This is a genomic window from Methylobacterium sp. J-118 (assembly GCF_057836565.1).
The window spans coordinates 942,180-1,829,844 of the sequence record NZ_JBYQFA010000001.1 but is presented as its reverse complement, the minus strand read 5'-3'; the positions used below and the strand labels follow the sequence as shown (position 1 = coordinate 1,829,844).

The window sequence follows — 887,665 nt, the reverse complement described above, 5'->3', positions numbered from 1 at the left end:
GGACGTGCACGGTGAACACCACGGCGACGTAGGCGAACAGGGACAGGGTCAGCCATTTGAGCAGGCGCGCATAGGGCGCGTAGGGCACGACGATCTCGGCGACCACGCACAGGATGCCGAATCCCACGGTGTAGAGCCTCGGATTGCCCCCCAGGAGCAGGGTGAGCGCCGCGCCCATGGCCCCGAGATCCGCGCCGAGGTTGATGACGTTGGCCACGAGGAGCACGGTCACGACGGTGCGCACGAGCCACGCCGGATAATGCCGGCGCAGGTTCGCCGCGATGCCGCGGCCGGTCACGCAGCCGATACGTCCGCTGATCTCCTGGATCATCACCATGAAGGGCAGGCTGAACAGCATGGTCCAGGCGAGGCCGTACCCGAACTGCGCGCCGACCTGGGCATAGGTGGCGATCCCGCTGGGATCGTCGTCGGCGGCTCCGGTGATCAGGCCGGGCCCGAGACGTCGGACCATGCCGATGGCGGAGGCCGAGCCGGGATCGGATGCGACGCCCTCGCCCAACCCGGTGGCCCGGATCGGGGGACCGGATCCTCCGTGAGCGATCGAGGCGCGGCGCGGCATTGCGGGCTTCCAGCGGCGCGGTCGGATGCGAAGGATGGCCCAGCCGGTCCTGCCCGTCCCCGGACGGGGATGCGAGACGTCCGGGCCGCGGGGCCTGCCCCCGCATCCCTCGCATGTAGGGACCGATCCGAAGCCGGTCCTTGATCCAGCGCAAGGACGCCCTCGGAGTTCCCCCTATGCTGAGCGCCACACCCGCGAGGGTCGGCGCTCGCGTTCGGCCGGGGTGTAAAGGAACCGGTGATGATCTCTCCGCGCGCCGTCTTGGCCTTGGCCAAGCAACAGGACCGCCTCACCGAGTTGCTCCGCCTGATCGACAATGGGCGGTGGTGGGCCGGGGACGAAGCCTCCCTGATCGACGAGGACGAGGTCTGCCTGCAGGCCGACAGGATCGGAAGCGCCCTGGACGTGGTCGAGCGTCTCGCGAACGAGATGGCCGCCGAGGACGGCATGGGCACCGGATCGCAGCTCGCGTCCAGGCCGGGGCATGCCCTGCCGCGCCCGACAGGTCTGGCGTCCGGGAACGAGGCCGTCCCGGAAGGTCTGGGTCCGTTCTCTCCGGGCCAGGTCGGGCCCCTCCATGACCTGATCCACGAGTCGGGCGGTTACGAGCAGAGGGCCTGGGGGTTCTCCGGCGGTACCGCGAAGCTGGTCTGACCCGCCGGCGCCGGCCCGGCGATGGGCGCCACGATCACCGGCTCCGATACCGGACCCGCCGGATGCCGATCCCGGGTCGGGATCCGTGAACTTTCGTATGAGAGCCCGTCTGACCGCGCGATTGCGGTCGCGCGACGGTTTTGACTGACGTGTCTCCCGATCGTCTCCGGGGCCTTCGAGGGTTCCGTTCCGCCACGGGTCATGGGCTGCAGGTTCTGCACCGCCCCGTGCCGGCTGGGGCGGTCACGGCAGGCCCGGGATGGTCCAGGTCACAGCGCTCCGGAGGGAGCCCACCCTGATCCGGGGTTCAGGGCCATCGCGCCCCGCAGAGCCGCCGCCGTTAAGAAGGCCGCGAGGTGGCTCCGGCGGGCATCATCGCGCCGGATCCGCGGCGATCCTGGCGGCCGTCAGGCAGAGAGTCCACGCAGCCCCGCCCTGCAGACGCCCGGAGCCATCGCTCAAGCAAGCGCTCGGACGCGTCTTCTCGCGCGTCGAGACGAGTCCTTGACCCCGGACGGCACCCGTGGCTTCTGGGGCCGGCTGGTACCCTGACTCCGTAGCTCAGCTGGATAGAGCAGCCGCCTTCTAAGCGGCAGGTCGTTGGTTCGAGCCCAACCGGGGTCGCCAGCAAGCACCGCCGCTCGCACGTCGCAGCGGTCGGCATCCTCGATCACGCCCAGCGCCACGCGGTTGCTCCCGGGCGGCGTTTCGACGGGCGAAGGCGGCCTCTCGGATACCGACGGTGGGCGTCCGTGCGGGACGACACGCCCGGCCTGCCTCGGGTTGCTCGACCGATTCGTCGGCCCCGGGTGCGCCGACCCGGTCGATCCGCCCACGCGTGATCGGGATTGGCCCGATCGTCTGGTCTCGGGGCCCCAATCCGGCGACGAGCCGAGCAGAACAGCCGCGATCCGCGTGGCCACGCCCGTTATTTCTTGTCGGTCCGTCTCACCGACGCCGTCATCGGCGCCCCCCCGTTCGGATCCGTCATATCATATCCGTCGCGAAGAGCTCGTCATCGTGTGTGATATCAAATTCAATTCGGTCTATGTATTCGACAAATTGATATATCGGCGCCTGCAATAGATAATACTTGTGCATTGCTGGAAAGCTTGACAATAAGCACGTGATCATATCTACTACATTAGAAATGGTTTATATCGATTAACACTGTGCTCTGAGCACTGTCGAGACGGTCGGCTCGGTTCGTTCTAACGGGGATGGTGGTTCGAGGCCGTCGCGGGGCGTGCGGGAGGCACGTCGGTCTCGGTGCGACGGGATCCGCGCGGCGTCGCTCGTGCGTCAGCCGCACGCGGGGAGGCCCAGGACCCGATCGCGTCCGGTTCGGTCGCCGCGTTCACGGGTTGAGACAATATTAAATCATCAAACATGAAATTAATTCCAAATATTTAATCTATATTTGCTGTAAAAATATCTCAAATTCCGTCGAAATATCGCCGGTTCGACAGATGAAAGACTGATATGAACTTGTCGACCATCGTCGAAGTCCGGCATCCGGCGTCCCTCGCCGACCTGCGGGACTGGCATGCGGGGTGCTCCTGGCTCGCCGGAGGCACGTGGCTGTTCTCCGAGCCGCAGGTTGCGGTCGATACGCTGATCGACCTCGACGCCCTGGGCTGGACACCCCTGACGGTGACCGAGGCCGGGCTCGAGATCGCCGCGACCTGTCGCGTTGCGGAGCTTCACGCCTTCGCGGGTCCGCCGGAATGGCGGGCGGTGCCGCTGTTCCGGCACTGCATCGACGCGTTCCTGATGTCGTTCAAGATCTGGAACGCCGCCACGATCGGCGGCAACCTCTGCATGTCGCTGCCCGCCGGCGCGATGATCTCGCTGACCGCGGCGCTCGAGGGCGTCTGCACCCTGTGGCCCCGCGCGGGCGCGCCGCGGACGGTCCCGGTCGTCGACTTCGTGACCGGCAACCACGCCAACATCCTCCAGCCGGGGGAACTGCTGCGCAGCATCCACCTGCCGGCCTCCGCCCTGGCGAAGCGCACGGCCATGCGGCAGGTCTCGCTGACCAAGCTCGGCCGCTCGGCCGCCCTGATCGTCGCCACGGTCGGCGCGGACGGCTCGGATTTCCTGCTGACCGTCTCGGCCGCCACCCCCCGGCCGGTGCAGCTGCGCTTCCCCGCCTGCCCCTCGGCCGAGGCCCTGCGCGGCGCCCTCGATGCGCGCCTGCCGCGGGACGCCTATTTCGACGACGTGCACGGCTCGGCCCCCTACAAGCAGCACGTCACGCGATACCTCGCCGAACAGATCCGCTCGGAGCTCGCATGACCCGCTACGCGATCGACGGCCGGGGCTACGAGGCCGAACCGGCCCCGGGCCAGTGCCTGCGGACCTTCCTGCGCGACCTCGGCGTGTTCGGCGTCAAGAAGGGCTGCGACGCGGGCGATTGCGGCGCCTGCACGGTCCATATCGACGGCACGCCGTTCCATTCCTGCCTCGTCCCGGCCTTCCGGGCCGCGGGCCGCACGGTCACCACGATCGAGGGCCTGTCCGCCTGCGGCGACGGCCTGCATCCCATGCAGCAGGCGTTCCGCGACGCGCAGGCGTTCCAGTGCGGCTTCTGCGCGGCCGGCATGATCATGACGGCCGTGACCCTGACCGAGGCGCAGAAGGCCGACCTGCCGCACGCGCTCAAGGGCAATCTCTGCCGCTGCACCGGCTACCGGGCGATCGACGACGCCCTGCACGGCCGCTGCAACATCGCGGCGGACCTGCCCGGCCAGGCCCTCGGCGCCAGCCTGCCCAATCCCTTCACCGACGCGATCCTCACCGGGCGCGCCCGCTACACGATGGATGTCGCGGTCCCGGATCTGCTGCACCTGAAGGTCCTGCGCTCGCCCCACGCGCATGCGCGCCTCGTCGCGGTCGACAGGGCGGCGGCGCTCGCCGTGCCGGGGGTCGTGGCGGTCTACACCTGGGAGGACGTGCCCAGGCGCCGCTTCACCTCGGCGCTGCACGAGGATCATCTCGTCGATCCGGACGACATCCTGCTCCTCGACAATATCGCGCGCTTCGCCGGCCAGCGGATCGCGGCGGTCGTCGCCGAGTCCGAGGGGGCGGCCGAGGCCGGCTGCCGGGCCCTGCAGGTGACCTACGACATTCTGCCGGCGGTGTTCGATCCGGTCGCCGCGATGGCGCCCGACGCGCCCCTCCTCCACGACAAGGACCACGTCGAGGCCAGCAGCAACATCTACTGCACGCTCCAGGGCGAGATCGGCGACGTGGCGCAGGGCTTCGCCCAGGCCGACGCGGTCTACGAGCAGACCTATGCCACCACCCGCGTCCAGCATGCGCATCTGGAGACGCACGGCTCGATCGCCTGGAAGGGCGAGGACGGCCGCTGGCACGTCCGGACGAGTTCGCAGGCGCCGTTCGTGGTGCGGACCAAGCTTGCCTACGTGATGGGCCTGTCGCCCCGGGACATCCACGTCTTCACCGAGCGGGTCGGCGGCGGCTTCGGCGGCAAGCAGGAGATGATCTCGGAGGATCTCGTCCTGTTCGCCACGATGAAGCTCGGGCGCCCGGTGAAGTGGGAATGGACCCGGGAGGAGGAGTTCATCGGCGCCACGACGCGCCACCCGATGACCACCCGGGTGAAGATCGGCGCCCGCCGGGACGGCACGCTGACGGCCCTCGACGTCGAGGTCGTCTCCAACACCGGCGCCTATGGCGGCCACGGCGGCGAGACCCTGGCGGCCGCGATGGCGAGCCCGCTCGCCGCCTACCGCTGCCCGAACAAGAAGGGCATCGGCCACGCCGTCTACACCAACATGGTGCCGGCGGGGGGCTTCCGCGGCTACGGCGCCTCGCAGACCACCTTCGCCATCGAGTGCGCGATCGATTCCCTCGCCCGGCAGCTCGGCATCGATCCCTTCGCGATCCGGCGCCGGAACGTCGTGCAGCCCGGGGACACCGTCGAGTCGATCTGGAAGGAGCCGAGCGACGCGAGCTTCGGCAGCCACGGCATCGGCGAATGCCTCGACATCGTCGAGCGCGAACTCGCCACCGGCAACGGCCTCGCCAAGCCCGAGGGGGCGGACTGGGCCGAGGGCCGGGGCGTGGCGCTGGCCATGCTCGAATGCGGGCCCCCCACCGAGCACCGCTCCGGTGCCGACATGCGCCTGCTGCCGGACGGGACCTACCACCTCGCCTGCGGCTCCACCGAGATGGGCAACGGCATCACCACGGCGCACAAGCAGATCGCGGCCTCGGTCCTGGGGACCCGGGCGGACGCGGTCGCCATCATCAACGCCGACACGGACCGCACCCCCTACGACACCGGCACCTTCGCCAGCACCGGCACCGTGGTCGGCGGCAAGGCGGTGCATCTGGCCGCGCAGGCCATGGAAGAGGACATCCTGGACTTCGCCAGCCGGCATACCGGCGTGCCGCGGGATCAGTGCCGGCTGGAGGAGAGCGGGGTCCTTTGCGGCAACCGGCGCATCGCCCTCGCCGACCTCCACGCCGAGGGGACCAAGGTCGATCACCGGTTCATGGTGACCCGGCGGGCCTATCTCTCGCCGCGGACCATCGCCTTCAACGTGCAGGGCGTGCGCCTCGCGGTGCATCGGGTGACCGGCGAGATCCGGGTGCTGCACAGCGTCCACGCCGCCGATATCGGCCGGCCGATCAACCCGATGCAGTGCCGCGGCCAGCTCGATGGCGCCGTCGCCATGGGCTACGGCTGGGCGCTGGTCGAGACCATGGTGCATGACGGGGCGGGCCGCATGGTCAACCCGCAGCTGCGCAATTGCCGCATCCCGACCTTCGCCGACACGCCGCGCACCGAGATCCACTTCGCCGACACGACCGACCGCATCGGGCCGCTCGGCGCGAAGTCGCAGGGCGAGTGCGGCATCAATCCCGTGGCGCCGGCGGTCGCGAACGCCCTGGAGGACGCCATCGGGGTGCGCTTCACCCACCTGCCGTTCACGCCCGACCGCCTGTTCGCGACTTTGTCGGCGGCATGAGCGGGTCCGCATCCAGCGTCAGCATCGTGACGCAGACCTCGGTGCGGCCGGATTGCGCCGACGCCTTCGCCCAGTGGCAGGGCGGGACCAGCGCGGTGATCGCGTCGTTTCCCGGCTTCATCGAGCAGCGCCTGATGCCCCCGCATCCGCCGCTGCAGGTGGATTGGGTGATCCTCCAGCGGTTCAGGAGCGTGGACCAGGCGAAGGCCTGGCTCGGCTCCCCGGAGCGGCAGGCCCGGATCGAGGGCGCCGTCCCGATGCTCCTGGGCCGCGACGACGTCCACATCGTCCGGGACGATGCCAGCGCGGCCCGGACCGCCCCGGCCAGCGCGGTGATCAGCACCCGCGTGAAGCCCGGCCTGGAGGCCGAATACCTCCGGTGGGAGCAGAAGATCGCCGCGGCGCAGTCGAAAGCCCCCGGCCTGCAGGGCTACCGCTTCGAGCCGGCCCTGCCGGGGGTGCAGGAGGACTTCGTCGCGATCCTGCGCTTCGACAGCGAGGCGAACCTGCGCGCCTGGATGGACTCGCCCGCGCGGCAGGCCCTGGTCGCGGAGGCGGCGCCGCTCACCGCCGAGTTCCACGCCCGGACGGTGCAGAGCGGCTTCGAGCAATGGTTCCGCGACGCCACGCCGGCCGGGGCGCCGGCGCCCGCGGCGTGGAAGATGAACATGATCGTCCTGCTGACGCTCTACCCGACCGTGTTCCTGTGGGGGCTCCTGGTCGGCACCCCGATCCTCAACCGGACCCTGGGGCTGGATTTCCCGATCGCCCTGTTCATCGGCAACCTGTTCCGCGTGCTGCTCACCGCGCAGCTGGTGCCGTGGACGGCCAAGCGGCTCAGCTGGTGGCTGTCCCCCGCTCCGGAGCGGCGCGCCCGCGCCGATCTCCAGGGCGCCGGTCTGCTGATCGCCGCCCTCGCGGCCATGATCCTCGTCTTCCGGATGCTGTCTTGACCGGCGCCCTCGCCGGGACGGGGGCCGCCGCTGCGCCGCCGCGGCGCCCAGGACGGCATCGTTGAGCCGGTCCGCGTCGGGCGCGCGCGTTGCGTCCGGGTTTCCGTGATGGGTGCGCTCACCCACCCGATCGGGCGCCGTCCGGTGCGGTTGACCTTCCGGGTGCCGAACGCCATCACGGCCTACCCGGTGACGGCGTGGCCGGTGCCGGACCCAGCCTTCGGCCGGTTTCCGGCCACGGTGATGGGGATGTCGTTCCTGCGCGGGGGCAATCGGCATGGTCAGATTCATCGTGGTGGCCGGCTCCATCGCCCGGGAGCAATCCCGGACGAGCCGGGCCTTCCGGGACGCCGGGGGCGCCACGATGATCACGGTCTACCGCGCCCCGATCGAGGAGCCAGGGGCGAGGGCCATCGCGGCCTATCTTGGGGCGACCGGCCGAGTGGCGGCGGCGGACCAGGGGGCCATGCCATGACAGCCAGGAGCGTCGGACGCATCGGGGCCGGGACAGGGCCCGCCGGCCGCGACCGCGGATTCGCCCGGGTCGGGGCGGCCGGCAGCCTGCTGCCGGGGCTGCTCCTGTGCCTGGCCATCACCGGGGTGGCGCAGGCGCTGCAGGCCGGCGAAGAGAGCCTGACCGGCCATCCCTATGTCGAGGCCCTGGTGCTGGCCATCCTCCTGGGCACGGCGCTGCGCACCGCCTGGGTGCCGGGGGCGCGGTTCAAGGCCGGGATCGCGTTCTCGGCCAAGCAGGTGCTGGAGGTGGCCGTGACCCTGCTCGGCGCCTCGGTGAGCCTGGGGGCGATCGTCGCCTCGGGTCCGGCGCTGCTCGCCGGCATCGTCGGGGCGGTGGCCCTCACCATCCTGGGGAGCTGCGCCATCTGCCGCGGCCTCGGCCTGCCCGTGCGCATGGCGCTGCTGATCGCCTGCGGCAACGCCATCTGCGGCAACTCGGCCATCGCCGCGGTGGCACCGGTCATCGGCGCCGACAGCCGGGACGTGGCGGCGGCCATCGCGTTCACCGCCGTGCTCGGCGTGCTGATGGTGCTCGGCCTGCCGCTGTTCGTGCCGCTGGCCGGCTTCGGCGAGCACCAGTACGGCGTACTGGCGGGGCTCACCGTCTACGCGGTGCCGCAGGTGCTGGCCGCGACCGTGCCGGTGGGCCCGCTCGCCACGCAGGTCGGCACGCTGGTCAAGCTCGTGCGCGTGCTGATGCTCGGCCCCGTGGTGGTGGCCCTGTCGCTGATCGCGCCGCGCCTGCCCGCGGAGGGCACCGGGGGGGCTGCCGCCCCGGGCCGGCTCGGCTTCTTCAAGCTGGTGCCGTGGTTCATCCTGGGCTTCCTGGCGCTGGCCACCCTGCGCTCGCTCGGGCTGATCCCGGACGGCTGGGTCGCGCCGCTGTCCCGGATCGCGGGCTTCCTCACGATCGTGTCGATGGCCGCGCTGGGCCTGGGCGTCGACGTGCGCGTCCTGGCGCAGGTCGGAGGCCGGGTGACGCTGGCGGTCACCGCCTCGCTGCTCGTGCTCCTGGCCATCGCGGTCCTGCTCATCCGCGGCCTCGGGATCGGTTGAGGGCGCGGCGCGCGGTCAGTCGGCCGGCGTGTAGCGGAGCGTCCCGGCGCGGCGCGTGGGCTGGCCGGTATCGTTCGTGTGGTTGACGCCGTCCATCACCGGCACCGCGCGGAAATCGAACGGACTGACGCCCTCCAGGCAGGCGACGTTGACGGCGTACAGGGTGGTGTCGGAGCGCCGTTGATGGTGCGTGTAGATCCCGCAGCGGGAGCAGAAGAAGTGCTGCGCCGCGCCGGTGTGGAAGCGATAGGCGGTCAGCACGTCCGCGCCCGCCCGGATCCGGATCCCGCCCACCTCCGCCATGGCGACGACGGCACCGCGCATGCGGCAGTAGGAGCACGTGCAGCGTCGGACCGACCGGAAGCCGTCGCTGAGCGCCACCTCGAAACGCACCGCGCCGCAATGGCACTGGCCGGCGCGCAGGCGCGTCTCGGCGTCCGTATCGGCGTCCATGTCGCCCGGGCCTCCTGTGCGGTTCGCGGGGCCAGGGTATCGCCGAAGCGCGGGCGGGACAATCGCGGGCTCGTCACGCATCGCGTGAGATCCCCTCACACGGGACGGCGGCGCAATGCCGGAGCCGCTCCCCCGGCGGTCCGGGGCCGGGTTCAGGCCGTCCGGTGGCCGAGCTGGATCGCTTTCGCGATCTCCGAGCGCTGCGCGGCGTAGCCGGGGGCCGTCATCGGGTAATCGTTCGGCAGGCCGTAATGCGCGCGATACCGCTCGGGCGTCAGGCCGTGGGCAGTGAGGTGGCGCTTCAGGGTCTTGTAGGAGCGGCCGTCGATGAAGCTGATTAGGCCGTCGGACTGGATCGACTTGCGGATCTCGGCCGGTGTCGGCGGCTCGGGGCTGGGACCGGCCTCGGACCTGGCCGCGGCCGGCCTTGCGACCGCGGCCAGCGCCGCGTGGACGTTGGCCAGGAGCGCCGGCAGCTCGGTCGGTGGCACGGCATTGTTGGACAGATAGGCCGCGACGATGCGCACCACGAAGGCGCGAATCGTCGATCGAAAATCGTCCTCAAACCCGTCAATGTCGACCAGTTCCATGCCGAGCTTCCTCTAAAACCCATACAATTCTGGATTACTCCTACATTACTGGATGTCAACGCCGAAGCGCGCCCGGCGCAGCGCCGATCCGCGCATGCAACGGGTCCGCGGCGCCCCCGGGCTCGGCCCCCCCCCGGCGATCGTGGCCCGCAGCCCGCGCGGCGGGTGCCGCACGGCGAACCGGGCCTCCGCCCTCCAGGCGGCGCGATACCCGCCGGGCCGGATCGGACGCAGCTGGATCGGGCCGGACGGGAGCGGGACAGGCGGCGCATGCCGCTTTCGCCGAACCGGTCTTCGTGATCCAATACAGGTCCCGCGTAGCGCGAAGCCTCTCCAGGGAGACGATCCGCTGTCCTCGTGTCCCCAGGTCGAAGGTCCGGCCCTCACGCGGGCACCGCGCCGCGCCGTCGCGGGCACCGGGCGCGCCGGCGTGAGGGTCGCGCCGCTGGTGGTGCTCCTGCTCGCGCCGCCCGTCCTCCACGGACAGGAGGCGCTCGGGCTGATCGCCCCGGGCCCGCCCGGTTTCGGCGCGCCGCCCGAGGCGGAGATGCGGGCCAGGGTCGCCGCAGAGTTCCCGGACGCGCCCCTCGTCCGGTTCCGCAAGGTCAGGCCGATGGCGGGCGAAACCGGCGATGCCGTGGCGTTCTGCGGCCAGGTCAGCGCGACGGCGCCGGACCAGCGGGAGCAGAACTTCCACCTGTTCCTGTACGGCCGCACCGCCGGAGCCGAGACCGTTCACATTCTCGGATCCGAATCCCTGAACGGCTACCGGATCGGCCGCAAGCTGATCGGCGCCCTGCGGCGCATCGGCTGTCTTTAGCGCGCCGTGATCCCGCGTAAGACGGCCCTCAGCGGTCGGGGGCAGTCCGTGCGGCGGCCGATCCACTGGGACTTCGGTATCGCCCGGCATGGGGCAATCACGAAGACTGTAACCGTTGCCTCCGGACCGGTCGTTCCCGGTTGCCACAGGCCGTGCCATGCTGTCCGAAACATCCGGGAGGACGCCATGGACCGCCGCCGCATTCTCGCCCGGGGATACCAGGCTTGGGTCCCGCTGGGCGCGGCGGGCGCCCTGGTCCTCGCGGGGGCGGCCGCGGCCCAGGAGGTCAAGCGGACCGAACTCGGCCGCCAGCCGGTCTCGGGCGACGAGAGCCGGGAGATCGTCATGCAGCTCGTCGAGATCCCGCCGGGCGCGACCTCGCGGCGGCACTTTCACAACGGCGAGGAGGCCTTCTACGTGCTCGAGGGCGGCCTCGCCCAGATGCCGGGTCAGCCGTCGAAGGAGCGGCCCGCGGGCGAGCGCGGCATCAACCGGCGCGGCGTCCCCCATGCCGGCTACACGGTGGTCGGCGACAGGACCGTGAGGATCCTGTCGGTCTACGTCGTCGACAAGGGCAAGCCGCTCCAGGAGGCCGCCGACTGACCCGCCTGCCCCACACGTGGCGAGATTGCGGCAGAAACTTGACTGTTGTGATCGAATCAGTATACAGCTTGACCGTTGCGTTGCAGATACACCCCCAAAGCGTCTGGAGGTTTCGATGTGCGCGCGGAAGACCTTCTATATCTTCGCTAAGGCGTCCGATGCCCAGCAGTTCTGCGCCGTTCGGCAGGATCAACCGATCCCGCCGATGATCGACGGCGTGAACTGGCGTTATGTGGGCTGCATCGACACGTCACGGGACAGGCCGTTCGGCTTCGACATCGACGCTGCGCATCGCGCGATGCGGCGTTGCGGCGTGTACGTCTACAGGCGCGAGTTCATCTTCTCCCAGCCCAGAGTCCTGTTGGAAGCTGCCTGAGTATCCGTCCGGGCGCCGGATCTCCGTCCGGACCGTCTCGGCGTCGCGGCGTTCCGCGCAGTTCCAGAACGACGAAACCCGTCTGGTCCGGCCGCCTCCCGACGACGCGGTGGCGCGGGCCAGGGACGCGGCGCCCGTGCCGGCACCGTTCGGCCGCGGAGGCACCGTCGGAGATGGCCAGACTTAAGTCTGGGACACGCCTCCTCGCCGTCATCGCGGGCGGGCAGCGTGTCGCGATCCTGCACGGTGGCCGGCACGACGGCGAGCGCCAGGACGTGGCCTTCGGCATGGACCAGGGCCGCGCCGTCAGGGTGCGCCTGTCGAACCATGGCGCCCGACCGGCGTCACCGGCCGAGCGGCCCTGAGATCGCGGTCCGGACGGGGCCTGTCGTCATCGCGGCCGATGGTCCGGACGCGCGGGCGCCTGGGCCCGCCGGATCCGCGCCATCAGGGCCAGGCTCCGGCGCCGGTGGCGGCGCAGCTCCGCCGCGAGGCTGCGCGCCTCCGGCAGGCCCACGGCCTTGGCGATCTGCCGGGACGCGGTCTCGGACGGGTCCGCGGCGGGATCGGCCATCACCAGCCGCTGCCATTGAAAGACCGCGTCGAGGAACCCGTAGGTCTCGGCGAGGGCGTCGGCCGCCTCGGCCGGCAGCAGGCCGCGGGCCGCCGCCCCGCGGAAGACCGCCTCCGCGCCGAGGCCGATGCAGCCCGGCCAGGCGCGGGCATGGCTCAGCACGATCGCCTGGGCCAGGAAATCGAGATCGAACAGGGCCCCGGGGGCGAGCTTCAGGTCGTAGGGGCCGGCATGGCCGCGCTCCCGGGCGACGAGCGCCCGCATCGCCCCCGCCTCGGCGCAGACGGACGCCGGATCGCGCGGGCGGGCGAGGATCGCGGCGATCTCGGCCAGGACGGCTGCCCCGAGGGCGGCGTCGCCGGCCACGCCCCGGGCGCGGACGAGGGCCATGTGCTCCCACGGCTCCGCCGCCTCGCGGTGATAGGTCGTGAAGCCGGTGCGCTGCACGGCGGGGGGGCTGTGGCTGCCGTAGGGCCGCAGCCGCAGATCGACCGCGTAGAGCCGGCCGCGCCGGGTGGCCGCGGTGAGCGCCGCGTAGAGGCGCTGCGCCAGCCGGTTGTAGGCCACGACCGCGTCGAGGGGGCGCGGGCCGTCGCTGATGCGGTCCTCCGGATCGAAATCGTAGAGGAACACGAGGTCGAGGTCGGATTCGGCGCTGAGCTGCCGGGAGCCCAGCCGGCCGAGCGCCAGGACGCAGCACCGCCCCTTCGGCACGGCGCCGTGGTCCCGCGCGAAGCGGCGTTCCTCCGCCTCCAGGCTCAGCGCCACCGCGGCCTCGGCGATGGCGGTGTAGGCCTCGCCGGCCTGGCGCGGCGTCAGGATGCCCGACAGCAGGCGCGCGCCGGTCACGAAGCTCAGCTGCCGCGTGGCGTCCCGGCAGCGGTCCAAGAACTCCTCGTGGCTCGCCGGCCGCCCGACCAGGGCCCGGTACTGGGCGCGTACCGCGTCGGCATCCGGGGGCGGCGCCACGAAATCCGGGTCCAGCACGGTGTCGAGGACGTGCGGGCTCAGGCCCACCGTGTCGGCGAGGCGTGGCGCGGTCCCCAGGATGTCAGCGAACAGCAGGCGCAGGCGCTCGTGCGCCCGCAGGATCGCCAGCAGCTCCGCCACGGCCGGCATCCGCGCGAAGGCCCGATCGAGGGTGAGCAGCGCCGCGTCCGGGTCGGCGGTGCCGCCCAGCGCCCGCAGCAGCGCCGGGAGCGTCTCGGCCAGGATCTCCCGGGCTCGGGCCGTGCGCAGTGCCGCGCGGCGCCCGCGGTGCCAGCCCTCCACGGTCTCCCAGGCCCGGGCTGCGTCCCGGAACCCGAAGGCGGCGAGCCGCGCCAGGGTCTCGGGCTCCGGTGCCTCGCCCGCGCCGAACACGAGGCCCGCCTCGGCGGCGGGGTCGTCGGCCTCGAACAGCAGGGCGTAATGGGTCTGGACCCGGCCGGCATGGTGGCGGAGCGCCGCCTCGAACGCCGCGAGGTCGGGAAAGCCTGCGAACAGGGCGAGGCCGGTCAGCGCCGCCGTGCCGGTGGGCAGGCGCTGGGTCTGCTCGTCGCGGACCATCTGGAGGCGGTGCTCCAGGGTGCGCAGGAAGCCGTAGGCGGCGGTCAGCTCGTCCCGGGCTTGCCCGTCGATCCAGCCCGAAGCGGCGAGGCCGTCGAGCATCGCCACGGTGCCGCGGCCCCGCAGGGCCGGCTTGCGGCCGCCGAACACGAGCTGCTGGGTCTGGACGAAGAACTCGATCTCCCGGATCCCGCCGCGGCCGATCTTGATGTCGTGGCCGGCGACCGCGACGGTTTCGTGGCCGCGGACCAGGTGGATCTGCCGCTTGAGCGCGTGGATCTCGGCGATCGCCGGGAAGTCGAAGTGCCGCCGCCAGATGAACGGCGCCAGCTCCGTGAGGAACGCCGCGCCGGCCGGGATGTCGCCCGCGATCGGCCGCGCCTTGATGAAGGCGGCGCGCTCCCAGTTCTGGCCAAGGGTCTGGTAGTAGTCGAAGGCGAAGACCGTTGAGAGGGCCACCGCGGTGGAGCCCGGGTCCGGCCGTAGGCGGTAATCGATGCGGTGGACGTAGCCCTCCGCGGTCCGGTCGGACAGGAGCTTCACCAGCCCCTGCGCGAGCTTGACGAGGAACGGTTTGGGATCGCCCCCGGTCGCGGCCGCGGCCACCGCGGAATCGTAGAAGACCACCAGGTCGATGTCGCTGGAATAGTTCAGCTCGCCGCCGCCGAGCTTGCCGAGGCCCAGCACGATCAGCCCCGACCCGTCCTGCGGCGCCGCCGGATCCGGCGGCCGGAACCGCCCGGCCGCGATCCCCTTCCGGAGCAGCGCCTCGGTGGCCGCGCTCACCGAGGCGTCGGCGAAGTCCGACAGCGCCCGGGTGACCGTGGCGAGGTCCCAGCCGCCGCCGAGATCGGCGAGCGCCACGAGGAGCGCGTGCGCCGCCCGGTTGGCGCGCAGCCGCCGGCCGACCTCGGCGAGGTCGGGATCCGCCCCGCAGGCGGCGCCGACCGCGCGCTGGCGGGCGACGAGGTCCCGGTTCGCCGCGTCCGGCGGCTGATCGAGCAGGGCGACGAGGCGGTCCGGCGCGCGCAGGCACGCCTGCCAGAGGAAGGGGGAATGGTCGGCGAGCCCCAGGAGCAGGTCGCGGCACGGCGGCGTCAGGAACCCCGCCGGGAGGGACGGCGCGATCTCGGCGAGCCGGGCCCGCGCCGCCCCGGGATCCGCGAGCCGGAGGCGGGGGCGCAGGCGCGCGTGCAGGGAATCTTTCCGCATCGGGCGGCTCAGAGCGGCCGGCGGCCGGAACCGCGTCGTCCGGTGTCGCGTGTCATGCCGCATCCTCCCCGGGGCGGCGGGCCCGGCACCGCACCGGTCCGGGCGCCCTCGTCCGGCCGCCGATTCGAGAGCCCGCCCGCCGGTCCGTCAATCCCGGTAACGCTTTTCAAAGGCGGGCGTGGCGTTTATCCGTGCGGACCGGTCGTCGCCCGGGTCCGGCCAGCCGGCCGTGCGGATTCCTGCGGGCGACTCGAACGCCGGACGCGGCGGCCGAAAACCGGCAGCCAGTCGGGGCCCCGGCCCGCAGACGCCCGAATCAGATCCGCCCGGAGCGCACCATGTCGTCCCCGAACTCGCCGACCCTGACCCTCGACGGTCTCGACCTCGCCGCCCTGCTCTGCTCCCGCGTCTGCCACGACGTGATCAGCCCCGTGGGCGCGATCGTGAACGGGCTCGAGGTCCTGGAGGACGATCAGGACGAATCGATGCGCACCTTCGCGCTGGAACTGATCGGGAAGAGCGCCCGGCAGGCCTCCGCGCGGTTGAAGTTCGCCCGGATCGCCTTCGGGGCCGCGGGATCGGCCGGCGCCTCGATCGACCTCGCCGATGCCGAGGGCGTGGCCAAGGGGATGTTCTCCGACGACAAGACCAAGCTGACCTGGAGCGCCCCGCAGGCCTTGTTCCCCAAGAACAAGGTCAAGCTGCTGCTCAACCTCGTGATGATCGCCACGACCGCGATCCCGCGGGGCGGCGCGATCGACGTCGTGGTCTCCGGCGACGGCGCGGCGCCCACCTTCGTGTTCAAGGCTAAGGGCTCGCATGCCCGCATTCCCCCGCACGTGGAGGAGCTGATGGCCGGCAGCCCCGAGAGCGGCACCGTCGATGCCCACGGCATCCTGCCGTTCTATGCCGGCCTCGTCGCGCGGGCCGCCGCCATGGATGTTCGATTCGCCATTCAGGATGACGAGGTGACGATCACGGCCGGGCCGACAGTGATCGAAGCATCCGAGGACGCCGCTGAAGAGGCTTCGGGCGCGGAGCAGGGGTGAAACTTTGGAAACCCGGGGCGCGGGGAGGAATCGAAACACTTCCCTAACCGCGCCCGAGTAAGTACGATACGTGAGACATTCTCCCCGTTACGAGTAGCGCCTATGGACGACCTGCTTCGCGAGTTCCTGACCGAGAGCGGGGAGCATCTCGACACGGTCGATGCAGAGCTCGTCCGATTCGAGCAGGACCCGAACAACGAGACGATTCTTCGGAACATCTTTCGGCTCGTCCATACGATCAAGGGAACCTGCGGATTCCTCGGCCTGCCGCGCCTCGAAGCCTTGGCGCATGCCGCAGAGACCTTGATGGGGCGGTTCCGGGACGGGCTGCCCGCCACCTCCGCCTCCGTCACGCTGATCCTCCTGACCCTGGACCGGCTGAAGGAGATCCTGGCCGACCTGGAAGCCACCGGCACGGAGCCGGCGGGATCCGATGACGACCTCATCTCCGCCCTGGAGCGCATGGCCACGGGCCCGGCCGCGGTTGCTCCGCCGCCCCCGCCGGAGCCGGTGCTGCCCGAGCCGGTGTCCCGGGAGCTGAAGCCCGGCGAGGTGTCCCTGGACGATCTGGAGGCCGCGTTCCTGTCGGCCCCGGGTCCGGACGAAGCCGATTTCGCCCCGCCTCCGGTCGCGGCCGCCGCACCGGCGCCCGCCGCCGCCCCGGCGGTGCGCCCGGTGCCGAAGGCGGCGCCGCAGATCGAAGCGGTGCAGGCCGAACCGGCGGAGGCCGAGCCGGCGCGCGCCGAGAAGGCCGAGGGCGCCGAGGGGGAGACGGCCGCGGCGTCCAAGAACCAGACCATCCGGGTGAGCGTCGACACGCTCGAGCACCTGATGACGATGGTCTCGGAGCTGGTGCTGACCCGCAACCAGCTCCTGGAGATCGCCCGCCGCCACGAGGATTCGAGCTACAAGGTGCCGCTGCAGCGCCTGTCCCACGTCACGGCCGAGCTGCAGGACGGCGTGATGAAGACGCGCATGCAGCCGATCGGCAACGCGTGGCAGAAGCTGCCGCGGGTGGTGCGCGACCTCTCGGGCGAACTCGGCAAGCAGATCGAGCTCGTCATGGTCGGCGCCGAGACCGAGCTGGACCGGCAGGTCCTCGAGGTGATCAAGGATCCGCTGACCCACATGGTCCGCAATTCGGCGGATCACGGCCTCGAATCGACCGCCGAGCGCGTGGCGGCGGGCAAGCCCGCCCGCGGCACGATCCGGCTGGCCGCCTACCATGAGGGCGGCACGATCACGATCGAGATCGCCGACGACGGCAAGGGCCTGAACCTGGCGGCGATCCGCAAGAAGGCGGTGGAGCGCGGGCTCGCCTCCCAGGCCGACGTCGACCGGATGACCGACGCGCAGGTCGCCAAGTTCATCTTCGACGCCGGGTTCTCGACGGCGGCGGCGGTCACCTCGGTGTCGGGCCGCGGCGTCGGCATGGACGTCGTCAAGACCAACATCGAGACCATCGGCGGCCTGATCGACATCGCCACCACGGCGGGCCGGGGCACCACCTTCACCATCAAGATCCCGCTGACGCTGGCCATCGTGGCGGCGCTGATCGTGCGGGCCGGCGAGCATCGTTTCGCCCTGCCGCAGGTGGCGGTGCTGGAGCTGGTGCGGGTCGATGCCGGGGCCCAGCGGGTCGAGCGCATCAACGGCGCGCCGGTGCTGCGCCTGCGCGAGCGGCTGCTGCCGATCGTCTCGCTGACCGGGCTGCTCGGCCAGGCGGCGGCCGGCGCAGAGACCGAGCAGGCCGGCTTCGTGGTGGTGGCCCAGGTCGGGCGGGAGCGCTTCGGGATCCTGGTGGACGAGGTCTTCCACACGGAGGAGATCGTCGTGAAGCCGATGTCGGTGAAGCTCCGGCACATCCCGATGTTTGCCGGCAACACGATCCTGGGCGACGGCGCCGTGGTGCTGATCGTCGATCCCAACGGCGTGGCCCGTCAGGTGGCTCAGGGCAGTCAGGGCACCGGCGGACACGCGGATTCGGATGCCGACGAGTCGATCGAGGTCACTGACAGCAAGACCACGCTCCTGGTGTTCAAGGGCGGCCAGGACAGCTTCAAGGCGGTGCCGCTCTCGCTGGTCACCCGTCTCGAGGAAATCGAGTGCGCGAAGGTCGAGTGGCTCGGCGGCCGCGCGCTGATCCAGTACCGCGGGCGCCTGATGCCCCTGGTCCCGGCCGACCCGGCGATCACGATCAAATCGGAGGGGACCCAGGCCCTGGTGGTGTTCTCCGACGGCGAGCGCGCCATGGGTCTCGTGGTCAACGAGATCGTCGACATCGTCGAGGAACGCCTCGACATCGAGATCGCGGCGGATCGCTCCGACCTGATCGGCTCGGCGGTGCTGCGGGGCCGGGCGACCGACATCATCAACATCGCCCATTTCCTACCGCTGGCCTACGACGACTGGGCGCGCGGCCTGAAGCGGCCCGAGCAGCTCTCGACGGTCCTGCTGGTCGACGATTCGGACTTCTTCCGCGACATGCTGAGCCCGGTGCTGAAGGCGGCGGGCTACCAGGTGATCACGGCGGCGAGCGCCGACGCCGCGCTGGGGATCCTCCACGCCGAACCGCAGATCGCCGTGGTGGTCACCGACCTGGAGATGCCGGGCCGCAGCGGCTTCGATCTCGTCGCCGCGATGCGCCGCGCCGACTCGCGGATCGCCGGCCTCCCGGTGATCGGCCTCACCGGGGCGATCGGCGCCGACGCGGTGGAGCGGGCCCGGGCTCTCGCGATCAGCGACCTCGTGGCGAAGTTCGACCGCGCCGGACTGATCGCGGCACTCGCCGAGATCGGCCCCGCGGCGGTCTCGAAAGCCGCCTGATCCCCGCCGCCGGCCCCGAAACGATCGAATCCGGAGAGTTGTGATGCAGGCTGCCAACGCCAACGGCACCGAGACCGGTGCCACCGACGACTTCGTCACGGTCTATGTCGGCGAGACCCTGTTCGGGCTGGCGATCGAGCGGGTCCACGACGTGTTCGTCCCCTCGGGGGTGACCCCGGTGCCCCTGGCGCCGGCCGAGATCGTCGGCCTCCTGAACCTGCGCGGCCGCGTGGTCACGGCCATGAGCCTGCGCCGGCGCCTGGGGCTGCCCGACGCCGAGCCCGAGGCGGACGGCAAGGCCAGTCCGAAGATGGCGATCGGCCTGGAGCAGGGCGGCGAGACCTTCGCCCTCGTGGTCGACGGCGTCGGCGAGGTGCTCAAGCTCGGCGCCGACAGCCGCGAGGCGGTGCCGATCAACCTGGATCCGCGCTTCCGCAACCTCGCCATCTGCGTCCACCGTCTCGACGGGCGCCTCCTGGTGATTCTCGACGTGGATGCGCTCCTCGGCTTCACGGCTGCCGGCGCCAAGGCGGCTTGAGGGAGGGGGCAATGAAGGCGCCGCACGAGACCACCTGCCTGGTCGTGGACGATTCCGCGGTGATCCGGAAGGTCGCCCGGCGGATCATCGAGGATCTGGGCATGAACGTCAGCGAGGCCGAGGACGGCAACGCCGCCCTGGTATCCTGCGCGGCCCACATGCCCGACGCGATCCTGCTCGATTGGAACATGCCGAACATGGACGGCTACACCTTCCTCCAGGCCCTGCGCCGGAGCGAGGGGGGCGGGGTGCCGAAGGTCCTGTTCTGCACGACGGAGAACGATGTCGGTGCGATCGCCCGGGCCCTTCGGGCGGGGGCGGACGAGTACATCATGAAGCCCTTCGACCGCGACATCCTGACGGCCAAACTCGAACAGGTCGGGCTCTTCGCCGACGCCGCCTGAGCCCGCCCCGCACGTCCCCGCATCCGCGACCCAGTACCCGAGGCAAGCATCATGGCCCTGAGCCCCGCGGTCGCGCCGCTGCGCACGCCGCCAACCCAGAGTACCTCCGGGTCCGCCGCGGCGATCCGGGTTCTGGTGGCCGACGATTCCGCCGTGGTCCGGGGCCTGGTGGCCCGCTGGATCGGCGAGGCCGGGTTCACCCTCGTGGGAACGGCCTCCAACGGGCGCATCGCCCTGGAGATGATGGCCAAGCACGACCCGGACGTGGTGCTGCTCGACATCGAGATGCCCGAACTCGACGGCACCACGGCGCTGCCCCGCATGCTCACCATGAGCCCGAGCGTGCAGGTCGTGATGATGTCGACCCTGACGACCCGCAATGCCGACATCTCGCTGAAATGCCTCGCCCTCGGGGCGGTGGACTACATCGCCAAGCCCGAGAGCAGCCGCGGCGTCACCACCTCGGACACGTTCCGGGCGGAGCTGATCGAGCGCGTGCGCGTCTTCGGCGCCGCCCGGGCCCGGACCCGGCGTCCGGCCTCCGCCCCCGCGGCGGCGCCCGCGGCCCCGGCGCCGCAAGCCCACGCGGCCGCGCCCGCACCGCGCCCCGCGACGCCCTTCACCCTGCGGCCGAAGGTCCGCAGCCGCACCGCGCCCCGCGCCCTCCTGATCGGCTCGTCGACGGGCGGGCCGCGGGCGGTGGGCGAGATGCTGGAGGGGATCGGCGCGGCCACCCTGCGCCGCCTGCCGGTGCTGATCGTGCAGCACATGCCGCCGATCTTCACGGCGGTGTTCGCCGAGCACCTCACCACCCGCACGGGCGTCCAGGCGGCGGAGGGCAAGGCCGACGAGCGGATCGAGCCGGGGCGCATCTACGTGGCCCCGGGGGGGCGCCACATGGGTCTCGCCGCGGGACCGAACGGCCCGGTCATCAAGCTCACGGACGGCCCGCCGGTGAATTTCTGCCGGCCGGCGGTGGACGTGCTGTTCAAGGACGCCGCGGTCGTGTTCGGGGCCGCCACCGCGACCGTGATCCTCACCGGCATGGGCTCGGACGGCACCAACGGCGCCCGGGCGCTCACCGAGGCCGGCGGCCCGGTCCTGGCCCAGGACGAGGCCACCAGCACCGTCTGGGGCATGCCGGGCAGTGTCGCCCGGGCCGGCCTCGCCGAGGCCGTGCTGCCGCTATCCGACCTCGCGGCGGCGCTGCGCACCCTGATCACGGGTCAGTCGGCATGACCGAGCTCGAATTCGAATTCCTGCGCGGCTTCCTCAAGCAGCGCTCCGGCCTCGCGCTCACCGCCGAGAAGCGTTACCTCGTGGAGAGCCGGTTGACCCCGGTCTGCCGCCGCTACGGGCTCGGAAGCCTCGGCGAGCTGATCGGCACGCTCAAGCTCGGCCGGGACGGCGCGATGGAGCGGGACGTGGTCGAGGCGATGACCACGAACGAGACCTTCTTCTTCCGCGACCGGATCCCGTTCGACCTGTTCCGCGACACGCTGCTTCCGGGGGTGCTGGTGCGTAACGCCAGCCGGCGCCGGCTGCGGATCTGGTGCGCGGCCTCGTCCACCGGGCAGGAGCCGTACTCGCTCGCCATGCTGCTGCAGGAGGCCGCGCCCCGGATGCCCGGATGGCAGGTCGAGATCGTGGCCACCGACCTCTCCACCGAGGTGATCGAGAAGGCCAAGCTCGGACTCTACAGCCATTTCGAGGTCCAGCGCGGCCTGCCGGTCCAGTGGCTGATCAAGTACTTCACGCAGGTCGGCGAGCAGTGGCAGATCGCCCAGAGCCTGCGGTCCATGGTCGATTACCGCCAGCTCAACCTGCTGCACAGCTTCGCGTCGCTCGGCCAGTTCGACGTGATCTACTGCCGCAACGTGCTGATCTACTTCGACGCGCCGACCAAGTCGGATGTCCTGGCGCGGCTGGCCGCGCAGCTCGCCCCGGAGGGCGCGCTCCTGCTCGGGGCCGCGGAGACGGTGATCGGACTGACCGACCGGCTCTCCCCGCATCCGAAGCATCGCGGCCTCTACAGTCACGCCGCGCCCGCTTCGCGCCCGGGCGAGATCGTACCGCCGCTGCGGGTGGCCGCGGGCGTCTGACGGTCCGCCACGGCCGGGCACCCCACGCGGGGCAGGGCCCGGCCGCCGATCCGGCGCAATGCGGGCAGGACGGAAACGCGGTCTTAAGGGACGCGTGGGTATTTTGCACACGGACCCGCAGCCGGGCGATTCCGGCAGATCCGTGCCCCCGAGCGTTTCCATGAGCACCGTCTCCGCCACCACGACCGCGCAGCTCTACGCGCAGCGAAGGTCGACGCAGGACAGTCCCAAGACGCGGATGTCCGATACGATCAGCAGCGAGCTGTCGGCCGGCACCCTCAGCAGCACCGACGCGACCGCCCTGACGAGCGCCCTGTCGTCGATCGATTCGAGCCTGTCGGCCGACCGCACCAGCGCGAGCGCCAGCGGCACCCAGGCCAAGCTCGACCCGTCCTCGATGAAGGACCGGATCGACGGCCTGATCTCCGACCAGGTCAGCAGCGGCAGCCTGACCAGCGATCAGGCCACCGAGCTGAAGACCCTGTTCGCCAGCCACGGGCAGAGCACCCAGGCCTCCGACGCCACCGCGGATGACGGCAGTGTGTCCGGCGCCGGCGGCCCGCCCCCCGGTCCCCCGCCCGGCCCGCCGCCCGGCGACGCCACGTCGGGCAGCGGCGCGTCCAGCGCGTCCAGCACGTCGAGCAGTTCCAGCACCGCGTCGGCGAGCGACCTGCTGTCCAGTTTCCTCCAGCAGCTCCAGAGCAGCCAGTCGTCCAGCGTCGGCTACGGGGCGAGCGGCACGAACAGCAGCACCAACATCTCGGCCCTGCTGTTCGACTTCAAGAGCTGACACCGGCGCGTTCGTGGCCCCGTCGCCGGGCGCATCGCCCGCCTGCGCCCGGCGGGGTCGACCCCGGCCGCGCGCCGGGGCATCGTCCGGCCCACGCATTCGCGGGGCCGGGAGACGGGGCATGGCGGCAGGAACGGCGGCGGCGCACGGGGCCGGGTTGCCCAAGGTCGCGTTCATCGGCACCGGCGGCACGATCGCGTCGCTGGGGCGCGACGCCCTCGACATCCTCGATTATTCCGCCACCGACCGGCGCCTGGAAGCGGGGGCGATCCTGGAGGCGGTGCCGGAACTGGCGGCGGTCGCCACGATGGTGCCGGTCCCGTTCCGGGCGGTGCCGAGCCCGGCGATCGGGTTCTCGGAGTGGCGCGACCTCGTCCTGCTGTGCGCGCAGACCGCCGCGGCGCATCCGGACCTCGCCGGCCTCGTCATCGGGCACGGCACCGCCACCCTGGAGGAGACCGCCTACGCCCTCAGCCTGACCCTGACGGTGGACCTGCCGGTGGTGCTGGTCGGCTCCCAGCGGCCCATGAGCGCGCTCTCCACCGATGCCAAGCTCAACCTGATCGCCGCCGTGCGCACCGCGGCGGCGCCCGAATCCCGCGGGCGCGGCGTGCTCGTGGTGCTCAACGACGAGATCCAGGCCGCCCGGGAGGTGACCAAGACTTCGGTGGCCCGGCTCCAGACCTTCCGGAGCCCGGATTTCGGGGTGCTCGGCCAGGTCGACGGCGCGCATGTCCGCTACTATCGCCGCTCCGAGCGGGCGCATGCGCCGGGCACGCCCTTCGACATCTGCAGCCTCGCCGCGCTGCCGCGGGTCGACGTGTCCTACGGCTACGCCGATGCCGACGGCACGGCCGTGCGCGCGTTCGTGGCCGCGGGGGCGCGGGGCCTCGTCTCGGCGGGGCTCGCCCCGGGCATGACCCCGCCCGGGGAGGCCGAGGCCCTGGAGGCGGCGGCTGCCGCCGGGCTCGTGGTGGTGATGTCGACCCGGGCCGGGAGCGGCGTGGTGCCCCTCACCACCCGCCTGCGCAGCCGCGGTATCCTCAGCGCCGACAACCTGACGCCGCAGAAGGCCCGGATCCTGCTCGCCCTGGCGCTGACCGTCACGCGCGAGCCGGACGCGGTCGCGCGTTTCTTTGCCACCTACTGACGCCGATGGCGCTGATCGATCCGACCCGCGCGCTCCTGCTGATCATCGACGTCCAGGTCCGGCTCATGCCGGCCATCGCCGGAGGCGCCGGGGTGATCGCCAATGCCGGCCGCCTCGCCGCGGCGGCGCGGCTCCTCGACGTGCCGGTCCTGATCACCGAGCAGAATGCCGGCGGCCTCGGGCCGACCGTGCCGGACCTCGCCCCGGAAGCCGGCACGGCCTTCCCCAAGATACGTTTTGGCGCCGCGCAGGCCCCGGGCTTTCTCGACCGGATCGGGGACCGCGACTGCGTGGTGACCGGCTGCGAGGCGCATATCTGCGTGCTGCAGACGGTCCTCGGGCTACGCGAGGCGGGGCGGCGCGTTCACGTGGTCGGCGATGCCGTGGGCGCGCGCCGGGTCGAGAGCCGGGACGCGGCGCTTGCCCGGATGGCGGCCCACGGCGCCGACATCGTCACCACCGAGATGGTGGTGTTCGAGTGGCTGGGCACCGCCCGCCACCCCCGGTTCCGCGACGTGGTCAAGCTGATCAAGTAGGGGGCGCCGCGGCCGGTCAGGGGCCGTTCAGGGCCGCGCGGGTCTGCGCGTCGGGGCCGATATCATCGGTCCCGCTCATGCCCAGCACCGCGATGAGGCGCATCCGGGCGCGGCTGACCCGGCTCTTGATCGTGCCGACGGCCACACCGCAGATCGCCGCGGCCTCCTCGTAGGTGAAGCTCTGGGCCCCGACCAGGACCAGGGCCTCGCGCTGGGCGGCCGGCAGGGTGTTCAGGGCGCTCTGGAACTGCGCCATCTCCATCCGGATCTCCTGCTCCGGCAGGGCGGTCAGCCGGCCGGCATGGACCCCGTCGGCATCCTCGACCTCGCGCTTGCGCTTGCGCTGCTCGGAGTAGAACAGGTTGCGCAGGATCGTGAACAGCCACGCGGTGAGGTTGGTCCCCCGCCGGAAGCTCGCGGCGTTGATCCAGGCCCGGACCAGGGTGTCCTGCACGAGGTCGTCCGAGCGGTCGAGATCGTAGGTCAGGGAGAACGCGAAGGCCCGCAGGGCCGGGATCGATCCGAGCAGGAGGTCGCGCATCTCGGCGTCGGCACCCGATGGGGCCGGGCCGGCGCCGCACCCCGCGGGGGCCGCTTTGAGCATCAGGGTCATGGCTGGGCCTCCGTGTCGGAGCAGGCGGCGAGGGCGTCGAGGAGCGTCCGGAGCCGGTCCGGGACCGGCAGGGCCAGGACGCCGACGTAGTGCACGCGCAGGCCGCGCCCGATCCGGTCCCGGACCGCCGCGTCGATCGCGCGGCGCGATGCGCGCGCCGCCCCCTGCGGGATCGCGACGCCCGGCCCGTCCGCCACCGCGGCGCCGGGGATCGCCCGCTCGTCCTTGGTCCCCGTCATGGCCGCGCCCCGTGCCGTGCGCGATGCGGCCCCGCGGGGCCCTGCATTCCACCGCGCCGGTCCCGTGACCGGCCGCCGCGGAGACGCGTCTCATCGCCTTCCGACAGCGCTGATAGGCGCCACGGATTTAATCGGCTCTGAATTACGCATTCAGGGAATTTTAATCTTCCGACAGCCCAGCTTGACTGTGGTCGACAAGAATATATCTGCAGTTACAATTCAGAAATACTGGTCTATAGCTTGGCCGTGGCGAATATCGACCTTTCAGTCTGAACGCCGGATGAGCGCCGGGGCCGGGCGCGATCGGCCCCGGCTCCGCGCGTCTCCGTCCCCTGCGACGATGGGCACAGATCGGCCTGGACGGGCCGCGACACGCCCCCTCTCCCGTGCGGGCGACCGGATCCACACGTCGCAGTCTGACACCAGCATCATGAAGACAAAGCGCTTTTCCCCTCCCCCTTGCGGGGAGGGGCCAGGGGTGGGGGTGGTGCAGACGGCGCCGCACCGCTCGACCCTGCACCACCCCACCTCCGGCTCCTCCCCGCAAGGGCTACGGGCGACACAGGTTTGAGGCACGCGGCTCATGACGCAGCGCGACAGGCCCCCGCTCCCGCACGGGAGAGGGGGCCCGAGCCCCATCCTGAGGCCACGTCGCCAAAGCCGATCCGTGAATCCGGTAGCCCGCGGGGGGAGGGAGGGCGCGTGGGTTGCCGGCCAGGCGTCCTGGCAAACCGCCGGGATCAGGGGCCCGTCAGCGGCCAACATCCGGCCGGGGATCCGCGACGAAGCCGTCGCGGTTCGGCATCCGGATCGCCGCCAGGCCGGGGGCGTCGAGCACGGCCCCGTCCGGGACGATCCCGTTCAGGTTCAGGATGTAGGCCGAGACCGCGTAGACGTCGTCGGGGCTGAGCGATCCCGGGGCGTTCATCGGCATGGCCCGGCGGATGTAGTCGAACAGGGTCGGCGCGTAGGGCCAGAAGCTGCCCACCGTCTTGACCGGCTTGGCCGTGGCCAAGGTGCCCTGGCCGCCGACCAGCGGATCGCCGATCCCGCCCTCGCCGTGGGCGCCGTGGCAGGCGGCGCAGTGCGCCTCGAACACCGCCCGGCCCTGGGCGACGCTGCCGCGGCCCGGCGGCAGCTTCCGGCCCTCGCGGTCGATGTCGATGTTCCAGGCCGCGATCTCGGCCGGCGTCGCCGCCCGGCCGATGCCGTAGCGCTCCGCGGCCCGCGCCGCGCCGGCCGCGCCGAGCAGGAGGAAAGCGGCTGCGAGCGCGCGGGTGCTACGCGTAGCCATTGGCCACCTCGCCGGTCTCGGCGATCCGCCAGGGGACGATCGCGTTGTTGTGGTAGAAGGACTTGAGCCCGCGCACCGCCGTCAGATCCGAAAAACTCGGCTGGACGTAGCCGGTCTCGTCGACCGCGCGGCTCATGATGGTCGTCGGCGTGCCGTCCCAGCTCCAGGGCAGGCGGAATCGCGTCAGCGCCCGGGTCAGGACCGGCGCCTGCAGGGCCGCGTCCGCCCAGGTCCCTCCGTCATCGACCGAGACCTCGACGCGCTGGATCCGCCCGCGTCCGCTCCAGGCGATCCCGGTGATCTCGTTGAAGCCGCGGACGATCCGCTGGGTGCCGGAGGGCCGGGTGATGATCGACTTCGCCTCCATCACGAAGGTGAATTGCCGGGCCGTGCCGTCCGGCATGGAATCCGTGTACTTGGCGGTCTCCTCGCGGGAATAGGCCGGCTCCGCCGTCACGTTGAGGCGGCGCAGCCACTTCACGTTCATGTTGCCCTCGAAGCCGGGCAGGAGCACCCGCAGCGGGTAGCCCTGCTGCGGGCGCAGCCGCTCGCCGTTCTGGCTGTAGACCAGCAGGGCGTCGTCGAGGCACTTCTCGACCGGGATGCTGCGGGTCAGGGCGGCGGCGTCCGCGCCCTCCGCGACCACCCACTTGGCCTCCGGCTTGAGCCCGGCCTCGCGCAGCACCGTCGCGAGCCGCACGCCGGTCCACTCGGCGCAGCTCACCAGCCCGACGAGGTCCGAGGCCGTCTGGCCCTTGATCGCCTCGAAGCTCGGATTGCCCGAGCATTCGAGGAAATGGATGTGGGATTCCGACGGGAAGCGCCGGATGTCGTCCATCGTCAGGACCAGGGGTGTCTCCACCAGCCCGTGGATCATCAGGCGGTGCCGGGCGGGGTCGATGTCGGGGATGCCGCCGTGGTGGCGCTCGTAGAACAGGCCATTGGGCGTGAGGATGCCGTCGAGATCTTGGAGCGGCGTGCGGCTCGACGCCGAGATGTACTGCTTGAGGCCCTTGGGCACGTTGCGGATCACGTCCGCCTCGAAGCGCGAGGGCGTCCCGTAGGTCTGGCTGCCGACATCGGCGCCCGGCACGGTCATCCATTCCGGGGTGCCGGGGGGCATCGCCTCCTCCGCCCGGGCGGAGCCGGCCAGCGCGCCCACGGCCGCGGCCGCGCCCTGGACGAGGAAGCGCCGCCGCGCCGGCGGACCGTCAGGGTCTCGGGTCATCGCATCGCGCTCCAGCCTGGGGGTCGAAGATCACCCTCGTGCCGGCAAAGCCTACAGGAAAACCGGCCTCCTGCCAGGCAGCAGGGCCTCGGCCTCCGCGAGGGTCAGCGTTCCGTGAGGTGGCGGCGCACGGCCCGCGCCGTGACGGCCGAGACGCGCACGTTCGATTCCCGGGTCACCCCGGCGATGTGCGGCGTCAGGATCAAGTTGGGCACGTCGGTGAACACCGCGCCGGCCTCCGCATCGAGGGGCTCGCGGTCGAACACGTCGAGGGCCGCGCCGCCGAGATGGCCCGCGCGCAGGGATGCCGCCACGGCGGCTTCGTCCACGATCCCGCCCCGGGCGGCATTGATCAGCACGGCGCCCGGCGGCATCCGGGCGAGGGCGTCGGCGCCGATCAGGCCGCTTGTGGCGTCGGTGAGCGGCACGTGCAGGGAGAGTACGTCACTCCCGGCAATCAGCGCGTCGAGATCCCGGCGCGCCACCGGGCCGGACGGCGGCGTCCAGGCCGGGTCCCCGGGGGCGAGGAACGGGTCGTGGGCCGCGACCGTCATGCCGAGGGCGGCGGCCCGGCGGGCGGTCTCCCGGGCGATGGCGCCGAAGCCCAGGAGGCCGAGGCGCTTGCCGCCGATCTCGCGCCCCATCAGGGCGGTGCGCGGCCAGGTGCCGGCGGCGACCCCGGGGGTGGCCCCGTAGGCGCCGCGCAGCAGCAGCAGCGCGGTGGCCACGACGTATTCCGCCACCGCGCCGTCATTGGCGCCGGTCGCCGGGTAGACCGCGATGCCGCGGTCCCGGCAGGCCGCCACGTCGATGTTGTCGAGCCCGACGCCGAGGCGGCCCACCACCTTGAGTTCCCGCGCCGCGTCCAGCAGGGCGCCGCGCACCTGGGTCCGGTTGCGCACGATCAGGGCATCGGCACCGGCGAGGGCCGCCGCCAGCGCCGCGGGGCGGTCGACAAGGCCGGGATCGTACAGGGTGTCGAAGTCGGCGAGTTCGTCGGCGATCGCCGCCTCGTCCATGAACTCGCTGATGACGACCTTGCGCATGGGATGTCCTTCTCAGGTCGCCGGCACGGCGGCCGGCAGGGGGCTGCGTGCGCCTCTTCGCCCGGGCCGTCCACTGCGAGGGGGCGGGCCCGCGCCAACGCGTTCCCCGCGTGATCCGGGCCCGCCGGCACCGGACGGGCGCGTCAGGCACCGCGGTCGAGCTTCGTCTTCGCGAAGTCCCGGGGGGGGCCGATCGACTTGGCGGTGCGCATCGCCAGGGCGATGATAATCCGCTGCGCCGGCATTCGGTGCTCCGATACCGCTCCCCCGTCGTCCACGAACAGGAGAGCCGGGCCGACCCGTCGCCGGCGGCTCTGTGCCGCCAAGTCCCGTCACCGTCCAGGGAGCCGCGGCCATCCCACCGCCGGGGCGCCGCGTTTTTCGGACCCGCCCGGCGTCCCGCTGCGCGGCGGCTGACGGCAGGCGCCGCGGCCCAGGCGCCTCACGCCGGCTGGCGCTGCACCGGGGCGAGGCCGAAGCGGATGATCTCGTGGGGCAGGCGGTCCAGCGGCAGGACCTTGACGGCGGCGTCGCGCTCGATCGCCTCCTTGGGCATGCCGAACACCACACAGCTCTCCTCGTCCTGCGCCACCGTGAGCGCGCCGGCCCGGCGCATCTCCAGGAGGCCGTTGGCGCCGTCGTCGCCCATGCCGGTCATGAGGATGCCGAGCGCGTTGGCGCCGGCGCATTGCGCGGCCCCGCGGAACAGCACGTCCACCGAGGGGCGGTGGCGCGAGACCAGCGGGCCGTCCTTCACCGCCACCGTGTAGCGATTGCCGCTGCGCTGGAGCAGCAGGTGCCGCCCGCCCGGCGCGATCAGGGCCTGGCCGGGGCCGACCGCGTCGCCGTCCTCGGCCTCCTTCACCGCGATGGCGCAGAGCCCGTCGAGCCGCTTGGCGAAGGCCGCCGTGAAATGCTCGGGCATGTGCTGGACGATGACCAGGCCCGGGCAATCGAGCGGCAGCACCTCGAGCACGTCCCGCAAGGATTCCGTGCCACCCGTGGAGGCGCCGATGCAGACGATCGGTTCGGTCCCGGCCAGGGTCCGGGGGCGGCCCGAGGGCGGCAGCACGGCGTCGGCGGTGAGCTTGGCCTCGATCGGCCGGAAGGCCGGACGGCTCGCGCGTAGCTTCGCCCGGGCGGCGGCCCGGACCGCGTCGCAGACCCGCACCGAGGATTCGGTCAGGAACTGGCGGGTGTCGACGCGGGGCTTCGGGAGGACGTCGACGGCGCCCGCCTCCAGCACCTCGAACAGGGTCCGCGAGCCGTCGTCGGTCAGGGTCGAGCAGATGATCACCGGGATCGGCCGCTGGGCCATGATCTTGCGCAGGAAGGTCAGCCCGTCCATCCGGGGCATCTCGAGGTCGAGGATGATGACGTCCGGGACCTCGTCGTGGATGCGCCGGGCCGCGATGAACGGGTCCGCCGCCGTCCCCAGCACTGCGATGTCGGGGGCCGCCTCGAGGATGCCCATCAGGGTCTGCCGCACCGAGGCGGAATCGTCCACGATCAGGACGCGGATCGGAGGGATGCGGCTCACGCGACCGCGCCCTTCACCGCACCGAAGATCGTCGAGGAGACCTGCTCCAGGCCCGGCACGCCGGCCCCGGCCATCGATTCCGAATGCCCGACCACCAGGAAGCCGCCGGGCCGCAGATGCGTGGCGAGCCGGGACAGCACTGCCCGCTGGGTGTCCTTGTCGAAATAGATCAGGACGTTGCGGCAGAAGATGATGTCGATGTCGTGATCGACCGGGTACTGGGCGTTCATCAGGTTCAGGTGCTTGAAGCGCACGCGGGCCCGCAGCTCCGGGACGATCCGCCCGACCTTCCAAGTCGGGTCCCGGGCCTCCATCACGTAGCGCCTGCGGAAATGCGGCGGCACCGCCTGGAGGACGTCCTCCGGGTAGATGCCGTCGGCGGCGACCCGCAGGACCTCGGTGGAGACGTCGGTGCCCAGGATCGCGTAATCGAGGGCGTGCCCGGCCATCGCCATGTCGTGCAGCACCATCGCCAGGGTGTAGGCCTCGGCCCCCGTGGAGGCGGCGGCACTCCACAGCTTGAGGCGCGCCTGGGTGGCGCCGTTCCGGCGCAGCATCGGCACCAGCTCGTCCCGGAGCTGGTCGAAATGCGCCGGCTCGCGGAAGAAATCGGTCTTGTTGGTGGTGACGCAATCGATGATGTGGACGAGTTCCTGGGCGAGGTGGCCCTCCTCGAAGACGTGCCGCCCGTAGGCCGACAGGGATTCGATATCGAGGGCGCGCAGGCGCTTGCGCAGCCGTCCCTCCACCATGGTGCGCTTGGCCGCCGGGATCTGGATCCCGACCCGGTCCTGGATCAGGTCGGCGACATTCTCGAAATGTCGGTCGCTCAGCTGCGGCATGGCATCGATCCTCGTCCGGCGTTCAGGCTGCGAGCGCCGGGAGCAGGAGGGCCGGGTCGTCGCCGGCCATCAGCGCCTTGAGGTCGAACACGACCACGAAGGCCTCGCCCCGCCGGCCGATGCCGGCGATGTAGGTCGAGCGCCAGCGGCCGCCGACATCGGGGGCGGGCTCCAGATCGGCGCTGTCGAGCTCGGTGACCTCGATCACCCGGTCGGCCACGAAGCCGACCCGCATCTCGCGCGTCCCCATGGGGATGTTGAGCAGGATGATCCGGGTCGCCGGGGTCACGCCGGTCGCCGGGAGGCCGAGCTTCGTGCGCAGGTCGATCACCGGGTAGCTCTGCCCGCGCACGTCGATCATGCCGACCAGGAACGGCGGCGCCTGCGGCAGGGCCGCGGGCGGACGGTAATCGAGGATCTCGTGCACGGATTCGATGGCGATCCCGAAGATCTCGCGATCGAGGCCGAGGGTCAGGTATTGCCACACGCTGGACATGCTCTGGTCTCCGGCTGGGCCGCTGCCGGCCGGGTCCTGCCCGATCCGGGGGACACGGGCCTTCACCGCGGCACTGTGGGGTCGGTCGTTTCAGGGAGGGGCACCGCGCGAAAGTCGCCCGCGCGGTGCCGGGGCCGCTCAGGCGGCGCGGATGAAGTCGGCGTCCCGGGCGTCGCCGTCGCCCATGTCGAGGTCGAAGCCGCTCCCCGAAGCCAGGGTCGGCCGGCCGGCGCGGGCCTTGCCACCGGCCTTGGCCTTGGCCGGCGCGCCCATCCGGGCGGCCGTCGCCCGCAGCCGCGTCGCCGCCGCGGTCACGTCCGCCCCCGCCGCATCGACGCGGAAATACGCGATCGTCGCCTGCAGCCGCTCGGCCTGAGTGGCCAATTCGTCCGAGGTCGCCGAGACCTGCTCGGAGGCGCTGGCGTTCTGCTGGGTGACCTTGTCGAGCTGCTGGATCGCCTGGTTGATCTGCGCCGAGCCGACATCCTGCTCCCGGCACGCCGCCGAGATTTCTTCCACCAGGATCGCGGTCTTGCGGATATCCGGGACCAGCCGCCCGAGCATCTCGCCGGCCTGCTGGGCCGCCTTCACCGTGTCGGCCGAGAGCGTGCCGATCTCGGCCGCCGCCGCCTGGCTGCGCTCGGCGAGCTTGCGCACCTCGGACGCCACCACCGCAAAACCCCGGCCGTGTTCGCCGGCGCGCGCCGCCTCGACGGCGGCGTTGAGCGCCAGAAGATCGGTCTGTCGGGCGATCTCCTGCACGATGGTGATCTTCTGGGCGATGGTCTGCATGGCATCGACCGCGCGGCCGACCGCGACGCCGCTGGCCTCGGCGTCCTGGGCCGACTGGCGCGCGATGGCCTCGGTCTGGCTGGCGTTCTGGGCGTTCTGCTTGACGTTGGCGGCCATCTCCTCGACCGAGGCCGAGGCTTCCTCTGTGGAGGCGGCCTGCTCGGTGGAGCCCTGCGACAGCTGCTCGGCCGAGGACGACAGCTCCTGCGAGCCTGCCGATACGTTGGTGGTGGCGGCGATGACCTGGGTCACGACCTCGCGCAGCTTCAGGTTCATCGCCTGGACGGCGCGCAGCAGATCGGTGATCTCGTCGCGGCCGGACCCGACCACGTCCCGGGTCAGGTCGCCCGCGGCGACGCGGGTCGCGGCATCGACCGCCCGCTGCAGGCCCCGGGAGATCGCGATCGACAGCCAGACGGCCATGGCGAACCCGATCGCCACTGCACCGGCGATGACGCCGCCGAGCATCAGGCGCGTGGATTCATAGGCGGCCTGGGTGTCGCGGACGTAGCTCTGGGCCACGTCCTCCTCGTAGGCGCGCAGCTTCGCGGCCTCGCCGGTGACCGCCGCCCGGGCCTGGGTGAACGGGCCCACGATGATCTGCAGCGCCTTGGCGTCGGTGTTGGCGAGACCGAGAGCGAAGATCCGCTCGCCGATCGGCTCCCAGGTCTTGACCGCGGCCGAGATCGCCCGGACCGCGTCGAGGAAGCCGTTGGCGCGGCCGGCCTCGGTGAGCCGGGCGAGATCCTGATCGAGCTGGCGGCGATGCTCCTGATACTCGCTGGCGAACGTCGCGAGCTGCGCCTCGTCGCTGATCATCACCTCGCGGTAGATCTCGGCCACGAGGCGGGTCACCCGCAGCTCGATGGCGTCGACGAGGCGGCGGTTCTCCACCGACAGGTCCGGGCGGGAGGCCAGTTCCTCGATCCGGGCCATCACGGCTCCGTAGGCGGCCATCTGCTCATTGCCGGCGATACCGATGGCGGTGTTGTTGCCGTTCTTGGTCGACAATTCCATGCCCTTGGCCGCGACCTCGTTCAGCTGGTTCCAATGGTCCTGCAGGGGCCTGATCCGGGCACGCTCCTCCGGCGTGGCCCGCTCCGTGAGCTCAGCCAGGAGTGCGCGGAACCGGCCGTCTTGGGCCTTGAAGTCGAGGGTGAGCTGCGCCCGCCCGGCATCGGTCGGCTCCAGCAGCGTGCGGTTCATGATGCGCGCCGCCTCGACCGAGAGGGTCTCGACGCGCAGGATGCGCTGGACCTGCGCGAACGGGCCGGACGCGAAGGCCTGCATCCGCTCGTTCGAGGCGCTGAGGCTCGCGATGGCCAGGTAGCCGGCCCCGCCCAGGAGGGCCAGGATCAGGCCGAAGCTCAGAGCCAGTTTGGCTCGGATCGTGAAACGCATGGGTGTGACCTTCTCGATGGGTCCGGATCGATCGGCACCGCGCGGGGCGTGGCCCGCGCGGTGCCGGGCCGCTCAGGCGGCGCGGATGAAGTCGGCGTCCCGGGCGTCGCCGTCGCCCATGTCGAGGGCGAAGCCGCCCCCGGCAGCCAGGGTGGCCCGGCCGGCGCGGGCCTTGCCGCCGGCCTTCACGCCGGCCTTGGCCTTGGCCGGGACACCCATCCGGGCCGCCGTCGCCCGCAGCTGCGTCGCCGCCGCGTCGCCGTGTGTCTCCGCCGCATCGACGCGGAAATACGCGATGGTCGCCTGCAGCCGTTCGGCCTGAGTGGCCAATTCGTCCGAGGTCGCCGAGACCTGTTCGGAGGCGCTGGCGTTCTGCTGGGTGACCTTGTCGAGCTGCTGGATCGCCTGGTTGATCTGCGCCGAGCCGACATCCTGCTCCCGGCACGCCGCCGAGATCTCTTCCACCAGGATCGCGGTCTTGCGGATGTCCGGCACCAGCCGCCCGAGCATCTCGCCGGCCTGCTGGGCCGCCTTCACCGTGTCGGCCGAGAGCGTGCCGATCTCGGCCGCCGCCGCCTGGCTGCGCTCGGCGAGCTTGCGCACCTCGGACGCCACCACCGCAAAACCCCGGCCGTGCTCGCCGGCGCGCGCCGCCTCGACGGCGGCGTTGAGCGCCAAAAGATCGGTCTGGCGGGCGATCTCCTGCACGATGGTGATCTTCTGGGCGATGGTCTGCATGGCGTCGACCGCGCGGCCGACCGCGACGCCGCTGGCCTCGGCGTCCTGGGCGGATTGCCGGGCGATGGCCTCGGTCTGGCTGGCATTCTGGGCGTTCTGCTTGACGTTGGCGGCCATCTCCTCGACCGAGGCGGAGGCTTCCTCGGTGGAGGCGGCCTGCTCGGTCGAGCCCTGCGACAGCTGCTCGGCCGAGGACGACAGCTCCTGAGAGCCCGCCGACACGTTGCCGGCCGCCGCGTTCGCCTCCGTCACCACGGCGCGGAGCCGCGCCAGCATCGTCTGCAGGGCGAGACCCATCGTGTCCTTGTCGGAGAGCGGCTTGGCCTCGACCGTGAGATCACCCTCCGCGATCGCGTGGGCGAGGGACGCGGTCTCCCGCAGATTGTCGGTCATCCGGGTCATGGCGGTGATCAGGTCGGCGACCTCGTCGTTCGAGGTCACCGCGATCGTCTGGCCCAGATCGCCGACCGCGACGGCCTCGGCGAGCGAGACGGCCCGCGCCATCCCCCGGGCGATCGAGACCGCCAGCCACCCGGCGATGCCGAGGCCCAGGAGAAGCGCGCCGGCCAATGTAGCGAGCATCAGCGTCTGGCTCTCTTGCGACGCCGCCTTCGCGTGCTCGACCGCCTCCGCCATCTGGCGATCCTGATAATCGGACAGGGTATCGAAGGCCTGGTTGGCGGCAATGGACGCGGCGCTGTACTCGCCCGATATGAGTTCGATCGCGTGAATCGGCGCGCCGGGCTCGATCTTGGCCAGGGCCCTCTGGAACGAGGCCGACCAGGTCTCGAAGCTCTGGCGGAGCGCTTCGGTGGGGACCTTCAGGGCCCCGCCGACGCGGAGCAGGTCCTCGAGGCGGTGCGCGATCTCCTCGCGGAGCAGCTTGGTGTCGGTCACGTGCTCGTTCAGCCCGGCGACGCTGACCGCGCCCGTGGCGGCCTGCAGGCGGCCCCAGGCCCGTTCGAGGGGGATCTGGAAGGCCAGCACCGCCTTGATCAGATCGCCGGAGCGCCCGTCGGCCTTGGCCGCGAGGGCCTCCAGGTCCGTCCGCAGTGCGCCGATGGCCGGGCGCCCCACGCCGATGATCTCGGCCCAGGCCCGGGCATTGGCATTCATCCGGGCCAGGTCCGCGATCCTGTCGCCCAGGGCGACCTGCGTCTCGTATTTCTGGTCGAGGTCCCGGACGAGCCGGCCGCCCTCCTCGGTCGAGGGGCTGGCCTTGACCTTGGCGACGGCCTCCCTTGCATGCTTGCGGGCCTCGAGGGCGCGCTTGAGGGCATCCGCGATCTGCGCGTCGTCCACGGTGATCACCGCGGAGCGCAGGTTGGAGGTGCTGCGGTTGGCATTGCCCTTGGCGTCCAGCACCAGGGCCTGCATCTCCGCGCGGCCGCGGAGGAACGCCAGGCTCCTGTCGGAGGCCATCAGGCCCCGGTAGCCCACCCCGCCGGCCACGCCCGCGAGCACCAGCAGCGCGCCGAACCCGCCGGCCAGCTTGGCCTTTATCGAAAGACGCATATCCTCAGCCCCTGCCGATCAGTTCAGGATTGCCTGCATGTCCGGGATGATGACGAAGTCATCCCCGGACTTGACGATGGAGCGGATGTATTCGGGCCGCCACGACGTGCCGATCTTCGGCGCCGGCTGGCGGGTCTCCAGGGCGACCGCGGTCACCTCGAACACCTTGTCGGCCACCAGCGCGACCAGGGTCGGGTCGCCGTCGAGATCGAGCTCGACGACCACGAAGCGCGTGTCCGGCGTGGCCGCTGCCATCGGCATGCCGAAGCGCTCCCGGATGTCGGCGAGCGGCACGACGTTGCCGCGCACGTTGACCACGTGGCCGAGATGCGGGCGCGCCCCGGCGACCCGGGTGGTCGGGATCGGGTCGATGATCTCGCGCACCATCCCGGCCCCGAGCGCAAAGGTCTCGGTGCCGATGCGCATCATCACGACCTGCAGGGCGCGGCCCTGCTCGATGGCCTCGACGAAATCGGTCATCACGCAACCTCGCGGTATTCGCGCGGCCCGTCCGGGGCGGCGCCGATCTGTCCGCCGGCCATCAGCTGGGCCGGGTCGATGATGAGCGCCGCGGTGCCGTCGCCCAGGATCGTGGCGCCCGAGAAGGTCGTCACGTCGGCGTGCAGCTTCGACAGCGACTTGATCACTGTCTGGTGGTTGCCGAGGATCTGGTCGGCCACGAGCCCGAACCGGGTCTCGCCCACCGAGACGACGATCACCTTCTGGTACGGGTCGGGCTCGCCGGTCGCCGCGAACAGGCTGCGCAGGCGCAGGAACGGCACGAGGTCGCCGCGGATGTCGAGGAAGTCCCGACCGCGCTCGCTGCGCCCGCCCTCGGGCAGCTCGACGCATTCCTCCACGGCCGCCAGCGGCAGCACGTAGCGGCCGTCGCCGACCCGGATCAGCAGGCCCTCGATGATCGCCAGCGTCAGCGGCAGGCGCAGCACGATGGCGGTGCCCGCTCCCGGCTCGGTGGTGATGTCGATCGAGCCGCGCAGGGCCTCGATCGTCTTCTTGACGACATCCATCCCGACGCCGCGGCCGGACAGCGCCGAGATCTGCTGCGCGGTGGAGAAGCCGGGGGCGAACAGGAACTGGTAGACCTGCTGGTCGGTGAGCGGGGTGCCGGGGGCGACGAGCCCGCGCTCCTCGGCCTTGGCGCGGATGCGCGCCACGTCGAGGCCGGCGCCGTCGTCGCGCACGGTGACGTGGACCTGGGCGCCGACATGCTCGGCGGCGAGCGAGATGCGCCCGGTGGCGTCCTTGCCGGAGGCGCCCCGGCGGGCGGGGTCCTCGATGCCGTGATCGATGGCGTTGCGGATCAGGTGCACCAGCGGATCGGCCAGGCGCTCGATCACGGTCTTGTCGAGCTCGGTCTCCTCGCCCTCGGTGACGAAGGTCACGGGCTTGCCGAGATCCCCCGACAGGTCGTGGACCAGGCGCCGGAACCGGCCGAACAGCGCGCCGATCGGCACCATCCGGATGCTCATGGTGGTGTCGCGCAGCTGCGCCGAGAGCCGCTCGATCTCCTCCGCGATGGTCTGGAGCCCGGCATCGGCATGGTGGCCGGCCAGCTGGCTGAGCCGGGCCTGGGCGATCACCAGCTCGCCGACCCGGTCGAGCAGCTCGTCCAGCCGCTCGGCCTCGACCCGCATGGTGCTGGCCACGCGCGGTTCGGTGCCGCGGGCGGGGCCCCGGCGCTCGGCCTCGGCGGGGGTGGCGGGCGGCCTGGCCGACGGTCGGGCGGGCATCTGTGCAGGCACTTGGACAAGCACCTGCGCCGGCACCGGGGCAACGGGCTCGGCGACCGGCGCCGGCACGGCCAGCACGGGCACGGGGACCGGCGCGTCGGGAGCCGGCGCGACGTCGTCCAGCGGCGTCAGGGTCAGGACCATGTCGTCCCGCACGAACAGGAAGACGTCCTCGATCGCCTCCCGGGTCGCGGACCCGCGCAGCGTCACGTCCCAGCCGAGCGCCAGGCTCTCCGGCTCGAGGGCGGCGAGGGCGGGCAGGTCGCCCAGGCGCGGCACGACCGTGCAGGCCCCCAGCTCGCGCAGCTCGTCGAGCAGCGCCAGCGGGTTGGTGCCGTTGCGCAAAACCTCCGGGGCGAAGGCGATCCCGATCCGCCACCCGGCGGTCCCGGCATCCGGTATCTCCGGGTCCGGCGCCCCGGGACCCGGCTGCGCGGCCGGCTGGGCCTGGGCCCGGCCCACCAGCCGCTCGAGTTCCGCCAGGATCGCCTCGCCGATCACCGGGGCGGTGGAATCCGGATCCTCGATCAGGGTGCGGATGTAGTCCTTGGCCGAGAGCGAGATGTTGACCAGATCGGCGCTGATCGGAACCTCGCCGCGCCGGACCAGGTCGAACGCGGTCTCGAAATCGTGCGTGAAGGCCGCGACCCGGTCGAAGCCGAACATCGCCCCCGACCCCTTGATCGTGTGCAGGGCCCGGAACGCCGTGTCGACCAGCGCCGAGTCGCCGGGCCGGTCGCCGAGGTCGAGCAGCGTGGTCTCCAGCCGGTCGAGAAGCTCGTTGGCCTCCGCCAGAAACACCTCGCGTGGATCGTGATCAGTCATCGTCGAGCGGATCCAGTTGCGCCGTCTTCGGAGGCATCGGGACGATCACGCGCCAATTTGGCGCAAGCCGAAGGCTAGATCGCGCGATCAACCCAAGACTCGGGCCATCGATCAGGAGCCATCCTAATTTAAGGGTGTTAAAAAAAGAAGATGGAACCTCCTTAAAAAACTTTCTAAGTCCGATTTTTTCCTCAGAAAATGCGTTTTTTGAATGAAACAAGTTTGGTATTTTGGTTAAAAACCAATCTCCTAGGATAGAAAGTCTTGATTTGTACAATTTTGCGCAATATATGTACTGTGTCATCGCGCTCCGATGCGCAAATAAATGCAAGAATACACATTGCTACAGTCGAGATGCATCGAAATCAGTCGTGGATCAGAACAGGTCGATGCCCGCGAGCGGATCGTCCTCGCGCCCGCGCGTCGGCGCCGCGGTGCCGAGCAGGCGGCGGGACATCCGCTCCCGGACCTCCCCGAGGGTGCAATCGGCGATCATCGCCGCCGCCCAGTCCCGCTCCGCGTCGGCGCCGTCCGCCGGGGCCGTCCGGAGGGCGCGCAGGATCGCCTGGAGGTTTTGCATGCGCTGCTTGGCGAGATCCTGGAACTGCATCGCCACGATGGCGCCCGAGACGTCCTGCGTGATCGCCTCGGTGGTCTGCACGGTCTGGCCGAGCACACCGGCAAACCGCGAGCTCTGCTCGACCAGGGCCTGCATCACCACGCGCACCCGGGCGTCGGCATTCCGGCTCTCCTCCGACATGTCGATGGTGGCGATGTCGTGCAGCAGCGCGTGGCTGCTGCGCAGGCCGGTGGCGATCGCGCCGATCTGCTGCTTGATCACCCCGGACAGCGCGTTGATCGCCCCGGCCAGGCTGCGCACCTCGTCGGCCACCACCGCGAAGGCCCTCCCGGCCTCGCCGGCGCGCGCCGCCTCGATCTTGGCGTTGAGCGCCAGGAGGTTGGTCTGCCGGTTGATCTTCTCGATCTCGGCGACGCTGCCGTCCACCGAGGACAATTCGCCCAGCACGCCGTTCAGCGCGTCCTCCATGGTGGCGCCGCGGGTCGACATGAAGCCGATCCTGTCGTTGAGCATCGCCAGGATCTCGCCCAGAGCCGCCGCCACCTCGGCGAGCGGCCGCTCGGTGCCGTCGATCCGCACCGACTGGATCGACGCCACCAGTCCCTGCACGATCTCGGACTGTCCGCGGGTGGTCGCGGCGATCCGCTGGAACCGCTCCGACAGGCCGTGCACGTCGGTCTCGACATCCGCCGAGACGATCCCGATCTCGTCGATCAGGGCATCGAGGGCCTTGCGCTGGACCTCCGACAGGCCGAGCCGCGCCTGGAGCACGTCCGCCGCCGCGAGCGGCCGCCCCGGAGGTGCCGCCGCCGGATCGGGGGCGGCCGCGTCATCGTCCGGGGCGAGCGCGATCGGCGGATCCGACGCGTCCGCGTGATCCGGCACTCGATTCGCGCGCCCCCAGAAGGCCATCGATATGTCTTCCTCGGACACTGCCGGTTCTCGCCGGGTACAGGCACGAACTTACGGCCGTGAGGAGCCGTTTTCTAAGCCGGGCATCTGAATGAAGAGTTATGCCGTCCGTTCTTTGTGCGGAGGGCCGCGCATTTTATGTGATCGAAAACCTGCAGCTTCCACAACGAGACTTTGGTCTATCAATATAAGTACTTGCAAAACAGTAATTAGATTGTATCATTGAATACCAGAAAATCTTGAAACGGATTCGGAATCAACGGCCGCGCCTTTCACCCAATACAAAACCACTCCCCGGCCGGACACGCACGGTTTTCAACAGGAAACGTCGTCGGGATCATCGGCGGTGTTGCAGCGATGTGATCGGCTCAAGGAAACTTTAACCGTCCGGTTCTCTTAAGAGATCGACTGCAGCCAGTCTGGCCGCGCAACAGCAGCGGATTCCTCATGGCCGAGCCCGTCACCCTCACGATGCCGCCGGACTGCACGCTCCGGACGGCGCAGGCGCTCCGGGCCGACCTGCTGGCGGCGCTGGACGGCGCGACCCGCCTGGTGCTGGATTGCGCGGCGATCGAGACGGTGGACGTCACCTTCGTCCAGCTCGTCGTCGCGGCCGCCGGGTCCGCGGCGGCGCGCGGCGCCACCCTCGACCTGACCAACCTGCCCGACGCGGCCGCGGCGGCGTTCCGGCGCGCCGGCATCGCGCCGCGCCCGCCCTTCGCGGCCGCCCCCGACCTCTGAACCCCCAGGACCGGATCTCCCCCATGGCCACCGTTCTCGCCGTCGACGATTCGCCCAGCATCCGCCAGATGATCAAGATCGTGCTGGGCCCCGCCGGCCACACCGTGATCGAGGCGGCCGATGGCGCCGAGGGCCTCGCCAAGGCCAAGGCCGGGGCGATCAACCTGGTGATCACCGACCTCAACATGCCGGTGATGAACGGCATCGAGATGATCAAGCAGCTGCGCACCGTGCCGTCCTGCGCGGGCGTGCCGATCCTGTTCCTGAGCACGGAATCGGACGAGAGCATCAAGCAGCAGGCGAAATCGGCCGGGGCCACCGGCTGGATCACCAAGCCGTTCAAGCCGGAGCAGCTGCTGGCGGTGGTGGCCAAGCTGATCCGCGCCTGAGCGGCCAGCCCCTGCCCGGCGCGCCCCTGCGGGCCGGCGGATCCACGACACCGGGTTCGGCTTCAAGCCTCGGAAAGGCTGCGGGCTTCGCTCCGGCCTGCGGGTAAGAGCCAGGGATGGGGGCGGCGTCGGATCGCGCGTGACGGCGCCTTCCGGGGGGGGGGCCTCCGACGGCTGCCCGTAACGGCTACGAGCTACACAGGTTCGCGGCGCAGGCACGGGTGCGGGCCGCAACTGCACGCGGCTGTCGGCGACCGTCGCGACGGTGAAGCCGGACGGCCCTGCGCACCGGCGGGCCGCGCAATCCTCGATACGATCGGTCGTTTGCCCGCCTCGTCGGCGAGCGCTGGTGCCGGTGGAGAGGATCGAACTCCCGACCTTCGGTTTACAAAACCGCTGCACTACCGCTGTGCTACACCGGCGGGCGCCTTGAAACCGTTGAGAAATCTTGCGGTTTCAGGGCGTCAGGGGGACTTTTGACTACGTTTGAGGGCGCTTCGTCAAGGCACAGATCCCGGCACGGTCCGTCCATGGCCCGGCCGCGTCGCGCTGCGGGCGCGTACGGACGGTCGGCGCTCCGGGACATCGGGGGGCGCCACAGCCTGAACGATCCGCGATCCGACGGTCTCCGTCCGCGTCACGGCGAATCTGGCCACCGCCGGGGGGCAATCGATGCCACCGCTGCCGGCCGCGGCACCGGATCGCACCCGCTCCGCGTTCCTGGACCGCTGGATGCCGGCGGGCGGCTAAAGCTGCGTGCCGTCGCCGCGCAGCGGCGCATCCCAGACGGGGTCTGCCGGCGTCAGCGGGACCACCGGTGCGCACGCCACGAGCAGCGCGATCATCGCGGTCCGTGAGCCGAGCAGGACCGCCGGCGGCTCGCCCGTGAGGATCCGCCAACCCAGGACGAAGGCCTCGACCGGCAGGTCGGCCAAGGTGTCCGTCGTGGGCGGGGGGTGATCCGCCGGGGCAGGCGCGGGCGTGTCCATGTCCCCTCAACGGGATCGCCCCGCCTTCGGGCGACCCGTTCGCGCCGGATGGTGAAGAGACGGTGATGCGGCTCCGGGGAACCGGGCCCCCGGCGTGCGGCCGCGCCGGCGCGAATTGCGGGGCGCGGCGCGACCCGCCACCAAAGCCCGGCTCGCGCGTTGTCGAGAGGATCCATCCTCACCTGGAGCGCCCGATGCTCGCCCGATCCGCGTTGCTGCTCGCCCTTCTCACGTCGAGCGCCCACGCCGCCGCCTTCGATGACCTGAAGGGGTACCTCGCCTCCTGCCTGCGGTTCGAGATGAGCGGCACTCCCGCGCAACGGGGTATGCCCCTGTCGTCCCGGGTCCACACCGCACTCGATCGCTGCTCCGACGACGTCGCCCGGCTGGAACGGGCCGATGGGCGGCGCCTGCGCGGCGATGGCGGCCTCAGCCCCTCGACCAAGGCGGTGATCCAGGGCGTCGTCGGCCGCGGCGACAGCGGTTTTCGCGACGTGCGGTACTGAGCGCTGCGGGTCCGCGCGCGAGACCTACTGGCACGCCACGAGGCCGCTGACCGTCTTGGCCGCGTCCGCAAGGTCGGCCGGATCGAGCTTCGCCCCGGTGATCGAGCCTGGCATAATCGTAACCCCGTTGCTTTCCAGGAACGACGCCAGGATCGCACCCTTAATCGCAAAGTTGATGTTTTGTGGGAAGTCGCCGGACGCGATCGCAACTTTGAGAACGTTCAGCTTCGATTGAACGACGCCGGCCACGTTGCCAAAATTGTCAAGCACCGGGCCGCCGGAATTGCCGGCCTGGACTGGTGCAGAGATCTGGTAGAACCGTGAATCGTCGTTCACCCCGGCAAGGGCAGTGACATTGCCGAGCGTGAAGTTGCCGGTGTTGGCCAGCAGGTCGAGATGAGGGTAGCCGAACGTCGCGATGCCTTCGCCGAGCCGTGCGCCGAGCCGCAGCGGCGGGAATTTGTGACCCTCGGCTCCTGTGACCTGAATCAAAGCCATGTCGTTGGCCGCATCAGTCGCCCTGACGGCTGCCTTCCGGATTTGTCCATCCGGCGTCTTCACGACGATATCCTTGCACGTCTCGATGACGTGATTATTCGTGATGAATCGCCCCTGCCCGTCGACGAAAAACCCACTGCCGGTCGAGATCTTGTCCTCCGGCTTAGCCCAAGCCACCGGCGGCGGTGCGGCCGGGTTCGGCACGGGTGCGAGCACATTGGGCGCCGGGGGGATGACGGCCGGATCCGGCCGGCTTACCGGCACGACGGCCGGCGCCGCGGCAACGCGGGCGGGCTCCTCGTCCAGGAAGCCGGGCGGCTCGACGAAGGGCCGGCCGTTCATCACCGAACCGAGCGAGGCCGACATGAGGACGGCGATGCGCTCGCCATTCACCACGCCCTTCGCGTTGTTCCAGAAGGCCGCGAAGCCCAAGATACCGTTGCCGTCCGCGTGATACCGGACGTACTCGTCATCCCCGTCTCCCGTCGTCGCGGAGATGACGAACCAACCATCCTTGAGAACCGAATAATGGATGACGGTGCCGTTGCCGCGCATCTTCTCCAAAAGGCCGGCATACACGGCCTCCGGCGTCGTTCCGGAGAAATAGTTGTAGGACACTTGGACCCGATCGGTGGCGTCGCGGTAGGTGAGGCCGTTTCTATTGGGATAGGGGCGAAGGCCCATGCCCTGGGGTATCCAGATAGGCCGCCCCCGCGTCGGATGTCCGATCTGGCGGAAGTCCCACATGTTGAACATGGGGCGCGCCACGGCGAACAATCTGTCTGAGGTTGCCTTGTCCAAGCTTCCCGACGGCGTAAGACGGTTGGCGATTTGGAAGTCTCGGATGGCGTTAAAGGTGTGCAGGGTGAAGCGCTCAGTGGGGACGGCATTCTGGTAACCCGCGCTGATCAGCATCGTCTGCGCGATGACGCGCTCCCGCAGAGCGTAGCTTGAATTGAAGCCCTCTTCGGCAGAGTAATAGGCCGGCGGCCGCGGAGCAGCATTGACCGGCGAGGCGGCCAGAGCCGCGACTAGAACGAGCGATCCGCACCGCATGTCAGCACCCTCGTCCTATGGTCGATGCCACATTCTCGCCACAAAATCTGAAGTTGCAACAGCAGAGTTTGCGCAGTCGCGCGCGTTGGTTACTCCTGCTGGGCATCGTCAGTCGGCATGCGGCTCAGGGCGATGGTCACGAACCGGTCTGCCGGAAGCTGAACTCGGATCGGGATGGAGCCCGCCTCGGTGAGCCCTGGGCGTCTGGAGCCCATCAACCCTGTAGACCCGGGGGGCACTTCTGGCGTAGGGTGCGCGCGAGGTTGATGACCGGTTCATAATAACGCTTCAGGACCCGGGGGCGGTACCCGGCGCCTCCACCAGAAGCACCTTGCCCCGCTACCGTTCGGGGACGGGGGCGCGCATCCGGCGTTTCGGATCGCGGGCTGCCAGGGTGCTTCTGCTGGGGGTGAAACAGGTTCGACTGGGCGGTAAAGGGATCGCGAGTTCTGTCCCGCTTCGGCGGGGTAAGATGCGGCTTTCGGTAAGGACTCGACCGGTTCGGCGCGGGCAACCCTCGTTCCGAGCACCTGACCAAAACTCTAAATGCCAACGACAACGTCGGCATGGAGATGCGCCTCGCGGCGTAATCTTCCGGGGCGTGGGCACGCCTAGCAACAGAACCCGGGGCTTCGGCCTCGGGGCCCGTCATTCCCGGCACCGGACACGCGAGGCGCTTCGGCCGCAGCCGGACACCACGCTGCCGGTTCAGGCATGCGGCGGCCGGCGATGCAGCGCGTGCCGCCCACCCACCCGTCGCGCACGCGTCTCGGCCCGCCGCCGCGCGGCCCGGACGCGCTCGATGTCGGCGATCCCGATCGGCCGCGGCGGCGCCGCGCGGGTGAACGGCATCCGGTCGCGGACATCGCCGTAATAGTCCGAACCGCCCATCCCGAAGCTGCCCCCCGTCACGGGCCCGTCCATGGGCGGCTCCCCGGCCCATGCGGGTGCGGCGAGGCCGGCAAGCAGGGCGGCGGCGAGGAATATGCGCATGCCCGGACGAGGCACGGCCGCGTCGGCCTTGGCAAGGCGAATCCGATAACGATGTCGTCGGCGCCCGATAGCGCCGGTCAGGTGCCGGTCCAGGCCGCGTGGACCGCGCCGGCGGCCGTGTCGGGCTTGGCCGCGCCGATGAAGATCACGACCGGGCCATGGGCGTCGCGCCGGGGGTCGTAGAAGTCGAGCAGGCCCGGATGGATCCGCTGGAGGAAGTCCGGATGCCGGCCGCTCCGGCGGAGCAGATGGTCGATGACGACCTGATCGCCGTGGACCCCGTTGGGCACCGGGCCGCAGGATCCCGGCCTCATCCAGCGCTCGGGATCCGCCGCGAAGGTCTTGTAGAGCGCGGCGAGTGCGTCGCCGTCCCAGCGCAGCAGCGCGCTGGAGAGCCGCCCGGCGTGGAAGTAATCCTCCATCGCGGCAAAGCCCGGCGTGGCCAGGGCGTCCGCCGGCCCGGTCAGGACCGTATCGAGGTCGCACAGGAGCGTCGGGCCCTCGGTCAGCCCGGGGCGGAACGCCTCCATCTTGGCCCACCAGGCCGGCCAGTCGTGCCGCAGGGGCACGCGCTCCACCCCGGCGACCGCGAGCGGTAGATCCGTGAGGCAGAGGATCCGCCCGAAGGCCGGTGCGTGGCGGCGCACGCCGCGGGCGAGGCGTTCCACCCAGGTCGCGTCGTAGCGCCCGCCGCCCTTCAGGACCGTGATCAGCGTCGCCATGACTCTCAGCCTTCGGTCGGGTGCAGGCGGAGGCGCCCGGAGGCCGCGGCGGCGGCGAACCACGCGCGCTCGGCCGCCCAGGGATGCCCCGGCCAGCCGGCGAAGCCGAAGCCGTAGGCGTCCGCCGGGAGCCCCGGCCCGGGGCGGTCCGGCACGAGCGCCAGGGCCACGAGGAAGCCGGTGCTCGGGTTCGGGCATTCGCCCGCCCGGGATCCGAGCAGGCCGTGCGCCCGCCGGTGCAGGGTCTCCGGCAGGACGTGGATCGGGCGCCCCAGGGGCCGCAGCAGCGCCAGGATCTCGCGGGTCCAGCAGATCGGGTCCGGGACGTTCTGCGCCGCCGGCAGCATCGGGAACGGCAGGATGAAGGCCCCGGCCGTCCGGACCACCGGGCGCTCCAGGAAGCGCCGGTCCGTCAGCCATTCCCGGGTCTGGCCGCCGCGGTTGACCAAGGCGAGGTGGGTGACGCGTCGGCCGGTCCGGTCGCCGAAGCCCGCCGCGTTGTTGAAGCGCACCACGCAGTCCGCCGCATCGATCGCCGGCCCTACATCACCGGTCCCGGGCGCGTTGCCGACGATGGCGAGGGACGATCCGGCCGGCAGGATCGGGCCGTCGGCACGGGAGGGATCGAGGTCGGATGACACGGAAACCGGGGATCGCGGGGAGCCGCGGAGGTAAGGCGCCAGGCCGGGACGACCAGGGCGCGGCCGGGTCGAACGTGTCGACGTGACGGGCCCGCGCCGGTGCTTCCTCTGCGCGGCCGACATGCTCGGGGCCAGCGCGCGGGGCCTGACCTATCCGGACGGCCGCCGCCGTACCTTCGCGCGCGCCTGCGGCTCCTGCGGCGTCCTGCTGGCGGAGGCGGCGGACCCGGCCGCCTGCCGGGAACACCTGGACCGGCACCTCGCCGCGCCGGCCTTCCTGTCCGACCCGGATGCGCCCTACGGCCTCGACCTCTACACCCTGCGGACCGCCGCGACCCGCCTCGGCCGGGGCACGCGCCCGCTCGATGACGCGGGCCGCGCGGACCTCCGGCATCCCCACGGGACCCGGGCCGCCGCGGCGGAACTCTACGCCCTCGACGGCGCCGCCGGGCGCCCGGTCTCCCTCGGCCTGCTGTGCCGCCCGGCGGACCTCGCCGCGGTGCTGGCGTTTCTGCCCGCCCAGGCCGGCTGGACGGACGATGTCGCGATCCTCCTCGACGGGCCGGCGCGGGCGGCCCGCATGGTTCCGGTCGCCGGGTTTCCGGAGGGGGCGGTGCGGGTGGCCGCCCGGCCCCTCGACGGCGATTTCGCCGCGCAGCGGAACGCGCTCCAGGACCTCGCCCGCCACGCCTGGATGCTGCAGCTCGACGCCGACGAATCCATCGAACCCGCCACCGGCGCGCGCCTGCCGGCCCTGGCCGCTGCGGCCGAGGCGGCGGAGGTCGTGTCGATCGGGCTCGCGCGGGCCAACCGGGTCGACGGCGTCCTGTCGGATGTCTTCCCGGACGTCCAGTACCGGTTGAACCGGACGCGGGTGCGCTTCGCCGGCCGGGTGCATGAGCGGCCGGTTCTCGACGGCGGCTGGCCGCGCAGCTTCCTGACGCTGCACGGGGTCATCGCGCATCGCCTGAGCCGCGCCCATGTGCGGGCGCGGTCGCACCGCTACGAAGCGCTCGATCCCGGACGCGGCCGTCCCGAGGAGGCGACGGCGCTGCTGCGTCCCTATGCCGACTGACGGGTCGCTCCGGCGCCCCCCGCCGCCGCGATCGCCCGCCGGTAGAGCGCCAGGGTCTCCCCGCCGAGGCTGGCCCGGTCGAACCGGCCCGCGGCGATGAGGGCGCGGGCCCTGTAGGTCCGGCGCAGGTCGGGATCGGCGAGGAGCGGGCGCAGGGCATCGGCCAGCGCCTTTCCGGTGGCGGCCTCCGCGAGCGGCCCGGCCCCGGGGGCGCCGACGAAGGCCCGGGCGCTGGCATCCTCCGCGCAGGCGACGACCGGCCGGCCGTAGGCCAGGGCCTCCTGGTAGACCAGGCCGAAGCTCTCGTAGCGGGAGGGGGCGACCACCGCGTGGGCCTGCGCGTAGGCCTGCGCCAGGGCGGCGGCGTCGACCCGGCCGCGGGCGCGGATGTGCCGCCGCGCCGCCCCGGGCAGATCGGCCGGCAGATCCTCCGGCGCCACCCCGACGAGGTCCAGCTGGAACGGTGGCAGGCCGTCCCGGTCCCGCGCGCCACCGAGGATCGCGACCGCGTCGAGGAGCGCGTCGAAGCCCTTGCGCGCCTCCGCCCGCCCGACGAAGAGCAGGCGCACCGGCGCCTCCGCCTCCGGATAGGCGGCGGCGCGGGCACCCGTCGCGACCTCGGGCGGCAGGCTGAGGCCGATCACCGCGGAGGGCTGCCGGCCGGTGAGCCCGTAGGCCCGCGTGATCACCGCGCCGTGCGCGGCGGTGTTGGCGATGAGGCCGGCGCTGCCCCGGGCCTGCCGGCGTTCCAGGGCGTCGGCACTCCACCCGTCGAGGCGGTCGCGCAGGGCACCCCCCGGCCCGCGCGTGAACACCGCCGGGGTCGAGCTGCGCGTCACCAGGGGCAGGGTCCGGCGGCCGGCGAGCAGCGCGGCCGGCGCGTACCAGTTGGTCGCCTCCACCACCGCGAAGGGCGTGCGCGCGTGCGCGGCCAGCACGGCGCGCCGGAAGGCCAGCGGCGCCGCGAGATGCCCGGCCGAGCCCCAGCGGCGCAGGCGCGCCAGGGCGCCCCCCTCCGGCAGGCCGAGGCCCACGATCGTGACGCCTGCCACCCGCGCGCGGCCGGTCCGGTCGAGGGTGAACACCGTGACCTCCGCGCCCGTCTCCGCGAGGCTCTCGGCGATCTCGCGGGCCGCGGTCGAGAGGCCGCTCGGCGCGGGCGGGTAGTCCCAAGCCAGGAGGGCGGTGCGCATCAGGCGTCGAGGAGGCGGCGGTAGAGCGCGAGATAGTCGCGCGCCATCCGCTCGGCGGTGAACCGTGCCTCGAACCGGCGACGGATCCCGGCGCGATCGAGCTGCCCGATCCGGGCGAGGGCCGCGACCGCCTCCGCCTCGCTCGCGACGACGAACCCGGTCACGCCGTCCTCGACGATCTCGGGGACCGAGCCGCGGTCCCAGGCCACGACCGGCGTCCCGCAGGCCATCGCCTCGATCATCACCAGGCCGAAGGGCTCGGGCCAGTCGATCGGGAACAGGAGCGCCCGGGCGCCGCCCAGGAGCTCGCCCTTCCGGGCATCGTCGACCGGCCCGAGATAGGTCGCGTCGGCGCCGAGGAGCGGGCGCACCTGCCGGTCGAAATAATCCGGGTTGCCGACATCGACCGTGCCGCCGAGCCGGATCGGGAGACCGGCAGCGCGGGCCACGCGGATCGCCGTGTCGGGCCGCTTCTGGTCGGTCATCCGGCCGAGGAAGGCGACGTGGGCGTCCGGTTCCGCGCGGAAGGCGTAGCGGTCCCGATCGATGCCGTGATGCACGATCCCCGCCCGGTTCGCCGCGGGGATGCCGGCTTCCTGCGCCGCCGAGATCGCCGCCACCGGCAGGTCGGGGAAGCCCGCGAAGAACAGCGCCCGGTCGAGCTCGTCCACCCGCCAGTGGATCGTGGTCAGGCTGCGCCGCCGGCGCCCGCCCAGGAGCGCCGCATGGGCGAACTCGCCGTGGCAATGGACGATGTCGAAATCGTCGAGCCGCAGCCGCAGCGCCTCCAGCTGCAGGGCATCCAGGGCCGCCGGCACCCCGGGCGCGACGGGCCCGTGGCGCCGCTCGAGCGCCGAAAGACTCGGATAATCGCCCACGCGCGGCAAGTCTGTCGCACTGTCCGAGGGGGCGAAAAGTGTTACCTCGACGCTCAAGCTTCGCAGCGCCGTGCTCAGATCATGCACAACCCGCTCGGTGCCGCCGTGATGATCTGGGGGAACGGGAAAAATGTTCGGTGCGACCTGGGCAACACGAATCACGACGCTCTCTTCACATAAGTTAAGTTTATACGGGCGCCCGACAGCTTCAGCCCACGCCTGATGTTCGTCCTGCACATCGCCCTGCAGGGCTGCCTGCGCGGCGACGGCGTCGTCTACGGGATCACCGCCGATACCGGCGGCCATATCCGCTACCTGCTCGATCTGGTCTCGGCCTCGGCGCAGGATCGCGACCTCGCGCGGATCGCGGTGGCGACGCGCCTGTTCCACGGCCCGCTCGGCGCCGCCTACGCCGTGCCTGAAGAGCGGATCGCCGACAAGGTCACCCTTGTGCGGCTGGCGAGCGCGTCCCCGGACTACCGCGCCAAGGAGGAGATGCACGCCGAGGTGGCGCGCTTCGCCGAGAACCTCGTCGCCTGGATCGGCGCGCAGGCGCGGGCGCCGGACCTGATCCACGCCCACTACGCGGACGCGGCCGCGGTGGCGGCGCTCGTGGAGGACCGGCTCGGCATCCCCTTCGTGTTCACCGCCCACTCGCTCGGCCGGGTGAAGGCCGCGATGCTGGGCGAGGCCGTCCTTCGCCCCGACCTCGCCCGCCGGATCGCCACCGAGGAGGACGCCCTGGCGCGGGCGCGGCTCGTGATCGCCTCGTCCCGCGACGAGGCGGAGGTGCAGTATGCCGGCTATGCCGCCTACGATCCCGGCCGCGTCCGCGTCCTGCCCCCGGGCAGCGACCTCGCCCGCTTCGCCGCGGCGTGTCCCGAGCCCCGGGTCGACGCCGCGATCGACCGGTTCCTGGCCGACCCGGGCAAACCGGCGATCCTGGCGCTGGCCAGGCCGGTGGCGCGCAAGAACCTCGCGGCCCTGGTGCGGGCCTACGGCGAGAGCCCCGCGCTGCGCGCCCGCGCCAATCTCGTGATCGTGGCCGGCACCCGCGCGGATATCGACGCCCTCGATGGCGACATGGCCGCGACGATGCGCGAATTGCTGGTCCTGATCGACCGCTACGACCTCTACGGGCACGTGGCCTATCCCAAGACTCACCGCCCGCAGGACGTTCCGGCGATCTACGCCTATGCCCGGGCGCATGGCGGCGTCTTCGTCAACCCGGCCCTCAACGAGCCCTTCGGCCTGACGCTGCTGGAGGCCTCGGCGGCCGGCCTGCCGCTGGTCGCCACCGATAGCGGCGGTCCCAACGACATCGTCGAGACCTGCGGCAACGGGCTGCTGGTCGATCCCCGCGCCCCCGGCGCGATCGCCGAGGCCTGCCTGCGGATCCTGGGCGATACGGCGCTCTACGCCCGCTGCGTCGCGGGCGGGGCCCGGGCGGCGGCGGCCTACGACTGGGACCGGCACGCCGCGCGCTACCACGTCCTGCTGCGCGCGCTGCTGGCCCCGGAGCCGCCCCTCCGGAGGCCCCGGCAACTCCTGGTCTGCGACATCGACAACACGCTGGTCGGCTGCGACGCGGCGCTGGGGATCTTCCGCCGATGGCGCAGCCGGCAGGCGGAGCTGGCCTTCGGCGTCGCCACCGGCCGGTCCTTCCACAGCGCGATGGCGGTGCTGGAACAGCAGGCCAGCCCGCGGCCGCAGGTGATGATCACCTCGGTCGGGTCCGAGATCTACCATCTCGACGCCAACGGGGTGACCTACACGGCGGATGCGGCCTGGCGCGGGATCATCGCTGCCGGCTGGGACCGGGAGGCGGTGCGCGCGGCGCTCGCCGGGCTCGACGGGCTCGCCCCCCAGGGCCCCCTGGAGCAGCGGGCGCTGAAGCTGAGCTATTTCGGCGATGCGGCGGCGGCGCGGCGCGTCCGCGCGCGGCTCGCGCTGGCCGGCCTCCCCGCCCGGGTGATCCACAGCCACGGCCGCTACCTCGACGTGCTGCCGGAGGCGGCCTCGAAGGGCACCGCCGTCGACCATGTCCGGGCCCTGTACGACCTCCCCGAGCAGGCGGTCTTCGTGGCCGGCGATTCCGGGAACGACATCGAGATGCTGGGCGCCCGGGTGCAGGCGATCATCGTGGCGAACTATTCGGACGACCTCGCCAACAACGCCGCGCTGAAGCATTCCTACGTCGCCCGGACCGCCCATGCCCGGGGCATCATCGAGGGGGTGTCGCATTTCCGGCGGATGCTGGCCGATGTCGGCTGAGCCCGGGGGCGGCCCCGCACCGAGCGTGCTGACGCTGGTTCGCGGCCGGGCCGACCGCCTGCGCAACCTGATGCGCGGGCTCGCCCGCCAGACGATGCCGCCCCGCGAATGCGTCATCGCCTGGATGCAGCCCGAGCCGGCCGCTGACCTGCCCGATCCCGGCTGCCCCGTGCGCCACCTCCATGTGCCGGGCGCGGCGCTGCCGCTCGCGGCCGCGCGCAACCGGGCGGCGGAGGCGGCCGCGGCGGACCTCCTCGTCTTCCTCGACGTGGATTGCATCCCGGGCCCGACGCTGGTGGCGGCCTATGCCGCGGCCGCCGCGGCGGCCCGGGGCCTGTTCCTGGGCGAGGTCCTCTACCTCCCGGACGGGGCGACCGCCGGCGGCGTTGTGGATCCAGCCGCGCTCGACCGGGTCGGGCGCCCCCATCCGGCCCGCCCGCCCGTACCGGAATCCGGTTCGCGGCCGGAGCCCGATCCGGGCCAGCTCTGGGGCCTGTCCTTCGCCCTGGCGGCCTCCGCCTGGCGCGCGGTCGGCGGCATGGACGAGGCCTATTCGGGCTATGGCGGCGAGGAGACCGACTTCGCCGCCCGGCTCGCCGCGACCGGGCTGCCGACGTTCTGGGTCGCGGGCGCGCGGGCCTACCACCAGCACCACCCGGTCCACGTGCCGCCGCTCCAGCACTTCGCGCCGATCCTCGCCAACGCGGCCCGCTTCCGGGCCCGGCACGGACGGTGGTGCATGACCTACTGGCTCGATCAGTTCCGCGCGGCCGGGCTGATCGACTGGGATTCCGACGCGGCCGCGATCCGCCTGATCCGACCGCCGACCCGGCACGAGATCGCCGCCGCCCTGCGGCCCGACGCCCTGTTCTCCTGAGAGCGAGCCCGAACCGCCGGCCATGAAGCGACCCATCGCGTTCTTCGTCCATCACCAGGGCCGCGGCCACGCCAACCGCACGATGGCGGTGGCGGCCGCGTTCAGCCACGACCGCCCGGTCTCGGTGCTGACCGCGGATCCGCACCTGTTCGACGGCTTCGCGCGCGACATCGAGATCGTGGCGCTGCCCAACATGATCGGCGCCGCGGTCCCGACCGCGCGGCTCTACGCGGAGCCGACGCCGCAGGTGATGCACTGCGTCCCCCTGGGCCTGTCCGAGATGCGCCGGACCATGCGGTGCATCCTCGACCACCTCGACGAGCGCGGGATCGGGCTGTTCGTCGTCGACGTCTCCGCGGAGATCGCCCTGCTCGCGCGGATCGCCAGCGTGCCCGCGGTCCAGATCCGCATGCACGGCGACCGCTCCGACATCGGCCATATCGGCGCCTACGAGGCCTGCGTGGGGATGCTCGCCCCCTTCGACGCGCGCCTGGAGCAGGACGAGTACCCCGCGCGCCTGCGCGCCAAGACCTTCTACAGCGGCGGCCTGTGCACCAGCGTCGACCGGGTGCCGGAGCGCGCCGAGGCGCGGGCGCGGCTCGGGCTCGATCCGGAGCGCGAGATCGTCGTGGCGGTGACCGGCGGCGGCGGCAGCGGCACGCCCTACGCGCCGCTGACGGTCGCGGCCCGGGCCGCCCCGGACGCGCTCTGGCTGACCCTCGGGCCGACCCACCGCGAGGGCCACGAGACCGACTTCGCCAACCTGCGCGAGCTCGGCTGGGTCGCCTCGGTCACCGCCTACCTCGCGGCGGCCGACATCGTCATCGCCTCGGCGGGCGACAACACGGTGCACGAGGTCGCCCGGGTCGGCGGCCGCCTGATCGTGATGCCGGAATGGCGCTATTTCGCCGAACAGACCCGCAAGGCCGAAGCCCTGGTCCGCTTGGGCGCCGCCGTTCAGGCCCCCGCCTGGCCCGGCGATCTCCAGACCTGGCGCGACCTCCTGGCCCGGGCCCGCGCCCTCGACGGGACCGCCCTGCGCAGCCTCTACGCCCCGGACGCCGCCGCCCGCGCCGCCGACTGGCTCGAAGGGCTGACCGACACGCTGTGGTCCGGTCAGCTGATCGACGCCGCCGCGGCCGGATGAGCGCCGCCGTCCCACACCGTTGGAGCCGCCCCCGATCGCGTCGCGATCGGGGGCGGCTCCCCGTTCTTGATTCAACCCGCTCGCCGCCGCCGGACCGGCGTCCGTTTCGGCGGCGAGCGCCCCAGCCGGAGCCCGATCTCGGATGTCCACCGTTTCCGTCGTGACGCTCGCCAAGGGCCGGCCGGCGCATCTGCGCAACGTGCTCCTCGGCCTCGCGCGCCAGACCCGGCCGCCCGCCGAACTCATCGTCGCGGTGATGCAGGACGCGCCCTACGACCTGCCCGAGGTGCCGTTCCCGGTCCGCCAGATCCTGGTGCCGGGCCGCGAGCTTCCCCTGGCGGCGGCGCGCAACCGCGGCGTGGCGGCGGCGTGCGGGGAGGATGTCGTCTTCCTCGACGTCGACTGCATCCCGGCACCGAGTCTCGTCGCCGACTATGCACGGGGCCTCGCCGCCCTCGACGGCCTGCTGATGGGCGAGGTGCTGCACCTGCCCGAGCGCGCCACGGCGGGCGACTGGCGCTACGCGGATCTCGACGCCGTCGCCGAGCGGCATTCCGATCGCCGCGGCCCCCCGGCCTCCGGCATCGAGATCTGCAACGATTACCGCTGCTTCTGGTCGCTCAACTACGCCATCCGCCGGGCGACGTTCCTGGACACCGGCGGTTTCGACGAGCGCTATACGGGCTATGGCGGCGAGGATACGGATTTCGGCAAGCTCCTGGCCACGCGCGGCATCCCGATCGCCTGGATCAAGGGCGCGCGCGCCTATCACCAGTACCATCCGCACCACATGCCCCCGGTCCATCACCTCGACAGCGTCGTGCGCAATGCCGAGCTGTTCGCGTCCAAATGGGGCTACCGGACCATGGGCCACTGGCTCTACGCGTTCCGCGTCATGGGCCTGATCGACGACGCGCCCGACCGGCCGATCCGGATCCTGCGCCGCCCCGATGCCGGGGATCTGGCCCTCACCGGCCAGCAGAGCCACCAGCCCTACACCAATTCGGCCTCCGTCATCCGGACCCTCGAGGCGCGGCAGGTCGAGGGCGCCGCCCTGACCTCCGGCGTGCCCGCGCCCGCGACGGCATGAGGATCGCGCTCCTCGCCCATCTCCGCCACCCGATCGCGCCGCCCTTCGCGGGCGGCCTGGAAGCCCAGACCTGGAGCCTCGCCGACGGTCTGACCGCGCGCGGCCACAGGGTCGTGCTGTTCGCCTCCGGCGACAGCGACCCGCGCTTCACCCTCGACCCGGTGATCCCGGTCCACCACGAGCGCCGCTTCCCCGGCCTGGAGCACCGGGGCGATGCCGGCCTCACGGCCCATCTCGACGACGGCTACGCCGCCGCCTGCGCGCGGATCGCCGCCGGGGGCTTCGACGTCCTGCACAACAACAGCCTGAGCCGCCTGCCGCTCGAACCGCGCGCCACGGCGGCGACCCCCACGGTCACCTCGCTGCACGTGCCGCCCTACGACGCGCTCCGCTGGTTCGTGCACGCCAGCGTCACGCCGGGGCACCGGATCACCGCGACCTCCCGGGCCCAGCTGCGGGCCTGGTGGCCGGACGGCGCGCCGGCGATGGCCTCGGTGCTCCACAACGGCATCGATCCCGCCGCCTGGCCCTACGTCGCGCGGGGCGACGGCAGCGCCGTCTGGTGCGCGCGCCTCGCGCCGGTCAAGGGCGCCCACCACGCGATCGCGGCGGCGCGCCGGGCCGGCCTGCCCCTGACCCTGTTCGGCCCGGTCGAGGAGCCGGACTACTTTGCGGCGCGGATCGCCCCGGCGCTCGGCGGATCGATCCGCTACGGCGGCCACCTCGGCGGCGCGGCTCTGGCCGCGGAGGTCGGCCGCGCCTCGGTGTTCCTGTTCACCCCGTGCTGGGACGAGCCGTTCGGGCTGGCGGCGGTCGAGGCGATGGCCTGCGGCCTCCCGGTCGCCGGCTTCGCCATGGGCGCCGCCCCGGAGGTCGTCGGCGAGGCCGGGCGCCTCGTCCCGTGTGGCGACGCGGACGCCCTGGCCGGGGCGATCGACGCCGCCCGGGTGATTCCGCGCCCGATCCCGCGCGACCGCGTCCTGCGCCTGTTCACCCGCGACCGCTGGCTCGACCGCTGCGAGGCGCTCTACGCGCAGGCCCGCGCCGGCGGCTGACCCGGGCCGCTCCTCGCGGATCACGCTCTGGATTTGGGATCATCGCCCGGCCGGCCCAGGGCGCGTCTCCCTCCCCCGTAGAGGGGGGAGGGAGGACGCTTGCCAGCTCCGGACCGCAACACCCGTCGATCGGGCGATGATTCCGACCGCGATCTATGAATCCGCCAGCCCGCAGCGGCAGCAGGGACGGCGCCCGGCTCTGGCGTACCCCGCATCGGGAACCGATCGCCGGCGCTGGCCGAACCGCTGCGGCGCACCTCCGCCCGCCGCAGACCCGGCAGGCGCCTCAGCCCAAATTCCTAATCGGCTGAGAAATAGGAAATAAGGCTTGACAACGGTGCGCTGCCGGGCTATCCCTGAGGCACGGTCGAAACGTGTGCGGAGAGCGGCGATGCGGCTACGCGAGGCCCACCCGGTCGAGCGGCGCACGGAGGTGACGCGGCTCCTGCGCGAGACCGACCTGCCGATCCGTGAGATCAGCGCCCGCACCGGCCTCAGTCCGCGCACGATCCTGACCTGGAACGCCCGGGCCGGCTGGGTGCGGCCGCCGCGCTGGCGCTGCGTCGTCGCGCGCTGGCCCGAGACGCGGCGCCTCGCGGTCGCCCGGCTCCTGAGCCTGCCGGGCAGCGATCCCGCCGATGTCGCCGCGGCGATGGGCTTCGGGCGCGGGCGGCCCGAGCTGATGGTCGCGGCCTTCCGGCGGGTGCCGAGGGGGCGGCGGACCCGGCGCGAGGCCGCGCCGGTGATCGATCCGCCGACCCTGCGGGCGCATCTGCGCGCCCACATCGCCCGCCAGATCGCCGCCTACGACGCGGCTCTGGGCCGGGACGGGGTGGCGCTGGGTGAATCCGCCCGGGTCCTGCGCGACCTCGGCGGCCTCAAGCGGCTGCTTGACGAGGTCGGGGCGGACGGCGTCCAGCCCGCGGCGGGGGAGGGGGGCGATGACGGCACGGAACGCGATCTGCCTTCCCTCCGCGCGGAGATCGCGCGACGCTATGATGGCTTTGTCCGCGGCGGGGCGCCTGCCTGACTTCCTCGCGACCCTGCCGCCCGGCCTGCTCCAGGCGCTCGACCGCGACTGGCTGCACCGCGCCCGCGCCGACCAGCTCCCGCCGGCCGAGCCGGACGCGGCCGGAGCCCCGATCGAACCCTGGACCACCTGGGCGGTGATCGGCGGCCGCGGCAGCGGCAAGACCCGCACGGGGGCCGAATGGGTCGACGCGCTCGCCCGGGGCGATCCGGCCTTCACCCCCGAGCCGGTCGGGCGCATCGCGCTCGTGGGCGAGACGCATTGCGACGTGCGCGAGGTGATGATCGAAGGGCCCTCGGGGATCCTGAACCTGCCCCGGGGCGGCCGGGCGCGGCCGGTCTGGTCGCCGAGCCGGCGGCGCCTCGAATGGGCCGACGGCGCGGTCGCCCTGGCCTTCTCGGCGGAGGAGCCCGACGCGCTCCGCGGTCCGCAATTCGGCGCCGCCTGGTGCGACGAGGCCGCCAAGTGGCGCCGGCCCGAGGCGGCCTTCGACATGCTGCAATTCGGCCTGCGCCTCGGCGCCCGGCCACGCAACCTCGTGACCACGACGCCGCGGCCGGTGCCGCTGATCCGCCGCCTGCTCGGAGACCCGCGCACCGTGGTGAGCCGCGCCCGGACCCGCGACAACGCCGACAACCTCGCGCCGGACTTCCTCGAGCGCGTGGTCGGGCGCTATGCCGGCACCCGCCTCGGCCGCCAGGAACTCGACGGCGAACTCATCGCCGACCGGGACGATGCCCTCTGGGACCGCGCCGGCCTGGAGGCGGGGCGGGTCGCCGCCGCCCCCGACCTCGGCCGGATCGTCGTGGCGGTCGATCCGCCCGCGACCTCGGGGGCGCGCTCGGATGCCTGCGGGATCGTGGCGGCGGGGCGCGCCGGGCCCCAGGCCTACGTGCTGGCCGATGCCAGCCTCGCCCGGGCCACCCCGCAGGCCTGGGCCGGGGCGGCCCTGGCGCTCTATCACCGGCTCGCCGCCGACACCCTGGTGGTCGAGGTCAACCAGGGCGGCGAGATGGCCGCCGCCGTGCTGGCGCAGTGCGACCCCGCCGTGCCGGTGGTCCGCGTCCACGCCACCCGGGGCAAGTATCTGCGGGCCGAGCCGGTCTCGCTCCTCTACGCCCGCGGCCTCGTTCACCATGTCGGGGCGTTCCCGGCGCTGGAGGACGAGCTGTGCGATTTCGGGCCGGAGGGCCTGTCCGGGGGCGGCTCGCCGGACCGGCTCGACGCCCTGGTCTGGGCGCTCACGCACCTGATGCTGGAGAAGCGGGCGGAACCGCGGATCCGGCGCCTGTGAGGGACACCCGAAACAATACGGCGCGCCTCTGCTGGAAGCGCGCCGGGAGTCGGTTCGTGGTCTCAGGAACGAACTGCATCCTGTATACACGATTTCGTGCGCCACACTGTGGCGTCCGCACCACGGCGTCGCACGCAGCGCGGGTTGGACCCGTCTTTTTTCCGGTCGGATCCGCTCATTCCGGGGCGGTCAGGCTCCGCAGGGCGGCGCGCACGTCGGTGAGCGAGCCGACCAGCGCGTAGCAGGCGAAATCGTGGGCGCCGGATGCGGCCTGCGCGACCCGGAACGCGCAGCTCAGGCGCGTCGCCCCCGGGACCGGCCGAATCGCGAAACCGGCCCTCGGGGCATCGGCCTCGCCCGCCGGGGGGGCCGGGCTCCAGATCCCCAGGGCGTGCGAGCCCTCGGGCAGGGCCAGGATCACGGGTTGCGGCCGTTCACCGGGGGCGGGGTCGAGCCGATCGAGCCCGCCGGTCGCCGGGTCGAAGCGCCAGGCCTCGGTGAACTCCGCCGGTACGGTGGCCGAGAGCGGCTCGAACCGCACCGCCGCGGCGGGCTGGGACAGCACGAAGCCCGCCTGGACCTCGATGGCGTTGCCGAGGCCCGGCAGGCCGAGGGCGATCCGCTTGTGCAGGATCACGTCCGGGCCGGCCGCGGCGCCCGGGCCGTCCCAGGCCAGGGGCGCCACGGTCTCGGCCCAGCTCCGGCCGGCGCGGAGGGACCGGAGACGCGCTGCCGCGGGCTCGCCCCGCGGGTCGCCGGCCTCGCTCGCTTGGCGGCCGTCTGCCTCCGGATCGAGGGTCAGGCGCGCCTGGAGGGCGTCCCCGACCCCGGCATCGGCCAGGAACGCGACGCCGTTCCAGGTCAGCGTATCCGCGGCCCCGGCGACCCGGCGCGACAGGCGCAGGGCGATCTCCGAGCGGCCGAAGGGCCGCGCCAGGACGAGGGTGCCGTCCGGCTCCGGCCAGGCGGGGAAATCCTGCGCCCGGGCGGCCGCAGCGGGCATCGCCGCGGCCAGGAGGGCCGCCGGCAAACACCCGCCTCGGGCTGCGCGGGACCGCGCGGGGAAGCGGCTCTGCATCGCGCAACCATAACGCAGGACCAGACCGGCATGTCGACCCTCCTCGAACGGCTGGCGCGGGTCGCCCGCCGCGGCGCCGGCGGCCCGGCGCCCGCCACCCAGGCCGCCAGCATGGCCGACTCCAAGGCCGCCAGCATGGCCTACACCAAGGCCGCGATGGCCCCCGCCTTCGCGCTCTACGCCGAGGGCCGGGCGAGCTGGACGCCCCGCGACCCGGCGGCGCTCGCCCGGGCCGGCTACCAGGGCAACCCGGTGGTCCACCGGGCGGTCCGGCTGGTCGCCGAGAGCGCCGCCGGCCTGCCGCTGATCGCCACCGGGCCCGGGGCCGAGCGGGCGTCCGATCTGCTGGCGCTGCTCGCCCGGCCGAACCCACGGGAGAGCGGCACGCATCTCCTGGAGACGGTCTATGCCGACCTGCTGCTCGCCGGGACCGCCTATCTGGAGGCGGTCGCCCTCGACGGCCGGGTCGCGGCCCTGCAGGCCCTGCGGCCGGGGCGGATGCGGATGGTGCCGGGGCCCGACGGCTGGCCGGCGGCCTACATCTACACCGCGGGCGGCCGCAGCCGCCGGTTCGACCTGCCCGCCCCCGGCACCGAGGCGGTGGCGCCGATCCTTGCGCTCGCCCTGTTCCACCCGGAGGACGAGACCGGCGGCCTCGCCCCCGTCGAGGCGGCGGCGGCCGCCCTCGACATCCACAACGCGGCGAGCGCCTGGAACAAGGCGCTCCTCGACAACGCCGCCCGGCCCTCCGGGGCGCTGGTCTTCGCCGGGGCCTGGCTGTCCGAGCCGCAATTCGAGCGGCTGAAGGGGGAACTGGAGGCGAATTACCAGGGCGCCGCCAATGCCGGCCGGCCGCTGCTGCTCGAGGGCGGCCTCGACTGGAAGCCGCTCGGCCTGTCGCCCCGGGACATGGATTTCGTCGAGGCCAAGAACGCGGCGGCCCGGGAGATCGCCCTGGCCTTCGGGGTTCCGCCCCTGCTGCTGGGCCTGCCCGGCGACAGCACCCACGCCAACTACGCCGAGGCCAACCGGGCGCTCTACCGCCAGACCCTGATCCCGCTCGCGGCCCGCACCGCCCAGGCGCTCGCCGTCTGGCTGGAACCCGCCTTCGGGCCGGTGGACCTGGAACCCGATCTCGACCGGATCGAGGCGCTGGCCGGCGAGCGGGAATCCCTGTGGCGCCGGGTCCAGGCCGCGGATTTCCTGTCGGTCGCCGAGAAGCGCGAGGCGGTGGGCTACCCGCCGGAGCTGCCCCGGGGGGCGGACGCCTCGTGATCGGGGGGCTGGATGGGTGCCTCGGTGTCGGAGACGCAAGTTCCGCCACCACCGGGCCCCTCCCGCCCCCGTCTGCGGGCAACGAGATGCCCACACCGCCTGCTGCGAGCCGCGATGCGCGCTCCCCCCCCGTGCGGGGAAGCGTTGGAGGTGGGGGTGGTCCCGGACGACGCGCGGCGGTGCCTCCTGCACCACCCCCACCCCTGACCCCTCCCCGCAAGGGGGAGGGGAAAAGGCGCGGCGTTCCACATGTTTGCCGCCGAACGCGATGCGTGGATCCGCAAGCCCCCCTGCGGAGGAGGGAGACGCGTCTCGGGCCCGACCCCGCCCCCCCGAACCGCTTTCAACCCGAGGACCATCCATGGACGGCCATTTCACCGGCTATGCCAGCGTCTTCGGCGTGCCCGATCTCGGGCGCGACGTCGTGGTGCCGGGGGCCTTCGCGGCGAGCCTGGCGCGGCGCGGTCCGGCCGGCGTGCGCCTGCTGTTAACTCACGACAGCCGGAATAAAACGTTTTTTAGGAAATAGATAGAATTTCGTCCGTAAGCGTACCTACAATTTCACCAACACACTCGCGTTCGCTTGCCACCCGCACGAAATGCGCGAGCCGCGTTTACGAGGGGTGGCAAAAATTGCCATCGGGTTGTGGCGCCTTCTTCGCTGCGACATATTGTACGCGTAAGTACTTATCCACACAGGCGGCTGGAACTAGAAGAATTGCCATTTGGGTTCCTTACTATCGGTAGTTTTCAGTGAGTTAGAGGATGCCAAACCGTGACGATGGCGCTCATTTATCTAGAAAATCGGCTCGATCGCTGAGATCAAATCGACGGTCCCCGAAGGTCGCTCGTTCGCAAAGGGCAGAGGACACGGCAGATCACGAAGAGGCGGTCGCAACCGTCGATCGCCTGGAAGCCGCTCTGCGCGATCTGTTCAAGTAGCTCTCGTATGGCGGGCCGTCGCAGCGTCAGCGCCTTTAAGATCTGCCTCCCGCACCGGATGCGCGAGCGGCGTTCGTGAGGAGTGAAGATTCGTCGCGGTGACCGATCAGCCTCCATCGAGTTTGCCTACGTCGGTGGTCCTCATCCCGCTGGCCGCCACGCTCGCCCTCTTGCCCCCCAGGTTCATCGGAGGGCGGGCATGGATGCATGGTTCTTGCGGAGCTGAGGCGTCGGGTCTCCTCTCGACCTCCACGCCCGCCCAAAGTGTCGCCCCGATGCAGAGGGTTGGGCGTGGATGCTTCGAGCGTCTACTCTGCCGGCGGCGTCAGGATTGACCGCTCACGCGCCTCGAAGTCCGGCTCATCGCCGAAGCCGAGGAAGCTTTCCGGCAGCGCGGTTCCGGTCAGCGACAGGATCGCCCTGGCGGTGACCGCCAGCTTGTCCTCGTTCTCCAAGCAGCGGTGAGACAGCGCGCCCTCGACCTCCATCGCCGCCGCGAGGCCGACCACCGCAAGGCCCGCCATCGTGCGCGGCGCGGGCTTAGCCATCACTTCCGTGAGCAGCCGCCTCAGCGCGTTGTCGACGGCCAGGGCGGCTTTGTAGGGCTCGGCGTCGGGGTCCTCGGCGTCGAACACCCAGCGCACGCTCATCGCGGCAGAATGGGCAGCGATCAGGCGATCCCGGAGCGGCACGTGCGGATCCTGAGCACCATGGCCGATGTGAGCCTCAAGGCGCTGGCGCAGAGCCGCTGCGCGCTTGGTTAGGGTGACTGGTGCGGCGGGACCGCTGGCAGCGGCCTCAGCGAAGCACCGGTTTAGTCCGTTCTTGATAGCCGCGATGGTCTGGTCGGCGGGATCAGCTGTCCGCATCGCGCGGATGGCCTGGGTGACGGGGCCCGGCCCGTGGCCGAGCCCTGTGCCTAATAAGGGCTGAGGGCTGCCGGGCTGGGGTAATAAGGGCGTGCGTGTGCTATGGGCGTGGGTAGCCATTGACGTAGCTCCAGTGCGTGGATGGTCAGGGCCGATTGGAAGTTCGTACCTTCCCGTCGGCCCGTTTTTGTTGTAGCCACTTAAATATGCGGCTGTCAATTCCGGTGGATACAAAAAAACGAGGGCGGCCTCCTGGTCGCGTTCACTCTGGAGAGTTCCGGATGCGCGTCGCGCCGGACTTTTTCGAGCCTATCGACGCATGGCGCGAGGCTCAGCCTGACAAGCCCTCCCGCTCCGAAGCCATCCGCCGCCTCGTCGAGGAAGCACTGAAAGTAAAGCGGTCCTGATTACGCGTACATCAAAGGAACTTGGATGACCCCTGAACAGGTGAAACTCGTGCAGGACAGCTTCGCGAAGGTACGCCCCATCGCCGGGACGGCGGCTGAGCTGTTTTACAGCAAACTGTTCGAGATCGCCCCCCAGGTACGCCCCATGTTCCACGAAGACATGGCCGAGCAGAAGCAAAAACTAATGGCCATGCTAGGGTTGGCAGTGGCCAATCTCGGCCATCCGGAGACCGTGGTCCCGGCCCTCCAGAATCTTGGGCGCAAGCACGTCGCCTACGGCACGCAGGCCGCCCATTACGAGCCGGTCGGTGCCGCCCTGCTGTGGACCCTGGAGCAGGGCCTTGGGCCCGACTTCACTCCAGATGTCTGGGAAGCCTGGACCGAGACTTACACGCTCGTCGCCGGCGTGATGAAAGACGCCGCGGCCGAAGTGCAAGGATAGCGGATCGGCTCGCTTAGCACCTGAAGGCGAAGGGCTATCTGAAGTGACGCTGAGCCGGATCACGACGGTCGTGTGCGTCGCGGTCGTGGCAGTGGCAGGTACGCATGTGCTCACAGACGAGGGCATCGAGCACGCTCCGCTGATAGTTCTGGGCGCGGGGCTTCTAGCAAGTGGGCTCGTTGCGCTACTGAACCGGGTATGAGCCATCCCGAGCCCGATGAGTTGTTCCGCGCCCGACCTCTGCGGGTCGTTGCTGATCACGAGCGGCATCTCGTGAGAATGGCGTATGGTTCGTTCCTTGATCGCATCGGTCGCAGGTATGACCGGTTCAGGACCGGCGTGCCGCTGAAGGGCCTCGACAGCTTCAAGGATGACAACACCGGGGACGAGGGCTGACCCCATCCCCCGCCTCGTAGGCCAGACGCTGAACGCGGACGGTCGAAGCGGGATCCAAGCACTCTACATGACCTGCATGCCAACGCTCGGCCTCACGCTCCCGCTCCGCATCCGCATTCTCGACGACGCGGCCTGCGTCGAGGACGCCAACGGCCGCCGCACCGGGTTCGTCGCCTGGTCGGATGGTGGTGGCGACGCCGGCGATGAACCGTTCACGCGTGCCGAGGCTATCGAGCAAGTCCGCCTTATCGCGAGCGCCTGGGCCAACGCACTGGCCAGCAGCGGCACGCTCGATACCGGCCCCGCCCCCGAACCCGGTGCGGCCGGTGCTGAGCCATCGCCAGAAGGCTGAGGGCGCCCTCGAAGTGGCCGGCGTCATTTATCATTGAGGAGAACGGCGAGGGGCCTGGGGTGCGGCTGAGGAAGGCTTAGGGGTGCCCAGTGGTCTACGATGCCGAAGACTTCCAAGCGCTGCAGGAGCAGCACGGTCGGTTGGAGACGCTCTACGTCGATTTTGAGCAGTCGCGATCGCCTGAAACCGTCAAGGCGATGCAGGCCGCCTGCCGGTCGGCGCGACGGATCACAAACCCACGCTATCGGTACGCCATCGAACAGATCGGCTGGATTGAGGGCTCGTTGAGGCCCAGGCCGGGCGGACATGATCCGGCGGCTATCTATCAGGCGATCACGCGCCTTAGAAACGCACTCGTTCGACTGAAGCCCTAGTCAGCGTCGCCTGTTGCGGCGCTTTCGACGTCGGCATTCGGCACGTCCTTGGGCCAGTACCCCTGACCAGGCACGTTCAGGAATTCGTCTCTGAAGCGCCACATGATGGTGCCGATGTTTTTCGCCTTATCTCGGCCGGCGAGTGGGATTCCTGCGGCTTCAAACGCTTCGACCAACTCACCGCGAGTCATTGGACGTCCAACTCGAAGAATCTCTGAACGCGCTAGGCTGGCGAGTTGGCGAGGCGGATAGATGTTGCGCTCGCGACGGCGCGGCTGCGCGTCGTCAGAACGCTCGTCTAAGCGATCTGACTCGCGCGCCGCGTTGCCCGATCGGATCTCCTGAAGACGCTCATATCCGTGGATGATTTCGTTAAGAACGCGCAGCTCTTCCTGCAAGTCGCGCCGACGCTGCAGGATGTCTCGATATGACCGCTCGTCCATGATGCGGCCTCCGATGTGGGCGTTCATGACTCAACCAACCTAACCCGGAATTGGCATCAACGTACCACAAACTTCGAAAAGTGGTTAACGAAATCCTAATGAGGGGTTGCAAAGTGGGTCGCAGGATTCTAAATGAATCCCCATGCGCAAACGCCCCGCCTTGTGGGGCGGGGCGCGCACAGCTCACCATGTGGTGAGCTGAAACCGATCGGGGGCCGTCGCCGGCCCTCGGGTATTTGCTGTGGAAGGTGGAATATCTAGGTCCGCGGCGGCTCTCGGTCAACCATGAAACTCAAGGAGTTTTATCATGGCCGACACCCCCAAGCCGCCCTCTGAGGGCCAGCAGTACATTTTCCGTCCGTTCATCACGCTTCCCGACGGGACCGTGCTCTGGGCCCGGAATTATGGAAAGCGGGCCTTCCGGATCCCGGTCGGGCCGGTTAGCGAGCGCTAATCGGTACTAGGAGAAGGTCGGTCCAATCCCGGCCCTCTTCCTGGTGCTTCAGCCTCGACACCGCTATCCCGGCGGCTATCCTTGCGCCATGCGCACAGCCCTCGCCGCCCTCGCTCTCGTCGTCGCTGCCGGTGGTGCGAGCGCTCAGCAGCAACTGCCGAGGTTCGGGCCCAACACCCTCTACCCCGATGCTCGCGCTTCGCTACTGGCGCTGGGCTGGCAGCCGGTAGCGGCATCGAGCCGGGCATGCGACCGACGCGAGAGCACTTGTGACACCTACCCTGAGGCTGAGAGCTGCGCGCCGCTTGGGTCCGCAGCCTGCTCGATGCTCTGGAAGCGTGGTGAGCAGCTAATTAGTGTCATGACGATCGGCGACATCGACATCCTGGTTCGGTCGACGTTCTGTCGGTCTGGATGCTAGCTGTATCCACCTCGAAAAGCTCGCCACTCAAAACTGGCTAATTGGTTTCCAATCCGGACCGTGTTCGGCAGTTTAAGGATTCGTTAACCAACAACTGGCCCAATCAGCCCCAGAGCACTTTTTCGGGGGTAAACCATGACCCAGCTTGTCCAATTAAGCTTTCGCGTCAAAGAATATGAGAACGGCAACCCCTACATCATGCTTGAGCAACGCGCTCTCCCCGGGGAAGCAGAAACCGAGACGATGAAGCCTTTCGCTTTTGACCTCAGGCCCGGCACTACTTGCGAACAAGCTGATGGGCTGGTCCAGGCCATGCGCCTGATCATTACGCATGTACATTTCGAGGCACCGCCCGTTATCATAGACCAGGAAAAAGCGGCCTAACCGTCCAATCCGTCTCGCCTGGTGCGATCATGGAGCACGGGGGTATCCGACACGCTTAGGGCACAAAGAAGCCCGCGCCGGCGAACCGGGCGGGCTTAAGTCGGTCTTGGGTCGAAGCCCTTGCCTACATCATCACCAACTTGCCGCCTTGCCATTTGACGCATTTCACCGGGGCAAAAAGAAAAGGCCCGCCACGGCGGTGAGCCGGGCGGGCTGAGTGGCCATTGGGGCTTCGAAGGCGTCCAGATAGCTCCGCCGCAGGCTGATTCGCTTCGCCCGTTTGAAGGACGCCTGAGCCTCATTCCGCCTTCCGCATCTGCGCACCGTTCTGGGTGACGACGTCAGGTGTCTCCGGGCGCCGCCATCGACCGTCCCCGCTGCAGGACGACATCCTTGATCAGATTGCCGAGGGGCAGCTGTTGACCTCGACCGATCAGACCGTGCGAGAATCCGCGCGGGTGGTAGCGCGAGCCGACCCATGCGGTGAGGGTCTATGCGCAATCGTTATGTCGAATGTAGAACCGACGGGCCCGGATGATTTCAGGCTGCAAACTGTTGTGCAGACCCGATGGAGTGTGGCTGTGGTCGGATCAAAGCGGCCATGAGCTTCATCGCAGCGGCGGCCGCATCAGCCAATTCCGTATCGTGCTCGACACGCTCGATCAGTGCTCCGGAGCCCGCATCTGGAACGAGGTAGCTCATCGGATCATCGCCGAAGATCGGCTCTAGAACCGGCCCGCACTCAACGACCTCGACGTTGACATGACGCAGATCGCAGCAGATCCGGTCGAAGATCGCCTCCACGGCGGCGGCTGGGCCCTCCAGGGCCTGCACGAAGAACAGGCGCGTGAACAGTAGCGTACCCGTGATGCCAGCCTCTGCGTTCCTGGTTCGCGATGTAGCCAGGGTCTTGTCGATCGCCCGCTGCACATCCTCAGCGGTTCCTTCGATCGTGCTGCGGCTCCTGTAGACCAGTCGAAACAGGTCGGGGGTGTCTTGCGGGTTCATGCAGCCTCGCGTGCTTCCACGAATGACAGGAACTCATCCAGGGGCAGCGGACGGCTGACGAGGTAGCCCTGCACCTGATCGCAGCCGGACGCGGCCGAGAACGCGAACTGCTCGGCGGTCTCGACGCCCTCGACCGTGATCGTCATGCCGAGGCATGTGCCCATGGTGATGATTGCCCGGACGATCGCGGCGCTCTCCAGGTCGCCCGGGAGCTGGCGCACGAAGGATTGGTCGACCTTGATCTTGTCGAACGGGAAGCGGCGCAGATAGCTGAGCGATGAGTAGCCGGTGCCAAAATCGTCCATTGAGATGCTGACCCCGGCCGCGCGCAGGCGGGTCAGGGTGGCGAGCGTGCGCTCCTCGTCCGCCAGCAGCACGCCCTCGGTGATCTCGAGTTCCAGCCGGTCCGCGGTGAGGCCGGAGGCGGCAAGCGCCGCCTTGACGGTATCGGCGAGCCGCAGATCCCGGAACTGAGCGGGCGAGAGATTGACGGCAACCCGGATGTGCGACGGCCAGCGGGCCGCCTGGGCGCAGGCGGTGCGCAGGACCCATTGCCCCAGCGGCCCGATGAGGCCGGTCTCCTCGGCCAGCGGGATGAAGTCGGCGGGCGAGACGAGGCCGCGCTCCGGATGGCGCCACCGCACCAGGGCTTCGGCCGCGGTGATCCGGCCTGAACGCGCATCGACGAGCGGCTGGTAGTACACCTCGAATTCCTGCATCGCGATGGCGCGCCGCAGATCAGCCTCCAGGCTACGTCGCGCCTGAACGCGCGCGTCCAGCACCGGATCGAACCGGCGGAACGTGCCCTTGCCGTCAGCCTTGGCCTTGTAGAGCGCAAGGTCGGCGTTGCGCACGAGCTGGCTGGGCTCGATGCCGTCCACCGGCGCGAGGGCTGCCCCGACCGAGGCCCCAACATTGACGAGTTGGCCCTCGATCAGGAACGGGCGGCCGATCAGCTCGATGATGCGTCCGGCCAGGATCTGCACCACCTCGGGATTGGGCAGGTCCGCCTGCAGGACAGCGAACTCGTCGCCGCCCAGCCGCGCGACGACGTCGTGCTCGCCCAGGGCCGCCTTGAGCCGTTGCGCCGTCTTGCGGAGCAGCACGTCGCCCAGTCCGTGACCCAGCGTGTCGTTGACCAGCTTGAACCGGTCGAGATCGAGGACGAGCACGGCGAAGGCGCGATCGTGCTCCCGGTAGGAGGCGACGTGGTGCGCGAGCAGGTCGTGGAAATGGGCGCGGTTGGGCAGGCCGGTCAGCGCGTCCGAGTACGCCAGCGTCCGTATCTTCGACTCGGTCTGCAGGCGCTCCCGCTGGTCGCGGATGGCCAGCACGGTCTGTAGTCCGCTGCCGAGTGGGACCTTGCTGCGCAGGACGCGCACCGGCACGCGCAGCCCATCTGTGCCGACCAGCTCCGCCTCCCGCTCCTCGCGCTCGGGAAGTGCCGCGACGGCGAGGCCGGGCAACAGATCTGATAGGCGACGGCCGTTCAGTTCCCCAGGGTTCACACTCAACAGGCGTTCCAGGCTGCGATTGGCGGTGGTGATCATGTCGTCATCACACACGGCGAGCCCCTCGACGGCGAGGTTTGCCAACTCGCGCAGGCGCTGCTGGTCCCGACGTGCTTGTGCCCTGGCCTGTAGGGTGAGGCGTAACCCGACGACAGCTAGCGCCAGCAGGCCGAGGGACACGCCCGCCACGACCGGCGCGATGACTTCGGGCGGAACGGCGTGCGGCGGGAGCGAGCGCTCCGGATCGAAGGTCAGCGTCATGGCCGCCATACCGCAGAAATGCAGGACGCCGATCGCGGCGACCAACAGCGGCGCCCCAACGCGTCGGAGGTCGCGGCGGCGCTCCCCCGTCACGACCAAGGCTGCGCCGAACATGACCAGGCTCGTCGGTATGGACACGGCCAGCAGAGACGGATCCCACGTGACAGTGCCAGCGACGAGATACGAAGCCTCGCCGACGTAGTGCAGCGCTGCGATACTACTGCCGAGGAGAACGCCGATGAGAAAGCGATGGACTCGCTTGCGCTGGCCGATCGCGAGGGCGACGCTGATCCCGATGCCCGCGATGGCGACCAAGAGAGACAGGGCTGTCAGATAGGGATCGAACCCAGCGGGCATGCCCGGTCGAAAAGCCAGGAGCCCGATGATGTGGGTAGCCCAGGCGGTGCAGCCTGAAGCGACGATGCTGGCACCAGCCCAAAGCGTAGCGGACCGGCCTTCGGAGCGCGCCGCATGAGTCGCGACCGAGAACGAACCGTAGACGCCGACGATGCAGGTTCCTGCGGCGAGTAGGATCAACTGATGATCGTGCGCCTGGGTAAGGCAGGTATAGACGGATCGCATGGCAAGCTCCGAGGCATTGAGCCTGGGCTCGACAGGTTAATTATTGGCCACACCTTGAAAGAGGCGATAATAGGCTCGGCGAAGATCGCAGTACCTTTTGAAGAAAATCCATCATATGTTGGAAATGTAAAATGTTAATTTACAAGCAAGGGTTGTTTTGGCACGAGATTGGAACGTGTCTCCCGGTAGGTAGCCGGAACATTGTAACTGCGCGTTCCTCTCATCGGTCACGTGCGTGGTGTGCATATCGCTCCTTGCCGGCGAGCGCTTCCATGGCTACCTGACCAACTACCGCGCCGATGGCACCAAGTACCATGCCGAGATCGATTGCCGGCCCTTGCGGGCCGCTGACGGGTGTATCGAGAACTTCGTGGCGTTCGAGCGCGAGGTGATCCGGCGGATCGGGCGCCCGCCATCATCTCGGCCGGCCGCTACGAACAGACCGACATAAGCAACCACTCGTTAACCGGGGCGCTGCGTGCACTTGTGGTTTTTGAACACGCTTGAGTTGTGTTTCTGCGGATGTGAGTGCATGAATACTTTCCGATCAAAGCAATCAAATGATGGGATATTGTGAATTATCTCATAAATTGACTCAGTTAATCGTCAAGTAAGGACTTTACAGCAGTATTTCTGTGCAAATCCTAGCATCACGTGATGCACAGGCGGTGACGCTCCGGAAGGCGGGTCCATGAAGCGCGAGTGTCAGGCATGCAGGGACGGCAAACCACTGCCGTTCGAGTTCACGATGGCGTTCCATCCCATCGTAGACGTCAGTCGGGGTACGGTTTGGGGCTACGAAGCTCTGGTTAGGGGCACGGAAGGCCAAGGCGCCGGACAGATCCTCGGCTTGATCGACGAGAGCAACCGCTACAAGTTCGACCAAGCCTGTCGTGTGAAGGCGATCGAGCTTGCCGGCCAGCTGTTCCAAGATGCCGAGACCCGGCTGTCGATCAACTTCATGCCGAACGCGGTCTACGAGCCAGCCGCCTGCATCCGCGCAACGTTGGAAGCCGCGCACCGCGTTGGCTTTGCGCACCGCCAGATCATGTTCGAGTTCACCGAGAACGAGCGCATGACGGACGTGGCCCACGTCCGGCGGATCATCACGGAGTACCGCAAGCAGGGCTTCGCAACCGCACTCGACGACTTCGGTGCGGGGTATGCCGGACTCAACCTGCTAGCGAGTTTCCAGCCCGACTTCATCAAGCTCGACATGGAGCTGATCCGTGAGATTGCGACCTCATCAGCACGGCAGACCATCGTCGCCTGCGTGATCATGATGGCGCGGCAGCTGGGCGTGGCGATGATCGCTGAAGGTGTTGAGACGGAAGCCGAGCTGACGGCGCTACGGGCAGTAGGGATCGATTTGTTCCAAGGCTACCTGTTCGCCAAGCCCGCAGTGGCCAGCCTCCCGGCGGTCCATTTGCCTACGTCCTTCGTCGTATCGGCCGAAACTCCCGTTCGGTCCGATGCTGCCTGACGATCACTACAGAGGCTGTCGCGGCATAAGCAAGAGCGTCCGAACGGTTTGCCCGGCTACGGGCCCCCTACAAGCTGCAGCTTGTGCTGAATGGTCGGGGTATCCTGCTGCTTCGCACAGCGGGTCTGGTTGCGACCTCCCGCTTTGGCTTCATAGAGCGCGCCATCCGCAAGGCGGTAGAGGTCCGTCAGCCCCGTGGTCTGCCCGCCGTTTGGCATGACGGCAGCGACACCGATGCTCACCGTGAGGGCACCCGCTCCGATGCCGGCAGATCCGATTGCCAGGGTGGACACCTCGGCGTGAACCTTCTCGGCGACGCGGAGCGCGCCGGCCTGATCCGTATCCGGCATGAGGATGGCGAACTCCTCGCCGCCGACCCGACTGACGAGATCGTCCGGGCGATGGACGCTGGCTAAGAGGCAGCGCGCCAAGCCCCGCAGAACCTCGTCCCCGGTCTGATGGCCATAACGGTCGTTGATGCGCTTGAAGTGGTCGGCGTCGATGATGAGCAGGGATAGTGGCTTGCCGTTGCGTCGAGCGTCTTCGCAGAACTGTACACCGGTGGCCTCGAAAGATCGGCGGTTCGAGAGACGCGTCAGGGCATCGGTCAGCGACAGCCGTTTGAGTTCCGCCTGCATGGCTTCGCGACGGCGCAGCTCACGTCCGAACAGCAGCGACAGCACGATCGTGAGGCCAGACAGCACTAGCACGATGGCGCCGATGACCAGCGCCTTCACCCGCCACGCAGCCTCGATCGCCTCGGTCGAGAGCGCGACGTCGAGGATCAGCGGCAGGTCCCCGACCTGTGTGAACGTGTAGTGCCGCTCGATGCCGTCTCGGACAGAGGTACGGACGAAGCTGCCATCATGCTCGCGCAGGAAGCTTTGGAAGATCGGGGCGCTGGCGATGTTGGCGCCGATGTCGGCCTCGACGAAGGGCTGGCGCATGACCTGCGTGCCGTCGCGCAGATACAGGTTGATCGCGCCGTCCCGGCCGAGATCGAGCTGGCTGAACAGGCGCGTGAAGTACGACAGCTTCAAGCTTCCCATCACGACACCGCCGAATGAACCGTCGGGTTTGTTGATGCCACGGCTGAAGGGCAGCATACGCTCGCCGGTCAGGCGGGAGATTAGGGGATGACCGACGAACAGGTTGCCGCCACCGCGCGTCTTGTGCGCCAGGAAGTAGTCGCGGTCGGCGTAGTTGCCCTTGCGCGGTGGGACCGCGTCGAGGTCGGCGACGATGTCGCCGTGCTCGTCGACGACGATCATCACGCCCATGTCGCGCGCGGTCGCGGCCCGGTCGAACAGGATCAACTGGCGTAGGGCCGGGCTGAGTGCGTCGATACCCGGCACTCGGCTGTTGTCGGCGGCGGCCTGGATCGAGAGGTCGTACATCTCGACGTTGCGGGCGATGTCGCGCTCGAGCACCTGCACCAAGTTCCGCGAGGTCTGCTCGGCCTTGTCCCAGGCGTCCCTGCGCAGGTCGAACAGCATCACACCGGATGCGGCAAGCATGCCGACGGGCGCCAGGACGCCGAGGGCGATCCAGGCGCGAGCAGTGCGGAACGGGTGCGCCAATCGCTGCAACATGAGCATCAGGCACCTCGCGATCGCGCCCATGGGGCAGGACCGTCACATGTCGAGCCTTAATCAGCCGTTTCATGCTCGTCGAGACCGCCATCGACGCCGGCAACATGCACGCCCTCGTCGAGGCGGTGAGGACCGAGCGCGACGCGTGGCGGGAGGAGGCCGAGCGGCTGCAGGCTCGATCAATGCGAACCGCCTGAAGCCCGCAGGAGGAGTCCGTCGGTCAAGCTGTCCGTCTATACTCCTAATCCACTTTAATCACCGCCGTTAACCAATTCATAACAATAGTTAACAGATCGTTGGCGTATAGCCCTGATTTGTGAGGAAATACGTAGGCGGGTCGGTGCCCGCCACGTCTTCCGAGGTTATCAGGGTTCGGGTTCCGGCCCCTAGGTTCCCTTTCGGCCTGGGTCTGCGCACGCTGGCGAGTTTCGCCGCGCCGTCAATGCTCCTGCTTGCCGGAACAGGCTCGGCCAGCGCGCACGTGAAGTGGTTCTGCGCCTATGATGTCGCCGGCCAACCGCGCGGCCTCGAGCAGGTGCTGTGCCCGAACTTCGAGTGGCTGACGGGGCTCGCCCTAGTCTGCCTGATGGCGGGCTGCCTGGCCGAGGGCACGCCGCTCGGCGGCGCTCTCCTGAATGCGCTCGACCGTGTCACAACCCGCATCCGCATCGACACCGAGCTGCTGGTCCGCGCCACGCTGGGTTTCTTCCTGGTTTCGCTCTTCGACCTCGGCGGCATCATCCTGACCCCGGAACTGAAGACCGACGTGGCCTGGATCCCGTGGCTACAACTCGCCATGGCGGCGTGCCTGATCTGGCGCCGGACCATGCCGCTCACCGGGTTCGGTATCGTCTTCCTGTTCAGCTACGCCACGGCGCAGTACGGCGTCTTCCACCTCGCCGATTATCCGGTGTTCCTGGGCGTGGCCGCCTACCTGATCTGCCAGAGCCTCGGCTTGAAGCCCTTCGGCGTTCGCCCCCTGGACATCGTGCGGTGGGCTGCCGCGATCACGCTGATGTGGGCATCGGTCGAGGAGTGGGCCTACCCGCAGTGGACCGATCCGCTGCTGGCCGCCAAGCCGCAGATGACCATGGGCGCGACCCCCGAGCTGTTCATGCAGGCCGCCGGCGTCATCGAGTTCACTCTCGCCTTCGCGCTGATCTGGACGCCGCTGGTGCGGCGCATGGCGGCACTGATCCTGACCGGGATCTTCGTCTCGGCGGTGTTCGAGTTCGGCAAGGTCGACGCGATCGGCCACTCGGGCATCATCGTCGTACTGCTCGGGATCGCGGCTGATGATGTGCGAACCGCAGTGCGGGTGCGTGACGCTGCTTGGGCGCCGGCATACTTTGGCGGCGCGCTCGCGATCTTCCTGGCACTGTACTACGTCGGCCACGAAGCCCTGTACGAGGGCTTCGGTCGTCTGCCGGTCATCTGAGGCGCGACCGGGTCGGCGGCGATCAGAGGACGCGCCTACCGAACGTGGACGGCGAGCTTCATCTTCGGGTGGACGCCGCACAGGACGGTGAAGTCGCCCTCGGTCGGGAAGGTGATGACGGCTCTAGCACCAGGCTCGATGTCGCCAGAGTCGAAGGCGAACGCTTCGCTCTCGACGTAGGCTTGATGGACGAAATTGGCGTCGTCGTTGACGACGGTGATGTGCTCGCCGACGCGGAGGGCGACGTCCCCAGGGCCGAAGCGCTTGCCCCTTTGCGAGATGATGTGATCAGGATCCGAAAGGGTCGCAATGGCCGCGCCGGTCACGGTTATCAACCCAAGTACCCCCAGGAGCATCGCCGATATCAATCTTCGGTTGTGTGATTGCACCGTGTGCACCTGTAAACAGTTCGCTAGTGCAGTAGTTATTGCACTAAAAGTTAACAGTGGCTCTAAGGCATCGATCTAGAGTATGTCATCACAGCGATGTGACCTGCTGAGATGGTCTAGAGGCGGTCTGAGGCGCTGCCCCGCCGTTGTCTCGACGCCGTATCGCTCTGTTAAGACTGTGCCTGCATCCTCATGACGATTACCGGTCGCCGCCACGCCAGAAGCGTTCCGCACCATGCGTAGCCGCACGCCGCCGTCGTTTACTGTCGAGACCAAGTCCGGCGGCCGCCACCAGCGCACCTTCATCCCGCACCGTGCGGCTTCGCCAGCGATCCCGCGACCGGCTGTGTCCTGGCCTCCGCCCGCCGAGCCGCGAGCACCTGCCACCGAGCCCCGCCGGATCCTGCCTAACCTGATCATGTCCGAGCCCGCGCAGGCCGAGTTGGAGCCGACGTTGGTCGCGGATGAGCACTCGCTGCGGTCACGGCGCGGGCGGCCGCCCAAGGCCAAGCCATTCGTGGTCGAGATGACCGTGGAGCCGATCACCGAGCCCGTTATCGAAATCGCGCCTGTCGAGGCCGGACCCGCGCCTGCGCCGTCGTTGCGGACATCGGCTGCGCCGGTGATGCGCGCCACGAAGCCGCCGGCTGTCCTGCCGCCTGGTGAGCGGTGGAAGCGCCGCCTCGGGCAATGGGCACGATAACAGGCTCGTCTCGACACCAGTCCCGGCGATAAGCATCCTGGCGCCCAAGCCCGCGCAGCACGGCCCGACCTACGATCCGCAGAAGCCGCTCGCACCTTCAGTGCGTGCGGTGTGATACCCCAACACTTACCGTATTTTCTGCCGTATCCTTGCCGTGGGCTACCGCCCTCTGCCGCTCATTGCCGCGCTTTACCGTGACGCTACTGGCGGTATCGGTCTGCGCGAACATCAGGCCCGCCGGGCCCGATCCGCCTCTTCAGCCGAGACTGCCTCAACCGCGGCGATGACGTTCTCCAGCTCGGCGACCTGACGCAACATGCTCCCCGCCGGCAGGCCGCTATGCTCGGCCATCGCCAGAATGAGCATGCGCTGCTGCGTCTTGAGACGTTCGAGAAGGTCGTTCAGCTTGTCGGACATGGGCGGGCTGTAACCGCGAAAATGCCAATCCGACAACGGGGGGGGCGGAGGCATGCTGGTCGTAGACGAGACGCAGGCCGATCTTGCAGCGCTGATCATGGCCGACTTTGGGGGCCTACGGGCACCTACGACGCCCAGCAGGGACCTCGTGGACTGGCTGCACTATCGGGCGCGCCACGTTGCTGATCGGACCCGCCAAGTCGTCAGGTCAAACGAGGTCGAGGCGCATCGCGGCACTTACCCGGCGATTGACGAGATCGCACACCATCTCGCGAACGGCCTCGACGTGTCCCCATGGCTGAGCAACTCCATCCGCACGAAAGGGAGCAATCCGCGCGCCGATCTGATGTTCAACCAATGGCAGGTGAGCCATTTCCACCTTGGGCCCTGGCTGGACAACCCGCGGCGCGTGGAACGCACCGGACCTGTGCTGTTCGCCCACATTGCCGCGGACAGGGCGATCCTCCTGGACGTTCAACCGCACGGGTCATGGACGCAGACCAACCGGCTCCGCATTCTCCTGCGCATTGACCCGACCACGATGCAGGATGTCGGGCCCACGCAGTCGCCACCCCTCACGGACACCGATCACAAGACCCTCCGGAAGAAGCACAGCAACGCCAGCGTCGAGATCGACGGGCGCGGCTACAATCCGCCCGGCCGGGCGATCATGGCGTCCGGCGACAGCATGCGCTTCCGCGTCTTGGCGGACTACCTCGAACACCTGATCGGCAGAACGCTCCACCAGATCGAGACGAACACCCTACCGCCGGTTCAGATGCGGAGCCTTGCCGAGCCGATCGGCGTGCCGGTGCATCTCGGTGTCCGCTTCGAGCGCGGGCTCCTCATCCTTTACGACAAGAACCGCGGGCTCGACCTCGCGGCGCCCAACATGGTCGTAGCTTGACGGCCCTGAGCAGGCGTGGGCGGTGGCCTTATCTTGCCGAGATGCGCACTGTCGCGTTGCCCTCGTCCTGGCCCCAACCCGAGGATGGCCCGAAGCGGCCGTATGTCGGCTGGTCCATGGCTGTGGCTTGTGAACCACGCGAGATCTGAATTAGCGGATCGTCTAGGTTTAGCCCTAGCCGCACAACGCGCTCTCTGGGCATCAATGGCCACGCTTTGGTAGGCCATCGAGATAGTTGGGATGCGCATATTCAGGTTAGGTGCCGAAATAATCGGTTACATGACAATCGTCTTTCTATGCTTGTCCGGTCTTGGAGCTTATCTAGGCCATGAAGACGCTGCCGCTCGCAAGCTCGGATATGATGATGCGACGGACAAGAAGGCCGCTCTCGCCGCGGGAGTTGCTGAACCTGCGGAGTGGCACAATCGGAAGGTCGCGCAAGCCGCGAAAGCGCAGGCCGATGCTCGCGCTGCAGAGGCAGAGCGTAAGCGCCAACAAGAGGTTGAGGCTTCCGCGGCGGCGGAGCGACGTGCCAACGAGGAAAGAGCGGTCCGAGAGCAGCAGCTTGCAGAGAAAGCTGCGGCGGACAAAAAAGAGGCTGATTGCAAGACCGACCTACATTGTTGGGCCGAAAAAGGGACTGTTGCAGCCAGCGTGTATTGCAAGGAAAAAGTCGAACGGCTGGCGAAATATCAGGTCAAATGGACAGACGCCTGGTACGAACCGAAATTCAGTCACTACCGTTGGTCAAGAACGGCTCCCAAAAACATGGGCGTCGTCACCTATGTTGGCGATAAAGCACAATTCCAAAACGGTTTCGGGGCATTTCAAAACTATGTCTACACGTGTGACATGATACCTGGTGACCAGAACCACGTGATTTTTGACGTGTCGGCAGAGCCCGGTCGATTAGACTGAAGAGTTGGAGGCGTTGATGAGGGTTCGCTCGTGGGTCATGGCCGTCCTGCTCGCGTCAGCACTATGGGCAACACCCTCGCTGGCCGGACCACCGGTCGAAGATGCGTTGAAGTTATGCCGATCCGATCCTGTCTACGGCGACACCCTAAGGATGACCGTCGCGGAAGCGCTCAGGAACCAGCAGGGCTCAGAGCCTGAGGATGCTGACGTAGATGCGATGGTTCAGCTTGCAGAGGACGCGGGGGTCACAAAGTGCATCACCACGTTGTCGGAGGATCCGAGCATCTTCCAGGCTCTTAACAGTCTGTCCGGTTTCGCGGCCGAGTCCGGTTGGGTCGCGTGGCGAAGCCAGTGCGGTAACGTCACCAGCCCGAAGGGGCCTTGCATTGAAGCGGAAGGGCGCGCGGGCCAAGATCTTCAAAGCATCAACGCTGATCCCACCTCGCAACGGATTTCCGGGATCTGCCAGAACTTGCTCTCGGATCGGAAATCGAAGAATGCGCCGGAAACCGAGAACCGAACGTGGCTCGCTTGCCTTAAGGCGGGGGTAAAAGCGCACCCGACGGCTCACGCGCTCGACGAATGCCGGTTTGTCTCCGCTCCAGCCAACGTGCCTGCCGCTGACGCGGTGGTTAGGTGCTTTGAGGACAAGGCAAAATAGCCGACCAATCTAGGTCAACACCATGCCGTTCTGCGACACGCCGCCGGCCCCGTCTACGCCGCCGGTCGCCTTCACGTTCCCGGTGACGTTGAGATCCCCGTCGAAGGCGTGTGAAGCGGCTTTGTAGGTCGCGGATCCGGTTCCGGCGTCTACCGTCAGGTTGAGGTTGTTCGTCTTCACGGACTGATTGCCGTCGGCGTCGAAGGCAAAGCTGGACCCCTTGCCGTGGGTGAGGGCGCCGGACCCGTCCTGGGCCATGTTGAGCTGCATCCCCTGCTCATGCCGAAACAGCATCTCGCCACTCTCGACCCGCGGAGGCTTGCCCTTCACCGAGAACAGCCGGTGCGCCGCGATCGGCGTGTTCGGGTCGCCGTTCTCGTAGTGGATATCGAACTGGTCGCCGTCGAGCTTCTGCGGATCACCGACCTTCGGGCCTACCAGGATGCCATGCCCATCGCCGACGTGGATCGCGCCGAGCGGTATCCACCCGCTCTCGACCTTGTGTGGCATGATGATGCCCTTCACGGCGTGTTTGTCGGGATCGTAGCCCGTGGCGATCAGCGTGCCCTTGCCCTGGCGCTGGGCAAAGGCCATCGCGACCTCACGGCGGATGATGTCGATGAAGGCGTCCATCATGCTCCTCCTGGCGGGTAGGACGCCTGCGCGGCCGGTTGAGATGGCGCGCCCGTCTTGCTGGTCCCAGAGCCGCCGCTCGATGACCCCTGACCTGAGGCGCGGCCATCCTTCGCGCTCTTGCAGTGCAGGTTCATCTTGGCGCCTGCACCCCAGTCCATCTCGATCTCGACGCCGTCGATGTCGTAGCTCTGGTCGAAGATCGTGCCGGTGCCGGACAGGTTCAGCTTCTGCCGGACGTCCACGCTAAGATCGCCCGGCGCCTTGATCACGACGCCCAGTTCATGGCGTGCGATGCTTTTGGCGCGAGCCTTAGCTAGCCGTTCGACCTGCTGCTGCGTCCGACCGGGATGGTTGTCTTGATAGGCCAGCACGTCGCCGACGCCAGGGATAGACGCCTCGGCCTTGAACACCTTGCGCAGCCGATGGTGGACCGACGAGACGCTGTGCTTGATCGGCCTGGCCGCGCCCATGTTCCGCTTCAGGGCGATATCAAGCACGGTGGCGACCGTGTAGGCTTCGGCCGTGCCAGGCGGCTGCCAGACCACATCGAAAAAACCGTTGCTCTGGTCGTCCGGCTCGAAATAGAGGGTCGTGCCGTCCACGTACCAGCGGCAGCCCTCGCGCTCGGCCAGATCGTCCAGCAGTTCCCAGTCCGTGCGGTTCAAGATCAGGTGTGCCGTGTCCTGATCGTACTGTTTGCCGGCGTACTCGCCGCTCTCGTCGGGCAACTGGATCTGAGCCGTCAGCTTATGGTCCTTGGCGACCTTCTGGACGATGTCGGTGGTCTTCTGGTTGGCGAACTTCTCCTGGCGCTGCTTCTCGCCGAGGGAGGCCGATTTGTCCCGGCCCTGCACACTGACCGTCATGTCGCGCAGGTTGACCGCCGGCATGTCGATCGTGCCGGTGATCATCTCGCGCTCGTCGCTACCATCGGCGGCAGACGACATGATGACGATGGCGTCTTGCGGGTCGAAATCGCACCAATCGGTAAGGTCGAAGCCGAACCGAGCGGTTGCGGTGATCGCCAACTCAACCTCAAACGTATCCGACTGCCGCTTGGCCGAGCGATGCACATGGCCGGAGAGGCAGGGCATGCGAGTCCCGTTGATCTCCAGCCAGATCCGAGGGTACCGGACAGATCCACCGCCTCCGATGCCTGCCGCCATAGCGCCCTCAGGCAGCGTCCTGAACGGGCGTGCCAGGAGCGCGCCATTCGCCGTGGTTATCGGTGGCACCCGCCTTGCGCGGGAACAAGTGATCGTCGGCCTGATGCATCGCGATGGCGCGTCCCATCTTCTTCCCGTCCATGTGGAGATCGACCATGATGGGCTGCTTGACGGATGGGCGCGGGGGCGGGCCGGCGGTCGGTGCAGGTGGATGGGATCCGGACGGAACGCTGTAGCCGCGCTGATAGGCGTTTCTCGCTTTCGCAGTCCAATCCCCCATGTCGGGGCGGGCTCGAAGCAGGCGTAACGCAACCCTCGTCTGATCCTCCCGCGATGCAGACATCGCATTTGGCGCAGTGATCCCCAGGCCCGGAGCCAGCCGTCGCCAGTTCGAATTGGTGATCTGATAATAGCCCTGCGCCGTATGCATCCGGTCGTTGATGTAGTTGGGTACGTTCCGACCGTTGCTCTCGAACTTTTGAATCAGCCCGAGTTTTCTCCGCTCGTCGGCGGTCATTGAGACGCTGTCGGAGACAAACACGTTACCCGCGCCGCCCCCGAGGGCGCGAGCCGCACCGGATGCGCCACCGAAGGCATTCCGACCCGCACCCTGTACGACGCTGCCTGCCCGGCCGTAGTTGTCGTTCGCGCCTGGATCGAAGCTAGCGTTGACGATGCCGCCCGCCGTCCCGCCACCGCCCGTAGCGGATCCACCGTCGGGAGCGCTCTGTCCCATCAGCTCGCGGAATGCTCGGAGGACGCCAACGTACACGGCATCAGCCGTGAAACCGCCGCCCGCACCGCCGGTCTCATAGGACACCCCGCCGAAGATGCTCTTCCAATCCGTACCTTTGCCTGGTGCGAGCGGGCTTTGATCTGCGGGCTTAGGCGCTTCGCCGATCCCGCGCGCATCCTTGAAATCGAGGTGGAACCACTGCTTCACCGCGTCAACGACGATCTTGCCGATGCCCGCGATGGCGGCGGTGATCGGATCGTTCACGAGGTTCGGCAGGCTGGCGAAAGCGCCCCCGATCAGCTTGCCGAGATCGCCCGTGATAGCTTTCCACGTCTCTGCCCACGCCTTGCCGCTGAATAGGACGCTGATCTCCGAGAAGAACGTCTTTGTCTCGGCCCACGCCTTCGTCAGCAGATCCGGTTTCCAGAGGGCGGCGGCCGCGACAAGGCCCGTAACGCCGCCGACGATCCAGCCTGCCGGACCGATCGCGGCCAGGAGCGCGACTGCACCGGCTCCCGTGAGGGCTACGCCCGCGATCGCGACGCCGCGGGTGATCTCCTGCAGCACCTTCGGATCGGTCGCCCAGATCGCCCGCGTGAAGTAATTGAACACATCGGTGACATCGTGCATGACGCCGATCGCGGCCTTGGCATTCGGGCCAGAAATCGCCTGCCACATATTGTCGTATGCGGCCCACATGTTGTGCTCGACCACGCTGAAATCTTGCGAATTCCTCGTCTTCGCTTGTTCATCCAGGCCCTGCCCGCCCTTCATGCGGCCCTGCTCATCCGTCATGTTCGGCAAATTACGAATAAAGTCGGAGACAAGACGCTTGGTCGTCTCGCGGCCAAGCAGCAGGTACAGTTCCTTGGTCTGCGCTTCCATCGTCCCGAAGCCATGATCCTTCATGGTCTCCGTGAGTATCCGCATCGCGTCGAGCGGGTTCTTCTCCAGAGCGTGGACAAGCGGGGTATCGAGCGCACCCTTGTGGAAGTTAAGGTGGCCGCCGCGGCCGACGTCGTAGTCTCCGACAAGGCCCATATTGTGAAGCTCGCGCGCCTTCGACTCCGTCATCGTGCCGCCGACAAACTGAGAATAGAGACTACTCAGAGCCGTACCGGCGCGCGGACCACCCATCTGCTGCGCCGCCATCAGCATGGACATAAGGCCATCGTCGTTCATGTTCGCCAGAGCGGGAGCGCCCTGCTGGACCATGCCGAACAAAGTCTGCGCGTTGACCTTGTTGCCGGTCGCGGCAGATACCTTGGCGATGACGTTGAGGAAGCCAGAAAGCTTCTCCGGGTCCACAAGACCTGTCGCATGATCCTGGAGCTTGCCCATCATCTCAGCGGACTTGATGACGGAATAGATCGTCTCCTCGGCCTTCTTGTAATTGCCGTCGATCGCGCCGAACACCTGGACGGCACGGGAGAGGACCGGCATCGCAATATCGGCGTTCTTCGCGCCCATAATCGAATAGGCTTCACTGGCGAGCTTGAGGTTCCCGGCCTCGGTGGAGCCGGGGACCATCTGCGTCACCTGCCGGGCACGCTGGTCAATACCGCGGATCTGGAGGTCTGATAGCCCCTGCGTCTTCAGCGTCGCGAGGTTCTTGGATAGCTCGCGGGAGTGCTCCGCCATCTTCGCGAGCATATCGAGCACGAGCAAACCGCCGCCGAGGGCAATGCCGCCCGCCAGCGCCAACTTGACCCGGCCGAAGTCGTCGTGAAACTTGTTCATCTGACTCTGAAGCCCTGTGAAATGGGAGGCTAGAGAACCAAGAACGCCGGTGTGATTACTATGAAGTGCGACCTCTACCGCGATTTTATAATTGTCCACCGTACGAAATCCCGCTTAAGCATTCATCTTGTAATTAAGGATTGACGCTAGCCGCTCGGAAGATCTCATTAGATCCGCCGTCGCGCGGTCAAGCGCGGCTTTAGTGGCCACATCCCACCGAGCCAAGGCTTGCGCTTCTGCCGGAGTAGCGCCGGACACAAACAGATCCATTCCAGCCTTCGAAACGGTCGCAAGTCGCATGACGGCAGCGTTAAACGGTTCCATCGCATCGAACGCTAGCCCGAACGGAACTGGGCCGCGATCGCCCTGCCAATGCTTGCGCGCGCGGCGCTCGGCTCGGTTCATTGTGCCGGCGCTTCCCCGGCGGCAGGCCCTACAAGGCCCTGCGCCGTCTCTTCGAGACGATCCGCGGCGTCGATGAGTTCGGAGGCCGCCTCGCCCAGAGTGACAGAGCCGGTCGCCTCGTCCGTAGAAACGCCCGAGGGTTCCGCGGCATCCATGATCCGGCGATAGGCTGCGACGGCAGCCTCCATCCCCTCACGCTCCAAGACGTCGAGGCGGTTGGTAAGCTCGACTTGATCACGCAGCGGAGACCACACAATCGGCTTACCGCCTGGCTCGGTTACTGAACACACACTGGCCGCGATCAGCGCCTCGGTCTCGATAGCCGACACATCGGAACCCACGACCGCGCGGACTCGCAGTGTTGCGCCGGGCCGCAGGCGCCGAACCTCTATCACTCGACCGAAGACGTCGGTTTCGCTCTCGCGGGCGGCGTAGCGCTTGGAGATGGCGTCGGAAAAAGCGCTCATGCCGCCGTGCCCTTCTGGGCATCCATCTCGATCAGCGACCAGTCGCTCGCGGCGAGCCGGCCGAGTGTCGAGATATCCCGCTTGTAGTTCAGGCATAGACCGTAGCCCACGCCGTAGTCGTCTCGGATCTGGGTATCCTGGCAGCTGCTGAGCCCATCCTGGAGCTCACGGGCGTGATGCGCGAACTTCGGGGCCAACTCGCCCTTGATAACGGCGGCCGCGACCTGCGGGCCCCGCTCCTTGTGGATCTCGCGAGCCTGCGCGACGAGGGCCGACATGCTCCGCATAGTGCGCATCAAGCGGCCGTCCGGACCGTGACGGCCCTGAACCCGGTGGGCATAGTTGATCAGCCTGTCGTCTCTCATCGTGTGGTGCTCCTTGTTGTCAGAGATGCGATCTCGACTTCCGAGACGCCGAACTCGGCCATCGCGCGGGCGGGCGAACACAAGCCGCGCTCTACCGCCTGAAGAGCTGAGAGATGGTCGTATCGACCACGTTCGCCGCGCGTGTAACGGCCCACCAGTTGGTCTGCTGTGTAGGTCGGGGCCTGCTTGTCGACGGCCAACTCGGTCACAGCCCAAACCAACGCATCGAGGCGGTCGGGTGAAGGACCACCGGCCACGTAGCTCGTCATCTGCTCTTCGAGCTTGGGAAAGCCGTCGCCGACGTGGAGTACCTTGCCGGTGGCGTAGAGCGCGCTCACGGGCTCGGCGCGGGTGATCTTGCCCCGGCTGGCATGGACACCCTTGTAGGCGACGGAGGCGTTCACCGCCCGGATGGTATTCTCCACCATCGCGCCGCCCTGGTTGGTTTCGGCGATGATGCGGTCCGCGCTATGAGCCTCGTAGAGCCCAATCGCCCGTGCCGCCCACTCGGTCGGGGTGAACCGGCCGGTCGCATCCTTCAGGACGTAAACCCGCTTGTCGGTGCCGAGTCCCGCCACGACGATGCCGGTCTCGGCCGCGCTCTCCCCGCTGCTGACGGCCGGGTCGATCGCCACCACGATCCGCTTAAGATCAGGAACGTCCTTCTCAGCGACACGGCACCGCTCGATCATGTCGATGGTCCATAGCGCGCCCTCCAGATCCTCGACGTACTCGCCCAGGAGGAACCGGCGGCGCTGACGCGGCGGCAAGGCGTCGAGATCGGTCAGGAATTCCGGGCTGAGGTTCGCGATGTTGTCGATCGGGTTCAGGAACGTCCGCGCGTAGGCGTCGGGGTTCTTGACCGGCAGCTTCGTGATCGGGTCGCGCTTCTCGCCAAACAGGCGGTTGGTCCAGTGCGTCTTCTCGACAGGGTTTAGGTCGACCAGAATGCGCTGCTGAAGCCCAGGGATCACTTGCGCAAGGCGGGTGAACGCGATCACCGCCGAGGCGTAGGGGATCTGAGACGCCTCGTTCAGGAAGATCGTCACGTACTCCTGACCGAGGATCTTCTCGACGCGGTCCTTGTCGTCCAGACCGCCGATCCAGATCTGCGAGCTGTTTGGCAGGGAGTAGTAGCCGTCTTGCCGATGCTCGGTCAGTTCGGCGTGCGGGAAGCACTTGGCGCGGACCTTCTGTAGGGTGTCGAGGGCGACCGAAGCACGCGCCGCATTGGCCCGAAATCGAAGGATCGCGTGCCGGGAGCAGGGATAGGCGAGCGCGGCCTCCAGGATCGACCGGACGATGAGGAACGTCTTTCCCGAGCGGGTGCCGCCCACGAGGCACTTATAGCGGCTCGGACCATCGAGCACGTCCTGCGCGACCTGCTGGCCAGGGCTCAGTTCGATCTGTGAGGAGAGCGCAGCCTCCAAGCGGTCGAAGATCTCACGCAACGGCGCGTTCTCCCTCGATCATCGGAGGCTCGTCCGGCTGCTTCAGTTCGCGCATCAACGCGAGCAGATCCGATTTGGCCTCGGGATAGCGCCTGGCGATGCGGACCAAGCCGGCTTCGAGCTTGCCGAACTCGGGCGAGCTGAAGATCGCGACCGAACTGCGGATGGTGACGCTGGCCGCCGAGCGCTCGATCTCGCCCGTGAACTTGCCGATCTCCCGATCCGCTTCCAGCACGGCCCGGGTCAGGCTCGCCACCGCATAACTGTCGTTGCAGGCTTTCGCGATGAGGAGCTGCTGCTCCGCTATGTTCCGGGCTAGCTTGAAGTGATCCAGTAGTAGGCCGTTTTCTTCGGCCGCGCGCTTGGCAAGTTCTTCCCGCGGGACGTCCAGAACGAGCGAGGCTCGATACTCGGCCGTCAACGTCTCCATGTGCCGGTAGATGGCATCGCGGGTCACGTTGAACCGAGACGCGAGCTTGTCCGCACTCACGCCGGCCAGCCGACCCATCTCGATATCCACCTTGTTGGGGTGCTTCGAGAGGAAACCCTTCGCCTTCCGTTTTCTCGGCCGATCGCCGGTCGCCATGCCGTCCGCTCATCATAGACAGCGCCTATCGAGCGCTGGATTTACATAAGCTAAATCCTATCGCTTGTATAGGTTCCAGGTGTGACGGTCGAATGCCAAGTGTCGAAGCATGTCGCTTCGTCGTCATGCCGCCCCACAGGCGTCCGCCCAAGCATCCGGCGGTGGCCATGCGCCGGACCGTTCGCGCATCATCAGGTGCCATAGGATCTGCACCAACGCGAGATCTTCACCACGAACGAGTTCCCCCGCGGTGCAGTTCGAGAACCGGGCCTCGATCAGGCTGGAATGGCTATCAGGCGAGGCGAGATGGAACGTGCCGCCGTCGTCCTGGCGCACGGCATGGGCGAGAAGGAAGCGCGCAACGGCTTCCGTCCTTGTTCATGCCCGAGAGGATCACGCCAAGTGCCTCACCCTCGCCGCGTCCTACCGGTCGGCGCGGGATGCCTTCCAGGTCGCCCCGGTGGGTGAGCACTCCGAGCGGGCTGAAGCCGCCATGGAAGCGGCGCTAGAGGCCGTCCTGTCCACCGGGTGCGAGACGCAGCACGGCGCCATCTGCCTACTGACGCACCTGCGGTGGTGGCTCACAGAGGAGCGAGACTTCGCCGACAGCTATCAGCCGTCCTATGACATTGCCCTGGCGCGTGGTTCTGATCTTGCGATGCTGCTCGGCGGCCAACTCTGGCCCGTCACTGCGAACGTTCGCAGTGAGCCCGAGACTGACCCGACCCGCCTCGGCAGTCTAGCCGCCGGTATCGTCCGCCGTCTCGCGATCAGTATTCCGATCTCCGGCACGGTGATGGGCGAGCTTCTGGCCGCTGCTGCCATCATCGCCGGGGGCATGTCGGTCATCGGTCTCGCAACGCTGCTTTAGGCGTGGCTAGTGAGCGGCAGACGCGCCACCCTTGCCGGCAGGCCGCTCGCCGCCATCACAGCAGGTCTCGAACGGCACGGCAAAATGCGCGGCCAGTTCACGAGCCGCCGCGTCGCCGAACGTGTCGCGCGCCATCATCACCAGCTCGCGCCGGGTCGGCTCGCTCATATCGACAGGGCAACAAGCGCTGAAGGCCAGAGACTGCGGAGGCATGGCGACACCGAGCGGTTGAGGAATACTCGACAACGCTCATGCAGCACCATGGTTACCGCCGTCTGAAGGTTGGGGCGACAGATGCAGCGTCGTCAGCGAGATCAGATCCGCGATGATCTGAGCGCCAGCCTGGTCCTGATCCGTGTCCGGCAGGATCGTTACGATCTCGAACCCCTGCCGTGGAGAGCAAAGACGCTGACAATCAGCCAAGTGTCGGGTGCCGCACGGCTTCCGCTTCCGCATCCAAAACGTGATCCTGCTGCCGTTCCACCTCGACCCGGATACCCCGTCCCGCCATCAGTATCTCGGTGAGGAAAGCGCCGAGCCCGAAGATGGTGAAAAGCAAGCCCGCCCCGAAGCAGGCAAACAGTACCGTAGCCGCAGCCGCGTCCCGCAACGCGCCCACGAACAGCGTGAGGATCGAAACAAGGATCATGGCTGCGCTCAGGCAAACCAGTACAACGGCAGCGTCTAGGACGTAAGAGCGTCGCCGCAGGTAGGATAACTGTTGGGAGAGATAGTGAGCCTCCACAGCAGTGGCTTTGCCAAGGTCGCGGGCCACCCCGTTCACCTTGTCGGCGATCCGCGCCAAACGAGCCGAAAACACGTTCAGCATTTGCGCGAGGCCCGCGAGAATGAAGGCTGGCGCTAGCGATACCTGAATGATGTGGGCGATGTCGTCAGGCGAGTGAGCGCCAAGGGTGAAGTCGAACACGGTTCACCTCGGCGCATGCCTCAAATGATAGCCGACTACCGCTTGGAATGGTTGAGCTTTCGTGAATACGGGTTGTTGCCGCCGCCTCATCCGGCAGCCGGGAATGGCCCCGCTGGTTCAGGGCTTTCCGGCATCAGATGCATCGCGGCCAGCGCGACCGCATTGGCGATGACCGGCGCGTCTGGCTTCAGGCTGACGACATCGCCCATGGTCGCCTCAGAGGTCGGTGGCTGGGCGCGGAACATCGCACCCGAGGTCAGGCGCGAACCGAGCGAGAATGCCGACGTGCGGCTCTGTGAGCCCGTCCGCGTTGGCGAAGGCAGTTAGGACGCACATCGCTACCAGTTCGCCCGCCGCGCCGGGATCCTCGTTGTGATGCGCGACCACGAGGGCGAGCGCCGCACGGGCCCCGTCCGCCGCCCGCTTGAACGCGGGATCGTCCAGGAAGTCGCTGTGACGTGACATACAGATTTCTCCGGTTGCGAGATCAGATGCGGCAGGCAAGCATGTTGCTCTGGCGCGTTTTTATCGAATACTTTGAAAAACAGCAAATAACCTTCTAATGACTGTTGACATGGCAAGTATGTCGAAGTACAACTAAGTCATCAGCAAGCAAGGAGCGAGACAATGTTCAAGATCATCGACATCAAAACCGGCAACATCGTCCTCGGCCGGGTCAGCAAGATCGAGGCTCACAAGCGGGTCGATCTCCTGAATAGCTGCGGGATCGTCCGGTACCGGGCAGTAGCCCACTAAAACGGGGCCCCTTCGGGAGCCTTTTTCTTTTGCTCACCGATTGGAACGTTCGCATTCTGCCGAAACGCAGAGACGGTAGTCGGGACGAGCGATCAGAACGCTATCGTGTCGCGCTAGGCATCGAGACGGGCGAGAACCCGTTGCACCTGAACTGCCGACCACGTACCGCCGCGAGACGAAGGGATATGCCGGGCGTTCAGCGCCGTCGCGATCTCGCGCAGTGATACGGCACCACCGGCCTGGATCTCGGCGACGATCGGCAGGATGTCGCCAGCACGCCGTTCGGCAGCTTGCGCCCGAGACGCCACACTGCGGGCCCTGGCGTCGGCCGTGATGATCGCGCCTCGGTTGCCACCTAGCACAGTCCCGCGGGCCTTGGCGGCGGCCAGGGCGGATTTGGTTCGGTCACTGATGGCTTTGGCTTCGTGCTCGGCTACGGCGGCTAGGATGTGGACCGTCAGCCGGTTGGCCTGCGGGAAGTCTACCGCCACGAACTCAACGCCAGCTTCCATGAGGGTCGAGACGAACGCAACGTTACGGGCGAGCCGATCCAGCTTGGCGATGATGAGGGTTGCTTTGTGCAGGCGGCACAGGCGCAGCGCCTCAGCGAGCTTGGGCCGGTCATTGCGCTTGCCGCTCTCAACCTCAATCACCTCGGCGACAAGCTCCCAGTTGCCGCCGTTCAGGTGAGTGCGGACCGCTTGCTGCTGTGCCTCAAGGCCGAGGCCGCTACGCCCCTGGCGAGCGGTGCTGACGCGGTAGTAGGCGACGAAGCTGCCCTGAGCCATGCTGTTACGCCAATGTCTGCCGTCGTTGACACTGTTGTAACACGTCTTAGTCTGAGGTCAAGCATGCCTCACGATGGCAATCCGCATTGGAATTAACGCGGTGCCGTACCGCGCCAGAGGGTCGGCACACAGTGCCTATCTTGCGGTCGCCAGATCGGGTGGCCTCGCTGGCACAAGGGGGTATCTCCAGATTTGGGGGCACCCGAGATCGGCAGATTTCAGCCCACCTCGCCCGCCGAGCCCTTCCTACCCGTCATGGCGTCGCACAATCGTCTCATCTTCGGCCGCAGCCTCCTGGGGCGGGACGGACAGGCACAGGGCGCCCTCCCTTCGCCGTAGCCCGCGCTCCAATCGATCAGAGGTCGGTCTCGCCGGGCGGCGGCTCGAAGTGCGCGCCTCGGTTCCGCGCGCAGAAGAAACCGGAGCGGCACACCTCCGCACAGATCTCAGCGCCGGTCCCTGCTCCTGCCACACCGTGCCATGCTGCCATGTCGGCCGGACACAGCGTCCTCTCATGGATCCAAGCGCTCGGCCCGCCAGGTAGATTCGCGCCGATCCCGTCGATCGAAGCTCCGATCCCGCTACCGTCTCGGGCTCTGAAGGTGTGAACTTCAAACACGCCGGCCTCCTCCGAGGATGCTGGGCGATCTGATGCCGCCACTGCCGTGAGATCACCTTGTCATCTCGGAGATGCCTTGTCGCGGTCAGGTCCGCCCGAGCCATCCTGTGGACGCCCCGGCATGACCTCCGCCGGCACAGAGCGGAAATCGCCCGTCAGCGCCCCCCGAAACCTCGGCAATTTGCACGGGTCCTCCGGGGCATCGCTTGAGAAGAAGCGGCTTGCGGTACTTTCCAGCCCTTTCAACGCCTGCCGAGATCCTCAGCGACCCATGCGGTGAGGGTGGTGCCTCCCCGGCTACGGGGTCTGTTTCCCCACCTCGTAAGGTGAGGTGTGGAGTGGTGTGGAAGTGGGGGCTTGAGCGAGCCAATCCTCACTCCTCACCTTCCCCACCCCCTTATAGGGGTGGGAAGTGTGGTGGGGGTGCTCGCAGGCGGTTTAAGGCTGAGAATCAAGGTGGGGATAAATCAGTCCGTCGCGGCCTGCCCCACCTCGACAAATGGCCGGTCGTTGCCCTTCGCATCTTTGCCGGTCACAACTACGAACATGCCGTTCGCGATCCAGAGCTTAAGGACGCGTTTAATCTGCTCGCGGTCTGCCTTGTTTTCATGGTCGAGCTTGAGGGCACGTGCGATCGGCTTGCCGACCCAATCATTTGCCTGGACGTTCTCACGGCAGGAGCCGGCGGCCCGCACTTCGGCCTGAGCTGCCCGTAGGTCAGATACGGTGATTTGGGCGAGCGGGTCTGGCCATTCCCAAGCATCAACGACCGCCACCTGATCTCCGTAGTCGAGGATGCCGGGTGGCCCATTCCCGAGCGATACAGAGACCAGCTGATACCAGTCGCTCCGGTCCGGCGGCGGCGCCAGGTTCGCCTTGCCGTTGTCGACCCGGAAGAACCCGCGGTGGGACGGCAGGCCGGCCTGCTCGGCCTGATCCCGCGACATGAGGTTGAGCACCCGGGCCGAGCGGGCCGCCGCCAGGAGCGCTCCGGCACCGCGGCCGTCCTCGACCGTGTACTCGCTCTGACCGCTCTGCCCCTTCCGGACATGGTGCACGAGCTCGATCGAGGCGTTGCCGATCTCAGCGACGCGGTTCCAGGCTTTGGCAACGATGTCGATCTCGTCGTTGGCGTTCTCGGTGACCCTATGTGACGAAACAAATGGATCGACCGTCAGGTGATCGATCGCGTTCTCGGCCATGCTGGTGGTCAGATCCTCGATCACCGGCTCGGCGATCTTCACGCCATCCCGCTGGCGGGTGGCGATGATGATCTCGGCCGTGCGTCCGCTGTCGAGGAACAGTCGGCCCTCCAGCTCGTGCGCATCGATCCCGTAGTGAAGACAGATCGCGGCGACCCGGCGCTCGGTCTCCTCTAACGGGTCTTCGAGGTTGACGTACCAGACCTTCATTGCCTGGGGCGGCTTCACCCCGAGCAGCGACCTGCCTGTTGCCATGGCTATGGCCTCCACCAGCACGAGGCTCGATTTGCCGGACGCGCCGGGCGCGACCGTGGTGCTCAGGAACCGACGGATCAGGTGTCGGCCGTAGATCCACTCTCGCGGCGGGATTAGGGACGGATCACGATAGACGAACGGTGTCGCCCGGATCCGCTTGCGCTCCGGCGGCGGCTCACCCTGGGCGGCAGCCCCATCACGCGGGGGCTCGCCGTCCTGACGCTGCCCGCCCTTCCAGCCGATATCCTCCGGCCGGACGCTAAGGCGTTCGCACAGCCACATGGCCGCCGCCGCGGGGTCGGTGGCCGGCAGATAGTCTCGCACCACGTCGAGGGGTGTTCGGGCCCCGTCGCGGGAATCGCCCATGTCGCCGGAGCCGAAATCCCGGATCCCATCCGGGTGGATCGACAGGTCCTCCTCATACCCCTCGCCCAGGTCGCGCTGGTCGACCCGGTAGGCCCCGGTCCCGGACTGGTAGCGGGCGCCGGGGAAGACGCTCGTCACCCACGCTCCCAGGTTCGCCAGCGCGCGGTCGTTGACGGTACGCCAGAAGTCGGAGCTGTCGCGCGGGCCACGCTCTCGTGCGCTCGCCGACGCTCGCTCGCTCGTGGTCTGCCGGGGCGGATCCTGTGCTCTCTTCTCATTCTTCTTGCGCTCCTGAACTCGGGCTAGGTCGGCAGCGACCTTCTGAGCGGCCCGGATCTGGTCGGCCCGCTCCTGAAGGTAGGCGACCAGACGGGGTGCCTCCCGGATCTCCGTCGGCGTCCCGGGCACATGCCGACCCGTGACGGTCAGGTATCGACCGCCCGTGTAGATCTCGACCTGAGCGGCATCGACCTTTCGGCCATCGACCATGCCGCGCACGAAGAACCGCAGGCCGCAGCTGGACGGCGACACCTCGGCGTAAGTCTCACCAAAATCGACAGCAACCTGGGCCCAGGCCTGCAACTTGCCGGTTTCCGGGTCGCGGCAATCATCGAGGTCGATGCCGCTCTCTTGATCGTCGGGCGACAGCACGTAGCCGACACCAGCCTGCACGCGTCGCGTCGCGAAGGCGGCCGCGGCGGCATAGGGGGCCCAGGTCGCGGCATTGGTGGTGCTGCCCGCACCACCGCTCTTGGCATTGAGCGGCGGCTTGTCCCAGACGCCGCGCAGCTCGTTCCAGGTGTACTCCCAGGCCACCCACTTCGGGCGGCCCTGGAGTTCGCGCAGCGCCGGCAGGTCGGGCAGACCGGCGAAGGGCGGCAACTGCGGCTTGGGCGGCCGCTCAATGGTCGAGGTTCCAGCCGTCATACCGCAACGCCTCCCTCGTCCAGGAAGTCGCTGAACCGAGGATCAGGATCGTCATCCAGGCCGCCGTCGCTCAGAGAGCCGTAGGCGACATCCGTCCAGTCCGGCCGGGCGTCGGGCAGACGTCGCAAGCCGTTGGCCACCAGCCGCTCGACCTCGGCGCGGGCGTCCAGGAGGGAGTAGAAGTGGAACCGCCGCAGGAACCGGTCCCCCCGGTACTGCTCGGCGCACCACTGGTTGAAGTCGTAGCTGAGCCGGACGCTGTCGGCCTCGATCCGACGCACGCGGTGGCGGGGAAAACGCAGGAGGTCGGCGCTCATCGTGCACCCCCACGCTGGCGAGCCGCGGCCCGGATTGCGATCGCGTTGAGCCTGGCTGAGGCGTAGCGATCGGTATCTTCCCAGTCGTCCGGGAAGAGTTCGCATTGCGCCTTCATCACTGCCGACTTCCGGCCGTCGAGCGGTACGACCGTGATAAAGTCGGGGTAGGTCTCCCCGAATCGGAAGGTCAGATCCCCGAGCCGGGTCGGGCGCACGCGGTAGTGGCGGCGGCTGTTGTCCAGCCACCAGAGGAAGTCGTCGTGCTGGAGGAGGTGGCGTGCGATCATCGCAGCGCCTCCCTCGGACCGATGCCGCTCAGCTCCGAATAGAGCTGCGCGACCGGGATCGAGCACCGCAGGCGATGCGCGATTTTGTGGACGGGAAGGCTGATCTGCGCTATCTCAAGACTATCGGTGCCCACCGACAATTCCGAGGCCCGCCGGCTTGCCAGAGCCGTGCGGGCTTCATCCTTTCTGGAGGCCATTCGTCTACGCCGCCTCCGCTAGAGAGTTGAGGTAGCTGCGAATGCTGTCCGCCAAGATCAGGGTGCGCGCCCCGGCCTTGATAGCGCGAAGCTTCTGCTTGGCGATCAGTTCATAGACGGTCGATCGGCCGAGGCCCGTGGCGTAACACGCCTCAGGGATCGTGTAGGCAAGCTTCTCCACTGGCGCGCGCGGTACTCCCGCGGCGCCCTGAACTTCGTAGTTCATGGCTGCACCTGATGTTTGTCCGCACGGATGAGTGCGGATGCGTGCAAGCTATCCCCGCCGCAGCGGTGTGGCTTCCTAAACAATTATTCCGGAGTTTTTTTGCGAGGCCTCCTGCCGATCTGGCTGACCCGCATAGTGCGGTGGCGGACGATCTGTTCGATCTGTTCGCGCGTCAGTGGAGCGTAGACGCTCGCGAGCATATTGATCGCAAATTCAGCACTGCCTCGTCCTGCAACGGAGTCTTTCCCGCTATCCATAAGCAATCGATACTTTGCATGTATCTCTTTGTTCCTCTCTGTTTCTTGTTTAGATCTCGGGCGCCTTCCAGGTATTTTCCTGTATTCACCTGCTAGAAATTCGGCGATTGTCTCGCGATCCGCAGGCGTCAATTCTTTTCCAGAGCGAAGATAATCAATTAGGGGTTTTGAGGTGGTTTCTGAGGCTCTATCTAATTCGATATGAGCAGAACTAAGTCCCGAGGCAGCAAGGCGCACGGCGTGGAATAGCTCAATATTTCCAACCTTGATCTGATCGTCGTCCATCAGGAGCGATTCTCAGACAGTCGCGCGAGGTAGTTCGCCCAAGCATCCATCAGCTCGCGCCGCTTCTGAAAGAGATCGCCGCGCCGGTAGGCCGCCTCGACCCGGTTCTCGATGACGTGCGCCAGTGCAGCCTCAGCCACTTCGCGGGGGAAGCTCGTCGACTCGCTGGCCCAATCGCGGAACGCCGATCGGAAGCCGTGGACCGTGATGTCCTTGCGGCCCATCCGGGTCAGGACCTTCAGCATCGCGGTCTTGTTGAGCGGCTGGCTGCGCTTCATGCCCGGAAACACGTACTCCGAGCCGAGCGGCCTCAGTTGCTGGATCAGGACGAGGGCAGGGAGGCTCAAGGGCACTCGGTGCTGGATGCCGGCCTTCATCCGCTCGGCCGGGATCGTCCAAGTCGCCTCCGCTTCGTCGATCTCGTCCCAGCGGGCGCCGGTCGCCTCCGCGGTGCGCACCGCCGTCAGGATCGTGAACTGGACTGCGAGCGCCGCGATACCGGCCTGCCGCTCGATCGCCGCCATGAAGGCAGGAACCTCCTTGAATGGCAGGGCAGGGTAGTGGACGACCTTGCTGACCTTCGAGCGACGGGGCAGCAGGTTGGCGAGATGACCGCGCCAGCGCGCCGGGTTCTCACCGGCCCGGTGCCCGCGCGTCGTAGCCCAGTCCAACACCGACTCGATCCGGCCGCGTACCCTGACCGCCGTCACGGTCTTGGCGGTCCAGATCGGCTCCAGGGCCTGCATCACGAGACCGGTGTCGACGGCCTGGACCGACACGTCCCCGAACACCGGATAGACGAAGCTCTCGAAGGCCATGTGCCAATGATCGGTGGTTCGCTCGATCCAACCGGCCTTGTGCGCCTCGATGTAGCCCTCGGCGCAGGCTCGGAACGTCAGCGCCTTGGCCGCATCGAGCTTTAGCCGGGCGCGTGCCTGCTCGCGCTCGATGATCGGGTCTCGACCGTCGAGGCATAGCTTCCGGCACTCGGTCGCCTTGGTGCGAGCCTCGGCCAACGTGATCGTATGAAGCGGTCCGAGCCCCATCGAGCGGGCGCGGCCGTCGAGCATGAACCGGAAGATCCAGGACCGCGCGTGCGCGTGCGTGACCTGAAGATAGAGGCCACCGCCATCGGCATACATGCCGGGATCGCGGGTCCGTGAGACTACCAGAGCGGAGAGTCGTCCAACTTGCCGCACGACTGATGCGCCTACGTCTGTACCCACAATCGGCTGCTGGATTGTGGCACACATGGGCGGACGTGGGTAGACCATAGGACACCTCAAAGCGCAGTGAAATCAGCTGATTAGGCGTCCATGGCTGTCCAGTTGGACACCGCTCGTTCGCCTGCTGTTCCAGCACGACCCGGCCGAGCCGATCGGCCGCTGGCTCTCCCTGCGCGAGGACGCCACCGGCCTGTTCGCCGAGGGCCAGCTCAACCTCGCGGTCCAGCGCGCCCGGGAGGTCGATGCCCTGCTGCGCGGCGGCGGGCTCGACGGCCTGTCGATCGGTTTCCGCACGCTGCTCGCCCGCCGGGGCACGGGCGGCGAGCGCCGGCTGCACCGGGTCGATCTCTGGGAGATCTCGCTCGTGACCTTCCCGCTGCAGCCGGGGGCCCGGGCGAGCCCCGACCCGGACCCCTTGGCCGAGGAGATCCGCGGCCTCGCCCGCCGGATCGCCCCGGCCCGGGGCGTGAGACCCGGACTCCGGCTCCCGCCGGCCGCCTGGCCCTGACGTCCAAGCACCCCGCTTTCCACTCCCCAGACCACGAGGCCCCGATGGACGCCCAATCCCCGCTCGCCCGCACCGCCCTCGAGACGAAGGACGGATACCCCGACCTGGAGAACAAGGCCGCCCGGCCCGAGGGCGCCCCTGTCCGCTCCGCCTTGGACGAGCTCTCCACCGCCTTCGCGGCGTTCAAGGAGACCAACGAATCGCGCATCGGCGCCATTGAGGGGCGCCTGGGCGTCGACGTGCTCACCGAGGAGAAGCTCGCCCGGATCGACGCGGCCCTCGACGCCGCCCGCACCCGCCTCGACCGGATCACCCTGGAGCAGGCCCGGCCGCCGCTGGGCCAGCCGGGGCCCCGGGTCGACGCGGGCGCCCAGGAGCACAAGGCGGCCTTCGACCTCTACGTCCGGGCCGGCGAGAGCGCCGGCCTCAAGCGCCTGGAGGCCAAGGCCCTGTCGGCCGGTTCGGGCCCGGATGGCGGCTACCTCGTGCCCGACACGATCGAGCGCACCGTGCTGATGCGCCTCGGCCAGGTCTCGCCGATCCGGTCCATCGCCAGCGTCCAGCAGATCTCGGGATCGCAGTACAAGCGCGCGGTCTCGGTGGGGGCGCCGGTCACCGGCTGGGCCGCCGAGACCGCGCCGCGGCCCCAGACCGACGGGCCCGCGCTCACCAAGATCGCGTTCCCCGCCATGGAACTCTACGCCATGCCGGCGGCCACGCAGACGCTGCTGGACGATGCCGTGGTCGATCTCGATGCGTGGCTGTCGGCCGAGGTGGAGACCGCCTTCGCTGAGCAGGAGGGCGTCGCCTTCGTGTCCGGCAACGGCGCCAGCCGCCCGCGCGGCTTCCTGAGCTACGACACGGTCGCCAATGCCGCCTGGGTGCCGGGCAAGCTCGGAACCGTGGCCACCGGGGCGGCCGGCGCCTTCTCGTCCAGCAACCCGGGCGACGTGCTGTTCGACCTGATCTACGGCCTGCGTGCCGGCTACCGCCAGAACGCTGGCTTCGTGATGAATCGGCGCACCCAGAGCGCGATCCGGAAGTTCAAGGATTCGGAGGGCAACTACCTCTGGCAGCCGCCGCTCGCTGCCGGCCAGGGCGCGACCCTGGTGGGCTTCCCGGTCACCGAGGCCGAGGTCATGCCCGATCTGGGGAAGGACAGCCTGTCCGTGGCCTTCGGCGATTTCCGCCGGGGCTATCTGGTGGTCGACCGGACCGGGATGCGCGTGCTGCGCGACCCGTACTCGGCCAAGCCCTACGTCCTGTTCTACACCACCAAGCGCGTCGGCGGCGGGGTGCAGGATTTCGACGCGATCAAGCTGCTGAAGTTCAGCTGAGCGGTCGCGCCCCGCCCGGTCACGGGCGGGGCGCGACGATCTCGGGTCCGGTTCTCAGCGGCCCGGGTTGCCGTCGCGCAGGGCGCCCGTGGGCTCCTGAACGTGGGCCTCGAGGAACCACAGCTGCTTGTCCACGGCGCGGGAGATCTCGGTGAAGAGATCGGCCGTGCCGGGATCGCCCGCCTCGTCGGTCTCGTCGATGTTCTCGCGCACGGCGTTGGCGTAGCCGGCGAAGCTGTCGATCAGCGCGGCGATGTGGTCGGCGATCGCGTAGATGCCGGTCGGGTAGGGCGGCAGTTTCGTGCGCTCGGCGACCGCCTGGGTCGAGCCGAAGGCCGTGGCGCCGAGCTGCACCGCGCGCTCGGCGACCTTGTCGTTGAGGTCGTCGAGTTCCGTGCGGAACCCGTCGAGCATCTCGTGGACGCCGATGAATTGCGGCCCCTTGAGGTTCCAATGGGCCTGCTTGATCGCCAGGGCGAGATCGATGCCGTCCGCCAACCGGGCGTTGAGGGCTTCGATCGAGACCTTCTTGGCGTTCGAATCGGTGTCGTTCCGGGTCTTGTGCGCCCGGGGGGTGTTGCTGATTTCGGTCGCGGCCATGCTCTCGCTCCGTGTGCCGGAAGGGTTCGGATGCGAAAGTGCCGATGGGGCCTCAGGTTCCCGCAGATGCGCAGGATCCACCGCATGGCAGGGCCCCGCGTCGGTTCGCGCTCCCCGATTCGGCGCCTACCGGCGGCGCGGGCGCGCCGTCCAGACGGACCCGTCGCCGCGCGGCAGGGCGTCGCTCACCTGGATCCGCGACAGCTCGGCCGAGCGCGCGGAGATCCAGCCGGCATGCTCGGCCACCGGTGTCACCGCGGTGAAGCCGCCGCAGGCGGTCCGGCGGGCTCCCTGCTGCAGGGCTCCGCTCGACCAGCTGACCACGCCCACGATCCGGTAGCCGCCGGGGCCGCCGGTGAGGATCGGGCCGCCGGAATCGCCCAGGCACGCGCCGGCCCCCGAGGTCTCAGCCATGCGCCGCCGGTCGGTGACCACGGTCACCCGGTTGGCGACCTGCAGCGAGCCGATCGAGACGAGATGCGCCAGCCGCAGCACGCGGGCCGAGCCCCGCCGGTTCTCGGCCACGACGCCGAAGCCCGCGATGTCGACGGCCTCGCCGTTGCCGATCGCGCCGGCGCCCCGCGGGTCGAGGGGCATGTAATCGGCCCCGAGGGGTCGTTCGAGCTTGAGCAGCGCCAGATCGACCCCGGGCTGTTCCTCGGGCGTCGTGCCGGGGACGAAATCCGGATGCATCGTCGCGGCGATCACCTGCGTCCGGTGCTGGCGGAAGCCGCGGTCGACGCTGATCACCGTGTAGCCCGCCGGGCGCATGACGCAGTGGGCGGCGCTGAGGACGAGATCCGGGGCGATCAGGGTGCCCGAGCAGATCTCGCCCTCGGTGCTCTCGATGCGCACCACGAAGCTGCGCGCCCCGTCGGGATCGCGGGTGGTCGTGCCGTTGATCACGGCCGCGGCGGGAGTGGGACGCTGGCCGGCCAGCGCGCCGAGGAGCGCCGCGCCGAGCAGGCCGCCCCGGAGAAGGCCACCCCCGAGGCGACCGCGCGCCGGGCGCTCGCGAAGGGCGGCCTGGCGGATCGGGCGAGGGAACATCGGGCACTCCGGGGGCGCAGGTGACGGCCGTCTTGGACGAGCGGGCGGCACGACGAGCCTAGAGTAAGGGAATGACCTGGCCAAGCTGAGGTTCCCTGCGGAGACGAGGGTCCCGGGGACGGGGTTGGGCTGTCGGATGCCCGGATCGAAGTCCGGATCGTTCCGGGTTCGCGAGAACGGCCATGCCGGAGCACCCACGGACCGTCCCGCCCCCGCAAAGGCCACCGGAGTCACACGTCGCAGTCTGACACCAACATCATGAGAACAGAGCGCTTTTCCCCTCCCCCTTGCGGGGAGGGGCCAGGGGTGGCGGTGGTGCAGACGGCACCGCACCGCTCCATCCTGCACCACCCCCACCTTCAACGCCTCCCTGCAAGCTCGAGCGATCCCGGGCAAGCCCGGGATCGCCAAGGGAGGAGAGAGCGTCTCGGCCAGCGATCGGTGAATAGCGTCGCGCAAAGGGGGGAGGGGGACGCGCGCCTGGGTCCGGCCGTTGCCCGTATCCGGCGGCGATCTGATTCACAGGTCGCCCGGAACCCGCGGAGCGCTCAACCCGCCCAGCGCGCGCTCCGGCCCCAGCCCTCCAGCACCCCGTCGATCCAGCCGCGCTGCGGCCCGACGAGGACGCCCTGGGTCAGACCTCCGCAGGTGCCGCCGATCCAGGCGGCGAGCGCGCGCACGCCGTCCGGCCCCGCGATCGGCCCGCCGGAATCGCCCTGGCAGGCGCCGCCCGTGCCGCCCCGCAGCCAGACCAGGATCCGGCTCGGCCCGTAGGGCTCGATCACCGGGAGGGTGAGGCTGCGATAGGTGCCGGTGGAGCGCGGGTCGCCGGGCCGCGCCGCGCCGTAGCCCCCGAGGGTCAGGGCCTCCCCGGCCCGCGGCGGCGCGGCGCTCAGGGTCGCCGGCGCGAAGCGCGGCGGCAGCGGCGTCGCGGTGCGCAGCAGGGCCAGATCGATGGAGCGCCGCCGGGCCTTCGCGGCGCCGGCATCGTAGCCCGGATGCACCGCCCGCGCGGCCACCTCCACGAGGACCGGCGCGCCCGCGGCGTCGCGGAAATGGATGCGGTGCTCCGGGGCGTCGGCCGCGCAATGGCCGGCGGTGAGCACCGTGTCGGGGGCGAGCACCACGCCGGTGCAGACCCCGCCCTTCGAGGACAGGACCATCACGGCAGCGCCGACGGGGGCCTCGGCGCCGCCGACGATGGCCCGCGCCGGAACGCCGGCGAGCGCCAGGGACGCCGCGGCGACGGCGAGAGCCGCCGGGCGGCGGATCGAGACCCGCTTCGAGACCCGCTTCGAGACCAGCATTCGGACCACCCGCGAGAGGAACGCGCGATGATCCCGTTACGCATCGATGCCGCCGCCGTCGAGCCGGTGGGCGTGGCCGAGCTGCGCGCCTACCTGCGCTCCGATTCCGACGATGGCGGCGCCGAGGACGCGCTGCTCCAGGCCCTGATCACGGCCGTCCGGGCCAGCCTGGAGATCGAGACCCGCCGGATCCTGGTCCCGGGCCGCTACCGGATCGCGCTGGCCGCCTGGCCGCCGGACGGGGTGCTGCCGCTGCCGCTGAGCCCGCTCGTGGCCCTGGTCCGCGCCGGGCTGGCGGACGGGCGGGGCGGCGTCGCCGAACTCGATGCCGGGCTGGTGCGCCTCGGCCCCGACCCGGTCGAGGCGCCGTCCCTGCGGGTCGATCCGGCCGTGCCGGACCCGGCCGGGCGCACGATCCTGATCGAGGTCGCGGCCGGGTTCGGCGGCGACGGGCCGCCCCTGCCGGAGCCCCTGCGCCTCGCGATCCTGCGGCTCGCCGCCGCCCGCTACGAGCACCGCGGCGACGAGCCCGACGCCGCCCGCACCGATGCCGCCGACCTCGCCGCGCCCTTCCGCCGGATGCGGCTGTGACGGCCTTTCCCGGAGGACATCCGATGGCGCCCCCACCCCGCACGCCGCCGCTGGGCGCCCGGCGGCGGCGCTTCGTGCTGGAACGGCCCCTGGAGGAGCCGGACGGGTTCGGCGGGGTGCTGCGCCGCTACGTGGCCGGCCCGGTCCTGTGGGGCGCCCTGGCGCCGGCGGGGGTGGTCGAGCGCCTCGCGGGCGGCCGGACCGACACGCTGCCCGCCTACCGGGTCACCCTGCGCGGCCGGGCCGAACTCGACCCGACCATGCGGCTCGCCGCCGGCCCCCGCCGCTTCGCGATCCGCGCGGTCACCGACCCCGACGGGCGCGGCCGCGACCGCGTCTGCCATGTCGAGGAACTGCCCGGGGAGAGCCGGTCGTGACCGATCCGAGCCCGCTGCTGGCGTTCCGCGCCGGCCTGATCGCGCGCTTCACCCCCGACGCCGCCCTCGCGGCCCTGCTGGGTGGCCGGGTCCGGCTCTACGACGAGCCGCCCCGGGGGGCGCTCCCGGTCTACGCCCTGTTCGGCGATGCCGAGATCCAGGACGATTCCGTCGATGGGGCCGAGCGCCACCGCCACAGCCACGACGTCGCGGTGATCGCGCGACCCGGCTCGGTGCGCACCGCCCTCGACGCTGCCGAGCGCATGGCGGCACTCCTGGCCGATGCGGCGATGCCGCTCGCCGGCTGTCGCCTCGTCACGCTGCGGGTGCGCGCCATCCGGGTTCACCGCGACGCCCGGACCGGCGAGGGCCGGGCGAGCCTGACGGTCGAGGCCGTCACCGAGATCCAGTGAGGAGAGGGCCGATGGGCGCGCAGAAGGGCAAGGACCTGCTGATCCGGGCCGGGGACGGCGCGGGCGGCTTCGTGGCGGTGGCGGGCCTGCGCAGCCGCCAGATCACCCTCAACGCCGAGACCGTGGACGTCACCAACGCCGATTCCGCCGGGCGCTGGCGGGAGCTGCTGGCCGGCGCCGGGGTCCGCCGGGCCGCGATCGCCGGCTCCGGGGTGTTCCGCGACCAGGCCTCGGACGCGCGCCTGCGGCTGATCTTCTTCGAGGGGGCGATCGAGACCTTCCAGATCGTGGTGCCGGCCTTCGGGATCCTGGAGGGGCCGTTCCAGATCGCGAGCCTCGAATACCGGGGCGACCATGCCGGCGAGGTGACCTTCGACATGAGCCTCGATTCGGCGGGCGCGCTCGCCTTCACGGCGGCCTGACGCCATGGCGAACCGGATCCGCGGCGCGGTGCCGCTCGACCTCGGCGGCCAGCGCTACACCCTGTGCCTGACCCTCGGGGCCCTCGCCGAACTGGAGGATCTGCTCGGGGCCGGCGATCTCACCGGCCTCGCGGCGCGCTTCAGCGCCGGCCGGCTCTCGGCGCGTGACCTGATCGCCCTGCTGGGCGTCGCCCTGCGGGGCGGCGGCCACGATCTCGACGACGGGGCGGTGGCAGGGTTGCCCCTGGCGGGCGGGATCGAGGCCGTCACGACGGCCCTCGGGGCGGCGCTCGCCGCGGCCTTCGGGGAGGCGCCGGCAGCTCCTCAGGGCCGCTCCCGATCCCCTGACGACACGAGTCATGACAGTGGCGCACCGACGCCTCTGGCGGGCGCGACGGGCTCCCTCTCCCGAGCGGGAGAGGGTTGGGGTGAGGGAGGAGGAGCATCAGGACAGAGCGCGCGATTGCCGCGCGTTCGGGGCGCGCCTCCTTCGGCAAAACCTGATCCCTCACCCTGTCCCTCTCCCGCATGGGAGCGGGGACCCGCGCTTCAGTCGGAGAAGGCGGCATCCCCGTCGCCGGAGAGCGGCCCGGGCCCGGAGCCGGATGCACCGGTCCAGACCTGCATCCCGAGAGCCTTTCCCTGGGACGATGCCCTGGCCCTCGGCCTCGGCGCGCTGGGCTGGCGCCCCGGCGACTTCTGGTCGGCGACCCCGCGGGAATTCGCCGCCGCCCTCGGCCGGCGTGCCCGGCCGGAACCGCTCAGTCGGGAGGCCTTCGAGGACCTGCTCGCCGCCTATCCCGACCGGACCTGAGACGGGGCTGACCGATGATCGATACCGACACCGATACCCAGGATTCCGCGCGGGTCGAGCGGCTCCAAACCCTCGACCGGCTGGCGCAGAATTTCGGTCGGAGCCTGGACGCGGCGCTGACCCGCGGCGCCGCCTCGGGGCGCAGCCTCGACGGGGTGCTCGGCCTGATCGGGACCCGGCTCGCCGGTGCGGCGACCCGGGCGGCGGCCGGATCGCTCCAGTCCGGGGTCACCGGCCTGCTCAACGCCGTGCTCGGGGCCGGGTCCGAGCCCGGTTTCGCCCGGGGCGGCGTGTTCCGGGGCGGGCGGGTGCAGCCCTTCGCGGCCGGCGGGGTCGTGGCGGCGCCGACCTACTTCCCGATGGCCGGCGGCGCCGGGCTGATGGGCGAGGCCGGCCCGGAGGCGATCCTGCCACTCGGCCGCGGCCCCGACGGCCGCCTCGGCGTCGCGGCCGGCGGGGCGCCGGCCCGGCCGGTCTCCGTGACGGTCAACATCGCGACCCCCGACCCGGCGGCCTTCCGCCGCTCCGAGGCCCAGGTGACCGCGAGCCTCGCCCGGGCGGTGGCGCGGGGCCAGCGGGCGACGTGAGCGCCCGGGCCACCCCCTGCCTCCAACCCCCGGGACCGCCATGGCCGACGATTTCCACGAGGTGCTGTTCCCCCTCGACGTGTCGCTGCGCGCCGGCGGCGGCCCCCAGCGGCTGACCGAGATCGTCACCCTGGCCTCGGGCCGGGAGCACCGGAACGGCCGCTGGGCCGATTCCCGCCGCCGCTACGAGGCCGGGTTCGGGCTGCGCGGCCTCGACGCGCTCCACGCGGTGCTGGCCTTCTTCGAGGAGCGGCGCGGCCGGCTCTACGGCTTCCGCTTCCGCGACCGGGTCGACGGACGCTCCGGGCCGCCCGGCCGGGCGATCGGCCCCCTCGACCAGCCGCTGGGCACCGGCGACGGCGCCACCGCGACCTTCCCGCTGGTGAAGACCTACGGGGCCGGCTTCGCGCCCTATCGCCGCCGGATCGCCAAGCCGGTGGCCGGCAGCGTCCGGGTGGCGGTGTCGGGCCGGGAGGTCGGGCCCGAGGCCTTCGCCTGCGACCCGACCACCGGGCTCGTCGCCTTCGCGTCCGGCCATGTCCCGGCCGCGGGCGAAGCCGTGACCGCGGGCTTCGCCTTCGACGTGCCGGTCCGCTTCGACACCGACGACCTGACCATCGACCTCGCGGCCTTCACGGCGGGCGAGATCCCGAAGGTGCCCCTCGTCGAGATCGTCCCCTGATACCAGTGGCCTATGAGGCTGACGCCTCACAGGCGAGCCGCCGCAGGCGCGGCGACGCGCGTTCGCGCTGGCCGACGGCCGATCGCCGTCGAGAGTCGTTGTCTCCGGCCGTCGGTATGAGAGGTCAGCCATGCGCGACATCCCGGCGGCCTTCGCGGCCCATCTCGCGGGGGGCGTGACCACCCTGTGCCGCTGCTGGTCCCTGCGGCGGCGGGACGGGGTCGCCCTCGGCTTCACCGACCACGACCGCGACCTGACCCTGGCGGGCCTCGTCCACGCCGCCCGGACCGGGCTGGAGGCCGCCGAGGCCAGCGCCGAGCTGGGCTTCGCGGTCTCCGGCGGCGATGTCGCCGGGGCGCTGAGCAGCCTCGGGCTCACCGAGGCCGACATCGCCGGGGGCCTCTACGACGGCGCCACCGTGGAGACCTGGCTGGTCGACTGGGCCGACCCCGAGACGCGCCTGCTCCTGGACCTCGCCACGATCGGCGAGGTGCGCCGGGAGGGCGACGCCTTCGTGGCGGAGCTGCGCGGCCTCGCGCACCGGCTCGACGCGGAGCGCGGCCGGACCTATCGCGCCACCTGCGGCGCCGATCTCGGGGATGGGCGCTGCCGGGTCGACCTCGCCCCCTGGCGGACCACCGGCACGGTCGTCGATGTCCCGGAACCGGCGACGCTCGCGGCGGCGCTGGCGGGGACTGTCCCGGACGAGCTGTTCACCGGCGGCCGCCTCGCCTGGACCGGGGGGGCCAATGCCGGCCTCGCGGCGGATGTGCGCCTCCAGCTCGGCAGCCTGATCGAACTCTGGACCGCGCCGCCCCGGCCGGTCGCGGCGGGCGACGGCTTCACCCTCACGGCGGGCTGCGACAAGCGCCTCGCCACCTGCCGGGACCGCTTCGCCAACACGGCGAACTTCCAGGGGTTTCCGCACATGCCCGGCAACGACGCGGTGATGCGCCCGGTGCCGGCCTCGGACCACGTCCTCGACGGCGGGAGCCTGTTCCGATGAGCGCGATGCCGAGGGAGAGCGGCCACGACATCGGTGCGGTGGCGCTCGGCGAGGCCCGCCTGTGGCTGGGAACGCCCTACCGGCATCAGGCCTCCCTGCGCGGGGTCGGCTGCGACTGCCTCGGGCTGCTGCGCGGGGTCTGGCGCGGGCTCTACGGCGCCGAGCCGGAGGCGGTGCCGCCCTATGCGGGCACCTGGGCGGAATCGGCCCCCCCCGGCACAGACCCGCTCGCCGCGGCGGCGGCGCGCCACCTCGTGCCGGTGCCCGGCCCCCTCGCCGAGGTCGTGCCGCGGGCCGGCGACGTGCTGCTCTTCGCCTTCCGCCGCCACCTGCCGGCCCACCACTGCGCCATCGCCACCGGGGACGGCGCCATGATCCACGCCCATGACGGCGCGGTCGTCGCCGAGGTGGCGCTCACCGGATGGTGGCGGCGGCACCGGACGGGGGTCTTCCGATTTCCGGCGGGCGGGTCAGGCCAGGCTCAGGACGATCCGGTCGCGACAGTCAGCTTGACGCCCAGGACGTCCATGACCTTGCGGACGGTCTCGTAACGAAGCTTCGACCCCGGCGTCAGGGCCTTGTAGAGGCTCTCCCGGCCCAGGCCCGCCTCACGGGCGATCTGTGACATGCCGCGGGCTTTGGCGACGTCGCCGAGGGCGGCGATGAACAGTTCGGGATCGGGATCATCGAGGGCTGTGGCGAGGTACTCGGCGATGGCCTCCTCGCTGTCGAGAAACTCCGAGGCGTCGAAGGGGGTGAAACGCATCAGGCAATCCCATCAAGCTTGTCAGCCATGGCTTTGGCTCGCTGAATGTCCCGGCTCTGACTGGACTTTTCGCCGCCGCACAGCAGCAGATACGTCACCTCGCCGCGGCGAACGTAATAGATCCGGTATCCAGGGCCATACGGGATCCGCATCTCGAAAACGCCCGCGCCGACAGGTTTGACGTCGCCGAGATGACCCAGCCCTGCGGCGCGGATCCGGGCTGCGATGCGAGCCTTGGCGCGATGATCGCGCAAGCCCGCGAGCCACGTCCGGAACCTGTCGGACAGCAGAATCGTCACACAGGGATCGTATCCGGTCGGATACATCCAGGCAAGACGGCGTCGGGGGAGAGGCGGTCCGGAACCACCCTCACGCCGCCCGCACGGTGGCCAGGAAACCGGCGACCTCGCCGCGCAGCGCCTCGGATTGGCGGGACAGCGCGTCCGCCGAGCCGAGCACCTGACTGGCCGCGGCGCCGGTCGCCCCGGCCGCCTCGGCGACATCCGCGATGGTCCGCGTGACATCGCCGGTCGCGGAGGCCGCCTGGGACGAGTTGTGCATGATCTCCCGGCTGGCGACGCCCTGCTGCGCGATCGCCGCCGCCATCGCGCTCGCGACGTCGCTGATCTCGCGGATGCGCGCCCCGATCGTCTGCATCGCCTGCGCCGCGAGGCCGGTCGAGCTCTGCACCTGGGCGATGCGCTGGCCGATCGGCTCCGTCGCCCGCGCGGTCTGGGCGGCGAGTTCCTTCACCTCGTTGGCCACCACGGCGAAACCGCGACCGGATTCCCCGGCCCGGGCGGCCTCGATCGTGGCGTTCAGAGCGAGCAGATTCGTCTGCCCGGCGATCTGCGCGATCAGGTTGGCGACGTCGCCGATCTCGGTCACGGCGGAGTTCAGGGCGACGACGTGCTCGACGGTCCGCTTGGCCTCGGCCACGGCGGCCTGGGCGCGGCGCGCGGAATCGCCGGCCTGCCGGCCGATCTCGGAGACCGAGGTCCCGAGTTCCTCGGCTGCGGCGGCCGCCGCGCTCACGGTCTGCGCCGTCTGCGCGGCGGCGCTCGCCACCGTGACGGATTGCGCGGCGGTTCCGCTGGCGGCGGTGCTCATGGCCGAGGCGGTCGCCTGAAGTTCGGTGGCCGCGGACGAGACCATGCCGACGATGCCGCCGATCGCGGCCTCGAACGAATCGGCGAGGGCCTGCACGTCCGCGGCGTCCGCGACGAAGCGGTCTGCCCGCGCCCGCACCGCGTCGATCGCGGAACGCAGGTCCGGCATCTTGGCGTCCAGCATGACGAAGTCCTGCCGGAGTTCGGCCACCGTCGTGTTCAATTCCGCGCTCGCCAGCCGGATCTGGTGCTCATCGGTCTCCGCGATGGTTCGGTAGACGGTATAATTGAGCTGGTAGATCAGACGAATGACGCTCCGCGCGACCTGCGCCGCCTGCGCATCGTGGGCGACGAATTGCCCGTAGCGCGCGCCGATCGCGGTCAGGCGGTCGGTCGCAAGCCATACGCATGCGAACACGATGAGTCCGATCGTGAGCACGATCGTCAAGATTTTATGGATTGTTTTCAAGTGAATGCGCGGGATCATTCGCTATATCCTGAATAGTGTAAGCTTATTGACTGAAATAAATCTTTTCGCGCTGCGCCATTCTTGCTGACGATCGAACGGGATAATTTTTAAGTCTGTCGATCAGATGACCGGATCCCTGTGGGTTCGGGCCCGAGAGGCACAGAAATCATCGGCACTGGAGTCCCGCCATGGCGACCCTGATCCTGTCCTCCGCAGGCGCGGCCGTGGGCACCGCACTCGGGGGGCCGATCGGGGCGGTGGTCGGGCGGACGCTCGGCGCGGTCGCGGGCTCGGCCCTGGGCGGCGCCCTGTTCGGCTCCGGGCGGCATACGCGCTTCGTCGAGGGGCCGCGGCTCGCCGACGTGGCCGGGCTCACCTCCACGGAGGGCGATCCGATTCCCCGGGTCTACGGTCGCGCCCGGATCGGCGGCACCCTGATCTGGACGACGCGCCCGCTGGAGGTGGCCAACACCACGGTGGCGCGCGCCGCCGCGCCCGCCAAGGGCCTGGGCGGCCAGAGGACGGTCACCACACGCTACGCCTATTTCGCCAACCTCGCGGTCGGGCTGTGCGAGGGCGAGATCGCCTATGTCCGCCGGATCTGGGCGGACGGCAAGGAGATCGACCAGGCCGGCCTCACCCTGCGGGTCCATACCGGCGGCCCCGACCAGGCCCCCGATCCGCTGATCGTCGCCAAGGAGGGGGCGGCCGACGCCCCGGCCTATCGCGGCCTCGCCTACGTGGTGTTCGAGGGCCTGCCGCTCGCCGATTTCGGCAACCGCGTCCCGCAATTCGCCTTCGAGGTGATCCGCCCGGTCAACGGCCTGTGGCGCCGGATCCGCGCCGTCGAGCTGATCCCCGGCGCCAGCGAGTTCGGCCTCGATCCCGCCCGCGTCACCGTCGATCTCGGCTTCGGCCGGACCGAGGCCGCCAACCGGCACCAGCTCCAGCGCGCCACCGACGTCCTCGCCTCCCTCGACGCCCTCCAGGCCCTGTGCCCGAACCTGCGGCGGGTCGCCGTGGTGGCGACGTGGTTCGGCACCGACCTGCGGGCCGGGGCCTGCCGGGTGGTGCCGAAGGTCGAGGCGACGCAGAAGCGCGCCGTGCCGGAGGATTGGCGCGTCGCCGGGATACCCCGCGCGAGCGCCGAGGCGGTCTCGCTCCTGCCGGACGGCAACCCGGCCTATGGCGGCACCCCGAGCGATGCCGGGCTGACCCGGCTAGTCGCCGAGCTGGTCCGCCGCGGCCTGGAGGTGCTGCTCTACCCCTTCGTCATGATGGACGTGCCGGCCAGCAACGCGCTCCCCGACCCGCGCGTGCCCGGCGCGACCCAGCCGCCCTATCCCTGGCGCGGCCGCATCACCTGCGATCCGGCCCCGGACCTCCCGGGCAGTCCGGACGGGACCGCCGCCGCCGACGCGCAGGTCGCGGCCTTCTTCGCGGGTGGATACAACGCCGAGGTGCTGCACTACGCCGATCTGGCTTCCCGGTGGGCGGCCTCCGGGGTTCGGATCGCCGGCTTCGTGATCGGCAGCGAGTATGTCGGCCTGACCCGGGTGCGGGGCGCCTCCGGCTACCCGGCCGTGCAGGCCTTCCGGGCGCTGGCCGCCGCCGTGCGCGAACGCCTCGGCGCCGGTGTCGCCCTGGTCTACGGCGCGGACTGGACCGAGTACGGCGCCCATATCCGCGACGGCGGCGCCACGATCCGCTTCCCCCTCGACGATCTATTCGCCGATCCCGCCATCGCGGCGGTCGGGATCGACTGGTACGCGCCGGTCTCGGATTGGCGGGACGCGCCGGAGCATGCCGACCTCGCGGTGGCGGGCGACATCGCCGACCGCGCCTACCTCAAGGCGCGCGGCGCGTCGGGCGAGGGCTACGACTGGTACTACGCCGACGCGGAGGGCCGCGCCGCCCAGGATCGCCGCCCGATCACCGACGGCGCCGCCGGCAAGCCCTGGGTCTACCGGGCCAAGGACCTCGTGGCGTGGTGGTCGAACCCGCATGTGGAGCGGGACGGCGGCGTCGAGACCCGCACCACCGCCTGGGTGCCGGGCGCCAAGCCGATCTGGCTCACCGAGGTCGGGGTGCCGGCGGTGGACAAGGGCACGAACGGCCCCAACGTCTTCCCCGACCCGAAATCCGTCGAGAACGCAGTCCCGCCCGAATCCCGGGGCCTGCGGGACGAGCTGATCCAGCTCCGCGGGCTGGAGGCGGTGATCGCCCGGTTCGATCCGACGGTGCCGGGCTTCCGGGAGGCCGACAACCCGGTCTCGCCGGTCTATGGCGGCCGGATGGTCGACCCGGCCGGGATCTTCGTCTGGGCCTGGGACGCCCGGCCCTTCCCGGCCTTCCCGACCGTGCGGGGGGTCTGGGCCGATACCGGCAATTGGCGCATCGGCCACTGGATCACCGGGCGGATCGAGGGCTGCGACCTCGACCTGCTGGTCCTGGCGATCCTGGCCGATTTCGGCTTCGACGCGGCGGTCTCGGTGGAGGCGGCGGCCTATCTCGACGGCTACGTCGTCGACCGGCCGCTCTCGGCGCGCGGCGCCCTGGAGACCCTGGCGCAGGTCTACGGCCTCGACGTCTCGGCGGTGGCCGGCACCCTGCGCCTGCGCGGGCCGCGCCGCGACCGGCCGGTGGTGCTGGCGGAGGCCGATCTCGTCCGGCTCGCCGCGGAGCAGCCCGTGCTGCGCCAGGTCCGGGCGGAGGAGAGCGCCCTGCCGCGCACGGTGGAGCTCGGCATCACCGAATCCGAGAGCGCCGAGTACCGCCGCGCCGCGGCCGCGGCCGTGCGGCCCGTCGGGGAGCGGCGGCGCGAGACCCGTATCGAGACGGCGATCGTCACCCGCCGCGAGACCGGCGACGGGCTCGCCGAGGGGTTGCTCGACCGGATCATCGCGGCCCGCGACAGCGCGGTCTTCACCCTGAGCCCGCGCCGGGTGGAGCTGGAGCCGGGCGACCTCCTGGCGGTGCCCGCGGCCGTGCCGGGCGGCACGGTCCTGCGCCGGATCGACCGAATCGACGACGCCCCCACGGGCCGCCGGATCGAGGCGAGCGGGGTGCCGCCCCGGGCCGGGCCGGGGCGCGGCCTGTCCCGCAGCCCGGCTTTGACCGCGGTGGCGCCGCCGGCCTTTCCGGGGCCGCCGCTGGCGCTCGCCCTCGACCTGCCGGTGGACCGCGGCAGCCCGACGGTCCTGCAATACCTCGCGGTGGCGGCCGAGCCCTGGCCCGGCACGGCCGCGATCTGGCGGGCCGAGGGGTCGGGACCGCTCGCGCTCCAGGGGGTCGTGGATTACCCCGCCTGCCTGGGGCGGACCCTCACGGCGCTGCCCGCCGGGCCGCTCTGGCGGATCGACCGGCACCGGAGCCTCGACGTCGGCCTGCGCCGGGGCGGGACGCTCGCGTCGATCGGCGAGGCCGCGATGCTGGCCGGGGGCAACCTGTTCGCCCTGATCGGCCCGGACGGGGCCGTGGAGCTGCTCGGCGCCGCGAACGCCGTGCTGATCGGGGCCGACACCTACCGGCTCTCCCGTCTCCTACGCGGGCTCGCGGGCAGCGAGGCGGCCGCCGGCCGGGCGGCTCCGGCGGGCAGCCTGATCGTGCGCCTCGACGAAGGCGCCGTGGTGCCGCTGGTCGACCGGCTCGACGCGGTCGGCCGCGGCTTCCGCTACCGGATCGGGCCGGCGGATCGCGATCCGGGGGATCCGGCCTTCACGGAGCTCGCCGCCACGGCCGGGCTCGGCGCGCTCGCGCCGCTGCGGCCGGTCCACCTGCGGGCCCGCCGGGAGGCGCAGGGCGTGCGCCTGTCCTGGATCCGACGGGTGCGCCGCGACGGCGATGCCTGGGAGCCGGCCGAGGTCCCGCTCGACGAGCCCGAACGCTACGCGGTCACGGTGTTCTCGATCGCCGGCACCCCCCTGCGCACGCTCCGGGCCGAGGCCCAGACCCTCCTCTACGCCGACGAGGCCGCCGATTTCGGTGGCCCGCAGGCCGTCCTCGACGTGGCCGTTGCGCAGATCGGCGCCGTCGCCGGCCCCGGACCCGCCTGCCGCGCCCGCATCCCCGTCCGCTCGGCCTGACCCTCGGGAGCCCCCATGTCCGACGCCACGCCCCATCTCGGCCTGCCGCTGATCGCCGCGAGCCAGGCCCAGAAGCACGTCACCCACAACGAGGCTCTGGGCCTCCTCGACGCGCTCGTGCAGCTCGCCTGCCTCGACAAGGACCTCACGGCGCCGCCGGCGAGCCCCGTCGAGGGCGACCGCTACCTCGTGGTCGCGGCCGATCCGGGGGGCGCCTGGGCGGGGCTCGGCGGACAGGTGGTGCGCTACGCCGACGGCGTCTGGACCGGCGCGGTCCCCCGGGCCGGCTGGTTCGCCTACCTGGTAGACGAGGCCGACCTCTACGTGTTCGACGGCGCGGCCTGGACGAGCTTCCGCCGCACGCTGACGGCGATCCAGAGCGTGAGCCGCCTCGGGATCAACACCGGGGCGGACAGCACCAACCGCCTCGCCGTCAAGTCGGATGCCGCGCTGCTCACCTGGGACGACGTCACGCCCGGCTCCGGCGACATGCGGATCGCCGTGAACAGGAAGGACGCGGCCCGCGACGCCGCGCTGGTCTTCGAGACCGGCTACGCGGCCCGGGCGCTCCTGGGAACGCTCGGGAGCGACGACTTCGCCCTGAAGGTCTCGGCCGATGGGGCCGCCTTCGCCACCGCCCTCACCGCCGCGGCGAAGACCGGCGGGATCGACTTCGCCTCGACCGAGACCGCGCTCGCCGCCGCGGCCACCACGGATCTCGGCGGCACCGGCACCCGGCGGGTCCTCGTCACCGGCGCGGCCCGGATCGCAAGCTTCGGCGCCGTGCCCGACCGCGAGCGGTTCGTGCGCTTCGCGGCCTCCGCGACGCTGGTCCACGATGCCGCGACGCTGGCGCTGCCGACCCGGGCCGACATCGTGACGGGGCCCGACGACACCTGCATCGCCACCTCGGACGCGGCGGGCCGCTGGCGCGTGCGCCATTACCAGCGCGCCGACGGGACGCCGCTGGCGGTCGGCGCGCAGACGCTCGCGGCCAACGGCTCCGTGCGGTTCGCGGGCGGGCTGATCCTGCAATGGGGGCTCGTCACCCCGTCCGATCCGCAGGCCGCGGTGTCGTTCAACCGCGCCTTCCCGAGCGGCTGCGTCGGCATCTGGACGCAGGCGGCCGCCAACGAGGACGGCGCCCTCTACGCCGCGCAGGTGACCGACCTCACGGTGACGGGGTTCACGATCCGCCTGCGCCGCGCCGCGTCCGGCTCGGTCTCGGGGGCGAAGAACGTCTCGATCTTCTGGCTGGCCCTGGGTTTCTGAGCCTTCAGCCGGGGTCGAGGGCCGCCAGCATCACGGGCTCGATCGCCGCGTAGCCGGCGGCGTTCAGGTGGATTCCGTCCTCGGTGAATGCGCGTCGCAGCGCCCCGGATTCGGTGGCGAGGGGGGCGTGATAGTCGATGAAGCGGGCGGCACCCGCGGTGCAGCAGGCGTGCAGCCACGCGTTCAGGGCGCGGATGCGCGCCGCCGGCCGCAATTCGGGACGCCACCCCCGGAAATCGCTCGGCATCACGGAGCCGATCGCGAGGGGCAGCCCGGCCTCGAACGCCATCCGCCCCATGGCCAGGATGTTCCCGGCGATCGCCCGGTCGGAGACCGGGCCGCCGATCGCCGCGATGTCGTTGATCCCGCACAGCAGATGGATCCCGCGCCCGCCCGCGGTGTCCCGGAGGAACCGCGCGCGGATCTGGCCGCTCGTCTCGCCCGGGACGCCCCGGGCCAGGAACCCGCGGTGCGCGAAGGTCTCGGGGCGCGCCAGGCCCCAGCCCGCGGTGATCGAGTCCCCGATGAACACCAGCGGCCGGTCCCGTCCGCGTCCCACGCCGTCCCCCCTCCGCGCCGGTCCGCTCCGTCATCGCACGGGCGAGAACCGCGTCGCAACGCGCGCGGGAACCGAGACCGGGACGAGGCCCGAACCGGCGTCGAACCCGCCACCGAACGGAGAACCGCCCATGCCGAATGCCGCAGCGGAGAAGAGCCCGGAGAACGGCTTCGCGGCCGAATGCCGTCGCCTCGGACCCCGCCTGATGCGCGACCTCGGGCTCACCGACATCCAGGCCGCGGGGCTCCTGGGCAATCTCGGCCATGAGAGCGGGGGCTTCCGCCAGATCCAGGAGATCGCCCCCACCGTCCCGGATTCCCGCGGCGGCTGGGGCCTCGCCCAATGGACCGGCGCGCGGCGTGACGCCATGGAGGCATGGTGCCGGGCGCACGGCCTGGACCCCGCCGTCCGGGAGGCGAATTACCGCTATCTCTGTGCGGAATTGCGCACCGCCGAGGCCCCGGCGCTCGCCGCCCTGCGGGCCGCCGCGACCCTCGAAGCCGCCACCGAAACGGTGTGCCGTCGCTACGAGCGGCCGGGCATCGTCGCCCTGTCCAGCCGCCTGGGCTGGGCCCGCCGGGCGCTCGCGGCCCTGCGCGACCGTCCCGCCGGCACGACCGGCCCGCACGGGCGGCGCTGAGCCCCCACAGGTTCCCGAGCCGGCCGGGTCCGCCGCGCGATCACCGATGGAGACCGATCATGACGCACCGCTTCCGCGCGGGGCTCGCCCTCGCCTGCGCGGCCTTCCCGGCCGCCCTCGTGTCTCCGGCCCACGCCGCCGCGGCCGGCGTGACATTGCCCTGGGGCGACTGGCTGACCGCGCTGCTCCAGCCGGTCTCGGCGGTGCTCGTGCCGCTCGCCGCCGCCGCCGTGACCGCCGGCATCGCCCGGGTCGCCCCCTGGGCGGCCTCCGTGATGACCCGCGACCGGGTCGAGGCCGCGATCCGGGCCGGCGCCGAGTTCGGCCAGAACGCCGTGGCCGGCGCCGCCCGGGGCCGGACCGTCAGCGTCGATCTCGGCTCCGCGGTGGTCGCGGCCGGCGCCCGCCACGTCTTGGCCCATGCCCCCGCCCGCGTGGTCCGGACGGCCGGCGGGGCCGAGGGCGTCGCCGCCCGGATCTTCCGGGCCCTGCCCCTCGATCCCCAGGCGAGCGCGGCCAACGTCCTCGCCCCCGCGCTGCGGCAGCTGCGGGAGGCGGATCGCGCGCCGGCCGCGCGGCAGGGCTGAGGCCGGGCCGGCGCATCCTCCGGGGGAGATCGCGACCATGACGCATGTCCGCATCCCGCCCCGCAGGCGCGCCGGACCTGTCGCCGAACCCTCCGAGGACGAGGCCGGGCCCGGCCTCGCCCTCGGGGGCCGGGCGCGGGCGATCCGCTTCCCGCCGTTCTGGCACGCGTGGTTCGCCCGCCAGACCGAGGCGCGGCTCGCCGCCCTCGACGAGTTGGTCGACGCGCATGTCGAGCGGCGGGCGCTGCGCCGCTACCTCCGCCGGCTCAAGCACGCCACCGTGCTGGCCTTCCTCGCCGCGGCGGCGGTGGCGCACTGGTTCTCGGATCAGATCGCGTGGCTCGCGGAGCGGATCCCCGCCCTGCGGGCCGTCTGGAACCTCGTCGCGGGAGGGTGAGATGGGACTGACCTTCGACCGGATCCTCGATCGCCTCTGGCTGGTCCTCGCCGGCGCGGCGGCCCTGGCCCTCGCGCTCCACGGGGGCGCAGAACTCGGGCTGCGCGGCTGGTCCTCCGGGGCGCCGGTCCAGACCGCCCAGGCGGCCGCCCCGGCCGCGCCCGGCCGCACGGACCGACCCGGCGCCGGGTGCCGGGACGGGGGCGCCGATCCGGTCCGCTGAGGCGGGCCGCGTCCTCCTCCGCGCGGGCGGCGGCGCCCGGGAACCGGGGGGCGCCTCGGCCGTAATGACGGCACCATGCCGTCCGCGATCCGCACGTCCGCACTCCGCCCACCCGATGCGCCCGCCGCCGGAGGCCAACGGCTACGTATTCAGGGGGCATTCAGTGCCCTCGGCCCACATCTCCTGCCAATGCGCTACGCCATCGCCCTCGTCGCCATCAGCCTGACCGCCGCGGCCCTCGCCGCGGGCGGCCTCGGCTCCATGGCCGACGACGGCCCGGCCCCGCAGACCGGCGCCGTCTCGGGCCCGGCGCCGATGCGGATCGAGACCTGCCTGTCCCCCGCCGACATGCGCGAGGAGGTCGGCGAGCGGCGGGTGATCCCGCCCGTGGCGGCGATCCGGGCGGCCCGCTCGGTGATCCCCCGGGCCGAGATCCAGCGGGCGAGCCTGTGCCGGCACGACGACACCCTCGTGTACATGCTGACCGCCTTGCGCCGGGACGGGCATTTCGTGCACGTCATCGTCGATGCGCGCACCGGCAGCGTGGCGGGACAATATTGAGCGGGCGCCGAAACCGTCTCGGAGGGGAGTGAGCCGTGCGTCTGCTCGTCGTGGAAGATGACAAGGACATCAACCGGCAGGTGGTCTCCGCCCTGGAGGAGGCCGGCTACGTCGCCGACAAGGCCTATGACGGCGAGGAGGGCGGCTATCTCGGCGAGAGCGAACCCTACGACGCGATCATCCTCGACATGGGCCTGCCCAAGGCCGACGGGGTCACGGTGCTGCAGAAGTGGCGCCGGGCCGGGGTGAAGACGCCGGTGATCATCCTCACCGCCCGGGACCGCTGGTCCGACAAGGTCGACGGCTTCGATGCCGGCGCCGACGACTACGTGACCAAGCCGTTCCACATGGAGGAGCTGATGGCCCGGGTCCGCGCGCTCCTGCGCCGGGCCGCCGGCCACGCCTCCAGCCAGATCACCTGCGGGCCGGTCACCCTCGACACCCGCTCCGGCAAGGTCTTCGTCGACGGCGCCCAGGTGAAGCTGACCAGCCACGAATACCGGCTGCTCTCCTACCTGATGCACCATACCGGCCGGGTCGTCTCCCGGGCGGAACTCACCGAGCATCTCTACGACCAGGATTTCGACCGGGATTCCAACACCATCGAGGTGTTCGTCGGGCGCCTGCGCAAGAAGCTCGCAGTCGACCTGATCCAGACCGTGCGCGGCCTCGGCTACCTGGTCGATCCCAACCAGCCGCCGGTGCGGGTGTGACCGCGAGGCCGGTGCCCGGCACGCTGCCGGCCGTGTTCATGCGCGGCGGCACCAGCAAGGCGCTGATGCTGCACCGCCGGGACGTGCCGGGGGACCTCGCCGCCTGGGAGCCGGCCTTCCTGTCCGCCATGGACAGCCCCGACCCGTTCGGGCGCCAGCTCAACGGCATGGGCGGGGGCGTGTCGTCGGTGTCGAAGATCTGCGTGGTCGAGCGCTCGGCCCGGCCGGAGGCCGATCTCGATTACACCTTCGTGCAGGTGGTGGTCCGCGAGGGGCGGATCGACCTGTCGGGCAATTGCGGCAACATGCTCGCGGCGGTGGGGCCGTTCGCGGTGGACGAGGGGCTCGTGCAGGTCGCGGACGGCCTGGTGTCCCTGCGGATCTACAACACCAACACCCGCAAGCTGATCGAGGCCGGCTTCGCGGTCCGGGACGGGCGGGCCGTCTACCGGGGCAACCTCGCGATCCCCGGCGTCACCGGCACCGGGGCGCCGATCCGCCTCGACTTCGTCGATCCGGGCGGCGCCACCACCGGCCGGCTGCTCCCCACCGGCGTGGTCCGGCAAACCCTCGCCGTGCCCGGCCTCGGCCCGGTCGAGGCCTCGCTGGTGGACGCGGCCAATGCCTGCGTGTTCGTCCGCGCCGCCGATCTCGGATTGTCCGGGACCGAGCTGCCCGCCGCCCTCGAGGCGGTGCCGGGCCTCCTCGACCGGCTGGCGCGGATCCGCCGGGCCGCCTCGGTGGCGATGGGCATCGCCCCCGACCTCGAGGCCGCCGCGCGGATCGTCCACGTGCCGTTCGTGGGCCTCGTCGCGCCGCCGCGGGAGGCCGGCAGCCTGTCCGGTGAGCGCGTCCGCGCCGGGGATGTCGATCTGACCGCCCGGGTGATCTCCAACGGCGTGCCGCACCAGGCCCTGCCGCTCACCGCCACCCTGTGCCTCGCGGTCGCCGCCCGGATCGACGGCAGCCTCGTCCACGAGGCCGCGCGCCCCACCGGCGCGGCCCTGCGGGTCGGCATGCCGTCGGGCATCCTCACCGCCGACGCCGCCGTGGCACGGGACGGGGACGGATGGCGGGCGGAGCGCGGTTCGTTCTTCCGCACCGCGCGGCCGCTGATGCGGGGGGCGGTGTACTATGATGCGCTGGCGCCCTAAGCGTCGGGCGTCCCCATGATCGACCTCATCGCCCTCTTCTCCCTGCGCCGCCGCTCCATCGCGGTGCGGCTGGCCGTGTCGGCGTTCCTGTCGAGCTCGGCGATCCTGCTGATCGCGGCCTGGATCCTCACGACCCTCTACCGGGAGAACACCGAGCGGTCCTTCGACAGCCGGCTCCTGGTCTTCGCCAACAACCTCGCCACCGATCTCGTCTCGCCCAACGATCCCGAGAGCCGGACCTTCTCGCTCGGCGATCCGCGCTTCGATCTGCCCCTGTCGGGCTGGTATTGGCAGGTCGGCAAGCCCGACGCGAAGCCCCGGGACGTGCGCACCTCCCGCTCCCTCGTCGGGGTGCCGCTGCCCGCGGCCACGGATTCGGACGGCAAGGTCGGGATCGGGCAGATCCGCCAGGGCTACGGCAAGGGCCAGGACGGGCGCCTCCTGCGCATCATGGAGCGCGACGTCGATCTCGGCGAGGAGGGCCGCTACACGGTGCGGGTCGCCGGGCCCGCCGACGAGATCGTCAACGACGTCGACCGGTTCCGCAATTCGCTGACCATCACCTTCGGCCTGCTCGGCCTGTCGCTGGCGCTCACCACCCTGCTGCAGATCCGGTTCGGCCTCGCGCCGCTCAAGAAGATGCGCGCGGCGCTCGGCGCGGTCCGCCGGGGCGAGGCCGACCGCATCACCGGCACCTACCCGCGCGACATCGCCCCGCTCACCGGCGAGGTGAATCTCCTGATCGAGACCAACCGGGAGATCCTGGAGCGCGCCCGCACCCAGGTCGGCAACCTCGCCCACGCCCTGAAGACGCCGCTCTCGATCATCGTCAACGAGGTCGGCGCCTCGGACGCCCCGGAGGAACTGTCCCAGAAGATCCGCGAGCAGGCCGCGGTGATGCGCGACCAGGTGAACTATCACCTCGACCGCGCCCGCGCCGCCGCGCTCGCCGGGACGCTGGGCACCTCCACGGAGGTTGAGCCGGCCCTGGCCGGGCTCGTGCGGACGTTCGGAAAGATCTACCGGGACAAGGATATCGCCTACGACGTCCACGTGCCGCCGGGCCTGCGCTTCCGGGGGGAACGCCAGGATTTCGAGGAGATGGTCGGCAACCTCGTCGACAACGCCTCGAAATGGGCCCACGGCCGGGTGGCGATCCGCGCCGAGGCGGTGGCCAAGGACGATTATCCCCACCTTCTCGTCGCCATCGAGGATGACGGGCCCGGCCTACCCCCGGAGGCGCGCCAGGCGGTGCTCGGCCGGGGGCGGCGGCTCGACGAATCCAAGCCCGGCTCCGGCCTCGGCCTGTCCATCGTGGCGGATCTCGCGACCCTCTATCGCGGGCGCTTCACCCTGGAGCAGGCGGCGCTCGGCGGCCTGCGGGCGGTGCTGGAGGTGCCGGGCGACGCACCGGTGGGGGCGGCAACCCTCTGACGCGGGCCGGGGCGATCGGAGACCTGACCCCTCGTCTCTGCCCCCTTGTCATCGCGCGGGAGTTGCGTGACACCGTGCCGCCGCCGGGGGGTGTCGTGGCGTCCCGCCGCCGGCTCCACATGGCGTGGGGAGGCGCGGGCCGGTCGGGCCCGCTGGCGAAGGTTCGATGACGGCGATCTGGTTCATCCTGGCGGCCATGACCGCGGCGGCCGTCCTCGGCCTGCTCTGGCCGATGTCGCGGCGCGCCGCCGTGCCGGCCGGCGAGGCGGGCGGGACCGCCATCGCCACCGAGACCGCCTTCTACGAGGATCAGATCGCCGAGATCGCCCGCGACTTGGAGCGCGGCCTGATCGCCCCCGAGGAGGCCGAGTCGGCCAAGGCCGAGGCGGCGCGCCGCCTGCTCCGGGCGAGCCGCGAGGCGCAGCTCGAGGCCGAGGATGCCGGGGCCGCCGAGGCGGCGCGTCCGGCCGAGCCGCGCCTGCGCCGGCGCCGGGCGGCCTCCGCCTTCGCGGTCTCCACCATCCCCCTCGTGGCGCTGATCGCCTACGGCCTCTACGGCTCCCCGGAACTGCCCGCCCAGACCCCCGCCGACCGCGCGGCCGCCCGCGGCGGCACCGACGAGCTGATGAAGGCGGTGGGACAGATCGAGGCGCGGCTCGCCCGGGATCCGAACGATGTCCGCGGCTGGGCGGTGCTCGCCCCGGTCTACATGCGCACCGGCCGCTTCGACGACGCCGCCCGCGCCTACGCCAACATCGCCCGGCTGAAGGGCGAGACCGCCGACCTGCTCGCCGACCAGGGCGAGGCGCTGACGGCGGCGGCCGACGGCACCGTCTCGCCGGAGGCGAAAGTGCTGTTCGAGAAGGCGCAGGCCAAGGACCCGAACGCCTCCAAACCCCGCTTCTATCTCGCCCGGGCGGCCGAGCAGGCCGGCGATACCGGCGCGGCGATCGGTCAGCTCACCACCCTCGAAGCGTCGAGCCCGCCCGACGCCCCCTGGCTCGGGATCGTGCGCCAGACGCTCGCCCGCCTCAAGGGCGAGCCGCCGCCGCCGGCCGCGGCGCCGCAGGCCGCCCCGAAGATCCCGGCGGAGCAGCAGGCCGCGATCCGCGGCATGGTCGACGGGCTCGATGCCCGGCTCAAGAGCGGCGGCGGCACGCCGGACGAGTGGCTCCGGCTCGTCCGGTCCCGGGCGGTGCTCGGCGAGCCCGATCAGGCGGCCGCCGCCCTGACCCGCGCCCGCGCGGCCCTGGCCGGCGATCCGCAGGGTCTGGCCCAGGTCGAGCAGGGCGCCCGCGCCATCGGCCTCGATTCGGAGGGGGGCCCCGCCCGGCCGGCCGCTCCCGCCCCGCCCGGGCCGGCGGCCCAGGCCGAGACCGAGGCCGCGATGGCGGCCGTGCGCGCCATGCCGCAGGCGGAGCGCGACGCGGCCATCCGCGGCATGGTCGAGGGCCTCGACCGCCGCCTGGCCGCCCGGGGCGGCACCCCGGACGAGTGGCTGCGCCTCGTGCGCTCCTACAGCGCGCTGGGCGACCGCGACCAGGCGATCAAGACCCTGGATCGCGCCCGGATGGCGCTCGCCGCCAACGGCGAAGCGGTGGCGCGGCTCGACGGGCTCGCCCGGGAACTCGACCTGCCCGGCAAGCCCGATCCCTGACCCCGCGGCGGCGCGATCCTCCGCACGTGCCGCAGGTTGGATGCCCGCTGTGAAGCGTCGGTACGACGAGCCTCCGCCGTCCCGTCGAACACGGTCTGGGTTAAGACTTTCACGTCCTGTCGAGGCTAGCGCATCGGTCTAAATATCGGAATCAGGACGATGCGCCAGGCCCCCGGGTTTCGCATCATCTTTTGCCGAAAGCAGGAAACCACCTTTCGGGGTGATGCTCTATGGCTTGCGATATCGAGACCTTGAATCCAAGGCGGTGAACATCTCGCCCAATCAGCCGCATTGCACGCCCCTTCAGGCTTCGAGTCGCTGTGCCCGGGGATTGTAGGGGTGTGGCGGCCACGATAGATGATGCGGACCCTACCAGAGGAGAAGCCTATGGCTGTCATGTCCCGCGATTTCGGGGGGCTGAAGTTGTCTGGCCGCGAAGCGGAAACGTTTGTGCGCCAAGTGGCGTCGAGCGAGACGCTGCAAGTCGTCCTGGCCTCTCTCGAACGAGGCCGTAGACTGCACAGATTGATGGCCGAACAGAGCAAGGTCACTGTCGATGCAGGGCACAGAGGGCACGGCAAATAGCGCGCTGTCATACATCATCAGAACGATTCAGAAAGGGGATTGCAAATTACCCTTCGCACTTGCTGGAAAACAGCATGAGTCGCTGAAAATTTATTTCCGAAAGGATTCCGAGCGCGCTCGTCGGGAGCTGATCACTCAGACATACGTGGCTGTTCCGAACGATTCTATTACTAGCTATATATTGGGCTACATTAGCCTCATGAGCGCAGAAATCGCCTTCGCTGGGACATATTCCATACCCGATAAGCCGCGTGCTGATCGCTATCCTACCCAGCCGGCCATCCGAATCGCGCGTCTGGCTGTGGCGGATGGTGCCCGCGGATGCGGGGTCGGCCGGGACTTGTTATCCCTGTCCATATCGATTGCGATAGACCACGTTTGCGCCAGTGTAGGATGTCGCTTCCTCATCACGAATGCGAAACCGGAGTCGGTCGGCTTCTACGGCAAGTACGGGTTCACACTGCTGGATACGGATGAAAACCGTGCGTCGATTGCGCCCATCATGTGGCTCGATTTGCGTCCCTACGTCGCGACGATCGACGGTTGAGAGCACCACGACGTCACACCGGCATCTCCGCGTAACGCGGCAGTGCGGCGCACGACGGCCGATACGACAATCGGTCCCGATGCCTGCCCTTGACCCACGCCGCTGCGGGGTCGACACCCTGATGCGATAGAATGAGAACGGTTCGGGTCTGGGCGGCGATCCGCCCGCCGGATCCCCTGGGGTGGACGTAACGTGACGCGAAAGAGCCGCCGCCTGATCCTGATCGCCGCCTGCGGCAGCGTGCTCGCCCTGGCCGTGGGGCTGATCCTGTTCGCCATGAGCGGGTCGATCGTGTTCTTCCGCTCGCCCTCCGACATCGCCCTCCAGGGCATCGCGCCGGGCACCCGGCTGCGGCTCGGTGGCCTCGTGAAGGACGGATCGCTCAAGCGCGGGCCCGACCAGACGGTGGATTTTTCTGTGACCGACACCAACGCCACCGTCGAGGTCCAGTACAAGGGTCTGCTGCCGGACCTGTTCCGTGAGGGGCAGGGCGTGGTGGCCGAGGGCATGCTGGAGCCGGGCGGGCGGTTCCGGGCCGACACCGTCCTGGCCAAGCACGACGAATCGTACATGCCCCGGGAGGTCGCCGACGCGCTCAAGGCGCAGGGGCGCTGGCAGGAGGGCGGCAGCAACGGAAGCCCGAAGGCCGTCACCGCGTCGACCGAAAAAACCCTCGGCCCCCGCAGCGAGCGGTAAGAGACCCCGCATGATCGTCGAGACCGGCCATTTCGCGCTCGCGCTCGCGCTCGCGATCTCCCTCGTCCAGACGGTGATGCCCGTCTGGGCGGCGCGATCGGGGGACCCGGCGCTCCGCCAGACCGCCTCGCAGGCGGCGCTCGGGGCCTTCGCCTGCGTGCTGTTCGCCTTCGCGGCGCTCACATACGCGCACGTCACCTCGGACTTCTCGGTCCAGAACGTCGTCGAGAACTCGCACACGCAGAAGCCGCTGATCTACAAGATCTCCGGCGTCTGGGGGAACCACGAGGGCTCGATGCTCCTCTGGGTCTTGATCCTCACCCTGTTCGGCGCCTGCGTGGCGGTGGCGAGGAATTCCGTGCCGCCGCGCCTGCGCGCCAACACCCTGGGCGTGCAGGGCCTGATCACCGCGGTGTTCGTGCTGTTCATCATCACGACCTCGAACCCGTTCAGCCGGGTGATCCCGGCGCCGCTGGAAGGCAACGACCTCAACCCGCTGCTGCAGGATCCCGGCCTCGCGATCCACCCGCCGCTCCTCTACATCGGCTATGTCGGCTTCTCGATCAGCTTCGCCTTCGCGGTCGCTGCGCTGATCGACGGGCGGATCGACGCCGTCTGGGCGCGTGCGGTGCGGCCCTGGACGCTCACCGCGTGGTGCTTCCTGACGCTGGGCATCGCGATGGGCTCGTACTGGGCCTATTACGAACTCGGCTGGGGCGGCTGGTGGTTCTGGGACCCCGTCGAGAACGCCTCCCTAATGCCCTGGATCGCCGGCACGGCGCTGCTGCACTCCACGGTGGTGATGGAGAAGCGCGACGCCCTGAAGGTCTGGACGGTGCTGCTCGCGATCCTGACCTTCTCGCTCTCGCTGATCGGGACTTTCCTGGTCCGCTCGGGCGTCATCACCTCGGTCCATTCCTTCGCCACCGACCCGACCCGGGGCGTCTTCATCCTGGCGATCCTGATCCTGTTCATCGGCGGCTCGCTGACCCTGTTCGCGTGGCGGGCGCCGCTGCTGCGCCAGGGGGGGCTGTTCGCGCCGATCTCCCGGGAGGGCTCGCTGGTCCTCAACAATCTCTTTCTCGTGGCGGGCTGCGCCACCGTGCTGGTCGGGACCCTGTACCCGCTGCTGCTGGAGATGCTGACCGGGGAAAAGATCACGGTCGGTCCGCCCTTCTTCAACGCCACCTTCGTGCCGCTGGCGATTCCGCTCCTGCTGATCGTGCCGTTCGGACAGGCCCTGGCCTGGAAGCGTGGCGACGTGCTCGCCGCCACGCAGCGCCTGTTCGCCGCCCTGGCGGTGGCCCTGGCGATCGGCTTCGCAGTCTTGGCCCTGACCTGGGGCGGGCCGGTCATGGCGCCGGTCGGCATCGGACTCGGCGCCTATCTGCTGATCGGCTCCGCCCTTGAGATCGTCTCCCGCGCCCGGGGCTACGGGGCGAGCCGGGCGCGCTCCCTCGGCCAGATCGGACGCCGCGCCGCGGGCCTCCCGCGCTCGGCCTGGGGCACCGCGCTCGCCCATGCCGGCGTCGGCGTGGTGGTGATCGGCATCGCCGCCCAGGGCTGGGCGACCGAGGGGCTGGCGACCCTCAAGCCTGGCCAGACTCTGGTATCGGGACCCTACGTGGCGACCCTCGACCGGGTCGGACCCCGCCAGGGCCCGAACTACGAGGAGGCCGCCGCCACCCTCACGATCCGGACGCGCGCCGGCGACGAGGTCGGGCAGGTGGAGACCGGCAAGCGCTTCTACCCGAGCCGCAAGATGGCGGTGACGGAATCGGGCCTGCTGACGATCGGCGTGAGCCAGGTCTATGCCAGCCTCGGCGAGATGGGCCAGGACGGCGGCGTCGGCCTGCGCCTCTACTACAAGCCGCTGGTGCTGCTGATCTGGCTCGGCGCCGTGGTCATGGCTCTGGGCGGCGGCCTCTCGCTCACCGACCGCCGGATGCGCGTGGGCGTCCCCGCCAAGGCGAAGGCCCGGCCTCTCCCCGCCGCGGTGCCGGCCGAGTGAGGGCGGACATGATGGCCGACGCGGTTTTCCCTCCCCCCTCTGCGGGGGAGGGTGGGCCGGCCGTCTGGCCGGGTCGGGAGAGGGGAGCACCGTATCCGGAGATGTCGCACCGGAAGCCTCATCCTGTACCGTCGCGCTGCCCCTCTCCCCCCCTGCTTCGCCGGGTACCCTCCCCCGCGGAGGGGGGAGGGAAGAGCGCGCGGGTCCGTTTCGCTTTCGCGGTCTTTGCGGCCCTCGCGCTCATCACCCCCGCCCACGCGGTCCAGCCCGACGAGGTGCTGAAGGACTCCGCCCTGGAGCACCGGGCCCGGGAGATCTCCGCCGAGCTGCGCTGCCTCGTCTGCCAGAACCAGTCGATCGACGATTCCGACGCGCCGCTGGCCAAGGATCTGCGCCTGATCGTGCGCGAGCGCCTGCAGACGGGCGACAGCGACCGGGCGGTGCTGGACTACGTCGTCGCGCGCTACGGCGAGTTCGTGCTGCTGCGGCCGGTCTTCGCCCTGCACACGCTGCTGCTGTGGCTGACGCCGGTGCTGGCGGTCCTGCTCGGCGGCTTCGGCCTCTGGCGCCTCGCGCGCCGCCGGCCAGCCGCGCCGGTCCGGACCCTGTCGCCCGCCGAGGAGGCGGAGGTCGCCGCGCTGCTGCGGCGGGAGTAGACTCGGGCCGGGTCGCGATTCGCCGGCATCGGGCGGCACAAGTCTTGGATCGGGGATCGCAGACCGCAGGATCGGCGACGTGCCCGGGGGCAGGACGATGACGGCTGCTACGCTCACCATCTCGAGCCGCAACTACTCCTCCTGGTCCCTGCGGGGCTGGCTGATCTGCCGGATGGCCGGGCTCGATTTCGAGACGGAGGTCCTGTCCGGCGCCGATGCCGGCAGCCGGGCGGAGTTGCTGCACCTGTCGCCGTCCTTCCTCGTGCCGCGCCTGCGCCACGGCGACGTGGTCGTCTGGGACACGCTGGCCATCGCCGAATATCTTGCCGAGACCTTCCCGGAGGCCGGCTTCCTGCCCGGCAGCGTCGCGGAGCGGGCCCATTGCCGCTCGATTTCCGGCGAGATGCATTCCGGCTTCGTGAACCTGCGCTCGGCCCTGCCGATGAACCTGCGCGCCTTCCACCCGGGCTTCCGGGTGTTCAACGGCGCGAAGGCCGATATCGACCGCATCTGCACGATCTTCGACGACTGCCTCGACCGCTACGAGGGGCCGTACCTGTTCGGCGCCCGGCCCGGCCTGGCCGATGCCCTGTACGCCCCGGTCTGCACGCGCTTCCGGACCTACGACGTCGCCCTGCCGCCCCGCGCCGCCGCCTATCGCGACACGATCCTGCACTGGCCGCTGATGGTCGAGTGGGCCGAGGCCGCCGCCGACGAGCCGGACGAGATCGAAGAGCTGGAAATGGAGTTCTGAACCGGCGGCCCGATGGGCGCGGCCCGGGGCGCTCCCGGTGCGTGCAGCGTCACCGCGGGACGGCGAGCCTACGGGACAGCATGCAATTTCTTGCAGGGCACAAAATCATGTTGCAGCGCAAGAACGTTTCTCCGGCGATCGGAAGGTTCTAAGAACGCGTTCTCCGACAGCCATTTACCGACGCCCTTGCTGCGACCGTACGGCAGGTGACAGTTCGACAGGCGTCCTTTGTCGAGCGACCGGACAGCACGATTGAAGCCGACCGGCATTTCTGTTCCTCTTCGCATTAGAAAAGGAACAGACTGGGTTGGAAATCATGGCGCGTCACGAGCCCTGGAGCGCGGAACGCGCCACCGGGATCATCGCCGAACATACCCATCTCGAAGGGGCGACGCTGCCGATCCTGCACGCGCTGCAGGAGACCTTCGGCTACGTCGACCAGGGGGCCGTGCCGCTGATCGCGGAGGCGCTGAACCTGTCGCGCGCCGAGGTGCATGGCTGCGTCACCTTCTACCACGACTTCCGCGCGCATCCGGCCGGCCGCCACGAGGTGAAGCTGTGCCGGGCCGAGGCCTGCCAGGCCATGGGTTCGGACAAGCTCCACCGGGAGATCCTCGGCCGCCTCGGCTGCGGCTGGCACGAAACCACCGCCGATGGCGGCGCCACGGTCGAGCCGGTCTACTGCCTCGGCCTCTGCGCCAACGGCCCCGCCGCTTTGGTGGACGGTGAGCCCCTGGCGCACCTGACCGCCGACGCCCTCGAAGCTGCCCTGACGGAGGTGCGCCAGTGAGCGTCACGCTCTACGTTCCCCGCGACGCCGTCGCCCTCGGCCTCGGCGCCAACAAGGTCGCCCGCGCCCTGTTCGCCGGCGCCGAGCGCCGCGGCCTCGACGTCACCATCGTGCGCACCGGCTCCCGGGGCCTGACCTGGCTGGAGCCGATGGTCGAGGTCGGCACGCCGGAGGGGCGGATCGCCTACGGCCCGGTGAAGATCGAGGACGTCGACGCCCTGCTCGACGCCGGTCTGACCACGGGCGGCGACCACGCCCTGCGCCTCGGCGACCCCGAAAAGATCCCCTACCTCGCCCGGCAGCAGCGCCTGACCTTCCACCGCTGCGGCGTGATCGATCCGGTCTCCGTGGACGATTACCGGGCCCATGGCGGCTATCTCGGCCTCGAGGCCGCGCTGAAACTCGACGCCGAGGGCATCGTCGCGGCGGTGCGCGAGTCCGGCCTGCGCGGCCGGGGCGGCGCCGGCTTCCCGGCGGGCATCAAGTGGAACACGGTGATGCTCGCCAAGGGCGAGCAGAAATACGTCGTCTGCAACGCCGACGAGGGCGATTCCGGCACCTTCGCCGACCGGATGATGATGGAGGGTGACCCCTTCAACCTCATCGAGGGCATGACCATCGCCGGGATCGCGACCGGCGCCACCCGCGGCTACATCTACCTGCGCTCGGAGTATCCGCAGGCGTTCGCGACGCTGAAGGAAGCGATCGCCAACGGTATCGACGCCGGCGTTCTCGGCCACGACATCCTGGGTTCGGGCAAAAAATTCCACCTGGAGGTGCGGCTGGGGGCCGGCGCCTATATCTGCGGCGAGGAGACCTCGCTGCTGGAGAGCTTAGAGGGCAAGCGCGGCATCGTCCGGGCCAAGCCGCCGATCCCGGCGCTCAAGGGCTTTCTGGGCAAGCCGACGCTGGTCAACAACGTCATGACCTTCACGGCCGTGCCGTGGATCCTGGAGCATGGCGCCCAGGCCTATGCCGATTACGGCATGGGCCGCTCCCTCGGCACCCTGCCGATCCAGCTCGCCGGCAACGTCAAGCACGGCGGCCTGATCGAGATGGCCTTCGGCATCACCCTGCGGCAGGTGATCGAGGAGTTCGGCGGGGGCACCCGATCGGGCCGGCCGGTCCGGGCCGTGCAGGTCGGCGGGCCGCTCGGGGCCTACTTCCCCGATCACCTGCTCGACACGCCGCTGGATTACGAGGCGATGGCGGCCCAGAAGGGCCTCGTCGGCCATGGCGGCATCGTCGTGTTCGACGACACCGTTGACATGGCGAGCCAGGCCCGCTTCGCCTTCGAGTTCTGCGCGACCGAGTCGTGCGGCAAGTGCACCCCGTGCCGCATCGGTGCGACCCGGGGCGTCGAGACGATGGACAAGGTGATCGCCGGCATCCGGCCGGAGGCGAACCTGAAGCTGGTCGCGGACCTCTGCGAGGTCATGACCGACGGGTCGCTCTGCGCCATGGGTGGGCTCACGCCGATGCCCGTGATGAGCGCGATCACCCACTTTCCCGAGGATTTTCGCCGCGCGGGCTCGCTGCCTGCGGCGGCCGAGTGAGGTAGCGCCATGGCCCTCATCAAAGAGATCGACTACGGCACGCCGATCCGCGTGGCGGAGCAGACCGTCACCCTGACGATCGACGGCATGAGCGTGACGGTTCCGGCCGGCACTTCGGTGATGGCGGCGGCGATGCATGCCGGCACGCAGATCCCGAAGCTCTGCGCCACCGACTCGCTGGAGCCCTTCGGCTCCTGCCGCCTCTGCCTCGTGGAGATCGAGGGACGGCGCGGCACGCCGGCCTCCTGCACGACCCCGGCCGAGAACGGTATGGTGGTGCACACGCAGAACGAGAAGCTCGCCAAGCTCCGCAAGGGCGTGATGGAGCTCTACATCTCCGATCACCCGCTGACCTGCCTGACCTGCGCGGCCAACGGCGATTGCGAGCTGCAGGACATGGCGGGCGTCGTCGGCCTGCGCGACGTGCGCTACGGCTACGAGGGCGACAACCACGTCGCCCCGACCGCGGAAAAATACCTGCCGAAGGACGAGTCGAACCCGTACTTCACCTACGACCCGTCGAAGTGCATCGTCTGCAACCGCTGCGTCCGCGCCTGCGAGGAGGTGCAGGGCACCTTCGCGCTGACCATCGCGGGGCGCGGCTTCGACAGCCGCGTGGCGGCCGGCCCGACCAACTTTTTCGAATCCGAGTGTGTCTCGTGCGGCGCCTGCGTGCAGGCCTGCCCGACCGCGACGCTCCAGGAAAAATCGATCCACGAATTCGGCCAGCCCGAGCACGCGGAGGTCACGACCTGCGCCTATTGCGGCGTCGGCTGTTCGTTCAAGGCTGAGATGCAGGGCGAGCGCGTCGTCCGTATGGTTCCCTACAAGGGCGGCAAGGCCAATGAGGGCCATAGCTGCGTCAAGGGCCGCTTCGCCTACGGCTACGCCACCCACAAGGACCGCATCACCAAGCCGATGATCCGCGAGAAGATCACGGATCCGTGGCGCGAAGTCTCCTGGGAGGAGGCGATCGATCGCGCCGCGAGCGAATTCAAGCGGATCCAGGCCAAGTACGGCAAGGATTCGGTCGGCGGCATCACCTCGTCGCGCTGCACCAACGAGGAGGCCTACCTCGTCCAGAAGCTCGTGCGCGCCGCCTTCGGCAACAACAACGTCGATACCTGCGCCCGCGTCTGTCATTCGCCGACCGGCTACGGCCTGATGTCGACGCTCGGCACCTCGGCCGGCACCCAGGACTTCAAGTCGGTCGAGAATTCCGACGTGATCCTGGTGATCGGCGCCAACCCGACCGATGGCCATCCGGTCTTCGGCTCGCGGATGAAGAAGCGCCTCCGGCAAGGCGCCAAGCTCATCGTCGCGGACCCGCGCAAGATCGACCTCGTGAAGTCGCCCCACATCAAGGCCGACTTCCACCTGCCGCTGAAGCCCGGCTCCAACGTCGCCTTCATCAACTCGCTGGCGCACGTGATCGTCACCGAGGGTCTGGTCGACGAGGCCTATATCCGCGAGCGCTGCGACCTCGCCGAGTTCGAGTCCTGGGCCCGGTTCATCGCCGAGGACCGCCACTCCCCGGAGAACCAGCAGCAATTCACCGGCCTGGACCCGGCGGAGGTCCGCGGGGCGGCCCGGCTCTACGCCACGGGCGGCGCGGCCGGCATCTACTATGGGCTGGGTGTCACCGAGCACAGCCAGGGCTCGACCATGGTCATGGGCATGGCCAACATCGCCATGGCCACCGGCAACATTGGCAAGCTCGGCGCCGGCGTGAACCCGCTGCGCGGCCAGAACAACGTCCAGGGCTCCTGCGACATGGGCTCGTTCCCGCACGAGCTCACCGGCTACCGCCACGTCTCGGACGACGCCACCCGCGAGAGCTTCGAGGCCCTGTGGGGCGCCAAGCTCGACGGTGCGCCGGGCCTGCGCATCACCAACATGCTGGACGAGGCCGTCGAGGGCGCGTTCAAGGGGATGTACATCCAGGGCGAGGACATCGCCCAGTCCGACCCCGACACGCACCACGTCACCGCGGGCCTGATGGCGATGGAGTGCATCGTCATCCAGGACCTGTTCCTGAACGAGACCGCCAAATACGCCCACGTGTTCCTGCCGGGCGCCTCGTTCCTCGAGAAGGACGGCACCTTCACCAACGCCGAGCGCCGCATCTCGCGGGTCCGCAAGGTCATGGCGCCGCTCGGCGGCTACGGCGACTGGGAGGGCACGGTGCTGCTCTCCAACGCGCTGGGCTACAAGATGGAATACAGCCACCCGTCCGAAATCATGGACGAGATCGCCGGCCTGACGCCGAGCTTTACCGGCGTGTCCTACGCCAAGCTTGACGAACTCGGGTCGGTGCAGTGGCCCTGCAACGAGAAGGCGCCGCTGGGCACGCCCATGATGCACGTGGACCGGTTCGTCCGCGGCAAGGGCCGGTTCATGATCACCGAGTTCGTGGCCACCGAGGAGCGGACGGGGGCGAAGTTCCCGCTGATCCTCACCACGGGCCGGATCCTGTCCCAGTACAATGTCGGTGCGCAGACCCGGCGCACCGAGAACTCGCGCTGGCACGAGGAAGACGTGCTGGAGATCCACCCGTTCGACGCCGAGCTGCGCGGCGTCGTGGACGGCGACCTTGTGTCCCTGGAGAGCCGTTCGGGCGACATCGCGTTGAAGGCCAAGGTCTCGGAACGGATGCAGCCCGGCGTGGTCTACACGACCTTCCACCACGCCAAGACCGGCGCCAACGTCATCACCACCGACTTCTCGGATTGGGCGACCAACTGCCCCGAATACAAGGTGACGGCGGTACAGGTCCGGCGGACCAACCGGCCGTCCGACTGGCAGGCGCAGTTCTACGAGGAGGATTTCTCGCTGACGCGCATCGCCCAGCGCCTCGACGCGGCGGAGTGAGGCGATGAGCGCGCAGACCCAGGAGGACAAGCTCCTCCGCATGGCCAACCAGATCGCCACCTTCTTCCGGTCCTACCCGGAGGAGGAGGCGGTGGCCGGAATACACAAGCATATCGTGGCCTTCTGGACGCCCAAGATGGTCTCGAGGCTCGAAGCCGCCCTGCCGGCGATGGGTGACCGGGCCGACGATCTCGTGCAGCGGGCCCTGCGCGGCGCCGAGCCTCAGGCCGAGAGCCCGGTGCGCTCGGCGACCCGCGACCCGCAGAAGCTCGGCGAAGGCGCCAGCGACGCCGGCTGACGCGGCCGGCAAAGACGTCACGGCGTGGTTGTGATCGCGACCCCGGTGCCCGGATCCTGCGGGCGCCGGGGCTTTTTCATCGTGCCGGCGCGTAGGGAACGCTTCGGCTGCCGGTCTCGCATGAAGGGCTGACCCGATATGCGGGAGCCCACGGTCCACGGCACGAATCGAGACGGCTCGGATCGGATGTCCAGCCCTCGACCTCATCCTGAGGTGCCGCGGAGCGTAGCGCAGGCCTCGAAGGAGCCCTCCACACGCCACGGCGATCCCTGGGGCCCTCCGTCGAGCCCCGCTGACGCGGTCACCTCAGGATGAGGAGGGGGGACGGGACTCGTCCGGTCGCCGCTTTACCGGTCGCTGGCGTGTGCTGTAGCGGAGCCTTCGAGGTTGCGGCAGATCGCGGGCTCCCCCTCGGGCAATCTTCGTCGCGGAGCGGTTCGCCTACAGATTGCGCAGTTTGAGAGGAAATCTGTCCACTCAGCGTGCATCGCGCTAGCACCGTGTACACAGATCGCGCATCCTGCGGCATCGAGCGGTCCATCGACGTGATCGCCGCGGGGAGTGAATCATGGGTGCTGGAGTGGCGGGTGTGGTCGCACCCGGCGATACGCCGGGTCTGCTGTCGCGGGAGCGGATCGTCGCCAAGCCGGGCTTCAACCGGTGGCTGGTGCCGCCGGCGGCGCTGGCGATCCATCTCTGCATCGGCATGGCCTACGGCCTGTCGGTGTTCTGGCTGCCGCTGACCCGGGCCCTCTCGGTCGGCAAGCCCGCGCCGGCCGCCTGTCCCGACATGGGCGTGATGACCGCCCTGTTCACCACCACCTGCGACTGGCGCGTCAGCGACCTCGTCACGGTCTTCTCGATCGGCATCGTCGTGCTCGGCCTGTCCGCGGCCCTGTTCGGCGGCTGGCTGGAGCGGGCCGGCCCACGCAAGGCCGGCATCGTGGCAGCCTTGTGCTGGGGCGGCGGCTTCCTGATCGGCGCCCTCGGCGTCTACCTCCACCAGCTCTGGCTGGTCTGGCTCGGCATGGGCCTGATCGGCGGCATCGGGCTCGGCCTCGGCTACATCTCGCCGGTCTCGACGCTGATCAAGTGGTTCCCCGACCGCCGCGGCATGGCCACCGGCATGGCGATCATGGGCTTCGGCGGCGGCGCGATGATCGGTTCCCCGCTGGCCGACGGCCTGATCAAGACGTTTCGCAGCCCCGATTCGGTCGGGGTCTGGCAGACGCTGGCCGTGATGGGCCTGGGCTACGTCGTGTTCATGCTGGGCGGCGCCTTCGGCTACCGGGTGCCGCCGGCCGGATGGCGCCCGGACGACTGGACACCGGCCGCCTCCAAGAGCGCCATGATCGCCTCGGGCCACGTCCATCTTCGGGACGCGCACAGGACCCTGCAGTTCTGGATGATCTGGCTGGTCCTGTGCCTCAACGTGTCCGCCGGCATCGGCGTCCTGGCGCTCGCCTCGCCGATGCTCCAGGAGATCTTCGGGGGCTCGCTGATCGGCCTGCCGGGCACCGGCTTCGCGGCGCTCGATCCCGGCCAGAAGGCGCAGGTCGCGGCGATCGCGGTCGGCTTCGTCGGGCTGCTGTCCCTGTTCAACATCCTGGGCCGGTTCTTCTGGGCCTCCATGTCGGACCGGATCGGCCGCAAGCTGACCTACGCGACCTTCTTCGCGCTGGGCGGCCTGCTCTACGCGGCCGCGCCCTGGGCGGCGGGGATCGGCTCGCAGGCCCTGTTCGTGGGGATCTTCTGCGTGATCCTGTCCATGTATGGCGGCGGCTTCGCCACGGTCCCGGCCTATCTCGCCGACGTGTTCGGCACGCAGTTCGTGGGCGCGATCCACGGCCGCCTGCTGACCGCGTGGTCGACGGCGGGCATCGTCGGGCCGTTCGTGATCACCAAGATCCGCGAGGCCCAGGCGGCGGCCGGCGTCCAGGGCGCGGATCTCTACGGGCGGACCATGTACGTGCTCGCCGGCTTCCTCGCCGTCGGCTTCGTCTGCAACCTGCTCGTCCGCCCGCTGGCCAGCCGGTGGTTCATGTCCGATTCGGAGCGCGCCGCCCTCGACGTCCGCGCCGGCGCCGCGGCGGCCGGGCCGTCCGGTTCCTTCGGCATCGGCCGCGGCGGGTTCTCCCCGGCGGGCGCCCTGGCCTGGGCCGTGGTCGGCATCCCGATCGTCTGGGGCATCGGCATCACCCTGTCGAAGGCGTTCATCCTGTTCCGCTGAGCGCCCGGATCCGCCGCCTGTTGTGGCTCGGGCGGCGGGTCGCTACGCTCCAGCGTGCTGCGCCGTGCCGGCCTGCGCCGTTCGGAATGCCTCTTGGTGATCGACAAGCTGGACTTCCTGCTCGCGCTCGCCCGCGAGCAGCATTTCGGCCATGCCGCCGAGGCCTGCGGGGTGACCCAGCAGACCCTCTCGGCCGGCGTGAAGCAGCTGGAGAACCGCTTCGGCGTCCAGCTCGTGCTGCGCGGCTCGCGCTTCCAGGGCTTCACCCCCGAGGGCGAGCGGGTCCTCGCATGGGCGCGGCGGATCGTGGCCGATGCCCGGGCCATGCACGAGGAGGTCACTGGCCTGCGCCGGGGCCTGACCGGGCATCTGCGCATCGCCGCGATCCCCACCGCCCTGCCGATGATCGTCGATCTCACCACGCCCTATCGCGAGCGCCATCCGGACGTGCGCCTGACGGTCGAATCCGCAGCCTCGGCCGACATCTTCTCGCTGATCGAGAACCTGGAGGCGGATGCCGGCCTCACCTACCTGGACAACGAGCCCCTCGGGCGCGTGGTCTCGGTGCCGCTCTACCGCGAGCGCTACCGCCTCGTGACCGCGATCGGCGGGCCCTTCGACGGCCGCGCGAGCGTGACCTGGGCCGAGACCGGCCGCCTGCCGCTCTGCCTGCTCACCCCGAACATGCAGAACCGGCGGATCATCGACCATCAGATCCGGGAATCGGGGGCCGAGCCCGCCGCGACCCTCGAATCGAACTCGATGATCGTGCTCCTGACCCATGTGCGCACCCTGCGCTGGGCCTCGATCATGCCGGAGATCCTGGTCGACGCCCTCGGACCCATGGAGGGTGTGCGCGCCATCCCGATCACCGCCCCGGACCTGGAGCACACGATCGGCCTCGTCGCGCCGCGGCGCGAACCCTCGACTCCGATGGTGACCGCCCTCGTGGCCGTCGCCCGGTCGCTGGCGCGCACCCTCGATCCGGAGTTGGCGGGATCCGGCTCGGTCTGACCGGCGCGCTCAAGCCGGGGCGCGGCGCCCCGAGAGCAGCCGGCGGATGGCGCGGACGCCATGGACCGGCAGCATCAGGACGAGCCAGGTCGCGAGCGTCGCCGCGGTGACGAGGACCAGCAACAGGATCCTGAGCATCGAACCGCCCTCCAGGCTGACCGGGGCCGGGGACGAACCTCCGCCGGGGGATCGGGCAGCGCCTGGGGTAAGCGCGTTAACGGTCCGGGCTGGGGCCGGGCTGTCGTCGGACGGGCGCCGCGGGTCCGGCGGCGGGCATGAAAAAAGCCGCCCCGTCCCCGGAGCGGCTCCCTGTCGGCGGCGGGGCCGCGCTGCGGCCGCCGGTCTTACTTGATCTTGGTTTCCTTGAAGTCGACGTGCTTGCGCGCGACCGGGTCGTACTTGCGCATCGTCAGCTTCTCGGTCTGCGTGCGGGAGTTCTTCTTGGTGACGTAGAAATAGCCGGTGTCGGCGGTGGAGATGAGCTTGATCTTGACGGTGACGGCCTTGGCCATGGCGCGGCGCTCCTGCAGGGTGCGGCATTCCGCGTGAGCGAAACGCAAATGGCCGGGCGAGCCCGGCCGAATACGGGCGGGTGAATGCCCGATCGGGCCGGGCAGGTCAAGAGCGGGCGGCGGCCCGCTCCGTCGCGGCCAGCCACCCGGCGAAGGCCAGGAACAGGGCAAGGAGCGCCAGCGCGAAGCCGTGTGGCGGCACGAGGTCGAGCCCGCCGCCGATGAGGGGCGGACCGAGCATCAGGCCGACATTGTAGAACACTACGAAGGCCGCGTTGGCGCCCGCGAGGTCGCTCGCCGGGGTGCGGTCGCCGAGCATGGTCAGGCCGACCGTGTAGAGGGTGCCGGCGATGCCGCCCCAGACCAGGAGGAGCAGCCCGAACGCCAGGGGGTTGCCGGCCGCGAGGGGGATCAGGGCCGAGCCGGCGGCGCCCGCGAGGCTCGCCCCCAGCAGCACCGCGCCGCGGTCGAGGCGGTCGGCGAGCCAGCCGAACGGGATCTGGAACAGCACGTTGCCCAGCGCGACGAGGCTGACGAGGCCGGCCGCGCCCTGCGCGTCATAGCCGAGGCGCAGCCCGTAGAGGGGCAGGATCGCGAAGATGCCGGTCTCCACCGCCCCGTAGGCGAGGGCCGCCGCCAGCGCCCCGGGGGCGAGCCGCAGATAGGCGCGGATGCCGAGCCCCGAGCCCGGTTCGATCGTCGGCGACAGCCCCCGGGCCAGCACGATCGGCAGGCTGCCGGTGAGCATCAGCGCGGCGCCGGTGACGTAGGGGGCCCACCCCTCCGTGCCGACGAGCGCCAGCAGGAGCGGCCCGACCGCGAAGCCCGCCGCCAGGACCGTGGCGTAGATGCCCATCACGAGGCCCCGGCGCTCGGGCGGGGCGGCGGCGTTGATCCAGTATTCGGACAGGACGAACAGCGCGCCGAGGGTCGCCGAGAAGACGAAGCGCAGGGGGAACCACGGGGCGATGCCCGGCACGAGCGGGAACAGCGCGAGGCTCGCCGCCCCGACCACGAGGGCGAGGCAGAGCAGCGGGGCGACGCCGATCCGCGCCGCGAGCCGCGGGACGAACGGCACCGTGCCGATGCTGGCGAGGCCCGCCACCGCGGTGTTGAGGCCGATCAGCGTGCTCGACGCGCCGCGGCGCTCCAGCTCGATCGACAGCAGCGGGATCGACAGGCTCAGCCCGATGCCGACGACGGTGACGCAGGTCACGGCCGCCGAGATCGCCGCCACGTCCTCCGCGCTGATCCCCCGCCGCGCCTCCCGTCCCGGGTTTCCCGGGCGGCTCACAAGGCCACCCGCTCGCGGCGGCCGTAGCGCTCGTAGTGGAACGGGATCATCCGGTGCGGGGCGAAATCGGCGGCGATCTGCGCCTCCAGGTCGTCGAGGATCGCGCGGGTGATGAAGGGCAGGTCGAGCTGTCGCGCGGCGTCGAGGCGGACCCAGGCGAGTTCGGTGAACTCGGCGTCGGCCGTCACGCGCCCCGGCTCCTCGGCCGCCACCATCCGCCGGTCGATGGCAAAGAAGCGCGTGTCGAACCGGCGCACGCGCTTGGGCGGGGTGATCGCCCGGGCCACGAGGTGCAGCGCCTCGAAATCCGGCAGGATTTTGTGGCGGGCGAACCCCTCCCAGCCCGCCGGGGGATCCTCGGGGGCGCCGTGCTCGCGCGTCCCGAGCAGCAGGCCGGTCTCCTCGTAGGTCTCGCGGATGGCCGCCAAGGCCAGGGCACGTCCGAGATGGTGCGGCGGCCGGGAGACCTGCCGGGTCAGCGCCGCCTCCGCGTAGTCGGGCAGCGCCCCGGCGACAGGCATGTGGCGGTCGCCGAGCTCGATCCGGCCGCCCGGGAAGACGAACATGCCCGGCATGAAGGCGAGGTTCGGGTTGCGCCGGCCCATCAGGACCTTCGGGCCGCCCTTGCCCCGCCGGTCGATCACGATCATGGTCGCGGCGTCCCGCGGCCGCAGGCGCATTGTCGCGGGCTTCCGCTCAGGGGTGATCGCGGTCTCCGAGTCCGGCTGCGGCTGCGGCAAGGCGGGTCTCCTCCGGCCCCGGGGCGGGCCGGCCCCGCGGTAGCGTGGCGAAGCCTTGCATGCCAAGGGCGTATTGCAGCCCGACGACGGCGCCCTTCACGGGCTGGAGCAGCGCCAGGGCCATCGCCAGCGTGACCACCGGCCACACGCCCATCTCGACCCACAGGGGCACCTCGTAGGCGCTCTCGGTCTCGAGGATCAGGTAGCCGACGATGTGGCCGACGATGAAGATCACCGCGTAGGGCGGCAGGTCGTCGGCCCGGTGGTGGTGCAGTTCCAGGCCGCAGGCGTCGCATTCGGGCCGCACCTTGAGGAAGCGGCCGAAGATCCGCCCCCGGCCGCAATGCGGGCAGCGGCCGATGAAGCCCCGGGCCATCGCGGGGACGAGGCGGGTGCGCAGGGGAATCGCGGCGTCGGCCATGCCCAGGCTCTACACCGCCCGGGTCAGCGGCGCGAGCCGCGGTGACGCGTGCCGGCGTTGCGGATGCCGGCGGGGCGGCCGGGCGCGGCGGCCTTGAACGGCCGGGCGCCGGGCTTCTGGCCCGGGTCCGGCTTGCGGGCGCCGGAGCGGGTCCGGCCCTCGCTGAGCAGTTCGAAGCGGAGCGCGCCGGCCACGGGCGCGGCCTCCACGAGCCGCACCTCGACCGGGTCGCCCAGGCGGAAGGTCTGCCCCGTCCGCTCGCCCACCAGGGCGTGGCGGCCCTCCTCGTGGCGGAAATAGTCGGCGCCGAGCTGGGAGATCGGCACGAAGCCGTCGGCCCCGGTCCCGTCGAGCTTGATGAACAGCCCGGCGCGGGTCACCCCCGCGATCCGGCCCGCGAAGGTGGCGCCGATCTGATCGGCGAGGTGATGGGCGATCAGGCGGTCGATGGTCTCGCGCTCGGCCGCCATGGCCCGGCGCTCGGCCGCCGAAATCTGCTCGCCGATCTGCGCCAGTTCGCCCGCCGCGATGTCCGGGGCGAGCCCATCCGCCCCGAGCCGGCAGGCGGTGATCAGCGCCCGGTGGACGATCAGGTCCGCGTAGCGCCGGATCGGCGAGGTGAAGTGGGCGTAGCGGCGCAGGTTCAGGCCGAAATGGCCGAGATTCTCGGCGGCGTAGACCGCCTGGGCCTGGCTGCGCAGGATCACCTCGTTGAGGAAGACGCCGTGCTCGGTCTCGGCCGCCTGGGCGAGGATCCGGTTGAACAGGGCCGGGCGCAGCGCCCCCTCCTTGGGCAGCTTGATGCCCACCGAGGCCAGCACCTCGCCGAGCGCCCGCACCTTCTCCAGGGCCGGCTCGTCGTGGACCCGGTAGATCAGCGGCTGGCGCGCCTGCTCCAGGGTCTCGGCGGCGGCGACGTTCGCCTGGATCATGAACTCTTCGATGAGCCGGTGGGCGTCGAGGCGCTCCGGCACGACCACACGGTCGACCGCCCCGTCCGGGCTCAGCAGCACCTTGCGTTCCGGCAGGTCCAGGGCGAGCGGCCCGCGGCGGTCCCGGGCCTCGCGCAGGGCCGCAAAGGCCGCCCAGAGCGGGCGCAAAGCCGTGTCCAGGAGCGGCCCGGTCGCGGCGTCCGTCTGCCCGTCGATGGCGGCCTGCGCCTGCGCGTAGGCGAGCTTGGCGCGGGAGCGCATCATCACCCGGTGGAAGCCGTGGCGGCGCTTCTCGCCGTCGGCGGCGATGACCATGCGGACGGCGAGCGCCGGCCGGTCCTCGCCCTCGCGGAGCGAGCAGAGGTCGTTCGAGATCCGCTCCGGCAGCATCGGCACGACCCGGTCGGGGAAATAGACCGAGTTGCCCCGCTCCAGCGCCTCGCGGTCGAGGCTCGAGCCGGCCCGCACGTAGGCCGCCACGTCGGCGATGGCGACGGTGAGGATGAAGCCGCCGGGATTGGCCGGGTCGGGATCGGCCTCCGCCATCACGGCGTCGTCGTGGTCCTTGGCGTCCGGCGGGTCGATGGTCAGCAGCGGCCGGTCGCGCCAATCCTCGCGATCCTTCAGAGCGGCGGGCTCGGCGGCGTCCGCCTCGGCCAGGGTCGCATCCGAAAAGACGTGCGGGATGTTGTGGAGGTGCAGCGCGATCAGGCTCACGGCCTTCTCGGAGCCCAGCGAGCCCAACCGCTCCTTGACCCGGCCCCGCGGCAGGCCGAAGCGCGTCTCGCGCTCCAGGGAGACGCTCACGAGGTCGCCGTCGCGGGCCTCTCCCTCCTCGCCGGGCGGGATCAGGATCTCGCGGCCCTGGGAGCGCTTCTCCACGGGCACGATCCGGCCGCCCTGCGCGCCGGCCCGGTAGACGCCGATCACCTCGGCCTTGTTCTTGCCGATGACCTTGACGACCCGCCCCGTATAGCCGCCCTCGGCGTCGCGCTCGACGCGGATCAGGGCGCGGTCGCCGATCCCGGCGGCCGGCCGGTTGCCCTTGCGGGGGCCGCGCGGCTGGCTGAGCACGATGGCGGGCGGCTTGCCCGATCCGGTCCATTCCACCGGGACCGCCAGGAAATCGCCGTGCCGGTCCCGGGCGCGGATATCGGCCAGGACCACCGGCGGCAGGTGACCGGCCGGGGCGAGCCCGCCGCGTCCGCGATCGATGGCGCCCTCCGCCTCGATCTCCTTGAGGACGCGCTTCAGATCGATCTTGGCGGCGCCGGTGATACCGAAGGCCTTGGCGATCTCCCGCTTGCCGACGCGCTCCTTGGACTCGGCCACGAAGGCGAGGATCTGCTCACGGGTGGGGAGGGGCGCAGGGGCGGCGGGGTCGGCCGCCGGGGCGGTGATGCGTCGTGCCAAAAGGGGGGTGCCGGACGATTCTCGGGGGTGGGGCCCGGGGGCGGGCGTCGGATCGGGATCCCGGTCCTGTGCTCCCAAGATGGGGCCCCGGGCCGGCCGCGGCAACGCCGCGCGCCCCGTCCTCAACAGGCACTCAGCCCGTGGAGGCGATCTTCCGGATGTGGTCGACCGCCCGATCGACATCGAAGCCGGGCGCGAGGATTTCCGCCAGGGTGAACGGGCAGGCGCGCGGCAGGGTCAGATTCACCTGCCCCTCCAGCGCGGCGAGTTCGGGCGTCTCCGCCGCCTGGATCGCCAGGGTCCAGGCGCCGTCCATGCGCAGGCTGTCCGGATCGGGCGGGTCGCCGGCCAGCGCCGTGAGCTTGGCATGCCCCGCCTCCCGACAGCTGAGACCGCGCGCGTCGTCGGAGATGAGCGCGGCCTTGATCAATTCGGCCAGGGCGTCCCTGACCCGTTCGACGCTCGCGTTCATAGGCCGGCATTCCTCGACATCCCGCCGGAGTGGCAAGCGGGATGCCAGCCCGCCCCCGCGGCTGCGTGACAGAAGCGCCGGTCTTTCCTCCCGATACGCCGGGTGTAGAAGACGGGGATGATCCCGGTCCTGACCCGCCACCGAGAGGCCGTGCCGCTCTACGCCGCGGCCTGCGCCGAGCTGCACTTGCGTGGCTTCGAGGGTGACCTGACCCTGTCGGAGGCCGACCGCACGGTCTTCGCCACCGACAACTCGATCTACCAGGTCGAGCCGGGGGCCGTAGCCTTCCCGCGCTCCCGCGACGACCTGGTGCGCATTGCCAAGCTGCTGGACGATCCGCGCTTCACCGCGCTCGTGATCCGCCCGCGCGGCGGCGCCACCGGCACCAACGGCCAGTCGCTCGGCCACGGCCTCGTGGTCGACACCTCGCGGCACATGAACCGCATCCTGGAGATCGACGCCGCCAACCGCACGGTCCGGGTCGAGCCGGGGGTGGTGAAGGACCAGCTGAACCGGGAACTCGCCAAGCACGGCCTGTTCTTCGCGCCCGAACTCTCGACCTCCAACCGGGCGACGCTGGGGGGCATGATCTCCACCGATGCCTGCGGGCAGGGCTCGTGCCTCTACGGCAAGACCCGGGACCACGTCCTGGCGCTGACCTGTGTGCTCACCGACGGCACGGTCTGGACCGCCGAGCCCCTGGACGAGCCCGGCCTCGACGCCGCCAAGGGCCGCAACGACCGGGTCGGGGCGATCCACCGGGCCGTCGACGCCGTGGCCACCGAGAATGCCGCGCTGATCGCCGAGCGCTTCCCCAAGCTCAACCGCTGCCTGACCGGCTACGACCTCGCCCATCTCCGGGACGCGGCCGGCCGGTTCGACCTCAAGAGCGTGCTCTGCGGCTCGGAGGGCACGCTGGCGCTGATCGCCGAGGCGCGGCTCAACGTGCTGCCGATCCCCAAGGCCGCGGTGCTGGTGGCGCTCTCCTACGTCGATTTCGACGCGGCCCTGCGCGACGCCCAGGCGTTGCTGCCGTTCGGCGCGGCGTCCGTGGAGACCATCGATTCCACCGTCCTGGGCCTCGCCCGCAAGGACCCGATCTGGGCCGAGGTGCGGGCCTTCTTCCCCGACGACCCGGCCGGGCGGCCGGTGGACGGGATCAACCTCGTGGAATTCGTGGGCGACGACGCGGCCGGCGTGGAAGCCACCCTCGGGCGGCTCACCGCCCTGCTGGAGGCCGAGCGCGGCACCGATACCAAACGCCTGGGCTTCACCATCGCCCGGGGCGCGGCGATCGAGACGCTCTGGACCATGCGCAAGAAGGCGGTGGGCCTCCTCGGCGCCGCCCAGGGCGAGGCCCGGCCGATCCCCTTCGTGGAGGATACGGCGGTGCCGCCGGAGCGGCTCGCCGACTACATCGCCGAGTTCCGGGCGCTCCTCGACGGCAAGGGGCTGCGCTACGGCATGTTCGGCCATGTCGATGCCGGCGTGCTGCACGTCCGGCCGGCGATCGACCTGAAGGACCCGGCCCAGGACGGCCTGATCCGCGCGGTGACGGAGGGCGTGGTGGCGCTCACCGCCAAGTATGGCGGCCTGCTCTGGGGCGAGCACGGCAAGGGCTTCCGCTCCGAATTCGTGCCCGCGACCTTCGGGCCGCTGATGCCGGCGCTGGAAGCGGTCAAGCGCGCCTTCGACCCCGGCGACCGGATGAACCCGGGCAAGATCGCCTCGGCCAAGGGGGAAGAACTCACCCGGATCGACGGCGTGCCGCGCCGGGGCGAGCGGGACCGCACCATCCCGGCGCCGGTCCGCGCGGATTTCGACGCGGCGCTCCACTGCAACGGCAACGGCGCCTGCTTCAGCTACGACGCCGACGAGGCGATGTGCCCGTCCTGGAAGGCGACCCGGGAGCGGCGGCACTCGCCCAAGGGTCGCGCCGGGCTGATGCGCGAGTGGCTGCGCCTGGCGGCCGACGCGGGCGTCGATCCGGCCGCGGAGCTGAGACGGCAGCGCGCCGGGTGGCTCGGCGACCTGTTCGCGACCGTGCGGAGCGGGTTCCGGCGCGCCTCCGATGCGGACGACTTCTCCCATGCGGTCAAGGAGGCGATGGACGGCTGCCTCGCCTGCAAGTCCTGCACGGGCGCCTGCCCGATCAAGGTCGACGTGCCGAGCTTCCGGGCGAAGTTCCTGGCGCTCTACCACACCCGCTACGCGCGGCCCCTGAAGGACCACCTCGTGGCCGCCCTGGAACCGCTGCTGCCCCTGGCGGCCCGGGCACCGCGCCTGAGCAACGCGGTCCTGACCCATCCGCTGGCCCGATGGATCCTGGCCAGGGCCGGGCTGGTCGCGATTCCGGCCCTGTCGCCCGTCGCCCTCGAGGGGCAATTGGCGCGCCTCGGCGTGGCGGTCGCGACCCCGGAGGCGCTGGCGCGGCTCGATCCGCGGGAGCGGGAGAACGCCGTGCTGGTGGTGCAGGACGCCTTCACCAGCCACTTCGACGCGGAGGTCGTGGCCGACAGCTGCGCGCTCCTGATCGCGCTCGGCTTCACGCCCTGGCTGGCGCCGTACCGGCCGAACGGCAAGCCCCTGCACGTTCACGGGTTCCTGGCGCGGTTCGCCGCCGTCGCCCGCGCGAACGCCGCGATGCTGCGGGATCTGGCGCGGACCGGCGTGCCCCTCGTCGGGATCGACCCGTCGATGACGCTGACCTACCGTTCGGACTACGCGCAGGCGCTGGGCGGCGACCTGCCGAAGGTGCAACTTCTGCAGGAATGGCTGGCGACCCGGCTCGACCGGATCCCGCCGCGCCGGGGCGGCGGGACCCTGCGGCTCCTGCCCCATTGCACCGAGCGCACCAACGCGCCGGGCGCCGTCCGGGACTGGCAGGCTCTGTTCGCCCATCTCGGCCTGCGGCTGGAGGTGCCGGCGGCCGGCTGCTGCGGCATGGCCGGGACCTACGGGCACGAGGCGGCCCACCGCGCCACCTCCGAGGCGATCTACGGCCTGAGCTGGGCCCGCCACGTGGCCGAGGCCCCCGGCGGCACCCTGCTGGCCGACGGCTATTCGTGCCGGTCCCAGGCCAAGCTCGTCGACGGCGTGCGGCTGCGCCACCCGGTCCAGGCGCTCCTGGACCATCTCGGTGCCGGTGAAGCGGGGGCGGCGCCGTTCCACCCCGAGCGCGCGGCGGCGGCGTCGCGATGAACGTCGCCGTTCTCGGGGCCGGCGCGGTCGGCTGCTATTACGGGTTCCTGCTCGCGCGGGCCGGCCACGCGGTGACGCTGATCGGCCGCCCCGCCCTGGTCGAGGCGGTCGAGGCCGGCGGGCTGGTGATGGAGAGCGCGGCCGGGCGCGCCACCGTCCCGGTGCGGGCGACCGCCGCCGGTGACGGCGTCGCCGGGGCGGACCTCGTGCTGGTCTGCGTCAAGTCGGGCGACACCGAATCCGCCGGGGCGATGATCGCGCCGCATCTGACGGCCTCGGCCACGATCCTCAGCCTCCAGAACGGCGTCGACAACGCCGAGCGCCTCGCCGCCGTGCTCGGCCGTGCCGTCGTCCCGGTGGCGGTCTACGTCGCCACCGAGATGGTCGGGCCGGGCCAGGTCCGCCACAACGGCCGGGGCGACCTGATCCTCGGCGCCTCCGCGGCGAGCGCGCGGATCGCCGCGGCGTTCACGGCCTCCGGCATCCCGGCCACGGTCTCGGACCGCGCCCTGGACGCGCTCTGGGGCAAGCTGATCCTCAACTGCGCCTACAATGCCCTCTCGGCCCTGACCCAATTGCCCTACGGCCGTCTGGTCCAGGGCGAGGGCGTGGTCGCGGCGATGACCGACGTGGTGCAGGAATGCGTCGCGGTGGCGAACGCCTCGGGCGTATCGGTGCCCGACGACATCCTCGACACGGTGCTCGCCCTCAGCCGCACCATGGCTGACCAGCGCTCCTCCACCGCTCAGGACCTGGCCCGGGGCCGGCCCAGCGAGATCGACCACCTCAACGGCACCGTGGTGCGGACCGGCGCGGCGCTCGGCATCCCGACGCCGGCCAACCGGATGCTGCACACGCTGGTCAAGCTGGTCGAGGGGCGGGATCGGGGGTGAGGGGCGGGTTCGGCGTGTCGTTGCGTCTGGTTGCGTCCCAACCAAGTCGTACGCGGGCGATCGCACACCGCTCGACCGCAGACGGGCCTGCCGCAAACTCGGTTTTGAGCCGCAGAGGGGCATCTAGCGCGCCGTCTTCACGCTGGGTTCGCCGCGGGACCTCCCAAGCAGTGGGCCGGCATCCGGTTCTGCCCGTGTACGGTCCCATGCACCGGCAAAGCCGAAGCTCTCGCGCGGCGCCAGCATGGCGTCCAGGCCGCAGATCGTGCGTCGGGCCGCGTTGAAGGAGCGGAACCCGCCCCACCCGCGGCATCGCCCGGTTCACCCGGACGTGGATCACGCTCGATCCCTGGCTGCGGGTGTCCGGTGACGCAGCGGGTTGGGGGCCGGGGTCGCAGGCCCTGATCCCGGCCCTCGGCGACGGCTGGCGGGTACGGGCCAACACCATCCGAGCCGATGCGATCTGGGGCGGGCATCCCAGCCGGACGTCGCCGCGAGCGTCTCGCCCCTGATCATGAGCAGGCGGTGAGGATCATGGGCCGGCTCCGGGGATGGCGCGGTAGGCTCGACGGCTATGCCTAACGACCGGTGAAAGCCGGCGTGATCGTGTTTGGGACACGCCTGCGCCCCTCAGTTCAGGTCAAGCCCGCGGCACCCAATGCCGGGACCAGATATCTGCGAATCCTCCAGCCCCAGCTCTAAACGCGCCGTTAACCTTAATCCGTGATTTACCGGGTCAGTAGTGGCTCAGCGCGGACTGTACCTGCCGCCGCGCATGGATGGCGAATTATGCGGCTGATCGTCGGCACGATAATGGTGTTCGCCTGCGTCTTCGGCAGCTACGCGGCGATGGGCGGTCACCTGCTCGTCCTTTGGCAGCCGTTCGAGTTTGTCATCATCCTCGGTGCAGCGATCGGTGCCTTCATCATCGGCAACACCGGGCCGGTGCTCAAGGCCGTGCCCGCCATGCTGGGCACGCTCGTGAAGGGCCCCAAATACAACCAGCAATCCTATGTCGAACTGCTGGGAATGCAGTATTCCTTGTATAAGCTCGCGAAACAGAAGGGTTCGATGGCGCTCGAGCCGCACATCGAAGATCCGGGCGAGTCGGCGCTGTTCAACGCCTTCCCGACCTTTGCCGCGAACCATCACGCGGTCGAGTTCGTCTGCGACTACATGCGCATGGTGACGCTGGGCGCCAACAACGTCCACGAGATCGACGCGCTCATGGATGAGGAACTGGAGACGCACCACCAGGAGCAGGAGCGTGTCGTTTCGGCCATGCAGGCGCTCGCCGACGGAACGCCGGCGCTGGGCATCGTCGCCGCCGTGCTCGGCGTGATCAAGACGATGGGGGCGATCAAAGAGCCGCCGGAGGTGCTGGGACATCTGATCGGCGGCGCGCTCGTCGGCACCTTCTTCGGCGTTTTCGTCGCCTATGGCTTCTTCGGGCCCATGGCGCAGTCGCTCAAGGGCCTCTTCGAGGCCGAAGCCAAATACTACCTTTCGCTCAAGGCGGGTCTCCTCGCCCATATCGGCGGCCAGCCGCCGGTGATGGCGGTCGAATTTGCCCGCAAGTCTCTGATGAGCGACGTCCGCCCGACCTTCAGCGAAGTGGAAGCGGCAACCGCCGCTCTGCCCGCCCAGAACTGATCCGATATCCGGCAGGGACTCGATGGCCACGATCATCATCAAGAAGGTCAAGAAGGCCGCTCACGCCCACCACGGCGGGGCCTGGAAGATCGCCTATGCGGACTTCGTGACCGCCATGATGGCGTTCTTCCTGCTGATGTGGCTGATCAGCATGACGACGCAGGAGCAGAAGGTCGGTTTGGCGGAATACTTCGCGCCGGCGGCTTTGAGCCCTGCAAGCAGTGGTGCTGGCGGCATCATGTACGGCAAAGCCCTCGACACGTCAGGCAACAAGCCGTCCACGCCCCGCGACGCGGAGCGGGGCTCTGCCGAGCAGGCGGACAAAGCGCGCTCGACCACGCCGGGCCGCGCCGGCGAGCTCGATGCCAGCCAATCGTCCGCCAGCGCGCAGGCCAACTACAGCGCCATAGCTAGCCTCCGGCAGGCACTCCAGACGATGCCCGACATTGCCGAGCTGTCGCATAACATCGTGATCGAGCAGACCAAGGAGGGCGTGGACGTGTCCCTCGTGGACGAGGACGGCCGCTCCATGTTCCGCGAGGGCTCCGTCGACCCCTACGAGCGCACCCGTCGCGTGCTGGAGGCGCTAGCGCCCGCCCTGCGCCGGCTGCCCAATCGCCTGTCCATAACCGGCCACACGTCCGTCGCGCGCCCGGGCTCGGCGCGGGCCGTCGAACCCTGGAACCTCACCGCCGGGCGTGCGCTCTCCGTCCGCGAGATCCTGTCGGGCGCCGGGGTTCCCAACGACAACTTCGCTTCCGTGGTGGGACGCGCCGACACCCAGCCGTCATTCCCCGACAATCCCTACATCGCGCCGAACCGACGGGTGACGATCACGCTGCTCAATGCGAGCCCGCCGGTGCCCCCGAATATTTTCCGCTGACGATAAGGCGCCGCGCCGCCTCAGAGTCCGTTTGAGATCGAGATCGGCGCGGGCCAGCTCGTGCGCCTGGGCGGCGGTCAGGTCGAGAGCCCGAACCGGGACCTCCACGTCATCTGCTGCCGCGAGCGGGATCGCGCACTGCAGAAGATCCAGGCCTTCCGCCACTGGCTCCCGGCGGCGGAGGAGGCGAGCCGGGCCCGACCGCATCCGCCCGCACGCGATGGGCCAGGGTCACGGTGATCCCAGCGCCGGCCTTTGCCGGGCGAGGCTGCCGGTCAGGGGCGCTCGGCAGTGGATGGATCGGGCCCCTGCAAGTGCCAAGGGCGGCGTCCCCCACCCAAGGTCGGGAAGCATTGCTTCCCGACTGCGCCGAGGGCCCGGACAAGATCACTTCAGGCGGGCGGCAGCCCAGGCGATGTGGTCGGCCATGAAGGTCGAGATGAAGAAGTAGGAGTGGTCGTAGCCCTCGCGCATGTTGAGGGTCAGCCCGATCCCGGCCTTCTTGCAGGCCTCTTCCAGCAGCCAGGGGCGCAGGCCGTCCTGCAGGAAGCTGTCGGCGGTCCCCTGATCGACCAGGAATTCGGGGAAGCGCTTGCCGTCCTCGATCAGCGCGGTCGCGTCGTGGGCGCGCCAGGCGGCCGGGTCGGAGCCGAGGTATTTCTCGAACGCGGGCTTCGACCAGCCGGCCGTCGAGGGCTGGGCGATCGGCGCGAAGGCGGAACAGGACTTGAAGCGTTCCGGGTAGGTCAACGCGATGGTGAGCGCCCCGTGGCCGCCCATGGAATGGCCGAGGATGCCCTGGCGGGTCATGTCGGCGGGGAATTCCTTCGCGATGAGGGCCGGCAACTCCTCGGTCACGTAGCTCCACATCTTGTAATTCGTCGCAAAGGGCGCCTGCGTGGCGTCCAGATAGAAACCGGCGCCGGAGCCGAACTGCCAGTTGCCGTCTTCGTCCGGGATACCGGGGCCGCGCGGGCTGGTGTCGGGGGCCACGACGATCACGCCGTGCTCGGCGGCGGCCGCGCGGTACTCGCCCTTGTCCATGACGTTGGCGTGCGTGCAGGTCAGCCCGGACAGGTACCACAGCACCGGGACCGGGCCGGTCTCGGCCTGGGGCGGCACGAACACCGCGAAGGTCATCGGGCATCCCGTGGTCTGCGCGTCGTGCTTGTAGACGCCCTGCGTGCCGCCGTGGGCGCGGGCCTTCGAGACGGTTTCCATCAGCTGTGATCTCCTGCTCGGGCGGCGAGAGCCCCGCTCGGGGCCGGGTCGCGGGCCCGGGGCTTCGAGAGTGCGGGGGACATGCGCCGGGGCGCCCCGGCCTCGCTGGCGGGGAGCCCCGGATCGGTCTTTGTCAGTAGACGACCACGGACCGGATCGACTTGCCCTCGTGCATGAGGTCGAAGCCGTGGTTGATGTCCTCCAGCGGCATGGTGTGGGTGATCAGATCGTCGATGTTGATCTTGCCCTCCATGTACCAGTCGACAATCTTCGGCACGTCGGTGCGGCCGCGGGCGCCGCCGAAGGCCGAGCCCCTCCAGACCCGGCCGGTGACGAGCTGGAACGGACGGGTCGAGATCTCGCGGCCGGCCTCCGCCACGCCGATGACGATCGACTCGCCCCAGCCGCGATGGCAGCACTCGAGGGCCTGGCGCATCACGTGGACGTTGCCGGTGCAGTCGAACGAGAAGTCGGCGCCGCCGCCGGTGAGATCGACGATGGCCTGGACCACCTTGTCGGTGCCGATCTCGCTCGGGTTGATGAAGTCGGTCATGCCGAACTTGCGGGCCATGGCCTGCTTCTCCGGGTTGATGTCGACGCCGATGATCTTATCGGCACCCACCATCCGGGCGGCCTGGAGCACGTTGAGGCCGATGCCGCCGAGACCGAACACCACCACGTTGGCGCCGGGCCACACCTTGGCGGTGTAGATCACCGCGCCGATGCCCGTGGTCACGCCGCAGCCGATGTAGCAGATCTTGTCGAAGGGGGCGTCCTCCCGGATCTTGGCGAGCGCGATGGCGGGCAGGACCGTGAAGTTCGAGAAGGTCGAGCAGCCCATGTAGTGGAACACGGTGCTCGATCCGCCAGAATTGCCGCCCGGGCTGCCGCCGGTGGAGACGCAGGAGAAGCGGCTGGTGCCGTCCGGCATCACGCCCTGGCCCTGGGTCGCCCGGATCGCGGTGCACAGGTTGGTGCGTTGCGACAGGCAGGACTTACAGTTGCGGCATTCCGGCGTGTAGAGCGGGATCACGTGGTCGCCGGGCTTCAGCGTGGTAACGCCGGCACCGACCTCGCGGACGATGCCCGCGCCCTCGTGGCCCAGGATCGCCGGGAACTTGCCCTCGGAATCGAGGCCCGAGAGGGTGTAGGCGTCCGTGTGGCAGATCCCGGTGGCCATCAGCTCGACGAGAACCTCGCCGGCCTTGGGCCCCTCGATGTCGATGGTCTCGATGGTGAGAGGCTTCTTGGCCTCCCACGCGACCGCGGCGCGCGTCTTCATCACGTGTTCCTATTGTCTGGACGATCACGGACGGCGTCGAAGGGCCGACTCTTCGGCGCACCTCGCTCGAGGGCGGCGCACCGAACGGTCCGAAAATCTGCCGCGTGTGTGATGCTTCTCGCGCCGGGATGCAACGTCTGCGTCCGCGTTTCGACCGTGGCGTCCCCGGTCCGGAAGGTCCGGGGAATGGGTCGCATCCGCACCGCGTGCGTCGCGCGCTAACTCCGACCCATGGATCGCACCTTCCCCATGACTCGGAATGCCGGGCTCGACCGCCTCTCCGCCTTCCTGGCGGGGGCCGGCGCCGATTACGCGGCGTCCCGCAACACCGACCGTGGCCCCGGAGTCGAGCCGACCACGTCGGCCCTCTCGCCCTACCTGCGCCGGCGCTTGATCACGGAGGCCGAGGTTGCGGCCGCTGCCGAGCGCGCGTTCGGCGACGGCGGTGCCGACAAGTTCGTCTCCGAGGTGTTCTGGCGAACCTACTTCAAGGGCCACCTGGAGACCCACCCGGCGGCCTGGACCGGCTACCTCGCCCTGGCCGCGGCGGACCGGGAGCGGCTCGCCGCCGAGCCCGGGCTGCACCGGATCTACGCACAGGCGGTCGAGGGCCGGACCGGTATCGACGGCTTCGACGACTGGGCCCGCGAACTCGTCGAAACCAACTGGCTGCACAACCACGCCCGGATGTGGTTCGCGTCGATCTGGATCTTCACCCTGCGCCTGCCGTGGGCGCTCGGCGCCGACTTCTTCATGCGCCACCTCGTCGACGGCGACCCGGCGAGCAACACGCTGTCCTGGCGCTGGGTGGCCGGCCTGCACACACGGGGCAAGCACTACGTCGCCCGCTCCGAGAACATCCGGCGGTACACCGACGGTCGCTTCGACCCCGCCGGCCTCGACGCGTATCCGGACGCCCTCGACGAGGCGATGCCGCCCCGCGAAGTGGCGCTGCTGCGGGCCGATGCCGGACCGACCGGTGATATCGCGCTGCTGCTGCACCTCGACGACCTGCATCCGGAGAGCCTGCCCTTGGCCGGCGCCCGCGTCGTCCGCGTCGGCGGCCTGCTGGCCCACGCCCCCGGTGCGTCCGATCGGGTCCGCGCGGCCGACGCGGCAGCGATGGCCGATGCCCTGGACCGTTCGGCGGCGCATTTCGGCTGCACGGCGCGGCTGGTCGACCGCGACTGGGCCGGCGACCATCCCGTGGTCACGGCTTGGGCTCCGGTGGGGCCGTCCGCCGATGCTCTACCCGACGGTTGCATCCGGGTCCGTCGCCGATGGGACGAGACGGCGTGGCCGAAATCGACGCGTGGCTATTCCCGCCTCCGCTCGGCCATTCCCGCGGTGCTGACGGCATTCGAATGCGCATGAGCCCGCCGCCTATCTTTGCCTCGGGCCCCTGCCGGTGACGACGGCGTGAGGGAGAACGACCCGCGTGCGCGCTGGTCGGCGATCCCGCCGTCCGACGATGTGGGTGCGACCCGCGGCCGGATTCGCGCAGCGCGTGGATCGTCCGTCCGCGACAAGGCATCAGGCGTGCTCCGGGCGGCCACACCACCTTGGCTGTGCCGATCCAACGCGTGAGACGCCGTCCGCCCCGTAATCGGAAGCCCTGTGAGCCGACCGCTTCACGGCGGTCGCCGAGCGTCAAATCCGCGCTATCGGCCTCCCGCGCGGGCGGATGCCGGAGCCAAACGCATCGGTGAGTGGACAGGCATCGTCGCCGCCCGCAGATTCGGCCGCATTCCCGGGCGCCCGACGCCCGACCTCTCCCTGGTCGATCCTCGTATGGTCCATACCGGCTACAGCCCGGCCCTCGTGGCGCTCTCGATCGTGATCGCGGTGTTCGCATCCTATGCGGCGCTCGATCTCGGGGCGCGCATCCGCCGGCCCGATTTCGGCCCGCGCTGGGCCTGGGGCGCCGCCGCCGCGGTCGCCATGGGCGGCGGCATCTGGGCCATGCACTTCGTCGGGATGCTCGCCTTCGAGATGGGCATGCCGGCGCGGTACGACCTCGGCACGACCGTCCTGTCGCTGGTGATCGCGGTGGGCAGCACGGCGGCGGCCTTTGCCTGGGTGGCGCGGGCGGGCACCGCCACCGCGTCGCTGCTCGTGGCCGGCACGGCGATGGGCCTCGGCGTGGCCGCGATGCACTATACCGGCATGGCCGCGATGCGGGTTCCGGGGAACATGGCCTACGACCCGCGGATCGTCGCCGTGTCGGTCGCCATCGCGGTCAGCGCGGCGACCGCCGCCCTGTGGCTCACCTTCCGGCGCAACCGCCCCTGGCAGAAGCTCATGGCCGCCTGCGTCATGGGTCTGGCGGTCGCCGGCATGCACTACACCGGCATGGCGGCGGCGACCTTCACCGCCGAGGAGGCGGGGGCCCACGCGGCCCACGCGGCCACCCTGTCCACCGGTCAGCAGGACCTCGCCCTGGCGGTGGCCGGCGTCACCTTCGTCGTGCTGTTCCTGGCGATGATGGCGGGTTCGCTTGACCAGCGGCGCACCCAGCGGCGCCTGCACGTCAGCGAAGCGCGCTTCCGCTCCGCGGTCCGCGCCGTCGATGGCGTGATGTGGACGACGGATGCCGGCGGCGACTTCATCGAAGAGCAGCCGGGCTGGGAGCAGATCACGGGGCATACCTTCGCCGAGTACCGCGGGCGCGGCTGGGCGAAAGCGATCCATCCGGAGGACCTCCCCGAGACGAACCGGATCTGGCTGGAGGCGGGCCGGACGGGCGGCGCCTACGCGGTGGAACATCGCGTCCGCGCGTCGGACGGCGGCTGGCGGCACTATGCGGTGCGCGCCGTACCCGTGCGGGATGCGGACGGGGCGATCCGCGAATGGGTCGGCGTCCATGCCGATGTCAGCGCCCGTCACGCCCACGAGGCCGCCCTGCGGGACGCCCGGGATGCGGCCGAGGCCGCCAACCGCGCCAAGAGCGCGTTCCTCGCCAACATGAGCCACGAGCTGCGCACGCCGCTCTCGGCGGTCATCGGCTACGCCGAGATGCTTCAGGAGGAAGCGGAGGATCTCGGGCAGGACACGTTCCAGGCCGATCTCGGCAAGATCCGCTCGAACGCCCAGCACCTCCTCGGGCTGATCAACGACGTGCTCGATCTCTCGAAGGTCGAGGCCGAGAAGATGGACGTCTTGGCCGAGAACGTCGCCGTCGAGGCCTTCGTGCGCGACGCCGCCGCGACCGTCGAGGGTCTCGTGGCCAAGAAGGGCAACCGCCTCGTTCTCGACCTCGCTCCGGACCTCGGCCAGGCACAGACCGATGCGGTGAAACTGCGCCAGTGCCTGTTCAACCTGCTCGGCAACGCCGCCAAGTTCACCGAGGGCGGGACCGTGACGTTGCGGGTCCGGCGCGAGCCCGGACCCGACGGTGACCGGCTGACCTTCGCCGTCTCGGATACCGGCATCGGCATGACGCCGGGGCAGCTCGCCGGGCTGTTTCAGAGGTTCGTGCAGGCCGACGGGTCGACGACGCGCAAGTACGGCGGCACGGGACTGGGCTTGGCCTTGACCAAGGCCTTCGCCAATCTGATGGGCGGCGACGTCTCCGCGGACAGTGCCGAGGGTCGGGGCACGACCTTCACGCTCACCCTGCCCGCGATGATGCCCGGGCCCGAGATCGCGGATGGGCATCTCCCGGCCGTTCACGCGGGCACGGCGGAGGGCACGCGCGGGCTGGTCCTCGTCGTCGATGACGAGTCCAGCCAGCGCGAATTGATGATCCGATTTCTGACCCGGCAGGGCTTTGCGGCCCATGCTGCGCTCGACGGGCGGTCGGGTCTCGAACTCGCACGCCGGCTGCAGCCCGTCGCGGTGCTGCTCGACGTGATGATGCCGGAGATGGACGGCTGGGCCGTGCTGGCCGCGCTGAAGCACGACGACGCCACCCGCGACATCCCTGTGATCATGGTCAGCTTCGTGGCCGACGCCGCGCTCGGTGCCGCGCTCGGGGCGACCAGCTCGCTCGCGAAGCCGGTGGATTGGAGCCGCCTGAAGGGGGTGCTCGACCGGATCGGCGCGGGTGCGGGCGACGTCCTGGTGGTGGACGACGACGCCGAGATGCGCCGCCGCCTCCGGACCGTGCTGGGGCGACAGGGGTTCGCGGTTCGGGAGGCCGGCGACGGGGCCGAGGCCCTGGCCAGCGTGCGCGCGGCCCGCCCGAGCCTCGTGCTCCTCGACCTGACCATGCCGGTGATGGACGGCTTCACGTTCCTGCGCGCCCTGCGGGCGATGCCGGGCGGCGACGAAGTTCCGGTGGTCGTCCTCAGCGCCCGCGACGTCTCGGAGGAAGAACGTCATGATTTGTCCGCGGCCGACCGGATTTTGCGCAAGGGCGACGCCAGCTTGCAGGACGTTGCCGCGGAGGTCAGCCGGCTCGGCCGACTGACCCCGTCCATCCCGGTGACTTCGACGGGCGGTTGATCGAAACCCAGGGCCTACGTCCCTCGACAAACGGTATCGCCGGGGTGCCCTTTGCCGGGACGGTCCCGGGGCACCGCCGCCCTTCTGGCCGGAACCAGAACGCTGGCAGCGCCGGTTGAGGCGAAACCAGCGCCCCCGCCCCATCGGACACGTCGGACGGATAGGCAGGGCGATCCAGGCTCACGCCCCAGGATGCACAACCCCGGCATCTCGCTCACAGCACGCACTGGTCAAACGGCTTCAGCACTATGATATGTGAAAGAACCGGCAAGGAAAGCATGATGCGCTGAGGTCATGCGATCCAGGGCAAATAATATATCCTAATCTTTTAGGATCTGGGCTTTGCTATAGTCCTATATTCAGTGTCAATTTGCTCGAACTATCATTGACATAGTTCAGCATAGGCATTCGATGCCGTGGGCTGTGTCACGGTAAAGACGGGGGTGCCTCAAAAGTCCTCGTCTGCCTTTCGGTTCGCGCGTTCCTGCGAATGACCTGAGGGGGTTGGCCGAAGGAACGGATGAAGGATCTCCGCATCCGCTCGCGGTCGGCGAAACCGGTTTCCTGTGCGACCACGTCGATGGGCAAACGTCCCTCCTCCATCATGGCACGGGCGGCTTCCAGACGAAGGTGCTCGACCGCCTTGGCCGGGGACTGGCCGGTCTCCTGCCGGAAGACACGACTGAACTGGCGCGGGCTGAGCCGAGCCGCATCCGCCAATTCATCCACCGACAGCTCCTTGCGCAGGTTCGCTCTCGCATAGGAGAGGGCAACCTGGATGCGGTCGGATTTCGGCTGAAGTTCCAGCAACTCCGAAAACTGCGATTGGCCGCCCGACCGTCGGTGATAGACCACCAGCTTCTTCGCGATGCCCTTTGCCATCTCCGGGCCGAGATCGTCCTCGACCAACGCAAGCGCGAGGTCGATACCGGCGGTCATGCCGGCAGATGTCCAGACGTTTCCATCCGTGATGAAGATGCGATCATCGTCCACCTTCACCTTCGGATAAAGGCGCTCGAGCTCACGGGCATGTGCCCAGTGCGTCGTCGCCCTGCGCCCGTCGAGCAGACCCGCCTCCGCCAGCACGAATGCCCCGGTGCAGGTGGCGGCAACACGTCTTGCGAGCCCTCCCGCCCGACGAACGTGCTGGACGAGACCGGGTGACGACGGACCGACGTCGAGGGTCCCCACGACGATCAGCGTATCGAAAGTCCGCTCCCCGAATGGCTCGGTGTCCATGGTCAGCCCTATCGAGGTCCTGATCGGGCCGCCGCGCTCCGAGAGGAACGACGTCCGGTAGACCTCGTGACCCCGCGTCATGTTCGCGAGCTCGAAGGCGGTCAGGCCCCCAAGGTTCATGACCTGGAAATCCGGGAAGAGAACGACGCCGATGTCTCGCATGGGATGCAGCCCCCGACCCGTGACCTAAAAGGTGGCAAATACGACATATGGGATATCCATTCGGACGTCTAGGTTCCGGCAGTCCGCTTCCGCCGCGACAGACATCGATGGAGATCGTCATGCTCGACACGAAGAACCTTGGTACGGCCCTCATCACCGGCGCCTCCTCCGGCATCGGGGCGATCTACGCCGACCGCCTCGCGGCCCGCGGCCATGATCTGGTCCTCGTCGCCCGGAACAAGGAGCGGCTCGACGCCGTCGCCGACGACCTGAGACGTCGCCATGGGCGCAACGTGCGCATCATGGCCGCCGATCTCACCGCGGCGGCAGAGCTTGCTGAAGTCGAGGGCCTGCTGCGCGACGACGCCAGCATCACGACGCTCATCAACAATGCGGGATTCGGTGCAGCCGGTCCCCTGCTCGGATCCGACGTCGAACGCATGGTCGAGATGATCGCCATCAACGTCACGGTTCCCACCCGCCTGACCTACGCCGCCGTACCAGGGCTGGTGGCGCGTGGCGGGGGCACGGTGATCAACATCGCCTCCATCGTGGCGATTGCGCCGGAACTCCTCAACGGCGTCTACGGCGGCTCGAAGGCCTTCGTTCTCGCCTTCTCGCAGTCGCTGCGGAAGGAGCTGTCGGACAAGGGCGTCAGGGTTCAGGCGGTGTTGCCCGGGGCGACGGCCACGGAATTCTGGGAGATCGCCGGGAGCCCGGTGAGCAACCTCCAGCCGAGCTGGGTGATGTCGGCCGCGGACATGGTCGATGCCTCCCTCGCCGGCCTCGATGCGGGTGAGTTCGTCACGATCCCCTCCCTCCCGGAGGCGGCGGATTGGGAGGCCTACGAGGCGGCCCGCCAGGCGCTCATGCCGAACCTGTCCGCAGCCAAGCCCGCGTCCCGCTACGCGCCCCGTCGCGTCGCCGCCTGAGCGGGCGGCCGGAACATCGGACCGTTCCCGATTCCGAATGTCCGAAGCCGTCCGCCAATCCGGCACACGGCGCGAACCCGTCGGCAATGCCTCGCTCGGCCAATGGAAATCACATCATGACAACGAAACCGCCGGTCTCCGCACATGCGGATGATTGGATCTACACACGCCGCTGGCTCAAGGCGGGCGAGACCGCCTTCGCGACCCTGAAGGACGGAACCCGCATCCGTTACGTCCGGGTCGGAGAGGGACCGGACCTCGTCCTCACACATACCGTGCGGACGCAACTGGATATCTTCCAATTCGTGATTCCGCTGCTGTCCGAACACTTCACGGTCTACGCCCTCGACCTGCCGGGGTTCGGATGGTCGGACCTCAAACCCGACAGCGAGAAGGACGAACCCACCCTTCGGGCCCAGCTCAAGGAATTCCTGCAGGTCCTTGGCATCGAACGCCCGATCCTGGCCGGCGAGTCGATCGGGGCGACCCTATCCCTCTCACTCGCCGCTGAACTCGGCGACAGGGTTGAACGGGTGGTGGCGTTCAACACCTACGACTACCTGCCCGGCCTGGAACGCGCCAACCTCCTCGCCTCGATTATCATCAAGGGCGTGCGCGCACCGATCGTCGGTCCGATCTTCGCGTCGAAGGAGAACCGAGCGATCACCGGCGGCATCATCAGGGGAGGCTTCCATGACCCGAAGACATTGCCCGATGACCTGCTCGACGAATATTCCCGCGTCGGCAACCGCCCCGGATACGGGAAAGGTATGAGACGGCTTCTCAAGTCGCTGCCAAGCTTCGTCGCGGCACGTCCGCGATACCGCTCGATCAGGGCGCCGGTGACGCTGGTCTGGGGCGACAGCGATTGGTCCTCCCGAGAGGATCGCGCCGGCGTCGAGCGAAGCGTCCCGTCACCGAAGGTCATAACCCTCGAACGCACGGGCCATTTCAGCGCCGTCGAACGCCCCCGGGACTGGGCGGACATCATCATCGCGGCGGCGACGCGGTGAGCCTCGGTCATGTCGGTGCCAACGGGTCCGTCACCGTGAGCATGAACAGGCCCATCGGCGTCGATTTCGGCGATGTCCCCGCGTGGCAAGCTCTCGCCTCACTCCGTCAGGTCCATCCATGAACGGTCTCAGGGTCGGCCGACTTTCGCGCCGCGTGGCTTTGTTTGTCGGCGCAGCCTTCATCGCGTCCCGGGGCATCGGCCGTGTCGCCGCCATCCCTTCGAAACCCTCAGGAGTTTCACCCTTGCCAGCGCAACTCGACGCGACCGAAGTCGCGATGCAGCACGTCACGATCCATGCCACCAAGCCGTTCGAGGCGGTACGGATAGCCCTCGAAGCGGCCCTACCACCCCTCGACCATTCCTATGAGGAGTTCCTCCGGTCCGGCAACGCGACGGAAGCGCGGGACCGTATGGAGCGACTGGCGCCACTCTCCATATTCGGCATGCGGGACCATGGCAGCCTGCTCCTGGTGGCCGGGTCCCGACAGAAGGCGATCCAATACGACATCGGCAATCCGCTGACGGCCTCACGGATGACGCGGCATGTCCTCTCCGCCGCGCTGTACGCCCCCATCAGAGTGCTTCTGCGCGAGGCGGCTGACGGTAACGCGGCCTTCGAATATGATCGCCCCAAGACGAGCTTCGGCCAATTCAGCGACAAGGACGTCGATGCCGTCGCCGACGAGCTCGATCGGCGGCTGCGCGAGACCCTGTTGGCGGCGGCATCCTGACCCGCAGCGGATCAGACCGCCTCCAGCGCGAGGGCGATACCTTGCCCCCCGCCGATGCAGCGGGTGACCAATCCACGGCGGATGCCGTCCCGGCGCATGGAATGGAGCAGGCGGGTCGTCAGCACCGCACCGGTCGCGCCGATCGGATGCCCGTGGGCGATGGCACCGCCCTCGACGTTGACGATGTCCTCGGGCAGGCCGAGTTTCTTGGCCACGGTCAAGGGAACGACGGCGAAGGGAACGACGGCGAAGGCCTCGTTGATCTCGACGCGCGCGACGTCGCCGAGCGACCAGCCAGCGCGCTCCAGGGCCTGACGAACGGCTGGCACGGGGCCGAGGCCGACTATGCCATCGGGAAGCGCGCGGAGGCATGGCGCGCGCGATGTTTGGATCGCGTCCCTGATCCCGTCGATCCGGGCTTTCGGGGCGGGAACTCTGCGGTCTCGGCGTCCGTGCCCGTGAATGTCAGCCGGCGACCGAGGAATGCGCCGCCTGGAGCAGGTCATTCGCCAGCTCCTCGTCGCTGACGGCCCGTGCCAACACGACGGCTCCGACGAGCATCGACAGCGTTGCGAGGGACTTTTGCCGCCGGCGCTCCCGCGATGCCTTCGGCGTCAGGTTGGCGAGGATGGAGGCCAGACGCTCGACACCCTGCGTGAACCGGGCCCGAACGGGGCTGCCCGGCGCTTCCCGCGAGATGTCGTTGGCCAGGGCCGCGAGGGGACACCCCTTCCCGGGTGTCTTGACGTGCGCAAGAGACAGGTAGTTCGTGAGGATGGCGTCCACGTCCCCGCGCCGGTCCTCGTTGACTGCGGCGTCGAACGCCTCGGCGGCCAGCGCCTCCTTGTTGGCGAACTGGCCGTAGAAGCCGCCATGGGTCAGGCCGGCGGAGGCCATGATGTCGGCGACGCCGACGCCGTGCAGGCCACGCTCACGGAACAGGGTCGCCGCGACCTCGACGACGCGCTGACGGTTGAGCTTGGCCTGCTCCTGCGAAACTCTCGGCATACCCTGATCCTTCGATCTTCCGACGTTCTGTATAGATGAAACGCGTCATCTAAAGAAGGGCGGACCCTCCGGCGTTCCCGCGACACCTCCGGGAGACGACAAGCGACCGGCCGGCGCAGGGGGGCCGGAGCGCAGGCCGGTCGTCGTCCCACACGCCCGGTCGCCCGGCGCGCGATCCTGGGATGTCCCTCGGGTGGGACACGAACGTCTTCCGTCGCTTCAAGACTCGGCCGGGAGCGGCATCGCGCCGGAACCGGCTGCGGCTCCGTCCTTGCGGGGTTCCCGCGCCACCCGGAACCACAGGGCGTAGAGCGCCGGCAGGAACAGGAGCGTCAGCAGGGTCCCGACGCCGACGCCGCCGATCAGCACGTAGGCCAGGGCCCCCCAGAACACCGAGTGGGTCAGCGGAATGAAGGCCAGCATCGCGGCGGCCGCGGTGAGGATCACCGGACGGGCCCGCCGCACCGTCGACTCGACGATGGCCTCGTAGTTCGACAGGCCCGAGGCGCGGTCGTGATGGATCTGATCGACGAGGATCAGCGTGTTGCGCATCAGGATGCCCGACAGGGCGATCAGCCCCAGGATGGCGTTGAAGCCGAAGGGTTGGTGGAAGGCGAGGAGCGTCGGCACCGCCCCCACGAGGCCCAGCGGCGCGGTGGCGAAGACCATGAACATGGTCGTGAACGACCGGACCTGAATCATGATGACCGTCAGCGTGACGATGAGCATCAGCGGGAACACCGCCACCAGGGCGTTCATCGCCTTGGCGCTCTCCTCCACGGCCCCGGCCGTGTCGATACGGTAGCCCGGCGGCAGCTTGGCCTTGATCGCGTCGAGCCGGGGAAAGATCTGCGCGTGGACATCCGGCGGCTGCTTGCCGTCGAGGACGTCGCCCTGGACGCGGATATAGGTCTCGCGGTTGTAGCGCTTGAGCACCGCGTCCTCGCTGCGGCTCTCCAGGCGGGCGACCTGCGAGACCGGCACCTGCCGCCCGTCATGCGTGGTCAGGGTCAGGTCGCCGATCTCCCCGAGGGAACGGCGCTCCGGCCCGGGGCTGCGCAGCAGCACATCGACGGTGCGCAGGTTCTCGCGGACCTGGGTCGCGGGCGTCCCGGTGAGGTAGCTCTGGAGCTGCTGGCCGGCCTCCTTGGGGGTCAGGCCGATCAGGCGCAGGCGCTCCTGATCGAGGGCAAGATGCAGGCTCGGGGTCCTGTCGCCCCAGTCGAGGTGGACGAGCCGCATGTTGGGGTTGGCCATCATGACGTCGCGGACCTCCTCGGCGATGCCGCGGATCACCTCGGGGTCGGGTCCGACCACCCGGAAGGCGACGGGGAAGCGGATCGGCGGCCCGAACACGATCTGGAGCACCCGCACCCGCGCCTCGGGGAAGAGCCCGTCGCTCACGAGCGTGCGCAGCTTGATCCGGAGCGCGTCGCGGGTGGCCGCATCGGCGGTCTGGACGACGATCTGCGCGAAGGCGGGGTCGGGCAGTTCGGGATCGAACGAGAGCACGAAGCGCGGCATGCCCTGGCCGATATAGCTGGTGATCGCCCGCGCCTCCGGCAGCGCGCGCACGGCCGCCTCGACCTTCCGGACGCTGGCCTCGGTGGTGGCGAAGGCGGACCCGGTGGGCAGGGTCACCTCGACGATCAGTTCGGGACGCTCGGAGTTCGGGAAGAATTGCTGCTCGACCTTGCCCATGCCGACCACCGCGAGGGCGAACAGCGCCACGGTGACGCCGGCCGCCAGCCACTTGTGGTCGACGGAGGCTCTCACGATCCGACGCAGGCGCCGGTAGTTCTTCGTGGCGTAGATCGCGGCGTGGCCGCCTTCGACGCGCTTGATGTTCGGCAGGAGCTTGACGCCGAGATAGGGCGTGGCGGTCACGGCCACGATCCAGGAGACGATCAGGGAGAAGCCAACCACCCAGAAGATGTTGCCGGCATACTCGCCCGCCGTCGAGGCCGCGAAGCCCACCGGCAGGAATCCCGCGATGGTGACGAGGGTGCCGGTGAGCATCGGCGCGGCGGTGGCGCTCCAGGCATGGGTGGCCGCCTCGATCCGGTCCGCGCCCTCCTCCATGCGCACCACCATCATCTCGATGGCGATGATGGCGTCGTCCACCAGCAGGCCGAGGGAGATGATCAGGGCGCCGAGCGTGATGCGGTCGAAGTCGCGGCCGGTCACCATCATGACCACGAACACGGCGGCGAGGGTCAGGGGCACCGCGAGCGCGACCACGAGGCCGACCCGGAAGCCGAGCGCCACCAGGCTGACCACGATGACCACCGAGAGCGCGGTGAAGAACTTCACCATGAATTCGTGGATGGCCTCGTCGATCACCTTGGCCTGATCGGTGATCTTGGTGAACGCGACGCCCGTCGGCAACGCGTGGTGGATCGCCACCTCCTCGGTGTTCAGGGCCGCGCCGAGGGCGAGGCCGTTGAATCCCGGCTTCATCACCAGCCCGAGCATCAGGGCGGGCTCGCCGTCGTTGCGGATCGCGAACACCTTCGGGTCCTCATAGCCGCGCTTGACCTCCGCGATGTCGCCGAGCTTGAGGCTGCGGTCGCCGGCCGCCACCGGCAGGTCGCGGATCGCGTCGAGGCTGTCGAGGGTGCCGTCGAGGCGCAGGTAGACCCGCGGGCCGGTGGTCTCGACGAAGCCCGCCGGCGTCACGTCGTTCTGGTTGCCGAGGGCCGCGAGCAGCTGCTGTCCGGTGATGCCCAGCGTTGCGAGGCGCTGGTACGAGATCTCGACGAAGATCTTCTGGGCCTGCTCCCCCAGGATGTTGATCTTCTCGATGCCGGGGACGCGCAGCAGGCGCTGCCGCAGATCCTCGGCCGCGAGCACGAGATGCCGGTGCGGCATATCCCGGGCCTGGAGGGCGTACAGGGCGAAGTAGACGTCGGAGAACTCGTCGTTGAACAGCGGCCCCATCACCCCGCGCGGCAGGGTGGGGGCCTGGTCGGAGAGCTTCTTGCGGGCCTGGTAGAACTCCCCCTGCAGCTTGGCCGGCGGCATGCTGTCCTTGAAGTAGACCTTCATAAGCATCAGGCCGGGCCGGACCGTGGTCTCGACCCGGTCGTAATAGACGAGCTCCTGCAGGCGCTTCTCCAGCGGGTCGGCCACCTGCCGCTGGATCTCCGAGGTGGTGGCGCCGGGCCAGGCGGCGGAGACCGCCATCGTCTTGACCGTGAAGGCCGGATCCTCGGCGCGGCCGAGCCTCTGGAACGCGAAGACGCCGGCGGCGGTCACCGCGATGATCAGGAAGAGCGTGACGGCCCGCTCCCGGACCGCCAGGGCGGAGAGGTTGAACCCGGTCATCGCGCGACTCCCGTCAGGCTCGGGGGGGCCTGCCGCACCGTCTGGCCGGCCTTGAGGAGATGGGCGCCGAGCGACACGATCCGGTCGCCCGGCTGGAGGCCGGACACGACCTCGGCCGCCTCTTCCGACATGCGGCCCAGGGCGACCGGCTGCTGGGTGACGGTCCTGGTGTCGGTGTCGAGCTTCCAGACCGCCGAACCGTGCCCGATGTCGAAGAGGGCGCCGAGCGGCACGTCGACCGACGCCGCGCGTCCGGACTCCGCCGGCTTGAGCCGGAGCGTCACGGTCGCCCCGAGCGGCGCATCCTCGCCGCCGCCCGAGAGGATGTAGCGCCCCCGGTAGGTCCGGGTGGCCGGGTCGGCGGTGGCCGAGAGCTCGCGCAGCCGGGCCGGATAGGTCGCCTCGCCCTCGGCATAGAGCGTCGCCGAGGCCACGCCCCGGGCCAGGCGCCGGCTCGCCTCGGGCAGGAAGACCTCCGCCTCGCGGGCGCCGTCGCGGGCCAGCTTGACCACGGTCTGGCCGGCGGCGACCACCTGACCGGGCTCGGTCGGGACCTCCATCACGACGCCGTCGGCATCGGCCTGGAGTTCGGAATAGCCGGCCTGGTTGGAGATTTGGCTCGCCTGGGCCTCCGCATTGGCGAATTGGGCGATGGCGGCATCGGCCGCGGCCTTGTTCTGGTCGTAGGTCTGTTTCGAGGTCCAGCCATCCCCGACGAGCTTGCGGCTGCGCTCCTCGTCGGCCTTGGTCTTGATCATCTGCGCCCGGGCCGCCTCGACCGAGGCGCGCGCCGCGTTGAGCGCCAGGGTGAAGTCGGTCCGGTCGAGGCGCATCAACGGCTGCCCGAACCGGACGTGGTCCCCCGGATCGACGAGGCGCTCGAAGATCTTGCCGCCGACGCGGAAGCCGAGATTGCTCTCGGTGCGCGCGCGGATGACGCCGGTGTAGCGCGCGACAGCCCCGGTCCCGGGGGCGACCGCGACGGTCTGGACCAGCGGCGGCTCAGGGGTCACGGCGGTCTCGGCCGGCGAGCACGCCGCCAGGGCCAGACCTGTGAGACCCAGGATTATTCTCGCATCCATCATCGGCCCGCGAGCTCCGCTTGCATCGGCATCAAATATTATGACAATCATCTATTATGGCACGGATGCCGCGTCAAGGGCGACGGCGGTGCCGTGTCGCGATGCGGTCGCTCTTTTGCCAATCCAGGGATGCGCGTTGGACGGACGAACGGATGGTCATCGATGTCCGCCCGGATCCCTGGCCCTGGGGAGCGTCCGGCGACCGGCCTGTGAGGCGGGCCGAACGACATCATGACGGGTCAAGGACCGGATCTGTCCGTCATGATCGAAGGACCATGACCCCTGAAAAACACGCTCAGGATTTCGCCGGGGCGGGATAGTCGTCGGCTCGGCCCGTGACGGGTCGGGAGGCCGGACCCGGGGGCAGCCACGCGCCGAAGGCCAGCGATGCGGCGTTACCCGTTCCCATCGCGGCCAGTCCGAGACCGAGGGCGAGGAAGAGGCCGTTCGTCCCCCCGCCGAGGCGGAGCGCCAGGGCGCCGCCGCCGAGGGACACGAGGACCCGGAGGATGCCGGAAGCCAGGGGCCAGCCGACGCGGCCGGCACCCTGTGCGGCGAAGTACAGCGCCAGGCCAAAACCGAAGAAGCCGTAGAAAGGCCCGACGATGCGCAGGTACGCAGCCCCTGTCGCCAGCATCGCGGCATCGTCGCCGAACAGGCGCAGCCACGCATCCGGCTCCAAGGCCGCGGCGATGCCCAGCACCTCCGTGACGCATCCCGAGAGGATCGCCCCGGTCCAGGCCGCGCGTCGCGCGCGATCGACGGCGCCGGCACCCGCCGCCGTGCCGACCATGGCCGAGAGCGGGGCGCCGAAGCCGAACACGATCGGGACCAGGAGATATTCGAGGCGCACGCCGGTGCCGTAGCCGGCGACCGCTCCCGGTCCCTGCAGTCCCACGAGACCGGTCGCCGTCGCGATGGTGACGTTGGTGGTGACGGTGACGAGCGCCGAGACCATGCCGACCCGGAGGATCGAGCCGAGCGCGGCACCGGACAGCGCCGGTGGGCGCAGGGGCGGCCGGAGCACGCCGCGCCCCGACCAGAGGTAGGTGGCGAAGATCGCCACGCCGACAGCGTAATAGGCGAGCACCGCGACGCCACCACCGAAGATGCCGAGCTGTGGGATCGGCCCCCAGCCGAAGATCAGGGCCGGCGACAGGGGGACGAGCGCGACCGCTCCCCCGCACGTCACGGTGGCCGGCAGGGTCATGTTGCCGGTACCCCGGATCACCGCGGCGAGCGCATTGAACAGCCAGACCAGCAACGCCCCCGAGAACACGACGGCGGAATAGGTCGTGGCCGCATGGAGAGAACCGCCCGTGCCGCCCATGGCCCGGTACAGGGCAGGCCCGAACGCCAGTGCCGACGCCGTGGTGAGGACGCCGAGGGCCGCCGCGATGGCCATCGCATGCCATACCAAGCCGTTCGCCTCGTCCTGGCGACCGCCGCCGAGCGAACGCGAGATCGCCGAGAGGATCCCGCCGCCGATCGCACCGGCGGACACCATCTGCACGAACATCAGGATCGGGAACACCAGGGCCATGCCCGCGAGGGCGTCGGTGCCGAGCTCGGCCACGAAGTAGGTCTCGATCAATCCCACCGAGGCCTGCACCACCGACATCAGGACGTTCGGGGCTGCGAGGCGCAGCAACGTCGGCGTGACCGGATCGTGAAGCAAGGCACGTGTGCGCGCGTCCATCGTGTGACCTCGACGGCGATGGGTCCCGGCCCCGCGACAAGGCGGCGATGGCCTGCATCCCGAACCGGACCTATAAAGATGCATATGCAAGTTTTAAGCGCTTGCATAGGCATCCTCTCAAGCGGACGGGGCAAACCGGTGGCCCAGCCTGTGTCGGGAAAGGGCGGCGCGTGTACCCGGCCGCGCGATCGCGATAGGACGCGACCATGACCGACGATCCCAGCACCTGCAGCAACGCCGTCCTGCGGCAGGCCATGCGCCGCATCGGCCAGCTCTACGACGACGCCCTCGCGCCAAGCGGCTTGCGCGCCACGCAACATGGATTGCTCGCGACGGTTCGGACGATGGGCGCGCCGACGATGCGTGAACTGGCCGAACGAGCGGTCATGGACCTGTCCGGCCTCAGTCACACCCTGAAGCCGTTGACGCGGGACGGCTATCTTCAGCTCATGCCCGATCCGCGGGATCGTCGCGCCCGACGTATCACGCTAACCGAGAAGGGCGAGAACAAGCTCGCCGAGACGGCGAAGCTATGGCGCGGGGCCCAGGATCGTTTCGAAGCGGTCTTCGGCAAGGAGCGAGCGGTCGCACTCAAGGCCGAGTTGGGATTCCTGATCTCGCCGGCATTCCAGGACGCGTTCAATAAAGCCGGGACGGAGACGGCAACCAGCACGTGCTGAGCGACCGGCTGGTATGACGGTGCGGCGGCGTCCATCCGCCCGCACAGGGTCCTCGGTGATCCAACGCCGGCATACAAATCTTGCCCAGCGCCGCAAAGCGACGGCATCGCCCGCCGAGCGTGAGGGCGGCTCAGTCGTGGCGGTCGATCCGCAACCCGGCGCATGGGCGCTGCCGGGCCAGCGTGAGACCCGGATCACGCCGCAGGCGTTCCCCGTGCGGAAGCCCGCCTCCGCCCCCACCGATCACCCCCGCCCCGCCGCATTCGCCCTCCGGGTCGCCGCGGCTTTTTTCGCGGATGCCGAGCGCTGTTCCGCCGTCCGGCCCGCGGAGACCGCCCCGCCCTGGTGGGCCGCCGGATGTCCGGTCGCCTTGCCCCGGCCCGAGCCGCCGGGCTTCTTGCCGCCGCCGTCGTCCTTGTTGACGGTCGCCCAGGCGCGGGCTTCGGCCTCGGTCTCGGGGACGCCGCGGGCCTCGTAGGACTCGGCGATATGCGCGGCCTTGCGCTTCTGCTTGTCGGTGTATTTCGCCTTGTCGCCCTGCGCCATCGCCCGTCTCCCGAAATTCAGCTCACCCCGGTCGGCCCGTCGAGGATCGCCCGCACGCGGCGGACCAGCTCGGTGCGCCGGTAGGGCTTGTTGAGGAGATCGAACTCCGAGCCGCCGATATCGGTTCGCTCCAGGCTCGCCTCCGCGTAGCCGGTGGCGAGCAGCACCTTGAGCTTGGGCTGGCGCCGTACGGCCTCCCGGGCGAGCAGCACGCCGTTCATGCCGCCGGGCATGATCAGGTCGGTGAACAGGAGGTCGACCCGCTCGCTGGAATCCAGGATCTCCAGGGCCTCGCGGGCATTGCCGGCCATCAGGGTCACGTAGCCGAAATCCCGCAGGATGGTGCGGGCGACCTCGGCCACGTCCGCGCGGTCGTCGACGATCAGGATCGTCTCGGTGCCCTGCCGGTCCACGGACCGCAGGGACACCTTGGGGGGCGTGTTGACGGCGCCGTCGGTGGCCGGGAACGAGAGGCGCACGGTCGTGCCGGCACCGACCGCGGATTCGATCTGCGCCGCGCCGCCCGACTGCTTGGCGAAGCCGTAGACCGTGGAGAGGCCGAGGCCGGTCCCCTTGCCCTCCTCCTTGGTGGTGAAGAACGGGTCCATCACCCGGGCCAGCACGGCCTGCGGGATGCCCGTGCCGGTGTCCCGGATCGCGATGCTGACGTAGCGGCCGTCGCGGAGCGCCCCGATCTCCCGGTCGCGGAGGGCGACCTCGATGTTCTCCGTGGAGATCCGCACCGTGCCGCCGTCCGGCATCGCGTCGCGGGCGTTGATCAACACGTTCAGGATCGCGACCTCGGCCTGGGTCGGGTCCACGCGGCAGTTCCAGAGATCCGCGGCGAGGTCGAGTTCGACCTTGACCGCCTCGCCCACCGCGCGGGCGACCATCTCGCCCATGCCCTCGACCAGGGTGTTGAGATTGACGGCGCGCCCCTCCAGCCGCTGCTTGCGGGCGAAGGCCAGGAGCTGCTGCGTCAGCGTCGTCGCGCGCTCGGCGGCCTGGCGGATGTTCTCGGCGGCGCGCCCCAGCCGGGCGCGGTCGGCATCCGGCTTCTCGAGGCCGGCCGCCAGGATGTCGATGTAGCCGACGATCACCTGCAGGAGGTTGTTGAAATCGTGCGCGATGCCGCCGGTGAGCTGGCCGAGAGCCTCCATCTTCTGCGCCTGGCCCAGGGCGTCCTCGGCGTCGCGGCGGCGCGAGACGTCGAGCTGCGAGCCGAAATAGTACACGAGCTCGCCGTCGGCGTTGTAGACCGGCGAGACGAACAGCGCGTTCCAGAAGGTCGAGCCGTTCTTGCGGTAATTCAGGATCTCAGTGGCGAATTCGCGCTTCTCGGCGATGGCGGTGCGGACCTGCGCGATGGTCCCGCGGTCGGTGTCGGGCCCCTGCAGGAAGCGGCAGTTGCGCCCGACCAGCTCCTCCGGCGTGTAGCCGGTCATCGCCAGGAAGGCCCGGTTGGCGAAGATGATCGGGTTGTCGGGCTGGCGCGGATCGGTGACGATCATCGGCATCCGCGTCGTCTCGACCGCGGCGAAGAAGATGTCGCTCCTGCGGTCCGTGACGTCGCTCGGCGCGCTGTCCTGGACCTGGGGACCGGGTCCGGAGGGCGGGGTTTCTGGGGTCTCGGACATGCGCGGCGGTCTTCACCCTTCAGGCCGTGGACGCAGGCGGCGCGCGGATCATCGCGACCTGCGTAGGCACCGCTCGATCATCGTCCCGATCGGTGGCCGCCGGCTTTCCGGACGACCCCAATCAGAAAGCGAGCGCAGCATGACGGTTCCGTTCTCCGGCACGATGCGCGATCGGGCTGCGGCTCAGGCGGTCGCCGCCGTTCGGGCCGGACCGGGCAGCGGGATCGGCGCCGCCGGGACGGTCCGCGGACGGGCGTGCTCGCGGCAGGCGCCGAGCACCGCCGACAGCGCCTCGTTGAGCGAGGTCACCAGGAAATCCGCCGAGGTCGCCCGGCGCAGACGGTCCAGGGTGGCCGGATCGCGCTCGCGCCAGAAGCCCACGAGGATGCGCACCCCCGGCACGGCGGCCCGCGCCTGACGGACGGTGAAGCGGATCTGCGAGAGGCTCACCGGCTCCAGATAGGAGAAGCAGATCAGCGCGAGGTCGTCCGGAGCGTCGGGGCGCTCGCCGGCGCGGATCGCCGCCATCGACAGGGTCTGCGAGGCGAGCCCATGCCGGCCGAGGATCTGGCTCAGCATCAGCGTCGCCGCCTCGTCGAACGGGCCGCGGCTTGACACGCACAGGACCGGGATGTCGCTGCGCCATTGCGGCGCCAGATCCTCGCGGCCGAGGACGATGCCGGCGATCTGCCGGTCGGGCCCCACCGCGGCCAGGGCCGCGGCGGTCTCCGTGTCGGGACCGCGTCCCGATCCCCGCCGGACCCGCCGGGCGACCGGCGCGGTCCCCAGCCGATCCACCACGGTGCGGAGCGCCGCGCCGACTTCGCTCTGGCGGGCGCGGTCCAGGGTACCGCGGGACAGGTCCTCCTGCGCCAGCAGTAGGCCGGCGAGGGCGACCTCGTCGTAGTAGGTGATCAGCGCGCGCTCCTTCAGGAACTGCCAGCCCTGGTCGATCGCCTCGGCCGGATCGCCCGCCAGCATGCGCTGGTAGAAGATCTCGGGGGGCGACAAAGCGGGTTGATCGCCCAGGAGCACGTCGAGGTACCAGAGCCGCTCCACGTGCCGCCCGAGCACCACGAGGCAGACGGTGAGCGGGGTCGCCAAGACGAGGCCGATCGGCCCCCACAGGAACGTCCAGATCGTCGCCGCCAGGATGACGGCGATCGGCGACAGGCCCGTGGAATGGCCGTAGAGCAGCGGCTCGATCACGTGGCCGCAGATCGGCTCGACGATCAGGAACAGGGCCGCGGTGGCGATCACCATCGACCAGCCGGGATCGACCGCGGCCGCGAGGATCAGCGGCAGCAGGGCGCTGATCGCGGCGCCGATATAGGGCACGAACCGCAGGATCGCCGCCACCACGCCGAACAGGGTCGGGCTCGGCACGCCGATGATCCAGAGGCCGAGGCCGATCACGAGGCCGAAGGCGATGTTGAGGGCGAGCTGGGCCAGGAAGAATCGGCTGAGCCGGCTCGTGGCGTCGTCGATCGCCGCCGTGGTGCGGCGCAGGTCCCCCGAGCCGCCGGCGAGCCGGATCGCCCGGTTCCGCAGATCCTCGCGCTGGAGCAGGATGAAGATCGTGAAGATCAGGATCAGGCCGGTCGTGGCCAGCGGGTGCAGGAGGGGGCCCGCGAAGGTCTGGAGCGTGTCGACCACGCTGGCGCGGGCGGGGGTGATCTCCACGGTGAGCGGATGGGTGCGCGTCCCGGGCTCGCCGCGGACCTCCGCGGCCGGCGGCGGCTGCAGGGTCGCGCTGAGGTCCTGGACCATGTCGACGATCCGCGAGAGGCTGCCGCTCCCGGCGGTCGCGCCGCGCAGGTCCTTGATCTTCGCGCTCATGGTCTGGGTGTAGCGCGGCAGGTCGCTGGCGAGCTGCGAGGCCTCGCTGGCGATCAGGCTGCCGATCCCGAACAGGGCGCCGAACACCGTCACCACCACCAGGAGAACCGCGGCGGCGCGGGGCACGTGCAGCCGCCGGAGCATCCGGACCGCCGGCACCAGGACGAAGCTCAGGAGGATCGCCAGCGTCACCGGCACCAGGATCTCGCGACCGAGATACAGGGCCACCATCGTCGCCACGACGAGGAGGAGCGAGGCCAGCGCCACGAAGACCGGAAGGCCCTCCCGCAGGCGCTGGGCGGTGACGGGATCCTCGCTCACGGACACGCTCCAGGTACTCACGCTTCGGGTTCGGCCGCCTGTGCGGCCGCGGTGGGAACGGCTGCGGGCGCGTCCGGATCCGCCTCAGCTCGCCGCCGCGGTCTCGCCCAGGGCGGCGCTGATCTGGCTGAGCAGCTTCGAGAAATCGACGGGCTTGGGATGATAATCGTCGCAGCCGGCCTGAATCGCCTTGTCGCGGTCGCCCGACATGGCGTGGGCGGTCAGCGCGATGATCGGGATCGCCCGCGTGTCGGCCCCCGATTTGAGCGTGCGCGCGACCGACCAGCCGTCGAGGACCGGAAGGTTCATGTCGAGGAGGATGACGTCGGGCTGGCCCGAGCGCGCCTGGCGGACGCCGGCCTCGCCGTCATGGGCCAGGATCACCTCGTAGCCGCGCCGCTTGAGGCGCCGGGACAGGAAGTCCCAGATCTCTTCATGGTCTTCAACCAGCAGTATCTTCGCCATCAGAACTCGAACCCCAGGCTCGCGGCGTGCCGGCCGACATCGTAACGCGCGGCATTGCACAATCGCCCAACGCTCCTGCCGCGATTCCGGTCCCAGGAGAAGTGGGCTTCGCGCTTCGGTTGACCCGGCCCACCCGCGGCTTGAGCGTGCTACCGTGCGAATCGACAAATCCCAGGGAGGAACCCATGGCGGAGAAGCCCGATATCGAGTTCTATCATGCGCCCAACACCCGCTCGTCGGGGGTGCGCGTGCTGCTCGAGGAACTGGGCGTCCCGTACCGGTTGCACGCCCTCAACATGCGCGCCGGCGAGCATCTCGGGGATGCCTACCGCGCCATCAACCCGATGGCGAAGGTGCCGGCGGTCCGCCGCGGCGAGGCCCTGGTGACCGAGCAGGCGGCCATCTACCTCTACCTCGCCGATCTGGTCCCGGAGGCCGGCCTCGCCCCGGCCGCCACCGACCCCGCCCGGGCCACCTACCTGCGCTGGATGGTGTTCTACGGCTCCTGCTTCGAGCCCGCGCTGATCGACCGCCACCTGAATCGGGAGCCCGGCCCGCGGGCCATGTCGGCCTATGGGGACTACGCGAGCGTGATCGCCCGGGTGACCGAGGCGCTGACCCCCGGCCCGTACCTCCTCGGCGCGCGCTTCAGCGCCGCCGACATCCTGTGGGGCAGCGCGCTCGGCTGGACGATGGGCTTCGGCCTGGTCGCACCCGATCCCGTGCTGACGGCCTATGTCGAGCGCGTCCGCGGCCGCCCGGCCTTCCAGACGGTCCTGGCCGCCGACGCGCAGCTCGCGGCCGAACACGAGGCGGCCGCGCCGGCCCAGGCCTGAGCGCCGCTCACGCCGGCTCCGGCCAGAAGCCGGTGCGCGCGATCTGCGGCGCCGGCTCGGGGGCGCTCCATTGCAGGGGGACCGCCGCCCGGCGCCGCCATCCGCCCGTGACGGTGAACGACCACGCGCGCTGCGCCCCCGCCGGAGCGGCGGCTTCCGCGCCGCTCCAGTCGATCGCGGTCCGGCCCTGCAGGACCAGGAGGTCGCCGCGGGCGAAATCGAGGATCAGCAGCGCCGCCCGCGGTTCGCCGATCAGGTTGCCCAGGGTGTTGAAGTAGCGGTTGCCGGAGAAGTCCGGCACCGTCAGCACGTCGCCCCGGAGCCGCACGAAGCCCGGCCGGCCGCCCCGGTGCGAGAGGTCGGCGCCCCCATCCGCGAGGCCGTCCCGGGCGCGGCTCGCCACGAACAGCGTGTCCGTGCCCCGGATCAGCGCCGCGGCCTCCGCGTCGAGGGCGGTGAGGATCTCGACCGGCCCCACCGGGCGCCGGATCAGCTCGGCCACCCGCCGCTGGATGTATTGCGGGCAGTTGCCGAAGCTCTGGGCGACGGCGACAGTCAGCATGTTCGGATCGCGGCGGACCGCGCGGCCGTTGGCCCGGTTGCGTCGGCGCGTCGCGAAGTCGATGCCCAGGATCCCGACCTCGGCGCCGGGCACGAGGGACCGGGCCGCCGGATCGGCCGGATCGAGGGCCGCCGCGATGGCGAGATGCGTCGCGTCGGGGGCCTGCACGAAGCCGGGCGGCCCCGTCAGCACGGTGGCGACGGGCGCGCCGGCACCGTCCACGGTGCCGACGAACAGGTATGGCAGGCCGGAGAAGAACGCGCGGTGCTGCTCGGGCATGAACGGCCGGATCGCCGGGGTCTCGCCCAGGACGTGGCCGGCGCGCTCCTGGGCGAGCCGCTCGTCGGCGTGGAAGCTGGCCATGGCGCGGCTCACGCGGGTTCGGGGATCGGGGAGGCCGGCATCGGGACGAAGCCCGGCAGGGCTTCCATCCGACCGATCCAGGCGCGCACGGCCGGGTAGGGCGCGAGCGAGACGCCGCCCTCGGGCGCGTGGGCCACGTAGGAATAGCAGGCGATGTCGGCGAGCGTCGGCCGGTCGGCTGCCAGGTAGGCGCGATCGGTCAGGTGATCCTCCATAAAGCCGAGGATCCGGGCCGCGGCGGCGTGCACGGTGGCGCGCTCGCCCGGGGCGCCGAACACGACCATGAGCCGGGCCTGGGCCGGCCCCGCCCGCACCTCGCCCGCCGCGATGGAGAGCCAGCGCTGGACCTGGGCGGCGCCGAGCGGATCCCGGGGCATCCAGCCGCTGTCCGGCGCGTAGCGCGCGGCCAGGTAGATCAAGATGGCGTTGCTGTCGGGGATCACCGCCGGGCCGTCGGTCAGGACCGGGATCTGGCCCAGGGGGTTGAGGCGCCGGAACGCCGCGGCTCCGCGCTGCTCGGGGCTCGCCACCGCGACGAAGCGATAGGGAAGCCCCAGCAGGGACAGGAACAGTTCGGCGCGGTGCGAATGGCCCGACAGGCGCAGGCCGTAAAGGGTGAGATCGGGATCGGACATCGGGACGGTCTCCGCCAACGACCGGAGAGTGGCCCTTGCGCCCCGCGCCGGAAATCCCGAGACTCTGACAGTCAGACTTTCAGTTTTCGCAGCAATCGATGGATCGGCTGGACGACCTCTCCCTCTTCGTGGCGATCATCGATGCCGGGAGCCTCGCCGGCGCGGCGCGCCGTCAGCGCCGCTCCGCCGCCGCGGCGACCCGCGCCCTCGCCAGCCTCGAGGCGCGGGCCGGCACGCGCCTGGTCGAGCGGACGACCCGGCGCCTCGCGCCGACGCCGGCCGGCCTCGAACTCGCCGAGCGCGCCCGCCTGGTCCTTGCGGGCTACGCGGCGGCCGTGTCGGGGGCGTCCCCCGATGCCGTCCGCGGCCTCGTGCGGCTCACGGCACCGGTGCTGTTCGGGCGCATACACGTGGCGCCCCTGGTGTCGGGGTTCCTGGACGCCTATCCGGAGACGCAGGTCGAACTGCTGCTCGCCGACCGCAATCTCGACCTCGTGGAGGAGGGGATCGACGTCGCCGTGCGGATCGGCCAGCTCGCGGAATCGCGCCTCGTCGCGCGCCGGGTCGGACTGGTGCGCCAGATCGTGGTGGCGAGCCCGGGCTACCTCGCCGCCCGGGGCACGCCGCGCGGGCCCGCGGATCTCGGCGACCACGACACCATCCAGGGATTCGTGCGCGCGGGCCAGCGGGAATGGCGCTTCGGGGCGAACCGGGTGCGCCTCGCCCCGCGCCTGATCGTCAACGAGGTCGAGGCCGCCCTGATCGCCGCCCGGGCCGGCCGCGGCATCGCGCGGGTCCTGTCCTATCAGGCCGCCGAGGACATCGCGGCGGGGCGGCTCGTGCGTCTGCTCGCGGCCTACGAGCCGCCGCCGCTGCCGGTCCAGCTCGTGACGCCGAGCCAGGACTTCCGGCCGGCGCGGGTGAACGCCATCCTGGATTTCGCCACCGACGCGTTGCGGGCTCTGCGAGTCCTTCGACCGAACGAGGGCGAGGAATAACCCCCGGGCGCGCCGCGCATACTGACCAAAACAGATCGTCGTTACAGTCCCCGGTGTCATCGCGGCCGGACTCTTGCTGGTGGGCTTCGCGGAGCCTGAACCGGCGCGCATCCGGGCTCCGCCGGCCAGTCCGGACGGCGACCCAGCCGCGCGACGAACGGACCCAGCCCGCCCATGCGTTTGCTCACCCCGCTCCTCGCCCTCCTCGTCGCGCTTCCCCTGGCCCCACCGGCCCGGGCCGACGCGCTGACCGGCACCCTCAAGAAGATCAAGGACAGCAACCGGCTGGTGCTCGGCGTCCGCGATACCGCGACGCCGTTCAGCTACCTGGATCAGAACCAGAAGGTGGTCGGCTTCGCCGTCGACATCTGCCTCAAGATCGCCGAAGTGGTGAAGCGCGAGCTGAAGATGCCGGGCCTCGAGGTCGCGATGGAATTCGTCAATTCCTCGTCCCGCATCCCGCTGATAACCAACGGCACGATCGACCTCGAATGCGGGACCACCACCAACAACGCCGAGCGCAAGAAGCAGGTGGACTTCACCAACACCCACTTCCTGACCGCCACCCGCTTCGTCTCCAAGAAGGACCAGCACATCGCCGGCCTGGATGACCTGCGCGGCAAGACGGTCGCGTCGGTGGCCGGTTCGACCAACATCCTGATGCTGATCAAGGCCAACAACGAGCGCAGGCTCGGCATCACGGTGATCGCCGCGAAGGACGTTCCGGAGGCCTTCCTGATGGTCGAGACCGGCCGGGCGGCGGCCTTCGTCATGGACGACGTGCAGCTCAGCGTCATCGCGGCCCAGTCCAAGGACCCGTCCGCCTACGTGGTCAGCGACGAGACCCTGTCCAACCCGGAACCCTACGGGATCATGCTGCGCAGGGACGATCCGGCCTTCAAGGCGGTGGTGGACCGGGCGACCGCCGACCTCTACCGCAGCCCCGAGATCCTCACGATCTACGACCGCTGGTTCCTGAAGCCGGTGCCGCCGCGCGGCCTGACCTACAACGTGCCGCTCTCCTCGGCCCTGCGCTGGGCGTTCGCCCATCCGACCGACAATCCGGATCCGGCCTTCTACGCGCACTGATCTGTCGCGCGGCGGGGTTCCGCTCCGGCCGGGGAGATGCGATGCCGCGGGTCTGATTTGGCCCGCGTCGCGAAGCGTTCCCCATGCCCGACAGCACAGAGCCGGCTCGCGCACCAGCCGCGGCGCTCCCCGCACCGCCGGCCACGTCGATTCCGCGCCTGATCGTCGTGCTGGCCTGCGCGGGGTTCGGCAGCACCTTCGCGCTCCGTTCGGTGGAGCCCCTCGTCGGCGTGCTCGCCCGGGACCTCGCCAGCAACGCCCACACGGTGGCGCTCCTCTCCACCGCGTTCGCGCTGCCCTACGCGTTCATCCAGCCGGTGCTCGGGCCGATCGGCGACGCGCTCGGCAAGGAGCGGGTGATGAGCACCTGTCTGGCGGTGCTCGCCGTCGCCCTCACCCTGTGCAGCGTCGCCCCCGATATCGGCAGCCTGTTCGGCCTGCGGATGCTGGCCGGCGCGGCGGCCGGCGGCTGCATCCCGCTGTCCCTGGCGCTGCTCGGCGACCGCGTGCCGATGGCGAGCCGGCAGGTGGCGATCGGGCGCTTCCTAGTGGCGGTGATCCTCGGCCAGCTCTCCGGCTCGACCTTCGCGGGCCTGATCGAGGCCGCGATCGGCTGGCGCGGCGTCTTCGCGGTCACCGCCGCCGTGGCGGCCTGCGCCTGCGCGGCGACCGTGTTCGGCTTCGACCGCGCCGGCCGGGCCCCCGCCCGCCGCCCGGCCTTCGGCGAGGCGGTGCGGCGCTACCGGACGATCCTGGGCAATCCCCGGGCGCGGGTGCTGTTCTCGGCGGTGTTCATCGAGGCCATCGCGATCTTCGGCGTGTTCCCCCACCTCGCCCCGCTGATCGAGGCCCGGGGCGAGGGTGGACCGCGCGAGGCCGGCCTCGTGCTGGCGGGGTTCGCGGTCGGCGGCCTGCTCTACTCGGCGCTGGTCGGGCTGCTGGTGCGGCTCCTCGGCCTGCCGCGGATGCTCGTCGGTGGCGGCCTGATCTGCGGCGCCTCGCTCACCGTGGTCGGGCTCGCCGGCACGTGGCAGGTCGATTGCGCCGCGCTCACCGCCATGGGCCTCGGCTTCTACATGCTGCACAACACCTACCAGACCCAGGTCACCGAGGTCGCGCCCGGGGCGCGCGCCTCCGCGGTGGCGCTCCACGCCTTCTCGTTCTTCTGCGGGCAGGCGCTCGGCGTCGCGGTGCTGGGGGAGGCGCTGATCCGGCTCGGCCAGTTCGGGGCGCTCTTCGGATGTGCGGTGACCATCCTGGCGCTGGGGATCGGCACGGCCCTCGCCCTGCGGCAGAAGCCGGTGCCGGTGGCGTTCCCGGGATGACCCGGCTTCAGGGCCGCTGCAACGCCAGGGCCTTGAGGTCGAAGGCCGGATCTTCCGCCTGATCCGGGGTCAGCGGCGTGCCGGCGGCGAGGAGGCGCCGGGCGATCATGTGGTCGCCCGCCCGGTCGACCGATTCCACCGCGCTCAAGGCCCCGTCGCGGAAGCGGAACACCGAGAAGGCGGGTCCGGAGCCGCGGATCACGCTGGCGTCGGAGGGCCCCGACAGGCCGGCGATCTGCAGCTTGTGCGGGCCCTGGTCGCTCCAGAACCAGGGCAGCGCCCCGTAGGCCGCGGGCTTTCCGGTGAGCCGGGCCGCGAGGCAGCGGCCCTGGTCGATGGCGTTCTGGACGGATTCGATCCGCACCGTGCCGTCCGGCGTGAGGCCGCGGGCGAAGGGGCTGGGGAAGCGGGCGCAATCGCCGATCGCCGAGATGGCGGGATCGGGCGTCGCCAGGAAGGCATCGACCTGGACGCCGTCCTCGGCCGGCAGACCCGCCTCCGCGGCGAGTTCGCGGTTCGCCAGCACGCCGATGCCGATCAGGACGAGGTCGGCGGGAAGTTCACGGCCGTCCGCCAGGCCGATTCCGGCAACGCGGCCGGCGCGCCCGAGGATCGCGGTGACGCCGGCCCCGAAGGCGAAGCGCACGCCCATCGCCTCGTGGGCGGCGCGGAAGAAAGCTCCCATCTCCGGCGAGACCGCCCGGGCCATGGGCCGCCCCGCCGCCTCGATCACCGTCACCGGGAGATCGCGCGCGGCCGCGACGGCGGCGAATTCCAGCCCGATGAACCCGGCGCCGACCACGACGATCGCCCGGGCCGCTTCGATCTCTGCCTTGAGGGAATCGGCATCCGCGAGGCCGCGCAGCTGGTGCACGCCGGCGAGTTCCGCCCCGGGGACCGGCAGGGGCCGGTTGCGCGCGCCTGTGGCGAGCACGAGATGGTCGTAGGCGAGGCTGTCCCCGTCCGACAGGCGCAGGCGGCGCTCCGCCCGGTCGATCGCGACGGCGCGGATTCCCGGCCGGTGGGCGATGGCGTGCTCGGCGAAGAAGCCGGGCTGGCGCAGGAACAGGCCCGCCTGGTCGGTCTTGCCGGCGAGGTAGGCCTTGGACAGGGGCGGCCGCTGGTAGGGGAGGGCGGTCTCGTCGCCCACCAGGGTGATCGGCTCCCGGAACCCGCCCTCCCGCAGGGAGGCGGCGAGCTGGAAGCCGGCCTGGCCCGCCCCCGCGACGACGATTCCGGCCGCGCTCACGCCTTGGCCCCCGCCAGGGCCAGGCCGCTCTGCGCGACGCCGGGCAGGCTGCGCGCGCCGTCGGACATCAGGTAGGACCAGACCGCGGAGGCCGCCGGCCCCAGGACCTTGTCGGCCCGGCGGACCGCGTACCAGTCGCGGCGGATCGGCAGGCCGTTCACGTGGAGGAGGACGAGGCGCCCGCTGTCCAGCTCGGCCGCCACCGAGTGCACCGACAGCAGGGCGATGCCCAGTCCGGCCATCACCGCCTGCTTGATGGTCTCGTTCGAGCCGGTGTCGATCTCCAGGGGCGCCCGCTTGACCAGCACGCCGCTCATGAACTCCTCGAACACCATGCGGGTGCCGGATCCCTCCTCGCGCAGGAAGAACGGCTGGTCGGCGAGATCCTCCCGGTCGAGGCCGCTCCGCCCGGCGAGCGGATGGTCGGGGGCGGCGATCAGCACGATCGGGTGCGGGCCGAAGGTGGCGGCCTCGATCGGGAAGTCCCGGGGCGGGCGGCCCATCAGGGCGAAGTCGATCTCGTAGCCGCGCAGGGCCTCCACGGTCTGGCCGCGGTTGCGCACCGACAGGCTGATCTCGACGCCGGGATGCTTCTTCACGAAGCCGGCGATCACCTGGGGCGCGAAGTACTTGGCGGTGGAGACGACGCCGAGCGCCACGCGCCCGCCCTCGGCGCCGCGCAGGGTCCGCAGCCGGTCCGTGCAGGTCTCCAGAACCGTGTTGATGCTGTCGATGGCCCAGAGCATCTCGCGGCCGGCATCGGTCGGCTTGAGGCCGCCGGGGGTCCGGTCGAACAGCAGGAGCCCGGCCTCTTCCTCGAGCTGGCGGATGCGCGCGTAGAGGGCGGCCGAGGTGACGTTCAGTTCCTGCGCCGCCCGGGTCATGGTGCCGAGCCGGGCCACCGCCGCCACCGCCTGGAGCTGCTTGAGGGAGAGGTTGCGCATGGCGGAGGTCTCGTATTTTTTGTGCTTTGACACAAGATCGCGCAGAAATCTTGAACGCCGGGCCGGCGGTCCCTTCGATCCGGCGCCCGGGACCGCTATCGTGACGGCGGTGCGGCCGCTACAGAACCCGCGCGGACGCGCGATCCCGGCAGGCGGGATCCGACCAGGAAGGATAGGCCGATGGCAATCTCAGCGGCGATCGGAACGCCCCTCGATGCCTGCCTGGCGCAGGCCGTGGAGGCCGACCCGGCGCTGAAGGATGCCGCCGCGGTGATCGCCGCGGTGGCGCGTTCGGCGGTGGAGATCAGCGAGCGGATCGGGCGCGGGGCGCTCGGCGGCGACCTCGCGGCGGCGGGCGATCACAACAGCGACGGCGACGTCCAGAAGGCGCTCGACGTCATCGCCCACGAAAGCGTGACGGCGGCCCTGCGGGGCGCCCCGGTCGCCGAGGTCGCCTCCGAGGAGGCCGAGGCGGTGATGCGGCTGAACCCGGACGCGCCGCTGGCCGTGGCCATCGACCCGCTCGACGGCTCGTCCAACATCGGCGTCAACATGGCGGTGGGGATGATCTTCGGCATCCGCCCGTCGATCAAGGACCCGGCCAACCCGCTCGCCTCGTTCACGACGCCCGGCACGGCGCAGATCGCGGCCGGCTTCGTGACCTACGGCCCGGCCACCGCGCTGATCCTGACCCTGGGCGACGGCACCCAATCCTACGTCCTCGACCGCGCCGAGGGCCGGTTCCGCCTGACCAACCCGGCCATGGCGGTCCCGGCCTCCACGAAGGAATTCGCCATCAACGCCTCGAATGCCCGGCACTGGGACGCCCCGGTGAAGGCTTATATCGAGGATTGCCAGCGCGGCACCGAGGGCCCGCGCGACAAGGACTACAACATGCGCTGGCTCGCCTCCCTGGTGGCCGACATCCAGCGCGTGCTGACCCGGGGCGGCGTGTTCCTGTATCCGGGCGACGCAAGGAAGAACTACGCCCGCGGCCGCCTGCGGCTGCTCTACGAGGTCGCTCCCGTGGCGATGCTGGTCGAGCAGGCCGGCGGCGCCGCGACCGACGGGCAGACCCGCATCCTTGATCTCGTGGCCACCGGCATCCACGACCGCGCGCCGCTGGTCTGCGGCACCCCCGAGGAAGTCACCTGCGTGGCCGCCTATTACGCCGGCGGCAAGCCCGATGCCGGCCGCTCGCCGCTGTTCGGCCAGCGCGGATTGATGCGGTCGTAGACGCAACGCGAAGTCCAACACCATGTCGGCGCGGCACCCCATCATCTCGGTGACCGGCTCCTCCGGGGCCGGCACCACGTCGGTGCGCAACACCTTCGAGCAGATCTTTCGCCGGGAGGACGTGCGGGCGGTGTTCATCGAGGGCGACGGCTTCCACGCCTTCGACCGCGACACGATGCGGGCCATGATGGCGCGCGAGCCGACCCTGTCCCACTTCGCGCCCCGGGCGAACCTGCTGCCGGAGCTGGAAGCGGTGTTCCGCAGCTACGCCGAGTCCGGGACCGGCCGGACCCGCCACTACGCCCACGATCCGCACGACGCCGAGGCCTACGGCATCCCCGAGGGCAGTTTTTCGGATTGGGAGGCGTTCCCGCCGGATTCCGACCTGCTGTTCTACGAGGGCTTGCACGGCTGCGTCGCCGACCCGGATGTCGACATCGCCCGCTACGCCGATCTGAAGATCGGCGTTGTGCCGGTGATCAACCTGGAGTGGATCCAGAAGCTGCACCGGGACCGCTCGTTCCGCGGCTATTCCACCGAGGCGGTCACCGACGTGATCCTGCGGCGGATGCCCGATTACGTGCAGACCATCTGCCCGCAATTCTCGTTCACCGACATCAACTTCCAGCGGGTGCCGACGGTCGACACCTCGAACCCGTTCATCGCCCGCTGGATCCCCACCGCCGACGAGTCGATGGTGGTGATCCGTTTCAAGGATCCGAAGGGGATCGACTTCTCGTATCTCGTCTCCATGATCCACGACAGCTTCATGAGCCGGGCCAATTCCATCGTGATCCCGGGCGGCAAGCTGGATCTCGCCATGCAGCTGATCCTGACGCCGATGATCATGCAGCTGGTCGAACGCCGCAGACGTCTGGCCTGAGCCGATCCCGAGAGTTGCCCATGCTCACACCCGTTATCGCCCCCTCGATCCTCTCGGCGGATTTCTCGAAGCTCGCCGAGGAGACCCGCGCCGTGGACGCGGCCGGGGCCGACTGGATCCACCTCGACGTGATGGACGGGCACTTCGTGCCCAACATCACCTTCGGGCCCCCGGTGGTGAAGGCGCTGCGCCCGCACACGGAAAAGTTCTTCGACGTGCACCTGATGATCGCCCCGGCCGACCCGTATCTCGCGGCCTTCGCGCAGGCCGGCGCCGACGGCATCACGGTCCATGCCGAGGCCGGGCCGCATATCCACCGCTCGCTCCAGACCATCCGCGATCTCGGCAAGCGCGCCGGCGTGGCGATCAATCCCGGGACCCCGGCCGCGATGGTCGAGCCGGTGCTCGACCTCGTGGACCTCGTGCTGGTGATGACCGTCAACCCCGGCTTCGGCGGCCAGAGCTTCCTGAAGAGCAGCATGGACTCCGTGGCCCGGGTGCGGGCGATGGTGGCGGGGCGCGACATCCGCATCCAGGTCGATGGCGGCATCGACCCCGAGACCGTCCGGGCCGCGAGCCGGGCGGGCGCCGACACGTTCGTCGCCGGCAACGCCGTGTTCAGCGGCGGCCCGGACGCCTACGCGGAGCGCATCGCGGCGATCCGGGCCGGCGCGGAGGGCGCCTCCGGCCGCGATCTGTCGTGCTGAGGGCGCTGATCTTCGACGTCGACGGCACGCTGGCCGAGACCGAGGACCTGCACCGGCAGGCGTTCAACCGCGCCTTCGGGGAACTCGGCCTGGCCTGGCACTGGGATGCGGCGCTCTACGCCGAGCTGCTCACCGTCATGGGCGGCAAGGAGCGCCTCGCCCATTACATCGCGACGCGGCGCCCGGCGGAGCTCGCCGCGCTGCAGGCGCTGGCGCCGGAGATCCACGCCCGCAAGACCGTCGCGTATGGCGACCTCGTGGTGGAGAGCCGGCTGCCGCTGCGCCCCGGCGTTGCCCGGCTCGTCGCCGAGGCCCGGGCGGCGGGGATTCGGCTCGGCGTGGCCACAACCACCAGCCGGCCGAACGTCGATCGGTTGCTGAGCGTGAACTTCCCGCCCGGCGCCGCACCCTTCGACGTGATCGCGGCCGGCGACGCGGCGGAGCGGAAGAAGCCCGCCCCCGACATCTTCCTCCTGGCGCTCGCCGGCCTCGATGTCGCGGCCACGGAGGCCGTGGCCTTCGAGGATTCCGCGGCCGGCATCGCATCGGCCCGCGCCGCCGGCCTGCCCGTCCTGGCGACCCGGAGCCGCTACACCGACAGCCACCGGCTCGACGGCGCCTTCTCGGCGGTCTCGGATCTCGGGGAGCCGGGGCACCCGCACCGGCACCTCGCCGGCGTGGAATGGCCGGGTGGCGTGGTCGACCTCGCCGGCCTGATCCAGTGGCACGAAGCCCTGCGGGATCAGAGCGCCGCGCTCCAGGCGATGGGCACCAGCCGGTAGCCCGGCCCGTCGCGCTCGACATGACCGAGCGACGGGAAGGGGAAGTGGTAGCCCACCACGAGGGCCTTCTCGGCCGCGGCCATGTCGTAGAAGCGATGGCGCGTCGCCTGCGCCTGATCGGCATCGTAATCGTACATCACGTGCCAGTCCGGGTGCTGCAAGAAGAAAGCCGGGATGTTGGTCACGTCGGACTGGACCAGCAGGCGGTCCGATCCGGACGCGACCGCGAAGGCGGTGTGGCCCGGCGTGTGCCCGGGGGCGGCCAGCGCCGTGATCCCGGGCGCCACCTCCTCGCCCCACGCGAAGGTGCCGATCCGGTCTCTCAGGTCGCCGAGCACCCTGCGGGTATTGGCGAAGTAGGCCTGTGTCACCGGATCGGCGGCCTGGGCCATGGTGGCGTCGCTCATCCAGAACGACCAGTCGGGCGCGGCGGCCCGGATCTCGGCCTTCGGGAAGGTGAGCGCCCCGTCCGCTGTCTTCAGTCCGTTGGTGTGATCGGGATGGAGATGCGAGAGCAGCACGAGGTCGATGTCCTCGGGCTCGATCCCGGCCGCCGCGAGGTTCGCCGTGAGGCGACCGACCGGTGCGCCCTGAACCTGACCGTTGCCGGTATCGATCAGGATCAGCTTCGAGCCGGTATTGATCAGCGTCGGGTTGAACGGCACCGTCACTTGGCCCGGCGGCATGTAAGCCGCCTGGGCGGCCCCGAGTGCCTCGTCCCGGGGGATATTGCGCACGAAGCGATCCGGCATCGGGAAGCTTCGGGTACCGTCGTTGAGGATCGTGATCTCGCAGGTGCCGAGACGGGTCCGGTAGAAGCCCGGTGCCTGCTTCCCGCCGAGGGCGGCCGCGGCGCCGGCGCGACCGCCAAGACCGAGGACCGCACCCCCGGCGAGCACACCCCGCACAAGGTCACGACGGGTCGATGCTGGCATCAGATCCTCCCGGAAGCGCCGGACTGTAGGGGGTGAAACACGCCGCATTCGGCAAGCCTATCGGACTTCCGATGCCGCGCGGAAGTCCCACGGGGCGGGCTGATCACCGTCCGCCCGATCGACGCATCGCGCGCCCTTCGCTACGCCCCTGCGCCTCGGTGGCGAACAGCATCGTGCCGGCGACGACACCCAGCGCCGCCGCGATCCCGAGCTTCAGCCAGCGCGGATCGGCCGCCGCGACGTGGGCGGTCGAGCGCGCGTCGAAGCGGCCATGCGCCCCGGGATCGGTGTCGACCGGATCGTAGAGATTGTCGGGGCGGTTCTTCTGGGCCTGCACGCTGGTCATCTCCCCGCGATAGCCGTGCCGGGCGAGGTATCCGTCGATCCAGCCCGGGATCAGCATGTTTCCGACGATCGCCTTCCAGGCCGAGGCGCCGATCCACAATTCCCGCGGCGCGTCGTGGGCCGCCCGGAACACGTGGCGGGCGATCGCCTCGGGCTGGTAGATCGGCGGCACCGGTTCGAGCTTGCGGGGGAGCCGGGAACGCGCCCAGTCGAATTGCGGCGTGTTCACCGCCGGCAGCTGCACCATCGTCAGACGCACCCGGCTGCCGTCGTGAAGCAGCTCGCTGCGGAGCGCGTCGACGAAGCCGCGCACGGCGGCCTTGGCGGCGCAGTAGCTCGCCTGGAGCGGGATCGAGCGGTAGGCGAGCGCCGAGCCGATATGCACGATCGTGCCCCGGTCGCGCGGCACCATGTGCCGGAGCGCCGCCAGGGTGCCGTGCACCTGCCCGAGATAGGTGACCTCCGTGGCCCTGCGGAATTCCTCCGGGCTCGTCTCCTGCACCGGTGCGTAGACCGTCACCATCGCGTTGTTGACCCAGACGTCGATGCGCCCGAACGTCTCGGCCAATTCGTCGGCGGCCTGTGCGACGGCGTCGGCATCGGCCACGTCGGCCGCGAAGGCCAGCGCTTGGCCGCCGGCCCGCTCCACGTCCCGGATCGTGCCCCGGAGTCCGGCCTCGCCCCGGGCGATGAGCCCGACATTCCAGCCGTGCCGGGCGAATTCATGCGCCACCGCCCGGCCGACGCCGGCGCTCGCGCCCGTCACCATCACGGTCGGTCTTGTGCTGTTCCGGTGCGCCATCGGGATTCCAGGTCGGGGATTGCCTGCGCCAACGCCCGTCCGCGGAAATCTTTCCGCCTCCACGCCCTTGCGCCGGGGCAGGCGCTCCGCCGATGGCCGCCCGCGTTGCTTCGTCGAAACGGGGCGGCCTATAACGCGGCGACCTCACAGCCGCGACGGCGGGGTCCTGAACGCCCGCCCGCGCCAACGAACAAAGTCTCACACGCCATGGCAGGCCATTCGCAGTTCAAGAACATCATGCACCGGAAGGGCCGGGTGGACGCGGTCCGCTCGAAGGTGTTCGGCAAGCTCGCCCGCGAGATCACCGTGGCGGCCAAGCTCGGCACGCCCGACCCGGCCATGAACCCGCGCCTGCGCGCGGCGATCATCGCGGCCCGCGCCGAGAACATGCCCAAGGACAATATCGAGCGCGCCATCAAGAAGGCCGCCGGGGCCGACGGCGAGAACTACGAGGACATCCGCTACGAGGGCTACGGGCCCGGCGGCGCCGCCCTCATCGTCGAGGCGCAGACCGACAACCGCAACCGCACCGCGTCCGACGTGCGCTCGGCCTTCACCAAGTCCGGCGGGAGCCTGGCCGAGACCGGCGCCGTCGCCTTCATGTTCGACCGCGTCGGCGTCATCGCCTACCCGGCCGGCGTGGCCGATGCCGACACGATGCTGGAGGCCGCCATCGAGGCCGGGGCCGACGACGTGAGCTCCGGCGAGGACGGCCACGAGGTCGTCTGCGCCCAGGATTCCTACGGCGAGGTCGCCAAGGCGCTCGAGGCCCGGTTCGGCGAGCCGCGCCGGACCGGCCTGATCTGGAAGGCGCAGAACACCATCGACGTCGACGACGAGACCGGCGAGAAGCTGATCCGCCTCGTGGAGGTGATCGAGGATCAGGACGACGTCCAGAACGTCTACGTGAACTTCGCCCTGTCGGACGCGCTGGTGGCCAAGCTCGAGGCCTGACCCGATCGCGGCCGCCGGTCCGGCCGAATTCGGCAGCAAGGAGCGGGATGCCGGAACGGCGGCGGGCGGGCAGGGTGGAACGCGCGCTATCGCCCGATCGACAGGTCCTCTCATGCCCCTTCCCACGGCGCCCGCCGGGCCGCATCGTGACCCCGCGCTGAGCGTCGCCCCGCGGACGGACCCCGGCGACGCCCAGCGTTGGGCGGCCCTTGCCGCCCGCGACGCCCGGGCGGATGGCAGCTTCGTGTACGCGGTCCGCACCACCGGGGTGTATTGCCGGCCGAGCTGCGCCGCCCGGGCGGCCCGGCCCGAGAACGTCTCGTTCCACCGGACCTGCGCCGAGGCCGAGGAAGCGGGCTTCCGGCCGTGCCGGCGCTGCCGCCCGGACGAGCCGGGCCTCGCCGCCCGCCGGGCCGAGGCCGTGGCCCGCGCCTGCCGGCTGATCGAATCGGCCGAGACGATGCCGTCGCTCGCCGAACTCGCCCGGGCCGCGGGCCTGAGCCCGTATCACTTCCACCGGGTGTTCAAAGCCGCCACCGGCGTGACGCCGAAGGCCTACGCGGCCGCCCGGCGCGCCGCCGGCCTGGCCGCCCGGCTGCCCGGGGCGGGCTCGGTCACGGAGGCTTTGTACGAAGCCGGCTACGGCGCGGCGAGCCGCTTCTACGCGGAGGGCGCGCCGCGTCTGGGCATGCCGCCCGCGGCCTATCGGAAGGGCGCCGCCGGCCTGCGCATCCGGTTCGGTATCGGTGCCTGCTCCCTGGGGGCGATCCTGGTGGCGGCGACCGATGCGGGCGTCTGCGCGATCCTGCTCGGGGACACCCCCGAGCCACTCCTGCATGATCTCCAGGATCGGTTCCCGGGGGCGGAGATCGTCGGCGGCGATCCGGCCTTCGAGGACTGGATGGCCCGGGTCATCGGCCTCGTGGAGGCGCCGGGCCGCGGCCTCGACCTGCCCCTCGATATCCGCGGCACCGCCTTCCAGCAGCGGGTCTGGGAGGCCCTGCGGCGGATCCCCGTCGGCTCGACCGCGACCTACGCGGAGATCGCCCGCGCCATCGGCCTGCCCGCCGCGACCCGGGCGGTCGCCGGCGCCTGCGGGGCGAACCCGATCGCGGTGGCGATCCCCTGCCACCGGGTGGTGCGCTCGGACGGGGCCCTCTCGGGCTATCGCTGGGGCGTGGCGCGCAAGCGGGACCTGCTTGCGCGGGAGGCCGGTGGCTGACGCCGGTCTCGGCGTGGGGACGGCGGGGATCTGGAGGGTGACGCGGATCCTCCGCCCTTTCGATGGGAACGTCCGAATGCGGTTGGAAGCGGACGACCTAGCGCTTCGCAAAGCCCAGGTCGGCCGCCACGCCTGCCAACCGCTCGGGCTCACGCTCCTTCCGCTCGCTGTAGCGGTCAACCAGGTCGTCGGCACGCTCGCGGGTCAGCAGCGTGAACTTCATCAGTTCCTCGCATACGTCCACGACGCGCTCGTAGAGCGGCCCCGGCTTCATCCGGCCGGCTTCGTCGAAGGCGTCGTAGGCCATCGGCACCGACGACTGGTTCGGGATGGTGATCATCCGCATCCAGCGGCCGAGGATGCGCAGGGCGTTCACGGCGTTGAAGCTCTGCGAGCCGCCGGACACCTGCATCACGGCGAGGGTGCGCCCTTGGGTCGGCCGCACGCTGCCCTCGGAGAGCGGCAGCCAGTCGATCTGGCTTTTCATCACGCCGGTGAGGGTGCCGTGCCGCTCCGGTGAAACCCACACTTGGCCCTCGGACCAGATCGAGAGGTTGCGCAGTTCCTGCACCTTCGGGTGATCGGCGGTCGTGTCGTCGGGCAGGGGCAGGCCGTGGGCGTCGTAGATCCGCACCGCGCCGCCCATCGCCTCCAGGAGCCGGGCGGCCTCGTAGGCGAGGAAGCGGCTGAACGAGCGCTCGCGCAGGGAGCCGTAGAGGATCAGGAACCGGGGTGCGTGCGTGAACGGCGCCGCGGCCTGCACGCTCTCGCGGGTCGGCACCACGAAGTGCGCCGCGCTCAGGTTCGGCAGGCCATCGGTGAAGGGCTGTGCGGGCTTGTCCAAGGATCGGCTTTCTCGTATCTTCAAACGATAGTTTGAAGATTGTAACGAAAATGGACGAACCGCAAGCCCTCGCCGCGTTCGCGGCCCTCGCACAGGAACACCGTCTCCGCTTGGTGCGGGCGCTCGTCACCGCCGGCCCGGACGGCTTGGCCTCGGGCGTGCTGGCCGAGGCGATGGGCATCTCCGCCGCCGCCGTGTCCCATCACCTAAAGGAACTGAGCCACGCGGGCCTTGTCGCCTCCCGGCGCGAGGGCCGCTCGATCATCTACAGCGCCGCCTACCCGGCTCTGTCCGACCTGATCGCCTTCCTGATGCGCGACTGCTGCCAGGGCCACCCGGAGGTCTGCACCCCGGCGATGGCCGTGCTGGCGACCTGTTGCCCCGCCACCGGAGAAACCGCCCGTGCCTGAGCCGTTCGACATCGTGATCTACCACAACCCGGACTGCGGCACGTCCCGCAACACCCTGGCGATGATCCGCAATGCCGGCGTCGAGCCGCACGTGATCGAGTACCTCAAAACCCCGCCCGCTCGGGCGCTGCTGATGCAGCTCCTCGCCCGCGCCGGCCTGTCGGTGCGGGACGTCGTGCGGGAGAAAGGCGCGCCGTTCGCGGCGCTGAACCTCGGCGATCCGGCGCTGACGGATGCGCAGCTCCTGGTCGCCATCGAGGCGCACCCGATCCTCCTCAACCGCCCGTTGGTCGTCACGCCCAAGGGGGTCCGCCTGTGCCGACCGTCGGAAGCCGTGCTCGATCTCCTGCCGGTGCAGCAGGGCGCGTTCGTCAAGGAAGACGGCGAGCAGGTCGTTGACGAGCACGGCCGCCGCGTCGCCACCGCCTGAGCCCCGCACCAACCCATGAAACGAAAACGCCCGGATGCTCGCGCTCGCCCTTTTCCTTGCCACCCTCGTGTTGGTCATCTGGCAGCCCGCGGGCCTCGGGATCGGGTGGAGCGCCCTGGCCGGCGCGGGTATCGCCCTCGCCACGGGCGTGATCCATCCGGGCGACATCCCGGTGGTCTGGCATATCGTCTGGGACGCCACCTTCACCTTCGTGGCGCTCATCCTCATCTCCCTGTTGCTCGACGAGGCCGGGTTCTTTCACTGGGCGGCCCTGCACATCGTCCGCTGGGGGGGTGGGCAAGGCCGGCGGCTGTTTCCGCTGGTCGTGCTCCTGGGTGCGGCCATCGCGGCCATATTCGCCAATGACGGCGCCGCCCTGCTGCTGACCCCGATCGTGCTGGCGATCCTGCTCCGGCTCGACTTCAAGCCGGAGGCCGCGCTGGCGTTCATCGTCGCCTGCGGGTTCGTGGCGGACAGCACCTCGCTGCCGCTGGTGATCTCCAACCTGGTCAACATCGTCTCCGCCAACGTCTTCGACGTGACCTTCGGCCGGTACGCCGCCGTGATGGTGCCGGTGAACCTGGTGTCCTTGGCGGCGACGCTTGTGGTTCTGTGGACCTACTTCCGGCGCGACGTGCCGGCGGCCTACCCGATGGACGCGCTGGCGCGTCCGGCTGGCGCGATCCGCGATCCGCTGGTGTTCCGGGCGGCGTTCCCGTTGCTCGGCGTGCTCCTGCTCGCCTACTTCGTCACCGCGCCCTTCGGCGTGCCGGTATCGGCCGTCACCTGTGCCGGCGCGGCGGTGCTCCTGCTGCTCGCCAACCGGGGCGGAATCATCCCGATCCGCAAGGTCCTGACCGGCGCCCCCTGGCAGATCGTGCTGTTCAGCCTCGGCATGTACCTCGTGGTCTACGGCCTCCGAAACGCCGGCCTGACCGACGAGCTGGCGAAGGGGCTGGTCTGGCTGGCCGGGCATGGCCCGTGGGTCGCCACCATCGGCACCGGCTTTGCCGCCGCGCTCCTGTCGTCGGTGATGAACAACATGCCGAGCGTGCTGACCGGGGCTCTCGCGATCCAGCAGGCCCCGGACCTGCCGCCGCTGATCCGCGAACTGATGATCTATGCCAACGTGATCGGCTGCGACCTCGGGCCGAAGTTCACGCCGATCGGCAGCCTCGCCACGCTGCTCTGGCTGCACGTCCTCGCCGGCAAGGGCCAGAGGATCACCTGGGGCCAGTACATGAGGGTCGGCCTGGTCATCACCCCGCCCGTGCTGCTGGTCACGCTGCTGGCGCTGGCGGCATGGCTGCCGCTGCTCGGCGCCCGGTAGCCGTCCGTGTCCGAGGCCCGGCGCTGGCCGGTGATCTCCGCCCTCGGCGTGGTCGAAATCCTCGCCTGGGGGTCCTCGTTCTACCTGCCGGCGGTGCTCGCCGGTCCGGTTGCCGAAAGCGCCGGCTGGCCGTTGTCCTGGGTGGTCGGCGGCCTGTCCGTCGGTCTGCTGGTCGCCGCCGTCGCCTCGCCGCATGTCGGGGCGGCGATCCACCGCGACGGCGGCCGCCCGGTCCTGGCACTGGCGGCGCTGCTGCTGGCGGCCGGTCTGACCACGCTGGCGCTCGCGCCGGTCTTGCCGGTCTACCTCGCCGGCTGGCTGCTGCTCGGCCTCGGCATGGGGTGCGGATTGTACGACCCGGCGTTCGCCACCCTCGGCCGGCTCTACGGCGCGGAGGCGCGGCCGGCGATCACCACCCTGACCCTGTGGGGCGGGTTCGCGAGCACCGTGTGCTGGCCGCTGTCGGCGTTCCTGGTCGCCCATATCGGCTGGCGCGGCGCCTGCCTGGCCTATGCCGGCCTGCACCTCGGGGTAACCCTGCCGCTGGTGCTGCTGCTGATCCCGAACCCCCCGGCGCTGCCGGCGGCGGCGGAGCGCCACAGGGCGAACACCGGTCCGCTGTCGGTTCAGGAGCGCCGGGCGTTCCTGCTGTTCGCCGGGGTGCTGATCCTCGGCGGCGCGATCCTGTCGCTGGTGTCGGTCCATCTCTTGACGCTCTTGCAGGCGCGGGGCGTGGCCCTGGCCGCGGCCATCTCCTACGGGGCCTTGATCGGCCCGGCGCAGGTCGGCGCCCGCATCGTGGAGATGTCGTTCCAGGGCCGGCATCATCCGCTCTGGACCCTGACCGCTGCCCTGGGGCTGGTCGCCCTCGGCCTCGCGCTGCTCGCCTACGGCCCGCCCGGCGTTGGGGTCTGGCTGGTGCTCTACGGCGGCGGCAACGGGATCTATTCGATTGCGCGGGGCACGGTGCCCTTGGCCCTGTTCGGCTCCGTCCGCTACCCCTTGATGGTCGGCCGCCTGGCCCGGCCGGGGCTGGTCGCGCAGGCGCTTGCCCCACCGGCCGGCGCGTTCGTGCTGACCCAGGCCGGCCCGGATGCCCTGTGGGGGCTCCTGCTCGCCCTGAGCCTCGCCAACCTCGGCCTCGTCGGAGCGCTCTGGCGGACGCGGTAGCGCGATCGCAATGCATCGTCCGCTCCCGCCCCTGATCCGGACCCTCCGCCCCTGTTCACCGAACGCCCGCCCCCCGCCACACCAGACCTATGCCGGGCCACGCCGATCCCGGCGCCGCGTCCCGGGCCGGGAACCGGAGCGATGCGGGTGATCTCCGATCCCGCATCGTCTCGTCCCAAACGCCGGTGGCCGCCTTGCGGCACGCGCCTCTAGCGCCGGCCCCCCGGCGGCCCTGCGGGTCCGCCGCCGAACCCGCCGAACCCGCCCGGACCGCCGCCGCCCGGCCCACCGGGTGGCCCGCCGAAGCCGCCGGGGCCGGCCGGGGGAGCGCCGGGGCCGACCGGGAAGGTGCCGGGCGGTGCTCCGCCGAAGCCGCTTCGCGGGGCTCCGAACCCGCCTTGTCCCACGGCGCCGGGGATCGGGCCGGATCCCGAGCGGGTGTCGATGCCGGGCCCGCGCGGTTCGCCCATCCCGCCGAGGCCGTCCGCCCGCCCGCCGGGCTCGGCGCCGAAGCGTCCCGGCAGCTCGTCGGGCAGGTTGCGCAGGTTCAGGCGGTCGCGTTCCCGCTCGAAGCGCGGGGCGTCCGGCTGCGGCGGCTCGGGGGCGATGCGCTCCTCGATCCGCAGCCGGTCCACCGTCAGGTTGCCGTCCGGCGCGATGGCGGCGGTCAGCACGGCCCGGACGCTCCCCTGCCGCGGAACCTTCGGGCCCGGCCGGCCCGTGGCCCGGTAGCCGGAGCCGATATCCAGGCCGGTGCCCGCGCGGCCGATATAGGCCTCGATGGAGACCTGCTTCAGCCCCGGCGGGAACGGCAGGCCGAGTTCCGCGGCGTTGGTCGCGGTGAGGGTGCCGTCGGCCCCCGTCCCGGTCACCAGGGCGCGCCGGCCCGGCGGCAGGGCGTCGGCCCCCGTCAGGCGCAGGCCGCCGATCATCAGGGCGCCGTTCTCCCCGCGCCGGACGGGCCCGGCGACGCGGTCCGGTCCGGCCGCGCGCGGCTCGACGAGGCTCGCCACGATCACCCCGTCCGGCCGGCGCAGGCCACTGACGGCGACCCGCGTCCCCGGTGTCCAATCGCCGGACAGGCCCGCGGTCGAGACCCGCTGCCCGAGCACGATCATCCGGCCCGGCGCGACCGAATCTACCGGCCCGACCACCTCACTGGTCACGTCGATCCGGCGCGTGGCGAGGCCGCCGCCCTCCGGCCGGGCGATCACGTGGACGACGTGCCCGATCTTTAGGTCGGTCGCCTGCGCGGCCGCGCCGTCGATGCGCACCGCCACCTCCGGCGGATAGGCGATGCGCAGGTCGTTGACGATGATCGAGCCGAACCGGCGGATCGTGCCGATCACGCCGGTGCCGCCGATGCCGCGGTCGCCCTCGCCGAGGGGATCGTTGCGCGGCGCATCGGTCCGCATCATGCCGGTGCCGCCGATGCCCTGATCGCGCGGCGCCTCCTGCGGGCGGAGGGAACCCGGCCGCAGCATCGCTGCCCCCGCGAGGAGGCGCAGGACGAACCGGCGGTTTGGCGGGGATCGCACCGGCCGGCCTCTCAGCGCTCGTCCGTGGGGCGCGCGGGCGGGGCGGCTTCCGCGTAGACGTAGAGACCGAAATTCCAGCGGTGATCGCCGCCCGGATCGGTCTGGCAGGCGGCGTGCGCCTCGCGGTTGGCCTGCTGCAGCGCCGCCATGGCGATCTCGCGCGCCCGCGCCTCGAGCTTCACCGCGAGGTCCTTCGAGAGCCCGTCGTAGTGGACGGCCCGTTCCAGGAACCGCGGCGTGTCGCCGACGATGTTGGCCACGGCGGCCGCGATGTGGTCGTGCAGGTTGCGGCCGAAATAGTAGAGCTGCGGCCCCTCGGCGCCGTCACCCTTGGGCACGTAGGCGGCCTCCGCCAGCACGATCCGGTCCTGCGCGTCCGTGAAGGCCAGGCCCCGGTCGAGCCACTCGTCCAGGACCGCCCGGGGCCGCAGGTCGCGGGTGACGCCGGCGACGAGGCTCTCGAAGGAGGCGGCGTCGCCCTCGGCGGTCCGCGGCAGCGGCAGGGGATGGCCCTGCGCATCGGTGAAGGCCGGATCGGCGATCCAGCGGGCGATGATCCGGCTCGTGCGCGAGACCACGGCGGGCACCGCGCTCACCGGCGCACCGGCCCCGCGCAGGCGCCGGACCTCCTTGCGGTGGATGCCGGTGAGCAGGGAGACGCGGCTGTCGGTCTGCTCCTTGCCGGACAGCGCGAAATCGTACTCGGCCACGTTCACGTAGAGCTCGCGCAGCAGGTCTGTGAGGGCCGGGAAGGTGATCCCGCGGGCCACCAACAGGCGCACCAGCGGGCGCAGGAGCCGCGCCAGCGGCGCGTGCAGGCTCGCGCCGTCTCGCGGTGTATCGGCAGTCTCGGACATGGCCGCATCGTTATCGCATGTGGCGTGGGAGACAATCCCACAGCGTGCGCGGTCGCACATGGACACACGATTTCCGAATTGACGTGGGATTTTTGCACACGTAAACGAAATGCGTGGTCAAATTTCCCACACGAACCGCGGAGCCTGGATCATGACGGTCGAGACGCGCCTTCTCGTCCCGCAAGCGTTGCCGCCCCTCACGATCCCGCCCGCCGCCGCCCGCCGGATCCGGCAGGGTGATCCCATGCCGCGGCTCGGACGCATCCTCTGCGTCCTGGCCGCCCTCGCGCTGCCCGCCTTCGGCATCGCTGTCGCGGATATGGTCCACCGCGCCGGCGAACCGAGGGCGTCGCAGGCCGCCGCTCCCGTCATCCCCTCAGACGGGGCGGCGGCACCCCAGGGTGCCGGCACGCCGGTTCGGGCCTTGAGAGCCGTCAGGACCGCGAACGCCACCGGGACCGGGGAGGTGCGGTCGTGATCGCCCTGTCCGAGCCCGGCCGCGCCGATCCGGCGCCGGCTCCCGATTGCGGCGGCGCCCCGGTGCTCGACCTCGCGCTCTGCCTGATCCTCGCGGTGACCGTCGTCGGCCTTCTCCTCCTGGCCCTCTGACCCCGCCCCGCGGACGAGACCCCCAAGACGGCAGGCGTTCAACCGCGCTCCTCGTCCCTCGGACCGGTTGCGCCGCGGGCGGCGGCATCGCGTATGCCTGCAACGATAAGCTGTCGGCCCGGGTCGAGGCCCTGTAACGCCATCGTCGCCGAGCTTTCGTCGGAACGGCACACTACAACGTCGGTGCCCCGGCGTATTATGATGCCGGCAAACAGGATTCCCGGTCCGTCCTTCTCAGGGCGGGGCTGAACTCTGGTTTCTAATCAATATTGATCGCGGCGGATCTTGACGGATCGGCCGGTCTGAGTCGCTATGCACGGCGTTCGGCTTCGGGCCGTCGTCAGCCGGTCGCGCTTGGCCATGACCGGTTCGGGATCGTCGATGCCGGATGCCGCGCGGGCGTCACCGTGCGGTGACGGGGGCATCTCCGACAGGATCGGCCGTGACCACGCCCAGACACACGCACCGCCCGCACGCCGCCGCAGCGGCGCTTCTCGTCCTCGGACTGGTGGCCTGCGCCGCAACGGCGCGGGCCCAGGAGATCATCCCGCCCGGGCCCTCCGGCCGGGGCGCGGTCCTGATCTACGGCAACTTCTGCGGACCGGGTAACCGCGGTCCCGGCTACAAGCCCATCGACGCCCTCGACCGGGCCTGCGCGCACCACGATGCCTGCTCGGCCGATCCCCTGTCGGGAACCCTGACCCATTGCGCCTGCAACCGCCGTCTCGAGGCCGAGGCGGGCGCAGTCGCCCGCGACAGGCGGGCGCCGGCGCAGACCCGCGAGACGGCCCAGTTCATCGCCGACTTCGCGACGGCGCTGCCCTGCCAGTAGGGCCGCGCCGCGCGCCGATCAGGCGGCGTCGGCCGGGTTCGCCGCCTTGGGCCCGCCCTTGGCCACGCCGACCAGGGCCGGCCGGAGCACGCGGTCGCCGATGACGTAGCCGGACTGTACCACCTGCACGACGGTGCCGGCCGGGACCTCCGGGTTCGGCACCTCGAACATGGCCTGGTGGCGGTTCGGGTCGAACTTCTGGCCCTGCGGCTCGACGATCTTCACCCCGTGGCGCTCCAGGGTCTTGCCGAGGTCCCGCTCGGTGAGCTCGATCCCGTCGATCAGGCCCTTCAGGGCGCCGTCGGTCCCGGCCTTCGCGTCCGCCGGGACGCTGTCGAGGGCGCGCCGGATGTTGTCGGCGACGTTGAGGACATCCCGGGCGAAGTTCGTCACCGCGTAGGCGCGGGCATCGGCCACCTCGCGCTCGGTCCGGCGGCGCAGGTTCTCCATCTCGGCGAGCGTGCGCAGCATCCGGTCCTTCAATTCGTCCCGCTCGGCGGTGAGCAGGGCCAAGGCCTCCGCGACGGGATCGACCGAACCCTCGGCGCGCGAACCCGCGGCCGCATTGTCCTGGGCCGCGCCGGCACCGGCTTCGACCGTGGTCTGACGCTGGTCGTCCTGGGGCATGTCGTTGCTCGTCATCGTCTTTCAGTCGTCCGGCGGAGGGCGGCTCGGGCAATCGGAACCGGCGCTGATATCTGGCGAGGGGCCGGCGAAATCAACCCGGTGCTCATGCCTCCCGCGGCGGCGGCGCCGCGACCAGGGCCTCGAGCCCCTCGGCCTTCAGGGCGGCGACATCCCCCGCGAACACGTCCATCACGGCGCTGCGGATCGCGGCCTGCCGGTCGGGCTGCGTCACCCGCGTGCCCGTGAGGTCGGTGACGTAGAAGACGTCCACGGCCCGCTCGCCGAAGGTCGCCACATGCGCCGAGGTGATGTTCAGGGACAGCCGGCCGAACGCCGTGGTTAGCTCGTAGAGCAGGCCCGGCCGGTCGAGGCCCGTGACCTCCACCACGGTTTCCCGGCTCGATAGGGCGTTGTCGAGGGTGACGTCCGGCGGCACCGGGAAGGTCTTGGCGCGGGCGCTCGACGGCGGGTGCTTGTCGGCCACGAGGTCGGCGATGCGGATCTCGCCCTTCAGGGCACGCTCGATCGATGCCGTGATGCGCCGGGTCCGGCGCAGCTCGTCCTCGTCCCGCTCGAAGGCCCGCGAGATGAAGATCGTGTCGAGGGCGAAGCCGTCCGTGGAGGTGAAGATCTGCGCGTCGACGATGTTGCTGCCCGCCGCCGCGCAGGCGCCGGTGATGATGGCGAGCAGGCGCGGATGGTCCGGCGAGTAGATCGTGATCTCGGTGACGCCGCGCACGGGGTCGAGGGCCACGTCGGTCGCGCTGGTGCGGCCGTCGGCGAGGGCCGCGCGCAGGAACATCGCGTTCTTGAACTGGCGCGTGCCGTCGACCTTGAGCCAGTAGGCCTGCCCGTGCCGGGCCGCGTAGGCGTCGAACTCCTCCGAGGTCCAGCCGGGCAGCTGCTCGCGCAGGCCCATCTGGACGAGGCGGACCCGGTCGGTCCGGGCGATCTCGGAATGGCCGCCGGAGAGGAACACCTCGGTCTCGTCGTAGAGCGTCCGGATCAGGGTGCCCTTCCAGGCGGTCCAGACCCCGGGGCCGACCGCCGTGATGTCGGCCACCGTCAGGATGGTCAGGAGCTTCAGCCGCTCCAGGGTCTGCACCCGGGCGGCAAAGCGCTCGATCGTCTTGGCGTCCGAGAGGTCGCGGCTCTGCGCGGTCATCGACATGAGCAGGTGGTGTTCCACCAGCCAGCGCACGGTCTCGGTCTCGGCTTGGTTCAGGCCGAAGCGCGGGCAGAGCTTCTCGGCGATGGCCGCGCCCGCGATCGAGTGATCCTCCGGCCGGCCCTTGGCGATGTCGTGGAGCAGGATCGCCACGTAGAGCGCCGTGCGGTTGTGGATCGTGTGCACGAGGCGGGAGACCAGCGGGTAGGTCTCCTGGCTGCGGCCCGATTCGATGTCGGCGAGCACGCCGACCGTGCGCAGCAGGTGCTCGTCCACCGTGAAGTGGTGGTACATGTTGAACTGCATCATCGCGACGATGCGCCCGAAATCCGGGATGAACCGGCCGAGCACCCCGGCCTCGTTCATCTCGCGCAGGGCCTCCTCCGGGGCGTTCCGGGAAGTGAGGATGTCGAGGAACAGGCGGTTCGCCTCGACGTCGACCCGCAGCGTCGGGTTGACGAGGCGCAGGGAGCGGCTCGCCAGCCGCTTGGCGTCCGGGTGGATCGCGAGGTTGTGCCGGTCGGCGAGCCAGAACAGGCGGATCAGGTTCACCGGGTCGCGCTCGAAGGCGTCCTCCGCGCGCAGGTTCACCCGGCCGTGGTCGATCCAGAAATCCTCCGCCTCCATGGCGGTGGCCCGGAAGCGGTCGCGGAACCGGCCGATCCAGCGGTCGAGCACCGGCGTGCGCTTGGCGTGGCGCGCCTCCAGCTCCGCGCAGACGATGGCGGTGAGGTCGCCGACATCCTTGGCGAAGCGGAAATAGGCCTTCATGAACCGCTCGACGCCCGACAGGCCGCCGCGGGCCTCGTAGCCGAAGCGCTCGGCGATCCGCGGCTGCAGGCCGAAGGACAGCCGCTCCTCCGACCGCTTGGTCACGAAATGCATGTGGCAGCGCACCCGCCACAGGAACTCCTCGCAGCGCTCGAACAGCGCGTATTCCTCGGGGGTGAACAGGCCGGCGCTGATCAGCTCGATCTGGTCGCGCACCCGGTAGGTGTACTTGGCGATCCAGAACAGCGTGTTGAGATCGCGCAGGCCGCCCTTGCCGTCCTTGACGTTGGGCTCCACGAGGTAGCGCGACGAGCCGGCCTTCGAGACGCGCAGGTCGCGCTCGCGCAGCTTGGCGTCCACGAACTCGGCCGCGGAGCCGACCACCAGCTCGGCGTCGAAGCGCGTGACCAGCTCCTCGTACAGGATCCGGGTTCCGAACAGGAACCGGGCCTCCAGGAGGGCGGTGCGGATCGTCATGTCGGCCCGCGCCTCGCGCAGGCATTCCTCCACGGACCGGGTGGCGTGGCCGACCTTCAGCTTCAGGTCCCAGAGGACATAGAGCATCGCCTCGACGACGCTCTCCGACCACGCGGTCTGCTTGTAGGGCAGCAGGAACAGCAGATCGATGTCCGAGCCCGGCGCCATCGTGCCCCGCCCGTAGCCGCCTGTGGCGACCACGGCGAGCTGCTCGCCGGTGGAGGGGTTGTCGTTGGGGTAGAGCCGCCAGACCACGGCGTCGTGGATGGCCCGGACCACGGCGTCCGTGAGATTCGAGAGCGCCTGGGCGCAGCGCAGGCCGTTGCGATCCTCGAGGAGCTGGGCCTCGGCGGCGCGGTGGCCCTCCTCGATCACCCGGCGCAGATGCGGGACGAGCGCGGCCCGGAGCTTGGTGGGCTCACGGGCTTCGCGGTCGAGGCCTTCAAGGACCGTTTCAAGGGCTGCGGCGGGATCGAACATGGCTCCCGTTAGCATGATATCCCTACGCCGCCAGCCACGCGGCGACAGCCGCGGCGTTCCGAGGCCGCGGGGCGCCGAAGCCGGTCACTACTCCGCCGCCGGCAGGTCGAGGGCCAGGAGCCGCGCCGTCCGATTGCGGGTGGCCGCCGACGGCTCGGTCTGCCCGGCCTGCCGCCGCGCATCGGCGATGGCGGCGTGCACCCCGTCCACCGCCAGGATCAGCGCGCTCACCGTGCGGGCGTCGATGCTGCGCTCCCGGGCGTAGCAGACCACGTCGGCCACGAGGCCGTCGGTCTCGATCGCGATGGCGTCGAGTTCGGCGGTGTTCGTCGAGGCGCGCACCTCGCGCAGGATGTCGAGCAGGCGGTCGAGGACGTAGTCGACCCGCTCCCGGCGCTTGCGGGCGAGGCGCTGCCCGATCCAGGCGAAGCCGGAGCCGATGGTGCCGCCGAAGAACGCGAACAAATAGATGTAGTCCTCGTACCGGTCGAGGAAGGTCTGCTGCTCGCGCTCGAAATAATCGACCGCCCCCGGGTGATTCGGCAGCCGCGCCGAGGTCGCCGCCACCGTCGTGTCGAAGTCCGGGGCCTTCATCAGCTTGGCTGCCGGGGCCGCCGCGGCGAGCCGCGAGCGCCACTCGAACAGGTGCTGCGTGGCCGAGGCGACCGCGACCCGGCTGACCGTGCCGCGCGCCATCAGGCGGTAGGAGGCGCCGACGGTGCGGACCTCCTCGTCGGGGCGCTTCGGACGGCCGCCGAAGGTCCCGGCCGGGATGGTCACCGATTGCAGCTCCGGGAAGCGCTGCAGGATCGCGTCGCCGTCGGGGATCGAGACGAAGCCGACCTTGTGCTCCGGCGATCCGAGTTCCACGGCGCGCACCACCGCGGCCGCGGTCTTCGAGGCGGGACTCGCGATCACCGCGACCGCGTCGACGCGCTTGTCGGTGAGGGCGGCCGTGACTTCCCCGACCTTCAGGGGCACCACGACGACGTGGCCGGCCTCCGCCTCCTCGGCGCCGGGGCCGTTCTCGGGGGCCGCCTCGCCCCGATTGTCCGGCGCGAGGTCGTAGAACGAGAGCAGGTTCGTCAGGAAGGGCAGATCGGCGCTGTGCCGCACGACGATGCCGAGTCGCTTGCGCGCCAGATCGGGCACGTCGTCGATCCCGGCCGCCTCCGGACCCACGATGACCAGGGCCTCGTCGTGCAGGATCGCCAGCGTCAGGCCGTTCTCGGGGAGGAACACGTCGGGACGGACCACCGCGAGGTCGGCGCGGTTCCGCTGGAGGGCCATGGCGCTGTCGCGGACGTCGTCGTAGCGCACCACCTTGAGGCGTACATCCTCGCGCGCCCGATCGAGGGCCTGGGCGTAGGCCTCGATCAGCGCGGCCTCGGGGCCGTCCTGGGGACCGACCGCGACCGTGAGGGTATTGGGACGCGACAGGTAGACGATCGCGGCCGCGACCGCCGCCAGGCCCAGGGCCACGAGGACCAGGAGCCACTCGCGCCGCATCAGGGCTGTCGCCGCGGCGCGGAGGCGTCTCCGCCAGGGGCCACGGCTGCGGTCGGGCGGAGAACGGGGGTCCGGGCCATGGCCGAGCCTGTCGCGTTGCGCGCGTTCCATACCCATTGCATGGAACGGAAACCTGTCGAGATCGTGAAGAACCGGTGAAACCCCCATTCGTTGCAGAATCCGCGCCAGAACGCCGCGACCGGGAGATCAGGCCGCCCGGCCCGGTGAGCGCGGCCTGGCTCGAACGCGCGGCGCTCCACTATTTGGAGCGCTACAGCGCCTCGACCGAGATGCTGCGCCGGACCCTGGCGCGGCGGGTCCAGAAGCGGGCCCGGGCCCGGGGCGAGGATCCGGAGGGCTTCGCGGACCTCGTCACGGCGACCGTGGCCCGGGCGGTCTCAGCCGGCCTCGTGGACGATGCGCGCTTCGCCGACACCCGCCTGGCGACGCTGCGCCGCCGCGGCACGTCGAGCCGGGGCGTCTCGGCCAAGCTCGCCGCCAAGGGGGTTCCGCGGGAGGTGGTCGAGGCCGCCATGCGGGCGGAGCGCGACGCCATGCCCGACGGGGCGGCGGAGGCGATCGACGTTCAGGCCGCGCAGGCCTACGCCAAGCGCCGGCGCCTCGGTCCGCATCGCCGCCCGGACCAGCGCGCCGCCCACCGCGACCGGGACCTCGCCGCCCTGGCCCGGGCCGGTTTTTCCTACGACCTCGCCCGCCGGGTGGTCGACGGGGACGGGGATCCGCCGTTGTGATTGGCGCGCCTGGGACGGCGCGCCGATCGGATCGTGGCCGTCGCAGCCAGGAATGCCTCAGGCGTGGGCCTTGGATCCCTTCGGCGCGCGCCGGCCGATGCCGCGCCGCGCCGCCACGTCCGCGGTCTCGGCGCCCCTCCGCGCCGCGGATGGCTCGAGCCCGCTGGCCAGGATCTCGTGCATGCGTACCTGCCAGCCGTCGCCGGTCGCCCGATAGGCGTCCAGAAGCGCCGGGTCGATCCGCATCGTGAAGTTGACCTTGGCATCGGCCCGCTTCGGACGCCCGCGTCCGCGCTTCAGCAGCAGCTTGAACACCTCCGGCACTTCCCGGGCGGGGCGTAGCGCGGCCAGATCCGCTTCCGTCAGCTTCGGGTTATCGGAGATCTCGTCCCAGTCCTCCTGCGAGTAACCCGGACCGGGCTGCTCAGGCTTCGGTGCGGTATCGGGCATAGGCTTCCCTTTCGTCAGGGTCGGCGATGCGGAGGCTGACGAGAGACAGCACTTCCGTGCCGAGGGGTGAGACGATGACGGCGACGACGCGCTCGCCATTCCAATCGCCGATCAGCCTGTCGCGTGCGCGGCCGGTGCGGCTCGCGCGGGCCGGGTGGATCAGCGCCGTCTCGCCGTCGAAACAGGAGTCGAAGTCGGCGAAGTCCAAGCCGTGCTTGGCGAGGTTCGCCAGACGCTTCGGCTCGTCCCACGTCGTCGGCGTCGAAATATCGTAGGGGCGTTTATTCTGCGAGGCAAGGCCTTTGAACGCGCAGACGGACGCGTTCGGTTCGTTCAGGGCGAGCGCGGCCGCCGGCGAGATCCCGCTCGATCCTCGCCGGGGTGCGGCATCGCGGCCCGGGGCGAAAGGCCGGCTGGCCTTGCACCTTCGGGCTCGTCGTTCATTGTCTGTTCGATGGACGAAACCCTCGCCAAGAAGCTGCGCATCCTGGCCGATGCCGCGAAATACGACGCCTCCTGCGCGTCCTCGGCGGCGCCGAAGCGCGCGGCCGGCAAGGACGGTTTGGGCTCCACCACCGGGGCCGGGATCTGCCACGCCTACACGCCGGACGGGCGATGCGTCTCCCTGCTCAAGATCCTGCTGACCAACTGGTGCCTGTTCGACTGCGCCTATTGCATCAACCGGCGGTCCTCGAACGTCCGGCGGGCCAAGTTCACCGTCGAGGAGGTCGTCAACCTCACCCTGAACTTCTACCGGCGCAACTACATCGAGGGCCTGTTCCTGTCGTCGGGCATCATCAAGTCGCCCGACCACACCATGGAGCTGCTGACCCGGGTGGCGAAGTCCCTCCGGCGCGATCATGGCTTTGCCGGCTACATTCACCTCAAGTCGATCCCTGAGGCGAGCCCCTGGCTGATCGAAGAGGCCGGCCTCTACGCTGACCGGCTCTCGATCAACGTGGAATTGCCCACCGAGGCCAGCTTGGAACGGCTCGCCCCCGAAAAGGACGGGGCCGCGATCCAGAACGCCATGGCGCAGATCGGTGAACGCATCGTTGAGGCCAAGGCCGAGAAGCGGCGCTTTTCCCCGGCCGGGCATTCGACCCAGGTGATCGTCGGAGCCGATGCCACCACCGATGAGGCGCTGATCCGCAAGAGCGCGCATCTCTACGGCAGCGTCGGGCTGAAGCGGGTCTATTACTCGGCCTTCAGCCCGATCCCGGACGGATCAGCGATCCTGCCGCCGAAGCCGCCGCCGCTCCAGCGCGAGCACCGGTTGTACCAGGCCGATTGGCTGCTCCGGTACTACCAATTCACCCCCGACGAGGTCGCCGACGCCTCGGAGGGCGGCATGCTCGCCCTCGACATCGACCCCAAGCTCGCCTGGGCGCTGAAACACCGCGAGAAATTCCCCGTCGACGTGAACAAGGCCGACCGGGAATGGCTGCTGCGCGTGCCGGGCCTCGGCGCCCGGGCGGTGGACAAGATCATCACGGCGCGCCGCCACGCGACCCTGCGCCTCGACGACGTCGCCCGGCTGACCTCGGGGCTGAAGCGGGCGCGGCCGTTCCTCGTCGCCGCCGACCACCGCCCGGTCGGGCTGACCGACCGGCTCGACCTGCGCGCCCGGCTGGTCGAGCCGGCGACGCAGCTGAGCTTGTTCTGATGAAAGCCGGAACCGCGCCTTTCCCTCCCCCCTCTGCGGGGGAGGGTGAGCCGGCCGTCAGGCCGGGTCGGGAGAGGGGCAGCGCGACGATGCAGGTTGGCGCGGTCGTCGCGACTCTTCAGGAAGCGGCGCTCCCCTCTCCCGACCCCCTCCGGGGGCCACCCTCCCCCGCGGAGGGGGGAGGGGATGCGCGTCGGCCGCAGAGCGTCCTGCTCCATCCGGGCGCCGATCTCACCGGCTTCCGCGACGCCGCGCGCAGGCTCATCGCGCAGGGCGTCCCCCCCGAGGCCGTGGCGTGGGCGGTGACGGATTCCCCCGGCCTGTTCGGCACCGAGACCGCCCAGGCCCCCGCCGCGCCGCTCGCCCTGCCCAAACCCGTCGCCGCCCTGATCCCGCAGGTGATCCCCCACCGCGACCCGGAGCGCTACGGGCTGCTCTACGCCCTGATCTGGCGGGTCTGCCACGGCGAGCGGCACCTGATGGAGGTCGGCAGCGATCCCCTGGTTCACCGCCTGCACCGGATGGCCAAGGCGATCGGGCGCGACCTGCACAAGATGCACGCCTTCCTGCGCTTCCGCCGCGCCGAGGATGCCGGTGGCGAGCATTTCGTGGCGTGGTTCGAGCCCGACCATCACATCCTGGAGGCGGCGGCGCCGTTCTTCGTCGCGCGGTTCCGCGGCATGCGCTGGTCGATCCTGACGCCGGAGGGGTCGGCCCACTGGGATACCGAGACCCTGACCTACGGGCCGCCCGGGGACCGGGCGTCGCGCCCCGAGGGCGACGGCTTCGAGGCCGGGTGGCAGACCTATTACGAGAGCACGTTCAACCCGGCTCGCACCAACCTGAAGGCGATGCGGGCCGAGATGCCCAAGAAGTATTGGCACAACATGCCCGAGACCGCCGCGATCCCCGCCCTGGTCAGGGCGGCGGCGGGGCGCACCGACGCGATGATCGAGAGGGAGCCGACCTTGCCCACACGCCGCGAACCCGCCCGCGCCGTCGCCGCCATGGCCGATCAGGACCCCAAAACCCTCGAGGCGCTGAACGCGATCATCAAGCGCACCGAGCCGCTGGTGCCGGGCGCTACGCAGGCGGTGCTCGGCGAGGGGCCTGTCGGGGCCACCGTCGCCTTCGTGGGCGAGCAACCGGGCGACCAGGAGGACCGGCAGGGCCGCCCCTTCGTCGGGCCGGCGGGGCAGTTGCTCTCCCGGGCCATGGCGGAGGCCGGGATCGACCGCGGAGCGAGCTATCTCACGAATGCCGTCAAGCACTTCAAGTTCGAGGAACGCGGCAAGCGCCGCATCCACCAGAAGCCGACGGCCGGCGAGGTCAGCCACTATCGCTGGTGGCTCGATCGGGAGCTCGACTTCGTGGCCCCGAAGCTCGTGGTGGCGCTGGGCGCGACAGCGGTGCTGGCACTGACCGGCAAGGCGGTCCCGATCACCCGGGCGCGGGGCCCGTTCCGGTTCGACCGGTTCGAGGACCGCGTCCAGGGTTTCATCACGGTCCACCCGTCCTACCTGCTGCGTCTGCCCGACGAGGCAAAAGAGGAGGCCTACGCGGCCTTCGTGGACGACCTGCGGCGGGTGGCGGAGATCGGGCGCGAACTCGCGGCTTGACCCGCTAGGGTCGCGCGGTTGTGCTATGCTGGGCGGTGCCGAATCCCCTCCGGTATCGCGACGATGGACAAGCACGCCGCCCTCGACATCCTGCGCGCCAACGAGGCCGAACTGCGCCGCCGTGGGGTGCTGCACGCAGCCCTGTTCGGCTCCGTCGCCCGCGGCGAGGCGGGGCCCGACAGCGACCTCGACGTGATGATCGAGATCGACACGGAGCATGTGCGCGACGTCTTCAGCTATGTCGGCCTGTGTCGCTTCATCGGCGACCTGTTCCCGATCCCTGTCGACGTGGCGGATCGCCAGAGCCTTAAGGCGAGCGTCCGGAAGAGGGCTGAGCACGATGCCGTTCCAGCCTTCTGAGCGGGCGCTCGACGCCTGCGAGGACATCATCACCAATGCTCAATCTGCGGAAACCTTCGTGGCCGGCATGAGCTACGAGGCGTTCGTCGCGGATCTGCGCACCAACTATGCCGTCGTCCGCTGCCTGGAGATTATCTCGGAGGCCAGCCGACGCCTCACCGACGACATGCGCAGCCGTCATCCGAACGTGCCCTGGCGCGACATCGCTGCCGCGGGAAACGTGTATCGTCACGGCTATCACGGGGTGATGCTGGACAACGTCTGGCGGACCGTTCACGAGCGCTTGGCCGACCTCGTCGCGGCCTGCCGTGCCGAACTCGACCGCGTGCCCGAGCCCTGATCGCCCCGAGACGCCTGCGCCCATGACCGTCGAGACCGCCTCCGCCAATCCCAAGAAGGTCGGCCCGGGCGATCAGGTGATCCTGGTCGACGGCTCGTCGTTCATCTTCCGGGCCTATTTCCAGTCGATCAACCAGGATCAGAAGTACAATTCCCGTCCCTCGGACGGGCTGCCCACCGGGGCCGTGCGGCTGTTCTGCACCAAGATCGCGCAGTTCCTCCAGGAGGGCGCGGCCGGCACGATGCCGACCCATCTCGGCATCGTCTTCGACAAGTCCGAGGGCTCGTTCCGCAAGGAGATGTTTCCCGACTACAAGGGCCACCGCCCCGACGCCCCCGACGACCTGAAGCGCCAGATGCCGCTGATGCGCGACGCGGTGCGCGCCTTCGGCCTGCACGCGGTGGAACTGGAGCGCTACGAGGCGGACGATCTCATCGCCACCTATACGCGGCAGGCGGAGGCGCGGGGCGCGGGCGTCATCATCGTCTCCTCCGACAAGGACCTGATGCAGCTCGTCGGGCCGCAGGTGCGGTTCTACGATTTCGAATCCGGCGCCAAGGGCAAGCCCGGCTACCGGCCGGAGCGCAACCTCGACGTCGAGGCGATCATCGCCAAGTGGGAGGGCCTGCAGCCGAACCAGATCGGCGACGCCCTGGCGCTGATTGGCGACACCTCCGACAACGTCCCGGGCGTCCCCGGCATCGGCCTGAAGACCGCGGCGGCGCTGATCAAGGAATTCGGCAGCCTGGAGGCGCTGCTGGAACGGGCGGGCGAGATCAAGCAGCCCAAGCGCCGGGAGACCCTGCTCGCCAGCATCGATCAGGCGCGGCTCTCGCGCAGGCTGGTGGCGCTGATAGAGGACGTGCCGGTCCCGGTCGATCTGGACGACCTCGGCGTGCCCGAGCCGGACCCGCAAAAACTCGTCGGCTTCCTGAAGGCGATGGAGTTCAATACGCTCACCCGCCGCATCGCCCAGATGCTGCATGTCGACCCCGAGGCGGTGAAGCCCGATCCGCGGCTCCTGCCCGGCGCCCGCCCCCCCGCCAACGGCGACGCGGTGCCGTTCTTCGGTGATCCCGTGCCGCCCGATCCCGAGACCGCGGCGGCCGGGGCCGAGCGCCCGCCGGGCGCCGCCCCGCCGGAGGGTGGCGAGGTCGACCCGTTCGCCGATCTCGACCTGCCCGACGCCCCGGCCAAGCCCCGGGCCCCGGTCGAGGCGACCCCCGGCAACGTGGTCGCGGCCCGGGCCGCGGAGGCGGTGGCGCCGTTCGACACCGCCGCCTACGAGACCGTCGCCAGCCTGGAGCAGCTCGACGCCTGGATTGCCGAGGCCCAGGAGGCCGGGGTGATTGCGGTCGACACCGAGACCGACGCCCTCGACGCCCACAAGGCCGGGCTCGTCGGCGTCTCGCTGGCCACCGCCACCGGCCGCGCCTGCTACATCCCGCTGGCGCACGTCCAGGCCGCCAAGATCCAGGCCGATGCCACCGACCTGTTCGGCGAGGGCGCGACCTCCTCCGACGTGGCCGAGCCGGTGCCCGGGCAGATCCCGCTGAAGGCGGCGATCGCCCGGCTGAAGCCGCTCCTGGAGGATCCGGGCGTCCTGAAGGTCGGCCAGAACCTGAAATACGATTGGGTCGTGCTCGCCCGCTACGGCATCGAGATCGTGCCGTTCGACGACACGATGCTGATCTCCTACGTGCTCGACGCCGGCAAGGGCGGCCACGGCATGGACGAGCTCGCCCGCCGCCATCTCGGCCACCAGCCGATCACCTTCTCCGACGTGGCCGGTACGGGCCGCAACAAGGTGAGTTTCGACCGGGTCGCCATCGACAGGGCCACCGCCTACGCGGCCGAGGATGCGGACGTGACGCTGCGCCTGTGGCGGATGATGAAGCCGCGCCTCGTCGCCGAGCGCCGGGTCGCCGTCTACGAGACCCTGGAGCGGCCGCTGCTGCCGGTGATCGCCCGGATGGAGCAGCGCGGCATCCGGGTCGACCGGGAGATGCTGAGCCGGCTCTCGGGCGACTTCTCGCAGATCCTCGTGCGCCTGGAGGAGGAGATCCAGGACGATGCCGGCGAAAAGTTCTCCGTCGGCTCGCCGAAGCAGATCGGCGATATTCTTTTCGGAAAAATGGGCCTGCCGGGGGCCAAGAAGACGCCCTCCGGGCAATGGGCGACGCCCGCGACCCTGCTGGAAGAACTGGCCCAGGCCGGGCACGAACTCCCCAAAAAGATCCTGGAGTGGCGCCAGCTCGCGAAGCTGAAATCCACCTACACGGATTCGCTTCAGACCCACGCCGACCGCGAGACCGCCCGGGTCCACACCTCGTTCTCCCTGGCGGCGACCACGACGGGGCGGCTGTCCTCGTCCGAGCCGAACCTCCAGAACATCCCGATCCGCACCGAGGAGGGCCGGCGCATCCGCCGGGCCTTCGTGGCGGCCCCCGGCAACCGGCTGATCTCGGCGGATTACTCGCAGATCGAATTGCGGTTGCTCGCCCACATGGCCGACATCCCGGAGCTGCGCAAAGCGTTCGCGGACGGGATCGACATCCACGCGGCGACAGCCAGCGCAATGTTCGGCGTGTCGCTGAAGGACATGACCCCCGACCTGCGGCGGCGGGCCAAGACGATCAATTTCGGCATCATCTACGGCATCTCGGCCTTCGGCCTCGCCGACCGGCTCGGCATCGGCCGGGAGGAGGCGTCGGCGTTCATCAAGCAGTATTTCGAGCAGTTCCCGGGCATCCGCGACTACATCGACACAACCAAAAAGATCTGCCGGGACAAGGGCTACGTCTCGACCCTGTTCGGCCGGGTCTGCCACTATCCGCAGATCCGCTCCAACAACCCGTCCGAGCGCGCCAGCGTCGAGCGGCAGGCGATCAACGCGCCGATCCAGGGCTCGGCCGCCGACATCATCCGCCGGGCGATGACCCGGATGGAGGCGGCGCTGGCGGCGGCCAAACTCGACGTGCGGATGCTGCTGCAGGTCCACGACGAGCTGGTCTTCGAGACCGCGGAGGACGAGGTCGACCGGGCGATCCCGATCATCGCCAGCGTGATGGAGGAGGCGCCGGCCCCGGCCCTGACGCTCCGGGTGCCGCTGGTGGTGGAGGCCAAGGCGGCGGGGAACTGGCAGGAGGCGCACTAGAGTTGGAATGTAACCAGCTTGGCCTTAGCGATGTCCGAGAAGGGGGATTTCCGCCGGTCCGCTTTCGGGCGGCAACGCAAAGGAGCGGACGTCATTGCTGCGCCCGCTCCCGACCCAAAGGCGGCATTCCGAATGTCCGGATGCAGGCGGGTGAGATCAGAACCGACCCGCGATTGTCAGGCGCACGGCGGTGGGCTCCACCGGGTGGAAGACGCGGTCGATCAGCCCCTCCGTGGGCTCGCCCGGCAGGCGCGAGACGTAGGCGTAGGTGATCTGGTCAGACTTGCTGTTCGTCAGGTTCAGCACGTCCAGCGAGACGCTGATGCCATTCTCGAAGTTGTAGCCGACCCGGCCGTTGAACAGCGCGGTCGGCCGCGAGCGGATGGAGTTGTCCTCGATCAGCGGCCGCGGTCCGAAATACCGGAACCGCAGCGAGCCGAACCAGCCGAGCGGTTCGCCGAAGGTGAGGCCTGCCGACGCGATCGTGGTGGGCGCCTCCGGCACCCGGTTACCGGCCGGATCGTAGTCGGAAAAGCGGGCGTTGGTGATCGTCAGGTCGCCCTCCAGTTGCAGCCAGGGCGTCACCGCGTAGCGGTTCGTCCATTCCACGCCGAAGCGCCGGGTTGGGCGGCTTGGCTCCGTCGTGCCGGTATCGCCCTGGAACAGGTTCTCCGAGGCGAAATCGAGCCGGAACAGCGCGAGGCTCGTCTCCAGCCCGGCGATCGAGCGGTTGCGCAGGCCGATCTCGTAGCCGGTCGAGGGCACCACGAACGGCGAGCGGGTGGTGTTGAACAGCGAACTCGTCGGGTCGACCGTGGCGGTCACGCCGCGCACGTCGTTCGAGTGGAAGCCGCCGCCGTAATTCACGTAGAGCTCGGTGTCGAACCATGGTCCGAGGGTCAGGCCGAGCTTCGGGTTGACGATACCGTCGCGCGCTCGACCGGAATTGGCCGGCGTGTCCGAGACGACGCTCGCGTAGTAGCCATCGGCGCGGAAGCCGACTCTGGTGCGCAACCAGTCGGTCCAGCGCACCCGGTTGTCGAAGTAGAAGGCGCCGCTCGTCTCCAGCACGCGGTCGTCGAGCACGCCGGAGCGGTATTGCCGGTTCGTGGTGTTGAATAGGCCGACCCGGATGCTGTCGGTCCGCGTCTGCACGCCGATCTCGTTCTCCATCGGCAGCCCGAACAGATCGCCCTGGAAGATGTGCAGCGCCTCGCCGCCGCCGATGATGCGCTGGTCGAGCTAGTGGAACTGGTCGCCGTTGACCGGGTCGTTCAGGAAATAGGTGAAGTCGTTGAACAGGTTGAGTTGTGAGCGGATCACGTAGGCCGAGGCCCGCGTCACGCCGGTGTCGTCCGTCGCGCTGAACTTGCCCGAGAGCGAGACGCGCGAGGTATCGCCGCCGTCCGTAGGGTTGATCGTGCCGTAGCGGCCGATCAGCCCCTCGGTGACCGCGCGCTCGGGGATCTGGTTGGTCGCGGTCCAGCGGGCCGCATAGGCCATGCTGGTGACCGAGAAGCCGTCGAGCGGCGTGCCCTGGCTGTAGCGGGCGACCCCGTTGATCTTGCGCAGCGCGTCCGGGACGACCCACGGCCCATCGTAGACCTGCGCCTCGCCAGCCAGGAGCAGGTTGCCCTCGGCCAGCGGCACGGTGGTGATCGACAGGGCGCGCTTGTAGCCGAAGCTGCCGATCGAGGTCAGCGCGACGTTCTTGGCGGTCGTATCGAGGTAGTCGATCCGGACCGAGCCCGCGGAGGCGAAGTCGCCGTCGCGCACGAAGTATGGCCCCTTGTGGAACTCCACGGCGCCGACGAGTTCGGGGATCAGGAAGTTGATGTCGGCGTAGCCCTGGCCGTGGGCATGGGTGCGCATGTTGAGCGGCATGCCGTCTAGGAACAGGGCGATATCGGTGCCGTGGTCGAGGTTGAAGCCGCGCAGGAAGAACTGGTTGGCTTTGCCCTCACCGGAGTGCTGGGTGACGATCAGGCCCGGCACCGCCTCCAGCACCTCACCGGGGCGGGTCACGGGGCGGCTGTTGAGCTGCGCACCCGTGATGACGCCGGAACTGGCGGCGGTCACGGGCGTGCTGATCCCGCCGATGCCGGTCGTCCCCCCGACGTAGCCTGCGCTGGCAGATGGACCGGCCTGCGGTGACGCCGCTGCCGCGGTCTCCGCGGTGACCGAGATCTCCTCCAGCGTCGTTTCGGTGGTTGCGGCACTGGGAATGGATCGGTCTTGAGCTACAGCCGCTGACGCTAGGACAGCGAGGCTGACGCCCGACAGGGTCGCGAGCGTTCGGGTGGTCGGACGATGAGACACGGGACCTCGGGCGACGGCAGTGGCACGTCACCGCGAATGAAGCCTCGCCGATCGCGCACGGGCACGAGCGTCTCGGCACCCGCCAGGACACCCCGCCCGGCGCGTTTCGCGTGTGACCACGGCTGACGGCAGGTCTCCTGGCTCGCGGGTCGTCGCCCTCGCACCGTCTTCCCGGATGAGGCTCATCCAGTGACGCGGTGGTGCTGGGCTCGCCGCTTACAGTTGCGGGGGCAGCCGCGGCCTCGGAGCAAGCTCCTCACCGCGTTCCCTTTTGATCCCCGAGGGGAACCGTCACGGTCAGGCTAGGTGATCGGCCGACACTCGGTCAACGCGACGAGACGGGTTCCTGTGGTGTGTGCCCTTTTGGCTGCATTCCGGAAATCGCCTTTGCGAGTGGCCGATCGCTGCCGATGGGACTAGAACAGGCTCATGCCGGGGTCCGCTTCCGGATGTCGAGCCAACTTCCGCTGTCCCCCCTGAGCCGAAGTTGATTGAGGTCCGGCGAACGACTGCTTTGGAGAAACGCAAACGACGTTCCCGGCGGCTGGGTTGGGTCGCGAGCAGTCATTACATGCTTAAGCTAATTGGGTTCAGGCTTTAGGAAGCTGGTTGGATCGAAGCTCGGCCCGACCGTCTTTGCGAGCGGCGCGAAGCCATCCAGTCGGCGCCACGCTCACGAAGGTCCCGCTGCCCTAAGTTGCCTCGCTCCGCTCGCAAAGACGGCGTTCTGTAACGACGTCCTCGAACCGCGAGCGGCATCTTGGAGATGCCGCCAAAGGCAGTCATACGCCGTACGCCCATGACATGCTGCATTCCGAACTCGTGACCGACCCCCTCTCCTTCCTCGCCGGCGGCGGCGAAGCGGCGCGCATGATCCGCGCGCGCGACTGGACCGGCCACCCCCTCGGCCCCCCGGAGACCTGGCCGGCGGAGTTCCGGGCGGCGCTCTCGCTCGTGCTCAACTCGCCGGAATCGATGATCCTGGCCTGGGGCCCCGATCTCCATTTCTTCTTCAACGACACCTACTTCCCGCTGCTGGGGCCACGGCTGCCCTGGGCCATGGGGGCGCGGTTCGACGCCGTCTGGGCCGATGCCTGGGAGCAGGCCGGGCCGATCATCGCGGCCGCCCTGGAGGGCCGGCCGGAGCGGTTCGTCGACCTGCCGTGGCAGCTCGACACCGACCGGGGCGCCCGGGAGACGTGGTGGACCTTCTCGTATTCGCGGGTGCTCGATGCCGTGGGCGGTGTCGCCGGGCTGTTCATCCTCACCAACGAGACCACCGGGCGGGTGCTGGCCGACGCCGCCCTCACCGAAAGCCGGGCCCAGCTCGAGACTGCGCTTGCGGAACTCGGCAGCCTCAACGCCACCCTGGCGCAGCAGGTCGCGGAGCGGACCGCCGACCGCAACGCCCTGTGGACGCTCTCCTCCGACATGATGCTCCGCTGCCTGTTCGACGGCACGATCACCGCGGTGAACCCGGCCTGGACCGAGGTGCTGGGCTGGGGCGCGGACGCCCTCGTCGGCACCAAGCTGATCGACTTCGTCCACCCGGACGATCTGGCGCGCACGATCGCGGGGGCGGAGCAACTCTCGGCGGGCGAGCGCCTCGCGCGCTTCGACAACCGCTATCGCCACCGGGACGGCAGCTACCGCTGGATCAGCTGGGCGGCCCGGCCCGGCGACGGCGTGATCAACGCGGTCGGGCGCGACTTCACCGCCGAGCGCGAGCGCGCCGACGCCCTGGCGGCCGCCGAGGAGGCCCTGCGGCAATCGCAGAAGATGGAGGCGGTGGGCCAGCTCACCGGCGGCCTCGCCCACGATTTCAACAACCTGCTGGCCGGCATCTCCGGCTCGCTGGAGCTGATCCAGACCCGGCTCAGCCAGGGCCGGATGATGGATGTCGACCGCTACATCAACGCCGCCCAGGGCGCGTCCAAGCGCGCCGCCGCCCTGACGCACCGGCTGCTCGCCTTCTCGCGCCGCCAGACCCTCGACCCGAAGCCCACCGACGTGAACCGCCTCGTCGCCGGCATGGAGGAGCTGATCCGGCGCACCGTGGGACCGGCGGTGGTCGTTGAGGTGATCGCCGCCCCCGGCCTGTGGCTGACCCTGGTCGACCCGCCGCAGCTCGAGAACGCGCTGCTCAACCTGTGCATCAATGCCCGGGACGCGATGCCCGAGGGCGGGCGGATCACCATCGAGACCGCCAATGCCCGGCTGGACGCGCCTGCCGCCCGGCACCACGACATGCCGCCGGGGCCGTATCTCTCGCTCTGCGTCGCCGATACCGGCACCGGCATGGCGCCGGAGATCGTCGACCGGGTGTTCGAGCCGTTCTTCACCACCAAGCCGCTGGGGCAGGGCACCGGCCTCGGCCTGTCGATGATCTACGGCTTCGCGCAGCAATCGGGCGGCCAGGTGCGGATCGTCTCGGAGGTCGGCCGGGGCACCACGGTCTGCCTCCACCTGCCCCGCCACGCCGGCGCGGTGCCGGAGGAGGAGGCGCACGCGGCGATCGGCGCACCGCCCCGCGCCGCCCCGGGGGAGACCGTCCTGGTCGTCGACGACGAGCCCACCGTCCGGATGCTGGTGACGGAGGTGCTGGAGGATCTCGGCTACACGGCGATCGAGGCCGCCGACGGCGGCGCCGGCCTCAAGGTCCTGCAATCGGACGTGCGCATCGACCTGCTGGTCACCGATGTCGGGCTGCCCGGCGGCATGAACGGCCGCCAGATGGCCGAGGCCGGCCGGGAGAAGCGCCCGGGGCTCAAGGTGCTGTTCATCACCGGCTACGCGGAGGCGACGGTGCTCGGCAGCGGCCAGCTCGCCCCCGGCATGCAGGTGATCACCAAGCCGTTCGTGGTCGAGGTGCTGGGGGCGCGCATCCGCGAGATGATCGGGACGGCTTGACCGCGCGGCCGGATCGGGCCTCATCGGCACGAAAGGCCGGGGAGGAGAGAACGCGATGCGGGCGCTGCTGTGCACGAGGCTCGACGGGCCGGAGCATCTGGAGATCGCCGCGCGGCCCGATCCGGTCCCGGGGCCCGGGCAGGCCCTGGTGCGGATCCGGCTGGCGGCGCTGAACTTCTTCGACACGCTGATCGTGGCCGGGCGCTACCAGGTGAAGCCGCCGCTGCCGTTCTCGCCGGGCGGCGAAGGGGTCGGCGTGGTCGAGGCGCTGGGGGAGGGGGCCTCCGGCGTCGCCGTGGGCGACCGGGTGATCGTCCATGCCGGGCACGGCTGCTGCGCCGAGTTGATCGCGATCGATGCCGGCCGGCTCACGCCGGTGCCGGACGGGGTGCCGGACGAACAGGCGGCCGGGCTCACCATCACCTACGGCACCTCGCTCCATGCGCTGGCCAACCGGGCGCGCCTGCAGCCCGGGGAGTGGCTCGCGGTGCTCGGCGCCTCCGGGGGCGTTGGCCTCGCCGCCGTGGAACTCGGACGGCTGATGGGCGCCCGGGTCATCGCCTGCGCCTCCTCGGAGGAGAAGCTCGCGGTCGCCCGGGCCCACGGGGCCGAGGCGGGCCTGGTCTACGATCCCGCGACCCTGAAGGACGAGCTGCGCCGGATCTCCGGGGGCGGGGTCGACGTGGTCTACGACGCCGTCGGCGACGCCTATGCCGAGCCGGCCCTGCGGGCGCTCGGCTGGCGCGGGCGCTACCTCGTGGTCGGCTTCGCGGCCGGCGGCATCCCGCGGCTGCCGCTCAACCTGATGCTCCTGAAGGAGCTCGACGTGCAGGGCGTCCACTGGGGCGCCTTCCTGGATCGCGAGCCGGAGGCGCACCGGGCCGACCAGCGCCGGCTCCTCGACTGGGTCGCCGAGGGCAAGCTCACCGCGCAGGTGCATGGCACCTACCCCCTGGCGGAGTTCCCCGAGGCCTTCGGCCTGCTGACCCGGCGGGCGGCGGTGGGCAAGGTGCTGCTGCGGCCCTGACGCCTCAGAGCAGGCCGCGCTCCCGGGCCAGGCCGACCAGGTCGGCCTGCGGGCGGGCGCCGATATGCTGGATCACCTCGGCCGCCGCCAGGGCGCCGAGGCGGGCGCTGGCGACGTTGTCGAGGCCGCGGGCGTGGCCGGCCAGGAAGCCGGCCGCGAACAGGTCGCCGGCCCCGGTCGTGTCCACCACCGCGCGCACCGGGCTCGCCTCGACGGCGCGGACCTCGCCGCCCTGCACCACCAGGGCGCCGTCCGCCGAGCGGGTGACGAGGCCGAGCAGGTGCCGGCCCCGGGCGTTGCGCTCGTCGCGCAGCGCCGCCACGGCGGCCTCGGGATCGTCGGTCTGGTAGAGGCTCTGGAGCTCGCCCATGTTGGCGAACAGGATGTCGACGCTGCCGTCGCGCACGAGGCCCAGGAACTCGTCCCGGTAGCGGCCGACGCAGAACGCGTCCGACAGGGTCAGCGCCACGGCGTTGCCGGCCTGGTGGGCGATCTCGGCGGCCTTGCGGAAGGCCTCCTTGGCGGCGGGCGGATCCCAGAGATAGCCTTCGAGATAGACCACCCGCGCGGAACTCACGAGGGCCTTGTCGACATCGTCCGGGCCGAGTCCCTGGCAGGCGCCGAGATAGGTGCTCATGGTGCGCTCGCCGTCCGGCGTCACCAGGATGAGGCAGCGGGCCGTGGCCGGCCCGTCCTTCGCCTCCGGGACGGTGAAGTCGACCCCGGTGGCCTTGAGGTCATGGCCGAACAGGCCGCCGAGCGCGTCGTCCCGGACCTTGCCGACGAAGCCGGTCCTGGCGCCGAGGAGCGCCGCCCCGACCGCGGTGTTCGCCCCCGAGCCGCCCGACACGATCGTGGCCTGTCCCATGGCCTGGAACAGGGCCTCCGCCCGGGGCTCGTCGATGAGCTGCATCGCGCCCTTGGTGACGCCCTGTTCGGCCAGGAAGGCGTCGTCGGCGCGGGCGATCACGTCGACGATGGCGTTGCCGAGCACGAGGAGATCGAGGGAGGCTGTCATCGGGGCGTCCTGATTGGCGTTCTCGACGCTGTGGCATCCGCCTCGGGTGGGATCAAGCCGCGGGATCTGCGGGGGGCGGCAGATCGGCGAACAGATCGGCGGCGGGCAGGCGCAGGCCGGGCGGCCTCAGGTCCAGCATGCCCGCCGAGACGATATGGGTCTCGACCCCCCGCCCTTGCCCACGGCGATGATGGATTCGGCATCGCGCGGCGGCCGGCATTACCCCGCGATCTTCTCCAGCGCCACGTCGCGGGTGCGCGGCCCGAGCAGGCCCACGAGCAGCCCGGCCACCAGCATCGCCGCGGAGATGAACAGGAACACCCCCGGGGTGCCGGCCTCGCGCAGCACGAAGGCGATGACGAACCCCGTGAAGATCGCCGAGAAGCGGCTCCAGGAATAGACGAAGCCCACCGCCCGGGCGCGGATGCCGGTGGGGAACAGTTCGGCCTGATAGGCGTGGAAACTGTACGACATCACGTTGGAGGCGAGCGTCAGCCCGATCCCCAGCGCCACGATGGCGCCGACCTCTCGGGTCCGCGCGAAGACCAGCCCGCAGGCGATGTAGACGAGGGCGGCGGCCACGATGACATGCTTGCGCTCGAACCGATCGGCGATGGCGAGGCCGATCAGCGGCCCGATCGGGGCGGCGAGCGCGATCAGCGCTGTGTAGGCGAGGCTTGAGGTCACCGTGATGCCCTGCGCCACCAGCAGGGTCGGCACCCAGTTGGCGAAGCCGTAGAAGCCCACCGTCTGGAAGACGTTGAAGCCCGCCATCATCAGCGCCCGGCGCCGGTAGGGCGGCCTCCACAGGTCGCGGAAGGCGCCGCGCGGATGGACCGGGTCCGGCGCCGCCGGCGGCGGCAGCGGCCGGCCGGTCTCGGCGGCGATCTGCGCCTCCAGCCTCCGCAGGATCGCCTCGGCCTCCGCCAGCCGTCCGTGCTCCACGAGCCAGCGCGGACTCTCCGGAAGGCCCGCGCGCATCCACCAGACCACGAGGGCCGCCGAGGCGCCGATCAGCACGACCCAGCGCCAGCCGTCGATGCCGAGCGGGGCCGTCGGGATCAGCAGGTAGGACAGGAACGCCACCACCGGCACCGCGGTGAAGCCGATGCCCTGACACAGGGCGAAGGCGCGGCCGCGGATCGCCTTCGGCACCAGTTCCGAGAGGTAGCTGCCGATCGTCACCATCTCCAGGCCGAGGCCGATCCCGGCGACGAGCCGCCAGAGGTTGAGCCCGAACGCCTCGGTCTGGCAGGCCATCGCGACGTTGGCCGCCGTGTAGGCGAGGAGCGACCCCGTGAAGATCGCCCGGCGCCCGAACCGGTCGGCGAGCCAGCCGCACGCCAGGGTGCCGATGAACAGCCCTGTGAACAGGGCGGCCACGAAGCTCGCGACCCCGCTCGCCCCGAACAGGCCCGGGGTGGTCGGCGTGAGGATCCCGGCCCTCACCAGCCCCGGGGCGACGTAGCCGGTGAACAGCAGGTCGTAGAGTTCGAAGAAGAAGCCGAGGCCCAGCAGCGCCACGAGGCGCCAGATCGTCCGCGTCGCGGGCAGGCGGTCCAGGCGGGCGAGGAGGGTGCCGGGATCGAGATCGCTGGCCGACACCCGTGCCGCCGTGATCGTCGCCATGGTGCCACGTCCCCCTCAGGCGCCGGATCGACGCCCCGGCGCAGTGCCGCGGAACCCTCCGCGGCGCAAGCTGCGCCTCAGAGCCTGCTTGACTGCGCGGTTGCCATCGCGTGCCGGTCTTGACCGAAGTTACGCCACTTCAGGATGCGGTCGAGACGGGAGAGACCGGTCAAACCGGCCCTCAGACCCCGAACACCGACCAGCCCATCCGCTGGGTCAGCTGCTCCAGGGCGACGCGGCCGAGATGGGAATTGCCCGCCGTGTCGAGGCCCGGGGCCCAGACGGCGATCGAGGCCTTGCCGGGCGCCACCGCCAGGATGCCGCCGCCGACACCGCTCTTGCCGGGCAGGCCGACCCGGTAGGCGAACTCCCCCGAGCCGTCGTAATGGCCGCAGGTCAGCATGATCGCGTTGATGCGGCGCGCCCGCTCCGCCGAGACCACCGAATGGCCGGTCGCCGGGTTGCGGCCGTTATGGGCCAGGAACCGCCCGGCCGTGGCGAGCTGGCGGCAGTTCATCGCGATGGCGCAGTGGTGGAAATAGACGCCCAGCGTGTAGTCCACCGGATTCTCGATGACCCCGAAGGACTTCATGTAGTTGGCGAGCGCGGTGTTGCGGAAGCCGGTGCGCTTCTCCGAGGCCGCCACCCGCTCGTCGATGGCGATGGTGGGATCCTGGGCCAGGAACTGCAGGAAGCGCAGGATCTCGCCCAGGGCCTCGCGGGGCTCGTGGCCGGAGAGGATCAGGTCGGTCACCGCGATGGCGCCGGCGTTGATGAAGGGGTTGCGCGGCACCCCGCGCTCCCGCTCCAGCTGGACGATGGAGTTGAACGGGTTGCCCGACGGCTCCCGCCCGACCCGCCGCCACAGCCGGTCGCCGACCATGCCGAGCGCCAGGGTCAGGGTGAAGACCTTGGAGACGCTCTGGATCGAGAACGGCGTCTCGCTGTCGCCGCCGGTGAAGACCTGACCCTCGCCGTCGATCACCGCGATGCCGAACTGGTTCGGGTCGATGCCCGCGAGTTCGGGGATGTAGTCGGCGACCGCGCCCCGGTCGGGACGCTGGGCCATCTCCTCGGAGATGTCCCGGATGACGAGGGCGAGGTCGGGCACGGTCGGGCTCGGGCGGCGAGAGGCAACGGCCGCGGCGGATCCGGGCCGGCTTGCGGTCGTCTCGGGCGATGCAAGGTCCGGTCCGGCCGTCGCGCGGGGAGGGGCCCGGATCGGCCGCCCTCAGGCGGCCGCGAGCGCTCCGGTCATGGATTCCTTCTTCATCAGCTCCCGGAAGAAGCCGTCGAGATGGGTCAGCTTGTCGGGCGACCCGTCCTGGATGATGCGGCCGCCTTCCAGCACGACGATCCGGTCGAAATCCTGCAGCGTCGAGAGACGGTGGGCGATGGCGATGACTGTCCGGCCGGTCATCAGGTTGGCGAGCGCGTGCCGGATCGCCTGCTCGGATTCCGCATCGAGGGCGGAGGTCGCCTCGTCGAGGAGCAGGATCGGCGAGTTCTTGAGGATCGCCCGGGCGATGGCGATGCGCTGGCGCTGGCCGCCCGAGAGCTTGACACCGCGGTCACCCACGATCGTGTCGAAGCCCTCTGGCAGGGCCTTGATGAAATCCGTGCAATGGGCCGCCTCGGCCGCCTGCCAGACCTCGTCGTCGGTGGCGTCGGGCCTGCCGTAGCGGATGTTCTCGCGCAGGGAGCGGTGGAACATCGAGACGTCCTGGGGCACCACCGTGATCGCCTCGCGCAGGGAGTCCTGCGTCACCCGCTCGATCTTCTGGCCGTTGATGCGGATCGCCCCGCTCTGCACGTCGTAGAAGCGCTGGAGCAGCGAGAACAGGGTCGACTTGCCGCCCCCCGACTTGCCGACGAGGCCGACCTTCTCGCCGGGCTCGATGACGAGATCGAAATCCGTGAAGACCGGGCGTCCGTCCGGGTAATTGAAGGCGACGTGGTCGAACGCGATCTTCGCGCCTTGGCCGGTGAGCGGCTCGGCCTCCGGATGGTCGACGAGGTCGTGGGGCTGGAGCAGCGTGTGCAGGGCCTCGGCCAGGCGGGCGGTGTGCTGCGTCGCGTCCACCAGGGCGACCGCGAGGTCGCGGGTGGCGGCGAGGATGCGGATGCCGAGGGTGCAGACCAGCACGACCTGGCCGTTGGTCGCTTGGCCGGACTCCCACATCTGGATCGCCCAGTAGAGCAGGCCGAACACGGCGAGCACGGTGAGCACCGCGTGCACGATCCGCAGCTTCTCCAGATAGAGCAGCGACGAGCGGCGGGCCCGCATCTCGGTGCCGATCGTGCCCTCGAAGCGCTGGCCCTCGCGCTTGAAGGCCGAGAAGGCGCGTACCAGCGACATGTTGCCGACGAGATCGACCATCTCGCCGTCCACGGAGGCCGCCTTGGCGGCGAAGTCGTGGTGCAGCGGCTTGCCGGCCGAGGCCATCTTGAACATCAGCACGACGACCGCGGCGAACACGCCCGCCAGGATCCCCGCCATCGTGGTGTTGACCGTGGCGATGTAGCCGATCGACCCGAAGGCCGCGACGGTGGGCGGCATCACGTTGAACACGAACATGTTCTCGACCGTGAAGATCGCGTTCGAGGTCGCCGTGATGCGCGACGCCAGGGTGCCGGGCTGGCGGTCCGAGAAGAAGGTCGGGGAATGGCCGGTCATGTGCCGGAACAGGTCGCGGCGGATGTCGCCGGTCACGCCCACGAAGGTGAAGGCGCCGGTCAGCGCCGCGACGCGCCACAGCATGTTGTCGGCGGCGATGAAGGCGATCAGGACCGTGAGCGCGCTCCACACCACGGTGTTGCCCGGCCCCTTGGTCAGGGCGTCGACCACGCCCTTGAGCGCGTAATCGGTGGAGACCGAGAAGCCCACGGCGCCGAGCACCGAGACCAGGATCACCAGGTGGGGCAGCCAGCGGCGGCGGAGATACCGCCCGACGAAGGCGAACGGCCTGTCGGCGTATCGGTGCAGCTCTTCCATCGCGGTGACCATTCCGTATTCGCGCGGCTTTGGCTTACGGGCAAGGCGGAGTGCAGCGCGGGCGCAGTCGAACCCGCAGCGGCAACGCGAGAGCGTTGCCATATGTTGCACCAGGCCGCACCTCCCGTGCGCTTTTATCCGTCAAACCTGAACGCCGCTTGAGCGGCCGGGAAACACCCAAGCGAATCCGGTGCCGCAGGCCTTCAGACCGGGTCGCGCGGGCGGACCGCGCTGAGTCAGGCGCATCAGGGTCCGGTATCAGGCCGCGGTCTCCGTCTGACGTGTCTCGGGCATGATCAGCGCCACCAGCAGGAAGGCCGCGAAACCCATGCAGGCGAGCCCTAGGAAGGCGCTGTGGCTGCCGAGGCGGTCGGCCATGATCCCGGCCAGGGAGGTCGAGAGGGCGGCGCCGATGCCCATGGCGGTGCCGACCGCGCCCAGCGCGAGGTTGAAGCGCCCGGTCCCGCGGGTGAGGTCCGAGACGATGAGCGGCACCATCACCCCGAGGACGGAGGCCGAGATCCCGTCGAGGACCTGCACGGCGACGAGACCGTAGGGGTTGGTCGTGTAGGCGAGCATCAGGCCGCGCACGGGGAGCGCGCCGAAGCCGAACAGCAGCACCGGATAGCGGCCGAACCGCTCGGCCGCCCGCCCGACCGCGGGGGCGCTGACCGCCAGCACCGCCTGCGGGACCATGATGCAGGCCGCGACCAGCGCGGTCGCGGTCTCGCTCGCCCGCAGGGTCAGGACGCTGCCCACGAGGGGCAGCATCGCGGCGTTGGCCAGGAAGAACAGCACCATGCAGGCCGAGAAGCTCAGGAGCCCGCGGTTGGTCAGCAGGGCCCGGATCCCATCCCGCCCGGCGGCGCGCTCCGCCTCGGGCCTGGCCGGCTCCTTGAGCACCTCGGGATCGATATCCCGGGCGCGGATGCGGGCGAGGGCGATCACCGTCGGGATGCCCAGGGCCGCCGTCAGGTAGAAGACCGCACCGTTCGACAGGTAATAGCCGATGGCCCCCATCCCGGCGGCGCCCAGCGCGTTGCCCAGGGCCGCGAAGCTCGCGTTGCGGCCAAGGCGCTCCCCCGCATGGGCGCGCCCGACCAGGCCGATGCTGATCGCCGCGATGGCGGGCGTCAGCACGCAGCTCGCCCCCGAATGGATCGCCATCGCCAGAAGCACCACCGGGAAGCTCGGCCAGACCGCCAGGGCGAAGGCGCTGCCGGCGATGCCGATCACCGCCACCGCGGCGGCGAAGCGCTTCGAGCGGACGATGTCCACGAATGCCCCGCCCGGAACCTGGCCGAGCAGGGCGACCAAGCTGCCCACGGTGAGGGCGAAGCCGATATCGGACTGGGTCCACTTGGCCTGCGAGAAGTAGACGGCCAGGAACGGCCCGAAGCCGGTCTGCAGGTTGGCCACGAAGAACGCGAAGGCGTCGAGGCCGTGGCGGCTCGCCGGCGAGGCCGCATGCCCGGCCACGGCGGCCCCGGTCGCCTGCGCCGGCGCGCGCGGGGGCTCGGCCGTCTGATCCTTCAGGCGCACGACACGCGCGCGGATGTCCGGCCTGGGCATCTCGCGCTCGCGATGGGAGACGACGGTTCGTACCTTCAATCGGGCCACCGTCATTTGTCCGGCGCCTTCTCCGGAGCGCCGGCGGGCGGGGTCGGGACCGTCGCCGCCGGAACCGTCGGCGCCACGGCGGGTGCCCCCGGGGCGGCCACCGGCGCGGCGGCCTGATCGCCCTCGACCGAGGGGGCGGCCGGGCTGGCGGGGCCCAGCACCACGATCGGCTCGCCCGCCTTGTACTCGGGCGAGACGCGGACCTGGTTGCGGGTCAGCGCCACCGACAGCTTGCGCTCCTTGCCGCCGTCCGGCGTGAAGCGCAGGGCGCGCCAATCGACCGCGATCTTCCGGGTGCCGACCCCGAGGAAGCCGCCGAAATCGATGATCGCGGCGCGCGGATGCCCCTCCTTGTCGATGATGATGTCGATCACCCGCCCCAGCTCGTCGCCCCCGGCGCTGCGCACGCTGCGGCCGAGCAGGCTCTCGTAATCCTGGGTGTCCAGGACGGTGGCCGGGGTGCCCTGCTGCGGCGCCGGCGTCCCCGCGGCGACGGGCGGGGTCGGCGCCGGGGCCGCGGGAGCGACCGGGGCCGGACTCGCCGGAGGGGCCGGACTCGCCGCAGGGGCCTGCGGCGGGGCTTGGCCGGACGCGCCGTCGCTCCCGTTGGGCTGGACCTGCGCCGCGGCTCCCGACGCCCAGAGGGCGAGCGTCACGGCCGCGATCATCCGGTTGGTTCTGAACACGCGTCGTCCTCTGAGGAAAGGCCGGGCCGAGCCGGTGCGCCGGCGCAACCGCGACCATGTCGGCCGGGTCCGGGCCCGCCGCCGGCAGGACCCTGCCTGCGGATGGCCGTCGTGCCGCAGGACCTGGGCGAAGTTATGGACCCGGGCGGCCGGGCCGCAAGGTCCGGGCCGGCCTGCGCGCGGGGGCGCCCGACGGGAGACACGGAACCGGCGGCAGCGCGGATGTCTGGTTTTCGCCGCAACCGCGGCGTAGACAGCGGCCGATAAGCCATGCGAGCCGCGGAGACCAACGCGGCCCTTTCGAGGACTGCACGATGTCGACCCTCCCCTCGTCGCGCTGCGCCACGGTGCGCGGACTCGCGCTCGGCGTCGCCCTGGCCGGCCTCATGGCCGGCTGTCAGGCGCTCGGCGGGGGCGGCGGCGTGATGCCGGCGTCCGATGTCGGGCTCCCGCCCTCCATGCGCGGTGCCCTGCCCAACCGCGAGGCGCGCAACGCCCCGGCGGATGCCGACGGACAGCCGCTTCAGACCGCGCCGACGCGGCAGCTGGACCTCCCGAAGACCGCCGGCGGCGCGACCCGGTCCGCCGATGCGGGTGAGCGCCGCATCCGGCGCGAGGATCTCGACGGCGGCAACGGCGCGGTCGCGGGCAGCGGCAGCAGCGGCTCGATGGGGCCGATGATGGCGCCCGGCGGCTCCGTCGGCCTCGGCGGGAAGTTCTGAGCCCCCGGCGCCGGAGCAATCCGCTCCGGCGCCGGGGCGCGGCCGGTCACGCCGTCGGCGCGCGCAGGCCGTAATAATCCTCGATCCGGCCGCGATAGGTCGGGTCCGCGAATCCGTCCTCGCCCGCCCCGTGGCTCGGTGCGCCGGCGAGGGCGCCCGGGTCGATATCGACCACGTAGCCCCCGAGGTCGGGGCTGTAGGTCAAAGCCTTCCACGGCAGGGGATGATGGGCCTCGCCCAGACCCAGGAAGCCCCCGAAGGCCAGCACCGCGTAGGCGACCTGCCCGGAGACCTTGTCGACCATGAAATTGTGGACGGCCCCGAGATGGCGGCCGGTATGGTCGTAGACGGCCGTTCCCTCGACCTTGTTCGAGGCGATGAGCCGGGCGGTCTCGTCGATGGCGAGCCCCTCGCCGGCGGGGTCGAGTTCCAGGGTTCCGGGCTTCCTCACGGCGCGTTCGTTGGGCAGGTCCGTCGGCATGATCACTCCCGCTCGCCGGATGCGGTACGGCCCGCATCCCGTTGATCCTGCGAACCAAGCGGGCCGAGGGCGCCGGGTTCCGCGCGGCGGGCGGTCAGGACTCGGCCGGGATGCCGGCACGGGCGCGCCGCTCGCTGACCCGGTCGCGGACGGTGCGGCTGGCGAGGAGCATCTCGAAGCCGAAGGCGACGAGGGCACACAGGGTGCACAGGATCGCCGCGCCGAACAGGCCGAACAGCAGCGTCGCCACGGTCGCGTCGCGCAGGGCCCCGACGAACAGCGTCAGCACCGCGCCGCAGGTCGCGACGCCCCCGAGGGCGGCCAGGAACACCGCGGCGTCCAGGGCCAGCGAGCGCCGGTGCAGGCGGTCGAGGCGGGCGCCCAGGCGGACGCGCTCCGCATCCCCGGCGCCGGCGAGCAGGCCGGAGACGTGCTCGGCCTGATCCGCCACCCGGGCGAGCCGCGCGCCAAAGACGTTGAGCAGCGTCGCGATGCCGGACAGCAGGAAGACGGGGCTCAGGGCGACCTGGACGACATGGGCCGTGCTTTCGAGGTTCGCGGGGGTGATCGGATCGGTCATGACGCCGGGCAGATGCACCGGGTCGACCGTTCCCGCAATCCCGGGCCGCTCAGATCAGGCCGCGGCCGGGTTCCATGCCCGATGCGGCCGGCTCGGCGCGGATGCTGAGTCCGAGACCAGTGACGAGCGCGGCGGCGAGCAGAAGCGCGAGTGTGAGAGCTGGGGCGAACATGACTGTACTTCAGGCGGAAGTTTATTAAGAGCAGGTTTCGCGCGGCTCGATCCGGTCAATAATCTTCGTGAGCGTGCCGACCCGGCGCTTCCGGTGCGGTTTTCCGCGCCTGCCTTGTGGATGAGGGGCCCGCGGAGGCGATTTCCCCTTGGAACAGCAGCGGCACCGCTTAGTTGCTGCTATGCTGGCTCGGCCGTGGGGTGATCTTGCCCCGGCCTGCGGCCCGAGAACCGGAGGAAGTAGATGGCCACAAAGACCGAGAAGGCTGCGCCCAAGGCGGCCAAGACCACCAAGACTGAAGAGAAGGCCGCTCCGGCCAAGGCTGCCAAGCCCGTCGCCGCCAAGGCCGCCGGCGCCAAGCCGAACGCCCTGCAGCAGCCGCTGAAGCCCTCGGCCGAGCTCGGCGCGATCGTCGGTACCAGCCCGCTGCCGCGCGGCGAAGTGGTCAGCAAGGTGTGGGACTACATCAAGAAGCACAACCTTCAGAATCCCGAGAACAAGCGCGAGATCGTGGCCGACGACAAGCTGAAGAAGGTCTTCGGCAAGGACAAGTGCTCGATGTTCGAGATGAACAAGCATCTCGCTGCGCATCTCAAGGCCTGATCGCTCCCTAGAGCCTTGCCCGGTCGAAGGCCCGGACCTTCGGCTCTAGGAGCACACGCGTCGGCGCAGGGACGGGCCGGCACCCGGTTTTCGCAGGGCGCCGCAAATCCCAGCCAGGTCCCAGCCAGGGATCCAGACCCGCAGGTCCGACCGGACGAGCCGCGCCGCGAGGTGCCCTCGACGGGTCCGGATCGCGGCCCGCCTCCCGCTGACCGGCGCCGGACCCTGGACGCGAACACGCGCCTGAAGCAGCGCCGCTTAGGCGATGCCCTGCACGACGCCGCCATCGACCCGCAGCGCCGCCCCGGTCGTGGCGCTCGCCGCCGGGCTGCAGAGATAGGCGACCAGGTTCGCCACCTCCTCGACCCGCGCGAGGCGCTTGATCAGCGAGGAGGGGCGGTGCTCGGCCACGAAGGCGCGGCCCATGGCGTCGAGGTCGGCGTCGGCCTTGCCTCCGGCCATCTGGATCATGAAGTCTGCCACGCCCTCCGACAGGGTCGGGCCCGGCAGCACGCTGTTGACGGTCACGCCGCTCCCCGCGACCGTCTGGGCGAGGCCGCGGGAGATCGCGAGCTGCGCGGTCTTGGTCATCCCGTAATGGACCATCTCGGTCGGCGTGTTGAGGCCGGACTCGCTGGAGATGAAGATCACCCGTCCCCAGCCGCGCGCGGCCATGCCGGGCGTATAGGCCCGCGACAGGCGCACGCCGCTCATCACGTTCACCTCGAAGAAGCGCTGCCAGTCTTCGTCCGGGATCTCGAAGAACGGCTTTGGCTCGAAGATGCCGGTGTTGTTGACCAGGATGTCCACGTCCGGCACGGCGCGCACCAGGGCGGCGACGCCCTCCGCGGTGGCGACGGTCCCCGCGGCCGCGAAGGCCCGGCCCGCCTTCGCCTCGCCCCGCAGCTTGGCGAGGGCCGCCTCGACCCGTTCGGGGGTGCGCCCGTTGATGCCGACCTCGGCGCCGAGATCGCAGAGTTCCTTGGCGATGGCGTAGCCGATGCCGCCGGTCGAGCCGGTGACCAGGGCCTTCCGGCCGGTGAGATCGAGATCCATCAGAGGGCTCCAGCACAGGATATTCGGGGACAACGCGTGCCCGGGCCGGGCGTGGCATGAGGCGTCCGTCTAGCCGCTCCGACTCCGCCGCAGGACGCTGGCGCAACCGCCGATCACCGACAGGGCCGCCGCGCAGGAGAGCGAGAGGGTCACGGCCCGGCCGGGTCCCTGACCGTGGGTCAGGCCGAAGATCACCGCCACGAGGGCGGCGCCGAGGGACTGGCCGGTGAGCCGGGCCGTCGACTGCATCCCGCTCGCGCCGCCGGCCCGCTCCCGCGGCGCGGAGGTGACGATGACCTTGTTGTTGGGCGACTGGAACAGGCCGAAGCCGAGGCCGCACAGGGTCAGGCGCCAGACGATGTCGAGGGTGGCGGGCGCGTCGGGCAGGCGCGTCATGCAGACGAGGCCGGTCGCCAGCATGGCCAGCCCGATCCCGCCGAGGATCCCGGGCGGGTAGCGGTCGGCGAGGCGCCCCGACACGGGCGCCATCACCGCCACGGCGATCGGCCAGGGGGTGAGCAGGAAGCCGGTCTGCGTGCTCGACAGGTGCAGCACGTCCTGGAAGTAGAAGGGCAGCGCCACGTAGGAGACCATCTGGGCGCAGAACGAGGCGACCGAGGTCGCCATCGACAGGGCGAAGGCCGGGATGCGCAGCAGGTCCACCGGCAGCAGCGGCGCCGGCAGCCGGATCTGGCGCCGCACGAACACCGCGCCGATCACCAGCGCCCCCACGAGCTCCGCGGCCGCGATCCCCTGGCCCCCGGGGTCGCCCAGCCCGTCGATGCCGATGATCAGCAGGCCGAAGGTCAGCGCGTTGAGCACGGCGCTGACGAGATCGAAGGGGCGGCCGCTCGCCGGCGTCGCCGGCAGGGTCCGGGAGGCCACCGCCAGCGCCAGGAGGCCCACCGGGATGTTGACCAGGAACAGCCAGGGCCAGGTCGCCACCGAGAGGATCGCGGCCGCCACGGTCGGGCCGGCCGCGGACGCCACCGCCACCACCAGCGCCACGTTGGCGACGCCCTGGCCGATCATCCGGTGCGGATAGATGAAGCGCACGAAGCCGATATTGACGCTCATGATCGCCGCGGCCCCGAGCCCCTGGACGATGCGCCCCGCGATCAGGAGCGGCAGGCTCGGTGCCACCGCGCAGGCGAGCGAGGCGGCGACGAAGACCGCCAGGCCCGGCAGGTAGACCCGGCGGAAGCCGAAGATGTCGCCCAGGGCCGCGAAGGGCAGGAGGCTCGCGGTCACGGCGATCTGGTAGGCGTTGACCACGAAGATCGCCTCGGCGGGCTTGACCGCGAGGTCCTTGGCCATGACCGGCAACGCCACGTTGACGATGGCCCCGTCGAGGACCGCCATGGTCATGGCCAGCCCGATCGCCGCCATGGCGAGGACCCGCGCACGCGGCGGCAGGCCGTCGTGGGAGCTGCCGGGCGTGCCCCCAGCGGCGGCGGCGCCTGAACCGGCCGGGACCTGCACCATGATCGCGCGCACTCCTGCGGCGTCCCGGACGGGCCCGTGACGTCGATCGCTGGGGAAGTCCGGGCGCGGGACGCGCCGCGGATGCCGCTCCCTGTCGCGCGCGGGGGACCGGCCGTCGAGGGGCGTCGTGTGTCCTATGTCACGGCGCGGACGGGTTTGTTCGCGGCGCCGCTGCGCGGCTTGGCCTTCCGCCGGGTCACCGTTTGCATTCTGCTTGCGCGGCGTGCGCCTGGGAGAGGGTGTTGCGCTTCGTCCTGCGCCGCGCCCGTTCCCCAACAGCTTCGGGCTCACCGGTTGCAATGGGCTCTCCCGACTTCCCCTGCGCCTTCCCTCCCCCCCAGAGGGGAAGGGAGACGCGCGGATCCGGCCTCTGCCAATGTCGATGCCTCACCATCAAAGCCCGCATGGAAGAGGGGGCACGCCGCGCCCTGTGATCAGCCTCGAGCCGCTCAGGCCAGCATGTGTGTGAGCAGCGCGCGGAGCTGGGCCGGCTTGACCGGCTTGCGCACGAGCTCGGCCCCCGCCGCCGTCACCCGCGCCTCCACCGCGGCGGAATGGTCTGCGGTGGTCACGATCGCCGGGAGCGGATCGGCGCGCAGGCCCCGCAGATAGGCGGCGACGTCGAGGCCGCAGGCGCCGTCGTCCAGGTGGTAGTCGAGAACGAGGATGTCCGGCCGCGCCGCTCCGGCGGCGATGGCCGCCCGCACACCGGCGAGGTCGCGGAAGGTCGAGACCCGGGCGTCCCAGTTCTCGAGCAGGCGGCCCAGGGCCTCGGCGGTGGAGGCGTCGTTCTCGACCACCAGGACATGGGCCCCCGAGAGGCGGGTCGCCACCGGTGCCGGCGGCGCGGCCGCGGCCGGGACCGCGCTCAGGGGCAAAACCAGGCTGACGCGGGTGCCGTGGCCGGGCCGCGAGGCCAGGGTCAGGGGATGGTCCAGCGCCTGGGCCATGCGGCGGACGATCGACAGGCCGAGGCCCAGGCCCGGCTCCTCCCCGCCGCCCGAGCGGACGCCGCCGCGGAAGAACTCGTCGAACACGAGGTCGCGCTCCTCCGGGGCGATGCCGCAGCCGGTATCGGTGACCTCGATCCGGACGCCGCCGGACCGCCTGCGGGCCGCCAGGACGATCCCGCCGGTCTGTGTGTACCGGACCGCGTTCGAGACGAGGTTCTGGAGGATGCGCTGCAGCAGCACCACGTCGCTGGTGACGGTCAGGTCCGGGCAGCGCACCGCCAGGCGCAGGCCCTTGCGCTCGGCGAAGGGCTTGAAGCTCTCCGCCAGCTCGGCCAGCAGGCCGGGCAGGAAGACCGCTTGCGGCTGCGGCCGGACGATGCCGGCATCGAGCTTGGAGATGTCGAGGAGCGTCTTGATCAGGTCCTCGATGGTCTGCAGCCCGCGCTCGACCTGACCGGCGATGGTGCGCGCCTCCGGCGGACCGTCGAGGTCGGCGAGCGCCGAGATCGACAGGCGGGCGGCGTTCACCGGCTGCAGCAGGTCGTGGCTCGCCGCCGCCAGGAAGCGGGTCTTGGAGCGGTTGGCGGTCTCGGCCTCCTCCTTGGCGGCGGCCAGGGCCGCGTTGGAGCGTTCCAGCCGGTGCATCAGCCCGGTCAGCTCCTCGGTGCGGGTGCGGACGCGGCCCTCCAGCATGATCGCGGTCTGGAACAGCGAGTAGGCGCTGCCGCGCTGGTCCATGCTGCGCTCGACATGGGACATCAGCGCCGCGTTGATCCGCTCGAGCTTCGCGATCCGCCGGCGCAGGGCGGCGTCGGTCTCCAGCCCGTTCGGATGCGTGGTCACGACGCGGCCGGCGCCTCGCCGGAGGCCGCCAGGCTCTCGTCATTGAGGTTTCTGCCGATGGCGATGCCCGTGAAGGTCTGGTTCAGGTGCATCGCCCGGTACTGCTCGCCGAAGGTCTCGAAGCCGACGACGTTGTAGCGGCGGTAGAGGTCGGTGATGCCGTGGCGCACCTGACGGCTCTCGGCGTCCAGGCGGCGCAGGACGCATTCGAAGCCGATGATCAGGTCGACGCCGCCCAGCACCCGGTCCAGGCGGGACAGCTCGGCCCGGGTCGAGGCGACGATGTCGCGCGGCTCGGCGAGCGTCAGCACCACCCCCTCGTCGACCGCGCAGAAGAAGCTGAGCGAGCCGTCCTCGTTCATCCGCCGGATCGAGCGGCAGAAATACTCGCCGCCGACCTTCACGGCGAGCGGATAGGCCGCGAAGCTCATCGGCGACAGGCCCTCGGGGTCCAGGCCGATCGCCATGGCGTATTCCCGCGCCGCCGGCTCGGCGTTGAGTTCGTGCACCGTGCGGCGCTCGCCGTCCGAGGCGGTGACCACGAACTTGGTCCGGGTCGGCTCGAAATTGTCGCTCTTGAAGATCTCGACGGCGAAGTCGGTCTCCACCAGCACGAGGATCGCGGCCTTGCGGTGGATCCGGCCGCCATGCAGCATCACCGCGTCCCGGAAGCGCAGGTCGTCGCCGGCCGAGCCCCCGACGATCGGGATGCCGTCGAGGGCCCAGGCGATCGCCGACACGACGGTCTCCTCCGCGTTGGCCAGCCCGTCGATCAGCGACAGGGCGAAGCGGCGGCCGGTCGGGGCCGGATCGCCCTCGCGGCCCTGGTCCAGCGGATCGAGGGTGCGGCGCAGCCCCCGCACCGCGGAGGCGGTGCGCTCCACGTCGAGGTGGTCGATGGCGTCGAGCACGGTCGAGACGATGCGGAAACGCTCGGCGGGGAACGCGATGGCGACGAGGCCGCGGTCGAGGCCGCCGGCCGGCGCGATGCCCCCCGACATCGAGCAGCCGGAGACCGGCACCGCGGGGAACCGGGCCGCGAGTTCCAGGGCCAGGATCCCGGCGTCGTACTCGGCCGAGAAGAACACGATGATCTGCGACAGACGGGCCTCACGGATCGCCCCGGCTATGTCCGCGACCGCGTCGGTGGCCGTGGCCGCCTCCGTCCAGGCCGTCCAGATGCCGCACAGATGGCGGCGCACACCCGATCCCAGAGCCACGTCTCACCCCCTGCGGCCCCCCTTGGCGGACTTGTCGTCCGCTCTCCCGTGTCGCGGGCCGAGTATGTCGCGCGCAATCGACCGGCGCAACGGGGTGTTCCGCCGGCCAATACCGGGTGTCCGGCGCCGGGCCTCACTTCATGCACGCATCCTCGGCCTTCTCGAAGGCCGCGGGCTTGGGCTCGTGCTCGGAGGGGCGGTTGCGGCCCAGCGCACCATCCGCGCGGGCGCGCAGGTAGGTGTAGATGTCGGGCATGTAGCACATGACGTTCCGGTTATCCCCGAAGGCCGGCATGACCAGTTCCTGGGCGGCGTTCACGTCCTTCTTGCCGCCGACGATGATGCCGGCGAAATGCGCGTAGTCCATGCCCTTCAGGGCGTCGACCAGGGAGGGCGCGTAGGTCGAACCCATGCCGTCCGGCCCGTGGCATACGATGCAGTTCGCGCTATACCGGAGGTAGCCGGACATCGTGTACCAATCGACCTTCTTGCCGTTGTCGGTGACGTGATAGGTCGGATCGCCGTTCTTGTCCGTGTATTGGCCGTCCTGCACCTTGGCGGGCTGCGTCGGCCCGTCGCTCTTCAGGTCGGACGAACCCGCGGGGGTATCCGGTGCGGCGGCGGGAGGGGCCGCCGCGGCCGGAACCGTCCAGAGGGCCATGGCCGCAAACCCGGCCACGATGGTCCCGGCAACCCCGTTCGATGCGTACCCCATGGGCGTTCCTCCTGCCGCCCACTTGCGTCCTCGCGGTGGCACGGTCGGGGGACAACGGCGATCGGCCGCGCCGGGCGCAGGGTCCCGCCTTCACGATTTCGCGCTGCCGCCCGGGCCGCCCCCGGGCCCGGCGCTGTGGCGGTCTTATCCGTGTTGCGCACAGCGTTAACCTTTTGTTAATCGGCGGATTGCCGCCGGGCCTCCGGCGTGAGAGCTTTCGTTAACGAGAGCTTAACGGTTGAGTCCCGGCGATGCGGTTCGCGGTTTCCAAGGTGCAGGGACTGGTTTCCCGCTCTGCATCCCGTCGGCTCTCCCGCGGCTGCCGCGCGGCGTTCGTCCTGGTCCTGGCGTCTCTCGGCCTGGGCGGCCTCGCGGCCGAAGCCCAGACCCTGGCGAGCCTTCCGGCGGAGGTGGGCGCGCGGATCCAGGGGGAGGCGAAGCCGATCGCGGCGTGGGTGACGTTCTGCCAGAGCTACGGGGCGGAGTGCGCGGTGGACCGGAGCGAGCCGGCGCGGATCAGCCTGACGGCCTCGACCTGGGCGACGATCGTGTCGGTGAACCGGCGGGTCAACAAGGCGGTCGAGCCGATGACCGACCAGGATCACCTGCACGTGGCCGACCGCTGGGACTTGGCCGAGGACGGCATCGGCGACTGCGAGGATTTCCAGCTGCTCAAGCGCCATCTGCTGGCCGAGGCCGGCCTGCCGCGCCGGGCGATGCGCATGACCGTGGTGATCGACGAGAAGGGCGAGGGCCACGCCGTGCTCACGCTGATCACCGACCGGGGCGACCTCGTGCTCGACAACAAGACCAGCGCGATCCTGCCCTGGCACAAGACCGGCTACGTGTTCATCAAGCGCGAGAGCCAGGACGCCGTCGCCTGGGTCTCCCTCGGCGGCGTCACCTCCCCGGTCACGACCGCAAACCGCTGAGCGGGGCAGGGCAGCCGATGGGGCGCCGGTCCGGCGGGGGATCGGGGGGGCGGTTAACCGGGTGCTAACCCGCTCCGCGCCACCCTGTCCCGGGACGGACGGAGTGCCCGATCGATGCCGCCAGCCCGCCATATCTTGCCGGTGCCCATCGCCGTGGCGATGCTCGTCCTCGGCCTGTCCTGCACGGCCGGGGCGGCCGGCGAGACCGCGACGCGGCACACGATCTGGCGCGACTGCCTCGCCCGCAATTTCCGGATTCACGCGGCGCTGACCGCACGGGATCGGGCCGCCGACGCCGCCTTCCGCGCGTGCCGGACTCCCGAGAGCGCCTATCTCGACGCCCTGGCGGGCTCCCCGCTCCTCGACGACGAGGACGTGACCCACGCCCGTCCGTTGCTGGCCGGCCGCCTCCGCGCATGGTTGATCGGCGGCGGTTCCGGCTGAGGCCGGAGCGGCGCCCGAACGGCGATCCGGGTTTCGAACGGAGGCGCTACGGCGCTCGCCGCCGCGCCGGACGCCGGTTCGCCTCGCCCAAGGGTGACCGGGGCCGCGCGCAGAACGCCCGCCGCCTCGTCGCGAGCATCAGCCCGGACCGGGGACCGGCGCGATGCGCCCCATCCTCAAACCCCGCAGGCGCAGCAGCTCCTGACGTTGGCGATCCGCTGCTCGGGCGCGCCGTAGCTGAAATTCTTCGCGCCGTACGCTCTCCAGTAGGTGATCCACTGCCGGACATAGTACGGGCCGTTCGGGGCCGTCGCCAGACGATGCGCGGCCCAACAATCGGCCAGCTTCTTGGAACTGGTATGAATCGCCAGGATCGCATAGGCGTGAACAAGATCGAAATGACTCGCATCCGCCACCTGAGAATCGACAATCCTGGCGCGTACCGGACAGTAGAAGATCCCGTCCGACTTCGCCGTCGCGACCTCGTCCCGCGTTACGGAACAGTTGTTCGTGACCGGGACATCGAGTAGCCCGCCGACCGGACTCCATTGTGACTCGGCGGAGCAGATTAAGAATGTGTATAGAATAAAAATTGCGCTGCAATAACGGACGATCGTCATGACGGGCTACCGAATCATTCTTTGCGAACGGTTTGTAGCAGGAATTTGCATCGTGGGCTTGCCGACCGGATGCCCACACGTTGTGGGACCGGCAGGGTGCGTCCACCATCATGCGCGGTGACTCCGCAGGCTGCGACCGCGGCCGGGCATCCCCGAACGAGGCGTGACGCGGCCCGGCGCGGCTACCCCTTGAGCCTGGCCTTGATCCGCCGGGTCAGCCCGTCGCGGACATCGCGATAGGCTTCCAGGCGCTGCTCCCGGGAGGCGTCCTGCAGCAGCGTCGGGTCCGGGGTCGGCCAGTATTCCACATCGGCCGCGAGCGTGTGCGTCAGGGCGAGGGCCCGGTGGTGGGCCTCCGGCGCGAGGGTGATGATCAGGTCGAAGTTCAGCCCCTCCCAGTCCTCCAATTCCTCGATGGTGCGGGGGCGGTGCCGGCTCGCGTCGATGCCGAGTTCGTCGAGCGCCGCGATCATGAAGGGGTCCGTCGGCTCGCCGGAGCGCACCCCGGCGGACTGCACGTAGGTCGACTTGCCGAAATAGGCGCGCGCGATCGCCTCCGCGGCCACCGAGCGCACGGCGTTGTAGTTGCACATGAACAGGACCGACTGGACCCGCCGCTTCTTGGGAATGGTCTCGGGGACGGGGTCAGCCATCGCGCTCGGGGCCGGACGGCGCCCTAGCCCTTCCAGTGCAGGGCGAAGATCAGGGTGAACAGGCGGCGCGCCGTGTCGTGGTCGAGGTCGACCTTGCCTTCGAGGCGCTGCCGCAGGGTCTCGGACGCCTCGTTGTGCAGGCCCCGCCGTCCCATGTCGATCGCCTCGATCTGCGACGGGGAGGCGGTGCGGATCGCGTTGTAATAGCTCTCGCAGATCATCTCGTAGTCGCGGATCACCCGCCGGAACGGCGTCAGCGACAGGAGGTGCGTCATCACCGGATCGCCCTCCACGGTGCCGATCGCGAAGGACAGCTTGTTCTCCACCAGGCCCAGCGTCAGGACATAGGGGCCCTCGCGCCCGGGGATGGCGAAGACGTTGTCCTCCAGGATGTCGAACAGGGCGATCGCCCGCTCGTGCTCCTGGTCCGGGTTGCCGCGGGCGATGGACGCCTCGTCCAGGCTCACCTTCGCGAGGCGGTTCGGCCCGCGCTGCTTCTCCGCCATCCCCAAAACCTCACAGGTTCAACCGGATCGCGACGGAGCGGGCATGCCCCTCCAGGCCCTCGGACCGGCCGAGGGTTATCGCCGCCGGGCCGAGCGCCCGCAAGCTCTCCGGGGTGCAGGCCAGGATCGTGGTTCGCTTCATGAAGTCGAGCACCCCGAGCCCCGAGGAGAACCGCGCCGAGCGGGCGGTGGGCAGGACGTGGTTGGGGCCGCCGACATAGTCGCCGATCGCCTCCGGCGTGTGGGAGCCGAGGAAGATCGCCCCGGCATTGCGGACCTTGGCGGCCAGTGCCTCGGCATCCTGGGTCTCGATCTCCAGGTGCTCGGGGGCGAGGCGGTCGACCAGCGGGACGGCCTCGTCGAAGTCGCGCACCCGGATGACGGCGCCGTAATCGCGCCAGCTCGCCCGGGCGATCTCCCGGCGGGGCAGGGTGGTGAGCGCGCGCTCGACCGCCGCCTCCACGGCACCGGCGAGATCGGCGCTGTCGGTGACCAGGATCGCCTGGGCGGCCACGTCGTGCTCGGCCTGGGCCAGGAGGTCCACGGCGATCCAGTCCGGATTGGCGTGGCCATCGGCCAGGATCAGCACCTCGGAGGGGCCGGCGATCATGTCTATGCCGACCTGGCCGAACACCCGGCGCTTGGCCGCCGCCACCCAGGCGTTGCCGGGGCCGACGATCTTGGCGACCGGCGCGATGGTGGCGGTGCCGTAGGCGAGCGCCGCGACCGCCTGGGCGCCGCCGACCCGGTAGACCTCGTGGACGCCGGCGAGCTGTGCGGCGGCGAGCACCAGCGGGTTCATCTGGCCGTCTGGGGTCGGCACTACCATGACAACGCGCGGCACGCCGGCGACCCGGGCCGGCAGCGCGTTCATCAGCACCGAGGAGGGGTAGCTCGCCGTCCCGCCCGGCACGTAGAGGCCGACCGATTCCAGCGCCGTCCAGCGCCAGCCGGCCGTCACCCCGAGGGCGTCGGTGGCGCGGTGATCCGTCGGCCGCTGGGCGCGGTGGAAGCCCTCGATCCGCTCGGCGGCCAGGCGCAGGGCCTCCAGGGCGTCGCGCGGGCAGGCCTCGACCGCCGCGGCGATCTCCGCCTCAGTGACCCGGAGGGTCCCGGCGGAAAACGCCGCCCCGAGCCGGTCGAACCGCCGCGAGAAGTCCACCAGGGCGTCGTCGCCCCGGGCGACCACGTCGGCGATGATGCCGCGCACCGCCTCGTCCACGTCCTCGGAAATTTCGCGCTTGACCGTGAGCAGCCGCGCGAAATCGGCGGCGAAATGCGGATCTGTGCTGTCGAGCCGGACCATCGGAAGCCTCTGTCTCCTCTCAGGCCGCCGGGCCGGGGGCCGGGTTGGCCCTGTCGATGCTGGCCCTGTCGAGATCGATCCGGTCGATGTCGTGGCCGGGGCGCGTGGCCGCCTCCCAGACCGGACCGAGATCCTTCATCCGGACCTCGATGCATTCGACCTCCAGCCGGACCGCCGCGCCCCCGGAGAAGACGAGATCGACATGGCCGGAGGGCGCGTCGGTGGCTGCGAAGGTCAGGGCCAGCAGGCTCATGGGCATCGCGTCGTCCCGCACGAGCCCGCGCGTCCTCACGGCGCGGACGCGCTCGACATGCAGGCCGGTGAGGCGCCGCCGGGGCGGGACGTCGGGCGTCCAGTCGAAGCGCCGCGCGACCATCAGGAACCGCTGCTCGTCGCCGAGGTAGGTCAGATCCTCCGGCCGCAGGATCGCGTCCTGGAGATGCGCGGAGATCACGGTCAGGTCCTCGGCGTCGAGGGCGGCGAGCCTGAGCAGCTCCATGAAGCGGTCCTCGGGTGACTCTGGGCCGGGCGGGATGGGGTTGGACGGGATGGCGGCGGGTCGGCGCACGGCAGAGCGTAGGTAGCGGCCCGATCCCGTTCGGGCAACGGCCGCGCCCGCGATCGCGATCCCCCTGCGTTTTCGCCGCGGCACAGGTTCAGGCCAGCCCGAACGCGCAGGATCGCGCGTCCGAGGATTCGAGGCAGGACCGGGATGGGACAGCGGATCACGCAAGCGACCGTGGCGGTCTTGGCGATCTTCACCCTGGGCGCGCCGCTCGCCGGTCCCGCAGCGGCGCAGGTCGGCCCGGATCCGAAGGTCTACATCTACGGACAGCCCGGACCGGACCGCTACGAATACGCCCCGTCCAGGCCCGTGCCCCGCCCGCCGCCGCCGCCGGCGGGCGACGACGACTGGGACTGGTCGCGGCGTCCCCCGCCGCCGCCCTACGACGGGTATGAGCGCCCCCGGGATCGGGGCCGCGAATCCTTCGACCGGCGCCGGTGGGACGACAGCGTCTGCGTCACGTCCCGCGGGACCTGCCCGACACCGCCCGCGCCGCCCGACGTGTCCTGCGGCTGCGAGATACCGGGCTTCGGCTACAAGCGCGGCCGGATCGGCGATTGAACGGGGGGCGGCGGTCTCAGTCTTCGTGCGGGCGATGCGGTTCGCACATCGGGTTTTGGATCGTTCCGGATGGACTTCAGGCCCGCCCCAGAGATGACACGCGCCCTCCCTCCCCCCTCTGCGGGGGAGGGTGCCCCCGGAGGGGGCGGGAGAGGGGAGCGACGGTGCAGAAGGAAGCGTAAGCCTTCATGAGGGCCGCGCCGTCTTCTGAAAACCGGGTTTCCCTCCTGCGGGACCACGTCCCGACCCGACCCCTGCTGACGCAGGGGCCACCCGGCCCCGCAGGGGAGGGAGGGAGACGCGACTGTGTCCGGCCGCCGCCCGCTTTCGTCGAAGATGTGGGCATCCGGTAGCCCGCAGAGGGGGCAGGGCGGGCGCGTGGCAGCGCTGGAGCGAGCCTTCGTTCGAGCCGAGGACGATCCGGAGCGGGATGCGTGACTCACGTAGCCCGTACGGGAGAGGGGGCGCGTCGTGCCTTGTCCGGGCGGCCCGTGAACACCGTCACCCCACGTGGCGGGGGAGCCATCGCGCTCAGCCGCCGGCGTCGAGCCTCAAGTCCGGAGCACCCAGGAGCGAGACCGGACCCGGTGCCGCTCACACGCCGTCCGGCGGCAGCGCCTCCGTCACCTCGACGCGGCGGGGGCCGGCATCCGGGGCCGTATCCTCCGTGGCGGTCTCGGTCGGGGCCGGCGCCCTGTCGAGCGCCACCGCCACCGCGGCCACGCCCTGATAGCGATTGAGCCGCCGGTCGATCATGCCGTCGATCCGGCCGTGCAATTCGGCGACCGTCAGGCTGCGGCGCCTGCCGCCGGCCTTCTCGGTGAACAGGCCGCGATTGGCCCGGGCGGCGCTGCGAAACTCCCGGCCCGCGACCTCGTCGGGCTTCTCGGAGGACAGCGACAGGAAGCGCCCGGCGCTGGCGGTGCCGAGGAAGTGGGCGAGGTAGAGTTCCGTGGTGGTCAGCGCGCGGCCGAGCCGGGCCTCGATCCGCTCCCGGTCTCGCTTGATCAGTTCGGCGGCCATCAGCGCCGCGATCCGCGGGTCGTTGCGCAGGCCGAGCACCCGGGCGCGCATGGCGCCGGCCACGGTGATCGCATTGCCCCGGCCCTTCACGGCGGCGGCCTCGTCGGCGAGCCCGTAGCGGGCGCCGTAATCGCGGATCATCTCCAGCCAGGTCCGGGCGACGAACTGGAACAGTCCCTGGGCCGAGGAGGTCGCGGCCTTCGCGTCCGTGTCGAAGCTCGATTCCTTATCGGCCAGCGCCATCATGTAGACGGGGTCGACGCCGGCCTCGTCGGAGGCCTTCACGATCGTGTCGACCACCTTGCGCGGCACGGTGCGCTCGCCGAACCGGACCGCGTCCGCGCCCTGATCCTGCGTCATCCGCGGCAGGGCGGCGAGGTCGTCCTGGATCAGCGCCGTCGTGGCGGGCTCCTGCTCCGGCACGGGCAGGCCGTTCCAGTCGGTCGGGGCCTCGGTCGAGGCGTCCTGCGGCACGTCCTGGTCGAGGCTCGACCGCAACGGAAAATCCGGCGCCGGAGCCTCGGCGGCGAGGGCCCGGGCCGCGTGCGGGCTGGTATCGACCCGATCGTGGGCCTGCGCGGGGGGCGCGAAATAGGCCGGCGCGAAGGCCGCCTGCGGCAATCCGAAACCGGCGACGAGACCCAGGGCCAGCGTTCCGGAAATCTGGCGGAGCCGCGCCCGGCCCGAGCGGCGGCCCGTCCCGCGGCCGTCCCGCGGCAGCCATGCCACCGCGTCATCCTCGAAACGGCTCGCGTTCGGCACGAGTCGGCTCACGTCGTCGGCGCAACGCGCCGGCTCCGGGAAAACCCCCATCACTGGTCCTCTTCAGATCTGTCCCTGCGTCGGCCCGGCATCTGGCGGCCGGGCTCCGTGAAGCGGCGGCCCTATCGGCGCCGGCCGTGACCAGAATGGGACGGCCCGGTGATCCAAGCGTGGCACGGTCAACGAAGGGTTAACCGTGGCCGTTAAGGCCGCGCCGGCGCCGCGATCCGGACACGTCTCGCTCTCTGGAGGCGCAAAGTTGTCGCATTCGGCTTGGAACGCCGCACGCCGGAGCCAGTTAGGTACGGCCCCGGGGGGGTCGACCTTTCCGTCCCAAGACGCTTCCCCAAGACGCTTCGCGCGTCCCCAGAAGGACACTATTTTCCGATGAGCATGCAGTCCGGTCGCCGCGTCGGTGTCGCCTTCGTTGGCATGGGGGGCGCCGTCGCCACCACCGCCATCGCCGGCATCGAGATGATTAAATCCGGCTCGAACCGGCTCGACGGGCTGCCGCTCGCCGGCCTCTCCGTGGCGGGCATGGCCGATTACAAGGACCTGGTCTTCGGCGGCTGGGACCTGAACGGCGACGACCTCGCGTCCGCGGCGAGCGGCCACGGCGTGCTCTCGAAGGACGACATCGAGGACGGCGCCACGGCGCTGAAGGGCATCACCCCCTGGCCGGCCGTGGGCAGCGCCAAGTTCTGCAAGAACATCGACGGCCAGAACCGCATCGTCGCCCGGGACCACCGCGAGGCGGTCTCGGTCATCGCCAACGACCTGCGCCGGTTCCAGAAGGAGAGCAACCTCGACGACGTCGTGGTGGTGAACCTCGCCTCCACGGAACGCTGGCCCGATCTGAACGACCCGACCCTGAACTCCACGGCGGCCTTCGAGAAGGGCCTGGATTCGAGCGACGAGGCGATCTCGCCGGCGATGCTCTACGCCTACGCGGCGATCAAGAGCGGCATCCCCTACGCGAACTTCACGCCGAGCGTCGCCGCCGACGTGCCGGCGCTCCTCGATCTCGCCAAGGAGCTGAACGTCCCGGTCGCCGGCAAGGACGGCAAGACCGGACAGACCATGATGAAGACCGTGCTCGCCCCCGCCTTCAAGGCGCGCGCGCTGCATGTCGACGGCTGGTTCTCGACCAACATCCTCGGCAACCGCGACGGCCTCGCCCTGAACGACCCGAACTCGCTGCAGTCGAAGCTCAACACCAAGGGCACGGTGCTCGATTCGATCCTCGGCTACCCGGTCGAGGACCACCTCGTGCACATCCACTATTACCGCCCGCGCGGCGACGACAAGGAGGCTTGGGACAACATCGACGTCACCGGCTTCATGGGCCAGCGCATGCAGATCAAGGTCAACTTCCTCTGCAAGGACTCAATCCTGGCCGCGCCCCTGGTCATCGAGATCGCCCGGGTGCTCGACCTCGCCAACAAGCGCGGCGACGGTGGCGTGCAGGAGCAGCTCTCGACCTTCTTCAAGGCCCCGATGGTCAAGAACGGCCACGGGCCGGAGCACGCCTTCGGCAAGCAGGAGCAGATGCTCCGCGACTGGCTGGGTGTGCACTGAACGGGCGTCGATGCGCCACCGCGCACTCCCCTCCCCGCAACGGGAGGGGACCCGCGTTTCCGCCTTCGAAAAGTGATGGTCCGGGGGGGCCTGCGCGGAATTCGGTGAACGCCCGCTCGAACCGCCGACCGCTGTCTGAAAGAGCCGATGCCCAGCGAGAACCAAGGATCCGCCTCCGGCGCCGCAGCGCCGGAGGCGTTGCGTGACCTTCTGGTCGAGATGAACGACCTCAAGCGCGTCCGCTCGGCGGGCCGTGACGGATCGATCGCCGAGCGGTTGTTCGCGCAGGGCTGGGGCCTCCTCACCGGCGGCACCCCGCCCGAGGATGTCGCCCTGGACATCACCGCCGTCGCCCTCGCGGCGACCCGCCTCTGCGACCTCGACGCGGCCTTCCTGACCGCGGCTGGATTGTCCGAGGACGCGGCCTCCGCCGTGCTGGTCGCGGGTTTCGACGCGGTGACCGGGGATCTCGATCCGGATCTCCGGACCCGGCTGCGCGCAAGGCTGGCGCCGCGCCCGGCGGGCCGGCCCGGTTCGCTGCCCGGTTTCGTCGGCGCCCTGGCGCGGCAGCCGCGGGCGGGCGTGACCTGTCCCGGCCGCGCCCGGATCCTGCTGGAGCCGCCGGAGAACCACGCCGAGCATTGCCTGATCGTGGCGGCCTACGGCGTCTGCCTCAGCTCGTTCTACCGGGCGGATCCGACGACCGTGTTCCTGGCCGCGATGGCGCACCATTTCCACAACGCCGCGATGCCGGATGCCGGCTTCACCGGCGAGATGCTGCTCGGCGACCATCTCGGGCCGATCATGGCGACCACGACCGCCTGGGCGCTCGCCGAACTCGCCGAGCCCCTGAGGGGTCAGGTCGAGCGCGCCCGCGCCGTGCTCCCGGACGACGCCACCGCGGAGGGCCGCGCCTTCCATGCGGCCGATTGCGTCGACCGCGTGCTCCAGATCGCCCAGCACCTGCGCGGGGCTTCGACCACGATGGCGTTGGTGCTCGACGAGTGGGAATTGGTCCATGCCGGGCCTGTGAAGGGTTTCCACGATCGTGTCCTGCGCGACATGCGCATCCCTTGATCGCAGGACCCCGCCGCCCATCTGCCGGGGCGGTCCCGAGAGCCATGATCCCCTTCGAACTCAGATCGCCGGATACCGGCAACGCGCTGAAGGCCGACGGCCCGCACGCCCTGCGCGATGCGGAGACCGGCGCGCGCTGGCCCGTGATCGACGCCATCCCGTACCTGCGCGTCGGCCGCGAGGCCCTGGTCGAGCGGGTGCTGGCCCATCTCGATGCCGGTGAGGCCGACGAGGCGCTGGCCGCCCTGCTCGCGGACCAGGACGATTGGTGGACCGGGCCCCCGGCCGACCCCGCCGGGATCGTCCGGCTGATCAGGGAGCGGCGCACGGCGAGCCTGCGAGACGCCGTGCATCTCCTCGGCTGGGGCCGCGTCGGCGACTATTTCCTGCACCGCTGGAGCGACCCGACCTTCCTGGCCGGCCTGTCGCTGCTGGAGGCGCATTGGAACGATCCGATCTGCGTGTTCGAGTTCGCCTGCGGCATCGGCCATTACCTCCGGGCGCTGCAGAGCCGCGGCTGCAAGGTCGCGGGGGCCGACGTGGTCTTCGCCAAGCTCTGGGTCGCCCGCCACTGGGTGGTGGGCGAGAAGGCCCAGCTCGTCTGCTTCGATGCCGGCTCGCCGCACTGGCCGATCCCCGGGGCGCCGGTGGATCTCGTCGCCTGCAACGATGCCTTCTACTTCCTCGACGACAAGGCGACGCTGCTCGACTGCCTGCGCCAGAATGCCGGCGACGACGGCTGGCTGGCCCTGAGCCACATCCACAACCGCGACTGCCCCGGCTTCTCGGCCGGGCGGGCGGTGACCGCCGAGGAGATCGCCGAACTCTTCCCCGACGCCCTGGTCTACGACGACGCGGAGCTGACCCGGGCGCTGGTCGCGGCGCGGGCACCGTCCCCGCAGGAGCCAGCCGCCCTGGGGACCTGCGAGGCCTTCTCGGTGGTGTGCGGTCCCGGCATGCGCCCGGCGCCGCGCGCGCTGGTCGACGGCCTGACCCTGCCGAAGCCCGGGACGGTGCTGCGGCTCAACCCGTTGTACGAGCCGGTCGCGGCGGGTTCCCTCCCTCCCCCCTCTGCGGGGGAGGATGGCCCTCGCGTCAGCGAGGGTCGGGAGAGGGGAGCGACGGTTCAGGAAGAAGCACCGACCTTCGTGACGGCCGCGTTCCTTCCGGACGCCGGGCTCCCCTCTCCCGACCCCCTTCGGGGGCCACCTTTTCCCGCGGAGGGGAAAGGGAGTGATGCGGAGCCGGTAGCCCACTACGTCATCCGCTGGCCCTCGGAGCGCTACGAGGCGGAATACGCCCCCCGCGCCACCTATCCGATGCGTTCCCCCGGCCCCGAGCACCTGACCTTCGACGGCAGCCTCGACAGGCCGCAAGCGCAGCGCGTCCGGGTCCGCGAGTTCGTCGACCTGCCGGAGCGGTGGTGATGGATTCGGTCGGCTGGGGCATCGTCGGCTACGGGTGGGTCGCCCGCGACTACATGGAGCCGGGCATCCGGGCCGCCGGGCACCGGCTGGTCGCGGTCTGCGATCCGGACCCGGCGAGCCGAGCCGCGGCGGAAGGCGTGGGGGCCCGGGGCCATGCCGATCTTGCCGGCCTCCTCGCCGAGCCCGAGGTCGAGGCGGTCTACGTGGCGACGCCGAACCACCTCCACCGCGTCGCCGTCGAGGCACTGGCCGCCGCCGGCAAGGCGATCCTGTGTGAGAAGCCCATGGCTGCGACCCTCGGGGACGCGCAGGCCATCGCGCACGCGGTCGAGTCCAAAACAATCTTCTACGGGACGGCCTTCGACCAGCGGCATCATCCGGCCCACCGGGCGATCCGCGCCCAGGTCGAGGCCGGGCGGCTCGGGACCGTGACGGCCGTTCGGATCGTCTATGCCTGCTGGCTCGGGCGCGACTGGTCCGAGGCCGGCCAGCCGAACTGGCGGATCGATGCCGCGCAGGCCGGCGGCGGCGCGCTGATGGACCTCGCCCCGCACGGACTCGACCTTGTCGATTTCCTGCTCGATGAGCCGATCACCGCCATCGCGGCCCTCACCCAGACCCGCGCCCAGAATTACGCCGTCGATGACGGCGCCCTGCTGATCGGGAGAACCGCGGGCGGTGCGCTGGCGAGCCTGCACGTCGCCTACAATTGCCCCGACGCGCTGCCCCGCCGCCGCCTGGAGGTGGTCGGCACCAGGGGCCTGCTCGTGGCCGAGAACACGATGGGCCAGACCGCCGGCGGCTCGCTGACCTTCATCGACGGCGCCAGCGGCCGCGCGGAGCCGCTCGCCTTCGACGCCGAGAGCTCGCCCTTCACCGAACAGGTCCGCGCCTTCGGCTCGGCCCTGCGCCGGCCCGAGGAGCGGGCGGCCTGGTCGGCGGCGCGCGATCTTCAAACCATGCGGCTCGTCGCCCGCGCCTACGGGCACGGGTAGCGGACAGGATACGCGATCAGGAACCAACCCCGGCATCTTTCACGCAATCCCTCATCCTGAGGCGACCGCGAAGCGGGCCTCGAAGGCGGGCTTCAGTCGGCCGCGCGATCCCGGGAGCCCTCCTTCGAGGCCTCCGCTGCGCTCGGGCACCTCAGGATGAGGGGGCGGATCGGATGAGGCGATGCAGGAGGCGGTTCGAGGCAGACGGGAACACGACGTGAGCAACGCAGACGCCAACCACGACCAGGACGACCGCGCCCGCCACGAGCGGATCAAGGCGCCGCGCCCCTACCGCTTCGGCGCCAGGCGGCCGATCGAGGGCCTGCCCGAGACCCTGCCGGACCCGGTCAGGGCCTATCTCGATGTCCTGCCCGAGGGGCGCATCGTCGGTTTCCCGCTGGCGCCCCTCGACCGCACCGGCGTGCCGGTCTGGTTCGTGGCCCTGTTCCTCGACGACCCGTTCTTCGTCGGCGCCATGCCGTCGGGCATCGGCTACGGCGCCACCGACGACGAGGCGCTGATCGGCGCGGTCGCCGAGATCGCCGAGAATCTGATGCCCTCGCTCGCCGTGCTGCCGCGGGCCAAGGAGCGGGCGAGCTACAACGATCTGGCGCGCGTCTACGGCGCCAAATCCGTCGCCGACCCGCTCACCCTCTGCCTGCCCGCCGGCTCCCCGGTCGGCCGCGACACGGTGCTGGAATGGACGCCGACGGTGCGGCACGCCACCGGCGCGATCGTGCTGATGCCGCTCGATATCGCGGCCACCGACTATTTCGAGCTGTCGGAGGGCTACAAACCCTTCACCAACCTGATCACCAATGGCCTCGGCGCCGGGCCCGACGTGCCCTTCGCCCTGGGCCACGGTGTCTTGGAACTGCTCCAGCGGGACGGCAACGGCCTCCTGTTCCGGGCCCTCGATCAGGGGGTGATGCTCGACCTCGACGGCATCGGCCCGGAGAACGCCGCCATGCTGGCCCGGCTGAAGGACCTCGGGATCCGGGCGCTGCCGAAATTTGCCACCGACCAGTTCGGCCTGACCAACCTCTACGTCGTCGGCTACGACGCGGATCCGGCCCGCACCCCGGCCCCGATCGCCCTCTCGGCCTGCGGCGAGGCCTGCGATCCGGATCGGGACCGGGCCCTGCGCAAGGCGCTGCTGGAGTTCCAGGCCGCCCGGGTCCGCAAGACCTTCGGGCACGGCCCCCTCGATATGGCCGCCACCGTGACCCCGCCGGGCTACATCGACGCCTTCATCGAGAAGGCGCTGCCGAGCCTCGACCTCGAGGAGAGCCGCGCCCTTCAGGCGATGCTCGAATGGATCGAGATGCCGGCCGCCGACCTCCGCGGGGTTCTCGCCGACACGGTCTATTCCGAGCGGAGCACCAAGCGTTTTTCGGAATTGCCCTCCACCCCGGCGCCCGACGGCCATGCCCGCGGAAAGATCGCCTGCGACCGCCTGCTCGAAGCCGGCTTCGACGTGCTCTACGTCGATTGCACGCCCCCGGGCGGCGGGGTCGGGGTCGTGAAGGCGATCGTGCCGGGGCTCGAGGTCGAGACCATGAGCTACTACCGGATCGGCGAGCGCAACACGCGGAAGCTCCTCGACCGCGACCACCCGCTGATCCGCTTCGGCACGGAGAGCGAGACCCTGCGCCCGGTGCGCCTCACCCCGGAGGCTCTGGAGCGGTTCGGCGGCCAGCCGCTGTTCGACGTGGCCCTGGCCGAGCGGATCGTCGGGCGCCACTATCCGCTCTACCGCGAGCCGGAATCGCACCACGCGCCGTTCCGCCTCGCCCAGCGGAAGGGGAGGGCGGCATGACGCTCCGGTTCGCCTACAACACCAACGGCGCGGCCAACCACCGCCTCGACGACGCGCTCCACCTGATCAAGGCCGCGGGCTACGACGGCGTGGCCCTGACGCTGGACATCCACCACCTCGACCCGTTCGCCGAGGCCTGGGCCGCGGAGGCAGGCCGGGTCGCGAGCCTGCTGGAGAAGCTGGAACTGGCCTGCGTCATCGAGACCGGCGCCCGCTTCCTCCTCGACCCGGGCGCCAAGCACGAGCCGACGCTGGTCACCGCCGACGCCGCGGGCCGCAGCCGCCGGGTCGGCTTCCTCAAGCGGGCGGTCGAGATCGGCGCCATGCTCTCCGCGGAGGCGGTCTCCTTCTGGGCGGGCGTGCCCAAGCCCGGGGTGGACCACGGCGAGGCCCGGCACTGGCTGGCGGAGGGGCTGCATACGGTGGCCGCCTTCGCCACCGAGGCCGGCATCGTGCCCTGCCTGGAGCCCGAGCCCGGCATGCTGATCGAGACGCTCGACGATTTCGCCGCCCTCGACGTGCCGGGGCTGAAGCTCGCCCTCGATACCGGCCATTGCCTCGTGACCGGCGAACGCGAGCCGGCCGCGGCCGTGCGCGAATTCGCCGACCGGATCGGCACCGTGGCGATCGAGGACATGAAGCGCGGCAGCCACATCCACCTGCCCTTCGGCGAGGGCGACATGGACGTTCCGGGGGTGCTGGAGGCGCTGGAGGCGGTCGGCTTCGGCAAGCTGATCTGCGTCGAGCTCTCCCGGGAGAGCCACCGGGCGGACGTGATGATCCCGCAGGCGCTGGACTATCTCCGCGGTTGCCGGCGCGCGGGCCCCGTGCTGACGGGCGCTCAGGAGACCCGGCGGCAATGGCAGTGACGGTGGCATCGTTGCCAGATGAGGGCAATGGCCGGACGCAGGCGCCCTCCCTCCCCCCCCTGCGGGGGAGGGTGGCCCCTGCGTCAGCATGGGTCGGGAGAGGGGAACCCGGGTTCAGGAGCGGGCAGAGCAGATGTGCGGGCGTGCGCCCCGGTTTGCACCGTCGCTCCCCTCTCCCGACCCCCTCCGGGGGCCGCCCTCCCCCGCAGAGGGGGGAGGGAGAGCCGAGCTGTCTCCAGCGTATCCTGCCACCCCGGATGGGTAAATCCGATAGCCCACACGGGGGAGAGGCATCTGGCCTCCCGGTGTACCGATGAGAATCCTCTTCCTCAGCCGCCGCTACTTCCCGGCGATATCCGGCATGAGCGTCTACGCGCAGAACCTGCTGCGCGAGCTGGTCGAGGCCGGCCACGACGTGACGATGATCTCGCAGTACCGGGGCGACGCCTTCGGCACCCGGGTCTACGGGGGCGGTCCGCCGCCGCCGGTGCCGGGGGTGCGGGTGATCGGGCTGGAGCAGCTCGGCGAGCAGACCTCCGGCGACTTCGAGCGCGACATCGCCACCATGGTGGACGCCATCGCCCGAGAACATGCCAAAAAACCCTTCGACGTGCTGCACGCGCAGTACGGCTATCCCACCGGCTGGGCGGTGCTGCTCGCCGCCCGCAGGCTCGGGGTGCCGAGCGTCGTGTCGATCCAGGGCGGCGACGGCCACTGGGTCGGCTCCTGCTGCGAGACCCACCGGGTCGCCATGTGCGAGGTCCTGGCCCACGCCAACGCCCTGCTGATCGGGGGCGCCTCCTTCGTGGACGAGGTCTGCGGGCGACTCGGCTCGGACCCCGACCACTTCACCATCGTGCCCGGCGCGGTCGACACGGGCCGGTTCGCGCAGGGGACGCCGGACGGGCTGCCGGCGCCGCATGCCGGCCCGGTGCGGCTGTTCTATCACGGCCGGGTCGACCGCCGGAAAGGCGTGCTCGACTTCATCCAGGCCCTGGCGATCCTGCGCGAACAGGGCACGCCCTTCGCGGCCACGATCTCGGGGATCGGGCCGGACGTGGAGCCGGCCCGGGCCCTCGCCGCGGAACTGGCCTTCCCGGAGCGCGACATCGCCTTCACGGGTTACGCCGAGTACGGCGACGTGCCCGACCTCTACCGCCGGGCCGACGTGTTCGTCTCGCCGACCTACGCGGAGGGCTTCTCCAACACGATCCTGGAGGCGCTGGCGGCCGGGCTCGCCACGGTCTCGTGCCACGCGGTCGGGGTCTCCGACTGCCTGCGCGACGGGGAGAACGGGCTGCTGGTCGATCCGGGCGACGTGCCGGCGCTGGCCGCCGCGCTGACCCGGATCATCACCGACGCAGGACTGCGCCGCCGCCTCGCCACGGCCGGCCTGGCGGAGTGCCGGCGAGTCTATTCCTGGCATGCGGTCGGGCGCCAGATCATGGAGGTCTACGGGCGCGTGCGCGGCGAGACGCCGGCGACCGATTTCGCGGAGGATCTGCCCTACGATCCGAGCTGCCGGTTCCGCGCCGAGCCTCACCTGCTTTGACGGCGAATTCGAGATGTCCCACCCGCCTCCCTCATCCTGAGGTGCCCGCGTCAGCGGGCCTCGAAGGAGCCCTCCAGCCAGCGCTGCGATCCCCGGAGCCCTTCGTCGAGGCTGCTCCGCAGCACCTCAGGATGCGGGCGCGGGTTGGATCTGTCCAAGCCGATAGGCTCTGACCCATGCCCAAAGCCCTCGCCCTCTCGCCCCATCTCGACGACGCGGCCTTCTCCTGCGGCGGCCTCCTGGCCAGCCTGGCGCGGGACGGCTGGCGCGTGGTGATGGCGACCCTGTTCACCGGCAGCGTCGCCGACCCGACGGGCTTCGCCCTCGCCTGCCAGCTCGACAAGGGCCTTTCGGCGGCGGTCGACTACATGGCCCTGCGCCGGGACGAGGATCGCCGCGCCGCCGCCGAACTCGGCATCGTCCCGCCGGTCCATCTGCCCTTCCGGGAGGCGCCGCACCGGGGCTACGGCTCGGCCCCGGAACTCTTCTCCGACCCGCGCGCCGACGACGCCGTCGCAGCCGATCTGGCGCCCGCCCTCGCGGACCTGATCGCCGCCGAGACTCCCGATCTCCTCCTCGCCCCGCAGGCGATCGGCGGCCATGTCGACCACGTGCAGGCGATCCGGGCACTCGACAGCCTCGGTCCGGCGCAGCCGGTCCTGTGGTGGCGCGACTTCCCCTATACGGTCCGCGAGACCGTGCCGCTTGAGCCGCTCGCCGGGCAGTTCATCGACCGGCCCGCGCGCAGGATGCGCCTCGCACCGGAGGCCCAGGCCCGGAAGCGGGCCGCCTGCGCGGCCTATGCCACGCAGATCGGCTTCCAGTTCGGCGGCCCAGCCGGCCTCGACGCGCGGCTCGCCCGGGAGGACGGGATCGAGCGGTTCCGCCTCTCCGGCCGGCTCGACGCGGCGGCGATCCCCGGCCTCGATGCCGGCTGAGCCGCCGGCACCGAGATCGCTCGCCGATCCGGACGCCCTCGCGGCCCGCCGCGCCCTGATCGAGGCCCCGCACATCGCGCCGATCCGGGCCCTGGCCGCGCGGATCGCGGCGGAGCGCGGCGCCCCGGTGCCCGCGCCCGACCCGCTGGACGGCGGCGTCGGCGCCCGGATGCTGCTCCTCCTGGAGACGCCCGGCCCGGCGGTGCTGCGCACCGGCTTCGTCACCCGCGACAGTGCGAACGGCACCGCCGCCAACCTGTTCGGCTTCCTCTCCGGGGCCGGGATCGCCCGGGCCGACACCCTGATCTGGAACGCCGTGCCCTGGCTGATCCACGCGGAGGGCGCCCGCAACCGGGCGCCCCGCCGGGCCGAGGCCGCCGCCGCCGTGCCGTATCTCGCGCCGCTCCTCGACCTGCTGCCGCGCCTCGCCGTGGCGGTGCTGGCCGGCCGGTTCGCCGGAGAAGCGGCGCCCGCATTCGTGACGCTCCGGCCCGACCTGCCCGTGATCCGGATGCCGCATCCGAGCCCGACCTATGTCTGCACGTCGCCGGAGGTGGCCGCCCGGATCCGGCGCGGCCTGTCGGAGGCCGCGGCGCTCCTGCAGGGGCAAGTCGGCTTGGGCAATCTGACTGAGGGATCGTCGGCTCAGGGATAGTCGGCTTGGGATAGAACGCCCGCCACCGCGGCCCCTTCCCTGGCCTTGCGCGCCGGTTCGGCCTACATGCGGGGCAACGGGCCGCGGTCCGGGATCATCCGGCGCGGGCTCGACGCCCTCGGCGGGGCCGCGCAACCGGAAGGGCGGACGCCGAACGGCATGAACTTTCAGGGACAGCACCGGACGCCGCCCGAACCGGCGGAGCCGGTCCAGCATGACGCCGCGGCCGCGCCGCGGAAGAGCCGGGCCAGCCGCTATGCCTGGATCGGCACGGCCGCCAGCATCGTCCTGTTCGCGGTCTCCCTCGGCGTGCTGTGGAAGCTCGTCCAGAGCGTGAGCTGGGCGGAGGTGCGCACCGCGGTCACGGCGGCGACGGGGGCGCAGCTCGGCCTCGCCTTCCTGTTCGTCGGCATCAGCTACCTGTTCCTCACCGGCTACGACGCGCTGGCCCTGCGCCAGCTCAAGATCAAGGTGCCCTACCGGATCACCGCGCTCGCCTCGTTCACCAGCTATGCGGTGAGCTTCACCCTCGGCTTCCCGCTGCTGACCGCCGGCACCATCCGCTACTGGATCTATGCGCGGCAGGGACTCTCCACGGCCAAGATCGCCGCGCTCACGGTGATCGCCGGCTTCACCTTCTGGCTGGGCATGGGCGTGGTCCTGGGCCTCAGCCTGATCATCGAGGCGGGCCAGCTCGCCGGGCTCGCCTTCACGTCGATCCGGATCAACCAGTCGGTGGGCCTCGCCGCGCTGGCCCTGGTGCTCGGCTACCTCGCCTGGGTCTCGGCCAAGAAGCGCAGCATCACCGTCAGGCAATGGCGCCTGGAACTGCCCGGCGCCTCGGTCTCCATCGGCCAGATGATCGTCGGCATCGGTGACGTCTGCGCGGCGGCGGCCGTGCTCTACGTCCTGCTGCCGCCGGAGACGACCCTGGCGTTCACCACCTTCCTGGCGATCTACGTGCTGGCCGCCATGCTGGGCATCGCGTCGAACGCCCCCGGCGGCATCGGGGTGTTCGAGGCGACGGTGCTGCTCGCCCTGTCGAGCCTGCCCCGCAACGAGGTTCTGACCTCGCTCCTGCTGTTCCGGGGCTGCTACTATGTCGTGCCGTTCGTGACCGCCCTGGCGATGCTCGGTCTCTACGAGATCGTGAAGCGCGCTGGCGGGGCGCGTGATCCCGGACCGCCGGAGGGCACGGCCGGCCCCTCCGCGCAGGGGTGGCACGACCAGCCCGGACCGCGCTGACCGGACCGGACGGCGATGTCCGACCGCCTGCGCAGCTCCCGAGCCTGGATCGGCGCCGCGACCGCCGCGGGCCTGTTCGGCCTCGCCGCCGCACTTGCCGGGCACCTCGACCTCCCGCTGATCCTCGCGGGTCTCGGCGCGACCGCCATCGGCGGCTGGCTGGGTTCACGCGGCGCGGCGAAATCGCCGCCCCGACCGACGGCGACGGCGCCGCGTCACGCGGTCGCCGAAGCGTTGCTCACCCACGTCCCCGACCCGGTCATCCTGGTGGACCGGCGCACCCTGGTGGTGGAGGCCAACCCGGCCGCCCGGGCGCTGCTGCCGGCCCTGCACCATGGCCGGCCCCTGTCCTTCGCCCTGCGCGATCCGGAGGTCCTCGACAGCGTCGAGGCGGTGCTGAGTTCGGGGATGCCGCGCCGGGTCGCCCTGTCGACCCGGGTCCCCCTGGAGCGGACCTTCGAGGTGCAGATCGGCGCCCTGCCGATGCCCGACGGGTCCGGCGTCAGCGCGCTCCTGTTCCTGCGCGACCTCACCTCGGCCCGGCGCCTGGAGGCGATGCGGGTCGATTTCGTCGCCAATGCGAGCCACGAGCTGCGCACGCCGCTCGCCACCCTGATCGGCTTCATCGAGACCCTGCAGGGCCCCGCCCGCGCCGACACGCAGGCCCGGGAGCGCTTCCTAGAGATCATGCGCGTCCAGGCCCTGCGCATGACCCGGCTGATCGACGACCTGCTGTCGCTGTCCCGGATCGAGCTGCGCGAGCACGTGGCGCCCACCGGCGTGGTCGATCTCGGCGCGCTCGCCCGCCAGATGGTCGACGCGCAGGGCCCCCCCGCCGAGGCCCGGGGCGCCACGATCCGGTTCGAGGACGGCGCCGGGCCCTACCGCGTCCCGGGCGATGCCGACGAACTCACCCGGGTGATCGAGAATCTCATCGAGAACGCCGTGAAGTATGGCGGCGGCCGGATCGGCGTCGGGCTGACCCGGGAGAACGACCCCCGGCTCGGCAGCCGGATCGTCCTGTCGGTGACCGACGACGGGCCGGGCATCCCGCCGGAGCACATCCCACGGCTGACCGAGCGGTTCTACCGGGTCGACGTCGCCTCCAGCCGGGCGCGCGGCGGCACGGGCCTGGGGCTCGCCATCGTCAAGCACAGCCTCAACCGCCACCGCGGCCGGCTCACGATCGAGAGCACGGTCGGGGAGGGGACGGTGGTGCGGGTCAGCCTGCCGGATTACGGGGCCGCCGCCGCGCCGGCGGTGCTCGATCAGGCCGGCGCTCCATAGGGCCCGATCCCGAGCCCGGCCTCGACGCGGCCGATCCAGGCCCGGACCGCCGGATAATCCGCGAGGTCGAAGCCGCCTTCATGCGCCATCCGCGTGTAGGCCACCAGCGCCACGTCGGCGAGGGTCAGCGTCGGACCGGCCATGAAGGCGGTGCGTGCGAGGGTCGCCTCCATCAGCCGCAGCGCGTCCGCGCCGCGCTCCGTGAGCTTCGGGTCGAGCGCGTCCGGCGACCGCTTGAGGAAATGAAGCTGGTAACGGCGGACTGCGATGTAGGGCTCGTGGCTGTACTGCTCCCAGAACATCCATTGCAGCATGCGCGCCCGGTCGAACGGCGTCCCCGGAACGAGGGCGGAGCCCTCCGCCAGGTAGACGATGATGGCGTTCGATTCCGACAGCACTTCGCCGTCGGGGAAGACGACGATCGGCACCCGCCCGGCCGGGTTGAGCGCCAGGAATGCCGGGGTGCGGGTTCCGCCCCCCGGGACGTCCACATCGCGCCACGTCGCCGGGAGGCCGAGATGGGCGGCGACCCATTTGACCTTCAGGCAGTTCCCGAAGCCCGGATCGCCATAGATCGTCAGCGGTTCGGCCATGTCGTCCCCCAAGTCCCGGCGCCGGGACGAACTTCGCCGAAGGCCAGCGATCCGACAAGGATCGGCCGGGGAAACGGAGCCGTTCCCGCGGCCCGTCCTGCACGGGATCCCGGGGCGCATCGCGCTTTCGCCCCATGCGCCCAGGGAAGGGGGAGCGCAGCGGAACCTGATCCTGGACCCGGCGCAGGAAAAAGCCGCGCCAGCGGCTCCGCGTGTGCCCACCCTTGACCATCCCCACCCCGGGATCCCCATCTGATGGGGCATGGACGCCTCGCTCACCTCCGCCGCCCGCCCGAACCCCGTCGCTCTGAACATCCCCGTGGAGGGGATGTCCTGTGCCTCCTGCGTCGGGCGCGTCGAGCGTGCGCTGGCGGCTCTGCCGGGGGCCCGGGACGTCGCCGTCAACCTCGCCACCGGCCGGGCCAGCCTCGTCCTCGGTGGAAGCGCCGGCCCGCTGGAGGCCGCGACGGCGCTGGCGGAGGCGGGATACCCGGTGCCCGAGGCGCAGAGCCTGCTGGCGGTGGAGGGCCTGTCCTGCGCGAGCTGCGTCGGCCGGGTCGAGCGGGCGCTGGCGGCAGTGCCGGGGGTGACCGGCGCCAGCGTCAACCTCGCCGCCGGGCGCGCCGCGATCCGCCACCCCGAGGGGCTGGTGGCGATCCCCGACCTCGTCGCGGCCGTGTCGGCGGCGGGCTATGAGGCCCGCCCCCTCGATCTCGCGACGCCCGTCGATCCGGCCGCCCGCCGGGCCGAGGAGGGCCGGGCCCTGCGCCGCGACCTGATCGTGGCCGCGCTCCTCGCGGCGCCCGTCGTGGTCCTGGATATGGGCGGTCACGTCCTGCCCGGCCTGCACGGCGGCCGGGTGACGGCGCTGGTCCAGGCGGTTCTGGCGACCCTGGTGCTCGCCGGGCCGGGCCGGCGCTTCTTCCTGCGCGGCGTCCCGGGCCTGCTCCGCGGGCACCCGGACATGAACGCCCTCGTCGCCCTCGGGGCGGGGGCCGCCTACCTCTACTCTCTGGTCTCGGTCGCGGCGCCCGGCCTCCTGCCCGCCGGCGCGGCGCATCTCTACTTCGAGGCGAGCGTGCTGATCGTCACGCTGATCCTGCTCGGCCGGACCCTCGAGGCCGGCGCCAAGGGCCGGACCGGCGCGGCCATCGCCCGGCTGATGGACCTCGCGCCCAAGACCGCCCGGGTGGTCCGCGACGGCGCCGAAGCCGATGTGCCGCTGGCCGCGCTGCGCCTGGGCGACGTGGTCCGGGTGCGCCCGGGCGAGCGCGTCGCCGCCGACGGCGTGGTGGTGGCCGGCACCGGCCACGTCGACGAGAGCATGGTCACGGGCGAGCCGGCGCCGGTCCGAAAGGCGGTGGGCGACCGGATGGTCGGCGGCACCCTCAACGGCCGCGGCAGCCTCGACCTGCGGGTCGAGGCTTTGGGCGGCGCCACCGTGCTCGCGCAGATCACCGCCATGGTCGAGCGGGCGCAGGGCGGCAAGCTGCCGATCCAGGCCCTGGTCGACCGGGTCACCGGGCGCTTCGTCCCGGCGGTGATCGGGATCGCCGCGGCGACCTTCCTGGGCTGGCTGCTGCTGGGCCCGGCGCCCGCTCTGGGGACCGCCCTGGTCAACGCCGTGGCGGTGCTGATCATCGCCTGCCCCTGCGCCATGGGCCTCGCCACCCCGACCGCCATCATGGTCGGCACCGGCCGGGCGGCGGCCCGGGGCGTGCTGTTCCGCGACGGCGCCGCCCTGCAGCGCCTGCGCGACGTGCGGGTCGTGGCCCTCGACAAGACCGGCACCCTGACCGAGGGCCGCCCCCGGCTCACGGACTTCCACGTCCGGCCCGGGATCGCCGAGGACGCGGCGCTGGCCCTCGCCGCCGGGCTGGAGACGCGCTCCGAGCATCCCCTGGCGGAGGCCGTCGTGGCGGCGGCGCGCGGGCGCGGGCTCGTGCTGCCCGAGCCGGAGCGCTTCGAGGCGGTGGAGGGGTTCGGCGTCTCGGGCCGGGTCGCGGGAAGGGACGTCGCGCTCGGCGCGCCGCGCTACCTCGACCGGCTCGGCATCGCCCGGGACCCGGACCTCGACGCCCGGGCCGGTCTCCTGGCCGAGGCGGGGCGCAGCCCCATCCACCTCGCCCTCGACGGCCGCCACGCCGCCGTGCTCGCGGTGGCCGATCCCGTGAAGACGGGCGCCCGCGCGGCGGTGGCGGCCCTGAAGGCGCAGGGTCTCACCGTCGCGATGGTGACGGGCGACGATCCCGGCGCCGCCGCCGGCGTCGCCCGGAGCCTCGGCATCGACCTCGTGGCCGCGGGGGTCCTGCCGGGCGGGAAGGTCGAGGCGGTCCGGCAGTTCCGGGCGGCGCACGGCCCCGTGGCCTTCGTGGGCGACGGCATCAACGACGCGCCGGCGCTCGCCGAGGCCGATGTCGGGCTCGCCATCGGCACCGGCACCGACATCGCCGTGGACAGCGCCGACGTGGTGCTGATGTCAGGCGCCCTCGACGCCCTGGTGGAGGCGCTGGCGCTCTCGCGGGCCGTCATGGCCAATATCCGGCAGAACCTGTTCTGGGCCTTCGCCTACAACGCGGCGCTGATCCCGATCGCGGCGGGTTTGCTGGTGCCGTTCGGGGGCCCCGCCCTGTCGCCGGTGCTGGCGGCGGGCGCGATGGCGTTCTCCAGCGTCTTCGTCCTGGGCAACGCCCTCCGCCTGCGCCGGGCCGGCGGCGCGATGCCGACGGCCGTTCCCAAAGCAGCCTGAGCGTGGAGGTCCATAGCGCGCGCGGAAAACCCCCGGCTCAGTCGCCGCGGATGCGCCAGACCCTGAGCGCCGAACCGCCGGGCATGTCGCCGACCGGCGCGAGCCAGTCCGGGGCCGGTGCGGTGCCGCGGGCGAGGCTGGTGGCGAAGGGCTCGGGGCCGCCCGCCTCGGCCCCGTCGAGGGCGGATGTGCAGAGCAGCAGATAGTCGGCGCCGCGCTCCCGGGCGACCCGCCGCACGGTCGCCTGCGAACCCGCCGACGTCTCGATCGCGGCCCGCAACCCGACGCCGTTGCGGTGGTAGGGCGCCGCGACGACCGTGTGATGGGTCATCAGCAGGATGGCCGGCCCCAGATCGATCGCGCCGAGCACGAGCCCCGGCGGCAGGCGGTCGAGCGCCGCGTAGGCGGCCGGCGCGGTGCAGGCCTTCCAGTTCCCGTCGGCCTCCGTCTGCGCCCCGATGGCGGCCGGTGCCAGGAGGCGCCCGGGCTGCTCGGCGGCGATGGCCCAGACCTTCCCGAGCATCGTCAGGGCCACGACGATCAGGGCCAGCCGGTGCAGGCTCGACACGGGCCCCCGCAGCGCCAGGATGGCGCGGTCCAGGGCGATCGCCCCCATAAGCGGCACGAAGGCCCCCGCGATGTAGAGGCCCCGCGCCTGTCCGAGGGCGATCAGGGTGCCCGGGGCGATCAGCGTTGCCACGACGACGAAGAAGCGGCGGCGGTCCGGCGCCCGCTCGCGGATCGCCATCGCCCCGGCATAGAGGGCCGCCGCCACCAGGGGCGCGATGTTGGACAGGGCCACGTCCGGCTGGCTGCGCAGGATCTGCGGGAAGGCGCGCATCTCGTCGACCTGATCGAGCCAGGCGGTCCGCACGAGGGCATCCATGCCGGCGAACGGGCCGGCCAGGCAGGCCGGCGCGATCCCGGCGAACCCGGCCACCGTCGCCGCGCCGACGACGGCCGCCACGGCGCAGCGCCCGGTCCGGCCGACACCGCGGCCATCCGCCGCCAGGGCCGCGCCGCCGAGGATTGCCGCCCCCGCCGCGAGCAGGAGCCAGGGCGGGGACAGCGCGTCGCAGGCCGGGACGCCCCAGAGGGCCGGTGCCGTCTGCACGCCGAACAACAGGAGGCTCGCCCCGAACAGGCCGGCCCCGTACCCGGCGAGCATGCCGGAGGCGCGTTCCCCGTGGGCGATCCAGTCCGCCAGGAGCAGCAGCCCGGCCGCCGCGATGACCGGCACGGTCTCGAGGCCGATCGCCAGCGACAGGCCGGCGACGAGCCCGGCCGCGAGGCCCCGCCGCATCCGCCGGGCCGGATCGGCCAGCGGCAGGGCGATCGCCAGCATGGCGCAGAGCTGCGCGTTGTGGTGGTCGATCCGGCCGAAGCGGAAGACGTTCAGGAACACGGCGGTCTGGGGCGCGACGAACAGCACGAGCAGAGCCGCGCGCCAACCGAACAGCCGGCGCATGCCGAGGCCGGCGAGCACCCCGTAGAGGAGGAACAGCAGCGCCGGCCACAGGGAAACGGCGGCGGCCTCCGCCAGCGTGTCCCCGAGGAGGGGCGTGAGCGCCAGGACGAGGCCGGCGATCGGCAGGTCGATCAGGCGCGACCAGTGCGAGGCGATCCCCGCCGGGGGCAGCATCCGGTGCTGCACGCTGTCGAACCAGCCCTGGCCGGCCAGGAGGTCGCGCACGCCGACGAGGCGCATCATGTCGTCGGTATCGGGCAGCCGCAGCCCGTCGACGATCGGCGCGAGGCCGCGCGGATCGTAGAGGCCGAACAGGGCGACCAGGGCCAGCGCGACCAGGACGGCCGGGCTGTCGAAGGGCGAACGCCCCGCCCCCGCGCGGCGGACGGGCGGCGTTCCGACAAGGCTGGTCATTCAGGGGTCCCGGGCTCGGCGGCATGGTCGCATCACGGGCTTACCGGGTCGTGAAGCGGGCAGCGCCGGATCGGACCCCTACCGCGCCAAGGCGAGGCGATACGGCCACGATCCAGTCCCTTCGCCACCGGGGAACGGTGCGAGGCTGCCGCTGTCCCAGCGCTCTACACCGCCGTGGCGTGAGCAGGTGCCGCTGCGCGTATGACTGAAGCTCCAAGTGCCGTCCCGGCACTTGGCCGAGGCGCCCTCCGGCTTGGTGCCGTCCACGGGCTTGGCCGGTCCATGAACGTCGCAGCCGTCACGCCGGCTGCGATACTGTTGATGGCTTTCCAGCCTGGATTCGTCCGGCTGGAAGCATGCGCGCGCGAGCGCGACGTCCGGGGCGAGGGGGGCCATCCAGGCGGGTGCGAACAGCCCCGCCAGGGCGAGGGCAGCGCTCGGACGGACGCGCATCGAAGCGCCTCAATCCCGGAAGAAGCGGCCGGCGACGTAGTGCCGCCCACGACGGTTGGTCCGCCATTCCGAACGCGGATGGCAGTGCCGCGGGTGGCCATGGCAGCCCCTGGCGTTGAGCATTCCCGGCGTCGCCGAAGCCGGCGCAGCGGGGAGCAGCACCGGTGCTGCGAGAGAAAGAAGAAACAGCAGCACGGCCCGGCGCATGAATGCATCCTCAAGTTGAGGATCGCGACCCTATCGCGCCTTGACCACAAGTCGAGTCTATCGGAATGCGTAGCGCACTGGTTGAGGTATCAACGCAAAGGCGTCCGGCTTCCGAACGCGCATCGGGCAGTCGGCGCAGGCGAGCCAGCGCGTTTCCGCCGGGTCGAGGCCATGCAGGTCAGCACCGCGCGGTCCGTGCCGGAGGCCCTGATCCCCGAGCACGAGACCGTAAGCGCGACCGTTGACGGCGGCTCTGGCCCCGGCTTTGCTGCTCCTGCCGAGACCCGAAGGCGTTGAGAGCCCAGAGCCATGCCCGTCCTCGAACGGATCCGCGACTTCGCCGGCACGATGCAGGCGTGGCGGCACGACCTGCACGCCCATCCCGAACTCCTCTACGACGTCGAGCGCACGGCGGGGTTCGTGGCCGACCGCCTCCGGGCGTTCGGCTGCGACGAGGTGGTGACCGGCATCGGCCGCACCGGGGTGGTGGGCGTGATCCGCGGGCGCGGCCGGTCGTCCAACCGCGCCATCGGCCTGCGGGCCGACATGGACGCGCTGCCGATCCAGGAGGTGCGCGATCTGCCCTACCGCTCCACCGTGCCGGGCAAGATGCACGCCTGCGGCCATGACGGGCACACGGCCATGCTGCTCGGGGCCGCCAAGTACCTCGCCGAGACCCGCGATTTCGACGGCGCCGCCGTGCTGATCTTCCAGCCGGCCGAGGAAGGCGGCGGCGGCGGCGACGCCATGGTCGAGGACGGGCTGATGGAGCGGTTCGGCATCGAGTCGGTCTACGGGATGCACAACATCCCCGGGATGGCGGTCGGCACCTTCGCGATCCGGCCGGGCCCGATCATGGCCTCGACCGACCGCTTCACCCTCATCATCGAGGGCCGGGGCGGCCACGCCGCGCTGCCGCAGAACGCCGTCGACAGCGTGCTGGTCGCCAGCCACGTGATCATCGCCCTGCAGAGCATCGTGTCGCGCAACCTCGACCCGTTGCAGTCGGCGGTGGTCTCGGTCTGCGCGCTCGATGCCGGGGAGGCGTTCAACGTGCTGCCGCAGACGGTGACCATGCGGGGGACGATGCGCACGCTCTCGCAGGCGGTGCGGGCGCAGATCAGGGGACGCATCGAGACGCTCGTGACGGAGGTGGCGGCGGCCTTCGGCGCCACCGGCGTCACCGAGTTCGGCAGCAGCTATCCGGTCACCGAGAACCACCCGGCCGAGACGGACTTCATGGCCGATGTCGCGGAGGCGCTGGTCGGCGGGGAGAACGTCGACAGGGCCGTGGCGCCGATGATGACCGCCGAGGACTTCTCGTACATGCTCGGCCGCCGCCCCGGCGCCTACATGTTCATCGGCAACGGCGACAGTGCCTCGCTCCATCACCCGCATTACGACTTCAACGACGCGGCCGCGCCCTACGGAGCCTCCCTGTGGGCGCGCCTGATCGAGACCGGGCTGCCGCTGACGGCCTGAGCGCCGCGCCGAGCCTCGCCGGGACCGTCCCGGTCTGGCTGCGGGTGGCGGCCCTGTCGTTCGGCGGACCCGCCGGCCAGATCGCCGTGATGCACCGGATCCTGGTGGAGGAGCGGCGCTGGATCTCCGAGCGGCGCTTCCTCCATGGGCTCGGCTTCTGCACGCTCCTGCCCGGGCCGGAGGCGCAGCAGCTCGCGACCTATATCGGATGGCTGATGCACGGGCCGGCGGGTGGGCTCGTCGCGGGCGGCCTGTTCGTGCTGCCGGGCCTCCTCGCCCTGATGGGCCTGAGCTGGCTCTACGTGCTGTACGGCCATGTCGACGCCGTCGCCGGCCTGTTCTTCGGCCTCAAGGCGGCGGTGCTGGCGATCGTGCTCCACGCCCTCTGGCGCCTTGGAGGCCGCGCCCTGCGCCGCCGGACCGACCGGATCGTCGCGCTCTCGGCGTTCCTCGCGCTGTTCGTGCTGGCGGTGCCGTTTCCACTGGTGGTGATCGCCGCGGGCCTCGCGGGCCTCGCCCGCCGCCGCGGTGCCGATCCGGTCGCCGCCGATCCGGGCGCCGACGAGGCCGGCTTCCGCGTCGGCGCGGCGATGCTGCCGCGGGAGCGCGTCGGCGCGGCGGTCTCGCTGCGCATGGCTGCGCTGTGGCTCGCGATCTGGCTGCTGCCGGTGGCGGCGCTGCTGGTCCTGCCCGGCGTGCCGCCGGTCTTCGGGCGGGTGGCGCTGTTCTTCTCCAAGATGGCCCTCGTGACCTTCGGCGGCGCCTACGCGGCGCTCGCCTACGTCGCGCAGCAGGCGGTGGAGCAATACGGCTGGCTGAAGCCCGGCGAGATGCTCGACGGGCTCGGCCTCGCCGAGACGACCCCCGGCCCGCTGATCATGGTGCTCCAGTTCGTCGGCTTTCTGGCCGGGTTTCGCGCCCCCGGCGCCCTGCCGCCGTTGCTGGCCGGGACGCTCGCCGGGCTCCTCACCACCTGGGTCACCTTCGTGCCCTGCTTCCTCTGGATTTTCGCCGGCGCCCCGCTGATCGGGCGCCTGCGCGGCAGCCGCCGCCTCGCGGGGGCGCTCTCGGCCATCACCGCCGCGGTGGCGGGCGTGATCCTGAACCTCGCGGTCTGGTTCGGGCTGCGGACGCTGTTCCGGCAGGTCGAGACAGTGCCGCTCGGTCCGCTGCGCCTCGATTGGCCGGTGCCGGGAAGCCTCGATCCGGCGGCCCTGCTGCTGACGCTGGCGGCGATCCTCGCGGTCTTCCGGTTCGGGCTCGGTACGCTGCCGGTCCTGGCGCTCTGCGCCGGCGCCGGGGTCCTCCTGCGGCAGGCGGGATTCGGCTGACGCCGCGGTCAGGCCCCGTAGCGCGCCTTGAGCAGAGCGTAGGTGAGCCGCGCGGTCTGGACCTCGCCGCCCTCCGGACGTCCGGGCTTGGCGGAGGGGTTCCAGCCATAGAGGTCGAAATGGCCGTGCGCCTTCATGTTCGGCGCGAAGCGGCGCAGGAACAGGGCCGCGGTGATCGCCCCGGCGAACGGGCCGCCGGAGACGTTGTTCAGGTCGGCGATCTTGGACTCCAGCAGGCTCGCGTAGGGGGCGTGCAGCGGCATCCGCCAGACGGGGTCGATGGCGCGCCGGCCGGCCTCGGCGACGGAACCGGCCAGGGCCTCGTCCTCGGTGAAGAAGGCCGGCAGGTCCGGCCCCAGCGCCACCCGGGCCGCGCCGGTCAGCGTCGAATAGTCGAGGAGCAGCTCCGGGTTCTCCGCCTCGGCCAGCGTCAGCGCGTCGGCGAGGATCAGCCGGCCCTCTGCGTCGGTGTTGCCGATCTCGACGCTGAGCCCGGCCCGGCTCGCCAGGACGTCGCCCGGGCGGAAGGCGTCGCCCGCCACCGCGTTCTCCACCGCGGGGATCAGCACCCGCAGGCGCACCCGGAGCCCGGCGCCCATGATCATGTCGGCGGCCGCGAGGGCGGCTGCGGCCCCGCCCATGTCCTTCTTCATCAGCAGCATCGCGGCGGACGGCTTGAGGTCGAGCCCGCCCGTGTCGAAGGCGACGCCCTTGCCCACCAGGGTCACCCGCGGCGCCGCCGCCTCGCCCCAGGTCAGGTCGATCAGCCGCGGCGCCCGGGGCGAGGCGACGCCGACCGCGTGGATCAGGGGGAACTCCCTGGCCAGCGCGTCGCCCTGCGTGACGGCGACGGAGGCGCCGTGGCGTTCCCCGAGCGCCCGGGCGGCCGCCTCGATCTCGGCGGGGCCCATGGCGTTGGCGGGCGTGTTGATGAGGTCGCGGCCGAGCGCCACCGCTGCGGCGATCCGCTCCACTTCGGCCACGTCGATGCCAGCCGGCGCCGCGAGCCGCGCCTTGGTGCCCCCGCCGGACCGGTAGCGGCCGAAGCGGTAGCTCCCCATCAGCCAGGCCAGGGCGGCCTCGGCGGGCTCGGGGGCGCCCTCCAGGCGGAAGCTGCCCTCCGGCAACAGGCCGGGCAGCTTGCCGACGAGCAACCGGTCATAGGCCGCGGCCTCCGGATCGCCGAGGCCGAACAGTACCCGCGCGAGGCTTCCGTCCGGTCCGGGCAGCAGGGCGAGGCGTCCCGCCTTCGGCTCGAAGCCGGTCGCCTGCGCGAAGGTGCGCTGGGCGGGGTCCAGGGCGGCCTGCGCCGCGGCCCAGGATCCGGCGGTGATCAGGGTCACCGGCACGGCGGGCGCGTCGCCGGGCAGCAGGGCGGGCGTCGTCGCCTGGGTCTCGGCCTGGATCATGTGCCCCTCGCGCGCCGCGGCGGGTGCGGCTTAACCGGTGGTTAGGGTTAACGCTCTATCACCGTCCGGCCGGAGGGGTGAAGCGCGGGCCAGAGCCCCCGGCCCATCCGGAGGCGGAGCGACCCATGATGACGGCCCTGTTCCGGATCGCCCGACACGAGGTTCGCGCCGGACGCCGCGCCGCCCTGGCTCTGGCCCTGGTCGGCCTCGGTCTCGCCGGCTGCAACACCTCCGGGCCCGAGACCACCGGCTCGATCGGCGCAGTCGGCAACCGCCCCGCGGCGCCGCACCAGAATCTCGAGGCCCTGGCCGAGCGCTACAACGCCGATCCCGCCGACGGCCGCGCGGCCCTGGCCTATGCCCGCGCCCTGCGGGCCAACGACCAGATCAGCCAGGCCTCGGCGGTGCTGCAGCAGGCGGCCCTGCGCAACCCGCGCGACACGTTCCTGCTCGGCGCCTACGGCAAGTCGCTGGTCGAGGTCGGGCGCTACCGGGAGGCGATCGACGTGCTCGCCAACGCCCATTCCCCGGCCGCACCCGATTGGCGCATCCTGTCGGCGCAGGGCTCAGCCTCCGCGCAGCTCGGCGATCAGGTGCGCGCGCAGGGCTTCTACGAGGCCGCCCTCAAGATCCGGCCGAACGAACCCTCGCTGCTGTCGAATCTCGGCCTGTCCTACGCGCTCTCGCGCAACCTCGACCAGGCCGAGCAGACCTTGCGGCTCGCTGGCGACCAGCCCGGTGCCGATGCCCGCGTGCGGGCCAATCTCGCCCTGGTGCTCGGGCTGAAGGGCCGCTTCGCCGATGCCGAGGCGGTGCTGCGCCGGGATATGCCCCCCCCGGAAGCCGCCGCCAACGTCGCAGCCCTGCGCAAGCTCGCCGCGCAGCCGAACCGGTTCAAGGCGCTCACCGGCGCCGGGGTGCCGGAGCAGGGCTGAAGCCGCGGCCGAGCCTGGCGGCGGTGCAGCCTGACGCGCGTTTGGACGCGCGCGCCGCGTTCAGGCTCAGGGCCGGCGGTAGACCCAGACCCGCGCGGGCGGCAGGTTCAGCCAGACCCGGTTGGAGCGGTCGGCCGTGTAGCTGCCGGCCTCGCACCGGGCCGGGATCGGCGGCACCACCGCGTAGGTGAACTGCACGAAGGGCGCGCCCGGCTGCATCAGGTCGTGGGCGGTGTTGAGCAGGTCGAGCCGCTGCTCCAGCGGCTTGGTGAACAGCGGCAGGCTCGAGATCGTGGCGGCGGCCGGCTGTGCCAGCACGTCCCTGAGGCTCGCCCGCATGTCGTAGGCATCGCCCCGGATCACCGTCACGCCGGGGAAGCGGCGGGTCAGGAGGCTGCAGAAATCGGGGTTGAACTCGACCAGGATCAGGCGCTCGGGCGCGACACCGCGCCGGATCAGCGCCTCGGTGACCGGACCGGTGCCGGGGCCGAGCTCGACCACCGGCCCGTCCCGACGGGGATCGACGTAGGACGCCATGGTGCGGGCGAGCATCTTGCCCGACGGCGTCACCGCGCCGGTGACCAGCGGGCGCTCCAGCCAGGAGCGCAGGAACCGGGCCTCGTCCTCCAGGGGGTCGCGCCGCGGCCCGAAAATCGCGCTCCGGGTGGCAGGAGCCTTCGCGGTGGAACGGCGGAGCGGCGGCAAGTCCTGGATTCCTCGAGCCCGGATGGGAATGAAAGTTCCGATAGGTCGCTGTCTTACAGTCAAGCTGGGACGGCGCCTAGGGTACGCAAGCCACGCCGGGGCCGTATGCATAACGGGCCACCGGGGTTTCGGATCCGGCCTTACGGACGGACCGCACCCCCGAAGAAGTCCCGCACCTTCGAGAAGAAGCCCGCCGATTCCGGGTGGTTCTCCGGCGAGGCCGACTGATCGAATTCCTGCAGGAGTTCGCGCTGGCGCTTGGTCAGGTTCTGCGGGGTCTCGACGAAGACCTGGATGTAGAGGTCGCCGACCTCCCGGGCGCGGAGCACCGGCATGCCCTTGCCCTTGATCCGGAACTGCTTGGCGGTCTGCGTGCCCGCAGGGATCCGGACCTGGGTCTGCGTGCCGTCGATCACCGGCACGGTGATCTCGCCCGCGAGGGCGGCGGTGACCATCGAGATCGGCACCCGGCAGAACAGGTCGGCGCCGTCGCGCTGGAAGAACTCGTGCTGCTTGATCGACAGGAAGACGTAGAGATCCCCCGGCGGGCCGCCGCGCAGCCCGCTCTCGCCCTCGCCGGCGAGCCGGATCCGCAGGCCGTCATCGACCCCGGCCGGCACGTTGATCGAGAGCGTGCGCTCGCGGTTGACCCGGCCCGCGCCCTGACAGGCGGTGCAGGGATCGTCCACGATCTCGCCGCGGCCGTGGCAGTTCGGGCAGGTGCGCTCGATGGCGAAGAAGCCCTGCGCGGCCCGCACCCGGCCGTAGCCCGCGCAGGTCTGGCAGGTCCGCGGCTTCGAGCCGGGCTTGGCGCCGGACCCGTCGCAGGCCTCGCAGGTGATCGAGGTCGGGATCCGGATGGTCTCGGCCTTGCCCGCGTAGGCCTCCTCCAGGGTGATCTCGAGGTTGTAGCGCAGGTCGGCCCCGCGCTCGCGGCCTGGGGCGCCGCCCCGTCCCCGGGGGGCGGCGCCGCCGCGCCCGTCGCCGAAGAAATTGTCGAAGATGTCCGACATGAAGTCGCCGAACTCGTTGCCGAATCCGGGTCCGCCGCCGCCCTGGCTGAAGGCCGCGTGGCCGAAGCGGTCGTAGGCGCCGCGCTTCTGCCCGTCGGAGAGGCACTGATAGGCCTCGTTGATCTCCTTGAACTTGATCTCGGCGTCCTTGTCGCCGGGATTGCGGTCGGGATGATAGGTCATCGCGAGCTTGCGGAAGGCGACCTTCAGTTCGCTCTCCGTGGCGGTCTTGGTGACCCCCAGGATCTCGTAATAGTCCCGTTTCGACATCCCACCCCGTCTCCGGACAATCTTGAGCGCCGCTGCGTCCCGAAGCGCCGCCCGCTTGGTCCACCGCGGCCTGGCCAGGATGCGATCACGCGCAGGCTGACCGGACTGACGCACCGTCGCGCTCTAGCGCATCGGACCGGATACCGGAACCGGCCCGGCGCGCTAGCTTTCAGCTCGGCATCGTCTTTTCCGAAAGCCGGCAGCCACCTTACGGGACGATGCTGTAGCACGGGCCGGACGTCCCCCGCGGCCCGGTCGGGGCATTCTCAGATGCTCCGCGGCGGCCGCGCAACGGCGCCCGTCAAGCAAAGGCGGGGCCGGATCGCTCCGGCCCCGCGCCTCCGTCTCGGACCCGCGCCTCAGGCGCGCTTCTTCTGGTCCTTGTCGTCGACCTCCTGGAAGTCGGCGTCGATGACGTCGTCCTTCTTCTCGGCCCCGTGCGCCTCGGCGCCGGCCTCGGGGCCGCCCGCTTGGTTGGCGGCGTACATGGCCTCGCCGAGCTTCATCGAGGCCTGCATCAGGTCCGTGGTCCGGGCCTTGATGGTCTCGACATCCTCGCCCTCGAGCGCGGTCTTGAGCGCGGTCATCGCGGTCTCGATCGCGCCCTTGTCGGCGGCCGGGACCTTGTCGCCGTACTCGGTGACCGACTTCTCGGTGGCGTGGACCAGGCTCTCGCCCTGGTTCTTCACCTCGACGAGTTCACGCCGCTTCTTGTCGGCCTCGGCATTGGCCTCGGCGTCCTTCACCATCCGGTCGATATCGGCATCCGAGAGGCCGCCCGAGGCCTGGATGCGGATCTGGTGCTCCTTGTTGGTCGCCTTGTCCTTGGCCGTCACGTTGACGATGCCGTTGGCGTCGATGTCGAAGGTCACCTCGATCTGCGGCATGCCGCGGGGGGCCGGCGGGATGCCGACGAGGTCGAACTGGCCGAGCAGCTTGTTGTCGGCCGCCATCTCGCGCTCGCCCTGGAAGACCCGGATCGTCACCGCGTTCTGATTGTCCTCGGCGGTGGAGAAGGTCTGGGACTTCTTGGTCGGGATCGTGGTGTTGCGGTCGATGAGCCGGGTGAACACGCCGCCCAGCGTCTCGATGCCGAGGGACAGCGGGGTCACGTCGAGGAGCAGCACGTCCTTGACGTCGCCCTGGAGCACGCCCGCCTGCACGGCGGCGCCGATGGCCACGACCTCATCCGGGTTGACGCCCTTATGGGGCTCCTTGCCGAAGAAGGACTTCACCACCTCCTGGATCTTGGGCATGCGGATCATGCCGCCGACCAGCACCACCTCGTCGATCTCGGCGGCCGAGACACCCGCGTCCTTGAGCGCCTTGCGGCAGGGCTCGATGGTCCGCTGCACCAGATCGTCGACCAGGGACTCGAACTTCGCCCGGCTGAGCTTCAGCGCGAGGTGCTTCGGGCCGGTCTGATCGGCGGTGATGTAGGGCAGGTTGATCTCGGTCTGGGTGGCCGAGGACAGCTCGATCTTGGCCTTCTCGGCGGCCTCCTTGAGGCGCTGAAGGGCGAGCTTGTCCTTGGTCAGGTCGATGCCCTGCTCCTTCTTGAACTCGGCCGTCAGGTACTCGACGATCCGATTGTCGAAGTCCTCGCCGCCCAGGAAGGTGTCGCCGTTCGTGGACTTCACCTCGAACACGCCGTCGCCGATCTCGAGGATCGACACGTCGAAGGTGCCGCCGCCGAGGTCGTAGACCGCGATGGTGCCGGCCTTCTTCTTGTCGAGGCCGTAGGCGAGCGCCGCCGCGGTCGGCTCGTTGATGATGCGCAGCACCTCGAGGCCGGCGATCTTGCCGGCATCCTTGGTCGCCTGGCGCTGCGCGTCGTTGAAGTAGGCCGGGACCGTGATGACCGCCTGCGTGACCGGCTGGCCGAGATGCGACTCCGCGGTCTCCTTCATCTTCTGCAGCGTGAAGGCGGAGATCTGCGAGGGCGAATACTTCTTGCCGTCGGCCTCGACCCAGGCGTCGCCGTTGTCGCCGCGGGCGATCGTGTAGGGCACGAGGCCCTTGTCCTTCTGGGTCATCGGGTCGTCGTAGGTGCGGCCGACGAGACGCTTGATGGCGAAGAACGTGCGCTCAGGGTTCGTGACCGCCTGGCGCTTGGCCGGCTGGCCGACGAGCCGCTCGCCGTCATCCGTGAAGGCGACGATCGACGGCGTGGTGCGGGCGCCTTCCGAATTCTCAATGACCTTGGGCTGCGTGCCTTCCATGACGGCCACGCAGGAATTGGTGGTGCCCAGGTCGATACCGATAACTTTACCCATGGCGGGATCCCTCTTTTCGTCGCGTTCAAGCAGACCGCCGAGCCCCGAAGCAGCTCGGCCCATGGCGGTGTCCGGGAGTGATGTGAGTATGGGACCCGGGCCGGATCAAGGGCCGTGAACGGCTGAAACCCAGCGCGCAATCCCGCGTCGAGGGCGATATAAGAAGCCCGCCACGGGCTCGCAAGGCGAAGCCTCCCCGTCCGCGCCGACGGCGGGCTTCCCCGCTATGCTGCTGTATGCAAAGCTGAATCTTTCCCGATACGGCCGTTCCGCCGGGTGGCGTGGTTGTATTTTGTTGCTTTGCTGCCACGTCCGCGCCCTCGACGGCGTGTTAACGGTTCGACAAGGGGTTGAGCGTGGCCCCGCCACTTCGTGTCCCCATCGTAGAGTCCGATGCGCCCGACCCGCAGCCTCCTGCTCCCCGTCCTGGCGCTCGCCGTCGCGGCTCCCGCCCTGCTCGCCGCCCCGCCGGCGCGGGCGCAGAACTTCTTCGAGCGGCTGTTCGGCATCAAGCCCGACCGCCCGCCGGTGCCGCCCCGGGGCCTGCCCGAGGCGCCGCCGCCGGCCCCGGCTGCCCCCGGTGAGCCGGGCCAGCCCCCGGCGGCCGAGGCGCCGCGGCCCGCACCGGTCCCGGCCCGCCCGATCGTACTCAAGACCCCGTCCGAAGACAGCGTGCTCGGACAGGACCTCCAGCTCAACGGAACCTCCGGTTCCCTGAAGCTGGAGCGGTCGGGCAGCGCCGTCACGGCCCGGATCACCCTGCCGGGGACCAGGATCTCGCAGCCGGCCGAATCCTGCACGGTGCCGCTCGCCGGGGGCAATCCCGTCCCCCTGAGCGCTGAAGGCAAGCCCGACGGGGTGCCGCGCTTCGAGGCGGCCGGAGCGGAGTGTCCGCTGCGCTTCGACGTGACCGAGGGCGCCGTCCTGGTCTCGACGACGGGCTCGGGTCCGACCTGCACCTTCTCGGCCGCCGATTGCGCCACGACCCCGGTCGGCCTGTGGGGACCGGCCCCCGCCACCCTGCTTCCGCGGGCCGGCGAGTTCGACACGGCCCGGGGCGTCGCCGACAAGGCGGTGCGCGACAATTACAAGCTCATGACCCAGCGCGCCCGGCGCGAGGACGTGCGGCCGATCGTGAGCGAGCAGGCGGCCTTCTCGGCCGACCGGGAGCAGTTCTGCCGCAGCTACGCCCGCGAGGGCACCCACGGCTTCTGCCATCTGCGGTTCACCGAGAACCGGGCCCTGGCGCTCGCCACCCGGCTCGGCGCCAACACGGCGGTGCCCACCGCGGCCGCGGCCCCGCGCAGGTCCCGGCCGAAGCCCGCCACGGAGCCCGCCGTCGATGGGATGAACCCGGACACGGCCGGCGGGATGCCGCCGGAATAGGGGCTCAGGCCCGGCCGGCCGTCATCGACAGCATGGCCGGGTCGATGCCGTTGGTCCGCAGGGCACGCTCGTATTTGGCGTCGAGATTCGTGTTGAAGATCAGCTCGGGGTCGGCCGGGCAGTTGAGCCAGCCGTTGGCCATGATCTCGCTCTCGAGCTGCCCCGCCTGCCAGCCGGCATAGCCCAGAGCCAGCACGGCGCTGGCCGGCCCCTCGCCGCTGGCGATGGCGCGCAGGATCTCGACGGTCGCGGTCAGGCAGATGCCGTCGTCGATGATCAGCGTCGATTGCTGGATGTGGAAATCGTCGGTGTGGAGCACGAAGCCGCGCCGCCCCTCCACGGGGCCGCCCATCAGGACCGGCATGTGCCCGACCCGCTCCCGGAGGCGGATCGCATCCGCCTCCGGGCAGACGTCGAGCTGGACCAGCAGGTCCGGCATGCTGATGTCGGTGGCCGCCTTGTTGACGATGATGCCCATCGCGCCGTCCGCCGAGTGCGCGCAGACGTAGATCACCGAGCGGGCGAAGCGCTCGTCGGCCATCCCGGGCATCGCCACGAGGAACTGGCCGTCGAGGAAGCTCGGGCCGGTGAGCGTGGACTGCACGGGCGACGCTGGGTTCGACATGCGCGTATGCTACGCGGCCCCCTCGCCTTGTCCAGCGGACAAAGCGCGCGGGATGCCGGCCGGGCAGGGCCCGAAAGACGCTGTCGAATCTGCGGGCGGACCGCTACACTGCGCCGCTCTCACGCCGGAGATCGTTCGTGAGCCTGATGACGCTGTGAACGGAGCCGCTCCGATGGCGGATGCTGGATACCCTGCTGCCTTCGACATCGAGGCCCAGCGTGCCCAAATCCAGCGGGCGCAGGAGGAGACGAACAAGTTCGTCGCCGAGCAGCACAAGCTCATGGCCGAAGCGGCCAAGCTGGCCGCGGAGCAGCTCAAGATGTCGGCTGAAGCCGCCAAGCTCGGCCGCGACCGGGCCCTAGCGCCCTGGCAGGTCGCGCTCTCGGGCATGGCCGCAGGCGCGGCCTTCTTCGGCGCCGGCGCCGCCTTCATCAAGCTCCTGGGGGCCTGACCGCAGCGGCGCAGCCCCCGTCCTCGACAGGCCCCGCCCGCCACGCTAGGTCAGGCGCGATTGTCCAGCGCGCGATCCGAGCGCGCGTCAATGAAGGGACCCGCGATGATCCAGGTCGGCGACCACCTGCCCCAGGCGACCTTCCGGGTGATTGGCCCCGAGGGCCCGATCGCCCGCACCACCGACGACGTGTTCAAGGGGCGACGCGTGGTCCTGATCGGCGTCCCGGGCGCCTTCACGCCGAGCTGCCACCGCAACCACCTGCCGGGCTTCGTCACCCACAAGGACGCGATCCTCGGCCGCGGCGTCGACGCCATCGCGGTGACGAGCGTCAACGACGTGTTCGTGCTCGACGCGTGGTCGAAGGCGAGCGGTGCCGAGGGCCTGGAGTTCCTGGCCGACGGCAACGCCGACTTCGCCAAGGCCATCGGCCTGGAGATGGACGGCACCGGCTTCGGTCTCGGGATGCGCTCGAAGCGCTACGCGATGCTGGTCGAGGACGGGATCGTACGGGTTCTGAACATCGAGGAGACGCCCTCGAAGGCCGAGATCTCCGGCGCCGAGGCCCTGCTGAAGGTGCTCTGAGCGCGGTTTTCGGGCTCGGCTTCCCGGCGGCGGCGAGCGCCGTCCCGGTCGGCTCGCCCGCGACCCTCACGCCTCCGCGAGGTCGATCGCGTCGAGTCCGGCGTGATGCAGGAGCAGCACGCCGGTCGCGGCCGCGAGCCGGCGCGCGGCCGGCGTGAAGCCGGCGTTCGAGACCACCGCGGCGCGGTCGCCCGCCCAGTAGCGCTGAGCCGCAGCTGCCTCCTGCACGGCGGCGTTGCCCACGGGCTTCGTCAGGCGCTTGCACTGGACGATCAGGCGCCGGCCGTCGCGGATCGCCACGATGTCGGCGCCCTGGTCGCCGCTCGCCGGGGTCCGGTGCGCCCGCCACCCCGCCCGGGCGAGGCGCTCGGCGCAGTAGCGCTCGTAGTCGAGGCCGTCCACCGGCGCGTCGTCCTCCTCCGGCAGGGCGATCGCGGCCGCCTCGGCCTCGACGATCGCCAGCATCCGCTCCCGCTCCGCGACGGCGAGGTCGGCGTCGCGGGCACCGATCTGCGGGATCACCGTGCGGTCGAGGAAGTAGTCGCGCTCGCGCAGCCAGCCGTCGGTGATCCAGTTGCCGTAGGCGTCGCGAAACCGCTCCTGCCGCCGCCGCAGGGCCAGGGTCTCCCCGTGCGCCCGGGCGATCCGCCGGACCCGGGCCCGGAAGCGGCGCGGCCGGCCGAGATGGCGCAGCAGCACGCAGGCCAGGGCGAGCCCCGTGGCCGCGAGGGCGGGGGCGCCGTACCAGAGCCCGAACGGACAGCCGATCACGGCCGTCCAGAACAGGCGGGCGACGGGACTGGGCTTGCCGGGCATCGGATCTCGGGGCGCGGACGGGTCACAGACCCTCGCAAGGCGCCCTTGCCCGATGCCTAACCACGGCCGGAAAGTTGTGGATGCGCGGGGGCGCCCTCAGCCCTTCCGGCGCTGGTGGCCGAGGCCCATGCTCTTGGCGAGGCTGGACCGGGCCGCGGCGTAGTTCGGCGCGACCATCGGATAGTCGGCCGCCAGCCCCCATTTCTGCCGGTACTCGTCGGGCGTCAGGTTGTAGTGCGTCCGCAGGTGGCGCTTCAGGGATTTGAACTTCTTCCCGTCCTCCAGGCAGACGATGAAGTCGGCCTGGACCGAGCGGCGGACCGAGACGGCGGGCCGCAGGTCCTCGGCCGGCGCCGACGCGGGCTGGCTGATGGAATGCAGAGCGGCGTGAACCGCGGCGATCAGCCCGGGCAGTTCCGGTGCGGGCACCGGATTGTTGCTCACGAAGGCCGACACGATGTCGACTGAAAGCGTGAGAAAATCCGTCTGCCCTTCGACCGTGGAATCCATTCCTCAAACCTCCTGGCGATCCCGGGCTCGCGCGGTCACACGACGCTAAAGATCGGAATCTGTTTCCATCCCGCCTGTTGTCGGCAGTTGAGGCGCATCTACTATTGTGATGCGACTTTTATGGCAAGAACAAATTACACATCGCCATAGCGGGCGTTCTAGCGAGGATAAAGGGTGACGGATATTTGATCTGCCTGGTGCTCGCAAGCCGGCCGGGCGGCGGAGGATCGCGCCGGGACTGTTCCGGGATAATGGGGCGTTGCCTGGGCGGCCGCGTGCGCCATCTGGTAGGAGTGCGGGCGCCCGGGATCCGCGTGCCCGATCCCGACGTGAGCGAGGGACACCCCATGCACGCCGGCACGACCGACCCGCGGGACCCGACCCCGTGACGGTGGTCTCGTGAGCACCTACCGGTTCGACAAGCTGCTGGCGCCCCGGTCGATCGCCCTGGTCGGCGCGCTGGCGCGCGAGGGCTCCCTCGGCCGCAGCGTCCTGGACGGCCTGCGCGCCGCGGGCTTTCCCGGCGCGATCCTGCCGGTCCAGCCCGATCATGCGGAGGTCGCCGGCCTCCCCTGCGTCCCGCAGATCGCGGATCTGCCCACCGTCCCCGATCTCGTCCTCATCGCGGTGCCACCGCCGCGCGTCCCCGAGGTCGTCGCGCAGGCGGCGGCGGCCGGCGCGGGGGCGGCCGTCATCCTGACGGCCCGGCTTGGCTCCGGGCCGGACGATCCCGGGCCGACCGCGCACCGGATCGCCCGCGCGCACGGCCTGCGCCTGCTCGGCCCCGACAGCGCCGGCCTCGCCGTGCCCGGCGCCCAGCTCAACGCCAGCCTGTTCGCCCACGCGCCCGCCGCGGGCGACCTCGCCCTCGTCTCGCAATCGGGCACGGTCGCGGCGGCCATCGTCGAGTGGGGGGCCCGCCACGGGACGGGTTTCTCGGCGGTCCTCTCGCTCGGCAGCGTCCTCGATATCGGCGTGGCCGATTGCCTCGATCATTTCGCTTCCGATTACCGCACCCGCGCGATCCTGCTGTGCCTCGACCGGGTCGCGGATGCCCGCCGGTTCATGTCGGCCGCCCGCGCCGCCGCCCGGGCCAAGCCGGTTGTGGTCCTGCGCGCCGGGCGGCACGGGCGGGCGAACCGCACCGCCGAGACCCATACGGGGGCGCTGGCTAGGCCGGACGCGGTCTACGCCGCAGCCTTCCGGCGGGCCGGGCTGCTGGCGGTGCAGGACCTCGACGCGATGTTCTCCGCCGTCGAGACCCTGGGGCGCCAGCGCCCCTTCCCGGGCGACCGGCTCGCGATCCTGTCGAACGGCCGCGGCATCGGCCTTCTCGCCGCCGACCGGCTGATCGAGCGCGCGGGCATCATGGCCGGGGCCGCCGAGGCCGAGGGCCGCCGGGCCGGCAACCCCCTCGACCTCGGCATCGACGCGGCGGGACCGGCCTTCGCGGCCGCCCTCGGGCCGATCCTCGCCGACCGCACGAGCGACGCCGTGCTGGCGATCCACGTCCCCACCGTCCGCTCGAGCGCGGGCGAGGTCGCCGACGCGATCGCCGACACGGTCAAGCGTGCCCGCGCCGGCCAGACCCGCAAGAAGCCGCTCTTCGCGGTCTCCCTTGGGGATGCCGAGGCGGCGCGGGCGGCCTTCGCGCGCGCCGGCCTCCCGCATTTCGCCACCGATTCCGAGGCGATCGAAGGGTTCCTCCACCTCGTGCGCTACCGCGAGGCCCAGGACGACCTGATGCGGACGCCCGACTCGCTGCCCCGCGACTTCTCCCCCGACACGGCCCGAGCCCGCACGATCATCGCCCACTCCCTGCGCCAGGGGGCGGCGTGGCTCGATCCGATCGCGGTCAATGGCCTGCTCGAGGCCTACGGGATCCCGATCGTGCCGATCACGCTGGCCCCCGACAAGGATGCCGCGGCGGCCGCCGCCTGGCCGATCATCGCGGCCGGCGGCGCGGTCGCCCTCAAGGTCGTCTCCCCCGACATCGTGCACAAATCCGACATCGGCGGCGTCCACCTCGACCTCACCAGCGAGGCCGATGTCCGGGAGGCCGCGCGCAGCATCCTGGCCCGGGCGCGCCGGGAGCGGCCGGACGCCCGGGTGACCGGCTTCGCGGTGCAGCCCATGGTCCGCCGGGGCCAGCGCCGCGAACTCATCGCCGGGCTCGCCGAGGATCCGGTCTTCGGTCCCGTGGTGGTGTTCGGGCGGGGCGGCACGGCCGTGGAGGTGATCGACGACCGGGCCCTGGGCCTGCCGCCGCTCGACCTGACCCTCGCCCGGGATCTCATCGGCCGGACCCGGGTCGCCCGGCGCCTCGAAGCCTATCGCGACGTGCCGGCGGCCGATCTGCCGGCGATCGCCCTGACGCTGGTGAAGCTGGCGCAGCTCGCCGCCGACCTGCCGCAGGTCCGCGAACTCGACATCAACCCCCTGCTGGCCGACGAGACCGGCGTCCTGGCCCTGGACGCCCGGGTGCGGATCGGGCGCTGGGAGAAGGGGCGGCACGGGCGCGGCCATCCGCGCTTCGCGATCCGGCCCTATCCGGCGGAATGGGTGCGGACCCTCAACCTGAAGAACCGCACGATCCGCGTGCGGCCGGTGCGCCCGGAGGACGAGGGCCTGTTCCTGGCCTTCTTCCAGGGGCTCGACCCGGAGGACCTGCGCCTGCGCTTCTTCGGACCGGTGCGGGCGTTCAGCCACGCCTTCCTGGCCCGCCTCACGCAGCTCGATTATGCCCGCGCCATCGCGTTCGTCGCCACCGAAGTGGAGCCGCAGGGCGGCGAGCGCATGCTCGGCGCCGTCCGCCTGCACGCCGACGCCAACCACGAGAGCGGCGAATACGCCATCGCGGTTGGCCGCGACGCCAGGGGGACCGGCCTCGCCTTCGCGCTGATGCGCCTGATGATCGACTGGGCGCGCTCCGAGGGGATCGGCCGGGTCGAAGGTACCGTGCTGGCCGAGAACCGGCCGATGCTGGCGGTCTGTCGGCGCCTGGGCTTCACCCAGGGGCGGGACCCGGAGGATCCGGGGTTGGTGAAGGTAGTTTTAGGGTCTGGACTCGATCAGCACCAGAACGCGGCGACGGCGGCCAGAGCGAGGACGGAGGCGTCGTTGCGGGCGAGCTTGTCGTAGGGCGTGGCGATGCGACGAAAGTCTGTGAGGCGGGCGAACATCGCCTCGATGCGCCAGCGCTCCCGATAGCGGAGCCTGTCATGGGGGATCCGACGCTTGCGACCGCGTTTGCCCGGGATGACGGGCGTGACCCCACTGTTGCGGAGGTCGGTGCGCAGCCAGTCGGCATCGTAGCCCGTGTCGGCGCTGAAGCGGCGGATCCGGCCCGGCGCTTCGGCTAGCGCCGCTGGGGCAGTCGTCACGTCGCTGGCATTGCCCGGCGTCAGCAGGAGGACGCCGGGCCGGCCAAGGACATCGGTGCGTGCGTGGATCTTGGTCGTTTGACCACCGCGCGACGGGCCGATGGCCTGCGCCCTCGCCCCCCTTTCCCGCCCTGGGCAGACCGGTGCGCCCGGACGTAGCTGCTGTCGAGAGCGGCCGCATCGCCAGCCCACCCGGCCTTGGCCAGCGCGGTCAGCATCGCCTTCCAGAAGCCGCGCCGCGACCAGCGATTGAGGCGGTTGTAGACCGTGGTGCGCGGGCCATACGCGGCCGGGCCGTCGCGCCAGCGGCAGCCCGACGTGAGAACGTGCAGGATCCCCGAGATGATTTGCCGGTCGTCGTTCCGCTCGGGTCCGGGCTGGTCCCTGGGCATGAACGGCTCGATCACTGCCTACTGCTCATCCGAGAGCCAGAACAGGTTCGCCATCGTCACCTCCAGGCCGCAAACGGCCGCCTGGACTCACAAACCGACAAACCATGCAATGGCTTGGTTCGGTTCACACCCTAGCGGACGATCCTGACGCTGAGCCCGAGATTGGCCGGCAGCCGGCTCCAGACCCGATCCGTCGTCACGGCAATCGATTGGCGTTGCTTTGCCAAAGCGAGACAGGCTCGATCGCCGAGCGAGAGCCCGATTGACCGCGTTGGCGGGCGCAGGATCCCGGCAATCCGAGCCTGTTCGTCATCGAATGGTTCGATCGCGAGGCGGAGGACGCCAAGTGCGCGTGTGATCTGCGATTCCGATCCGCCGACTTCAGCCAATTTGGCATAGACTTCGGACAGATTTACCGCACCGATCACAGATTGCGGAAGAATCTCGGCAACCTGCTCGGCCCCCGTCTCCGTACGAAGCAGACAGAGCAGCGCCGAGGCGTCGAGGACGAAGGCCTCACTCACGCTCCGCCTCTGACCGACGCTCCGCGATCAACTCGTCGGCCAAGCTCCGATCGGCCGGCGCGAAGCTGCGGACGATGGCCTGCGCCGCCCGGACTGCGGCAGACAGGGAGCGGACCCGCAGACCGTCCTCGGCCAGTTCGACCATGACGGTGTCGCCGGCCGAAAGCCCAAGCTCCCGTCGGAAATCGGCCGGGATGACGAGCGTCCCGTCAGCATCGATCTTGACCGACTGCGAAGCCATGCCGAATTCCGCATCGCGGCCCGAGACAACTCTCGCTGTCCGCGCCATCGGACGCCCGCCGCGCTGTCATATGATGCCTGATAACAGCTCAAAAAGGAAAGTCCTGCGCCGTTGCTTTGCGGTGAGGCAGACGGGTCGTCGGGACACGTCCCGGCACAGCCAAACCTGAACGGCCGGATCGGGCTCAGCGGGGCGGCAGAGGCGCGTCCGGGTTAAGCCCCTCCGCGGCCGGCTTCGCTGCAGGTGCCCTGTTGGCCACCGGTTTGGCAGGAGCGGGCTTCGCCACGGCAGCCTTGATCGCCGCCGGCTTGACCGCCGCGGGCTTCGGCATCCCGGCAGGCTGCGCGGCCCCGGCAGGCGGGATCGCCCCCGTCGCCGCGGGCTCCGGAGCCGGCGTGTCGAGCTTGTAGATGTCGTCGCGGAAATGCGCCTTCCCGTCCGGGGTGGCGTAGCCCGTGAGGTACACGAAGGCCACCGGCACCGGCTTCACCAGCTTGATGTCGCGGCGCTCGCCGTCCGCGATGCCGGTCTCGATCTCGATCGGCCCCCAGCTCGTGCCCGGCCCGTTCGGTCCGTCAACACCCTGCAGCAGCCAGCCGACCAGCTCCTTGACCTGGCCGACCCGGACGCAGCCGTGGCTGTGGAAGCGCACGTTCGCGGCGAACAGCGACTTCGCCGGCGTGTCGTGCATGTAGACGGCAAAGCGGTTCGGCATGTCGATCCGCACCTGGCCCAGCGAATTGTCGAAGCCGGAATCCTGGCGCAGGGTGTAGTTGACCGCCCTCTCGCCCGCCCAGTCGATCTTGGTCGGGTCGACCTCGCCGCTCTGGCCGAGGATGCGGATGTGATTCTTGGCGAGATACCCCGGGTTCTTGCGCATCTGCGGGATGATCTCGTTCTTCACCACCGAGGCCGGCACGGTCCAGGTCGGGTTGAAGTTGATGTCGGTGATCCGCGTTTCCACCGTCGGTGTCGCCTTGTCGGGGGAGCCGACGACGGCGACGTAGCGGCGTACCACGGCGCCGTTCTCCACCGCCTCGACGGCGGCCGAGGGGATGTTGACCACGACGTAGCGCTCGCCGAACGGGAATTTCGAGCCCATCAGCCGGGCCGCGGAGGCGGCGAGCTGCCGCTGGCGCACCGGGGCGGGCACGTTCAGCGCGTTGATCGTGAGCCGGCCGAGGATGCCGCTGTCGGGCAACCCGTGGCGGCCCTGGAAGGCCGCGACCGCCGCCACCAGCGGCGGGTCGAGGCGGTCGCTCGGGGGCGCGTCCGCCGGCAGGTCGCCGGTGAGCGTCAGGTGGTGGCGCAGAGCCGGGATCGCGGGGCTGCCCTCGCCGGGTTTCAGGTGCGCGAGGTCGTCGGGCAGCCGCTCCCATCCGCCGGCCTCCGCGAAGGCGGCGTAGCGCTCGGCCGCCCGGAGGGTGTCGAGGAAGGTGCGCGCGGTCAGCGTCGGGCTCGGATCGGTGGAGACCCGGGCGTAGACGAGCGGTTCAGGCTCGCGCGACGCCTTGGCGATGTCCGGCTTGGCCTGGATCGGCTTCAGTGCGGCGGCTGCAGCCTCCGGGGGCTTCGCCTCCGGGGCCCTCGTGTCGGGCGCCCTGGCGTCCGGGCCCTTCGCCTCCTGACCCTTCGCCGCACCGGCCTCCGGACCCGAGGGCGAGGCGGAGACCGGGACGGCAGCCGGCGGGACCGGCGCAGTGGTGTTCGGCCCGGCGGCCGGTGCGGCCGCCTGGGACCCCTCCGCCCGCGCATCGCCCGGGACGCCGAGCAGGGCCAGTAGCGACAGGCCCGCACCGAGGGCGGCGCGCGGGCGGGCGCGGCGGCGGAGTTGGACCGGGACCATACGCGACACTCCCGAGGGCGCCCGGAGGGGCGCGGTTGGGGCGGATGGTAGGCGTGCGTGGTTACCAATCCCCTCCGTGTCCGGGCCCGGCCCGCGGCGGCGATTCACCAATCCGCGATGTGTTCATCGGCTCCGGTGCCTCTGCGGATGTCGCCGGGAACGAATATGCCGCTTACTGCTCTGCCACGGTCGTCTTTGCGGCGAAGGAGGAGCCGCCCGTCATGCCGGAACCCGGAATTGACGCGACCCGGAAAATCCCGGACGCGATGCCCTACCTGCCGCAGCTCGACGGGGTGCGGGCGCTCGCCATCCTGATCGTGTTCGCGGCCCATTGCGGCTACAGCCACGTCGTCCCCGGGGGCTTCGGCGTCACGGTCTTCTTCTTCCTCAGCGGCTACCTGATCACCACCCTGCTGCGGATCGAGCGCGCGCGGACCGGCGCGGTGTCGCTGTCCGCCTTCTACCTCCGGCGCAGCCTGCGCATCCTGCCGCCGATGTACCTGACCCTGTTGGTTGCCGGCGCGCTCTACGCCCTCGGGCTGCTCGACTGGATGGCGGTCGAGCCGGCGGCGATCCTCGGGCAGGCGACGTTCCTGACGAACTATCCCGGCCTGTTCGGCACCGAGGCGGTGCTGCCCGTGCCCCTGTGGAGCCTCGCCATCGAGGAGCATTTCTACCTCGTCTTCCCCCTGGCCTACGCCCTGTGGCTCGGGCGCCTGCCGCCGCGCCGGGCGGCTCTGGCCTGCCTGGCCGTCTGCGGGGTGGTGCTGGCGATCCGGTGCCTCAACGTCTGGCGGCTCCCGGATTACAGCCTGAACTACAGCTGGACCCACACCCGCATCGACGCGATCCTGTTCGGCTGCTGTCTCGGCCTGTGGCACAACCCGGTGATCCCGGCCGATCGCGCGTGGCGCCCGCGGGCCTGGCACGCGGCGGCGAGCCTCGCGGTGATCCTCGCGACCCTGGCGGTGCGCGCCCCCGCGTTCCGCGAGACCCTGCGCTACACCCTGCAGAGCGCGGCCCTGTTCGTGCCCTTCGCCTACCTGCTTCACGGGGAGGGGCCCCTGGTGCGCCTGCTCGCCAGCCGGCCGATGCGCCAGCTCGGGCTCTGGTCCTACGGCTTCTATCTCGCCCACATGGCCGTGGTGGCGCTGGCGCTGCACCTGCGGCCCGGGCTGCACGGCGTCGGGCTGATGCTCGCGGCCTTCCCGCCGACCCTGCTCTGGTGCTGGGCCCTGTACCGGTTCGTCGAGCGCCCCTGCGCGCGCCTGCGCCGCCGGCTCCTGGCGGACCGGCCGCCCGAAACGGTCCTCGCTGATGGGGGCCGAACCGGGATCACGCCCGCCTGAGCCTGTCCCGCGCCGCCGTGTGATCCGGCGCCCCCGCGAAGGCGGCCTTCATCGCGTGCCACAGGGGCTTGCGCCGGAACTGCGCGTCCAGCGGCAGGGCCCGCTGGGGCAGCCCGTCCGGCCGCTTCCGGTAGGGATGGTCGTTCAGCCACGTGTCCGGGTCGTAGATGTCCCAGGTCACGACATCGAGCAGGGCCGGCTCGTCCAGCGCCACGTCGAGGTAGCGGCGCGCATAGTCGGCGACCATCCGGTCGCGGGTCGCCACGTCCGACGGGAAGGCCCGGTCGTCGATGTCGAGCTCTGTGATCGCGATCCCGAGCCCCATCTGGCCGATCTCCCGCAGGAAGCGCCGGAGCTGGCCCTGGTCGATCGGGATCGTGCTGGTGAGGTGCGATTGCAGGCCGAACCGCCGGATCGGCACGCCGCGGGACCGCATCGCCTCCAGCCGGCGCAGGACCTTGGTGCGCTTGGCCTCCATCCAGGGCGCGCCCTGCTCCACCGCGTCCTCGTTCCAGGTGCCGGCCGCCGCCGGGTCGGTCTCGTGCAGGATCCGGAAGGCGAGGTCGACGTAGCCGGGGCCGATCGAGGCGAGCCAGGGCGAGTCGCGCAGGCCCCCGCCGCGGTCGGGATCGGCCTCGTTGCCAAGAATCTCGTTGACCACGTCCCAGGCGACGATCTGCCCGCGGTAATGGCCCGCCACGGTCTCGATCCAGCGCCGCATGAAATCCTCGCCCTGGGCGGCGGTGGCCCGTCCGAGCAGCGGGCCGACCCAGGGGGGCAGGGCGGCGTGCCAGACGAGGGTATGGCCGCGCATGCGCTGGCCGTTGGCCCGGGCGAAGCGCAGGATCGCGTCACCCCGGGCGAAGTCGGTCGTGCCGGGGGCGGGCAGGACCTCCTCCATCTTCATCTCGGTGCCGCAGACCAGGATCCCGCATTCCCGCGCCACCGCTTGGCGGTAGGCGGGGCTCGCGTCGAAGCGGTGGAACGGCACCTCGCAGCCGTAGAGCAGGCCCTTGGCGGCGGCCGCGGCCTGGAGGCTGTCGCCCGACCAGGACGGCGTGCCGAGGGGGCCGAACCCGCCGGGGGCGCCCCGGGCCGCCGTGGCGAGGCCGGTACAGGCCGCCCCGGCGAGAACGGACCGGCGGCTCGGACGAATCGGCATGCCGGTCCTCTGGATCCTGGGCACAAGGCGGAGGGCGATCGCCGCCGGGCAGGGATGCCCCTCACCCCCATCAGACCACGGCTCTGCCCCGTTTGCGATCCGCTGTGACTGCCGGCCGGCGGGAAGCCGCACGATACCGTCCCGAAGCGCCAACTCGCCTTCCCCGGAGACCGCCCCATCTGAAGGGCGCCATTCAGCCGAGGACCGCGTGATGAGTCAGCACCAAGCCATCAGCCCCGGCCGCAGCGCGGTCGTCACCGGCGGCGCCAGCGGCATCGGGCTCGCGGCAGCGAAAGCCTTCGCGCGGGCCGGCATGAACGTCTGGATCGCGGATCTGCCCGGGCCGGCCCTGGAGGCGGCCCGCGGCGCGGTGGCCGAACTCGCCGCCGTCGAGGTCCGCGCGGTGCCCACCGACGTGTCCGACCGCGGCGCCGTGGACGCCCTGGCGGCCGCCGTCGCCAAGGCCGGCCCGCCCGCCATCGTCATGCTGAATGCCGGGATCGAGGCTGGCGGCACCCTGTTCTCCGACACCGACACCTGGGCACGGATCCTGGGCACCAATCTCGGCGGGGTGGTCAACGGCATCCACGCCTTCGCGCCCGGCATGATCGCCGGGGCTAAGCCCGGCGCGATCATCGTCTCGGGGTCCAAGCAGGGCATCACCACGCCCCCCGGCAACGCGCCCTACAACGTCTCCAAGGCGGGGGTGAAGGCGGTCACCGAGGCCCTGGCCCACGATCTGCGCAACCGGGAGGGTTGCCGCACCACCGCGCATCTGCTGATCCCGGGCTTCGTCCATACCGGCCTCGCCAAGGCCCGCGGCGTCGCCGAGAAGCCGGCCGGCGCCTGGACCCCGGAGGAGACCGTGTCGTTCATGCTGGAGCGGCTCGACGCGGGCGATTTCTACATCCTCTGCCCCGACAACGAGACCACCCGGGCGCAGGACGCCAAGCGCATCGCCTGGGCGGCGGGCGACATCATCGAGAACCGGCCGGCTCTCTCGCGCTGGCACCCGGATCATGCCGATGCGTTCAAGCGGTTCCTGGCGGGGTGACGGCGTCAGTGTGTGCGCAGCGAAGCAATCCTGGGCGCCGCGACCGCAGCGGCTGGTGAGGCCCGGACGGATGCCTCGGTGGTGCTCAGAGACGCGCCGGGCGAGGTCTGCGATCATGCCGGTGTCGGGCATCCCGTCCGGGTAGGGCGGCGTCCGGTCGGCTGTCGCGCGAAACGATTCACGACGCGGAGCCCTGGGTTGCTGCCCTGCGCGCGCAATGACGGGGCGCATGTCATTGCGCGTGACTTTGGCGCCTCTGGATTGCGCCACGCTGGGCCGCCCTCATTCTTCCGAAGGCCGACGCGGCTGAACCACCCCCCTCGTCTGGCGAAGCACTTGCACACAGGGTAGGTCAGTGCGGCGCGCTCGCCGCACTGCACCCGCGCACGATTTAAGGGAGCCGCACTTGGCCACGATCATCCCCGTCGCTTCCTTCGACTGCGTCGTGTTCGGCGCGACCGGCGATCTGACCGCACGGAAGCTCCTGCCGGCCCTGTTCTACCGCTTCCGGGACGGGCAGATCCCGGAGACCAGCCGGATCATCGGCGCCTCGCGCTCGGACCTGTCGGTCGATGCCTTCCGGGAGCACGCCCGGGACGCCCTCAAGCGCTTCGTCCCGGCCACGGACCTGGCGGAGGAGGTGCTCCACCGGTTCCTCGCGCACGTGGAGTACGTCGCGGTCGACGGCGCCGGGGACAGCGGCTGGGCCGACCTCGTGACCAAGCTCGACGAGCGGCCCGACCAAGTGCGGCCCTACTACCTCGCCACCTCCCCCGACCTCTACGGCTCGATCTGCCGCAACCTCGCCGCCCACGGGCTCGTCGGCGAGAAGTCCCGGGTCGTGCTGGAGAAGCCGATCGGCAAGGACCTGAAATCGGCCTGCGCGATCAACGACGCCGTCGGCGAGGTGTTTCCCGAATCGCAGATCTTCCGGATCGACCACTACCTCGGCAAGGAGACGGTCCAGAACCTGCTCTCGCTCCGCTTCGCCAACACCATCTTCGAGCGGCTCTGGACCTCGGATGTGATCGACCACGTCCAGATCACCGTGGCCGAGACGGTCGGCGTCGAGGGCCGGGCCGGCTATTACGACACGTCGGGCGCCATGCGCGACATGCTGCAGAACCACATGCTGCAGCTCCTGTGCCTCACCGCCATGGAGAGCCCGCTCAACCTCGAGGCGAACTCGGTCCGCGACGAGAAGCTGAAGGTGCTGCGCGCCCTCAAGCGGATCACCGCCCACGACGTGCAGGCGGTGACCGTCCGCGGCCAGTATGTGGCGGGCGCCGTCGACGGCAAGCCGGTCGAGGGCTACCTGTCGGAGCTCGGCCACGAGAGCCGGACCGAGACCTTCGTGGCCATGAAGCTCGAAGTGCAGTCCGGGCGCTGGGCCGGGGTGCCGTTCTACCTGCGCACCGGCAAGCGCCTGCCGCAGAAGCTGTCGGAGATCGTGGTCCAGTTCCGGGCCTCGCCGTTCTCGATCTTCCCCGAGGAGGCGTTCGGGCGCGAGCCGAACCGGCTGGTGATCCGCCTGCAGCCGCAGGAGGGCATGAAGCTCGAGGTGATGACCAAGGATCCGGGCCCCGGCGGCCTGCGCCTGCGCCCGACCGACCTCGACATCTCCTTCGAGGAGACCTTCAAGCAGCGCTACCCGGACGCCTACGAGCGCCTGCTGATGGACGTGGTCCGCGGCAACGCCACCCTGTTCATGCGCCGCGACGAGGTCGAGGCCGCCTGGGCCTGGGCGGACGGGGTGCTCAAGGCCTGGGCCGACCGCCCGGAGGCGCCGCGGCCGTACCCGGCCGGGAGCTGGGGTCCCACCGCCGCCATCGCGCTGATCGAGCGCGACGGCCGGACCTGGCACGAGGAGCTGCGCTGAGACGCTGTCCACAGCTTACGGCCAAGCTGCCATGATACCGTCAAGCCGGAGATGGACCGTACCCGTGCCGCTGGTCACCGCCCCGCCAGAGGGCGGACACGGCCTCGCACGAGGGATCATCGCATGCCGGACACCCATCGGGACGCGGCTGACCTGGCCGAACGCCGGCTGGAGCGTTCGGTCGCCTCGGCCCTGCGCATCATCGCGGCCGCCCATGACGAGCGGCAGGCCCCGCCGATCTCCGCGGCCCGCCGCCGCCTGAGCGAGGTCTACGGCGCCGCTCGCCTCGCGCGCCGCCTGGAGCGCCAGCGGCCCACGGCCTGAGGCCCGTCACAGGACGGCGTCCCAGGTCTCGCTGAGCGGCGTCGCCCCGCGGACGAGGCGGGCCCGCAGCACCACATCCCCGGCCGGCATCGGCGCCGGCGGACGCCACTCGACGTAGATCCGCCAGCCGCCGGTCTGCGGCACGAAATTGGCCACCGGCTCGTGCGTCGTGCCGGCGCTGGCCGAGACCTCCGCCGCCACCGACTCGTCCGGCCCGCCGGGCAGGCCCGGACCCTCGAAATCGACCACGCAGAGCCGTCGCTCCGGGCGCGGCGGCGTCATCGGGCGCAGGCGTTCCGCCGCGCCGAACCGGGTCGCCGTAACCCGGGCGAGGCCCGCCCCGGGGATCGCCGCCGCGGGCTCCGCCCCGACCGTGGTCAGGCCGTAGGCGAGCCGCAGCGCCGCGCCCGGCCGCGCTGCCTCGGCCGGCACGAAGGCCGCCACGATGTTGTCCATGTATTCCTCGCCGGAGGGGATCTCGTAGAGCTGGACGGCGCCCGCCGCGAAGGCGCCCCCTGCGGGGTCCGGGGACACCCACAGGCCGGGCCGCGCCTCCTGCCGCGCCTCCACGTCCAGATAGGCGGCAAAGTTTCGCTCCCGCTGCAGCAGCCCGAACCCCGCGAGCGGCTTCGAGGCGAAGGCCGAGATCTGCGGTCGCTGGCGCCCGTTGACCAGCGGCCGCCAGAGGCGGTCGAGCCCCGCCGGGGCGGTGCCGGAGGCGACGCACAGCCCGTCGGAATCGTGCACCTGCGGGCGGAAATCGTCGAACGGCTTGGCGCCCCGGGCGCCGGGTCCGTTCTCGCCGTACAGGAACATGCTGGTGAGCGGCGCCAGGCCGAGCTTGGCGATCGGGCGCCGCGGGTGGAGCGCGGCGGTGACGTCGATCCGGGCCGGGTCCCCGGGGGCGATCACGAAGCGGTAGGCGCCGGCCACGCTCGGGCTGTCGAGGAGCGAGAGCACGGTCAGGCTGCGCGCCTCCGGCTCCGGTTCGCAGAGCCAGTGGGCGACGAAGTCGGGAAACTCCTCCCCCTCCGGCGCCCCCGTGCCGATGGCGAGGCCCCGGGCCGACAGCCCGTATTCCTGGTCGGCCGCGCGCAGGCGGAAGTAGGAGGCGCCCAGGAACACCAGGAACTCCTCCTGGAACCCCTTCGGACGCCAGGCGGGCTTGTTTGGGAAGGCGTAGTGCAGGCGGAAGCCCGCGAAGCCGAGATCCGGCGGAAAGCTCTGGCCGGCGAGCCGTGGGCCCGGATCGAACAGGCGGCTCTCGTAGGGGATCGGACGCGCCGGCCCGTCGAGCGGCTGGATATTGAGAGCCACGCGCTTGCGCTGCAGGAAGCCGCGATGGAAGAACTGCGCGCTGAACAGCCGGCCGAGCGGCAGGCTCTCGGCCAGCCGGAATGTGATGGCCCGGTAGCCGTCATAGTCCAGGGCGGCGAGCGCGGGCGGCAGATCCTCGGGCGGCGCCGCGTAGGGGGCGGCGGCACGCTGTGCGGCCAGTTCCGAGAGGGCCTCGAACGTCATCCGGCCATCCCGTGCCGCCCCCTCGGTCCGCGCCTGCGACGGAAGCGCCGACCCGGCCCACGTTCTGGACCCATTCAGATCGGCCGCGCTAGGTATCGCCGTGCCGGCAGCCGCGGTCAGGACGATCCGAAGAACGCGGCGTCGGGAGGGGGGATCGATCCGTTCGGCATCCGGCCGCCCGTTCGGCCGGTGCGGCTCCGTGTCCTCGCCCCGCCTATCGGTGTCCACGGTCATCGGTTCCCGGCCTCAGGCGGCGGGGCGGCCGGCAGCCTTCCACGGTCGAGTTCCTCGCGCCATGTCGCCTCGCGCCAGATCGCCTCAGCCCACGTCCCCACGCGTCACCTCCTCCGCCGAGCGGTCGCAGCGGAACGCGTGTCCGGGCGTGCCCGATCCCTCGGATCCGGAAACCGACCGCGCGGTCTGGAGCGGCGCGCGTCCCGGCCGGGTGCTGCGCGTCCGCCGTCTCGCCCTGGCGATCCCTAGCCTCGTCACCGCGGGGGGCCTCGCCTGGCTCGCCGCGCTGGCCTATCCGGCGGGCGTCAGCCCGTTCGCCTGGGCGGTGCTGGTGCTGTTCAGCCTCGTGATGGGCTGGCAGGCTTTCGTCGCCTGCCAATACGCCTACGGCCTCGTCGCCGCCCTGCTCGGTGACCGGGCGAAGTCGGTGCTCGAACGCCGCTCGGACGAGCCGGGCGCCGCTCCCGCCGGGGCCGGCCGCACCGCCGCCGTGGTGGCGATCCACGCCGAGGACGCGGTGGCGGTCTTCGCCCGCCTGCGGGTGATGGCCCGCTCGCTGGCCCAGGCCGGGGCCGGCGACATCGACATCTTCGTCCTCTCCGACACGCGGGACGGGGCGATCGCCGCCGTGGAGGAGCACGAACACGCCCGGATCCAGGCCTGGGCCCGGACCGACCCGGCCCTGCCGCGGATCCGCTACCGGCGCCGGGACGAGAATGTCGGCCGGAAGGCCGGCAACATCGGCGCGTTCTGCCGCAGCCACGGCGGCGAATACGCCTTCATGATCGTCCTCGACGCCGACAGCCTCATGACCGGCGCCACCATGGCCCGCCTCGTGCGGCTGATGCACGAGAACCCGCGCACCGGCCTGATCCAGACCGTCTCCTATGCGGCCGGCCGCGACACCCTGTTCGCCCGCATCCAGCAATTCGCCGTGCGCCTCTATGCGCCGCTGGCCCTGCGTTGCCTGGAGACCTGGCAGGGGCCGGAGGGCAGCTACTGGGGCCACAACGCCATCCTGCGGATCCAGGCTTTCGCCGAGAACGCGCAGCTCCCCCGGCTGCCGGGCCGGGAGCCGCTCGGCGGCGAGATCCTGTGCCACGACATCGTCGAGGGCGCGCTGATGGTGCGCGCCGGATGGGAGGTGCGCCTGCTGCCCGAGATGGGCGGCACCTGGGAGGAGATGCCCACCAACCTCGTCGACCTCCTCGGCCGCGAGCGCCGCTGGTGCCAGGGCAATCTCCAGCACCTGCGGGTGCTGCCCTGGGCGGGGCTCCACGCCGCGAGCCGGTGGCACCTCCTGGTCGGCATCCTCTCCTACGGCATCCTGCCGCTGTGGATCGCCTTCATCGGCCTTTCCGCCTGGCAGGCCGCCCGGACCGGGGATCTCGGCCTCCTGGCCTACGGGCTGACCGGGCCGGGCGCCGCCGCCCACGCCCTCGCGGCCCTCAGCGTCGCCGTGCTCGGCCTGCCGAAGATCCTCAGCGTCGGGTACGTTTTAGCCTCCCCGGGGCGCCGGGCCGCCTTCGGGGGCGCCCGGGCGCTGCTGGCGAGCGCCGCCCTGGAGCAGGCCGTCTGGGTCGTCCTGTGGCCGGTCCTCACCCTGTTCACCGCCGGCGCCGTCGTGGCGACCTTCCTGGGCCGGGTGGTGCGCTGGGAGACGCAGGACCGCGACGACCGGCAGGTCTCCTGGTCGGAGGCGTTTCGGCTCCAGGCCGATGCGGTGGTGGTCGGCGCGCTCATCGCCTTCGCCCTGGTCCTGGTCGGTGACCCGTGGCTCGCGCTCTGGATGGCACCCCTCGCCCTGGCGCTCCTCACCAGCCCGGCCCAGAGCGTCTGGACGAGCCGGGCCGATCTCGGCCGCGCCGCCCGGGCCCGCGGCCTGTTCCTGAACGCCGACGACACCGCGCAGGCGCCGGAACTCGCCGAACTGGCGCAGGTCCGCGGCCTGCCGACCCTTCCGGTCCCGGTTCGCCCCGAACCGTTGAAGCCCGCCATCTGGCTCGCCGCCGACGAGGCGTGAGGGCCGGCATCTGCCGGACTGGTCCAGATCCAGGGGCCGCGGACCGCCCTGGGGTCACGGCCAAGCTGCCACAGTGTTGCCATCGAGTCACGGGCGGACGGAACCGGCCGCGCGGGCCGGTTTGAGGCTTGGTTTTAAGGCGCGAGCGTTTACCCCTTGGCGAGGATCGGCACGGCCTCGTGCCCCGGTATTCGATGCGTTCCCGCCATATTCCGCGCCTGCCCGAGAGGCTTTGATGCGTCGTTTTCTTCCCGCCCTGATCGGGCTTCTGGGCGCGGCCGCCTGCGCCGCCCCGGTGCTCGCCTACGAGATCGACCCGCTGACCCGCCAGCCGCTGACCGACGCGCTCGCCGTGCGCGTGCGGCCCCAGGCCGTCGCGGTCCCGGTGGCCAACGCCTCCCTCAACACGGCCGACCCGATGGATCCGGATGCGGCGGTGCCGCAGATGTCGGCGATCCCGCGGGAGACCGTGGCGTATAATGGCCCCTACGGCGCCGGCACGATCGTGGTCTCCACCGCCGAGCGGCGGCTCTACTACGTGCTGGGCGGCGGGCAGGCCCTGCGCTACGGCGTCGGCGTCGGCCGGCCGGGCTTCACCTGGGGCGGCGTGCAGACCATCACGATGAAGCGCGAATGGCCGGATTGGCGCCCGCCGTCGACCATGCTGCGCCGCCGGCCCGACCTGCCGCGCTACATGAAGGGCGGGATCGAGAACCCGCTCGGCGCCCGCGCCATGTATCTCGGCGGCTCGATCTACCGGATCCACGGCTCGAACGAGCCGGAGACCATCGGCACCGCCGTCTCCTCGGGCTGCATCCGCATGACCAACGACGACGTGATGGATCTCTACACCCACGCCAAGGTCGGCACGAAGGTCGTCGTCCAGCGCTGATGGTTTGCGACTTTTCGGATCGGGCCGGCCGCGAGGTCGGCCCGTTTGCGTTCAGGCTGCCGGCAGCGTCACCAGCGCGTCGGGGCGCTTCACCTCGATCTCGATGAACGCGATCGGGTGTTCCGAGCCGTTCATCACGTCGTGCCGGATGCCCGCGGGCCGCATGTAGGATTGCCCGGCCGCGAGCGCCGTCTCGCTGACCGCCGCGCCGTCGTGGACGCGCAGCACGCCGTCGACCAGCATCACCACGAAATACGGCCAGCCATGCTCGTGCCAGCCGGTTACGGCGCCGGGCGGGAAGTCCCAGCGGGTGATGCGCACCGTGGCGTCATCCTGCTGGACGGTGGGCGTTGCGGGGATGGTGCAGGTGAAGGCCATGGTGGCTCCAAGCAAAGCGGTCGATCGATCGGCGCGCTTCCGGAACGATGCAAGCCTTCCGCCTTTTCGATGACGTGCATGAACCCCCGCCGGCATCGCGCGCGGATCGAAGCGACCCTGGACAGCGCGGGGCCGGGCAGCGTGGCGCTGCCGGAATGCCGCGCTCCGCTCGTAAGGACGGCGGTGTCACCCGGTTTGCCGGTCGGTCGCGGCTCCCGACGCCGCCCGGCGGCCGTCGCTCAAAACAACGGGTGAGCGAGCCGGCGCGGTGAGACGCGGTCGACCTCAATGGCACCCGCACGACCCCGAGCCGCAGCCTCCGCCCTGCTGCTTCACCGGGGCGGTACGCGCCGTCTCGCGGTCGAGGCCCCGCTCGGCGAGCTCGGACAGATAGGTGCTCCAGCGGCTGTCGTATTCGCGGCCGAGCGTGTGCAGGTAGCCCCAGCCGAAGATGCCGGTGTCGTGCATGTCGTCGAAGCCGAGCTTGACCGCGTAATTGCCGATGGGCTGCACCGCCAGGATCGCCACCGCGCGCTTGCCGCCGATCACCTTGCGCTCCAGCGGCGAGTGGCCCTGCACCTCGGCCGAGGGGCTCGACACCCGCAGGTACTCGGCCGGCAGGGCGAAGCGGGACCCGTCCTCGAAGGCGACGTTGAGCACCTGCCGGTCCGCCGACAGGCGGATCTCGGTCGGCCACAGATCCTCGTTCACGGGGTACACTCCTCAAACAAGCCGGGACTGCGGCCCGGGGGCTGCTTGCCCGCGACCGTATCGGGCATCATATGCTCAATCATGCTCGATGACATCTCCAGCACGCCGCAGGGGCTCACGGCCGACGCGCCCCGCGCGCCGTCGCCCGCGCCGCTGATCGACCCGTTCCAGCGGGCGATCTCGTATCTGCGCATCTCGGTGACGGATCGCTGCGACCTGCGCTGCGCCTACTGCATGTCGGAGACCATGCAGTTCCTGCCCAAGCGCGACCTGCTGACCCTGGAGGAGTTGGACCGGCTCTGCGGCGTGTTCATCGCCCGGGGCGTGCGCAAGCTCCGGATCACCGGCGGCGAGCCCCTGGTGCGCCGCGACATCATGCATCTGTTCCGCCGCCTGTCGCGCCACCTCGATTCGGGTGCGCTGGAGGAGCTGACGCTGACCACCAACGGCACCCAGCTCACCCGGTACGCCGACGAGCTGGCGAGCCTCGGCGTGCGCCGGATCAACGTCTCGCTGGACACGCTCGACGCGGAGAAATTCCACGCGATTACCCGCCGGGGCGACCTCAAGGTCGTGCTCGACGGTATCGCCGCGGCACGGGCCGCGGGCCTGAAGGTCAAGATCAACGCGGTGGCGCTCCGCGACCTCAATGCCGATGAACTCCCCGACATGATCGCCTGGGCGCACGGCCTTGGCATGGACATGACGCTGATCGAGGTCATGCCGCTCGGCGAGATCGAGGCCGACCGGACCGATCAGTTCCTGCCCCTCTCGGTGGCGAGGCAGCGCCTGGAGAGCCGTTACACCCTGACGCCGCTGCCCGATCGCACCGGCGGCCCGGCGCGCTATGTCCGCGTCGAGGAGACGGGCGGCAAGCTCGGCTTCATCACGCCGCTGACCCACAATTTCTGCGAGAGCTGCAACCGGGTGCGGCTGACCTGCACCGGCCAGCTCTACCTGTGCCTCGGCCAGGAGGATTCGGCTGATCTGCGCGCAGTGCTCCGCGCCTCCCCGGACGATTCGGTGCTGGCCGCCGCCGTGGTCGAGGCGATCACCCGCAAGCCCAAGGGGCACGATTTCATCATCGAGCGCCAGCGCCCGGCCGCTGTGCCACGGCATATGAGCGTGACCGGGGGGTAAGCCGACCGGCTTGTCTCGCCGGCGCAGCCCGGTTTCTCACGGCACATCCGAGGTCTTGCCTTGCGCGCAACCTTGTTTTGCGCGCGCCGGACCCCATAACCCGGCTCCGGAAGCCAGGATGGGACCCCGATGAAGCATCTCAAAATTACCTTCGCCGCCGCCGGCCTGACGGCCCTGCTGTCGAGCACGGCCTTCGCCGCCCAGGTCGAGCGCGTCCGCGGTACCATCGACAAGGCCGAGGGCAGCACGCTCACGATCAAGACGGACGACGGCAAGTCCGAGACCGTCGACGTCGCCGGCGCGAAGTTCGCCTGGGTCGTGCCGTCGAGCCTCGACGCGATCAAGGACGGCGTCTTCATCGGCACCGCCACCAAGGGCGAGAATCCGATGACCGCCCTTGAGGTGGTGCTGTTCCCCGAGGCGATGCGCGGCACCGGCGAGGGCCATTACGGCTGGGATTCGATCACGGATCAGACCGCGGGCGCCGGATCCAAGGTGAAGAGTTCCATGACCAACGGCACCGTGAAGGCGGAGACGTCGAACGCCCCGAAGGTCAAGAGCGCGATGACCAACGGCACCGTGAAGGCCGACAAGGCGGCCTCCGGCGGCGAGCGCACCCTGACGGTGAGCTATGGCAAGGACGGCGCCAAGGAGATCGTCGTGCCGTCCTCGGCGCCGATCGTCGCCTTCGAGGCCGCCGACAAGGCGATCCTGAAGCCCGGCGCCAAGGTGTTCGCGGTCGTCGCCAAGGACGGCGCCAAGGCCGAGGGCAAGCTCGTGGCGGTGGGCAAGGACGGCCTCACCCCGCCGATGTGATCCGACGGCGCGCGCCGTGGCGTTGACGGCATCGGTCGCGGCGTTCGGGGGGCATCCTCCGGGCGCCCGATCCGGCCCGCCGCAACGGGACATCCGGCGCGCCTCCGTCCGAGACAGGCCCGGATTACCCTGTGGCCTGGAGCGTTCGCCACCGAAGCGGACATCGGTTCGGCATCAGCCAGCGCGTCTGAAACGCTGAGAGCCGTTCCCGCTTGTGACGCGATCGGGAGTGGTTCCGGCCAGGCCATATGTGGTCGGTCGACGTCGGACCCTGAAGATCCGAAGTTCGGCACAGCCGACGCCGGCGCCGAGCGAAAATCTCTATCTGTCGTTAGCAATTGATATATGACACGCTGAAGATACTGCATCTCGACTTTTTATCTTTGACTAGTCTCTGACTTGCCGATCTGACAGGCAAGTTTGCAAGCAGACCTGGCACTGATTGCGTCGGAAATGACGTTGATATAGTGCTAAAAGTGTCGGATGATCGCGGATCGATCTCTACGGATCCGAGAGACGGCGCGATGAAGGTCCTGACCGACGCGAAGATACTCGTAAAGTTTGCGCTTCCCTTCGCGATCGTTGCTTTGGTGGCCGGCGGACTGATCGTCTATGCGCGCGCGAATCTGGTCTCGCTGACAGCGCAGACGCGCCGGATCGTCGATGTGCAGGCCAAGCGTCTCGAGCTCATCCTGGGCGTCCAGATCGCCGTCGGCGAAGTCTCCCTGCAGGGGCGCAACCTCGCCCTCGAGACCCGGGAATCCCAGATGGTCGGCTACGAGACGCGCATCAAGCAGGCGAAGGCGACCGCCTTCCAGCAGATCGCCGAGCTGGCGGCGCTCGCCGAGGCGCCCGAGCAGCGCGCGGCTCACGATCCGATGCGCGACACGCTGACGGCGCTCGGGGCGGTCGTCGACCGGGTGATCGTCAGCGCGAACCAGGGCGATCCCGAGGCCGCGCGGGACATCCTGCTGGGCGAGGGCAATCCGCTTTGCGCCAAGCTCGCCGACATGGTCGACGCGCAGGTTGAACGCCTGCGCACCGAACTCGGTCAGGCGCGGGACGCCTCGGAGCGATCGGCCCACCGGACCGTCCTCGCGCTGGTGATCGCCGCCGTGGCCGGCCTCGCCGCCGCCCTCGGGATCGGCGTCGCCGTCGTGATGTACGGCGTCACACGTCCCCTGGCGGCCCTGGTCCGGACCCTGGATCGCATGGCCCTCGGCGAGATCGATGCCGAGATCAGGCAGGCTGCCCGCGGCGATGAGATCGGCGCCGTCGGGCGCGCCGTCGAGGCCATCAAGCGGATGGTCGCCCAGAGGGCGACCGAGCAGGCCGAGGCCGTGCGCAGGGCCGACGAGGCGGCCGCAATCGAGCGCAGGCGCGCCATGTTCGCCCTGGCGGAGCGGTTCGAGCACGCGATGGGCGGGATCGTCGATACGGTGTCGTCCTCCGCGACCGATCTGCGCGTGGCCGCCGAGCGCATGACCGATACCGCCCATGAGGCGGCCGAGCAGGCGGCCGCGGTGGCGTCCTCGGCGGAGGAGGCCGGCAGCAACGTCCAGACCGTCGCGGCCGCCGCCGAGGAACTCGGAACCTCCATCGGGGAGATCGGGCGGCAGATCTCGGGCTCGGCCGATCTCGCGCGGACTGCCTCGGGCGAGGCGAGCCGGACGACCCAGTTCGTCGCGGTCCTGAGCCGGACGTCGACGAAGATCGGCGAGATGGTCGGGATGATCGCCAGCCTCGCCAGCCAGACCAATCTCCTGGCGCTGAATGCCACCATCGAGGCGGCGCGGGCCGGGGAGGCGGGGCGCGGCTTCGCGGTGGTCGCCGCAGAGGTCAAGGAACTGGCCGGCCAGACCGCCAAGGTGACGGACGCGATCACCGGACAGATCGGCGAGATCCAGTCGGCGACCGGGCAGACGGTCACGGCGATCAACGGGATCGCCACGCGGATCGAGGAGATCAACGGCGTGACCGCGAGCCTCGCGGTCGTGGTCCAGCAGCAGGGCGCCGCCACGCAGGCGATCGTGCGCAACGTCGCCCAGGCCGCCGCCGGCACCGACGCGGTGACGCGCACCATCGCCGGGGTCGCGGCGGCGTCCGAGCGGACCGGCGTGGCTGCCACGCGGGTCCTGAGCGCGGCGTCGGCCCTCTCGGATCAGTCCGCGCGCCTGCAGGCCGAGGTGGTCCGGTTCCTCGACGGCGTACGCGCCGCCTGAGCCGCGCGCGGCGTCCGGAGGGCCGCGCTCACGTCCTGAGCGCGACCGTGTAGGCCGCCTCGGTCTTCCCGCGGATCTCGTCCTCGGTGACGCCGTCGGCGAGTTCGATGAGGCGCATGCCGCCGTCGCCCTTCTTGTCGATCTCGAACACGCCGAGATCGGTGATCACGAGGTCGACCACCTGCGTCCCGGTGAGCGGCAGGTCGCAGGCCTTGAGCAACTTTGGGCTCTCGGTGCCGTCCTTGTTCCTGGCGACGTGCTCCATCACCACGATGACGCGCTTCACCCCCGCCACGAGGTCCATGGCGCCACCCATCCCCTTCACCATCTTGCCGGGGATCATCCAGTTGGCGAGATCGCCGTTGCCGGCCACCTGCATGGCGCCGAGGATCGACAGGTTGATGTGCCCGCCGCGGATCATCCCGAAGGAATCGGCCGACGAGAAGTAGCTCGTGGTCGGCAGCGCGGTGATCGTCTGCTTGCCGGCATTGATCAGGTCCGGGTCCTCCTCGCCCTCGTAGGGGAAGGGGCCCATGCCGAGCATGCCGTTCTCGGATTGCAGCTGCACCGACATGCCGTCGAGGATGTAGTTCGACACCAGCGTCGGGATGCCGATGCCGAGGTTCACGTAGAAGCCGTCTTCCAGCTCCTTGGCGGCGCGCGCCGCCATCTGCTCACGGGTCCAGGCCATGGTCTAAAGCTCCTTTCCCGTCCGATCAGTGCGTGCCGCCGCCGGCCGCCGCGGCCGGGGTGCTGTCGCCGCGCTTGCGGGTCGTGCGCTGCTCGATGCGCTTGTCGCGCGTGCCCACGTCGATAATGCGCTTCACGAAGATTCCGGGGGTGTGGATCGTGTCCGGGTCGATCGCACCCGGCTTCACGAGGTGCTCAACCTGCGCCACCGTCATCCGGGCCGCGGTGGCCATCATCGGGTTGAAGTTCCGCGCGGTCATCCGGTAGCGAAGGTTGCCCTCCGTGTCGCCGGTATGCGCGTGGACCAGAGCTATGTCGGCGAACAGGCCGCGCTCCATGACGTAGGTCTCGCCATCGAAGTCCCGCACCTCCTTGCCCTCGGCGACCTTGGTGCCGACGCCGGTCTTGGTGAAGAAGGCCGGGATGCCGGCGCCGCCCGCGCGGATCCGCTCAGCCAGGGTCCCCTGCGGATTGAACTCGATCTCCAGCTCGCCGCCGAGATACTGGCGGGCGAATTCCTTGTTCTCGCCGACATAGGACGAGATCATCTTCCGCACCTGGCGGGTGTCGAGGAGCTTGCCGAGACCGACGCCGTCGATGCCGGCATTGTTGGAGACGACGGTGAGGCCCTTGACGCCGGAGAGGCGTACCGCCTCGATCAGCTCGTCCGGGATGCCGCAGAGGCCGAAGCCGCCGCACATCACCATCATGTCGTCGCGCAGGAGGCCGGCGAGCGCCGCGGCGGCATCCGTGTAGACCTTCTTCATCGAATCGTCCTTCTTCCGCTGGATCCGACCGGCTGAACCCTCGCCGCATCCTCGAAGCGCGCGTTTCCTCACGCCTGCTCTTCCCGATTCCGGGCGCGAAATCCAGTGCCGGGCCGCGCCGGCCGGTTCGGTCCCGGGCGATCCGTCATCGGTTCTCCCCCGGCCGGCGCGGCTCCCCGCGCGAGTCCAGCAGACAAATCCCGGCGCGGGCGCTAAAAGGCCAGCGCGACGTGCAGACCCTGTCGGGCCGCGACGGCTTGAGGGGGCCGCTCGCGGCACCCGGCTAGGGCCGCAGCCGCGGTCCCGTCCGGAGCATGATGTCGCTGCGTTCTCCGTTCCTCCTCCTCGTCCCGCTGGGGCTGATCGCCGTCGGGCTCGGCCGGCACGACTGGCCGGTCGATGGCGGCCGGGCGAGCGCCTTCGCGGATCACGCCCTCGACGCGTACGGACTCGCCCTGACCGTCCAGGGACCGGCGAGCCTGACGCTGCTGCCCTTGCCCCGCCTCACCCTCGGGCGCGTGCGCGTCGCGTCGGATACGGGCGGCCCGGCCCTGGTGGACGAAGCCCGCCTCGGCATCGACATCGATCCGGTCGGTCTCCTGGCCGGGCGCGCGGAGGTCGGCGGCCTGCATCTCGAAGGCGGCCGCCTCTCGGCGAGCGCCACCGGCTGGAACGGACCCCTGGCGCGGCTCGCCGAGCGGGTCCGGTCCGGCGCGTCGGTCCATCCGAGCCGGATCACGGTGAGCGGGGCGCGCATCGCCGGGGACGACGCGGCCCAAGACATCGATCTCGACGTGGCGTGGCCCTTCTGGAGCGCGTCGGCGGAAGCGAGCGCGCGCCTGACATGGCGGGGCGTCCCGACGCGGATCACGGTCACCCACCTGCGTCCGGCCGACATCGCCATCGGACGGCGCAGCCCGATCACCGCCGAGGCGACGTGGCCGGGCGGCAGCGTCGCGGTCGACGGCACGGTGGAGACGGCCGGACCGGGAGCGGCATGGCCCGTCCTGGCCGGGCAGATGCGCGGTGAGACCAGTTCCCTGCCGGAAAGCCTGGCCTGGATCGGGTGGAACGTGCCGCTCTCGCCGCTCACGGGCGCGTTCTCGATCGCCGGCGCCTTCGAGACCGCGGACCGGTCCATATCCTGTCCGCGGCTGCGCATCGGGCTCGGCCAGAACGTTCTCGAGGGCGCGGGCGCCGTCGCCCTCGGCTCCGGCGCCGCACCGCGCCTCTCGGTGCAGGCGACCCTCGCGGCAGAGACCCTCGACGTGGCTCCCCTCGTCGAGGATGCGGCGCGGCTGTTCGGCCGCGACCCCCAGCCCCTGGCCCTGGCACCGTTCACCCGGGGCGACCTCGACCTGCGCCTGTCGGCCGCGGCGGGGCGTGTCGGCCCCGTCCAGGTTCAGGACCTCGCAGCGAGCGTCCTGGTACGGGAGGCGGCGCTGGAGATCGCGGTGAACCGGGCGCGGGTGCAGGACGGCACCGTCAAGGGCCGCGTGATCCTCGCCAGCGGGGCCGATCCGGCCGAGACCGGGATGCGCCTGCAGGCGAGCCTGGACGGGATCGAGCTCGGCACCGTGCTGGGCGAGATCGGCGCATCGCGCTGGCTGGCCGGACCGGCAAACGGGCAGTTCACCCTGGAGGCGAGCGCCCGGGATTCCGTCGGTCTGCTGGCGCATCTCGGCGGCCGCGCGGCGCTCAGCATCGCCGGCGGGACGATCACCGGGCTCGATCTCGTTGATGTCGTCCACCGCAATGGCGTCGTGGCGCTCGGAGCCCTGGCGCGTCGCAACGGCCGGACGGCGATCGAGCGTGCCGCGATCGCCCTGCGCTTCGTCGACGGGATCGGCGAGATCACCGAGGCGGGGTTGCTCGGCCCGAGCGTCGGGGCGACCGTGCGCGGACTGGTCTCCGTCCCGGAGCGACGTCTCGATCTCCGCGGCGACCTCGTCTTGCGGGGCCCGGCCGACCCGTCCCGCGGCCTCCTGTTCGAGGTCTCGGGTCCCTGGAATGCCCCCACCGCTCAGACCGCCGCGCGGGGCGAGGGCGCCGATCCGGCGCCCCGGGTCGGGGAGGCGATGCCGCCGGACGTCAACGGGCGGCCCGGCGCGGAGGGGCTTCCGGTGAATGCCCGCGCCTACGTGCCCTGAACCGCCGTATCCCGCTGCGCCGCCGCGATGGCGCCCCGGCCGGCCAAGCTCTATGAGTGGGCGCCGGAACCCGTCCATGAGTGCCATGCGCCGTCTGCTCGTCGAGGAACCCGTCACCCGCGCGGGGCCGCTGGCCCGGCAGCTCGCGGTGTTCTCCATCGTCGCCACGGGGATCGCCATGATCCTGGTCCGGGATCCCCGCGCCGACACCGACGCCGCCCTCGTCGCCCTGGTCGCTGGGCTCGGTATCGCGCTCGCAGCGGCGGCGGCGGCGGTCTTCGCCTTCGTGCGGGTCTGGCGCGAGGGCGCGCGCGGTCTCGGGGCCGCCCTGGGCGGATTGATCCTGGCGCTGCTGGTGCTCGGCTACCCCGCCTATCTCGGCCTGCGCGGATTGCGGCTGTCCGCCCTGTCGGACATCACCACCGATATCGACAATCCGCCCGCTTTCTCGCGCTCCCGCGCGGCTTTCGCGGCCCGCGGCGGCCGCTATCCGCCCGATCCGGGTACGGCGCTCCGCGAGCGCCAGCGCGGCGCCTATCCGCAGATCGCCCCGCTGACCCTCGATATCGGCGCCGACGAGGCCTTCGAACTGGCTCGCCAGGCCGCGCTCAAGCGCCACTGGCAGATCGTCGAGGCGATCCGCCCGGGCGGGCGCACCGGCAACGGCCGGATCGAGGCCGTGGCGCGCGGTCTCGTCCTCAATTTGCCCAACGACGTGACCGTCCGCATCCGCCCCCGCGCCGACGGAACACGGATCGACGTGCGGTCCGCCTCCCGGCTCGGGGGGCGCGATTTCGGCAGCAACGCCGACCGGATCCGCACCTATCTGGACGACGTCGCCAATCTCGCCCTGGCGGTGAAATGATCCGCCCCGACCCGGTTCAGACCGGCGCGTAGGTGCCGTCCAGTCGCGGCGTGCCGTCCACGGCCACGAGGCCGCGCCCGACCAGATCCTCCAGATGGGCGAAGACCGAGAGCGAAGCCGCGCCCCTCAGGCGCGGATCGAGCCCCTGGTAGATCGCCGCCACGATCTGCGCGATGCCGGTATCGCCGGCGCCGAGGCGCGCGCGGATCGCCGCCTCGCGCTGGCGGCGGTGGCAGGCCAGCCCGCGCAGGAACCGCGCCGGCTCGCGGACCGGGCCGCCGTGACCCGGCCAGTATATCGTCTCATCGCGACTGCGCAGCTTGTCGAGGGAGGCCATATAGGCCCGCATCTCGCCGTCCGGGGGCGCCACGATCGTGGTCGACCACGCCATGACGTGATCGCCCGAGAACAGGGCCTGCGCCTCCGGCAGGGTGAACGCCAGGTGGTTCATCGTGTGGCCGGGGGTCTCCACGGCAACCAGCGTCCAGCCGGGGCCGGAGACGAGGTCGCCCTCCGTCATCACGCGGTCGGGGGCGTGAGCGCGGTCGGCGCTGGCGTCGAGGAGCGGCACCTCCCCCTCGGCGAGCGCCCGGGCGGCCCGATGCGGCCCGCACCCGACGATCGGCGCGCCGGTGCGGGCCGCCAGGAGTCGCGCCCCCGGCGAGTGATCCCGGTGCGTGTGGGTGACGACGATCGCCTCGATGTGCTCGCCGGCGAGACCATGAAGCAGCGCGTCGATATGGGCTGGATCGTCCGGACCGGGATCGAGAACCGCGACGCGGCCCTGGCCGACCACGTAGGTGCAAGTCCCGCTCGCCGTAAACGGGCCGCCGTTCGGCGCGATCCGCCTCCGGATCAGCGGTGCGACCGCCTCCAGCCGTCCGGCGGCAGGCATCGATCGGTCGAGGGTCAGGTTGCTCTCGTCCGCGTCCGCCATCGCTGCCCCGCACAGGTGGTCAGCGGGGTTCTAGCGCATCGCCACAGGGATCGGAACCGTGACGATACCGAAGGGCTGGATCCGCGTCGCCTCTTCGACGCGTGCTGCCGACAGTCGCCCCGGGGGCGCTCCCGAGAGCGGGCTGACGCAAACCGGCCTGCTTTCCCGGCTGGGACAGACCGGATTGATCGCGGGGCCGGACGCGCACGGCCCCAGGTGTTCTTACTTAAGAAACCTAATCCGTCATGGCGTGGGGACCGGGACGGAAGGCGGGGTCGATCAGCCGATGCGGCCGGGCCGACGGTCTCGCACACGGACCGGCACGGGAACTGGTTCGGCGGCCAATCCGAGAGTGGCGGCGCGCAGCGCCTCGGCGACCGTGGAGGCCGCTTCGGCGAGGCGGCCCTGCAGCGCGGACAGCGTCGCACGAGCGGTGTTCTTGGCAGATTGCAGCATCACGGATCCCGAATCGAACCTGCAGACCTATCTTCGAACGCTACCCGCTCCGTCCCGTTCCGTCACATGTCGCCGCGCCCCGATCCCGGCGCCGAACGACCCACCGGACTTTGTCAAGGCGGCGGAACCAGAGCAGAACCTTGGCGTTTTTGTGTTCAGAACGATGCGGCCCGGCCGCGTCGATACTTCCGAAGGATACGAACCATGCTGGGTTGGGCCGTAACTTTTCTCGTCGTCGCTCTCGTGGCCGCTCTGCTCGGCTTCGGTGGCATTGCCGGAACCGCCATGGAGGCCGCTAAGCTGGTCTTCTTCGTGGCGATTGTCCTGTTCGCGATCTCGGCCGTCGTTGGTCTGATGCGCGGCCGGTCTCCGACCCTTTAGGGGTATCGATAGACGTCAGCCCTTGTCCGGGGCTGGCATCTCGACCTCGGAAGAGCCGTCGCCCCGTGCGGCGGCTTTTTCATAGCGGCAGGCAACACAGCCCACGCCGGGGGTGCCATACGTCAGGCCTTACCACGTTCGGCGCTGTCGAGTTTTGCGATCAGTTCGGCGAAGCGGTCGGGCACCGGCTGCTCGGTGACCGTGTCGTACATCTCCCGCAACTGCACGGCGAGGCGGTTTCGCGTGTGTTCGCTGAGGCCGTTTCGAGGCGCGGCTCGCCCCGCAGGTGTCCGGGGTCGACGCTCAGCCTGCGCGTGCGTTTGGTGATCTGAAGCAGTGCTCACCGGCGCTTCGCGCGCGCGAAGACCGGCGTCTTTGCCTTGATCGACCATCCCACACGCCCCTTACTGCCGAAGTCGGCTCGGCCGCATTGTGCTGCGGCTCGACATACGCCATGGCTGCGGTTGCAACGCCTGCCCGCCGGGATCGGTTCCGCCGGGGGGTGGAACGGAGTGCCGGCCTCCGCGTTGGGCGATAGGCTGCGCAGCATACAAGCCGGCCCCGGCACATCTTCGGTCACGAACCGAAGCGATCGTGGCCGGGCAACACGGCGAGGCACAGGGGATCGAATGTCGACATCGCAACTCGTGGTACAGCACCTGCCGTACCTGCGCCGCTACGCGCGTGCGCTCACGGGGAGCCAAGTGGCGGGTGACGCGTATGTCGCCGCCACCCTGGAGACCCTGGTCAACGAGCCGGATACGCTCGGGCGCAGCACCAACATCAAGGCCGACCTGTTCCGGGTCTTCACGCGGATCTGGAACTCGCTCTCGGTGAACGGCCGCAGCGAGCAGGTCCAGCACGATCTTCCGGCGGAAGTCCGCCTCGGCCAGATCACGCCGCTGCCGCGGCAGGCCTTCTTGCTCTCATGCCTCGAAGGGTTCTCCGAGGAGGATGCGGCCATCATCCTCGGCGTCGACGTCTCCGAGGTCCGCGACCTCGTGGACGAGGCGGGCCGCGAACTCGCCGCCGACATGGCGACCGAGATCCTCATCATCGAGGACGAACCGCTGATCGCCATGGATCTCGAGGCGCTGGTCGAGGGCCTCGGCCACAACGTCATCGGCGTTGCCCGGACCCGGACCGAGGCGATCAAGATCGCCGGCGAGGGCAAGCGCCCCGGCCTGATCCTGGCCGACATCCAGCTCGCCGACGGTTCGTCGGGCCTCGATGCCGTGAACGATCTGCTGAAGACCTTCGAGGTTCCGGTGATCTTCATCACCGCCTATCCCGAGCGGTTCCTCACCGGGGAGCGGCCCGAGCCGGCCTTCCTCATCGCCAAGCCGTTCCAGCCTGCCAACGTCTCCGCGGTGATCAGCCAAGCACTGTTCTTCCAGCAGACCGCCCGTCGGCGGGAAGCCAAGACGGCTTGAGATCTCCGCGAGACGGCGCCACGGCGCTCATCCCGCCGGCCCAGCAACGACTGGTGATCGCAGCCCCGGCGCAAGCCGGGGCTTTTTTGTTGGCTGCCGCGGGTCCGACGGCGACGCAAAAAAACGGGCCGGAGAAATCTCCAGCCCGTCGAAGAGGTTCCGGCCGATGCACAAGGGGAATGCGGGGAGGACCAGGTGGCCGGGTGCTGGAAGAACGATTGCCGCCCCATGAGGTTCCAAAAAACGCACTTTGTCCGTGAGCGTTGCGCCGGAGCCACAGGGAATGGTTGTGGATTGCGTGGGTGCGCCACCGCACCAACACCCGCGCCGCGGACGAATACTCAGGATTCCTGAAAGCGCGGCAGTCTAGGAACCTGCGATTGCAGAGCGCGTTATCAAAACATCCTGTCAAGCTCTCACGATGAGGTCGGGACGATGCTGCGGTCTGGTTTCATTCTGGGCGTGAGTGCTCCCGCCGCTCTTCCCGCCGCTCTTCTCACCGTGCTGATCCAGCCGGTGGTCCGCGACACGGCCGACCGTTGGACGCCACCTGTGCTGGTGGCCCAGTCCGCGCCCGCGCCACTGCCCGGCATGCGCCCGGCCTCTCTGGCGATCAGCCCGACCCGGATCGCCGGCGTCCAGAAGATCGATGACCATATTATGCCGGTGGCCGGTGAGGCGCAGGATCCCAGCATCAAGCCGATTCTCAGGCAGCCGACGCGTCGACTTGTGCGGGAAGGCTGCGAGACGGCCCTCAGTTCCCTGGTCGGTCCCGAAGCGCGGCGCATGACCCCGGGTCGCTGCATCTCCTGATCCTGCTCCACACTCCACCACACGAAAAAGGGCCTGCCAGATTGGCGGGCCCTTTTTCGTGTGGTGGAAGTCCCGTCGGACAGACGGCAGGGATACGAAGAACGGCGCCGGTCCAGGGGACGCAGCGCCGTTACGCAAAACGCTGACGCGACCGCCTCACTCGGCGCGGCCGGTCCCCGTCGACTGACCGCCCTTACGTCCGGCGGACGAGGCGAGTTCGCGATCCTGGGAGAACGACCGCTTCTCGGCCGGCACACTGCGTCCGCCCTTGCTGGCGATCTCGCGCTGCCGCTCCAGGTTCATCGAGGCAAAGCCCCGCTTCGAGGTCGAATTTCCGGATGCCATCAGTTCCTCCTCTGGCTTCGCTTCACCCCGCAACAACCTTCAGCAGTAACCAAGGTTCCTGTGCCCAGACCTGGTCAAGCTTCCGGCAATCAAGCTTGGCAGCAACCGGGGTGTTGTGCGCCGCGTTGGTTGCGGAACGACCTGGACGGATGCCGGCGCCTGGCCGGGGCAATGCCTCGGAGGATTGGCGCTGGGCTCCGGGTCACCGCGCGCGAACTGTCTCGCTGCGCGGTTCGAGGAAGGAATGATGCCCGCATGACGAACCGCAACATGGTAAAAGACGCCGCCGGGGGCACGCCGGTGCCGCAGCCCAACACCCCCACGCTGCCGCCGATGCCCGCGCCGGAGGATTCGTCCACACCGACGACCCGGGAGGAACCGGTCGATTCGCCGCATCTCAATGCGAGCCTCAAGCGCGATGCGCCCGCGCCCGGCACGCAGGGTTTGTCGACGAAGCGCTGACCCGCGGTCGATTCAGGCTGCCCGCCCCCGTGTGAGGCGGGTCAGGCCAAGGACAAGGAGGCCGATCGCGAGGATCGTCCCGATCCCCGCCACGGTCAGGATGCGCTGAACCAGGGGCGTGTAGACCCCGCGGGCGGCGTCGTAGCCGTAGCAGAGCAGGGCGAAGCGGTCCGCCAGCCCCCCGACGCGCCCCTCACCGGCCTCGGTGAGGGCGAGACGGAGATCCCGCCCGGTCAGGGCCAGGGGCGAGAGAATCCGGGCCACCCGCCCATCCCCGGCGAGCAACACGGCCGCGGCCGGATGGGCGAAGCTGTCGGTCCCGGCATCGTAGACCGCCGTGTAGCCGAATGACGCCGTGAGGCGGGCCAATGCGGCGTCCGAGACGATCAGCGCCTCGGGCCGGACAGACGCGGTGCGCTCGCCCAGCGTCTCGGCCAGCATGCGGCGTGCGGCCGCGGCATCGTCGCGGGGATCGATCCCGACGAGCACCCATGCGTAGTCTTCCGGTGCCAGGCCGGTCGAGGCCAGGGCATCCGCCGACATCGACACCATCGGGTCGCAGACATTGCCGCAGGTGTAGTCCACCGGCAGCAGCAGGGCAGGCCGCCCCGCGAGCGCCCGCCCGAGGGTGATGGCTTGCCCGGTGCGTGCGTCCGTGACCGGGAGATCGAGGGGCGCTCGGGCCCCCGGCGGCGGTGCCACCGCGACGCGGGCGAGGTCGGCCTGGACAAGGCGCGCGCAGGCCGGCCCCGCCGCGAGGATAAGGGCAAGCGCCAGCGCGGCGCCGGAACCTCCGGCGGGGCTGGACAAGTGTCTGACGAACCGCATGGATATGCGGGCCCGTCCGGCCCCGCCGTCCTGGGCCTCTGACCCGCCGCGGAGCCGCCGTATGACCCTCGACACCGAGGTTTCCTCCCTGAAGCAGGTGCCGCTGTTCCGAGAGGTGGAACCGGCCCGCCTAAAGCTCCTGGCCTTCACCAGCGAGCGGGTCCATTTCGAGCCCGGGCAGCGCTTCTTCGCCCGCGGCGATGTGGCGGACGCGGCCTACGTGATCCTCAAGGGGACCGCGGAGGTCAGCATCGACGGCCCGGCCGGTCCGGTCCGGTTGGCGCTCCTCAGTCAGGACGCCCTGGTGGGCGAGATGGGCATCCTGGCCGAGCAACCCCGGTCGGCCACCGTTACGGCAGAATCCGCCGTGACGGCCCTGCGGATCGATCGCGGGGTGTTCCTGGAACTGCTCGCACAGTTTCCGCAGATCAGCATCGCCCTGATGCGTGTGCTGGCCCTGCGCCTGGAACAGACCAACCAAGCCCTGGCGGAGAGCCGGAGCTGAGGCGCGTCAAGGCGTCGGATAGGTGATGAATTCCAGGAGGGACCCGTCCGGATCCCGGAAGTAGACGCTGATGCCGGAGCCCGCGGCACCCGCCGTCGCGACGGGACCGAGTTCCACGGGGACGCCCCGCGCTTCGAGATGCGCGACCGCCTCCTCGATCGCCCCGGACCACCGAAAGCAGAGATCGCTGTTGCCGGGCATCACCGGATGCGCCGCCACCACGTTCGGGCTGACGCCGGGACCGTGGCAATTCAGTTGCACGCCGCCGAACCGATACGCGTAGCCATCGCCCCGCTCGACCACCTCCGCGCCCACCACGTCCCGGTAGAAGGCGTTCGATTGCGCCCAGTCGCTGACATGGATCACGCAATGATCGAGATGGATCGCCGGGCTGAGCGATCCCGGCGGCGCGACCGTCATCGCATCGGGAAGCGTCTGGGTCTCGGGCATCGTTCACTCCGGGCAAGCATCGACAGGACTCCGCTGCCCGATCTGAATTAGGGCGCAACCATGGCCGCGGGAGCCGTCCGGGCACGCTTGGCTGCGGCGGAAAAGCTACATCGTCCCCGGCGGGGAGGCGGTACGCATATCCGGATGCATGGACACCGCGTGACAGACCCGATGAACCCGATGCGCCGCCCGGCCTGGGGCCGAATCCGGGGGATCCGGCTCCCGCGGGTCCTGCTCGCCCTCGTGGCGGCGGCGCCGCTCGCGGCCTGTCAGACCCGTCCCATGCAGGTCGCGCAGGATGACGACGCCGCCTGGTACATCGGCGCCAAGCCCGACAAGCCCTTCGACATCCCGCTGGTCGACACCCAGCGGCTCGACCCCAAATACCGCCGTCAGCAGGTCAGCTACAACGGTCCCGAGCAGCCCGGGACGATCGTGGTCGATATCGACAAGCGCCAGCTCATGCTGGTCCAGGCGGACGGGACCGCGATGCAGTACGGCGTCGGCGTCGGCAAGGCCGGCTTCTCCTGGAAGGGCGAGGCGCGGGTTGGCCGCAAGGGCGTCTGGCCGGACTGGAGCCCGACCACCACCATGGTCTCGCTCAACCCCGACCTGCCCCGGCTCCGCAAGGGCGGCCTCGACAACCCCCTCGGTGCGCGGGCGCTCTACCTCTATCAGGGCAACCGCGACATCCTGTTCCGCATCCACGGCACCAACGAGCCCTGGAGCATCGGTGAGCAGCTGTCGTCGGGCTGCGTGCGCATGCTGAACGAGGACATCGCCGACCTCTACGAGCGCGTGCCGGTGGGAGCGCGCGTCCTCGTCATGCGCAACGGCAAATACCGGGTCTGACCGCCGCGGCCGGATCTCAACCCGCGGATTGAGTGGTCTGTGCGGCCGGACCGACGGCGAGCCGGTCCGGCGCCAACCCGGCGCACCCCAGGACGGACGCTGCCGTGAGCCCGAGGGATGCCCGCGCGCGGCCGTCCGATCCGGTCCAACCGCCGGCGCCGTCCCGGCCAGCAGAATAGGGCACCGGCTGAGGGCATCGATCCGGGTTTTGAGAAACGGCATATCGAGCCATCATGGCTCGACCGCCGCCGCTCCCGCGTCGAATTCGGATCGGTTCGAAAACCCGAGTGCCCCGGTCATTCCCCCCGGAACTTGATGAGAATCGGATGTCCCTCCAACGCGACGGTCACCGATTGACCCTTGCCAAGCGTCTGAATGGGCTCGGCGGCCTTGGTCGGATCGATGATGTCCACCTTCGAGAAGGCGCGGTCGCTCTCGACCGTGACATCCACCGCCGGGACGGGCACGGGCACGTTCTTCTCGCTATCCCAGATCTTCCGCTCGTCCCACACGATCAGGGTCGAGGACGTGCCGTCTCCGGTCACGAGGAGGCTCTTGACCTTCAGGTCACCGGACGAAAGCGTGAGAGACGGCGCTTGCCCCTTGGCTGATGAGGTTTCCCGATCCCCGGTCGAGACCGTGTTGATCAGATTGCGGATCGCGGAGGCGGCGGGTTTGGGCCGATATCCGACATCGAACAAGCCGAAGTGGTTCTCCATTTCACTCGAAGACGGATCGGGATAGGCATCCAGCAACTGATACAGATAGATTTTTACGATACCACTATCGATGGCATCCAGAATCAGATTGAGCGACAGATTCGCCTGCGTGGCCTCGTCCACGCCGCCCCATGTGCCCTTCCCCGGCAACGTATAATAGCCGACCTCCGTGATCGCGGCCGAGCTGCCGTGATCCAGTTCACGCAAATGCTCGACGATGGTTCGGACAGCCGCTTCCGGCTGCTCACCCTTCGGCGGATAGGTGTGCGCATTGTACACATCGAACTTGCCGATCAGCTCCGGCCAGGAGGTGAGATTATAAACCGGTCGTGTTTCGAGACGCGCACTGTTCTTGACGGCCTTGTAGAGAGCATCCTGGTACGCGACGGCCGCTTTCGATCCCGTCTCGCCGTTGTATGTCACTGGCCAATTGTTGACCTCGTTCGGACCCTCGATCGCCGTAATCGCATCCGGATGCGACTCCGCAAAAGTCTCGAGCATTGATAACGTTTTCGCCAGCGGCAGATTCGGCGATACGACGAAGTCGAACTTGAAGCCGGCATCCGCAAATTTGTCGAAGTGGTATCCGCCACCGCCCGGAAGCGATCGATCCGGAACTGAGTCTCTGAGATTGGTGATGCCAACAAATTTCAACGCGTCAATCACCTTCTCGACGTTTGCATAACCACCATCTGTGTAGTGTATATGCGTATTGACGCCGATTCGGTCGAGGAAATCACGACTCTCGATCGCTTGAGTCTGATTCGCGCCGAGCTGCCCGGCCGTCGTACCCGCAGTCGTGTTCTGAGCCAGCACGAAAGCCTGATCATGCAGCGTCCGCTGTGCGACGACGGCACCGCCCATCCCGAGGACCGACGTGCCGACGATGACGGATGTCCACAAGCGTGATCGCATGATTGTGCTCAAAAACCTCAGATAATCGCCAGAAGCCATAATACGCCAGTGAACATCGGTCAAATAGCAATCACCAAAAGTAGTAAGCAGCTAATACGCAGCAACGCCGCCTGCACGGATCAACACCAGGATTCCTTTTCGACAGGCTTGGCCTTGCGCGGGTCGACCCGAGTATTATTCGACGCGACCCTATGCAAAATCTCGGATGAGTGATCCATCGCTGCGCGGGCGGCGCGTGAGAATCCCCCTTGCAGTCCTCCCGGCGCCACGGGTCGAAACAATACGAACCCTGCCGCGTCCTCGGGCCGGGATCCGGTCCGAACTCTCAAAGAAACGCAGAGCGTGCAGTATGAATTGAAAGATCTAAATCAGAGAGACAATATTGAATGTCAAAGATGTGCTATGAGATGGAATGATACGCGGCATATTGCCGGCGATAGCTAAAGAGAGGCTGGAACCCTACTGGCCTTCGAAATCAAATCGATAACGATACAGCTTTCGACCGTAAGTTTATCCTCGGAGCGCGATGCGGCCAGGCATCTTCGACGTCAGGACTAGGGTCTTGTGAGCGAAGCATGGTTTAGCCGGGGAGGGGACAATCCATACCCGACTGACCGATCCAGTGAACAAGATCTACGACGATCGATATACGAGACTGCATCGAGCGAACCACAGCATTGCCGTATTTCATGACGGCACTCGCGAAGACAACAGGATCAATCGACTCCACAAACCCCAAACGACTCCGCGATGGGGGAGACCCCGCACCTCAATATCCTTCTAAGATGCCAGAATGGAGTATAATACCTTTGAATTCGCCGCCTATAAATTGAAAATTCTTGCGATGGACCGGAAATGCGAATTGCTTGACAAGGGTCGATTATTTGGTGCTAACAATAACCGCATTCAAGATTCGACGTCTAAATCTGCATTCAATGAATAAACATAAAGCGCCTCGCCTATTGCTATCAGGCATAGGGATTGCATGAGGAGCGGGCACACGAGAGGGTTTGGCAAGATGTACGTCTTGAAGCGTGTCCGTCGAAAATTCGAAAGTACTGCTCGGAACGCGTTGCACGGATTTTTGTCAACTAAATTGGCAACAAAAAGAATAGAACGTTACTATAGTTCGCTCCGCGCCACGCACCAGTCACGGCTCGACTCCTTGGACGAGACGGAGCGGAAGATTGTAACGTCCCTGTGCGAGGATGGAATTTACCAAGCCCACCTCGATGATCTGAGCCTCGACGGCGTCGTGCCGATGCTGGAGCAGGCCCAGAACGTGTGTCGGGATATCGAGTTGCAGCTTGCCGAAGCCTCCGCCCATCACAATGATCCGTATCTGATTCAGGCCAGCAAACGCGAACTGGCGAATCGGCCTGAGATCTATTTATTCGGACTCAATGAAAAGCTTTTGCAAATCGTCGAGGGCTATCTCGGGCTGCCGGTCGCGTTCGGGGGGTTCAATCTATTTTACACATTGGCGGATGGTCGAGAACGCGGCGCACGTGTTTGGCATCTTGACGGGGAGGACGAGAGCATTGTCAAAATTGCGATATATTTGAATGATGTCGACATGGACGGCGGCCCATTTGAAATGGTCCGCAATCGAATTTTCAAAGGTGGGCGCCCATACAAACGCCCGGTGAGACACGACAAGCTCGAAAGGATCGTGGGGAAACCCATCGAAGCGAGTGACATCGTAACATGCGTCGGTCGGAGCGGAAGCGTCATTTTCTGCGACACCGCGCGCTATTATCATCGCGGCCGACCCGCGACCGGCAAGAACCGCGCGGCGATCTTTTTCAATTATTATCCCCGGCCGCCCCGGCGGCCCTATTTTTGCGGAAATCCGATCGTCGCTCTTCAAGATTACAAGATGTCAGACCAAAATCTCAGTCATTACCAAATTCAGAGCGCGCTCTGGCGCGAACACCTCCCCGCTGTGGCGAAGTATGTTCTTCCCCGTTGATCGGGATCTAAAGATTCCTCGCCCGCCTACGGAACGAAAATCTGGACGTCGATGTTGCTGCGATCGATCCCGAGCAGTGGGCCAGACCACCGTTAGGCAGGGTTCCGCCCGTCTCCAACGAACTTCTCATCCGAGACGAACCGGCGTCCCATACGCTCAATTGCGGCACCGCACGGCACCGACAGTTGTCACGGAAGTGCCGCTTCCGAGATTGAGCGTCACCGAAATCGCGCGCCCACCTTTGGTCCACGCGCCGATATTCTGGGTCGTCGTGAAAGTCTGACGCCAGCCCTTCGATCTTAGCTTGGCGGCAGCCGTGTCGTAATCGATGCCGGATTTTATCCTGAGGCCACCGATCAGGTCGGCGCAACTCGGCTCGTCATCCTTGGCAAAAGCGCGCGAGATCGACAAGACGGTGACGACGAGGAGCAGCGTCGCCCTGGCATATCGTGCAGCCATATCCCTGAACTCGCTCTTAGAACACATGGACAACATGTCGGCTCAGGTCCGAACGAGCGATCGAAATTTTCTGGTCACGCGCCGCCACTGAAAATCCGGGAATTTTGATCGCCAGGGTGAATGCCGTTTCTCGGCAGCATAGGGCTTACCCTTCAGCGGGTTGGTCAAGTGATAACCGAGGTGCCAGGGCTTGAAACCGCCGACGTAGTGTAGGATCGCGGCATGGTCGCGCAAATGACCCTCGTCCTCCCGTCGCGGATGATCGATCATCATGTTCCATTTTTCGGGCACCTCAGTCAGGCGCGCGCTAAGAACCGCATTCAACGTGTCTTGATCGGCATGCTTGATGTCGGGCCGCGACGATACGAAGTCACAGAGCCGCGCTTCGGTATTTTCCGCGCGCCAGGCGTCAACATTTATGAGCAGAACACCAGAATTGAAGTAGATTTGATCTGGGGACAAGCCCAAGGACGATTTTAGATTTGTGTCGGGGTCCAGCCACGGGTCTCGGACGGCGCCGAGCACGTCGACATCAGCCCCCAGCTCCCACAATTCCGTTAAATCCCGCCTGCAAACCACATCACAGTCCAGGTAAATGATCCGATGCACTGACGTAGGCAGTAGGTCGGCAAACAGTAGTCGCGAATAGGCCGCCCTGCTCAGATGATTCGCCATACGCAATGCTTTGGGAAGATTCGTGAGCTTCGATGAAATTTCGTAGCTTGAAAAATCATTCCCGTGCTCGCGAGCGATCGTTCGGCATTTTACGATATCGCTTGGATGAACTCCGTCTGAAAGAAGATGGAAATGGATCTTCGCGTCTCGCGTTACCGACATCGCGGATTGCATGACGATGCCGGCATAGGAGCCGTAGTTCCGATCGGCCGCACACATCACGTTGATCGGGGTCATGTGTGGTGCCGGGACTGATATGGGCACTGGCCTTAATCTCTCGCAAGCTGACAAATGGAAAGCTGAACATAGCTAGTGCACCGGAGGAAAAAGTCCACTCCGATTATAGATAAAAGGATGTCGGAAAGCCATTAGTACGGCAAAATCACGAATTAGTGGGTATAATAATAGATCAGTATTGCGAACCGCATTGTTTCTATAGCCTGTGTCGTCTTTCTATTTGTCAACAATCCGGAACTCAAAGATTTTCAATAAAGTCGTTTCTATTGATTTGATCGGATAACAGCTTTCCAGATTTATTGCTGCCAAAGATCAATCTCGATGCTTTTTAGATGTAGCACACCTCCTATCGGCGAGCCGGAGCCGTAAGACTCTATTGCTGCCCCAGGAGCGCCTTAGGCAGGCCATATAATCGATGCTGCTGCGGAGCATGGATCGTGAAGACGTTAAGTCGTCCGGAGGCCGTTGATCTGATTCTGACCGGCACTGCGAACATCGTGCCGATGCCCGCAAAACCTCATCCCGAAGGCGTAACCGGCACTCAGAGGGCGCCGGGGCACGTGTGCAGGAAAGCGGCTCTGCCAGCTTTGAGGCGGCAGGTCTCGCTTGGTGGCTTAGGCTTTCGACTCGTCTAAGACGACGCCGAGCAGGAGTGTCCCGCTCGCCCGGATGAATTCTGCCGCTTCAGCGACACTCTCTTTGGGCGATTTGCCAAGATGCGCGACCAAGATGACCGCGTCCGTATGCGCCAGCAACGACAGCGACGGTGGCATCACTGCAAGGCTGGGAAGACACACGATGATGTTGTCGTATACCCCAGCCACGGACGAGAAAATAAGCTTCTCAGACATGGTGCCGAAGGTCGAACCTGCATCGATGGGCGTTTCCAATTGAATAATCGACAGGTTCGAAGATACCTGCACGATTCGACTCCGATCATCGACCGCTTCGTCGTGCTCGGCTTGAACCGGCGGGTTGAAGCCTGATGCATAGGCGAGGGCCGACAGGGGATTCGCTCTGGACAGGCTCGCATCGACGATCAATGTTTTCTTACCCGACAGAGCTAGGGCATTCGCTAACTGTTTCGTGAGGACCGCGGAAGCATCCCCCTCTGAAACAGCGAGAATACCGATATTGCGACATGAACTTTGCAGATGCGCGCTTTCGATCGCAACCATGACCCTGTTCAGGAAGAACTTTGTTCGCGTCTCGATTTTCTGGTGCGCCTTATTCCGGAGCGCACGCCTTGCCCCCTTGGCGAGGTTTGCTTTTCCAAAGCAGAGGCAATTCAGTTCGTCCTCCACCTGAGACGGCGATCGTACCGAGGTGTCCAGCGAGTCGAGAAGGGCAGCAACACTGATACCGAACAACGCGCCGCCGAGCAGGGCGACGGCGACGACAAGCTTCGGATTGGGGAAGATGCGTGCTAATTCGGGGCTCGCAGAAGACACGATATTCGCATCGGCGACGAGAAACGAGGTCGATTGGACATTCTCGGTCAGCTTTTCCAGCGCAGACTCATACATCTTTCTGTACGTGGTCGTTGCACTGTCGAGCTGCGAGAGCGTGACCTCGGCATCCAATTGCCCAGTGGCTTGTGATTGGCCGCTGACGCCAGTTCTGAAATCTTGGGCGTCGTGCGCAGCCTTGTGCAACTGCGTTTGCAGCTGTTGCACCCGGTGCTCCAACCACTCGCGTGAGCGGGTTGCGTCTTCGACCTTCCTCGCGAGCTGATTTTTGATATACGCTTCGCACAGTGCATTCACGATTTTCGATGCTTTGCTCGAGCTCTGCGAGCGGAACGAAACTTGGATGATGTATGATTGGGAAACGCGTTTCACATCCAAGCGGCTGGCAAAACGGCCGACGACCCCGTAAAGCTGCTTGTTGCTGGCAGATGTTGCGTCGGCTCGGTTAGGCAACGCCAGTTCGTCGTCGGAATCGAGTTTCAGGTCCTGAACGACCGGCAGAATCGTGCTGTACGACCGCATGATCTCGATCTGGCTCTCAACCTGGGAGTTGTTGAGCGTGAGATCGATGAGGCCCGAATCCTGTTTCAGGAGCTGCTGCGGCTGTGGCGGGTTGATAAGTATCTGCGCAGACGCCACAAAGTCCGGCGGCGAGAGATGCACGTATATAAATGCTAGAACCGCGAAAAGAATGGCGCTTCCGCCAATAACGCGCGCCCATTTCAGCAGAAAGTCAAATAAATCTTCCAAGCCAGTATGCCGTCGATCGCGGCTTCTGCTCTCCTGTAGCGGATCGGGTTTGAAGATTTGTGTCTTGTCTAGCATCCGACTCGGTCCAGTGAGCGATTAAAGCAAATCGTGCGAGCACTCATATTTCTAGTATCGGATCTTCACGATTTATCGGCCACAGATCATCGTGAAGGCACATGTTCCCGAAACAGCAAGGTCACCAGCGGATCGGATTTTTGGATTAATATTGACGCATTGCTATAAAGATTTTGTTGCAAAAGTTAGTATAGCCAATTTTATGGTGCATAGCAACCACGGCGGTCTTTGGGGGCGGTTCGCGCTGTCGGTCGCTGACATCGGCGGTTGCGGAGGTGGCGTGGTCCGCCCGGTTCGCGATCCTATTGAATACGCCGGCGCTGTATCGGTCCCCGCGCCGCAGCGCCTAACCAGGTGCGTCCGCTTTTGGGGTTGTGCTCGGCCGTGAGTCATCGGTGGCGATTGGTATGCGATGCATCGAGTCCATGGGTCTCGGAGGCGACGCGGTGGCGTCAACTCGGCAAATCGCGCCGCCTTTGTGACGGGCTATCTCGCATCTGCTCACACGTCCACGGCGCAACGACATCATAGCGTCGGCGTCGTTCTCGATGCTTGTGTAAGATGACGTTCATCCAGCTAGCCATCGATCGTGAATTAAACCCGGACTGTATTTTCTAAAAAATAATCAAATCCCCATGCCCCAAGAGCTCTGGGGTCGGGATAGATGCTTCTTGCGATAGTAATTTTTCCAAAATGTCCGACGCATGCGAATAAAACCGATCCATCTACGTAGTTTCTGCCGCGCCGTGTATTTGACTTGCCGGTCCTGTGTCCGCGATTGTCTTGGGCTGATGGCCTCACTTTTGGCCCTTCTTGACCTCAATTCTAAGGTCAAAAGCTTTGACGACCTGCTTGTCAAAACAAGTTTTGGTCGCTACAAACCGCCTTAATAACCAATCATTAACGTTCGCCATTGGGCTCGCCAAAGGAGCTGAGACCATGCTGACTCGTGCCGAGCCTGCCGCGTCCGCCGACTTTGTTGCGGCGCACGGTCTGGTTGAGATGACGGAGGTCGCCGAGCACGTGACCGGCCATCTGGTCGGGCAGGTGAGCGGGGCCGCCGAGGCCGTGAGCGTCACGGTGCTTCCGGCGACGCCGTTCGTGGCCCGCGGCCTGCGCCTGAACTGGGCGGCCAAGCGCGCGCTGGACGTGGGCGTGGCCGCCACCGCGCTGTTCCTGCTGCTGCCGCTTCTCCTGCTCATCGCCGGCCTTGTCTGGGCCGGGGACGGGCGCGCGCCGATCTTCCGCCACATGCGTCTGGGCCGGGACGGGCGCGGCTTCGGCTGCCTGAAGTTCCGCTCGATGGTCACCGACGGCGAGGCGGTGCTGGCCGCCCATCTGGCGACCGACCCGCAGGCGCGGGCCGAGTGGGCCGAGACCCACAAGCTCACCAACGATCCGCGGATCACGCCGATCGGTCAGGTGCTGCGCAAGACCTCTCTGGACGAGCTGCCGCAGCTTTGGAACGTGCTCCGCGGCGAGATGAGCCTGGTCGGTCCGCGCCCGATCGTGCCGGCCGAGGTCGCCCGCTACGGCCGGGCGTTTCCGACCTGCTTTGCCGTCCCGCCCGGGGTGACAGGGCTGTGGCAGGTGTCGGGGCGTTCGGACACGAGCTACGCTGAGCGCGTGGCGCTCGACCTGGACTACGCCAGCCGCTGGAGCCTGCGCCGGGACCTGGCGATCATGCTGCGTACCGTCCCGGCGGTGCTGGCCCAGCGCGGCAGCCGCTGAGGCACGCGCGCCGGGGAATCAGCCGCAATGGCGCGGGGGGCGGGATCGGTTTACCACCTGACCCGGGCTTGGACGGGGACGGGCTGCGATGAAGGGTCTGCTGCTGAACGCGCTGCTCGGGCTGGGTCTGGGGCGGTTCGGCTCGGTGTGGTGGCTCCTTGCGTTTCTGCCGGTGGTGGCCACCGAACTGGCCTACGGTGTGTACGTCCATCATCTCAGCGCCGGTGGTGGCATGCGCCGCGGCCTAACCCTGCTCGTTTGCGGTCAGCTCGGCTTCCTGCTCGGCGCCCTCATGAGACCCATGCGCGGCGAAACATGAATCCCACCGGGCTCGCTCATCACATTCACCGATCTAGAAGGCGGTCCGGCTTTCGCGAGCTGTCAGGACAGGTCATTGCGTCTCAACCTGTGTGCGAGGGTTGGGGCCATGGATTCGTCTCAAAACGGTAAGGACAGTTTGAAGCTGTCGGGTCGTCGACGCAGTCTGGGCCAGCGATTGTTCGCGCGCTACGGCACCGTCGCGATCTTGATCACCGTGCTGCTCGTGGTCGTGGCCTGGACAGGCTTCCTAGGTTGGATCCTGGTGTTGCTGTTCCAACGGCTCACCAGCTAGAGCGCTCTCCACCGACGTGGGCATCGGTTCGGCGCAAGAGCGCGCGTCACAACAAAGGTTTAGAGCGGTTTGCGATTGCAACGCGCTCGGAAACCGCTCCAGAGGCGGCGCGTCGCATTCGTCCTGCGGTGTTACGGGCGCCGTTTAGAGCCCGTGCCGATGCCTGCGGCCCGAATTATAGGAAGGTCGGCCAAAGGCCGCTGAGGGCGCATTCCAAGCTCTCACTGGGATGTCTCAGACAGCCACGTTTCAAAGCCGGACGCGCGAACGGGATTGGTCTGGCTCCGCCGATCCGAGCAGATGGGCGCCGGCATTGCCATGGATCATCGTGATCGCACCGACGCGGAGAGCGAGATGCATTCATCCTGACCCTCGCTCCCGGGACGTTCGACGTTACCTTCCACGGCGTCATGCCAGGTCTCCTAGATCTCGGAGGTTTGGAGGACGGCCGTCGTCGTGCCGTCGGGTGCACTCGCCGGATCAGTCGGGCTCGTCCAGGTTCGGTATTAGGCTGGGGAAAACGTGGATCAGGCCTGCGACTGACGCAGGCTCCAATCCGGTGCGAGCGCGTCTCAGACCTCCCTGCATCCCAGCCGGCGAAGCGGCGTTCGCATGACCGATGCAGACCCGGGTTTCGGAGCGCGCGCCCCGAACTGGAGCATCGTCCCGAAAGGCGGTCTCCGGCTCTCGGAAAAAGACGATGCACAATCAAGAACCTACAGCATCGTGCCGGTTCCGGTATTTGGCGCGATGCTGTGGTCCGACCAGGACGCGGGATCGTCCAGGTGCACCCTTCGAAACAGGGATTGCTGATGTGGCTGTTTTGGCGATCGACCGGCCCGATGCGACGCAGAATGCCTGAGAAAACGGACCGGCTCGCGATCCCAGCCGATGGCGAGGGTGATGGCTTGCCGAAGCGGGCCGAGCATCCCGAAGGTCGCGCCGACAGTGTTTTCCGCGCCCTTCCCGTTGGATGTCCAGGCAGGCTGAGCCGCGGGATCTGACGTCTCGCCCCGTGCCGACCGGTTTTCACGCCGCGCGCGCCGATGGCGTGCCGTTTCGCAGACCGTGTTGCACGGTCGCGCGGCGTTGCAACGGTTTTGGCCCTTCGACCGTTTGGGGTTTGTCGCGGTGCAATAGCGATCGCATCGTACGCACCCGGCCGGCTTCGGCCACCCATGTGATGCGTTCAGGACCCTGCGCGACGCGAGGCTTCGCCGAGTCGTCAAATCCCGGCTGCGCTGATCAGACAGCCGGATAACTAATACGAATCAGTAGAAACTACCGGGCGGGTTTCCGTATCGGTGGCATCAGCGTGTCCGAATCAAGCCTAATGGATGTCTGCCGCCCTAGCGAAACCTGCTCTAATCTATGATTTTTCCCAAAATCGGGGTTGCCGACCCGGAAATATCAGATTATGAGCGGCGCAATAACCAATCATTAACGTTCGCCATTGGGCTCGCCAAAGGAGCTGAGACCATGCTGACTCGTGCCGAGCCTGCCGCGTCCGCCGACTTTGTTGCGGCGCACGGTCTGGTTGAGATGACGGAGGTCGCCGAGCACGTGACCGGCCATCTGGTCGGGCAGGTGAGCGGGGCCGCCGAGGCCGTGAGCGTCACGGTGCTTCCGGCGACGCCGTTCGTGGCCCGCGGCCTGCGCCTGAACTGGGCGGCCAAGCGCGCGCTGGACGTGGGCGTGGCCGCCACCGCGCTGTTCCTGCTGCTGCCGCTTCTCCTGCTCATCGCCGGCCTTGTCTGGGCCGGGGACGGGCGCGCGCCGATCTTCCGCCACATGCGTCTGGGCCGGGACGGGCGCGGCTTCGGCTGCCTGAAGTTCCGCTCGATGGTCACCGACGGCGAGGCGGTGCTGGCCGCCCATCTGGCGACCGACCCGCAGGCGCGGGCCGAGTGGGCCGAGACCCACAAGCTCACCAACGATCCGCGGATCACGCCGATCGGTCAGGTGCTGCGCAAGACCTCTCTGGACGAGCTGCCGCAGCTTTGGAACGTGCTCCGCGGCGAGATGAGCCTGGTCGGTCCGCGCCCGATCGTGCCGGCCGAGGTCGCCCGCTACGGCCGGGCGTTTCCGACCTGCTTTGCCGTCCCGCCCGGGGTGACAGGGCTGTGGCAGGTGTCGGGGCGTTCGGACACGAGCTACGCTGAGCGCGTGGCGCTCGACCTGGACTACGCCAGCCGCTGGAGCCTGCGCCGGGACCTGGCGATCATGCTGCGTACCGTCCCGGCGGTGCTGGCCCAGCGCGGCAGCCGCTGAGGCACGCGCGCCGCGGTTCGATGTGAATGACTCCTGGCGTTCCTAACCGGGAGGCCGATCGATCAGCGCGTCAGGAACTGACATCGATCGCGGCCGGTGGATCGGGGTCGGTCGGCAAACGGGTACCATTCCGGATTAGGTGCCGCCGTTGCTCCATTCATACAGCTGCACCATCCGGCGGTTGATGGATCACTCCGTACGGGCAGGATGCGCTGAAGGAGTGCGTGTCGCATCTCCAACGAAGCCGATGTCTACGCCCCCATTTGGGGTGTAAGATCGTACTTTGGATGGGGGTCTTCAAACGCGGCCGCGAGAACGACATTCTCGGACCACATCGACGATATTTCCTGTTTGGCAGTCGTTCGCTTTATTCAAAGAATACACCCTCGACGCGGTCACCATAGTGCGTGACGCACAAGTGTCTTCTCGTAATGGCAATTCGTCGCTCAAAATGGGTCCGGTGAAGCACGATACGACCTCGTGCGCGGCTGGTCAGTTGAGGGAGTGCTCTCGATCGTTATTTGCAGTCCCTGGCAGCACACAGTTCCTGCATTGTCTAGAAGCGCCTTCTTCCGAACAGTGCAGATAAATCGGCCGGGCCCTTAGCGCCGACTGATCGAGCGCGTCAAAGTCTCCACCTTTCGTTTGCTTCTGATCGAAGCATCGGCTTGCTTTTATCCTTCGCCTCATTCTTCAAAGGCTTATTCGCCTGAGCCATCGACGTCCGAAGCAGAACACTTTATTGTAGTACGACGGCAAATGGTACGAACCTTGCTGATAGCCGTAGGGTAAAACGGACTCCAACATAATCCCAAGCAGTCGGTATTGAGTGTTCACATCAAGGGCTTTGCGCTCATGAACCGAAGCGCCCACATGTGAACGCAGGCAGAAGGATCAGAGACTTGCCCGTCCGGAAGATCTATAAATGACGATTAAACGATTGGCCATGAGGCTATCGAATTTACAGATCTGGCTGCAAGATGACAGCCAAGAGCGGCCTTTTCGGCTTATCACTGTACAGAATGGCTTAATATTCTTCCTTATTGTAAGTCTGACGATATGGGCCGCTTGGCAGCGCGGCCCATGGCTGGATGAATTCTGGACGCTATGGCTTTCAAAACACGATCTACCCTTGGCGGAAACGGTGAGAGATCGCTGGCTGATTGACGTTCACCCACCTCTTTTTGTCGCCTTGAATTGGCTCGCCCAGCCGCTGATTGGTGACTCGGTATTAACCCGTCGCCTCGTAAATCTAATTCCACTATGTATAACCGCCTTGTTCGTCATTGCAATTTGCAGAAAATACCCTCGGAGCAAAAATTTCACGACCGTTTTCACGTTTTTGGCGATTACATCACCAGTCGTCGCATACAGCATAACCGAGATTAGATCGTATTTCACCCAAATATGCTGCGTAATAAGTCTGATCGTCTGTTTGCATTCTATTTTGATGATGGAGAAAGTCGGACGGATACGGGATCACCGGGTTCTTGCTATTTCGGTGTGCATTCTAATACTCCTTTGCCTAAATATACATTACGTTACGGCGGTCGTGGCAACGAGCATTGTGGCGACGGCAGGCCTCGGTATGTTGGTCCGGCGGCAAAGAAATTGGTTTCAACTCCTATTAACGGCAGGTGTTTTTGCGTCTGCGCCACTCCTCGTTTGGTTCATCGCACAGAATTCGTTTCTCGAACGGATATCAGGAACATTCTGGCTGATCGTTAGTCTTCCTACCGCTGTTAAAATACTGATTGGGTTAATTGGTAAAAGTTTTTGCTTCAACCTTGTCGTTATCGTAATCTTGATCATGTCTACATCGAAGTATTTTAGTATTCGCGGACATAAAAGATCCTCACTTAGCCGCAACGAAATCGGATTTGGTCATTTCGGTGCAAACGCCGATCGTAAAATATTTATTATTGCGATGATATCCGGGCTTGCCCTTGCTTCACTGATCCTGTTGCTCATAAACGTCTATCGCCCCCAGATATTTGTTGCACGTTATCTGTCGTCCATTGCCGTTACGACTGTCGCGATCGTCGCCGCCGTTATTGCAGATACCGTTTGCCGCCACCGCCGGATATTTAATATTTTTTTGCTGAACGGAGCGCTGGTTTATAGTATTACTGTAATTTCACACGGCCTCGACCAAGGTTGGGATGGTGCCGCATCCTTCATTCGATCGCAGTTCAATGAATGTGGCTCGTCCGAGATCTTAGCCGTCGAATACAAGGCTTCTTATTTTGTCCCGAACTTAGACCGAGTCATTGATTGGGCCTACCAACAAGAAGCTCAACGCTTCGGTTTCCCGCTAAAAGTATTGCCGAGCGGATCGAAACTAGACCTATCACGCAGCGGACGCTGCCAATCCATGTTGTGGATTGATCACGTCATTTGGAGTGAATTGCCGGAACCCGCGACTGCGGGGGATATTGCCAAAAAAATCGATATTACAATTCCGCCGAGCTTCCTACGTCAGGCACGTCTCGTTTTCTCGGGTTCGGGTGTTGTTATTGTTATGGGCCCGTCCCCTGCCGATATGTAGGTCGCTCTCGTGCGTGCCGATCGGACACCGTTAGCAGCACAGACGCGACGGTCACACGTTACTCCCGTCGAGCCGGCTGCAATACCAGCTAGCCCCCGGTGTTTCGAGCCATCCAACGCCGATTGCGGCCGCAGCGAGCATCGCTCGCTCAGTCCCTTATGGTCTTGATCCGATGGGATATGCAGTCGTACGGACAGGACCATCGAGGACACGCCCATCGAGAACTTCAGCCTTTTCAAATCTGGATACCCCGAAGTCACATCTCGTGATTGCCGTCATGGTCTACAGCCCGACCGCGCATCTCGAGGCCAGGTGTCGCAAAACTCCGCTCTGATGCCTGGATTGGGGGCCTAGCGCAAAGACCTGGGCCGAGGATCTGGACCGGTCCGGGATCGACCCCAGCGTTCCCCCGAGGCATGCACCGGATGCCCTCTGCCGGCGAAACACTGGGCGTAAGAATGTCTTGATGCAAGAACACACAGCCTCGATCGCACCTTTTCTCAAAGCCGTCTAAGCAGTGCGCGATCCGGTTATCATCCGAGATGTTTTCTTGCATGGTTGCGAAACGTCGCCAAATCAACTAATCGATCTGGAAATCTTTAGCAGCTCTTCGGTTTAATTTGATGAACCACGTTAATTGTAGCGCCGACCTCCCGCTTGTATCGATCGTCATACCAACTTGGAAGCGCGTGCCGTTTCTTAAATTAACAGTCGAGGCGATCCGGGCACAAACGTACCAAAATTTTGAACTGATTGTCGTTGCTGACGGCCATCAACAAGATGCCCAAGATTGCATCCAGGCGCTGCAAGATTCTCGCGTCACATATGTGCCTTGCGAGTTTGCCGGGCGGCCATCGGTCGTGCGAAATTTTGGCATGCGGCGTGCGAGAGGTGAATTTATAGCGTTATGTGACGATGATGATCTGTGGCTGCCGGAAAAATTGATGACCCAGGTCGAGTTTATGGAACGACGCGGGATAGACTTTTGCTTCACGGCGGCGGGGGTGATCGACGCGGAGGGCAAGAAGATTGAACAGCCGTCGATTGGGTATCGCAAAAAGATATCGCTGTTTTGGTTTTTGATGTCGTTGGGCAACAATATCTACCCGTCGACAATTATGATCAGGCGCAAGCGGCTGGATGATATGAAATTATTTAACGAGTCGCCCAAGCTGCGCGAAGGCGAAGATTATGAATTTTTTGCGCGCTTTTTAAAAGTCGTTCCGGGCTATGGCATCGAAAAGGAGTTGGTGCTGTATCGCGGACACAGCGGCAGCATTCAAGAGCGAAGTGTGATGCGTTGGTTTAAGAATCAATGCAATCTTCAGAAGGCACTGTATCAAACGAAAAGCTTTCCGCGTTCCGTACTGCTGATCCGATTTCTGCGGGTTTATTATTGGACGCTGCGTATCGGTAGCATAGCTTTGTTTTCAAAGATCAAGAACAAGGTCCGGGCGGTATAAAATAAATTCCGTCGCGAAGATTTTTAATTCATTTTATTCGGGTATTCGCAAATTTGTCATTTGGTATAATTAAGTGCATGTCGCCCCTGATTTGGATGCAGGAGCAGAAGTGAAGCAGGCATTGGATGGAAGTTGCGGATTTGTCTCTAGAGGTCGGCGAAGTTTAGAACATCCTGCGTGGGTTCTCACGGTTTTAAATATTGACATCGGCACAGTTCTTTAAGGCAAAACTACTTTGAATTATGCCGAGGGGGGTGCAAATAGTCCTTTGATCTGGCAAGCAGGCGTTTACAAGGGCGATGACAAGGTATGTCAAAAAGAAATACCTTTGAATTCAGCTTTTGGCGGCCCATCGTCTTGGCGGGGACCTGCGACGCTGCAGGTGAATGGTCTCCGGCGCGCCTCTAATGGCTACGGTCGATAACCCGTTCGCCCATGATCGACCGTGGATACTAGCGCTGATATGCGCCTCAAATAAAACATTTATCTAACGATAAGATGTCGAGCCAAATTTGAGCTGGGATATGGGAAGTGGGCCTCGTATTGCATATCGCCACGAGATCAATTCCGATTTGAGCACGAGATGAATGATGCACAGGGTTATCGACAGGACGATACGAATGGGGACAGGTAATGCGCGAGCGTAAGCTTTTTACTGACGGTGCGCTTCTCTATTTTGCTCATATATCTCGATATGTATTTCCGCTAATCATTATTCCCCTGCTCGCGCGGCAGCTCGGGGCGGAGCGCTACGGCATCGTGCTCGTAGGACTTTCAATGGCGACGCTCGTCAGTTTGATTGTCGAATTCGGTTTTAACGTGTCCGGGACCCGCGATCTTGCCGCGCACGATGTGTCTAAGATTGACGAAGTCGTATCGTCAATCTTGACGGCCAAGCTGATCCTCATGGTTCCGGCGATCGCCTTTGGTTTATTTACGATATTCAGCTCGCCGGTGCTGCGCAATGCACCAATGGTCGGTGGATTATCGATCGTCTATGGCCTCCTCCAGGGAACGAACCTGCTGTGGTATTTTCGGGCTCGCGGACGAATGGCGCTGGTGGTCAAAATCGAGTTGGTGGCGCAAATATTGAACATCATACTCATCGTAAGTTTCGTCAAGAATGAGGACGCTTATATCTATGTCATTCTGTTCTACGTTTTAGCGTCGCTGTTAACTCTGTGTATCACCGGCGTTATGTTGGCTCGTGATGTTAAAGTAAGAATCGCGTCCTGGGCGTCTGCGATAGGCGCACTTCGCGGCGGCGGCGCCATCTTCGTCCTCACCGGTGCGGTCGCAGCCTATACGGCCGCGTCAGGTCTGGTGCTCGGGTGGCTGTCGACCCCCGATCAGGTCGGCTTCTTCGGGCCGGCCGACAAGCTGATCAATGCGGGTTTGCAACTCCTGAATCCCCTCTCGACCTTGCTGTTGCCGCATATGACGCGAGAACTCCGGAGCAACCCGGACCAAGCTTACGCTTTGCTCAAGCGCACGACATTTCTGCTCACGGTCGGTTCGTTTCTGGCATCCATCGTGGTCCTGTTTCTAGGACCATTCATCATGAATATTTTTTTGGGACATAGCTATGGCGAAGCGGGGCGCATATTTTCCGTGCTCGGATTGACGCTTCCGCTCGGGACCATCAGTTATTGCTTGAGCATGCTCCTGCTTCTGCCGGCGAGGAAGGATTTCTCCGTAACGTCGATCGCGATCATTGGCGGTGCCGTCAATCTGGTCTGTGCGTTGGTTTTGACGCCGGGCAATGGTGCGATGGGTATGGCCATAAGCCGCGTGATCGCCGAATTCGCGATCGCTGTGATGACGGTGATTGTGACCATAAGGAGTGGATTGTGGCGTGATATCTGGAGCGCTCGCCCCTCCGGCGCGACCGAAATTTGGCGCTTTGGGCGCTTTCAGGATCTAAAGAGAAAGCTTTTACAGTTCCCGATAACATTCCGATCGGGGCTATAAGTCCGCTCGTTCAAAAGCGTGGATGCGACGGCGGCTGATCGTGCGGTGAACCAGATCAACTGTTATTTCGGGTCAGATGGTGGGTGAGGTCGGCTGGCCGCCTGACGAGGCGGCCGGCGAAATCTTCAGGTGACGTCTTCCGAAGTGTTGGCTGAGCCATCTCCTCCTCCATGTGTCTTATGACGGCTGGACGCGCGGCAGCGGAACGACTCGCCTATCCGGGACCGGTCCGCATCGATGCCCGGCGGTCGATCGGGTGAGGCCGGTAATTATCCGCGCCGTCGACGACTGGCGGCGCCGCCGGCGATCGCCAGCGCGGTGACCGCGCTGAGGCCCAGGAGCCCCGCCGCCGCGGCCATCGGGTGCAGGCTTGCCCGCGTGTACGCGCTGGTCCGCATGACGGGGACCGGCGGGTCGCCGCGTGTGATCCCGGCCGGCACCGGCGCATGCAGGGCGCCGTCCGAATTGCGCGGTGGGATGCCGCGCTTCTGCAGGGCGACGATCGCGGCGGAGATGTGATCGTATGCGCCGGGGGCGAGCGCCTTGCCCGCCGTGAAGGCCTTGCCGGCGCCCCCCACGACGATGTCGCGCTTCGGGCGCACGGCCGCATGCAGGATGGCGTTCGCGACCTCCTCGGGCGGGTAGATCGGCGGCGGCAGGCTCGGCTCCCGATCCATGTAGTTGCGCGCCCGCTGGGGCAGGGGCGTATCGATCGAGGCCGGCTTGATCAGCGTGACCGAGACCGGCGCGTTCTCGTAGATCAGCTCCATGCGCAGGGCGTCGGTGAAGCCCTTCACGGCGTGCTTCGAGGCCGCGTACATGCCTTGGTACGGGAAGGCCAAATCCGATGCGATGCTGCCGACGTTGATGAGCGCGCCGCCATGCTGACGCAGATGCTCCGTCGCCACCAGGGATCCGAACACCGTTCCCCAGAAGTTGGTCCGGATCAGGCGCTCGTGGTCCGCATCGCTGATCTCGCGCAGCCGGCCGTAGATCGAGGCGCCGGCCACGTTCACCCAGGTGTCGAAACCGCCGAAGGTCGCCTCGGCCCGGTCGGCGACCGCCTGCACGTCCGCGCGGGTGCCGACATCGGCAACGACGTGGATCGCCTTGCCGCCGACGCCTTCGATCTCGACCTGGATGCGCGCCAGGGCGTCGCCGCTGCGCGCCGCTAGGACGACCCGGGCCCCGCGTTCGGCGGCCATGCGGGCGGTGGCTAGGCCGATGCCCGACGACGCGCCGGTGATTACGACGACCTGCTCGCGGAGCGGCTTATGCTTCATGGGTCTTCCCCGATGCCTCGATGCGCGTCCGCCGCCGGCGGCTGTCATGCATTCGGCTATCGATCGGGGGCGCGGCATGTTCCGGGCACGCCCGGGGGGATCGCGTCGCAGGGGCGGCCCCGCCCCGGCGCTGAGCGCCGGCGTAGCGCGCCCTAGCGCCCGTAGATATCCTCGACGCGGATGATGTCGTCCTCGCCGGTGTAGGAGCCGACCTGGACCTCGATCAGCTCCAGGGGGATCTTGCCCGGGTTGGCCAGGCGATGCATCGAGCCGATCGGCAGGTAGATCGCCTCGTTCTCGTGGACCAGAACCACCCGATCGTCGATCGTCACCTCGGCGGTGCCGCGCACCACCACCCAGTGCTCGGCCCGGTGGAAGTGCTTCTGCAGTGACAGCCGCCCCCCCGGCACCACCTGGATCCGCTTCACCTGGAACCGCTCGCCGATGTCGATCCGCTGGTACCAGCCCCAGGGCCGGTACATCCGCAGATGCGCGTCCGCCTCCGGTTCGCCGGCCGCCCGCAGCGCGTTGACCAGCTCCTTGACCTGACCCGAATGCGCCTTGGACGCCACCAGCACCGCGTCGGGGGTGGACACCACCACCACGTCCTCCAGGCCGACCACCGCGGTCAGCCCGCCGCCCTCGCTGTGCACGAGGCTGTTCCGCGTCCCGATCAGCGAGACCCGGCCGCGCACCGCGTTGCCGGCCGCGTCATGCTCCAGCACCTGCCAGACCGCGTCCCAGGTGCCGACATCCGACCACGGGAACGACACCGGCAGCACCCCGGCCCGGGCGGTCCGCTCCATCACCGCGTAGTCGATCGAGATCTTGGGCGCCTTCGCGAAGGCCTCGGCATCGAGCCGCACGAAGTCGAGGTCGGTCACCGCCGCCTCCAGGGCCGCGCGGGCGGCCGCCAGCACCTCGGGGGCGAACGCCTCGAGCTCGGCCAGCATCAGGTCGGCGCGGAACAGGAAGTAGCCGGAGTTCCACAGGGCACCCTCGGCGATCAGCGCCTCGGCGCCGGACCGGTCGGGCTTCTCGACGAAGCGGGCAACCCGGGCCGCGCCCGGGGCCTCCGGGATCGGCTCGCCGCGGCGGATGTAGCCGTAATCGGTGGCCGGCCGGTCGGGCTCGATGCCGAGCGTCATGGTGTAGCCGGCCCGGGCCCCGGCGGCGGCGCGGGCGACCGCCTCGACGAAGGCGGCGGTGTCGGGCACGACGTGGTCGGCGGCCATGATCAGGACCACGGCCTGCGGGTCGCGCGCCCCGGCGTGGAGCGCGGCCACCGCCACGGCGGCGGCGCTGTCGCGCCCCTGCGGCTCGAGCAGGATGTCGGCGGAAAGCCCGAGCTGGTCGCGCTGCTCGGCGACGATGAACCGGGCCTCGGCCGAGGCGATCACCGTCGGCCGGGCGAACACCGCCGCGTCCGACACCCGCGCCAGGGTCGCCTGGAAGGTCGAGGCTTGCGCATCCACCAGCCGGGCGAACTGCTTGGGCATGCTCTCCCGCGAGGCCGGCCACAGCCGCGTCCCCGTCCCGCCGCACAGGATCATCGGGTGGATCGGGGCAGAAGATCGGGACATGGCGGCGTCTCCCGCTGGAGGTGTGCAAGACGGCGTGATTGCCCGGTCCGGGCCACCCCGCAAGGGTGCTGAATGCGGTCGCCCGCCGTTTTCTGGATCTGCCCTTACCGTCGGCCCGGGAATGGAACAACCTGCGCGTATTATCCGCGGCGTATCGGGCTGGCCTGAAGCAGGCGGATCGTTATCTCTGGTCGCACGATGCCGTCATCCGCCAAAAGCTCCTCCCCCCAGATCCGTCCGGCCACCGCCGACGCGACGCAGAACCCGCGCCGGATCCCGGCGGTCGAACGTCTGCTCGGCGGCGCCGCGCCGGAGGATCTCGCGGTCTACGGGCGCACAGCCCTCACCGAGGCGATCCGCGCCGTGCTCGCCCGCATCCGGACCGAAGGTGGCCCCGTGCCGGACGAGGCGGCGATCCGGGCGGAAGCGACCGGGCGGCTCGCCGCCGAGCGCCGCTCCTCCCTGCGGCTGGTCTTCAACCTGACCGGCACGGTTTTGCACACCAACCTGGGGCGCGCGCTGCTGCCGCGCTCGGCCGCCGAGGCGGTGGCCGCCGTGATGGTGCAGGCGAGCAACCTCGAATTCGATCTCGGGACCGGCGCCCGGGGCGAGCGGGACGACCATGTCGAGGGTCTGATCTGCCGCCTGACCGGCGCCGAGGCCGCGGTTGTCGTCAACAACAACGCGGCGGCGGTTTTGCTGGTGCTGAACGCCCTCGCCATGCGCAAGGAGGTCGTGGTCTCCCGCGGCGAGCTCGTGGAGATCGGCGGCTCGTTCCGGGTCCCGGATGTGATGGTGCGGGCCGGCTGCCGCCTGCGCGAGGTCGGGACCACCAACCGCACCCATCTGCGCGATTACGCCGAGGCGATCGGCCCGCGCACCGGCCTCGTGATGAAGGTGCATCCGAGCAACTACGCCATCGCGGGCTTCACCGCCGCCGCCGACCCGGCCGACCTGCACGGCCTCTGCCGCGCGCGCGGCGTGCCGCTGGCCGAAGATCTGGGCAGCGGCAGCCTCGTCGATCTCGCCGCCTACGGCCTGCCGCCCGAGCCCACCGTCCGGGGAGCCCTGGAGCGGGCCGACCTCGTGACGTTCAGCGGCGACAAGCTCCTGGGCGCGGTCCAGTGCGGCATCGTGGCTGGCCGGAAGGACCTGATCGCCCGCGTGCGCAAGAATCCGCTGAAGCGGGCATTGCGGGTCGACAAGATGACCTACGCGGCCCTCGAAGCCGTGCTGCGCCTCTATCTCCACCCCGAGCGGCTGGCCGAGGAATTGCCGACCCTGCGGCTGCTCACCCGGGATCGCGCGGGGATCACCGCGCAGGCCGAGCGCCTCGCCCCCGCGGTGGCCGAGCGCGTTGCCGGCTGGGCGCATGTCTCGGTCATGGACTGCATCAGCCAGATCGGGTCCGGGGCGCTGCCGGTGGAGACCCTGCCCAGCGCCGCCCTGGTCTTGACCCCGGCTCCGGCCGATGGGGCCGCGCGCCGGGGCGCTGGGGGGCGGTGCAAGCGCCTCGCGGAGCGCCTGCGCGCCTTGCCCGTACCGGTGATCGGCCGCATCAGCGACGACGCGATCCTCCTCGACCTGCGCACGCTGGAGGACGAAGCCGGTCTCCTCGCCAGCTTGGCGGCGGTCGTGCCGCCCACGGCGGGGTCACGAACCGCAGAGGATTAGTCGGGAAATGAATTGCGCGATTGAAGCTCGTGCGCCGGCTTCATGGGTTGTGGTATAACGGGATGCCCGCGGTCGCGGTCGAGAATGGCGGTGCCTGGACCGCGATAGGCGAACGACATGGTGTACACTGCCGACACGGCGGAGGTTGAGCGCGAGACGGACCCGCTCCTCCTCGACAATCAGCTATGCTACGCGCTCTACGCGGCCGCGCACCGGATGACGAAATCCTACCGGCCGCTCCTGGAGCGGCTCGGTCTCACCTATCCACAATATCTCGTGCTGCTGGTGCTCTGGGAGCAGGATGGCGTCACCGTCTCGGAGATCGGCCGGCGGTTGCGCCTCGATTCCGGCACGCTCACGCCCGTGCTGAAGCGCCTGGAGAGCGCGGGGTTCCTGCTGCGCACCCGCCGCCAATCGGACGAGCGCGAGGTCGAGATCGCGCTGACGCCGACGGGCGCCGCGCTGCGCGCCGAGGCCGTCTCGGTCCGCCAGAGCGTCATGTGCCAGCTCGAACTCAGCGAGCCCGAGATCCGGGCGCTGCGCAAGGATCTCAGCCTCGTGATCGAGCGGCTCTGCGACAACGAGTGAGGGCCGGCCCTCACCGGCGCAGGCGGTTGCCGAGGACGAACCCGTAGAGCCCCATCAGGATGATGCCGACCGCGCCTTCGAGGCCGACCAGCAGGTTGGTGACGCGGCCGGTGGGCTTGAGGCCGATCTCCGGCGGGTTCGCGGTCATCATGTTGAGGGCGCTGTAGCTCAGGAGATCGAGGGGATTGTAGGTCGGCCCCGCCTCCGGCCCCTCCAGGATGATCAGGCCGCCGGTCAGCCCGTAGAGGCCGCCGAACACCACGATCAGCAGCGCGAAGGCCCGGGCGATGCGCGAGAGGCTCTCACCGTAATCGCACAGCCACTCGACGAACCGGTCGGCGCTCCAGCGGTAGCCGTGCCGCAGGACCGCGGCCCAGTCGCGCCCGTTCCAGGCGTCGCGGGCCTGCCGGCCGGCGTGGAACCGGCCCATCCGGCGGCCGCGCTTGTAGGCCCAGCTCGCCGCGTCGTGGCTGCCGATGCTCTTCCAGTTCTGCTCAAGGGCGAGGTAGCTCGTCTGCGCGGCCTCGTAGGCGCCCACGACCTCCTCGCCCACGGCACCGCCGAGCTGCTCGACGCTCATCCGCGTTCCATTGAGCCACGCGCCGGAGAAGCGGGCATGCCGCAGGCTGCATGTGGCGAGGTTCAGCCGCACGAGGTCGGTGTCCGACAGGTCGGCGCCGGAGAGATCCGCCCCATCGAGCTTCGCCCCGGTGAAGTTCGCCCCGCGCAGGCGCGAGCCCGCCAGCGTCGCCTTCGCGAGGCTGGCGCCGGCGAAATCCGCGTGGGTCAGGTTCGCGTCGGCGAGCTTGGCCTCGTCGAGGCGCGCGTCCCGGAAGACGGTGTCGTCGGCATCCGCCCCGGTGAAATCGGCCCCCCAGAGGTCGGCTTCCGCGAAGTCCGTCCCGTCGAGGAGCGCCCCGGACAGGTTGGCAAACCGCATCGCGGCCTTCCCGAAGCGGGCATCCTCCAGCATCGCGCCGGCGAACTTCACCTGTCCGGCGACGATGCCGGTGAAATCCGCCCCCGACAGATCGGCGTCCGACAGATCCGCCGCCTCCAGGATCGCCCCCGCGAACCGGGTCGAGCGGCCGACGACGCCCGTGAGGTTGGCCCCGCGCAGGTTCGCCCCCGAGAGATCCGCCTCCTCCATGCGGGCCTTGGACAGATCCGCATCAGCGAGGGGGAGACCGCCGGATTCCGGATCCCCCGCGTGTGGCGCGAGGGTCCCGGCGCGCAGATGCGAGAGGTCGAGGCCCGGCTCACGGACGGGCGCGCCCGCCGCGATCCGGTCCATAAGGTTGCACAGCCGCTTGTCTGCCTGCGCGTCCGGTGGTGTCGGCTGATCCATCGCCGTTCCTTGCCGGAGCGCAGGGCATCACGCCAGAGCATTGGCCCGGCTATCGTCGCAGGTGTCGCCCCGGTGTCTGACCCGGGGCGACGTCGGATGGCCCGTTCAGGCCGTCCGGGCCGCGGCGTTCACCCGAACGGTGATCGCCTTGGCGGCCGGCGTCTTGGACTGCTCGTCGTAGTGCCAGAGCGGCAGCAGGACGTTCAACTCCGGATAGTAGCCGCCGCAATTCCCCTCGGGGATGTCGTAGGCGATCACCCGCAGCCCGCCCACGCGGCGCGTCACCTGATCGCCGGCCTCCGTCTCGACATCGACACCGCCGCCATCGGTGAGGCCGAGCCGGGCGATGTCCCGGCGGTTCATGAACAGCACCGAACGAGTGCCCTTCACGCCGCGGAAACGGTCGTCGTAGCCGTAGACCGTGGTGTTGAACTGGTCGTTGGACCGGAGGGTGATGAGGTCGAGCACGTTCGGCCCCCGGGCCGGCAGGTCCGGATCGGCCTCGAGGCCGGCGGGCACCGCGAAATTCGCCTTGCCCGTTTCGGTCTCCCATTTGCGGTCGCGGGCACCGAGGGGCTTGGTCAGGCCGCCGGGCCGGAACATCTGCCCGTTCAGGTCGTGGAACACCTTCGGGTAGGTCGCCTCGATGGCGTCGCGCACGCGGCCGTAATCGGCGACCCAGGACGTCCAGTCGATCCGCGGGTTCGCGGGCAGGGTCGCCTTGGCGATCTCTGCCACGATCCAGGGCTCGGAGCGCACCTCCGGGCCGACCGGTTCGGCCACGCCCCGGGATCCGTGGAAGCGCGCGGTGGAATCCTCCATCGAGACCGCCTGGGGACCGCTGGCCTGCTGGTCGATCTCGATCCGACCGAGGCAGGGCAGGATGTAGGCCACGGCGCCGTTCACGAGATGCGAGCGGTTGAGCTTTGTCGAGATCTGCACGGTCAGGCGCTGCCGCCGCCAGGCCGGCTCCATCCGCCCGGTATCGGGGATCGCGCGCAGGAAATTGCCGCCGAGGCTGACGAAGGCCTTCACGCTGCCGTCGAGCACGCCCTCGCAGGTCTCGACCGTATTGAGCCCCTTCTCCCGCGGCGGCTCGAAATCGTAGAGTTCCTTCAGCTTGTCGAGGGGAGCCAGTTCCGGCTTCTCGGTGATGCCGACTGTGCGCTGGCCCTGGACGTTCGAATGGCCCCGCACCGGGCAGATCCCGGCGCCGGGCTTGCCGATGTTGCCGCGCAGCAGCAGCAGGTTGACCAGCATCCGCACGGTCTCGGTGCCCTTGCGGTGCTGGGTCAGCCCCATCCCGTAGATGCCGATCACCGCCTTGGCACGGGCATAGGCCGCCGCCGCGGCTTCGAGGGCGGCGCGGGTGAGGCCGGAGCGCCGCTCGATCGCCGTCCAGTCCTGCCCGTCGCAGAAGGCCACGAACTCGTCGAAGCCGTGGGTGTGCTCGGCGATGAAGGCGTGGTCGAGGATGGCCGGGCGGCCGGCCGCGGCGGCGTCCCGATCCAGGGCCAGCAGGGTCTTGCACAGGCCGGTGAGCGCCGCGAGATCGCCGCCCGCCTTCACCTGGTGATACTGCGTGGAGATCTTGGTGGCGGAGCGCGTCACCATCTCAACCGGCGATTGCGGGTTGGTGAAGCGTTCCAGCCCGCGTTCGCGCAGCGGGTTGAAGGTGATGACCTGCGCGCCCCGGCGCCGGGCCTCCTGCAGCGGGTGGAGCATCCGCGGCGCATTGGAGCCGACATTCTGGCCGAAGAAGAAGATCAGGTCGGTGGTCTCGAAATCCTCCAGCAGGACCGTGCCCACCGGCGCGCCGATCGATTGCGGCAGCGCCACCGAGGTCGGCTCGTGGCACATGTTTGAGGAATCCGGCAGGTTGTTGTTGCCGTAGAGGCGCGCCATCAGCGCCCACATGTAGCTGGTCTCCAGGGAGGCCCGGCCGGAGGCGTAGAACACCACCGACTTCGGATCCTCCTGGCGCAGGGCCTTCAGCTCCCGGCCGATCTCGCCGAGGGCCTCCGACCACGGGACGGGCCGGTAGCGATCGGTCCCCGGATCGTAGCGCATGGGATGGGTCAGGCGGCCCTGCTCCTCCAGGGCGTAGTCGCTCCAGCCGAGCAGTTCGGTGACGGTATGTTCGGCGAAGAAGTCCGGGGTGGCCCGCCGCCGGGTTTGCTCCCAGGCGGTCGCCTTGGCGCCGTTCTCGCAATACTCGAAGGCGAGCGGCTTGGCGGGCTTCGCCCAGGCGCAGGACGTGCACATGAACCCGTCCGGCTTGTTCTGCTTCAGCAGCATCGCCGAGCCGGTGACCGGCACGCCCTCGCGGGTGAGGATCTCGACCAGGGAACGGGCGGAACCCCAGCCGCCGGCCGGGCCGTCATAGGGTTCGATCCGCACGTCGCCCGTTTCCTGATCGCTCATGCCGTTCTCCTGCCGGCACGTCTATGACCGGATAAGGGGAACGCGCGAGGCGCGGATCAGATCGGGGGTGCGTCGCCGCGGCGGCCGGTGCCCCGTCCGGCCGGGCCGCGCGTCGATGCCGGCCGGGTGAAACGCAGCGGCCGCGTCAGGAGACGGCCGCGAGCTTGTCGGCCATGGATTGGTCCTTGTCCCGGCGGGACGAGAAGATCAACGTGAAGAAGGTGCGCTGGACGCCCATCGCGGCGAGTTTCGCCTCGCAGCGCTCCGCCAGCGCGCAGATCTCGGCAAGCTCGCCCTCGATGTTGGTGCCGTTGGGGTGCATCGTGGCGACGAGGCCGCTCGCCTCGATGATCGCCTTGATCTCACGCACGTAGGGCGAGACCGACGGGCCCACGCCCATCGGCACGATGCACAGGTCGGCGGATACCTTCATGGCGGTGCGTCCCGAGAGGATGCCGGGCGGTTCGGCCGTCAGGGAAAGGGGATGGAGCGGGTACCGGGAATCGAACCCGGGTATTCAGCTTGGAAGGCTGCTGCTCTACCATTGAGCTACACCCGCGCGGGCGGTTCGTTAGCACGCCGGCCGGCCCGTGAGAAGGTGGCCTCAGGCGAGTCCGAGGGCGGCCCGGGCCTCGGCGGGCGTCGCCACCCGGCGGCCGTGGCGGGCGACGGCCTCGGCTGCCAGGCCCACCAGCTCGGCGTTACTCGCCGCCAGCCTTTCCTTCGTCACCCGGACGTTGTCCTCCAGCCCGGTGCGCACCGCGTCCGCGCCGCGGGCCAGCGCCCAGTCCATCACCACGGCCTGGTTGCGGCCGATCCCGGCGGCCGTCCAGGTCGCCTCCGGCAGGATCCGGCGCGTCTCGGCGAGCAGGATGTCGAGGAGATGCGCCTCGGCCGGCATCGCGTTCTGGACGCCCAGGACGAATTGCACGTGCGGGCGCGCATCGATCAGGCCGGCCTCGACCAGCCGCTTCGCCCCGTGCAGGTGCGAGAGGTCGAAGATCTCGATCTCGGGGCGGACGCCGTGCCGCTTCATCTGCCCGGCGAGGTCGGCGACGAGGCTCGCGGAATTCTCGTACACGATGGTCGGGAAGTTCACCGAGCCGGTGGACAGGGAGGCCATGTCGGGCCGATGCGCGAGCGAGAGGCCGCGCGAAGCCGGATCGCGCCCGCGCCCGCCGGTGGAGAACTGGACGATCATGTCCGGGCAGTGCCTGCGCAGCCCCTCCTGCACGGCGGCGAATTTCTCCGGGTCGGAGGAGGGGGATTCGTCGTCGTTGCGCACATGGATGTGGCAGAGCGTGGCGCCGGCCTCGAACGCCTGATGGGTCGATTCGATCTGTTCCGCGACGGTGACCGGCACGGCCGGGTTGTCCGTCTTGCGCGGCACCGAGCCGGTGATCGCCACCGCGATCACCACGGGCGCCTCGCTCCGGGATCCTGTCATCCGCGTGTCCTCCCTGGTCTCTCGTCTCGTTCGGGCTTGGGATAGCGCCGGGCGCCGCGGATCTGAACCGCCCGGAGCGGGCGTCGGGGCCGGGCGCGGGACAACTTCGGCCGGATGACAGGCCGGACTTGTGTCTTGCCGGCGCTTGCCGCACCTCTCGGAACGCGAGGCCCCCGATGAACGACACGATCCTGGTCCTGAACGGGCCGAACCTGAACCTGCTCGGCCAGCGTCAGCCGGAGATCTACGGGCGCGCGACGCTGGCCGACGTCGAGGCCCTGTGCCGCGAGGCCGCCGCCGCCCACGGCCTCAGCGCGGAATGCCGGCAGAGCAACGCCGAGCACGTGCTGATCGACGCGATCCACGAATTCCGCACCGGGTCGGCCGGGATCGTCATCAACGCGGGCGCCTACACCCACACCTCCGTGGCGATCCTCGACGCGCTCAACGCCTGCGAGGTGCCGGTGATCGAGTGCCACATCTCCAACGTCCATCGGCGCGAGGCCTTCCGCCACCACTCCTATGTCTCGCTCGCCGCGACAGCCGTGCTGGCCGGCTTCGGGACGCATGGCTACGCGCTCGCCATCCGGCACCTCGCGCATCTGCGGGCCGACAGGACCGCGTGAAGCGCGGATAGCGCGCCGCGCAGGGTTGACGCTGGCGGAGACAGGGCGGAGGAGGGCGGTCAGGCCCTTATCGAACGCGTTCTCCCCGGCCGGACTGGTCTTCCAGCCCCGGGGAGCGCCCAAGCGGAGCGCGCACGCCGCATGACCAGCCCCTTCCTGCCCCTCGACCGGGCCGTCATCGCCCGCGAGGCGGCCAAGATGTTCCTCGAGATCGGTGCGGTGCTCTTCTACAAGGACGAGCCGTTCAAGTTCACCTCCGGCTGGGCGAGCCCGGTCTACACCGACAGCCGCAAGATCATCTCGTATCCGCGCCTGCGCGCGACGCTGATGGATTTCGCCACCGCCACGATCGTGCGCGAGATCGGCTACGAGCAGCTCACCCACATCGCGGGCGGCGAGACCGCCGGCATCCCCTTCGCCGCCTGGATCGCCGACCGGATGATGCTGCCGATGCAGTATATCCGCAAGAAGCCCAAGGGCTTCGGCCGCAACGCCCAGATCGAGGGCGCGGTCGTCGAGGGCGCGCGCACGCTGCTGGTCGAGGACCTCGCCACGGACGGGCGCAGCAAGGTCAATTTCGTCAAGGCCCTGCGCGATGCGGGCGCCCAGGTCGATCACTGCTTCGTGCTGTTCTACTACGACATCTTCCCCGACAGCGCGGCGCTGATGCAGGAGATCGGCATCAAGCTCCACGCCCTCACCACGTGGCGGGACGTGCTGGCGGTCGCCAAGGAGATGGGCACCTTCGACCCGAAGACGCTCGCCGAGGTCGAAAGTTTTCTCAATGCGCCGGCAGAATGGTCGGCGGCTCATGGCGGCATTTCTTCGTTCGGCCAGGCCTGAGGGGTTTTCGCGATGGGCGTCGCCGACCTGTTCCCTGCCGAGCGCCAGGAGTCGAAGCCGGTCGACCGGATCACGATCCGCCGTCCCGACGACTGGCATATCCACCTGCGCGACGGCGCGATGCTGAAGGCGGTGCTGCCCTATACGGCGGCGCAGTTCGCCCGGGGCATCATCATGCCGAACCTCGTGCCGCCGGTGACCACGGTGGCGGCTGCGCGGGCCTATCGCGAGCGCATCTTGGCGGCGCTGCCCGCGGGCATGGATTTCACCCCGCTGATGACCTGCTACCTCCGGGACGACACCGACCCGGACGAGATCGAGCGCGGCTTCACGGACAAGGTCTGGGTCGCCGCCAAGCTGTACCCGGCCGGCGCGACCACCAACTCGCATGCGGGCGTCACCGACCTGATCGGGATCGCCCCCGTGCTCGAGCGGATGGAGCGGATCGGCATGCCGCTGCTGATCCACGGCGAGGCCACCGACCCGGAGATCGACATCTTCGACCGGGAGGCCGCCTTCATGGAGGGCAGCCTGATCCCGCTGCTCGCCCGCCACCAGGGCCTCAAGGTCACGGTGGAGCACGCCACCACGGCGGAGATCCTCGACGTGGTCCGGGAGAACCGGAGCCGGTGCGCCGCCACGATCACGCCGCACCACCTCGTGATCAACCGGACCCACATCTTCCAGGGCGGGCTGCGGCCGCACCTCTACTGCCTGCCCGTGGCCAAGCGCGAGCGGCACCGCGTGGCCCTGCGCAGGGCGGCAACCTCGGGCGAGGCCTACTTCTTCCTGGGCACCGACACCGCCCCGCATGTCCGCGGCGCCAAGGAGGCGGCCTGCGGCTGCGCCGGCGTGTTCTGCGGGCCGTCCGCGCTCCAGACCTACGTACAGGTATTCGACGAGGAGGGGGCGCTCGACCGGTTCGAGGCCTTCGCCTCCCTCAACGGCGCGCGCTTCCATGGGCTGGAGCCGAATGCCGGGACCGTGACTCTCGAACGGCGGCCGGGCCGCGTCGCCGAGGCGGTGGCGGTGGAGGATACGGCGGTGGTGGTGTTCCGGGGGGAGGAGACGCTGCCCTGGTCGGTGGCGTAGCGGGAGCGACCGACTTCGGCAGATCCGCTCCGTCGTAAAGGGCCGTCTGCGCTCGCAATGACGATGGTGCTGCCTCAGGCGGTATTCCAAACGGACACGGCATCGATGAAAGCCTGATCCTCCGTTGCGCCCCCGCACTCAGCGACGGCGCGGGATTGGCGATGCGCCTCGGCCTCGAATGCGGGTGCCTGCACGGCAGGCATCAAGAGCTGAACGGGTTGCAATCCCTGAGCGCGGAGCCGCGCACGGTCATTGCGTAACTTCGCGCGTGCAGATCGGGCGTTGGACACGGGCGGCATGTCGTGCGCGCTCCTCAGCGGCGATCCGTAACCTAAGTGGCGGCAGAGGGCTTGCGAACGCCTTTGACGCGGCCACCGCTCGCACTGATTTGGAGACGGCGTACGATGCAGGATAGGCGACCGGACGGCATCACCGCCATGGGTGCCGTGGACCTCTCCGCCGCCATCCGCGGCCGGGTCGTCTCCTGCGCCGAGGTGATGCGCGCCTATCTGGAGCGGATCCACCGGCTCAACCCGCAGGTGAACGCCATCGTGGCCCTGCGGGACGACGCGGCGCTCCTGAAGGAGGCCGAGGCCGCGGACGCCACCCTGGCCCGCGGCGAGGCCGTCGGCCCGCTGCACGGCTTTCCGCTGGCCGTGAAGGATCTCGACCCGGTGCGCGGCCTGCGCTTCACGCAGGGCTCGCCGATCTTCGCCGACCGGATCGCGGAGACGGATTCGATCATGGTGGCCCGCTTGCGCGCCGCCGGGGCGCTCTTCATCGGCAAGACCAACGTGCCCGAATTCGGCCTCGGCTCGCACAGCTTCAACCCGGTCTACGGCACCACCGTCAATCCCTACGATCCGACCAAGAGCGCGGGCGGGTCGAGCGGCGGCGCCGCGGTGGCGGTGGCCCTGCGGATGCAACCGGTCGCCGACGGCAGCGACCATGCCGGGTCACTGCGCAACCCGCCGGCCTTCAACAATTGCTACGGCCTGCGCCCGAGCTGGGGCCGCATCCCCGCCGAGGCCAAGGATGTGTTCAGCCCGGCTCTCGGCGTGCTCGGAGCGATCGGCCGCACGCCCGCCGATATCGGCCTGATGCTCTCGGTCAAGGCGGGCTACGATCCGCGCGGCCCGAATTCCATCCGCCAGGACCCGTCCGCCTTCGCGAACCCGCTCGCCCGCGACTTCCGCGGCACCCGGATCGCGTGGCTCGGCGATTGCGGCGGCCAGATCCCGTTCGATCCCGGCGTCTTGGAGCTCGGGCGCTCCGCGCTGACCACCTTCGTCGAGATCGGCTGCACCGTCGAGGAGGCGGTGCCGCGCTTCGACATGGAGCAGCTCTGGCAGGACTGGCTGGTGCTGCGGGCGCTCACCGTCGCGGCGGCGCTCCGCCCGTTCTACGACGAGCCCCGGCATCGGGCGCTGCTCAAGCCGGAGGCGGCCTGGGAGGTGGAACGGGGTCTCGCCCTCGGGGCCGACCGGATCATCGCGGCCCTCGAAGGGCGTACGCGCTGGTACGAGACCCTGCGCCGCTTCATGGAGGCCTACGACTACCTCGTGATGCCGACAACGCAGGTCTTCCCCTTCGACAAGACCCTGCGCTGGCCCGAGACCGTCGGCGGGCGGGCGATGGACACCTACCATCGCTGGATGCAGACGGTGATCCCCGTGACCATGGCGGGCCTGCCGGCGCTGGACGTCCCGGCCGGGTTCGGCGCGGCCGGATTGCCCACCGGCATCCAGATCGTCGGCCGCAACCACGGCGAACTGGCCTGCCTGCAGCTCGGCGCCGCCTACGATGCCGCGAGCAACTGGGTCCGGCGATATCCACCGCCGCTGAACTGAAGGCGCAGCCCCACCCCCAAACCGGCGCAACCGGATGCACGGATGCGTTGACCGGCTCCGCGCACTCGGCTAAGAGGCCCGACACTCCGCGCGCCAACCATGACCCGTTCCGGATCATGCGGCCGTCGCGGAGCAGGTTCGGATATCCGATGTCCACGGTCCTTATTGTAGCGCCAGCGTCACCGACGGGGCGGCCCTAAACGAGGGTCGCAATCCGGACGGTGGCGCATGCAGGGTCCCTCGGGGCCCTTTTTTGTTGCCTGCGTCAGGGCCGGCGGGACGGGACGGATATTCGAGGCGATCGGCACTTTCGGGCGAGGCGGAGACCGCCCCGCGGGACGAGGGTGCGACGAGAGAGGACGGGGCAGGGCGGCGGTCCGGAGGATCGCCGTGGCCCCGCTGAGCGCGAGGAGACGAGCATGGGCGGCGAGGTCATGACCGGGGCCGAGATGGTCATCCGGGCCTTCCAGGATCAGGGTGTCGATACGCTGTTCGGGTATCCCGGCGGCGCCGTACTGCCGATCTACGACGCGCTGTTCCACCAGAACGCCGTCAAGCACATCCTCGTCCGCCACGAGCAGGGTGCGGTCCACGCCGCGGAGGGCTATGCACGCTCCTCCGGCAAGGTCGGCTGCGTCCTCGTCACCTCGGGTCCCGGCGCCACCAACATCGTCACCGGCCTGACCGACGCCATGCTGGATTCGATCCCGCTGGTCTGCATCACCGGCCAGGTCCCGACGCACCTGATCGGCACCGACGCCTTCCAGGAATGCGACACAGTCGGCATCACGCGCCACTGCACGAAGCACAATTACCTGGTCAAATCGATCGACGACCTGCCGCGCATCCTGCACGAGGCGTTCTACGTCGCGGCGAACGGCCGGCCCGGCCCGGTCGTGGTCGACCTGCCCAAGGACATCCAGTTCGCCTCCGGCCTCTACGAGCGCCCCGAGATCGCGAGCCACAAGACCTACCGCCCGGCCGTGAAGGGCGATTCCGACCGGATCCGCGCGGCCGTCGAGCTGATGGCGACGGCGCGCCGGCCGGTGTTCTACACCGGCGGCGGCGTGATCAATTCCGGCCCGGAGGCCTCGCGCCTGCTGCGCGAGCTCGTCCGCGAGACCGGCTTCCCGATCACCTCGACCCTGATGGGGCTGGGCGCCTATCCGGGCACGGACGAGAAGTTCCTCGGCATGCTCGGCATGCACGGGACCTACGAGGCCAACCTCGCGATGCACGAGTGCGACGTGATGATCTGCGTCGGCGCCCGGTTCGACGACCGGATCACCGGCCGGCTCGACGCGTTCTCGCCGTTCTCCAAGAAGATCCACATCGACGTCGACGCCTCCTCGATCAACAAGGTCGTGAAGGTCGATATCGGGATCATCGGCGATTGCGGCTCGGTGCTCGCCGACATGCTGGAGGCGTGGCGCGCCCTGCCGTCGCGGCCCGAGCGGTCGAACCTCGACCCGTGGTTCCAGAAGATCGGCGCCTGGAAGGCGCGCGACTGCCTCGCCTACTGGCCGTCGGGCACGATCATCAAGCCGCAATACGCGGTCCAGCGCCTCTACGAGGCCTGCAAGGACCGCGAGACCTACATCACCACGGAGGTCGGCCAGCATCAGATGTGGGCCGCCCAGTACTTCAAGTACGACGAGCCGAACCGCTGGATGACCTCCGGCGGCCTAGGCACCATGGGCTACGGCCTGCCGGCCGCGATCGGCACCCAGCTCGCCCATCCGGACGGGCTGGTGATCGACATCGCCGGCGAAGCCTCGATCCTGATGAACATGCAGGAAATGTCGACGGCGGTTCAGTACCGGCTGCCGGTCAAGGTGTTCATCTTGAACAACGAGTACATGGGCATGGTCCGGCAGTGGCAGGAGCTGCTGCATGGCTCGCGCTACTCGCAGAGCTACTCGGAGAGCCTGCCGGACTTCGTGAAGCTCGCGGAGGCCTACGGCGCCAAGGGCATGCGCTGCGAGAAGCCGGGCGACCTCGACGGCGCCATCGCCGAGATGCTCGCCCATGACGGCCCGGTGATCTTCGACTGCATCGTCGACAAGACCGAGAACTGCTTCCCGATGATCCCGTCGGGCAAGGCGCACAACGAGATGCTCCTGTCCGACTACCTCGGCGAGACCGGCGTCGAACTCGGCGACGTGATCTCCGAGGAAGGCAAGATGCTGGTGTAACGGGCCGAGATCCCAGGACTGATCGCAACTATCCTGGTTTCAAAAGGTCGAGACCTTTTGCGGGTGCAGGGCTTAAGCCCCGCTGTCGGGCTCCGCCCCGACACCCCGCCGAAGGGCAAGCCCTTCGGAAATCCCGACGAGGACGAAGCCGGCCATGAACGCGATGAACACCCACTATCCCGACGCCGGCCGCGTCGAGCCGGTGAACCGGCACACGCTGGCCGTGATCGTCGACAACGAGCCCGGTGTGCTGGCCCGCATCTCCGGCCTGTTCTCCGGTCGGGGCTACAACATCGAGAGCCTGACGGTCTCGGAGACCGAGGAGGCGCGCCACATCTCGCGCATCACCATCGTCACCACGGGCACCAACGCGGTGATTGACCAGATCAAGGCCCAGCTCGACCGGCTGGTGCCGGTGCATCGGGTGGTGGACCTGACGCTCCAGGGCAACGCCCTCGAGCGCGAGATCTGCCTCGTGAAGGTGAAGGGCGAGGGCGAGCACCGCAGCGAGGCCCTGCGGCTCGCCGCCGCTTTCGGCGCCAAGACGCTGGATGCCACGCTCAACTCCTTCGTGTTCGAGCTGACCGGCGCCACCGAGGAGATCGACCGGTTCGTGCGGCTGATGAGCGTGATCGGGCTGGTGGAGATCTGCCGGACCGGTATCTCCGCGATGGGGCGCGGGGCGGAGCCGCTGTAGGAACCGGCGGCCCGAATCTGCTAGGATGCGCCGTCCCCGCAGGAGGCGGAGCGATGGAAGCCAAGGTGATTCGCTGGGGTGACGATTTCGCGGTCCGGCTGAGCAGCGCGGAGGCCGAGGAACTCGGCATCCGCGAGGGCGAGACTGTGGAGATCGTTTCGAAGCGCCCGGTTGCGCCGGAGCCGCAGCAATGGGCCGGCCGTCGCTATGTCGATGGCTTGCCGGTCTACACGCTCGAGGAGATGGTCGCCGAGATGCGCCGTCTGGGCCCGGATTTCGAGCCGCCGACGGTAGATTGGGGGCCGGATGTCGGCTCCGAGATCATCGATGACGACGATCCCCGCTAGCCTGTCGTTCCGGGCCGGAGATTTGATCCTGGTCGAGTTCGGTCCCGTCCGTGGTACCGAACAGGACGGCCGCCGGCCGGGATTGGTCGTCTCGGAAGCTTTGATGAACGACGCGACGCGCCGGGTCATCGTCTGTCCGATCACAAGCAACATCGAACCCTGGCCGACGAAAGTCATGCTTCCAGCCGGCCTGGCTGTGCGCGGCGCGGTGTTGACGGATCAGGTCCGCTCCATCGACCAGCGGGCGCGCATCCTGAGACGGCTCGGAGTCGCACCGGCCGCAGTTCTTGCCGAAGTTCGTCATCAGATCGCGAAATTGCTCGGGTTTTGAGGCAGGGTCGGCGTATGGAAGTCCTATGACCGCCCGCACCCTCTACTACGCCCCCGGCGCCTGCTCGCTGGCCGCCCACATCGTCCTGGAGGAATCCGGGCTGCCCTACGAGGGCATCAAGCTCGACCTTGCTGCGGGCGACCAGCGCCGGCCGGAATACCTCGCCATCAACGATCGCGGCCGCGTGCCGGCGCTCAGCGAGGACGGCTGGGTGCTCACCGAATGCGCCGCGATCCTGCGCCATATCGCCCGCTCCGTGCCGGAGAGGGGGTTGTGGCCCAAGGACCTGCGCGAGCAGGCCGCCGCGGACGAGTGGCTCGGCTGGCTCGCCTGCAACCATCACGTGACCTACGCCCATGTCCGCCGCCCGGAGCGCTACACGGACGACGAGGCCGCGTTCGACGGCATCAAGAGCAAGGCGGCCAACACCTACGCCGATCTCGCCACCATGACCGAGGTGCGCCTGTCGCACGGCGGCTGGGCGGTGAGCGGCCGTTTCAGCGTCGTCGACGCCTACCTGATGGTGTTCTGGTTCTGGGCCAACGGTCCGACCCTCCGCTTCGACATGGCCGGCTGCTTCCCGGCCTGGACCGCCCATGCCCGCCGGGTCGCCGAGCGTCCCGCCGTCCAGGCCGTGTTCGCCCGCGAAGGGCTGCCGCTTCCGCGCTGAAGTCGCCCGGTTGCGGCCCCCTTGCCGCGACAGCCGAATCGGCTTACTGAGCGTACCGTACGGTACGGTACGCTATCCCGAGACGATGCAGACCAGCGCCACAGCAGAGCAGGAAGCGCCCTCGGCACGCCAGCAGGCGGTGCTGGATGCCGTGCTCGGCTTGATGGTCGCGGATGGCGATCAATTGACCATGGATGCGGTCGCGCGCCGGGCGAGCTGCTCGAAGGAGACGCTCTACAAGTGGTTCGGCGACCGCGACGGCTTGCTCACCGCGACGGTGCGCTGGCAGGCCTCCCGGGTCCATGCCGGCTATGACGCCGCGCAGGTGCTCGACGGGGCGACCCTGCGCGAGCGCCTGCAGGATTTCGCCGTGACGTGGCTGGAGGTCATCTCCGGTCCGACGTCGGTCGCGCTGAACCGGATCGCCATCGCGCATGCCGGCTCGCACAAGAGCAACCTCGGCGGCATCGTCCTGGCGAACGGTCGCTTCGCCATCGGCGAGCGGGTCAAGCCCGTGCTGGAGGCGGGCCGGGCCGCCGGCCTGCTGACCTTCGCCGACAGCGAGGCGGCGTTCCGGACCTTCTTCGGCCTCGTCGGCCGGGATATCCAGATCCGACTCCTGCTCGGCGAGGCCCTCGACCTCGATGCAGATGAAATCCGGCGCGATGCGGGGCGCGCCGTGGAACAGTTCCTGGCCCTGTACGGCCAGGCGAAACCCTAACCTGAAGAGGAAACCGACATGCGGGTTTATTACGATCGCGACGCCGACCTGAACCTGATCAAGGGCAAGAAGGTCGCCATCGTCGGCTACGGCAGCCAGGGCCACGCCCACGCGCTCAACCTGCGCGATTCCGGCGTGAAGGACATCGTCATCGCGCTCCGCGAGGGCTCCGCCACCGCCAAGAAGGCGGAGCACGAGGGCTTCAAGGTCCTCTCGGTCGCCGAGGCCGCCAAGTGGGCCGACGTGGTGATGATGCTCACCCCCGACGAGCTCCAGGGCGACATCTACCGGGAGTCCCTCGAAGGCAACATGAAGCAGGGCGCCGCCCTCCTGTTCGCCCACGGCCTCAACGTCCACTTCAACCTGATCGAGCCGCGCAAGGATCTCGACGTCCTGATGGTCGCCCCGAAGGGCCCCGGCCACACGGTGCGCTCCGAGTACCTGCGCGGCGGCGGCGTGCCGACCCTGATCGCCATCGCGCAGGACGCGAGCGGCAACGCCCACGATCTCGGCCTGTCCTACGCCTCGGCCAATGGCGGCGGCCGCGCCGGCATCATCGAAACCACCTTCAAGGAAGAGTGCGAGACCGACCTGTTCGGTGAGCAGGCCGTTCTGTGCGGCGGCCTGGTCGAGCTGATCAAGGCCGGCTTCGAGACCCTGGTCGAGGCGGGCTACGCCCCCGAGATGGCCTATTTCGAGTGCCTGCACGAGGTGAAGCTGATCGTCGACCTCATCTACGAGGGCGGCATCGCCAACATGAACTACTCGATCTCCAACACGGCCGAGTACGGCGAGTACGTCACCGGCCCGCGCATCGTCACGCCCGAGACCAAGGCCGAGATGAAGCGCGTGCTCACCGACATCCAGTCGGGCACCTTCACCCGCAACTGGATGCTGGAGAACAAGGTCAACCAGACCTCGTTCAAGGCGACCCGCGCCAAGCTCGCCGCTCACCCGATCGAGGAGGTCGGCGCCAAGCTGCGCGGCATGATGCCGTGGATCTCCGAGAAGGCGCTGGTCGACAAGACCCGCAATTAATTTTTTCCGAATCCGCGGCCGGGCTTTGATCTGCCGCACCACAGGGGCCGGTCACGCGAAAGCGAGGCCGGCCCTTTCTTGTCCCGGTTGCCGACCTCGGGCATTTCCGGCGATACAGGCCGCAGCGGTTCCGCACGTATGAGGACCGGAGACGGCGGGGGAGGATACGCCATGGCATCGCTCTATTCGGACGCCCATCGGGCGCTGCAGACCGAGTTCGGCACGACCAAGCTCGCGGTGCGCCTGGACGAGGACTGGGTCCACGAGCGCATTCAGCCGGAGGAGAGCGCCTTCATCGGCTCCCGGGACATGTTCTTCCTGTCCACCGTCGATCCCGACGGGATGCCGACCGTCTCGTACAAGGGCGGCCCGCAGGGCTTCGTGAAGGTGCTCGACGAGAACACCCTCGTGTTCCCGGGCTTCGACGGCAACGGCATGTTCTACTCGATGGGCAACATCGAGGGGCAAGCCAAGGTCGGCCTGCTGTTCATCGATTTCGAGACCCCGCACCGGATCCGCGTCCAGGGCCACGCGACGCTGCTGCGCGACGACACCCTGATGGCCGAATACACCGAGGCCAAGTACCTGGTGAAGGTCGCGGTGACGAAGATCTGGGTCAACTGCCCGCGCTACATCCACAAGTACCAGAAGCTCGCGCAGAACAAGTACGTCCCGACCCCCGGCCGCGAGACCCCGCTCGCCGCCTGGAAGCGCCTCGACCTCGCCGGCGACGTGATCAGCGACGCCGACAAGGCCCGGGTCGCCAAGGAGGGCAAGCTGGAGGTTGCCGAATACGAGGCCCTGGTCGCCCGCGGCGAGGCCTGAGCCGCTCGCCTACGGGGCCTTCGCCACGATGAACACCCGCGGGAAGGCGAGCAGGCGCCGCCCGTCGCCGCGGGGCGGGTAGCCGGCGTCGATCGCGGCCTCGTAGGCGGCCAGGAACCCAGCCGTCTGGTCCGGGTCCAGCGGGTCGAGGAACGGGCGCAGCCCGGTGGCGCTCACCCAGTCCACGATGGCGGCGGCATCCGCCATCGGGTGGTGATAGGCGGTGCGCCAAACATCCACCGCGGCGGCCAGCGGCGCCAACAGGTCGTAATAGCCGGCCGGCTCCAGCATCCGGCCGAGCCGCCCGGCGACTGCCGGATCGCCGATCGCCCCGGCCCAGGGGCCGGCCGACGCGGTCTCGCGCATCAGGCGGTGCGACGGTTCGGCGAGGTTGTCGGGCATCTGCACGGCCAGCACGCCACCTGGGGCCAAGAGGCCGAACAGCCGGGGCAGCAGCGCCGGATGGTAGGGCAGCCATTGCAGCACCGCGTTGGCGTAGATCAGATCCGGCGCGCGCTCAGGCGCCCAGGTCGCGGCATCGGCCAGCGCGAAGGCGAGGCCGGGCAGGCGGGTCCGGGCGCTCTCCAGCATGGCGGGTGAGGTGTCGAGGCCGATCACCTCGGCCTCTGGGAAGCGCGCCGCGATCAGCGCCGTGGAATTGCCCGGCCCGCAGCCGAGGTCGTATGCGAGGCGCGGGGCAGTGAGCGGGATCCGGGCCAGGAGCTCAGCCGCCGGGCGGGTGCGCTCGTCCTCGAAGCGGGTGTAGAGGGCGGGGTTCCAATCAGCCATCGCGATCGCCCATCCCCGGTTCTCAGCAGCCGAGCTGGTCGGCCAGATCCGCCAGGTCCCGGGCCGCGTAGGTGACCGGGACTGCAGGCCCCGCCTCGCCGCCGCCCGGCCCGTGCTCGTGCGGCCTGGCGATATGGGCGGTGGACAGGCCATGGCTCGCCGCCGCCGTGAGGTCGTTCGAATGGGCGGCGACCATCACGGTCTCCCCCGGGGCGAAGCCGAACGCCGCCACCGCATCGCGGTAGAGCGCGGGCTTGGGCTTGTAGTCGCGGGAATAGCCGGCGCCCAGGATCGCGTCGAAGATCAGGCCGTTGCGCCGGGCGAGATCGGCCATCAGCCGGACGTGGCCGTTCGAGTTCGGCGCCAGGAGGTGTTTTTCGCGCAGCCGGCGCATGGCCTCCGGCACTTCGGGCCAGGCGTCGAGCCGGTGCCAGGCCTGGACCAGCTCCCGCCGCAGGTCCTCCGGGACGCCCGCGATACCGAATTGGGCCAGCACGTCGGGCAGCGATTCCGCCTGGAGCGTGTCGAGATCGACGAAGGGCCGCGCGCCGGAACGCACGGTCTCCATCGAGGGGTTGTAGCGGGCCCGCCAGGCATCCGCGAAGGCCCCGGCATCGAGGCCCGGCGCGAAGGGCGCCAGCAGCCGCGTGGCCTCGCGGGCGACACCGGAGCGCCAGTCGACCAGCGTCCCGAAGACGTCGAAGACCAGCGCCCGGACGGTCATCGCACCGTCTGAAGGCTGGGACCCCGGCGCACGAAGCCGACGATGTCCTTGACCGCATCCAGCGTCTGGGCCGCGATCGTCTCGGCCCGCCCCGCCCCGTCGGCCAGCACGGCGTCGATATGGCCGGGATCGGCGGTGAGCCGGCGCATCTCCCCGGCGATCGGCCCGAGGCTCGTCACCGCGAGGTCGGCGAGCGCCGGCTTGAAGGCCGAGAACTGCGCCCCGCCGAAGTCGCGCAGCACGTCCTCGCGGGTGATCCCGGCCAAAGCCGCGTAGATCCCCACGAGGTTGTCGGCCTCCGGCCGGTCCTTCAGCCCGGCGATCTCGGAGGGCAGCGGCTCAGGGTCGGTCTTCGCCCGGCGGATCTTCTGGGCGATGGTATCGGCGTCGTCGGTGAGGTTGATCCGGGAATTGTCGGACGGGTCCGACTTCGACATTTTCTTCGACCCATCCCGCAGCGACATGACTCGCGCCGCCGGGCCGCCGATCAGCGGTTCGGTCACGGGGAAGAACGCCTCGCCGTGACCGTGCGCCGCGATCGAGCTTCCGAAGTCGGTGTTGAACTTCTGGGCGATGTCCCGGGTCAGTTCCAGGTGCTGTTTCTGGTCCTCGCCCACGGGGACATGGGTCGCCCGGTAGGCCAGGATGTCGGCCGCCATCAACACCGGATAATCGTAGAGGCCGATGGAGGCGTTCTCCCGGTCCTTGCCGGCCTTCTCCTTGAACTGGGTCATCCGGTTCAGCCAGCCGAGGCGGGCGACGCAGTTGAACACCCAGGCGAGTTCGGCGTGCTGCGGCACCTGGCTCTGATTGAAGACGATGGATTGCGCGGGATCGATGCCGGCGGCCAGGAAGGCGGCCGTCACCTCGCGGATCTGGCCGCGCAGGGCCTCCGGGTCCTGCCAGACGGTGATCGCGTGCAGGTCGACCACGCAGTACAGGCACTGCGCGTCGCGGGCCTGCATCTCCACGAAGCGCTTCACCGCCCCGAGATAGTTGCCGAGGTGCAGGTTGCCCGTGGGCTGGACGCCCGAGAAGACCAATTCGGTGAACGCGGCCATCGGCGCCGATCCTGAGCAGCAGACATGCCGGGGCTCCGCGCCGGCCGGGCGCGCGGTTACTCGCACCGCTGATGCGGACGGGTCAAGGAGTGTCGCGTGACCGGCTCTCGCGCCGGGGGGCGGGCGCCGACCCACGGCCCCGCAGTTCCGGAACGGCCGCCGCGCCCCATCGGAATGCGCTGTGCGGCATCCGAGTACATGATATGAATTGGCGGTTTGAATTGATTCGCTGTCGAATTCTATCTGAATACAATATCTGGGGGACGCGATGCCATTCGCGCGCAGATTTCGCGGGGCCGCCGTGGCGTTCCTGACGATGCTGGCCGTTCCGGGGGCCCGGGCGCAGGCCACGCCCCCGGTCCAGGTCGATCAGGGCTTCCGCTGGGGCGACCGGGAGCGCCGGGCCTTCTACGTTCAGGATCAGGGCTCCGAACTGATGCCGCTCGCGTGGCTGAAAGCCCTGAAGCAGCGCGACGGGACGCCGTTCCTCGCCGGGAGTTTGTCGCGCTACGGCTATCTGCCCAACCCCGACAGCCGCGACGATCTGCCGATCGGCTTCACCTTCGCCGGGCCCGCCGGGGGCGAGATCGCGGGGATGAGCTGCGCCGCGTGTCACACCCGCCAGATCACCGTCGCCGGCAGGGCCTACCGGATCGACGGCGGCCCCGCGATCGTCGACTTCCAGACGCTCCTGAGCGATCTCGACGAATCCGTGGGCGCGGTCGTGGCCAGCGAGACCGCGTTCCAGCCCTTCGCGCAGACGGTGCTCGGCGCCGGGGCCGGTGAGCCCGGCGCGGTCCAGAACCTCCTCGTCGTCGCGCGGTCCTGGTACGACCGCTACCATACGCTGATGGCGCGGGCGCTGCCGACGACGCCCTGGGGGCCGTCGCGCCTCGATGCGGTCGGGATGATCTTCAACCGCGTCACGGGGCTCGACATCGGCCTGCCGCCCGGCACCATGATCCCGGACAACATCCGGGCGGCGGACGCCCCGGCACGCTATCCCTTCCTCTGGAACGCGCCGATCCAGGATCGGACCCAGTGGCCGGGCTTTGCCGCGAACGGCAACGACACCCTCGCCCTCTCCCGCAACCTCGGCCAGGTGCTCGGCGTGTTCGGTCGGTTCCATCCCCGTCCGGACGCGTTCAAGATCCTGACCGGATACGACTACCTCAGCGACAATTCGGCGAATTTCAACGGTCTGCGGCTGCTCGAGGACTGGGTCAAGGCGATCGGGCCGCCGCGCTGGCCCTGGAGCCTGCAGATGACCCTGGTTCGGCAGGGCGCGGCGATCTTCGCGCGGCCGGAAGCCCAGGGCGGCTGCAAGAACTGCCACGGGCCGGAGCCGGGCGCCCATTGGCCCCTCGAAGCAGAGACCTGGAAGACCCCCGTCAAGGATGTCGGCACCGATTCGCGCGAGCACGGGGTCATGCAATGGCGGGCCAAGAGCGGCATCCTGACCGGCGCCCAGATCCCCGTCGTCCAGTCGACACCGCTGCGGGCCGAGAACGAATGCAGCTTCAGCATCCTGGCCAATGCGGTGACCGGTTCGATCATCCAGAGCTTCCCGCCGTTCCTGATCGCCGGGCCGCCCCCGATGCCCGGGATGGCCGCCCTACGCCTCGACATCCTGGCCTTGCCGCCGAAGCTGCGGCCCCTCGCCGAGGCGTTCCCCCAGGCCGCGACGGGGGACGGGAGCTGTGTCCCCGGTGTTCCGGCCGGGACCTACCCCTACGAGGCACGGGTGCTCGAAGGGATCTGGGCGGCCGCGCCCTACCTGCACAACGGCTCGGTGGCGACGCTCGCGGATCTCCTGAAGAAGCCCGATCAGCGCCGACAGGCCTTCAAGGTCGGGCCGAACTACGACATCGACGCCGTCGGTCTCGCGGAGGACCAGACGCTGTTCGACTACACGCTGAAGACGACGGATTGCACCGACCGGAATTCCGGCAACAGCCGATGCGGGCACGAGTACGGCACGGACCTCTCGGCCGACGAGAAGAAGGCGCTCCTCGAATACCTGAAGTCACTCTGACGGCGCGCAGGCTCGCTCACGGCTCCCGCATCGCCGGCGCACTCGGGCACAGGTCGACCAGGACGCAGCGCCCGCAGGCCGGCCGGCGGTGGTGGCAGACCTGCTGGCCGTGCAGCATCAGGATCTCGTGATTGTCGTAGAGATCCTGCGCGCTCCAGTCCGCCGGCAGCTGCGCCCGCAGGATCGCGTGTGCCGGGCCGACATCGACCCGGGGACCGATCAGCCCGAGGCGCTGCGCGACCCGGTGGTGGTGGCTGTCAACCGGCAGGGCCGGCATCCGCAGGGTCGAGAACGACAGCACGGCCGCGCTGGTCTTCGGCCCGACCCCCGGGATCGCCTGCAGCCACGCCCGCGCGGCTTCCACCTCCAGGCCGGCCAGGAAGGCGAGATCGAGGGTGCCGCACCGGTCGCGCAGGGCGCGGAGTACGTCGCGGAGGCGCGGGGCCTTCAGTTCCGGCCAGGTCACGCCCGCGATGGCCGCCTCGATCTCCGGCACGTCGGCGTCGATGAGCGCCGCCCAGTCCGGAAACCGCGCGCGCAGGGCCTTGAAGGCGCGCCCGGACTCGGCGTTGCGGGTCCGGTGCGACAGGAGCGAGGAGACGAGTTCGCTTACTGGATCGAGGCTGTGGAAGTACGGGATCGGGCAGCCATAGACCGGGGAGAGCCGCGCGTGGACGACGAGCGCCTTCTCGGCCAGAGCGGGATCCGCGACAGTGGAGGCCGCCTTGCGGCGCGGACGCGGGACGGTCTCGGTTCTAAGGTCGGCGGTTGGCATGCAGGGCGAATCCGCGAGCGGACGCCGCTGTTCCTGCCGGGGCGCAGCAGCGGCGATCTGTCCGATCAAGCCGCTCCGGTTCCGGCATCGGGCGATCGTGAGCCGTGGATCTCCCTCCCCCTCCGCCCACGGCTACGATCGAAACCTGCGCAGTCCGCAGCTCGGCCGGGGAGGGAGGGCGCGCGGCCGCTCTGAACCGCAGCGCCCGTCGACGGGATAGCTCCACCACGCCGGAAGATCTGCCGAGACCTACTTCACCAGGGCGTAGATGTTCACGTCGAGGTTGTCGTCGGTGCTGTCGTTGAGGTCGGTGGCGTATTCCTCGACGAACCGGTCCTGCACCACGATGTCCTTGGCATCGAGATAGGCGGTCAGGGTCTCGTAGGTGCCGTCGATCGACTCGTAGGACCCCTTGTGGGCAAAGCGCAGGGCCTTGCCCGACGGGGTCGTGCCGAAGCGCAGCCCGTCGGAATCGGCAGGCGCCGGGTTCGGCGCCGCCGCCACCGGGATCATCGCCTCGAACTCGAAGCCGTCATCGTCCGTACGGGTGAAGACCGCGAGCGGCCGGCCCGCCGGCGCGACGCCGAGCTTGGCGAGATCCGCCTCGATCCGCGCGAAGGCCTGCTTCAGGCTCGGCACCGCCTCCTCCCACTTGGTCTTGCCCGAGAGGATCGCGGCCGGCTTGGCGGGCAGCGTGACCTCGTCGACGTCGCCGGGATCGCCGGGCTTGTCGACCAGGGTCGGCCGGGCGGGCGTCCCCGCGGCGGTCTGGCCGGCGGGCGGGGGGGCGACCGATTGTTCCGGCGCGGGGGCCGCGCTCTTCCCCGGATCGGGCACCGGATTCGGTGCGGTCGTCGTGGGCAGCGGATTGGTCTGGGCCGGTGCCGGCGCGGTGGAGGGGGGCGGAGCGGCCTGCTGTGCGGCGAGCGGGCCGGCGGCGAGCATCAGGGCGGCCGAGAGGGCGACGAGCGGACGAAGGCGGATCACGGGGGCGCTCCGGTCGAGGCCCGGCGGAGGATCGCGCGAGCTCCCGCCGGCTAACCTAGTGGCGAAAGGGGAAACCCGCGAGGGCGCCGCGGACGAGAGCCGCGGGTGCGGCGCATCTGCCACGCCGCCGGACCCCTCGCGCCGGAGCGGTGCTTTTGCGATATAGCGGCCCCTCCCTCGCCCCGCGGGACCGCATGAGCGCACTCGCCCACAGACGCTTCCTGAAGATGCACGGCGCCGGCAACGCGATCGTGGTGCTGGACCTGCGTGGCTCCACCGCGTCGGTCCGTCCCGGGGAGGCGCGGGCGATCGCCCGGGATCCGGGCTCCAGCTTCGATCAGCTCATGGTGCTGCACGATCCCGTGAGCCCGGGCACGGACGCCTTCGTGCGGATCTACAACACCGACGGCTCGGAATCGGGGGCCTGTGGCAACGGCACCCGCTGCGTCGCCTACGCGATGCTCGACGATCCGGCCATGGCCCGCCCCGCCGAGGGCGGCCGGCTGACCCTTGAGACCGCCGCGGGTCTCCTCGGCGTGCGCCGCATCTCCGAGCGCGCCTTCACGGTCGATATGGGCCGGCCGCGGCTCGCCTGGGACGAGATCCCCCTGTCCGAGCCGTTCCCCGATACCCGGCGGATCGAACTCCAGGTCGGCCCGATCGACGATCCGATCCTGCACTCGCCGGGCGTCGTCAACATGGGCAATCCGCACGCGGTGTTCTTCGTGGCGGCCGACCCGGATTCCTACGACTTCGCCCGCATCGGCCCGATGCTGGAGAACCACCCGCGCTTCCCCGAGCGCGCCAACATCTCGATCGCGCAGGTCACCGGATACGAGGCGATCAAGCTCCGCGTCTGGGAGCGCGGGGCCGGGCTGACGCTGGCCTGCGGCACTGCCGCCTGCGCCGCCGTCGTGGCGGCCTCGCGGCTCAGGATGATCGGCCGGCAGGCAAGCGTCGCGCTCCCCGGCGGCGACCTGTTCGTGGAATGGCGTGCCGACGACCACGTCCTGATGACCGGCCCGGTCGCGCTCGTCGCCGAGGGGACCCTGGCGCCGGAGCTGTTCGCCGGCGCGGCCTGATGGCGGTCGAGACCCTCACCTTCGGGTGCCGCCTCAACACGGTCGAGTCCGAGGCTTTGAAGGTCCACGCGGCGGCGGACGGCCGCGACCGGGTGGTGGTGAACACCTGCGCGGTCACGGCCGAGGCCGGCCGGCAGGCCCGCAAGGCGATCCGCCGGATCGCCCGGGAGCGGCCGGGCACCGAGATCGTGGTCACAGGCTGCGGCGCCGAGGTCGAGACGGCGGCCTACGCGGCCATGCCCGAGGTCGCGCGCCTCGTCGGCAATGCCGAGAAGCTCCGGCCGGAGGGCTGGTCGGCGGTGGCGACGGGGCCGGGCGCCGTGATGGCGGCGCGTGCGGCCGAGCCGACGCGAATCTCTGCGATGGCCGGGCATACCCGGGCCTTCGTGCCGGTGCAGAATGGCTGCGACCATCGCTGCACCTTCTGTGTGATTCCCTTCGGCCGTGGCCCGTCCCGCTCGGTGCCGGCGGCCGATGTGGTCGCCCACGTGGAGACGATCGTGGCGCAGGGCGGCCGCGAAATCGTCCTCACCGGCGTCGATCTCACCGCCTACGGCCGCGACCTTCCCGGGGCGCCGCTGTCCCTCGGTGGCCTCGCGCGGCAGATCCTGCGGGCCGTGCCGGACCTCCCGCGCCTACGCCTCTCCTCCATCGACTCCGTGGAGGCGGACGACGCCCTGCTCGGCGCAATCGCCGAGGAGGAACGGCTGATGCCGCACCTGCACCTGTCCCTCCAGGCCGGCGACGACCTGATCCTCAAACGCATGAAGCGTCGGCACAGCCGCGCCGACGCGATCCGGTTCTGCGAGACCGTGCGGCGGCTGCGCCCGGATATCGTGCTCGGTGCCGACCTGATCGCGGGTTTTCCGACGGAGACCGAGGCGCAGTTCGCCCGCTCCCTCGACCTCGTGGCGGAATGCGGCCTGACCCACCTGCACGTCTTCCCGTACTCGCCCCGCCCCGGGACGCCGGCGGCGCGCATGCCGCCGGTGGCGCCGGACGCGATCCGGGATCGCGCGAGCCGCCTGCGCGCGGCCGGCGCCGACGCCCTACGCCGGCACCTCGATGGGCAGGTCGGGCGCCGGGTGACGGTCCTGGCCGAACGCGGCGGCATCGGCCGCAGCCCGGATTTCACGCCGGTGCGCCTCGCGGTCGAGACGCCCCCCGGGACGTTCCACGACGTTCGTATCGCTTCTCACGACGGCGCGCGGTTGATCGCGGCCTGAGGCTCCATCGCCGTCAGGGCGGCGGCGATGTGCGGCGGCGGCGGCGCGGTGACCGTGATCGCGTCCCGCTTCGGGTAGAGCGGGATCGTCAATGTGCGCGCGTGGAGGTAAAGGCTGCCGCCGCGCGGGCCGCTCCCGTAGATCGGATCCCCGACGATCGGCCAGCCCGAGGCGGCGCAGTGGACCCGGAGCTGGTGCGTGCGGCCGGTGACCGGCTTCAGCTCCAGCCATGTCCGTCCCCCGGCGCGCCCGAGGACGCGCCAATGGGTCAGCGCTGGGTCGCCCGCCGGGTCGGCCTTCATCCACCAGGAGCGCGGGTCGTCCGAGCGGCGCGCCAGCGGCAGATCGATGCGGCCGCTCGCTTCCGCCGGGCCGCCCTCGACGAGCGCCCAGTAGGTCTTGTCGACGGCGCTGCCGGAAAAGAGCTTGCCGAGCCGGGCCAGCGCCTTGGCGTGGCGGCCGAGCGCGAGGCAGCCGGAGGTGTCCCGGTCGAGCCTGTGCGCGGCCTCGGGGCGGCGCGGCAGGCCGAACCGCAGAGCGTCGAGATGGTCGGTCAGCGTCTCGCCGCCGCGGGGCCCGGGATGGACCGGCAGGCCCGCCGGCTTGTCGATGACGAGCAGCAGGGCATCGCGGTAGAGGAGGCGGGCGCCTATGTCGAAGGCGTTGGGCATCCGGACCGGCTAGAGGGTCGGCGCCGGGTCGGCAAGGTGGGGCGAGGACGAGGTTTCATGGCGAGCGAGGACAAGCCCGGCTGGTTCGGACGCCTGTTCGGGCGCAAGGGCCCGGACGCGGCCGAGGAGAAGCCCGAGGCGGACCTGCCCGCGGAGGCGGCCTCGCCCTCCGAGGGCCAGCCCGACTTCGCCACCGGCGCGGAGGATGTCGCGCATCTCCCGATGCCGCACGAGGAGAACGCGGCCCCGCTCCCGGACGTGGTCGAGGGTGCGGATCTGCTGCCGATCGCGGGCGAACCCGAGCATCCACCCGCCGGCACGGCCGGCGACGCCCCCGAGCACGGGGCCAACCCGGTCGATACCGGCGGCGCGGCCCGGGAGCCGGCTGTGGAGCCCGCCCCCGACATCCAGCCCGTCGACAGCGCCGCGGCGCTCGCCCACGATGCCGGCGCGGGGCCCGACCGCGAGCCGGAGGCCAAGGGCTGGTGGAGCCGGCTTACCTCCGGGATGAAGCGGACCTCCTCGGCGCTCTCCGAGCGGGTCACGGGCCTGTTCACCAAGCGCAAGCTCGACGCCACGACCCTCGAGGATCTGGAGGATGCCCTGATCCAGGCCGATTTCGGCCTCGAGACCGCGATGCGGATCTCGGAGGCGGTGGGCAAGGGCCGCTACGAGAAGGGCATCTCCCCCGACGAGGTGCGGGCGATCCTGGCGACGGAGGTCGAGCGGGCGCTGGAGCCGGTGGCGGTGCCCCTCACCGTCGACACGGCGAGAAAACCGTTCGTGATCCTCACGGTCGGGGTGAACGGGGCCGGCAAGACCACGACGCTCGGCAAGCTCGCCTCGAAGCTGCGGGCGGAGGGGCGGACCGTGATGCTCGCGGCCGGCGACACGTTCCGGGCGGCGGCGGTCGAGCAGCTCAAGGTCTGGGGGGCGCGTACCGGCACGCCGGTGGTGAGCGGCGCTCAGGGCGCAGACGCCGCCGGGCTCGCCTTCGACGCCCTCAAGCAGGCGGGCGCCGCCGGGACCGACGTGCTCCTGATCGACACCGCCGGCCGGCTCCAGAACAAGGCCGGGCTGATGGCGGAGCTGGAGAAGATCGTGCGTGTGCTGCGCAAGCAGGATCCCGACGCCCCGCACGCGACGCTCCTCGTCCTCGACGCCACGGTCGGCCAGAACGCCCTCTCGCAGGTGGAGCTGTTCTCGCAGGCCGCGCCGGTGTCAGGTCTGGTGATGACCAAGCTCGACGGCACCGCCCGGGGCGGCATCCTGGTGGCGCTGGCGGCCAAGTTCGGCCTGCCGGTGCATTTCATCGGCGTCGGCGAGGGTGTGGAGGACCTGGAGCCGTTCGCGGCCCGGGACTTCGCCCGGGCGATCGCCGGGCTGGAGAAGGATTAGGCAACCGCCCGCAGCACGTCCGTCCGGGCGAAATCCTCGCCCTTGAACAGGAGCGGCGCGTTGAGCGACCGGGCGAGCGCGTAGGCGAAACAATCGCCGAAGTTGAGGCCGGCCGGATGCCGACCCTTGCCGTAACGGGCAAAGGCATCGGCGGCGATCTGAGCGAGTCTGTGGTCGACGGGCAGTACCGTGATGCCGCGTGCGACAATCCAGTCGTCGAGCACCATGCGTCCCCTCGGCACGCGCGAGGCGACGATCGCACATTCCAGATAGGTCGCCGCTGCCATCGCGGGAGCTGTTGCGAGCGCCAATACGCCGGAGAGTTGCTCAGCGTCGGGTTCCCGACGCAGGATCGCGATGAAGGCCGACGAGTCGACGACGATCACGTCGGGAGACCCTGCTCGTCATACGCAAGGATCTCATCGATCGGCCGCGGATCCGCGAGCGGACTGGCGTTAAGGCCACGGCGCATCGCCTCATCGGCCTCCAATCCCTGGGCGATGCGGCGTCCCACGTCATCTCTCAGCCGCTTCCGCTCACGCCTGAGCAACGCCAGCAGCAGATCCGGCGCCGGCTGTCGGGTCTCCGCCGCGAGGTCGGTGAGCAGCGCCTCGACCTCGGCGTTCTCGATGATGATGGACATCGCGCGCCCCGCGTTACACACACCCCGACGAATCCAGTCCGGTGCCGCAGCCTAGCGCGGGCGCCGCATCCGAGCCAACCAGAGCGCATGCAGATCGAATCCGTCCCCCCGCGCCGCCATCTGGCGCCCCTCGTGAAGCTGGCGCTGGAGCTCGGGCCCCTGGTGCTGTTCTTCCTGGGCAACGCCTACTCGGAAAAATTCGGCGTGGCCCCGGACCAGAAGCTGTTCGTGGCCACCGGCGTGTTCATCGCGGCGACGGTGGTGGCGCTGGCGATCCATTACGTCCTGATGCGGCGCCTGCCGATCATGCCGCTCGTGTCCGGCGCCGTGGTGGTGGTGTTCGGCGGTCTGACCGTGGCGCTGCAGGACAAGACCTTCATCATGGTCAAGCCGACCATCGTGAACGCCCTGTTCGGCGCCGTGCTGCTCGGCGGCCTCGCCTTCGGACGGCCGCTCCTGTCGGTGGTGCTCGATTCGATGTTCAGCCTCACCGAGGAGGGCTGGCGGAAACTCACCCTCCGCTGGGGCCTGTTCTTCTTCGTCCTGGCGGCCTTGAACGAGGTCGTGTGGCGTACCCAGACCGAGGATTTCTGGGTCAACTTCAAAGTGTTCGGCATCATGCCGCTCACCGTGCTGTTCGCCCTCGCGCAGACGCCGCTCCTCACCCGCTACGAGCGCAAGGATCCGCAGCCGGGCGCTTAGAGCTGGTTCCGATCGCGCTTCAATCGCAGCCGGTTCTCAGCCTTCGTTGTGACGCGCTCTCGTGCGCCGAACCGGGGCCCAGTCCGGCGGAGAGCGCTCGAGGCGCTACTGCGCCGCCGCGACCTTGCCGGCGGCCCGGATCCGCGTGAGCACGCTGGCGAAATTCTCGGGCGTGAGGATCCCGACCAGCTTGTCGCGGATCACGCCGTCCGGCCCGATGATGAAGGTCTCGGGCACGCCGTAGACGCCGAAATCGATCGCCGCGCGCCCGCTGGCATCGGCTCCCACCGCGCTGAACGGCACGCCGTGCCGGGCGAGGAAGCGCTGTCCGGCCTCCGGGCTCGGCTCCTTGTAGTCGATGCCCACGAGGCGGATGCCGGGCTCGCGGGCGAGCCGCATCAGCATCGGGTGCTCCACCTGGCAGGGGGCGCACCACGAGGCGAAGACGTTCACCACCGTGATCTGCCCCTTCAGGTCCGCGCTCGACAGGCCCGGTACCGCCGCGCCCGAAGCGGCGAGCCCTGGCACGGCGGGCAGGTCGAAGCGCGGCACCGGCCTGCCGATCATCGCGGAGGGCAGGGCGGCCGGGTCGACCCCGGAGCGCAGGCGCAGGAACAGCACGGCCGCCAGCGCCGCGAAGGCGAGGGCCGGCAGGATCAGCAGCAGGGACCGGCGGACCGGCGGCGGCCGCTCCGCCGTCTCGTCGAGCGGCGCGGTCATCGCCGGTCCTCGCCGAAGCCCTTCAGGGCCCGGACTTGCGCCCGCCGGTCGCGGATCGCGTTCCCGATGAGGGCGACCATCACCAGGGCCGTGAAGGCATAGGCGCCGAGGATGAAGCCGCCGTGAGACCCGAGATCCATCGCGGCGCTCCTAGACCGGTTGTCCGACCGGCAGCCCGGCCGGCTGCGGCGCGATGCGGGGCTGGGTGCGGTCCAGGCGCTCGGCCTCGCGGATCGTCAGCGTCCGCACCCGGCGGCGCATGATCTCGGTGCGCATCGCGTAGAGGTGGAGGGTCGTGCCGCCGAGGGTCGCGGCGGCGATCATGATCAGCAGGGGGTACAGCATCGAGGGATCGATGGTCGAACCGCCCATGCGCAGGATCGAGGCCGGCTGGTGCAGGGTCGACCACCAGTTCACTGAGAATTTGATGATCGGCAGATTCACGGCGCCGACCAGCGTCAGGATCGCCACCGCCCGCGCGGCCCGGTTCGGGTCCTCCAGGGTCCGCCAGAGGGCGATGATCCCGCAATAAATCAGCAGCAGGACCAGCATCGAGGTCAGCCGCGCGTCCCAGACCCAGTAGGTGCCCCACATGGGCTTGCCCCAGAGGGAGCCGGTCACGAGGCAGATCAGCGTGAAGGCCGCGCCGATCGGCGCCGCCGCGCGCTGGGCGACGTCGGCCAGCGGGTGGCGCCAGACCAGGGTTCCGATCGCCGACAGGCTCATGGCCCCGTAGAAGAACACGCCGAGCCACGCCGCCGGGACGTGGATGTACATGATCCGCACGGTCTCGCCCTGCTGGTAGTCCGGCGGGACCACGAAGAAGGTCTGGTACAGGCCCACGGCCAGCACGGCGAGCGACAGGGCCGTGAGCCACGGCACCAGGGCGCCAGACCAGCGCATGAAATGGCCGGGATTCGACAGGCGGGTCCAGAGGGAAGGCGTCATCGCGGCTGCGGTCTCGGACATCGTGACCGCCGGTCTACCCTAGGGTGCGGTGCAGCAACAATGCGGCCTTTCCCGCACCTGTTCACAGTGCCGCGCGGCCGGCGATAGACCGGCGGCGCGGGTACGCCGCGCCGGCCAGCCCTTGCGCGCGTCGGGAGGATTGGGCATATAGACGTGAACAAAAAGAGAACGGAAGACCGTCGCCGCACATAGCTGTGGATGACGCGGCATCCTCTCGCCGGAGCGAGCCCATGCGAACCGCCGACAAGCAGATCGCCGACATCCTCGTCCGCTACGGCGAGCCCTTCGGGGGCAATGTCTGGCGCGTCCAGGGAACGGCCGTGATCTACCACAAGACCCTGGAGCGCATCGCCGCCCAGGCCGGGATCGTGTTCGAGCCGCCGACCGTCATCCGCGCCGAGCGCGACGAGGCGGTGCTCCTGGTGACCGGACGCCTGCCCGGCACCAAGCCCGGCCCCGCGCGCGTCGAATGGTCGATGGGCGAGGCCCTGGTCAACGTGAACTACCGCGTCTCGGGCAAGCAGGCGGCCTACGTCTACGCCATGGCCGAGAAACGCGGGAAAGACCGCGTCATCCTCAAGCTGATCGAGCTCCACGGGCTCGTCTACTCCGAGGAGGAGGCCGACGAGTTCCGCGCCCACCAGATCCCCGTCCGGGCCGTGGACGAGGATTTCGAGGAGACCCCGGCCTTCGATGCGATCACCGAGGCGGAGGGCGATCTGAAGCGCCGCATCGACGAGGCCGGCACGATCAACGCGGTCACCGACCTGATGCTGGACGGAGCCACGCAGGCCGTCCTCGCCACGATGCCCGCCGGCACCCGCGACGAGGTCCGCGACTACGCCAAGGCGCGCCTCGTGGCGCTCGGCTGGCCGAAGCGCTCCGGCCGCCGCAGCGCCGCCTGACCCCCATTCCCAACCGCAGGAGACCGCCATGCATCGCGCGACGCGCCACCGCACCCTGAAGGCCCGCCGGGACGCCCACCGGGGCTGGAGCATCGAGACCCTGTCGTACAGCCCGACGCGGATCGTCCGGCTGGGGACCGAGAAGGTCGCGATCCTGTTCCCCCCGGCGGAGCCGGGCGCCGGCTGGCAGCTCTACCCGCATCCCGACACGTTCCCCGGGCTCAACTTCGAGGGTCTGCCGGCACCCTTGCGGCCGGAATTCCTGGCCTTCCCGGACCTCGCGGAGGTCGAGCGCTTCCTCGGTATAGCTGATGCCGCGCCGACCGCCCTCGCGGCATGAGGATACCGGTCAAGGCTTGGGCCAGGGCGCACCCCGGTGGAGCGCCTCGGCCTCGGGGGTGAACGCCCCGTCCGGCCCGTGCAGCACGAGGGGCGGTAGCAGGCTCAGGCCGGCGCGGCTCCCCTTGGTGGCGGCGATCAACACGCGGATCGCCGGGGCCTCGGCCCGGGCGTGGACGGGTCGGATCGTCAGGGCGCCGTAGCGCCCCCGGAGCGCGTCCAGGCAGGCGGGGAGCGCGTCGGCCCGGTGGATCAGCCCGAGCCGCCCCCCCGGCCGGAGGATCGCCGTGCAGGCGCGGATCCAGGCATCCAGGCTCCCCGCCGGGAAGGTGTGGGCCGCGGCGCGCTCGGGATGCGGCGAGGTGCGATGCGTGCTGGCCTCGAAGAAGGGCGGGTTGGTCAGGACCACGTCGAACCGGTCCGGCAGCAGGCCGGCGGCGCGGCGTTCGGCCGCGGGCAGAAGGACGTCGGCCTCGATGACGTCGGCGTCGATCCCGTTGAGCGCCGCATTCGCCCAGGCCGTCTCGGCGAGGCCGGGGTCGCGCTCGACCAGGGTCGGCCGGAGCCCCGGCGCCAAAGCCGCGCAGCCGAGGCCCACCGCCCCGGTTCCGGCACCGACATCGCAGAGCCGGCAGCCGGCGGCCGGCACCAGCAGCCGGGCGAGCAGCACCGCGTCGGTCCCGGCCCGGTGCGCCCCCCGGGGCGGCTGGTGGAGCCGCAGGATCCCGCCCAGGACGGCGTCCGGCGGTTCCGTCACGGCTGGCGCAACTCGTGGGCGAGGCCGGCATCGCCGAGCAGGCGCCGGGCCTGGGCCTCGTGGTCGCGCGGGACCAGGAGGCGCTGGCCGAACACGCCGATCGAGCCCTCCATCAGGCTCATATGGCTGTCGGCCACGAGGACCGGGATTTCGGCCGCTTCGAGGATCGTGCGGGCGAACCCGATCAGAACGACATCGTTGGCCCGGATCAGCTCGATCATGATGATCCCCCGATGGGCCCTGGGTTTTCAGCCGGCGATTTCGCCGCGCCGGTTCCGCGTCCGCGCCGCCCCATATCCAATGGGAGCCGATGTTGCGGCGCCGCGGGGCCCGTGCGAAGGGATCGCCCGCCGCCCGGGGCGGAACCGGACTGGAGGTTGCGGATCTTGGGTATTGCCCTCTCCATCGAGAATCCGAAGCCCGAGGCGGAGGCGGGGCTGAACGACCTCGTCGCGCTGGTGGCGGACGGCATGGCGCGGGTCAACACCACGATCCTGTCGCGGACCGGCTCGGACGTGGCGATGATCCCCGAGGTCGCCAACCACCTGATCGCCTCCGGCGGCAAGCGCCTGCGTCCGATCCTGACGCTCGCCTGCGCCCGGCTCTGCGGCTACGCGGGGGACGCGGACGGGGACGTGAAGCTCGCCGCCAGCGTCGAGTTCATGCACACCGCGACGCTCCTGCACGACGACGTGGTCGACGAGAGCGACATGCGCCGCGGCCGGGTCGCCGCCCGGATCAAGTGGGGCAACGAGGCCTCGGTGCTGGTCGGCGATTTCCTGCTCGGCCAGGCCTTCCGGATGATGGTCGAGGTCGGCTCCCTGCGGGCGCTCGACATCCTCTCGGCCGCCGCCACGGTGATCGCCGAGGGCGAGGTCATGCAGCTCACCAACGCCAAGAACCTGGAGACCGACGAGGCCGCCTATCTGGCGGTGATCCGCGGCAAGACCGCCGAATTGTTCGCCGCCGCCTGCGAGGTCGGGCCGGTGCTCGCAGCCCGGCCGGAGGCGGACCAGGCGGCCGCCCGCGCCTACGGGATGAATCTCGGCATCGCGTTCCAATTGATCGACGACGTGCTCGATTACGGCGGCACCTCGGCGGAACTCGGCAAGAACGTCGGCGACGACTTTCGCGAGGGCAAGATCACCCTGCCGATCGTGCTCGCCTACCGCCGGGGTAGCGAGGGCGAGCGCGGCTTCTGGCGGCGTACCCTGCAGCAGGGCGAGATCCGGGACGGCGATCTCGAGACCGCCCTCGACCTGCTCCAGCGGCACGGCGCGCTCCAGGAGACCGTGGCCCGCGCCCATGATTACGGCGCCCAGGCCCGGGCGGCCCTCGACGTCTTCCCGGAGGGCCCGGTGAAGGCCGCCCTCGTCGGCGCCGTGGAGTTCTGCGTGGCGCGGGCGCGCTGAGACGGCGCCTCACGGCTCCCGCGTCGACTGCCCACCAATCCCCGCCCTCGTACCGGCAGCCGTCATCCGGCGCCGTATGGAGGTCGAGCGACCGCGCCGCCGGCAGCCGCCGCCCAGCGCTGGCCGCGTTGTCTCCGCCTCCAGCCGATCCGGGAGGCTGATGGAGACCGGTGAGCCCACGAAGCGCACAGGCCATACGCATTGACCGCAAAGCGTCACGGGTCCCGCGGGACGGCGGCGGAGGCCGCGGCGATGTCGGCGTCGGCGGAGGGCCCCGAGACCCAAGCCGCATAGAAGCGCCGAAGCTTGGCGCTGCGTGCGTTCGAGTCGTGCGGGTTCATCATCGAAAGGCCCCCTGACGGTCGAACCATCCGGCGTTCGATGCGTCAACGCGCCGCGGGGCGGGACAGCGCTTCGGCCAGCGCCGGCGCCAGCCCGCGCAGCTCTTCGAGGTGCGCCGCGGTCAGCGAGCCCAGCAGCGCCTCTGCGCGGGGCGTGAGCGCCAGGACGCTCCGGCGCCGATCCTCGGCGTCCCGGGTCTTGGTCAGCAATCCGCCCTCGACCATCCGGGCGACCAGCTCGGCGGCGGTGTGGGGCGCGATGAGCAGTTGCTCGGCCAGCAGCCCGACCGTGGCGGGGGCGCGTCCGGCCTGGCCGGCCAGGGTCAGCAGCGCCTGATGCTGCTGCGGCGGCAGCCCCGCCCGGGCGGCCGCGGCCTCGCTGAAGGCCAGGAAGCGCCGGAGGCGGAAGCGGAAATCCGCCAGCGCCCCGTATTGCTCCGCCGACAGCGTCTCGGTTCCCGGTGCATCCGCAGCCATCGCAGCCCTCAAACGTCTCGGGCAGGCCTACCCGCCGATCGGACCCTGGAATATATCGTATCACGATATAAATGGGGGGTCTGCGGGAAGGAGATCCGAATGAGCGGCGGGACCGAGTTCGAGCGTGGCGGCGACGGGCCGGCCCGCCGGGCGCTGGGGGATTTCAGTGCCGATCGGCGGGTGGTGACCCTGGCCGGAATGGCGGCCATCACCGGCACGGCGGCGAGCGGCACGGCTTGGCTCTTGCTCACGCTCATCGGCCTGGTCACCAATCTCGCGTGGTACGGCCGCCTCGACACGTCGCTCACGTCCCTGGCCGGCGTCGCGCCAAGCCCTTGGACGGTGGCGATCCCGGTGATCGGCGCGCTGATCGTCGGTGCCATGGCGCGCTACGGCTCCGAGAAGATTCGCGGCCACGGCATCCCGGAGGCCATGGAGGCGATCCTGATCGGCGGCAGCCGGATGTCGCCGCGGGTGGCGGTGCTCAAGCCGCTCTCGTCGGCCGTGGCGATCGGGACCGGCGGGCCGTTCGGCGCGGAGGGCCCGATCATCGTCACGGGCGGGGCGGTCGGCTCCCTGTTCGCCCAGTTCTTCCATCTCAGCGCCGCCGAACGGAAGACCCTGCTGGTGGCAGGCGCCGCCGCCGGCATGACGGCGATCTTCGGCACCCCGGTGGCGGCGGTGCTCCTCGCCGTCGAGGTGCTGCTGTTCGAATGGCGCCCGCGCAGCCTCGTCCCGGTGGCGGTCGGGGCGGTGACGGCGGCCTGCTGGCGACCGGCTTTGTTCGGCGTCGGCCCGCTCTTCCCCTTCGCCGACAATCCGGCGCTGCCCTGGTGGGGCCTGCCGGCCTGCGCGGCGCTCGGCATCGCCTGCGGGCTGATCTCGGGACTCCTGACCCGGGCCCTCTACGCCCTGGAGGACGGGTTCGGCCGGCTTCCCCTGCACTGGATGTGGTGGCCGGCCCTCGGGGCCGTTGTGGTCGGGCTGGGCGGCCTCGTGGAGCCCCGGGCCCTCGGCGTCGGTTACGACGTCATCCACGATCTGCTGTCCGGGCATATGCTGGCGGGCGCGGTCGTGACGATCCTGGCGGTGAAGGCGGTGATCTGGCTCGCCGCCCTGTCGTCGGGCACGTCCGGGGGTGTGCTCGCGCCCCTGCTGATCCTCGGCGGCGCGGTGGGCTGGCTCATCGGCCTGCTCCTGCCGGGCGCGCATGGGTTCTGGGCCTTGATCGGCATGGCGGCGATGCTCGGCGGCACGCTGCCCGCCCCGCTCACCGGCATCGTCTTCGCCGTGGAGGTGACGGGCGACGTCGCCGCCCTGGCGCCGCTGCTGGCCGCCACCATGGCGGCCTATGCGGTGACCGTGCTGCTCCTGAAGCGCTCGATCCTCACCGAGAAGATCGCCCGGCGCGGCCAGCACGTGACCCGGGAATACGGGATCGACCCCTACGATCTGGCCCGGGTCGAGGCGGTGATGACCCGCTCGGTCGAGACCCTGGACGCGGACCTGCCCCTCGCCGCGGCGCGTGCCGAGATCGAGGCCGGGGCCCGTCACGCCTACCCGGTGGTCGATGCGCTGGGCCGTCCCGTCGGCCTCGTCTCGCGCGACGACGCCCTGCGCTGGAGCCTGGAGGCGCGGGACGGCGACCCGGCGGACGGCACGCTCGGCGCGCGTGTCTCGGATGCCGGCCTCTCTGTGGTCCATCCGGGCGACGTGGTCTCGCACGCCCTCGACGTGATGCTCGCCGCCGGCCAGGGCCGCCTGCCGGTCACCGATCCGCGGAGCGGTCGCCTGGTCGGGCTCCTGACCCGCAAGGACCTGCTCCAGGTACGCGCCACGGTGGTGCGCGCCGAGGCCGAGCGCCACGCGTTCTTCCGGAGGAATCGAGCTATCCGCCGGGCCGGGCCCGGAGCGTGACGGGGCTCAGCCGCAATCCGGGCCGACCGCCGGTCCCCGGTACGGGCGTACGTCTCAGCGCAGATAGGTCGGCGCCACCCACCAATCCGCGTGCGCAGCGCGCAGGGCCGAGGCGGCCCGCACGGCGCCGCGCCGGTCGTCGAACAGGGCGAACACCGTCGCGCCGGAGCCCGACATCCGCGCGAGCCGGCAGCCCCGCGCGCGCAGGGCCGCCAGGACCGTGCCGATCACCGGCGCCACCGTCAGGGCCGGCGCCTCCAGATCGTTGCGGGCGGGGGCGATGGCCGCCGCCAGGGCTTGGCCGCCGAGGTCCTCGGTGATCTCGGGATGGGCCGCCCCGTCGCGGCTCTGCCCGACCGCGAGGCCGAGGGCCTTGAACACCGGCGCGGTCGGCACCGGAACGCCGGGATTGACCAGCACCGCCGGCAGCGGCGCCAGGCCGAGCGGGGGGCCGATCACCTCGCCGACGCCGCGCATCATCCGGGCCCGCGGGTCCAGGCAGACCGGCACGTCGGCCCCGGTCTGCCGCGCCGCCGCGACGACGGCGGCGTGATCGCCCGGCAGCCCGTTGAGGCGGGCGAGCAGACGCAGGGCGGCGGCGGCGTCGGAGGACCCCCCGCCGATCCCGGCCGCGACCGGCAGGCGCTTGATCAGGTGGAAGGCGCCCAGGCGCAGGTCCGGCACCCGCGCCGCGAGGTGGCGCGAAGCGCGGAGCACGAGGTTGTCGTCCGTGGGACCGGCCGGGCCGGCGGTGGGGCCGGTGACGGTGAGGCCGAGCGGAGCGCCGGGGTCGAGGGTCAGCCGGTCGGCCGTCCCCGCGAAGGCCACCAGGCTCTCCAGCGCGTGATAGCCGTCGCCGGCCCGCCGCCCGAGGATGTGGAGCGTCAGGTTGACCTTGGCGGGGGCGCGGTCTGCGAGCAGGGGCACGGGATCTCTGGTCGGTGATGCTGTCAAACGAGCGGACGCTGTACAGGCTCGCGCCCGCGAAGTCCCGCCGGCACGAGAGCCAATTCGTGCCGGGCGTCACGCGCGGGACGGCAACCCCGTGATCAGGCGGACGACCCGGCCATCATCCCGTCGGCCCAGTTCTCGACCTTGAGGCCCGGTTTCAGCCGGTCGAATTCGCGCTTGTTGTTGGTGACCAATATTACATCCAGAGCCGCAGCATGCGCTGCGATCCAAAGGTCATTGTTCCCGATCATCGAGCCGGTTTTCTGAAGCTTCGCACGAAACAGCGCATATTGCGCAGCCGTCGTCTCACCGAGCGAGGCCACCGGAATGAGCTGAGCCAGATCGGCGAAGGCGCGCCTCGCGGCGTCGAAGCCCGGGGTATCCCGGATCTTCTCCAGACCGAACAGGAGTTCGCCCTGGGTGATCGGTGACATGACGACCTCGTGCGGCCGAAGCGCGCGGAAGCGCTGGAGTACCTGTGGCGGCCGCGCACGGCGGATGTAGATGCAGATGGTGGTGTCGAGCATGTAGCGGGCGGTCACAGAGTCTCGCGATCCTGTGCCGGTTCATCGTCCCGCACGAGATCGTCGAGCGGCAGTTCCGTGATCAGCGCGAAGGCCGCGGACAGATCGCGGTCCCGAACCTCGCGCAGCACGATTTCCTCGCCCCTTCGAGAGATCTCGACCTCGGGGCCTTGCAGCCGGAACTCGCTTGGGATCCGAACGGCTTGGCTGTTGCCCGATTGGAAAACCCGCGTCCGCGTCATGTCCGACTCCGCCCCTACACGGTGAGGATATAGGCACGGTGCGCGGTGTCGATGTCCATGCGCGCCGGCCGGTACCCGGACAGGCGATCTTCTGCGGATGCCGTCAGCCGAACTCCCCATGCGGCCGGTACGGGAGCGCGTCGCCGACGCGGATCGCGGTCAGATCCTCGGCGAGTTCGACCAGCCCGTCGCTCGCCGCCAGCCCCGCCAGGGCGCCGCCCGGCGCCGGGACGGCCGCGAACGTCCCGGTGTCGTCCGGGCGGAGGCACACCCGCAGGTACTCGCGCCGGCCGGGGCGCTTCTGCATCGCGAAGCCGCTGCGCACCGTCAGGGCCGGCACCGGGTCGTCCGCTCCCGAGAGATGCAGGACCAGGGGCTTGAGCACGGCGAGCGCGGTCACGTAGGCGGCGCCCGGGTTGCCCGGCAGCCCGATGAACGGCGTGCCGGCCACGGTCCCGAGGGCAACGGGACGGCCCGGCTTGATCGCCAGGCGCCAGAGGGTGAGTGCCCCCGACGCCTCGACGGCGGCGCGGACGTGATCTTCCTCCCCCACCGACACGCCCCCCGAGGTGACGATCAGGTCGTGGGACGCGGCCGCCGCGGCGATCCGGTCGCGCACCTCTCCGGGGGCGTCGCGCAGGATGCCGAGCTCGACGGGCTCGGCGCCGAGCCGCCGCAGGAGCGCGGCGAGCATCGGCCGGTTGGCGTCGTGGATCCCGGCCGGCCCCAGCGGCTCGCCCGGCGGGGTCAGCTCGTCACCGGTGGAGAACAGCGCCACCGTCAGGGGGACGCGCAGGCGCAGGGCAGCGAGGCCGAGGGACGCGGCGAGCGCCAGGTGCCGGGGCCCGAGCCGGGTTCCGGCCGGGAGCGCGCGGTGACCGCGGGCCACGTCCTCGCCGGCCCGGCGGCGGTTGGCGCCCGGAACGAGGCCCTCCGGCAGCAGCACGGCCTCGCCAACGAGCCGCACGTCCTCCTGCATGGCCACGGTATCGGTGCCCGGGGGCATCGGTGCCCCGGTGAAGATCCGCACCGCGACGCCCGGTCCGGCCTCGACGGTGGCATGCCCCGCCGGTACGCGTCCGCCGAGGGCCAGACGGGTCTCGCCCGCCGGCGCGAGATCCGCGGCCCGCAGGGCGTAGCCGTCCACCGCGGCGTTGTCGAAGGGCGGCAGGTCGAGGGGCGCGATCAGATCCTCCGCGAGGATCCGGCCGTCCGCGCGGCCGAGCGGCACCGTCTCGACGCCGGAGAGCACCGGCAGGCGGTCCCGGATCAGCGCCACCGCGTCGGCGACCCGCAGCGGCACGGGCGCCGCGTCGAAGCAGTCGGGATTCAGGCGACCCATGGCGGCACAGAATCGGGCGGGGGCAGGCGGGTCGACACGGACGGCCTCGCGGGCTGTGGTGTGCCGGCTTGCGGCATCGAACTCGCGCGATCAAGCCCCGAACCGTGGCCCTGCCGGACCCGATCCTCTAGGATCCCGCCCGCCATGTTCCCGACTGCCATGCCGACCGCCGACGAACTCCCGTGCCAGCGCCACCTGTTCGAGGTGCCGGCGGATGTCAGCTACCTCGATGCGGCGGCGTGGTCGCCGCTGCCGCGGGCCGTCCGCGCCGCCGGGGAGGCCGGGCTCCTGGCCAAGAGCCGCCCCTGGGACCATCCGCGCGAGGCGATTCCCGCCTGGGTCGAGCGGGCCCGCGCCGCGGCGGCCGGGCTGATCGGCGCCGGACCGGACGACGTCGCCATCGTCGGCGCGGTCAGCCACGCCATGGCTGTGGCCGCGCACAACCTCGCGCCGGTCCGGGCCGGGCGCCTGCTGCGGATGGCCGATGAGTTCCCCTCCCTGCGCCTCGCCTTCGACCACCTGGCCGCCGCGCAGGGTCTCACCGTGGAGGAGGTCGCGCGTCCCCCGGACGGGGACTGGACCGCCGCGCTCCTGGCGGCGATCGAACGCCCGGGGGCAAAGCCGCTCGCCCTCGCCACCCTGACCCCGCTGCATTGGACCGACGGCGGCCTGATCGACCTCGACCGCCTCGCCCCGGCGGTCCACGCGACCGGCGCCGCGCTGGTGATCGACGCGACGCAGGCGGTGGGCGCCATGCCGGTGGATGTGGCCCGCTGGCGGCCCGACTTCCTGGCCTTCCCGACCTACAAATGGGCGCTCGGACCCTACGGCCTCGCCTTCCTCTACGCTGCGCCCCACCGTCAGGACGGCGCGGCGCTCGACGAGCATGTCGGCAACCGCCCGCCGGTTGTCGGGGCCCGCCGCTACGACCGGGGCGAACTGAACGATCCCGTGGCGCTGCCCATGGCGGCGGCCGGGCTGGAACTGATCGCCGGCTGGGGTGTGCCGGCGGTCACCGCCCGCCTGCGCGGGCTGACGGACCGGCTCGCGGACGCGATGACCGCCCTCGGCCTCCCGGTCGCGCCCCGGCACCTGCGCGCGCCCCACATCCTCGGGGTGCGGCCGACCGGAGGGCTTCCCGACGGGCTCACGGAAGGTCTGCGCCGGAGCGCCGTCTTCGCCAGCGCGCGCTCCGGGGCGCTGCGGCTCAGCCCGCATGTCTGGGTTGACGGCGCGGATCTTGCCCGCTGCGTCGCGGCCCTGCGGACCCTCGTGCCCGGCCGGGGCCAGGACGGCGCGGATGATCATGGGCGCTCGAGCATCATCCCGAACGGTGGCCGCCGACGTTCGGAATAAGACGGTGTGGACCCAAAGAGCGACCGCATCGCGCCGGGTCCGATGCCCGGCACGATCCCGTCGGCCGATCTCCCCGGGGCGACACCGGACTGGCGGAACCGATGCCGCGTCCCGGTGACCTCCTCCGGCTGGCCCGGGCGCTGCTCTCGGGACGCTATGCCGTGATCCTCTCCGGCGAGCTGGCCCAGAGCCTGTTCCACTTCGTCCTCAACATCCTGCTCGTGCGCGAACTCGGCGCGCACGATTACGGGCTGTTCGCCATCGTGTTCACCGTGGGCGCCGTCGGGATCACCTACATCCGCGCGCTGGTCGCGGTCCCGGCGACGCTCCACCTCGCCCGGAGCCTCGGCCGCCCGGCGGCGCGGGGCTACGACGTGATGTTCGGGTCCGGCGCCATCCTGGTCTCCGGCCTGCTGGCGGTGGGCGTCGGCGTCGCGCTCGTGCCGATGATCGGCTTCGGCGCCCTGGCGGCCGGGGCCTTCGTGGGCCTCTACGCCTACCGCAGCTACCTGCGGATCGTGCTCCTGGCCCGCGGCCGTCCGCGGATCGCCGGCCTCAGCGACCTCGTCTACGCCGTCTGCGGAGGCCTGCTCGTGGCACGCGGGCTCGACGGTGCCGGCGCGGCGCTCCTCGACCGCGCCTTCGCGGCGATCGCCCTGGCGCATGCCCTCGCCATCGCGGTGGCCTACGGGGCCCTGCGCGAGCGTCTGCGGATCGCGCTCCACGCCCGGGCCCGGGCGCGGTATCGGTCGATCTGGAAGACCCTGGCCTGGTCGCTCGCCGGGGTCACCGGCCTCACCGTGCAGGGCCAGGGCCTGACCCTGCTGTTCGCCCTGCTCGCCGGTCCGGCCGCCTATGCGCCGATCGCCGCGACGCTCGTCCTCTACGCGCCCCTGCGCATCCCGACGATGGCGCTGATGAACATGGTGCTGCCGGAGATCACCCGGCTGCTCGCCTCCGGGCAGGTCGAGGCCGCCCGGCGCATCGTCGTGCGCCGGGCGGCTTTGCTCGGCGGCGCCTGCGTCATCTACGGTGCGGCGATGGCAGCGCTCCTGCCGGCCGTCGAGGGGGTTCTGTTCAAGGGCCGCTTCGCCGGCGAGCCGATGGCCTGGATCGGGCTCGGCATCTGGGCGGTGGTGACGGTCTCGCTGCTCTACGCGATCCCGCGCGCCTATCTGGAGGCGTCGGCGGCCTTCCGGAGCATCACCGCCGGAGCGGTGGCGAGCGCCGCCCTGGGTTTCGCCATCATGGTCCCGGCCCTGCTGTTCCTGCCGGCCGCGACCGCGCTCGTCGGCCTGCTCGCCTCCGAGGTCGCCACGCTGGCGTGGTCGCTCGGCGCGTTCCGCAACCTCGCGCGGGAGCCGCGCTTCTCCGCCTCCGCCGCCGGCGCAACCTGAAGGCGCGCCCGCGCGCCCGTCAGGCCGCAGCCTCCGCGACGGGATTCCCGCTGTCCGGCCGCCCGACCCGGCCGAACCGGCGCCGAAGGGCGTGCCGCGTCCGGTCCACCAGCTGCGCCGCGGCGCCCTGGGGCGTGCGCGCGCCCATCATCGAGGCCAGGGTCAGGGTCTGCGTGCCGAAGCGGCCCTTGAAGCCCTCGTCGCCGCACAGGAAATCGATCGTGTGCAGGCCGCGGTCGATCGACCACATGATGTAGTCCATCATCAGCACCATGCCGGGCGAGGCGCGCTCGGCCGCCGGATCGTAGGTGGTGACGAAGGCCATCATCGTGCCGCGCTGGACGAAGTTGATCGAGACCGCCACGACGGCGCCGCCGCATTCCAGCACGAAGGCGTGCAGGAGCCCCGTCTCGGCCAGCACCTGCACCATGGCGGGGAGCGCCCGGGAGCCCGCATCGTAGAAGGCCGTCGAGGCCAGGCCGTGGGTCTCGAGCCAGGCTCTTTTGAAGGTGGTCAGCCGGTCGAGCACCGGGGCGAGGGGTTCGTCGGGTCCGAGCAGGCGGAAGGCGAGCGGCCCCCGTTCGCCAAGGAATTTCTGGCCGCGGCGGTAGTTCTGCCGGGTCTTCTTCGATTGCGCGTCGAACCACGCCCGGCCGGTCGTCCAGGGGCCGCGCACCCGCCAGTTCGCCTCGTCGCGGTGGTTCAGGTGCAGCCGCACCCCGCCGCCGCCCGGTTCGAGCAGCGTCCGCGCCGCGGCGTCCGGCAGGAGCCGGTTCAGGTAGGCGAGGTCGAAGCCGCCGGCCCGGCCGGCCGCACGCCACATCCGCCGGACCAGGTCGTGCCCCGTCCCGGGGGCGAGCAGCGCGTCGCCGAAATCCGAACAGTCCTTGGCGGCCCATTCGAGGACCCGGAACCCCTTCCGGCGGATCGTGGCCAGCGGCAGCACCCCGACGAGGTCGCCGCCGCGCCAGGCCAGGACGATGTGGAGCGTCCGGCGCTCCCGGTCGGGCAGGCTCGCCCACCAGGCGGCGATCCAGGCGTGGCTCTGGAACACCAGGGCGCCGCTGCGCGCCCACAGCTCCGTCCAGGCGGCCCCGACCTCGGCGAGCCGCCCGGCCGTGCGGACCGTCTCGAGGCGCTCCGTCGCCATGGTCACGCCCCCGGCCGGGCGGGCGCGCCGCGCAGGCGCCGCACCTGCCGGGCGATCCGCCGGCCCATCTTCCGCAACGGCAGTAGGTAGAGCCCGGACAGGGATTGATAATCGGCCACATCCCGGTCGACGAGCCCGAACTTGAAGTCCTCGTCGGGGTGCGGGACGTACAGGGTCCCGAACAGGCGGTCCCAGAAGGAGAACAGCAGGCCGAAGTTCTTGTCGTAGTGCTGCGGTGCGGTGGAGTGATGGAGCTGGTGCCAGTGCGGGCACAGGATCACGGAATTGAGACGCCCGAACGAGATCTTGAAATGCGTATGCCGGACGAAGTCCATCATCAGGATGTTGCGCATGATGTAGACGTTGATCCCGAACACGGTCAGCTCGACCGGGTCGAGGGCGACGAGGCTCCAGATTCCGAAACAGATGCCGGGGATCACGCCGTCCCAGGCGCGGTTCATCAGCTCGTCGAGGGGATGGACCCGGTCTTTGGTGATCCCGACCATCACCTCGGCCGAGTGGTGGACCTTATGCAGCTCCCACAGGAACGGGTAGCGGTGCTGGGCCGTGTGGTAGAGGTAGTAGGATAGGTCGTAGGCGAGCAGCATCGTGGCGGTGAACACCACCACGGTCACCGGCCCGGGCTCCCCGAGGACCGGCTGATCGACCCCGAAGATCCCGCCCAGCACCCGGTTGGTGGCGTAGCCGACCGCGACCACGAAGGTCACCCCGGCGGGGATCAGCAGGAACGGCATGATCGCCTTGCGGGTGACGTAGAACAGCAGGTCCGCCCGCGCGGACGGGTGCGTCATCACCTCCCGCGGGAGCGCGAATTCGAAGAACTCCGCCAGGGAGTATCGCTCCGCCGTGCGCAGATAGGCGATCAGGGCGCAGCCCAGCGCGGTCGCGAACAGCAGGCCGGCGGCGAGCAGGTTCTCGCCGGAGACCTTCGCGACGATCCGCTGAATGAAGTCGGCCACATCCATGTCTACGCGTTCCTTTCGCCCGACCGGGCTCGATCCCCACCCGGCCGATTCCCGGGCCGCCGAACCCGGGGGCAGTCTCGGAAGACAGCGAGAGATGCGATCCGCGGCGGGCGGTCTATTTTGTCGCTGTAATCGTCTGCCGGATATTGGTTTCGATTGCGGATCAATCGGTCGGGCACCATACGATATAGTGCGATCCTGTTCGATGCCGGAGACGATGCCATCGCGCGAATCCCCTCACTCCAGCGAGGATGTCGGCGGGTGAGCCGTTCGAGACCGTCGCAGGGTCGCCCGGACCACGGCGTCGATGCCCTCCGCCGCGGAGGCTTCGGAGAACACAGCCTCGTAGCGCGCCCGCGCGGCTGGGCCGAAACTCCGCCACGCCGCTGGATCGGCGATCAGGGCCGCCAGGGTGTCGGTGATCGCCTCCGGCCCGCCGGGCGGTACGACCCAGCCGGTCCGCCCATGCTCCACGACCTCCGGAAGCCCGCCGAGTGCCGTCACCAGCGGCGGCACGCCATACGCCATGGCCTCGATCGCCACCCGGCCAAGGGATTCGGGCCGCTGCGACGGCATGGTCACCACGTCGGCCCAGCGATAGAGCGCCGACGGATCGGCGACGAAGGGCTCAAGGCTCACGTGGTCCGACAGGCCGGCCCCGGCGATCCGTTCCGCGAGGGCGCGTTCCCGCGCCGTGTCCTCGAAGGCGCTGCCGACGATGCGCAGCTCGATCCGCCGCCGCACCGCCTCCGGCAGCGCGGCCACCGCCTCGATCAGCACGTCCTGACCCTTGATCCGGCTGATGCGCCCGAGCATCAGCACTCGGAGCGGACGGCTGCCGTCGTAGCCGCCCCGGTTCGCCGCCGCCGGCCCGGCGATGCCGTTATAGACCACCCGGGCGGCGGTACGCGGCGGCAGCGCGTAGGCCGCGGCGGTGGCGTGCGAATTGAACACCACGTCGGCGCCGCTCCAGCGGATCAGCCCGCGCAGGACCGTCAGGACGGCCCCCTCGGGGATCTCGTGGACGTGGACGATGCTGCGCCCAGGCCGCAGACGCGCGGCGAGCAGGTAGTCGGCCACCACGGTGGTGTTGACGTAGACGAGGTCGCTCGCGCGGATGCGCCGGAGCGCCCGCAGGACCGCGACCGGCAGGGCCATCAGATCGACGGTGAGGCGCCGCGCCAGATCCTTCCGCCGGAGGATCCACAGGGGCTCGATCACGACGCGGCTGGCGACGGGTTCCAGTGCCGCCACGATCGGGCCGTGCCGGGGCAGGACCACGTCGATCCGCGCGGTCGGATAGGCGGCGCGGAGGGTGCGGACGGTCTCGATGAAGCAGCGGTCGGATCCGTAGAGCTCGAACCCCTGATGCACGCACGCGATGCGCAGCGCCGGAATCGCCCCCGGTCGGGACGCGGCTGGAGCGACGCCGCTGCGGTCGGGCGCTGCGCAAGTCGAGCGCAATAACGGATCTTCTATCATAGGATTAAAAATCGCATACTCAGCAAACCAGGGGTTGAAATTCGCGGTGCCCGCTTGGACGGGGCGACAATTTACAATATGGGCGGTAAATTGGGAAGGAGAGACAATGCCTGACCCTGTACCCGCAGTGCTTATTCTAGGAACACGCGGGATCCCGGCCGCGCATGGCGGGTTCGAGACTTTCGCGGAACGGTTAGCCCGCTATCTGGTCGGCCGCGGCTGGCGCGTCGGCGTGTATTGTCAGCGGGAGGTCGACCGGGTGCACGCCCGGGTCTCGTCGCGGATCTGGGACGGCATCGAGCTGATCACCGTCGAGGTCGGCCTGAACGGACCGGCCGCGACGCTCGCCTTCGACGCGATCTGCGCGCACGATGCCGCGGCGCGGGGCGGCGTCTGCCTCGTGCTCGGCTATAACGGCGCGGTGTTCCTGCCCTACCTGCGCGCCCGCGGCGGCCGGATCCTGACCAACATGGACGGCATCGAGTGGCGCCGTCCGAAATGGTCGCTGCCCGTCCGGGCGTTCTTCTACGTCAGCGAGTGGATCGCCGCCTGGTCCTCGCAGCGGCTCGTCGCCGATCACCCTGCCATCGCCGACCACCTCGCCGGCCGGCGTCCGCGCCGCGCCATCGCGACGATTCCCTACGGGGGCGACCCGCCGCCCACGGATACGGGACCACCGCCGCTGGGGCTGGAGACCGGCCGCTATCTGGTCTCGATCGCCCGCATCGAGCCGGACAACAACATCCTGACGATGGTCGCGGCGTTCTCGCGCCGGCCCCGGGGCGTCCGGCTCGTGGTGCTCGGCACCATGCGGGTCGGCAACCCGTATCACCGCGCCGTCGAGGATTCCGCCTCCCCCGAGGTGCTGTTCCCCGGGGCCATCTACGAGCCCGATCAGGTCCAGGCCCTGCGGCTGCATGCGCTGGCCTATCTCCACGGCCATACGGTGGGGGGCACCAACCCGTCGCTGGTGGAGGCCCTGTGGGCGGGCAACGCGGTGATCGCCCACGACAATCCGTTCAACCGGGGGACCGCCGGCGACGGGCCGTTCTATTTCACGGACGGCGAATCCTGCGCCGCCGCGATCGAGCGGGTGCTGTCCGACGCGGAGGCCGTCGACCGCGCCCGCGCGGTCGCGCGCCGGCGCGCCGAGCGGTTTCGCTGGGACGACGTGCTGGTGGCCTATGAGGACCAGGTGCGCCGGGTCGGCGGGTATCCCCCGCTGGCGCAGGCCGCGACGCCGGGGGTCGAAGTTGGCGCCGCGGCGCGGTCGGGGTGGTGAGGGCGAGCCGCCGGGCGATGCTCGCCGGCGGCCTCGCCACCGCGGGGGCGGGGATGCTCCCGGCCGCCGCGGCGGAGCCGATGCCGCTGCGCCGGGGCATCGCGCTCTGGCCCTGGTTCTCGCTCACCACCGAGTTCCCGGCGCCGCGGATCGACTACGCCTGGCCGCCGTTCCAGGCGGACCGCCCCGTGCCGAGCCGGGCCGACCTGCACCGCCTCGCGGCCCTCGGCTTCGATTTCGCCCGCCTGCCCCTCGATCCCGGACCCTTCGTGGCGTTCACGGGGGCCCGTCGGGCCGAACTGTTCGGCAGCCTGTCGGCGGCGATCGACGCGGTGCTGGCGGCCGGACTGCGCGTCCTGGTCAACGTCCAGGCCAATGCCGCGACCCACCACTATACGCCGGAGGTCTTCTACGGCACCGACCGGGCGCCGCTGTTCCCCGCCTACCGCGACCTCCTCGTCGAACTGGCCCGCCTGTGTACGCGGAAGGGCGTCGACCGGGTGGCGCTGGAGCCGGTCAACGAGCCGCCCCAGGCCTGCGGCGCTGTCGCGTGGGGCCGCGTCCAGGACGGGCTGCTGGCCGCGGCCAGGGCGGCGGCGCCGTCGCTGACGCTGGTGGCGACGGGGTCCTGCGGCAGCCTCGTCGGCGGCTTGACGGCCCTCGACCCGGCGCCGCTCAGGCGGTTCGCGCCGTTGGTCTACACCTTCCATTTCTACGAGCCCTACCTGTTCTCCCACCAGGGGGCGACGTGGCTCACCGAGGAGCCGTTCTATCGCTGGCTCAACGCCGTGCCCTGGCCGGGCACCCGGGACCGCCTTCCGGCGACGCTCGCGGCGGTGCGGGCGCGCATGGATGCCGACCGGTCGGTCTCCCGGGCCGAGAAGGCCCGCGACCTGGCGGTGATCGAGGCCAAGCTGCATGACTATGGCGAGGCCGCGCCCGGACCCGCCTTCCTCGCCGCCGCCCTGGATCCGGTCTCGACCTGGGCCGAGCTCTACGGGATCCCGCCCCGGGCGGTGCTGATGGGCGAGTTCGGGGCCCTGCGCACCGATGCGCGCTACACGGCCGCCCGGGCCGCCGACCGGGCCGCCTATATCCGCGACGTGCGGCTGGCGGCGGACCGGGCGGGCTTCGGCTGGTCGTTCTGGAACCTGTTCGACGGCCTGGGCCTCATGGACGACGCCCATGTCGCCGAGCCCGCCCTGGTGGCCGCGCTCGGGCTCCGGGCGCCGCCATAGGGCATCGTTCCGGAGGGTCGAGGCCGACCCCATCGGGGCAGGACGCGGCGCCCGGCTCAGGCCGGCTGCCGGACTCGGCCCGGCGGGTACAGGACGATCAGCATCAGGGCGAACTTGGCCAGCAGCGTGGTCTTGCCGGCCAGCCCCTCGAAGGTGTTGACCAGGATCACGAAGCTGAGGATCGGCAGCCAGACCCCGCGCCGGCAGGTGCGCGCGATCTCCGCGAGGTAGAGGCCCACCGCCACCACGAGGAGCGTGGTCATCAGGATCCCGTGGTAGAGCACGTCCGAGAGGATCGAGTTCTCGATGCCCCATTCCAGGCCGTAGATCCGCCGCAGGGTGGTGACCTGGGCGAGATCGGGGCCCAGCAGCAGGTCCCGGAACGGGATCGCGTCGAACACCGCCAGCATGTCGACCCGGGCCTTCGCGCTGCCCCCATCGGAGACGAAGCGGCTCAGCAGGGTGTCGAAGAAGCCGATGGCGGCCAGCAACGCCAGGGCGACGGGCACCAGCGTCAGTGCAAAGCAGGCGCAGGCCGCGCCGATCAGCGGGACCCGGCCGCCGCGCAGGAGGCCGGCGAGGGCGAACATCCCGACGCCGCCGCCGAGGACGAGGGTGGTCACGGTGGCGGAGCGGCCGCCGAAGGTCACCAGCGCCACGAGCTGCAGGGCGATCATCCCGGCGCGCAGGGCCGGCCCGAGCCGGCCGCCGCCCGTGGCCAGGGCCAGGATGTAGCAGGCGGTCAGGGTCGCGTTGCCGAGCGGGTGGCCCTGGAGCGCCGCCGAGCGGGTATCGGTCTCGAAGGCCATGCCGTCCATGCGGAACGGGAAGAGGCGCTGTCCGCTGGCGAACTCGAACAGGCCGAGGGCCGCGTTGGCCAGCAGGACCAGATGGAAGACGGTCTCAAGCCGGGACAGGGTCGCGGCGTCCCGGTCCATGAGCAGGATCGGCACGAGGCCGGCCAAGACGAAGGTGTCGATCGCGCCGGCGAGCCCGGTCCCGCCCCGGGCCGCGATCAGGGCGAGGAGGAGCACGCCGCAGACGGCCACCAGCACGCTGGCGGGCCGGCGGTTCAGGGCCTGCGCCACCGGGATCACCGGGTTGCCGGCGCGGAGCAGCGTCCACCCGGCCAGGGCGACCGCCAGGTAGGTTGACGGGTGGATCTTGGAGGCGGCCGAGCCGCTGAGCCCGTCGTAATTGAGCCCCAGCGCCCAGAGCAGGCCCCCGGAAACCCCGACCAGGATCACCGCCCAGACGACGAAGACGAGGGACTCCGCCCGCGCGACCACGCTTGCCGGACCGGCCCGTATCGGTGCGCCGCCGCGCACCGCGCCGGCTGCAGGGCGGGCGGTGCTCACGCCCGGCGCCGGTCCAGGAGCAGGGAACCCGAGATCGGCCGGCCCAGCGCCTCGGAGGTGTCGACGAGGTCGATCAGGTCGCGCTGGCGCGTCGCGCCGTTGCAGGCGACCACCAGGACCCTGTCGGCCGCGGTCGCCAGGGGGCCGAGCCGCAGATTCTCGCTGAGCACGCCGCCGTCCACGATCACCAGTTCGAACCGGGCCTTCACCCCGGCCACGAACCGCTCGATGTTCTCCGGCGTGAGCGCGTCGCGCGCCGGCTTGCGGGTATCGCCGAGGCCGATCCGGCGCGCGCCGGTCTTCGGGTCGGTCTCGGTCACGGCGTTGAGGCTCTGCTCGCCGCGGAGCACGTCGAGGAGGCCGCCCGCGCCCGATCCGTCGGCGCGCAGGTCCGCATCCACCAGCAGGACCCGGTCGCCGCGCCCCACCGCCACCGCGGCGAGCAGCCCGATCACCGCCCGGCGCTGCACCTCGTCCGCCTCGCCCGAGGTCACGAGCAGCACCAGGGAGCGCCCGGGGCTGCCCGCGGTCGCGGCGAGCTGGTCCAGGGTGACGCCCGCCGCCGCCGCGTTGGCGCCCCGGGGCCGCAGGCCCGGCAGCACCGCCACCACCGGCGCGTTCGAGAGCCGTTCGAGCTGGCGCGGCGACAGCACCGTCGGCGCGAGATATTCCCGGATCAGCGCGAGGCCGGCGCCGAGGCCCAGGCCGCCGAACAGGGCGGCCACGACCAGGATCAGCCGCGGCGGCCAGCTCGGATCCTCCGGCGGCCGGGCCGCCGTGATGATCCGCGCGTTCGAGCTGTCGATGCTGGTCTGTTCCTTGATCTCCCGGGCACGGACCAGGAAGCTGTTGTAGACCGAGCGCGCCGCCTCGACCTCGCGCTCCAGCTCGCGGAGCTGCACCGTCGACTGGGCGGTCACCGCCGCCTGCCGCTGGAGCCGTTCCAGCTCGGTGGCGAGCGTCCGCTCGTTGGCCTGGGCGCGCTGATATTCGGTCTCGGCGGCGCCCGCGATCCGGTTCAGCTCGGCGTCGATCAGCCGGCGGACATCCTGCATCTGGGTGCGCACGGCGGCGATGAACGGGTGGCGCTCGCCGAGATTCGTGCGCAGGTCCGCCTCCCGGGCGGCGAGCTCGGCATACTGGCCGCGCAGGCGGTCGATGGCGGCGGACTGGACCGCCTCCGGCATCGCGCCGGACCCGACCGCATGGCCGCGGGCGTCCCGGATCCCCTGGAGCCGCGCCTTCGCCTCGGCGGCCCGGGCGCGGGCCGCCACCAGCCGGGTGTTCAGGTCCGTGAGTTGCTGCTCGTTCACGAGCCGGCCGCTGGCGGTGATCAGGCCGTTGCGGGCCTTGTAGTCCTCGAGCTTCTTGTCGGCGACGTTCACCGCATCGCGCAATTCGTCGAGCCGGCCCCGCAGATCGCCCGCGCCGCGCCGCGCGGCCGCGGCCCGCGCCTCGGTCTGGTCGGTGAGGTAGGCGTTGGCGATGGCGTTGACGATGCGCGCCGAGAGGTCGGGGTCCACCGTGGTGACGACCACATCGATCACGAACACCTTGTCGGCGCGCTTCACCGCGAGCCTGCGACGGAGCTGGTCGAGGGCGCGGCCCTGCGCGTCGACCGGCCGCTGCGGCTTCGGCCCGGTCACCAGAACCCGCAGGCTCGCTACGGCGCGACCGAGCCAGCTGTCCCGGGGCACGCCGAAGCCGGGTTCGGTCTCGAGGCCGGTCTGGGCCACGGCGCGTGCCAGGACCGCGTCGGACTCGATCACCTTCACCTGGCTCTCGACCTGCGCGATGCCGCCGTCCGGCGACAGCGCACCCGGGTTGACGTCGTTGGAGACGACCTGCCGGTCGCGGGGATCGATCAGGATCTGGGCGGTCGCCGTGTAGAGGGAGGGCGTGGTCGCGGCGTAGGCGAGGGCCAGCGCCGCGAGCAGCAGGGCGGTCCCGAACACGAGCCGCTTGCGCCGCCACAGGATGCGCCACAGGTCGCCGAACTCGGCCGTCGTCTCCGGCCGTCCCGGCCAGGGCCGCTCGGGAAGCGCGGGCTGCACCGGTGCCAGCCAGGTCGCGACGGCCAGATTAGGGTCGATCCGTGTCACGATCGGTCACCGTCGTCTCAATCCAGTCCAAACCCGTGCGGGCCGCATCCCTGATTGCAAGCGTCGTGCAGGCCGGCGGTACGCTCCAGACATTGAGATTGTCCCATCGAGATGTATCGATTACTGGAGTTCTGGTAAACACCGGGCGCAACTCCGAATAAGCGCCGCCGCGTTATCATTCCCGTTACGATTGGGAGTCTGACCTGAAGTCGGTTCGCCGATCAAAGGATCAAGGTGCCGTACGGAGCGCGCCAGTCAATGCACGTGCGGGTTCGTCTCGACGGCGCCAGGCCACTCGGCTGGCATGTGAAGCTGCTCCGGCGGATCGGCGAGATCCCCGGGATCGGTGTGCTCAGCGTCGACGACGCGCCGGGACCCGGGACGTGGCCGCACACGGCGGACCTGCTGTTCCGCCTCGAGGCGCTGGTCCACGGCCTCCGCCGGGTGGGTTCGGAGCCGATCCCGGGCGCAGAACTCGATCCTTGGCGGCGGGCCGCCCCGGCCCCCGATCTGGTCCTCGACCTGTGCGGCGACGTCCCGGCCGGGCCCGGGATATGGCGGCTCGTCTACGACGACCGGCCCGGTGAAGACGCCTTGCTGGCGGCCCTCGTGGCGGATGCGGTGCCGCATCTCGCTCTGGTCGAGGACGGGGCGACCCGCGCCGCCGGGCGCCTCGGGGCCGACCGGCCCGGGATCGTGCTGGCGAGCTTCGAGGACGCGCTGGCCCGGACGGTGACGCTGATCGCCGCGGCCCTGCGCAACCGGATCGCGGGACGGACCGGTGCGGGCGCCACCGGCCCCGGATCGGTCGGCCATCGGGGGGGCCTGACGGTGCCGCGACTCGGCTCACGCGCCGGACGCATGCTCGCCGGTGCCCTCGTCCACCGGCTGTACCGCCTGTGCTATCACGCGCCGCATTGGCGCTGCGGCTGGCGCGCCCTCTCCGGGCCGGACCTGATCGAACTGAAGCGCCATCCCGGGACGGGCTGGACCGTGCTGCCGGATGACGGCCGGCGCTTCTATGCCGATCCCTTCCCGATCGCGGTGGCCGGGGCCACGCACCTCTTCGTCGAGGATTTCCCGCACGCGACTGGCAAGGCGATCATCTCGGCGGTCCGCTTCGGCCCGAACGGTCCGGACGGGGCCCCGGTGCCGGTCCTCGAAGAGGCGCATCACCTCTCCTATCCCTTCGTCTTCGAGCGGCAGGGCTGCGTCTGGATGGTGCCGGAGAGCTCCGCCGCCGGGACGGTCGACCTGTACCGCGCCACGCGCTTCCCCGGCGGCTGGGTCAAGGAGGCCACGCTCCTCTCCGGCGTCGTGGCGAGCGACGCGACCCTGGTCGAGCACGCCGGTCGCTGGTGGATCTTCGCCGCCGTTCGCGATGCCGAAATCGACGCCCCCGCCGGGTCGGGCTCCTTCCACGACGCGCTCCATCTCTGGTCCGCGCCGGATTTCCGCGGGCCCTACACGCCGCATCCGGCCAATCCCGTGCTGGTGGATCCCGCCCTGGCGCGCCCGGCCGGGCGGATCGTCGCCCGCGGCGGACACCTGATCCGCCCGATCCAGGATTGCGCCGACGGTTACGGCCGCGCCCTCACGCTGGCGCGGATCGACCGCCTGGATTCGGACGGGTTCGCCCAGACCGTGATCGGCCGGATCGCGCCCGGCCCGGCCTGGCCGGGCAATCGGTTGCACACGCTGAACGCGGGCGGCGGCATCGAATGCATCGACGGATCCGGGCGCGCGTCACGTGCCCGGGCGATCGCGGGCGCCTGACGCTGCGGCCACGCCATTTTCCCGCGCGGACAGCCCTGGCGGGAACGCCTCCGGACAGCTACATATCGTCGGCGGGGCTGCAGAGTTCGTCAGGAGCACTATCCCCGGGGCCTTATCGACTCCCTCGGGAGCTGTCCCTGGCCTCGTCCCTGGACTTGGCCAACACGGCGCCCACCTACGCTGTAGGTTTCCCGGGATCGATCCTCCAACGGCTCACGTGGCTCCGCACTCGACCCTTCCTGAGACCCGGACGCAAACCGCGGATGCGGCGCGCAAGACCGAACTCCGGCGCGCGGCCCTGGCGGCGCGCGACGCCCTCGATCCGGCCGCCCGACAGACCGCCTCGGCGCTGATCGCGCGCACGCTCCTCGCCCTGCCCGAACTGGCCGACGCCCGGCTCGTCGGGGCGTTCTGGCCGATCCGCACCGAGGTCGATCCGCGCCCCGCCGCCGAGGCCCTGCTCGCCCGCGGCCAGGGTGTGGCGCTCCCGCAGGTCACGCCGGACGGCCTCGTCTTCCGGGACTGGCGCGCCGGGGACGCGCTGGTCGCCGGCCGCTTCGGCCTGAGCGAGCCGGACCCCGCGCGGCCGCCCGTAGAGCCCGACGCGCTGATCGTGCCGCTGGCCGCCTTCGATCGGACCGGCCAGCGGATCGGCTACGGCCGCGGCTATTACGACGGCGCGATCACGCGCCTGTCCCGCACCCGCCCGCTCTTCACCGTCGGCATCGGCTTCGCCGTCCAGGAGGTGGAGCGCGTGCCCGCCGAGCCGCACGACCGGCCCCTCCACTGCGTAATCACCGAAGCGGGCCTGGTCCGCTTCGACGGGACGTTCTGACCGATGCGGCTGCTCTTCCTCGGCGACGTCGTCGGCCGCTCAGGCCGTCTTGCGGTCTGCGAGCACCTGCCCCGGCTGCGGGAGCGGTGGCGGCTCGACTGCGTGGTGGTCAACGGCGAGAACGCGGCCGGCGGCTTCGGCATCTCCGAGGCGATCTGCGACGAACTGATCCAGGCCGGCGCCGACGCGGTGACGCTCGGCAACCACAGCTTCGACCAGCGGGAGGCGCTGGTGTTCATCGCCCGCCAGCCCCGGCTGGTGCGCCCGGCCAATTACCCGCCCGGCACCCCCGGCCGCGGCGCCACGGTGGTGGAGACCCAAGGGGGCGCCCGCGTCCTCGTGGTCAACATCATGGGCCGCGTCTTCCTCGACCCGTTGGACGACCCCTTCACCGCCGTGGAGCGCGAGATCACGGCCTGCCCCCTCGGGGCGGCGGCCGACGCCGTGGTGGTCGACGTGCACGCGGAGGCGACCAGCGAGAAGCAGGCCTTCGGCCACTATCTCGACGGCCGGGCGAGCCTCGTCGTCGGGACGCACACCCACACCCCCACCGCCGATCACCGGATCCTGCCCGGCGGCACCGCCTACATGTCGGATGCCGGGATGTGCGGCGATTACGATTCGGTCATCGGCATGCAGAAGGACGAGCCGATCCGCCGGATGATCCAGAAGACGCCCGGCTCCCGCTGGGAGGTCGCCACCGGCGACGGCACGCTCAGCGGCATCGCCGTGGAAACCGATGCGCGGGGGCTCGCCACCCGGGTCGCGGCGCTCCGCCTGGGCCCGCATCTCGAAGAGAGCCGGCCGCACTTCTGGGATTAGTACGCGTCAGCGGGATGGAGACGTGTTCGGCGCGGGAGAGTGCCGCCCGCACGACTTGATCGCGTGCGAGCGTGCCTCCACAGTGACTTCGACGGACGCCGCCGGCGGCCGCATCCCTGAGATCAGGCTAGAGCGACTGATGGCCGCCCGCGAGACCGGCGAAATCAACGGGGAACCGCTGGCCCGGCCCGGGATCTATCTCGGGCGGATGGTTGTCTTTCTGATCCTCGTCGGCTTCCTGGCCTTCATTCTGTTCAAGCAGATCACGCCGGCCTTCCTGGCCAATCCGGGGCTCAACGGCCTCATCCTGGGCGTGCTGCTCATCGCCATCCTGATCGCCTTCGGGCAGGTCGTCCGGCTGTTCCGGGAGGTCGCCGCCGTCAACGCCGCGGCGCGGGGCACCCAGGCGAGGCGTCCGCCCGCCCTGCTGGCCCCGATGGCGCCGATGATCGCGGCCCGGGTCGCCGGGACGACGCTGCCGGGCACGTCCGGCTATCTCGACACCATCGCGGCCCGCCTCGACGAGGGGCGCGAGATCCTGCGCTACATCGCCGGGATCCTGATCCTGCTCGGCCTGCTCGGCACCTTCTGGGGCCTGATCGACACGCTCTCGGCGGTGGGCGGCGTGATCAAGGGCATGCGCGGCGGCGGCGATGCCGGGGTGATGTTCGACGAGCTGAAATCGGGCCTGGCGGTGCCGCTGTCGGGGATCGGCCTCGCCTTCTCGGCCTCGCTGTTCGGCCTCGCCTCCTCGCTGATCACCGGGTTCCTGGAGCTCCAGGCGGGCCAGGCCCATGCCCGCTTCCACAACGAATTGCAGGATTGGCTGATGTCCGGCGAGGCCGTGGCCGGCGCGGCCGCGCCGGTCCGGTCGGCGGCCGGCACGCAGGACCTGAAGGAGGCGATCGAGCGGCTGACGGCGCTGGTGGCCGAGGGCGGGGGCAGCCGCGCCGCGACGCTCGCCATGACCAACCTCGCCGAGGGCATCCAGGGCCTCGTGCAGCACATGCGCGCCGAGCAGCAGATGATCCGCGACTGGGTCGAGGCGCAGGCGAGCCGGGAGCGCGAGCTGAAGCAGGTGCTCGACCGGCTCGGCCGGGAGCGGGTCTGATGGCGTCCACGGCGGCGCGGTCCCGGCGCACCCTCAACGTCTGGCCGGGCTACGTCGACGCGCTGGCGACGCTGCTGCTGGCGGTGGTGTTCCTGCTCACGGTGTTCGTGGTCGGGCAGTTCTTCCTGTCGCAGGAGCTGACCGGCCGGGACGAGACCCTGGCCAAGCTCAACCGGCAGATCTCCGACCTCACCGACCTCCTCGCCCTGGAGCGTTCGAGCCGCCGCACCCAGGAGGACGAGGTCCGCAACCTGCGCACGACGCTGGCGGGCGTCGAGGCCGAGCGCGATCAGGCGAAGTCACAGGCCGAGGCCGCCACCGTCAGCCAGGGCGCGGCGGGCGCCCTCGACAAGCAGCTCGACGCCGAGCGCGGCGCGACCAAGCGGGCCCTGTCCCAGATCGATCTGCTGAACGAGCAGATCAGCGCCATGCGCCGCCAGCTCGCCGCCCTCGAAGATGCGCTCGCGGCCTCCGAGAGCCGGGACCGGGAATCCCAGGTCCGCATCGCCGAACTCGGCAGCCGGCTGAACGTCGCGCTGGCGCAGAAGGTCCAAGAGCTGGCCCGCTACCGCTCGGACTTCTTCGGACGGCTGCGCCAGATCCTCGGCAACCGGCCGGACATCCGGGTGGTCGGAGACCGCTTCGTGCTGCAATCGGAGGTGCTGTTCCCGGCGGGCTCGGCGACCCTCAAGCCCGAGGCGGGTCCCGAGATCGACCGGATCGCCGGGGCGATCTCGGACCTCGCCCGGCAGATCCCGGCGGACCTGCCCTGGGTGCTGCGGGTCGACGGTCACACCGATGCCCGGCCGATCAGCACGCCGCAATTCCCGTCGAACTGGGCGCTCTCGGCGGCCCGCGCCATCGCGGTGGTGCAGTACCTCGCCGGCAAGGGGATCGCCTCGCAGCACCTCCTGGCCGGGGCCTTCGGCGAGTTCCAGCCGCTCGATCCCGGCACCACCGAAGACGCCTATGCCCGGAACCGCCGCATTGAGATGAAGCTCACCGAGCGGTAGCGGTAGCGGCCGCGTCCCGGTCCGCCTGAGCGCCCCGCTCAGCCCGCCAGCGCGTCCTTGTAGGCGAAGATCCCAGGCGTGCCGCCGGTCATCAGGAACAGCACCGCCGATCCCGCCGGGTACAGCCCGCCCCGGACATCGTGCAGCAGACCCGCGAAGGCCTTGCCGCTGTAGACCGGATCAAGGAGCTTGCCCTCGGTCCGCGCCAGCAGCCGGACGGCCTCCAGCATCCCGGCGGTGGGGATCCCGTAGCCGGGGCCGCGATGGCGCCCGTCGAGATCGATCTCCTGCGCCGTGACGCGCCGCGCCGCTCCGATCAGCGCCAGCGTGGCGTTGGCCTTCTCCAGCACCTCCGCCCGGGCGCGCCCTTCCTCGGCGAGCACCGCGTAGGATTTCGCCAGGCGCGGATCGATATCCATCGCGGCGAGCCCCGACACGAGACCCGCATGGGTGCCGGCGCTGCCGTTGGCGGTGACGATCTGCGCGAAGCTCAGGCCGAGATCCTCCGCCTGCGCCAGGATCTCGGCGGCGCAATTGGCGTAGCCGAGGCAGCCGGTCGGGCTCGAGCCGCCGGAGGGAAAGGTGTAGACGGCGCGGCCTTCGGCCCGAAGCTCCGTCGCCCGCGCCTCGGCGGCCGCCAGGGAATCGGCCTCGCCCGGCAATTCGTGAACGGTGGCGCCGAACACGTCGTCGAGCAGGCGATTGCCGTTGCCGGTGTAGTCCAGATCCTGGCGCGGCACGCTGCGGGTGAGGAACAGCTCGCAGGCGAGTCCCGCCCGCGCCGTGGCGGCCGCCGTCAGCCGCGCGTGGTTCGACTGGATGGCGCCCACCGTGATCGCCGTGTCAGCGCCCGCGGCCTTGGCGGCGCCGAGCAGGTATTCGAGCTTGCGCAGCTTGTTGCCGCCGAGCCCGATCCCCGCCACGTCGTCGCGCTTCACGAAGATCCGGACGCCGTTGAGGGTATCCCCGAGATGGGCCGCCAGCCCGTCTAGGGGCTCGATCGGCGTCGGGAGCGCCAGCAGCGGCAGGCGCGGGAAGCGGGCGAGGTCGAGCGTCGGCATGACGGCCTGTCTATACCGGGACGCGATCCCTGTCCCGGGGTCGCGGACTCATTCGGCCGCCGGCAGCCGCTCCCCGCGGGTGCGGGGCTCCTTGCCCCGGGCGGTCTCGTCGAGGGCGTCGGTGAATTGCAGGTTGGCGAGCTGCGCGTAGAGCGCACCTTGGGCCAGCAGGCTCTCGTGGGTCCCGGTCTCGACGATGCGCCCGTCGTCGAGGACGAGGATCCGGTCCGCGGCGCGGATCGTGGCGAGCCGGTGGGCGATGACGAGGGTGGTGCGCCCGCGCATCAGGGTGTCCAGGGCGGCCTGGACGGCCCGCTCGGATTCCGCGTCGAGCGCCGAGGTCGCCTCGTCGAGGAGCAGGATCGGCGCGTCCTTGAGGATCGCCCGGGCGATGGCGATGCGCTGCCGCTGGCCGCCCGACAGGGTCACGCCGCGCTCGCCGACCTGGGTGGCGTAGCCCTGCGGCAGGGCCGTGATGAAGCCGTGCGCGTTGGCGAGTTCGGCCGCGTGCCGGATCTCCGCCTCGCCGGCCTCCGGGCGGCCGTAGCGGATGTTCTCCGTGACGGTGCCGGAAAACACCACCGGGTCCTGCGGCACCAGGGCGATGCGGGCGCGCAGCGCCTCGGGATCGACCTGCGCGATGTCGGCGCCGTCGACTACGATCCGGCCCCCCTGCGGGTCGTAGAAGCGCAGGAGCAGTTGCAGCACCGTCGACTTGCCGGCTCCGGACGGTCCCACGATGGCGATCCGCTCGCCGGGGGCCGCCGCGAAGGTCAGGCCGTCCAAAGCGGTGTGGCCGGGACGGGTCGGATAGGCGAAGCGCACGGCCTCGAAGGTCACGGCCCCGCGTGCGGGCTCGGGCAGCGGCAGCGCGGGGACCGGCGCGCGGATCGCGGGTTCCGTGGCCAGGATCTCGGTGAGGCGCTCGGCCGCCCCGGCCGACATGGCGAGGTCGCCGTAGACCTCGGAGAGCTGGCCCAGGGCCCCGGCGCCGAACACCGCGTAGAGGACGAACTGCGAGAGTTCGCCCCCGGTCATGGTGTGGGCGAGGACGCCCTGCGCGCCGTACCACATCACCCCCACCACCGAGGCGGAGATCAGGAAGATCGCCACGCCGGTGAGCAGCGCCCGCGCCTGGATCGAGGCGCGGGCGGCCCCGTAGGCCTCCTCGGAGGCGGTGGCGAACCGGGCCGCCGTGGTGCCCGACCGTCCGAAGGCCTGCATGGTCCGCACCGCCCCGACCGCCTCGGCGGCGTAGGCCGAGGCCTCGGCGAGCCGATCCTGGGCGGCCCGGGAGCGCCGGCGCACGCCCCGGCCCGACAGGATCAGCGGGAAGACGATCACCGGAATGGCGGCGAGCACCATCACGGACAGGCGCGGGCTCGTGATCACCATCATGGCGGTGGCGCCGACGAACAGGAACAGGTTGCGCAGCAGGATCGACACCGAGACCCCGAAGGCGGACTTGATCTGCGTCGCGTCGGCGGTGAGCCGCGAGACGATCTCGCCCGATTGCGCCCGGTCGAAGAAGGCGGGATCGAGGATCGTGAGCCGGGCGAAGACGGCGCTGCGCAGATCCGCCACCACACGCTCGCCCAGCGTCACCACCGTGTAGACCCGCGCGGCGCTCGACAGGGCGAAGGCCGCCACGACGCCGAGCAGCGCCAGGAAATAGGCGTCGATGACGCCCGAGCCGTCCGCCGTGAAGCCGTGGTCGATCACCCGGCGCATGGCCACGGGCACGACCAGCGTCGAGGCCGACGCGCAGACCAGGGCAACGAGACCTGCGACGATCCGGCCGCGGTAGCGCAGCGCGAACGGGACCAGCGGCCTGAGCGCGCTCAGCGGGGCTTTGGGACGGCTCTCGGCGGCCGCCTTGGTCTTACGGGCCATCACGCCTCTTGTGTCCGATCTCCGGTCCGCGGCGCTTGTGACCGGGGAGAGCCTGCGGTATACGCCGCCGCTCATCCGATTGCGTGTGTTCAATGGCCGCGGGCCGCCACCACGGTCGGCTTGGACGTGCCGTTGCCACGAACCTACGGTTCGGTGCAACCGGTGACATCTTCCGCATTCCGGGCCGGGCGGCGCCTCCTGCGCTTCCCGCCGGCGTGCCAGATCAGGGACCACAGGTCATGGCGAAGGACGCGGCCGCAAAGGCCAAGGGGACTGAGCATCCCGACTACCACTTCATCAAGGTCGTGATGACGGACGGGACCGAGTACAGGACCCGTTCGACCTACGGCAAGGAGGGCGACACCCTCAACCTCGACATCGATCCGCTCACCCACCCGGCCTGGACCGGCGGTGAGCAGAAGATGCTCGATCGCGGCGGCCGTGTCTCGCGCTTCAACTCGCGGTTCGGCAACCTCGGCAAGCGCTGATCCCGGATCCGCCGCCCCTCGGGCGCGGCGTTTTCAAAGCGGGCGGTCACCGAAAGCGGCCGCCCGTTCTTTTGCGTATCCCGGCGCCGGTTCAGCCCTCGCGCATGCGGAACGCCATCCGCAGCAGGCCATGCTGCTGGGCCACCGGGCTCTCCACGGGGGCCGGGGTCGGGCGATCCTCCGTGATCAGCACGTCGAGGTGGAGGATGCGGCTGTGCAGGCGGCGTGCCCGCACGATCAGGTGCTGAAGGCGCATCGGCAGGAGATTGAAATCCTGGGGCCTCGGCGGCTCGCTGCTGCCGAGCTTGACCCGGTGCTTCTCCTGGAGGGCCTCGGCCGGCGTCATCTCGCCCTCGGCGACCGCGCGCTGCACCAGAAGCCAGGACGCGATCTGCATGAGCAGCGTGGTGAGCCGCATGCTCTCGGCGGCGTAGCTCAGCGTCGCGTCGCGCGAGACCAGGCGCGATTCGTCCCGCCCCTCGCCATCGAGATAGGCCGCCGTCTCCTCAACCAGCTTCATCCCCTCGCGGAAGAGGGCCTTGAACGCTTCCGAGTTGACATAGGACTTGCCGAAATCGACCCAGTCCTGATCGTCCCGGAACGTGACATCGAAGCCGTTCATCCTGCCTCTCCTGTGCCGTCCGACGGCCCTGTCCGTCCGGATGTGGGACGCCTGGTCCCGTGCTGTCCGACGACGCTGCAATCCTAGCGCCGATCGACGGTGGCATCAGGGTTCATCCTTTCTTAACCTTAACGGATTGCCGAACCGTCAGATATGTTCTTCTTGATCGCATACCAGCGCTCAGAACGCCGCGCGTAGGCCGCCGAATACACTCCGGCCACTGCCCGGATAGAATGCCGCCAGTCCGCTCACGCCCCCGGCGGTCCTGGCATTGGCCACCACCGCGATGTCCGAAACATAGCGCGCGTCCGTGAGATTGCGCGCATCGACGAACAGGGCGACGCCGTTGGCGAAGTCGATTCCGGCCTCGACGCCGAAGAGCGCGTAGCCCGGCACCCGCAGGGTGTTGGCATGATCCGCGAAGGCGCCCTGGGGCACCCAGTCGACGGCCGGCGCGATGTGCAGGCCGCTCGGGTGGCGATAGGTCAGGACGGTGCGCAGCACGTCCGTGGGGATGCCGGCGATCCGGTCGTTGCCGAAGACCGGGTCGCGGACGAACCGGAAGTCGTTGTGGGTCCAGATCTGCGTCAGGCTCATGCCGTCGCCCGCTCCGACGAGGTCGCGGGCGAGGTCGAGGGTCACGGCCGCCTCGACGCCCTGGTGGATCGAGCGCGGCGTGTTGAAGGTCGCGGCCGGGATGTTGAGGCCGGGATTGGTCGAGAAGTTGATCAGCTCGTCGCGCAGGTCAGATCGATAGAGCGTCACGTCGAAGGCGAGGCGGTCGATCCGGCCGCGGGCGCCGGCCTCGTAGGTCCAGGCCCGCTGCGCCCGCAGGGGCACGAAGGTGGTGTTCAACAGGTTCTGCTGAACGAGGTCGCCGAAGTCCGGCACGTCCCTGGACCGGGTCACGTCGCCGAACAGCTGCACTTCGGGGAGCGGCTGCCAGAGCAGGCCGATCTTCGGGTTGATGCCCGCATAGGTCGCGTCGGCGAAACGCGGGGTCACGTCCCCGGGGAGGCCACCCTTGTCGCTGTAGGTGCGGTTCGACGAGAATGCCTTGGCGCCGGTCATCAGCGCCACGTCCGGCAGGAACCAGAACCGGTTCTCCCCGTAGGCCTCGTAGCTCGAGGCGCTCTGGAGCGAATTCAGCGTCTGCGTGCCCCGCTGGCCGCGGATGTTGACGAATTGCAGCGCCGAGTTCTGGCCGGCGAGGGCGCGCAGGCCCAGCACCACGTCATCGCGAAAACCGCCGAGATCGAAGGTCCCGGCCCAGTGCGGGTTGATCCCGTAGGTCCAGCCGTCCTGGTCGATCGCCTGGAAGATCGGGTGGTACAGGCTCTTGTGGATCGCCCAGCTGTCCACGTCGAGCTTGCCGACGTCGAGGAGGAACGAGGTGCGGTTGGCGATCCGCTCGGTCTCGACCTTGCGCGACTGGTTGCCGGTGATCGCGGTGGGATTGGCCAGGGTCGGGGTGGTGAGGCTCTGGCCCAGCGTCAGGCTGCCCGGCAGCTTCTGGTCGGTGAGGTAGGTGCCGAGATAGAAGCGGGTCTCGATGTCGGGGGCGATCCGGTAGCCGATATTGGCGTTGAAGTTCTTCGTCGCCTGCGCCTCGTGGGCGCGGAAGCCTTCGGAATTCGTCAGCGTCGCGTTGACCAGCACGTCGAGCGGCCCGTCGATGCGGGACATCTGCGCCTGCTCGCGGATCGTGCCGAAGCTGCCGCCGTCGATCCGCAGGATGTTGGGGGCAAGCGCCGTGTAGGCGGTGGGCGTGACGAAGTTGATCGCGCCGCCGAGCGTCGTCGCCCCGAAGGTGAGGGCGTTCCCGCCCTTGTAGACCTCCACCGCGCGCAGGGCGAGCGGGTCGATCTGGTAGAAGTCGCCGCTGCCATCCGCGAGGTTGAACGGGATGCCGTCCTGGAGGATTTCGATTCCGCGCAGGTGATAGCCCCGGGCGATCCCGGAGCCGCGCACGGACAGGCGCAACTCCTGGCCGTAGCGCTCCTGCACGTAGACGCCGGGCACGTCCTTGAGGACGTCCCGGATGGTGTTGGCGTAGCGGTCCTGGAGCGTCGCGGCGTCCACGAAGGCGACGGATCCCACGGTCTGGTAGAGCGCCGCGCGCTGGCGATCGACGCTCGGGACGGAGAGCGAGCCGCGTGATTCCCCCGGGAGCGGCCCGGTGGGCGTGGCGCTGCCGACGACGCTGAGTTCGGGCAGGGCGACGGCGGGGACCTGGGCCCGGGCCGCCGATGGCGTGGCGCAGGCGAGGAGCGACAGGGCGGCGCGGCGGCCGGCCCGGATGAGGCGGGGCATGGAATCGTGTCCGTGTCTGAGGATCGGGCAGGGGCGATCGGATCAGACGACGGGGGGAGGGGCTCGGGCGCGGGGACCCGCCGCGGGGGGCGCCCGTGGCAGCGCGCTGCGCGGCGGCCGCGACCGGATGAGCGCGACCGGGTAGAGGGCCGGCACCGCTTCGGCCGGCGCCGGGGCGGGAAGGGCGGCCGGGCTCGCGGTATGGCACGCGACGCAACAGGCCATCGGCCCATGGGCCGGAACGTGCGGATCGTCCGGCCCCGGCCCGTCGATCGTGCCGCCGGATAGGCACAGGACGTGTTCCGGCGCCGCCGCGGCGGCCATCGCGAGGCCGCCGAGGACGTTCTGGAGCGCGAGCGCATACAGGACGAGGATCGCCACGAGGCGGCGCCCGGCCGGACTCAGCCGGGATCGCCGCTCCGGGGCTCCGGTCCGGGTGCCGTAGGATCGGGCGCACGCCATGGGGCGCTCGGGACTGTCGATGCGCGGTGCGTTGCTCCGGCCGGACCGCTAGTGCTGATGCTGGTGCTGGCCGGCGGGCGTGGACGCACCGATCGGCGCCACCGAGAAGGTCACCGGAACGGTGCCGGCCCGCTGGAAGGTCAGTGTCCCGGATACGGTCTCCCCGGCCTTGGGCGCGCCGGTGAGACCCTCGAACATCAGGTGATAGCCGCCGGGCTTCAGCTCCACGGTATCGCCGGGCTTGATGGTCAGGCCCTCGGAGACCGGCGCCATCTTCATGACGCCCCCCTCCATCGACATGGAATGGATGTCGCCCGTCTTGGCGAAGGGCACAGCGGCCCCCGTCAGCGTGTCCGGGGTGCTGCCGGTGTTGGTGATGCGGACATAGCCGCCCGCCACCTTGGCGCCGTTCGGGGTGGCGCGCAGCCACGGTGTCTCGATGCTGAGGTCGCCAGCCTTCACCGGGGTAGCGGTCGCGGTTGCCGCCGCGGCGGTCGTCTGGGCCGCGGCCGGTACGATGCGGAAGGCGGGTGCCGCCGCCTTCAGGTCATGGGCGTCCTGGCCGGCCTTCGGGATCTCGGACCAGGAATAGCCGCCCTCCGTGCAATCCTGCTGCACCGGGACGTAGACGGTCGCGCCGGGTTCGAACGTGTCGGCCACCTGCGCGAGGAAGGTGAATTCGTCGACCGCGTCGTCCGGCAGCGAGCCGCCGCTCCAGGTGATCGCCGTCACGCCCTCGGAGGCGGTGCCGTGGTGGGTGGTGTAGGTCCGGGCGTAGGCGCCGCGGGTCGTCGCCACCGTCCAGCCGGGCTTCGGCATCGGCTTGGCGCCGATCAGCCCCTCCGGGATCGTGACGCTCACCCGGGTGGTCGGCTTGCCGGAGCAGCCGTGCATGATCTGGACGACGCCGCGATAGGACGAGCCGGGGCTCGCCTGCTTGCGCTCCAGCACCGCGTGGGCCTGTGCCGCGGAGGCGACGAGGCCGAGGCCGAGCACGGCCGAAACGAGACTTTTCATGGGAATGCATCCGTCCTGAGGGATCCGTTGGCAAACGATCGCTCAGGCCGTCGGCGGTCCCCTGGGTGACGTGCCGCCCCCGGGCGGGGGGCGGGCGCAGGGTTCGGCAGGCTGTCCGAAGCCGGCGCACGCGTGCGCCGGCGCGATCCACGCGACCGCCGAGGGGGCCTCCCGGGGCGGAAGCGCGGTGCCGGTGACCTGAGCCGCCGTGCAGCAATCGCCGTGACCGTGCGGGACCGCCTTGCCGAAATCCGACCCGTCCGCGGAATGCTGCGCGCAGATCCCGTCGGCCGCCGCCGGCATCGGCATCAGGCCACCGAGGAAGGCCTGAAGGACGAAGGCATAGAGCGCCAGCACGGCGATCACGGCGCGCAGCGGCCGGGCCTGAGGACCCCCGCGACGATTCCCCGTGGTCGGACCCGGTCCCATGCTGCTCCCGCACCCCGTGCGCTTCCAACGCCTATGGCAGTCCTGCCACACCCGGAGGGTCGTGGCTGTTGCCGGCGGGCCGCAGCCGAACGCGGCGTGCGCTGGCGCACCGCGATGCCACAATCCGGCCCCTTCGATAGGGAGTCTTAAGCGTCAACCCGACAGCGTGGCGGCCGAGACGATCCCTCCCGCCACGATCCGAACAGACTCCGGACCAGAGCCAGCGACCGATGCGCATGACGGCACAAAACCGGTTCACCACCCTCCTGAGCGTGGCCGCCCTGAGCGCCCTGGGCCTCGGCGCCGCGGAGGCCCGTGACCAGGGCAATTACGCACAGGCCGAATGGGCGCAGGACTACGCGTCGCCCGCCGGCATGCAGGTGCAGCGCGAGACGGTGCCGATCCTCTCGCCCCAGACCGTGGCGGCGACCGAGCAGATGGTCGAGCGCTACAAGGACATCGTCACCCGCGGCGGCTGGCGCCCGGTCTCCGGCGCCGAGCACCTGCGCATCGGCTCCCGCGGCCCGGCCGTGGCCGCCGTGCGCCAGCGCCTGATCGTCACCGGCGACCTCGATGCCGCCGCCGGCGGCTCAGGCGTGTACGATTCCTACGTCGCCGCCGGCGTGAAGCGCTTCCAGTCCCGCCACGGCCTCAGCCAGACCGGCACGATGAGCCTCGCCACCCAGCAGGCGATGAACGTTCCCGCCGACGTGCGCCTGCGCCAGCTCGAGACCAACGTCGTGCGCCTGCGCTCCTATTCGGGCGATCTCGGCCGGCGCTTCGTAATCACCAACATCCCGGCCGCCCTGGTCGAGACGGTGGAGAACGGCCAGGTCGTGACGCTCCACGCCGCGGGCGTCGGCAAGATCGACCGGCAGTCGCCGATCATGAACACCAAGGCGACGCAGATCAACTTCAACCCGACCTGGACGGTCCCGGCTTCGATCGTGAAGAAGGACCTGATCCCGAAGATGCAGAAGGATCCGAACTACCTCACGGACAACCGGATCCGCATCCTGTCGAACGGCCAGGAGGTCTCGCCGAAATCGGTGAACTGGAACTCCGACGAGGGCACGCGCTACACCTACCGGCAGGATTCCGGCGCCGACTTCAACTCGATGGGCATCGTCCGGATCAACATCCCGAACCCCTACGGCGTGTTCATGCACGACACGAACACCAAGGGCGTGTTCGGCGACGATTTCCGCTTCATCTCGTCGGGCTGCGTGCGCGTGCAGAACGTGCGCGAGTACATCACGTGGCTCCTGAAGGACACGCCCGGCTGGGACCGCCAGAAGGTCGAGGAAGCGATCGAGAGCGGCAAGCGCGTCGACGCCAACATCGCCCAGCCGGTGCCGGTCTACTGGACCTACATCACGGCCTGGTCGACCCCGGACGGCGTGGTTCAGTTCCGCGACGACATCTACAAGCGCGACGGCGTGAACGTCCCCTCGACCATCGGCGCGCCGACCCCGGTCGCCAGCGCCGAGCCGATGCCGCAGACCTTCGAGCCCGGCGACGAGGAATAGTCCGCCGGCCGGCGCTGCCGACCCGCTTCCGAATCATCCGAGGCCCGCATCTCCCCCGAGATGCGGGCCTCGCGCGTTTGGGAACGCCGCTGTCATCGCCCGGTCAAACGGATCTGCTTGGCCGCTGGGGCCACGTCGCGGGAGCGGGTTTGCCGGCTTCCTGCCTCGGCACTGGCTTGGAATTCCGACAGGAGCCCCGATGTCGCGCGAATCGACCTCCGGAGATGGACGCCTCACCCGCCGGGAGACCGTGGCGGGCCTCGCCGGATTGGGGCTCGTGGCCGGCCGGGCAGAGGCCCAGGGGGCCGCGGAGGCCACCGGGATCGTCTATGCCGGCGCCACGGCCGGGGCCGGCCGGACTCCGCTCCCCGGCGTACTGGTCTCGAACGGCCGCGAGATCGCGCGCACGGACGATCAGGGCCGCTATCGCCTGCCGATGCCGGGCGACGGCGCCGTCTTCGTGATCAAGCCGCCGGGCTACGCCCTCCCGCGCGACGCCGACAACGTGCCGCGCCATTCCTACATCCACCAGCCGAACGGCACGCCCGCCGAGATCGGCCTGCGCTATCCCGGGGTCGCGCCGACCGGGCCGCTGCCGGCGTCCATCGACTTCACCCTGACCCGGGTCGATGAGCCGGCGGATTTCGATGTCGTCCTGTTCACCGATCCCCAGCCCGAGAGCCGGTTCGAACTCGACCACGTGCGGGATACGGCGGTCGCCCGCGCCATGGCGATCCCGGCGGCCTTCGGCCTGACCGCCGGCGACGTCCTGTTCGACGATCTCTCGCTCTACGGCCGGTCCAATCGCATCGTCGGGCGGATCGGGCTGCCCTGGTACAGCCTGCCGGGCAACCACGACCTCAACATGCAGGCCCCGGATGCCCGCTACAGCCGCGAGACCTGGAAGCGGGTCTACGGCGCGCCGACCTACGCGTTCCGGCACGGGCGGGCCTGGTTCGTGATGCTCGACAACGTCGAGTGGTTGGGGCCGCCGGTCCCGGTCGGCGCCAACACCTACCGGGGGCATATCGGCGACCGCAGCCTGGCCTTCCTGCGCAACCTCCTGCCGGAGATCCCGCAGGACGACCTGATCGTGCTGGCCATGCACATCCCGCTGTTCACCGATACGACGCCGGACGATCCCCACGGCATCACCCTCGACCGCGCTGCCCTCCTCGATCTGCTGGCGGGGCGCCGGGTGCTGAGCCTCTCGGGCCACACCCACACGACCGAGCACCATTACCCGGCCGACGGGCACCACCATCACGTGCTGACCGCCGTCTCGGGCTCGTGGTGGAGCGGGCCCGACACGCGCACGGGCATCCCCTCGGCCGACAGCCGCGACGGGACGCCGAATGGGTTTCACGTCCTGTCGATCCGCGGCACCGACTACACGACCCGCTACGTCGCCGCGCAGGGCCAGCCCGACGAGACGATGCGCATCCTGTTCGAGAGCGAGGCGCGCGTCGGCGCCGTGGAGGTGATCCGCTCGACCCGGCCGGTCCAGGGTCTCCGGCCGCCGGTGCCGCAGGACGCGCTTCCCGATACAACCCTGGTGGTGAACGTGTTCGACGGCGGGCCGCGCACGCGCCTGACCGCCCGGATCGGCGACCGGCCGCCGCTGGCGATGGCGCGGACCCGCCGGCTCGACCCCTTCGTCACCGAACTCTTTGCGCGCTACCCGGAGACCAAGAAGAGCTGGGTGCAGGCGACGCCCTCGACCCACATCTGGACGGCGCGGCTGCCCGACGACCTCGCGCCGGGTGCGCACCGCGTCACCGTCGAGGGGACCGACGAGTACGGGCGGCCGATATGCGGTTGCACGGTGCTTGAGATCGCGGGCGAGCGCGGATAGGCGGCCAATCCCGACGCCGAGCGCCCCGTTCCGGTGTCCAGCCGGGTCGCGAACCCGCCACGCGGCCTCGGAACCCACGCGAGCCCGGTCCGTTGGTCCGGATCCCAAGCCAACAGGAGCCGCGTCATGGCCAATCCCGGCCTACCCGAGCCCACGCCCGGCGATCTGCCGCCGCCCCCGCCGATCCCCGATGAGGAGCCCGATATCGGGCCGACCGGACCGCGCACACCCTATCCGGTGAACGATCCCGGCATCGGCGAACCGGGCGGTCCGGGCTCCGAGCCCGACGTCTTCCCCGGCACACCCACCGATCCCGGCACGCGCATGTGATCCGAGCGTCAGTGGCCGCCGTGCGAGGTGCGAACGTCGCGCGGCGCGTTGAGGATCTCCGAGAGGCTCGTCACCACGTGGCGGGCCTCTTCGTCGGTCAGGCGTAGCTGGAACGGCGGCAACGCGCCGGCCTGAAGAGCGACCACCGCCTGGCCCTCGTCGTCGGTGCCGATCTCGATTGCCGAGGACGTCACTTCGAGCATGGCGATGTCCTCGTCGCCCATCTCGTCGGTCATGTCCGGCTCGTCGGTGTCGTCGATCGCCGTGAGCAGCTGCCCGACGGCGCGCACCAGGGCGCGGGCGGCCCGGGCATCCATCACCACCGCCGTCGCTTGATCGTCCTTCTGGAAGGACAGCTGGATGTTCGCACCGTCCAGCGAGACCGATATGCCTGCCATGTATCGTCCAGAGCCGCGCGTCGTAACTGCTTGCACGCACTCCGTATATGCATCGCGGAGGCCCGAAAACACAGGGGGCGGCGCGCCGCGGCCGCGCCTTCGTCCCGGCCTGCGACGCAGAAGATACGCGGCCGGCGCCTTGTTGCGGCCGCAGCCAGCGATTAAATACGTTCTCGGGGGGCTTACCCACCGAGGCTGACGCTTTACACGGTTCAGCGTCTCGCGCCCCGCCACCCTGGCCAAATCCAGAAAGACCGTGGTGCATCACGCGGCCGTCGTGCCGCGCGAATGGCCCATGGACGAACGAGGTACAATACGTGAATACCGGCACTGTGAAATGGTACAATGAGACGAAGGGCTACGGTTTCATCCAGCCCGACGACGGCGGCAAGGACGTGTTCGTTCACATCTCGGCCGTCGAGCGCGCCGGAATGCGCAATCTCATCGAAGGCCAGCGGGTCTCTTACGAGATCCTGACCGACAAGCGCAGCGGCAAGGACGCCGCCAGCAACCTGCAGGCAGCCTGATCCTTCCGGCTCTGCGGGTCCCGCGCCAATCCCCCGCGCGGATCGATGCCCGCGGGGCTCCCGCCCGGCGGGAGACGGCGGCGGGACCCTGATTCGGCCGCACGATGCGGCTCTCCCTTCCGACGCTACCGTCCCGGGCGAAACCGCCCGGTCCCAGGTCGCGCCGGAGGCAAATCCCCAACACGATACCGGGCGGTACGAACGTCCGGTCCAGAAAAGACCAGAAAAGAAAAACACTTATGTTGTTCGAGTACACACGCCGCCGCGGCATCCGTTCACCGGTGACCGACGCCCCGACCTTCCGGGTCGGCAAGCTGGCCCAGGCCAGGACCGCGGACCATACCGGGATCGATGTCAGTCACCTGATCGACCGGTCCTACAACTACCATTCCTCACGGGAACTGCACTGGCATCTCGCCGACCGCCTCGGGCTCGCCCCTGCCGCGGTCATGGTGCGCGAAGCCGCTGTGGCGGCCTGACAACGGCCGGCGCCGCCGTCCTCAGCGGCCCCAGGCCGCCAGGACGGGATCGCGCAGGGCCGTCGAGGCGGCGAGGAGTTCGCCGTGAACCGGGTCGGGCCGGTTGTAGGGGGTCGCTGCGCCCGTGAAGTCGCAGACGACCCCGCCGGCCTCCCGCAGGACGAGGTCCGCCGCCGCGAGATCCCAGTCGCGGGCGTGACCGGACACCATTCCGATATCGACGGTCCCGTCCGCCACCCGCGCGAGCCGCAGGGCGAGGGACGGGATCCGGGCGATCGATTCGAAGTCGGGATTCGGCCCGGCACCCCGTGCCAGGCGGTCGAGCATCGGCTTCGGGCCGGTGATGCGAGCGCCGGCGAGGCGCGCGCGGGGATCGACCCGGATCGGTACGCCGTTCCGGGTCGCGCCGCGCCCGTGCACCGCCTCGTAATCCGCGTCGCCGACCGGCGCGTGGACGAATCCGATCACCGGCTCGCCGTCGGCCAGCAGCGCCACCGCGATCGACCAATCCGGATGGCCCGATAGGAACGCCCGGGTCCCGTCGATCGGGTCGACAATCCAGACGAGGTCGTGGCCGAGGCGGGCCGGATCGTCCGCCGTCTCCTCCGACAGCCACGCCGCCCGCGGGACGAGCGCGCTGAGGCGGACCTTCAGGAAGGCGTCCACCGCGACGTCGGCTTCGGTCACCGGCGAGCCGCCGGCCTTCGACCAGATCCGGGCGGAGGTCTGACCGCCGAGCCGGAAGAAGGGCCGCGCGATGTCGGCGGCCTCGCGCATGACGGCGCGCAGCTCCGGCATCAGGGCGGATACCGCATCGTCGGTGAGAGGCTCGGGCATCGCGCTCCGCGTGAGATCCGTGAGGGCCGGAGAGCCCCGCCGCACCGTGCATCCGGTCGAACGGACGTCCGCGCATTCGGGCTGAGGGGGCCGGGCGCGGAAGGATCGCGCACCCGACCCTGCCGTTGTACGGCGCCGCCCGCACCGCCACAAGGATGCTGGTTGATCAATCGATAACGACCAATCCGCGCAAGGAAATGTTGAGCATTCAAGGAAGCATTGAGCATTCCGCAAATGACGGCGCCGTCCAGAATCGCTTAAGGACGGCTCTTAAGCGGCGTGGAGGAGTTCGGGTGCGATTTTGCTTGGCATAACGGACGGCCCGGTCGGTGCCGCCACTTGCTCAAGGGATCCGGACCGATGAACACTTCGCCGTTCGTGGACGAACATCACGCGGGACAGCGCATGCAGGGTGCCGAGGCCCCCCCCCACCTAATGGTCTCGCCGCTTCCGGTGATCGGCCGCACCCCCGGCGCCCGCAGGGCCGTCGGGATCGCGCTCGCCTACGCCGTCGAGGATGCCGAGATCACCGGGTCCGACCGGTTCAGCCTGATCCTGGTCGATGCCGAGGGCGAGGAACTGCATCGCCTCGGCAGCTTCGACGAGGACGACGTGGTCGCGGTGTGGCGCGACATCGCGGCCCGCGCCGGTCTGGCGCGGATGATCGTCCGCGAGGACGGGGTGCGCGTCCCCGTGACCGAGCAGCTCGGCCGCGTGATCCTCGGTCGGGTGCGCATCCGGCGCCGTCATGCCGGGCTCGGCGGCCGCCGCCCGCGGTTCCTGACCCGCCGCAAGACCGGACGCCTCCCGGCGCGGCCGCAGATCTTCCGCGGCGAGAACGAGATCATCGCCCGCACCTGACCGCCCCGACGGCTCTCAGGCGAGACCGCGCAGCAGCGCGTCCGTGGCAAGGCCGGCGAACAGGATCAGGCCGGCATCCCGGTTCGACCGGAACAGCATCAGGGCCCCGCGCCCGTCGCGCTCCTTGAGCGACCGAATCTGCCAGGCGAGATGTCCGGCGAAGGCCGCGACCCCGAGGAAGCCCATCAGGCCCGCCCCGGCCGCCCAGGCAGCGAGCCCCACGAACAGGGCCGCCAGGGCGTAGCACAGGCCGACGGCGCCTCTCACATGCCGTCCGAACAGGCGGGCGGAGGAGCGGATCCCGGCGATCTCGTCGTCCTCGATATCCTGCACCGCGTAGATCGTATCGTATCCGACCACCCAGGACAGCGCGCCCGCATAGAGCAGCAGCGCCGGCGCATCGAGGCGGGCGAAGACCGCGACCCAGCCCATCAGCGCCCCCCAGGCGAAGGCCAGCCCGAGGACGGCCTGGGGCAGGGGCATGACGCGCTTCATGAACGGGTAGATCGCCACCGGGAGGAGCGAGCACAGCCCGACGAGGATCGCCTGCTCGTTGAACTGCAGGAGCACCGCCAGCCCGACCAGGGCCTGGACCATCAGGAACAGGGCGGCGTGGCGCGGGCGGATCTGCCCCGAGGGGAGGGGGCGCAGGCGGGTGCGCTCGACCTGCGCGTCGAGGTCGCGGTCGGCAATGTCGTTGTAGGTCGAGCCCGCCCCGCGCATCGCCACCGCCCCGATCAGGAACAGCAGGCAGTGCCAGGGATCGGGGAAGGACTGGTCCGCCGCGATCGCCGCCAGCGCGGCCGACCACCAGCACGGGAGGAGCAGCAGCCACCAGCCCACCGGCCGGTCGATGCGCGCGAGGCGCAGATAGGGGCGCCACGGCCGCGGCGCGACCCGCTCGACCCAGTGGCCTGTGACGGCGTCGGCCGGGCGCCCATCCTCGATCGCCGTCCCGCCCGTCGGTGGCCCGCTCATCGTTCGGCTCTCCGGTCGTCCCGCATCTCGATCCTCCCCCGCCGCAGAGGGAGGATCCGCGCCGGATCCGTGAGCCTCGCAGACGTTCTTACAGAGCGCCCTGCGGCAGCTTGAAGCTGCCGGTCAAGCCCGGGCCTCCGAGCAGGCCGCCGCCGCCGCCATTGGCCTGCGCCTGAGCCTGGGCACGGGCCTGCGCCTCCATCTTGGTCGCCTGGGCGGCGACGCTGCAGATCTTGGTGCGGATACCGCTGACCTTCATGTGGTCGGCCTTGAAGCCTTCGGCGAAGGAATCCGGGATCGAGCACCATTCCTTGTTGGCGGTGATCCACTTCATGCCCTCGGCGCCGTTGGTCTGAAGCTTCCCGAACAGGGCGCAGGCTTCCTGCGGCGTCATCTTCTTCTTCGTCTGGGAGGCCGCATTGGCCCGCCCGACCAGCGCCTTGCGCTCGGCCAAGGTCTTCTGGATGGCGCCGCATTCCGGCGCGGCGCCCTGTGCGAAGGCCGCCGTCCCGAACAGGACGGTGCCGGCCAGCACCGCAGCCCCCAGACCCAAGCTCCTCTTCGCCATCCCGCGACTCCCTCGACGACCCTGCCGAATCCGCGTGCGGCCGGCTTCCTTCACGTAACTGTGGGTTCGCCATAGGAATGTGGCGTCAATCGAGCGGCAAACGGGCGACGCCATGCGGCTGTGGGCCCGGCGCGAAAAACAAGGCGTCGTAACCTTTTCGCAACATGTCGAGGGATCGGTCCCGCGTTGACAGGCCGGCGGCGCCGGGCGACCACGCCCGCATGCCGGCCTACGACTTCACTGCTCCACGCCTCCACGTGGCGGCCGATCTCGCCGCGGGCGTGATTCTGCCCCTCGACCGGGCGCAGGCCAACTACCTGCTCACCGTGCTGCGCCGCGGGCCGGACGATCCCGTCCTGGTGTTCAACGGCCGCGACGGCGAGTGGCGCGCCCGTCTGGTCCAGACCGGGCGAAAGGGCGCCGACCTGCACGTCGCCGCGCAGACCCGCCCGCAGCCCGCGCCCGCCGACCTCCATTACCTGTTTGCACCCGTGAAGAGTGCGCGCCTGGATTACCTCGCGCAAAAGTCGGTCGAGATGGGCGCGGGCACGATCCGGCCCGTCATCACGCGGTACACGCAGGGCGAGCGGGTCAACATGGACCGGCTGCGCGCCAACGCCGTCGAGGCCGCCGAGCAATGCGGCATCCTGGCGATCCCGGACTGTCCGGAGCCCGAACGGCTGCCCGAGGCCCTGGCCGGCCTCGCCCCGGAGCGGCTCCTGGTGTTCTGCGACGAGGACGCGCCCGTACGCGATCCGGTGCGGGCGCTCGCCGCGGCGGCTGATCCGCTTGCGCCGCCGCCGCTCGCCGTGCTGGTCGGCCCGGAGGGCGGCTTCTCCGCGGAGGAGCGGGACCTGATTCGAGCGCGGCCCAACACCGTCGCCCTCTCCCTGGGACCGCGGATCCTCCGGGCCGACACCGCGGCCGTCGCCGTCCTGGCCCTGGTCCAGGCGGTGCTCGGCGACGCCCGGTAACGGGGTATCCCCGTCCCGATCGATGTGTGCCGGCGCACATGAAAGGGGCCAGCCGGCGATTGTTTCCCGGGATGGGACGGGTCGGAGCCCGCCGGTTCACGGCGCCGCGTTGTGGGTTCCCGGCGCCTCGACTATGTCCGTGGGCGGACGCCGCCCGCGCCGCGCGCTCGTCGGGGTCGGGGGCGGGTGTCCGCCCGGGCCCCGTTCGTGAGAGCGGGGTGGACCGGTCGGACCCGCCGGAGCAACCCGGCGCGCCTACATCATAGGCTCAGTTCAGACGCACGGGCAGGCAGCGCATGGCGCGCGACAGCAACGACATCACGCCGCTCACCACGCGCGCTGAACTGATCGAATGGTTCGCGGCGGGCGAGAAGCCGCGCGGGCGGTTCGCCATCGGGACCGAGCACGAGAAGATCCCGTTCTACCAGGACGGCCGGGACCCGGTTCCCTATGACGGGGATCGAGGCATTCGCGCCCTCTTGGAGGGACTCGCCCGGGAGACCGGCTGGGAGCCGATCCTCGACCTAGGCAGCATCATCGGCCTGGCGGCCGAGGAGGGCGGGGCGATCTCGATCGAGCCCGGTGGCCAGTTCGAACTGTCCGGGGCGGCGCTGCCCGACGTCCACGCCACCGCGGCGGAACTCGCGACCCATCTGGCGGCGACGAAGCGGGTGGCCGATCCCCTGGGCATCGGCTTCCTGACCCTCGGCATGAGCCCGCGCTGGCGTCGCGACGAGACCCCGGTGATGCCCAAGAGCCGCTACCGGATCATGGCGTCCTACATGCCGAAGGTCGGCTCCCTCGGCCTCGACATGATGCTGCGCACCGCCACCGTGCAGGTGAATCTCGACTTCGCCTCCGAGGCCGACATGGTGCGCAAGATGCGCGCTTCCCTGGCGCTGCAGCCGGTCGCCACCGCGCTGTTCGCCAATTCCCCCTTCACCGATGGCCGGCCGAACGGGTTCCTGTCGCGCCGCTCCGAGATCTGGCGCGACACCGACGCCGACCGCACCGGCATGCTGCCCTTCGCCTTCGAGGCCGGGTTCGGCTACGAGGCCTATGTCGACTGGCTGCTCGACATGCCGATGTACTTCGTGAAGCGCGGTGACATCTATCACGACGTCTCGGGCGCATCATTCCGCGACCTGATGGCCGGCCGGCTGCCGCAGCTCCCGGGGGAATACGCCACGGTGGCCGATTGGGCGAACCACGCCTCGACCGCCTTTCCCGAAGTTCGGCTGAAGCGCTTCCTGGAGATGCGCGGGGCGGATGTCGGCGATCCCGGGATGATCGCCGCGCAGGCCGCCTTCTGGACCGGGCTGCTCTACGACGAATCGGCCCTCGACGCCGCCCTCGACCTCGTGAAGGGATGGAACGCGGCCAGCCGGGAGGCCGCGCGGGCGACTGCGCCGCGCCTCGGGCTCGCGACCCCGGTGGCGAACACGACGCTCGGCGCGGTCGCGGCCGAGGCCCTGGGGATCGCCCGGTCCGGCCTGCGGGCCCGCGGCCGGCGCGATGCCGAGGGCCGCGACGAGACGATCTTCCTCCAGCCGCTCGAAGCGATCGTTGCGGCTGGCAGGACCCGGGCCGACGAGCTGCTCGCCGATTACGAGGGCCGCTGGGGCGCCTGCGTGCGGCCCGCCTTCTCGGAATGCGTGTTCTGAGGGCTGTCTGATGGCGTGATCGCAGGCGCGACTCAACGTCGCGCATGCTATCGGAACGGTCCGAGGCTCAGCCAGCCGCCAATTGGAGACCGTTCCATGATCCGCTTCACCGCCGCCATCCTGGCCGGGGTGGCATTCCTTCCGTTGAGTGCCGGTACCGGCTTGGCCGCCGACTCGCCGCTCGACGGTTATGGGCGCGCGCCGGTCGGCCAGAGCCGGCGGACGGTCGGCGGTGACGTCACGCGGGTACCGCCGCGCTACAGCTACTACGGCGAGTACCAATACCCGGTGCCGTTCGGCTACGGTTACGCCTACGCGCCGGTACGCCCGCGGGGGTTCGATTACGGATACAACGGTCCGCGCTACAGCTGGTCCGACCCGGCCGGCTATTATGGTCCGGCCTTCGGTTCCTACGAGTGGTGAGTGCCGGCCAATTTTCGCCCGCGAGACGATGGGCTGACGGGACGAGCGCTGCCCGGCGTTTCCGCTTCCGCGGGCCGTCCGCTATGAGGCTCCCGGCGTCGGCCCGGCGGGCGGCGCGGGAGTTTGCCGTGTGCGGGACGAGCCGGACTGCATCGCCCTCGACCTGAGCGGGCTGAAATGCCCGCTGCCGGTCCTGCGGACCCGCAAGGCGCTCCGGCGCCTGCCCGCCGGCCGGTCCCTCGTGGTCACCTGCACCGACCCGCTGGCGATGATCGACATCCCGAACCTCGTGCGCGAGGAGGGCGCCCGCCTCGACGCGGCCGAGCGGCTCGGGGATCGCCTGCGCTTCCGCATCTCGCTCTCCGCGAAGCCGCCGCATTCCTGAACGATCCGTCAGGATCTGATGGGCGGGGTGGGGCCGGCATGGCATTGCGGATCGGGGGCGTGCGCCTCGTGCACGACGGCTGGGCACGCTTCCTCGTGGCCGAAGTGATGCAGGCGGACGGGACCCGCATCACCCGGGAGATCGAGGATCACGGCCGGGCGGTCGCTGTCCTGCCCTACGATCCGGACCGGCGGGTCGCCACGCTGGTCTCGCAGTTCCGCGCCCCGGTCCTCTATTCCGACGGTCCGCCGACCCACCTGGAGGTGCCGGCCGGACTGCTCGACGAGGGGGCGGCCGAGGACGAGGCGCGGCGCGAGGCGATGGAGGAGACGGGTCTTCGCCTGGGCCCGCTCGACTTCGTCGCCAGCGCCTGGTCGATGCCCGGAATCTCCACCGAGCGGATGGACCTGTTCCTGGCCGCCTACGGGGCGCAGGACCGGACCGGGGCCGGCGGCGGCCTGGCGGCGGAGGGCGAGGCGGTGGCGGTCCACGAGATCCCGCTACGGGAACTCGCCGCCATGAGCCGCGACGGGGGGCTCAACGACATGAAGTCGCTCGCGCTTCTCTTCGCTCTGCAATTGCGGCGGCCCGATCTGTTCTCGGATGCCGGTTGAGGTTGAAGTCTCGTCCCGGGCGCGATTTCCCACGGTCCACGAACGGCTGGCGAGTCCCGGTCTTCACGGGATTCGGGCGATCCGACCCGCGCCCTTCCTCCCCCACAGAGCTACGCTATTCACACATCGCTGGCCGAGACGCTCTCTCCTCCCCTGGCGATCCCGGGCTTGCCCGGGATCGCTCGGGCTTGCGGGGAGGCGTTGTGAGGTGGGGGTGGTGCGGTGCCTTCTACACCACCCCCACCCCCGGCCCCTCCCCGCAAGGGGGGGGAAAAGGGGTCTGTTCTCATGATGTCGGTGTCAGACTGCGAAGCGTGAATCCGGCAACCCACAGAGGGGGAGGGCGCGTGGGTCCGGCCATTGCCTGCATCCGGAACCGATCTGTAAACCTCGCAATCCGCCTCTTGGGAAGGGTGGGATGCCGGCGGGACGGCCACGGCCCTGTCGCGTGGCGCCCTCCGGGCCCAGGCGCTAGCCGGCGCGACGGGCGAGCCGGTCCCGGGCGACGATCCCGATGAAGCGCCAGGACTTGATGAAGTAGCGGTGGAACAGCCGTCGCGGCGCCTGGAGGAAGCGGAAGATCCATTCGAGGCCGAGGCGCTGCATCAGGCCCGGGGCGCGGTTCAGGTAGCCGGCGGCGACGTTCAGCGCGTCGCCGACGCAGAACACCACAGGATCGCCCAAAGCCGCCCGATTCCGGTCGACCCAGATCTCGGATTTCGGCGCGCCGACGCCCATCACCAGCAATGTCGTGCCGTGGGCCCGGATCCGCTTTGCCAGGGCGCGGCTGTAATCCCGGTCGGCCTCGAAGCCGAAGGGCGGCACGGCGCTCGCCACCGCCCCGTCCGGCAGTCCCTGCGCCCGCAGGCGGGCCGCCAGGGCATCCGCCGCGTCCTGGCGGGCCGAGACCAGGAAGATCCGCCGGGCGAAGGCAGGCGGGTCGTTCAGGACACAGGCCAGGAGATCGTGGCCGGTCACCCGATGGACAGGCCGGCGGCAGGCCGCCCGCGCCAGCCAGACCAGCGGCATGCCGTCGAGGGTCCGGGCGGCGGCACGGTGGTAGGCGTTGCGGAAGCCCGTATCCGCGCTGAGTTGGACGATGTGGTCGACATTGGCCGTCACGATCATGCGCGGCCCGTCGTCCCGCCGGGCCGCCACCGCGGCCACGATCGTTTCGGCACTGGCGGTGTTGAAGCGCAGGCCGAACAGTTCGACGGTCGGGCTCGTCAGGGTCGGGCCGGGGTGCCGGGCGGTGGGCAGCCGCAGGGTGCCCACATCCCGATGAAGCGCGTCCGCCGCGTCGAGGTCGAGTGCGAGAGGCCAGAACTTACGCATCGGCGGCTCGGAAGCTCGCGGCGGGACGGATGGTGGCGCGCTGCGTGCGGCGGCGGTCGCTGCCGGCGCCGAGCGCCAGGGCGATGGCGCCGCCGAGGAGCAGACCCAGCACCAGGGCCACCGGCAGGACGATCTTCGGGGACGGCGGGAAGGTCCGCTGGCGGGCGGGGATCGCCGCCGAGATGATCCGGACGTTGGTGGTGTTGAGCCGCTCCTGCTCGCTCGCCTCGCGGGCACGCTTCAGGTAGGCCTCGTAGACGCCCCGGCGGGCTTCGAGGGTCCGCTCCAGCTCGCGCAAGCCCACATAGGCCCGGTCGCTGGACACCGTCTCGGTCTTGACCCGGTCGAGACTGGACCGGATCGCCGTCTCGCTGGCGGCGGCGCGGTCGTAGTCCTTCTGGGTCGTGTCGATGATCCGCTCCTTCTCGCGCTGGATCAGGCGCTGGAGGTCGCGCTGCTGGGCGTATTGCTCGGCCATGGCCGGGTGACGCTCGCCGAGGCGGGTGGCGAGCTCGGCGGTGTTGCGCGACAGCGTCGCGTATTGCTGGCGCAGGGCCTGCATCTCCAGCGATTGCAGCATCTCCGGGAGCGCCGTGCTCGGGTCCGAGGAGCGCATCTTGCGGGCCTGATCGAGGCGCGACTTGGCCTCCGCGGTCTTGATCGAGGCCGTGACCAGCTGCTGGTTGAGGTCGCCGAGCTGCTGGTCCGTGAGGAGGCGCCCGCTCGACGCCACGAGCTTGTGATCCTCGCGGTAGCGGACGACCGCACCCTCGGCCTGCTCGACGTCGCGCTTCAGGCTGGCGAGCCGGCCGGCCAGGGCGTCCGAGGCACGCCGCGCGGTCTCGGTCCGGGCCGCGGTCTCCTCGGCGAAATAGGCATCGCCGACGGCGTTGGCGATCTGCGCGGCCTTCTCGGGATCGCGGGACTGCACCGAGATGTCGATCACGAAGGTCCGCTCGGCCCGGCGGACGCTGAGCCGGTTCTGGAGCGTGTCGAGGGCGATGTTGACCGGGTCCCGGCTCGCGGCCGGGGGCAGCATGCCGAGCGCGCCCTTGATCCAGTCGAGGGTCGGATTGTTGCCGTCCGGCAGGGCGAACTCGTCGTCCTGATCGAGGTGCAGCTTCGCGATCACCCGGCGCAGGACGCTGTCGGACTGGATCACCCGCACCTGACTCTCGGCGATGGAGACGCCGCTATCCGCCTGGGGCTGCCGGGCGTTCACGTCGTTCTCGACGACGCGCAGGTCGCTCGGATCGACCAGCACCTGGATGCTGGACGTGTAGCGCGGCGGGATCAGGCCGAGCAGCGCCACCGCCACCGCGACCATGAACAGGGCGCTCAGGGCGATGAACCCGCGTCCCCGCCACAGGCGTCGCAGGATCACCTGGGGATCCGTTCGTGGCGCCGTCTCCGGAAGTACGATCCGGACTGGCTGCTCACCGCTTATTCGTGTCGAGAAGTCGAACATACGCCTCGCTCCCTGACCTGCTGGGGCGGACCCTGCCGCCCACCATCCCCGTCGCCGTCCTGTTCCCGTTCTGATCAGCTCCGTGCCGATCCGGGACAGGACACCGGCGAGAACGGTGTCTTCGACGGTACATGAGCAATCGGCATACCGACAAAGTACTCCCGCCTTGTTCCGGAGGCGGCACCAGCGCGCGCCTAGATTAAGCCCCCGGCGACGAATTGAAATCCCACACCTTTAAGGCGATAAACGCTGCGCTCTTGTCGGGGACTACGTAGGTCGCCTCAGCCAAAATCCGCGGACGCGACAACGGAATCCGCGGCGCCGTAGGCGGCGGGATCGCCCGCGAGGAAGCGGTGAAAGCGCACTTCGTCGCCGGCTGCCGCGGCGTTCCACCGCACCACGTTGTCCCGGCTGGCGCCGGCCGCGCGGGCCAGGCCATCCCCGGACAGCCAGGCCATCAGGGCGGAAGCGGCGGCGTCCGGCTCCTCCGGGCGGATCAGCAGGCCGGAGCGGCCCAGCACCTCTCGGAAGACGGCCTCGTCCGGCGCCACCACCGGCAAGCCGCCATGCTGGACCTCCAGCAGCGGCAGGCCGAGCCCCTCCGCCTTCGACGTCGAGAGCAGCACGTGGCACGAGGCCACGAGATCCCGCAGCGCGGCATCGGACAGGTAGCCGTGCCGGTGCAGGAAAGGTGGGGGATCGTCCAGAAATGCGTGCCGGCCCCAGCCGACCCGGCCCACGAGGTGCAGTTCCGCCGCCACGCCGGCGCGGATCAGCGCCGCCGTCAGGGCGAGGGCGGCCGGGTAGTTCTTCCGGGGCTCGACCGTCCCGATGGCGAGGAGCCGCACCGTGCCGCCGGGCGCGTAGGGCGCCGGTCCCGAAAGGTCGCCCAGGCCGAACGCGTCGCGCACGGGCGGCCGCAGCAGCGCGACCCGGGCCCCGCGCGCGCAGACGGCGCGCACGGCCGCGCCGGTGGTCCGGCTGTTGACGAACAGGTTCGGGCACCAGCGCAGGGCCAGCGCGAAGCTCGGACTCATGTAGAGCCGGCTACGCAGGCTCAGATCCTCCGGGCGGGTCAGGAGGAAGGTGTCGTGCACGTAGAGCAGGCAGCGGGACGCCGCGAGCGCGCAGAGCGGTCCCGGCGGAAAGCCCGGGAACAGGACGAGCGCGTCCCGGTCCCGAATTGCGCGCAGGGGGAGCGTGAGCTGCTGCGCGCCGATCATGCCCGGCAGCGATCGGCTGGTGACCGGATGGACCGCGTGCGGAGCGAGCCGCTCGGGGGCGAACAGGTCGAGGGTGACCCGCTCGATCCCGGTGACGTGGCCACGCAGGTGCGTCTGGTCGAGATAGATCCGCCGGATCGCGCCCGCCGGGCCCGCGCTCACGGTGCGCTCCGGCGCAGCGTTCCCGCGAGGTAGAGGCAGCGGCGCACGAGGAGGGGCATCCGCCGCCCGAGGACCATCTGCTTGGCTCGGCGCAGCCGGCGCACCAGCGGCGGCGAGGCCGGCGCAACGGTTCCGGCCGTGCCCGCCTGCCGCTCGGCCGCGAACGGGAAATGGCCGAGCATCGCGGGGGCGAAACGCGGCCGTACCGCCACGTCCCCGAGCCCGTGCCGCCGCAAGACGGCCTCGAGGGACAGGACGGCGGCGGCCGGGCTGTAGCGGCTTTCCAGGGCGATCCGCGCGAAGGCGCCGAGCCGGGCGCGCGCCTCCGGATCGCCGACCAGCGTCGCCAGGGCTTCGGCGAGGGCGCCGGGCTCCATGGGCACGAGGCGGCCCGACACGCCGTCGATCACCGCGGAGGTCAGACCGGAGGTTCGGTAGGCCAGGGTCGGCACGCCGCACAGGCCGGCCTCGATCGGCGTCTGCCCGAGGGTCTCGTGCCGGCTCGCGGTGACGTGAAGATCGCAGGCGCCATACCAGGCCGCCAGGGTATCCTCGTCGGCGATCAGCCCCGGCGCGACCAGGTTGGCGATCCCGAACCGGGCGGGATCGTCGAGGCGGCCCACCGCCACGAAGCCCACGCCCGGCCGCGCCACCGCCTGCAGGGCCGCCCGCAGGTCCTGGAAACCCTTGTCCGGCCCGTCGACGATCACCGCGGAGACCAGGATCAGCACGTCGTCCGGCGGCAGGCCGAGCCTCCGGCGCAGGGCGGCACGGTCGCCCGGGCGGAAGACCGCGGTGGGGAAGGCGAGCCGGATCGGCTCCGCCACGGTGCCGGGAGGGGCCAGCGCCCGGGCGCGCGCCAGCGTCCAGTCGGAATTGGCGAGCAGCCAGGGGCCGGCGAGGCCGGCGAGCGTCGCGCGCTTGCGGGCATGCATGCCGGCGATCCGGCCGGGGGCGAGCTGCGGGTACTCGTCGGGACCCGGACAGGCGGCGTCGCAGCCGATCGCGGCGCGGCCGCAATCCCGGGGGTGGCAGCACCGGCCGGTCAGGGGGAACAGGTCGTGCAGCACCAGGGCGACCGGGCCGTGCCGCCCGAGGCGGTCGACCACGTCGAGGCTGCGCGTCGCCCCGTGCAGGTTGCCGGCGAGGACGAGGTCGGGCGCAACCGCCGTGATCGCCGCCTCGGCCCGCGGGAAGGCATCGGTCCACTCGGCCGCTTCCGGGCGGTCGCTCAGGATAACCGGTGTGACGCGATGGCCTGCGAGCGCCAGGGCTTCGGCCAGCCGCCGCTGCGCCACGCCGGCCCCGCCCTGCGTTCCCGTTCCGGTCAGAGAAACGATCGACAGACCGTCGGGCGCGGCTGATCCCTGCGTCAGCCTGTGCAGCAGGACCGGGCGGCCGACGCAGCTGCGGCCGCCATCCGGGATCGCCGACCAGGCCGCCGGGTTGAGCGTCCCGTCGGCGTCGAGGCGGGCCTGGGTGCCGAGGCCCGCGCGTGCCCAGAGCACCCCGCCATCCGCAACGTCGAGACCGCGGACCGCGTCGTCGAACAGGACGCGCAGGCCCGTCACCGCGGCGGCGCCCGTCAGCGCCGCCTCCAGCGCCAGGGCGATCAGTGCCCCGGGGGCGAGGAGGTCGCCCGGAGCGAGCCAGACGAGATGGTCGATACCCGGATCGGCCAGCATCCGGGCGACGGCCGGCCCCGCGCCATCGGGCGCCACGAGGTCGTGCCGGAGGTCCGGATAATCCTGGCGCAGGACAGACGCCACGGTCTCGCGCAGGTCCGCCCCGGCCCCGGCCACGGTGACGACGCGGATCCGCGGCCAGGGCCGCCCATCGGGCAGCGATGCCGGCCGGGCCGGGCCGGTGACGGCCGGTCCGAAGGGCCAGCCGGCGATGCCATGGGCCGGCGATGGCGGGGCGGGGGTGTCGGTCAAGGGGGCTCGGGCGGCGTGTGCGGCGGCAGTCTGGACGCGAATGTTGAAGATTGCCTCTCGGTCATCGTCCCGAGGGATGGCGGTCAGTAGCGTGTCGTCACCGTGTTGAGCCAGTCCGGCGAGGCCGCGACGAGGGCCGCCTCCGTGCGCTTGTCGAGGCCGGTCAGCACCAGCAGGCCCAGGACGACGAGCACGGCGCCCAGGGCGGCCTTCGCGGCCCGGCCGGCCGAAGCGAGGCCGCCGCGCCACCGCATCAGCGCCTCGCGGGAGACGAAGCCGAGCAGCATCAGCGGCAGGGCGGCCCCGATCCCGAACGCCAGCATCGTCAGGGCGACGCTCCCGAGATGCTCGCCCCGCGCCGCCATCAGCGAGGCGGCCCCGAGGGTCGGGCCGACACAGGGGCTCCAGGCCGCCCCGAGCAGCAGCCCGACGGCGAACTGGCCGGGCAACCCGCCCGGCCCGGCGCCGCCGAACCGCTCCTCGGCCCAGGCGCCGACCGGTCCCGCCACGGTCGCGACCCGGGCCTGGAGCCGCGGCAGCATGAGCACGAGCCCCACGCTCACCATGAGGATCGCGCCGGCGCTGCGGAACACGTCCCCGTCGAGGCCGATGGCGAAGCCGACGGTCGCCACGAACAGGCCGATCGCCGTGAAGCTGATCGCCAGCCCCGCGGCCAGGGCCATGGGCCCGAGCCGGTGCTCCGAGGCCGCGGTCCCGAGCACGATCGGCACCAGCGGCAGCACGCACGGGGACAGGATCGACAGGCATCCGGCCAGGAACGCGAAGCCCACCGTCCCCAGCATCGTCGGATCCTCCCGCCTCGTCTTTGACGCGCAGGCTTCGCCGCGGGCAGGGCCGGCGTCAACGGGCCCGCGCGTCACGTTTCGCGGGAACCCTCCCGGCCGCCACGCACTTCGGCGCGAGACAGCGTGCCGCCGCGCATCGTCTGTCGGGAAACCTTCTCGTGTCCGGCGGAGCCGATCGGTGACCATCTTCTTCACGGGCGACACCCATTTCGGCGATCCGCGGGCCCTGCGCTTCGACCACAGGCCCTATCCGGACCTCGCCGCCCACGATGCCGGCCTGATCGCGGCCTGGAACGCGACCGTGGCGCCCGGCGACACCGTCTGGCACCTCGGCGATTTCGCCCTCGGCCCGACCGGAACCCGCATCCGCGAGATCCTCGACGGCCTCGCCGGCGAGAAGCATCTGATCGCCGGCAACAACGACGGGCCCGAGACCCTGGAGGCGCCCGGTTGGGCCTCGGTGCGCCACTACGCCGAGTTCGACGTCGAAGGCCGGATGGTGGTCCTCTGCCACTACGCGTTCCGCACCTGGAACGGGATGAGCCGTGGCGCTCTCAACCTGCACGGGCACAGCCACGGCAAGCTGAAGCCGATGCCCAAGCAATACGATGTCGGTGTCGACCCGATGGGCGCCGCGCCCGTGACGCTCCCCGCAATCCTCACCTCCCGGCTGCGCGGGAAGCGCTGACTCGGCCGGAACCTTCACCACAGCTTCACCGTTTCAGCGGACAGAAAGGGGCAGTCATGCGCTGCCCCGAGAAACCGGGCGGTGCCGACCCGGCCCGCCCTGCCAACGCGTGTGTGAGTGTTCCCGTGAGAGCCAGTTCGGCTGCTCTTCTCCGTTGCCTCGCCGGCCCCCTGGCCGGCCTCGCCCTGACCTCCTCGGCGCTGGCCCTGCCGGCGTGCCTGGAGGCCCAGCGCAAGGTCGATGAGGCGAGTGCCCTGCGCTTCCAGGCGCGCCAGGAGGCGCGGCTAGGCAACCATGACCGCGTCTGCGACACGCTCGACGAAGTCGGCGACCGCTACGACGACGCCCGTGATGCATTCGAACGATGCGGCGAGGGCGTTGTGGCGATTGACTTGCGGAGCGAGCTGCGGGGCCTGCGGATCGCCAAGAAAATCAACCGCTGCGACTGAACCGTGCGCGTCCGCACATCGGGCCGCCCGCTTCCGCAGCATCGTCCTGTCATGCGCGACGCATGTCGCCCACAAGGTTTTGCACCGATGACCTCCGCCACGCTCCCGAACGAGACCGAATCGTCCGCCGTCCGGACCGGCCCGTCCTTCGCGGCCGCCCTGTGCGGCTTCGTCAGCACCACCGTCGCGGCGACGATGCTGCTGGTGCTGATCGGAGCGCTCTGATCACGGCGAGACCGACCAGAATCGCTGGCGGTTGAACAGGATCTCCTGCGCGGCCCCCTTGGGGGTGGAATCCGTGCGCCGGCCGCAATCCGGCTCCGGCGGCTTGGTGACCACCGTCAGGGCCGCCGGGACCGGCGGCGGCTTCAAACCGAAGCGCGCCTGAACCTCCGGTTGCCGAACGGCCGCGATGGTCAGCACGCCGACGATGAGACCGCCGGCCACGGTTCCGAGAAAAAAATTCAGCATTGCTGACCTGATTCGAGGCCGGACTCTGGGGCCACACAGTGTGGTCGTTGTCCAACCCGGCGTTATCATGGCCGACCCGACGCACACGCAGTCTTAACTCCTGGTCTGCGACAGCTAACGGCAAGCCTGCCCGGACGGCAGGACTGATGCCGGGGTCCGCACCGCCGATGAACAACGCCGCCAATGCTTACGCCAGAACCGCCCACAGCGCGCTGACGCCCCGTGAGGCCGAATCCCAGCTCCTGCTGAAGGCGGCTCAGCGCCTGCTCGGCGCCAGCCAAGCGCTCGATGCGGGGGAGAATGCCCGCCTCCATGAGGCGCTGTCGTACAACCAGCGCGTCTGGACGCTGCTGAGTTCGGAGGCGACCGCCGACGAGAACCCGCTCCCCGTCGACGTGAAGCAGGGCGTGGGGCGCCTGGGCGTGTTCGTCCTGCGCAGCTGCGTCGACACGATGATCGCGCCGACGCCGGAGAAGATCGCGACGCTGGTCTCGATCAACAATCACGTGGCTGCCGGCCTGCAGGGCAACCCGGGCTGAACCCCGGCGTCGCCTACGGGGCGTCCGTCGGTGCCGGAGGGTCCGACGGGGGCGCCCGGCCCGCGCTCTCCCACTCGACGAGCTTCCGGCTCAGCTTGAGGGCGCGGTAATGCTCGCCGGTCTCGACGAGCTCCGCGATGGCGGCGATCTGCGGCGCGGCCGCCGGTGCCTGCCGGATCAGGTCGGTGGCTTGGCGGAAGAACAGGTCGATCCCCTGAGCCGGGTCGTCGGCCAGGTAGATCACCGTCAGCGTCAGGTGGAGCTGCTTGCAGGCCGTATCGGCCTCGCTCTCCGTGATGATCTCGCTCTCGCGGAGGAACTTGCACTGCGTCTCGATCAGGAAGGTCGAGCGGCGGTCCCCGTTGCGCAACAGGGCGCCGTTGACGATCAGGCGCTCGAACGGCTTGAGTTCCAGGCGCAGGGGCATGGCGCGTTCCTTTCTAGAAGACGCGCCGATCTCATTCGCGAATCGTTAACGTTTCGCCAATCCCCGAGCTGTCCCGCTCGGTTGCATGCCGGCGAACCCGTGGTAAAACTCATACAAGTCGGACCGGGGCGCGGTCCTATGAGCAGGCCAACCGATGCCATCCATGCCGGCGAACCGGGCGATCTATCCGAGCCTCCGCGATAAGCGCGTGCTGGTGACGGGGGGGGCGTCGGGGATCGGCGAGGGCGTCGTCGAGGCGTTCGTCGCGCAGGGCGCGCGCGTCCTGTTCTGCGACATCGCGGATGGCGCGGCCGAAACTCTGCTCGCGCGCCTCTCCCCAGACGCGGCGCACGCGCCCCTTTATCGACGCTGCGATCTCACGGATGTCACGGCCGTGCGCGCACTGGTGGTTGAGGCCGAGGCCGCGCTCGGCGGCCTCGACGTGCTGGTCAACAATGCCGGCAACGACGACCGACACAAGCTCGACGAGGTCACACCGGCCTACTGGGACGATCGGATCGCGGTGAATCTGCGCCACCTGTTCTTCGCCGCGCAGGCGGCGGTGCCGGCCATGCGCCGCGCCGGTGGCGGCGCGATCCTGAACTTCGGATCGATCAGCTGGCATCTCGGCCTGAAGGACTTGGCAGTCTACCAGACCGCGAAGGCGGCCATCGAGGGGATGAGCCGCGCCCTGGCCCGCGATCTCGGCCGCGACGGTATCCGGGTGGCCTCCATCCTGCCGGGCAACGTCCAGACCCCGCGCCAGGAGACGTGGTACACCCCGGACGGCGAGGCCGAGATCGTCGCCTCGCAATGCCTCGACGGGCGGATCCAGCCGGCCGACGTCGCCGCCCTGGTCCTGTTCCTGGCCTCGGACGACGCGCGCATGTGCACGGGCCACGGTTATTTCGTGGATGCCGGCTGGCGCTGAGCGGGATCCGGCGCTGTTTCAGGTCTGTTTGCGTACGGTGCAGCCCGCGCGGGCAACCCACCCATTTTCCGTCCGGCAGGTTTCAAGGGTCCGTTTGCCTGCGCACTTGCCGTCGCGTGACGGTTTTGACTGACGTCGGTCCCAATCTTCTCCTCATCCTGAGGTTCTGCGCAGCAGCCTCGAAGGAGGCCTCCAGCAATCGCGCGACTGGCTGGAGGACCCCGCTCCGCCGTCTGAGGATGAGGTCGCGACGGGGGAAGACCCGTCAAACAAGCTTTAAAACCTAAGGCGGCGTGACCGCATCGGCGGGCCCCCCCGACCAAACGCGCCGGACCAGAAAACCCGGTCCGGCGCCATGACGAGCCTCAGTCGCAGGATTCCTTCTGCACCGTCTTGGAATCCCCCATGTCGTTCTCCTTACGCACCGTCTTGGTGACGCAGCCGTCGCCGTGGTCGTGAACGGTGACGGACTTCGATTCGGAGGCCGGGTGATCGACCACGACGGCGGGGCGGTCGCGCTCGATGACTGTGGTCTGAGCCTGCGCGGTGGCGCAGAGACTGAGAAGAGCGGCGGCGGCGAGCAATGTATTGCGCATGCTGGGACTCCAAGACCGGAATTCGGCACCGTGTAACGGCGATCCCAGCTTGAGCGTTCCGCCGATCGGGAGGCGTGTGTGGCGGACCGAACCCGTAAGGGAACTTGGCTCGGTCCGCGCGCCGTTCGGCAGTGAGGGATAGCCGGAGCGACGGCTCCATTGGGGCCGCGGCCCGATTCGGTTCAAGCCCGGGGGACTACGTGCGCCGCTGCCGCCGGCCCTCAGCCGCCCGTCATCGGCGGGAAGAAGGCGATCTCGCCGGCGCCCGCGATCGGCGCGTCCGCCTTGGCATGGACGCGGTCGACGGCGGCCCGCACCACGTCCGGATCCGCGAACGCGTAGGCGTATTCCTCGCCGCGCCCCCGGAGCCACGTCACGAGGTCGGCCACGGTGGCGACCGCCGGCGGCGGCGTCAGCTCCTCCTCGGGGCGGCCGATCCGCTCGCGGACCCAGGCGAAGTAGACGAGCTTCATCCGATTACACCGTGGCGAGGGGGGGATGCCGGGAGCGCGCGGTCCGCGACCCAAGCGATCAGCGCGTGTCGTCGATCACGTGCTTGATCCCGGCACGCATGTAGTCCCAGCCGGTCCAGATCGTGAGCGCGGCGGCAAGCCACAGCAGCGTGAGGCCGATCCGCTCCGTCCCCGGGAGCACCGTCTCGCCGGCCGGGCCGGCCACGAGGAAGCCCAGCGCCACCAGCTGCACGGTCGTCTTCCACTTGGCGATCTTGCTCACCGGCACGCCGACCTTCAACTCGGCCAGGTACTCCCGCAGGCCGGAGACCAGCACCTCGCGGCACAGGATCACGATGGCCGCCCAGACGCTGGATCCAATGATCGTGTGGTCCGCCGCCAGCATCAGCAGGCAGGCCGAGACCAGGAGCTTGTCGGCGATCGGGTCGAGCATCCGACCGAGCGCGGAACTCTGATGGTAGGTCCGCGCGACATAGCCGTCGAGATAGTCGGTGATCGCGGCCACCACGAACACCCCCAGCGCCGTCCACCGGGCGGGGTTGGAATCGGGCCAGAACAGCAGCGCGACCATCACCGGCACCGCGACGAGGCGCCCGTAGGTCAGGCAATTCGCGAGCGTCCAGGCCGGCGACCGTCGTCGGGGAAGGACGGCGTTCATCGTCGGGGTGAAATCAGAGCGCGGCCCGGGCGTCAACGTCTCGGTGCCCGGCTCGGCCCCGGCGGCGGGGGTCTCAGGCGCCGGCATGGAAGAAGTCGTAGACCGCCCGCGCGGTGGCGGCGTTGACCCCCGGGGCCTTGGCCAGGTCCTCGAAGGCGGCGCGCTCGATCGCCTTGACGGTTCCGAAATGATGCAGCAGCGCGCGCTTGCGGCTGGGACCGATGCCGGCGATCTCGTCCAAGGGATTCTTCACCATCTCACGCTTGCGCTTGGCCCGATGGCTCCCGATGGCGAAGCGGTGGGCCTCGTCGCGGAGCCGCTGCACGAAGTAGAGCGTCGGGTCGCGCGGCGGAAGCTTGAACGGCGGCCGGCCGGGCACGAAAAACGTCTCGCGGCCGGCATCCCGGTCGCGCCCCTTGGCGACGCCGACGAGCGGCACCCCCGAGACGCCGGCCGCGTCGAGGGCGGCGCGGGCCGCGTCGAGCTGGCCCTTGCCGCCGTCGATGAGGACCAGGTCGGGCCAGGCGGGGAAGGCGTCGCCATCCTCGGACGGTGCCGGCACGGGCTCCGGCGCGCCGCCCTCGGCGGCGGCCGCGCCGGCCTCCTGCGGCGTGCGCGGCGCCTCCTTCACGAGCCGCTTGAAGCGGCGCTGCAGCACCTCCCGCATCATGCCGTAATCGTCACCCGGGGCGAGTTCCTCGGACTTGATGTTGAACGTGCGGTAATGCGTCTTCATGAAACCCGTGGGACCGGCGACGATCATGCCGCCGACCGCGTTCGTCCCCATGATGTGGGAATTGTCGTAGACCTCGATCCGGCGCGGCGTGTCCGCCATGCCGAAGGCCTGCCCCAGGGCCGCCAGCAGCTTGCCCTGCGAGGCGGTGTCGGCGAGGCGCCGGGCCAGGGCCTCCTTGGCGTTGCGCTGGGCGTAGTCGACCAGGTTCTTCCGCTCGCCCCGGCTCGGCCGGTGGAGTTCGACCCGGTACTCGACCCGGCTCGACAGGGCGGCGGCGACCAGTTCCGCGTCCTCGATCGCGTGGCTCGTCAGCACCGTGCGCGGCGCGGGCTTGTCGTCGTAGAACTGGCCGATGAACGAGCCCAGCACCTCGTCGGGGGTCATCGAGCGGTCGGCCTTCGGGAAATAGGCGCGGTTGCCCCAATTCTGGAAGTTCCGGAAGAAGAACACTTCGATGCAGAACTGCCCGGCCTGCTCGTCGAGGGCGAACACGTCCGCCTCCTCAACCCCCTGCGTGTTGACGCCCTGCACCCCCTGGATCGCCGAGAGCGCCGCGATCCGGTCGCGGTAGCGGGCGGCGCGCTCGAATTCCATGGCTTCGGAGGCGTCCTGCATCTCGGCGCGCATCCGATCCTTCACGGCGTTGGACTTGCCGGCCAGGAAAGCCCGGGTCGCATCCGCCATGGCGCCGTAATCCTCCGGGGTGATCTCCCCCGTGCAGGGTCCGGAGCAGCGCTTGATCTGGTAGAGCAGGCAGGGCCGGGTGCGGTTCTCGTAGTAGCTGTCGGTGCAGGTGCGCAGCAGGAAGGCACGCTGCAGGGCGTTCACCGTCCGGTTCACCGCCCAGACGCTGGCGAAGGGCCCGTAATAATTGCCCTTCCGGCGCCGGGCGCCGCGGTGCTTGACGATCTGCGGGGCCGGGCCGTCGTCGGTCACCAGGATGTAGGGAAACGACTTGTCGTCCCGCATCAGCACGTTGAAGCGGGGCTTCAACTGCTTGATCAGGTTGGCTTCGAGGAGCAGCGCCTCTGTCTCGGTCGCGGTGGTGACGAATTCCATCGCCGCCGTCTGCGAGATCATCCGGGCGATGCGGTTCGAGTGCGCCTGGCCCCTTGCATAGGAGCCGACCCGCGCCTTCAGGTTCTTGGCCTTGCCGACGTAGAGGACGTCGCCGCGGTGATCGAACATGCGGTAGACGCCGGGCGAGGACGGCAGCGTCGACCAGAAGCGGCGAATCACCTCGGTGCCGGCCTGGACGGCGCCGGGCTCGAAGTCGAAATCGATCTCCGGGGCGAGATCGTCGGACAGCGGCGCCTCGGGCGCGTCGGCGGTTTCGTCCCGCTCGGCGTCGCGACCGTCGTCGAAGGTGTCGGGGGGCAGGTCTGAGAGGGCTCTGCGGTTCATACCGCAGATCTAAGCGTTCCCGCGCTGAGCGGGGACCGGGGCGGCGAAGAAAATTCGCGCTCTCCCGTCCGGGGGCGACGAATCAGTCGAACAGCGAATCGATGTCGCTCTGATCGACGTGGCCGGGATCGTGGTCGAGCTTCGGCCCGTTGAGGAGCGAGCTCTCGTCGTCCAGGGCGGTCGAGACCGGCATGACGGTGATGAGTTCCTTGAAGCTGTCCAGCTCCGACCACGTGGTGATGAGCCGGTCGAGGTGCTCCTCGATGAACTTCATCACGCCGACGATCTTGGTGATCCGCTGCCCGGTCAGATCCTGGAAGTTGCAGGCCTCGTAGGCGGAGATCACCCGTTCCAGGATGACGTCGACATGCGCCTTCATGCCGGGCGGCAGCGTCGCCGCGTTGAGCATGCCCGCATGGATCTCGATTTCCTCGACGGCGCCGAGGAGCTTCGTCGTCGCGCGCTCGGTGGAATCCACCACCGCGTCGAGCTCGTCCGCGGCCCGGCGCATGCCCTTGCCGGTGTTCTCGGTGCGGTGGAGCGTCGCCAGTTCCGACTTCGTCCGGGTGATCGCCTCCTTCATCACGTCGAGTTCGGTCCGCATGGCAAGCGCTTCATGCAGCTCGCGGCGGCAGGATTCGATGGTCTCGCTCGCGCTCATCTGCGTGACGCGGCGCAACTCTTGAATGGCGGAGAAGATATCCTCCAGCCGCTCGGTCGACGCGGGAAGCCCCGGTGTCGGCGGTGGCGCTCCGGGAAGCCCGAGGCTGTCTTCGATGCGATAGCGCTTCTGAGTCATCGTCCGGGCGTTGGCGTTCAGGATTCGTCGTCGCGACTGTCTACCATATCGGTTAGCGGACTGTGACTGCCAAGCTTGCGCGGAGGTCGTCGGCGCGCTTTCCTGGCGCCGGGTCCGCGTGCGGCGCAGCAGCCGGCTGTTTTACCGGCGATTCACGCTGATGGGCATGGATCCGGGACGGCCGGGCGCCCGGAGCGGATTTACCACGTTCCTTCACCTGATTCGGTGGCGTTCGGCCGGATCGTGCCCGGGCCGGGGTCGGATGCCCCGGGGCGGGAGCATGGTGCGATGCGGGGTTCAGTCCGTCTGTGTGTGGGGGCCGCGGCGGCCGTCTCCCTGTGGTGCGCCCCCGCCGAGGCGCAGCAGGCGCGCTATGCCGAGGGCGGTTACGGCGGCGGCCTGATCGAGTACCTCGTCACAGGTGCCGGCGGAAGCGGCGGCCGGGCCGGGCCGCAGCGTTACCCTGCGGCGCCGCGATACGCGTCCCCGCAGCCGATCATGGCCCCGCAGCGGGTCGCGGCCTATTCCGGCGATTTGCTGCCCGCCGAGCCGGAGCCCGCCCAGGCCTATGCGGCACTAGCCCAGGCCTATGGTGCGCCTCCGGCCGCGGTCTACGCTGCGCCCCGTGCCGAGGGCGGTCGGATCGCCCGCGTCGTGGCGCCCGAATTCCAGCGCCAGGAGGTCGCGTTCGCCGGGCCGCAGAGGCCCGGGACGATCGTGATCGACACCTCCGGCAAGCACCTCTATCTCGTGCAGCCCGGCCAGCGGGCGCTGCGCTACGGCATCGGCGTCGGCCGGCCCGGCTTCGCCTGGAGCGGGCTCAAGACCGTCAGCCGCAAGGCCGAGTGGCCGGACTGGACGCCCCCGGCCGAGATGCTGGCCCGCCGCCCTGACCTGCCGCGCCACATGGCGGGGGGGCCCGAGAACCCGCTGGGCGCCCGCGCCCTCTATCTCGGCTCCTCGCTCTACCGGATCCACGGCACGAATGAGCCCAACACGATCGGCCAGTCGGTCTCGTCGGGCTGTATCCGGATGATGAACGACGACGTCGTTGATCTCTACGAGCGCGTCCCCGTCGGGACGCGGGTCGAGGTTCTCTGAGCCGCGTTCGACACCATCAAGGTCCAACGCGATCGAAGGAGGTCCGGCCGCACAACGGCGGGACCTCCGAGGCCGACAGCGGGCCGCTCAGGTCCAGTCGCTGTCGTCGCCGCCGCCGAGATCGCCGCCCGGGTCGCCGAAGCTCGCATCCTGGAAGTCGCCGCCGCCGCCGCTGTTGTCGAGGGCCGAGCCGAGATCCTGGTTGCCGCCGTCACCGTAGTAATTGTTGACGACCGTCTCGCCCCCGCCGCCCAGGCCCGCCGCCGCGGCGCTGCCGAGGCTGGAATGGCCGCCCGCGAAGGCGTTCGAGAGGGCGCTGCCGAGCAGCATCCCGCCCGCCGCGCCGGCCGCCATGGGGAGCGCCGAGGCGAGGAACCCGCCGCCGCGCGCCGGAGCCTGCGGCTGGCCGCCCCAGGGGCCGCCCTGCTGCTGCGGGTAACCCTGCTGCGGGTAGCCCTGCGGGGGATAGCCCTGCGGCGCGCCGCCCGCATTGCCCCAGGGTTGGCCTGCGGGGCGCTGCTGCCCGTAGCCGGGCTGCGGCTCCTGGCGCTGGCTGCCGCCGCCACCGAAGATGCTCGACAGGAAGCCGCCGCCGCCGGAGGGCTGGGCCGAGGCCGCCTGGCCGCGGGCCTGCTCGAGCTGCTGATTCAGGCTCTTGATCGCCTCTTCCTGCACGTAGATCAGCTGCGCCATCGCGTAGGGCGCATAGGGCTGCGCGCGGATCTTGTCGGCGATGAAGCGCTCGGCCTCGGCGTCGCGGGGCTGAGCCTGGGCCTTCTCCAGCCGTTGAAAGATGCCGGAAATGACGTCGCGTTCTTCGCTGTTCATGGAGTCGTCCTCCTCGAATAACGCCCGCGGGCCCGAACGCGCCGCATGGCCGACACGACATGGGTGCCCGGCGACGCTTTGTCAGGGGCGATGGCGAAAACTTCATTCCCGTGCTGAAAACGCGAGAAGCCCGGCCGCTAGGCCGGGCTTCTCCGTGTCGTCGTAACCGGGGGCGCGGCCGAAGCCGCGCCGGTAGCGGGTCTTAGTACGAGCCGAACTTGTAGTTCAGGCCGGCGCGGACGACGGCGAACTCGTCGGAGCGGCGGCCGATGCCGCTGCTGTAGACGGCGGGGAAGTTGCTGGCGGCGTTGATGACGAACGCGCCCTGGTTGCGGGTGTTGCGGTCGAGGTTGACGTACAGGCCTTCGACCTTGAGCGTCACGGCCGAGGAGCGGAAGAAGTTCAGGAACGAGTCGGTGGGGAGCGCGTACTCGACGCCGCCGCCGACCGCGTAGCCGGTGCGGAAGCTGTCGTTGCCGGCGTAGCCGCCGAAGGAGCGGTCGGCGCTGCCCGAGCCGTAGGCGAAGCCGCCGGTGCCGTACACGAGGGTGCGGTCGAAGGCGTAGCCGAGGCGGCCGCGCACGGTGCCGAAGTAGTCGAGGCTCGACAGGCCGCGCGGGTCGGTGACGTAGTAGCCGGGGGCGAGGGCGCCGTTGATGAAGGCGTTGTTCCGGCTGCGGCCGAAGTCGAGGTACTGGGCGTCGGCCTCGATGCCGACGACCACGCCCGAGCCCGGGGTGAACTGGTAGTTGTAGCCGATCTGGGCGCCGCCGGAGAAGCCGTCCTGGCTGCGGTTGCCGAAGGTGGCGGTGGTGCCGGCGGCGGCGTAGGGGGCCGGGACGCCGAAGGTGGAGTTGTTGTTGCTGCGGCTGCTGGCGTCGAACGCGTAGCCGGCGTTGATACCGAAGTAGGCGCCCGTCCAGGTGAACACCGGCACGGGGGTGAACACCGGCGGCGGGGCGGCGCGGCGGGGCAGGTCGGCGGCGAAGGCGGAGCCGGCGAGGGCGACACCCGCGAGGGCGGTGGTGGCGCGAAGCAGGGATTTCATGGTCTGGTCCTCTGGATAGTCCCGGATCACCCGCGGAGCGGGCGGTAACGGGACGGGGGTCTGGTTGCGTTCCAGCGGTTCCAGGGATGCTTTGCGCTACGCGGTATCGCCGACCACTTTCGTGGCCCCTATTGGCAATCCGCCGTTATTCCCCGGCACCTTGACCCCACAACGCACTCCAATTGCCAAGGTTCGGTTACGGCCACGCTTTTTTGGCCCCCGGGCCTTCGACAAAATGTCGCATCCCCTTTCCGGGAGGCATCGGGCCCCTCAAGCCGTGAGCGCGATGGCGGAGATCAGACGGCCGTAATCGGCCTCGCCGCGATGGGTGGCCCGGCGGTAGCTGTAGAAGCGCGCGCCATCGGCATAGGTGCAGAGGTTCAGCGCCGTCGCCCCGCCGATCTCGGCCTCGGCGAGGCGGGCCAGAATGAAGCCGGGCAGATCGAACTGGGCATGGTCCGGCCGGGTACCGGCCCCGAGGAACCGGTCCATCCCCGGGGCTTCCGCGCGGAAACGCGCGATGAAATCCGGTCCGACCTCGTAGGATTCCTGCGCGATCGTCGGCCCGAGCACCGCGACGATGCGATGCCGGCGGGCGCCCAGGGCCTCCATGGCGGCCACCGTGGCCCCGATGACCCCGGTGAGCGCCCCTTTCCATCCGGCATGGGCGGCGCCGACGACCCGGCTCTCGGCATCCGCGAACAGGATCGGCCCGCAATCGGCCGTCGCGATGCCGAGCGCGAGGCCGGGAACCCGCGTCACCATGGCGTCGGCCCGCGGACGCTCCGCCGCCGCGACGGGTGCCGAGACGGTGACGACCTCGGCCGAGTGGATCTGATAGAGGCTCACGAGCCGGTCCGCCGGCAGTCCGAGATGGGCACACATCTGGGCCCGGTTCTCGGCCACGCGTTCCTGCGCGTCGCCGGAGCCGAGACCCCCGTTCAGCGCGGCGTAGAGTCCCTCCGAGACGCCGCCGAGGCGGGTGAAGAACGCGTGGCGGATCCCCGCATGCGCGGACAGGTCCGGCGCCTCGATCGGTGTGCCCGCACTCATGGTCGATCCCCTGCGCCGCGTCGGTGGCGCTCCGATACCGCAAGGGCTGCCCCTTGACGATGTCGTTCAGGCGTCAGATTCTTGCTGCATTGCAATATGGGGCCGGGTTCGGCCTCATCCGAGAAGGACCGCAATGTCACAAGGAATCGAGACCGAAGCCTTGAGAGATGCGCCGAAGCCGCCGGCCCAGGCGCCGCATCCGCCCAGCGCACCCCCGCATCCTGTGACGCGCGAGCCCGCCGCCCTCGATCCGGACGACCCGAACCCGCCTGCGCCGCCCACGCCGCGGCCCTCCAACCAGACGGATTCGGGATTCGGCTCGTTCGGCTGAACGGCGCCGGTCCCCGGAACCACGTCCCGAGGCGTTACACGTCCGGAAATCCCGGGAGCGGCCCGAAGGACGGGCCGCTCACCGCCACGACCTTGAACAGGTTGCCCATCCCGCCGCGCCCCGGATCCGTGAGCCGCGCGACCGCCCCGTCGATCTCCGCGGCCTGGTTTCCGGTGGCCCGGGACTTCAGCCGGTCGGCCCGGGGGCGCAGGCCGAGGGCGAACAGGAAGTCGCCCTGGTCCACCGGCCCGTGGACCCCGGCGCCGGCGTCGGTCGCCGCGCGCGTCAGCGCGGCGAAGTCGACATGGTGCGTCAGGTCGGCCTCGCCCGGGGCGGCCAGCGGGTCCGCGAAGCCGTGTCCGGCGACGGCCTGAAGGGTGTCGCCGAATCCGGGGCGCGTGTGGCCGTAATCGATGGCCAGCAGCACGCCGCCCACCGTGCAGACGCGCCGCGCCAGCGTGCGGACGAGGGCGAGGCCGGCGGCCGGGACACTCAGCAGCGCCCCCACTGGCCCCTCCGCGTCGAGCCCCGGGGTCGGTTCCGGGGCGAGGCCGAAGGCGAAACCGCCCCCCGGCCCGAGACCCACCTGACGCTCGTGCCACCCGGTCGGCCGGCGCTCGAACTGGCGGACCGGGAGGCAATCGAAGAACTCGTTGGCCAGGATGATCGCCGGGCCCGGGGGCAGGGTCTCGATCCCGGCATGCCACGCGGCCCCGGTTCCGAAGAGGGTGCGCGCCTGCGCGGCCCGCAGCACCGGGCTGGTCTCCACGAGGTGCGGCGCCACGCGCACCCCCGGGGCCGCGGCGCGCAGCGCCCGCAGGGCATCCGCCATCAGCGTGCCCCGACCCGGCCCGAGCTCGACCAGGACCAGGGGATCCGGCTGCCCGATCAGACCGTGGGCATAGGCAGTCCAGGCGCCGATCAGCTCCCCGAACATCTGGCTGATCTCGGGCGCCGTGGTGAAATCCCCCCGCGCGCCCAGCGGATCGCGGGTGCGGTAATAGCCGTGGACCGGATGGCCGAGGCACAGGGCCATGTAGCGGTCGACGCCGATCGGCCCGTTCTGGCGGATCAGGGCGGCGATCTCGTCGCCCAGCGGTGTCACGCCTCCAGGGCCGCCTTGCGCGCCTCCTCGGTGATGGGACCCTCGACCGGATGGCGTGGGCGCGTCCGGCCGGTCGCGGCGAGCACGATGTAAGTGAGCCCGATGATCATCATCGGCACGCACAGCAGCATGCCCATGGTAACGCCGCCGCCCATGGGGCCGAGATGGTCGCCGAACAGGAAGCCGAGCTGGCGGTCCGGCTCCCGGAAGAACTCACAGACGGTTCGGGCCAGCGCATAGCCGAGCACGAAGATGCCGCCGAGGAGCCCTGGCTTGCGGAAGCCGAACCGGCGGACGCTGATCGCCATGACGATGAACAGCAGCAGGCCCTCGGTGGCGGCCTCGTAGAGCTGGCTCGGATGGCGCGGCAGGGGCCCGCCGCTCGGGAACACGATGGCGTAGGGGAAGTCCGGCGCGACGCGGCCCCAGAGTTCACCGTTGACGAAATTGGCGATGCGCCCGAAGAACAGGCCGATCGGCACCACCACCGCGCCGATGTCGAGGAGCGTGTAACCGTTGAGCGCCTTGGCCCGGGCGAAGAGCAGGAAGGCCAGGATCGCCCCGAGGAAGCCGCCGTGGAACGACATGCCGCCGTTGCGGATCGCCAGGATCTCCATCGGGTCGGCGAGGTACATCGGCAGGTTGTAGAACAGCACGTAGCCGATCCGACCGCCCAGCACGACGCCCAACGCCACCCAGACGACGAGGTCGTCGATATCGACGACCTGCGGGCGCTTGACCACGCCCCAGAGGCTGTCGGCCATGACGAGGCGGCGCGCGTAGTACCAGCCGCCGATCAGGCCGGCGATGTAGGCGAGCGCGTACCATTTGATCGTGATCGGCCCGATCGCGAGGGCCACCGGGTCGATGGCCGGAAAGGGCAGGGCGAGGAACGGCATCGGTCTCACCTCCGGGGCGGCCGGATTGGACGCCGGAGGGGCGGCGCGTCAAGTGCGCCTGATCGACCAGATCCGTTGGACGATGCCGTCGAAGGCCACGTCCGCGGAGATCGGCGGGAAGATTGTGATCAATGGCCGTTGCCGCCAGGAGGCGGTCGAAGGGATCGCGATGACGCCATGGCGTCCCACCGGCGGCGAGACAGATCGCGGGTTCCAGCGATGCGACTCGACCACCCCGCTCGTCGAGCAGCGCGACCGGCCGTCCAACCTGGATGGCAGCCCGGGCCCCGGTCGACAGGCGTGGATCGGCCGTCAGGCTCCAGGCCCAGCTATGTGTATCGTGGAGGACGGCCTTCCCAGAGGGCAATCTCGCTGTCGGACATCGGTTCGAGCCAGTCCGGCCCGTCTCCGAGGGCCTTCTGCGGGAGGATCCCAAGTCGAAACGGCGGCGCGGCGAGGGGGACGATCCGTGCGACCGGAACGTCCCCCGCGCGAGCACGACCTCTTCCTCGCACACGGCCGCCTCGATGAGGCGTGGCAACCGGCCTTCCGCGGCTTCGATGCTGATCCGCAGGGCGGCAATCGCTCCCAGGAACCATGCAAGCAAAGCCTATCGGCTCGACAGCTGAAAGCAGATCGGCCGACCCGGTCGGCGGGCCTCGAAATCAGCTCAGGATGAGGAACCGAGAAACAGAAATCCGTGGCCATCCGGCCCCTTGCAGAAAGCGGCCCCACGATCTCGGGCCACGTTTGGGACCAGGCCGTAATCACCCAGGGACTTGAGCAGACCTTTCATAGGGTCGACCACGAAGATGAAGCGCGTCGAAGCGCGATCGGCCGGGCCGCATGACGCTTCGGGCCTGCGTCGGGTAGCCGGCACCCGGTAATGCAGCAGCTCCATGTGCGGGGCCGGGTCCGGCGGCTCGAGCGCGATCACGTCGACCTGCGGATCGTCCAGCCCGTCGAGGCGCGCCTGTTCGGCGCCCTGGTTCAGGCCCCGCTGCGCCACCGTGAGACCGAGCGGTCCGGTGAGGAACGCGAGGGCCGCGTCGAGGTCGGTGACGGTGATCGCCGAGTGGTCGATGCCGAGGAACAGGCCCGGCACATCCCGCCAGCGCTCCGCCGGCGGGCCGTCCGGAAAGACAATCAGCTCCAGCGGGTGCCCGTCCGGGTCGCAGAACTTGTAGGCGGTGACGCCCCCCGACGAGGCCGGCAGGGCCTGCGGGCCGCCGCGGCTGATCGGCGTGGGTCCCGCCTGGGAGAGCTGCGCCATCGCGGCATCCATGCTCCGCACCGGGATCGCGAGGTGCTGGAAGAACGGATCCGTGGCCGCCGGATCGGCCGGGTAGGGCATGCCAGGCGGATCCACCGCCAAAAAGGTCACGGCCTGGGCGCCGAGCCGCATGCGCAGTTGCGTGGCCCGACGGTCCGCGAGCCCCATCGCCTCCGCCTCGGCGGTCGGAACGGGCTCCGGTGGCGCGACCCGGGCGAAGCCCAGCCCGTCGCGATAGAAGGCCTCGGTTGCCGCGAGGTCCGCGACGGTGCGGCCGAAGCCGGCGATCGCCCGCACGCCGCTCACAGCAGCGGGGCTCCGCGGACATTGACGTAGATCGCGTAGAGCGTGTGCGACGCGCAGAGGAACAGGCGGCTGTTGTTGCGGCCGCCGAAGGCGAGGTTGGCCACGGTCGAGGGCACCAGGATCTTGCCGACCAATTCGCCCCCCGGGTCGATGCAATGCACCCCGTCGCCGGCGCTCGACCAGAGATTGCCGTGCTCGTCGCAACGGATCCCGTCGGCATTGCCCGGCGCGATCGTGCAGAATACGTCGCCCCCCGACAGGGCGCCATCCTCGGCCACGTCGAAGACCCGGACATGCTGGCGCGGATCGGTGTCGAATTGCAGCCCCGTCTCGACGATGTAGAGCCGGCGCTCGTCGGGGGAGAAGCACAGGCCGTTCGGCCCCTGAAAATCGTCCGCCACCACCCGCAGCGAGCCGTCGCGCGGATCGAACCGGTAGACCGCGGCCGGCAGTTCCGATTCCTGCCTGCCGCCCTCGTAATCGGTCTGGATGCCGTAGGGCGGGTCCGAGAACCAGATCGTGCCGTCGGACTTGCAAACGAGGTCGTTGGGGGAATTCAGCCGCCGGCCCCGGTAGCGCTCCACCAGGCCGGTGATGCGCCCGTCGAGCTCCGTCCGGTGAATCCGCCGGCCCCTGTGCGCGCAGGACAGCATCCGCCCCTCCCGGTCGCGGGCATGGCCGTTCTCGAAGTCGCTCGCCTCCCGGTAGACGCTGAGTCCGGCATGCTCCGCCCAGCGCATCACCCGGTTGTTCGGCAGGTCCGAGAACAACAGCTCGTCCCGGTCACCGAACCAGACCGGCCCCTCGGTCCAGCGGAAGCCCTCGGCGAGTTTTTCCAGCGGCGCATTCGGCAGCACATAGGCCTTGAAGCGCGGCTGAATCAGCACGAAGCTGTCCATCGCGCCGCCCCTACTTGAAGCGGCCGGGCTGGTTCACGGTCGGCTCGACCTGGAGGCCGGTGACGATCATCGTGCAGGGCTCGTCGCCGACCGTGCCGGAGAGATGGCCCTTCCGGCCGTCCCGCTCCTTCGTGTTCTGGTCCTCGCCCATCATCAGCTCGCCCGGGCCCATCTCGACCCGGTGGCCGTCCATGGTCTCCACGAACCAGCGGCCGGACAGGATCGCGATCCATTGCGGCCTCGGGTTCTCGTGCCACTCCCCGACCCAGCCGACCGGCAGGACCGTGAAGGTCACGACCGCGGAGGCCGGATCCATCTTGTCGTTCCATTGCGGAGCGGTCTCGGGGTTGATCCCCTCGAACGTGAACCGCTCGATGTGGAACAGCGCCTGGCGGCTCACCCCCTCCGCGTCGGTGTAGACGTGCCAGTAGGGCATCTTCGGAGGGGTCGGCTCGCTCATCGTCGCTCCTGCCGCGGCGGGACAATCGTCCTCGCACAACGGCCGGGTCCGGCGATGGTTCGCGCAGAGTGCGGATGCCGGTGAGGCCGGGACGGCGCCCCCTCCGCCACGCCGGCGGATGGGCAGGCGGCGCGGTCATTGCGCGCGGACAGCGAAGCAATCCAGCGATGCCACGCTGTCCGCGCGCGCTCCCCTGGGTGGCTTCGCTGCGCTCGCGACGACCGGGCGTCCCCGACCGGTCGCGCCCTCACAATTGCTCGGGGATCCGGTCCGTCTGCGCGAGGTTCGAGAACCGGGTGATGTTGGCGTCGAACTGCAGCTCCACCATGCCGGTCGGGCCGTGGCGCTGCTTGCCGAGGATGACCTCCGCCTTGCCGTGGACCCGCTGCATCTCGGCTTCCCAGGCGAAGAACTCCTCGGTCCCTTCGCGGGGCTTCTTGTTGCCGACGTAGTATTCCTCGCGGAACACGAACATCACCACGTCGGCGTCCTGCTCGATCGAGCCCGATTCGCGCAGATCGGCCAGCTGCGGGCGCTTGTCGTCGCGGTTCTCGACCTGACGGGAGAGCTGCGAGAGGGCGATGATCGGCACGGCCAACTCCTTGGCAAGCGCCTTCATGCCGGTGGTGATCTCGGTCATCTCCTGCACGCGGTTGTCGCTGCGCTTGCCGGAGCCCGAGAGGAGCTGGAGATAGTCCACGATCAGCAGATCGAGGCCCTTCTGGCGCTTCAGGCGCCGGGCCCGGGCGGCGAGCTGCGCGATCGAGATGCCGCCGGTCTGGTCGATGTAGAACGGGATCGTCTGCATGTCCCGGGCGGCGTCGGTGATCTTGTAGAAATCCTCCGGGCGGATATCGCCGCGGCGGATCTTGTAGGAGGGCACGCCCGACTGCTCGGCGATGATGCGGGTGGCGAGCTGCTCGGCCGACATTTCCAGCGAGAAGAAGCCCACGATCCCGCCGTTCACCGTCTTGGTCACGCCGTCCGGCTGCTTCTCGCCGCGATAGGCTTTGGCGACGTTGAAGGCGATGTTGGTCACCAGCGAGGTCTTACCCATGGCCGGGCGGCCCGCGAGGATGATCAGATCGGAGGATTGCAGCCCGCCCATCTTGGCATCGAGGTCGGTGAGCCCCGTGGCGATGCCCGAGAGCTTGCCGTCGCGCTGGTAGGCCTTGGCGGCCATGTCGACCGCGGCGGTGAGCGCGTCCGAGAATTTCTGGAAGCCGCCATCGTAGCGCCCGGCCTCGGCGAGTTCGTAGAGCCGCCGCTCGGTGTGCTCGATCTGGTCGCGGGGCGATTCCTCCACCGGCGCCTCGTAGGCGCCGTTCACCAGATCCTCGCCGATGGTGATCAGCCGGCGGCGGATGGCGAGGTCGTAGACCGTCCGGCCGTACTCGCCGGCGTTGATCACCGTGGTGGCGTCGGCGGCGAGGCGGGCGAGGTACTGCATCACCGTCTGGCCGCCGAAATCGGCGTCGCCCAGATAGGTCTTCAGGGTGATGGGCGTGGCGAGCTTGCCGGCCCGGATCAGGGAGGCCGCCACCGTGAAGATCTGCTGGTGGGCATCCTCCATGAAGTGCTCGGCCAGCAGGAAGTCCGAGACCCGGTAATAGGCGTCGTTGTTCACCAGGATCGCGCCGAGCAGGGCCTGCTCCGCGTCGATGTTGTGGGGGGCGACGCGGTACTCGGCCTGGACCGCTTCGAGCTTGGCCGTGAGCGCATTGGGCAGGGCCATCGGCGGACGACTCCGTATCAGGCGCCGCGGTGGGCGCGCCAGGATCACACCGCGCGACCTTGGCCTCGGTATGGTTACCGAAGCTTAGCCGACGCTCCGTTTCTCCGGGTGTTCCCCGAACGAACGGATGCCCGCCGACTCTCGCGAGGGGCGGGCATCCATGCTGGAACAAAACTGGAACGTGTCAAGTCTCGGGGCCGGTCGTCCCCGATGTTCACCGGTATACAGGGCGGTGCCGGTTCCGGTCGGAATCGCGCCGTGCCGCGTGTGCGTGGATCCCGGGATGCACGCCGCCGGCGCTGCCGGCGTCCGGGAGAGGGGGGCGTCCTGGACCGTCCCTTTTCCCGGACAGGTGCAGGCTCAGCGGAACCTGAACGCGAGGCGGCGCAGGCGCATGCCTCGGATCCCGCTCCCTCAAGTCCGACCAGCCTTACGGCCGGTCGGACCCACGGGACGAAGGGATCAGCCGCGGTCGTCGGCACCCTCGCCGGCATCGGCCAGAGCCATGCCGACTTCGAGGCCGAGGTCGTCGAGGTTGAACGCCTCGCGCTCGGTCACGGACTCGCCGCGGGCCTGACGCTCGGCCTCCTCGGGGCTACGGGCGACGTTGACGGTGACCTGGACTTCGACCTCGGGGTGCAGCACCACCGGGACCGTGTGGAGGCCCAGCGTCTTGATCGGCTGGTTGAGGATGAACTGGCTGCGGTCGACCGTGAAGCCGTCCTTGGCGACGACCTCGGCGAGGTCGCGGGTCGAGACCGAACCGTAGAGCACGCCGGTCTCGCCCGACTGGCGGATGAGCACGAAGCTCTGGCCGTTCAGCTTCTCGGCGACGGCCTCGGCGTCCTTCTTGCGGTCCAGGTTGCGGGCCTCGAGCTGGGCGCGCTGGGTCTCGAAGTGCTTCTTGTTGGCTTCCGTCGCGCGCAGGGCCTTGCCGCGGGCGAGCAGGAAGTTGCGGGCGAAGCCCGGGCGGACATTCACGGTCTCGCCCATCTGGCCGAGCTTAGCTACGCGCTCGAGCAGGATCACTTCCATGGTCTTTCTCCTTCAGGTGGTCGGCCCCTGGGGCCGGGGTTTCACGGCGCCGGATTGTCCTTCGGACGGGCTTCGGGACGACGGCGGTCGAGGGCTGTGTCGGCGAGGCCGAACAGGGTGAGGGCGACCAGGGCGATGCCCTGGGTCACGAACAGGATCAGGTACATGCCGAACAGCATCAGCGCGCGCCCGGGCCGGCCGCGTGAGCGGTCGTGGAAGGCGGCCAGCCCCTGGAGCGCGAAGGCCGCGCTGAGCCCGCCGACCAGGGCGACGCCGAACACGCCGACATAGCCCGGGACGAAGCACATCAGGAGCGCGGCCCCGAGGGTGGCGAGCGTCACCCGCGGCATGGCGGTGGCCGGGATGTCGGGCCACGGGCGGGGCAGGCGGCCGGAAATCTTCACGATCCGGGCCGAGGCCCAGAGATAGAAGGCCAGGAGCAGCGCCAGCCCGTTGGCCGCGAAGGCCGGTATCACCCGCGCCAGGGCGTCGGCCATCTCGGTCCGGGTGACCTCGGCCTGATCGGCGGCGGCTGGCGGTGCCGTATCCGGACCGGTGGCCTTCTCTGGACCGGCCTCGTCGGAGCCGGTCGGTGCCGCGCCGGCGCGGCCCTCGACCACCGTCCGCTCGCCGGGCATGCGGGCCTGCACCAGCGTGTGCGCGAGGCCGCGCAGCTGCGTGTCGAAGGCGGCGTGGTTCGGCGAGGACAGGACCGCGATGGCAATGAACGCGAGGGCGGCCGTGGCGGCGATCCAGCCGAGGAGGCGGCCGGTCGGGTACCATTCGAGGCCGGCAGGCGTCTCGCGCCCGAGCAGCGTCAGGTAGGCGAGCCACCAGGCGGGCAGGGCGATGTAGGCGGCGAAGGCGAGGCCCATGAAGGGCGCGATCACCAGGGCCAGCGCGAGGCTCCCGGCCGCCACCGCCGCGAGGGCGGCCCTGTGGCTCCAGCCGAGGCCGACGATCAGGATCGGCAGCGGAGCGACGAGGTAGAGCAGGATCGCCAGCGGGGTCGCCTTCAGCAGCACCCCGAACAGGAGTGCCGAGACGAGGCCCGCGCCGATACCGATGCCGATATGCTGTGCCATGGGTTCCGCTGTCCCGCTGCCCATCCGGCAGGGTTAGAGGCGACGCGGCGCCCCAACGATCGAGCGATGTCGGATCGCTCTGTGAAGACCGGCCCGGATAATTCCGGGCCGGCCGATCTCGAAAGCCTACTTGATCACGTAGGGCAGCAGGCCGAGGAAGCGGGCGCGCTTGATCGCCTGGGCGAGCTCACGCTGCTTCTTGGCCGAGACCGCGGTGATCCGCGACGGCACGATCTTGCCGCGCTCGGACACGTAGCGGGACAGGAGCTTGACGTCCTTGTAGTCGATCTTCGGCGCGTTCGCGCCGGAGAACGGGCAGGTCTTGCGACGACGGAAGAAGGGACGGCGTCCGCCACCCGCACCAGCACCAGCACCGAAAGCCATGGTTTAGCCCTCCCCGCCGAAGCTGCGCTCGCCGCGGTCACCGCGGTCGCCCCGATCGCCGCGGTCACCGAATCCGCCGCCGCCGCCGAAGCCCTCGTCGTCCCGACGACGGCCGCGCTCGCGATCCTTGCGGTCGTCACGGTCGCGCTTCTGCATCATGGCGGAGGGCTCGGAATCGAGGTCCTCGACCCGGACGGTCATGAAGCGCAGCACGTCCTCGGAGATCTGCATCTGGCGTTCCATCTCGGCGATGGCGGCCGGCGGGGCGTCGATGTTGAGGAGCGCGAAATGCGCCTTGCGGTTCTTCTTGATCCGGTAGGCGAGGGACTTCACGCCCCACATCTCGATCTTCTCGAGACGGCCACCGTTCTGCTCGATCACACCCTTGTAGGTGTCGATCATCGTCTCGACCTGCTGGGACGTCACGTCCTGGCGGGCCAAGAGCACATGCTCATAGAGAGGCATATCGGGCCTTTCAGCGTTAAAAGGAGCCCGGCCGCCCGGGGGCGGTTGGTTCGGGCCGGTTCATCTCGCGAAACGCTCGGCGCCAAGCCCTTCGAGCCGATTTTCAGGCCCGAGCGGTTGATCGAAGGCGGAGACACCGGACGACGGGTTGTTGAAGACCCTATGCCGCAAGCAGCACCGTCCGTTCAGCCCCCGGCCGGAGCGAACGCGAAGGGGGGCGCATAGTCGGTTTCTTTCCGCCTGACAAGCTCGAACCGGAGGTTCAGGGTGCGAAACGGCTCGCGCTTCCTCCCGTCGACACGGCCGCGCCCTGAGACCGCGGCCGCCTTGCCGGAGCGCGCGAACGCCAGCATATCGCAGCCGAGCCCGGCGCGAAGCGCGCCGTATCCTGTCCGCAGGCCCGTCGCATCGCGCCGACACGGGGACGAACGAGCCGATGACCTCCGACACGCAGCGCCTCGGCGTCAACATCGACCACGTCGCCACCGTCCGCAACGCCCGCGGCGGGGCCTATCCCGACCCGGTGCAGGCCGCGCTGCTCGCCGTGGAGGCGGGGGCCGACGGCATCACCGCTCACCTGCGCGAGGACCGGCGCCACATCCGCGACGCCGACATCGCGGCGCTCAAGCGCAGCCTCTCCGTCCCGCTGAACTTCGAGATGGCGGCCACCGACGAGATGGTGGCGATCGCCCTCGCCACCCGGCCCCACGCCGCCTGCCTGGTCCCGGAGAAGCGCGAGGAGCGCACCACCGAGGGGGGCCTCGACATCGTCGGCGGCCGCGAGTCCCTCGCGCCGCGCATCCGGTCGCTCGCGGGGGCGGGCATCCGGGTCTCGCTGTTCGTCGAGCCGGAGCCGGCGGTGATGGAGGCCGCCCGCGCCCTCGGCGCACCGGTCGTCGAGTTGCATACCGGCCGCTATTGCGAGGCCGCCCTGGAGGACGATGCGGCGCGGACCGCCCATGAACTGGCCCGCCTCCGGCACGCGGCCGAGCACGGGGCCGGTCTCGGCCTGGAGATCCATGCCGGCCACGGGCTCACCCGCGACAGCGTCGGGCCGGTGGCGGCCCTGCCGCAGATCCGCGAACTGAACATCGGCCATGCGCTGATCGCCGATGCGATCTTCGTAGGCCTCGCCCGGGCCGTTCAGGACATGCGGGCGGCCATGGACCGCGCCCGGCGCCCATGATCATCGGGATCGGGTCGGACCTCTGCGACATCCGCCGAATCGCCCGGACGCTGGAGCGCCACGGCGAACGGTTCACCCACCGGGTGTTCACCGATGGCGAGCGGGCCCGCTGCGACCGCCGGGCCGCCCGCGCGGAGGGCTATGCCCGGCGCTTCGCCGCCAAGGAGGCCTGCGCCAAGGCCCTGGGGACCGGCCTGAGCGGCGGCGTGTTCTGGCACGACATGGAGGTCGTGAACCTCCCCTCCGGCCAGCCGACCCTGCGGCTGACCGGGGGCGCGGCGGCGCGGCTCGCGGAACTGCTGCCCCCGGGCCACGCGGCACGCCTGCACGTCAGCCTGACGGACGACCCGCCCATGGCACAAGCCTTCGTGATCATCGAGGCGCTCCCGGCTGCAGCCGCCGGGTGAGGACACCAGTCAGGGATTAGCCGGCCCCCGTCGCGCGTTGCGGGGGGACCGCGCTTGGTCTAGACCCGCCGCTCACGGCGGACACGATTGCGGCGCATTCCTCAGGACAACCGCGGTCCGGGCCGCTCCGCCGGCGGCAGGCCCAGCAATCTCAACCGAAGACGGAACGCGCGCGTGGATTACGACGGCAAACCGCTCAGGAAACCCGCCGAGGCCGGCACCTGGGCCAGCATCCGCGAGACCCTGAAGGTCGGCATCCAGGCGCTGCTCATCGCCCTGGTGGTGCGGACGCTCCTGTTCCAGCCGTTCAACATCCCCTCGGGCTCCCTGGTGCCGACACTGCTGATCGGCGACTACCTGTTCGTGTCGAAATATTCCTATGGGTATTCGAAATACTCGCTGCCGCTGTCGGAATACATCCCGATCCAGGCCGACGGCCGGGTCTGGGCCGCCGAGCCGAAGCGCGGCGATATCGCGGTGTTCAAGCTGCCCAAGGACAACGCCACCGACTACATCAAGCGCGTGATCGGCCTCCCCGGCGACAAGATCCAGATGATCGACGGCGTGCTCAACATCAACGGCAAGGCGGTCAAGCGCGAGCGGATCGCCGACTACGAGACGACCGATCCCTACGGCCAGGCCACCAAGGTGCCGCAGTACATGGAGACGCTGCCCAACGGCGTGGTCCACCCGGTGATCGAGCGCGACGGCGACAACGGCTTCTGGGACAAGACCGAGCCCTACACGGTCCCGGCCGGACACTTCTTCATGATGGGCGACAACCGCGACAATTCCACCGATTCGCGCGATCTCGCCAATGTCGGCTACGTGCCCTTCGCCAATTTCGTCGGGCGCGCCGAGATGATCTTCTTCTCGATCGACGAGGGTACGCCGGCGTGGCAGGTCTGGAACTGGCCGGCCCATGTCCGCTGGGCGCGCCTGTTCTCGACGATCCATTGACCGGTCCCGACTTGGACGAGGCGGCCCAGCCCCGAATCGTCACCGCCCGGGCCCGGCGGGCCCATAAGCCGCGCCCGCCGCTGGCCGTGCTCGAGGAGCGGATCGGCCATCGCTTCGCCGACCAGACCCTGCTCACCCGCGCCCTGACCCATACCAGCAAGGCCTCCGGCCGGGGCGGCAGCTACCAGCGCCTGGAATTCCTCGGGGACCGTGTGCTCGGCCTCGCGGTGGCGGACCGGCTCTACGGCGCCTTTCCGGAGGCCGACGAGGGCGATCTCTCCCGCCGCCTCGCCGCGCTGGTCCGCCGCGAGACCTGTGCGGTCGTGGCCGCGGCCTGGGATGTCGGGCCGCACCTGATCCTCGGCCAGGGCGAGGTGATGGGCGGCGGCCGGCGCAACCAGACGATCCTCGCCGATGTCTGCGAGGCGATCCTCGGCGCCATCTATCTCGATGCCGGGTTCGACATCGCCCGGGCTGTGGTCGAGGCGCATTTCCGACCCGGCGAGCCGACGGCGGCGGCGCGGGGCCGCGACGCCAAATCGGCGTTGCAGGAATGGGCGATGGGCCGCGGGCTGCCGATCCCCACCTACGCGGTGGTCGAGCGGACCGGTCCCGATCACGCGCCGCGCTTCCGCATCGCCGTCGAGGTCGACGGTCTGGCACCGGGCCTGGGCGAGGGCACGTCGAAGCGGATCGCCGAGCAGGCGGCCGCCCAGGCGCTGATGGAGCGGGAGGGGATCGGCGCCCTGCCGGCGGCGGAGCCGACGGAGACAGCATGACCGAGCACGATCAGGACGACCCCGCGGACACCCCGGAGCCCGGACCCGGCCCGTCCACCCTCCCGGGAACGCCGGCCGACGCCCGGGCGGGCTTCGTCGCGCTGATCGGCGTGCCGAATGCCGGCAAGTCGACCCTCCTGAACAGCCTCGTGGGCACGAAGGTGTCCATCGTCTCGCGCAAGGTGCAGACCACCCGGGCCCTGGTGCGCGGCATCCTCATCGAGGGCGCCTCCCAGGTCGTGCTGGTCGACACGCCCGGCATCTTCGCGCCCAAGCGCCGCCTCGACCGGGCGATGGTCCACTCGGCCTGGAGCGGCGCCGCGGATGCGGACGCGGTCTGCCTGCTGGTCGATGCCCGCAAGGGCGTCGAGGCGGAGGTCGAGGCCGTGCTCGGCCGCCTGTCCGAGGTGAAGCGCGACAAGCTGCTGATCCTCAACAAGATCGACCTGATCCCGCGCGAGCGGCTGCTCGATCTGGCGGCCCGGCTCAACGCGGCGGCGCCCTTCGCCGAGACCTTCATGATCTCCGCGCTCAAGGGCGACGGCGTGGCGGACCTGCGCCGGGCGCTCGCCGCCCGGATGCCCCCCGGACCCTGGCTCTATCCGGAGGATCAGGTCTCGGACGCGCCGCTGCGCATGCTGGCGGCCGAGATCACCCGGGAAAAGATCTACGACCGGCTGCACGAGGAGCTGCCCTATCGCTCCACGGTGGAGACCGACCAGTGGCAGATCCGGCCGGACGGGTCCGTGCGGATCGAGCAGACGATCTTCGTCGAGCGGGAGAGCCAGCGCTCGATCGTGCTGGGCAAGGGCGGCCAGACCATCAAGGCGATCGGGCAGGCGGCCCGGATCGGGATCGCCGAGGCGGCCGACGCCAAGGTCCACCTGTTCCTGCACGTGAAGGTGCGTGAGAACTGGGCCGACGATCCGGCGCGCTACCGCGAGATGGGCCTGGAATTCCCCCGGGGCTGACCGGCCGAACCGGCGGGGAGAGATCCGGCAGGCTGGGCTTCCGGAGCCAATCCGGTATAAGGGGCGCCGTTCCCCCCGGATGATCCGAGTCGGGCGCGGGTTCCTCCCGCACCGCCGCGGATCCGCGTTCCGGAGCCGGCTCTCCAACTTTCGAATCATTCATGCGACATGCCGTATACGGCCTGCCGCCGGTGGATCTCGCCGAGGTCCCCGGCGATGCCGTTCAGGTTTCCCCTCTGATTCCCGGCGCCTCCCGGTTGGAGGATCTGACCGAGAACAGCCTCGACACCGCCACGATCCTCGCTCCGCCCGGAACGGTGGAGCGGCGCTACGTGCTGGCGCAGGTGCTGCGGGCGCTGGGACCCGGCGGCCGGATGATCGCCCTGGCGCCGAAGGACAAGGGCGGCACCCGCTTGGCCAAGGAACTCGGCACCTTCGGCTGCGCCGCCGCCGATCAGCCGCGGCGCCATCATCGGATCTGCGTGGCCGATCGGCCGCCCGAGCCGGCCGGGATCGCCGAGGCGATCGACGCGGGCGCCCCCCGCCACGTCGACAACCTCGCCCTGTGCACGCAGCCCGGCATCTTCTCCTGGGACCGGCTCGATCCCGGCACGGCGCTGCTCCTGAGCACCCTGCCGGCGTTGAAGGGGCGCGGGGCCGATTTCGGCTGCGGCCTCGGGATCCTGGCCCGGGCGGTCCTGTCCTCGGAGGCGGTGACCGCGATGACCCTCGTGGAGATCGACCGCCGCGCCGTGGAGATGGCCCGCCGCAACGTCGCCGATCCGCGGGCGACGATCCTCTGGGCCGATATCCGGACACCCGGTCTGGAACTCGGCGACCTGAACTTCGTCGTCACCAACCCGCCCTTCCACGAGGGCGGCGCCGAGGATCAAGCCCTCGGCCGGGCCTTCATCGCCCGGGCCGTCGAGGCCCTGAGGCCCGGCGGTACGCTGTGGCTCGTGGCCAACGCGCACCTGCCCTACGAGGCGCCCCTGCGCGCGGCCTTCCGCACCGTCGCCGTGGCCGCGCAGGCGAACGGGTACCGGGTCTACGAGGCGCGCCGGTGAGCGCGAAGGCCGTCCGCCTGGACAAGCTGCTCGCCAATCTCGGCTACGGCTCCCGACGGGAGATCCAGGGGCTGGCCCGCGCCGGCGCGATCCGCCTCGACGGCGCCGCGCTGGCGGATGCCGGCGACCGGATCGCCCTCGACCCGGATCTCCCGGACCGCCTGACGGTCGATGGCGCGCGCCTGGACCCGCTGCCCGGCCTGTGCCTGATGCTGCACAAGCCCCTCGGCGTCACCTGCTCGCACAAGGAAGCCGGCCCGCTGGTCTATGGGCTGCTGCCCGAGCGCTGGCGCCGCCGCGACCCGCCGCTCTCCACGGTCGGCCGTCTCGACAAGGACACCTCGGGCCTGCTGCTGCTCACCGACGACGGCGCCCTGCTGCACCGGATCATCAGCCCGAAGGCCCATGTGGCGAAGCGCTACCGGGTCACCCTCGACCGGCCGCTGGCGGGGACCGAGGCGGCGCTCTTCGCCTCGGGGAGCCTGATGCTGGAGGGCGAGGAGCGGCCGCTGCTGCCGGTGCGGCTCGACGTCGAGGACGCCACGCAGTGCGCGGTGACGCTGACGGAGGGCCGCTACCATCAGGTCCGCCGGATGTTCGCCGCCGTCGGCAACCACGTCACGGCACTCCACCGGGACCGGGTCGGCGGCCTCGACCTGCCGGCGGATCTGGCGGCGGGGGCTTATCGGGTGGTGACAGCCAGCGATGTTGCGGCGCTGTTCGCGGGCGAATGAGGAGCGCCGCCGACGATCTGCGGCTTCAAGGGAGCGATCGGGCGAGGGCGACCACGGCGCCGATGACCGCGAGCGTCTGAAAGCCGATCAATCCGGCGACCGGGCGCACGATCCCGGCCCGGGTCTCGGCCAGTTCGGCACGCAGATCGGCCTTCGTGACCAGATCGCCCTGGAGCGCTTCGGCCATGGCATCGGCCAATCCCTCGGCCTGCCCGGGGGAGAGCTTGGCCTTGTCCCGGAGCGTCCGGGCGCATTTCAGCGTGTCGAAGGCCACGGCAACCCTATCGTGTCTGATCGAGCTTGGAGGCGCCGGGCTGCAAGCTCCCGGCGGTGCCATCCCGTTCCGCGTCACCCGAATCCTTGCGTCCGGCCCCCGGCTCTGCTATGCGCCCGCCCATCCCACACGCGGAGCCGGCCTCATGCCTGAATGAGGCGTTTCCGGTGGTCGCCCGACAGCGTCGGGCGGCTGCATCCCTCCGCGGCGGATCCAACCGGAGAGTACACACAGCATGGCCGTCGATTTCTCTATGCGTCAGCTCCTCGAAGCGGGCGCCCATTTCGGTCACCAGTCGCACCGCTGGAACCCGAAGATGCAGCCGTACATTTTCGGTACGCGCAACAACATCCACATCATCGATCTGGCCCAGACCGTGCCGGCGCTGCACACGGCGCTGCAGGCGGTGAGCGACACCGTCGCCAAGGGCGGCCGCGTGCTGTTCGTCGGCACCAAGCGCCAGGCGGCCGACACGATCGCCGAGGCGGCCAAGCGCTCGGCCCAGTACTACGTCAACTCCCGCTGGCTGGGCGGCATGCTCACCAATTGGAAGACGATCTCGGGCTCGATCTCGCGCCTGCGCAAGGTTTCCGAGACGCTGGAGACCGGCGGCCCGGGCCTGACCAAGAAGGAGCGCCTGATGCTCTCCCGCGAGAAGGAGAAGCTCGAGAAGGCGCTGGGCGGCATCAAGGACATGGGCGGCGTGCCGGACCTGCTGTTCGTGATCGACACCAACAAGGAGCAGCTGGCGATTAAGGAGGCGAACCGCCTCGGGATCCCGGTGGCCGCCATCGTCGACACCAACTGCAACCCGGACGGCATCACCCACATCGTGCCGGCCAACGACGATGCCGGCCGCGCCATCGCGCTCTATTGCGACCTGATCGCCAAGGCGGCCATCGACGGCATCTCCCGCGCCCAGGGCTCGTCCGGCATGGATCTCGGCGCCTCCGAGGAGCCGATGGCCGAGGCGCTGCCGGCCAATGACGACGGGGCCGTCACGGTCGAGTCCGACGCCCTCGACCCGGCCGACGTGGCGATGCTCGCCGAGACGACCGAGCATTTCGAACTACTCGCCGCCCCGCGCGGCGCCCCGGACGACCTGACCAAGCTCAACGGCGCCGGACCGCAGATCGTGCAGAAGCTCAACGATGCCGGCATCTACCATTACTGGCAGATCGCCGCGATGACGCCCGAGGATGTCACCAAGGTCGATCACGACCTGAAGCTCAACGGCCGCATCGATCGCGATTCGTGGGTCTCGCAGGCCCGGGGCTTCGTCGAGGCCGCCGCGGCGGTCTGATCCAGCGGGTACGTCGCGGCGGCACCGTCATCGGGCCGTCGCGGATTCGGCATACCGGGCCCGGCCGCTCACCCGCGCGCCGGGCCTCTCTCATCCAGATCTACGAAAGGGACCGCCATGGCCAACATCACCGCCGCGATGGTGAAGGAGCTCCGGGAGAAGACCGGCGCCGGCATGATGGACTGCAAGGGTGCGCTTAACGAGACGCAGGGCGACATCGAGGCCGCCATCGACTGGCTGCGCAAGAAGGGCCTCGCCAAGGCCGCCAAGAAGGCCGGCCGCGTCGCCGCCGAGGGCCTTGTGGCCGTCGAGTCCGCCGGCCATCACGCCGCGGTGGTCGAGGTGAATTCCGAGACCGACTTCGTCGCCCGCAACGACGCCTTCCAGGCCTTCGTCCGCGAGGCCGCCAAGATCGCCCTGAACACCGACGGCACGCTGGAGGGGCTTCAGGCCGCCCATTTCCCGGGCGCCAGCGAGACGGTCTCGGAGAAGCTGCAGGCCCTGATCGCCACCATCGGCGAGAACATGAACCTGCGCCGGGTCGCCAAGCTCGAGGTGAAGAAGGGCGTGATCGCCTCCTACGTGCACAACCAGATCTCCGAGGGGCTCGGCAAGATCGGCGTGCTCGTGGCCCTCGAATCCGAGGGTGACGTCGACGCCCTCTCGACGCTCGGCCGCCAGATCGCCATGCACGTCGCCGCGACCAACCCGGTGGCCCTCGACGCCTCGGGCGTCGACACCACCACGGTGGAGCGCGAGTCGAACATCCTGCGCGAGAAGAACGCCAGCAAGCCGGACCACGTGCTCGCCAAGATCATCGAGAGCGGCCTGAAGAGCTACTACAAGGAGGTCACCCTCCTGGAGCAGCCCTTCGTGCATGACGGCTCGAAGACGGTGAGCCAGGTGCTGAAGGAAGCCGGCTCCAAGGTCGGCGGTCCGGTGACCCTGACGGGTTTCGTCCGCTACGCGCTGGGCGAGGGCATCGAGAAGGAAGACGGTCCGGACTTCGCCACCGAGGTCGCCCAGCAGGCCGGCCGCGCCTGATTTTTCCGGACCGCTCGCCCGGTCCGAGGATCCGGAAAAACCCCGTCCGGCGCGCGCCGGGCGGGGTTTTTCGTTGGATGGCACCGGGGATACGATGAAGCGTGCTGCAGCGCACACCCGATCTCGCGGATGCGCACTACCTTGGCGGCATGGCTCTGAAACCCTTCTCCTATCTCATGATCGGCGTGTTCGCGTCCGGTCTCGTCATGACCGTCCTCGGCGCCGTCGGCGTCCTGGCGGGAAGTTGAAATCTGGCGCCGGCGTGTGGGTCTGCACGCATGCCGGCGCCGCATCGGTCCAGGCGCGTCCGTCCCAGATCCGGACCGAGATGGCGGCGCAGCCCCCGTCCACGGTGATGCGGTTATAGGCGTTCGGCTCATTCCCGCGCAGGCGGGTGGAGGTCGCCGAGCCCGCTTGGACCGCGAGCAACTGTCCCCGGCGGACCCGCAGCGCACCCCGATCCACCACCGCCGTATCCGGTTCGTCCCCGCCCACGAAGCGCGCGTAGTGGCGATGCAGGTGCCCGGACAGGGTCAGCCCGACCCCGCAGCGGCGGAAGGACGCCAGTGCCAGGTCGGCACGCCCCACGAGCCGGGCTTCCTCGTCCCAGGGCGGCGGCATGAACGGGTGATGGCCGACCACAATCTTGAACAGCTGCCCGGGCATCGAAGCGAAGCGCGCCTCGGTGCGGGCGATCTGGCTGGGGCGGATCATCCCCTGCGACCAGTCCCGCTCGGGGGCCCAGCGCCGAACCGTATTGAGGCAGACGACACCGATCTCCGCATCCGCAAAACACGGCTCCGTGTCCGGCGCGATGGCCTGCCGGTAGCGGGTGAACGGCCGGAGGAAGCGCTGCGGCAGGTGATAGGGCGAGATATCGTGGTTGCCCGGCACGCCGATCCAGGGCGGCGCGAGGCGGTCCAGGAAGGCGCGGGCCTGCGCGAATTCTAGGGGCCGCGCCGCCATGGTGAAGTCCCCCGAGGCGACGATCAGGTCCGGTGCGTCCCCGTTCAGCTCGTCGACCAGGGCCTCGACCACGGCCGGGTCGGTCCGGCCGAAATGGAGGTCGGAGATGTGACTGATCCGCCTCATGCGCCCCCGACCTCGTCCTCGAAGCGCGGTCCGGCCTCGTCCGTGCGGGGCACGATCACCGTCAGCGCGTGACGGCGGATCCGGTAGCGCAGGGGCGTCGGGATCAGCAGCACCTCGCCGTCGTTCATGACCCGCAGCGCCTGCCTGCGCGAGCCGATGGTCAGGTCGCTCACCGGCAGCCGCTCGACCTCGGGAAGCCGGCGCCAATCGCCCAGCGCGAAGCCGAGGGCGAGCCGAAGGCTGCGCCAGACCGACAGGTCGGCGAGGACGTAGAGCGTCAGCCGGCCGGCGTCGATCGGCGCCCGCAGCAGCACCTGGCCCGGCCGTTCGACATAGTCGCCGACCACCACCGCCATCAGCCGCACCCGCAGCCGGCGCGCCGTCCCGTCGATCAGCCCGGTCACGGTGAGCCGCGGATAGCGGCCGAGATGGCGCGGCATCCCGATCGCCCAGCGCAGGAGCGTGCGGAAAGCCCGGCGCTCGCGATGCGCCTCCCGGTGGCGGGCGACCCGGGCCGGCATGCCGAGCACCGAATTGATCACGAAGGTCCGGCCGTTCACGTCGCCGACATCGATCGGGCGCCGCACGCCCGCAACGAGATTGGCGATGGCGCCGTCGAGGTCGAGGGGCAGGCCGAGATCCTTGGCCAGCAGGTTCATGGTGCCGAGCGGCAGGATGCCGAGCGGCGTCGCGTGCCCGACCAGGGCCGCGGCCGCACAGGCGACCGTGCCGTCGCCCCCGGCCACCACCACCGCGTCGATCCCCGGCTCGGCCACGGCGGCGGCGATGCGCGCCGGCAGGGAGGCCCCCCGGTCGGCCTCGCCCAAAGCCTCGATCCCCGCGGCGGCAAGACGCGCCCGGATCGCCTCCGGCGCCGCGCCGGCGCCGACGCTGCCCGATGCGGTATTGATCACCAGTGCGATGCGCATGGTTGTCCCGGGATGGTCGATCCGGCCCGCTTTGCCAGGGCTGCACGTCGTTCCCGTGTCGGTCGCGATTCGACCGACGATCCCCGCCGAATGGCGCAGCGCCCCTCGACGCCGCTCCCGCGCCTGACGTAGAAGCCTCCCGGTTTGCGCGATGCGGGACGGGGTCGGAGATCGAGATGCCGGAGACGACGCCGTTTCGCCGAATCCTCCTGAAGCTGTCGGGCGAGGCGCTCGCCGCCCCCGACGGCTACTGGCTGCATCCGCCGACGCTGGCGGCGCTCGCCGAGGACATCGCCCGCACCATCGAGACCGGCGCCGAGATCGCCATCGTGGTCGGCGGCGGCAACATGATCCGCGGAGCGACGATCTCCGCGGCCGGCTGGATCGACCGGGCCACCGGGGATTCCCTCGGGATGATGGCGACCGTGATGAACTCACTCGCCATCGAGACCGCGCTCAACGCCGCGGGCGTCCCGGCGCGGACCATGTCGGCGGTGTCGATGCCGACCATCTGCGAGACCTATGCCCGCCAGCCGGCCCTGCATCACCTCGACAAGGGCCAGGTCGTGGTCCTCGCCGGGGGCACCGGCAACCCGTTCTTCACCACCGACACCGCCGCGGTGCTGCGCGCGGCCGAACTGCGCTGCGACGCCGTGCTCAAGGCGACGCAGGTCGACGGCGTCTACTCGGCCGATCCCAAGACGGACCCGAACGCCACCCGCTACGACCGCCTGACCCATGACGAGGCGATCGCCCGCGACCTCAAGGTGATGGACACCGCCGCCTTCGCCCTGGCCCGGGAGAGCCGGCTGTCGATCGTGGTCGGCTCGCTCCATCCGCCGAGTTCCATCGCGGCGATCCTGTCCGGGGCGGCGCCCTCGACCCTGGTCTCGCCCTGACGGGCTTCGCAGGCGGGATCCGGACCCCGCGAGGTTTGCGGCCCTGAACAAATTCGTCCATTGAGGCCGCCACCGCCCGCGCCGGGCTCAAGACAACGTCAGACGTGTCGGGACGACCATCATGGCCACACCGGAATTCGACCTCAACGACATCAAGCGCCGGATGCAGGGCGCGGTCGCCTCGCTCTCGAAGGACCTCGGCTCCCTGCGCACCGGGCGCGCCACGCCGTCCCTGGTCGATCCGATCCAGGTCGATGCCTACGGCTCGCTGATGCCGATGGCCCAGGTCGCCACCGTGAGCGTGCCGGAGCCCCGGCTCCTGTCGATCTCGGTCTGGGACCGCAGCATGGTCACGGCCGTCGAGAAGGCGATCCGCGAATCCGATCTCGGCCTCAACCCGCAGACCGAGGGCCAGACCATCCGGCTGCGCATCCCCGAGATGAACGAGCAGCGCCGCAAGGAGATGGTCAAGGTCGCCCACAAATACACCGAGGAGGCTCGCGTCGCCGTGCGCCACGTCCGCCGGGACGGGCTCGACCACCTCAAGAAGCTCCTGAAGGACAGCGCCATCTCGGAGGACGACGAGAAGCGCCAGGCCGCCGACGTGCAGAAGGCGACCGACCAGTTCATCGCCGAGATCGACGGCGTGCTGGCCTCCAAGGAGAAGGAGATCATGCAGGTCTGAGTTGGCCGGCGAGGCGCGCGTGACCTCCGCGGCGGCACCGGCCGCGCGTCCGAAGGGACGGCGCGAGCTGTGGCTTCGCGTCGCCTCGGGCCTCGTGCTCGGGACCGGCGTTCTGGCTGCCCTGGTCTATGGCGGTTGGCCCTTCGCGGGGATCTGGCTCGCCGCTGGCATCGTCGGCTTCGCCGAGTGGATGGTGATGAGCCGCACCGAGCCGCGGGAGGTGCTGATCGCGCTGGGGGCTGCGACCCTCGCCGCCCTGCTGCTCTGCGCGCGCGGCGGCGCCCCGGCGCCCGCCTGCCTCGCCGTCCTGATCCTCGGCGCCGCGGCCTGTGCCACGGTGGCACGGACCGGCCGGGGGCGGCTGCGGGCGCTTGTCGGGATCCTTGGCGCGGGGGCGATCGCAGCTGTGCCGGTCGCCCTGCGCGACGATCCTGCCATCGGCCTTGTCGGCCCGGCCTGGATGTTTGCCGTGGTCTGGTCCACGGACATCGCCGCCTATTTCGCCGGCCGGAAGATCGGCGGCCCCAAGCTGATGCCCCGGGTCTCGCCCAATAAGACGTGGTCGGGGGCGCTGGGCGGTCTGATCGGCGCGGTCGCGGCCGGGACGCTGGTGCCGGTCGTCGCCGACCTCGCCGGGATGACCCTGCCGAGCACCGCCTCCCTGCCGGTGGTGGCCGGCGTGAGCGCGCTCGCCTCCGTCCTGAGTCAGGCGGGCGATCTCATCGAATCCGGTCTCAAGCGCCGCTACGGCGTGAAGGATTCCGGAAAGCTCATCCCGGGCCATGGGGGGGTCATGGACCGGCTCGACGGATTTTTCGCCGTCGCCCTGTTGGCGGCGCTGTACCTGGCCCTGCGCGGCGGCGGCCTGATCGCGTGACGACGAGGGAGTTGAACCCGTGAGCCAGATCGTCACCGTCTTCGGCGCCACCGGCTCGATCGGGCGCTCCACCGCCGACCTGCTCGCCCAGCACGCGGACCGGTTCCGGGTCGGTGCGCTGGTGGGCGGCAAGGATCCCGTCGCCCTGGCCAAGATGGCCCGCGACCTGAACGCGTCCTTCGCGGCCCTCGCCGACGAATCCGCTGGGCCCGCGCTCGCCGAGGCCCTGTCGGGCTCCGGCATCCCCAGCGGCGCGGGGGAGGGGGCCGTCATGGAGGCGGTCGCCCGGGACGCCGACATCGTGGTGGCGGCGGTGAGCGGGGCTGCGGGCCTGAAATCGACCCACGCGGCGCTCCGTCTCGGGCGTACGGTCGCGCTCGCCAACAAGGAGAGCCTCGTCTGCGCCGGCGACGCCTTCATGCGCGACGCGGCGCGCTACGGCGCCACGATCCTGCCGATGGATTCCGAGCACGACGCCCTGAACCAGGCGCTCGCCGGACGGCCGCTGGCCGACGTCCGTACCATGATGATCACGGCCTCGGGTGGCCCGTTCCGGACCTGGACCCGCGAGCGAATCGCCGCCGCCTCCGCCACCGAGGCCGCCGCCCATCCGACCTGGTCGATGGGCATGAAGATCAACATCGATTCCGCAAGCCTGATGAACAAGGGCCTCGAGCTGATCGAGGCGCACCACCTGTTCGGGATCGAGCCCGAACGCCTCGACGTCGTCGTGCACCCGCAATCGGTCATCCATGGGATGGTCTACTGGCTGGACGGGGCCGTGACCGCCGAGCTGGCGCTGCCCGACATGCGCGTGCCGATCTCGCACTGCCTCGGTCTCGGCGACCGGCTGACCATCGCCCGCGGCCGGCCCCTCGACCTCGTCAAGCTCGGATCGCTGACCTTCGAGGCCGCGGACGAGGACCGCTTCCCCTGCCTGCGGATCGCCCGGGCCGCCCTGGCGGCCGGCGGCGCGGCGCCGACCGTGATGAACGCCGCCAACGAGATCGCGGTGGCGGCCTTCATCGCCGGCCGGATCGGCTTCTACGGGATCAGCGACCTCGTCGAGCGGGCCTGCGCCCACTTCGCCGGCCCGTACGGGACCGCGCCGGCCGACGTGGACGAGGCGCTCGCCATCGACGCTCATGTCCGGGTCTGGAGCACCGAGGCCCTGCCGGAGCTGCGCGCCGCGGGTTGAGAGCGGCGCGGGTCAGGGCGTCGGCCCGTATCCGGCCAGGAACATCCGCACCGCCTCGTCCACCTGGTGCTGCCGGCCGGCCGCGTCGGCGATGCCGCCCGCGCCGAACAGGAGTCGTGTCAGCAGGCCGGCTTGGCAGAGATGCAGGAAATGGCGGGCGGCAAGTTCCGTGTCGGCGATCCGCAGCCGACCGGCCTGGACCTGCGCGTCGAGATAACCCGACAGACGCTCGACGCCGCAGGCCGGCCCGGCCTCGTAATAGACCTGCCCGAAGCGTGGGAACTTCTCGCTGGCCCCGATCACCATGCGGACCAGGGAGACGTGTTCCGGCCGGCACATCTCGCTGAGGAAGCTCACGCCGAGCCGGTTCAGCACCCCCGGGACGTCGGGATCGTCCGCGTCGAGGGTGAACAGCGCCTCGGCCAGGCGGCTCTTCTCCTGAATGGTCAGCGCCTCGAACAACGCCTCCTTGCTGTCGAAATAGACGTAGAGCGTGCCCTTGGAGACCCCCGCGGCCCGGGCGATCTCGCCCATGCTGGCCCCGTCGAACCCGGACCCCAGGAACACCCGGCGGGCGCCGTCGAGGATCTGCCAACGCTTGTCGCCCTCGTGCTGGGCCTGTCCCCGCTCCAGCACCGCACCCTGAGCCATGGTTTCGCTCCGCGTCCGAGACGCTGTCACGCTTGACCGAACCGTTCGGTCAACGTAACCTGAGGCGGATCCGGAGTCGCGTCAAGGCGCTGCCGAATTTTTGACCGAACGGTTCGGTCACTATCCGTGAGGTGGTGCGATGTCTCTTCGCGAGGAGGCCGATCGGCCGTCCCCCACCGGCGAATGCGGTGACGAGACGCGCGCCGAGACCGCGACACCGCGTGCACCTGCCCCCGTCGCGCCAGAGCCGACCGTGCCCGTCGTGGATGCGGCCCCCGCCCGCAAGCGCCCGCTCCGGCGGGTCGTCCTGCTCGCCGCGCTGGCGGCCGCGCTCGGCATCGGGTCGTCTGTCGGCTGGCAATGGTGGACGGTCGGACGCTTCTTCGTCGCGACCGACGATGCCTACGTGCAGGCCGACATCTCGGTTCTCGCCGCGAAGGTCTCGGGCTACCTCGAATCCGTCCCGGTGGTGAACGGCGTGTCGGTCAAGAAGGGCGACGTGATCGCCAAGCTCGACGACGGCGATTACCGCCTCGCCCTCCAGGCCGCGCAGGACAAGCTCGCCACCCAGGAGAGCACCATCGCCCGGATCGCCCGGCAGGCCGAGGCGGCCCAGGCTCAGGTCGCCCAGGCCGCCGCGCAGCTCGACGCGACCCGGGCCGACGCCGTCCGGGCCCAGGCGGATTTCGCCCGGTCGATGCAGATGCAGGCGGATTACGTCGCCAAGTCGCGCATCGACCAGACCCGCGCCGACCGCGACCGGACCGAGGCCTCGGTGAAGGCCATGGAGGCCGGCCTCGCCGCCGCGCGGGCCAATGTCGACGTCCTCCAGGCGCAGAAGCGCGAAGCCGAGAGCGTGGCGGCGGAGCTGCGCACCGCCGTCGACCGGGCCCGCCGCGACCTCGACTTCTCGGTGATCCGCGCGCCCTTCGACGGGGTCGTCGGCAACAAGGCCGTGGAGGCCGGCGCCTACGTCGCGCCCGGGACCCGGATCGCCGCCCTCGTGCCGCTCCAGAGCGTGCACATCGACGCGAACTTCAAGGAGACCCAGGTCCAGCGCATGCGCCCGGGCCAGCCGGTGACGGTCACGGTCGACGCCTATCCGGACCGGGAGATCCAGGGGGTGGTGGAATCGTTCTCGCCGGCCTCCGGGTCGGTGTTCAGCCTTCTGCCGCCCGACAACGCCACCGGCAACTTCACCAAGATCGTTCAGCGCCTGCCGGTGCGGGTGCGCGTGCCCGAGGCGGTGGCCCGCGAGGGCCTGCTGCGGCCGGGCCTGTCGGCGGTGGTGCGGGTCGATACCCGCGCCGGCGCGGACCGCTCGGTCCTCGACCGGGCCGCCGCCGGGCCGCCGGTCAGCACCGCGCTCCGCTGAGCCGGTCCATGGCCGCCACCGCCGCCCTGACGCCCGGCGCGCCGGCCCGCGCCGCCGAGCCACCCCTCGACCGCCGCCGCATGGTGGCGTTCGTCTGCATGGTTTTCGGGATGTTCATGGCGATCCTGGACATCCAGATCGTCTCGGCCTCCCTGAACGAGATCCAGGCCGGCCTGTCGGCCTCGGGCGACGAGATCCCCTGGGTGCAGACCAGCTACCTCATCGCCGAGGTGATCTCGATCCCGCTCTCCGGCACCCTGTCGCGGGTGCTCTCGACCCGCTGGATGTTCGCGATCTCGGCGGGCGGCTTCACGCTGATGAGCCTGATGTGCGCCACCTCCACGTCGATCGGCGAGATGATCGTCTGGCGGGCCGCGCAGGGCTTCATCGGCGGCGGCATGATCCCGACCGTGTTCGCGGCCGCCTTCACGATATTCCCGCCCTCGAAGCGCACCATCGTCTCGCCGATGATCGGCCTCGTGGCGACCCTGGCGCCGACCATCGGCCCCACGGTCGGCGGCTACCTGACCGACCTGATGTCCTGGCACTGGCTGTTCCTGATCAACGTCGTGCCCGGCATCTTCGTCACGGTCTCGACCTGGATCCTGGTTGATTTCGACAAGCCCAACCACGCGCTCCTGCAGGCCTTCGACTGGCTGGGCCTGGTCTTCATGGCGGGCTTCCTGGGCTGCCTCGAATACGTGCTGGAGGAGGGCCCGAACCACGATTGGCTGCAGGACGAGGCGGTGTTCGCCTGCGCGGTGATCTGCGGCGTCTCGGGTCTGCTGTTCTTCTGGCGGGTGTTCACGGCGAAGCAGCCGATCGTGGACCTGCGCGCCTTCTCCGACCGCAACTTCGCCAGCGGCTGCGTCGCGAGCTTCGTCCTGGGCATCGGGCTCTACGGGCTCACCTACATCTACCCGGTCTATCTCGCCCGGGTGCGCGGCTACTCGGCGCTGATGATCGGCGAGACGATGTTCGTCTCCGGGCTATTCATGTTCATCACCGCGCCGATCGCCGGCCGGCTCTCGGGCAAGCTCGACCCGCGGATCATGATGGGGCTCGGCTTCGCGGGCTTCGCCTGCGGCACCTGGATCGTCACCGGCCTCACCAAGGATTGGGACTTCTGGGAACTGCTGCTGCCGCAGATCCTGCGCGGCTGCTCGCTCATGCTGTGCATGATCCCGATCAACAACATCGCGCTGGGCACCCTGCCGCCGGCCCGGATGAAGAATGCCTCCGGCCTGTTCAACCTCACCCGCAACCTCGGCGGCGCCGTCGGTCTCGCCCTGATCAACACGGTCCTGAACGACCGGTGGGACCTGCATCTCGCCCGGTTGCACGAGCGCTTCAGCTGGACGAGCACCGCCGCACTTGAGCGCCTCGACAGCCTCCAGCGCGGCTTCGAATCCTTCGGCAGCGCCGCCCCCGATATGGCGCTGAAGGCCATGACCAACACGGTCCGGATCCAGGGCCTGGTGATGGCCTTCGAGGACGTGTTCCTCGCCCTCACTGTGCTGTTCCTGGCGATGGCCTGCGCGGTGCCGCTGGTCCGGCGCCCGCGCGGGGGACCCGGGGGCGGCGGGGGCCACTGACGGCCCAGCCCCCCGGGGGCCGCGACGCTGCGCGATCCCGCGCAGGATTGCGTTGGCGGTGCGCCCCCCCGATCTGCTAGGATGTCGGGATGTGCCGGAGCGGGATACCGGCGCCAAGGCGGCCAGGGATCGGCTTATGGACTTCCTCAACGCGATGGGCGGCACCGCCGGTGGCTTCTTCGGCGCCCTGATCCCGTTCCTGTTCGTGCTCACCGTCGTGGTGTTCGTGCACGAGATGGGCCACTTCCTGGTCGGCCGCTGGTGCGGCGTCGGCGTCCACGCCTTCTCCCTCGGTTTCGGGCCGGAACTGTTCGGCTTCAACGACCGCCGCGGCACCCGCTGGAAGCTCTGTGCGATCCCCCTCGGCGGCTATGTGAAGTTCCACGGCGACGTGAACGGGGCGAGCATGCCCGACCCCGAGGCCGTCGCCCGGATGAGCCCGCAGGAGCGGGCGATCAGCTTCCCGACCCAGCCCGTGGCCAAGCGCGCCGCGATCGTCGCCGCCGGCCCGGTGGCGAATTTCATCCTGGCGATCCTGCTCTTCGCCGGCGCGATCTGGCTCGGCGGACGCTACGAATTGCCCGCCCGGGTTTCCTCGGTGGAGCCGGGCAGCGTCGCCGCCCAGGCCGGGTTCCAGCCGGGCGACGTGATCACCGCCATCGACGGTGAAACGATCGGCGACTTCAACGCCATGTATCGGACGGTGACGGGCAGCGCCGGGACGCCGCTGACCTTTACGGTGGAGCGCGACGATCACCCGATCACCATCCAGGCGACCCCCGCCACCTTCGAGGAGAAGACGCCGTTCGGCCGCCACCGGATCGGCCGGCTGGGCATCCGCTCGCCGGCCGGGTCCGAGGCCCGCCTCGTGCGCTACGGGCCCGTCGAGTCCCTGAACCTCGGCGTGAAGGAGACCTACTTCGTCGTCGAGCGGACCTTCTCGTATCTCGGCAAGCTCGCCACCGGCCGCGAATCCGCCGACCAGCTCTCGGGTCCGATCGGCATCGCCCGCGTCTCCGGCGAGGTCGCCAAGACCGGCGGCGTCGGCGGCCTCGTCGGGCTGATCGCGCTCTTATCGGTCTCGATCGGCCTGCTGAACCTGTTCCCGGTGCCGCTGCTCGATGGCGGCCACCTGCTGTTCTACGCCTTCGAGGTGGTCCGGGGCCGCCCGCTCAGCGAGCGCGCCCAGGAGATCGGCTTCCGCATCGGCCTCGCCCTGGTCCTGATGCTGATGCTGTTCGCCGCCTGGAACGACATCCTCAACCTCGGCGCGTCCTGGCGGAACACCTGATCCGGAGGCGTTGCGGACCGGCGGGCGGCGCCTGGGGATCCTGTCCGATCTCCACCGGAAACGATGCCTGATTCCCGCCGCGATCCGGCCCCGAAGCCGCCCGATCTCGGCCCCGCCGACGGGTCAAAATCCGGTTAACAGGCCGTGACCGCGTTCGCCTGCGGGCGTGAAAAATCGCGCTGCGGCAGGTGTTTACGCGGCGTTTACCACGATCCGCCGTTTGCCGACCGACGGGGCGCTTCGTTAAGTGGCGCGAAGGCCACGACCCCCCAAAATCCCCTGACGATGGCCTCCCGCGCGTTTGCTTGGCAGGGGAATCCCGCTAAGAGCTACGCTTGGACCGAAGCCACGCTTGGACCAGGTGATCAGGACGGCCGACCAACGGTCGCCTGTGACGGGCTAACCCCCGCGACCAGAACAGAAACGGGCGATTGCATGATGTCGTTGACGGGGAAGCACCGACGCAAGTCGGTGCGGAGAACCATCGTCCTAGTCACTGCTGGTCTTGGCGTCGTCCTGGGCGGGGCGGCCCAGGCGCAGCAGATCGTCGTCCAGGGCAACCAGCGCGTCGACGCCGATACGGTCCGGTCCTACGTGACCGGCACGGCGTCGGGTTCGGCCGAGGAGGCCCGCCGCAATCTGCTGGCGAGCGGCATGTTCTCGGACGTGAAGGTCGCCCAGTCGGGCGGGCGCACGGTGGTCACCGTCCGCGAGAACAACCTGATCAACCGCGTGGTCTTCGAGGGCAACAAGAAGATCGAGAAGGCGACCCTGGAGGGCGTGGTCGAGGCCAAGGCCCGCGGCCCCTACAGCGAGGCGATCGTCAACGCCGATCTGGCGCGCATCCGCGACGTCTACAAGCGCTTCGGCCGCGGCACCGCCAAGGTGACCTACCGCACCGTCGACCTGCCCAACGGCCGCGTCGACGTGATCTACCAGGTCGACGAGGGCGACAAGACCGGCATCATCTCGATCAACTTCGTCGGCAACAACGCCTATTCGGACCGGACCCTGAAGGGGCTGATGAGCTCCTCGGAGATGAACTTCCTGTCGTTCATCAAGACCTCCGACGTCTACGATCCGGACCGCATCACCAACGACCTCGACCAGGTGCGCCGCTACTACCTGAAGAACGGCTACGCCGATTTCCAAGTGGTGAGCGCCGACGCCCGCTACGTCGAGGGCGAGTCCTCCGGCTACGTCATCACCGTCACGGTGAACGAGGGCGAGCAGTACAAGGTCGGCGCGGTCCAGGTCGATACGCGCCTGCCCGGGCTCGATACCGCCCGGCTCGACGGCGGCATCACGGCCGCCGTGGGTGACGTCTACAACGCCGACGATGTCGAGAAGACGCTGAACAACGTCACCCGCGAGGTGAACCGCGCGGGCTACCCGTTCGCGCAGGTCCGCCCGACCGGCCAGCGCGACCCGGCGACCCACCAGGTCTCCCTGGGCTTCGTGGTCGAGGACGGCCCGCACGTCTACGTCGAGCGCATCAACATCCGGGGCAACACCCGCACCCGCGACTACGTCATCCGCCGCGAACTCGATATCGCCGAGGGCGACGCCTACAATCGCGTGCTCACCGACCGCGCCGAGCGGCGCCTGAACGGGCTGGGCTTCTTCAAGAAGGTCCGCTTCTCCAACGAGCCGGGCTCGGCCCCGGACCGGGTGGTGATCAACATCGACGTTGAGGATCAGCCCACGGGCTCGTTCTCGGTGGCCGGTGGCTACTCCACCCAGGACGGCATCATCGGCGAGGTGTCGGTCTCCGAGTCGAACTTCCTCGGCCGCGGCCAGTATGTCCGCCTCGCGGGCACCGGCGGCCAGTACTCGCGCGGCGTCGACTTCTCGTTCACCGAGCCGTACTTCCTCGGCTACCGCCTCGCAGCCGGCTTCGACGCCTTCTACAAGTACTCCGACCTGACCCGGTACTCGCGCTACGAGACCACGGTCTATGGCGGGCAGCTCCGCCTCGGCCTGCCGATCACCGAGGAGTTCGGCGTCACGCTGCGCTACTCGCTGTACAACACCGAGCTGAAGGTGCCGAACACCCTGAAGCGGCCGTACAACGACTGCTCGGTGCCGATCCCCGGCTACACCGCCACCTACGCTGCGGGCACGATCGACCCAAATACGGGCCGCAACATCGGCGGGCAGGCGCTCTACCCGAACTGCGCCTATGACGGCGAGGCCTCGATCGCCATCAAGGGCTCGCAGGGCAACACGCTGACCTCCCTGGCCGGCCTGACGCTCGCATACTCGACCCTCGACGTCGTCGGTGCGCCCCATAACGGCCTCTACGCCGAGCTGAAGCCCGACGTCGCCGGCCTCGGCGGCGACTCCAAGTTCTTCCGCGTGACCGCCGATGCGCGCTACTACAAGGAGCTCTTCGAGGACGTGATCGGCTTCGTCCGGTTCCAGGGCGGCCACATCCAGTCGATCAACGGCCAGCCCCTGCGGGTCACCGACGAGTTCTTCCTCGGCCCGTCGCTGGTCCGCGGCTTCGCGCCGAACGGCATCGGTCCGCGCGACGTCGGCATCGCCGACGCCCGCTCGAACGCGATCGGCGGCTCGACCTATATCGGCGGTACCCTCGAAGTGCAGTTCCCGCTGCCGGGCGTCCCGCGCGACCTGGGCCTGAAGGGCGCGCTCTTCGCCGATGCCGGCACGCTGTTCGGCTACCACAGCAAGCGCAGCTTCGACGTGAACGGCGACGGGTTCATCAACGGCACCGCGCCGCAGACCGGAAAGTGCAACTTCTCGGCCTTCACCATCGGCGTCGAGCCGGAATGCGTGAACGTCCGCGACACCGCCGCGATCCGCTCCTCGGTGGGCGCGTCCATCCTGTGGAACTCGCCGCTCGGCCCGATCCGCTTCGACTACGCCTACGCCCTGACGAAGGACGAGGGTCAGTCCGTGTACGTGCCGCTGCTCAACAAGATCGGGCATATCGGCAAGGATCAGACCCAGGCGTTCCGCTTCTCCGGCGGCTCGCGCTTCTGATCAAAATCTCAAGCGCGCCGGCCGGATGACCCGGGCCGGCGCGTTATCGCGCATGACCGACCTCATCTTCTTCGCCGCCGCGGCAGATCTGACCCTCGCGGAGATCGCGGGGGTCGCCGGCGCCGCCCTCCCGGAGGGCGCCGATCCGCAAGCTCGGCTCGTCGGTGCGGCGCCCCTGGAAAATGCGGGGCCGCAGCACCTCGCCTACATGGACAATGCCCGCTACGGCGATGCACTGGCCACGACCCGGGCGGGCGCCTGCCTGGTCTCGCCACGCTTCGTGGCCCGGTGCCCGGCCGGGACCGTCGCCCTGGTCAGCCGCGATCCCTACCGCGCCTACGCCACGCTGCTCGGGCGCCTTCACCCCGACGCCCTGCGTCCCGGCTCGCAATTCGCCGCCCGCGGCATCGCCCCGGGGGCCCATGTCCATCCGGAAGCCCGGCTCGAGGACGGCGTCACGGTCGATCCGGGTGCGGTGATCGGCCCGGGCGCCGAGATCGGGGCGGGGACGGTGGTCGGTCCGAACGCGGTGATCGGCCCGGGCGTGCGCATCGGGCGCGACTGCGCGATCGGCGCCGGCACGACCCTCAGCCACGCCCTGCTGGGGAACCGGGTGATCCTCCACCCGGGGGCGCGGCTCGGCCAGGACGGGTTCGGCTTCGCCATGGGCGCGACGCATCTCAAGGTCCCGCAGATCGGCCGGGTGATCGTGCAGGACGATGTCGAGATCGGCGCCAACACCACGATCGACCGGGGCGCCTCGCGCGATACGGTGATCGGGGAGGGGACCAAGATCGACAACCTCGTGCAGATTGCCCACAACGTCGTCATCGGGCGCCACTGCGTGATCGTGTCCGGGGTCGGCATCTCCGGCTCGACCACGCTGGAGGATTACGTGGTCCTCGGCGGGCAGGTCGGGGTGGTGGGCCATCTGCGCATCGGACGCGGCGCGCAGATCGCCGGCTCGTCCAACGTCAACCGCGACGTGCCCCCGGGCAGCCGCTGGGGCGGGACGCCGGCCAAGCCGGTCCGGGCCTGGTTCCGCGAGCTGACGACGCTGGCGCGCCTCGCCGAGCGCTCCGGGAAGGCCCCGGCGGAGGACGAGGCCTGAGCCCTCCCGGATCCGGCCGGTTTGTCCGGAAGGCCTTGCGCTTCCGGCGATTTCTTCCGAAGAGAGCGCTCTGTCCGCCATCGGCGGCCGGATGCCAGGCCGCCGCGGGCGGCACGTCGAGGTGCGGGATTTGATGAGTGAGGCGGCGCGCGAGACCGGCGGCGAGCTGGGCATAGCCGATATCCAGACGCTGCTGGAATTGCTGCCGCACCGCTATCCGTTCCTGATGGTCGACCGCATCGTCGAGATCGACCGCGACGAATCCTGCGTCGGGATCAAGAATGTCACGGCCAACGAGCCGCAATTCATGGGGCATTTTCCCGGCCTGCCGGTCTTCCCGGGCGTGCTGCTGATCGAGGGCATGGCCCAGACGGCCGGGGCGATCTGCTGCCGTCATATCCGCACGGACGAGCTGCGCACCAAGCAGGTGTTCTTCATGACCATCGACAAGTGCAAGTTCCGCAAGCCGGTGACCCCCGGCGATCAGGTGCGCTTCCACATGCGGAAGATGAACCAGCGCCGGACCATGTGGTGGTTCCGCGGCGAGGCCCGGGTCGACGGCACCCTGGTGGCGGAGGCCGAGATCGGCGCCATGCTGGTGACCGAGTGAGCGCGGCCGCGATCCACGCGAGCGCCGTGATCGAGCCGGGCGCGCGGATCGGCGACGGGGTGCGGATCGGTCCCTTCTGCCATGTCGGGCCCGAGGTCGAGCTCGGGCCGGATTGCGAACTCGTCAGCCACGTGGTCCTGGCGGGCCGCACCACGATCGGCCCGCGCACCCGGATCTTCCCCTTCGCGTCGATCGGGCACCCGCCGCAGGACCTGAAATACCGGGGCGAGGCCTCGACCCTCACGATCGGCTCGGATTGCCTGATCCGCGAGGGCGTCACCATGAATCCCGGCACGAGCGGCGGCGGCCTCGAGACGGTGGTGGGCGATCACGGCACCTTCCTGGCCAATTCCCATGTCGGCCACGATTGCCGGGTGGGCGATCACGTCATCTTCTCCAACAACGTGATGCTGGCCGGCCATTGCGCGGTGGGCGATTACGCGATCCTCGGCGGCGGCGCCGCCGTGATCCAGTTCGCCCGGGTCGGGGCCCATGCCTTCGTGGGCGGGCTCTCGGGCCTGGAGAACGACTGCATTCCCTACGGGATGGTGCTGGGCAACCGGGCCTGCCTGTCGGGGCTCAACATCATCGGCCTGCAGCGCCGGGGCTTCGCCCGGGAGGACATCCACGCCCTGCGGCGGGCCTACCGCCTGCTCTTCGCCCCGGAGGGCACGCTGATGGAGCGCGTGGAAGACGTGGCCGCGACCTTCGAGTCCCACGCGGCGGTGCGGGAGATCCTCGATTTCATCCGCGTCGGCGGCAAGCGCTCAATCTGCACGCCGCGCGAGGTCCCGACCCCGATCGGCGCCGCCTGAACGGCCCGGGCCATGGCGGAGGCCGATCCTGTGCCCGAGGGCGCCCTCGTGCTGATCGCCGGGGCCGGGCGCCTGCCCGAACTCGTCGCCGAATCCCTGCGCCGGGCGCGTCGGCCGTTCCGGGTGATCGCGCTCCGGGGCTTCACCGGGCGGGGCCTGCGCGCCAGCGCGGATGCCACCGTCGACCTCCTCGACCTCGCCGCCACCCTGAAGCTGCTGCGCCGATGGGGGCCGGCCCTCGTGATCCCGGCCGGGGGCGTCTCGCGCCCGAGCCCGGCGGCGATCCTCAACGCCGGGGCGGCCCTGCGCAACCGGGAGGCCCTGCGCGCCATCGCGGGCGGCGGCGACGACCGGCTCCTGCGCGCGGCGCTGACCCTCGTCGAGGAGGAGGGTCACCGGATCCTCGGCGTCCACGAGGCGGCGCCGGATCTGCTCTGCCCGGAGGGGCCGATCGGGCGCCGGGCGCCGGGCGCGGAGGCGGCCGCCTCGATCCGGACCGGATACGGCGTGCTGGCCGCGCTCTCGCCCTTCGACCTCGGGCAGGCCGTGGTGGTGGCCGGCGCGCGGGTGCTGGCCGCCGAGGGACCCGAAGGGACGGACCGGATGCTCGCCCGGGCGCGCGCCCTCGGGCGGCGACCGCTCGGCTGGGGGCGGCCGCTCCCCGCGACCGTGCTGGTGAAGGCGCCCAAGGTCGGCCAGGATCTGCGCGTCGACCTGCCGGCGGTCGGGCCGCGCACGGTGCGCAACGCCGCCCGGGCCGGCTGTGTCGGCCTCGCCCTCGAAGCCGGCGGGACCCTGGTGATCGACCGCGCCGCCACCGCCGCGGAGGCGGACCGGCTCGGCCTGTTCGTGGTCGGCTACGGGGGCGCGCCGTGACGGCGCGATCACCCACCATCTGGCTGGTCGCCGGCGAGGATTCCGGCGACCAGCTCGGCGCCAAGCTGATGCGGGCTTTGCGCGAGACGGCCCCCGATACGGCCTTCGGCGGGGTCGGGGGCGAGGCGATGGCGGAGGCGGGCTTCCCCTCCCTGTTCCCCCTGGATGACGTCGCGGTGATGGGCTACCTGCCGGTGCTCGCCCGCGCCCGCACGCTTCTGCGGCGGATCCGCGAGACCGCCGAGGCGGCGGTGCGCGCCCGGCCGGACGTGCTCGTGATCATCGACAGCCCCGGCTTCACCCACGCCGTAGCCAAGCGGGTGCGCAGGGCGGCCCCCGCCATCCCGATCATCGATTACGTTTCGCCGAGCGTCTGGGCGTGGCGCCCCTGGCGGGCGAAGGGCATGCGCCCGTTCATCGACCACGTGCTGGCGCTGCTGCCCTTCGAACCCGACGCGCATCTGCGGCTCGGGGGTCCACCCTGCACCTATGTCGGGCACCCGCTGATCGAGCGCCTGCCCGAGCTGCGCCCGGCCGGCGCGGATCTCCGGCACCGGGAGGCGGAGCCATACAGCCTCGTGGTCCTGCCCGGGTCGCGCCGGTCCGAGATCGAGCGGCTGATGCCGGTCTTCGGACAGGCGCTCGCCCGGCTGGCGCAAGTGCTGCCGGTCGAGGCGGTGCTGCCCGCCGTGACGCGCCATCGCGCCCTGATCGAGCGCCTGTCGGCGGATTGGCCGGCTCCTGTGCGGATCGTCACCGGCGAGGCGCCGAAATACGCGGCGTTCCGCGGCGCGCGCGCGGCGCTGGCGGCCTCGGGGACCGTGACGCTGGAACTGGCGCTGGCGGGCGTCCCTATGGTCGTCGCCTACAAGGTCTCCCGGATGGAGGAAGTCATCGCCCGCCGGCTGATCCAGGTCCCGAGCATCGTTCTGCCGAACCTGATCCTCGCCGAGAACGCCATGCCGGAGTTCGTCCAGGCGGATTGCACGCCGGAACGGCTCGCCGAAGCCCTGTCGCCCCTTCTGAGGGGGGGCGCGGCGCGCGCGGCGCAATGTGCGGCGCTCGCCCGGATCGACGCGCGGATGCGGCTCCGGGATGCCGACACGCCGAGCCGGGCCGCCGCGCGGATCGTGCTGGAGGCGGCCGAGCGGTCGAACGCCTAGCCCGCGCGCCGGCCGCAGCGGGTGTAGGTCACGGTGCCGCGGCTGCTCGACCAAGTCAGGTGATCGCCCTCCACCGTCAGCCGGACCTGTGACGCCCAGCGGCGGCCGCGGTCGTTGCACTCGGCCGCGGTCACCCACGCGTTTCCGGCGCGGCGCGTGTCGTGGAAGGTGCAGAGCGTGCGGCCGGCCCGGGCCTGATCCTGCGCGATCATCGCCGGGATGTAGCCCCGCCGCCGCGAGCGGGCCGCGCAGGCGTTCGGGTGCGGGCCCCAGAGGCCGACATACTCGGCGCCGACGGGCGCCGGTGCGGGACGGGACGGGGGAGCCGGCGCCCGGATGGCCTGGACGGCCGGCACCGCATCCGCGGCCGGCCCGGGGCCGGAGCCGCGCGGCCTGTCGAGGACGATCACCGGTCGCGGCGACGGCGCCTGCCCGGAGGCGGTTTCGACGGGTGAGGCCGCTTCAGGCTTCTGGGGCCGGAAGGGCAGATCCTCGGTGAGGTAGGCCGCGCTGTAGGCGAAGAGCCCGGCCCAGCCGATGACGAGGAGCACCGGCAGCACGTAGCGACGCCTGGACACGGAACGAGGTCCCCCGCCCGGATCCGCCAGCACCACCGCCCCCATCGTCCGACCCTCGCGTCCGTTCAGCGGCCGAAGATCCCCTTGAGGAACTGCGCCGTGCGGTTGCGCTTGCGCTTGCGTTCCAGCTCCGAGGCATCCTTCAGCCACGCCACCTGGACCACCCGCCGCTCGCCCTCGAACGGCTCGTGACCGTGCCAGGAATTGTCGGCCCGCAGGAACGCGAACATCGTCCCCATGGTCGGCGGCACCTCGACGGCGAAGGGCTCGTAGTTCCGGCCGTCGTACAGCACCCGCAGCCGGCCGGCGGCCGGCGCGTCCCAGGCGTCGTTCATGTAGACGAGGAGCGTCAGCACCTTCGAGGGGCCGTCGGTGTGGATCGAACCGTATTTCGGCTGGCTGCGCCGCATGATCGTGGTGAGCCGCGGGCAGGAGACGAGGTCGATCCCGAACTTCGCGCCCAGGATCTCCGAGAAGGCATCGCTCTCCAACTCGTCGATCAGCGCCTTGAAGCGGCCCTTCAGGGCGACTTCGTCCACGGTGAGGTAACCGGGCTTGGCGATGTCAGGGAAGTCGCGGCGAATCGCGTCGATCGCGTCGCGATTCAGGACGTTGCTGCCGAGGGTGTAGGCGTAGGGCTCGCGGGACACGGGCGCGGCGCGGATGGCCGAGATATCGAGGATCGAAAGGGCGGACATCGGTGGATCCCTTGGCTCCCTGGTGACGCGTCGTCTCCGGCGTGCCGGGCGGCCGTTCCAGGAATCTCATAATCCGCCGATTGCGGCGGTCCGACGGCGAAAGCCGCCCGGTGGCGCATTCCGGTGACAGTCTCCGGCCGCCCGCCCGTGCAGGATAGTGCGATGCCCGCGGACTTTCTTCCTGGGCGCATGTTGGACCCGTGTCTGATGAGGCCGCTGGCCCTCGCCTTGCTGTGCGTGCACCTCGTCGCGGTCGCGACCGGGGCGGAGGCGTTCGCCCAATCCCGGGCGCCGCGCGGTTCGATGACGGCCCGGATGACCTGCGCGGAGGCGATGGCATTGGTGAGAGGCGAGCGGGACGTGGTGATCGCCGCCGGCGCGGCGCCCGAGCGTTTCGTCAGCGGCCCCGGCCAGTGCAGCGGCTCCGAGATCGCCGAATTGCGCTTCGTGCCCACCCGCGACAATCCGCAATGCCCGATCGGCTATCATTGCCGCGAGCCGGGCTTCGAGGAATGGAACTGGTGAGCGGCCGGCCGGCGTAAATCGACGCAGGCCCGGACGATGACGAAAGTTTCACGCGACAGCGCGGCGTCACGGCCACTATCTCGCCACTGACCGGGACCAAGGGCGCCGGGTTGCGCCCCTCACCGGGCGCGTTGCGACGGGAGACACGCGTGGCCGCACTCAGGACCGGGCTCGGGATCCAGGCCGTGCTCACGGCCGTAGCCGCGCTGATCCTGCTGGCGCTGCCTGGCATTCCGAGCCCGCCGCTCTACGTCTCGCTGGCCGGATTCGCGATGGCCGGCATCCTGATCGCCTCCAACGGAATCTCCGCCTATCTGAAGGTGTTCGTCTCGGTCTACGGCGTCGGCTACCTGCTGCTCGCCGGATCGAAGACCGTCGCCGCCCTGGGCCTGCTCCCGCCGGTGGTCGCGGCCCTGCTCCCCCCGGCCTTCGCGGCCACGGGCGCGGTGGTGTTCGCCGCGATCGTGCTGGCCATCGCCTATCTCGAGCCGATCCGGGCGATCACCAACATCGCCGATCCGTACTTCGCAAACCGCGACAAACCCACCAAGGAGATCGGCCTGTTCCGCTGGTTCGGAACCACGGAGGGCCGGATCGGCCGCAACCTCGTCGCCCTGTCGATCTTCGTGAACTTCGCCGACGTGGCGCTGACGCTGCGGTTCAACTTCTTTTACCGCGACATCTACAACGCGCTGCAAGAATACGACGCCAACGCCTTCTGGTACCAGCTGCTCTGGGTGTTCGTGCCGCTGGCGACCCTGAACATCGCCATCGGCATGTTCGACCTGTTCGTCGATTCCTCGCTGCTCATCCGCTGGCGCACCTGGCTGACCCACAGCCTGTACGAGCGCTGGCTCGGCAACGGCACGCATTATCGCATCCCGTTCACCGACGAGGAGGCGGACAACCCCGATCAGCGCATCCAGGCCGACGTCAACAGCTTCATCGTTCAGACGACGACCCTGTCGATCCGGCTGCTGAGCCAGGCCGCGCAGCTGGTCTCGTTCATGGTGATCCTCTGGACCCTGTCGCGCGACTTCGTCGTGCCGTTCACCGACGCGGTGATCCCGGGCTTCCTGGTCTGGCTGGTGATCGGCTACGCCGTGGTGGGCACGTGGCTCACCCACCTGATCGGTCGGCCGCTGATCGGGCTCGACTTCCGGCAGGAGCAGGTCGAGGCGAATTTCCGCTTCGCGCTCGCCCGCAACCGCATCTATTCGGAGCAGATCGCGCTGCTGCGCGGCGAGCGCGCGGAGGCCTCGCGGCTCTCGACGCTGTTCCACAGCGTCATCGACAACTACGTCGGCATCATCTTCCGCCGCATCAAGCTGATCGCCTTCACCTTCAGCTACCGGCAGGCGAGCGTGATCTTCCCGATGGTGCTGGCCGCGCCGTCCTTCTTCGCCAAGAAGATCACCCTGGGTGCCCTGCAGCAGACCTCGCAGGCCTTCGGGCAGGTGCAGAGTTCCCTGTCGTTCTTCGTCGACTCCTACACGACGCTCGCCGCCTACAAGGCCAACACCAATCGTCTCGGCTCCTTCCGGCGGGCGATGACCAAGGCTGAGGCATTGGAGACGGCCGGCTACGGCCTCGTCCAGGGCAACGACACGGCCGGCGACGTCACCGCCCGCGGCCTGGTGCTCGCCCTGCCGGACGGCCGGCCGATCGTCACCGCCGACGCGCTGACGCTGCCGCGGGGCGGCGCGACCCTGGTCACCGGGCCATCCGGATCGGGCAAGTCGACCCTGTTCCGGGCCATCGCGGGGATCTGGCCGTTCGGCAAGGGCCGGGTGGACGTGCCGGCCGGGCAATCGGCCCTGGTCCTGCCGCAGCGGCCCTACATCCCCCAGGGCACGCTCCGCGGGGCCGTTGTCTATCCGAACACCGTCGACCAGTTCTCGGACGCGGCGATCAGGGATGCCCTGACGGCGGCGCAGCTGCCCCAGCTGGCGGACCGCTTGGACGAGACCGACACGTGGGAGCGGCGGCTGTCGGGGGGCGAGCAGCAGCGGCTCGCCATCGCCCGGGCCATCCTGTCCAAGCCGGAATGGCTGTTCCTCGACGAGGCCACGGCCTCGCTGGACGAGCCCTCCGAGGCGGCGCTCTATCGGATGCTGCGCGAGCGCCTACCCGGGACGACGATCGTTTCGATCGGCCACCGCTCGACGCTGGACGCCTTCCATGACCGGCGCATCACGCTGGAGCCGGAGGGCGGCGTGTTCGTGCCGCGGTCGCGGCGGGAGCCGCTGCCGGCGGAGTGAGGCAGGCCAGGTCAGGGCGTCTCATTCCCCCTCTGCGGGCTGCGATGGTCACCATCGCTGGCTGCAGAGGGGGGGGGGAGGGCGCATGGCAGATCTGGACTGACAGATTCGTCGACCTGGGGATGATCCCGAACGCGAAGGATGAATCCGCCAGCCCGCAGAGGGCGGACGCCGCAGCCGACCGCGCGGCCGGCCGCGGCTAAGCCCCCGTCCGCAAACCCGCGGCCGCCCGTGCCGCCGTCTCGATCGCCGCGGGATCTGGCGTGCCGGGCTTCACCACCCAGCTGCCGCCGACGCAGAGCACGGACGGGATCGCCAGCCAGTCCGGGGCGCTCGCCTCGGTGATTCCCCCCGTCGGGCAGAACCGCACCGCGCCGAACACCGCCGCGTGTGCCTTCAGCGCCTTGATCCCACCCGCGGACTCGGCCGGGAAGAACTTGAACCGGTCGAGCCCGGAATCGAGGCCGCGCATGATGTCGGCAGCCGTGGCGATGCCCGGCAGGTAGGGGACGCCGTTCGCCTTCGCGGCGTCGGTGAGGGGCTCGGTCAGGCCCGGCGAGACGATGAATTCGGCCCCCGCCGCCAGGGCGTTGTCGAGGTCGCGGGGGTTGAGGAGCGTCCCGGCCCCGACCACCGCGCCCTCGACCCGGGCCATCTCCCGGATCACGTCGAGGGCCGCCGGCGTACGCAGGGTCACCTCCAGGGCGGTAAGACCGCCCTTCACCAGGGCCTCGGCGATGGGCCGGGCCTGGGCCACGTCCTCGATCACCAGGACCGGGATGACGGGCACGGAGCGCATCAGCGCGTCGATGCTGGCCAGATCGTTCATGCTCGGCGACTCCCCTACGGTCTCAGAGGCCGGCGGCGGCGAGCATCGCCGAAGCGCCGCGCTCCGCCGTGTCGGCCCCGTGGCGCATGAAGGCGAACAGCTCCCGCCCGGTGCCCTGTGCCGGCGCCGGCGCCTCGGCCTCGGGGCGGGCGGCGAGTTCCGCGTCGTCGACCAGCACCTCCAGCAGCCCGTCGGCCGCGCTGAGCCGGACGATGTCGCCGTCACGGATCCGCCCGATCGGGCCGCCGCCGAGCGCCTCCGGGCTCAGGTGGATCGCGGCCGGCACCTTGCCGGACGCCCCCGACATGCGGCCATCCGTGACCAGGGCGACCTTGTGGCCGCGGTCCTGGAGCACGCCGAGCGGCGGGGTGAGCTTGTGCAGCTCCGGCATGCCGTTGGCCTTCGGGCCCTGGAACCGGACCACCACCACGACGTCCCGCTCCAGCTCGCCCGCCTTGAAGGCCTTGAGCACGTCGTCCTGATCGGAGAACACCCGGGCCGGGGCCTCGATGGTCCGGCGGCTCTCCTCCACGGCGCTGGTCTTGAACGTCGCCCGGCCGAGATTGCCCTGCACCAGCCGCATGCCGCCGTCCGGCTGGAACGGGGTGGCGGGCCGGCGCAGCATCGCCTCATCCAGGCTCTCCGCCACAGCGTCCTCGAAGACCAGCTCTTCTCCGGCAAGCTTGGGGTCGCGGGCATGGTCGCGCAGGGACTGGCCCGCCACCGTCAGAATGTCGTCGTGCAGGAGACCCGCATCCAGGAGCGCGGCCATCACGAAGCTCATGCCGCCGGCGGCGTGGAAGTGGTTCACGTCGCCCGCGCCGTTCGGGTAGACCCGGGCGATCAGCGGCACCGCGTTGGACAGCTGGTCGAGATCAGCCCAGTCGATCACGATGCCGGCGGCGCGGGCGATGGCGGGCAGGTGGATCGCGTGATTGGTCGATCCGCCCGTGGCGAGCAGGCCGACCGCGGCGTTCACGATCGCCTTCTCGTCGACGCAAAGGCCGAGCGGCCGGTAATCGTTGCCGGCGCCGCCGATCTCCGTGAGCCGGTGGATCGCCGCCCGGGTCACGGCCTGGCGCAGCTTCGTGCCGGGATTGATGAAGGACGCACCCGGCATGTGCAGGCCCATCATGTCCATCATCATCTGGTTGGAATTGGCGGTGCCGTAGAACGTGCAGGTCCCGGCGCCGTGATAGGAGGCCGACTCGGATTCGAGGAGTTCCGCGCGGCCGACCTTGCCCTCGGCGTAGAGCTGGCGGATCCGCTGCTTCTCCTTGTTGGCGAGGCCCGAGGGCATCGGCCCGGCCGGGATCAGGATCGTCGGCAGATGGCCGAAGCGGAGCGCCCCGATCAGCAGGCCCGGCACGATCTTGTCGCAGATGCCGAGCAGAGCCGCGCCGTCGAACATGCCGTGGCTCAAGCCCACCGCGGTGGAGAGGGCAATCGTGTCCCTGGAGAACAGCGACAGCTCCATGCCGCTCTGGCCCTGGGTGACGCCATCGCACATGGCCGGCGTGCCGCCCGCCACCTGGGCGGTGGCGCCGCGCTCCCGGGCGAACAGCTTGATCTGGTCGGGATAGCGCCCGTAGGGCTGATGGGCCGACAGCATGTCGTTGTAGGCGGTGACGATGCCGATATTCATCACCGTCCGCTCGTCGCGGATCGCCGCCTTGTCCTCGCCGGAGGCCGCGAAGCCGTGGGCGAGGTTGCCGCAGGCGAGGGTGCCGCGCCGGACCCCCGCCTCACGCTCGCGGGCGATCAGGTCGAGATAGGCGCGCCGGGTCTGGCGGGAGCGTGCCACGACACGCTCGGTGACCGCCGCGACCTCGGGATGAAGCTCGGTCATGCTCGTTCCTCTAGGCTCGGTGCAGACGGACCGCCCCCGACGGGGCCGCGACCGGCGCGGCTGCGTCGCGAGCCCATATCTAAAGGGTGCGCTGCGGGATGTAACCCGGCCGGCGCGCAACTGATGCGTGCCCTCCCTCCCCCGCAGAGGGGGAGGGGGATGCGCTTGGTCTTTCACCGCCGCGGCGGAGATCGAAGGCGTTTCCGCCCTCAATACTCCCAGAAAATCCGCTGCAGCTCCTTGGTGTCGCTGGTCTTGGTCAGCGCCACGGCGGCCAGGATCTTGGCCTTGGCGGGGTTCAGGTCGTGGGCGACCACCCAGTCGTAGGTATCGTCAGGCTGCTCGGCGTTGCGCAGGACGAAGCCGTCCGGCACCCGCGAGGAGCGGATCACGAGGGTGCCCTTGGAGCGGATGTCCTTGAGCTTGTCCACGAGGTAGCCCGGCACCGAGCCGTTGCCGGTTCCCGCGTTGACGATCGCCTTGGCTCCGGCCTGGACCTCCGCGTCGTAGACGCCGGGGATCATGTTGCCCGAGCCGTAGACGATGCCCACCAGAGGCAGGCTGTCGATCTGGTCGATGTCGAACTCGGAACTCGTGTTGTGGCGCTTCGAGAGCGAGCGGTAGAAGTAGGTCTTGCCCTCGACCACCATGCCGAGGGGCCCCCACTGGCTGTAGAAGGCACTCGGCACGACGTTGGTCCGCTTGTTCACGTCGCGGCCGGACTGGATGTAGTCGTTCATCGTCACGGTGACGCCTTTGCCCACCGCCTCCTTGCTGGCCGCCACCGTGACGGCGTCGAGGAGGTTGAGGGCGCCGTCCGCCGAGATCGCCGTCGACGGCCGCATCGAGCCGACCACCACGATCGGCTTGTCGCTCTTCACCACGAGGTCGAGGAAGAACGAGGTCTCCTCCAGCGTGTCGGTGCCGTGGGTGACGACGACCCCGTCGACGTCGTCCTGCTTCAGGAGCTGGGAGACCCGCTTGGCGAGCTGGACGAGCTGCGCGTCGGTGAAGCTCTCCGAGGCGATCTGGAAGACCTGCTCGCCGCGCACATTGGCGATTCTGCTCATCTGCGGCACGGCGGCGATCAGCTTGTCGACCGGCACCTTGGCGGCGGTGTAGGTGGCGCTGTTGGCGGCGTCGGCGCCGGCACCGGCGATCGTGCCGCCGGTGGCGAGGATGACGACGTTGGGCTTCTTCACCGCCGCCGCCGCCCCGGCCTCGGGCATCTCGCGGGCGCGGAGCGGGTTCGCCCCGAATCCGCCGGCCAGGGCCAGCGCGAAGACCGCTCCGCGCAAGGCAGGCGCCGCACCGCTTCGGCTACAGAACATCGCAGATCCTCGATGAGTGGAGGGAATGACGAGTCGGAACTCGGCGCGGGATGGTAACCGCGCCCCGGCCTGAGGCAAGGATCATGCGGGATGGAGGCGCGCAACGGATCGTTAGAGGAGCCCGGGCGTTACTGGAGTTGGTGTCCGCTCGGAGGTAAGCCCCATGCCGCATCTCGCCGGCCTGCTCGAGGAACTCGAGCGGAGCGAGCCCGCACGGGCCGCCCTGTCGATCCTGGAAAAATCCCTCGCCCGCCGCTCGGTCGAGGAGCAGAGCGCCTTCTGGCGCGCGGTCAATCTCTATTACGTCTCGCGCAAGGCCCCACCCGAGGCGACAATCCCCGCGGCCGTGGTCGCCGCGCTCGGCTGAGCGAGCGGCAACGGCTCACGCTCCCTGAACGGACGCGCCCGCTCGAGGACCGACGCGCCCGCTTCGGATCCGATCAGGCGCTCGCCGGGACGGCCAGCGGCAGACCGGCCTCGCTCCCGGCGGTGGTGGTACCGCGGGTCTCGGGCATCAGCGTGAGGTAGAGGACGAAGCCCAGGCCGGCGATGGCCGCGAGCGACAGGAACGCCGTGGAATAGCCGGCCGAGACGATGATGACCCCCGCGAAGGTCGCGCTGAGCGAGGCGCCCACGCCCTGGGCCGTGGCGACCGCGCCCTGGGCCGCGTTGAAGCGGCCGCCGCCGCGGGTGAGATCGGCCACGACGATCGGGAATAGCGCGCCGTAGACGCCGGCGCCGATCCCGTCGAGGAGCTGGACGCCGACCAGCCAGAACGGGTTGTTCGACAGGGTGTAGAGCACGCCGCGCAGGGCGAGCACGCCGAAGGCCGCGAGGAAGATCGGCTTGCGGCCGATCACGTCGGCCTTGGCGCCGACGAAGATCGCCACCGGCACCATCACGCATTGCGCGGCGACGATGCAGACGGCGATCAGGGACGTCGCGTGGTCCTTGCCCGAGAGGTGGGTGAGCAGCTGGCCCACCGAGGTCAGCATCGCCGCGTTGGCGAGGTGGAAAATCGCGCAGAGCACCGCGAACAGCAGCAAGGCCCGGTTCTGCAGCAGCGTGGCGAGGCCCGAGGGCTTCTCCTGTGTCTGCACCTCGCCCTCGGTCATGCCGCGGGCGAGGTCGTTGTCGATGGCCTCTGCCGGCACCATCAGCATGGCGCCGATCGAGAGGGCCGCCAGGATGCCCATGATCCAGAACACCACCACCGGCCCGAAGAAGTAGGCGAGGCCGCCCGCGACCGCGGCCGAGACCGCGTTGCCGGCATGGTTGAAGCCCTCGTTGCGGCCGATCCTCTTGGCGAATATTTTTGGGCCGACGACCCCCAGGGTGATCGCGGCCAGGGCCGGCGGGAAGATCGTGCCGGCGACGTGGGCGATCGATTGGGTCGCGGTCACGAGGTAGAAATTTGCGATGAACGGCAGGATCAGGCAGCTCGCCGTCACCGCGATGGCGCCGGCGATCACGATGGCGCGCTTGTGGTTGGTGGCGTCGATCAGCGCGCCGGCCGGTGTCTGTGCCACGAGGCCAAGGATGCCCGCGATGGTCATCACGAGGCCCGTGGTGGCCTCGTTCCAGCCCTGGTCGGGGCCGCGCACGGCGATCAGGTAGATGGCAAGGTAGGGGCCGAGCCCGTCGCGCACGTCCGCCAGGAAGAAGTTCAGCGCGTCGAGGCCGCGCAGCGCGCGCGTGGAGCGGATCTGGCCGTCCGCATTCCGGGTCGTCGCACCCGTGGTGATGCCGCTCATCCTGGTCCAGCCCCAACGCGAAGGACGGCGGCGCCCCGATGGAGCGTCACACGCGGGGCTCGACGCCCCGGCGCAGGATCGGTTCCCTCGCTTCCCCGGCGCCACGGCGGAACCCGGCGATTGCCTGGACGATGAAGGGCTTAGCCTCCGTCGGGCGGCTCGGAAGCGTCGTTATTTCCGACATCGGATGTCGCATCTCCGGACAGGTCGCCGCCCGCAGCGCCGAGACCGTAGCGCTCGATCTTGGCGTAGAGGAGCTGGCGCTGGATCCCCAGACGGCGGGCGGCCCGGGCCCTGTTGCCGTCCGCCGCGCGGAGCGCTGCGGCGATCATGGTCCTCTCCAGCCGGGCGACGGCGCCGGGCAGGTCGCCGGAGAGCCAGTCCGGGGGCAGCGCGTCCCCGGCCGGCCGGTCGGACCTATCCGACGGCAGGTCGAGGTCGTCGGCGTCGATCACGCCGCCGCGCACGAGCACAGCGGCCCGCTCGACCACGTTGCGCAATTCGCGGACGTTGCCGGGCCAATCGTGGGCGAGCAGGCGGGAGGCAGCGCCCCGGCTGAGGCGCTTGCCCGAGCGGGCCAGGAAGTGCTCGGCCAGCGGAACGATGTCGGCCAGGCGCTCGCGCAGCGGCGGCAGGATGATCGGCACGACGTTGAGGCGGTAATACAGATCGGCGCGGAACCGGCCCTCGGCGACGAGCGCCGGGAGGTCGCGATGGGTCGCAGCCACCAGGCGGACATCGACACGCGCCGAACGGCCGCCCAGCGGCGTGACCACGCAATCCTGGATGACCCGCAGGATCTTGGCCTGCATGGACGCCGGCATGTCGCCGATCTCGTCCAAGAACAGCGTGCCGCCCTCGGCCAGATGGAAGGCGCCTGCCCGGTCCACCGCCGCCCCGGCGAACGCCCCCCGGACATGGCCGAACAGCTCGCTCTCCAGCTGGTCCCCCGGGATCGCCGCGCAATTCACCGGGACGAAGGGGCGTGCCCGCCGGCGGGAGAAGGCGTGGAGCGCCCGGGCCACCTCCTCCTTGCCGGTGCCGGTCTCGCCCCGGATCAGCACGGTGGAGGCGGTATCGGCCACGAGTCCGATCGTCTTCTGGACCCGCCGCATCCCCGCGCTGGATCCGACGAGGCCCGGGTGATCGGCCTGTGCGGCCGGATCGGCCTCCGCCTGCCGGACGATCCGCAGCATCGCGTCCAGGGCGGCGGCGAGGTCCGCCCGGCCGATCGGCTTGGTCAGGTGGTCGTGCGCACCCAGGCGCATCGCCTCGATGGTGTTGGCCGGGCTGGCGAAGGCGGTCAGCACGGTCACGGGTGGCCGGTCCGGCAGCGCGCAGATCCGCTCCAGCGTCGACAGGCCGTCGAGGTCGCCGGGCATGCGCAGGTCGAGGAGCACCGCCGCGACCGCGCTGTCGCGCAGCAGCGCCAAGGCCTCCGAGCCGGAGGCCGCCGGCAGGGGCGTGTGTCCGAGATCGGACACGGTCTCGGCCAGCCCCTCGCGCAGGGCCGGGTCGTCGTCGACGATCAGGATGGTCGCCATGGCAGGTCCAGCAGGAAAGTGGTCTCCGGCGCGTCCTCGACCAGCCCGACCTCGCCCCGATGGGCAAGGGCGATCTCGCGTACGATCGCGAGGCCGAGCCCGGTCCCGTCCGGGCGGCCAGTGACGAAGGGCTCGAACAGGCTGGAGCGGATGGCGGGATCGATCCCGACGCCGGTATCGCTGACCCGCAGCCGCAGGCGGACCGCGCCGTCGACCGTGACGCGCTCGGCGCCGAGGCGCACCCGCCCGCCGGGCGGCGTGTTCTGCAGGGCGTTCAGCAGCAGGTTGTCCAGGGCGCGGCCGATCTGCACCCGGTCGATATGGGGCTGATCCCCCTCCGGCAGGCCGTCGACCGCGGTCTCGATCCGGACCCCGCCGGAGCCGGCGAGATCCTCGTGCAGGCTCACGCTGTCCGCCAGCAGCGGCCCGATCGCGGTCGGCGTTCGGTTGAGCGCGCGCGCCTGCGTCAGGTTCAGGAGATCGCGCAGCAGCGTGTCGACCCGGGCGATCTGGCCGAGGACGGTCCGGAGGGCGGAGGCGGCCCGATCCGGATCGCCGCTGACCAGGGCGTTCTCGGCCTTCAGCCGCATCGCGGCGATCGGGTTGCGGATCTCGTGGGCGACGCTCGCCGCGAGCCGGCCGACCGCGGCCAGGCGCTCGGCGGCCACCACCCGGGCCCGGGCCTCCCGGAGCCGGCCGCCCGCCGCGTTGAGGGCGTCTACGAGGCGGTCGAGCTCGCGCTCGCCGGTCCGGGTGAGGCGGGGCAGGTCTTCGCCGTCCGGCCGCGGCGCCGCGAGGGCGGCTTCGAGCCGGGCGATCCGGCCGGAGAACCCGTAGAGGAACCACCCGAGGAAGGCCGCCGAGCCGAGCACCGTCGCGGCCAGGAAGCCGAGCCCCGCCAGGAAGCGCGTATAGATCGGGCCGTCGTTGACGTGGGCGCGCCCCATGGCCCAGGCGGTCAGCCCCGGCTCGGGCCCGTGGAGGGGACAGGCCTGGAGCAGCAGCACCTGGGTGCGGCTGGGCCGGTTCAGCGAGACGGCGTGGTCGACGCGAAGGGCCTGGGCGTTCAGACCCGCGATCGTGTCCCGTTCGGCGGCGGGGAGATCGGTCTTCGGGCCGGTCCCCTCATAGGTCGGATAGGCGTAGGCGATCGGACCGTCCGAGGCGCCCCAGATCCCGCCCTCGATGCCCGGGAGGCGGGCGAGCGCCGCCTCGACGACCCCGGCGAGGTCGGCCTCGGCGATCGAACCGCCCCGGACGCCGACCAGGGCGGCGTAGCGGTCGATGATCTCGCGGCAGGCCCGTCCGACCGCGATATCCGCCCGGGCGACCTGGACGCCGGTGGACTGGGCGTAGACGCCGAACATCAGGTAGCCGGTCGTGACGGCGGAGGCCAGCAGCAGGACCCACAGGGCGAGCAGCCGGGTCCGCAGACTGTAGGCCGTCACGACGGCGTTCGGTCGGACACGGCGGGCCTCCTGCGGCGGCGACGAGGCCGCCCGGTGCCGATCCCTAGCGCATCGTGCCGGATCCAGGAACCGGCACGATGCGCATCGTCCTGTCCCGGAGGCCTCCGAGCGCCCGGCACCCCAGCCCGGGTGCCGGGCCTGCCGCGAGCAACGTCAAATCCGCGTCGGACGACCGCCCCCGACGCTCGAGACGCGGAAGCCGGACAGACGAACGCGCCAGAGCCTGCGACGCGATCCGGCCGTGAACGAAACCTAGCTTCATCGACGGCGAGTCAAACCAAGACCTATCGACCGGGCATGACATCGAACTGTCTGTCGACAGGGCCGGCAGAAGGACACGCCCGGTAAAAATGTTGACACACGCTGTTGTCATCGAAGATTTTGATGAGCGAAGCCGCACAACATCCGTCTCCGGATCGTGCGACCTTCGAACGCCAACCCGCGGAGCGCACCGCGTGTGCCCAATCGGAGACAGACGGTGTCACTGACGCTCGTGAACCGGGATACGCTCGACGAACTCGCGGCCGTGATCGGCCCCGACAAGCTCACGCGCATCCTGGAGCGTTTCCTACTGTGCCTCGCCACCGCGTTCGAGGGTACGGAGCGCGGGGCGGCCGATTACGGGCGCGAGGCGCACACGCTCGTCTCGATGGCGGGGATGCTGGGCTGCGACGCGTTTTCCCGGGCCTGCCGCGATCTCGAGGAAACCGCCCAGGCGGGCGACGACCTGACGGACCGGCTGGCCGATGTCGGGCACCTGCGCGACCACACGCTCGTGGCCCTGCAGGCGTTGAAAGCGTCGGTCGAAGCCGATCCCGATCAGCCCACCGTGACCGCTTCGAGCGGCGCCTCGAAGAGCAGGACCGCCCCTTCCGGCGGGTAGCTGAGCAGCGCCGTGCCGCCGGACCCGTGCGCGAGGCTGCGGGCGATCAGGCGGGTGCCGAAGCCGCTGCGGGTCGGCGGCGTCACGGGCGGGCCGCCGGTCTCCTCCCAGCGGAAGCGCAGGCGCGGCCCCCCATCCGCCTCGGTCACCTCCCAGGTGATGCCGACCTTGCCTCCGGCGACGGAGAGCGCGCCGTACTTGGCCGCGTTGGTCCCGAGTTCGTGCAGCATCAGCGCCAGGGTCAGGCCCTGACGCGGTCCCAGGGTCAGGTCGGGCCCGACCACCCGGAAGCGGCCGCTCATGCCGTCGTCGTGCAGGGAGACCGCACCCTCGACCAGACCGACCAGCGAGGCCCGGGCGAACGAACCCTGGAGGAGCACGTCGTGGGCCCTGGCGAGCGCCAGCAGGCGCGCTGCCAGGGCCTCGCCCGCCGCCTCCAGCGAGACCGCATTGCGCATGGTCTGCGCCGCGACGGCCTGGACCATCGCCATGGTGTTCTTCATCCGGTGGGCGAGTTCCTGCATCAGCAGCGTCTGGCGCGCCTCGGCGACCTTCAATTCGGTGATGTCGCGGGAGACCGCGAGGATGCGTTCGCGGCAGCCGGGCGTGGCGCCGATCGGCGTGACCGCCACGTCCCACCACCGGACGGCGTGACCCACAGCGAGTTGCGCCTGGAAGCGGCTCGGGTGGCCAGCCCGGGCGAGATCCACGGCGGCTGCCGCGGCCTCGCGATCTTCCGGCCGGGTCCACACGTCGATCCAGGGGCGACCGATCGCCTCCGCCTCGTCGGCGACGCCGGACAGGGCCGGACCGCCCTCCGTGGCGGTGATCAGGCGCCCGTCATGGGCGAGCAGTTCCAGGTAGTCGTTGAAGGCCAGCGGCGATGCCGCCGGCCGGAACCCCACGGACGGCCCCCCGGCTTGGAGGCCAGCCGCCCGGTCACCCGGCAGCGCGACCGCAGCGTTCTGGGCCCGCTCGATCGCCAAACGTCCGGCCTCGACGCGGCTCGCGGCCTCGACGATGCGGCCGAGCCGCCGGCTGCGCTGCCGCTCCCGGTCGGCCTGTGCGGCCGCTTGCGCGAGCTGGTCGCGCAGGCGGGCATTCTCGGCTTCGAGGATATCGAGGCGCCGCGCCGCCCCATCGCCCCACGGCAACACGATGACCGTATCCACCGCCCGCCCCCCATCGTTGCCCGGCGACGCGCTCGCGCACGGGGCCGGCTGTCCATCGATGCGCGGGCGCGGCGACGCGAGGTCGAACGCGGGGATGCACCGGCGGTTTCGACCGCTTCTGGTGCGGGGTCCCCGCCCGCGGCCGAACGAATCGTCGGATGGGTCACGCTAACACGCCGGGGGGGATTATCAATCCAGACATGTATTCGCCGGCGGGCGAAAACTTGTCGCGCGGCGGGGCTCGGTGACGAACTCGGTTACTTGTTGCGCATCAGCAGGACGAGCCAGCCGATCCCGAGCACGAAGATAATCAAGCCGATCGAGACGAAGACCGGTGTGCCGAGGTCGATGAGGCGCGGCGCCAGCTGGGTGGCGAAGGCCGCGACCACCAGGGCCACCGCCACCCGGGCGGCGGCGCGCTCGATGCCGCGGGTGACCTTGTCGAGGCCCTTGATCTCGATCTCCACGGTGACGCGGCCCTGCTTGAGCCGCACCAGCATCAGGTGGATCAGGGTCGGCAGCTCCGAGGCCGCCCCGTAGAGGCCGACGCCGAGCGCCTCGGCCTTCTGCTTGAGCGCCGAGAGCGAGAACTGCGTCTGCATGCTCGCCTTGACGGTGGGGCCGGCCGCCGCGAACAGGTCGAAATCCGGATCGAGGTGGCGCATCACACCGTCGGCGGTGACCAGCCCCTTGAACAGGATGGCGAGGTCGGTGGGCATCGCGAGGTCGTTCTCGCGGGCCATGTTCATGAAGTCGGTGAGCACCAGCCCGAGGTTCAATGGAATCGAGGAATGGCTCTCCACGAAGGACGTGGCCGAGACCTGGAGCCGGGTGAGGTCGGGGTTGCTCGTTCCGGTCCAGTCGAGCAGCACCGCCATCAGGCCGTCCGCATCCTGCTTGAGCATCGCGCCGATCAGCACCAGCAATTGCGAGCGTCGGCGCTGTGACAACCGGCCGATGATGCCGAAATCGATGAAGCCGATCTTGTTGCCCGGCATCGCCAGCATGTTGCCCGGATGCGGATCGGCGTGGAACACGCCCTCGATCAGCGCCATCTGCAGGAACGCGTCGGTGCCCTTCTGGGCGAGCAGCTTCTTGTCGAGACCGGCCGCGCGCAGCGCCGCGTCGTCGTTCGGCGGGATGCCGTGGACGAAATCCTGGACCAGAACCCGCTCGGAGCAGTACTCCCAGTGGATCTTCGGGAAGACGATGTCGTCGCGGTCCAGGAAGATCTGCGCCAGCAGCTCGCAGTTGCGCGCCTCGTTGAGCAGGTCGAGCTCGCCGTTCAGCCCGTCGGCGAGGTGGCGCATCTGCTCCCGCGGCTGGTAGCGGGCCATGTCGGGCCACTCGTTCTCGACGATGCGGGCGCCGTGGGCCATCAGGCGGAGATCCGCCTCGATGATCTTGCGCAGGTTCGGCCGCAGGACCTTGACGATCACGTCCTCGCCCGAGTGCAGCCGTGCCCGGTAGACCTGGGCGATCGACGCGGAGGCGATGGGGTTCGTGTCGAACTCGGCGAAGATCTCCGTCGGCGAGCCGCCGAGATCCAGCTCGAGCTGCGGCCCGATCTGCTCCCAGGTCACCGGCACGACCTGGCTGTGGAGCTTCTGCAGCTCCTCGGTCCAGGTCGGCGACAGCAGGTCCGGCCGGCTCGCCAGCACCTGCCCGAACTTGATGAAGGTCGGCCCGAGCGCCTCGATCGCCCGGCGCAGCCGCTCCGGCTCCGACAGGCGGGTGACGTCGACCCGGGGCTGGCGGCGGGGCAGCAGCGGCAGGTAGCGCAAGCCCAGGCGGTCCACGACGCGGGTGACGCCGAAGCCGATCAGGATGCTCGCGATCTCCGACAGCCGTTGACGGTCGCGGGCGGCAACGAAGGCTGTCTTCAGCATGGAGGGCGCGATCCGTTCGGACGGGATTGGGCGTCCGGACAGCACGAGCATAAGGACTTTTTTGCGGTCGCGAAGCGCGGGAGCCCGCGGCCCCGGACGATATCGGTCCCGCGCCCGATCGCCTCAGCGCGGCGGCGCCGCCGCCGGGAGGGGCACCGGTCCCGCGCCGCCCCGCGTCGCGCCGAACCGCGCGTTCACCACGAGCAGCGTCACGATCACCGCCGAGAAGGCCAGGGCCGCGAGGAAATACAGACCGGCCTCGAAACTGCCGCTGCTCTCGCGGATCCAGCCGACGATGGACGGCGCGACGAAGCCGCCGAGATTGCCCACGCAGTTGATCAGCGCGATGCCGCCCGCCGCCGCGCTGCCGCTCAGGAACACCGGCGGCAGCGCCCAGAACGGCGCCTTGCCGCCGTAGAGCCCCGCCGCGGCCACCGCCATGAACGCCACGGCCCAGAGCGAGCCCGTGGCGAAGCCGGCCAGCGCCAGGCCCACCGCGGTCAGCAGCAGGGCGCCCGCCAGTGTCAGGCGCCGGTCGTCGGTCCGGTCGGAAATCCAGCCGATGGTCAGTCCGCCGACCACCCCGAAGACGTAAGGCACCGCGGTCATCAGGCCGGTCTGCATGTCCGACAGGCCGGTGCTCTTGAGGATCTGCGGCAGGAAGAACGCCAGGCCGAGGTTGGCCCCGGTATTGGCGAAGTAGATGAACGACAGGGCGATCAGCCGCGGGTCGGCGATCGCCTTGCGCAGGCTGGTGCCGTGGGCACCCGCCACCGCCCGCTGCTCCGCGTCGATCAGGGCCTGCAGGGCGGTCCGGTCGGCGGGGGCGAGCCAGGCGGCATCCTTGGGCCGGTCCGGGATCAGCGCCAGGAAGACGAAGCCGAACAGCGTCGTCGGGATGCCCTCCAGCAGGAACAGCCATTGCCAGCCTTTCAGGCCCAGGAGCCCGTCGAGCTGCAGGATCGTGGTCGAGAGCGGCGCGCCGATGGCCAGGGAGACCGGGATCCCCACCGCGAAGGCGCCGAAGATCCGCGCGCGGTAGGCCTTGGGGAACCAGTAGGTCAGGTACAGGATGACGCCGGGGTAGAACCCGGCCTCGGCGGCACCGAGCAGGAAGCGCAGGACGAGAAAGCTGGTGGCCCCCTGCACGAACATCATCGCCGCGGAGAGCAGGCCCCAGCTGATCATGATCCGGGCGATCCAGCGCCGGGCGCCGACCTTCTCCAGGATCAGGTTGCTCGGCACCTCGAAGAGAAAATAGCCGATGAAGAAGATCCCGGCGCCGAGGCCGAACACGGCCGGGCCGATCCCGAGGTCGGCGTTCATCCGCAGGGCCGCGAAGCCGACGTTGATCCGGTCGACATAGGCCATGACGTAGCCGATGAAGAGCAGCGGCATCAGCCTGAAGAAGACCTGCCGGACGATCCGGTCCTGTTCGCTCGGGGCCATGGTGTCCTCGTGGTTTCTCGGTTGTTGTCCGCCCGTGCCGTCATCGTGAGCCCAGGGACGTCATCTGGAGACGCGAGAGGGTCGGGGTCCCGCGCCGCATCGGCTCGCTCGGCTGCGCCCCCGAAAACGGGGACCCGTCGGGTGCGGGCGGTCAGAAGGCCGGCTCGAGACCGCTGATGCGGTAGGCGGATGCCGCTTCCGGCGTGGTCAGGCCGGCGAGGAAGCGCAGGGCGCCGGCGCGGTCGGTGGCGCCGCGCAGGATTGCGGCCGAGAAGGTCGTGACCTCCTGCACCGGGTCGGGCAGGGGGCCGACCACCTCGATGCCCGGCACCACCATCAGCTCGCTGATCTGCTGGACCGCGATGTCGGCCTCGCCGGAGACGAGCTTCTCTGCGGTGAAGCCCTGCGGGATGATGGTCGCGCGGGCGTTGACCGCCTCGGCGAGGCCGAGCCGCGGCAGGAGACCCGCGAAGTAGATCCCGCTGGCGCCGGTGCGCGAGTAGGCCACGGACCGCGCCGCGACCAGCGTGCGCTTGAGCGCGTCGACGGTGGCGATATCGGGATGGTCCGCGCCGGCCTTCACGGCGATGCCATAGCGGGAGCGCACCGCGTCGACCCGGCTCTCCGCCTCGATGCGGCCGTCCGCGATCAGGCGGTCCATGGCGTCGGACAGGACCAGGACCGCGTCGGCCGTCTCGCCGGCCTCGATCGCCGTCATGATGACGGCGGTCGGCGCCCAGTGGATCGCCACCCGGCCCCCGGCCGCCTCGAAGGCGGGGACGACGTGCGCGTCGAAGGCGCCGCGCACCACCAGCGCGCATTTCAGCCGCGTCGCGTTCTGCTCGTCCGCCATGCCGTGTCCCATCGCTTTCTGAGAAACTGTCGACTCAAGGGTCGATCCGGCCCTGTTCGAGAGAGCTGGATCTCGAACGCGACCTCATCCTGAGGTGCCCCCAGCCTGCCGCGCGATCCCTGGAGCTCTCCGCCGAGGCTGCTGCGCAGCGCTTCAGGATGGGGGTGCGTTCGGGAGATCCCGGGTGAAACAGCCGTCCTGCTGTCACCGCGGAGGTTCCGTCCGGGAATAGTCCATCCCCGTAAAGCCGCCGCCCTGGTACCGCTCCACCACCGGGTTGCCGCTGGTCTTGCCCTCCAGGGCCGCTGCGTAGGAATCGGCGCTGTCCTGGGGCGCCCAGCCGATGATCGCGCGGCCGTCCTGCCGCCACCAGGTCATGCGGCGGTTGTTCGAGGCGCCCCAGATCACCACCGAGCCCTTGGGCCCGAGGCTCGGCGCCAGGGTCGCCCGCACGACCAGGCGGGTCAGGTCGGCGTAGGACAGCCAGGTGGCGAGCATCCGCGCGTCGGTGGGCTCCGGGAAGCAGGAGCCGATGCGCAGGAAGGCGCTCTCGACCCCGTGCTTGTCGCGATAGAGGCCGCCCATCAGCTCGCCATAGGCCTTGGACAGGCCGTAATAGCCGTCCGGCGCCAGGGCGCAGTCGTCGTCCAGCACCTCGGACCGCTCGTGGAACCCGATCGCGTGGTTCGACGAGGCGAACACCATCCGGGCCCCCTCCCGGCGGGCCGCCTCGTAGGCGTGGTAGAGGCCGCGGATATTGGGGCCGATCACCGTCTCGAACGGGTGCTCCACCGAGATCCCGCCGAAGTGGAGGATCGTGCCGCAGCCCTCCGCCAGGCGCAGGATCGCGGGCCCGTCCTCCAGATCGGCCAGCTGGAAGCGCGCGCCCTCCGGCAGCGGATCGGGGAAGGGCACCCGGTCGGTCAGCCGGAGCGCCCAGCCCTGTTCCCCAAGGGCCCGGGTCAGCACCCGCCCGAGGGCGCCGGAGGCCCCGGTGAGCAGGACGGGTCTGTGCGGGACGGGTTCGGCATGCATGGGATGCTGCTCCAGGATCAGGCGGCCTTGGCCGCGCTCAGGGGCCCGGCCGCCTCCGGGACGCGGGGCCGCCGCACGAAGATCGCCATGGCGACGACGCCGGCGGCGGCGATCAGGGCCGCGATCACGAAGGCGCTGGCGTAGCCACCGAGATGCTGCACGGCGAGGCCGGTGGCGGTGGGCCCGATGATGCCGGAGATGTTGCTCAGCAGGTGGATGAAGCCGCTCACGCCCCCGACCCGCGCCTCCGGCACCAGCTCGTGGATCGTCGCCCAGCAGGATTGCACCGAACTCGTCAGCATCAGCACGGCCAGGGCGATGAGCGTGACCGCCATGGCGGTGCTTCCCGCGGCGTTGACCGCGATCAGCGCGAACCCCGCAACGGCGAGCGGCACGATCGTGGTGATCTTCCGGGCCGCCAGCTTGTCGCCCATGCGCGTGTAGACGAGATCGGCGATCACGCCCCCGCCGACATACCCGACGAAACCGCAGGCCCAGGGGATCGCGGCGACCAGCGCCATCTCCTTGACGGGCATGTGCAGGGCGTCGGTGAGGTAGCTCGGGAGCCACGAGAGGAAGATGTAGAGGGTGTAGTTCACCGCGAACATGCCGAGCCCGAGCGACAGCGTGCTCGGCAGGAACAGGTAGTCGCGCAGGGAGCGCGCGTGGTCGGACGGCGCGAGATGGGTCACCGCCCGGCTGCGCTCGACGAGGGCGACCTCCTCCGGACCGACCCGGGGATTGTCCTGGGGCCGGTCGGTCATCAGGAGGCGCCACGCAACGACCCAGAGCAGTCCCAAGGCGCCGATCGCCACGAACGCCACCCGCCAGCCGTACTGGATGGCCAGCAGGCCGACCACCGGGGCCGCGACGGCGCTGCCCACGGTCTGGCCCGAGAAGGTGAATCCGATGGTCCGGGCGGTCTCCTCGCGGGGGAACCACGTGGTGATGGTCCGGTTCGTGGTCGAGTTCATCGGCCCCTCGGCGAAACCGAACAGGGCGCGGACCACGAACATCTGGGTGAAGCCGGTCACGGCGCCCGTGAGCATGCACAGGATCGACCAGGCGGCGGCGGCCCAGCTGTAGACGCTGCGCGGGCCGTAGCGGTCGGCGAGCTGGCCGCCCACGAAGGCGAAGATCGCGTATCCGAAGAAGAATGTGCTGAAGATGACGCCCAGTTCCGAGGGCGACAGGTTCAGGTCCTGCTTCACGAACGGCGCCGCCACGCCGAGCGCGGCGCGGTCCATGTAATTGATGATCCCGGCGATGAACAGCAGGATCGCGATCAGGAACCTGTAGCGCTTATCGAACATGGCGTTTCCTCCGGGATTGTTCTGATTTTTCTTATTGATTTGTTTTTATAGGCTTATTTTAAAGTATAGCTGCGGTCCGGTTCGGAATTTCCCTCCCCCGCAGAGGGGGGAGGGGCGTGGCGGATCGGACCCGTCGTGAAAATCAAAGACGCGCTCGACCTCCGTCACAGGAATGCGATCGTGCAGGGGCTGAGGCTCGGGCGCGACCCCGTCCGCGTCAGGTCTCCGCTCCCGGCCTCGATGGCGAATTCCACGAGGCTGTCGCCCTGCTCGTTGGCGACGAGGAGATGCCGCCCGTCCGGCGCCAGCGTCATGAAGCGCGGGTCGCGGCCACCCGAGGGCGTCCAGCCGGCGGGCTCGAGCCGACCCGCTTCCGCGTCCACCCGGAACCGCGCGATCCCGTCCTGGCCGCGGTTCGACGCGTAGACGAACTGCCCGTCCGGCGTCACCACGATCGCCGCAGCCGTGCTCGCGCCGAAGAAATCCGGCGGGAGCGTCGGGGCGAGATGCAGGGGCGCCAGGGTGCCGGACCCCGCGTCCCAGCAGCAGGTGGCGATGCTCGATTCGAGCTCGTTGACCAGGAAGGCCAGTGGCCGGCCCGGGTGAAACGCGATGTGGCGCGGCCCGGCACCGGGGCGCATCGCGGTCTCCGACGCGATGGCGAGCCGCTCGCCCTCCAGCCGCAGGACGAAGACCCGGTCGAGGCCCTTGTCGGGCACGATCACGTGCCTCCCGTCGGGCGCCAGAACCACGTGGTGGGGATGGGCGCAGGCCTGCTCGGTCCGGTGGGGACCGGTCTCGCCCGGGAGTGACAGGATGTGGCTCGCCGGCGCCAGCGCACCTGCGGCGCCAACCGGCAGAAGCGCCACCGAGCCGCTGGCGTAGTTGGCGACGATCAGGAATCGCCCGCCCGGGTCGAGGGCCTGATGCACGCTGTTGGTGCCGCCGGTCTCGGCGCTGCCGAGGGTGCGCAGGCCGCCGTCCGGTTCGACCGCGAAGGCGCTCGCCGCCGCGCCGTCCCCCTGGACCGTGTAGAGCACGCCGCGCCCCGGATCCGCGACCAGGAAGGAGGGGTTCACGAGGCCTTCGACCCGGCCGAGATGTGTCCACGCCTCCAGTCCGCCCCCGACCCGGTAGACATCGATACCCTGGCCGCGCGCCCGACGCCGCTCGGTGGTGAAGCAGCCGACGAAGGCGAGGCCGAGGGGAGCGGGATGGGGCATGGCGGTCTCCGGATCAGCCCCGCCGCGGGACGCGGCGCAGGAAGTCGGGATTGAGTTCCGACAGGCGGTTCACCCCGATCAGCGCCATGTCGCGGTTGAGTTCCTCCTTCAGGATCCGCATCGCGTGCTCGACACCCGCGACGCCACCCAGCGCCGCGCCGAACATGAACGGCCGGCCGAGCAGGACGAAGTCGGCTCCCAGCGCCAGGGCCTTCATCACGTCGGTGCCCCGGCGGATGCCGCTGTCGACGATGATCTTCAGTCCGCCCTTCCGGGCCGCGATCTCCGGCAGCACGTCCAGCGGCGCGACGGCGTAGTCGAGCTGGCGGCCGCCATGGGTCGAGAGGATCACGCCGTCGGCGCCGCATTCCCGGGCGATCTCGACATCCGCCGGGGCCAGCAGGCCCTTCACCAGCAGGTTGCCGGTCCACCGTTTCCGGATCGCCTCCAGGTTCTTCCACGACAGCTGGTCGCGGGCGATGGTGTTACGCACCGCCCCTTGCGACATCATCGGCGGCCCGCGCTCGGCCTCCGTGTTCTCGAAATGCGGCGCCCCGTGCTTCAGGAAGGTCCGGGCGACGGTGCCGAGCAGCCAGCGCGGGTGCGTCGCGCTCTGCCACGCCACCTTGGGCGTGACCTTGATCGGCATGGAGAAGCCGCTGCGGGTGTTGTGCTCCCGGTTGCCGAGCGTCGGCGTGTCGGCGGTCACCACGAAGGTCCGGTAGCCGGTGGCGGCGACCCGGTCGAGGAGGCGATCGATCCGGTTCTGGTCGCCCGGCAGGTAGCCCTGGAACCAGGCCTGCGGGTTCTGGGCGTGCACGTCCTCTAGCTTGATCAGCGAGGAGGCGCTGAGGCACATCGGCAGGTTCATCCGCCGCGCCGCCTCGGCCAGGACGAGGTCGCCCCGGTAGGCGATGAAGGCGGCCCCGCCGAGCGGCCCGATCCCGAAGGGCGCCGCGTAGGTGTGGCCGAACAGCGTGGTGGCGGTGTCCCGCGCCGAGGTATCGCGCATCAGCCGCGGCAGGAACGCGTAATCGGCATAGGCGCCGCGACCGTGCGCCAGGGCGGCGCCGGTTTCGACCCCGCCGGACACGTACTGGAAGATCATCGGCGGCAGGAGCCGGCGCGCGTGGCGCTCGAAATCGTCGAGCGCCAGCAGGTCGCGGAACCGGTAGGGGGTGGCCGCGTCGCTGCGCTTCAGGCTCGTGACGATCGCCTGCGGGGCGGCGATGCCGGGCGCCGTCGCATCGGCGCCCCCGACGGTCGGCGCGTCGCGCTCGGGTGCTCCCGGTCCGGAAGCCGGCGGGTCGAGCATCGCCATCGGGTCCTCCCTGCGGGTGATTTTTGAAAGCGCTTTCAGATAGCCAGCGGCCCGGTCGGGTGTCAATATACTGCCGACCCGGCCCGTTTGGCGGATCCGGGAGGATACGGGCCGAGGGAGAGACCGATTTCCGTGCTGGACCTGCCGGGTGAGATCCTCGAAGCGCTGCCGCGCAGCCCGGTGGCGCGGGACGTCGCCCGCCGCGCCGGCGTCTCCACCGCCACCGTGTCCCGGGTCTTGAACGGCTCCGCCGGGGTCCGGGCGGACAAGCGCGAGGCGGTGATCCGCGCCGCGCAGGATCTCGGCTTCGTCGCCAACGGGGCCGCCCGGGCGCTCTCCACCCGCCGGTTCATGGCGGTGGGCGCGGTGGTGCCCAACATCGAGAACGAGGCCTTCGTGCGCGTCCTGTCGAGCGTCCAGGATCGCCTCCGGCAGGCGGGCTACACCCTGGTCGCCGCCAATGCCGGCTATGACCTGGACGACGAACTGCGGGAGGCGACGTTCCTGCTGGAGCGGGGCGTCGACGGGCTGATGCTGGTCGGCGACATCCACCATCCGGACCTGCACGCCCGCATCGCCCGGCACGGGATCCCGATGGTGCAGACCTTCAGCCTGTCGCGGGAGCGCCCCTGCGTGGGCTTCGACAACGCCGCCTCGGCGGCCCGGGCGGCCAATTACCTGATGGATCTCGGCCACCGGCGGATCGGGGTGATCTCCGGCCTGCGCAGGGACAACGACCGCGGCGGTGCCCGGGTGACCGGCATCGCGCAGGCGCTCGCCGTCCGCGGCCTGCGGCTCGCCCCGGAGCACGACATCGAGATCTCCTACGGGATCGGCGGCGGCCGTGACGGATTCCGCCAGATGCTGGCCGGCGGGCCGCCCCCGACCGCGATCATCTGCGGCACGGATCAGATCGCCTTCGGGGCCATGATCGAGGCCCGCGCCCGCGGCCTCGATGTGCCGGGCGACCTGTCGGTGATCGGCCACAACGATTCCGACTTCGCGCCCTTCCTCGATCCGCCCCTGACCACGATCCGCATCCACTCGGCCGAGATCGGCCACGCCGCCGGGGACCACCTGATCGCCCGGATCCAGGGCCGCCCGGTCGTGCGGGTCACCGAGATCGACGCCGAGCTGATCCTGCGGGCCAGCACGGCGCCGCCCCGGCGCGATCCCGGGTGACCGGCGCTATCTTGCCACCTATTTGAAATCGCTTACAACGCGATTGCCCCTCCGCTCCGAACCCGGAAGACAGCATGGCACCCCGCATCGTCCTCCTGCACGCGACGCCGGTCGCCATGGTGCCGATCCAGGCGGCGTTCGCGGAGCGATGGCCCGAGGCCGAGACGGTCAATCTCCTCGACGACGGCCTGTCGCTGGACCGGGCGAGGGAGCCGGGGGCGATCTCGGAGGGCATGATCGAGCGCTTCGTGCGCTTCGGCCGCTACGGCCACGACATGGGCGCCGACGGCATCCTGATCACCTGCTCGGCCTTCGGGCCGGCCATCGACCGGTTGATCGCGACCGTACCGGTCCCGGTCCTGAAGCCCAACGAGGCGATGTTCCGCGCGGCCATCGCGCAGGGCACGCGCATCGGCATGCTGGCGACCTTCGGCCCCTCCATTGGCACGATGACCGACGAGTTCGAGGAATTCGTCGGCCAGGCCGGGCGCCCGGCGACCCTGAAGACGATCCTGGTGGACGACGCCATGGCGCGCCTGCGCGCGGGCGATGCCGAGACCCACAACCGGCTGATCGCCGAGCGCGCGCCCGAGCTCGCGGATTGCGACGCGATCATGCTGGCGCATTTCTCCACCTCCCGGGCGGCCGAGGCGGTGCGGCAGGCGGTGTCCGTCCCGGTCCTGACCGCGCCCCACGCGGCGGTGGACCGGATGCGTGCGATGATCGAGACCGGCAGGAGCGCCTGACCCATGAAGCTCGGTGCCTTCCAGGACCGCCTCAGCGGCCATTGCGGCTTCCTGTTCACGGAGTTGCCGCTTCCCGAGCGCTTCGCGGCCGCCGCGAAGGCGGGGTTCCGTGCGGTCGAGCACCCGAACCTGTTCGCGACGCCGGCCCGGGAGGTGGCGGGATGGCTCGAACGGGCGGGCGTGCCGCTCATCCAGACCGGCTTCCCGGCGGGCGATGCGTCCAAGGGCGAGAAGGGCTTTGCGGCTCTGCCCGACAAGGTCGCCTATTACCGGTCCACGATCGAGCCGACGCTCGATTACGTCGCCCAGCTCGGTTGCCGCATGGTTCACCCGATGGCCGGCGTCCGGCCCGTGGGCGTCGAGCCGGCCCGTCTCTGGGAGACTTATCTCGAAAACCTCGCCTTCGCGGCCGACGCCGCCAAGGCGCGCGGCATGACGGTGATCGTCGAGCCGATCGGCCCGGGCTCGATCGCCGATTACGTGATCGACGATCCCCTGGTGGCGGTGGACGCGATCCGCGCCATCGGCCGCGACAACGTCAAGCTCCTGTTCGACGCCTATCACTGCGTCTGCCTCGGCCACGACCCGGCGGCGCTGATCCGCGCCCACGCGCCCCTGATCGCCCATGTCCAAATCGCCGACGATCCGGGCCGGCACGAGCCCGGGACCGGCACGATCGCCTTCGATCCGATCTTCGGGGCGCTGGAGGCGGTCGGCTATGCCGGCTTCGTCGGTTGCGAGTACCACCCAGCTGCCGGAACCGAGGCGGGGCTCGGCTGGATGCGGGCGGCGGTTTAGCCCAGCAGCCGGGCCCGTCGCTCCAGCACCGCCGGCCAGACCTCCGGGTTGACCAGCCGCGGCGGCGTCTCGCCCTTCAGGAGGCCGATGATCTGCGCGGCGCCCCAGGCGGCCACGTTGTGGCGCGCCTCGTGGGTAACGCCGGCGGTGTGGTAGGTCGCCACGACGGTGTCGAGCCCGAGCAGGGCCGCGTCGAGGGCCGGCGGTTCCGGCGCCCAGACGTCGAGGCCCGCCCCCGCGAGGTGCCCGGAGGTCAGTGCCGCGGCGAGCGCCGCCTCGTCGTGGACGCCGCCCCGGGCGGTGGTGACGAACAAAGCCCCCGGCTTCATCGCCGCGAAGGTCGCCGCGTCGAAGCTGCCGCGGGTCGTGTCGTCGAGGGGGCAGTGCAGGGAGACGATGTCGGATTCCGCGAGCAGCCGCGCCCGGTCCACCGGCTCCGCACCGCTGGCGCGGATCGCCTCGGCCGAGAGCAGCGGATCGTAGGCCAGCACGCGCATGTCGAAGCCGCGGGCGAGCTTGGCGACCGCCCGGCCGGTATGGCCGATCCCGACAAGCCCGAGGGTCGCGCCGCCGATCTCGTGGCCCATCAGCGATTCCCGCGAGAAACCGCGCTGCGTCCGGAGCAGGCGGTCCGAGACGCAGATCTTGCGCGACACGGCGAGCATCAGGCCGATGGCCAGTTCCGCCACGGAGCGGGCATTGCCGCCCACCTGATTGACCACCGCGACGCCGGCCCGGGTGCAGGCGGCGGCGTCCACCGTGTCGAAGCCGGCCCCGGCGGACGAGACCGCGAGGAGGTTCGGGCATTCCGCCAGGAGCGCGTCCGTGACGTGCCAGCGGCGCGGCAGCTCGTCCCGCGACGGCGAGACGTGGAAGACATGCGCCGCCCGGAGCAGGGCCTGGAGCGCGCTGTCCGGGCCCTGCAGGTCGCCGACCTGCAGGTCGATGTCGGGCTCGGCCCTCAGCGTCGCGTCGAAGACGGGGTTGATCCAGACGTTGAACCGGCAGACGCGCTTGAGGGCCGCCATGGGATCAGCCCTTCACCACCGCGTCGATCGCGTCGATGACGTGGTCGATGTTGTGCGTGTTGACCGCCGCCACGCAGATCCGGCCGGTCTCCAGGGCATAGACCTCGTGCTCCTCGCGCAGGCGGGTGGCCTCGGCGGGGCTCAGGCCCGTGTAGGAGAACATGCCCTTCTGCACCTTGATGGCGTCGAAGCCGCGATCCGGATGGCGCTGCTGAAGGCTGTCGGCCATCCGCTCGCGCATGGCCCGGATCCGGTCGCGCATCTCGGCGAGTTCCCGCTCCCAGTCGGCGCGCAGCTCCGGATCGGTGAGCACGATCTCCACGATCGCCGCCCCATGGGTGTGCGGGTTCGAGTAGCTCGCCCGCACCAGCCGCTTGGCGAAGCCCTCGACCTTGGCCCTGGCGGCGGGGTTCTCGGCCACGATGGTCAGCGCGCCGACACGCTCGCCGTAGAGGGAGAACGACTTCGAGAACGACGAGGCGACCAGGAATTCCTGGCCCGATTCGGCGAACAGGCGCACCGGCTCGGCGTCGGCGTCGAGGCCGTTGCCGAAGCCCTGATAGGCGATGTCAAGGAACGGGATCAGGCCGCGCTCGGCCATCAGGGGCACGAGGTCGCGCCATTCATCGAGGGTGAGATCGGCGCCGGTCGGGTTGTGGCAGCAGGCGTGCAGCACCACGATCGAGCCCTTGGGCAGATCCTGGAGGGCGGCCTTCATGGCCGGGTAGTCGGCGCCGCCGGTCTCGGCCGAGAAATAGGGATAATCGACCACGGCGAAGCCGGCCTGGGTGAACAGGGCCTTGTGGTTCTCCCAGCTCGGGTTGCTCACCGCCACCTTGGCGTCCGGATACAGCTTGGCCAGCACGTCCGCGCCGGTCTTGAGGGCGCCGGTGCCGCCGATGCTCTGGAGCGTCGCGACGCGGTTCTGCGACAGGATCGGCGCGCCCGCACCGAACAGCAGGGCCTGGACCGCGTCGCGGAACGGCTTGGTGCCCTCGATCGGCCGGTAGGTCTTGGGCAGACCCTTCTCGATCCAGCGCGTCTCGGCAATCTGCACGGCGCGCAGGCGCGGCACCTTGCCGTCCGCGTCCGTGTACACGCCGACCACGAGATTGAGTTTCTTCGGGCTCGGATCCGCGTTGAAAGCCTCGAAGAGGCGCATGATCGGATCGAGCGGCGCGTCCTGGATGCCGGCGAACAGCGAGGTCATGATCGTCAATCGTCCCAGAGGATCTTCGCCGCGGCGCGCAGACGCCGCGATGCGCCCGGCTGCGAGACCGGGCCGAAGCCCTTATTCCGCACATCGCGCCCGCCCGCCAGCGCTTGTGCGCGCATCAGTGTCCCGATTCGCTCACAGGTGGCGGTCATCGGCGGCTCGCTCGCGAAGGTCCGCCGCGCCCGACCGCGGGTCTTCCGGAATCCGCCCGCCTCGCCGTAGAGTGGCGCCATGAGAGTACCGTGATGACGCGACGTCTCGCCCTCAGCCTCGCGGCCGTCCTGGCCACCGCGGCGATGATCCTGCCGGCCGCCGCGCAGGTGCCGGTGCGGATCGGGCTCTCGGCTCCGCTCACGGGACCGGACGCCGCCTTCGGCCAGGGGCTCCGGCAGGGGGCCGAGCAGGCGATCGCCGACCTCAACCGGGCGGCCGGCGGGCGTCCCAGGCTGGTCCTGGTGCCCGCCGACGACGCCGGCGATGCCAGGCAGGCCGCCGCGGTCGCCCGGAAGCTGACGGCCGACGGGGTGCGTCTCGTGGTCGGGCCGTTCGAGTCCGGCGCCGTCGCCGCCGCGACACCGCTCTACGAGGAGGCGGGGGCGATCGCGGTGACCACCGGCGCGACCTACGCGCCGCTGACCGGTCGCAACCTCTGGAACCTGTTCCGGCTGGTGCCGAGCGACGCGCAGCAGGGCCGGGCCGCGGGGGCCTACCTCGCCAAGGCCTTCGCCGGACGCCGGGTCGGCATCCTCAACGACCGCTCGACCTTCGGCCGCAGCCTCGCCGATGCTGCGGCTGCGCAGCTGAAGGACGCCGGCGCCCCGGAGGTGCTGTTCGACGGCTTTCCCCGCGGAACCCGCGATCTGGCCGATCTCGTCGCCCGGATGAAGGCCGCGCGGCTCGACGCGGTTTATTTCGGCGGGCTCGCCCCCGAGGCCGCGACCCTGATCCACGCGATGCGCGAGGCCGGCCTCGGCGCGACCCTGGTCTCCGGCGACGGCATCCTCGATCCCGCCTTCGCGACCGCCGCCGGCGCGGCCGGCGAGGGCACTGTCATGACGCTGGCGCCCGATCCGCCGCGCCTGCCCGATCCCCGGGGCGGCCGGCTGGTCCCGCGCAGCCCCGAGGCGGACAGCGTGGCGGCCGGCGCCTACGCGGCGGTGGAGCTGCTCGCTCAGGCGGTGGAGCGCGCCCACGCGGCCGATCCGAAGACGGGCCGCATCGCCGATGGCCGCAAGGTGGCCGAGGCGCTGCGGGGCGGCCCGCCCCTGCGCACCCTCCTGGGACCGGTCGGCTTCGACGCCCGGGGGGATCGCATCGGCGGCGGCGTGGGCCTGCGGGTCTGGCGGCGGATGCCGGACGGCCGCCTCGATTATGCCGGCAACGAGCCCGCCGAGCCGTGAAAGCCGGCAAATCGTGTCGATGACGGAACCTGCGTCGCGTCCGTGACTTGCGGCCGGTTCCCGCGGCGACTACATGCGGGCGTGCTGCTGAGCTGGCGCGGGCGGTCCATCGGATCGGATCCGCGCCCTGCGGCGTTTCCCAAGCTCGATGACTGGGCAAGACGCATTGCCGGAACGCCTGCTGCCGGACGGTCCGACTGGAGAAGGTGCATGGCAAAAGAAGAATTGATGCAGTTCGATGGTCTCGTCATCGAGATCCTGCCGGATGCGCGCTACCGCGTGCAACTCGACCAGGGCCATGAGATCGTGGCCTACACCGCCGGCAAGATGAAGAAGAACCGCATCAAGACGCTGGCGGGCGACCGGGTGACGGTCGAGATGTCGCCCTACGATCTCGAGAAGGGCCGCCTCGTGTTCCGCCACAAGGACGAGCGCTCCTCCGGTCCGCGTCCGCAGGTCCGGGGCGGTCAGTTCCGCCGCCGTTGACGGTGGAGCGGGTGGCCCGGGCCCCGTCGGCCGCACCCGCCTATCTCCTGCTCACCGCGACGGCGCTGCTCTGGGCCGGGAACGCGGTCACCAGCCGCTGGGCTCCGGGGCACATTTCGCCTCAGGTCATCACGACGCTGCGCTGGGCGGTGGCCTGCGCGGTTCTTGCGCCCATCGCCGGGCGCAGACTGGTCGCGGAATGGCCGGTCCTGCGCCCCCACTGGCTGCGCATCCTGTTGATGGGCGGCCTGGGCTACACGGCCTTCAACTGCCTGTTCTACGCGGCCGGCGCCTATACCGGGGCGATCAATCTCGCCCTGTTCCAGGGGGCGATCCCGGTGCTGGTGATCGTCCTGAACCGCTTGGCCTATCGGGTTCCGGTGACACCCGGGCAACTGGCCGGCGTGGGCCTCACGCTGGTCGGAGCGGGGCTGGCCGCGACCCACGGCGACTGGGCGGTGCTCACGCATCTGGCGTTCAACCGCGGCGATGTCCTCGTCTTCGGCGCCTGCCTGCTCTACGCGGGCTATACGATCTTCCTGCCGACCCGTCCCAAGGTCTCCGGGCTGGCGTTCTTCGCCGCCATGGCGGTCGCCGCCCTGCTCACCTCGCTGCCGCCTTTGGCCGTCGAATGGGCAAGCGGGCACGCCGTCTGGCCGGGCCGCACGGGCTGGGCGATGGTGGTGTTCGTCGGCCTGGGGCCGTCGCTCCTGGCGCAGCTCTTCTTCATGCGCGGCGTCGAGCTGATCGGCCCGAACCGGGCCGGCCTGTTCGTCAATCTCGTGCCGATCTTCGGCGCGATCCTCGCCGTCCTGCTGGTCGGCGAGCCTTTCGGGGCGACGGAAGCGGCCGCCCTGGCGCTGGTCCTCGGCGGCATCGCCTGCGCCGAGCGCCTGAAGCCGGTGCGCCGGGACGCCCCGGATCCGGCCTACTCGCAGACGCGCACGCGGCGGATGTAGACGTCGCCGTAGGGATCGACGGTCCGGCGGCGCTCGAAATGGCAGACCGGGCCGTAATCCTCTTCGACGTAGACCGGCGGCGGGGCGCGGTAGACCGGGCGACCCGGGTAATAGCCGTTGTTGGCCGACGCGATGGCGCCGCCGACGGCGAGGCCGCCGAGCACGCCGAGGGCCGCCGCGCCGCCGGCGCCGATGCCGTCACGGGCCTGGGCGGCCGGCGCGAGCGTGGCGAGGCTCCCGACGACAAGGCTCGTCGCGAGAAGGTACTTCATGACATCCCCCTGAAGGCGATTCGTGCCGCTCATCGGCACAATCCCCCTAGCACACCCGAGATTTGGGGCGTTTGTTCGACCGCACGGACCGGCTTGACGTGGGGTGTTCCGCCGCACCAAACCCGAGTCGTTGCGGGAAGAGCGGGGACCGGCATGGTGACACGGGGCTTCGCCGGGCGCAGGCCGCCGCCCGAGACCGGCGCGCGCCTGCCGCCGGGCCAGTATCAGACCGACGATTTCCCGATCCTGCAGATCGGCCCGAATCCGACCGTCGACCGTGCCACCTGGCGGTTCACCCTTCGCGAGGGATCCCGGCCGATCAAGGCGTGGAGCTGGGCGGAATTCGAGGCGCTGCCCCGGACCGCGTGGCAGGGCGACATCCACTGCGTCACCAAGTGGTCGAAGTTCGACACGACCTGGGAGGGCGTGAGCTTCGACGACCTGCTGGCCGATGCCGGGATCGCCGCGCCGACGCCGTTCCTGCTGGCGGAATCCTACGACGACTACACCACCAACGTGCCGGTGGCCGATCTGATCGGCGGCCGCGCCCTGGTGGCGACCCGCTACGCGGGCCAGCCGATCCACCCGGATCACGGCGGCCCGGCGCGGCTGTTCGTGCCGCACCTCTATTTCTGGAAGAGCGCCAAGTGGGTGAAGGGCCTGCGCTTCACCAGGGTCGACACCGCCGGCTTCTGGGAGCTGCGCGGCTACCACATGTACGGCGATCCCTGGCGTGAGCAGCGCTACACCGGTGACTGAACCCGTCGTCTTCCGCTGGCACCCGGCCGAGATCACCGCGATCACCCCGGCGACGCCGCTGGTGACGAGCGTCCGGCTGCGCTGCACCCTGGCGGAAGACTACCGCGCCGGGCAGCATGTCGACGTCCGGCTCACCGCCGCGGACGGCTATCAGGCCCAGCGCAGCTACTCCATCGCGTCCGCGCCGGACGGCAGCGGCACCGTCGAACTGCTGATCGAGGCCCTCCCGGACGGCGAGGTTTCGGGGTGGTTCACCCAGGTCGCCGCGGCCGGCGATACGGTGGAACTGCGCGGGCCGATCGGGGGCTCCTTCTCGTGGGACGGTCCGGACGGTGGGCCGCTGCTCCTGGCGGGTGGCGGCTCCGGGGTGGTGCCGCTGCTGGCCATGCTGCGGCGGCGGGCGCAGGACTGGCGCGCCATCCCGGCGGCGCTGATCTACGCGACGCGCACCCGCGCGGAGGCCATCGCGCTCCCCGAGCTGGAGCGGCTCGCCGCCGAGGATCCGGGCTTCGCGCTCCATCTGGCGGTGACGCGCGACCCCGGCGGCAAGCGGCTCGCTGCCGCCCTGGTGGCCGATGCGCTCGGGCGGACCGGACCGCCGGGCAAGGTGTTCCTCTGCGGTTCGAACCGCTTCGTTGCGGCAGCCTCCGACCTGATCGTGGCCGCCGGCGTCGCGCCGGGGCTGATCCGCACCGAGCGCTTCGGCGCCTGAGGGCCGGGGCTCAGGGGCTGAAGATCAGCACGAGGTAGACGAAGAACAGCACGAGGTGCACCGCGCCCTCCAGCACCGTGGTGCGCGAGCCCGAGAAGGTCTGCGTGCTGAGGATCAGCGTCACGGCGAGCAGGGTCATCTCGGTGGGCTTGAGGCCGAGCACCACGGTCTGCCCGGTAAGCAGGCCGATGGTCAGGACCGCCGGGACGGTGAGGCCCACCGTGGAGGTCGCCGCACCGAGGCACAGGTTGATCGCCCGCTGCAGCTCGTTGCGGGCGACCGCCTTCAGGGCCGAGATCCCCTCCGGGGTGAACACGATGGCGGCGATCAGCACGCCGCCGAGCGCCGAGGGGGCGCCGAGGGCCGCGATGCCGTGGTCGAGGATCGCCGCGAGGCTCTTGGCCAGGATGACGATCGGCAGCACGTTGGCGAGCATCAGGCCGAGGTGCTTGGCGATGCCGCCAGCCGACGCGGCGGGCGTGCTGGCAGGAGCTTCCGCGTCCGGGGTCTCCGCGTCGAGGAAGAACTCGCTGTGGCGGCCGGTCTGGATCAGCAGGAACACGCCGTAGAGCGCCAGGGTGAACACCGAGAACGTCACCGCCTGGAGCTTCGTCAGCGTGCCGTCGCTGGTCGAGCTGGTGAAGTTCGGGATGATCAGCGCGATGGTGGTGAGCGGGATGATCACCGACAGGAAGGCCGACGCCCCCTGGAGGTTGTAGCGCTGCTGGTGATGGCGCAGGCCGCCGACCAGGAGCCCCAGGCCGACCACGCCGTTCAGCACGATCATCAGCACGGCGAACATCGTGTCGCGGCCGAGCGTCGGGGCGTCCTTGGCCGAGAGCATCACGGCCGAGATCAGCGCCACCTCGATGATCACGATGGCCAGCGTCAGCACCAGGGTGCCCAGGGGCTCGCCGAGCCGATGGGCGAGCTCCTCGGCCTCGTGCACCACGCCGAAGGCCGCCCAGACGATGACCGCGAGCAGCCACGCGAACAGGCCGCCCGCGACGACGGGCTGGGACAGGTCGCCGAGCCAGCCCTTGCCGAACCACGCGAAGGCGAGAACTGTCGCCCAGGCCACCGCCACCCGCAGGGCTGCCAACATGTCCGAGGTGTTCTCCGGTGGGGCCGCGTCGCCGCCGCTGTGGACCTTGCTAGAGCGTGTCATAGTCCGCCGCCCCGACGCGACCAGTGCCGGTGCGCGGTGCGGAGGCGGATATCCGGGACCAGCGCAGGGCCGCAACGCAGGAAGCGTGTCCGGCCCGCGCTGCGGTCGTGGAACGGACGGAGGGGCGCGTTGCATCGGCCGTTCCCGCCGAATCGCGCCTGCAACCGCCCCATGCTGCGGCGGGAGTGGTCAGCGGGCCCGCTTGGCGTTACCATATGTGCACCCGAATAAAGTCCGGTGCCTGATTCCTCCGCCGCGCGATGGCGCGCTGCCGGGCGCGGCTCGGCCGTTGAGAGTTCCCGAAGCTTGCCTTTCCCGATCCTGCCCGCCCCCCTCGCGCGGGCCTTGAGCGAACGCGGCTACGCCGATCCGACCCCGGTCCAGGCCGCGGTGCTGGAGGCGGCCGCCGGCGCCCGCGACCTCCTCGTCTCCGCCCAGACCGGCTCCGGCAAGACCGTGGCCTACGGCCTCGCCATGGCCGGCATGCTGACCGGCGAGGGCGAGATGCTGCCGCCTCCGGGGGCGCCGCTCGCCCTGGTGATCGCGCCGACCCGGGAACTCGCGCTCCAGGTCCAGCGCGAGCTGTCCTGGCTCTACGGCCAGGCCGGTGGCCGGATCACCGCCTGCGTGGGCGGCATGGATCCCCGCCGGGAAAGCCGGATGCTCGCCGAGGGCACGCACATCGTCGTCGGGACCCCGGGCCGCCTGCGCGACCACTTGGAGCGCCGCAATCTCGATCCCACCGCCCTGCGCGCCGTCGTCCTCGACGAGGCCGACGAGATGCTGGATCTCGGTTTCCGGGAGGATATCGAGTTCATCCTCTCGGCCACCCCGGCCGAGCGGGCGACCTACCTGTTCTCCGCGACCCTGCCGAAAGGCATCGAGGCCCTGGCCGAGCGCTACCAGCGCGACGCCCTGCGCCTGGCGATCAAGAGCGAGACAAGGGGGCACGCCGACATCGCCTACCGGGCGGTGCGGATCCTGCCGCGGGAGACCGAGCACGTGGTGCTCAACCTCCTGCGCGAGGCCGACGCCAAGACCGCCATGGTCTTCTGCAACACCCGCAACGCGGTCCGGCATCTCCAGGCGAGCCTGACCGAGCGCGGCTTCTCCGTGGTGGCGCTCTCGGGCGAACTCGGCCAGGGCGAGCGCAACGCCGCCCTCCAGGCCCTGCGCGACGGCCGCGCCCGGGTCTGCGTCGCCACCGACGTGGCCGCCCGGGGCATCGACCTGCCGTCCCTCAGCCTCGTCATCCACGCGGATCTCCCGCACGACGCCGAGGTCATGCAGCACCGCAGCGGCCGCACCGGACGCGCCGGCCGCAAGGGCACCTCGGTGATCCTGATCCCGAATTCCCGCCGGCGCCGGGCCGAACAGATGTTCGCCCTCGCCAAGGTCAGCCCCGAATGGTCGGGGCCGCCCTCGGCCGACGAGATCCGCCGGCTGGACGGCGAGCGCATGCTCGACGACCCGCTCTTCGCGGAGCCCCCCGCCGAGGAGGACGTCGCCCTGGCCGGGACGCTGCTCGCCAGCAAGAGCCCGGAGGAACTCGCCGCCCTCCTGGCCCGCGTCTACCGCACCCGCCTGCCGGCCCCCGAGGAGGTCGGCGATCCGGGAGAGGGCCGAGCCCCGCGGGGTGAGCGTCCGCCCTACGACCCGATGGACGGCGAGCGGATCGCCGCCATGGGGCCGGCGGTCTGGTTCCGGCTCAATCTCGGCCGCCGCGACAACGCCGATCCCCGCCGGCTCCTGCCGATGCTGACCCGCAGGGGCGGCGTCGGGCGCGAGGAGATCGGGGCGATCCGGATCTTCGACCGCGAGACCAAGTTCGAGGTGCGCGGCAACGCGGCAGCGCGCTTCGCCGAGGCCTTCGCCCGCAACGGCTCGCCGGAGATCCAGATCGAGGCGCTGGTGGGCGATACCGGACCGGCCGAACGCCAGGGCCGTCCCGACAGCCCGAAGGGCTTCGCGAGCCCGCGGGCCGGCAAGCATCAGCGCAAGGCGGAGCGCTCCGGACCGCGCACCGAGCCCAAGCCCGGCCGACACACGGGCCGGGGCTGAGACCGAAGGCCTCGCCGACGCCGGCCTCGCCCGGACGGGCAGGGGCTCCCAGGGGCACGCGTCGGTGCCGAATACGGGCGCGTTCCCTCCCTCCTCTACGGGGGAGGGAGCGCGTGGTGGCGATGGACTGGACACCCGTCGACCGGGCGATACCCCTGAGGGCTAAGTTGGAAGCCGATCGCACGCGCGGCGGCGGGCGGCTCAGAAGACGCTCTTCACCGCTTCGCCGAGGGCGTCGACGCTCTCCTTCAGCTTGCGTCCGGCGGGCGCCAGGGACGGGAGCTTGATCCCGAGCACCTCGGTCTCCTCCGGCTCGGCGGCCTCCGCCTGCGCGACGGTGGCGGGCGCGGGGCGCTTGGCCTTCTCGGCCGTCTTCACCGGCGGCGACGGCTTGGCGGCGACGATTTTCGGCGCCGGTTTCGCCGGTGCCGCCGCGGCGACCGGCTTCGGCGCGGGCGGAGCGGCCGGCTCGACCAACGCGCGGGCCCGCACCGTCTCGGCGGGGCGGGGCGGCAGGAGCGCGGCCGTGCGGGCGGGCGGAAGCGGCACCACCTGCCGGCTCGCCGCGACCGGCACCACCGGCGTCGGTGTCGGGATCCGCCGGGTCGGCGGTTCGGCGACGTCCGCGGCCTTGGCGCGCGGTGACGGCGCGATCGGCGCGGCCGCCGGGGTGAATCCGTCGGACAGGGAGGCCATGCGCGGGGCCTGCGCCACCGGCACCGCCGATTGCGTGTCCGCGGGCTTGGCCCCGACGGCACCGGCCATGGCGGGCAGCCCGTCCTTCAGATCGGGCCAGTCGGCGGCACGGCCGCCTGCGGCGACGGTGGCGACCTTGACCGGAGTCGGCGCCGCGAGACCAGCCATCAGCGTCGAGGCGGCGACCCCGAAGCCGCCGAGCACGCCGAGGCCGGCCAGCCCGAACAGCAGCACGCGGAGGTCGCGTCCGCGCCGGGGCGGGGCCACCGGATATCGCGTCTCTCGGGTCTCGGAGGGGTCCAGGGCGAGATCGATCATGGTCCGGGGGCTCTGACACGATGCACGACGTGCGCGACCGGGCTCCCCTCGACCGGTCGCCTGCCTCGGCTGATCCGGAGGCAGTTCGACTCTGCCACCAGTAGAGGAGCCGCAATACGGCGCAAAGATGTCGGTCCGACTTGTCGCCGCGCCCATTCGAAGGGCCGCTATCCACAGGATATGCTTGGGCTGCTTAACAATCCGTCATCCGGACCGCCGTCCGGTCTCGACCGCATGGACTTCGACAGCGTGCCCGTTATGGATCTGGGCGTGGATGCACGACCGACCCACCTCCCGATGCGGGACGCGCCCGAAACCGATGCCCGCCGGGCCGGACGCTGGCCCTGGGCCGTGTGGTCGACGCGGGCGCGGCTCGTGGCCGTGGTCCTGCTCATCGACGCGGTGGCGGCCCTGGTCTCCTGCGGCGTGATCGTGCTCAACGCCCGGACGGCGGTGCGGGTCGAGACCCGGGCCTCACTGGCGACCGTCGAGTCCCTGGTCGCGGACACGATCCGCCTGTCCGAGACGACCCCGCCCGAGACGCTGCTCCAGACCCTCGACCTGCGCTTCAAGGTGCTGCGGCACGTCCGGGTCGCCGTTCTCGACAATGCCGGCGAGCGCGTGGGCCGTTCGGCTCCGCCCCATCGCTCCACCCGCGAGGCGCCGCGCTGGTTCGCCGACCTGATCAGGCCGCCGATCGAGCGCCACACCCTTCCGATCACGGTGAACGGGCAGCAACTCGGCACGGCGCAGATCACCACGCAGCCCCTCGACGAGATCGACGAGATCTGGGGCTATGCCCGGGCGCTGTCGCTGACCACCGCGGCCATCAACGCCGCGATGCTGATCGCCCTCTACGGCGCCCTCGGCCGTATCCTGGCGCCGTTGCGGCGGCTCGGGGCCGGCCTGACGCAGCTGGAGCACCACGACTACACCGCGCGCCTGGCGCCACCCGGCGCCCGGGAACTCGCGGTCATCGCCGAGCGCTTCAACAAGGTGGCCGCGGCTCTGAGCGACGTGCGCGCCGCCAACGGACGCCTCAACCGGCAGCTGCTCACCGCGCAGGACGACGAGCGCCGCCGCACCGCCCTCGAACTGCACGACGAGTTCGGCCCCTGCCTGTTCGCCCTGGAGGCGAACGCCGCCTCGATCGCACGGATCGCTTCGGGGCCGACCGAGCCCAGCCGCGAGAAGCTCGCGACCCGGGCGGCCGAGATCAGCGCCATCGTCGCCCAGGTCCAGACCGTCAACCGCGAATTGCTGAACCGCCTGCGGCCGCACGGGCTCGGGCAGGCGCCGCTGGCCACCTGCCTCGACCTGCTCCTGCGCGGCTTCGGGCAACGCCATCCCGGCCTCGAGTGCGTCGGTCGGTTCGACGGCCTGGCGCGCGGCTACGGCGACCTCGTGGACCTCACCGTGTTCCGCTGCGTGCAGGAGAGCGCCACCAACGCCGTGCGACACGGCGCCGCCACCCGGGTCGAGGCCGAGGCCGCGGAGGCCGCGGGCCGGCTGACCGTGACGATCCGCGACAACGGCACCGGCATCCCGCCCGAGCACGGCACCGGGCTCGGGCTGTCCGGCATGCGCGAACGCGTCGAGGCGCTGGACGGCACCTTCACCCTTGACAATGCCGGTCCCGGCGCAATCGTCCGCATCTCCATCCCCGTTCCGCCGGACCGGGGCGACGACAACGACGCGCCGAGCGCATGAACGCCATCGCCTCCCAGATCGACATCGCCGCGACCCGTCTGCCCGTCCTGGTGATCGACGATCACCCGATCGTCCTCCAGGGCTGTCGCCGGGTCCTGGAGGATGCCGGCGTTGAGACCATCGCGGAGGCGACCACGGTGGTCGGCGGCTACCGGGTCTTCCACCGGCTCCGGCCGCCGGTCGTGATCTGCGACCTGACCTTCCAGGGCAGTGGCATGGCCGGCCTCGGCTTGATCCGCCGCATCCGGGCGGTCGCCCCGGAGACGCGAATCCTGGTCTTCAGCATGCACAACGATCCGGTGATCGTCGCCCGCGCCCTCGAGGCCGGGGCGCTCGGCTACGTCCTGAAGGACCATGCCTCGGCGGAGCTGTTCGAGGCGTTCGGCAAGGTCCGGATCGGCGAGGTCTACCTCGACCGGCGGCTCGCCACCGAGGTGGCGATGCTGCGCGCCGATGCCCGCCGCACCCCGGAATCGCAGCTGACCCCGCGCGAGCAGCAGATCCTCGCCCGCCTCGCCCAGGGGCGCTCCTACGGCGCCATCGCGACCGATTTGTCCGTGAGCTACAAGACCGTGACCAATGCCTGCTCGCAGATGCGGCAGAAGCTCGGCGTCCGCACCCTGGCCGAACTGATCCACGTCGCCGTCACCCACGCACAGCGGCAGGGCTAGCATGGCCGGAGGTGACGTGCAGGGCGCGGGCGGACCGGGATCGTTCTCCCGGGCGGCATGGGCGCGCAACGAAGCCGCCTACGAGGCGATCCGGTCGATGCCGTTCAACGCCGAACTGGCCGCCGGCACGCTGCGTCAGGACCGGTTCCGCCACTACATCGTGCAGGACGCACATTACCTGATCGGCTTTGGCCGGGCGCTCAGCCTCGCCGCCGCGAAGGCACCGGATCCCGAGGGGATCGTGCAGTTCGCCAAAGCCGCGCAGGAGGCCATCGTGGTGGAGCGCGCCCTCCATGGCGGCTTCTTCCGCGATTACGGCATCGGACCCGAGACGTTTTCGGCCACGCCGCTGACGCCAGCCTGCGACCACTACGTCTGTTACCTGCTGGCCACGGCCTATGCCGAGCCCTTCGAGGTCGTCTGCGCCGCCCTGCTGCCGTGCTTCTGGATCTACAAGGCGGTGGGCGACGACATCTTCGCCCGCGCGGCGCCCGACAACCCGTACCGGGCCTGGATCGACACCTATGCGGGTGCCGAGTTCGCCGAGGCGGTCGCCGCCATGATCGCCGCCACCGACCGGGCGGCACGGGGTGTCTCGGCCGATATCGAGGCGCGCATGCACCGGGCCTTCGCGCAGGCGACCCGCTTGGAATGGATGTTCTGGGACAGCGCCTATCGCGACGCGGCCTGGCCCCTGTGATGCGCCGGGCCCGTCCGTGACCGGACCGCCGGGCCCGCGCCGCCGCGACCTCGTCGCCGCCGCGGCCGCGGCCGCCGCCCTCTGGCCGCCCCTCGCGCTGGCGGCGGATACGCCGGGCCCGATTCCGGAAGACCGGCCGGTCCGGATCGCCATGCTGCTCTATCCCGGCCTGACCGCCCTCGACCTCGTCGGGCCGCAGGCGCTGCTCGCCGGGCTGGCCTCGGGCAGCCTGCACCTCGTCGCCGAGACCGCCGGTCCGGTGGCGAGCGATACCGGCCTCGCGCTGATGGCGACCGATACGTTCGAGACCTGCCCGCAGGATCTCGACGTCCTGTTCGTGCCCGGGGGCGACGGCACGCCGGCGCAGATGCGCAACGACCGGCTGCTGGCCTTCCTGACCGGGCGCGCCGCCCGGGCCGCCTGGGTGACGAGCGTCTGTACCGGATCGCTGATCCTGGGGGCCGCCGGCCTGCTGCGCGGCTACCGGGCCACCTCCCATTGGTGCGTGCGCGACGCGGTGCTGCCGCTCCTCGGCGCCGAGCCGGTGGCGGAGCGCGTCGTCGTCGACCGCAACCGCGTCACCGGGGCCGGGATCTCGGCCGGGCTCGATCTCGGTCTGGTGCTCGCCGCCCGCCTGCGCGGGGACACCTACGCCCGCACCGCGCAGCTGGTGGCCGAATACGCACCGGAACCGCCGTTTCACGCCGGCACCCCCGCCGGGGCCGGGCCGGCGGTGGTGCGGGCGGCGGACGCGATCCTGGCGCCCCTGGTGGCCGGGGCCAGAGCGGCGGCGCGGCGCTGAGGCCACCCACGCGGGCGATGCAGCGCGGCCACGCCCGGCGTCGACATGCGTTCCCGTCCTTGACGGCACCAGTCCCCCGGCCGAACTGTGCGGTGCAAGATCCGCCGGAGCCGCCATGTCCCTGATCGCACGCCTGCGCGCCTACGCGGCCGAGGCTCTCGGCGTCGGCACGCACGAGGCCGTGGACGACACCCATCTCGCCGCCACCGCGCTCCTCGTCCACGTGGCGCGGGTCGACGGGATCCTGGCCCCCTCCGAGAGCGAGCGCCTGTCCCGCCTGGTCGAGGGCCACTACGCCGACGGTCCGGATGCGGCGCGGGCGCTGATCGCGCGCGCGGCCACCATGGATTCCGAGACCCGCGACGTGGTGAGCCTCGTGGAGATGATCCCCCACGAGGCCAACACGGCCGAGCGCCAGGAACTCCTGACCATGGCGTGGTCGGTCGCGGCCGCGGACGGACGGGTCGACGAGTTCGAGGAGGCCCTGGTCGAGCGGCTCGGCCGCCTGCTCGGCTTCGACGACGGCGCCATCGCGGCCGCGCGCCGAACCGGACAACAGGGGGCGGGGATTGCGTAAGCGGCGGGCCGGGCGATGATCGCAAGCCTGGCGCTGATCCTGTTGGCGCAACTCCTGGGTGAAGCCATTGCCCGCGGCGCGGGTGTCCCGATCCCCGGACCGGTGATCGGCATGGGGCTGATGTTCGCCTTCCTGCTGCTGCGCGACACGGCGCGGATCGGCCTGCCGCGCTACCTTCCGAAGGCGCTCACCGACGGCACCCTGGAGACGACGGCGCGGGGTCTTCTGATGAACCTGTCGCTGATGTTCGTACCGGCCGGCGTGGGCGTCGTCGGCCGCCTGGACCTGCTGCGGGCGCAGGGCCCGAAGCTCGCCATCGTGCTGGTGATCTCGACGGCGCTGTCGCTCCTCGTCACCGTGCTGGTGTTCCGCGCGGTCGCCGCCCTGGTGGAGCCCCCCGGGACGGACGGGGAGCCCTGACCGTGGGCGGCGACTTCTCCCTCTGGGTCTATCTCGCCAAGACGCCGCTGCTCTGGCTCACGGTGACGCTGACCGCCTACGTCCTGGCCGATCGGATCGCCGCCGCCACCGGGCGGCACCCGATCGCCAATCCGGTGCTGATCACGGTGACCCTGGTCGGCGGGATCCTGGCGGCGACGGGGACGCCGTATCCGGTCTATTTCGAGGGCGCACAGTTCGTCCATTTTCTGCTCGGCCCCGCCACCGTCGTGCTGGCCATGCCGCTCTACGAGCGGCGCGCCACCGTGAGGCGCGCGCTGATCCCCATGCTCACGGCTCTGGCCGCCGGGGCGGCCACGACGCTCGCCGTCGTGATCGGGCTGGCGCGGCTGCTCGACATCCCGCAGCCGATCCTGGTCTCCCTCGCGCCGAAATCGGTGACCTCGGGCGTGGCCATGGGGATCGCGGAGGCCCTCGGCGGCGATCCGACCCTCACGGCGATCCTGGTGATCCTCACCGGCATCATCGGGGCGATCCTGGTGACGCCGATGATGAACGCCCTGGGAATCCGCGACATGCGCGCCCGCGGCTTCGCGGCCGGGCTCGCCGCCCATGGTATCGGCACCGCGCGCGCCTTTCAGGTGAGCGAGGTGGCCGGTACCTTCGCGGGTATCGCCATGGGGCTCAACGCCTTCCTGACGGCGATCCTCGCCCCCCTGGCGCTGCACCTGCTGTTCTAGCGCATCGCCTCCAACCGTCCCCGGCGCCGATGCGGCTTTCGAGACGGAGCACTGGCTCTCGTCTTGAATCGTCGTTGACGGCGAATCAGAATTCTAGGTAGAAAAGGCTGTGAGATAAATCGCGTACTAGTTGTGTCTCCGGGCTGGCTGCGGAACGCTGTCGGCGGAGGCACACGAAGGTACGGATGCAGCCCTGTCGCTCAGCGCCAGGACGGAGGAGACGGCCATGCCGACCACGTCGCCGAGTGTCGAGCTCGCCTCGAAGATCCTCAGCGCTTACGTCACGCGGAACAGCGTGCCCGCGGACCTCCTGCCGGATCTACTCACCACGGTCCACAGCTCGCTCCTGGCCCTGGACCGCCCGATGCCGCCGCCGGTCAGGCGTCCGACCGAGGCGCAGATCCGGGCCTCGATCCGGCCCGACGCGCTCGTCAGTTTCGAGGACGGGAAACCCTACAAGACCCTGCGGCGCCACCTGACCCTCCGCGGGCTCTCGCCGGAGGCCTACAAGGCCAAATGGGGCCTGCCGGTCAATTACCCGCTGGTCTCGGCCGATTACAGCGCCCGCCGCTCGGATATCTCGCGCCAGATCGGACGCAACCAGCGGCTTCAGATCAAGGTCGCATCGGGCGCCGTCGAGACCTCCTGGATCAGCAGCGCCACGAGCCCCGACCACCCGGTCTGATGGGAGGCGCCCACGCCCCGGCCGGTATCACCGTCGTAATACTCGTAGAACAGGACGAGATCGCGGAAATGCGGGTCGTCCTGTTCGAGCCGGCTGTCCCCGTAGACCGGCCGGCGCCCGACCGGACCGCGGGTCGAGAGGCCGATCAGGCGCCGTGACAGCGCGACGGCGATCTCGCGCAGGGCGTAGCTCCGTCCCGAGCCCGTGGGCGCCTCGACCCGGAAATCCGGGCCGTAATAATCGTGGAAGCGGTTCAGGGCGGCGATGAGCAGGTAGTTGACCGGCATCCAGACCGGCCCGCGCCAGTTCGAATTGCCGCCGAACAGACGGGAGCGCGATTCCGCGGGCTCATAGGCGAGGCCGAGATCGCGGCCGTTCCACGTGAAGCAGAAGGGTGTGTCGGCGTAGGCGCGGGAGACCGCGCGCAGGCCGTGATCCGAGAGGAATTCTCCGGGGTCGAGGGCCCGGCGCAGCAAAGCCTTCAGCCTGTGGCCGCGCAGCAGCGAGAGCAGGGCGGTCTGGCCCTGGCCGGGCTCGTTCCAGCGCGACACCAGGGCCGCGAGGTCCGGGCGGTTTTCCAGGAAGAACCGCATCCGGTCGCGCAGGGCGGGCAGCTTGTCCAGGTCGTGCTCGCTGATCGTCGCCACCGCGAAGATCGGGATCAGCCCGACCAGGGTGCGCGCCCGGATCGGGAGGCGCGCGCCCTCCCGGGTCTCGATGACGTCGTAGAAGAAGCCGTCCGCCTCGTCCCAGACCCCGTCGCCCGTCGCGGCGGCGATCAGGAGGAAATGCTCGAAGAATTTCTCCGCCAGATCCTCGTAGGTCGGGTCCCGGAGCGCCAGCTCGATGGCGATGCGCATCAGGGTGAGCGCGTAGGCGGCCATCCAGGCGGTGGCGTCGGACTGGGTGAGGGTCGCCCCGTCGCCGATCGGCTTCGACCGGTCGAAGATGCCGATATTGTCGAGGCCGAGGAAGCCGCCCTGGAACAGGTTGCGGTCGTCGGCATCCTTGCGGTTGACCCACCAGGTGAAGTTCAGGGTCAGCTTGTTGAAGACGCGCTTAAGGAACACGTGGTCCGGCGTGCCGGTGAGGGCCCGGTCCAGCTCGAACACCCGCCATGCGGCCAGCGCGTGGACCGGCGGGTTGGCGTCCCCGAACCCCCATTCGTAGGCCGGCAGCGCCGCGTTCGGGTGGGCATAGGCCTCGTCGACCAGGAGCAGGAGCTGGTTCTTGGCGAAGTCGGGATCGATCAGCGCGAAGACGATCGCCTGGAGGGCGAGGTCCCAGGAGGCGAACCAGGGATATTCCCAGGCATCCGGCATCGAGATGATGTCGTTGGCGCGCAGATGCGCCCAGTCGGCGTTGCGGCCGCGCCGGCGCTCGGGGGCGGGGGGCGGCTGGGCCGGATCGCCCGCCAGCCACTCGCGCACGTCGTAATGGTAGAGCTGCTTCGACCACAGCATGCCGGCAAGCGCCTGCCGTTGGACGAGGCGCATCTCGGGATCGGCGATCGGGGCCTGGAGGGCCGCGTAGAAGGCGTCCGCTTCCGCCTCACGCGTCGCAAAGACGGCGTCGAAATTCGCGAAGGGCTCCCCCGGCGCGGTCTCAGGCCGCAGGCGCAGGCGCAGGGTGCGGGACTCGCCGGGGCCGAGATGCAGGGCGTAGCGGGCCGCGCATTTGGTGCCGGAGAGCCGGTTGACCGCGGCTCCGTCGCCGCCGACCACGCAGCGGTCGATGCCGTCCTTGTAGAAGCCCTCGGCCGGGCCCGCGCCGAACAGGCGGTGCGTGTTGGTCTCGTTCTCGGTGAACAGCAACTCCGCCGCGCCCTCGGCGAAGAAGCGCATCGGCGCCATCTCGGGATGGCGCGCCCAGGCCGAGCCGTCGGCGCCGGCCGTCAGCTCCGGCTTCGCGGCGCCCGGTTTCCAGGACCAGACGTTGCGGGCCCAGAGCTGCGGCAGCAGGGTCAGATCCGCCGCCTCCGGCCCGCGGTTGGTGGCGGTGACCCGCATCAGGATGTCGTCGGGCGCCGCCTTGGCGTAGGCGATTTCGACGTCGAAATAGCGGCCCGCGTCGAACAGGCCGGTCTCGAGCAGCTCGAATTCCGGCTCGTCGAGGCCGCGGCGGGCATTCTCCGCGACCAGGCGATCATAGGGAAACGCGGCCTGCGGATACTTGTACAGCATCCGCATGAAGGCGTGGGTCGGGAGGCCGTCGAGGTAGTAGTAGAGTTCCTTGACGTCCTCGCCGTGGTTGCCCTCCTGATTGGTCAGGCCGAACAGGCGCTCCTTCAGGATCGGGTCGCGGCCGTTCCACAGGGCGAGCGACAGGCACCAGTTCAGGTGCCGGTCGCCGAAGCCGCCGATCCCGTCTTCGCCCCAGCGATAGGCCCGGGAGCGGGCATGGTCGTGGGGCAGGTAGTCCCAGGCGTCGCCGCCCGGGCTGTAATCCTCCCGGACGGTGCCCCATTGCCGGTCGCTGAGATACGGCCCCCAGCGGCGCCAGGCCGGGTCCGCGCGCGCGGCGGCGAGCCGGAGGCCCTCGGCGGTCTCGAAAAGGCTGTTCGGCACGCCGTTGGGCTCTGTCATCGGCTCGCGGATCCCGGCACTCGTCCGCCGGATAGTGCCGTGCGGCGCCCGGGGAAAGTCAACGGTGCCGCCGGACCGACGCGTCGGCCCCAGGATCCGCGGATCCCACCCTCATGCGGACGCAGCAGCGTCGATCAGGCGGACCCCGTCCGTGGCGGCATCGATGCGGAGCCGCGTATAATCGCGGATCGCGGCGTGGCGGGTGCGCAGCGGCGCGGGATGGGTCGCGGTCACCACCACCACGGCCGCGCCCGCCGCCTCGGCGGCCTCGATGCCGGCCGGGGCGTCCTCGAAGATCAGGCTATCCGCCGCCGCGACGCCGAGCCGCTCGGCCGCCTGCCGGAAGCAATCCGGTGCCGGCTTGCCGCGGGTCACGTCCTCGGCGGCGACCATGAGGGCCGGCACCGGCAGGCCGGCGGCCGCGAGGCGGCGCTCCGCCAGCGCCCGGGGCGCGGAGGTCACGATCGCCCAGCGGGACTGCGGCAGCGCCGCGACGAGCGCCCGCGCGCCCGGGATCTCGGTAACGTCGCCGACATCGTCCATTTCGGCGCGGGCGATCGCGGCGGCCTCGGCCTCGGGATCGACCCCCGGCAGGCCGAGACGGCGGATCGTCTCCACCGAACGGACCCCGTGGATCGTGGGCAGGAAGCGCGCGACGTCGAGGCTGTGGGCCAGGGCCCAGCGGGACCAGACCCGCTCCGCCGAGGCGATCGAGCTGATCAGCGTGCCGTCCATGTCGAACAGGAACGCCGCGAAACGGCGCGTCGGGAGGCGAGTGTCGGTCATGCGGGACGGCTACCGGGGCTCCGTGCCCCCCGCAATCCGGCCGCGCGCAGGGGCGGGTCCCGTTTCGGTCTCCGATCCCGGAGCGGGCCGCCGAGGGCGCCCGCTTCACGGGCCCTCGGCTTTGGTGTAGCGCGGGGGCAACCCCGGGTCCGTGACGGCCCCGCAACCCTGAACACCGCCCGCCCCATGCCGAGCCGCATCGACGCCACCTTCGCCCGCGCCCGCGCGGAGCACCGGGCCGTTCTCGTCACCTACGTGATGGCGGGCGACCCCGATCCCGCGACCTCCCTGGAGGTCCTGAAGGCCCTGCCGGGGGCGGGCGCCGACATCCTCGAATTCGGGCTGCCCTTCACCGATCCGATGGCCGACGGCCCGGCGATCCAGGCGGCGGGCCTGCGGGCTCTGAAGGCGGGTCAGACCGTCGCCGGCACCCTGGACCTCGTGCGCCGGTTCCGCGCCGGGAACGACACCACACCCATCGTGCTGATGGGCTACTACAATCCGATCCACACCTACGGTGTCGCGCGCTTCCTGGACGACGCCGTCGCGGCTGAGGTGGACGGCCTGATCGTGGTCGACCTGCCGCCCGAGGAGGATTCCGAGCTGTGCCTCCCGGCACTCGCCAAGGGGATCGCCTTCATCCGCCTCGCGACGCCCACCACGGACGAGCGGCGCCTGCCGGCGGTGCTCGCGAACACGGCGGGCTTCGTCTACTACGTGTCGATCACCGGCGTCACCGGCACGGCGACGCCGGATTTCGGCAAGGTCTCGGAGGCGGTGGCGCGCATCCGCCGTCACACCGATCTGCCGGTCGTCGTCGGCTTCGGCGTCAGGACCGGTGCCCATGCCGCCGCGATCGCCCGGGGTGCCGACGGCGTGGTGGTGGGCTCGGCCCTGGTGGACGCGCTCGTGCGGTCCCTCGATGCCGAGGGCCGGGCGGGGGCCGGGACCGTTCCGGCGGTGGCGGAGCTGGTGCGGGAGCTCGCCGAGGGCGTGCGGTCTGCCGGCGTCGAGCGGGCGGCCTGAGCGGCGTCTGCGGCAGACCCTGGCGGCGGCGCGCGCGCCACCTGATATCAGCACGGGCTTGAAGCGGACGGACGCGTGGCGATGGTCGAACCGATGAACTGGATCTCGGAGGTGGTGCGCCCCCGGATCAAGACCCTGTTCAAGCGCGAGACGCCCGAGAACCTCTGGGTCAAATGTCCCGATACCGGGCAGATGGTCTTCCACAAAGAGGTGGAGGCCAACCACTGGGTCATTCCGGGCTCCGAGCATCACCTGAAGATGAGCGCCCAGGCGCGCCTCAAGATGATGTTCGACGAGGGCACCTGGATCGACGTGGCGTTGCCCGAGGCCGCCGTCGATCCCCTGAAGTTCCGTGACGAGAAGCGCTACGTCGACCGGCTCAAGGAGGCCCGCGCCAAGACCGGGATGCAGGACGCGTTCAAGATCGGCTTCGGCCGGGTCGGCGGCCTGCCGATGACGCTCGCCGCACAGGAATTCGGCTTCATGGCCGGGTCGCTGGGCATGGCGGCCGGCGAGGCCTTCGTGCGCGGCGCCGAGACGGCGCTGGAGAAGCGCACGCCCTACGTGCTGTTCGCGGCCTCCGGCGGCGCGCGCATGCAGGAGGGCATTCTGTCGCTGATGCAGATGCCCCGGACCACCGTGGCGGTGCGGCGGCTCAACGCCGCGCGCCTGCCCTACATCGTGGTGCTGACCAACCCGACCACGGGCGGCGTCACCGCCTCCTACGCCATGCTGGGCGACGTGCACCTCGCCGAGCCCGGCGCGCTGATCTGCTTTGCCGGCCCCCGGGTGATCGAGCAGACCATCCGGGAGAAGCTGCCGGACGGGTTCCAGCGGGCGGAGTACCTGCGCGAGCACGGCATGGTCGATCAGGTGGTTCATCGCCACCAGCTCAAGGAGACGATCGCCCGCCTGTGCGGCCTCCTGACCAACGTCGCCGAACCGGTCGCGCCGGTCTCGGCCGCCGAGGCGGCTTGAGCCCGACGCGATGGCCTCCTCCGATGCCCTGATGGCGCGATTCCTCGCCCTGCACCCGCGCACGATCGACCTGTCGCTGGGCCGGATCGAGCGGTTGCTCGCGCGGCTCAACCATCCGGAGCGGCGGCTGCCGCCGGTGATCCACGTCGCCGGGACCAACGGCAAGGGCTCGACCATCGCGTTCATGCGGGCGATCCTCGAAGCGGGCGGACTGGCGGCGCATGTCTACACCTCGCCGCACCTGGTCCGGTTCCACGAGCGGATCCGCATCGGCGGGATCGGCGGCGGGCAATTCGTCGACGAGGATCGCCTCGCGGACGCGTTCGCGCGCTGCGAGACCGCCAATGCTGGCGAGCCGATCACGATGTTCGAGATCACCACGGCGGCGGCGCTGGTGCTGTTCTCGGAGAGCCCGGCCGACGTCCTGCTGCTCGAGGTCGGCCTCGGCGGCCGGCTCGACGCCACCAACGTGATCGCGGAGCCCGCCTGTGCGGTGGTCACGCCCATCGGCCGCGACCATGCCGAGTATCTCGGCGATACGGTCGAATCGGTGGCCACCGAGAAGGCTGGGATCTTCAAGCGCGGCTGCCCGGCGGTGATCGCCGCCCAGGATTATGCCGAGGCCGACGCCGTGCTGTGCCGGCGCGCCGAGGCCGTGGGGGCCGGCCCGATCCTGGTCGGCAACCAGGATTTCTCCGTCCACGAGGAGCGCGGCCGCCTCGTCTACCAGGACGAGACCGACCTGTTCGACCTGCCGCGGCCGCGGCTCGCCGGCCGGCATCAGCTGGTCAATGCCGGCACGGCGATCACGGCCTTGCGCGCCGCGGGCTTCGGCGACATCGGCACGAAGGCCCTCGAGAAGGGGCTCACCGAGGTCGATTGGCCGGGACGGCTCCAGCGGCTGGGCCGCGGTCGCCTCGCCGGGCAGCTCGATCCGGGCACCGAGCTGTGGCTCGACGGTGGCCACAACATCGACGGCGGCCGCATCCTCGCCGCCGCCATGGCCGATCTCGGCGAGCGCAGCGACGTGCCGCTCGTGCTGATCGTCGGCCTGCTCGGCACCAAGGACGCCGACGGCTTCCTGCGCAACTTCGTCGGATTGGCGCGGGCGCTCATCGCGGTGCCGATCACCGGCACGATGGCCGCGCGTCCCGCCGAGGAGGTCGCCCGGATCGGCGAGGGCGTCGGTCTGTCGACCTACGCGGCACCGAGCATCGAGGCCGCGTTGGCGATGGTGAAGGACATCGCCTTCGAGCGGCCGCCCCGGATCCTGATCTGCGGCTCGCTCTACCTGGCCGGCATGGTCCTCGCGGCCAACGACATGCCGCCGGTCTGACGCCGCCGCACCGGGCCGCGAGCGGCGATTATCAATACTCTCCCTCGACAACTCACGAATTTTTGAGGGTCGGAATTCGAATGTCGTCGATTCGCCGTAATTGGCCGGTCGAAAATGGCCGAACGGTCACGCTTTCCCCCCGCTGTGGCAGACAAGCTACATCCTTGGCGAGGTCGATCGCCTAGTTTCCCGATCGATCGAGCCAATGCTGGGGATCACAGTAATGAAGACGCTTATCACCTCTCTTGCGGCATTCACGGCGCTCACCGCCGCCGCTTCCGCCGCCGACCTTCCGCGCCGCGCTGCCCCGCCGCCGGTGTTCACCCCCGTGCCGGTGTTCACCTGGACCGGCGCCTACTTCGGTATCAACGCCGGCTACGCGTTCGACGCCAGCAGCCGCAGCAACAACAACTCCACCTTCGGCGTCCCGGCCCCCTACGCCACCGCCGGCACCACCGCCACCTTCGGCAACCGCAGCCAGGACGGCTTCTCCGGCGGCGCCCAGATCGGCTACAACTACCAGTTCACCCCGGGCTCGGGCGTGGTCGTCGGCATCGAGGCCGACGCCCAGTACCTCGACTTCGGCCGCAGCCGGAACAACGCCTTCATCAACGGCGCCCTCGCCCCCGGCTACTACGTCACCGACCCGCGCGGCCTGTCGAGCCTCGACTACTTCGGCACCGTGCGCGGCCGCCTCGGCTACGCCTTCGACCGCACCCTCGTGTACGGCACCGGCGGCTTCGCCTACGGCTCGGGCAGCGCCGACCGCTCCTTCGGCGGCTACGCCGGCAACGACAGCTTCCGCACCGGCTACGCGGTCGGCGGCGGCGTCGAATTCGCGCTCCCCACCGAGTCGTTCCTGAACTTCTTCCGCTCCTCGGCCGTGACGCTCAAGGTCGAAGGCCTGTACGTCAACCTCGACCGCAACACCCGCAACCAGGGCGCGTTCGTCATCAACGCCGCCAGCAACTTCCCCGCCGTCTACAGCAGCGGCATCGGCCGCCGCTCCGACGAGTTCGCCGTCGTCCGCGCCGGCCTGAACTACAAGTTCGGCTCGTACTAAGACCGGACGAACGGTCCCGGGCATCGCCCGGGACCGCAGGAAACGGGTCCCGAAATCGAGAAAGCCCGGCCTCGCGGCCGGGCTTTCTCGTCGTGTTCAGTCGGTGCGCTCAGGCGGTCTGGGCGCCGATCCAGCGGGACAGATCGCCCTTGGGGGCGGCGCCGACCTTCTGGTCCACCCGCTCGCCGTTCTTGAACAGCAGCAGCGTCGGGATCGAGCGGATGCCGTACTGGGCGGCGATCTGCGGGTTCTCGTCCACGTTGACCTTGGCGATCTTCACCTTGCCCTGCAGGTCGGTGGCGATCTCCTCGAGCGCCGGGCCGATCTGACGGCAGGGGCCGCACCACTCAGCCCAGAAATCCACCACGACGGGCTCGGCGGACTTGAGAACGTCCTGCTCGAAGCTCGCGTCGGTTACCTTCACCGTCGCCATAACGTCACCTTTCGGAAGTCGCCGCCCGTCGGGCGGCGTCGGACGGGCAGGGGCCCGCGCGGTTCCGTCAGAATTGGCGACGGCCCGCCGCCCGGTCAAGAAGCCGGCTCCGCTGCGAGCGGGATGCCGAACCGCTTGCGCAACCGGCCTGTGCGCTGGCGCATGTGCCGCACCGCCGCCGCGGACAGCAATGGCGCCGCCACGCCTGGTCCGAGGGCGGATCCCGCCGCGGCGCGAAGTGGCTCAAGCCGCGATCCCGGCCCGCGCGAGCGCCGCCGCGATGTCGTCCGAATCAAGCATCCGGATCACCGGGCCCGAGGTCCAGATCAGCATCGGGCGCACCGTCCGGCCGGGATAGATCTGTCCGAGGAGCCGCGCGTAGAGGGCGATCTGGCCGGCCTCGGCGGGGGGCAGCGGCTCGTCCGCCTCCGGCGGGCGCCCGGTCTTGAAGTCGGCGATCCGGACGGCGTCGGCCGTCACCGCGAGCCGGTCGACTCGCCCCTGGACCGTCCGCTCGGTGCCGCCCGCCTGCACGCGCCCGGCGAGGCTGACCTCGGCCCGGGCATCGGGCGCGAAGAGGGGCGCCAGTTCCGGATCGTCGATGATCCGCAGCACCGATCGGACGATCGCGTAGGAGGCAGGGCGGGGCAGCCCGGGCGCCCGCGCCCGCACGAAGGTCAGCCCGGCCGCCTCCCGGCGCGCCGGCTCGACCCGGGGCAGGTGCTGCAGCAGGGCGTGGATCAGGATGCCCCGCCGCCGGGCCTGGGCGTCGGCGAGGCGCGGCGGCGGCACCCGGGCGCCGTCCGCGGCCTGGAGCGCCCCCGACGGATTCAGCGGCGCGACCTCCGGCTCCGGCGGCACGGGGCTGCGCAGCCAGCCGGGCTCCGGATCCCGGGGGGCGGGCGGGGGCGGGGTCTCGCGTGCGCGGGCCGCCTCCTCACCCTCCTGCCACAGGGTCGCCGGCCCGTAGGACTGCTCCACGATCCTGCCCGCCCCGAGCGTCGCTTCGAGGCCGGCCCGGATCATCCGGCACCACGCCGTCTCGGTCTCGCGCTCGTGGCCCCGGAAGGGCGCCACGATCAGGCGGTCGGCGGCCCGGGTCATGGCCACATAGAGCAGGCGGTTGTGCTCCTGCCGCGTCCGGGCGAGCAAGGCCGCGCGGGCCGCCTCGGTGGCGGCACAATCCTGCGTCTTGCCGCTCGACCAGACCGGCGGCACGGCGGCACCCGGCTCAGGCAGCGGCAGGAGCGGCGGATCGTTGCGGCCGAGGGGTTCGCAGCCGTCGAGGATCACCACGACCGGCGCCTCCAGGCCCTTGGCGCCGTGGACCGTCATGACCCGGACCTCGTCGCGCCCCGAATCCAGGTCGCGCTTGACCGTGTGCCCGGCCTCGGCCCCGACATAGCGGGCCAGGAAGCCACCCAGCGATGGGGCATCCTCGCCGGACTCGGCCAGGGCGGCGGCGGCCAGGAACACGTCGATGGCGTCGCCCGCCTCGCCCCCGAGCCGGGCGACCAGCTTGGCCCGTCCGCCCAGGGGGCCGAGGAGCCGCGCATAGAAGCCGAACGGGCCGTGGCTGCCCGCCAGCGCAATCCATTCCGACAGGGCCGCGATCCCCCGGGCCGCCGCCGGATCGCCGGAGGCGGCATGGCGGTGCAGGGCGTCCTCCAGGGTCTCCGACAGGTCCCGGCGGGCGGCGATCCGGACCAGATCCGTGTCGGTCAGCCCGACGAGCGGCGTCTTGAGCGCGGTGGCGAGGGTCAGGTCGTCGGCCGGCAGGAGCCCCGCCCGGCCGGCGGCCACGAGGTCGGCCACCGCGATATGGGCCGAGACCTCCAGCCGGTCCTGCCCGGCCACCGGCACGCCGAGGCCCTTCAGGGCGCGGATCACCTCCTCGAAGGCCGGCCCACGCTTGCGGACCAGGATCAGCACGTCCCCGGGGCGCCAGACCCGGCCCGTGGCGTCGCCCCCGGTGATCCAGCTCCGCACCGCCTGCGCCACCCGGCGGGCGGTGACGATGGCCGGCGCGCTGGTCTCCGGCGCGTCCACCGGGGCGGTCCAGGCGTCGGGCTCGGCCGCTGGCTCCGGCTCGGCGATCGGCCACAGCTCCACGGCCCCCGGCGCCCCCGGGCGGGCGCTGGCATGCACGGTCCGGCGCACCGTATCCTCGAAGGACAGGCCCTCGTTGTGCGCGTCTAGGGCGAAGACCGCGTCGACCGCCCGGAGAACCAGGCTCGTCGAGCGGAACGACAGGGTCAGCGGCACATCCTCGAAGGTCAGGCCGGCCGCGCGCGAATCCGCGATCCAGGCCGCCCGGGTCAGGGCGAATTCCCGCGGCTCCGCGCCCTGGAAACCGTAGATCGACTGCTTCGGGTCGCCCACCGCGAAGCGGGTGCGGCCGCCGGTGCGCGCGCCCTCGCCGGCGGTGAATTCCTGGGTGATCGCCCGCAGGATCGCCCATTGCTCCGGGTTGGTATCCTGCGCCTCGTCCACCAGGACGTGGTCGATGCCGCGATCCAGCTTGTACAGGACCCAGCCGGCGCCGACCCGGTCGAGCAGATCGAGGGCCTTGTGGATCAGGTCGTCGAAGTCGAGGGCGCCGAGCCGCGCCTTCTGGGCCTCGACCCGGCGGTGGATCTCGGCGGCGAGCTGGAACAGCGCCTGGGTCCGGGCATGGGCCCGGGCGGCGCGCAGGCGGTCGAACAGCGGCTCCAGCCGGTCGCGCTCGGCGATCAGCGCGTCCTTGGCGGCGGCCGGGACGCCCTTGGTGCCGAGGCTGCCATCGGCCTTCGGCTCGTCCTTCTGGGTGAAGAACACGGCCCGGTACAGGGCCAGGGCCTCGGCGCGGTCGGGCAATCCGGCGGCGCGCGCCCGCTCGGATTCCGCGGCCGCGAGGGCGTCGGCCAGTTTCTCGTCATTCGCCTTGCCGGTCCGGAGCGCGGCGATCAGGCCGGCCCGGTCCTCCGGCCGGCAACCGGGGCCGCCCTCCAGGATCGCGGCCTCGATCCCTTCGGCGGTCTCCTCGGCGGGGAGCCCCAGCGCCCCGTGCAGGCGCGCGAAGGCGTGCTCCAGGCCGGCCCTGTCGCCGATGAAGCTCCGCGCCCGCATCGCGGCGCGGATCGCCGTTCGCAGGGCATCGCCCGTGGCTTCGGGGGCGACCCGCGCCAGGGCGGCGCTCAGCGGCGTGTCGCCGTTCGAGACCGCGTCGCCCAGGACGTTGGCCATCTCGATCTCGAAGATCTCCCGGGCCTTGGTCTCGTCGAGCACCACGAACCGGGCCGGGACGTTCGCCTCGAACGGGAACATGTGCAGCAGCCGCTCGCACAGGGCGTGCAGGGTCTCGATCTTCAGGCCGCCCGGGGTCTCGACCGCCCGGGCGAAGAGCCGCCGCGCCATCCGAAGGCGTTCCGCGTCGGCGCGCTCGCCGGTGAGCGCGGCAAGTTCAACCGCGAGGGCGTCGTCGTCGAGGGTCACCCAGCGCCCGAGGAGCCGAAAGACCCGGATCGCCATGTTGGCGGCCGCCGCCTTGGTGAAGGTCAAGCATAGGATCCGCCCGGGCGGGGCGCCGTCGAGCAGCAGCCGGACCACCCGGTCGGTGAGCACCTTGGTCTTGCCGGCGCCGGCATTGGCCGAGACCCAGACGGAGGCGCGCGGATCGGCTGCCCGGCGCTGGTTCGCCTGGGTGAGGGGATCGACGACGAAGGGGGTGATGGCGTGGGTGCGGGCGCTGCTCAACGGTCCGGTCCGGCTCGACTGCCGTCTCTCTCTACAACAGAAACGGCCCGGGGGCCCGCGCAGGGCGTCACACCGGGCGTTGTGGGATTGCCCCGGGCGCGGCGGCGCCGCATGGATGCAGGCGACCCTTCCGCGACGCCGATATACGCCCGTGACCCAGCCGACATCCGAGCCGGCGCGCCCGCCGATCCGCTTCCGCGGCCGCTCCTTCATGGCCACCGTCCTGGCGCCGGTGCCGCCCGTCGCCGACTGGCTCGGCGATCTCGACGCCCTGAACCGGCGCGCGCCCAACTTCTTCGCCGGCCGCCCGGTGATCCTCGATCTCGCGGGCCTGCGGCTGACGCGGGAGGATCTCGATGGCTTGCTGGCGGATCTCGCCGCCCGCAACATCGCCATCCTGGGTGTCGAGGGGGCGCCGCCGGCGCTCCTCGGATCCGGGGCGCCCCCGGCCCTGTCGGGGGGGCGCCCGGCCGGCGAGATCGCCACGCCGGGCGAGGAGGCTGCGCCGGCCGAGGCTCCGCCCAAGGAAACCGTCCGCTCGCTGATCCTCGACGCGCCGGTGCGGTCGGGCCAGACCGTGCTGCATCTCGAAGGCGACGTCACGGTGCTCGGCGCCGTGGCCTCGGGGGCCGAGGTGATCGCGGGCGGCTCGATCCACGTCTACGGCGCCCTGCGCGGCCGGGCGATCGCGGGCGCCGCCGGCAACCCGACCGCGCGGATCTGGTGCCGCCGCTTCGAGCCGGAACTCGTGGCGATCGACGGCCTCTACCGCGCCGCCGATGACCTCGACCCGGCCTTCCGCGGGCAGGCTGTCGAAGTGCGGCTCCTTGAGGATGCGATCAAGCTCAACCTGTTCGAGCGGGGGTGAGCGGAGCATCGAGACCGCCGACCGATCGGCCGCGGCCCAGGGGTCCTTCACCGCGCCCGCCCGGACGGTTTCGCCGTCTGAAGGCCAGCATCCCGACCGTCGGAACGCTGGGCGTCCCAAGCCGTGGACCGGCCGTTCGCACGGGCATAGTGGTCCGAGGTATTACCTCAGCAGCGGGCCTATCATGGCCGCGCTGACCTCGATCAAACCCGACGACACCCTGAAAGGCCGGGTCCAGCATCTGGCCGAGATCCGCCGCCGCGCGCCGCATTGGATCATGCGTGAAGCCATCATGCGGTACGTCGAGCGTGAGGAAAAACGCGAATTGCTGCGGCAGGAAACGTTGAAGGCCTGGGACGACGCCCAGGCGACCGGCCTTCACGCGACAGCCGAGGAGGTCGAGACCTGGCTGGCGAGCTGGGGGACTGAGGTCGAGCTGCCGCCCCCGGAATGCCACACGTAGTCTTCGCCGCCAGGGCACTCCGTGACCGCGAACGGCTCCGGGCGTTCCTGCGTCCAAAGAATCCCCCGGCTGCCAAACGTGCCGGTGAAGCGATTATTCAGGGGGGTGCAGGATCTGCGCGCGCATCCCCGAATGGGCCGGCGGATCGAGGACCTGCCCGAAGAAGACCGGGACTGGCTGATCGATTTCGGGGACAGCAATTATGTGGCCCGCTATCGCATCGACGACGATGTGATCACGATCCTGGCCGTGCGGCATCAGAAGGAGGCGGGTTTTTAGGACCCGTTGCCGCGACCGGTTAAGCCGATCCTTCAGCGCGTTCGTCGGCGGAGCCCGACCCCCAGAGAGTTCACCAGTTCGCGGGCCTTAGATCCCGCGAGTCGCCGAATAAAACTTTCAATCGCAGAGCGCGAGACACGCCACGTTTCAGCTGGTCGCTCATTCTCGCTCTGGGGCCGCCCCGGCGGCATGCTGAACGAGGGCGATCTTGAGAAATGCTCGGCCCGGGAACGGCTTAGGCGATCCCGACGCGGCCCGTCGATACGCCGGGTCGGCGCACGGCCTTGGGAAGATCGCAAGTTGTAGAGTGCGCTCGGTCGCGCCTCCGCCCGCAGCGGAGTGTCCGCCGATACCAGGATCCCGGCAGAATTTGCCGACCGGATCCAAACCTTAACCCTTCGGTAACCATACCCCCCGTCAATGGTCCGGTAAGGACTCTTAACGGGCCGACATGAGCGACACCCTCACCGAGCCGACCGACCCGGAGACCGCCCCCGCGGCGGCTCCTTCCGCGCCCCGGCCGCTCAGCCTGCGCGGGCGGGCCTTCAAGGCCCTGGCCCTCTCCCCCGAGCCGCCGCTCCCCGAGTGGCTCGCGGGCCTCGACGCGGTCCTCAAGCGCTCGCCGACCCTGCTGAAGGGCCGGGCCGTGATCCTGGACTGCGCCCAACTCAACCCCGAGCCGGATGGCCTCGAGATGCTGATGCGTGAGCTCAAGGCCCGCGGCATCGCGGTCCTGGGGATCGAAGGGACCGACCGGGCGGTCGACGCCCTGCCGCCGCTCCTCGTCGACGGGCGCCCGTCCGACCGGGTCGAGATCCCCGCCGTCCCGGCCGAGCCGGCGCCGCAGGTGGTCACCTCGATCACCGTCGAGGGCTCCGTCCGCTCCGGCCAGAGCGTGATCAACCCGACCGGCGACGTCACCGTGATGGGCTCCGTCTCCTCGGGCGCCGAGATCCTGGCCGGCGGCTCGATCCACGTCTACGGCGCCCTGCGCGGACGCGCGATCGCCGGAGCCGCGCGCAACCCGCGCGCACGAATCTACTGCCGCAAGTTCGAACCCGAGTTGCTGGGGATCGACCGCCTCGTGCGGACGGCGGAGGACATGGGCACGGCCCTGCGCGGCAAGGCCGCTCAGGTCTGGCTCGATGGCGGCAACATCCGAATGGCAAGCTTGGACTAGCAAGCTCTGGATCAAGGGAGATCGACGCGTGGCAAAGGTTCTCGTCGTCACATCGGGCAAGGGCGGCGTCGGCAAGACGACGACGACCGCGGCCCTCGGAGCGGCCCTGGCGCAGGGCGGGCAGAGCGTGTGCGTCGTCGATTTCGACGTGGGCCTGCGCAACCTCGACCTGATCATGGGTGCGGAGCGCCGGGTCGTCTACGACCTGATCAACGTGGTCAACGGTGACGCCAAGCTCTCGCAGGCGCTCATCAAGGACAAGCGGGTCGACACCCTGCACCTGCTCCCGGCCTCGCAGACCCGCGACAAGGACGCGCTCACCGATGCGGGCGTCGCCCGGGTCATGGAAGAGCTCCGCGAAAAATTCGACTGGGTGATCTGCGATTCCCCGGCCGGCATCGAGCGGGGCGCCCAGCTCGCGATGCACCACGCCGACGTGGCGGTGGTCGTGACCAACCCCGAGGTCTCCTCGGTGCGCGATTCCGACCGGATCATCGGCCTGCTCGATTCCAAGACGGCCAAGGCCGAGAAGGGCGAGGAGATGGAGAAGCACCTGATCCTCACCCGCTACGACCCGTCCCGGGCCGACCGCGGCGACATGCTCAAGACCGAGGACGTGCTCGACATCCTGTCGATCCCGCTGCTCGCCATCATTCCGGAGAGCCAGGAGGTGCTGCGCGCCTCGAACCTCGGCTGCCCCGTCACCCTCAACAACCCCCTCTGCGCCCCGGCCCGCGCCTATGCCGACGCGGCGCGCCGGCTGAAGGGCGAGGAGGTGCCGATGAGCCTGCCGGTCGAGCGCAAGTCGTTCCTCGACAAGCTGTTCATGCGGAGGGCGGCATGAGCATCCTGGGGATCTTCCAGAAGCGCAATTCCGGCACCGTCGCCCGCGACCGCCTGCAGCTGATCCTCGCCCATGAGCGGGCCGAGTCGGGGCGTCCCGACCTGGTGATGCAGCTCCGCGACGAGATCCTGGCGGTGATCGCCAACCATGTCTCGGTGGAAGCCGACAAGGTGAAGGTCACCCTGGAGCGCGGCGAGGGCGTCTCGACCTTGGGCCTCGACATCGAGCTTCCGCTCGGCGTCTCGGCCAAGCTCGATGCGAAGCTGGCGGCCAAGCTCGCCGAGGTCGCGGCCAACAAGGGGGGCTCGAAGTCGGCCTCCTCCAAGAAGGCCGCTTGAGCCGGGCCGGGATCGGCCCCGCCGGCCTACCAGAGTGCGCGTCGCGCCCGGTCCGCCGGGTGCGGCTTCGCCATGTCGGAGCCTCCGCCGAACCGCGACCCGACCCGTCCGCGCCACGTCTCCGTCGGGGAACCGAACGCCGACGAGCGCCTGCTGGACGCGTCTCGCGCGCAGGTGAAGTCCGGCCGCTGGCCGATGCGCGGCCGGTGACTGCGACGATCACCCACCTCAGGGCCTGACCGGATCCCGCGGGATCAGCCGGAAGCGGGCTGCCCTGTCCGGCTGGGTCGTGACCACCGCCTGCGGCAGCACCGGCTCGTGGTCGTCCAGGACGAGGCGGAACCGGACCAGCAGCAGCGCCAAAGCCAGCACCGCCTCGCTGAGCGCGAATTGCGCGCCGATGCAGACGCGCGGACCGGCGCCGAAGGGTAGATAGGCGAAGCGCGGCGGCGTCGGCGCGCCCGGCAGGAAGCGGCCGGGATCGAAGGCCTCCGGATCCGACCAGAGCGTCCGGTGCCGATGGAGGACCCAGGGGCTCACCATCACGATGTCGTTCTTGTTCACCGGGTGGCCCGCCACGGTGTCGGGGCCGAGGGCCCGGCGGACCACCACGAAGGCTGCCGGGTACAGGCGCAGGGTCTCGTCGATGACCGCGCGGGTCAGCGGCAGCCGCCCGTCGCCCTGGCAGCCGGTCGGGTCGGCGAGATCGGCGCTGCGCGCCTCGGCGGCGACGCGCTCCTGCATCTCCGGGGCCAGCGCCAGCAGGTAGGCGGCCCAGAACAGGGTGCCGGCCGTGGTCTCGTGGCCGGCCAGGATCATCGTGGCGACTTGGTCGCGCAGTTCGGCCGGGGTGAAGGCGGCGCCCGTATCCGGATTGCGCGCCGCTGTGAGCAGATCCAGCAGATCCCCGGAGCCGGCATGGGACCGGTCCGCCTGCTGGCGCGCCGCGATGATGCGGTCGAGGAACGGGATCCAGCGGCGGCGGAAGCGCGCCCGCGCCCAGTCGAGCGGGACCGGCCAACCCGGCGGCGTCACGATGTCGAGCAGGTGCGGCCGGCCCATCCGCACCGCATATTCGGCGATGAACCGGCGCAGCTCGGCGCCGTGCTCGTCCATGCCCACCGAGAACATGGCGCGGCCCGCCACTTCGAGGGCGAGCCGGTAGAAGGCATTGAACAGGTCGACCGGCCCCGCCGCGGCCTCGGCGGCGATGTGATCCAGCCCCTCCGTCACCGCGGCCGCGATGTGGGGCACGAGGCCGTCGATCGCCCGCGGCGTGAAGGCCGGTGCCAGGGTCCGGCGCTGGTGGCGCCACGCCGCGCCCTCGCTGATCAGGAGCCCGTCGCCCAGGATCGGGCGCAGGATCCGGGTCGTGCCGGTGGTGCGCGCGTAGTTCGCCTGATTGTCGACCAGGACCCGGCGGATCGCCTCCGGGTCGTTGAGGACGAAGCTCCACCGGCCGAGCAGGCCCCGGCGGCTCACCGGCTCCTCGTAGGCGCGCCGGGGGAAGCCATCGAGGCCGTTGTCGCGGATCGAGCGCAAATAGGCCGCGATCGGCAGCTCGCGCTCCGGCGGTGCCCGGTGCGGCGGCACCACGCGGGGCAGGCCCGCGAGGCTCGGGGTCGTCCGGGCCTGGGTCACGGTCGCGTCCGAAAGAACGGGCATGGCGCCATCCTGTGCCGGAGACGGGCGGACCTGTAAACCGCCGCGCGCGCCGGTCACGCCGACGTCATTCCGCGGCGGCGCGCAGGCGCGCCTCCGCCTTCTTGAGCGGCAACCGGGCCGGGAACCGCGCGGGATCCGCCTCGGCCGACAGGCTGGCGATCACGCTCGCCTGGGGCAGGGTGGCCGCCGCGACGGCGAGCAGCGTGTCGACGCCGTGCTCCAGATGCTCGTCGACCCGGTCGATCACCAGCACCTCCGGATCGCGCAGGATGGCCCGGGCGAGGCCGATCCGCACGCGGACACGCTCGGTCAGCAATTGCCCGCGATTGCCGACCTGCTTCTCCAGGCCCCGGCGCTGGATCGATCGCTCAAGGTCGAAGGCGCGGAACACCGCCCGCGCCTCCCGTTGGATGATCGCCTCGCCGTGCATCCGGGCCGTGTCGATGCGGCCGAAGAGCAGGTTGTCGAGCACGGTGCTGCGCGGATTGATCCGGTTCGGGTCGTAGGATTCGATGTCGCAGCCATCGTCGCCATGCATGAAGCCCTGGACGACGTTCCGCGCCCCAACGATGCGGTTCTTGAGCGCCTGGTCGAGCAGGCCGAAGCGCATCCGCGGCTCCACGTAGGCGAGGGCCAGGGCCAGGAAGGCCACGCTGTCGGCTTCGCCCAGGCGCCCGTCGCCGGGCAGGCGCGCGAGCCGGCGCAGATAATCCGGAAGGGCGTCCGGGGTGATCAGCGAGAACCGCCGGAACAGCGGGTGGCCGGGCGGAACGTCGGCGAAAATATCCTTGAGGTTGCTGGCGATGGCCACGCCCATGCGGTCGAGTTCGTCGAGGAGCTTGGCCCGCTCGAGGGCGGCGCGGAACAGGGGGGTTCCGGCCAGGCGGTGCGGATCCATCAATGTCGGGTCGCGCGGCACCCCGAACAGCAGGTTCTCCCCCACGGTCGCCTGATCGTTGTAGCTGCCCCGGGCGAAGGGGATCACGAGGTCGGCGAGACCCTTCTGGACGAAGTGGGTGCGCAGGTGCTCCCGGGCCGCGATCATGCGCTGGCCCGCCGGCGTATCGTGGGTGACCGAGCTGAGCGCGCTGAGGCCGAACCGGTAGAGCTCGTCGCCGAGATGGAGCCGGCCGACCAGGTCGAGGAGGCGTTCGTCGAGATCCTCCGCGTTCCGCGCCCCGAGCTGCCGGTAGTCGATCCACGGATCGTCGACGCTGTCGCACGGGTTACCGGTCTTCACCGCCTCGTTGATCCGCGTCTTGCTGAGGTCGAGGCGGCCGGTCCGCAGGGGCCGGATCCGCAGGCCGTAGAGGATGTTGTCGCGTACGGTGCCCGGAAAGAGCACGGGGTCCGGACCGGCGAAGGCGATCCGGTGGGCATGGACGGGGCGCGGCAGGATCGACAGGTCGTGTTCGCCGATCCGGATCGTTCCGTTCGAGGCCGTCTGCAGACCGGCGAGGACGCGGGCGAATTCCTGCGCCACCGGGCCGGGGGGCACCAGGCCGATGCGCTCCGGCAGCCGCATTTCGAAGTCGCCGACCTCGATCGGCGGGCCGCCCTGCGGATCGCGCAGGGCCAGACCCTCGACCTTGAGCGGGCTGCCGAGCGGCGGGGGCGTCTCCTGAAGCTCGGCCTCGCCCGGCCGGAGGCGTTGCGGCCCGAAATGCGCCGCCACGGTCTCGTACTTCACCTCCACGTCGAGGCGCTGCTGGTCCCAGTCGATCAGTTCCTTGAGGGGCGGCGGCAGGTCGCGATAGGCGGCGAGTACAGCCACGAGCTGGCCGATATCGAGTTCGCCCTTCAGGGCGAAGTAGCCGCCGATCGCGTAGAACAGGAACGGGGTGATCTGGGCGAGCAGGTTGTTGAGGTATTTGACCGCGAACTTGCGCCGGTAGATCCGCAGGCGCAGGTCGTAGAGGCTGTAGAGCCGGCCGCCGATCTCCGCCCGCTCCCAGCGGCCGGTATCGTTGATGACCACCGCCGGCAGGCCGTCGAGCACCTCGGCGACGCGGCCGGCGAGGTTGCGCGAGGCGATCTGGCGGCGGCGGCTGAGGCGGATGATCTCGCGCCGCAGCCGCGGGATCACGATCATCTGCACGCCGACCATGCCGCCCGCCGTGAGGCCGAGCCACAGGTTCTGCATCATGATGAAGATGAGCGCGGTGGCGGCCTGGGTGCCCAGGAACACCGGCACCACGATCGCGTCGCCGATGAAGGAGCCGATCGGCTCGACCTCGTCGCGGATGATCGTGGCGGTCTCGGAAGATTTCACCTCCCGCTGGGCCTCCGGCGAGAAGCGCAGCATCAGGCTGAACAGCTGGAAGCGCAGGCGCCGCAGCATCCGCTCGCCGAGAATGCCCTTCTGAAGGTTGATCCAGAACTTGAACGCGCCGTTGATCAGCACGAGGCCGAGGAACAAGGTCGACAGGCCGAGCAGCAGCTCGAAGCGGTCGACCTGGAACCCCTCGAACAGCCGTGTCGTCCCGCCGCCGACCAGATCGGGCCACGACACGGTGATCTCCAGGAACGGCGCGGTCGTCTCGCCGTGGGAGAAGGCCTTGCCGGTGATCGCGTCGTTGACGATGCGCTTGGGCAGGTCGAGGGAGGCGAAGTAGAACGGCAGGGAGGCCAGGACGACGGCGCAGATCCGGAACTGTTCGCCCTTCGAATACCGCCAGATGTATGGGAACAGCCGCGGCTCAAGCGCGCGCATGGGTTCGTTCCCACGAGGGGCTATCACAACGGAGGTCATGCCGAATCGCCGTACCCATGCGTGGGTTCTGGGCCGATACGGTAACCGAGCGGTTCGATTTCATCCAATCACCTCAGGACCGCTCCCATAGACCGCCCAATCCCGCTCGGGGTGTCACGGATCCGTCATATAGGGTGCCGGTTGGGCCCCGGATCGGCATGAACGGTCGGTCTGCCCCTCCCGCCGGTCTTGGCTGTGGCCGAGGGGTTTGGACGGGTGCACGCCGGTACCGGACTCCACCATGGCGCGGTTCAGCGCATCCGCCATGTCGAGGGTGGCCTTGCCCCAGGGCGCGCGTCCTTATATTGCGACGCAACCATCACGACTCCGTACCTGCACCGGCGCGGACGGCCGCGCCGCGCGGCCGCCAGGGAGCCGGCACAACCCGTTTCGGGCCGCCATGAATCTGCGCAACATCGCCATCATTGCCCACGTCGACCACGGCAAGACGACCTTGGTCGACAAGCTGCTGGCTCAGTCCGGCACCTTCCGCGAGAATCAGCGGGTCGAGGAACGGGCGATGGATTCGAACGACCTCGAGAAGGAACGCGGCATCACCATCCTCGCCAAGGCGACCTCGGTCGTCTGGAAGGACACCCGCGTCAACATCGTCGACACCCCCGGCCACGCCGATTTCGGCGGCGAGGTCGAGCGCATCCTGTCGATGGTCGACGGCGTGATCGTGCTGGTGGACGCCGCCGAGGGCCCGATGCCACAGACCAAGTTCGTGGTCGGCAAGGCCCTCAAGATCGGCCTGCGCCCGATCGTGGCGATCAACAAGGTCGACCGTCCGGACGCGCGGATCAATGAGGTCGTGAACGAGGTGTTCGACCTGTTCGCGGCCTTGGACGCCACCGACGAGCAGCTCGACTTCCCGATCCTCTACGGGTCCGGCCGCAACGGCTGGATGGCCGAGACCCCGGAGGCCGACCCTGCCGTGGGCCTCGAGCCGCTGTTCGACCTCGTGCTGAAGCACGTGCCCCCGGCGCGGGTCGACGAGGGCCCGTTCCGGATGCTCGGCACCCTGCTCGAGGCCAACCCGTTCCTGGGCCGCATCATCACCGGCCGCATCGCGGCGGGCTCGGTGAAGCCGAACCAGCAGATCAAGGTCCTGGACCGGACCGGCAAGGTCGTGGAGACCGGCCGGGTCTCGAAGATCCTCGCCTTCCGCGGCCTGGAGCGCGCGCCGATCGAGATCGGCGAGGCGGGGGACATCGTGTCGATCGCCGGCCTGATGAAGGGCACCGTCGCCGACACCTTCTGCGATCCCCAGGTCGACACCCCGATCCAGGCCCAGCCGATCGATCCGCCGACCGTGACCATGTCGTTCATCGTCAACGACAGCCCGCTCGCCGGCACCGAGGGCGACAAGGTCACGAGCCGGATGATCCGCGACCGCCTGTTCAAGGAGGCCGAGGGCAACGTGACGCTCAAGATCGAGGAGGCGGCCGACAAGGATTCCTTCTACGTCTCGGGCCGCGGCGAGCTGCAGCTCTCGATCCTGATCGAGACCATGCGCCGCGAGGGTTTCGAGATCGCCGTGTCGCGCCCCCGCGTGGTGTTCGAGCGCGACGAGGCCGGCGGCCTGCTCGAGCCGATCGAGGAGGTGGTGATCGACGTCGACGAGGAGCATTCCGGCGTCGTCGTGCAGAAGATGTCCGAGCGGAAGGCCGAGATGCTGGAGATGCGGCCCTCGGGCGGCAACCGCCTGCGGCTCGTCTTCCATGCCCCGACCCGCGGCCTGATCGGCTACCAGGGCGAATTGCTCACCGACACCCGCGGCACCGCGATCATGAACCGGCTGTTCAAGGCCTACGAGCCCTACAAGGGCGAGATGCCGGGCCGGCGCAACGGCGTGCTGATCTCCAACGACCAGGGCGAGGCCGTGGCCTACGCCATGTGGAACCTGGAGGATCGCGGCCCGATGATGATCGAGCCCGGCTGGAAGGTCTATCAGGGCATGATCGTCGGCGAGCACAACCGCGAGAACGACCTCGAGGTGAACGTGCTCAAGGGCAAGAAGCTCACCAACATCCGCACCACCTCGAAGGACGAGGCCGTGCGCCTCACCCCGCCGATCCGGATGACCCTGGAGCGCTCGCTGGCCTGGATCCAGGACGACGAGCTCGTCGAGGTGACGCCGAAGTCGATCCGCCTGCGCAAGGCGGTCCTAGACCCCAACGACCGCAAGCGCGCCGAGCGGTCCAAGGAGAACGCGGCCTGAGCTGATCGGACGTGAACGGAAGGCAACCGGGCGCTCAGGTCCGGTTGCTGATGCGGCCGACCGCCACCTCACGAACGACCAGCATCCCCTGCGCCCCCCCGCTTTCGACGCCTGCAGGATGCCCGATCCCCGGGCACCCGGCCGCAACGGTGCGGCCAGCGTCTCAGGAAAGGCTTTTAGTCCGGTATCGTCAGGTCCGCGATCCCCGCGGGGGCTTCCGGGTGGCGCGGGTCCATCGCCTCCAGCGTGTCCGCCACCGTCCGGGCCACCACGTAGTTGCGGAACCACTTGTGGTCGGCCGGCACCACCAGCCAGGGAGCCTCTGGCGTGGAGCAGCGGGTGAGGGCATCCGCGAAGGCCTGCTGGTAGGCGTCCCAGGACTTCCGCTCGACGAGGTCGGCCGGTTCGAATTTCCAGCGCTTGTGCGGATCGGCGATCCGGGCCTCCAGGCGCTTCTTCTGCTCCGCCTTGGAGATGTGGAGGAAGAACTTGAGCATCGTCGTGCCGGACTCGGCGAGCAGATGCTCGAAATCGTTGATCCGGCCGTAGCGGCTCCGCCAGACCGCATCCGGGACGAGGCCCTTCACGCGCACGACGAGCACGTCCTCGTAGTGGCTGCGGTTGAACACGCCGATCATGCCGCGCGCCGGGGTCCGGGCATGGTAGCGCCAGAGGAAATCGTGATCGAGCTCGTCGCGCGAGGGCACCTTGAACGCGCTGACGGTGCAGCCCTGCGGGTTCACGCCCTTGAGCACCGATCCGATGGTCCCGTCCTTGCCGCCGGTGTCGATCGCCTGGAAGACCAGGAGCAGGCTGCGGCGGCGCTCGGCGTAGAGGCGTTCCTGGAGGTCGATGATGCGCGCGCGCTCCTTGGCCAGCGCATTCTTCGCCCAGTCCTTGTCGAGCCCGCCATCGGCCCCGGTGTCGACGGCCGCCAGGTCGAAGGGCGCGCCCGGCTCGACCGCGACGATGCCCTGTGCCGGGCGGATCGGCCCCGGCGGGCGGCCACCCGGCGGTGCCGGCTCGGTTCCCGACACGGTGCCGGACTGGCTGGCGGTGGACGGTCGGGCCGCCCATTCCGATCCGTGCAGGTCGGCCCTCTCTGTCACGCCGTCGTCATGCCCCTGGCCGCGATGATGCTTGCCGTGCTTCTTCGACATGGGCAGGACCTGTTTCCGGACGTTGCCGACCGACGGCGAGAACGGGCGGCAGGCTGAGCCGTTCCGAGGGCCGGGGCAGGACGGGGTTGAGTCGGTTGGTCACCATCTACTTCATCCGCCACGGCCAGACCGACTGGAACGCCGAGGGGCGCCTCCAGGGCGGGCGCGACATCGACCTGAACGCCCAGGGCGAGATCCAGGCCGCCGCCGTCGCGGCGCGCCTCGCCGCCGCGGCGGGTCCGAGGCTGGCCGATGCGGATTTCGTCGCGAGCCCGCTCAAGCGGACCCGGCGCACCATGGAGATCCTCCGGTCGGCCCTCGGCCTGCCATCGGAGGCGTACCGCACCGATCCGCGGCTGCGTGAGATCAGCTTCGGCAATTGGGAAGGCTCGACCTGGGCGGAGATCCGCCGCCGCGATCCAGTCGGCGCCGCGGGACGCGACCGGGACCGCTGGCACCATCGTCCGCCGGGGACCGGCGGCGAGAGCTACGCCGCCCTGGTCGAGCGCGTTGGACCCATGCTCGCCGATCTGGAGCGGGACACGGTCGTCGTCGCCCATGGCGGCGTCGCGCGGGCGGCGCTCGTGGCGCGCGGCCATCTCGACATCTACACCGCGCCCCGCATCGGCATACGCCAGGGCGAGGTTCTGATCCTGGGACCCGACGGCTGGCGCTGGGCTTGATCCCGGGCGCCGGCGCAGTGCAAAGCCGCCTCGATAACGGCATGATCGGCGGGCTATAGGGCAGCCGGCACGGTGGGCGCCGGCTCGAGTGACCGGCCAGCGGAGCAGCGGATGAGCGACGTCGCCGAGAAGACCCGGGCCGGCCCGGCGGCCGGGGAGCGCGAGCGTGCCGGTCCCGGGGCGGCGGTTCTGCGGGGCGCGCACCGCCCCGACCTGATCCGCGACGAGGTGCTGGCCGAGATCTTCCTGGACTCGGCCCGGTCCCGGCCCGAGCATCCCTGCCTGGTCGACGGCGACCGCGTCGAGGCGGGTGGCATCCATCCGCACCTGACCTATGCCGCGGTCGCGGCCCGCGCCGGCCGGATCGCCGCTGGGCTTGCCCATCGCGGCATCGGGCCCGGGGACGTGGTCGGTCTCTGGATGGCCCGCGGCCCCGATCTCCTCGTGGCGCAGATCGGCATCACCCTGTCGGGCGCCGCGTGGCTGCCCTTCGACGCCGAGGCGCCCGCCGACCGGGTGGGCGTGTGCCTGACCGACGCCGCCGCCAAGGCGCTCCTGGTCTCCCCGGCGCTGCGCCCCTCGGCGCCCGCCGCTGCCCCGGCCCTGACCCCGGCCGATCTCGACGCCGCGACCCCGGCCGACGCCCCGGTGCCGGATGCCCGCAGCAAAGGCCTGACGCCGGAGCACCCCGCCTACCTGATCTACACCTCGGGCTCGACCGGCGTGCCGAAGGGCATCGTCATCAGCCACGCCAATATCTGCCACTTCCTGCGCTCGGCCAACGCCCTCTACGGGATGCGCGCCGACGACGTGGTGTTCCAGGGGGCCTCGGTGGCCTTCGACCTCTCGATGGAGGAGATCTGGGTCCCGTACCTCGTGGGCGCCACGCTGTTCGTGGCGAGCCCGGCCATGATGGGCGACGTGGAATCCCTGCCCGGCATCCTGGAGGCGGAGCGGATCACCGTCCTCGACACCGTGCCGACCCTGCTGGCGATGATCTCCGGCGATTTGCCGACCGTGCGCCTGATCCTGCTCGGCGGCGAGGCCCTGCCCGAGCCGCTGGTGGCGCGATGGGCGACCCCGGCGCGAAGCCTGTTCAACACCTACGGGCCGACCGAGGCGACCGTGGTGGCCACCGCGGCCGAGATGCGGGCCGGCGAGCCGGTCACCATCGGCGGCCCGATCCCGAATTACTCCGTCTACGTCGCCGGCGAGGATCTGAGCCTGCTCGGGCGCGACCAGCCGGGGGAACTGCTGATCGGCGGCCCCGGCGTCGCCCGCGGCTACCTCGCGCGCCCCGAGCTGACGGCGGAAAAATTCATCGCCAACCCGTTCGCGTCGGACGGAACCGATCCGATCCTGTACCGCTCGGGCGACGCGGTCTCCCTCGACGCCGCCGGCCGGATCGTGTTCCACGGCCGGATCGATGATCAGGTCAAGATCCGCGGCTTCCGCGTGGAGCTCGGGGAGATCGAGGCGCGGATCCGGAGCGTGCCCGACATCAACCAGGCTGCGGTGGTGCTGCGGCAGGACGATGGCGTCGACCGCCTGGTCGCCTTCCTGATCCCGGAGCGCGGCCACACGATCGAGACCGCCGCCCTGCGCCGGATCCTCGCCGGGCAGATGCCGCCCTATATGGTGCCGGGCCATTTCGAGGTGACGGAGACGCTGCCGCGCCTGACCTCGGGCAAGGTCGACCGCAAGGCGCTGAAGATCGCCCCGCTCACCGTGGTCTCGGCCGACGGCGAGCAGGAGCCGCCGGCCAACGAGACCGAGGCCGCCCTCGTCGCCGCCGCCAAGCAGGTGTTCGGGAACCAGCCGATCCCGCTGACGGGGGATTTCTTCGCCGATCTCGGGGGCCACTCGCTGCTTGCCGCCCGGTTCGTCTCGGCGGTGCGCGAGAGCCCGGCGCTGGCCGGCATCACCCTCCCGGACGTCTACGCCCTGCGCACCGTGCGGGCGATGGCCGATGCGCTGATCGAGCGGACCGGCGGCATGGGCGCCGCCGCGTCCATCCGCGACCTGAGCTTCGCGCCGCCGCCGCTCCTGCGCCGGGCGCTGTGCGGCCTCGCGCAACTCGTCGCGCTGCCCGTCGTGATCGCGCTCGCCACCGCGCAGTGGCTCGGCATGTTCGTAACCTATCTGCTGCTCACCGGCGGCGGGCTCAGCTTCTTCGCCGAACTCGGCGTGCTGCTGCTCGTCTACGTGGCGATCAACGGCGTGACCGCGGTGGTGGCGGTGGCCGGCAAGTGGCTGATCCTGGGCAAGACCAGGCCGGGCCGCTATCCGCTCTGGGGGACCTACTACTACCGCTGGTGGCTGGCGCAGCGGCTGGCACCCCTGGTGCACGTCAAGTGGCTGCAGGGCTCGCCGGCCATCGCGATCTACCTGCGCCTGATGGGCGCCCGGGTCGGCCGCGACACCCTCATCTCCGACATCGAGGTCGGCGCCCCCGATCTCCTGACCATCGGCGACGGCGCATCGCTCGGCGGCCGCCTCGTCATCGCCAATGCCGAGATCATGGGCAACGAGTTGGTGATCGGCCGCGTCGAGATCGGCGCCGATGCGGCGGTGGGCACCTCCTGCGTGATCAGCCACGACACGGTGATCGGCCCGCAGGCCGAGATCGCCGATCTCACCACGATCCCGGCCGGGACCCGGGTCGGGCCCGCCGAGGCTTGGGACGGGTCCCCCGGCCGCAGGGTCGGGATGGCCGACCTTTCCGCACTGCCGGAACCCGCTGACGCTTCGTGGACGCGGCGGGCCGCCTTCATGGCCGCCTATGTCGTGCTGCTCGGCGTGATCCCGGCGGTGGGCCTGCTGCCGATCTTCCCGGCATTCTTCATCTTCGATCAGATCTCGGACTCGCTCTCCGACATGACCGATATCGACTATCATTGGTACCTGCCGATCCTCACCTGGCCGACCGCCATGCTGATGACCGCCGGCACGGTGCTGCTGATCGCCGGCATCCGCTGGGTCCTGCTGCCGCGGACGCGGCACGGCACCTATTCGTTGCACTCACTGTTCTACCTGCGGAAATGGTCGCTGGCGCTCGCCGTCGAGGTGACGCTGGAGACGCTCTCGTCGCTGTTTGCCACCGTGTACATGCGGGCCTGGTACCGGCTGATGGGCGCCCGGATGGGCCAGGGCGCGGAGATCTCCACGAATCTCGGCGGCCGCTACGACCTCGCCGATGTCGGGCCCAAGAACTTCATCGCCGACGAGGTGGTGTACGGCGAGGAGGAAATCCGGCGCGGCTGGATGCACCTGGAGCCCACCCGCACCGGGGCCCGGGTCTTCGTCGGCAACGACGCCGTGGTCCCGCCCGGGGCGATCATCCCCGACGACGTGCTCATCGGCATCAAGTCGAAGCCGCCCGCGAACGACGCCATGAGCCCCGGCGAGACCTGGTTCGGCTCGCCGCCGATTCGGCTGCCCGCCCGCCAGCGGATCGATCTCGGATCGAACGCCCAGACCTACGAGCCCGGGCTCTGGCCGAAGATCCGGCGCGGCGTGTTCGAGGCCTTCGCGACCTCGTTCTCGCCGATGCTCTACATCACCCTCGCGATCACGGTGATCGATTGGTACTTCTACCCGGCGATCCTCGAGAAGGATTGGTCGGGCCTGGCCTTCAGCTTCGTCGCGGCGAGCGTCGCCATCGCGCTGATCCAGTCCGCGGCGGTGATCGCGATGAAGTGGCTGCTGATTGGCGTCTATAAGCCCGGCATGCAGCCGATGTGGTCCTGGTGGGCCATGCGCACCGAGGCGATCGCGGTGGCCTATTGGGGGCTCGCCGGCAAGGTCCTGCTGGAGCATCTCCAGGGCACGCCGTTCCTGCCCTGGGTGCTCAGGCTATTCGGAGTGAAGGTCGGCAAGGGCGTCTGCATGCTCACCACCGACATCACCGAGTTCGACTGCGTGACGATCGGCGACTACGCCACGATCAACCGGGTGTCGGCGCTCCAGACCCACCTCTATGAGGACCGGATCATGAAGATCGGCCGGGTGATCGTGGGCAAGGGTGTCTCGGTGGGCGCCTTCTCGACGGTGCTGTACGATACAAAAGTCGGCGATTTCGCCCGGCTGCGCCCGCTCACCATCGTGATGAAGGGCGAGTCGATCCCCGCCAACACCGAGTGGGAGGGCGCCCCCGCGGTCCCGGTGATCCACGCCGCCTGACCGTGCACGCATCGTCCCGAAGGGCGCCCCCCCTCTCGAGGCGATGCTGGCCGCAGGGGTGAGGGACACTTCGGCATTGCGCGCCCGCGCGATCTCAGGCTTGGGCGGATGCGGCCGAACGCGTCGCGCGCATCCCGGACTCCAGTGCCGTCTTGCAATTGTGAGCGGTCGCGCCGCTCAATTGCGAGCCAATACAGGCATAGGATTCGGTTTTCGGGCAGTCTAAGCTCTGCTGATATCTGTCTTCGCTGATTCGCTGCCGCCTGTGCGCGAACACGGCAGAGCGGGACGGGACCCCCGTGGTCGGCTTGTGGAGATCGATGGACGGCCGTGCATCTTGATCCTGCGACCCTGCTCATCGTCAATTCCACCATCACGCTGCTGGTGGGATTGCTGTTCCTGACGACGTGGCGGCAGGCGCCCGAGGTCCGGGCGCTCGCCCTGTGGGGGGCCGCGCATCTCGTCGGGGCGGCGGGCTCCGCCGGCCTCGCCCTGAGGGGCCAGATCCCCGACCTGCTCTCGATCGGCCTGTCCAACGCCGTGGTGCTGAGCGCCTACGGCCTGATCTGGAGCGGTGTCCGCGCCTTTGAAGGTCGGTCTCCGCGCGTCGCCGTGGCGCTGGCGGGCGCTCTGGTCTGGTGCGCGCTCTGCCTCATCCCGGACTTCTACGCGTCGCTCGTGCTGCGCATCGTGTACGCCTCCGCGGTGGCGACGGTCTATTGCGGCGGTGCGGCCCTCGAATTCTGGCGCGGCCGCGGGGAGTGGCTGGCCTCCCGGGTCACGGCCGCCGCCGTGCTCGGGCTGCACGGCGCCTTCTATCTCGTGCGTATCCCCTCGACGCTGCTGGCGCCGCCGCAGCTCGGCACGACCCCGCTCGCCTCGCCCTGGGTGGCGATCCTGTGTTTCGTCACCATGCTGTTCTCGATCGCGTCGGCCTTTACCCTGATGGCCCTGGTCAAGGAGCGGGCCGAACGCGAGCAGCGCGTCGCCGCGTCCACGGATCCGCTCACGGGCGTGCGCAACCGCCGGGCCTTCGCGGAGGCGGCCCACAGGGCGCTCGCGAACCGGGAGAGTGGGGCGCTGCTGCTCCTCGACCTCGACCGGTTCAAGGCCGTCAACGATCGCCACGGGCATGCGGTCGGCGACGCGGTGCTGGTCGGCTTCTGTGCCATGGCGACCGCCCTGCTGCCGCCGGACGCGCCGCTGGGCCGCCTCGGCGGCGAGGAATTCGCCTGCTTCCTGCCGGGGGCCTCAGCCGCGGAGGCCCTGGCCCGGGCCGAGGAACTGCGCCGAACCTTCGCCGGCCTCGCCGTGCCCGAACTCCCCGATCTGCGCGTCAGCGTCAGCATCGGGATCGCCCAGACCCGCGACGGAATCGGGTTCGACGCGCTGATGCGCCGGGCCGATGCCGCGCTCTACGTCGCCAAGAACAGCGGTCGCGACCGCGTCGCCGTGGCCGAGATCGCCGCCGTGCGGGCCGCCTGAGGCCGGCGTGGCTCCGGCCGGGCGGTCAGGCCAGGGCCCGCGCCGCTTCGGAGACCTTGCGCACCGATGCGTCCACCGAGGCCGCCGAGGCCGCGATCTCGGTCATCGCCGCGCGCGCGGTCTCGACGCTGTGGGCGGCCGATTGCATGTTCTCGGTGAGGTCGCGGGTCACCGCCGCCTGCTCGGTCACCGCGGACGACACGCTGAGCGTGATCTCGCTGAGCTGCTCGATGGTCGAGCCGATCCCGTCGATGGCGGCCACGGCCCGGGCGGTCTCGGTCTGCACGGCCGCGATCTGGGTGCCGATCTCCCCGGTCGCCCGGGCCGTCTGCTCCGCCAGCGCCTTCACCTCGGCGGCGACCACCGCGAAACCCTTGCCGGCCGCCCCCGCCCGTGCGGCCTCGATCGTGGCGTTCAGCGCGAGGAGGTTGGTCTGGTCGGCGATGGAGCGGATCAGGCTCACGGCGGCGCCGATCCGATCGGCGGCGCCGGTCAGGCCCACGACGATCGCCCCGGCCTCCTCGGCGCGGGTGACGACCTTGTCCACGGAGGATTTCGCCAGGAGCGCGTGGCGGCTCAGCTCCTCGATCGAGGCGGAGAACTCCTCCGAGCCGGCGGCGACCGCCTGCACGTTACGGGCGGTCCGGTCCGAGGCCTCCGCGGTCTCGTCGGCCTGCTGGACGACGCGGCTCATCGAATCCCGGATCGCCGCGATATCCCCGTCGATGACGCGCTGGCCCTCGGCCCGGCGCTGCCGGTCCTCGACCTGCCGCGTCACGTCGGTGGCGAACTTGACGACCGCGCAGGGCTTGCCCTCGGCATCGAGGATCGGGTTGTAGGCGCCGAAGATCCAGACGACGCGGCTGCCCTTGGCGATCCGCCGGAACTCGCCGGCCTGATGGCGCCCCTCCGCGAGGGCCGCCCAGAACGCCGCGTAGTCCGAACTCGCGGCCTCCGCCGGCGGCAGGAACATCCGGTGATGCTGCCCGCGCACCTCCGCGAGGCTGTACCCCATGGTCGAGAGGAAATTCGCGTTGGCATCGGTGATGGTGCCGTCGAGGGTGAAGTGGATCACCGCCTGCGAGCTATTGATGGCCGCGACCTGGCCGGCGAACAGCGCGTTGCGGGTCCGCTCCTCGGTCACGTCCGTGGCGAGCTTCACGACCTTGGCCGCCTTCCCGGCGCGGTCGAGGATCGGGTTGTAGGAGCCCTTGATCCAGATAACTCGTCCGGACTTGGTGACCCGGGCGAAATCCCGCACTTCGGGCTTGCCCGCGCGCAGGCGATCCCAGAAGGCGCCATAGTCCGGGCTCGTGCGCTCGGCGTCCGGCACGAACAGGCTGTGGTGGCGCCCGCGGATCTCCGCCAGGGTATAGCCGACGAGATCGAGGAAGATCGCGTTGGCATCCGTGACCTTGCCGTCGAGGTCGAATTCGATCCGTCCGGTGGTCCGGTCAATCGCCGTCAGGGGCGTGTCCGTGCGTAAACCAAACATCGCCATCGCCCGGCCCAATCCGTTATCGTCTTGTCGGCGCATTTTTTACGTTAGATAGGTTAACGATTTACAATGCCCGATCTTCAGAAACTGAATACAGCCGGATCGTCAGATGACGACTCGTGCGACCGCGGGCTAGAAACCGCTCTACCGTTCGGGCCGATCCGAGTTCATGACCGCAAATCAGTTTATGATGCGACCCGATAATCTGTAGGTTTGCTGTTCGTGGGACGCAGGGCTTTCCGGCCTCGTCATCGCGCCGGGCGATCGCGGCGGATCACCGAGGCCCAGCGTCCACGACAGCTCCGCCTCGGACCGGGTCGGAACGCGCCGCATCACCGGCGGCCTCCCCCCACGGCGTGTGGGAAGCCTTGTCAAACGCTTCGCAGCCTGTGAGGCAGCCGGACGCGGTCGCGATCGGCTGACAGGCCTGCACGGGGGATCGGAAATGGACGCGTCAAGCCGGATCGAGCGCCTGGAGATCCGCCTCACCGAGCAGGAGGCGACCATCGAGGATCTGAACCGTACCGTGACCGACCAGTGGCAACAGATTGACCGCCTCGCGCGGCAGATCCAAGGGCTGCGGGATCAGATGGACGAGGCGGCGGCCCGGTCGGCGCCGGGCTTACCGGAGCCTCCGCCGCCCCATTATTAAAGCTCGTTCCGAACGATGCCTGCCCGCCTTCGGGCGATGCGCCGGCGCCGCACCCGTCACCGGGCGGATGGGCACGGCGCTCAGGGCCTGCCGGAGGCGCGCCGGCGGGTCAGAAATTCGCCTGCGTGACGAACTTGGTCACCAGATAGGCATCGAGCGCCTCGGTGCCGCCCTCGCTGCCGTAGCCGGATTCCTTGACACCGCCGAACGGCGTCTCGGGAAGGGCGAGGCCGTGGTGGTTGATGGAGATCATCCCGCTCTCCACCGTGTTCGAGACCCGGGCCGCCCGCTCGGCCGAGCGGGTGTAAGCGTAGGCTGCGAGCCCGAAGGGCAACCGGTTGGCCTCGGTCAGGGCCTCGTCGTCCTCGGAGAAGCGGTTGATCATCGCGACCGGACCGAACGGCTCCTCGTTCATCATCCGGGCCGTCAGCGGCACCTCGGTGAAGACCGTCGGCTCGAAGAAGTTGCCGCGATTGCCGATGCGCTTGCCGCCGGCCCGCAGGGACGCCCCGGCGGATTCGGCGTCTGCCGTGAGCGCCTCGATCGCCTCGAGCCGGCGCCCGTGAATCAGCGGGCCCATCGTGGTGTCCGGATCGAGGCCGTCGCCGACCTTCGCGCCCTTCGCGTAGCGGGTGAAGCCCTCGACGAACCGGTCGAACACCGAGTCATGCACCAGGAACCGGGTCGGCGAGACGCAGACCTGGCCGGCATTACGAAACTTGGACGGGGCGAGGACCGACACGGCCTTCTCAACGTCAGCATCGCCGAACACGATCACGGGGGCATGGCCGCCGAGTTCCATGGTCGCGCGCTTCATGTGCTCGCCGGCCAGGGCGGCGAGCTTCTTGCCGACCACCGTCGAGCCGGTGAACGAGATCTTGCGGATCACCGGGTGGGGGATGAGGTAGGCCGAGATCGTCGCCGGGTCACCGTAGACCAGCGAGAGGGCATCGCCCGGGATGCCGGCATCCAGGAAGGCCCGCACCAGCGCGGCACAGCTCGCCGGCGTGTCCTCGGGGCCCTTCAGGATCACCGTGCAGCCGGTGCAGAGCGCCGCCGAGATCTTGCGGACGGCCTGGTTGATCGGGAAATTCCAGGGTGTGAAGCAGGCCACCGGACCCACCGGCTCGCGCACCACGGCCTGCAGCACGCCGTCGGTGCGGCCGGGGATGACACGGCCGTAGGCGCGCTTCCCCTCCTCGGCGAACCAGTCGATGATATCGGCCGCCGCCAGGGTCTCGATGCGCGACTCGGCCAGGGGCTTGCCCTGCTCCTGGGTCATGATCCGGGCGATCTCGTCGACCCGGGCGCGCAGCAGGTCGGCCGCCTTGCGCATCACCTTGCCGCGCTCGAAGGGCGCCACCTTCCGCCAGATCGGGAAGGCGCGGGCCGCGGCTTCCAGGGCCTCGTCGAGATCCGCGGTGCCGGCCACCGCGAATTGGCCGATCGTCTCGCCGGTGGCGGGATTCAGGACCGCCAGCGTCTCCCGTTCGACACCCGCACGCCAGCGTCCGGCGATGTGAAGCTCGGTATCCGGATACATCGATCGTTTCCCGCCCGGCCGCACGCGCGGCCCCAGCCGGAATGTGGCCTTTTGGCGCGCCCGGGCAATGCCTGTGGCGGCATGGCTGGGGCGGCGGCCATTCAGGCTGCGGCGCGGGTCCGCTCGGGCACGTCCACGACGGTCGCGGTTCCGTGGCGGGCGCGCAGCGTCGCGCCCTTCGGCACGATCTGCCAGCCCTCGCGGCAGCCGTCGATCGGCTCGGAGACGACGACGATCCCGCCCGGTCCCTCGCGATAATACAGGCTCGGCGGCCGGCCGTCGCAGGCCCAGCGATAGGCTGTGAGCGTCTCGCCGTCGGTGAGCAGGGCCGTGAAGCGCAGCGGCTCGCAGACATTGGCGGCGTCCATCAGGTCGCGGACGGATTTGAGCGTCCGCGCCATGGCGCCGACGGGGTCCTCGGCCAGCCCGTTGGCCAGCGCCAGGAGGAAGATCGCCTCGGAATCGGTGCTGCCCCGGCGGTGGTCGTAGAACGCGTCCGGGATCAGCGCCTCGAGCCTGCGCTTGATCCGGTGATAGCCGCCGATCTGGCCATTGTGCATGAACAGGTGCCGGCCGTAGGCGAAGGGATGACAGTTCGCCCGGGCGGTCGCGGTGCCCGTGGAGGCGCGGACATGCGCGAAGAAAGTTCGCGCCCGCACCTGCCCGCACAGGTTCACCAGGTTCTCGTCCGACCAGGCCGGTGAGATGTCCCGATACACGCCCGGTTCCGGCCGCTCGGCGTACCAGCCGATCCCGAACCCGTCGCCGTTGGTCTCGGTCTTCCCCTCGTCGGCATGCAGCGACTGGTGCACTAGCGAATGGGTCGGTGCACAGACGAGGTCGGAGAGGAAGACCGGCTCACCGCTGTAGGCGAGGAAACGGCACATGTTGGACGGTGATCCTTCAGCTTCAGCCCGCGCTGGATCCGGTGGCCTGTCCCGCCGGGGTGGAGACGTTCCGTCGCAGGAAGTTAACAGTCGGTCCACATCGGTGAACAGGGTCTTAACTGCCGGTCCGGTGCGCCAAATTCGGGCGTTCCGCTCGAAATCGGCACCGCCTGACCGCGAGGCAGGCATGCCCGCCAGACGGCGCCGGACTCTTGTGAGCCGGCTCCTGACAGGTCAGCATGGCCGAATCGGGGAATCAGAAGCCTGCCGGAGCAGGCCGTGCCCCGTCGCGGGGCAATGGACCGACAGCAGGAGATTTTCATGGATCGCGCACAGCCCGAATGTTCCAATCCCGTCGCCCTCGTCGTCGAAGACGACGCGTCGGTCCGCGACCTCGCGACGGCGGTGCTGGAAGAGACGGAACTCGGCGTGATCGCCTGCGAGAGCGCCGAGGCGGCGCTCTCGGTGCTGGAGCGCTCGGACGTCACTGTGGCTTTGCTCTTCGCGGATGTGCGCCTGCCGGGTGCGATGGACGGCGTGTCCCTCGCGCAGGCCGTGGGCCGTCGCTGGCCGGATGTCCGCGTGGTCGTGACGTCCGGGGCGAGCCGGGACGCGCGCCTGCCCGATCAGGCGGTGTACATGCAGAAGCCCTGGCGCGCGCTCGACGTGCTGGTTCAGGCCGAGCACGCGACGATGGCCGCCAAGGCCGCCTGAGCGGGGTGGGGGGCAGCGTCCCCCCATAACCGTAGCCGTTCATGTCGCGGCGCCAGACAGTCAACCCGCCTCTCAAGGACCCGCGCGGGCCTGTCTGGCCACGGCGCACATGAAAAAGCCCGGTCGCTCGCGCGCCGGGCCTTTCCAAATCGATGCGGCGTCGCTCAGGCGGCGGGAGCGGGGCTCACCGGCAGCTGACCGGCGGCGTTGCCGCCCTGCGGGCCGGCGGCGGACGGCGACGGGAAGCCGGGGCGGCGGCTGCCGGCCGGGAAACGGGGCTTCGGCTTCGGCGCGGCGATCAGGCCCTCGCGGATCGCGGTCTTGCGGGCCTGCTTGCGGGCGCGGCGGACGGCCTCGGCCTTCTCGCGAGCCTTGCGCACGGACGGCTTCTCATAAGCCTTGCGCTGCTTCATCTCGCGGAAGATGCCCTCGCGCTGCATCTTCTTCTTGAGGACGCGAAGCGCTTGATCGACGTTGTTGTCGCGAACGAGTACCTGCAACGGACTTGATCCTCTGGACCTGGATTTGGGGCTCGCGCGGCCCGCCGCCGATCTGGAAACCGACAACATCCCTCGCCCGGGATGAACCCGGGAGGGACGGGAACGTCGGTTTCCGAATCGGCGTGGAGCCCACGCCTTGGCGAAGCTACTACACCAAGCGCGCACCAGTTCCAACCTGTCCGCGCGGTCGATCTTCGGCGCTGCCGTGGTAGGTTGCCCGAATGAGACACGACGACTCGCAGCAATTCGCCAGCGACAATTATTCCGGCATCTGCCCGGAGGCCTGGGCCGCCATGGAGGCGGCCAATCGCGGCCACGCGCCGGCCTACGGCGAGGATGCCTGGACGCAGCGCGCCGCGGACGCGTTCCGCCACCTGTTCGAGACCGCGTGCGAGGTGTTCTTCGCGTTCAACGGCACCGCCGCCAACGCCCTCGCGCTCGCCGCCCTGTGCCAATCCTATCACAGCGTGATCTGCGCCGACTCGGCCCATGTCGAGACCGACGAGTGCGGCGCGCCGGAGTTCTTCTCGAACGGCTCGAAGCTCCTGACCGTCCGGACCGAGGGCGGCAAGCTCACCCCCGAGGCGATCCGCGGACTCGCCACGAACCGCAGCGACATCCACTTCCCCCGGCCGCGGGTGGTGACGATCACGCAGCCCACCGAGACCGGCCAGGTCTACAGCCTCGCCGAGCTACGGGCGCTCTCCGAGACCTGCCGCGCCCTGGGCCTCGCCCTCCACATGGACGGCTCCCGCTTCGCCAATGCCTGCGCGAGCCTCGGATGCAGCCCGGCCGACATGACCTGGCGGTCCGGCGTGGACGTCCTGTGCTTCGGCGGCACCAAGAACGGCATGCATGCCGGCGAGGCCGTGGTGTTCTTCGATCGCCGGCTCGCGGAGGATTTCGGCTATCGCTGCAAGCAGGCGGGCCAGCTTGCCTCAAAAATGCGTTTCCTCGCGGCGCCCTGGGTTGGCATGCTGGAGAGTGGCGCGTGGCTGCGGAACGGGGCGCACGGCAATGCCTGCGCCCGGCGCTTCGCCGAAGCCGTCGCCGGGCTTCCGGGGGTGCGGGCGCTGTTTCCCGTCGAGGCCAACGCTGTCTTCCTGACCATGCCGGCCGCCACCATGGAGGGCCTGCGCGCCCGGGGCTGGCGGTTCTACACCTTCATCGGCGGCGGGGCGCGGTTCATGTTCGCCTGGGATGCCGAGGCGGAGCGGGTGGACCAACTCGTCGCCGACCTGCGGGCGCTCGCGGCCGAGGCGGCCTGACCGCCCGCGGTTCTTTGCCAATACGGGGGCTTGCCGCTACAGGATCGCAAGAGCCACGCGCGCCCTGTGACGCCGCGCGGCCCAGACCCGCCGACCCAGAGCGTTCGCTCCATGCTGATGCAGACCAAGACCGAAGCGAAGCCGGCCGATCCGGTTTCGCGGCGGCGCACCTTCGCGATCATCTCTCACCCGGACGCGGGCAAGACCACGCTCACCGAGAAGCTGCTGCTGTTCGGGGGCGCGATCCAGCTCGCCGGCGAGGTCAAGGCCAAGCGCAACCGGGTCTCGACCCGCTCCGACTGGATGGGGATCGAGAAGGAGCGCGGCATCTCGGTGGTCACCTCGGTGATGACCTTCGAGTATGGCGATTGCGTCTTCAACCTGCTCGACACGCCCGGCCACGAGGACTTCTCGGAGGACACCTACCGGACGCTGACGGCGGTCGATTCGGCCGTCATGGTGATCGATGCGGCCAAGGGCATCGAGGCGCGCACGCGAAAGCTGTTCGAGGTTTGCCGGCTGCGCGACATCCCGATCGTCACCTTCGTCAACAAGCTCGACCGTGAGGCCCGCGATCCGTTCGAATTGCTGGACGAGATCGAGAAGACGCTGGCGCTGGATGTCGCTCCGGTGACCTGGCCGATCGGCACCGGCCGGAACTTCTCCGGGACCTACGAACTCGGCGCCAACCGGGTCCGCCGCCTCGACGCGGCCGAGGATGCCGGCATGGTCACGGTGTCCGGCCCGGACGACCCGCTGTTCGATGAACTGCTGACCGAGAACGGCGCCGCCGCTGCGTGGCGCGAGGAGGTGGAGCTCGCCGAGGGCGGCCTCAAGCCGTTCGACCTCGACGCGTTCCGCGAGGGCCACCTGACGCCGGTGTTCTTCGGTTCGGCCCTGCGCAATTTCGGCGTGCGCGACCTCATCGACGGGCTCGCCAAGGTGGCGCCGCCGCCCCGGGGCCAGGATGCCGACAAGCGCCTCGTGGAGCCCGGCGAGCCGCGCATGACCGGCTTCGTGTTCAAGATCCAGGCGAATATGGACCCGAACCACCGGGACCGCATCGCGTTCATGCGGGTCTGCTCGGGCAAGCTCAGCCGGGGCATGAAGGCCCGGCTGGTGCGCACGGGCAAGCCGATCTCGCTCTCGGCGCCGCAATTCTTCTTCGCCCAGGACCGGGCCATCGCCGACGAGGCGTTCGCTGGCGACGTGGTCGGCATCCCGAACCACGGCACGCTGCGGATCGGCGACACGCTCACCGAGGGCGAGGACATAGTGTTCCGCGGCGTACCGAGCTTCGCCCCCGAGATCCTGCGCCGGATCAAGCTGACCGACGCCATGAAGGCCAAGAAGCTGCGCGAGGCCCTGCAGCAGATGGGCGAGGAGGGCGTCGTCCAGGTGTTCATCCCGCAGGACGGCAGCCAGGCGATCGTCGGCGTGGTCGGCGCCCTCCAGCTCGACGTGCTGAAGGAGCGGCTCCAGGCCGAGTACGGCCTGCCGGTGGATTACGAGACCTCGCGGTTCTCGGTGTGCCGCTGGATCGAGTCGGATTCCGAGATCGAGCTCGACAAGTTCGTGGATAGCCACGGCTCGGCCATGGCCAAGGACCTCGACGGGGCCCCGGTCTTCATGGCGACCACCGCGTTCTCCCTCCGCTACGAGGAGGAGCGCTACCCGGCGGTGCGCTTCACCGACGTGAAGGATTACCAGAAGCGGGCGGCGTGAGGCGGAGGGGCCCCTGATCCATTCTCCGACCTCATCCTGAGGTGGTGAATGGGAGAATCCACGTCTCGGCTCGGTCAGAACTTGCCCAGCATCGGGAATTCCACGCTCAAGGTCGATTCGGCCGCCATCGGCGCCTCGCGCTTTCGCGGCTTGCGGTTGAGCACCTGCTTCAGTTTGGTCTTCAGCACCGCCATGTCGAAGGGCTTGAGGATGAAGGCGTCCGCCCCCGCCTGATGGGCGAGGTTGATGTCCTCGAAGTCGAAGGACGATTCGGTGAGCATGAACGGCGTGTTCATCAGCGCGTCGTCGGCGCGGATCTCGCGCAGGAGGCTGATCCCGTCCATCGGCTCCATGTCGAGGTCGGAGATCACCAGGGCGTAGCGGCGCTGCCGCAGGCGTTCCAGCGCCTCGGGGGCGCTGGTGACGCCCTCCACGTCCGGGAAACCGATGCGGGTCATCAGCATCACGATGAGCCGCAGGAGCTTCTCCTGGTCGTCGACGATGAGGATCGGGGGCGTATCGCTCTCGGACATCGCTCGGCTCAGACGAAGAGGTGATCGATGCCCTGGCGGGACATCGCGTCGGATTGGAGCGCCAGGCACAGCCCGTGGATCGCCGAGGCCTTCGGTGTGCCGCGCTGGAGCATGGGCAGCAGATTGGCCTTGGCGAACAGGGTGTCGTTGCCCGCGCTCCGCTGTGCGCTCTTGAAGGAATGGACGAATTCGCGCTTGGCGATCTCCCGCCACTCGCTGATCTGGACGTCGCGATGGCGGCTGTCGGCGCTGACCCGGTCGAAGGTCTCATGCACCGACGAGCGCTCGCCCTCGATCACCTGACAGGCAAAGTTGCCCTCGATCACCAGGAAGCTCGTGATCACCGCGAACTCGTTCTTCTTCTGGGCGATGCGGCCGATCTCGCCGATCTGCTCGGACCGCTTGGCGGGATCCGACGACAGGTTCATCCGCGAGAAGTAGATGATGTGGACGAGGCTCGTCCGTTTCGCCCGCATGATCCCGAGACCCGAAAGCCGTACCCGTCAAGCACTTTCGGGCAGGACGCGCTGCGCCCGATCCCTGCCCGGACCCGCCGCATCATCCCGGATACCGCACCCGGGACGATTCGCCAGCCTGTTGCGATGGCATCATCCGTGTCCGAAGGCCTGTGGCCACCGTCCGGGATGATGCTCTAGCCCGCCTGCGACCTTCGCATGGGTTCGGATAACGTGCCGTAAACGCCGGAAAACCCCGAGCCGGGTCGGGGACGCCCCGGCGCGGCAGAATTTGCCGGCCCGGTCCGTCCGGGCGGCCAAGCCTGCCGGGCCGAGCCGGAGCCGATCGTGGTTTGTCAGGGACTTAGCGATGGCACGGCGGTTGCGGCCATCCGGATCTGCGGGCCGCGATGGCGCGCATCGGGATCGCTCGCCATGGATCTTTTTTCCGCACTGCAGACCTCGGTCTCCGGACTGCAGGCGCAGTCCTACGCCATCAGCAACATCTCCGGGAACATCGCCAACTCGCAGACGACCGGTTTCAAACGCGTCGACACCAGCTTCGTCGACCTGATGTCCGAGACGACCCCCAAGCGTGAGGTCGCCGGCTCGGTTCTGGCCCAGTCGCAGCTGACGAACACGATCGCCGGCAACGTCGTCTCGACGACCGTGCCGACCAACATGTCGATCAGCGGGACGGGCTTCTTCACGGTGGCGCAGAAGACCGGGGACGCCAACGGCGCCGCGACCTTCAGCGGGACGAACGCCTACACGCGGCGCGGTGACTTCGCTCCCACCGCCGACGGGCACCTGATGAACGGGGCCGGCGGCTACCTGACCGGCAACAACCTCGATCCGATCAGCGGCCAGGTCACCTCGTCCGGACCGATCGTGATCGGCAATCCGACCCTCCCGGCACAGCCGACGACCACCATCACCTACGCGGCCAATCTCCCGGCGACGCCGACGACGAGTTCGACCGCCGATCCGGCCAACAGCATCGCCGGTCCGTCGCTGACGGCCTATACCGCGTCCGGAGCGCCGGTCACGATCAACATGCGCTGGGTCCAGACGACGCCAAATGGCAACGGAACGGATTCCAGCTGGAACCTACTGTACAACAGCAGCGCCACCAGCACACCGAACTGGACCGATACCGGCCAAGCGTTCACCTTCGATTCGACGGGCAAGATGACCTCGCCCACCGGCACTGTGGCCGATCCGACCAGCATCACCGTCGATCTGAGCAACAAGACGATCTCCGGATACACGTTTCCGAAGCTTTCGCTCGATCTGTCCGGCGGACTGACCCAATACGCCGACGCGAGCGGCGCCGTCACCACCAACGCGCTCAGTCAGAACGGCAGCACCGCGGGCACGCTGACGAGCGTCGCGGTCGGCACCGACGGCAAGATCAACGGGACCTTCTCGAACGGGGCCGTGAAGGCGCTCGCCAATGTCGGGATCGTCCAGTTCGCCGATCCGGACGGGCTCAAGGCCGATACGAACGGCAATTACCTGCAGACGGCCGATTCCGGCCCCCCGCTGGCGGGCCTCGACGGCAGCACCATCACCGGTGCGAGCATCGAGCAATCCAACACCGACATTGCGACCGAATTCTCTAAGATGATCGTAACCCAGCAGGCCTATTCTGCAAACACGCGCGTCATGTCGACGGCCCAGACCATGATGTCTGACCTGCTCAACGTGATCCGGTAGGTTGCATCGCAGGGAGCGCTGAGGAGGCTTCGACATGTCGCTGAACGCGCTCTCCAATGCGACCGCCGGGCTTGCGGCCACGCAGGCGGCGATCAACGTCGTCTCGCTGAACGTCGCCAATGCCGGGACGGCCGGCTACGTCAAGCGGACGCTCACGCCGGTCGCCACCGGGACCAACAACCTGGGGGTCGCTGCCGGGACGGTCACCCGAAGCTTCGACGCAGCCGCCCTGAACCAACTGCGCCTTGAGACGTCCGGCGCCGCCTATACCAGCACGAAGGCCAGCATCGGCTCTCAGCTCGACGCCCTCTACGGAACCCCCGGCAGTGCGACGGCCCTCGACGGCACGCTGAACACCTTCACGCAGTCGCTGCAGCAACTCGCCGCCAATCCGACCTCCGCGGCGGCCCGGACGACCGTCCTCGGCAACGCGACGGCACTGGCCGGTCAGATCAACAGCGCCGCCAACACGGTGCAGACCCTGCGCACCGGGATCGAGGCGCAGCTCGGAACCGACACGACTTCGGCCAGCGCGCTCCTCTCGAACATCGCGAAACTCAACACCAAGATCCAGAACACCACGGACAGCACGTCGGTCGCCGACCTGCAGGACCAGCGCGACCAGGCGATCAACAGCCTGTCGAGCTACATGGATGTCAAAGCCACGCCGCAGAGCGACGGCACGGTCACCGTCCTCACCCAGTCGGGCGCCACCCTGGTCGATCGCGGCAACGCGGCGACCCTGAGCTTCGACGGCCGCGGCACGCTCAGCGCGAACTCGTCCGCCACGTCCACGCCGCGCTCGGTCGGCACGATCACCGCCACGCTGCCGGGTGGCGGCAAGATCGATCTCGGCGAGCCCGGCGTGCTGCGCTCCGGAAGCCTCGCCGCCCAGCTCGAGCTGCGCGATCAGACCCTGCCGCAGGCGCAGCGCCAGCTCGACGACCTCGCCGCCGGCCTGGCGAGTTCGCTGACCGACAAGACCGTGACCGGGACCTCGGACGGGACCTCGGCGACGATCGACCCGACCGGGATGAAGGCCGGCAACACGATCACCATCCCGGTGACGGTGAACGGGGCGGTCCGCAACGTCATCCTGATCGCGTCCGACGCCAATGCCACGTCGGTCCCCGCGAGCGAGACCAACGATTCCACCGCCCTGGTGCAGACCTTCAAGATCCCCAGCGGGACGGCGACCTACGCCGACTCGATCAATGCGGCGCTGGGCAATCTCAATCTGGGATTGACCGCGACGATGACCGGCAGTTCGGTCACGATCGGGCCCGCGTCCGGGAGCGCACCCGCGGTGACCGCGGCCACCGCCAACGTCACCGCGGTTTCCGCGACCGACCTGTATACCGGCAACCCGTCGCTGGCCCTGTTCGTCGACGGCGCGAACAACGCGGTCTACACCGGCAGCTTCGACGGCGGCTCGAAGCTCACCGGATTCGCGCAGCGCATCGCGGTCAACCCGACCCTGTCCGGCGACACGGCGGCGCTCTCGGCCGCGGCGAGCTCGACGAGCGCGGCCAACACGAACGCGTCCGGCACACGGGCGCAGCAACTCTACGCGGCGCTGACCTCCACCCAGCAGACCTTCTCGTCGTCGAGCGGCATCGGCGGGGTCTCGGCGCCCTACAGCGCCACCGTGGCGGGTTTCGCGCAGGACATCATCGCCGCGCAGGGGGCCGCCTCCGCCAATTCGACGGCCATCGATTCCAGCCAGCAGACCGCGCTCTCCACCGCGCAGAGCCGGTTCTCGGCCGGGGCCGGGGTCAATATCGATCAGGAGATGTCGAACCTGATCGCCCTGCAGACCGCCTACGGCGCCAATGCCCGCGTGCTGACCGCGGCCCGCGACATGCTCAACCAGCTGCTGCAGATCTGATCATGACCACGATCGCCCCCTTCGCGGCCGGCTCCTACCTGACGACCCGGAATGCCGCGCAGCTCACGACCCTGAAGAACCAGCTCAACGACCTATCGAACCAGGTCTCGAGCGGACAGGTGTCGCAGACCTACGGCGGCCTCGGTTCCGGGCGGTCGACGGCCCTCGGCGCCCAGGCGACGTTGAGCGCGCTCGGCGGCTACGCGGCCGGCATCACGGCCGGCCAGACGCGGACGAACCTCGCCGTGACGAGCCTCACCCAGGTCGCGACCCTCGGGACGAGTGCCAGCCAGACCCTGAACAACGGTCTGCAGAGTGTGGCGACCAGTTCGGTCTCGGGCCGCTCGACCGCGTTGGGGGACCTGCAGACGGCACTCGATGCGCTCAACCAATCGGCGGCGGGCAACTATCTGTTCGGCGGCGGCGATGCCAGCACCCAGCCGGTGGTCGATGCGGACACGCTCCTCAACGGGACGACCGGCAGCCAGGGCCAAACCGTCGCCGGCCTCTCCGCGGTGATCGCGGAACGGGTCGATGCCGAGGTCGGACCCAACCAGAACGGCCGGCTCACCCAGACGCCGACCCCGTCTTCGACCAACACCGGCACCGCGGTGACGGTCACCGACGAGGCGGACAGCCAGACCCGGACCAAGTTCGGCTTCACCCTGGCCGCGGCACCGACGGTGACGGGATCGGCGCTCAGCGCCACCTACACGGCCGCCGCGAGCCCCAGCCCGGCCTCCTTCACCCTCAACCTGACGGCGCAGCCCCAGCCCGGCGACAGCGCGACCATCTCGCTGACGTTGCCGGACGGCACTTCGCAGACCCTCACCCTCAAGGCCGCGACCACAGCGGACGCGACCTCGACCACCAGTTTCGCGATCGGGTCGAGCACCTCCGATACGATGAACAACCTGTCGGCGACCCTGAACAAGGCGCTCAAGGGTCTGGCCAGCGGCACCCTGGCGGTGAACGCCACCGCCGACGCCGCGTCGAGTTTCTTCACGGGCTCGGCGAAAGGCGGCCTGACGGGCACCGGGATCATGCCCGAGCGCATCCAGTACGATGCCAGCAACAACCCGATCGGCTACCGACCCGCCACCGCGGCCGACACGGTGCTGTGGTATCAGGGCGAGAACACCTACACCGCGTCGAACACCCCGACGTCGGCGCTCGACAGCCAGTCGATCCAGGTCAGCGCGACGTCCAACATCGGCACGGGCGCGCGCGCGATCGATCCGGCGGTACAGAACGTCCTCGCCGGCCTGGCCACGATGGCCTTCGCCCTGCCCACGACCAACGACGACACCACCGGCACGGCTTATCAAACCGTGATGAACCGCGCCGGCGCGTTGCTCTCCTCGACCGACGGCAGTTCCGGCGTCCAGAACACGGTCACCCAGCTCTCGATCGCCGCCGCCCGGCTGACCAACGCCGGCACCACCAACGCGGCCACGCAGAACACCGTGCAGAACACGCTGGACGGGATCGAGCAGGCGCCCACCGAGGAAGTCATCGCCAAGCTCCTCGACGTGCAGAACCGGCTCCAGGCGAGCTACCAGATCACCTCCACGCTCTCGAAGCTTTCGCTGGTCAACTACATCAGCTAAGCCCGGTCCGGTCACGCGCGCTACGATGATCGCGCAGCCGTGTGCGGAAGCGGATCGCCCGCGATCGCCGCAATCTTAGTCTCGCCGCTTTCCCACAGTGAATCGTGGAAACCGGACGCGCCGCCGCTCCGTCGCCCACCCGAGGAGAGGTCCGCATGTCGCCGTCCGAACCTGTCGCACTCGTCCGCGGTCTCGGCGGCGCCCCGCGGATCGGCGCGACCGTCCCGGCCGAGCGGGCGGCCGACACCCCCGTCCCCGGTTGCGGGCGGCTCGACGATCGCGGCATTGCCCTCGACATCCCGCTGCGCGGCTTCGCCCGGCTGCGCGTCCAGAGGCCGGATCCCGACCCGTTCATCGGTGCGGTCGAGGGTTCTATCGATCGGCCGTACCGGCATCCGCCGCGCCGGGCCGCCTAAGATGCGCGGGCGGCTCCAGCCGGTCGCCGCCCTGGCGATGATCCTGTCCCTCGCGGGGTCCGCTCTGGCGATCGACCTGCAGAAGGCGCCGGTCACGCCCGGGCCGGTTCCGTGCCCGTCGAAGGGACCGGGCTTCGTCCGCCTGCCGGGCAGCGCTTCCTGCATCCGCGTGTCCGGGCACGTCGCCGCCGGGATGGACCTGCGCACCGGGCACGCCGCCGCGGCGGCCCCCGTCGTCGCCGGCCGCCTCGCCATCGACAACCGCGCCGACACGGATCTCGGTGAGGTGCGGACCTACCTGCGGTTCGGTAACGGCCGGCGCTGAGCGCCGGACCCTACAGGTTCCGCGACAGGACCAGCGGCCCGCTGCGCACGCCGCGCCCGTAGGGCGAGGGGGCCGGACTCTGGCGGCCGTAGCCCGTCGGCATCTGCGCCCGTCCGATCTCCTCAGCGAGCGACTTGATCAGGCCCTCCGACACGGTTTTGGCGCTGGCGAGCACCGTCTGGTTCGCCTCGACGGCCGCGGTGAAACGGCGGTGTGCCGACCGCAGGTTCTCGACCCCGTCCGGATGGAAGCGCTTCAGCGCCACGGCGTTCGCCTTGGCGACCTCCAGCCCCTGCATGTAGGCGCCGGCCAGGGCGGCCTTGGGCTCGGCCGCCGCGATCCCCTCCCGCAGCCGGCCGGCACGGACATGCGCCGCCTCGTCGGCCAGCACCGCCTCGAGAGCGGCCATGTTGGCGAGCACCCCCGCGACCAGCGCCTCCGCGGTGACGCGGTCGGCGACGCGGAGCGGCTCAGCCCGCTGCATGGGTCGTTCCATCGCTCGGTGCTCCCTGCATCTTCATGATCTCATGAAAGACCGAAGCGGCGATACCGACGCCGCCGTTCTTCACGATCTGTCCCGCATATTCCTTGGTCAGCATCGAGCGGTAGACACCGCCGCCGGTGCCGTTCTCGCCGAGGGGGCCGTCGGTACCCTCCGACTGGGTCAGCCGGTCGAGGCTGGATTCCAGGAACATCGATTCGAACTCGGTCGCGGTCTTCCAGGCCTTGGCCTGGTTGGCGGTCTTGACGATCCCGTCGACCGCCCCCCCGGCGACGGAGGTCCCGACGCTGGCGGCGGCGGTGACGTTGGCGAGTTGCAGCATGGTCGGGCCCTCCGCGCTCGGACGCGTCACATCAGTTCGATATCGGCCTGCAGGGCGCCGGCCGCCTTGATCGCCTGCAGGATCGAGATCAGGTCGCGGGGGCCGACGCCGAGGGCGTTGAGGCCGTCGACCAGTTCCCGCAGGCTCACGCCCTCCTTGACCAGGGCGAGCTTGTTGCCCTCGCCGGTATCGACCTTCAGCGCGGTGCGCGGCACCACGACGGTGCGGCCGTTGGACAGGGGCGCCGGCTGGCTCACCTGCGGCTGCTCGGTGATCGTGATGGTCAGGTTGCCCTGGGCGATCGCCACCGTGGAGACGTGCACGTCGCGGCCCATCACGATGATGCCGGAGCGCTCGTCCACGACCACCCGGGCGGTCTGGTCGGGCTCGACCTTGAGCTGCTCCACCTCGGTGATCAGCCGGATCATATTGCCGTTGTAGCGGGCCGGGATCTGGATCGTGACGGTGGCGGGGTCCGTGGGCTCGGCCGTATCGGCGCCCATGAAGTCGTTGATCGCTGCGGCGATCCGCTTGGACGTGGTGAAGTCGGGATTGCGCAGCGACAGGCGCAGAGACTTGGCGTCGTTCAGCTTGAAGGCGATCTCGCGCTCGATGTTGGCGCCGTTGGAGATGCGTCCGTTGGTGGGCACGCCCCGGGTGATCTTGGCGGCGGCCCCCTCCGCGGCGAAGCCCGCGATCGCCACCGAGCCCTGCGCCAGGGCGTAGACCTCGCCGTCGGCGCCGAGCAGCGGCGTCACCAGCAGGGTGCCACCCTGGAGCGATTTGGCGTCGCCCAGCGAGGAGACCGTCACGTCGATACGGGTGCCCTGCGCGGCGAAGGGGGGCAGGCTCGCCGTCACCATCACGGCGGCGAGGTTCTGCGTGCGCATCGTGGCCCCGCGGGTGTTGACGCCGAGGCGCTCCAGCATCGCCTGCAGCGATTGCTTGGTGAACGGGATGTTGTTCAGCGTGTCGCCGGTGCCGTTCAGGCCGACGACGATGCCGTAGCCGACGAGTTGGTTCTGGCGCACGCCCTCGATGGAGGCGAGGTCCTTGACCCGCGACAGGGCGAGCGCCGGGCCGGACATCGCCGCCAGGAGCAGCACGCCCGCAGCGAGTGCGGCGAGGACCGATCCGATGAGACTGCAGGGGTGGCTCGGGCGCATGCCGGGTTTTTCGAGGGTGAACGGACCTGCCCCCCTCCTGCCAGCGTCATGCCACCCGAGAATTTCCGGTAAGTCGCTGACAAAAGAGATCATTATCCGGCCGGCATGCCGCGACCCATCACGATCGACCGGTACCGATGCTGCCGACCCGGCAGCTTCTGCCGGCTTGTTTACCCGCGCTTAACCCTGCGGGCCGAATTTCGAGCCCTGCGCAGGAGCGCTTGGAGCAACGCGAACCGGATCATGCGCGTCGAGACTCGCCAGCCGATCCAGGGCGCAGGCGGCGTCGCCACCCTCCGGCGGACCGAGGGCGGCGCAGGCTTCAGCCTCGGCGCGACCCCCGGTGCCGCCACCGGCGCCGGTGCCCCCGCGGCGGCGGCGACGCTCACCGGCCTGGACGCGGTCCTGCTCCTCCAGACCGAGAGCGAGACGCCGCAGGAGCGGCGGCGTCGCTCGGCCAAGCGCGGTCAGGATCTCCTCGACGGCCTCGACCGGCTGAAGGCCGCCCTGCTGGGCGGCCGGGTCGCGCCGCAGGACTTGCGCGCCATCGCGTCCCGCCTCGCCGAACGCCCGGGCCCCTCGGGGGATCCGCGGCTCGACGGGCTCATGGCCGAGATCGAGCTGCGTGCGGCGGTGGAACTCGCCAAGCTCGAAAGCCGGCGCAGCGTCTGACCAGGGCGCCTTACCCCGTCCGCCGCTTCGGTCCGGTCGGCAGCATCTGCGGTTCGCCCGGCCCGGTCTCCACGCCGAGATCCGGCACCGCGATGATCGGCGCGCCGCGCAGGTCCTTGCGGGTGACGATGGCGCCGCGCTCCTCCAGATAGGCCAGCATCCGCCGGGCGCGGCCGCCCGAGCTGGTGCCGTAGGCCTCGGCCAGCATGGTGTCTGTGGGGCAGGGGGCGCCCTCGATCGCCGCCCGGGCCACGACCAGGAACAGCCCGGCGAGGTCGTCCGGCAAACCGGCCGCGATCTCCTGGGCGCGCTCCCAGGTGGAATTGTCGGCGACCGCGCCCCCGGCCTCGGCCCGGGCCACCGCGAGCCGGCGCTTGAATTCCGGCAGGCCCATCGTGTCGCCGCGCAGGCGCCGGATCCGGCACCGGACCGTGAAGTCCTGGTAGAGCGTCGCGGGGGTGCAGGCCGCCGCATCGGCATCCGCCAGCACCGAAGCCAGAACCTCGGACAGGGCCGCCTCGCGCGCCTCCGGATCCATCGGCTCCTCCTCCGGTTCCTCCACGGGAACCGGCGGCCGGTAGTTCGCCAGCTGCACCAGCACGTCCGGGGCCGGTGCCGGACGCGGCTTCGGGCGGGGCGCGAAGGGCACCGAGACCTCCTCCGGGCTCGCCGTGAGGATCAGGGACCGGGCGTCCTCCAGCGCGTCGGGCAGGGGGACGAGCACCGGCGAGGAACTCCGGCTCACCGTCTCGGTCGGACCGACCGCGATGGTGAGCGGGCGGCGCGACAGGGCCGGCCCGAGGGCCACGAAATGCCCGCGCGGCAGATCGCGGAACGTCTCGGCCTGCCGGCGCTCCAGTCCCAGGAGGTCAGCGGCGCGGGCCATGTCGATGTCCAGGAATGTCCGGCCCATCAGAAAATTCGACGCCTCGGCCGCGACGTTCTTGGCGAGCTTGGCGAGGCGCTGCGTGGCGATGATCCCGGCCAGGCCGCGCTTGCGCCCGCGGCACATCAGGTTGGTCATCGCGCCGAGGGAGAGGCGCCGCGCCTCGTCCGAGACCTCGCCGGCGGCGGCCGGGGCGAAGAGCTGGGCCTCGTCCACCGCCACCAGCATCGGGTACCAATGGTCCCGGTCGGCATCGAACAGCCCGCCGAGGAACGCGGCCGCGGCGCGCATCTGCCCGTCGGCGTCGAGGTTCTCCAGCGACAGCACCACGGAGACCCGGTGGGTGCGCACCCGCGCGGCGATCCGCTGCAGGGCGGCGTCGTCGCCGTCGGCCTCCACCACGACGTGGCCATAACGGTCGGCCAGACTGGCGAAATCGCCCTCCGGGTCGATGATCGCCTGCTGCACGAGCCCGGCGCTCTGCTCCAGCAGGCGCCGCAGCAGGTGCGACTTGCCGGAGCCTGAATTGCCCTGCACCAGCAGCCGCGTGGCGAGCAGTTCGGTGAGGTCGAGGAGCGCGGGGCGCTCGCCGGTCAGGCCGAGATCGATGTCGGAACGCATGGCGCCTCATAGCATGCCGGCGCCGGTTCCGGGGCCCCCGCGATGGCGCTGTCCACGCTTCCCGCCATACCAGCCAAGCCGTAACCGGCCTGGACCCGGACCGGGCGGACCTGTAGGCCCCACGGCCCTGCTCGAAACATCCGGATCCCCAACACGATGGCGGCCTGCGGCCTCGATTTCGGCACGTCGAACACCACCCTGGGGCATGCGGGTCCCGACGGGCCGATCCTGCTGCCGCTGGAGGGCGCGCACCGCACGATCCCCAGCGCGATCTTCTTCGAACTCGGCCGCGAGCCGGTGATCGGGCGAGCCGCCACGGCGGCCTATGTGGACGGCCTGTCGGGGCGGCTGATGCGCGGCCTCAAATCGGTGCTCGGCACGCCGCTGATGGACGAGGCGACCCCGGTCGGCCGCCAGCGCCTGCGCCTGCGCGACGTGATCGCCCGTTACCTGACCGCGGTGAAGGCGCGGGCCGAGGCGGCCTGCGACGCGCCCCTCGACAGCGTGGTCCACGGCCGCCCGGTCCATTTCGTGGACGGCGACCCGGAGGCCGATCGCCGGGCCGAGGACACGCTGCGCGCCATCGCGCGCGACGTCGGATTCCGCGAGGTCTCGTTCCAGTACGAGCCGATCGCCGCCGCCCTCGACTACGAGCGGCAGGTCCGGTCGGAGGAGATCGCCCTGGTCGCCGATATCGGCGGCGGCACCTCGGATTTCTCCATCGTGCGCCTGTCGCCCGAGCGGAGGCGCCGGGTGGATCGCGCTGGCGACATCCTGGCCAATGATGGCGTGCGCATCGGCGGCACCGATTTCGACCGGCAGCTCAGCCTCGGCACGGTGATGCCGCTCCTCGGCCTCGGCAGCCCGATGCGCCGGGGCGACCTCGCCGTGCCGAACGCCTACTATCACGACCTCGCCACGTGGTCGGCGATCAACCGCCTCTACAATCAGAAGACCTTGCGCGAGATCGACGAGGTGATCCGCGATTGCGCCCGCCCCGAGCTCGTCGCGCGGCTGCGCGAGGCGGTGGAGGGCGAGCGCGGCCATGCCCTGGCGGGGGCGGTGGAGGGCGCCAAGATCGCGGCCTCGGAAGAGGGCGGGACGGATCTCGATCTCGGCCTCGTGGAGCGTGGGCTGTCGGTGCCGGTGGATCGCGCGCGCCTCGCCGCGCAGACGGGCGACCTCGCCCGGGCGGTGGCGGCCCGGATCGGGCGCTGCCTCGTCCAGGCGGAGCTGGCGCCGGAGCGGATCGACGCCCTGTTCCTCACCGGCGGCTCCACCGGCCTGCCGCACCTGCGCGCCGCCCTGACCGCGGCGCTGCCGGCCGCCCGGGTGGTGGAGGGCGACACGTTCGGTTCGGTCGGCCTCGGCCTGACCATCGAGGCGGCCCGGCGCGGGGGGGGATGACGGAGCGGGCCCTGTCCCGGGGACGCTTCGGCCGGAACCCGGCCTCTCGGTAGGCGAGCCGGCCCGGGTCATCGAGCTCGATCTGTGACAAGCGGAACCCCGATTGACGCGCCCGCGCCGATCCCCGACAAGGCGGTCCCTCCCGGTCGGAGACAACGGCGGCCCATCCGGCGCCTTCCTCGCCGCCTCGCCCGATGCTGTTCAACTCCTTCGTTTTCCTTCTCGCGTTCCTGCCGGCCGCCCTGGTCCTGCACGGGCTGGTGGCGCGCGCCGCGCCGGCCTGGCGGCTGCCGCTCCTCGTCGGCCTCTCGTTCGTGTTCTACGGCTGGTGGGACATCCGCTTCGTGCCGCTGCTCGCCGGCTCGATCCTGGCGAACTGGAGCGTGGCCCGCCTCTATCGCCGCTGGCCCGGCCGCTGGCTGATCCCGGCGGCCATCGCGGCAAACCTCGCCCTGCTCGGGGTGTTCAAGTATCTTGACTTCTTCGCCGACCTCGCCAACCTGATCCCCGGCCTCGGGGCGCCGCGGCTCGGCCTCGCCCTGCCGCTCGGCATCTCGTTCTTCACCTTCCACCACATCATGTACCTCGCCGACCTCCGGGCCGGCCGGGCGCCCGCCTTCGGGCTGGTGAAATACGCCCTCTACATCGCCTTCTTCCCGCAGGTTCTCGCCGGCCCGCTCGTGCGCTGGAGCGAGATCATGCACCAGTTCGACGCGGCGCCCTACGCCCGGCCGGACGCCGCCGAGCGCTTCAGCCGCGGCCTGATGCTGCTGACGGTCGGCCTCGCCAAGAAGGTGTTCCTCGGCGATCCGCTCGCGGCCTACGTCAATCCGGTGTTCCAGGCCGCCGCTTCCGGCAAGGTCGTCACCGTCGCCGAGGCGTGGCAGGCGACGCTGGGCTTCACCTTCCAGATCTATTTCGACTTCTCCGGCTATACCGACATGGCGCTCGGCATCGCGCTGCTGTTCGGTCTCGTCCTGCCGCAGAACTTCGACGCGCCCTACCGCGCCACGTCGCTGCGCGACTTCTGGCGGCGCTGGCACATGACCCTGTCGCGCTTCCTGCGCGATTACCTGTACATCCCGATGGGCGGGAACCGGCACGGGCTGCCGCGCCAGGTCGGCGCGCTCCTGGCCACCATGACGCTCGGCGGGTTGTGGCACGGGGCCGGCCCGACCTTCCTGGCCTGGGGCGGCCTACACGGGCTCGGCCTCGGCGCCGGCCTGCTGGCCCGCCGCACGCGGCTGGTGATCCCCGCGCCGCTGGGTTGGCTGCTGACCAGCCTGTTCGTGATGCTGACCTGGGTCCTGTTCCGGGCGACGAGCTTCGAGGCGGCGATCCTCCTGTTCAAGGGCCTGTTCGGGCTGGCGCCCCGGGGCTCCGGCTTCAAGTGGCGCACCATCGCGGTCGCCGCCCTCGTCGCCACGGTCGGGCCGACCGCCTGGACGGCGGTCCACCGCCTGCCGTCGCGGCGCCTGCTCGCCTTCGGCTTCGCGCTCCTGTTCGTGATCGTCCTGCTGAAGATCGGCGACGATGCGAACTACGAGTTCATCTACTTCCAGTTCTGAGGATGGCGGCCCCCCGACTCCCCTCGGACCAGGACTGGCGCGGCTTCGCCCGCGCCCTGATCCTATCCGTCTTCGGCGTGTTCGCGGCCTATCTCGCCCTGGCGGTGCTGGTCGATCCCTACGATACCGGCCGCTCGACCCTGCTGTCCCGCGGCGCGGTCCGGCCGCAGGGGCCCCGCACCGCATCGGCCGTGCGCGGGCGCGATCCGGCCTTTACGGGCGCGGTGATCGGCAACTCGCACATCCAGCTCATCGAGCCGGCGACGCTGACCCGGCTCACCGGCATCCCGTTCGTCCAGCTCTCGGTGCCGGCCACCGGTCCGGCGGAGCAGTTCGCACTCCTCGACTGGTATTTGCAGCACCATGCGCGGCCCGCCGCCCTCGTGCTCTCGGCCGACGCGTTCTGGTGCGCGGACGATCCGAGCTTCCCGAGCGAGCATGGGTTTCCCTTCTGGCTGCTCGGCGGCTGGCCCGACTACCTCGGGGGACTCGTGCGCTTCCCGGCCGCGCAGGAGACGATCAACCGCCTCGGCTGGCTCCTGAACCCCGGCCGCAGGAACGCCGCCCCCGACGGCTGGTGGGATTACGAGCGCAACTATCTCGGCCAGGGCTTCGGCATCGATCCCGCCAAGAAGGCAGCCCTGGAGAGGCCCGTAGGCCCCGGGCCCGAGCCGCAGCATGGCGGCCCGTTCCCGATCGCCGGACGGCTCCGGGCGGAGCTCGCGCGGGTCCCCGCCGAGACGCCGGTGGTGGTGGTCTTTCCGCCGGTCTATGCCCGCGCCGAGCCGCCGCCCGGCAGTCCCCGGGCGGCGGCCGAGGCCACCTGCCGCTCCGAGGTTCGCGCCGCGCTGGCGACGCACCGGTCGAGCACGGTGGTGGATTGGCGCGACGGGCGCCCCGAGGCGGCGGATCCGGACCTGTTCTTCGACCAGACGCATTTCCGCCTGGGCCTGGCCCGGCCCCTCACGGCGGAGATCGCCGCCGCGATCGAACGGCTGCGGAGGCCGGTGACAGAGTAAAAGCGCTGTAGCGTGGCTTGTTTGCCGCACGCGGCTGGACAGTGGCGGCGCTTTATGGGCCCCGCTTCCGTGTGCGTTGTCGCGATTGGGCGCCTCGACTATACGGCACCTCACGTTATCGCCGCGCACCGGCCATCCCCTGGTGGGCGGTCTTACGATCCAGCGAGGGTGACGCATGGCGAAGGTGACGCTGGAGGACGGCTACGTCCCGTCCGACGACGAGCCCTTCATGAATGACCGGCAGCGCGAATATTTCCGACGCAAGCTGCTGGGCTGGAAGAATGACATCCTGCGCGAGGCGCAGGACACCCTCGTCGCGCTCCAGACCGAGAACGAGAACCATCCCGACCTCGCCGACCGGGCATCGTCCGAGACGGACCGGGCGATCGAGCTGCGGGCGCGGGACCGGCAGCGCAAGCTCACCGGCAAGATCGATGCGGCCCTCGCCCGGCTGGAGGACGGCTCCTACGGATTCTGCGAGGAGACCGGCGAACCGATCTCGCTGCGCCGCCTCGATGCCAGGCCGATCGCCACCATGTCCCTCGAAGCCCAGGAACGGCACGAGCGCCGGGAGCGGGTCTACCGCGACGATTAACCGAGCTGCTCCGCCGCCATCCGGAGCCCGCCTTGGCCGACCTCCCCGGCGGGTGCCACCGAACCGGCGCGTGCCGCGGGCGTTCTGCGTCGGACCCTTTTCGTGTCCGGAGAACCGCATGAGACGTCCCCTGATTGCGACGATCGCCGGTGCGGTCGCCGCGCTCGCGCTCGCCGGCTGCGAGCCGGCCAAGCCGGGCCCGGCCGGGCCGGCCGGCCCGAAGGGTGACCAGGGGCCGCCCGGGCCGCAGGGTCCGGCCGGCCTGAACGGGGCGACCGGCGAGCGCGGACCCACGGGCGAACGGGGCCCGGCCGGCGCTGCCGGACCCCCGGGTCCGGCGGTCAACAGCCAGGTCCGGCTCGACGTCGCCTGCCGTCGCGAGGAGGTGTTGATCGGCGCCTATTGCCGCGGCATGGCGGTGGTACCGTCCGTGACCGTCACGGACGGCGTGTCCACGGTCGGCTGCTTCGACATGACCGCCAAGGCCGCCAAGGATGCCCAACCCGTCGCGGTCTGCATGAAGGCGCCATGAGAATCTGGGTCCCTCGCTCGCTGGTCCCCGCTGTCCTGGCCGCGCTGGTCTCCACCGCGGCCGGTGCGCAATCGGCCGTGCCCACGGAGCGCGCGGCGATCGACCTCGTGCGCGATCGTCGCACGGCCGCCTTCGCCACGGTGGCCCAGACCCTGGCCTACGCCCAGCGCGTGACCGGCGGCGCCTTCCGGCTCGGCGGGTATCGTGTCGATTATCGACCGGAGGCGCCCTTCGCCCGGGTACAGATCTGCTATCGCCTCGGGATCGACCCCCCGACCTGCGGGCTCGACTACCGCGTCGCGGTGAACCCGGCCCATGTCGAGCCCTCCGACCGCTACGACGGCCTCACCCGTGACCTGGAGCACGGGCCGCAGGCCTTCCTGCGGGCGCTGGCCCGGGACGTGGATCTCCAGCGCCAGCCGGCGCTCCTGCGGAAGATCCAGGCCGCGCTGGACCCGTACAACCCCTACGACTGGCGGTAGGTTTTCGCCCGGGCTCAGAACAGGCTCGGCCAGCGCAGCAGCCGTTCCGGCCCGAAGGCCGCCACCGGCACCGTCGGGGTTCGGCCGGTGGCGAGGTCGGCCACGATCTCGCCGGTGATCGGGCCGGTGGAGAGGCCGATATGGCCGTGGCCGAAGGCGAAGAGCAGGCCGTCGTGCCGGGGCGCCCGGCCGATCACCGGTATCCCGTCCGGCGTGGACGGGCGGGAGCCGAGCCAGGGCTCGTTGTCGAGGGGACCGCCGAGGCGCAGGGTCCCGGCGGCCTCCCGCGCGGCCGCCTCGATCTGGGTGTGGTCCGGGGCGGCGTGGCGGGCGTTGAGCTCCACCCCCGACAGAACCCGCACCCGGTCTTCGCCCATCGGTGACAGGATCGAGCCCGCCCCCGTGTCGAGGACGGGCCGCGTCAGCGGCGGGCTGTCCGGGTGCAGGGCGTAGTGGCGATGATAGCCCCGCTCGGCCGCCACCGCGAAGCGGTAGCCCAGCGTCCGCGCGATCGCCCCCGAGGCGGCGCCGGCCGCGAGCACCACCTGCCGGGCCCGCACCGCGCCGGTTTCGTGGTCCACGCGCCACCCGTCCTGTCCGGGCGCCAGTCGCGCGACGCTGCCGCGCAGGCGGCGTCCGCCCAGCCCCGCGAACAGCGCCTCGCAGGCCTCGATGAGCAGGCCCGGCTCGCGCACGGAGCCGGTCTCGGTCAGCAGCATCGCCCGGGCGTAGGGACGGACCAGCGCCGGCTCGCGGTCGCGCAACGCCGCGGAGTCGAGGATCTCGAAATCCACCCCGTGCCCGGCCAGGATCTCGCGCTCCAGGGCGGCACCCGCGAAGGCGGCCTCGGTCCGGTAGGCCTTCAGCCAGCCGGTGCGCTGGAGTCGGTCGCCCGTCCCGGCCCGGGCGGCGAGGCGCTCGTGGGCGGAATAGGCGGCGCTCGTCAGGGGCAGCAGCGCCCCGGCGGCCCTGCGCCAGCGCGCGGCGCGGGCGCTCGCCAGGAAATGCGCCGTGTAGGGAATGATCCGCGGCAGGTGCGCGTAGTTCAGGCGCAGGCCCCGGTCGGCGTTGCGCAGATAGGCCGGGAGCTTGCCCCACAGGGCCGGGCTCGACATCGGCAGGATCGAGCCGCGGCTGATCACCCCGGCATTGCCGTAGGAGGTCCGGGCCCGGGCCTCGCCGGGATCGTACAGGACCACGTCGAGGCCGCGATCCCTCAGCGCGATGGCGCTGGCGAGGCCGACCATCCCGCCGCCGATCACCACGATATCGGCCGTCTCGTCCGTCGCCATCGAGCCTCGTCCCGCGCCAAGCGGAGCCTTGTGACGGGTTTTCACGACCCTGGGTAGCGCCCCGGATGCGGCACCCCATGAGTTCGGCGAAGGGCGATTTCCCGGAGCGCCCGCGGCAATCCGGTCCGAGATCGGTTACAGAGCGCATATGACTCTCGTCCGCTTCGCCCCGTCGCCGACCGGCTACCTCCATATCGGCAATGCCCGTCCGGCCCTGCTGAACGCGTTGTTCGCCCGGAGGACGGGCGGGCGCTTCCTGCTGCGCCTCGACGACACCGACGCCGAGCGCTCGACGGAGGCTTTCGCCGATGCGATCCGGGAGGATCTCGCCTGGCTCGGGATCGAGCCTGACCTGTTCGCCCGGCAAAGCGCCCGCAAGGCGCAGCACGATGCCGCCGCGGATCGCCTGCGGGCCGCCGGCCGCCTCTATCCCTGCTACGAGACGCAGGAGGAACTGGAACGCCGCCGCAAGCGCCAGCTTGGCCGCGGCCAGCCGCCGATCTACGACCGGGCGGCGCTCAGCCTCACCGCGGAGGAGCGGGCGGCACTGGAGGCCGAGGGCCGCCGGCCGCACTGGCGCTTCCTCCTGGAGGCGCGGACTGTGGCCTGGGACGACCTCGTCCGCGGGCCCGCCCATGTCGATTGCGCGTCCCTCTCCGACCCGGTGCTGATCCGGGCCGACGGCAGCTACCTCTACACGCTGCCCTCCGTGGTGGACGATGCCGACCTCGGCGTCACCCACGTGATCCGCGGCGAGGATCACGTCACCAATACCGGCGTGCAGGTGCAGATCTTCGCGGCGTTGGGCGCGGCCGTGCCGGTCTTCGGCCACCACAACCTGCTGACCACGGCGGACGGGGAGGGCCTGTCGAAGCGGCTCGGCCACCTGTCGCTGCGCGGCCTGCGCGAGGCCGGCTACGAGCCCGCCGCGGTGCGCTCCCTGGCAGTTCTCACCGGCTCGGCCGAATCCGTGCGGGCGGTGCCCGACCTCGAGACCCTGGCGGGGCTCGTCGATCTCGCCGAGATCTCGCGCGCGCCGGCCCGGTTCGACACGGCGGAACTCGACGGCCTGAATGCGCGCCTCGTCCACGCCATGGACTACGCCGCGGTGGCCGGCCGCCTCGCGGATCTCGGGATTCCGCCGGACCGCGCGGAGGCGTTCTGGCTGGCGGTGCGGGCCAATCTCGGCCGGGTCCCGGAGGCGGCCGCGTGGTGGCGGGTGGTCGCCGGCCCGGTCGAGCCGGTCCTCACCGAGGCGGCGGTGATCACGGCGGCCCGGGAGACCCTGCCGCCGGAGCCGTTCGGACCCGAGACCTGGAAGGCCTGGACCACCGAGATCCGGAGCCGCACGGGGGCCAAGGGCCGGGGACTGTTCATGCCGCTGCGCCTCGCGCTCACCGGTCTGGAGCACGGGCCGGATCTGGCCGGCCTGCTGCCGCTGATCGGGCGGGACCGGGCGGCGCGGCGGCTGGCCGGCGAACCCGCCTGATCTACGGGGTCTCGGCCTCTGCCAGCGGAGTCGCCAGCAGCTTGTCGACCCGGCGTCCGTCGAGATCCACCACCTCGAAGCGCCAGCCGGCGATCTCGCAGGTCTCGCCCGTCTCCGGCAGGTGCTGGAGCGCCGCGATGACCAGGCCGGCGGCCGTGGCGTAGTCCCGCGACGGCGGGAGCCGCAGCCCGAGCTGGTCGGCCAGTTCATCGGCCGGCATCGAGCCGGCGATCAGCCAGGAGCCGTCGGCGCGGTGCACGGCGTCCGGCTCCGCGGTCCCGAAGCGGAAGGCGCCGGCGATCGCATCGAGGATGTCGGCGGGAGTCAGGAGCCCGTCGAAATGGCCATACTCGTCGTGGACGAGAGCCATCGGCACCGGCGCGGTCCGCAGGGTGTCGAGGGCATCGAGGGCGTCGAGGGTGTCGGGCAGAACCGGCGCCGGGCGCACATGCGCACGCAGGTCGAGGCGCTCCCCCCGCGACAGGGGCCCGAGGAGGTCGCGCACCTGGAGGATGCCGATCATCGCGTCCGGGCCGCCATCGGCCACCGGCAGGCGGGCATGGGGGCTCGCCAGGATCTGGGCCCGCACGGCGTCCGGATCGTCGGACAGGTCGATCCAGACTACGTCGGTGCGCGGGGTCATGACGCCCCGCACCAGCCGATCGCCGAGGCGGAGCACGCCGGAGATCATCGCCCGCTCGCCACCCTCGATGACACCCGCAGTCTCCGCCTCGGCCACGAGGCTGCGGAGCTCCTCCTCGGTGACCGCGCTGGCGCTCTCGGTCTCCTGGCCGATCAGGCGGAACACCGCCCGGGTCGAGGCGTCGAGCAGCCACACCGCGGGCAGGGCCACCTTGGAGACGATCCCCATGCCGGGCGCCACCGCGCAGGCGATCCGCTCCGGGTCGCGCAGGGCGAGGTGCTTCGGGACCAGCTCGCCGATGATCACCGACAGGTAGGTGATCACCCCGATGACGAGGCTGTAGCCCAGCGTGTCGGCCCAGCCCTTGGGCAGGCCGAGGTCGATCAGAACCAGGGCGAGCCGGTCACCCAGCGCCGCCCCCGAGACGACGCCGGACAGGATCCCGATCAGCGTGATGCCGATCTGCACGGTCGAGAGGAACCGCCCCGGCTCCTCCGCGAGGATCAGCGCCGCCTTCGCGCCGGGATGGCGGGCGTCGGCCAGGGCCCGCAGCCGGCCCTTGCGCGCCGAGACCAGGGCCAGCTCAGAGAGCGAGAACACGCCGTTGAGCGCGATCAGCAGGACGACGATGACGAGCTCGATCAGGCCGGATCATTGAGCCGCGTCCCGCGGGGCGGGGGCGGCTTCCTCTGTGGCGCGGGCCTGCAAGATGGGCGCGGGGCGCCGTCCGCGCAACGGCCAAGCCGCGGCTCAGCGCGGGCGCGCCTCGATCAGGGCCGAGTCGAGCAGGAAGCTGCCGTCGGGCTCGATCCGGAAATGGGCGGCGACCTCCACCGGCGCCGAGGCCTGGAGCGCCCGGATCGCCGCGACATGGGCCGCCGGCGTGCGCATCCGGGCGATCCAGCTCGCGAATTCCATGCGCGGCCGGCTGGCCATCACGGCGCCGGGGGCGAAGCCCGCCGCCTCCAGCATGGCGCGCCATTCCGAGACCCGGTAGTCGCGCACGTGCGACGGGTCGCGCAGCAGCTCCACCGCCTGGAGATGCGTGTCGAGCAGCGGGTCCTCGGGCGAGATGATGTCGCAGGCGACCAGCAGGCCCTCCGGCTTCAGCACCCGCCGCGCCTCCGCCAGGGCGGCCGGCACGTCGCGCCAATGGTGGGCGCTGAACCGGGTCAGCACCGCGTCGAAGGCCGCGTCGGGGAACGGCAAGGATTCCGCGGACCCCTGCCGGGTCTCGATAGGGGCGAGGCCGCGGCGGTGCGCCTCGGCGGTGACGGCCGCCAGCATCGCGTCCGAGAGATCGTAGGCGGTGACCGCGGCGCCCGCCGCCGCCGCCGAGAAGGCGACGTGGCCGCCGCCGCAGCCGAGGTCGAGCGCCCGCGCCCCCGGCATACCGCGGAGCAGGCTGCCGATCCGGTCGAGATCGGCGCCGCCGGCATGGACCGCGCTCGCCACGTAGGCCGCCGCCTGCGTGCCGAACTGGTCGACGACGTGGCTGGCATGGTCGCGGGCGCTCATGGATGCCTCTCGGGTTCAGACAGCCAGCGGTGCCAGGCGCGACAACCGAATCGCGATGGCGAGCGCCTGACCGTAGAGGGCCGCCACGAACAGCACCACGCCGGTCCAGCCGGAATGGGCGAAGAACCAGCCGCCGGCGGTGCCGAGCACCGAGGAGCCCAGATAGTACAGGCACAGATAGACCGAGGAGGCCTGCGCCCGGTCACGCCGGGCCCGCCGACCGACCCAGCTGCTCGCCACGGAGTGCGCCCCGAAGAAGCCGACCGTCGTCACCACGATCCCGAAGACGATCAGCAGGATGTTGTCCGATAGGGTCATCAGGATCCCGGCGAGGCCCAGGCCGGTCGCGAGCCAGAGTACCCGCCGCCGGCCGAAGCGGCTGGCGAGTTCGCCGGTCACCGGGCTGCTCACCATCCCGGCGAGGTAGACCGAGAAGATCAGGCCGATCACCGTCTGGCTCAGGGAGAACGGCGGATCGAGCAGGCGGAAGCCGATGTAATTGTAGATGCAGACGAAGCCGCCCATCAGGAGAAACGCCTCGACGAACAGCCAGGGCAGCCCGGCATCGCGGAAATGGTGACCGAAGCTGCCCGGCACCTCCCGCCAGGCCATCCGGCGCGCCACGAAGCTGCGCGAGGGCGGCAGCCAGCGCCAGAAGGCCAGCGCGGCCACGAGCGCCAGGATGCCGATGGTGGCGAGCCCGGTGCGCCAGCCGACATGGTCGGCCATCACCCCGCTGATCAGGCGGCCGGACATGCCGCCGAGCGCGTTGCCGCCCACCAGTAGGCCCATGGACAGGCCGATGGCCTGGGCGTCCATCTCCTCCGCCAGATAGGCCATGGCCACGGCGGGCAGGCCGCTGGCCGTGAGTCCGCTCAGCGCCCGCAGCGCCAGGAACCCGTGCCAACCCGGGACCAGGGCGGCCACGATGGTGAGCAGCGCGGAGGCCAGCAGCGAGGCGAGCATCACCGGCTTGCGGCCCCAGACCTCGGAGAGGGGGCTGACCACCAGCAGCGCCACCGCCAGCAACCCGCAGGGGAGTGACAGGGCGAGGCTGCTCTCGGCCGGAGAGACGCCGAATTCGTCCGAAAAAATCGGCAGCAGGGGCTGCACCGCGTAGAGCACCGCGAAGGTCGAGAACCCGGCGGCGGCCAGCGCCAACGCCGTGCGGCGGAAGACCGGCGTACCCGACCGGATCAGCCGCTCGTCGCTCTCGCTGTCCATCTTGGCCCCGCGCCGCCGATTTCGACCGGTGGTGCGGGGCGGAGCCGCCGGCGTCAACCGCGATCGGCGCAGTCTCGCCCTGCGGCTGAATCAGCCCGGCGCCCGCGCCGCGCCGGGCTGATTCAGCGCGGCGGGGCCGCCGGCGCCGGACCCTGCTGGAGCAGCGGGGTGATCCGCCGGACCGTGACCCGGCGGTTCTCCCGGGACGGTCCCGGCGTGTTCACCTTCAGGTATTGCTCGCCATAGCCCTGGGTGGTCAGGTTCTCGGGCGGGACCTGGAACTGCCGGGTCAGCACCGTCGCCACCGACTGCGCCCGACGGTCCGACAGGGACAGGTTGTCGATATCCGAGCCGACCGCGTCGGTGTAGCCCTCGATCAGGAAGACCTCCTGCGGGTTGGCGCGGATCGCCCGGTTGATCGCCGCGGCGATCACCGACAGCCGTGCAGCCTGATCCGGCGTGACCGTGAACGAGGCGGTGTCGAAATTGATCGTGTCGATGTCCACCGAACGCATCCGGGCGCGCAGATCCGGGCTGTAGCGGACCTGATCCAGGGTATAGCGCCGGTCGATCGCCACGACCGGCGGGGCCGTGAGCGCCTCGTAGACCGCGCCCTCGTCGGCCTGGTCGTACTCCACCACGTAGCGGTCGCGGGGGATGCGGATGTCCGGGGGCGGCAGAACCACCACGTCGTCGTAGATCGGGCGCGGCGGGCCTAGATAGCTGTTGTCGATGATCACCACCTCGCGGCCATCGCGAAAACGGCGGTAGCGGCGCAGCATCCGGCCGTCATCGTCCGTGACGGTGACGATCTGCTCGCCCCCCGGCCGGTCGATGAAGCTGTAAAAATCGGCGCCCCGCCGTTCGGAGCGGAAGCCGCGCGGGTCGAGGTCGCGGAACCGCTCGTTCTCGTCGTGGCGGATCAGGTAGCCGTCGCGGTCACGCACGATGATGCGGCCGGGCTCCCGGTAGACGGTGCGGCCGCCCTCGCTGTACTCCCGGCGGTCGCGGCGGACCTGGTCGTAGTCGCGCACGTCGTCGTCCTGGCGGAAACCGCCGGGCACGTAGCCGGGCTGCCCCGGGGCGTTCAACGCACCGCGACCGAACGCACCGGCGGGCCCGTTGGCCGGCGGTTGTCCGGGTTGCGCGGGTCCTGGTGCGGGTGCCGGACCGGGCGGCTGGAACGGTCTGCCGGGAACGCCGGGCGCCATATTCGGCGGGAGCGGCCGACCGGGCTGGGCACCGGGCCCTTCGTTCGGCTGCGACCTGCTCCCCGGCTGAACCTCTTCACGTTGGACCGGCCGTCCGGGTACGCCGGGCGCCATGTTGGGCGGGAGGGGCCGCCCGGGCTGCGCCTCGGGGCCGCCGCTCGGCGGCGGCCGGTTGCCCGGCTGCACATCCTCGCGCTGGACGGGTCGTCCGGGCATGCCCGGCGCCGTATCAGACGGCGCGGGCCGGCCACGCTCGGCACCGGCGCCCACGTTCGGGCGATCCGGTTCGGGCGCGCCGCGGTCGCGGTCAGGCGACGGGCGGAGCTGCGGCGGAGCCGAGGGCCGCTCGTTGCCCGGCCGGGGCTGTGCGCCCGATCCGCCGTCCCGATCCGGGGCCGGGCGATCCCGGCGCGCCGGCGGGCGTTCCTGGCGCTGCTCTTCCCGCGGCTCCTGCCGACGCTCCTGCTGTTCCCGGGCCGGCGGCGGTGGGGCCGCGGGCCTGGGTTCGGGGGCGCGTGGCCGCTCCGGCGGTTCGGCCTTGCGTGGCGGCGGTTCGGTGTGCTCCCGGGCGGCCGGGGGCGGCGCGGCCCCGTCCGGACGCGGCTCAGGCCGTTCGCGCGCCGCCGGCGGACCCGGTGGTGGGCCGGGCGGCGGGCCGGGGCGTTCCTGCGGCGGCCGGTCCGGACGTGGGCCACCGCGTGGGGGCTCGCCGCCCCGGGGGCCGCGCTCCTCGGGACCGCCCTGTGCCAGCAGAATCGCGCCCGACGCTGCATCTGCGGCGTGGAGGGGCGTCAGCACCGGCAGCACCGTGCCGGTCAGGAAGATCAGTCGCAGGAACCGCATCGAGGCCTCGTATCGGGTGGAGCCGAACACGGGACTCGGTCGTTGGTTCCGCCGAAGTTCCGTTACGGCGTCAGCCGCTGGGGCACCGCGATCACGTTCGGGGCGATGATCCGAACGGCCACGTGATCCGGCTTTGCCAGCACGGATGCGGTCTCGTTCGGCGCAGCTCCGTCCTTCCCGGCTTCGGAAGCCGTGGCCGCGGCCTCCTCCTTCGTGCCGATTCCGGCGCGCCCGGCGGCGTCGGCCGCGAGTTCCGCCGCGGTCCGGTCGGCCCGGCCCACGAGGGTCAGCCTGACCTTCGGACGGGACAAGGCCTCGGCCTGCATCGGCGTCACGAAGATGTCGCCCTTATGCCGGACCAGCATGCTCTCCGCCTTAACCAGGGACTGCGCCCAGGTCTTGCCGTCGGGCTTGCAGGAGCAGTTCGGGACGAATTCCTTGCGAAATTTGAAGGCGTTGGCGAGGCTCGCATAGGCGCGGCTGCCCTTCACCGTGGCGGCGTGCTTCAGGGCATCGTCGCCGTAGGGCATTGAATAGGCCTGCGCCTCCGTGCCGGGGCAGAGCGCCTGGCACATCTCGTCCGCGCCGCCGCGGCCTTCGGGCAGGTTCCGCATCGGGAAGAAGCCCCCGTCGCAGGTCCGCACGCAGACCATCTGCGGGCCGCCGCGGGCGTAGCTTTCCCCGCTCGCAGCATAGGTCTCCCGCGCCGGGCAGGTGGAGGCCACGAGGCTCTGGAGTTCGCGCCGGCGGGTGCCGTCGTCGTCGAAAACCGCGCCGCCGTAGGTGGCCTTGAGGGCCCGGATACGCTGCTCGACCGCGCCGCATTGCGGCGGCCGCGTATCGAAGAACAGGAATTTCTCCGTGCAGTTGAGGCCGCGGTAATAGGCTTCCAGCCGCCCAATCTCGTCGTTGAGGGCCCGCGTCGTGCTGGCGCCGTTGTGCAGCGCGGCCAGCTCGGCCCGGTACCGGCGGCATTGCGGTGACGGCAACTGCGGCGTCGGCCGCATTTCGGCGGCCGGCGGATCGGCCGGCGCCTCCTGCGCATCGGCCGGCGCGAGAAGCGTTCTGGACAGCCCGAGGGCGAGGACCGCGCTCAGGATGAGGCGGCCGAGCGAACGGGCGATCGGGCGGTGAGGCATCGGCTGCATCGCATTGACCGGGTGCGCGGCGCTCCGGAGGCCCCGGGCGTGCGCATCCGCGCTTCGGGACCGAAGCAAAGACATCCTACGCCCCCTCGCAACACCGCGACACCCCTCCTACATCCCGCCCGCAAGCTTCAGGGGGGATTGGCCGGCGATGTGGTTTCGGAGTCTCACTTATGTCGGGCTTCTCGGGCTGGGGCTGGCCGCGGCCGGCCCGGCGGCGGCCCAGGAGCCCGACCGGATCTTCGACAAGTCGACGGTCTGGCGTCCGCTGACGCCCAACGACAAGCTCGTCGTCTACGGCGTGGACGATCCGGCGGTCTCGGGGGTCGCCTGCTGGTACACCCAGCCCGAGAAGGGCGGGATCAAGGGCACGCTGGGCCTCGCCGAGGACGTCTCGGACATCTCGCTGGCCTGCCGCCAGACCGGGCCGATCGCCTTCAAGGGCAAGCTCGGCCAGGGCGAGGTCGTATTCAGCGAGCGGCGTTCGCTGATCTTCAAGTCGATGCAGATCGTGCGCGGCTGCGACACGCGGCGCAATACGCTGATCTACATGGTCTATTCGGACAAGGTCATCCAGGGATCGCCGAAGAACTCGACTTCGGCGGTGCCGCTTGCCCCCTGGGGCACGGAGCCGGCGCCCAAATGCGCGGACGCCCTAAAGGGCTGACCGGGGGCGGGGTCGCCCCGTCCGGCCGGGTTCAATCCTGGCAGGTGATGCGGATCGGGCGCTCGGTCGGGGTCGAGATCGGCTGGCTGATGGCGCCGGTATATTCGTCGGCGGCGGCGACGCCGTAGGCATTGGCGGCGGCGTAGCCCTGCGCCTCGCACCACGCGTTGGCGACGACCTGACCGCAGCTGCTGCCGGGCGTCGTCAGGCACTCGCCGACGCCGTATCCGTCGCTCGACGGGATCAGGAAGGTCTTCTCGACGTGGCCGGGCGCCTTCGCGGGGGTCTCGCCGTCGCTGCCCGCCAGGGCGGCATGCGCCAGTCCGGCGGTGGCAAGGGCGGTCACAAGGGCGAGGAAACCGGTGGCCGAGCGTCGCATGGAGGGTCCTTGGGCACAGGATCTGTGGCGTGAGGAACGTCGGACGGACGGTCCGACGGCGCGGTTAAGGAAGCCTTACCCGGATGGCGCGAAGGCCTTCTCGAATTCCTCACGCTTTTGGGTTAGCCCGATCACGCGCGCCGCGCCGTCGCGGCGATGCAACAGGATGCGGTGGCGGTGTGGTTTGCGGCGCCACGGTTCTGCCGCTCTTCGCCGTGCGCGACCCGTAGGTCTTTGACGGCAGGGTGGATTTGGCCGGCGGTAGCGGGGCGTCGCGCGCCGGCCGCGGCGCCGGGCGGAGGATGGATTTCATGGCGCCGATGTTGCGGCTTCACAACACGCTGACCGGCACCAAGGAAACCTTCGCGCCGATCGATCCCGCGCATGTCCGGCTCTACGCCTGCGGCCCGACCGTCTACGACGCCGCCCATATCGGCAACGCCCGGCCGATCATCGTCTTCGACCTGCTCTTCCGGCTGCTGCGCCACCTCTACGGCCCGGCGCACGTGACCTACGCCCGCAACGTCACGGACGTGGACGACAAGATCAACGCCCGGGCGGCCGCGCGCGGGATCACCATCCGCGACCTCACCGACGGGACGCTGGCCCAGTTCCACCGGGACGTGCTCGACCTCGGCGTCCTCATGCCGGAGGACGTGAACGTGGCGGGCGAGCGGCCCCGCTTCGTCGAGCCGCGCGCCACCGACCACATCGCCGAGATGGTGGCGATGATCGAGGCGCTGGTCCGCGCGGGCCACGCCTACGTGGCGGAGGGCCACGTCCTGTTCGACGTGCCGTCGATGCCGGATTACGGCGGCCTGTCCCGGCGCCCCCTCGACGAGATGGAGGCCGGCGCCCGGGTCGAGGTCGCGCCCTACAAGCGCTCGCCCCTGGATTTCGTGCTGTGGAAGCCGTCGAAGCCCGGCGAGCCGTCCTGGCCGTCCCCCGCCGGGATCGCAGAGCCGGGCCGGCCCGGCTGGCATATCGAGTGCTCCGCGATGTCGGCGAAGCACCTCGGCAAAACCTTCGACATCCATGCGGGCGGGATCGACCTGATCTTCCCCCACCACGAGAACGAGGTGGCCCAGTCGCGCTGCTGCTTCGGCACGCCGGTGATGGCCAATGTCTGGCTGCACAACGGCTTCCTCCAGGTCGAGGGGGAGAAGATGTCGAAGTCGCTCGGCAACTTCATCACCATCCGCGACGTGTTGAAGGACTGGCCGGGGGAGGTGGTGCGGCTCACCATGCTCAAGACCCACTATCGGCAGCCGATCGACTGGACGCTGCGCGGGCTCGAGGAATCGAGCCGCGTGCTCGACCGGTGGTACAACGCCGCCGGGGACGAGCCCGCCGCCCCCGCCATGCCCGCCGCGGTGGTCGATGCCCTGTGCGACGACCTCAACACCCCGGCGGCGATCAACGAACTCCACCGGCTCGCGGGCGCCGAGGCGCAACCGGCGGGCCTGCGGGCGGGCGCGAACCTGTTCGGGCTGCTGACCCGCACCCGCAGCGGCCGCGAGCAGGAACAGGTCGCCGCCGCCGGCATCGACGTCGCGGCGGTCGAGGCGTTGATCGCCGAGCGCCGCGCCGCGCGGGCCGCCAAGGACTGGGCCGCCTCCGACCGGACCCGGGACGCGCTCGCGGCGTTGGGCGTGACCGTCAAGGACAACAAGGACGGCACGACCACCTGGACCGTAGCCCGCTGATCGCCGCGCCCGCGTCCTCTCGCCCGCTTGCGCGGGTCCGGGCGGACGGCATCTGTGGTTCGGGCCGTCCCATGGCGGGACACGGCGCCGGGAGGGATCCGCAGGTGAGTATCTTCACGACCTTCGGTGCGCGGTTCGCGGTTTTGGCGCTCGGGCTCGGCCTGTCCGGTCCGGCCGCAGCCATCGAGGGCGGCGCCCCGGCGGGACGGGACGCCCTGGCGCAGGCGACCGTCGCCATCGGCACGATCACCCAGCCCGAGGAGGCGCTGCGCCTGACCCGCTGCACCGGGGTGCTGATCGCCCCGGACCTCGTGCTGACGGCGGCGCATTGCGTGAACGGCGATCCCCTCGGCGCCCTGGTGGTGTTCTTCCGCGGCAGCGAGCCGGCGGGGCGGGTCTACGCGGCCCGGATCGCCGCCCGCTACAGTCCCGATCCCGGGGAGATGCTGCCGAACGCGGCGCCGGACGTCAGCCTCGCCGACCTCTCCCTCGACCTCGCCGTGCTGCGCCTCACCGAGCCGGTGCGCGACCGGCGCCCGATCGCCCTGGCGACCGAGCCGCGCCGGGTGCCCAAGAGCCTGCGGATCGCCGGGGCGGGCCTCTCCGGGCGCATGGTCGGGCGGCTGCGGACCGCCAGCCTCACGCCGCTCGCGGCCAGCAGTACGGGACTGACCATCGCGCGGGCGAACGGCGCCCGGGTCTGCTTCGGCGATTCCGGCGGGCCGGTGGTCGCGCAGGATCGGGGCGGCACCTACGTCTGGGGGATCGCCAGCGCCGTGATCAGCCGGTCCGCCCCCTGCGGCGGCTACGTGGTGATCGCCCCGGCCGCCCAGGTGTTCACGGGACAGCGCTGAGGCTGCCGGTCCACCAACCCGCGATCGCGTTCTCAGCTACAAGCGTAGCGGGTCTCACGGGAGAATGGCCGATCCTGACTTCGTATTCGGCGCCGCCGCGCTGAAAGAAGAGCACTTTTCCCTCCCCCTTGCGGGGAGGAGCGTGCGTTGCGACCGTCCGACAATGCGAAAACCCCGCGCGGTCGGACCGCACGGGCTTTTCGGGACCGGATGGGAGGCGGTTCAGACCGCCATGCGCTCCTCGCCGTCCATCGGCTCGCGCAGCACGTAGCCGCGGCCCCAGACGGTTTCGATGTAGTTCTTGCCCTGGCTGGCGTTGGCGAGCTTCTTACGCAGCTTGCAGATGAACACGTCGATGATCTTCAGCTCGGGCTCGTCCATGCCGCCGTAGAGATGGTTGAGGAACATCTCCTTGGTGAGCGTCGTGCCCTTCCGGAGGGAGAGGAGTTCCAGCATCTGGTACTCCTTGCCGGTCAGGTGCACCCGGGCGCCGCCGACCTCGACGGTCTTCTGGTCGAGGTTCACGATCAGGTCGCCGGTGGTGATCACCGACTGGGCGTGGCCCTTCGAGCGGCGCACGATGGCGTGGATGCGGGCGACCAGCTCGTCCTTGTGGAACGGCTTGGTGAGGTAGTCGTCCGCCCCGAAGCCCAGACCCTTCACCTTGTCCTCGATGCCGGCCATGCCGGACAGGATCAGGATCGGCGTCTTGACCTTCGCCACCCGCAGGTTGCGCAGCACCTCGTAGCCCGACATGTCGGGCAGGTTCAGATCGAGGAGGATGATGTCGTAATCGTAGAGCTTGCCGAGATCGATCCCTTCCTCACCCAGGTCGGTGGTGTAGGTGTTGAAGTTCTCGGACTTGAGCATCAACTCGATGCTCTGCGCGGTCGCGCTGTCGTCCTCGATCAAAAGTACCCGCATCGTCGGTCCCCAGCCCAGCCGGCCGCATCAGCGCGCAGACACGTCCCCACCGTTCGCCCGCCACCGGCCTGTGGACGGGCGCTCCGTCGCTCTTGACGTGGAACGCTATGGATTAATCGTTAACAAAACCTGATTCCCACCCGCAAGCGGCTCGTTCCCGGATCCGCGCGTTTGACCGGAGGAATGTTGCTCCTCCGGCCCCGTTCACGGCCGTGATTCCACCCCGTTCGCGGCCAGGGCATCCGCCCTGGCGGTGTAAGTACTTCTCACGCAACGCTTCGCTCAGACCTGTGGTTCACCGGACACAGGGGCCCGACTTTTCGTCGAGCTTGGCCGTCGAACACCGCCGGATCGAGCCGCTACGTGCCCGTCCAGCGCAGTGTTAAGGAGGCCGGTAAACGAAGCGTTGAGAGCGCGGCTCATGACACAGGATTCGGCAAGATCCGTCTCTTCGCTGGCGGCGGCGCGGGCGGCCCTGGACCGTGTCGAGGTGCTGGAGACCTTCGGCCGGGTCGTGGCGATCCGCGGCCTCCTCGTGGAGGTCGCCGGACCGGTCGCCGCCATGCGGCTCGGCGGCCGGATCGACGTGGAGGGGGCGAACGGCCACGGGCTGGTGCCCTGCGAGATCATCGGCTTCCAGGGCGACCGGGCGCTCGCCATGCCGTTCGGATCCCTGGAGGGCGTCCGCCGCGGCTGCCCGGCCTATGTGCGCGATGAATCGGCCGGCGCGATCCGCCCCTCCGGGGGCTGGCTGGGCCGGGTGGTCGACGCCCTGGGTCGGCCGGTGGACGGGATCGGGCCCCTCCCGCAGGGGCCGGACGTCTACGCCCTCCGGGCCGATCCGCCCCCCGCGCACGCCCGCAGCCGGGTCGGGCCGCCGCTGGATCTCGGCGTCCGGTGCATCAACACCTTCCTGACCATGTGCGCCGGTCAGCGGATGGGCATCTTCGCGGGCTCCGGCGTCGGAAAGTCGGTGCTGCTCTCGATGCTCGCCCGCTACACCGCCGCCGACGTGGCGGTGATCGGCCTCGTCGGCGAGCGCGGCCGCGAGGTCCAGGAGTTTCTCCAGGACGATCTCGGCGCCGCCGGGCTGGCCCGCTCGGTCGTGGTGGTGGCCACCTCCGACGAGCCGGCGCTCATGCGCCGCAACGCCGCCTACGCGACCCTCTCGATCGCCGAGTATTTCCGCGATCAGGGCGCCAAGGTCCTGTGCATGATCGACTCGATCACGCGCTTCGCCATGGCGCAGCGCGACATCGGCCTCGCGGCGGGGGAGCCGCCCACCGCCAAGGGCTACACCCCGACGGTCTTCTCGGAACTGCCGCGCCTGCTCGAACGGGCCGGGCCCGGGGTCGGGCAGGGGACGATCTCGGCGCTGTTCACCGTCCTGGTCGAGGGCGACGATCACAATGAGCCCGTGGCCGACGCCGTCCGCGGTATCCTCGACGGCCACATCGTCATGGAGCGGGCCATCGCCGAGCGCGGGCGCTACCCGGCGATCAACGTGCTGCGCTCGGTCTCGCGGACCATGCCGCGCTCCTGCGATCCGGCCTATCTGCCGGTGGTCCGCCGGGCCCGCCGGGTGCTGTCCACCTATGCCGATATGGAGGAGCTGATCCGCCTGGGCGCCTACCGCGCCGGCTCCTCGCAGGAGGTCGACGAGGCCGTGGCGCTCATGCCGCACCTTGAGGCTTTTCTGGGGCAAAGTAAGGAAGAAGCAACGTCCATCGGCGATGGTTACGCACGGCTCGGCCAGATCGTCGGCGGGGCCTAGGGGCACGGGCCGGGCGCGATCCCGGGCGGGGCCTTGAGCGTTGCGTGGAGTGAGCGTCCAGATGAAATCGCGTGACACGCTGATCCGCTTGCGCCGCTTCCAGGTCGACGAGAAGCGCCGTCGCGTGACCCAGATCGAGATGATGATGGCCGACTTCCAGCGGATGGCGGTGGAGCTCGACCGCGAGGTCTCCGTGGAGGAGGCCCGCGCTGGCATCACCGATGTCGGTCATTTCGCCTACCCGACCTATGCCCGCGCGGCGGCCACCCGCCGGGACAACATGCGCCAGTCCGCCCAGGCGCTGGAGGGCCAGCTCGCCGAGGCCAAGGCCGAGCTCGGCGAGGCCTTCGAGGAACTGAAGAAGGTCGAGATCCTCAACGATCGCGAGCGCACCGCCGAGCGGGTGGCCGAATCGGTTCGCGATCAGGCCGCGATGGACGGAATCGGGCTGAACCGCGCCCGGGGCTGAGGCGGGTCGCGGCGGCGGGCTTGACCGGGCCCGCGGCACGAAACCGTCATGATCCCCTGACAAGGGGGTTCCACGGTGGCGTCACGCCGCTTGCAGGGCGTCGCATGACGGCGCATCAGGGGCACTCCCCGGGGCGTCGGTGTTCATGAAGAAGATCAGCGAGTTCATCTGGCCGGTCATCGGCCTCGCCGCCGTCGTCGTGTCGGGTTACTTCCTCTACCAGGAATTGAAGACTACATCCCTCGCGGCGATCTGGGCCGCGATCCTCGCGATCCCGCCGCACCGGATCCTGCTGGCGGCGTTCTCGACCCTGGTCGCTTACGCGGCCCTGGCCTGGTACGACCGGATCGCGCTGCTGCATCTGGGGGTGCGCCACATCTCGTGGCAGTTCGTCTCGCTCTGTTCCTTCACGACCTACGCGCTCTCGCACAATATCGGCGCCTCGGTCTTCTCAGGCGCCCTGGTGCGCTATCGGGCCTATACGGCCAAGGGGCTGACGGCGGCGCAGGTCGCCGTCCTGGTCGCCCTGTGCTCCTTCACGTTCTTCCTCGGCACGGTCCTACTCGGCGGTTTCACCCTAGTGGTCGACCCGAAGCTTCTGTCGCGGCTCGAAGGCAAGCTGCCGGGCTTCCTCACCGATCCCAAGGCCGCGCTGATCGTCGGCATCGGCATGCTGGGCTTCGTCGGGCTGTACGTGATCGGCTCGATCCTGCGCCTGCGGCCGCTGCATATCCGCGCCTTCAAGCTCGAATATCCCCGCCCGGGCATCATGGCCCGGCAGCTCCTGGCCGCGCCGCTGGAGCTGCTCGGCGCGGCAGGCATCATCTACTTCGCCCTGCCGGACGCGATGAATCCCGGCTTCATCCCGGTGCTCGCGATCTTCCTGGCCTCGTTCTCGGTGGCCTTGGCCTCGCATGCCCCGGGCGGCCTCGGCGTGTTCGAGATCGTGTTCATCACCGCGATGCACATCACCGACGAGGCCCAGAAGGATGCGATCATCGCGGCGGTGATCATCTTCCGGATCTTCTATTTCTGGATCCCGGCCCTGATCTCGGTGATCGTGGTGATCGCCTTCGAGCGCTCGCGGCTGGCCGCGGCCATCGGCACCGCCGCGCAGGGACCGAAGGCGACCCCGGTGCCGGAGCCGCCCGTCACCATCCCCGGCCTCGACGCCCACGAGCTGGAGCGGGAGCTCAAGCAGAAGGCGGTGTGAGACCGGCGGCCGGGCGCGTCCACCGTCGTGGACGACGAGGACGGGCGGGCTCCGCGTCTCTCCCCCCGCGGAGGGGGAGGGTGCAAATCGGTTCTGCACCGCACACCTTTCGACCGGGCAATGATCCCAAACCCGATCTGTGGCTCCGGTAGCCCGCAGCTCGGAAGGCGAGGCGCGGGTCCGGCCCGCTTCGCCCCGAACTGGAACGTCGAAGAAGCAGCGCAGCGCTGCCGGCGCAGGGGAATGCCCAACCGCCTGCGGTCCACTCAGATCGAGTTCACCGTCCGCAGCCGCGCCCGCGGATGGATCTCGGCCTGGCTCATCACCGGGGTTTCCCGGCGGAACCGCTCGATGATCGAGCGCACGAAGGGCCGGGTCTGGCTCGAGGTGACCAGGACCGGCATCTCGCCCTGGCGGGCCGCCGTCTCGAAGCGGTCGCGCACCGCCGTGACAAATTCGCTGAGCTTCGAGGGCTGCATCGCGAGGTAGCGTTCCTCCCGCTCGCCGACGATCGCGTCCAGGAAGGCCTGCTCCCAGGCCGGCGACAGGGTGATGATCGGCAAGGTGCCGTTCTGATCCTGGTACTGGGCGCAGATCTGGCGGCCGAGCCGGGCGCGGACGTGCTCGACCACGTCGCGGGGGTTCTTCACGCCGCCCGCCACCTCCGCGACCGCCTCGACGATCGCGCCGAGATCGCGGATCGAGACGCGCTCGGCCAGCATGAACTGCAGCACCCGCTGGATGCCGGTGGTGGAGATCTGCGACGGCACGATCTCCTTGAGCAGCTCGGCATGCTCCTTGGGCAATTCGCGCAGCAGCTTCGAGACCTCGACGTGGTTGAGGAGTTCGGAGACATGCGCCTTGATCACCTCCGTGAGGTGCGTCGAGACCACTGTGGCGGCGTCCACCACCGTGTAGCCCTTGAGCTGGGCCTGATCGCGGAGCGAGGCGTCGATCCAGGTCGCCGGCAGGCCGAAGGTCGGCTCCAGCATGTGCTGGCCCGGCAGCTGCACCTGCCCGCCCATCGGGTCCATCGCCATGAACTGGCCCGGGAAGATCCGGCCGGTGCCGGCCTCGATCTCCTTCACCCGGACCACGTAGGTGTTGGCGTCGAGCTGGACGTTGTCGAGGATGCGCACGGACGGCATCACGAAGCCCAGTTCCGCCGCGAGCTGCCGGCGCAGGGCCTTGATCTGATCGGTCAGCCGGTCCTGCCCCTCGCCGTTGACCAGGGCGAGGAGGGCGTAGCCCATCTCGAGCTTCAGGTCGTCGAGCTTCAAGAGGTCGGTGACCGTCTCCTCCTTGGCGGCCGCCGCGGCCGCGACCGCCTTGGCGTCGATCGGGACGCCCTCCGCGTCGACGAGCGGTGCCTCCTTGGCGGTCTTGCTGATCCGCCACGCGGCGTAGCCCGCTCCCCCGCCGAGCAGGAGGAACGGCAGCATCGGCATCCCGGGCAGCAGGGCGATCAGCAGCATCACGGCCGCCGACATGCCGAGCGCCTTCGGATAATGCGCGAGCTGCTTGCCGAGCGCCTTGTCGGCCGCGCCCTTCACGCCGGCCTTCGAGACGAGGAGGCCCGCGGCCGTGGAGACGATCAGGGCCGGGACTTGGCTGGCCAGGCCGTCGCCGATGGTCAGCAGCGTGTAGCTCTTGGCCGCCTCCCCGAAGCTCAGGCCCTGCTGTGCCACCCCGATGATGATGCCGCCCACGACGTTGATGAAGGTGATCATCAGGGCCGCCATCGCGTCGCCGCGGACGAATTTCGAGGCACCGTCCATGGCGCCGAAGAAGGACGATTCCTCCTCCAGCGCCGCGCGCCGGGCCTTGGCGGCCTTCTCGTCGATCAGCCCCGCCGACAGATCGGCGTCGATGGCCATCTGCTTGCCGGGCATCGCATCGAGGGTGAAGCGGGCCGCGACCTCGGCGATGCGGCCCGAGCCCTTCGTGATGACCACGAAGTTCACGATGATCAGGATCGCGAACACGATGATCCCGATGACGAAATTGCCGCCCATCACGAAGTGGCCGAAGGCCTCGATCACCTGGCCCGCCGCCGCCGTGCCCTCGTGGCCGTGGCCGAGGATCAGGCGGGTCGAGGCGAGATTGAGGGCCAGCCGCAGCATCGTCGCGATGAGCAGCAGGGTCGGGAAGACCGTGAATTCCAGCGGGTTGTCGATCGACAAGCCGGTCATCATGATCAGCACCGAGGTGATGATCGAGACCGCCAGCAGCAGGTCGAGCAGCATGGCCGGCAGCGGGAAGATCAGGACCGCGAGGATCCCCAGCACGCCGGTGGCGAACAGGAGGTCCGAGCGCTTCGACAGGGCCTGCATGTCGCCGCGGGTGGGCAGCGCGAACTGTCCCAGCATCGCTGCGACGCCCGTTCGTGCCGGCGCGATCGCCGTCTCCGCCATCGATCCCACCCATCGCCCTCCGCCGCGGATGCATCCCGCGCGACGGACCCGGCAAGATCTGCCGGGCGGATGGTTAGCGGTCCGTTAAGGCGGTCGCGGCGCAGGACGGGAACCCGGTGCGGCCCCGCCGCTTGATCGGTCGGCGATCGCACCGCGCGGGACTGCGGGACCAATCCCGGGCTGCACCGACCGGCAGTGCCGTCGCCGAGCATCCGGGCCCACGGCCCGTCGACTCGGGAGACTTCCATGGCCGCGCGCGCTCTGACCGCTCTGTTCGATGATTACGAGGCCGCTGCCCGGGCGGTGGATCAGATGGAGGCGGCCGGCATCCCCCACGCCGACATCAGCATCATCTCGAACCGGGGCGAGCCCGGCGCCACCGCGCTGCCGCCGATCGACAAGGCGCACGAACCGGTCGAGGCAGTGGATTCCGCCGGCACCGGCGCGACGGTCGGGACCGTGCTCGGCGGCGGTGCGGGCCTGCTCGCCGGCCTCGGGCTTCTCGCCATCCCCGGCCTCGGCCCGGTCGTGGCCGCGGGCTGGCTCGTGGCGACCGTCACCGCCGCCGGCGTCGGGGCCGCCGCCGGAGGGCTGATCGGCGGTCTCACCGGGGCGGGGTTGAGCGAGGGCGAGGCCGAGACCTACGCCGAGGGCGTTCGACGGGGCGGCACCCTGGTGACGGTCCGGGTCGAGGATTCCCGGGCCGACCATGTGCTGACCATCCTGGATCAGGCGGGCTCGATCGATCTCGATGAGCGTGCCGACGGCTGGCGGTCGCAGGGCTGGACCGGTGGAACCGTCGGTCCGGCGGCCGGCCGGTCCGACATCCCGGCCTGAACCGTCCGCCGCTCCCGAGGGCGGACCGTCAGGACATCATCTTGCGGGCGAACATCGCGGCCGCGAACAGGACCGCGGCGCCCGCGGTGACGAGGCTGATCATCAGCATCCGGCGCGGCTCGGTCGAGGATTCGGCCCGGACCGGCTCCACGATCGGGCTGAAGAACTCGATCTGCCGGGATGCGACGATGCGGGCGCGCTCGTAGGCGGTCAGCACCTGCTGATAGTATTTCTCGGCGTTCTTGCGATCGTTCTCGAGCGCCTCGAACCGCGTCAGCGCGTCCGAGAGCAGCCGCTTCTGCTCCGGATCCTGGCTGGCGGATTGCCGCTCGATCCGGTTGATGTTGTCGTCGAGATCCCTGATCTGCTGCTTGATGTCGATGATCCGGCGGGATTCCGGCCCGAGGTCGCGCTGGCCGATGGCGAGCTGGACCGCGAGATTGATGCGGGCCGCGCGCAGCTCGGCCACCATCTTCAGATTGACTTCGTTCGACTTCTGCGCGTCGAGCACGCCCTCGCGGTTGCGCAGGTCCCGCATCGCGACGCGGATCTTGGTCATCCGCTCTTCGGCGAGCTTCAGCTCGCGGGTGCTCTCGGCCACCGCATCCTCACGCGCCTTGACGCTGAGGTCGTTCACCATCCGCTCGGCCTCCTTCATGACGGCCTTGGTGATGGCGAGGGACTGATCCGGGTCGAACGCCTGGACGCTGACCGCCATGATCCCGGATCCGGGCTCGATCTCGATATCGACGCGCCGCTTCCAGTAGCGAAGGAACTTCTCGATCGGCTTATTCGGGTCGAAGCGCGAGAAATAATCGATGCCCTCGTTGCCGAACCACTCGCGCAGGGGCAGCTGCGCCTCGAGCGTCTCCAGCATCGGTCGGCTCAGGATGTATTCGTGGGTGATCATCGTGTCCTGAGCCACCATCTGGCTCGGCACACCCGAACTGGTCCCGACCGAATCCGGGGTCGCCTTGTCGGCCGTGCCGATGGCCGGCCGGATCGCGAACCGCGCTTCGGTGACGTACCGGTCCGAGGCGATCAGCCCGTAATAGACCGCCCCGGCCAGCGCCGGCAGCACGAAGCACAGCGCGAACAGAACCGGGACCCAGGGATCGTTCTTGACGTGGCTCTGGTAGGACCGGATGCCCTTCTTGCGGTCGGCGAAGCGCGACATGCGGGCGATCTGGCGCAGCGACTCGGTGATCGCCTGCTGGCGGGCCGCAGTCGTGACCGGCTGCCCCTCGGCTTTCCGGATCTCCATGTTCATGGCTTGATTCCCGGCCTCCCCGGCCTCGAAGGTCGACCCCCGCCGAGGCTCTCGACCGGGCCGCAGCGCACGCGTCCGAAGCCTGTCCCACGCGGAGACGGCAAAAGCATGTCTTTACGGCCGCGCCACGTCCCGGCTCACGCGTTCAGGCGCCGATAGACCTCGATGGCGTCGTTGACGTCCTCGTAGATGATCGCGCGGCCGTTGAGCAGCACGAGGCCCTGCGAGCACCATTGCCGGATCACCTCCATGGAGTGCGAGACCATGATGACGTCGGCATGCTTGCGGCGCTGGGAGAAGACCTCGTCGCAGCGCTTGGAGAACCGGGCGTCGCCGACCGAGGTGATCTCGTCGATCAGGTAGCAGTCGAACGGGATCGCCATGCTCATCCCGAAGGCGAGGCGCGCGCCCATGCCCGACGAGTAGGTGTAGATCGGCACGTCCAGGTAGCTGCCGAGCTCCGAGAAGTCCTCGACGAATTCCAGGACCTTCCGCGGATCCTCCCCGTAGATCCGGGCCACGAACATCACGTTGTCGCGGCCGGTCATCTTCGGGTGGAACCCGCCCGCGAAGCCGAGCGGCCACGAGACCCGCAGGCCGCGGTGGATCTTGCCCCGGGTCGGGTCCTCGGTCCCGGCGATCAGCCGCATCGTGGTCGACTTGCCGGCGCCGTTGATGCCGAGGATCCCGTAGGAGACGCCCGGCTTCAGGGTGAACGACGCGTGTTCCAGGATGGTCCGCTTGTGACCGTCCGTCCGGTAGACCTTGCTGACTTTCTCGAATCGGATCACCGGGGTGGTCTCCAGAGCGGATCGCCGAACCGCCGGTCCGAGCTGTCGGATGGGCGCGCTCCTGCCCGCCGAAAGCGGCAAATCTGAGAACGCGCCCGACCCGGACGGCCACCCCGAGGCCCCTCTCCGAACAGACGGGCTACAGAACGGGCCAGCATGAAAGTGCAGCTCGTGGCCGCGTCATTGACGCATTCCGGCATATGGCATACCAAATACCAGCGGGTCGGGCGTAGATCAGCGGTGCTGGGCCGACGATCTGGAACTTTAACTCCAGGCAGAGGGAGAAAGGTCGTCCATGTCCGACGCGGAGACCCGCATGCCAGCCGGTGCCTCGTCCGACGTCGCCCGGTTCATCTCCGCCATCGGGGACGCCGTGGTGGTGGCCGACCCAGAGGGTGCGATCACGGTCTGGAACCCGGCCGCCGAGCGGATCTTCGGCTTCGCCGCCGCGGAGGCTCTGGGCCGGACCCTGGACCTGATCACGCCCGAGCGGCACCGCCGCCGTCACTGGGATAGCTACGCGAAGACGATGCAGACCGGCATCACCCGCTACGGAGCGGAGACCCTGAGGGTGCCGGCGATCCACAAGGACGGGAGCCAGCTCTCCATCGCCTTCACGGTGGGGATGGTGCGCGACGCGTCCGACCGGATCACGGGAATCGTCGCGGTGATCCGCGACGAGACCGAGCGCTGGACCGCGGAGAAGCAGCTGCGCCAGCGCGTGGCCGAACTCGAAGCCGCATCGGATCGACCGGACCGGGCCTCCTGAGTCCCGGCGGGCCGCCCGGGGCCGCCATCACCGAAACTGCCATCACCGACAGGGAGAACGCCCCATGAGCAAGCCGCTGGAAGGGATCAAGATCATCGACTTCACGCACGTCCAGGCGGGGCCCGCCTGCACGCAGTTGCTGGCGTGGTTCGGGGCCGACGTCATCAAGGTCGAGCGCCCCGGCTCCGGCGACGTCACCCGCACGCAGCTGCGCCACGTCGAGGACGCGGATGCCCTCTACTTTACGATGCTCAACTCCAACAAGCGCTCGCTCACCCTGGATACCAAGACCCAGGCCGGCAAGGAGGTTCTGGAGAAGCTGATCAAGGATTCCGACGTCATGGTCGAGAATTTCGGCCCTGGCGCGCTCGACCGGATGGGCTTCTCCTGGGCGCGGATCCAGGCGCTGAACCCGGGCATGATCCTCGCCTCCGTGAAGGGCTTCTCGGACGGCCATCATTACGAGGATCTGAAGGTCTACGAGAACGTCGCGCAATGCGCCGGCGGCGCCGCCTCGACCACCGGCTTCTGGGATGGGCCGCCCACCGTCAGCGCCGCGGCTCTGGGTGATTCCAACACCGGCATGCACCTGGCCATCGGCATCCTCACGGCGCTCCACCACAAGAACAAGTCCGGCACCGGCCAGAAGGTCGCCGTGTCGATGCAGGATTCGGTCATCAACCTCTGCCGGGTGAAGCTGCGCGACCAGCAGCGCCTGGACGCGCTCGGCTACCTCGAGGAATATCCGCAATACCCCCACGGCGAATTCTCGGACGTGGTGCCGCGGGGCGGCAACGCGGGCGGCGGCGGCCAGCCGGGCTGGGTGCTCAAGTGCAAGGGCTGGGAGACCGACCCGAACGCCTACATCTACTTCACCATCCAGGGCCATGCCTGGGCGCCGATCTGCAAGGTGCTCGGCCGTGAGGAGTGGATCACCGATCCCGGCTACGACACCGCCCGCGCCCGGCAGGACAAGATCTTCGACATCTTCAAGACCATCGAGGAATGGCTCGCGGACAAGACCAAGTTCGAGGCCGTCGACATCCTGCGCACCTACGACATCCCGTGCGCGCCGGTGCTGTCGATGAAGGAGATCGCCGAGGACAAGTCCCTGCGCGCCAGCGGCACCGTGGTCGAGGTCCCGCACCCGAAGCTCGGCTCGTACCTGACCGTCGGAAGCCCGATCAAGTTCTCCGACATGAGCGTTGAGGTGAAGGCCTCGCCGCTGCTGGGCGAGCACACCGACGAGGTGCTGCAGGGCCTCGGCTACACGCCGGACCAGATCCGGGCCATGCACGAGGCCCGGGCGGTCTGACCGAGACCCTCCGACCTCTGCTATCCTGAGACAGGGCGGCGCCGGCCCGCGCCGTCCTGTCGCTGTGCGAGCCGCGGATCGATGCGCCTGTTCCTGAGCCGTTTCCTGCCGGAGCTGAGCCCGGTCAGCCGGCGCGAGCGCCTGCGCGCCGCCGCGGGCGCCCTGGTGGGGATCCTGGCGACGGGCCTCGTCTGCCGGGCCGCGGTCGGCTCGGAGGCGCTGCCGATCCTGATCGCCCCGATGGGCGCCTCGGCGGTGCTGCTGTTCGCGGTCCCGGCGAGCCCGCTGGCGCAGCCCTGGTCGATCCTCGGCGGCAACGTCGTGGCGGCCCTGGTCGGCGTCACGGCGGCCTCGTGGATCCCCGACCCGTTCGTCGCGGCCTCCTGCGCCATCGGGGTGGCAATCGCCCTGATGATGGCCCTGCGCTGCCTGCATCCCCCGAGCGGGGCCGTCGCGCTGACGGCGGTGCTCGGCGGCCCGGCGATCCGCGCGCTCGGCTATGGCTTCGTGCTCTGGCCGGTGGCGGCGAACTCGCTGCTGCTGCTCATCGCCGCCCTGCTGTTCAACAACCTGACCGGACGCGCCTACCCGCATCAGCGCCTGGCCGGCCCTCGGACCGCCGACCCGCCCTCCGACGCCCGGGTCGGGTTCCGGGCCGCCGACCTCGATGCGGCGCTGGAGGATTTCGACCAGGTGCTCGATGTCGACCGGGGCGACCTGGAGCAGATCCTGCGGCGGGTGCAGATGCGGGTCTACGGCCGCCGCTCCGGGTCGATCACCTGCGCGGCGATCATGTCGCGCGACGTGATCGCGGTGGCGCCCGACGCGCCGCTCGGCGAGGCGCTGCGGCTGCTGCGCCACCACCGAATCAAGGCGCTGCCGGTCACCGACGAGGGCGCCCGGGTGCTCGGGATCGTCACCCAGACCGACCTCCTCGACAAGGCGGCCTGGGACCGGGCGGGACCGCGCCTCGGCTGGGGGCGGCGGCTGCGCCTCACCGCCGAGCGGGGCAGGGCGCCCCATGGCTGCGCCGCCGACATCATGAGCCCGGTCGAGCCCGTCCGCCCAGACATGCCCGCCGGCGAACTCGTGCTGCGGCTCTCGGAGGCGGGCCTCCACCACCTTCCGGTGGTCGGTGCCGATGGCCGGCTCGTCGGGATCGTGTCGCAGACGGATCTCATCCCGGCGCTCCTGGCCGAGGCGGGGTCCGCGCGCGCTCCGGCCCGGACCGCCCCGGCCTGAGGCTCAGGCGCTGTCGGGCGGCTCCGCCAGGACGGACGATACCGCTTGCGCCACTACGGCGGGCTGGTCGGCGTGTGGTCCGTTCTTCCGGAGACCTCTGACATCCTCCCCCGGGCGGGAGAGGTCTGCTCTCGCGGAGAGCCGGGTGAGGGACGAGACCTGATCCCAACCCCCTCCCGCCCGGGCTACGCCGTTCACAGATCGCGTCCGGATAGGGGCAACGGGCGACCCCTTTCGGGGGCCACCTTTCCCCGCAGAAGCTACCGGACTCACCCTTCGCAGTCTGACATCAACATCATGGAAAAAAAGCGCTTTTCCCCTCCCCCTTGCGGGGAGGGGCCAGGGGTGGGGGTGGTGCAGAAGGCACCGCCCCACGCCATCCTGCACCACCCCCACCGCCAACGCCTCCCCGCAAGGGGGAGGAGAGAGCCTCTGGGCCAGCGATGCGTGAAGTATCGTAGCCCGCAAAAGGGAGGGCGGGCGTGCGCCTCCGTTGAAGGGGCATTCCCGAACCGACCGTACCTCACTTCTTCTTCTTGATCCCGCTCTGCGGGTTGAGGCTGCCGATGTTGCCGCTCTCGCTGCCGGCCGCCGGGTCGATCACGGCGTTGATGAGAGCCGGCCGGCCCGAATCCATCGCCGCGTTGACCGCCCGGGTCAGTTCGTCCGGCGTGGTGACGTGGTAGCCGGTACCGCCGAAGGCCTCCATCATGCGGTCGTAGCGGGAATCCGGCACGAAGACGGTCGTGGCGGGATCCCGGCCGGTCGGGTCGGTGTCGGTGCCGCGGTAGATGCCGTTGTTGTTGAACACCACGATGCAGACCGGCAGCCCGTACCGGCAGATCGTCTCGACCTCCATGCCGGAGAAGCCGAAGGCGCTGTCGCCCTCCACGCACAGGACCGGCTTGCCGGTCTCGACCGCCGCCGCGACGGCGAAGCCCATGCCGATGCCCATGATGCCCCAGGTGCCGACATCGAGCCGCTTGCGCGGCTGGTACATGTCGATGATGCCCCGGGCGAGATCGAGGGTGTTGGCGCCCTCGTTGACCAGGATCGCATCCGGGCGCTCCTTCACGATGGTCCGCAGGGCACCGAGGGCCGCGTGAAAGGTCATGGGCGAGGCGTTGCTCATGAGCTTCGGGGCCATCTTGGCGATGTTCGCCTCGCGCTTGGCCTTGAGCAACGCGATCCAGTCGGACGGGGGCTGCTGCCAGCCCCTGCCCATGCCGTCGAGGAGCGCCTGCACGCAGGAGGCGATGTCGCCGACCACGGGGGCCACGATCTCGACGTTCGAATCCATCTCCCGGGGCTCGATGTCGATCTGAATGAACTTGGTCGAGCCCGGCTCGCCCCAGCTCTTGCCCTTGCCGTGCGACAGCAGCCAGTTCAGCCGGGCGCCGATCAGCAGGACCACGTCCGAGTCCTTCAGCGCCGTGGACCGCGCCGCCCCGGCCGAGAGCGGGTGCGTGTCGGGCAGGAGGCCCTTGGCCATGCTCATCGGCACGTAGGGGATGCCGCTGGTCTCCACCAGCGCCCGGATCGCGTCGTCGGCCTGCGCGTAGGCGGCGCCCTTGCCGAGCACGATCAGCGGCCGGCGGGCGGCTTTCAGGACCGCGAGCGCCCGCTCGATCGCCTCGGGGGCGGGGCGCTGCGCCGGGGCCGGATCGATCACCTTGACCAGGGACTTCAGGCCGGCCTCGGCGTCCAACACCTGGGAGAACAGCTTGGCCGGCAGGTCGAGATAGACGCCGCCGGGCCGGCCCGAGCAGGCCGCGCGGATGGCGCGCGCTACGCCGATGCCGATATCGGCCGCGTGCAGCACCCGGAAGGCCGCCTTGCACAGGGGCTTGGCGATGGCGAGCTGGTCCATCTCCTCGTAGTCGCCCTGCTGCAGGTCGACGATCTCGCGCTCGGAGGAACCCGAGATCAGGATCATCGGGAAGCAGTTGGTGGTGGCGTTGGCGAGGGCCGTCAGGCCGTTCAGGAAGCCCGGAGCCGAGACCGTGAGGCAGATGCCCGGCTTCCGGGTGAGGAAGCCCGCGATCGCCGCCGCGTTGCCGGCATGCTGCTCGTGCCGGAACGAGATGACCCGCATCCCTTCGGCCTGGGCCATGCGGCCGAGATCGGTGATCGGGATGCCCGGGACGCCGTAGATCGTCTCGATGCCGTTGAGCTTGAGCGCGTCGATGACGAGGTGGAAGCCGTCGGTGAGATCCGGCTCGGCCTCCACCTCGGGGTTGGTGTGGACGATCTTGGCCACAGCGGTCATCGGGGATCTCCGGAGGTTCGGTTTCGGTGTGGGCTGGGCCGGGGCCGCTCAGGCCGCCCGGATCGGTTGGGGCGTGGCGAGCGCCGCGAGGGGCTCCGCCTCGGCGAGGTAGCGGGCGCGCATCGGGCGGAGCAGGAACATGGCCAGGGCCGCCGCCGTGACGTTGAGCACGATGATCAGCGTGAACACCGCCGACCAGCCATAGGCCGCCGAGAGCAGGCTGGCGAAGGGGACGAGGAACGCCGCGGTGCCCTTGGCGGTGTAGAGCAGGCCGGCATTGCTGGCGGCGTATTTGGAGCCGAACGTGTCGCCGCAGGTCGCGGGGAACAGCGAGTAGATCTCGCCGAACACCCCGAAATACACCGCCGTGGCGAAGACGAACACCATCGGGTTGTGCCCGTAGGTCAGGAGCACGATCACCGCGAGCGCCGCGGTCGAGAAGGCGATGAACATCGTGTTCTCACGGCCGATATGGTCGGAGACGAAACCGAAGAACGGCCGTCCGAACCCGTCGAAGATCCGGTCCAGGGAGATCGCCAGGGTCAGCGCCGCCATCTGGAGGCCGAACAGGCTCACCGGGACGCCGGCCACTTGGAAGTCGTGGGCGATGGGCGCGATCTGCGCCGCCGCCATCAGGCCGCCGGAGGCGACCATCACGAACATCGCGTACATGACCCAGAAGACGGGGGTGCGCACCGCCTCGCGGGGTGTGCGGTCGACCTTGGTCTGCGGCAGCCGCAGGCTCTTGCGCTGGATCGGCGCCGCGGTGGCCGGCTTGCGCAACAGGAAGGCGATGGCGAGAACCACCGCTCCCTGGCCGAGGCCGAAATACAGGAAGGCGTCCTGATAGCCGCTCGTGGCGATCATCCGGGCGATCGGCACCACCGTGATGGCCGCGCCCGCGCCGAAGCCCGCCGCGGTGGCGCCCGCCGCGAGGCCGCGCCGGTGCGGGAACCACTTGAGGGCGTTGCCCACGCAGGTGCCGTAGACCGAGCCGGCGCCGATGCCGGCGGTCACGGCCCCGAGATAGAGCAGGAACAGGCTGTCGGCATAGGCGTCGATCGTCCAGGCGAGGGCGATCATCACGCCCCCGAAGGCGACCACGAGCTTCGGGCCGTAGCGGTCGACGAACCAGGCCTCGACCGGGACCAGCCAGGTCTCGGTGGCGACGAACAGGGTGAAGGCGAGCTGGATCGCCGCGCGGCCCCAGTGATACCGCTGATCGATCGGGTCGACGAACAAGGTCCAACCGTATTGAAGGTTGGCGATCATGGCCATGCAGATCACGCCGAAGGCGAGCTGCCACCATTTCGCCGCAGGCGAATCCTGGCGTTCCATCCCTGAGCCTCTCTCGTGGGCGGCGCGGCCTTGCGGTGGCCCGTCTCGTACGTCGCAGATCATGCACATCCCCATCAGGTATGCAATATACCAGCATGCGACGGTCGGGACGAACTGTCAGGGCGGCGATATTATTCCGGTTGTGCGGCTTCGATGATCCGCCCCCATGCGCCGAGCGTCGGGTGGTCGGCCGGGTCCAGCGTCTCGTCGAGGTGGGGAATCGACGCGGCGTCGGCTGGAATGCCAAGCAATGGACGGGCCGCCGCCCAGTCCGGCCCCGCGCCCGAATCCGCCAGGGCGTCACGGTCCAGTCCGACGATCCGGCCGCGGTCGAGGCGCAGGATCGCCCGCCCGGTCCCGGCCCGGACGAAGCGGATCGACGCCATCCGGCTCAGGCAGGCCTGCAGGAACGCGGTGTTGGCCGCCGCCGACAGGTCGGCACCCGCAAAGACCGTATCGGGGCCGCGGGCGAAGATGTCGACCTTGCGGAACCGGTCGATGTCGATCAGCCCCTTCACGTCCAGGATGTTGAGGATCCCGCCGGCCCAGAACGCGATGGTGCGCGGGCGCTGCCCCAGCGGAACGCTGTTGTCGAGGAACTCGCAGACCACCTGCTTGTCCCGGGCCAGCGCCCAGTTGAAGAACAGGCGCGGCATGCCGGTATAGGCCTCGACATTGTGGGCGAGCAGGTCCTCCACCGCCTTGTAGCGGCCGAACAGCTCGCCCCGCTTCCAGGCACGCTCCACGGTGTCGGCCGGGGGCGTGACCATGAACTGCAGGTAGACCCGGTCGCCGAACCGGGTGAGCAGCTGGCCGCCGCCGTCCGAGCCGGCCTCGGCCTGGAAGCTGTCGAACCGGAACCGGTCGATCAGCAAATTGGAGATCCGCCCCTCCGCCGCCTTGCGGGTGACGTAGCGGTCGAGCTTCATGTCGATGATCTCGACCTCGTAGCCCGTCAGGGTGCCGGCGTAGCGATGGGCCCCGCCGAGGCTGTCGTAGTCGAGGAGGTACTTGCGCCAGACGTCCGGGGTGATCACTGCGAAGTCGGACCAGGCCATGCCGAGACGCCTGGCGAGGGCCAGCTGGTAGGGCCGGATCGTGCTCTTGCCGGAGGCCGAGGCGCCCTTGACGTTCATCACCACCGGATGGTCCTGCGGCGCCAGCCGGCGGTAGCCGCGCGCCTCCACCACCCCGGCGATCCAGGGTTCGATCTGCTCGCCGATGCGGCGGCTGCCGTAGCCGTTCGAGACCAGCGTCCCGGCGAGGCTCCGCAGCAGGGATGCATCGCGAATCAGGGTGTTCTGTCGGGCGATGAGACCCGACACCACGGTGCGCAGGGCCTCGCAGGCGGCGATCTCCAGGCCGTCGCCGGATTCCGCGGCCCGCCGCTGCCAGGATTCGAGGTGGCGCAGGGCCCGGGTCGCGGGGTCCTCGCGCGGCGCTGCGGCGGGGACCGGGCGCCGGCCGAGAAGGCGATCGAGCCAGCCCGGCTCGGGCGGGGCGGGGGTTGGGCGGTCGTCCAGGATCGCGGCGATCGCGCGGGCGAGCACCGCGTCGGCCGCGGCGCGGATCTCCGCCAGGGTCGCCTCGACCGCGCCGAGGCGGGGCTCGATCCCTTCGCGCAGGATCGTGGCGACGATCGCCCGGAAGTTCACCCCGAGATCGGCGTAGACCGCCCCCACCGGCACGGACAGGTCCGACATGACCCGGATCAGGACCTCGTGGACGACGAGGCGGCTGGCCCTGAACCGCACGAGCTGCCGGGCCGGCAGCCCGCACAGGTCGCTGAGTTCCAGGGCATCGCGCAGTGGCGTCTCGACGTGCTCAGGCCGGTAGACGGTGATCAGCGGCAGGAAGGCGGCCGGCAGATCCGACCGGACGCCCGGGTTCCACGGTCCGGCGGACGATTCCGGAAGGGGGGCCGCCGCGCCGGTCATCCGCGCGTTTCCCTCGCCCCTCTGCGGGCTACGATGTTCACGCATCGCCGCCGGAGCTGCGCGTGCATCCGGCCGCTGCCCTCGTTCGTCGACGATGTGGGCATCCGGTAGCCCCCAGCGAGGGGGCGGGCGCGCCATTCCGCCCCGCCCGACGCCCCTGCGAACCGCCGCGAAACCCTAAAAGATCTTCTGGAACCAGCCATGGGCATCATTGGAATTGCCCCGCTGGATATCGACCAGGAGATTCCGCAGCCGCTGCGCCACCGGTCCGGCCTTGCCGCTCCCGATGGTGAAGCTCTCCTCCCGGCCCTTCACCGTGCCGATCGGCGTGATCACCGCGGCGGTGCCGCAGGCGAAGGCCTCGGTCAGGCGGCCCTCCCGCACGTCGGCGCGCCACGCGTCGATCGTGTAGGGCTCCTCCCGGACGGTCATCCCGGCTTCCCGTGCGAGGGTGATCACCGAATCCCGGGTGATGCCGGGCAGGATGCTGTCCGAGAGCGGCGGCGTGACCAGGGTGCCGTCCCCGAACACGAAGAACACGTTCATACCGCCCAGTTCCTCGATGAAGCGGCGCTCGGCCGCGTCGAGGAACACCACCTGCTCGCAGCCCTGGGCGGCGGCCTCCGACTGCGCCGCGAGGCTCGCCGCGTAGTTGCCGCCGCACTTGGCCGCCCCGGTGCCACCGGGGGCGGCGCGGGTGAAATGCTCGGAGATCCAGACCGTGACGGTGCCGGTCGGATCCTTGAAGTACGAGCCCACCGCCGAGGCGATCGTCACGAACAGGTATTCCGAGGCCGGCTTCACGCCGAGGAACGCCTCGGATGCGATCATGAACGGCCGCAGGTAGAGGCTGCCGTCGGGGGTATCGGGGATCCAGGCGCGGTCGATCTCGACCAGCCGGCGCATCGCCTCCACGAAGGCGTCCTCGGGGAAGGGCGCCATCGCCATGCGCTCGGCCGAGCGGCGGAAGCGCAAGGCGTTGGCCTCGGGCCGGAACAAGGCGGCGCCGCCATCGGCGGTCCGGTAGGCCTTGAGACCCTCGAAGATCTCCTGCGCGTAGTGCAGCACCGCGGCGGCCGGATCGAGGGGGATCGCCTCGCGCGCCTGGATCCGGACATCGGACCAGCCGCGCCCGGCCGCATAGCGCGCCACGACCATGTGGTCGGTGAACACCTTGCCGAAACCGGGATTCGCCATCAACGCGGCCCGCTCCTCGGCGGTCCGCGGGGCGGGGTGACTCTTGATGTCGAACGTCAGGTCGCTCACGGTCTCATCCTCATCGGCTGAGGCTCTTATGGCGCGCTCCGGCGCGCGAATCTACGGAGCCGGCGCATGACGGCGTCGCTGCGGGTGCGGCTCACGCCGCCGTCGCGGGCTCCGACAGCTGCAGGCGGTGCAATCGCGCATAGGTGCCCGCGGCCGCGATCAGATCGTCGTGCCGGCCTGTCTCGATCACGCGGCCGGCCTCCATCACGGCGATCTGATCGGCGTCGCGCACCGTCGAGAGCCGGTGGGCGATCACCAGGGTGGTGCGGCCGCGCATCAGCCGGGTCAGCGCCTCCTGCACCAGACGCTCCGATTCGGCATCGAGGGCCGAGGTCGCCTCGTCGAGGAGCAGGATCGGCGCGTCTTTCAGGAAGGCGCGGGCCAGCGCCACGCGCTGCCGCTCGCCCCCCGAGAGGCGTCCGCCGCCGGGTCCGACCCGGAACGCGTAGCCCTCCGGCAGGGCCGTGACGAACTCGTGCGCCGCCGCCGCCCGCGCCGCCGCCTCGATCTCCGCCGGGGCGGCCCCGGGGCGGCCGAAACCGATATTGGCGGCGATCGTGTCGTCGAACAGGACCACGTCCTGCGAGACCACCGCCACCGCCGTGCGCAGGGAGGCCAGGGTCACGTCCCGGACATCCTGGCCGTCGATGGTCACGCGGCCGGCGGTCACGTCGTAGAGCCGCGGGACGAGGTTGAGCAGCGAGGATTTCCCGGACCCCGAGCGCCCGACAAGCGCCGTCACCGACCCGGCCCGCACCGCAAGGTCGATGCCCTCCAGGGCCGGGACGTCGGGCCGGTAGCGGAACTGCACGGCCTCGAAGCGGATCGCCCCGTCGGTCACGGCCAGCGGCGGGGCGCCCGGCGCCTCGCGGATGGAGGCGGCCTCGTCCATCACGTCGAAGTAGCGCCGGAGCGCGGCCGCCGCCTCCTGCAGGATGGCGTTGAGATTGCCCAGCGCCCGGGCCGGCTGGGCCGCCAGCAGCAGGGCCGCCACGTAGCCGGTGAAGTCGCCGACCGTCTTCTCCCCCGCCAGCACCCGCTGCCCGACCAGAACCAGCACCCCCGCCACCGCGATGCCGCCGCCGATCTCCAGGAGCGGATCGAGGCGGCCCCGGGCATTGGCGGCCTTCATCTTGAGCCGGCGAACCTCGTCGAGGGCCGCGGCGGCGCGGGCCTTGAGGTAGCTCTCCATCGCGTAGGTCTTGGCGACGCGCGCGCCCTGCAGGCTCTCGGAGATCAGGCTGGCGGTGGCGCCCATCTGCTCCTGGGTCGAGGTCGAGACCCGCCGGAGCTTCCGGCCGATCCGCCCGATCGGCCCCGCCACGAACGGAACTGTGACGCCGGCGATCAGCGTCAGCACCGGGTCCATCCAGAGCAGCGCCGCCACGAGGCCGATCAGCATGGCGATGTCGCGCAGGAGCACCGTCGAGATGCGGGTGAGCGCCTCCTTGATGAAGGCGAAGTCCGTGGTGAAGCGCTGGGTCAGCGCCGCCGGGCTCTCGCGGCCGAGCTGGGCGAGATCGGACTCGATCAGGTGGCCGTAGAGCGCCGCCTGCATGTCGGCCTCGACCCGCGTGACCACCCGATTGGTCAGCACCGTCTGGCCGTAGAGGGCGAAGCCGCGCAGGGCGGTGACCACGATCACCACCAGCGGCCCGTAGGCGATCGCGGCCGCGTCCTTGCGGTCGAAGGCGTCGAAGGCGGCCTTGATCAGCGCCGGATAGAGCCCGGTCGAGGCACCCACCAGCGCGATCAGCACCAGCACCACGGCCAGCGTCGCCCGGTGCGGAAACAGCCACGTGCGCCAGAGCCGGACGAGGAGGGGAGCCGTGTCGCCGGGAAGGCGCGCCATGAAACCTACGGGGTCGGACCAGGGCCGCCCGCACACGGGAGGCGCCGCGGCAGCGGTGTGCCGCCGCAGCCGCCGCGGATCAAGGCCTTCGGTCAGCGCCCGTCGCCGCCCGGTCCGTGCTCGTCGTCGTGGTCGTGGTCGTCGTCGTGGTGCCACCCGCCCCGCATGCCGTGACCGCCCATCGGGCCCATCGGCCGGGCGAGGATCATCGCCCGCCGCTTCTGGTCCTGATCGAGGCTGGCGTAGAGCGGCTGCGACGCGTCGGCGAGCTTGCGCAGGGCCTCGCCGCGGGCCGATGCGGCATCGGCCATCGCCCGGAGGGCCGCCGGGGCGTCGTCGCGGAATTTCGGCCGGTCGCGCATCGCATCGCGGCGCTGCTGGCGCAGCTTGGCCATGTCGCGGATCGCCGATTCCACCGGCGGCCACAGCTTCTCCTGGTCGGGATTGAGCGTCAGGCCGGCATGCAGGGCGGCGATGCGGGCATCCGTGAACGCCGCCCGATCCTCGGGGCTGAGTGCGCTCCAGCGCCCATGCCCGCGGAAGCCCTCGGGGCCGTGGTCGCGGGCGGCGGCCGCGCCCGCCAAGCCCAGGCCGAGGGCCCCGGTGACGAGGATCGCGGCTCTCAAACGTCGGGACATGGAAACCTCCGTCTCACGCTCCGGACGCCGCCAAGCCGAACTGGCCGCGGCGCCCGACGCCGCCCATCAGACCCCGGTCGTGTATCCCGCTTGTGTATGTAACACTGTTACACTAGGGGCAGACCGGATCGGAACGGTTCAGGGAGTGGGGCGGTGCGGCGGGCGGCGGGAACGATCCGGACCTTGGTCCAGGCGGCGGTGGGCTTCGCGATCCTCGGCCTCGCCGTCCCGGCCTGGGCGGCGCCGGAGGGGAGGCCGGTCCGGGCGGTGGCCAGCTTCTCGATCCTCGGCGACCTCGTCCGGCAGGTCGGCGGCGGGCACGTGACGGTGACCACCCTGGTCGGGCCGGATTCCGACGTCCACGGCTTCAGCCCGACCCCGGCCGACGCGCGCAAGCTTGCCGAGGCTGACATCGTCGTCGTGAACGGTCTGGGGCTGGAGGGTTGGCTCGACCGGCTGATCCGGGCCTCGGGCACCCGGGCGCCGGTGGTGGTCGCCTCCACGGGGGTGGCGCCCATCCCCGCCCGGGACGAGCACGCGCAGGGCGAGGGCGGCCACGGCGACCAGGCCGTCGACCCGCATGCCTGGCAGAACGTCGCCAATGTGCGGATCTATGTCGCCAACATCCGGGACGGCCTCGCGACGGTCGATCCGGCCCATGCCGCCGCCTACCGGGAGGCCGCCGCCGCCTATATCGTCAAGCTCGACGCCCTGGAGCGGGACCTGCGCGCCACGATCGCCGGCATCCCGCCGGAGCGCCGCCGGATCATCACCACCCACGACGCCTTCGGGTATTTCGCCGCGGCCTACGGCCTGCGCTTCGTGGCGCCGCAGGGCGTCTCCACCGACAGCGAGGCGAGCCCCCGGGACGTGGCCGCGATCATCCGGCAGATCCGCCGGGACCGCGTGCCGGCGGTGTTCCTGGAGAACATCAGCGACCCGCGCCAGATGAAGCAGATCGCCCGGGAGAGCGGCGCCCGCCTCGGCGGCAAGGTCTATTCCGACGCGCTCTCCGGTCCGGACGGCCCGGCGCCGACCTATCTCGACCTGATGCGTGCGAACCTGCGGGCCTTCGCGGCCGCCCTGGCGCCCGGCTGAGGTCCGGGCGTTGGTTCGCCTTCGGGGCGTCCGACATGACATAGCGTAAACCGCCGGTTAAGAGGCCTCTTCTAGCCTTACGCAACGGGTGCCAGCCGATCCTCGTCCGCGAGGGCTCAGGGCCGTGGGGCCTTGTGAGAATCGCGCAGCTCGGAGATCGCGTGGCTTGGGGGCCTGACCGCTGGCGCTTCTATCGGCTCCTCGCGCGCGAGGCTGTGCGCGCGATCCGCGCGGCCGGCGCGAGCCTCACGGCATCCCCCGACATCCTCGCCCGGATGCGGGTCACGGGTCTGGTGATCGCGCCCCAGGACCTGCGCACCTCCGACGCGACCTTCGCGGACGACATCTATGCCGGCCTGTTCGTCTTCGCCGGCCGGTCGCTGGCGGCGAGCGGCGGCTCGCCCTTCGATTACGCGCCGCCCTCGCCGGAATGGGCCGACGAGCTCTACGGCTTCGGCTGGCTGCGCCACCTGCGCGCCGCCGACACGGCGCTGGCCCGGGCCAATGCCCGCGCCTTCGTGGCCGACTTCATCGCCGGGCGGGGCGATCCGGCGCTGGCCCGCCAGACGCCGGTGGCGGCGCGGCGGCTGATCTCGTTCCTGTGCCAGTCGCCGCTCGTGCTGGAGGGCGCGGACCACGCCTTCTACCAGAACTTCCTCAAGGCCATCGGCCGCAACGCCCAGCAGCTCGAGCGCGACCTGCGGCGGGGGGTGCCGCCGCAATGGCGCCTGAACGCCGTCGTGGCGCTCTGCTACGCCGGCCTGTGCTGCGACGGGATCCAGCCGATCCTGCGCCGGGCGACCCGGATCCTGTCGCGGGAGCTCGACCGGCAGATCCTGACCGATGGCGGCCACCGCTCGCGCGATCCGCGCTTCGCCATGGAGCTGCTCCTCGACCTGCTGCCCCTGCGCCAGAGCTACCTGAGCCGGAGCGTTGAGCCGCCGCTGGCGCTCCTGCGCGCGATCGACCGGATGCTGCCGCTGCTGCGGCTGCTGCGCCATCCGGACGCCTCGCTCAGCCATTTCAACGGCATGGGCGCCACCGACGCCGACCATCTCGCGACCCTGCTGGTCTATGACGGCGCGCTCGCCCGGCCGCTGATGCACGCGCCGAATTCGGGCTACGAGCGCCTGGAGGGCGGCCGGGTCGTGATCGTGGCCGATGTCGGCGCGAGCCCGCCGCTCCCGTACTCGGTCAATGCCGGGGCCGGCTGCCTCGCCTTCGAGATGTCGAGCGGACCGCAGCGCATCGTGGTCAATTGCGGCCTGCCGGCGAGCGGGCCGGACCTGCGCCTCCTGGCCCGTTCCACCGCGGCGCATTCCACCGCCTCCGTGGCTCGCACCTCCTCGTGCCGGTTCCTCACCCGCGACGGCTGGTGGGGCGAGCGCCAGCTGGCCGATTGGCTGATCCGGCGGCGCGGCCCGGTGGTCCTGAGCGGCCCGACCGCGGTCGCGGCCGAACAGGCCGAGGAGGCCGACAGCGTCATGCTGGCGGCCCGGCACAACGGATTCGGGCCGGAATTCGGAATCGTCCACGAGCGGCGCTGGCAGCTCTTCGCCGCCGCGGCGCTCCTGGAGGGCCGGGACGCGTTCCTGCGCCAGGGCAAGGCGGGAGGCCGGGCCCGCCGACGCCCGCACGACGTGGCCATCCGCTTCCACCTCCACCCCGGCATCGCCGTACGCGGGGTGCCGGAGGGACTCGAACTGGCCTCGGCCCTCGGTGAGATCTGGGTGTTCCGCGCGGAGAACGTCGAGATCGCCCTGGAGGAGAGCGTGTATTTCTCGGGCCTCACCGGCGCCCGCCGCACCGACCAGATCGTCCTCCATCTCAGCGTGTCGGAGGATGTCGAGGTGCGCTGGAGCTTCGAGCGCCGGGCCTCGGCGCCGTTGCGAGGGGTCGCGCCGGCCTGACGCGTGTCTGGCCCGGTTCCCCGTTTCCATGCTACCGCGCTCAAAAATCTCGAACATCCGGCACGAAACCATGGCGCACGATCAGGTGCGGGTCTCCCGCGCGCTCCTCTCGGTCTCCGACAAGGCCGGCCTCGTCGACTTCGCCCGCGCGCTGCATGCCCGCGGCATCGCGCTGGTCTCGACGGGGGGCACCCATCGGGCGCTGCGGGAGGCCGGCCTGCCGGTGACGGAAGTCGCCGACCTGACCGGCTTTCCCGAGATGATGGACGGCCGGGTCAAGACCCTGCACCCGGCGGTGCATGGCGGCCTGCTGGCGATCCGCGACAACCCGGAGCACCAAGCCGCCCTCGCGGCCCACGGGATCGGGGCGATCGATCTCCTGGTGGTCAATCTCTATCCGTTCGAGGCGACGATCGCGGCCGACAGGCCCGATGCCGACTGCATCGAGAACATCGATGTCGGCGGGCCGGCGATGATCCGCGCGGCGGCCAAGAACCACGCGGACGTGGCCGTCGTCACGGATGTCTCGGACTATGCCGGCGTGCTCGCCGCCCTGGAGACGAACGACGGCGCGATCGGGGCCGACCTCCGGCGCCGCCTCGCCCAGAAGGCCTTCGCGCGCACGGCGGCCTACGACGCCGCCATCGCCAACTGGATGGCCGGCCGCTTCGGCGCGGACGAGCCGGCGCCGTTCCGCGCCTTCGGGGGCGCCCTGGCGCAGGGTCTGCGCTACGGCGAGAATCCGCACCAGGCGGCGGCCTTCTACCGGGCCCCGGGCAAGCCCCGCGCCGGCGTGGCGACCGCCCGCCAGCTCCAGGGCAAGGACCTGTCCTACAACAACTTCAACGACACGGACGCCGCCTACGAATGCGTCGCCGAGTTCGAATCCGCGCGCGCGGCCGCGGTGGCGATCATCAAGCACGCCAACCCATGCGGCGTCGCCGAGGGCGCGAGCCTGCTCGAAGCCTACGAGCGGGCGCTCGCCTGCGACCCGACCTCCGCCTTCGGCGGCATCGTGGCGCTGAACCGGACCCTGGACGCGGCGGCGGCGGAGAGGATCGTCGAGATCTTCACCGAGGTGATCATCGCGCCGGACGCCACCCCGGAGGCCGCGGCGATCGTCGCGGGCAAGAAGAACCTGCGCCTGCTCCTGGCCGGCGGCCTGCCCGATCCGCGGGCGCCGGGCGAGACGGTCCGGACCCTATCCGGCGGATTGCTGGTCCAGGGCCGGGACGCGGCCGTGGTCGACGACATGCCGCTTCAGGTCGTCTCCCGGCGGGCGCCCAGCGCGGCGGAACTCGCCGATCTCCGGTTCGCCTACCGGGTCGCCAAGCACGTGAAGTCCAACGCCATCGTGTACGCGAAGGGCGGCGCCACGGTCGGGATCGGCGCCGGCCAGATGTCGCGGGTCGATTCCTCGCGCATCGCCGCCTGGAAGGCCGCCGAGGGTGCCAAGCGCCTGGGACGGTCCGAGAGCCTCGCGGTCGGGTCCGTGGTCGCGTCCGACGCGTTCTTCCCCTTCGCCGACGGTCTGATGGCGGCGGCCGAGGCGGGGGCGACGGCGGTGATCCAGCCCGGCGGCTCGATGCGCGATGCGGACGTGATCGCGGCGGCCGATGAGGCCGGCCTGGCGATGGTCTTCACGGGCCACCGCCACTTCCGGCACTGACGCGGCACCACCTCCGTCGACCCTTCACGGCATCGGACGCGTTCGACGGCGCGCGGTATTCCCGGCCGTCGGACCCGTCGGACGTGATCGCGGCGGGGCCCGATGGCGACCGCGGCGTGGTGGCGGAGCCGTTAAGGATCCCCCGAGATCGGTGGAGCAGCGCCGCTAACGGATGCAGGACCGCGGGCGATCGAGAGATCGTCTGTAATGTTTATGGTGTAAGCAAGAGTATTATGGTCTAAATTTTTGGTTCATGAACATTGTCGATTGCAATCTTCTAGGATCAAAGATCAGATTTGCCCGAGACGTCTTTCCACGTTGCGGCCGGGCTTGATATCAGGCCGTCGCCACGTCATCATTCCTGAGATTTTTGCAGGATGATCGCGCAATGCATCTCCTCGAACGGTTCTTGCCTGGGTGATGAGATGCTGGTCGCGGCAATGTTGTTCTTGGTAGGATGGCTCATCGGCCGGTCCTACACGGTCGTCGTCTTGGCCATGACGTCGTCCGTCATCATGTTCACAGCTTTGACGATCTTCGTCACCCGGTATGAGATCGATCTGCTCCACGTGCTGATCACCGTGGGCTATCTCGCCGCGCATCAGTCGGGATACCTGCTCGGCGCCTACATGAGCGGCTATCAGCAGAATCACTGACGCAACGCTTCGCGCTTACCACCACCAGACCGGCCGTGCCGCGAGGATGTCGATTGCTACCCATAAGACGACCGTCGCCGCCGACCAAGAGCATACAAGGATAAGTGGCGGCCTCGTGCCAGGCTTGCGGCGCAGTTGTGCAAAGGCGTTGTTCACGTCTGGAGTCCTGGGCTTCGGTTGGTGAAGAATGCCATATACGGCCGGAAACCGTTTATGGTTCCGCAAATTCGATGATGGCCATGCCTTAGAATAGTCAAGCGCGACATCTTGCCTGCCTCTCGCGCTGTCTGTGATCAGGCCAATCCAGGGTAAGCCAAAACCGGAAATCGGACTTTCAAGACTTTTATATTTTGCAAGATTTATTTACAAAAAGTCTTTATTAGAGATTTGTCGCGGCCGATTGTGATACGAAACGCATATTGGGCAGGGGGTCAGCGGCGCTTTCGGGAGCGGGCGCACGCAACGCGATGCCGTATCGCGATTCCCCCTGTCGGCCTTCGGCGCGCTGCCGAGGCCCCGAGGGCGAACGCCCGGGCCGCGCCTACGGCCCGGGCGTACAGGATCGGACGACGTCGGCGTCCCCGGGGCCGAGGGTGTCAGGCATCCGTGAAGATGTCGCGATCCCTGGTCTCCGGCACGAACAGCACGCCGATGATCACCGTCGCGACCGCGATGACGACCGGGTACCAGAGGCCGAAATAGATGTCGCCGGTCTGAGCCACCATGGCGAAGGCGGTGGCCGGGAGCAGTCCGCCGAACCAGCCGTTGCCGATGTGATAGGGCAGCGACATCGCGGTGTAGCGGATCCGGGTCGGGAACAGCTCCACCAGCATGGCGGCGATCGGGCCGTAGACCATCGTCACGAACAGCACGAGGAGGAACAGCAGGCCGATCACCCGGGCGACCTGCGACCGGAACACATCGAACGGGTTCGCCATCTTGACGATCCCGGGATCGCCCGCCTCCGGGTAGCCCGCCGCCTGGAGCGCTGCCGTGGTAGCCCTGTTGGCCTCGGCCGCGCCGCCCGGGGGGTAGGGGATCTCGGTGCCGTTGACCCGAACCGTGGCGGACTGGCCGGCCGCGCCCGCCACGGTGGCGTAGCGCACAGACGACTTCGACAGGAAATCGCGGGCGCTGTCGCAGGGCGCTGTGAACACCCGGGTCCCGACCGGATTGAACAGGGTCCCGCAGGCGGCCGGATCGGCCGTGACCGTGACCGTCACGGTCTCGATCGCCGCCGCGAGCTTCGGGTTGGCCGCGGCGGTGATGCCCTTGAAGATCGGGAAGAAGGTGGCGGCCGCCACCGCGCAGCCCGTCAGGATGATGACCTTGCGGCCGATCCTGTCGGAGAGCCAGCCGAACACCACGAAGAAGCCGGTGCCGAGCAGCAGCGACCACGCGATCAGGAGATTGGCCGTATAGCCGTCGACCTTGAGGATCGATTGCAGGAAGAACAGCGCGTAGAACTGGCCCGTGTACCAGACGACGCCCTGGCCGGCGACGAGGCCGAACAGGGCGATCACCGCGACCTTGGCGTTCGTCCACCGCCCGAAGGCCTCGGTGAGCGGCGCCTTCGAGGTCTTGCCCTCGTCCTTCATCTTCTGGAAGGCCGGCGATTCCGAGAGCTGGAGGCGGATCCAGACCGAGACGCCGAGCAGCAGGACCGAGACCAGGAACGGGATGCGCCAGCCCCATTCGGCGAAGGCCGCCTCGCCCGCGAACGTCCGGGTCGCCAGGATGACCAGCAGCGACAGGAACAGGCCCAGCGTCGCGGTGGTCTGGATCCAGCTCGTGTAGAAGCCGCGCCGGCCGTTGGGCGCGTGCTCGGCCACGTAGGTCGCCGCGCCGCCATACTCGCCGCCCAGCGCCAGCCCCTGGGCCAGCCGCAGGACGATCAGGATGACCGGCGCTGCGATCCCGATCGTGGCGGCGTTGGGCAGCACGCCGACGAGGAAGGTCGACAGGCCCATGATCAGGATCGTGACCAGGAACGTGAATTTGCGCCCGACGCGATCACCGATCCGGCCGAACACCAGGGCGCCGAAGGGGCGGACGATGAACCCGGACGCGAAGGTCAGCAGCGCGAAGATATCCCGCGTCGCCGGCGGATAGGCCGAGAAGAACTGTGCCCCGATGATCGCCGCCAGCGAGCCGTAGAGGTAGAAATCGTACCACTCGAACACGGTGCCGAGCGAAGACGCGAAGATCACGCGCTTCTCGGCGGAACGCATCGGCCGCGCGGCCCCGTCCGCCCGTGCAACGACACTCGCCCCCGCCATGACCCGTTTCTCCCCGGACGAACCCTGTGCGCGACGCAGATGAGCGATGCGTGATCGCTGGGACAGGCACGGTCAACCGGTCGACCGATCGTGAATTTTCTGATCGACACCGATGAGTGGGTTGCGTGGCGGCGTCGCCGCAGCAACCGCGTGGGCGCCTCCGGACGCCGCGCGCCGGCAATGTCCGGCGCGCACGAGAACCACTTGGGGCGCCTGAAACGAAGAAGGGCGCGGCCCGTGCCGCGCCCTTCGTTTTCACCGCGTCTTGGTCGGTCAGTGCGCGTGTGCGCCGGACGCCCCGATGCCGGTTTCGGAGCGCACGAACTGCGCCTCGAAGGCCGCGCGTTCGCGCTGGCCCCGGCGGGACCGGTCCATCAGGGACACCACCCAGATCGTCGCGAAGGCCAGCGGCATCGAGAACAGGGCCGGGTTGTCGTAGGGGAAGATCGGTGCGGCATTGCCGAACGTCGCCACCCAGACCGCCTTCGACAGCACCACCATGGCCACTGCCGAGATCAGCCCGACGAGGCCGCCCGCGAGCGCCCCCCAGGTGGTGGTGCCGCGCCACAGGATCGACATGGCCAGTACGGGGAAGTTGCAGCTCGCCGCCACCGCGAAGGCCAGCCCGACCATGAAGGCGACGTTCTGATTCTCGAACACGTAGCCGAGATAGATCGCCACCAGGCCGATCACCACCGCCGAGAGCTTCGACAGATTGACCTCGTGCTTCTCGGTGGTGCGCCCGCGGGCGATCACCTGGGCGTAGAGGTCGTGGCTGATCGCCGAGGCGCCGGCCAGCGTCAGGCCCGCCACCACGGCCAGGATGGTCGCGAACGCCACCGCCGAGATGAAGCCCAGGAAGTACGGGCCGCCGACCGCGTTGGCGAGGTTGACGGCGACCATGTTGGTGCCGCCGATCATGTCCTTGAGCTTGTCGAAGGTGCCGGCCGCGCCGAGCTTGAAGTAGCTCGGATCGGACATCAGCAGGGCGATGCCGCCGAAGCCGATGATGAACGTCAGGATGTAGAAGTAGCCGATCAGGCCGGTGGCGTAGAACACCGACTTGCGCGCGGCCTGCGCGTCCGAGACCGTGAAGAACCGCATCAGGATGTGCGGCAGGCCGGCGGTGCCGAACATCAGGCCGACGCCGAGGGAGATCGCCTCGACCGGATTCGACACGAGGCCGCCGGGCGCCATGATGGCGTCGCCCTTCGGGTGGACCTGCACGGAGGCGGCGAACAGCGTTTCCGGGTTGAAGCCGTACTTGAACAGCACCGCCCCGGCCATGAAGGTCGCGCCGCCGAGCAACAGGCAGGCCTTGATCACCTGCACCCAGGTGGTCGCCTTCATGCCGCCGAAGGCGACGTAGACGATCATCAGGATGCCGACGATGATCACCGCGTAGAGATAGGGCAGGCCGAACAGGAGCTGGATCAGCTTGCCGGCGCCGACCATCTGGGCGATCAGGTAGAAGGCCACCACCACCAGGGTGCCCACCGCCGAGATGATGCGGATCGAGGTCTGGTCGAGGCGGAAGCTCGCCACGTCGGCGAAGGTGAACTTGCCGAGGTTGCGCAGGCGCTCGGCGATCAGGAACAGCACGATCGGCCAGCCGACCAGGAAGCCGGTGGAATAGATCAGCCCGTCGAAGCCCGAGGTGTAGACGAGGCCGGAGATGCCGAGGAACGAGGCCGCCGACATGTAGTCGCCGGCGATTGCCAGGGCGTTGGTCCCGGCCGAGATGCCGCCGCCCGCGGCGTAGAAGTCGGCGGCCGACTTGGTGCCCTTGGCGGCCTTGTAGGTGATGCCGAGGGTCAGCAGCACGAAGAACAGGAACATGCCGATGGCCGGCCAGTTCATGGCCGATTGCGTGACCGCGCCGAGATCGGGGCCGGCCGCGTAGGCGCCGCTCGCCACGATCGCGGCGAGCGTCAGGCCGAGGAGGAGGCGGTTCATCGGCCCACGCTCCGCTTGAGGGCGGCGCTCAGCGTGTCGAAGCGCGTGTTGGCCCGCGCCACGTAGATGCCGGTCAGCGCGAAGGCGAACAGGATCACGAACACGCCCATGAACAGCCCGAGCGACGCGGTGCCGCCGCCGACCTTCACAGCCAGGAGCGACTTGTCGAAGGCGATCAGGCCGATGAAGCCGAAATAGACCACCAGCATCAGGATCGTCAGGATCAAGCCGAACCGGGTGCGCTCGGCGACGAGCTGCTGGAATTCCGGGGTCCGGACGATCCGGTCGATCTGCGGATCGACCGCCGCGGCGGCGTTGCGGGATGGGGGGGGCGCCGTGCCCCCGCGAAGGCCGAGTGTCGAGCCGCTCATGGCGTGTTCCTCCCGCAAAGGCGCTCCGGCCTTCCGGTTTTCTTGAGACCTGAGTTTCGTGGTTCTTGTTGGGGGCGGGCGCCGGACCGGCACCCGCCTCGTCATGTCCTGGTGGGCGGACCGATCAGGGCCGGTTCTGCCGGTTCTCGATCAGGTCTTCCACCACCGCCGGCTCGGCGAGCGTCGAGGTGTCGCCGAGCGAACCGAAATCGTCCTCCGCGATCTTGCGCAGGATCCGGCGCATGATCTTGCCGGACCGGGTCTTGGGCAGGCCGGGGGCGAACTGGATCAGGTCCGGCGAGGCGATCGGCCCGATATCCTTGCGGACCCAGGTCACGAGTTCCTTGCGCAGGGCGTCGTCGCCCTCCTCGCCGTCGTTGAGGGTGACGTAGGCGTAGATGCCCTGGCCCTTGACCGTGTGCGGGTAGCCGACCACCGCCGCCTCGGCGACCTTCGGGTGGGCGACGAGGGAGGATTCGACCTCCGCGGTGCCCATCCGGTGGCCCGAGACGTTGATCACGTCGTCGACCCGGCCGGTGATCCAGTAATAGCCGTCCGCGTCCCGGCGGGCGCCGTCACCGGTGAAGTACTTGCCCGGATAGGTCGAGAAGTAGGTCTGCTCGAAGCGCTCGTGGTCGCCGTAGACCGTGCGCATCTGGCCCGGCCAGGAATCGGCGATGCAGAGGTTGCCCTCGCAGGGACCCTCCAGGACCTTGCCCTCGGCGTCGACCATCTCGGGTCTGACGCCGAAGAACGGCCGGGTCGCGGAGCCCGGCTTCAGGGCGGTGGCGCCCGGGAGCGGGGTGATCAGGATGCCGCCGGTCTCGGTCTGCCACCACGTGTCGACGATCGGGCAGCGCCGGTCTCCGACCACGTTGTAGTACCAGTCCCAGGCTTCCGGGTTGATCGGCTCGCCGACCGAGCCGAGCACCCGCAGGCTCTGCCGGGAGGTCTTCTTCACCGGCCCCTCGCCGCCGCCCATCAGCGAGCGGATCGCGGTCGGCGCCGTGTAGAAGATGTTGACCTTGTGCTTGTCGATCACTTCCCAGAACCGGGAGCTCGACGGGTAGGTCGGGATGCCCTCGAACATCAGCGTCGTCGCGCCGTTGGCGAGGGGGCCGTAGACGATGTAGCTGTGGCCCGTGACCCAGCCGACATCGGCCGTGCACCAGTACACGTCGCCCTCGCGGTAATCGAAGACGTATGCGTGGGTCATCGACGCGTAGACCAGATAGCCGCCCGTGGTGTGGACGACCCCCTTCGGCTGGCCGGTCGAACCCGAGGTGTAGAGGATGAACAGCGGGTGCTCGGCCTCCACGGGCTCGGCGGGGCAATAATCGGTCACCTGCTCGGCAGCCTCGTCGTAATAGACGTCCCGGCCCGCCTCCATGGCGACGGTGCCGCCGGTGCGGCGCACCACGATGACGTGGTCCACGAAGTCGGCGCCGATCCGCTTGATCGCCTCGTCAACATTGGCCTTCAGCGGCACCTTGCGGCCGCCGCGCAGGCCCTCGTCGGCGGTGATCACCACTTTGGAGCCGCAGCCCTGGATGCGCGAGGCGAGGGAATCCGGCGAGAAGCCGCCGAACACGATGGCGTGGATCGCCCCGAGCCGCGCGCAGGCGAGCATCGCGTAGGCGGCTTCGGGGATCATCGGCAGGTAGAGCGTGACCCGGTCACCCTTGCCGACGCCGCGGTTGCGCAGGACGTTGGCCATCCGGCATACCTGCGCGTGCAGCTCCCGGTAAGTGATGTGCCTGGACTCGTCCGGATTGTCGCCCTCCCAGATGATCGCGGTCTGGTCGCCGCGGCTCTCCAGGTGCCGGTCGATGCAATTGTAGGCGACGTTGGTCGTGCCGTCCTCGAACCACTTGATCGAGACCTTGCCCGGCTCGAAGCTGGTGTTCTTGACCTTGGAGAACGGCGTCATCCAGTCGATGCGCTTGCCGTGCTCGCCCCAGAAGGCGTCCGGATCCGAGACCGACGCCGCATACATGTCCCGGTACGTGGCATCGTCGACGTGAGCACCCTCACGCCACGCTGCCTGCACGTCGATGATCTTGCCGTCCATGGCGTTCCATCCCTGCTTGGCGTCCGATCGTATCGCGGCCTCAACCGCGCAGCCAGGACTTCCAAAGTAACGTAGCCTACACTTTACGGTGGCGATATCATCGCCTTTTCGCTCGTGCACGCTGCGGAATCGGTAGATAAATTGGGCACAATGTAAGGCGGTGAGTGGAGCTTCGGCCCTGCGCTGTCAAGCCGAGCTTGCCGAGACGGCACGCCGAGCCCGAATACTTGTCGGGTCCGCCTCCGGCCCGGGACCCGCGGGCCTCAACCGTTGGCCGCCCGCCGCGTGGGCATGATGATCTCCACCAGCGTGCCGTCCTCGGTCGGCGTCGACAGCTGGAGGCGGCCGCCATTGGCCTCCACCAGGGCCCGGGGCAGGGCCAGACCCTCCTCGACATCCCCCGCGGGACCGGCGGCCCGCGTCGCGGCGCCGGTGTCACGCACCCGCAGCGCGACGGCCGTCCGCTCGGCCGCGCCCGTCGATACGATGATCTGGCCCCCGGCCGTCGAGCGCCGGATCGCGTTCTCGATGATCAGGGCGGCGGCGCGGGTCACGGACCGCTCGTCGGCCTCCAGCTCGCCGAGATCCGTGGAGAAGCTCGTCCGCACGACGATGCGGCCGCGGGCCGCCGCCGCCTGGAACTGCGCCACGCAGCCGGCCGCGAGGTCGTTGAGATCGAGGGCGCGCGGTTCGAGGTGCAGGGTTCCGGCCTCCACCGCGGCGAGGTCGAGGAGCATGCCCACCCGTTCGAGCATCGCGTCGCCGGAGGCCTTGATCTCGGTGAGGCAGGCCCGGTAGCGCGCGTCGCCGAGCGTGCCGAAGGGCTCCTTCAGCATCGCGTCGGCGAGGTCGATCATCCCGGCCAGGGGTCCGCGGAAGGCGCGGTCCAGGCGCACCAGGGCGGTGCCGGCGCCGTTCGACGGTGCCCGGCCCCCCGCGAGGTCCGTGGCGGCCGCCGGAGGGCGGTTCGTCCGCTCGATCACGGCCACCCGGCGGCCGTCGCCCTCGACCGCTCTCACGTCGAGGGTCACGGGCTCGCCGGCGAGCAGGACGATGCGCCGGCCCCGGGCCACGCCGCGCAGCAGGTCGGCGACGGCCAGCACGCTGTCCCGGTCGACCTGGGCGACGAAGCTGGCGCCGACGATTTCCCGGGGCTCGCAGCCGAGCAGCACGGCGGCGGCGCGGTTCACCGCGAGGATGCGCCCGGCCTGATCGAGGGTGACGGTTCCGGTCTCCAGCGCGTCGAGGGTGGCCTCGGCGCTAGCCGCCCGCTCCGATTGCGCGGTGCGGGCGAGGCGCTCGGCGGCGAGGGCGGCGGCTGCATCGGTTTCGTCGACCGGGCGGAGGACCAGGCACAGGGCGGCCTCGCCCGCCCAGGTGCAGGGCCCGCTCAGGGCCTCGACCGGTCGGGCGCGCCCATCGGCGGCCGCGACGGCGGTCAGGCGCGCGGCCGGATCCGTTTCTGCGTCCTGCGGGGCGCCCGGGAAAAGCCCGCCGAGACCGCTCACGGACAGGGCCGCCACGTCGGCGTGACCGGTCAGGCTCAGGAGACGGCCGTTCGCCGCCAGGATCGTGCCGCCGCGATGCACGAGGGCCGGAAGCGGCAGCCCGGCCAGGATGTCTGCGAAGGCCCCCGCGGCGGCGCGATCATCGCGCGGCTCCGCGGGACCGGACTGGGGTCCGGGGAAAACCATGACCGCGCCGCCTTCGGCCTTCGGACGCCGCCCCTCGGGCGCCGCCTCGTCGCCGGCGTAGCGCGCGCCGAGGGCCCGGGCGATCTCCCGGAACGCGGCGTGCTCGTCCGTCGACAAGGGGGCCGTGGCGGGTTCCCGCGCGGAGGCCGCCTCCCGGGCGGGACCGGGTTCGGGCGACGCCTCGGGCGCGGGCAGTGCTGTCGGCGCCACCGCGTCCGCGGGGGCCTCCGATCGTGCCGACGGCAGGCCCCGGATCAGGCCGAACCCGGCAAAGCCCGCGAAGGCTGCCGCGTCCCGTCCCAGGGGGGCGCCGGACAGCTCGACCCGGAACGGCCCGGTTCCGGCATCCAGTGACGCCGGCTCGCCGCGGAAGGTGCGACGGTCCCGCAGCGCCGCCAGCATCCCCTCGGCCCCGGCCACGTGGCCGGACGCGGCGAGGTCCTGCCAGCGCTGACCGACGAGGCCCGCCAGGACCTCCGAGCCGGTGAGCGAGACCAGCGTTCCCGCCGCATCGATGCGCCACAGGAAGCGGTCGTCCCGCTTGGGCGCCGGAGCGGGTGCCGCCGGCTCCGGCAGCATCGTCCCGGCGGGTTCCGGCGGGCGCGCCTTCGCCCGGGGTGGCGTCACCGGAGCGGTCGGCATCACCAGGATCACGGGCTTTCCCCCCTCCTGGGTGCTCCGGGCCAGCCAGCAGAGCACCGGGGGCGCGATCCTGCGGGGGTCGAAGCGCAGCCGTGCGAGCCGGGGCGACGCACCCCCCGGGGCCGCAGCGGCGATCTGCCGGGACAGATCCGCGGCGGCGCAGACGTCGGCCAGTGGACGCGCGGTCGGCGAGGCATGCAGGACCTGCCCGGTCCCGGGATCGACGACCAGGTGAACCGAATCCGGCGCGGTCAACGCAGCCGACAGGCTCGGCAGCCGCGCCCAGGCCGCGAAGGCGGCGGCGAGCCCTGGTCGATCGGCTTCGTCGGTGGATGTCAGTGTCGTCTCCACAACCCGCGACCTCGAACCCACACGCGGTCCCCCGTTCCCCGGACCCATCTGCCCGAGAAACGCGCACGACCGTAGCCCTATTGTAAACTCCCCGTCGTCGCGGCGCTGGACTCTTGCGCCGACCGTCACACGTTTACGGCATGTCAACCTTAACGCCGGTGGCGCGGGTGGCATACAGTGACGAATCGGTTATTGTGCGGTGCACAAAGAGCCATCCACAGGCGTCAACATGAGAGGAGACGGCACATGAGCAATCCCCCGAACTACGAAGTCCCGGCCGAGATGCGCGACCTCGCCGAGAAGAGCGTCGAGCAGGCTCGGAAGGCCTTCGACAGCTTCATCGGTGCCGCCCGTCGCACCGCCGACACTGTGCAGGGCTCGACCGAGCTGGCCCGCACCAACGCCCGTGACGTGTCCACGCGCGGCTTCGAATACGCCGAGCAGAACGTCAACGCGGCCTTCGACCTCGCCCAGAAGCTTGTCCGGTCCCGGGACATGCAGGAGGCGATGCAGCACCAGGCCGAGTTCGTGCGCAGCCAGTTCGCCGCCATCCAGGCGCAGGCCAAGGAGTTCAGCGGCATCGCCCAGAGCGCGATGCAGCAGGGTGCCGAGCGCGCGAAGTCGGCGATGCAGCAGGGCGCCGACGAGGCCCGCAAGGCGATGGAGCAGGGGCAGGATGCGGCCAAGAACGCCGTCCACAACGCCCAGGACGCCGCCGAGCGCAGCAGCCACTAAAGCATCATCCCGAAAGGTGGTTTCCAGCCTCCGGGAAACGATGATGCGGACTTAACCGCCGGGCGCGTCGTCCGGATTTCGATATCCAGGACGATGCGCCGAGGCGGCAGACGCAGCCGGTCGTCGGGCGGCGCCCGACGTGCCGCATCCCAAGCGGCGACCCGATCTCCGGTCGCACGCCACGACGCGGCCCGTTCCCGATCCCGGGGGCGGGCCGTCTCGTTTTCGCCGGTATTGCCCCGGAGAGCCGCCCGGCGGACGGGATGGATCCGCATCGCGCGAAGGATTCCAGGATGCGCCACGCTGTCTTTGGCCGTATCGGCTCGTCTATGCCCCTCCGCCTGACGGTTGCCGCGCTGGCGCTCGCCACCGCGCTGCCCGGCACGGCGGCGCGGGCCCAGTATGTCGACGGCCCCGCCTACGGTGCTCCGCCGTCCGGCTACGAGGAGCCGGGCGACGCGCGTGGATATCGTCGGCCGCCGCGCCGGATCGAGCGGGAGCCCGTCGGCTTCAACTGCGATGCCGTGCAGCGGGGAATCACCGGCCCGAAGCCGTTCTCCTGCCCGCTCCCCGGCCCGAAGCCCCTGGGCGTGCGCTGTTTCTGCGATCTCCCGATCGCGTCGTTCAGCCCGCCGCAGACCGCAATCGGGCGGGTCGTGCCGTAAACGCGACACGGCCGCACCGTCCGGGGACGATGCGGCCACGTCGATCGAGTACGGGTCGGGGGCTCGCCCGGATCAGTTCAGAACGACGACCTTGGCGCCGACCTTGACGCGCTCGTAGAGGTCGGTGACGTCGTCGTTGGTCATCCGGATGCAGCCCGACGACACCGCCTGGCCGATCGTGTCCGGCTCGTTGGATCCGTGGATGCGGTACTCGGTCGAGCCGATATACATGGCACGGGCGCCGAGCGGGTTCTCGATCCCGCCGGCCATGTAGCGCGGCAGGTCGGGCCGGCGGGCGATCATCGCCTTCGGGGGGGTCCACGACGGCCACTCGCGCTTGGCGGTGATCGTGTTGGTGCCGCTCCAGCTGAAGCCCGGGCGGCCGACGCCGACGCCGTAGCGAAGGGCTTGGCCGTCACCCAGGACCAGATAGAGACGGCGCTCGGCGGTGGAGACCACGATGGTCCCCGGGGTGTAGGGCGCGTTGAAGGCCACGACCTCGCGGGGGATCGGCTGGACCTGCGCCTGCGGCGCGGCCTGCACGCCCTGGCCGTAGCCGGGGGCGTAAGTCCCCTGGTAACCGTACTGGCCCTGATCCGAGTAGTAGGCGTTGGAATCCTCGTTCCCGAAGGGATCGTACGACGAGGCTGCCAGGGCCGGCGTCGCGGCAAGAACAGTCGCGCCGAGGAGTGCTGCGAGTGCGGTGACCGTGGTCTTCATGGGTGGCCTGCCTGTGCGATAACCTTTGCCATTACAAGCGTGGGCATAGGCAGGCAGTTCCACAAAACCGCCAAGATTCTACGGGGCGGCGGAATACGTATCCCGGTCCGACCGTGCGAGGCGGCTCAGTCGACCTCGTCGGTGTGGACATCGAACCGCGCCAGATGCGCGTAACCGAAATTGGTCGAGATCGCGCAATCGGTGGCGTCGCGTCCGCGGGCCATGACGATGCGGCCGATCCGGGGGCAGTTGTGGCGGGCGTCGAAGGTGTACCAGCGCGGTCCCCCGGGCCCGTCGAGATAGACCTCGAACCAGGCGGAGAAATCCATCGGCGCCGGGTCCTTGGGCACGCCGATGTCGCCGAGATAGCCGGTGGCGTAGCGGGCCGGGATGTTCATGCACCGGCACAGGGTGATGGCGAGGTGGGCGAAGTCGCGGCAGACGCCCTCGCGCTGCATGAAGCCGTCATGGGCGGTGCGGGTGGCGTCGGCGCGCTGGTAGTCGAAGCGCAGGCGCTCGTGGGCGTAGTCGACGATCGCCTGGACCCGGGCCCAGCCCTCCGGGGTCGAGCCGAACAGCGACCAGGCGGTCTGCGAGAGCTTGTCGGTGTCGCAGTAGCGCGAGCCGAGCAGGAACATCAGCACCGCGTCCGGCAGATCCTGGACCGCGATCTGGCGCGCCTCCGGCACCACCGGGTCGGGCAGGCCGGTATCCTGGACCGTGATGTCGGCCGAGACCGTCAGCTGGCCGGGCGGCGCGAGGATGCGGTGGCAGGTGTTGTCGAAGACGTCCTGATACGCGCGCGCCGGGATCGGCGGATCGAAGGTGATCACATGCGGCGTCAGCACGTCGGGCATCCGCGACGGGTGAACGGTCAGCATCAGGATCATCGGGGTCGGCTGGGACATCGTGAAGGCGATATCGAAACCGGTCTTGATCTTCATCGCGGCCTTCTCACTGTGTCGCCATCCGCGCGGGCTCGCCACGCACGCTCGTTCCGGGTCCGGCAGCTCAACGCGCCGGGGTGGGCCCGGGCCCCTGACAGTCGGGTTGGGTCGTCGCCGTCGCGGCCAGCTCGACCACGTCGACCTCGACGCGCATGCCGAGATCGTCGCTGGCCAGGCCGAAGAAGGAGCCGTGCAGCGGCACCGCCTGCGCGGGGTCGCGGGTCACCGCGACGCGGATCAGGTCGCGGTTGCCGACGATGCCGTTGGTCGGGTCGAACTCGATCCAGCCGGCGCCGGGCAGGTAGACCTGCAGCCACGCATGGGTCGAGCCGCCCCCGACATGGCGCGCCCGGTCGTTGCGGGGATTGTAGAGGTATCCAGACACGAACCGCGCGGCCATGCCGAGGGCCCGCACGCCCTCCATCATCAGCACCGCGAAGTCGCGGCACGAGCCGCGCTTGCCGCGCAGGGTGGTGAGCGGGTCCTGCACGCCCTTCTCGGACCGGGCCAGGTAGGTGAAGTTGGCCCGGACGCTGCGGGTCATGGCGGCCAGCAGCTCCTGCGTGGGGACGCGACCCTGCTGCGGCAGGAAGCTGCGCGCCCAGGTATCGACCTCGTGGCGCGGGTCGGGCCATTGCCGCTCGATGGAGCGGGCGAGATCCGGCATGTCCTCGGCGCCGTAGCCGAACGGGTAGTCGGTCGCGTGCGGCGCCAGGGGGAAGACCGGCGCGTGCCCGGGCGTATGTTCGAGGGTGATGCCGGACGCGAAAGTCAGCCGCTCAGACCGGGTGTCGAAGGTCGCGACCGCGACGCAATTGCCGAAGACGTCGAACATCCAGCGCAGCGAGGCCGGCTCGGGGGTGATGTCCAGGGTCGCCTCGATCAGCCGCTGATCGTAGCTGTCCCGGGGCCGGAACATGATCCGATGCTCCCCGAAGGATACCGGCCGCCGGTACTGATAGACCGTTCGGTGATTGACGGACAGGATCGGCAAATCGGCAGTCTCCGGGCTCGTGCCGACACGTCTTTCACCACAGTGAGGCATCCACCGATGCAAGAGCCGGGCCCGTCGGGGTCCGGCCCGGTCCGCCGCGCCATACACCGGGCCGGGGAGCCGGCTTCGCGATCGCCCACGCCGCCGGGACGCTCAGACGACCGGGGGCGCCGGCTCGGCGGTCGCGCGCTCCGCCTCGACCAGCACGTCGAGGGGGCGCCAGGGCTTGGGGATGAACACCGCCTCGGGCGGCAAATCGGGTCTGGGCAGGCCATGGCCCGAGGTGACCACCAGCCGCGCCCGGGGCCAGAGGGTCGCCACCGCCCGGGCGAGCTGCAGCCCGTCCATCCGGCCGGCGAGGCGGATATCGGCGAAGACCAGGGCGACGTCGCCGCCCCGTGCCTGAAGCACCGACAGGGCTGCCTCCGCGCTGTCGCAGCCGATGACGTCGAGCTCGGTCTCCTCGAGCAGGGTCTCGGCCAGGGCGCGGATCTCGGGATCGTCCTCGACCACCAGGGCGACCTGGGGATGGGTCGCGGCGGCCGCGGCGATCTCCGCTCCGCGGCGCGCGGGCGCATCGTCGGCGGTCTGGCGGACGCGGCGGACGAGGGCGGCCAGATGTTCCGGCACACCCTCGGTGACCAAATTATCGTAGACGGACGCGAGTGTACGACCGATCTGATCGAGCGGGATACCCGGCGATAGCGTATCGGTGAGCGGCAGGGGTGCGCTCGTCTGGTGCTTTCTCAAGGACTCCCCCCGAAGTCTTCCCGCACGCCGGAAAAAACGCAGCGTACAGGGAGGAAAGTCGGCAATCCGCCGGTGGTTGCGCACCCGCAACCGAATCGCCCGCCGGCGCGCCGAGACGTTACTGGGTGGCGGTTTCCGCGTCCGCGTAGGCCATGATCCCCGACACGGCCTGCACGTTCTGGTAGCGCGACCCGCGCGCACTCATCATCGCCTCGAACTTCTCGTGGACCTGCGCCACCGAGAGGCTGAGCGGCTTGCGGTGCCGGCCCCGCCCGACGAACCGGTTCGCGGCGAAGAAGATCGAGCGGTTGGCCCGGGCCGGGCCGGGGAGCAGCGCGGCGGCGGCGGCGGCGGGCTTGTTCACCACGTTGGCGAGGAACTCGCCGGCGTCGTCGGGCCCGAGGAAGTGGGCGAGATAGACCTCGCCCAGGGACAATTCGTGCCCGATGCGCAGGGCGATGCGGGCGGCGTCGCGCTTCAGCATCTCGCCGGCCATCAAGGCGGAGAGATAGGGATCGCGGCGCAGTTCCAGCACCCGGGCGCGCTCGGCCTGATCGGTGATCACCGGCCGGTCGTTGGCATCGGCCGTGATGAGCGCAGCCTCCTTCGCGAGGCCGTATTTGGGTCCGAAATCCCGGACCACGCCGAGCCAGGTCCGCTCGATGAACTGGTACAGGCCCGTGGCCGAGGAGGTCTTGGCCTGGACCGCGGTGACGAAGCTCGATTCCTTGTCGGCCACCGCCATGAGCAGGACCGGGTCGGTCTGCACCGCCTGCGCGGCGCGCACGATCGTCTGGACGAGGTGGCGCCGGATCTTCATCGGGCCGAATTCGAGGATGTCGTTCGGGTCGCCGGCCGCGCTCTCCGACAGGAGGAAGTCGTAGGATACGCGGTCGACCGTGTTGGAGCCGATATCGGTGTCGAGATCGTGCACGGCGGCGAAGCTCGACGAGGCGCGCAGCGGCGTCCGCTCCAGCTCGTCCTCCAGCGCGACGGTATGGATGCGCGGCCGCGGCATCGTGATCTCTGTGGCGGCCTCGGCGGGCGACACGGCCGGCGAGAGGCCCACCTTGCCGAGGTCCACCCCCGACCCGATCAGGGCGGCGCTGAGGCCGCCGGCGATGAGCGAGACCGTCAGCAGCGACCGGAACAGGGCCGGACGGCTGCCATGGGCACGGCCGAGCACCGGCTGCGCGGCGATCACGTCGGCATGGCCGGAGCCGAAATGGCCGGGCGCGGAGCCCGGCTTGCCCGTGATGGTCTTCGACGATCCGACCGCGCGGCCCTGCATCGTTTTCCCGAATCCTCGCGCGCCGTTGACGGCGCCAGAGACTCAACATCGCTTGACAGATGTGGCGACAACACGGCCGCGCTTGTGGCGGCTCTGGGGCGGAGACAGGTGTTTTCGCGGCGGATACCCGGGCGCCCCTCAAAACGGAGCCCCGCCGGATCGGCGGTGAGCGCGGAGCGACAAGGACTTAGACCCCGCGCTCGAACCCCGCCCCGATTGCAACGCGATCGGGAACGGCTCTAAGAGGGCGCCATGCGGGCACCGCTTCAAGGTGAGCGGAGCCCGGTCCCGTGTTCCTGCCAGAGTCAGCCCCGATGAGCGGCGTCAACGAGATCCGGTCGACCTTCCTCGACTACTTCGCGAAGGCGGGACACGAGGTCGTACCCTCTTCGAGCCTCGTGCCGAAGAACGATCCGACGCTGATGTTCACCAACGCCGGCATGGTGCAGTTCAAGAACGTCTTCACCGGCGTCGAGCGGCGGGCCTACGACCGGGCCACGACGGCGCAGAAATGCGTGCGGGCCGGGGGCAAGCACAACGACCTCGACAATGTCGGGTACACGGCGCGCCACCACACCTTCTTCGAGATGCTCGGCAACTTCTCGTTCGGCGACTACTTCAAGGACCGCGCCATCGAGCTGGCCTGGAAGTTGATCACCAAGGAGTTCGGCCTGAAGCCGGACCGGCTCCTGGTCACCGTCTACGCCGACGACGACGAGGCGGCCGGCCTCTGGAAGAAGATCGCGGGCCTGTCCGACGACAAGATCATCCGGATCGGGACCTCCGACAATTTCTGGCAGATGGGTGATACCGGCCCCTGCGGCCCGTGCTCAGAGATCTTCATCGACCAGGGCCCGGCGCTCCAGGGCGGCCCGCCCGGCTCCCCGGACGAGGATGGCGACCGGTTCCTAGAGTTCTGGAACCTGGTGTTCATGCAGTACGAGCAGCTGGAGCCGGGGGTGCGCAACCCCCTGCCGCGGCCGTCGATCGACACCGGCATGGGCCTGGAGCGCATGGCGGCGATCCTCCAGGGCGTGCCCTCGAACTACGAGACCGATCTGTTCCGCGCGCTCATCGACGCGGTGGCGCACGCGGTCTCCCGCGCGCCGGAGCCTGCGACGCTCGCCTCATACCGGGTGATCGCCGACCACCTGCGGGCCTCCTCCTTCCTAGTGGCCGACGGGGTGCTGCCGGGCAACGAGGGCCGCGGCTACGTACTGCGCCGGATCATGCGCCGCGCCATGCGGCACGCCGAGATCCTGGGGGCGCGCGAGCCCACCCTCTACCGCCTCGTGCCGACCCTGGTCCGCGAGATGGGCCAGGCCTATCCCGAGCTGATGCGGGCCGAGAGCCTGATCGGCGAGACCCTGAAGCTGGAGGAGACCCGCTTCCGGCGCACCCTGGAGCGCGGCCTGTCGATCCTCGACGCGGAGAGCCGCGACCTCGCGGCCGGCGACAAGCTCTCCGGCGAGACGGCCTTCACGCTCTATGACACCTACGGCTTCCCCCTCGACCTGACTCAGGATGCCCTGAAGGCACGGGGTATCGGCGTCGACACCGACGCCTTCGCGGTGGCGATGCAGCGCCAGAAGCAGGCGGCCCGCGAAGCCTGGAAGGGCTCGGGCGACGCGGCCACCGAGACGGTGTGGTTCGGCCTGCGCGAGCGCCTCGGCGCCACCGAGTTCCTGGGCTACGAGACCGAGACCGCGGAGGGCATCGTCACCGCGCTGCTGCGCGACGGCGCTGAAGCCGAAAGCCTTGGATCCGGCCAGAGCGGTTTCGTCCTCGTCAACCAGACGCCGTTCTACGGGGAATCGGGCGGTCAGGTCGGCGATTCCGGGCTGATCCTGGCGCCGGGCCTGCGGGCGCGCGTCACCGACACGCAGAAGAAGCTCTGTGACCTGTTCGTCCACCACGTAACCGTCGAGGAGGGGACGCTCGGCCTCGATCAGCCGGTGGAGCTGAAGGTCGATCACGCCCGCCGCCGGGCGATCCGGGCCAATCACTCGGCCACCCATCTGCTGCACGAGGCGCTGCGGCAGGTGCTGGGCGACCACGTCGCCCAGAAGGGCTCCCTGGTGAGCCCAGACCGCCTGCGCTTCGACATCAGCCACCCGAAGCCGATCGAGGCGGAGGAACTGGCCCGGGTCGAGGACATCGCCAACGCGGTGCTGCTCCAGAACGCCCCCGTCGTGACCAAGCTGATGGCGGTGGACGATGCCATCGCGTCGGGCGCCCGGGCGCTGTTCGGCGAGAAGTACGGCGACGAGGTGCGGGTCGTCTCGATGGGCCTGCCGGTCGGCGGGGAGCCTGAGTCGAGACGGCTCAGGAACTTCTCCATCGAGCTCTGCGGCGGCACCCATGCCGTGCGCACCGGCGATATCGGGGCGATCACCGTGGTGGCGGAGAGCGCCGTCGGCGCCGGCGTCCGCCGGATCGAGGCGTTGACCGCCGACGCGGCGCGTCACCATCGCGCCGGGGAAGCCCGGACGCTGGCGGCCCTCGCCGGCATCCTGAAGGCCCCGGTGTCGGAGGCTCCCGACCGCCTCACGGCGCTGATCGAGGATCGGCGGCGCCTGGAGCGCGAGCTGGCGGAGTCCCGCCGCAAGCTGGCCATGGGTGCCTCGGAATCGGGATCGGGCGGGGGCGCGCGCCAAACCGAGATCGCCGGGATCGCCTTCCGCCGCTCGGTGGTCGAGGGCCTCGACATGCGCGACCTCAAGCCAATCATGGACGAGGAGAAGAAACGCCTCGGCTCCGGCATCGTGGCGATCGTCGCCGTGGCCGCGGACGGCAAGGCGGGCCTCGTGGTCGGCGTCACCGACGACCTGACGGCGCGCTACGACGCGGTCGGGCTGGTCCGGGCCGGTGCCGGCGCGCTCGGCGGCAAGGGCGGCGGCGGCCGCCGCGACATGGCCCAGGCCGGCGGGCCGAACGGCGCGGGAGCCGAAGCCGCCCTCGACGCCGTCGCGCAGGCCCTCACCGAAGCCGCCTGAGGCGCGTGCCCCACGTGAAAAGGCCGCCCCGTTTCCGGAGCGGCCTCGATTCAAGGGGTGGGATCGTCTGGGCCGTAGGGCGACTTACTTGCCGCCACCGCCGCCCTGCGGGGCGACCCGCGACGGCTGATTGGCATTGCCGCCTGCCGCCGAATCGTTCGAGATCGTATCGGCCGGCTGTCCGGTCGGCGAGTAGGTGATCGCCGGATCGGCACCGGTGGCATTGGACTGGGTGCTGACCACGCCCGGCGCCCCGGACGGCACGACCACCGTGGTGCTGTTCGGCGTCTCGATGACTTGAGCGGTTGCCGGCGCGATGACGGCGAAGGCGAGAACGGTGGCGAGCAAAGTCCGGGTCATGAGAATTCCTATCGGTTCCGACCCAGGCAACTTCGATAGCGCACAATCGATCCTGCGATGTTGCGACGCGGCAAAAAATCTGCGCTCCCGGCGTCGCGGGCCGCGCGGCTTCAGTTGGCCCGCGTCCAGCTCTGCCGCTTGCAGAAGACGCTCATGACGCAGCTGGAAACCTCGAGGGTGTTGGGCCCGGTGAGGCGCAGCGAGCCGGAATAGGTCTTGCCGTCGTTCGGGTTGTACAGCGAACCCGCGTAGCCCGAACCGTCCGGTTGGCGCGCGTCGAGGATCTGGACGCCGACGACGCTGCGCCCGCGCAACGCCGGGTCGGGATTCTTGGCGTCCAACGCCTTGCCGGGGGCGCTCACGATCGTCCCGCAGAACCCGCCGCCGCAGGGCGCGACGCGGATGCGCGAGCTGCCGGTCTCGGTGAGCCACAGACCCGCCGGATCGGCCGCCCGCGCCGGGCCCCCGGACGCGCCCGCCGCGAGCGCCAACAGAGCCGCAAGGCCAAGCCTCGAACGCATCCCATGCCTCCCGATGATTCTTCCCGCCCGAAGCATGATGCGGAACCCGGCGTTCCGATATCGTCAGGCGGTGACAGCGCCCGGCCGCGTGCCGCGGTGCGCGTGTCCCGGCCGACGCTTCTCCGTCAGCGCGTCGGGGTTGGCAACGCGGTGCCGAGGTAGGTCTCCACGACCTCGCAGAACGGTTGGCCCGCCCCGGTCGAGAGCACCGCGTCCACCTCGAACAGGGGATCGTCCGGACCGGACTCGGCGCCGGCGGCGCGAACCGCGACGGTCCGGCGCACCGGAGCGAGCGGGCGTACGACCCGGCCGAACGGAGTGCGGGTCCCGTCCAGCGTCGCGTTCATCTCGGGCGTCAGGCGGGCCGGAACGTACCAATTGTCGGCCTCAGACATCACGTGATCGCCGCAGACCAGGCGCACCCGGCGATAGCGCACCGGCTCCTCCGGGCCGATCGCCAACCGCGTGCGCTGCGCGGCGGTGAGCGGCTTCTCCGGCCCGGGCAGGCGCTCCGCCACAAGGTGCGGGTCGGTCGCCATCCTGTGCTCCGCGCACCAGCCTTCGAGGGCGAGCGTCGCGCTGTGGGCGGCGAGGATGCGGCCGCGCAGCCCCGCGACGAGGGTGTCCCGGCCCGTGGATTGGTCGATCGCGGCCGGTGTCTCGGCGAGGGCTTTGCCCGGGCCGCTCACCGGCAGAACAGCCAGCAGGGCCGCGAGTATGCGGGCGCGCGTGCTGTCGTCGCGGGACGCGGAATCGCCGCGACCGGGTAGATGCCCGATGGGCTTCGTCCGCGGAAAGGCTGACCCACGCCGCGACGGCAATTCCACACCGAGGCTCCTCATCGGACATGCCGGCTTCGGTCGGATAGCCCCGACCTCGGCGCGGGTTAGACGCCCGGACCGGCCCGAAGTCCACCCCACGCGCCATGCCGGGCGCGGTCGAGAAGCACCCTATCGACCGGACGAGGCGCGCGCCGCCGGCGGCAGGTCGGTGCAGAGGCCGAGCGCGACCTCCGCGGCCAGGCCGACGGTCTCGCCCAGCGTCGGATGCGGATGGATCGTCCGGCCGATATCGACGGCGTCAGCCCCCATCTCGATGGCGAGGGCGATCTCGCCGATCATGTCGCCCGCGCTCGGACCGACGATGGCTCCGCCCACAATGCGCCTGGTCCCGGCTTCGAACAGCAGCTTCGTCAGGCCGTAATCCGCGCCGTTGGCGATGGCCCGGCCGGAAGCCGCCCAGGGAAAGCGCGCCACCTCGACGCTCCGGCCCGCCGCCCTGGCGGAGGCCTCGGTGAGTCCGACCCAGGCGATCTCCGGATCTGTATAGGCCACCGAGGGGATCACCGCGGCGTCGAACCCGGACCTGTGGCCGGCGGCGACCTCGGCGGCGACGTGGCCCTGATGGACGGCCTTGTGGGCGAGCATCGGCTGCCCGACGAGGTCGCCGATGGCGAAGATGTGCGGCACTTCCGTGCGCATCTGGCTGTCGACCGTCACGAATCCCTGCTGCACCGCGACGCCCGCGGCGTCGAGGCCGAGCGCCGCCCCGTTCGGCCGGCGGCCTGCGGCCTGGAGCACGAGATCGTAGCGCGTCGCCTGCCCTTCGCCCGCCAGGGTCACGGCGATGCCCTCCGGGCCGGCCGTCGCGGCGACGACCTCGGCGCCGGTCAGCACGCGGTCGAACCGATGGACGTTGCGCTTGGTCCAGACCGCCACGAGATCGCGGTCCACGCCCTCCAGCAGGTTGGGCAGCCGTTCGACGACGTCGACCCGGGCGCCGAGCGCGCTGTAGACCGTGGCCATCTCCAGGCCGATGATGCCGCCGCCAATCACCAGCAGCCGGCCCGGCACGAAGGGCAGTTCGAGCGCCCCCGTGGAATTCACGATGCGCGGATCGTCCGGAAGCATCGGCAGGGCGACCGGCGACGAGCCCGCCGCCACGATGGCGCTGGCGAAGGCGAGGCTCGTCTCGCCGCCCGCGTGCAGCGCCACCGTCACCGCGTTCGCCCCGGTGAAGCGCGCGGTCCCGCGGATCACCGCGACCTTGCGCTGGCGCGCCATCTGGGCGAGGCCGTCGGTGAGGCGGCGCACGGTGCCGGCCTTGAAGTGGCGCAGCTTGTCCAGATCGATCGTCGGCGCGCCGAAGCTGACGCCGTGCGCGGCGAGGCGCTGGGCCTCCTCGGTGACGGCCGCCACGTGCAGCAGCGCCTTGGACGGGATGCAGCCGACATTCAGGCACACGCCGCCCAGCGTCGCGTCGCGCTCCACCAGGATCACCCGCCGCCCGAGATCCGCGGCCCGGAAGGCGGCCGCGTAACCGCCGGGGCCGCCACCGATCACCAGCACGTCGCACTCCGCCTCCGCGGTTCCCGCCGTCGCGGGCGCTGCCGTGGCCGGTATCGCTGGGGCCTCACCGGTGACCGCCTCCACGGCGGCGATGCGGGCGACCAGGGTGCCAGCCGAGACCGTGTCGCCGAGGCCCACCAGCATCTCCACGAGCCGTCCCGCCACCGGCGACGGGATGTCCAGGGTCGCCTTGTCGGATTCCACCACCAGCAGAGTCTGGTCCTTGGCGACGGCTTGGCCGGGCGACACCGGAATCTCGATCACCGGAACGTCGGCATAGTCCCCCAGATCGGGGACGCGGATCTCGTGAGTCTCGGGCATGGTGGCGTCGATCACAGCAGGGCGCGGCGCAGGTCCGACAGGACCGACGCGATGTGGCCGAGGAAGCGGGCGGCGGCGACGCCGTCGACCACGCGATGGTCCCAGGACAGGCTGAGCGGCAGGATCAGCCGCGGCTGGAAGGCGTTTCCGTCCCAGACCGCTTCCGTGCGTGAACGGGCCGCGCCCAGGATCGCGACCTCTGGGGCGTTGATGATCGGGGTGAAGCCGTCGCCGCCGATGCCGCCCAGCGACGACACCGAGAAGCACCCACCCTGCATGTCCGTACCCGAAAGGCTGCCGGCCCGGGCCTTGTCGGCCAGCGCCGCCATCTCGGTGGCGATCGTGATCAGGCCCTTGCGGTCGCAGTCGCGGACCACCGGGACCATCAGGCCCTTCGGGGTGTCCACGGCGAAGCCGACATGGACGTACTCCTTGAGGACGAGGTCGGAGCCCTCCAGGGAGGCGTTAAAGCGCGGATAGGCCCGCAGGGCGAGGGCGGCGGCCTTGATCAGGAAGGCCACCATGGTGACCCGCACCGGCGGCGTGCGCGTCTCCGCGTTGAGGCCGACCCGGAACGATTCGATCTCGGTGACGTCGGCCCGGTCGAAATTGGTGACGTGCGGGATCGTCAGCCAGTTGCGGCTGAGATTCGCCCCCGAGATCGTCTGGATCCGCGACAGCGGCTCCCGCCGCACCGGGCCGAATTTTTCGTAATCCACCGTCGGCCACGGCGGCAGGAAGGCGCCGATCCCTGAGGGCGCCGCTGATGTCTGGGCTGGGGCCTGGAGCGCCGCCTTGACGAAGGCGTGCAGGTCCTCGCGCAGGATCCGCCCCTTGGGGCCGGTGGCGGGCACCCGGGCGAGGGTGATCCCGAGTTCGCGGGCGAGCTGGCGCACGGACGGGCTGGCATGGACCTCGCCCGACGTGACGGGTCGCTGATCGTCGTTCGACGGCTGGGCCGGGGGAAGGCTCGCTCCCAACATGCCACGCGCGCTCCCTCCCCCCTCTGCGGGGGAGGGTGGCCCCCGAAGGGGGTCGGGAGAGGGGAGCGCGGTATCCGGAAGAGTCACGACAGGTGTGAAACCCGCATCGTCGCGCTGCCCCTCTTGCGGGACTTCGTCCCGGCCCCCCCTGCTGCGCAGGGTACCCTCCCCCGCAGAGGGGGGAGGGGGAGGGGGAGGCGCGTCGACCGTTTCGCCGCCTTCCGCCGGCTCGACCATGAGAATCGGCGTGCCCTCCGAGACCTTCGAGCCCACCGCGACCAGCAATTCCCGCACGGTGCCGGCGACCGGGGAGGGGACCTCCATGGTCGCCTTGTCGGATTCGATGCTCAGGATCAGGTCGTCCACGGCGAGGCGGTCGCCCGGCTTCACCAGGAGTTCGATCACCGGCACGTCCCGGTAATCGCCGATATCCGGGAGGGCGATCTGCAGTGCGGCGCTCATGCGGGCGGGTTTCCGTGGCTTGTCTTGGGTGGAGTGGTTTTTGGGGGCGAGGTCCGGGGCCGGGCCGCGCGGCGTTCGTTCGCGCTCTAGCCTCTGTCCCACCCACACCCTCATCCTGAGGTGTGAGCGAAGCGAGCCTCGAAGGAGGGCTCCAGGGATCGCGCGGCCAGCTGGAGGGCTCCTTCGAGGGCTCCGCTTCGCTCCGCCGCCTCAGGATGAGGACGCGGGTTGGATGTCTTAGATCGTCCAGGGCGCCGGCGTGTCGGCGTCGATCCCGTAGCGCCGGATCGCCTCGGCGACCGTGGCCCGCGGCACCGTGCCGGCCTCGGCGAGGGCGTGCAGGGCGGCCACCACCACGTGCTGCCGGTCCACCTCGAAGAAGCGGCGGAGCGCATTGCGGGTGTCGCTACGGCCGAACCCGTCGGTGCCGAGCGTCACGAACCGGGCGCCGACATAGGAGGCGATCAGCTGTGGGTAGGCCCGGACGTAGTCGGTCGCCGCCACGACCGGCGTCGCGCCCGGGAGCAGCGCGGCCACGTGGCTCACCGGGGCATCCGCCTCCGGGTGCAGCATCGCCTGCCGCTCGGCCTCGCGGGCATCGCGTGCCAACTCGCTGAAGCTCGTGACGCTGAACACCTCCGCGGCGACGTCCCAATCCTGCGCCAGCAGCACGGACGCGGCGATCACCTCGGGCAGGATCGCGCCCGAGCCGAGGAGGCGGATCGCGGCCGGCCCGGTCTCCGGTCCGGACAGGCGGTACATCCCCTTGAGAATGCCGGCCTCAGCCCCCTCCGGCATGGAGGGCTGGGCGTAGTTCTCGTTCATGGCGGTGAGGTAGTAGAAAGCGTCCTCGCCCTCTTCCATCATCGCCCGGGCGCCGCGATCGACGATCACCGCCATCTCGTAGGCGAAGGCCGGATCGTAGGCCCGGCAGTTCGGGATCGCGGCCGCCGCGAGGTGGCTCGACCCGTCCTGGTGCTGCAGGCCCTCGCCGCCGAGCGTTGTGCGGCCCGCTGTGGCGCCGATCAGGAAGCCGCGCGCCCGCTGGTCGGCCGCGGCCCAGATCAGGTCGCCGACCCGCTGGAAGCCGAACATCGAGTAGTAGATGTAGAACGGCAGCATCGACAGGCCGTGGACGCTGTAGGCGGTCGCCGCCGCGGTCCAGGACGAGATCGCCCCGGCCTCGGTGATGCCCTCCTCTAGCAGCTGCCCGTCGCGGGCCTCGCGGTAGTAGAGCATCGAGCCGGCATCCTCGGGCTCGTAGAGCTGCCCCTCGGGGGCGTAGATCCCGACCTGCCGGAACAGGTTGGCCATGCCGAAGGTGCGCGCCTCGTCGGCGACGATCGGGACGACGCGCGGCCCGAGATCCTTGTGCTTCAAGAGGTTGCCGAACAGCCGGACCACCGCGGTGGTGGTCGACATCTCCTTGCCGGCCGCCTCCAGGGCGAAGCCCGCATAGGTCGAGAGCGGCGGCACCGTCACGGTCGGCGCCGTGCGGCGGCGGGCCGGCAGGACGCCGCCCAGCATCTCCCGGCGCTCGCGCAGGTAGCGCATCTCGGCGCCGTCCTCGGCCGGCTTGTAGAAGGACAGGCCCTCCACCTGCGCGTCGGAGAGCGGCAGGGCGAAGCGGTCGCGGAAGGCGCGGAGCGCATCCACGTCGAGCTTCTTGGCCTGGTGGGCGGTCATGCGCGACTCGCCCGCGCCGCCCATGCCGTAACCCTTCTTGGTCTTGGCCAGGATCACGGTCGGCCGGCCCTTGGTGGCCTTGGCGGCGGCGAAGGCCGCGTAGAGCTTGCGGAAATCGTGGCCGCCGCGCTTCAGGCGGTCGACATCGGCGTCCGACATGTGCGCGACGAGTTCGCGGACCTCCTCATCCTCCCCGAAGAAATGGGCGAGGTTGTAGGCGCCGTCCTTGGCGCCGAGCGTCTGGTACTTGCCGTCCACGGTGTCGGCGAAGCGGCGCAGCAGGGCGTGGTTGGTGTCGCGGGCGAAGATCGCGTCCCACTCGGAGCCCCACAGCACCTTGATGACGTTCCAGCCGGCCCCGCGGAACAGGCTCTCCAGCTCCTGGATGATCTGGCCGTTGCCGCGCACCGGCCCGTCCAGCCGCTGCAGGTTGCAGTTGATGACGAAGGTGAGATTGTCGAGCTTCTCCCGCGCGGCGATCGCGAGGCCGCCGATCGATTCCGGCTCGTCCATCTCGCCGTCGCCGAACACGCCCCAGACGTGCCGGGCGGCGGTGTCGGCCAAGCCCCGGTGGCCGAGGTAGCGCATGAACCGCGCCTGGTAGACCGCGTGGATCGGGCCGATGCCCATCGAGCCGGTCGGCACCTGCCAGAAATCCGGCATCAGCCAGGGATGCGGATAGGAGCACAAACCGTCGCCGGCGATCTCCTGGCGGTAATGCTTCAGCTGCTCCTCGGACAGGCGGCCCTCCAGGAAGGCCCGGGCGTAGATGCCGGGGGCCGAATGCGGCTGGAAGTAGACGAGGTCGCCGTCCGCGCCGCCCTTGAAGAAGTGGTTGAACCCGACCTCGAACAGCTCGGCCGCCGAGGCGTAGCTCGCCACGTGCCCGCCGAGCTCGCCGTAGGCCATGTTGGCGCGCACCACCATGGCGAGCGCGTTCCAGCGCATGATCGAGGTCAGGCGCTCCTCGATGTCGAGGTCGCCCGGGTAGCGCGGCTGCTTCTCGAGCGCGATGGTGTTCCGATAGGGCGAATAGGGCAAGGCCTCGTCGAGGATGCCGATCTCCTTCGAGCGCCGCTCCAGCCGGTCGAGGATGAAGCGCGCCCGCGCCGCGCCCTCGGTGCGGAACAGCGATTCGAGGGCGGCCAGCCAATCCTGGGTCTCGGCCGGATCGTGATCGACCTCGGCGGAGCGTGCGATCGTCGTCCTCGGCGGTATGGCGTTCATGGGGCAGCTCCCGGCTTTTCATCGGAGCATACGGGTTCGGACGCGGGGCGACATGCCGAATTTTTGTCGTGCGGGGCTGGTGATTGGCATGGTTTGCCCAGTTCGCCGCTGAAACTGGTACATTCTGCCGGCCGCGCGACCCGCTCTGGGCCAACCACGCGGTGGAGGATGTCCTGCGACCCAATCGTCGGTCTTCGAGACGGCTCACCGTCGGATCGTTCGGTGCCTCGTCGCACGCCGTCACTGCGCGCGCAGCGAGGCCACCCGGTGCGCCGCGCGATCGCCAACCGTAGCGCTGCCCCAGGTTGGTTCGCTGCGCGCGCAAGGAGGGTGGGCGCATGCGGAAGGGGACGTCCTCCTCGATCGGCACCACCAAAAGCTTTCCTTCCATCCGGCGATCAGCGGCATGCTATGCCCGTCGCAAACCGGAGAACGAAAACGTGGTCTCCCGACCGGCCCATCTGGACGCCGCCAGCCTCCGCATCCTCGAACGGCTGCAGCAGGACAGCGAGATCAGCATCGCCGATCTCGCAGAGCAGGTCGGGTTGTCGACCTCGCCCTGCTGGCGCCGGGTCAACGACCTGAAGGAGGCCGGGATCATCCGGGGCTGCGTCGCGGTGGTCGACCCGTTGAGCCTCGGGCTCGCGGTGAACGTCTTCGTCCACGTCTCGCTGGAGAAGCAGACCCAGGCCGCGCTCCAGGCCTTCGACGAGGCGGTCCGCAGCCGCCCGGAGGTGATGGAATGCTACCTGATGAGTGGCGAGGCCGACTACATGCTGCGGGTGGTGGTGGAGGATCTCGGCCAGTACCAGCGCCTGGTGCTCGACCACCTCACCCGCATCCCGGGGGTGGCCAATATCCGCTCCAGCTTCGCGCTGGGGCAGGTGAAGTACACGACGGCACTGCCGCTCGGTCACCTGACGCGGTGATCCGACGACGCCCGCGCGATCAATCGCGGGGCAGGGCGGCGGACATCATGAGGATTGGGGCGCGCGTAACGCCCGATCCGGACACGACGCGCTGAAGGGAGGATGGTGGAGCCTAACGGGATCGAACCGATGACCTCTTCCATGCCATGGAAGCGCTCTCCCAGCTGAGCTAAGGCCCCACTTTCATCCGCCGCGGTTTGGGTCCCGCGGGGCCTCGCCGTCCGGCTGTCGTCCGGCGAGGCCGGTTCTATAGGCGGCTCGCGCCGCGGACTCAACCCCTTTTTTTCGTCTCGGTCGGGGTGTTTTCGGAGGCGGTGCGGAGACCGCCTCAGCTCTCTTCGTCGTTCTCGATGTCGCCGTCGATGAGGTCCGCGACGTCGTCGTCGCCGGCATCCTCCTCCTCGAGGAAGGTATCGTCCTCGGCGGCATCCCCGTCTTCGACCGTCTCGTCCTCGGGTGTCGGATCCGCCTCGTCCTCGGCGGCCTCGACCTCGTCGAGCGAGACCAGCTCCGGACCCTTCTCGTCGGTCTCTTCCTCATCGTCGTTCGACGCCCGCGACACCACCGGCGCCGCAACCCGGCTGGTGGCGGCCGCCTGGTAGACCGCCCCGCATTTGGGACAGACGGCGGGGTCGCGGGCGAGGTCGTAGAACTTCGCGCCGCAGCTCATGCATTGGCGCTTCAAGCCAAGTTCCGGTCGGGCCACGGGCGGACACCTCGTCGTCACTACTATCTCGGGGGAGGGGCCCCGTTAGTCGGGGGCGCCGCCCCTGTCAATCGAACCCGCGCGACCGAATCCCGGGCGGCGGGCTCGTGGGGGATCCGATGGATGACGTGCGACGGTGCGCGTGTTAACCGCACCGCGGTTTCACGGTCCGATTGCAGCGGCGCGGCGATCCCGCGCGACGCGCCGGACCCCAGCCCACCGTCGAGCCCGATCGGACGTCCCGTGTCTCACGATTCGCCTCCCGAACCCCTCACCGCCGCACCGGGCACGCCCCTCCGGGGGCGGCTGCGTCCGCCGGGGGACAAGTCAATCTCCCATCGGGCGATGATCCTCGGCCTGCTCAGCGAGGGCGAGACCCGGGTCGAGGGCCTGCTCGAGGGTGACGACGTGCTGCGCACCGCCGCCGCCGCCAGGGCGCTGGGGGCCGGAGTCGAGCGCCTCGGCGCGGGCCGCTGGCGGGTGCGGGGCGTGGGCATCGGCGGGCTGTGCGATCCGGCCGACGTGCTGGATTTCGGCAATGCCGGCACCGGCTCCCGGCTGATGATGGGCGTGGTCGGCGGCCAGCCGGTCACCGCGACCTTCGACGGCGACGCCTCCCTGCGCTCGCGCCCGATGCGCCGGATCCTCGACCCGCTGACCCGCATGGGCGCCCAGGTCCTCGCCGAGGCCGAGGGCGGGCGCGTGCCGCTGACCCTGCGCGGGCTCAAGGAGGCGATCCCGATCACCTACGAGACGCCGGCCGCCTCGGCGCAGATCAAGTCGGCGGTGCTGCTCGCCGGCCTCAACGCCCCCGGAACCACCACGGTGATCGAGGCGGCGGCGACCCGCGACCACACCGAGCGGATGCTGCGCCTGTTCGGCGCCGCGGTCAGCGTCGTGCCGCACGGGCCCGGCGGACACGGCCGCAGCATCGCGCTCACCGGCCAGCCGACCCTGCGCGGGACCGACGTGGTGGTGCCGGCCGATCCGTCCTCGGCGGCGTTCCCGCTCGTGGCGGCGCTGATCGTGCCGGGCTCCGACGTGGTGATCGAGGGCGTGATGATGAACCCGCTGCGCACCGGCCTGATCGCCACGCTGCTCGAGATGGGCGCGCAGATCGAGCGTGTGGCCGAGCGCGACGAGGGCGGCGAGACCGTGGCGGATCTGCGCGTGCGGGCGAGCCGCCTGACGGGCGTCGACGTGCCGGCCGAGCGGGCGCCCGCGATGATCGACGAGTATCCGGTCCTGGCCGTGGCGGCGAGCTTCGCCGAGGGCCGGACCCGGATGAACGGCCTGCACGAGCTGCGTGTCAAGGAATCCGACCGGCTCGCCGCCGTGGCCGCGGGCCTCGCGGCCAACGGCGTCCGCCACACGGTCGCGGGCGACGACCTCGTGGTCGAGGGGGACGGCACGGCACCTGCAGGCGGCGGCACCGTGGCGACGCATCTGGATCACCGCATCGCGATGGCGTTCCTGGTCATGGGTCTCGCCACGCGGGACCCGGTGACGGTGGATGACGGGGCGATGATCGCGACGAGCTTTCCGAGCTTCCTGCCGACCATGCGGGCCCTCGGCGGCCGGATCGAAGGGTGAACCGCATGCCCCTCGTGATCGCGATCGACGGCCCGGCCGCTTCGGGCAAGGGTACGCTGGCCAAGCGACTGGCCGACCATTACGGCCTGCCGCATCTCGACACCGGCCTGCTCTACCGCGCCGTCGCTCTCGCCCTGATCGATGCCAGCCTGGCGCTCGACGACCACGGTGCGGCGGCCCGGGCGGCGCAGGCCCTCGATCCGGAGAAGCTCGACGACCCGCGCCTGCGCGATCGGGCGATGGGCGAGGCGGCCTCGCGGATCTCCGCGGTCCCGGAGGTCCGGGCCGGCCTCCTGGCCTGGCAGCGGCGCTTCGCGGCCGATCCGCAGGGCGCGGTGCTCGACGGGCGCGACATCGGCACGGTGGTCTGTCCCGAGGCCGAGGTGAAGCTGTACATCACGGCCTCCCCGGAGGAACGGGCGCGCCGCCGCCACCGAGAACTGTCCGGCCGCGGCGACACCGCGACCTTCGCGGCGATCCTGGCCGACATCGAGGCCCGCGACGCGCGCGACGCCGCCCGGGCCGCGGCCCCGCTGCGCATGGCCGGCGACGCGGTGCGGCTCGACACCACGGACCTAGACCCGGACGCCGCCTTCGACGAGGCGCGCGGCATCGTGGAGCGTGCGCGGGGCGGCGCCCGCTGAGGGTTCGTCCCCGGCCTCGTGTTGACCCCCCGGTCCCGCTCACCTATTGCGAACGCGCCGTCCCCAGCGACCCGCCGCAGGCGTATCGGGGGCGCGAGCGCGTAGCTCAGCTGGTAGAGCAACGGACTTTTAATCTGTAGGTCTTGGGTTCGAACCCCAACGCGCTCACCAATATATTCATGGACTTATCTTGTTGCGCGAGGCGACCACCAGCGTCTCGAGCAACGTTCCGGGTAACAAGGGTGTTCTGATATCCTTGATCCACCTCGGTATTGGCGCGGTCTAAAGGCGTTGGGCAGCATGCATGCGGCACTCGAATATGTAACAAATTCGAAAGAACTTTTATCCGCGCTTTTAACAGCATTCCTGTCTGGTTCAGGTTTTCTATTACTACGAATATTTGCCGCTAAGCCCGAGCTCCACTACGCCATGGTGCACAGCTCACACTTGCTTCCCAGGAATGATCAAGGTCAAGCTTTTTCTGTATACTCAGCGGATTATATGTTTTTCAATGTTGGTCGTCAGATATGCGAATCGGTAGAGTTTGTATTCAATTTTCCGCCGCAGCATTTCGAGATTTTTCCACATCTTGCTTATACAACACATAGGAATCCTGATAACAGGATAATTGTTAGCATAGGGTCTCTGAATCCTGGCGAAAATTTTCGAGTTCGAATGTTAAATTCCCTGGCTGAGCTGCCGGCGATCACCAATGTCAGGTTCAAAGGTGGCCCAGGCAGGCTTATCTTTATGGAGCAGCAGAAAAGACATTCCAGATTAATCCGATTTTCTGTGGTGTTATTGCTCTTAGTCGGTATCATGGCACTGATTTACGCACCAATTCGTCTCGCTCAAGGTTTGTTCTGAGTCTGGCCCTCGAGGCCAACATGACTAGTTGATCTGTAGGTCTTGGGTTCGAACCCCAACGCGCTCACCAAACAGGTCGCTGAGATCGCCGCAGAGCCCGCTTTGGCTGTCGGTCGCCGGCTGTTCCCGCCTGCCAATTCTGACGCCTTGATTGGCAAACTCGGTCCGTGACGGACCCGAGGCGTGCGGCCGCGGCGGTTGCGCTGGGCCTCCTCCTGTCCGCTCCCCAGCTCGTGCATCGCGGCCCGTGGGCTGCCGCTCACATCGACGCCAAGGGCTTCCGGCCCGTCCCGGTCACGGTCTGATCCAGGTCCCGTCTCGCCGTGCCCCTTTTATGTTCAAGGGCGGTGTCGCGGACCGGATCGGGCGCAAGGTCTCGCCGGGGCCATTCCTGCGAGATCGGATTGGGCCTCCGCCGACTCTTCGGTTCTACGGTTAATCGATCTGATGATTTGCGGTCATCATCGATTTACGCCGCATAGGTCCCATTGAATAGATTGAATAGCAAGTGGATCTATATGATAATTGGCATTCGATAGACATTACATGATCCTCATGAGCAAATTTGGTCCATAAAAATATCTTGTGCAGGGGCAGTTTTTGAGTATACTAGAGTTGTCGTAAACTAACGGTCAATACTGAGTTGCACATATTGCTCATTGGCTGTTGAAATACATATTCTTTAGGGAAATATTGCAGATGATTGCTAAAAACCGCAACATGACAATCAGATGACATATCAAGAAAAGCGAACCGACCCCTGTCCAGGGGCAGAAAACCCTCAGATCCAGGCATAAGGCGTCGACACCATGGCTCTCGCGAAGAAATCCGCCGTCCACTCAATGCCGGCCCCGGCCGCCCCGCGGGACAGGGCGCCGGCCGTCGCGGGGCGGTCGCACCTCGCCGCCGAGGCGGAGAAGCGCAAGGCCCGAACCTTCGCGCGCCAGCAGAAGGCCGCCGAGCGGATCGCCTCGGCCACCGCCGAGCTGTCCAGCGGGATCGCCGAGGCGGCAGCCGCGGCCGAGGAGCTGCGCAAGGCCTCCGAGCAGATCGGCGTCGGCGCCGAGGAGGCCGCGGGCGCCGCCCAGGAGACCATGAAGGCGGTGAACTAGGGCGCGGTCCTGATCCAGGCCGCCAAGGAGAATGCCGGCACCTCCCTGCGCAAGACCGAGGCCCTGTCCGGGCTCATCGTCGAGACGGCCGCGCAGATCTGCGCGACGGTCGGGGCCATCGCCAAGGCGTCCGAGCGCCAGGAGGCCTCGGTGAAGCTGGTCGAGGAACTCGACCGGCAGGCCAGCGCGATCGGCGAGATCGTGAAGGCCGTCGCCCGGATCGCCGACCAGACCAACCTGCTCGCCCTCAACGCCGCCATCGAGGCGGCCCGGGCCGGCCAGCACGGCAAGGGCTTCGCGGTGGTCGCCGACGAAGTCCGGACCCTGGCCGAGACCAGCGAGAAGTCCGCCCGGGACATCCAGGAACTCGTGGCGCAGATCCAGGCCGACGTGAAGGTCGCGGCCGACGGGATCAGCCAATCCGCGGTCTCGGCCCGCGGCGAAGTCGAGAAGGGCCGGACGGTGACCGCCCAGCTCGAGCGGGTGCGGGGCAACATGGCCGAGATCATCGACGGCTGCGGCGAGCTCGCCCGGGCCGCCGACGAATCGGCGACCGCCGCCACGGAGGCCCAGAAGGGCGCCGAGATCATCGCGGCCGCGGCCGAGGAGCAGAGCGCGGCCTGTCAGGAGGCCGGCAAGATGGTGGAGCAGCAGACCACCGCGCTGTCGCAGAGCGAGGACGCCGCCCAGGAGCTGTCCGGCCTCGCCGAGGAACTCAAGAACAGCACCAATATCGGCAAGAGCGCCGAGGAGGTCGCCTCGGCCGCCGAGGAGCTCTCCAGCGCCGTCGAGGAGATCAACCGCGCAGCAGGCCAGGTCACGATCGCCCTCGACGAGATCACCAAGGGCGCGCAGCAGCAATCGGCCGCGACCCAGCAATCCTCGGCGGCGATCGCGCAGATCGAGCGGCGCGCCCAGGTTACCCAGACACTGGCGGGCAACGCCGTGGAGAAGGCCCAGGGGATCTCGGAGCTGCTGATCGAGAACAAGAGCCTGGTTGACGCGATGATCGACGGCCTTGAGCAATCCGTCGAGGCCGGCCGCGTGAGCCGCGACCAGATCGCGTCCCTCGAGCAGGTCAGCCGGCGCATCGACAAGATCGTGGACGCGATCACCACGGTCTCGATCCAGACCAACATGCTCGCGGTCAACGGCTCGGTGGAGGCGGCGCGGGCCGGCGAGTTCGGCAAGGGCTTCGCCGTCGTGTCGACGGATATCCGCAACCTCGCCCGGGATTCCGCCGAGAACGCGGAGCGGATCAAGGACACGGTCAAGACCATCCAGGACACGATCGTGTTCGTGCGCGGCGACCTTCAGGAGATCGCCGACAGCGCCGCCGTCGAGGTCGAGAAGAGCGGCGCCATCTCGCGCAACCTCGACATCGTCGTGAAGGACATGGTCGAGGTGCTGTCGGGCAACCGGGAGATCCTGGCCGGCGCCGACGGCATCACCCGCATGGTCCGGGAGGTCCAGACGGCGATCGAGCAGGTCGCCGCCGCCGCCCAACAGGCGGCGCGGACCTCCGCGGAGGCCGGGATCGCCGCCGGCGAGCAGGGCAAGGGCGCCGAGCAGCTCGCCGCCGCGATCGAGGAGATCGCCTCGCTCGCCGACGAGCTTCAGGCTGCCTGAGCCGAACCGCCCGGAGAGCGAGAGACCGACCATGGCAAACGCAGCAGCTCAGGCAGTGCAGGCGCCGGATCCCGGGTTCACGCCCGATCCGGCCGACGCCGCGGCGCGGAGCGACGAGGTGGACGGCCGCGGCGAGGCCCGTCAGTTCGTGATCTTCCACGTCGAGACGGAGATGTTCGCCGTCGCGCTGGCCGACGTGCAGGAGATCATCCGGATCCCCGAGGTGGTGCGGGTGCCGTTCAGCCCCGCCTCGCTGCTGGGGCTGGCCAACCTCCGCGGCACGGTCCTGCCGGTGCTGAACCTGCGGGACGTGTTCGCCTTCCCGCCCGTGCTGAACGACGATGCCACCCGGGTGGTGGTGCTCGACCAGGGCCATCCGATCGGCCTGGTGGTCGACCGGATGGCCAACGTCGTCACGGTCGATCCCGACCGGATCGAGCCGACCTCAGCGATCGAGGGCAGCGTCGACACCGCGCTCCTGACCGGGATGATCAAGGGCGACGACGGCCGGTCGATGGTGATGATCCTGGACGCGGCCCAGCTCGTCAGTCGCGAATTCAGCCAGATCGCCGCCAAGACCCGCCGGGCCGCCGGCCAGGTGCAGGCCGCCGACGCGGATTCGTCCGCCCGGGCCGAGATCCAGGCCGACGAGGATCAGCTCGTGAGCTTCGAGGTGGCGGGGCAGGAATATGCCTTCCCGATCGAGCGGGTGCAGGAGATCGTCCAGCTTCCCGAGCGCATCACCCACGTCCCGAATGCGCCGGCCCACGTGCTCGGGGTCATCACCCTGCGCAACCGCCTGCTGCCGCTGGTGTCCTTGCGCGAGATGTTCGGCCTCCAGGCCAAGGCGTTCAGCGAGACCAACAAGGTCGTGGTGGTGTCGCTCGGCGACGGCGGGACCCTGTCGGTCGGCGTCGTGATGGACAGCGTCAAGGAGGTGCTGCGGGTCAGCCGCGACCTCGTCGAGGCGATGCCGGCCCTGCTGTCGCAGGACGGCGGCATGGACGAGATCCAGGCGATCTGCCGGCTGCAGGAGGGACGGCGCCTGGTCTCCGTGCTGTCGGTCGAGACGATGTTCGACACCACTGAGCTGCGCAAGCTGGCCGCCACGGAGAACGAGGGCATGCGTGCCGACGGACGACAGGACGGGGACGAGCGCCGGGACGCCGCCGACGAAGAGCAGTTCGTGGTGTTCCGCCTGATGGGCGAGGAATACGGCGTGCCGATCGAGGCGGTGCAGGAGATCGTCCGCGTGCCGGACGAGCTGACCCGGATCCCGAAGGCGCCGTCCTTCGTGGAGGGGGTGATCAACCTGCGCGGCGTCGTCCTGCCGGTGGTCGACCAGCGCCGCCGCTTCAACCTCGCCGAGGCGGAGCGCAACGACCGTCAGCGGATCATGGTCTTCACCGTCCGGGGCGTCCGGACCGGCTTCATCGTCGACTCCGTCTCCGAGGTGATGCGGATCTCCGCCAAGGCCATCGGCGACGCGCCCAACCTGTCGGACGCGCAGCAGCGCCTGATCCGGCGCGTGGCCAATCTGGAGAGCCAGAAGCGCATGGTCCTGCTCCTGGACACGATGCAGCTCCTCGACACCCAGGAAGCCGCCGCCGTCCGGCTCACCACCCATTGAGCGCAGGTCCGGGCGCCGCCCGGACCTGCGTCCCGCTCCCCCGTCACCCTGGCGAGACCCCGCATGATCCGCGCCCTCGTGGCCGATGATTCCGCGTTGATGCGCAGGCACCTCACGCAGCTCCTCGAGGCGGCGGGCGGCTTCACGGTTCAGACAGCCCGCAACGGCGTCGAGGTCCTGGAGGCGCTCCAGAGCTTCGATCCGCACGTGATCACCCTCGACGTCAACATGCCGGAGATGGACGGGATCACCTGCCTGTCGCGGATCATGAGCGAGGATCCGCGGCCGGTGGTGATGGTCTCGTCGCTGACCGAGGAAGGCGCCGAGACGACCCTGCAGGCGCTGAGCCTCGGGGCCGTCGACTTCGTCCAGAAGCCCGGCGGCACGATCTCCCTGTCGATCGACCGGATCCACCGCGAACTGCTGATGAAGGTCCGCAGCGCCGCGACCACCCGGGTCCGCCGCAGCACCGGCCTGCGCGGGCGCCTGGCCGCCCAGCGCCGCCGCGCTGAGCCGGAGCCGCAATCCCGGGTCGCCGTCGCGAGTGGGGGGCGCCCCGGGCTGGTCCTGGTGGGCGTGTCCACGGGCGGGCCCGGGGTGCTGGAGGAGATCCTGCCGCGCCTGCCGGCCGGTTTCCCCTGGCCGGTCCTGGTCGCTCAGCACATGCCCGGCAGCTTCACCGGGGTGTTCGCCCGCCGGCTGAACGACCTGTGCCCGCTGTCGGTGGTGGAGGTCGCCCGGCAGATGCCGGTCGAGCCCGGCACGGTCTACATCGCCAAGGGGGATGCCGACCTCGTCGTGACCCGCCGCGGCATCGGCTATTCCGCGACCCCGCTGCCGCAGAGCGACGACCATATCTGGCATCCCAGCGTCGCCCGCATGGTCGAGAGCGCGCTGGCCCTGCTGCCCGCCAACCGGCTGATCGCCGTGCAGCTCACCGGCATGGGCGACGACGGCGCCGAGGCCATGGCCCGGGTGCGCGCCGGCGGCGGCCTGACCATCGCGCAGGACGAGGAGACGAGCATCGTCTTCGGCATGCCGCAGGAACTGATCAAGCGCGGCGGGGCCAGCGTGGTCCTGCCGAGCGACGCGATCGCAGAGCAGCTCGTCAGGTGGCTCCGCGCTCCGGAAGCCGGCGCGCGAGTCGGGGAACGCCGCCGTGGCCCTTAAGAAACCGACCCTCCCGCCGAAGACCGAAGCCGGGGCGCCGCAGGTGGATCTCGCCGCCCTCACGGCCGCCCTCGCCGCCCCGGAGGGGGGCGAGCGGCGCCGGGCAGCCCGCGATCTCGGTGCCTTCCCGGAGGCCGGACCGCTCCTCTGCGCGCATCTCGGCCGCGAGCCGGCCGCCAGCGTCCGGGCGGTGATCCTGACGACGCTGATCCGGATCAAGTCCCCCGCGGTGGTCGAGGGCCTGCTGCCGCTGCTGCGCAGCGAGGACAGCGCCCTGCGCAACGCCGCGATCGAGGTGCTTCAGGAGATGCCCGCCGAGGTCGAGCCGCATGTCGCCGACCTGCTGGCCGATCCCGACAGCGACGTCCGGATCCTGACGGTCAACATGCTGAGCCTGCTGCCGCACCCGAAGGCGCCGACCTGGCTGGCCGAGGTCGTGGCGCGCGATTCCCATGTCAACGTCTGCGCGGCGGCGGTCGACGGCCTCGCGGAGATCGGCGACGCCAGCGCCGTCGCGCCGCTCCAGGCCCTGGCCGCGCGCTTCCCCGAGGTCCCCTTCATCCGCTTCGCGGCCGCAGCGGCGATCCGCCGGATCGGAGGCGCATGATGCAACTGCCCCGTTCCCTCGTGCAGACCGCCCCGGCGGTCGAGATCACCGAGGACGAGTACGAGAAATTCTACGAATACTTCTATCGTCGGACCGGTATCTCGTTCAGCGGCAAGAAGGAGTATTTCGTCGAGAAGCGTCTTTTCGAGCGGATCGCCAAGACCGGGAGCGACAGCTTCAAGGCGTACTTCACCCTGCTGCGTTTCCAGGCGTCCGGGGAGGAGCTGCAGCACCTCGTCAACCTGATGACGGTGAACGAAACCTATTTCTTCCGCGAGGACTATCAGTTCGATGCCCTGGTGCGTGGTATCCTGCCGGAGATCGCCCGGACGCGGCGGTCCGGTGGAACGCTGCGGATCTGGTCGATGCCGTGCTCGACCGGAGAGGAGCCGTACTCGATCGCGATCCAGATCCTGGAAAACTGGTCGCGGGCGGACGAGTTCGCCATCGAGATCACCGGGTCGGACATCGATTCCCGGGTGCTCGCCGATGCCCGCAAGGGGATCTACGGCAACCGCTCCCTGCAGCGGCTGTCACCGGAGCTCAGAAAGAAGTATTTCCGCGCGGTCGGCGACGATCAGTTCGAGATCCACCACGAGCTGCGCGGCTCCATCGAGTTCTCGATCGCCAACCTGTCCGATCCGATCCACATGCATCGCTACCGCGCGATGGACGTGATCTTCTGCCGCAATCTGCTGATCTATTTCGACGATATGTCCCGACGTGCCGCGGTCGAGGCGCTCTACGAATGCCTGACCCCGGGCGGGTTCATCTGCCTGGGACATTCGGAGAGTATGAGCCGGATGTCATCGATGTTCCTGCCGCGCAAGTTCGGCGACACGATCGTCTATCAAAGACCGATCGATCAGGATTGATACGGGCATGGCCGGCAAACGAATACTTGTCGTCGAGGACGGCATCACGATGCGGATGTTCTATCAGGACGTGCTCGGCCGGGCCGGGTTCGTCGTCGAGGAGGCCGCCAACGGGGTCGAGGGCCTGGAGAAGGCGCTGCTCGGCGGCTTCGACCTGATGATCGTCGACATCAACATGCCCAAGATGGACGGCTACGAACTGGTGTCCCGGATCCGCCGCGAGCCGTCGCTTCAGGCGATCCCGGTGGTCACGATCAGCACCGAGTCCAAGGACATCGACGCGACCCGGGCCTACGAGGCGGGCGCCAATTTCTACATCGTCAAACCGGCCGATCCCGTGCTCCTCGTCGAGACGGCGCGCCTGCTGACGGGTGCGCGGGCATGAGCAATCCCCTGCTGGCCCGGTTCATCCCCGAGGCGCGCGAGCTGCTGCAGGTCTCGGCCAGCGGGCTGCTGAAGCTGGAGCGGAACCCGACGGACGAGACCGCGATCAACGAGGTGTTCCGGGCTGTCCACACGATCAAGGGCTCGTCCGGCCTGTTCGACGCGGCGGCCCTGACCCGGCTGGTCCACGCCGCCGAGGATCTCCTTGGGGAGGTCCGGTCCGACGCGCTCCAGATCGACTCCGCCCTCGTCGACATGCTGCTCGACAGCCTCGACCAGGTCGGCCAGTGGATCGACGAACTCGAGCGGCGCGCCGTATTGCCGACGGATGCCGACATCGTCGCGCACCGGATGGCAGCGTCGCTGCGCCAGCGTCTGCGATCGCAGGACGGCGCGGCCGACGGCGCAGCGGCGGACGGCCCGCGGCACGGGGCTGGTCCGGCCTCCGTCGAAGACGTCGCGACCCTGCCGCCGGCGCTTCTCGCCCGCCTGCCGGCCACCGCTTGCCTCGACGCGTTCCGCCGCGCCTGCGGCGGCCAGGCGATCCACCTGGTCCGCTACGAGCCGGAGCCGGGCTGCTTCTTCAACGGGACCGATCCCCTCCAGGCGATCCAGCAGGTGCCGGACGCGCTGGTCCTCGACATCGCGCCCGCCGAACCCTGGGGGCCGCTCGAGGATCTCGATCCCTACCAGTGCAACCTGCACTTCGCTCTGCTGAGCACGGCGGCCCGGGCCGAGATCGAGCTGGCGATGCGCTACGAGCTGGACCGGATCACCATCGCCCCCGTGCGGCCCCGGGACCTGGTGCGGATCGCGGGCGAGGCCAGCGACGGTCCGATCTGGGACGACTTTCGCGAGGCGGCCACGGCCTTCCTCGCCGCCGGGCGCCATGACGACCTGCGCAACGCCGTGGCCGCTCTGCGCAGCGTCGCCGGGCCGACGCTCTGGCGCCGGCAGGCGCTCGACTGGCTGGACGCCGCCCTGTCGGCGCCTGAACCCGATCCGGCGCTCGTCGGCGCATTCGTGGCGGCCGCCGGCTCGGGCCGGCTCAATCCGGTCCCGGCGGCCCCAGCGCTCGCCGCCGTCCAGGCTCCGGCGCCGTCGGCCGCCGATCCGCGCCAGGAACTCGCCCAATCGGTCCTGGCGAGCCAGCACCGGGCGTTGGAGCGGACGGGCTACGATGCGGATCGCCTCGCCTCCGTCGGCACGGTGGTGGAGAACGTGCTCCTCAGCCTCGGCCGCGAAGCCGACCGCGCCGCGTTCCAGGCCGCGCTGGAGGCGGCCCGGGAGGGCCGCTCGGTCGCGCCCGTGCTGAGCGCCCTGTCGGCCGTGCTGGCGGGCGCCCCGCTCCAGCGCGCGGAGGACGCGCCCGCGCCCGCGGAGACGCGTCCGCAGACCTTCGCCGAGGAGGCCCCGCCGGCTCCGGCCCTGGGCGGAAAGGAGCCCGAGCAGCGCCTCGCGGCGAAATCCCTGAAGGTCGACCAGGCCAAGATCGACCTGCTGATGAACCTGATCGGCGAACTCGTCGTCTCGAAGAACGCCCTGCCGTTCCTCGCCAAGCGCGCGGAGGAGACCTACGCCTCGCGCGAGATGTCCCGCGAGATCAAGGAGCAATACGCGGTCATCGACCGGCTCGCCCAGGAGATGCAGGGCGCGATCATGCAGGTCCGCATGCTGCCGGTCTCCGAGATCTTCGACCGGTTTCCCCGGCTGGTGCGCGACCTCGCGCGCAAGCTCGGCAAGCGGATCGACCTCGCCCTCGAAGGCGAGGACACGGCCGCCGACAAGACCATCATCGAGGCGCTGGGCGACCCGCTGCTGCACATCGTCCGCAACTCGTTGGATCACGGCATCGAGTCGCCGGACGAGCGCCGGGCTGCGGGCAAGGCGACCACCGCCCGGATCCTGCTCAAGGCCCGCCAGGAGGCCGACAGCGTCATCATCGAGGTCCAGGACAACGGCCGCGGGATCGACCCGGCCCGGATCCGCGGCGCCGCGATCGCCAAGGGCGTGGTCGGCCAGGAGGAGGCCGACCGCCTCTCCGACCAGGAGGCGATCAACCTGATCTACCGCCCGGGCTTCTCGACGGCGGCGGAGGTCTCCGACCTGTCCGGCCGCGGGGTCGGGATGGATGTGGTGCTGACTACCGTGGAGAAGCTCGGCGGCCAGGTCACAGTGAGTTCCCGCATCGGCGAGGGAACGACGACGCGCCTCGCCCTGCCGCTCAGCATGGCGGTCACCCGGATCATGATCGTGGAGGCCGCCGGCAGCCTCTACGGCGTGCCGATGGACATGATCGTCGAGACCGTGCGGGTGCCGCGGGAGCGCATCCGGATGATCAAGAAATCCGAGACCTTCGTGCTGCGCGAGACGATCATCCCGCTGCTGCGCCTGTCGCGCCTGCTGAACCTGCCCGAGCAGCCCCGCGGCGAGGCCGACGCCGCCGTGCTGGTCTGCCACGTCAACGGCCGGCGGGCCGGGCTGATCATCGACAATTTCCGGGAGGGGATGGACGTGATCCTGAAGCCCCTGGAGGGCGTCCTGACCGGCATCGGCGGCTATGCCGGCACGACCCTCCTGGGGGATGGCCGCGTCCTCCTGGTCCTCGACCTCAGGGAGCTGCTGTGATGGCCATCCGGATCGTCCGCAGGACCGTCCACCTGGAGGGTCACTGCACCGTCGAGGAGGCCTTGCCGCTCCTGGAGGCCCTGCGCAGGCCGGGCGCCCACAAGGTCGTGCTGACCAAGTGCCAGGGGCTGCACGCCGCGATCCTGTAGGTCCTCGCCGCCGCCCGGCCGGCCGCCATCGCGCCGCCCGCCGATCCGGCGCTGGCCGGCCTCGTCATGCCGTTCCTGCAGGCGTCCGGAGCGGCCGCTTGACCACGATTCTGGCCATCTCGAACCGGAAGGGCGGCAGCGGCAAGTCGACGACCTCTGTCAATCTGGCGGCGGAGTGCGGCGCCCGGGGCCGGCGCACGCTGCTCGTCGATCTGGACACCCAGGGGCATGCCGGCCTCGGCTTCGGCATCGTGCCGGAGCGCGACACGACGACCGCCCACCACATCTTCACGACCCCCGATTTCGACCTGCTGGACGCCGTCCGGCCGACCGCCTCCGCGGGCGTGTCGGTCGTCCCCGCCGACCAGCTGTTCGACGGCACTACGGCCATGGACCGCAGCGCCTCGGCCTTGCAACGCGGCCTGCGCAGACCGGAGATCGCGGCGCGCTTCGACCTCGTGATCCTCGACACGCCGCCCTCGCTGGACATGATCCTGGTCAACGCCCTGGCGGCGGCCGACGGCGTCCTCGTGCCGATGATCCCCCACGCCCTGTCGGCCGAGGGCGTGCGGCAGCTGGCGCGGCTGTTCTTCCGCATCGCCACCACGGTGAACAGCGACCTGAAGGTGGTCGGCCTGCTGCCGGTGATGCTGAACGTGCACACCAACCACCACCGCGAGACCCTGCACGACATCGCCCGGGAATTCGGGATCGAGCGCGTGCTCACCGGGATCCGGACCGATATCCGCCTGGCGGAGGCCTTCGCCGCCCGCGAATCCATCCGGGACTACGCCCCGTCGAGCCGCGGCGCCGCCGATTACGGCCTGCTGGCCGACGAGCTGGCCGCCGTCTGGCAGGCCGATGCGGCGCCCGCAACCCACCAGCCATCTTAGGAGACGCGCGTTGGCCACGACGATCATGATTGTCGACGATTCCCCCACGATGTTGATGAGCATCGAGGGCATCCTGACCAAGGCCGGCCTCGGCGTCGTCAAGGCGGTGAGCGGCGAGGAGGCGGTGGCGACGCTGCAGGCGGGGACCAAGCCCAACCTGCTGATCACCGACCTCAACATGGGCGCGATGAACGGGATCGAGCTGATCCGCCGGGTGCGCAAGCTCCCGGGCCTGCAATTCATTCCGATCCTGATGCTGACCACCGAGTCCCAGCAGGACAAGCGCAACGAGGCGAAGTCGGCCGGTGCCACGGGCTGGATCGTCAAGCCGGTGGATCCCGAAGCGCTGCTCAAGGTGATCCGCCAGCTCGTCCCCGGAGCCTGATCGTGCCCTGGGTGCCTCCGCCGCGCGTGATCCGATGGGTGGGTCCGCTCTGCGCTGTCTTCACCGCCGTGGCGCTCGCCGCCATCGGTGCGGTCGCGTTCGGCCCCGCGCCGGGCGTCGCCGCCATCGCGGCGGCCGGCTTCGCGGCGAGCTGGGGGGCGAGCCGGGCCGCAGCAGCGGCGACCCGCCTGTCGATGGAGCCGGAGGCGCCGCCGCGCCCGGAGACCGTGTCGGCGGAGGTGTCCGCGGCGGATCGGCCGGACGCGGCCGGGGCGCCGGCCGCAGCCGGAGGCGCGGCGTTCCACGCCGCCCTGGCCGATCATTTCGCGGTCTATGACCGCCTGTTCGAGCGCGCCGCCACCGACACGGCCTCGGTGACGTCCGAGACCGAGGCCGCCGCCTACGACATCATGACCAGCCTCCGGGAGGTCGATGCCGCCATGACCGAACTCCTGGCCTTCCTCGACCTGTCCGGCTTCAACGCGCGGGTGATCGAGATCGTCGACCAGACCGACCAGCAGCTCGCCGAGAATCGTCAGTTGATCGGCGACTTCCTGGTCCGCCGCGACCAGGACGTGGTGGCCTGCCGGCAGCGCCTCGACGAGCTCGACGTCGCGACCGCGCAACTGACCCTGGCGACCGACGGCGTGCAGACCATCGCCCGCCAGACCAACCTGCTCGCCCTCAACGCCACCATCGAGGCGGCCCGGGCCGAGAAGGCCGGCGCGGGATTCGCCGTGGTGGCCAAGGAGGTCAAGGAACTCTCGGGCGCCTCCGCCGGCACCGCGACCCGGATCGCTCAGGATCTCGCCAGCCTGCGCGAATCCATCCGGGAGAATTTCTCCACGCTGGTGACCGACCGGGTCGAGAGCGAGCGCGGCGAACTCATGAAGATCGCCGCGGCGATCGCCAGCCTGACCGAGAACATGGAGCGCCTCGTCTCCCATCAGCGGGACACGCTGGTGAAGGTCCAAGAGGAGAGCGCCCGGATCGCGCAGCCGATCGTCCGGCTGATCGGATCGATTCAGTTCCAGGATGTCACGCGCCAGCGTCTTCAGCATCTCGAGGGTATTTTTGCTGCGGCCCGCACGCATCTGCATGCGCTGGACTTATCAAAATCCTTGACGAAATCTTGGCCTGACCCTAAGTCGTTTGCGGAGATCGCGCTCGCAGAAGGACCGTCTCCTCCAAGAAGCGTAATGAACCACAATAAAGATATAGAACTGTTCTAGATATTGCCAATGTTTTCCAATTTAACTTGCGCGCTTGGTTCGAAATTTGTGCTTCGCACGAACCATTCCTGTGCGTGCGACAGGAGGATTGATCCATGGCATCGGTTCTCCTGACGGATGACGTGCCGGTCGTGCGAATGACGGTCCGGCGGTTTCTCGAACGGGGTCAGCACACGGTCCAGGAATGCGGCTCCGCCGCCGAGGCGGAGGCGCTGCTGAGCGGCCGGCCGTTCGATATCCTGGTCACCGACCTGTGGATGCCCGGACGGGACGGCCTGACGCTGATCGGCTGGGTGAAGGCACACAGGCCCGGCCTGCCGATCATCGCGATCACCGGGGGGGCCCCGCGGGCGCCGCAGGTCTTCTCGATGGAGGAGGCCGCCCGCGTCGGGGCCGACCGCGTGCTCATGAAGCCGGTCGGCATGCAGGAACTCCTGGCCGCCGTCTCCGCCCTGGCCCCAGCGGCCGCCAAGGAGTGACCGAACTGATGCACGGCCTCGGACAAATCCTTCTCCAGAACCGGGCAGGCGTGCTCGACGCCTGGCTCGCACGGCTGCGCGACATCGCGCCGAAGGCGCAGCCCGCCTCAATGCAGCTGCTCAAGCTGGAACTCGGGACGCTGATCGAGAGGCTGACGGCCTATTTCCTCGCGGACGAAGGTGCGGGCACGGGCGAGGGGCCCGCCTTCAGAGCCGTCGAGGAGCAGGCCGCCACGATCAGTGCCGCCTGCGCCCGCGACGGCCTGACGCCGATGGAGACCGCCACGCTGATCCTGTCGCTGAAGACGATCGCGGGCGAGCTGCTCGACCGCGCCACCAGCGCCAAGGTGACCGAACTCTACACGATGCGCACCGCCCTCGACGCGGTGGTGGACAGGCTGGCGCTGGTCACCTTCGCGGCCTTCGTCGAGACGCGCGAGGAGATCATCAAGCGCCAGGGCCGGGCGCTCCTCGACCTGGCGACCCCGGCGCTGCCGATCTGGCGTCACATCATCCTGATGCCGCTCGTCGGGATCATCGACACCCAGCGGGCGCGGCAGGTGATGGAGTGGCTGCTGGAGGCGCTCGCCCGCGAGGAAGCGCATATCGCGATCCTCGACGTGACCGGCGTGCCGCTGATCGACAGCCGCGTCGCCCTGCACCTGACCAAGACCGTCGAGGCCGCGCGCCTGCTCGGCTCCCGGGTGATCGTCACCGGCATCAGCCCCGATGCGGCCCAGACCCTGGTGAAGCTCGACGTGGACCTGTCGAGCATGATCACCCGGGGGAGCCTTCGGTCCGGCCTGGCCGAGGCCTTCCGGCTCCTCGGCCAGCACGCCAAGGGCGCGACCGAGACGATGCTCTGATGCGCGTCCCCATCCTGCGGCTCGGCCGCGTTCTCCTCACCTCCCTGCCGGCCGACCTGACGGACCAGCAGGTGATGGACCTCCAGATCGACGCCCTCGCGCTGATCCAGGCCGGAAAGGCCGACGGCCTCGTGATCGACATCACGGCGGCCGATGTCGTGGATTCCTACATGGCCCGGATCCTCTCGGAGACGGCCAAGATGGTGCGGATCATGGGTGGGGTCGCGGTCCTGGCCGGCATGCAGCCCGCCGTGGCCCTGACGCTTGTCGAGATGGGCCCGGCCATGATCGACATGGAAACCGCCTTCGATCTCGAGGGCGGCGTGGCCAAGGTCGCTCGGCTGGTGGCGTCCCGCGGAGGTCGCCATGACACAGTCCCGACCGCCTGATCGACCCGGACCGGAACCGGGGACATCCGGCACCGCGACGCACGCGAGCGTCGACATCCGGATCCAGGACGACATCCTGCGGGCCCGCCAGGCGAGCCGCGCGGCCGCTGCGGCGATCGGGTTCGGCACCGTCGATCAGACCCGCCTGGCCACGGTCGTCTCCGAACTCGCCCGCAACACCCTGACCTATGCGGGCGGCGGCGCGTGCCGCGTGCTCACGCGGCTGACGGCGCAGGAGCGGAGCATCGTGATCGAGGTCGAGGATCAGGGCCCCGGGATCGCCGACGTCGCCGGCGCGCTGACCCGCGGATACTCGACCGGGGGCGGCCTCGGTCTCGGCCTCGCCGCCGTGCACAAGCTGATGGACGACATGACCATCGAGACCCGTCCGGGCCGCACGCTGGTGCGGGCAGCCATGACGAGGCGCCGATGAATCCGGAACCGGATGTCGCGCAGCCTGACGTGGTCACCGTGGCCGTGACGACCGAGATCGATGCCGCCGAGGCCCGGCAGGAAGCCCGCCGGCTCGCCCTGCGCCACGGCTTCGGCACCGTGCGGGCGCACGGCCTGGCGACCGCGGTCTCCGAACTCGCCATGAACCTCGTCCTCCACAGCGCCCGCGGCGGCCTGATCCGCCTGACCGCGCAGGGATCGACCGGTGCGGCCGTGATCGAGCTCGTCGCCGAGGATGACGGCCCGGGGATCCCCGATCTCGCGCTGGCCATGGAGGACGGCTTCTCCACCCGCGGCGGTCTGGGCTGCGGCCTCCCGGGGACGCGCCGCCTGGTCGATGCCTTCGCCATCACCTCAAACGTGGGGGAGGGGACGCGCATCGTCTGCCTGGTGCGGCGGCCATGAGCGCGGGTCCGCAGATCCCGAGCCCCCGGATCGCTGCGGCGACCCGGACCTATCCGGGCGAGACCGCGTGCGGCGACATGGTCGCCTGGTGGCGGGAGGGGGACGCCACGCTGGCCTGCATCGTCGACGGGCTCGGGCATGGGCCGGACGCCCACCATGCCGCCCGGAGCTTGCTGGCCTTGGTCGAGGGGCAGGCGGGGATCGAGCCGACGCAGCGGCTCGCCGTCGCCGACCGGGCCATGCGCCGCACCCGCGGTGCCGCGGCGGCGCTGGTGCGGATCGAGCCGGCCGCGAACACCATCACGGTGGCAGCGGTCGGCAATATCCAGGGCGCCCTGTTCTCCGCCCGCACGTTGCGCTTCGACGGCATGCCGGGCATCGTCGGCGGAGGCCTGCGCCCGCTCAAGCCCCTCATCCTTCCGTTCACCTGCGCCGACATCCTGGTCCTGTGGACTGACGGTCTTCGGCCGGTGGACCTGATGGCCGATCCGCACGCGGCGCGCGGCGATCCCGAGCGCCTCGCTGCGGACCTGATGGCCAGCCATGGACGCCAGAGCGACGATTGCGGCGTCCTCTGCGTCGCCTTCCGCGCGTGACGCCGCATGGACATGCTCCTGCAGCGCTACACCGACGGCATGGCCCGGTACGTCGCCACGGCGGACGAGGCCCCGCTCCTCGACATCGAGGAACTCGGCCGCCTGGCGATCACCGACGACATCTCCCTCGACGAGATCGCCGGCCTGCATGAGGGCGCCGCGCTGGCGCTGACCGACCGGGGCGTCCCGATCAACCGGCCGGAGGTCATCCGGCGCATGTCGGCCTGCCTGAGCGCCCTGATGGTCTCGGCGGCGGTGGCCTACCAGACCAAGATCGACCTGCTCGAGCGGCATCGGCAGCAGGAGCGCGACAGGACCGAGCGGGACCGGCAGCGCCTGGAGACCCTCGGCCAGTTCGTGGGCTCGGTGGCGCACGAACTCAACAACCTGCTCCAGCCCGTGCGCGGGATGACCGAGATCATGCTGGCCGATCTGCCCGGGAAGCCCCCGGAACGCGCCGACCTCGAAGTGGTGGAGGCCTGCGCGATCCAGGCGGTCGGCGTCATCCAGGGCATCCTCGGCTATGTCCGGCGCGAGGCGATCGCGCCCCAGCGCCTCGCCTTCGGCGCCGCGGTGGCGACCGCCTGCACCTTCATCCGGCCGGTGCTGCGCCAGCCGTTCGAGGTCCTGATCCACGACCGGGACAGCGAGGTCCTGGCCCTCCAGGGCGAGTTGACCCAGATCCTGCTGAACCTGCTCCAGAACGCCGTGCAGGCCGGGGCGACGCGCATGCGGGTCGAGGTCGACCGGATCGGCGGCGGCTGGGCGGGCGGCCGCGGCGGATCACGGCCGTCGATGCGGCTCCAAGTGAGCGACGACGGCCACGGGATGTCGGCCGCTGTCGCGGCGCACGCCCTCGACCCGTACTTCACCACGAAGGCGAGCGGCCAGGGCACCGGCCTCGGGCTCGCGATCGTCAGGAGTATCGCGCTCGGCTGGTCGGGCGACCTGCAGCTCCAGTCGGAGCCGGAGCGCGGAACCACCGTGACCCTGCTGCTTCCGGTCGCTGGACCTCATGGGTGATCGCACGCATCGCTCTGTCGGCGCAGGTCGCCTCCAAACCCGAGCCGTCGGCGACTGTCGCATCGGCCGGCCGGGCCGTGTCCGGCTGGATTGCGTCGTTCGGGGGCGCGAATGGTTTGCGGATCCGATTCGCTGCCGGGCGTTCCTGGGAAACCGGGATGCCGTCAGCCGAGTCGGCGGATCTGCCTGCGTGTTCGGTCGCGCCGTGTGGTGTTCCGGTCGATGCCGCCTGGACGGTTGCACCGCGGGGCAGGTTCTGCGCGGCAGCGCCGCGACGATTGCGGCGGCCCGTCGGGCCGTTCAAGCGCGTCGCGGGAGCGTGAGCGCCGCCGCGCGGCGCCGCGGGCTCGGCCCGACGACGGACGGGGCGCCGCCCGCTCGAATCCCTGCGCCGTGCCGCATCACCCGGTGGGTGACCGGCGACCCGGCTGCTCTGCCGCGGGAGGTGCGTTGACGCGACACCGCACCGTGTCTATAGAGCGCGCTTCGCCGAGAGGCCGCGCCTTCGCGCGCGCTGCGTCGCGGCCATCGCCAGACAACCTGACGCGACGACCGATTTCCGGCAGAGCCGGCCCGTCGGCATCGCCCGACGAAGAGAACGAGGATTCCATGGCCAACACCGCTTCGGCCAAGAAAATGACCCGCAAGATCGCCAAGCGCACGGCGATCAACCGCTCGCGTCGCTCGCGCATGCGCACCTTCGTCCGCAAGGTCGAGGAGGCGATCGCCTCCGGCAACCAGCAGGACGCGCTCACCGCCCTGCGCGCCGCCGAGCCGGAGATGATGCGCGCTGCCCAGCACGGCATCGTTCACAAGAACAACGTGTCGCGGAAGGTTTCGCGGCTGGCCGCCCGGGTGAAGGCGCTCGCCGCCTAAACCACCCCTAAAATCGAGACGTCCTGAAGCCCGGCTCCCTGAGCCGGGCTTTTTTCTTGCCCGCATCCCCGCCGACCGGACGCCCGGGGGCCCGAGCCGGCCGGAAGCGTTAACCCTATCCAAGAATCGGCGACATTGCAGAGTCAATGCACGGCGTGTAGTTTAACAAAAACTGACACCGTTCAAGCAAAACAGCGCAATTTCGGGACTCAGGCGAATCAATCCGATTCGCCAAGACTCTAGCGCGGCGGGTCAGCACCCGCCGAAACACTTCCGGATGGGAATCCGCGCCGTCCCCGCAAGTCCCACTGTTAAAGGAACCGTAGGTAATTGTTGATAGGCTCTCCCAATCGGCAAAAGTTCCTCGTTATGGGCTTGACTCCGTTCGGGGGACCCTGTCCCGCCCGTTCGTGCGGGACTCTGAGGGCGTAATTCGTGCGTACGCGCCGCCTGCGGGACTCCGGGGGCAGCGTTGGGAGAGCCAATGATGCGTGTCGACGGAACTGTGGCGAGCGACGACGAAGGCGGCCGCAACGGCGGCGGCACCATGGATTACGGATCCGCCTGGGCGCGCGTGAAGCGCCGCCTGCGCGCAGAGCTCGGCGAGGATGTCTTCGCGAGCTGGTTCGCCCGTCTTGAGCTGGAGGCGGTCGCCGGCGGCACGGCGCGTCTGACGGTGCCGACCCGCTTCCTCAAGAGCTGGATCGAGTCGCACTACCTCGACCGCGTGCTCAATACCTTCAAGGCCGAGGTCGAGGAGATCGCGCGGATCGAGGTCGGCGTGCGCGGCACCGGCGCTCCGGTCCGCACCGTCTCCACGGGGGCGCCGAAGGCAAATCCGGCCAGCGGGCCGCTCGCCCGTCTGCACGCAGCCGGTACGCCCGTGTCGGTGCCCGCGATCGCCCCGGAGCCGCGCCCCGCGGAGAGCGGCGATCTCAGCGGCACGCCCCTGGATGCGCGGCTGACCTTCGCGAGCTTCGTGATCGGCCGCTCCAACGCCCTGGCGCACGCCGCCGCCGAGCGGGTCGCCGCCCACCAGGGGGAGGGCGCGCTCTACAACCCGCTCTACCTCCATGCCGGCGTGGGCCTGGGCAAGACCCATCTCCTGCACGGCATCGGCCACGCCGCCCGCGAGGCTGGGCGCCGGGTCATCTACCTGACCGCCGACCGGTTCATGTATGGCTTCGTCAACGCCCTGAAGACGCAGTCGGCGCTGGCCTACAAGGAGCGCCTGCGCGGGATCGATCTCCTGATCCTCGACGACGTGCAGTTCATCCAGGGCAAGTCGATCCAGGCCGAGTTCGGCCACACGATCAACGCGCTGATCGATGCCGGCCGGCAGGTGGTGGTCGCCTCGGACCGCCCCCCGACCGAGCTCGAGGCCCTCGACGAGCGGGTCCGCTCGCGCCTGGGCGGCGGCCTCGTGGTCGAGATCACCGCCCTGGACGAGGCGCTGCGCGTCTCGATCCTGTCGGCGCGCCTCGCCGCCGTGCGGGCCTCGCATCCGGGCTTCGACGTCTCGCCGCAGGTGGCGACCTACGTGGCCCGGGCGATCACCGCCAACGGCCGCGACCTCGAAGGCGCCGTGAACCGCCTGCTCGCGCATGCGACCCTCACCGGCACCGCCGTGACGATGGAAACCGCCGAGAGCGCGATCCGCGACCTCGTGAAGAATCGCGAGCCGAAGCGCATCAAGATCGAGGACATCCAGAAACTGGTCGCCTCGCGCTACAACGTCTCCCGCTCGGATATCCTGTCGGAACGGCGCACCGCCGCCGTGGTCAAGCCGCGCCAGATCGCCATGTACCTCTCGAAGGTGCTGACGCTGCGCTCGCTCCCGGAGATCGGCCGCCGATTCGGCGGGCGCGATCACACCACGGTCCTCCACGCGGTGCGCAAGATCGAGAAGCAGATCGGCGAAGATTCGGTGCTCGGCGACGAAGTCGAGCTGCTGAAGCGGATGCTCCAGGACTAGTTGAAGGCTCGCCCCTGATCCGGAGCCGACCTGCGCATGACTGCGCGGGTCGGCTCCGGCAGGGGAGCTGATCCGTGTGCGGCGCCGTCCTGATCCGGGCCCGCCGCAGATAAACGTCTCAGAACACCTGCGCTGTCACGCGCTCTCCGCCGTCTCCGTGCAGTCGGGGCTGGCCGAGGGCGCGTGCGCCGTGGCAGACTGGCGTGAGCCGAGACGGCCCTGTAAGGCCGCGTCGCCGCGAGGCGAGAACGGGGACCCCGGGGGAGTGCTGATGACGGACGCCTTCATCTACGACCACGTTCGCACGCCGCGGGGGCGCGGCAAAGCGGACGGCTCCCTCCACGAGGTGACGGCGCTCCGCCTCGCCGAGACGGCCTTGCGCGCCCTCAAGGACCGCAACGGGCTCGACACCCACCTCGTCGACGACGTGATCCTGGGCTGCGTCGACCCCGTGGGCGAGGCGGGCGGCGACATCGCCCGGGCCGCGGCCCTGGTGGCCGATTACGGCGCCCATGTCCCCGGCGTGCAGATCAACCGGTTCTGCGCCTCCGGCCTCGACGCGGTGAACTTCGCCGCCGCCCAGGTCATGAGCGGCCAGCATGCGATGGCGGTGGGTGGCGGCGTCGAAGCGATGAGCCGCATCGGCATCGGCGCCTCGGGCGGCGCCTGGCCGGTCGACCCGGCGATCGCCATCAAGTCCTACTTCATGCCGCAGGGCATCTCGGCCGACCTGATCGCCACCAAGTACGGCTTCAGCCGGGACGATTGCGACGCCTACGCGGTCCGCTCGCAGGCGCGCGCGGCGCGATCCTGGGCCGAGGGGCTGTTCGACCGGTCCGTAGTCTCGGTCCGCGACGTGAACGGCATCACGCTGCTCGACCGCGACGAGCACATGCGGCCGGGCACCGACATGCAGTCGCTGGCCGCGCTGAAGGCGTCCTTCGTCCAGATGGGCCAGATGGGCGGATTCGATGCTGTGGCCATCGACGCGCATCCCGACGTGGAGGCGGTGGATCACGTCCACCACGCCGGCAACTCCTCCGGCATCGTCGACGGCGCGGCCGCCGTTCTGATCGGCTCGCGGGCGGCCGGCGAGGCGGCCGGCCTGCGCCCGCGCGGCCGGATCCGGGCCTTCGCCAATATCGGCTCCGATCCGGCGCTCATGCTCACCGGGCCGGTGGACGTGACCCGCAAGGTCCTGGCGCGGACCGGGATGAGCCTGTCCGATATCGACCTGTTCGAGGTCAACGAGGCCTTCGCGGCGGTGGTGCTGCGCTTCTGCCAGGCCTTCGACCTCGACCCGGAGGCGGTCAACGTCAACGGCGGCGCCATCGCCCTGGGCCACCCCCTCGGGGCGACGGGGGCGATGATCCTGGGCACCGCCCTCGACGAGCTGGAGCGGACCGGCAAGGAGCGCGCCCTGGTGACGCTGTGCATCGGCGCCGGCATGGGCACCGCCACGATCATCGAGCGGGTCTGACGGCACCCCGGCACGGGAGCGGCGTGGCGCCGCTCCCCAAAGGCCTGGAACGCTGATAGAGGCGCGGGCGACGATCGGCCCGGCCCCGGGCCGGACGATAAATCGATGGGAGACAAGCCCTTGAACCGCCTGATCGCGACGCTCTGCCTGGGCGCCACACTGAGCCTGCCGCTCGCCGCCCGCGCCGACGAGACCGCCGACCGTGTCGCCGCGGCGACCGCCCTCGTGAACAAGACCCTAATCAAGAACCTCCAGACCGGCTTCAACGTCGCCCTGGAGAAGACCGTGGCGCCGATGCCGGAGGCGCGTGCCGAGTCCGTGCGCAAGGAACTCACCGACGAGTTCGATAAGCAGCGCGGCATCATGGTCGAGGGGCTGTCGAAGGAATACGCGCAGAAGTTCACGCTGGCCGAGCTGAAGCACCTCGACGAGATCTATGCCGACCCGACCTACCTCAAGTTCCAGACCATGAACGCCGATCCCAATTCCGCGGCGACGGCGATTTCCCAGAACTCGGTGACGAAGCTGCTCAACATGCTGGCGGTTGCCTCGGCGACCGACAACACGCCGAAGCCCGGTGCGCCCCCGGTGCCGCCCGCTGCGGCGCCCGCCCCGGCGCAGAAGTAGGCGATGGGCGCCGCGCGCGACCGGCTGGCCTCAGGCCGCGCGCGCGGCCGCCATGGGGGCGAATCCCGCCACGGGCGGCAGCGCCTCCAGAAGCGGCTTGGCGAAGTGGTAGCCCTGCACGAGCGTGATTCCGAGATCGCGAAGGGCGTCGAGTTCACCCGCGGTCTCGACGCCCTCCGCGAGGACCGTCACGTCGAGCGCCCGGGCGATGGCGACCACCCCCGAGACGATGGCGTGGCGGCCGGCATCGGTATCGAGGCCGCGCAGCAGGTCCATGTCGATCTTGATCAGGTCGGGGCGGAAATTCGCCAGGAGGCTCAGGCCCGCGAAGCCGGCGCCGAAATCGTCCAGCGCGGTGAGGAAGCCCTGCTTCCTGTAAGCCGCCACGATACGCTTGACGTGCGCGGTATCGTGGAACCGCTCCTGCTCGGTGAACTCGAACATGATCCGCCGATGCGCGAAGTCGACGCGTCGCGCCGCCTCCAGGGACGCGCGGATACAGGCATTCGGCTCGTAGACGGCATTCGGCATGAAGTTGATCGACAGCCGCGTGCCGCTGTCGCGGGCGAAGAGGCGCCCGGCGAGTTCAATCGCCTTGACGCGGGCGGCCTGATCGAACTGGTAGCGCGTCTCCTCGGTGACGCGATCGAGGATCGTCCCGGCCGGCTCGCCGTTCGGGCCGCGCACCAGCGCCTCATAGGCCCAGACGGATCGGTCCGTGAGGTCGAGGATTGGCTGGAACGCCATCGTGAACTCGAAGTCGAGCTTGGTGCCGGCGCGGCAGGCGCGGCAGCCGATATCCTTCATCATGTCCGGCTTCCGTCGGTTCCCCCCGACGGGAAGACCTTGGACGATGGCGCTCTACACAACCTTAACGTGGGCGCGTCGGATTCATGCCGACGCCATCCTGGGAGGACGGCACCGTGACGCTGACCGATTTCCGCTTCGAGACTGATCCCGACGGTATCGCTCTGGCGACCTGGGATATGCCTGGCCGTTCGATGAACGTGATCACCGAAGGCGTGATGGACCAGCTGGAGCGGATCATCGCGCAGGTCGCCTCCGATCCGGCCATCAAGGGCTGCGTGATCGCCACCGGCAAGGACAACTTCTCCGGCGGCGCGGATCTCACCATGCTCCAGGGCCTCGGCCGGGCCTACGAGCAGCTCAAGGCCGAGCAGGGCGAGGAAGTAGCGATGCGCCACTTCTTCGAGGCGTCCCGGCGCCTGTCGCTGTTGTTCCGGCGGCTGGAGACCTGCGGCAAGCCCTTCGCGGCGGCGATCCAGGGCCTGTGCCTGGGCGGCGCCTTCGAGCTGGCGCTCGCCTGCCATTATCGGGTCGCCTCGGATGACGGGAAGACCCGGGTCGGCCTGCCGGAGATCAAGGTCGGCCTGTTCCCGGGCGGCGGCGGCACGCAGCGGGTCGCCCGGCTGATGCAGACCGGCGACGCGTTGCAGATGCTGTTCAAGGGCGAGCAGATCCGCGCGCCCATGGCCAAGGGCATGGGACTAATCCACGCGGTGGCGCCCCAGGGCGAGATCGTCGAGCGCGCCAAGGCCTGGATCCGCGAGGGCGGCTCCGCGGTGGCGCCGTGGGACGTGCCGAAGTTCAAGGCGCCCTCCGGCAAGGTCTACTCGCCCGCCGGCATGATGATCTGGCCGCCGGCCAACGCCATCTACCGGCGCGAGACGCACGACAATTATCCGGCCGCCAAGGCGATCCTGGCCTCCGTGTACGAGGGGCTGCAGCTGCCGATGGACCTCGCCCTGCGGGTGGAGAGCCGTTACTTCGCTCATATCCTGCGCTCGACCGAGGCGGCGGCGATGATCCGCACGCTGTTCATCTCGATGGGCGAGCTGAACAAGGGCGCCCGCCGGCCGAAGGACGTGCCGGCCACCCGTCTGAACCGGGTCGGCGTGATCGGCGCCGGGTTCATGGGTGCAGGCGTCGCCTATGTGACCGCCCAGGCGGGCATCGAGGTGGTGCTGGTCGACCAGTCGGTCGAAGCCGCCGAGAAGGGCAAGGCCTACGCCCACACGCTGATCACCGGCCAGATCAACAAGGGCCGCGCCAAGACCGCCGACCGGGACGCGCTGCTCGGCCGGATCCAGGCCACCTCGGATTACGGTGCGCTCGCCGCATGCGACCTCGTCATCGAGGCCGTCTTCGAGGATCCGAAGGTGAAGGCCGAGGTGATCCGGAAGGTCGAGGCGGTGATCCGTCCCGACGCGATCTTCGCGTCCAACACCTCGACCCTGCCGATCACTGGCCTCGCCATGGGCGCGCAGCGGCCGGCCCAGTTCGTCGGCATCCACTTCTTCTCCCCGGTGGAGAAGATGATGCTGGTCGAGATCATCAAGGGCGAGGCCACCGGGGACGCCGCGCTGGCCACGGCCCTCGACTACGTGCGCCTGATCAAGAAGACCCCGATCGTGGTGAATGACGCCCGCGGCTTCTTCGCCAACCGCTGCGTCGGCGCCTACATCCTCGAAGGGCACAAGATGCTCGCCGAGGGCGTGCCGCCGGCGATGATCGAGAGTGCCGGCCGCCAGGCGGGCATGCCGGTCGGGCCGCTCTCGCTGAACGACGAGGTCGCCCTCGACCTTGTGCTCAAGATCGCCAAGGCGACCGAGGCCCAGGTCGGGCAGGGTGCCGTCGACCCGGCGCAGAAGGCGATCCTGTCCGCGATGGTCGAGACCCAGGGCCGCCTCGGCCGGAAGAACCGCAAGGGCTTCTACGACTATCCCGAGGGCGCGCCGAAGCGCCTCTGGCCCGGCCTGAAGGACCTCCAGCCGAGCCGCCTCGACCCCGATGCGGTGGACTTCAACGAGCTGAAGCAGCGGCTGCTGGTGGTGCAGGCTCTGGAGGCCGCCCGCACGGTGGGGGAGGGCGTGATCACCGACCCGCGCGAGGCCGATGTCGGCTCGATCCTCGGATTCGGCTTCGCGCCGTTCACCGGGGGGGCCCTGTCCTACATCGACTTCATGGGCGCGGCGGCCTTCGTCGATCTGGCGCGCGGGCTCGAAGCCAAGCACGGCCCGCGGTTCCGGGTGCCCGACAACCTCGCCGCCATGGCTCAGCGCGGCGGCACCTTCTACGCGGAGGCCGAGAAGCGCGCCGCCTGAGATCAGCCGGCCGGACGCCCGTGGGCGGCGTCCGGCAACCGTGACAGTTCCTCCAGAAGGACGGCGCGTGCGCAGGCACCGAAGGCCCGCATCAGGCGCCCCCGCGCCCGGTCGGGCGGGAACAGCAGCGCGAATCGGACGGGCAGGGCCGGTGCGAAGGGCCGAATCGCGATCGGCGAGATCTTCGCCTCCTCGTGCGCGGCGAGCGGATTCATCACGCTGACGCCGAGCCCGGCCGAGACCAGGGTGCAGATCGACGCGCCGAGCCCCGCCTCGGCGGTGATCGTCAGCGCGATCCCGGCCGCATCGAACACGGCCTCGGTCCGTTCGCGCAGGGCGCTTCCGAGGGAGGAGGCGACGAAGGGCACGCCGCGAAAATCCGCAGGTCCCAGCACGGCGCGCGCCGTCAGCGGGTGGTCCTCCGGCAGGACCGCGACGCAGGCGCGCGTCTCGACATGATCGAGCCGGGCGTCCCGGGCTTCGCCGTAGAGCATCGTCAGCGCGGCATCGCAGAAGCCGGTGGCAACCCAGTTATTCACCGTGTCGTCGTCCCCGGAATGGATCGCCACGACCACGTCCGGGTGCGCAGCGCGGAAGCGCACGACCGCCCGGGCCAGGAGGCCCCCCGCCAGCCGGGGCATCGCCGCGACCCGCAGCCGCTCAGCGCCGAAGGCGCGGATGCGTGCAGCCGCCGCCTCCAGGCTGGTGAGACCCACGAAGGCCCGCTCGACCTCGGCGTGGAAGCGGGTGCCGTCGAGGGAGGGGACCACCCGGCTGCCGCTGCGGTCGAAGAGCGGAAGGCCGGTGATCGTCTCGAGCTGGGCGATCAGCCGGCTCACCTGCGGTTGCGAAGTGTGGAGGTGCCGGCTCGCCTCGGTCATGGAGCCGGTGGCCACCACCGCCCGGAAAGCCTCGATGTGCCGGAAAGTCATGCGCCGCTCGGCCATATCGGATCCGTATGCTGGGCGGGTGAATCGGCATTGGACGCGGTCCCGCCGCCGCTCCTACGATCAGTCGGCAAAGATTCGGCGCGACAGCCCGATGTCGCGCGGGTCCGGAGCATTGACGGTTCCGGGATAACGAGGGGGTTCGGATCGTGTCGAGGGCGCTTTCGCTTCTGGTGGCCTCTCTGTGCTGGGCCGGGCTCGCCGCCCCCGCCGCCGCCGAGGGGCGCCTCGACAAGATTCGCGCCACCGGCCAGATCAGCCTCGGCTTCCCCGACGCGTCACCGCCCTTCGGTTTCCTCGACCAGGACGCCAAGCCGGTCGGCTATTCGCTCGAGATATGCGAGCACGTCGCGGAGAAGCTCAAGGCGGTCCTGGGCCTCTCGAAGATCGACATCCGCCACGTGCCGGTGATGTCGGCGACCCGGATCCCGCTGATCAACAACGGCACGATCGACCTCGAATGCGGCACCGCCAGCAACCTGCCGGAGCGGCACAAGCTAGTCTCGTTCGCACCGACGACCTTCGTGGCGCAGGTGGTGCTGGTCGCCAAGAAGGACGCGCCGGTCGACGTGAACGACATCGCCTCGTTCCGTGGCAAGGCCATCTCGGCGCAGGCCGGCGGCGAGACCCAGCGCGTCGCGACTCGGCTCAACGTCCAGGACAAGCTCCAAATCCAGGTGATGCCGGCCAAGGACACCGCGGAGGTGTTCCTGCTCGTGGAGACCGGCCGCGCCGCCGGCGCGATCAACGACGATGCCCTCGCGCACGCCACGGTCGCGGGCGCCAAGCGGCCGGGTGACTACAAGATCGGCACCAAGGGCTTCGAATTCGCGCCCTACGGCATTCTGGAGCCGAAGGACGACCCGGCCTTCAAGGCGGCCGTCGACAAGGCGGTGGTCGAACTGATCCAGGACGGCACCGTGGCGCGGCTCTACACCCGGTACTTCGAGCGCCCGATCCCGCCGCGGGGCATCAACCTCGAACTGTCGATGAGCGACGTGCTGCGGCGCGCCCTGGCCAGCCCGACCGATTCCGGCGACGAGAGCGTGTATCGATAGGGCCAGCGAGTTCGAGTTGTCACACGATCTGACCCGCGAGGCCGCAGCGGCGGCTGCCGTCGACCTGCGTAGCGACACGGTCACCCGGCCCACCGAGGCGATGTATGCCCGGATGCGCACGGCGCCGCTGGGGGACGACGGGCTCGAAGGCGACCCCACCGCGCGGGACCTCGAAGAGACCGCCGCCGCGATCCTCGGCAAGGAGGCGGGCCTGTTCGTGCCGAGCTGCACCATGGCCAATCTGCTCGCGATCCTGGCGCAGGTCCGGCGCAGCGAGCAGATCCTGCTCGAGGCGCAGGCCCACATGGTCAACACCGAGCGGGGTGCGGCGACCTTCACGGGCACGTTCCTGCTCGGCCTGCCGGGGACCGACGGGGCCATGGACCTCGACCGGCTGGAAGACGCCCTCCGTCCCGGCGCCAGCCCGCTTCGGACCGGCATGATCGCCCTGGAAACGTCCCACAACGCGGCCGGCGGGGCTGTGCTGCCGCTGCAGCATATGGCGGCGGTGTCCGCCCTCGCGGGGGCCCGCGGCATCCCGGTGCATCTCGACGGGGCGCGCCTGTTCAACGCCGCGGCGTCGCTCGACGTGACCCCGGCGGAGGTCGCCGCGCCGGTCGACACGGTCTCCCTCTGCCTCTCCAAGGGCCTCAGCGCGCCGGCGGGGGCGGTTCTGGCTGGCCCCGCCCCGGTGATCGCGGAGGCGCGACGCCTGCGGAAAATGCTCGGCGGCACCCAGCGCCAGATCGGGATCGTCGCGGCGGCCGGCCTGGAGGCGGTGACCGTGATGGGAGCCCGGCTCGCCGAGGACCATGCGACGGCGCGCCGGCTCAGCGCCGGGCTGAACACGCTCGGGCCCCGCATCGTCGCGAGCATCCCGCAGACCAACATCGTCCAGGTCGATCTCACCGGGACCGGGCGCGCCAGCGCCCGCTGGATCGCCGATCTCGAAGCCGCCGGGATCCTGACGCGCCCCTTGGGGCAGCGGCGCCTGCGGCTGGTCACGCACCGGCATATCGGTGCCGGCGACGTGGACCGCGCGATCGCGGCGTTCGGAGCCTGTCTCGACGCGGCGTGACTGTCGCCGGGTCCCGCGTGCCGGCGTTGTCGCCGCGCTACGCCACCCGCGCCCGCGCCCCGAGCATGCGGGCGAGCAGCGCCACATCGGTGGCGTTGTCGGACAGGAGGTCGGAGATGTCCCCGATCTCCAGCGCCTTCACGTGGCGGCAGCGCATCCCGAAGCGGCCGGCTCTGCAGGTGCAGCGCAGTTGCGGACCGCCCGCCCGCTCCTCCAGAACGACGTCGTACCGGTTGCCGGTCGATCCGCGCATGGCGAAGCTCAGGGCCGCGGGGGCGGCGGAAAAGGCGGCGAGCGCCCGGCCGCTGATCGCGCCCGGTATCCGACGGGTGTGGGGCGGTCCGCCGGCGACCCGGGCGATGGGCACGCCGATCGCCGCTGCGAGGCGGTGCGCGTCCGGCGTCTCGGTCTCGCGCATGGCGGCCAGGGCGATCGCCGCGCAGGCATAGGCATCCTCCCCGGCATCGTGATGCTCGAAGCGGATGCCGAGGCGCCGGGCGACTTTGCCGAGGCCGCAGCCCTCCGGGGCCGGGAACACCCGGCGCGCGACCTGCACCGTGCACAGATAGGCGAGATCCGGAACCGGCAGGCCGGCCCGGGCGAGGCCGGCGCGCAGGACGCCGATGTCGAAGCTGGCATTGTGCGCCAGGATCAGCCCGCCCGCGAGATCGTCCAAGTACGGCGCCATCGCGCCGGCGAAATCGGGCGCGTCGACGACGTTCGACGGCAGGATCCCGTGGACCCGGATGTTGCCCGGCGCGAAGCGCATCTCCGGCGGCCGGATCAGGTGGCTCTCCCGCCGCACGATGCGGCCGTCGGCGATCCAGGCGAGTCCCACCGCGCAGGCGCTGTCGCGCCGCTCGTTGGCCGTCTCGAAGTCGAGGGCCAGGACCGTCATCGCGGATCGACCGTGCCGGGTGGGAGTTCTCGGGGTGTTCTCAGGCCGGTTTAGGCCGAGCGGAATCCCGCTTCAACCCTGCGCCACCATCGCGAGCCAATCGTCCTCCGACACGACCCGGACGCCGTGCTTTTCCGCGTCCTTCAGCTTCGAGCCGGCCCCGGGACCGGCCACCACCAGATCGGTCCTGGCCGAGACCGAGCCGGAGACCTTCGCCCCGAGCCGCTCGGCCACCGCCTTGGCCTCGTTGCGGGTCATCTTCTCCAGGGTGCCGGTGAACACCACGGTCTTGCCGGCGAAGGCCGAGGCCGCTTCCGGCCGCTCCATCGGCTCGACTTGGACCTGATCGAGCAGGGCCGAGACCGCGTCGGCATTGTGCGGCTCGGAGAGGAACAGGATCAGTGCCTCCGTCGCCACCGGGCCGATCTCGCCGTCATCGGCGAAGACCTGGTAGGCGTCGCCCGGGCGCTGTCCGCCGGCCCGATCGAGCGCGGCCCGCACGGCGTCCAGATCGCCGTAATGCGCGAGCAGGTTCTCGCGCTGGGGCGCGCTCAGGCGCGCGCGTTCCTTGGTTGGCGTCTCGCCATCCTCCGGAAAGCCCAGCTCGAGCAAGCGATCCCGGGTCGTGCCGCCGACCCGGGGCACCGCGGTCAGCTCGATCCAGTCCGGGCCGGGTTGCGCGGCGGCCGCCTCGGCGATGGCGGCGATCAGTAACGGCATGTCGCGGAAGCGTTTGGCCAGGGCCTTGGCAGTGGATTCGCCGATCTGCGGGATGCCCAGGGCGAACAGCAGGCGGTGCATCGGGATGCTGCGGCGCGCCTCGACGCCGGCGAGCAGGTTCCTGATCGCCTTGTCGTCGTCCTCGCCCTTCTTCTTCGGGGTCTTCTTGGGCGGCTCCGCCGACCCCGATTCGGCCCGGCGCTCGGCCGAGAGCGCCCCGCGCCGGGCCACGATGGCGGCTTTCAGCGTATCGAAGTCGAGACGGAACAGGTCCGCGGGCTGGCGCACCAGCCCCGCCTCGAACAGGACCTCGACATAGGTCTCCCCGAACCCCTCGATGTCGAAACCGTTGCGCGACACGAAGTGCTTCAGCCGCTCCACCCCCTGCGCCGGGCAGATCAACCCGCCGGTGCAGCGGCGGATCGCGTCGGGCCGGCCGGTGCGCGGGTTGATGGCTCGGACGGCGCGGCTGCCGCAGGCCGGGCAGGTCTCCGGGAACGCGTAGGGCTGCGCGTCAGCCGGGCGCTTGGACAGGTCGACATCCATCACCTTGGGGATGACGTCGCCGGCCCGCACCACCGTCACGGTGTCGCCGACGCGGATGTCGCGGCCATCGCGGATCGGCTCGCCGTCGGCGCCGACGCCCTTCACGTAGCCCTCGTTGTGTAGGGTCGCGTTGGAGACCACGACGCCGCCGACCGTCACGGGCCGCAGCTTCGCCAGCGGGTTCAGGGACCCGGTGCGGCCGACATTGATGACGATATCCTCGACCGATGTCGTCGCCTCCTGGGCGGCGAACTTGTGGGCCAAGGCCCAGCGCGGCGAGCGCGAGACGAAGCCGAGCCGTTTCTGCAGGGCGAGGTCGTCGACCTTGTAGACGACGCCGTCGATATCGTAGCCGAGCGTGGCCCGGTTCGCCTCGATCCGGCGGTAATGGGCCAGCATCGCGGCGATGTCGGTGACGGTCTCGGTGAGCGGGTTCACCGGCAGCCCCCAGGCGGCGAAACGCTGCAGGGCGCCGGACTGGGTCTCGGCGATCGGTGCCGAGAGCTCACCCCAGGCATAGGCGAAGAACTTGAGCGGCCGGGACGCGGTGATCCCCGGATCGAGCTGGCGCAGGCTGCCGGCGGCGGCGTTGCGCGGGTTTGCGAAGAGCGGCTTGCCCGCAGCCTCCTGGCGGGCGTTGATCGCGGCGAAATCGGCGTGGGACAGGTAGACCTCGCCGCGCACCTCACAGATCTCCGGCCAGCCCGCGCCGGCGAGCATGTCCGGGATGTCGTGTACGGTCCGGGCATTGGCGGTGACGTTCTCGCCGACCTCGCCGTCGCCGCGGGTGGCGGCGGTGTCGAGCCGGCCGCCGACGTAGCGTAGGGACAGGGACAGGCCGTCGATCTTCGGTTCCGCCGTGAAGGCGAGGGGCGCGGCCTCGGCGAGGCCCAGGAACCGGCGCACCCGGGCCGTGAACTCGGCGACCTCCGCGTCGTCGAAGGCGTTGCCGAGCGACAGCATCGGCACCGCGTGCCGCACCTTGGCGAATTTTTCCGAGGGCTTGGCCCCCACCGCCGTGCCGGCCGCACCGGTTCCGGTGAGATCGGGGAAGCGGGCCTCGATCGCCTCCAGGCGGCGGCGCAGACGGTCGTAATCCGCATCCGAGATCTCCGGCGCATCCTCCTGGTGGTAGAGCCGGTCGGCCTCCAGGATCGCCTCGGAGAGCCGCGCGTGCTCGGCGCGGGCCTCCTCGGCGGTCAGGTCGAGGGCGGGCGGATCGGATTGCGCGGCGGCCATGGCGGCGTTCTAGCGCATCGGGCGCCCGGCGGGACCCGGCTGCAAGGCGGCATCCCCGGTTTCCCTCAGTCACGGACGGCGAGCAGATCGCCGCGGCCCGCGACCCGGAAGGCGCCGAGAAAGACGATCGCCACGAAGAACGCCGCCGCCGACAGCGGAAGGATCGGCGCGAGCCAGCCGGCGAGCGCGGTGCCGGCGACCGAACCCAGGTTCATCGCCGCCATGTAGACCTCGAACTGCGTGGCTGCCCCCGCGCGCCCGCGGCTGGCCTGGAGCAGGGCCGGCATCAGCGCGACGATCAGCAGGCCCGGCAGCATGTCGGTCAGTGCCAGGATCAGCGGTCCGGCCGACCCGGCGCGGCCTGCGCCGAGCAGGGCGGCGGCGGCCATGAAGGTGACGGCGCTGGCCAGCAGGAGCGCGCGCAGCGGCCGGACCGGGCCCGCCCTGTCGGACCAGATCCCCACCGCCAGCGCGCCGGCCGTGCCGCTCGCCAGCGCGAGCCCGGCCTGAAGCCGTGAGAGGGCGGCCGGATCCCAGGCCTGGCGCTGGAGCAGATCCACCGAGAAGGGCAGTTCGAACAGGCCCAGCGCACCGTCGAGGCCGAAGCACAGGGCGAGGAGCCGGAGAGCCCTCGGCCGCCGGAGGCTGGCCGCGAGCCGGCGCAGGAAGCGGCGGAATGGGAGGCGTCGGGGCGCCGGTCCGCGCCGGGTCGGCGTGGCGAGCGCATCGGCCGGCGCCTCGCGGACCAGCAGCATCGGCAGGCTCGCCAGGATGGCGGCCGCGAGGAGCCAGCGCGCGCTCACGGCGAGCCCGTACGCCGCGAGCATCCAGGCGAAGGCCGCGGCGCTGAGGCTGGTCCCGACCACGAACCCCGCCCGCGTGCACCCGCTGACCCGGCCGAGCTCGCCCTCGGGGACGTGGTCCATGATCATCCGGTCGCAGGCGGTGTCGAGGAGGGCGGCGCAGAGGCTGTGCGCGAAGAAGATCAGGCCCAGCCACCCGATCCGATCCTCGCCGCCCCACAACAGGAGCGCCAGGGTGGCGTGGCACCCCAGGATTGCCGCGACGGCGAAGATCCGGCGCCGGCTCATCCGGGAATCCCCGCCCCGGTCGACCACCGGACCCCACAGGAGCGGCTGGAGGGTCCAGGGCAGGCCGGCCAGGGCGAAATGGACGCCGATCTCCGCCGCCGAGACGCCCCGCGCCGTGAGATGGTTGGCCAGGGCGGTCAGCGAGAACCCGGCGATCAGACCCTGATAGAGGTAGGTGGCGAAGAAGACACCGTAGCGGGTGCGGCGCCCGGAAAGGCTCGGCTTCTGCCGCAGGGTGCTCTCGGCACGGAGCGCGGTCTGCCCGCTCAACCGCGCCGGCCCTTGCCCACTGCGCGATGCGGCGCGATGCTCCTCATGCCGCCTTCACCGGATGCGCTCCCGTGCCCTCACGTTCCCCAGACCCTAGCCCGGGCCGACATCCGTCGCGAGGCGTCGCTTGAGCGCGGCGGACGTGTGGCTCGTCGACCTCGCCCTGTCGCCGGACCGGCTCGCGCGATGCGCGCATGTCCTCGATCGACCGGAGCAGGACCGCGCCGAACGATTCCTGCGGCCGGCGGACCGGGCGCGCTTCATCGCGAGCCACGCCGCGCTCCGGCTGATCCTGGCTGAAGCGCGGGGATGCGTGCCCTCCGAGATCCGCCTGATCGCCAGACCGGGCGGCAAGCCGGAGCTGATCAGTCCGGCCGGGGGCGGCGCCGATTTCAACCTGTCGCATTCCGGCTCCCGGGCGCTCGTCGGCCTCTGCGACGCGGCCGCGATCGGCGTCGATATCGAGCGGCTCCGGCCGATCCCGGACGCCCTGCGGATCGCGCGGGCGCATTTCGCGGCGGACGAAGCCGGCGCCCTCGCGGCCCTGCCGCCCGAGATGATCGGGCCGGCGTTCTTCGGGCTGTGGACGCGCAAGGAAGCGGTGGTAAAGGCCTTGGGCACGGGCCTGTCTGCCCCCCTCGACCGATTTAGCGTCACCCTGCCGCCGGCGCCGCCCCGCCTGCTGAGCGGGGGCGACTCCTGGACGATGGCGTCGGTCGAGGCCGGCCCCCTCTATGCCGCCACCGTGGCGGTGGGCGCGGTCGGCACGACGATCCGCCAACAGACGCTGCCCGCGGACTGGCCGGACCGTCTCGGCTGAAAGCGGCGAGTCCGCGCTTGCGGCGCGCCGAAGGCACGGCTATAAGCCCGCTCGCCGGCCTCGACAGAGATGCGGGACGGCCTTCGGAGTGTAGCGCAGTCTGGTAGCGCACCACGTTCGGGACGTGGGGGTCGCAGGTTCAAATCCTGCCACTCCGACCAATCTTTCCCGAGATTTACCATCCTCCTGGCCTATTGTCGGACCGGTGACGGGTTTACGCCGCGGTGTCGCATCGCGAGCAGCTTGATGCTTGTTGCCGTCTTCGAAACGCGTGCGGTGGTCGACCGCGCAGACCTTAGCACGTCAGATATGACGCGACTGATCTCTGCGAACGATGGCCGTCCTCTGCCAAAACGCCAGGGCTCGACCCGCTCGAAACCGTGCGCGGGAGCCCGCGCGCTCAGAGCCACCGAGATCGGCAGTCGGGCTCGGGCGCATGGACCGATTCAGACCATGATCCCTGCGGGTCCAACCGGTGAATGAACGTCCCAGACGCTACCGGGACGCGCCGGGACCGTAGGCGGTAGCGCCCCGCAGCAGCCGATCGTTCACCCGCATGCTGCGCGTTCGATCCCGCGGGCTATCGTCCCCGGTTTGACAGTCAGGGCGTGCTGCTCCGAACAGGCGGCGGTTTGCCTTGTTCGTCGGGTGGCGGAGTCGAGCATCAGGGGCACGATCCGAAGCGGGGACGCACAGCGACAGCCCACGGCCGTGAAGTCCGTATTGCGTGTGAAGCCCTCTCAAGGCTACGGAGGCCGTGCAGTACAGTGATCGGCATGAATATGTCCTGACGCAGATGATGGGCCAGCGCGACATAAATATGATCACTCACAGCCGCAATAGATTTCGTTTCTTGAGGGTCATAAGAGCATGAATATCGATAACGATAGGATTTTTGAATTAGAAAGAGTGGCAGAATTTCATGCCTTCTCTGTACGGCAGCTTATCGCGCAGCGTGAGCGCTTGTTCAGAATCGCAAAACTGTCATAGAACTTCATAAATTCGGACAATGCGGCACAAATTGGCAAAGTCTTGGGCCTGGTCGAGAAGTCAAGCGGGCAGTTTTACCAAGATATATTCGGACTGCTCTACAATCAAGCGAAACAAAGCGGCTTTTTTGTCGAGTTCGGAGCGTGTGACGGATTGTTCCTGAGCAATACGGCGTTGCTCGAGAAGGAGTTCGGTTGGGCCGGCATCGTCGCTGAACCCATGCCGACTTGGCATGCGCAACTGGCCCAGAATCGGAAATGCTTGATCGAAAAGCGGTGCGTCTGGCGAGAAACGAAAGCTCAGATACAGCTCCTAGAGTACAAAGACGACGAACATAAAACGGAATCCCGCATTGCGGGCCACGACTCCAAGGACCGGGACGTCGCGCGGATACATACGGTTGAAACCGTCACATTGACGGATATGCTGACACAGAATGGCGCGCCGAACATTATCGATGTGATGTCTATCGACGTCGAAGGCGGCGAGCTAGATATTATTGCAGACTTTGCATTCGATAGATACAAGATCAATTTTCTGACCATCGAACAGCATGCCGGAAACGCGGAGCCGATTCGTGCGTTGATGGAAGCAAAAGGATATACGCAAGTCCTGGCAGAAATTTCCGGGCATGACGGTTTTTATGTGCCGCGCGAATCGGCCGAGCAACTCGGGTCATCACAATAGACAGGCCGATCGGCCCCTCGATTTGGACGGGTGCCGAACCGGGAGCGGAGGTCGGGATGACGCCGCAGCGCACCCGCGTTGCCAATCCCGTCCTGACGCGTTGTCCCGCCGAAACTGTAGGAGGTGTCAATGCCCGTGATTCGGTGGCTGATCGGCAAGATCATCGGCTTCTTTCTCGCCCAGACCAGGGCGCGCCAAGCCGGCGTGATGGCGAAGCAGCGCGAAGCCGGTCGCTTCGAGGGCGATTATTCGACCAAGGCCAGGAACTTCGAAGATGACTACAACGCCGCCGCGCGGATGCTGAAATCTCGGATCGATAAACGCTTTCCCGACAGCTACTATGCGCGGCTGAGTTCCGGCAACAACAGCTCCTACGATTACGGTCAGGATCGTGCGTTGGCGATCGATACTATGTCGACCGCCATCGCCATGGCGTTGCGCGGCGGCGCCTCCGTCGAACAAGCCGCTGCGGCGGGTGCGGCCAGCGTCGGGATCTGATCACCCGTATCGGACCGGCCCTCGGAGGCGGGACGGGGTGCTGATCTTTGAAGTCGTGGCGAGGCTGTCCGGCGGCCGGTGCCGGCTCAAGGACCGGTCGTCTCGACCGACGCGGTCGTTTTGCAGGGCGCGGCGGCCGCCCGGCGCAAGGTTTTCAAAAACCTCTCATTCGGCACGCAGCTTCAGAAGCGCAACGATGATGGCTGCGTCGCGACTCGCCAAATGTCGCCCGTTCGCATTGTGCGGTTGTTATTGTCGCTGTGATGGCGTACAGGTAAGAAATCGACTGTTGGCCAGATATTCGGCCGCATCGCCTGAACAGGGCGAGCGCACTGCATCTCTCCCATTTTCGACGACCAGCGACCGAGCGCGTGTAACGCGTGCGCTCGACCTCTTTGTTTGCCTATAATGATATGGAACACCTATGAGCATCGGCACCGTCAAGTGGTTCAACGACACCAAGGGCTTCGGCTTCATTCAGCCGGATGACGGCGGCAAGGACGTGTTCGTTCACATCTCCGCCGTCGAGCGCGCCGGCATGCAGGGTCTGACCGAGGGGCAGAAGGTTTCCTACGAGATGGAGACCGACCGTCGCAGCGGGAAGCAGTCGGCCGGCAGCCTCCAGGCCGCTTGAGCCTCACTCGTCCTTCGGAACGAATTGCGAAGCCGTTCCCCCCGGAACGGCTTCATCTATTTTCTGCCGCTGGATCCGAGTTCCGGTGTGCATGAGGAGACTTCGTGGGCCAATACAAGACAAGTCAGCTCGTTGATCGCATCGAGGCTGTCACCAAAGCGCGGCAGGCCACGCTCGACCGATTCCGGGCACGTCCGGCCGCCGATGATCCGGCCGTCCTCGCGCAGCAGGCCGCCCGGCAAGCCGTGGTCGAGGCGCGCGATGTGCGGAACGCCGAGCGGGAAACCGCCCGTGCCGCCGACGAGGCCCGGCGTGAAGCCGAAATCCTGGCGGAGAGCGAGCGCGCCGCGGCCGAACTCATCCGCCAAGAGGCCGAGACGTCCGAGCGGCAGGCAGCCCAGGCCGCCGAACAGAAGGCTGCGCGCGATGCACGCTTCGCGGCGCGCAAGGCCAGAACCCGCCGATAGGCCGTTCCAACCCCTCGAAGCGCTTCCCTGGAGGACGGCACATGTCTCACAAGTTCAAGGTCGGCCAGCACGTCCGGCAGCTCGGTCTCAGCTACTCCGGCAACAAGAGCGTCGTCGACGGTCTCTTCGAAGTGGTCCGGCTCACGCCGGATGACCGCTCGGGCGAGCCGACCTACCGGATCCGGTCCGACCTCGGCGAACGGGCCGCGCGGGAAGGCGAACTCGTCCGCGCCTCCTGATGAGGGCTTGACCAGGACACGGACTGCCTCCGCCCGGTGACGACCTGCGAAGCGACGAAGCTGTGCGAGGACCATCCTCGCCAAGGATGGTCGCCGGCGGCCGGAAGAAACGACGCGCTGAGGCGACGCCGTTTGTCGGATTGGCAACACGCTGCACGCAAGATCTCGACGATCGACGCAGGCAGGACCCGAGATCGTTCCTTAGCGGTTCGATCATGAGGGCGGGGCTGCCATGCATTTGCAAGTCGGATCGTTCGAAGATCCAGCCACGTTTGATCGTGACCGTGCGTGCTGCGGCGAGGAGCCTGCTGTGTACAATCCTTTCCTGTCATCCCTGATGCTCGCGATCGAGTCGCAGCGCGTGATCGAATTGCGGCTGGTCCGTCTCGCCTGGGGCGGCCGTGAGGGGTTGGCCGAGGCGCAGTCGATGATTGTGGAAAAGGTCGACGCCGCGGCGGAGGCCATGGCCACCCTCATGTTTGGCGGTTCGCCTGAGACTGTCATCGCGCGCTACCGCGAACATGTCGCCGCGAACACGAAGCGTCTGAGCATCTAGGACCCAACTATGTTGACGGCCGATTCACCCGCCCCCGATGTCGCGATCATCGAGCCCAACCAGACGGCCTACATCCTCAAGGTCTCGCGTCCGGACGATGCGGAACTGTCCGGGCGTCTGGTGATGTTCTACGCCGCGATCACGACATCCGAGGCCGATGCGCTCGCCGTCGTGCGCCGTGCCGTGAAAGCTGACGCGGATGTCGAGCCGACCGGCGTCCGTCTCTCGCAGCAGACGGCCAGCGCGCTCGCCCTGGAGGCAGGTCTTGCCAGAGCCCTCTGACGCGGTGTTCAGGGGCATCATGGCGGACTGCAGTTTCACCGCGCAGTCCCAACCGTGTCCGCAGGGTGTCTCCGGCATCCCCGCGGCCGGTCCCCCCGATGGGGTCGACCGGCCGCTCGATTCAGCCTCGTCCGGCCGTCTTCATGGCTCCTGCGACGGTGCCCTTGGTCGACGGGGCCGCCGCGTTGGTTTTTGGGACGGGGGCTTTCGGCTTCTTGGTCTCGCGGTTTCCGCGTTTCTTTTCGGTCGCCATGGTCTCGCTCCTGGAGGAAAAGTCGCAGGCGGAACTGTGCCGCCCTCAGGGTCGGATCGTCGGCTCGTCTCCGAGCAGCCGGATCGAGTTCGCGATCGGGTTATCGAGGGCGCCGAACACCGCGACGAGGCGATCGCTCGCCCATAGTTCGGCACGATGCCCCTCGACCAATCCGACCGCCTGACGCTCGGCGTCACCGTCGTTGCGGGCCGTGATGATGCAGGTCGTGAGCACGCTGCCACTCGGGGCGAACCGATGCACCTGATAGATCCGGCGTGCATGCCGCGACCGGGGCTTGGCGGGGAATTTGATGAGGTCTGCCACGCGCGCCTGTCCATCGCAGGCGGGGGCACGGGCCCTCAGCCACCGGAGCCTGGGTCAACCGTTCCGGTAGTTTCGATAGTCTGCACCGGCGAGGCGGACAAAGATAGCCCTGAACCCGGCTTCCGGCCTGCCGACGCAGCCGGACACTCGTGGCATCGCGCCTACGACTTTCTGAGCTGGTCGGGATGCTTCTCGTCCGGCATCGTCTCGCGCACATGGCGTCGGACGATCTCAGGACTGAATGGTTTACCGATGAACGTCGCGCCCTTGGGCAGGTCCCCCGGTCCGGGCTTCAGCCGACCCGAAGCGACGACCACCGCGATGTGCGGCCACCGCTCCGCGGTGACCCGTGCTAGGTCGAAGCCGTCTGCCTCCCCCGGCATCTGGACGTCGGTGAACAGCAACTGCACCGCACCGTGGTGCCGATCCAGCACCTTCAGCGCCTGGGCGACATTCATCGCCTCCAGCACCTGGAAGCCCGCATCCTCCAGGATGCTGGTCGCCTCCATCAGGATCAGGGCGTCGTCATCAACGACGAGGGCGTGGGGCGCAGCGCCCGGATTAAAATGGTTCACTGACTTCAACGCGTACGAGGGGCAATGCGGTTGCGCCCAAGACAAAATAGATTTGTCGCACCCGCCAGGTTTGACGTGCATCTTCAACATGCGACGACTGCTCTATAGAGATGTCAGCCTATGGTCGGCGCCGTGCTAAGTCGACCGCAGGCGGTCGGGACACCCAGCCTCGGCAGCGCCAGATTCGGGGTGGTCCGTTGGTCGAGATCAGCATCAGGCACCGGACCACATACCGCTATCGCCAGCCGGTTACCCTCGGGCCGCACCGGCTGATGATGCGACCCCGGGAGAGCCACGAGCTGCGCGTGCTGTCGAGTACCGTCACCCTGTCGCCGGATGCCGCCGTCACCTGGGCTCAGGATGTCGCTGGCAATGCCGTCGCGACGGCGACGTTCAGCTCCGAGGCGGACAGCCTCGCGGTGGAGTGCCTGTCCCGGGTGGTGCTGTCCGCCGCCGCCTACCCAGTCTTCGCCATCGCCGCCTCGGCGATCACGTTCCCCTTCCGCTACACGGACGATGAGTGGACGGATCTCGGGGCGCTGACGATCCTGCAATATCCGGACGGCGCTCCGAGCCTGCGGGACTGGGCGCAGGGCTTCGTGGCCTCCTACCCGACCGACACGCTATCGCTGCTCAAAGACCTGAACGCCGGCGTCGGGAACGCCATCGCCTATCAGGTTCGCGAGGACGAGGGCACGCAGTCCCCGAGCCAGACCCTGTCCCTCCGGATGGGCTCCTGCCGGGATCTCGCGACGCTCCTCGTCGAGGCGGTGCGCAGCCTCGGCTTCGGGGCCCGGGTCGTCTCGGGCTACCTTCACGACCCGTCGCGGATTCTGCTGGGCTCGGCGGATTCCGGGGCCACGCATGCCTGGGCGGAGATCTTCCTGCCGGGCGCGGGTTGGATCACCTTCGATCCAACGAACCGGAGCGTCGGCGGTGCCAATCTGATCCCAGTGGCCGTGGCCCGCGACATCCGGCTGGCCATGCCCCTGGTGGGAAGCTACCTCGGACCGGCGGACGCATTCCTGGACATGTCCGTTGCGGTCAGCGTCGGCGGATAGCCGCCGGCGGATCGTCCGAAAGCTGCTCACGGCCTGTCGGGGCGATACCGCCGGCGCGCGACGTCGAACGCATGGGCCTCGGAACGCATGGGCCTCGGAACGCATGGGCCTCGGAACGCATGGACTTCGGCGGCGACGTGCCGGACGGGTAAGAATGCCATCCATGGCATCGCGATCGCCGAAACACCTTCAGGACGAAGCGGGCTGCGCCGCGGCTTGGTCGCGCTTTGCCCGCAGCGTCATCGCCATCGCGGCGTTCCTCGGCGTGTCGGTGATCGCCTCCGTGGCGATGCTCGATCCCTACGGATTACGCGCGGCGCCGGGCCACCCACCCGGCCCGATCATGGATGCCAACCAGCGTCTGGCCTACCCGCAGATCGCCCGCGGCGGCGCCTTCGACGCGGCGGTCTTCGGCACCTCGACAGCCCGGCTGCTCGATCCGGACGCCCTCGACAGGGCCTTCGGCGCGCGGTTCGCCAACCTGGCCATGAACGCCGCCACCCCGGACGAGCAGCTCCACCTGGCCGCGCTGTTCCTGGCGCGGCGGCCGGTGCGCGCGATCCTGTTCGGGCTCGACGCGACCTGGTGCGCGGCCGATCCCCCCGCCCGCACCGCGAACGCGTTTCCGGACTGGCTCTACGCGGAGGGGGCGCCGTGGGGCGTGTTGCGGCAGGTCAACCTGCGGTCCGTCACGGCGGCGGCCCGGGTCGGGCTCGCGCGTTTCGGACTGGCCCGCCCCCGGATCCGGTCGGACGGCTACGCGGTCTTCACCCCGCCGGAGGATCGCTACGATGCCGAGCGTGCCCGGGCCCATATCCGAGCCGGCGCCGCCGATCCGGCCGCACCCGCCGATCCGCCGGACGCGCCCATGCCCGCGCTCGATCGCCTCGACCGGTTCCTGGGTGGCGTGCCCGCGGAGGCGCTGAAGCTCCTGGTCTTCATGCCGGTCCACGCGGCCGCGCAGGGGGCCCCAGGGACGGCGGCGGGCCGGCGCGAAGCCGCCTGCAAGGCCCGGGTCGCCGCGATCGGAACCGGGCATGGCGCGACGGTGGTGGATTTCCGGATCGCCTCGCCACTCACGACCCGGGACGCGAACTACTGGGACGCGCTGCATTACCGCCTGCCGGTGGCGGCCGGGATCGTCACGGATCTGAAGGCCGCGGCCGCGACCGGTGCGGACGACCCGGCGGGGGTCTATCGGGTGCTGGCCCACCCCTGAGGCGGTATCACGCGGCGGCCCGCTCGGCCCGTGCCCAGCCCTCGCGGGTACCGCAGCAGTAATCCGCGAAAGTCCCGGCCCGGATCGCCGCCCGGGCGCCTGCCATCAGGTCCTGGTAGTAGGCGAGGTTGTTCCAGGTCAGCAGCATCATCCCCAGGATCTCGTTCGACCGGACCAGATGATGCAGATAGGCCCGGGAATAGTCCCGCGTCGCAGGGCAGGCCGAGGCCTCGTCGAGGGGCGCCGTATCTTCGGCGTGGCGGGCGTTGCGCAGGTTGACCCGGCCATGGCGCGTATAGGCGAGGCCGTGGCGGCCGGCGCGGGTCGGCATCACGCAATCGAACATGTCGATGCCGCGGGCGACCGCGCCGAGGATGTCGTCGGGCGTGCCGACGCCCATCAGGTAGCGGGGCTTGGCCTGCGGCAGGTGCGGCTCGACAGCCTCGATCATGGAAAACATCACCGCCTGCGGCTCGCCCACCGCGAGGCCGCCGACCGCGTAGCCCTTCAGGTCGAGGTCGGTGAGTGCCCGGGCGCTCTCGACCCGCAGGGCCGGGACGTCACCGCCCTGCACGATGCCGAACAGGGCCCGGCCCGGCTGCTCGCCGAAGGCGACGCGGCACCGCTCGGCCCAGCGCAGGGACAGGTGCATGGCCTTCTCGATCGCCCCGTGCTCGGCCGGCAGGCGCACGCATTCGTCGAGCTGCATCTGGATGTCGGAGCCGAGCAGTCCCTGGATCTCGATGGAGCGTTCCGGGCTCATGTGGTGGGCGGTGCCGTCGATATGCGAGCGGAAGGTCACGCCCTGCTCGTCGATCTTCCGCAAAGCGGACAGCGACATCACCTGGAAGCCGCCGGAATCGGTCAGGATCGGCCGGTCCCAATTCATGAAGCGGTGCAGGCCGCCGAGGCGGGCCATGCGCTCCGGGCCGGGGCGCAGCATCAGATGATAGGTGTTGCCGAGCACGACGTCGGCGCCGAGGTCGCGGACCTGCCCGGGATACATCGCCTTGACGGTTGCGGCCGTGCCCACCGGCATGAAGGCCGGGGTCCGGATCTGTCCACGCGGCGTCGTGATCGCGCCGGTGCGAGCCGCGCCGTCCTGCGCCAGCAGGGTGAAGCCGAAGGGGGCAGGGTCGGTCATGGCAGATCCGCGCGCGGGCCGGTGAAGAGCAGGCTGGCGTCGCCGTAGGAGTAGAAGCGGTAGCCCGATCGGATCGCGTGCGCGTAGGCCGCGCGCATCGTCTCCAGGCCCGAGAAGGCCGAGACCAGCATGAACAGCGTCGAGCGTGGCAGGTGGAAGTTCGTCACCAGGGCATCCACCGCCCGGAACCGGTAGCCCGGGGTGATGAAGATGTCGGTGGCGCCGGAATAGGCCGAGAGCCGTCCGTCCGGTGCCGCGGCGCTCTCCAGCAGGCGCAGGGCCGTGGTCCCTACCGCGACGATCCGGCCGCCGGCCGCCCGGACGGCGTTGAGCGCCTCGGCGGTGGCCGCGTCCAGATAGCCGACCTCCGCGTGCATGCGGTGGTCCGCCGTATCCTCGGCCTTGACCGGCAGGAAGGTGCCCGCGCCGACATGCAGGGTGACGTGGTGGCGCTGCAGCCCGGCCGCGTCGAGATCCGCGAGCAGCGCCTCGGAGAAATGCAGCCCGGCCGTGGGGGCCGCGACCGCGCCTGGGTTCCGGGCGTAGACCGTCTGATAGTCGGTCACGTCCCGCGCATCGGTGGCGCGCTTGCCGGCGATGTAGGGCGGCAGCGGCAGGGCGCCCTCGGCCGCGATGGCGGCGTCGAGGGCGGCGCCCGCCCGGTCGAAGTCGAGCACCACCTCACCGGCCTCGCCCTTTCCGGCGACCGTTGCGGTCAGATCGCCGAAGCGCAGCGTGTCGCCGGCGGCGAGCCGCTTGGCCGGGCGGGCGAAGGCGCGCCAGCGCGCCGGCCCTTCGCGCAGATGCAACATCGCCTCGGTGCGCTGCCCGGGGGCGCCCGGCCGGGTGCGCAATCCGTGAAGCCGCGCCGGGATCACCCGGGTGTCGTTGAAGACCAGGGCGTCGCCGGCCCGCAGGGTGCTGGGGAGGTCGCGGACGGTCCGGTCGTCCGGTGGCGCGCCCGGCCGCACCACCAGAAGCCGTCCGGCATCGCGCGGCTCGGCCGGGCGCAGGGCGATGCTGGTCTCCGGGAGGTCGAAATCGAACAGGTCCACGCGCATTGCGGGCTGCCTGCACTGAACCGCACGCGGTTTCAACCGCGGAACCGCAGCCGAGCGGGCCCGTTTCCGCGTCACCTGAGATGCGAGACGCCCCGCCGATGCCCTGGTACGCCGTGCGACCCCGCGACGACGCCGATCCCCGCTGGCCCCTGCCGGGGAAGCCGGAGATCGTCCTGAAGGCTGCGGGTCCGGACGAGGCCCGGGCGAAGTTCGAGGAGGCCTATCCGAGCCAGCCCTTCGGCAGCCCGTCCATGCCGGTGCCGGATACCGGCGCCGGCAGCTTCCGTGGGGATCCGGAGGCGCTGGTCGTGTCCGAGACGGGCGAGCCGCCCGCACCGCAGGATTAGGGTCATGGCAGCCCCCGACCGCCCCCGGCGGGTGACCCTCGATGGGCAGCTCCTCGGCTACTGGGAGCGCGAGGCCCTGCGCCTCGAAGCCCTGGCGGGCGCCGCGCGCTTCGCCTGGCAGCGCCGCCGGTTCCAGCGCAAGGCGGAGGCGGCCCGTGCGAAGGCGGCGCCCAGCCGCCAGCGCGAGGCCGAGCGCAGTCCGGAATCGGGGACGAACCCGTCTTAGGCATCGTCCCGAACAGTGTGGCCCTCGCCATCCTGGGCGACACGCGGAAGCCCTTCCGAGAGGTGGCGGTACTGCAACGTGCAGAGAGCCCGCGCCCGATAACCGAGGGTTCCAAGTCGGTTCTTAGCCCAGGCTAAGATCCTTTCGACAGCGTCGAACCTTTGCCGTGGCCTGGGGCCAGCTTCATGCCGTATGGGCGCGCCGACCCCTGATCGGCACTGCCCATGGACCGCACCCAGAAAGCCGCACTCCTCAGCGCCGGCATCGGCCTCGCCGTCACGGCCCTGAAATTCTACGCCGCGTGGCTCACCGGCAGCCTCGCGCTGTACTCGGACGCGCTGGAGAGCATCATCAACGTCGTGGCGGCGATCGGCGCCTTCGTGGCCCTGCGAGTCGCGGCGCGCCCCGCGGACGAGGACCACCCCTACGGACACCACAAGGCCGAGTTCTTCTCAGCGGTCATCGAAGGCGCCTTGATTGCCGTGGCCGCGCTCATGATCCTGCGCGAATCCTTCTATGGACTGCTCGCCCCCCAGCCCCTGGACGCGCCGGCCGTGGGTGTGGCGATCAATTTCGGGGCCGGGATCATCAACGCGGCCTGGGCCGTGGCCCTGATGCGCTGGGGTCGGCGGTGGCGTTCGCCGGCCCTGATCGCCGACGCGCGCCATGTCTTCTCGGACGTCGTGACGTCCTGCGGCGTCCTGATCGGCGTCGGCGCCGTGGCGATGACGGGATATCCGGTTCTCGACCCCCTCGTGGCCGGCCTGGTCGCGCTCAACATCCTGTGGTCCGGGTTCCGCATGGTGCGCGAATCGGTGGATGGCCTCATGGATCGGGCGGCCCCGCACGAGATGGTGACCCAGATCCGGGCGCTGATCTCCCAGCATGGGGAAGGGGCTCTGGAGGCACACGACGTGCGCACGCGCGCCGCCGGCCAGGCCACCTTCATCGATTTCCACCTCGTGGTCCCCGGCGCCATGACCGTCGAGGAATCCCACGCGATCTGCGACCGACTCGAGACCGCCCTGGGCACGACCATTCCCGGGGCAGTGGTGACGATCCATGTCGAGCCCGGCGAGGAGGCCAAGGGCCACGGATTGCCGGTGCTCTGAACGCCCCCCGTCAGCTCCAGGCGTGCAGCGGCGGGGCGACGCCGTTCAGGGCGTGGTTGCCGACGATGGCGTATTTCCACCGGACCGGGTCGTGCAACGTATGCGTCCGGGCGTTGCGCCAGTGCCGGTCCAGGTTCTCGGCCGCCAAGGTCGAGCGCGTGCCCGAGAGCTCGAACAGCTTGTTGGAGGCCGCCAGGGCGACTTCGGTGGTCAGCACCTTCGCCTCGGCCACGGCGAGCTGGGCCGCCGCGACGGTCTCCGCGTCCGGCCGCGCCACCGCCGCGTCGAGGAGCAGACCGGCCCGGTCCAGCAGCGCCTCGGCGGCATGCTGGCGGATGGTCAGGTCGCCGACCGCGTGGATCGTGTAGGGATCGTCGGCGGCGCGCTCCAAACCGCTGTCGACCCAGGGTCGCGCCTTGTCGCGGACGAAGCGGATCGTGTCGTCCAGAGCCTCCCGGCCGATCCCCGCATCCACGGCCGCCTGGATGATCTGGAACACCGCACCGTCGGCGGCCGGTGCCGCGTAGCCCTTCCAGGCGGGCACCAGATGCGTCTTGGGCACGCGCACGTCCTCGATCAGCACGGTGCCGCTCGCTGTGCCGCGCTGGCCGAAGCTCGACCAATCGTCGATGACGGTCAGGCCCGGCGCATCCCGCGCGGCGATGGCGTACCAGGCGCGGCCCTCCTCATCGAGGGCGACGATCGGAACGCGGTGGGCGAGGAGCGCGCCGGTCGCGTAGAATTTCTGGCCGCGGACCACGACGTGGTCGCCGTGATCTGTGAACCGGGTGTCGAAGTCGGCCGCCCGCTTGGTCCCCCGCTCCGAGAACGCGTTGCCGAATCGCGTTCCGCGCAGGATCTCGCTGAACAGCAGCCGCTGCTGCGCGTCGTCCGAGACGGTCCGGATCGCCGCCACGATGCCGAGATGGTTCTGCGCGATCTGCGCGATGGCGGGATCGGCCGCCGCAATGATCGCGATCACCTGCGCCAGCGTCCGGTAGGACAGTTCGGGGCCGCCATGGGCGCGCGGCACGTTGATCGACCACAGCCCGCTCTGCGAGAAGGCGTCGAGTTCGGCCAGCGGCCGCACGGCGCCGCGGTCGCGCTCCGAGGCGCCCCGACGGAAATCATCCGCCAGGCCCCGCGCGACGGCGAGCGCCTCGGTCTCGCCACGGATCACATGGGCCGGGGCGGGCGGCCGCACCGGGCCGGGCGCGCCGCGGCCGCCGTGCGGTTCGAGGGTTCGTGCGTCGACCGCGATAGTCATGGCTCACTCCGGGCAAGCAGGGGAACGCGTCGCGGATCGGTCATGCCGCCTCCGCGCGCCGGGCCCGGGCGGCCTCCAGGGCGCGGACCCGCGGGATCACGTGCGCACCGAAATACGCCACCTCCTCCTGGAAATGCAGGAAGCCCAGGAGGGCGAGGTCGGCCCCGGCATCCTTGAGATCCAGGATCCGCTCGGCGATCTGGTCGGGCGTGCCGATCAGGTTGCTCCGGAAGCCGTCATTGTACTGAACGAGATCCTCGAAGCTGGATTTCGCCCAATTGCCCTCGCCCTCGGGTGAGGCCTTGCCGGCGTTCTTGACCTCGTGGCCGAAGGCCTTCACGGCGTCCGGGTCGGCGTGATCGATGATCTCCCGGAGGACGGCGCGGGCTTCCTCTTCGGTGTCCCGGGCGATGACGAAGGCGTTGACGCCGATCCGCGGGCTGTTGCCGCTCTGCGCCGCCTTGGCTCGGATATCCTCGACCTGGATGCGGATATTGTCCGGCGTGTTGCCGTTGGTGAAGTACCAGTCGGGGACGCGGGCCGCCATGTCGCGCGCCGCCCGCGAGGAACCGCCCTGGAAGATCTCCGGAAGCGGCTGCGGCGGCTTCGGCTTCAACGTGTAGTCGCTATAGCGATAGAAATCGCCGCGGAAGGTGAAGTTGTCCTGCGTCCAGATCCCGCGCAGGCTGCGGATGAACTCCTCCGAGCGGCGGTAACGCTCGTCGTGATCGAGCCAGGGCTCGCCGATGGCGCGGAACTCACCCGAGAACCAGCCCGACACGATGTTGACCGCGACGCGACCCTCGGTGAGCTGGGCGATCGTGGCGATCTGCTTGGCCGCGAGCGTCGGGTTCCAGGGGCCGGGCAGGATCGCGGCGATGACCTTGAGCGTCGTGGTCGCCGCCAGCAGCGCATGGCTGAACGCCACCGATTCGTGCTGATACTCGGCGCCGTATCCGGCGGTGAAGCGGATCTGCGTCAGGGCGTAGTCGAAACCGGCCTTCTCGGCGATCTGCGCCAGCGTCCGGTTATACGCGGCTTCCCAACTCGTCCGCTGCGGGATCTTGCTGATCACCAGGCCCCCCGAGACGTTGGGCACCCAATAGGCGAAGCGGATCGGCTCGCGCTCTGCGTCTGCACTCTGATAGCTGGTCATCCGGCGCTCCCTGGCCTGCGCGGCACGTCGTGCGGCGTCACCCTTGGTCGATCGCCGTGAACTGAATACACAATTCAGAAAATCGGCCGATCGCTCAAGACAATTGAAAATATTCCAGCCCCGGCTGCGCGGGTCAAAGGAACAGGTTGCTGTTTTGAGTGCGCCGGCGGCGACGTTCTTCTTCGCAGAACGGCGATCGGACCAGATTTGTCTCGGAGCCGACAACCGGCGGCCGATGGTGGGACGGCGACGCGAATCTCGGGAACGGTGCGGCGCCGTTCCCCTGCCCGAGACGAGACCGCTAAGCGGCGCGCGGCGTATCGGTCTCATGCAGGCGCCGCCACGCGAAGACCGAGAAGACCCCGATCAGGCACGCGGCGAGACCGAACCACGTGAACGCGTATTGCAGGTGGTTGTTGGGCAGGTCGACCCGCAGCTGTCCGCCGCGCGGCCAGGAGATCTGGCTCGGCACCGCATCGGCCTCGATCAGGTACGGTGCAACCTCCGGGACGCCGCGGGCGGCGGCGATGCCGGCAACATCGCGGTTGAACCATTCGCCGCGGGCAGGGTCTGCCTCCGGGACGAACAGCCCACGGGGCTCGCTGGCGCGCAGGATGCCGGTGACGGTCGTCGGGCCCTCGATCAGGCCGTCCCGCCGGTCGGATTGCGCCTTCAACTCGGTCGGCACGAAGCCGCGATTGATCAGCACCATGCCGCCGTCCGCCCGCTCGAAGGGCGTCAGCACGTAATACCCCTGGAGGGCCCGGCCCGGCGTCTCGCCGGCGGCGAGGCCGTGGACCAGGGTCTCCCGGTCGTTGAGGAAGTGGCCGGAGACCTGCACGTGGCGGAACTCGTCGCGGGCGGGATCCCAGGCGGCCGGTACGGGGGGCGCCGCCGGTTCGGCCCGCGTCTGCCGCACGATCCGGGCGATGAGATCCTCCTTCCAGGCCCGGCGTTCGATCTGCCAGGTGCCGAGACTCAGGAGGATCGCCAGGGCGATCAGGGATGCGAGACCGGGCGCGATCAGGTCGCGCCACGGGCCCCGGGACGCCGCCGCACTCACAGCTCGAAGCGCCCCTGCTCGGCCTTGTTGCTGAACTGCAGGGCGACCAGCATACCCTTGAGCGGCCGGACCAGGATCAGGCTGAGACCGACCGACAACGTCGTGGCGACCAGGGCGTGGACCCAGATCGGTGGCTCGTAGGTGATCTCCAGCCACAGGGCGAGGCCGACCACGATCAGGCCGACGATCGACATCACGAAGAAGGCCGGACCGTCGGCCGAATCGAACTTCGCGTAGTCGAGCCCGCAGGCCTCGCAGGACGGGCGCAGGGTCAGGAACCCCTTGAACAGGTGCCCCTCACCGCAGCGCGGGCAACGGCCCCGCAGGCCCGTGGGGATCGGCGGCGGCGGCGAATAGGTGCGTTGGTCCACGGGCACACTCCAGACCGATCCGAGGGGCCGCGACCGCGCCGCGTCCGGGTCGTCGCCCTCGATATGGGGATTCGCGGAACCAGGACACGAAAAAGGGCGGCCGGAGCCGCCCTTCGCAGGTCCGCCATGCAGCGGGAGGGGCCTCTCAGTGGGCGGCGCCGTGGAAGACGCCCGAGCCCCACACGTAGATGGCGGCGAACAGGAACAGCCAGACCACGTCGACGAAGTGCCAGTACCAAGCCGCGAACTCGAAGCCGAGGTGCTGGCGCGGGGTGAACTGCCCCGCATAGGCCCGGAACAGGCACACCGCCAGGAAGATCGTGCCGATGATCACGTGGGCACCGTGGAAGCCGGTCGCCATGAAGAAGGTCGACGAGTAGATGCTGCCCGCGAAGGCGAACTCGGCATGGCTGTACTCGTAGGCCTGGCAGGCGGTGAACAGCGCGCCGAGGATGATGGTCAGCCACAGGCCGTATTTCAGCCCCTTGCGGTCACCCTCCAGCATCGCGTGGTGCGCCCAGGTCACGGTGGTGCCCGAGGTCAGCAGGATCAGGGTGTTGAGGAGCGGCAGGTGCCAGGGGTCGAACGCCTCGATGCCCTTGGGCGGCCAGACGCCGCCCGTGAACTCCACCCGCGACGCCTGGATCGGGTCGGCGGTGTAGAGCGCGGCCTCGAAATAGGCCCAGAACCACGCCACGAAGAACATCACCTCCGAGGCGATGAACATCATCATGCCGTAGCGGTGATGGAGCTGGACGACGCGGGTGTGGTCGCCCGAATTAGCCTCGTGCGCCACGTCCTTCCACCAGGAGAACATGGTGTAGAGGACGCCGAGCGCCCCGGCGCCGAAGATGTAGGGGCCCGGGGTCAGGGTGCCGATCTGGAGGCTCTTCATCCAGAATACGGCGCCGAAGGCCATCAGGAAGCCCGAGAACGCCCCGATCAGCGGCCAGGGACTCGGGCTCAGGATGTGAAAGTCGTGATTCTTGGCGTGCGCCTCGGCCATCGTCCCGTCGCTCCTCACCCGCGCGCCCTGCGCCGTTCCCGGCTTCCGGCCGCACGCTGCTGGCTGTTTGCTCTTGGCCGGGCGCGGCACGGACCTCGCCCAAGCTTGTCCGCACGTTTAGTCGGTGCGGGCCCGTGTTGTCACGCGCCCGCGATCAGAAATCCCGCTTCGCCCCCGTCGGCGCCGAATTGGCCACCGCCGCCGTGACCGGCTGGCCGTTCTTGGCCGCGAAGTAGGTGTAGGAGAGCGTCATCTCCGAGAGATGCGCGGTGTTCGAATCATCGCGTACCGCCGGATCCACATAGAACACCACCGGCACGTCGAGGGTTTCGCCGGGCTGGAGCGTCTGCTCGTTGAAGCAGAAACAGGCGATCTTCACGAAGTAGCCGCCCATCAGACCGGGCTGGACGTTGAAGGTCGCGACGCCGGTCGTCGGCTTGGGGCCGGTGTTCTGCACCCGAAAGAACACCGTCTTGGTCTCGCCGAGCTTGGCCTCGACGCGATTCGCCTCCGGGGCGAACTTCCAGGGCAGGCCCGGCGCGACGTTGGTGTCGAAATGGACCACGATGCTGTCGTTGGCCCGGGCCGCGGAGGCGGCCAGCGCCGGACCCTGGCGGGGCGTGCCGTCGTAGCCGGTCGCCTTGCAGAAGGCGTCGTAGAGCGGCACCGACGCGAAGGCGAGGCCGACCATGCCGACCGCCAGACCGGCGCAGGCGATGGCGGTGCGCCGAGCGCCTTTTCCGACCTCCGAACGGGGTGCAGTCACAGCGGTCTCCTCAGAGCGGGCGACTCAGGATCTGCGGTCCGAGCTTCACGATCGTCAGGACGAAGAACAGCAGAACCCAGGCGCCGAGGGCCAGCGCGATCGCCACCGAGCGCTTCCGGCGGCGCGCCTCCTCCTCGGGGGTGAGGGGGCGGTACTGGATCTCGGGATCCGGCATGGCGCTCAGCCCAGGACCGGGTAGAACAGGTGGAAGCTCTGCTCCGCCAGAAGTGCCGAGAACAGCGCGAACAGGTACAGGATCGAGAAGCCGAACATGCCCAGGGCGGCACGCTTCTCGGCCTCGCCTGCGGTGTTGCGCAGGACGCGGATGCTGAAGGCGATCATGCCGAGGCCGCCCACGACCCCGATCACCCCGTAGATCAAACCGCCGAAGCCCAGTGCCACCGGGGCCAGCCCCAGGGGTGCCAGCACCAGCGAGTACCATACGATCTGCCGGCGGGTTGAGGCCGGGCCGGCGACGTTCGGCATCATCGGGATGCCGGCGCGGGCGTATTCCTCGGCCTTGATCAGGGCCAGCGCCCAGAAATGCGGCGGGGTCCAGATGAAGATGATGGCGAACAGGACCAGGGATTCGATCCCCACCGAGCCGGTGACCACCGCCTGCCCGATCACCGGGGGGAGGGCGCCCGCCGCGCCGCCGATGACGATGTTCTGGGCGGTCGCCCGCTTCAGCCACATCGAGTAGACCACCGCGTAGAACACGATGGTGAAGGCCAGGAGCCCGGCGGCCAGGACGTTCGCCGCGAGGCCGAGCACCAGGACCGAGGCCACCGAGAGGAACAGCCCGAAGCCCAGGGCCTCCTCGGAGGAGATCCGGCCCGCCGGGATCGGCCGCGTGGCGGTGCGGCTCATCACGGCGTCGATATCGGCGTCCCACCACATGTTCAGGCACCCGGAGGCGCCCGCACCCACCGCGATGGCGAGGAGCGAGATCGCGCCGATCGCCGGCTGCACGTGGCCCTGCGAGACGACCATGCCGACCAGCGCGGTGAAGATGACGAGGATCATCACCCGCGGCTTGAGCAGGGCGAAATAGTCCGGCACGTCCCCGCCGGCGGCCGAGAGGGCCGGGGCCGGACCGTCCCGTCCGATGGTGTTCGTCAGGCTCGTCATCGCGTCTGCTGCTGTTGTGTCGGTGCCCGGCCGCGCGCGTCACGGCCGGGTCGAAATTGGAGATCGACGTGTTTCAAGGTTGGGCGCGAGCGGGGCCCTCGGCCCCTGCGATTCGCCCTCAGCGCTCGCCCTTGCCGGGAGGTCGGCGACCGGCCTCCGGGGAAGGGCGAGGGCCGCGGATGCGGCCCTCGCGGACATCGATCAATGCGCGCCCGGCTCGTCGACGATGCGGGGCAGCGTCTCGAACTGGTGGAACGGGGGCGGGGAGGGCAGCGTCCATTCCAGGGTGGTTGCGCCTTCGCCCCAGGGATTGTCCGCGGCCCGCTCCTTGGAGCGGAAGGCGAGGACCACGCCGATCACGAACACGAACATGCCCAGGCCGAAGATGTGGCCGCCGTAGGTCGAGACCTTGTGCCAGCCCGCGAAGGCGTCCGGGTAGTCGGCGTAACGCCGCGGCATGCCGGCGAGGCCGAGGAAGTGCATCGGGAAGAACAGGACGTTCGCGCCGATGAAGGCCAGCCAGAAGTGCAGCTTGCCGGCCCATTCCGGGATGATGCGGCCGGTCATCTTCGGGAACCAGTAATAGACGCCGGCGAAGATGATGAACACCGCGCCGAGCGACAGCACGTAGTGGAAGTGCGCCACGACGTAGTAGGTGTCGTGGAGGTACTTATCGACCGCCGAGTTCGCGAGCACGACGCCGGTCACGCCGCCGACCGTGAACAGGAAGATGAAGCCCACCGCCCAGTGCATGGCCGCGGTGAAGCGGATCGAGCCGCCCCACATGGTGGCGATCCACGAGAAGATCTTCACGCCGGTCGGGACCGCGATCACCATCGTGGCGAACACGAAGTAGGACTGCGTCTGCAGCGAGAGGCCGACCGTGTACATGTGGTGGGCCCACACGACGAAGCCGACGACGCCGATCGCCACCATGGCGTAGGCCATCGCGAGGTAGCCGAAGACCGGCTTGCGCGAGAAGGTGGCGATGATGTGCGAGACGATGCCGAAGGCCGGCAGGATCATGATGTAGACTTCGGGGTGACCGAAGAACCAGAACAGGTGCTGGTACAGGATCGGGTCGCCGCCGCCGGCCGGGTCGAAGAAGGTCGTGCCGAAGTTGCGGTCCGTGAGCAGCATCGTGATGGCGCCGGCGAGCACCGGCAGCGACAGCAGCAACAGGAACGCGGTCACCAGCTCGGCCCAGGCGAAGAGCGGCATCTTGTGCAGCGTCATCCCCGGGGCGCGCATGTTCAGGATCGTGGTGATGAAGTTGATCGCCCCCAGGATCGAGCCGGCACCCGAGAGGTGCAGGGCGAAGATCGCGAAGTCCACGGCCGGGCCGGGATGGCCGGCGGTCGAGAGCGGCGGGTAGACGGTCCAGCCGGTGCCGGCGCCGGAGGCGCCCGGGGCGCCCTCGACGAACAGCGAGCAGAGCAGCGAGCAGAAGCCGGCCACCGTCAGCCAGAAGGAGATGTTGTTCATCCGCGGGAACGCCATGTCGGGCGCGCCGATCATGAGCGGGACGAACCAGTTGCCGAAGCCGCCGATCAGGGCCGGCATCACCATGAAGAACACCATGATGAGGCCGTGGCCCGTGACGAACACGTTGTAGGTCGCGGGGTTCGAGAAATACTGCAGCCCGGGCTGCTCCATCTCCATTCGGATGCCGAAGGAGAGGAACGCGCCGATCATGCCGGCGCAGAAGGCGAACAGCAGATAGAGGGTGCCGATGTCCTTGTGGTTCGTCGACAGGAACCACCGGGCGAAGAACGACGGCTTGTGGTCGTGGACCTCGTGGGCCTCGGCATGGGCTGCGGCTGTAGCCATGGTTTCGGATGCCTTGTGGATCTGATGGGTTCGGATCGGTCAGCCGGGGCTCAGCGCGCCTCGGCGAGGCTCGTGCCGGTGTCGTTGCGGGCGTACTTGGTCTTGGCCTCCTTCAGCCAGTCGGCATAGGCCTGCTCGCTGACCACGCGGACCACGATCGGCATGTAGGCGTGCCGCTGGCCGCACAGCTCAGAGCACTGGCCGTGGAAGGTGCCTTCCTTGTCGGCCTTGAACCACATCTGGTTGAGGCGGCCGGGGACCGCGTCGATCTTGAAGCCGAAGGACGGCATCGCCCAGGAATGCAGCACGTCCGCTGCCGTGACCTGGATCTTCACGATCTTGCCGATCGGCACCACCATCTCGTTGTCGGCCTGCAGAAGGCGCGGCTGCTTGTCCTCGTCGATGTTGGCATCGAAGGTGAAGCCGCCGCCGGCCTCGGTCTGCGGATACTCGTAGGACCAGTACCAGGCATGACCGATGACCTTGACCATCATGTCGGCCTTCGGGTCCGAGAGCTGCGTGCGCAGGAGGCGGAACGAGGGAATCGCCACGGCGACCAGAATCAGCACCGGGACGATCGTCCAGGCGATCTCGATAGCGGTGTTGTGGGTGGTGCGCGAGGGCGTCGGGTTGCGCTTCTCGCCGAAGCGGAAGATGCACCACAGGATCAGCCCGAGCACGAAGACGGAGATCGCCAGCGACAGCCAGTGCAGGCCGATCTCGAAGCTGAGGATATCCCGGGCGTTCTCGGTGACCGGGATCTGCCGGCTCATCTCCCACGGCACCGGCTGGCCGAAGCCGCCGGCCTGTGCGCCGGTTGACGGTAAGAGCAGGGCGCCGAGAGCGGCGAGGCTCCAGAGTGACCGGTTGATCGTCCGCACCGTCCGCATCTGCCTCTCGTGGCTCCCCTGGCTGTCTGGCTCCCGCCGGACCGTCCGTCCCGATCCCGGGCGGGATTGTTCCGACGTGACGGAGTACCGGTTGTGTCACCCGGCATTATCCGACCGGGGCTTCAGACCACAAGGGCCGTCGAGGTGCAACCGCACAAGCGTCGCATCGCACGCTTTCCGGCCGGTCCGTGCCATTGCCTCCCCGGTGCGGTGACGGATAGCTGTGCGCGACGCCACCGGAGGGCCGCATGTCGAGCGACACCGATCATCGCCCCCCCGGCCTGCCGCCCTGCGCGGTGGACGTGCCCATGCGGGTGGTCGCCTATACCGGGGCCGAGCAACGGTCCGGAACCCGGGCCCTGGCGGTCGAGACCCCCGTCAATCTCGTCTACGGCAGCGTGCCCCACGCCGTGATGATGGCCACGCCGGCCGATCTCGCGGATTTCGCCTATGGGTTCAGCCTGACCGAGGGGATCATCGAGGATGCCGCGGAAATCCGCGGGACGCGGGTCGAGGCCGGACCGGAGGGGCTGCGCCTGCATGTCGATCTGGCCCCGGGCCGGCTCCGCGAGCACCTCGCCCGCAAGCGTGCGATCAGCGGCCGCACCGGCTGCGGCGTGTGCGGCATCGAGGATCTGGCCGACTTGCCGCGGGCCGCGATGCGGGCGGCGGCGGACCTGCGGGTCCCGTTGCCGGCGATCGCCCGCGCCCTCGCGGGACTCGACGCGGCGCAGACGCTCGGTGCGGAGACGCGGGCGGTCCACGCCGCGGCCTGGGCTGAGCTCGACGGCAGCCTCGTCGCCGTGCGCGAGGATGTCGGCCGCCACAACGCCCTCGACAAGCTGATCGGCGCCCTGATGCGCTCGGAGATGCGGGCGGACCGGGGATTCCTGGTGATCACCAGCCGCTGCTCGTTCGAGATGGTCGAGAAGGCCGCCCGTCTCGGGGCGGCCGTGATCGTGGCGATCTCGGCGCCGACCTCCCTGGCGTTGGAACGCGCCCGGGCGCACGGGATCACCCTCTGCGCCATCGCCCGCGCCGACACGGTCACGGTTTTCACCGGCGCGGAGCGGCTCGCCGACGCGTAGCGCGCTATTGCGCCGCGGCCGGCTCCTTCTCCGACGGACCCGGGACGATGGTGGCGCCGCCGATCACCCGGACGGGCTTCCGGTCGGTGGGCGGGTCCTTCCAGTCCTTGGCGGCAGGCTTGGCCGCCTCGGCCACGGCGCCCTCGGCTGGCGTGACCGGATTGGCCACGGGGGCGGCGGGACTCGCCGACGGCGCCTTCTCGATCGCCGCCGACTTGGTCTCGGGCGTCACGCTTTGAGCGGCGTCGGCGGGGGCGATCTTCGGGGCCGGCGCCTCGGGCGAGGCGCGATGGATCGCGCGCAACTCGGGCGCCCGCGGCGGTACGGCGCGTGCGACTTTCCGCGGCGGCAGGCTCCGACCGGCACTGTCGGGGTTGAGGCCGTCGGGGCCGCCCTCCGGCCGGAGGGCTTCGCCGGACGGCCGGTGCGGGAGCCGCAGGGCCGGGACCTCCCCGGGCGCGCGCGGAATCGGCCGGCGCACGTCCTCCTCCTCGGTCCAGCCGAAGCCGGGGGTGGGGCGTTCCAGGCGCGCATAGGTGTCGGGGGCGCCGAGCCGCTGTTGGCCCACGATCCCCCCGCTGGCAGGGTCGACGAACAGCCGCATCGGCGCGCCCGCCGGGCTGACCGCCTCGACCACATAGACGCGGCCGTCGTAGCGCGGCCGGCTCAGTCCGGTGAACCCTTGGTCGGCGAGGCGCCACGCCACGACCCGCGGGGGCATCACCTCTTCCTCGAAGAACTGGGCACTGGCGTCGTGGCCGAGGCCCAGAAGGGCGCACCCGGACAGGAGCGCGGCGCAGAGCGTCCGGGTCGTGGTCGTCCGCAGGCGTGCCGCCGTCCTGATCATCGTCACTCTTGTGCGTTCCCGTTCTGGAGACCCGGCAGAGTGTCCGGTCCCGGCATGGTCCGGGCCGGTGAACCCGGACCTCGACCATGCCGGCGAGGTCGTTGCCCCGCATGCCGCTTGTGCTCGGCCCGGTGGGTAGAGCGTGCGATTCGGGCGAGATTGCGGAGGCCGGGTCCGGGGCCCGGACCGCACCATGGAACCCAGCGTCGACGGTCTCTTGCTGAAAGCATTTCAATCTGGCAATTTCGCGACTTAGGACAGCACAACTGTCCCATCGGCCGTGCACCCCGGCCGTCTCCGACTCGCGCGCAGGCGAGACATCCGGCAGACGGATACGGGCGCGCCAGTGCACCGCTCCCCGAGCGGTCGGGGTCCTCGATGAATGCAAGCTGCTGGACGTGTCCCCGTGGACCGGCCGGATGGCCTGCGACATGAGGTCGGAGCGACTGGTGCCGACGGCCTGCGGGCACGAAACATGCTCGCAGCGTCAATGCGGGGTCCGTCTAGGGGCGACGCGTCCAGGGACGGACGAGGCGAGGGAAGGACGAATCGAAGCATGTCGCAACGCAGAGCTGCCGAAGTGCCCGCCGCTTCCCCGGTCGAGGCCACCGCCCCGCGCGGCGGTGCGATGCCGCTCATCGTGCGCGACCCGGCGCTGCCGGCCTCGCAGGGCGCCTACGACCCGGCCAACGAGCACGACGCCTGCGGCGTCGGCTTCATCGCCGACATGCACGACCGCCGCACCCACGCGATCGTCGCGCAGGGTCTGAAGATTCTCGAGAACCTCGACCACCGCGGCGCGGTCGGCGCCGACCCCAAGATGGGCGACGGCTGCGGCATCCTCACGCAGATCCCGCACGGCTTCTTCGCCGAGGAATGCTCGCGTCTCGGCTTCGAGCTGCCGCCGGCGGGCGCCTACGCCATCGGCCAGTTCTTCATGCCCAAGGCCGAGGAGCCCCGGGCGATCATCCAGGAGATCATCGAATCGGTCCTGGCCTCCGAGGGGCTTCCGCTGCTCGGCTGGCGCGACGTGCCGGTCGATCCGGAGGATCTCGGCGTGGCCGTGAAGGCGACCGAGCCGCATCACCGGCAGGTCTTCATCGGCCGCCCCGCCTCGGTGACCGATCAGGACGTGTTCGAACGCCGGGTCTACGTCGCCCGCAAGGTGATCTCCAACCGGGTCTACGGCCTCGACGACCCGCGGGTGAAGGAGTTCTATCCGGTCTCGGTCTCGACCCGGACCATCGTCTACAAGGGCATGGTACTGGTCACGCAGCTCGGCGGCTACTTCCTCGACCTGAAGGACGAGCGCTTCGTCTCGGCGATCGCGCTGGTGCACCAGCGCTTCGCCACCAACACCTTCCCGACCTGGCGCCTGTCGCACCCGTACCGGATGGTGGCCCATAACGGCGAGATCAACACGCTGCGCGGCAACGTCAACTGGATGGCGGCCCGGCAGGCGAGCGTCGATTCCGACCTGTTCGGCAACGACATCTCGAAGCTCTGGCCAATCTCCTACGAGGGCCAGTCCGACACCGCCTGTTTCGACAACGCCTTGGAGTTCCTGGTGCAGGGCGGCTACCCGCTCGCCCACGCGATGATGATGCTGATCCCGGAGGCCTGGGCCGGCAACCCGCTGATGAGCGAGGAGCGGCGCGCCTTCTACGAGTACCACGCCGCCCTGATGGAGCCCTGGGACGGACCGGCCGCCGTGGCCTTCACGGATGGCCGCCAGATCGGCGCGACCCTCGACCGCAACGGCCTGCGCCCGGCCCGCTACATCGTCACCGACGACGGCCTCGTGGTGCTCGCCTCCGAGATGGGCACCCTGCCGATTCCGGACGAGAAGATCGTCCAGTCCTGGCGCCTCCAGCCGGGCCGGATGCTCCTAATCGACCTCCAGAAGGGCCGGATCGTCTCCGACGAGGAGATCAAGGGCGAGCTCGCCGCCGCGCATCCGTATGCCGACTGGGTCAAGAACACCCAGATCGTGCTGGAGGATCTGCGTCCGGTGCAGCCGCGCGAGTCGCGCGGCGACGTCGGCCTGCTCGATCGCCAGCAGGCCTTCGGCTACACGCAGGAAGACCTCAAGCTGCTGATGCAGCCCATGGCGGTCACCGGCCAGGAAGCGGTCGGCTCGATGGGCACGGATACGCCGCTCTCGGCGCTCTCCGAGAAGTCGAAGCTGCTCTACACCTATTTCAAGCAGAACTTCGCGCAGGTGACCAACCCGCCGATCGACCCGATCCGCGAGGAGGCCGTGATGAGCCTCGTCTCGTTCATCGGTCCCCGGCCGAACCTGCTCGACATGGAGGGCGCGTCCCGGCGCAAGCGCCTGGAGGTCCGCCAGCCGATCCTCACCAACGCCGACCTCGAGAAGATCCGCTCGATCGGCCATTTCGAGGACCGGTTCGACACGAAGACCCTCGACACCACCTACCCGGCCGAGATGGGCGCTCAGGCCATGGACGGCGCCCTCGACCGGCTCTGCGACCGGGCCGAGGCGGCGGTGCGGGGCGGCTACAACATCATCGTGCTCACCGACCGGGCGGTCGGGCCGGACCGGATCCCGATCCCGGCCCTGCTGGCCACCGCCTCCGTGCACAATTACCTGATCCGCAAGGGCCTTCGGACCTCTGTCGGGCTCGTGGTCGAGTCCGGCGAGCCGCGCGAGGTGCATCACTTCGCCTGCCTGGCGGGCTACGGTGCCGAGGCGATCAATCCCTATCTCGCCTTCGAGACGCTGCTGGCGATGATGGACGAATTCCCGCCGGACCTCACCGACGACGAGGTCATCTACCGCTACGTCAAGGCGATCGATAAGGGGCTGCTGAAGGTGATGTCCAAGATGGGCATCTCCACCTACCAGTCCTATTGCGGGGCGCAGATCTTCGATGCGGTCGGCCTGAACTCGAAGTTCGTGAGCCGCGACTTCTTCGGGACCGCGACGACCATCGAGGGCGTCGGCATGGCCGAGGTCGCCGAGGAGACGGTGCGCCGTCACCGCGATGCCTTCGGCGATGCCCCGGTCTACCGCAACGCCCTCGATGTCGGCGGCGAGTACGCCTATCGGCTGCGCGGCGAGACCCACACCTGGACGCCCGACACCGTGGCGACGCTCCAGCACGCGGTGCGTCTCAACGTGCCCGCGCGCTATCGCGAGTTCGCGGGTTTGGTGAACCGCCAGGAGAACCAGCTCAAGACCCTGCGCGGCCTGTTCCGCATCAAGGGGGCGGAGGAGATCGGCCGCGCGCCGGTGCCAATCGACTCGGTCGAGCCGGCCTCCGAGATCGTGAAGCGCTTCGCCACCGGGGCGATGTCCTACGGCTCCATCTCCAAGGAGGCCCACGAGACGCTGGCCATCGCGCTGAACTCCTTCGGCGGCCGGTCGAATTCGGGCGAGGGCGGCGAGGAGGTCGAGCGGTTCAAGCCCCTGCCGGACGGGCGCTCGCGCCGGTCCGCGATCAAGCAGGTCGCCTCGGGCCGCTTCGGCGTCACGACGGAATATCTCGTCAATTCCGACATGATGCAGATCAAGGTCGCGCAGGGCGCCAAGCCCGGCGAGGGCGGCCAGCTGCCCGGCCACAAGGTCGACGCCAAGATCGCCAAGGTCCGCTACGCCACCCCGGGGGTCGGCCTGATCTCGCCGCCGCCGCACCACGACATCTACTCGATCGAGGATCTGGCTCAGCTGATCTTCGACCTGAAGAACGTGAACCCGGCGGCGGACGTCTCGGTGAAGCTCGTCTCCGAGGTCGGCGTCGGCACGGTGGCGGCGGGCGTCGCCAAGGCCCGGGCCGATCACATCACCATCTCGGGCTATGACGGCGGGACCGGCGCGGCGCCGCTGACCTCGCTCAAACACGCGGGCGGCCCCTGGGAGACCGGTCTGGCCGAGACCCAGCAGACCCTGGTGCTCAACGGCCTGCGTGGGCGCGTCGCCCTCCAGGCCGATGGCGGCATCCGGACCGGGCGTGACGTGGCCATCGCGGCCCTGCTCGGCGCCGACCAGATGGGCTTCTCCACGGCTCCGCTGATCGCGGCCGGCTGCATCATGATGCGCAAGTGCCACCTGAACACCTGTCCGGTGGGCGTCGCCACGCAGGATCCGGTGCTGCGCAAGCGCTTCAAGGGCACGCCCGAGCACGTGGTGAACTACTTCTTCTTCGTGGCCGAGGAGGTGCGGGAGATCCTGGCGTCGCTGGGCTTCACCAAGCTGGAGGAGGCGGTCGGCCGCTCGGACGTGCTCGACAAGGTCGCGGCGATCTCCCACTGGAAGGCGCGGGGGCTCGACTTCACCAAGCTGTTCCACCGGCCAAAGGTGGCCGAGGGCACGCCGATCCGGCACGTCGAGCGTCAGCACCACCCGATCGAGACGGTCCTGGACCGGCGCTTGATCGAGCGGGCCCGGCACGCCATCGAGACCGGGGAGCCGGTGGTCGTCACCGATACGATCCGCAATTCGGATCGGGCCGCCGGGGCGATGCTGTCCGGCATGGTGGCGAAGGCCCACGGCCACGAGGGCCTGCCCGACGACACCATCGTGGTGAAGCTCTCCGGCACCGCCGGCCAGAGCTTCGGCGCCTGGGTGGCGGCCGGCGTGACCATCGAGCTGACCGGCCACGGCAACGACTATGTCGGAAAGGGCCTGTCTGGCGGCAAGCTGATCATCCGGCCGAGCGACGCGCTCCGCTCCCCGGCGGACCGGACCATCATGGTCGGCAACACCGTGTTGTACGGGGCCATCGCCGGCGAGTGCTACATCCGCGGCTCCGCGGGCGAGCGCTTCGCCGTGCGCAACTCGGGCGCGATCACCGTGGTCGAAGGCATGGGCGACCATGGCTGCGAGTACATGACCGGCGGCGTCGTCGTGTCGATCGGCGAGACCGGGCGCAACTTCGCGGCCGGCATGTCGGGCGGCATCGCCTACGTGCTCGACGAGGACGGTTCGTTCTCGGCCCGCTGCAACCTGTCGATGGTCGATCTGGAGCCTGTCGAGGAGGAGGACGACCTGATGCGCCGTTTCCACCAGGACGGCGACCTTGAGACCAAAGGGCGCGTCGACATCCTGGCGAACATGTCCGGCCACGACGAGGAGCGGTTGAGCCAGCTCATCACCAACCACCTCAAGTACACGGGCAGCCCGCGGGCCAAGCAGATCCTCGACGACTGGGCACATTTCCGCACGCGGTTCGTCAAGGTGATGCCGGTCGAGTATCGGCGGGCCCTGCGCGAGATGGAGATGGCGCGGATGCCGGTGGCGGCGGAATAGGGAAGGCGAAAATCCCCGGTCCCCATGCGTATCGTCTACGATGTCGAGAAGCGGGCTCGCACGCTGCGTGACCGCGGTCTCGATTTCGAACGGTGCGCAGAGATCTTCACGGGGACCGAGCTGACCCGCCAGGACACGCGGGGTGAGTACGGCGAGTCCCGATGGGTGACGGTCGGCTATATCGATGACCGTCTCGTCGTGACAGTCTGGACGGAACGAGACGGCGATCGGCGGATCATCAGCTTGAGGAAGGCCAATGACCGAGAGAAAGCGCGCTACGGCGCACGGCTCAGATCGGCCGATCTCCCCTGATGAGATCGGCTGGGATCCGGAAGACGCTCCCGAGCTGGATGAGCGCTGGTTTGCCGAGGCCGATGTCCGGGTCGGCGGCTCTCTGATCCGCCCCAGCGGTCGCGCGGGGAAGACAGAGCAGGTCGACCTTCCGACTGCGCTTATTGAGCCGTTCCGTGCCCGGGGGGCGGATTGGCAGATTCAGATCGAGGTGGCTCTACGGGAATGGCTGGCAGAACATCCTGAACGGGTCTGAGCGGAGTTACGACGAGCGGACATCCGGCTCGTGTGGGTGGTGGTTGGTCCCGTCGCGACACGGGCAGGAAGAGACGAGCACGATGGGCAAGATCACAGGCTTCCTCGAATTCGACCGGCAGGAGCAGAAGTATCAGCTCGCCGCCGACCGCGTGCGGCACTTCCGCGAATTCACCCTGCCGCTCGACGAGCACGACCTGACCAAACAGGCCGCGCGCTGCATGGATTGCGGCATCCCGTTCTGTCACGGTCCGACCGGCTGCCCGGTCCACAACCAGATCCCCGACTGGAACGACCTCGTCTTCCAGTCGGATTGGGAGGAGGCCTCGCGCAACCTCCACTCCACGAACAATTTCCCCGAATTCACCGGCCGCATCTGTCCCGCGCCCTGCGAGGAGGCCTGCACGCTCAACCTCGAGAATCAGCCGGTGGCGATCAAGACGATCGAGCAGGCGATCGCCGACCGCGCCTGGAACATGGGTTGGGTGAAGCCCGAGCCGGCGGAGACCCGCACCGGCAAGCGCATCGCGGTCGTGGGCTCCGGCCCGGCCGGCTTGGCCGCCGCCCAGCAGCTCGCCCGGGTCGGGCACGACGTGCACGTCTTCGAGCGCGAGCCCAAGGCCGGCGGCCTGCTGCGCTACGGCATCCCGGACTTCAAGATGGAGAAGCGCCATATCGATCGGCGGGTGCGCCAGATGGAGGCCGAGGGCGTCGTCTTCCACTACAATCAGAATATCGGCGTGACGAAGCCGGTCGACGAACTGAAGGCCGAGTTCGACGCGGTGATGTTCTGCGGCGGGGCCGAGGATCCGCGCAATCCGCAGCTGCCGGGCCAGGACCTCGACGGCGTCCACTACGCGATGCCTTATCTGATCCAGTCCAACCGGCGCGTGAGCCAGGAGCCGATGCCCGGTAACGGCGAACCGCCGATCCTCGCCGCCGGCAAGAACGTGGTCGTCATCGGCGGCGGCGACACGGCCTCCGACTGCGTCGGCACAGCGTTCCGGCAGGGCGCCCTGTCGGTGACGCAGCTCGACATCCGCCAGCGGCCGCCGGAGCGGGAGGACAAGCTCACCGTATGGCCCTATTGGCCGACGAAGATGCGGACCTCCTCTAGCCAGGCTGAGGGCGCGGAGCGCGAGTTCCAGGCCGCGACCCTGCGGCTCGAGGGCAACAGGAAGGGTCAGCTCACGGGTGTCGTCTGCGCCCGGGTGGATGCCAAGCGCCAACCCATACCCAGCTCGGAATTCGTGCTCCCGGCCGACCTCGTCTTCATGGCGATCGGCTTCGCGGGTTCCGTCCAGAGGGGGCTCCTGGAGCAGTCCGGGATCGGCGTGAGCAAGCGCGGCAACGTCGAGGCCAACGAGGAGGATTACCGCACCTCGGACGGGAAGATCTGGGCCGCGGGGGACATGCGCCGGGGCCAGTCCCTGGTGGTCTGGGCGATCCGCGAGGGCCGTCAGGCCGCCCGCGCCATCGATGAGACGTTGATGGGCGCGAGCGTCCTGCCGCGATAGGCGCGATCGGGACCGGCGCCGGCGCGCTCAGGCCGAAGAGGACCGCTCCAGCCTCATCCGGGCGGCCAGCGGAAATCGTCGGCCCGGCCGGGCTGCGGCATCGGGGCGTTCCCGCGCAGCAGGGTCCGCTCCACGGTGCCGAGGTTGTCGGCGTCCCGGGGGCGGCCGCTCAGCAGGGTGCCCCCGGGCGAGACTTCCATCCGGCTCAACGGCACGACGGGACCCGCCGCGGGCTTCACCGGAAGGGCCGGCACGCCGGGGGGCTCGGGCAGGCTCGGCAGCATCGCGGTGATCTGCCGGTCGATCGCCGCCGTGTCGGTGGGCTGCCCGGTCCCGTCGAGGCTCGGGCCGGAGACCGAGGGCGTGGTGCTCGGTGCCACGGCGGCGGGCGGCTGATCGGGCTGCGCCGGCGCCGTACCCATCAGGCGCTTGAGCTCGACATCGGCGAAATGCGCCAGCTTCCGGTCGCCGGCCTTGGTGAAATGGACGCCGTCCGCGGTACGGAGCTTGGCGATCTGACCCTCCGGATCCGGCCCCGAAACAGCATACCGGTCCCGGTCGTCGACGAAGCCGGGCCAGATGTCGACATAGGTCGCGCCGGCCTTGGTGACGCTGTCGCGCACGATGTCGTTCACGGCGGCCAGGTCGCGGCTCAGCGCCTCGCTCTGCATTGGCGGGAGCCCGACCCAGATCAGCGGCAGCTTCCGGTCGGCGAACACCTTGACCAGCGCGTCGACACGGGCCCGGTACAGGGTACGCCAGCGGTCCGTCAGGGGATCGGCGGTCTCGTCGCCCTCGCGGATGGGCTGGCGGTCGTTGGCCCCCATCATGACCAGGGCGTAGCGGACCTTCGGGTTCGCCTGCAGATAATCCTGCACCGCCTTCGGCCAGTCGACCACGTCCTTGCGCACGAGACCGCTGTCGCCCTTGGCGCGATCGATGACGGCGACGTCGGCATTGTCCTCGAACACGTCGTCGAGGCCCTTCGCGAGGTGGTCGGCGAGGGAATCGCCGAACACCGCGATCTGAACGTGCGGCTCGGTCTTGGCGACGGCGGGCTTCGGCGGCGTCGGGGCCCTGGCCGGGCGCACCCGGTGCTTGATGGCGGGCACCGGCCGCTGCGCCTCGGCGGGGGCGTAGGTGTTGCGCGGGCGCGGCGCCCGATAGGTCCGCTCGGGCGGCGGGGCGACCGGCTGCGGCCGGTCCTCCCAGGGCCAGTAGAATTGGCGCGGCGCTTCCTGCGGCGGCGCGTAGCGGGGCTGTTGCCGCCCGTAATTGCCGTCATCCCGGTAATAGGCGTCCCGGGGGCGCCGGCGCGGCGGCGCCTCGTAGTAGGCGCCATTGCCGGGCTGCTGGTACCCGTCGCCCCACTGCGCCAGCGCCTGGGCGCCACCGAGCAGCGGCAAGCCGGTCAGCCCCAGCGCGCCGGCCAAGGCCAGCTGAACAGGGCGGATCGCGCCACTTCGGTGACCGACTTTCATGCGCATCCTGTATTCTTCATCGGGAACGACGCCGTCCTTATCACACGCACTATAGGGCGAAGGCGGCTGCCGGTCTAAACCGTGATCTCGGTCAGGGGCCCGGCGCCCCGCGACCCGCGACATGGGCGAGGAGGGCTGCCGTCGCATATCCGTCGGCCGGCAGGCCTGCGCCGATCTGGTAACGGCGTACCGCCTCGCGCAGCTTGGGCCCGGCGCGGCCGTCTTTGGGCCCATCATAGTAGCCGGTCGCCGCGAGCCCGGTCTGGAGCGCCCGCAGTCCCGGCCCGTCGAGGCCCGCCGCCGCGGGCCAGGCCGCGGCCAGCGCGGGGCCGCCGCCGAGCCGATCCGCGAGATGGCCCACCGCCAGAGCGTAGGAATCGGACGTGTTGTAGCCCCGGATCACCTCGAAATTGTCGGTGATCAGGAAGGACGGTGCGCCCCGGCCCCCGGGCAGGAACAGGCTGGCGCGGCCGCGGGGGGGCAGCGGGTGGCCGTCGGCACGCCGGACGCCGCGCTCGGCGAAGGCGGCGAGGTCGCCGGTGTAGCGTGCCAGATCGAAATCGCCCGGCAACAGCACCTCGTAGCCCCACGAGAGCGCCGGATCCCAGCCGCGATCCTTCAGATAGGCCGCGATGGACGCCAGCGAATCGGTCGCGCTGGTCCAGATATCCCGCCGGCCGTCGCCGTCGAAATCGACCGCATGCGCCAGATAGGTCGAGGGCAGGAACTGGACTTGGCCCATGGCGCCCGCCCAGCTTCCGCTCATCCGCTCCGGGGTGACGTCGCCCCGTTGCAGGATGGTGAGCGCCGCGAGCAACTCGTCGCGGAACAGGCTGCCCCGGTGACCGGCCGCGGCCAGGGTCGCGAGGGCCCGGATGGTCGGGATCCCCCCCGCGCTGGCGCCAAAATCGGATTCGATCCCCCAGATGGCCAGGACCACCGGACCCGGCACCCCGGAGCGGCGCTCGATCGCTTCGAGCGGCCCGGCCAGGGCAGCCGCGCGTGCACTTCCCTTGGCGATCCGGCCGGCCGAGACGGTGCCGACCAGATAGTCCCAGACCGGGCGCACGAACTCGCTCTGGCGGCGGGTCCGGGCCAGGATGCCGGGATCCGGCGCCGTCACACCGCGGAACGCCGCGTTGAAGGTCTCCGCGTCGATGCCCCGGGCCGCGGCATCGGGGCGCAGGCCGTCGATGAAGGACCGGAAGGCACCCTCAGGGCGAGCGTCCGCCCCGGCACGCGTCGTTGCAGCTGCGAGGCCCAGGACGGCCGCGAGCAACCCCCTGCGCGACGGCATCCGCTCAGATCCGGTTGCGCTTCGACAGACGATCCTCCCAGGCGAGCGCCTGCGCCACGATGGTGTCGAGGTCGTCGTGGCGGGGCTGCCAGCCCAGCCGCGCGCGGATCTGCCCGGCCTCGGCCACGATCTGCGCCGGATCGCCGGCGCGGCGGGGACAGAGCCGCACCGGAAAGTCGCGGCCGGACTGCCGCTTCACCACCGCGATCACGTCGAGCACCGAGTAGCCGCGCCCGTAGCCGCAATTCAGCGTCAGGCTCTCGCCCCCCGACCGCAGGTGGTCGAGTGCCACCCGGTGCGCCTCGGCGAGGTCCGAGACCTGAATATAGTCGCGCAGGCACGAGCCGTCCGGCGTCGGGTAATCGGTCCCGTAGACGTCGAGCCGCTCGCGCTGGCCCAGGGCCGCCTGCGTCGCGACCTTGATCAGGTGCGTGGCGTTCGGTGTCGACTGGCCGGACCGGCCGCCCGGGTCGGCACCGGCGACGTTGAAATAGCGCAGGATCACGTAGGAGAAGCCGTGGGCCGCCGCCGCGTCGGCGATCATCCACTCGCTCATGAGCTTCGAGCGGCCGTAGGGGTTGATCGGCCTGAGCGGAAGGTCCTCGGGGACGGGTACGATCTCCGGCTCACCGTAGACGGCCGCCGTGGAGGAGAAGATCACGTGCCGCACGCCCGCCCGGACCGCGGCCTCGATCAGGGCGCGGGTCTTCACGGTATTGGCGAGATAATAGCCGAGGGGGTCCGCGACGGATTCGGGCACCACGATCTTGGCGGCGAAATGGGCGAGGGCGTCGATCCGGTGCTGCAGGATCGTCTGGGTGACAAGGGCCTGATCGGCGACGTCGCCCTGCACGAGCTTGACGCCCTCCGGAACCGCCCAGTCGAAGCCGGTGGAGAGATCGTCCAGAACGACGACCTCCTCGTGGCCGGCGTCGAGCAGGGCCAGAACCATGTGGCTGCCGATGTAGCCGGCGCCGCCCGTTACAAGGACCGCCATGTCATCCCCCCAAAAGCCGTCGCCAGTAAGCCTGCTTACGTGGTTGCAGACGGTATATTTACGGCAGGCTAACCCATACTATCCACATCGAGCCCTTGCGACGCGCCGCGTTAGCCTGTCTCACTGGCGCACCGGCCACCGGCGTGGGTGACGGGCTCGGCGCGGAGCGCGTCGAACCTGTCACCGTGAATCGTCGACCACGTCGTTCCATTCTGTCCTTGGGGTTACCGATCGATGAAACCGATCCGCAAGGCCGTCCTGCCCGTCGCGGGCCTGGGCACGCGCTTCCTGCCTGCGACCAAGGCGGTCCCGAAGGAGATGCTCACCGTCGTGGACCGGCCGGTGGTGCAGCACGTCGTCGACGAGGCAAGGGAAGCCGGCATCGAGCATTTCGTGTTCGTGACCGGACGCGGCAAGGCGGTCATCGAGGACCATTTCGACATCGCGTTCGAATTGGATCACACCCTGCAGGAACGCGGCAAGACCGCCGCTTATGAGGAGTTGAAGAAGGATCTGCCCCGGGCCGGGCAGACGAGCTTCACCCGCCAGCAGGCACCCCTCGGGCTCGGCCACGCAGTGTGGTGCGCCCGGGAGATCATCGGCGACGAGCCTTTCGCCGTTCTGCTTCCGGACATGCTGAGCCGCGGCTGCATGCAGCAGATGCTGGCGACCTACGAGCGCCACGGCGGCAACGTCATCGCGGTCGAGGAGGTGGCACCCGAGGAGACCCATCAGTACGGGATCGTGAGCGTCGGCGAGACCTACGGCCAGTCGTTCCAGATCACCGGCATGGTGGAGAAGCCCAAGCAGGGCACGGCGCCCTCGAACTTCATCATCTCCGGCCGCTACATCCTGCAGCCCGAAATCTTCGGGATCCTGGAGCACGGCAAGAAGGGCGCGGGCGGCGAGATCCAGCTGACCGATGCCATGATCGACCTGATGGAGACCCAGGATTTCTTCGGCCTGCACTACGAGGGCCGGACCTACGACACCGGCTCGAAGCTCGGCTTCCTCACCGCGAACCTCGCCTATGCGCTGGAGCGCAAGGATCTGGCCGGTCCGCTGAAGGCCGAGATCGCCAAGCTCCTCAAGGAGCACGGTTGAGCGGGGCACCGCCCCTGAGAAATTCCGGCCGATCGGTCCGGCTACGGTTCCCTGAGAGGACCGCTCGTTGACTGCCATGCAGCTATGCGTCGGATGCGGCGGCCGCCGCGATTTAGCCCTTGCGTCTTGTGCGGCGCACTTTATTTTGTGCGTTGCAGGATCGCGATGGCGTCGCGGTTCCGCAGCCCTTCTTGGGCGTTTCCTCCCTAGACTTCGGGCCGCTCCTTCGGGAGTGGCCTTTTTTGTTTTGGGGACCGCGGGCTCGCGGGATCGTCGCTATTCGGCGGCCATCCGGCGCGGCGCGAGATCACCCAGTCCAATCGCCACTTCGCCGATCACGGCGCGCAGCGCGTCCACAAGTCCGGGAAACCCGGAATTCATCACGAGGCTCGTCTCGTTCATGTAGAGCGCGCGATTGACCTCGATCTGGAGGGCGTGGCGTCCGAGGTTCGGCTCGCCGTAATGCTCGGTGATGAAGCCGCCCGCGTACGGCTTGTTGCGCACCACGTTGAAGCCGCGTGCCCGGAAGGCGCTGTCGAACCCGTCGATCAGCGCGGGGGCGCAGGCGGTCCCGAACCGGTCGCCGAGCACGACATCGGCCTTCATCTCCGTATCGCGCCCCAGGCTCGATGACGGCATGGAATGGCAGTCGATGAGCACACAATGGCCATGGCGCTGGGTGGTGCGCTGGATGAGGCCGCGCAGGATCCGGTGATACGGCTTGTACAGGCCCTCGATCCGCGCGGTCGCCTCCTCGACCGGCAACCTCCGGGCGTAGATCTCCTGTCCGTCGGCGACGACACGCGGAACCGTCCCGAGCCCTCCGGCGACGCGCATCGAACGCGTGTTGGCGAAGGCCGGCAGCCGCCCGTCGAACATGCGCGGGTCGAGCTCGAACGGCTCGCGGTTCACGTCCAGGAACGCCCGGGGAAAGTTCGCCCGCAGCAGCGGCGCGCCGAGCTCGACCACGGGCGCGAACAGGCGCTCGACATGCGCGTCCTCCGACCGGCGCAGGGTCAGGGCATCGAGACGCGACGCGGCGATGAAATGCGGGGGGTAGACGGACCCGGAATGACCGGTATTGAACACGAACGGAAGGGTGTGCGCCGCGGGTTCGTCGACCGCATAGGGCGGGGCGAATCCGAAGGCGTCTGGCTTTACCGATTCGGGAGCGCTCATCGATGCGTGGACAACCCGGCGACGGAACAGGCACGGCAAGCGCGCAGTGTGGTGTGCGTTCGCCCGCCTGTCCACTCCGCGGCGGCGGTCGACGGTGCCGTTCGAGGGATTCCGAACGCACCCTGCGGCGATGATCCTAACACCTTGTTTACCATCGCCTCCCTTTATGGGATCAACACCCTGACACGAAGGCGCGGATCCGGCCGATGAAAATCCTGCTGGCGGAAGACGACAACGACATGCGCCGGTTCCTCGCCAAGGCGCTCCAGAACGCGGGCTACGACGTCCTGTCCTTCGACAACGGCCTCTCTGCGTACAATCGCCTGCGCGAGGAGCCGTTCGAGCTCCTGCTGACCGACATCGTGATGCCCGAGATGGACGGGATCGAGCTGGCGCGGCGCGCCACCGAACTCGACCCCGATATCAAGGTGATGTTCATCACCGGCTTCGCGGCGGTCGCGCTCAACCCGGATTCCAAGGCACCGAAGGATGCGAAGGTCCTCTCGAAGCCGTTCCACCTGCGCGATCTGGTCAACGAGGTCGAGAAGCTGCTCGCCGCCTGAGCGCCTTCGCGTCGACCCGGGTTCCGGTGGTTACAGGTAAGCCTGTGACCCCGCGGGCATAGGCAATTCGCTCTTCGCGCCCCAATATGGTGGGGGATCACGCGCGGAACGTCGAAGGCCATGCAGCCGGTCACCATCTACACCACAGCGTGGTGCCCCTATTGTTCGGCGGCCAAGAGCCTGCTGAAGGAGAAGGGTGCCGCCTTCCAGGAGATCGACGTCGAGCGCGTGCAGGGCTCCCGCGCCGCCATGGTCGAGAAGGCAGGCGGCCGCACCAGCGTCCCGCAGATCTTCGTGGGTGCCACGCATGTCGGCGGCTGCGACGACCTCTACGCGCTGGAACGGGCCGGCACGCTCGACCGCCTCCTGAAAGACACCGCCGATGCCTGAGGCCCGCTTCACGGCCGCCTGCGTGCAGATGCGTTCGGGTCGGGACCCGGCCGCGAACCGCGATGCGGCCGTGGCGGGCGTGCGCGCGGCGGCGGCCCGGGGGGCCGCCTACGTGCAGACCCCGGAAATGACCTCGCTGGTGGAGCGCAACCGGGAGCGGCTGTTCGCGCATGTCACCACGGAGGACCGCGATCCGACGCTCGCGGCCCTGCGCGAGGCCGCCCGGGAGACCGGCACGGTGGTGCAGGTCGGGTCCATCGCGGTGCGGGCGGGCGACCGGATCGCCAATCGGGCGTACCTGATCGACGCCGATGGCGCGATCCTGGCTGCCTACGACAAGCTCCACCTGTTCGATGTCGATTTGCCGAGCGGCGAACGCTGGCGGGAATCGGCGACCTATACCGGCGGTACCTGTGCGGTGGTCGCCGCCACGCCCCTGGCCGCGATCGGCCTGACGATCTGCTACGATATCCGCTTCCCCGGCCTGTACCGGGCGCTCGCCGAGGCGGGCGCCGAGGTGCTGACCGCACCGGCCTGCTTCACCCGCCAAACCGGTGCGGCCCATTGGCACATCCTGCAAAGGGCGCGGGCGATCGAGACCGGGGCCTTCGTGATCTCGGCGGCCCAGGGCGGCGTCCACGAGGACGGACGCGAGACCTTCGGCCATTCGCTGATCGTCGATCCCTGGGGCCGGGTCTTAGCCGATGCCGGCGGCGACGAACCCGGGATCATCCTGGCCGAGATCGACCTGGCCCAGGTGGCAGACGCCCGGGCCCGGATCCCGTCCCTGCAGCACGGACGCGCCTTCACCGTCGAACGGATCGGCCGTCCGGTCGTGCCGGCACAATAGGCACCGCGAAAAGCGACAGTATGATCCGGTACAGTCTCGTCTGCGAGGCGGGGCACGGCTTCGAGAGCTGGTTCCCGTCCTCCGATTCCTACGACATGCAGGTTGCCCGCGGGTTCGTGTCCTGCCCGGTCTGCGACAGCGCCTCGGTCAGCAAGGCCTTGATGGTGCCGAGCATCGCGCGCAGCGACCGCGGCGCCTCCGTGCCCCCGGCGCCGGTCGTCGAGGCGCCAACGACCCTGATCGCCGAACCCGAACGGCAGGTGCGGGCGATGTTGCGGGCCCTGCGGGAGCAGGTCGTGGCGAGTTCCGAGCATGTCGGCACGCGCTTCCCCGAGGAGGCGCGCCGGATCCATTACGGTGAGGCGGAGGGCCGCTCGATCTACGGGGAGGCGAGCCCCGCCGAGGCGCGCGCCCTCATCGAAGAGGGGATCGAGGTGGCCGCACTCCCGATCCTGCCGGACGACCGCAACTAGGCGATCATCCCGACCAGGGGCCTTCAGCGGGAGGCGCGGCGCCGGGGCCGGCCGCCCCGCAGCGGGTCAGGGTCGCGCCGCGGCCGTTCCGGCCAGCGAGGCCAGCGCGAAGGCCACGAGGGCGTTCCAGCCGGCCAATGAGAGCCCGAACACGCGCAGGGCGGCCACCGAGCAATCCACCACCTTGGTCGATTGCAGGGCATTGAGAAAATCCCCGACCTGTCCGGGGTTGGCCCCCGTGCCGCCGCCGCAATCGGTCGGTCCGGGCCAGAAGCCCCATTCCGCGCCCGCGTGATAGACGCCGATCCCGGCCCCGTAGAGCAGGCCGAGGGCCGCGAGCCCGAGGGCAATCCGGGCAAGCCGCTCCGGCACGAACAGGGCGATCACGCCCAGCGGCAGGGCCGCGTAGTAGGGCAGGCGCTCCGTGAGGCAGAGCTTGCACGGGGCGTAGCCGTATCCGTACTGCATCACCAGCACGGCACAGAGCGTCAGGGCGGAGAGGATCGCCAGCCACAGGCCGGCGGTCTTGAGACGAAGCGCAGCGGCCGTGTTCATCGCTACAGGATCACCTTGAACAGCAGGAAACCGAGGACGACCAGCGCCACGGAGATCGCCACCACGACGTTGAGGTGCCGGTCGAGGACGCCGCGGATCTGCACCCCGTAACGCCTGAGCAGACCGGCCAGGATGAAGAACCGGGCGCCCCGGGTGATGATCGACAGCACTGTGAACCAGAACAGGCTGTAATGGGCGAAGCCCGACGTGATCGTGACGAGCTTGTAGGGGATCGGCGTCAGCCCCTTCAGCAGGATTACCCAGTGGCCGTACCGGGCATAGGATTCCTGGAAGGTCGCCGCCGAGTTCTGCAATCCGTAGAGCCGGATCAGCCATTCCCCGACCGAGTCGAACAGAAGTGCCCCGATGGCGTAGCCGACGAGGCCGCCGAGGACCGAGGCGACGGTCGCGATGGTGGCGTAAAGCCAGACCCGGTCCGGGCGGCTCACCGCCATCGGCACCAGCATCGCGTCCGGCGGCACGGGGAAGAACGAACTTTCCGCGAAGGCCACGGCGCCGAGCGCGTAGGGCGCGGAGGGCCTGACACTGAGGGCCAGGATCCACGCGTAGAGCCGGCGGAGCATTCGGTGTCCCGGATCGAGGTATCGGCCGCCCTTTGAGCATAGGCGCTGCGCCTTGGCCAGATCGCGGCGACGCGCGAAAAATACGCTTGGCCGCCGCCGCCGACCTGTGCGAAGAGCGCCGGGCAGGCGGGTATGGCGGAACTGGTAGACGCGGGCGACTCAAAATCGCCAGCCGCAAGGCGTGGGGGTTCGATTCCCTCTACCCGCACCAAAGCCGCGGCCCGCGCCGGCATCGATCACCGCGCCCGTGACAGCCGTTAAGGGCAGACGGTCGCGCTGACGCCGGCCTGGGCGTTCCCTATCTTGGTCGAGATGCGGCTCTGCGGGCCGCTCCTCGAACAGGGCGATGCCGTGAGTGAGCCTCGGAGCGTGGCGATCCTGGGCGCCGGCATGGCGGGGGCGGCGGCGGCACGCGGGCTCGCGGAGGCCGGGCTGAGCGTCGCAGTGTTCGACAAGGGGCGCGCGGTCGGAGGCCGGATGGCGACCCGGCGATGCGGGTCGCTACAGTTCGACCACGGGGCCCAGTTCATGCGGGCCCACGGGGCCGCCTTCGCGGCGCGGCTGGCGGAGTGGGAGCAACGGGGAATCGTCGCGCCCTGGGCGGGTGCCGCGCGCTGGGTCGGAATCCCCGATATGACCGCTCCGGTCCGCGCGCTCCTGGCGGGGCTTCCCGTAGCGAGCGGCGTCACCATCACGCGGGTCCGCCGGACCGGAGCCGGCTGGCACCTCGACACCGCCACGGGGACGACCCACGGCCCGTTCGACGCCGTCGCGCTCACCTGTCCCGCGCCGCAGGTGAAGGCCCTGCTCGACGCGTCCGGCTTCGCGCTGCCAAACATTGAGGCCGCGACCTACGCACCGTGCTGGTCGCTGATGGTGGCGGCCCCGGGCGCGGCATCCGAGGCGCTGATCGAACCCCGGGAAGATCCGGTCGGTCTGATCGCCCTCGACTCGTCGAAGCCGGGCCGGCCCGGGGGGCTGCGCCTCACGATCCACGCGACGGCGGCCTGGTCGCGGGTCCACCTCGAGGAGCCGCACGAGACGATCGTCGCGGCGCTGCTCGCCGGCGCGGAGCGCCACCTCGGCATCGTCCTGCATCCGACCCATGCGGAGGCCCATCGCTGGCGCTACGCGCAGGTGGACCATCCCCTCGGGGTGCCGAGCCTGTACGATCCGGCCCTGCGGCTCGGGGCGGCCGGCGACTGGTGCCTCGGGGGGCGGATCGAAGCCGCCTACGACAGCGGCGCGGCGCTCGCCGGTTCCATCCTGGCCGATCTCGGCACGGCCGCATGATCCCGCCGATCGCGTTCCATCCCGCCTACGAGGCGAGCCTGCCCGCCGGCCATCGCTTTCCGATGCGGAAATACGGTTTGCTCGCCGAAACGCTGATCGCCCGGGGACTCGCGCCGCTCGGCTTCGTCACGCCGGAACCGGCCTCCGCCGATATCCTCGTCCGCGCCCACGACCCCGCCTATGTGGAGGCGGTCCTGACCGGCACCGTGAGCCGTGAGGTCGAGCGGGCGATCGGCCTGCCCATCGACGCCGCGGTGGTCCGGCGCTCGCGCAGCTCCGTGGGCGGGACCCTGCTGGCGGCGCGCCTCGCCCTCGCCGAGGGTCTCGCCGGAAGTGCCGCCGGCGGCAGCCACCATGCCCGCCGCGAGCAGGGGGCGGGCTTCTGCGTGCTGAATGACGTCGCGGTGGCGGCGCGCACGCTCCAGGCCGAGGGGCTGGTGCGGCGCGCTCTGGTCGTCGACCTCGACGTCCATCAGGGCGACGGCACCGCGGATTGCCTCGCCCTGTGTCCGGACCTGTTCACGCTCTCGATCCACTGCGAGAACAATTACCCGTCCCGGAAGATCGCCGGCGATCTCGATATCGGCCTCCCGGACCGGCTGGGGGATGAGGGCTACCTCGACGTGCTGCGCGCGCGCCTGCCGCACCTGCTCGACGCGCTCGCGCCGGATCTCGTGTTCTACAACGCCGGCGTTGATCCGCACCGGGACGACCGTCTGGGCCGGCTCTGCCTCACGGATGCGGGCCTGTTCGCGCGGGACCGCTTCGTCGTGGCGCAGGCCCGTACCCGTGGGATCCCGCTCGTGGCGGTGATCGGCGGCGGATACGCCACCGACGTGGACGCCCTGGCGCATCGGCACAGCCTGGTCTTCGAGGCGCTGGCCGCGGAGGCCGCGACGGAGCCGGCACCCGCCCCGGCCCGGGGCCGTACCGGCGCATGATGCACCGCCGCATCAGGGTCCGTCGAATGGAGCCGAAGCTTCGCCCTGGTAAGGTTTGCGCAAGCCCCACGTCCCAGGTTTCGAGGCGCGCGGATGTCTCCTGCGAGGCGTCCGCGACTCGTATCCTGTCGCCGTTGAGGTTGAGCCATGCTGGCGCGGGTCTGGGATATCGTGAAGGCGACGCTGGCGGTGGCGGCCCTGATCGCCGCGGCACTCGTCTCGGCCGACAAGCTCGACCGGCAGCGGGCGCAGCCGATCGTCGGCGTGGCGGCGGGCGATCCCGTGGCCACGGGTGCGATCACGCCGGCCCTGCGCCCTTGAGCGGCAGGTCCCGATCCGGACCGCGGCTCACCAGCCGTTGATGCGCGGCCAGACCGCGCCCGTCAGATGGCCGCCCGCGATCTCGTGGTAACGATCATGCTGGGCGCCGGTGGCGCAGGCGTGGTTCGGCAGGATGCGCAGGCGCGCGCCGACCGGCAGGTCGGGCAGGGCGGCCGCAGAGCCCGTCCGGACGGCCAGGATGCCGTGCTCCTGGTTGGCATCCCGGACGATCAGGTCCGGATAGGGGCGGCCGGCGCGGTCGCAGGCGACGCCGTAGCCCTGGTCGACCGCCTGCCGGGCCGTGCCCCGGTCCCGCGACAGCGCCATCCAGCCGGCATCGGTGATGATCCAGCCCTTCTCCCGCTGGTGGCCGATCACCGTCGTCAGGACGGTGAGGGCGATGTCGTCCACCGCGCAGGAGCCGACGCCGGCCTGGAACAGGTCGCCGATCATAAAGACGCCGGCGCGGACCTCCGTGATGCCGTCCAGTCGATGCGCATAGCGCGCGGTCGGCGTTGAGCCGACGCTGACCACCGGGCAGGGCAGGCCGGCGTCCCGCAGCGTCGCGGCCGCCGTCACCGCGGCCGTGCGCTCGGCCTCCGCGGCCGCCCGCAGCGCACCCGGGTCGCTCAGCCCGTAGCTGTCGCCCGCGTGCAGCAGCACCCCGCGCAGGCTGGCGCCCTCGGCGAGGACGCGTCCGATCGCGACGAGCCGCGCGGAATCCTGCGGCGTCACCCCGGAGCGATGTCCGTCCGCGTCGACTTCGATCAGCACCGGCAGCCGGTCCCCATTGCGGCGGCTCCAGTCCGCCACGGCCTGCGTCTGCTCCACCGAATCGAGGATGATCGCCAGATCGGTCTGCCACGCCCGGCGGATCCGCCCGACGCGCTCCAGCTTCTGCGGAGCGATCCCCACCCCGTAGATCAGATCCCGGACGCCGCCCTCGGCGAAGTATTCCGCCTCGCGCAGGGTCGAGACCGTCGCGGGCCCGGCCTCGGACGCCATGGCGATCCGGGCCACGTCGCGGGATTTCGCGGTCTTGAGATGCGGCCGCAGGACCACGCCGAGCCCGTCGAGCCGCGCGCGCATGGCGGCCACGTTGGCCTTCAGCCGGTCGCTATCGAGCAGAAGGCAGGGGGTCTCCAGGGCGTCGAGCCCACCGCTCTCCTCTACCATCGGCCCGCTCCTGCCTGTCCGCGATGCTTCACGCTTCGCAAGGAAATTATCGTTCGGTCCACGGAAGGGACAGCCAAGGGCGCCGCCTCGCCCGCAGAGGCTTGCGAGTTCACGCATCGCTGCCGGATGCGGGCCACGGTCGGGCCCACACGCGTCTCCCTACCTCACACAGGGGGAAGGGAGGGCCCGCGGCAGTTCTGGACAGACATACCCGTCGGCTGAGCGATGAATCAAATGGTCACGGTGCGCGCCCAGCGTCCTGAGGGCGTATAGCTGCTCCGCGGATGGAAACGCCGCTACCCGGCCCTCCGCAGGGCATCCACGAAGGCCGCCGCGTCGCGCGCGATATCGGCCGCATCCTTGCCGGGGCGATAGAGATTCGAGCCGAGACCGAAGCCGTCGGCGCTGGCCGCACGCCAGCCGGCGATCCCGTCCGGCGTGACGCCGCCGACGGCGAGCACCCGCGTCCCGGAGGGAAGCACGGCCCGGTGCGCCCTCAGCGCCGCCGGCGAGGCGACGTCCGCCGGGAACAGCTTGAGCGCGGTCGCGCCGGCGGCAAGCGCCGCGAAGGCCTCGGTGGGCGTCTGGTAGCCGGGCAGGGAGACGAGCCCGAGGGCGCAGGTCGCGCCGATCACGGTTGCATCCGTGTTGGGCGAGACCACGAGGCTCCCGCCCGCGGCGCCGATTGCCGCGACCTGCGCCGGGTCCAGCACGGTGCCGGCCCCCACGAGGGCGCGCCCGGAGAGGCGCTCGGCGAGGATCGCGATGCTGCGCAGGGGATCCGGGGAGTTGAGCGGCACCTCGATCAGGGTGAACCCGGCCCCCACCAGGGCCTCGCCCACCGCCGGCGCCTCCCCGGGCGTCAGCCCGCGCAGGATCGCCACCAGCGGGCAGGCCGCGAAGGCCGCCTCGAATCGGTCGAGGATGGTCATGCGCTCAGGCTCCAGATGGCGTGGACGCCGGCCGTGATCGAACCCTCCGGCACGATGACGGGGGTCCCGCCCATCTCGGTCACCGCGACCGCGTAGAGGGCGCTCAATCGACCGCCGCCCAGCAGATGGACCGGACGGCGCCCCAGATCGTCCCGGGTCGCCACATCCGCCCCGATCAGCACGCCGCTGGCGTAGGCGGCGGCCTCGGACCGGGGAAGCCGGTCGAGGAGCAGGCCGGCCCGGACCTCGAACAGGGTTGCGGCGATGTTGGAGGACGCGATCCCGCGACGCAGCCCGCGCCGGAACGGGGCGCCGTCCGAGACCACCCCGTCGAGAAGGCCCGCCATGATGCCGTGGGACCGAAGCAGCGCGAAGAGCTCGCCGGTCATCACCGTGGTGAAGGTCGTGATCGCGCCGTCGACGGTCTCGACCCATTTGTTGTGCGTGCCAGGCTGGCAGAACAGCGCCGTCGGCGGCGCCCCACCCGCTCGGATCGCCCCGAGAACCTGGATCTCCTCGCCGCGCATCACGTTGGGCCTCCGGCCGTCCCGCAGGGCAACGCCGGGCACGATGCGCACGCCCGGCGCGACGTCCCGGCAGGCGTCGGCGAGGCGCTCCAGGGTGGCGGGGGCATCGACATAGGGGGCCTCACACCAGCCCCGGCTGGACCCCACCATCCCGGCGGCGATGACCGGCCCGGCGCCGAAGCGCGCGCGCAGGGCGGTGATCTCGGCCGGTTAATCCTCCGGGCCGAGGGCGAGGACACCGCGGTCATCCTGCGCTGACGCGATCACCGCGCCGTCGGACGCCATCGCGTAGGCGCGCCGGTTGGTCGTGCCCCAATCAACGGCGATATAGGCCGCGCGATCGACCATGCTTCCCCCCGGCGGCGAATTTGTCTGAGTTAAGTCGAAGCCTATGGGCGGTCAAGCGCGGGCGGATCCGGAGGCCGGCGGTGAATAACGGATATCACCGGCCGGGGATTGTCCCGTCGCGCCGAGCGTTTGCGATGGACGGAAGCCGGGCGGTTCGGCGATATGGCGGCAAGAATCGAAAATCGGGAGGGAAGCGCTTGGCACGGGACGTGATCCTGGCGACCGATGGCCTGACGATGGAATTCCGCGGGTTCCGGGCCGTCAACGGCGTGGCGCTGCAGGTCGAGCGCGGGACGATACACGCGCTCATCGGGCCGAACGGGGCCGGCAAGACCACGTGCTTCAACCTGCTGACCAAGTTCCTCATCCCGACCGCCGGCACGATCCGCTACAAGGACCGCGACATCACCGGCATGAAGGCCGCCGATGTCGCCCGGCTCGGCCTCGTCCGCTCGTTCCAGATCTCGGCGGTCTTTCCCCACCTGACCGTGACGGAGAATGTCCGCATCGCCCTGCAGCGCCGCCGGCGCGGCGATTCCTTCGACTTCTGGCGGCCGGAGAAGGTGCTGCGGGCGCTCGACGGCGAGGCGCTGGCCCTGGTCGAGGCCGTGGGCCTCTCGGACTTCGCCGACGTGCTGGCGGTGGAACTCTCCTACGGCCGCAAGCGGGCCCTGGAGATCGCCACCACGCTCGCCCTCGATCCGGAGATGCTGCTCCTCGACGAGCCCATGGCCGGCATGGGCCACGAGGACGTGGACCGGACGGCCCAGCTGATCCGCCGGGTCTCCAAGGACCGGACCATCCTGATGGTGGAACACAACCTGTCGGTGGTGGCGTCCCTGTCGGACCGGATCACCGTCCTGGCCCGCGGCCAGGTTCTGGCCGAGGGCGATTACGCCACCGTGTCGAAGGATCCGCGCGTGATCGAAGCCTATATCGGGGCCGGACATGCCTGAGACGGCGCTGAAGCCACCCGCTCCGGCCGCGGCGACCGACACCCTCCTCACCGTCCGCGGGCTGGAGGGCTGGTACGGCGAGAGCCACGTGCTCCACGGCATCGATCTCGACGTCCGGGTGGGCGAGGTGATCACGCTGCTCGGCCGCAACGGCGCCGGCAAGACCACGACGCTCCGGGCGATCATCGGGATCCTCGGCAAGCGCGCGGGCTCGATCGTCTATGACGGCGTCGAGACCATCCGGATGGCGTCACGCAACATCGCCCGGCTCGGCCTCGGCTACGTCCCGGAGGAGCGCGGCATCTTCGCGAGCCTCACGGTCCACGAGAACCTGATGCTGCCGCCCCGGGTCAAGCCGGGCGGCATGACGGTGGCCGAGATCCACACCCTGTTCCCGAACCTGAAGGAGCGCGCCGGCAGCCAGGGCACGAAGCTGTCCGGCGGCGAGCAGCAGATGCTGGCGATCGGGCGCATCCTGCGCACCGGCGCCAAGCTGATCCTGCTGGACGAGCCCACGGAGGGTCTCGCGCCGGTCATCATCCAGCAGATCGGCCGGACCATCCAGCATTTGAAAGCCCAGGGCTACACGATCGTGCTGGTGGAGCAGAACTTCCGGTTCGCCCAGACCCTGGCGGACCGTCATTTCGTGATCGAGCAGGGCCGGGTCATCGATATGATCCCCAATGCCGAACTTGACGCCAATATCGACAAGCTTCACGCCTATCTGGGCGTCTGAAGCCTGCAAGCAAAACCGTGGAGGCGCCGGCCTGCGGCGCTCCGAATACATGGCCGACACAGAAGCGTGCCGCGCCGCAGGAGGATGAGAACGCCATGTTCGGACGCATCGCCCGGCCCGTGAGCCTCGCCGCCCTCGCCGGTGCCCTGACGCTGGGGAGCGCCGCCGCCCAGACGCCGGTGAAGATCGGCATCCTCGGCGACCGCTCGGGCGCCTATTCGGACATCAGCGGCGAGGGCTCGGTCGTGGCGGCGAAGCTCGCCGTCGAGGACTTCAAGCCGGAGCAGCACGGGCTCAAGGTCGAGATCGTCTCGGCCGACCACCAGAACAAGCCGGATGTCGGCGCGGGCATCGCCCGGCAATGGTACGACCGCGACGGCGTCGACATGATCACCGACGGGGTGACCTCCTCGGTGGCGCTGGCGATCAGCCAGGTCACCAAGGAGAAGAACAAGGTCTTCATCGACACCGGCGCCGGCACCGCCGACCTCACCGGCCCGCAATGCACGCCGAACACGATCCACTGGGTCTACGACACGGTGGCGCTCGCCAACGGCACCGGCGGCGCCATGGTCAAGCGCGGCGGCAGCACGTGGTTCTTCCTCACCGCCGACTACGTCTTCGGCCAGACGCTCCAGCGCGACACCAGCGCGGTGGTCACGAAAAGTGGCGGCAAGGTCGTCGGCTCGGTGAAGACGCCGTTCCCGACCTCGGATTTCTCGTCGTTCCTGCTCCAGGCCCAGGGCTCGGGCGCCAAGGTGATCGGCCTGGCCAATGCCGGCACCGACACGATCAATTCGATCAAGCAGGCCGGCGAGTTCGGCATCACCGAGGGCGGGCAGGCTCTGGCCGGCCTCCTGGTGTTCTCCTCCGACGTGCACTCGCTCGGCACCAAGGTCGCGCAGGGGCTGGTGCTCACCGAGCCGTTCTACTGGGACCTGAACGACCGGACCCGCGCCTTCTCCGACCGCTTCGCCAAGCAGATGAAGGGCGGCTCGAAGCCCACCGCCAACCATGCCGGCGTCTACTCGGACGTGCTCCATTACCTGAAGGCGGTGGCCGAGCTGAAGTCGACCGCCGACGGCGCCGCCACGGTCGCCAAGATGAAGGCGATGCCCACCGACGATCCGCTGTTCGGCAAGGGCGTCGTCCGGGCGGACGGGCGCAAGATCCACGACATGTACCTGTTCGAGGTCAAGAAGCCCGCCGAGTCCAAGGGCGAGTGGGACCTCTACAAGACGCTCGAGACCATCCCCGGCGATCAGGTCTTCCGTCCGCTCAACGAGGGCAACTGCCCCCTCGTGAAGGGTTGAGGCACGGTCGCGGCGCGGAGGGGAGCCCATGACGACGATCTTCGGCGTTCCGATGCAGGCCCTGTTCGGGCAATTGCTCCTCGGCCTGATCAACGGCTCGTTCTACGCGATCCTGTCGCTGGGGCTGGCGATCATCTTCGGGCTCCTGAACATCATCAACTTCGCCCACGGCGCGCTCTACATGATGGGCGCGTTCGTGGCCTGGATGCTGCTCACCTACGTGGGCTTGGGCTACTGGTGGGCGCTGGGGTTGGCGCCCCTGGTGGTGGGTGCCTTCGGCATCGTTCTGGAGCGCGTGCTGATCGCCCGGCTCTACAAGCTCGACCACCTTTACGGCCTGCTCCTGACCTTCGGCCTCGCGCTGATCATCCAGGGCCTGTTCCGCAACCAGTACGGCGTCTCGGGCCTCCCCTACGCGATCCCGCCCGAACTCTCGGGCGGCCAGCGCCTGCCGTTCATGTTCCTGCCGAACTACCGGGCCTGGGTGGTCGCCGCCTCGCTCACCGTCTGCATCGCCACCTGGCTCGTCATCGAGAAGACCAAGCTCGGCGCCTATCTCCGCGCCGCCACCGAGAACCCGACCCTGGTCCAGGCCTTCGGGGTGAACGTGCCGCTGTTCCTGACCCTGACCTACGGGTTCGGCGTCGCCCTTGCCGGTTTCGCCGGGGTGCTCGCAGCACCGATCTACTCGGTCAATCCGAACATGGGCGCCGACATCATCATCGTGGTCTTCGCCGTGGTGGTGATCGGCGGCATGGGCTCGATCATCGGCTCGGTGATCACCGGCTTCGCCCTCGGTCTGGCCGAGGGGCTGACCAAGGTGTTCTATCCGGAGGCGTCAGCCACCGTGATCTTCGTGATCATGGTGCTGGTGCTGCTCGTCAAACCCGCCGGCCTGTTCGGACGCACGGCCTGACCGCGAACCGAGGCTCCACCCATGGCCGACACCGCCGCCATCGACGCCCCCCCGATCGCCGCCGCGCTGCCGGTGCGCCGGGACGACAAGGCGCTCCATCGCCTGATCTTCGTGGGCATCGCCCTGCTGCTGATCGCGGCGCCGATGCTGCTGTATCCGGTCTACCTGATGAAGGTGCTGTGCTTCGCGCTGTTCGCGCTGGCCTTCAACCTGCTGCTTGGCTACGGCGGCCTGCTCTCCTTCGGCCACGCCGCCTATTTCGGCATGGCGAGCTATCTCTGCGCCTATACGGCCAAGAGCCTCGGCTTCACGCCGGAATTGGCGATCCTGTCGGGCACCGCCACGGCGGCGCTGCTCGGGCTCGTCTTCGGTTCGCTGGCGATCCGGCGGCAGGGCATCTACTTCTCGATGATCACACTGGCGCTCGCCCAGATGGCGTTCTTCTTCGCGCTCCAGGCGAAGTTCACCGGCGGCGAGGACGGCATCCAGGCGGTGCCCCGGGGCAATCTGTTCGGAATGATCAGCCTCGCGGACGACCGGGCGATGTACGGCCTCGTCTGCGTGATCTTCATGGCCGGGATGCTGCTGATCTACCGCATCGTCCACTCGCCCTTCGGGCAGGTGCTGAAGGCGATCCGCGACAACGAGCCGAGGGCGATCTCCCTGGGTTACCGGGCCAACCAGTACAAGCTCGCGGTGTTCGTGCTCTCGGCGACGCTGGCGGGGCTCGCGGGCTCCACCAAGGCGATCGTCTTCCAGCTCGCGTCGCTGACCGACATCCACTGGTCGATGTCGGGGGAGGTGGTGCTGATGACCCTGGTGGGCGGCATGGGCACGGTGTTCGGGCCGATCGTCGGCGCCTTGGTGATCGTCACCATGGAGACCTACCTCGCCCAGTTCGGCGCCTGGGTGACGATCATTCAGGGCTGCGTGTTCGTGCTCTGCGTCCTGCTGTTCCGGGAGGGGATCGTCGGCCTGATCGCCCGGGTCACGCGCAGGCCGCTCTGACCATGCCCGTGGTGACGGTTCGTTAACCAAGAACGGCACAACCTGCAGTTCCAAAGCTGTCAGGTTCGCCATCATGAAGGCCCGCTCCCTGAGCATCGACGATCCGGCACTCGATTGCCCGATCCCGCCTGAGACGGTCGGACGCCTGATCAAGGCGGATCCGGACGGCGCCGCCTCCCTCCTCGACGGTATCTCCGAGGCGACCCGGGCCCGTCTGGCGGTCTGGCTCTACGGCCGCAGCCACACGCACGAGATCGGCGTCCGGGTGGCGGCGACCTGCGACGGGGCGACCCTGCGCCGGGCGGCCGGCATCGTCGGCAACGCCCTCTACGACCTGTCCCGGCGCCCCTACGCGGCGCCGAGCCACGGGACGCGGGCCGGCACGGGCCGCATCACCCTGGGCGGGGCGCAAAGGCGCGCCTGAGCGCCGCCGTCGCGGATCGGGGCTGCCACGCGTCGAACGTCGGCAGCCGCCTTCCGGGACGATGCGCCAGGGTCTATTCTCGCGGCCGATGTCCACCCCCGCACCCTCCGTCCGACGCCTCGACCCCGTGCTCGTCGACCGCATCGCGGCGGGCGAGGTGGTGGAGCGCCCGGCCTCGGCCGTGAAGGAACTGGTCGAGAACGCCATCGACGCCGGCGCCCGCGCCATCGAGGTCACCGTGGAGGCGGGGGGCCGCCGGCTGATCCGGGTGGTCGACGACGGCCGCGGCATGAGCCCGGACGACCTCGAGCTCGCCGTCGAGCGCCACGCCACCTCCAAGCTCCCCGGCGGCGATCTCACGGCGATCGACACGCTGGGCTTCCGCGGCGAGGCGCTGCCGTCGATCGGCGCGGTGTCGCGGCTGACCCTCGTCACCCGGACCCCGGAGGCCGAGGCGGGGGCGAGCCTGACCGTGGCGGCGGGCCTCAAGGGTCCGGTCCGCCCGGCGCCGGCGCAACGCGGCACGCGGATCGAGGTGACCGAGCTGTTCGCCGCGACCCCGGCCCGGCTGAAATTCCTGAAATCCGACCGGGCCGAGAACGCCGCCATCGCCGAGAGTTTGCGGCGGCTCGCCGTGACGCAGCCCGGCATCCGCTTCACCCTCCGGGCCGATGCCGGCCAGCCCCTGGTGCTGCCGGCCGAGACCGGGCCGGAGGCAGAGCTGCGCCGCCTCGCCGCGGTACTGGGGCCGAATTTCGCCGCCAACGCCCTGCCGGTCTCGCTGGCCCGGGAGGGTTTTTCGGTGACCGGCCATGTCGGCCTGCCGACCTATCACCGGGGGGCGGCCACCCACATCCACCTCGCGGTCAACGGCCGCCCGGTCCGCGACCGGCTGCTGCTCGGGGCGGTGCGCGGCGCCTACGCCGACACCCTGGCGTCCGATCGCCACCCGGTGCTCGGCCTCGCCATCCTGTGCGATCCCGAGCATGTCGACGTGAACGTCCACCCGGCCAAGACCGAGGTCCGCTTCCGCGAGCCGGGCCTCGTGCGGGCCCTGGTGGTGAGCGCGATCCACGACGCCCTGCGCCGCGGCGGCGTCCGCTCGGCCACGACTGGCGCGGCCCGGACCCTCGACGCTCTGCGCCCGGCCGGTCCGGGCCTGGCGATCCATACGGGCGCAGCCGTGCCGAGCCTGTTCCAGCCGTCGCGTCCGAGCCCCTTCGCGGTCGGCGCACCCTCGGTGGCGGCGCCGCCGGGCTACCAGCGGTCGGATTCCTGGAGGCCGGCGCCGGTTCCGGACGCGGCGGCCTTCGACCCGATCGGGGAGGGTGGCTTCGGCGAGGCGGCCCAGGCCGTGTTCGAGCGGCCCGGATCGATGTCCGACGCGGCGGCCCCGCCGCAGGCGGATGTCCGCCCCCTCGCCGAGGCTGCCGAGGCGCTGGACCATCCGCTCGGGGCGGCGCGGGCGCAGATCCACGAGACCTACATCCTCGCCCAGACCCGCGACGGCCTCGTGATCGTCGATCAGCACGCCGCCCACGAGCGCCTCGTCTACGAGCGGATGAAGGCCGAGCGCGCCGCTGGCGGCATCGCCCGCCAGGGCCTGCTCATCCCCGACGTGGTCGAGATGAGCCCGGACGAGGCCGACCGGCTGGTCGCCGCCGCGCCCGACCTCGACCGGCTCGGCCTCGCCGTCGAGGCGTTCGGGCCCGGCGCCGTGCTGGTGCGCGAGGTGCCGGCCGCGCTCGTCAGCGCCTCGGTGCGCGATCTCGTGACCGACATCCTCGACGCCCTCGCATCGAGCGGCGACGAGGAGGGGGGCGCCCCCGCCGCGGAGGGCGGCCCGCTGGGGCGCCGCCTCGACGCGGTCCTGTCGCGGATGAGCTGCCACGGCTCGGTCCGCGCTGGCCGCCGCCTGCGGCCCGAGGAGATGAACGCGCTCCTGCGCGCCATGGAGGCGACGCCGAATTCCGGCCAGTGCAACCACGGCCGCCCGACCTCGATCGAATTGAAACTCTCCGACATCGAGCGCTTGTTCGGCCGCCGGTGACGCTCAACCGCCCGGCGCGGGCGGCTTCCAGATCTGCGCCGCCACCTCCGCGGCCGCGCTCAGGGCGGCGTGGAGATCGGGATCGGCATCCCGCGCGCCGGCGCGGATCGCCCGGACCAGGGCCTCGACCGGCGCGCCGGAGAGGACGTTTTCGCCGGTCGTGTGCAGGCGGTCGGCCTCGGCGATCTCGCGCGCGGCGATGCCGATCGCGTTGGCCACCATCAGGGCGACGTAGCGCGGGCGCCCGGTCAGGCCGGGGACCACCTCCTCGGTCAGCGCCCGGCGGGCGGCGTCGAGGAGGGCCGCGCCGGAGGGATCGTCCCGCATGCTCATCTCCACGCCCCGGGGGCCGTCGCCCGCAGGATCGCCCGTTCGAGATCGGGCACCATCCGGCCGGTCAGCGCCAGTTCCAGGGAGAATTCCCGGCCGGAGACGTGCCGCGCGCCCTGCTCCAGGGCGATCACCGCCCAGCGCAGATGCGCCATCACCTCCCAGTAGGCGACGCGCGCCGGATCGATGGCGCGCCCCCCGGCCTCCGCGTAGCCCCGGTAGAAGGCCGCGCGGGACCCGATGCCGCCGGCCTCCAGATCGGGGCGACCGAACCGCCAGCAGGCGGCGCAGAACCAGCCGAGATCCTGGGCCGGATCGCCCCAGCCGGCGAATTCCCAGTCCAGCACCGCGGTGAGCCCGGCGGCGTCGACCATGTAGTTGCCGGTGCGGAAGTCCCGGTGCACCAGGGTCGGGGCGGCGCAGGCCGGCGCGCGGACTTCGCCCCAGCGCAGGCCCCACTCGATCGCCGGCCTCGAGGCCCCGATCCCGTCGAGGCTGGCCCGCAGCCGCGCGATCTCGGCCCGTGCCGGGTCCGGTTCGGGCGCGCCCAGGAAAGCCAGCGCCGCGGGGGGCGCCCGCGGGTCGAGGGCCGCGTGGATCCGGGCGAGTTCCCCGCCCAGGGTCTCGGTGAGGCGTTCGCGGTCGCCGCCCAGGGTCAGGTCCTTGGCGATGCGCGGCCCCAGCCCGATCCCCTCGACCAGTCCCATCAGCGCGAACGGCGCGCCGATCACCCCGGGATCGTCGCAGACGTCGACCGGCTCGGGAACCTTCACCCCGGCGGCCCAGACCGCCTCCAGGATGTGGAACTCCTCGGCGCGGGACCGGCTCGACGCGATCGTCGCGGGGGCGTCCATGCGCAGCACGAAGGCCCGCGTCCCGCCATCGAGCCGGCAGCGGACCAGGCGGTTCTCCTGGATCGAACCGCCGCCGAGGGGGCGGATGTCCTCGATCACCAGGTCCAGGCAGCCGAGATGCCCGGCGATCCAGGCGCGCAGCCGATCCTGATCCATCGGCTACAGGCCCGAGACGAGGTGGCCGCCGTCGACCGCGACGACGCTGCCGGTCATGTAGGCGCCGGCCTCGGAGGCGAGGAGCAGGAGCGGGCCGTCGAGCTCGGCGGCCTCGCCGAGCCGGCGCTGCGGCACGCGTTTGATCAGCGCCTTCCCGGCGTCGGACTCGAAGAACGCGTCGTTCAGCTCGGTCTTGATGTAGCCGGGCGCCAGGGCGTTCACCCGGATCCCGTGGCGCGCCCATTCCAGCGCCAGGCTCTTGGTAAGCTGCACCACCCCGGCCTTCGAGGCCGCGTAGGGCGTGAGACCCCCGGTGACGCGCAGGCCGAGGATCGAGGCGATGTTGACGATGCTCCCGCCGGTGCCGTGCATAACCATGCGCCGGCCCGTCGCTTGCGCGACCAGCCAGACGCCCTTCAGGTTCGTGTCGAGCACGGCGTCCCAATCGGCCTCGTCGAGGTCGAGGGCGGGCTTGGTCGCGGTGATTCCGGCATTGTTGACGAGCACCCGGACCGGGCCGAACCGTGCCTCGGCGGCGTCCAGCGCCCGCTCGATGCTGCCGGCGTCGGTCACGTCCATGACGGCGGCGTGGGCTTGGCCGCCCTCCGCCGCGACGCGGGCGACGGTCTCGGCGAGGGCCTCCGCCCGCCGGGCGCAGAGGGTCAGCTGCGCCCCGGCGCGCGCGAGCGTCCCGGCGAAATGGCGGCCGAGGCCGCTGGAGGCGCCGGTCACCAGGACGTGCCGGCCGGCGAGATCGAACAGGCCCGACATCTCAGTGCATCCGTTCGAGGGCGAGGGCGATGCCCTGGCCGCCGCCGATGCACATGGTCACGAGCCCGTAGCGGCCGCCCGTGCGGGCCAGCTCGTAGAGGGCCTTCACCGTGATGATCGCGCCCGAGGCGCCGATCGGGTGGCCCAGCGCGATGGCGCCGCCGTTCGGATTGACCTTGGCGGGGTCGAGATCGAGGGCGCGGGCGACCGCGCAGGCCTGGGCCGCGAAGGCCTCGTTCGACTCGATCACGTCGAAATCGGCGGCGCGCAGGCCGGTCCGGTCGAGCAGGCGCCGCACCGCGGGGACCGGGCCCATGCCCATCTCGGACGGGTCCACCCCCGCATGGGCATAGCCGACGATCCGGGCGAGCGGTGTCGCGCCCGTGCGCTCGGCCTGCGCGGCGCTCGACAGGACCAGGGCGGCGGCGCCATCGTTCAGGCCCGAGGCGTTGCCGGCGGTGACGCTGCCGGTCTTGGAGAAGGCCGGGCGCAGCTTGGCGAGGTCCTCGATGCCGGTGAGCTTGGGGTGCTCATCGGTGTCGAACGCCACGGTCTCGCGCTTGCGTTGGACCGGGACCGGCAGGATCTGCTCGCGGAACCGGCCCTCGCGGATCGCCCGGGCGGCCCGGGCCTGGCTCTCCGCGGCGAAGGCGTCCTGCTCGCCCCGGGAGACCGCGTAGCGCTCGGCCACATTCTCGGCGGTGACGCCCATATGGCCGTGGCCGAACGGGTCGCTCAGCACGCCGACCATGTAATCGACGAGGCTGACATCGCCCATCCGCTGGCCGGTGCGGCCGGATGTCAGGAGATGCGGCGACCGGCTCATGCTCTCGGCGCCGCCGGCCAAGGCCGTGTCGGCGTCGCCCAGTAGGATGGATTGCGCGGCCGAAACGATCGCCTGCAGACCGCTGCCGCAGAGGCGGTTGACGGTGAGGGCCGGCACTTCCTTCGGTACCCCGCCCTCGATGGCGGCGACGCGGGCGATGTAGGCGTCCCGCGGCTCGGTGGGGATGACGTTGCCGAACACCACATGGCCGACGGTCTCCGGCGCCGTACCGGACCGCTTCAAAGCCTCCGCCACGCAGAGCGCCGCCAGCGCGGAGGGCGGCGTGCCCGCGAGGCTACCCCCGAAGGTGCCGATCGCGGTCCGCACCAAGCCTGTGATCACGACATCGGTCATCATTTCGCTTTCTGGCTCACGCCTCGACCGCCCAGCTCCAAAAGGCATCGCCCTCGGCTTCCAGGCTGCGGTTGAGCACCATTTTGTGGACCTCGTCAGCCCCGTCCACCAGCCGGGCCTGCCTGGCGTAGCGGTAGATCCATTCCAGCGGGGTGTCGGTGGAATAGCCCCGGGCGCCGTTGATCTGAATCGCGACATCGGCGGCCGCGTGCAGGAGGTTGGCCACGTGCACCTTCGCCATCGAGACCTCCTTGCGGGCGAAGCTCCCCTGGTCCAGGGCCCAGGCGGCCTTCATCACCAGCAGGCGGCCGATCTCGATCTTCATGGCGAGGTCGCCGAGCATCAGCTGGATGCTCTCGCGGTCGGCGAGCCGGATCCCGAACCCGTGGCGCTCGGCGGCGTAGGCCCGGGCAACCTCGACGCAGCGCTTCGACAGGCCGAGCCAGCGCATGCAGTGGGTCAGCCGCGCCGGGCCCAGGCGGATCTGCGTCAGCTTCAGCCCGTCACCCTCGTTCATCAAAACGTTCTCGGCCGGGATCTCGAGGCCGTCGAAGAGCAATTCGCAATGGCCGCCATGCTCCTCCGGGCCCATGATCGGGATGCGGCGCAGGATCTCCCAGCCGGGCTGGTCCCGGTGGAACAGGAAGGCGGTCAGCCCCTTGCGCGCGTCGTCCGAGGTCCGGGCCATCAGGATGAAGTGCGCCGCTTCCTCGGCGCCGGTGATGTACCATTTGCGGCCGGTGACCACGTAGGTGTCGCCCCGCCGCTCGGCCCGGGTCTGGATCATGCCCGGGTCGGAGCCGCCGCCGGGATGCGGCTCGGTCATGGCGAAGGCCGAGCGGACGGCGCCGCGCACGATCGGGGCGAGCCAGCGCTCTTTCTGGGCGGGCGTGGCGACCTTCTCCAGCACCATCATGTTGCCGTCGTCCGGCGCCGCCGAATTGAACACCACCGGCCCGAAGATCGAGCGGTTCATGGCCTCGTAGCAGACCGCCATGCCGACCTTGTCCAGGCCGGCGCCCCCGGTCTCCGGCCTGAGCTGGAGGCACCAGAGCCCCTCGGCCTGCGCCAGGTCGCGCAGCCGGGCGAGGTCCGGCAGGCCGATATTGCCGTGGCCATCATAGGCGGAGGGGTCGGATTCCAGCGGCAGGATGTGGGTGTCCACGAAGGCCGCGATCCGGGCGCGGTAATCCTCCACGCGGGGGGAGATGGTGAAATCCATGTCGGGTCGCGGCCTCCGGCCGATGCCTCTAGCGCCGTGCGGACCGGTATTCTGACAGGATCGGCCGCCGTTATCTGCACCGCGACGAACACGAACCGGGTCGGTGAAACGTATCCATTCGACGCGGCTCCCGCGCGGTTCATCCAGGACCCGGCCGGCTCGGTTCGGTCGCGGATCGATCCTGCGGGCTGGCGGCCGGGGTCGCGCCGGGCGGGTTGTGGGTTCGGCCGGCCGACATGTCGAGGCTGCAGCGAAGAGTCGGTCTGCGCTCATGACAACCCCGGTACGGCCGAGCGGCAGGCGGGACATCGACGGCGTCCGACGCGGCGACATTGCGGCTTCGGTCAAAAGTCCCGCGCCCGGTCCCGGAGGACGAATTTCTGGATCTTCCCGGTCGAGGTCTTGGGCAGGGGACCGAAAACCACGGTCTTGGGCACCTTGAACCGCGCCATCCGCCCGCGGCAGAAGACGATCACGTCCTGCGCGCTCGGCGCTTCCGTGCCGGGCTTCACCTCCAGGAACGCGCAGGGGCTCTCGCCCCAGGTCGGGTCCGGCCGTGCCACCACGGCCGCCAGCATCACCGCGGGATGGCGCATCAGCACCTCCTCCACCTCCAGGCTGGAGATGTTCTCGCCCCCGGAGATGATGATGTCCTTCGCCCGGTCCTTGATCTCCACGGATCCGTCCGGATGCCAGACCGCGAGGTCGCCGGTCCGGTACCACCCGCCGGCGAGCGCCTGCGCGGTGGCATCGGGATTGCCGAGATAGCCCTTCATGATGGTGTTCCCGCGCAGGCAGATCTCGCCCACCGCCGTTCCGTCCCGCTGCACCGGCCGGTCGGTGGCCGGGTCGACGACGGCCACGTCTTCGAGGGTCGCGAGCGGCACGCCCTGGCGCGCCATGCGGGCGTAGCGGTCGTCCTCGGACAGGTCCGCCCAGTCCGGCTGCGCCAGGCAGACGGCCGCCGGTCCGTAGCTCTCGGTCGCGCCGTAGAGATGCAGCACCTCGAAGCCCAGTTCCTCCATGGTGCGGATGATCGTCGAGGAGGGCGCCGCCCCGCCGACCGCGCACCGGACCCGCTGCGGGAAGGCGCGCCGGTCCGCGGCCGGGGCGTGCGCGATCATCGAGAGCACGATCGGGGCGCCGCAGAGATGCGTCACCCCGTGTTCGGCGATCAGGCGGAAGATCGCGGCCGGCTCGACCTTGCGCAGGCAGATCTGGGTCGCGCAGGCGGCGACGCTGGCCCAGGGATAGGACCAGCCGCTGCAATGGAACATCGGCAGCGTCCAGAGATAGACGCTGTCGGCGGTTAGCCCGAAGGTGACGGCGTTGCCGAGCGCCTGAAGATAGGCGCCCCGGTGGCTGTAGACCGCGCCCTTCGGATCCCCGGTCGTGCCGGAGGTGTAGAGCAGGCAGAGGGACTGCCACTCGTCGGCGGGTCCGGTCCAGGCGTGGTCCGGATCGCCGGCCGCAAGCAGCGCTTCGTAGGGGATCGCACCGGGTATGCCGGTCTCGCCGATCGCCACCACCAGGATCGGCTGGGGACAGGCGCTCAGGGCCTGGGCGGCCAGCGGGGCGCAGTCGGCCTCGACGAGCAGCACCCGGGCGCCGCCATGGGCCAGCGAGAAGGCGATCGTCGCTGGATCGAGGCGGGTGTTCAGCGGGTTCAGCACGGCGCCGAGCATCGGCACGGCGAAATGGGCCTCGATCATCTCGGGGACGTTCGGGGCGAGGATCGCCACGGTGTCGAGGCGCCCGATCCCGTGCCCGGCCAGGCCCGAGGCCAGGCGGCGGCAGCGCGCGTAGAGTTCGGCATAGGTCAGGCGCCGGGCGCCGTCGATCACCGCAACCCGCCCGCCCGCCGCCGCCGCGGCGCGCGCCAGGAGGCTCACCGGGGTCAGGGGGACGTGATTGGCCGGAGTCCGGTCGAGGTCGCTCTCGAACGGGTGACGGCCGGCGGCGCCGGACCGTGCGGGGCGCGGATGGGACTCCGTCATCGTTGTGCCTTCTGGTCGGGCGCGAAATCGTTGTGGCGCGTGGCGTTCGCTCCGACGGAGGATGATTTCCCGCCCGACCCGGCTGTCAATCGCCGCCGCGTCCCGGGCCGGTGCCCCCGTCCGGTTCTGTCACCCCGCATGGTTGACGGCGGGGCGACCCTGGCCGATGCCCGTAACCTGGGGCCGGGCCGATCCGGGCCGGCGATGGAGGGAAGGCGACCGTGGGGAACGACAACGGGCCGATGGTCTCCACGCAGGCGGGACGGGCCATGGCCGAGGGCGGCGTGGCGCGGGCGCGCGAAGCCTACGAGCGCTTTGCCGAGGCCGGCGAGATGGCGTTGAACGCCTTCGAGGCCTCGATGTCCCAGACCTTCGAGGGGTGGCGCTCGGTGATGGGCTCCAGCCGCGAGACCGCCAACCACCTCAGCGAGAGCAACGCGGCGGGCGCCCGGCGGATGCGCGAGCAGTGGGAGGCCGCTGGTGCGCGCCTTTACAACGCCTTCGAGGACAACACCGTGCACACGCTGGCGGCGATGCGCGAGATCGGGCATCGCGTGCTCGTCGCCTCGGACACGAACGTCCGCGCCACCCTGGACTATGCCGAGCGCGTCGCGCAGGCGGCCGATGCCCGGGAGGCGGCGGCATTGAACGCGGCCTTCCTGCAGGAGCAGGCGCGCCGGCTGACGGACCAGATGGTCGACATCCACCAGACCACCAGCCGGCTCGCCCGCGAGGCCGCGGCGCGCACGGAAAAACCGTGACGGCCGACCCGGCGGCGCTCGCGCTTCCGGTGACGGCGATGCCGCGTCTCGACGATCTCAGCCAGGCCGACGTTCCGTTCCGGACCGGCGATTTCCTCGCCTACGCGCCCCACGATTTCCACCGCATCGCCTATGTCGAGTGGGGCGACCCGGACAGCGCGCGTGTTGTCGTGTGCGTCCACGGACTGAGCCGCCAGGGCCGGGACTTCGATCCCCTCGGCTACAGGCTGGCGAAGATGGGCTACCGGGTCGTCTGCCCGGACCTGCCGGGGCGCGGCCTCAGCGGCTGGCTCAAGGATCCGGAACTCTACGGCCTGCCGCAATACGCCGCCGACATGGCGGCGCTCATCGCGCATCTGCGGATCCGCGGACCGATCGACTGGGTCGGCACGTCCCTCGGCGGCCTGACCGGCATGGTCCTGGCCGCGTCGGCCAACACGCCGATCCGCCGCATGGTGATCAACGATATCGGTCCGTTCCTGCCCTGGGCGCCGATCCGCCACATCGGCTCGCGCCTGCGCGACGCGCCGCGGCTGCACCACAACCTCGCCTCGGGCGAGTCGCGCCTGCGCACCGTCCTCGGATCCTTCGGGCCGCTGACCGACGAGCAGTGGCGCCACATCGCCAAATACAGCTTCTTCCGGGAGCCGAACGGAGGCTGGCGGCCCCATTACGATCCGGGCATCGGCGACGCGTTCAGGCCCGGACGGGTCTACAGCGTCAGCATGTGGCGCGACTGGGACGCGATCACCTGTCCGGTCCTGCTGTTGCGCGGGGCGCAATCGGAACTCCTCCTCGCCGCCACCGCCGACGAGATGACCCGGCGGGGGCCGCCGACGGAGCGCGTCGAGATTCCGGATTGCGGCCACGCCCCCGCCCTCCTGGACGATCGCCAGCTCACGATCGTGACGGATTGGCTCGGGCCGGCATCCTAGCCCTGCGACGACGGCGGGCATGATGCGGCGAGGCTGCGCCCAGCGGAATCGCGTCAGTCGAACTCTTGGGCGATGCCGGCGCGAATGTGCATCTCCGTCGCCGCTTCAAATATTCATCCGCCGATCCCTGCGTAGTTTAATCGGTGCACAATAAGTTCAATACAATGCGCGCGCCGAGGCGCGGACGGGCATTGCACAGATCGCGCAGCCATCTTCGATATCTCAGATGTCGCCGCCGCGACCTTTCGTTGCGTGCTGGGCTTGGCTGTGGCATCTACTGATCGCAGGCCAGATTCCCGGCCGCACGATATGGCAGCTGTGTGTTGTGGTCGGCGGTTCGGGTTGCGGTTGTGCATGCCCGCCAACAGAGACGACGTTCGGACCCCGACCCATGGCCAAGTCCAGTCCAAAGCCGAAGCAGACGACGGCGATCGATCATGGCGTCGGCAGCCGCATCGCGTTCCTGCGCGCGGCGAACGGGCTGAGCCAGTCCGCCTTGGCGAGCGCGCTCGGGGTGAGCTTCCAGCAGGTCCAGAAATACGAGACGGGCAAGAACCGGGTCGGGGCTGGCCGCCTGCAGGCGATCGCCGAGCGGCTCGGCGTCCCGGTATCGAGCTTCTTCGAGCCGGAGGCCGAGAACGCGGCGGATAACGGTCCGGCCTTGCTGCGCGTGTCCGGCGCCGTGGAACTCCTGCGCGCCTACAATCAGATCGCCGACGATCAGATGCGTCGCGATGTTCTGAGCCTCGTGAAATCCGCGGCGCGGATCGGCCACCAGCGGGTCATCGAGGCCGCCGCCGCGGACAATGCCTCCCGCAGTGCAGCTCCGGGCGCCTGAGGTCGACCGGCGCGCTAGGCCGAGAGCTCGCGCAGACGCGACGGGACCCGCGTAGGGTCGTCGCGAAGCCTCACCATCGGCCGCTGTCGGGAAGGGTGCCTCGAAGCGACCGGTCCGTCGACCGCCCGGCTCCCGCATCGTCTGCTCCGAAAGCCGGAGGGTCACCCCGCGGGACGATGTTGGCCCGATCCGGCGGGTGAGCTGACCAACGGCGCAGATCGCGCGGTCAGGCGGCGAACCGCGCCAGGGCGACGGCGGTCTCACCGTAGGCGCGCCGCTCCAGTTCGGCGAACCCGTCCGGCCAGTCGAAGCGCACGGTCTCGGCCTCCTCGACCACCACGAGGGCGCCCGGCGTGAGCCACCCACCCGCGGCTGCGCTCGCCAGAGCCCGGGGCGCGAGATCGCGATGATAGGGCGGATCGCAGAACAGGAGCGAGAACTGACCCGCCGTCCCGGCCGCGCCGAGCCGGGTCGCGTCGCGCCGGAACAGGCGCGTCACGCCCTCGGCGCCGAGGGCCTCGATGTTGGCGCGGATCACCGCCCGGGCCTCGGTCCCGTCATCGACCAGGAGCGCGTAGGCCGCACCCCGCGAGAGCGCCTCGAAGCCAAGCGCCCCGGTGCCGGCGAACAGGTCGAGCACCCGGGCTCCCGCGAAGGCGTCGTCGTAGGCGTGGGCCAGCACGTTGAACAGCGACTCCCGGAGGCGATCCGAGGTCGGCCGGATGGCGGAGGTGCGCGGCGCCGCGAGCCTGCGGCCGCGCCAGGCACCTCCAACAATCCTCATCGCGTCCCGCGCGGCGGCCGCCCGCCGCCGGGCTTACTGCCGAACCCGCCGGGCTTGCCGCCGCCCGGTCGTCCGCCGGGTCTTGCACCCCCGCCGGACCCGCCCCGGCTGGGAGCCTTTCCGGCGAACCCGCCGGGCTTGCCACCGAAGCCGCCGGGCTTGCCACCGAAGCCGCCGGGCTTGCCACCGAAGCCGCCGGGCTTGCCACCGAAGCCGCCCGGTTTGCCGCCGAACCCGCCCGGCTTGCCCCCGGGCCGGGCACCACCCGGTTTCGGGCCGCCGAAGGCCGGCTTGCCGCCGTCCTGACCGCGCTTCTGGGTCCGAAAACCGCCCTTGCCGGCACCCGCGCCCTCGGCCGAGCCGGCGTTGAAGGGGCGCTCGCGCCGCTCATCCGTCCTGGGTCCCCGCCGGTCATCCGGCCTGGCATCGCCCCATGGGCGCTCGGCGGCGCGCGCCGGTGGCCGGTTCGGCCGCTCGCCGCCGCCGCGCTCGCCGCGGGATGCCGGGGCCCGCTCGCCATACGGTGCGGGGCCGCGCGCGCCCCCGGATCCACCCGGACGACCGGAACGGCCGCCGGCGTCCCGCTGCGGCCGCTCGGAGGGGCCGTCATCGGCATAGCGGCGACGCGGTTTCTCCTGGGGCGCAGGCTCGACCGGGGTCGCGGCGAGGCGCTCCACGACGACGCGGCGGTCCCCAGCCCGGATCGAGCCGACGCGTTCGCGTCCGCGCTCCGCGGCGGCGGCCTGCGCGGCCCGCGGATCGGCGCCGCGGCGAGGAATGCGCGTCCCGCGCGGCTTGGAATCGTCGTCGTCGCGCCAGGCGGCGTTGCGCGGTCCGGACCCGGATCCACCCGTCGAAACGCGCGGTGCGGGGGCGGGGCGCGCGGCGTTGCGCCGGCTCGCGGCGCCCCCCTGGGCGGTCTTCGCACCGCCATCCTCGGCCTTGGATCCGCCGAACGGCACGATCGGCTCGCGCACCGGGCTGTCGAAATCGACGCCGGCCTGCTCGGCGAGCGACTTGCCGAGCTGATCCTTGAGGACCCGGGTGCGGATCTCCTCGACGAGGCCGACCTCCAGATCGCCGAGCTGGAACGGCCCGAAGGACAGACGGATCAGCCGGTTCACCGAGAGGCCGAGATGCTCGAGGATGCGCTTGACCTCGCGATTCTTGCCCTCGCGCAATCCCAGCGTCAGCCAGACATTGTCGCCCTGCACGCGGTCGAGCATGGCCTCGATCGGGCCGTACTCCATCCCGTCGATCGTCACGCCCTTGGCGAGCTTGTCGAGCTGGGCCTGATCGGTATCGCCATGGGCGCGGACCCGGTAGCGGCGCAGCCAGCCGGTGTCGGGATGGGCGATCACCTTGGCAAGGCCGCCGTCGTTGGTGAGGAGCAGCAGCCCCTCAGTGTTGATGTCGAGGCGTCCGACCGCGACAACCCGGGGCAGATCCTCGGGGAGGACATCGAAGACGGTCTGCCGGCCCTCCGGATCGCGCGCGGTGGTCACGAGGCCCCTGGGCTTGTGGAAGATCCACAGGCGGCTGCGCTCCCGCAACGGCATCGGCTCGCCGTCGATCAGGATGCGATCGTCCTCGGTGACGTTGCGTGCCGGCGAACTCAACGTCTCGCCGTTGACGCTCACCCGGCCGGCGAGGATCATCGCCTCGGCATCGCGCCGCGACGCGATCCCGGCGCGCGCCATCGCCTTGGCGATCCGTTCCCCGGGGGGCGTCGGCGCGTCGGCGGGATCGGCCGACGGGTCCTCGGCCGCCGGCTCGGACGGGGGGCGCACGGGGCGTCGCTTTTCTGGACGCGGCTTGGCGGCGGATTCGGCCGGCGCCGGCTCGGTTGCGCTGCCGGCGTCGGTCGTCGGCGTCCAGCTCCCCACCCGCGCGGTCTCCGGGTCCGGACGGGCGGGACCCTCCGGCGTGTCGTCTTTCGGCATGTCGCTCATGCCCGGGCCTTAGCAGAGCCGATACCGACAGGCGAGACGGGTCTTTGAGTCTGGAACGCCGTCGGGTTCCCACACGAAAGGGCCGCTCCCTGGGGAACGGCCCCGAAAATTCATTGATGGCGCTCCGCGAAAGCGGACCCGGTGGCCGATACGGAACGGCGCCGTTCCCGGGCGCCACCACCCTGATCGGGGACCGATACGTCGGTCAGAGCCTGGGAGAGCGGCCCCGCATCACGCCAAACACCGCGGAGATGAGGAACAGCGCGATCGCCACGAAGAAGATCACCTTGGCCGCTTCCATGGCCGTCCCGGCGATGCCGCCGAAGCCGAGCAGAGCCGCGACGAGCGCGACGACGAGAAACGTGACAGCCCAACCGATCATGGCATCCTCGCGTTGTTCGAGCCGGTCCTTGGTGGGAACCCGCCCGTGGCGGGTCCCGTTCCAATCGTCCCGTGGCGATCAGAGCTTGTCGGTTGCCGACTTCACCGTGTCCTTCGCGTCGCCGACAGTGCTCTGGGTCTTGCCCTTGAGCTCCTGAGCCGCACCCTCGGTCTTGAGCTTGTCGTTGCCGGTCGCGTCGCCGATGCCCTGCTTGGCCTTGCCGAGAGACTCGTTGGCGACGCCCTTGATCTTGTCGGTGGTGCTGCTCATGGCGTTACCCTTCCTGTATTCCTGCGGCGGCGCCGCACGAAATGCTTAGAACGGACACGGTCGCGCGTATGTTCCAGGCCTTAACATTGCTCTGGATCAATCCGCCGGGCCGCGGGGCCGCCCGATTCCGGGTGATGGAACGGCGGCACCATGGCGGATGATTCCCCCGGCCGCGCCGCGGCGCCGGGCGCGCGCGCGTTCGATCAGGCTTTCGCCGCGGCGCGGCGGGCGGAGGCGGCCGGCGAGGTTCCGGTGGGAGCCGTCGTGGTCCGGGACGGGGCCGTGCTGGCCGTCGCCCACAACCTGCCGCGAACGCTGCACGATCCGACCGCGCATGCGGAGATCCTGGCCATCCGGGCGGCCTGCGCGGCGATCGGCGACGAACGGCTCACCGGCTGCGACCTCTACGTGACGCTCGAACCCTGCCCGATGTGCGCGGGGGCGATTTCCTTCGCGCGGATCCGGCGGCTCTACTACGGGGCATCGGATCCCAAGGGCGGCGGCGTCGAAAACGGGCCGCGGGTCTTCAACCAGCCGACCTGCCATCACGCGCCGGAGGTCTATGGCGGCTTCCGAGAACGCGAGGCGGCGGCGCTCCTGCGGGACTTCTTCGCGTCGAAGCGGGGCTGACCACGGATACGGCAGGATGTGCAATAACGGGCGGGGCCTGCACCTCCGGACGGCGCCGTTCCGGCCCGATCTACGGATTGACCCGCAAGCCGATCAGGAAGGTGTTGTCCTGGAAGCTCGCCCCGGTCACCGTGCTGTTGATCTGCTGGTAGATGTAGGTGCCCCGCAGGGTCAGCCACCGGGTCAGGTGATAGTCGAGCCGCGCGGTCGCCGAGACCCCGTTCTCCCGGATCGTGCTGCCCTGATAGTCGTTCCGCAGGAGCGAGCCGCCGATCACGATCGACAGGTTGCGCAGCAGGTCGTGCTGGATTTCGAGGGTGGCGACGTCGGTGAGGATGCCGCTCGACCCGACGATGGTCGTCTCGGTGACGCCCGTGGCCGCGGTGAGGCGAACGGTGGTGAGCGGGCTCATCGACCAGACCAGGGCGGCGTTGACCAGGGGGGCGTCGACGGCGCGCAGGGTCGGATCGACGTAGGTGCGGTGCTGGATGCCCGCCGAGATCTCGCCGGTGAGCGTGCGCAGCAGGCCGAAGCTGGCCCCGACCATCAGGGCGATCCCGTCGGAATCGCGCCGGATGCCGTTCTGGTCCTGCCGCAGGTCGTAGACGCGGGTATCGGCCAGGATGTCCACGAAGGGGTTGAAGTCCGGATTGACCTCGTAGGCGGTGCGCAGCTGGAGACTGTATTGGTTCAGGTTCCGGTCGGCCTGATTGATGATCGTACCGTCGGACAGCCGGGCGTTGTCGAATTCCGAGCGATCGATCGAGCCGCGCAGCGTCACCGACAGGCGGTTGAAGGTCTCGGTCGCGCCGAGGGACGCCCCGTAGACGGCGAGCAGCGGCCGGCTCGTGGTCGCGGCGGCCTGGAGCCCGAGATTCGCGGCCTGGAGATTGGGGTTCGACGTGCGCTGCGTGTCGACGAGGAAGCGGCCTTCGGCGTCGATGTGCAGATCGCGGTCCGCATCGATGCGCAGGCGCACGACGCCGTCGGCGGCGGGCCGGCTCGCGGGTTCGTTCTGCGGCGTCTCCAGATAGGCGCCGCGCAGGGAGCCCTGGAGCGAACTCGACGACCAGTTGCTCCGGAAATCGACCGCCGCATCGGTGCGCAGGGCCACGGAGCCCTTGGCGAGCTGCCGGCTGGTCTGATCGGGGTTGGAATCGTATCCGAGGCTCTGCGCGAAGCTCGGCAGCACCGTGAACGACCCGACCTGATAGCCGAGAGGCGCGTAGGCGGGATCCATGGGGATCGGCCGGGCGAGATCGGTACCCAGGATGAAGCCCGGGGTCAGGAGGCCGAGGGCGGCTGAGCCCGGGATGAGCGGCAGGATCGGCCGAAGCTGCGTCGGCGCCTGCGGCAGCGGCACCCCGACCACCGGCTGCTGGATGATCGGCGTGAGCTTCAGGGCCGGGCTCGGAACCTGAGTGATGTCCTGGGTATACCTACGGGTCGCGGTGCCGAGCCGGCGCGGGGGCGCGGCCCGCGATCTGAGCAGGGCCGAGGGCGCCAGATTGGCCGGTGCCGTCGAACTGCCGCCGGTCCGCTGGCCGCCTCCGGTCGCGCGGGTATCGAGCTGAGACTGGCCCGGCTGGACCTGCCCCTGCGTCGGGAGCGCGGGCGAGAGCGGCGAGCGCAGGCTGTCGCCGCCGATCTGGTCGCCCCCCGTCGTATCCCCGCTCGGCGAGCCGCGGCCGTCGTCGCGCGACAGCCCGTCCGGGAGGCGCCGCCTCAGGGAGGGGAGGCCGTTCGGGGCCGTATCCAGTCCGGTTCCGGGATTGTCGGGCTGGCCGGTGACGGGGCTGATCGCATCGAAGCGCTGCGCAGAGGTCGGCGACGCCGCGAGCGCGAGCGTCAGGGCTGCATACGCAAGCCGAATCTCGTGCCGGTCCCGCCGGTCAGACCGTGCTGTACGCACTTGATCTCGGTCTCCACCAATATCCCGAGTCCTGAACGCCGGGATTCACCGTCCACGCCGCGACCAAACGGGTCATCGGTATGGTTAATTGAGGCTAGCTCTACGTGGTTAATGTCGCGTCAATGGCGCGTTCGGCCAGCATTTCCAAATCGCGACGGCCTGTTTCCGTCTCGAGTCCGATCCGATTGAGATTTGCGTGAAAATCCGGTAGGATCAGAAAGTTTTCGATCGCATCCGATATGGATTGGTCGATCCGGATATTTTGAATAACGGGGGTCGATCATGAACGAGAGTGTAGCGAGCGAGCAGTCGGAGCGCATCGAACTGGCTGTCGATATCGTCGCGGCTTATGTGTCGAACAATTCGGTACCGTCGACCGATCTTCCGGGCTTGATCGACATAGTTCACGGCGCTTTGAGCCATCTCGCGACTGCGGGCGAGGGCTCGACTGGGCCGGCCGAAAAGTTGACGCCGGCGCAGATCCGAAAGTCGATTACGACTGATCACATCGTCAGCTTCGAGGACGGGAAGCCCTACAAGACTCTCCGCCGGCATCTGACGCTGCGTGGGCTGTCGCCGGAGGCGTACCGGGCGAAATGGGGGCTGCCGGTGGACTATCCCATGACCGCGGCGAGCTACTCCGCCCAGCGATCCGAGCTGGCGCGGGCCCTCGGGTTGGGGCAGCAACGCCGCAAGTATAACGGCCCCGTCCAGCCGATCGTGACGGAGACGCCGGCCGCGGCGTCGCCGAAGCCGCGCAGCCGGAAGAACGCCCCGGCGGAGTGATCCGCTCGGCCGGTCCCGTCGCACGGTGAGGCGCGCGCGGACCGCGGAAGCGTGGGAACCCGGCAGCCGTCGATCGGCTACCGACCGGCATCGCCGGGCGATCCGGACCCGCGGTGCAGGCCGCGAGGCCTGGTGCGATGAGCGCGTGAACTCGGGCCGGACGGCGCGCTTGCGCGCCGCGCAACCGTGCGCCGCGCGTTCGCGGCTAGGCAGGCCGCACGTCGCTGGCATCTTGCGCATGTTGCTTCGCACAATCGAGCGAACACCCTGCGCCGGAGAGCCGCGCCGTGCCGCCATTGCCGATTCTCGCCCTTGCCGTCGCCTCCTTCGGGATCGGCACCACCGAATTCGGGATCATGGGCCTGCTCCCGGAGGTGGCCCAGAGCTTCGGCGTCACGATCCCGCAGGCGGGCTATCTGGTGTCCGGGTACGCCATGGGCGTGGTCGTGGGCGCACCCGTCGTGGCCATCGCCACGGCGCGCATGCCGCGCAAGGCGGCCCTGCTCGCCCTGATGGGCGTGTTCCTGGCCGGTAACCTCGGTTGCGCGATGGCGCCGAGCTACACGCTGCTGATGGCCGCGCGGATCCTGACCGCCTTCGCGCACGGGGCCTTCTTCGGAATCGGCGCCGTGGTGGCGCGGGATCTGGTGCCGCGGGAGAAGCGGACCCAGGCCGTCGCCCTGATGTTCACCGGATTGACGCTGGCCAACGTCCTCGGCGTGCCCCTCGGCACCGCCCTAGGGCAGGTCGCGGGATGGCGTTCGACCTTCTGGGCGGTGGTGGGGATCGGCCTCGCGGCAGGCTTGGCGATCCAGCTCTGCGTGCCCACGGGGCTGCCCGGCACGCGCGGACGCCTGGTCAGCGAGTTCCGGGCGCTCGGCCGCTGGCCGGTGCTGCGGCCGATGCTGATCTCGACCCTGTCGTCGGTGAGCTTCTTCACGGTGTTCACCTACATCACGCCGTTCCTGACCGGGGTGACCGGGTTCTCGCCGCAGGGTGTGACCGGCGTGCTCTTCGCCGCCGGAACCGGACTGACCGTCGGCAATCTCGCGGGCGGACACTTCGCTGACCGGGGCCAGATGGCGACGATCGTCGGCAGCTTCCTCGGCATCGTGGTGTCTCTGCTGCTCCTGGCCGTCGTGGCACACCATCCGGCGATGACGGTCGCGGTTCTGGTCCTGTGGTCGGGGCTGGTCTTCGCCCTGGTCTCGCCGCTCCAGATCTGGGTGGTGGAGGCCGCCAGCGACGCGCCGAACCTCGCCTCGACGCTCAACCAGGGTGCCTTCAACCTCGGCAATGCCACGGGGGCCTGGATCGGCGGCGCCGCCCTGACGCTCGGCGTCGGCTACGGAGAGTTGCCGCTGATCGCGGCGGCGGTGTCGCTCGTCGGCCTCCTCCTCACCCTGACGGCCGTGAGCCGCGCGATGCGGCGGGTGTTTTCTCCCTCAGCGCCGGGGGCCTGAGCGCACGTCGCCGTCGCCGGCAGCATCCTCCCGGTTCCGGTGGCTCAGCCGATGCGCCCGGTGCCGGCTTCTCAGCCCCCGCGCACGAGATCGCCGAGCAGGCTCGCCGCCACGGTCGCCTTGGAGACCGTCAGACCGGACGCGCGGATCGCGTCGACCGCATCGCGGATCCGGGCGAGCGACGGCCCCCGGGCCTTCGCCCAGGCCTCGACGGCCCCGGGCCCGGCGCTCAGATCGGACACGATCTCGGCGGTCAGCTTGCGATGGGCTGCGGCGATGCCGGCCACCGCGCGCTCCAGGGCGACGCGATCGAACGTGTCGGCGACCGGGACGGTGCGCGCGGCCGCGGCGAGTTCGTCGAGCCGGAAGGCGTGCTCCAGGGCGAAATGCGTGGCGGCCACTTCCTCCACCGGCCGACCGCCCGCTTCGGCGACCCGGACGATGTCGGGGGCGGAGACCAGGGCGGTGAGGGAGGCGAGCCGCCGGGCCTGCGCCGGTTCCATGCCGAGCTCTTTGAGCTCGGTCGCGCGTGTGTCGATCGCCCCGCGGGCCGCCGCGTCGAGCACCTTGGGCAGCGCCGCCTCCACCGCCGCGATGCCGTCCCGGTAGCGTCCCACAATCGGGGCGAGGCCGCCGGTCAGGTCGAGGTTGCGGATGAACCAGACGATGCGGTTCATCAGCAGATCCTGGACCTCGGCGTAGAGGCCGAGTTGACCGTCGCCGGTGATCCGGCCGGCGAGGCCGTCGATGGCGAGGTTGAGCTCCATCAGGCCGAAGGCGTCCCGGGTCGCCGCGTAGGCCTTGGCGATGGTGGCCGCGTCGGCGCCGGTCCCGTCGACCAGGCGCGTGGTCAGGGACGGGCCGCCCCGGTTGACTATGATGTTGGCCAGCGCCGTGGCGATGATTTCGCGACGCAGCCGGTGTCCCTTCACGGCATCCGGGAACTGCTCGCGCAGGGCCTTCGGGAAGTAGCGCTGCAATTCGCGGTCGAAATACGGGTCGTTCGGTACGGCGCTGTCCAGGATCGCGTCGTGCAGCGATAGTTTCGCGTAGGCGAGCAGCACCGCGTATTCCGGCCGGGTCAGCCCCTCGTTCCGGCGCAGGCGCTCGGTGAGCGCGGCATCGTCGGGCAGGAACTCCACCGCCCGGTCGAGGCGCCCCTCGGCCTCCAGCGCCTGCATGGTCCGCATGGCGAAGCCGGTCTCGCCGAGGCCGCCGCGCTGGGCGAGGGACAGGGCGAGCGTCTGCAATTCGTTGTTGCGCAGGACGAGGTGGCCGACCTCCTCGGTCATGGTTGCGAGCAGGGCGTTGCGGGCCTCGTAGCTCAGCCGCCCGTCACGCTCCGGCGTCATCAGGGCGATCTTGATGTTGACCTCGACGTCGGAGGTGTTCACGCCGGCCGAATTGTCGATGGCGTCGGTGTTGAGGCGGATGCCGGCGCGCGCGGCCTCGATGCGCCCGCGCTGGGTCAGGCCGAGATTGGCGCCCTCGGCGACGACCTTGGCCCGCAATTCCGGGCCGGTGATGCGCACGGCGTCGTTGGCGCGGTCACCGGCATCGTCGTCGGTCTCGGTCGTGGCGCGGATGTAGGTGCCGATGCCGCCGAACCACAGCAGGTCGGCCGGCGCTTTCAGGATCGCCTGCATCAGCTCCGTGGGCGTGGCCTCCGCGCGGTCGAAGCCCAGGGCCGCCCGCACCGGTTCGGAGAGCGGCACCGTCTTCAGGCTGCGGGAGAACACGCCGCCGCCCGCCGAGATCAGGCTCCGGTCGTAATCCGCCCAGGACGAGCGCCCGAGATCGAACAGGCGGCGGCGCTCGGCGAAGCTCGCCGCCGCGTCCGGGTTCGGGTCGAGGAAGATGTCCCGGTGGTCGAAGGCCGCGCGCAGCCGGATGCTCTGCGACAGCAGCATGCCGTTGCCGAACACGTCGCCCGACATGTCGCCGACGCCGACTACGGTGATCGGATCGGTCTGGACGTCGATGTCGATCTCGCGGAAGTGGCGGCGCACCGCCTCCCAGGCGCCCCGGGCGGTGATGCCCATGCCCTTGTGGTCGTAGCCCTGGCTGCCGCCCGACGCGAAGGCATCGCCCAGCCAATGGCCCTTCTCCAGCGAGAGCGCGTTGGCGATGTCCGAGAAGGTGGCGGTGCCCTTGTCGGCGGCGACCACGAGATAGGCGTCGTCGGGATCGTGCCGGACCGTGTCGGGCGGGGGCACGATCGCGTCGCCGACGATGTTGTCGGTGAGTTCGAGCAGGGTGCGGATGAAGAGCTGGTAGCTCTCGGTGCCCTCCCGCATCCAGGCGGCGCGGTCGGAAGCCGGCGGCAGGCGCTTGGGGAAGAATCCGCCCTTGGCGCCCACCGGCACGATCACGGCGTTCTTGACCTGCTGGGCCTTCACCAGCCCGAGGATCTCCGTGCGGAAATCCTCCGGCCGGTCGGACCAGCGCAGGCCGCCCCGGGCGACATAGCCGAAGCGCAGGTGCACGCCCTCGACCCGGGGGGCGTAGACGAAGATCTCGAACAGCGGCCGGGGCAGGGGCATCGCCGCCACCTTCGCGCAGGCGAACTTGAAGCTGATCGTCTCCCGCGGCTTCCCGTCGGCCCCCGTCTGGAAGAAGTTGGTCCGCACCGCCGCCTCGACGAGGTTGACGAACCGGCGCAGGATCCGGTCGTCGTCGAGGCTGGTGACGTCGGCCAGCGCGTCCTCGATTCCGGCCCGGACATCCGCGGTCCTGGCGGCGCGGTCGACCTCGGTGGCGGGCTCGAACCGGACGCGGAACAAGCTCACGATCGCCCGCGCGATCCCGGGATGCCGGCTCAGGGTCCCGGCGATGTAATCCTGACCGTAGCGGATGCGCAGCTGGCGCAGGTAGCGCCCGAGCGCCCGGAGCAGCGCCGCCTCGCGCCAGGCGAGGCCGGCCTCCAGCACCAAGCGGTTGTAGCCGTCCGATTCCGCCGTGCCCTCCGCGATGGCGAGCATCGCGTCTTCGAGGGGCTGCTCCAGATCCGTAAGTTCGATCGCGGCCCCGCTGGCGCGTTCGAGCAGCATGTCGTGCAGCCAGACCCGGTCCGCCTCGGCGGCACCCGCCGGCACGATCCGGTAGGTGCGCTCGTTGATGACGCGGAAGCCGAGATTCTCCAGGGCCGGCACGCGATCGGACAGCGCGATCGCGGTCATCCGTGAGAACACCTTCAGGCGGACCTGCGCGGCCGAATCCGACCCGCGGCGGCCGAGATGCACGGCTCGCGGCTGTTCCGCGCTGAGGCTGTCCAGGATCGCGACATCGCCGACGGCGACCTCCGGCTGGAAATTGTCCCGGTAGGCGGCCGAGAACGCGTCGGCGTACCGGGCCGCGAGCCGGCGTGCCCGGTCGCCGCCCTGGCTCTCCGCGAGGGCCGCCCGCAGGGCGTCGCCCCAGGTCCGGACCAGGGCGGCGATGCCGGATTCGAGGCCGGCCGGATCGATCTCGGGGGCGCCCTGGTCGGGAAGGCCGACGATGTAGTGGGTGCGGGCGAGCGGCCCCTCGGGGTAGTCCGGGTAGGCGGCGCTGAGCCGCCCGCCATAGGCGTCGGCGAGGTAGGCGCCGATCCGCGCCCGGATGGTCGAATCGTAGCGCTCCTTCGGGACGTAGACGAGGAGCGAGACGAAGCGGCCGAAGCGGTCCGGCCGCGACAGGACCCGGATCCGCGGCCGGTCGGCGAGGTTGGCGATGGCCAGGGTGAACCGGTAGAGCCGCTCGACGTCGATCTGGAACAGCTCGTCGCGCGGATAGCTCTCCAGCACCGCCAGGAGGCTGCGTCCGGCATGGCTGGTCGGGTCGAGGCCGGCGCGGGCGACGACGGCCTCGACCTTGCGGCGCAGGACCGGAACGTCGCGGGCCGGGCTGGTATAGGCGGTGGCGGTGAACAGGCCGACGATCCGCACCTCGCCCGAGAGCTTGCCGAGGCCGGAGAACAGCTTGACCCCGACATAGTCCAGGTAGGCGGACCGGTGGACGCGGGACTTCACGCTCGCCTTGGTGATGATCAGCGCCTGGGGTTCCTCCAGGAAGGTCAGGATCTCGGGGGTGTAGTCCACCGGCGTCCGGCCCCGGCGCAGCGGCGTGGCCCCGGGATCGCGCAGCACGCCGAGGCTCGACCCATCGACCAGGGGATGCGCCTCGCCGTCGATGCCGTGCTGCTGCATCCCCACGAGGAGGAACTGCCCGTCCGTCAGCCAGTCCAGGAAGGCCCGGGCCTCGGCGATCTCGCTCTCCGGCATGGGGGTCGGTGCCCGGCCCAGATTCTCGGCGAGATCGGTGAGCCGCGCCAGCATCGCGTCGTGATCGTCGGCCGCCAGGGCGACGTCCCGGTAGACGGCCGCCAGCGCCTCCCGCAGCCGCTCACCGGCCTCCGCGGCGAGGCGATCGAGGTGGATGTGGATGAAGCTCTCGCGCGCCAGGCTGCCCTGGGCGTCGGCGGTCGTCTCGCCGACCACGCGGATCAGCGCCCCCCCGGCATCGCGCTCGACACCCAGGATCGGGTGGGCGACGAGGTCCGGCGACAAGCCCTGCTCGGTGAGTTCGGCCAGCGTCGAATCCAGCAGGAATGGGCGGTTGTCGTTGATGACCTCGAGGATCGTCATCTCGCGGCGGCGGCCGTCGCGGACCAGATCCACATCGCTCAAACGCATCCGGGCCGGATCGCCGGGCCGACGCGGGTCGGCCAGGAACGCCCGGGCCCGGGCGGCGAGATCGGCCAGGGCATCGGCCTGGTAGGAGGCCAGATCCTCCGGGGTCACCCGCCCGAGCAGGTCGCGCACGAAACCGCCCGGGCCGCCCTGCTCGGTCACGAGGTCGGCGGCCGCTTCGATCAGCCCGGCACGGGCCGTCTTCTGCTCGGAGGAGGACAACGCCGTCGCGGTCTCGAGTGTCATCGCGCTTCTCCCGAACCGGGTTGCCGACCTTGAGCAGATCCCGATCCGGCAGTCGTCGGGAGCGGCGCGGCCTTCATCGTGATGCGCCCTCGTCCGCCGGAACCGGTGTCTCCTCCGGCGGCGCGCGTCCTAGGGATAGCAGCGTGGCCTGCCGTGTCGATGACACGCCTCGGCGGTTTGGGCACCGGTGCATGTCGAACGGCGCGAACCGTCAGGATCCGCTTGAGCACGCGCGGAAATGTGCATATACACGCATTGTGATGGATCACCCTTCGACCGAGCCCTGCACCTGCTCCGCCCTGCGACGCGCCACGCGCGCCGTGACCACGGCCTATGACGCGGCCCTGCGGCCCTCCGGTCTGCGGGTGACGCAATTCGCGATCCTGCGCCTTCTGGACCGCCTGGGATCGACCCCGGTGACGCGGCTGGCCGCCGAGGCGGCGCTGGAGCGGACCACGATGGCGCGCAACCTCGACCCGCTGGAGCGGCGGGGCCTCGTGCGGATCGCCGCCGGCGAGGCGGATGCGCGCGAGCGGGTGGTGGTGCTAACCGAGCCCGGCCGGGACGCCATCGCGGCCGCGATGCCCCATTGGCGCGCGGCGCAGGCCCGCATCGCCGCCCGGGTCGAGCCCGGAGCCGTCGCCGCCCTGGCCGAAGCCCTGATCGCCGCCTCCTGACCGACCCGCCTTCGCCCCGGAGCCCGACCATGCCATCCCTCGCCGAGACGCGTCCCGCGCCGCGCCTGCACTACGCCTGGATCGTCGCCGCGGTGACCTTCCTGGTCCTGCTCGTCGGCGCGGGCGTGCGCGCCACGCCGAGCGTGCTGATCGTGCCCTGGGAGCGGGAATTCGGCTGGACCGCGTCCATGATCGGGGTCGGGATCGCGCTCAACATCTTCCTGTACGGGATGATCGGCCCCTTCGCGGTGGCGATCATCGAGCGGTTCGGCCTGCGTCGCTCCGTCTGTACGGCGCTCCTCATCCTGGCGATCGGCACGGCCGCGACCAGCCTCATGACCGCGCCGTGGCAGATGGTTCTGCTCTGGGGCGTCGTGGTCGGCTCCGGCTCCGGCATGGTCGCCAACGTGCTCGGGGCCACCGTGGCCGGGCGCTGGTTCGGCAAGCGTCGCGGGTTGGTCCTGGGAATGCTCACGGCGAGCAGCGCCACCGGACAGCTCGTCTTCCTGCCGGTGCTGGCCTCCCTGGCCGTGGGGCAGGGCTGGCGCTCGGTCTCGCTGGTGGTCGCGGCCGCGACCCTCGCGCTCATCCCGCTGGCCGCCCTGCTGCTGCGCGACCGCCCGGCGGATCTCGGCCTGCCGCGCTACGGCGAGGCCACGGTGACGCCGACGCCGATCCTCACCGAGAACCCGGCGATGCGCGCCCTGCGCGGCCTGCGGGTGGGCCTGCGCTCCCGGGATTTCTGGCTGCTCGCCGGCACGTTCTTCATCTGTGGCGCCTCGACCAACGGGCTGGTCGGCACGCACCTGATCCCCGCCTGCATCGACCACGGCATCGCCGAGGTGACGGCGGCGGGGCTGCTCGCGCTGATGGGGATCTGCGACCTGATCGGCACCACGGCCTCGGGCTGGCTCACGGACCGGTTCGATTCGCGCAAGCTCCTGGCCTGGTATTACGGCCTGCGCGGCCTGTCCCTGATCTTCCTGCCCTATTCCTTCGACCTCAGCTTCTACGGCCTCTCGCTGTTCGCCGTGTTCTACGGGCTCGACTGGATCGCCACGGTGCCGCCCACCGTGCAGCTCGCGGCGAAATCCTTCGGCGAGGAGAACGCCGCGCTGATGTTCGGCTGGATCGCGGCCGCCCACCAGATCGGCGCCGCCTCGGCGGCCTGGCTCGCCGGCATGGTCCGGACCGATACCGGCACCTATCTCGGCGCCTTCGTGTCGGCGGGGCTGCTCTGCCTCGTCGCGGCGCTGATGGCCGGCTTCGTCGGGCGCAGGCCCGCCGAACCGGCCCTGCACCCGCTGCCGGCCTGAGCTGCGCCGGGCGGGCGGGATCGTCATAAGTGTGCCGCGATGGGCGAGCCCTGATCGGCCCGTCCCCGCGCATCCCGTGAGCCCGCCTTGACAGTCGTGATCCGGCCCGTGCCGCCGGTCCAGGAGACCCGCGCCCCACGCCCCTGGTCGGGCCCGGGCTTCGTCGAGTTCGTCGCCATCATCGCGCTGATGATGGCGGTGACCGCGATCTCGATCGACAACCTGCTGCCGGCCTTCCCGGCGATCGAGGCGCGCTTCGCCGTGCCGGATCCCAGCCGGCTGCAGCTCCTCGTCTACGTCTACATGATCGGCTTCGGTTTCGCGCAGATCGTCTACGGGCCGGTCTCCGACGCCGTCGGGCGCCGGCCCGTCCTGCTGGTCAGCCTCGCGATCTACGTGGTCGGCTGTGGGCTCGCCATGATCGCCCCCAGCTTCGGCTGGCTGCTCGCGGCCCGGATCATCCAGGGCATCGGCGCGGCCGGCGGGCGCGTCCTCTCGGTGGCGATCGTGCGCGACCGCTTCTCGGGGCGCGAGATGGCGAGCGTGATGTCTCTCACCATGATGGTGTTCCTGATCGTTCCGATGGTCGCGCCGGCGATCGGCGGCATGATGCTGGCGCTGGGCTCCTGGGTCTATGTCTTCGTCTCGATGCTGGTGCTGGCCTTCTGGCTGACGCTCTGGTTCTCGATGCGCATGCCCGAGACGCTGCACCCGGAATACCGCCGGCCGCTCTCGCCGGCCTCCACCTGGGAGGCGATCCGCCTGACGCTCCGGACCCGCGTCGCCGTCGGCTACGCCACCGCCCTCGGGCTGATGACCGGCTGCATCATGGGCTATGTCGGCTCGGCCCAGCAGGTGTTCGATACCGGCTTGTACCATCTCGGCCCGCTCTTTCCCCTGGCCTTCGGGCTGGTGGCGGGCGCCATGGGGACGGCGACGCTGATCAACGCCCGGGTCGTCCGGCGGCTCGGGATGCGGGCGCTGTCCCATGGCGGCGTCATCGCCTTCACGGCGGTCGGCCTGCTCCAGGTCGGCGTCGGGCTCGCCTATCACGGCCAGCCGCCGCTGGCCCTGTTCCTCTCGATCCTGGCGCTGAACCAGTTTCTGATCAGCTTCGCCATGCCGAACTTCAACGCGCTCGCCCTGGAGCCGCTGGGTGCGATCGCCGGCACCGCCTCCTCGTTCCTCGGCTTCTACACCACCCTCCTCGGCGCCCTCTGCGGCTTCCTGATCGGGCAGTCCTTCGACGGGACGGTGGTGCCGGTGGGCCTCGGCTATGCCGGCCTCGGCGGCCTGGCGCTGGTCGTCGTCGCCTGGACCGAGCGCGGGCGCCTGTTCCGCGGCGGCGTCTCCGGCTGAGGCGGCGGCTTAACCCGGTCTTCAGCGGACCGGGCCAAGCTCCGGTCAGCTTCGCCGCCGACCGGACCTCCCATGATCGCCCGCGCCCAGGACGGAACGCTTCTCGCCGCGCGGCTGCTCCTGGCCGCCGCGCTCCTGCCCACCGGGATCGCCCGGGCCCTCAACGTCTCGGGCTTCGCGCTGACGCTCGCCGGCTCCGGCATGCCGTTCCCGAATGCCGTCGCCACGGCCGCGGTGGTTGTGCAGGTCTTCGGGCCGCTCGCGCTGATCCTGGGCGTGCTGCCGCGGCTCACGGGGCTGGCGCTCGCCGTCTTCGCGGCCCTGACCGCCTTCGTGCTCCACGCCTTCTGGCATTACATCGGCCCGGCGGCCGTCGCCGAGCGCACGCTCCTCCTGGCCGATCTCGGCCTCGCCGGCGGATTCCTGATGTACGCCCTGACGGGCCCCGGCGCCTGGAGCTGGCAGGGCTGGCGTTCCGGTGCGGCGCCGAAGGGCGCGAAGCCAACCGGGAAGACCGCCGGCAAGGCCCCCGCGGCCAGGGGCGCCAAGCGGCCGCCCGGCCGTTCCCCCGCCCGCGCGGCGGCCTGAGCGGCATCTAGCCGTGCCGCGGCCGCATCTCGGCGGCGGTGGCGGCCGGAGGGGGAGCGGCGGCGGCGATCGCGTGGCGTCCCGAGATTTCCGACCCGGCATCCGGCGTCAGGCGGCGGAAGGCCAGCGCCGAGACCGCCGAGATCACCGCCACGGCGAAGAAGGCCGGCCCGAAATCGGCCGCCTCGATCTGGGTCCGGCCGTGGAGGCCCGCGGTCCCCTCCAGCGCCAGGGCGCCGAGGGTGACGCCGAGGCTCAATGACAGCTGCTGGCAGACGCTGGCAAAACTCGTGGCCGCGCTCATCTCGCGGGATTCGAGATCGGCATACGCGATGGCGTTGACGCAGGTGAACTGGATCGAGCGCGCGCAGCCGCCGACGAACAGCAGCGTCACCATGATCCAATGGGACGTCTGCGCGGTGTAGAGCCCGTTCACCGCCAGGAAGACGGAGGCGAGCAGCGCGTTCCACGTCATCAGGGTCCGGAAGCCGGTGCGGCGCAGGATCTTCGGCGCGAGGGTCTTCACGAACATCGCGCCGGCCGCTGCCGCGAAGGTGATCAGGCCGGAATGCAGGGCGTCGAGCCCGAACCCGACCTGCAGCATCAGCGGCAGCAAAAACGGGATCGCCCCGGTGCCGATCCGGAACAGGCTGCCGCCGAGCACCGCGACCCGGAAGGTCGAGCGGCGCATCAGGTCGAGCCGGACGATCGGGTGGGCGACCCGCCTCGCATGGGCCCAGTAGAGCGGAAGCAGCACCGCGCCGCCGGCGAGGCAGCCCCAGGAGACGGCGGGCGGCAGCAGGTGGCGTCCCATCGAGGCGAGGCCCAGCATCAGCGCGGCGAGCCCCGTCCCGAGCAGCAGGAAACCCAGGATGTCGAGGGGCGGCCGTTCGGGCTCGCGGACATCCTCGAAGAACAGGGTCGCCAGCACGATCCCGGCGCAGCCGATCGGCAGATTGATGAAGAAGATCCAACGCCAGTCGAACCAAGTGGTGATCAGGCCCCCGACCGGCGGGCCGAGCACCGGTCCGACGAGGGCCGGGAAGGTCAGGTAGGCCAGCGCCGTGACGAGCTGCGATTTCGGCACGCTGCGCAGCACGACCAGCCGTCCGACCGGGACCATCATGGCCCCGCCCATGCCTTGGAGGAACCGCGCCGCGACGAACCACGCCAGCCCGTTGGCGGCCGCGCAGGCGAGGGAGCCGGCCATGAACACCACGAGCGCCGCGCGGAAGACGGTGCGCGAGCCATAGCGGTCGGCCATCCAGCCACTCACCGGGATGAAGATCGCCAAGCTGACCAGATAGGAGGTCAGGGCGAGCTTCAGCGCGATCGGGTCCTCGCTGAGGCTCGCGGCGATGCTCGGAAGCGCCGTGGCGATCACCGTCGAATCGGTGTTCTCCATGAACAACGCGGTGGCGACCGTCAGGGGGACGATCCAGAGCGGTCTTTGGGTGGCGGAGGGCATCGGGGGGCAGACGCGCGGCACGCCGCGCCGGTTGCACGGCAGGGCGGCCACCTCGCATCCTCGTGTTTCGCTTATGTATCCATCCTGCAACAGATGTTGCGCAGCGGGCGCCGTTACCTGTTTTGCGCGAAGCTCGATCGCTATGTCTCGATCACGCGGCCGTGATGTCGGCGCAATTCGGCACGGCGCCGGGTCACGAGGAGTTCGATGCAGCCCAGCCCCAGCCCGGCCCGCACCCTGCCGCGGATCGCCGCCGGCGTCGCCCTTCTCTCGATGGTGGCGGCCTGCGGCACCGTCCTCCTCAACGATCGCGGCTCGCTGACCCGCTACGATCGCCTCAAGGCGAGCGATCAGGTCGCGTCCGCCGCCCGGATCTACGTGGACCGGCCGGCGCTGGCCAAAGCCCGCACCGTGCGCATCATCCCGACGGCGTTCCACGCCGATGTGGCGGGTGCCGTGCCGCTGACCGCAGCCGAGCGCCGCCTGATCGCCAACGCCGCCGACCGGGCGCTCTGCTACGACCTGTCGCTGAGATACGATGTCGTGACCGGGCGCGACGCGGACCTGACCGTGCGGGCCCAGGTCACCCGCGTCGATCCCACGGACCTCCTTGGCGCCGGCGCGACCATCGCGGGTTCGGCCGGGGTCACGGTCGCTTCCCAGTTCGGGCTCAGCGCCGCCGAGGGCATCGGGCGCGTGCCGATCCCGCGGGTGCCGATCGGGCTGGGCAGCCTCACCGTGGAGGCCGAGGCTTTGGACCGGAGGCGCGAGCAGCGCGCCGCCATGGTCTGGGGCGGGGCCGCGAACTCCTTCACCAGCCAGCCGCGCTTCTCCCGGGCGAGCGACGCCTACGACCTCGCGGGGGATTTCGGCCAGGATTTCGGCTACCTGCTGGCGACCGGCACGGACCCGTTCACGGCTCCCAACACCCTGCCGACCTGGGACCGTATCCGCGTCACCACCCTGGGCGAGGCGCCCCTGGACCCGGATTGCGAGGCCTATGGCCGGGCCCCGGGGATCGACGGCATCCTGGGCGACTATATCGGCCTGCCGCCCGAATACACCGATCAGGGACCCGCGAAGGCGAGGCGCTGACCGCGCCGATCGGAGTGCGAAAAAGCGGGGGAGCCATGCGTGTTTTCCCGCTGCGGCGCGGCGACGGCGCATTGGCGCCACCGCGGACCCCGTGATACTGCCACTTGCCAACCCGATCCCGCTGCGCGAGCCCACAGGCGCGGCCGTCCGAGGAAAGTTGGCACATGGCCCGAGTAGACTCCGCATCGATCATCGAAGGGCTGACCTTCGACGACGTGCTCCTGCGGCCCGCCGCCTCCTCGGTGATGCCAACCGAGGTCAACGTCGCCTCGCGCCTCACCCGGTCGATCCCCCTGAATCTGCCGATCCTCGCCTCGGCGATGGACACCGTGACCGAGGCGCCGATGGCCATCGCCATGGCGGCCAGCGGCGGCATGGGCGTGATCCACCGCAACCTCGAGCCGCCGGAGCAGGCCGAGCAGGTCCGGCTCGTGAAGAAATACGAGTCCGGCATGGTGATGAACCCGATCACCATCCATCCGGACGAGACCCTGGCCGACGCCTTCGAGGTGATGAAGCGCAACCGCATCTCCGGAATCCCGGTGGTGGAGCGGGGTCCGAATGGGTCGCGCGGCAAGCTCGTCGGCATCCTGACCAATAGGGACGTGCGCTTCGCCACGAATTCGGCGCAGCCGGTCGCCGAGTTGATGACCCGCGACCGCCTGATCACCGTCCGCGAGGGCGTGACCCAGGACGAGGCCAAGCGCCTGCTGCACCAGTTCCGCATCGAGAAGCTGCTGGTCGTCGACGACCATTACCGCTGCATCGGCCTGATCACCGTCAAGGACATCGAGAAGCGCATCACCTACCCGTTCGCCGTCAAGGACGAGCAGGGGCGCCTGCGGGTCGCGGCCGCCACCACCACCGGCGACAGCGGCTTCGAGCGGGCCGAGCGCCTGATCGATGCCGGCTGCGACGTGATCGTGGTCGATACGGCGCATGGCCACTCGATCAAGGTGCTCGATGCCGTCGCCCGGGTGAAGCAGCTCTCGAACGCCGTGCAGGTGGTGGCCGGCAACGTCGCCACCCGCGAGGGTGCGCAGGCGCTGATCGATGCCGGGGCGGACGCGATCAAGGTCGGCATCGGCCCCGGTTCGATCTGCACGACCCGGATCGTGGCGGGGGTGGGCGTGCCGCAGCTCACCGCGCTGATGGAGGCCGTGGAAGCCGCTGCCGAGGCCGACATCCCGGTGATCGCCGACGGCGGCATCAAGTATTCCGGCGACCTCGCCAAGGCGATCGCCGCGGGCGCCTCGGTGGCGATGCTGGGCTCCCTGCTCGCCGGCACCGACGAGGCCCCGGGCGAGGTCTTTCTGTATCAAGGCCGCTCGTACAAGTCGTATCGCGGCATGGGCTCGGTCGGCGCCATGGCGCGGGGCTCGGCCGACCGCTACTTCCAGGCCGAGGTCAACGACACCCACAAGCTCGTCCCCGAGGGGATCGAGGGGCAGGTGCCCTACAAGGGGCCGGTCGGCAACGTCCTGCACCAGCTCGCCGGAGGCCTGCGCGCAGCCATGGGCTATGTCGGCGGCGCGACCATCCCGGAGTTTCAGGAGCGGGCGCGCTTCATCCGCATCACCAATGCCGGCCTGCGCGAGAGCCACGTCCACGACGTGACGATCACCCGCGAGAGCCCGAACTATCCGTCGCGGACCTGAGGAACTCCATGCGCACGCTGATCGTCGGGGCCGGAGCGACCGGCGGCTATTACGGGGCGCGCCTCGCCGAGTCGGGCGCCGACGTGACCTTCCTGGTCCGGCCGGCCCGGGCGGAGAAGCTCGCCGCGAACGGCCTCGTCCTGCACTCGCCGCTCGGGGATTTGCACATCCCGAATCCGCCGACCGTCACCGCCGACCGGCTGGCGGAGGCGGGCGCGTTCGACCTGATCGTCCTGTCCTGCAAGGCCTACGACCTCGACAGCGCGCTGGCGGATCTCGCCCCGGCGGTGGGGGCGGAGACGGCGATCCTGCCCCTGCTGAACGGCCTGTCGCATCTCGATGCCCTCGACGCCCGCTTCGGCGCGGAGCGCGTGCTCGGCGGCTCCTGCGCCATCGCGGCGACCCTCGCGCCGGACGGCGCGATCCGCCACATGAGCGAATTGTGCAGCATCACCTACGGCAAGCGGGACGGAGCGCGCACGGCCCGGATCGAGGCGGTCGACACCCTCATGCGCGGCCTGAAGTTCCAGCCGCGCCTGAGCGACGCGATCCTGCTGGAGATGTGGGAGAAGTGGGTGTTCCTCGCGACGCTGGCAGGGGCGACGACCCTGATGCGCGCCGCCGTCGGCGACATCGTGGCGGCGCCCGGCGGCGCCGATTTCATGGCGGCGCTGCACGGGGAATGCACGGTCGTGGCCGCGGCGAGCGGCTTCCCGCCGCGGACCGTGGTGGCCGAGCGGGCGCGGGGGCAGCTCACCGCCGCGGGCTCGACTTTCACGGCGTCGATGCTGCGCGACATCGAGAATGGCGGGCGGATCGAGGCGGATCACGTGATCGGCGACCTGATCGCCCGCGGCCGGCGGCTTGCCCCGGCGGCGGCCTTCCCGCTGCTCACGCAGGTCTATACGGGGCTGAAGGCCTACGAGGCGCGGCGGGGGCGGGAGGCGGCCTGAGCCGCCGCCACTCAGTAGCGGCCGGGCGGGGGTGCCGGCGGCGCGCCGTATTCGAGCTGCGTCTTGGCGTCGACCGGCCGGCGCGGCGGCGGCGTCAGATCCGGCTGGGCGGCCGGCGCACTCGCGCAGGCGGCGAGGGAGGCGGCGACCAGGGCCGCGAGGGCGATGCGAACGGCTGACGACATGCGCTGAGAGACTCCCGGTGTCCGCCCCGTCGCGGACCGCCCTGGTCCGCGACGGGTGGATGCCATACGACACGCGGCGATCCGCGCGGCGGACCACCCGGACGCGTTCTGAGCCGCGATCGTGCTCGAAGCTCGGCCGTATCGTGGCGGTATCGTGGGACAAGCGTGGCCGTTTCGCGCCTTGTTCGACTCATTCTGAAGGAACAGACCCCTGACCCCCGCCGCCCGCTGCTCCGCCGCCATCGAGGTGCTCACCGACATCGTAGACCGGCGCCGGCCGGCGGCCGATGCCCTGAAGGATTGGGGCCTCGCCCACCGTTTCGCCGGCTCCGGCGACCGGGCCGGCATCGCCAGCTTGGTCTACGACGCCCTGCGCCGACGGTCGTCCGCGGCCTGGATCATGGGCTCGGATACCCCGCGCGCGGTGCTGATCGGCGCGCTGCGGCTCCAGCAGGGCCTGGCCGCGGCCTCGGTGGCCGCCCTGTTCTCCGGGGACCGCTTCGCGCCGCCGCCGCTGACCGCCGAGGAGCAGGCCCGCCTCGACAGCGGCACGCTGAACGACGCCCCGCCCGAGGTGGCGGGGGACGCCCCGGCCTTCGTGCTGCCGGACCTCGCGGCGGTTCTGGGCGACGACCTCATCCCGGAACTGAAGGCCCTGGCCCGGCGCGCGCCCCTCGACATCCGGGTCAACGCCCTGCGCGGCCGCCGCGCGGACGTGCTGCCGGCGCTCGCCGCCTTCGACGCGGCCCCGACGCCGCACGCCCCCCAGGGCCTGCGCGTGCCGATCGGTGCGGACGGGCGCGGCCCGGCGCTCCATGTCGAGGCCGAGTTCCTCGACGGCTGGTACGAGATCCAGGACGAAGGTTCCCAGCTCGCGGCCCTCCTGGCCGATCCGCGGACCGGCGAGACCATCGTCGACCTCTGCGCCGGCGGCGGCGGCAAAACCCTGGCGCTCGCGGCCGAGACCGGAAACGGGGCCCGCCTGATCGCCACCGACGGCGACCCGCGCCGGCTCGCGCCGATCCACGAGCGTTTGCGCCGGTCCGGGGCCGTGGCGGAGATCCGGACGCCGCGGGGCGGCAAGGCGCGGGCCGACGTGCTGGAGGATCTGGACGGTACGGTCGACCGGGTTCTGGTCGATGCGCCCTGCACCGGCTCGGGCACCTGGCGGCGCAATCCGGACGCCAAGTGGCGCCTGCGCCCCGGCAGCCTCTCCCTGCGGACCGCCGAGCAGGCCCAGGTCCTCGATCGGGCGGCGCGGCTGGTCAGGCCGGGCGGCCGCATCGTCTATGTGACCTGCTCGCTGCTGGCCGCGGAGAACGACGCCGCCCTGGACGGGTTGCTGTCGCGCTGGCGCGGGCGCTTCGACGTGGTCGCGGCCGCCGATGTGCTCGCAGCGGGTCCGGCCTCGCTGCCGGCGGCGGTGCGGACCACGCTTCACGGCATCCAGATGACCCCGCATCGCACCGGCACCGACGGGTTCTACGTCGCGGTGATCGCACGGCGCGGCTGAGGTCCGGGACCCCCGGGGCCCTCCGCGGCGTTGGACCGGCGCGCCTTCGGGAGCCGGCCGCACCGCGCGCCGGTCCCGACCTGTTGCTTTTCCGGGAGACGCCCTTGCGCCTGGACCGCCGCCTGTTGCTCGCCGGATTCGGGACTGCCTTCGGCCTGCGCTCGGCGCGGGCCGCCAGCGACGGGCCGCCGGAACCGGCCTCGCATGAATCGATCCGGGCGCTGCCCCGCTCCCTGCCGGGGGCGGACCTGCAGGTGATCGATCTCTGGCCGGGCGAGGCGCCAGGCGGTGGCAGCGGGCCCGACGCGGACGGCTACCGCTACGTCGAGGGTGTCGTCGGCGACATCACCCGGGTGGCGCGGCCCTGCCTGCTGGTCATGCGGCCGGCCAATGCCAACGGTGCCGCGATGATCGTCGCGGCCGGGGGCGGCTACGAGTTCATCGCCCTCGGCAACGAGGGCGTCCCGGTGGGGCGGGTCCTGAATGCGGCCGGCATCACGGTCTTCCTGCTGGTCTATCGCTTGCCGGCGGAGGGCTGGGGCTCTGGCCCCGACGCGCCGCGCCAGGACGCCCAGCGCGCCGTCCGGCTGGTCCGGGCCCGGGGGACGGAGTTCGGCATCGACCCGGCTCGAGTCGGCGTGCTCGGCTTCTCGGCCGGCGGCCACCTGATGGGCGAGACCGCGGTCGGCAGCGCCCTGGATCTCTACGCCGCGGTGGATTCCGTCGACGCGCAGCCCGTGCGGCCCGCGCTGGCCGGATTGATCTATCCGGTCATCACGATGCGAAAGCCCTTCGACCGGACCCATACACGCCGGATCCTCGTGGGCGACGACGTGACCCCGGCCGAGATGAAGACCTATTCGGTCGACCTGCAGGTCGGCCCGGACACGCCGCCGACCTTCCTGGCCCAGGCGATCGACGACCCCGTGGCGGTGGCCGATCATCCGCTGCTGATGTTCTCGGCCCTGCGCAAGGCGCGGGTGCCGGCCGAACTGCACCTGTTCGAGCGCGGCGGCCACGGCTTCGGCCTCGGTGCCCCCGGCACGCCGGCGGCGGCTTGGCCCGGGCTGTTCCTCGCCTGGATCCGCCTCCACGGCTTCCAGCGGCGCTGACCCTCAGCCCTGGCCGGCGATCACGCGGTGCAGCTTGGCGACCTTCGGCCGGTTGGTGCGGAACTGGCCCCGCTCCACGGACACGAACACCACGGTCGCGATGGCGAGCGTCGTCAGCCACCAGATCGCCGTCAGCCCGACGCCGAGGCAGGCCACCGTGAAGGCCGCCGCGAAGCACCCCATTGCCCCGGGAACCAGGGCGGGACCTTCGCGCCCGGCCCGGCGGATCGAGGCGTAGAGCGCGAAGGCGGCGGCGAGGGCCCCGACGATTCCGAGCTCGTACCAGAACTCGAACAAAGCGGTCGTGGGCGCATTCAGCGGCAGCAGCCCGACCAGGCGGCCACGCAGGGCCGTCTCGAAACCGTGGCCGGTGATCAACCGCACCGGATCGGTGGTCACCACCTTCTGCCAGCTCTTCAGCGACAGCACCGCCGGTGCCAATGGACCGAGTACGGCGGCGCCCACGGGCCGCGCCAGGAACGGTAGCAGCGGCGCCACGGCGAGCAGGACGGCGGACAGGGTAGCTGTGAGTGTCACGCCGAGTTTCGGCCGGTAGCTCGTCACCGCGAAGGCCACGGAACCGACCGCCAGGGCGGCGATCTGGGTCGCGTCCGGCTGGACCGTGAGCGCCAGGGCGACCAGCAGGGCGACCCCCAGGGCTTCGCGGTCGCGGCGCCGGGACCGGAGCCATGCCAGCGCCGGCCAGACCAGCAGGATAAGCAGCACGAGGCCGCGATCGAGCGCGCCATCATCCTCGGTCCCGGCCGGCGCCATGTGGGCGCCGAACAGCCCGAGCATGATCGCCACGATCGCGCCCGCGACGATTCCGAGGGGCAGCAAATAGAGGTTCGCGGACCGCATCCGGTCGGGCAGGGCCAGATAGCCGAGCAGGGCCAGCCCGATCGTGGCCGCGAGGTTGACGAGGCGCTCCAGGGCCGGCCCGAGGAACGGCGTCCAGGTCAGGGACAGCGCCGACCAGAGCACCACGAGCATCCCCGCCAGGAAGGCCGGCGCCGTCAGCAGCCGGTAGGCGGAGGGGCGCACCGGCCGCTGCCGCCGGTCGATCACGCTGGCGATGATCAGCAGGATGACGGCGATCGGCGCGAGGATCACCGAGGCGCGGCGGGCGACCTGCGCCAGGACGGGGAGCACCACGAACAGGCCGAAGAAGCCGATGCGCCGCAGGAGTGCGGCGGCGTCGAGCGCCGGGTCGGCGGTGGTGGGAGTCGACGCGCGGGGCATCAGGCGCCTTCTTCCGGACCGGAACGGCCGGATCCCTGCTCGATACGCAAGCCTCGCGCAAGCCGCTGTAGACGCAGCGCCACACCTTCCGCTGCGCGCATCGCCTCAGGCCACGGTGGCGGGCTCGCGCGGGCGCCGCCGCACCGCGCGCCGGCCGAGATCCGACACCACCCGCCAGCCGCCCCAGGCGGCGAAGAAGCCGATCAGTCCGGCGGCCAGGCCGTCGGCGCTGGTCGGGATCGCCGGGCTGAAGTCGCGATAGGCGGCTGCGGCGACCGGCATGTCGGGATCACGCAGCATCGCGACGACGCGGCCGAGCGGGCTCGTGGCCGAGGCCAGGGCCTGCTGCTGCGCGCTCAGCCGGGCGAGCCGGGCGATGTCCGCCTGCGCGGCCGCACCACGCCGGGCCACAAGCTCGTCAGGGTTGCTGCGCAGCCGGTCGACCGCGCCCTCGCGGGTGGTGCCGGAGGCTTGGGCGTCCGATTCGAGCACCGCCACCTGCCGCCGCAATTCATCCGCCGCGCCGCCGATGCGCTGCGCGTATTGCTGCGCGAATTCGGGGGCCTGCGCGGCCACCGCGCCGCCGAGGAGGCCGAGGGCGATGCCGAGGGTGCGGAGCACGCGGAACATATCAGGCCTCCGGCGCGGGGAATCGCGCATCGACACAGAGCATGCCGGGCCTCACGCTGGAAGCGTCAGCAGGCCGGCCTGCCCATCGCCGCAGCCGAACAGCAAGCGGCTCCCGCGCCCGTCCCAGGCGAGCGCGGTCACGCCGCTGCCCACGACGGACGGCCGCACCAGGAGTTCCGAGGCGTCGGTGAACCGGACCAGCAGGATGCAGCCGTCCTCGTAGCCGATGGCCAGGACCGGCGCCTTGGGGTGGAACGACACGCGCGACACCCGGGCGGGACGGACCCCGCATTCCCGGGGGGCCTTCCCGGTCGGGCCCTCCTTCGAGTCGAACGGCCACACGATCGCGGCCTCGGCGCCGCTGGTGGCGAGCCAGTGCCCGTCCGACGACCACGCCACCGAGCGGACCTTGCCGGGATAACCCGACATCCGCATGTGGCCGCGATCCGGCTGGAGGCGCCACCCGTGCAGGGCATTCTCCTGCATGGTCGTCACCACGAAACGGCCGTCCGGCGACCAGGTCACGTCGATATGGGAGCCCTTCCAGTCGATCACCTCCGCCGGGGTTTCGAGGTTCGGGTACCAGAGGCTGACGCCGTTGTAGTGGGCGATCCCGAGACGGTAGCCCTTCGGGGCGAAGACGAGGCCGCGGCCGGTCGAGGGGGCCTGGAAGCTGCGCTCGCGGCCCTTGGCGTCCCGGGCCACGACATTGCGCCCGGCCGACCAGGCCACGGCGCCGTCCGGATGGAGCGCCAGGGCGTCGATCCAGGCGCCGCCCTTGGCGGATCCCACCTGTTCCACGGCGCCGTCCGCCCGGACCTCCACCACCCGGCCGTCGTCGCCGCCGGTGAGCAGGCGCGCGCCGATCCCGGCCGCCACCAGGATCCCGCCCTCGGGATGGGCGACGAGCCGCCTCAGGCCCGCCGCCTGCGCCAGCGCGACGGTGCCGTCGCTGAGCGCCAGGGCCGGCACGTCCTTCAGGAAATGGGCCGCGACCACGTGCGCGCCGGGCTCCAGCGCGGCGACGTGACTGGTGAGGGTGGGATTGCTGACGGGACTGCTCATGGTGCGGGGACCTTCGCGGCAGGCGGTGCCGTGCGCAAGACCAGGATCGCCGTCAGCAGCGCCAGGCCGCCCGAGAGGGCCGCGGGTGCGACCAGCGCGTAGAGGGCGAAATGCCCGTAGGCCTGCGCACCGAGATACGCGCCGAACAACAGGGACAGCCAGACCAGGCCGTCGCCGATCCAGCCCAGCGGATCGCCGGTCCGGGTCAGCGCCTGGGCGATCTTCTGTCCCAGGCTGAAGAGGGCGCCGGTGACGAAGGTCGTGCCGGCGCGGAAGCCCTTCACCTGCGCCAGGACCGCGTTCTGCGAGCCCATCGCCACGGCGACGAAGAAGGCGGCGAGGCCGAGTTCCGGTGATTCGAGGCCCAGCCCGAGGCCGCCGAGGATCAGGAGGGACTCGTAGGCGAGGACCACCGGCGTGGTCCAACGGGCCGGGACCAGGATTGCGAGGCCGCTGCCGAGCACCGAGCCTATCAGGAAGGCGAGGATGAGCGTCGCGGGCAGCACCAGCCGGTGGAAGTCGGCGGCCGCGCCGAAGACAGCGAGCTGCGTGGTGTTGCCGCTCATGAACGAGGTGTAGAGCCCGCCCAGGCGCACGAAGCCCAGGGCATCCACGTATCCGGCCAGACCCGTGAGGAGCAGGCCGAGGCCGAGCTGCAGCAGCCGGCTCACGCGTCAGCCCCCCGGTACGGCCCCGGTAACCTTCCGTTAACCACTTGGATCGCTTCGTTCACCGGCGTGGGAGGTCGGTTAAGACGGCGCTCACCAAACGCGTGCAATTCGATGGAAACAGGGTGAACGCCGTGTCGAGAGGGGCCGTTGCCCCAGCGATCCGACCGGGGGACACCGAGCCCCCGCCGGGTGAGTGGGAGTTGCGTCATGGTTCCGTTCGCTGCCGCTTTCGTCTGCCCGTCCATGCCCGTTCTGGACTCGGCCACCGCCACGATCCTCGTGGTCGAGGATGAGCCGAGCGTCTGCGAACTGGCCGCCGAAACGCTCCTCGACGCGGGCTATCGGGTGCTCACCGCCGCGGATGCCTGGCAGGCCGAGGCGATCCTGGCCAGCCAGAGCGTGGACATGCTCTTCACCGATATCGATCTCGCTCGCAACACGAACGGCCTCGCGCTGGCCCGCCGTGCCCGGGGCCTCTGCCCGGACCTCCCGATCGTCTACACCTCCGGTGGCCGCGCCGACCTGTCGGCCCGCGACGCCGTCTCCGGCTCGGTCTTCGTGCCGAAACCCTATCGCCCGAGCCAGCTCGTGGCGCTGACCCGCGACGTGCTGAACGCCGCGCTCCCCCATCACGCCTGACCCGGACCTCCGAGGACACACGCCATGTGGCGCTCCCTTTCCGCACTCGGCCTCGCCCTGGCGCTGTCGGCCACGCCGGCGAACGCCGCCTGCGACGTGACCGGCGCGAAGATCGAGGAGGCGATCGCCGCCAAGGGCGAATTGCGCGCGGATGCCAATGCTCAGCTGGTGCGCGACCTGCGGACCCTGCGCGACGCCGCCATCGTGCTGGACACGTACAAGTTTCCCGGTGAGTGCGAGGTCCTGCTTGGGATCGCCAAGTCGTTGCTGTCCAACCCCGGCAAGACCATCGAGCAGGGCGGCGACACCGACGAGGACAAGGCCGAGAGCCTGATCGAGGCCCGCGAGCCCAAGGATGCCGCCGGCACGCCGAAGGCGAAGTGACCTCCGGGCACGGCGGGACGCGCAGCCTGCCTGGACCGGGCTTCCGAACGTCCGGTCCGCTCTGCCGTCTTCCGAACGGCGCCGACCGCCGCTCGGGACGCCGCCCCCGCTCGGTTTAGGGCTCCTGCCCGCCGGTCGCCCCGATCTTCGCCCGGGCCATCGCCCGGCCGAGCTTCGCGGCGATCTGGTCGCGCAGCATGTCGGCCATCTCGATGTCGACCAGGCGCCATGTCAGACCGCGCAGCCGCAACCGGATGCGGGTGCGCGCGCCGCGGGGCGCCTCGGGCGGGATCGGGATCACCACCGCGCGGAAGCCCCGCATTTCGAGGGCCGTGTAATAGGGCAGGAGCCGCCCGACGCTGCGGATCGCAAGGCCTTCGGGCCGCGTGTCGGACGGCCGTTCGAGATCGAGCTTGTCGGGCCAGCCATTGGCGAGCAGGTCGATCACCGTCTCCGGGGTGACCATCGACTCGGACAGGGCCAGGGCCAGCCCATAGGCGGCATCGCCGAGGCGCTGGCGATCACGGGCCTCCAGGTCCGAATCGGCCTCCGCGGCAACCCGCATCGCCGCCGTGATCTGACGCACCAGGGACAGGCGGAGCGTCCGGAAGTTCACGTGGCTCTCGATATAGGCCGCGTCGTGCCGGCGCACCGCCTGCGAGAGATCGTAGAGCGACCAGAGCGGGCTCATCGTGAACGCGACCCAGGCGAGGGCCAGGCCGAGCGAGACCATGAGCCAGCGCACGGTCTCAGACCCCCGGCCGCAGCGTCACGAGGCGTCCGCCCAGCGCTCGAGACCCGAGAAGGCCGCCACCACGCGCTCGTAGACCGGGCGTTTGAACGGCACGATCAAATCCGGCAGCTCGGCGAAACCGGCCCAGCGCCACGCGTCGAACTCGGCCTTGTGGGCGCCGCCCCCCGGACGCAGCACGTCGATCGACGACTCGTCACCCAGGAAGCCGTAGGCGAACCATCTCTGGGTCTGCCCCCGGTAGCGCCCCTGCCACGCCTGCTTCATCACGTCGGGCGGCAGGTCGTAGGCGAGCCAGTCCGGGATCTCGGCGAGCAGGCGGAGCGCCTCCGGCGGGACGTTGGTCTCCTCGTAGAGTTCGCGGCGCGCGGCCGCCTCCGGATCCTCGCCCAGATCGACGCCGCCCTGCGGCATCTGCCACATGTACGGGCCGGCGACATGCTCGGGCCCCGCATCCTTGGTCCGGCGTCCGACGAAGACGCCGCCTCCGGGCGCGATCAGCGCGACGCCCACGCAGGGGCGGTAGGGCAGGGCGCTGCCGGGATCCGAATCCGTCGTCATCGGCCGGACCATAGGTCAGGCCCACGGGGCGCGGCAACGCCGATCGGGGACGCGGCCCTCCCGTTGCGCCCGAAGACTATCGGTGCGGGAGCGTTTCGCGAGCTCACTCAATCGGCCGTAGTAACCCGCTTCTCACGGGCGCCGCGCAGGGCGACGCTGGCCGGGACGAGCCGCAGCCCCCGGGCATCGAGATCCCGCGCCCAGCGGGCGATTCGGTCGACACTGAGGGCCGCACCGCTCACTGAGACCAGGGCGAAGCCGTTGGCCCGAGCCCGGGCCTCGGCCTGTGTCAGGGCGGCGTCGATGGCGTCGGCGCGCGGTGTGGCGTCGAGGACGATCTCGGCACGGGCGATCGGCGTGCGGGCCTTGTTGGCCGGCGCGGCCGGGGGTTTCGGATTCGTGCCGTCGTCGAGGAAGCCGAGGCCGCGGGCGCCGATCTCGCGCAGGATCGGCTCGAAGGCGGAATCCGCCATCAGCTTGGAGCCCATGTAGTTCACGACGCCGACATAGCCCGGGAAGCGCGCGAGCGCCCAGGCGAGGCGGTCGACATTCTCGGGGCCCTTCAGGGCGGTGAGCAGGCCCTGGGGGCCCGGGTCGCTGTCGGGATAGTCGAACGGCTCCATGGGCAGCTGGAGGAAGACCTCGTGGCCGGCATCGCGCGCCCGGGCGGCGGCGCGCTCGACCTCGCCGCCATAGGGCAGGAAAGCGAGGCTGACGGCTGCCGGCAGGCGCGCGGTGGCACCCGCGGTGGCGGCCTGGCCGACGCCGAGCCCGGTCACCACGATGGCGATGCGCGGACCGGTTCCGGGCTCCTCGGGACGGGCGTAGACGTCGAGGGCGCGCACGCGGCCCTCGCCGAGCTTCGGGATCAGGCCGTGCCGGCCGGTCTCGCTGATGCGCGGGTCCGGCGCGGGGGCGAGTCGCGGCGCGTTGGGGGGCGGGACCCGGATCACCACGGCATCGGTCGGCGCCGAGCCGAGGGGACGCACCACCGTGACGCCGGATGCGGACTCGATCTCCTCCGCGCTGCGCTGGAGCTGGGTCGGTCCGGGGGTGGTCATGGCGACCGGCGGCTCGGCCGCCGGCACCGGGGCGGCCGGCCGCGCCGCGGGCTCGCGGAACGCGATCATCGCCTCGGCGCGGGGCTCCCCGCCCTGGGGATCGCCGAGCGCGACGACGAGGCCGACCGACAGGGCGAGCGCGGCCGCGATGGCCCCCGCCGCGACCCTCGGCCGGCGCAGGACCGCGAGGTGCCGTCCGAACCGCCCGCTGGGCTGCTCCGGCACCTGCGCCTCCGGCACGCCGAGGGGGCGCGTGAGGATATCGTCCGTGGACTCGGTCAAGCGGCTCTCGACACGGAATCGGTCCCGCCGCGCCGGACGCGGCACGGATCCCGGACGCCATTGCCGGCCGGTATGGTTAACGATCCCCTAAGGACCAGCCCGGGATACGAAAATCCCGCCCGGCAGGTCGGCCGGGCGGGAGCGGATAGCGCCGTTCGTGGTCTGGGCGATCAGTTCGGCAGGCTGGGCTTCTGCTGCTGGGCGTTCGGCGTGCCGTTGGCCGCGCCCTTCTGGATGCCGTGCAGGAAGTCGACCGCCGCGATCAGCTGCTTGTCCTTGGCTGGGTCCGACGGCATGTAGGCGGAGGAGCCGCCGCGCTCGTCGGTGTCCTTCTGCTTCAGGTGGCCCTTCAGCCCGGCCTCGCCCTTGGTCTCGTCCTTGCCCTTCAGCTCGTCCGGCACGTCCTGCAGGACCTCGACATCGGGCTCGATGCCCTTCGCCTGGATCGAGCGGCCCGACGGCGTGTAGTAGCGCGCCGTGGTCAGCCGCAGGGCGCCGGATCCGCCGAGCGGGATGATCGACTGCACCGAGCCCTTGCCGAAGGAGCGCGTGCCCATGATGGTCGCGCGCTTGTGATCCTGCAGGGCGCCGGCCACGATCTCCGAGGCCGAGGCGGAGCCGCCGTTCACGAGGACCACCACGGGCTTGCCCTTGGTCAGGTCGCCGGACTTTGCGGAGAAGCGCTGCGTCTCGTCCGGGTTGCGGCCGCGGGTCGAGACGATCTCGCCGCGGTCCAGGAAGGCGTCCGAGACCATCACCGCCTGGTCGAGCAGGCCGCCCGGGTTGTTGCGCAGGTCGATGACGTAGCCCTTGATCTTGTCAGGCCCGATGTCGCTCGACAGCTTGTCGATCGCGGCGCGCATGCCGTCGAAGGTCTGCTCGTTGAACTGCGTCAGGCGGATATAGGCGACGTCGCCGCCCTCGACCTTGGAGCGGACCGGTTTGATCTTGATCACGTCGCGGGTCAGCGTGACGTCGATCGGGTCCTTCGACTCCTTGCGGCTGATCTTGAGCTTCACGCTCGAATTGACCGGGCCGCGCATCTTGTCGACCGCTTGGTTCAGGGTGAGGCCCTGGACCTGATCGTCGTCGATCTGGGTGATGACGTCGTTGGCGAGCAGGCCCGCCTTGGCGGCGGGGGTGTCGTCGATCGGGGTGACGACCTTGATCAGGCCGTCCTCCATAGTGACCTCGATGCCCAGCCCGCCGAACTCGCCGCGGGTGGTGGTCTGCATGTCGCGGAACGCCTTGGCGTCCATGTAGCTCGAATGCGGGTCGAGCGAGGCCAGCATGCCGTTGACGGCCGACTCGATCATCTTCGACTCGTCCGGCTTCTCGACGTAGTCGGTCCGGACCTTCTCGAACACGTCGCCGAACAGGCTCAGCTGGCGATAGGTTTCGGCCGAGGCGGCCACCGCCCGGGGACCCGACAGGAAGTCGGTCTGGGTGGCCACCATGGAGGTGCCGGCACCCAGGAAGGCGCCGAGCATGATCAGAGACGTCTTGCGCATCAGCCGCGAACCTTCTCGCCAAGTACCGTATTAGTCGGGCTTCTCGCCCACCACGGCTCCGGATCGATGGAGCCGCCGTCCTTCTTGAACTCGACGTACAGGGTGGGATCGCCGTCGGACCCAGTCGGGCCCGGGCCTTTCTCGCCCATGCTGCCGACCGGTTCGCCCGCGAGCACGAACTGGCCGACCTCGACGCTGATCTGTTCCATCCCCGCGAGCAGGAGATAGTAGCCGTCGCCCGCGTTGATGATCAAGAGTTGCCCGTAGGACCGGAACGGCCCGGCGAACTGCACCCAACCGTCGGCCGGGGAGGAGACCGTCGCCTTCGGACGCGTCGCGAAGGACACGCCACGGCTGGTTCCACCGTTGCCATCGGGCTGGTTGAAGCCCCGCGCCAGCCGACCGCTGACAGGCCGCGGCACTTCGCCCCGCGCCTCCGAAAAATGCACTTTCGGTGCCAGCCGCGCGGGATCGCGGAAGCCGGCCGCGGCAAATCGTTCCTGCGTCACGCGGATCTCGCGTTCGGCCGCCGCCTTCGCCTCCTCGGCGGAGCGTTTGGCCGCCACGGCCTCGGCTTCGGTCCGGTCCAGGAGATCCTTCAGGGTCTTCGCCTGGGCACCGAGCTCGGCAGCCCGGCGGCGCTCGGCGGTGAGGCCGCTCTCGACCTCCGCCTGGCGGGCACGGCGGGCGGCCACCAGGGCCTCGAGGCGCTGGCGCTCCCGCGCCCACCCGGTCAGGTCGCTGGTGAGGCCTTCCTTGTCCTGTGCGATCAAGCCGCGCAGGCGGATCATTTCCGCGAGATCGGCCGCCAGGGTGTCGACCTCCCCGCGCAACTCCGGCACCACGGCACCGAGCAGCATCGAGGTGCGGATGGCCGCGAGCACGTCCTCCGGGCTCACGAGCACCGCCGGTGGCGGGCGCCGTCCCATCCGCTGGAGCGCGGCCAGGATCTCGGCGACCACGCCCCGGCGGGCCTGGAGCGAGCGCCGGATCGCGGCCTCGCTCTCGCTCATCGCCTTCAGCCGCTCCTCCAGGCGGCTCAGCCGGTCCTCGGTCGCCTGCGCCTGACGGCCGGCGTCGAGGAGGGCGGAGTCGAGCTTGGACCGGTCCGTGCCGATGGCGGCGATCTCGGCCTCGAACTGCGCCCGCTGGCCGTTGCTGGCGGCCAGGGCATCCTGCACGCGCTTGAGGTTCTCGGCGCGACGGTCGCGCTCCGCATTGTCCCGCTGCGCCGCCTCCGAGTCCGGGGGCGCCGGGGTCTCGGCATGCGCGGGCCACGCGCCATAGGCCGCGGCCAGCAGGACCAGAGCGGTCAGGAGGCGGCGGGAGGCGCGACCGGACGACGACGGGCGGATGGGGGTATCGGCCCGCGCCCGGACGGCATCGATTTCGACCATGACCACCGCCGGTCAGCCCGCCTCGCCCCGATGATAGGGATGGCCGGCCAGGATGGTCAGGCTGCGGTAGATCTGTTCCAGGGCGAGCACGCGCACGAGTCCGTGGGGCAAGGTGGCCGCCCCGAAGGACAGGATCAGCTCCGCCTTCGTCCGAATTGAGGCGTCCAGACCATCCGGCCCGCCGATGACGACGGTCAGCGCCGGCCGCCCGACATCACGCCAGCCGGCTAACCGCTCGGCCAGGGCCGCGCTGGGGATATCGGCACGGCCGCGCTCGTCATACGCGACCAGGACACCGCCGGGCGGCAGATGGGCGGCGAGCAGGGCCGCCTCCTCGGTGCAGCGGTCCAGGGCGCGTCGTGCGCGCGCTTCCGGGATCTCCACGCTGTCGCAGGCCGAGAAGCCGAGCCCGCGCCCCAATTGGGCGGCGCGGTCGCGATATCGTGACGCGAGTTCCCGCTCCGGTCCGGCCTTCAACCGTCCGATCGCCGCCAGGACGAGTCGCAAGCGGTCGGTCCGGCCTAGCCGAGGGCGAGCCCGACCGGACGATCGGCGCCCCACATCTTCTCGAGATTGTAGAAGCCGCGCACTTCCGGACGGAAGATGTGCACGAGCACGTCGCCGGCGTCGATCAGAACCCAGTCGCAGGCGGGCAGGCCCTCGACCCGCGCGTTGCCGAAGCCGCGGTTCTTCATCTCCTGGATGATCTTGTCGGCGATCGCCCCCACGTGCCGCTGCGAGCGACCCGACGTGATGATCATCGTGTCGGCCAGCGACGTCTTCCCGGCGAGGTCGATGGCGATCGTCTCCTCGGCCTTCATCTCGTCGAGGCAGTCGAGGGCGAGGGCTTTGAGATCGTCCGAGCGCGCCTGGCCGGGCTCGTCCGGGGCGAGAACGGCGGTGCGGATCGTCTCCGTATGAATGGTTTCGGGCAGAGTCCTGGTTCCTCGTGGTGCCGCGGGCGGCGTCACCCCTCGCGGGGTGCCATGAAATTGGCGGTATCGGGCGGCGATTGCAACCGCGCCGTCTCCGAACCCCCGCCACGTCTCGGCATACCGTTACGGATCTCCGTCGAGGACAGGCTCGACCGCGGCCCGTGGAGGAAGGTCCAGGCCGGCGGCCGACGCAGCGCGAGCGTCGAGGCCGCGGCCTCGGGGATGCGCGCCTGCGCCAGCCGCTGGGCGGCGCGGGCGCTCAGCGGGGTCATGGTCCAGCCGGGCCGGTCGATGACCGCGATCGGCACGAGCCGCGCGATCTCGGCGGAGCCTTTCCAGCGGTGGAAGGTGCCGAGCGAATCAGCGCCCATGATCCAGACGAAATGAACGCCGGGGCAGCGACGCGTGAGGAAGCGCAGGGTCTGCACGGTGAAGCGGACGCCGAGGGCCGCCTCGACGCCGGTCACGGCGATGCGCGGATGCCGGGCGACCCGGTGCGCCTGGGCGCACCGCTCCGCGACGGTCGGAAGCGTTTTGCGGCTCTTCAGGGGGTTGCCGGGGCTGACCAGCCACCAGACGCGGTCCAGCCCCAGCCGACGCATCGCCAGCACGGAGACGTGGCGATGGCCGAGATGCGCGGGGTTGAAGGATCCGCCGTAGAGGCCGATCCGCATGCCGGGCGCGCTCGGCGGCAAACTCAGCCGCACGCCGGACCCTCGGCCGATGTCACGGACGGATCTGGCCGCTGCCGTGGACGCGATACTTGAAGGTCGTGAGCTGCTCGACGCCCACCGGGCCGCGGGCATGCATCCGCCCGGTGGCGATCCCGATCTCGGCGCCGAACCCGAACTCGCCGCCATCGGCGAACTGCGTCGAAGCGTTGTGGGTCACGATCGCCGAATCGACCTCCGCCAGGAATCGGGCCGCCTCGGCCTCATCCTCGGTGATGATCGCGTCGGTGTGATGCGAGCCGTAGGTCTCGATATGCTCGATCGCCGCGGCGATCCCGTCGACCACGCGGACCGCGATGACCGCGTCGAGGTACTCGGTGTGCCAATCCTGTTCCGCGGCGGCGGTCACCCGGGGATCGACCGCCCGCGTCTCGGCGTCGCCGCGGACGGCGCAGCCGGCATCGAGCAGGGCGCCGACCAGGGGGGCGAGATGCGTCGCCGCGCAGGCACGGTCGACAAGCAGGGTCTCGGCGGCGCCGCAGACGCTGGTCCGGCGCATCTTGCTGTTGAGCAGCACGGTGCGGGCCATGGCGAGATCGGCCGCGGCGGCCACGTAGACGTGATTGATGCCGTCGAGATGGGCGAAGACCGGCACCCGCGCCTCGGCCTGAACGCGGGTAACGAGACCGCGCCCGCCCCGGGGCACGATCACGTCGACGCAGCCGTCGAGGCCGGCGAGCATCAAGCCCACCGCCGTGCGGTCGCGGGTCGGTACCAGCTGGATCGCGTCTTCCGGCAGGCCGGCATCGGCCAGCCCCCGGCTCATCGCCCGGGCGATGGCCATGGCGCTGCGGTGGCTGTCCGAGCCCGCCCGCAGGATCGCGGCGTTGCCGGCCTTCAGGCACAGCGCACCGGCATCCGCGGTGACGTTGGGGCGGCTCTCGAAGATCACCCCGATCACCCCGAGCGGCACCGCGATGCGCTCGATCAGCAGGCCGTTCGGCCGCTCGATGGCGGCGAGCTGGCGGCCCACCGGGTCGGCCAGCAATCCGATCTTCTCGACGGCGTCCGCCATCGCCGCCAGGCGTCCGGGATCGAGGGTGAGCCGGTCGATCAGGGCGGCGGTCTGACCGGCGCTGCGCGCGGCAGCCACGTCGCGGGCGTTCTCGGCCAGGATCTCGTCGCGGTTCGCCCTCAGGCGCTCGGCGATCGCCTTCAGAGCGAGATCCTTGGTCTGCGCCGAGGCCAGCGCCATCCGCCGGGCGGCCGCACGGGCGCGACGGCCGATCGCCGCCATCTGCTCCGGCAGGGCGTCGGCCTCGGCGAAGTCCGATCTCAGATTCAGGACGGGCACGCTGGCGTCCTCGGTTCGCGACGGCCGTTCGCCGGCTCGACGGGGAAGGGCGCTGTCTTCGCACATCGTGCGGCGCACCGACAAGTGTGCTGTGTCACAGTCGACAACAATACTTAACCGGACGCGTTCGACATCAATGCTGCTCCGTCACGGCATTCTTTAGAACAAGGCCAAGTCATCGCGGTGCACCATCCAGGCGCGGCCTGGATAGTTGAGCAAATCCGGGATCCGTGCGCTGGGATGCCCGATGATCAGTGCGGCCTCGGCATCGTCGTAGGCGACGAGGCCGCGCCCCAGCGCCCGGCCCTCGGGGTCGCGGATCTCCACGGCATCGCCGCGGGAGAAGCTGCCGTCGATCGCCCGGACACCCACGGGCAACAGGCTGGCGCCGCCCCGGAGGGCCTGCACGGCACCGGAATCGATGGTTAGCGACCCCCTGGGTTCGAGGGACCCCGCGATCCAGGTCTTCCGCGCCGCGGTCGGCGTGGAGCCGGACAGGAACCACGAGCAGCGCGCCCCCTCCCGCAGCGCCTTCAGCGGGTTCTTCCCGCGCCCGTCCGCGATCACCAGATGGGTGCCCCCGGATACGGCGATCTTGGCCGCCTCGACCTTGGTGCGCATGCCGCCCCGCGACAGCTCGGAGGCCGGCCCTCCCGCCATCGCCTCGATCTCCGGGGTGATGCGTTCGATGACCGCCAAATGGCGCGCGTCCGGGTCATTCTTTGGCGGTGCGGTGTAGAGGCCGTCGATATCCGAGAACAGCACCAGCACGTCGGCGTCGATCATTGTGGCGACCCGGGCGGCGAGGCGGTCGTTGTCGCCGTAGCGGATCTCCGAGGTCGCCACCGTATCGTTCTCGTTGACGACCGGCACGGCGCGCATCTCGAGGAGCTTCAGCACGGTTGCCCGGGCGTTGAGGTAGCGGCGCCGCTCCTCCGTGTCCTGCGGCGTCACCAGGATCTGGCCGGCCACGATGCCGTGATGGCCCAGCGCCTCGGCCCAGTGCCGGGCGAGGGTGATCTGCCCCACCGAGGCCGCCCCCTGGCTCTCCTCCAGCCGCAGGGGCCCCGGCGGCAGGCCCAGCACCGTCCGGCCCAGGGCGATGCTGCCGGAGGACACGACCAGCACGTCGACCCCGCGCCCGTGCAGCTCGGCGATGTCCTCGGCCAGGGCCGCGAGCCAGGCATGTCGCAGGCGGCCGGCATTGCGGTCGACCAGCAAGGCCGACCCGACCTTGATCACGACGCGGCGGAAATCTTCGAGGGCGGGGATCATGATTCTTCGTGGACGGGCGGTACGGGGCGGTTTGGACGACGGCTGCGGTCTTGGACAGCCTTATGCGAAGGCTGAAGGGGAGGATCGGAACCGGGGTGGCGCGCTCAAGCTGCTGGGCTGTAGGCCGGCACCAAATCGGTATGGATGAAATCGTTGCCTTTGAAGAGGAGCGGTACGGCGTGGACCTTGGCGACGGCATAAGACAGGCAGTCGCCGAAGTTCAGGCAGGCGGCATGACCTTGACCCTTGCCGTAGCGGCCGAAGGCGTGAGCAGCTGCTCGGTAGGCGTCCAAGCCGAAATCGACGGTCCGGATGCTGGGCGTGGCGATCAGGCGATCGAGAAACGCATCGGCGAAGGTTGGCATCAGAGAGCCGAGCGCCATTCGTGTTTCGAGGAGGGTCGGCGGTCCCACGAGCGCGCGATGACGAACGATGATCTCGTCAAAGATCTGCCCCTCGGGTTCGCCGAGCGCGATCGCGACGAGAGCGGAACTGTCCAGTGCGATCACGCCGGTAGACCGTTCCAATCGTAGAGCCAGCCGTGATCGTTGAGGGCTCCTGGTACGATGTGTGGGCGCGCTTCGGCCACGAGCGCCCGGATCGCCGCGAGTTCGGCCTGTTGGCCAGGATCGAACCCGCCCTCGGCGGACGTATTCCGATCCAGGTCCCGAACGGCCGTCGCGACGGCCTCGTCGAGTGACGTGCCGAGGCAACTGGCAAGATTGCGCGCACGCTGAAAGTCCTCGTCGCGAATCGTCAGCAGCTTGGGCATCGGGCTGTCTCCGGCGCCAGCTTATCGCGCAGGCGCCGCGCCGCCAATCACGGCTCCCACGCCGCCACAGGCTCCCTGTCCGCCTCCACGCTGGCGTCGATCTCGGCCTGGAGTGCGCGCAGCGCCTCCGGCACGCCCTTCCGGCTCGCGGAGGACAGGACCAGCGGTGCCCGTCCGGCCGCGCGCTTCAGCTTGGCCACCTGGCTCTTGAGCGTCTCGGCGTCGAGCGCGTCGGCCTTGGACAGCGCCACGATCTCGGGCTTCTCGGCGAGTCCGTTGCCGTAGGCCTCGATCTCGCCGCGGACCAGCTTGTAGGTCTTGCCGGCGTGCTCGGTGGTGCCGTCCACGAGGTGCAGCAGCACCCGGCAGCGCTCGACATGGGCCAGGAACTTGTCGCCGAGGCCGACACCCTCGTGCGCGCCCTCGATCAGGCCGGGAATGTCGGCGAGCACGAATTCGCGCCCGTCCGAACGGACCACGCCGAGCCCGGGATGCAGGGTCGTGAACGGGTAATCGGCGATCTTCGGCTTGGCGGCCGTGACGCTCGCCAGGAAGGTCGACTTGCCGGCATTCGGCAGACCGACGAGGCCGGCATCGGCGATCAGCTTCAGCCGCAGCCAGATCCACATCTCCTGGCCTTCGAGGCCCGGATTGGCGTGCTTCGGGGCCCGGTTGGTCGAGGTCGTGAAATAGGCATTGCCGAAGCCGCCGTTGCCGCCCTTGGCCAGCCGGATCGTCTGGCCGACCTCGGTCAGGTCGGCAATCAGGGTCTCGCCGTCCTCGGCGAAGATCTGCGTGCCGGCCGGGACCTTCAGCACCGCGTCGGCGCCGTTGGCGCCGTGGCAGTTCGAGCCCATGCCGTGCTCGCCCTTCTTGGCCTTGAAGTGCTGCTGGTAGCGGTAGTCGATCAGGGTGTTGAGCCCCTCGACGCACTCGACCCAGACGTCGCCGCCGCGTCCGCCGTCCCCGCCGTTCGGGCCGCCGAACTCGATGAACTTCTCCCGCCGGAACGCGACGCAGCCGGGGCCGCCGTCACCGGACCGGATATAGACCTTGGCTTCGTCGAGGAATTTCACGGTCCGTCTCGTCGCTCGTGCCTGCGGGCGGCCCGTAGGCCGCCCGGCGATGAATATGGGGTGCCCGATCGGGCCCGGCGCCCGGGGACGCTCAGGACGCTTCCGCCAGGTCCGGCTCGGTGACCCGCTGGCGCGCGGCCCATTCGGTGCCGTCCAGGGCGAACCAGTCCAGGTCCCGCGCGCCGCCGCGGGCCGGGCTCGGCGTCGACCGCCGGTCGGTCCAGCGGAACCCAATCTTCTCGATCACGCGCTGCGAGGCCCGGTTCGCCGGCAGCGCCCCCGCGGTCAGGCAGGTGCCCCCGGCATAGGCGAAGAAGGCGTGGACCAGGGCCCCGGCGGCTTCGCTCATCAGGCCGTTTCCCCACCAGGGCTGGCCGAGCCAGTAGCCGAGATGCGGCGCACCCGCGTCCCCCGCGATTCCGACCAGGCCGATCAGGCGGCCGGGGGCGGCGCGCAGGGTGAGGGCGAGGGTCAGGCCCGTCCCGGCGTTGTTGGCACCGCGGACCTTCACCAGGAAGTCATCGACCGCCTCGCGCCCTAGGGGATGCGGGATATGCGCGGTCATCTCGGCCACGGCCCGCTCGCCCGCGAGCGCCATGATGGCCGGAGCGTCCTTGGCGGTCGGCCAGCGCAGCCACAGCCGGCGGGTCTCGATCCGGAAGACGTCATCGCGGGTCAGGTCGGGGAACATCGTGCCCTCGCAGGGACGGCGCGCCCGGCCCGGGGCACCGTCTCAAGACGACGAAGGGGAGGATGGCGTCCCATCCTCCCCGGTGTTCCGTCCGACCCGGCCCGTCAGGGGCCCGGCAACGACGTCTCCGGTCCGGTGTGGGACACCGGGCGGGACGCCAGCTTCGCCACGTGGGGCGCCCGCCTGTTATTCCGCGGCCTCAGCCAGCGGCGTTACCGCTACGAAGTCGCGCCCGCGGCGCGTCTCGAAGCGGACATGGCCCGGGACCAGCGCGAACAGCGTGTGATCCTTGCCCATGCCGACATTGGTGCCGGGATGCCATTTGGTGCCGCGCTGACGCACGATGATGTTGCCCGGAATCACGGCTTCCGAGCCGAACTTCTTGACGCCGAGGCGCCGGCCTGCCGAGTCGCGACCGTTGCGGGACGAGCCGCCTGCCTTCTTGTGTGCCATGGGATGAACTCCGAATTCTGATCTGCGGGGGTGCGGTCGCGGATCGGGCCCTGACGGACCGCTACGCGCCCTGCGGGGCCGTGCCTCAGGCCTGGATGCCGGTGATGCGCACGACCGTATGGTCCTGCCTGTGGCCGCGCTTGCGGCGCGAGTTCTGGCGGCGGCGCTTCTTGAAGGCGATCACCTTCTTGTCGCGGCCGTGGCGCACGATCTCGCCCGTGACGCTGATGCCCGACAGGGTCGGGGCGCCGACCTGAGTCGCGCCCGCGCCGTCGGCGAACAGCAGGACCTCGCCGAAGGTCACGGCCTCGCCAGCCTCGCCGGCCAGGGTGGCGATGGTGATGGTGTCGTTGGCGGCGACGCGGTACTGCTTACCGCCCGTCTTGATGACTGCGAACATCGTTCTCTCGTGTTCTCGAACGGCCTCCGGGGCGGCTGCCCCTGGACCGGCTTCTTGTTTGAAGTCATTGCGCGGGCTTGAGCCCGGACAACGCGAAACGCGCGGACCCCTTGAGAGGCCGCGCGCCATGCGGGCTCAGTAGGGGCGAGGCACCGCCGTGTCAATCCTCGCCGGACGCGCTCAGCGGATCGGCGCTCCGGTGGCCAGGATACCTTTGGCGACGCTGCCCTGCGGCCCGAACGCCGCCAGCGCGCCCGCGCACCACGCTTCGCGGCCGTCTGCGGCGAGCTGCTGGCGGACCTGGGAGGCGCGCGTCCGCAGCTTCTCCTGCAGTACGGTTTCCTGGCCGGCATTAACCCGGGCGCCGAGGCGCAGGGTCGTCAGCTGTCCGGCCTTCACCTGAACCCCGGGACAGGATTGCTCGGCGATGATCGTCGTGGCCGCCGCCTCGGCATAGCTGTCGAGGGGGGATGCCGGGGCGACGGGCGCGGGGGAGGGCGCTTGCGCGCAGGCCGGTCCGGCAAGAACCAGGGCCAGGAAGAGAGATGGCCGGCGCAGCGCTCGGACCTCCACGAGGCCGTCTCTGCCGTCCCGCCGGGTCTGGCTGGTCCGGGCCCCGTCGACAACGCGCTTCGTCATGCTCGGCCACCTCTCCGACGCGGTGCAGCGACGGCGGCTGCCTACACCCGCGCCGGGGCCAGCGTCACCCGGCCCGCCGCACGGCAACGTCCTCACGGAACCGCCTTGAACTCCCCTTCGATGCGCAGGCTCACCTCGTCGCCGAGGCCCGGGAGGTAGGCGTTGATGCCGAACTCCGAACGCTTGACCATGGCCCGCCCATCGAACCCGACGGTATAGCGCTGGTCGACCGGATGGATCCCGGCTTGGTTGAAGGTCGCGTCGATGGCGAGCGGCCGGACCGTGCCGCGCAGGTTCAGGTCCCCGGTGATCCGCGCGGTGGTCGGGCTCGTCGGCTCGACCGTGGTGGCCGTGAAGGTCGCCGCCGGGAACTTCGCGGTGTCGAAGAAATCCGGCGCCGCGAGGTGTTCGTTCAGGCGGGTGCTGCCGGTGATCACCCCGGCCAGGGGCACGCTCACGGCGAGGCGGCTCTTCTCCGGGGCCTTCGGATCGAGGGTGAGGGTGCCGGTCAGGCCGGCGAACTGCCCGTAATAGGTCGAGTAGCCGAGGTGCGAGACCGACCACGTGATCTTGCCGTGATCGGGATCGAGCACGTACGCGCCCGGCCGCACCTGGGTCGGATCCGCGCTCGGCGCGACCGGAACGGCCGCCGCGGCGGGGTCCTCCGCCGCCCGCGCGGGCGCCAGGATCAGCAGGCCCAGCAGGGCAAGAAGTGGCGCGCGCATGCTCGTCCCCCATGGCCGGCCAAGCTCGGCCGGCGCGGCGCCCGTGATTTCATGAAGTCCCGGCGGGCTCAAGCGCGTCTGGCGGACGCGCTTGCGCTTCTGTAGGCATCCCTCGACAGCGGGCGGGCTTGGAATGATCGGGAAACTCAGGGGCGTGGTGGATTCGTTCGGAGAGGATTTCGTGATCCTCGACGTCTCGGGGGTCGGATACATCGCGCATTGCTCGGCCCGGACCCTTCAGCGCATGCCCAAGGTCGGCGAGCCCGCGAAGCTCTCCATCGAGACGTATGTCCGCGAGGATATGATCCGCCTCTACGGGTTCCGGTCCGATGCGGAGCGGGAGTGGTTCCGCCTGCTCCAGACCGTGCAGGGCGTCGGCGCCCGGGTGGCGCTCGGGGTCCTCTCGGTGCTGGAGCCGGAGGCCCTGGCCGGCGCCATCGCGACGGGCGACAAGGGGGCGATCAGCCGCGCACCCGGCGTGGGACCGCGGCTCGCCGCGAGGCTGGCGGCCGAGCTGAAGGACAAGGCCCCCGCCTTCACCCCCATGGATCCCGCCCTGGCCGCCCTGGGCGGCGCCGCGGAGACCGGCGCCCCCCCCGGGCCGGTGGCCGATGCCGTGTCGGCCCTCGTCAATCTCGGCTACCCGCAGATCCAGGCCGCGACCGCCATCGCCGCGGCGCTGAGGGAAGCCGGGCCGGAGGCCGAGGCCAGGGTCCTGATCCGCCTGGGGCTGCGCGAACTCGCGCGTTGACGCCCCGCCGCCGGGTCGGGCGCCCCGGCGCTTGGGGTCTGGGCCCGAACATATCGAACCGGGTCTCTTGACCCGGTCAAAGTCGGATGCCATTTCCGAAAAAGACCAGTAAGATGTTGAAACTTCGCTAGTTTTCAACTTTTCTAATCTGGCGGAGTGCAGGAGTTCGGCCCGGAACCCTCGGGCCGCACCGGAAGAAGGCGGGATCTGCGGCACGCATGATCGTCTGTTCTTGCAACGTCCTTTCCGACGGCGCCGTTCGCTCCTGCCTGGCCCCCGGACCGGGATGCCCCCGGACACCGGCCCAGGTCTATGCCTGCCTCGGATGCAGCCCGAAATGCGGGCGCTGCGCCCGGACCATCCGTGCCATCATGCGGAGCGCGCTCGGTCAGGACGAGCCATCGGAGGGCAGCCATGCCTGCTCGACAGCTTGCGCTCAGGCTTGCAGTTTGGTTTTGCTCCAAACTGCGGATGAGGGAGTCGCCGCCTGACGTGACTGCCCCCGCCAGAAAAGATTGCAAGGAGTCCGGGGGCTATGAAGGGCGACACCAAGGTCATCGAGTATCTGAACCGCGGCCTGCGCAGCGAGCTGACCGCCGTCAGCCAATACTGGCTGCATTTCCGCATGCTCAACAACTGGGGCTATATCGATCTGGCCAAGTTCTGGCGCAAGGAATCGATCGAGGAGATGAACCACGCCGACCGGTTCATCGACCGGATCCTGTTCCTCGAAGGGTTCCCGAATCTCCAGGAACTCGAGCCGCTCCGGATCGGCCAGAACGTCCAGGAGGTCATCGAGTGCGACCTCGCCGCCGAACACGGCGCGCGGAACCTCTACCTCGAAGCCGCGCAGTACTGCGACTCGATCAACGACCGCGTGTCCATGCGCCTGTTCGAGGAGCTGGCGGAGGACGAGGAGGGCCATATCGACTTCCTCGAGACGCAGCTCGACCTCATCAAGCAGATCGGCCTGCCGCTCTACGCGCAGCGGCACATCGGCGGACTTGAGCCGATCGCGCCCGAGAAGGATTAATCGGCTCCGGGCCCCCGCGGCGATGCGGGGGCCCACTAAGGATGGCGCAGCTGGCTTGGACGGCCCGCGCCACGAGGCACGGGAACGGGAATCGGGATGCGGCTCGTTGTGGTCGGCGCCGACGGGCGCATGGGGCGGATGCTGGTGCGCGCGGTCGCCGAAGCGGAGGGCTGCGCGCTCTCCGCGGCGATCGAGCGGGCGGGCTCGCCGGCGCTCGGGCAGGATGCGGGCACGCTCGCCGGCCTCCCGCCCCTCGGCGTCCCCGTCACCGACGATCCGCTCAGGGCCTTCGCCGCCGCCGACGGCGTGCTCGACTTCACAACCCCGGCGGCCACGATCCACTTCGCCGAACTCGCCGCCCAGGCCCGCATCGTCCACGTGGTCGGCACCACCGGCCTGTCGGACGACGATCTGAGCAGGCTCGAGGCGGCCTCCTATCACGCGCGGATCGTCCAATCGGGGAACATGTCGCTCGGCATCAACCTGATGGCCGAGCTCGTCCGGCGGGTCGCCAAGGCACTCGGGGACGAGTTCGACATCGAGATCTGCGAGATGCACCACCGCATGAAGGTCGATGCCCCCTCGGGGACGGCGCTGTTGCTCGGCGAGGCCGCCGCCGCGGGCCGCGATGTCGAGTTGAAGGCGGTCCGCGTCTCGACTCGGAACGGGCATACCGGGGCGCGCCGGCCGGGCGATATCGGCTTCGCGACCCTCCGGGGCGGCACGGTGGTCGGGGATCACAGCGTGATCTTCGCCGGCCCGGGCGAGAGCCTGACGATCAGCCACCACGCCGCCGACCGCGGGCTGTTCGCCGCCGGGGCGGTCAAGGCGGCCCTCTGGGCACATCCCAAGCCGCCGGGGCTCTACGCCATGGCGGACGTGCTCGGCCTGTGACGGGGACCGCACCGCCGATGGAACGCATCCTGGTCCTGGCCCGCCACGGCCAGAGCGAATTCAACCGGCTCAACCTGTTCACGGGCTGGCGCGATCCCGACCTCACCGAGCGCGGCATCGCCGAAGCCCGGGCCGCGGGACAAGCGCTGAAGCGGGCGGGCCACGCCTTCGACGTCGCGTTCACCTCCGGGCTGGTGCGGGCGCAGCACACCTGCGCGCTCATGCTCGAAGAGATGGGATTGGCGGCCATCCCGGTGCTGCGGGACGGCGCGCTCAATGAGCGCGATTACGGCGACCTGTCGGGCCTCAACAAGGACGAGGCCCGCGGCCGCTGGGGCGACGCGCAGGTCCACCAGTGGCGTCGCTCCTACGACGTGCGGCCGCCCGGCGGCGAGAGCCTCAAGGACACGGTGGCGCGGGTGCTGCCCTTCTATATCGAGGCGATCCTGCCCCGGGTGATGCGCGGCGAGCGGGTGCTGGTGGCGGCCCACGGCAATTCGCTGCGGGCCCTGGTCATGGTCCTCGATCAGCTCGACAGCGAGACGGTCGCGGCGCTGGAGATCCGGACCGGCGAGCCCCTGATCTACCGTCTCCATGCGGACACCACCGTCGCGGCCAGGTCGGTCCTCGAACGGGACGCGGCGGCCGCCTGAGTGGCGCGGGAACTCGCACCCGGCCTGATCCACCACCCGGGCTTCCTCGATCCGGCGGCGCGCCTCCGCCTGGCCGACGAGGTTGCCGCGGTGCTCGACGACGCGCCGGCCATCACGCCACGGATGCCGCGCACCGGCACGCCCTTCTCCGTGCGGATGTCCAATGCCGGGCCGCTCGGGTGGGTCTCGGACATCCGGGGCTACCGCTATCAGGCGGCGCATCCCGAGACGGGACGGCCCTGGCCGGCGATTCCGCACACGGCCCTGGCGGCCTGGGACCGGCTCGCCTGCTACCCAGCCCCGCCGGAGGCCTGCCTGATCAACCTCTACGACCCGGGCGCCCGCATGGGGCTCCACCAGGACCGGGACGAGGCGGACCTGTCCGCCCCGGTCGTCTCCCTGTCCCTCGGGGCACCCGCTCTGTTCCGCTACGGCGGTCTGCGGCGCAAAGATCCGACGCGCTCGGTCCGGCTGCTCGCGGGCGACGCCCTCGTCATCGGCGGCGCCGCGCGGCTGATCCATCACGGGATCGACCGGCTCTATCCGTCGGGCGTTCTGCTCGACGCGGATCCACGCGCCGGTTTTATGCCGACCGGGGGCCGCTGCAACCTGACGCTGCGCCGGGTCACCGCGCCCGCCGGCTGATCGGGCCTCCCAATATCCTGATCTTCCAGCCGCTTGACAGCGGCGGCGCGCCGTCGGACGCATCGCGCAAGGCGCGGCCCACCGGGCCCGCCGGGGAGACACGAAGGCCGATGCTGGTGCGTAACCTGACGCTGCGTCGCGGGCGGAACCTCGTCCGCGCGACCCTCGTGCTCGCGACCCTGGCATTCGGACCCGGCGCCCCGGCCCGGGCCGGGGACGCCGTCTTCCCGCCGGGCTCGCGCTTCGGCTTCGAGCCCCCGGCCGACATGACGCTGTCGCGGCGTTTTTCGGGCTTCGAGCGCAAGGAGGGAGGGGCCACCGTCTCGGTGGTGGAACTGCCGCCGAACGCCTTCGCGGAACTCGTCAGCGGCTTCACCGATGCCAACCTCCTGAGCCAGGGGTTCGCGGTCGAGAAGCGCGAAGAGATCAAGATCGGCGACAACGAGGGCATGCTCTACACCGGCGAGCAGCCCGCCGACCCGAACGCCTCCGCGCCGGCGATCCGGAAATGGATCCTGGTCGTCGGCGCGCCCAGCGTGACAGGCCTGGTCATCGCCCAGGCGCTGCCCGACGCCGAGACCGAGGACTCGATGCGGCGGATGGTGACCGGGGTGAGCCTGCGTCCGGCGCTGACGCTGGACCAGCAGGTCGACGCGCTGCCCTTCCGCATCGCCGACCTGGCGGGCTTCCGTCCCGTCCGGGTGCTCGCCGGAAACTCCGTCCTGCTGACCCAAGGCCCCAAGGACCAGATGCAGAATCTGGAGCAGCCGATCCTGGTGCTGGCGCAGGCGGTGCAACAGCCGCCGACCGCCGAGCAGCGCGACGGCTTCGCCCGCGCGGCGCTGGCCTCGAACCAGACCCTGAAGGATTTCGTGATCGAGCGGGCGCAGAGCTACCGCTCGAACGGCGTCGACTGGCACGAGATCGTGGCCCGCGCCGTCGACCAGCCGACCAACATGCCGGTGGTGGTCTCGCAGACCATCCGGTTCAACCCGGACGGCTATCTGCGCGCCCTCGGCGTCGTCCGTGAGGACCAGCGGACCGGGGTGCTCGCGAAGTTCCGCGAGCTGGTCGACAGCGTCCAGCTGAAGTAGCGCCTCACCAGACCGCGGCCTGCCCGTCCCGGCGCGGATCGCTCGCCGCCACGTAGCCCTCGACCGCCGGGTCGCCCATCCGCCAGATGAACTGGCCGGCACCGAAATCCTGATAGCTATCCTGGATCACCTCCAGCCGGTGGCCTAGGGCCTTCAGCCGATCCAGAGTGGCGGCCGGCATCGCCGCCTCGACGTTGATGTCGAGGCCTTCGCTGACGCGCCAGCGCGGCGCGTCGCAGGCCGCCTGCGGGTTCTGGCCGTGGTCGAGCATCCGCACCAGGGTCTGGACATGGCCTTGCGGCTGCATGTTGCCGCCCATCACGCCGAAGCTCATCACCGGCGCCCCGTCCCGGGTGAGGAAGCCCGGGATGATGGTGTGGAACGGCCGCTTGCCGGGGGCGACGACGTTGGGGCTCTCCGGATCGAGGATGAAGCCGTAGCCGCGGTTCTGTAGCGAGATGCCCCAGCCGGGAACCACGACTCCGGATCCGAAGCCCATGAAGTTCGACTGGATGAAGCTCACCATCATGCCGGATTCGTCCGCCGCGGTGAGGTAGATGGTCCCGCCGGCGGGCGGCTTGCCGGGGCCGAACACCTGGGCGCGGTTCCGGTCGATCAGCCGGGCGCGACCCGCGAGATAGGCCGGGTCGAGCATCGCCTCCGGCGTCACTGCCATCCCCCGCGGATCGGCGACGTAGCGGTAGGTGTCGCTGAAGGCGAGCTTCATCGCCTCGATCTGGAGATGCTGGGCCTCCGGTCCGTCGACGGCCAGACCGGCGAGGTCGAAATGCTCCAGGATGCCCAGGGCGATCTGCGCGGCGATGCCCTGGCCGTTCGGCGGGATCTCGTGCAGCGTGTAGCCGCGGTAGTCCTGGGCGGTGGGCGTCACCCATTCGGGGCGATACCCGGCGAGGTCCGCCGCCGTCAGGGCGCCGCCATGGGCCTGGGCATGCGCGGCGATCGCCTCGGCGATCTCGCCCCGGTAAAAGGCCTCACCCTTGGTCTCGCCGATCAGCCGCAGGGTCTTCTCGGCGCCGGGGAAGGTCACCAGCTCGCCGACCTCCGGGGCCCGGCCGCGGGGCAGGAAGAACTCCGCGAAGCCCGGCTGCCGGGTGATCGCCTCGACCCGGGCGGCCGCCGCCCATTTCTGCTGCACCACGACCGGCGCGAGATAGCCCCGCTCGGCGATGCGGATTGCCGGTTGCATCAGGTCGGCGAAGGGGAGGCGGCCGAAGCGCTCGCTAAGCGCGACCCAGGCGGCGACCGCGCCGGGGACGGTCACGGAATCCCAGCCCCGCATCGGCGGCCGTTCCGCGGGGCCGTATTTCCGCAGGAAGTAGTCGCGGGTCCAGGCCGCCGGGGCCCCACCCGAGGCGTTGAGGCCGTGCAGCGCCTGGCCGTCCCACAGGATGCAGAAGGCGTCCGAGCCGAGACCGTTGCTGCACGGCTCGGTCACGGTCTTGGCGGCCGCCGTGGCGATGGCCGCATCCACGGCGTTGCCGCCGGCCTGCAGCATCTGGATCCCGGCCTGCGCGGCCAGGGCGTGCGAGGTCGCCACGCAATTGCGCCCGAACATCGGCATGCGCAGGGACGGATACCCGGACACCCAGTCGAACGGCTTCATGGCACAACCCTCGCGGCGGCGGCGCGACCATGCCCGCAATTCCTGGCATACAGGATATCGGGTATCCGTGAAGGCCCGGATGGGGAGGCGGCAAACGCGAAACGCGGACCCGAGGGCCCGCGCTGCACAACGTTCGATGTGTCTGGACGATTGTGATCAGTAGGGGCGGCCGTAGAGCGGCGAGGTCGGGTCCAGCCGGTCGACGAAGGAGAGGTCGACGTTGCGGACCGCGGACGAGCGCGCGCCGATGAACGGGCCGTTGGTGATCGGATCCGGCAGGATCCCGCGGCCGTAGCGATCGCTCGGGCCGTAGGGGGGCGTCAGCTGGTTGGAGGCTGCGATCAGGTAGGGGTTGAGGGCCGGGTTACGCGAGCCGCCGGCGCCCGGAACGTTGGAGGTGAGCGGCACGTTGCCAGCGTCGAGCCAGCTGCGGGGGCGCACGCGGATCGGGAGCGGGCGGCTGACCCGGTAGATCGGGCCCGGAACGAAGCCATCCTGCGCCTCGGCGGGCGCGGAGGTTAACGCGCCGAGGCCGGTGGCGGCGATGACGCCGAGAAGGGCGATTCTGAGCGAGCGCATGGCCAACCTTATCTGTGAGTTTCACCAGTGTGACGGGCGAAACTTAACAGTTCGCCGCCTTTGACGAGAAGACGCTTGGCCGAGGCTGTTGTTCCGCCTCTAAGGCCGAGCTTACGCGTTTTGCCACACTTGAGCCTCATTTTTTATTTCGCGACCGTTTCGCGCTGGATCCGGCCCCGTCCGCAGCCTCCGCGACCTGCGAGACGGGAGGACAGGACCGCGTCGACGCTGCGCCCGCGAAGGCCGCGGTCGTCTCCGGATCGCCCAGATCGAGGAAGCGCAGCGCGTCGAGTGTGCAGGCCAGCGCCTGGAGCTCGGGCGGCCGCCCGAGCGGGGCACAGGACCAGCCGTCGAGCCGGAAGGCGGCTCCGCGGGTGACGAAGCCCGCGCAGGTTCGCGGCATCGGTCCGCCGAAGGTCACCTCCAGGGTTTCCACCGCACCGAACTTGGTGTCGATCTGGCCGCGCGCACCAGTCCGCAGGACCGAGAGGGCCGGCCGATCGATGGTCGGGCCGGTTGCGGCCCGCCGGGCCATCAGGACGAACAGCGTGGGTGCCGCGCCGGCTTCCGTCCCGCGGCTGAGGGTCACCCGCAGCGCGGGCGCCTCCAGGGCATCGAAGTCGCCCCGGGTGAGCGTATCCTCGCGCAGGCCCGATCGCGGATCGATCCGGGCGGACACGCGCACGGGCTCGAGACCGGGCTCCGCCACGTCGAACCGGGCCGCGGGGAGGGGCGGCGGTGCCGCGCGCGCCCGCATCGTCGGGACGAAGCCGAGCCCGGGGCCGGCAGAGGCCAGGGACATGCCGGGGACCGTGGCGGCGGGCTCGACCCCCGGACGCCACGCGCAGACGCACAGCAGGGCGATGATGGAAGAGGCGAGGACGAGGCGCAGGCCGAGCGCCCCCGGCGACAGCGCGGTCCGCTCGACGAGCCCCGCGGGCGCGATCCCGGCCCTCGCATCTGCCGATCCGATCAGCATGGCACCCCGTGCGGACAACGGACCCCATGGTCCGCCCGCGACGATCGCAGGAAAGGATTGAATTCCCTTTCCGGTCCACGTCCCGCCGTCAGCTTTTCCGGCGCAGGGTGAATCGATCGTTGCGCGGGAGCCGGCCTTGACAGGGCTGACCCTTGCGCGCCTTGCTCGGCCCGACCGTCGATCCCACCTCCGATCAGGACGGGGTCTGCGGTCGCGCCCGTCGATGGGCGCTGTCCGGCACGAACGATCCTTCGGCCGATATGTCTGGCAGGGGCGCGGCGCCCGGATCGGTCAGGGTTTTCCGCGCGGAGACGAGAGATGGGTTACAAGGTCGCCGTCGTCGGCGCCACGGGCAACGTGGGCCGCGAGATCCTCGATATCCTGGCCGAGCGGGCTTTCCCCGCCGACGAGGTCGTGGCTCTGGCCTCGCGCCGCAGCCAGGGTCAGGAAGTCTCCTACGGCGACAAGACGCTCAAGGTCAAAACGCTGGACACCTACGACTTCTCCGACACGGACATCTGCCTGATGTCGGCGGGTGGCGAGACCTCGAAGGAATGGTCGCCGCGCATCGGCCAGCAGGGCTGCGTGGTGATCGATAATTCCTCGGCCTTCCGCTACGACGCGGACGTGCCGCTGATCGTGCCCGAGGTGAATGCCGACGCGGTGGTCGGCTTCTCCAAGCGCAACATCATCGCCAACCCGAATTGCTCGACCGCACAGCTGGTCGTCGCGCTGAAGCCCCTCCACGAGGCGGCGACGATCAAGCGCGTGGTGGTCTCGACCTACCAGTCGGTCTCCGGCGCCGGCAAGGAGGCGATGGACGAGCTGTTCAATCAGACCCGCGCGGTCTTCACCGCCGGCGAGATCAAGCAGGACGGCAAGTTCACCAAGCGTATCGCCTTCAACGTCATCCCCCACATCGACGTGTTCATGGAGGATGGCTACACGAAGGAAGAGTGGAAGATGGTCGCCGAGACCAAGAAGATGCTTGATCCCAAGATCAAGCTGACGGCGACCGCGGTCCGCGTTCCGGTCTTCATCGGGCATGCCGAGGCGGTGAACGTCGAGTTCGAGCGGCCGCTCTCAGCCGAGAGGGCCACCGAGATCCTGCGCAGCGCCCCCGGCGTGCTGGTGGTCGATAAGCGCGAGAACGGCGGCTACATCACGCCCCACGAGGCGGCCGGCGAGGACGCGACCTACGTCTCGCGCATCCGCGAGGATGCGACCGTCGAGAACGGCCTGAATTTCTGGTGCGTCTCGGACAACCTGCGCAAGGGCGCGGCCCTGAACGCCGTGCAGATTGCCGAGGTCCTGATCAACCGCAAGCTGCTGAACCGGGCCAAGCGCGCGGCCTGAGGGCGCTCGATTAAGGACGGGAATCTGGACGGGTGCGCCCGGATTCTCGTTTGCGCGGTTGAAGATCGTACCGCGCTCTCCCTCCCCCCTTTGCGGGGGAGGGGGAGACGCGGAACCGATCGTGCTCCTTCTCGGACGACGCCCCGCAAGCCTTCTGTCACGCGCCTGTCACAGTCTCCGCTCACGCCGCTTGCCGGACGCTACGGAGAGTCATCGTGCTGCGCGCACTCACATCCTGCCTGATCGGACTGGGGCTCCTCGGCGCGTCCGGAGCGCAGGCAGAGCCGCGCAATGTCGTGTTGTTCGTCGCCGACGGCCTGCGCTACGGCATGGTCGACGCCACGAATGCCCCGACCATGGACCGGCTCATGAGGGCCGGCGTGCGATTCACCAACACCCATTCGCTGTTCCCGACCTTCACGATGCCCAATGCCACCGCCATGGCGACCGGGCACATGCTCGGCGATACCGGCCAGTACGGGAACACGATCTACACGGCGTTTCCGGTGCCGGGTGCGGGCGAGAGCCTCACGCCGTTCCTGGAGAACGACCCGGTCCTCGGCGACGTCGATGAGCATTTCGCCGGCAATTACCTGAACGAGGAGACGGTCCTGCGGGCCGCCCATGCCAAGGGCCTGTCCACCGCGAGCATCGGCAAGCTCGGGCCGTCCCTGGTCTTCGATCACACGGCCCGCGCCGGTCAGGAGACGATCCTGATCGACGACAGCACGGGGCGCGCGGGCGGGATCCCGCTGAGCGACGAGCTCAGGACCCGCCTCGGCGCGGCCGGCCTGCCCGTCCAGGCGCCGACGCGGGGCGCCAACGGAGCGGCCGGGAACGCCGAGACGCCGGGCACCGTCGCGGCCAATGTCGAGCAGCAGGCCTATTTCGCCGACGTGGCGACCAAGGCCGTGCTGCCGCTGTTCGCGGCGCGGAAGGCCCCCTTCGTGCTGGTGTTCTGGTCGCGGGATCCGGATGGGACACAGCACAACCAGGGTGACAGTCTGGGCCGGCTGGTTCCCGGCATCAACGGCCCGACCAGCCTGGCGGCCATCCACAACGCCGACACCAACCTCGCCACCCTGCTCGCCGCGCTGAAGGAGCAGGGGCTCGCCGACACGACCGACGTGATCCTGACCTCGGATCACGGCTTCTCGACCATCTCCAAGGAGAGCGCGACGAGCTTCGCGGCCACCCAGAGCTACAAGGGCGTCCCGACCCGTCAGCTTCCGCCCGGCTTCGTCGCCATCGACATCGCGCATGCCCTCGGCTCGAACCTGTTCGATCCCGATGCCAAGGGCGCGAAGCTCGCACCGGACAGCTTCCCGAGCCGGGCGAACGGCCTGATCGGCACCGACCCGGTCAAGCCGGACGTGGTGGTCGCGGCCAATGGCGGGTCGGACCTCGTCTACCTCCCCAGCGGCGACCAGGCCCTGGCGCGCCGGGTGGTCGAGGCCCTGTCGCGGCAGGACTACGTGAGCGGCCTGTTCGTCAGCGCCGCCCTCGGCTCGATCCCGGGGACGCTACCGCTCTCGGCCATTGCCCTCGACGGCTCGGCGCTGACCCCGATGCCTGCCATCGTCGTGAACTTCCGGAGCTTCTCCACCGGCTGCGCCGATCCGACCACCTGCGGCGTCGAGGTCTCGGACACCGCGCTGCAGCAGGGCCAGGGCATGCACGGCAGCTTCTCGCGGGCCGACACGAGGAACGTGATGGGCGCCCTGGGCCCGAGCTTCCGCGCCGGCCTCGAGAGCCCCGTCCCGGCGAGCAACGCTGACCTCGGCAAGACGATCGCCCGGATCCTCGATCTCACGATCCCCGCAAAGGGCACGCTGGTCGGCCGCGTCCTCACCGAGGCTCTGGTCAACGGCGCGACGCCCATAACCGAAGCGAAGGTCGTGCGCTCGGACCCGGACGCCACCGGTCTGGCGACGATCCTAACGTATCAGACGGTCGGGGGGACGCGCTATTTCGATACCGCCGGATATCCGGGCCGCACCCTCGGCTTGAGCGGGGAGACCCGCCCGGTCGCGACCGACGCGCAGTGAGATCGCAACCGGGGTCCCCGGTCCCGTTGGTCCGCCGCCCTGACGCCCCCTGAGCCGCCGTTCGGGGCCGTGTCGTCCCGAACGGGCGGAAGTCGTCCCGGACCCTGGCCTACGCCATGCCGAGGGCCTGCATGTAGAGCTCGAGGATGGCCTCCTGCTCCTGGCGCTCGCTGTGATCCTGTTTGCGGATCCGCAGGATCGTACGGACCGCCTTGGCGTCGAAGCCCCGGCCCTTCAGCTCGGCGAACACCTCCTTGATGTCGCCCATGATGCCGGCCTTCTCCTCCTCCAGCCGCTCCAGGCGCTCGATGAACTGCTTCAGCTCGTCGGCGGCCACGCCCTCGGCCGACGAGACGTCGCCGCCGGGCCGCTGGGACGCGGCGCTGGGCATCGAATGGGCGTTCATGGAGCTCTCCGGACTGCACGGCGCGGTTGCGCCCTCGACCCGTGGTTAACGGGGCGAACTTACCGGAAGCTTAGCCGATTCGCGGCCGTTCAGTGTCCCTCGGGCCGTGAGGCTACGAAGCCCGCCTGCTGCTCGGCGCTCGCCTCGGTCTGGAACTGCGCCTTCCAGGCGCTGTAGGGCATGCCGTAGACCGCCTCGCGACCCTCGTCCTTGGTCATCGGCACGCCGTGGGCGTCGGCGGCGTCCTTGAGCCAGTTCGAGAGGCAGTTCCGGCAGAAGCCCGCGAGGTTCATCAGATCGATGTTCTGCACGTCGGTGCGCGCGCGCAGATGCGCCACCAGCCTGCGGAACACGGCCGCTTCGAGTTCGGTCCGGGTCTGGGCGTCGATCTCACTCATTGAAGGCTTTCCACTTCTTGCACAGTCCCAGGATTTCGGGACCGGGCGCGCCGGGATCAAGTCGCAATCAGCGGCCGGAGGATGCGGGCGAAGCGCGCGGCCCAGTCGAGCTGACCCTCCTCGCCGGCGATCAGATCCTGGCGGATCTCCACCAGGGCGTTGGGCAGGCCGCGCGCGGTGGCGTGACGATCGATCGTGTCGCCCGGCAGGCCGCCGCCATAGGGTTCGTTGTCGCCGACCGTCAGGCCGGCGGGATCGGCTTCGAGGGCCGTGATCAGCGGGCGGGCGAAACGCGCGTCGTGGTCGTACAGGATGCCGACATGCCAGGGCCGCGGATTGCCGCGCCAATACGGCGTGAAGCTGTGCATGGTCAGGATCGCGGGCGGCCGGCCGGCGGCCTCGGCCCAAGCGATCGCCGCCGCGATGGCGGCGTCGAACGGCGCGTAGAAGCGGGCGATCCGCGCCTGCTTGCCGGCCTCGTCGATCCGGGCATTGCCCGGCACCACGGCGCCGTCGGAGAGACGCATCACCAGCGTCGGGTCGGTGCGCCCGCGGTTCGGGTCGATGATCAGGCGGGAGAAGTTCGTCAGGATTGCCGGCACGCCGAGCTGCGCGGCCAGGCGCCGGGTCACCGCCGCCGCGCCGATATCGTAGGCGATGTGCCGGGCGAACTCGCGGGCCGGCAGGCCGAGATCGATATCCGGCGGAACATGGTTCGAGGCGTGGTCGCAGGCGATGACGAGGCCGCAGCCGGGGTCGCCGGGTATGATCTCGCAGGGATGCGGCGCCGGATACGGATCCGGGGTGGCCACTTCAATCTCCGGACGGGTCACGGGGCTCCGAGGTCTTCAGATCTGTGCGGGGGTGCCGATGGCGCTTGCCGTGGCGCGGCGGCTCGGGCAGATCACCTATCAAGGATCGTGCGCTCACGGCAAGAAACGGGCCCGCCGCCCGCAGAGAAACGGGCGGGGACCGCGCGATCGGGTCAGAGAGGAGCCCGTCCGACGCCATGACCGAGACCGTCCCGCCCGTCGCCGATCCGGCCATCCAGGCGCAGCGCGCGTTGCTCGACCGCCTGCTCACGGCGGCGATCCGCGCCACCCATCCCGATCTCTGCCTGCCGCCGCATCTGCCGGCGCCGAGCCCGGGCCGGTTGATCATCCTGGCTGCCGGCAAGGCGGCCGGCAGCATGAGCGCGGTGGCGAGCCGGTTCTACCGCCAGCAGCACGGCCTGGGCGACGACCGGATCGTCGGCCTGGCGGTGGCGCGCCACGGCTACGGCCAGGACGCCCCGGGGATCCACATGGTCGAGGCGGGCCATCCGGTGCCCGACGAGGCCGGTCTCGCGGCGACCAAGGAGGCCCTGCGGCTCGCCACCGAGGCCGGCCCGGAGGACGAGGTGCTGGTGCTCCTCTCCGGCGGCGGCTCGGCCAACTGGATCGCCCCGGCCGGTGACCTGACGCTCACCGAGAAGCAGGCGATCACCCGGGCGATGCTGCGCTCGGGCGCGCCGATCGGCGAGATCAACACGGTGCGCAAGCACATCTCCCGGATCAAGGGCGGCCGCCTCGCGCTGGCCGCCCGCAACGCCCGGCGGATTCTCACCCTCGCGATCTCGGACGTGCCGTTCGACGATCCGGCCGTGATCGCCTCCGGCCCGACGGTGCCCGATCCCTCAACCCTGGCCGAGGCCCGCGCCATCTGCGAGCGCCGGGGCATCCCGCTGCCCGAGGAGGGCCTGCGCCTCCTGAACGACTCCAACAACGAGACGCCCAAGGACGGTGACCCCGCCTTCGCCCGGGCCGAGTACCGGATCATCGCCCGTCCGATCGACGCCCTGAATGCCGCCGCCGAGGCGGCCCGGGCCGCGGGCTACGAGCCGGTGATGCTCGGGGCCGACCTGGAGGGCGAGGCCCGCACGGTCGCGGCCGAGCACGCGGTCGAGGCCAAGCGCCACAAAGCGGCCGGGCGCCGGGTCGCGCTGATCTCGGGGGGCGAACTCACCGTCACCATCCGGGGCGAGGGCAATGGCGGCCCGAACCAGGAATACGCCATGGCGCTGGCGCTGGCGCTGGACGGGGAGCCGGGCATCTCCGGCATCAGCGCGGACACCGACGGCACCGACGGCGGCCGCGGTCTCGCCACCGATCCGGCGGGGGGCCTCGTCGATCCCACGACCCTGGAACGCGCCCGCGCCGCCGGCCTCGACCCGGCCGCGATGCTGGATCAGAACGACTCCACCGCGTTCTTCGCGGCCCTCGGCGACCTCGTGAACCCCGGCCCGACCCGTACCAATGTCAACGACTGCCGCATCATCCTGGTCAATTAAGCTGCACGCTCCGGTCCTCTCCGCAGTCACGGTGGCCGGGCTCGCGCTCTTCAGCGCGAGCCCGGCGAAGGCCGATCTGCGCCTGTGCAACCAGACCGGCAGCAAGGTCGGCATCGCCCTCGGCTATCGCGATCCGCAGGGCTGGGTCACGGAGGGGTGGTGGGACCTCGCGCCGAAAGCCTGCGAGACCCTGCTCAAGGGTGCGCTGGCGGCGCGGTTCTACTACGTCTTCGCGGTGGACTACACGCGCGGCGGCGAATGGAGCGGGCGCTCGCTCATGTGCACGCGCGACTCGGAGTTCACGATCCGGGGCATGGAAGATTGCCTTGCCCGCGGCTATGACCGCAACGGCTTCTTCGAGGTCGATACCGGCGAGCAGAAGAGCTGGACCATCCAGCTCACCGATCCCAACCGGGCCGATGCGCCGGCGAAACCGTAACGCCCCGCCCGTGCCCTTGCGCGGCCCCGCCCGGGATGCGCACACCCACGTCCCATCATCACCACGCGGCGAGCCTCCAGGGCGCGCGCCGAGGATTCCGGAGGATATCGCTTGAAACGCTCGCGCCGCACGAAGATCGTCGCCACCCTCGGGCCGGCCTCCGACTCGCCGGAGATGATCGAGCGGCTGTTCCGCGCGGGCGTGGACGTGTTCCGGCTCAACATGAGCCATCTGCCGCGGGAGTTGCTGCCCGAGAAGGTCGAGGCGATCCGGACCATCGAGCGCGAAGCCAGGCACCCGATCGGGATCCTGGTGGATCTGCAGGGGCCGAAGCTGCGGCTCGGTACCTTCGCGGAGGGCGCCGTGATGATCGAAGCCGGTGCCGCCTTCGTGCTCGACGGCGATCCGACCCCCGGCGATTCCAACCGCTGCCACCTGCCGCATCCGGAGATCCTCCAGGCCCTGGAGCCCGGCCACGCGATCCTGCTCGATGACGGCAAGCTGCGGCTCTCGGTGGTCGAGACATCGCAGAACCGGGCGGTGACCCGGGTCGAGGTCGGCGGACGGATCTCGAATCGCAAGGGCGTGTCGCTGCCGCACACGGTGATCCCGGTGCCGGCCATGACCGACAAGGACCGGGCCGATCTCGACGCCGGCCTCAATGCCGGCGCCGACTGGATCGCCGTATCCTTCGTCCAGCGGCCCGAGGATGTCGCCGAGGTGAAAAAGGTCTGCGCCGGCCGCGCCCTGGTGATGGCCAAGATCGAGAAGCCGCAGGCTCTGGCGCGGCTCGACGAGATCATCGAGATCTCGGACGGCCTGATGGTCGCCCGGGGCGATCTCGGCGTGGAGATGCCCCTGGAGCAGGTTCCGGGTGTGCAGAAGCGCATCACCCGCAGCGCCCGGCGCTTCGGCAAGCCGGTGGTGGTCGCGACCCAGATGCTCGAATCGATGATCACCGCGCCGGTCCCGACCCGCGCCGAGGTCTCCGACGTGGCCACCGCGGTCTACGAGGGCGCAGACGCCGTGATGCTGTCGGCCGAGAGCGCCTCGGGCGCCCATCCGATCGGTGCCGTGGAGACCATGAACCGGATCGCCGAACAGGTGGAGCGGGACGCGCTCTACTGGTCGATCATCCGGGCGCAGAGTGCGACCCCCGACCACACGGCCAACGACGCCATCGCGGCGGCGGCGCACCAGATGGTCAACGCCCTCGACCTCGACGCCATCATGGCCTGGACCAGTTCCGGCTCGACGGCCCTGCGTCTCTCGCGCGAGCGCCCGAACGCTACGGTGATCGCGCTGACGCCCCGGCGGGAGACCGCGCGGCGCCTCGCCCTGGCCTGGGGCACCCATCCGATCGTCACGAAGGACGCCAGCGATGTGGACGACATGTCATTCCGTGCCGCCAAGTTTGCCGTACGCGAAAAGTTCGCCGCGGTGGGCGACCGGGTGATCGTGGTCGCCGGCCTGCCCTTCGGCACGCCGGGGGCGACCAACCTCGTCCGGCTCGCCTTCATCACGCGGGAGCACGCCGAGAAGGCGTGATTCCTATGCGACCCGGTTTTTAAAGACCCGCCCGCTGGTCCTGTGCGCAGGGCAGCCCGTGGCCACTCAACGGCGTCCGATCGAAGGGCTCAGGGCAACCGATCGAAAGATCGCGCTTGGTCGGGTGGAGGGCGCGGATCAGGGAGACCTGTCTGAGATCCGCGCCGCCACCCCGCCGCTCACGGCGTGGCAGCCGGCACGGCCGCGGTCGTCTCGCCGGCGAGCCGGGCGATTTCCTCGGTCACGCGCTCCGCGGCGACGTACTGGAGCATGTGCCCGATCCCCGGCAGCAGCACGAGCCGCGCCCCCGGGATCGCGCGCGCGAGCGGCACCGCCTGAAGGTCGCTGCGCACGATCGGATCGGCCTCGCCGGAGATCACCAGGGTCGGCACGTGGATCGCGCCGTAGCGCGGGCTCTGCGCCGCGAGCGCCGTGGTCAGGCCCAGGAGATCCTGGACGTTGGCGAGCAGCGTCCCGGGGCGCAGGACCAGGGCGGCCCGGGCCGCCTGCGGGTAATCCGGCCGCTCCGGCTGCGGCCGGAAGACCCGGCGCGCCGCCTCCGGCAGGAAACGCTGCGCCAGCGGCGGGCCGATGGTGCGGCTGAGCAGCCACGCCACCGGCGGCGTCACGGCGAGCCGCCAGTACCACGGCAGGTCCGGCATGCGGTCCGGCATCGGCATCGCCACAGGTGCGGCGAGGACGAGGGCCGAGACCCGCTCCGGGTGATCGAGGGCCAGCGCCAGTGCCAGCGAACCGGCCCAGGAATGGCCGAACACGATTGCCGGACCGACACCCATGTTGGCCAGCGCCTCGGCGATCAGCCGCGCCTGCACGGTCGGCGCCGCGGCCTCGGCGCCGGCGATCCGGTCGCTCCAGCCGAATCCCGGCCGGTCGAAGGCGATGACCCGGAACCCTCCGGCCGCGAGGCGGCGGCCGATGCCCTCCATCGGGTCCGACGCATTGGCCGAGGCACCGTGCAGGAGGACGATCGGGACCCCGCCCGCGGGCCCGTCCTGGATCGTGGCGAGGCGCCCGCCGGTCACGTCGACGAAGGGCCCGGCCGGCGGATACTCCGCGCCGACCCGCAGGCTGATCACGAGGCTGATGACGGCGCCGACAGCCAGGATGAGGCTCACCGCCGCTATGGGCAGCGCCAGGATGGCGAGCACGATTCCGAGCACCCGGGTCACAGGTCGCGGCCGTCGACCTCCGGCGCGAGACGATCGATCGCCTCGCCGATCTTGTCCATCTGCGGATAGAGTGACCGGGCCCGGCGGAACGCCGCCAGCGCGTGCACCTTATCGTCCTGGGATTCGTAGATCCGGCCCAGGGCGGCCCAGGCCTCGAAATGGCGCGGCTCCAGGACCAGCGCCCGCTTCAGATCGGCGATGGCGTCATCCCTGTCGGTCAGGAGCCAGAACACCGTCGCGCGCCGATTCCATCCCTCGGACCAGTCGGGCTCCAGGGCCGTGACCCGGTCCATCAGCTCGGCCGCGAGCGGGAACTCGTGCGCCGAGACGGCCTGGCGGGCCCGGTCCGTGAGCAGGTCTGCGGTGGCACTGCCGGACCCGGCGAAGCGCCGCTCGATGAGCCGGGCGATCCCCTTGGCCTCGACCGGATCCTCGCTGGCGCGCAGGCGGGCGAACAGGTCGTCGAGGCTCGGCGGCTTCGGCGCAGGTTTCGCCTCGGGCGCCGCGCGGTTGGGCCGCCCGGCGTCGGCCGCGGCCAGCGCCCCCGGCGTCGCGGCGCTGACGGCCGAAAGAAAGACCAGGGCGGCGAGGCAGCGCGTCGGAATCATGACGCCAGAGTGTGCGCCGCCGACAGACCCGTCAACGTGCCGCGGTGCCGCGCACGCGAAAGCAGCCGCGCCCGTGTGGGAGCGGCTGCCCTTGCCCGACCGCGGCCGGGCCGAAAGCCTTCAACCCTGGCGGGCCTTGAAGCGCTTCTGGGTCTTGTTGATCACGTAGACCCGGCCCTTGCGGCGCACGAGCTGGTTGTCGCGGTGGCGGCCGCGCAGGGACTTGAGCGAGTTGCGGATCTTCATCGGTCTCTCGAGCCCGGAGGGCCGTCCATGGGTGAGATATCGGGAACGCCGCCGAGGGGCAGGACGCGCGAGCGCGTCCAGCGATCACGGCATACGCATCGCGGGATGGCGCCGCCATAACAGGATTCGCCCCGGCAAGGCAAGGCGCGGCCGCGACGTCGCTCAGTGGATGATGTCGAGGTTCGCGGCCGGCGACGTCTCCACCAGCTGGCGCCCGATCTCGTGCAGCAGCACGTCGAGCAACGGCTTGAGGCGTTCGAATGGCGGGTGGTGCAGCTCCGATTCGGCCGACTCGAACAGTGTCAGCGCCAGCCCGGCGACCCGGTCGATGCCGACCGACGACTTGTCCGGGTCGCAGAAGGCGGATTCGTCGAGAAAGCCCCCGCCGTGGCTCGCGGTCACGTCGATGACGATCCCGCGCGCCTCGCTCACCCGACCCTCCCGGTCCCGGCCGAAGCGGCCGCGCGCCAGGATCCATCGGACGTCGTCCGGTTCCGGCACGGTTCGGTACTGCGCCACGAAGAGGCCGCCCTGGCGAAGGCGATCGTCGATCAGGGCGCCGATCCGAAGCCGATCCCCGGGGTGGACGCGATCCAGGAGCCGCGCGAAGGTCGCGCCGCGATCGTTCCGGGCCGGTGGCACGCCCAGCATCGCGGCCGCGACCGCGTCGCAGCGTAGGATCTCGTCGGCGCCATGCCATTCCCAGGTGCCGACATCCGAAGCGGCGAGCGTGCGCGCCACGCTTTCGCTGCCCCGTCGCCTCGTCCGCGCGTCGACCCCCACAGGCCCGCTCTCCGCTATCGTTTCGACGGTGCTGCCCGGACCGGGGAAGCTGAGGAAGACCTTAGAGGCACGGCCGACGCGGAACAACGCGACGGGGGCGCAAGCCTGTTCAGGGCCGACCAGTCGCTGAGCGGCTCAAGTTCGTGGGCTCACGCCCGGGCGTATGTCCCGATGAACACGCCTTTGCTCAGAACGTGGCCGTCCATGGCCTTCAGGAGCGCGCCGCGGCCCGGCTCGTCCGAGAGATCGAGGGTCTGCCGCAGGGCGTAGATCTGGAACACGTACTCGTGCGGTCCGTGTCCGCTCGGGGGATCCGGGGGCAGCCAGCCCGCACGCAGGAAGCTGTTCTTGCCGAGCGGGAGGGTCTTTCCGGGGCTGGGATCGGAGACGGCGCCCTCGCCGATCTGGGCGAGATCGGGGGGCAGATTCCACGCGATGAGGTGAACCAGCGGCTGCGGCGTCGGACTCCCCGCATCCTCGACCAGCAGAACCACCGACGCGGTTCCGACCGGCAGGCCGCTCCAGGTCAGCGGCGGTGACAGCCCCTCGCCGTCGGCGGTGAAGCGGACAGGCATGGCGCTCCTGTCGGCGAAGGCCGGGCTGCTCACGGTGATCGTGGCCGGGATGTCCGGAAAGTCCGCGTGAAAGGCCGTCTTCTCCATGCCGGCCTTCAGGCCAGACAGGGCCTCGCCGACCGCACTGGGAATCTTCTCGAGCATCGCCGTCTCCTCCGCCGCGATCCCAACGGCGGAAGCGGCATCCCGGTTCAGCCCCGGTGCTCGGCCGCGACCATGTAGTTCACCGCCTTGTCCCGGCCGGTGCGCCATCCGTCGGTGAGGGGGTTGTAGACGACCCCGACCGTATCGGCGACATCGAGCCCCCCCGCCCGGATCGCGCGGCCGAATTCCTCCGGCGTCACGAACTTCGCCCAATCGTGCGTGCCCCGGGGCAGCCAGCCGAGGACGTACTCGGCCCCGACGATCGCAAGGGCGAAGGAGCGGAGCGTCCGGTTCAGCGTCGCCGCGAACAGCATCCCGCCGGGCTTCACGGCCGCGCAGGCCGTGCGCACGAAGGCCGGCATGTCGGAGACGTGCTCGACGACCTCCATGATCAGCACGGCGTCGAAGGTGGTTCCGGCGGCAACCACGGCTTCGATCGTCTCGCCGCGGTAATCGACCGGCACGCCGGCCGCCTCCGCATGGGCGCGTGCGACCGCGATGTTCTGCTCCGCCGGATCGAGGCCCGTCACGGTTGCGCCGAGCCGGGCCAGCGGCTCCGACAGCACGCCGCCGCCGCACCCGACATCGCAGATCGCGAGCCCGTCGAGCGGAAAAGGTGCGCGCGGATCGCGCCCGTAACGGCGGCAGAGGGCGTCCCGGATAAAGGCGACCCGCACGGGATTGAACCGATGCAGCACCCGCATCGGGCCGGCCTCGTCCCACCAAGTCGCGGCGAGGGCGTCGAAACGGGCGACCTCGCCGCGGTCGACGAAGCCCCCGGTGCGGTGGTCCGTGGCTGCCCTGTCCATGCGCGTTCCGTCCTCAGAGGTCCGCCCGCGCCTTATCATGACGACACCGGGTAAGTCGCCGCGGCGCGCGCGCGCCATGCTTGGCCGGTTGTTGACACCTCATCGAGCCGCTTGTACCCGCCGGGCACCCTTCGGACCGACCCGCGGCGGGTCCCGGCCCGTCGCCGCGGCGGGTTCCACCCCGTCGCCATCGGGAACCGCGATCGAGAGACCATGCCCCGTCTGGTGATGAAATTCGGCGGCACCTCCGTCGCCAACGTCGAGCGCATCCGCAACGTGGCGCGCCATGTCGCCCGCGAGGTCGCGGCCGGCTACGAGGTGGCCGTGATCGTCTCCGCCATGTCGGGCAAGACCAACGAGCTGGTCGATTGGGTCAAGGACGCGAACGCGCTCTACGACCCCCGGGAATACGATGCGGTGGTGGCCTCCGGGGAACTGATCACGGCCGGCCTCCTGGCGATCGCGCTCCAGAAGGACGGCATCAAGGCCCGCTCCTGGCAGGGCTGGCAGATCCCGGTTGTAACCTCGGACGCCCACGGCTCGGCCCGCATCGCCGAGATCGACCCGACGAATCTCGAAGCCGGCTTCGCCAAGGGCGAGGTGGCGGTGATCGCCGGCTTCCAGGGGATCCATGCCGAGACCGGCCGGGTGACGACCCTGGGCCGCGGCGGTTCCGACACCTCGGCGGTGGCGGTGGCGGCGGCGATCGGGGCCGAGCGATGCGACATCTATACGGACGTGGACGGGGTCTACACCACGGACCCGCGCATCGTGCCGAAGGCCCGCCGCATGGAGCGGGTGACCTTCGAGGAGATGCTGGAGATGGCCTCCCTGGGCGCCAAGGTGCTGCAGGTCCGCTCGGTCGAGCTCGCCATGGTCCATCGGGTGCCGACCACGGTCCGCTCCTCCTTCGATCCGCCGGACGCCGCGCGCCCGGGCACCCTCATCTGCGACGAGGACGACATCGTGGAACAGCAGATCATCACCGGGATCGCCTTCTCCCGGGACGAGGCGCAGATCACCCTGCGCAAGGTCAAGGACAGTCCGGGCGTCGCCGCCGCGATCTTCGGGCCGCTGGCGGACGCCAACATCAACGTCGACATGATCATCCAGACCGTGTCGGGCGATCAGTCGACCACCGACATGACCTTCACGGTCCCGTCCGCCGAGTACGAGCGCGCCCGCATGATCCTCGACGAGGCGCGGACGCAGATCGGCTACGCCCAGATCGAGGGCGCGACCGACGTGGTGAAGGTCTCGGCGATCGGCGTCGGCATGCGCAGTCACGCGGGCGTGGCCGCCAAGGCGTTCCGGGCACTCGCCGAGAAGGGGATCAACATCCGCGCGATCACCACTTCGGAGATCAAGTTCTCCGTGTTGATCGAGGCGGCCTATACGGAGCTTGCCGTGCGCACGCTCCACTCGCTATACGGCCTGGATCAGGCCTGAGCCTGGGACGACGCGGTGTCGATCGGGTCGCGTGGTGTGAGCTGAACAGTCGCGGACCGTTTCGCCGATCCCAGAGCGCGTCTGGCGGCTGCGGCACGGTCCATCCGGCGCCGGCCGTCCCGAGCTTGGCGCCAAGGTTGCAGGGTGGTCGACGCCAAGGCCGCTCACCGACACTGGAACGACGAACCGATGCCCGCTGCGCCCGGAGGCCCGCGCCTGCTGCTGCGCCGCCTCCGCGAAGCGATGGCGGAGCCGGTCAGCCCTCAGGCGCGCCTCGACCGCATTGTCGTCCTGATCGCCGCCAACGTCGTGGCCGAGGTCTGCTCGGTCTATGTGCTGCGGGACGACAACACCCTCGAACTGTTCGCCACCGAGGGCCTGAACCGCGAGGCGGTTCACCAGACCCGGATGCGCGCCGACGAGGGCCTGGTCGGCCTTATCGCCCGCAACGCCGAGCCGCTGTCCCTCTCGGACGCCCAGAACCATCCGGCCTTCTCGTATCGCCCGGAGACCGGCGAGGAGGCGTATCACGCCTTCCTGGGCGTGCCGCTGCTGCGCGCCGGCAACACCCTCGGCGTCCTGACCGTCCAGAACAAGACCTACCGGGTCTATTCCGAGGAGGAGATCGAGGCGCTCCAGACCACCGCGATGGTGCTCTCGGAGATGATCGCCTCGGGCGAGCTGGAGGGCCTGGCGCCCGATGCCGGCACCGCCGCCCGGCGCCCCGTCCTGGCCCGGGGCATCGCGCTCGCCGACGGGATCGGCCTGGGCCACGTGGTGCTGCACGAGCCCCGCGTCGTCGTGAAGACGCTGATCGCCGAGAATGTCGAGCGCGAGGTCGCGCGCCTCGACGAGGCGATCGAGGAGGTGCGCTCGGCGATCGACGCCCTCGTCGAGCGCGGCGACCGGATCGGCACCGCGGAGAGCCGCGAGGTGCTGGAGACCGTCCGGATGTTCGCCCACGACAAGGGCTGGCTCCGGCGGATGCGCGAGGCGGTGGCCTCGGGCCTGACCGCCGAGGCCGCCGTGGAGCGGGTCCAGTCGGACAACCGCGCCCGGATGATGCGCCAATCCGATCCGTATCTGCGCGATCGCCTGCACGATCTCGACGACCTCGCCAACCGGCTGCTGCGCGCCCTGATCGGCCCCGAGGCGGCGGGGGTGCTGGTGCTGCCCGAGAACGCGATCCTCGTGGCGCGCACGATGGGGCCGGCGGCGCTGCTGGATTACGAGGCCTCGACGCTCCGCGGCATCGTCCTGGAGGAGGGCGGTCCGACCAGCCACGTGGCAATCGTCGCCCGAGCGCTCGGGATCCCGGCAGTGGGCGAGGTGGAGAACGCCACGGCGCTCTGCGACGCCGGGGATGCGATCATCGTCGACGGCGTCGCGGGGGAGATCCACGTCCGGCCCGGCCCCGAGATCGAGGCGGCCTATGCCGAGATGGTGCGCTTGCGCGCCCGCCGGCAGGAGCAGTACCGGGCCCTGCGCGACGTCCCGGCGCGGACCCGCGACGGGGTGCGGGTCGGCCTGCACCTCAATGCGGGGCTGCTGGTGGATTTCAGCCACCTGCACGAGACCGGCGCCGAGGGCGTCGGCCTGTTCCGCACCGAGCTGCAATTCATGGTGGCGCAGCGGATGCCGTCGGCCGCGGAGCAGCAGGACCTCTACCGCAAGGTGTTCGCGGCCTCGGCCGGCAAGCCCGTGACGGTCCGGACCCTCGATATCGGCGGCGACAAGATCCTGCCCTACATGGCCAAGCTCGAGGAGGAGAACCCGGCTTTGGGCTGGCGGGCGATCCGCATCGGCCTCGACCGGCCGGCTCTGCTGCGGATGCAGTTGCGGGCGCTGTTGAAGGCCGCCGACGGCGACCCGCTCAAGATCATGTTCCCGATGGTCGCCACTGTCGACGAGTTCGTGCGTGCCCGCGGCATCGTGGAGCGCGAGAAGGCCTACCTGAAGCGCCACGGCTACCGGCTTCCGAGCGAGTGCAAGCTCGGGGCGATGATCGAGGTGCCCTCGCTGCTGTTTCAGATCGACGAGATCGCCCAGGAGGCCGATTTCCTGTCCGTCGGCTCGAACGATCTGATGCAGTTCCTGTTCGCGGTGGACCGGGAGAACCGGCGCGTCGCCAACCGGTTCGATCCGCTCAGCGTCGCGGCCCTGCGGGCATTCCGGCTGATCGCTGAGCGGTCCAACGCCGCCGGCTGTCCGGTGACGGTCTGCGGCGAGATCGGCGGGCGGCCGCTGGACGCCATGGCGCTGATCGGCCTCGGCTACCGGGATCTATCCATGTCGCCGGCCGCCATCGGACCGGTGAAGGCGATGGTGCTGGGCCTCGACGCAGACGCTGTGACCGAACTCATCGATGCCGAAATGGCGCGCATGCACGACGGCGATTCCCTGCGTCCGGCGCTGACCGCCTTCGCGCACGCCCGCGGCATCCCTATCTAAGGCCGGCCCTTGCCGAACATTCGGCCGGGGATGTACGGCAACGCCACGGCGCTTCCGGGCGGCGCGCCGCGGCTTCCGCCCTCGCATCGGCAGGGCGGGGAGGGGAGGACATCGTGCCGGGTCGAAGACCCGGCGAGCCGCGCCCTTCCGCGCTCGAGACGTGAGCCGCGCCCCGGCTGGACCAAAGCGCACTGACCTGCAGAAACACGGGCGATGATCCCCTTCCCCACCGAGCGCCTCGACGCCATCCTGGCGCGGCACGATTTCGTCACCGCACAGCTCGCCACGGGCGAGGGCGATCCCGACACCGTCGTCCAGCTCTCGCGCGAGCTCTCGGACCTCGATCCGGTCGTGTCGGCGATCCGCCTCTATCGGGCAGCCCTGGAGAACCTCGCGGGTGTCGAGGCTCTCATCGACGAGCCCGGCACCGACCCTGAGATGCGGGCATTGGCGGCCGACGAGAAGCCCGAGGCGCAGGCCGCGCTGGAGGCTGCGCATCGCGACCTCCAGCTGCTGCTCCTGCCCAAGGATGCCGCCGACGAGAAGAGCGCGATCCTCGAAGTCCGCGCCGGCACCGGCGGCGACGAGGCGGCGCTGTTCGCGGGGGATCTGTTCCGCATGTACGCGAAATACGCCGAGTCGAAGGGCTGGCGCGTCGAGGTGATCTCGGAGAGCGAGGGCACGGTCGGCGGCTTCCGCGAGGTCGTGGCGGAGGTGAAGGGGCGCGGCGTGTTCGCCCGGCTCAAGTTTGAAAGTGGCGCCCACCGGGTGCAGCGCGTGCCCGACACCGAAACCCAGGGACGCATCCACACCTCGGCCGCCACCGTCGCGGTGCTGCCGGAGGCCGAGGAGGTCGACATCCACGTCAACGATGCGGACCTGAAGATCGACACGATGCGCGCCCAGGGGGCGGGCGGCCAGCACGTCAACAAGACGGAATCGGCGATCCGCATCACCCACCTGCCGACCGGCATCGTCGTGTTCGTCCAAGAGGAGCGCTCGCAGCACAAGAACAGGGCCCGCGCCATGACATTGCTGCGCGCGCGGCTCTACGATGCCGAGCGCAGCGCCAAGGATTCCGCCCGGGCGGCGGACCGCAAGGCGCAGGTCGGCTCCGGCGACCGCAGCGAGCGGATTCGCACCTACAACTTCCCGCAGGGCCGGGTGACCGATCACCGGATCAACCTGACCCTCTACAAGCTGGAGGAGGTCATGGCGGGCACGGCCCTCGACGAGGTGGTGGATGCCCTGATCACCGAGCATCAGGCCGAGCTGCTGGCCGCCGAGGGCATGGCCTGAGCGCCGTCGTGACGACCGGATCGAGCCGTGGCCTGTCCCGCCGCGCGGCCCTTCGGCACTGCGTGGCCGTCCTGGAGGCCGGCGGTCTCGACGGAGTGTCCGGGGATGCCCGCTTTCTGGTGCTGGGTATCCTCGGGATCGAAGCCCGCGACCTCCTCCTCGACGGGGAACGGCCCCTGGGGGACGACGAGGCCGCCGCCCTCGACGCTGCCCTGGCGCGGCGGCTGTCCGGGGAGCCCGTGGCCCGCATCCTCGGGACCTGGGAATTCTGGGGCCTGCCCATCCGGCTGGGGCCGGAGGCCCTGGTCCCGCGGCCGGATACCGAGATCCTGGTCGAGGCCGCGCTCGCCGCTGCGCCGGACCGGAATGCGCCCCTGCGCTGCCTCGATCTCGGCACCGGGTCCGGCTGTATCCTGGCGGCGCTCCTCAGCGAGCTTCCCCGCGCCTCCGGGATCGGCCTCGACCGCGCGTTCGGTGCGTTGCGGGTGGCCCGCCACAACGCCACGGCGAACGGGCTCGGCGAGCGGGCGGCCTTCGCGGTCTCGGACTGGTGTGATGCGGTCCAGGGCGCCTTCGACCTCGTGGTCTCGAATCCCCCCTACATCGCGCGCGCCGTGATCCCGACCCTCGACCGGGCGGTCCGGGCCCATGATCCCATCGCGGCCCTGGATGGCGGGACGGATGGGCTCGACGCCTACCGGCGCATTCTCGACGGTGTTCACGGCGGGAACTTGCTCGCCCCCGGCGGGACGCTCGCCCTGGAGATCGGCTACGATCAGGCGGCGGCCGTGCGCCGTCTCGCCCTCGCGGCCGGCTTCTCGGATCGCGGCCTGACCCGCGACCTGGCGGCCAACGACAGGGTCCTGTGCTTCGGTCTTCCCAACGGCGACACGGAAGCCTAAGTAAGGGTCGACGCTTCACCGTCGAAAAAATGCTTGTTGCATCAGCCGGGGAACGCTAGTGTCGGCTTGAAGATCGCGAACCGTTCGTTAAGACGGACGATTGTACGGTCAGCGATGCACGCTGGTCGTCGATGGGTTTGCTGATCCCCCAGACGTTGAACCAGAGCGCGCGTGATGGCGCGGCGGTTCGGCAACACTCGAACCTGACAATCAGCTGGTTTCCGGTGCCCGGTGAGGGCACGCGGTGCGAGGGATGGTCAGACTGACGCGACGGTCGCAATGCGGCTGAACGCGCGGCGCCGCCGGGTGCGCTTGACCGGTCTGCGTCTCGAGATCTTTGCCGGGCGCTCCTGAAGACAGTCGTTTGCGTGAACGAGGGTCATTACAGACCAATGAGACCAAATCAGAATCGACGGATGCGCGGCCGGAACCGGCCGAAAGGTCCGAACCCGCTGACGCGTTCGTACGAATCCAACGGTCCCGATGTCAAAATTCGTGGCACCCCGCAGCACATCGCCGACAAATACGCGCAGCTTGCGCGGGACGCTCTGGCGGCTGGTGACCCAGTAGCGGCCGAAAATTACTTCCAGCACGGTGAGCATTACTTCCGGATTGTATCTGGTGCTCAGGAGCAGACCCGCCCGGCAAACACCGGCGGTTACGCCAGCCGAAGCTTCGACGACGAGATGGACGAGGGCGACGAGGACGGGCAGGGCAACGGCGCGTCCCAGAACGGTCACGCCTACAACGGCTACGACGACAGCGATCCCGGCCAACAGCCCCAGCCCTACGACAACCGCGCGGAGTCCAACCAGCAGGACGGCCGCCAGAACCGGGACCGGTTTCAGAACCGCGACCAGCGGCGCTTCGACAACAACGGCCGGGACAACACCGGCCGGCAGGATTACCGCCGGCCGGATCAGGCGCGTCAGGATCAGCCGCGCCAGGATTATCAGCGGCCCGATTACCAGCGCCCTGATTATCGTCAGGACCGTCCGGTCAACCGGCAGGACCGCCAGGATTACGGCCGGCAGGATTTTCGGCAGGATCGCCAGGATAATCGGCAGGACACGCGCCAGGACACGCGCCAGGAGAGTGCGCAGGAGAACCGGCAGGACGGTCGCTCCGAGAACCGTCAGGACCTGCGCGGCGACCAGAACCGCTACGACACCGGACGCGGCGAGGCACCGCGGACAGAGGCACGATCGGAGCCGCGGTCCGACAACCGGCAGGAGCCCCGAGCCGAGGGCCGATCGGAGGGCGTTCCGCGCCGCGAGGCCGCCCCGCGGCGCGAGCGCCGCCGTGAGGCCGCACCCGTCGTGGCTGCCGAGGATCCGAGCGGCCTGCCGGCGTTCCTGATGGCGCCTGCGCGCCCCGTACAAGCCGCCGAGCCGCCGGACGCGATCCCGGAGCCGGAGGCGAGTGCCGAGGAGGCTCCGGCGGCCAAGCCGCGCCGCCGCCGCCGCCCGCGCTTCGAGAGTGCCGCGGAAGACGGGGAGGCGCGCACGCCCTCCGAGGACGCACCGACCGAGTGAGCGGACGACGCCAACGACGGAACTGAAAAAGGCCGTCCCGGGAAATCGGGGCGGCCTTTTCTGTCCACGCCGCTCAGCGGCGGGCCGCACGCCAGTCCGGATAGGCATGGACCCGGTGGACCAGCCGGTGATGCCGGCCGATCTCGCCGTAGGGCGCGATCTCCCAATCCCAAGCCGCTTCCGGCTGCGGCAGGGCGACCCCGAACATCAGGTCGAGGCTGTCGGTGATCCTCCCTGCGCGATCCTCCTCGCGCTGAACGGTGTCGGTGATTAAGCAGACCCGTCCGGCGGTTCGGGCAAAGGCGTCCAGGGCCGCGAGATGGGCCTCGATCAATTGAGCCCCGAGCTGGGAAGGCGCCGCGCATCCCCGGGCCTCGTAGGCGTCGAGCGGCACGATCGGGATCTGCGAGAGCAGGTTGGCCGAGACGATGAGATCTGCGCCCGCGCAGCATTCGGCCAGGTCCCCGGCGAGGCCGGCCCCGATCTCGGCGGTCACCAGGCTCACATGGGCGTGGCGTCGGACCGCGAGCCGCGCCGGCCAGGGATGGACCGCGTCCACGAGGCTGACGCGTTCGAACAGGGTGGCGAGACGATCCAGGGGCACGTCGTCGAGGAGTCCGGAGCCGATGACGACCGCCAGCCCGCGCTGCGGCGTCGCCGCCGCGGCGGCTGCGACCACGCCGCGCGCACGCTCCGGGTGCGGCGTCCAGGCGGCGCGGCAGCGCCGGGATCGGGCGTGGAGCAGCCCGCTCTGCCGGACGTAGCCGAGCCGGCGCAGGCGCAGCGGCGCGGGATTGAACTGCGCCAACGCCCAGGCGACCAGCATCGCCGTTTGGCTCAGTCCCCGTCGGGGGCCGGGACACCGGCCGGCGTCCCGCGATAGCCTGTGGCCAGGACGTAGAGTTCGCTCGAATCCGCCCGGCTCGCCGCCGGCTTCACGTGGCGGACGGTCGCGAAGTCCCGCTTGAGGTCGGCCAGCAGAGCGTGTTCAGTGCCGCCCTGGAGCACCTTGGCGAGGTAGGCGCCCCCCGGACCCAGCACCTCGCGGGCGAACACCGCGGCCGTTTCCGCGAGGCCGATGATGCGCAGGTGATCGGTCTTCTTGTGGCCCGTGGCGTTGGCCGCCATGTCGGACAGCACAAGATCCGCCGGGCCGCCGAGCAAGGCGGTCAGCCGGGAGGGGGCCTCGGGATCGAGGAAGTCCAGGGTGATGAAGTCCACCCCCGCCATCGGCTCGATCTCCAGCAGATCGATGCCGACGACCCGACCCGACGGACCCACCGCCCGGGCGGCGATCTGCGACCAGCCCCCCGGGGCGGCGCCGAGATCAACCACCCGCTGGCCGGGCTTCAGCAGCTTGTAGCGCTCGTCGATCTCCATCAGCTTGTAGGCCGCCCGGGACCTGTAGCCCTCGCGCTTGGCCCGGGCCACGTATGGGTCGTTGAGTTGCCGCTCCAGCCAGCGCTTCTGCGACAGGGTCCGCCCACGGCCGGTCTTCACCCGCTGCTTCAGTTCCCCGCGCACACCGCCGCCGGAACTCGCGCCGCCGCGCCGGTCGCTCATCGCGATGCCCTCATCGCACGGCCTTCCGGATCCAGACCCCGTCCTCGCGCATCATGTTCATCAGCAATCCTTCGCGCAGCCCCCGGTCGGCGATGCGCAGGCGCTCGGACGGGAAGGCCCGGCGGATCGCCTCCAGGATCGCGCATCCGGCGAGCACCAGATCGGCCCGGTCGCGGCCGATGCACGGGTTGTCGGCCCGCTGCTCGAGCCGGGTATCCAGGAGATCGTCGATCGCGGTCGTGACATCGTCGTCGTTCATCCACAGGCCGTCGACCCGCCGCCGCTCGTAGCGCGCCAGCCGCAGGTGCATCGCCGCGATGGTCGTGACGGTGCCCGACGTGCCGAGCAGATGGAAATGGGGCGCGGTCGCGGCCGCGGCGGCCCGGAGCGCGAAGGGAGAGAGCTTGCCGGCCACCTCCTCGACCATGCCCTCGAACATGCGCCGGGTGACCTCGGCACCGCCGTGGCGCTCGGCCAGCGTGACCACGCCGACGGGCAGGGAATCCCAGGCCCGGATCCGCAGGGTCGGGTCGGTGGAGGGGTTGGCGGCGGCACCGTCCAGCCACGCGATCTCGGTGGAGCCGCCGCCGATATCGAAGATCACCACCGATTCCGCCAGCGGATCGGCCAGGGCCGCGCAGCCGGTGACGGCGAGATAGGCCTCGGTCTGGCGGTCGACGATCTCCAGGTCGAGGCCCACCCCCCGGCGGACGCGCTCGACGAAGGCCGCCCCGTTCACCGCGAGCCGGCACGCCTCCGTGGCGATCACCTTGGCCCGCTGCACACCGCGGGTCTGCATCTTGGTCCGGCAGATGCGCAGGGCCTCGACCGTCCGCTCGATCGCCGCCTCGTTAAGCCGATCGGAGGTCCCGAGGCCCTCGCCGAGCCGGACGATGCGGGAGAACGCGTCAATGACGCGGAAGCCGGAGAAGGTGGGCTCCGCGATAAGCAGGCGGCAATTGTTGGTGCCGAGGTCGAGCGCCGCGTAGGCGGGGCGACGGCGCTCGCGGCCCGGGAGCCCGGCCGGCGGCTGGTGCGGCGCTGCGCCGAGCTGGATTCGGGACGGCGCGGCCGCGGCGGTCTCGTCCCTCATCGGCGCGGCCGTCGGTCCTTCGGGTCGGCCGGGAGCGTTGCGCTCGGCCTGAGCTAATCCGTGACCCTACAGGCTCGGCGGGGAACTGCAACGTCCGATCGTGACAGGTGTCAGGCGACGGCCTTCATGATGCCGGCCCGTCTTGGGATCGGCCGCAGGAGGCTCTTCACCTGCGAATAGGGGCGCGGCCGGTTGATCACCTCGTCGAGGCGGGACCACAAAGTCTTCGGCGAGAACGGCTTGGCGATGATCTCGTTGACCCCGAGCGCCACCGCCCGGTCGACGACGTTCCGGCGGGGTTGGGCGAGCATCAGGATGATCGGGATGGTCGGGCAGGGCGAGGTCGTGGGCGTGCGCGCGAGCCGGATGAATTCCTCGCCCGACAGGATCGACAGGTCCCAGTCGATGATGCTGATGTCCGGCTTGCTCTCCGCGAGCACGCCCAGGGCCTCGGCGCCGTCCGGCGCTTCGAGGACGCGCTTGATGCCGACGCGCATCAGCATGTCGCGCACGATTCGGCGGATGTAGAGACTCTCATCGACGACGAGGGCCGAGAGATCGGGAAAGGTCGGTGTCGCGATCATGGCCGAGCGCAGTGCGGGACGCGTTTTCGACCCTAGCGTGCCAGCGTTTGCGTTTCGCTAATGCGGTTTCTCGCATGTGAATGAATGTGCCGGAGGGCTTCGCACGCCTGCGTTGTTTACCGCAAGAAAGTAACGAAATGGGCGCGTCTGGGCCAAGAAGGTCCTTGCGGTCAAGGCCCGATTGCGTCAGGACTGGGGCGTTATTCTTGGTTACCGCGACCTGGGGTAATGATAGTGCGGGGCGTGGGCTGTCTGGGATGGCGCGCACGCGGTATTCGGAATTTAGGGCGGCGGACGGTTTTTGCGAGCTTTCGATGGGACGTGGTCGTGATTTCAGGGGGCCGCAGAAGCGCGGCTTCGACGAGAGTGGCGAGCCGAGATGGCCTGACCAGGCACCCCCCAGCGGCGGATTCGGTGGTGGGTACGGTGGCGGCGGCTTCGGAGGCGGCGCCGGCGGTGGCGGCGGGTTCGGAGGCGGCGGGTTCGACCGTGGTCCGGCCCGCGGCGCAGCGCCGGTGGCGTCGGGGCCGGAACGTGATGCCACCGTCAAGTGGTTCAACAAGGAGAAGGGTTTCGGTTTCGTCGAGCTGGGCGACGGCTCGGGCGATGCCTTCCTCCACATCCGCGCCGTCGAGGCCGCCGGCCACGCGGATCTCATGCCGGGTACCCGCCTGACCGTGACCACCGCCCAGGGTCAGAAGGGCCCGCAGGTGACCAGCGTCACCAGCGTCGACACGTCCACGGCCGAGGCGCCTGCGCCCCGGCGTGAGTTCCGGCCGCGCACAGGCGGCTATGGCGGCGCCCCCGGCGGTGTTGGCGGTGCCGGAGGCGGCTACGGTGGTGGCGGCGGCGGTGGCTACGGAGCTGGCGGCGGTGGCGGCGGCGGTGGTGGCGGTGGCCGTTTCGCGGGCGGCCCGTCGGTGGAGATGAGCGGCACGGTGAAGTGGTATGACCCGGCCAAGGGCTTCGGCTTCGTGTCGGTCAATGACGGCGGCAAGGACGTGTTCGTCCACCGCTCGGCACTCTCCCGCGCCGGGCTCGAGTCGCTCGCCGAGGGTCAACAGGTCACCCTGGCCGTGGTCGACGGGCAGAAGGGTCGCGAGGCCCAGAGCATCAACGTCGAAGATTGACGGACCCGCGGCGGTCGTTCTGCCGCCGCGATCCATGACAAGATTGGAGGGCGGCGGTTCCGATGGGGCCGCCGTCCTTCGTGTTTCGGGTCCGCCATGCGTCCTGTCCTGTTTTCGATGGTCCTTCTCATGATCTCCGGCTGCGCCCACGCCGGAGACTTCACGGGGTTCTACGCGGGCATCAATGCTGGCTACGCCCGGGGCACCGAACGCGATCGGACCGTGACCCGACCCGCTGCCGAATCGCCGGCATCCCGTGTCCGACCTGGAGCCGGATCCGATTTGCCGCCGAGCGCTCAGGATGCAGTTTCGGCGCTGCGCAGATCCGATCAAGGCGATGTGGCCGCGCAACCCGGGCGCTGAACCACCGCGACGCGGCTCGGGCTGCGGCCGTCGGGGAAGAACGGGGCGCCGGCAGGCAGGCTTCACCGGCAACTGGCGTGATCGCTGCCAAAGCACCCCCTCGGACGGTCAGTGCGCTCTTCACGCGTTTCCATCGGACGCAGAGTGAGTGCCGCCCTGTCTCGTACCGGCCCGCCGGATGATGCCAGCGGCCGGCCCTGCGCGTTTCCTCCCCCTCTGCGGGCTATCGGTTTCACATACCGTACTTGGCTGACGCAGCTCCCACTCGCGGGAGACTGTTCACATCTCGGCTCACGGATGCGCTGTAGGCTCCCTGTCCTGTGGGGGGGCGAGGAATGCGACGTCTGTTGCCAGGACCGATGCGTGAATCCGTTCGCCCGCAGACGGGAAGGGCGGGCGTGTGGCGGACAGGCATCGACCGGGCGACGATCCCGAACGTGAAGGGTGAAACGGCAACCCCCATCGGAGAGGAAACCAGCGCCAGCTCTTGAAACCGCGTGTTCGCGCAGGATGGAAGTCGCCGGCGCAGGCGGATCGGAATGTCCCCGCATCGTCGCGTCCGACCTGAGGCCGGTTGCCCCCTTCCGGGACGGTGCTTGAGCCCGCAGGCACGGCGGCTGCCATCCGGTCCAGGCGGCGGCCGTTCTCCGCATCGACCTGCCGGCGGCTTGATCGGGTTCAGCCGACCCGCCGACTGGGTCAGCCCGTGACGGTGCGAAGTATTCTAAGCACCTCTGCGCGCTTTGGAATTATTCCGGAACATAGCCGTTGCGTCCCCCTGACGGCCGCGCTTAGGTGCCGGCATGAGATCACGGCAACGAGAGGTGACGCCATGAGCGCTGATGCCGTGCGCGCCCGGGTGCACCCGGCTCTCGCCTGTCGTCTGGCGATCGCCGCGCGCGTGCTTCTGGCGATCCTGGGCGGTTATATGATCGCCGCACTTGCGAGCGGCTGGCTCGCCCTCGTCCTGCCCGGACCAAGAGCCGAAGCGGTGTCGACGGCGACGCTGGCGAGCTTCGCGATCATGGCGGCCGCGGTGATCTGGGTGTTCGCGGCGCGGTCGCTCGGGCGGGCGGCGCTCGTGATGGGAGTCGTCGCGGCGCTGCTCAGCACCGGCCTATGGCTCGCAGGCGCCTTCCAGGGCGGGAGCGCAGCGTGAGTCGATCCAAGAGCGTCCGCCAGTCGATGGCGTGGCTGCACACGTGGTCCGGCCTCGTGGTCGGCTGGGTGCTGTTTGCGATCTTCGTGACCGGAACCGCCAGCTATTACCGCCCCGAAATCTCGAGCTGGATGCGGCCAGAACTGTCGGAGGCGGCGTCCGATCCCGTCGCCGCGGCGACGAGCGCGGGTGCATTCCTTCGGAAGACGATGCCGGACGCCGTGGGCTGGTCGGTCAGACCGCCCAATGCCGAGAACCCGGCGGTCGAGGTCTATTGGTGGCAGAGCCCCGGGGGGCCATTTCATCACGCGCTGCTCGATCCCTCGACGGGCGAACGGTCGAAGGTCCGGGACAGCCGCGGCGGCGACTTCCTCTATCGGTTCCATTTCGAATTGAACCTGCCCCCGATCTGGGGACGCTGGATCGTCTCCGCCTGCGCGATGGTCCTGCTGATCGCCCTCGTCACCGGCATCGTGACCCATCGGCGGATCTTCGCCAATTTCTTCACCTTCCGGCGGGACCGCTCGGCGCAGCGCGGCTGGCTCGACGCCCATAACATCGTGGGGGTTCTCGCGCTGCCGTTCCACCTCATGATCGTCTATACGGGCCTCGTCACCCTCTCATCGATGCTGATGCCCTGGCCGGTCCTGACGGCGTATCAGGGCAACGGATTGCGCTATTACGCGGAAGCCGGTCTCATGATCGCGGGTCGGCCACCGGCCGGGCGGCCCGGCACGGCGCTGCCCCTCGGCGAGATCGTAGCGCGGGCGATCGCCGCGACCGGGCAGACGCCCGAAGTCGTCATGGTCTCCGGGCCCGGCGATGCCGCTTCGACCGTCACCGCCTATTTCGAGGAACCGCCGGGGCTCGCCCATCTCCACCCACAGATCGCCTACGACGCGGCGACGGGCGCCGAGATCGGGCGCATCGGGGAGGCCGGGGCGGCCACGCGGACCGGCGCCGTGATGGTCGGCCTTCACGAAGCGCATTTCGCGGCCGCGCCCCTGCGCCTGCTGTTCTTCCTCTGCGGCCTCATGGGTGCCGCCACCGTGGCGACGGGCCTGGTTCTGTGGACCGTCGCACGGGCTCCGAAGGGGGCCGATCCGGAGGGCTTCGGCCTGCGCCTCGTCCACGTCCTGAACCTCGGCACCATCGCGGGTCTTCCCGCCGGGCTCGCCGCCTATCTCCTCGCCAACCGCCTCCTGCCGGTGGATCTGGATGGGCGGGCGGATTGGGAGGTGCGCGGCTTCTTCGCCGCCTGGATCCTCGCGGCCATCGCGTCCGCACTCTATCCCCGGGCCCGGGCCTGGCCCCTCGCCCTCATCGTGCCCGCATTCGCGTTCCTGGCGATCCCCGGGGTCGATGCCCTGACCGTGGGTGAGGTCCGCTTCCTGGGCTTCGACGCGGCCATGGCGGGTCTGGGTCTGCTGCTCGCCGTCGGGGCGCGGCTGACGGCCCGGCCGAGACAGAACCGGACCAGGGCGATCCTGCACAGGGCGGCCGAAGCGTGACCATCCCGGCCCTCGTCCTGTCCCTGCTCCTGGGCTTCTCGGGCTTCGCCGCCCTCGCGCTCAGCCTGGACCGGCATCACCGCGCGGTTTTCCGCACCCCGATGCGCGGAAAGCGGGTCGGAGGCCTGCGTGCGGTCGGCTGGGCGGGGCTCGCCCTGTCCTTCGCGGCCGCCGTCGCCTCCGCCGGATGGAGCTTCGGACCGGTGCAGTGGATCGGCTCGCTCACGGGATCGGCGCTGGCCGTGGTGGCGCTGATTGCCTATCATCCCACTTGGCTCCGGGCCGCGGCCCTGGCGGCCCTGCCGCTCGCCGCCCTGGACCTGCCGCTCGCACTCCTGCGCTGATGGCCCGACAGGTCCGCAATCATATCGGCCCCGCGATCGAGACGGGCCGGCTCGCGGTACAGCTTGCGAAAACGGCCCGTTGCAATGGTCTTCATCGGGCGCCGCGTTGTCCCCTCGCGGTCCGGACAAGAACAGCGTAGACTCAATGCGCTCGCACACTGGCCAAAAGTCCACCTTGATTCGACAGGCCAAAAGCCATTGGCTGCGATCAGAGCGGAAGCGGATGCGGTCCGACGCGAGGGCCGCACGAACGCCAGCTGAAGCCAAAGAGCCGCGGTTCGCGAGGCCGGGGCCAATGGAGGAACAGAGCGATGAACAAGCCGGAATTCCTCGGCGACGCCAAGATCAGGTCGCCGTTCTCGGCCCGTTACGAGAACTTCATCGGCGGCCAGTGGGTCGCCCCCGCGGCCGGGCGCTATTTCGAGAACACCTCGCCGATCACCGGCAAGGTGATCTGCGAGGTCGCCCGCTCGGACGCTCAGGACGTCGACAAGGCGCTGGACGCCGCCCACGCCGCCAAGGAGGCCTGGGGCCGCACCGCGCCGGCCGAGCGCGCCCGGATCCTCAACAAGATGGCCGACCGGATGGAGGAGAACCTCGATCTGCTCGCGCTCGCCGAGACCTGGGATAACGGCAAGCCGATCCGTGAGACGATCAACGCCGACATCCCGCTGGCCATCGACCATTTCCGTTACTTCGCCGGCTGCGTGCGGGCGCAGGAGGGCTCGATCTCCGAGATCGACCACGACACGGTCGCCTACCACTTCCACGAGCCGCTGGGCGTCGTCGGCCAGATCATCCCGTGGAACTTCCCGATCCTGATGGCGGTGTGGAAGCTCGCCCCGGCGCTCGCCGCCGGCAATTGCGTGGTGCTCAAGCCCGCCGAGCAGACGCCGGCCTCGATCCTGGTGCTGATGGAGATCATCGGCGACCTGCTGCCGCCGGGCGTCCTGAACGTGGTCAACGGCTTCGGCCTGGAAGCGGGCAAGCCGCTCGCCTCGAGCCCGCGCATCGCCAAGATCGCGTTCACGGGTGAGACGACCACCGGCCGCCTTATCATGCAATACGCGTCGCAGAACCTGATCCCGGTGACGCTGGAGCTCGGCGGCAAGTCACCGAACATCTTCTTCGCGGATGTCGCCAACGAGGACGACGACTTCTTCGACAAGGCGCTCGAAGGCTTCACCATGTTCGCCCTCAACCAGGGCGAGGTCTGCACCTGTCCGAGCCGGGCGCTGGTCCACGAATCGATCTACGACCGCTTCATGGAGCGGGCGGTCAAGCGCGTCGAGGCGATCACGCAGGGCTCGCCGCTCGATCCCGCCACGATGATCGGCGCCCAGGCTTCGGGCGAGCAGATGGAGAAGATCCTCTCCTACATCGACATCGGCAAGCAGGAGGGCGCGCAGCTGCTCACCGGCGGCGAGCGCAACGTCAAGGACGGCGAGTTCGCTGAGGGCTTCTACGTGAAGCCGACCGTGTTCCGCGGCCACAACAAGATGCGCATCTTCCAGGAGGAGATCTTCGGGCCGGTTCTCTCGGTCACGACCTTCAAGGACGATGCCGACGCGCTCTCGATCGCCAACGACACGCTGTACGGCCTCGGCGCCGGGATCTGGACCCGTGACGGGACCCGGGCCTACCGCTTCGGCCGGGCGATCCAGGCGGGCCGCGTCTGGACGAACTGCTACCACGCCTATCCGGCCCACGCGGCCTTCGGCGGCTACAAGCAGTCCGGCATCGGCCGCGAGACGCACAAGATGATGCTCGATCACTACCAGCAGACCAAGAACATGCTGGTGAGCTACTCGGCCAAGAAGCTCGGGTTCTTCTGAGCTTCTGCCCGGGTTACCCCCCGAGACACCTTAGCCCCGGCCTCGCGGCCGGGGCTTTTTGTCGAGCCGCACCGGGTTCACCGCCTGAGGCAGGCGGCGGCGATGGCGGCCGATTTCCGGTCGTGCAGCCGGATGGTGCGGTCCGCCACCGGCTGCCGGACGTCCTCGCCGGCATTGGCCTCGGCCTTCTCGAGTTCCCAGAGGCGCTCCTTCACCGCCCCGTCGGCATAGCAGCCGCAGAAGGTCGCCGGATCCGCGATCGCGGCGTCGGGGGGCGCGATCCAGTCGATGTGCGTCAGGCAGGTCCGCAGTTCGGCCTCCCGCGCCGGCGCGTTGACATCCTCGTGCGCCAGGACGGGGGCGCCGGCCAGCAGGGCGAACAGCAGGGCGAGGCGGGGGATCAATCGACGCCGTACCCGAAGCCCTCGACGGGCGCATTGGCGATGGAGCCGGGCGGCATGGGGCCGGCATCGGCGCTCACGCTCGGCACGTCGTCGGGCGGCCCGTCCCAGCCGACGACACCCATCGGATTGTCGGGGGTGACGTTCGGGTTTCCGGCGACGCGCCAGGCGTGCTGGAGGAACAGCGGCTGGGTGCGCGGCTGGACGCGCAGCGTCAGCGGATCGGCACCGGCCGGGCCCGCCACGAGCGCGGCGAGGACGAGGGCCAGACAGGTGGTGGCAGTTCGTTGCGTCATGGTGTCGATCAGCCGGTCAGGCTCTCCGTTTCGTCCAAAAAAAGGCGCATCCTCGGCGAGCAACGCGGCGGAGGCGGATCCGGCACCAGCTTGGCCGTCGGTCCCGGGCGAATATGGAAATCCCGGGCCGCGCACGCATATCAACGGTGAGACCGGGGAGGACACCATGAGCCTTGATGCCAGGATCGAAGCCACGACCGCGGAGCAGGTCGGCGCCGACGGCACGCCGCTGCGTGTCACCGCGACCCCAAAGGCGCTGGGCCTCATCGAAGAGCTCCGCTCGGAATACGGGCCGGTGATGTTCCATCAATCCGGCGGCTGCTGCGATGGCTCCTCGCCGATGTGCTATCCGGTCGGCGACTTCCTCGTCGGCGACGGCGATGTCCATCTCGGCCAGGTCGGCGGGGCGGATTTCTACATCAGCCGGTCGCAGTTCGCGGTCTGGAAGCACACGCATCTGATGCTCGACGTCGTGCCCGGCCGCGGCGGCATGTTCTCGCTGGAGAACGGGCGCGAGAAGCGCTTCCACATCCGCTCGCGCCTGTTCTCGGATGCCGAGAACCGCGCCCTCGAAGGCGCCTGCAAGCTCTGACGGAGGCGAAGGCCATGGCGACCGTGACGCTGGTGAGCGATGCCGAAGCCGAGGCGAATCCGCGGGTGCGCGCGATCTTCGCCGACATCCGGGCGACCCGCGGATCCGACTTCATCAACAACTTCTGGCGTGGATTGGCCCACGATCCCGCCCTGCTGGAGCGGACCTGGACCAGTCTCAAGGCCGTCATGGGCCCTGGGACGCTCGATCCGCTGACCAAGGAACTGGTCTATATCGCGGTCTCGATCGCCAATGGCTGCCCCTACTGCATCCACTCGCACACGGCCGCGGCGCGGGCGAAGGGCTTGACCTCCGCGCAGCACGGCGAGTTCCTGGCGGTGGTCGGCATGGCGAACCAGACCAACGCGCTGGTCAACGGCATGCAGATCCCGGTCGATTCCGCCTTTCAGGTGGGGAAGAGTCCATGAGTTCCGGTTCGGACAAACCGCAGGCCGGCTTGCGCGTGGTGCGCGAGAGTGCGCCGTTCCGCGGCAAGCAGGGACACCTCTATCGGCCGGCCATCTCGGCCGAAGCGGTCGGCGCAAGGGCGCTGCACATGCAGCTTCTGGAGATCCCGCCCGGCGAGCGCGCCCACGCGCACAAGCACGAATCGCACGAGACGGCGATCCACGTCCTGTCCGGCGTGTCGGGCTGCTTCTGGGGCCAGCACCTGGAGCATCACGCGATCGCGGGCGCCGGCGAGTTCGTCTACATCGCCGCCGACGTCCCGCACCTGCCCTACAATCGCAGCCAGACCGAGCCGGTCACGGCGGTGATCGCCCGGACCGATCCCAACGAACAGGAGAGCGTGGTCCTGCTGCCGGAGCTCGAGGCCGGTGTCGATTGGTCGAAGGCCGGATTGTAGACGCTCAGCGCTGCTCGACGCGCTCGTTGGCCAGACGCTCGGCACGGTTGCGCTCCTCGGCGGAGAGACCGGACAGCGTTTGGTCGAGCCACGCGTCGGACAGCCCCTGGCCCGCCGCGGCGAGGTTCCAGGCCGCCGCCTCCACGGTGTTCTTCGCGACGCCGCGCCCGACTGCGTAGAGCCGCGCGATGCGATTTTGCGCGATGGCGTTCCCCCGCGAGGCCGCGTGCAGGAAGTAGCGGGCGGCCGAGCGCTCGTCCTTGGTCACGCCGGTCCCGTTGAACAGCAGGATGGCGTACTCGATCTCGCTGGCGAGATCGCCGTTGTCGGCGCCGCGCCGGAACCAGGCCGCCGCCTTGCTGGGATCCTTCGGCACGCCGCGCCCCTGCAGGTAGAGCACGCCGAGATCGTGCTGAGCCGGCCCGATCTCGGCATCGGCAGCCTTGCGAAACTGCGCGACCGCGGCGGACTCGTCGGCCGCGGACCCCGTGCCGATCAGGATCAGGCCGAGATTGTACGCCGCTGTGGGCGAGCCCTGGGCGGTGGCCTGTTCCAGCCAGTGGCGGCCCGCCTTGATGTCCTTGGGCATGCCGCGCCCGTCGAGGGCCATCAGACCGAGGGACGACATGGCAGCGGCGTCGTTTTGAGCCGCGGCAACCTTGTACCACTCGGCCGCCTTGACCGGATCCTGCTTCACGCCGAGGCCCTGGTTGTACAGCTCGCCGAGGAGCGTCATCGCGGCGGCATCCTTGGGATTCGCCTCGATGCGCTTGGTCGCCTCCCGGAAGGCGGTCACATATTGCCCACGCTGATACGCCCCGTAGGCGAAATCCGGCGGCTGGCCATTGGCCGGCGGTACGGCACCCCGTGTGTAATTCGGCGTGTACGGGCTCGGCAGCTCCGGCATCGCCTTCTGGCCGGGCGTGGCGCCGGACGATCCGGGCAGCGGCGTGGCGCTCTTCGATGGGTCGGTCGGCCCCGCGGCCGCCCAGGCCGGCAGCGCCGCCAGCGCGACGGCGAGGGCCATCGCCGGACCTGTCACCCGCCTCATTGCGCGGGCGCCTGCTGGATTGCCTGCCGCGCGCGGCCGACGAAAGTGGCGTCTTGCAGCCAGAGCCCGCTCTCGAGCCCGACGAACTCCGCCCCCGTGGCCGATAGCGGACCGATCGCGTCGGCGTTCGCCGCGACGGCGATGCAGGGTGTCTCGAAGATCTCCGCCCACCAGGACACGCGCGCCAGTACCGTTTCCGGGTCTGGCGCGACGCCGTCCGGATAGAGCCCGCCGAACATCAGGTAATCGACGCCCGCCTCGCCGGCCTCCATGGCGCCGTGCTTGGTCTCGAGGCCCCCGGCGCCCAGGATCCGCCCGTCGCGCAGCCGATCCCGCAACGCCTTGAGGTCCCGGGGTTTGTCAACGTGGATGCCGTCGGCGCCCCCGCGGATCGCCACCGCGGCGAGATCGCCGGTGAAGCCCGGACAGGCCACCACCAGGGCGGCCCCGTTTTCCTGCGCCACCGGCGCGACCTGCTTGACGCGGGCGGTCAGCCCGCGCTCGTCGCCGGAGGCGAGCCGCAGGATCACGGCGGCGACGTCGCCGGCCCCGCAGGCCGCCTTCAGGGCCGACACGAATTCGTCCATGCCGTCGGCGTCGAGGCCGTGTGGCCCGAGGAGGGCGAGACGCGAAAGATTGCTCATGGCGAGGATCTGAGCGCTCTCAGCGGGCGCCGATCTTCGGATCCAGGGCGCCGCTGGCATAGCGCTTGGCCATCTCGGCGACCGAGATCGGCCGGATCTTCGCGCCCTGGCCGGCGGTGCCGAATTCCTCGAAGCGCTGTTTGCACAGCTTCGTCATCGCCTCCATGGCGGGCTTCAGATACTTGCGCGGATCGAACTCGGACGGGTTCTCGGTGAGCACCTTCCGGATCTGGCCGGTCATCGCCATGCGGTTGTCGGTGTCGATGTTGATCTTGCGCACGCCGTGCTTGATGCCGCGCTGGATCTCCTCGACCGGGACGCCCCAGGTCGGCTTCATCTGGCCGCCGTGCTGGTTGATGATGTCCTGCAGATCCTGCGGGACCGAGGACGAGCCGTGCATCACGAGGTGTGTGGTCGGCAGGCGGCGGTGGATCTCCTCGATCACGTTCATCGCCAGCACGTCGCCATCGGGCTGGCGGGTGAACTTGTAGGCGCCGTGGCTCGTGCCCATCGCCACCGCCAGCGCGTCGACCTGGGTCGCCTCGACGAACTTCACCGCCTCGTCCGGATCGGTCAGGAGCTGGTCGTGGCTGAGCGTGCCCTCGGCGCCGTGACCGTCCTCGGCCTCGCCCTGGCCGCTCTCCAGGGAGCCGAGCACGCCCAACTCGCCCTCCACCGAGACGCCGGCCCAATGGGCCATCTTGGTGACGTTGCGGGTGATCTCGACGTTGTAATTGTAGTCGGCCGGGGTCTTGCCGTCGGCCTTCAGGGATCCGTCCATCATCACCGAGGTGAAGCCGTACTGGATCGCGGTGGCGCAGGTGGCTTCGTTGTTGCCGTGGTCGAGATGCATGCAGACCGGGATGTGCGGGTAGATCTCGACGAGGCCGTCGATCAGCTTGGCCAGCACCACGTCGTTGGCATAGGCGCGGGCGCCGCGGCTGGCCTGGAGGATCACGGGGGAATCCGTGGCATCGGCCGCCGCCATGATGGCGAGACCCTGCTCCATGTTGTTCAGGTTGAAGGCCGGCACGCCGTACTCGTACTCAGCGGCGTGATCGAGGAGCTGCCGGAGGGTGATGCGTGCCATCGTGACTGTCTTCCCGTTTGCCGTTTGGTGGTGTGCTCGATCGCCGACGGCGACTTCAAGATCTCAGGGCGCTCTTATCGTATCGCGCATCCGAGAGCTTCGCTTCTGAATGCTGACGGATGCCGCGAACGGCGTGCTCGGTCCGCGCCACCCCTCAACTGGCGCGGTTCTCGAGAGCCGCGACGCGCTCCTCGACCTCGCTAACCCGCGCGGCGAAATCGCCGGCCGTGGCACGCATTATCACGGGCATGCCGGCTGCGTTGCGCCGGTCGTCGCGCAGGCCTGCCTCCAAGCCCTCCCTGCGCGTCTCGCAATTCCCCATCCGCGTCTCGAGCCTGTCGGAACGGACCGGCACCTGGCCGAGGCTCGCCTGGATGCCCGTCAGGATCTCGAACGTCGCGCTTTCGACGGTGTCACGCATCGACTCGCCCCCACGCTAGCCACGGGCGCTATCATAGATATGGCGGGCGCCGCGGAGTAGGAGAGCAACGCCGCCGCGCTCAGCCCGTCACCCGAAGCGCCTCGACTCCGGGGAGCGCCTTGCCCTCCAGCCATTCGAGGAAAGCCCCGCCCGCCGTCGACACGTAGGTGAAGTCGCTGGCCACGCCCGCATGGTTGAGCGCCGCGACCGTGTCGCCGCCGCCGGCCACCGAGACCAGTTGCCCGGCCTTCGTGCGTGCCGCGGCATGCTGGGCGGCGGCCACCGTGGCGGCGTCGAAGGGCGCGAGTTCGAAGGCCCCGAGCGGACCGTTCCAGACCAGGGTCTTGGCCTCGTCGATGGCGGCGTCGATCTCCGCGACCGAGCGCGGGCCGGCATCGAGGATCATGCTGGACTCCGGCACCGCATCCACCGGGACGGTCTCGTGCGGGGCCTGGGCCTTGAATTCGGTGGCCGCGACGGCATCCACCGGCAGGATGATCCGGCAGCCGGCCTTGTCCGCCGCCGCCAGGATGCGATGAGCGGTCTCGGCGAGGTCCTTCTCGCACAGGGACTTGCCCACGGCCTTGCCCTGCGCATGCAGGAAGGTGTTGGCCATGCCGCCGCCGATCACCAGCATGTCGACCTTGGCGACGAGGTTTTCCAGAAGATCAATCTTGGACGACACCTTGGCGCCGCCGACCAGCGCGATCACCGGCCGCTGCGGCGATTCCAGGCCCCTGGTCAGGGCTTCGAGCTCGGCCTGCATCTCGCGGCCGGCATAGGCCGGGAGGCGGTGCGCCAGCCTCTCGGTCGAGGCGTGCGCGCGATGCGCCGCCGAGAAGGCCTCGTTGACGTAGATGTCGCCGTTCGCCGCCAGCGCATCCGCGAAGGCCGGGTCGTTCTTCTCCTCGCCGGCATGGTAGCGGGTGTTCTCCAGGAGCAGCACGTCGCCGTCCTGCAGGGCCGCCACCGCCTTCGCGGCCGCCTCGCCGATGCAGTCGGACGCGAACGCGACCTTCCGCCCGAGGGCCGCGCCGAGCGCCGGCACAACCGGCTCCAGGGAATCCTTCGGCTCGCGCTTGCCCTTCGGTCGGCCGAAATGGGCGAGCAGGATCACCTTGGCGCCCTGTTCGGCGACTTCGCGGATCGTCGGAGCGACGCGCTCGATCCGGGTCGCGTCGGTGACGCGCCCGTTCTCCATGGGCACGTTCAGGTCGACGCGCATCAGGACCCGCTTGCCCCTCAGGGAGCCGGCATCGTCGAGGGTGCGGAAGGCGCTCATGCGGTCCTGGTCCGGTGGGTGGGGTTACTGGACGGTCGTCCCGATCTGGGCCCGCTGCTGCAGCAGGCGGTCGAGGTTCAGCCGCTGCACGGCGATCATCAGCGCGACGGTCAAAATCGCGGTGATCACCGCGGTGAGGACCAGCGCACCGGTCCCCGGCAGGCGCCGGGTCCGCTCGGCGAGCACCCGCATCTCCGTGCGCAGGGCCGCAAGATCGGATTGCCGCGCGGCCTCGTTCATCCGGCTGGAGGCGTTCTCGACCTTATCCTCGACGCGCGACAGGAGCGCCTCGGAGCGGGCGTACTTGTCTTCGATCCGGGAGCATTTGTCCTCGATCCGGGCGAGCTGATCGAAGAGCTGGTTCGCCGGAAGCGCCTGCGACGGTGCGGGCGTGGCGGCTACGGCGGGCGGCGGCGCCGGCCTCGGGGCAGGCGGCACGGCATTCGGCCCGCTCGACGGACCCTGCGAAGCGTCGGTCATCCCTGGAGAGTCCCCGGTTCGAGGTGAGACCGCCCGATCGGGCGGGCGGCCGCCGTCCTGTCACGGGACGACGGCCGCCCGCAAGCCGCCTCAGAGGAGTTTGGCCATCGCCACGGCGGTGTCTGCCATGCGGTTCGAGAAGCCCCACTCGTTGTCGTACCACGACAGGATGCGCACGAAGGTGCCGTCCATGACCTTGGTCTGGTCGAGGTGGAAGGTCGACGAGTGCGGATCGTGGTTGAAGTCGATCGAGACGTTCGGCCGGTCGGTGACGCCGAGCACGCCCTTGAGCGGGCCTGCGGCGGCGGCCTTGATCGCGTCGTTGATCTCCTGGACCGAGGTCGCGCGCTTGGCCGTGAACACGAGGTCCACCGCCGAGACGTTCGGGGTCGGCACGCGGATCGCCGTCCCGTCGAGCTTGCCCTTCAGCTCCGGCAGCACGAGGCCCACGGCCTTGGCGGCGCCGGTCGAGGTCGGGATCATCGAGAGCGCGGCGGCACGGCCCCGATAGAGATCCTTGTGCATCTGGTCCAGCGACGGCTGGTCGTTGGTGTAGGAGTGGATCGTGGTCATGAAGCCACGCTCGATGCCCACCGCCGCGTCCAGAACCTGGGCGACGGGCGCCAGGCAGTTGGTGGTGCAGGAGGCGTTCGACACGACGAGATGCTCGGCCGTAAGCTTGTCGTGGTTGACGCCGTAGACCACCGTCAGGTCGGCGCCGTCGGCGGGGGCGGAGACGAGGACGCGCTTGGCGCCGGCGTCGAGGTGGGCCTTGGCCTTGTCCTTCGAGGTAAAGATGCCGGTGCATTCCAGCGCGATGTCGACGCCCAGATCCCGGTGCGGCAGCTCAGCCGGGTTGCGCACCGCCGTCACCTTGATCCGCTTGCCGTTGACCACCAGGAACTCGCCGTCGACCGCGACCTCGCCCGGGAACCGGCCGTGGACGGAATCGAAGCGGAGCAGGTGGGCGTTGGTCTCCACCGGGCCGAGATCGTTGATCGCCACGACCTCGATGTCCGTGCGGCCGGCTTCCGCAATCGCCCGCAGGACGTTGCGGCCGATGCGTCCGAACCCGTTGATGGCAACCTTCGTCACGGCGTCACTCCTTCACCTGATGCGGCTCCCACCGCGCCTCACAAACCATGGGCGCGGCCCGCGGGGGATCTCGGCTCCCCGCCTCCGTGCCGTCCCAGCCGGGCGGATCTGGGCGTGCGGGTTTGAACCGGCGATGAACCGGGCCGGGAGAGGCCGGGCTTCGCCGCCCGCGATCGTCGGAGCGCACGGTGCCTCGGGACTGTCTCGGACCGACGATCCGGCATGTCTCGCGCGGTCCTTTTCGGGAGCGCGCGGCTGTCTAACATGGCACCCCGACCTGTCAAACGCGCGGCCGTGACAAAGACCTTCGATTCACCGACGAATAAACAGGGTTCTTCGGGCTCGACTGGCCGGGCCGGGGGATCCCGGGCTCGGACGTTACTTTGCGCTGGAATTCCGGCCGCATTCGACGGAAAGGTTCGGGTCGGAACGGACGAAAGACCATGGCCGACGGGACCGAAACCAGCTTGATCGACGAGGCGCTCGCCCGGCTGGAAGCAGCCGTGAACCGCATGGATGCCGTCGTTCAGCACCGGCTGGCCACCGCCGCCCAGCCGGACGACCGGGATGCCGAGCTCGCCCTGATGGACGAGGATCGGGCCCGCCTCGCCGCCGCCCTCGACGCGGCGAGCGCCCGGCTCGCGCAGGTCACCGCCACGACCGGCGCGGTCGGGCACCGCCTCGACCGGGCGATCGAGACCGTCCAGGATGTCCTCGGGCGATCCTGATCCGGCGTCCGCGCCATCCGGAACGCCGATCGGAGCCGCCCGTGCCGCAGATCAACGTGACCATCGACGGCCGCACCTACCGCATGGCCTGCGGGGAGGGCGAGGAAGCCCATCTCACCGGGCTCGCCGAAACGCTCGACGGGCGCATCGGCGCAATGCGCAAGGATTTCGGCGCCATCGGCGACATGCGGCTGCAGGTGATGGCGGCGCTGACGATCGCGGACGAACTGGCGGAGCTGCGCGGGCGGCTCGCCGCGCTGGAGACGGAAGCGGCCGCGTTGCGCATCGCCGCCGAGGCCGCCGAGCGGGGGAGGGCGACCGATGCGGAGCGGGCCGCGGCGGGGATCGGCCGCGCGGCCGAACGGATCGGAAAGCTCGCGGAGGCTCTCGGGGGATCCGCGCCGCGGGGCTGAGGGGCAAGAGCGGGCACGGCGCCGCGGAGGACCTGACGCCGCCTGCCGATTGCCGGCTGACCGCCGATCCATCGCGGCTCCGACCGGCGCGATGCCGTCTCGTCCGAGCGCGTCTCACGCCCGCGCCGGCGCAGAGATCAAGTGTGGCGGCGGATCGGATTGTCATCCCGGGCCGCCGCAGCGCCGAGGAGACCGTCGCGGCCTTCCTGCGCGGCCCGGATTGCGGTCGGTGACGGTGAAACGATCGGTGGGCCTCCAGACCGTCGCCGATCATCCCGGTTTCCAGCGCCACGAGGCGATCCTGATCGTTCCGGATGCTGGCCGCGCGTCGATCCGGGTCGGCTCGCGCGGCACACCGCCGGCCGAGCCCGGCTTTCAGTGCGCCATCAGGCAGCATATGGGCGCGGTGTTCAGGACGTCCCGCGTCGCGCCGCCGAAGGCCCACTCGCGCAGTCGGGAATGGCCGTAGGCGCCCAAGACGATGAGATCGGCCTCCTGCTGGCGGGCGAACCGAAGGATCTCGGCACCGTCGCTCGCGGCAGCGCTCAGCAGGTGGGTGGTCGCCGTGGCGCCGTGGCGCGCCAGATGTGCGGTGACGTCCTGCGCGCCCTCCGAGCGGGCGCTGTCGCCCACGGACGCGACGAAGACCTGTTCGGCGGACCGGATGAAGGGGAGCGCCCCCGAGACGGCGCGGCGGGCTTCGGACGTATCCTTCCAGGCCACGACGATGCGGCGCGCCGGAAGGTCGGCCACGTCGGGCGGTACCACCAGGACCGGTCGGGCCGCCTCCATCAGAACGGGGCCCGGCAGGACGCCCAGGGGGCCGGGGTCGAGATCGGTCGGGTCGGACCTGCCGAGCACCAGCAGATCCGCGGCCCGCGCCTGTTCGACGAGGTAGGCGAGCGGGCTGTCGACACCCCCGCGCCACACTGTGCAGGGCGCTTCCCCGGCGGAGCGGGCGAACAACCCCTGAGCCCGTTCCAGCTCGCGCTGAATCTCGCCCCTGGCGCGCTCGTACTGAGCCTGCGCATCGCGGACATCGTGGGCGAAGAGCGGCACCGGCGCATCGGCCGCGGCGACCCCCGTCAGCAGCGCGTCGAAGCGGTGAGCCAGACCGGCGGCGACGCGCACGCGATCCGGCGCGCCCTCGGCGAAGTCGACGGAGACCAGGATGTTGGCGTAGGTCATGGCGCCCTCCTCGGGGCCCGATTCGGGCCCGGAGGAGGCAGTCTGGGCACAGTGCAGATCGCGGCCTTGATCCAGCGCAAATCTCGGGGCTGGCGATGGATCTCCGGGTCGCGACGCGGCCACGCGCCTCAGCGCATGACGAACGGGTTCTCCGGCGCATCGCGGCTCGTGGAGATCCAGACGCTCTTGGTCTCCAGGAACTCACGGATCGACTCGACGCCGCTCTCGCGGCCGATGCCCGAGCGTTTCATGCCGCCGAAGGGCATCATGTAGCTGACGGCCCGGTAGGTGTTCACCCAGACCGTACCGGCCCGCAGCCCCTTCGACATGCGCATGGCCCGGCCGATATCCTGGGTCCAGACGCCGGCGGCGAGCCCGTAGATGACGTCGTTGCCGAGCCTCAGCGCCTCCGCCTCGTCCTCGAACCCGATGATCGACAGGACCGGGCCGAACACCTCCTCCTGGGCGATCCGCATGTCGTTGGTGACGCCGGTGAAGATCGTCGGCTCGACGAACTGGCCGCCGATCACCCCGGGCCCGGAGGCCGGGTTTCCGCCGAACACGCAGCGCGCGCCCTCGCTCTTGGCGAGCGCGATGTAGTCGAGCACCTTGGCATACTGGGGCGGCGTGGTGATCGGGCCGATATGGGTGTCGGCCTGCATCGGGTCGCCGAGCTTCGCCGTGCGGGCCAGCGCGATCAGCCGCTCGACGAACGCCTCGCGGATGCTGTTCTGCACGAGCAGCCGCGATCCGGCGATGCAGGTCTGGCCGGTGGCGGCGAAGATGCCCGAGATCGCCCCCGCGGCGGCGGCCTTCAGGTCGGCATCGGCGAAGACGATGTTGGGCGACTTGCCGCCGAGCTCCAGGGACACGCGCTTGATCTGGCGGGCGGCCGCCTCGTAGACCTTCGCACCGGTCACGTCGGAACCTGTGAAGGTGATCTTGGCGACGTCCGGGTGCTCGACGACGGCGCTACCGGCCTCGCCGCCGAAGCCCGTCACGACGTTGAACATCCCGTCGGGGAGCCCGGCTTCCTTGGTCAGGCGCGCGAATTCGAGCGTGCTCGCGGAGGCGAATTCGGAGGGCTTCACCACCACGGCGCAGCCCGCCGCCAGCGCCGGGGCGCATTTCCAGGCGACGAACAGGAGCGGCGAGTTCCAGGCCGTCAGGGCGCCGACCACGCCCACCGGTTCGTGCCGGGTGAACGCGAAGGTCTCCGGCTTGTCGATCGGGATCTGCGCGCCCTCGACCTTGTCGGCGAGGCCGGCATAGTACCACCACCATTCCGGCTGGTAGCGGATCTGGCCGTACATCTCGGCGAACAGCTTGCCGTTGTCGCGGACCTCGACCTCGGCGAGGGCCTTCGCGTCGCGCTCCACGAGGTCGCCGATCCGGCGCAGCACCTTGCCCCGGGCCGAGGCGGTCATGGTCGCCCAGGGGCCATCCCACATGGCGCGCTTGGCCGCGGCGACGGCCCGGTCGACATCGGCCCGGGACGCCCGCGGGATCCGGGCCCAGGCCTCACCGCGATAGGGATCGGTAGACTCGAACCACGCGCCCTCGACCGGGTCGACGTGCTGACCGTCGATGTAGAGCTGATAGGTCTTCACGGGGCGCGTCTCCGATGGGACATGCGCGCGATATGGACCGGCGGGACGCCGCCGGCGAGGGCGCGTTCAGGCGTTGGCGCTGAGGCGCTTGATGTCGGCGTCGACCATCTCGGTGATGAGATCCTCGAGGCTGGTCTGCGCCGCCCAGCCGAAGGTCGCCTTCGCCTTGGCCGGGTCGCCCAGCAGCACCTCGACCTCCGCCGGACGGAAGAAGGCCGGGTCGATCACCAGGTGGTCGTCGATGTTCAGCCCGACATGCTTGAACGCGATCACGCACATGTCCCGCACCGTCGTCGTGCGGCCGGTGGCGATCACGTAATCGTCCGGCTTCTCCTGCTGCAGCATCAGCCACATTGCCTGCACGTAGTCCCGGGCGTGGCCCCAGTCGCGCTTGGCGTCGATGTTGCCGAGCCGCAGCTCCTTCTGCCGGCCCAGCTTGATCCGCGCCACCGCGTCCGTGACCTTGCGGGTCACGAACTCGACGCCCCGCAGCGGGCTCTCGTGGTTGAACAGGATCCCGTTCGAGGCGTGCAGCCCAAAACTCTCGCGGTAGTTGATCGTCATCCAGTGCGCGTAGAGCTTGGCCACGCCGTAGGGCGAGCGCGGGTAGAACGGCGTCGTCTCGCTCTGCTGGGCCTCCTGGATCAGGCCGAACATCTCCGAGGTCGAGGCCTGGTAGTAGCGCGCCTGCGGGGCGACCGAGCGCAGGCATTCGAGCATGTGCACCGCGCCCAGGCCGGTGACCTGGCCGGTGAGCAGCGGCTGCTGCCAGGAGGAGGTGACGAACGACTGCGCGGCGAGGTTGTAGATCTCGTCGGGCTTGGCGGTCTGGACGATGCGCAGCAGCGCCGACTGGTCGAGCAGGTTGCCGTCGACCAGCTCGACATCGTCGAGGATGCCCAGCCATTTCAGCCGGTGGTCGAACACGCCGGCATGGCTGGAGCGGCGTACGATCCCGGTGACCGCGTAGCCCTTCTGCAGGAGCAGCTGCGCCAGATACGCGCCGTCCTGGCCCGTGACACCCGTGATCAGCGCGCGCTTGCCGGTCATGTACCCGTCCCGTCCCGATGATGCCCGGCTGCTACGACCCGGGCGACCCGGCCGTCAAGGCGAGCGCGTCCTATCGTGACGGCGCCGGGCTCGGTGCGCAGGCGCGCAGATCTCGGGATTCACGGTCTAAAGAGAAGCTGCGGTTGAGCGGAACCAGGGCGGACCCGGATGATCACCGTCGCCCGCGGCGCGTGCGCGGACGGGCGTCGACGATCCCGCTTGCGGAGGCGTCCATGCGGGCCCGGGTGTGCCCCCGAGCCCGTAGCTCCGGACAGCGACGGCTCAGCCGTTAGCCATGGCCTGCCGCAGCCCGGCCCGATAGGTGTCGATCACCACCGGTTTGCCGCTGCGCTCCACGTGCCAGAAGGTCCAGCCGTTGCAGGCCGGCAGCCCCTGGACCAGGGCGCCGATCTTGTGGATCGAGCCGATGACGAGGCCGTTGTCGAGCTGGCCGTCCGGCCGCACCGTAGCGCGGAAGCGGCGGCGTTCGTCGGTGACGGTCTCGCCGGGGCGGATATGCCCCGCCTCGATCACCGACAGGAACGGCACCCGCGGCTCGGCGCGCTTGGTCGGCGCCACCAGGAGGGCCGCCTTGGACAGGGTCTCGACGGAGGCGATCCGGGCGCGTGCGGCCTCGGCGTAGGTCGCCTCCCGCTCGATGCCGATGAAGCGGCGGCCCAGCCGTTTGGCGACGGCGCCGGTGGTGCCGGTGCCGAAGAACGGGTCGAGCACCACGTCGCCGGGATTGGTCGCCGCCATTAGGGTCCGGGCGAGCAGCGCCTCGGGCTTCTGGGTCGGGTGGACCTTCCGGCCGTCCCCATCCTTCAGCCGTTCCTCGCCGGTGCAGAGCGGGATGAACCAGTCCGAGCGCATCTGGAGGTCTTCGTTGCCCCCCTTCAGCGCCTCGTAATGGAAGGTGTAGCCCTTCGAATCCGCCGAGCGCGAGGCCCAGATCAGGGTCTCGTGGGCATTGGTGAAGCGCTTGCCGCGGAAGTTCGGCATCGGATTGGCCTTGCGCCAGACGATGTCGTTGAGGATCCAGTAACCGAGATCCTGCAACGCGCTCCCGACCCGGAAGATGTTGTGGTAGGACCCGATCACCCAGAGGGTTGCGTTCGGCTTCATCACGCGACGGCAGGCCGAAAGCCAGTCCCGGGTGAAGGCGTCGTAGGCCTCGAAGGTGGCGAACTTGTCCCAGTCGTCGTCGACGGCGTCGACGCGGCTCTGGTCGGGACGCAGCAATCCGGCGTCGCCGAGCTGCAGGTTGTAGGGCGGGTCGGCGAACACGCAGTCGACGCTCGACGCGGGCAGGCTGTTCATGGCCGTGATGCAATCCCCGACCAGCACTTGGTCGAGGGGCAGGGGACGCTGGGCGGGTACGAGACCCATCCGTGGCGCCGACGCGGGCCGCCCGGCACGCGAGACATGTTTCCGGGCGACGGCATCGGCAGCCACGGTACGCGGGGAAGCCATGGCAAACACCGGTTACGCGACTGACCGGCAGACCATGACCCGAACAGGGTAAAGGTCGCGTTGTCGGATTTTTCCGGAGCGCGTCCCGTTCTGGGGCTGCAATTTTTGCCGAGCTGGGTCCGATCTCCGCGAAACGCGTCCCGCGCCGGTCGGACCGGGGCTACCGCAGCCCGATCGATCCGATCTCATCCTGAACCTGAAGCCTGCCGTGCACGGACCTTTGCGCGGGGGCCATGACCGTCTCCCGCCCGCGCGGGCGCCAGCTCAGCGGGATCCAGGGTCACGCCCGACGCAGACCTTGAGAGAATTTGCCTATTTGTGATCCTTCTCCGCGGGGCGCGGCATGACTTGAGCAATACATGGCTCGACCCTGATCGATGTATTTCGGCATTCAGCCGGAAATAATCCGCAACGATTGCCCATGTAATTAGAAAGATCGCGATGAAGCCGGCCAAAATGTGACCGCGACAGGCCGTGAAGTCCCGCCTTATTCCGGCCGGTTTCGGCCATGACTGGCGCCGTCCCCGAAAAAACAAAGGGACTGCCTTGAGAATGACGTTTGGTTTCGAAAAGTTCGTTGTCGCCCTCGGTCTGCTGTCCACCACCCTCGGAACAAGCCTTCCCGCCGCCGCGCAGAGCGGAGCGGCGTCCTGGTATGGCAGCGGTCATCGCACCGCGAGCGGCGAGCGTTTCAACCCCAACGGACTGACCGCAGCCCATCGCAGCCTGCCGTTCGGCACGCGGGTCCGGGTCGAGAACCGGCGGACCGGCCGCTCGGTCGTCGTGCGCATCAACGATCGAGGGCCGTTCGTGCGCGGCCGCATCATCGACCTGTCGCGCGGTTCAGCCCGCGCGCTCGGCTTGGGCGGCACGAGCTACGTGTCCCTGCAGGTCCTGAACTGACAGCCGGCGCCCCGGGGGGGCGCGCCGCTTGAGTGGCCGGCGGCCTGCCCCGGGGCGTTGTCTCAGGCGGCGGCAGGCCCCATCTGCTGCCCAATTCAGCCTGGATCAGCCGCCCCATGCCCAAGCCCCTCATCGTCGACATCCCGCATGACCTCGGCCGCGACGAGGCCAAGCGGCGCCTGGAGACCGGCACCGATCAGGCGCGGGCCTTTCTGGCCAAGAGCGGCGTCGCGGTCGACCAACTCGCCTGGACGGGCGACCGGCTGGATTTCGGCGTCTCCGCCATGGCCCAGAAGGTGGCCGGGACGATCGATGTCGGCCCCGAGAGCGTGCGGCTGGAGGTGAAGCTGCCGTTCCTGCTCGCCCTGTTCGCCGAGAAGATCCAGAAGGTGGCAAGCAAGGAGGGCAACCTCCTGCTCACCAAGAAATAGCCGTCCGGAACCGGAGCGCCGGCCCCCCGTTTCAGCCCGACCGGTGCAGCGTCGCACCGTCGGCCTTCCGGAGGATCACGGTGTCCCAATCCACCCTCGCCGACCCGGGGCAGACCCCCGAAGTGCCGCAGCAGCCGGGCCCCGGCCCGGACCGGCCCTTCGAGCCCCCGCAGGCGCCGACGCAGCCGCCCGGCCCGGAGATTCCCGGCCAGACCCCGTCGGAATCGCCGGGCATCCAGCCCCAGGAGATCCCGGTCAACGATCCGGGCGCACCCGAGATCAGCCCGCCCACCGGGCCGGCCAATCCGGTCGCCTGACCGCCGATCGACCGAACCGCGGGCGCGGCGTTTGAATGGGCCGCCTTGCGCTGCCATAAGCCCGCCCATGGCCGCTCCCCCGCTTCTCACCCTCCAGGATATCGCGCTCACCTTCGGCGGCACCCCGCTGATCACCCGCGCCGACCTCACCATCGCGCCGGGCGAGCGGACCTGCCTCGTCGGGCGCAACGGGTCCGGCAAGTCGACGCTCATGAAGATCGCCGCGGGGCTGGTCGATCCCGACAAGGGACGCCGGTTCGTCCAGCCCGGCACGACGATCCGCTACCTCGCCCAGGAGCCGGATTTTTCGGGCTTCACAACCACGATGGACTTCGTCGAGGCCGGCCTGCCGCCGGGGGAATCGACCCACCGGGCCCGCTACCTGCTGGAGAGCCTCGGTCTCACCGGCACGGAGGATCCGACCAAGCTCTCGGGCGGGGAGGGGCGGCGTACCGCGCTGGCGCAGGCGCTGGCACCCGAGCCCGACGTGCTCCTCCTCGATGAGCCGACGAACCACCTCGACCTGCCGGCGATCGAGTGGCTCGAATCCGAGTTGAAGGGCACCCGCGCCGCCATGGTGCTGATCAGCCACGACCGGCGGTTCCTCTCGGCCCTGTCGCGGGCCACGATCTGGCTGGACCGCGGCGAGACCCGCCGGATCGAGCAGGGCTTCTCCCACTTCGAGGCGTGGCGCGACGCGTTCTTCGAGGAGGAGGAGCGCGACCAGCACAAGCTCGACCGCAAGATCGTCGCCGAGGAGCATTGGCTGCGCTACGGCGTCACCGCCCGGCGCAAGCGCAATGTCCGCCGGCTCGGCAACCTCCACGAGCTGCGCCAGAACCGCCGCGAGATCCGCCGCCCGGTGGGCAGTGTCAGTATGCAGGCCTCGGACGCGGAATCCTCCGGCAGCCTGGTGGTCGAGGCCCGGGACATCGGGAAATCCTACGGCGCCCGGAGCATCGTGGACGGGCTGTCGCTGCGGGTGATGCGCGGCGACCGGCTCGGCATCGTCGGGGCCAACGGCGCCGGCAAGTCGACGCTGATCAACCTTCTGATGGGCCGGCTCGCCCCCGATTCCGGCCAGGTCGTGCTCGGCACCAACCTGATGCCGGTGGTGCTCGACCAGGCCCGGGCGACCCTGGAGCCCGGGATGACCGTCACCGACGTGCTCACCGGCGGCCGCGGCGACAGCGTCACGGTGAACGGCCAGAGCCGCCACGTGATCGGCTATCTCAAGGACTTCTTGTTCGCCCCCGAGCAGGCCCGGACCCCGGTCTCGGTGCTCTCGGGCGGCGAGCGCAACCGGCTTCTGATCGCCCGCGCCCTGGCGCAGCCGGCCAATCTCCTGGTGCTGGACGAGCCGACCAACGACCTCGACCTCGAGACCCTCGACCTCCTCCAGGAGATGCTCGGCGACTACCAGGGCACCCTGATCCTGGTCAGCCACGACCGCGACTTCCTCGACCGGGTGGCCGGCAGCGTGCTGGTCTCGGAGGGGGCGGGCCGCTGGGCCGAGTATGCCGGCGGCTACAGCGACATGCTGGTCCAGCGCGGGCAGGGGGTCGAGGCGCGCGCGGTCGCGACCAAGAAGGAGCCGCGCGAACGCCAGGCCGCCGCGCCCACCTCCCAACCGGCCGGCAAGCCGAAACTCGGTTTCAAGGATCAGCACGAGCTGAAGACGCTGCCGGCCCGCATCGCGAAGCTCGAGGCGGCCATCGCTCAGCTCAAGACGATCCTGGCCGACCCCGACCTCTACGCCCGCGATCCCGCCCGCTTCGACAAGGCCTCGTCCATGCTGGCGCAGGCCCAGACCGAGCTGTCGCAGGCGGAGGATCGCTGGCTGGAGCTGGAGATGCTGCAGGCGGGATGACCGCCCCGACCGCGCAAGACGTTCCGGACCGGAGACCGCATGACAGCCTATCAGACCCTCGAACAGCGTTTCGCCCGCCTGGCCGCCCTCGAAGGGGCCGCCGGGATCCTCGGCTGGGATGCGCAGACCCTGATGCCCAACGGCGCCGCCGAGGCGCGGGGCGACCAACTGGCGGTCCTGCGCGGGCTCGCCCACGAGATGCTGACCGCCCCCGGGGCGGCCGAGAACCTCGATGCCGCCGAGCGGGGCCCGGAGCTCGAGCCCTGGGCTGCCGCCAACCTGCGCGAGATGCGCCGCGCCCAGGCGCACGCCACGGCGGTGCCCCGGGACCTCGTGGAGGCCAGCTCGCGGGCGGTCTCCCGCTCCGAGATGGTCTGGCGCGAGGCGCGCCGGGACGCCGATTTCGCCAGGCTGGAACCGTACCTCGCCGAGGTGCTGCGCCTGCAGCGGGAGATCGGCCAGGCCAAGGGCGCCGCGCTCGGGCTCGACCCCTACGACGCGCTGCTCGACAGCTACGATCCCGGCATGCGTCGGGCCGTGATCGACCCGCTCTTCGCCGATCTGACATCCTGGCTGCCGGCACTGATCGCCCGCGCGCGGGAGATCCAGGCGTCCCAGCCCGCGCCGCAGCTCCTCGCCGGGCCGTTCGACGTGGCGGTGCAGCGGGACCTCGGCCTCGAGCTCATGGCGGCGGTGGGGTTCGACTTCGCCCGCGGCCGGCTCGACATCAGTTTGCACCCGTTCTGCGGCGGCGCCACCGACGACGTGCGCATCACCACCCGCTACGACGAGGCCGATTTCGGACGCGCCCTGATGGGGGTGCTGCACGAGACCGGCCACGCCCTCTACGAGCAGGGCCGCCCGGCCCCGTGGCGGCAGCAGCCGGTGGGCGCGGCCCGGGGCATGAGCCTGCACGAGAGCCAGTCGCTCATCGTCGAGATGCAGGCCTGCCGAAGCCGGGCATTCTTCACCTATCTGGCGCCGCTGCTGCGGGAGGCGTTCGGGCGGTCGGGGCCGGAATGGTCGCCGGAGAACCTGCATGCCCTGAACACCCGCGTCGCGCCGGGCTTCATCCGGGTCGATGCCGACGAGGCGACCTATCCGGCCCATATCCTGCTGCGCTATCGGTTGGAGACCGCGATGATCGCGGGCGATCTCGCGGTGGCCGACCTTCCCGGTGCGTTCAACGACGGGATACAAGACCTGCTCGGGCTCGCCGTGCCGGACGATCGGGTCGGCTGCCTCCAGGACATCCACTGGCCGAGCGGGGCCTTCGGCTATTTCCCAACCTACACGCTGGGTGCGCTGGCGGCGGCACAGCTGTTCCGGGCCTCCCGGGCGGCCGAGCCGGCGCTGCCGGACTGCCTCGCGCAGGGCGATTTCGCGCCGCTGCGGGACTGGCTGCGGACCAACGTCCACGAACTGGGCAGCATGCTCGGGACGGATGAACTGCTCATCCGGGCGACGGGCGCGCCGCTCGGGACGGCGGCGTTCCGGGCGCATCTGGAGGCCCGGTATCTGGGGGGCTGAGGATAGGCAGGGCGGGATGACGGCCGAGACGCGTGAGCCGCCTTCTCACCGGCGGACGACGATGGTCATACGTCGCGTCCGGGGCGAGCAACGGCTGAACTCAGCGCCCCTCCATCCCCCCTACAGGTCCAGCACATCCACCGCCGTCCCGAGCCGCGCGCGCGCAAGATCCGCGACGTGGCGGTGATGCGTGAACAGGATCGGCTGGACCCTGGCGCCGATCTCCGCCAGCGCGTCCAGGCCGTGGCCGGTGCGGGTCTCGTCGAACGTCGAGAAGAGATCGTCGCCGATGAACGGCGCCGGCTCGGCGCGGCCCGCGTAATCCTCGAGATAGGCGAGGCGCAGCGCGAGGTAGAGCTGGTCGCGCGTACCCTCGCTCATGCCCTCGATCCCCACCAGGCCGCCGGCGGCGCGCTGTCCGGCGAGCTTCGGTGTGTCGGCCTCGTCGAAGGTCTGCGCGAGCCCCGAGAAGGCGCCGCCGGTGAGCGCCCGGAACAGCGCCCCGGCGCGCGCCACCAGGGGATCCTGCTGCCCGGCCCGGTGCCGGGCCACCGCCTGGCTGAGCATTAGCCCGGCGAGCCGCAGCACGGCCCAGGATCGGGCCGCCGCCTGGAGGTCCGCCTCCGCGGCCTTGCGCTCGGCGAGCGCCAGCTCGGCCCCGGTCCCGCCCTCCAGCTCCGCCCGGCGCCGCTCGGCCCGGTCCCGGTCGGCGAAGATCACTTGGCCGCGTTCGGACAGCGCCTCGGCTTCGAGGGCGAGCCGCGCCAGTTCGGCTTCGAGCACCTCCGGCGACATTGCCGCGAGCCCGGCCCGCAGATCGGCCTCGGGCAGCCCGTCGGCGGCACCCGCGAGGCCGCCGCGCAGCCGCAGGATCTCGGCGCGCAGCGTCTCGCGGACCCGCAGCCGGCCGTACAGAGCCTCGATCTCCGGCATTGGCGCCTCGGCCCGCTCGGGCAACACCACCGCGACCAGGCGGGTCAGCGCCGTGCGGGCCGCCGCCTCCCGGTCCGCGGCGGCCCGGCACGCCACCACGGCCTCCTCGACCCGCCGGTCGAGCTCGTCGCGCCGGGCCTCCCGGGCCTGCGCCGAGACGAGGCGGGCCTGCAGGGTACGGATCGCCGCCGCCGGAGCCGAGCCTGAGAGATCGGGGGCCAGCGCCGCGACCAGGGCGGCCGCACCCGCCCGGAACGCCTCCATGTCGCGCCGGATGCCGGTGGCCCGGCGGTCCAGGGCGGCGCGTTCGAGGAGGCGGTCAGGTACCGCCCGCCACGCCTCCAGGGCACTCTCGGCTTCCTCGGGCCGGGCTGACGGGTCGAGGCCGAGGAGTCCGAGCGCCGCATTCCACGCGGTCTGCCAGGCGGCCCGGCGCTCCTCGGCCGCCCTGTGCGCCGTCTCCAGCCGTTCCGCCGCGGCCCGCGCCGCGCGCAGCAAGCCGCCGGTCTGGAGGCTCGCCTCCCAGCGGCTCGCCAGGGTCGCGATCCGCGCCTCGATCCGGTCGAGGCTCGCGGCCAGGTCGAGATCGGGCTCCGGCTCCAGCCCGGCGCGGGCACGGAGATCGGCGATCGGTGCCCGGGCGGCCTCGATCCCCGCCCAGATCCGCTCCCGCCCGATCCGCTGATCGGCGAGCCGCTGCTCGGCCTCGATCAGGCTCTCGACCTCGGCAAGCCACGCCGCCATCGCGACGGGGGATCCCGGCTCGATCCCGGCGGGCCGCCACGCCTCCCGCCAGGCCGCCTCGCCCTCGGCGATCTCGGCGGCGATCTCCGCGAGGTCGGCCTCCGCCGCCGCGAGTGCCGCCTCCTCGGCACCGAGGCGGTCGAGATCGGCCGCCTGGGCCGCCACCCGGGCGGCGTCGCCGGCGCGCTCGTCGGCGAGGCGGTCGGCGTCGAGGAGGCTGCGTTCGTAGGCGGCGATCAGGGCGGTCGCGACGGGCTGCCCCGCCGCCAGGGCGTCCCGGAGCGGCGCGAATGCGGCGTCGCGCGTCGCCCGGACGGCCTCGATCCGCTCCCACGTGGCGATCGGCCGACCGGCCTCGCGCTCGCGCAGCCGGTCGCGGGTGACGGCGGCCTGGCGGCGCGCGGCGTCGCGATGGTCGGCCGCCCGCTCCCGTTCGCGGATCTTGCCGTCGAGGAGGGCCCGATAATCCGCCACCCTCTCGGCGGAGGGCAGGGGCATCCCAACGAGGGCGCCGATATCGGGGACCGGGGGCGAGAGCCGGCCCGCCTGATTGCGCAGGAGCACCGTTTCCCGCCGGATCGTGGTGTCGAGGGTCTCGTGGGCGGCGATCCGTTCGTGCAGGCGGGCGAGGGGTTTCAGCGCCTCGCGCAACGGGGTCGGATCGCGCATGGCGCCGGCCGCCTCGACCTCCCCCTCCAGCCGATCACGCTCGGCCAGCGCCGCGGCTCGGTCGCGGGCAAGCTGGTCCTCGGCGGCCGCCAGGGTCCGGTGGTCGCGGATCAGCTGCTCGATCCGGGTCCGCGCGGCGTCGGTCGGCTGGCGCGCCTCCAGCGCCGCGAGGTCGGCGACGCCGATCCGGGCGCGCAGCCGGTCCAGCTCCAGTCCGACCTTGTGGGAATCACCCTCGATCCGCGGCAGGTCGGTGCCGCCCTTCTCGAATTCCCTGGTGCCGCTGAAGGCCGCCAGGATCGCGTCCGCCCGGAGCGTCAGGTCCGGCTCCACGGATACCGCCTCGGCCTCGGCCCCGGCCCGGGCGAGGGCGGATCCGGCCCGCTCGGCCTCGGTCTCGGCGACGCGGCAATCGTCGAGGGCGGCGCCGAGGCGGTCGATCCAGGCGGGATCCGCGTCGATGAGGCCGTCCTCGGCGGCGATGCGCTGGGCCAGGGCATCGATCTCGAACAGGATCGGCCGGACCCGCTTGAGCCGCTCCAGCCGGGCGCGCTCGACTGCCATGGCCTTCTGTTCCGAGCGAAGGGCGTTGAGCTGGCCGGCCGCCGCCGCGATCTCATCGTTCAGGGCGCGCCAGTCGCCGGAGCGCAGGCCCTTCTCGCGGATCGTCCGGCGGGCGGTCTCGTGGCGCTCCAGCGCCTGGTAGAAGGCCCGGTGCTTGGCCTGGCGCGGGGCGAAGATCGCGTCCGCCTCGTCGTCGAGGGCCGCGTGCAGCTCCGTCAGGCCGCGCAGGCCCGAACCCGCCGCGAACAGGCTCGCGCCGACTTCACCCTCGACATCGACCATCTCGCGCCCCCCCGCCCGGAGGCTGGACGCGTCGAGGCCGAAGGCGCGGCAGAACACGGCCCGCGAGATGCCGCCGAGGAACGGGGCCAGGGCGTCGTCGGGGAGCGCCGTCTCGGCGGCGTCGATGAGGGTCCGGCTGTTGCCCTTCCGGCGACGGAAGGTCAGGCGGCGCCCGTCGGCGGCGGCGATCTCCGCGCCGAGGCGCAGCTGCGGCATGTCGTGCTGGAAGGCGTAGCGGGTGGATTTCTCGAAGCCGAACAGCAGGTCGGTGACGGCCGCCAGCGCGGTACTCTTGCCGGCCTCGTTCGCGCCCAGCACCACGTGCAGCCGCGCGTCCGGCCGGAAGGCGATCACGCGGTCCGTGAAGGCGCCGTAGCGCTCCAGGGCGAGGTGGATCAGGCGCATCGGGGGTCCTGGGGCATCATCCCGTGTGAGCGGATCGGTGTGGCCGCCGGGCGCATAGGCCCGGCGATCGCCTCAGCAGTGACGGCCGGTGAGGCGCCCGAGGATCAGCGCCTCGGCCTCGGCGCAGAGGGCGTCGAACTCCGCCTCCAGATCCGCCTCGGCGGCCACCGTGGACGGCAGGCGGCCGCCGATCTCCGCGAGCGCGGCCTTGGCCCGGGACCGGAACTCGGGGTCGCGGTCGAGATCGGCCAGCAGGGCGGCCGGATCGATCGCGGCACCGGATGGCTCGGCCGGCGCCCGGGGCCGGCGCGTCTCGATCTTGAGGCGCTCCAGCCAGAGATCCTCGTGCAGCCGGTGGGCCGCGGCCTGGATCTCGGCGGTCACGGAGTCCCGGTCGGCGGCCAGCGCGTCATGGGCCTTCGTGGTGCCGGAGAGGTGGATCCGCACCAGCACGAGGCGCGTCGCGGCCAGGTCCGCGAGCGGCCGCAGGGCCGCCTCCACCGCCTCGATCGCGGCCCGGGGATCGGATGATCCGGCGAGGTCCACCGTCACCTGCTCGAACCGGGCGCGGTCGAGGGCGAGGCGGGTGAGCCCGGTCACCCGGCCGTCGGCGACCTCGACCAGAACGGCGCCCTTCGCGCCGCACTCGCGGATGCTCCGGCCCTGGAGGTTGCCGGGGAACACGATCCAGGGATCCCGGGATAGCTCGGCGTATTCGTGGATGTGGCCGAGCGCCCAGTACTCGTAGCCCCGGGCCGCGAGGTCGGCGATCGAGCAGGGTGCGTAGGTCTCGTGAGCCGCGTGGCCGGTGCAGGAGGTGTGGAGGATCCCGAGGTTGAACCAGCCCGGCACGGCGGCCGGGTAGGTCAGCGACAGGTTCTCCTCGACGGCCCGGCTCTGGAAGCTCCGGCCGTGGAGCGCCACGCGCAGCGCCTCGATGCGGTGGGTGCCGGCGCGGTTGGCCGGGAAGACGTGGACCGAGGGCGGCAGGGTGATCGCGCGGGTGATCACGCTCTCGGCATCGTGGTTGCCGCGGACCAGGATCGTCGGGATGCCGGCGCGGTCGAGGCGCGCCACCTGCCGGGCGAAGAACAGGCCGATCGTGTTGTCGGCCCAGTCGCCGTCGTAGACATCGCCGGCCACGACCAGGAACGCCACCGACCGGTCGATCGCCTGGGTGACCAGATCCTCGAAGGCCTGCCGCCCGGCCGCGGCGAGGCGGCGGCCGAGGTCCGCGTCGCGGGTCGCGAGACCCGATAGCGGGCTGCCGAGATGCAGGTCCGCCGCGTGGATGAAGCTGAAGCCCGACATCGGCCTCCGGGGGCACCGGTGAAGCTTGGGATCGCGCGGGGGCCCGCACCCACCGCCGAGGCGGTCTTAAGCCGTCGGGGTCGCCGGCCTCAAGCGCCGTTCGCGGCCCTTCCCGCGTTACGAACGCTTCGCCTGCGACCCGAGCGGCGTCGCCCCCTCTCGAACGACCGGGCCCCGGGCGCGTTACAGCGCAGCGGTGGCGGGAGAGCCGCCGGGTGAGATACGGTCCGGCTCGATGAACTTCGCTGCAGATCCGGCCCACCCCGGCCACGCGCCGATCTCCGAAACCCCGTTCCCCCAGGCGGATGGGGTCCGGTCGCCCTTCAAGATCGTGAGCTGGAACCTCCTGCGCCGCACCGGCGCGGCCGCGGACGACGTGGCCGCCCTCGTCGCCCAGGAGAAGCCCGATCTGCTGCTGATGCAGGAAGCGACCCGGGCGATCGGGTTCCTGCTGGACCGGATCGGCGGCTACTACGCCTGGGCCCCCCTGCCGGGTCGGATCCACGGGCTGGCCATGTGGAGCCCGACCCCGTGGCCGGTCCCGCCCCGGGTGATCGCGCTGCCCTCCGGCGCCCTGGTGCACCGGGTCTGCCAGATCCTGGATCTCGGGGAATTCGGGATCGCCAACGTCCACCTGTCCCACGGGCAGATGCTGAACCGGCGCCAGCTCCGGCGGATCGTCGCCGAGCTGCCCCCGCGCGCCGCGGTGCTGGGCGATTACAACATCGTCGGGCCGGCGCTCATCCCGGGGTTCCGCGACGTCGGTCCGCGCCGGCCGACCCACGCCATGGTCGAGGTGCTGCCCCTGCGCCTCGACCGATGCCTCGCGCGCGGCCTCGTCTGCCACGACCACGCGGTGTTGCCCCGGGGGCCCTCCGATCACCGGCCGATCGTCGTCCATCTCGGTCCGGCCCCCGAGGCGCACGCCCCCGGTCGCCTCAGAGGTATGGCAGCAGCAGTCGCACGCCTGCGTCGCGCAGACGGACCGGCAAGGCCCGCCCGGCGAGATCCTCCCGGCTGAGCCGTCCCCGCATCTTGCCGCGCATCAGCTGGTCGAGTTCGGCGGCGAGATCGGCGTCGATGATCTCGACGTTCAGCTCGAAATTGAGCCGGAAGCTGCGCATGTCCCAATTGGCGCTGCCGACGAAACACCAGATGTCGTCCACCACCATCGTCTTCGAATGATCGAAGGGCGGCTCGTCGAGCCAGACCCGGACGCCGGCCCGCAGCAGCGGCTCGAGATGGGCCCGGCTCGCCCAGTCGATGAACCGGTGGTCGCTGACCCGCGGGATGATGACGTCGACGGTGATGCCCCGGATCGCGGCCTGGGCGAGGGCGCCGGTCACGAGTTCGTCCGGCAGGAAATAGGGCGTGGCGAACCGGACGGTCTTGCGCGCGCAGGCGAGCGCCTGAAGGATGACCTGCTCGATCTTCTCGACATCGGCATCCGGCCCGGAGGTCACCGCCCGGGCGACGCTCGCGCCAGTCGGCTCGAGGGCGGTGAACCAGGGCTCGGCGTCGAGGTTCTCGCCGTCGACGAAGGCCCAGTCGGCCGCGAAGGCTGCGGCGAGCTGCTCCACCACCGGTCCGTCCAGCTGGAAATGGGTGTCGCGGATCGGGTGCTCCGGCCCCAGGGCGACGCGGTTCGGGTGCGCGATGTTGAGGCCGCCAGTGAAGGCCGTGCGCCCGTCGAGGATCAGGAGCTTCTTGTGCGAGCGCAGGTTCAGGAAGGGCATCCGCCAGGGCAGGGCGGAGTGCATGAACAAGGCCACCGGCACCCCGGCGGCGGTGAGGCGCCGGTAGACGGGCGCCTGGAAATAGCCGCCCCCGATCCCGTCGATGATGACGCGGACCTTCACGCCGCGATCCTTGGCCGCCACGAGCGCGTCGCAGAACTCGCGGCCGGTGGGATCGTCGCGGAAGATGTAGCTCGACAGGCCGATGCTGGCCCGCGCCTCCCGGATGGCCGCCAGCATCACCGGGTAGGCCGCATCGCCGTTGCGGAACATCCGCATGGAATTGCCCGCGAAGGCCGGGAGGCCGGTGATCCGCCGGATCGCCCGGTCGAGGGGCCAGAGCGCCTCGGGCACCACGGCGTCGTCGGCATCGGGCAGGTGCGTGGCGTCCGAGGGCTTGGTCCGGAATCGCCGGGCCCGGCGCGAGACGCGATTGATGCCGAAGGTCAGGTAGAGGGCGGTGCCGAAGATCGGCGACAGCCAGGCGAGACCGATCCAGCCCACCGCCACGCTCACCCGCCGCTTGCGCAACAGGGCGTGCAGGGTGATGCCGATCGCCAGGGTGAAGCCGATGACCGCCTCGACGTCCGACCGCAGCAGGGCGGTCGACTCAAGCCATCGCGTGAGCGCGTTTTCCAAAGTCTCGGCATCCGGTTCGCTGGTGACGGCGCCGGATATACCCGAAGCGGACGCGGTGGCGCGGATTAATGCACGGGTCCGACCGGAGCCGCGACCGGGCGCTCGCAGCGATACGGGCCGCTGCCGTCGAGCGCCGCGTACAGGATGCGGCCGCCGGACTGGATGCAGCGCGCCTTGGCCTCCGCATAGGGCCGGTGGAAGCTCCAGATGGTGATCATCGGTCCGACCATGGCGATGCAGATGCCCCCGAACACCACGGCGGCGGCCCAGGTCGCGCCATTGCGCTCCGGGCGCGGCGGCCGGGGCGGCGGCATCGTGCCGTAGAAGGCCAGCGTCAGACCGAACAGGTCGATGGTGCTCATCAGCCGTTCCGCGTTGGGGCGCCGGGCCCGGGGAGCTCGGGCGCATCCGCGATTCTAGGGCAGGGCGGCGCCGGAGCCTACGCGCGCCGCGCAGACCGGCCTGCGTCGTATCGCGCCAAGCGGTCGCTCGGGATGCGCAGCGTCACGGCTCCCAGCGGGGCGGACGTTTGCCCAGGAAGGCGTCGATGCCCTCCCGGGCGTCGGCCATCATCATGTTCCGGGTCATGACCTCGGCCGCGTAGCCGTAGGCCTCCTCCAGGCCCATCTCGACCTGCCGGCCGAAGGCCTCCTTGCCGATCGCCAGGACCCGCCGGGCTTTTCCGGCGATCTTCTCGGCGAGGGTGCCGACCGCCGCGTCGAGATCCGCATCCGGCACGACGCGGTTGACCAGGCCAATCCGCAGCGCCTCCCGGGCGTCGATCGGCTCGCCGACCAGCAGCATCTCCAGCGCGGCCTTGCGCGAGACGGCACGCGACAGGGCGACCATCGGGGTTGAACAGAACAGGCCGATCTGCACCCCCGGCGTGGCGAAGCGCGCCTCCTCGGCGCAGATCGCGAGGTCGCAGGTGGCGACGAGCTGGCAGCCGGCCGCCGTGGCGATCCCGTGGACCTGGGCGATCACCGGCTGCGGCAGGCGCACCAGGCTCAGCATCAACCGGGCGCAGGTGCGAAACACCGCCTCCGTCGCTGCCCGGGACGGGTCGGCACGCATCTCCTTGAGGTCGTGCCCGGCGCAGAAAGCCGGTCCGGCCCCCCGCAGCACCACGACCCGCACCGCCGGATCCGCGCCGATCGCGTCGAGCTCGCCCTGAAGGGCGCCCATCAGGGCCATCGACAGGGCATTGCGAGCCTGCGGGCGGTTCAGCGTCAGGGTCGCAACGCCGCCGGAATCGCTGCGCAGCAGGACCGGGGCCTGCGGATCGTCCGGAACGGGCGCGGCCGGCGCGACGGAAGCGGTCATGGGGCGTCTCCCGCTGCCGGCTCGCCCAGTACGCGGGGCCGGTCTCCTGGCGGGAGGGTATCACGGAGGCCGAGCGCCCGCGATGCCCACCCTCGACCCGCCACAGCGCCGTTCTCGGTCGCGGCGCCGCTGCGGGTGCTCACAGCGTCCGCGCCGAACCGGCGTCCCGGGCGGGGGCGCCCGCCGCGTTCACGAACGCTTAAGGTCTCATGCACGCACGATCGGTCGGCAGACCGGGCCCTGCCCGGGGCTGCCCGCATGCGGGAAGAGCGTCCATGATGGTATTGCCGTTCATCGGTCTCGCAGGGAGCGCGGCAGCGGCCCTCGCGGGACGGCGCGGCATCGCCATCGGACTTTGGCTCGTTTCGCTGATCGGCACGCTCGCGCTGTTGTCCGCGCATGCCACGTCCGCGCTCAACCTGAACTTTTGAGCGAGCCACGCACCATGGCGCTGCCGCACGCTCGCACCCTCAACGCCCTCGGGCTGCTCGGCTGCAACGCGATTCTTCTGGTGGCGTTCGGCTACCAGTTCCTCCTCGGCGAATTGCCGTGCCCGCTCTGTCTCCTGCAGCGGGCCGCCTTCGCGGCTTCGGGTGTCGGCTTCGCGCTCAACATCCGGTTCGGCTCGCAGCCGTCCCATTACGGCGTCACGATCCTGAGCGCGGTCGCGGGCGCCGTCGTCGCGGGTCGGCAGGTCGCCCTGCACGTGGTTCCCGGGACCGGTGGCTACGGCTCCACGCTGATGGGCGTCCACTTCTACACCCTCGCGCTCATCGCCTTCGTGGCGCTCATCGGAGCGGTGGGCGTGCTCCTCCTGGTGGGGGAAGCGCTCCGGCCCGAAACCCGGGGCCAGCACGACGGAGGGCTGTTCGGAAAGGCCTGCCTGCTGCTGTTCCTCGGCATCGTCCTCGCCAACGCCGTCTCGACGGCGGCGGAATGCGGCGGCGGCCTGTGCCCGGACGATCCGACGCATTACGAGGCGCTCGACGCTTGGCTGAAGGATGAGCGCCGCCTCCCGTAACCCGCACCGGTTCCGCGACGGTCGCCGCTCAGGCCTGCTCGGCGAGGGCGAGATCGAGGCTGGCGAAATCCGCGCCGGGGCCGTTCCACCACAGAGCCGGATACGCCGCCAGCCGGCCCATCACGGTGGCATAGGCGTCAGCCAGCGCGGTATCGACGATGACCAGGGTCGCGCCCGACAGGGCGAGGCTGTCGGCGAGGGCCTGACCGCTGCGGGTGCCGTCCAGGCAGGTCACGCGTACCCCGACCCTGGCGAGGCCGAGGCGGATCGCCTCCGCCTGCCCGAGATCCTGCACCAGCAGCGCGACGCCGGTGCCGGCCCCGAGGCCTTCACCGCAGGCCCAGCGGGCCACGCCGTGCGGACAGGGCGCCGGAGTGGAGACGGCCTGACCGGTCCACCGGTCCACGCCGATGGGCGGGGCCCGGAATCGCCTGTCGGCGTCGCGGGACGCGGGGGCCGGAATGGATGCGGCCGTGGATGTGACGCCGTACATGCGATGCAGACCGCCTGGATCTGGAGAAACCGTCACCCTGGCGTGACGCGGGCGGGTTAACACTCCCTCTCACCGATACGCGTGACCAAGCGAGAAGCCGCTTTTCGCCCGCCCGGGCGCCGTGGACTGCACCTATGGCCAACGAGCCGTGAAGTCCGGCCGAAGGTTTGTCGTCAAATTCGGTCGCATTGGCCCAGGCTTCGGTCCGGCCTATTTCCCCGCCTTGAGGCGGCCCGCCAGAGGCCGCCTGGATCGAGGAATCACGCCCGTATGCGCCACATCGCCCTTCCCGCCGCCCTGATGGCTGTCGCCCTCCCGGCGCAGGCGCAGATCCGGAATGCACCGGCCCCGCGCGCCCTCGAGTTTTCCGCCTACATCTTCGCCGCGTCGAATGTCTGCGGCTACCGGATCGGCAGCGAGCAGTTCGAAGCGCTGCTGGCGAAGCAGAACGTGCGGATCGAGGACGTCCAGCCCCGCGGGCCCTTCGGCAACCGTGTCCAGACGATGTTCACGCTGATGTCGAACCAGATGGCGCAGAACCGCGATCAGGCCTGCATCGCGGTGGCGGGCGAGTACGGGCCCGACGGCACCGTGGCCAAGAACGTGCTGCTGCCGGCCTCCGAGACACCGGCGAAGCCCGCCGAGCCCGCCAAGCCGCAATAGGGACCCGCGCTCGCCCGGTTCAGCCGAGGTGCCAGTCGATCGGCCGGATCCCGTGCTCCGCGAGCCAGTGATTGGCCCGCCCGAACGGGTCGGAGCCGGGAAAATCCCGGGCGCGGTTGAGTGGCGAGGGGTGTCCGCTCTCGAATACCCCGTGGCGGGCTGAATCGATCAGCGCCGCCCGGGCGCGGGCCTGGGCGCCCCAGAGCAGGAAGACCGCGGGCTCCGGGCGTGCCGAGACCGCGGCCACCGCCTCGTCGGTGAGGGACGCCCATCCGAACCGCAGATGCGCCCCCGCCTTGCCCGCCTCCACGGTCAGCGCGCTGTTGAGTAGCAGGACACCCTGCCGGGCCCAGGGCGTGAGATCGCCACCAGCCGCCCGGTCCGAGCCCGCCTCCGCCAGGATCACCTTCAGCGAGGCGGGCAGGCGGCCCGAGCCCACGAACGAGAACGCGAGGCCGTTGGCGTCACCGGGTGTGGGGTAGGGATCCTGGCCGAGGATCACCGCGCGTACCGCGGGCAGCGGCGTCTCGGCGAGGGCGCGGAAGATCCGGTCCGGCGCCGGCAGCACCCGGGCGCCCGCGGCGAGCCGGGCGTCGACGCGCGCCGCCACCGCGTCGGCTTGCCCGCCCGCGAAGAATGGCAGCGTCAGCCATGGCGAGCCGGAGGCACGGAAGGCCGAGAGGGCGTCGGCGACGGGCGTGTCGGTCATGAGGTCTCGCAATCGGATTTCGTGTCGGGATAAGCTGCGGCCGGTTCCCGTCGCCGGTGCGGCGGTTGCGGCCCGGGGCCGCCCGTGGTTAGGGACATCGGTCGAACGAGCGCCACGGTGCGGCATCTCGCGTCCGCCCTTCGCCGCGCGGCATCGCACCCTACATGGAACGCACCCGACAGGTATGAGTCTCCGGTACGGGGCCAGGCGTCCGCGCCGGCCGCCGGTTAGTGGAAGCCAGAGGAAGGACTCGGCGCGCGGCGCCGGAACGCTGCCATGAACGAACGCGTCGAACCCGCCGCGCTGGCGAATGGCCGGCCCCTGACGACCCTGCAGCCTGCGGCGGGCGGCTTGCCGGCCGACCACCCGAAGGTGGCCTGGGGCCGCGTCGGCGTCCTGCTGATGAATCTCGGCACGCCGGAGGGCACGAGCTACTGGCCGATGCGCCGGTACCTCAAGGAATTTCTGTCGGACCGGCGGGTCATCGAGGTGCCGCGGTTGATCTGGTGGCCGCTCCTCAACCTGATCATCCTGACCAAGCGCCCCGGGCCGAAGGGCCGCGACTATGCCAGCGTCTGGAATAACGCGCGCAACGAAGGGCCGCTGAAGACCACCACCCGCGGCCAGAGCGAGCGCCTGCAAGCCGCGATGGGCGATTCGGTGGTGGTCGACTGGGCCATGCGCTACGGCAAGCCGGAGGTCGCCGATCGGCTTCAGGCGCTCCTCGACCAGGGCTGCGACCGGATCCTGCTGGTGCCGCTCTACCCGCAATACGCCGCCGCCACCTCGGCCACCGCCTGCGATCAGGCGTTCCGGGCTTTGATGGAGATGCGCTGGCAGCCGACGGTACGGGTCTCGCCGCCGTATCACGACGACCCGGTCTACATCGCCGCCATGGCCGATTCGATCCGCGAGGGGCTGGCCAAGCTCGATTTCGAGCCCGAGGTGATCCTCACCTCGTTCCACGGGGTGCCGCGGAGCTACCTGCTCAAGGGCGATCCCTACCACTGCCAGTGCCACAAGACCGGGCGGCTGATCCGCGAGGCGCTCGGGCTGTCGCCGGAGCGCATGCGGGTGACCTTCCAGTCGCGCTTCGGAAACGAGGAATGGCTCAAGCCCTATACCGATGAGACCGTGACCGCGCTGGCGAAGTCCGGCGTGAAGCGCATGGCGATCGTGGCCCCGGGCTTTACGGCGGATTGCCTGGAAACCCTGGAAGAACTCGACGGCGAGAACCGCCATTATTTCGAGGGCAACGGCGGCGAGCGCTTCGCCTACATCCCCTGCCTGAACGACACCGACCTCGGCATGAAGGTCATCGAGAACGTCGTGCGCCGGGAACTTCAGGGCTGGATCTGACGCGAAAGCGCCGGGGCGCCGCTTGCGGACGGCCGGGACCGACCTATCATCGTCCGAAGCTGGACGGTTCAGGGATCCGGCGTCGGAGGATCACATGGCGTTCTTCATCGGGATCGCGTGTCCGTGGCTGCTGATCGCGATCCTCGACCGAATCGCCGAAGGACGCCGCAGCGCCGAGCTCACCGCCCTCGGCGTCACGCCACAGCCCGCGCCGGCGCAGTCGAGCTACCTCGTCCCCGACCGGCCGTACTGACGGGCGCGACCGACCCTCAGTACGCCAGGCCAAGAGATGCAGCGCGAGGCTGCGTTTTTCCATGACCGCAGTCGATGGGTTTGGTTAGCTTGGACGGATCCGCCCATCTGGAGGACGCGATGATTCGTGCCGATCTCGGGGATAAGCTTGAGGCCTTCGTGACGCGGCTGGTCGAAACCGGCCGATACACGTCCGAGAGCGAGGTGCTGCGGGAAGGTGTCCGTCTGATCCGCGACCGGGAAGCGAGCCTCGCTACGTTGGATCAATCGATTGCGATCGGCCTCGCTGAGGCTCAAACCGGGCAGACCAAGTCGGCCGAGGAGGTCTTCGACCGGCTGGAGCGCAAGTATCGGGCGCTCAGCGGCGAGACGGAATGATCGTCCGTTTCACGGACGCGGCGGAACACGATCTGGAAGGGCTCGGCGATTACATCGCGCAGGACAATCCGAAGCGCGCCCTCAGTTTCGTGCAGGGGCTGCGCATGGCCTGCCTGGCGCTGGCTGATTTCCCCGAGCGCTTTCCGTTGGTTCCCCGCCACGAGGACCGTGGCGTTCGACGGCGTGTGCAGGGCGATTACCTGATTTTCTACAAGGTCGAGACTGATGCCGTCGTCATCCTGCACATCCTGCGTGGCACGGTCGATCATGCCACACGCCTGTTCCCATCCTGACCGGACTATCAAGCCCGACCGTCGATCGCGCTTGGATCAGGGCTTCTTCGTCTCCGGCGCCGGCTGAGCCGCCTCGGCGGGAGCGTCGGTGCGCACGATCTTCGCGTCCGCGCGGAGCTTCAGGATCAGGTCCTGCTGCGCCTTGCGGACCAGGTGCTGATCGATCTGGTCCTTGAGCTCGTCGAAGGTCGGCTGCGGCTTGGTCCGCTTCTCCTCGACCTTGATCACGTGCCAGCCGAACTGCGTCTTCACCGGGTCGGAGACCTGGCCGGGCTTCATCGCGAAGGCGGCGTTGGCGAAGTCCGGGACCATCCGCTCCTTGGTGAACCAGCCGAGATCGCCGCCCTCGGCCTTCGAGCCCGGATCCTTCGAGGTCTCGGCCGCGACCTTGGCGAAATCCTCGCCGCCCTTGATCCGCGCCGCAATGGCCTTCGCCTCGGCCTCGTTGTCCACGAGGATGTGGCGGGCATGCACCTCCTCCTCGGGTTTCATCAGCTTGACGGTCTGATCGTAGATCGCGTGCTCGGCTTCCGGGGTGACCGCGCGCTTGGCCTCCTGCTCCAGGTAGTCGTCCAGCAGGAGCTTGTCGCGGAAATAGGCGAGCTTGCGCTTGAACTCCGGGGTGTCGCCGATCTTGGCCGTCTCGGCGGCCTGGGCGCCGACCCGCAGGTCGACCATGTAGTCGACCAGCAGGTTCTTCTTCTGCGCCTCGTCGACGCCCGGCAGCGATAGGGCCGGGTCGTCGGCCGCGATGGCGAGGTCGCCCTGCGTGATCGGCTTTCCGTTGACGCTCGCCACCACGGAGTCGGGCCCGGCCGACGTGTTCGCGGCGGGCGTCGTCATCGGGGCCGGAGCCTTCTGGGGCGCCTGGGCCAGGGCGAGGCCCGGCATCGCGATCATGACGGCCAGCGCGCTGACGCGCCGGAGGAGGGCGGTGTGAAGCATGGGGCAGAATCCTCGGCTGACGTCTCGTGGCCGCTCCGGATCGCGCCGGGCGGCAGGCCGCGGCAGAGGTGGCCCGCGTCGCCCGAGAAGGCAAGCGCTGCCGTGCCCACCATCCCGCAACCGTGACCGCGCCGACGCGCGTCGGGCCCGCCTCTTTCAGGTGCGCCGGGCGATGTTTACCTCTATAAGCCCGGCCAACTCCGCCCAGGCCGGCCCGCCACGCTCACCCGTGGGCGGGCTCGCGCGTCCGCAGGTCCATGATGCTCGGCTCCATCGCCAAGAAGATTTTCGGCTCCTCCAACGACCGCCGCGTCAAGGGCTACCGTCCGCGCGTCGCGCAGATCAATGCGCTGGAGGCGGAGATCCAGACCCTGTCGGACGAGGCGCTGCGCGCCCGCACCGACATGCTGAAGGCGGAACTCGCGGGCGGCAAGAGCCTCGACGACATCCTCGTGCCGGCCTTCGCCACGGTGCGCGAGGCGGCCAAGCGCGTCTTCGGCCAGCGCCACTTCGACGTGCAGCTCATCGGCGGCATGGTGCTGCACGAGGGCGGCATCGCCGAGATGAAGACCGGCGAGGGCAAGACCCTGGTGGCGACGCTGCCGGTCTATCTCAACGCCCTGGAGGGCAGGGGCGTCCACGTCGTCACCGTGAACGATTATCTCGCCGCCCGCGACGCCGAGTGGATGGGCCAGCTCTACCGGTTCCTCGGCCTCACCGTCGGGACGATCGTGCACGGGCTCGACGACGCGCAGCGCAAGGACGCCTATGCCTGCGACATCACCTACGGCACCAACAATGAGTATGGGTTCGACTACCTGCGCGACAACATGAAGTACGAGATGTCCCAGCTGGCGCAGCGGGGGCACAACTACGCCATCGTGGACGAGGTCGACTCGATCCTGATCGACGAGGCGCGCACGCCGCTGATCATCTCCGGGCCGGTGGATGACCGCTCCGAACTGTATGTCGCCGTCGATGCGATCCTGCCCCGGCTCGTGCGCGAGCACTACGACCTGGACGAGAAGCAGCGCACGGTCTCGCTCACGGAAGCCGGCAATGAGTTCGTGGAGGAGACGCTGCGCGAGGTCGGCCTGCTCAAGGACGGGGACCTCTACGACGCGCACAACGTCAGCCTGGTCCACCACGTGAACCAGGCCCTGCGCGCCCACACGCTGTTCACCCGGGACAAGGACTACATCGTCAAGAACGACGAGGTGGTGATCATTGACGAGTTCACCGGCCGTATGATGCAGGGCCGGCGCTACTCGGAGGGGCTGCACCAGGCTCTGGAGGCCAAGGAGCGGGTCACGATCCAGCCCGAGAACCAGACGCTCGCCTCAATCACCTTCCAGAACTATTTTCGACTGTACAAGAAGCTGGCGGGTATGACCGGCACGGCCTCGACGGAAGCCGACGAGTTCGCCGAGATCTACAAGCTCGACGTCGTCGATATCCCGACCAACAAGGAGGTCGAGCGCGTCGACGAGGACGACGAGGTCTATCGCACGGTCGGCGAGAAGTACGAGGGCATCATCGCGGAGATCGACCGGGCGCATAGCCGCCACCAGCCGATCCTGGTCGGCACCGGCTCGATCGAGAAGTCGGAGCATCTGGCCGAGATGCTCAAGAAGGCCGGCTACACCCTGCTCGACTACTCGGATCCGAACGCGCTGACCGACGTCTACAAGGCCGCCCGCGAGGGCCGGGTGACCAAGCGCTTCGCGGTGCTGAACGCCCGCTTCCACGAGCAGGAGGCCTACATCGTCGCCGAGGCCGGCGTGCCCGGGGCGATCACCATCGCCACCAACATGGCCGGCCGCGGCACCGACATCAAGCTCGGCGGCAACATCGAGATGCGGGTCGAGAAGGAACTCGCCACCCTGCCCGAAGGGCCGGAGCGGGATGCCCGGATCGAGGCGATCAAGTCCGAGATCGCCGAGAACCGCGCCAAGGTGCTGGCCTCGGGCGAGAAGGCGGATCCGGAAGCGGGCCGCAAGAAGGACCTGCCGGGCGGCCTCTACATCATCGGCACCGAGCGCCACGAATCCCGGCGCATCGACAACCAGCTCCGTGGCCGCTCGGGCCGCCAGGGCGATCCCGGCCGCTCGAAGTTCTACCTGTCGCTTCAGGACGACCTGATGCGGATCTTCGGCTCTGACCGCATGGACGGGATGCTGCAGAAGCTCGGCCTGGAGCAGGGCGAGGCGATCATCCATCCCTGGATCAACAAGGCCATCGAGAAGGCGCAGCAGAAGGTCGAGGCGCGCAACTTCGACATGCGCAAGAACGTGCTCAAGTACGACAATGTCATGAACGACCAGCGCAAGGTCGTGTTCGAGCAGCGCCGGGACTTCATGGGCCAGGACAGCGTCCGGGAGACCGTGGACGAGATGCGTGAGGGCGTGATCGACGACCTCGTCGCCCGGTTCATCCCCCAGAACGCCTACGCCGAGCAATGGGACGTCGCCGGTCTGCGCGAGCAGGTGAGGGAGGTTCTCAACCTCGACGCGCCGGTCGAGGACTGGGCCAAGGAGGAGGGCATCGCCGACGAGGAGATGCGCGAGCGCCTGCTCAAGGCGGCCGAGGAGGCCTACGCGGCCCGGACCGAGAAGAACGGCGCCGAGGTCACCGCCTATATCGAGAAACAGGTGCTGCTCCAGACCCTCGACCATCTCTGGCGCGAGCATCTCGTGACCCTCGATCACCTCCGGCAGGTGATCGGCTGGCGCGGCTTCGCCCAGCGCGATCCGCTCAACGAGTACAAGTCCGAGGCGTTCGACCTGTTCAACGGCCTAGTGACCGCCCTGCGCGAGCAGGTCACCGCACAGCTCTCGCGGGTCGAGATCATGATGCAGGAGCCGCAAGCCGAATTCCCGCCGGGCGGGCCGGCCCTGCCGCCGATGTTCGCCCAGCATCTCGACCCGGTCACCGGCGAGAACGAGATGGACTATGCCGGCTTCGGCTCGGGCAGCGATGGCGGTGGCGGCCCGGCCTACGGCTTCGCCGCGCAGGGTCTGGCGGTGGACGGGGCGGTGCTGGAGCGCGATCCGAACGATGCCGCCACCTGGGGCCGCGTCGGGCGCAACGAGCCGTGCCCCTGCGGCTCCGGCAAGAAGTACAAGCACTGCCACGGCAGCCTCCAGGCCTGAGGCCGCCATGGCGGCGCGGGCGGTCTTCGTCGCCGGGGCTGGCACCGAGATCGGCAAGACCTACGTCACCGCGGCCCTGACCCGGCGCCTCCGGGCGCTGGGTCGGCGGGTCCGAACCGTGAAGCCGCTCGCGAGCGGCGTCCCGCCGTTGAACGATCCGGCCTTCGCCGAGAGCGACACCGCCCGCCTGCTCGACGCGCAGGCGATCGCCCTCGACGAGGGAGCCGTGGAAGCCTGCTCGCCCTGGCGCTTCTCGGCGCCGCTCGCGCCCGACCAGGCGGCCGTCCTGGAGGGCCGGTCCCTGGACCTCGGCGATCTCGTCGGCTGGTGCCGCGCGCAGATCGGCGGAACGGACGACCTGCTGCTGATCGAGGGGGTCGGTGGCCTGATGAGCCCGGTCACCGGGTCGGCGACGGGCCTCGACTGGCTGCGGGCGCTCGGGGTGCCGACGCTCCTCGTCTCCGGCAGTTATCTCGGGGCGATCAGCCACGCGCTCACCGCCTGCGAGACCCTGCGCCGGCACGGCATCCCGCTGCTCGGGGTCGTTGTCAGCGAGAGCGCGGGCGCGCCGGCGCCTGCCGGCACCGTGGCCGCGTCGATCGCCCGCCACGCCGATACGCCGGTCGTCTGCCTCGGACGCGGTGCCGCCTGCCCCGACGCCCTGGCAGACCTGATCGGCATCGGATGAGGCGGGTGATCCGACTGGATGATATGCGGCGACGGCGAATCTCGTTCGTCGCGGCGGCGGCCCTGTCCGCGCTGGACGGTGTGGCCGTGGCCGCTACCTGTCGCGTGGCATCGACCCGCCCAGATCGGGCAGGGTCCTGCGGGAGCTGGTCCGTTGAGTGAGTCCCTTGCCCCCGCCGCGGCTCCGATTCCGGACGCCGCCGAACATGCGCATGATCCTGCCCACGGCCGGTTGCGGCCGGCGCTGATCCTCGGTGCCCTGGGCGTTGTCTACGGCGATATCGGCACGAGCCCGCTCTACGCGTTCAAGGAGGCGGTGAAGGCGGCCACCGCCGGGGGGGCCTCGGTGCCGGCGGCGGCCACGGGGGCGGTGTCGCTGATCCTGTGGTCGCTGATCCTGATCGTATCGCTGAAATACGCGGTGCTGATCCTGCGGGCCGACAACCGCGGCGAGGGCGGCATCGTGGCCATGCTGGCGCTGCTCGGCGCCCGGCAGGCGCGGCCGGGGACGTGGAAGGCGCTGCTGCTGGTGGTCGGGCTCGTGGGCGCGGCGCTTCTCTATGGCGACGGGGCGATCACCCCGGCGATCTCGGTGCTGTCGGCGGTCGAGGGCCTGAAGGTCGATGCGCCCGCGCTCGGGCCGTACGTGGTGCCGATCACCCTGGTCATCCTGATCGGGCTGTTCCTGGTGCAGCACAAGGGCGTGGCCGCCATCGGCCGGGTGTTCGGGCCGGTCATGATGGTCTGGTTCGTGGTCCTGGCCCTGCTCGGCATCGGCGGCATCGTAGGCCGGCCGGAGATCCTCGCGGCCGCCAACCCGTACCAGGCGTTGGACTTCATGCTGCATGCCGGGCTGCCCGTCAGCTTCGCGATGCTGGGCGCGGCCTTCCTGGCGGTGACCGGCGGCGAGGCCATGTATGCCGATCTCGGCCATTTCGGTGCCTTGCCGATCCGTGCCGCCTGGTTCGTGCTGGTCCTGCCCGCGCTGGTGCTCAACTATTTCGGCCAGGGCGCGCTGCTGCTCGCCGATCCCGATGCCCTCGAGAACCCATTCTTCCGCCTGTGCCCGGACTGGGCCCACCTGCCGCTCATTCTCCTCGCCACGATGGCGACGATCATCGCCTCGCAGGCGATCATTTCGGGGGTGTTTTCGCTGACCCAGCAATCGGTCCAGCTCGGGTTCCTCCCGGCGATGCGCATCGTACAGACGGCGCGCGACGAGCGCGGACAGATCTACGTGCCGATGGTGAACTGGCTGCTCGCGGTGGCTACCATCGTGGCGGTGGTGATGTTCGAATCCTCCGACGCCCTGGCCGGTGCCTACGGGATCGCGGTGTCGATGCTGATGGGCATCACCACGCTGCTCGCGGCGCTGATCGCGCTGCGTTGGGGCTACAATCCGATTCTCGTCTTCGCGGTGAACGGCTTCTTCCTGGTCATCGACGCCGTGTTTCTGGCCGCCAACAGCGTGAAGATCCTGGAGGGGGGCTGGTTTCCCCTGGTGCTGGCCGGTCTCGTCGCGCTGATGATGCTGACCTGGAAGAGGGGCAACGAGCTGGTCGAGGAGGCCCGCGTGGCCCTGCGATTGCCGGAGGACGTCTTCCTGTCCGGTCTGCAGCACCGCCCGCTGCTGCGTCTGCCGGGGACGGCGGCGTTCCTGTCCGCGGCCGAGCACGGGATCCCGCTGCACCTGTCGCGATTCGTGGAGCGCAATCACGCGCTGATGGAGCGAATCCTGATCATCACGGCGCTCTACGAGGAGACGCCGACCGTCCCAACGGCGCAGCGCGCCCATGTCACGATCCTGGCGCCGGATTTCTACCGGGTGATCCTTCGCTACGGGTTCATGGAGGAGGCCTCGATCCCGGAGGGCCTCGCCTGCGCGGTGGAATCCCGGCACCTGCCGCCGCACGTCCTCGAAGACATGACCGTCTTCGTGGGGCACGAGACCATCATCCCGAAGAGCGACGACCGCGGGATGATGCCCTGGCGGGAGGGGCTGTTCGCCTTCATGCAGCGCAACGCCGAGCGCACCGGCGCCTTCTTCGGCGTGCCGACCCGGCAGGTGGTGGAGGTGGGCACCGAGATCGAGATCTGATCGGCGTGCCCGAGAAGAGGCACGCCGCCCTACAAATCTTCGACGCGATCCGGCAGGACCATCGACAGGCTTCGGAAGAGTACGGATACCGTTCCGGCCCACCGGGTCGGGCCGACCGCCGCGCCGTATCCGCCACGCGACGGGCGACGACTGCTGAGGCGCCGGAATTTCCCCGGCAGGTCCGCAAGCGACGCACGAAACCTTGAGGCGCCGTTCCCCGATTTGCGGGGAACCGTTGCCGTCCCGCCTCGTTCCGCCCCGACCTAGGCGACGCGCCCAACGGCGCGCGCCGGATCGGAGGACAGATGAACAGAGATCATATCGAGGGCGGTGTCCGCCATCTCCGGGGCCGGGCCAAGACGGTGGCCGGAGCGGTGCGCGGCCGGGCCGGGGACCAGTTCGAGGGCGCCTACGATCAGGCCGCCGGCGCGGCTCAGTATGCCTACGGCGAGGCGCGCGACGCCGTTCGCGACCTGCGCGACGGGGGTGAGCACCTCGTCGAGGAGGGCCGGACCCGGTATCGTGAAGTCAGCCAGCGCGGCCGGGACCTGGCTGACGAGGCCATCGAGCGGGGCCAGCACTATCGCGACCGGGCCGTTCATCACGGCCGCCACCTCGCGGCACGCGCGGACGAGAACCGGGCCGCGACGCTCGCCCTCGTGGCCGCGGTCGCGTTCGGTCTCGGCTGGCTGGCTCGGCCCAATCGCTGAGGCACGCGATCCCGCCGGGCGGCGGGGCGGCCGGATCGACGGCCGTCCCCCCGCCCGGAACGCATAAAGACATGTTTATGTCTTGATTGCTTCGCGCCGCTCGAGGTGATAGAGGCTGGCTCCGAACCGAAACGCGAACACGGAGCAGCCGCGTCATGGCCAAGGATTACATCGTCAAGGACATCGAGCTGGCCGAGTACGGCCGCAAGGAGATCTCGATCGCCGAGACGGAGATGCCGGGCCTGATGGCGGTCCGCGAGGAGTACGGCGCTGCGCAGCCCCTGAAGGGCGCCAAGATCGCCGGCTCGCTCCACATGACGATCCAGACCGCGGTGCTGATCGAGACCCTGAAGGCGCTCGGCGCCGACATCCGCTGGGTCTCGTGCAACATCTACTCCACCCAGGACCACGCCGCCGCCGCCGTCGCGGCCGCGGGCATCCCGGTCTTCGCCGTGAAGGGCGAGACCCTCGAGGATTACTGGGACTACACCTCGCGCCTGTTCGACTGGCATGACGGCGGCATGCCGAACATGATCCTCGACGACGGCGGCGACGCCACCATGTTCGTCCATCTCGGCCTGCGCGCCGAGAACGGAGACACCGCCTTCCTCGACAAGCCGGAGAGCGAGGAGGAGGAGATCTTCTTCGCGCTGCTCAAGAAGAAGCTCGCCGAGAAGCCGAAGGGCTGGTTCGCCGGTCTCGCCGACAGCATCAAGGGCGTCTCCGAGGAGACCACCACCGGCGTCCATCGCCTCTACGTGCTGGCCAAGGAGGGCAAGCTGCTCTTCCCGGCGATCAACGTGAACGACTCGGTGACCAAGTCGAAGTTCGACAACCTCTACGGCTGCAAGGAGTCGCTGGTCGACGGCATCCGCCGCGGCACCGACGTGATGATGGCCGGCAAGGTCGCCATGGTCGCGGGCTTCGGCGATGTCGGCAAGGGCTCGGCCGCGTCCCTGCGGAACGCCGGCTGCCGCGTGCTCGTGTCGGAGATCGACCCGATCTGCGCGCTCCAGGCCGCTATGGAGGGTTACGAGGTCGTGACCATGGAGGATGCCGCCCCGCGGGCCGACATCTTCGTCACCGCCACGGGCAACAAGGACATCATCACGATCGAGCACATGCGGGCCATGAAGGACCGCGCGATCGTGTGCAATATCGGCCACTTCGACAACGAGATTCAGGTCGCCGGCCTGAAGAACCTCCGGTGGTCGAACATCAAGCCGCAGGTGGACGAGATCACCTTCGCGGACGGCCACCGCATCATCCTCCTCTCGGAGGGGCGCCTGGTGAACCTCGGCAACGCCACGGGTCACCCGTCCTTCGTGATGTCGGCCTCGTTCACCAACCAGACGCTGGCCCAGATCGAGCTCTGGACCAACCCGGGCAGGTACCAGAAGCAGGTCTACACCCTGCCCAAGACCCTCGACGAGAAGGTCGCGGCCCTGCATCTGGAGAAGATCGGCGTCAAGCTCTCGAAGCTGCGCCCGGACCAGGCGGCCTATATCGGCGTCTCGGAGTCCGGCCCGTTCAAGTCCGAGCACTACCGCTACTGACGCACTGGACCCGCGGCGCGACCGGGTTCCGGTCCGTCCGCCGGTTCGGATTTCGAGGACGGCCTGCGAGGCCCGGCGCACTGCGTCGGGCCTTGCTCGTTGTCAAGCCGTGTATGCGGGATCGAACTGTGTCTTCTGTGTGTCGTTAACGACTCATTATGCGCGACCGGCCCACAGCCACGCTTCGTTCCCCTTCCGGGTCGATTCCGACGCACGGTAGAGTGCAGACGAATCTTTGATCGATGGGGCCGCGCCGGTTCAGGGGAACCGCCGCGGGGACGGTGCGTCTTGCGCCGCGCGATGGCGCGCGCTGCTCGCATCGCCGTCGGTGGGCGGGGACAGGGCAAGCCATGGGTGTCGGTCGTGCGACCCGCGTTCGAATCTGCGTGGGTGTGCTCGCCCTGACCCTGGCGAGTGCGGCCCTGGCCGAACTCCCCGACGCGCCGGCGGCGCATGCGACCCGCGAGATCCACAGCGTGGCCGCCCTGGCGATCTTTGGCGGCCTCGTCGCCTTCGCGGTGATCCTCTCGCTGCTTCACCTGTTCGAGCGCGGCCGCTGGACCCGCCGCGAGCGCGAGCTGGCCGCGACCCTCGATGTCCTGCGCGGCGCCCATGACCGCGCCGAGATGCTGCTGAACGCCGAGCGCCAGATCATCGTCACCTGGGACCGGCGCAGCGAGCCGGTGGTGGAGGGCGACATCAGCCTCGCGATCCATGGGGAGCGACCGACCTCGGGCTATGCCCGCCGGGTGCTGGCCTTCGGCACCTGGCTCGTCGCCGCCGATGCCAATGCGGTCGAGGCCGCGGTGGAGACCCTGCGGGCGCGGGGCACGGGCTTCAGCCTGAGCCTCCGGACCCAGACGGGCCGGAGCATCGAGGCGCACGGGCAGGCGGTGGCCGGCCGGGCGCTCCTGCGCCTGCGTGAGACCAGCCAGGAGCGGAGCGAGATCGCCGACCTGCGCGCCACGCTGGAGGAGACGCGCCGTGGTCTCTCGGCGCTGTCCGGCCTGCTCGACGCGATCCCGCAGCCGGTCTGGCGGCGGACCCGCGAGGGGACGCTGAGCTGGGTCAACGCCGCCTACGTGACCGCCGTCGAGGCGGAGAGCCGCGAGGCCGCCCTCGATGCCGGCCTGGAGCTGTTCGACCGGTCGGCCCGGGAAACCATCGTCCGCGAGGAGGCCGCCCGGTCCGCCGGCCTGACCCGGGGGGTGCCGCGGCTCTCGGCGATCGTGGCCGGCGGCCGGCGCATGCTCGACGTATTCGAGACGAGCCTCGACAATGGCCGCGTCGGCATCGCCATCGACGTATCCGAGCTGGAGAGCGTCCGCGCCGACCTGCAGCGGCAGATGAACGCCAATGTCCGCACCCTCGACCAGCTGCCGACGGCGGTGGCGATGTTCGACGTCTCCCAGCGCCTGATCTTCCACAACGCCGCCTACCGCCAGCTCTGGGGCCTCGATCCGGCCTTCCTCGACGGGCGCCCGTCGGACGGCGAGATCCTCGATCACCTCCGCGCCGAGCGGAAGCTGGAGGAGCACGCCGATTTCCGTGGTTGGAAGCAGGGCGTGCTCGCCGCCTACCGGGCCGCGGAGGCGAACCAGACGTGGTGGTACCTCCCCGACGGCCGCACGCTCCGCGTCGTCGCCGATCCGAATCCCCAGGGCGGCCTGACCTACCTGTTCGACGACGTCTCGGACCACCTGAACGCGGAATCCCGCTACAACGCCCTCCGGCGCCTGCAGGCCGAGACGCTCGATACCCTCGCCGAGCCGGTCGCGGTGTTCGGGGCGGACGGGCGGCTGACCCTGGCCAACCGCGCCTTCCACACCGTGTGGCACCTCGACCCCGCCATGGTGGAGGAGCGTCCCCATGTGGACGCCGTCATCGCGGCCTGCCGCGAGCACGCGCCCGCGGAGGAGCCGTGGCTCGACATCCGCGACGCGGTGGTCGGCCTCGAATCGCGTACCGCCCACGCGTGCCGGCTCCACGTGGTGGATGGAACGGTCCTCGACTGCGTCGCACAACCGCTGCCGGAGGGCGCGACGCTCCTCACCCTCATCGACATCACCGCCAGCGTGAATGTCGAGCGGGCGCTGACGGAGAAGAACGACGCCCTGGAGAAGGCGGCGCAACTGCGCGACACCTTCGTCCACCACGTCTCCTACGAGCTGCGCTCGCCGCTCACGAACATCATCGGATTCACCCAGCTCCTGGGCGACGAGACGGTCGGAGCCCTCAACGAGCGGCAGCGCGAATATTCCGACCACATCATGCGGTCCTCGGCGGCGCTCCTCGTCATCATCAACGACATCCTCGACCTCGCCTCGATCGATGCCGGTTCTCTGGAGCTGCAGCGGGAGGAGGTCGACATCCAGGCCACCGTCGAGGCGGCGGTGCGCGGCATCGAGGACCGGCTCGCCGAATCGTCCATCACCCTCGTGCTCGACGTCCCGGAGGATATCGGCAGCGTGCATGCGGACGGGAAACGGGTCCGCCAGATCCTGTTCAACCTGCTCTCGAACGCCGTCGGCTTCTCGGATGCCGGCCAGCGCGTCGAGGTCCACGCCCGCCGGGACGCCCAGGAACTCCTTCTCAGCGTGCGCGATCACGGTCGCGGCATGCCGCCTGAGATCGCCGATTCGGTCTTCCACCGCTTCGAGAGCCACACCCTCGGCACGCGCCACCGGGGGGTCGGCCTCGGCCTGTCGATCGTGCGCTCCTTCGTGGAGCTCCACGGCGGCCGGGTTCATCTGGAGACGGCGCCGGGGGCCGGCACCTGCGTCACCTGCACGTTCCCCCTCGATTCGGCCAATCGATTCCAGCGCACGCCCCTGCCGGATGCCCGACCGCCGGGACCTGCGGCCGCCCCGGTGCGCAAGCCCGGCCTCGCGCTGCACTGAGCGGCCCGAAACGACCCGGCCTGGCCGTGGCGCGGGGCGGTGAGACTTGATTCTTCGGCGCACGCCGCGCAGCAGGAGGCATGTCCGCACCTGATCGCTCCGGCTGGGCCGTCTTCGGCATCGGCGATTTCCGTCTGTTTGGGGCGGCCCGCTTCCTGACGGGCCTCGCGTATCAGATGCAGGCGGTGGCGATCGGCTGGTTCGTCTACGACCTGACGCATTCCGCCCTGGCGCTGGGCCTCGTCGGTCTGGCGGGGTTCCTGCCCGCGGTGGTCTGCGCGTTGATCACCGGCCACGTGGCCGACGCCTACGACCGCCGCCTCGTCGCGGCGGCGGCCTTCGCCCTCCAGAGCACGGCGAGCTTCGGCCTCCTGGCTTACGCGTTGACGGGCCAGCACATCGTCTGGCCGATCTACGCCCTGGTGATCCTGGTCGGCACAGCCCGGGCCTTCGCCAACCCGGCCCTCCAGGCGCTTCTGCCGACCCTGGTGCCGGGATCGCAATTCAGCGCGGCCATCGCGTGGAACGCCTCGCTGTGGCAGAGCGCCTCCGTGATCGGGCCGGCCCTCGGCGGCTTCCTCTACGCGTTAGGGCCGGCCGTGGTGTTCGGCGGTGCCGGGGCGAGCTTCGCCCTGGCGAGCCTCCTCACGGCGTTGATCCGCTTCCGGCCAGCACCCTCGGGCGAGCGGCCGCCGATCACCTGGGCGGCGCTCTCGGCGGGCATCGGCTACATCCGCTCGCAGCCGGTTGTGCTCGGGGCGATCAGCCTCGACCTGTTCACCGTCCTGCTCGGCGGCGCCACGGCGCTGCTGCCGATCTATGCCGGGGAGATCCTGCATGTCGGCCCCCTCGGTCTCGGGGCGCTGCGCAGCATGCCGGCCTTCGGGGCCGTCGCCATGGCGATCACGCTGGCGAACCGGCCCCTCCGGCGGCATGCGGGCCTGCGCATGCTGCGGGCGGCCGCGGTGTTCGGCGCCGCCACGGTGGTGTTCGGGCTCTCGACCTCGCTGCCGCTGTCGATGGCCTGCCTGTTCGTCACCGGCGCCGCCGACATGATTTCAGTCTATGTCCGCCAGACCTTCGTGCAGGGCGAGACTCCCGACGCCATGCGCGGTCGAGTCTCGGCGGTAAACACCGTGTTCATCGGCGCCTCGAACGAACTCGGCGAGTTCGAGTCCGGCCTGCTCGCCGCCGCCATCGGGGCGGTCCCGGCGGTGGTCGCGGGCGGCGTCGCGACGGTGGGGATCGCACTGCTCTGGGGGCGGCTCTTCCCGGCCCTGCGGAACCGCGACCGGTTGATGGTGCGGGCGTGATTTGCGCGCCCTCCGGTTTATGACGCGGCTTAGTTCACCGGACTCAAAGGGCCGATCGCGTGACGCTCCGTCGCGCGCTCGATGCGCCGCAGCCGCCCTCGGTTATCCATTTCGCGTCGCCGGATCCGCGAGACTTGGATAAAGCGAATGCAAACAACGGCTTGACCCGAAATTTTCCTGTACGGGCTGGCTCTCCGGAAGGTCTTCATGACCCGCAGCAGCCGCGGACAGGAATGAGGTCAGGCGAGATCCCTGCAATTTCGGCGCCCCCGAGCCCGGACGCGGCACGAACGATGATCCGGAGCCCGACTGGTGAGGCAGATCCCGTTCAGCGCCCCGCCAGCAGCGGCGACCAGGTCGGGTCCGAGGCGTAGGCCGGTGTCGGGACCGGCTGCTCCACCCGGCCGGTGATGTCGACCATGAACAGCTTGCCGCCGCCCTGGCCGCCGGGATCGCGGAAGAACAGCACGTACTGGCCGTTCGGCGCGAAGGTCGGTCCCTCGTTGTGGAAGCCCTCGGTCAGCACCCGTTCGCCGCTGCCGTCGGGCTTCGACACGCAGATGGCGAAGCCGCCGTTGCGCTGGCGGGTATAGGCGATCAGGTCACCCCGCGGCGACCAGGCCGGCTGCGACGCGGACCCCGCCCCGAAGGTGATCCGGTGGGGGTTCGAGCCGTCCGCTCCCATCACGTAGACCTGCTGCGAGCCGCCGCGATCCGACTCGAACGCGATCTGCGTGCCGTCCGGTGCGTAGGTCGGCGAGGTGTCGATCGCCATCCCGCTGGTGATCGAATGCTGGGCCTTCGAGGCGATGTCCATGGTCACGATGTCGGCGTTGCCGCCCTGCTGAACGCTCATCACCAGCCGGCGCCCGTCCGGCGAGAAGCGCGGGCTCGCGCTCATCGAGTCGACGTTGCCCAGCGCCTGCCGCGCGCCCGTCTCTAGATTGATCACCTGCACCCGCGGCTGATGGCCGGTGGCCTGGGCCATGAAGGCGATGTCCTGCGTGGCGGGCGAGTAGCGCGGGGCGACGATCGACATCTCGCCGCTGGTGATCGCCCGGACGTTGGCGCCGTCCTGGTCCATGACCATCAGGCGCTTGCGGCGATTCTCCTTCGGGCCGGTCTCATCCACGAAGGCGATGCGGCTGTCGAACCAGGGACCGAGGCCGGTGATCTTGGTGTAGACCGCATCCGAGATCAGGTGGCCGGTGCGCCGGGCGTTGGCGGCGTCGGTGCCGTATTGCTGGCCGGTCATCTGCTGGCCGGAGGTCACGTCCCAGAGGCGGAACTCGACCTTCAGCCGGCCGCCGTCGCGGGCGACCCGGCCGGTGACGAGGCCCTGGACGCCGGTGGCCCGCCATTTCTCGAAGTTCGGGGCGGCGTCGAAATTCGGCTGCTCCGGGAATCGCGCATGGTCGAGGGGAGTGAAGTACCCCGAGCGGCGCAGGTTGTTGGTCACCACGCCGGAGACGAGGCCGCCGAGGCTCGGATCGCCGCCGAAATCCGCCACGGCGATGGGCATCGGCTGGAAGTTGCCGCCGCCGATGCGCAGCTGCAGCTGCGCTTGGGCCGGCCCGGCCGCGAAGGCCATCAGCAAGGCCAGGACCGCGACGACGCGCGCGGCGAAGGACGTCGGGAGGCGCCCGGCGGAGGAGATGTGCGGCATGATGGGTCGGATCCGATTGACGATCAGACGGGGTTCGGTTGGGGGCAGGGGAGGGCTGGAGGGCCTCAGGTCGCCGTGAACTCGAACTCCGCGTTGATGGCCTTCCAGTCGTTGTAATACGGCGCGTAGGTGGCCGGTATGTTGTAGGGCGCGCAGCGGCGGACCGCCCGGAGCGCGGCTTGCGCGATCGACTGGTCCACCGCGCTGGCGCCGCCGCGCATGATCCGCGGCTCGGTGCTGAGTGAGCCGTTCGGGTTCAGGCGGATATCGAGCACCGGCAGGACCACGCCCTGCGTCGCCCCGGGGGGCGCCGCGTAGCAGCGCTCGATCTGCTGTTGGAGCAGGCCGACCAGGGCATCCCGCAGCGACGGCGACAGGCGCTGGGCGTTGCCGGTCGCAGCACCCAGCGCCGCCACCTTCTGCACGGCCTGGCCCGTGGCACCGGTCGATTGCGAGGGCACCTTCGAGGCGAGCATGGAGCGGATGTCGCCCGCGTTGAACTTGTTGGCGAGCTCGGCCTGCTTGCGCGCCTTGGCTTCCCCGTCGGCCTTGGCCTTCGCGTCCGCCATCGCCTTGGCCTTCGCCTTGGCGGCGGCCTCAGCCTTGGCGGCGGCGTCGGCCTTGGCGGCGTCCGCCTTGGCCTTCGCGGCAGCTTCCGCCTTCTCGGCCTCGGCCTCGGCCTTCGCCTCGGCGAGTTCCTTCTGGCGCTCGGCTTCCGCCTCGGCCTTGGCTTTGGCCTCGGCCACCTTCTTGGCCGCCTCGGCCTTGGCGGCGGCATCCGCCTTCGCCTTCGCGGCCGCGGCCTTCTGGGCGGCCGCCTCGGCCTCGGCCTCCTGCTTCTCGATCAGCTTCTCCAGCTGCTCGCGCTTCTCGGCCTCCGCCTTCGTGGCGGCCTCCGCCTTGGCCTTCGCCTCGGCCTTTGCTTCTGCCTTGGCGGCCTGCGCGGCCGCTTTCTCGGCGGCCGCTTTCTCCGCAGCCTTTTCGGCGGCCTTCTCGGCGGCTTTGGCGGCGGCCTTCTCGGCGTCGCGTTTCTCCTGCGCCGCCTTTGCGGCCTTGGCCGTCTCCTCCGGATCCGGCTCGCCGCGCAGCGGCATCTCCTCCGCGTTGGCGAGCTTCATCTCGGCGGTGCGGGTCGGCGCGGTCGGCGCGTCGGTCTTGGCGTTCTCGAGCTCCCGGTCCTCGACCTTCTCGGCCTTGCGGTCCGCCCGCGACGTGGCGTTCGGCATCGGCTTGTCGGCCTGCCGCTCGCCCTTGGTGATCTCTGAGAGCTGGTTCTCGGTGATCACCTCGACGGGCACGCCCTCCTGGGCCTCCGGCAGGGCCGGGGCCGCCACGCTGAACAGCGCCAGCGCGAGCAGCGCCACGTGGGTGCCGGCGGAGATCCAGACACCCGGTTCCTTGCGATCGAAGCGGAACTCCACGGGTCGGCCCTACTGATGCTCGGGCTCGGTGACGAGGGCGACCTTCTTGAAGCCGCCTCCGGTCACGATCGCCATCACCTGTGCCACGCGGCCGTAATCGACCCGCTTGTCGCCGCGCACGAACACGCGCTCCTCGGTGCCGGTCTTGGCGGCTTCGGTGAGCTTGGGCACGATCGTGTCGTCGGTGAGCTCGTCCTCGCCGAGGAAGACCTGGCCGGTCTGGCGGATCGACAGGGTGATCGGCTTCACGTCGGAATTGAGCGGCGAGGCCTTGGATTGCGGCAGGTCCAGGGGGACGCCCACGGTCATCATCGGCGCCGCAACCATGAAGATGATCAGGAGCACCAGCACGACGTCGATGAACGGCGTCATGTTGATCTCGTTGATGGGACCGCCGCGGCGGCTCCGGCGCCGGCGGCGCTTGCCGCCCTGCGATGCACCCGCTGCCATGCCCATGAATTGCTCCTCTCTGGATCGTGCTCAGGCGGCGAGTGGAAGGCGCTCGTCGATCTGGCGGGAGAGGATGGCGGAGAACTCGTCGGCGAAGCCTTCGAGCCGCGACTGCGCCTTGGTGACCTCGGCCTGAAGCTTGTTGTAGGCGAGCACGGCCGGGATCGCGGCGAACAGGCCGATGGCGGTGGCGAACAGCGCCTCCGCGATGCCGGGGGCGACGACCGCGAGCGACGTGTTCTTCGAGGCCGCGATCGAGGTGAACGCGGTCATGATGCCCCAGACCGTGCCGAACAGGCCGATATAGGGGCCGGCCGAGCCGATCGAAGCGAGGAACAGCAGGCGGGATTCCAGCCGCTCGACCTCGCGATGGATGGTGACGTCGAGCTGCTTCTCGATGCGCTGCGACAGGGACTGGATCTGGCGGCCCGAGCCCTCGAAGCTCCGCTTCCATTCCCGCATGGCGGCGACGAACACCGCCGCGAGGCCGGTCGCCGGACGGTCGTTGAACGAGCGGAACAGCTCCTCCAGGGAACGGCCGGACCAGAACGCGTCCTCGAACGCGTCCATCTCGGCCTTCGTCCGGCGGAACAGCAGCGTCTTGTCGACGATGATCGACCAGCACCAGATCGAGGCGCTGAGCAGCCCGATCATCACGATCTTCACGACGAAGTGGGCCTGGAGGAACAGACCGAGCAGCGTCATGTCGGCGACAGGCGCGGCCTGCATCGCGTCGGCTGGGTTCATCCGTCGAGGTCTCCTGCTCCGGGCCGCACTGCGCCGGCTGAAGCCCGCGTCCGCCGGATCCGTGAGCGATATCAATGCTATCGCTGGCGAATCTGTCGAAAGTATGGGCCGTCGATGACGCCCGCATCCCGCCGGCGCGGCAACCCCGTTAAGGGCGTGGCAGGGTTAAGGATCGGTTTCGATCCGGGCGATCCTGAGGGGTCCGCCGGGCGAGGGCGGGTCCCGCAGGCTGGACCTTTGGAAATCAGGGCCGCTATGCTCCCGGAATACGGCGCCGAGTCGCGATCGCCACGCGGCCGGACGAGAGACGTATAGGAAGCGTATGACCCTTCCCGTTCCGAGCCTTCAGGAGCTTCTGCCGACCGGCCCGGCCCGGCTCCTCGGCTGGTCCTGCATCGCCGACCCGGCCATCGCGGGGGCCCTGGCGCGGGCGGGGTTCGATGCCGTGCTCCTGGACCAGCAACACGGTGGCTACGACTACAAATCGAGCTGCGCGGCGATCACCGAGGTGGCCCTGGCCGGCAAGGCCGCCCTGGTGCGGGTCGCGGTCGGCGATGTCGCCATGGTGTCGCGGATGCTGGATGCGGGCGCGGCCGGCATCGTCGCGCCGATGATCAACACGGTGGAGCAGGCTAAGGCGCTCGCAGCAGCCGCCAAGTTCCCGCCGGTCGGTCAGCGCAGCTGGGGCCCGGACCGGGCGATCCTGCTGTCCGGTCTCCGGGACGGGGCTGCGTATCTCGCGGTCGGCAACAGCCGGGCGCTGACCATCGCGATGTGCGAGACGGCGGAGTCGATCGCCGCGCTCGACGCGATCCTGGCGGTGCCGGGCATCGATGGCGTCCTGGTCGGGCCCGCCGACCTGTCGATCGCCCTGTCCAACGGCGCGGCCATCGACCCGCTCGGCGCGGCGGTCACGGCCGCGCTCGGGGAGATCGTGCGCAAGACCCTGGCGGCGGGCAAACTGCCCTGCGCCTTCGCGCCGTCGGCGGCCCGGGCGCGGGAAATGGTGGCGATGGGCTTCCAGCTGGTCTCGATCGAGTACGACGCCCTGACCATCGCGGATGCGTTCGCCCGGCTGCTGCGCCAGGCCGACCCGTCGCGGGCGGGCTGAGGCTCAACCGGCCGGTGTCTGGGATAGCCGTCGCCGCAGGACGTCCGGCAGGCGAACGGCGCGGCCGTCGCGGACGCAGGCGACCGTCACCTCGGCGGCGACCAAGAGCGCATCGCCCCGGCGGACTTCCTGGTTGAGCAGCATCGAGGCGCCGCGCAGGGCCGTCGTGCGCGTCAGGATCGTCAGCAGATCGTCCATCCGGGCGGCGCGGACGAAGTCGAGGCTCATCCGCCGCACGACGAAGACGAGACCCTGCGCCTCGCGGTACAGATCGGACTGATCGCCGGCGAGGTTGCGGAGCAGTTCCGTGCGTCCGCGCTCCAGGAAGCGCAGATAGTTCGCGTGATAGACGAAACCCGAGAAATCGGTGTCCTCGTAGTAGACGCGCACGCTCAGGCGATGCGGCGGGCGAGCAATGTCCTCTGGGTCATCGGCGTCGGGCAGGCTGGCGCTCATGCCGGTCCCTTAGCGCATCGGTCTCGGTGCCGGAACCGCGGTCCATGCCCAGCGGACCGGAGGTACCACGGTTCCTCCGCGGCGCGACGCGTGTTCCCTCTGCCGGACCAAAGCATCGATTTCAGCACGACCAGGTGTCCAGATGCGACGAAGGCCGCCCGAGGGCGGCCTTCGCAGACATAGTCCAAGCCTGGGAGGGCTATCAGCCGCCGATGCGGGCGGCGAGGCTGGCCGAGTGGGCGTGCTCGTCGGCGATGTAGGGCAGCGCCTCGGTGGCGAAGCGGCGGCCCTGCGCGTTATCGCCGGCCTTGGCGTAGGAATCGTACAGCGCCAGGGTCCGGGCGTCGGAGCGGGCCTGCTGATCGATGTAGGTGCGATCGAAAGCGCGGCCGTTCGGGGCCGACTGCAACTGCGTCAGGCGCGCCTGGCCACGCTCGCCGAGTGCCACGCGCCGACCCGGCTCGCCGGGGCTGTTATCCACGATCCCGACGGCGCCGAGGGCCCCACCGATGATGCTGGTGCCCAGGTTGGCCGCCACGGTCACGGGGGCGAGCACGAGGCCGACCGGGTTGCTCAGGTCAGTCTGGATGCCCTGGTTGTCCGAGACGACCGTGCCGTTGCGCGACAGGGAGGTGTTCGGCGGCAGCAGCGCGTCGGTGGTCGCCTTGCGCTCGACCAGGACCCGATTCGCGTAGTTCCGGACGTTCGGGTTGCGCGACCGCTGGAGGGCGATCCGGCTCGCCTCAATGCTGGCGGCGTCCGAGCGCAGGGCCTCGGCGCGGAAGGCCGGGGTCTCGGTGGCGGCTGCGCCGACGCTGTCCTGGTTGGCGAAGGGCAGCACACGGATCGGAAGCGCGTCCTGCGCGAAAGCCGGAGCGGAGAACGCAGCGGCGGAGAAGCCGAGGACGGCGAGCGTGATCTTTTTCATGGCGGAAGTTGATCCCTGACGTTGTTTTTGAAGGCTCGGAGATCTGTCGCAATCCGAAGGGCAGAGCCCAGGCACGGACAGTCTCGCCGGCGCCACGCAGAGTTGGCGCGGTTGCCTCCACAACTGGCACGTGTTCACGCCGTTCCATGACGCGCACGAGATTTTCTGTCGGACGTCGACCCGACAACTTGGCTCAAGCTTGGCCGCAGGCTTCGCACAGCTCGCGAAAACTTTTGTAATGGCAACAGCTTGTGGATGTCGCACCCGAGCATCGGACCGCGGCTTCGAGCGCTGTTTCTGTCCTCGCAGTATGAGCGAGCCGAATTGCAGGCTTGAGTTTCCTGCATAGGACTGCCCGACGTGGTGTCAGTCCCCGTCGTCGCTGAACAGCATGGGCTGGCCGCGTGGATCACGCTTCGGCTCCGCGAAACCCATGTGGCGGTAGGCATGCCGGGTGAGCACGCGACCCCGGGGCGTGCGCTGCACGAAGCCGTGTTGGATCAGATAGGGCTCGATGATGTCTTCGATGGCGTCGCGCGGCTCGGACAGGGCCGCCCCGATCGTCTCGATGCCCACCGGACCGCCCCCGAACGAGCCCGCGATCAGCTTCAGGTACTTGCGGTCCATGACGTCCAGCCCCGCCTCGTCGATGTCGAGGAGCTTGAGCGCCCGGTCGGCGATCGCCCGCGTCACCGTCTCGGCCTCGGCCACCACCGCGAAGTCGCGCACGCGCCGCAGCAGACGCCCGGCGATCCGCGGCGTGCCCCGTGCCCGTCGGGCGATCTCGTTGGCCCCCTCCGCCGACATGCCGACGCCCAGAACCCGCGCCCCGCGGGCGACGATCTGCTCGAGCTCGTCGATCTCGTAGAATTCCAGACGGATCGGGATCCCGAACCGGTCGCGTAGCGGCGTGGTCAACAGGCCCGCCCGGGTGGTGGCACCCACGAGCGTGAACTTCGGCAGCTCGATCTTGACCGAGCGCGCCGCCGGCCCTTCGCCGATGATCAGGTCGAGCTGGTAATCCTCCATCGCCGGATAGAGGATCTCTTCGACCGCCGGATTGAGCCGATGGATCTCATCGATGAACAGCACGTCGCGCTCATCAAGATTGGTCAGTTGCGCGGCGAGATCCCCGGCCTTGGCGATCACGGGACCCGACGTCGAGCGGAAATTGACGCCGAGCTCCCGCGCCACGATCTGGGCGAGGGTCGTCTTGCCGAGCCCGGGGGGGCCGACGAACAGGACGTGGTCGAGGGCCTGGCCGGTCTTGCGCGCGGCTTCGATGAAGATCTGCATGTTCGCCCGGGCCGCACGCTGGCCGATGAACTCGGACAGGCTCAGCGGACGGATCGTCTGATCGACGTCCTCCGAGCGCTTTTCCGGCGTCAGGAGCGCGTTGGTCGGGGCTTTCGGCTTGCTCATGGATCCTTGCTTCGTGGACCGGACCCCGCCGTCCCAGGGCCGGAACGCGATGCGGGCCCCTGGGCGGCCGCCGCGTCGGGGCTCGCCCTCCTTAACGGCGATTGCCGGGAAGTCTAAGCGCCGCCGACGATGGTGCGGCGTTGCACGCCGTCCACCGCTTGCGATGCAACCGAAGCCGCGACCCGCGCATTCCTGCAGCACCGATCCAAGCACGGCCGCAGGGCGCTTCCCCCCACCATGATGATCCGAAATCTCGCACGCGGCACGGCCGGTGTTGCGCTCCTGTTCGCGGCCGCCACGGCGCAGGCCGCGGGCGTCCCGGACGCCACGAAGGTCGCCGATGCCGGCCCGCAGGTCCATTCCGCCACCAGCGCAGACCGGGACGACGAGGCGAGCTGCAGCCGGTCGCGCCGTCGGCTCTGGATCGAGGGCGAGGGCTGGGTGGTTCGGCGGATCACGACCTGCCGCTGAGGCGCGTTACGCATCAGCACTCTCCGCGGCTCGCCGGTCGGAACGGGGTCGGGTTGGGTCGGTTTCCCAGCCTCCAGCGCGACACGCTCGCGCCGAACACGCATTGGAACCGGCCCCATGGCGATCCGGACAATTCTTCCGCTCCTTGCCCTCGTGCTCGCGGCGCCCGCGTCGGCGCAGGGGTTTGGTGGCGCCGTTCCCTACGGCTCCGGCTACACGGACGGCTACGGCTTCGGCGGGCCATTCCTGCGCGGCGACTATATCGGTGCCCCGCTGACACCGGTGCCAAGCCCGACACAGATCGTGCCGGCGCCCTGGAGTTACGGCACCTACGGGGTCCCCACGGTCTCGGGTATCGCACCGGCCCCCGCGGCGCAGCCGGCGCTCCTGGTTATCCAGGGGGTCGGGCCGAAGGGCCGCCGCCGCGCCGTCGCGGAAGACCGGACCGCCGGAGCGCAGGTCATCGCGGTTCAGGTTCCTCGGCGGTGAGAGCGGCATACCACGCCGCATAGGGCGTGTTGCGGGCGAGGTGGCGGTTGAGATCGGGGGCGCCGTCGGTCCACCAGACCGGTCCGCGCTCGCCCAATCCGGTCTTGGCCGCGTCCACGGAGGCGCGCGCCGCCCTCAGTGCGTCCGCGGCGCCGGCCTCGCCGTTGCGCCCGGCCTGCTTGGCGGCCCGCACGGCGCGCCGGGCCGCCATCAGGTCTGAGACCAGAGCCGCCCGACGCTCCGGCGACAGGTTGGGATCGGCGCTGCGCCAAAGACGTCCACGAACAATGATATAGCGCCGATCCGGTGTTGGTATTGCCACGCTCATTGCAGCTTCATGCTCGTTGTAGGTGGGTTAAGTCTTACGGGTTAGACCGTGGATATCGGGTCCAGGTCACGCCATGCAGATCGCCATCGTCGATTCGAGTCGCGTCGTTCTCCAGATCATCGCCTCCCTGCTCGAACCGCGGGGCCACGCGGTTCACGCCTTCACGGATTCGACCGAGGCGCTGGATTTCGTGAAGACGACACCTGCGATCCGTGTCCTGATCACCAGCCTCGAGGTTCGGCCGCTCTCCGGGCTCGAACTGTGCTGGGCCGCGCGCCTGCTCGCGGAGGAGCGCGGGCCGCTGCACGTGATCACGATGTCGTCGGCACGCAACGTCCGCAGTCTGGCCGAAGCCCTCGACAGCGGCGCCGACGACTTCATCGAGAAGCCGCCGAGCGCCGAAGAGCTCTATGCGCGGCTGCGCGCGGCCGAGCGCCTGACCACCATGCAGGCGGAGCTGATCCGTCTCGCCGAGACGGATCCCCTGACCGGGGCCTTGAACCGGCGTGCCTTCTTCAACCGGGCCCGCATGGCGGCCAACCGCGCCGGCGAGCCCGGCGGCGTTTCGGCGATCCTCGCCGACATCGACCATTTCAAGCGCATCAACGACGCGCATGGGCACGATGTCGGGGACGCGGCGATCACGGCCGTGGCCGACCTGATCGCCCGGGAGGGGATCGGCGGCCGGCTCGGCGGCGAGGAATTCGCCCTCATCCTGCCCGAGGGCCGCCTGTCGGAGGCTGCCTCCTGCGCCGAGCGCCTCCGCGCGCGCGTGGCGGCGCTGCGGATCCCCGCGGGCGAGGATACTGTCCAGCTCACCTGCAGCTTCGGCGTCAGCACCTGGATCGAGGACGACAGTGTCGAGGGCCTGATCAAGCGCGCGGATGTCGCCCTCTATGCCGCCAAGACTGGTGGACGTAACCGAGTCGTCCAGTCTTCGGGAGCCATCGCTCCGGTTGTCGCGCATTGATCCGGACGCGCTGCCCCAATTCGACACGCCGACATTAAGCATGCCGGACCGGCGTCCCGGATCGGGACACCGATCCGGCCAATATCCCCGAAATGGCAGGAAAACGGCCAATATAAAGCTTAATATTCGCGGATTGTCACTGGAACAGTTCTTGGAACTTCGCCTTCGATCCCGGTCGTCTGTATCGAGCCGGGAGAGCGAGGTGCGAGGTTATGAGTACCGCCGTTGGCGTCTTGATTCTGGATGAACCGCAGGACCTGAGCGCGACTGTTCGCGCAACTCTGGAACACATGCCGGAATTCCACACGATCGGCGAGGCTCATCTGGAGATGGCCGATGCCGGCCCCGCGGTCGCGCTCGTCTTCCTCGACGAGATCCGGCTCGCGGACGGGATCGCCCGCCTCGTCGACCTGAAGGAGCGGCAGCCGCACCTGCGCACGCTGGTGGTCTTCGGCGCGCTGACCGCCGACGATCTCCGCGCCCTGCTGGCTGCGGGGGCCGACGCCTTCGTGGCGCGCTCCAAGGCGCCCCGCGACCTCGCGGCTGCGCTGCTCGCCCTGGCGGAGGGCTCGGATTGCCTCGTGCCGCCGGAGCAGCCCCTGGCGGAGGCGAACGAGCCGGTCGACAGTCTCGGCCTGACGCCCCGGGAGGCGGAGGTGCTGCGCTTCCTCAGCTCGGGCTTCAGCAACAAGGAGGTCGCACGGCGTCTGGCGCTCAGCGTGCGCACGGTCGAGACCCACCGGCTGAACCTCCGCCGGAAGACGCAGACCGGCCGCCTGAAGGACCTCGTGTCGCTCGCCCGCCAGCTCGGCCTGGCGCCGGTGGTGGACAACACCGATCAAGTCCGGCGGCCCACCGACCGGCGCTCGTCGGGCAACGACAGCCAGTCCCGGCATTGACCGGGACCGGGCACCTGCGCGGGACCGGTGGCCGTCTCAGGCGGCACCGACCCGCGTATCGGCACCGGCCCGCGACGGACGCTCGTCCCTTGCGCCCGACGCGGCCTTGCTCCGCGGTTTCCCCGTACGCGGACCCGTCCTGGCGTTCGGCTTGACCCGTTTGCCATGCCGCGCGGCGTCCGCGTTCACGGCGAGCCGCGCCTGGAGCAGCGCCAGCACGGCGGTCTCCTCGGATCTGAGGCTGGACAGGTCCTCGCTCAGCTCCGACTCGACGGCGTCCTTCAGGTGCAGGAGCAGCCCGCCTTCCAGATAGCAATCGAGGATCTGGGGATGGATGTAGCACTTGCGGCAGACCGTCGGCGTGTTGCCCAGGCGCCCCGCGACGCTCTCGATCGCCGTCCGGATGTTGCGCTTGGCGCCGGCATCGCTGTCGAAGCTCTCGAACGCGCGCAGGGCCAGGGCGGCCAGCACGGTCCCGGCCCAGGTCCGGAAATCCTTGGCGGTGAACTCCTGCCCGGTGATCTCGCGCAGATACGCGTTGACGTCCGACGAGGTGACGTCGCGCTGCGCGCCGTCGGCGTCGAGATACTGGAACAGCTCCTGCCCGGGCAGGTCCTGGCAGGCCTTGACGATCCGGGCGACGCGGCGGTCCTTGAGGGACACGTCCCAGGTCTTGCCGCTCTTGCCCTTGAACCGGAACGACACGGCCGAGCCCGCGATGCGGACATGCGGATCGCGCAGGGTGGTGAGCCCGTAGCTCTTGTTGGTCCGCGCATAATCGTCGTTGCCGACGCGGATCAGCGTGGTCTCGAGCAGGTGGACCACCGTGGCCAGCACCCTGTCCCGCGGCAGGCCCGGCCGCTTCATGTCGGCGTCGACCCGCTGGCGGATGGCCGGCAGGGCGTCGGCGAAGGCCATGATCCGGGAGAACTTGTCGGCCTCCCGTGCCTCACGGAAATCCGGATGGTAGCGGTACTGCTTGCGTCCCTTCGCGTCCCGGCCGGTCGCCTGGATGTGGCCGTTCCGGCGGGGGCAGATCCAGACATCCGTGTAGGCCGGGGGGATCGCGAGGGATCGGATACGGGCCAGGATCGCGCGGTCACGCACGGGGGCGCCCTTCGCGTCGAGGTAGCGGAAGCCGGTGCCGCTGCGCCTGCGCGTCAGCCCCGGGCGGCCGTCATCGACGTAGACGAGCCCGGCCTCCTCCGCCGCAGCGCGCAGGGGTCCGCCGCCCTCGACCGTCTCGACACCCGCCATCGTCCGTCCCCCCGCATACGCCGCCGGACGGCCCGCCCGGCGAGAAGGTCACCATCAACCGGCGGCGCCCGACCGCCGTTCCGCGTCTGCGCATCCGTCGCAGGCCGATCCGCCGCGGCGTGCTAGAGGGCAGCGATGATGCCCGACGCCGCCCTCGACCACGCCCCCGTCCCGATGCGCCGCCTCGTCTTCGTGGTGACCGAGGACTGGTTCTTCGCCTCGCACTTCCTGCCGATGGCGCGGGCCGCCATCGCCATGGGGCTGGCGGTGACCGTGGTCACGCGGGTGCGGGCCCACCGCGCCGCCATCGAGGCCACCGGCGCGCGAGTCGTCCCCCTGGAGGCCGAGCGGGCGAGCCTCAACCCCATGGCGGCCGGCTACGCGGCCGGGCAGCTCGCCGCGATCCTCAAGGCGCTCTCCGCCGACATCGTCCATTGCATCGCGCTTCGCGGGATCCTGATCGGCGGCACGGCGGCCGCGATGGCGGGCATCCCGGCCCGGGTCTACGCGCTGACCGGCCTGGGCCTCGTCGGGGCCCGGACCGACCGGCTCGGGCGCGCGTCGCGGCTCGCCCTGCGGACGTTGATCCGCGGCCCCCTGGCTTCCCGCCAGACCCGCTTTCTGTTCGAGAACCCGGACGATGCCCGGGCCCTCGGTCTGGATCCGCTGGAGCAGACGGTCACCGTGATCGGGGGCGCCGGTGTGGATCCCGACGCCTATTGCCCGCAGCCGCTGCCGGCCATGCCGCCGCTGACGGTGGCGATCGTCTCGCGCATGCTGTGGTCGAAGGGGATCGACGTCGCCGTGGAGGCGGTCCGTCTCGCCCGGGGGCAGGGCGCATCGGTGGACCTCGCCCTGTACGGCGCGCCGGATCCGTCGAACCGGCGCGCCATCCCCGAGGCGACGCTGCGGGCGTGGAGCCGCGACGGCGTCGCCTGGCACGGCCCCACCGAGGACGTGGCCGGCATCTGGGCCGGCCATCACGTCGCCTGCCTGCCGTCGCGGGGCGGGGAGGGGCTGCCGCGGACGCTCCTGGAGGCCGCTGCCTGCGGCCGGGCGCTGGTCGCCTCGGACGTTCCGGGCTGCCGCAGCCTCGTGCGCGATAGCGTCGAGGGCCTGCTCGTCCCGCCGGACGATGCGCCGGCCCTGGCGCAGGTCCTGGTGCGGTTGAGCCGTGATCCCGGGCTCGTCGCCGCCCTCGGCGCGGCGGCGCGGGCGCGGATCGAGGCCGGGGGTTTCACCGAGGCCGCGGTGACCGACAGCGTCCGCGCCGTCTGGCGCGACCTGCTGGAGGCCTGACCATGCGCCCGCCCGACGATCCCGCCGGCTTCATCCGCGCCAACACCCGCCTCCTGCCGGTGCCCTACACCCCCGAGATCCGGCTTCACGTCGCCGACGAGGCGACGGCTCTGTGGCAGAAGACCGAGGAGGAATTGAACGCGATCGGATTGCCGCCGCCGTTCTGGGCCTTCGCCTGGGCGGGCGGTCAGGCGCTGGCCCGCTACGTCCTCGACAACCCGGCCCTCGTGGACGGCGCGATGGCCGTGGACTTCGCGTCGGGCTCGGGCCTGGTGGCGATCGCGGCGGCCCGCGCCGGCGCGCGGCGCGTGCTTGCCAGCGACCTCGATCCGTTCGCCATGGCGGCAATCCGCCTGAACGCCGCCGCCAACGACGTGGCGGGACGGGTCGAGCCCATCTCCGACGATCTCCTGGGCACCGTGCCCGAGGCCGATCTCGTCCTGGCGGCGGATGTCTTCTACGAACGCGACCTCGCCGCCGCGGTGACCGACTGGCTCTTCCGGCTTCACGCCCGCGGCGTCACGGTGCTCATCGGCGATCCGGGCCGCACCTATCTGCCGCGCACGCGGCTCACCTGTCTGGCCTCCTACGAAGTCCCGGTCTCCCGCGACCTCGAGGATGCCGAGATCAAGTGCAGTCACGTCTGGCGGTTGGAGACATGAGAATCCACACGGATCGCGGGGCGGACCCAGGACGCGCGGCACGTATGACGGTTCTTCCGGAGCCGAAATGCGCTAGCCTCGACCGAGCCCGCCGCGCGCGTCTGGGCGCCTCGCGGCGGAAGGTTTCCCGGTGAAGATCGAGTCGAGCAGCATGCCGAGCCGTCCCCGCGTCGTCGCCTTCTCGGGGAGCGCCAAGCGGCCCTCGCGCACCCGCATTCTGGTCGAGGCGCTCGGGGCCGAACTCGGACGTCTGCGGCCGATCGATCTCGCGGTCTACGACCTTCTCGATGCCGGACCGGGCCTCGGCGCGACGCAGCGCCACGATTTGTCCGCACCGGCGGAGCGGCTGATCGCGGCGATCGAGGGGGCGGACGCCCTGATCGTCGGGACGCCCGTCTACCAGGGCGGCTATGCCGGGCTGTTCAAGCACGTGTTCGACTTCGTCGATCCGGCCCGCATGGCCGGCAAGCCGGTGGTGCTCACCGCCACGGGCGGCGGCCTGCGCCACGCGCTGGTGGTCGAGCACAGCCTGCGGCCGCTGTTCGGCTTCTTCGCGGCGCATGTGGCACCGACCTCGGTCTATGCGGGCTCGGACGATCTGGTCGACGGCCGGATCCTGGATAAGACCGTCGCGGCGCGGCTCGAAGCCGCCGCGGCGGAACTCGCGTCCCTGATCGACCTCGCGCGCCCGCCCGGTTCCGGCCCGACCAACTGACGGGTCACTCCCCGGAAACGCTGCCGACCCTAAATGTTCGAAGGGACGACGCTCACCCGCGAGGGATCATGTCAGGTTCTCCGATCACGACCGGGAAGGCCGCCCCCGTGGCGCTGCCCGCCACCTACGTCACGGCATCCGGGTTGCCACGCTACAATCCGCTGGCCCAGGCCCTGCACTGGCTGACCGCGGCCCTGGTCCTGGCGGTCCTGCCGCTCGCCTGGGTGGCGGCAAGCCTCCCGCCCGCACCGGCAAAGGGCAGTTTCTTCGTCCTGCACAAGTCGGTGGGCCTGACCATCCTGGCGATCGTCGTCGTGCGGATCGTCTGGCGGATGATCCGGCCCGCGCCGGCGGATCCCCAGGCGCCCCGGCTCCTGACCCTGATCGGGCGCATCAACCACTACCTGATGTACGCGATCTTCCTGATCATGCCGATCAGCGGGTACCTGCTGAGCGCCCTGTCGGGGCGCGACACACCGTACTTCTGGCTGTTCACGATCCCCGGGCTGCCGAAGGACGACGCGGCTCAGAAGATCGCCGACTCGATCCACCTCGTCGGGCAGTGGTTCGTCTACGCGCTGGTCCTGCTGCACATCGCCGGCACCGTCTGGCACCTCGTGATCCGCCGGGACGGCCTGCTGGAGCGGATGCTGCCGGTCCAGGACGGCCGGCGGTCGACCCGGTAACGATCACTCCACGCGGCGCAGGACGAAGGTCGTGCCGACCTCCGGATCGCGCCGCCAGCGTCCGTCGCCGCTCGGCACGAGGTCGATGCTGTGGCCGCGCTTGGCGGTGAGGGTCATCCGGCCGTCGGCGTAGCGCCAGCGGACCGGATCGAACACCTCCAGGCCGCCATCGTGGCAGCCGGGCACCAGGCGCACGCCGCCGCCGACGCCGTCGAGGGTGATCCGGCAGGTGTCGTGCTCCTGGAACCGGTCGAGGGCGTAGGTCCCCGGGGCCGGGCCGGCCGGGGCGGTCGAGGCCGGCTGCAGCGCGGCGGGCAGGGGCGGCGCCGCCTGGAGCGGGGTCGGGGTGGACGGGTCCGGTGCGACCGGTTCGGCCTCGGCGCCGGCCAGACCGCCGGGGCGCATCGCCACGATATCGAGGGGGACGAGGCTGTACTGCTCGCCGCTCTCCATCCTGGCGACCAGGCTGCGCTGGTCCGGGCGCCGGGCGAATTCGAGGACCGGACGGACGTTGCGGTCGACGAGGCGCACGGCCCCTTCGACGAACAGCCAGCCGGCGATCCCGTTCATCACCGGCAGCGCCCGCCGGCATCCGGCCGGGAAGCGCAGGCGCCGGCCGGCCTCGCCGCTGTCGAGCACGAGCGTCAACACGCAGCGGCGGTTGGTGCCGTCCCGGGACAGGTCCCAGGTCCCTGGGACTTCGCCGAGCTTCTCGGGCAGGCTGGTCGGCGCCGCGGCCGGTGCCGGCGTCTCCGCGACCGGGGGGCTCGGTTCAGGCAGGGCCGCGGGCGCGTCCTGAGCCGCCACTGGCCACGGGAGCAGGGCCAGGGCGGCCAGCAGGGCGGCCGGTGCGGACTTCACGCGTTCGGGCTCCAGGGTGTCTCGGCGACGGGCGTCAGCGGCCCCCGCCCCTCGAACCACGAGACGACGTTGTCGACGACGAGCTGGGCCATCGCGGCACGGGTGTGCTCTGAGGCCGAGCCGACATGCGGCAGCAGCACCGTGTTGTCGAGGGCGGCGAGGTCGCCCGGGACGTGGGGCTCGTTCTCGAACACGTCGAGCCCGGCGCCCAGGATGGTCCCCGCCTTGAGCGCGGCGGTCAGCGCCGCCTCGTCCACGAGGCTGCCGCGGGCGACGTTGACCAGGATCCCTTCGGGGCCGAGGGCCTCCAGCACCGCCGCATCCACCAGCCCGCGGGTGTCGGCGCCCCCCGGCGCGACCACGATCAGGATATGGACCGCATGCGCCATGCCGATCAGGCTGTCGTGATAGGTGTAGGGAACGTCCGCCTGCGGGCGGCGGCCGTGATAGTCGATGGCGACGCCGAAGCTTTCCAGGCGCCGGGCGATGGCCCGCCCGATCCGCCCGAGCCCGAGGATGCCGACGCGGCGCCCGCGCAGGGAGGCGGAGAGGGGGAACGGGGCCTTCGGCCAATGGCCGGCGCGGAGGTACCGGTCGGCCTGCGGGATCCGGCGGAGGGTGGCGATCACGAGGCCGATCGCGAGGTCTGCGACCTCGTCGGTGAGCACGTCCGGCGTGTTGGTGACGACGACGCCGCGCCGGTGCGCCGCCGCGGCGTCGACCGCGTCGTAGCCGACCCCGAAATTGGCGATGAGCTCCAGTTTCGGCAGCCGATCGATCAGGGCGGCGTCGACCGCCGCGGCGCCGCCGACGCACAGGGCGCGGATCCGCGGGCCGGTCTCGGCGAGCAGTGCCTCCGCATCCGCGGCGCCGGCGAGCCGATGGACGCCGTACCGACCCTCGAAGGCCGCTTCGACGAGCGGATGCATCTTCCGCAGGAACAGGATCTCGGCCGGCGCGTCAGGCATCGCTCACTCCCTCGTTCGGCCGTCCAGCGGAGCGGCCGGTTCCTCAATCCCGCATAGGGCCAGTGCGGGGTGGGACGCCAGCGGGCGCCCCCGCCGCCGATGACATCCGCGCCCCGGCGCCGGGCGGTCATTCGACCGGGGCGCAACTCGCCCCTTCCGAAATGCCCGCGCGATGCCTAGTAAGAACGACGCATCATCGCGAGAGCTCTGTACCGCCCCATTCTCGAAGACGAAAACCGATGACCAGCCCGCGCACCCTCTACGACAAGATTTGGGACGACCACGTCGTCGATGTCCAGCCGGACGGCTCCTGCCTCCTCTACATCGACCGCCACCTCGTTCACGAAGTGACGAGCCCGCAGGCCTTCGAGGGGCTGCGCGTCGCCGGCCGCAAGGTGCGCCATCCGGAAAAGACGCTGGCGGTGGTCGACCACAACGTCCAGACCTCCGACCGGTCGAAGGGCATCGACGATCCCGAGAGCCTGACCCAGCTCGATGCGCTGGCCGAGAACGTGCGCGATTTCGGCATCGAGTTCTACGACGCCTTCGACCGGCGCCAGGGCATCGTCCACATCATCGGCCCCGAGCAGGGTTTCACGCTGCCCGGCCAGACCATCGTGTGCGGCGATTCCCACACCTCGACCCACGGCGCCTTCGGGGCGCTGGCGCACGGCATCGGCACCTCGGAGGTCGAGCACGTGCTCGCCACCCAGACGCTGGTGCAGCGCAAGGCCAAGAACATGCGCGTCACCGTCGACGGCACCCTGCCGCCGGGGGTCACCGCCAAGGACATCATCCTGGCGATCATCGGCGAGATCGGTACGGCCGGCGGCACCGGCCACGTGATCGAGTATGCCGGCGAGGCGATCCGCGCCCTCTCGATGGAGGGGCGGATGACGATCTGCAACATGTCGATCGAGGGCGGCGCCCGGGCCGGCATGGTTGCGCCGGACCCGACGACCTTCGCCTACGTGAAGGACCGCCCGAAGGCACCGAAGGGCGCGGCCTTCGACGCGGCGTGCCGCTACTGGAAGAGCCTCGTCACCGACCCGGGCGCCTTCTTCGACCGCGAGGTCCGCCTCAACGCCGCCAACCTGCCGCCGCTGGTCAGCTGGGGGACGAGCCCGGAGGACGTGATCTCGATTCAGGGCCGCGTTCCGGATCCGGCCGAGATCGCCGACGAGAACAAGCGGCAGTCGAAGGAGAAGGCCCTGGCCTATATGGGCCTGACGCCGGGCACCCGGATCACCGACATCACCCTGGATCGGATCTTCATCGGCTCCTGCACGAACGGGCGGATCGAGGATCTGCGCGAGGTCGCGCGGGTGGTCGGCGACCGCAAGGTGCATGAGGGCGTTTCGGCGATGATCGTCCCGGGCTCCGGGCTGGTGAAGGCGCAGGCCGAGGCCGAGGGTCTCGACCGGATCCTGAAGGCGGCGGGCTTCGACTGGCGCGAGCCGGGCTGCTCCATGTGCCTCGGCATGAACCCGGACAAGCTGCGGCCCGGCGAGCGCTGCGCCTCGACCTCGAACCGCAACTTCGAGGGCCGGCAGGGCCCGCGCGGGCGCACGCACCTGGTCTCGCCCGCCATGGCGGCGGCCGCCGCGGTGGCCGGCCGCTTCGTCGACATCCGGGAGTGGCCGCAGCGCTGAAATCCCGATTGACGGCGGCGGTTCCCTTGCCTAAACGAAGCCGTCGCCGGCCGATGGCCGACGACATGCCCAGGTGGCGGAATTGGTAGACGCGCTGGTTTCAGGTACCAGTCTCGCGAGAGGTGAAGGTTCGAGTCCTTTCCTGGGCACCAATCGACTGACAGCAGCCCGCCAAATCGTTGGCGGGCTTTGTTGTTTTCCGGGTTGGCGAACCGGGGCCGCGCGGAACGCCCCGTCACGGGGTCCGGACCGGAAGCCCGGCGTCCACCGCCAGCCAGAGCCCGTCCGAGGCGGACTCGATCCTGAACAGGCGCAGGGCGCGGAACGACCAGCCCGGCGAGACGGACCCGTCCCGCAGGTCGAAGGAGGCGCGATGCCTCGGGCAGAGCAGCCGTCCGCCGACGTACCGGCCGAGGGACAGGTCGGCCCCCTCGTGCGGGCAGGCCCGCTCAGCGGCCACGATCCGGCCGCCCGCCTGGACGAGCAGCAGGCTGTGGCCACCCACGGTGATCGGCATCAGGGGGCGATCGCCGAGACGATCGTCCGGGCCCAGGCGGATCCACCCCGGCCGGCCCGTCTTAGCCACCGAGATAGGCGTCCCGCACATGCGGATCGGCGATGAGGGCTTGCCCGGTCCCTTCGAGCACGATGCGGCCGGTCTCGAGGAGATAGGCGTAGTCGCAGAGTTCGAGGGCCGCGAAGGCGTTCTGCTCGACGAGGAGCACGGTCGTGCCGGCGTCGCGGATCGCCCGGATCACCGCGAACATCCGCTCGACGATGTTGGGGGCGAGACCGAGGGAGGGCTCGTCGAACAGGACGAGCTTCGGACGCCCCATCAGCGCGCGGCCGATCGCCAGCATCTGCTGCTCGCCGCCCGACAGGGTGCCGGCCGCCTGGTCGCGGCGCTCGGCGAGGCGGGGAAACTCGCCGTAGATGCGCTCCAGGTCGACCGCGATCCCGGCCCGGTCGCGGCGCAGATAGGCACCCATGGCGAGGTTCTCGGAGACGGTCATCTGCGGGAAGACGCGCCGGCCCTCCGGGCAATGGGCGATGCCGGCGGCGAGGATCCGGCGGGGCTCCGCCCCCCCGATGTCGCGCCCGGCGAACCGGATCGCGCCGGCGCGCGGCGACACCAGGCCGGAGATCGCCCGGAGCGTCGTGGATTTGCCGGCGCCGTTCGCCCCGACGAGGGCCACCAGCTGGCCCTCGCGCACGTCGATCGTGAGACCCTTCAGGGCGGTGACGTGGCCGTAGCCGCAGACGAGGTCGCGGATCTCAAGCATCGGCCGCCTCAAGCACCGCGGCGGCGGCCTGCCGGGCCGCGCTGCCCTGGCCGAGATAGGCCTCGATCACCGCGGGGTCGGCGCGGATCCGGTCCGGCGGCCCTTCGGCGATGAGGCGGCCGTAGTTCAGGACGACGATGCGGTCGGAGACCTCCATCACCATCGGCATGTCGTGCTCGACCAGCAGGATGGTGATGCCGCGCCCCCGGATCTGCTCGATCAGCCGCACGAACACCCGCGTCTCCGAGGCGTTCATTCCCGAGACCGGCTCGTCGAGGAGGAGCATGGTCGGGTCCGTGGCGAGCGCCAGCGCCACCCCGACGAGGCGCTGTTCCCCATAGGCCAGGGCGCCGGCCTTCTCCCGCGCCCTGTCGGCGATCCCGACCCAGTCGAGCAGCGCTTCGGCGCGGTCGCGCAGGGCGCGCTCGCCGGCACCCGAACGGCCGAGCAGCGCGTCGCGGAACGACGTGCGGCTCATCGGGGCCCCCCGGCGGTGGAGGCCGATCATCACGTTGTCGAGCACCGTGTCGTCCGGGAACACGCTGGTGCGCTGGAAGGTGCGGGCCAGGCCGAGGCGCGTGATCGCGTGGGGCGCCAGCCCGTCCAGGCAGGTGCCACGGAAGCGGACCGCGCCCTGGCTGGGCTTGAGGAAGCCGGTCATGACGTTGAAGGCGGTGGTCTTGCCGGCCCCGTTCGGGCCGATCAGGCTGACGATCTCGCCGTCCTGGACGTCGAAATGCAGGTCCGCGATGGCGACGAGGCCGCCGAAGCGGACACCGACATGCTCGACCGAGAGAATCGCGCTCATCGCTGCACCGCCGGACTGGCCTCCAGGACGGGGACGGTCGGCGCCGATCGACGGCCGAGCAGGCCCGACAGCCCCGGCACGATGCCCCGCGGCATCACGAACAGGATCACGATCAGCACGAGGCCGTAGACGATCCACTGGGCCTCGGGTGCCATGACCGGGCGCAGCGCCACCGGCAGCAGGCCGAAGATCAGGCCGCCCACGATCGGGCCCAACAGGGTGCCCTTGCCGCCGGCCACCACCATGATGACCATGCTGACCGTGGTGGCGAACAGGAACACGTCGGGGTCGATGATGCGCAGGTAATGGGCGTAGAGGCTGCCCGCGGCGCCGGCCATCGCGGCCGAGATCACCGCCGCCACCGTCAGGGTGCGGGTGGCGTTGATGCCCACCGAGAGCGCCAGCGGCTCGTTCTCCTTGAGACCGCGCATCGCCCGGCCGAACTGCGAGCCGACGAGCCGGGCGATCACGGCGTAGCAGAGCGTGCCGACCGCTAGCACGAGGTAGTAGTTCTGCAGCTTGGTCTTCAGGGTCCACATCCCGAGGCTGGGCAGGCCGAGGGTGATCGCCGGGATGTTGGTGAGCGCCAGCGGCCCCTGGGTCAGCTCCACCCAATTGAGGGCCACGAGCCGCACGACCTCGGCGAAGGAGATCGTCACGATCACGAAGAAGGCGCCGCGCACCCGGAAGGAGAGCCGCCCGATCAGGTAGCCGCAGCTCCCCGCCGCGACCGTCGCCAGCAGGAACCCGACCGCCGCCGGCCAGGGTGTGTGCACCACCCGGAGGCCGAAGCCGATCTCGACATCGAAGCCGAGGCTCGTGAGCGCGCTGACATAGGCGCCGATGCCGAAAAAGGCGATGTGGCCGAGGCTGAGCTGCCCGGTATAGCCGAGGAGCAGGTTCAGGCTCATCGCGCCGATGGTCAGGATGCCCGTCACGATCAGCGCGTTGAGCAGGTAGGGATTGGGGCCGAGCGCCAGCGGCAGGACGACGAGGCCGGCGAGCAGCGCGAGGGGAAGGAACCGGCTCATCCGATCCGCTCCGCACGCGCGAACAGTCCGGTGGGCTTGCACAGCAGGACCGTGATGATGATCAGGAAGCCCATCGCGTCCCGGTAACCGGAGGAGGCGTAGCCGGCGCCGAACTCCTCCGCGAGCGCCAGGATGAAACCGCCGATGGCCGCGCCGGTGACGTTGCCGAGGCCGCCGAGGATGACGATGGCGAAGGCCTTGAGCTCGGCGAGCCCGCCCATCTGCGGGAATACCACGTAGACCGGGCCCAGCAGGGCACCCGCCGCCGCCGCGAGCGAGGAGCCGAGGGCGAAGGTGGCGGTGTAGATCCGCCGGACGTCGACGCCCATCAGCGCCGCCGTGTCGGCATCCTGGAAGGCGGCGCGCATGGCGAGCCCGAGCTTGGTCCGGTTGATCAGCGCGTAGGACAGCGCGATCAGGGCGAGCGCCGCCCCGAGCACGAACAGCCGCAGCCAGGAGAGCGAGACCGGGCCGATCTGGAGCGGTGCCTCCGGAAAGGGCGAGGGGATCGCCTTGGCGACGCCGCCGAAGGTCCAGAGCGTGCCCGATTGCAGGATGATGCCGGCGGCGATCATCACCAGCATGGTGGTGTCGATATCCGAGCCCCGGAACGGGCGCAGCAGCAGCAATTCGATGGCGGCCCCGAGGAGGAGCCCGCCCAGGATCGCCACCGGCAGCGCCAGGAAGAAGTTCAGCCCGAGCCCGGCGACGGCCAAGTACATGACGTAGGCGCCGACCGTGTAGAGCGCGCCGTGGGTGAAGTTCACCACGTTCATGATCCCGAAGATCAGCGTCAGGCCGATCCCCAGCAGGGCATAGGTGCCGCCGAGGATCAGCGCGTTGGCGAGGTGCTGGATCAGTTCGTCCACGGGCCTCTCCTGGCGGGTTGCGGGCCGAATGTCCGGCGCCGCGGCGAGCATCTCTCCCCGCGGGGGGCTACCGATTCACTTGTCGTGCCTGGGATCATCGCCCGGTCGACCGGTGTGGCCGGCCAAAGCCGCTACGCGCCCTCCCTACCCTCACTGCGGGGGAGGGAAGGCGCTCGGGGCCGGTCGTTGCTCCGATCCGGCAGCGATGTGTGAATCCAGTGTGGGGAGCGAGCATGGGCTGCCCCTACAGGGTCGGCACGATCACCTTCCCGTCCTTGATCTCGATCAGATAGACGTCGGGCTTGCTCTGCCCGCTTTCCTTGCCGGCGGGACCGGCTTTTGCGAAGCGGATCGGCCCGTTGAGCCCGACGAAGTCGACGGACCAGAACGCCTTGGCGATCGCGGCTGGATCGGTCGAGCCCGCCGTTTCGATGGCGTGCGCGATGGCGCGGATGCCGTCGTAGCCGCGGAAGCTCTCGGTGACGCCGGCGAATTCGAAGCCGCGCTTCTTCCAGGCGTCGATGAACGCCGCTGTGGCCTTCGGGTCCGACGTCCTGTCGGGCGACCAGGGCAGGAATGTCGTCAGGTGCATCGTGCCGTCGGCGGCGGCACCGGCCTGGGCGATGATCTGGTCCGGATTCTGGGAACCGCCCGTGGTGATCACCCGCTTTTTCAGGCCGAGCGCCGCCATCTGCTTGAACAGCAGCACCAGCTGATCCACCGAACTCGTGATCATGATCGTGTCGGAATCCGAGGCCTTCAGCTTGGACAGCTGGGCGCTCATGTCCTGGGCGCCCTGGTCCATGGTCTCGACGAGGCCGACCGTGACGCCCTTGTCCTTGAGCATCTTGCCGAAATCGGTCGCTGCGCCGCGGCCGAAATCGTTGTTGAGGACCAGGAAGTCGACCTTCTTCAGGCCGAGGCGGCCGACCATCGGCGCGAAGGTCTCGGCCTCCAGGGACGAGGGCGGCGAGATCCGGAACACGTAGGGATTGCCCGACGTCGTGATCTTGCCGGACGAGGAGGTCTCGACCAGCATCGGCGTCTCGTAATCCATGAGCTTCGGCATGACGGCGAGCGTCAGGCTGGAGCCCCAGGCCCCCATCATCACCGGGGTCTTGTCGCTGGTGATCAGCTTCTCGGCGACGGCGGCGGCCTCGGTCGGGTTGCTCTTGTTGTCCTCGATCACGAGTTCGATGGTCTTGCCGAGGACGCCGCCCTTGGCGTTGATCTCGTCGGCGGCGATCTTGGCGCCGTTCACCACGTAGGTGCCCGAAGCCGCGAACGGCCCGGTCAGGGGCTCGTTGACGCCGATGCGGATCGCGTCCGCTTGGGCGCCCGTCGCCGTGAGCACCAGCAGGATCGCGGTCGTGAGGGTGAACCGGCCAGGCATGCTCGTGTCTCCGGGGTGGGTGGGAAGCGGCGGGGGATCAGGCGCGGCCGAGCCACGCCGCCAGGCGCGCGCGGACGAGGCCGAGGAGCAGGCGGAGGGGATTGAGCCCGGTGGAGGCCGGGGCGGCGGTGCCCGAGAGCCGGGCATCGAGGTTGCGGGAGAAGTCCGCGGCGATGCGGCCGGCGAGGTCGCGCACGAGGCCGGGGCGGCCGAACTGCGCCAGCGGCCCGGTCAGGGTGTAGCCGACCTCGAGCTCGACCCGGGCGGTGTCCGGCGTCGGCCCGGCCTCGACACGATACCGGATCCGGCCCTCGGTGGCCGAGCGGCCGCCCGCGTCGCTGCCGGCGCCGTGGACCGAGCCGCTCCGCGCCGCCGCGTCCCACGCGATGCGGGCGCGACCCCGGAAGGTCGCGGCGATCGGCCCGATCCGCACCTGCAGGCCGCCCTCGACCGTGTCAGGGGTCGGCCGGGCCGTCAGAACGGCGCCCGGCAGACAGGCGGCGACCGCCTCGATGTCGCCCAGGAGCGCGAAGACGGCCTCGGGCGGATGGGCGAGGTCGAGGCCCTGCGCGAAGCTGTGGGCCGGCACGAAGGATGCGGTGAGATCCGCCACCGCGGCAGGGGTGACCGGGGTGACGGGGGCTGCTGCCGGATGCAGGGGCGCGACGATGGTCTCGCCGATCCGGGCCCCGACCGGGCCGAGGGCACGGGCCGCGCCGGTCTCCGGGCCGATGCCGCGCCCGCGCCGTTCCCCGATCACCGCCATCACCGCCCGGACGATCCCGGCATAGCCGGTGCAGCGGCAGAGATTGCCCGAGAGGCCGACGCGGATCCGCCGCTCGTCGGCCTCCGGCAGTCGCAGGACCAGATCGCGGGCGGCGATCAGCATGCCGGGGGTGCAATAGCCGCACTGGAGGGCGTGCGCGCGGTTGAAGGCGGCCCGCAGCTCGCCCGCGATCTCGTCCGTATCCAGCCCCTCGATCGTGGTGATCGAGGCGCCGGCGCAGGCCCCCGCGAAGGTCAGGCAGGCCCGCGCCGGCTCGCCGTCGAGCAGGACCGTGCAGGCGCCGCAGACGCCGTGCTCGCAGCCGAGATGGGTGCCGGTGAGATCCAGCCCGTCGCGGAGCAGGTCGCCGAGATGGCTGCGCGGCTCGGCCTCCACCCGCAGGGCACGGCCGTTGACCGTCAGGGGCAGCACCAGACGGCCGGACCGCGGTTCCGCGAGGGCGGCGCTCATGCGGCCTCCGGAAGGTGAACGGGGGCGGGCTCGGCCGCCTGCGCGACCGCGCGGGCCAGCACCGTCACGTGGATGTGGCGCTCGACCGCGTCCGCCATGCCGGCGGCGCGCAGGACCGCGTCCGCCGCAGCAGCATCGAACCTTTCCGCGAAATCGGTGCCGATGCGGCCGCCGAAGAGCGGGCGGGCGTCGGCGAGCAGCACGGGCGGCCCCTCGACCGCCCCGATCACCGCCCGTCCCCGTCCCGCGCCGGTTTCGAGGCGCACGGCGCCGATGGCGTGGGCGAACTCGCCGATCTTCGCGCAGTGTTTGACGTAGCCCCAGGCCGCGCCCACGGGCAGGGCGGGGATCCGCACGGCGACCAGGATCTCGCCAGGACCGAGGGCGACCGTGAGCGGTCCGGTGACGAAGCGCTCCACCGGGAGGGTCCGACGGCCGTCCGGGCCCGCGAGTTCGACCTCGGCACCGAGGGCGGTCAGGGCGCTCACCCAGTCGGCGGCCGGGTCGGCGTGGACCAGGCTCCCGCCGATCGTGCCGCGGTTGCGCACCGGCCGGTAGGCGATCGCGGCGGCGACACGCCGGAGGGCACCCCGCGTGAGGTCGGGCACGCGGCCGTCCTCGATATCGGCATGGGTCACGCAGGCCCCGAGCACGAGTGTGTCGCCCTCGACTCGCGCGATGCGGAACTCGGGCACGCCGGTGATGTCGAGGATCAGGTCCGGCTCGACCAGGCGCAGGTTCAGCATCGGTCCGAGGGATTGGGCCCCCGCGATCAGCTTCACGTTGCCGGGGGCCCCGGCGAGGCGCGCCAGGAGCGCGGCGAGGCCGCCCGGGCGCTCCCAGGCGAAGGGGGCGGGCTTCATGCGGCCTCCCGGGCGGTTTCCGCCGTTGGCCGGGCGGCGAGCACCGCCTCCACGATCCGCCGCGGGGTGAGGGGTGAGTGCAGCAGCTCGACGCCCAGGGGCGCGAGCGCGTCGTTGATGGCGTTGGCCAACGCCGCCGGGGGCGCGATGGCGCCACCCTCGCCGATGCCCTTCTGGCCGAACCGCGTGTAGGGGGAGGGGGTCTCCATATGGTCGATGCGGGCCATCGGCACGTCGGCGGCACCGGGGAGCAGATAATCAGCGAAGGTCGAGGCGAGGGGCTGGCCGCGGCTGTCGAACCGCATCTCCTCGAACAGCGCCGTTCCGATCCCCTGCGCGAGGCCGCCGTAGATCTGGCCGTCCACCACCAGGGGATTCACCAGCGTGCCACCGTCCTCGACGATGACGTAATCGAGGATCTCCACAGCGCCGAGATCGGGATCGACCGCCACCACGACCGCGTGGGCCGCGTAGGAGAAGGTGCCGGAATCCCGCACCGGCTTGTAGCCGGCGGTGACTTCGAGGCCGCCGGGATCGGTATCGGGGGCGAGGTCCTGCGGGCGCCGGTACCAAGTCCGGGCGATAGCCTCCAGGGCGATGTCGCCGGAGGGCCCGATCACGTGGCCGCCCGCGAAGCGGCATTCCTCGGGGCGTGCCTGGAGCAGGTGGGCGCCGATCCGGACGGCGCGGTCGCGCAGCACCTCGCAGGCCGCCGCCACCGCGCCGCCCGCCATGACCATGACCCGCGAGCCCCAGGAACCGGTGGAATAGGGCGTCATCGCCGTGTCGCCGTGGACGAGGCGGGTGCGCGCGACCGGGATGCCGAGGATCTCGTGGGCGACCTGGGCCAGCGTCGTCTCCAGGCCCTGGCCGTGGGAATGCGCGCCGATCCGCAATTCCAGGCCGCCATCCGGGGTCAGGCGGGCGCTGGCCTGCTCGTGGCCGGGGACCATCGGGATGCCCCAGCCGGAATAGACCGAGGTGCCGTGCGCGGCCTGCTCGCAGTAGACCGAGAGCCCGAGGCCGATCCGGCGCCCATCCGGCTCAGACCCCCGCTGCCGGGCCCGGACCGCGTCGACATCGATCGCCGTCAGCGCCCGGGCGAGCGCCCCCGGGTAGTCGCCGCTGTCGAAATGCTTCTTCGTGATGTTTTCGAACGGCATCTGCTCCGGCCGCACGAGGTTCTTCTCGCGCACCGCCTCGGGCGGGATCCCGGCGGCGCGGGCGACGGCATCGAGCACGAGTTCCAGGGCGAAGCAGACGCCGGTGCGGGCGACGCCCCGATACGGCAGGATCGGGCACTTGTTGGTCGCGACAGACCACGTGCGGCAGCGATAGGAAGGGAAGTCGTAGGGACCGGGCAGGATGCTGGCGACCTGCGCCGCCTCCAGGCAGGCCGAGAACGGGTAGGCCGAGTAGGCGCCGGAATCGACCGTGGCCTCGCAATCAATGCCGCGGAGCCGGCCGTCCCGCTCCGCGTAGGCGGTGATGCGGTAATGGTGCTCGCGGCAATTGGCGTTGGCGGTCAGATGCTCGCGCCGGTCCTCCAGCCAGCGGACCGGATGGCCGCGGCGCAGGGTCAGCCAGGCGAGCGCCACGTCCTCGGCGAGCAGGATCGCCTTGTAGCCGAAGCCGCCGCCGACATCCGGCGACACGATGCGGATGCGGCCCTGCTCGATGCCGAGGCATTCCGAGAGGCCGTTGCGCACGATGTGGGGCATCTGGGTCGCGGTGTGGACGACGAGCTGGTCGAGGCGGTGATCGAGCTGCACCACGGTGCCGCGGCCCTCGATCGGCGCC

General features: G+C 70.3%; 850 protein-coding genes, 8 tRNA genes, 2 other RNA genes, 8 pseudogenes and 1 riboswitch (2 of these 869 only partly in view). Of the genes and pseudogenes, 454 read left to right on the top strand and 414 right to left on the bottom strand.

From position 1 onward, the window contains the following. On the bottom strand, positions 1–580 hold the 5' end (the start) of the coding sequence (locus AC3IF3_RS08870; RefSeq protein WP_489228356.1) for an NRAMP family divalent metal transporter. The gene continues 758 nt to the left of window position 1, outside the view; 580 of the gene's 1,338 nt are visible here — the first part of the coding sequence; the start codon lies at positions 578–580; the stop codon falls past the left edge of the window. Positions 581–820: 240 nt separating this feature from the next. On the opposite strand from AC3IF3_RS08870, the gene AC3IF3_RS08865 reads away from it, so the two are divergent. The 7 genes from AC3IF3_RS08865 to AC3IF3_RS08835 all read left to right on the top strand — a co-directional run bounded on the left by AC3IF3_RS08865 (position 821) and on the right by AC3IF3_RS08835 (position 8,759). Then, a complete protein-coding gene (locus AC3IF3_RS08865; RefSeq protein WP_489215267.1) occupies positions 821–1,234 on the top strand; it encodes a hypothetical protein in 414 nt (137 codons plus the stop codon). A 550-nt stretch (positions 1,235–1,784) separates the two neighbouring features. Further along, positions 1,785–1,861: transfer RNA gene (locus AC3IF3_RS08860), tRNA-Arg, on the top strand. Positions 1,862–2,716: 855 nt separating this feature from the next. Continuing rightward, entirely contained in the window at positions 2,717–3,532 is an 816-nt protein-coding gene (locus tag AC3IF3_RS08855; RefSeq protein ID WP_489228354.1) for an FAD binding domain-containing protein, read from the top strand. Next, complete coding sequence (locus AC3IF3_RS08850; protein WP_489228352.1) at positions 3,529–6,234, top strand: molybdopterin-dependent oxidoreductase; 2,706 nt, start codon at positions 3,529–3,531, stop codon at positions 6,232–6,234. The genes AC3IF3_RS08855 and AC3IF3_RS08850 overlap by 4 nt, the downstream gene beginning before the upstream one ends. Beyond that, positions 6,231–7,187, top strand: coding sequence for an antibiotic biosynthesis monooxygenase (locus tag AC3IF3_RS08845; RefSeq protein ID WP_489228351.1), 957 nt, complete (start codon positions 6,231–6,233; stop codon positions 7,185–7,187). Before AC3IF3_RS08850 ends, AC3IF3_RS08845 begins: the two co-directional genes overlap by 4 nt. A gap of 277 nt (positions 7,188–7,464) precedes the next feature. Next, positions 7,465–7,662 (top strand): hypothetical protein, encoded by a 198-nt coding sequence (locus AC3IF3_RS08840; protein WP_489228349.1) that lies wholly within the window; start codon positions 7,465–7,467, stop codon positions 7,660–7,662. Then, positions 7,659–8,759 (top strand): YeiH family protein, encoded by a 1,101-nt coding sequence (locus tag AC3IF3_RS08835; protein WP_489228348.1) that lies wholly within the window; start codon positions 7,659–7,661, stop codon positions 8,757–8,759. Before AC3IF3_RS08840 ends, AC3IF3_RS08835 begins: the two co-directional genes overlap by 4 nt. 15 nt (positions 8,760–8,774) lie before the next feature. Here AC3IF3_RS08835 and AC3IF3_RS08830 read toward each other — a convergent pair whose 3' ends face one another. Both AC3IF3_RS08830 and AC3IF3_RS08825 read right to left on the bottom strand, forming a co-directional pair. Continuing rightward, positions 8,775–9,212 (bottom strand): GFA family protein, encoded by a 438-nt coding sequence (locus AC3IF3_RS08830; protein ID WP_489228346.1) that lies wholly within the window; start codon positions 9,210–9,212, stop codon positions 8,775–8,777. A gap of 152 nt (positions 9,213–9,364) precedes the next feature. Then, the gene (locus tag AC3IF3_RS08825) at positions 9,365–9,802 is read right to left on the bottom strand and encodes a Ros/MucR family transcriptional regulator (RefSeq protein ID WP_243971205.1); all 438 of its coding nucleotides are present in this window, start codon (positions 9,800–9,802) and stop codon (positions 9,365–9,367) included. A gap of 430 nt (positions 9,803–10,232) precedes the next feature. On the opposite strand from AC3IF3_RS08825, the gene AC3IF3_RS08820 reads away from it, so the two are divergent. The 4 genes from AC3IF3_RS08820 (at position 10,233) to AC3IF3_RS08805 (ending at position 11,966) form a co-directional block, all read left to right on the top strand. Further along, a complete protein-coding gene (locus tag AC3IF3_RS08820; RefSeq protein WP_243971207.1) occupies positions 10,233–10,622 on the top strand; it encodes a hypothetical protein in 390 nt (129 codons plus the stop codon). A gap of 186 nt (positions 10,623–10,808) precedes the next feature. Beyond that, the gene (locus AC3IF3_RS08815; protein ID WP_489228344.1) at positions 10,809–11,225 is read left to right on the top strand and encodes a cupin domain-containing protein; all 417 of its coding nucleotides are present in this window, start codon (positions 10,809–10,811) and stop codon (positions 11,223–11,225) included. Between the two features lie 115 nt (positions 11,226–11,340). Next, entirely contained in the window at positions 11,341–11,601 is a 261-nt protein-coding gene (locus tag AC3IF3_RS08810) for a hypothetical protein (protein ID WP_489228343.1), read from the top strand. A 173-nt stretch (positions 11,602–11,774) separates the two neighbouring features. Continuing rightward, positions 11,775–11,966, top strand: coding sequence for a hypothetical protein (locus AC3IF3_RS08805; RefSeq protein ID WP_489228341.1), 192 nt, complete (start codon positions 11,775–11,777; stop codon positions 11,964–11,966). 26 nt (positions 11,967–11,992) lie between these two features. Here the strand turns inward: AC3IF3_RS08805 and AC3IF3_RS08800 are convergent, their stop codons facing one another. Next, a complete protein-coding gene (locus AC3IF3_RS08800) occupies positions 11,993–14,935 on the bottom strand; it encodes a bifunctional [glutamine synthetase] adenylyltransferase/[glutamine synthetase]-adenylyl-L-tyrosine phosphorylase (protein WP_489228339.1) in 2,943 nt (980 codons plus the stop codon). A 338-nt stretch (positions 14,936–15,273) separates the two neighbouring features. On the opposite strand from AC3IF3_RS08800, the gene chpT reads away from it, so the two are divergent. The 9 genes from chpT to AC3IF3_RS08755 all read left to right on the top strand — a co-directional run bounded on the left by chpT (position 15,274) and on the right by AC3IF3_RS08755 (position 24,330). Beyond that, positions 15,274–15,984 carry a histidine phosphotransferase ChpT gene (chpT, locus tag AC3IF3_RS08795; protein ID WP_243971216.1) on the top strand — a complete coding sequence of 237 codons (711 nt, stop codon included), beginning with the start codon at positions 15,274–15,276 and terminating at the stop codon, positions 15,982–15,984. Between the two features lie 102 nt (positions 15,985–16,086). Then, entirely contained in the window at positions 16,087–18,810 is a 2,724-nt protein-coding gene (locus AC3IF3_RS08790) for a hybrid sensor histidine kinase/response regulator (protein WP_489228337.1), read from the top strand. Positions 18,811–18,853: 43 nt separating this feature from the next. Continuing rightward, on the top strand, positions 18,854–19,348 hold the full coding sequence (locus AC3IF3_RS08785) for a chemotaxis protein CheW (RefSeq protein WP_243971220.1): 495 nt from the start codon (positions 18,854–18,856) through the stop codon (positions 19,346–19,348). Between the two features lie 11 nt (positions 19,349–19,359). Continuing rightward, on the top strand, positions 19,360–19,752 hold the full coding sequence (locus AC3IF3_RS08780; protein WP_243971222.1) for a response regulator: 393 nt from the start codon (positions 19,360–19,362) through the stop codon (positions 19,750–19,752). Between the two features lie 51 nt (positions 19,753–19,803). Then, on the top strand, positions 19,804–20,991 hold the full coding sequence (cheB, locus tag AC3IF3_RS08775) for a chemotaxis-specific protein-glutamate methyltransferase CheB (protein WP_489228335.1): 1,188 nt from the start codon (positions 19,804–19,806) through the stop codon (positions 20,989–20,991). Beyond that, positions 20,988–21,854 carry a CheR family methyltransferase gene (locus tag AC3IF3_RS08770; protein ID WP_489215241.1) on the top strand — a complete coding sequence of 289 codons (867 nt, stop codon included), beginning with the start codon at positions 20,988–20,990 and terminating at the stop codon, positions 21,852–21,854. The genes cheB (AC3IF3_RS08775) and AC3IF3_RS08770 overlap by 4 nt, the downstream gene beginning before the upstream one ends. Positions 21,855–22,014: 160 nt before the next feature. Further along, positions 22,015–22,644 (top strand): hypothetical protein, encoded by a 630-nt coding sequence (locus tag AC3IF3_RS08765; RefSeq protein WP_243971228.1) that lies wholly within the window; start codon positions 22,015–22,017, stop codon positions 22,642–22,644. Between the two features lie 121 nt (positions 22,645–22,765). Then, positions 22,766–23,794 carry an asparaginase gene (locus AC3IF3_RS08760; RefSeq protein WP_489228333.1) on the top strand — a complete coding sequence of 343 codons (1,029 nt, stop codon included), beginning with the start codon at positions 22,766–22,768 and terminating at the stop codon, positions 23,792–23,794. Between the two features lie 5 nt (positions 23,795–23,799). Further along, positions 23,800–24,330, top strand: a complete 531-nt coding sequence (locus tag AC3IF3_RS08755) for an isochorismatase family protein (RefSeq protein ID WP_489228332.1) — start codon at positions 23,800–23,802, stop codon at positions 24,328–24,330. A gap of 16 nt (positions 24,331–24,346) precedes the next feature. Here the strand turns inward: AC3IF3_RS08755 and AC3IF3_RS08750 are convergent, their stop codons facing one another. The 13 genes from AC3IF3_RS08750 to AC3IF3_RS08690 all read right to left on the bottom strand — a co-directional run bounded on the left by AC3IF3_RS08750 (position 24,347) and on the right by AC3IF3_RS08690 (position 40,142). Beyond that, positions 24,347–24,943: a sigma-70 family RNA polymerase sigma factor gene (locus AC3IF3_RS08750; protein WP_243971233.1), complete on the bottom strand. Its 597-nt coding sequence runs from the start codon at positions 24,941–24,943 to the stop codon at positions 24,347–24,349. After that, positions 24,940–25,182 carry a NepR family anti-sigma factor gene (locus tag AC3IF3_RS08745; protein ID WP_489228330.1) on the bottom strand — a complete coding sequence of 81 codons (243 nt, stop codon included), beginning with the start codon at positions 25,180–25,182 and terminating at the stop codon, positions 24,940–24,942. Before AC3IF3_RS08745 ends, AC3IF3_RS08750 begins: the two co-directional genes overlap by 4 nt. A 751-nt stretch (positions 25,183–25,933) precedes the next feature. Continuing rightward, complete coding sequence (locus AC3IF3_RS08740) at positions 25,934–26,476, bottom strand: c-type cytochrome (protein ID WP_489228328.1); 543 nt, start codon at positions 26,474–26,476, stop codon at positions 25,934–25,936. Then, positions 26,463–27,704: a sulfite dehydrogenase gene (gene soxC / locus AC3IF3_RS08735; protein ID WP_489228326.1), complete on the bottom strand. Its 1,242-nt coding sequence runs from the start codon at positions 27,702–27,704 to the stop codon at positions 26,463–26,465. Before soxC ends, AC3IF3_RS08740 begins: the two co-directional genes overlap by 14 nt. Positions 27,705–27,808: 104 nt before the next feature. Then, complete coding sequence (locus AC3IF3_RS08730) at positions 27,809–28,750, bottom strand: NAD(P)-dependent oxidoreductase (RefSeq protein ID WP_489228325.1); 942 nt, start codon at positions 28,748–28,750, stop codon at positions 27,809–27,811. A 442-nt stretch (positions 28,751–29,192) separates the two neighbouring features. Next, the gene (locus AC3IF3_RS08725; protein WP_489228324.1) at positions 29,193–30,290 is read right to left on the bottom strand and encodes a protein-glutamate methylesterase/protein-glutamine glutaminase; all 1,098 of its coding nucleotides are present in this window, start codon (positions 30,288–30,290) and stop codon (positions 29,193–29,195) included. Further along, positions 30,287–31,132: a CheR family methyltransferase gene (locus tag AC3IF3_RS08720; protein WP_489215225.1), complete on the bottom strand. Its 846-nt coding sequence runs from the start codon at positions 31,130–31,132 to the stop codon at positions 30,287–30,289. Before AC3IF3_RS08720 ends, AC3IF3_RS08725 begins: the two co-directional genes overlap by 4 nt. Before the next feature lie 22 nt (positions 31,133–31,154). Beyond that, a complete protein-coding gene (locus tag AC3IF3_RS08715) occupies positions 31,155–31,628 on the bottom strand; it encodes a chemotaxis protein CheW (protein ID WP_489228322.1) in 474 nt (157 codons plus the stop codon). Positions 31,629–31,766: 138 nt separating this feature from the next. Next, positions 31,767–33,821 (bottom strand): HAMP domain-containing methyl-accepting chemotaxis protein, encoded by a 2,055-nt coding sequence (locus tag AC3IF3_RS08710; RefSeq protein WP_489228321.1) that lies wholly within the window; start codon positions 33,819–33,821, stop codon positions 31,767–31,769. 72 nt (positions 33,822–33,893) lie between these two features. Next, positions 33,894–36,074 carry a HAMP domain-containing methyl-accepting chemotaxis protein gene (locus AC3IF3_RS08705; protein ID WP_489228319.1) on the bottom strand — a complete coding sequence of 727 codons (2,181 nt, stop codon included), beginning with the start codon at positions 36,072–36,074 and terminating at the stop codon, positions 33,894–33,896. A gap of 18 nt (positions 36,075–36,092) precedes the next feature. After that, positions 36,093–36,554, bottom strand: a complete 462-nt coding sequence (locus AC3IF3_RS08700) for a chemotaxis protein CheW (RefSeq protein WP_489215213.1) — start codon at positions 36,552–36,554, stop codon at positions 36,093–36,095. Then, entirely contained in the window at positions 36,554–38,650 is a 2,097-nt protein-coding gene (locus AC3IF3_RS08695; protein ID WP_489228318.1) for a chemotaxis protein CheA, read from the bottom strand. The genes AC3IF3_RS08700 and AC3IF3_RS08695 overlap by 1 nt, the downstream gene beginning before the upstream one ends. Positions 38,651–39,026: 376 nt before the next feature. Then, the gene (locus AC3IF3_RS08690; RefSeq protein WP_489228317.1) at positions 39,027–40,142 is read right to left on the bottom strand and encodes a methyl-accepting chemotaxis protein; all 1,116 of its coding nucleotides are present in this window, start codon (positions 40,140–40,142) and stop codon (positions 39,027–39,029) included. A 447-nt stretch (positions 40,143–40,589) separates the two neighbouring features. Between AC3IF3_RS08690 and AC3IF3_RS08685 the strand changes: the two genes are divergently transcribed. Next, positions 40,590–40,883: an STAS domain-containing protein gene (locus AC3IF3_RS08685; protein ID WP_489228316.1), complete on the top strand. Its 294-nt coding sequence runs from the start codon at positions 40,590–40,592 to the stop codon at positions 40,881–40,883. Between the two features lie 23 nt (positions 40,884–40,906). Then, complete coding sequence (locus AC3IF3_RS08680) at positions 40,907–41,272, top strand: response regulator (RefSeq protein ID WP_489215205.1); 366 nt, start codon at positions 40,907–40,909, stop codon at positions 41,270–41,272. A 347-nt stretch (positions 41,273–41,619) separates the two neighbouring features. Here AC3IF3_RS08680 and AC3IF3_RS08675 read toward each other — a convergent pair. Both AC3IF3_RS08675 and AC3IF3_RS08670 read right to left on the bottom strand, forming a co-directional pair. Next, a tRNA-Thr gene (locus AC3IF3_RS08675) sits at positions 41,620–41,694 on the bottom strand. Positions 41,695–42,018: 324 nt separating this feature from the next. Next, complete coding sequence (locus AC3IF3_RS08670) at positions 42,019–42,207, bottom strand: hypothetical protein (RefSeq protein ID WP_243968552.1); 189 nt, start codon at positions 42,205–42,207, stop codon at positions 42,019–42,021. Positions 42,208–42,455: 248 nt separating this feature from the next. On the opposite strand from AC3IF3_RS08670, the gene AC3IF3_RS08665 reads away from it, so the two are divergent. Beyond that, positions 42,456–42,767 (top strand): hypothetical protein, encoded by a 312-nt coding sequence (locus tag AC3IF3_RS08665; protein ID WP_243968554.1) that lies wholly within the window; start codon positions 42,456–42,458, stop codon positions 42,765–42,767. A 24-nt stretch (positions 42,768–42,791) separates the two neighbouring features. Here AC3IF3_RS08665 and AC3IF3_RS08660 read toward each other — a convergent pair whose 3' ends face one another. Further along, a complete protein-coding gene (locus AC3IF3_RS08660) occupies positions 42,792–44,321 on the bottom strand; it encodes a trypsin-like peptidase domain-containing protein (RefSeq protein WP_489228315.1) in 1,530 nt (509 codons plus the stop codon). Positions 44,322–44,592: 271 nt separating this feature from the next. On the opposite strand from AC3IF3_RS08660, the gene ssrA reads away from it, so the two are divergent. Then, positions 44,593–44,764: a transfer-messenger RNA gene (gene ssrA, locus AC3IF3_RS08655) on the top strand. Positions 44,765–45,029: 265 nt separating this feature from the next. Here the strand turns inward: ssrA and AC3IF3_RS08650 are convergent. The 3 genes from AC3IF3_RS08650 to AC3IF3_RS08640 all read right to left on the bottom strand — a co-directional run bounded on the left by AC3IF3_RS08650 (position 45,030) and on the right by AC3IF3_RS08640 (position 46,677). Further along, on the bottom strand, positions 45,030–45,314 hold the full coding sequence (locus AC3IF3_RS08650) for a hypothetical protein (protein WP_489228314.1): 285 nt from the start codon (positions 45,312–45,314) through the stop codon (positions 45,030–45,032). 77 nt (positions 45,315–45,391) lie between these two features. After that, positions 45,392–46,036, bottom strand: a complete 645-nt coding sequence (locus AC3IF3_RS08645) for a hypothetical protein (protein WP_489228313.1) — start codon at positions 46,034–46,036, stop codon at positions 45,392–45,394. Positions 46,037–46,041: 5 nt separating this feature from the next. Next, positions 46,042–46,677 carry a glycosyltransferase family 29 protein gene (locus AC3IF3_RS08640; RefSeq protein WP_489228312.1) on the bottom strand — a complete coding sequence of 212 codons (636 nt, stop codon included), beginning with the start codon at positions 46,675–46,677 and terminating at the stop codon, positions 46,042–46,044. A gap of 121 nt (positions 46,678–46,798) precedes the next feature. On the opposite strand from AC3IF3_RS08640, the gene AC3IF3_RS08635 reads away from it, so the two are divergent. Further along, entirely contained in the window at positions 46,799–47,752 is a 954-nt protein-coding gene (locus tag AC3IF3_RS08635) for a glycosyltransferase family protein (protein WP_489231267.1), read from the top strand. Here AC3IF3_RS08635 and AC3IF3_RS08630 read toward each other — a convergent pair. Further along, positions 47,740–48,945, bottom strand: a complete 1,206-nt coding sequence (locus AC3IF3_RS08630; RefSeq protein ID WP_489228311.1) for a glycosyltransferase family 4 protein — start codon at positions 48,943–48,945, stop codon at positions 47,740–47,742. The two genes, AC3IF3_RS08635 and AC3IF3_RS08630, sit on opposite strands and share 13 nt — an antisense overlap. Beyond that, the gene (locus tag AC3IF3_RS08625) at positions 48,945–49,985 is read right to left on the bottom strand and encodes a glycosyltransferase family 4 protein (protein ID WP_489228310.1); all 1,041 of its coding nucleotides are present in this window, start codon (positions 49,983–49,985) and stop codon (positions 48,945–48,947) included. The genes AC3IF3_RS08630 and AC3IF3_RS08625 overlap by 1 nt, the downstream gene beginning before the upstream one ends. A 60-nt stretch (positions 49,986–50,045) precedes the next feature. Here AC3IF3_RS08625 and AC3IF3_RS08620 point away from each other — a divergent pair, with 60 nt between their 5' ends. From AC3IF3_RS08620 to AC3IF3_RS08590, 7 genes are all read left to right on the top strand, one after another. After that, positions 50,046–52,097 carry an HAD-IIB family hydrolase gene (locus AC3IF3_RS08620; RefSeq protein WP_243965310.1) on the top strand — a complete coding sequence of 684 codons (2,052 nt, stop codon included), beginning with the start codon at positions 50,046–50,048 and terminating at the stop codon, positions 52,095–52,097. Continuing rightward, the gene (locus AC3IF3_RS08615) at positions 52,087–52,974 is read left to right on the top strand and encodes a glycosyltransferase family 2 protein (protein ID WP_489215190.1); all 888 of its coding nucleotides are present in this window, start codon (positions 52,087–52,089) and stop codon (positions 52,972–52,974) included. Before AC3IF3_RS08620 ends, AC3IF3_RS08615 begins: the two co-directional genes overlap by 11 nt. A 22-nt stretch (positions 52,975–52,996) precedes the next feature. After that, positions 52,997–54,121: a glycosyltransferase gene (locus AC3IF3_RS08610; RefSeq protein WP_489228309.1), complete on the top strand. Its 1,125-nt coding sequence runs from the start codon at positions 52,997–52,999 to the stop codon at positions 54,119–54,121. A gap of 142 nt (positions 54,122–54,263) precedes the next feature. Beyond that, positions 54,264–55,211 carry a glycosyltransferase family 2 protein gene (locus AC3IF3_RS08605; protein WP_489228308.1) on the top strand — a complete coding sequence of 316 codons (948 nt, stop codon included), beginning with the start codon at positions 54,264–54,266 and terminating at the stop codon, positions 55,209–55,211. Next, positions 55,208–56,266 (top strand): glycosyltransferase, encoded by a 1,059-nt coding sequence (locus AC3IF3_RS08600; RefSeq protein ID WP_489228306.1) that lies wholly within the window; start codon positions 55,208–55,210, stop codon positions 56,264–56,266. The genes AC3IF3_RS08605 and AC3IF3_RS08600 overlap by 4 nt, the downstream gene beginning before the upstream one ends. Positions 56,267–56,657: 391 nt before the next feature. Then, on the top strand, positions 56,658–57,296 hold the full coding sequence (locus AC3IF3_RS08595) for a hypothetical protein (RefSeq protein ID WP_489228304.1): 639 nt from the start codon (positions 56,658–56,660) through the stop codon (positions 57,294–57,296). Then, positions 57,265–58,590 carry a DNA-packaging protein gene (locus AC3IF3_RS08590; RefSeq protein ID WP_489231266.1) on the top strand — a complete coding sequence of 442 codons (1,326 nt, stop codon included), beginning with the start codon at positions 57,265–57,267 and terminating at the stop codon, positions 58,588–58,590. The genes AC3IF3_RS08595 and AC3IF3_RS08590 overlap by 32 nt, the downstream gene beginning before the upstream one ends. A 175-nt stretch (positions 58,591–58,765) precedes the next feature. On the opposite strand, the gene AC3IF3_RS08585 is transcribed toward AC3IF3_RS08590, so the two are convergent. Next, on the bottom strand, positions 58,766–59,620 hold the full coding sequence (locus tag AC3IF3_RS08585; protein WP_489228302.1) for a hypothetical protein: 855 nt from the start codon (positions 59,618–59,620) through the stop codon (positions 58,766–58,768). A gap of 78 nt (positions 59,621–59,698) precedes the next feature. Here AC3IF3_RS08585 and AC3IF3_RS08580 point away from each other — a divergent pair, with 78 nt between their 5' ends. Both AC3IF3_RS08580 and AC3IF3_RS08575 read left to right on the top strand, forming a co-directional pair. Further along, positions 59,699–60,943: a phage portal protein gene (locus AC3IF3_RS08580; protein ID WP_489228300.1), complete on the top strand. Its 1,245-nt coding sequence runs from the start codon at positions 59,699–59,701 to the stop codon at positions 60,941–60,943. A 361-nt stretch (positions 60,944–61,304) separates the two neighbouring features. Next, positions 61,305–61,442 (top strand): annotated as a pseudogene (locus tag AC3IF3_RS08575) (HK97 family phage prohead protease); the annotation flags it as partial. A 751-nt stretch (positions 61,443–62,193) separates the two neighbouring features. Here the strand turns inward: AC3IF3_RS08575 and AC3IF3_RS08570 are convergent. Then, positions 62,194–62,577, bottom strand: a complete 384-nt coding sequence (locus AC3IF3_RS08570; RefSeq protein ID WP_489228298.1) for a hypothetical protein — start codon at positions 62,575–62,577, stop codon at positions 62,194–62,196. A 458-nt stretch (positions 62,578–63,035) separates the two neighbouring features. On the opposite strand from AC3IF3_RS08570, the gene AC3IF3_RS08565 reads away from it, so the two are divergent. The 5 genes from AC3IF3_RS08565 to AC3IF3_RS08545 all read left to right on the top strand — a co-directional run bounded on the left by AC3IF3_RS08565 (position 63,036) and on the right by AC3IF3_RS08545 (position 64,725). Beyond that, positions 63,036–63,161: a hypothetical protein gene (locus AC3IF3_RS08565; RefSeq protein WP_489228296.1), complete on the top strand. Its 126-nt coding sequence runs from the start codon at positions 63,036–63,038 to the stop codon at positions 63,159–63,161. A gap of 25 nt (positions 63,162–63,186) precedes the next feature. Continuing rightward, positions 63,187–63,603, top strand: coding sequence for a globin family protein (locus AC3IF3_RS08560; protein ID WP_489228294.1), 417 nt, complete (start codon positions 63,187–63,189; stop codon positions 63,601–63,603). A gap of 198 nt (positions 63,604–63,801) precedes the next feature. Further along, a complete protein-coding gene (locus tag AC3IF3_RS08555) occupies positions 63,802–63,999 on the top strand; it encodes a hypothetical protein (protein ID WP_489228292.1) in 198 nt (65 codons plus the stop codon). Positions 64,000–64,066: 67 nt separating this feature from the next. Continuing rightward, positions 64,067–64,351: a hypothetical protein gene (locus tag AC3IF3_RS08550; RefSeq protein ID WP_489228291.1), complete on the top strand. Its 285-nt coding sequence runs from the start codon at positions 64,067–64,069 to the stop codon at positions 64,349–64,351. Positions 64,352–64,440: 89 nt separating this feature from the next. Next, positions 64,441–64,725, top strand: coding sequence for a hypothetical protein (locus AC3IF3_RS08545; RefSeq protein ID WP_489228289.1), 285 nt, complete (start codon positions 64,441–64,443; stop codon positions 64,723–64,725). Here the strand turns inward: AC3IF3_RS08545 and AC3IF3_RS08540 are convergent. Beyond that, positions 64,722–65,195 (bottom strand): hypothetical protein, encoded by a 474-nt coding sequence (locus AC3IF3_RS08540; RefSeq protein WP_489228287.1) that lies wholly within the window; start codon positions 65,193–65,195, stop codon positions 64,722–64,724. The two genes, AC3IF3_RS08545 and AC3IF3_RS08540, sit on opposite strands and share 4 nt — an antisense overlap. Positions 65,196–65,475: 280 nt before the next feature. On the opposite strand from AC3IF3_RS08540, the gene AC3IF3_RS08535 reads away from it, so the two are divergent. Together AC3IF3_RS08535 and AC3IF3_RS08530 are read left to right on the top strand one after the other, a co-directional pair. Beyond that, complete coding sequence (locus tag AC3IF3_RS08535; RefSeq protein ID WP_489228285.1) at positions 65,476–65,622, top strand: hypothetical protein; 147 nt, start codon at positions 65,476–65,478, stop codon at positions 65,620–65,622. Positions 65,623–66,178: 556 nt separating this feature from the next. Next, the gene (locus AC3IF3_RS08530; RefSeq protein WP_489228283.1) at positions 66,179–66,427 is read left to right on the top strand and encodes a hypothetical protein; all 249 of its coding nucleotides are present in this window, start codon (positions 66,179–66,181) and stop codon (positions 66,425–66,427) included. 540 nt (positions 66,428–66,967) lie between these two features. Here the strand turns inward: AC3IF3_RS08530 and AC3IF3_RS08525 are convergent. Then, positions 66,968–67,435, bottom strand: a complete 468-nt coding sequence (locus AC3IF3_RS08525) for a BLUF domain-containing protein (RefSeq protein ID WP_489228282.1) — start codon at positions 67,433–67,435, stop codon at positions 66,968–66,970. After that, on the bottom strand, positions 67,432–69,789 hold the full coding sequence (locus AC3IF3_RS08520; RefSeq protein WP_489228280.1) for a bifunctional diguanylate cyclase/phosphodiesterase: 2,358 nt from the start codon (positions 69,787–69,789) through the stop codon (positions 67,432–67,434). Before AC3IF3_RS08520 ends, AC3IF3_RS08525 begins: the two co-directional genes overlap by 4 nt. Positions 69,790–70,480: 691 nt before the next feature. Here AC3IF3_RS08520 and AC3IF3_RS08515 point away from each other — a divergent pair. After that, positions 70,481–71,272, top strand: a complete 792-nt coding sequence (locus AC3IF3_RS08515; RefSeq protein WP_489228278.1) for an EAL domain-containing protein — start codon at positions 70,481–70,483, stop codon at positions 71,270–71,272. Positions 71,273–71,328: 56 nt separating this feature from the next. Here the strand turns inward: AC3IF3_RS08515 and AC3IF3_RS08510 are convergent, their stop codons facing one another. Beyond that, complete coding sequence (locus AC3IF3_RS08510; protein ID WP_489228276.1) at positions 71,329–72,870, bottom strand: sensor domain-containing diguanylate cyclase; 1,542 nt, start codon at positions 72,868–72,870, stop codon at positions 71,329–71,331. Between the two features lie 65 nt (positions 72,871–72,935). On the opposite strand from AC3IF3_RS08510, the gene AC3IF3_RS08505 reads away from it, so the two are divergent. Beyond that, on the top strand, positions 72,936–73,061 hold the full coding sequence (locus AC3IF3_RS08505; protein ID WP_489228274.1) for a hypothetical protein: 126 nt from the start codon (positions 72,936–72,938) through the stop codon (positions 73,059–73,061). 245 nt (positions 73,062–73,306) lie between these two features. Further along, a complete protein-coding gene (locus AC3IF3_RS08500; RefSeq protein ID WP_489228272.1) occupies positions 73,307–74,302 on the top strand; it encodes a hypothetical protein in 996 nt (331 codons plus the stop codon). Positions 74,303–74,337: 35 nt separating this feature from the next. On the opposite strand, the gene AC3IF3_RS08495 is transcribed toward AC3IF3_RS08500, so the two are convergent. After that, complete coding sequence (locus tag AC3IF3_RS08495) at positions 74,338–74,628, bottom strand: cupredoxin domain-containing protein (protein WP_489228270.1); 291 nt, start codon at positions 74,626–74,628, stop codon at positions 74,338–74,340. 298 nt (positions 74,629–74,926) lie between these two features. Here AC3IF3_RS08495 and AC3IF3_RS08490 point away from each other — a divergent pair, with 298 nt between their 5' ends. Next, positions 74,927–75,394, top strand: a complete 468-nt coding sequence (locus tag AC3IF3_RS08490) for a hypothetical protein (RefSeq protein WP_489228268.1) — start codon at positions 74,927–74,929, stop codon at positions 75,392–75,394. A gap of 228 nt (positions 75,395–75,622) precedes the next feature. Here AC3IF3_RS08490 and AC3IF3_RS08485 read toward each other — a convergent pair whose 3' ends face one another. Further along, positions 75,623–75,811, bottom strand: coding sequence for a hypothetical protein (locus tag AC3IF3_RS08485; RefSeq protein WP_489228266.1), 189 nt, complete (start codon positions 75,809–75,811; stop codon positions 75,623–75,625). Positions 75,812–75,863: 52 nt separating this feature from the next. Between AC3IF3_RS08485 and AC3IF3_RS08480 the strand changes: the two genes are divergently transcribed. The 3 genes from AC3IF3_RS08480 (at position 75,864) to AC3IF3_RS08470 (ending at position 78,297) form a co-directional block, all read left to right on the top strand. Further along, a complete protein-coding gene (locus AC3IF3_RS08480; protein WP_489228265.1) occupies positions 75,864–76,718 on the top strand; it encodes a hypothetical protein in 855 nt (284 codons plus the stop codon). 240 nt (positions 76,719–76,958) lie between these two features. After that, positions 76,959–77,636 carry a hypothetical protein gene (locus AC3IF3_RS08475; protein ID WP_489228263.1) on the top strand — a complete coding sequence of 226 codons (678 nt, stop codon included), beginning with the start codon at positions 76,959–76,961 and terminating at the stop codon, positions 77,634–77,636. Between the two features lie 37 nt (positions 77,637–77,673). Beyond that, positions 77,674–78,297 carry a hypothetical protein gene (locus AC3IF3_RS08470; protein WP_489228261.1) on the top strand — a complete coding sequence of 208 codons (624 nt, stop codon included), beginning with the start codon at positions 77,674–77,676 and terminating at the stop codon, positions 78,295–78,297. Between the two features lie 9 nt (positions 78,298–78,306). Here AC3IF3_RS08470 and AC3IF3_RS08465 read toward each other — a convergent pair whose 3' ends face one another. The 7 genes from AC3IF3_RS08465 to AC3IF3_RS08435 form a co-directional block, all read right to left on the bottom strand. Then, positions 78,307–78,933, bottom strand: coding sequence for a hypothetical protein (locus AC3IF3_RS08465; RefSeq protein WP_489228260.1), 627 nt, complete (start codon positions 78,931–78,933; stop codon positions 78,307–78,309). After that, entirely contained in the window at positions 78,930–80,027 is a 1,098-nt protein-coding gene (locus AC3IF3_RS08460) for a hypothetical protein (protein ID WP_489228258.1), read from the bottom strand. Before AC3IF3_RS08460 ends, AC3IF3_RS08465 begins: the two co-directional genes overlap by 4 nt. A gap of 79 nt (positions 80,028–80,106) precedes the next feature. Then, positions 80,107–82,575 (bottom strand): phage tail tape measure protein, encoded by a 2,469-nt coding sequence (locus AC3IF3_RS08455; RefSeq protein WP_489228256.1) that lies wholly within the window; start codon positions 82,573–82,575, stop codon positions 80,107–80,109. Positions 82,576–82,976: 401 nt separating this feature from the next. Continuing rightward, complete coding sequence (locus AC3IF3_RS08450; RefSeq protein ID WP_489228254.1) at positions 82,977–83,447, bottom strand: hypothetical protein; 471 nt, start codon at positions 83,445–83,447, stop codon at positions 82,977–82,979. Next, positions 83,444–83,812 (bottom strand): hypothetical protein, encoded by a 369-nt coding sequence (locus tag AC3IF3_RS08445; RefSeq protein ID WP_489228253.1) that lies wholly within the window; start codon positions 83,810–83,812, stop codon positions 83,444–83,446. The genes AC3IF3_RS08450 and AC3IF3_RS08445 overlap by 4 nt, the downstream gene beginning before the upstream one ends. Next, entirely contained in the window at positions 83,809–85,263 is a 1,455-nt protein-coding gene (locus tag AC3IF3_RS08440) for a phage terminase large subunit (RefSeq protein WP_489228251.1), read from the bottom strand. Before AC3IF3_RS08440 ends, AC3IF3_RS08445 begins: the two co-directional genes overlap by 4 nt. Further along, positions 85,256–85,849, bottom strand: a complete 594-nt coding sequence (locus tag AC3IF3_RS08435) for a hypothetical protein (RefSeq protein ID WP_489228250.1) — start codon at positions 85,847–85,849, stop codon at positions 85,256–85,258. Before AC3IF3_RS08435 ends, AC3IF3_RS08440 begins: the two co-directional genes overlap by 8 nt. Positions 85,850–86,099: 250 nt before the next feature. On the opposite strand from AC3IF3_RS08435, the gene AC3IF3_RS08430 reads away from it, so the two are divergent. Beyond that, entirely contained in the window at positions 86,100–86,720 is a 621-nt protein-coding gene (locus AC3IF3_RS08430) for a hypothetical protein (RefSeq protein ID WP_489228248.1), read from the top strand. 6 nt (positions 86,721–86,726) lie between these two features. Here the strand turns inward: AC3IF3_RS08430 and AC3IF3_RS08425 are convergent, their stop codons facing one another. The 4 genes from AC3IF3_RS08425 to AC3IF3_RS08410 form a co-directional block, all read right to left on the bottom strand. Then, positions 86,727–86,888 carry a hypothetical protein gene (locus AC3IF3_RS08425; RefSeq protein WP_489228246.1) on the bottom strand — a complete coding sequence of 54 codons (162 nt, stop codon included), beginning with the start codon at positions 86,886–86,888 and terminating at the stop codon, positions 86,727–86,729. Between the two features lie 247 nt (positions 86,889–87,135). Then, a complete protein-coding gene (locus AC3IF3_RS08420; RefSeq protein WP_489228244.1) occupies positions 87,136–87,648 on the bottom strand; it encodes a DUF2721 domain-containing protein in 513 nt (170 codons plus the stop codon). An 86-nt stretch (positions 87,649–87,734) separates the two neighbouring features. Next, a complete protein-coding gene (locus AC3IF3_RS08415) occupies positions 87,735–87,857 on the bottom strand; it encodes a hypothetical protein (RefSeq protein ID WP_489228242.1) in 123 nt (40 codons plus the stop codon). A 7-nt stretch (positions 87,858–87,864) separates the two neighbouring features. Next, positions 87,865–88,113, bottom strand: a complete 249-nt coding sequence (locus AC3IF3_RS08410; RefSeq protein WP_489228240.1) for a hypothetical protein — start codon at positions 88,111–88,113, stop codon at positions 87,865–87,867. A 162-nt stretch (positions 88,114–88,275) separates the two neighbouring features. On the opposite strand from AC3IF3_RS08410, the gene AC3IF3_RS08405 reads away from it, so the two are divergent. After that, positions 88,276–88,404 carry a hypothetical protein gene (locus tag AC3IF3_RS08405; protein ID WP_489228238.1) on the top strand — a complete coding sequence of 43 codons (129 nt, stop codon included), beginning with the start codon at positions 88,276–88,278 and terminating at the stop codon, positions 88,402–88,404. A 113-nt stretch (positions 88,405–88,517) separates the two neighbouring features. On the opposite strand, the gene AC3IF3_RS08400 is transcribed toward AC3IF3_RS08405, so the two are convergent. From AC3IF3_RS08400 to AC3IF3_RS08365, 8 genes are all read right to left on the bottom strand, one after another. Then, entirely contained in the window at positions 88,518–89,192 is a 675-nt protein-coding gene (locus AC3IF3_RS08400) for a recombinase family protein (RefSeq protein ID WP_489228236.1), read from the bottom strand. 1,086 nt (positions 89,193–90,278) lie between these two features. Next, a complete protein-coding gene (locus tag AC3IF3_RS08395) occupies positions 90,279–92,561 on the bottom strand; it encodes an AAA family ATPase (protein WP_489228234.1) in 2,283 nt (760 codons plus the stop codon). After that, on the bottom strand, positions 92,558–92,878 hold the full coding sequence (locus AC3IF3_RS08390) for a hypothetical protein (RefSeq protein WP_489228232.1): 321 nt from the start codon (positions 92,876–92,878) through the stop codon (positions 92,558–92,560). Before AC3IF3_RS08390 ends, AC3IF3_RS08395 begins: the two co-directional genes overlap by 4 nt. After that, the gene (locus tag AC3IF3_RS08385; protein WP_489228230.1) at positions 92,875–93,165 is read right to left on the bottom strand and encodes a hypothetical protein; all 291 of its coding nucleotides are present in this window, start codon (positions 93,163–93,165) and stop codon (positions 92,875–92,877) included. Before AC3IF3_RS08385 ends, AC3IF3_RS08390 begins: the two co-directional genes overlap by 4 nt. Further along, positions 93,162–93,362 (bottom strand): hypothetical protein, encoded by a 201-nt coding sequence (locus AC3IF3_RS08380; RefSeq protein WP_489228228.1) that lies wholly within the window; start codon positions 93,360–93,362, stop codon positions 93,162–93,164. The genes AC3IF3_RS08385 and AC3IF3_RS08380 overlap by 4 nt, the downstream gene beginning before the upstream one ends. A 4-nt stretch (positions 93,363–93,366) precedes the next feature. Further along, positions 93,367–93,588 (bottom strand): helix-turn-helix transcriptional regulator, encoded by a 222-nt coding sequence (locus AC3IF3_RS08375; RefSeq protein ID WP_489228226.1) that lies wholly within the window; start codon positions 93,586–93,588, stop codon positions 93,367–93,369. Between the two features lie 83 nt (positions 93,589–93,671). Beyond that, the gene (locus AC3IF3_RS08370) at positions 93,672–94,130 is read right to left on the bottom strand and encodes a hypothetical protein (protein ID WP_489228224.1); all 459 of its coding nucleotides are present in this window, start codon (positions 94,128–94,130) and stop codon (positions 93,672–93,674) included. After that, complete coding sequence (locus tag AC3IF3_RS08365; protein WP_489228222.1) at positions 94,130–95,272, bottom strand: tyrosine-type recombinase/integrase; 1,143 nt, start codon at positions 95,270–95,272, stop codon at positions 94,130–94,132. Before AC3IF3_RS08365 ends, AC3IF3_RS08370 begins: the two co-directional genes overlap by 1 nt. A gap of 199 nt (positions 95,273–95,471) precedes the next feature. Between AC3IF3_RS08365 and AC3IF3_RS08360 the strand changes: the two are divergent. Further along, positions 95,472–95,864, top strand: a pseudogene (locus AC3IF3_RS08360) (HK97 family phage prohead protease); the annotation flags it as partial. A 44-nt stretch (positions 95,865–95,908) separates the two neighbouring features. Beyond that, the gene (locus AC3IF3_RS08355) at positions 95,909–97,201 is read left to right on the top strand and encodes a phage major capsid protein (RefSeq protein WP_489228221.1); all 1,293 of its coding nucleotides are present in this window, start codon (positions 95,909–95,911) and stop codon (positions 97,199–97,201) included. A 54-nt stretch (positions 97,202–97,255) separates the two neighbouring features. Here the strand turns inward: AC3IF3_RS08355 and dps are convergent, their stop codons facing one another. The 3 genes from dps to AC3IF3_RS08340 form a co-directional block, all read right to left on the bottom strand. Then, positions 97,256–97,801: a DNA starvation/stationary phase protection protein Dps gene (gene dps / locus AC3IF3_RS08350; protein WP_243973982.1), complete on the bottom strand. Its 546-nt coding sequence runs from the start codon at positions 97,799–97,801 to the stop codon at positions 97,256–97,258. A gap of 126 nt (positions 97,802–97,927) precedes the next feature. Further along, positions 97,928–98,851: a S1 family peptidase gene (locus AC3IF3_RS08345; protein WP_243973983.1), complete on the bottom strand. Its 924-nt coding sequence runs from the start codon at positions 98,849–98,851 to the stop codon at positions 97,928–97,930. A gap of 548 nt (positions 98,852–99,399) precedes the next feature. After that, the gene (locus AC3IF3_RS08340; RefSeq protein WP_489228219.1) at positions 99,400–100,158 is read right to left on the bottom strand and encodes a S1 family peptidase; all 759 of its coding nucleotides are present in this window, start codon (positions 100,156–100,158) and stop codon (positions 99,400–99,402) included. Positions 100,159–100,185: 27 nt separating this feature from the next. Between AC3IF3_RS08340 and AC3IF3_RS08335 the strand changes: the two genes are divergently transcribed. From AC3IF3_RS08335 to AC3IF3_RS08290, 10 genes and pseudogenes are all read left to right on the top strand, one after another. Next, complete coding sequence (locus AC3IF3_RS08335) at positions 100,186–100,749, top strand: head-tail connector protein (RefSeq protein WP_489228217.1); 564 nt, start codon at positions 100,186–100,188, stop codon at positions 100,747–100,749. Between the two features lie 23 nt (positions 100,750–100,772). Continuing rightward, positions 100,773–101,126 carry a head-tail adaptor protein gene (locus AC3IF3_RS08330; protein WP_489228215.1) on the top strand — a complete coding sequence of 118 codons (354 nt, stop codon included), beginning with the start codon at positions 100,773–100,775 and terminating at the stop codon, positions 101,124–101,126. Next, on the top strand, positions 101,123–101,539 hold the full coding sequence (locus AC3IF3_RS08325; protein WP_489215165.1) for a DUF3168 domain-containing protein: 417 nt from the start codon (positions 101,123–101,125) through the stop codon (positions 101,537–101,539). The genes AC3IF3_RS08330 and AC3IF3_RS08325 overlap by 4 nt, the downstream gene beginning before the upstream one ends. An 11-nt stretch (positions 101,540–101,550) precedes the next feature. Further along, on the top strand, positions 101,551–101,961 hold the full coding sequence (locus tag AC3IF3_RS08320) for a phage major tail protein, TP901-1 family (RefSeq protein WP_243968964.1): 411 nt from the start codon (positions 101,551–101,553) through the stop codon (positions 101,959–101,961). 4 nt (positions 101,962–101,965) lie between these two features. Further along, positions 101,966–102,283 (top strand): annotated as a pseudogene (locus AC3IF3_RS08315) (gene transfer agent family protein); the annotation flags it as partial. Positions 102,284–102,424: 141 nt separating this feature from the next. Then, positions 102,425–102,775, top strand: coding sequence for a phage tail assembly chaperone (locus AC3IF3_RS08310; RefSeq protein ID WP_489231265.1), 351 nt, complete (start codon positions 102,425–102,427; stop codon positions 102,773–102,775). A 14-nt stretch (positions 102,776–102,789) separates the two neighbouring features. Then, positions 102,790–103,362, top strand: a complete 573-nt coding sequence (locus AC3IF3_RS08305) for a phage tail tape measure protein (protein ID WP_489228213.1) — start codon at positions 102,790–102,792, stop codon at positions 103,360–103,362. A gap of 40 nt (positions 103,363–103,402) precedes the next feature. Next, on the top strand, positions 103,403–104,044 hold the full coding sequence (locus tag AC3IF3_RS08300; RefSeq protein ID WP_489228211.1) for a phage distal tail protein, Rcc01695 family: 642 nt from the start codon (positions 103,403–103,405) through the stop codon (positions 104,042–104,044). A 130-nt stretch (positions 104,045–104,174) separates the two neighbouring features. Beyond that, entirely contained in the window at positions 104,175–105,050 is an 876-nt protein-coding gene (locus AC3IF3_RS08295) for a DUF2163 domain-containing protein (protein WP_489215157.1), read from the top strand. Next, entirely contained in the window at positions 105,047–105,601 is a 555-nt protein-coding gene (locus AC3IF3_RS08290) for an NlpC/P60 family protein (protein ID WP_489228209.1), read from the top strand. The genes AC3IF3_RS08295 and AC3IF3_RS08290 overlap by 4 nt, the downstream gene beginning before the upstream one ends. On the opposite strand, the gene AC3IF3_RS08285 is transcribed toward AC3IF3_RS08290, so the two are convergent. From AC3IF3_RS08285 to AC3IF3_RS08275, 3 genes and pseudogenes are all read right to left on the bottom strand, one after another. Continuing rightward, positions 105,532–105,816 (bottom strand): addiction module antidote protein, encoded by a 285-nt coding sequence (locus tag AC3IF3_RS08285; protein ID WP_243968974.1) that lies wholly within the window; start codon positions 105,814–105,816, stop codon positions 105,532–105,534. The two genes, AC3IF3_RS08290 and AC3IF3_RS08285, sit on opposite strands and share 70 nt — an antisense overlap. Continuing rightward, the gene (locus tag AC3IF3_RS08280; RefSeq protein ID WP_489228207.1) at positions 105,816–106,115 is read right to left on the bottom strand and encodes a type II toxin-antitoxin system RelE/ParE family toxin; all 300 of its coding nucleotides are present in this window, start codon (positions 106,113–106,115) and stop codon (positions 105,816–105,818) included. The genes AC3IF3_RS08285 and AC3IF3_RS08280 overlap by 1 nt, the downstream gene beginning before the upstream one ends. Before the next feature lie 70 nt (positions 106,116–106,185). Continuing rightward, positions 106,186–107,076: pseudogene (locus AC3IF3_RS08275) on the bottom strand (methyl-accepting chemotaxis protein); the annotation flags it as partial. Positions 107,077–107,582: 506 nt separating this feature from the next. On the opposite strand from AC3IF3_RS08275, the gene AC3IF3_RS08270 reads away from it, so the two are divergent. Both AC3IF3_RS08270 and AC3IF3_RS08265 read left to right on the top strand, forming a co-directional pair. Next, positions 107,583–111,479 carry a baseplate multidomain protein megatron gene (locus tag AC3IF3_RS08270; protein WP_489228205.1) on the top strand — a complete coding sequence of 1,299 codons (3,897 nt, stop codon included), beginning with the start codon at positions 107,583–107,585 and terminating at the stop codon, positions 111,477–111,479. A gap of 15 nt (positions 111,480–111,494) precedes the next feature. Continuing rightward, positions 111,495–112,751 carry a DUF2793 domain-containing protein gene (locus AC3IF3_RS08265; RefSeq protein ID WP_489228203.1) on the top strand — a complete coding sequence of 419 codons (1,257 nt, stop codon included), beginning with the start codon at positions 111,495–111,497 and terminating at the stop codon, positions 112,749–112,751. 4 nt (positions 112,752–112,755) lie between these two features. On the opposite strand, the gene AC3IF3_RS08260 is transcribed toward AC3IF3_RS08265, so the two are convergent. Continuing rightward, positions 112,756–113,310, bottom strand: coding sequence for a GDSL-type esterase/lipase family protein (locus AC3IF3_RS08260; RefSeq protein WP_489228201.1), 555 nt, complete (start codon positions 113,308–113,310; stop codon positions 112,756–112,758). Positions 113,311–113,440: 130 nt separating this feature from the next. Here AC3IF3_RS08260 and AC3IF3_RS08255 point away from each other — a divergent pair, with 130 nt between their 5' ends. The 20 genes from AC3IF3_RS08255 to AC3IF3_RS08160 all read left to right on the top strand — a co-directional run bounded on the left by AC3IF3_RS08255 (position 113,441) and on the right by AC3IF3_RS08160 (position 134,684). Beyond that, on the top strand, positions 113,441–113,950 hold the full coding sequence (locus AC3IF3_RS08255; RefSeq protein ID WP_489228200.1) for a phage tail tip lysozyme: 510 nt from the start codon (positions 113,441–113,443) through the stop codon (positions 113,948–113,950). A gap of 59 nt (positions 113,951–114,009) precedes the next feature. After that, positions 114,010–114,537, top strand: coding sequence for a hypothetical protein (locus tag AC3IF3_RS08250; RefSeq protein ID WP_243968986.1), 528 nt, complete (start codon positions 114,010–114,012; stop codon positions 114,535–114,537). Positions 114,538–114,574: 37 nt separating this feature from the next. Next, on the top strand, positions 114,575–114,934 hold the full coding sequence (locus tag AC3IF3_RS08245; RefSeq protein ID WP_489228198.1) for a hypothetical protein: 360 nt from the start codon (positions 114,575–114,577) through the stop codon (positions 114,932–114,934). 1 nt (position 114,935) lies between these two features. Continuing rightward, complete coding sequence (locus AC3IF3_RS08240; RefSeq protein WP_243968990.1) at positions 114,936–115,157, top strand: hypothetical protein; 222 nt, start codon at positions 114,936–114,938, stop codon at positions 115,155–115,157. A gap of 189 nt (positions 115,158–115,346) precedes the next feature. After that, positions 115,347–115,718: a PepSY domain-containing protein gene (locus AC3IF3_RS08235; protein ID WP_489215136.1), complete on the top strand. Its 372-nt coding sequence runs from the start codon at positions 115,347–115,349 to the stop codon at positions 115,716–115,718. A gap of 35 nt (positions 115,719–115,753) precedes the next feature. Next, entirely contained in the window at positions 115,754–116,431 is a 678-nt protein-coding gene (locus tag AC3IF3_RS08230) for a response regulator transcription factor (RefSeq protein ID WP_243968994.1), read from the top strand. Further along, positions 116,428–117,585 carry a 2-methylaconitate cis-trans isomerase PrpF family protein gene (locus AC3IF3_RS08225; RefSeq protein ID WP_489228196.1) on the top strand — a complete coding sequence of 386 codons (1,158 nt, stop codon included), beginning with the start codon at positions 116,428–116,430 and terminating at the stop codon, positions 117,583–117,585. The genes AC3IF3_RS08230 and AC3IF3_RS08225 overlap by 4 nt, the downstream gene beginning before the upstream one ends. Before the next feature lie 15 nt (positions 117,586–117,600). Further along, on the top strand, positions 117,601–119,019 hold the full coding sequence (locus tag AC3IF3_RS08220; protein WP_243968998.1) for an ATP-binding protein: 1,419 nt from the start codon (positions 117,601–117,603) through the stop codon (positions 119,017–119,019). 166 nt (positions 119,020–119,185) lie between these two features. Beyond that, positions 119,186–120,676, top strand: a complete 1,491-nt coding sequence (gene ccmI / locus AC3IF3_RS08215) for a c-type cytochrome biogenesis protein CcmI (RefSeq protein WP_489228194.1) — start codon at positions 119,186–119,188, stop codon at positions 120,674–120,676. Between the two features lie 556 nt (positions 120,677–121,232). After that, a complete protein-coding gene (locus AC3IF3_RS08210; RefSeq protein ID WP_489228192.1) occupies positions 121,233–121,808 on the top strand; it encodes a GNAT family N-acetyltransferase in 576 nt (191 codons plus the stop codon). Positions 121,809–122,000: 192 nt separating this feature from the next. Continuing rightward, positions 122,001–122,504, top strand: coding sequence for a cytochrome c maturation protein CcmE (gene ccmE / locus AC3IF3_RS08205; protein ID WP_243969004.1), 504 nt, complete (start codon positions 122,001–122,003; stop codon positions 122,502–122,504). A 10-nt stretch (positions 122,505–122,514) separates the two neighbouring features. Further along, a complete protein-coding gene (locus AC3IF3_RS08200) occupies positions 122,515–124,515 on the top strand; it encodes a heme lyase CcmF/NrfE family subunit (RefSeq protein ID WP_489228191.1) in 2,001 nt (666 codons plus the stop codon). A 242-nt stretch (positions 124,516–124,757) separates the two neighbouring features. Then, complete coding sequence (locus AC3IF3_RS08195) at positions 124,758–125,171, top strand: cytochrome c-type biogenesis protein (protein ID WP_243969031.1); 414 nt, start codon at positions 124,758–124,760, stop codon at positions 125,169–125,171. A 97-nt stretch (positions 125,172–125,268) separates the two neighbouring features. Then, positions 125,269–125,925 (top strand): glutathione S-transferase family protein, encoded by a 657-nt coding sequence (locus AC3IF3_RS08190; RefSeq protein WP_489228189.1) that lies wholly within the window; start codon positions 125,269–125,271, stop codon positions 125,923–125,925. Between the two features lie 316 nt (positions 125,926–126,241). Next, entirely contained in the window at positions 126,242–126,715 is a 474-nt protein-coding gene (locus AC3IF3_RS08185; RefSeq protein ID WP_243969009.1) for a formate dehydrogenase subunit gamma, read from the top strand. Beyond that, positions 126,712–128,271, top strand: coding sequence for a formate dehydrogenase beta subunit (locus tag AC3IF3_RS08180; protein ID WP_489228188.1), 1,560 nt, complete (start codon positions 126,712–126,714; stop codon positions 128,269–128,271). Before AC3IF3_RS08185 ends, AC3IF3_RS08180 begins: the two co-directional genes overlap by 4 nt. A gap of 9 nt (positions 128,272–128,280) precedes the next feature. Beyond that, positions 128,281–131,142 (top strand): formate dehydrogenase subunit alpha, encoded by a 2,862-nt coding sequence (gene fdhF / locus AC3IF3_RS08175; protein ID WP_489228186.1) that lies wholly within the window; start codon positions 128,281–128,283, stop codon positions 131,140–131,142. A 4-nt stretch (positions 131,143–131,146) separates the two neighbouring features. Further along, on the top strand, positions 131,147–131,440 hold the full coding sequence (locus AC3IF3_RS08170; RefSeq protein WP_243969015.1) for a formate dehydrogenase subunit delta: 294 nt from the start codon (positions 131,147–131,149) through the stop codon (positions 131,438–131,440). A gap of 568 nt (positions 131,441–132,008) precedes the next feature. Next, positions 132,009–133,670 carry an OFA family MFS transporter gene (locus AC3IF3_RS08165; RefSeq protein WP_489228184.1) on the top strand — a complete coding sequence of 554 codons (1,662 nt, stop codon included), beginning with the start codon at positions 132,009–132,011 and terminating at the stop codon, positions 133,668–133,670. 96 nt (positions 133,671–133,766) lie between these two features. Beyond that, positions 133,767–134,684, top strand: a complete 918-nt coding sequence (locus tag AC3IF3_RS08160) for a LysR family transcriptional regulator (protein WP_489215117.1) — start codon at positions 133,767–133,769, stop codon at positions 134,682–134,684. 9 nt (positions 134,685–134,693) lie between these two features. On the opposite strand, the gene AC3IF3_RS08155 is transcribed toward AC3IF3_RS08160, so the two are convergent. The 7 genes from AC3IF3_RS08155 to AC3IF3_RS08125 form a co-directional block, all read right to left on the bottom strand. Next, entirely contained in the window at positions 134,694–134,822 is a 129-nt protein-coding gene (locus tag AC3IF3_RS08155) for a hypothetical protein (RefSeq protein WP_489228182.1), read from the bottom strand. A 206-nt stretch (positions 134,823–135,028) separates the two neighbouring features. Next, a complete protein-coding gene (gene rpmG / locus AC3IF3_RS08150; protein WP_058192064.1) occupies positions 135,029–135,196 on the bottom strand; it encodes a 50S ribosomal protein L33 in 168 nt (55 codons plus the stop codon). A 106-nt stretch (positions 135,197–135,302) separates the two neighbouring features. Continuing rightward, the gene (locus AC3IF3_RS08145) at positions 135,303–136,490 is read right to left on the bottom strand and encodes an MFS transporter (protein ID WP_489228180.1); all 1,188 of its coding nucleotides are present in this window, start codon (positions 136,488–136,490) and stop codon (positions 135,303–135,305) included. Beyond that, a complete protein-coding gene (locus AC3IF3_RS08140) occupies positions 136,487–137,170 on the bottom strand; it encodes an NUDIX hydrolase (protein ID WP_489231264.1) in 684 nt (227 codons plus the stop codon). The genes AC3IF3_RS08145 and AC3IF3_RS08140 overlap by 4 nt, the downstream gene beginning before the upstream one ends. A 16-nt stretch (positions 137,171–137,186) precedes the next feature. Next, on the bottom strand, positions 137,187–137,651 hold the full coding sequence (locus AC3IF3_RS08135) for a DUF983 domain-containing protein (RefSeq protein ID WP_489228179.1): 465 nt from the start codon (positions 137,649–137,651) through the stop codon (positions 137,187–137,189). Positions 137,652–137,674: 23 nt separating this feature from the next. Next, positions 137,675–139,996, bottom strand: a complete 2,322-nt coding sequence (rnr, locus tag AC3IF3_RS08130) for a ribonuclease R (protein ID WP_489228177.1) — start codon at positions 139,994–139,996, stop codon at positions 137,675–137,677. A 133-nt stretch (positions 139,997–140,129) separates the two neighbouring features. Then, positions 140,130–140,468, bottom strand: coding sequence for a hypothetical protein (locus AC3IF3_RS08125; protein ID WP_489228175.1), 339 nt, complete (start codon positions 140,466–140,468; stop codon positions 140,130–140,132). 117 nt (positions 140,469–140,585) lie between these two features. Here AC3IF3_RS08125 and ydiJ point away from each other — a divergent pair, with 117 nt between their 5' ends. Both ydiJ and AC3IF3_RS08115 read left to right on the top strand, forming a co-directional pair. Continuing rightward, on the top strand, positions 140,586–143,669 hold the full coding sequence (gene ydiJ / locus AC3IF3_RS08120; RefSeq protein ID WP_489228173.1) for a D-2-hydroxyglutarate dehydrogenase YdiJ: 3,084 nt from the start codon (positions 140,586–140,588) through the stop codon (positions 143,667–143,669). Further along, complete coding sequence (locus AC3IF3_RS08115) at positions 143,666–144,562, top strand: ketopantoate reductase family protein (protein WP_489228171.1); 897 nt, start codon at positions 143,666–143,668, stop codon at positions 144,560–144,562. Before ydiJ ends, AC3IF3_RS08115 begins: the two co-directional genes overlap by 4 nt. A 137-nt stretch (positions 144,563–144,699) precedes the next feature. Here AC3IF3_RS08115 and AC3IF3_RS08110 read toward each other — a convergent pair. Beyond that, a pseudogene (locus tag AC3IF3_RS08110) lies at positions 144,700–145,032 on the bottom strand (DDE-type integrase/transposase/recombinase); the annotation flags it as partial. A 319-nt stretch (positions 145,033–145,351) separates the two neighbouring features. Here AC3IF3_RS08110 and motA point away from each other — a divergent pair. Together motA and AC3IF3_RS08100 are read left to right on the top strand one after the other, a co-directional pair. Next, positions 145,352–146,215: a flagellar motor stator protein MotA gene (gene motA / locus AC3IF3_RS08105; protein WP_489215103.1), complete on the top strand. Its 864-nt coding sequence runs from the start codon at positions 145,352–145,354 to the stop codon at positions 146,213–146,215. Between the two features lie 22 nt (positions 146,216–146,237). After that, positions 146,238–147,098, top strand: coding sequence for a flagellar motor protein MotB (locus AC3IF3_RS08100; protein WP_243965335.1), 861 nt, complete (start codon positions 146,238–146,240; stop codon positions 147,096–147,098). 387 nt (positions 147,099–147,485) lie between these two features. Here the strand turns inward: AC3IF3_RS08100 and fghA are convergent, their stop codons facing one another. Together fghA and AC3IF3_RS08090 are read right to left on the bottom strand one after the other, a co-directional pair. Then, complete coding sequence (gene fghA / locus AC3IF3_RS08095; RefSeq protein WP_243965337.1) at positions 147,486–148,319, bottom strand: S-formylglutathione hydrolase; 834 nt, start codon at positions 148,317–148,319, stop codon at positions 147,486–147,488. A gap of 133 nt (positions 148,320–148,452) precedes the next feature. Further along, complete coding sequence (locus AC3IF3_RS08090) at positions 148,453–149,601, bottom strand: S-(hydroxymethyl)glutathione dehydrogenase/class III alcohol dehydrogenase (protein ID WP_243965339.1); 1,149 nt, start codon at positions 149,599–149,601, stop codon at positions 148,453–148,455. A 249-nt stretch (positions 149,602–149,850) separates the two neighbouring features. Between AC3IF3_RS08090 and AC3IF3_RS08085 the strand changes: the two genes are divergently transcribed. After that, the gene (locus tag AC3IF3_RS08085; protein ID WP_243965341.1) at positions 149,851–150,975 is read left to right on the top strand and encodes an FAD-binding domain-containing protein; all 1,125 of its coding nucleotides are present in this window, start codon (positions 149,851–149,853) and stop codon (positions 150,973–150,975) included. Between the two features lie 417 nt (positions 150,976–151,392). Next, complete coding sequence (locus AC3IF3_RS08080; RefSeq protein ID WP_489228169.1) at positions 151,393–154,047, top strand: MHYT domain-containing protein; 2,655 nt, start codon at positions 151,393–151,395, stop codon at positions 154,045–154,047. A 426-nt stretch (positions 154,048–154,473) separates the two neighbouring features. On the opposite strand, the gene AC3IF3_RS08075 is transcribed toward AC3IF3_RS08080, so the two are convergent. Beyond that, positions 154,474–155,448 (bottom strand): GlxA family transcriptional regulator, encoded by a 975-nt coding sequence (locus AC3IF3_RS08075; protein ID WP_489228167.1) that lies wholly within the window; start codon positions 155,446–155,448, stop codon positions 154,474–154,476. A 119-nt stretch (positions 155,449–155,567) separates the two neighbouring features. On the opposite strand from AC3IF3_RS08075, the gene AC3IF3_RS08070 reads away from it, so the two are divergent. The 3 genes from AC3IF3_RS08070 to AC3IF3_RS08060 all read left to right on the top strand — a co-directional run bounded on the left by AC3IF3_RS08070 (position 155,568) and on the right by AC3IF3_RS08060 (position 158,126). Continuing rightward, on the top strand, positions 155,568–156,380 hold the full coding sequence (locus AC3IF3_RS08070) for an SDR family NAD(P)-dependent oxidoreductase (RefSeq protein WP_489228165.1): 813 nt from the start codon (positions 155,568–155,570) through the stop codon (positions 156,378–156,380). Positions 156,381–156,466: 86 nt separating this feature from the next. Next, positions 156,467–157,393, top strand: coding sequence for an alpha/beta fold hydrolase (locus AC3IF3_RS08065; protein ID WP_489228163.1), 927 nt, complete (start codon positions 156,467–156,469; stop codon positions 157,391–157,393). Between the two features lie 118 nt (positions 157,394–157,511). Further along, positions 157,512–158,126, top strand: coding sequence for a DUF302 domain-containing protein (locus tag AC3IF3_RS08060; RefSeq protein WP_489228161.1), 615 nt, complete (start codon positions 157,512–157,514; stop codon positions 158,124–158,126). An 11-nt stretch (positions 158,127–158,137) separates the two neighbouring features. Here the strand turns inward: AC3IF3_RS08060 and AC3IF3_RS08055 are convergent. The 5 genes and pseudogenes from AC3IF3_RS08055 to AC3IF3_RS08035 all read right to left on the bottom strand — a co-directional run. Next, positions 158,138–158,476: pseudogene (locus tag AC3IF3_RS08055) on the bottom strand (acetyl-CoA C-acyltransferase); the annotation flags it as partial. 115 nt (positions 158,477–158,591) lie between these two features. After that, complete coding sequence (locus tag AC3IF3_RS08050; RefSeq protein ID WP_489228159.1) at positions 158,592–159,134, bottom strand: TetR/AcrR family transcriptional regulator; 543 nt, start codon at positions 159,132–159,134, stop codon at positions 158,592–158,594. Positions 159,135–159,353: 219 nt separating this feature from the next. Then, a complete protein-coding gene (locus AC3IF3_RS08045; protein ID WP_489228157.1) occupies positions 159,354–162,461 on the bottom strand; it encodes an efflux RND transporter permease subunit in 3,108 nt (1,035 codons plus the stop codon). Beyond that, entirely contained in the window at positions 162,458–163,543 is a 1,086-nt protein-coding gene (locus AC3IF3_RS08040; protein WP_489231263.1) for an efflux RND transporter periplasmic adaptor subunit, read from the bottom strand. The genes AC3IF3_RS08045 and AC3IF3_RS08040 overlap by 4 nt, the downstream gene beginning before the upstream one ends. Positions 163,544–163,838: 295 nt before the next feature. Further along, positions 163,839–165,242: an MATE family efflux transporter gene (locus AC3IF3_RS08035; RefSeq protein WP_489228155.1), complete on the bottom strand. Its 1,404-nt coding sequence runs from the start codon at positions 165,240–165,242 to the stop codon at positions 163,839–163,841. 206 nt (positions 165,243–165,448) lie between these two features. Between AC3IF3_RS08035 and AC3IF3_RS08030 the strand changes: the two genes are divergently transcribed. Beyond that, positions 165,449–165,922, top strand: coding sequence for a MarR family winged helix-turn-helix transcriptional regulator (locus AC3IF3_RS08030; protein WP_489228154.1), 474 nt, complete (start codon positions 165,449–165,451; stop codon positions 165,920–165,922). Between the two features lie 243 nt (positions 165,923–166,165). Here AC3IF3_RS08030 and AC3IF3_RS08025 read toward each other — a convergent pair whose 3' ends face one another. The 4 genes from AC3IF3_RS08025 to AC3IF3_RS08010 form a co-directional block, all read right to left on the bottom strand. After that, positions 166,166–166,468 carry a plasmid stabilization protein gene (locus AC3IF3_RS08025; RefSeq protein WP_489215079.1) on the bottom strand — a complete coding sequence of 101 codons (303 nt, stop codon included), beginning with the start codon at positions 166,466–166,468 and terminating at the stop codon, positions 166,166–166,168. 17 nt (positions 166,469–166,485) lie between these two features. Beyond that, positions 166,486–168,105, bottom strand: coding sequence for a hybrid sensor histidine kinase/response regulator (locus tag AC3IF3_RS08020; protein WP_489228153.1), 1,620 nt, complete (start codon positions 168,103–168,105; stop codon positions 166,486–166,488). A gap of 183 nt (positions 168,106–168,288) precedes the next feature. Then, positions 168,289–170,265 (bottom strand): AI-2E family transporter, encoded by a 1,977-nt coding sequence (locus AC3IF3_RS08015; protein ID WP_489228151.1) that lies wholly within the window; start codon positions 170,263–170,265, stop codon positions 168,289–168,291. An 84-nt stretch (positions 170,266–170,349) separates the two neighbouring features. Beyond that, the gene (locus AC3IF3_RS08010; RefSeq protein WP_243965372.1) at positions 170,350–170,730 is read right to left on the bottom strand and encodes a response regulator; all 381 of its coding nucleotides are present in this window, start codon (positions 170,728–170,730) and stop codon (positions 170,350–170,352) included. 185 nt (positions 170,731–170,915) lie between these two features. Here AC3IF3_RS08010 and AC3IF3_RS08005 point away from each other — a divergent pair, with 185 nt between their 5' ends. Next, positions 170,916–171,566 carry a glutathione S-transferase family protein gene (locus AC3IF3_RS08005; protein WP_489228149.1) on the top strand — a complete coding sequence of 217 codons (651 nt, stop codon included), beginning with the start codon at positions 170,916–170,918 and terminating at the stop codon, positions 171,564–171,566. Between the two features lie 7 nt (positions 171,567–171,573). Here the strand turns inward: AC3IF3_RS08005 and AC3IF3_RS08000 are convergent, their stop codons facing one another. Both AC3IF3_RS08000 and AC3IF3_RS07995 read right to left on the bottom strand, forming a co-directional pair. Next, on the bottom strand, positions 171,574–172,491 hold the full coding sequence (locus AC3IF3_RS08000) for a pyridoxamine 5'-phosphate oxidase family protein (RefSeq protein WP_489228147.1): 918 nt from the start codon (positions 172,489–172,491) through the stop codon (positions 171,574–171,576). An 8-nt stretch (positions 172,492–172,499) separates the two neighbouring features. Next, a complete protein-coding gene (locus AC3IF3_RS07995) occupies positions 172,500–173,126 on the bottom strand; it encodes a glutathione S-transferase family protein (protein WP_489215069.1) in 627 nt (208 codons plus the stop codon). 98 nt (positions 173,127–173,224) lie between these two features. Between AC3IF3_RS07995 and AC3IF3_RS07990 the strand changes: the two genes are divergently transcribed. The 3 genes from AC3IF3_RS07990 to AC3IF3_RS07980 all read left to right on the top strand — a co-directional run bounded on the left by AC3IF3_RS07990 (position 173,225) and on the right by AC3IF3_RS07980 (position 176,538). Beyond that, the gene (locus tag AC3IF3_RS07990) at positions 173,225–174,124 is read left to right on the top strand and encodes a LysR family transcriptional regulator (protein WP_489228146.1); all 900 of its coding nucleotides are present in this window, start codon (positions 173,225–173,227) and stop codon (positions 174,122–174,124) included. 174 nt (positions 174,125–174,298) lie between these two features. Continuing rightward, a complete protein-coding gene (locus AC3IF3_RS07985) occupies positions 174,299–175,213 on the top strand; it encodes an amino acid ABC transporter substrate-binding protein (RefSeq protein ID WP_489228144.1) in 915 nt (304 codons plus the stop codon). Positions 175,214–175,296: 83 nt separating this feature from the next. After that, complete coding sequence (locus AC3IF3_RS07980) at positions 175,297–176,538, top strand: MFS transporter (protein WP_489228143.1); 1,242 nt, start codon at positions 175,297–175,299, stop codon at positions 176,536–176,538. A gap of 7 nt (positions 176,539–176,545) precedes the next feature. On the opposite strand, the gene AC3IF3_RS07975 is transcribed toward AC3IF3_RS07980, so the two are convergent. Further along, on the bottom strand, positions 176,546–177,787 hold the full coding sequence (locus AC3IF3_RS07975) for an NAD(P)/FAD-dependent oxidoreductase (protein WP_489228141.1): 1,242 nt from the start codon (positions 177,785–177,787) through the stop codon (positions 176,546–176,548). Continuing rightward, entirely contained in the window at positions 177,784–178,731 is a 948-nt protein-coding gene (locus AC3IF3_RS07970) for a LysR family transcriptional regulator (protein ID WP_489228140.1), read from the bottom strand. The genes AC3IF3_RS07975 and AC3IF3_RS07970 overlap by 4 nt, the downstream gene beginning before the upstream one ends. A 180-nt stretch (positions 178,732–178,911) precedes the next feature. Between AC3IF3_RS07970 and AC3IF3_RS07965 the strand changes: the two genes are divergently transcribed. From AC3IF3_RS07965 to AC3IF3_RS07950, 4 genes are read left to right on the top strand one after another with little or no spacing between them, the layout of a single operon-like run. Then, the gene (locus AC3IF3_RS07965; RefSeq protein ID WP_489228139.1) at positions 178,912–179,967 is read left to right on the top strand and encodes a class 1 fructose-bisphosphatase; all 1,056 of its coding nucleotides are present in this window, start codon (positions 178,912–178,914) and stop codon (positions 179,965–179,967) included. A 22-nt stretch (positions 179,968–179,989) separates the two neighbouring features. Next, positions 179,990–180,850 carry a phosphoribulokinase gene (locus AC3IF3_RS07960; RefSeq protein WP_243964734.1) on the top strand — a complete coding sequence of 287 codons (861 nt, stop codon included), beginning with the start codon at positions 179,990–179,992 and terminating at the stop codon, positions 180,848–180,850. 20 nt (positions 180,851–180,870) lie between these two features. Then, entirely contained in the window at positions 180,871–181,557 is a 687-nt protein-coding gene (gene rpe / locus AC3IF3_RS07955; protein ID WP_489215058.1) for a ribulose-phosphate 3-epimerase, read from the top strand. Beyond that, positions 181,551–182,339 carry an HAD-IA family hydrolase gene (locus AC3IF3_RS07950; RefSeq protein WP_489228138.1) on the top strand — a complete coding sequence of 263 codons (789 nt, stop codon included), beginning with the start codon at positions 181,551–181,553 and terminating at the stop codon, positions 182,337–182,339. The genes rpe and AC3IF3_RS07950 overlap by 7 nt, the downstream gene beginning before the upstream one ends. Here AC3IF3_RS07950 and AC3IF3_RS07945 read toward each other — a convergent pair. Together AC3IF3_RS07945 and AC3IF3_RS07940 are read right to left on the bottom strand one after the other, a co-directional pair. Further along, positions 182,300–183,274: an MBL fold metallo-hydrolase gene (locus AC3IF3_RS07945; protein ID WP_489228136.1), complete on the bottom strand. Its 975-nt coding sequence runs from the start codon at positions 183,272–183,274 to the stop codon at positions 182,300–182,302. The two genes, AC3IF3_RS07950 and AC3IF3_RS07945, sit on opposite strands and share 40 nt — an antisense overlap. Before the next feature lie 103 nt (positions 183,275–183,377). Beyond that, positions 183,378–184,421, bottom strand: a complete 1,044-nt coding sequence (locus AC3IF3_RS07940) for an SDR family oxidoreductase (RefSeq protein WP_489215051.1) — start codon at positions 184,419–184,421, stop codon at positions 183,378–183,380. Positions 184,422–184,628: 207 nt separating this feature from the next. Here AC3IF3_RS07940 and AC3IF3_RS07935 point away from each other — a divergent pair, with 207 nt between their 5' ends. Both AC3IF3_RS07935 and ada read left to right on the top strand, forming a co-directional pair. Continuing rightward, entirely contained in the window at positions 184,629–185,375 is a 747-nt protein-coding gene (locus AC3IF3_RS07935) for a YebC/PmpR family DNA-binding transcriptional regulator (RefSeq protein ID WP_243964741.1), read from the top strand. Positions 185,376–185,487: 112 nt separating this feature from the next. Beyond that, positions 185,488–186,597, top strand: a complete 1,110-nt coding sequence (gene ada, locus AC3IF3_RS07930; RefSeq protein ID WP_489228134.1) for a bifunctional DNA-binding transcriptional regulator/O6-methylguanine-DNA methyltransferase Ada — start codon at positions 185,488–185,490, stop codon at positions 186,595–186,597. A gap of 97 nt (positions 186,598–186,694) precedes the next feature. Here ada and arsH read toward each other — a convergent pair whose 3' ends face one another. After that, a complete protein-coding gene (gene arsH / locus AC3IF3_RS07925) occupies positions 186,695–187,441 on the bottom strand; it encodes an arsenical resistance protein ArsH (protein WP_489215046.1) in 747 nt (248 codons plus the stop codon). A 50-nt stretch (positions 187,442–187,491) separates the two neighbouring features. On the opposite strand from arsH, the gene AC3IF3_RS07920 reads away from it, so the two are divergent. Genes AC3IF3_RS07920 through AC3IF3_RS07905 form a run of 4 tightly spaced genes read left to right on the top strand, consistent with a single transcriptional unit; the run spans position 187,492 to position 190,781 of the window. After that, positions 187,492–187,851, top strand: a complete 360-nt coding sequence (locus AC3IF3_RS07920; protein ID WP_489228133.1) for an ArsR/SmtB family transcription factor — start codon at positions 187,492–187,494, stop codon at positions 187,849–187,851. Beyond that, the gene (gene arsC, locus AC3IF3_RS07915; protein WP_489228131.1) at positions 187,844–188,281 is read left to right on the top strand and encodes an arsenate reductase (glutaredoxin); all 438 of its coding nucleotides are present in this window, start codon (positions 187,844–187,846) and stop codon (positions 188,279–188,281) included. The genes AC3IF3_RS07920 and arsC overlap by 8 nt, the downstream gene beginning before the upstream one ends. 34 nt (positions 188,282–188,315) lie before the next feature. Then, on the top strand, positions 188,316–189,611 hold the full coding sequence (locus tag AC3IF3_RS07910) for an arsenic transporter (protein WP_489228129.1): 1,296 nt from the start codon (positions 188,316–188,318) through the stop codon (positions 189,609–189,611). A gap of 6 nt (positions 189,612–189,617) precedes the next feature. Continuing rightward, a complete protein-coding gene (locus tag AC3IF3_RS07905) occupies positions 189,618–190,781 on the top strand; it encodes an MFS transporter (RefSeq protein ID WP_489228128.1) in 1,164 nt (387 codons plus the stop codon). A gap of 209 nt (positions 190,782–190,990) precedes the next feature. On the opposite strand, the gene AC3IF3_RS07900 is transcribed toward AC3IF3_RS07905, so the two are convergent. Next, positions 190,991–192,319, bottom strand: a complete 1,329-nt coding sequence (locus AC3IF3_RS07900) for a DUF5666 domain-containing protein (protein ID WP_489228127.1) — start codon at positions 192,317–192,319, stop codon at positions 190,991–190,993. Between the two features lie 11 nt (positions 192,320–192,330). After that, a complete protein-coding gene (locus AC3IF3_RS07895) occupies positions 192,331–193,176 on the bottom strand; it encodes a DUF6502 family protein (RefSeq protein WP_243973381.1) in 846 nt (281 codons plus the stop codon). Positions 193,177–193,327: 151 nt separating this feature from the next. On the opposite strand from AC3IF3_RS07895, the gene AC3IF3_RS07890 reads away from it, so the two are divergent. The 3 genes from AC3IF3_RS07890 to AC3IF3_RS07880 all read left to right on the top strand — a co-directional run bounded on the left by AC3IF3_RS07890 (position 193,328) and on the right by AC3IF3_RS07880 (position 194,617). Beyond that, a complete protein-coding gene (locus AC3IF3_RS07890) occupies positions 193,328–193,654 on the top strand; it encodes a hypothetical protein (protein ID WP_243973382.1) in 327 nt (108 codons plus the stop codon). Continuing rightward, the gene (locus tag AC3IF3_RS07885) at positions 193,651–193,785 is read left to right on the top strand and encodes a hypothetical protein (RefSeq protein ID WP_279598654.1); all 135 of its coding nucleotides are present in this window, start codon (positions 193,651–193,653) and stop codon (positions 193,783–193,785) included. The genes AC3IF3_RS07890 and AC3IF3_RS07885 overlap by 4 nt, the downstream gene beginning before the upstream one ends. Before the next feature lie 442 nt (positions 193,786–194,227). Next, entirely contained in the window at positions 194,228–194,617 is a 390-nt protein-coding gene (locus AC3IF3_RS07880; protein ID WP_489215031.1) for a phospholipase A2 family protein, read from the top strand. Positions 194,618–194,635: 18 nt separating this feature from the next. Here AC3IF3_RS07880 and grpE read toward each other — a convergent pair whose 3' ends face one another. The 3 genes from grpE to AC3IF3_RS07865 form a co-directional block, all read right to left on the bottom strand. After that, complete coding sequence (gene grpE / locus AC3IF3_RS07875) at positions 194,636–195,259, bottom strand: nucleotide exchange factor GrpE (RefSeq protein WP_243973384.1); 624 nt, start codon at positions 195,257–195,259, stop codon at positions 194,636–194,638. Between the two features lie 88 nt (positions 195,260–195,347). Further along, positions 195,348–198,140 (bottom strand): [protein-PII] uridylyltransferase, encoded by a 2,793-nt coding sequence (locus AC3IF3_RS07870; protein WP_489220294.1) that lies wholly within the window; start codon positions 198,138–198,140, stop codon positions 195,348–195,350. An 87-nt stretch (positions 198,141–198,227) separates the two neighbouring features. Beyond that, positions 198,228–199,649 carry a TAXI family TRAP transporter solute-binding subunit gene (locus tag AC3IF3_RS07865; RefSeq protein WP_489215029.1) on the bottom strand — a complete coding sequence of 474 codons (1,422 nt, stop codon included), beginning with the start codon at positions 199,647–199,649 and terminating at the stop codon, positions 198,228–198,230. A gap of 224 nt (positions 199,650–199,873) precedes the next feature. Here AC3IF3_RS07865 and AC3IF3_RS07860 point away from each other — a divergent pair, with 224 nt between their 5' ends. Then, positions 199,874–200,401 (top strand): regulatory protein RecX, encoded by a 528-nt coding sequence (locus AC3IF3_RS07860; protein ID WP_489228125.1) that lies wholly within the window; start codon positions 199,874–199,876, stop codon positions 200,399–200,401. 57 nt (positions 200,402–200,458) lie between these two features. On the opposite strand, the gene AC3IF3_RS07855 is transcribed toward AC3IF3_RS07860, so the two are convergent. Together AC3IF3_RS07855 and AC3IF3_RS07850 are read right to left on the bottom strand one after the other, a co-directional pair. Further along, on the bottom strand, positions 200,459–200,851 hold the full coding sequence (locus AC3IF3_RS07855) for a BrnA antitoxin family protein (RefSeq protein WP_489228123.1): 393 nt from the start codon (positions 200,849–200,851) through the stop codon (positions 200,459–200,461). Further along, entirely contained in the window at positions 200,826–201,119 is a 294-nt protein-coding gene (locus AC3IF3_RS07850) for a BrnT family toxin (RefSeq protein WP_489231262.1), read from the bottom strand. The genes AC3IF3_RS07855 and AC3IF3_RS07850 overlap by 26 nt, the downstream gene beginning before the upstream one ends. A gap of 186 nt (positions 201,120–201,305) precedes the next feature. Here AC3IF3_RS07850 and AC3IF3_RS07845 point away from each other — a divergent pair, with 186 nt between their 5' ends. From AC3IF3_RS07845 to polA, 5 genes are all read left to right on the top strand, one after another. After that, the gene (locus tag AC3IF3_RS07845; RefSeq protein ID WP_243973392.1) at positions 201,306–202,517 is read left to right on the top strand and encodes a putative DNA modification/repair radical SAM protein; all 1,212 of its coding nucleotides are present in this window, start codon (positions 201,306–201,308) and stop codon (positions 202,515–202,517) included. A gap of 89 nt (positions 202,518–202,606) precedes the next feature. Then, positions 202,607–204,136 (top strand): UdgX family uracil-DNA binding protein, encoded by a 1,530-nt coding sequence (locus AC3IF3_RS07840; protein ID WP_489228122.1) that lies wholly within the window; start codon positions 202,607–202,609, stop codon positions 204,134–204,136. Between the two features lie 63 nt (positions 204,137–204,199). Next, a complete protein-coding gene (locus tag AC3IF3_RS07835; RefSeq protein ID WP_243973394.1) occupies positions 204,200–204,496 on the top strand; it encodes a nucleotidyltransferase family protein in 297 nt (98 codons plus the stop codon). After that, positions 204,477–204,836, top strand: a complete 360-nt coding sequence (locus AC3IF3_RS07830) for a HepT-like ribonuclease domain-containing protein (protein ID WP_243973395.1) — start codon at positions 204,477–204,479, stop codon at positions 204,834–204,836. The genes AC3IF3_RS07835 and AC3IF3_RS07830 overlap by 20 nt, the downstream gene beginning before the upstream one ends. A gap of 22 nt (positions 204,837–204,858) precedes the next feature. Further along, on the top strand, positions 204,859–207,993 hold the full coding sequence (polA, locus tag AC3IF3_RS07825; protein ID WP_489228120.1) for a DNA polymerase I: 3,135 nt from the start codon (positions 204,859–204,861) through the stop codon (positions 207,991–207,993). Between the two features lie 156 nt (positions 207,994–208,149). Here polA and AC3IF3_RS07820 read toward each other — a convergent pair. Continuing rightward, a pseudogene (locus AC3IF3_RS07820) lies at positions 208,150–210,180 on the bottom strand (TonB-dependent receptor). A 242-nt stretch (positions 210,181–210,422) separates the two neighbouring features. Beyond that, positions 210,423–210,620: riboswitch (cobalamin riboswitch) on the bottom strand. Between the two features lie 514 nt (positions 210,621–211,134). On the opposite strand from AC3IF3_RS07820, the gene AC3IF3_RS07815 reads away from it, so the two are divergent. Together AC3IF3_RS07815 and AC3IF3_RS07810 are read left to right on the top strand one after the other, a co-directional pair. Continuing rightward, a complete protein-coding gene (locus AC3IF3_RS07815) occupies positions 211,135–213,222 on the top strand; it encodes a hybrid sensor histidine kinase/response regulator (protein WP_489231261.1) in 2,088 nt (695 codons plus the stop codon). Between the two features lie 55 nt (positions 213,223–213,277). Continuing rightward, positions 213,278–214,249 (top strand): NADPH:quinone oxidoreductase family protein, encoded by a 972-nt coding sequence (locus AC3IF3_RS07810; protein ID WP_489228119.1) that lies wholly within the window; start codon positions 213,278–213,280, stop codon positions 214,247–214,249. A 4-nt stretch (positions 214,250–214,253) separates the two neighbouring features. Here AC3IF3_RS07810 and AC3IF3_RS07805 read toward each other — a convergent pair whose 3' ends face one another. The 6 genes from AC3IF3_RS07805 to AC3IF3_RS07780 all read right to left on the bottom strand — a co-directional run bounded on the left by AC3IF3_RS07805 (position 214,254) and on the right by AC3IF3_RS07780 (position 222,179). After that, complete coding sequence (locus AC3IF3_RS07805) at positions 214,254–215,267, bottom strand: adenosine kinase (protein ID WP_489228118.1); 1,014 nt, start codon at positions 215,265–215,267, stop codon at positions 214,254–214,256. Positions 215,268–215,486: 219 nt separating this feature from the next. Further along, complete coding sequence (locus AC3IF3_RS07800; protein ID WP_489228116.1) at positions 215,487–216,896, bottom strand: MFS transporter; 1,410 nt, start codon at positions 216,894–216,896, stop codon at positions 215,487–215,489. A gap of 181 nt (positions 216,897–217,077) precedes the next feature. Next, complete coding sequence (locus AC3IF3_RS07795) at positions 217,078–218,007, bottom strand: glutaminase (RefSeq protein ID WP_243973401.1); 930 nt, start codon at positions 218,005–218,007, stop codon at positions 217,078–217,080. Positions 218,008–218,127: 120 nt separating this feature from the next. Beyond that, on the bottom strand, positions 218,128–219,891 hold the full coding sequence (locus tag AC3IF3_RS07790; protein ID WP_489228114.1) for an ABC transporter ATP-binding protein: 1,764 nt from the start codon (positions 219,889–219,891) through the stop codon (positions 218,128–218,130). A 258-nt stretch (positions 219,892–220,149) separates the two neighbouring features. Continuing rightward, entirely contained in the window at positions 220,150–221,517 is a 1,368-nt protein-coding gene (locus tag AC3IF3_RS07785; protein ID WP_489228112.1) for an MFS transporter, read from the bottom strand. Beyond that, positions 221,514–222,179: a PRC-barrel domain-containing protein gene (locus AC3IF3_RS07780; protein ID WP_489231260.1), complete on the bottom strand. Its 666-nt coding sequence runs from the start codon at positions 222,177–222,179 to the stop codon at positions 221,514–221,516. Before AC3IF3_RS07780 ends, AC3IF3_RS07785 begins: the two co-directional genes overlap by 4 nt. Positions 222,180–222,511: 332 nt before the next feature. On the opposite strand from AC3IF3_RS07780, the gene AC3IF3_RS07775 reads away from it, so the two are divergent. Next, positions 222,512–222,919: a hypothetical protein gene (locus AC3IF3_RS07775; RefSeq protein ID WP_243973404.1), complete on the top strand. Its 408-nt coding sequence runs from the start codon at positions 222,512–222,514 to the stop codon at positions 222,917–222,919. A 46-nt stretch (positions 222,920–222,965) separates the two neighbouring features. Here AC3IF3_RS07775 and AC3IF3_RS07770 read toward each other — a convergent pair whose 3' ends face one another. The 3 genes from AC3IF3_RS07770 to AC3IF3_RS07760 all read right to left on the bottom strand — a co-directional run bounded on the left by AC3IF3_RS07770 (position 222,966) and on the right by AC3IF3_RS07760 (position 224,152). Next, entirely contained in the window at positions 222,966–223,400 is a 435-nt protein-coding gene (locus AC3IF3_RS07770; protein ID WP_489228110.1) for a PRC-barrel domain-containing protein, read from the bottom strand. Between the two features lie 94 nt (positions 223,401–223,494). After that, complete coding sequence (locus AC3IF3_RS07765) at positions 223,495–223,980, bottom strand: DUF2721 domain-containing protein (RefSeq protein ID WP_243973406.1); 486 nt, start codon at positions 223,978–223,980, stop codon at positions 223,495–223,497. A gap of 49 nt (positions 223,981–224,029) precedes the next feature. After that, positions 224,030–224,152: a hypothetical protein gene (locus tag AC3IF3_RS07760; RefSeq protein ID WP_489228108.1), complete on the bottom strand. Its 123-nt coding sequence runs from the start codon at positions 224,150–224,152 to the stop codon at positions 224,030–224,032. A gap of 243 nt (positions 224,153–224,395) precedes the next feature. Here AC3IF3_RS07760 and AC3IF3_RS07755 point away from each other — a divergent pair, with 243 nt between their 5' ends. Then, positions 224,396–224,755, top strand: a complete 360-nt coding sequence (locus tag AC3IF3_RS07755) for an SWIB/MDM2 domain-containing protein (RefSeq protein WP_243973407.1) — start codon at positions 224,396–224,398, stop codon at positions 224,753–224,755. A 258-nt stretch (positions 224,756–225,013) separates the two neighbouring features. Here the strand turns inward: AC3IF3_RS07755 and AC3IF3_RS07750 are convergent, their stop codons facing one another. From AC3IF3_RS07750 to AC3IF3_RS07730, 5 genes are all read right to left on the bottom strand, one after another. After that, positions 225,014–225,811, bottom strand: coding sequence for an SDR family NAD(P)-dependent oxidoreductase (locus AC3IF3_RS07750; protein WP_489228106.1), 798 nt, complete (start codon positions 225,809–225,811; stop codon positions 225,014–225,016). 69 nt (positions 225,812–225,880) lie between these two features. Beyond that, entirely contained in the window at positions 225,881–227,296 is a 1,416-nt protein-coding gene (locus AC3IF3_RS07745; RefSeq protein WP_489228105.1) for an MFS transporter, read from the bottom strand. Positions 227,297–227,745: 449 nt separating this feature from the next. After that, positions 227,746–229,092, bottom strand: coding sequence for an ATP-binding response regulator (locus AC3IF3_RS07740; RefSeq protein ID WP_489228103.1), 1,347 nt, complete (start codon positions 229,090–229,092; stop codon positions 227,746–227,748). Beyond that, on the bottom strand, positions 229,089–230,294 hold the full coding sequence (locus tag AC3IF3_RS07735) for an FIST signal transduction protein (RefSeq protein WP_489228101.1): 1,206 nt from the start codon (positions 230,292–230,294) through the stop codon (positions 229,089–229,091). The genes AC3IF3_RS07740 and AC3IF3_RS07735 overlap by 4 nt, the downstream gene beginning before the upstream one ends. Positions 230,295–230,445: 151 nt before the next feature. Further along, the gene (locus AC3IF3_RS07730) at positions 230,446–231,027 is read right to left on the bottom strand and encodes a c-type cytochrome, methanol metabolism-related (protein WP_489228099.1); all 582 of its coding nucleotides are present in this window, start codon (positions 231,025–231,027) and stop codon (positions 230,446–230,448) included. Between the two features lie 251 nt (positions 231,028–231,278). Between AC3IF3_RS07730 and AC3IF3_RS07725 the strand changes: the two genes are divergently transcribed. Both AC3IF3_RS07725 and AC3IF3_RS07720 read left to right on the top strand, forming a co-directional pair. Further along, positions 231,279–231,959: a transglutaminase-like cysteine peptidase gene (locus tag AC3IF3_RS07725; RefSeq protein ID WP_489228097.1), complete on the top strand. Its 681-nt coding sequence runs from the start codon at positions 231,279–231,281 to the stop codon at positions 231,957–231,959. Positions 231,960–232,073: 114 nt separating this feature from the next. After that, positions 232,074–232,403: a hypothetical protein gene (locus AC3IF3_RS07720; protein WP_489228095.1), complete on the top strand. Its 330-nt coding sequence runs from the start codon at positions 232,074–232,076 to the stop codon at positions 232,401–232,403. A gap of 176 nt (positions 232,404–232,579) precedes the next feature. On the opposite strand, the gene AC3IF3_RS07715 is transcribed toward AC3IF3_RS07720, so the two are convergent. Together AC3IF3_RS07715 and AC3IF3_RS07710 are read right to left on the bottom strand one after the other, a co-directional pair. After that, on the bottom strand, positions 232,580–233,023 hold the full coding sequence (locus AC3IF3_RS07715) for a hypothetical protein (protein ID WP_489228094.1): 444 nt from the start codon (positions 233,021–233,023) through the stop codon (positions 232,580–232,582). Positions 233,024–233,205: 182 nt separating this feature from the next. Further along, positions 233,206–233,676, bottom strand: a complete 471-nt coding sequence (locus AC3IF3_RS07710; RefSeq protein ID WP_489228092.1) for an arsenate-mycothiol transferase ArsC — start codon at positions 233,674–233,676, stop codon at positions 233,206–233,208. Here AC3IF3_RS07710 and AC3IF3_RS07705 point away from each other — a divergent pair. Next, positions 233,651–233,734: a hypothetical protein gene (locus AC3IF3_RS07705; protein ID WP_409564864.1), complete on the top strand. Its 84-nt coding sequence runs from the start codon at positions 233,651–233,653 to the stop codon at positions 233,732–233,734. The genes AC3IF3_RS07710 and AC3IF3_RS07705 overlap by 26 nt on opposite strands. Here the strand turns inward: AC3IF3_RS07705 and AC3IF3_RS07700 are convergent. From AC3IF3_RS07700 to AC3IF3_RS07690, 3 genes are read right to left on the bottom strand one after another with little or no spacing between them, the layout of a single operon-like run. Further along, positions 233,700–234,182 (bottom strand): UPF0262 family protein, encoded by a 483-nt coding sequence (locus AC3IF3_RS07700; RefSeq protein ID WP_243971686.1) that lies wholly within the window; start codon positions 234,180–234,182, stop codon positions 233,700–233,702. The two genes, AC3IF3_RS07705 and AC3IF3_RS07700, sit on opposite strands and share 35 nt — an antisense overlap. A 10-nt stretch (positions 234,183–234,192) precedes the next feature. Beyond that, the gene (gene hisD / locus AC3IF3_RS07695) at positions 234,193–235,488 is read right to left on the bottom strand and encodes a histidinol dehydrogenase (RefSeq protein ID WP_489228090.1); all 1,296 of its coding nucleotides are present in this window, start codon (positions 235,486–235,488) and stop codon (positions 234,193–234,195) included. A gap of 19 nt (positions 235,489–235,507) precedes the next feature. Continuing rightward, entirely contained in the window at positions 235,508–235,987 is a 480-nt protein-coding gene (locus tag AC3IF3_RS07690; protein WP_489228089.1) for a DUF2948 family protein, read from the bottom strand. A 213-nt stretch (positions 235,988–236,200) separates the two neighbouring features. Here AC3IF3_RS07690 and AC3IF3_RS07685 point away from each other — a divergent pair, with 213 nt between their 5' ends. Further along, positions 236,201–236,614 carry a hypothetical protein gene (locus AC3IF3_RS07685; RefSeq protein ID WP_489228088.1) on the top strand — a complete coding sequence of 138 codons (414 nt, stop codon included), beginning with the start codon at positions 236,201–236,203 and terminating at the stop codon, positions 236,612–236,614. A 594-nt stretch (positions 236,615–237,208) separates the two neighbouring features. On the opposite strand, the gene AC3IF3_RS07680 is transcribed toward AC3IF3_RS07685, so the two are convergent. Next, positions 237,209–238,450: a transglycosylase SLT domain-containing protein gene (locus tag AC3IF3_RS07680; RefSeq protein ID WP_489228086.1), complete on the bottom strand. Its 1,242-nt coding sequence runs from the start codon at positions 238,448–238,450 to the stop codon at positions 237,209–237,211. 336 nt (positions 238,451–238,786) lie between these two features. On the opposite strand from AC3IF3_RS07680, the gene AC3IF3_RS07675 reads away from it, so the two are divergent. The 11 genes from AC3IF3_RS07675 to AC3IF3_RS07625 all read left to right on the top strand — a co-directional run bounded on the left by AC3IF3_RS07675 (position 238,787) and on the right by AC3IF3_RS07625 (position 251,841). Next, on the top strand, positions 238,787–239,977 hold the full coding sequence (locus tag AC3IF3_RS07675) for an inositol-3-phosphate synthase (RefSeq protein WP_243971677.1): 1,191 nt from the start codon (positions 238,787–238,789) through the stop codon (positions 239,975–239,977). A 147-nt stretch (positions 239,978–240,124) separates the two neighbouring features. Further along, the gene (locus AC3IF3_RS07670) at positions 240,125–241,054 is read left to right on the top strand and encodes an HD domain-containing protein (RefSeq protein WP_489228085.1); all 930 of its coding nucleotides are present in this window, start codon (positions 240,125–240,127) and stop codon (positions 241,052–241,054) included. Between the two features lie 44 nt (positions 241,055–241,098). After that, a complete protein-coding gene (locus AC3IF3_RS07665) occupies positions 241,099–242,481 on the top strand; it encodes a methyltransferase domain-containing protein (RefSeq protein ID WP_243971673.1) in 1,383 nt (460 codons plus the stop codon). After that, positions 242,481–243,476 (top strand): Gfo/Idh/MocA family protein, encoded by a 996-nt coding sequence (locus AC3IF3_RS07660; RefSeq protein WP_489228084.1) that lies wholly within the window; start codon positions 242,481–242,483, stop codon positions 243,474–243,476. The genes AC3IF3_RS07665 and AC3IF3_RS07660 overlap by 1 nt, the downstream gene beginning before the upstream one ends. 181 nt (positions 243,477–243,657) lie before the next feature. Then, positions 243,658–245,295 carry a YcaO-like family protein gene (locus AC3IF3_RS07655; protein ID WP_489228083.1) on the top strand — a complete coding sequence of 546 codons (1,638 nt, stop codon included), beginning with the start codon at positions 243,658–243,660 and terminating at the stop codon, positions 245,293–245,295. After that, a complete protein-coding gene (locus AC3IF3_RS07650; protein ID WP_243971667.1) occupies positions 245,292–246,164 on the top strand; it encodes a sugar phosphate isomerase/epimerase family protein in 873 nt (290 codons plus the stop codon). The genes AC3IF3_RS07655 and AC3IF3_RS07650 overlap by 4 nt, the downstream gene beginning before the upstream one ends. A gap of 313 nt (positions 246,165–246,477) precedes the next feature. Next, a complete protein-coding gene (locus tag AC3IF3_RS07645) occupies positions 246,478–247,716 on the top strand; it encodes a glycosyltransferase family 4 protein (protein ID WP_489228082.1) in 1,239 nt (412 codons plus the stop codon). 176 nt (positions 247,717–247,892) lie between these two features. Continuing rightward, entirely contained in the window at positions 247,893–248,654 is a 762-nt protein-coding gene (locus AC3IF3_RS07640; RefSeq protein WP_489214970.1) for a PIG-L deacetylase family protein, read from the top strand. Continuing rightward, positions 248,644–249,309 carry a uracil-DNA glycosylase gene (locus AC3IF3_RS07635; RefSeq protein ID WP_489228080.1) on the top strand — a complete coding sequence of 222 codons (666 nt, stop codon included), beginning with the start codon at positions 248,644–248,646 and terminating at the stop codon, positions 249,307–249,309. The genes AC3IF3_RS07640 and AC3IF3_RS07635 overlap by 11 nt, the downstream gene beginning before the upstream one ends. Positions 249,310–249,468: 159 nt before the next feature. Then, positions 249,469–250,554 carry a lysylphosphatidylglycerol synthase domain-containing protein gene (locus AC3IF3_RS07630; RefSeq protein WP_243971660.1) on the top strand — a complete coding sequence of 362 codons (1,086 nt, stop codon included), beginning with the start codon at positions 249,469–249,471 and terminating at the stop codon, positions 250,552–250,554. A gap of 15 nt (positions 250,555–250,569) precedes the next feature. Then, a complete protein-coding gene (locus tag AC3IF3_RS07625; RefSeq protein WP_489214966.1) occupies positions 250,570–251,841 on the top strand; it encodes an ATP-binding protein in 1,272 nt (423 codons plus the stop codon). Here the strand turns inward: AC3IF3_RS07625 and AC3IF3_RS07620 are convergent. Then, a complete protein-coding gene (locus AC3IF3_RS07620) occupies positions 251,823–252,434 on the bottom strand; it encodes a glutathione S-transferase family protein (RefSeq protein ID WP_489228079.1) in 612 nt (203 codons plus the stop codon). The two genes, AC3IF3_RS07625 and AC3IF3_RS07620, sit on opposite strands and share 19 nt — an antisense overlap. A gap of 262 nt (positions 252,435–252,696) precedes the next feature. Between AC3IF3_RS07620 and AC3IF3_RS07615 the strand changes: the two genes are divergently transcribed. Beyond that, complete coding sequence (locus AC3IF3_RS07615) at positions 252,697–255,183, top strand: heavy metal translocating P-type ATPase (RefSeq protein WP_489228077.1); 2,487 nt, start codon at positions 252,697–252,699, stop codon at positions 255,181–255,183. A gap of 37 nt (positions 255,184–255,220) precedes the next feature. Here AC3IF3_RS07615 and AC3IF3_RS07610 read toward each other — a convergent pair whose 3' ends face one another. The 3 genes from AC3IF3_RS07610 to AC3IF3_RS07600 form a co-directional block, all read right to left on the bottom strand. Beyond that, positions 255,221–257,065: a hypothetical protein gene (locus AC3IF3_RS07610; RefSeq protein ID WP_489228075.1), complete on the bottom strand. Its 1,845-nt coding sequence runs from the start codon at positions 257,063–257,065 to the stop codon at positions 255,221–255,223. A gap of 78 nt (positions 257,066–257,143) precedes the next feature. Next, entirely contained in the window at positions 257,144–257,518 is a 375-nt protein-coding gene (locus tag AC3IF3_RS07605; RefSeq protein WP_489228074.1) for a DUF3761 domain-containing protein, read from the bottom strand. Between the two features lie 9 nt (positions 257,519–257,527). Further along, positions 257,528–257,725, bottom strand: coding sequence for a hypothetical protein (locus AC3IF3_RS07600; protein ID WP_489228072.1), 198 nt, complete (start codon positions 257,723–257,725; stop codon positions 257,528–257,530). A gap of 309 nt (positions 257,726–258,034) precedes the next feature. Between AC3IF3_RS07600 and AC3IF3_RS07595 the strand changes: the two genes are divergently transcribed. Continuing rightward, a complete protein-coding gene (locus AC3IF3_RS07595) occupies positions 258,035–259,207 on the top strand; it encodes a M20 aminoacylase family protein (protein WP_489228070.1) in 1,173 nt (390 codons plus the stop codon). Next, positions 259,165–260,538: a chromate efflux transporter gene (gene chrA, locus AC3IF3_RS07590; protein WP_489228068.1), complete on the top strand. Its 1,374-nt coding sequence runs from the start codon at positions 259,165–259,167 to the stop codon at positions 260,536–260,538. The genes AC3IF3_RS07595 and chrA overlap by 43 nt, the downstream gene beginning before the upstream one ends. A gap of 8 nt (positions 260,539–260,546) precedes the next feature. On the opposite strand, the gene AC3IF3_RS07585 is transcribed toward chrA, so the two are convergent. Next, positions 260,547–261,947, bottom strand: a complete 1,401-nt coding sequence (locus tag AC3IF3_RS07585) for a leucyl aminopeptidase family protein (protein ID WP_489228067.1) — start codon at positions 261,945–261,947, stop codon at positions 260,547–260,549. Between the two features lie 125 nt (positions 261,948–262,072). Here AC3IF3_RS07585 and AC3IF3_RS07580 point away from each other — a divergent pair, with 125 nt between their 5' ends. Further along, on the top strand, positions 262,073–262,882 hold the full coding sequence (locus tag AC3IF3_RS07580; RefSeq protein ID WP_489228066.1) for a CDC27 family protein: 810 nt from the start codon (positions 262,073–262,075) through the stop codon (positions 262,880–262,882). 66 nt (positions 262,883–262,948) lie between these two features. Here the strand turns inward: AC3IF3_RS07580 and AC3IF3_RS07575 are convergent, their stop codons facing one another. The 3 genes from AC3IF3_RS07575 to dnaK all read right to left on the bottom strand — a co-directional run bounded on the left by AC3IF3_RS07575 (position 262,949) and on the right by dnaK (position 267,146). Further along, positions 262,949–263,587 carry a class I SAM-dependent methyltransferase gene (locus tag AC3IF3_RS07575; protein WP_489228064.1) on the bottom strand — a complete coding sequence of 213 codons (639 nt, stop codon included), beginning with the start codon at positions 263,585–263,587 and terminating at the stop codon, positions 262,949–262,951. A 140-nt stretch (positions 263,588–263,727) separates the two neighbouring features. Continuing rightward, on the bottom strand, positions 263,728–264,870 hold the full coding sequence (gene dnaJ / locus AC3IF3_RS07570) for a molecular chaperone DnaJ (protein ID WP_489214948.1): 1,143 nt from the start codon (positions 264,868–264,870) through the stop codon (positions 263,728–263,730). A 359-nt stretch (positions 264,871–265,229) separates the two neighbouring features. Further along, positions 265,230–267,146, bottom strand: a complete 1,917-nt coding sequence (gene dnaK / locus AC3IF3_RS07565; RefSeq protein WP_243971636.1) for a molecular chaperone DnaK — start codon at positions 267,144–267,146, stop codon at positions 265,230–265,232. 393 nt (positions 267,147–267,539) lie between these two features. Here dnaK and AC3IF3_RS07560 point away from each other — a divergent pair, with 393 nt between their 5' ends. Next, positions 267,540–268,532: a hypothetical protein gene (locus tag AC3IF3_RS07560; protein ID WP_489228062.1), complete on the top strand. Its 993-nt coding sequence runs from the start codon at positions 267,540–267,542 to the stop codon at positions 268,530–268,532. Between the two features lie 4 nt (positions 268,533–268,536). On the opposite strand, the gene AC3IF3_RS07555 is transcribed toward AC3IF3_RS07560, so the two are convergent. Then, positions 268,537–269,157 carry a YqgE/AlgH family protein gene (locus AC3IF3_RS07555; protein WP_243971633.1) on the bottom strand — a complete coding sequence of 207 codons (621 nt, stop codon included), beginning with the start codon at positions 269,155–269,157 and terminating at the stop codon, positions 268,537–268,539. A gap of 172 nt (positions 269,158–269,329) precedes the next feature. Between AC3IF3_RS07555 and AC3IF3_RS07550 the strand changes: the two genes are divergently transcribed. Together AC3IF3_RS07550 and AC3IF3_RS07545 are read left to right on the top strand one after the other, a co-directional pair. After that, a complete protein-coding gene (locus AC3IF3_RS07550; protein WP_489228061.1) occupies positions 269,330–269,608 on the top strand; it encodes a hypothetical protein in 279 nt (92 codons plus the stop codon). Positions 269,609–269,713: 105 nt separating this feature from the next. After that, the gene (locus AC3IF3_RS07545; RefSeq protein WP_243971698.1) at positions 269,714–270,193 is read left to right on the top strand and encodes a peroxiredoxin; all 480 of its coding nucleotides are present in this window, start codon (positions 269,714–269,716) and stop codon (positions 270,191–270,193) included. Between the two features lie 66 nt (positions 270,194–270,259). On the opposite strand, the gene AC3IF3_RS07540 is transcribed toward AC3IF3_RS07545, so the two are convergent. Both AC3IF3_RS07540 and AC3IF3_RS07535 read right to left on the bottom strand, forming a co-directional pair. After that, positions 270,260–271,009 carry a restriction endonuclease gene (locus tag AC3IF3_RS07540; protein WP_489228059.1) on the bottom strand — a complete coding sequence of 250 codons (750 nt, stop codon included), beginning with the start codon at positions 271,007–271,009 and terminating at the stop codon, positions 270,260–270,262. Between the two features lie 96 nt (positions 271,010–271,105). After that, on the bottom strand, positions 271,106–271,519 hold the full coding sequence (locus tag AC3IF3_RS07535) for a Ros/MucR family transcriptional regulator (protein WP_489228057.1): 414 nt from the start codon (positions 271,517–271,519) through the stop codon (positions 271,106–271,108). A gap of 399 nt (positions 271,520–271,918) precedes the next feature. On the opposite strand from AC3IF3_RS07535, the gene AC3IF3_RS07530 reads away from it, so the two are divergent. After that, complete coding sequence (locus AC3IF3_RS07530) at positions 271,919–274,660, top strand: bifunctional acetate--CoA ligase family protein/GNAT family N-acetyltransferase (protein ID WP_489228055.1); 2,742 nt, start codon at positions 271,919–271,921, stop codon at positions 274,658–274,660. Here the strand turns inward: AC3IF3_RS07530 and AC3IF3_RS07525 are convergent. The 4 genes from AC3IF3_RS07525 to AC3IF3_RS07510 all read right to left on the bottom strand — a co-directional run bounded on the left by AC3IF3_RS07525 (position 274,591) and on the right by AC3IF3_RS07510 (position 277,905). Next, positions 274,591–275,294, bottom strand: a protein-coding gene (locus AC3IF3_RS07525) for an IS5 family transposase (RefSeq protein WP_489231259.1) whose coding sequence is annotated in 2 segments (ribosomal slippage) — positions 274,591–275,018 and positions 275,018–275,294 — 705 coding nt in all. Because the reading frame shifts where the segments join, the coding sequence is not laid out codon by codon here. The genes AC3IF3_RS07530 and AC3IF3_RS07525 overlap by 70 nt on opposite strands. A 131-nt stretch (positions 275,295–275,425) precedes the next feature. Further along, positions 275,426–275,818, bottom strand: a complete 393-nt coding sequence (locus AC3IF3_RS07520; protein ID WP_489228053.1) for a type II toxin-antitoxin system VapC family toxin — start codon at positions 275,816–275,818, stop codon at positions 275,426–275,428. Then, entirely contained in the window at positions 275,811–276,059 is a 249-nt protein-coding gene (locus AC3IF3_RS07515; RefSeq protein ID WP_489228051.1) for an AbrB/MazE/SpoVT family DNA-binding domain-containing protein, read from the bottom strand. The genes AC3IF3_RS07520 and AC3IF3_RS07515 overlap by 8 nt, the downstream gene beginning before the upstream one ends. Before the next feature lie 184 nt (positions 276,060–276,243). Next, a complete protein-coding gene (locus AC3IF3_RS07510; RefSeq protein ID WP_489228049.1) occupies positions 276,244–277,905 on the bottom strand; it encodes a L,D-transpeptidase family protein in 1,662 nt (553 codons plus the stop codon). A 221-nt stretch (positions 277,906–278,126) separates the two neighbouring features. On the opposite strand from AC3IF3_RS07510, the gene AC3IF3_RS07505 reads away from it, so the two are divergent. Further along, positions 278,127–279,254, top strand: a complete 1,128-nt coding sequence (locus AC3IF3_RS07505) for an acyltransferase family protein (protein WP_489228047.1) — start codon at positions 278,127–278,129, stop codon at positions 279,252–279,254. On the opposite strand, the gene AC3IF3_RS07500 is transcribed toward AC3IF3_RS07505, so the two are convergent. Next, positions 279,241–280,416, bottom strand: a complete 1,176-nt coding sequence (locus tag AC3IF3_RS07500) for an endo-1,4-beta-xylanase (protein WP_489228045.1) — start codon at positions 280,414–280,416, stop codon at positions 279,241–279,243. The two genes, AC3IF3_RS07505 and AC3IF3_RS07500, sit on opposite strands and share 14 nt — an antisense overlap. Before the next feature lie 211 nt (positions 280,417–280,627). On the opposite strand from AC3IF3_RS07500, the gene AC3IF3_RS07495 reads away from it, so the two are divergent. The 3 genes from AC3IF3_RS07495 to AC3IF3_RS07485 all read left to right on the top strand — a co-directional run bounded on the left by AC3IF3_RS07495 (position 280,628) and on the right by AC3IF3_RS07485 (position 283,673). Further along, positions 280,628–281,470, top strand: coding sequence for an SDR family NAD(P)-dependent oxidoreductase (locus tag AC3IF3_RS07495; protein ID WP_489228043.1), 843 nt, complete (start codon positions 280,628–280,630; stop codon positions 281,468–281,470). Positions 281,471–281,876: 406 nt separating this feature from the next. Next, positions 281,877–283,349 carry a glucose-6-phosphate dehydrogenase gene (gene zwf, locus AC3IF3_RS07490; RefSeq protein ID WP_489228041.1) on the top strand — a complete coding sequence of 491 codons (1,473 nt, stop codon included), beginning with the start codon at positions 281,877–281,879 and terminating at the stop codon, positions 283,347–283,349. A 123-nt stretch (positions 283,350–283,472) separates the two neighbouring features. Continuing rightward, positions 283,473–283,673: a hypothetical protein gene (locus tag AC3IF3_RS07485; protein ID WP_489228039.1), complete on the top strand. Its 201-nt coding sequence runs from the start codon at positions 283,473–283,475 to the stop codon at positions 283,671–283,673. A 6-nt stretch (positions 283,674–283,679) separates the two neighbouring features. Here AC3IF3_RS07485 and AC3IF3_RS07480 read toward each other — a convergent pair whose 3' ends face one another. Next, complete coding sequence (locus tag AC3IF3_RS07480; RefSeq protein WP_489228037.1) at positions 283,680–285,194, bottom strand: OpgD/OpgG family glucan biosynthesis protein; 1,515 nt, start codon at positions 285,192–285,194, stop codon at positions 283,680–283,682. 295 nt (positions 285,195–285,489) lie between these two features. On the opposite strand from AC3IF3_RS07480, the gene mdoH reads away from it, so the two are divergent. After that, the gene (mdoH, locus tag AC3IF3_RS07475) at positions 285,490–287,451 is read left to right on the top strand and encodes a glucans biosynthesis glucosyltransferase MdoH (protein WP_489228036.1); all 1,962 of its coding nucleotides are present in this window, start codon (positions 285,490–285,492) and stop codon (positions 287,449–287,451) included. A gap of 235 nt (positions 287,452–287,686) precedes the next feature. Beyond that, complete coding sequence (locus AC3IF3_RS07470) at positions 287,687–288,343, top strand: L,D-transpeptidase (protein WP_489214924.1); 657 nt, start codon at positions 287,687–287,689, stop codon at positions 288,341–288,343. 51 nt (positions 288,344–288,394) lie between these two features. Here the strand turns inward: AC3IF3_RS07470 and AC3IF3_RS07465 are convergent, their stop codons facing one another. Then, entirely contained in the window at positions 288,395–288,721 is a 327-nt protein-coding gene (locus AC3IF3_RS07465) for a cupin domain-containing protein (RefSeq protein ID WP_243971601.1), read from the bottom strand. 285 nt (positions 288,722–289,006) lie between these two features. After that, positions 289,007–289,432, bottom strand: a complete 426-nt coding sequence (locus AC3IF3_RS07460) for a gamma-butyrobetaine hydroxylase family protein (protein ID WP_243971600.1) — start codon at positions 289,430–289,432, stop codon at positions 289,007–289,009. 81 nt (positions 289,433–289,513) lie between these two features. Between AC3IF3_RS07460 and moaA the strand changes: the two genes are divergently transcribed. The 3 genes from moaA to AC3IF3_RS07445 all read left to right on the top strand — a co-directional run bounded on the left by moaA (position 289,514) and on the right by AC3IF3_RS07445 (position 293,610). Beyond that, on the top strand, positions 289,514–290,572 hold the full coding sequence (gene moaA, locus AC3IF3_RS07455) for a GTP 3',8-cyclase MoaA (protein WP_489214920.1): 1,059 nt from the start codon (positions 289,514–289,516) through the stop codon (positions 290,570–290,572). A gap of 129 nt (positions 290,573–290,701) precedes the next feature. Further along, entirely contained in the window at positions 290,702–291,388 is a 687-nt protein-coding gene (locus AC3IF3_RS07450) for a metal ABC transporter permease (RefSeq protein ID WP_489214918.1), read from the top strand. 524 nt (positions 291,389–291,912) lie between these two features. Next, positions 291,913–293,610: a methyl-accepting chemotaxis protein gene (locus tag AC3IF3_RS07445; RefSeq protein WP_489228033.1), complete on the top strand. Its 1,698-nt coding sequence runs from the start codon at positions 291,913–291,915 to the stop codon at positions 293,608–293,610. A 28-nt stretch (positions 293,611–293,638) separates the two neighbouring features. On the opposite strand, the gene AC3IF3_RS07440 is transcribed toward AC3IF3_RS07445, so the two are convergent. After that, a complete protein-coding gene (locus AC3IF3_RS07440) occupies positions 293,639–294,301 on the bottom strand; it encodes a CoA transferase subunit B (RefSeq protein ID WP_489228032.1) in 663 nt (220 codons plus the stop codon). A 25-nt stretch (positions 294,302–294,326) separates the two neighbouring features. Then, the gene (locus AC3IF3_RS07435; protein WP_243971590.1) at positions 294,327–295,067 is read right to left on the bottom strand and encodes a CoA transferase subunit A; all 741 of its coding nucleotides are present in this window, start codon (positions 295,065–295,067) and stop codon (positions 294,327–294,329) included. 317 nt (positions 295,068–295,384) lie between these two features. Between AC3IF3_RS07435 and AC3IF3_RS07430 the strand changes: the two genes are divergently transcribed. After that, positions 295,385–297,217, top strand: coding sequence for an AsmA family protein (locus AC3IF3_RS07430; RefSeq protein WP_243971588.1), 1,833 nt, complete (start codon positions 295,385–295,387; stop codon positions 297,215–297,217). An 85-nt stretch (positions 297,218–297,302) separates the two neighbouring features. Beyond that, positions 297,303–298,082 (top strand): DUF1499 domain-containing protein, encoded by a 780-nt coding sequence (locus AC3IF3_RS07425; RefSeq protein WP_243971696.1) that lies wholly within the window; start codon positions 297,303–297,305, stop codon positions 298,080–298,082. 16 nt (positions 298,083–298,098) lie between these two features. Here the strand turns inward: AC3IF3_RS07425 and AC3IF3_RS07420 are convergent, their stop codons facing one another. Together AC3IF3_RS07420 and AC3IF3_RS07415 are read right to left on the bottom strand one after the other, a co-directional pair. Beyond that, complete coding sequence (locus tag AC3IF3_RS07420) at positions 298,099–299,019, bottom strand: MBL fold metallo-hydrolase (protein WP_243971585.1); 921 nt, start codon at positions 299,017–299,019, stop codon at positions 298,099–298,101. A 279-nt stretch (positions 299,020–299,298) separates the two neighbouring features. Further along, entirely contained in the window at positions 299,299–299,475 is a 177-nt protein-coding gene (locus AC3IF3_RS07415; RefSeq protein ID WP_243971583.1) for a hypothetical protein, read from the bottom strand. A 204-nt stretch (positions 299,476–299,679) separates the two neighbouring features. Here AC3IF3_RS07415 and AC3IF3_RS07410 point away from each other — a divergent pair, with 204 nt between their 5' ends. After that, entirely contained in the window at positions 299,680–299,856 is a 177-nt protein-coding gene (locus AC3IF3_RS07410; protein ID WP_007568853.1) for a DUF1328 domain-containing protein, read from the top strand. A 122-nt stretch (positions 299,857–299,978) separates the two neighbouring features. Here AC3IF3_RS07410 and AC3IF3_RS07405 read toward each other — a convergent pair whose 3' ends face one another. Further along, on the bottom strand, positions 299,979–300,248 hold the full coding sequence (locus tag AC3IF3_RS07405) for a NepR family anti-sigma factor (RefSeq protein ID WP_243971581.1): 270 nt from the start codon (positions 300,246–300,248) through the stop codon (positions 299,979–299,981). Between the two features lie 237 nt (positions 300,249–300,485). On the opposite strand from AC3IF3_RS07405, the gene AC3IF3_RS07400 reads away from it, so the two are divergent. Further along, positions 300,486–301,289 (top strand): response regulator, encoded by an 804-nt coding sequence (locus AC3IF3_RS07400; protein ID WP_043349459.1) that lies wholly within the window; start codon positions 300,486–300,488, stop codon positions 301,287–301,289. A 435-nt stretch (positions 301,290–301,724) separates the two neighbouring features. Continuing rightward, the gene (locus tag AC3IF3_RS07395; protein WP_489228029.1) at positions 301,725–302,102 is read left to right on the top strand and encodes a hypothetical protein; all 378 of its coding nucleotides are present in this window, start codon (positions 301,725–301,727) and stop codon (positions 302,100–302,102) included. Positions 302,103–302,258: 156 nt separating this feature from the next. Here the strand turns inward: AC3IF3_RS07395 and AC3IF3_RS07390 are convergent, their stop codons facing one another. Next, positions 302,259–302,447, bottom strand: a complete 189-nt coding sequence (locus tag AC3IF3_RS07390) for a con-10 family general stress protein (RefSeq protein WP_043349455.1) — start codon at positions 302,445–302,447, stop codon at positions 302,259–302,261. Positions 302,448–302,702: 255 nt separating this feature from the next. Here AC3IF3_RS07390 and AC3IF3_RS07385 point away from each other — a divergent pair, with 255 nt between their 5' ends. Then, entirely contained in the window at positions 302,703–302,909 is a 207-nt protein-coding gene (locus AC3IF3_RS07385) for a hypothetical protein (protein ID WP_243971577.1), read from the top strand. 12 nt (positions 302,910–302,921) lie between these two features. Here the strand turns inward: AC3IF3_RS07385 and AC3IF3_RS07380 are convergent, their stop codons facing one another. Continuing rightward, complete coding sequence (locus tag AC3IF3_RS07380; RefSeq protein ID WP_489228026.1) at positions 302,922–303,719, bottom strand: SCO family protein; 798 nt, start codon at positions 303,717–303,719, stop codon at positions 302,922–302,924. Positions 303,720–303,798: 79 nt separating this feature from the next. On the opposite strand from AC3IF3_RS07380, the gene AC3IF3_RS07375 reads away from it, so the two are divergent. Next, complete coding sequence (locus tag AC3IF3_RS07375) at positions 303,799–304,242, top strand: cyclic nucleotide-binding domain-containing protein (protein WP_243971573.1); 444 nt, start codon at positions 303,799–303,801, stop codon at positions 304,240–304,242. Between the two features lie 6 nt (positions 304,243–304,248). Here the strand turns inward: AC3IF3_RS07375 and AC3IF3_RS07370 are convergent, their stop codons facing one another. Continuing rightward, a complete protein-coding gene (locus AC3IF3_RS07370; protein ID WP_489214894.1) occupies positions 304,249–304,692 on the bottom strand; it encodes a VOC family protein in 444 nt (147 codons plus the stop codon). A gap of 180 nt (positions 304,693–304,872) precedes the next feature. Here AC3IF3_RS07370 and AC3IF3_RS07365 point away from each other — a divergent pair, with 180 nt between their 5' ends. Then, on the top strand, positions 304,873–305,544 hold the full coding sequence (locus AC3IF3_RS07365) for a L,D-transpeptidase (RefSeq protein WP_243971694.1): 672 nt from the start codon (positions 304,873–304,875) through the stop codon (positions 305,542–305,544). A gap of 296 nt (positions 305,545–305,840) precedes the next feature. On the opposite strand, the gene AC3IF3_RS07360 is transcribed toward AC3IF3_RS07365, so the two are convergent. Beyond that, the gene (locus tag AC3IF3_RS07360; protein ID WP_489228025.1) at positions 305,841–307,241 is read right to left on the bottom strand and encodes a hypothetical protein; all 1,401 of its coding nucleotides are present in this window, start codon (positions 307,239–307,241) and stop codon (positions 305,841–305,843) included. Positions 307,242–308,343: 1,102 nt separating this feature from the next. On the opposite strand from AC3IF3_RS07360, the gene AC3IF3_RS07355 reads away from it, so the two are divergent. Continuing rightward, positions 308,344–309,150, top strand: a complete 807-nt coding sequence (locus AC3IF3_RS07355) for a phytanoyl-CoA dioxygenase family protein (RefSeq protein ID WP_243971567.1) — start codon at positions 308,344–308,346, stop codon at positions 309,148–309,150. Positions 309,151–309,306: 156 nt separating this feature from the next. On the opposite strand, the gene AC3IF3_RS07350 is transcribed toward AC3IF3_RS07355, so the two are convergent. The 3 genes from AC3IF3_RS07350 to AC3IF3_RS07340 form a co-directional block, all read right to left on the bottom strand. Further along, positions 309,307–309,609 carry a hypothetical protein gene (locus AC3IF3_RS07350; RefSeq protein WP_489214888.1) on the bottom strand — a complete coding sequence of 101 codons (303 nt, stop codon included), beginning with the start codon at positions 309,607–309,609 and terminating at the stop codon, positions 309,307–309,309. 42 nt (positions 309,610–309,651) lie between these two features. After that, entirely contained in the window at positions 309,652–310,521 is an 870-nt protein-coding gene (locus tag AC3IF3_RS07345) for a glycosyltransferase family 8 protein (protein WP_489228023.1), read from the bottom strand. A 614-nt stretch (positions 310,522–311,135) separates the two neighbouring features. After that, a complete protein-coding gene (locus AC3IF3_RS07340) occupies positions 311,136–312,815 on the bottom strand; it encodes a GumC family protein (protein WP_489228022.1) in 1,680 nt (559 codons plus the stop codon). A 939-nt stretch (positions 312,816–313,754) separates the two neighbouring features. Here AC3IF3_RS07340 and AC3IF3_RS07335 point away from each other — a divergent pair. The 7 genes from AC3IF3_RS07335 to AC3IF3_RS07305 all read left to right on the top strand — a co-directional run bounded on the left by AC3IF3_RS07335 (position 313,755) and on the right by AC3IF3_RS07305 (position 323,412). Further along, positions 313,755–314,546: a sugar transferase gene (locus tag AC3IF3_RS07335; protein ID WP_489228021.1), complete on the top strand. Its 792-nt coding sequence runs from the start codon at positions 313,755–313,757 to the stop codon at positions 314,544–314,546. Positions 314,547–314,634: 88 nt separating this feature from the next. Then, positions 314,635–314,865, top strand: a complete 231-nt coding sequence (locus tag AC3IF3_RS07330) for a hypothetical protein (protein WP_243965135.1) — start codon at positions 314,635–314,637, stop codon at positions 314,863–314,865. 108 nt (positions 314,866–314,973) lie between these two features. After that, positions 314,974–315,159, top strand: a complete 186-nt coding sequence (locus AC3IF3_RS07325) for a hypothetical protein (protein WP_243965133.1) — start codon at positions 314,974–314,976, stop codon at positions 315,157–315,159. A gap of 1,479 nt (positions 315,160–316,638) precedes the next feature. Beyond that, a complete protein-coding gene (locus AC3IF3_RS07320) occupies positions 316,639–317,430 on the top strand; it encodes a sugar transferase (RefSeq protein WP_489228021.1) in 792 nt (263 codons plus the stop codon). Positions 317,431–318,355: 925 nt separating this feature from the next. Then, entirely contained in the window at positions 318,356–319,978 is a 1,623-nt protein-coding gene (locus AC3IF3_RS07315) for a hypothetical protein (protein ID WP_489228020.1), read from the top strand. Positions 319,979–320,601: 623 nt separating this feature from the next. Continuing rightward, positions 320,602–321,441, top strand: coding sequence for a glycosyltransferase family 2 protein (locus AC3IF3_RS07310; protein ID WP_243973216.1), 840 nt, complete (start codon positions 320,602–320,604; stop codon positions 321,439–321,441). A gap of 633 nt (positions 321,442–322,074) precedes the next feature. After that, the gene (locus AC3IF3_RS07305; protein ID WP_489228018.1) at positions 322,075–323,412 is read left to right on the top strand and encodes an oligosaccharide flippase family protein; all 1,338 of its coding nucleotides are present in this window, start codon (positions 322,075–322,077) and stop codon (positions 323,410–323,412) included. Positions 323,413–323,681: 269 nt separating this feature from the next. On the opposite strand, the gene AC3IF3_RS07300 is transcribed toward AC3IF3_RS07305, so the two are convergent. After that, on the bottom strand, positions 323,682–324,695 hold the full coding sequence (locus AC3IF3_RS07300; RefSeq protein ID WP_489220283.1) for an SDR family oxidoreductase: 1,014 nt from the start codon (positions 324,693–324,695) through the stop codon (positions 323,682–323,684). Between the two features lie 152 nt (positions 324,696–324,847). After that, on the bottom strand, positions 324,848–326,278 hold the full coding sequence (locus AC3IF3_RS07295) for a mannose-1-phosphate guanylyltransferase/mannose-6-phosphate isomerase (RefSeq protein WP_489228017.1): 1,431 nt from the start codon (positions 326,276–326,278) through the stop codon (positions 324,848–324,850). Between the two features lie 198 nt (positions 326,279–326,476). On the opposite strand from AC3IF3_RS07295, the gene selA reads away from it, so the two are divergent. Continuing rightward, positions 326,477–327,952, top strand: a complete 1,476-nt coding sequence (gene selA / locus AC3IF3_RS07290; RefSeq protein WP_489228016.1) for an L-seryl-tRNA(Sec) selenium transferase — start codon at positions 326,477–326,479, stop codon at positions 327,950–327,952. A 117-nt stretch (positions 327,953–328,069) separates the two neighbouring features. Beyond that, positions 328,070–328,540: a MarR family winged helix-turn-helix transcriptional regulator gene (locus AC3IF3_RS07285; RefSeq protein ID WP_489228015.1), complete on the top strand. Its 471-nt coding sequence runs from the start codon at positions 328,070–328,072 to the stop codon at positions 328,538–328,540. A gap of 10 nt (positions 328,541–328,550) precedes the next feature. Here the strand turns inward: AC3IF3_RS07285 and AC3IF3_RS07280 are convergent, their stop codons facing one another. From AC3IF3_RS07280 to AC3IF3_RS07260, 5 genes are all read right to left on the bottom strand, one after another. Continuing rightward, positions 328,551–329,888, bottom strand: a complete 1,338-nt coding sequence (locus AC3IF3_RS07280; protein WP_243973204.1) for a pentapeptide repeat-containing protein — start codon at positions 329,886–329,888, stop codon at positions 328,551–328,553. A 105-nt stretch (positions 329,889–329,993) separates the two neighbouring features. Continuing rightward, positions 329,994–332,312: an FdhF/YdeP family oxidoreductase gene (locus tag AC3IF3_RS07275; RefSeq protein WP_489228014.1), complete on the bottom strand. Its 2,319-nt coding sequence runs from the start codon at positions 332,310–332,312 to the stop codon at positions 329,994–329,996. 145 nt (positions 332,313–332,457) lie between these two features. Continuing rightward, positions 332,458–332,745: an MTH1187 family thiamine-binding protein gene (locus tag AC3IF3_RS07270; RefSeq protein WP_243973194.1), complete on the bottom strand. Its 288-nt coding sequence runs from the start codon at positions 332,743–332,745 to the stop codon at positions 332,458–332,460. A gap of 52 nt (positions 332,746–332,797) precedes the next feature. Continuing rightward, positions 332,798–332,871 (bottom strand) — tRNA-Gly (locus tag AC3IF3_RS07265). Between the two features lie 45 nt (positions 332,872–332,916). Beyond that, positions 332,917–333,759, bottom strand: coding sequence for a 3-oxoadipate:acetyl-CoA acetyltransferase (locus tag AC3IF3_RS07260; protein ID WP_489228012.1), 843 nt, complete (start codon positions 333,757–333,759; stop codon positions 332,917–332,919). A gap of 176 nt (positions 333,760–333,935) precedes the next feature. Between AC3IF3_RS07260 and aroQ the strand changes: the two genes are divergently transcribed. The 3 genes from aroQ (at position 333,936) to pyrC (ending at position 336,320) form a co-directional block, all read left to right on the top strand. After that, positions 333,936–334,385 (top strand): type II 3-dehydroquinate dehydratase, encoded by a 450-nt coding sequence (gene aroQ, locus AC3IF3_RS07255; RefSeq protein ID WP_489228010.1) that lies wholly within the window; start codon positions 333,936–333,938, stop codon positions 334,383–334,385. Positions 334,386–334,526: 141 nt separating this feature from the next. Next, positions 334,527–335,228 (top strand): orotate phosphoribosyltransferase, encoded by a 702-nt coding sequence (locus AC3IF3_RS07250; RefSeq protein WP_243973187.1) that lies wholly within the window; start codon positions 334,527–334,529, stop codon positions 335,226–335,228. Between the two features lie 12 nt (positions 335,229–335,240). Next, positions 335,241–336,320 carry a dihydroorotase gene (gene pyrC / locus AC3IF3_RS07245; RefSeq protein WP_489228008.1) on the top strand — a complete coding sequence of 360 codons (1,080 nt, stop codon included), beginning with the start codon at positions 335,241–335,243 and terminating at the stop codon, positions 336,318–336,320. A gap of 74 nt (positions 336,321–336,394) precedes the next feature. Here the strand turns inward: pyrC and AC3IF3_RS07240 are convergent, their stop codons facing one another. Further along, entirely contained in the window at positions 336,395–336,619 is a 225-nt protein-coding gene (locus AC3IF3_RS07240) for an antitoxin MazE family protein (protein ID WP_243973183.1), read from the bottom strand. A gap of 105 nt (positions 336,620–336,724) precedes the next feature. Between AC3IF3_RS07240 and AC3IF3_RS07235 the strand changes: the two genes are divergently transcribed. From AC3IF3_RS07235 to AC3IF3_RS07195, 9 genes are all read left to right on the top strand, one after another. Next, entirely contained in the window at positions 336,725–338,170 is a 1,446-nt protein-coding gene (locus AC3IF3_RS07235; RefSeq protein ID WP_489228006.1) for an amidase, read from the top strand. A gap of 419 nt (positions 338,171–338,589) precedes the next feature. Continuing rightward, on the top strand, positions 338,590–340,365 hold the full coding sequence (locus tag AC3IF3_RS07230; protein WP_489228004.1) for an acetolactate synthase 3 large subunit: 1,776 nt from the start codon (positions 338,590–338,592) through the stop codon (positions 340,363–340,365). Between the two features lie 154 nt (positions 340,366–340,519). Further along, on the top strand, positions 340,520–341,062 hold the full coding sequence (gene ilvN, locus AC3IF3_RS07225; protein ID WP_243973177.1) for an acetolactate synthase small subunit: 543 nt from the start codon (positions 340,520–340,522) through the stop codon (positions 341,060–341,062). 53 nt (positions 341,063–341,115) lie between these two features. Then, positions 341,116–341,409, top strand: coding sequence for an AbrB/MazE/SpoVT family DNA-binding domain-containing protein (locus AC3IF3_RS07220; protein WP_489220275.1), 294 nt, complete (start codon positions 341,116–341,118; stop codon positions 341,407–341,409). Continuing rightward, positions 341,390–341,740, top strand: coding sequence for a type II toxin-antitoxin system PemK/MazF family toxin (locus AC3IF3_RS07215; RefSeq protein ID WP_489220274.1), 351 nt, complete (start codon positions 341,390–341,392; stop codon positions 341,738–341,740). Before AC3IF3_RS07220 ends, AC3IF3_RS07215 begins: the two co-directional genes overlap by 20 nt. 25 nt (positions 341,741–341,765) lie before the next feature. Then, positions 341,766–342,410 carry a glutathione S-transferase family protein gene (locus AC3IF3_RS07210; RefSeq protein ID WP_489228002.1) on the top strand — a complete coding sequence of 215 codons (645 nt, stop codon included), beginning with the start codon at positions 341,766–341,768 and terminating at the stop codon, positions 342,408–342,410. Between the two features lie 85 nt (positions 342,411–342,495). Continuing rightward, positions 342,496–343,131, top strand: coding sequence for a TetR/AcrR family transcriptional regulator C-terminal domain-containing protein (locus AC3IF3_RS07205; RefSeq protein ID WP_489220272.1), 636 nt, complete (start codon positions 342,496–342,498; stop codon positions 343,129–343,131). An 18-nt stretch (positions 343,132–343,149) separates the two neighbouring features. Continuing rightward, positions 343,150–344,169, top strand: a complete 1,020-nt coding sequence (gene ilvC / locus AC3IF3_RS07200; RefSeq protein ID WP_243973168.1) for a ketol-acid reductoisomerase — start codon at positions 343,150–343,152, stop codon at positions 344,167–344,169. Positions 344,170–344,340: 171 nt separating this feature from the next. Continuing rightward, a complete protein-coding gene (locus tag AC3IF3_RS07195) occupies positions 344,341–344,994 on the top strand; it encodes a pyridoxamine 5'-phosphate oxidase family protein (protein WP_489228000.1) in 654 nt (217 codons plus the stop codon). A gap of 9 nt (positions 344,995–345,003) precedes the next feature. Here AC3IF3_RS07195 and tam read toward each other — a convergent pair whose 3' ends face one another. Genes tam through trpS form a run of 3 tightly spaced genes read right to left on the bottom strand, consistent with a single transcriptional unit; the run spans position 345,004 to position 347,568 of the window. Further along, on the bottom strand, positions 345,004–345,783 hold the full coding sequence (tam, locus tag AC3IF3_RS07190; RefSeq protein WP_489227998.1) for a trans-aconitate 2-methyltransferase: 780 nt from the start codon (positions 345,781–345,783) through the stop codon (positions 345,004–345,006). Between the two features lie 22 nt (positions 345,784–345,805). Continuing rightward, positions 345,806–346,507, bottom strand: coding sequence for a haloacid dehalogenase type II (locus tag AC3IF3_RS07185; RefSeq protein WP_489227996.1), 702 nt, complete (start codon positions 346,505–346,507; stop codon positions 345,806–345,808). Beyond that, positions 346,504–347,568, bottom strand: coding sequence for a tryptophan--tRNA ligase (trpS, locus tag AC3IF3_RS07180; RefSeq protein ID WP_489227994.1), 1,065 nt, complete (start codon positions 347,566–347,568; stop codon positions 346,504–346,506). The genes AC3IF3_RS07185 and trpS overlap by 4 nt, the downstream gene beginning before the upstream one ends. Positions 347,569–347,836: 268 nt before the next feature. Here trpS and AC3IF3_RS07175 point away from each other — a divergent pair, with 268 nt between their 5' ends. Continuing rightward, a complete protein-coding gene (locus AC3IF3_RS07175; RefSeq protein ID WP_489227992.1) occupies positions 347,837–349,603 on the top strand; it encodes a di-heme-cytochrome C peroxidase in 1,767 nt (588 codons plus the stop codon). A gap of 16 nt (positions 349,604–349,619) precedes the next feature. Here the strand turns inward: AC3IF3_RS07175 and AC3IF3_RS07170 are convergent, their stop codons facing one another. Both AC3IF3_RS07170 and AC3IF3_RS07165 read right to left on the bottom strand, forming a co-directional pair. Beyond that, complete coding sequence (locus AC3IF3_RS07170) at positions 349,620–350,378, bottom strand: endonuclease III domain-containing protein (protein ID WP_489227990.1); 759 nt, start codon at positions 350,376–350,378, stop codon at positions 349,620–349,622. Between the two features lie 249 nt (positions 350,379–350,627). After that, complete coding sequence (locus tag AC3IF3_RS07165; RefSeq protein WP_489220265.1) at positions 350,628–351,365, bottom strand: GyrI-like domain-containing protein; 738 nt, start codon at positions 351,363–351,365, stop codon at positions 350,628–350,630. A 194-nt stretch (positions 351,366–351,559) separates the two neighbouring features. Here AC3IF3_RS07165 and dapF point away from each other — a divergent pair, with 194 nt between their 5' ends. Both dapF and mtaB read left to right on the top strand, forming a co-directional pair. Further along, complete coding sequence (dapF, locus tag AC3IF3_RS07160) at positions 351,560–352,447, top strand: diaminopimelate epimerase (protein ID WP_489227988.1); 888 nt, start codon at positions 351,560–351,562, stop codon at positions 352,445–352,447. Further along, positions 352,447–353,673, top strand: coding sequence for a tRNA (N(6)-L-threonylcarbamoyladenosine(37)-C(2))-methylthiotransferase MtaB (mtaB, locus tag AC3IF3_RS07155; RefSeq protein WP_489227986.1), 1,227 nt, complete (start codon positions 352,447–352,449; stop codon positions 353,671–353,673). The genes dapF and mtaB overlap by 1 nt, the downstream gene beginning before the upstream one ends. On the opposite strand, the gene AC3IF3_RS07150 is transcribed toward mtaB, so the two are convergent. Continuing rightward, positions 353,643–354,344 carry an RluA family pseudouridine synthase gene (locus AC3IF3_RS07150; RefSeq protein ID WP_489227984.1) on the bottom strand — a complete coding sequence of 234 codons (702 nt, stop codon included), beginning with the start codon at positions 354,342–354,344 and terminating at the stop codon, positions 353,643–353,645. The two genes, mtaB and AC3IF3_RS07150, sit on opposite strands and share 31 nt — an antisense overlap. 57 nt (positions 354,345–354,401) lie before the next feature. Between AC3IF3_RS07150 and ftsY the strand changes: the two genes are divergently transcribed. Continuing rightward, positions 354,402–355,742 carry a signal recognition particle-docking protein FtsY gene (gene ftsY / locus AC3IF3_RS07145; protein WP_489227982.1) on the top strand — a complete coding sequence of 447 codons (1,341 nt, stop codon included), beginning with the start codon at positions 354,402–354,404 and terminating at the stop codon, positions 355,740–355,742. On the opposite strand, the gene AC3IF3_RS07140 is transcribed toward ftsY, so the two are convergent. Continuing rightward, positions 355,739–356,128: a type II toxin-antitoxin system VapC family toxin gene (locus tag AC3IF3_RS07140; protein WP_489227981.1), complete on the bottom strand. Its 390-nt coding sequence runs from the start codon at positions 356,126–356,128 to the stop codon at positions 355,739–355,741. The genes ftsY and AC3IF3_RS07140 overlap by 4 nt on opposite strands. Further along, positions 356,125–356,385 (bottom strand): type II toxin-antitoxin system VapB family antitoxin, encoded by a 261-nt coding sequence (locus AC3IF3_RS07135; RefSeq protein ID WP_489227980.1) that lies wholly within the window; start codon positions 356,383–356,385, stop codon positions 356,125–356,127. The genes AC3IF3_RS07140 and AC3IF3_RS07135 overlap by 4 nt, the downstream gene beginning before the upstream one ends. 87 nt (positions 356,386–356,472) lie before the next feature. Between AC3IF3_RS07135 and AC3IF3_RS07130 the strand changes: the two genes are divergently transcribed. After that, on the top strand, positions 356,473–357,087 hold the full coding sequence (locus tag AC3IF3_RS07130; protein WP_243973133.1) for a septation protein A: 615 nt from the start codon (positions 356,473–356,475) through the stop codon (positions 357,085–357,087). 105 nt (positions 357,088–357,192) lie between these two features. On the opposite strand, the gene AC3IF3_RS07125 is transcribed toward AC3IF3_RS07130, so the two are convergent. From AC3IF3_RS07125 to AC3IF3_RS07115, 3 genes are read right to left on the bottom strand one after another with little or no spacing between them, the layout of a single operon-like run. Continuing rightward, entirely contained in the window at positions 357,193–357,807 is a 615-nt protein-coding gene (locus tag AC3IF3_RS07125; protein ID WP_489220258.1) for a DsbE family thiol:disulfide interchange protein, read from the bottom strand. Next, positions 357,804–357,947, bottom strand: coding sequence for a heme exporter protein CcmD (gene ccmD, locus AC3IF3_RS07120; RefSeq protein ID WP_243967903.1), 144 nt, complete (start codon positions 357,945–357,947; stop codon positions 357,804–357,806). Before ccmD ends, AC3IF3_RS07125 begins: the two co-directional genes overlap by 4 nt. 10 nt (positions 357,948–357,957) lie before the next feature. Beyond that, a complete protein-coding gene (locus tag AC3IF3_RS07115; protein WP_489220496.1) occupies positions 357,958–358,755 on the bottom strand; it encodes a heme ABC transporter permease in 798 nt (265 codons plus the stop codon). A gap of 251 nt (positions 358,756–359,006) precedes the next feature. Here AC3IF3_RS07115 and AC3IF3_RS07110 point away from each other — a divergent pair, with 251 nt between their 5' ends. Continuing rightward, entirely contained in the window at positions 359,007–359,681 is a 675-nt protein-coding gene (locus AC3IF3_RS07110) for a trna delta -isopentenylpyrophosphate transferase (protein WP_489227978.1), read from the top strand. A 28-nt stretch (positions 359,682–359,709) separates the two neighbouring features. Beyond that, entirely contained in the window at positions 359,710–360,021 is a 312-nt protein-coding gene (locus tag AC3IF3_RS07105; RefSeq protein WP_243967900.1) for a hypothetical protein, read from the top strand. A gap of 9 nt (positions 360,022–360,030) precedes the next feature. Here AC3IF3_RS07105 and AC3IF3_RS07100 read toward each other — a convergent pair whose 3' ends face one another. Both AC3IF3_RS07100 and AC3IF3_RS07095 read right to left on the bottom strand, forming a co-directional pair. After that, positions 360,031–360,777 (bottom strand): tRNA1(Val) (adenine(37)-N6)-methyltransferase, encoded by a 747-nt coding sequence (locus AC3IF3_RS07100; protein WP_489227976.1) that lies wholly within the window; start codon positions 360,775–360,777, stop codon positions 360,031–360,033. After that, positions 360,774–360,998, bottom strand: a complete 225-nt coding sequence (locus AC3IF3_RS07095; RefSeq protein ID WP_243967898.1) for a putative signal transducing protein — start codon at positions 360,996–360,998, stop codon at positions 360,774–360,776. Before AC3IF3_RS07095 ends, AC3IF3_RS07100 begins: the two co-directional genes overlap by 4 nt. Before the next feature lie 171 nt (positions 360,999–361,169). On the opposite strand from AC3IF3_RS07095, the gene AC3IF3_RS07090 reads away from it, so the two are divergent. Beyond that, a complete protein-coding gene (locus tag AC3IF3_RS07090) occupies positions 361,170–362,189 on the top strand; it encodes a polyprenyl synthetase family protein (protein ID WP_489220495.1) in 1,020 nt (339 codons plus the stop codon). 215 nt (positions 362,190–362,404) lie between these two features. Here AC3IF3_RS07090 and AC3IF3_RS07085 read toward each other — a convergent pair whose 3' ends face one another. Continuing rightward, positions 362,405–362,533 (bottom strand): hypothetical protein, encoded by a 129-nt coding sequence (locus AC3IF3_RS07085; RefSeq protein ID WP_489227975.1) that lies wholly within the window; start codon positions 362,531–362,533, stop codon positions 362,405–362,407. 42 nt (positions 362,534–362,575) lie between these two features. Further along, positions 362,576–363,007 carry a MarR family winged helix-turn-helix transcriptional regulator gene (locus AC3IF3_RS07080; RefSeq protein ID WP_489227974.1) on the bottom strand — a complete coding sequence of 144 codons (432 nt, stop codon included), beginning with the start codon at positions 363,005–363,007 and terminating at the stop codon, positions 362,576–362,578. A gap of 99 nt (positions 363,008–363,106) precedes the next feature. Between AC3IF3_RS07080 and AC3IF3_RS07075 the strand changes: the two genes are divergently transcribed. Next, positions 363,107–364,924, top strand: a complete 1,818-nt coding sequence (locus tag AC3IF3_RS07075) for a chloride channel protein (protein ID WP_489227972.1) — start codon at positions 363,107–363,109, stop codon at positions 364,922–364,924. A 54-nt stretch (positions 364,925–364,978) separates the two neighbouring features. Here AC3IF3_RS07075 and AC3IF3_RS07070 read toward each other — a convergent pair whose 3' ends face one another. The 4 genes from AC3IF3_RS07070 to AC3IF3_RS07055 all read right to left on the bottom strand — a co-directional run bounded on the left by AC3IF3_RS07070 (position 364,979) and on the right by AC3IF3_RS07055 (position 367,983). Next, entirely contained in the window at positions 364,979–365,851 is an 873-nt protein-coding gene (locus tag AC3IF3_RS07070; RefSeq protein WP_489227970.1) for a 4-(cytidine 5'-diphospho)-2-C-methyl-D-erythritol kinase, read from the bottom strand. A 122-nt stretch (positions 365,852–365,973) separates the two neighbouring features. Further along, complete coding sequence (locus AC3IF3_RS07065; protein ID WP_489227968.1) at positions 365,974–366,417, bottom strand: type II toxin-antitoxin system VapC family toxin; 444 nt, start codon at positions 366,415–366,417, stop codon at positions 365,974–365,976. Then, positions 366,414–366,641, bottom strand: coding sequence for an antitoxin (locus AC3IF3_RS07060; RefSeq protein WP_489227967.1), 228 nt, complete (start codon positions 366,639–366,641; stop codon positions 366,414–366,416). The genes AC3IF3_RS07065 and AC3IF3_RS07060 overlap by 4 nt, the downstream gene beginning before the upstream one ends. A gap of 103 nt (positions 366,642–366,744) precedes the next feature. Then, positions 366,745–367,983 (bottom strand): molybdopterin molybdotransferase MoeA, encoded by a 1,239-nt coding sequence (locus AC3IF3_RS07055; RefSeq protein ID WP_243967890.1) that lies wholly within the window; start codon positions 367,981–367,983, stop codon positions 366,745–366,747. Between the two features lie 144 nt (positions 367,984–368,127). On the opposite strand from AC3IF3_RS07055, the gene AC3IF3_RS07050 reads away from it, so the two are divergent. Continuing rightward, positions 368,128–369,339, top strand: a complete 1,212-nt coding sequence (locus tag AC3IF3_RS07050; protein ID WP_489227964.1) for an aminotransferase class V-fold PLP-dependent enzyme — start codon at positions 368,128–368,130, stop codon at positions 369,337–369,339. 101 nt (positions 369,340–369,440) lie between these two features. After that, complete coding sequence (locus AC3IF3_RS07045; protein ID WP_489227963.1) at positions 369,441–370,736, top strand: MATE family efflux transporter; 1,296 nt, start codon at positions 369,441–369,443, stop codon at positions 370,734–370,736. Positions 370,737–370,755: 19 nt separating this feature from the next. On the opposite strand, the gene AC3IF3_RS07040 is transcribed toward AC3IF3_RS07045, so the two are convergent. The 3 genes from AC3IF3_RS07040 to AC3IF3_RS07030 form a co-directional block, all read right to left on the bottom strand. After that, the gene (locus AC3IF3_RS07040; protein ID WP_489227962.1) at positions 370,756–371,886 is read right to left on the bottom strand and encodes a GNAT family N-acetyltransferase; all 1,131 of its coding nucleotides are present in this window, start codon (positions 371,884–371,886) and stop codon (positions 370,756–370,758) included. A 2-nt stretch (positions 371,887–371,888) separates the two neighbouring features. Further along, positions 371,889–372,872 (bottom strand): sterol desaturase family protein, encoded by a 984-nt coding sequence (locus AC3IF3_RS07035; RefSeq protein WP_243967886.1) that lies wholly within the window; start codon positions 372,870–372,872, stop codon positions 371,889–371,891. Between the two features lie 237 nt (positions 372,873–373,109). Continuing rightward, entirely contained in the window at positions 373,110–374,261 is a 1,152-nt protein-coding gene (locus AC3IF3_RS07030; protein ID WP_489220494.1) for a glycosyltransferase family 4 protein, read from the bottom strand. Positions 374,262–374,460: 199 nt separating this feature from the next. Here AC3IF3_RS07030 and AC3IF3_RS07025 point away from each other — a divergent pair, with 199 nt between their 5' ends. Together AC3IF3_RS07025 and AC3IF3_RS07020 are read left to right on the top strand one after the other, a co-directional pair. After that, the gene (locus AC3IF3_RS07025; RefSeq protein ID WP_489227960.1) at positions 374,461–375,636 is read left to right on the top strand and encodes a DUF1972 domain-containing protein; all 1,176 of its coding nucleotides are present in this window, start codon (positions 374,461–374,463) and stop codon (positions 375,634–375,636) included. Continuing rightward, positions 375,633–376,874: a glycoside hydrolase family 5 protein gene (locus tag AC3IF3_RS07020; protein WP_489227958.1), complete on the top strand. Its 1,242-nt coding sequence runs from the start codon at positions 375,633–375,635 to the stop codon at positions 376,872–376,874. Before AC3IF3_RS07025 ends, AC3IF3_RS07020 begins: the two co-directional genes overlap by 4 nt. A 56-nt stretch (positions 376,875–376,930) precedes the next feature. On the opposite strand, the gene AC3IF3_RS07015 is transcribed toward AC3IF3_RS07020, so the two are convergent. Together AC3IF3_RS07015 and AC3IF3_RS07010 are read right to left on the bottom strand one after the other, a co-directional pair. After that, positions 376,931–378,232 (bottom strand): VpsF family polysaccharide biosynthesis protein, encoded by a 1,302-nt coding sequence (locus AC3IF3_RS07015; protein WP_489227956.1) that lies wholly within the window; start codon positions 378,230–378,232, stop codon positions 376,931–376,933. Then, entirely contained in the window at positions 378,229–380,334 is a 2,106-nt protein-coding gene (locus tag AC3IF3_RS07010) for a GumC family protein (protein ID WP_489227955.1), read from the bottom strand. Before AC3IF3_RS07010 ends, AC3IF3_RS07015 begins: the two co-directional genes overlap by 4 nt. Before the next feature lie 258 nt (positions 380,335–380,592). Between AC3IF3_RS07010 and AC3IF3_RS07005 the strand changes: the two genes are divergently transcribed. From AC3IF3_RS07005 to AC3IF3_RS06980, 6 genes are all read left to right on the top strand, one after another. Continuing rightward, complete coding sequence (locus AC3IF3_RS07005) at positions 380,593–382,110, top strand: glucosamine inositolphosphorylceramide transferase family protein (RefSeq protein ID WP_243967881.1); 1,518 nt, start codon at positions 380,593–380,595, stop codon at positions 382,108–382,110. A 71-nt stretch (positions 382,111–382,181) separates the two neighbouring features. Then, positions 382,182–382,338, top strand: a non-coding RNA gene (gene ssrS, locus AC3IF3_RS07000) — 6S RNA. Next, on the top strand, positions 382,328–382,945 hold the full coding sequence (locus AC3IF3_RS06995) for a 5-formyltetrahydrofolate cyclo-ligase (RefSeq protein WP_243967880.1): 618 nt from the start codon (positions 382,328–382,330) through the stop codon (positions 382,943–382,945). The genes ssrS and AC3IF3_RS06995 overlap by 11 nt, the downstream gene beginning before the upstream one ends. Positions 382,946–382,948: 3 nt before the next feature. Next, complete coding sequence (locus AC3IF3_RS06990) at positions 382,949–383,767, top strand: TIGR00282 family metallophosphoesterase (protein WP_243967878.1); 819 nt, start codon at positions 382,949–382,951, stop codon at positions 383,765–383,767. Positions 383,768–383,906: 139 nt separating this feature from the next. Beyond that, positions 383,907–384,878 (top strand): MotA/TolQ/ExbB proton channel family protein, encoded by a 972-nt coding sequence (locus AC3IF3_RS06985; RefSeq protein ID WP_243967876.1) that lies wholly within the window; start codon positions 383,907–383,909, stop codon positions 384,876–384,878. Continuing rightward, on the top strand, positions 384,878–385,891 hold the full coding sequence (locus AC3IF3_RS06980; RefSeq protein WP_489227953.1) for a peptidoglycan -binding protein: 1,014 nt from the start codon (positions 384,878–384,880) through the stop codon (positions 385,889–385,891). Before AC3IF3_RS06985 ends, AC3IF3_RS06980 begins: the two co-directional genes overlap by 1 nt. Before the next feature lie 38 nt (positions 385,892–385,929). On the opposite strand, the gene AC3IF3_RS06975 is transcribed toward AC3IF3_RS06980, so the two are convergent. Together AC3IF3_RS06975 and AC3IF3_RS06970 are read right to left on the bottom strand one after the other, a co-directional pair. Next, a complete protein-coding gene (locus AC3IF3_RS06975; RefSeq protein WP_243967872.1) occupies positions 385,930–386,952 on the bottom strand; it encodes a D-cysteine desulfhydrase family protein in 1,023 nt (340 codons plus the stop codon). Positions 386,953–387,000: 48 nt separating this feature from the next. Then, positions 387,001–388,845, bottom strand: coding sequence for an ABC transporter transmembrane domain-containing protein (locus AC3IF3_RS06970; protein WP_489227952.1), 1,845 nt, complete (start codon positions 388,843–388,845; stop codon positions 387,001–387,003). A 239-nt stretch (positions 388,846–389,084) separates the two neighbouring features. On the opposite strand from AC3IF3_RS06970, the gene rpmE reads away from it, so the two are divergent. Then, the gene (rpmE, locus tag AC3IF3_RS06965) at positions 389,085–389,333 is read left to right on the top strand and encodes a 50S ribosomal protein L31 (RefSeq protein WP_010682778.1); all 249 of its coding nucleotides are present in this window, start codon (positions 389,085–389,087) and stop codon (positions 389,331–389,333) included. A 91-nt stretch (positions 389,334–389,424) separates the two neighbouring features. Here the strand turns inward: rpmE and rcdA are convergent, their stop codons facing one another. The 5 genes from rcdA to AC3IF3_RS06940 all read right to left on the bottom strand — a co-directional run bounded on the left by rcdA (position 389,425) and on the right by AC3IF3_RS06940 (position 394,176). Then, the gene (gene rcdA / locus AC3IF3_RS06960) at positions 389,425–389,955 is read right to left on the bottom strand and encodes a protease adaptor protein RcdA (RefSeq protein ID WP_243967869.1); all 531 of its coding nucleotides are present in this window, start codon (positions 389,953–389,955) and stop codon (positions 389,425–389,427) included. Between the two features lie 180 nt (positions 389,956–390,135). Then, positions 390,136–392,268 (bottom strand): TonB-dependent receptor family protein, encoded by a 2,133-nt coding sequence (locus AC3IF3_RS06955; protein ID WP_489227951.1) that lies wholly within the window; start codon positions 392,266–392,268, stop codon positions 390,136–390,138. 42 nt (positions 392,269–392,310) lie between these two features. After that, on the bottom strand, positions 392,311–392,730 hold the full coding sequence (locus tag AC3IF3_RS06950; RefSeq protein WP_489227949.1) for a hypothetical protein: 420 nt from the start codon (positions 392,728–392,730) through the stop codon (positions 392,311–392,313). Between the two features lie 48 nt (positions 392,731–392,778). Beyond that, positions 392,779–393,747, bottom strand: coding sequence for a copper chaperone PCu(A)C domain-containing protein (locus tag AC3IF3_RS06945; protein WP_489227947.1), 969 nt, complete (start codon positions 393,745–393,747; stop codon positions 392,779–392,781). Positions 393,748–393,789: 42 nt separating this feature from the next. Further along, positions 393,790–394,176, bottom strand: coding sequence for a hypothetical protein (locus tag AC3IF3_RS06940; protein ID WP_489227946.1), 387 nt, complete (start codon positions 394,174–394,176; stop codon positions 393,790–393,792). A 230-nt stretch (positions 394,177–394,406) separates the two neighbouring features. Between AC3IF3_RS06940 and AC3IF3_RS06935 the strand changes: the two genes are divergently transcribed. From AC3IF3_RS06935 to AC3IF3_RS06925, 3 genes are all read left to right on the top strand, one after another. Next, on the top strand, positions 394,407–395,705 hold the full coding sequence (locus AC3IF3_RS06935) for a L,D-transpeptidase family protein (protein ID WP_243967864.1): 1,299 nt from the start codon (positions 394,407–394,409) through the stop codon (positions 395,703–395,705). Between the two features lie 199 nt (positions 395,706–395,904). Continuing rightward, a complete protein-coding gene (locus AC3IF3_RS06930) occupies positions 395,905–397,560 on the top strand; it encodes a calcineurin-like phosphoesterase C-terminal domain-containing protein (protein ID WP_489227944.1) in 1,656 nt (551 codons plus the stop codon). 126 nt (positions 397,561–397,686) lie between these two features. Next, the gene (locus AC3IF3_RS06925) at positions 397,687–397,890 is read left to right on the top strand and encodes a hypothetical protein (RefSeq protein WP_243967860.1); all 204 of its coding nucleotides are present in this window, start codon (positions 397,687–397,689) and stop codon (positions 397,888–397,890) included. Between the two features lie 8 nt (positions 397,891–397,898). Here AC3IF3_RS06925 and AC3IF3_RS06920 read toward each other — a convergent pair whose 3' ends face one another. After that, positions 397,899–398,288, bottom strand: coding sequence for a hypothetical protein (locus AC3IF3_RS06920; RefSeq protein WP_243967858.1), 390 nt, complete (start codon positions 398,286–398,288; stop codon positions 397,899–397,901). A 317-nt stretch (positions 398,289–398,605) separates the two neighbouring features. On the opposite strand from AC3IF3_RS06920, the gene AC3IF3_RS06915 reads away from it, so the two are divergent. After that, positions 398,606–398,815, top strand: a complete 210-nt coding sequence (locus tag AC3IF3_RS06915) for a cold-shock protein (protein ID WP_243967857.1) — start codon at positions 398,606–398,608, stop codon at positions 398,813–398,815. 239 nt (positions 398,816–399,054) lie between these two features. Beyond that, positions 399,055–399,294, top strand: a complete 240-nt coding sequence (locus AC3IF3_RS06910; protein WP_489220233.1) for an AsnC family transcriptional regulator — start codon at positions 399,055–399,057, stop codon at positions 399,292–399,294. A gap of 21 nt (positions 399,295–399,315) precedes the next feature. Here AC3IF3_RS06910 and AC3IF3_RS06905 read toward each other — a convergent pair whose 3' ends face one another. Next, entirely contained in the window at positions 399,316–400,131 is an 816-nt protein-coding gene (locus AC3IF3_RS06905) for an inositol monophosphatase family protein (protein ID WP_489220232.1), read from the bottom strand. A 405-nt stretch (positions 400,132–400,536) separates the two neighbouring features. On the opposite strand from AC3IF3_RS06905, the gene AC3IF3_RS06900 reads away from it, so the two are divergent. Further along, complete coding sequence (locus AC3IF3_RS06900) at positions 400,537–400,992, top strand: DUF6101 family protein (protein WP_489231258.1); 456 nt, start codon at positions 400,537–400,539, stop codon at positions 400,990–400,992. A gap of 15 nt (positions 400,993–401,007) precedes the next feature. On the opposite strand, the gene ubiA is transcribed toward AC3IF3_RS06900, so the two are convergent. After that, complete coding sequence (ubiA, locus tag AC3IF3_RS06895) at positions 401,008–401,970, bottom strand: 4-hydroxybenzoate octaprenyltransferase (protein WP_243967854.1); 963 nt, start codon at positions 401,968–401,970, stop codon at positions 401,008–401,010. 88 nt (positions 401,971–402,058) lie between these two features. Next, positions 402,059–402,538, bottom strand: a complete 480-nt coding sequence (locus AC3IF3_RS06890) for a hypothetical protein (protein ID WP_243967853.1) — start codon at positions 402,536–402,538, stop codon at positions 402,059–402,061. A gap of 221 nt (positions 402,539–402,759) precedes the next feature. On the opposite strand from AC3IF3_RS06890, the gene AC3IF3_RS06885 reads away from it, so the two are divergent. The 5 genes from AC3IF3_RS06885 to AC3IF3_RS06865 all read left to right on the top strand — a co-directional run bounded on the left by AC3IF3_RS06885 (position 402,760) and on the right by AC3IF3_RS06865 (position 406,598). Then, complete coding sequence (locus tag AC3IF3_RS06885) at positions 402,760–403,512, top strand: 16S rRNA (uracil(1498)-N(3))-methyltransferase (RefSeq protein WP_243967852.1); 753 nt, start codon at positions 402,760–402,762, stop codon at positions 403,510–403,512. Between the two features lie 296 nt (positions 403,513–403,808). Next, entirely contained in the window at positions 403,809–405,176 is a 1,368-nt protein-coding gene (locus AC3IF3_RS06880; protein WP_489227942.1) for a glutamate--cysteine ligase, read from the top strand. A 96-nt stretch (positions 405,177–405,272) separates the two neighbouring features. Beyond that, positions 405,273–405,599 (top strand): hypothetical protein, encoded by a 327-nt coding sequence (locus AC3IF3_RS06875; protein WP_489227940.1) that lies wholly within the window; start codon positions 405,273–405,275, stop codon positions 405,597–405,599. A 130-nt stretch (positions 405,600–405,729) separates the two neighbouring features. Beyond that, positions 405,730–405,984: a sulfurtransferase TusA family protein gene (locus AC3IF3_RS06870; RefSeq protein ID WP_243967849.1), complete on the top strand. Its 255-nt coding sequence runs from the start codon at positions 405,730–405,732 to the stop codon at positions 405,982–405,984. 38 nt (positions 405,985–406,022) lie between these two features. Beyond that, positions 406,023–406,598, top strand: coding sequence for an NUDIX domain-containing protein (locus AC3IF3_RS06865; protein ID WP_243967847.1), 576 nt, complete (start codon positions 406,023–406,025; stop codon positions 406,596–406,598). A gap of 471 nt (positions 406,599–407,069) precedes the next feature. On the opposite strand, the gene AC3IF3_RS06860 is transcribed toward AC3IF3_RS06865, so the two are convergent. The 5 genes from AC3IF3_RS06860 to AC3IF3_RS06840 all read right to left on the bottom strand — a co-directional run bounded on the left by AC3IF3_RS06860 (position 407,070) and on the right by AC3IF3_RS06840 (position 413,526). Continuing rightward, positions 407,070–407,933: a WecB/TagA/CpsF family glycosyltransferase gene (locus AC3IF3_RS06860; RefSeq protein ID WP_489227939.1), complete on the bottom strand. Its 864-nt coding sequence runs from the start codon at positions 407,931–407,933 to the stop codon at positions 407,070–407,072. Next, a complete protein-coding gene (locus tag AC3IF3_RS06855) occupies positions 407,926–409,317 on the bottom strand; it encodes a GumC family protein (protein WP_243967844.1) in 1,392 nt (463 codons plus the stop codon). Before AC3IF3_RS06855 ends, AC3IF3_RS06860 begins: the two co-directional genes overlap by 8 nt. A gap of 365 nt (positions 409,318–409,682) precedes the next feature. Next, positions 409,683–410,786: a glycosyltransferase gene (locus AC3IF3_RS06850; protein WP_489227937.1), complete on the bottom strand. Its 1,104-nt coding sequence runs from the start codon at positions 410,784–410,786 to the stop codon at positions 409,683–409,685. Beyond that, entirely contained in the window at positions 410,783–412,723 is a 1,941-nt protein-coding gene (locus AC3IF3_RS06845) for a glycosyltransferase (RefSeq protein WP_489227936.1), read from the bottom strand. The genes AC3IF3_RS06850 and AC3IF3_RS06845 overlap by 4 nt, the downstream gene beginning before the upstream one ends. An 83-nt stretch (positions 412,724–412,806) precedes the next feature. Beyond that, on the bottom strand, positions 412,807–413,526 hold the full coding sequence (locus AC3IF3_RS06840) for a cytochrome c biogenesis CcdA family protein (protein WP_489227935.1): 720 nt from the start codon (positions 413,524–413,526) through the stop codon (positions 412,807–412,809). A gap of 181 nt (positions 413,527–413,707) precedes the next feature. On the opposite strand from AC3IF3_RS06840, the gene AC3IF3_RS06835 reads away from it, so the two are divergent. From AC3IF3_RS06835 to AC3IF3_RS06825, 3 genes are all read left to right on the top strand, one after another. After that, positions 413,708–414,217, top strand: a complete 510-nt coding sequence (locus AC3IF3_RS06835; protein ID WP_489227934.1) for a metallophosphoesterase family protein — start codon at positions 413,708–413,710, stop codon at positions 414,215–414,217. Between the two features lie 125 nt (positions 414,218–414,342). Continuing rightward, positions 414,343–414,666 carry a hypothetical protein gene (locus AC3IF3_RS06830; RefSeq protein ID WP_489227933.1) on the top strand — a complete coding sequence of 108 codons (324 nt, stop codon included), beginning with the start codon at positions 414,343–414,345 and terminating at the stop codon, positions 414,664–414,666. Between the two features lie 87 nt (positions 414,667–414,753). Further along, positions 414,754–414,891 (top strand): hypothetical protein, encoded by a 138-nt coding sequence (locus tag AC3IF3_RS06825; protein ID WP_243967838.1) that lies wholly within the window; start codon positions 414,754–414,756, stop codon positions 414,889–414,891. On the opposite strand, the gene AC3IF3_RS06820 is transcribed toward AC3IF3_RS06825, so the two are convergent. Continuing rightward, entirely contained in the window at positions 414,892–415,137 is a 246-nt protein-coding gene (locus AC3IF3_RS06820; protein ID WP_489227932.1) for a hypothetical protein, read from the bottom strand. It abuts the gene before it with no gap. A 146-nt stretch (positions 415,138–415,283) separates the two neighbouring features. Between AC3IF3_RS06820 and flaF the strand changes: the two genes are divergently transcribed. Beyond that, complete coding sequence (flaF, locus tag AC3IF3_RS06815; protein WP_243967835.1) at positions 415,284–415,676, top strand: flagellar biosynthesis regulator FlaF; 393 nt, start codon at positions 415,284–415,286, stop codon at positions 415,674–415,676. Positions 415,677–415,689: 13 nt separating this feature from the next. On the opposite strand, the gene AC3IF3_RS06810 is transcribed toward flaF, so the two are convergent. Further along, positions 415,690–416,103, bottom strand: a complete 414-nt coding sequence (locus AC3IF3_RS06810; protein WP_243967834.1) for a flagellar biosynthesis repressor FlbT — start codon at positions 416,101–416,103, stop codon at positions 415,690–415,692. 154 nt (positions 416,104–416,257) lie between these two features. Here AC3IF3_RS06810 and xylB point away from each other — a divergent pair, with 154 nt between their 5' ends. Next, entirely contained in the window at positions 416,258–417,034 is a 777-nt protein-coding gene (gene xylB / locus AC3IF3_RS06805; RefSeq protein ID WP_409564797.1) for a D-xylose 1-dehydrogenase, read from the top strand. A 365-nt stretch (positions 417,035–417,399) separates the two neighbouring features. On the opposite strand, the gene AC3IF3_RS06800 is transcribed toward xylB, so the two are convergent. The 5 genes from AC3IF3_RS06800 to AC3IF3_RS06780 form a co-directional block, all read right to left on the bottom strand. Continuing rightward, positions 417,400–417,630: a hypothetical protein gene (locus AC3IF3_RS06800; RefSeq protein ID WP_243967832.1), complete on the bottom strand. Its 231-nt coding sequence runs from the start codon at positions 417,628–417,630 to the stop codon at positions 417,400–417,402. 221 nt (positions 417,631–417,851) lie between these two features. Beyond that, positions 417,852–418,103: a molybdopterin converting factor subunit 1 gene (moaD, locus tag AC3IF3_RS06795; RefSeq protein ID WP_243967831.1), complete on the bottom strand. Its 252-nt coding sequence runs from the start codon at positions 418,101–418,103 to the stop codon at positions 417,852–417,854. A 58-nt stretch (positions 418,104–418,161) separates the two neighbouring features. Continuing rightward, positions 418,162–418,761 (bottom strand): CDP-diacylglycerol--glycerol-3-phosphate 3-phosphatidyltransferase, encoded by a 600-nt coding sequence (gene pgsA / locus AC3IF3_RS06790; protein ID WP_243967905.1) that lies wholly within the window; start codon positions 418,759–418,761, stop codon positions 418,162–418,164. Between the two features lie 73 nt (positions 418,762–418,834). Continuing rightward, positions 418,835–420,901 (bottom strand): excinuclease ABC subunit UvrC, encoded by a 2,067-nt coding sequence (uvrC, locus tag AC3IF3_RS06785; protein ID WP_243967830.1) that lies wholly within the window; start codon positions 420,899–420,901, stop codon positions 418,835–418,837. 82 nt (positions 420,902–420,983) lie between these two features. After that, positions 420,984–421,700: a protein phosphatase CheZ gene (locus AC3IF3_RS06780; protein ID WP_243967828.1), complete on the bottom strand. Its 717-nt coding sequence runs from the start codon at positions 421,698–421,700 to the stop codon at positions 420,984–420,986. Between the two features lie 288 nt (positions 421,701–421,988). Between AC3IF3_RS06780 and AC3IF3_RS06775 the strand changes: the two genes are divergently transcribed. After that, positions 421,989–422,801, top strand: coding sequence for a L,D-transpeptidase (locus AC3IF3_RS06775; RefSeq protein ID WP_243967826.1), 813 nt, complete (start codon positions 421,989–421,991; stop codon positions 422,799–422,801). Between the two features lie 87 nt (positions 422,802–422,888). On the opposite strand, the gene AC3IF3_RS06770 is transcribed toward AC3IF3_RS06775, so the two are convergent. From AC3IF3_RS06770 to rpsF, 13 genes are all read right to left on the bottom strand, one after another. Further along, complete coding sequence (locus AC3IF3_RS06770; RefSeq protein WP_489220217.1) at positions 422,889–423,629, bottom strand: DUF2076 domain-containing protein; 741 nt, start codon at positions 423,627–423,629, stop codon at positions 422,889–422,891. A 202-nt stretch (positions 423,630–423,831) separates the two neighbouring features. Then, complete coding sequence (locus AC3IF3_RS06765; RefSeq protein WP_489220216.1) at positions 423,832–424,677, bottom strand: outer membrane protein; 846 nt, start codon at positions 424,675–424,677, stop codon at positions 423,832–423,834. Positions 424,678–424,947: 270 nt separating this feature from the next. Beyond that, the gene (gene pgeF, locus AC3IF3_RS06760; protein ID WP_489227931.1) at positions 424,948–425,730 is read right to left on the bottom strand and encodes a peptidoglycan editing factor PgeF; all 783 of its coding nucleotides are present in this window, start codon (positions 425,728–425,730) and stop codon (positions 424,948–424,950) included. 365 nt (positions 425,731–426,095) lie between these two features. Next, positions 426,096–427,166, bottom strand: a complete 1,071-nt coding sequence (locus tag AC3IF3_RS06755; RefSeq protein WP_489227930.1) for a class I SAM-dependent methyltransferase — start codon at positions 427,164–427,166, stop codon at positions 426,096–426,098. Further along, on the bottom strand, positions 427,163–428,065 hold the full coding sequence (gene lgt, locus AC3IF3_RS06750) for a prolipoprotein diacylglyceryl transferase (RefSeq protein ID WP_489227929.1): 903 nt from the start codon (positions 428,063–428,065) through the stop codon (positions 427,163–427,165). Before lgt ends, AC3IF3_RS06755 begins: the two co-directional genes overlap by 4 nt. A 670-nt stretch (positions 428,066–428,735) precedes the next feature. Continuing rightward, positions 428,736–429,644 (bottom strand): VOC family protein, encoded by a 909-nt coding sequence (locus AC3IF3_RS06745; protein WP_489227928.1) that lies wholly within the window; start codon positions 429,642–429,644, stop codon positions 428,736–428,738. Beyond that, positions 429,641–430,543, bottom strand: a complete 903-nt coding sequence (locus tag AC3IF3_RS06740; RefSeq protein WP_489227927.1) for an SMP-30/gluconolactonase/LRE family protein — start codon at positions 430,541–430,543, stop codon at positions 429,641–429,643. Before AC3IF3_RS06740 ends, AC3IF3_RS06745 begins: the two co-directional genes overlap by 4 nt. A 10-nt stretch (positions 430,544–430,553) precedes the next feature. Beyond that, a complete protein-coding gene (locus AC3IF3_RS06735) occupies positions 430,554–431,003 on the bottom strand; it encodes a cupin domain-containing protein (protein ID WP_243969234.1) in 450 nt (149 codons plus the stop codon). A gap of 247 nt (positions 431,004–431,250) precedes the next feature. Next, positions 431,251–432,738, bottom strand: a complete 1,488-nt coding sequence (locus AC3IF3_RS06730; protein ID WP_243969232.1) for a replicative DNA helicase — start codon at positions 432,736–432,738, stop codon at positions 431,251–431,253. Positions 432,739–433,200: 462 nt separating this feature from the next. After that, on the bottom strand, positions 433,201–433,773 hold the full coding sequence (rplI, locus tag AC3IF3_RS06725; RefSeq protein WP_489227925.1) for a 50S ribosomal protein L9: 573 nt from the start codon (positions 433,771–433,773) through the stop codon (positions 433,201–433,203). A gap of 41 nt (positions 433,774–433,814) precedes the next feature. Further along, positions 433,815–434,858 carry a hypothetical protein gene (locus tag AC3IF3_RS06720; RefSeq protein ID WP_489220210.1) on the bottom strand — a complete coding sequence of 348 codons (1,044 nt, stop codon included), beginning with the start codon at positions 434,856–434,858 and terminating at the stop codon, positions 433,815–433,817. 126 nt (positions 434,859–434,984) lie between these two features. Further along, entirely contained in the window at positions 434,985–435,242 is a 258-nt protein-coding gene (rpsR, locus tag AC3IF3_RS06715; protein ID WP_091712669.1) for a 30S ribosomal protein S18, read from the bottom strand. A gap of 3 nt (positions 435,243–435,245) precedes the next feature. Then, a complete protein-coding gene (gene rpsF, locus AC3IF3_RS06710) occupies positions 435,246–435,707 on the bottom strand; it encodes a 30S ribosomal protein S6 (protein WP_243969226.1) in 462 nt (153 codons plus the stop codon). 436 nt (positions 435,708–436,143) lie between these two features. Between rpsF and AC3IF3_RS06705 the strand changes: the two genes are divergently transcribed. The 7 genes from AC3IF3_RS06705 (at position 436,144) to AC3IF3_RS06675 (ending at position 441,811) form a co-directional block, all read left to right on the top strand. Further along, on the top strand, positions 436,144–436,893 hold the full coding sequence (locus tag AC3IF3_RS06705; protein WP_489227923.1) for a pyridoxine 5'-phosphate synthase: 750 nt from the start codon (positions 436,144–436,146) through the stop codon (positions 436,891–436,893). Beyond that, positions 436,890–437,300 (top strand): holo-ACP synthase, encoded by a 411-nt coding sequence (acpS, locus tag AC3IF3_RS06700; protein WP_243969222.1) that lies wholly within the window; start codon positions 436,890–436,892, stop codon positions 437,298–437,300. Before AC3IF3_RS06705 ends, acpS begins: the two co-directional genes overlap by 4 nt. 174 nt (positions 437,301–437,474) lie before the next feature. Further along, positions 437,475–438,260: a signal peptidase I gene (gene lepB, locus AC3IF3_RS06695; protein ID WP_243969220.1), complete on the top strand. Its 786-nt coding sequence runs from the start codon at positions 437,475–437,477 to the stop codon at positions 438,258–438,260. Further along, a complete protein-coding gene (gene rnc, locus AC3IF3_RS06690) occupies positions 438,257–439,039 on the top strand; it encodes a ribonuclease III (protein WP_489220207.1) in 783 nt (260 codons plus the stop codon). Before lepB ends, rnc begins: the two co-directional genes overlap by 4 nt. Further along, the gene (era, locus tag AC3IF3_RS06685) at positions 439,036–440,010 is read left to right on the top strand and encodes a GTPase Era (RefSeq protein ID WP_489227921.1); all 975 of its coding nucleotides are present in this window, start codon (positions 439,036–439,038) and stop codon (positions 440,008–440,010) included. Before rnc ends, era begins: the two co-directional genes overlap by 4 nt. A 161-nt stretch (positions 440,011–440,171) precedes the next feature. After that, entirely contained in the window at positions 440,172–441,077 is a 906-nt protein-coding gene (locus AC3IF3_RS06680) for a class I SAM-dependent methyltransferase (RefSeq protein ID WP_489220205.1), read from the top strand. Beyond that, a complete protein-coding gene (locus AC3IF3_RS06675) occupies positions 441,074–441,811 on the top strand; it encodes a pseudouridine synthase (RefSeq protein WP_489227920.1) in 738 nt (245 codons plus the stop codon). Before AC3IF3_RS06680 ends, AC3IF3_RS06675 begins: the two co-directional genes overlap by 4 nt. 25 nt (positions 441,812–441,836) lie before the next feature. Here AC3IF3_RS06675 and AC3IF3_RS06670 read toward each other — a convergent pair whose 3' ends face one another. After that, a complete protein-coding gene (locus tag AC3IF3_RS06670; protein ID WP_489227918.1) occupies positions 441,837–442,085 on the bottom strand; it encodes a hypothetical protein in 249 nt (82 codons plus the stop codon). 235 nt (positions 442,086–442,320) lie between these two features. On the opposite strand from AC3IF3_RS06670, the gene AC3IF3_RS06665 reads away from it, so the two are divergent. The 3 genes from AC3IF3_RS06665 (at position 442,321) to AC3IF3_RS06655 (ending at position 444,680) form a co-directional block, all read left to right on the top strand. Next, complete coding sequence (locus tag AC3IF3_RS06665; RefSeq protein WP_243969209.1) at positions 442,321–443,388, top strand: 30S ribosomal protein S2; 1,068 nt, start codon at positions 442,321–442,323, stop codon at positions 443,386–443,388. 117 nt (positions 443,389–443,505) lie between these two features. Beyond that, positions 443,506–444,432, top strand: a complete 927-nt coding sequence (tsf, locus tag AC3IF3_RS06660) for a translation elongation factor Ts (RefSeq protein WP_489227917.1) — start codon at positions 443,506–443,508, stop codon at positions 444,430–444,432. Between the two features lie 101 nt (positions 444,433–444,533). Beyond that, positions 444,534–444,680, top strand: a complete 147-nt coding sequence (locus AC3IF3_RS06655; protein ID WP_489220201.1) for a hypothetical protein — start codon at positions 444,534–444,536, stop codon at positions 444,678–444,680. On the opposite strand, the gene AC3IF3_RS06650 is transcribed toward AC3IF3_RS06655, so the two are convergent. Together AC3IF3_RS06650 and AC3IF3_RS06645 are read right to left on the bottom strand one after the other, a co-directional pair. Beyond that, a complete protein-coding gene (locus AC3IF3_RS06650) occupies positions 444,637–445,524 on the bottom strand; it encodes a metallophosphoesterase family protein (RefSeq protein ID WP_489227916.1) in 888 nt (295 codons plus the stop codon). The two genes, AC3IF3_RS06655 and AC3IF3_RS06650, sit on opposite strands and share 44 nt — an antisense overlap. Continuing rightward, complete coding sequence (locus AC3IF3_RS06645) at positions 445,521–446,453, bottom strand: diacylglycerol/lipid kinase family protein (protein WP_489227915.1); 933 nt, start codon at positions 446,451–446,453, stop codon at positions 445,521–445,523. Before AC3IF3_RS06645 ends, AC3IF3_RS06650 begins: the two co-directional genes overlap by 4 nt. Positions 446,454–446,629: 176 nt before the next feature. On the opposite strand from AC3IF3_RS06645, the gene pyrH reads away from it, so the two are divergent. The 4 genes from pyrH (at position 446,630) to dxr (ending at position 450,112) form a co-directional block, all read left to right on the top strand. Next, entirely contained in the window at positions 446,630–447,352 is a 723-nt protein-coding gene (gene pyrH / locus AC3IF3_RS06640) for a UMP kinase (RefSeq protein WP_243969200.1), read from the top strand. A gap of 121 nt (positions 447,353–447,473) precedes the next feature. Beyond that, positions 447,474–448,037 carry a ribosome recycling factor gene (frr, locus tag AC3IF3_RS06635; RefSeq protein WP_243969198.1) on the top strand — a complete coding sequence of 188 codons (564 nt, stop codon included), beginning with the start codon at positions 447,474–447,476 and terminating at the stop codon, positions 448,035–448,037. A gap of 19 nt (positions 448,038–448,056) precedes the next feature. After that, a complete protein-coding gene (locus AC3IF3_RS06630) occupies positions 448,057–448,914 on the top strand; it encodes a phosphatidate cytidylyltransferase (protein WP_243969196.1) in 858 nt (285 codons plus the stop codon). Positions 448,915–448,933: 19 nt separating this feature from the next. After that, positions 448,934–450,112: a 1-deoxy-D-xylulose-5-phosphate reductoisomerase gene (gene dxr, locus AC3IF3_RS06625; protein ID WP_489220198.1), complete on the top strand. Its 1,179-nt coding sequence runs from the start codon at positions 448,934–448,936 to the stop codon at positions 450,110–450,112. A gap of 12 nt (positions 450,113–450,124) precedes the next feature. Here the strand turns inward: dxr and AC3IF3_RS06620 are convergent, their stop codons facing one another. Beyond that, positions 450,125–450,763 (bottom strand): TetR/AcrR family transcriptional regulator, encoded by a 639-nt coding sequence (locus AC3IF3_RS06620; RefSeq protein WP_489220197.1) that lies wholly within the window; start codon positions 450,761–450,763, stop codon positions 450,125–450,127. Between the two features lie 139 nt (positions 450,764–450,902). On the opposite strand from AC3IF3_RS06620, the gene AC3IF3_RS06615 reads away from it, so the two are divergent. The 9 genes from AC3IF3_RS06615 to lpxB all read left to right on the top strand — a co-directional run bounded on the left by AC3IF3_RS06615 (position 450,903) and on the right by lpxB (position 462,605). Continuing rightward, positions 450,903–452,138: an HlyD family secretion protein gene (locus AC3IF3_RS06615; protein WP_489220196.1), complete on the top strand. Its 1,236-nt coding sequence runs from the start codon at positions 450,903–450,905 to the stop codon at positions 452,136–452,138. Positions 452,139–452,146: 8 nt separating this feature from the next. Next, entirely contained in the window at positions 452,147–453,733 is a 1,587-nt protein-coding gene (locus tag AC3IF3_RS06610; RefSeq protein WP_489220195.1) for a DHA2 family efflux MFS transporter permease subunit, read from the top strand. A gap of 136 nt (positions 453,734–453,869) precedes the next feature. Next, positions 453,870–455,024, top strand: coding sequence for a M50 family metallopeptidase (locus AC3IF3_RS06605; protein WP_243969188.1), 1,155 nt, complete (start codon positions 453,870–453,872; stop codon positions 455,022–455,024). Between the two features lie 435 nt (positions 455,025–455,459). Next, entirely contained in the window at positions 455,460–458,030 is a 2,571-nt protein-coding gene (gene bamA, locus AC3IF3_RS06600) for an outer membrane protein assembly factor BamA (RefSeq protein WP_243969186.1), read from the top strand. A gap of 52 nt (positions 458,031–458,082) precedes the next feature. Further along, positions 458,083–459,141, top strand: a complete 1,059-nt coding sequence (lpxD, locus tag AC3IF3_RS06595) for a UDP-3-O-(3-hydroxymyristoyl)glucosamine N-acyltransferase (protein WP_243969184.1) — start codon at positions 458,083–458,085, stop codon at positions 459,139–459,141. A gap of 133 nt (positions 459,142–459,274) precedes the next feature. Further along, positions 459,275–459,751 (top strand): 3-hydroxyacyl-ACP dehydratase FabZ, encoded by a 477-nt coding sequence (gene fabZ / locus AC3IF3_RS06590; protein WP_243969182.1) that lies wholly within the window; start codon positions 459,275–459,277, stop codon positions 459,749–459,751. Beyond that, on the top strand, positions 459,748–460,566 hold the full coding sequence (lpxA, locus tag AC3IF3_RS06585) for an acyl-ACP--UDP-N-acetylglucosamine O-acyltransferase (RefSeq protein WP_243969181.1): 819 nt from the start codon (positions 459,748–459,750) through the stop codon (positions 460,564–460,566). The genes fabZ and lpxA overlap by 4 nt, the downstream gene beginning before the upstream one ends. 12 nt (positions 460,567–460,578) lie before the next feature. Next, a complete protein-coding gene (locus AC3IF3_RS06580) occupies positions 460,579–461,442 on the top strand; it encodes an LpxI family protein (RefSeq protein WP_489227914.1) in 864 nt (287 codons plus the stop codon). 68 nt (positions 461,443–461,510) lie between these two features. Further along, complete coding sequence (gene lpxB / locus AC3IF3_RS06575; RefSeq protein ID WP_489231257.1) at positions 461,511–462,605, top strand: lipid-A-disaccharide synthase; 1,095 nt, start codon at positions 461,511–461,513, stop codon at positions 462,603–462,605. On the opposite strand, the gene AC3IF3_RS06570 is transcribed toward lpxB, so the two are convergent. Together AC3IF3_RS06570 and AC3IF3_RS06565 are read right to left on the bottom strand one after the other, a co-directional pair. Next, positions 462,602–463,183, bottom strand: a complete 582-nt coding sequence (locus AC3IF3_RS06570) for a peptidase inhibitor family I36 protein (RefSeq protein ID WP_489227912.1) — start codon at positions 463,181–463,183, stop codon at positions 462,602–462,604. The genes lpxB and AC3IF3_RS06570 overlap by 4 nt on opposite strands. A 65-nt stretch (positions 463,184–463,248) precedes the next feature. Further along, on the bottom strand, positions 463,249–463,881 hold the full coding sequence (locus AC3IF3_RS06565) for a 2OG-Fe(II) oxygenase (RefSeq protein ID WP_489227910.1): 633 nt from the start codon (positions 463,879–463,881) through the stop codon (positions 463,249–463,251). A 207-nt stretch (positions 463,882–464,088) separates the two neighbouring features. Between AC3IF3_RS06565 and AC3IF3_RS06560 the strand changes: the two genes are divergently transcribed. Together AC3IF3_RS06560 and AC3IF3_RS06555 are read left to right on the top strand one after the other, a co-directional pair. Beyond that, positions 464,089–464,406, top strand: a complete 318-nt coding sequence (locus tag AC3IF3_RS06560) for a hypothetical protein (RefSeq protein WP_243969173.1) — start codon at positions 464,089–464,091, stop codon at positions 464,404–464,406. Positions 464,407–464,555: 149 nt separating this feature from the next. Then, on the top strand, positions 464,556–466,667 hold the full coding sequence (locus AC3IF3_RS06555) for an ABC transporter ATP-binding protein/permease (protein WP_489227909.1): 2,112 nt from the start codon (positions 464,556–464,558) through the stop codon (positions 466,665–466,667). A gap of 199 nt (positions 466,668–466,866) precedes the next feature. Here the strand turns inward: AC3IF3_RS06555 and eda are convergent, their stop codons facing one another. From eda to AC3IF3_RS06540, 3 genes are all read right to left on the bottom strand, one after another. Next, a complete protein-coding gene (eda, locus tag AC3IF3_RS06550) occupies positions 466,867–467,496 on the bottom strand; it encodes a bifunctional 4-hydroxy-2-oxoglutarate aldolase/2-dehydro-3-deoxy-phosphogluconate aldolase (protein ID WP_489227907.1) in 630 nt (209 codons plus the stop codon). 22 nt (positions 467,497–467,518) lie between these two features. Beyond that, positions 467,519–469,345 (bottom strand): phosphogluconate dehydratase, encoded by a 1,827-nt coding sequence (edd, locus tag AC3IF3_RS06545; RefSeq protein ID WP_489227905.1) that lies wholly within the window; start codon positions 469,343–469,345, stop codon positions 467,519–467,521. 209 nt (positions 469,346–469,554) lie between these two features. After that, a complete protein-coding gene (locus tag AC3IF3_RS06540) occupies positions 469,555–470,676 on the bottom strand; it encodes an asparaginase (RefSeq protein ID WP_489227903.1) in 1,122 nt (373 codons plus the stop codon). A gap of 163 nt (positions 470,677–470,839) precedes the next feature. On the opposite strand from AC3IF3_RS06540, the gene AC3IF3_RS06535 reads away from it, so the two are divergent. Continuing rightward, a complete protein-coding gene (locus tag AC3IF3_RS06535; protein WP_489220187.1) occupies positions 470,840–471,043 on the top strand; it encodes a hypothetical protein in 204 nt (67 codons plus the stop codon). 73 nt (positions 471,044–471,116) lie between these two features. On the opposite strand, the gene AC3IF3_RS06530 is transcribed toward AC3IF3_RS06535, so the two are convergent. From AC3IF3_RS06530 to AC3IF3_RS06520, 3 genes are all read right to left on the bottom strand, one after another. After that, positions 471,117–472,430: an MFS transporter gene (locus AC3IF3_RS06530; protein ID WP_489227901.1), complete on the bottom strand. Its 1,314-nt coding sequence runs from the start codon at positions 472,428–472,430 to the stop codon at positions 471,117–471,119. Between the two features lie 140 nt (positions 472,431–472,570). Next, entirely contained in the window at positions 472,571–473,974 is a 1,404-nt protein-coding gene (locus AC3IF3_RS06525) for a sigma-54-dependent transcriptional regulator (RefSeq protein ID WP_489227899.1), read from the bottom strand. Further along, entirely contained in the window at positions 473,959–475,422 is a 1,464-nt protein-coding gene (locus AC3IF3_RS06520) for a sensor histidine kinase (protein ID WP_489227898.1), read from the bottom strand. Before AC3IF3_RS06520 ends, AC3IF3_RS06525 begins: the two co-directional genes overlap by 16 nt. Before the next feature lie 499 nt (positions 475,423–475,921). Here AC3IF3_RS06520 and AC3IF3_RS06515 point away from each other — a divergent pair, with 499 nt between their 5' ends. Next, positions 475,922–476,326 carry an Hpt domain-containing protein gene (locus AC3IF3_RS06515; RefSeq protein ID WP_489220183.1) on the top strand — a complete coding sequence of 135 codons (405 nt, stop codon included), beginning with the start codon at positions 475,922–475,924 and terminating at the stop codon, positions 476,324–476,326. Here AC3IF3_RS06515 and AC3IF3_RS06510 read toward each other — a convergent pair. From AC3IF3_RS06510 to AC3IF3_RS06475, 8 genes are all read right to left on the bottom strand, one after another. Beyond that, positions 476,263–477,483 (bottom strand): sensor histidine kinase, encoded by a 1,221-nt coding sequence (locus tag AC3IF3_RS06510; protein WP_489227896.1) that lies wholly within the window; start codon positions 477,481–477,483, stop codon positions 476,263–476,265. The genes AC3IF3_RS06515 and AC3IF3_RS06510 overlap by 64 nt on opposite strands. 272 nt (positions 477,484–477,755) lie before the next feature. Beyond that, complete coding sequence (locus AC3IF3_RS06505) at positions 477,756–479,387, bottom strand: ABC1 kinase family protein (protein ID WP_489227894.1); 1,632 nt, start codon at positions 479,385–479,387, stop codon at positions 477,756–477,758. A gap of 123 nt (positions 479,388–479,510) precedes the next feature. Further along, a complete protein-coding gene (locus AC3IF3_RS06500; protein WP_489227893.1) occupies positions 479,511–480,836 on the bottom strand; it encodes an MFS transporter in 1,326 nt (441 codons plus the stop codon). 151 nt (positions 480,837–480,987) lie between these two features. Then, complete coding sequence (locus AC3IF3_RS06495) at positions 480,988–481,689, bottom strand: molybdate ABC transporter substrate-binding protein (RefSeq protein ID WP_489220180.1); 702 nt, start codon at positions 481,687–481,689, stop codon at positions 480,988–480,990. A 204-nt stretch (positions 481,690–481,893) separates the two neighbouring features. After that, complete coding sequence (locus tag AC3IF3_RS06490; protein ID WP_489227891.1) at positions 481,894–482,724, bottom strand: NAD-dependent epimerase/dehydratase family protein; 831 nt, start codon at positions 482,722–482,724, stop codon at positions 481,894–481,896. Between the two features lie 17 nt (positions 482,725–482,741). Further along, the gene (locus AC3IF3_RS06485; protein ID WP_489227890.1) at positions 482,742–484,037 is read right to left on the bottom strand and encodes an MFS transporter; all 1,296 of its coding nucleotides are present in this window, start codon (positions 484,035–484,037) and stop codon (positions 482,742–482,744) included. Positions 484,038–484,201: 164 nt separating this feature from the next. Next, the gene (locus AC3IF3_RS06480) at positions 484,202–485,260 is read right to left on the bottom strand and encodes a lactonase family protein (RefSeq protein WP_489220177.1); all 1,059 of its coding nucleotides are present in this window, start codon (positions 485,258–485,260) and stop codon (positions 484,202–484,204) included. A gap of 13 nt (positions 485,261–485,273) precedes the next feature. Beyond that, a complete protein-coding gene (locus tag AC3IF3_RS06475; protein ID WP_489227888.1) occupies positions 485,274–486,581 on the bottom strand; it encodes an alpha-hydroxy acid oxidase in 1,308 nt (435 codons plus the stop codon). 132 nt (positions 486,582–486,713) lie between these two features. Between AC3IF3_RS06475 and AC3IF3_RS06470 the strand changes: the two genes are divergently transcribed. The 3 genes from AC3IF3_RS06470 (at position 486,714) to AC3IF3_RS06460 (ending at position 489,307) form a co-directional block, all read left to right on the top strand. Next, on the top strand, positions 486,714–487,763 hold the full coding sequence (locus tag AC3IF3_RS06470) for a LacI family DNA-binding transcriptional regulator (protein WP_243969140.1): 1,050 nt from the start codon (positions 486,714–486,716) through the stop codon (positions 487,761–487,763). A 74-nt stretch (positions 487,764–487,837) separates the two neighbouring features. Then, positions 487,838–488,509 carry an aspartate/glutamate racemase family protein gene (locus AC3IF3_RS06465; protein WP_489227886.1) on the top strand — a complete coding sequence of 224 codons (672 nt, stop codon included), beginning with the start codon at positions 487,838–487,840 and terminating at the stop codon, positions 488,507–488,509. A gap of 3 nt (positions 488,510–488,512) precedes the next feature. Next, on the top strand, positions 488,513–489,307 hold the full coding sequence (locus AC3IF3_RS06460; RefSeq protein ID WP_489227884.1) for a hydroxypyruvate isomerase family protein: 795 nt from the start codon (positions 488,513–488,515) through the stop codon (positions 489,305–489,307). On the opposite strand, the gene AC3IF3_RS06455 is transcribed toward AC3IF3_RS06460, so the two are convergent. From AC3IF3_RS06455 to AC3IF3_RS06445, 3 genes are read right to left on the bottom strand one after another with little or no spacing between them, the layout of a single operon-like run. After that, positions 489,304–490,335: a hydroxyacid dehydrogenase gene (locus AC3IF3_RS06455; RefSeq protein WP_489227883.1), complete on the bottom strand. Its 1,032-nt coding sequence runs from the start codon at positions 490,333–490,335 to the stop codon at positions 489,304–489,306. The genes AC3IF3_RS06460 and AC3IF3_RS06455 overlap by 4 nt on opposite strands. A 4-nt stretch (positions 490,336–490,339) precedes the next feature. Next, positions 490,340–491,545 carry an amino acid aminotransferase gene (locus tag AC3IF3_RS06450; RefSeq protein ID WP_489220171.1) on the bottom strand — a complete coding sequence of 402 codons (1,206 nt, stop codon included), beginning with the start codon at positions 491,543–491,545 and terminating at the stop codon, positions 490,340–490,342. A 5-nt stretch (positions 491,546–491,550) separates the two neighbouring features. Continuing rightward, positions 491,551–491,784, bottom strand: coding sequence for a hypothetical protein (locus AC3IF3_RS06445; protein ID WP_489227881.1), 234 nt, complete (start codon positions 491,782–491,784; stop codon positions 491,551–491,553). Between the two features lie 12 nt (positions 491,785–491,796). Between AC3IF3_RS06445 and AC3IF3_RS06440 the strand changes: the two genes are divergently transcribed. From AC3IF3_RS06440 to AC3IF3_RS06430, 3 genes are all read left to right on the top strand, one after another. After that, positions 491,797–492,951, top strand: coding sequence for a branched-chain amino acid ABC transporter substrate-binding protein (locus AC3IF3_RS06440; RefSeq protein ID WP_489227880.1), 1,155 nt, complete (start codon positions 491,797–491,799; stop codon positions 492,949–492,951). Between the two features lie 210 nt (positions 492,952–493,161). After that, complete coding sequence (gene infA, locus AC3IF3_RS06435) at positions 493,162–493,437, top strand: translation initiation factor IF-1 (RefSeq protein WP_091781030.1); 276 nt, start codon at positions 493,162–493,164, stop codon at positions 493,435–493,437. Between the two features lie 2 nt (positions 493,438–493,439). Next, positions 493,440–494,396 (top strand): DMT family transporter, encoded by a 957-nt coding sequence (locus AC3IF3_RS06430; protein WP_489231256.1) that lies wholly within the window; start codon positions 493,440–493,442, stop codon positions 494,394–494,396. On the opposite strand, the gene AC3IF3_RS06425 is transcribed toward AC3IF3_RS06430, so the two are convergent. Continuing rightward, positions 494,366–494,668, bottom strand: coding sequence for a hypothetical protein (locus AC3IF3_RS06425; RefSeq protein WP_091781038.1), 303 nt, complete (start codon positions 494,666–494,668; stop codon positions 494,366–494,368). The two genes, AC3IF3_RS06430 and AC3IF3_RS06425, sit on opposite strands and share 31 nt — an antisense overlap. A 153-nt stretch (positions 494,669–494,821) precedes the next feature. Here AC3IF3_RS06425 and AC3IF3_RS06420 point away from each other — a divergent pair, with 153 nt between their 5' ends. Both AC3IF3_RS06420 and AC3IF3_RS06415 read left to right on the top strand, forming a co-directional pair. Beyond that, positions 494,822–495,427: a sulfite oxidase-like oxidoreductase gene (locus AC3IF3_RS06420; RefSeq protein WP_489227879.1), complete on the top strand. Its 606-nt coding sequence runs from the start codon at positions 494,822–494,824 to the stop codon at positions 495,425–495,427. Beyond that, positions 495,420–496,139, top strand: coding sequence for an FAD-binding oxidoreductase (locus tag AC3IF3_RS06415; protein WP_489227877.1), 720 nt, complete (start codon positions 495,420–495,422; stop codon positions 496,137–496,139). Before AC3IF3_RS06420 ends, AC3IF3_RS06415 begins: the two co-directional genes overlap by 8 nt. A gap of 10 nt (positions 496,140–496,149) precedes the next feature. On the opposite strand, the gene AC3IF3_RS06410 is transcribed toward AC3IF3_RS06415, so the two are convergent. Then, positions 496,150–497,244 carry a calcium:cation antiporter gene (locus AC3IF3_RS06410; protein WP_489227875.1) on the bottom strand — a complete coding sequence of 365 codons (1,095 nt, stop codon included), beginning with the start codon at positions 497,242–497,244 and terminating at the stop codon, positions 496,150–496,152. 369 nt (positions 497,245–497,613) lie between these two features. Between AC3IF3_RS06410 and AC3IF3_RS06405 the strand changes: the two genes are divergently transcribed. Next, a complete protein-coding gene (locus AC3IF3_RS06405) occupies positions 497,614–499,368 on the top strand; it encodes a DEAD/DEAH box helicase (RefSeq protein WP_243969120.1) in 1,755 nt (584 codons plus the stop codon). Between the two features lie 201 nt (positions 499,369–499,569). Here the strand turns inward: AC3IF3_RS06405 and AC3IF3_RS06400 are convergent, their stop codons facing one another. Further along, positions 499,570–500,382 (bottom strand): hypothetical protein, encoded by an 813-nt coding sequence (locus AC3IF3_RS06400; RefSeq protein ID WP_489227873.1) that lies wholly within the window; start codon positions 500,380–500,382, stop codon positions 499,570–499,572. A gap of 297 nt (positions 500,383–500,679) precedes the next feature. Here AC3IF3_RS06400 and AC3IF3_RS06395 point away from each other — a divergent pair, with 297 nt between their 5' ends. The 8 genes from AC3IF3_RS06395 (at position 500,680) to AC3IF3_RS06360 (ending at position 506,666) form a co-directional block, all read left to right on the top strand. Then, positions 500,680–502,092 carry an ATP-binding protein gene (locus tag AC3IF3_RS06395; protein ID WP_489231255.1) on the top strand — a complete coding sequence of 471 codons (1,413 nt, stop codon included), beginning with the start codon at positions 500,680–500,682 and terminating at the stop codon, positions 502,090–502,092. Beyond that, on the top strand, positions 502,089–502,763 hold the full coding sequence (locus tag AC3IF3_RS06390; protein WP_243969116.1) for a response regulator: 675 nt from the start codon (positions 502,089–502,091) through the stop codon (positions 502,761–502,763). Before AC3IF3_RS06395 ends, AC3IF3_RS06390 begins: the two co-directional genes overlap by 4 nt. Before the next feature lies 1 nt (position 502,764). Beyond that, entirely contained in the window at positions 502,765–503,463 is a 699-nt protein-coding gene (locus AC3IF3_RS06385; protein WP_489220165.1) for a TenA family protein, read from the top strand. Between the two features lie 151 nt (positions 503,464–503,614). Then, the gene (locus AC3IF3_RS06380) at positions 503,615–504,265 is read left to right on the top strand and encodes a DJ-1/PfpI family protein (RefSeq protein WP_489231254.1); all 651 of its coding nucleotides are present in this window, start codon (positions 503,615–503,617) and stop codon (positions 504,263–504,265) included. Positions 504,266–504,380: 115 nt separating this feature from the next. Next, complete coding sequence (locus tag AC3IF3_RS06375) at positions 504,381–504,842, top strand: tellurite resistance TerB family protein (RefSeq protein ID WP_489220164.1); 462 nt, start codon at positions 504,381–504,383, stop codon at positions 504,840–504,842. A gap of 15 nt (positions 504,843–504,857) precedes the next feature. Next, entirely contained in the window at positions 504,858–505,262 is a 405-nt protein-coding gene (locus tag AC3IF3_RS06370; RefSeq protein WP_489220163.1) for a CidA/LrgA family protein, read from the top strand. A 2-nt stretch (positions 505,263–505,264) separates the two neighbouring features. Then, positions 505,265–505,981 (top strand): LrgB family protein, encoded by a 717-nt coding sequence (locus tag AC3IF3_RS06365; RefSeq protein WP_489220162.1) that lies wholly within the window; start codon positions 505,265–505,267, stop codon positions 505,979–505,981. 226 nt (positions 505,982–506,207) lie between these two features. Then, positions 506,208–506,666 carry a Ros/MucR family transcriptional regulator gene (locus AC3IF3_RS06360; RefSeq protein ID WP_243969108.1) on the top strand — a complete coding sequence of 153 codons (459 nt, stop codon included), beginning with the start codon at positions 506,208–506,210 and terminating at the stop codon, positions 506,664–506,666. Here the strand turns inward: AC3IF3_RS06360 and AC3IF3_RS06355 are convergent. Continuing rightward, a complete protein-coding gene (locus AC3IF3_RS06355; RefSeq protein ID WP_489227871.1) occupies positions 506,591–509,251 on the bottom strand; it encodes an MGH1-like glycoside hydrolase domain-containing protein in 2,661 nt (886 codons plus the stop codon). The genes AC3IF3_RS06360 and AC3IF3_RS06355 overlap by 76 nt on opposite strands. 111 nt (positions 509,252–509,362) lie before the next feature. Beyond that, positions 509,363–510,037 (bottom strand): HAD-IA family hydrolase, encoded by a 675-nt coding sequence (locus tag AC3IF3_RS06350; RefSeq protein WP_243969103.1) that lies wholly within the window; start codon positions 510,035–510,037, stop codon positions 509,363–509,365. A gap of 186 nt (positions 510,038–510,223) precedes the next feature. Between AC3IF3_RS06350 and trpA the strand changes: the two genes are divergently transcribed. The 4 genes from trpA (at position 510,224) to AC3IF3_RS06330 (ending at position 514,440) form a co-directional block, all read left to right on the top strand. Continuing rightward, positions 510,224–511,063: a tryptophan synthase subunit alpha gene (gene trpA / locus AC3IF3_RS06345; protein ID WP_489227868.1), complete on the top strand. Its 840-nt coding sequence runs from the start codon at positions 510,224–510,226 to the stop codon at positions 511,061–511,063. 81 nt (positions 511,064–511,144) lie between these two features. Continuing rightward, positions 511,145–512,041 (top strand): acetyl-CoA carboxylase, carboxyltransferase subunit beta, encoded by an 897-nt coding sequence (gene accD / locus AC3IF3_RS06340; protein ID WP_243969247.1) that lies wholly within the window; start codon positions 511,145–511,147, stop codon positions 512,039–512,041. 10 nt (positions 512,042–512,051) lie between these two features. Beyond that, on the top strand, positions 512,052–513,377 hold the full coding sequence (locus AC3IF3_RS06335) for a bifunctional folylpolyglutamate synthase/dihydrofolate synthase (RefSeq protein WP_489227866.1): 1,326 nt from the start codon (positions 512,052–512,054) through the stop codon (positions 513,375–513,377). Between the two features lie 223 nt (positions 513,378–513,600). Then, on the top strand, positions 513,601–514,440 hold the full coding sequence (locus AC3IF3_RS06330) for an outer membrane protein (protein WP_489220158.1): 840 nt from the start codon (positions 513,601–513,603) through the stop codon (positions 514,438–514,440). A 109-nt stretch (positions 514,441–514,549) separates the two neighbouring features. Here AC3IF3_RS06330 and trxA read toward each other — a convergent pair whose 3' ends face one another. Continuing rightward, positions 514,550–514,873, bottom strand: coding sequence for a thioredoxin (gene trxA, locus AC3IF3_RS06325; RefSeq protein ID WP_010682902.1), 324 nt, complete (start codon positions 514,871–514,873; stop codon positions 514,550–514,552). Between the two features lie 243 nt (positions 514,874–515,116). Further along, a complete protein-coding gene (addA, locus tag AC3IF3_RS06320; protein WP_489227864.1) occupies positions 515,117–518,608 on the bottom strand; it encodes a double-strand break repair helicase AddA in 3,492 nt (1,163 codons plus the stop codon). A 115-nt stretch (positions 518,609–518,723) separates the two neighbouring features. Here addA and minC (AC3IF3_RS06315) point away from each other — a divergent pair, with 115 nt between their 5' ends. From minC (AC3IF3_RS06315) to AC3IF3_RS06285, 7 genes are all read left to right on the top strand, one after another. Continuing rightward, entirely contained in the window at positions 518,724–519,476 is a 753-nt protein-coding gene (minC, locus tag AC3IF3_RS06315) for a septum site-determining protein MinC (protein WP_489227863.1), read from the top strand. A gap of 184 nt (positions 519,477–519,660) precedes the next feature. After that, the gene (locus AC3IF3_RS06310) at positions 519,661–519,939 is read left to right on the top strand and encodes a CopG family ribbon-helix-helix protein (RefSeq protein ID WP_489227861.1); all 279 of its coding nucleotides are present in this window, start codon (positions 519,661–519,663) and stop codon (positions 519,937–519,939) included. Between the two features lie 105 nt (positions 519,940–520,044). After that, positions 520,045–520,218 (top strand): type II toxin-antitoxin system RelE/ParE family toxin, encoded by a 174-nt coding sequence (locus AC3IF3_RS06305; protein WP_243972990.1) that lies wholly within the window; start codon positions 520,045–520,047, stop codon positions 520,216–520,218. Between the two features lie 451 nt (positions 520,219–520,669). Further along, a complete protein-coding gene (minC, locus tag AC3IF3_RS06300) occupies positions 520,670–521,398 on the top strand; it encodes a septum site-determining protein MinC (protein WP_489227859.1) in 729 nt (242 codons plus the stop codon). Between the two features lie 28 nt (positions 521,399–521,426). Further along, complete coding sequence (gene minD / locus AC3IF3_RS06295) at positions 521,427–522,242, top strand: septum site-determining protein MinD (protein ID WP_243972986.1); 816 nt, start codon at positions 521,427–521,429, stop codon at positions 522,240–522,242. Continuing rightward, on the top strand, positions 522,239–522,580 hold the full coding sequence (minE, locus tag AC3IF3_RS06290) for a cell division topological specificity factor MinE (protein ID WP_243972984.1): 342 nt from the start codon (positions 522,239–522,241) through the stop codon (positions 522,578–522,580). The genes minD and minE overlap by 4 nt, the downstream gene beginning before the upstream one ends. A 72-nt stretch (positions 522,581–522,652) precedes the next feature. Next, the gene (locus AC3IF3_RS06285; RefSeq protein WP_243972982.1) at positions 522,653–522,790 is read left to right on the top strand and encodes a hypothetical protein; all 138 of its coding nucleotides are present in this window, start codon (positions 522,653–522,655) and stop codon (positions 522,788–522,790) included. A gap of 18 nt (positions 522,791–522,808) precedes the next feature. Here the strand turns inward: AC3IF3_RS06285 and AC3IF3_RS06280 are convergent, their stop codons facing one another. Together AC3IF3_RS06280 and AC3IF3_RS06275 are read right to left on the bottom strand one after the other, a co-directional pair. Beyond that, a complete protein-coding gene (locus AC3IF3_RS06280) occupies positions 522,809–524,245 on the bottom strand; it encodes a cytochrome P450 (protein WP_489227857.1) in 1,437 nt (478 codons plus the stop codon). 64 nt (positions 524,246–524,309) lie between these two features. Beyond that, a complete protein-coding gene (locus AC3IF3_RS06275; protein WP_489227855.1) occupies positions 524,310–526,958 on the bottom strand; it encodes an ABC transporter transmembrane domain-containing protein in 2,649 nt (882 codons plus the stop codon). 439 nt (positions 526,959–527,397) lie between these two features. Here AC3IF3_RS06275 and typA point away from each other — a divergent pair, with 439 nt between their 5' ends. Next, positions 527,398–529,221 (top strand): translational GTPase TypA, encoded by a 1,824-nt coding sequence (typA, locus tag AC3IF3_RS06270; protein ID WP_243972976.1) that lies wholly within the window; start codon positions 527,398–527,400, stop codon positions 529,219–529,221. A gap of 176 nt (positions 529,222–529,397) precedes the next feature. Here the strand turns inward: typA and AC3IF3_RS06265 are convergent, their stop codons facing one another. Continuing rightward, a complete protein-coding gene (locus AC3IF3_RS06265; protein ID WP_489227853.1) occupies positions 529,398–530,381 on the bottom strand; it encodes a polyphosphate kinase 2 family protein in 984 nt (327 codons plus the stop codon). Between the two features lie 95 nt (positions 530,382–530,476). Between AC3IF3_RS06265 and AC3IF3_RS06260 the strand changes: the two genes are divergently transcribed. The 3 genes from AC3IF3_RS06260 to AC3IF3_RS06250 all read left to right on the top strand — a co-directional run bounded on the left by AC3IF3_RS06260 (position 530,477) and on the right by AC3IF3_RS06250 (position 536,731). Continuing rightward, the gene (locus tag AC3IF3_RS06260) at positions 530,477–531,064 is read left to right on the top strand and encodes a histidine phosphatase family protein (RefSeq protein WP_489220488.1); all 588 of its coding nucleotides are present in this window, start codon (positions 530,477–530,479) and stop codon (positions 531,062–531,064) included. A gap of 111 nt (positions 531,065–531,175) precedes the next feature. Then, entirely contained in the window at positions 531,176–535,246 is a 4,071-nt protein-coding gene (locus tag AC3IF3_RS06255; protein ID WP_489227851.1) for a Pls/PosA family non-ribosomal peptide synthetase, read from the top strand. A 330-nt stretch (positions 535,247–535,576) separates the two neighbouring features. Continuing rightward, a complete protein-coding gene (locus tag AC3IF3_RS06250; protein ID WP_489227849.1) occupies positions 535,577–536,731 on the top strand; it encodes a GGDEF domain-containing protein in 1,155 nt (384 codons plus the stop codon). A gap of 25 nt (positions 536,732–536,756) precedes the next feature. On the opposite strand, the gene AC3IF3_RS06245 is transcribed toward AC3IF3_RS06250, so the two are convergent. Further along, positions 536,757–538,232 (bottom strand): methyl-accepting chemotaxis protein, encoded by a 1,476-nt coding sequence (locus AC3IF3_RS06245; protein ID WP_489227847.1) that lies wholly within the window; start codon positions 538,230–538,232, stop codon positions 536,757–536,759. Between the two features lie 442 nt (positions 538,233–538,674). Between AC3IF3_RS06245 and AC3IF3_RS06240 the strand changes: the two genes are divergently transcribed. Next, positions 538,675–538,881, top strand: a complete 207-nt coding sequence (locus tag AC3IF3_RS06240; protein ID WP_243972954.1) for a SlyX family protein — start codon at positions 538,675–538,677, stop codon at positions 538,879–538,881. Between the two features lie 109 nt (positions 538,882–538,990). Here AC3IF3_RS06240 and AC3IF3_RS06235 read toward each other — a convergent pair whose 3' ends face one another. After that, positions 538,991–540,424: an NAD-dependent succinate-semialdehyde dehydrogenase gene (locus tag AC3IF3_RS06235; protein WP_489227846.1), complete on the bottom strand. Its 1,434-nt coding sequence runs from the start codon at positions 540,422–540,424 to the stop codon at positions 538,991–538,993. A 101-nt stretch (positions 540,425–540,525) separates the two neighbouring features. Next, positions 540,526–541,311, bottom strand: a complete 786-nt coding sequence (locus AC3IF3_RS06230; RefSeq protein ID WP_243972950.1) for a class II glutamine amidotransferase — start codon at positions 541,309–541,311, stop codon at positions 540,526–540,528. A gap of 321 nt (positions 541,312–541,632) precedes the next feature. Between AC3IF3_RS06230 and AC3IF3_RS06225 the strand changes: the two genes are divergently transcribed. Next, positions 541,633–542,025: a response regulator gene (locus AC3IF3_RS06225; protein WP_489220144.1), complete on the top strand. Its 393-nt coding sequence runs from the start codon at positions 541,633–541,635 to the stop codon at positions 542,023–542,025. A 164-nt stretch (positions 542,026–542,189) separates the two neighbouring features. Here the strand turns inward: AC3IF3_RS06225 and rpsU are convergent, their stop codons facing one another. Further along, the gene (gene rpsU / locus AC3IF3_RS06220) at positions 542,190–542,525 is read right to left on the bottom strand and encodes a 30S ribosomal protein S21 (protein WP_243972946.1); all 336 of its coding nucleotides are present in this window, start codon (positions 542,523–542,525) and stop codon (positions 542,190–542,192) included. Positions 542,526–542,746: 221 nt separating this feature from the next. On the opposite strand from rpsU, the gene AC3IF3_RS06215 reads away from it, so the two are divergent. Both AC3IF3_RS06215 and AC3IF3_RS06210 read left to right on the top strand, forming a co-directional pair. Beyond that, complete coding sequence (locus AC3IF3_RS06215; RefSeq protein ID WP_489220143.1) at positions 542,747–543,793, top strand: threonine aldolase family protein; 1,047 nt, start codon at positions 542,747–542,749, stop codon at positions 543,791–543,793. A gap of 111 nt (positions 543,794–543,904) precedes the next feature. Then, positions 543,905–545,518 carry a peptide chain release factor 3 gene (locus AC3IF3_RS06210; protein ID WP_489227844.1) on the top strand — a complete coding sequence of 538 codons (1,614 nt, stop codon included), beginning with the start codon at positions 543,905–543,907 and terminating at the stop codon, positions 545,516–545,518. 74 nt (positions 545,519–545,592) lie between these two features. On the opposite strand, the gene AC3IF3_RS06205 is transcribed toward AC3IF3_RS06210, so the two are convergent. Next, the gene (locus AC3IF3_RS06205) at positions 545,593–546,051 is read right to left on the bottom strand and encodes a response regulator (RefSeq protein ID WP_243972941.1); all 459 of its coding nucleotides are present in this window, start codon (positions 546,049–546,051) and stop codon (positions 545,593–545,595) included. Positions 546,052–546,059: 8 nt separating this feature from the next. After that, entirely contained in the window at positions 546,060–546,527 is a 468-nt protein-coding gene (locus tag AC3IF3_RS06200; protein WP_243972937.1) for a BLUF domain-containing protein, read from the bottom strand. 414 nt (positions 546,528–546,941) lie between these two features. On the opposite strand from AC3IF3_RS06200, the gene AC3IF3_RS06195 reads away from it, so the two are divergent. From AC3IF3_RS06195 to AC3IF3_RS06175, 5 genes are all read left to right on the top strand, one after another. Continuing rightward, positions 546,942–548,225, top strand: a complete 1,284-nt coding sequence (locus tag AC3IF3_RS06195) for a flagellar hook protein FlgE (RefSeq protein WP_243972935.1) — start codon at positions 546,942–546,944, stop codon at positions 548,223–548,225. A 34-nt stretch (positions 548,226–548,259) separates the two neighbouring features. Further along, positions 548,260–550,113 (top strand): flagellar hook-associated protein FlgK, encoded by a 1,854-nt coding sequence (gene flgK / locus AC3IF3_RS06190; protein WP_489227843.1) that lies wholly within the window; start codon positions 548,260–548,262, stop codon positions 550,111–550,113. 2 nt (positions 550,114–550,115) lie between these two features. Further along, entirely contained in the window at positions 550,116–551,723 is a 1,608-nt protein-coding gene (locus tag AC3IF3_RS06185) for a flagellin (protein ID WP_489227841.1), read from the top strand. 155 nt (positions 551,724–551,878) lie between these two features. Beyond that, on the top strand, positions 551,879–552,139 hold the full coding sequence (locus AC3IF3_RS06180) for a hypothetical protein (protein WP_243972930.1): 261 nt from the start codon (positions 551,879–551,881) through the stop codon (positions 552,137–552,139). Between the two features lies 1 nt (position 552,140). After that, positions 552,141–552,464, top strand: a complete 324-nt coding sequence (locus AC3IF3_RS06175) for a hypothetical protein (protein WP_489220139.1) — start codon at positions 552,141–552,143, stop codon at positions 552,462–552,464. Between the two features lie 10 nt (positions 552,465–552,474). Here AC3IF3_RS06175 and AC3IF3_RS06170 read toward each other — a convergent pair whose 3' ends face one another. The 3 genes from AC3IF3_RS06170 to AC3IF3_RS06160 are packed head-to-tail and all read right to left on the bottom strand — an operon-like array spanning position 552,475 to position 554,454. Beyond that, on the bottom strand, positions 552,475–552,948 hold the full coding sequence (locus AC3IF3_RS06170) for a hypothetical protein (protein WP_489231253.1): 474 nt from the start codon (positions 552,946–552,948) through the stop codon (positions 552,475–552,477). Continuing rightward, a complete protein-coding gene (locus AC3IF3_RS06165) occupies positions 552,935–553,288 on the bottom strand; it encodes a rod-binding protein (protein ID WP_489227840.1) in 354 nt (117 codons plus the stop codon). The genes AC3IF3_RS06170 and AC3IF3_RS06165 overlap by 14 nt, the downstream gene beginning before the upstream one ends. A gap of 26 nt (positions 553,289–553,314) precedes the next feature. Continuing rightward, positions 553,315–554,454: a flagellar basal body P-ring protein FlgI gene (locus tag AC3IF3_RS06160; protein ID WP_489227838.1), complete on the bottom strand. Its 1,140-nt coding sequence runs from the start codon at positions 554,452–554,454 to the stop codon at positions 553,315–553,317. Between the two features lie 243 nt (positions 554,455–554,697). Here AC3IF3_RS06160 and AC3IF3_RS06155 point away from each other — a divergent pair, with 243 nt between their 5' ends. Continuing rightward, complete coding sequence (locus AC3IF3_RS06155) at positions 554,698–555,126, top strand: flagellar assembly protein FliX (RefSeq protein WP_489220138.1); 429 nt, start codon at positions 554,698–554,700, stop codon at positions 555,124–555,126. A 10-nt stretch (positions 555,127–555,136) separates the two neighbouring features. Here the strand turns inward: AC3IF3_RS06155 and AC3IF3_RS06150 are convergent, their stop codons facing one another. After that, on the bottom strand, positions 555,137–556,633 hold the full coding sequence (locus AC3IF3_RS06150) for a helicase HerA domain-containing protein (protein WP_243972918.1): 1,497 nt from the start codon (positions 556,631–556,633) through the stop codon (positions 555,137–555,139). Between the two features lie 156 nt (positions 556,634–556,789). Between AC3IF3_RS06150 and AC3IF3_RS06145 the strand changes: the two genes are divergently transcribed. The 6 genes from AC3IF3_RS06145 to AC3IF3_RS06120 all read left to right on the top strand — a co-directional run bounded on the left by AC3IF3_RS06145 (position 556,790) and on the right by AC3IF3_RS06120 (position 562,236). Further along, positions 556,790–558,040: an Hsp70 family protein gene (locus AC3IF3_RS06145; protein ID WP_489227837.1), complete on the top strand. Its 1,251-nt coding sequence runs from the start codon at positions 556,790–556,792 to the stop codon at positions 558,038–558,040. A gap of 194 nt (positions 558,041–558,234) precedes the next feature. Then, positions 558,235–559,608, top strand: a complete 1,374-nt coding sequence (locus AC3IF3_RS06140; RefSeq protein WP_489227836.1) for an MBOAT family O-acyltransferase — start codon at positions 558,235–558,237, stop codon at positions 559,606–559,608. A 2-nt stretch (positions 559,609–559,610) separates the two neighbouring features. Continuing rightward, positions 559,611–560,627, top strand: a complete 1,017-nt coding sequence (locus tag AC3IF3_RS06135) for a hypothetical protein (RefSeq protein WP_489227835.1) — start codon at positions 559,611–559,613, stop codon at positions 560,625–560,627. Between the two features lie 175 nt (positions 560,628–560,802). After that, on the top strand, positions 560,803–561,222 hold the full coding sequence (gene dksA, locus AC3IF3_RS06130) for an RNA polymerase-binding protein DksA (RefSeq protein ID WP_243972910.1): 420 nt from the start codon (positions 560,803–560,805) through the stop codon (positions 561,220–561,222). Between the two features lie 118 nt (positions 561,223–561,340). Next, positions 561,341–561,754: a hypothetical protein gene (locus AC3IF3_RS06125; RefSeq protein ID WP_489227833.1), complete on the top strand. Its 414-nt coding sequence runs from the start codon at positions 561,341–561,343 to the stop codon at positions 561,752–561,754. Continuing rightward, positions 561,751–562,236, top strand: coding sequence for a hypothetical protein (locus AC3IF3_RS06120; RefSeq protein WP_489227832.1), 486 nt, complete (start codon positions 561,751–561,753; stop codon positions 562,234–562,236). The genes AC3IF3_RS06125 and AC3IF3_RS06120 overlap by 4 nt, the downstream gene beginning before the upstream one ends. A 14-nt stretch (positions 562,237–562,250) precedes the next feature. On the opposite strand, the gene AC3IF3_RS06115 is transcribed toward AC3IF3_RS06120, so the two are convergent. Then, on the bottom strand, positions 562,251–563,528 hold the full coding sequence (locus AC3IF3_RS06115) for an NAD(P)/FAD-dependent oxidoreductase (RefSeq protein ID WP_489227831.1): 1,278 nt from the start codon (positions 563,526–563,528) through the stop codon (positions 562,251–562,253). Between the two features lie 148 nt (positions 563,529–563,676). Between AC3IF3_RS06115 and gltX the strand changes: the two genes are divergently transcribed. After that, positions 563,677–565,017 carry a glutamate--tRNA ligase gene (gltX, locus tag AC3IF3_RS06110; RefSeq protein ID WP_489227829.1) on the top strand — a complete coding sequence of 447 codons (1,341 nt, stop codon included), beginning with the start codon at positions 563,677–563,679 and terminating at the stop codon, positions 565,015–565,017. A gap of 1 nt (position 565,018) precedes the next feature. Here gltX and AC3IF3_RS06105 read toward each other — a convergent pair whose 3' ends face one another. The 5 genes from AC3IF3_RS06105 to AC3IF3_RS06085 all read right to left on the bottom strand — a co-directional run bounded on the left by AC3IF3_RS06105 (position 565,019) and on the right by AC3IF3_RS06085 (position 571,595). Then, entirely contained in the window at positions 565,019–566,305 is a 1,287-nt protein-coding gene (locus AC3IF3_RS06105; RefSeq protein ID WP_489220487.1) for a hemolysin family protein, read from the bottom strand. A gap of 105 nt (positions 566,306–566,410) precedes the next feature. After that, entirely contained in the window at positions 566,411–567,178 is a 768-nt protein-coding gene (locus AC3IF3_RS06100; RefSeq protein WP_489220129.1) for a class I SAM-dependent methyltransferase, read from the bottom strand. Between the two features lie 15 nt (positions 567,179–567,193). Next, positions 567,194–568,402 carry an MFS transporter gene (locus AC3IF3_RS06095; protein ID WP_489227828.1) on the bottom strand — a complete coding sequence of 403 codons (1,209 nt, stop codon included), beginning with the start codon at positions 568,400–568,402 and terminating at the stop codon, positions 567,194–567,196. A 122-nt stretch (positions 568,403–568,524) separates the two neighbouring features. Beyond that, positions 568,525–570,456 (bottom strand): OmpA family protein, encoded by a 1,932-nt coding sequence (locus AC3IF3_RS06090; protein ID WP_489227827.1) that lies wholly within the window; start codon positions 570,454–570,456, stop codon positions 568,525–568,527. A gap of 62 nt (positions 570,457–570,518) precedes the next feature. After that, positions 570,519–571,595, bottom strand: a complete 1,077-nt coding sequence (locus tag AC3IF3_RS06085; RefSeq protein ID WP_489227825.1) for a DUF2865 domain-containing protein — start codon at positions 571,593–571,595, stop codon at positions 570,519–570,521. Between the two features lie 157 nt (positions 571,596–571,752). Between AC3IF3_RS06085 and AC3IF3_RS06080 the strand changes: the two genes are divergently transcribed. Further along, positions 571,753–572,268 (top strand): CreA family protein, encoded by a 516-nt coding sequence (locus AC3IF3_RS06080; protein ID WP_243972901.1) that lies wholly within the window; start codon positions 571,753–571,755, stop codon positions 572,266–572,268. 31 nt (positions 572,269–572,299) lie between these two features. On the opposite strand, the gene AC3IF3_RS06075 is transcribed toward AC3IF3_RS06080, so the two are convergent. Continuing rightward, the gene (locus AC3IF3_RS06075) at positions 572,300–572,647 is read right to left on the bottom strand and encodes a hypothetical protein (RefSeq protein WP_243972899.1); all 348 of its coding nucleotides are present in this window, start codon (positions 572,645–572,647) and stop codon (positions 572,300–572,302) included. Positions 572,648–572,958: 311 nt separating this feature from the next. Between AC3IF3_RS06075 and cysS the strand changes: the two genes are divergently transcribed. Both cysS and AC3IF3_RS06065 read left to right on the top strand, forming a co-directional pair. Continuing rightward, a complete protein-coding gene (gene cysS / locus AC3IF3_RS06070) occupies positions 572,959–574,353 on the top strand; it encodes a cysteine--tRNA ligase (protein ID WP_489227823.1) in 1,395 nt (464 codons plus the stop codon). 104 nt (positions 574,354–574,457) lie between these two features. After that, entirely contained in the window at positions 574,458–575,207 is a 750-nt protein-coding gene (locus tag AC3IF3_RS06065; protein WP_243972895.1) for a S1 family peptidase, read from the top strand. Between the two features lie 222 nt (positions 575,208–575,429). Here the strand turns inward: AC3IF3_RS06065 and ctrA are convergent, their stop codons facing one another. After that, entirely contained in the window at positions 575,430–576,131 is a 702-nt protein-coding gene (gene ctrA, locus AC3IF3_RS06060) for a response regulator transcription factor CtrA (RefSeq protein ID WP_161393306.1), read from the bottom strand. Positions 576,132–576,552: 421 nt separating this feature from the next. Between ctrA and fliI the strand changes: the two genes are divergently transcribed. From fliI to AC3IF3_RS06045, 3 genes are all read left to right on the top strand, one after another. Beyond that, entirely contained in the window at positions 576,553–577,905 is a 1,353-nt protein-coding gene (gene fliI, locus AC3IF3_RS06055; protein ID WP_243971365.1) for a flagellar protein export ATPase FliI, read from the top strand. Positions 577,906–577,966: 61 nt separating this feature from the next. Continuing rightward, entirely contained in the window at positions 577,967–578,374 is a 408-nt protein-coding gene (gene fliJ, locus AC3IF3_RS06050; protein ID WP_243971368.1) for a flagellar export protein FliJ, read from the top strand. Positions 578,375–578,519: 145 nt separating this feature from the next. Further along, positions 578,520–579,587, top strand: coding sequence for a lysylphosphatidylglycerol synthase domain-containing protein (locus AC3IF3_RS06045; RefSeq protein ID WP_489227821.1), 1,068 nt, complete (start codon positions 578,520–578,522; stop codon positions 579,585–579,587). A 266-nt stretch (positions 579,588–579,853) separates the two neighbouring features. On the opposite strand, the gene flhA is transcribed toward AC3IF3_RS06045, so the two are convergent. Next, positions 579,854–582,001: a flagellar biosynthesis protein FlhA gene (flhA, locus tag AC3IF3_RS06040; RefSeq protein WP_489227819.1), complete on the bottom strand. Its 2,148-nt coding sequence runs from the start codon at positions 581,999–582,001 to the stop codon at positions 579,854–579,856. Positions 582,002–582,247: 246 nt separating this feature from the next. Between flhA and AC3IF3_RS06035 the strand changes: the two genes are divergently transcribed. Then, positions 582,248–582,838: a hypothetical protein gene (locus tag AC3IF3_RS06035; protein WP_243971373.1), complete on the top strand. Its 591-nt coding sequence runs from the start codon at positions 582,248–582,250 to the stop codon at positions 582,836–582,838. A 28-nt stretch (positions 582,839–582,866) separates the two neighbouring features. Here the strand turns inward: AC3IF3_RS06035 and AC3IF3_RS06030 are convergent, their stop codons facing one another. Together AC3IF3_RS06030 and AC3IF3_RS06025 are read right to left on the bottom strand one after the other, a co-directional pair. Further along, positions 582,867–584,108, bottom strand: a complete 1,242-nt coding sequence (locus tag AC3IF3_RS06030) for a KpsE/RkpR family capsule polysaccharide export protein (RefSeq protein WP_489220119.1) — start codon at positions 584,106–584,108, stop codon at positions 582,867–582,869. Positions 584,109–584,245: 137 nt separating this feature from the next. Continuing rightward, positions 584,246–584,899, bottom strand: coding sequence for an ABC transporter ATP-binding protein (locus AC3IF3_RS06025; RefSeq protein ID WP_243971377.1), 654 nt, complete (start codon positions 584,897–584,899; stop codon positions 584,246–584,248). Positions 584,900–585,215: 316 nt separating this feature from the next. Here AC3IF3_RS06025 and AC3IF3_RS06020 point away from each other — a divergent pair, with 316 nt between their 5' ends. The 3 genes from AC3IF3_RS06020 (at position 585,216) to AC3IF3_RS06010 (ending at position 588,225) form a co-directional block, all read left to right on the top strand. Continuing rightward, positions 585,216–585,668 (top strand): PAS domain-containing protein, encoded by a 453-nt coding sequence (locus tag AC3IF3_RS06020; RefSeq protein ID WP_489227817.1) that lies wholly within the window; start codon positions 585,216–585,218, stop codon positions 585,666–585,668. 64 nt (positions 585,669–585,732) lie between these two features. Continuing rightward, positions 585,733–586,983 carry a formyl-CoA transferase gene (frc, locus tag AC3IF3_RS06015; RefSeq protein WP_489220117.1) on the top strand — a complete coding sequence of 417 codons (1,251 nt, stop codon included), beginning with the start codon at positions 585,733–585,735 and terminating at the stop codon, positions 586,981–586,983. An 81-nt stretch (positions 586,984–587,064) separates the two neighbouring features. Beyond that, entirely contained in the window at positions 587,065–588,225 is a 1,161-nt protein-coding gene (locus tag AC3IF3_RS06010; RefSeq protein ID WP_489227815.1) for an HPP family protein, read from the top strand. 523 nt (positions 588,226–588,748) lie between these two features. On the opposite strand, the gene oxc is transcribed toward AC3IF3_RS06010, so the two are convergent. From oxc to AC3IF3_RS05980, 6 genes are all read right to left on the bottom strand, one after another. Continuing rightward, positions 588,749–590,494, bottom strand: coding sequence for an oxalyl-CoA decarboxylase (oxc, locus tag AC3IF3_RS06005; protein ID WP_489227814.1), 1,746 nt, complete (start codon positions 590,492–590,494; stop codon positions 588,749–588,751). Between the two features lie 48 nt (positions 590,495–590,542). Further along, positions 590,543–591,832, bottom strand: coding sequence for an oxalate/formate MFS antiporter (gene oxlT / locus AC3IF3_RS06000; RefSeq protein ID WP_243971385.1), 1,290 nt, complete (start codon positions 591,830–591,832; stop codon positions 590,543–590,545). A 131-nt stretch (positions 591,833–591,963) separates the two neighbouring features. Next, positions 591,964–593,769, bottom strand: a complete 1,806-nt coding sequence (locus tag AC3IF3_RS05995) for a DEAD/DEAH box helicase family protein (RefSeq protein WP_489227812.1) — start codon at positions 593,767–593,769, stop codon at positions 591,964–591,966. 177 nt (positions 593,770–593,946) lie between these two features. Next, positions 593,947–595,035, bottom strand: coding sequence for a branched-chain amino acid aminotransferase (locus AC3IF3_RS05990; RefSeq protein ID WP_243971389.1), 1,089 nt, complete (start codon positions 595,033–595,035; stop codon positions 593,947–593,949). Between the two features lie 91 nt (positions 595,036–595,126). Next, complete coding sequence (locus AC3IF3_RS05985) at positions 595,127–596,887, bottom strand: ABC transporter ATP-binding protein (RefSeq protein ID WP_489227810.1); 1,761 nt, start codon at positions 596,885–596,887, stop codon at positions 595,127–595,129. A gap of 92 nt (positions 596,888–596,979) precedes the next feature. Then, complete coding sequence (locus AC3IF3_RS05980; RefSeq protein ID WP_489227809.1) at positions 596,980–597,525, bottom strand: Spy/CpxP family protein refolding chaperone; 546 nt, start codon at positions 597,523–597,525, stop codon at positions 596,980–596,982. Positions 597,526–597,699: 174 nt separating this feature from the next. Between AC3IF3_RS05980 and AC3IF3_RS05975 the strand changes: the two genes are divergently transcribed. From AC3IF3_RS05975 to AC3IF3_RS05960, 4 genes are all read left to right on the top strand, one after another. Next, entirely contained in the window at positions 597,700–598,623 is a 924-nt protein-coding gene (locus tag AC3IF3_RS05975) for a metal ABC transporter substrate-binding protein (protein WP_489231252.1), read from the top strand. Positions 598,624–598,784: 161 nt separating this feature from the next. Next, on the top strand, positions 598,785–600,533 hold the full coding sequence (locus AC3IF3_RS05970; protein ID WP_489227808.1) for a heparinase II/III family protein: 1,749 nt from the start codon (positions 598,785–598,787) through the stop codon (positions 600,531–600,533). A 70-nt stretch (positions 600,534–600,603) separates the two neighbouring features. Continuing rightward, positions 600,604–602,202 (top strand): bifunctional phosphoribosylaminoimidazolecarboxamide formyltransferase/IMP cyclohydrolase, encoded by a 1,599-nt coding sequence (gene purH, locus AC3IF3_RS05965; RefSeq protein WP_489220108.1) that lies wholly within the window; start codon positions 600,604–600,606, stop codon positions 602,200–602,202. A gap of 377 nt (positions 602,203–602,579) precedes the next feature. Beyond that, complete coding sequence (locus AC3IF3_RS05960) at positions 602,580–602,858, top strand: hypothetical protein (protein WP_243971398.1); 279 nt, start codon at positions 602,580–602,582, stop codon at positions 602,856–602,858. Between the two features lie 596 nt (positions 602,859–603,454). Here the strand turns inward: AC3IF3_RS05960 and AC3IF3_RS05955 are convergent. The 5 genes from AC3IF3_RS05955 to AC3IF3_RS05935 form a co-directional block, all read right to left on the bottom strand. Beyond that, positions 603,455–605,137: an MFS transporter gene (locus tag AC3IF3_RS05955; RefSeq protein WP_409564860.1), complete on the bottom strand. Its 1,683-nt coding sequence runs from the start codon at positions 605,135–605,137 to the stop codon at positions 603,455–603,457. Between the two features lie 273 nt (positions 605,138–605,410). After that, positions 605,411–607,093: a cation acetate symporter gene (locus AC3IF3_RS05950; protein WP_489227807.1), complete on the bottom strand. Its 1,683-nt coding sequence runs from the start codon at positions 607,091–607,093 to the stop codon at positions 605,411–605,413. Next, positions 607,090–607,464: a DUF485 domain-containing protein gene (locus AC3IF3_RS05945; protein WP_243971402.1), complete on the bottom strand. Its 375-nt coding sequence runs from the start codon at positions 607,462–607,464 to the stop codon at positions 607,090–607,092. The genes AC3IF3_RS05950 and AC3IF3_RS05945 overlap by 4 nt, the downstream gene beginning before the upstream one ends. Before the next feature lie 124 nt (positions 607,465–607,588). Beyond that, entirely contained in the window at positions 607,589–609,535 is a 1,947-nt protein-coding gene (acs, locus tag AC3IF3_RS05940; RefSeq protein ID WP_489227806.1) for an acetate--CoA ligase, read from the bottom strand. A gap of 263 nt (positions 609,536–609,798) precedes the next feature. Then, positions 609,799–612,222, bottom strand: a complete 2,424-nt coding sequence (locus AC3IF3_RS05935; protein WP_489227805.1) for a sensor histidine kinase — start codon at positions 612,220–612,222, stop codon at positions 609,799–609,801. Between the two features lie 246 nt (positions 612,223–612,468). Here AC3IF3_RS05935 and AC3IF3_RS05930 point away from each other — a divergent pair, with 246 nt between their 5' ends. Further along, the gene (locus AC3IF3_RS05930; protein ID WP_489220103.1) at positions 612,469–612,957 is read left to right on the top strand and encodes a phasin; all 489 of its coding nucleotides are present in this window, start codon (positions 612,469–612,471) and stop codon (positions 612,955–612,957) included. 293 nt (positions 612,958–613,250) lie between these two features. Then, positions 613,251–613,622, top strand: coding sequence for a hypothetical protein (locus tag AC3IF3_RS05925; RefSeq protein WP_489220102.1), 372 nt, complete (start codon positions 613,251–613,253; stop codon positions 613,620–613,622). Positions 613,623–613,694: 72 nt separating this feature from the next. Here AC3IF3_RS05925 and AC3IF3_RS05920 read toward each other — a convergent pair whose 3' ends face one another. The 5 genes from AC3IF3_RS05920 to AC3IF3_RS05900 all read right to left on the bottom strand — a co-directional run bounded on the left by AC3IF3_RS05920 (position 613,695) and on the right by AC3IF3_RS05900 (position 618,324). Next, positions 613,695–614,342 carry a L,D-transpeptidase gene (locus AC3IF3_RS05920; protein ID WP_243971412.1) on the bottom strand — a complete coding sequence of 216 codons (648 nt, stop codon included), beginning with the start codon at positions 614,340–614,342 and terminating at the stop codon, positions 613,695–613,697. 125 nt (positions 614,343–614,467) lie between these two features. Then, positions 614,468–615,286: a transglutaminase-like domain-containing protein gene (locus AC3IF3_RS05915; RefSeq protein ID WP_489227804.1), complete on the bottom strand. Its 819-nt coding sequence runs from the start codon at positions 615,284–615,286 to the stop codon at positions 614,468–614,470. A 67-nt stretch (positions 615,287–615,353) separates the two neighbouring features. Continuing rightward, positions 615,354–616,283, bottom strand: a complete 930-nt coding sequence (locus tag AC3IF3_RS05910) for a transglutaminase family protein (protein WP_489227803.1) — start codon at positions 616,281–616,283, stop codon at positions 615,354–615,356. Positions 616,284–616,436: 153 nt separating this feature from the next. Next, a complete protein-coding gene (locus AC3IF3_RS05905; protein ID WP_489231251.1) occupies positions 616,437–616,976 on the bottom strand; it encodes a response regulator in 540 nt (179 codons plus the stop codon). Positions 616,977–617,151: 175 nt separating this feature from the next. Next, a complete protein-coding gene (locus tag AC3IF3_RS05900; RefSeq protein WP_243972656.1) occupies positions 617,152–618,324 on the bottom strand; it encodes a transglycosylase SLT domain-containing protein in 1,173 nt (390 codons plus the stop codon). Between the two features lie 314 nt (positions 618,325–618,638). Here AC3IF3_RS05900 and alaS point away from each other — a divergent pair, with 314 nt between their 5' ends. Beyond that, positions 618,639–621,320 carry an alanine--tRNA ligase gene (gene alaS, locus AC3IF3_RS05895; RefSeq protein WP_489227801.1) on the top strand — a complete coding sequence of 894 codons (2,682 nt, stop codon included), beginning with the start codon at positions 618,639–618,641 and terminating at the stop codon, positions 621,318–621,320. An 84-nt stretch (positions 621,321–621,404) separates the two neighbouring features. Here alaS and AC3IF3_RS05890 read toward each other — a convergent pair whose 3' ends face one another. From AC3IF3_RS05890 to mdeB, 6 genes are all read right to left on the bottom strand, one after another. Beyond that, entirely contained in the window at positions 621,405–621,680 is a 276-nt protein-coding gene (locus AC3IF3_RS05890) for a hypothetical protein (RefSeq protein WP_243972650.1), read from the bottom strand. Between the two features lie 110 nt (positions 621,681–621,790). Further along, positions 621,791–622,201 carry a DUF2147 domain-containing protein gene (locus tag AC3IF3_RS05885; RefSeq protein ID WP_489227800.1) on the bottom strand — a complete coding sequence of 137 codons (411 nt, stop codon included), beginning with the start codon at positions 622,199–622,201 and terminating at the stop codon, positions 621,791–621,793. Between the two features lie 125 nt (positions 622,202–622,326). After that, positions 622,327–622,920, bottom strand: coding sequence for a hypothetical protein (locus AC3IF3_RS05880; protein ID WP_489231250.1), 594 nt, complete (start codon positions 622,918–622,920; stop codon positions 622,327–622,329). A gap of 231 nt (positions 622,921–623,151) precedes the next feature. Further along, positions 623,152–624,870, bottom strand: a complete 1,719-nt coding sequence (gene lpdA, locus AC3IF3_RS05875) for a dihydrolipoyl dehydrogenase (RefSeq protein ID WP_489227799.1) — start codon at positions 624,868–624,870, stop codon at positions 623,152–623,154. 11 nt (positions 624,871–624,881) lie between these two features. Continuing rightward, the gene (locus AC3IF3_RS05870; RefSeq protein ID WP_489227797.1) at positions 624,882–626,315 is read right to left on the bottom strand and encodes a 2-oxo acid dehydrogenase subunit E2; all 1,434 of its coding nucleotides are present in this window, start codon (positions 626,313–626,315) and stop codon (positions 624,882–624,884) included. A gap of 237 nt (positions 626,316–626,552) precedes the next feature. Continuing rightward, positions 626,553–629,228 carry an alpha-ketoglutarate dehydrogenase gene (gene mdeB / locus AC3IF3_RS05865; protein ID WP_489227796.1) on the bottom strand — a complete coding sequence of 892 codons (2,676 nt, stop codon included), beginning with the start codon at positions 629,226–629,228 and terminating at the stop codon, positions 626,553–626,555. 440 nt (positions 629,229–629,668) lie between these two features. Between mdeB and AC3IF3_RS05860 the strand changes: the two genes are divergently transcribed. Continuing rightward, entirely contained in the window at positions 629,669–630,157 is a 489-nt protein-coding gene (locus AC3IF3_RS05860) for an Lrp/AsnC family transcriptional regulator (protein ID WP_489227794.1), read from the top strand. 103 nt (positions 630,158–630,260) lie between these two features. On the opposite strand, the gene AC3IF3_RS05855 is transcribed toward AC3IF3_RS05860, so the two are convergent. Together AC3IF3_RS05855 and AC3IF3_RS05850 are read right to left on the bottom strand one after the other, a co-directional pair. Then, positions 630,261–630,336: transfer RNA gene (locus AC3IF3_RS05855), tRNA-Ala, on the bottom strand. A 149-nt stretch (positions 630,337–630,485) separates the two neighbouring features. Continuing rightward, positions 630,486–630,863, bottom strand: a complete 378-nt coding sequence (locus AC3IF3_RS05850) for a TIGR02300 family protein (protein WP_243972633.1) — start codon at positions 630,861–630,863, stop codon at positions 630,486–630,488. A gap of 243 nt (positions 630,864–631,106) precedes the next feature. Between AC3IF3_RS05850 and aroA the strand changes: the two genes are divergently transcribed. From aroA to AC3IF3_RS05715, 27 genes are all read left to right on the top strand, one after another. Continuing rightward, the gene (aroA, locus tag AC3IF3_RS05845; RefSeq protein ID WP_489227792.1) at positions 631,107–632,456 is read left to right on the top strand and encodes a 3-phosphoshikimate 1-carboxyvinyltransferase; all 1,350 of its coding nucleotides are present in this window, start codon (positions 631,107–631,109) and stop codon (positions 632,454–632,456) included. Positions 632,457–632,461: 5 nt separating this feature from the next. After that, a complete protein-coding gene (cmk, locus tag AC3IF3_RS05840; RefSeq protein ID WP_243972631.1) occupies positions 632,462–633,100 on the top strand; it encodes a (d)CMP kinase in 639 nt (212 codons plus the stop codon). A 95-nt stretch (positions 633,101–633,195) separates the two neighbouring features. Next, a tRNA-Lys gene (locus tag AC3IF3_RS05835) sits at positions 633,196–633,271 on the top strand. A 129-nt stretch (positions 633,272–633,400) separates the two neighbouring features. Further along, entirely contained in the window at positions 633,401–633,967 is a 567-nt protein-coding gene (locus AC3IF3_RS05830; protein WP_489227790.1) for a hypothetical protein, read from the top strand. An 809-nt stretch (positions 633,968–634,776) separates the two neighbouring features. Then, positions 634,777–635,079 (top strand): hypothetical protein, encoded by a 303-nt coding sequence (locus tag AC3IF3_RS05825; RefSeq protein WP_489227788.1) that lies wholly within the window; start codon positions 634,777–634,779, stop codon positions 635,077–635,079. 150 nt (positions 635,080–635,229) lie between these two features. Then, positions 635,230–636,708, top strand: a complete 1,479-nt coding sequence (locus AC3IF3_RS05820) for a methyl-accepting chemotaxis protein (protein ID WP_489227787.1) — start codon at positions 635,230–635,232, stop codon at positions 636,706–636,708. A gap of 31 nt (positions 636,709–636,739) precedes the next feature. Beyond that, the gene (locus AC3IF3_RS05815) at positions 636,740–638,338 is read left to right on the top strand and encodes a chemotaxis protein CheW (protein ID WP_489220069.1); all 1,599 of its coding nucleotides are present in this window, start codon (positions 636,740–636,742) and stop codon (positions 638,336–638,338) included. Between the two features lie 63 nt (positions 638,339–638,401). Then, positions 638,402–639,508: a chemotaxis-specific protein-glutamate methyltransferase CheB gene (cheB, locus tag AC3IF3_RS05810; protein ID WP_489227786.1), complete on the top strand. Its 1,107-nt coding sequence runs from the start codon at positions 638,402–638,404 to the stop codon at positions 639,506–639,508. Continuing rightward, positions 639,498–640,115, top strand: coding sequence for a HEAT repeat domain-containing protein (locus AC3IF3_RS05805; protein WP_489227785.1), 618 nt, complete (start codon positions 639,498–639,500; stop codon positions 640,113–640,115). Before cheB (AC3IF3_RS05810) ends, AC3IF3_RS05805 begins: the two co-directional genes overlap by 11 nt. Then, a complete protein-coding gene (locus tag AC3IF3_RS05800) occupies positions 640,112–640,990 on the top strand; it encodes a CheR family methyltransferase (protein WP_489227784.1) in 879 nt (292 codons plus the stop codon). The genes AC3IF3_RS05805 and AC3IF3_RS05800 overlap by 4 nt, the downstream gene beginning before the upstream one ends. 7 nt (positions 640,991–640,997) lie before the next feature. Further along, positions 640,998–641,375: a response regulator gene (locus tag AC3IF3_RS05795; RefSeq protein WP_489220065.1), complete on the top strand. Its 378-nt coding sequence runs from the start codon at positions 640,998–641,000 to the stop codon at positions 641,373–641,375. Then, positions 641,372–644,002: a chemotaxis protein CheA gene (locus AC3IF3_RS05790; RefSeq protein ID WP_489227783.1), complete on the top strand. Its 2,631-nt coding sequence runs from the start codon at positions 641,372–641,374 to the stop codon at positions 644,000–644,002. The genes AC3IF3_RS05795 and AC3IF3_RS05790 overlap by 4 nt, the downstream gene beginning before the upstream one ends. Beyond that, the gene (locus tag AC3IF3_RS05785; RefSeq protein ID WP_489227781.1) at positions 644,002–644,151 is read left to right on the top strand and encodes a hypothetical protein; all 150 of its coding nucleotides are present in this window, start codon (positions 644,002–644,004) and stop codon (positions 644,149–644,151) included. Before AC3IF3_RS05790 ends, AC3IF3_RS05785 begins: the two co-directional genes overlap by 1 nt. A gap of 98 nt (positions 644,152–644,249) precedes the next feature. Beyond that, a complete protein-coding gene (locus AC3IF3_RS05780; protein ID WP_489227779.1) occupies positions 644,250–645,044 on the top strand; it encodes a ParA family protein in 795 nt (264 codons plus the stop codon). A 10-nt stretch (positions 645,045–645,054) separates the two neighbouring features. After that, positions 645,055–645,429, top strand: a complete 375-nt coding sequence (locus AC3IF3_RS05775; protein ID WP_489220061.1) for a response regulator — start codon at positions 645,055–645,057, stop codon at positions 645,427–645,429. Positions 645,430–645,431: 2 nt separating this feature from the next. Beyond that, positions 645,432–646,661 carry a methyl-accepting chemotaxis protein gene (locus AC3IF3_RS05770; RefSeq protein WP_489227777.1) on the top strand — a complete coding sequence of 410 codons (1,230 nt, stop codon included), beginning with the start codon at positions 645,432–645,434 and terminating at the stop codon, positions 646,659–646,661. Between the two features lie 95 nt (positions 646,662–646,756). Next, positions 646,757–647,140: a response regulator gene (locus tag AC3IF3_RS05765; protein WP_489220059.1), complete on the top strand. Its 384-nt coding sequence runs from the start codon at positions 646,757–646,759 to the stop codon at positions 647,138–647,140. Between the two features lie 8 nt (positions 647,141–647,148). Beyond that, positions 647,149–648,006: an STAS domain-containing protein gene (locus AC3IF3_RS05760; protein WP_489227775.1), complete on the top strand. Its 858-nt coding sequence runs from the start codon at positions 647,149–647,151 to the stop codon at positions 648,004–648,006. Then, on the top strand, positions 648,006–648,395 hold the full coding sequence (locus AC3IF3_RS05755; RefSeq protein ID WP_489220057.1) for an STAS domain-containing protein: 390 nt from the start codon (positions 648,006–648,008) through the stop codon (positions 648,393–648,395). Before AC3IF3_RS05760 ends, AC3IF3_RS05755 begins: the two co-directional genes overlap by 1 nt. Continuing rightward, complete coding sequence (locus AC3IF3_RS05750; RefSeq protein WP_489227773.1) at positions 648,373–648,828, top strand: ATP-binding protein; 456 nt, start codon at positions 648,373–648,375, stop codon at positions 648,826–648,828. Before AC3IF3_RS05755 ends, AC3IF3_RS05750 begins: the two co-directional genes overlap by 23 nt. Next, positions 648,825–649,253, top strand: a complete 429-nt coding sequence (locus AC3IF3_RS05745) for an anti-sigma regulatory factor (RefSeq protein WP_489227772.1) — start codon at positions 648,825–648,827, stop codon at positions 649,251–649,253. The genes AC3IF3_RS05750 and AC3IF3_RS05745 overlap by 4 nt, the downstream gene beginning before the upstream one ends. Further along, positions 649,250–649,849 carry a SpoIIE family protein phosphatase gene (locus tag AC3IF3_RS05740; RefSeq protein WP_489227770.1) on the top strand — a complete coding sequence of 200 codons (600 nt, stop codon included), beginning with the start codon at positions 649,250–649,252 and terminating at the stop codon, positions 649,847–649,849. The genes AC3IF3_RS05745 and AC3IF3_RS05740 overlap by 4 nt, the downstream gene beginning before the upstream one ends. Before the next feature lie 6 nt (positions 649,850–649,855). Then, positions 649,856–650,872 (top strand): sensor histidine kinase, encoded by a 1,017-nt coding sequence (locus AC3IF3_RS05735; protein ID WP_489227768.1) that lies wholly within the window; start codon positions 649,856–649,858, stop codon positions 650,870–650,872. 609 nt (positions 650,873–651,481) lie between these two features. Next, the gene (rpsT, locus tag AC3IF3_RS05730; protein ID WP_243964963.1) at positions 651,482–651,748 is read left to right on the top strand and encodes a 30S ribosomal protein S20; all 267 of its coding nucleotides are present in this window, start codon (positions 651,482–651,484) and stop codon (positions 651,746–651,748) included. A gap of 487 nt (positions 651,749–652,235) precedes the next feature. Beyond that, positions 652,236–653,723, top strand: a complete 1,488-nt coding sequence (gene dnaA / locus AC3IF3_RS05725; protein WP_489231249.1) for a chromosomal replication initiator protein DnaA — start codon at positions 652,236–652,238, stop codon at positions 653,721–653,723. A gap of 271 nt (positions 653,724–653,994) precedes the next feature. Beyond that, positions 653,995–655,203 (top strand): acetyl-CoA C-acetyltransferase, encoded by a 1,209-nt coding sequence (locus AC3IF3_RS05720; RefSeq protein WP_489227766.1) that lies wholly within the window; start codon positions 653,995–653,997, stop codon positions 655,201–655,203. Between the two features lie 120 nt (positions 655,204–655,323). Further along, a complete protein-coding gene (locus tag AC3IF3_RS05715; protein WP_489227765.1) occupies positions 655,324–655,830 on the top strand; it encodes a DUF2059 domain-containing protein in 507 nt (168 codons plus the stop codon). A 30-nt stretch (positions 655,831–655,860) separates the two neighbouring features. Here the strand turns inward: AC3IF3_RS05715 and AC3IF3_RS05710 are convergent, their stop codons facing one another. Beyond that, a complete protein-coding gene (locus tag AC3IF3_RS05710) occupies positions 655,861–656,640 on the bottom strand; it encodes an EAL domain-containing protein (RefSeq protein ID WP_489220051.1) in 780 nt (259 codons plus the stop codon). Between the two features lie 113 nt (positions 656,641–656,753). Between AC3IF3_RS05710 and AC3IF3_RS05705 the strand changes: the two genes are divergently transcribed. Continuing rightward, on the top strand, positions 656,754–658,955 hold the full coding sequence (locus AC3IF3_RS05705; protein WP_489231248.1) for a 3-hydroxyacyl-CoA dehydrogenase NAD-binding domain-containing protein: 2,202 nt from the start codon (positions 656,754–656,756) through the stop codon (positions 658,953–658,955). 2 nt (positions 658,956–658,957) lie between these two features. On the opposite strand, the gene AC3IF3_RS05700 is transcribed toward AC3IF3_RS05705, so the two are convergent. Further along, positions 658,958–659,887 carry a LysR substrate-binding domain-containing protein gene (locus tag AC3IF3_RS05700; protein WP_489227763.1) on the bottom strand — a complete coding sequence of 310 codons (930 nt, stop codon included), beginning with the start codon at positions 659,885–659,887 and terminating at the stop codon, positions 658,958–658,960. A 164-nt stretch (positions 659,888–660,051) separates the two neighbouring features. On the opposite strand from AC3IF3_RS05700, the gene AC3IF3_RS05695 reads away from it, so the two are divergent. Next, on the top strand, positions 660,052–660,960 hold the full coding sequence (locus AC3IF3_RS05695) for an amino acid ABC transporter substrate-binding protein (protein WP_489227762.1): 909 nt from the start codon (positions 660,052–660,054) through the stop codon (positions 660,958–660,960). A gap of 16 nt (positions 660,961–660,976) precedes the next feature. Next, on the top strand, positions 660,977–662,038 hold the full coding sequence (locus AC3IF3_RS05690; protein ID WP_489227760.1) for a threonine aldolase family protein: 1,062 nt from the start codon (positions 660,977–660,979) through the stop codon (positions 662,036–662,038). A 37-nt stretch (positions 662,039–662,075) separates the two neighbouring features. Here the strand turns inward: AC3IF3_RS05690 and AC3IF3_RS05685 are convergent, their stop codons facing one another. The 3 genes from AC3IF3_RS05685 to AC3IF3_RS05675 form a co-directional block, all read right to left on the bottom strand. Further along, complete coding sequence (locus AC3IF3_RS05685; protein WP_489227758.1) at positions 662,076–662,936, bottom strand: 3'-5' exonuclease; 861 nt, start codon at positions 662,934–662,936, stop codon at positions 662,076–662,078. A gap of 72 nt (positions 662,937–663,008) precedes the next feature. Further along, a complete protein-coding gene (gene ligA, locus AC3IF3_RS05680; RefSeq protein WP_489227756.1) occupies positions 663,009–665,441 on the bottom strand; it encodes an NAD-dependent DNA ligase LigA in 2,433 nt (810 codons plus the stop codon). 65 nt (positions 665,442–665,506) lie between these two features. Then, positions 665,507–666,802 carry an MFS transporter gene (locus AC3IF3_RS05675; protein WP_489227754.1) on the bottom strand — a complete coding sequence of 432 codons (1,296 nt, stop codon included), beginning with the start codon at positions 666,800–666,802 and terminating at the stop codon, positions 665,507–665,509. Between the two features lie 127 nt (positions 666,803–666,929). Between AC3IF3_RS05675 and AC3IF3_RS05670 the strand changes: the two genes are divergently transcribed. From AC3IF3_RS05670 to AC3IF3_RS05630, 9 genes are all read left to right on the top strand, one after another. Beyond that, positions 666,930–667,622 carry a 4'-phosphopantetheinyl transferase family protein gene (locus AC3IF3_RS05670; RefSeq protein ID WP_489227752.1) on the top strand — a complete coding sequence of 231 codons (693 nt, stop codon included), beginning with the start codon at positions 666,930–666,932 and terminating at the stop codon, positions 667,620–667,622. Between the two features lie 84 nt (positions 667,623–667,706). Further along, positions 667,707–667,783: transfer RNA gene (locus AC3IF3_RS05665), tRNA-Pro, on the top strand. Between the two features lie 871 nt (positions 667,784–668,654). Further along, positions 668,655–669,299: an FkbM family methyltransferase gene (locus AC3IF3_RS05660; RefSeq protein WP_489227751.1), complete on the top strand. Its 645-nt coding sequence runs from the start codon at positions 668,655–668,657 to the stop codon at positions 669,297–669,299. Between the two features lie 129 nt (positions 669,300–669,428). Next, on the top strand, positions 669,429–669,797 hold the full coding sequence (locus AC3IF3_RS05655) for a hypothetical protein (protein ID WP_243964978.1): 369 nt from the start codon (positions 669,429–669,431) through the stop codon (positions 669,795–669,797). A 424-nt stretch (positions 669,798–670,221) separates the two neighbouring features. Continuing rightward, complete coding sequence (locus AC3IF3_RS05650) at positions 670,222–670,431, top strand: cold-shock protein (protein WP_243964979.1); 210 nt, start codon at positions 670,222–670,224, stop codon at positions 670,429–670,431. 104 nt (positions 670,432–670,535) lie between these two features. Further along, positions 670,536–670,898 carry a DUF6481 family protein gene (locus AC3IF3_RS05645; RefSeq protein WP_489227749.1) on the top strand — a complete coding sequence of 121 codons (363 nt, stop codon included), beginning with the start codon at positions 670,536–670,538 and terminating at the stop codon, positions 670,896–670,898. Positions 670,899–670,939: 41 nt separating this feature from the next. After that, positions 670,940–671,137 carry a hypothetical protein gene (locus tag AC3IF3_RS05640; RefSeq protein WP_243964981.1) on the top strand — a complete coding sequence of 66 codons (198 nt, stop codon included), beginning with the start codon at positions 670,940–670,942 and terminating at the stop codon, positions 671,135–671,137. A 310-nt stretch (positions 671,138–671,447) separates the two neighbouring features. Then, entirely contained in the window at positions 671,448–671,693 is a 246-nt protein-coding gene (locus AC3IF3_RS05635) for a hypothetical protein (RefSeq protein WP_489227748.1), read from the top strand. A gap of 9 nt (positions 671,694–671,702) precedes the next feature. After that, the gene (locus AC3IF3_RS05630) at positions 671,703–671,975 is read left to right on the top strand and encodes a hypothetical protein (protein WP_489227746.1); all 273 of its coding nucleotides are present in this window, start codon (positions 671,703–671,705) and stop codon (positions 671,973–671,975) included. Positions 671,976–672,096: 121 nt separating this feature from the next. Here AC3IF3_RS05630 and AC3IF3_RS05625 read toward each other — a convergent pair whose 3' ends face one another. The 3 genes from AC3IF3_RS05625 to AC3IF3_RS05615 all read right to left on the bottom strand — a co-directional run bounded on the left by AC3IF3_RS05625 (position 672,097) and on the right by AC3IF3_RS05615 (position 673,217). Further along, positions 672,097–672,228, bottom strand: coding sequence for a hypothetical protein (locus tag AC3IF3_RS05625; protein ID WP_279598123.1), 132 nt, complete (start codon positions 672,226–672,228; stop codon positions 672,097–672,099). 45 nt (positions 672,229–672,273) lie between these two features. Continuing rightward, a complete protein-coding gene (locus AC3IF3_RS05620; protein ID WP_489220041.1) occupies positions 672,274–672,552 on the bottom strand; it encodes a hypothetical protein in 279 nt (92 codons plus the stop codon). A 161-nt stretch (positions 672,553–672,713) separates the two neighbouring features. Then, the gene (locus tag AC3IF3_RS05615) at positions 672,714–673,217 is read right to left on the bottom strand and encodes a response regulator (RefSeq protein WP_489227744.1); all 504 of its coding nucleotides are present in this window, start codon (positions 673,215–673,217) and stop codon (positions 672,714–672,716) included. A gap of 107 nt (positions 673,218–673,324) precedes the next feature. Here AC3IF3_RS05615 and AC3IF3_RS05610 point away from each other — a divergent pair, with 107 nt between their 5' ends. After that, positions 673,325–674,188 (top strand): transglutaminase family protein, encoded by an 864-nt coding sequence (locus AC3IF3_RS05610; RefSeq protein WP_243964984.1) that lies wholly within the window; start codon positions 673,325–673,327, stop codon positions 674,186–674,188. A gap of 163 nt (positions 674,189–674,351) precedes the next feature. Beyond that, the gene (locus tag AC3IF3_RS05605) at positions 674,352–675,407 is read left to right on the top strand and encodes a hypothetical protein (protein ID WP_489227742.1); all 1,056 of its coding nucleotides are present in this window, start codon (positions 674,352–674,354) and stop codon (positions 675,405–675,407) included. 7 nt (positions 675,408–675,414) lie between these two features. Here AC3IF3_RS05605 and tgt read toward each other — a convergent pair whose 3' ends face one another. Together tgt and queA are read right to left on the bottom strand one after the other, a co-directional pair. Then, on the bottom strand, positions 675,415–676,551 hold the full coding sequence (gene tgt / locus AC3IF3_RS05600; RefSeq protein WP_489227741.1) for a tRNA guanosine(34) transglycosylase Tgt: 1,137 nt from the start codon (positions 676,549–676,551) through the stop codon (positions 675,415–675,417). Next, entirely contained in the window at positions 676,548–677,612 is a 1,065-nt protein-coding gene (gene queA, locus AC3IF3_RS05595; RefSeq protein ID WP_489227740.1) for a tRNA preQ1(34) S-adenosylmethionine ribosyltransferase-isomerase QueA, read from the bottom strand. The genes tgt and queA overlap by 4 nt, the downstream gene beginning before the upstream one ends. A gap of 98 nt (positions 677,613–677,710) precedes the next feature. Here queA and AC3IF3_RS05590 point away from each other — a divergent pair, with 98 nt between their 5' ends. The 3 genes from AC3IF3_RS05590 (at position 677,711) to AC3IF3_RS05580 (ending at position 679,297) form a co-directional block, all read left to right on the top strand. Then, entirely contained in the window at positions 677,711–677,959 is a 249-nt protein-coding gene (locus AC3IF3_RS05590; RefSeq protein ID WP_489227739.1) for a hypothetical protein, read from the top strand. A 4-nt stretch (positions 677,960–677,963) separates the two neighbouring features. After that, on the top strand, positions 677,964–678,185 hold the full coding sequence (locus AC3IF3_RS05585; RefSeq protein WP_489227737.1) for a hypothetical protein: 222 nt from the start codon (positions 677,964–677,966) through the stop codon (positions 678,183–678,185). Between the two features lie 224 nt (positions 678,186–678,409). Beyond that, on the top strand, positions 678,410–679,297 hold the full coding sequence (locus AC3IF3_RS05580) for a cation diffusion facilitator family transporter (RefSeq protein WP_489227735.1): 888 nt from the start codon (positions 678,410–678,412) through the stop codon (positions 679,295–679,297). 10 nt (positions 679,298–679,307) lie between these two features. Here the strand turns inward: AC3IF3_RS05580 and AC3IF3_RS05575 are convergent, their stop codons facing one another. The 10 genes from AC3IF3_RS05575 to coxB form a co-directional block, all read right to left on the bottom strand. Beyond that, on the bottom strand, positions 679,308–680,564 hold the full coding sequence (locus AC3IF3_RS05575) for an SfnB family sulfur acquisition oxidoreductase (RefSeq protein WP_489227733.1): 1,257 nt from the start codon (positions 680,562–680,564) through the stop codon (positions 679,308–679,310). A gap of 40 nt (positions 680,565–680,604) precedes the next feature. After that, a complete protein-coding gene (gene sfnG, locus AC3IF3_RS05570; protein WP_489227731.1) occupies positions 680,605–681,720 on the bottom strand; it encodes a dimethylsulfone monooxygenase SfnG in 1,116 nt (371 codons plus the stop codon). Between the two features lie 301 nt (positions 681,721–682,021). After that, positions 682,022–682,783, bottom strand: coding sequence for an SURF1 family protein (locus AC3IF3_RS05565; RefSeq protein WP_489227729.1), 762 nt, complete (start codon positions 682,781–682,783; stop codon positions 682,022–682,024). Beyond that, positions 682,780–683,154, bottom strand: a complete 375-nt coding sequence (locus AC3IF3_RS05560) for a DUF983 domain-containing protein (RefSeq protein WP_489220032.1) — start codon at positions 683,152–683,154, stop codon at positions 682,780–682,782. Before AC3IF3_RS05560 ends, AC3IF3_RS05565 begins: the two co-directional genes overlap by 4 nt. 145 nt (positions 683,155–683,299) lie before the next feature. After that, positions 683,300–684,160: a cytochrome c oxidase subunit 3 gene (locus AC3IF3_RS05555; protein ID WP_243964998.1), complete on the bottom strand. Its 861-nt coding sequence runs from the start codon at positions 684,158–684,160 to the stop codon at positions 683,300–683,302. Positions 684,161–684,314: 154 nt separating this feature from the next. After that, complete coding sequence (locus AC3IF3_RS05550) at positions 684,315–684,926, bottom strand: cytochrome c oxidase assembly protein (RefSeq protein WP_489227727.1); 612 nt, start codon at positions 684,924–684,926, stop codon at positions 684,315–684,317. 10 nt (positions 684,927–684,936) lie between these two features. Beyond that, entirely contained in the window at positions 684,937–685,101 is a 165-nt protein-coding gene (locus AC3IF3_RS05545; RefSeq protein ID WP_243965001.1) for a hypothetical protein, read from the bottom strand. Positions 685,102–685,106: 5 nt separating this feature from the next. Beyond that, a complete protein-coding gene (locus AC3IF3_RS05540; protein ID WP_243965004.1) occupies positions 685,107–686,057 on the bottom strand; it encodes a heme o synthase in 951 nt (316 codons plus the stop codon). A gap of 201 nt (positions 686,058–686,258) precedes the next feature. Further along, complete coding sequence (gene ctaD, locus AC3IF3_RS05535; RefSeq protein WP_243965008.1) at positions 686,259–687,887, bottom strand: cytochrome c oxidase subunit I; 1,629 nt, start codon at positions 687,885–687,887, stop codon at positions 686,259–686,261. A gap of 50 nt (positions 687,888–687,937) precedes the next feature. Then, positions 687,938–688,777, bottom strand: a complete 840-nt coding sequence (gene coxB, locus AC3IF3_RS05530) for a cytochrome c oxidase subunit II (protein ID WP_489227725.1) — start codon at positions 688,775–688,777, stop codon at positions 687,938–687,940. 248 nt (positions 688,778–689,025) lie between these two features. Between coxB and fdhD the strand changes: the two genes are divergently transcribed. Further along, positions 689,026–689,865 carry a formate dehydrogenase accessory sulfurtransferase FdhD gene (gene fdhD / locus AC3IF3_RS05525; RefSeq protein ID WP_489227724.1) on the top strand — a complete coding sequence of 280 codons (840 nt, stop codon included), beginning with the start codon at positions 689,026–689,028 and terminating at the stop codon, positions 689,863–689,865. Between the two features lie 4 nt (positions 689,866–689,869). On the opposite strand, the gene AC3IF3_RS05520 is transcribed toward fdhD, so the two are convergent. Further along, complete coding sequence (locus tag AC3IF3_RS05520; RefSeq protein ID WP_489231247.1) at positions 689,870–690,712, bottom strand: hypothetical protein; 843 nt, start codon at positions 690,710–690,712, stop codon at positions 689,870–689,872. A 556-nt stretch (positions 690,713–691,268) separates the two neighbouring features. On the opposite strand from AC3IF3_RS05520, the gene gltB reads away from it, so the two are divergent. The 4 genes from gltB to AC3IF3_RS05500 all read left to right on the top strand — a co-directional run bounded on the left by gltB (position 691,269) and on the right by AC3IF3_RS05500 (position 698,047). Continuing rightward, on the top strand, positions 691,269–695,984 hold the full coding sequence (gene gltB / locus AC3IF3_RS05515) for a glutamate synthase large subunit (RefSeq protein WP_489227722.1): 4,716 nt from the start codon (positions 691,269–691,271) through the stop codon (positions 695,982–695,984). Positions 695,985–696,008: 24 nt separating this feature from the next. Further along, on the top strand, positions 696,009–696,296 hold the full coding sequence (locus AC3IF3_RS05510) for a BrnT family toxin (protein ID WP_489220026.1): 288 nt from the start codon (positions 696,009–696,011) through the stop codon (positions 696,294–696,296). Next, entirely contained in the window at positions 696,241–696,531 is a 291-nt protein-coding gene (locus AC3IF3_RS05505) for a hypothetical protein (protein WP_489227720.1), read from the top strand. The genes AC3IF3_RS05510 and AC3IF3_RS05505 overlap by 56 nt, the downstream gene beginning before the upstream one ends. A gap of 82 nt (positions 696,532–696,613) precedes the next feature. Then, positions 696,614–698,047, top strand: a complete 1,434-nt coding sequence (locus tag AC3IF3_RS05500; protein WP_489227719.1) for a glutamate synthase subunit beta — start codon at positions 696,614–696,616, stop codon at positions 698,045–698,047. A 53-nt stretch (positions 698,048–698,100) separates the two neighbouring features. Here the strand turns inward: AC3IF3_RS05500 and AC3IF3_RS05495 are convergent, their stop codons facing one another. The 3 genes from AC3IF3_RS05495 to galE all read right to left on the bottom strand — a co-directional run bounded on the left by AC3IF3_RS05495 (position 698,101) and on the right by galE (position 701,822). Next, positions 698,101–699,534 (bottom strand): SGNH/GDSL hydrolase family protein, encoded by a 1,434-nt coding sequence (locus tag AC3IF3_RS05495; RefSeq protein WP_489227717.1) that lies wholly within the window; start codon positions 699,532–699,534, stop codon positions 698,101–698,103. A gap of 85 nt (positions 699,535–699,619) precedes the next feature. Continuing rightward, positions 699,620–700,825: a lytic murein transglycosylase gene (locus AC3IF3_RS05490; RefSeq protein ID WP_489227716.1), complete on the bottom strand. Its 1,206-nt coding sequence runs from the start codon at positions 700,823–700,825 to the stop codon at positions 699,620–699,622. A 4-nt stretch (positions 700,826–700,829) separates the two neighbouring features. Further along, positions 700,830–701,822, bottom strand: a complete 993-nt coding sequence (gene galE, locus AC3IF3_RS05485) for a UDP-glucose 4-epimerase GalE (RefSeq protein ID WP_489227714.1) — start codon at positions 701,820–701,822, stop codon at positions 700,830–700,832. A 234-nt stretch (positions 701,823–702,056) separates the two neighbouring features. On the opposite strand from galE, the gene galU reads away from it, so the two are divergent. Beyond that, entirely contained in the window at positions 702,057–702,926 is an 870-nt protein-coding gene (gene galU / locus AC3IF3_RS05480; RefSeq protein ID WP_243965023.1) for a UTP--glucose-1-phosphate uridylyltransferase GalU, read from the top strand. A gap of 276 nt (positions 702,927–703,202) precedes the next feature. Here the strand turns inward: galU and AC3IF3_RS05475 are convergent, their stop codons facing one another. Further along, positions 703,203–704,105, bottom strand: a complete 903-nt coding sequence (locus AC3IF3_RS05475) for an N-formylglutamate amidohydrolase (protein ID WP_489227713.1) — start codon at positions 704,103–704,105, stop codon at positions 703,203–703,205. A 206-nt stretch (positions 704,106–704,311) separates the two neighbouring features. On the opposite strand from AC3IF3_RS05475, the gene cpdR reads away from it, so the two are divergent. From cpdR to AC3IF3_RS05455, 4 genes are all read left to right on the top strand, one after another. Further along, positions 704,312–704,668, top strand: a complete 357-nt coding sequence (cpdR, locus tag AC3IF3_RS05470) for a cell cycle two-component system response regulator CpdR (RefSeq protein WP_003603128.1) — start codon at positions 704,312–704,314, stop codon at positions 704,666–704,668. 120 nt (positions 704,669–704,788) lie between these two features. Next, positions 704,789–705,058 (top strand): glutaredoxin 3, encoded by a 270-nt coding sequence (grxC, locus tag AC3IF3_RS05465; protein ID WP_243965026.1) that lies wholly within the window; start codon positions 704,789–704,791, stop codon positions 705,056–705,058. Beyond that, positions 705,051–705,908, top strand: coding sequence for a carbon-nitrogen hydrolase family protein (locus AC3IF3_RS05460; protein WP_489227712.1), 858 nt, complete (start codon positions 705,051–705,053; stop codon positions 705,906–705,908). The genes grxC and AC3IF3_RS05460 overlap by 8 nt, the downstream gene beginning before the upstream one ends. Positions 705,909–705,928: 20 nt before the next feature. Further along, positions 705,929–706,381 (top strand): DUF1178 family protein, encoded by a 453-nt coding sequence (locus AC3IF3_RS05455; RefSeq protein ID WP_489227710.1) that lies wholly within the window; start codon positions 705,929–705,931, stop codon positions 706,379–706,381. A gap of 66 nt (positions 706,382–706,447) precedes the next feature. On the opposite strand, the gene AC3IF3_RS05450 is transcribed toward AC3IF3_RS05455, so the two are convergent. Further along, a complete protein-coding gene (locus AC3IF3_RS05450) occupies positions 706,448–706,936 on the bottom strand; it encodes a disulfide bond formation protein B (RefSeq protein WP_489227709.1) in 489 nt (162 codons plus the stop codon). Positions 706,937–706,938: 2 nt separating this feature from the next. Then, positions 706,939–707,520: a YqaA family protein gene (locus AC3IF3_RS05445; RefSeq protein ID WP_489227708.1), complete on the bottom strand. Its 582-nt coding sequence runs from the start codon at positions 707,518–707,520 to the stop codon at positions 706,939–706,941. Between the two features lie 126 nt (positions 707,521–707,646). Here AC3IF3_RS05445 and AC3IF3_RS05440 point away from each other — a divergent pair. The 4 genes from AC3IF3_RS05440 (at position 707,647) to AC3IF3_RS05425 (ending at position 710,075) form a co-directional block, all read left to right on the top strand. After that, a tRNA-Leu gene (locus tag AC3IF3_RS05440) sits at positions 707,647–707,731 on the top strand. A gap of 140 nt (positions 707,732–707,871) precedes the next feature. Further along, positions 707,872–708,813, top strand: coding sequence for an NAD(P)/FAD-dependent oxidoreductase (locus tag AC3IF3_RS05435; protein WP_489227706.1), 942 nt, complete (start codon positions 707,872–707,874; stop codon positions 708,811–708,813). Further along, on the top strand, positions 708,810–709,754 hold the full coding sequence (locus tag AC3IF3_RS05430; RefSeq protein WP_489227704.1) for a histone deacetylase family protein: 945 nt from the start codon (positions 708,810–708,812) through the stop codon (positions 709,752–709,754). Before AC3IF3_RS05435 ends, AC3IF3_RS05430 begins: the two co-directional genes overlap by 4 nt. Positions 709,755–709,901: 147 nt before the next feature. Then, entirely contained in the window at positions 709,902–710,075 is a 174-nt protein-coding gene (locus AC3IF3_RS05425; protein ID WP_489220015.1) for a hypothetical protein, read from the top strand. A 27-nt stretch (positions 710,076–710,102) separates the two neighbouring features. Here the strand turns inward: AC3IF3_RS05425 and AC3IF3_RS05420 are convergent, their stop codons facing one another. From AC3IF3_RS05420 to AC3IF3_RS05410, 3 genes and pseudogenes are all read right to left on the bottom strand, one after another. After that, the gene (locus tag AC3IF3_RS05420) at positions 710,103–711,251 is read right to left on the bottom strand and encodes an alanine racemase (RefSeq protein ID WP_489227702.1); all 1,149 of its coding nucleotides are present in this window, start codon (positions 711,249–711,251) and stop codon (positions 710,103–710,105) included. Positions 711,252–711,547: 296 nt separating this feature from the next. Beyond that, on the bottom strand, positions 711,548–712,183 hold the full coding sequence (locus AC3IF3_RS05415) for a 2-dehydro-3-deoxy-6-phosphogalactonate aldolase (RefSeq protein WP_489227700.1): 636 nt from the start codon (positions 712,181–712,183) through the stop codon (positions 711,548–711,550). After that, a pseudogene (locus AC3IF3_RS05410) lies at positions 712,180–713,058 on the bottom strand (2-dehydro-3-deoxygalactonokinase). The gene AC3IF3_RS05415 and the pseudogene AC3IF3_RS05410 overlap by 4 nt, the downstream one beginning before the upstream one ends. A 197-nt stretch (positions 713,059–713,255) precedes the next feature. Between AC3IF3_RS05410 and AC3IF3_RS05405 the strand changes: the two are divergent. The 7 genes from AC3IF3_RS05405 to mutL all read left to right on the top strand — a co-directional run bounded on the left by AC3IF3_RS05405 (position 713,256) and on the right by mutL (position 720,461). Then, positions 713,256–714,014 (top strand): ABC transporter ATP-binding protein, encoded by a 759-nt coding sequence (locus AC3IF3_RS05405; RefSeq protein WP_243965048.1) that lies wholly within the window; start codon positions 713,256–713,258, stop codon positions 714,012–714,014. After that, entirely contained in the window at positions 714,007–714,750 is a 744-nt protein-coding gene (locus tag AC3IF3_RS05400; protein WP_489227698.1) for an ABC transporter ATP-binding protein, read from the top strand. The genes AC3IF3_RS05405 and AC3IF3_RS05400 overlap by 8 nt, the downstream gene beginning before the upstream one ends. Before the next feature lie 95 nt (positions 714,751–714,845). Next, on the top strand, positions 714,846–716,063 hold the full coding sequence (locus AC3IF3_RS05395) for an ABC transporter substrate-binding protein (RefSeq protein ID WP_489220010.1): 1,218 nt from the start codon (positions 714,846–714,848) through the stop codon (positions 716,061–716,063). A 28-nt stretch (positions 716,064–716,091) separates the two neighbouring features. Beyond that, positions 716,092–716,979 carry a branched-chain amino acid ABC transporter permease gene (locus AC3IF3_RS05390; protein WP_489227697.1) on the top strand — a complete coding sequence of 296 codons (888 nt, stop codon included), beginning with the start codon at positions 716,092–716,094 and terminating at the stop codon, positions 716,977–716,979. Positions 716,980–717,000: 21 nt separating this feature from the next. Further along, positions 717,001–717,987 (top strand): branched-chain amino acid ABC transporter permease, encoded by a 987-nt coding sequence (locus AC3IF3_RS05385; protein WP_489227696.1) that lies wholly within the window; start codon positions 717,001–717,003, stop codon positions 717,985–717,987. A gap of 73 nt (positions 717,988–718,060) precedes the next feature. Next, the gene (locus AC3IF3_RS05380) at positions 718,061–718,411 is read left to right on the top strand and encodes a hypothetical protein (protein WP_489227694.1); all 351 of its coding nucleotides are present in this window, start codon (positions 718,061–718,063) and stop codon (positions 718,409–718,411) included. A gap of 88 nt (positions 718,412–718,499) precedes the next feature. Further along, complete coding sequence (mutL, locus tag AC3IF3_RS05375) at positions 718,500–720,461, top strand: DNA mismatch repair endonuclease MutL (RefSeq protein ID WP_489227692.1); 1,962 nt, start codon at positions 718,500–718,502, stop codon at positions 720,459–720,461. A 3-nt stretch (positions 720,462–720,464) separates the two neighbouring features. On the opposite strand, the gene AC3IF3_RS05370 is transcribed toward mutL, so the two are convergent. From AC3IF3_RS05370 to AC3IF3_RS05345, 6 genes are all read right to left on the bottom strand, one after another. After that, complete coding sequence (locus AC3IF3_RS05370) at positions 720,465–720,788, bottom strand: DUF6285 domain-containing protein (protein WP_489227690.1); 324 nt, start codon at positions 720,786–720,788, stop codon at positions 720,465–720,467. A gap of 2 nt (positions 720,789–720,790) precedes the next feature. Next, positions 720,791–721,801, bottom strand: coding sequence for a phosphotransferase family protein (locus AC3IF3_RS05365; protein ID WP_489227689.1), 1,011 nt, complete (start codon positions 721,799–721,801; stop codon positions 720,791–720,793). Between the two features lie 3 nt (positions 721,802–721,804). Further along, complete coding sequence (locus AC3IF3_RS05360; RefSeq protein ID WP_489227687.1) at positions 721,805–722,572, bottom strand: SDR family NAD(P)-dependent oxidoreductase; 768 nt, start codon at positions 722,570–722,572, stop codon at positions 721,805–721,807. 1 nt (position 722,573) lies between these two features. Then, positions 722,574–723,752: a beta-ketothiolase BktB gene (bktB, locus tag AC3IF3_RS05355; RefSeq protein WP_489231246.1), complete on the bottom strand. Its 1,179-nt coding sequence runs from the start codon at positions 723,750–723,752 to the stop codon at positions 722,574–722,576. Between the two features lie 16 nt (positions 723,753–723,768). Beyond that, on the bottom strand, positions 723,769–724,974 hold the full coding sequence (locus tag AC3IF3_RS05350) for an acyl-CoA dehydrogenase family protein (RefSeq protein WP_489227685.1): 1,206 nt from the start codon (positions 724,972–724,974) through the stop codon (positions 723,769–723,771). A gap of 344 nt (positions 724,975–725,318) precedes the next feature. Then, complete coding sequence (locus AC3IF3_RS05345; RefSeq protein WP_489227683.1) at positions 725,319–726,971, bottom strand: AMP-binding protein; 1,653 nt, start codon at positions 726,969–726,971, stop codon at positions 725,319–725,321. A gap of 221 nt (positions 726,972–727,192) precedes the next feature. Here AC3IF3_RS05345 and AC3IF3_RS05340 point away from each other — a divergent pair, with 221 nt between their 5' ends. From AC3IF3_RS05340 to AC3IF3_RS05330, 3 genes are all read left to right on the top strand, one after another. Continuing rightward, on the top strand, positions 727,193–727,732 hold the full coding sequence (locus tag AC3IF3_RS05340) for a phasin family protein (protein ID WP_489227681.1): 540 nt from the start codon (positions 727,193–727,195) through the stop codon (positions 727,730–727,732). Continuing rightward, on the top strand, positions 727,729–728,667 hold the full coding sequence (locus tag AC3IF3_RS05335) for an alpha/beta fold hydrolase (protein WP_489227680.1): 939 nt from the start codon (positions 727,729–727,731) through the stop codon (positions 728,665–728,667). The genes AC3IF3_RS05340 and AC3IF3_RS05335 overlap by 4 nt, the downstream gene beginning before the upstream one ends. Positions 728,668–729,058: 391 nt before the next feature. Further along, positions 729,059–729,505 carry a helix-turn-helix domain-containing protein gene (locus AC3IF3_RS05330; protein WP_489227678.1) on the top strand — a complete coding sequence of 149 codons (447 nt, stop codon included), beginning with the start codon at positions 729,059–729,061 and terminating at the stop codon, positions 729,503–729,505. A gap of 226 nt (positions 729,506–729,731) precedes the next feature. Here AC3IF3_RS05330 and rsmD read toward each other — a convergent pair whose 3' ends face one another. The 4 genes from rsmD to AC3IF3_RS05310 form a co-directional block, all read right to left on the bottom strand. Then, positions 729,732–730,289 carry a 16S rRNA (guanine(966)-N(2))-methyltransferase RsmD gene (gene rsmD / locus AC3IF3_RS05325; protein ID WP_243965563.1) on the bottom strand — a complete coding sequence of 186 codons (558 nt, stop codon included), beginning with the start codon at positions 730,287–730,289 and terminating at the stop codon, positions 729,732–729,734. After that, positions 730,286–732,241, bottom strand: coding sequence for a pseudouridine synthase (locus tag AC3IF3_RS05320; protein ID WP_489227676.1), 1,956 nt, complete (start codon positions 732,239–732,241; stop codon positions 730,286–730,288). Before AC3IF3_RS05320 ends, rsmD begins: the two co-directional genes overlap by 4 nt. 205 nt (positions 732,242–732,446) lie before the next feature. Next, positions 732,447–732,623, bottom strand: coding sequence for a DUF1328 domain-containing protein (locus AC3IF3_RS05315; protein ID WP_243965578.1), 177 nt, complete (start codon positions 732,621–732,623; stop codon positions 732,447–732,449). 78 nt (positions 732,624–732,701) lie between these two features. Further along, positions 732,702–732,893 (bottom strand): CsbD family protein, encoded by a 192-nt coding sequence (locus AC3IF3_RS05310; protein WP_489227674.1) that lies wholly within the window; start codon positions 732,891–732,893, stop codon positions 732,702–732,704. A 150-nt stretch (positions 732,894–733,043) separates the two neighbouring features. Between AC3IF3_RS05310 and AC3IF3_RS05305 the strand changes: the two genes are divergently transcribed. After that, the gene (locus tag AC3IF3_RS05305) at positions 733,044–733,523 is read left to right on the top strand and encodes a nucleoside deaminase (RefSeq protein WP_489227672.1); all 480 of its coding nucleotides are present in this window, start codon (positions 733,044–733,046) and stop codon (positions 733,521–733,523) included. 70 nt (positions 733,524–733,593) lie between these two features. On the opposite strand, the gene AC3IF3_RS05300 is transcribed toward AC3IF3_RS05305, so the two are convergent. Next, positions 733,594–735,396 carry an outer membrane beta-barrel protein gene (locus tag AC3IF3_RS05300; RefSeq protein WP_489231245.1) on the bottom strand — a complete coding sequence of 601 codons (1,803 nt, stop codon included), beginning with the start codon at positions 735,394–735,396 and terminating at the stop codon, positions 733,594–733,596. Positions 735,397–735,717: 321 nt separating this feature from the next. Here AC3IF3_RS05300 and AC3IF3_RS05295 point away from each other — a divergent pair, with 321 nt between their 5' ends. Then, positions 735,718–736,221 carry a Ros/MucR family transcriptional regulator gene (locus AC3IF3_RS05295; protein WP_489227671.1) on the top strand — a complete coding sequence of 168 codons (504 nt, stop codon included), beginning with the start codon at positions 735,718–735,720 and terminating at the stop codon, positions 736,219–736,221. 287 nt (positions 736,222–736,508) lie between these two features. After that, positions 736,509–737,684, top strand: coding sequence for an MFS transporter (locus tag AC3IF3_RS05290; protein ID WP_489227669.1), 1,176 nt, complete (start codon positions 736,509–736,511; stop codon positions 737,682–737,684). A gap of 71 nt (positions 737,685–737,755) precedes the next feature. Here the strand turns inward: AC3IF3_RS05290 and AC3IF3_RS05285 are convergent, their stop codons facing one another. Further along, positions 737,756–742,600: an NAD-glutamate dehydrogenase gene (locus tag AC3IF3_RS05285; RefSeq protein WP_489227667.1), complete on the bottom strand. Its 4,845-nt coding sequence runs from the start codon at positions 742,598–742,600 to the stop codon at positions 737,756–737,758. A 260-nt stretch (positions 742,601–742,860) separates the two neighbouring features. On the opposite strand from AC3IF3_RS05285, the gene AC3IF3_RS05280 reads away from it, so the two are divergent. The 4 genes from AC3IF3_RS05280 to AC3IF3_RS05265 all read left to right on the top strand — a co-directional run bounded on the left by AC3IF3_RS05280 (position 742,861) and on the right by AC3IF3_RS05265 (position 746,540). Next, positions 742,861–743,277 carry a MarR family winged helix-turn-helix transcriptional regulator gene (locus AC3IF3_RS05280; RefSeq protein WP_489227666.1) on the top strand — a complete coding sequence of 139 codons (417 nt, stop codon included), beginning with the start codon at positions 742,861–742,863 and terminating at the stop codon, positions 743,275–743,277. Positions 743,278–743,306: 29 nt separating this feature from the next. After that, positions 743,307–744,593: an MFS transporter gene (locus AC3IF3_RS05275; RefSeq protein WP_489227665.1), complete on the top strand. Its 1,287-nt coding sequence runs from the start codon at positions 743,307–743,309 to the stop codon at positions 744,591–744,593. 192 nt (positions 744,594–744,785) lie between these two features. Then, the gene (locus AC3IF3_RS05270; protein ID WP_489231244.1) at positions 744,786–745,952 is read left to right on the top strand and encodes a multidrug effflux MFS transporter; all 1,167 of its coding nucleotides are present in this window, start codon (positions 744,786–744,788) and stop codon (positions 745,950–745,952) included. 72 nt (positions 745,953–746,024) lie between these two features. Next, positions 746,025–746,540: a DoxX family protein gene (locus AC3IF3_RS05265; RefSeq protein WP_243965610.1), complete on the top strand. Its 516-nt coding sequence runs from the start codon at positions 746,025–746,027 to the stop codon at positions 746,538–746,540. Positions 746,541–746,547: 7 nt separating this feature from the next. Here AC3IF3_RS05265 and AC3IF3_RS05260 read toward each other — a convergent pair whose 3' ends face one another. Beyond that, positions 746,548–748,008 (bottom strand): MFS transporter, encoded by a 1,461-nt coding sequence (locus AC3IF3_RS05260; RefSeq protein ID WP_243965973.1) that lies wholly within the window; start codon positions 748,006–748,008, stop codon positions 746,548–746,550. Between the two features lie 207 nt (positions 748,009–748,215). On the opposite strand from AC3IF3_RS05260, the gene AC3IF3_RS05255 reads away from it, so the two are divergent. The 3 genes from AC3IF3_RS05255 to panE all read left to right on the top strand — a co-directional run bounded on the left by AC3IF3_RS05255 (position 748,216) and on the right by panE (position 751,714). After that, positions 748,216–749,103 (top strand): DUF3313 domain-containing protein, encoded by an 888-nt coding sequence (locus AC3IF3_RS05255; RefSeq protein WP_489227662.1) that lies wholly within the window; start codon positions 748,216–748,218, stop codon positions 749,101–749,103. 164 nt (positions 749,104–749,267) lie between these two features. Further along, positions 749,268–750,761 (top strand): IMP dehydrogenase, encoded by a 1,494-nt coding sequence (gene guaB / locus AC3IF3_RS05250; RefSeq protein WP_243965620.1) that lies wholly within the window; start codon positions 749,268–749,270, stop codon positions 750,759–750,761. Positions 750,762–750,769: 8 nt separating this feature from the next. Then, a complete protein-coding gene (gene panE / locus AC3IF3_RS05245) occupies positions 750,770–751,714 on the top strand; it encodes a 2-dehydropantoate 2-reductase (protein ID WP_489227660.1) in 945 nt (314 codons plus the stop codon). 11 nt (positions 751,715–751,725) lie between these two features. Here panE and AC3IF3_RS05240 read toward each other — a convergent pair whose 3' ends face one another. Continuing rightward, positions 751,726–751,899 (bottom strand): hypothetical protein, encoded by a 174-nt coding sequence (locus AC3IF3_RS05240; protein WP_243965640.1) that lies wholly within the window; start codon positions 751,897–751,899, stop codon positions 751,726–751,728. Positions 751,900–752,110: 211 nt separating this feature from the next. Here AC3IF3_RS05240 and AC3IF3_RS05235 point away from each other — a divergent pair, with 211 nt between their 5' ends. After that, positions 752,111–753,412 carry an RsmB/NOP family class I SAM-dependent RNA methyltransferase gene (locus AC3IF3_RS05235; protein ID WP_489231243.1) on the top strand — a complete coding sequence of 434 codons (1,302 nt, stop codon included), beginning with the start codon at positions 752,111–752,113 and terminating at the stop codon, positions 753,410–753,412. 104 nt (positions 753,413–753,516) lie between these two features. Then, positions 753,517–754,524 carry an alpha/beta hydrolase gene (locus AC3IF3_RS05230; protein ID WP_243965642.1) on the top strand — a complete coding sequence of 336 codons (1,008 nt, stop codon included), beginning with the start codon at positions 753,517–753,519 and terminating at the stop codon, positions 754,522–754,524. A 3-nt stretch (positions 754,525–754,527) separates the two neighbouring features. Here the strand turns inward: AC3IF3_RS05230 and AC3IF3_RS05225 are convergent, their stop codons facing one another. The 4 genes from AC3IF3_RS05225 to AC3IF3_RS05210 all read right to left on the bottom strand — a co-directional run bounded on the left by AC3IF3_RS05225 (position 754,528) and on the right by AC3IF3_RS05210 (position 758,132). Next, a complete protein-coding gene (locus AC3IF3_RS05225; protein ID WP_243965644.1) occupies positions 754,528–755,766 on the bottom strand; it encodes a peptide ABC transporter permease in 1,239 nt (412 codons plus the stop codon). A 105-nt stretch (positions 755,767–755,871) separates the two neighbouring features. After that, complete coding sequence (locus AC3IF3_RS05220) at positions 755,872–756,396, bottom strand: DUF2937 family protein (RefSeq protein WP_243965646.1); 525 nt, start codon at positions 756,394–756,396, stop codon at positions 755,872–755,874. Between the two features lie 51 nt (positions 756,397–756,447). Further along, positions 756,448–757,461 (bottom strand): WD40 repeat domain-containing protein, encoded by a 1,014-nt coding sequence (locus AC3IF3_RS05215; protein WP_489227659.1) that lies wholly within the window; start codon positions 757,459–757,461, stop codon positions 756,448–756,450. After that, the gene (locus AC3IF3_RS05210; protein WP_489219981.1) at positions 757,458–758,132 is read right to left on the bottom strand and encodes a YoaK family protein; all 675 of its coding nucleotides are present in this window, start codon (positions 758,130–758,132) and stop codon (positions 757,458–757,460) included. The genes AC3IF3_RS05215 and AC3IF3_RS05210 overlap by 4 nt, the downstream gene beginning before the upstream one ends. A gap of 207 nt (positions 758,133–758,339) precedes the next feature. Between AC3IF3_RS05210 and AC3IF3_RS05205 the strand changes: the two genes are divergently transcribed. Together AC3IF3_RS05205 and AC3IF3_RS05200 are read left to right on the top strand one after the other, a co-directional pair. Then, positions 758,340–758,771 carry a response regulator gene (locus tag AC3IF3_RS05205; protein ID WP_489219980.1) on the top strand — a complete coding sequence of 144 codons (432 nt, stop codon included), beginning with the start codon at positions 758,340–758,342 and terminating at the stop codon, positions 758,769–758,771. A 24-nt stretch (positions 758,772–758,795) separates the two neighbouring features. Continuing rightward, positions 758,796–759,155 carry a photosystem reaction center subunit H gene (locus AC3IF3_RS05200; RefSeq protein WP_243965654.1) on the top strand — a complete coding sequence of 120 codons (360 nt, stop codon included), beginning with the start codon at positions 758,796–758,798 and terminating at the stop codon, positions 759,153–759,155. 115 nt (positions 759,156–759,270) lie between these two features. Here AC3IF3_RS05200 and AC3IF3_RS05195 read toward each other — a convergent pair whose 3' ends face one another. From AC3IF3_RS05195 to AC3IF3_RS05110, 18 genes are all read right to left on the bottom strand, one after another. Next, the gene (locus AC3IF3_RS05195; protein ID WP_489227658.1) at positions 759,271–759,900 is read right to left on the bottom strand and encodes a DUF2939 domain-containing protein; all 630 of its coding nucleotides are present in this window, start codon (positions 759,898–759,900) and stop codon (positions 759,271–759,273) included. 24 nt (positions 759,901–759,924) lie between these two features. Beyond that, positions 759,925–760,479 (bottom strand): RNA pyrophosphohydrolase, encoded by a 555-nt coding sequence (locus AC3IF3_RS05190; RefSeq protein ID WP_489227656.1) that lies wholly within the window; start codon positions 760,477–760,479, stop codon positions 759,925–759,927. A 95-nt stretch (positions 760,480–760,574) separates the two neighbouring features. Next, positions 760,575–761,810 carry a divergent polysaccharide deacetylase family protein gene (locus AC3IF3_RS05185; protein ID WP_489227654.1) on the bottom strand — a complete coding sequence of 412 codons (1,236 nt, stop codon included), beginning with the start codon at positions 761,808–761,810 and terminating at the stop codon, positions 760,575–760,577. A gap of 170 nt (positions 761,811–761,980) precedes the next feature. Further along, on the bottom strand, positions 761,981–763,321 hold the full coding sequence (locus tag AC3IF3_RS05180) for a S41 family peptidase (protein WP_243965662.1): 1,341 nt from the start codon (positions 763,319–763,321) through the stop codon (positions 761,981–761,983). Further along, positions 763,321–764,718, bottom strand: coding sequence for a murein hydrolase activator EnvC family protein (locus AC3IF3_RS05175; protein ID WP_489227652.1), 1,398 nt, complete (start codon positions 764,716–764,718; stop codon positions 763,321–763,323). Before AC3IF3_RS05175 ends, AC3IF3_RS05180 begins: the two co-directional genes overlap by 1 nt. Before the next feature lie 12 nt (positions 764,719–764,730). Next, positions 764,731–765,225, bottom strand: coding sequence for a 23S rRNA (pseudouridine(1915)-N(3))-methyltransferase RlmH (rlmH, locus tag AC3IF3_RS05170; RefSeq protein WP_489219975.1), 495 nt, complete (start codon positions 765,223–765,225; stop codon positions 764,731–764,733). Positions 765,226–765,239: 14 nt separating this feature from the next. Next, positions 765,240–765,689, bottom strand: a complete 450-nt coding sequence (gene rsfS, locus AC3IF3_RS05165) for a ribosome silencing factor (RefSeq protein WP_489227651.1) — start codon at positions 765,687–765,689, stop codon at positions 765,240–765,242. Then, positions 765,686–766,360, bottom strand: coding sequence for a nicotinate-nucleotide adenylyltransferase (locus AC3IF3_RS05160; RefSeq protein WP_489227650.1), 675 nt, complete (start codon positions 766,358–766,360; stop codon positions 765,686–765,688). Before AC3IF3_RS05160 ends, rsfS begins: the two co-directional genes overlap by 4 nt. Before the next feature lie 19 nt (positions 766,361–766,379). Then, positions 766,380–767,678 (bottom strand): glutamate-5-semialdehyde dehydrogenase, encoded by a 1,299-nt coding sequence (locus tag AC3IF3_RS05155; protein ID WP_489227649.1) that lies wholly within the window; start codon positions 767,676–767,678, stop codon positions 766,380–766,382. Between the two features lie 159 nt (positions 767,679–767,837). Next, complete coding sequence (proB, locus tag AC3IF3_RS05150; RefSeq protein WP_489227648.1) at positions 767,838–768,953, bottom strand: glutamate 5-kinase; 1,116 nt, start codon at positions 768,951–768,953, stop codon at positions 767,838–767,840. 104 nt (positions 768,954–769,057) lie between these two features. Continuing rightward, on the bottom strand, positions 769,058–769,462 hold the full coding sequence (locus AC3IF3_RS05145) for a type II toxin-antitoxin system VapC family toxin (RefSeq protein WP_489227647.1): 405 nt from the start codon (positions 769,460–769,462) through the stop codon (positions 769,058–769,060). After that, positions 769,459–769,725, bottom strand: coding sequence for a hypothetical protein (locus tag AC3IF3_RS05140; protein ID WP_489227646.1), 267 nt, complete (start codon positions 769,723–769,725; stop codon positions 769,459–769,461). The genes AC3IF3_RS05145 and AC3IF3_RS05140 overlap by 4 nt, the downstream gene beginning before the upstream one ends. 47 nt (positions 769,726–769,772) lie before the next feature. Continuing rightward, positions 769,773–770,801: a GTPase ObgE gene (gene obgE, locus AC3IF3_RS05135; protein WP_243965692.1), complete on the bottom strand. Its 1,029-nt coding sequence runs from the start codon at positions 770,799–770,801 to the stop codon at positions 769,773–769,775. A 91-nt stretch (positions 770,802–770,892) separates the two neighbouring features. Then, a complete protein-coding gene (locus tag AC3IF3_RS05130; RefSeq protein ID WP_489219969.1) occupies positions 770,893–771,492 on the bottom strand; it encodes a GNAT family N-acetyltransferase in 600 nt (199 codons plus the stop codon). 186 nt (positions 771,493–771,678) lie between these two features. Further along, a complete protein-coding gene (gene rpmA / locus AC3IF3_RS05125) occupies positions 771,679–771,945 on the bottom strand; it encodes a 50S ribosomal protein L27 (protein WP_243965695.1) in 267 nt (88 codons plus the stop codon). Positions 771,946–772,030: 85 nt separating this feature from the next. Continuing rightward, positions 772,031–772,345, bottom strand: a complete 315-nt coding sequence (gene rplU / locus AC3IF3_RS05120; protein WP_243965702.1) for a 50S ribosomal protein L21 — start codon at positions 772,343–772,345, stop codon at positions 772,031–772,033. Between the two features lie 180 nt (positions 772,346–772,525). Further along, positions 772,526–772,984, bottom strand: a complete 459-nt coding sequence (locus AC3IF3_RS05115) for a hypothetical protein (RefSeq protein WP_489227644.1) — start codon at positions 772,982–772,984, stop codon at positions 772,526–772,528. 92 nt (positions 772,985–773,076) lie between these two features. Further along, the gene (locus AC3IF3_RS05110; RefSeq protein ID WP_489227643.1) at positions 773,077–773,709 is read right to left on the bottom strand and encodes a YceI family protein; all 633 of its coding nucleotides are present in this window, start codon (positions 773,707–773,709) and stop codon (positions 773,077–773,079) included. A 133-nt stretch (positions 773,710–773,842) separates the two neighbouring features. On the opposite strand from AC3IF3_RS05110, the gene ruvA reads away from it, so the two are divergent. The 7 genes from ruvA to AC3IF3_RS05075 all read left to right on the top strand — a co-directional run bounded on the left by ruvA (position 773,843) and on the right by AC3IF3_RS05075 (position 778,779). Then, positions 773,843–774,460, top strand: a complete 618-nt coding sequence (gene ruvA, locus AC3IF3_RS05105) for a Holliday junction branch migration protein RuvA (RefSeq protein WP_489227641.1) — start codon at positions 773,843–773,845, stop codon at positions 774,458–774,460. Positions 774,461–774,678: 218 nt separating this feature from the next. Further along, entirely contained in the window at positions 774,679–774,951 is a 273-nt protein-coding gene (locus tag AC3IF3_RS05100) for a (2Fe-2S)-binding protein (RefSeq protein WP_243965717.1), read from the top strand. 44 nt (positions 774,952–774,995) lie between these two features. After that, positions 774,996–775,493, top strand: coding sequence for a bacterioferritin (gene bfr / locus AC3IF3_RS05095; protein ID WP_091714294.1), 498 nt, complete (start codon positions 774,996–774,998; stop codon positions 775,491–775,493). Between the two features lie 96 nt (positions 775,494–775,589). Further along, on the top strand, positions 775,590–776,387 hold the full coding sequence (gene dapB / locus AC3IF3_RS05090) for a 4-hydroxy-tetrahydrodipicolinate reductase (protein WP_489227638.1): 798 nt from the start codon (positions 775,590–775,592) through the stop codon (positions 776,385–776,387). A gap of 17 nt (positions 776,388–776,404) precedes the next feature. Beyond that, entirely contained in the window at positions 776,405–777,040 is a 636-nt protein-coding gene (locus tag AC3IF3_RS05085; RefSeq protein ID WP_489227636.1) for a 2,3-bisphosphoglycerate-dependent phosphoglycerate mutase, read from the top strand. Continuing rightward, the gene (locus AC3IF3_RS05080; protein WP_489227634.1) at positions 777,041–777,685 is read left to right on the top strand and encodes an alpha-ketoglutarate-dependent dioxygenase AlkB; all 645 of its coding nucleotides are present in this window, start codon (positions 777,041–777,043) and stop codon (positions 777,683–777,685) included. Positions 777,686–777,795: 110 nt separating this feature from the next. Beyond that, positions 777,796–778,779, top strand: coding sequence for a hypothetical protein (locus AC3IF3_RS05075; protein ID WP_489227632.1), 984 nt, complete (start codon positions 777,796–777,798; stop codon positions 778,777–778,779). A 4-nt stretch (positions 778,780–778,783) separates the two neighbouring features. On the opposite strand, the gene AC3IF3_RS05070 is transcribed toward AC3IF3_RS05075, so the two are convergent. From AC3IF3_RS05070 to AC3IF3_RS05060, 3 genes are all read right to left on the bottom strand, one after another. Further along, positions 778,784–780,403: a gamma-glutamyltransferase family protein gene (locus AC3IF3_RS05070; protein WP_489227630.1), complete on the bottom strand. Its 1,620-nt coding sequence runs from the start codon at positions 780,401–780,403 to the stop codon at positions 778,784–778,786. A 156-nt stretch (positions 780,404–780,559) separates the two neighbouring features. Continuing rightward, positions 780,560–780,982: a hypothetical protein gene (locus AC3IF3_RS05065; protein WP_489227628.1), complete on the bottom strand. Its 423-nt coding sequence runs from the start codon at positions 780,980–780,982 to the stop codon at positions 780,560–780,562. A gap of 136 nt (positions 780,983–781,118) precedes the next feature. After that, entirely contained in the window at positions 781,119–781,961 is an 843-nt protein-coding gene (locus AC3IF3_RS05060) for a hypothetical protein (RefSeq protein WP_489227626.1), read from the bottom strand. 318 nt (positions 781,962–782,279) lie between these two features. On the opposite strand from AC3IF3_RS05060, the gene AC3IF3_RS05055 reads away from it, so the two are divergent. Both AC3IF3_RS05055 and AC3IF3_RS05050 read left to right on the top strand, forming a co-directional pair. Next, entirely contained in the window at positions 782,280–783,317 is a 1,038-nt protein-coding gene (locus AC3IF3_RS05055; protein ID WP_489227625.1) for an aspartate-semialdehyde dehydrogenase, read from the top strand. A 215-nt stretch (positions 783,318–783,532) separates the two neighbouring features. Next, complete coding sequence (locus tag AC3IF3_RS05050) at positions 783,533–785,365, top strand: alkaline phosphatase family protein (protein WP_489227623.1); 1,833 nt, start codon at positions 783,533–783,535, stop codon at positions 785,363–785,365. Positions 785,366–785,474: 109 nt separating this feature from the next. Here the strand turns inward: AC3IF3_RS05050 and AC3IF3_RS05045 are convergent, their stop codons facing one another. The 3 genes from AC3IF3_RS05045 to AC3IF3_RS05035 form a co-directional block, all read right to left on the bottom strand. Then, positions 785,475–785,756, bottom strand: a complete 282-nt coding sequence (locus AC3IF3_RS05045; RefSeq protein WP_243965991.1) for a DUF2312 domain-containing protein — start codon at positions 785,754–785,756, stop codon at positions 785,475–785,477. Between the two features lie 104 nt (positions 785,757–785,860). Beyond that, a complete protein-coding gene (locus AC3IF3_RS05040; protein ID WP_489227622.1) occupies positions 785,861–786,169 on the bottom strand; it encodes a DUF1244 domain-containing protein in 309 nt (102 codons plus the stop codon). 56 nt (positions 786,170–786,225) lie between these two features. Beyond that, positions 786,226–787,002 (bottom strand): N-formylglutamate amidohydrolase, encoded by a 777-nt coding sequence (locus tag AC3IF3_RS05035; RefSeq protein ID WP_489227620.1) that lies wholly within the window; start codon positions 787,000–787,002, stop codon positions 786,226–786,228. A gap of 176 nt (positions 787,003–787,178) precedes the next feature. Between AC3IF3_RS05035 and AC3IF3_RS05030 the strand changes: the two genes are divergently transcribed. The 3 genes from AC3IF3_RS05030 (at position 787,179) to pyk (ending at position 790,485) form a co-directional block, all read left to right on the top strand. Next, positions 787,179–788,498, top strand: coding sequence for a glycerate kinase type-2 family protein (locus AC3IF3_RS05030; RefSeq protein ID WP_489227619.1), 1,320 nt, complete (start codon positions 787,179–787,181; stop codon positions 788,496–788,498). Further along, the gene (locus AC3IF3_RS05025) at positions 788,464–788,937 is read left to right on the top strand and encodes a DUF1036 domain-containing protein (protein ID WP_243965773.1); all 474 of its coding nucleotides are present in this window, start codon (positions 788,464–788,466) and stop codon (positions 788,935–788,937) included. The genes AC3IF3_RS05030 and AC3IF3_RS05025 overlap by 35 nt, the downstream gene beginning before the upstream one ends. A gap of 111 nt (positions 788,938–789,048) precedes the next feature. After that, positions 789,049–790,485, top strand: a complete 1,437-nt coding sequence (gene pyk / locus AC3IF3_RS05020) for a pyruvate kinase (protein WP_489219952.1) — start codon at positions 789,049–789,051, stop codon at positions 790,483–790,485. 179 nt (positions 790,486–790,664) lie between these two features. Here the strand turns inward: pyk and AC3IF3_RS05015 are convergent, their stop codons facing one another. From AC3IF3_RS05015 to ubiG, 6 genes are all read right to left on the bottom strand, one after another. After that, positions 790,665–791,675 (bottom strand): alpha/beta fold hydrolase, encoded by a 1,011-nt coding sequence (locus tag AC3IF3_RS05015; RefSeq protein ID WP_489227618.1) that lies wholly within the window; start codon positions 791,673–791,675, stop codon positions 790,665–790,667. Then, positions 791,672–792,283, bottom strand: a complete 612-nt coding sequence (locus AC3IF3_RS05010; RefSeq protein ID WP_489227616.1) for a tetratricopeptide repeat protein — start codon at positions 792,281–792,283, stop codon at positions 791,672–791,674. Before AC3IF3_RS05010 ends, AC3IF3_RS05015 begins: the two co-directional genes overlap by 4 nt. Before the next feature lie 120 nt (positions 792,284–792,403). Then, positions 792,404–792,529 carry a type B 50S ribosomal protein L36 gene (gene ykgO, locus AC3IF3_RS05005; RefSeq protein WP_003601867.1) on the bottom strand — a complete coding sequence of 42 codons (126 nt, stop codon included), beginning with the start codon at positions 792,527–792,529 and terminating at the stop codon, positions 792,404–792,406. A gap of 162 nt (positions 792,530–792,691) precedes the next feature. Further along, positions 792,692–793,270, bottom strand: a complete 579-nt coding sequence (locus tag AC3IF3_RS05000) for a PAS domain-containing protein (protein WP_489227614.1) — start codon at positions 793,268–793,270, stop codon at positions 792,692–792,694. Positions 793,271–793,461: 191 nt separating this feature from the next. Continuing rightward, complete coding sequence (locus AC3IF3_RS04995; RefSeq protein ID WP_489227612.1) at positions 793,462–794,031, bottom strand: YbhB/YbcL family Raf kinase inhibitor-like protein; 570 nt, start codon at positions 794,029–794,031, stop codon at positions 793,462–793,464. A 47-nt stretch (positions 794,032–794,078) separates the two neighbouring features. After that, positions 794,079–794,840, bottom strand: coding sequence for a bifunctional 2-polyprenyl-6-hydroxyphenol methylase/3-demethylubiquinol 3-O-methyltransferase UbiG (ubiG, locus tag AC3IF3_RS04990; RefSeq protein WP_489227610.1), 762 nt, complete (start codon positions 794,838–794,840; stop codon positions 794,079–794,081). 213 nt (positions 794,841–795,053) lie between these two features. Between ubiG and AC3IF3_RS04985 the strand changes: the two genes are divergently transcribed. From AC3IF3_RS04985 to AC3IF3_RS04965, 5 genes are all read left to right on the top strand, one after another. Then, entirely contained in the window at positions 795,054–796,289 is a 1,236-nt protein-coding gene (locus AC3IF3_RS04985) for an aspartate kinase (protein WP_489219946.1), read from the top strand. 189 nt (positions 796,290–796,478) lie between these two features. Further along, positions 796,479–798,740 (top strand): phosphoenolpyruvate--protein phosphotransferase, encoded by a 2,262-nt coding sequence (gene ptsP / locus AC3IF3_RS04980; RefSeq protein WP_489227608.1) that lies wholly within the window; start codon positions 796,479–796,481, stop codon positions 798,738–798,740. 213 nt (positions 798,741–798,953) lie between these two features. After that, positions 798,954–800,039, top strand: coding sequence for a peptide chain release factor 1 (gene prfA / locus AC3IF3_RS04975; protein WP_243965881.1), 1,086 nt, complete (start codon positions 798,954–798,956; stop codon positions 800,037–800,039). 8 nt (positions 800,040–800,047) lie between these two features. Then, on the top strand, positions 800,048–800,941 hold the full coding sequence (prmC, locus tag AC3IF3_RS04970; RefSeq protein ID WP_489227606.1) for a peptide chain release factor N(5)-glutamine methyltransferase: 894 nt from the start codon (positions 800,048–800,050) through the stop codon (positions 800,939–800,941). A gap of 416 nt (positions 800,942–801,357) precedes the next feature. Continuing rightward, positions 801,358–802,476, top strand: coding sequence for a DUF4167 domain-containing protein (locus tag AC3IF3_RS04965; protein ID WP_489227604.1), 1,119 nt, complete (start codon positions 801,358–801,360; stop codon positions 802,474–802,476). Between the two features lie 73 nt (positions 802,477–802,549). On the opposite strand, the gene AC3IF3_RS04960 is transcribed toward AC3IF3_RS04965, so the two are convergent. The 4 genes from AC3IF3_RS04960 to AC3IF3_RS04945 form a co-directional block, all read right to left on the bottom strand. Beyond that, positions 802,550–803,302 (bottom strand): hypothetical protein, encoded by a 753-nt coding sequence (locus AC3IF3_RS04960; protein WP_489227602.1) that lies wholly within the window; start codon positions 803,300–803,302, stop codon positions 802,550–802,552. Positions 803,303–803,313: 11 nt separating this feature from the next. Next, entirely contained in the window at positions 803,314–804,039 is a 726-nt protein-coding gene (locus tag AC3IF3_RS04955; protein WP_489227600.1) for an RlmE family RNA methyltransferase, read from the bottom strand. 10 nt (positions 804,040–804,049) lie between these two features. Continuing rightward, positions 804,050–805,132, bottom strand: coding sequence for a Ppx/GppA phosphatase family protein (locus tag AC3IF3_RS04950; protein WP_489219940.1), 1,083 nt, complete (start codon positions 805,130–805,132; stop codon positions 804,050–804,052). 110 nt (positions 805,133–805,242) lie between these two features. Continuing rightward, positions 805,243–805,716, bottom strand: coding sequence for a response regulator (locus AC3IF3_RS04945; RefSeq protein ID WP_243965911.1), 474 nt, complete (start codon positions 805,714–805,716; stop codon positions 805,243–805,245). A gap of 314 nt (positions 805,717–806,030) precedes the next feature. Here AC3IF3_RS04945 and AC3IF3_RS04940 point away from each other — a divergent pair, with 314 nt between their 5' ends. From AC3IF3_RS04940 to adh, 5 genes are all read left to right on the top strand, one after another. Further along, positions 806,031–806,846 carry a cold-shock protein gene (locus tag AC3IF3_RS04940; RefSeq protein ID WP_489227599.1) on the top strand — a complete coding sequence of 272 codons (816 nt, stop codon included), beginning with the start codon at positions 806,031–806,033 and terminating at the stop codon, positions 806,844–806,846. 1,195 nt (positions 806,847–808,041) lie between these two features. Then, on the top strand, positions 808,042–808,368 hold the full coding sequence (locus AC3IF3_RS04935; protein WP_243965913.1) for an iron transporter: 327 nt from the start codon (positions 808,042–808,044) through the stop codon (positions 808,366–808,368). Between the two features lie 26 nt (positions 808,369–808,394). Further along, positions 808,395–809,879, top strand: a complete 1,485-nt coding sequence (locus AC3IF3_RS04930; RefSeq protein WP_489231242.1) for a PepSY-associated TM helix domain-containing protein — start codon at positions 808,395–808,397, stop codon at positions 809,877–809,879. Then, positions 809,876–810,223: a DUF3325 domain-containing protein gene (locus AC3IF3_RS04925; protein WP_489227597.1), complete on the top strand. Its 348-nt coding sequence runs from the start codon at positions 809,876–809,878 to the stop codon at positions 810,221–810,223. The genes AC3IF3_RS04930 and AC3IF3_RS04925 overlap by 4 nt, the downstream gene beginning before the upstream one ends. A gap of 311 nt (positions 810,224–810,534) precedes the next feature. Then, positions 810,535–812,058, top strand: a complete 1,524-nt coding sequence (gene adh / locus AC3IF3_RS04920; protein ID WP_489219936.1) for an aldehyde dehydrogenase — start codon at positions 810,535–810,537, stop codon at positions 812,056–812,058. Between the two features lie 77 nt (positions 812,059–812,135). Here adh and AC3IF3_RS04915 read toward each other — a convergent pair whose 3' ends face one another. Both AC3IF3_RS04915 and AC3IF3_RS04910 read right to left on the bottom strand, forming a co-directional pair. Beyond that, entirely contained in the window at positions 812,136–812,462 is a 327-nt protein-coding gene (locus tag AC3IF3_RS04915; RefSeq protein WP_489227595.1) for a hypothetical protein, read from the bottom strand. Next, a complete protein-coding gene (locus tag AC3IF3_RS04910) occupies positions 812,459–812,755 on the bottom strand; it encodes a hypothetical protein (protein ID WP_489227594.1) in 297 nt (98 codons plus the stop codon). The genes AC3IF3_RS04915 and AC3IF3_RS04910 overlap by 4 nt, the downstream gene beginning before the upstream one ends. Before the next feature lie 166 nt (positions 812,756–812,921). Here AC3IF3_RS04910 and AC3IF3_RS04905 point away from each other — a divergent pair, with 166 nt between their 5' ends. Genes AC3IF3_RS04905 through AC3IF3_RS04895 form a run of 3 tightly spaced genes read left to right on the top strand, consistent with a single transcriptional unit; the run spans position 812,922 to position 814,212 of the window. Next, positions 812,922–813,347, top strand: a complete 426-nt coding sequence (locus tag AC3IF3_RS04905) for a DUF779 domain-containing protein (RefSeq protein WP_243965933.1) — start codon at positions 812,922–812,924, stop codon at positions 813,345–813,347. A gap of 14 nt (positions 813,348–813,361) precedes the next feature. After that, positions 813,362–813,775, top strand: a complete 414-nt coding sequence (locus tag AC3IF3_RS04900; RefSeq protein ID WP_489227591.1) for a carboxymuconolactone decarboxylase family protein — start codon at positions 813,362–813,364, stop codon at positions 813,773–813,775. Continuing rightward, a complete protein-coding gene (locus tag AC3IF3_RS04895; protein ID WP_243965938.1) occupies positions 813,772–814,212 on the top strand; it encodes a cupin domain-containing protein in 441 nt (146 codons plus the stop codon). The genes AC3IF3_RS04900 and AC3IF3_RS04895 overlap by 4 nt, the downstream gene beginning before the upstream one ends. A gap of 4 nt (positions 814,213–814,216) precedes the next feature. On the opposite strand, the gene AC3IF3_RS04890 is transcribed toward AC3IF3_RS04895, so the two are convergent. From AC3IF3_RS04890 to gap, 7 genes are all read right to left on the bottom strand, one after another. Continuing rightward, a complete protein-coding gene (locus AC3IF3_RS04890) occupies positions 814,217–815,239 on the bottom strand; it encodes a tetratricopeptide repeat protein (protein ID WP_489227589.1) in 1,023 nt (340 codons plus the stop codon). 20 nt (positions 815,240–815,259) lie between these two features. Beyond that, the gene (locus AC3IF3_RS04885; RefSeq protein WP_489227587.1) at positions 815,260–815,907 is read right to left on the bottom strand and encodes a thiamine phosphate synthase; all 648 of its coding nucleotides are present in this window, start codon (positions 815,905–815,907) and stop codon (positions 815,260–815,262) included. Between the two features lie 19 nt (positions 815,908–815,926). Further along, entirely contained in the window at positions 815,927–816,997 is a 1,071-nt protein-coding gene (gene fba / locus AC3IF3_RS04880; protein ID WP_489227585.1) for a class II fructose-bisphosphate aldolase, read from the bottom strand. A 154-nt stretch (positions 816,998–817,151) separates the two neighbouring features. Then, positions 817,152–817,418, bottom strand: a complete 267-nt coding sequence (locus tag AC3IF3_RS04875) for a hypothetical protein (protein ID WP_489227583.1) — start codon at positions 817,416–817,418, stop codon at positions 817,152–817,154. Positions 817,419–817,497: 79 nt separating this feature from the next. After that, the gene (locus AC3IF3_RS04870) at positions 817,498–818,700 is read right to left on the bottom strand and encodes a phosphoglycerate kinase (protein ID WP_489227582.1); all 1,203 of its coding nucleotides are present in this window, start codon (positions 818,698–818,700) and stop codon (positions 817,498–817,500) included. Between the two features lie 24 nt (positions 818,701–818,724). Beyond that, positions 818,725–819,180 carry a hypothetical protein gene (locus tag AC3IF3_RS04865; protein WP_489227581.1) on the bottom strand — a complete coding sequence of 152 codons (456 nt, stop codon included), beginning with the start codon at positions 819,178–819,180 and terminating at the stop codon, positions 818,725–818,727. Between the two features lie 90 nt (positions 819,181–819,270). Continuing rightward, on the bottom strand, positions 819,271–820,275 hold the full coding sequence (gene gap, locus AC3IF3_RS04860; protein ID WP_243965954.1) for a type I glyceraldehyde-3-phosphate dehydrogenase: 1,005 nt from the start codon (positions 820,273–820,275) through the stop codon (positions 819,271–819,273). Positions 820,276–820,718: 443 nt separating this feature from the next. Here gap and AC3IF3_RS04855 point away from each other — a divergent pair, with 443 nt between their 5' ends. Continuing rightward, positions 820,719–821,003 (top strand): DUF4164 family protein, encoded by a 285-nt coding sequence (locus AC3IF3_RS04855; protein WP_489227579.1) that lies wholly within the window; start codon positions 820,719–820,721, stop codon positions 821,001–821,003. Between the two features lie 41 nt (positions 821,004–821,044). Then, on the top strand, positions 821,045–821,416 hold the full coding sequence (locus AC3IF3_RS04850) for a cell division protein ZapA (RefSeq protein WP_243965963.1): 372 nt from the start codon (positions 821,045–821,047) through the stop codon (positions 821,414–821,416). Positions 821,417–821,791: 375 nt separating this feature from the next. Here the strand turns inward: AC3IF3_RS04850 and AC3IF3_RS04845 are convergent, their stop codons facing one another. From AC3IF3_RS04845 to AC3IF3_RS04830, 4 genes are all read right to left on the bottom strand, one after another. Further along, positions 821,792–822,604 (bottom strand): universal stress protein, encoded by an 813-nt coding sequence (locus AC3IF3_RS04845; protein ID WP_489227577.1) that lies wholly within the window; start codon positions 822,602–822,604, stop codon positions 821,792–821,794. Positions 822,605–822,732: 128 nt separating this feature from the next. Beyond that, the gene (locus AC3IF3_RS04840) at positions 822,733–824,214 is read right to left on the bottom strand and encodes an aldehyde dehydrogenase (RefSeq protein WP_489227575.1); all 1,482 of its coding nucleotides are present in this window, start codon (positions 824,212–824,214) and stop codon (positions 822,733–822,735) included. A 66-nt stretch (positions 824,215–824,280) separates the two neighbouring features. After that, positions 824,281–825,264: a GDP-mannose 4,6-dehydratase gene (gene gmd, locus AC3IF3_RS04835; protein ID WP_489219923.1), complete on the bottom strand. Its 984-nt coding sequence runs from the start codon at positions 825,262–825,264 to the stop codon at positions 824,281–824,283. A 282-nt stretch (positions 825,265–825,546) separates the two neighbouring features. Beyond that, positions 825,547–826,737 (bottom strand): site-specific DNA-methyltransferase, encoded by a 1,191-nt coding sequence (locus tag AC3IF3_RS04830; protein WP_489227574.1) that lies wholly within the window; start codon positions 826,735–826,737, stop codon positions 825,547–825,549. A 552-nt stretch (positions 826,738–827,289) separates the two neighbouring features. Here AC3IF3_RS04830 and AC3IF3_RS04825 point away from each other — a divergent pair. The 5 genes from AC3IF3_RS04825 (at position 827,290) to AC3IF3_RS04805 (ending at position 831,788) form a co-directional block, all read left to right on the top strand. After that, on the top strand, positions 827,290–827,640 hold the full coding sequence (locus tag AC3IF3_RS04825) for a septal ring lytic transglycosylase RlpA family protein (protein WP_489227572.1): 351 nt from the start codon (positions 827,290–827,292) through the stop codon (positions 827,638–827,640). A gap of 116 nt (positions 827,641–827,756) precedes the next feature. Continuing rightward, positions 827,757–828,071 carry a polyhydroxyalkanoic acid system family protein gene (locus AC3IF3_RS04820; protein WP_243964647.1) on the top strand — a complete coding sequence of 105 codons (315 nt, stop codon included), beginning with the start codon at positions 827,757–827,759 and terminating at the stop codon, positions 828,069–828,071. 80 nt (positions 828,072–828,151) lie between these two features. Beyond that, positions 828,152–828,388 (top strand): hypothetical protein, encoded by a 237-nt coding sequence (locus tag AC3IF3_RS04815; RefSeq protein ID WP_489227570.1) that lies wholly within the window; start codon positions 828,152–828,154, stop codon positions 828,386–828,388. 67 nt (positions 828,389–828,455) lie between these two features. Continuing rightward, on the top strand, positions 828,456–830,258 hold the full coding sequence (locus tag AC3IF3_RS04810; protein ID WP_489227568.1) for an ATP-binding cassette domain-containing protein: 1,803 nt from the start codon (positions 828,456–828,458) through the stop codon (positions 830,256–830,258). Positions 830,259–830,297: 39 nt separating this feature from the next. Beyond that, positions 830,298–831,788 (top strand): carboxypeptidase M32, encoded by a 1,491-nt coding sequence (locus AC3IF3_RS04805; protein WP_489227566.1) that lies wholly within the window; start codon positions 830,298–830,300, stop codon positions 831,786–831,788. Between the two features lie 120 nt (positions 831,789–831,908). Here AC3IF3_RS04805 and AC3IF3_RS04800 read toward each other — a convergent pair whose 3' ends face one another. After that, entirely contained in the window at positions 831,909–835,385 is a 3,477-nt protein-coding gene (locus AC3IF3_RS04800; protein WP_489227564.1) for an AAA family ATPase, read from the bottom strand. A gap of 72 nt (positions 835,386–835,457) precedes the next feature. After that, positions 835,458–836,696 (bottom strand): metallophosphoesterase family protein, encoded by a 1,239-nt coding sequence (locus AC3IF3_RS04795; RefSeq protein ID WP_489227563.1) that lies wholly within the window; start codon positions 836,694–836,696, stop codon positions 835,458–835,460. Positions 836,697–836,931: 235 nt separating this feature from the next. Between AC3IF3_RS04795 and AC3IF3_RS04790 the strand changes: the two genes are divergently transcribed. Further along, positions 836,932–837,717 (top strand): endonuclease/exonuclease/phosphatase family protein, encoded by a 786-nt coding sequence (locus AC3IF3_RS04790; protein WP_489227561.1) that lies wholly within the window; start codon positions 836,932–836,934, stop codon positions 837,715–837,717. Here the strand turns inward: AC3IF3_RS04790 and AC3IF3_RS04785 are convergent. From AC3IF3_RS04785 to AC3IF3_RS04775, 3 genes are all read right to left on the bottom strand, one after another. Continuing rightward, positions 837,635–839,071, bottom strand: coding sequence for a phospholipase D-like domain-containing protein (locus tag AC3IF3_RS04785; RefSeq protein WP_489227559.1), 1,437 nt, complete (start codon positions 839,069–839,071; stop codon positions 837,635–837,637). The two genes, AC3IF3_RS04790 and AC3IF3_RS04785, sit on opposite strands and share 83 nt — an antisense overlap. Positions 839,072–839,136: 65 nt before the next feature. Further along, positions 839,137–839,433, bottom strand: a complete 297-nt coding sequence (locus AC3IF3_RS04780) for a hypothetical protein (protein ID WP_489219917.1) — start codon at positions 839,431–839,433, stop codon at positions 839,137–839,139. Positions 839,434–839,575: 142 nt separating this feature from the next. Beyond that, complete coding sequence (locus AC3IF3_RS04775) at positions 839,576–840,394, bottom strand: enoyl-CoA hydratase (RefSeq protein WP_489227557.1); 819 nt, start codon at positions 840,392–840,394, stop codon at positions 839,576–839,578. Between the two features lie 275 nt (positions 840,395–840,669). Here AC3IF3_RS04775 and AC3IF3_RS04770 point away from each other — a divergent pair, with 275 nt between their 5' ends. Both AC3IF3_RS04770 and AC3IF3_RS04765 read left to right on the top strand, forming a co-directional pair. Continuing rightward, a complete protein-coding gene (locus AC3IF3_RS04770) occupies positions 840,670–840,825 on the top strand; it encodes a DUF5993 family protein (protein ID WP_243964660.1) in 156 nt (51 codons plus the stop codon). A gap of 14 nt (positions 840,826–840,839) precedes the next feature. Further along, positions 840,840–841,415, top strand: a complete 576-nt coding sequence (locus tag AC3IF3_RS04765; RefSeq protein WP_489227555.1) for a disulfide bond formation protein B — start codon at positions 840,840–840,842, stop codon at positions 841,413–841,415. 28 nt (positions 841,416–841,443) lie between these two features. On the opposite strand, the gene AC3IF3_RS04760 is transcribed toward AC3IF3_RS04765, so the two are convergent. Continuing rightward, positions 841,444–841,908 carry an AMP-dependent synthetase gene (locus tag AC3IF3_RS04760; RefSeq protein ID WP_489227553.1) on the bottom strand — a complete coding sequence of 155 codons (465 nt, stop codon included), beginning with the start codon at positions 841,906–841,908 and terminating at the stop codon, positions 841,444–841,446. A 270-nt stretch (positions 841,909–842,178) separates the two neighbouring features. Here AC3IF3_RS04760 and AC3IF3_RS04755 point away from each other — a divergent pair, with 270 nt between their 5' ends. Next, positions 842,179–842,571 carry a hypothetical protein gene (locus AC3IF3_RS04755; RefSeq protein WP_489227551.1) on the top strand — a complete coding sequence of 131 codons (393 nt, stop codon included), beginning with the start codon at positions 842,179–842,181 and terminating at the stop codon, positions 842,569–842,571. A 19-nt stretch (positions 842,572–842,590) separates the two neighbouring features. Here the strand turns inward: AC3IF3_RS04755 and AC3IF3_RS04750 are convergent, their stop codons facing one another. After that, on the bottom strand, positions 842,591–843,280 hold the full coding sequence (locus AC3IF3_RS04750) for a uracil-DNA glycosylase (RefSeq protein ID WP_489227549.1): 690 nt from the start codon (positions 843,278–843,280) through the stop codon (positions 842,591–842,593). A 276-nt stretch (positions 843,281–843,556) separates the two neighbouring features. On the opposite strand from AC3IF3_RS04750, the gene hemH reads away from it, so the two are divergent. The 4 genes from hemH to AC3IF3_RS04730 all read left to right on the top strand — a co-directional run bounded on the left by hemH (position 843,557) and on the right by AC3IF3_RS04730 (position 845,562). Continuing rightward, positions 843,557–844,639, top strand: coding sequence for a ferrochelatase (gene hemH, locus AC3IF3_RS04745; protein WP_489227548.1), 1,083 nt, complete (start codon positions 843,557–843,559; stop codon positions 844,637–844,639). A gap of 94 nt (positions 844,640–844,733) precedes the next feature. After that, a complete protein-coding gene (locus AC3IF3_RS04740; RefSeq protein ID WP_243964666.1) occupies positions 844,734–844,892 on the top strand; it encodes a hypothetical protein in 159 nt (52 codons plus the stop codon). 119 nt (positions 844,893–845,011) lie between these two features. Further along, complete coding sequence (locus tag AC3IF3_RS04735) at positions 845,012–845,269, top strand: type II toxin-antitoxin system ParD family antitoxin (RefSeq protein ID WP_243964667.1); 258 nt, start codon at positions 845,012–845,014, stop codon at positions 845,267–845,269. Then, positions 845,266–845,562, top strand: coding sequence for a type II toxin-antitoxin system RelE/ParE family toxin (locus AC3IF3_RS04730; RefSeq protein WP_489227546.1), 297 nt, complete (start codon positions 845,266–845,268; stop codon positions 845,560–845,562). The genes AC3IF3_RS04735 and AC3IF3_RS04730 overlap by 4 nt, the downstream gene beginning before the upstream one ends. Positions 845,563–845,598: 36 nt before the next feature. Here AC3IF3_RS04730 and AC3IF3_RS04725 read toward each other — a convergent pair whose 3' ends face one another. After that, a complete protein-coding gene (locus tag AC3IF3_RS04725; protein WP_489227544.1) occupies positions 845,599–846,507 on the bottom strand; it encodes a peptidylprolyl isomerase in 909 nt (302 codons plus the stop codon). Between the two features lie 260 nt (positions 846,508–846,767). Between AC3IF3_RS04725 and secA the strand changes: the two genes are divergently transcribed. The 7 genes from secA (at position 846,768) to AC3IF3_RS04690 (ending at position 858,923) form a co-directional block, all read left to right on the top strand. Continuing rightward, complete coding sequence (secA, locus tag AC3IF3_RS04720) at positions 846,768–849,659, top strand: preprotein translocase subunit SecA (RefSeq protein ID WP_489231241.1); 2,892 nt, start codon at positions 846,768–846,770, stop codon at positions 849,657–849,659. A 7-nt stretch (positions 849,660–849,666) separates the two neighbouring features. Then, the gene (gene bioD / locus AC3IF3_RS04715; protein ID WP_489227542.1) at positions 849,667–850,347 is read left to right on the top strand and encodes a dethiobiotin synthase; all 681 of its coding nucleotides are present in this window, start codon (positions 849,667–849,669) and stop codon (positions 850,345–850,347) included. A 153-nt stretch (positions 850,348–850,500) separates the two neighbouring features. Beyond that, a complete protein-coding gene (locus tag AC3IF3_RS04710; protein WP_489227540.1) occupies positions 850,501–852,444 on the top strand; it encodes a potassium transporter Kup in 1,944 nt (647 codons plus the stop codon). Positions 852,445–852,749: 305 nt separating this feature from the next. Further along, a complete protein-coding gene (locus AC3IF3_RS04705) occupies positions 852,750–853,154 on the top strand; it encodes a CsbD family protein (RefSeq protein WP_243969729.1) in 405 nt (134 codons plus the stop codon). A gap of 155 nt (positions 853,155–853,309) precedes the next feature. Next, the gene (gene ahcY, locus AC3IF3_RS04700) at positions 853,310–854,710 is read left to right on the top strand and encodes an adenosylhomocysteinase (RefSeq protein WP_489219911.1); all 1,401 of its coding nucleotides are present in this window, start codon (positions 853,310–853,312) and stop codon (positions 854,708–854,710) included. A 350-nt stretch (positions 854,711–855,060) separates the two neighbouring features. Beyond that, entirely contained in the window at positions 855,061–857,610 is a 2,550-nt protein-coding gene (locus AC3IF3_RS04695) for a sensor histidine kinase (protein ID WP_489227538.1), read from the top strand. 80 nt (positions 857,611–857,690) lie between these two features. After that, the gene (locus tag AC3IF3_RS04690) at positions 857,691–858,923 is read left to right on the top strand and encodes an MFS transporter (protein WP_243969734.1); all 1,233 of its coding nucleotides are present in this window, start codon (positions 857,691–857,693) and stop codon (positions 858,921–858,923) included. A 328-nt stretch (positions 858,924–859,251) separates the two neighbouring features. Here AC3IF3_RS04690 and tolB read toward each other — a convergent pair whose 3' ends face one another. The 4 genes from tolB to tolQ form a co-directional block, all read right to left on the bottom strand. Beyond that, a complete protein-coding gene (gene tolB / locus AC3IF3_RS04685) occupies positions 859,252–860,589 on the bottom strand; it encodes a Tol-Pal system beta propeller repeat protein TolB (protein WP_489227536.1) in 1,338 nt (445 codons plus the stop codon). 65 nt (positions 860,590–860,654) lie between these two features. Then, positions 860,655–862,010, bottom strand: a complete 1,356-nt coding sequence (tolA, locus tag AC3IF3_RS04680; RefSeq protein WP_489227534.1) for a cell envelope integrity protein TolA — start codon at positions 862,008–862,010, stop codon at positions 860,655–860,657. Positions 862,011–862,019: 9 nt separating this feature from the next. Beyond that, positions 862,020–862,466 (bottom strand): ExbD/TolR family protein, encoded by a 447-nt coding sequence (locus tag AC3IF3_RS04675; protein WP_243969739.1) that lies wholly within the window; start codon positions 862,464–862,466, stop codon positions 862,020–862,022. A gap of 24 nt (positions 862,467–862,490) precedes the next feature. Further along, complete coding sequence (gene tolQ, locus AC3IF3_RS04670; RefSeq protein WP_043349106.1) at positions 862,491–863,207, bottom strand: protein TolQ; 717 nt, start codon at positions 863,205–863,207, stop codon at positions 862,491–862,493. A gap of 322 nt (positions 863,208–863,529) precedes the next feature. Between tolQ and AC3IF3_RS04665 the strand changes: the two genes are divergently transcribed. Continuing rightward, on the top strand, positions 863,530–864,318 hold the full coding sequence (locus tag AC3IF3_RS04665; RefSeq protein ID WP_489227532.1) for an HpcH/HpaI aldolase family protein: 789 nt from the start codon (positions 863,530–863,532) through the stop codon (positions 864,316–864,318). Positions 864,319–864,321: 3 nt separating this feature from the next. Here AC3IF3_RS04665 and ybgC read toward each other — a convergent pair whose 3' ends face one another. The 3 genes from ybgC to ruvB form a co-directional block, all read right to left on the bottom strand. Then, a complete protein-coding gene (gene ybgC / locus AC3IF3_RS04660) occupies positions 864,322–864,774 on the bottom strand; it encodes a tol-pal system-associated acyl-CoA thioesterase (protein WP_489227530.1) in 453 nt (150 codons plus the stop codon). 202 nt (positions 864,775–864,976) lie between these two features. Then, entirely contained in the window at positions 864,977–865,702 is a 726-nt protein-coding gene (locus AC3IF3_RS04655; RefSeq protein WP_489227528.1) for a DUF4142 domain-containing protein, read from the bottom strand. Positions 865,703–866,068: 366 nt separating this feature from the next. Continuing rightward, positions 866,069–867,124, bottom strand: coding sequence for a Holliday junction branch migration DNA helicase RuvB (ruvB, locus tag AC3IF3_RS04650; RefSeq protein WP_243969745.1), 1,056 nt, complete (start codon positions 867,122–867,124; stop codon positions 866,069–866,071). Positions 867,125–867,361: 237 nt separating this feature from the next. Between ruvB and AC3IF3_RS04645 the strand changes: the two genes are divergently transcribed. Then, positions 867,362–867,595: a hypothetical protein gene (locus tag AC3IF3_RS04645; protein ID WP_489227526.1), complete on the top strand. Its 234-nt coding sequence runs from the start codon at positions 867,362–867,364 to the stop codon at positions 867,593–867,595. A 117-nt stretch (positions 867,596–867,712) separates the two neighbouring features. After that, a complete protein-coding gene (locus AC3IF3_RS04640) occupies positions 867,713–868,084 on the top strand; it encodes a hypothetical protein (protein ID WP_489227524.1) in 372 nt (123 codons plus the stop codon). On the opposite strand, the gene AC3IF3_RS04635 is transcribed toward AC3IF3_RS04640, so the two are convergent. Continuing rightward, the gene (locus AC3IF3_RS04635; RefSeq protein WP_489227522.1) at positions 868,056–868,412 is read right to left on the bottom strand and encodes a hypothetical protein; all 357 of its coding nucleotides are present in this window, start codon (positions 868,410–868,412) and stop codon (positions 868,056–868,058) included. The two genes, AC3IF3_RS04640 and AC3IF3_RS04635, sit on opposite strands and share 29 nt — an antisense overlap. A 73-nt stretch (positions 868,413–868,485) precedes the next feature. Here AC3IF3_RS04635 and AC3IF3_RS04630 point away from each other — a divergent pair, with 73 nt between their 5' ends. Together AC3IF3_RS04630 and AC3IF3_RS04625 are read left to right on the top strand one after the other, a co-directional pair. Further along, positions 868,486–869,382 (top strand): GGDEF domain-containing response regulator, encoded by an 897-nt coding sequence (locus tag AC3IF3_RS04630; protein WP_489227520.1) that lies wholly within the window; start codon positions 868,486–868,488, stop codon positions 869,380–869,382. A 212-nt stretch (positions 869,383–869,594) separates the two neighbouring features. Further along, complete coding sequence (locus tag AC3IF3_RS04625; RefSeq protein ID WP_489227518.1) at positions 869,595–870,281, top strand: LuxR C-terminal-related transcriptional regulator; 687 nt, start codon at positions 869,595–869,597, stop codon at positions 870,279–870,281. Between the two features lie 36 nt (positions 870,282–870,317). On the opposite strand, the gene AC3IF3_RS04620 is transcribed toward AC3IF3_RS04625, so the two are convergent. Beyond that, a complete protein-coding gene (locus AC3IF3_RS04620) occupies positions 870,318–871,538 on the bottom strand; it encodes a DNA topoisomerase IB (RefSeq protein WP_489227516.1) in 1,221 nt (406 codons plus the stop codon). A 135-nt stretch (positions 871,539–871,673) separates the two neighbouring features. Between AC3IF3_RS04620 and AC3IF3_RS04615 the strand changes: the two genes are divergently transcribed. From AC3IF3_RS04615 to AC3IF3_RS04600, 4 genes are all read left to right on the top strand, one after another. After that, on the top strand, positions 871,674–872,837 hold the full coding sequence (locus AC3IF3_RS04615) for a glycosyltransferase family 4 protein (protein ID WP_489227514.1): 1,164 nt from the start codon (positions 871,674–871,676) through the stop codon (positions 872,835–872,837). A gap of 2 nt (positions 872,838–872,839) precedes the next feature. Continuing rightward, positions 872,840–873,499, top strand: coding sequence for a class I SAM-dependent methyltransferase (locus tag AC3IF3_RS04610; protein ID WP_489227512.1), 660 nt, complete (start codon positions 872,840–872,842; stop codon positions 873,497–873,499). A gap of 151 nt (positions 873,500–873,650) precedes the next feature. Next, the gene (locus AC3IF3_RS04605; RefSeq protein WP_489227510.1) at positions 873,651–874,214 is read left to right on the top strand and encodes an NAD(P)H-dependent oxidoreductase; all 564 of its coding nucleotides are present in this window, start codon (positions 873,651–873,653) and stop codon (positions 874,212–874,214) included. Positions 874,215–874,282: 68 nt separating this feature from the next. After that, positions 874,283–874,900 carry a cytochrome b gene (locus AC3IF3_RS04600; RefSeq protein WP_489219897.1) on the top strand — a complete coding sequence of 206 codons (618 nt, stop codon included), beginning with the start codon at positions 874,283–874,285 and terminating at the stop codon, positions 874,898–874,900. Positions 874,901–874,903: 3 nt separating this feature from the next. On the opposite strand, the gene AC3IF3_RS04595 is transcribed toward AC3IF3_RS04600, so the two are convergent. After that, a complete protein-coding gene (locus tag AC3IF3_RS04595; protein WP_489227508.1) occupies positions 874,904–875,761 on the bottom strand; it encodes an AprI/Inh family metalloprotease inhibitor in 858 nt (285 codons plus the stop codon). After that, positions 875,758–876,729: a 2-hydroxyacid dehydrogenase gene (locus AC3IF3_RS04590; RefSeq protein ID WP_489227506.1), complete on the bottom strand. Its 972-nt coding sequence runs from the start codon at positions 876,727–876,729 to the stop codon at positions 875,758–875,760. Before AC3IF3_RS04590 ends, AC3IF3_RS04595 begins: the two co-directional genes overlap by 4 nt. A 239-nt stretch (positions 876,730–876,968) precedes the next feature. Between AC3IF3_RS04590 and leuC the strand changes: the two genes are divergently transcribed. Both leuC and AC3IF3_RS04580 read left to right on the top strand, forming a co-directional pair. Then, positions 876,969–878,381: a 3-isopropylmalate dehydratase large subunit gene (gene leuC / locus AC3IF3_RS04585; RefSeq protein WP_489227505.1), complete on the top strand. Its 1,413-nt coding sequence runs from the start codon at positions 876,969–876,971 to the stop codon at positions 878,379–878,381. Positions 878,382–878,448: 67 nt separating this feature from the next. Beyond that, positions 878,449–878,533: transfer RNA gene (locus AC3IF3_RS04580), tRNA-Leu, on the top strand. An 83-nt stretch (positions 878,534–878,616) separates the two neighbouring features. Here AC3IF3_RS04580 and AC3IF3_RS04575 read toward each other — a convergent pair. The 9 genes from AC3IF3_RS04575 to AC3IF3_RS04535 all read right to left on the bottom strand — a co-directional run. Continuing rightward, positions 878,617–878,988: a Rieske (2Fe-2S) protein gene (locus tag AC3IF3_RS04575; protein WP_489227503.1), complete on the bottom strand. Its 372-nt coding sequence runs from the start codon at positions 878,986–878,988 to the stop codon at positions 878,617–878,619. After that, the gene (locus tag AC3IF3_RS04570) at positions 878,960–879,664 is read right to left on the bottom strand and encodes an ABC transporter ATP-binding protein (RefSeq protein ID WP_489227501.1); all 705 of its coding nucleotides are present in this window, start codon (positions 879,662–879,664) and stop codon (positions 878,960–878,962) included. The genes AC3IF3_RS04575 and AC3IF3_RS04570 overlap by 29 nt, the downstream gene beginning before the upstream one ends. After that, positions 879,657–880,472 carry an ABC transporter ATP-binding protein gene (locus AC3IF3_RS04565; protein WP_489227499.1) on the bottom strand — a complete coding sequence of 272 codons (816 nt, stop codon included), beginning with the start codon at positions 880,470–880,472 and terminating at the stop codon, positions 879,657–879,659. The genes AC3IF3_RS04570 and AC3IF3_RS04565 overlap by 8 nt, the downstream gene beginning before the upstream one ends. Continuing rightward, complete coding sequence (locus AC3IF3_RS04560; RefSeq protein WP_489227497.1) at positions 880,469–881,503, bottom strand: branched-chain amino acid ABC transporter permease; 1,035 nt, start codon at positions 881,501–881,503, stop codon at positions 880,469–880,471. Before AC3IF3_RS04560 ends, AC3IF3_RS04565 begins: the two co-directional genes overlap by 4 nt. After that, positions 881,500–882,372 carry a branched-chain amino acid ABC transporter permease gene (locus AC3IF3_RS04555; RefSeq protein WP_489227495.1) on the bottom strand — a complete coding sequence of 291 codons (873 nt, stop codon included), beginning with the start codon at positions 882,370–882,372 and terminating at the stop codon, positions 881,500–881,502. The genes AC3IF3_RS04560 and AC3IF3_RS04555 overlap by 4 nt, the downstream gene beginning before the upstream one ends. 244 nt (positions 882,373–882,616) lie before the next feature. Beyond that, on the bottom strand, positions 882,617–883,765 hold the full coding sequence (locus tag AC3IF3_RS04550; RefSeq protein WP_489227493.1) for an ABC transporter substrate-binding protein: 1,149 nt from the start codon (positions 883,763–883,765) through the stop codon (positions 882,617–882,619). A 37-nt stretch (positions 883,766–883,802) separates the two neighbouring features. Beyond that, positions 883,803–885,002 (bottom strand): xanthine dehydrogenase family Fe-S subunit, encoded by a 1,200-nt coding sequence (locus tag AC3IF3_RS04545; protein ID WP_489227491.1) that lies wholly within the window; start codon positions 885,000–885,002, stop codon positions 883,803–883,805. Further along, positions 884,999–885,865 carry an FAD binding domain-containing protein gene (locus AC3IF3_RS04540; protein ID WP_489227489.1) on the bottom strand — a complete coding sequence of 289 codons (867 nt, stop codon included), beginning with the start codon at positions 885,863–885,865 and terminating at the stop codon, positions 884,999–885,001. Before AC3IF3_RS04540 ends, AC3IF3_RS04545 begins: the two co-directional genes overlap by 4 nt. After that, positions 885,862–887,665, bottom strand: partial view of a xanthine dehydrogenase family protein molybdopterin-binding subunit gene (locus AC3IF3_RS04535; protein WP_489227487.1) — the 3' portion only. 551 nt of this gene lie beyond the right edge of the window; 1,804 of the gene's 2,355 nt are visible here — the last part of the coding sequence; its start codon lies beyond the right edge, outside the window; it ends in the stop codon at positions 885,862–885,864. The genes AC3IF3_RS04540 and AC3IF3_RS04535 overlap by 4 nt, the downstream gene beginning before the upstream one ends.

What these genes read in the sequence shown, in the direction of transcription:
- AC3IF3_RS07405 (WP_243971581.1), bottom strand. Translation starts at nt 300,248, where the DNA reads ATGGTCGATCAAGGCAAAGACGCCGGTCTTCGCGCGCGCGAAGCGCCG.
- AC3IF3_RS08480 (WP_489228265.1), top strand. Translation starts at nt 75,864, where the DNA reads ATGCTGGTCGTAGACGAGACGCAGGCCGATCTTGCAGCGCTGATCATG.
- AC3IF3_RS04985 (WP_489219946.1), top strand. Translation starts at nt 795,054, where the DNA reads ATGCCCCGTCTGGTGATGAAATTCGGCGGCACCTCCGTCGCCAACGTC.
- AC3IF3_RS07485 (WP_489228039.1), top strand. Translation starts at nt 283,473, where the DNA reads ATGCCGGACACCCATCGGGACGCGGCTGACCTGGCCGAACGCCGGCTG.
- AC3IF3_RS07390 (WP_043349455.1), bottom strand. Translation starts at nt 302,447, where the DNA reads ATGGCATCCGGAAATTCGACCTCGAAGCGGGGCTTTGCCTCGATGAAC.
- moaA (WP_489214920.1), top strand. Translation starts at nt 289,514, where the DNA reads ATGCTCGATGACATCTCCAGCACGCCGCAGGGGCTCACGGCCGACGCG.
- AC3IF3_RS08390 (WP_489228232.1), bottom strand. Translation starts at nt 92,878, where the DNA reads ATGAGCGCCGACCTCCTGCGTTTTCCCCGCCACCGCGTGCGTCGGATC.
- AC3IF3_RS08645 (WP_489228313.1), bottom strand. Translation starts at nt 46,036, where the DNA reads ATGGCGACGCTGATCACGGTCCTGAAGGGCGGCGGGCGCTACGACGCG.
- ftsY (WP_489227982.1), top strand. Translation starts at nt 354,402, where the DNA reads ATGGCGAGCGAGGACAAGCCCGGCTGGTTCGGACGCCTGTTCGGGCGC.
- AC3IF3_RS07080 (WP_489227974.1), bottom strand. Translation starts at nt 363,007, where the DNA reads ATGGCTGCGGATGCACCGGGAACCGAGACGCTGTCGGCGGAGCAATAC.
- AC3IF3_RS05320 (WP_489227676.1), bottom strand. Translation starts at nt 732,241, where the DNA reads ATGAGCGACATGCCGAAAGACGACACGCCGGAGGGTCCCGCCCGTCCG.
- AC3IF3_RS08525 (WP_489228282.1), bottom strand. Translation starts at nt 67,435, where the DNA reads ATGAACCCGCAAGACACCCCCGACCTGTTTCGACTGGTCTACAGGAGC.
- AC3IF3_RS07335 (WP_489228021.1), top strand. Translation starts at nt 313,755, where the DNA reads ATGCTGACTCGTGCCGAGCCTGCCGCGTCCGCCGACTTTGTTGCGGCG.
- AC3IF3_RS06605 (WP_243969188.1), top strand. Translation starts at nt 453,870, where the DNA reads ATGGACTTCCTCAACGCGATGGGCGGCACCGCCGGTGGCTTCTTCGGC.
- AC3IF3_RS07725 (WP_489228097.1), top strand. Translation starts at nt 231,279, where the DNA reads ATGCGGTTCGCGGTTTCCAAGGTGCAGGGACTGGTTTCCCGCTCTGCA.
- AC3IF3_RS05425 (WP_489220015.1), top strand. Translation starts at nt 709,902, where the DNA reads ATGCTGGCGCGGGTCTGGGATATCGTGAAGGCGACGCTGGCGGTGGCG.
- minE (WP_243972984.1), top strand. Translation starts at nt 522,239, where the DNA reads ATGAGCATCCTGGGGATCTTCCAGAAGCGCAATTCCGGCACCGTCGCC.
- AC3IF3_RS06865 (WP_243967847.1), top strand. Translation starts at nt 406,023, where the DNA reads ATGGCATTGCGGATCGGGGGCGTGCGCCTCGTGCACGACGGCTGGGCA.
- dapF (WP_489227988.1), top strand. Translation starts at nt 351,560, where the DNA reads ATGAGCGCACTCGCCCACAGACGCTTCCTGAAGATGCACGGCGCCGGC.
- AC3IF3_RS04655 (WP_489227528.1), bottom strand. Translation starts at nt 865,702, where the DNA reads ATGAAAAAGATCACGCTCGCCGTCCTCGGCTTCTCCGCCGCTGCGTTC.
- AC3IF3_RS06095 (WP_489227828.1), bottom strand. Translation starts at nt 568,402, where the DNA reads ATGGACAGCGAGAGCGACGAGCGGCTGATCCGGTCGGGTACGCCGGTC.
- gmd (WP_489219923.1), bottom strand. Translation starts at nt 825,264, where the DNA reads ATGACCGGCAAGCGCGCGCTGATCACGGGTGTCACGGGCCAGGACGGC.
- AC3IF3_RS05580 (WP_489227735.1), top strand. Translation starts at nt 678,410, where the DNA reads ATGGACCGCACCCAGAAAGCCGCACTCCTCAGCGCCGGCATCGGCCTC.
- AC3IF3_RS04600 (WP_489219897.1), top strand. Translation starts at nt 874,283, where the DNA reads ATGTCAGGTTCTCCGATCACGACCGGGAAGGCCGCCCCCGTGGCGCTG.
- AC3IF3_RS06180 (WP_243972930.1), top strand. Translation starts at nt 551,879, where the DNA reads ATGTCGCCGTCCGAACCTGTCGCACTCGTCCGCGGTCTCGGCGGCGCC.
- AC3IF3_RS07585 (WP_489228067.1), bottom strand. Translation starts at nt 261,947, where the DNA reads ATGATCCAGGCCGAGACCCAGGCGACGACGCCCGCCCTGCTGCCCGGC.
- AC3IF3_RS07505 (WP_489228047.1), top strand. Translation starts at nt 278,127, where the DNA reads ATGCCGGAACCCGGAATTGACGCGACCCGGAAAATCCCGGACGCGATG.
- lgt (WP_489227929.1), bottom strand. Translation starts at nt 428,065, where the DNA reads ATGCCGTTCCTCGCCCTGCCCTTTCCGGCCATCGACCCGGTGGCCCTC.
- ilvN (WP_243973177.1), top strand. Translation starts at nt 340,520, where the DNA reads ATGAACGCGATGAACACCCACTATCCCGACGCCGGCCGCGTCGAGCCG.
- AC3IF3_RS05790 (WP_489227783.1), top strand. Translation starts at nt 641,372, where the DNA reads ATGAGCAATCCCCTGCTGGCCCGGTTCATCCCCGAGGCGCGCGAGCTG.
- AC3IF3_RS05555 (WP_243964998.1), bottom strand. Translation starts at nt 684,160, where the DNA reads ATGGCCGAGGCGCACGCCAAGAATCACGACTTTCACATCCTGAGCCCG.
- AC3IF3_RS07835 (WP_243973394.1), top strand. Translation starts at nt 204,200, where the DNA reads ATGGACAAGCACGCCGCCCTCGACATCCTGCGCGCCAACGAGGCCGAA.
- AC3IF3_RS07305 (WP_489228018.1), top strand. Translation starts at nt 322,075, where the DNA reads ATGCGCGAGCGTAAGCTTTTTACTGACGGTGCGCTTCTCTATTTTGCT.
- AC3IF3_RS08185 (WP_243969009.1), top strand. Translation starts at nt 126,242, where the DNA reads ATGGCGCGTCACGAGCCCTGGAGCGCGGAACGCGCCACCGGGATCATC.
- AC3IF3_RS04960 (WP_489227602.1), bottom strand. Translation starts at nt 803,302, where the DNA reads ATGCTGGTCGCCTGGGCGTTGGCGCAGTTCAATCCCGCGCCGCTGCGC.
- AC3IF3_RS05740 (WP_489227770.1), top strand. Translation starts at nt 649,250, where the DNA reads ATGAGCGCGGGTCCGCAGATCCCGAGCCCCCGGATCGCTGCGGCGACC.
- cysS (WP_489227823.1), top strand. Translation starts at nt 572,959, where the DNA reads ATGGCGCCGATGTTGCGGCTTCACAACACGCTGACCGGCACCAAGGAA.
- AC3IF3_RS08800 (WP_489228339.1), bottom strand. Translation starts at nt 14,935, where the DNA reads ATGCGGAAAGATTCCCTGCACGCGCGCCTGCGCCCCCGCCTCCGGCTC.
- AC3IF3_RS07060 (WP_489227967.1), bottom strand. Translation starts at nt 366,641, where the DNA reads ATGACGCGGACGCGGGTTTTCCAATCGGGCAACAGCCAAGCCGTTCGG.
- AC3IF3_RS05955 (WP_409564860.1), bottom strand. Translation starts at nt 605,137, where the DNA reads ATGGCGGGGGCGAGTGTCGTTGCACGGGCGGACGGGGCCGCGCGGCCG.
- AC3IF3_RS07970 (WP_489228140.1), bottom strand. Translation starts at nt 178,731, where the DNA reads ATGCGCAACCTCTCCCTCAAGCAGCTCCAGGCGGTGGCGGCGGTGGCC.
- AC3IF3_RS06275 (WP_489227855.1), bottom strand. Translation starts at nt 526,958, where the DNA reads ATGCGCGCGCTTGAGCCGCGGCTGTTCCCATACATCTGGCGGTATTCG.
- AC3IF3_RS07865 (WP_489215029.1), bottom strand. Translation starts at nt 199,649, where the DNA reads ATGCGGCGCGAGTGGCTCCTGGTCCTCGTGGCCCTGGGCCTGGCGGCG.
- AC3IF3_RS04705 (WP_243969729.1), top strand. Translation starts at nt 852,750, where the DNA reads ATGAACAGAGATCATATCGAGGGCGGTGTCCGCCATCTCCGGGGCCGG.
- hisD (WP_489228090.1), bottom strand. Translation starts at nt 235,488, where the DNA reads ATGGTCCGGCTCGACAGCACAGATCCGCATTTCGCCGCCGATTTCGCG.
- uvrC (WP_243967830.1), bottom strand. Translation starts at nt 420,901, where the DNA reads ATGAACCGCAGAGCCCTCTCAGACCTGCCCCCCGACACCTTCGACGAC.
- AC3IF3_RS08500 (WP_489228272.1), top strand. Translation starts at nt 73,307, where the DNA reads ATGCTCCTGCTTGCCGGAACAGGCTCGGCCAGCGCGCACGTGAAGTGG.
- AC3IF3_RS04630 (WP_489227520.1), top strand. Translation starts at nt 868,486, where the DNA reads ATGCAGATCGCCATCGTCGATTCGAGTCGCGTCGTTCTCCAGATCATC.
- AC3IF3_RS07400 (WP_043349459.1), top strand. Translation starts at nt 300,486, where the DNA reads ATGTCGACATCGCAACTCGTGGTACAGCACCTGCCGTACCTGCGCCGC.
- polA (WP_489228120.1), top strand. Translation starts at nt 204,859, where the DNA reads ATGACCGTCGAGACCGCCTCCGCCAATCCCAAGAAGGTCGGCCCGGGC.
- AC3IF3_RS08305 (WP_489228213.1), top strand. Translation starts at nt 102,790, where the DNA reads ATGATCGATACCGACACCGATACCCAGGATTCCGCGCGGGTCGAGCGG.
- AC3IF3_RS07540 (WP_489228059.1), bottom strand. Translation starts at nt 271,009, where the DNA reads ATGCCCGGCAAGCCCAGTCCCGTCGCCCGCCTGTTCTGGACGGCCGTG.
- AC3IF3_RS06420 (WP_489227879.1), top strand. Translation starts at nt 494,822, where the DNA reads ATGGTGACACGGGGCTTCGCCGGGCGCAGGCCGCCGCCCGAGACCGGC.
- AC3IF3_RS06840 (WP_489227935.1), bottom strand. Translation starts at nt 413,526, where the DNA reads ATGCTGGGGACGGTGGGCTTCGCGTTCCTGGCCGGATGCCTGTCGATC.
- AC3IF3_RS04965 (WP_489227604.1), top strand. Translation starts at nt 801,358, where the DNA reads ATGCGCGGCCGGAACCGGCCGAAAGGTCCGAACCCGCTGACGCGTTCG.
- rsmD (WP_243965563.1), bottom strand. Translation starts at nt 730,289, where the DNA reads ATGAGGATTGTTGGAGGTGCCTGGCGCGGCCGCAGGCTCGCGGCGCCG.
- AC3IF3_RS08070 (WP_489228165.1), top strand. Translation starts at nt 155,568, where the DNA reads ATGCTCGACACGAAGAACCTTGGTACGGCCCTCATCACCGGCGCCTCC.
- AC3IF3_RS07435 (WP_243971590.1), bottom strand. Translation starts at nt 295,067, where the DNA reads ATGAAGAAGGTCTACACGGATGCCGCCGCGGCGCTCGCCGGCCTCCTG.
- AC3IF3_RS05100 (WP_243965717.1), top strand. Translation starts at nt 774,679, where the DNA reads ATGATCGTCTGTTCTTGCAACGTCCTTTCCGACGGCGCCGTTCGCTCC.
- AC3IF3_RS08380 (WP_489228228.1), bottom strand. Translation starts at nt 93,362, where the DNA reads ATGGCCTCCAGAAAGGATGAAGCCCGCACGGCTCTGGCAAGCCGGCGG.
- AC3IF3_RS07710 (WP_489228092.1), bottom strand. Translation starts at nt 233,676, where the DNA reads ATGGCTGACCCCGTCCCCGAGACCATTCCCAAGAAGCGGCGGGTCCAG.
- AC3IF3_RS08780 (WP_243971222.1), top strand. Translation starts at nt 19,360, where the DNA reads ATGAAGGCGCCGCACGAGACCACCTGCCTGGTCGTGGACGATTCCGCG.
- AC3IF3_RS07745 (WP_489228105.1), bottom strand. Translation starts at nt 227,296, where the DNA reads ATGGTGCAGGTCCCGGCCGGTTCAGGCGCCGCCGCCGCTGGGGGCACG.
- AC3IF3_RS06450 (WP_489220171.1), bottom strand. Translation starts at nt 491,545, where the DNA reads ATGACCTCGCTGTTCGCCGGCATCCAGGACGCGCCGCTCGATCCGATC.
- AC3IF3_RS06475 (WP_489227888.1), bottom strand. Translation starts at nt 486,581, where the DNA reads ATGGCGATGCTCGACCCGCCGGCTTCCGGACCGGGAGCACCCGAGCGC.
- mutL (WP_489227692.1), top strand. Translation starts at nt 718,500, where the DNA reads ATGTCCACCCCCGCACCCTCCGTCCGACGCCTCGACCCCGTGCTCGTC.
- AC3IF3_RS05395 (WP_489220010.1), top strand. Translation starts at nt 714,846, where the DNA reads ATGTTCGGACGCATCGCCCGGCCCGTGAGCCTCGCCGCCCTCGCCGGT.
- AC3IF3_RS04830 (WP_489227574.1), bottom strand. Translation starts at nt 826,737, where the DNA reads ATGGCTTCCCCGCGTACCGTGGCTGCCGATGCCGTCGCCCGGAAACAT.
- coxB (WP_489227725.1), bottom strand. Translation starts at nt 688,777, where the DNA reads ATGCGGACGGTGCGGACGATCAACCGGTCACTCTGGAGCCTCGCCGCT.
- grxC (WP_243965026.1), top strand. Translation starts at nt 704,789, where the DNA reads ATGCAGCCGGTCACCATCTACACCACAGCGTGGTGCCCCTATTGTTCG.
- minC (WP_489227859.1), top strand. Translation starts at nt 520,670, where the DNA reads ATGAGCGACACCCTCACCGAGCCGACCGACCCGGAGACCGCCCCCGCG.
- AC3IF3_RS07240 (WP_243973183.1), bottom strand. Translation starts at nt 336,619, where the DNA reads ATGCCGCCCGTGTCCAACGCCCGATCTGCACGCGCGAAGTTACGCAAT.
- AC3IF3_RS06580 (WP_489227914.1), top strand. Translation starts at nt 460,579, where the DNA reads ATGGCGGAGGCCGATCCTGTGCCCGAGGGCGCCCTCGTGCTGATCGCC.
- AC3IF3_RS06480 (WP_489220177.1), bottom strand. Translation starts at nt 485,260, where the DNA reads ATGCCCCATCCCGCTCCCCTCGGCCTCGCCTTCGTCGGCTGCTTCACC.
- AC3IF3_RS05785 (WP_489227781.1), top strand. Translation starts at nt 644,002, where the DNA reads ATGGCCATCCGGATCGTCCGCAGGACCGTCCACCTGGAGGGTCACTGC.
- AC3IF3_RS06455 (WP_489227883.1), bottom strand. Translation starts at nt 490,335, where the DNA reads ATGGCGGCCCTCAAGCGCGTCTGCCGGTTCAACGTCTGGATCAACCCC.
- cheB (WP_489228335.1), top strand. Translation starts at nt 19,804, where the DNA reads ATGGCCCTGAGCCCCGCGGTCGCGCCGCTGCGCACGCCGCCAACCCAG.
- AC3IF3_RS07760 (WP_489228108.1), bottom strand. Translation starts at nt 224,152, where the DNA reads ATGTTCGCCCCAGCTCTCACACTCGCGCTTCTGCTCGCCGCCGCGCTC.
- AC3IF3_RS06900 (WP_489231258.1), top strand. Translation starts at nt 400,537, where the DNA reads ATGCAGGGTGCCGAGGCCCCCCCCCACCTAATGGTCTCGCCGCTTCCG.
- pyrC (WP_489228008.1), top strand. Translation starts at nt 335,241, where the DNA reads ATGGGCGTCGCCGACCTGTTCCCTGCCGAGCGCCAGGAGTCGAAGCCG.
- AC3IF3_RS04665 (WP_489227532.1), top strand. Translation starts at nt 863,530, where the DNA reads ATGACCCTTCCCGTTCCGAGCCTTCAGGAGCTTCTGCCGACCGGCCCG.
- AC3IF3_RS08705 (WP_489228319.1), bottom strand. Translation starts at nt 36,074, where the DNA reads ATGCGTCTTTCGATAAAGGCCAAGCTGGCCGGCGGGTTCGGCGCGCTG.
- AC3IF3_RS07315 (WP_489228020.1), top strand. Translation starts at nt 318,356, where the DNA reads ATGACGATTAAACGATTGGCCATGAGGCTATCGAATTTACAGATCTGG.
- AC3IF3_RS06945 (WP_489227947.1), bottom strand. Translation starts at nt 393,747, where the DNA reads ATGAAAAGTCTCGTTTCGGCCGTGCTCGGCCTCGGCCTCGTCGCCTCC.
- AC3IF3_RS07685 (WP_489228088.1), top strand. Translation starts at nt 236,201, where the DNA reads ATGGGACAGCGGATCACGCAAGCGACCGTGGCGGTCTTGGCGATCTTC.
- AC3IF3_RS04540 (WP_489227489.1), bottom strand. Translation starts at nt 885,865, where the DNA reads ATGAAGCCCGCCCCCTTCGCCTGGGAGCGCCCGGGCGGCCTCGCCGCG.
- AC3IF3_RS06285 (WP_243972982.1), top strand. Translation starts at nt 522,653, where the DNA reads ATGTCGGAGCCTCCGCCGAACCGCGACCCGACCCGTCCGCGCCACGTC.
- AC3IF3_RS06810 (WP_243967834.1), bottom strand. Translation starts at nt 416,103, where the DNA reads ATGCCCCTGCGCCTGGAACTCAAGCCGTTCGAGCGCCTGATCGTCAAC.
- AC3IF3_RS07470 (WP_489214924.1), top strand. Translation starts at nt 287,687, where the DNA reads ATGCGTCGTTTTCTTCCCGCCCTGATCGGGCTTCTGGGCGCGGCCGCC.
- AC3IF3_RS05380 (WP_489227694.1), top strand. Translation starts at nt 718,061, where the DNA reads ATGAAGGCCCGCTCCCTGAGCATCGACGATCCGGCACTCGATTGCCCG.
- tsf (WP_489227917.1), top strand. Translation starts at nt 443,506, where the DNA reads ATGGCCAACATCACCGCCGCGATGGTGAAGGAGCTCCGGGAGAAGACC.
- AC3IF3_RS08505 (WP_489228274.1), top strand. Translation starts at nt 72,936, where the DNA reads ATGCTCGTCGAGACCGCCATCGACGCCGGCAACATGCACGCCCTCGTC.
- fdhF (WP_489228186.1), top strand. Translation starts at nt 128,281, where the DNA reads ATGGCCCTCATCAAAGAGATCGACTACGGCACGCCGATCCGCGTGGCG.
- AC3IF3_RS06075 (WP_243972899.1), bottom strand. Translation starts at nt 572,647, where the DNA reads ATGCGACGCTCGGCCACCGGTTTCCTCGCCCTTGTGACCGCCCTTGCC.
- AC3IF3_RS07765 (WP_243973406.1), bottom strand. Translation starts at nt 223,980, where the DNA reads ATGACCGATCCGATCACCCCCGCGAACCTCGAAAGCACGGCCCATGTC.
- rplI (WP_489227925.1), bottom strand. Translation starts at nt 433,773, where the DNA reads ATGGAAGTGATCCTGCTCGAGCGCGTAGCTAAGCTCGGCCAGATGGGC.
- lpdA (WP_489227799.1), bottom strand. Translation starts at nt 624,870, where the DNA reads ATGCCCGAGACTCACGAGATCCGCGTCCCCGATCTGGGGGACTATGCC.
- AC3IF3_RS04575 (WP_489227503.1), bottom strand. Translation starts at nt 878,988, where the DNA reads ATGTGCGGGACGCCTATCTCGGTGGCTAAGACGGGCCGGCCGGGGTGG.
- AC3IF3_RS06735 (WP_243969234.1), bottom strand. Translation starts at nt 431,003, where the DNA reads ATGAGCGAGCCGACCCCTCCGAAGATGCCCTACTGGCACGTCTACACC.
- AC3IF3_RS04760 (WP_489227553.1), bottom strand. Translation starts at nt 841,908, where the DNA reads ATGTACGGCGTCACATCCACGGCCGCATCCATTCCGGCCCCCGCGTCC.
- AC3IF3_RS06080 (WP_243972901.1), top strand. Translation starts at nt 571,753, where the DNA reads ATGTGGTTTCGGAGTCTCACTTATGTCGGGCTTCTCGGGCTGGGGCTG.
- AC3IF3_RS08680 (WP_489215205.1), top strand. Translation starts at nt 40,907, where the DNA reads ATGGCCACCGTTCTCGCCGTCGACGATTCGCCCAGCATCCGCCAGATG.
- AC3IF3_RS04570 (WP_489227501.1), bottom strand. Translation starts at nt 879,664, where the DNA reads ATGCTTGAGATCCGCGACCTCGTCTGCGGCTACGGCCACGTCACCGCC.
- AC3IF3_RS08515 (WP_489228278.1), top strand. Translation starts at nt 70,481, where the DNA reads ATGAAGCGCGAGTGTCAGGCATGCAGGGACGGCAAACCACTGCCGTTC.
- AC3IF3_RS07790 (WP_489228114.1), bottom strand. Translation starts at nt 219,891, where the DNA reads ATGGAAGAGCTGCACCGATACGCCGACAGGCCGTTCGCCTTCGTCGGG.
- AC3IF3_RS05385 (WP_489227696.1), top strand. Translation starts at nt 717,001, where the DNA reads ATGGCCGACACCGCCGCCATCGACGCCCCCCCGATCGCCGCCGCGCTG.
- AC3IF3_RS08010 (WP_243965372.1), bottom strand. Translation starts at nt 170,730, where the DNA reads ATGGCGAAGATACTGCTGGTTGAAGACCATGAAGAGATCTGGGACTTC.
- AC3IF3_RS08050 (WP_489228159.1), bottom strand. Translation starts at nt 159,134, where the DNA reads ATGCCGAGAGTTTCGCAGGAGCAGGCCAAGCTCAACCGTCAGCGCGTC.
- minC (WP_489227863.1), top strand. Translation starts at nt 518,724, where the DNA reads ATGCAGGCGACCCTTCCGCGACGCCGATATACGCCCGTGACCCAGCCG.
- AC3IF3_RS05615 (WP_489227744.1), bottom strand. Translation starts at nt 673,217, where the DNA reads ATGTTGAAGATGCACGTCAAACCTGGCGGGTGCGACAAATCTATTTTG.
- bktB (WP_489231246.1), bottom strand. Translation starts at nt 723,752, where the DNA reads ATGACCGATGTCGTGATCACAGGCTTGGTGCGGACCGCGATCGGCACC.
- AC3IF3_RS07555 (WP_243971633.1), bottom strand. Translation starts at nt 269,157, where the DNA reads ATGTCGAACCCAGCGTCGCCCGTGCAGTCCACGCTCACCGGCCCGAGC.
- AC3IF3_RS08435 (WP_489228250.1), bottom strand. Translation starts at nt 85,849, where the DNA reads ATGGCGACCGGCGATCGGCCGAGAAAACGGAAGGCGAAGGGTTTCCTC.
- AC3IF3_RS08615 (WP_489215190.1), top strand. Translation starts at nt 52,087, where the DNA reads ATGTCGGCTGAGCCCGGGGGCGGCCCCGCACCGAGCGTGCTGACGCTG.
- AC3IF3_RS06990 (WP_243967878.1), top strand. Translation starts at nt 382,949, where the DNA reads ATGCGGCTGCTCTTCCTCGGCGACGTCGTCGGCCGCTCAGGCCGTCTT.
- AC3IF3_RS05900 (WP_243972656.1), bottom strand. Translation starts at nt 618,324, where the DNA reads ATGCAGGGCCGCGCGGTCGGATCGTCGAAGACCATCACGGGCAAGCCG.
- AC3IF3_RS06740 (WP_489227927.1), bottom strand. Translation starts at nt 430,543, where the DNA reads ATGGACAGCTTCGTGCTGATTCAGCCGCGCTTCAAGGCCTATGTGCTG.
- galU (WP_243965023.1), top strand. Translation starts at nt 702,057, where the DNA reads ATGAAACCGATCCGCAAGGCCGTCCTGCCCGTCGCGGGCCTGGGCACG.
- AC3IF3_RS05200 (WP_243965654.1), top strand. Translation starts at nt 758,796, where the DNA reads ATGTGGCGCTCCCTTTCCGCACTCGGCCTCGCCCTGGCGCTGTCGGCC.
- AC3IF3_RS07035 (WP_243967886.1), bottom strand. Translation starts at nt 372,872, where the DNA reads ATGGATGTGGCCGACTTCATTCAGCGGATCGTCGCGAAGGTCTCCGGC.
- AC3IF3_RS05795 (WP_489220065.1), top strand. Translation starts at nt 640,998, where the DNA reads ATGGCCGGCAAACGAATACTTGTCGTCGAGGACGGCATCACGATGCGG.
- ilvC (WP_243973168.1), top strand. Translation starts at nt 343,150, where the DNA reads ATGCGGGTTTATTACGATCGCGACGCCGACCTGAACCTGATCAAGGGC.
- AC3IF3_RS06920 (WP_243967858.1), bottom strand. Translation starts at nt 398,288, where the DNA reads ATGGCAGGCATATCGGTCTCGCTGGACGGTGCGAACATCCAGCTGTCC.
- ptsP (WP_489227608.1), top strand. Translation starts at nt 796,479, where the DNA reads ATGCCCGCTGCGCCCGGAGGCCCGCGCCTGCTGCTGCGCCGCCTCCGC.
- AC3IF3_RS07800 (WP_489228116.1), bottom strand. Translation starts at nt 216,896, where the DNA reads ATGGCGACGATCACGGCGGCACGGGTGTCGGCCAGCGATCTCGATCCC.
- AC3IF3_RS08665 (WP_243968554.1), top strand. Translation starts at nt 42,456, where the DNA reads ATGCTCGCCCGATCCGCGTTGCTGCTCGCCCTTCTCACGTCGAGCGCC.
- AC3IF3_RS07195 (WP_489228000.1), top strand. Translation starts at nt 344,341, where the DNA reads ATGGCATCGCTCTATTCGGACGCCCATCGGGCGCTGCAGACCGAGTTC.
- AC3IF3_RS08455 (WP_489228256.1), bottom strand. Translation starts at nt 82,575, where the DNA reads ATGAACAAGTTTCACGACGACTTCGGCCGGGTCAAGTTGGCGCTGGCG.
- frc (WP_489220117.1), top strand. Translation starts at nt 585,733, where the DNA reads ATGAGCAAGCCGCTGGAAGGGATCAAGATCATCGACTTCACGCACGTC.
- AC3IF3_RS08760 (WP_489228333.1), top strand. Translation starts at nt 22,766, where the DNA reads ATGGCGGCAGGAACGGCGGCGGCGCACGGGGCCGGGTTGCCCAAGGTC.
- AC3IF3_RS05945 (WP_243971402.1), bottom strand. Translation starts at nt 607,464, where the DNA reads ATGAGCGGCTCGACACTCGGCCTTCGCGGGGGCACGGCGCCCCCCCCA.
- AC3IF3_RS06215 (WP_489220143.1), top strand. Translation starts at nt 542,747, where the DNA reads ATGAGACACGACGACTCGCAGCAATTCGCCAGCGACAATTATTCCGGC.
- AC3IF3_RS05445 (WP_489227708.1), bottom strand. Translation starts at nt 707,520, where the DNA reads ATGCTCCGCCGGCTCTACGCGTGGATCCTGGCCCTCAGTGTCAGGCCC.
- AC3IF3_RS06880 (WP_489227942.1), top strand. Translation starts at nt 403,809, where the DNA reads ATGGCGCGCGACAGCAACGACATCACGCCGCTCACCACGCGCGCTGAA.
- AC3IF3_RS08745 (WP_489228330.1), bottom strand. Translation starts at nt 25,182, where the DNA reads ATGACGGGGACCAAGGACGAGCGGGCGATCCCCGGCGCCGCGGTGGCG.
- AC3IF3_RS08135 (WP_489228179.1), bottom strand. Translation starts at nt 137,651, where the DNA reads ATGGCCGACGCCGCGATTCCCCTGCGCACCCGCCTCGTCCCCGCGATG.
- AC3IF3_RS05985 (WP_489227810.1), bottom strand. Translation starts at nt 596,887, where the DNA reads ATGGCGCGCCTTCCCGGCGACACGGCTCCCCTCCTCGTCCGGCTCTGG.
- grpE (WP_243973384.1), bottom strand. Translation starts at nt 195,259, where the DNA reads ATGACGAGCAACGACATGCCCCAGGACGACCAGCGTCAGACCACGGTC.
- dnaA (WP_489231249.1), top strand. Translation starts at nt 652,236, where the DNA reads ATGCGTGTCGACGGAACTGTGGCGAGCGACGACGAAGGCGGCCGCAAC.
- fliJ (WP_243971368.1), top strand. Translation starts at nt 577,967, where the DNA reads ATGAAATCGCGTGACACGCTGATCCGCTTGCGCCGCTTCCAGGTCGAC.
- AC3IF3_RS04855 (WP_489227579.1), top strand. Translation starts at nt 820,719, where the DNA reads ATGGCCGACGGGACCGAAACCAGCTTGATCGACGAGGCGCTCGCCCGG.
- AC3IF3_RS04820 (WP_243964647.1), top strand. Translation starts at nt 827,757, where the DNA reads ATGCCCAAGCCCCTCATCGTCGACATCCCGCATGACCTCGGCCGCGAC.
- AC3IF3_RS08200 (WP_489228191.1), top strand. Translation starts at nt 122,515, where the DNA reads ATGATCGTCGAGACCGGCCATTTCGCGCTCGCGCTCGCGCTCGCGATC.
- AC3IF3_RS07515 (WP_489228051.1), bottom strand. Translation starts at nt 276,059, where the DNA reads ATGGCTTCGCAGTCGGTCAAGATCGATGCTGACGGGACGCTCGTCATC.
- AC3IF3_RS04945 (WP_243965911.1), bottom strand. Translation starts at nt 805,716, where the DNA reads ATGATCGCGACACCGACCTTTCCCGATCTCTCGGCCCTCGTCGTCGAT.
- AC3IF3_RS06975 (WP_243967872.1), bottom strand. Translation starts at nt 386,952, where the DNA reads ATGCCGACGCTCGACCTCGCCCGCTTCCCGCGCCTGCCGCTGCTGGCG.
- AC3IF3_RS08865 (WP_489215267.1), top strand. Translation starts at nt 821, where the DNA reads ATGATCTCTCCGCGCGCCGTCTTGGCCTTGGCCAAGCAACAGGACCGC.
- AC3IF3_RS04795 (WP_489227563.1), bottom strand. Translation starts at nt 836,696, where the DNA reads ATGTCGGGCTTCAGCTTCATCCACGCGGCGGACCTGCATCTCGGCAGC.
- AC3IF3_RS08155 (WP_489228182.1), bottom strand. Translation starts at nt 134,822, where the DNA reads ATGCTCAGGATCCTGTTGCTGGTCCTCGTCACCGCGGCGACGCTCGCG.
- AC3IF3_RS04730 (WP_489227546.1), top strand. Translation starts at nt 845,266, where the DNA reads ATGATCGTCCGTTTCACGGACGCGGCGGAACACGATCTGGAAGGGCTC.
- AC3IF3_RS06615 (WP_489220196.1), top strand. Translation starts at nt 450,903, where the DNA reads ATGTCTCTTCGCGAGGAGGCCGATCGGCCGTCCCCCACCGGCGAATGC.
- AC3IF3_RS05075 (WP_489227632.1), top strand. Translation starts at nt 777,796, where the DNA reads ATGCTGGTGCGTAACCTGACGCTGCGTCGCGGGCGGAACCTCGTCCGC.
- AC3IF3_RS07660 (WP_489228084.1), top strand. Translation starts at nt 242,481, where the DNA reads ATGGATTCGGTCGGCTGGGGCATCGTCGGCTACGGGTGGGTCGCCCGC.
- AC3IF3_RS07630 (WP_243971660.1), top strand. Translation starts at nt 249,469, where the DNA reads ATGAACTTTCAGGGACAGCACCGGACGCCGCCCGAACCGGCGGAGCCG.
- AC3IF3_RS05260 (WP_243965973.1), bottom strand. Translation starts at nt 748,008, where the DNA reads ATGCCCTCCGCCACCCAAAGACCGCTCTGGATCGTCCCCCTGACGGTC.
- AC3IF3_RS07500 (WP_489228045.1), bottom strand. Translation starts at nt 280,416, where the DNA reads ATGCCGATTCGTCCGAGCCGCCGGTCCGTTCTCGCCGGGGCGGCCTGT.
- AC3IF3_RS07055 (WP_243967890.1), bottom strand. Translation starts at nt 367,983, where the DNA reads ATGGGTCGCCTGAATCCCGACTGCTTCGACGCGGCGCCCGTGCCGCTG.
- AC3IF3_RS05655 (WP_243964978.1), top strand. Translation starts at nt 669,429, where the DNA reads ATGCCCGTGATTCGGTGGCTGATCGGCAAGATCATCGGCTTCTTTCTC.
- AC3IF3_RS05025 (WP_243965773.1), top strand. Translation starts at nt 788,464, where the DNA reads ATGTCAACGACTGCCGCATCATCCTGGTCAATTAAGCTGCACGCTCCG.
- AC3IF3_RS06500 (WP_489227893.1), bottom strand. Translation starts at nt 480,836, where the DNA reads ATGGCCCCGAGCGAACAGGACCGGATCGTCCGGCAGGTCTTCTTCAGG.
- AC3IF3_RS06135 (WP_489227835.1), top strand. Translation starts at nt 559,611, where the DNA reads ATGGCGGCCCCCCGACTCCCCTCGGACCAGGACTGGCGCGGCTTCGCC.
- rpmA (WP_243965695.1), bottom strand. Translation starts at nt 771,945, where the DNA reads ATGGCACACAAGAAGGCAGGCGGCTCGTCCCGCAACGGTCGCGACTCG.
- pgeF (WP_489227931.1), bottom strand. Translation starts at nt 425,730, where the DNA reads ATGAGTGCGGGCACACCGATCGAGGCGCCGGACCTGTCCGCGCATGCG.
- AC3IF3_RS08220 (WP_243968998.1), top strand. Translation starts at nt 117,601, where the DNA reads ATGATCGACCTCATCGCCCTCTTCTCCCTGCGCCGCCGCTCCATCGCG.
- AC3IF3_RS08715 (WP_489228322.1), bottom strand. Translation starts at nt 31,628, where the DNA reads ATGTCCAGCGTGTGGCAATACCTGACCCTCGGCCTCGATCGCGAGATC.
- AC3IF3_RS05255 (WP_489227662.1), top strand. Translation starts at nt 748,216, where the DNA reads ATGCAGCCCAGCCCCAGCCCGGCCCGCACCCTGCCGCGGATCGCCGCC.
- AC3IF3_RS08265 (WP_489228203.1), top strand. Translation starts at nt 111,495, where the DNA reads ATGTCCGACGCCACGCCCCATCTCGGCCTGCCGCTGATCGCCGCGAGC.
- AC3IF3_RS07250 (WP_243973187.1), top strand. Translation starts at nt 334,527, where the DNA reads ATGACCAGCCCCTTCCTGCCCCTCGACCGGGCCGTCATCGCCCGCGAG.
- AC3IF3_RS05760 (WP_489227775.1), top strand. Translation starts at nt 647,149, where the DNA reads ATGCACGGCCTCGGACAAATCCTTCTCCAGAACCGGGCAGGCGTGCTC.
- AC3IF3_RS06355 (WP_489227871.1), bottom strand. Translation starts at nt 509,251, where the DNA reads ATGACAGAGCCCAACGGCGTGCCGAACAGCCTTTTCGAGACCGCCGAG.
- AC3IF3_RS05755 (WP_489220057.1), top strand. Translation starts at nt 648,006, where the DNA reads ATGCGCGTCCCCATCCTGCGGCTCGGCCGCGTTCTCCTCACCTCCCTG.
- AC3IF3_RS06225 (WP_489220144.1), top strand. Translation starts at nt 541,633, where the DNA reads ATGGATCGCGCACAGCCCGAATGTTCCAATCCCGTCGCCCTCGTCGTC.
- AC3IF3_RS08750 (WP_243971233.1), bottom strand. Translation starts at nt 24,943, where the DNA reads ATGACCCTGATGCTCAAAGCGGCCCCCGCGGGGTGCGGCGCCGGCCCG.
- AC3IF3_RS07375 (WP_243971573.1), top strand. Translation starts at nt 303,799, where the DNA reads ATGACCCTCGACACCGAGGTTTCCTCCCTGAAGCAGGTGCCGCTGTTC.
- AC3IF3_RS05060 (WP_489227626.1), bottom strand. Translation starts at nt 781,961, where the DNA reads ATGCTGATCGGATCGGCAGATGCGAGGGCCGGGATCGCGCCCGCGGGG.
- AC3IF3_RS07700 (WP_243971686.1), bottom strand. Translation starts at nt 234,182, where the DNA reads ATGGCGGAGAAGCAGCGCGGGCCGAACCGCCTCGCGAAGGTGAGCCTG.
- AC3IF3_RS06175 (WP_489220139.1), top strand. Translation starts at nt 552,141, where the DNA reads ATGCGCGGGCGGCTCCAGCCGGTCGCCGCCCTGGCGATGATCCTGTCC.
- AC3IF3_RS06335 (WP_489227866.1), top strand. Translation starts at nt 512,052, where the DNA reads ATGGCCTCCTCCGATGCCCTGATGGCGCGATTCCTCGCCCTGCACCCG.
- AC3IF3_RS07235 (WP_489228006.1), top strand. Translation starts at nt 336,725, where the DNA reads ATGCAGGATAGGCGACCGGACGGCATCACCGCCATGGGTGCCGTGGAC.
- AC3IF3_RS05520 (WP_489231247.1), bottom strand. Translation starts at nt 690,712, where the DNA reads ATGATCAGGACGGCGGCACGCCTGCGGACGACCACGACCCGGACGCTC.
- AC3IF3_RS08710 (WP_489228321.1), bottom strand. Translation starts at nt 33,821, where the DNA reads ATGCGTTTCACGATCCGAGCCAAACTGGCTCTGAGCTTCGGCCTGATC.
- fghA (WP_243965337.1), bottom strand. Translation starts at nt 148,319, where the DNA reads ATGGAAACCGTCTCGAAGGCCCGCGCCCACGGCGGCACGCAGGGCGTC.
- AC3IF3_RS06125 (WP_489227833.1), top strand. Translation starts at nt 561,341, where the DNA reads ATGAGACGTCCCCTGATTGCGACGATCGCCGGTGCGGTCGCCGCGCTC.
- AC3IF3_RS06525 (WP_489227899.1), bottom strand. Translation starts at nt 473,974, where the DNA reads ATGGCGACCATCCTGATCGTCGACGACGACCCGGCCCTGCGCGAGGGG.
- AC3IF3_RS05540 (WP_243965004.1), bottom strand. Translation starts at nt 686,057, where the DNA reads ATGACGAGCCTGACGAACACCATCGGACGGGACGGTCCGGCCCCGGCC.
- AC3IF3_RS06770 (WP_489220217.1), bottom strand. Translation starts at nt 423,629, where the DNA reads ATGAACAGCGAAGAACGCGACGTCATTTCCGGCATCTTTCAACGGCTG.
- AC3IF3_RS07510 (WP_489228049.1), bottom strand. Translation starts at nt 277,905, where the DNA reads ATGGTCCCGGTCCAACTCCGCCGCCGCGCCCGCCCGCGCGCCGCCCTC.
- AC3IF3_RS05265 (WP_243965610.1), top strand. Translation starts at nt 746,025, where the DNA reads ATGATCGCCCGCGCCCAGGACGGAACGCTTCTCGCCGCGCGGCTGCTC.
- accD (WP_243969247.1), top strand. Translation starts at nt 511,145, where the DNA reads ATGGTCGAACCGATGAACTGGATCTCGGAGGTGGTGCGCCCCCGGATC.
- AC3IF3_RS04770 (WP_243964660.1), top strand. Translation starts at nt 840,670, where the DNA reads ATGATGGTATTGCCGTTCATCGGTCTCGCAGGGAGCGCGGCAGCGGCC.
- AC3IF3_RS05215 (WP_489227659.1), bottom strand. Translation starts at nt 757,461, where the DNA reads ATGAGCAGTCCCGTCAGCAATCCCACCCTCACCAGTCACGTCGCCGCG.
- AC3IF3_RS07005 (WP_243967881.1), top strand. Translation starts at nt 380,593, where the DNA reads ATGCACGTGCGGGTTCGTCTCGACGGCGCCAGGCCACTCGGCTGGCAT.
- queA (WP_489227740.1), bottom strand. Translation starts at nt 677,612, where the DNA reads ATGCGCGTGGACCTGTTCGATTTCGACCTCCCGGAGACCAGCATCGCC.
- AC3IF3_RS08285 (WP_243968974.1), bottom strand. Translation starts at nt 105,816, where the DNA reads ATGCGTTTCACCCCCTTCGACGCCTCGGAGTTTCTCGACAGCGAGGAG.
- AC3IF3_RS08720 (WP_489215225.1), bottom strand. Translation starts at nt 31,132, where the DNA reads ATGCCGCAGCTGAGCGACCGACATTTCGAGAATGTCGCCGACCTGATC.
- AC3IF3_RS07650 (WP_243971667.1), top strand. Translation starts at nt 245,292, where the DNA reads ATGACGCTCCGGTTCGCCTACAACACCAACGGCGCGGCCAACCACCGC.
- AC3IF3_RS07730 (WP_489228099.1), bottom strand. Translation starts at nt 231,027, where the DNA reads ATGGGGTACGCATCGAACGGGGTTGCCGGGACCATCGTGGCCGGGTTT.
- AC3IF3_RS07350 (WP_489214888.1), bottom strand. Translation starts at nt 309,609, where the DNA reads ATGGCTGCACGATATGCCAGGGCGACGCTGCTCCTCGTCGTCACCGTC.
- AC3IF3_RS05930 (WP_489220103.1), top strand. Translation starts at nt 612,469, where the DNA reads ATGAGCAATCCCCCGAACTACGAAGTCCCGGCCGAGATGCGCGACCTC.
- AC3IF3_RS04935 (WP_243965913.1), top strand. Translation starts at nt 808,042, where the DNA reads ATGAGCGCTGATGCCGTGCGCGCCCGGGTGCACCCGGCTCTCGCCTGT.
- AC3IF3_RS05175 (WP_489227652.1), bottom strand. Translation starts at nt 764,718, where the DNA reads ATGGTCGAAATCGATGCCGTCCGGGCGCGGGCCGATACCCCCATCCGC.
- AC3IF3_RS04675 (WP_243969739.1), bottom strand. Translation starts at nt 862,466, where the DNA reads ATGGGCATGGCAGCGGGTGCATCGCAGGGCGGCAAGCGCCGCCGGCGC.
- AC3IF3_RS04955 (WP_489227600.1), bottom strand. Translation starts at nt 804,039, where the DNA reads ATGAGCGACCGGCGCGGCGGCGCGAGTTCCGGCGGCGGTGTGCGCGGG.
- AC3IF3_RS07705 (WP_409564864.1), top strand. Translation starts at nt 233,651, where the DNA reads ATGGTCTCGGGGACGGGGTCAGCCATCGCGCTCGGGGCCGGACGGCGC.
- AC3IF3_RS04790 (WP_489227561.1), top strand. Translation starts at nt 836,932, where the DNA reads ATGAACTTCGCTGCAGATCCGGCCCACCCCGGCCACGCGCCGATCTCC.
- ruvA (WP_489227641.1), top strand. Translation starts at nt 773,843, where the DNA reads ATGATCGGGAAACTCAGGGGCGTGGTGGATTCGTTCGGAGAGGATTTC.
- AC3IF3_RS07595 (WP_489228070.1), top strand. Translation starts at nt 258,035, where the DNA reads ATGCCCGTCCTCGAACGGATCCGCGACTTCGCCGGCACGATGCAGGCG.
- AC3IF3_RS04750 (WP_489227549.1), bottom strand. Translation starts at nt 843,280, where the DNA reads ATGACCGACACGCCCGTCGCCGACGCCCTCTCGGCCTTCCGTGCCTCC.
- AC3IF3_RS08445 (WP_489228253.1), bottom strand. Translation starts at nt 83,812, where the DNA reads ATGAGAGACGACAGGCTGATCAACTATGCCCACCGGGTTCAGGGCCGT.
- AC3IF3_RS08000 (WP_489228147.1), bottom strand. Translation starts at nt 172,491, where the DNA reads ATGGCCAGCTTCCACGCCGACGAGCGGCTCGCCCAGGAGCGCGCCGGC.
- AC3IF3_RS08690 (WP_489228317.1), bottom strand. Translation starts at nt 40,142, where the DNA reads ATGGCCTTCTGGGGGCGCGCGAATCGAGTGCCGGATCACGCGGACGCG.
- AC3IF3_RS05040 (WP_489227622.1), bottom strand. Translation starts at nt 786,169, where the DNA reads ATGAGTGAGATCGACGCCCAGACCCGGACCGAACTCGAAGCGGCCGTG.
- AC3IF3_RS07325 (WP_243965133.1), top strand. Translation starts at nt 314,974, where the DNA reads ATGGATTCGTCTCAAAACGGTAAGGACAGTTTGAAGCTGTCGGGTCGT.
- AC3IF3_RS08240 (WP_243968990.1), top strand. Translation starts at nt 114,936, where the DNA reads ATGGGACTGACCTTCGACCGGATCCTCGATCGCCTCTGGCTGGTCCTC.
- AC3IF3_RS05110 (WP_489227643.1), bottom strand. Translation starts at nt 773,709, where the DNA reads ATGCGCGCGCCACTTCTTGCCCTGCTGGGCCTGCTGATCCTGGCGCCC.
- AC3IF3_RS05270 (WP_489231244.1), top strand. Translation starts at nt 744,786, where the DNA reads ATGGCGGTGACCGCGATCTCGATCGACAACCTGCTGCCGGCCTTCCCG.
- AC3IF3_RS05115 (WP_489227644.1), bottom strand. Translation starts at nt 772,984, where the DNA reads ATGACGAAGCGCGTTGTCGACGGGGCCCGGACCAGCCAGACCCGGCGG.
- rpe (WP_489215058.1), top strand. Translation starts at nt 180,871, where the DNA reads ATGCTCACACCCGTTATCGCCCCCTCGATCCTCTCGGCGGATTTCTCG.
- cpdR (WP_003603128.1), top strand. Translation starts at nt 704,312, where the DNA reads ATGAAAATCCTGCTGGCGGAAGACGACAACGACATGCGCCGGTTCCTC.
- AC3IF3_RS07785 (WP_489228112.1), bottom strand. Translation starts at nt 221,517, where the DNA reads ATGACGGTGGCCCGATTGAAGGTACGAACCGTCGTCTCCCATCGCGAG.
- AC3IF3_RS06650 (WP_489227916.1), bottom strand. Translation starts at nt 445,524, where the DNA reads ATGAGGCGGATCAGTCACATCTCCGACCTCCATTTCGGCCGGACCGAC.
- AC3IF3_RS07625 (WP_489214966.1), top strand. Translation starts at nt 250,570, where the DNA reads ATGTCCGACCGCCTGCGCAGCTCCCGAGCCTGGATCGGCGCCGCGACC.
- oxlT (WP_243971385.1), bottom strand. Translation starts at nt 591,832, where the DNA reads ATGGAACGCCAGGATTCGCCTGCGGCGAAATGGTGGCAGCTCGCCTTC.
- AC3IF3_RS06620 (WP_489220197.1), bottom strand. Translation starts at nt 450,763, where the DNA reads ATGGCTCAGGGTGCGGTGCTGGAGCGGGGACAGGCCCAGCACGAGGGC.
- AC3IF3_RS08005 (WP_489228149.1), top strand. Translation starts at nt 170,916, where the DNA reads ATGGCGGAGAAGCCCGATATCGAGTTCTATCATGCGCCCAACACCCGC.
- AC3IF3_RS04550 (WP_489227493.1), bottom strand. Translation starts at nt 883,765, where the DNA reads ATGCCTGGCCGGTTCACCCTCACGACCGCGATCCTGCTGGTGCTCACG.
- AC3IF3_RS07025 (WP_489227960.1), top strand. Translation starts at nt 374,461, where the DNA reads ATGCCTGACCCTGTACCCGCAGTGCTTATTCTAGGAACACGCGGGATC.
- AC3IF3_RS05180 (WP_243965662.1), bottom strand. Translation starts at nt 763,321, where the DNA reads ATGCGCAAGACGTCTCTGATCATGCTCGGCGCCTTCCTGGGTGCCGGC.
- AC3IF3_RS07045 (WP_489227963.1), top strand. Translation starts at nt 369,441, where the DNA reads ATGCCGCGTCCCGGTGACCTCCTCCGGCTGGCCCGGGCGCTGCTCTCG.
- AC3IF3_RS07445 (WP_489228033.1), top strand. Translation starts at nt 291,913, where the DNA reads ATGAAGGTCCTGACCGACGCGAAGATACTCGTAAAGTTTGCGCTTCCC.
- flaF (WP_243967835.1), top strand. Translation starts at nt 415,284, where the DNA reads ATGCCGGGGTCCGCACCGCCGATGAACAACGCCGCCAATGCTTACGCC.
- AC3IF3_RS06390 (WP_243969116.1), top strand. Translation starts at nt 502,089, where the DNA reads ATGAACGCCATCGCCTCCCAGATCGACATCGCCGCGACCCGTCTGCCC.
- AC3IF3_RS04735 (WP_243964667.1), top strand. Translation starts at nt 845,012, where the DNA reads ATGATTCGTGCCGATCTCGGGGATAAGCTTGAGGCCTTCGTGACGCGG.
- AC3IF3_RS07830 (WP_243973395.1), top strand. Translation starts at nt 204,477, where the DNA reads ATGCCGTTCCAGCCTTCTGAGCGGGCGCTCGACGCCTGCGAGGACATC.
- AC3IF3_RS05720 (WP_489227766.1), top strand. Translation starts at nt 653,995, where the DNA reads ATGACGGACGCCTTCATCTACGACCACGTTCGCACGCCGCGGGGGCGC.
- AC3IF3_RS07895 (WP_243973381.1), bottom strand. Translation starts at nt 193,176, where the DNA reads ATGTCCGAGACTGCCGATACACCGCGAGACGGCGCGAGCCTGCACGCG.
- AC3IF3_RS06425 (WP_091781038.1), bottom strand. Translation starts at nt 494,668, where the DNA reads ATGAAGTACCTTCTCGCGACGAGCCTTGTCGTCGGGAGCCTCGCCACG.
- AC3IF3_RS07980 (WP_489228143.1), top strand. Translation starts at nt 175,297, where the DNA reads ATGCCCGACAGCACAGAGCCGGCTCGCGCACCAGCCGCGGCGCTCCCC.
- AC3IF3_RS08355 (WP_489228221.1), top strand. Translation starts at nt 95,909, where the DNA reads ATGGACGCCCAATCCCCGCTCGCCCGCACCGCCCTCGAGACGAAGGAC.
- AC3IF3_RS05065 (WP_489227628.1), bottom strand. Translation starts at nt 780,982, where the DNA reads ATGCGCTCGCTCAGAATCGCCCTTCTCGGCGTCATCGCCGCCACCGGC.
- AC3IF3_RS06445 (WP_489227881.1), bottom strand. Translation starts at nt 491,784, where the DNA reads ATGGCGCCACTCTACGGCGAGGCGGGCGGATTCCGGAAGACCCGCGGT.
- AC3IF3_RS04605 (WP_489227510.1), top strand. Translation starts at nt 873,651, where the DNA reads ATGCCGAGCCGTCCCCGCGTCGTCGCCTTCTCGGGGAGCGCCAAGCGG.
- AC3IF3_RS08830 (WP_489228346.1), bottom strand. Translation starts at nt 9,212, where the DNA reads ATGGACGCCGATACGGACGCCGAGACGCGCCTGCGCGCCGGCCAGTGC.
- AC3IF3_RS06485 (WP_489227890.1), bottom strand. Translation starts at nt 484,037, where the DNA reads ATGTTCGATAAGCGCTACAGGTTCCTGATCGCGATCCTGCTGTTCATC.
- AC3IF3_RS05800 (WP_489227784.1), top strand. Translation starts at nt 640,112, where the DNA reads ATGATGCAACTGCCCCGTTCCCTCGTGCAGACCGCCCCGGCGGTCGAG.
- AC3IF3_RS08730 (WP_489228325.1), bottom strand. Translation starts at nt 28,750, where the DNA reads ATGCGCAAGGTCGTCATCAGCGAGTTCATGGACGAGGCGGCGATCGCC.
- mdoH (WP_489228036.1), top strand. Translation starts at nt 285,490, where the DNA reads ATGTCGCCTCGCGCCAGATCGCCTCAGCCCACGTCCCCACGCGTCACC.
- AC3IF3_RS06350 (WP_243969103.1), bottom strand. Translation starts at nt 510,037, where the DNA reads ATGACCGACACTCGCCTCCCGACGCGCCGTTTCGCGGCGTTCCTGTTC.
- AC3IF3_RS05305 (WP_489227672.1), top strand. Translation starts at nt 733,044, where the DNA reads ATGGCGGATGATTCCCCCGGCCGCGCCGCGGCGCCGGGCGCGCGCGCG.
- AC3IF3_RS05240 (WP_243965640.1), bottom strand. Translation starts at nt 751,899, where the DNA reads ATGTCGTCAGCCGTTCGCATCGCCCTCGCGGCCCTGGTCGCCGCCTCC.
- AC3IF3_RS05825 (WP_489227788.1), top strand. Translation starts at nt 634,777, where the DNA reads ATGGCTCTCGCGAAGAAATCCGCCGTCCACTCAATGCCGGCCCCGGCC.
- pyrH (WP_243969200.1), top strand. Translation starts at nt 446,630, where the DNA reads ATGCCGGAGACGACGCCGTTTCGCCGAATCCTCCTGAAGCTGTCGGGC.
- AC3IF3_RS06210 (WP_489227844.1), top strand. Translation starts at nt 543,905, where the DNA reads ATGCTGATGCAGACCAAGACCGAAGCGAAGCCGGCCGATCCGGTTTCG.
- AC3IF3_RS06120 (WP_489227832.1), top strand. Translation starts at nt 561,751, where the DNA reads ATGAGAATCTGGGTCCCTCGCTCGCTGGTCCCCGCTGTCCTGGCCGCG.
- AC3IF3_RS06775 (WP_243967826.1), top strand. Translation starts at nt 421,989, where the DNA reads ATGCGGGGTTCAGTCCGTCTGTGTGTGGGGGCCGCGGCGGCCGTCTCC.
- AC3IF3_RS05745 (WP_489227772.1), top strand. Translation starts at nt 648,825, where the DNA reads ATGAATCCGGAACCGGATGTCGCGCAGCCTGACGTGGTCACCGTGGCC.
- AC3IF3_RS07670 (WP_489228085.1), top strand. Translation starts at nt 240,125, where the DNA reads ATGCCCAGCGAGAACCAAGGATCCGCCTCCGGCGCCGCAGCGCCGGAG.
- AC3IF3_RS04870 (WP_489227582.1), bottom strand. Translation starts at nt 818,700, where the DNA reads ATGAGCGCCTTCCGCACCCTCGACGATGCCGGCTCCCTGAGGGGCAAG.
- secA (WP_489231241.1), top strand. Translation starts at nt 846,768, where the DNA reads ATGCTCGGCTCCATCGCCAAGAAGATTTTCGGCTCCTCCAACGACCGC.
- AC3IF3_RS08530 (WP_489228283.1), top strand. Translation starts at nt 66,179, where the DNA reads ATGACCCAGCTTGTCCAATTAAGCTTTCGCGTCAAAGAATATGAGAAC.
- AC3IF3_RS05890 (WP_243972650.1), bottom strand. Translation starts at nt 621,680, where the DNA reads ATGACCCGGACTTTGCTCGCCACCGTTCTCGCCTTCGCCGTCATCGCG.
- rpmG (WP_058192064.1), bottom strand. Translation starts at nt 135,196, where the DNA reads ATGGCCAAGGCCGTCACCGTCAAGATCAAGCTCATCTCCACCGCCGAC.
- AC3IF3_RS06465 (WP_489227886.1), top strand. Translation starts at nt 487,838, where the DNA reads ATGGCACCCCGCATCGTCCTCCTGCACGCGACGCCGGTCGCCATGGTG.
- AC3IF3_RS06240 (WP_243972954.1), top strand. Translation starts at nt 538,675, where the DNA reads ATGGACGCGTCAAGCCGGATCGAGCGCCTGGAGATCCGCCTCACCGAG.
- AC3IF3_RS06360 (WP_243969108.1), top strand. Translation starts at nt 506,208, where the DNA reads ATGCCGACCACGTCGCCGAGTGTCGAGCTCGCCTCGAAGATCCTCAGC.
- AC3IF3_RS05490 (WP_489227716.1), bottom strand. Translation starts at nt 700,825, where the DNA reads ATGCCGTCGCGCAGGGGGTTGCTCGCGGCCGTCCTGGGCCTCGCAGCT.
- AC3IF3_RS06010 (WP_489227815.1), top strand. Translation starts at nt 587,065, where the DNA reads ATGCGCCTGTTCCTGAGCCGTTTCCTGCCGGAGCTGAGCCCGGTCAGC.
- AC3IF3_RS05225 (WP_243965644.1), bottom strand. Translation starts at nt 755,766, where the DNA reads ATGCCCCGCGCGTCGACTCCCACCACCGCCGACCCGGCGCTCGACGCC.
- AC3IF3_RS06170 (WP_489231253.1), bottom strand. Translation starts at nt 552,948, where the DNA reads ATGCAGCGGGCTGAGCCGCTCCGCGTCGCCGACCGCGTCACCGCGGAG.
- AC3IF3_RS07050 (WP_489227964.1), top strand. Translation starts at nt 368,128, where the DNA reads ATGTTCCCGACTGCCATGCCGACCGCCGACGAACTCCCGTGCCAGCGC.
- AC3IF3_RS07990 (WP_489228146.1), top strand. Translation starts at nt 173,225, where the DNA reads ATGGATCGGCTGGACGACCTCTCCCTCTTCGTGGCGATCATCGATGCC.
- AC3IF3_RS08850 (WP_489228352.1), top strand. Translation starts at nt 3,529, where the DNA reads ATGACCCGCTACGCGATCGACGGCCGGGGCTACGAGGCCGAACCGGCC.
- AC3IF3_RS04565 (WP_489227499.1), bottom strand. Translation starts at nt 880,472, where the DNA reads ATGAGCGCGATTCTCTCGGTCGAGCATGTCGGTGTCCGCTTCGGCGGC.
- AC3IF3_RS07440 (WP_489228032.1), bottom strand. Translation starts at nt 294,301, where the DNA reads ATGGCCTGGACCCGTGAGCAGATGGCGGCGCGCGCCGCCAAGGAGCTG.
- AC3IF3_RS07220 (WP_489220275.1), top strand. Translation starts at nt 341,116, where the DNA reads ATGGAAGCCAAGGTGATTCGCTGGGGTGACGATTTCGCGGTCCGGCTG.
- AC3IF3_RS04810 (WP_489227568.1), top strand. Translation starts at nt 828,456, where the DNA reads ATGGCCGCTCCCCCGCTTCTCACCCTCCAGGATATCGCGCTCACCTTC.
- AC3IF3_RS06400 (WP_489227873.1), bottom strand. Translation starts at nt 500,382, where the DNA reads ATGATCGATCTCGCCCTGGACCCCTCCGAGACCCGAGAGACGCGATAT.
- AC3IF3_RS05685 (WP_489227758.1), bottom strand. Translation starts at nt 662,936, where the DNA reads ATGACGGTCCTGGCCCTCGACTTCGAGACGGCCAACGAGCGGCGCGAC.
- AC3IF3_RS07655 (WP_489228083.1), top strand. Translation starts at nt 243,658, where the DNA reads ATGCAGGAGGCGGTTCGAGGCAGACGGGAACACGACGTGAGCAACGCA.
- AC3IF3_RS04995 (WP_489227612.1), bottom strand. Translation starts at nt 794,031, where the DNA reads ATGCTCGAGAAGATTCCCAGTGCGGTCGGCGAGGCCCTGTCTGGCCTG.
- chpT (WP_243971216.1), top strand. Translation starts at nt 15,274, where the DNA reads ATGTCGTCCCCGAACTCGCCGACCCTGACCCTCGACGGTCTCGACCTC.
- AC3IF3_RS08805 (WP_489228341.1), top strand. Translation starts at nt 11,775, where the DNA reads ATGGCCAGACTTAAGTCTGGGACACGCCTCCTCGCCGTCATCGCGGGC.
- AC3IF3_RS06565 (WP_489227910.1), bottom strand. Translation starts at nt 463,881, where the DNA reads ATGTCCGCCCTTTCGATCCTCGATATCTCGGCCATCCGCGCCGCGCCC.
- AC3IF3_RS08385 (WP_489228230.1), bottom strand. Translation starts at nt 93,165, where the DNA reads ATGATCGCACGCCACCTCCTCCAGCACGACGACTTCCTCTGGTGGCTG.
- AC3IF3_RS07870 (WP_489220294.1), bottom strand. Translation starts at nt 198,140, where the DNA reads ATGTTCGATCCCGCCGCAGCCCTTGAAACGGTCCTTGAAGGCCTCGAC.
- AC3IF3_RS07715 (WP_489228094.1), bottom strand. Translation starts at nt 233,023, where the DNA reads ATGACGATCGTCCGTTATTGCAGCGCAATTTTTATTCTATACACATTC.
- AC3IF3_RS05630 (WP_489227746.1), top strand. Translation starts at nt 671,703, where the DNA reads ATGTTGACGGCCGATTCACCCGCCCCCGATGTCGCGATCATCGAGCCC.
- AC3IF3_RS08510 (WP_489228276.1), bottom strand. Translation starts at nt 72,870, where the DNA reads ATGCTCATGTTGCAGCGATTGGCGCACCCGTTCCGCACTGCTCGCGCC.
- AC3IF3_RS08815 (WP_489228344.1), top strand. Translation starts at nt 10,809, where the DNA reads ATGGACCGCCGCCGCATTCTCGCCCGGGGATACCAGGCTTGGGTCCCG.
- AC3IF3_RS08650 (WP_489228314.1), bottom strand. Translation starts at nt 45,314, where the DNA reads ATGCGCATATTCCTCGCCGCCGCCCTGCTTGCCGGCCTCGCCGCACCC.
- AC3IF3_RS06395 (WP_489231255.1), top strand. Translation starts at nt 500,680, where the DNA reads ATGCGGGACGCGCCCGAAACCGATGCCCGCCGGGCCGGACGCTGGCCC.
- AC3IF3_RS07615 (WP_489228077.1), top strand. Translation starts at nt 252,697, where the DNA reads ATGGACGCCTCGCTCACCTCCGCCGCCCGCCCGAACCCCGTCGCTCTG.
- AC3IF3_RS07465 (WP_243971601.1), bottom strand. Translation starts at nt 288,721, where the DNA reads ATGGCCTTCACCTGCACCATCCCCGCAACGCCCACCGTCCAGCAGGAT.
- AC3IF3_RS08540 (WP_489228287.1), bottom strand. Translation starts at nt 65,195, where the DNA reads ATGAACGCCCACATCGGAGGCCGCATCATGGACGAGCGGTCATATCGA.
- tolQ (WP_043349106.1), bottom strand. Translation starts at nt 863,207, where the DNA reads ATGAACCCAGCCGACGCGATGCAGGCCGCGCCTGTCGCCGACATGACG.
- AC3IF3_RS05640 (WP_243964981.1), top strand. Translation starts at nt 670,940, where the DNA reads ATGTCTCACAAGTTCAAGGTCGGCCAGCACGTCCGGCAGCTCGGTCTC.
- AC3IF3_RS04895 (WP_243965938.1), top strand. Translation starts at nt 813,772, where the DNA reads ATGAGTTCCGGTTCGGACAAACCGCAGGCCGGCTTGCGCGTGGTGCGC.
- AC3IF3_RS07415 (WP_243971583.1), bottom strand. Translation starts at nt 299,475, where the DNA reads ATGCTGCAATCTGCCAAGAACACCGCTCGTGCGACGCTGTCCGCGCTG.
- AC3IF3_RS06145 (WP_489227837.1), top strand. Translation starts at nt 556,790, where the DNA reads ATGGCGGCCTGCGGCCTCGATTTCGGCACGTCGAACACCACCCTGGGG.
- AC3IF3_RS05475 (WP_489227713.1), bottom strand. Translation starts at nt 704,105, where the DNA reads ATGAGCGCTCCCGAATCGGTAAAGCCAGACGCCTTCGGATTCGCCCCG.
- AC3IF3_RS07285 (WP_489228015.1), top strand. Translation starts at nt 328,070, where the DNA reads ATGGTGTACACTGCCGACACGGCGGAGGTTGAGCGCGAGACGGACCCG.
- AC3IF3_RS08140 (WP_489231264.1), bottom strand. Translation starts at nt 137,170, where the DNA reads ATGCGCCTGCGGCCGCGGGACGCCGCGACCATGATCGTGATCGACCGG.
- AC3IF3_RS08190 (WP_489228189.1), top strand. Translation starts at nt 125,269, where the DNA reads ATGACGGCTGCTACGCTCACCATCTCGAGCCGCAACTACTCCTCCTGG.
- selA (WP_489228016.1), top strand. Translation starts at nt 326,477, where the DNA reads ATGCCGTCATCCGCCAAAAGCTCCTCCCCCCAGATCCGTCCGGCCACC.
- AC3IF3_RS04905 (WP_243965933.1), top strand. Translation starts at nt 812,922, where the DNA reads ATGAGCCTTGATGCCAGGATCGAAGCCACGACCGCGGAGCAGGTCGGC.
- AC3IF3_RS08695 (WP_489228318.1), bottom strand. Translation starts at nt 38,650, where the DNA reads ATGACTGATCACGATCCACGCGAGGTGTTTCTGGCGGAGGCCAACGAG.
- AC3IF3_RS05420 (WP_489227702.1), bottom strand. Translation starts at nt 711,251, where the DNA reads ATGGTAGAGGAGAGCGGTGGGCTCGACGCCCTGGAGACCCCCTGCCTT.
- AC3IF3_RS07690 (WP_489228089.1), bottom strand. Translation starts at nt 235,987, where the DNA reads ATGGAGCTGCTCAGGCTCGCCGCCCTCGACGCCGAGGACCTGACCGTG.
- AC3IF3_RS05350 (WP_489227685.1), bottom strand. Translation starts at nt 724,974, where the DNA reads ATGGATTTCACCATCTCCCCCCGCGTGGAGGATTACCGCGCCCGGATC.
- prfA (WP_243965881.1), top strand. Translation starts at nt 798,954, where the DNA reads ATGATCCCCTTCCCCACCGAGCGCCTCGACGCCATCCTGGCGCGGCAC.
- AC3IF3_RS06680 (WP_489220205.1), top strand. Translation starts at nt 440,172, where the DNA reads ATGCGACATGCCGTATACGGCCTGCCGCCGGTGGATCTCGCCGAGGTC.
- AC3IF3_RS05285 (WP_489227667.1), bottom strand. Translation starts at nt 742,600, where the DNA reads ATGACACTCGAGACCGCGACGGCGTTGTCCTCCTCCGAGCAGAAGACG.
- AC3IF3_RS08450 (WP_489228254.1), bottom strand. Translation starts at nt 83,447, where the DNA reads ATGAGCGCTTTTTCCGACGCCATCTCCAAGCGCTACGCCGCCCGCGAG.
- cheB (WP_489227786.1), top strand. Translation starts at nt 638,402, where the DNA reads ATGATCCGCGCCCTCGTGGCCGATGATTCCGCGTTGATGCGCAGGCAC.
- AC3IF3_RS04615 (WP_489227514.1), top strand. Translation starts at nt 871,674, where the DNA reads ATGATGCCCGACGCCGCCCTCGACCACGCCCCCGTCCCGATGCGCCGC.
- AC3IF3_RS04890 (WP_489227589.1), bottom strand. Translation starts at nt 815,239, where the DNA reads ATGGCCCTCGCCGTCGCGCTGGCGGCGCTGCCGGCCTGGGCGGCCGCG.
- tolB (WP_489227536.1), bottom strand. Translation starts at nt 860,589, where the DNA reads ATGCCGCACATCTCCTCCGCCGGGCGCCTCCCGACGTCCTTCGCCGCG.
- AC3IF3_RS07675 (WP_243971677.1), top strand. Translation starts at nt 238,787, where the DNA reads ATGAGCATGCAGTCCGGTCGCCGCGTCGGTGTCGCCTTCGTTGGCATG.
- AC3IF3_RS04930 (WP_489231242.1), top strand. Translation starts at nt 808,395, where the DNA reads ATGGCGTGGCTGCACACGTGGTCCGGCCTCGTGGTCGGCTGGGTGCTG.
- soxC (WP_489228326.1), bottom strand. Translation starts at nt 27,704, where the DNA reads ATGACCCGAGACCCTGACGGTCCGCCGGCGCGGCGGCGCTTCCTCGTC.
- acpS (WP_243969222.1), top strand. Translation starts at nt 436,890, where the DNA reads ATGATCATCGGGATCGGGTCGGACCTCTGCGACATCCGCCGAATCGCC.
- AC3IF3_RS04845 (WP_489227577.1), bottom strand. Translation starts at nt 822,604, where the DNA reads ATGACCTACGCCAACATCCTGGTCTCCGTCGACTTCGCCGAGGGCGCG.
- fabZ (WP_243969182.1), top strand. Translation starts at nt 459,275, where the DNA reads ATGAGTGAGGCGGCGCGCGAGACCGGCGGCGAGCTGGGCATAGCCGAT.
- fdhD (WP_489227724.1), top strand. Translation starts at nt 689,026, where the DNA reads ATGTCGAGCGACACCGATCATCGCCCCCCCGGCCTGCCGCCCTGCGCG.
- AC3IF3_RS07635 (WP_489228080.1), top strand. Translation starts at nt 248,644, where the DNA reads ATGCCGGCTGAGCCGCCGGCACCGAGATCGCTCGCCGATCCGGACGCC.
- AC3IF3_RS05995 (WP_489227812.1), bottom strand. Translation starts at nt 593,769, where the DNA reads ATGACCGGCGCGGCGGCCCCCCTTCCGGAATCGTCCGCCGGACCGTGG.
- motA (WP_489215103.1), top strand. Translation starts at nt 145,352, where the DNA reads ATGCGGCTGATCGTCGGCACGATAATGGTGTTCGCCTGCGTCTTCGGC.
- AC3IF3_RS07260 (WP_489228012.1), bottom strand. Translation starts at nt 333,759, where the DNA reads ATGACAGGATCCCGGAGCGAGGCGCCCGTGGTGATCGCGGTGGCGATC.
- AC3IF3_RS06380 (WP_489231254.1), top strand. Translation starts at nt 503,615, where the DNA reads ATGCTGCTCTATCCCGGCCTGACCGCCCTCGACCTCGTCGGGCCGCAG.
- AC3IF3_RS04725 (WP_489227544.1), bottom strand. Translation starts at nt 846,507, where the DNA reads ATGCTTCACACCGCCCTCCTCCGGCGCGTCAGCGCGCTGGCCGTCATG.
- flhA (WP_489227819.1), bottom strand. Translation starts at nt 582,001, where the DNA reads ATGGCGGAGACGGCGATCGCGCCGGCACGAACGGGCGTCGCAGCGATG.
- AC3IF3_RS07545 (WP_243971698.1), top strand. Translation starts at nt 269,714, where the DNA reads ATGATCCAGGTCGGCGACCACCTGCCCCAGGCGACCTTCCGGGTGATT.
- AC3IF3_RS08620 (WP_243965310.1), top strand. Translation starts at nt 50,046, where the DNA reads ATGTTCGTCCTGCACATCGCCCTGCAGGGCTGCCTGCGCGGCGACGGC.
- AC3IF3_RS04560 (WP_489227497.1), bottom strand. Translation starts at nt 881,503, where the DNA reads ATGAGCCGGTTCCTTCCCCTCGCGCTGCTCGCCGGCCTCGTCGTCCTG.
- AC3IF3_RS07125 (WP_489220258.1), bottom strand. Translation starts at nt 357,807, where the DNA reads ATGACCGCGCCGCTCGACGAGACGGCGGAGCGGCCGCCGCCGGTCCGC.
- AC3IF3_RS07300 (WP_489220283.1), bottom strand. Translation starts at nt 324,695, where the DNA reads ATGAAGCATAAGCCGCTCCGCGAGCAGGTCGTCGTAATCACCGGCGCG.
- AC3IF3_RS06265 (WP_489227853.1), bottom strand. Translation starts at nt 530,381, where the DNA reads ATGTCGAAGAAGCACGGCAAGCATCATCGCGGCCAGGGGCATGACGAC.
- AC3IF3_RS08555 (WP_489228292.1), top strand. Translation starts at nt 63,802, where the DNA reads ATGAGCCATCCCGAGCCCGATGAGTTGTTCCGCGCCCGACCTCTGCGG.
- AC3IF3_RS06720 (WP_489220210.1), bottom strand. Translation starts at nt 434,858, where the DNA reads ATGGCACAGCATATCGGCATCGGTATCGGCGCGGGCCTCGTCTCGGCA.
- AC3IF3_RS07450 (WP_489214918.1), top strand. Translation starts at nt 290,702, where the DNA reads ATGAAGCATCTCAAAATTACCTTCGCCGCCGCCGGCCTGACGGCCCTG.
- AC3IF3_RS07855 (WP_489228123.1), bottom strand. Translation starts at nt 200,851, where the DNA reads ATGCCCGATACCGCACCGAAGCCTGAGCAGCCCGGTCCGGGTTACTCG.
- AC3IF3_RS08100 (WP_243965335.1), top strand. Translation starts at nt 146,238, where the DNA reads ATGGCCACGATCATCATCAAGAAGGTCAAGAAGGCCGCTCACGCCCAC.
- AC3IF3_RS05330 (WP_489227678.1), top strand. Translation starts at nt 729,059, where the DNA reads ATGGCCAAGTCCAGTCCAAAGCCGAAGCAGACGACGGCGATCGATCAT.
- AC3IF3_RS06905 (WP_489220232.1), bottom strand. Translation starts at nt 400,131, where the DNA reads ATGCCCGAGCCTCTCACCGACGATGCGGTATCCGCCCTGATGCCGGAG.
- dps (WP_243973982.1), bottom strand. Translation starts at nt 97,801, where the DNA reads ATGGCCGCGACCGAAATCAGCAACACCCCCCGGGCGCACAAGACCCGG.
- AC3IF3_RS08080 (WP_489228169.1), top strand. Translation starts at nt 151,393, where the DNA reads ATGGTCCATACCGGCTACAGCCCGGCCCTCGTGGCGCTCTCGATCGTG.
- AC3IF3_RS06195 (WP_243972935.1), top strand. Translation starts at nt 546,942, where the DNA reads ATGGATCTTTTTTCCGCACTGCAGACCTCGGTCTCCGGACTGCAGGCG.
- AC3IF3_RS04545 (WP_489227491.1), bottom strand. Translation starts at nt 885,002, where the DNA reads ATGAGCGCCGCCCTCGCGGAACCGCGGTCCGGCCGTCTGGTGCTGCCC.
- AC3IF3_RS08395 (WP_489228234.1), bottom strand. Translation starts at nt 92,561, where the DNA reads ATGACGGCTGGAACCTCGACCATTGAGCGGCCGCCCAAGCCGCAGTTG.
- AC3IF3_RS04765 (WP_489227555.1), top strand. Translation starts at nt 840,840, where the DNA reads ATGGCGCTGCCGCACGCTCGCACCCTCAACGCCCTCGGGCTGCTCGGC.
- AC3IF3_RS08470 (WP_489228261.1), top strand. Translation starts at nt 77,674, where the DNA reads ATGGCCGTCCTGCTCGCGTCAGCACTATGGGCAACACCCTCGCTGGCC.
- AC3IF3_RS05545 (WP_243965001.1), bottom strand. Translation starts at nt 685,101, where the DNA reads ATGCCGGATCCCGAGATCCAGTACCGCCCCCTCACCCCCGAGGAGGAG.
- AC3IF3_RS08335 (WP_489228217.1), top strand. Translation starts at nt 100,186, where the DNA reads ATGATCCCGTTACGCATCGATGCCGCCGCCGTCGAGCCGGTGGGCGTG.
- AC3IF3_RS06610 (WP_489220195.1), top strand. Translation starts at nt 452,147, where the DNA reads ATGGCCGCCACCGCCGCCCTGACGCCCGGCGCGCCGGCCCGCGCCGCC.
- AC3IF3_RS05370 (WP_489227690.1), bottom strand. Translation starts at nt 720,788, where the DNA reads ATGCGGGACGATCCCTCCGGCGCGGCCCTCCTCGACGCCGCCCGCCGG.
- AC3IF3_RS05310 (WP_489227674.1), bottom strand. Translation starts at nt 732,893, where the DNA reads ATGAGCAGCACCACCGACAAGATCAAGGGCGTCGCCAACGAGTCTCTC.
- AC3IF3_RS08535 (WP_489228285.1), top strand. Translation starts at nt 65,476, where the DNA reads ATGGCCGACACCCCCAAGCCGCCCTCTGAGGGCCAGCAGTACATTTTC.
- AC3IF3_RS08085 (WP_243965341.1), top strand. Translation starts at nt 149,851, where the DNA reads ATGACTCGGAATGCCGGGCTCGACCGCCTCTCCGCCTTCCTGGCGGGG.
- AC3IF3_RS07105 (WP_243967900.1), top strand. Translation starts at nt 359,710, where the DNA reads ATGCATCGCGCGACGCGCCACCGCACCCTGAAGGCCCGCCGGGACGCC.
- AC3IF3_RS08770 (WP_489215241.1), top strand. Translation starts at nt 20,988, where the DNA reads ATGACCGAGCTCGAATTCGAATTCCTGCGCGGCTTCCTCAAGCAGCGC.
- aroQ (WP_489228010.1), top strand. Translation starts at nt 333,936, where the DNA reads ATGAACGACACGATCCTGGTCCTGAACGGGCCGAACCTGAACCTGCTC.
- AC3IF3_RS07550 (WP_489228061.1), top strand. Translation starts at nt 269,330, where the DNA reads ATGGCGGATGCTGGATACCCTGCTGCCTTCGACATCGAGGCCCAGCGT.
- AC3IF3_RS05430 (WP_489227704.1), top strand. Translation starts at nt 708,810, where the DNA reads ATGATCCCGCCGATCGCGTTCCATCCCGCCTACGAGGCGAGCCTGCCC.
- AC3IF3_RS05870 (WP_489227797.1), bottom strand. Translation starts at nt 626,315, where the DNA reads ATGAGCGCCGCACTGCAGATCGCCCTCCCGGATATCGGCGATTACCGG.
- guaB (WP_243965620.1), top strand. Translation starts at nt 749,268, where the DNA reads ATGGCCCGAGTAGACTCCGCATCGATCATCGAAGGGCTGACCTTCGAC.
- AC3IF3_RS08700 (WP_489215213.1), bottom strand. Translation starts at nt 36,554, where the DNA reads ATGACCGATTTCGTCGAGGCCATCGAGCAGGGCCGCGCCCTGCAGGTC.
- AC3IF3_RS08075 (WP_489228167.1), bottom strand. Translation starts at nt 155,448, where the DNA reads ATGCGAGACATCGGCGTCGTTCTCTTCCCGGATTTCCAGGTCATGAAC.
- fliI (WP_243971365.1), top strand. Translation starts at nt 576,553, where the DNA reads ATGACACAGGATTCGGCAAGATCCGTCTCTTCGCTGGCGGCGGCGCGG.
- AC3IF3_RS07345 (WP_489228023.1), bottom strand. Translation starts at nt 310,521, where the DNA reads ATGACCCCGATCAACGTGATGTGTGCGGCCGATCGGAACTACGGCTCC.
- AC3IF3_RS06980 (WP_489227953.1), top strand. Translation starts at nt 384,878, where the DNA reads ATGGCGTCCACGGCGGCGCGGTCCCGGCGCACCCTCAACGTCTGGCCG.
- AC3IF3_RS05450 (WP_489227709.1), bottom strand. Translation starts at nt 706,936, where the DNA reads ATGAACACGGCCGCTGCGCTTCGTCTCAAGACCGCCGGCCTGTGGCTG.
- AC3IF3_RS08400 (WP_489228236.1), bottom strand. Translation starts at nt 89,192, where the DNA reads ATGGCTCAGGGCAGCTTCGTCGCCTACTACCGCGTCAGCACCGCTCGC.
- AC3IF3_RS07600 (WP_489228072.1), bottom strand. Translation starts at nt 257,725, where the DNA reads ATGCGCCGGGCCGTGCTGCTGTTTCTTCTTTCTCTCGCAGCACCGGTG.
- AC3IF3_RS07840 (WP_489228122.1), top strand. Translation starts at nt 202,607, where the DNA reads ATGCAGGTTGGCGCGGTCGTCGCGACTCTTCAGGAAGCGGCGCTCCCC.
- lpxB (WP_489231257.1), top strand. Translation starts at nt 461,511, where the DNA reads ATGCGGGCTTTGCGCGAGACGGCCCCCGATACGGCCTTCGGCGGGGTC.
- AC3IF3_RS07430 (WP_243971588.1), top strand. Translation starts at nt 295,385, where the DNA reads ATGTCGCTGCGTTCTCCGTTCCTCCTCCTCGTCCCGCTGGGGCTGATC.
- AC3IF3_RS08590 (WP_489231266.1), top strand. Translation starts at nt 57,265, where the DNA reads ATGGCTTTGTCCGCGGCGGGGCGCCTGCCTGACTTCCTCGCGACCCTG.
- AC3IF3_RS08320 (WP_243968964.1), top strand. Translation starts at nt 101,551, where the DNA reads ATGGGCGCGCAGAAGGGCAAGGACCTGCTGATCCGGGCCGGGGACGGC.
- AC3IF3_RS07535 (WP_489228057.1), bottom strand. Translation starts at nt 271,519, where the DNA reads ATGGATTCCACGGTCGAAGGGCAGACGGATTTTCTCACGCTTTCAGTC.
- AC3IF3_RS08550 (WP_489228291.1), top strand. Translation starts at nt 64,067, where the DNA reads ATGACCTGCATGCCAACGCTCGGCCTCACGCTCCCGCTCCGCATCCGC.
- AC3IF3_RS06780 (WP_243967828.1), bottom strand. Translation starts at nt 421,700, where the DNA reads ATGACTCAGAAGCGCTATCGCATCGAAGACAGCCTCGGGCTTCCCGGA.
- AC3IF3_RS04780 (WP_489219917.1), bottom strand. Translation starts at nt 839,433, where the DNA reads ATGAGCACCATCGACCTGTTCGGTCTGACGCTGGCCTTCTACGGCACG.
- AC3IF3_RS05295 (WP_489227671.1), top strand. Translation starts at nt 735,718, where the DNA reads ATGAACGAGAGTGTAGCGAGCGAGCAGTCGGAGCGCATCGAACTGGCT.
- xylB (WP_409564797.1), top strand. Translation starts at nt 416,258, where the DNA reads ATGCCATCCATGCCGGCGAACCGGGCGATCTATCCGAGCCTCCGCGAT.
- AC3IF3_RS06490 (WP_489227891.1), bottom strand. Translation starts at nt 482,724, where the DNA reads ATGCATGCCGAACCCGTCCCGCACAGACCCGTCCTGCTCACCGGGGCC.
- AC3IF3_RS05735 (WP_489227768.1), top strand. Translation starts at nt 649,856, where the DNA reads ATGGACATGCTCCTGCAGCGCTACACCGACGGCATGGCCCGGTACGTC.
- AC3IF3_RS08565 (WP_489228296.1), top strand. Translation starts at nt 63,036, where the DNA reads ATGCGCGTCGCGCCGGACTTTTTCGAGCCTATCGACGCATGGCGCGAG.
- trxA (WP_010682902.1), bottom strand. Translation starts at nt 514,873, where the DNA reads ATGGCGACGGTGAAGGTAACCGACGCGAGCTTCGAGCAGGACGTTCTC.
- era (WP_489227921.1), top strand. Translation starts at nt 439,036, where the DNA reads ATGACCGAGCACGATCAGGACGACCCCGCGGACACCCCGGAGCCCGGA.
- AC3IF3_RS05625 (WP_279598123.1), bottom strand. Translation starts at nt 672,228, where the DNA reads ATGGCGACCGAAAAGAAACGCGGAAACCGCGAGACCAAGAAGCCGAAA.
- AC3IF3_RS08595 (WP_489228304.1), top strand. Translation starts at nt 56,658, where the DNA reads ATGCGGCTACGCGAGGCCCACCCGGTCGAGCGGCGCACGGAGGTGACG.
- AC3IF3_RS04690 (WP_243969734.1), top strand. Translation starts at nt 857,691, where the DNA reads ATGTCCGCACCTGATCGCTCCGGCTGGGCCGTCTTCGGCATCGGCGAT.
- dnaK (WP_243971636.1), bottom strand. Translation starts at nt 267,146, where the DNA reads ATGGGTAAAGTTATCGGTATCGACCTGGGCACCACCAATTCCTGCGTG.
- ruvB (WP_243969745.1), bottom strand. Translation starts at nt 867,124, where the DNA reads ATGAGCAAGCCGAAAGCCCCGACCAACGCGCTCCTGACGCCGGAAAAG.
- AC3IF3_RS07755 (WP_243973407.1), top strand. Translation starts at nt 224,396, where the DNA reads ATGGCCACAAAGACCGAGAAGGCTGCGCCCAAGGCGGCCAAGACCACC.
- galE (WP_489227714.1), bottom strand. Translation starts at nt 701,822, where the DNA reads ATGGCGGTCCTTGTAACGGGCGGCGCCGGCTACATCGGCAGCCACATG.
- AC3IF3_RS08060 (WP_489228161.1), top strand. Translation starts at nt 157,512, where the DNA reads ATGAACGGTCTCAGGGTCGGCCGACTTTCGCGCCGCGTGGCTTTGTTT.
- AC3IF3_RS07330 (WP_243965135.1), top strand. Translation starts at nt 314,635, where the DNA reads ATGAAGGGTCTGCTGCTGAACGCGCTGCTCGGGCTGGGTCTGGGGCGG.
- AC3IF3_RS07965 (WP_489228139.1), top strand. Translation starts at nt 178,912, where the DNA reads ATGGCAATCTCAGCGGCGATCGGAACGCCCCTCGATGCCTGCCTGGCG.
- AC3IF3_RS08170 (WP_243969015.1), top strand. Translation starts at nt 131,147, where the DNA reads ATGAGCGCGCAGACCCAGGAGGACAAGCTCCTCCGCATGGCCAACCAG.
- AC3IF3_RS06115 (WP_489227831.1), bottom strand. Translation starts at nt 563,528, where the DNA reads ATGGCGACGGACGAGACGGCCGATATCGTGGTGATCGGCGGCGGGATG.
- AC3IF3_RS05220 (WP_243965646.1), bottom strand. Translation starts at nt 756,396, where the DNA reads ATGTTCCGCGTGCTCCGCACCCTCGGCATCGCCCTCGGCCTCCTCGGC.
- AC3IF3_RS06890 (WP_243967853.1), bottom strand. Translation starts at nt 402,538, where the DNA reads ATGGCGAAGAGGAGCTTGGGTCTGGGGGCTGCGGTGCTGGCCGGCACC.
- AC3IF3_RS07395 (WP_489228029.1), top strand. Translation starts at nt 301,725, where the DNA reads ATGCTGCGGTCTGGTTTCATTCTGGGCGTGAGTGCTCCCGCCGCTCTT.
- AC3IF3_RS06985 (WP_243967876.1), top strand. Translation starts at nt 383,907, where the DNA reads ATGGCCGCCCGCGAGACCGGCGAAATCAACGGGGAACCGCTGGCCCGG.
- AC3IF3_RS07425 (WP_243971696.1), top strand. Translation starts at nt 297,303, where the DNA reads ATGCGCCGTCTGCTCGTCGAGGAACCCGTCACCCGCGCGGGGCCGCTG.
- AC3IF3_RS06235 (WP_489227846.1), bottom strand. Translation starts at nt 540,424, where the DNA reads ATGTATCCGGATACCGAGCTTCACATCGCCGGACGCTGGCGTGCGGGT.
- edd (WP_489227905.1), bottom strand. Translation starts at nt 469,345, where the DNA reads ATGACCGAGCTTCATCCCGAGGTCGCGGCGGTCACCGAGCGTGTCGTG.
- rpsF (WP_243969226.1), bottom strand. Translation starts at nt 435,707, where the DNA reads ATGCCTCTCTATGAGCATGTGCTCTTGGCCCGCCAGGACGTGACGTCC.
- AC3IF3_RS05315 (WP_243965578.1), bottom strand. Translation starts at nt 732,623, where the DNA reads ATGATCGGTTGGGCTGTCACGTTTCTCGTCGTCGCGCTCGTCGCGGCT.
- AC3IF3_RS08785 (WP_243971220.1), top strand. Translation starts at nt 18,854, where the DNA reads ATGCAGGCTGCCAACGCCAACGGCACCGAGACCGGTGCCACCGACGAC.
- rpsR (WP_091712669.1), bottom strand. Translation starts at nt 435,242, where the DNA reads ATGGCTTTCGGTGCTGGTGCTGGTGCGGGTGGCGGACGCCGTCCCTTC.
- ada (WP_489228134.1), top strand. Translation starts at nt 185,488, where the DNA reads ATGCCCCTTCCCACGGCGCCCGCCGGGCCGCATCGTGACCCCGCGCTG.
- AC3IF3_RS08660 (WP_489228315.1), bottom strand. Translation starts at nt 44,321, where the DNA reads ATGCGGTGCGGATCGCTCGTTCTAGTCGCGGCTCTGGCCGCCTCGCCG.
- AC3IF3_RS08045 (WP_489228157.1), bottom strand. Translation starts at nt 162,461, where the DNA reads ATGACCGGGTTCAACCTCTCCGCCCTGGCGGTCCGGGAGCGGGCCGTC.
- AC3IF3_RS05590 (WP_489227739.1), top strand. Translation starts at nt 677,711, where the DNA reads ATGCCCTGGTACGCCGTGCGACCCCGCGACGACGCCGATCCCCGCTGG.
- AC3IF3_RS08295 (WP_489215157.1), top strand. Translation starts at nt 104,175, where the DNA reads ATGCGCGACATCCCGGCGGCCTTCGCGGCCCATCTCGCGGGGGGCGTG.
- AC3IF3_RS08340 (WP_489228219.1), bottom strand. Translation starts at nt 100,158, where the DNA reads ATGCTGGTCTCGAAGCGGGTCTCGAAGCGGGTCTCGATCCGCCGCCCG.
- AC3IF3_RS08250 (WP_243968986.1), top strand. Translation starts at nt 114,010, where the DNA reads ATGACGCACCGCTTCCGCGCGGGGCTCGCCCTCGCCTGCGCGGCCTTC.
- AC3IF3_RS07205 (WP_489220272.1), top strand. Translation starts at nt 342,496, where the DNA reads ATGCAGACCAGCGCCACAGCAGAGCAGGAAGCGCCCTCGGCACGCCAG.
- AC3IF3_RS08115 (WP_489228171.1), top strand. Translation starts at nt 143,666, where the DNA reads ATGAACGTCGCCGTTCTCGGGGCCGGCGCGGTCGGCTGCTATTACGGG.
- ubiA (WP_243967854.1), bottom strand. Translation starts at nt 401,970, where the DNA reads ATGAGCGGGCCACCGACGGGCGGGACGGCGATCGAGGATGGGCGCCCG.
- AC3IF3_RS07150 (WP_489227984.1), bottom strand. Translation starts at nt 354,344, where the DNA reads ATGCCCAACGCCTTCGACATAGGCGCCCGCCTCCTCTACCGCGATGCC.
- AC3IF3_RS05925 (WP_489220102.1), top strand. Translation starts at nt 613,251, where the DNA reads ATGCGCCACGCTGTCTTTGGCCGTATCGGCTCGTCTATGCCCCTCCGC.
- AC3IF3_RS06970 (WP_489227952.1), bottom strand. Translation starts at nt 388,845, where the DNA reads ATGGCCCGTAAGACCAAGGCGGCCGCCGAGAGCCGTCCCAAAGCCCCG.
- AC3IF3_RS06030 (WP_489220119.1), bottom strand. Translation starts at nt 584,108, where the DNA reads ATGAACATGGAGATCCGGAAAGCCGAGGGGCAGCCGGTCACGACTGCG.
- bioD (WP_489227542.1), top strand. Translation starts at nt 849,667, where the DNA reads ATGGCGGCGCGGGCGGTCTTCGTCGCCGGGGCTGGCACCGAGATCGGC.
- fba (WP_489227585.1), bottom strand. Translation starts at nt 816,997, where the DNA reads ATGGCACGCATCACCCTCCGGCAGCTCCTCGATCACGCCGCTGAGTAC.
- AC3IF3_RS08255 (WP_489228200.1), top strand. Translation starts at nt 113,441, where the DNA reads ATGCCGAATGCCGCAGCGGAGAAGAGCCCGGAGAACGGCTTCGCGGCC.
- AC3IF3_RS08405 (WP_489228238.1), top strand. Translation starts at nt 88,276, where the DNA reads ATGTTCAAGATCATCGACATCAAAACCGGCAACATCGTCCTCGGCCGG.
- AC3IF3_RS05510 (WP_489220026.1), top strand. Translation starts at nt 696,009, where the DNA reads ATGCGTATCGTCTACGATGTCGAGAAGCGGGCTCGCACGCTGCGTGAC.
- AC3IF3_RS08635 (WP_489231267.1), top strand. Translation starts at nt 46,799, where the DNA reads ATGCTCGGGGCCAGCGCGCGGGGCCTGACCTATCCGGACGGCCGCCGC.
- tam (WP_489227998.1), bottom strand. Translation starts at nt 345,783, where the DNA reads ATGGCTGATTGGAACCCCGCCCTCTACACCCGCTTCGAGGACGAGCGC.
- AC3IF3_RS04775 (WP_489227557.1), bottom strand. Translation starts at nt 840,394, where the DNA reads ATGACCGCTTCCGTCGCGCCGGCCGCGCCCGTTCCGGACGATCCGCAG.
- AC3IF3_RS05280 (WP_489227666.1), top strand. Translation starts at nt 742,861, where the DNA reads ATGGATCACCCTTCGACCGAGCCCTGCACCTGCTCCGCCCTGCGACGC.
- rplU (WP_243965702.1), bottom strand. Translation starts at nt 772,345, where the DNA reads ATGTTCGCAGTCATCAAGACGGGCGGTAAGCAGTACCGCGTCGCCGCC.
- AC3IF3_RS08835 (WP_489228348.1), top strand. Translation starts at nt 7,659, where the DNA reads ATGACAGCCAGGAGCGTCGGACGCATCGGGGCCGGGACAGGGCCCGCC.
- ydiJ (WP_489228173.1), top strand. Translation starts at nt 140,586, where the DNA reads ATGATCCCGGTCCTGACCCGCCACCGAGAGGCCGTGCCGCTCTACGCC.
- AC3IF3_RS06535 (WP_489220187.1), top strand. Translation starts at nt 470,840, where the DNA reads ATGCCGCATCTCGCCGGCCTGCTCGAGGAACTCGAGCGGAGCGAGCCC.
- AC3IF3_RS07995 (WP_489215069.1), bottom strand. Translation starts at nt 173,126, where the DNA reads ATGTCCGATCCCGATCTCACCCTTTACGGCCTGCGCCTGTCGGGCCAT.
- AC3IF3_RS07275 (WP_489228014.1), bottom strand. Translation starts at nt 332,312, where the DNA reads ATGAGCGATCAGGAAACGGGCGACGTGCGGATCGAACCCTATGACGGC.
- AC3IF3_RS05460 (WP_489227712.1), top strand. Translation starts at nt 705,051, where the DNA reads ATGCCTGAGGCCCGCTTCACGGCCGCCTGCGTGCAGATGCGTTCGGGT.
- AC3IF3_RS08345 (WP_243973983.1), bottom strand. Translation starts at nt 98,851, where the DNA reads ATGTTCCCTCGCCCGATCCGCCAGGCCGCCCTTCGCGAGCGCCCGGCG.
- AC3IF3_RS06825 (WP_243967838.1), top strand. Translation starts at nt 414,754, where the DNA reads ATGACCTCCGCCACGCTCCCGAACGAGACCGAATCGTCCGCCGTCCGG.
- AC3IF3_RS08685 (WP_489228316.1), top strand. Translation starts at nt 40,590, where the DNA reads ATGGCCGAGCCCGTCACCCTCACGATGCCGCCGGACTGCACGCTCCGG.
- AC3IF3_RS06160 (WP_489227838.1), bottom strand. Translation starts at nt 554,454, where the DNA reads ATGCGCCCGAGCCACCCCTGCAGTCTCATCGGATCGGTCCTCGCCGCA.
- AC3IF3_RS04590 (WP_489227506.1), bottom strand. Translation starts at nt 876,729, where the DNA reads ATGCCTGACGCGCCGGCCGAGATCCTGTTCCTGCGGAAGATGCATCCG.
- AC3IF3_RS08330 (WP_489228215.1), top strand. Translation starts at nt 100,773, where the DNA reads ATGGCGCCCCCACCCCGCACGCCGCCGCTGGGCGCCCGGCGGCGGCGC.
- AC3IF3_RS04755 (WP_489227551.1), top strand. Translation starts at nt 842,179, where the DNA reads ATGCGCCACATCGCCCTTCCCGCCGCCCTGATGGCTGTCGCCCTCCCG.
- AC3IF3_RS07580 (WP_489228066.1), top strand. Translation starts at nt 262,073, where the DNA reads ATGATGACGGCCCTGTTCCGGATCGCCCGACACGAGGTTCGCGCCGGA.
- mtaB (WP_489227986.1), top strand. Translation starts at nt 352,447, where the DNA reads ATGGCGGTCGAGACCCTCACCTTCGGGTGCCGCCTCAACACGGTCGAG.
- AC3IF3_RS08740 (WP_489228328.1), bottom strand. Translation starts at nt 26,476, where the DNA reads ATGGCTACGCGTAGCACCCGCGCGCTCGCAGCCGCTTTCCTCCTGCTC.
- alaS (WP_489227801.1), top strand. Translation starts at nt 618,639, where the DNA reads ATGAGCGGCGTCAACGAGATCCGGTCGACCTTCCTCGACTACTTCGCG.
- AC3IF3_RS06155 (WP_489220138.1), top strand. Translation starts at nt 554,698, where the DNA reads ATGCGCGTCGAGACTCGCCAGCCGATCCAGGGCGCAGGCGGCGTCGCC.
- AC3IF3_RS07720 (WP_489228095.1), top strand. Translation starts at nt 232,074, where the DNA reads ATGCCGCCAGCCCGCCATATCTTGCCGGTGCCCATCGCCGTGGCGATG.
- AC3IF3_RS08840 (WP_489228349.1), top strand. Translation starts at nt 7,465, where the DNA reads ATGGTCAGATTCATCGTGGTGGCCGGCTCCATCGCCCGGGAGCAATCC.
- AC3IF3_RS05585 (WP_489227737.1), top strand. Translation starts at nt 677,964, where the DNA reads ATGGCAGCCCCCGACCGCCCCCGGCGGGTGACCCTCGATGGGCAGCTC.
- AC3IF3_RS08520 (WP_489228280.1), bottom strand. Translation starts at nt 69,789, where the DNA reads ATGCGATCCGTCTATACCTGCCTTACCCAGGCGCACGATCATCAGTTG.
- dnaJ (WP_489214948.1), bottom strand. Translation starts at nt 264,870, where the DNA reads ATGTCGAAACGGGACTATTACGAGATCCTGGGGGTCACCAAGACCGCC.
- AC3IF3_RS05960 (WP_243971398.1), top strand. Translation starts at nt 602,580, where the DNA reads ATGATCGCGCAATGCATCTCCTCGAACGGTTCTTGCCTGGGTGATGAG.
- AC3IF3_RS07175 (WP_489227992.1), top strand. Translation starts at nt 347,837, where the DNA reads ATGCCATTCGCGCGCAGATTTCGCGGGGCCGCCGTGGCGTTCCTGACG.
- AC3IF3_RS07945 (WP_489228136.1), bottom strand. Translation starts at nt 183,274, where the DNA reads ATGCCAGCATCGACCCGTCGTGACCTTGTGCGGGGTGTGCTCGCCGGG.
- AC3IF3_RS06165 (WP_489227840.1), bottom strand. Translation starts at nt 553,288, where the DNA reads ATGCTGCAACTCGCCAACGTCACCGCCGCCGCCAGCGTCGGGACCTCC.
- AC3IF3_RS06035 (WP_243971373.1), top strand. Translation starts at nt 582,248, where the DNA reads ATGGCCGCGCGCGCTCTGACCGCTCTGTTCGATGATTACGAGGCCGCT.
- AC3IF3_RS07135 (WP_489227980.1), bottom strand. Translation starts at nt 356,385, where the DNA reads ATGTCCATCATCATCGAGAACGCCGAGGTCGAGGCGCTGCTCACCGAC.
- AC3IF3_RS06645 (WP_489227915.1), bottom strand. Translation starts at nt 446,453, where the DNA reads ATGCGCATCGCACTGGTGATCAATACCGCATCGGGCAGCGTCGGCGCC.
- AC3IF3_RS08415 (WP_489228242.1), bottom strand. Translation starts at nt 87,857, where the DNA reads ATGGGCGATGTCGTCAGCCTGAAGCCAGACGCGCCGGTCATCGCCAAT.
- AC3IF3_RS04900 (WP_489227591.1), top strand. Translation starts at nt 813,362, where the DNA reads ATGGCGACCGTGACGCTGGTGAGCGATGCCGAAGCCGAGGCGAATCCG.
- AC3IF3_RS05070 (WP_489227630.1), bottom strand. Translation starts at nt 780,403, where the DNA reads ATGAAGCCGTTCGACTGGGTGTCCGGGTATCCGTCCCTGCGCATGCCG.
- bamA (WP_243969186.1), top strand. Translation starts at nt 455,460, where the DNA reads ATGATGTCGTTGACGGGGAAGCACCGACGCAAGTCGGTGCGGAGAACC.
- AC3IF3_RS05650 (WP_243964979.1), top strand. Translation starts at nt 670,222, where the DNA reads ATGAGCATCGGCACCGTCAAGTGGTTCAACGACACCAAGGGCTTCGGC.
- infA (WP_091781030.1), top strand. Translation starts at nt 493,162, where the DNA reads ATGGCAAAAGAAGAATTGATGCAGTTCGATGGTCTCGTCATCGAGATC.
- AC3IF3_RS08370 (WP_489228224.1), bottom strand. Translation starts at nt 94,130, where the DNA reads ATGGACGACGATCAGATCAAGGTTGGAAATATTGAGCTATTCCACGCC.
- typA (WP_243972976.1), top strand. Translation starts at nt 527,398, where the DNA reads ATGAATCTGCGCAACATCGCCATCATTGCCCACGTCGACCACGGCAAG.
- ahcY (WP_489219911.1), top strand. Translation starts at nt 853,310, where the DNA reads ATGGCCAAGGATTACATCGTCAAGGACATCGAGCTGGCCGAGTACGGC.
- rpsT (WP_243964963.1), top strand. Translation starts at nt 651,482, where the DNA reads ATGGCCAACACCGCTTCGGCCAAGAAAATGACCCGCAAGATCGCCAAG.
- AC3IF3_RS04635 (WP_489227522.1), bottom strand. Translation starts at nt 868,412, where the DNA reads ATGAGCGTGGCAATACCAACACCGGATCGGCGCTATATCATTGTTCGT.
- AC3IF3_RS08600 (WP_489228306.1), top strand. Translation starts at nt 55,208, where the DNA reads ATGAGGATCGCGCTCCTCGCCCATCTCCGCCACCCGATCGCGCCGCCC.
- AC3IF3_RS06885 (WP_243967852.1), top strand. Translation starts at nt 402,760, where the DNA reads ATGCCGGCCTACGACTTCACTGCTCCACGCCTCCACGTGGCGGCCGAT.
- gltB (WP_489227722.1), top strand. Translation starts at nt 691,269, where the DNA reads ATGTCGCAACGCAGAGCTGCCGAAGTGCCCGCCGCTTCCCCGGTCGAG.
- AC3IF3_RS07780 (WP_489231260.1), bottom strand. Translation starts at nt 222,179, where the DNA reads ATGATCGCGGCCGTGACGCTCGCCCTCTGGGCGTCGGGAGCCGCGGCG.
- AC3IF3_RS04950 (WP_489219940.1), bottom strand. Translation starts at nt 805,132, where the DNA reads ATGAGGGACGAGACCGCCGCGGCCGCGCCGTCCCGAATCCAGCTCGGC.
- ubiG (WP_489227610.1), bottom strand. Translation starts at nt 794,840, where the DNA reads ATGGACAGGGCAGCCACGGACCACCGCACCGGGGGCTTCGTCGACCGC.
- AC3IF3_RS08610 (WP_489228309.1), top strand. Translation starts at nt 52,997, where the DNA reads ATGAAGCGACCCATCGCGTTCTTCGTCCATCACCAGGGCCGCGGCCAC.
- AC3IF3_RS08125 (WP_489228175.1), bottom strand. Translation starts at nt 140,468, where the DNA reads ATGAACGCGAGCGTCGAACGGGTCAGGGACGCCCTGGCCGAATTGATC.
- eda (WP_489227907.1), bottom strand. Translation starts at nt 467,496, where the DNA reads ATGAACGATCTGGCCAGCATCGACGCGCTGATGCGCTCCGTGCCCGTC.
- AC3IF3_RS07480 (WP_489228037.1), bottom strand. Translation starts at nt 285,194, where the DNA reads ATGACGTTCGAGGCCCTCTCGGAACTGGCCGCACAGCGTGCCGCCGCC.
- AC3IF3_RS07110 (WP_489227978.1), top strand. Translation starts at nt 359,007, where the DNA reads ATGCGAACCGCCGACAAGCAGATCGCCGACATCCTCGTCCGCTACGGC.
- bfr (WP_091714294.1), top strand. Translation starts at nt 774,996, where the DNA reads ATGAAGGGCGACACCAAGGTCATCGAGTATCTGAACCGCGGCCTGCGC.
- AC3IF3_RS06950 (WP_489227949.1), bottom strand. Translation starts at nt 392,730, where the DNA reads ATGGCGTGCGCCCGATCCTACGGCACCCGGACCGGAGCCCCGGAGCGG.
- ybgC (WP_489227530.1), bottom strand. Translation starts at nt 864,774, where the DNA reads ATGAGCGCCAGCCTGCCCGACGCCGATGACCCAGAGGACATTGCTCGC.
- AC3IF3_RS04740 (WP_243964666.1), top strand. Translation starts at nt 844,734, where the DNA reads ATGGCGTTCTTCATCGGGATCGCGTGTCCGTGGCTGCTGATCGCGATC.
- AC3IF3_RS05205 (WP_489219980.1), top strand. Translation starts at nt 758,340, where the DNA reads ATGGTTCCGTTCGCTGCCGCTTTCGTCTGCCCGTCCATGCCCGTTCTG.
- trpS (WP_489227994.1), bottom strand. Translation starts at nt 347,568, where the DNA reads ATGGCCGCGTTCACCGAATTGGTCTTCTCGGGCGTCCAGCCCACGGGC.
- AC3IF3_RS05605 (WP_489227742.1), top strand. Translation starts at nt 674,352, where the DNA reads ATGGCATCGCGATCGCCGAAACACCTTCAGGACGAAGCGGGCTGCGCC.
- ctaD (WP_243965008.1), bottom strand. Translation starts at nt 687,887, where the DNA reads ATGGCTACAGCCGCAGCCCATGCCGAGGCCCACGAGGTCCACGACCAC.
- AC3IF3_RS05390 (WP_489227697.1), top strand. Translation starts at nt 716,092, where the DNA reads ATGACGACGATCTTCGGCGTTCCGATGCAGGCCCTGTTCGGGCAATTG.
- AC3IF3_RS05140 (WP_489227646.1), bottom strand. Translation starts at nt 769,725, where the DNA reads ATGCCCAAGCTGCTGACGATTCGCGACGAGGACTTTCAGCGTGCGCGC.
- AC3IF3_RS08025 (WP_489215079.1), bottom strand. Translation starts at nt 166,468, where the DNA reads ATGGCGCAGGGCGACAAGGCGAAATACACCGACAAGCAGAAGCGCAAG.
- AC3IF3_RS06370 (WP_489220163.1), top strand. Translation starts at nt 504,858, where the DNA reads ATGATCGCAAGCCTGGCGCTGATCCTGTTGGCGCAACTCCTGGGTGAA.
- AC3IF3_RS04625 (WP_489227518.1), top strand. Translation starts at nt 869,595, where the DNA reads ATGAGTACCGCCGTTGGCGTCTTGATTCTGGATGAACCGCAGGACCTG.
- AC3IF3_RS05415 (WP_489227700.1), bottom strand. Translation starts at nt 712,183, where the DNA reads ATGACCATCCTCGACCGATTCGAGGCGGCCTTCGCGGCCTGCCCGCTG.
- lpxD (WP_243969184.1), top strand. Translation starts at nt 458,083, where the DNA reads ATGACCGACCTCATCTTCTTCGCCGCCGCGGCAGATCTGACCCTCGCG.
- ykgO (WP_003601867.1), bottom strand. Translation starts at nt 792,529, where the DNA reads ATGAAGATCCGCAACTCGCTCAAGTCCCTGCGCGGCCGCCACCGCGAC.
- trpA (WP_489227868.1), top strand. Translation starts at nt 510,224, where the DNA reads ATGCCGAGCCGCATCGACGCCACCTTCGCCCGCGCCCGCGCGGAGCAC.
- AC3IF3_RS07370 (WP_489214894.1), bottom strand. Translation starts at nt 304,692, where the DNA reads ATGCCCGAGACCCAGACGCTTCCCGATGCGATGACGGTCGCGCCGCCG.
- AC3IF3_RS04865 (WP_489227581.1), bottom strand. Translation starts at nt 819,180, where the DNA reads ATGACCGACGCTTCGCAGGGTCCGTCGAGCGGGCCGAATGCCGTGCCG.
- AC3IF3_RS06765 (WP_489220216.1), bottom strand. Translation starts at nt 424,677, where the DNA reads ATGAAATCCCTGCTTCGCGCCACCACCGCCCTCGCGGGTGTCGCCCTC.
- tgt (WP_489227741.1), bottom strand. Translation starts at nt 676,551, where the DNA reads ATGACCGACCCTGCCCCCTTCGGCTTCACCCTGCTGGCGCAGGACGGC.
- AC3IF3_RS06560 (WP_243969173.1), top strand. Translation starts at nt 464,089, where the DNA reads ATGAGGCCGCTGGCCCTCGCCTTGCTGTGCGTGCACCTCGTCGCGGTC.
- AC3IF3_RS07130 (WP_243973133.1), top strand. Translation starts at nt 356,473, where the DNA reads ATGCAGATCGAATCCGTCCCCCCGCGCCGCCATCTGGCGCCCCTCGTG.
- AC3IF3_RS06860 (WP_489227939.1), bottom strand. Translation starts at nt 407,933, where the DNA reads ATGCGTAAGTTCTGGCCTCTCGCACTCGACCTCGACGCGGCGGACGCG.
- AC3IF3_RS05830 (WP_489227790.1), top strand. Translation starts at nt 633,401, where the DNA reads ATGCATGCGGCACTCGAATATGTAACAAATTCGAAAGAACTTTTATCC.
- AC3IF3_RS07340 (WP_489228022.1), bottom strand. Translation starts at nt 312,815, where the DNA reads ATGCTAGACAAGACACAAATCTTCAAACCCGATCCGCTACAGGAGAGC.
- AC3IF3_RS06020 (WP_489227817.1), top strand. Translation starts at nt 585,216, where the DNA reads ATGCCAGCCGGTGCCTCGTCCGACGTCGCCCGGTTCATCTCCGCCATC.
- acs (WP_489227806.1), bottom strand. Translation starts at nt 609,535, where the DNA reads ATGGACGGCAAGATCATCGACGTGCAGGCAGCGTGGCGTGAGGGTGCT.
- AC3IF3_RS07640 (WP_489214970.1), top strand. Translation starts at nt 247,893, where the DNA reads ATGCCCAAAGCCCTCGCCCTCTCGCCCCATCTCGACGACGCGGCCTTC.
- AC3IF3_RS08605 (WP_489228308.1), top strand. Translation starts at nt 54,264, where the DNA reads ATGTCCACCGTTTCCGTCGTGACGCTCGCCAAGGGCCGGCCGGCGCAT.
- AC3IF3_RS07385 (WP_243971577.1), top strand. Translation starts at nt 302,703, where the DNA reads ATGACGAACCGCAACATGGTAAAAGACGCCGCCGGGGGCACGCCGGTG.
- AC3IF3_RS04940 (WP_489227599.1), top strand. Translation starts at nt 806,031, where the DNA reads ATGGGACGTGGTCGTGATTTCAGGGGGCCGCAGAAGCGCGGCTTCGAC.
- panE (WP_489227660.1), top strand. Translation starts at nt 750,770, where the DNA reads ATGCGCACGCTGATCGTCGGGGCCGGAGCGACCGGCGGCTATTACGGG.
- AC3IF3_RS05085 (WP_489227636.1), top strand. Translation starts at nt 776,405, where the DNA reads ATGGAACGCATCCTGGTCCTGGCCCGCCACGGCCAGAGCGAATTCAAC.
- AC3IF3_RS07645 (WP_489228082.1), top strand. Translation starts at nt 246,478, where the DNA reads ATGAGAATCCTCTTCCTCAGCCGCCGCTACTTCCCGGCGATATCCGGC.
- AC3IF3_RS08300 (WP_489228211.1), top strand. Translation starts at nt 103,403, where the DNA reads ATGGCCGACGATTTCCACGAGGTGCTGTTCCCCCTCGACGTGTCGCTG.
- AC3IF3_RS05495 (WP_489227717.1), bottom strand. Translation starts at nt 699,534, where the DNA reads ATGCGCATGAAAGTCGGTCACCGAAGTGGCGCGATCCGCCCTGTTCAG.
- AC3IF3_RS08475 (WP_489228263.1), top strand. Translation starts at nt 76,959, where the DNA reads ATGCGCATATTCAGGTTAGGTGCCGAAATAATCGGTTACATGACAATC.
- AC3IF3_RS06930 (WP_489227944.1), top strand. Translation starts at nt 395,905, where the DNA reads ATGTCGCGCGAATCGACCTCCGGAGATGGACGCCTCACCCGCCGGGAG.
- AC3IF3_RS06385 (WP_489220165.1), top strand. Translation starts at nt 502,765, where the DNA reads ATGGCCGGAGGTGACGTGCAGGGCGCGGGCGGACCGGGATCGTTCTCC.
- AC3IF3_RS04885 (WP_489227587.1), bottom strand. Translation starts at nt 815,907, where the DNA reads ATGAGCAATCTTTCGCGTCTCGCCCTCCTCGGGCCACACGGCCTCGAC.
- AC3IF3_RS07610 (WP_489228075.1), bottom strand. Translation starts at nt 257,065, where the DNA reads ATGACCAGCCTTGTCGGAACGCCGCCCGTCCGCCGCGCGGGGGCGGGG.
- AC3IF3_RS08365 (WP_489228222.1), bottom strand. Translation starts at nt 95,272, where the DNA reads ATGTATGCCGATGGCGGTGGCCTCTATCTTCAGGTCACGCACGCGCAC.
- AC3IF3_RS06230 (WP_243972950.1), bottom strand. Translation starts at nt 541,311, where the DNA reads ATGTGCCGTTTCCTCGCCTACAGCGGTGAGCCGGTCTTCCTCTCCGAC.
- moaD (WP_243967831.1), bottom strand. Translation starts at nt 418,103, where the DNA reads ATGAAGCTCGTCTACTTCGCCTGGGTCCGCGAGCGGATCGGCCGCCCC.
- pgsA (WP_243967905.1), bottom strand. Translation starts at nt 418,761, where the DNA reads ATGAACGCCGTCCTTCCCCGACGACGGTCGCCGGCCTGGACGCTCGCG.
- AC3IF3_RS08490 (WP_489228268.1), top strand. Translation starts at nt 74,927, where the DNA reads ATGCGTAGCCGCACGCCGCCGTCGTTTACTGTCGAGACCAAGTCCGGC.
- ccmD (WP_243967903.1), bottom strand. Translation starts at nt 357,947, where the DNA reads ATGGATCTCGGGTCTCACGGCGGCTTCATCCTCGGCGCCTATGCCTTC.
- AC3IF3_RS04640 (WP_489227524.1), top strand. Translation starts at nt 867,713, where the DNA reads ATGGCGATCCGGACAATTCTTCCGCTCCTTGCCCTCGTGCTCGCGGCG.
- AC3IF3_RS07845 (WP_243973392.1), top strand. Translation starts at nt 201,306, where the DNA reads ATGGACGAAACCCTCGCCAAGAAGCTGCGCATCCTGGCCGATGCCGCG.
- dapB (WP_489227638.1), top strand. Translation starts at nt 775,590, where the DNA reads ATGCGGCTCGTTGTGGTCGGCGCCGACGGGCGCATGGGGCGGATGCTG.
- AC3IF3_RS05950 (WP_489227807.1), bottom strand. Translation starts at nt 607,093, where the DNA reads ATGAACCGCCTCCTCCTCGGCCTGACGCTCGCCGCGATCGTGGCGAGC.
- AC3IF3_RS05500 (WP_489227719.1), top strand. Translation starts at nt 696,614, where the DNA reads ATGGGCAAGATCACAGGCTTCCTCGAATTCGACCGGCAGGAGCAGAAG.
- AC3IF3_RS08020 (WP_489228153.1), bottom strand. Translation starts at nt 168,105, where the DNA reads ATGTCCGAGACCCCAGAAACCCCGCCCTCCGGACCCGGTCCCCAGGTC.
- AC3IF3_RS08755 (WP_489228332.1), top strand. Translation starts at nt 23,800, where the DNA reads ATGGCGCTGATCGATCCGACCCGCGCGCTCCTGCTGATCATCGACGTC.
- AC3IF3_RS08065 (WP_489228163.1), top strand. Translation starts at nt 156,467, where the DNA reads ATGCCTCGCTCGGCCAATGGAAATCACATCATGACAACGAAACCGCCG.
- AC3IF3_RS07935 (WP_243964741.1), top strand. Translation starts at nt 184,629, where the DNA reads ATGGCAGGCCATTCGCAGTTCAAGAACATCATGCACCGGAAGGGCCGG.
- AC3IF3_RS06705 (WP_489227923.1), top strand. Translation starts at nt 436,144, where the DNA reads ATGACCTCCGACACGCAGCGCCTCGGCGTCAACATCGACCACGTCGCC.
- AC3IF3_RS07040 (WP_489227962.1), bottom strand. Translation starts at nt 371,886, where the DNA reads ATGGCGACGGAGCGCCTCGAGACGGTCCGCACGGCCGGGCGGCTCGCC.
- AC3IF3_RS07770 (WP_489228110.1), bottom strand. Translation starts at nt 223,400, where the DNA reads ATGCCGACGGACCTGCCCAACGAACGCGCCGTGAGGAAGCCCGGAACC.
- rcdA (WP_243967869.1), bottom strand. Translation starts at nt 389,955, where the DNA reads ATGAACGGCTTCGATGTCACGTTCCGGGACGATCAGGACTGGGTCGAT.
- cmk (WP_243972631.1), top strand. Translation starts at nt 632,462, where the DNA reads ATGCCCCTCGTGATCGCGATCGACGGCCCGGCCGCTTCGGGCAAGGGT.
- proB (WP_489227648.1), bottom strand. Translation starts at nt 768,953, where the DNA reads ATGATCCCCGCCCTCGAAGATTTCCGCCGCGTCGTGATCAAGGTCGGG.
- AC3IF3_RS07215 (WP_489220274.1), top strand. Translation starts at nt 341,390, where the DNA reads ATGACGACGATCCCCGCTAGCCTGTCGTTCCGGGCCGGAGATTTGATC.
- AC3IF3_RS08035 (WP_489228155.1), bottom strand. Translation starts at nt 165,242, where the DNA reads ATGGACGCGCGCACACGTGCCTTGCTTCACGATCCGGTCACGCCGACG.
- AC3IF3_RS08485 (WP_489228266.1), bottom strand. Translation starts at nt 75,811, where the DNA reads ATGTCCGACAAGCTGAACGACCTTCTCGAACGTCTCAAGACGCAGCAG.
- AC3IF3_RS08790 (WP_489228337.1), top strand. Translation starts at nt 16,087, where the DNA reads ATGGACGACCTGCTTCGCGAGTTCCTGACCGAGAGCGGGGAGCATCTC.
- AC3IF3_RS07230 (WP_489228004.1), top strand. Translation starts at nt 338,590, where the DNA reads ATGGGCGGCGAGGTCATGACCGGGGCCGAGATGGTCATCCGGGCCTTC.
- leuC (WP_489227505.1), top strand. Translation starts at nt 876,969, where the DNA reads ATGACCAGCCCGCGCACCCTCTACGACAAGATTTGGGACGACCACGTC.
- AC3IF3_RS08090 (WP_243965339.1), bottom strand. Translation starts at nt 149,601, where the DNA reads ATGAAGACGCGCGCCGCGGTCGCGTGGGAGGCCAAGAAGCCTCTCACC.
- dksA (WP_243972910.1), top strand. Translation starts at nt 560,803, where the DNA reads ATGGCGAAGGTGACGCTGGAGGACGGCTACGTCCCGTCCGACGACGAG.
- AC3IF3_RS05360 (WP_489227687.1), bottom strand. Translation starts at nt 722,572, where the DNA reads ATGTCGGGCCTGTTCGATCTCGCCGGCCGGCACGTCCTGGTGACCGGC.
- AC3IF3_RS07810 (WP_489228119.1), top strand. Translation starts at nt 213,278, where the DNA reads ATGCGGGCGCTGCTGTGCACGAGGCTCGACGGGCCGGAGCATCTGGAG.
- AC3IF3_RS07750 (WP_489228106.1), bottom strand. Translation starts at nt 225,811, where the DNA reads ATGGATCTCGATCTCACCGGCCGGAAGGCCCTGGTCACCGGCTCGACC.
- AC3IF3_RS07115 (WP_489220496.1), bottom strand. Translation starts at nt 358,755, where the DNA reads ATGACGCCTTCCCTCTGGACCCGCCTGTCGAATCCCGGCCATTTCATG.
- AC3IF3_RS07985 (WP_489228144.1), top strand. Translation starts at nt 174,299, where the DNA reads ATGCGTTTGCTCACCCCGCTCCTCGCCCTCCTCGTCGCGCTTCCCCTG.
- AC3IF3_RS08460 (WP_489228258.1), bottom strand. Translation starts at nt 80,027, where the DNA reads ATGCCCTGCCTCTCCGGCCATGTGCATCGCTCGGCCAAGCGGCAGTCG.
- sfnG (WP_489227731.1), bottom strand. Translation starts at nt 681,720, where the DNA reads ATGACCAGCTATCAGAGTGCAGACGCAGAGCGCGAGCCGATCCGCTTC.
- AC3IF3_RS06540 (WP_489227903.1), bottom strand. Translation starts at nt 470,676, where the DNA reads ATGTTCTGTAGCCGAAGCGGTGCGGCGCCTGCCTTGCGCGGAGCGGTC.
- AC3IF3_RS07320 (WP_489228021.1), top strand. Translation starts at nt 316,639, where the DNA reads ATGCTGACTCGTGCCGAGCCTGCCGCGTCCGCCGACTTTGTTGCGGCG.
- AC3IF3_RS05365 (WP_489227689.1), bottom strand. Translation starts at nt 721,801, where the DNA reads ATGGATCAGGATCGGCTGCGCGCCTGGATCGCCGGGCATCTCGGCTGC.
- AC3IF3_RS08210 (WP_489228192.1), top strand. Translation starts at nt 121,233, where the DNA reads ATGCAGGGCACAGAGGGCACGGCAAATAGCGCGCTGTCATACATCATC.
- AC3IF3_RS07665 (WP_243971673.1), top strand. Translation starts at nt 241,099, where the DNA reads ATGATCCCCTTCGAACTCAGATCGCCGGATACCGGCAACGCGCTGAAG.
- AC3IF3_RS06940 (WP_489227946.1), bottom strand. Translation starts at nt 394,176, where the DNA reads ATGGGACCGGGTCCGACCACGGGGAATCGTCGCGGGGGTCCTCAGGCC.
- AC3IF3_RS06460 (WP_489227884.1), top strand. Translation starts at nt 488,513, where the DNA reads ATGAAGCTCGGTGCCTTCCAGGACCGCCTCAGCGGCCATTGCGGCTTC.
- AC3IF3_RS07560 (WP_489228062.1), top strand. Translation starts at nt 267,540, where the DNA reads ATGCGCCCGACCCGCAGCCTCCTGCTCCCCGTCCTGGCGCTCGCCGTC.
- AC3IF3_RS04910 (WP_489227594.1), bottom strand. Translation starts at nt 812,755, where the DNA reads ATGACGCAACGAACTGCCACCACCTGTCTGGCCCTCGTCCTCGCCGCG.
- AC3IF3_RS08810 (WP_489228343.1), top strand. Translation starts at nt 11,341, where the DNA reads ATGTGCGCGCGGAAGACCTTCTATATCTTCGCTAAGGCGTCCGATGCC.
- AC3IF3_RS05045 (WP_243965991.1), bottom strand. Translation starts at nt 785,756, where the DNA reads ATGCCCAGCGCCGCGTCCCAGCGGCCCGGCGGCGACGTCTCGTCGGCC.
- AC3IF3_RS07085 (WP_489227975.1), bottom strand. Translation starts at nt 362,533, where the DNA reads ATGATGAACCCGCACGACTCGAACGCACGCAGCGCCAAGCTTCGGCGC.
- AC3IF3_RS08465 (WP_489228260.1), bottom strand. Translation starts at nt 78,933, where the DNA reads ATGATGGACGCCTTCATCGACATCATCCGCCGTGAGGTCGCGATGGCC.
- AC3IF3_RS05190 (WP_489227656.1), bottom strand. Translation starts at nt 760,479, where the DNA reads ATGGTCCGGCCGATGACGACGGATTCGGATCCCGGCAGCGCCCTGCCC.
- AC3IF3_RS06910 (WP_489220233.1), top strand. Translation starts at nt 399,055, where the DNA reads ATGTTGTTCGAGTACACACGCCGCCGCGGCATCCGTTCACCGGTGACC.
- oxc (WP_489227814.1), bottom strand. Translation starts at nt 590,494, where the DNA reads ATGACCGCTGTGGCCAAGATCGTCCACACCAACCCCGAGGTGGAGGCC.
- AC3IF3_RS05130 (WP_489219969.1), bottom strand. Translation starts at nt 771,492, where the DNA reads ATGTTCCCCGACCTGACCCGCGATGACGTCTTCCGGATCGAGACCCGC.
- AC3IF3_RS08560 (WP_489228294.1), top strand. Translation starts at nt 63,187, where the DNA reads ATGACCCCTGAACAGGTGAAACTCGTGCAGGACAGCTTCGCGAAGGTA.
- AC3IF3_RS08030 (WP_489228154.1), top strand. Translation starts at nt 165,449, where the DNA reads ATGACCGACGATCCCAGCACCTGCAGCAACGCCGTCCTGCGGCAGGCC.
- AC3IF3_RS06800 (WP_243967832.1), bottom strand. Translation starts at nt 417,630, where the DNA reads ATGCGCAATACATTGCTCGCCGCCGCCGCTCTTCTCAGTCTCTGCGCC.
- AC3IF3_RS07210 (WP_489228002.1), top strand. Translation starts at nt 341,766, where the DNA reads ATGACCGCCCGCACCCTCTACTACGCCCCCGGCGCCTGCTCGCTGGCC.
- ligA (WP_489227756.1), bottom strand. Translation starts at nt 665,441, where the DNA reads ATGGCCGCCGCGCAATCCGATCCGCCCGCCCTCGACCTGACCGCCGAG.
- AC3IF3_RS05400 (WP_489227698.1), top strand. Translation starts at nt 714,007, where the DNA reads ATGCCTGAGACGGCGCTGAAGCCACCCGCTCCGGCCGCGGCGACCGAC.
- AC3IF3_RS08425 (WP_489228246.1), bottom strand. Translation starts at nt 86,888, where the DNA reads ATGAGCGAGCCGACCCGGCGCGAGCTGGTGATGATGGCGCGCGACACG.
- AC3IF3_RS07185 (WP_489227996.1), bottom strand. Translation starts at nt 346,507, where the DNA reads ATGACCGTCCGGGCGCTGGTCTTCGACGTCTTCGGGACGCTGGTCGAC.
- AC3IF3_RS06530 (WP_489227901.1), bottom strand. Translation starts at nt 472,430, where the DNA reads ATGAGCGGCATCACCACGGGTGCGACGACCCGGAATGCGGACGGCCAG.
- AC3IF3_RS06150 (WP_243972918.1), bottom strand. Translation starts at nt 556,633, where the DNA reads ATGCGTTCCGACATCGATCTCGGCCTGACCGGCGAGCGCCCCGCGCTC.
- AC3IF3_RS07420 (WP_243971585.1), bottom strand. Translation starts at nt 299,019, where the DNA reads ATGGCGGACGCGGACGAGAGCAACCTGACCCTCGACCGATCGATGCCT.
- AC3IF3_RS07620 (WP_489228079.1), bottom strand. Translation starts at nt 252,434, where the DNA reads ATGGCCGAACCGCTGACGATCTATGGCGATCCGGGCTTCGGGAACTGC.
- AC3IF3_RS07920 (WP_489228133.1), top strand. Translation starts at nt 187,492, where the DNA reads ATGGACGAACCGCAAGCCCTCGCCGCGTTCGCGGCCCTCGCACAGGAA.
- AC3IF3_RS08825 (WP_243971205.1), bottom strand. Translation starts at nt 9,802, where the DNA reads ATGGAACTGGTCGACATTGACGGGTTTGAGGACGATTTTCGATCGACG.
- AC3IF3_RS07805 (WP_489228118.1), bottom strand. Translation starts at nt 215,267, where the DNA reads ATGACAGCCTCCCTCGATCTCCTCGTGCTCGGCAACGCCATCGTCGAC.
- gltX (WP_489227829.1), top strand. Translation starts at nt 563,677, where the DNA reads ATGACTCTCGTCCGCTTCGCCCCGTCGCCGACCGGCTACCTCCATATC.
- AC3IF3_RS05055 (WP_489227625.1), top strand. Translation starts at nt 782,280, where the DNA reads ATGGGTTACAAGGTCGCCGTCGTCGGCGCCACGGGCAACGTGGGCCGC.
- AC3IF3_RS06820 (WP_489227932.1), bottom strand. Translation starts at nt 415,137, where the DNA reads ATGCTGAATTTTTTTCTCGGAACCGTGGCCGGCGGTCTCATCGTCGGC.
- AC3IF3_RS04610 (WP_489227512.1), top strand. Translation starts at nt 872,840, where the DNA reads ATGCGCCCGCCCGACGATCCCGCCGGCTTCATCCGCGCCAACACCCGC.
- AC3IF3_RS06925 (WP_243967860.1), top strand. Translation starts at nt 397,687, where the DNA reads ATGGCCAATCCCGGCCTACCCGAGCCCACGCCCGGCGATCTGCCGCCG.
- AC3IF3_RS06505 (WP_489227894.1), bottom strand. Translation starts at nt 479,387, where the DNA reads ATGCTGAAGACAGCCTTCGTTGCCGCCCGCGACCGTCAACGGCTGTCG.
- AC3IF3_RS07365 (WP_243971694.1), top strand. Translation starts at nt 304,873, where the DNA reads ATGCGCCGCCCGGCCTGGGGCCGAATCCGGGGGATCCGGCTCCCGCGG.
- AC3IF3_RS06955 (WP_489227951.1), bottom strand. Translation starts at nt 392,268, where the DNA reads ATGCCCCGCCTCATCCGGGCCGGCCGCCGCGCCGCCCTGTCGCTCCTC.
- AC3IF3_RS05815 (WP_489220069.1), top strand. Translation starts at nt 636,740, where the DNA reads ATGGCAAACGCAGCAGCTCAGGCAGTGCAGGCGCCGGATCCCGGGTTC.
- AC3IF3_RS08375 (WP_489228226.1), bottom strand. Translation starts at nt 93,588, where the DNA reads ATGAACTACGAAGTTCAGGGCGCCGCGGGAGTACCGCGCGCGCCAGTG.
- rpmE (WP_010682778.1), top strand. Translation starts at nt 389,085, where the DNA reads ATGGCGAAGGACGCGGCCGCAAAGGCCAAGGGGACTGAGCATCCCGAC.
- AC3IF3_RS05345 (WP_489227683.1), bottom strand. Translation starts at nt 726,971, where the DNA reads ATGACGGAGTCCCATCCGCGCCCCGCACGGTCCGGCGCCGCCGGCCGT.
- AC3IF3_RS05750 (WP_489227773.1), top strand. Translation starts at nt 648,373, where the DNA reads ATGACACAGTCCCGACCGCCTGATCGACCCGGACCGGAACCGGGGACA.
- AC3IF3_RS07410 (WP_007568853.1), top strand. Translation starts at nt 299,680, where the DNA reads ATGCTGGGTTGGGCCGTAACTTTTCTCGTCGTCGCTCTCGTGGCCGCT.
- AC3IF3_RS05030 (WP_489227619.1), top strand. Translation starts at nt 787,179, where the DNA reads ATGACCGAGACCGTCCCGCCCGTCGCCGATCCGGCCATCCAGGCGCAG.
- AC3IF3_RS06935 (WP_243967864.1), top strand. Translation starts at nt 394,407, where the DNA reads ATGCGCATGACGGCACAAAACCGGTTCACCACCCTCCTGAGCGTGGCC.
- AC3IF3_RS08410 (WP_489228240.1), bottom strand. Translation starts at nt 88,113, where the DNA reads ATGTCACGTCACAGCGACTTCCTGGACGATCCCGCGTTCAAGCGGGCG.
- AC3IF3_RS06085 (WP_489227825.1), bottom strand. Translation starts at nt 571,595, where the DNA reads ATGCCTCACCGCCCGATCGCCCGTTCGCTCGGCCGCCTCATCCTGAGC.
- AC3IF3_RS04825 (WP_489227572.1), top strand. Translation starts at nt 827,290, where the DNA reads ATGACGTTTGGTTTCGAAAAGTTCGTTGTCGCCCTCGGTCTGCTGTCC.
- AC3IF3_RS08040 (WP_489231263.1), bottom strand. Translation starts at nt 163,543, where the DNA reads ATGGATGCGAGAATAATCCTGGGTCTCACAGGTCTGGCCCTGGCGGCG.
- AC3IF3_RS06730 (WP_243969232.1), bottom strand. Translation starts at nt 432,738, where the DNA reads ATGGCCCTGCCCAATGCGCTCACGGCCAAGCTCGAAGCGGTCCAGGCC.
- AC3IF3_RS04645 (WP_489227526.1), top strand. Translation starts at nt 867,362, where the DNA reads ATGATGATCCGAAATCTCGCACGCGGCACGGCCGGTGTTGCGCTCCTG.
- AC3IF3_RS07495 (WP_489228043.1), top strand. Translation starts at nt 280,628, where the DNA reads ATGAGTCAGCACCAAGCCATCAGCCCCGGCCGCAGCGCGGTCGTCACC.
- purH (WP_489220108.1), top strand. Translation starts at nt 600,604, where the DNA reads ATGGCGCACGATCAGGTGCGGGTCTCCCGCGCGCTCCTCTCGGTCTCC.
- AC3IF3_RS06440 (WP_489227880.1), top strand. Translation starts at nt 491,797, where the DNA reads ATGACGCGACGTCTCGCCCTCAGCCTCGCGGCCGTCCTGGCCACCGCG.
- AC3IF3_RS05710 (WP_489220051.1), bottom strand. Translation starts at nt 656,640, where the DNA reads ATGATGAAGGATATCGGCTGCCGCGCCTGCCGCGCCGGCACCAAGCTC.
- AC3IF3_RS05275 (WP_489227665.1), top strand. Translation starts at nt 743,307, where the DNA reads ATGCCATCCCTCGCCGAGACGCGTCCCGCGCCGCGCCTGCACTACGCC.
- AC3IF3_RS06410 (WP_489227875.1), bottom strand. Translation starts at nt 497,244, where the DNA reads ATGTTGGCAGCCCTGCGGGTGGCGGTGGCCTGGGCGACAGTTCTCGCC.
- AC3IF3_RS08245 (WP_489228198.1), top strand. Translation starts at nt 114,575, where the DNA reads ATGACGCATGTCCGCATCCCGCCCCGCAGGCGCGCCGGACCTGTCGCC.
- AC3IF3_RS08270 (WP_489228205.1), top strand. Translation starts at nt 107,583, where the DNA reads ATGGCGACCCTGATCCTGTCCTCCGCAGGCGCGGCCGTGGGCACCGCA.
- AC3IF3_RS07775 (WP_243973404.1), top strand. Translation starts at nt 222,512, where the DNA reads ATGTCGACCCTCCCCTCGTCGCGCTGCGCCACGGTGCGCGGACTCGCG.
- AC3IF3_RS08165 (WP_489228184.1), top strand. Translation starts at nt 132,009, where the DNA reads ATGGGTGCTGGAGTGGCGGGTGTGGTCGCACCCGGCGATACGCCGGGT.
- ccmI (WP_489228194.1), top strand. Translation starts at nt 119,186, where the DNA reads ATGACGGCGATCTGGTTCATCCTGGCGGCCATGACCGCGGCGGCCGTC.
- AC3IF3_RS06310 (WP_489227861.1), top strand. Translation starts at nt 519,661, where the DNA reads ATGGCCGCGCTGACCTCGATCAAACCCGACGACACCCTGAAAGGCCGG.
- AC3IF3_RS06140 (WP_489227836.1), top strand. Translation starts at nt 558,235, where the DNA reads ATGCTGTTCAACTCCTTCGTTTTCCTTCTCGCGTTCCTGCCGGCCGCC.
- AC3IF3_RS07170 (WP_489227990.1), bottom strand. Translation starts at nt 350,378, where the DNA reads ATGCCAACCGCCGACCTTAGAACCGAGACCGTCCCGCGTCCGCGCCGC.
- AC3IF3_RS06255 (WP_489227851.1), top strand. Translation starts at nt 531,176, where the DNA reads ATGAGCGACGTCGCCGAGAAGACCCGGGCCGGCCCGGCGGCCGGGGAG.
- AC3IF3_RS07960 (WP_243964734.1), top strand. Translation starts at nt 179,990, where the DNA reads ATGTCGGCGCGGCACCCCATCATCTCGGTGACCGGCTCCTCCGGGGCC.
- AC3IF3_RS05455 (WP_489227710.1), top strand. Translation starts at nt 705,929, where the DNA reads ATGATCCGGTACAGTCTCGTCTGCGAGGCGGGGCACGGCTTCGAGAGC.
- AC3IF3_RS08845 (WP_489228351.1), top strand. Translation starts at nt 6,231, where the DNA reads ATGAGCGGGTCCGCATCCAGCGTCAGCATCGTGACGCAGACCTCGGTG.
- AC3IF3_RS08290 (WP_489228209.1), top strand. Translation starts at nt 105,047, where the DNA reads ATGAGCGCGATGCCGAGGGAGAGCGGCCACGACATCGGTGCGGTGGCG.
- AC3IF3_RS06045 (WP_489227821.1), top strand. Translation starts at nt 578,520, where the DNA reads ATGAAGAAGATCAGCGAGTTCATCTGGCCGGTCATCGGCCTCGCCGCC.
- AC3IF3_RS05575 (WP_489227733.1), bottom strand. Translation starts at nt 680,564, where the DNA reads ATGACTATCGCGGTCGACGCACGAACCCTCGAACCGCACGGCGGCCGC.
- AC3IF3_RS06495 (WP_489220180.1), bottom strand. Translation starts at nt 481,689, where the DNA reads ATGGCGGACGAGCAGAACGCGACGCGGCTGAAATGCGCGCTGGTGGTG.
- AC3IF3_RS04805 (WP_489227566.1), top strand. Translation starts at nt 830,298, where the DNA reads ATGACAGCCTATCAGACCCTCGAACAGCGTTTCGCCCGCCTGGCCGCC.
- AC3IF3_RS06090 (WP_489227827.1), bottom strand. Translation starts at nt 570,456, where the DNA reads ATGCGGTTCCTGCGACTGATCTTCCTGACCGGCACGGTGCTGCCGGTG.
- AC3IF3_RS07295 (WP_489228017.1), bottom strand. Translation starts at nt 326,278, where the DNA reads ATGTCCCGATCTTCTGCCCCGATCCACCCGATGATCCTGTGCGGCGGG.
- AC3IF3_RS07270 (WP_243973194.1), bottom strand. Translation starts at nt 332,745, where the DNA reads ATGAAGGTATCCGCCGACCTGTGCATCGTGCCGATGGGCGTGGGCCCG.
- AC3IF3_RS05920 (WP_243971412.1), bottom strand. Translation starts at nt 614,342, where the DNA reads ATGAAGACCACGGTCACCGCACTCGCAGCACTCCTCGGCGCGACTGTT.
- flgK (WP_489227843.1), top strand. Translation starts at nt 548,260, where the DNA reads ATGTCGCTGAACGCGCTCTCCAATGCGACCGCCGGGCTTGCGGCCACG.
- AC3IF3_RS06185 (WP_489227841.1), top strand. Translation starts at nt 550,116, where the DNA reads ATGACCACGATCGCCCCCTTCGCGGCCGGCTCCTACCTGACGACCCGG.
- AC3IF3_RS04695 (WP_489227538.1), top strand. Translation starts at nt 855,061, where the DNA reads ATGGGTGTCGGTCGTGCGACCCGCGTTCGAATCTGCGTGGGTGTGCTC.
- AC3IF3_RS06330 (WP_489220158.1), top strand. Translation starts at nt 513,601, where the DNA reads ATGAAGACGCTTATCACCTCTCTTGCGGCATTCACGGCGCTCACCGCC.
- AC3IF3_RS06665 (WP_243969209.1), top strand. Translation starts at nt 442,321, where the DNA reads ATGGCCGTCGATTTCTCTATGCGTCAGCTCCTCGAAGCGGGCGCCCAT.
- AC3IF3_RS05980 (WP_489227809.1), bottom strand. Translation starts at nt 597,525, where the DNA reads ATGTCCCGACGTTTGAGAGCCGCGATCCTCGTCACCGGGGCCCTCGGC.
- AC3IF3_RS08235 (WP_489215136.1), top strand. Translation starts at nt 115,347, where the DNA reads ATGCGCTACGCCATCGCCCTCGTCGCCATCAGCCTGACCGCCGCGGCC.
- AC3IF3_RS07280 (WP_243973204.1), bottom strand. Translation starts at nt 329,888, where the DNA reads ATGGATCAGCCGACACCACCGGACGCGCAGGCAGACAAGCGGCTGTGC.
- AC3IF3_RS04875 (WP_489227583.1), bottom strand. Translation starts at nt 817,418, where the DNA reads ATGCGTGACACCGTCGAAAGCGCGACGTTCGAGATCCTGACGGGCATC.
- AC3IF3_RS05700 (WP_489227763.1), bottom strand. Translation starts at nt 659,887, where the DNA reads ATGACTTTCCGGCACATCGAGGCTTTCCGGGCGGTGGTGGCCACCGGC.
- AC3IF3_RS06205 (WP_243972941.1), bottom strand. Translation starts at nt 546,051, where the DNA reads ATGTCCGAGAGCGATACGCCCCCGATCCTCATCGTCGACGACCAGGAG.
- mdeB (WP_489227796.1), bottom strand. Translation starts at nt 629,228, where the DNA reads ATGAACGCCATACCGCCGAGGACGACGATCGCACGCTCCGCCGAGGTC.
- AC3IF3_RS06280 (WP_489227857.1), bottom strand. Translation starts at nt 524,245, where the DNA reads ATGCCCGTTCTTTCGGACGCGACCGTGACCCAGGCCCGGACGACCCCG.
- adh (WP_489219936.1), top strand. Translation starts at nt 810,535, where the DNA reads ATGAACAAGCCGGAATTCCTCGGCGACGCCAAGATCAGGTCGCCGTTC.
- AC3IF3_RS07075 (WP_489227972.1), top strand. Translation starts at nt 363,107, where the DNA reads ATGAGCGGCGGGACCGAGTTCGAGCGTGGCGGCGACGGGCCGGCCCGC.
- AC3IF3_RS08765 (WP_243971228.1), top strand. Translation starts at nt 22,015, where the DNA reads ATGAGCACCGTCTCCGCCACCACGACCGCGCAGCTCTACGCGCAGCGA.
- AC3IF3_RS07680 (WP_489228086.1), bottom strand. Translation starts at nt 238,450, where the DNA reads ATGGGGGTTTTCCCGGAGCCGGCGCGTTGCGCCGACGACGTGAGCCGA.
- AC3IF3_RS04620 (WP_489227516.1), bottom strand. Translation starts at nt 871,538, where the DNA reads ATGGCGGGTGTCGAGACGGTCGAGGGCGGCGGACCCCTGCGCGCTGCG.
- AC3IF3_RS07605 (WP_489228074.1), bottom strand. Translation starts at nt 257,518, where the DNA reads ATGCGCGTCCGTCCGAGCGCTGCCCTCGCCCTGGCGGGGCTGTTCGCA.
- AC3IF3_RS06245 (WP_489227847.1), bottom strand. Translation starts at nt 538,232, where the DNA reads ATGGCGATGTTTGGTTTACGCACGGACACGCCCCTGACGGCGATTGAC.
- AC3IF3_RS08855 (WP_489228354.1), top strand. Translation starts at nt 2,717, where the DNA reads ATGAACTTGTCGACCATCGTCGAAGTCCGGCATCCGGCGTCCCTCGCC.
- AC3IF3_RS06375 (WP_489220164.1), top strand. Translation starts at nt 504,381, where the DNA reads ATGTCCCTGATCGCACGCCTGCGCGCCTACGCGGCCGAGGCTCTCGGC.
- AC3IF3_RS06875 (WP_489227940.1), top strand. Translation starts at nt 405,273, where the DNA reads ATGATCCGCTTCACCGCCGCCATCCTGGCCGGGGTGGCATTCCTTCCG.
- AC3IF3_RS05885 (WP_489227800.1), bottom strand. Translation starts at nt 622,201, where the DNA reads ATGCGTTCGAGGCTTGGCCTTGCGGCTCTGTTGGCGCTCGCGGCGGGC.
- AC3IF3_RS07890 (WP_243973382.1), top strand. Translation starts at nt 193,328, where the DNA reads ATGACGGTCGAGACGCGCCTTCTCGTCCCGCAAGCGTTGCCGCCCCTC.
- AC3IF3_RS08580 (WP_489228300.1), top strand. Translation starts at nt 59,699, where the DNA reads ATGTCGACCCTCCTCGAACGGCTGGCGCGGGTCGCCCGCCGCGGCGCC.
- AC3IF3_RS08630 (WP_489228311.1), bottom strand. Translation starts at nt 48,945, where the DNA reads ATGCGCACCGCCCTCCTGGCTTGGGACTACCCGCCCGCGCCGAGCGGC.
- AC3IF3_RS05765 (WP_489220059.1), top strand. Translation starts at nt 646,757, where the DNA reads ATGGCATCGGTTCTCCTGACGGATGACGTGCCGGTCGTGCGAATGACG.
- AC3IF3_RS05010 (WP_489227616.1), bottom strand. Translation starts at nt 792,283, where the DNA reads ATGATTCCGACGCGCTGCCTCGCCGCCCTGGTCTTTCTTTCGGCCGTC.
- AC3IF3_RS06200 (WP_243972937.1), bottom strand. Translation starts at nt 546,527, where the DNA reads ATGCGGGCGAAACGGACGAGCCTCGTCCACATCATCTACTTCTCGCGG.
- ctrA (WP_161393306.1), bottom strand. Translation starts at nt 576,131, where the DNA reads ATGCGGGTACTTTTGATCGAGGACGACAGCGCGACCGCGCAGAGCATC.
- AC3IF3_RS06100 (WP_489220129.1), bottom strand. Translation starts at nt 567,178, where the DNA reads ATGAGCGCCCGCGACCATGCCAGCCACGTCGTCGACCAGTTCGGCACG.
- hemH (WP_489227548.1), top strand. Translation starts at nt 843,557, where the DNA reads ATGAACGAACGCGTCGAACCCGCCGCGCTGGCGAATGGCCGGCCCCTG.
- AC3IF3_RS07095 (WP_243967898.1), bottom strand. Translation starts at nt 360,998, where the DNA reads ATGATCGAGCTGATCCGGGCCAACGATGTCGTTCTGATCGGGTTCGCC.
- AC3IF3_RS07940 (WP_489215051.1), bottom strand. Translation starts at nt 184,421, where the DNA reads ATGGCGCACCGGAACAGCACAAGACCGACCGTGATGGTGACGGGCGCG.
- AC3IF3_RS05915 (WP_489227804.1), bottom strand. Translation starts at nt 615,286, where the DNA reads ATGAAGATCAAGACCGGTTTCGATATCGCCTTCACGATGTCCCAGCCG.
- AC3IF3_RS07910 (WP_489228129.1), top strand. Translation starts at nt 188,316, where the DNA reads ATGCTCGCGCTCGCCCTTTTCCTTGCCACCCTCGTGTTGGTCATCTGG.
- AC3IF3_RS04800 (WP_489227564.1), bottom strand. Translation starts at nt 835,385, where the DNA reads ATGCGCCTGATCCACCTCGCCCTGGAGCGCTACGGCGCCTTCACGGAC.
- frr (WP_243969198.1), top strand. Translation starts at nt 447,474, where the DNA reads ATGGCCACACCGGAATTCGACCTCAACGACATCAAGCGCCGGATGCAG.
- AC3IF3_RS05505 (WP_489227720.1), top strand. Translation starts at nt 696,241, where the DNA reads ATGACCGAGAGAAAGCGCGCTACGGCGCACGGCTCAGATCGGCCGATC.
- AC3IF3_RS07310 (WP_243973216.1), top strand. Translation starts at nt 320,602, where the DNA reads ATGAACCACGTTAATTGTAGCGCCGACCTCCCGCTTGTATCGATCGTC.